This is a genomic window from Paenibacillus spongiae, assembly GCF_024734895.1.
In the GTDB taxonomy this organism is placed as follows: Bacteria; Bacillota; Bacilli; order Paenibacillales; family Paenibacillaceae; genus Paenibacillus_Z; species Paenibacillus_Z spongiae.
The window spans coordinates 3,384,091-4,306,836 of the sequence record NZ_CP091430.1 but is presented as its reverse complement, the minus strand read 5'-3'; the positions used below and the strand labels follow the sequence as shown (position 1 = coordinate 4,306,836).

Below are 922,746 nucleotides of genomic sequence, written 5' to 3'. Positions count from 1 at the left end.
ATCGAGCTCGTGAAGCGTGCGCATATTGATTTTATATTGCTGGATCTCAAGATGCCGGATATGGACGGGATCGAAGCGCTGAGAGCGATTCGCGAGATCAACCCCCACGTACATGTTGCGATGATTACCGCATATGGCGACCCGGATAAGCTGGAAGCTGCGCAGCAGCTTGGCGTGCTTGCATCTTTTACGAAGCCGTTCGATATCGATATCGTGAAGAAGTTCGTCATATCCAAGATGAAATCGTAAAGGGTGATGATTCGTTGCGTGCACGACAGTGGATTGGTGCGGTTGCCCATTTACTTCTCGGCTTCCTCTTTCCTTACGTGTTCATCGGTTCCATTGTGCTCATCAACGGATTTATGTCACCGTCTACACCGAAGCAGAAGCTGATGGGAACGGTTATTGCAGTGGTGTATACGATCCTGCTAATCGCCGTGAATTGGCTGACGTTAAAAGGTCTTCCGAGACGGGTACGCTTAACCTCCATACTCGTCCATATCGTTCTATTTGCAGGTTCGAGTCTGCTCATGTTATGGTCGCTCCGCTGGTGAATTACCGGCGGGGCTTTTTTTGTGGTGATGACAGGGGACTCGTTCTCATACAGTCAAGTATGGGGGTGAGATATTCTTGGCTGTCATTATCGGATTTCTCTTATTTATCGCGGTCTGTGCGCTTTCGGTCTTTATCGGTTTTGCCGTTCACCGGAAACAGCGGCTATCGCTTCATCAATCGCTGGCGACGCATACGCCGTATGTTCGTTTTATGCAGGACAAACATGATTTGAACCGCCTTGGAATCGCCCAGCAGCTAACGCGCTCGCTGAACGGGTTCTCGGCCTTCGGTTGGTCTTTTTCCAATATGTCCGTCCTATGCGGCGCGGCTTTTCTGATGGCGCCTGCGGCAGCAGCCGGAGGACCGGCGGTCATCGGTTTCGGTTGGCCGATATTGGGCATGTTCTCCCTTATGGTTGCCTGCTCGCTCGCTTCGCAAGCATCAGCGTTGCCGACGGCAGGCGGAAGTTATCACTGGTCCGCCGCGTACGGCGGCATTCGGCTTCGTCTGCTGTCCGGATGGCTGTATGCCGGAGGATCCATTCTGCTGTTAGCCGCGACGAATGTAATGGTGGGGGTCTGGTTAAACGATATGCTCGCAGCGACTTTCGGTTATGAATCTCGTCTATGGATCCTCTGTGCGATTATTGTGTTTCTGTATCTTACTCAATCAGCCGTATGTATGAGAGGGACGCTATCGCTGGGTCGTATCTTCGCCGGAACTTCATGGCTGCAAGCGGCGGCAGTAATAGGCATCATCGCGTATCTTGCCATATCGCAATGGCCGGCGCTATACCCGATGGATATTTTGTTTCAGGCGAAGCATCCGCTCGATTCAACGGCGGGCAGCCAGACATCATTCTCCTTCATGGCGGGGCTGATACTGCTGGCAAGGATGTTTCTGGGGGCAGGAAGCGCGGGCCATGCAGCGGAAGAGACGGTGGATCCTCGAATCAGCACGCCATGGGCTATTTATTTGTCCGTCGTATATACATTCATATTCGGCTTCGTCTTGTTTGCGTTCCTCCTCCTTCATTACCCATCTGCGCTTGGCGAACATACGCCATGGTTCATTGCGACAGAGTGGTTGTTTGCCGCATGGCAGGAATGGAAGTGGATCATGAATCCGATTGCGGTTGCGGTCATTGCATGGATCGGCTGGAGCAGCGGTTTAAGCGCCATGACCACCGGATCGCGAATGTGGTTCACAATGGCAAGAGACGAGTCGGTTCCGCTGGCCCCTTGGTTTGCGGTCATTTCGGAGCGGTTTCGCACTCCGTATCGTTCCGTTCTGTTGATTGCAGTAACCGCGTGTGCGGTGACGGTGCCGATTGTCATCGTTATGGCGTTAGGGAGAGCGGGAGACGCTTACATTTTCCAACTGCTCGCGCTTAGCTTATTTGCCATTCATTTCGCATACGCGGCCCCAATCGCACTGAAACTCCGTGCCGGATCGAAAGGAGCCCCTTCATTGCCTGCAGGCCCATGGGCGTTGGGACGGTGGGGGCTGCCGGTAGATATTGCGGCCCTGGCATGGCTGCTAATAACGGGATTATGCGCGCTTTCACTTGTTCACCTGCCGATCCTGCTCTCGGCCGGATGCGCCGTTGTCTTGATTCTAGCCGCAATTGAAGTCAAGCGCCGGGGAATAATCGGGAAAGAGCCGCACAGAACGATGGGAACGATAACGTTCAGCAAGCGGACTGCGGATGAAATGATTCGAATTGAGCGAAAATTTCCGCAATATTAATTTCCCGAAATTCAGCCTCACTATTTCCCGGGGAAACGCAGAAACCTACATTAAATGATTGGTTCCGACATGACCGTGAAGCAAGAACAGCGATATTCGTACAAGATTTTCATATCGTTCATGCCATTAAACACAATACTTTTGGAGACACGACATTTACTGATGATGCAGCCACGGCCTATAATATAGGCATCCTATATCGGAAAGTGGTTGGAAGAATGGCGAAATCGGGAAATTTGGTATCGCTAAATGCAGCGATGCCCATTCAAGTGAAGCATGGAAATAAAGAAGTGCTGACAGGCATCTTCAAGCTTCCTGTTCAGGAGCGTCTGCATCTGGGGAAATTGGGTCTGACCGGCGACGGGCAGGGCGATCTCGTTCATCACGGCGGAGAGGATAAGGCGGTTTGCGTATATTCGGAGCAGCATTTCCCATACTGGGAACGCGAATGGGGACAGGCGCCGGAAGCGGGGGCGTTCGGAGAAAATTTCACGGTAAGCGCGATGACGGAGGAGCAGCTGTCCATTGGCGACGTGCTGCGTATTGGCGGAGCCGTCGTGCAGGTGAGCCAGCCTCGTCAGCCATGCTTCAAGCTGGCTATGAAGCATGGACGCCCGGATCTTGCGCTGAAGGTGCAAAGCAGCGGATATACCGGCTATTATTTCCGCGTCCTGCAAGAAGGCGACGTTGGGTGCGGGGATGAGTTGATTCTGGAGTCGGCACATCCCGCGGGTGTGACCATCGCGGAAGCGAACCGTGTCATGCACCGGGACAAGACGGATCTGGTCGTCATTCGAAGGCTGCTCGACATTAGCGAGCTGTCGAAGAGCTGGCGGGATACGCTCACTGCCAGACTGGCGAAAGGCGAAGTCCATCAATAACTGCGGCACCGGTCTTTGACTGATACAGTAGCTATTGTGCCATGTACTGCATATAATGATATGAATCCATGCTGATTAAGTTCATAACGGCATGAATGCGGGATTAATTCTCATATCATTTATTGATGGCCCTGAAGTTCATTCTTCAGGGCCGGTTCTGCCTGCATGAACCTGATGCGGGCTTACAGAGTAAGCGATCGTAACGCTTCTGTACAGGAGGTATCCATCCGGCATGACTACAGCTACGGCACTTGGTTACGGACCGCAGGATCGTCTTCTTATCGTGAACGCCGACGATTTCGGATTATGCCATTCCACGAATCTTGGCATCGAACGTCTGCTTGTGGACGGCATCGTTTCCTCCGCCACGCTTATGATGCCATGCGGCTGGGCAAGAGAAGCGGCGCAATGGAGTGCGCGGCATCCTCATCTTGACGTTGGCGTTCATTTCACGTTTACGAGCGAATGGGATGCGATGAAATGGGGACCTGTCTACCGGGGCGGATCGACGCTATCGCTGGTGACGGCTGAAGGATACTTCCAACGGGATGTGAAACGGTTCGAGAGGCAAGCGGATTCCTCGGAAGTGCGCTGCGAGTTAACCGCTCAGGTGGAGATGGCTCTGGCGCTAGGCGTGAACGTGACGCATGCCGATAATCATATGGGAAGCCTATACGGTCTTCAATTAGGCCGGCACTTCTTGAAGGAAGTGTTCGAGGTATGCGCCCAATACGGGCTTCCATTCCGCTTGCCGAGGTATCTGCTGCTTGAGAGCGGGCAGGTTGCGCCCCCCGAATTGGCGAAGCAAGCGGGCGAGATGGCGGAGCTGGCCGATTCGATGGGAGTCGTCGTATTGGATTATTTATTAGGTCTTCCCTTCCGGGCTGCATCCGGTGAAACCTATGATGAGATGAAGGGGCAGATGATTGCGATTCTGGGCAATCTGCATCCCGGCGTATCCGAGATCATCCTGCATCCTTCGCTCGTTACGGATGAGCTGAACGCCTTTCATGGTGCGCCGGCCCGCCGCGGTATGGAGATGGAGCTGTTTCGGGATCCGGACATCCGCCGGAAGATTCAATCCGAGGGCATCATTCCTGTCCGATGGCGTGACCTTCGCGATTTGCAGCGCCGTTCCTGATGAACGCGCCATGCAGCGGGAATAACAATGAAGATCTTCCGTCATGCACATTGTGGACTGCCATCTATACGGCAAGCCCAATGTGTTCTTTTTTCGTACAAGAACTCTATTCGCAATTGTATTATAATGGTATACTGATTGTTGTGAATTTATAAAGAATTCAGACAATTAGGGAAGGGGAGTGGGAGGATTGACGGTTCTTCCAAAACAAAACGAACTCGGGTTCTTCGAGATTCGCCTGGAGTCGATCGGCGGACTCGGGGCCAATCTGGCCGGTAAAATGCTGGCTGAAGCGGGTGTGGTTGGAAGCGGATTCAATGGCGTTAGTTTTTCTTCCTACGGTTCTGAGAAGAAGGGTTCTCCGGTCAAGGCGCATATCCGGTTTTGCGATATGGATACGAATATCCGGGATACAACGCCGGTAGAAAGACCGCATATCGTCGGTATCTTCCACGAAAATTTGTCCAAGACGGTCAATGTCATCAGCGGCATCTACGAAGATAGCGTCGTGCTCGTCAACTCCTCCAAAAATACGGAACAGCTCAGAGAGAAGATGAAGCTTCTCGGCGGCACCATTGCGGTCGTCGATGCAACAGGCATTGCACTCGAAGAGAAGAATCGCGTCAATATGGCGATGCTGGGCGGTTTGTTCCGGCTTTGCAGCTTCCTTGATTATGAGCATATGAAAGTCATTATCCGAAAATCACTCGAGAAGAAATATCCGCAAGCCGTGGAACCGGCTTTGCGAACCTTTGAGCGGGGCTATAACGAGGTTCAGTCCCAAACCTTCGCCGTTCCCGAAGGGATGACGATGCCTTCGCCGACGCGCTGGGACATTCCGGCGCTTGGTTACGCCACGCAGCCGATGGGCGGGACGATCGTCAATCCGGGCAACAGCGTTCTGAAGGATTTGAGCATATCCCGGGAAGGCATGATGCCGCATTTTGATGAAGAGAAGTGCATTCACTGCGCGGCATGCGATACCGCATGTCCGGACTTTTGCTTCGTATGGGAGGAACAGCCCGACAAGAAGGGGCGTCTGCAGATGTTTCTGCAGGGAATCGATTATCAATACTGCAAGGGCTGTTTGAAATGCGTCGTGGCCTGTCCGACCGAAGCGCTTCAATCGGCGCGCGAGACGGACGGCTATGGCGAAGCGAATCGCGTGCCGCATCGGTTCCAGTGGGCGAACGGGTAACACCGGCAGGCGAAGGAAGAGAGGAGAAGAACAATGGCCATCGAAATCAATAAGGAAGTAAGCCGGGGCAAGGTTGAACAGCGGATGGTGTATGAGTCTGGTAATGAAATGGCAGCGTATGCCGCGCATCAGATCAATTATCACGTTATGGGCTATTTCCCGATATCGCCTTCGACAGAAGTCGCGCAATTCCTGGATTTGATGAAAGCCAACGGTCAGCACGACATCAAGCTGATCCCCGCGGACGGCGAGCATGGTTCGGCTGGCATATGCTATGGCGCATCGGCAGCAGGCGGACGCGTCTTCAATGCAACGAGCTCGAACGGTTATTTGTATATGCTGGAGCAGATGCCGGTCCAGTCGGGGACCCGTTTCCCGATGGTGATGAATCTCGTCTGCCGTTCCGTGTCGGGCCCGCTCGATATCCATGGCGACCACTCTGATTTGTACTATGCCTTGAATACCGGTTGGCCGATCTTGATGTGCCGCGACCCGCAGGCGGTGTACGATATGAATATTATGGCGCTGAAGCTCGCGGAGGATGCCGAGGTGCGCCTGCCGGTTCTGGTAGCATCGGACGGCTACTTCACGTCCCATCAGAAGCGGCGTGTCCAGACCTTCGCAAACCGCACGGATGTGCATGCCTTCATCGGAGATCAACCGCCGGGTGGCTATCTTCATGTGCTCGACCGCAATAATCCGATTACGGTCGGTCCTTATATGAATGAGCCTGATTATATCAACAACTGTTATCAGCAGTCGGTAGCGATGTATAATGCCGCTCATGTATTCGACCGCATCCGCCAAGAATATGCGGAGCTGACCGGAAGAGACTATCCGATTCTGGATCTGTATCGGATGGAAGACGCGGAGGTAGCGGTATTCCTGATGAATTCGGCCTCCGAAATCATCAAGGATGTCGTCGACCAGCTGCGTGCCAAGGGGATCAAAGCCGGCTCTATCGCGCCGAACATGATACGCCCGTTCCCGGCTCAGCAGATTGCGGAAGCGCTTCGCAATGTGAAGGCGGTGACCATCGGGGATCGCGCCGATTCCTATGGCGGACATGGCGGGAACATGACCAACGAGATCAAAGCGGCGTTATTTACGCATGGCAACCCCGGTACGCTTGTCGTCAGCCGGGTGTATGGATTGGGCGGCAAGGATTTCTACGCGGAGGACGGCCATCATCTATTCCAGCTGGCCCTCGATGCGGCAGCTTCCGGGAAGGTTGACGTACCGTTCGATTATTACGGCCACACGCCGGGAGATCCGGAGAAAGCTCCGAAACGCGTGCTGGAGCCGATGAAGTACGAGGATCTGAAGACGGGTCTTATTACGGTGGATCGGGAAGCTTCGACCGGCAAGCTTAAGGTCAAGCTGCCGCCGATCCGGCAGCTGATGAAGAAGCCGAAACGGCTTGCGCCGGGTCACGGCGCATGTCCGGGCTGCGGCATATTCTCGGGCTTGGAGCTGTTCTTCAAGGGAATCGAAGGCGATATCGTCGCTTTGTATCAGACCGGCTGCGCCATGGTTGTTACGACCGGGTTCCCGTACTCGTCGCATAAGGCCACCTATATTCATAATCTGTTCCAGAATGGGGCGGCCACCTTGTCGGGTGTCGTCGAAATGTTCTGGGAGCGCAAGCGCCGCGGCGAGCTGGACCAATACGGACTGAAGGATGACTTCACATTCGTTATGATTACCGGCGACGGCGGCATGGATATCGGCATGGGTCCGGCAATCGGCAGCGCACTGCGCAATCATAAAATGATCATTCTCGAGTACGATAACGAAGGCTATATGAACACGGGAGCTCAGCTCTCATATTCCACGCCGCTTGGCCATCGGACCTCGACGTCCAATGTGGGCAAGCATCAGGGCGGGAAGCTGTTTCATCATAAGGATACGGCGCAAATCATGGCGGCTACCAACATTCCATATGTCTTCACGGGTTCGGAGTCCATGACCCAGGATTTGCTCCGGAAAGCGGCCAAAGCTCAATATTACGCTCAGAATGTCGGCTTGGTGTACGGCAAGATCCTGATCACCTGTCCATTAAACTGGCTGTCCGAAGAGAAGATCGGACAGACGCTCATCGACGAAGCGGTCAGCTCCTGCTTCTTCCCGCTGTATGAGGTGGAGGAAGGCGTAACGACGATCACCTTCAATCCGGAAGAGAAGGGCAAACGCATTCCGCTTGGCGATTGGCTCAAAAACATGGGCAAGACCAAGCATCTGACGAGACCGGAATACGCGGAAGCATTGAAATCATTCGAGGATGAAGTCGAACGCCGCTGGATGCGGCTGAAGGCGAAGCACGAAAACCCGTATTTATAAAAGGGTACCTCTCGTCCTTCCCGGCCTAGAAAGCGGGGCGCAGCCAGATGAGGCGGCTGCGTCCCGCTTTCATATTTGAACGTGATGTCTTCTATTTTCTATGGATATAAATCTCAAGGAAGCAACGAACTTCATCCGCCGGAGAACGGCGATCGCCGCGCTCTTTCATTGCGATGGAATCGATAGGGGGATATGCTACATGCTTTGCGTACTTCGGCATCGTATAACAGGTGAAATCGCATGCGGGTTCCGGCGCAATTCGTACGACTTGGAATATTACGGCGCCTTATGGTGGGAAGATAAGGAAGCGGCTGAACAGGAGAGCGCCGAGCAGCTCGCCCTGTCCGGGCACGAGCATGATTCGGATTGGGAAATTGTCGAGGTCGGCGAAGAAAGGCTGAAGCTGTTCAACGTCAAGGTGAACAACGACAAAAACAGACACATCGTGCTTGAACGTGACGGGAAGATTTCCATACGCAAAGATATTGCCCCGTTATAAGGAATGATGTGGTTTATTCATGCAAGAGAGGTGAGCGTGGCCGGTTATGAAAACAGCGCAATATGACTACTTTCATCAGTTTTGCGAGGTTCGCGACGAGACCTCTGCACTATCGTTAGGCAGCAAGTTTAGAGCGGATGGTTTCACGGCGGTTCGGCGGTTTCTGGATGAATTTCGCGATTACTTGCGGCAATTCGGGGATGCCGAATGTCAGCAAGCGTCGGAGCGGCTTCAGCTGGCCCGAGCGATGCTTCCGAATCCGGGAGAAGTCAGCCCTTCCTGGGTGAATATCTGGAAGGAATACGACAGCATTATTCGGACGAAAAGGGTTGTGCTCGGTTCGATACCTGTCACGGCCCGCGAGGGCGAATGGCAGGTGCTGCTCGACAATCCCCATTCGAATCAGAACATCGCCGTATACCCGGGCTTAACCTTCATGGAAGCGATCTATATGTTCGCTTACTTCCGATCGGACATGATGCCAAGCGAATATATCCGCCTGCAAAAAATCGACACGCTGCTGACGTTTACCGGCGTGGATCGTAAAGGATTCGACGAATGAAGAAAAAGGTTTTGCTACCCTGATGAACGGGCAGCAAAACCTTTTATTATGGGTGTATCGGGTTCGACACGGTACGGTACCGCTCCGAAGCAAGCAGGTGGGTGGCAATCTTCTTGCCATGGAAACGGCCAGTTTCGATGAAGATTTCATTGGCTTCCCGCTTGGATGCTACGACGCCGGCCAAATAAATACCGGGCACGTTGGTCTCCATCGTGTCTTCGTTGAACGTCGGGTATCCTTCAGGCTCAATCGTCACGCCGATCGAGGTGAGAAAGGCGCGGTCGGGGTGAAAGCCGGTCAGAGCAAGGACGAAGTCGTTGGCGATCTGCTCCGTTCCTTCGGCATTTTCAATCGTCACGGAGCGCGAGTCGATCGCAACGACGCGGGAAGAGAAGCGCATGGCGATTCTTCCCTTGGATACAAGACTTTCGAAAGAAGGCTTGACCCAAGGCTTGATGCTCTTCGAATAATGCTCGCCGCGGTAGACGACGGTAACCTTAGCGCCGACTCGCTCAAGCTCCAGTGCGGCATCGATGGCGGAGTTGCTTCCCCCGATAATAGCCACGTTCATACCGGTATAGGGATGCGCTTCCCGGAAGAAGTGACTAACCTTATCGAGATCTTCACCCGGAATGCCAAGCTCGTTCGGATGATCGAAATATCCGGTGGCGATCACGACCGCTTTCGCGCGGTAGGCTAGCTGCTCACCGTGACGGTTAACGCTTGTCAGTTCGTACAATCCTTCAGCAGAAGGCGTGATGGAAGTGACGGCTTCATAGGCGTTGATCCGTACTTGACGCCGAAGGGCCACATTGCGGTAGTAGTTGAGCGCCTCGATCCGGGAAGGCTTGTCGTTGGCGGTCGTGAACGGTATCCCGCCTATTTCGAGAAGCTCGGGCGTACTGAAGAAATGCATATAGGTCGGATATTGAGAGATGGAATGAACGACGTTCCGCTTCTCGATAATAAGTGCGTCCACGCCGACCGCTTGCAGTTCGATAGCAGCTGCCAGACCGCAAGGTCCGGCGCCGATTATGATGATTTGTTCGTCATTCATGGACGAGATACCCCCATATCATAAGATATCCGCTTGGAGCGGGAATACGCGCAGCTGGATAGGAAACATATTTATTCTAGCACAATCGGACAATCAATTCTCTTCACTTTGGCATTTGGCTATGTGTACAAGCGGCTTTATGATGTATAATATACGTTATTGATGCATTATTGAGGGGGAGATAGAATGCGACGGCGCTTTGTTATTGAAGCCGTAATGGTAGCTACTTATGGACAATTGCTCGTGCCAAGCCGGCCGGTCGATTTTGTCTTGCCATATTCGACGATCTTAGAGCTGTACGATATGAAGGACGGATCGGATCCGATTATGGACAATCCGGAGGACGATGCGCATGTGAAGCAGAAAATCGCGGAGCTTATCGCTTTCTTCGAAGATCCGTTCAATCGCAAAAAAATCGAACGCGCGCTCCAGATGCCTTGGCGCGAGAGCTCGCCGCTCCTGTTGAACGATACTATTCAATTCACGGTCGTGCATGCGGTGGATAACGCCCATTATGGCGAATATTTCGACCCGATCGAGACCGAGCTGCTGCTTACTTCGCTAAAGCTGGACGTTCCGCTACTATCGGATCAATTCGAATTCCAGGACCGGCTGATCGAAGCCGAAGTGCCCGTGCAAGTATACGATATTGAGGATTATGAGTTTGCGGTAGAGGAAGGCATTCCTGCGACGAGCTGGGAACCCATGCGAGACGTATAGTGGATGCAGCGATTGCAAATAACCCGCCCAGGGATGAAGCCGGGCGGGTTATTCGTGTTCAAGCGGCGGCGCCATCCGCTAGCAGAGGGCGAATAGAATTAGAAAGTTGGGTATGAGGCATGGGGTGAAGGTCGGGAAGCAATAACCGATGACGAACCCGAATAAATTGGTAACCGGGAAGATCAGAAAGACATCATTGAAGGTGAACGCAAGCGACCACCGGTTATAGCAATAGCCTTGCAGAACCCTCGCATCCGAGTATCGCGGGGAACCTGTGCCGAGCTGCGCGAATTGGACAGCCTGCTGCAGCGTCTGCGGTCGCTGTTGGATGAAGTTCTGCAGCTGAGCGGGATTATATTTCAATAAATTATAGAGAAACACCATATCCGCCGGCGGCTGGGCTGCTGGCCGCGGATATTGCCCGAGAATGGTCGTCAAATTGCTTGGCGAAAGCTGAGGCGGAACGGCCAGCTGCGACGGTGAAGAAGTGCCGGGCTGCATTGGCGTCTGCGGGAAAGGAAAGATCCCCTGCTGTCCGCCAGGGAGCGGCATAGGGCCCGGCTGGGGGAATGTTCCCGGCTGCATAGGGGAGAACGGGAAGGAACGGATGGAAGCCGCGGTTTGTCCGCGGGGAGATTGGCAATTACATGGCATGAATCGACACCCTTCCTGATGATCTTCATGCTTCATCGTATGCGGCATTCGCCTAAAAGTGCAGGAATGCAGCGCAGGAGTGGTATAATTAGAGAAGAGCATGAATAGAGCTTGAACGGTTGGAAGGAAAGGACGATTATGAAAAAATTTATTATTGCCTGTATCGTACTTCTATTGATTTCAGGATTGGCTGTTGTGGGTGCGCTATGGTATGTGTCTCCCGGCGAATCGCTTGACCTTCGTTATCAAGAAGTGCCGCTCAAGGAACGTGCGCTCGATATGGTTCGCCGCATGACGCCCGAGCTTGTTCTGTCTGAGGACGATGTGAATCAATTGGGCAAGGAAGCGTTGGCAGGACAAGCGGAATATCAGCCGGGTGTGGTGATAACAGGCGCTAAATTCCGTCTCATAGGTGACCGTCTAGCCGCTGACGTGAATATTAAGGTAAGAGACCTCATTCCGATCGGACTTACGCTAACGTACCGGCTTGACTGGAAGGAGCCGGATCTGATCGCGACGATCGAGGAGGCGAAGGTAAAGGATATTACGATTTCGAACCAATGGTTCGACGATGTCTTCATCCCGCTCGGAAGCTATCTTCCGGAGCTGCTTAAAGTAGATCAAGTTCGTATTGGCGATGAGAAATTAACGGTCAAATTCCGCACGCCGACACTGCAGGAAATGCGCAAGCTGCTTCAATAATTGCATCCTATACGATCAGAAAGGGGCTTAAAGCCATTGTCTAACCCACTGAAGCCACAATTGGATTCCCGTTATATGCTCGATTTTCTAAAACAGATCCTCCAAACGCCGAGTCCGAGCGGCTACTGCATGCAAATAATGAAATTGATTCAAGACGAAGCTGTCCGGCTCGGCTATGCGATGGAGCTGACTCCAAAGGGAAATGGGATCATTACGATTCCCGGAGCCGCAGAGGGAGGCGCGCTCGGTTTATCCGCTCACGTCGATACGCTGGGCGCGATGGTGCGCTCCATAAAATCGAACGGCATGATCCGGTTTACGCCGATCGGCGGTTATGCCATGCACACCGTTGAAGGAGAATACTGCCTTATCCATACGCGTGACGGCCGAACCTACGAAGGAACCGTGCTGTCGACGAAGCCATCGGTTCATGTCTATTCCGATGCAAGAGATTGGAAACGGGATGAAGCGAATATGGAAATTCGGATCGACGAGAAGGCGGCAACGAAGGAAGAGGTGCAGCAGCTTGGTATTGGAGTAGGAGATTTCATCTCTTGGGATCCCCGTACCCGAATGCTGCCCAATGGTTGGATAAAGTCGCGACATCTGGACGACAAAGCCAGTGTGGCTGCTCTGTACGGCATGATGGAATGGCTGAAACGCGAAGCCGTGATCCCGGGCAGAACGGTCAAATTGATTTTCTCCACCTACGAAGAGGTGGGGCATGGGACGGCGCACATTCCGCAGGATATTACGGAATTGATTGCGGTGGATATGGGCGCGATTGGGGACGATCTCTCGACGACCGAGTTCGATGTTTCCATCTGTGCCAAAGATTCGTCAGGTCCGTATGATTACATGATGACATCGAAGCTGATCGAGCTGGCAAAGCGCGAATCGATTCCGCATGCTGTAGATATCTATCCGCATTACGGCTCCGACGCATCGGCTGCGCTGCGCGGGGGAAGCAACATCCGTGCGGCCTTGATCGGGCCGGGCGTACATGCTTCGCACGGAATGGAACGGACCCATGCGGATGCCGTGGTGAATACGGCTGCCTTACTGCTAGCCTATATCCTGGAACCGCAGGACAAATAATGTACAACTGTATCTGAGGGAGTGTCTGCAACCTTTCATTAACGACTATCGATTTCATTCAGGAGGAAGCTCCATTGGCTCATCTATATTTCAAATACGGTACGATGAACAGCGGCAAGACGTTTGAAATTATTAAAGTGGCTCATAATTATGAAGAGCAGGGCAAGGCGGTTCTCATCTTCTCGCCTGCGGTCGACACGCGAAGCGGTGCCGAGCATATCGGTTCCCGCGTAGGCTTCAAGCGCCAGGCGATCCCGATCCGGGACGATACCGATCTGTTCGAATACGTCAGGGCATATCAGTCTGCTCCCGAGTCGAAGCCGATCTATTGCGTGCTCGTCGATGAAGCGCAATTTCTGAAGAAGCACCATGTGATGGAATTAACCCGGATCGTGGATGAGTGGAATATTCCGGTGATGGCCTTCGGACTAAAGAATGACTTTCAGAATCAGCTGTTCGAAGGAAGCTACAATTTGCTCGTTCAAGCGGATAAGATCGAGGAGATCAAGACGATCTGCTGGTATTGCGACCGAAAAGCGACGATGGTGATCCGCTTCCGTGACGGACAGCCGGTTAACGAAGGCGAGCAGATTCAAGTCGGGGGGAACGAGGATTATAAGCCGGTTTGCCGGCGGTGCTATAAGAATGCCTTTCATCATGATGGAAGAGCGCCCCAATAGAGGCGCTCTTCTTTTTTGGGGATGATGACGTGATTGTTCGCGGATCTGAGCTAGCGGCAGCCTCGGCAGGCTGCCATCGTTTTCACAGGGGAGACGGTAAAAGAGCTAGCCGATTTCTCTGGTCCGGCTGATCGACTTCTCGATCACTTCCGAGACGCTCTCGATACTAACGGGCTTGCTTATATATTCATCCATGCCTGACGCCAAGTACATCTCATATTCGCCCTTGATGACATGGGCCGTAACGGCTACGATATAAGGCTCCTTCTTGGAATTTATCGATTCCTTGATGATCCGCGTCGCTTCCACGCCATCCATCTCGGGCATCTGAATATCCATAAAGATCATATCATACGGATAACGCTTTGCCGCTTCTATGGCCTCGATCCCGTTCGTGACGACGGTTGCATTATAACCGAGCTTCTCGATCATTTTTTTCAGTACGATCTGATTCACTTCATTATCTTCTGCGATCAGAATCTTCAACGAATTCTCAATGCTGCCGTCGTCGTGACGGGATAAGTCTCTTCGCATCTCCTCTTGATGACCTTGGATTTGGTAACGAACGGTAAATAGAAAGGTAGATCCGGGTTGGTCCGTACGCGGCTCATACCTGATTTCACCGCCCATGAGCTGGACCAGCTTCTTGCATATGGCAAGTCCTAGCCCCGTTCCTTCCACCTTGCGGGTCATGTAATTATCCACTTGATAGAACGGTTCGAACAGATGGACAACCTTATCGGCAGGCACGCCTATACCCGTATCCTGGATCGCGAAATGAAGACATACCGTATTCTTCTCCTCCATGGTGCAGTTGACGGAGATCGATATGGCCCCGTTAGGGGTGAATTTGATCGCATTGCCGAGCAGGTTCATCAGCACCTGCTTGAGCTTGGCGGTATCTCCCATTACAGTATTCGGAACTTCAGGGCTGACAGATGTCGTAATCTTAATACTTCGTTCGAGTGCTTTGGGCAAAATGACGTTCAGTGTTTCGGAGACGATCGACCTTACATGGAAGGGTTCTTCCATCAGATCGGCCTTGCCGGACTCGATCTTGGAGAAGTCCAGAATATCATTAATGATCATGAGCAGCGTATCGCCGCTCTTCTTGATGATCTCCACGTATTCATGCTGCTCGGCATCCAAGTTCGTCAACGATAGCAGGTCTGTCATCCCGATTACGCCGTTCATTGGCGTCCGGATTTCATGACTCATCATGGCCAGAAATTCACTCTTGGCTTGGTTCATCTTCTCCGCGGTTTCTTTCTCGATGATGAGCCTCTTCTGTTCCGTCATATCCTTGGCGATTAGGTAGAGGCCGACATTCTTGTTCTGAATGATAATCGGCGCCAGCGTGACGAGCACTTCAACTCCGATGCCCGCTTTATTATGGATAAACTGAATCGATTTCTCGACATGGCTGTAGTCGGTCGTGACCTTCAGGATATTGGCTAGGTTCTTCGCGCCGATTAATTTCGAAATACTGGATCCGATCAACTCCCCGATTGTATAGCCGGTGAGGTGCTCCGACATTTGATTTCCGTTGATAATCGTGCCGTCGAGACCGAAAGAAATGATGGCATCGTGATTGTATTTCTTTAAGGAGGTATAGCGCTCGATACTTTCCTGCAGCTTAAATTCCGCGATCTTGCTCTTCGTAATGTCGATGATTTGTTTAATAAACAGAGGACTGCCATCGTTCTCATCCCGCATTAATGATACATGCAAGGAAGTCCATATAACGTTGCCTTCTTTATGTAGGAAACGTTGTTCAACTTCTATATTGGAACGGGTTTCGTTCAACAATTCGTCTAATCGTTGTCTGTAATTGTCCTTATCTTCCGGAAAAGTCAGCTCTGCTGTCGTAAGGTTCATCATTTCTTCGGCAGTATAACCAAAAATCCGGTTGACCGCGGGATTGACGCTAACCCATTTATCTTCCATAGTTACGACCGCTATACCGATCGGAACATTCGTATATACATGCTTGACTAATGCTTCTTGATCGATGATACCTGTGCCCCGCATACTATGCACCCCCACTTATCCGATATTATACAGCACCCCAATTTGTGATCATAAGTCATTTTTTCATGATGAAAATCATTCGTAAAAACAATATTCACCCTTTACTTTATAACCGATTACCGTAAAACCAAAACCGATCAAAATAATGGTATCCAAATGGAGGCAAGTATGGCATTATGAGAGTGATTCTATGTAAATAAGGAGTGATTGTGTTGTCTACAACGGTTAAACTGCGCAGCGCTGTAATCGGATATGGCGGAGCCTTCAATATGGGCAAGCATCATGCATCGAAGATGATTGAATCCGGAATCGAGTTTGTCGCTGCTTGCGATTTGGATCCTGCTCGCGCGGCTCAGGCCGAACAAGATTTCCCGGGCATTCGCACGTTTACGAATGTCAGCGAGCTGCTGGCGCAGCCGGATATTGATCTCGTTACGGTGATAACGCCCCATAATACGCATGCCCCGCTGGCCGAACAGATCCTACATAGCGGCAAACATTGCATTCTGGAGAAGCCGATGTGCATCCATGCCGAGGATGCGGATAAGCTGGTCAAGCTGGCCGCTTCGAAAGGCCTGATGCTGTCGGTATTCCACAACCGCCGGTGGGACGCCTGGTATCTGACCGTCAAAGATCTAATGGATCGCGATTTGATCGGGGACATCTTCCATGTCGAAATGTACATGGGCGGCTATAATAAACCGGGCAATTGGTGGCGTTCAAGCAAAGAGATCTCCGGAGGCATGTTCTACGACTGGGGTGCGCATTACATCGATTATCTGCTTGGAATCGTGCCGGGTAAAGTACAGTCCGTACGCGGCTATATTCATAACCGGGTTTGGCATGACGTAACGAATGAAGATCATATCGAGAGCCACATTCAATTCGAAAGCGGAGCGGTCGCTCATATCGAGATGTCCTCGATCGCTAGAGCGGGAAAAGCCATGATACGCATTCTGGGTACGAAAGGCGCAATTGTCGCTCCGAGTCTATGGGAAGGTCATCTTACGTTGCATACCGAGGTCAATGGCCTTAATATCGAAACAAAGGTTCCTTGCCTGAAAGATAATCATGATGCGTACTATAACAACATAGCGGACCATCTGTACAATGGGGCAGAGCTGGTCGTCAAGCCAGAGGAAGCCAGACGCGTTATCGCTATATTGGAGACTTCCGAGCTATCCGCCAAAGCGGGCAAAGAACTGGAGCTGCCGTACGAAATCAACTAGCAGAATATTGACGCCGATCAGAATCTGCGTCGATCGCCTTAAAAAACGCCACGTCATCTCGATGGCGTTTTTTCTTATGGATTATTACGGAAAACATGGTTAAGCGCCGCCGCAGCTGTTTAATAACGAGTACGACAGAAACATCGGTAGCAGAACAAGCTGATAAGGGCGGTGAATGCAATGACAATCCATTATTCATTAGATTGTTCGACAATTACGATTCTGGTGAAGCAGGTCGAGGAAGACGGCGCCGACCGTTACAATGTCAACATTCAAAGCAATAATAATCCGCTTAGCTTCGGCAACACCCTGATCTCCGCTTCGACGCAAGAAGAAGCGATCCGTATTGCCGATCAGCTCTGCACGTTCTTTACGATGGCTAGAGAACACGGATACCATCTTGAGGGGAGAAATTTCATCAAACCCGACAAGGCCGATATTCTGGCCGAAGATGTGCTCCTGCAGCGGAGAAGCAAGGATGAACTTATGGCGTTATTCATGCAGGATTAACTTTGATTCCTTATGAAGTATGAACGCAGGACCTCTTAGGAGGTCCTGTTTAAATTTGCTCTGTTCTTTTTGAAGCGCAAAGGCATTAAAGATCGGCGCCGCGTTACTATTTTGTAAACTCTCCGCATGGTGAACGTGATAAAGTTGGTTCTGGCTAATAAACTACTTATCACTGAAAGGGCGCAACCACCATGATTCGCAGCAGGAAGAACGTAAGAACGGCAAGACCTACAACAAGTACATCAGGAAAAGTAACAATCGATTCCGGCACCAGCACATCCAATAAACGCCGTTATATGCCAGGGCTTGACGGGCTTCGGGCGCTTGCCGTATTGGCCGTCCTCCTCTACCACCTGGATCTGAGCGCAGTACCCGGAGGCTTCCTGGGTGTTGGCGTGTTTTTTGTCTTGTCCGGCTATCTGATCACGGATTTGTTGGCCGCCGAGTGGCGGAAGCAGGGCCGTATTAATTTGAAGAACTTCTGGGTTCGCCGTTTTCGCCGACTGCTGCCTGCACTGGCCGTATTTCTTCTTGTCGTGGCTTTATGGACGCTCTTTACCGATACATCGAGGTTAAAAGAACTAAGCGGCAATATACTGACGGCGGCTTTGTACGTGAATAATTGGTGGTTGATCTTTCATCAGGTGTCTTATTTCGAGAGCTTCGGACCTCCTTCGCCCGTCGGCCATTTATGGTCCTTGGCGGTGGAGGAGCAGTTCTATGTGCTGTGGCCGTTTCTGATGCTCCTCGGCTTTCGTTTCGTGCGGATCCGCGGCCGATTGTTCGGTCTTATAATGGCCGGGGCGGCAGCTTCAGCAATCGCTATGGCCGTGCTTTATGAGCCTGGCTCAGATCCAAGCCGGGTGTATTACGGAACGGATACGAGAGCGTTCGGCTTATTGATCGGGGCTGCGCTGGCGATTGTCTGGCCGAGTGCCAGGCTATCCGAATCTGCTTCTCCCCGTTCAAGGCTTGCGATCGATCTGGTTGGGGGAGCGGGTCTATTGACGATTATCGTCATGATCGGGCGGGTGAGCGAGTTCGATGCGTTTCTATATCAAGGCGGATTTGTCGTCTTATCGGCAGCAACGGCCGCCGCGGTAGCCGCACTTGCGCATCCAGGCAGCAGACTTGGCGTTCTTATGAGCTGGAAACCGCTGCGCTGGATGGGTACGCGTTCATATGGCATTTACTTATGGCATTATTTCGTAATTTGTATAACGAAGCCGGCTATTCAGACGGGTGAAGTCAATCCGGCGTTCATGTTGTTCCAGATTGCACTAAGCTTCGTGCTCGCTGAGCTTTCATGGCGGTTTGTCGAGGAACCGGTTCGCAGCGGCAAGGCGGGTCAGGTATGGAAAAATGTACGGAGGCAGCAAAAGCTGCGCCGGCAATCAACTGATCGCCGACCTTCGCGTCGATGGAGAACTGCTGCGTGGCTGACGCCGTTATTCATTATTGGTATGATCGCTGCCGTGAATCGGGATATCATGATCTTCGATAGCATGGCTTCATCCGTACCCGACCAGGAAACGGTCCAATTGCCGCAGCAGCCTGCGGACAACAAAAATGGTTCTAACGGATCACTGCAGCCGCCGCCGCATAATAATACCGGCATCTCTGAGCGCAAAAACACGGACAGCTCATCGTCCGAAGGCAAAGGTTCAACCGGCAGCGCCGGAAGCCGTGACGGCAAGGAGAGCGGCGATTCACAGCCGCCTAACCGGAACGAGCCGAAACAACCCCCGTCCGAGATACCAGACCAACCTTCCGTCATCAAGCCCGCAGAGGAGAAATCGTCTGGAAGCGAAAACGGCAATAATGAGAAACGCGATAACCAAAGCAGCATCACGGCGATCGGGGACTCGGTTCTGCTGGGCGCTTCGAAAGAGCTTGAAGCGCTGCTGCCGGGGATCATAATCGATGCGAAGATCGGACGGCAGATGTCGCAGGCTGTGGACGCTGCCGCCGCGCTCAAGGCCAAGGGGAGATTAGGCTCCCATGTCATTATCGAATTGGGAACGAACGGACTTTTTACGAAGAAGCAACTAACGGCGCTGCTGGATTCGCTGCAGGACGCGAAGCAGATTCTCCTCGTCAATACCCGCGTGCCGCGCAGATGGGAAAAGGGCGTGAACGATATGCTGAGCAAGACGGCGGTGAACTACACGAATGTAACGATCGTCGACTGGTATCAAGCAAGCGCAGGCAAGGACGCTTATTTCGAGAAGGATGGCGTTCATCTGAATGCGGAAGGCGCGAAGGCGTATGTATCCTTGATTGCCAAGGCGGTCAAATAGGCAAATGATTCATTCTGGAGGATCCATTCCATCATAAACGGCTTGAGCGGAAGATTATTTTATATTGTAACTTACCCGAATTGCGAGTATGCTTCAGATGTGAGACCACTCATGACGAATGTTAGAAATTCAATACACTACATATGCGTTTTATGGAGGGATCCAACCCATGCCTTATTTATCGTTAACGACGTGGAGCCTGCACCGGCATCTCGGACCGCTGCATTGGACACGCTGGGATGCAGTTAGCAGGACACATACGGTAGAAATCCAGCAGCAGCCTGAAACCGTGCCGCTGCTTGACCTGCCGGGTATTCTTGCGGAGAAGGGGTTTTCCGCTGTAGAGCTATGCCACTTCAATCTGCCGGAAACGAGCGCAGAGTATTTGGGCAAGCTCCGTCAAGCCATTCAAGCAGCCGGTATTCGGCTGTATACGCTGCTTCTGGATTACGGCGACATTGCGAGTCCCGATCCGGCGCGCAGGACGGCCGATATTGCATTCATGAAGCAATGGATCGATTATGCAGCCGCAGCTGGAGCAGAACGGATCCGTATTATCGCTGGCGACTCGGATCCCTCCGACCAGGCAGGCTTCGACCGCGCAGCTGCCGCACTTCATGAGTTAATCGACTACGCTTCACCTCGCGGCGTCCGGGTCGTAACCGAGAATTTTCATTCCTTGACGTCCACGGCCGACAACTGTGTGGCTCTGCTTGACAATTGCGGCGACCATCTGGGCTTTACATCCGATTTCGGGAATTTCAAAGGCGCGGATAAATACGAATCGCTTATCCGGACCGTTCCCCGCAGCGAGTCAATTCACGCCAAAGCGATGACGGATGCGGAAGGAATGCCGGACGGGACAGAATTTGTGCGCTGCCTGGAGATCGTGAAGGATGCCGGCTATGAAGGACCGATAACGCTTGTATACGACGGGCCTGGCGATATGTGGGAAGGTATCCAAAGGGTAAGAGCGTTAGCCGCTCCTTACCTGACATAACGGGGGAGAATGTATGGAGGCTAAATTCTGTATGACATGCGGGGCACCGCTTATCCTGCGTGATATTGACGGGACCATGCGAATGGCTTGTTCAGATCTTACGTGCAAATTCGTGCACTGGGGCAATTACAGCATCGGAGTCGGTGCGCTGGTAGTCCGTGACGAGAAGGTATTGCTTGTTCGCAGGGCCCAAGAGCCCGGAAGAGGGTATTGGACCAACCCGGGCGGTTACGTCGAGCAAACGGAGCTCATCCATGAGACGATTCGCAGAGAAGTGAAGGAAGAGGCCGGCATTGATGCGGTTGTAACGACAGTCGTCGCATTCCGCGATCAGCCGCGGATGATTCATAACGTATATGTCGCCTTCGCCATGGACTATGTAGGCGGAGAGCCTGTTCCCGATGGGATTGAAGTGGATGCAGCCGGATTCTACAGCCTGGAAGAGATGGCGGAGATGAACGTCGCCGGCTTTACCAAATGGCTGGTTCATATTGCGCTGGGGCGCAAGTCGGACGGGCTTCTCATTGACGGAAACCCGATCGTCCCGCTGGAAGGATACGGTTTATTCCGGGCAGTATAAAACAAGAGCTGCGCAGCCGAAAGTATTTCCGGTCGCTGTTATTGCCAGGTTCTTGAACAATTTCGAGTGAAAAAACAAAACCTTTCCTTGTTCGAATGGAGGCGTTATCTTCCATCTACAATGGAAAGGTTTCTTCGTATATATCGAATCTTATACCCAAACCATCGATGAATGCTACCGGTTGATCATGCTGCGGGCAATCCATATACCCGCCGCGCCGGCTTGCGCCAATCCCCTTGTAATTCCGGCACCATCGCCGCCGCAGTACAAGCCGCGTATCTCGGTCTCCAGCTCGGTGGACAGTTTCGGTCTGGCGGAATAGAACTTGGCCTCCACGCCATAAAACAGCGTATGCTCGGAAGCGATGCCGGGCGTTACTTTCTCCAGCGCCTCCACCATCTCGACCAGGCTTTTCATCGTGTTATAGGGCAGGACGAGACCGAGGTCGCCAGCCACAGCTTCCTTGAGCGTCGGCTCGAGAAAGCCTTCCTGGATCCGGCTAGCCGTCGAACGGCGGCCCCGTAATATATCCCCATACTTCTGAACAATAATGCCTCCGCTTGAAAGATCATTCGCTCTCTTGCAAATTTCGCGGGCATACTCATTCGGCTTATCGAAGGGCTCCGTAAATTTATGGGACACGAGCAAAGCAAAGTTCGTGTTCGCGGAGCCGAGCGCCGGGTCCTTGAAGGAATGCCCGTTAGCGGCCATAACGCCGCTATGATTCTCTACGACCACATGTCCGGAAGGGTTGCTGCAGAACGTACGGACCCGGGTACCGACGGTTGTGTTATAGATGAATTTACCCTCATATAGATGCTCGTTGATCTCTCTCATGACGACGTCGGACGTTTCGACGCGGACGCCGACATCGACCTGGTTGTTGTACATCTTCAGCCGTCGCTTCTTCAGCACCTCGGTTAGCCAAGCCGAACCGTCGCGGCCAGGAGCAATCATAACCGAATCAGCTTCGATTAGGCTTCCGTTCTTCAATACGATTCCAGTAATTCGATGCCCGTCATCTGCGCGGGCCGTGGCGATATCATCGACTTCAGTCTTGAATGACATGTCTATGCGAGGTTTCAAATATTCGTAGATGGACTGTAAAATTTCGAGATTCTGCTCCGTACCCAAATGTCGCACCTGCGCGCGCAGCAGCTTCAAACCAGCCGCGTAGCCCCGCTGCTCAATATTGCGGATCGTCTCGGTTGTCGGATCGGTAATCGAGGTCGCAGCCCCGTGCTTGAGGTTAATATCATCGACGTATTGGATCAGTTCCAAAACTTTCGAAGGGGCCATATAGTCGGTCAGCCAGCCGCCGAATTCAGTCGTGATGTTAAACTTGCCGTCACTGTATGCACCCGCGCCGCCGAAGCCTGCCGTAATCGAGCAGGCGGGCAAGCAGCCGGCGTATTCCTTCCTGCCGCCCGGCGGCGGACATAGCTTGATTTTCTCTTCCAGAATCGGGCAGCTTCTGCGGTAAATATCATGCCCTTTATCAACCAGCAGCACTTTCCAATGCGGTGCTTTCAATGATAATTCATAACATGCGAATATGCCGGCGGGGCCGGCGCCTACCACAATGACATCGTACTTGTTCATCCTGTGAATCGTTCCTCCCCGATTTGTATCGTTTCGTCGACACGCCTGTCTTTCGCACAGAAAGCGCCAAACCGATGAAAAAAACCTGGCGGCAAACGGGTATGCGAAAGGCAACCCATTCGTAGCCAGGAATTTAAGGTTCCTTGTAGAAACCCCCAAACCTTATCTTTGAGGATATACGAACAGTCATATGGTGTTGTGCATGGAAATCGTAACGCATAAAGACGAATGCGTCAACAGGTGTATGTCCGATTATTCGCCTTTGATCCGATGTTATCTTGGTATATTGCCTTATATAACCATTTTATGATCGCAAAGGCGAACAATATGCATGAATAAATGAACGGAGCATCGGAGCCGGCTTTGGAAAAAGCGCCAAGGAACGAGCCCTATCACCCGGCCGTTATCGTCATAGATGATTTCCCACGGGATGTCGTTCATGTAGGGGTCATTTAGCATTCCCTTCTAGTTGGAGTTAGTCGGATCTCCTCCATAGGTAAAAAAGGAAATGAATCCCTCTCTATCGAATGAAACTTTACGGAGGGGGTTAACTATGGACAAATTAAAGAGGAAGATAAAGGATATTTTTGATGTTGGTGGCGAAGGAACAGCATCAATTATCGGAAGTGTCATCTCCGACGGGGTAGCTGGTCAGATTTTACCAGGAGTCACTTCAGCCTATATGTCTTACAAACAAAAGAGGACAGAGCAAAATATCGCACGTTTTGCCGAGGAAGTGAAAGCAAAGGAACATCTTTTTGATGAAAGGCTTTCACGAGTTGAAGAAACGGTAATGGAGTCATTAAAAGAAAAATATGTTGGCGTTGTAACGGAATATGCAATTGATGAAATACAAGAAGAGAAGATAAAATTTTTAGTCAATGGATTGTTGAGTTTATCCTTACACGAGGTGGTTCAAGAAGATTTTGTTCTGACCTATTATGATACCCTCCGGGAGCTTAGGATGGCTGATATATCTGTTCTGAAATTCTATTATGAAATCAGTAATGGAACCAATACAAATCAGTATACAGATTTGCTACCTTCTTGGAATTTAGATGAAGATCAATACCTTGCCGTTAGAGAAAAATTGGCTAGATTAGGACTTTTAAAAACCCGGCGCGAATCTGAAGTAGATCATCTGTACCGGAATGTGATTGACATTCAGAATTTTCTGGAGGCAGCCTCAAAAGGAAAATCAGCAAAACTTGCCAGATTTAAGAGGCTCACTAAAAATGATAATTATTTTATCTCGATGTTCGGGAGAAGCTTCATTGAATTCTTCGTCAATGAAGAAGAAATTGTTATCTAGTACCAGCCATCTCATCGACATTCTAAATGCAAAGCCCTCACTGACCTAATCGGCTGGTGAGGGCTTTTTGTTTTTTATGGTTTTAGCCAAATTCCGCCGGTTCCATCAAAGTTACGGCCAAATGTAATCAATGGAGATTTATCATCTGTTTTAACAAGAAAGACAGCCCAACCGCTGTGTGATGCTCCCGCATAAAGATTGGATCGTAGTTCTGGTTCCGGAGCTACTACAATAACTGAATTATAATCTTTACCATCCGAAGAGACGAGTGTAAACTGTAAACCACTTATTGAAACCGTAGCATCCGCTTTTTTATTCGAAAGGACTTTGACGTTTATTTTTGCCAGTAAGTACTCGTACCCCTCTGGAGCAGCATCGTTAAACATATTTGCGGAGGCAACCTTGTTCCCTGCTTCACTTCCACGGATTACCTCTTCCAATGCGATCTCAGCCGTATATTTATCAAGGAGACCATCCGCATCAAAAGTCACTTTTGAACCAATTGGCGCAGGCGTACTGCGCGAATAACCAATTTTCGAACTGGTTTCTTTCGAAGGAATATCAGTTTTAGGTGCAGTGGGGGCGGTTGCTCCCTTGCTCGTAACCTTAACTGTATTCGTACTTGACTCATACTGTACGGTTGCGCCAAGCATCTCTCCCGCAGCTCTCAGCGGTACGTATGTAACTCCTTTGATTACCACTGGATCTACAGATGCTTTCTTACCATCGACGATTAGCGTCATCTTTGCTGCGGCATAACCGCCTGCGGCTGCCAAGACTAACATGAACGTTGCTATGATGCTTGACCAGATTACTTTCTTTTTCATTGATGTCATCCCCTTCATTATTCTCCCTCTGTTGGATTATGTGTGACTGGGTTTCCAGTCTGCACCATTCTACTACAGAACGGAAGAAACGGGAATATCTAATTAGGTCTCCATGATGAGGGAAATTAAAGTGGGGAGTTTAAGTTCTTTGGCGAAAAATAAAGTTCTTTAGGCGAGAGGAGCGGAACGTGGCGATGTTCAGGACGGCCGAATGACCAGTATTGAAGATATCTTAGCAATTAACAGATTTGAATTATATTCTTGGAGTTAAGCAGTACTGTACAACCCCCAGCTTTGGGGGGGATATTTGTTTCAAGTCTACGGATTCCAAAATGTTAGAAATAGAGGAAATAATCCTTCTGGCTGAAGATAGCAGTCGTCAATCAAATCAGACTGCAGAAGGATCGACCCCAAAACAGTTGCTTCTGCTTCGAATTGCATCAGTCACCTACCACCCTTCCGCCCCCGATAAGCTTAGGCTTATACTGTTCAAAAATTGGTGACAACTTTTCTTTAGGATTTGTAACCTTTTTGAAACAAATTGGGCACTACGCTCGTTTATAGTTATAACAGGGTAAGAAATTGTTGGAATACGGTTTCGGATCTGTGAAAGAAGTGTGAAGCAGTCAGTAGCTAAGCAGCTTGGTGCGAACATCGGATGCATGATTAAAGGAGAGGTTCAATATGAAAAAAACAGGTTTGAGCGTCGCTGTAACAGGATTGGCCGTATTATTTTTTATTGCAACCGCATATGCAGTCGGGAATGAAGAATATAAACCCGTTGAGAAGACATCCGATACAACCACCGCCTACATACATCAAATTGTTAATAAGGATGGTAAGGTGCTTCTTACCGTAGACGATATCGACTGGTACGAAGGTGCCGAAGCCGACAAAGTATTTCTCGAGCGCGAACCGGATTCCGGCGAAGAAGGAACACCGGACGGTTATTATATTGTGAATGATAAAGAGGAGCTTCACGCCCTCGAGGTTGCTCCTAACGCCCAGATCGTTATGCAGGTGTTTGACAAAACCGGCAAGATCGAAGATGTTGACGTGGATTGGAATCAAGCCGTCACGCTGACGGAGTTCCAAGAAATATTTATGAACAACAAGATTGTCGACGTCAGCCAGTATCCGTTCCATCTGACGGTACAGGACGGCAAAGTCGTGAAGATCATTCAACAATACCTTCCTTAAGAAGCTATCATCCATAACCGCCATACCTGAAGCCGAACTCGCATCCGCGATGTTCGGTTTTTTTGTATGGGTTAGCGAACATAGAACAAAGTGAAGGATATTTTCTGCTGAGCGAGCAGACCCGCAAGGAAGCGATTCAACGGATCAATCCTTATAAGGGCAGGTTTCCCATAGTTAAGCGGGAATCCTGTCTTTTTGACTTGCAGGAAAAGACGGGCTTGAAGATGGATATGGCGGCAGGTTTTACCGTATAGTTAAGTAGATGCATGAATGGACGGCAGGATGGCCTTCGGATGGCTGCATCCGCGAAACCTAGTCGAGAATAGAGGTTATGAAGCATGAAGATCGTTGTCGTATCCGATACGCATATGCCGCGGATGGCGAAGAAGCTTCCGGATCGGTTATTATGGGAACTGAGAGACGCGGATGCCATTATTCATGCCGGCGATTGGACACAGTTGTCCGTTTACGAAGAATTGGCAGCTTATGCTCCAACTATCGGGGTAGCGGGTAATAATGACGGAGCAGGCATTATCAAGCAGTTCGGTTTACGGAAACAGCTCGAATATGAAGGGCACCGGATCGGTATCGTGCATGGGCACGGGACGGGCAAACGGTTAAATACCGAGAATAGAGCGCTGGATACGTTCATAGGGATGGGGATGGACGTCATTATATTCGGTCATTCGCACATTCCGCTCAAGAGGCAGGCCGGAAGCGTCCTCCTGTTCAATCCAGGATCGCCGACGGACAAGAGAAGACAGCCGCGCTACTCGTTCGGCATTATGAAGCTGAATCCAGGTTTCTTGAAGGCCGACCATGTTTATTACGACGATAAAGATTAGCTTGGAGGCATGCAGATGAGTCAATCGACGGTCCGTGAATGGACGGAGACCGATATCGATGAGGCGGTCCGGAAGCAGAAACTATATTTTGCCGGATTGGAGACGAGGTCCGTTGCCTTCCGATTAGCGCAGCTGCATCGGCTGAAGGAAGCTGTGAAGCGCAACGAGGAAGACATATTAAAGGCGCTATATATGGATTTGGGCAAATCGGATATGGAAGCTTATACGAGCGAAGTCGGCTTCGTCTATCAAGAGATTAACCTGACCGTTAAGAAGCTGAAGAAATGGGCGAAGCAAAGACGGGTGAAAACCGCGCTGACGCATATCGGCTCCAAAGGCTGGGTGCAGCCCGAGCCCTATGGGACGGTACTCATCATCGCGCCTTGGAACTATCCGTTCCAGCTGGTGTTGGCTCCGCTGATCGGCGCGATGGCCGCCGGGAACACGGCTGTCATTAAACCGTCCGAGCTGACGCCGAATGTGTCGAAGGTGATGGCCAGGATAATAGGCGATTTTTTTCATCCGGACTATCTGGCCGTAATCGAAGGCGGACTTGAAGCGAGCCAAGCGCTCTTGAAGCAGCCCTTCGATTATATCTTTTTTACAGGAAGCACGGGTGTAGGAAAAGTAGTGATGGAGGCCGCAGCCAAGCGGTTGATCCCGGTCACGCTTGAATTGGGAGGCAAGAGTCCTTGTATCGTTCACAACGATGCGAATGTGAAGCTGGCCGCCAAGCGGATCGCATTCGGCAAGTTTATGAATGTCGGACAAACCTGTATCGCGCCCGATTATTTGTATGTGCATCAATCGATGAAGCCGCAGCTTATTCTGGCGATTCAGGAAGCCGTCGAGCAATTTTACGGTTCGGATCCGATCCGTCTGGATCGTTACGGAAAAATTGTGAACGAGAAGCATTTCAACCGATTGCTGGCCTATCTGAAGGACGGAACGGTTGTCTATGGCGGAACCTATGATGCGGACAAGCATAAGATCGCTCCCACGCTGCTGGATCAGGTGGATTGGAATGACGCCGTCATGCAGGATGAAATATTCGGCCCCATATTGCCGATTATAGCCTATGACGATCTTCAAGACGTGATCGATACGGTCAATCGCCATCCGAAGCCGCTCGCCTTGTATCTATTCTCTGACAATGCGGATGTGCAGCGGCGGATTACGACAAGCATTTCCTTCGGGGGCGGCTGTATCAACGACACGCTCATGCACATTGCGACGCCGCATCTGCCTTTCGGCGGTGTAGGAGGGAGCGGGATGGGCAGCTATCATGGCGAATACAGCTTTCAAACCTTCAGCCATTACAAGAGCATCTTGAAGCAGACGAATCGGTTCGATCTGAGCTTCCGTTATCCGTCATCCCGGAACAAGCTGGGGCTTGTGAAGCGAATTATGAAGTAGCTGCCGGCTGCGCAGCATGCCATCATCACATCAAGGGAGGAATTAGAATGGAGTCTAGAGAGTCCGATCAGAAGAAGCGTCTGGAGCAGATGGAACAGGAGCTCGTCGAGCGCCTGACATCCGAGGAGCTGGACAATACGGAGCAGGAGCGCAAGGTGAAAGCGAAGCTGTCGCCAAAATACGAGATCCGCATTCAAACAAAGCATGATCCGATTGTCGAGGAAACGAAGCTGTACCGGGAAATGGCGCAAGAGGTTGACGACCGGTACGAGCGTTATATGAACCGTGTTCAGCCTGAATTGAAGCCTGATCCGGATAAAGACGAGTAGCTGCAGATAAGCTCGATTGGGTTACACAAGAAGGGCACAATGCTCATCAAGCATGTGCCCTTCTTGTGTATGTAGGTGAGTGTGCGCTAACGCAGTTTCGGCAGAAACGGGCGCAGCGCCCGGATGAGGAATGCAGCGGCGACCGCTTTGATGGCATCGCCCGGCAGGAATGGATAGCATGCGGCTGCGAGCGCTTTCGATACGCTCATACCGCTCTTCTGGGTCAGCCATGCTACTCCGGCGATATATTCGGCAATGATGCCGAAGGCGACGATACCTAATAGCAGAATCATAAACTGCTTCTTATTCAGCTGCTTCGTATGGCGGAACAGCCGATCGCTCACCCAGCCGATCAACAGCGCGGCGAAGGGGAACATCCAGATAAAGCCCGCAGTCGGACCTAGCATGTAGGACAATCCGCCATTGCCGTGAAGCAGCGGCAAGCCCGTAGCAGTCAAGAGAACAACGACGGCGATGCTCCAGAAGCCGTATCGGGCTCCCAGCAGGCCGCCGGCGATCATTACGGCAAAGGTCTGCAGCGTAATCGGAATCGGCGTGAACCATAACGGAATCTGAATGGAGCTGAACGCAATGAACAGAGCGGCGAACAAAGCGGTAAAGACAATTCCCCGTATCCATGAAACGGGATGGGCTGCAGCCGTTGATGCTGCGCTCGATGATTGAGTTGATGGTGTAGGCATTGTCAAATCTCTCCTTGAATGTTAACCTATATTTGCGTTCATGGTTAACAATAAATCATTTTATCATGGGATTATCAGGTTGGGAAGAGGGAATTTCGTGACGGAACCACGATTATCAGAACCGCTGAGATTGACGGATTTATCGATATATGGGAATTCTGAAGCTACCAAGCGAATCTTGGGGCCCATTAACATAACTTTGCAAGCTGGAGAATGGTTGTACTTGGCGGGGGTCAACGGGAGCGGCAAAACGACGCTGGCCCGATTGTTAGCGGGGTTAACAATTGAGGGCGTTAATGGAGAGCGGTGCCGGGGATTTGCCGGAGACATGCCCTCTCCGTATGTCATGCAGCAGCCGGAAGCGCAGCTGTTCGGGGAAACGCCGCGCGAAGAAATCCATTTTGCTTTGGAATGGCTTGGGCTGCCGGCGGATGCCATTCTACCGAATACGGAACGTATTTTGGAGGAAACCGGCCTTCTTGCATTCGCAGACTATACTTGGGACCGGTTGTCCGGCGGACAGCGTCAGCTTGCGGCTGTGGCAGCAGCTGCTGCCGGGGAAGCGCCATTAATCGTCTTTGATGAAGCAACTTCAATGCTCGACGACCGGTCCAGCCATATCGTTCACCAGTTGGCCCGGTCGCTGCACGGTCAAGGGACGGCAGTCGTCTGGGTAACGCAGCGGCTTCATGAGCTAGAGCCATCTTCGCGCGTCGCTGCCTTATCCGGAGGGGTGATTCGCTATGACGGAACGGTTCGCGGGTTTCTGCATGGAGATACCGGTCATGACGTTCATGAGCCGTCGCCATGCGAACGCTGCGGTCTTCGATTGCCATACTTAGCCTCTCTTGGAGCACAGCTCCATCGTCAAGGCGTGATCGAGCCTCCGATCCCCTTGTCAGCCGGCGAGTGGCGGGAGGTACTGGATAAATGATGAATTCGCATCTTATGCCATTGACGATACAGGGCCAGCAAGGGGCGGATGGAAAGCTGCAGCTGCAGCAAGGCGAAATAACGGTATTGATGGGACCGAACGGAGCGGGGAAAACGCGCTTCATGGAAATCGCGGCTGGGCTTAGAGATGAAGGGAATTTGCAAATTTCCTTCGGCGAGGAGAAGCTGTGGACCGGGGATGAAGCACGCAAGAGAAGAAGAAATTCGGCAGCGCTGCGCTCCTACAGCTACGCCTGCCAATCGCCTGAGGAGCAGCTGTTCGCCCGTTCCGTGGAAACCGAGCTTGAATATGTATTGAAATCATACTGGCTGTCCGGGCCAGCGAAGGAGCAGCGAATCGACCAAGCGCTTTCCGCGGTCGGATGGGATCGTTCTTGGCTGCAGCGCGACCCATACCAGATGAGCGGCGGCGAACGCAGGCGGGCGGCGCTTGCCTGTCTGTTCGCAGCGCCTGCCGCGTGGCTGCTGCTTGATGAGCCGACAGCCGGATTGGATGCAGCAGGTCATGAGCTTCTAGGGATCCAATTGAACGATTGCAAGGCAGCCGGGCAGGGCGTACTGCTCATCTCGCATGATACCGATTGGGCGCTTGCATTAGCCGATACCGTTCTGCTCTTGCGTCCGGATGGGATTATGAGGCGCTGCCGCAGGAACGAAATTGTCGCTAATCCCGACCTGCTCGTACAGTCCGGGATGAACGTTCCGGAATGGCTCATCGTCGCCCATGAGATGTGGAGGCGGGGCGTATCAGCCGAAGACGTGTGGGATCCCGCCAAGCTAGCGGCTGCACTGACAGAGCTCGGCACCGACCCGATTCCTATCAGAAATAAGGAAACTGGAACAGCAATCTATCCACCGCTTACACAACCGGAGGCACAAGAGCTGAATGTTGGGGATCGCCATCTGGCGTCTGTGCGGATGCGGCCGTCTCCGATTGCCGCTTTCGACCCTCGTTCGGTATGGATCGCTTATATTTTGCTCTCCACGGGGATGTTTCTGCAGAAATCATGGTCGGGCATCGCTTGGAGCGTGCTCCTGACCGCTGCTGCGATCACTATTGGCCGCATTCCGCTCCGGCGCTGGCGGGGGCCGATCATGGCGCTGGGACTATTCGTCGTCATTATCTCCATTATGGCAGGCCTGGGGAAACAGGCAAACGGCTCCTTTTGGAACTGGGCAGCGTTTCTGAACGCAATGCAGACGTTCACGCGTCCTTGGCTTGCGATGCTGATCGGATTAGGTTTGCCGCTTGCAATTACGCCGCTGCGGCTGCGGCGATCCTTGGAGCAATTATTCACTTTCCGCGGCCGCATGCCATTATGGGGACAGCAAGTCATATTGACGGTCACGCTGCTGCTGCGCTTCGTTCCCGTGCTTCTCTCCGAATGGGAGCGGTTCTCCCGCATTGCCGTCGCCCGCGGGAAAGTAACGCGTATGACGTGGCGGGGAGCGGCCGGACGGCTGCGGGACACGTCCATTCCTTTCATGCTGGCTCTCTTCCGCCTGGCCGAGCAAGTAGCGAATGCGCTCGAAAGCCGGGGCGTAGGCAGGCGAAGCTACCCTGCACTGCGAATGACCGAGCGATGGCGGCGGCGCGACAGTGTTCTGGTTGCCGCCAGCTTGGGACTATTCGCGTTCTTATGGTGGTGGGCGGTCAATTCATGAACGGGGGGATCGAATCCATATCCCGATATTGATTCGGCGATTGCCGGGTCCACCGCCGGAATTGCCTGGAGAAGTGGCTGACCGAATGGAAGCCGAGCGTGTCTGCAATATCGCCGACAGACATGTTGGTCGTCGTCAGCAGCTCCTTCGCCTTGGCCAGCTTGACCCGGCTTACATATTTGCGCGGCGAAATGCCATAGACCTGCTGAAAGACTTTCGAGCACTGGCTCAGACTGAGGTTGAGCGACTGAGCGACATGCGCGATTGAAGCATCGGAGTACTGCTGCTTATTCAGCTGCTCCTCGATCTGATGCGCCAGATCCAAGGTGAAGGCGGATACGCGGCTGGCCGGAAAGGCGGGCTTCGCATCCTGTTCTTTCTTCGGATCGCGCAGCATGCTTAGCATTTCATGTATAATGAGCAGAATGTTCGCTTGGATGAACAATTTATCTTCGAAGGAGATATCGATGTATCGTTCTTCTCCTGTCGTTATCTGCTCGCCAATCAGCATTCCTTGCCCGATTAATCGTTCCATCTGCCGGACATACATGGTGAGCTTGTCCAGCTGTGTATTCGAACCGGAAATATGCTTGCAGGGCGAGCTCCCAAGCCGTTTTCTCGCCTCCTGGTCATCGATGTCGAAGTGGACATTGAAGAAGGCAAAATCCTGCCCGGCACTGTTGTGCATGCCATGCTTAACGCCCGATTTGATCAGCAGCCAATCCCCTTTGCGCAGCGTTAATATCGAATGATTCACGTCAACATTGATTTCGCCCTCCATGCAGCACAGAAGCTCAAACAGATGATGATGATGTTTCGGGTACTGCCATGAAGGCGGCTTGATTCCAAAGTGACACCCTATGATATGAAGGGTGTTTGTCGTATTGGGAAATCGCAATAATACATCCATCGATTCACATTCCCTTCAACAGCTCTTAAGCAATGATGATTCACTCTCCTAATACTACCGATTCGGCGAAAAAGGTCAAATATAAGACGGGTTTGGTCATTGAGCTCCGGCACATCCTTCATTACGATGTAATTGTTGAGTATTCATTATGAAGTCAGGGGTTGAAGAGATTGCGAGCATTCGATACTGCCGGTAATAACTTCGTATTAAATGGGAATCCGATTCGATTGATATCGGGAGCCATTCATTATTTTCGCGTCGTACCCGAGTATTGGAAGGACCGTCTGCAGAAATTGAAAGCATGCGGATTCAATACGGTTGAAACTTATGTGCCTTGGAATTTGCATGAGCCGGAAGAAGGACAATTCGTATTCGACGGGATGGCCGACATCGTCCGATTCATCGAAACGGCTGGCGAGCTCGGTCTGCATGTCATTGTCAGACCAAGCCCTTATATATGCGCAGAGTGGGAATTCGGCGGCATGCCGGGCTGGCTGCTGGCGAATTCGGATATTCGGCTTCGCTGCATGGACCAAGCCTTCCTGGATAAAGTAGATGCATACTACGATGTGCTGCTGCCTAAGCTGAAGCCGCTGCAGATCACGAATGGCGGTCCGATTATTGCGATGCAAATCGAGAACGAATATGGCAGCTACGGGAATGATGTCGAATATTTAACCTATTTGAAGACCGGAATGGAAAAACGGGGAATTGACGTTCTGCTGTTCACATCCGACGGTCCGGATGATTCCATGCTGCAAGGCGGTATGGTGCCAGGCGTGCTGGAGACCGTGAATTTCGGTTCGCGGGCGGCGGAATCATTCGATAAACTGCGCGAGTATCAACCGGACAAGCCGGTCATGTGCATGGAATACTGGAATGGCTGGTTCGATCATTGGCGGGAGGAGCATCACACACGCGGTGCGCAAGATGTCGCTCAGGTGCTGCAGGACATGCTGGATCAAGACGCATCCGTCAATTTCTACATGTTCCATGGGGGGACGAATTTCGGTTACTATAACGGGGCTAACCATTCCCATGAGTATGAACCGACGATTACTAGCTATGATTACGATTCGCCGCTCAGCGAGAACGGTGAATTGACGAAGAAATACGAAGCCGTTCGCGACGTCATTCGCAAGTTCACGGGGAAAGAGCCGGAATGCGAGCTTCCGCAGCCGCTACCTAAGCGGAGCTATGGCGAGGTCCGCTTGAGCGAGAAGGCCAGCCTGTTCGAACAGTTGGAGCAGCTGTCCAAGCCGGTGAAGCGGACTTGTCCGGATCCGATGGAGAAGCTGGGACAAAGTCTCGGGTTTATTCTATACTCCTGCCATGTCTCCGGTCCGCGTCCGGAGATGCAGCTGACGATTCAGGATGTGCATGACCGCGCCCTTGTCTTCCTGGATGGTGAATACATCGGGGTTGTGGAGCGTTGGAATCCGAAGTCGATTCCGGTGCGCATCCCGGCCGGCGGAGCAAAGCTGGATATCCTGGTTGAGAACATGGGCCGTATCAATTATGGTCCTTATCTGAAGGATTATAAAGGGATCACCGAGGGCGTACGACTGAACAATCAATTCTTGTTCGGCTGGACGATTTATCCGCTGCCGTTAACCGGCTCGGACACGGGAGCGCTGACTTATCAATCCGTCACGGATGAGAAGCAGAACGGCCCGACTTTCTACAGAGGGACGTTCGAGGCTCATGAAGCCGCCGATACCTTTATCCGTCTGGACGGCTGGGTCAAAGGCAACATATACATTAACGGCTTCCATCTGGGCCGGTATTGGGAAGCAGGTCCTCAGAAGACGCTTTATATACCGGGTCCTCTGCTGAAGCAAGGGTTGAACGAGATCGTCATATTCGAGCTTCACCAAACAGACAACACGGTCGTTTCGCTGGTCGATACGCCGGATTTAGGGTAAGGGCAAGACATAGAAGAACCGCTGCGCGCAAGCGAGCGGTTCTTCTATGTCTTCTTCATGCCATGCATCGCGTTAATGAATCTGTTTCTCGAATAACACGCTGCGGCTGTTCATTCTTGCTATGCGAGGAAGCAGCCCGAAGCTGATGAGAAGCAGAATAGCGCCGATCACGATCAGGATGAGCGGGCTGAGCAGCATTAGGCCGGTCATCTGGCTGATGAGCAGCATGACGATCGGGAGGACGATCAAGCCGGACATTTGCTGCGCCGCTTGAAAGGTTTTGACTCGTGCGGATATGATGGCATTGAGCAGGATGCTGACCAAGGTGAACGAAGGCACAATCCATATTATGGCGATGATCCAGTTCATGCTCGGGAAGAGAAGTCCTTCGAACATGCCATATGTCATGGTGTCCACGATGATACCAAGCAATATAAAACCACCGAGCGTCACGGCATAAGCCGGGATGAACGAGGCCATTATTTTGCCAATGAACAAGTCCTTGATACTGATCGGAGCGAGCAGGAGGCTCTCAAGCGTGCGCCGTTCCTTCTCGCCGACGAAGCTGTTGGCGGATATGACGCTGGATGTAATGACGGGCAGAAGCAGGAAGAGCGGCAAAAGCATGTAGTTGACCGCAAAATAGATGACCTGGGCTTCTATATCCGCTTGGGCACTTAGGAGAGTGGAGCCTGCAGGCAGCTTCTCGATCACATTGCGGATCATCGTCACCGTTGACCCGTTAATCCCCCCGAATTTGCTTACCAGTATTATGGCTAGCGGAAGCACACCGCAGAATATGATCGGGATCAGCACCATCGCCAGCCAAACTTGTACGTTCGACGTGATTTGACGGATATCTTTAAGCGCAATAGCCTGAATAACGTGCCGGTTCATCTTACGCATGCTCCTTTCGAACTTCAAAGTAGAGGGACTCTAAATCCCGGTTCACGATCTCCGACGTGTGCACCCAGCTGTCGGCAAGCAATTGGCGGAGCAGATCCGAAATCGCGTCTTTGGCAGGGAGAGTGAAGCGCAGCTTGCCAGGAGACACTCTCTTGACGGGATACCCGGCATATTGATCTCCTGATGGGATTGCACCGGTTTCAACGACGAGCTCGATCGTTTTCATATAGCGGTTCTCAATCATGGAACGCGTTCCAGCTGCAATCGTGCGCCCCTTATCCATAAAAATATAAGTGCTGCAGACCGTTTCAATCTGGTGAAGCACGTGAGAGCAGAGAAAGATCGTCGTTCCTTCGCGATCGTTCAGCTTCCGGATATACTGCATTACGAGCCGGATGCCTTCCGGGTCCAAGCCATTTGTGGGCTCGTCCAGGAACAGCAGCTTCGGCTTATGCAGCAGTGCCTTGGCTAACGCAAGCCGTTTCTTCATCCCGGTGCTGAATGTGCCCGCCGGTTTGTCCGCATGCTCGGCCAGACCGAAGAGCTCCAGCAGTTCCGCGATCCTTGATTTGTCCTTGACTTGGTACAGCTTGGCGAAAAATTTCAAGTTATCGGCCGCGCTCATATCATGATAGAGACCGGCACCTTCCGTCACGATCCCGCTTATCCTTCGGACATGGTCGCCATTCGATTGCGGATCGATGCCGGCGACAGTCATGGAACCGCCGTTTGGTTCAATCACACCGTTCAGCAGGCGAATCATCGTCGTTTTGCCGCAGCCATTCGGTCCGAGCAGTCCTACGATTGCTCCCTCCTCGACAGAGAAGCTCATTCCGTTCAGCACCGGACGGCCGTCGAAGCTTTTATGAACATCATGTACATGTATAAATGCAGCTGTCATCGTCTACTCCACTCCTCATAGATTCTCGATCTGCAATATGACGTTTAAGGAAGACGATTTGTTCACGGCCTCCGTTTGAATCGAAGAAAATTTTTTTTGCTATTCGATAAGGATCATGTGATAATAAGTTCTTGTTTATGTATGACGTTCGGATTATTTAACCATCATGATGTATGGAGGCTGTGAATCGTGGAGCGGTACCCGTTTGATTACGATCATTCCCGACCTTTTAGCCAGCAGGTTAGCGATTGGGTTGCGGATGTGTTCTATGACATTCTGCCTGAGGCCGGGTTCGAAGTAAGGGATGAGCAGATCTACATGGCGTTTCAACTTGAACGCGCATTCGCCGAGAAGCAGGTGATCTTCGCGGAAGCGGGCGTTGGCACAGGCAAGACGCTGGTTTATTTGCTCTATGCGATATGTTACGCGCGATATACGCGGAAGCCGGCCGTTATCGCATGCGCAGATGAGTCGCTCATCGAACAGCTGGTGAAGCCAGGCGGGGATATCGCGAAGCTGAACGAGCATTTGAACCTGGCTATCGATGCAAGACTCGGTAAGTCGCCCGATCAATATGTCTGCTTGGTCAAGCTGGACGATGCCCGGTACGGCTACGAGGATACGGCGTTGTATAAGGAGCTCTATTCGGAGCTGCCGGAATTCGTCAACTCGCCCGCCGCGATGCAGAGGTTCCACGCATACGGCGACCGTAAGGATTACCCGCATATGACCGACGAGCAGTGGGACCGGGCTGGCTGGGATACGTTTCAGGATTGCTTCGTCTGCGACAAACGACACCGGTGCGGGCAGACACTGTCGCGGGATCATTACAGACGTGCAGCTGATTTGATCATATGCTCGCATGATTTCTACATGGAGCATCTGTGGACGTATGAAGGAAGAAAGAGAGAAGGGCAGCTCCCTCTGCTGCCGGAGCACTGCGCGGTCGTCTTTGACGAAGGCCATCTGCTTGAAGCCGCGGCGCAGAAGGCGCTGACGTACAAGCTGAAGCATGTCGTGTTCGAAGAGCTGATAACGCGTCTGCTGAAAGGCGAAGTGCGGGAGTCGCTCGCGGTGCTGATCGATGAGGCGATTGACCGCAGCCAGTCGATGTTCGATGTGCTGGAGAATCAAATTGCCGACATTCCGGGTTCGGAGCGTAAACAAGTATTATTGAACGAGCGCCTGCTGCAGGAAGTGCGTTTCTTCCAAGATATACTGACCAAGATCGAAGAAGAGCTCGTCTTCGAGAGCGAGCTCTATACCTTGAACGATTATCAGCTGCGTATCGTGGAAGAGCATCTGGAGATGATGCAGAAGGCGCTAAGCCTGTTCCAGCATTCGGATAAGTTAATATGCTGGGCGGTCGAAAGCGTGAACGGCCTTACGCTCGTTATAATGCCAAGAACGGTAAAGGAAGTGCTGCAGGAGCGGGTATTCTCGACGAGGATCCCGATTGTATTCTCGTCGGCTACCCTATCAGTAGAAGGTGGTTTCGACTATGTGGCGGACAGCATGGGATTGGACGACTATCTCTCGTTCTCTGTCGACTCCTCGTATGATTATGCGAACCAAATGCAGGTGTATATGCCGAAGTGGAAATTCGGGGGCACGTTCTCGGAAAAGATGAAGACCGCCGTACAGATGCTTGAGCGGACGGAGGGCAGGGCGCTGCTCCTGTTCCGAACCAAGGATGAACTGCAGCAGTTTAAGAATGAAATCGTTCATTATCCGGAGTGCAATGGCATGCGCTTCGGGTTTGAAGGCGATATGGAAATCAGTCATCTGATCGAGGCGTTTCAGCGCGACGAAGAGAGCGTCCTATGTGCGGTAAGCTTGTGGGAGGGGCTCGATGTGCCGGGGCCGTCATTATCGAATGTCATCCTGTGGTCGCTTCCGTTTCCGCCGCAGGATCCCGTCTTCATGGCCAAACGCCAAACCGCCCTGAATCCGTTCGAAGAGGTGGATCTGCCTTATATGCTGCTGCGGCTCAAGCAGGGGATGGGCCGATTAATACGCTCGCAGGACGATAACGGGGTTATTACAATCATGTGCGAGGTGCAGCCGAAGATGGAGCTGCTTCGGGAGCATATCAGGCTGCTGCTGCCGTCAGGCGTAGAGCTTCAGGAGCCGGTGGAAGGGGATTGAACAGAAGTCGAACGCTTCGCAGGTAGAATGTTCTTCCGACCGCTGTTGTTCCCGGATTTTCTTGAATTCCATGTGTAGGTTGAAATCCGGGAACGAAGGCGACCGCTGTGCAGAAGCTCGCACCGCACGCAGTTCCTGGCGTGCGGTGTTTTGCTCCATGACGGAGGTCGGTCAATCATACACAAGCAGATATCAGCATGAACTTCTTCTTGCAAAGTTAATTTAGTCGCATCTATCCCTTAAGATATACGACCTTGTCTTTCAAATGAGATGCGATTCCAGGCTCCGATATTATGTGGGCCATGCAGGAGTTGATAATGTTGTACAACGTACAACATTTATACGTTCATTTAGTGCCATCGGTGGTATTGTTGTACCCCATACAACAATGTGAATATGAAGCGGTGAGTTAGCCGCTCGACTGGAGAAATTGTTGTAGAATATACAACAATTTCTGTATTATCTTCGCTTCTACCCGTCCAGTGTTGTAGAATTTACAACAATATTGCTTCCGCATCGCAAGCGCTATGCCAATTGAGAGTTGTGTTGCATACACGCAGGAATACCGTATTCCTGTCGGCAATTCGGCGTATAATCACGATATCGATTGGATCGGCCGATTACGCGATTATTTCATACCGCCCAATAGGTTGATTAAAAAGAACGTATACGACCGCTTAAGAAATATTCATCCTGCTTCGCACGTTGTTCGTTCTTTCGTTCAATCTAAATCGGTGTTTAGTAAAACCACAGAGGGTATATGTTCGGATCTTCAGAACATATACCCTCTGTTTGTTTATGTTACACTATTACTTTTTTTATGAGACTTAATAATCAAGGTCGTGGGGAGAAACCTGGCTTTGTCGTAGGAATACCAGCGATTGGCATGCGTTTCCGTACCGTCTTCGGGAAGTCGAACTTCTTCAACCACATTGTCGATTACGAATCCGTGTTTGATTAATGCATTTATGTAGGTGCTAACCTTAAACTGCTGCATAATAGCAGGCGTGTGCCACGCTTCATGATCGTAAGGGCCTTCTTCGTGGTAGGATTTATTCAAGATCAAGCCATTGTCTGTAAACTTGGCCCGGTTATAGAAGGGGTGCTCCCAGCTGAAGATAAACAACCCGCCCTCCTTCAAGTACGCGTTCACGTTAGCGAATGTACGATCTATATTCGTCGTCCAGCCAAGCGCGAATATGGAGTATACGAGGTCAAAATAGTTATGCGGCAAACCTGGATCTTGCTCCATTGGCGACTCAAACAATCTTGCGCGGGCGCCACTGCTAGCAAGCAGTTCGGACGCGGTCTCGATTTGTTTGCGGGAAAGGTCGATTCCCCATAGCCCGCGGGCGCCTCGCCGTTCCATGTACTGCAGGGAATGTCCGCTGCCGCAGCCTAGCTCCAATACGTTCAGGCCCGTGACATCGCCCATCAAGTTTAACTCATCCTCAAGAGGAGCAAGAGGCCCATATTCAGGGAGAGCGGTTCTTCCGAAGAAACGTGGAGCCGCTTCATCCCAGCTATTCTTATTCAACGTCAGCGTCTCTGCATTCATAATATTGACCTCCATATTTGATAAACGATGATTATTCTTCACAAGTCTAGTTGGGTCTTGTTAACGATTACCGGTGCTTATCTCATATATTTGTCCGATATGATCGAGTTTGCGTTCCGTTAGAACGTTCACGGTCATGTCTTCTAAACGAACGAGTAATTCTAACCAATATGGATTAGAAAGATCATAGGGTTGATGTTCCCCGGAACTGTAACTGATGCTATCTTTATCTTTTGAAAACGCTCGGTTCTCTTCCACTGCTTGGACCCACTTCGAATTCAATAATTGGAATTCGGTCATGATTCTTCTAACCTTAGCGTCCATTACAATCGGTGCGTTCCCGTGATTCTCCTCCCAATGGCTAAAATAAAGGGCTATCTTCTGAGCGTTAAGCGAGGTTTTATTATATTGAAATCCATCCTTCAACCGGTTAAAGTCCACCGCTAGCAAGGCATAATGAGCATATGCCGATGATATGGCGTCATTGTGCCGGGCCAGCGAGTCTGCTTGCAGCAATGTGATCTCGCCTGATTCCATAATCTGACCATACAAGAATGCGTTTTGTATGATCGATTGGGCGAGCGAGATCATGTCGTATTGCAGCTGATTTGAAATAACCGATTCATACATCTTCTTCTCTGTATACTGGCTATAAGCTATGAAAAGTAATAGGCAAATACACAAACCAACCAGGATTTGTTTGAAATACCGCTTCACAATAATGCACACCTTCACTTCATGAGTATGATGCTTCTATGACGCAATAAACGCGTTCATTGTTGCAATGAAAAAACGACTTACAAGCGCCTCAATAGTGAACTGGCTAAATTTACCTTAAGGAGCCGTGCGATGCAAAGAGCGATTCATGTTTTTCCGGCATTTCAGAATTGTGAAGCAATCGAAGAAGTAAGAAAGAAGTATGATCCCTTGTACGGATTGATACCGCCGCATCTAACGCTCGTATTTCCCTTCGAGAGCGAGATGCCTTCAACCACACTCAAGCGGCATGTGAAGGATGCTTTAACCGGACTTTCCCCGTTTACGATCCGGCTGAAGGGAATAACAGGGACGCAGGATAACTATTTATTCTTGAACGTGAAGAAAGGCAATGACCAAATCATCGAATTGCATGACCGATTATATGCAGGCGTTTTAAGAAATTACTTGAGCTTGCGGCATGTCTATATACCGCATATAACCGTCGGCAGATTACATGATGATACGGAGCTTCAAGCAGCGCTTATCGATACCCGGTCAATGGAAACAAGCTTCGAGACACAAGTTAACCAAGTAGCGGCGGAAATCATTGAGAGCAGCGGAGCTTCGATCATCGAGTTTATCGTTGACTTTGCTTAATCTCGCAGCTGAGGACCGGTGCACTCACCACTGCCAACAGCAGGCTGCAGCCTGATGAAGTATGCGTTCACGGCTGATATGATCTAAAGACACCGTAAAGCTAATTAGGAAGGCACGGCAGCTCAGTAAATCAAAAGTCGGATTTACCGATGCTCTTCGCTGCAGCATAACCTGTTATAACGCAAGTTTCAGGACATACGAATGCTCACAACTTCGGTTCTAAAGAGATGTAAGTGCGGTGTCTTACTTACCCACGAGCACAAATACATTGCCATCCGGTGCTTCCATGACGGCGACATGTCCGGATTCGGTTGCGAAAGGAGCCCGAATCCATTTAATATCGTCATGTTTTCTTAATTCGCGATGCGCCCGGCGGACATCGTCAACAAGAATCTCCACCTCTGTGCACTTATTAACAGGGTGATTGCTGAGGACAAGCTCAGAGCTTGCGCTCTCAGGGAATATCAAACCGATGACGGTCCAGATTGCGCCATCCGCCAAGACTCGTTCGATCTTCCAATTCTCCGCCAAGCCCATCGAGTTGTAGAAGGAAAGGGACTTCTCAATATCGTTCGTATGAATGCAGACGCACTCTAACTTTTTGAACATTGCAATCAGCTCCTTCAATCAATGTGAGGGAACAAACGTTCTCTGACAAAGATACTACTATATAATGACGTTAAAAATCAACCATATATTACCTTTTTAGATTCTATGAACGGGATGCGGTATACTAGATGAATTGAACGAAAGATGGAGCGCAAACCGCCGCGCAGGCATCATGTTTACGCTGCTCCGATAATCGATGAATCGTTCGCCTGAATAATTGAGTGAGTTAACCGGCTTCACACCTATAGGGGGAATTCCTATCATGAATATGCGCATATTGTTAGTTGAGGATGACGAATCGCTTCATCGCGGCATTCAGTTCACGCTTCAGCAGGATGGGTTTCAAGTTCTCAGCGCCTATAACCTTGCAGCAGCGAAGGAGTGGCTTGATAACCATGAAATCCATCTTATTCTGCTTGACGTACAGCTTCCGGACGGGAACGGGTTCGATTTCTGCAGCATGGTTCGTCAAAACGGGGACACGCCTATTATCTTCCTGACAGCGAGCGATCAGGAGTTCGATATCGTCCGGGGGCTGGATCTCGGAGGAGACGACTACATTACGAAACCGTTCCGTTTGCGGGAGTTTCTATCGAGGGTTCACGCCGTATTGCGGAGGCGGCACCCTATAAGCCGGGACAAGGATAGAACCATTTTAACGGCGGGGAACTTGGTCTTGAATGTTGGGGAGATGCGTCTGGACAATAACGGGCAAGAGGTTCCGCTAAGCATGACGGAATTCCGGCTGATCAGCTTGTTCATGACGCATCCCCGTTCCGTCTTGTCCAAAGACCAGATCATTCAGCACGTGTGGCCGGACGGAGCTGAGGTGATCGATGACAACACGGTCGCCGTCAACATCCGCAGGCTGCGGGAGAAGATCGAAGAGGATCCGCAGAACCCGCAATTCATCGTTACGGTGCGAGGAGCAGGGTATCGATGGAACGGATAACGGGAGCTGGCATGGGATTTGCGCGAATGTGGCGTAACCCTTCGATAAGGAGACTTGCCGCTGCGCTGGCCGTTTTATTATTCATGGCCATCGTATTCATTGCGTTATACAGCCATTATTCGACGGAAAGACTGAAGAAAGAGTGGTTGGACAAGGAAGCGGCGATGATTGGAAGCCTGGCGGACGAGCAGCCTGAATGGGTGGAAAGCTGGCTCCGGCAAGTTGTCGAATCGGACGAACCGTCCCCGGAATCAGTGGCAGAAGGCCGCAAGATCATGGAGCGGTACGGGGTGACTTCAAGGCTTGAGGCGAACTGGTTCCCGGTACTCGGTGAATATCGTTCACGCACGTTATGGATACTAGTAATCGGTGCAATCGGATTCGCTGTGCTTGCTGCGATCTGGTTGTTTCGCTATGCCCGAAGACAGCTTGTGGAAATCAGGAGCCTCGCGATTTCTTTGGAGGATACCGTTAAACATAACCAGCCGGCGTCCTACAGGATCTACGATGAGGGAGAGCTGGGACTGCTCGCCAATGGCGTGCAGGAGCTCACGCTTCGCCTGGGAGAAACGATCGAGCAGCTGCATAAGGAGAAAGCTTTTCTAAAAAATACGGTTGCCGATATTTCCCATCAATTGAAAACGCCTTTGGCCTCCTTAATGATCTATACGGACTTGATGCAAAGCGACCAAATCGATGCCGATCATGCGCAAGAGTTTCTGCAGACCTGCCGCAGCGAGCTGGACCGGATGGAGTGGCTCATTCTGGCGCTGCTTAAGCTTGCCCGCTTGGAGGCGGATGCCTTGGACATGAGCTTCAAGGAAGCGCCAGTTGCAGATACCGTGAAGCGCGCCGTAGAATCGATCGTGCCTTTAGCGGAAGACAAGCAGGTTACGATGCATATCGAAGAATCGGATACCAGCTTGATTATCTTGCATGATGCCCACTGGCTGACGGAAGCGCTGGTGAATGTCCTAAAGAACGCGGTCGAGCATAGCCCTGCAAGCGGTATTGTCTCTATTGGCTGGGAGGAAACGCCCGTGTTCATTCGCATCCGCATCAAAGATCAAGGCCGTGGGATCGATCCGCAGCATTTGCCCCATATTTTCAAAAAATTTTATCGCAGCTCCTCGGAAGGCAGCGGGGTTGGTCTCGGATTGCCGCTGGCCAAGTCGATCGTCGAGAAGCATGGCGGGATACTGTCGGCTTCCGCTCACCCGGCAGGAGGTACCCTGTTTCAAGTGACGCTGCCGCTTCATCCGTTCCCGTCTGCGGCGGCGAAGCTTACAGAACTGTAAGCGGACACCCCACTTAACTGTAAGGTTACCGAGATATACTGGGTTCAATGCAATTTAGAAGGCGACCTACGCCTTGCATCTTTGCGAATCCAAATAATCGGGAGTTGATTCATACATGAATGTCATTAGTGTTGATGGTCTTAGCAAGTCATATGGAAAAGGTACGACACAGGTTAATGCGCTCCATGATGTAACCTTTTCGATACAACAAGGAGAGCTTGTCGCGGTTGTGGGGGCGAGCGGCTCCGGCAAGAGTACGCTGCTGCATTTGCTGGGCGGCCTGGACAAGCCGAGCGGCGGCACTGTACATATAGACGGAGAGAATCTGTATGATTTGAAGGAGAAGGAGCGCGCCATATTCCGCCGCAGAAAAATCGGGTTTATTTTTCAATCGTATAACCTGATTCCCGTCCTGAACGTGGAAGAGAATATCCAGCTGCCTCTGCTGCTCGATCACCGCCAGCCTGACAAAGCTTACATTAACGATCTTATTCGTACGCTAGGGCTGCATGACCGGCGGAAGCATCTGCCGTCCGAGCTGTCCGGCGGACAGCAGCAGCGGGTGGCAATCGGCCGCGCGCTCGCGTACCGACCAGCCATCGTGTTGGCCGATGAACCGACCGGTAACCTCGACAGCAAGAACGGGAATGAAGTCATCGAGCTCTTGAAGCTTGCCGTACGCCAATATCATCAGACGGTTGTCGTCATCACCCATGACATGAATGTGGCCGCCGAAGCATCCCGTGTCCTGACCTTGCAGGACGGCCGCCTTCTTAACGATACGAGCAGCAGCGGGAGGGGCGTATGAAAAGCTATGGCGCAATGGCGGGTCGGTATCTGAAGCAGCAGCGCAAGAAATCGGCCTTGACCATCATCGGCATTATTTTGTCCGTCGCCTTGATCAGTTCCCTGGGAACGATGGGCCAGGCCTTGAAAGACAACATGATTCTGAATACCAAATATGAAGAAGGCTCCTTCTATTTCAGCTACAGCAAGCCAAACCCGGAGCTGTACACAACATTGAAGAAGCATATGCTGGTCGATCAGCTCGGGGTATATCGTACAGGCAATGAAGCTCCGCTCAGCGATGATTTTTCCATAAAGATCAGTACGGCCGATGAAGAAGGCTTCAAGCTGCTGCCTATTCATCTCCATGAAGGGCGCTTGCCTGCGGCGGATAATGAGCTTGCTGTGGAACAATGGCTCCTCGACAAGCTCCCGGGAAAGCCTGCGCTTAACGGGTCGACGCAATTGCAAGGTCCGGACGGAACAGCCCGTACCTATCACATCGTTGGCGTCTTGAACAATCAAAAGAAAAGCCAGACGAAAGGCTCGTCCGAGGCGTTTACGTACGCAGACTCCGCGAGTACGACAATCGATTCTCAAGCAATGGTACTCTTGACGTTGAAGCCGGGTGTCGATATTAACCGGCAGATCGATGACTTCACGAAGCTTAACGACAGCTTGTTTACTAATTTTCAGCTCCTGTCGCTTATGGGCGAATCGGGGGACGAAAGTCTCAATCAGGCGCTTGCGATCATATTCGGCACCTTGGTCGGCCTGGTCGTACTCTCGACGATCGCTGTCATCTATAATGCCTTTCACATTGCTGTATTAGAGCGAATCCGGCAGTTTGGCCTTCTACGTACGCTGGGAGCTTCTCCCGGACAAATCCGCAGCCTGGTCCTTCGCGAAGCGACCATGCTGTCGGCGATCGGGGTTCCTCTAGGACTGCTGATCGGCTGGTTCGGCTTATGGTTCGTGCTGTGGATCATGACGCAGAACGGAATGAAAATTCTGATGATGGAAACGTTCGAGCTAACCTTCCACTGGTGGATTATGGGCGGCAGCTTCGTACTGGGATTTGCGGCCGTCTATGTCGCGGCATGGCTCCCGGCCCGCAAGGCTTCCAGCGTGTCGCCGGTCGAAGCGGTGAAGGGTGCCGGCAGTATCGTGCGGGAGTCCTACAAGCGCGTCCGGATACCTTCGCTGCTCGGCCTGATGGGCATCGAAGGCCGGATGGCATCGAATAATATCCGCCGGAACCGGACGAAATTCCTCATTACGACGTTCTCGATTGTCATCAGCATAACGCTGTTTATCTCGTTTCACTATTTTACCGGGTCAGCCTTAACCATTACGACCACGACGAACGAGGATGACCGGATCGCCTTTCAGCTTAACAGCGATATCCTTGTCGATGATAACGGCAAGCCGAAACAAGCAAGCGATGTCGTGTCTGACGATGTCATGAAGGAGCTTGGCGATATTCCCGGCGTCTACGGGGTTTATGGCAAATATCAGAACCTTGACTATCAGGTATTGGTGCCCGATTCTGAGCTCAATCGCGATTTTGCAAAGAAATCGGGCATGGAATTCGAAAGGGTCGGTCCCAATCACATCGTCCCCTCCAGCATGTATCTGTATGATGAAGCGAAACTTAAGGAAGCTTCGAAATATTTGCAAAACGGAACAGCGGATCTGCAGAAATTAGCCGACCAGGACAGTGTCATCCTGGTGCAGACGGTCAAACCAAAAGTAGCTGACGGCAAGAAAGAGATCATGCCGATTACACGTTACAAGGTAGGCGATAAGCTGTCTGTCATGACCGACTACTCTCCCGAGCCAACTAAGGAAATAATCCGTGAGGTGACGGTCGCAGGCATTCTTACTCAATCCCCTTTCGATTCGCCATATCAGGAGAATACGTTGGTTATGATTGCGGCCAAGCCAACCTTCGCCAAGCTGCTCCAGGATCGGAACGCATCGGATTACGAGTTGGCATATGGGACTGCGCGGATGGGGCTCGAAGTCGCCATGGAGGACGGGGCCGATCATGGGCCGGTGAAACAAAGGCTCGAGGAGATTGCCCTAACGATACCGGGCAGCCGTCTGATTGATATTGCCGAGGAACAGAAGGAAACGCGAAATTTCAATCTACAGATGAAAATATTCGTCTATGGCTTCTTAGTCGTCATCGGCGTTATCGGAAGCTTGAATATTATCAATACGGTTCAGACGAATCTGCTGCTGAGGCGCAAGGAAATCGGATTGCTGCAGGCAGTTGGGATGACGATGGGGCAAATCCGGCGAATGGCCTCCTTGGAGGGCATATGGTTCGGAGTGATCGGAAGCTTCTGGGGCATCGTTCTAGGGGTAGGCTTAAGCTACTTTTTGTACCTTCAGCTATCCGTCGTCCAAGGATTCCCGTTCGCATTCCCATGGGGCGCTCCGCTTGCCGCATGCGGCGCCGCCTTGCTTGTCGGGCTGCTCTCGGTGCAGGGGCCTTTGAGACGAATGGAGAAGGCTAATTTGCTCGAAGAACTGCGTGAAGAAGCATAGCGGACTTATACAACTGAAGAAGGATAACCGTTCTGAGCTTGTTCGGCACAGGGGGTTATCCTTTTTGTATGAGGGTTCTGGAGGCATTCTAGAGGCATGTATGATTGCATGGTGACGGACTCACGTACTGCTGTTATGATCAACTCAACGGCATAGTTGAAGGACTCGTAGAAAGTATGATGCGCCCCAGCGGACCAAGAACAATGATTCTGAGATTGATCACGGGAAAAGGAGTGGATGGCATGCTGAAAGGCTTCATGGACCACTGGGTCCCCACACGGGATCCTATCAGCAAGTTTTGGAAGCAGGACTATGAAACCGCTGCCAATGCGATCGACGAGTTGAAAAGCGAGATCGATTTCGACCACTTTACGTTCTACACCAAATGGTATACGAATGGCGTCAAATCCAAGCTGCCTTATCTTTACAACCATCCTGAAGCTTCCAATGTGAAAACGGATAATGAATGGGGCAGACGGATTGTGAATCACCTTCACGAGAAGGGGATATCGGTTGGAGCCATGCTTCAATTTCTTACTTATGATCAGCATGTTTGGGAGCGCGACCTTAGCATTGATGAATGGGATGTAGGCGGATTTGCGGAGACGGAGCAGCCGGTTAGCATCGCGGATTTCACTGATGCCCGTTTTCAAGCGAGGGTCAAGGAGATCATTAGGGAGCAGCTGGCGGAGTTTCCGGGAATCGATTACTTATTTCTGGAGTTTGAGGGCGTCAAAAGCGAAGCTCTGCAAGTATTATATGGCAAGTGGGCCGAGCAGCGCGGAGAACAAGTCCCGCAAGCCTTTCAATTTTGCCCGACTGCTATTGAGCACTGCAAGCAGATCGGGCAACAGCTGACGTTCATTTGGTCCGATGAGGCCGCTTCGATGTTGAGACATTACTATAAGCTTAATCTTCAGGCGGTTCAAGACGTCTTGAAGGAAATTGGTTATGTAGGCAAAGTCGGTGTCGTGATTCACGTTTACGGGTATGAGGCGTTTATTTATCCGGACATTCTACCGGATACGAGCTGGTGGCTGGTCCCGTGGCATTATTGGGTCTTCGATCACGAATCGGAGGAGACGGAGCGGAAGAAGGCGATATCGAAAGCATTGATGACGAAGTGGAAGCTTGATGGGCACCATGTTTGCTACCTCGGCGACGTTACCATGGGGCGGAACGGATTCAATCCGGCTGCAAAAATAGATGCGATTCGCGAGTTCTATCAATTTAGCGTCGATCTGGACTTGGAAGGTTATCTCGGAATGGGGAATCCCGTCCCCGATATCGGTTTGAAGTGGGAAGCCGTCACGAACGAGCATGTGCTTGACGTTCGCAATCTGTACAAAGAGCTGTATAGAGGTAAGCGGCACCGTTAGCGCCGCTCGCTAGTGTGCTGCTTCATGACGGAGTTCGGTTAACTTGGTACGGGCTGAATGCTGAATGACCTTGATATTTATACGGTTGATTACGTTTAGCAAGGGTCTATAGTTCGTCACAAATTGCTGGTTTAGCCGCACAAGCTGAACAGGATTCCTTCAGCAGCAATAGGCTGCTCAAGTTGAGTCTTCCGAACAATTCGTGTAAACTTTCCATTAGATGATATAGATAAATTGCAAGACAAAATTCATAGAGAAGCGAGCAGGCACTGCAGGGATCTGCTCATATTGTCGTTAGGAGATTATTAAATGCACACACATTCGGACTTTACTTCAAATTCCAAAATTCTTATCGTTACGTCCGTGTCTGCAGAACGGGATGCGGTTCTGAGAGGACTTCAAAAGTCGGACCGCTTCGATATTATCATCGGCGGAGTAGGATCTGCCGCTGCAGCCGCCAATACCGCGGCTGCGCTTGTCGCAGGACAGTACGGATTGATTGTATGTGCCGGCATTGCCGGCGGTTTCTCGGATCAAGCGGGGATCGGGTCGCTTGTCGTAGCGAGCGAAATCGTCGCGGCTGACTTGGGCGCGGAGACGCCGGACGGATTCCTGAGCTTGGACGAGCTTGGTTTTGGAACGGCCCGGATCGGCGTTGATGCGATCAGCGGGCGGCGAATCGTGCATGCGTTGCTAGAGGCGGGGTTGACGGCAGTCTCTGGTCCAATTCTGACGGTCACAACCGTGACCGGTTCGGCTGCGACTGCAGAGATGCTGAGCGCGAGGATCCCGGGCGCATGCGCCGAAGCGATGGAAGGCTATGGCGTGGCGGTTGCCGCTGAGCAGCGCGGTATTCCCGTCATCGAAATTCGCGCCATATCGAATGCGGTAGGACCCCGCAATCGCGAGGCATGGCGAATCGGCGACGCGCTCCAAGCGCTGGAGTCAGCTAGCACAGTATTAATGGAGGTATTATCATGAATATTGCCTATTCCCCTTGTCCCAATGATACATTCGTCTTCCACGCATGGGCGCATGGACTGGTGCCGGGTGCTCCGGAACTGAATGTTACGTATGCGGATATTGACATAACGAATCATTTGGCCGTTCGCGCGGAAGGACCTGAAGTGCTCAAAATCTCGTATGCCGCCCTCCCTTGGGTACTGTCGGAATACGCCTTGCTCCCTTGCGGAGGCGCACTGGGAAGAGGGTGCGGACCGCTCGTGCTGACATCAGGCCGTATGGAATCCGCCAGTGAGCCTTCGGTCTTGAGCGGCAGACGGGTAGCCGTGCCTAGCGAGCGGTCGACCGCGTATTTGCTGTTCCGGTTATGGGCCGCCCAGCAGGTACCCGGGGGCGTTGGCGAGATTGTCGTGATGCCGTTTCATGAGATCATGCCAGCAGTCCGGGATGGGAAGGTCGATGCCGGGCTGGTTATCCATGAGGCTAGATTTACCTACCCGTCGTATGGCTTGTCTCTTCTGACTGACCTAGGCAGCTGGTGGGAATCCGACACAGGCTTGCCTATACCGCTTGGAGCAATTATTGCCAAGCGGTCGCTAGACTTGGAGGCGATCGCGAACTGGACGCGCGCTTCAGTCGAATATGCATGGGCCAATCCGGAAGAATCGCAGCAATACGTTCTGAGACATGCGCAAGAGATGTCATCCGAGGTCGCGAAGGCGCACATCGATCTATACGTGAATGAATTTACGGCGAACTTGGGCGAGGACGGGTATGGCGCAGTTACCGCTTTGCTGACGAGAGCGGCGCAGGAAGGCCTTGTTCCCGAGGTGGATCTATCCGCTCTGCGATTCAGAAGGTGAGAGAAGCTGTGAAGAAACCGATCACCATTCACGATATCGCCAAGCTTGCGGAAGTGTCGTCCGCGACGGTATCCCGCGTGCTCAGCGGCAGCGGTTATCCTGTGAGCGCCGCGACCAGGGAGAAGATCCAGCGGATCGCCAAGGAATCGAACTATATTCCGAACATGCTCGGCAAGCAGCTCAAGACGAATTCAAGCATGACAATCGGGGTCATCATTCCGTCGATCAGCAATCCCTTCTATTCATCGGTACTGCTTGGAATCGAGGGAATCGCCCGCCAGAACCGGTTCCATGTCATCGTTTGCAATTCGCTTCATGACGCCGCACTGGAGGAGGAGTACCTGAAGACGATCGCGGAGAAGCAGGTGAAGGGGCTTATCATTTCCTCCATCGGCAGCGATCAGGAGTTGCTCCAGAAGCTGATGGATACGGGGATGAAAGTGATCGCCATCGACCAGAAGGTCGAAGGTGAGGGGATCAGCCAGGTTGAATTTGATTACCGCAAAGGCGGATATATGGCTGCCAAGCATCTTCAACTCAAAGGGCATCGGCGAATCGGATATGTCACTTCTTTGTTGGACAGGCCGAGCCGAAGAAGTATCTATCAAGGCTATGAGGAAGCGATGCGGGAATCGGGCCTTGAGCCGTTGGCGGTCGAGTCGACCGAGGATGACGTATACAGCAGCTTGAATGAATTCAATATGGGCAAGAAATTAACGGCCCGGCTGCTGGAAGCCGAGCAACCGCCGACCGCAATATTCGCGTGCAACGATGTAATGGCTTTCGGAGTCATGCATGAGCTCTCGCGTCGAGGAATTCAGGTTCCGCAAGATATGTCGGTGATCGGCTTCGACGGCATCGATTACGGGCAGATGATTCATCCGCCGCTTACTACGATCCAGCAGCCCGATTACGAGATGGGGAGCATCGCCTGCAAGATGCTGCTGGATCAGCTTAATGGAGAAACCAATCCCGTTTATGACGTCCTCCTGGAGCCACAGCTTCTTGAACGAAGCTCGGTAGCCCAGGTAGGATCAGTCGAATAATAAGAAGTAAGTATCCGGTATTGCGACAGCAATGCCGGTTTTTTATGGTTTTTTTAGCTGTTCGGGTGCAGGGATATGGATGATTATTCAATTCCTGAACAGACTCACTGAGGCTATGATCAAAATTAGCACGGATAAGAAAGTTCACTGGGCGGACCCTGCAGCTATGGCATCGAATTCATAAAGATCACTAATAGAATACCTTGTTCCTGCATATAAAATTTTCGTGTTGGTATGTTCAGGAAAGAAATGCTTATGCTATAATGCGGCTATAGTAATCGATTACTATGAACGATAATTACTCACGCATCTATATGATCGCTAATGCCTGACGGTCACCAACTGCATTCAATCGATGGATCACTCAACCGACTCGACTACATTATTCATTTGGTCTTGCTCAATTCATTGCTTCCGCTAATTGATGATCCAAATTCGGAAACTGGAGGAGGTTAGCCAGCTTATGAAAAAATACGTACTCGTCGGTGCCGGCGCAAGAGCTCTGCATATGTTCGCCAAGCCCATGTCCGGGGAGTGGCGGGATCGGCTGCATTTTTGCGGCGTGTACGACGTTAACCGCGTCAGGGCCGGTCTGCTGAGTGCGGAATGCGGGAATGTCCCTGTCTTTGATGAATTTGACCGGATGATGGAAACCGTCAAGCCTGATGTCGTCATCGTCGCAAGCGCAGATTACACCCACCACACCTATATTATTGCATCGCTGCGAGCAGGCTGTGATGTCATTACCGAGAAGCCGATGACCATCGATGCGGAGAAGTACCGGGAAATCCTCGAAGAAGAGCGGAGGAGCGGACGAAAGGTTGCCGTTACCTTCAATCTCCGGTTTGCGCCGTATTTCGCCAAGGTCAAAGAGCTGCTTGCCGCGGGTGCCATAGGCGATGTCTACCATGTTGTCCTCGAATGGCACCTGGATCGGAGCCACGGTGCCGATTATTTTCGGCGCTGGCATTCGGAGATGGCCAAGAGCGGAGGGCTGCTGGTCCATAAGGCCACGCATCACTTTGACATCATGAACTGGTGGCTGGATAGCAGGCCGAATGAGGTATCGGGAGAGGGGAACGGTGCTTATCGTGCTCTTATCAATCTTCATGTGATTTTTATATGGATCTGACTAGTAATGCCTTTATGGAGGCGTATTATCACCAAGCGGAGCGTGAGGACGGTTATATCCGCGACCGCTGCGTTTTCCATGAGGAAATCGACATTTACGATACGATGTCGGTCCAGGTGCGATACGACAGCGGCGCTCTGCTCACTTATTCACTGGTTGCCTATAGCCCATACGAAGGCTGGAGAGCTACCTTGAACGGAAATGACGGACGGATGGAGCTCATCCAAAGCAAGGTGGACAACCGGATACGGATTTATAAGCCGGATGGAACGTATCAAGATATCGAAGTTCCGTCCGATGAAGGCGGGCATGGAGGCGGCGACGAGAGGCTGCTTAAAGCTTTGTTCGAAGGCGGTGTCGCAGATCCGCTGAAGCAGCAGGCAGACAGCTTTGCCGGCGCGCTCTCGCTGCTTATCGGCCATGCGGCCAATCAGTCGATCCAAGAAGGTGAGCCCGTGCATATTCATAAACTGCTTCACAATTCTGCTTCTTAACCCAGGAATGGAGGAATCGACGATGCCCTCATTATCCGAATTAGAAACGTATATTTGCACGTTGTATGATACAAGGGATCAATTCAAGCGCCATATCTTCGACCGTGCGGACGAGGCTTTCGCGCGGGGAGATGATGAACGGGACCGTATCCGGACGATCGACCAGCTGGCGGCCAGAAAAGCGGAGATGAGACGCTTGTTTCTGGAATCGGCCGGCGGATTGCCGGCAAGCAGCGCTTCCCTGAACGCGAGAACAATAGACATTGTCCAGGGTGACGGATTTCAAATCGAGAAGATCACGTTCGAATCCAGGCCTGATCATATCGTAACCGCGAATCTGTATATGCCGGATGGGATCAATCTGCCTGCCCCGGCGGTTCTATTCTTGTGCGGTCACGACCGCGATGCCAAGCATAGCGAGCGCTATCACCTTGTATGCAGCCGGCTTGCGCTTGCAGGTTTGATCGTGCTGGCAATCGATCCGATCGGCCAAGGGGAACGTCTCAGCTATATCCCTGAGGACGGACGCTTCGAAGATGCGATCTGGGGAACGCAGGAGCATCAGCGCGCAGGGGCGCAATGTCTGCCGATCGGTCAAGGACTGGCACGTTATTTCGTGCATGATGCGATGCGCGCAGTCGACTACTTGAGCGAGCGACCGGAGGTCGACTCTTCACGGATTGGCGTCACGGGGAACTCCGGCGGCGGTACGCAAGCATCGATGCTCATGATATGCGATGACCGAATCGCAGCAGCGGCTCCGGGCACGTTCATTATGAACCGTCAAACCTACATGCATGCAGGCGGCGTTCAAGACGCGGAGCAAATATGGCGGGGACTGACCGGGCACGGATTCGATCATGAGGATATTTTGCTTGCTTTTGCCCCGAAACCGCTTGCCGTTCTAGCCGTTACGTACGATTTCTTCCCGATTGAAGCGACTCGCCGAACGGTTGGCCGCTGCAGTCGTTTCTGGGAGATGCACCGGAAGAGCGATCAACTGCTGCTGATTGAGGATGAATCGGAGCATCGTTTCACGGACAAATTGGCGGAAGCCGCGGCTGCGTTCTTCAGCGAGCATCTGCTGAACCGTAAGCTGGAGCGGGATGACCCCGATCCGCGGCCGATTCCCCGGCATTTGCTGCAGAGCACACCGAGCGGTCAAGTGCTCATCGATATGAAGGAAGCGAGAACCGTATGGAACGAGAACGTCGACTTTGCCTTGCAGCTGGAGCAACTCCGGTCAGAGCGCGAATCCGGTACAGCCAAGCATGATGGAATCCGTTGGCTTAAGGAGCGGGTGTTCGCCTCAAGGCAGCGCTGCGATCTGAATCCCCGCCGCGTGCCGCTCGGGAATACGGAGGATGGACTTGCAGCGGAATATGTCATGTGGTGGTCTCAAGAAGGGGTGATGAACAGCGGAATGATCTTCCGGGGCGGCAATGCTTCAGGGGCGAAGAACTCCCCCCTGACTGTGGCCGTATGGGAAGGCGGAACGGCTGCGTTAATCCAGCGCCGCGACTGGCTGCAGAGCTGCTGCAGCAATGGAAGATCCGTGCTTGTGTTGAACGCCAGCGGAGTTGGTCCTCATTCGCCTTATCCAATTTATGACAGTCCGCCCTTAGCGTTCTATGGCGTAATGCATAAGCTGTCCGACGAGCTGCTGTGGCTTGGTGACAGCTTGACCGCAATGCGGACGTTCGATGTGATTCGTTGTCTTGACCTTATTGAACATCTGAAGGAGTACCGGGACGGCGCCATCGATTTCTATACGGCGGGACGCACGAATCTGTATGTGATGCTTGCAGCTGCAATCGATGACCGCATCGGGCGAATAGCAGAGACGAACGGTCTGCGCAGCGTAACGGAATGGGTCTGCGCATACTCATATGAAGAAGAAGATGCCATGAGTTATATATTACCGGGCATGCTGCATTACTTTGACCTCGCCGATCTGGATCGTTGGCGTCACGAGCGGTCCGCAGCGCTGAGAAATAATATTGACGGTAAATAGAAAGCAGACCAATTCGGCCAAGGAGGTACGATCACGATGCAAATTCATATCTTGGACAATGCCGACCGGCTCGGCTTCGAAGCCGCTCAAGCCAGCGAAGCTGTACTTAAGCAAGTCATCGCGGAGAAGGGCAGTGCCCGCATCGCACTATCTACAGGAGCATCGCAATTCGAGTTCCTGAAGCATTTCGTTCGAACGGATATCGAATGGGACAAGGTGGAGATGTTCCATCTGGATGAATATATCGCACTTCCGGAGCAGCATCCCGCAAGCTTCCGCAAATATTTGAAGGAGCGGTTTCTGGCGCATGTGAATATCGGGAAATACTGGATGGTTGATGGAGAAGGGGATGCTGAAGAAACGATCCGCCTGCTGAACGAAGAAATCAGCAGGGCGCCGATCGATCTGGCCTTGATCGGCATCGGCGAGAATGCGCATATCGCATTCAACGATCCTCCTGCTGATTTCGATAAAGCAGACCCGTATCATATCGTCAACTTAAACGATACATGCAAGCTGCAGCAAGTGGGGGAAGGCTGGTTCTCGTCATTGGAGGATGTGCCCAGGCAGGCGATCAGCATGTCCGTCAAACAGATTATGCGCAGTCTGCGAATCATCTCCTGCGTTCCGCACAAGACTAAGGCCAAGGCGGTCAGCAGAACGCTCCGTTCGGCGCTCGATCCGGAATGTCCCGCAACGATGTTGAAGTCGCATCCGGATTGGCAGCTATATCTGGACAAAGAGTCGGCATCCGATATTTATGTTTGGGTGGAAGAGACCTCAAAAAATCTTGCTACATAAACCTTCCATCTCTTCCATTAGGTCCATACCCTATGGTAATCTGGAAGAACGATACAAGAGGAGGCGAAGTCCGTGGAAGAACAAGAATCATTTCGGGCATGCAATTATTTGGGGAAGCGCATAAGTGCCCGTTAAACAGCGTGACCCCGATATTTTGAAAGGGGATTCATGTGAACAGTCAACCTAACCACGAGATAGAAAGCAATACGACCGAAACCGAGACCATTTTATCCGCCGTAAAGTCTGTTTCGAAGCAAGGAGACGTTGTACTAAGGCCTGCGGGAGAGTGGACTCCGCATATTCATGGATTGTTAAGGCACCTGTCTGCCGAAGGCTTCTCGGCCGCACCTGGAATCGCAGGCAGCGGAACGGATGGCTTCGGCCGCGAAACACTCGAATACATCCCGGGGGAGTTTGTTCACCCGGCACCCTGGTCCGACGAAGGATTAATCGAAGTCGGCCGGTTAGTACGACGGCTTCACGATATGTCGGCATCCTATACGCCTGCCGGGAACGCAGTATGGCAGCCGTGGTTTTTGCGGGGAGTGGACCGTTCAGAACGCCCCAAGATTATTAGCCATGGCGATATAGCACCATGGAATATGGTGACGAAGGACGGTCTTCCTATAGGGCTCATCGATTGGGAATTTACCGGTCCTGTCGATCCGCTCACAGAGCTGGCACGCGTCTGCTGGCTGTTTCCGCAGCTTAACGACGATGACGTTGCCGTCCGGGTAGGCTTGCCATCGCCGGAGACGCGAGCGCGGCAGCTGCGGCTGCTCGTGGACGGATATGGGCTCGATCTAGAGCAGCGGAGCGGTTTCGTCGATTTGATCATCGAGGTGGCTGTGCGCGAAGCGGCCGAAGAAGCCGTTGAAGCTGATGTCAAGATGGAGAGCGAAGGGCCGCTGTGGGGGCTCGCCTGGCGAATTCGCGCAGCTTCGTGGATGCTCCGGCATCGCAGCCTGCTGGAAGAAGCGCTGAAGTAAACGGGATTCGAACTGGGAGTCGGGATTAGACCACAACTCCGCCGTGATCGCTGACTTGGTTCAGATGTTGCGGCGGGGTTGTTTGCTTATTTAAGGGTGAATTGCAAGAGTGGATGACGATACAAAAATCGATGAGGAGTGACAACGATATGTTTAGCTATAGTGCAACACAGTGGATCTTCGGCAAGGAAGAGCTGAAGACAAGCTTCGAGCGGCTGCGGCGATTCGGATACGACGGCATTGAGCTGGCAGGCGAGCCCGATACAACAGATCTGGACATGGTACAAGTGTTAATGCGCGAACATGGGCTGACATGCACATCCATCTGCGGCATCTATACGGCTGAACGGGATCTGACCCATCAAGATGCTGCGATAAGAAGCGCAGCCGTTCATTATGTGAAGGATTGCATCGATATGGCCGCGCAGCTGGGAGCGAAGGTCGTCATTGTTGTTCCGACTGCAGTAGGGCGGACGAGCCCGTATACCAGCCCGGAGAAGGAATGGGAGTTCGCGGTCGAAAGTCTCCGCGAAGCCGGTGCATATGCCGCAAGCAAAGGCGTGCGTATTGCAATCGAGGCGTTGAACCGCTTCGAAACCTATCTTGTCAATAAGCTGGAAACGGCCAACAAACTAGCGGAGCAGATTAACCATCCGTATGTCGGCATCATGGCGGATCTCTTTCATATGAATATTGAGGAGCGCGATCATGTTCAAGCGCTGCAGATGATCGCCCGCCATCTCGTTCATGTTCACATCGCCGATAATACCCGGGAAGCCGCCGGCCTGGGGCAGACGGATTTCACTGCGATCGTACGCACGTTAATCGAGATTGGTTACAACGGAGCGCTTACAATGGAGTTCCTGCCGCCTGTGTCGAATCCGTATGCAGCTGCGGAGCGTATCGAGGCAAATTCCGTCTTCGACGACTATACCAAGCAATCGATTAGTCATTTGAAGGAAATCGTTGATTCTTTATCTGTAATGTAAGCGCAAACAATTTATCGGATTAAATGTATATCCTGATACCCCCGACAATAGGATGTAGCGTAAGCTTGAATAGGGCGGTGTGTAGGCATGATTGGATCCGCGATCGTCAACACGCAGGTGAATCTCATTCAAGAGGACGGCTGTTCCGTTATCCGGGTTGTTCCAGCCAAGCAAGGAAATATTGTTATTCTCTATACAGGGCAGAGCGGGTATAATATTTTTGCCCGAATCGTCTATGCAACCGGTGTGGCGACGAAGCGATATCAGAACGATCTCGCCATGTTCATTCAGAAGAAGCCGCAAGAGCATGCTCTGCGGCTGTTGTATATCCGCATATTAGGTGACAAAATTAATAATGGCTATGGCAACATCATGATGAATCAGCTTCTGGATACCGCGAGACAGAACCATTTCGATTATATCGACGGGCATATGCAGGAAGCCGAGCATAAAGAACATGATGAGAGGTTGTATCATTTCTATACCAAATTCGGTTTCAAGATCGATTCCGAGCGGAATTTGATGTGGAAACGACAGGCAGAACACTCCGCTGAGGATAAATGATATAATAACAACATACACAGACACTCATAACGGAGGTGCTTGATGAAAGCATTTCAATTGCACAACGCTCGTGTCAATCCAGACATTCGCGCTTTTCATGCGAAGCCCGAAGATACGGCCGCCATACAGGAGTTGCTCGTACAAACCGCAAGATGGCTCAAAAGCAGAGGATCGCTGCAATGGGGCGGGCTGCTGGCAGGCATCGATAGTCATGATACGGCAGGATCGATCTTGCGCGGCAATGTGTTTGTCTGCAAGGAAGGCGATACGCTGGCCGGAATGATGATGCTTCTGCCGGAACCAAGTGAATGGGATCGGCAATTATGGGGCGAAGAAGGTCATGAAGGGGCGATTTACTTGCACCGGCTTGCCATCAACCGCGACTATGCAGGCAGGGGGCTTGGCCGCGATATGATGCAGTGGGCAGAGCAAGGAATTCGATTCCCGGGTAAGGATCGGATCAGGCTGGACTGTATTGCGGATAATCCGGCATTGAACGACTTTTACACTCGAATCGGTTACGAATTTATGGGACAGGCCCCTGGCGGATTTAATACGTTTGAAAAAAAGCTATGATCGACAGCCCGTTAACGATGCACAGATCGTTGACGGGCTGTTACTTATTTACGCTGTCCTGGCTTCCCCCAAGTGCAGGCAGATCAGTACGGCGAATTAATACGATGACAACTTATTTGGGCAATCTGGCGCGGACGACACGCGACAGGGAACCGGTCGGATCCGTCTGCGGAAGAATGCTGCGCGCACTCTCTTTTTTGGCGCCGCTAAGTTGCGGTTCAGCTTGACCTGCGGCGCCGATGCCGCATGAGGCCTGAAAGGGCCGGCAGCAATGTAACGAACCGGAATGCTGGATCCGATCGTCTTGCCGATGCTTTTGCTGATTTCCGCAGTAGCGGCGTTTTTTTTCGTGTATACGATAATTGCCGCTCCGCGCGAGGGTTTACCAGGATCCGCATATCCAACGCCAATACCTGAAATCTCAGGATGACGGAGTAAAGGGGTTAGCCTGTTGTTTTGTCTCAACGCCTCATAAAATGTCGCCAATTAGCACACTCCTTGTTGGGGGATGCTATCAACATATGGCGACTCAATATCGTGGACTCTTTCGTTCGCCCAATGTAATGCACAATTGTCATATGAACCGAAGAGATGCTGCCTTTTCCCGATCGATGCAGGATTAATGGAAATCATGAACAGAACCGTAATCCGTATTTATGTTTCTGCACATCTTGACACGAAACCATTTGGTGTCGTATTATCGTTATGAAACCAAATGGTTTCATAACTAACGCAAAGCTGAATACGATCAACCGGAAGTTGAACGTAGTATTAGAAAGGATGACTATAATTATGAAACAAGATCCACAAACCGTGCCGGACATTCGGAAGACCATGCTTTTGAAGGCGCCGATTCAGAAAGTATGGGACGCCGTCGCTACATCCGAGGGTATTGCAGCCTGGTTTATGCCGAATAATTTTCAGCCTGTCGATGGATATGAGTTTATCCTGGAAGCAGGGCCTTTCGGTCAATCGCCGTGTAAAGTTACGGATATCGATCCTCCGAACCGTCTTTCCTTCCAGTGGGGAAAGGATTGGACGCTGACGTTCGAATTAGTGGAGAAAGCCGGCCAAACGGAGTTTACGCTGATTCATTCCGGCTGGGATGCGGATAAGGTGACGGAGTTCGGAGAAACCCATGCGATTGTTCGCGATAGAATGGATAATGGGTGGTCCGGTCTTCAGAATAAACTGGCCGCCTATGTCGAGGGGAAATAATGAACGCCTCGTCGCAGAAGCATGATGTGTTCCAAGCGATTGCGGATCCTACACGCAGAAGCTTAATCAGGCTGCTCGTGGACCAGGAAATGCCGGTAACTGCCATAAGCGGCCATTACCCCATTAGCCGTACAGCTGTATCGAAGCATCTCCGGGTGTTGGCGGATGCCGGTCTTGTTAAGGAACGGAAGGTTGGACGTGAGACCCGCTACAGGCTTGAACCGGAACCACTGCTGGAGCTGAAGCGATGGCTCGCCTACTATGAACGCTATTGGGATAATAAACTAACAGCGCTTCAACGGTATGTCGAAGAAGATGGGACGAGTGGAGATAATTAATGAACAGAGCCTATTCCCGAGGGTATTAGGCTCTGTCCGAATCGCCTCCTTTTTGGCGATTTAGTTAATTACCCATGCTTTATCGTTCGTTTTCTCATAGAATAAGGTGTGCATTGATCTCTTTTCCGGGACCTTCCTAATGAGGGTCTCTTTTTTTGATGGTTCGGCTCAGTCTCGGAATAGCAATGATACAGATGCATATAGACCTTGGTATTCATGGCAGATACAACGACTTCAAGTGTTCTACATTCCAAATCATAGGGTTGCCGTTGGCATCGACAAACGTGATTGTACCTGTATTGACTTGTTGTATGAAGCCGATCGTATGCCCTAAATCGAATACCGCCAGCTTCCCTTCCGCGTTTTTGCACAGCTCCCCGAATGTAGACGGAATCAGAGCATTAAGCGGTTTGGCGGCAATGACTTTGCTGTCCTGCGAATAAGGAACGTGATTGGCCGGATAAGGGATCAGCCACTTCAGATGCTGCAATGAAATATGAATATGCTTGAATATAGGCGAGTAAAGTACCAAATAGTCGCTCTGGACGGCGATCATGTAACCATGAAGCGGCACATGTCCGCTTACATTCAGTTCTACGAACAATCCCGCTGCCTGACGAAGAATATCCTTCAGCGAGATCTGATCGTTCTCATACTTCATAGGCGAATACGCAGCCGAAGCATTATCCTCGTTTTTCGATAAATCGGGCATAACTTGATGCACATGGTTAAGGGGGATATAGAGATAACGTTCTTGGTGCAGCAATACAATGATATCCGAGCCGGCGTCGACCAGTATTCCTGACAGCCTCACTTTACCCGAGATATCGATAATCACTTTCTGACTTAACAATGCCTGGAATTCTTTCAAATTGTATCCCTCCTATTTAAAATAACCATGAAACCCAGTAAGACAGCAGCACTAAGGTGAAGATAAGGGTGAGCGGAATGACGAGCGACGTGACCTTTAAATATTGCCCCCAAGTGATCTTAACGCCGCCTTTTCTAACGATGTGCATCCACATTAGCGTGGCCAAGGTACCGATCGGCAGCAGGAGCGAGCCGACGTCGCTTCCGATGACGCTGGCCAGATACGAGATTTTGAGTGTCAGCGGATCCAATCCCATGCTCATCAACGTAAGTGTTCCTACCATCAGAGCCGGGTGGTTGTTGAATAGGTTGGATAAGAGGCTTAAGAGTACACCCATCCCGACACTAGCGCTTAATAAGCTTCCGGAGACGATTGGCTGGAGAATCTGAATGAGCCATTCGGTCAATCCGATATTGTTCAGCCCATAGATGATGACATACATACTGAAGGCAAAGATCAGAATATACCATGGTGTTTTTCGAACCATATCGGCAGGGGATATTTTCAGATAGTACCATCGCCATGCGAGAAGAAAGCAAGATCCGATGACAGCCATGAGGGAGACCGGAAACTTAATATAGGAGGCCACGAACAGACTCACGCGTACGGCGAATACGAAGATCAGGATATTGATCATGAACTTTGTACGATTTGCCTTCGGCAGGTTCTCCTTCAACGGATGGCCTCCCGGCGTTAAGTTCCAGTGCAGCGCCACAGGCAGTTTTTTTGGCAGCACCTTGTAAAAAACCAGAAAAAGAAGTGCGGTTAGAAGGAGCAATCCTGTCGTCGCGGGAACGAACATCATCGCCGAGTGCATGTAGAGATCCATGTGAACGATTTTTAACGCAATCAGGTTGACGATATTGCTAACCCCGATCGGGGCGCTGGAGGCTGTCGCGATAATAGCGCCAGATATTAAGTAAGGTAATTTCTCATGATTTTTCAGCCCCATATTTTTCAATAGCAGCAGTAAGATCGGAGTCGTGATGAGAATGCTGCCGTCATTGTTCACGAAGAGAGTCATGAGAAAGCAGAACAGATTCGTGAGCCAGAAGAGGCGGATACCCGAGCCTTTCGCTTTCTTAGTCAGGATCTCGGCCGCCCAGTTGAAGAATCCGAAGCTTTCCAATACGATTGCCATGACGATGGTGGCCATAATGGTAACGGCGGCACCGCTGATTGTTTCCGTAATTTTTCCCAGGTCGGCCAAGGTAACGCTGCCGCTGAGGAGCACGAAGAAAGCGCCGATTGTTGCAGGTATAGCTTCATTAACCGTGGGGCGCCAGAATATAAATCCGATTGTCAAGAGGAAGGAACATATCGTAACGATAACCATTAAATCATGCATGATTTACCTCTTTTCATAGTAGCTTTCTCTTTCTCTAGTGACGGACCTCTATCATAGCCTTGCAAACCATCTCTTGTTACCCGGCCATTCTTTCCCTCCCCATCTGGTCTGATGATGCAGTGATGTATTGTATATATACGTGCGGGACACATAGCTCGTACTGGTCAATATCCCTAAATCTATTAAATTCATCTCCTATCATTCATTGATATCTACCTGCTAATGATAGATGACAAGAAGGGACAAAAGCCCTCGAAAAAGACAAAGAAGCTTGGGACATATGCATGTACCAGGCTTCCTAGTCCTATTGGTATAGGTTGTTAAGAAAAAAGGTATTGAATAAATTAGGAATAATATATATATTGTATATAACATAATAAGAAACCTGGTGAGGCGATGAAGTCCATAAACCGTGTTCCGCTTTACATGAAAATTCAAGATTATATACGTGAATTGATTCAATCCGAGAATCTCGCTGCAGGCGATCGCATCCCAACGGAGAAAGAGCTGATGGAAAGGTTCAACGTCAGTAAAATCACCGTGGTAAATGCACTCTCGGCATTGGCTGCCGAGAATATGATTACGAGAATCAGGGGTAAAGGCAGCTTCGTTGGCTTTCAACCCGAGGAAACAACGGAGTGGCAGGAGCCTGTAATCGCGGCAGTTCCGGAGCTAGAGCCTGAGATCGAAGCGGAGAACGGTCGAATCGGCGTCATACTTCCCTTTATTCATGATTTCTTCGCTATCCGGATCATTACCGGCATTCAGAACGCGCTTAGGGAGCGCGGTTATAGAAGCCTGTTCATGCTCTCGGAAGGATGCGTGAACAAAGAGAAAGAAGCGATTCAATCGATGAAGGAATTCGGCGTGAAGGGCATGCTCATATTTCCCGTCGATGATCAGCAATACAACGAAGAAATACTGAGCATGAAGCTCGGCCGTTTTCCTTTCGTATTAATCGACCGTTATTTGCCCGGTATTGAGACGAACTATATCGCTTCCGACGGCAAGCAGGGGATTGCGATGGCAGTCGAGCATCTGTGGCAGCTTGGTCACCGTGAGATCGCCATATGCTCGGATTCGCCTCTGCAAACCGTTACCGTACAAGAACGGCTTGACGGATATATGGAAGCGCTTAAATTAAAGGGGGCGCTGATTAATCCGACGCATATGATCACGGGATTCAGGCTGGATAATGTGAATAACAGCGACCACCCTCTGTACCGTTATATACGAAGCCGTTTGGCTACCGCCTATATAACGCTCAACGGTGAGCTCGGGATCCACATTTATAAAATGGCGGAACGTGCCGGACTGCGGGTGCCGGAGGATCTGTCGATCGTGACATTCGACGATCCGACTTCGAATGTGGAGGAGTTCAGCATTTTTACCCATATTAAGCAATTCGAGAAGAGCATGGGTTACAAGGCGGTTGTTCGGCTGCTGGAAGTAATCGAAGGGCAGGATACCAAGTTCACGAAGGAGCTTCTAGAGCCTCAGCTTGTCGTCTGTCAAACGTCCGGTCCCAATATGAAACGGTAGTTGTCTTATTGGCCGGAATAACGGCTATCAGGTGGTATCTATCTTTTGTTTGTAAATATATTTAATAAGGTATTTATTAAGAAATCGTTAGTATATTTTATATTGACATATTAAATATATAGTAATATATTATATTTTGTAGGATAACTTATACATCTCACCAGACATTGGAAGTCTTCGTAAACATTCGAGGAGGGGGTTTTGGACATGGTCCGAAATCGGAGTGAAGAGCGAACGGGTTTTCAGGAAAGCGGCCCTTACCATCCATCATATGATTTGCAGACAGACTTCGTCATGGTTTATGGCATTAATGACAGGATGCCGGAGCGAATCCGGCAGTGGCGGGAGCACGGTTACGTTGTGCACCTGATGACCGGCGTTGCATGGGGGCAGTATCAGAACTATTTGAACGGTGAAGTTGACGGACGCAGCCACTGGGATGAAGCCCAGACCGACCGCAATGGCGAGCGTATCATACACGGTACCACCCCGGACATCCCATACATGGTTCCGACCATTTCGTACACGAATTTCTTGGCAAGCCGAATCCGGCTTGCCGTTGACGCCGGCGTGGAAGCGATCCACCTTGAAGAGCCGGAATTTTGGGTGAACGGCGGCTACTCCGAAGCCTTCCAACGGGAATGGAGACTGTATTATGGCGAGCCGTGGATACCGCCTCATTCGACGCCGGACGCTCAATATCGAGCATCGAAATTGAAAGCGTATTTATACACGCGCAGCCTAGACCGTCTGTGCAGCGAGATGAAAGATTATGCGCTGACGAAATACGGGAAAGATTTACGTTTCTATGTTCCCACGCATAGCTTGATCAATTATACCCAGTGGAGAATCGTCAGCCCGGAATCGCAGCTGATCGAGCTGCCTTCCGTAGACGGTTACATCGCCCAGATTTGGACGGGTACTTCCCGGACGCCGAATGTGTATCAGGGCGTGCGTCAAGAACGGACCTTCGAGACGGCTTATCTCGAATATGGCATTATGCAAGAGCTGGTGAGGGGAACAGGCAGGAGGATGTGGTTCCTGCACGACCCGATTGAAGACAATCCGAATTATTCTTGGACGGATTATCGTGAGAACTATATCCGGACGGTTACCGCTTCACTGCTTCATCCAGCCGTGTCGCATTATGAAGTCTCGCCTTGGCCGAGAAGGGTCTTTCAAGGGAAATATCCTTCTGATGACGATGGCGGAAACAAAGTAACCATCCCGCCAGATTATGCAACTACGCTGCTGAACGTGATGCATACACTGGGCAACATGGATCAGGACGAAGTATCGATGGAAGATACAACGGAGCAAATCGGCATTCTGCTGGCCGATTCCGCAATGTTCCAGCGAATGACGACCGGAATGGACGGGAACGCCGTCCAGAGCAAATATGACGGCACCGATGCGGAAGCCATCGCATCGGAGGAAGATCAGAAGCTGCTGGACTTCTCGCCTTTCTACGGATTAGCGTTACCGCTATTGAAGCATGGTATACCCGTACGGCCCGTTCAGCTGGATAATGTGCGAAGATTCGCTCATTATTTGAAGGATTACCGGGTGCTGCTGCTCAGCTACGAGTATATGAAGCCGGAATATCCGGAGTTTCATTATGCATTGGTCGGTTGGGTGAGGGACGGCGGAGCGCTGGTGTATGTTGGCGATGATACCGATCCATATCATACCGTCCGCGCATGGTGGAATGAAGGGGATGTGAAATATTCCAATGCGCGCGAGCATTTGTTCGAGCAGTTGGGATTGGCGGAAGCGGGAACTGGCGTTTATCGTGCCGGCAAAGGTGTAGTAAGCTACTTGGCACAATCGCCGGACAGCTGCGCAGCGTCAGTAGAAGGCGCGGACGCATTGCGGCAAATCGTCATCGAGACGTTGGATCAGCTCGGCGACCCCGATTACCGCTGGCTGCCGAAGCATTATTTTCAGATGCGTAGGGGACCCTATCTCGTCGCATCCGTACTGACGGAATCGATCTCGGACGCACCGCTTACGGTGCCCGGACCGGTTATCGATTTATTCGATCCTTCGCTATCCATCCTGCAGGAGATTCGGCTTCAGCCTGGAGAGCAAGCGTTCTTATATGATGTCGAGAAAGGACGTCCGTCAGCCGATGAAGTCGCATGTATAGCGGCATCCTCGCGCATCGAGTCGTTGACCGTTAACGGGGAGGGATTCGCCTTCACCGTGAGAGGTCCTGAAGGCTTGAATGCCATTGCAAGGTTGTATTGTCCGCATGAGCCGATAATGGCGGAGCTTGCTGCGAACGGTCAGACGGAGCCGGTAGCATATGAATGGAACGAGGCAACCCGAACCGTGCTGCTGAACTACCGGCACATCAGCGGTACTGATGTGAGCATCCATGTGAAGTGGGCGGCTTAATGAACGAATGACTGGAGCACAAGATGCTCCTCATGAAGAATGTGCCTACGGTCGCTGTTGTTCCCGGATTATCTTGAATATCTCGAGTATGGTTATAATCCGGGAACAAAGGCGACCGCTAACGCTTCTCCAGCATCATTCTTCCTGCTTCGCTCTTTGTGCCAATCAATCGTTCATTCTATATGTGAGTAATAGATTATTATTTCTTTTAATGTAAAAGGAGATTCCTTATGCCATATGAAACTGTGAGGCCGGGACAACTAAAGAACCTGCTTAGGAAGCTGGACGAACAGATTTATAAGCCGCTTGTAGATTTGAAGGTAACCGCCTGGGTAACGAAGGAACCGGTCGCCTATGAGGATCGGATGTCAGGGCAGAAGATTGAGCTTGCATCCGGTGATCGCTGGGGCAATTTATGGGACTGCGCCTGGTTCCATTTTGCAGGCAAGGTACCGGCAACGGCGAAAGGAGCGAAAGTCGTCCTCTTGATCGATGTGAACGGCGAAGTGTGTCTCGTCGATGATGAAGGAACTCCTGCTCAAGGATTGACGAACATCAACTCCGAGTTCGATTACGAGCTTGGGCTGCCCGGCAAACGGGTCGTTCACATCAGCGCCTCTTCATCCGGCGATGAGACCATCGATCTCTGGGGCGACGCAGGCTGTAACGATCTGTTCGGCCGCTACCGCAGCGGTACGCTGAAGGAAGCCGTCATCGCCGTTTGCCGCGAAGAGGTCAGACAGCTCTATTACGATGTGGAAGTGCTGCTCGAAACCGCGGAACGATTGCCGGACGGTTCTGCCCGCAAGGAACGGATCTTGAAAGTACTATATGATGTTTCCTTGCATCTGACAGAGATATCCGACGAACGTGTTGCTGCTGCTCGGCGTATGCTTGGCGAGCAATTAGCGAAGCAGGGCGGCGATCCCGTCTTAACCGTCAGCGCTATCGGTCATGCTCATATTGACCTGGCCTGGCTATGGCCGATCAGAGAGACGATCCGCAAGGGTGCGCGTACCTTCTCGACAGCGCTTCGTATGATGGAGCGCTATCCGGATTACGTGTTCGGAGCCAGCCAGCCGCAGCTGTACGATTGGATGAAGAAGCACTATCCGAAGCTGTATGATCAGGTCAAAGAACGTGTGAAGGAAGGCCGCTGGGAGCCGCAAGGAGCCATGTGGGTCGAGTCGGATACGAATGTTCCCGGCGGGGAAGCGCTTGTTCGTCAAGTATTATACGGCAAGCGGTACTTCCAGCAAGAATTCGGAATGGAGATGAAGTCGCTGTGGATGCCGGATGTGTTCGGTTATACCGCGAGTTTGCCTCAGATTCTGAAGAAATCCGGCGTCGATTACATGATGACGCAGAAGCTGTCCTGGAGCGTGTATAATAAATTCCCGCATCATACGTTCATGTGGGAAGGGATCGACGGCTCGAAGGTGCTGACGCATATGCCGCCGGAAGATACGTACAATAGCCCGGCAGCGCCTAGGTCCATAGCGAAAGCGGAAGCGGAATATTTGGATAAGAACGTCTCGGACCATTGCCTCATGCTGTTCGGGATTGGCGACGGCGGCGGCGGTCCGGGCGAAGAGCATCTGGAGCGGCTGGACCGCGAGAAGAATTTACTCGGTTTAAGTCCTGTCGTACAGGAGCCGTCAGCGGCCTTCTTCGACAAGCTAAGCGAAGGCGCGGACAGATACCAATCATGGCGCGGGGAGCTGTATCTGGAGAAGCATCAAGGTACGCTGACCAGCCAGGGCCGCAGCAAGCGGTACAACCGCAAGCTGGAGAAGGCACTCCGGGAATTGGAGTTTGCTTCCATACTTGCGGGAGTATTCGCTGCCGGTCGTGACGGGAAGGGCGTATCGTATCCCGCCGTCGAGCTGGAGGAGATCTGGAAGGAAGTACTGTTATATCAATTCCATGACATTCTCCCGGGCTCGTCCATTAAGAGGGTATACGATGAGTCATTGGAACGGTATGGCATACTTGAGATGCAAGTTGAAGCGTTGATCTCGAATATGTACGGCTCGCTGGCTGAACAGCTGGCTGTAACTGGCCGGGAAGAAGAGTCGCAAGCCGTCTTCAACTCATTGTCCTGGGAACGGGATGAGTGGCTGAAGGCGGACGGGAAGTGGATGCGCGTCCGTGTTCCGTCGATGGGCTATGCCGTTGCTTCAGGTCATGCCTTATCCGATCATGAAGCGGCAGCGGCAGTCGAGACAGCGGAAGAGGCATCGACCTTCAACGGACTACGGTCATCGGCAGCAGATCGAAGCATGGAGAATGACCTTCTATCCGTCGTGTTCGCGGAAGACGGCTCGATCGTATCGGTCTTCGACAAGGAGCATCAGCGGGAAGTCATCGAATCGGGTGGCAGCGCCAACGCTCTGCGCATTTATCACGACGAAGGCGATGCATGGGATTTCCGCCAGGATTACCGTCAGACCGGAGGGATGAAGCTTGATCTCGTCGAAACAAGCGAGTTCGCAGACGGTCCGACGGCAGGTCTTATCCACCGGTATCAGTTCGGGAATTCAACTCTGACTCAGAAGGTTGCACTGACCCATGGTAGCCGGCGTATCGACTTTGTTACGACGGTGGATTGGAAAGAGTCGGATAAGATGCTCCGTACTTCATTCCCGGTCGATGTGCGATCGGAAACCGTCAGCTGCGAGATTCAATTCGGGTATTTGCAGCGTCCTACGCACCGGAATACGATGTGGGATTATGCCAAGGACGAAATATGCGCCCATCATTGGATGGATTTGTCCGATGCGGAATACGGCGTCGCACTGTTGAACGACAGCAAGTACGGTCATCGTGCGGAGAACAACGTCTTGGACTTGAACCTGCTGCGCAGCCCGAACTATCCTGATCCGGAAGCGGATCGCGCGGAGCATACTTTCACATATGCGCTATACCCGCACAAGGGTAACCATGTCCAGGCTGAGATCTACAAACGGGGGTACGAGCTGAATGTTCCGCTGAGGACGGTTCCAATTAAACCGAGTGACGGCACGGCAGCACTGCCAGCCTTGCAATCCTGCTTGCAGATCAGCCATCCGAACGTGATGGTCGAAGCCGTCAAGCAAGCGGAAGATGGCGACGATGTGATCATTCGCTTGTACGAAACGGCTGGGGCGCATGCAAAAACGAGGCTGCATACCGGATTTGATCTAAACGAAGCATGGCTGACCGATTTAATGGAAGAAACAATCGGGCCGCTGGCACATTCGGACGGCAGCGTTGAGCTCTCATTTACCCCGTTCGAAATCCAAACCGTACGTCTTCGCCTTCAACGGTAGAAGACGTATGAAGCGGATGTTCAACTGAACAACAAACTAGAATATGCAGATGGACTATAAGGAGGCTGGATGTATGGCAGGTTCCCAACTGCGGAAGCGTTTGTGGCAGCATAAAATATTTTATCTGTTCTTGCTGCCTGGGGTTGTCTGGTTTTTCATCTTTTCTTACGTCCCGCTGTACGGTGTCCAGGTTGCCTTCCGAGACTTTACGTTCTCGGGGGGCTTCACCGGGAGCCCGTGGGCCGGGTGGAAATATTTCGAGCAATTCTTCAGTTATTATCAGTCTACAGATATTATCCGCAACACGATCATTATCAGCTTAATGAAGCTGCTCATCGGATTTCCGATGCCGATCATACTTGCTATTCTGCTTAATGAAGTGACTAAGGTTAAATTTAAGAAAACTGTGCAAACGCTTACGTATCTCCCTTATTTCGTATCCTGGATCGTCGTTGTAACTTTGATGCAGCGTTTGCTTACGCCTTCAGGCGGTCCGGTCAATGAATTACTTGGTTTGTTCGGTGTTGAGCCAATCCAATTCTTAAACAATACGACATGGTTCTATCAAATCATTATCGGTTCCGATATTTGGAAAGGTATTGGATGGAGCTCAATAATCTACATGGCCGCGATCGCAGGGGTGGATCAGCAGTTGTATGAAGCGGCTAAGATCGATGGCGCGGGCCGGTTTAGACAGATCTGGCACGTTACGCTTCCGGGAATCCGGAACATTGCGGTCATCCTGTTCATTCTGTCCACCGGTAGTCTGATGAGCGCCGGGTACGAGCAGCTGCTGCTCCTGAACGGACCGGCAACGGCTGCGATCGGCAGCGTACTGGATGTGCATGTTATCAGTTCCGGTCTAAGCCAAGGACGGCTGAGTTACGCCGCGGCGGTCGGATTGTTCCAGAGTCTCATAGCCTTGATTCTGATCGTTACTGTCAACCGAATCGCTCGCAAAGTCAGCGATGTATCTCTTTTCTAAGGAAGTGATGCGATGAAACGCTCGTTTTCTCTGTTCTCGATCATCAATTATACCGTACTGGCACTACTCGCCTTTTCGATGGTATATCCGTTTATCTATATTCTGGCCTATTCCTTGAATGACGGGAAGGACTCCATGATGGGGGCCATCTACTTCTTGCCCCGCAAATTCACATTGGAGAACTATGCCGAGGTATTCGAAAATGCGAAGATTTGGCAGGCATACAAGATTACGATCCTACGGACGGTAATCGGCACATTCCTGCACGTATTGCTCTCTACTATGATGGCTTATGCTTTAGCCAGGAAGACCCTTCCCGGAAGAAACTTCTTTGCTTTCTATATCTTTCTTCCGACGATCTTCAGCGCTGGCTTCATCCCGTATTTCATTACGCTTAAACAGATTGGTCTGATTAACAGCTTCTGGGTATATGTGATTCCGATGTTGTTTAACTTCATGCACATCGTCATTATCCGAACGTTCCTGCAGGGAATCCCAGAGGAGCTGGAGGAATCGGCCAAGATCGACGGCTATGGAGATTTCCAAATCTTCATGAAGATCATCCTGCCGCTGTCAGGCCCTGTACTCGCGACAATCTCCTTGTTCATCGGCGTTGCGCATTGGAATGACTGGTTTGCGGGCGCATATTACGTCTCTAACAAGGATTTGATCCCCGTACAGACGCTTCTGCAGCAATTGCTGAGTGAGGCGGAGGCCTTGTCTTCCTCGATGCAGCGAGCGGCGCAGAGCGGCGGGCAAACCGTCAACGTCAACACCGCTGGAGCGACGCCGGAATCGATGCGTATGGCGCTTCTCGTCATTACAGTTTTCCCTATCTTATGTGTTTATCCGTTCTTGCAGCGTTACTTCGTCAAGGGCGTCATGATTGGTTCGGTCAAAGGATAATAGCTCTGTTCCTCGAGCTTTATCATATAAATCAGGATAAAAAATTGGAGGGGTTAGTATGGCTAGAAAAGGGCTCAAAATCGCTTCGATAGTGCTGGCCGCCACGCTTCTGAGCGGATCGCTCTACGGCTGCAGCAACAGCGGTAACGAGGGATCATCCGGCGACGGGAAAGACAAAGTGGTTACGCTTAAGGTACTGCACAATTGGAATGGATCGACTGGCGCGGATGTCGATATGACCCCGATCAGCAAAGTGATTGAAGAGAAAACGGGCGTGAAAGTGGAATGGGAATATACAAAGGGCAGTGAGGTCGAGAAAGTTAATCAGATCTTCACGACGGAGGAACTCCCGGACATTTATACAGGTCCGGCTTGGGGCGGCGAGCTTGATGTCATTATCAAGGCAGCGAAGGAAGACCAGCTTGTCGATTTGTCCGATAAACTGGACAAATATCCGAACCTTGCGAAGCTGGTTGCGAAAGAGAATGTCCCGCCGGCACTCTATGAGAAAGCTATCGATGCATACGGCGGCAAGAAGTACCTCCTCTTGCAGAACCAGCCGGCATCCGACAAGGATGGCATGGATTGGCTGTATGGATTCTATGTTCGCAAGGACATTGCGGAGCAAGTAGGCATTGACCCGCAATCGGTTGTAACGAAGGATGATCTGTACAACATGCTGAAGAAAATTAAAGATGCCAACCTGAAAGCCAATGGACTTCCGGTGATTCCACTCGGAGGCTTCCATAACGGCTGGGCCGTTGGGATCGGTAATACGATGTTCTACCCTACGGAATATCTCGACAAGGGCGATGGCACGCTGGAACATAACTTCTTCAGTAAGGCGTATGAAGAATTTACGTTGTACTACCGCAAGATGATCTCGGAAGGTTTACTTGATAACGAAGCTTTCACCCAAACCGATCCGATCGCGAAGGAAAAAATCAATCAGGGCCGCGTCGCTGTACTGGCTGCGCATTACCCGGCCATTCTGGATGCATCGAAAGATTATGTTAAAGCAAACCCAGGCAGCGATTATGTACCGGTTGGTCCGCTGGAGCGCGCTGGCGCCGAAGCCAATCGCCCAGCCGATCTGAACATTCAAGGCAACAACGTAACCGTCATTCCGAAGAAATCGAAGAATGTCGATGCAGCGCTTAAACTGCTGGATTTCCTTGCTTCCGACGAAGGCTTCATGCTGACGCGCTACGGTATTGAAGGGACTCATTATGAAATGAAGGACGGCAAGCCGGTTGCAAAGCAAGAGTTCTTCGATAAATTCACTGCGGATACGTCCGGTAAAGTACGCAAGAACGAAGGAATTGGCATCGGTTTCGAATCGATGGCAGGACGCGATCAACTGAATTCGCTTGGCGGAGGCGATATCTGGGCCGACCAAGAACGCAATACCGCGATGGAAAATGCCAGAAAAATCATGCGTCCAAACGGAACGCAGCTTATCTCCGCCTTTAACCCTGGCGACGTCATGGCCAAATCGTCTCAGTGGGAGATGCTGAAGCCTTCGATGGATAAGATCGGCGACGCTTGGAAAGAAGCGGTATATGCCAAGTCTGATGAAGCAGCCATGAAGATCATTAACGATCTTCGTAAACAAATTAAGAGCACCGGTTATGATGAAGCAATTCAGTTCGTGAACGCGGAGCTCAAAGGTAAAGAAGTCGTCAAATTCGGTATGCCGAACTAATTCATTCCACGATGAAAGGGAGAGCCTGCTTATGCAGGCTCTCCCTTTGCGTTATTATAATTTGCCGCCCGCCAAGAATGGCATGAGCCGTTTCTTCTTAGGATGAAGAAGACATTGAGGCCTTGTTAGCGGCAATCGTCTGTTCGGATCGCATATAGAGAAGCAAGCCTGCAATAACGAAGAGACCTCCGACAAGCTGGAATGCGGTCACCATTTCACGGAACAGCAGCATCCCGAGCAGACTCGCGCCGATCGGTTCCGCGAGCACGGTCATGGAAATCGTGGTCGCCTTCACATATTGAAGCATCCAGTTAAAGATCATATGGCCGAATACGGTAGGTACGATGGCGAGCAGGAGAAAGATGCCCCATTCATTGGCCGGATAGTCTCTCATCGGGATCTCGAGAACGAGATTATACAGCGCAAAACAAATAAACGTGAAGGTAAACGCAATCAAGCTATAGAGATAAGAAGACACCCTCTTCAAAATCCGCTTTGCAATCAGCATATTGACGGCAACGGCAACGGTGCCGAGCAGCGACAAGACATCGCCATAGATAGCCGAAGCCGATAAGCTTACATCGCCGGACCCAACGAAGCATATGCCGAAGATGGCGATAAACATTCCGAGCAGCGCAGCTTTGGTCGGCTTGTCTTTGAATACGAAATAGGCTCCGATCATGACGAATACCGGCTCAAGCGATAAAATAATCGTGGAGCTGGCGATGGATGTATACGTAAGCGAAGCCATCCACAGCAAGAAATGCAGTGCCAGGAAGAAACCGGCCGCTCCGAGCAGGAGCCAGTCCTTCAGGCTGATCGAAGCGATTGCCTTCAAGGATTTGAGGCCGAAGGGCAGCATGATGGCAACTGTAAAGAGCATACGGTACATTCCTTGTACGGATACGGGAGCATCCGAATATCGGACGAGTATCGGTGCGAAGGAGATGGCTGCCATGCCAACAAGAAGCGGGATGATGGGCGAGACGGGAGGAGATGTTGTTTTCAAGGCGAAAATTCCTTTCTGGTTCCAATTGCAGCTACCATATTGTACTTCTGCCCAATGGAAAGATCAATACTAAAGCGGCGCCTTGATTTTCCATGTGCAATTAGGCAGTATGGTAATATCGACCTGTTCGGGAAGGAGTGAAGAGATGTTTGTCTTAACGTCGGAAGAAATGAGACGAATCGATCAGGATACCATCGAGCGGATTGGCATTCCCGCTCTTGTTCTGATGGAGAATGCCGGACGGGCAGTCGCTGATGAGGTGGCAGCTCTGGCTGAATCCGCCGGAACAAGATGGCTCGTTCTGGCGGGCAAAGGAAATAATGGCGCCGATGGACTTGTCGCTGCACGGCATCTTCGGGACGCCGGTCTGATCGTGACGGTTATCTATGCCGATGACCCTGAATTATTGACGAAGGAAGCTGCCTTGCAGCGGGATATTGTGATGCGGATTGGCATTCCGTACATACGCTATGACCGGAACCCGATTGACTGGGGCAATGTGGACGGGATTATTGATGCGCTGCTAGGTACAGGATCGAAAGGCGCGCCCAGAGACGTATACGGGGAGCTGATCATGCAAGCCAATGAGAGCGGCAAGCCGATTGTCGCCATTGACATTCCCAGCGGACTGGATGCTGACACGGGGGAAGCGGGCGACCCTTGCATTCGAGCCCAACGTACGGTTGCGTTGGGATTCAAGAAATGCGGCTTGCTCCAATATCCCGGCGCTGATTATGCGGGAGATGTCGTTGTGCGTTCCATCGGGATTCCTTCGGGATTGGCAGAGGAGCACGGGATTCAGACGTATGAAGCGGATGAGTCGGTACTCGTGTCCCGACTTGGTGTCGATCCGGGAAAGGAGAGGGCGGCGGACACCCATAAGGGCACTTATGGGCACGTGCTGGTCGCTGCAGGAAGCAGGGCGATGAGCGGAGCCGGGCTGCTGTCATCGGCAGCTGCACTGCGCGGAGGCTGCGGCCTTGTCAGCTGGGCGGTACCGGACAGTATTATAGCAACTCTAGGCGGCAGGCCGCCTGAGCTTATGCTAGCCGGCGTCCAGGATGGCGGCGGCGGTTGGAGCGCAACCGACCCGGAAGAGCTCCTTGCGCTGTCTCAAGGCAAACAGGCGCTTGTCGTAGGTCCGGGCATGGGTCGGTGGAAGGGAGATAGCGCATGGCTCCGGACGATATGGCAGAGAGCGGAGATTCCGCTTGTTCTCGATGCCGATGCGCTCAATATGATAGCCGATGCGGAAGGCTTTGCGTCATGGCCGGTTAGACAAGCGCCTACCGTATTCACCCCGCATCCTGGCGAAATGGCGCGTCTGTCAGGCATCCCAACGCGCGAGGTTCAGCGCAATCGCATTGACGCCGCCCGTCAGTACGCGGCAAAACACAAAGTCACGCTTGCTCTGAAGGGGGCGCGAACGGTATGTGCGGAGCCGGGCGGCGATGTCTATATTAACGTTACCGGCAATGCGGGGATGGCAACGGGAGGAGCGGGCGACGTTCTCGCCGGTTTGATCGGATCGCTGCTTGCCCAAGGTTTAACCGGCATACAAGCGGCTGTCACGGGGGTATACCGACATGGCGAAGCGGGGGATCGGGCCGCCGCCAATCGTCATTCGCCCGCATCTTTGATTGCAAGCGATATCATTTTCGAGCTGTAGTATGGTATTCTTATATAGTCCACTGACTCCTTATACATCATGAATGGACTTGCAAAGCATTTATCTCTACGATTATGGAGGGTTCACATGAAGCTGGGATTAAGTACGTATAGTTTGCTGAATGCGATCAAGTCGGGCGAGATGACCGTTCTCGACGTCATTACTTGGATTAAAGAAAATGGCGGCCAGCATATGGAAATTGTTCCGTACGGATTTACGCTAGTCGATAATTTGGCGTTAGCGGATGATGTGAGGGACAAGGCCGGTGAAGCCGGTATAGCGTTATCGAACTATTCCATGCCTGCGAATTTCGTCCAGGAGACCGAACTTGAATTCGATGCGGAAGTCGATCGGCTGAAGCAACATGTTGATTTGCTTAACCGGATGGGCATCAAGCATATGCGTCATGATGTGACCGCTTTCACGCTGCCGCCTGAGAAGATGACGATCCGCTATTTCGAGGATGCGCTTCCGCAGATCATTGAAGGAAGCCGCAAGATAGCTGACTATGCCAATACGTTCGGCATAACGACGACAATCGAGAACCACGGCTTCAGTGTACAAGCAAGCGACCGCGTCCAGCGCGTCCTGCAGCTTGTCGATCGTCCGAACTTCAAAACAACGCTCGATGTCGGCAATTTCCTGTGCGTGGATGAAGATCCGTTGGTAGGCGTAAAGCGGAATTTGCCTTACGCGTCTCTCGTGCATTTCAAAGACTTCTACATTCGTCCATATTACCGCTATCCTGGCGGCGGCGATTGGTTCCGTACTGCGAATGGCAATTATATGCGAGGTGCCATTGTCGGTCAAGGGGATCTTCCGATACCGGAAATCGTAAAGCTTATCAAATCGTCGGGCTATGACGGTTATGTGACTGTCGAGTTTGAAGGCATGGAAGACTGCAAGGTCGGCTCCAAGCTCGGAATGGATTATTTGCGACAGCTCTGGGATGAGAGCTGAAATAACATTTGAAATCATACTTAAATACAGACGGCGGCTGCCTAAGGGCACCGCCGTTTTTCATGGAAATCAATGAACCTCTGCAGCGGATTTGAAGCATAACTGCCGTCTAATCGCATACGAATTAGGCGATGTTTATTTTCAACGTATGAAATATCCAATGGGTTTGCTCTTTGGAAGGATCATATGCTTGCGGGAGGTGTGCGGATGAATGGAAGCAACGCCAGGCTGGCGCAATTCGTACGGCCCTATTTGCCAAGCGGGGCAGAAATCGTCACGATCCATCAGCCTCGTCCTCATGAAGCCGTCATTACGGCTGCTCTGGATGATGACCAATGCTCCGAGATCATAGCTGTTTATAGCTTAGAGGGTCAGCAATACTTGCTTGTCCTGCAGCTCAGGCCGGAAGGATGGAAGGTACTGCAGCAAGTGAAGGGAAGCGGATATGGCGTAACGCTCTTGCATGCGGCACATGTAACGGGAGGGAAGGGGCAGCAGTTGATAGTCGGGTGGCAAATCGGCTCGATTTGGTCGCACCTGTCCCTTTACGAATGGTCACGGGACGGATTAAAGGATGTGGCTCCCGAAAGTACGGTCTTTAGCTACTTGGAGGTGTTCCATCTCCCGGGCGGTGATGGAAGGGCGTTCATCGCAACGTGGAACCACGATACGGGTGAAGCTTATCGGGTGGACATCATGCGTTGGGAGAACGGAAGTTTCGCACCTGCGCCTGAAGCGTACCGCTATTATTATCCGAAGGTTGTCCGATATTATGAGCGGCTTGTCCGGCTGCATCCGACTTATTCCTTCTACTGGTATTACCTGGCCGATGCTCAATGGAAAGCGGGCATGCTTGAGGCTGCTTTTCGATCCATACAGCAAGCGCTCCGCTTCGAGAATCCGTATCCTTCCAGAGAAGAGTTGATCCGGTTAGAAAACGAAATTTTGAAGGCGTTGGGGTGGGGCCCGAAAACACGCCTTACAGTGGGGTTGTTCCCGGCTCCTGTGAAAACCGCGCACGGTCGGCGATATGGCTATATCGATCGCGAAGGAAAGATGACCATACAACCGCAATATGAGGATGCCGGAATCTTTCAGAGTAATGGACTTGCCACTGTGAGGGTGAATAATTACGCTGGTCTCATCGATGCGTCCGGCGAGTATGTCGTAAAGCCGATTTATGAAGATATCGGGCCTTTCTCTGAAGGCAGAGCAGTCATTATCGACCGCGGAGACTATAAGCTCATGGATCCGGCGGGCCGTATCGTCACGAGCAAAGGCTACTCTTATATCTCCCCGCTGAGTGAAGGCAGAGCGATGTTCAACAAGACGGACAGTCAAGGGAACAGCCGCTATGGTTATTTGGACGCATACGGCGCTGAAGTCATACCGCCGCAATTTGAGGAAGCCGGCGATTTCAATCACGGCAAAGCGCTTGTGAAAATCAAGGACAATGAGTTCGCGCTAATCGGATTAGACGGGAAGCAGCTGTCGACATTCAACTTTCCGTACGTAGGGCCGCTTGGAGACGGCTTGCTTGCTTTTCAGGAACAAGTAAACGGGAAGTTCGGATATATTGATGAACGTGGAAACATTATCATCGAACCGGCGTTTGTCTACGCGCAGCCTTTTCAAGAAGGCAGGGCGGTTGTGAACACGAGCGAGGGTGTCCGGTCGAGTTATGGCTTGATCGATAAACAGGGAAAATTCATCATTGAACCGGTCTACAACGAGATCAGGCAGCTTGGCGAGGAGCGGCTGGCTCTGGGTAAGGCGATTGACGAGGCGAAGCCGTATATAGGCTCGATCTTTGCGATTGCCAATTTGAGCGGCAAGCTGTTATCCGATTTCATCTATGACTCCGTCGGCGATTACAAGAACGGTCTTGCTTCGGCAAGCGACCGGAATCAGACGTACTGGATCGATCGCAGCGGCCATGCGGCTCCGGGTTATCCCCGTTTAAACGGCAGCGGAACGTTAACAATGCTGGATGGCATTATACAAGCTAACATCGATCAGCGCACGTCCTATTGGGACTGTACTGGCCGTCTCATCTGGCGTCCAAACACCGTTATTCCGCTTAGAGAGCCTTATCGCGTAAGAGAAGAGAAGTATAAACCGAACAAAGATTATTTGGTCTATTATCCGCATGTGGAAGGAATGTCCGATCTGGCAGCTCAGCAGTCAGTGAACGAAAAGCTGAAGGAGCTGTCCCTGGTCAAGCCGGTTCCGGGTCATGTTCAATTGGATTACGCATACAATGGCGATTTCGAAGTGGAATTTTTCAAGAAGGATTTACTCGTTCTGGAGCTCAATGGATACCGTTACCCGTTTGGAGCGGCTCACGGCATGCCAACCAAGCAATATGCGCATATCAACCTGGTAAACGGCCATATGTATGAGCTGAAGGAGTTGTTTAAGCCGGGGAGCGACTATGTCAAGGTATTGAGCGATATCGTAGGTAGGCAAATAAAGGAGGATCCGCAATATTCGTACGTTTTCCCGGGCGCTTATAAAGGGATTCGACCGGATCAGCCCTTCTTCGTTTCCGAGAATGCGCTTCACTTGTATTTTGAACCCTATGAAATTGCACCTTATTCTGCCGGCTTTCCTACCTTCACGATCCCGTTCTCGACGATAATGGATATGATCGCAGTGGATGGGTCGTTCTGGAAATCGTTTCACGCATGAAGAGGGCGCCGACTTGCTCGTCGGCGTCTTTATTTAACTTTAGAAGACAACTATGAATGTCAGCATTGGTTTATTTATTTTTCAATGGGGAAACTTGGTTTGTCTTCAAGATAGACTTTACTGTTCATTCAATGCGTGGTTATATTGTATATATTGACATAGTACTAGAGCCGAGACGGGGTAAACTTCGGCGAAAGCGGGAGAGAGAGGATTGGAGAAGATGGCAATGGAAGATAAAGAAGAATCATCGGTTTTTACGAATGTCTCGCACGATCCGACCGATACGCGCCACCATGGCGCAATAACGATACCGGTATACCAGAGCAGTCTGTTTGCGTTCGAGCGTTACGATCAATTCGAATCGGCATTCAGCGATTTATTCCGTCATCACATTTATTCGCGGGGGAATAATCCGACGGTGGAATATTTGGAGCGGAAACTTGCCGAGCTGGAGGAAGGAGAGGAAGCCCGCTGCTTCGCATCCGGTATGGCGGCGATTTCGTCGGCGATCATGTCCACGTTAAAGAGTGGCGATCATGTGGTGTGCGTTAATCAAGCATATGGACCGACTAAGGAATTTCTTGGCGTCTATATGAAGCGTTGGGGGATTGAGACGACATTCGTGGACGGCAGCGACTTGGCTGCGTGGCAGGCTGCGATTCAGCCGAATACACGCCTGTTCTACCTGGAAAGCCCGACAACGATGATGTTTGAGCTTCAGGATCTGCGCGCTTGTACGGAACTGGCCCGACGTATAGGAGCTGCGACGATTATCGATAATACGTGGGCGACATCCTGCTACCAGAAGCCGCTGTCGATGGGGGTAGACCTGGTCGTACATTCACTATCGAAATATGTATCCGGACACAGCGATTGTGTAGGTGGCGTCGCAATCGGCTCGAAACAGATGATCGATCGGCTCAGCAAGGATGAATACATGCTCTTCGGCGGTATTATGGCTCCTCAGATTGCGGCGCTCATAACAAGGGGATTGCGGACGCTTCCGCTCCGCATGCAAAGACATGAAATTAGCGGCTTGGCCGTGGCACACCATATGGAGAAGCAGTCCTATGTTCGCAAGGTCAATCATCCTGCGCTTACTTCGCACCCTCAGCATGAATTGGCGCGTATGCAGATGACCGGGTTCGGCAGCCTATTCTCCTTCGAATCAGATTATTCTGCGGACGTGCTGAAGGAATGGGCGAACAACCTGCAATATTTCAAAATCGGGGTGAGCTGGGGCGGATTCGAGAGCTTGGTTACGGTCAATTCGATTGGCGGGCAGAAGTCCAATCCGTCGATCGTCCGACTCTATGTCGGTCAGGAAGATCCGGAGGATTTGATCCGCGACATCGATCAAGCTTGGCAGCAAACCATACAAGGGAATAGGAGGAACAGTCCTTAGCTGAGGGCTGTTCTTTTTTTATTATTTGTTGAGAAAATAAATGCCCCATGTAGAAAAAATACCGATTGACTGACGGCATTTTTCGTATTACTGTATTAATATATTAATACAGTAATACTGAGTTTCCATGGAGGTAGCGATGGAATTTAATTCGAAAGAACCGATTTACAGCCAAATTATAGACGACATTAAGATCAAATTCATCAACAGCACCTATAAATTGGGTCAGGAGATCCCTTCGCGCCGGGAGCTTGCCAAGAAGCTTGGTGTCAATGCGAATACCATACAGCGGGCTTACAGGGAGATGGAAGATATGAATTTAATCGTCACGGCCAGAGGCCAAGGGAGCTATATGACCAATGATCCGGCAATGCTTGAAGCTCTTCGGGAAGAAGCGATACATCGCGCAGTCAGCCAGAGCATTGAGCTGCTTCGTTCCTTCGGAAGCACGGATGATGAAATATTGGAACGCATTACATCGTATCTGAACAGGGGGAGCGCGGAATGATTCAGGTGGAGCGTGCCGTCAAAACCTTTGGGCGCAAGAAGGCTTTGGACGATATTAGCCTTAACATTGAAGAGGGCCGAATCATTGGATTATTAGGTACGAACGGTGCCGGAAAATCAACCTTGCTCAAAGCGATCGCAGGTCTGCATCGTTTGGATCGAGGTGAAATTAGGATAGACGGCAAATCACCCGGATTAGCTGCCAGAGGCATGCTGACGTATCTACCGGATATCGACGTCTGGTATCCCTGGATGAAGCTGGGCGATGCGATGCGTTATATGAGGGATATCCATTGGGATTGGGATGACGACAAAGCGCTTCATCTGCTCGATTATTTCGGGCTGAAGGAGCATATGGGCATACGGGAAGCGTCTCGAGGAATTCGGGCGAAGATGAAGCTGCTGCTCGCACTTAGTCTGCAAGCCAAGTATCTGCTGCTTGATGAGCCGTTATCGGGAATTGATCCCTTCGCCAGAGCGCAGATTGCGCATGCTATCGTGGATGATTTCTTGTATGAAGGCCAGACCATATTGATCTCGACCCATGAAATAGCGGAGATCGAACTATTGCTCGATGATATAGTCTTTATTCATGAGGGAAAGCTGGTGCTTGAGGGTCATGTCGAAACGCTCAAACAAATCCACAAGATGTCGTTAATGGATATACTGAAAGAGGTGAATCAACATGCACGCGTTTAGAAGGCTGCTGCTCACCGAACTACGTAACCGGCGAAGTGTCATTCTTGTAAGTATGGCCGCATTGATCTGCTTGAATGTCTTGCTTGCCGCGCTGCCCCTTCAATTCCAATATGCCAGTCATCATCTAAACGGTGTGATGACCCTGAATATTGCCGTTTGCTACGTGTATCTTTTCATCGTGTTTCTGCGCTGCTTCTCTACTTGGAACGACGAATGGAAAGTTCACAGCATCTATCAGCTTTTAACTTTACCGATTCCTCGCGTCTTCTTAATCCTGTACAAATACATTGCTATCCTTGTGGAATCATTCCTATACGCGCTCATAATGGCCGCTGGCTTGATCATTCAATACCGGTTGACGGATGGTATGCTATTTCGCGCCGAACCGCTGATTACTTTCAATGCCGCTAAGCTGTTATTCATCGCGCAGATCGTGCTGTTCGCAACCTGTGTCATCTTTTTATGTTTCTTTTGCAGCCTTCTCGGAAGAGTTTTTTCGCGTTTCCCGCTAATGATTGCCTTCCTGGCTTTCCTAATTGGCATAATAATTACGATCCTCGCCGTTACCAAATTAGAGCCTACGCTAATGATCATGGTATTATGCGCGGCGTTCTTCGGAGGCTGCCATTATCTATTGGAGAAAAGGATTGCGATCGTATGAGAAAGCCATCTTTCCTCGGTGAATTTCTGGCAGATTCGCTTCATGTGGGCAGTGTGGTGCCAAGCTCGGACTTTCTGACCCGCAAGATGCTGCCCGTTACGATCCCTTGGCGAAAAATAAATCGAATTGCAGAGCTTGGTCCCGGGACAGGCGTATTCACTAAATATGTCGAGCGGGAAAGGAGCCCAAATAGCCGTTTCTATCTGTTCGAGCGAAACGAAGCATTCCGGAATGTGCTGAAGCGGAAATTTCCGGAGCTGGCGATCCTTGATGACGCCCTTCGGTTAGGCGAGGTTGTGCAGGAGACGGGGTTGAAGTTCGATCTGATTATATCAGGCCTGCCCTTTGCTAATTTCGATTCAAGCCTGCAGGAGCTGCTGTTTCATGACATCTACAATGCTATGGCCGATAACGGCACATTCGTTGCGTTCCAATATACGCCGCTGCTTCGAAGAAAATTTCAGGCGCATTTTCCGATCGTCGATGCCGGGTACACCTGGTTGAATGTCCCGCCTGCCTGGGTGTTCCGCTGCAGAAAAAGGCGAGCCTCCGCTCACCGTAAGCCTGAATAATGGCAAATAGCCCCCGTCTCCTTCTGAACGGAAGGAAACAGGGGCTTCGTTCATGGTCATTATTGGATCGGAACGTTCGCCTTGCGGAATTTCTCAACCTCTTCCGTCAGCTTATCATTCTGATCGGCAAGCAGATTCATGAACTTCTGCAGCGTAGTCAGATAAGGGCTGGACTTGGTATCGTTCCACTTCAGAATCAACCCGTAGCCTTTCTTGGCATTTGGCTGGATGACCTTCGTGTCATAGTCGAACAGCGGGGTGTTGTTAACGCCGTAGAACGTGAGGATTTTGTAGCTCTGGAACAGCTGTTTCACTTGGGCGATCCGGTTGGAGGACGGGAATTGTTTCACGAAACGTTCTTGAGACAGCGCTCGATTAACCAATTCCTGATATCCGATCATGAGTCCGGCGTCCTTAACGCTCGCTTTCTCCGATTCGACCGTCATAATGTCCATATAAGCTTTGATATCGTCGGTTACATAAGGATTAAATTTCTGCAGAGCGGCGTACCGTACGACCGGGAAGTAGAAGCCTTCAGCCGTTTCCAGCTTGAAACCGCTGTCCGCCGCTTCCTGCAGCAGTGCTTTCAACGATTTATCGTTGGTGCGTTTGATGACATCGGCGAAGCTGTCGCCAATTTTGTACACCTTGTTGATCTGAGTCTGTACCGATGTTTTTCCGATCCGGTCGACCATAGACGGGAGAGCCTTCTTCACCGCATTTTCTAAATGCAGCACCAGGATCATAGCCTGATACTTGGTCACTTCATCGATATGCTCGTTCAAATAGCTGAACGCCTTCGGCAGTTTGCCTTGCTTGAGCAGCGCCTCATATTGATTGATGACTTTGTCCGCTGACGTACTGTTGACTGCAGCTGTCTGATTGAAGGACCCCTGTGGCTGAGCGGACTCTGTGCCGGCCGCGGCGGCGGGGCCGGCTTGAAGCGTAAACGTTAGTGCCGCAAGTGCAGCCAAGGCAAAGGATTTGGGACGCAAAGGAATGGTTTTCATCGTGGAATCTCCTCCATTAAGCAAGAATGATTGTTGTATCTTGAACTACGTTCATATTACCCGATAGTTGTTTCCATATAATCAATACTTGTTTCAAACCTGCAAACAATCATAAACGAATTCCATCAAATGGATGATTAGTGTTTTCTTATAATTGGCTTGTCACCTCCGCAGGCATGCTATACTTTCCCCATCAACCAGAGGAGGCTACATCAAGAATGAAATTCATCACGATCCGCAAAATGATCCTGAGCGCCGCTTGCTTAAGTGTCGTATTATCTGCCACTATTACTTCTGCTCAGCCTGTCCAAGCGGCAACCGCAAGTGTACAAGCATCCAAAACTTCCGCACAGAAAGCCAATGCAGTTGTGTCCTATGCGCAATCGCTTAAAGGCAAAGTGAAGTATAAATTTGGCGTGAACAATCCTTCGAAGCTGATTTTCGACTGCTCTTCCTTCACGAAATTCGTGTTTGCCAAGCAAGGCGTTAATCTCAAATGGGGATCCGTCGCGCAAAGCAAGCAAGGCAAGTACGTCAGCAAGAGCAATCTGAAAAAAGGCGACCTGATCTTCTTTAGCGTAAGCAAGCCCGGACGTATCAATCATGTCGGGATCTACATGGGGAACGGAAAGTTCATACATAACACCACGGGAAAAAACGTCAATGGTGTTGTGATTAGCAATCTGTCGAGCTATTCGAAGCGCTACATTACCGCACGCCGCGTCCTTTAATATAGAAGAAACGCAAAACCTTGCTCGCTTGTTGAGCAAGGTTTTTTCTGCTTGAATCCATTGCTGAGCACAAGGAAGTTCTGGCTGAATCCAACATAATGTTGGCGGGATCGGCTATATACATTCTCTAATTGCAAGCTTCCGGTACGGTATACTGATAGAGCAGGCTTTAGCTACTCGCTTCTTGAAGATGATAATGTGCTTATTATCAATCCATTCACACAGGAGGATCCCAATGAGCGGACAACCGAATATATTGTTGATCATGTGCGATCAATTGCGGGCGGATGTGCTGGAATGTTACGGGAATGAGTTCGTGCATACGCCTAATATCCGCAGACTCGCCGAGAGCGGCATATGCTTCGACCGGGCTTACAGCCAGACCCCGGTATGCGTGCCGGCGCGGCATGGACTCCTTGCAGGGGTTAATCCGTTCGAGCTCGGACTTGTCGATAACAGCTTGGATTTCAACGAAATCCGCCATCCGCTGCCCGAACGGGTACGCAGCGAAGGATACGCTACCTACGCGGTAGGCAAGATGCATTTTCACCCGGTCCGGAAGCATTATGGATTTGACCGCATGCTGCTCTCGGAGGAGATCGCATCTCATATTCAAGACGATGATTATTTGCTCTATCTTCGCGAGAACGGTTACGGACATGTAATTGAACCGCATGGGAAGCGCAGCGAGAATTATTATGTGCCGCAGAAGTCCGAGCTTCCGGAAGAACTGCACTCGACGGCTTGGACGGCTGCTCGGACTTGCGAGCTGATCCGCAGCAACCGGAACCGCCCGTTCTTCATTTTCACATCCTTCATCAAGCCCCATCCGCCGTTCGATCCCTGCAGTCCGTATGACCGGATGTATCCGGAGTCGGAGATTCCTATGCCGGTGCGCCAAGAATCGGAGAAGAATCCGGACGATTATTCCATCTGGATACAGAACGACTATAAGGTTAATGGGATCGATCGTGTCAGCGATGACGATATCCGGAGAATACGTTCGCATTATTACGGTTCCATATCGCAAATCGATAAGCAAATTGGCTTGATTCTGGATACGCTCGAGGATACCGGGCTGCGCGACAATACGTTAATCGTGTTTACGGCTGATCATGGTGAAATGCTCGGCGATCATTATGCGTTCGGTAAGCGGACCTATTACGAAGCTTCGACGCGAATTCCGATGATCGTAAGCCAGCCGAATAAATGGCCGCAAGGGGAACGCAGAGATCAGCTTTGTATGCTTCAAGACGTGTATGCGACCATAATTGTTGCGTCTGGTGGAGCAGTTCCTCCCGAGTCTTCGGGCAAGGATTTGGCGGCGGTCGGTCATGACCCGGCAATATCGATTCGGGAACGGATCATAGCTGAATACGGCAATGGCAGGGCGATGAAGTTCATGCTGCGCTGGGGGGATTTCAAGTACATCTATCATACGAACGGGGAGCGCGAGAGTCTGTTTAATTTAAGGACGGATCCGCTGGAGCTGGAAGATATCGCAGCCGACCAGCGTGAGCTCTGTACGTCGTGCCGCCAGCAGCTTGTCGACTATTACATAGAGTACGCATTCGAAGAAGCGCTCGATGGCGACCGCCTGAGAAGCTATCCGCATGAAATACCGGTTGCGGGAGGGTATCTGAACCAATATCCGGGATGGCCGTCAACGATTGCATAATTCACCTATTCTGGATATAATAAATGCAATTATGATCGAAGGAGACGAACCCATGATTATCAAAGCGTTCGCACAACTTCATCATCACAAGCAGCGTTAGCACACCTGAAATTTTGTTCAGGGGGGCTAGCGCTTATCGCGTTGGCCTCCCTGCCGCATCTGATTGCGCGCGGGACCTGAGGTCCGGCGCGTTTTTTATTTGGCGGGATAAACAAATGGAGGAGTGGCTTGCATGCAGAACGTTAAAGGAACATTCGACTATTGGGGCAGTGAACAGGCGCTGCGCGGCAAGGTGCGGAGGGAGCTCGAAGAGATGTTCGAGCTGTATGATTTTGACGCCATGGAGACGCCGATCCTCAATGAACAGGAGCTGCTGGCATCCAAATATGCGGGCGGCGACGAAATTTTGAAGGAGATGTACCGGCTGACGGACCAAGGCAAGCGGAATCTTGGCTTGCGCTACGATCTTACGATTCCGTTCGCTAAAGTTGTCGCCATGTATCCCGGTTTGGAGCTTCCGTTCAAACGGTATGAAATGGGCAAGGTATTCCGTGACGGTCCGGTGAAAAGGGGGCGGCTGCGTGAATTTACGCAATGTGACGCCGATGTGGTTGGAGTCGGGGGACCCGCTGCGGAAGCGGAGCTTATGCAGCTTGCCGTCGATGTATTTCGCCGGCTGGATATCGGGATCGTCATCCGGTGGAACAACAGGCGTTTTCTGGGAGAACTGTTAGCGCAAGCAGGGGTGCCGGATGAGCAAATGCTGTCCGTGATGCTATCCCTCGATAAGGTGGCGAAGATCGGTATCGAAGGCGTCATGACCGAACTGATGAATCAAGACATAAGCAGGGAAGCTTGCGAAGCCATTAATGCGATGATCAGCCGCGATTCTGTAAGCGGTGCAGCGCTGATGGAGGAATATAGCCTGCAGGGCAGCCAAGGGGCTCGTGAGGTTGCGGCTCTGCAGCTTCTGCTGGAACAGACCGGGTTGGACGGCATCTGTCAATTCGACCCTTTCCTGTCCCGGGGATTATCCTTCTATACGGGTACGGTATATGAGATCTTCGATGCGACGGGTCAGTATACGTCGAGTATGGGCGGCGGAGGGCGTTACGACGCGATTATCGGACAGCTTGTGGGAAGGGAGGATATTACGTACTGCGCGGCTGGCCTGTCATTCGGAATAGAGCCGATTATGGAAATGCTGCTCGAGCGGGATCGGGCAGTCGCAGACCGCACGGTGCTGCTTATTCCCATCGGAGATACAGAGCCTTATGTGCTCAAGACCGCAGCACAGCTGAGGTCGTCCGGAATTCGCGTGCGGATCGATTGGAGCCGCCGCAAATTAAAGAAGTCACTTGCCTCCGCAGCAGCCAGAGGGATGCGATTCGTTCTGCTTCTCGGTGAAGATGAGGCCGTCAAGGGCAGCATCCGGCTGAAGGACATGAAGGAATCGACAGAATTGGAGGTGTCCATAGATGAGTTGTCCGGGATGCTTAAACGTTAGCAGCTGCCGAGCGTCTTTGCCCGGATATAGACACGCAGCGAGGCATACCAGGTTTGGTATTGGGGTGGATCTGGTATGCCGAATGAAGAAGTAAGCCGCTTCCCTTATCTGAGGGTTGAAGAACCGTATTTGCCGATCCGGGCTATTCTAAATTTCGTAATTGTGGAAAAATAGGTTATTGTCATCCTGAAACTTTCGGTGTAGGATATAAGACAAATACGGTAAAAACGTTTTTTGAAAACGCTTAACTTTGAAATTAACGAAAGACAAGGAGTTATTGGCATGAGTTTTACGAATCCAATTCTAACCGGATTTCATCCGGATCCCAGTATTTGCAGAGTCGACGATAATTACTATCTGATCACAAGTACTTGCGAATACTTCCCGGGTGTTCCGATCTATCATAGTAAAGATTTGACGAATTGGCGTCATATCGGCTATTGCCTGTCACGATCCGGATCTGTTCTTCGACAACGATGGCAAAGTGTATTTCTCCAAGCATAACGGACATGATGGCATTGCCATGTGGGAAATCGAGATCGAGACCGGGAAGCTGATCGGTGAAGCGACAAGCTTATGGCGCGGATATGAAGACCGGCAGTGCGAAGCGCCGCATCTGTATGCGATCAACGGCATGTATTATTTGATTACAGCCGAGGGCGGCACCTGGAGAGGGCATATGGTCACCATCGCCCGCAGCAAATTGATTACCGGCCCTTACGAGAGCTGTCCGCACAATCCGATTCTGACGCATCGCTGCCTGATCGGCCATCCCGTCCAAACGGTCGGACACGGTGATTTGGTGCAGGCTCATGACGGTTCATGGTGGATGGTCTTTCTCGCCACACGGACGGTGGGTTACTTGTTCCACCATCTTGGAAGAGAGACGTTCCTCGCTCCCGTCACATGGAGTGAGGACGGATGGCCCATCGTGAACAACGGCGAGCCGATCGAAACTCAGATGGCTGCAGACAGCTTGCCTCCGCATCCATGGCCGGCTGCTCCGATACGCGATGATTTCGCATCCGCCAGCTTCGGCTTGCAATGGAATTTCTTGCGCGGTTATCCAGACGATCGGATTTCGCTAGTGATTACCATTACGAGCAGCTGGCCCATTTTCGGTTTCAGACGGAGTAAAACGTTTTATATGAAATGGGAACCGGAAGAAATGTTATTGAAAACGCTCTTATTTGGTGTTAATATAAGCGGTGTATAGAAATAACTGTATTTAGAGGGAAAATATCCACGCAATACTCTTTTTTATAAAAACGTTTTAATTCCTTTTCGCCTTTCACTCACCCACACGGATACATTCATACTTTCATGACACTTCACCCGCGTAAAGTCACCTGCTCGATAAAGATATACGCTACACTATGTAAGCGGATACAATCGGGGTGATTTACATATCATTTTATTAAGGAGTTGTAACCGCATGAAAGAAGCAAATCATCATGATAGCGCTTACATTTTAATGGCATGGACGTTTTAGAGGGGAAAGTCGGTCAAGTAAAAAGGGGACAAGAAGAAGATAAGAGAAGAGGAGGAACTGCATGACGATGGAATATCAAGCGGGACGATGCCTACAACTGGATGCAACAGGAGTGACGTTAGTATTTCTGCATTAAGTCTGATATTGTACATAGCCAAATGGAAATGGAGCTCGTTTCGAGCAGCAATAATATGATTTCGCATGAAGTTAAAATTGCCTCGATGAACGAAAGAAAGGTACCATGATCGATCTGCTGCTCTCTTCCGGCTTGGCGGATCAGCCGCAGCTAGGCATCCGAAGCAGCGTTACCCTGAATAGGAGGAGAACAACGATGGCACAACCAGTGTATGCCAAACCTGGCACCAAACCCGGCTTTCGGGTTAGCAAACGCATGCTGTGGATCGCCGGTACGCTAGTTATTCTGATCGTCGGATTCTTGCTGTTAAATCGGCCGACTCCGAAAGGAACGCAGTTCCATAGTCCGGTCAGCATGGATACGCTGGAGGAATCGCACTTCAGCGAGGAAAGCCGGATGAACAATGAAATTCCATACGGGCGTGTGCTGGCAAGCTATGCCAAGAGCAATTATTCCGATTATGACGGCGAGCCGGTCAGCGTTGCGATTCAGCAGTTCAGCGCCTCGTCCGGCACCGTTACGAAAGTGAACGAGCTGGGTAAAGAGGCCGTTGCAACGGATGGCTTGGAGAGCTGGGTAGAGTGGACGGTCGATGTGCCCGTCAGCGCGATGTACCAGATGGACCTGGAATATTTGCCTCTCGATGGAAAGAAATCGAGCGTGCAGCGCTCCCTGCTTATCGATGGCAAGCGCCCGTTCGAGGAAGCCTCGATCTTCACCTTCCAACGTTATTGGAAAGAAACCGGCGAGCTTAAGTTCGATAATGAAGGCAATCAAATCCGGGGCGTGCAGGAGGAAGTGCGCGAGTGGCGGATCAGACCGATGGAGCAAACGGAGAAATTTTACCGGGAGCCATATCGATTCTACTTGGAGAAAGGAACGCACACGGTCCGGCTGACGGACGTACGCGAGCCGATGGCCATTGCCTCACTCAGTTTGAAGAAGCCCGTACAATTGCCCGATTATGCATCCGTTCAGAAGACATACGAGCAGAAAGGGTATACCGACTCCGATGCCGATGTCATTCATGTTCAGAGTGAGATTCCGAAGGAAGCCTCCGAGCTGTCGCTTCGCGCGGAATGGAATGACGACTATCACTCGGAACCCAAATCGGTCATGAAAACCCGTTATAATGTGCTCGGCGGAGGCAGATGGAAGACGGGCGGGCAGACGGTTTCATGGGAATTCGAGGTGCCGAAGGACGGACTTTATGAAATCGCTTTCCGGTATGCCACGCCGGTTCACAATCAGGTGCCGCATCGGACAATCCGAATTGACGGAGAGATTCCGTTCCAAGAGATGGAAGAGTATGCGTTCCCCTACATTCGCGGATGGCATGCGGATTCCTTGATGGACAAGGACAATAAACCTTACAAATTCTATCTGACGAAAGGCAAGCATGTAATCAGCTTGACGACGACCATCGGGGCGATCCGTCAGGCGATTACGAACATCAACGACTCGCTCGGCGATATCTCGCTACTTAGTTCGCAGGTTGTGAAAGTGACCGCATCCTCTAAAGACGCGAATGGCAAAATTACGGTCGACCGCAACCAGGACTGGAATTTGGAGAGGATCATTCCCGATGTGAAGGAACGCCTGCAGACGTCGATTGACGTATACGAACAGAGCTATGAGCAATTGAGGGAAGTCAATGGCGGCATAATGCCTTCCTTCGGCCAGCCCCTGCAAACGGCGATCAGCTTATACAAAGGCATGCTGGAAGATACGGAGACCATTCCTTATAAGCTTAACGAGCTCGGCACTGTCCAAGGCGCGCTCGGGAATGCGATCGAAAGCATGAAGGAGCAGCAGCTCTTCGTCGATTATATGGTCGTTGCACCGTCTGGAACGGAATTGCCGATCGTAAATTCGACCTTTGCCCAGAGCATGGGCTCCAATCTGCAGCGCTTCGTCGCTTCCTTCAGAGACAAGGATTCGATCGGTATCGATGGCAACGATAAGGTGCTTAAGGTTTGGGTCGCACGCGGACGCGAATGGGTGGATATTATCAAAACGCTCGTTCTGGAGGACTTTACGCCTCGTACCGGCATTAAAGTGGAAATCAACACCGTTCCGCTCGCTTCCGAGCATTTGCTGCTGCTAGCTTATACAGGCGGCAAGGCGCCGGACGTAATGCTGGGCGTTGCGCAAGGCATTCCGGTTGAATTCTCCATCCGGGGAGCGATTATCGACCTGAATACATTCCCGGATGCGAAGGATGTATCGAAGCGTTTCGTCGATCAATCGTTGGTACCTCTTGAATATAACGAAGGCTTATACGCGCTGCCGGAGACCCTTGACTTCAGCTTGTTGTTCTACCGGACGGACGTGCTGGAGCGTATCGGGGCTGAAGTGCCTCAGACCTGGCAGGATGTCTACACGCTGCTGCCAAAGCTGCAGGAGGAAGGGATGGAGTTCTATTATCCGGCAGGAGTAGGAGGCTATACGCCTTTCTTATTCCAGAACGGGGGCATGTTCTATACGGCTGACGGTTTGAAGTCCGCATTGAACGAACCGCAGGCGCTTACAGGCTTTAAGAACTGGACCAATCTGTACAACAACTATAAACTGCCGCTTCAGGCGGACTTCTATCAACGATTCCGCAACGGCGAGATGCCGATCGGGGTAGGCAACTACGATTTCTATGTCAGGCTCGCGACCTCTGCGCCGGAATTGAACGGACGGTGGAAGATGGTTCCGATGCCGGGCGTGAAGAATGCGGACGGCGTGATCGACCGCAGTGCATCCGGTTCCGGATCGGCTACGACGGCATTGATGATGGAATCCACGAAGCATAAAGACGAAGCCTGGGAATTCATGAAGTGGTGGACTTCCGAAGAGATGCAAGTCCGTTACGGCTCCGAAGTGGAGAGTCTTCTGGGCGTCGGTTCAAGATGGAACAGCGCCAACCTCGAAGCGGTCAAAGGAATGTCATGGAGCCGGGAACAGCTAACGGCCATCACGGATCAATGGAAGTGGCTGAAGGAGCAGCCGGTCGTATTGGGCGGTTATTATACGGCGCGTCACTTGACTAATGCCTGGAACAAAGCGGTTCTGCTCGGTAAGAATGAGCGGATTGCGCTTGAAGATGCTGTCAAAGAGATCAATAAGGAACTGGTCCGCAAACAAGATGAGTTTAACGTTACTCATTCCGGTAAGCAGAATAGTGCAGGGTCGAAAGATCAAACCGCGGAAGGAGAACAACGGCCATGATAGCTTACCGATTCAAAAATCTGATGAAGGAAGTGTGGAGATGGCGGGTGTCGTACCTGCTTCTCTCCCCGTTCTTCATTTTATTCGCCTTGTTTATCGTCATTCCAACCGTTACATCGACAGCGCTTAGCTTCACGTACTATAACATCCTGCAGCCGCCGCATTGGGTAGGCTGGCAAAATTTCAAAACGCTTCTGGTCGATGACGAAATATTCATCACCTCATTGATGAACACCTTGTATTTTGCGTTAATCACGGGACCGGTCGGTTACGTGCTTGCCTTCTTGTTTGCATGGCTGATCCATCAAATCCCGAAGCGCTTCCGCACGTTCTATACGACGATTTTCTATGTACCGTCGTTGACGAGCGGAGTCGCGATGGCCGTCGTATGGCTCGTATTGTTCGCTAATGACAGCTATGGTTATTTGAACAGCTTCCTGATCCAAGCAGGGGTCATCGATGAACCGATCCAGTGGCTTCAGAACATTAAGTATATTATGCCGGTTATCATTATTATTTCTCTCTGGATGAGCTTAGGGACGGGCTTTCTCGCCTTCCTGGCCGGATTCGAGACCATCAACACGGAATTATATGATGCAGGAAAAGTCGATGGAATAAGGTCCAGATTCCAGGAATTATGGTACATCACAATTCCTGCAATGAAACCTCAGATGCTATTCGGGGCCATCCTCTCCGTCGTCGGCTCGTTCAAGGTGGGCGAGATCAGCAAGGCGGTTGCCGGATTTCCGAGTCCGCTCTATGCCGGCCATACGGTGGTGCTTCACTTGCAGGACTATGCCGTACTCCGGTACGAGATGGGCTATGCCGCTGCAATCTCTGTCGTGCTTTTTATCTTGATCTACGGAATTGGAAAACTGTGCTTTGCGGTTTTCTCTTCGAAAGGAGAGTAGCGGATGCTCAAGAAAAGGTTCAAATTCAAGAAAGATTACAGCCTCTTCTTCATTATATTGTTCCTGTCCGGGCTGGGGCTGTTCATGATGCTTCCGCTTGTCTTCTTGGTAAGCACGGCGTTTAAGCCATCGGAGGAGCTGTTCATTTATCCACCGCGTTTCTTTGTGGAGAATCCGACGCTGCAGAACTTTAAAGACTTGTTTCTCGCGATGGCGGGGGATCAGATTCCGCTCTCGCGGTACTTCTTCAACAGTCTGCTCGTCAGCGGAATTACGGTATTCTTCACCGTATTGCTTGGTTCTCTGGCGTGCTACCCGTTATCCAAGCATAAATTTCCCGGCAAAGACCAAATTTTCGGCTTGATCATCGTTTCTCTCATGTTCGCGCCGGAGGTCGTTGAAATTCCCAGGTATTTGGTCGTCTCGTACCTGGGCTTAATGGACACCTACAGTGCGTTAATCCTGCCTTCGCTGGCATTCCCGATCGGATTGTTTCTCATGAAGCAGTTCATGGACCAGGTTCCCGACGAAATCTTCGAAGCAGGGCGGATTGACGGTGCGAGCGAGTGGACCATGATGTGGCGTCTTGCGCTGCCGCTCATTCGTCCGGCTTGGGCGACCGTTGTCATCCTCGCGTTCACGGCTGTCTGGAATGACGCGGGTTCTTCGGCATTGTTCACGCAGTCGGAAGAGATGAAGACGCTTCCATATTATTTGTCCACCGTCAACGGTCAAGGCGTAGCGAGGGCAGGCGCCAATGCAGCGGCGACCTTTATACTGACCGTACCGACCGTGCTTATCTTTATCTTGTTTCAGCGTCAAGTGTTGTCGACGATGGCCCACTCGGGCATCAAATCCTAGGCTTACGCTTACGAAGTAAGTTTTGCTCGATTTCGCTTCTTCGTAGCGATGAGCGCCCAAAACTTTTAGGAGGGCGGAATATGCATCAGCTGATTCGAAAAATCGCGTTTTCGTCCATCGTCGCCATAATTGCCGCTGCAGTGATCCTGCCGGCTGCGGCGCTGGCCAAGACACCATATCCGAACTACTATATCAGCCCGGACAATTTCTACTTGAAGGTGCCGGCACCTTATGTTCCGGATGGGTTCATCTCGCTCGACGATCAGCCCGAGGGGGGCTTGAAGAAAGCGCAGGATATTTTCATCGATCATAATAATCATCTATACATTGCGGATACCGAGAACAAGCGAGTCGTCAAGATGGATAACAACGGGAAAGTGCTGAAGCTATTCGGCGTTTCGGAGAATGCATCCGATCCTGGCGTTCTATCCTCGCCAAGGGGCGTGTTCGTCGATGAAGAAGGCATGGTCTTCGTTGCCGACACCGGCAAGGAACGTATCGTGCAGTACGACGAAGACGGCAAGTATATCAAAGAATTTGGTAAGCCTGATTCTGTCCTGCTGGGCGCCGATTTCAAATACCAGCCGACCAAGATCGTCGTCGATTCCCGCAAATACTTCTACGTGGTCAACCAAGGCGACCAGAAGGGATTGATGATGCTGGACTCGGAAGGCGGGTTCCGCGGTTACTTTGGCGGAAACCGGGTCGAGGCTACCTTCGCGACGACGCTGATCCGGCTCTTGTACAACAAGGAGCAGCGGGCAGGGTCATACGTGAAGCTTCCCTACTCGTTTAACAATGTCTCGATCTCGCCTGATGGTTATGTCTATGCTTCGACAACCGGTCTCAGCAGCAATCAGATTCGCAAGCTGAACGCCGTGGGCGGGGATGTGTATCCGGCGGCGGGTTACAATTTCAAAGACCGGTCGTTCAACTACGACAGCCTGCAGCAGAATTTCACGGACGTTACGGTAGATGCCGATGGAAACATGACGATTATCGATAAATCGTATGGCCGGATGTATCAATACGATGTTTCGGGCCGTATGCTCTACGCGTTCGGAAGCAACGGAATCGGCAAGGGGCTGTTCGGCGTCGTATCCTCGTTAAGCGTAGATAGCAATGGTTATTTATATGCGCTGGATGAGCTTCGCGGCGGCATACATAAGTTTCGGCCGACGGAATTTACCAAGCTGGTTCATAAGGCGAACAGCTTCTACAATGAAGGGAAATACGAGGAATCGTTCGGGCCTTGGGAAGAAGTGCGCAAACGCAACAATTTCTACGAGCTTGCCCTTGTCGCCATGGGACAGACCAATTTGCGTCAGGAAGAATATGCGCAAGCGATGGATTATTTCAAGAATGCCTACGATAAAGCCGGTTACTCGGATGCATTCTACGAATTCAGGCGTCTCTATGTGAAGGAGAACTTTGATTTCATCGCGACTACCGTTGTCGTTGTACTTGTCGCAATCTTCATTCTATTCCGATTCCGCAGCAGAATGAAGTGGCGGCTAACCGATAGAACCAAGCAGCTCGCGGTATTGCGAGCGTGGCTTGCAGTTTGGAGGTTCATTAAGCTTGCGTTCCGGGTCATGACCAAGCCGTTCCTTGGATTCGAAGAACTCCGATACGAGGATAAAGGCCGCTGGAAGCATGCGTTCATCCTGATCGGGCTCTATGTCGGCGCCAATATCCTGAACATATTTATCGTGAGCTATCTGTACGAATCCATTCCGATTCAATTTGTCGACTGGCAGCAGGTGATTCTGTTCCCATTCTTGTATTGGGTGATATTCAGTACGGTGAACTACATGCTGACTACGATTATGGGCGGGGAAGGCCGATGGCGGGATGTATTTATTGCAACGGCATATGTGTTCACGCCATATATCTTCTTCTCGGTGCCGCTTACGCTGCTGACTCATATTTTGACGTTCAAGGAAGCCAGATTCTATGATTTATTCAGCTTGGTGCTGGTGATCTGGATGGTCTTCCTGTTCTATGTCAACGTAAGAGAAACGCACAGCTATGAAACCGGGCAGGCCATCGGCATTACGCTGCTTACCGGTATCGGCAGTGTAATTCTAGTCGGTCTTTATCTGGTGCTGTATGGCCTGGGGCTGAACGTTATTGATTTTGTAGAACAAGTTGCGAGGGAGGCGTTCTTCGTTGGCTCATAAATGGATAACTCCCAAGCGTATCGGGAATCTCATCAAGATCATCGTCGCCCTGATTCTGATCGGCTGGTTTATATGGTGGATCAAGCCGACAGGGGAGCTTGATTTGGATTTTTCCGCCGGTAAAAAAAACTCGTATACTCCAGCTGCAAAATCCGATGGAGGCGAGCTGCCTCTAACCGGCGGCATGAAAGTAATAGCGGATGACGGCAAGCTGGAATTGTCCGCCGATTTGGAAAAGCAGCTGTTCGCGATCCGCGACAAGCAAGCCGACGTCGTGTGGACCAGCAGCCCGGATGTGACCGGCGATACGAAAATTAACGAGATTACCGGCACTATGGTCGCTTCGCCGTTCATCTTCTCCTATACGAATAATCAGAAGGAAGCGGTAACTTCCAGTGTGCTGAAGGAAAAAGCGGCATGGAAAGCGTACGCCATTCCTGGCGGTATACAGATCAAGTACGATATCAAAAGCTTGAAAATCGCCTTTACGGCGGAATTCGTCCTGGAGAACGGAGGGTTCTACGTCAAGCTGCCGGTTGAGGAAATCGTAGAGAAGGATAATAACAAGCTTGTCTCGATTCAACCGCTGCCCAATTTCGGCGCCGCCAGACAAGGCGACGACGGCTACATCATCGTACCGGACGGAACGGGAGCGCTGACGTATTTCAACAAATCGCATACCCAGAACGATAAACGCGGGTATTCCCAGTGGATCTATGGCGTGGATCCTACGTTCGACCCGAATTACGGACCTAACAACAATGAACAAGTTCTGCTTCCGATTGTAGGGATGGTCAAGAAGGATGGCGGTTACCTGCAAACATTGGAGAAGGGCGCGGAAGATGCCAAAGTGTTCGCGCTTCCTCCAGGGGCATCGAATCTGGAATACTACCGGGGCGGATTTGAATTGTATATCCGCAAGAATTATGTCACGCGGTTCGGAGAGGTCGGCGCCTCATTCAACCGTTACGAGAAATCGGCGATTATGACCGATCGTTCCGTACGATATGATTTTGTTTCCGGTCCGAATGTGACCTACACGGAATTAGCGGATTACGTCAGTGAACGTTTCATGCCGATTATGCCGAAGAACAAAGCGTCCAATCCTCCGCTGATCCAAATCTTTCACGGGGTGGAGAGCAGGGGAGACAGCTACTCCAAACGGCTGGAGACGATGACCACCTTCGATGAGGCGCGTATGATCCTCGAGAAGCTGCAGAGTGAAGGCATGAACAGTCTGATTGCAGAGCTGAAAGGATGGTACCGGAACGGCTATTACGGCAACCTTCCTAAGCGGTTCCCGGTAGAAGGCGATTTCGGCGGCGAGAAGGGACTGCGGGAATTGATCAGCTGGACCAAGGAGAAGGGCATCGAAACGTCACTCGAGGATAACCTGATCGAAGTGTTCCGCGGAGAGAAGGTTGTAAGCTTGCGAACCGATACGGTACGCAAGCCGGATAGCGAGCAGTATGTTATGCGGCCTGAAGGACCGACGGGGTGGTATCGCTGGAGTACGCAGCGGCACTGGCTCAATCCGTATGTCATCGATCAGGACTACTTCCAAGACGATCTTGATAAGCTGAAGGATATGGGGGTGACCGGCGTCAATTATCGCCAGCTTGGCGAGAAGCTCAATAGCGACTACAATTCGCACGGGCCGCTGCGACGCGGAGAAACGAGAGAGTTCTTCGAACGCTGGATCGGGAAGGCCAAGGAACAGCTCGGAAGTGCGGGTGTTTATTATGGGAATGCTTTCGCAGCCAAAGCGGCGGATCGGGTACTCGATATCCCGCTTAGCACGTCCAATGATTATATGCTGGATGTGCAGATTCCACTGCTGCAAATCATCTACCACGGCAAGCGTCCGTACTATTCGAAAGCGATTAACCGGAGCGATGACCCCACGCTCGAGCTGCTGAAGACCATTGAGTATGGCGCGATACCATCCTTTGAATTAACGTTCCGGGAGACGACCCAGCTCAGGTACACGGACTATGACCTCTTGTTTAGCTCCAAGTATACGGATTGGCTTCCCACGATAAAAAAAGCGTATGCGGCGTGGGAGGAAGCGATTGCTCCAATGGAAGGATTGGCAATCACCAATCATAAGATGATCGCAAATGGTGTTTACCGCACGACATATAGTGACGGCACTGAAGTGTGGACGAATTACAATGAACAGACATTCAACGGCGATGGCATGACGGTGAAGCCGCTGGATTACGCGGTTCGCAAGGGCGGAGGTGCCAAATGAGCAAGCGGAAAGGATACAGCCTGGAGCGACGCAAAGTAACGGAAGGCTATTTATTCGTTTCGGTATGGGTCATCGGATTCCTCGCGTTCACGTTGTATCCGTTGTACATGAGCTTGAAGATCAGTATGACGACTGCCAAAATCAGCGATCTTCTGAGCGGCGAGTTCGTAGGCTTATCGCATTACAAAAGAGTATTGACGGACGCGAGCTTCAGTCAGGTTTTCGTGGATCAAATATTGAAATCTCTCATGGATGCCCCGATCATCTCGATCTTCGCGCTGATCGCGGCGGTATTGCTTAACGGAGATATTGTGGGAAAGCGCTATTTCCGCGCGGTCTTCTTCGCTCCGGTGATCATCAGCGGCTTGATGATTCGAATCTTGAACTCGCAGGGGGCTGCGGACTTCTCGATTTTCCAAGAGCTTGGCTCAAGCGCGCTGCTCATCGCCGACTTTATCGGAGAGGATACCTTCGCCCGAATGGGAACCCTGCTCTGGCGAAGCAGCGTAGAGATTCTGATCTTTCTTGCCGGACTCCAGTCGATTCCGCGTTCGCTATATGAAGCGGCGCAAATGGACGGAGCAACGCCGTGGGAATCCTTCTGGAAAATTACATTGCCGACGATCTCGCCGATCGTGCTGCTATCGATTATTTATGCAACGATCGATTCGTTCACGGAACCGGATAATCAGATCATGGGATACATCCGTGACGCCAGCATTGCCAAGATGGATTTCTCCTATGGCGCTGCACTAAGCTGGCTTTACTTCCTGGTTATTCTGCTCATCATCTTAGTCATCTTCTACGTGGGAAGGAGGGTTACTGTCAATGAAGGAACTAAGCATTAAACTCTCTGAAACCACGGGAAAGCTGCAAGAAAACAACGTCGGCAAGCGCTATACGCAGAAAGGCAAGAATCTCGCGCTTAAGATCTTCTCGTATATCGTCCTTGTCGAACTGGGATTCATATTCCTGCTGCCGCTCTTATTTATGGTCAGTACATCGACCAAGTCGTTGTCCGATCTGCTTGATTCCAGCGTCGTCTGGCTGCCGAACGGTGTATATTGGGATAATTTCGTCGTTGCTTACAATAATCTTAATTTTGCGGTTACGCTCAAGAACAGCTTTATGATGGCGATCCTTCCGATGATCGGGCAAGTGCTTTCCTGCGCGATTGCAGGCTACGGCTTGGGGCGCTATCAGTTCCGCGGATCGAAGCTGATCTTTGCTCTTGTGCTGCTGTGTTTGATCATTCCGCCGCAAACGATCATTATTTCGCTTTATTCATTATTTTCGGAGCTGGAATGGATCAACACCTATCTGCCGTTCGTCGTGCCGGCATTCTTCGGCCAAGGATTACGCGGAGCGTTGTTCATGCTCATCTTCACGCAATTTTTCAAGGGACTTCCCAAAGAGCTGGACGAAGCGGCCCGCATTGACGGAGCCGGAGCGATGCGCGTATTTATGACCGTTATGCTGCCTCTGGCCAAACCGGCGATGTTCGTCGTCGCGATGTTCTCGCTCGTATGGAATTGGAATGACAACTACATGGCATCCTTCTTCGTGAATACGCCGGAGATGCGACCGCTTGCGACACAGCTGGATAGTATGAACGGTACGTTCAACATGGGGGGCGGCGTTGAGAACGGGCTTAATGAAGCCGTCATGATGGCAGGCTGTATTCTCGTCGTCTTGCCGCTGTTCATTGTCTACATTCTAGGTCAGCGTTACTTAGTTGAAGGAGTCGAGCGTACAGGGCTGGCTGGAGATTAATTCTACTACAATTAAAAAGATCCGAATCGCCCAGCAGGCGATTCGGATCGATCCTAACGAATGCGACCCAGCTCGCCCGGGGGTCCCGGCCTGTTGCCCCAGCTTCTTCGTCTCGGATGCAGCAGGGCCTGTCCCGTTTAATTCCGAGGACACGGTCGAAATGCTCATCTTGGCCTCATTCGCGATATCTTTTATCGTCGCCATATTCTTAAGCTCGTTGGCGTAAAATATATAGAGAAATTCGAAATCGATCGGCCGCTTTAGTTATAACATGAATGAAAAGGCAATATAACCCTTACAAACTAGAACAAGGAAAATAAAAACGTTTTATATTGATGAATACGGATAATTATGGTAGTATTAGGTGTATAGGTCTGATATTTTTCTTAAATCATAAAATGCAAAGGCTTACATAATACTCGAAGGCCAAAACTATGAAGGGTGGTGGTTTTCGACCAGAGTCGGAGAGGCAATATGCAAAAACGTTTTAATTAGAATTAAGACTGTTTTTACGTATTCATATCATCGAGGAGGGGTAGTACTATGCAAACCATTACTAGAAAAAGTTTATTGATTGCACTTATCGCTATCATTGCTTTCACGCTTGCAGCATGCAGCTCAGGCAACAATGGTAATAAGGGCAACACGACGACACCGCCGGCAAACGATGGGAACAAAACAAATGAACAGAAAGAGCCTGAAGCTGAACCTCCTGTTAAGAAAGATCCTGTAGAGCTGACTGTAGGTTCTTGGGCCAGCGAATCGGAACAGAAATCGGTTGAAGACTGGTTTGCCGCGTTCCAGAAGACTCATCCTCATGTAACCCTCAAATATATAGCCCTTGAAGGCGATCCGGGCGCAACGGCGCTAACGATGGCAGCTTCAGGGAATATGCCGGACGTTGTTTGGCTGGCGGACGGTCATGTCCGTTCGTTCTATGAACAGGGCGTCATCGCTCCGCTTAACGATGCATTCGACCGCATGGGCGTCGATCTGAATGACGTTAACCCGGCGATGATGAGCTATGGCGCAATCGACGGTAATTATTACTTCTCTCCTCGCGATCTTAGCCACATGGTGGTCTTCACCAATAAAACGCTGCTCGAACAAGAAGGTATTCCAATGCCGACGGATGGATGGACATGGGATCAATTCGTTGATATCATCAAACAGGTAACGAAGAAGAACGATGCAGGCGAAACGATGCAATACGGCGTTGATTTTAACTTCAACTGGCTGCCGAACTATATCGCATTTGCCCAAGCCGCGGGCGGCGATTACTTAAACCGTGAGACCATGAAGGTGCAATTCTCCGATCCTAAAGTCATTGAAGGGTTCAACATGTATGCGAATCTGATCAAGGAAGGCTACGCAATCAATCCATTCACACCTTCCCCGAACAACTTCGCCGAGGGTAAAGCCGCATTCTTCTTCCATGTACGACCAGGTGCGAACACCGTTAAAGATTGGGCTAAAGCGAAGAACTTCCAGTGGGATGTCGTTACTCTTCCTGTAACACCAATCAAATATGCAGTCGGTTCCGGGACTTCCGGCTATGCTGCTAACGCGAAATCGAAGCATCTGGAAGAAGCGACGGATTTCGTTGCTTCGCTGCTTACTCCCGAACCGCATAAAGCATTCGGTCTAGCCGGTAACGCTGTACCCGTCTTGAAATCGTTAGTGGGTGATCCGTACTGGAGAAATATTCCTGAGGCCGGCAAGAATGACGATGCCTATGTTGCGCATCCGGAGAACGATGTAGGCCGCGATACGGACGTCCTGCTGCCAGCTGCAGCAGGCTCGAAACTTACGAATCTGCTAGCAGATGCATTCATAAAGTATTTCAACGGGCAAGCTTCGCTTGAGGATGCATTGAAAGTCGTAGACGAACAAACCAATGCGCTAATCAAATAACAATCGCGTTACCAAACCCAATACTGCAAGATGGAAAAAAGGTTGAGCAGCACTATCGCTGCTCAACCTTTTCTTCTTGTTTTCCGCCCATAACCTTCTTGAGCAGGAATGGCGTGACCAATGTCGTGATGATGACGGCAATGACGAGTACGGTAAAGTACTTCTGTTCCAGAAGTCCGCTCTGCAGGCCGATTGTCGCGATGATTAAAGCAACCTCACCGCGCGAAACCATCCCCGAACCGATCCCGATTGCTGACCGCGTTGAGAATCCCGTTAAGCGGGCTCCGATCCCCGAACCGATCAGCTTCGTGAGAATCGCGACTAATGTGATGATTACAAGGAGCCATATTTGATCGCCGATGCCCACGAAGGATACGGAGAATCCGACGCTGACGAAGAAGATCGGAACGAATATGGTGTAGGCAATCGGCTCCAGCTTATGCTCGACTTCTTCCTTATAATTGGTTTGCGATATCGCAAGTCCAGCGGCAAAGGCTCCGATGATGCCGGCTACCCCGAATTGCTCCGCAACATAGGCAAGAAAGAAGCATACGATAAGGCCGGCGCTAATGACGGCTTCCGTTACGCGAAGCGGTGCCAGCCAGCGCATCACCCATTTGATGCCCTGCCAGATGAACAAGCCGACAAGAAGGAAGAACAGAAATTTCTTCCCGACGATCAGCGCCAGATTCACTTCCTGGCCGCCGAAGATGCTCATGACGAATGCGAGCAGAATGACGACCAGAATATCGTCGATAATCGCTGCGCCCAATATGGTCGTGCTCTCCCGGCTTTTTAACAAGCCGAGGTCTTTGAGAGACTGAACGGAGATGCTGACGGAAGTAGCCGATAACAGCAATCCGAGAAACACGGAATGCGACGTTTCCATTCCAACCGCGAGTCCGATCATATAGCCACCCAGGAACGGGAGTATAATCCCTCCGAGGGCAACCGCTAAGGAAGATTTGAACGAACGCTTCAGATCGTCCATATTCGTCTCAAGTCCTGCCATGAACATGAGCATCAGGACGCCGATTTCGCTTAGTTCATCAATTATTTCAGAATTGTTCACCCAACCGAGCAATGCAGGTCCGATGATGATGCCGATGAGCAGCTTACCGACAACGGCGGGCTGGCCGATTCGTACGCTTAAGTCACCCGCAAGCTTTGTGGCAAGGATAATAATTAAGATCGTTAAATAAAACATAACATTCCCCCTGTAGGCCGACGCGATTATTTTACCCAAAAAAGACAAAAAGGAGCCTGCGGTGTGCAGGCTCCTCCAATAAATCTTTATATTCTTTTATAAGTAATGCTTATATTATACCACGGCTACTGGATCGGGTAAAGGTTTTTTCTTCCCCGGAATACAGGTATTATTTTGCGTGAATAATGATGCTGAAGGAGGTGGTAGTTGTGAGAATGTTAATCAAGACGATATTAATGGCTGCCGTTATTGCACTCTTATCGCATCAGGGCGCCTATGCGGCGGATATACCTCCCAAAGCCCGTGCCAGTCTGCGAAGTTTGATCAAAGAGAGCCATGATCCCGTAGAGATATACTGGAATGAAACGACCAACACCCCTGCCATCTTGACAGGCGAGCTGTCGAGGCCATCAATGCACACGCCGGAGTGGATTGCCTATAAATATTTGAATAAAACGAAAGTGCTGTATGGTCTTCGGTTCCCTAATCGGGATATGAAGATCATGGGCGTAGACCGCAGCAATCCAGGCTTTGTTCAAGTCAAGCTCCAGCATATGCTGTTTCAGACGCCGGTTTGGGGTGACAGCATCACCATCGATATAGACGAAGATGGAGTGATTCGCCGCGTTCAAGGCCGGGTACATGCAGACATGGAGAAGAAGCTCTTCTATCGTCGGAAGCATGCTTCCATACCGATCAAGAAAGCGGCTGCTATAGCGAGAGATGCGCTTCGGCATGACCCTGATGCTGCCGGGCCGTTGTCGCTTCAGGCCTATTATCTCCCGACTCGTCCAGGAACTCCGCTTATTTATGCCGCAACCGTCCGAAATCGGCAAACAGGAGTGGAGACGAATCTGTTTATTCATGCCATTACCGGACATGTCATTAAGCCGCATTCGTAATCCAGCTCATCAAGCAAGCCCGCATGAATGGCGGGCTTGTCGTTTGTCTTTAGCTGTGCTCCGGCATGTTCATCGTACATAATCCAGTAGCCACGCCTCCCGCGGTGACCGTTAGCAACGACAGAATAAAGGTATCATCCGGCAGCAGAAGCGCACCTAGACTAACGACGATCCCGTCCATGATGAATATCATGAGACCGATATTAATCGGAACAAAGCGTGAAACATAATGCGCGAGCAGATCCAGGCCGCCGGTGCTGCAGTCGTATTTCAGCATGATGCCTAGTCCGAGGCCGATCAACGCTCCTCCCAGAATCGATCTCGTGATCGGCGTCCATTCAATATAATAGAGGAAATAGTACTGATACGGTTCGAGCAGATCAATCAAGTAACTGGAGAATAATAATCCAATGATACTCGCATATATCGTTTTATGGTGGTGACGCCATATAAGAATGAAGATCGGTATGCTCATCAGAAGCATGACGAGCCCAACTTTTATTTTGAACAAATAATTCAGTATGAGCGCGATGCCAATCAAGCCGCCGTCCAATACTTTTAATGGCATTAAGAAAAAGTTGATGGCTATGGCGATGAAGAAGCTGCCGCTGATGATAGCCGCAATTTTGGGTAGCGAGAGCATAACGACCTACCTGCCTCCTGTATGGGCTGTCCTATATATATGCTTGTTCGACGGACATTCATGACGAGTATGAATTGATTATTTCATCGGTATTGGAGGAGGGGCCGAAGCGGCAATCAGCTGCGCGGGTCAGCGGTTCGCTTACAATTGCCAGATTAATTGGTTATAATGTAGGTGGCATCTTACACATAGAGAGGGAATGCAGATGAGCGTACAACAACCATTCGAACAATTGAAACAAATGCGTGACGATATTACACGTCTTATGCTGAAGTACAAATTTGCTCTGGATGAGATGGAGACAAAGATCGAGATCTTAAAAGAGGAGTTTAAATCCCTTCACGATTACTGCCCGATTGAGCATACCAATACGAGATTAAAAACGCCTGAGAGTATCATCAAGAAGCTCCTTCGCAAAGGCGGCGTAATCGCGATCGATTCGATCGAGGAATATGTCAAGGATATCGCAGGGCTTCGGATAACATGCTCCTTCATCTCGGATATTTACCGGGTCAGCGAAATACTGCAGAAGCAAAGCGACCTGAAGATCCTCCAGGTCAAGGATTATATCAAGAATCCGAAGTCGAATGGCTACAAAAGCTTGCATTTATTGCTGGAAGTGCCCGTATTTCTGTCCGACCGGGTCGAGAATGTCTGTGTCGAGATTCAAATCCGGACGATCGCCATGGATTTCTGGGCAAGCCTGGAGCATAAGATTTTCTACAAGTACAATCGATCCGTCCCGCAGCGCCTGCTGGAAGAAATCAAGGGTGCGGCAGATACCGCGAATGCGCTCGATCATCAGATGGAACGTTTGATGCATGAGGTTCAAACGATCAAAGATTCGCATCACGAGGATTTCGAGAGAGAGCAGCTCAGAAGCATTACGATTAACAATCAGAGCTTCAAGCTTCCGGACGCCTTGCTCGAAATACTCGGCAAGTAAGCCTAACTTATAGAATGGAACCGAATCCATGCGCGTTATCCAGGCGGTACGGGGTCTTGTCGATAAATTGTCTTCTATCGTTTGCATGAAGCGACAAACACCGCAGATCGGATCTGGTAGCATAGTGTTTATCTCACTGAAAAAAGGGAGCTGACGCTACATGCAGCGCGTAATGGATCAAGTGTTTGAGAATGAAACGATTGTTTTTGACGGCTTTCATTTTATCGGCTGCTCGTTTATTAATTGTATACTCATTATTACTTCGGGTACCTTCGATTTCGATCGATGCACGTATAGAGGAACGACTTTCTATGTTGATCCTAAGCTGTCGATCTTTGATGTGAAGCAGTCCTTGTACGAGGATGCGGACCTGCATGCGTTGGAAGACGGGATCGCGCTCGATGTCGTCGCAATTGAACGATGAACGGAAGGGTATACAGAATTAAAGGGTTTCGACTATTCATATCGAATACATAGGCAGGACGCCTTCTGTGGTGTTCCGCCTTTTTGCATCATATAAACAAGTATAAGTTTTCGTGATACTCGGCTTGTACTTCTAAGGAAGAACTCAGTTCGCAATGGCGTTAGCTTTAATACAGCGACTGCCGCTTCTTCTTGTATTCGAGATTCGACGGATGAAGGGAGAGATTCATAATGAAATATCGCAGACTTGGCAAAACAGAGCTGCGCGTTTCCGTTATCGGGGTTGGTACCTGGCAGTTCGGAGGCGAGTGGGGCATGCAGTTTACGCAGGAGGAAGCGGACGCGATATTGGACCGGGCATCCGAGCTCGGTATCAATCTGATCGATACGGCAGAGTGTTATGGCGACCATTTGTCGGAGAAGTTTATCGGCAGCTATCTGTCGCGGCGCAACCGGGAAGACTGGGTGGTCGCAACGAAATTCGGCCATCACTTTCACGAACGCTTCACGAGAACCGACGATTACAAGCCGGATAGCGTCGTCCAGCAGCTGGATGCGTCGTTAAAAGCGCTTCAGACCGAATATATCGACTTATATCAATTTCATTCCGGGCCGGATGCGGCTTTCGATAATGATGACTTATGGACGATACTCGATAAGCAGATTCAAGCCGGGAAAATTCGTCATCTGGGCACATCCATCGGGAGCAACGGCAATATTCATCAGACGAACGCATCGACGGAAGTGGGATCGCAAGCGATACAAGTCGTCTATAACCGCTTGGACCGGGTACCCGAAGAGGAAGTGTTCGCTTCCTGCGAGCGGCAGGATCTGGGCGTTCTCGCCCGCGTACCGTTAGCCAGCGGCTACCTGAGCGGGAAGTACAAGCCCGGTGCGGTCTTCGACGCAACCGATGTCCGGCATCGCCACGAGAAGGAGAGCACGGAGCGCAAGCTAAGAGAGGTGCAGCGCATTCAGCAGGAAGAAGTGCCGGCTGGCGTAGACATGGCCTCGTGGGCGCTGGCTTGGTGCTTGAAGCATCCGGCGGTTACGGCCGTTATTCCCGGCTGCAAAAATCCGGATCAGGTGACGGCAAACGCTGCAGCCGCAGAACTGACAGAGGACGATCATCCGCAAACCTGGAATCGATAAGAACGGCTAGTTATCTCGTACTAACCCGCTCGCTAGAGCGGGTTTTCGCTGCGCCAATAACTTTTCTAATAAGTGATCGCGAACGTCAATCAGGCTGCCTACACAGATTGGCATAGGTTCGGTCTGGTATGGTTTGGTTTGGCGGAAGGAGGTATGGTAATGGAATATAAATGGCTGGAATGGGCAAAACAAATTCAATCCATCGCCCAAATCGGGCTCACGTATACGAAAGATCCGTATGACGCCGAACGTTATGAAGCGCTTAGAGAGCTAAGCATCGATATCGCATCGAACTATACCTTGATGGACAAGCATCAAGTGGGGCTTGTGTTTGCGAGCGAGAGCGGATACGCGACACCCAAGGTTGATATTCGCGGCGTTATTTTTCAAGATGACAAAATCCTTCTGGTACGCGAGAAAATTGACGGCGCTTGGGCACTTCCGGGAGGCTGGGCCGATATCGGCTATTCGCCCTCTGAAGTTGCCGTGAAAGAGATTATGGAGGAATCCGGATTCGAAGCTGCGCCTGTCCGGCTTCTGGCGGTTCTGGACAAGAAGAAGCACGGCCATCCGCCTGAGCTGTACCACGTCTACAAAATTTTTATCGAATGCCGAATCATTGGCGGTTCTGCCAAGGAAGGGCTTGAGACGAGCGAAGTCGGTTTTTTTGGCGAAAACGAGCTGCCGGAGCTGTCGCAAGAAAGAAATACGTTGAAACAGCTTCGGACGATGTTCGAATTTCTGCATGATCCAAGCAAGGAAGTTATACTGGACTGACCAACGTGATGGGCGCCTGATCCCCCGACTCGCTTTTCAGGGTATTCCCCGACTTACAACGGCCGCTTGCTTCGCTACAATAGAAGAAGAGAAATGGGCGTGGCGTGTCACGAAGGGACGGGTACAAATGAGCATGACACTTGCAGAATATCGAACCCGGGCGGAACTGTTGGAACAATTTCGTATCGAGACCGGAAGTCAATTTGCCGCATTAGCCGAAGCTTTCAATCTTCAAGGGACGATGAAGTGGACGGTTATAAGCGGTAACCGCAATGATCGGGTCGGCAAGATGACCATTAAGGCCGGGATCGGCTTGGCAGGCATGGTGCGACGTTTGGGCATCATGTGTCATTCGCGGCGCGGCAAGGACAGCGGGATGAATTCCGCACCGGATTGTCCTGTAATGTTGGCGGAGCAGCTGCAGGAAGCCGTTGCTTTCCCGGTCGCAGGATCAGACGCTTCGACAGCCGTCGCCCGCGTCTTGCTAATGGGCAGGCGTACGGGTGCGGACTATGCGCCTTCCGATATCGAGACAGGCTTGCGTTATGCAAGCGCATTCTCATCCTGGTTGAATGCGGACTTCCCATCAGGCGACAACAATTGATATAATAATGGGAATAACGTTCAATGAACCGGGGTGTAGCACATTGATTCAAATTATTATTGTCGATGATCACGCTGTGGTCCGTTCCGGATTGCGGCTCCTCTTAAGCGAGAAAGTGGATATGACAGTCGTAGGAGAGGCCTCGGAGGGTGACGAAGCGATACGGCTCGCCACTTCTCTAAGGCCTCATGTTGTTTTAATGGACCTTAGCATGCCGCACGGGAAGGATGGGCTGACCGCGGCGAAGGAGCTCCATCAACTTCTGCCGGATACGGCCGTCCTTATCTTAACGATGCATGACGATGACGAATATCTGTTCCGGGCGATACAAGCCGGGGCATCCGGTTATGTGCTGAAGAGTGCGCCTCATGAGGAGCTGGTATCCGCGATCCGGACGGTGGCGGAAGGGAATGCTTACCTCTATCCGACAGCAACGAAGCGGCTCATGAGTGAATACATGGAGCGTCTTCAGGGGGGTTACAGCCCGGATCATTACGAGACGCTCACTGCCCGGGAGAAGGAAATTTTGTCGCTGACAGCCAAGGGCTATGCGAACAAGGAAATCGCCGAACAGCTGTTCATCAGCGTGAAGACGGTCGAAACGCATAAGAGCAATGTAATGGAGAAGCTTGGGCTGCGCACCAGGCCGGACTTGATCAAATACGCGGTGAAAAAGGGGCTGTTGAATTATGAATAATTCATGGGACCGCACCGAATCCGAATTAATCGGCCCGCATGTCAAAGGGCTGCTTACACGACTGGAAGAACAAATCGGAGATAACGATTTCCGCCAAGATCTGAAGGATTCCTTGAAGCAGCTGGCAGACGTGAAATATGCGCTTGATGAATCCTCCATTGTGGCCGTTACGGACCGCAAGGGCAGGATCATCTACGTGAACGATAAATTTTGCCAGATATCCATGTACAATCGCGAGGAATTGATCGGGAAGGATCATCGCATTATTAATTCCGGCTACCACGGCAAGGAATTTATGAAGGGTCTGTGGACGACGATTATTTCCGGTAACGTGTGGACGGGAGATATAAAGAACCGGGCGAAGGACGGAAGCAATTATTGGGTTCATACGACGATTGTTCCCTTTCTGGACGAGGCTGGACAGCCCTATCAGTTTCTGGCGATCCGCAACGAGGTTACGAGACTGAAGAAGGTCGAGGAGGACCTGCAGCATATGGTTGCGCAGGTGATGCGCATTCAAGAGGAGGAACGCCGCAGGTTCTCGCGCGAGCTTCATGACGGGATCGGACAAAGCCTCTTCTCGCTGCTGATCCAGATGGATCGTATTACTTCCGCCAAGGACGCGAATACGGAGCAGCTTGGGCAGGTGAGGAACCATATCGTTGCCATCATGGAGGAAGTGCGGGGTTTGGCCTGGCAGATGCGGCCATCGGTATTGGATGATCTCGGGGTTGTTCCGGCGCTTCGTTCTTACATCGATAACTTCAGCACTCATTATGGCATACAGGTGGCGCTGAGCTGCAATCTGCGCAATCGGCTGCAGCCGCAGGCCGAGACGGCTATCTACCGTATTATTCAAGAAGCGCTGACGAATATCGCCAAGTATGCGGACGTCTCCGACGCGGAGGTGTCAATCGTCGAATCGGAGACCGAGGTGGTGACGCGAATTGCCGATCGCGGTAACGGCTTCGATACGACGGTTAGGAGCAGCGGAGTCGGATTATTCAGCATGGAAGAGCGGGCAAGAGTGGTAGGCGGACGATTCGAGCTTGTCTCCGCACCCGATGAGGGGACGGTTATCACCTTCACAATAATGAAACAGCGGGTGTGATTCATTTCACTGCAGGCTCATCCGTTCATCGCTTACAGTATTCTCATAGGTTTGCGGACTAAACTTAAGGGGGACGGTAACGATGATGAAGATTGAAGCTGAGCTTGAACCGCTCGATTCCGCGCGAACAAGCGCATTCCTGCTGCTCGTCATTCAATTGAAGTCGGATCATGACCGCTTGAAGAAAAAGGTTGACGCATTATACGAGCTGAGCGTGAGTACTTCCGCAGCAGCTGCGGGGGCGGGCATGTTCCAATTGCTGGACCAGCTCCGAACCGACTCGTCCAAATTGTTAGATGAGCTCGACCGTCATGCGAAGTGGGAGGATCAAGAGCTGTTTCCGATTGTCATGAACTACTTCAATAAGAAGATCGAGCCTACGATAATGCCATCCATCTGGGTGCTGGAGAAGGATCATGAGCTCGCGCTGCAGTTCTTCGATTCGTTCCTGGAGCTCAGCGGCTCCATGCTTAGCAGGCTGAAGCGGGGGGCGGAACGTTACGATATCCAGATGGCGGGGCAGCTGAAGCAGGCAACGGACCATTTGACGCAAGGCTGTTTAATCTTGAAGGGCCACTTCCATATGGAAGAGGAGCTGCTCTTTCCGCTCATGAGTGAAATTTTAACGGATATCGATTATTTATTTTCTTGACGGTATGGAACCAAGAACACGGCCAGCTTATGCGAACGGATGTGACGCAGGCTGGCTTTCTCATAGATATGTTGCAGCTTTGTGACGAAAATCATAGCCCGTCCCCGTCCGGCTGGCTTACCATAGGATCAGAAAGGCAGGAATAAGCCGCGATTCGTTCATGGCGAATAGCTGCTTGGAAGGGAGCGATGCCTTTGCTGTCCGGTGTAATATTGGCAGGCGGGGATAACCGAGGGATGGAAGGGAAGAACCGGGCGCTGCTTAAACTCGGTTCGAAGACGTTTCTTGAACGACAGCTGAACGAAATGCGAAAGTGCTGCAACGACTTGATTATCGTCACGAACGATCCTTTTCCGCTGATGCGGTCGGTCGATCGCGGAGTACGGATTATTACAGATTATTATCCTGGCAAAGGTGCCTTAAGCGGCATGCACGCCGGCCTGTCGCTTGCTAAGAATACGCATACCTGGGTCGTCGGGTGTCATATGCCCTACATATCGGCTACGGCTGCTCAGCTCATGCTGACATCGATGAAGGAGGACTGCGATGCCGCCATCCCAAGAGTTGCGCATTGTCTCACACCGTTCCATGGCATCTATGAGAAGCGCTGCTCGGAGATCATCGGCGGATTGTTGGATTCCGGATATGAAACAATGACATCGCTGTTAAATGAGCTGCAGTGGTGCGAGATGGAGGAGTCGTTGTTCCAGGGCAGACCGATCGACAGCCGGTTCGTTACTGAGGTTCATACCTATGTGGATTATGAACGGGTGACGATGGAATTTGATGCAGCGAATTTGCATGCTCAGACAGAGAGAGAAGAAAGCTTATGGAGTACGTCGGGTTAGACGGAAGATCAGCATAGGGGTGGCTTTGCTGTGCAATAGGGGAGTAGGTAGGGGATTTTTCAGTGTAGTCCCCGATATCATTCCCCGCCTCCGCACGTTATGATAGAAGCAATCAGATCGTACGGAAGCGGGGAATGTTCGGATGGAAACATTGATGAATAAGATGGAAGGAATCGTTCCTGTCCTGTCAGAAGATAGCTATGAGAAGCTGAAAAGCATTATGTATACGCGAAACATGGAGAAAGGCTCGTATTTGTTCCGTGAAAGCGATGCTGCCGATAAGCTGTTCTTTATCATTCAGGGACGGGTTCGGACAACGAAAACCTCCGATAGCGGGAGAGTTTTCACGATGTATCTGCACCAGCAGGGGGATCTGGTCGGACAGATGGATCCCTTCCAAGACTCGGTACATAATTTCAGTGCCGAAGTGACCGAGAATAGCAGGATCGGCGTAATTCAGCGCAAGGATCTCGAGGTTCTGCTGTGGCAGCATTCCGATCTGGCGCTTGAATTTATGAAGTGGATGGGGCTTATGCACCGGATGACACAGACCAAATTCCGTGACCTGATGATGTTCGGCAAGACCGGGGCGCTTTGTTCGCTTCTCATACGGCTTGGCAATTCGTATGGAACGGAGAAGGACGGCCGCATCCATATCGGGCTGAAGATGAACAATACCGAGATGGCGGATATGATCGGCGCAACGCGCGAAAGCGTCAATCGCATGCTGGGCGATTTGAAGAAGGATCAAGTCATTGAAAATAATGACGGTTACGTGATTATTAATGATATTAACTATTTGCGAGACATTTGTCACTGCGAGAATTGTCCGAAGGCAATATGCAGGATGTAGCATCTCATGACTGAAAGCGGACCCTGAACCTTGCGCCAAACATGGCGGAGATTCAGGGTCTTTTTGCACATTAATATTTAGCTGCATTAAATAAAATGCGTTAACTTTGCTTTCTACGCGAAGGAGAAGTTTTTTGTGCCCCGAGATGCAACAATAGCTTCGATGCTGTCGTCTCTTGTACCAAAGGCGGTGCAATCATGAAAAGATGGATATGGTCACTATTGCTGTTGGTTGTCGTGTTACCATCTTCTGCCTCCGCACTAGACTGCGCGAAGAGGGATGCTTCGTTCGAAGAGGAGTATGCCGTCTATGACGGCGTTATTCTTGCCGCTGTGGAGAAAGTGGAGGAAGACGGTCCGGTCAACCGGCTACATGTGAACGTGCTAGAAAGCTATAAGGGGGTCGAGGTGGATCGCATTACCGTGAATGAGGACGCCACATGGGGCTCGGTGTCGGGACCGAGTCAGCCGGGCGGCGAATATCTGTTTTTTCTGAAGAAAAAAGAATCAGAATGGACTGTTCCGCTGTGTTCTCCCACCGTATTCGCAGTCGATGTATCGGCGGATAAGCAGGCTTTTCTAGATCCGAATAAGATGACGTTAAAGCCAGCTGCCGAAACACCGGAGCCTTCTAATTACACGCTCCAAATACTATGGAGCATAAGTGGTGCTTGTATCGGAATTGCGGCCGTGATCGTCTGGATGCGTCGAAGGAAAGAACGCTGAAACGAAGCCTCAGTCCAGCTCATTGCGGTTCCAGATGTCGTCGAGGTCCGGGAGCAGCACGACGCTTTCTTGTTCATTGGGATCCGTACGCGCGATGATTGCCGTACATGGCTCCGAATCGTTCGGATTATAGGGCAAATGGGGGGTGCCGGCCGGTATAAAGACGAAATCGCCGGCTTCGACCTCCATATGCTGGTTCAGATTTTCGCCATACCACATGGCCGATTTCCCATGCAGCACGTAGATGGCGGTTTCGTGATTTTCGTGCATATGTGCCTTCGCCCGGCTTCCGGGAGGAATCGTCAGCAGAAGCATACAGATTCCTTCGGAACCGACCGTTTCCTTGGATATTGCCTCACCGTAATCCAACCCTTGCTTCCCCCGATAACTCCTCGCAGACCGGACAACTCTGCACGTGCGCGGCTTACTCATTGTGACTGCACCTCCGGAAATAATGGAATCATTACCACATGATATGAATTTACGCATGGAAAAGAACGCTTCCAAAAACAAGAATATGGCTTGCCGATTGCGGGCGGACGTTAAGCTCTTACAAAGGTATAAATGGATTGTATCCGTGCCCGTTCATGGAATCTTCATAGGTGAACCATCACCTCTATGGTAATAAATAGTAAAATATAGGGGGATCTATGAACAATTCTGATTCATGTGTCATTGCTATTGTAGAATGGATATGTCTATCGAGGCGGTGAGCTGATGTTTCATTGGTTCAAGAAGAAAACCAAGCATCAACGCGATATCCAGAACATTCAACATAACGATACGACTGCCGTGAATAAACCTGTTTCAAATCTGGATATTTTGAGCGATGAGCCGGCCGTAAGTCCCGTACAATTCTGGAACTCCGGAGGTTCGGCACAAGATTGGATCGGGGAGATGTATAACGAACAGCTGAAGAAAGGCGCATTCGACCATCTACCGGGCAAGGGAGCGCCTATGGATGTATCTTCCTCCGATGTCATGAGCGGTATACTTAAGCATAATAACGTACTGCCCGATTGGCTGACGCTGCAGCATGAAATCAGGGATCAGCTGCGCACCCTAATCCGTTCTTCCGACAAGGACGCGAGTAAGATCGCTATAGCGCTGAATGATTTGAATAAAAAAATCATGAAGTACAATAATATGGTGCCTAGCCCAGTACTGCAGAAACGAAAAGTTTCTACGGAAAACATGGAGCAGCAGCTTCAACTCTGGCTCTAGAGCCAGTCTTCAAACCGAGTATAGCCTGCCACCAAGTCAAGTGAGCTTTCAACGGCTAATCCATGCAATCGTTGCGATTCATGCCGTACACATTAAAGCTTATAACCGCGAACCATCCTAAAACAGCCGCGCAATCCAAGTTGTATCGTGCAGCGGACCAACAGTATGTAAACCGTGCATAATAGTTCGTGATTCGATCGAACATAGAGGAACTATCTCGTTGGGGTAAACACCGGAGAGAAAGTCCCTTTATGTTTTTTGTCGAGGAAACGCTCAATTTAGGTGAAAATTCATACTTCGTTCATATCATCCCCCTCATAATGGAATTAACGGGATCGATGTTTCGTCTCGTCGAATCTAATTACGAAAGCGAGGGAGGAGAATGAGCAAGCAAGTGAACAAGGGACGTATCCTGGCAGCGATCGTCTTCATGATGCTGTTAGCTGGATGCGCTTCCAATTCAACGAATTCAACCGATTCACCGGACATCAAGGGGGACAATGAAGCAGAGGCAAGTGACAGGGACATGGAAGGCTCGGTAAAAGTTTTGTACGAATGGCCGCAGGACGAGGCGCTATATGCGCGTATTGTGGAAAGCTTCAACAAGGATTATCCGAACATCAAGCTGGAGTTTATCCGATCGCAAGGAGGGGATTACCTCAACGTGCTGGTAGCCTCGGGAGAGGCGCCGGATATCGTGACATCGAGTCCGAATACGCCCAATTGGATCGCCAATGGGCTGATTAAGGAATTAAGCCCTTATATCGAAGCGGACCCGGAGATGGATAAAGATCTGTTCTATGAGCCCGCTTACTCGCGGCATGCCACCGCAGACGGCAAGATATGGGGGCTTCCTTGGCAGGTAGACCCGAATTTCGTCCTCGTCTATAACCAGGCGATATTAGAGCAATATGGCATAACGGAGATTCCACAGATGAACAGCTTGGCCGAATTCGGAGCCTTCCTGGAGAAATTCTGGATTGTAGAGAACGGCGAGCAGGTGATGACGACGATCCTCCCGCACGAAACCTTCGGGCCCTTGAATACGTTACAGACGTATGCTTATCTCAACGGCGCCACGAATGAAACCTTCTATGACCCGGCTTCAAAGAAAGTGAATTTCAACGACCCGATAATTGTGAAAGCGCTTGAATTTCTGGTGGAATTCAAGCGGACCCATATCGACGACCAGAGGATGGCCAAGTTGAATGCTTCCCTGCCCGAAGGCTCCAGCCGGATATTGAGCGATAAGGCCGCCGTCGATATCGCGATAACCGGATGGGTGGAGGATTGGGTCACGCAAAATCCGAATCTTACGTTCCTGTCGATGCCGGCAGAATCCTTATGGCTTGGCGGTTCCGGATTGAACATGGTGGCAAGCAAGCAGGAAAATAAAGCCGCTTGGATCGTCATGAAATGGTTAACCGCCACCAATGAAGGGGCGGCTGCCTTAACCAACTCCAATTTTGTGTCCGGTAAAGTCGTTAATCCGGTAATGGAAGAGAAGGTTGCGAAGGATCCGGTGTGGCAAGTGACGCATGATATTCTGACGAATGCGAAGCGCAGCCACCTGGAATCCTGGGTGCCTGTCGATTTCTCCAAGGAATTCTATGAGAAGTGGCAGGAGGTCTTCTATACGGGCAAATTAGAGCCGAAAGCCTTTCTGGATCACATGACCAAATATATTCAAGCGCTGATAGACGAAATGAAATAACCCGTATTTCATGACAGGATAGAGAAAGATAGACGCATCGGACTGCACCAATGGTGCCGCCCGGTGCGTTTTTCCGTTGAATAAGGGAGCGGCCAACAAGTGCCAGCTGTTTCTGCTCCATGATTGCGATATTTGATAATTTTGAGCATATTGCCTGTTGAGACGTTTGGTATAATGGGAAATAACAAGATATGGAATAAGAGATTGAATACCGCAACCGCAAAAGTAAGGAGGTAAGCCGCTGTGATTCAGCCGTTAAGAGGTACATACGAGGATGGGAATGAAGCTGAAGCAGGCAGCTGCCCGGAGAGTTATCGACCCAGCCGGGTACCTGGCGCATTCAAATTGCTTCGGGGAATGCCGCAAGATGACAAGATGGAGGCGGGAACGATGAATGATGGACCGGGAACGATTACTGTTGTTGAACGGCCTGAGATGAACGCAATCGTATTGAAGACGATCCGGAATGGCCGTGATGTACGGGAAGCATGGAGAGAAATCGAACAGGTCATGACGGATCATCCGGATCGGCTTCATAAGGACCAGGGACTTGTCTTTATACCGGAATGGCAGTGGACGACGAGTATCGAGACGCTATGGGTAGGCGTGGAGGTGGCGTCATTGGAGCATATTCCGCAGGGGTTCGAGACGATGTCGATTCCAGCCCGGAAGTTTGCCAGAACGACGGTGCGGGGGGATCGAACCCGGATGGACCATACGTACGATGCCTTATGGAAGTGGTTTGATACGGAAGGATATAAACGGGATATGACGGAAAGCTCATATGGTTATGAGCTCAATCGGCTGTCGCCTGTCAATCCGTTTCATATTCCTGCGGATAAGATTAACGACTTTGATTTCGATATCTATGCACCGATTCTATCGAATTAAACCTGTACTCTAGCTGCCTCGGCAGCTTTTTTATATTTATATGAGCAAATGATAGGAAATTACTTTACAATAGTTAGAACAGCAAACTACAAATCCGAGTATGAGAGAAGGCATGCAGGTATGGAATGCAGCGGTCACGAACGACAGGAGATTATCATTGCAGCTGAACGGTTTGCCAGGCAGGAGCTCGAGCATGACACGACCGGTCATGATTGGTGGCATATCAAGCGCGTTGTGAAACTTGCTGAGCGGATTGCCGCAGAGGAAGGGGCCGACACCTCTATATGCATCCTTGCAGCATTGCTGCATGATATTGCGGATGAGAAGCTTAACGAATCCAAGGAAGCGGGCCTCCGGAAGGTACGCGATTGGCTGGCTGAACAGCCGCTTGGGGAAGAAGCAGCAGCGCATATTATGGAGATAATCTCGACGATGTCCTTCAATGGCGGATCGAATCCGCCCATGCGCACGCTGGAGGGCAAAGTCGTACAGGATGCCGATCGGCTCGATGCGATCGGAGCCATCGCGATTGCGCGAACCTTTCTATATGCGGGTTGGAAGGGCGATCCCATTCATGACCCCCGACTGCAGCCGCGCGAATCGATGACGACGGAACAATATCGACAGGGGAAGAGTACGGCCATCAACCATTTTCATGAGAAGCTGTTGAAGCTGAAAGACCGGATCAATACTGCATCCGCCCGACGTATTGCGGAGGAGCGCCATCGATATATGGAGCAGTATGTGGACCGCTTTTACCGGGAATGGGAAGGGGATCTTTGAATGGCATGAGACTTCCTCGTATAACCCCAAACCCGGCCCGACCGGTTACGCTTGTCGCCATAGTAACCGCGCTTACCATATTCGGAGACGCCATGCTCTACGTGGTGCTTCCCATCTACTGGAAAGAAGTGGGACTTACAGCCCTTTGGCAGGTGGGAGTGCTTCTATCGATCAACCGGTTTGTCCGGCTCCCATTGAATCCATTCATAGGTTGGTTATATAACAAAATGTCGCTGCGAACGGGACTTATCGCTGCCGTTCTCATGGGTGCTTTCACCACTGTGGGCTACGGCGTATGGAAGGGGTTCGCCGCGTGGCTCGTTCTTCGTTCCTTATGGGGCATCGCTTGGTCATTGATGAGAATCGGCGGTTATTTGACGGTTATCAATTATTCGGATGATACGAACCGCGGGCGCTTGATGGGGAAGTATAACGGTATATGGCGCTTGGGCAGCATGGTCGGCGTATCATTCGGCGGTGTGCTTACGCCCGTATTCGGCATTGAATCGATGTCGGTTTTTTTTGGTCTATTGGCTCTAATCGGGATTCCGTTAGTGCTTGCATCGATATCTTCTAATGCCAAGAAGGACGGCCATACGCAGACATCATCCCGGAAGGACAGCAAAGCAATCTGGACGAAGCCGGTCGCGAAAATGGTCGTCTGCGGACTGTTCATTTCGCTCTTGCACGCCATATTCGGCTCAACGTTAAGCTTGGTCATCGATCTGAATTATTCGGATACGGTTCTCTTGTTTGGGATCCTAATAACCAGCACGGCATTGGGCGGCGTGCTGCAAGCGATCCGCTGTGCATGGGAGCCGTTCTTGGCCACATGGTTCGGACATCGCTCCGATGGACCAAGAGGCCGGCTGCCATTGTTCATCCTCTCCTTGGTTGGAGCCGCAGCGGGATATGCCCTAATGCCGTGGCATATTCCGATCTACGCTTGGATCGCGATCGTCCTGTTCGTCATGGTGACGATGACGATTACGTCCACGATTATGGATGCCATGGCGACAGACGTTGCAAGAAATTCATCCGTCATCGCGGTCATGACGGTCTATTCCGTCTCTACCGATCTGGGTGCCGCCATTGGGCCAACTCTGACCTTCTGGGTGATCGGCGCTCCATATGGGCTGCAATCGATCTTCATCGGCTGCGCGGCAGCTTTCCTGCTGATTGGCTTATGGTACCGTGGAGACGCACTGAAGCGCGCGCGAATCCATGATCAAACGATGCAAGCTTAAGCCTCGAATCATCGTTTATATAGAGAAAGGCTGCTCATTGTCATCTTGGATGACTCATGGGCAGCCTCTTTTGCCGTAGCCGGTTATCTTCTGCTGGAATACCCGTCCTGTTGGAGGAGAGCATGACTCTTTTCGATGTCCATCGTTTGCGAGCTGTGGGCAATAAGAAATTGAGCGGCGTAGTAGGTGGTCATGATGAGCACTCCTGAGTAAGCGATATCCGAGATGAACATGTTCCAGGACAAGATCGAGTCGGAAACCAAGAACAGCAGGCTGCCCATTATCGCCCATTTGTTCCCGGTCATGATTGCGGTCCAGCCCATTAAGGAAATTACAACGATATAGAGGAGAACCGGAGCGATCAGTGCTTCATTGCCGTCATGAATAAGTGCTTGCACAAGCTCCGCGCCCATATATACCGCGAACGCCGCAATTGGAATGATCGTCGCGAACCGAGCTTTAGAGAATCGCCACTTGGTTATGAAGGAGGTCAAATAGAAGATATGACCGATCAAGAATGCGGACAAGCCGATGACGAACCATTGCAAGAGGCCATCGCCCAGCATGCAGAAGAATAATCCGATCAGAGTCGTTGCATGATAGCGATTTCGATCCCGGGGCATTCGCAGATAAGCATAAAGTAGAATGAGCCACATCGGAATTAGCTTGAACAACAGCTTGACTGCATGCGGATCGGCGGGGATGAAGAAGATGTAGAGCACGCCCATGAACAGGATCAGTGCAGGCAGTCCGTATTTACTCAAAGTTATCGCTCCTTCGAATGGATAATCGTCTTGAACAATATTCGGCGGCTATATGCAGATTCCTTGGTGATGAGGGTAGAGGTGATGAAATAAATGTTTGTATAATTATACTTACGTATGTATAATAATGCATTATACGATGAAGGGATGATGTTGCGGTTATGCAGATTCAAGCCGATACGCCACAGCTGCTCGCAGATGCGAAGAATTCGATTTTATTCACGGCCGTCCGACCGGAATTGGTGATGGAACGCGGAGACGGAATAGTATTATGGGATACGGCGGGAAATCATTATTTGGACTTTATCGGGGGCTGGGCGGTTACCTGCTTGGGACACTCGCATCCGGTCATTCGTGAAGCGCTGGTACGCCAATCGTCTTCGCTTGTGAATGCGAGTCCGTCCTTCTATAACAAACCGATGATCGAGTTCGCCCGGCTCTTGACCGAAATCTCATGCTTCGATCGTGTATTCTTTGCCAGCAGCGGTGCTGAAGCCAATGAAGGGGCGATTAAGCTGGCACGGAAGCATGGGGCTGTAAACCTTGGCGGGGCCTATGAAATCATTACGACCGTGAACAGCTTTCACGGACGTACGCTTGCCACGATGTCGGCCACAGGGAAGAAACAATGGGAGAAGCTGTATGAGCCTAAGCTGCCGGGCTTCCGGCATGTCCCATTGAATGATATGGAAGCGATTCTTGCCGCCATCAATCCGAATACCTGTGCCATTATGCTGGAGTTGGTGCAGGGGGAGGGCGGTGTTCATGCCGTTGATGCGGAATATTTGCATGCGCTGCGTCAAATTTGCGACGCTCGCGGCATTATGCTCATCTTCGACGAGATCCAAACCGGAATTGGACGAACCGGGAAGCTGTTTGCCTATGAGCATTACGGCGTCCAAGCCGATGCCATGACGCTGGGCAAAGGAATTGGCGGCGGCTTCCCTTTGTCAGCATTATTGGTCAAGGAAGCGTTCAATCTATTCGAAGCCGGCGATCAAGGGGGGACCTATTCCGGTCAGCCGCTGGCCATGGCGGTTGGTCTTGCCGTTGTGAATGAAGTGATCAACCGGCAGCTCCCGTTGAATGCGGAAATTCAAGGCCAATATATGATGAAACGGCTGCAGAACGCAGCCTTGCAATACCCGATAACGAATATTCGGGGCAAAGGATTGCTTCTGGCATTCGACCTCGAGGATCGGACCGCTCATGAGGTTGTGGCAGCCTGTCTTGGCAATGGACTGCTCATTAATGCGCCGAACCCTTCGACGATCCGGCTTATGCCGCCTCTGATCGTGACTGAAGCAGACAGCGACCAGATGATGGAGCTACTGTGCCGTTCACTGGATCAAGTCGATACTTTTCGGAAATAGGTGGGGCTGTTTCCGGTTACTTTTCGAAATACGTTGCAAAAATAATTCTGTTCCTCATAGCCGACCATCTGGGAGATGAGATTGATTTTTAACGTGGTCGTTGCAAGCAGCTCTTTGGAACGCTCGACCCGCACGCGGGTCAAATAATCATTGAAGCTGCTCCCGGTGACCTGCTTGAACCGTCTGGAGAAATAGTTCGGATGAATGTAATAGGTGTCCGCGACCCATTGCAGGGAAAGCTCCTCCGCATAATGCCGGTTTACATGCTGGAGAACGGACTCAATAATCGCATCGGATGTCCGGTCTCCGAACCGGTCAACCGTTTCTTCGGATAGATGGCTTAACTGATCTTCGAGAATCGCCTGAACATCCGACCAATCCGACGCGAACTCCAAATCCGCAAGCGGAGCGGCAAGTGCGGCTATCGGCAGCTGTAAGCCGCTGTTGTATGCGTGCTTCCGGATGAGATGGATAACTTCCGTGTATAAATATTCAAAATACGCATAACGTTTATCCGTGTCGATGGCGGCCCGAACCAGCTGTTCGATCGCTGATAGGAATGTGTGGTGCTTGCCGTCTTCCAATAAGCCTAGAAGCATCTGTTTCGCCTGTTCGTTCAATAAAGGTCTGGGAGCAGCCGCTACCGCCGGTTGATCTGCTGCACAGAACAGCTTGCCGTCTCCATCCAGGAGACGGTTCTTTAACATTTTCATCGATTCCCTATACGAATGAGCCAGTTGTTCAAACGTTCCTATAACAGAACCGATACCAATGGACACCTTGATGTCAAGATGAGCCTGAATCCAATCCAACAGCAGCCGCAATTGATTCTTCACCGCTTGCATCGTTTCTTCCGCTTCAAATCCGATAAACAGGACGACCTCATCCGGGTTGTGGGCATGATTGAAGACGATGAGGTCCGCATCCTTATGCATACTTATCAGAAAACCATTCTGAATGACATTATGAACCGAGAAACGGGAGAGCGGGAGTTCCTTCTCAGCATGCTCCCGATGTTCGCGGCGGAGCGTTATTTTGGCTGCGGCCGCCGCATAGCAGCTGCGGCCGATGAAATGCTGCGGCAGCCGGTCCGTTGAAGGCTCCGTTTCGGTTAAGAAACGGGTTAGCATATGATCGGAAGCCTGCAGATTGCCGCGCAAATACAGCTGGCCAAGCTCCTCCAGATGCGTCCGATTATCGTCTGCGATCCGCTCCTCGCGCAATTCTTCGCACAGCTCCTGCAGCAGGCGATTCAACGCCTCGCCGTCTACGGGCTTGAGCAGATAGTCTTTCACGCTATGCTTCATCGCTTCGCGGACATAGTCGAATTCACCGTAACCGCTAATGATGACGAATTTAATGCGGGGATGGTCCTGCCGGGCTCTACGAATGAATTGCAGGCCGTCGATTCCGGGCATTCTCACATCGGTCAGCACAATATCCGGCTTGCAATTCTCAAGCTTCTGCAGCGCTTCGATGCCATCGCCAGCTTCACCTTCAAGCCGGAGAGTAGTCGTCCACTTGATTTTGCTGATTAGCCCCTGACGGAGCAATGGTTCGTCTTCAACGATCATGACCTTCATTAAGAGCGCCTCCTATCATTTGCTTCGGAATACGAAAGCTAATGCTGGTGCCTAAATCCGGTTTACTCTTGATTTGAATTTGCGCGTTGAATCCGTAATACATCTGAATCCGGCTCATCACGTTCGACAGTCCGATCATCGCCCTGGAGGACGTACGGCCCGGGAGGAGCACCGTCTTATCCGCAAGACGCTGCGTCAAGGCTTGAAGAGCCGCGGTATCCATGCCAACGCCGTTATCTTGAATGACGAATTCGATCAGGCGGTCATCGACATGCCGGATGCAAACCTGCACTTGCTTATATCCGATCTTCGATTCCAAGCCGCGAATAATCGCATTCTCGACAAGCGGCTGCAGCAGGAATTTCGGTATCGTCAGCTCGTGAATGCCATCCTCCACATGCATCTCATAATGGAATTGGTCCGCGAACCGTATGCGATATATGGACAAGTACTGATTGAGCTGCATCAATTCTTCCCGAATGGTGGCGAAGCTGCCGCCGTTGAGATTATATCGGAGCATATTGCCCAGCGACTGGCAGATATAGCCGATGCGAGGCTCGCCGTTAATTGCAGCGATGCTGTCGATCGTCCCCAGCGTATTGAACAAGAAGTGGGGGTTGATTTGAGTTTGAAGCGCCTTGATTTCGGCTTCCTTCTTGAGCAATTCGGTTTCATACACCTTCGTAATCAATGTCCGGATCTCGTAGGTCATCTTGTTAAAGCTGTGCTGAATCGTCGCCAGCTCATCGCTTCCCGTCACATTGATAACCGCGCGCAGATCGCCCATTTCGACCTGCTTCATTTTTTTATTCAACAGCTTGAGAGGGCGGGTGACGCTAGCGGATATAATCGAGGCCAGCAGCATGGCAATCAGAAAGCTGACCAGCGCGATGAACAGGACCGTCTTGCCGAACGTATTGACCTTCTGCATAATGCGATCCAGCGGTGCCCGTCCGAGAACGATCCACCCAGCGTCATTTAATTTGCGGTAGAAGCCGATGTATGCTTTGTTGTCCTCCTGGAAACGAAAGTTGATTGTCCCGCTGCGGCCGGCAGCCTGCTTATACCCTTGGAAAATCGGTTTATTCGCGATCGATTGTCCAATAAACGCGCTATCTTCCGCGAAGATTACGATGCCATTCGAATCGGTCATATAATACGTGCTGCCATCGGAATCGCTTAAGCCGGCCAAAGCATTGTTTAGAACGGTAGGGTTGATATCGATCTTGAGAACGCCGACGGGATACTGGGAGCTGGATGTGATCCGCTTAAGCTCTTGTACATAGCTGATCGTATTGACCGGCGTAAGCGAGCTTCTCGTGGTCGTGAGGGATACCGTCCACTCGGGAACGCCTTCCTTCTGATGGGCAAGCTTCCCGACACGATTCAATTCATCTTTCATAAGGGAACGCAATTCGGGTTTGTAATAATAAGTGCTGGAGTATTGCTCGCCATCCATTCGGGCAACTGTAATGGATGAGATAAGCGGATTTTGAATCAGCTGTCCTTCAAGCTTGTTGCGGTAATATTGCTGATCTTCGAAGCTGGGTGGACCGTCCAAAAACTTCTGCAGCGATATATCCATGAAGTAACCCAGACCGGTGTTTGCAACCGTCTTCAAGTGCAGGTTCAGCGTATTGACGGCTTGTTCGGTCAGCCGTTCAAGCCCTTGGAGCGTCGTCGTCTTCCATTCCTCACTCGTAATCCGGTAGTACGAATAACCCATTATCGTAGCTGTCAGGCTGATGACGATAAAGAAGGACAGAATCAATTTGCTGCGAAATCGCAAACGACACCTCCTCTACATAATGAGACACTCATCCTCATGAATCGTTATCGATACTGTATCACAAACCTAAAGGTTCAGGAATGCGCTTTCATAACATATTAAAATTTTGCTAATGAAAGGTTAGAATTTTATATAGAAAGCGCTATCGCAACTACTTATACTGACGTTGTGGCTGAATAAGATTCGGAAGCGAAAATCAAAAAACGAAGCTTATGCTTCCGAGGCAAGTTTTTCTCTCGCTCCTTCGGGAGCGAAAATCAAAAAACTTTTAGGAGGAATCAGTTTGAGAACATTATGGCTTGGTAAACGGGCTTATGCCGCTGCTGTTCTTGTGCTTGTATTGGTGATCTCGGCTTGCTCCGGTGGCGGGGGCAGCACGTCCTCCGAATCGAAAGGCGCCAACGCGCCTGTAACATCGGATAACAAGCCGGACGATGGAAACAAAGCGTCAGAGGGAAATGCCGCTGAAGGCAGCGGACCGGTTATCGAATTGACGGTGTGGGATGCGCCTAAGCCGGAGGATCCTCAGAAGGCGCTTACCGAAGAGCTGTTCAGCGAATTCGAGAAAGCGAATCCGAATATTAAAGTGACGCATGAGCTCATGCCGCAAGGGACGAACGACCGCGAAGTGTTCGTAACGGCGATGGCCGGCGGCAATGGACCGGATGCCTACAGTGCCGCGCATTTTCCCATCATTGGCGACTGGGTAGGTCAAGGGCTTGCGCTGGATCTAACGCCCTATTGGGAAAGTTATGCTGACAAAGATCAGTTTATCGAGTCCTCGCTTCAAGCGGGTACCATTGACGGGAAGGTTTACGGCTTACCCAACGATATGTATGTGACCGGTCTGTTATGGAACAAGAAGCTGTTCGAAGAGGCGGGCTTGGACCGCAACACGCCGCCGGCCAATTGGGACGAGGTCGTCAGCTTCGGCAAGAAGCTGACGAAGGAGGACAAGAAGCAGTATGCCTTGACACTGCTGGGCATGGAATGGGCGGATTGGTGGTTCGAGTACTATGTATGGCAGGCCGGCGGCGATTTGACGGAGCTCAATGCCGACGGTACGGTGAAGCTGACGTTTACGAGCGATGCAACCGTTAAGGCGCTTCAATATTACAAGGATTTGAAATGGACGCATAAGATTGTGCAAAACAACGTGCTCCAGAGCTACCAGGATAACATGAACGATCTCTTCCAGGGGCGCGCGGCCATGACGAACGGAGCGTCAGGCGGTTTCGGCGAATATGCGGCGAACGGTCTCGATTTGAACGATCTTGGCTTCGCGCCTTATCCGGTCGGCCCATCGGGCAAAGGCCCGTCTCAGATCGGCGGCGCATACTGGATTATCAATCCGAAGTCGTCGAAGGAGAAACAGGATGCGGCTTGGAAATACGTGACGTATATGATGTCCAAGGAAGTGCGTGAGAAGTATTACCAGTTCCAGATGGACAACGGCATATTCCCGAACCTGCTGTCCGTCCGCAAGGACGTCGACCCGGGGAAATATACGACCAATGTTCCGCAGGACCTGATTGACGGCGTCACGAAGGCTGCAGCCGATTCCCGGCTGGAATATTACCTGAAGGAACGGCTGACGCCATATGTCGTTAAGGCCGTCCAGCAAGCGTTGACGGATGAGAAGTCCGATGTCATGACGCTTCTGCAGAAAGCGCAGGAAGCGGCGCAGAAGGAAGTTGTCGATGCGTATAACGCGTCATTGAAGTAACTCGATGCAGGCGGAAGAAGATGAGGGTGCTTGGCGCTTCCTCCGCCTGCTATAACGAAGGGATGCGGATCGATGAAACCGGTTATGGAGCCGAAAATGCAGCCAAGGCCCGTAATATCCTGGAGAAGAAGGAGGATACCTTGGACGCCGATCCTCTTTCTGACGCCGGCTGTCATTGCTTTCTTGCTCTTTAAATATTACCCGCTGGTGCAGGCCGTCTACATGAGCTTCTTTGATTACAAAGTCATCGATCCACCGGGGAAGTTCGTAGGCTTTTCCAATTATAGCTATCTGTTGAATTCGACGGAGTTCTGGAATGCGCTGTGGAACACGATTGCATTCTTCTTTATCTATTTTATCCTGACCTTCTGGGTTCCGATCGTCCAAGCGATTCTGCTCAATGAAATTCGTTTCGCGAACAAGACGATCCGCGTGCTGTATTTGCTGCCCACAACCGTTCCGGCCGTAGCCGGATATCTGCTGTGGAAGTGGCTCTATAATCCGGACTACGGACTGCTTAATTACTTGCTGGAATTTATCGGCCTTGGTCCGTACGGCTGGCTGAACGATCCTGCAATGGCTAAATGGGCCATCGTCATGCCGGGTATATTCGGAGCCGGGATGAGCATGCTGATCTACTATTCCGCGCTTCAGGGCATTCCGAGCGAGAATATCGAAGCCGCCAAAATCGATGGAGCAGGACCGTGGAAGCGAATGGTTTCGATCGTATTCCCAAGTATGAAGTTCGTTATCGGCATTCAATTTATCGCGTTCATATCCGGCGTGTTCCTGACCTTCGATCCGATGTATATCATGACCGGCGGCGGGCCTGCGAATTCGACCCGGACGTTATCGATGCTCGTGTTCGACAGTTCCTTCAAGGAGTTTCGATTCGGCGTGGCAGGCGCGATATCATTCGTCATGTTCATTATTATAGCCGCCATCACGTATATACAAATTCGAGTATCCAGAACGGATTGACGCTAAGTACAGGGAAAGGAGCTGCCCAATGGCTGCTGGAAATCGCATACGGGAGAGGGGCGCCGCATCGGTCAAGATCGTCTCCTACTCCGTCGCGGCAATATTCATTGTGGTATCCGTCATTCCTCTGATCTGGATGATCGGATCTTCTATGAAGGACAACATTACAATTTATCAATTTCCGCCCAAATGGATACCCGAAACGCCGAAAGCGGTATCTGTCACGCTCAATTACGATGGAACAGAGCTTAGCAAGGCCGAGGAGTTCGAGCTGGATGCCATGAAGGCGATCTGGTTTACATGGAAGAAAATGCAGAATGACGCCATCGGATCACTCGCGGTTACCGGCGTCAAAGAGGGGGTCATCGTATATGAAGCTGACATGCCCTCCTATAAGTTTACGGCTGGACGGCCCGAAATCGTGCCGACTCAGCTGTTCAACGACACGTCGATGCGCAATAAGATCCCCATTATCCGTGAACGGGAACTAACGAAATTCGAATGGATGGATAACGGACCGAAGTATAGCGGAGAAACGTCGCTGTCCGGGCAGCTTCCGGAGCTGTCGGGCGCCGTGCAGAGCAAGTTCTCCGATTCTTCCCATATTGCCGGGCAAGTCATGTCCATTACCGAGAAGAAGGACTGGCGGAGATTATTCGATAATTATCTCGTATTGGCTCAATTTGCAGGCGGAAGCGAGGGTTCGTATGGATTTCCGCACTTCTTGATGAACAGCGTCATCGTGACATTCGCATCCATCATAAGCCACCTCATCATTGGCGGTATGGCCGGGTTCGCCCTGGCGCATCTGGTACGCGGACGTATCGGGAGCGGACTTACGCTGTTCTTCGTCGCAACGATCATGATTCCGGAAATTGCCATTCTGGTTCCGCTTTATTTGACGATGGATAAGCTTCATCTGGTCAACACGCTTTGGGGGATTATTTTGCCGCATACCGCATGGGGAATCGTAATATTTTTATTTAAAGGCTTTTTCGAGCAGCTTCCGGGCGAGCTGCTGCAGGCGGCTCGAATTGACGGCGCTTCGGAGTTCCGGATTTATTGGTGGCTGATCGTGCCGATGTCCGCCCCGATCTTCACCGTCGTTTCCGTCATGACCTTCATTGCCGTGTGGAACGAATTTCTGTGGCCGCTCGTTATTGCCCGTTCGCCGTCGGTTTGGACCTTCACGGTAGCGCTGAACGACTTCCAGAACCGGCAGAGCATGGGGGCCAATGTCGTCATGTCCAGCCTCGTTGTCGCCACGATACCGCTCATGATCATCATTATTACATGCCAGAAGCTGATCGAGAAGGGCGTCTCGTTCACCGGATTGAAAGGTTGAGCGTAAACGATAGCGGATCCTTATGGATCGGAAGATGGGAGTGAAGTGGAGAGGATGGACAATAAGGTAGCGCTTGTTACGGGGGCAGGAAGAGGGATCGGAAGAGGCATCGCGCTCGCATTCGCGCGAGCCGGATACGAGGTATGCGTCCATTATAACCAAAGTGCGGACATGGCTGAGGAGACGGTTCGGTTAATCAGAGATTCCGGTGGATCCGCAGAAGCGGTACAAGCGGATATATCGGGCATGGCGGGTATCGAATCCTTATTCCGACAGTTCTCCGCGCGCTTCAAGCGACTGGATGTTCATGTCAATAATTCCGGCATTACGCGTATGAAGCCTTTCCTGGAGACGACGCCAGAGCTGTACGACGAAGTGATGAACACCGATTTGAAGGGACTGTATTTCTGCTCGCAGCATGCCGCAAGGCTGATGGTCGGACAGGGCACGAAAGGGGCGATCATCAATATCAGCTCCAACCATGCTTCCGGCACGTGGTCCAATTCGACCGTATATGCGGCGGCCAAAGCAGCTGTCAACAAATTAACGATGAACATGGCGCTCGATCTGGCTGCCCATGGAATACGGGTGACGGGGATTGCTCCGGGCTATACGATGATCGAGAAGGTAGATCAAGTGAAGGCCAAGCCTTATATCGATTCCGTCTCGTCGCGGATTCCGCTCGGCAGGTTTGCGACGCCGATGGAGGTCGGAGAGGCGGCGGTATATCTTGCTTCCGACAGTGCCGGATATATAACTGGAACGACCTTGTATATGGATGGGGGCGCGCTGCTTCCGGTTTGGGCTGAACGATCTTGATACGTGATCACAATAGGAGGTCAATATCATGAAAATAACGGATTTAAAGCTGTTCCATGTTAAGCCGAGATGGTTGTTTCTGAAGATCGAAACCGATGAAGGCATAGCCGGATGGGGAGAGCCGATCGTCGAAGGCCGCGCATTGACGGTGGCGACAGCCGTTGAAGAGCTCAAACGTTACTTGATCGGCGAAGATCCGCTCCGGATCGAGCATCATTGGCAGGTCATGTACCGGGGGACGTTCTACCGCGGGGGTCCGGTATTGGTGAGCGCGCTCAGCGGCGTGGAACAAGCGATGTGGGACATCAAGGGGAAATATTACAACATGCCCGTATATGAAATGCTTGGCGGCCGATGCCGCGACAAGATTCGCATGTACAGCCACTGCGGAGGCGCAACCCCGGAGGAAATGGCGGCGAACGCCATACGCAAAGTCGATGCAGGATTTACGGCCATCAAGATCGGAGTCGATGCCCCGGTCAGGAATGTGGACACGCTCCGGTTCTTAGAGGGCCAGGTCGCCAAGCTTGCGGCTATTCGTGAAGCTGCAGGAAGTGAGCTTGATATCGCAATCGATTTTCACGGCCGCGTAAGTCCTGCCATGGCCATTCGGCTGGCTCAAGCTTACGAGCCGTATTATCCGATGTTCATCGAAGAGCCGTGCCTCCCGGATAACGTCGATACACTGGTTCGCATTGCCCAATCCACTTCAATTCCAATCGCGACCGGAGAGCGCTTGTTCACCAGATGGGGTTTTCGAGAAGCGCTGGAGAAACAGGCGGTTGCCATTGTTCAACCGGATCTGTGCCACGCCGGTGGAATCTTCGAAGCCAAGAAAATCGCTGCCATGGCGGAAGTGTACTATGCTTCTATCGCTCCGCATAATCCACTCGGTCCCATATCGCTCGCATCCTGCTTGCAGCTGGATGCGTGCACGCCGAATTTCTTAATCCAGGAGCATCCGTCTATGGCTGAACGATGGGATCTGGGTGAAGGCTATCTGAAGCGGCCTTTTGTCGTTGAGAACGGTTATATAGCACTGCCGGAAGGGCCTGGACTTGGCATTGAAATCAATGAAGAAGCTTTGATCGAACGGTCCTATGGCGGCGATTGGGATACGCCAAGGCTTTACGATGAGGATGGTGCGTTCGCAGAGTGGTGAATACGAGGGGCTGTCCTAGAGTCATCTTTGATGACCGCGGGCTGCCCCTTCTTCATGAGCTGCGCTGGCGATGATGTCGCTGACATCGCAGATATTTATCAAAATGATAGTATTCTTCTAGGATGATGATTCGCACACGGAAGGTGTGGGGGGGCCTTCTCTTTCGTTCGTTCGATGAAGATGGCGAAGTTGTATGAAGTACAACATTTCTCCCGTGATTCCAGCAGAAGGACCGAATTGTTGCACTTCATACAACAATATGGATGGCGTTGCCGCTCCACAGGTGAAATTATTGCATAATATGCAACAATATCATAAATTCACGATATTTAGTTGTATTTAATGCAAGATAAAGAATCTATAAGCCGAATTTGTAAGCGTCGTTTATCCAATTCAACAGTCCGCGCTAATTGTGGTTGGACAGCTAGTAGCATCGCTATTCTTAAGGCCATAGTAAAGATGAGCTTACCCCTCGTGCGCGCTCCGGGCACTGGACTGATATTGAGCAAGCAACACTCGCCTAAATGGTCGGTAATGAGAATCGGCCTTGCGTTCGCTTTAAATAGCTTCGGGGGCAGACTCTTCAAACAAAAGATATTTGAAGCTGATCGGCCGACGACTGCCATCATGCAGCGTCTTACCGGGCGCCGGGTGCTGCGGACGGTTGCCGTTATTAGCCCAGCAGAAGGAATCTCATCGGTTTATGTGGAATAACCATGTAAGGATCACTGTATTAATCTGACAAAAGGCTCCCCTATGGCAATAAGAGCACAGAAGGAGGATGATACGATGAACGAACGTTTGGACTGGATACAAGCTTGCAAGCTGGAGGATCTCCAGGAGAAAGGCGTTATCGTTGCCAAAGGTGCCATTGCCGTCTTCTATTATGAAGGCCGCGTCCATGCCGTCGACAACCGCTGTCCGCATCTTGGATTTCCGCTGCACAAGGGCAGCTTGTGCGAAGGGATATTAACGTGTCATTGGCATCATGCCAGGTTTGATATTTGCAGCGGCGGAACACTCGATCCGTGGGCGGATGATGTGCCGTCTCATGAAGTGATGGTGGACAATGAGACGGTGTGGGTTAATCCGAAGCCGAGTAACGGTGGAGGCGTTCAAAGCCTGATCGACCGATTGAAGGCCGGACTGGAACAGAACATCGGAATCGTTATAGCCAAGGCGGTTGTCGGTCTGATCGAGGCGGGTGTGCCGGAATCGGAAATTGCTCGAATCGGAATCTTATTTGGAACCCGTAACGGACCGGGCTGGCATTCGGGATTAACGATTCTGACGGCTATGGCGCGGGTTGTCCCGAAGCTGGACAAAGCAGGCAAGATACTCGCTCTCTATCAGGGGCTGGTGCATGTTGCCAGAAACAGCGCGGGCCGGGAAGCCCGCCATCTGTTGGGTGAATTGCCTTCTGTCGGCGTGCCGGCTGAACGGCTCGCCCAATGGTATCGCAATTGTATCGAGGTAAGGGACACCCAAGGCGCGGAGAAGGTGCTGCTAACAGCCGTTCATCAAGGCTCCAGTATGGAACAGCTCGCCAATATGATGCTTGTCGCTGCGACCGACCATTTTTATTTGGACGGCGGGCATGTTTTCGATTTTCATAATAAGGCGTTCGAAGCCGTTGAGCTTGTAGGGGAAGAGCACACGAAAGACGTGCTGGCATCCCTTGTTCCCATGATGGGCCGAGCGTCGAGAAGCGAGGAGCAGCATCAGTGGCAGTCTCCGATCAATTTGGTCAAGCCTATCGAGCAAGCATTGGAGGAATTGGCGAAGGGCTTGCCTCCGGAGCATACGGAGCCTGCCTCCGAGGAGGATGTTCTTCGGCAGCTGTTAAGTGATGAACCGCTTCAAACCATCTCTATGATGAAGAATTTGCTGCTAGGGGGCATGCCGCCCTCGCAATTGGCGCAGTTAATCGCATTGGCCGCAGCGGACCGCATCGTTCGTTTTCATGTCCAGAACGATTTCGGCGATTGGATTGCCGTATTGCATACGTTTACGTATGCTCATGCCGTACACCAAAGACTGGATCAATCGGCTGAACCATTGCTAAACCGCGCTCTCTTCCACGGTGCGATGCGGATCTATCTCGACCGGTTCTTGAATGTCCCGGCTGCCGCACGACCCAAGCAGCTGTCCGCAGCGCCATCCATGGATACGGAAGAGCTGCTTCCTTTGCTGGATCAGCGCCAACAGGTCGCCCCCGCTGCACAGTGGGTCTGCGAGTATGTAAATCGCGGCGGATCGGTAGATGTATTGTGGAATACACTCGGCCATATTTTGCTCAGGGAGGATGCAGACTTCCATACGTTTCAGTTGTATGAAGCGTCTGTTATGGAGTACGAGGAATGGAATTCGCGGGATGATGCATTCGCCGTAAGCGCGAAAGAAACGCTGCTGCTCGCTTGCACCCGTTATTTGGCTGCTCATGCTCCGACGGCAAGAGAGCTTCCTCACACAGCGCGTATCGCATGGAGGCTGCACCGGGGAGAACGGCTGTTTGAAGAATAAGCCATGCAAGGCGGATGTGACCACGCTTGGTTTAAAATAATTGTAAAATACCGGAAGGAGCATCATAATGACAGTAAATCAACTTCCAAGGAGCCGCCCTGAAGAGCAGGGCATCTCATCGCACGGAATTGCCGGATTTCTGGAGGCTGTACATGAGAAGGGGATCGAGCTTCATAGTTTTATGCTGGTAAGGAACGGCTATGTCGTATCTGAGGGGTGGTGGGCGCCATACGCAGCCCAGTTTCCTCATCTGCTGTTCTCACTTAGCAAGAGTTTTACGTCGACGGCTATCGGAATGGCGGTTGCCGAAGGGCGGATTGCTCTGACGGATCGCGTCATTTCCTACTTTCCAGAAGAATTGCCGGAGGACATCTCGGCTCACCTGGCCAATATGCAGGTCCGTCATCTGCTGATGATGGGCACAGGTCATGCTCAAGATCCGACTGACAAGGTGAGGACGAATCCAAACGGCAATTGGGCGGCAAACTTTCTTGCGGAACCCGTCGAGCATGAACCGGGCACCCATTTTGTGTATAACAGCGCGGCCACGTATATGCTGTCCGCGATACTGAGCAAAGTGACGGGACAGTCCTTGCTCGAATATTTGCAGCCGCGGCTTCTCGATCCCCTTGGCATCGAGGGTGCAACCTGGGAAAGCTGTCCGCAGGGCATAAACGTCGGCGGCTGGGGGTTAAGCGTCCGAACGGAGGATATTGCCAAGTTCGGGCTGTTGTACTTGAACAAAGGCATATGGAACGGGAAACGGCTACTTTCTCCCGAATGGGTAGAAGAAGCCACCTCCAAGCAGATATCGAATGGCGATGGGGGAGAAAGCGATTGGACGCAGGGCTACGGGTATCAGATCTGGCGCTGCAGACATGACAGTTATCGGGGGGATGGCGCATTCGGACAGTTCTGCATCGTCATGCCGGAGCAGGATGCCGTCATTGCGATAACCGGCGGAACGAATGAGCTTCAAGATGTAGTGAACCTTGTATGGGAGCATTTGCTGCCAGCTATGAAGCCGGACTCCCTGCCTATCGATGAGGCAGTCTGCCGTGAGCTGGATGAGCGTATTCAACAGCTATCGCTCTCGCCTGTCCTTCAATCGACGTCTTCTCAACGGGAGGAAGTTATAAACAACCTGACCTACTCACTGGACGAGAATCGGAATCAATTGAATTCGGTCTCGTTCCGATTTGAACCCTGTGAAGTGTCAGTATCGATTAGCGGGAACTCGGTTGAAGACGTGATTCGTGTTGGACGCGGTACATGGGTAGAGAACATGACCCGTTCCGCAAGGATAGCGGCATGCTTCAACTGGCTGGATCCGGATACATTGGAGTTAACGCTGCGATTTATCGAGCAGCCATTCAGCCAAATCACCCGCTGCAAATTCGAAGGGGCGAATCTGGTGCTGGAACAGAGCGTCAATGTCTCTTGGGGCCCGATCGAGTCCGTGCCGATTCACGGCAAGGCCGCTCAATTTCATTCCTGACGGCCGTCCGACATGACCGGATGCATATGGCAGATCCATAATACGGAGGTATATTACGTTCTGCGTTCTGCTAGTGTACATTGATCAATTCTAGTAAGGAGCGAGCTGCTGTATGGGGATGAAAAAATCGACAGCGTGGCTTAATGTGGAGCGATGACGAATTCGCGAAGGTTCCATGGTCCTTGGGAGATGGAGAAAATGTTGGAGACGCCTGCCGTTCAATGGGGGCCGGTCACGGAATATCCGAAGTATGTATTAAAGCAGCTGAATTATGAGAATGAGCCTTACGGCGGAAAAGCTACAAGGGTGTTCGCTTATTATGCGGTTCCACATCAAGCCGTTGAACCGCTGCCGGTCATGGTTCTGGTTCATGGCGGTGCAGGCAAAGCGTTTCCCGAATGGGCCGCTCAATGGGCGGAGCGGGGTTACGCGGCAATCGCAATGGATCTGTTCGGCAATGGACATGATGGCAATCGAATGCCGGATGGCGGTCCAGCCCAGACGGACGAGACCTTGTTTATGAATCTATCCGAGGACACGATAACTCAAATGTGGTCCTATCACGCGGTTGCCGCCGTTATCCGGGCTGTTTCGCTTGCGGCCTCGCTGCCAGAAACGGATGCAAGGCGAATCGGTTTAATGGGGATTTCCTGGGGCGGGTACATAACCGAGATCGTGTCGGGTCTTGACCCGCGTCCTGCGTATGCAATGTCCGCTTACGCGGCCGGATATTTCCAGCAAGGCTCTTGTTGGATGGATATCCTTTCCAGGATGGATGATAGTCAGCGGAGCTTGTGGAATCATACCTTTGATGTCAGCAGCTATATAGGACGGTCGTCGATGCCGATCCTATGGGCGACCTGGACGAACGACCCTTGCTTTTATTTGGAAAGCTGGTCCAGAACACATAAGGTAGCTCATGGTGAAGCAACGCTTCGGTTATTAAAGGACTGGGATCATAATTATGAAGTGCCATGGGGTACCCGTGAGTTCTTCCGATATGCCGATTCACATGCCAGAGGCGGGCCACCGCTGCCGACCGTGCTTCGAACGGGGGAAGCGCGAAACGCAGCATGGGCTGAATTCAAGCAGACGGATCGAATCAAGCAGGCCTACTTCCTGTATACAGCGGATGACGGCAGCGCCCCTTCTCGCGTATGGGAAACCTTGCCGGCGGATATCGATCCGGCATCATACCGCATTACATCAACAATCCCGGGCCATGCGAGAATGTACTGCTTCAATCTTATCGATGAAGAGGGGTACGTTGTCAGTTCAGAATTGCGAGAGGTGCGATCGGAGCCTATACTGGCTTCGGAAGATAATCAGTTGTAACACTTCGATAGAGGAGGGCTGAACGGTCAGCACCTCCTTTTTCTTATATCGGTTGAATGAATACTTATTTAAGAAACGATCTCGCAAGTACATCTAAACGGTACAGCAGGGTTGTATTCAGATCACAGGAAGCAGCCAAAACTGATGATACATGATTTTACATAAATAGGATTGACAACGCTTACTTTCCATAGTAACTTAAGTACAAAACGTGTTTGCAAAAACGTTTTTGATCTTCATGGAAGGGGGGAATGCGGCGATAGTTGCAAGCAGCAATTCTCAGTGACAATTGACGCAGTCATCAGAGTTACAATTCCACTAGGAGGATGTAATTGACGATGAACCGAACGAGAAGAATGAGAGGTTTAATTGGAGCAATTGTATTTGCAATGCTTTGCACTAGTGCACCTGCGGTCTACTCGGAAGCAAGTCCTGAGCCTGTGAATGCGATCGGTTACGAATTCAATGAAGATGGGAACTTGGAAGGTTGGGGGGAATTTCATAACGGGATTGAGGATTTGAGAGTGGAGGACGGCGCGCTTCAATTGAGAGCAACCGGCGAAGATCCCAATTGGTTTGCGCCGGCTTCTGTCGGTCTGCAGACGTCAGCCGAGCAGAAGATCACATTTCGGATGAAAGCGACGAAGGGCGATTCCGTAGCGATTTATTTCGATACGGACGTCTCACCCGGTTTAGCCCAGTTTAAACGAATCGTCGTTCCTATTCTTCCTGATGGGGAGTATCACGAATATAGCATCAACCCTTCTCTGAATTCATATTGGACAGGCGTCGTGCAAACATTGAGGATGGATCTCGAGCCTTCCGGGAGTTATCCTGCCGATGTTAGCGTCGATTATTTCCGTATCGGCGAGCGGGTTGATTTCGGTTACGAGTTTAACGGCCAGGCAGACGGATGGTCGGCGACGCAGGATCTAACTGACTTGCAGGCAGGCTCCTCCAGCATCGCCGGTGCGATAACCGGTCCTAATCCAGCCATTAGTTCCAGTCCAATTAACGAACAAGCCGATAAGCTGGGCGAAATCAAAATAAGAACACGAGTTGGCAGTGGAAATGCGGATTCGATGATTATTGCATTCACAACGAATGAATCTCCTGATTTTTCGGAGGAGAAGCAGCTTGTAGTGCCTCTTACAGCCGACGGCGCTTATCACGAATACGCCGTGTCCATATGGGAGCATCCTTCCTGGAATGGACAGATTGACCGGCTGCGTCTGAGTCTGCAAGGCGCCGCCCATGGTGAAGGGGCCGAATGGGAAGTCGATTACATTCGCTTTCAGAGCGTGGCTCTCCCTTCATTCGATTGGAATGTCGATGGCAATGCGCAGGGATGGCTGTTGAACGATCTTTCGTTGATTCAGGTGTCTGACGGCGTTCTTCGGACAAAGGTCAGTGGCGGAGATCCGTACTTCGGGAATGAAAGCTTGGAAGGCATCATTGGCGAACGGGATAAAACGCTAACGGTGCGAATGAGTGCGACAGCCGGCGATTATGTATCCATTTTCTTTGCGACGAACACAGCGCCAATGTATGCTGAAGTCCAACGGATCGATTTTCCGATCATCGCGGATGGGAACATGCACGACTATACGATTGACACCGGTGACCATCCGGAATGGAAAGGCAAGATCATTAAGCTGAGGATGGACTTGGAGGGCGGCGATCGAGCCCAGGCAGAATTCTCGCTGGACGAAGTTCGCTTTACATCCAGCCCGGCAAGTGCCAATCTGACGGTCAAGCGTTCTAAACCGGCGCTGCAGGCAGGGGAAGAAGCGGACATTACCTTCGATATTCGCAACACCGGCGGCAAAGCATTCTTTAATCCGCAAGCGGAGCTGACCGTAACGGAAGGGCTTGAGATTGTGAGCCCTGCGTCTATCGTGCCATTGGAGAAGCTGAGGCCCGGCGGTACGGCTTCCGTTACATGGAGGGTGAAAGGGATCGCGGAAAGTCCGGCTTCGGTCAGCGTCAAGCTGTCTGCCTCCGGTTATGACCAATCCAATTCGGCCGCACTTCCCGTTCTAAAGGCTGCTCCGGCTGCTCAGCAAGATGAACAGCCGAAGAAAGCTAACGCATTCATCGAGCAGGCAAGCGGAAATGCGGTATTGGAGAATGAACATACACGCATTGTTGCGCCCAAGTCGAGCTTCGGCTACGGTCAGTATCAAGTGTATGCCTGGGATGAATCTCAAGGCTGGAAGCTGATGGCAAGCGTTCAGCCGTTTGCGGCTGCCATCGTCAAGCTGGCGGATAACGGTGCCGAAACGGTCTCCTTCCATCCTAAGCAAGCTGCGGCCGATACAAGAGGCGGAACGGCCAGCCTTCGTTTTCAAGGGGATGTGATTGACTCCTCGGGCAGAAAGTGGACGTATGAATTTGATTTCATCCTTAATCGAGACGATCAGCAAGTGAAAACAAGTCAACGCGTGCGCGCAGACCGTGATGCCGAGCTGCTTAATCTTATCGGACCGGTCTTGACCGTAGGCGAAGGAAGCTTCGGGGCAGCGAAGGATGAAGCGTTGTTTCCTGGATTGGAATGGCTTGTAGGCGATGAAGTGTCGTCGAGTAAATTGGATGTCCACACGCCGGCCCATCTGCGTCTGGTTCCGCATCCTTACAAAATAACGGTACCGCTGATGGCGGTAAGGCAAGACGAACATATCGTAAGCTTAAGCTGGGATCCGAAACAAAAGTGGGATGGCGTTCATGATTTGCCGGCAGCCAAATTTGCTTCTCCCAACTGGGTCGAAAATCAGAATAATCATGTGATGGGACTCTCGGCGCTTAGCGTGGCCAATGGCGTTAAGGAGAATGAAGAGCTGGCACAGACCGCGTATCCGCTCATCGCGAATAAAACCATCACGCTGAAGGCGGATATCACGACTGCAGAAGCGGAATCCGTCTCGGAGGCCGTCTCCTTGTATGTGAAGGAAGAAGGGCTGCCTAACGTACCTCAGGTCAATTCGTTCGCGAAGCAGGTTGACCTTGGTTTGGACGCATACCTGCGCACATACTGGGATCCGGTTACGAAGGGATGGCTTCATGTCAACATTGAGTCGTGGGGGACGAATCAGTATCCTTCCGATATGACGAGCCTGATGCTTCTGGGCATGTCCGATCCGAGCCGGAAGGCGGATGTCGAGGCTGTAATCTCCCAGTCTCTCAGCGCTGTAACGGATAAGAATAAGCTCGGTGTTCCGGATTATCACATTGCGCAATCCCAAGCATCGTTCTACGTAGGTTATATGGATGAAGCATTAGCGGGACTGAAGAACAACATGCAAGGGTTAATCAACTCCCAGCATTCTTCAGGCGCGTGGCTGTACGGGAGCGAGGATGCCTATAATCCTCCGCTTGGCAGTAACGGCACGCCTCTTCTGGGACAAACAGCGCTCAACGCGAAGCTGTTGTTGAAATATGCGGCCATGACCGGGAATGAGCAGGCGAAGGAAGCCGGCCTCAAGGGGTTATCGGCTGTCGAAGCGATGGGGAACGTACCGCGCGCTAGCCAGCCGTGGGAAGTCCCGCTGCATACGCCGGATATTCTGGCGTCCGGCCACACGGTCGGCGCATATATACAGGCGTATAAGCTGACTGGCGACGAAGCGTATATCGACAAAGCGATTGAATGGGCGAAGACCGGCTTGCCGTTTGTGTACACATGGGGAGTAGAGGACCGACCGGTCATGGAATACGCTACGATACCTATTTTCGGCGCATCGGCGTATAACAATCCGTGGTTCGCCGTGCCCGTTCAATGGAACGGACTCGTCTACGCTTATGAGCTGCTGGAACTGGTTCCTTACGACAAATCCGGTCCGTGGAAGAAAGCAGCCGACGGTATTCTGGCCAGCGCGGAGCTCCAGCAAGCATCGGATTCCGATGAGCCTTGGAGAGGCGGATACCCGGACAACTGGAGGTTGATCACGAACAGCCGCTCGGATACGGTCATGCTGAACCCCGAAGAGATCGTGAAGACGATCTTTATGCAGCGGTATGTGGAAGGAAAAGGTCCGAAGCCGGATGTGCAATCCACGGTTATTCCGAGCTGCAATAATCCGAAGAAGCAAGATTGCACCAACGTTTATGTGACAACGCTTGCGAAGGTCAAGGAGCATTCCGCAAGCCACTCGCAGCAGAAGGTAGCTTTTGACCTTATCTATCCTGCCGGGGAAACATCGTATGTCCTGGTGGTCAACCGGGAGAAGCCGAAGAGCGTGTCCGTTAACGGCAGCCAGCTCGATTTGCAAGCCGATCTTAACTCTGCTGCTTCGGGATGGAAGTATTCCGAAGATACGGGCTATTTGATTCTCAAGCTTAAGCATGCGAAACAGGATAAAGTGAAGATCCAGTATTAATCCCGTTTATTTCGAGGCGAGCGGTACTTTCGGAAGAGGAAAAGTACCGCTCATCTCCCCCCCGAATCGGTTAGAATAAATTGTCTTGAAATACCAATATAAGTATTGACAGCGCTTGCATAATAAAGTATCTTAGTAACGAAAACACCTTTGTAAAAACGTTTTATACACCCTAGATCGCTAATAACTCGATGAGCAAGGAGAGTCAATAATGGCAGCAACCATCAAAGACGTGGCAAGAGAAGCGGGGGTCGCAGTTTGCACGGTATCCTTCGCGATGAATGGTTCTGCACATGTTGCGGAGGCAACGAAGAAGAGGATATTCGGAGCGGTTGAACGCTTAAATTACAGACCGAACCAATCCGCCCGCGGATTGGTAACGAAGAAGACGAATAATATCGGATTGGCTGTTGCAGAAACGGCTGACAGGCTGGAGAACGGCATTCTGTTAGAAGTCATCCAAGGCCTCGGCAGAGCGGCCAGCCACAAGAATTACGATTTGCTCCTATCGTTCCAGAAGCAGCATACGGATAAGCCGGATGAGCATTTGCTCGACGTTTACCGCAAACAGTCCGCGGACGGGTTGATCCTGATGGGAATGAAGATGAGCGAGAGGCCTTATAAGGATTTAATTACGAACCGTTTCCCTTTCGTGCTGCTTGGCAGGCCTTATAAAGATAATCTGTGTCACAGCGTCAATGCGGACAATGAACAAGGCGGATATATTGCTACGCAGTATTTATTAAAGAAAGGCCATCGGCGAATTGGGTTTATCACCCCTTGCTCTCTTGATTTCGATGCGGCGCTTGACCGTCTGAACGGATATAAGCGGGCTTTGACCGAATCCGGGATTGCGGTTGACGAGAAGCTGATCGCTTATGGGAGCTTCGAACCGGATAGCGGATACCAAGAAACGGAAACGCTGCTGAGCTTGAAGGATCGTCCTTCCGCAATCATAGCCGGCAGGGACATCATTGCTGCAAGAGTGAATGAGCGGGCGGCATCGCTTGGCTATCATGTACCTGATGATCTGGCTATTATCGGCTTTGACAATACAATGGTTTCGCAGCTGGCACGTCCGAGCATTACGTCCGTTGAGCTGCCGATGCTTACGATGGGGCTTGAAGCGGGGAAATTACTCATTAGTCTGATTGAAGGGGACATCGAATATGATGCCATTCAAAAAGTCAGCTTACCGTGCGGTATATTCGAAAGAGAATCAACTTAGACATACATAAGAACGAACAGCTTCTTCCTGGGAATAGACCGATGTGATTAGGGGGGGAAGCTGTTTTTTCTGGAACCTACAAAAACGTTTTTGTACTAGGAGGATCTCATGCTGACCGCTTCAAAAATTTATCCGGCTCTTGTGCCTTCTTGGATTTGGCACCCTAATCGAGCGAAGCAAAAACAAATCAGGCTGAATAAGCTGTTCAAACTAGAGAAGGATACCGAAGGGCTTGAGCTGTTCCTGGCATGCACAGGAGCTGCCGAGGCTGAGATAGACGGCAAGCGTGTCGGTATACTGGAAGATCATCCCAGGCACGGAACGATGTTCACGAAGCTGGAAGTGCCATTCAACCTAACGAAGGGCCAGCATACATTGAGCATCAGCGTTTCATGCAGCGAGCCGATGCCAGTCGTGCCGATCAGCATCCATTTGTTCGACCGTTCCGTAGGGTGCATTGCTTATTTGCAAGGTGACGGTCTATGGATTGTAACGGATCAAACCTGGAGCGCGGGCGATCAACCTGCGGAGGTTGTATGCAGGCTGGGCGAAGAGCCATATGGCGATCTCGACAACGGACCCGATTGGTTCGTAGCCGGAGGCTATGGCGATATGACGACAGAGCCCGTTACCCAGATAAACTTGCTGTCATCGAAGGGCATGAATATCGCTCTTACAGATTCATCCATCGAACTTACGGGGAAAGCGGAAACGGACTTCCGCTTTGAAGCCGAGCGCAGCGAACGCCACCTGTTCTATCATCTCTTGAAACAGAATGAGTGGAAGATCTTCCGTACCGCTCAGAACCAAACCGATCTGTCATCAACCCCTCAAGCTATCATCGATTTGACCGAAGAGCTGAACGTCCGCTTCCGGCTTCGAAATCGCGGCGATCAACCATTGTCATTGCTTATGAACGGAGCAGAATCGCTTCATGAGCTGGAGCATTACGACTCCTGCATTACGGAATACATACAGTTACCGGGATACGGCGAATTCGTCACGCTCCCGCAAGGCATGCGGTATGTTCAGGTCTTCGTGGGCGGAGCACCGGGACAGGACATTCGAATCGAGATCGATTGCGAAGCGGTAGGCGTGCCGCTTGCGCAGATCGGTTCGATCCAAACCAATCTGCCGGTTCTGGATCAGATCTTCGAAGTGTCCGCACATACGAACAAAGTATGTCACCAAGTGGGGCTGTGGGACGGTATTAAGCGCGATCGACTCAATTGGGCATACGATTTCTACATGGCCGGTAAAGCGGATTACATGCTGTGGGACGATTACACCATTCTGAAAAGAGCCATTCACGAGCTTGGTCGAACCCCTTACGGCTATTGGATGAATTCGATCCCCTCCTACACCTTATGGTGGGTGATCGGGATGTGGGAGTACTACCTGCATACGGCTGATAAAACGTTCGTTCTGGAGATGAAGGAATATCTGCAAACGCATGTCAAGTGGGTGGAAGACAACGTCGATAAGCAAACCGGCCGCTTCTTTAATCCAAGCCAAGCCTTTATCGAATGGGTTCCGATGAACGAACAGGAATCGTGGGCATGTCTGAATGCGATTCTCAAACTGATGAAGAGCTCGGTTCAATCGCTGACTTCCTTCGTGCCGGAGCTCGAGATTCATGCGGATTGGCCGGACCCGGTGTTCGACGAAGATGAATTTCTGCAGGACGATTCGGCGCTGATCACTCCTTTAATCGGTATTGTATGCGGTTACATTAGCGAGGAATCGGCAATGCGCTTTCTGGATTACTATAAGGTTCAGGATCCGATTACGCCGTTATCCGCCTATTGGCTGGCTGAATGCTACTCCAAGTACGGCAGACATCAGGAGGCTTGGGAAGTGATCGAGGAAGTCTGGGGGACGATGCTGAAAGACGGAGCCACAACCTTTTGGGAAAGCGTTGTCATGTCGCCTCAATCCGATTATCACGATTCTCAGACGACGTATACCAACTACAATTCGTACCGGATGAGCCTCTGTCACAGCTGGGCAAGCACGCCAGTCACGTGGATCAGCAAGTTTCTGTTGGGCGTCCAGCCTGCCGAACCGGGCTATGCATCCGTACATTTTCAGCCTAATGCGGTGATAGGCCTGACCGAATGCAAAGGAACGGTAAGTACGCCAAGAGGACCATTGGCAGTCGAGTGGAGACTAAATGAAGGCGTAATGGAGAAGTCCATGCATTTTGTGAAGGAGAAGATATAAGGTGAATTATTTTTGGGAGGTGATGTCTGTTCGAAAGAATAATGATTTCAGAATGTGCAGCACGGATTCAAAGTAGAAGGGCTTCACGCGAATGCATGACTCACATTTACTAAGGGGGAAGAGTATGGCTAAGTCATTCGTATTACGGAAGTTTCTGATGGTCGCAATGATACTGACTTTTGTATTTGTAACAGCTGCTTGTGGTGGAAACACCAATAAGCCGGCGAATGAAGAACCGAAAACCAATACCGGCGAAAATACGCCGAAAGACGATCCAAAGCCTGATGATACGCCCAAGACCGATTCAGGCGAGAAAGTGAAGCTGAAGGTTGCCGCATGGGTCGACCCTAATTCCGGCTTCAAGAAAATCGGCGATGCTTTCACGGCAGCAAATCCGAATATTGAAGTTGAAATCGTAAACATCGCTGACGCTGCAATGATCGATACATTGACGCAAGCGGTCGCGGCTAACGATCCAATCGATTTGTTCTGGAGCAATACGTTCATGGCGCCGGTGCTTCAAGGATTCGCGGAGGATCTTACGCCATATATCGATTCCGACCCGGATTTCAAAAACTATGAATTCAGCCCTGGGCGCCTGGAGCAGTTCCAATACAAAGGCAGCCAATACGCGCTATCCCGCGGTAATGATTCGTTCCTCATCTACTATAACAAGGATTTGATGAACAAATACGGCTTGACGCCGCCAAGCAATGAATGGACCGTTCAAGATATGATCGATATGGCGAAGAAAGCAACGAACCCCGCCGAGAAAAACTGGGGCTTCGCACCTACTCCGTTCTGGCTGAATTTCTTCGCAACCGTATTGCCGGTTGCAAACGGCCATGCAGCTCACACGGTGATGATGAACGAAGATTACACGAAGTTCCTCGGCGACGATCCGGCCATCCTGGACGATCTGCAATCCGTAGCGGATTGGATTACCAAAGACGGCACAATGCTGAACGGCAAAGGCATGCAGGAGAATGGGGTTGAAGGCGATCTGTGGGCTAACGGGCAAGCGCTCTTCATGGTTCACGTTTCACCGCTCATTCCAGGTTGGAAGGACGCCCTCAAATTCAAATGGGATGTAGCGCCATACCCTGCAGGTACAGCTAAGCAAGTCGGAATGGTCTTCGACAACCCGATGTTCTTGAGCAAGGCCGGCAAGCATAAAGAAGCGGCTTGGAAATTCATGAAGTTCTGGACTGCATCTGTCGAAGGACAAAAGATTCTGATCGATATCGGCGGTACGTTCCCGAACACGCCTAATCAAGAGCTTGTCGATTATTTCAAAAACAATGAAGTATACAAAGGCTTGAACGCAGACGCGCTCGCACATGCCTCCAAAATCGGAGAAATCCACGGTATTATTCCGATGATCGGCGGCTCCGAGGTGGACGGTTTCGTAGGCGGTTGGTCGATGTCGAAAGGGTTTGAAGAAGGCGTTACTGCCCATGACTACTTCCCATCCGGGACAGAATCGCTGAACAAGAAGCTGCAAGAGCTTCAAGATAAATACAAATAAAATAGGCTAGTCTTTTGAAAGGGCAGGTGCTGGCTTATTCGGCACCTGCCGATTCCTGTCAGAAAACGAAAGACTGGTCTCCATCAGGAATTATGAAGTCATGAATCGTCAGGAAAGGGGTGCGATTGGATGGGAAGCGTATCATTCCAACATGTCAAGAAGCAGTATGCCACAGAACGGCGGTACTCGGTTGACGATTTCCATCTGCAAGTGGAAGACGGCGAGTTTCTCGTGCTGGTCGGCCCTTCCGGCTGCGGCAAATCAACGCTGCTCCGGATGTTAGCCGGATTGGAGGAGATCTCCGAAGGCGAAATTTATATCGGCGACCGTATGGTCAATTATGTATCCTCCAAGGATCGTAACATTGCGATGGTGTTCCAGAATTACGCGCTCTACCCGCACATGTCCGTATTCGAGAATATCGCTTTCGGGCTGCGCCTGCGCAAGCTGCCCAAGCATGAGCTGCAGGAACGCGTCACCCGGGCTGCCAAAGTATTGGAGATCGAGGCGCTGCTGGATAAGCTGCCGAAGCATATGTCCGGCGGTCAAAGACAGCGCGTTGCACTCGGGCGTGCGATTGTCCGTGAGCCTGAAGTTTTTCTTATGGATGAACCGTTATCCAACCTGGATGCCAAGCTTCGCGTTCAGATGCGCGAAGAAATTACGAAGCTGCACCGCAAATTGAAGACGACGATGATCTATGTTACGCATGATCAGATCGAAGCGATGACGATGGGAACGCGCATCGTCGTTATGCGCAGCGGCGTTATTCAGCAGGTAGGCACGCCTAAGGAAATCTACCAATCGCCGAAAAACATGTTCGTTGCGGGTTTCATTGGCACGCCTCCGATGAATTTCATCCATGGGACCATTCAGCATACGTCTGAAGGCGTGTTCTTCGATACTCGCCGATATCGCCTGCTCATACCGGCGGCGAAAGCGAAGACGCTGATCGATCAGCGATACCATGATAAACGGATCATATTAGGCGTCAGAGCGGAGAAGGTCGCATGCAAGGACTCGGCAGATTGGCACTTGAGTCAGAGCCAGTTTGATTCAACGGTCGATATGTTGGAATTCATGGGCTCCGATACCTATCTGCACTTGAACAATACGGACCATTCGCTTATTGTGCGCGTTGATCCGCTTCGCCTCGGCTTCCAGGAGGGCGATACCGTCACGGTAGGGTTCGATATGAATTCGGTCCACTTCTTTGATCCGGGTACGGAGGAGCTATTATGTTAAAGCGGGTACATTCAACGGTCGTACTCACGCTGAGCCTGTGCATGATTTTGTTTCTCCTGGGTCCGGTTAAGCCGACAAGCGGCGAGACGACAAGCAGCAGCTTGTCCGAAGAATACAGCAGCGATGATGCTACGACCTATCAGAATGTGATCAAGCCATTTACGGAGCGTTATATTGAAGGATCCGCGATAACGCTGCCTGGCGGTTCGTATTCCGCCCTTTCCGATCCGGCGCTATTTGCCCGTGACGGGGAAGAGGTGCTCGCTTGGAATTCCGAACAAGGATGGGTGGAATGGAAGATTTCCATTCCGGAGGACGGGCTTTACGAAATCGGATTAACCTACGACTCCAACAGCGACGCTGCAGTTGGTATTGTACGAGGTGTTCAGATCGACGGCGCATTCCCCTTCAAGGAAGCTGAACGGCTGCATTTGAAACGACAGTTTTCGCATGATCCTTATCCGCCTCAGAAGGACGAGTTCGGCAATGACCGCCGGCCGCAATCCGTGGAAATTAAAGGATGGAAGACAGAACCGTTTACGAACTACGATGTCGAAACAGGACCTCTCCGGTGGCCGCTTACCAAGGGCGAGCATACGTTGCGGTTGGTCGGCGAATATCAGCCAATCAAAATTAAACAACTGTATATCGTACCTTCCGCATCACCGGTCAGCTATGCCGATGTCAAGCAGAACGACGGCGAGCAGAGCGGCGATTGGATCAGCATCATCGAAGCAGAGAATATCAGCCGTAAATCGGATACGTCGATACAGCTGCAGTCCTCCGACGCTCCGCGTATATCTCCGGAGACGAAAGGGCTTATTCGTTTTAATTCACTTGGCGGCGAGCAATTCCGACAGAGCGGCCAATGGGCGGAATGGGATTTTGAAGTTCCTGCTGATGGAACGTATCAGATCGGCTTCAAATATTTACAAACCTATTTGAACAACTCTTATGCTTACCGCACGGTCACGATCGACGGCGAGCCGCCGTTTGCCGAGCTGGAGAAGGTTGCCTTCCCGTACGATACGGAATGGCATAATATGACGTTGTCGGATAAGGAGGATAAGCCTCTGAATCTGTACCTTACGAAAGGCAAGCATACGCTGCGCATGACGGCGACGGCAGCGCCGATCAAGCCTGTTTACGACGGGATTCTCCGTAACATGAACCGCCTGTCGGAGCTGGAGGCAGCGATTCGCAAGGTAACCGGCAACTTCGACAAATCGTTGACGGAGAACGGGAACATCGATTTGAATCGGGATTGGGAGCTGGAAAAGTATATTCCTGATCTTTCCGATCGGTTCGATGCGATTATTGATGACCTGACGAGTCTGTCCGATCATCTGCAAACCTTGTCCAGCGGGGGCAAATCCGACGTGGAGAACGCTTTGCGGACGGCCGCCGAAGACCTGGGCGACATGCGGGACAAACCGCGCGACATCCCGAATGAGCTGGGCCAATTTTCCAAGATGCAGAGCAGCTTAAGCAACTGGCTGTTCCGAATGCTCGATCAACCCGTGATGTTCGATTACTTGTACATTGCGCAGCCCGGCGCCGATATTCCGAGGGCTACGCCGGGGTTCTTCGAAAGCTTCGGGCATTCGGTTACCTCGTTCTTCCGCACGTTTACCATCGATTACGACTTCCGCCGCAACGCCCCCGGAGGAATCGACATCTGGGTTAACCGCGGACGCGATTACGTGAATTTGATTCAGCAGCTGGCCGATGAAACGTTCACGCCTGAAACCGGCATTACGGTGAACGTCAATATCGTCCCGGATCCTCAGATGTTTATCTTGGGCAATGCCGCGGGGATTCAGCCTGACGTGGCACTCGGGATCGACAGCGCCATGCCGGCCGACTTCGCGATGCGCGGAGCGTTACTGGATTTATCGACGTTCCCGGATTACGAGGAAGTGGCCCAATCTTTCCATCCCGGAGCGCTGCGCGTCTTCCATTACGATGAAGGCGATTATGCACTGCCAGAGATTCAAGGGTTTAACGTCATGGCGTACCGTACAGACATTCTGGAAAGTCTCGGACTAACTCCTCCGGATACTTGGGAAGAGATGTACAAAATGCTGTCTACCCTGCAGCAGAATGGTTATGATTTTTATCTGCCGCCGAAAGACTACAACACGTTCTTGTTCCAGAACGGAGCAGAGCTGTATACGCCCAATGGAATGAAGTCTGCACTTGATAGCGAGAAAGCGTACAAAGGCTTCCGACAATTGACAGAGATGTTTACGCTGTATCAGCTTCCGCGCGACGTACCGAGCTTCTTCAACCACTTCCGGTTAGGGGATATGCCGGTTGGCATTATCGATTTCAACAGCTATTTGCAGACGGAATTTGCCGCACCGGAGCTCGCGGGCAAGTGGGCGATCGCGCCGCTTCCGGGCATTCGCAATGAAGAAGGCGTGGTTGAGCGGTGGTCAGGCGGACCGATGCAGGCTGGCGTCATCTTCAAGAAAACCGAGAACAAAGACAAAGCGTGGCAGTTTTTGAAATGGTGGACTTCCGATCTGACGCAAGAGCGTTTCGGCAACGATATCGAAGCGGTATTCGGACCGGAATACCGTTGGAACACGGCGAACATGAATGCATTCGCAAGATTGCCTTGGCCGCAGGACGATCTGGAAGTTATCAAAGAGCAGCACCGGTGGTTCCGCGAAGCGCCGCAGGTTCCAGGTGGTTACTTCACAGGAAGACAGCTTGAATTCGCATGGAACAAAGCTGTCATCGAGAAGAAGAATGTTCGCGAAGCGTTAGAACAAGCGTTCATTGATACGAACCGGGAGATGTCCCGCAAACAAATCGAGTTCGGCCTGCGGGAGAAGCACGGCAAGATCTTGCGCGAGCTGGACATTCCGGCCGTTACGAAGCCATGGGAAGGGGAGGGATCGCGATGAGCGCCGCTACTGAAACGGCGAAGCCAGATCAACCGACCGTGCGAACTCGGGCAGCCCAACCTGGATTATTGTCGCGCATATGGGCGAATCGAATTTCTTATATTTTTATCGGGCCGTTCCTGATAACATTTGTTCTCTTCATCCTGGTTCCCGTAGTTGTTGCAATCGGGCTGTCGTTCTTCTCGTTTAACGCCATCTCGATGCCCAAGTTTATCGGGTGGGACAACTTTCTGGCGATCTTGTCGCAGGACCGGATCTTCCTGCAGTATGCGATTCCGAATACGTTCAAATTCGCCCTTATTGTCGGACCGGGCGGCTATATGATGTCGTTCTTTCTAGCGTGGCTGATTAATCAGCTGCCCAAGGGGATCCGCGACTGGTTCACGCTGGCTATCTATGCGCCATCGTTAGCTTCCGGCGTCGCATTTGCCGTCGTCTGGCCGGTTATCTTCAGCGGAGACCGCGTCGGTTATTTGAACAATTTACTTCTTTCATGGGGGATACTGGATCAACCGGTGTTATGGCTTCAGGATCCCAAGTACTTCATGTATATCATGATCGGGATCTCGTTATGGGCCAGTATGGGCGTTGGCTTTCTCGCCATGCTCGCAGGCTTGCAGACGGTGAACAAGGAGCTGTATGAAGCGGGTGCGATCGATGGGATCTCGAACCGGCTTCAAGAAATCTTCTACCTTACCATTCCAGCCATCAAACCGCAGATGCTGTTCGGGGCTGTTATGGCGGTCGTCGGTACGCTCAAAGCGGGGGCTATTGGCGCAATCCTCGCAGGTTCGCCGATTACGCCGCAGTATTCGGGTCATTTGATGATCAATCATATCGACGACTTTGCCATCATTCGTTACGAGCTTGGTTATGCAGCCGCCTTATCGGTATTGCTCCTGCTTCTCGTATACGGCGCAACTAAAGTATCATTCCAGCTCTTCGGCAGCAAGGAGGACGAATAAAATGAAAGCCTTGCAAACGATGACCCGCCGATCCGGCGTTTCTCTTGCCCGAGCATGGCGGAAGATGCAAGCCGTCGATTGGTTTCAACGAATTACGCTGCTGGGTCTCATTCTGCTTGCGTTGTTCATGGCTTTACCGATTATTTTCATATTCAACCACGCATTCAAGCCGATCAATGAACTGTTTCTCTATCCGCCGAGGTTTATCGTACAGGAGCCGACGTTCGAGAACTTTCGCGAATTGTTCCTGAAGACGCAGTCGCTTGTCATCCCGTTTACACGTTATTTGTTCAACAGCCTGCTTACGACGAGTCTGACGATGATCGCTGTTATAGCCGTTAGCTCGATGGCAGCCTATGCGTTCTCCAAGCACGTGTTCCCGGGCAGCAAGTTTTTCTTCGCCTTGACGATCTTTGCGCTCATGTTCGCACCTGAGGCGGTAGCGATTCCCCGATATCTCGTTATCGCGAATATTGGCATCATGAATACGTACTTCGCCCACATCATTCCGCTTATAGCCGCACCAACGAGCGTCTTTCTCATGAAGCAGTTCGTTGACCAGATTCCGAATGAGCTGATGGAAGCAGCCCGAATTGACGGTGCGAAGGAGTGGCTGATCTTCTTCCGGATCGTCATGCCGGTATGTACGCCGGCAATCGCCACCGTCGCGATTCTAACGTTCCAAGGGGCTTGGTCGCAAACGGAGACGTCCAATCTGTATATCCAGGTGGAGTCGATGAAGACATTGCCTTATTATGTCATGACTTTGACCAACGGACTGGCGAATAACGTCGTCGGGCAAGGCGTAGCAGCTGCGGTAGGCTTGATCATGTTCGTTCCGAATCTAATTATCTTCTTAATTTCACAACGCAGAGTGCTCGCGACGATGGCACATTCCGGCATTAAATGAGGGGGGAGCCACAATGAAACGTTTCATAATGAAATTCGCCATTATAGCGATCGCTGCGGCTGCCGTCCTTGTGACGTTGCCGGTGCCCAAGGCGGACGCGAAGCTTCCTTATTTCACGTCTTCGACCGATGCGAACGGACGCTGGATTCCTTCGCCCAACGCCTTCGTTCCTTGGAAGATCTGGGAAGGATTTAAGAATCCGGAAGATTTGTTCATTATGCCTAACGACGATATCTATGTAGCGGATCGCGGAAACGACCGAATCGTGCATCTGGATTCGGAAGGCAAGCAGATCCGCGTCATCCCTGCAGAGGGGACGGAAGACAAGAAAATCATGCTTCGCGGCCCTGAAGGCGTCTTCGTCACGGAAGAAGGCGATATCTATGTAGCCGATACCGGCAACAAACGAATCGTCGTCTACGACAAAGACGGCCGGTTCGTGAAGGAGATTCTCGCTCCGAAATCGGAGCTCATTCCCGACAACTATCTGTTCGTTCCCGTTAAGGCAGTCGTCGATAACAGGGGATATGTGTTCGTGTCTAACAAAGGCGGTTATCAAGGTTTGCTTCAGCTGACTCCCGAAGGCGAGTTCGCCGGATTCTTCGGTGCGAACAAGGTGCCTTCCGATTGGCTGGAGCGGCTCAAGCGCCGTTATTACACCGAAGAGCAGCTGGCTGAGGAACAGAAGAATTTACCCGGCGCCATTACGAATATGACGATGGATTCCCGGGGCTTCATCTACACGGTCAACCGCAATTTGCCGACAGGACAGCTGAAGCGTCTGAATGCGGGAGGCAATGACCTGCTCGGCGGTAAGAACTTCGCGCCTTGGGTCGGCAAGATGGACCGGTTCTCGTTCTTGGACGTAGCCGTTGACGAGAATGACGTCATGACGGTCGTGGAATCTGCAGGCGGCCGGATCTATCAATACGATTGGCAGGGCAACATGCTCTTCCGGTTCGGCAATGACTCGGCGTTATCGCCGCGATTCGGTCTGTTCAAACGGCCGACGAGCGTTGTCGTGAATTCGCAAGGAGATATCTTCGTTGCCGATGGCGAGCAGAGCGTCATTCAATCGTTCAAGCGTACCGAATTCGGCACGATGGTCCACCAGGCGCTGGCTTTATTCAAGGATGGCAAATACGAAGAGGGGTCGAAAATGTGGCGGCAAATTCTCGTTCAGGACGGCACATTCGACAGAGCTTACCAAGCCATTGCCAAAGCGGAATATAAAGAGGAAAACTATGAGGCCGCGATGGGAAATTTCGAGAAAGCCTATGATCGAACCGGCTATTCGGAATCCTTCTGGCAAATTCGGATGAACTGGCTGCTCGATTATTTCGGTTGGTTCATGACCGCGGTTATCGGAATCTGGCTTCTTGCCACAGGCTGGTTCATATACCGGAAGCGGCGCGGCAAGAACACCATTGCGAAAGCGAAGGAGCACGGCCCTTGGATGACCTCGCTTCGTGCGGTGTTCGATGTGCTGCGTCACCCGATCGCAGGGATGTATGAGATTGCCAACAACCGCGATATCCGGTTCGGCTTCGCAGCCATTCTGTTGATTCTGGGTTTCGTCGTTACCATCGCCGGCAAAGCTGCCGTCAGCTTCGTATTCGCTGCCCAGCGCTTTAATGAGCTCAATCTATGGGTCGAAGCCGGGCAATATTTCCTCCTATGGCTCGGATGGTTAATGGCTAACTATTTGATCGGCTCGGTCATGAAGGGCGAAGGGACGCTGAAGAAGGTGTTCATCGTGAACGCCTATGCGCTCGTTCCGCTCGTATTGTTTACGCTGCCCGTACAGCTGCTGTCGAATATCATGACCCAGCAAGAAGGGGTTATTTACGCATTTGCCATGAGCGCCATCCAATTCTGGGTGCTCGCGCTGATCTTTATCGGAACCCTTCACGTGCATAACTACAATATGAAGGAGACGATCGGGATGACGCTGGTCTCGATTGTGACGCTGGCCTGCCTCGGCTTGTTCGGATTCCTCGCGGTCGGACTGCTGTATCAGGCGGCGGACTTCTTTATCCAATTGGGAAGGGAGTTGATGAACCGTGCTTAAAGCCTTTCTGCGTAAGCTCATCTTCCCGGCGTGTCTGATCGTTGTGCTCGGTTTGATCGCCCTCTACATTCTCATGTCGGGAGAAAGCCGGAAAGCGTCATTCGGGAATTATACCCCAGAGCGTGCAGAAGCCTTCTTCCGTGAACTAACCTTCGAGAACGGAAAACCGACAGGCGAGCAAATGAAGAACGGCAATACAACGTGGTATCAAGTTTCGGAGAACACAGCCTCAGGCTCGTTATGGTTCGAACCGGAACGCGGATTAATTGCGGTTCAAGACCGCAGCGGCAAGATGTGGTTCAGCAACCCGTCCGAAGAGGCGCTGGCCGAGGACAAGGTTCAAGGTCTCTGGAAGTCGAATCTCATGTCACCATTCATCTACCGATATCTGAAGGAGAAGACAACGCGTCCGGAGCAATCCAACACGATCGATTACGCTACGGAGGTACAATGGCGCAATATCGATCAGGGTGTCGGGGTTCGGTATACGATAGAAGAGCTCGGATTCTCTTTTTACTTCGAATATCAGATGAACGATAAGGGTTTTCAATTCAACATCCCGGAATTCGGGCTTATGGAAACCAAAGAAAATCAACTCGTCACGGTTGACCCGCTCCCGTTCTTCGGGGCAGCGTCCGCCGGTGAGGAAGGCTATCTATTCGTGCCGGATGGTCCAGGCGGAGTGATTCACTTTAACAGAGATCGTCCTGCTCTTGTCGGCGCTTATGATCAACCTGTGTATGGGGACGATGAAGCCATTTTTCCTACCGGAAAGTGGTTCCCGCGCGATTCGATCGCCTTCCCGGTCTACGGATTGAAACGTGAGGATTCGGCCTACATTGCGATTATCGAGAAAGGCGAGTTTAAAGCAAATATCTATGCATCGCCTTCAGGAATTCATACGGCGTTCAATAACGTGTATGCGAAATTCAATTTGCGCCGGCCTTACCGTCAGCCTACGGGATTGAATAAATCAGAGGATGCTTACGAAAGTAAATTAAACGTTGAACCGATTCAGATCCGTTATGAGCTTCTCGGGAAGGATCGGGCGGATTATGTCGGCATGGCAAAATCCTACAGGGATTATCTGCAGGATAAAGCGGGGGCAGCCAAGCTGGAGGCAAAGACGGGCAAACCGCCGCTGTATCTCGATATTGTTATGGCGGCAACGGAAGCCGGTCCGGTTGGTGACAAGACCGTAGTGGCTACGACCTTCGATCAGGTAGGCGACATGGCGGATAAGCTCCATGAGAAAGGCATCGCCAGCTTGGAAATCGGAGTTGGCGGCTGGATACCTGGAGGCTTCCAAGGATCGCTGCCGAAGCGTTTCCCAATCGAGTCGGCAGTCGGTGGAACGGATGGCTTGAAGAAGCTGGCTGAGCAGCTTAAGGAGAAAGGCAGCAAGCTGATCATGCACGATATCTTCACGCAAGCCACCAACAAAGTAGGCAACGGATTTTCGACGCTGAACGACGCCGCCCGCATTGTGGACGGTACGGCACTGAAGCTGGAGAATGCCGGTGACTGGTTCAGCAAGTCCACCTACTTCTACCGCCCAAGCGCTTTGAATATGAAGAGCAATCTGGAAGAAGCGCTGCATACCTATGAGAAGCTTCCGGTAGACGGCATCTCACTGGATGAGCTGGGCGAGGTGATCTATAGCGATTTCAGCAAGAGCAAGCCATACGACCGCAGAATGACGGCCGAAGTCTATCAGCAGATGCTGGATGAAGCGCGCAAACGGACCGGTTATGTATCGACAACGGGCGCATTTGCCTACGTGCTGGGCCATGTCGATCATATTCAATCGATTCCGACCGTCTATAACTACGATCTGATTATTGACGAGCAAGTGCCGTTCTACCCGATCGCACTGCATGGGCTGGTCACGTATACGTCCGTGGCGGGCAATATACGGACGAATCCGGTAACGGAATATTTAAGGACCATCGAATATGGCGCCATGCCGTATTTCGCCGTTACGGATGCCGATCCGCGCGATCTAAAACTGACGAATTACGTCTATCTGTTCAGCTCCAAATTCGATGCGCTTGAATCGACGATCGTCAAGGAATACGAAGAACTTTCGACTGCGTTCGATGGCGTATGGGGAAGCTTCATCGAAGGTCACCGCAAGGTGGCGGACGGCGTATTCGAAACCGCCTATGAGAACGGGCAGCGCATCTGGGTGAATTACAATGCAGTGCCTTATAGCGGCGAAGGAAACACGGTGAACGCCCAGTCGTTCGAAGTCGTGGAACAGGGGGTGAGCCGATGAACAGTTTGAATGAGAGCAAGCCGGCAACCAAGATGAGCTTGAAGGAGCATGCCCGCCAGAAGAGGGCGCAGTCGGCCAGAAGCGCCTTGACCGGCTATATGTTCCTGCTGCCTTGGTTCATCGGCGTCCTGTGCTTCATGGCGTATCCGCTTCTTTATTCGCTCTATCTAAGCTTTCATAAGATGGAGGTATCTCCGGACGGAAGCGGGCTGTCCTACACGTTCGTCGGCTGGGACAACTTCAAGTATGCATTTCTGCGCGACAACATATTTCCGATCGAAATGTTTAATTTCTGGCGGGAATCCATTCTGATCATACCGGTGACCGTGCTGTTCGCGCTCATCGTCGCGATTCTGCTCAATCAGAATTTTCGCGGGCGGATGATCTTCCGCGCGATCTTCTTCCTGCCGGTCATCTTCGCAACGGGCAAGGTGCTTATGGAGCTGTTCGCTCAAGGGCAAGGGGATCTGCCGTTCGCCGAGCAATACGACTTGAGCAACATGATCTACGACACATTCCCGCCTGCTCTAGCTGAGCCGATGGTAGGCGTATTGAGCAAAATCATCATCGTGCTATGGTACTCCGGCGTTCAGGTCATCATCTTCCTGGCGGCATTCCGTACGATTTCGCCCTCTACTTACGAAGCGGCGCAAATTGACGGAGTAACGCCGTGGGAATCCTTCTGGAAGATCACGTTCCCGGCGATTGTACCGTTTATATTCTTAAACCTGATCTATACGTTGGTCGATCTATCGACTTATTCGTATAACCCGATCGTCAATCACATTCTGAGCAATATGGGCAACATGAAGACCGGCTATGGCTATGCCAGCGCGCTCGGCTGGATATATTTCGTCATCATCTTCGTGCTGGTCGCCTTATTGGCCCGCATATCCGCATCGTTGAATCAGAGAAAGGGGTGAGTCTGGAGCCATGGCTAGATTACTGACGAAGAAAGCGATCCCTGGCAAGCCCGGGTTATCCGGAGCGTCCCTGGATCGGGTCAAGCGGCTGCTGCTCGGTCAAAAGCTTAATGATGGCTTGATATTCAAAATATTTACGTATATCATGCTTGTCTCCATCTCGGTCTTGTATCTGTCGCCGCTGTTCTATATGCTGTCCACGTCCTTTAAGGACATCAGCGATCTGATCGATCCGGCTGTTCATTGGATACCGCGCGTGCTGAAAGTGGAGAATTATACGGATGCATTCAGAGGGCTGTACTACTTCAAGGCACTCGGGCATACATCATTCATGGCGATATCGGCAGCGGTTCTGCAGATGTTTTCCTGTGCCTTGACGGGATATGCTTTCGCACGATTGCATATCCCATACAAGAACATGCTGTTCGTCATTGTGCTTCTGACCTTTATCATCCCGACGCAGACGATGGCGATTCCGCTGTATGTCATGTTCTCTAATTTGGGATGGCTGAACTCGCCGCTGCCGTTCATCGTACCGGCGCTGTTCGCGCAAGGAATCAAAGGCGCTCTGTTCATTATCATCTTCCGACAGTTTTTCTCGACGCTTCCGAAGGAAATGGAAGAATCGGCTCGAATGGATGGTGCCGGAGCGCTCCGCACGTACTGGAAGATCATGCTCCCGCTTGCAAGGCCGGCATTGTTAATCGTTTTTCTGTTCTCGTTTGTCTGGCATTGGAATACGTATTTCGAGCCGGCATTATATTTGAAGAACGAGGACTTCCTGGCGATGTCGCTTCAGATGGATTTCATGCAAGGACGGCTGAACGATATGTCGAACAGCACCAGCGGCCTGGTGGCAGGAACATTCGACATGAATGAGCCGATCAAGATGGCCGGAGCCCTGTTGGTCGTATTGCCGCCGCTCATCCTATACATGTTCGCACAACGTTATTTTGTAGAAGGAATCGAGCGTACGGGACTTGTCGAATAAGGAATTCATGACGTAAATATTTTATGACATTAATGAAATGGCAGTTGATTCATTCGCAGCTTATAGGAAGGCTGACCGTGATCGTAAACCGTTCACGGTCAGCTATTATTATTTCATCAAGATATGGAGGCACTCGATATGTACAGCGATTCTGCCGAGAAGGGCACAGTCCATATTAAACTGTTTGATGTTAATACCCCCGAGACGGATCAGCTTGGTTTTCCCCATGGAAATCCAGCCGATAGTTTTCTGATCCGGATACAGGAGGAAGGGGAGGAACGTCGAATACTGCTTGATGGGGCCAAACAAGGTCAAGGCAAGCATGTCATTATCCCATATTTGATCGAGAACGGAATTACGACGTTAGACTGCATCATCTTGTCTCATGCGCATAATGATCACTTTGGAGGCATCATCGATATTTTGGAGGACCCGAGATTCACCGTTCATCAATTCATTTATTCGCCGTTGGACGACGATATTGTGGAACAATCCTGCGATGCCAACAATTATGAAGGCTGGCTTACGCTTCGCAAGCTGGTCGGACAGCTGCCGAACGTACTTGAATTGAACGAAACGCATATCGGCACAGAGTTGCGGTTTGGCTCGGAAGCACGCTTTGAAATCGTATCGACACCTGACCGCGATTATTTGCGGGCGAACAAGCAAGTCGATCTGAATGATTTCAATCTGATCGTGAAATTGAAGCTGGGCAAGTTCTCCGCCTTAATGGCGGGCGATTGCGGTGAATATCAGTCACGGCAAATCTTGAACTCTAATCAACGCCAGTCGATTGAATCGGTGACCATGCTGAAAGCGGCCCATCATGGCGGCGATGCCTCGACGACGCCGGAATTTATCCACGCTTGCGGTGCAAAGCTGGTCGTCATTCCTTGCAATGTGACTGTCGTCGAGCACCGGCCTTCCTTTATCCAAAACATGCATCTGTTCAGCCGCTTGGGAGCGAAGCTGCTGCGTGCCGATTGGGCGCGAAATATTGAAGTCCGTACGGACGGAAGCCGTGTCGAATGCATCATGGAGACCGATTTGTTCAACGAAACAACGTTACTGGAATTATAGCTATCATTATGCGTAACGGGGGAGAGCATATGAAGAACGAGCAGGTACAAGCAGCCGTTTCCATGGATCAATTGACGGGGACAGACAGTCTTGGCAGAAAGCTGCCTCGATATGGGGAGGTTAGCGAGCCGCGCGCAGACCGGTATGTGGGCATCTTCTACTTCTTATGGCTCGGCCAGCACGGAACGAAAGGCCCTTTCGATAACACGAAGATCATCGCGGAGGCGCCGGAAGCCGTTCATGACGCGAACCATCCGATGTGGGGGCCGAAGAATGCCTTTCATTTCTGGGGCGAACCATTGTATGGGTATTATCTGAATGACGATGCGTGGGTGCTGCGGAAGCATGTTCAATTATTAACGAATGCGGGTATCGATTTCCTCGTCTTCGATACGACGAACGCAGCCACCTATAAGAAGATTTACGATAAATTATTTGAAATCATGGATGAGGTAAGACTGCAAGGGTTTAAGGTTCCCCAAATCGTCTTCTATACGAATTCAAGTTCCGGGGAAACGATCGGGAACGTATATCAAGACCTGTACAAACCGGGGCGTCATGCCGAATTATGGTTTCATTGGAAAGGAAAGCCGCTAATTATCGGAGATCCTGAAGAATGCAGCGAAGAAATACGGGATTTCTTCACGATCCGCTTGAATCAATGGCCTTTCCATGATGTCAAGACGAACGGGTTCCCGTGGATTGAGTTCTACCGACCGCAGCGGGTATATTATAACGATGAAGGCGAGAAGGAAATCATCAATGTGGCCGTCGCGCAGCATCCAACCTGCTCGATGAGCGACACGCCGTTCTATAACCATGAAGTAAACTGGGGAAGAAGCTTTCATAACGGTGCTAATGACAATTCGCCAGGCGCTGAATATGCGGGCTATAATATTGAAGAACAATGGGCGTTTGCGCTTCGGGAGGATCCGAAGATCGTCTTTATTACAGGCTGGAACGAATGGATTGCCATGCGGCTCGAAGGGCCGCCGGAACGCCCTATTTTATTCGTCGATCAAGCAACGCTGAACTTCAGCCGCGATATCGAACCGATGAAGGGCGGATATAACGACAATTATTATTTGCAAATGATCGGTCATATCCGGCAGTTCAAAGGGATGGCGAAGCCGCAAGCGGCTGATGTTCAGCGCACGATTGCAATCGGCGATGATTTCAGCGCTTGGGCGGAGGTTACGCCGGTCTACAAGGACTTCGTTCGCGATACGGAAGACCGAAATCACCCCGGGTATGGCGATTTGTACTACCGGGACGAAACCGGACGGAATGATTTCGAAACGATGAAGGTCGCTCACGACAACGATCATGTTTATTTTTATGTACGTACTAACCATGCAATTACGCCCTACACGGGCAAACATTGGATGATGCTGCTCATCAATGTGGACGGACGAAACGATACGGGCTGGGAAGGGTATGACTACATCGTCAACCGGAAAGTAATGGATGCTTCGACGACTACGGTGGAGCAATCCTTGGAAGGGTGGAATTGGAAGGAGAAAGGGACCGTGCAGTATGCTGTCCAAGATCATGAGCTGCAGCTGTCGATTCCGCGGCATATGCTCGGATTGTCTGGCGCCGGACAGCTGCTGCAGTTCGAATTCAAGTGGGTGGACCATATGCAAAGCGAAGGCGATATAATGGATTTCTACCAATACGGGGATACGGCTCCGGACGGACGGTTGAACTATTTATATACAGGACAATCATAGCAGACTAGGCAGCAGGATTCTCTAGACGATGTTATATAGAAACCTTACGTAAGTTTGGTGGTACTTCCACACAAACCTGCGGAAGGTTTCTTGTCTTATTTGGGAGAATTCCGTGTTACAACTCGCCGCCGTGTCTTCGGATTTTGGACGGCGAGACCTTCTTGTAGGATTTGAACAAGCGGCTAAAATAATAAATATCGTTGAAACCTGTCGCCAGGGCGATCTCTGAGATGCTCATCGATGTATTTCGCAGCAGGTATTCGGATTTGTTGATCCGGACGAAATTCACATACTCCGAAATCGTCTTGTTCGTAATTTCCTTGAACAAGCGGCAGAAATAGAAGCGGCTCATGTTGACCTGCTTCGCAAGCTCTTCGACCATTATTTTGGACTGGTAATTTTCTTCAATATATTGATAGATCGGATCGAACCGCTCCAAATTTTTCCTTCTTAGTTCATATTCATTCGGTTTCAACAGCCGGACGATGTATTTGCGAAGCAGAATGGCTAATAGCCTGTACAGGTAAGACTTGACCGCCAGCTCATAACCGTATTCGCGTTTCTCGTATTCCTGGATGAGCGAGTGTACGCATGCGTTGATTTCCGCATCGTTGGATATCTTGTTCTGAAAGGAAATGCGGTTCTGCGTAATCGGCGTGATGTATTTCATCTCAACCGCATCGACGGATTGGCTGTGAAGGAGAGAAGGGTCTGCAATAACAGCAAAATAAAACAAATTGTCGGATAAGTTGATTCCGTGGTGAAGATCGGTGCTATTCAGAACGACAAGATCGCCTGCGCTCACATAGAGCCGCTCGGAATTGCATTCGATCATCGCTTCACCTTCAATAAAAAAAAGAAATTCAATATGTTCATGCCAATGATGGTTAAACAATAGCGAGCCGTATTCATTCGCGTGCGTGCGGTGAAGCTTGATCGGGAATAATGGATCGGGCATATCCATCGGTTCGCGGTGTGATAACAATTTTTCCAAAACCGTCACCTCATTAGAGCACAATAGTACAAAACTATGGCAATGCTATTCATGGCGTTATAGCCTCTAGCTATTATAATACAGACATGAGTTCAAATAATAGAGAGGAGCATCAAAAGAAATGAGTATCCTAAAAATTGGCGTTATCGGAGCAGGTTCGATATCGCAATCCCACTTGAACGCCTATGCGGCCAATAAAGAAGTGGAAATATATGCAATTTGCGATCTGAACGAACAAAGAGCTGCGGATGCGGCTAAGAAATACGGTGCTACCAAAGTATACACGGACTATAACGAGCTTCTGGCCAATCCCGACATTGTTGCCGTAAGCGTTTGCACATGGAATAATACGCATGCCAAGATCAGCAAGGCTGCTGTCGAAGCCGGCAAGCATGTTCTGGTTGAGAAGCCGCTGTGCCGCACGGTTGAAGAAGCGCTTGATCTTCAGAAGGCCGTTCGCGCTGCAGGCAAGGTGCTGCAGGTCGGTTTCGTTCGCCGTTACGATCCGAATGCCCAAATGCTCCGCAAGTTTGTTGAGAATGGGGATATCGGCGAGATTTATTATGCCAAAGCGTCCAGCCTTCGCCGTCTCGGCAATCCTGGCGGCTGGTTCTCCGACATCGAGCGCTCCGGCGGCGGACCGCTGATCGATATCGGCGTTCACGTCATTGACTTGTGCTGGTATATGATGGGCAAGCCAAAAGTGAAATCCGTCAGCGGCAATACATACCGGAAGCTCGGCAACCGCTCCAACATCCAGAACCTGTCGTTCTATCAGGCGGCGGACTACGACGCGGAGAAGAACACGGTCGAAGACATGACGAATGCGCTCATCCGTTTCGAGAACGGAGCATCGCTGCTGGTTGATGTCAGCTTCACGCTGCATGCCAAGAAGGATGAAGGCGCCGTGAAGCTGTACGGTACGAAGGGCGGCCTTGAGATCGATCCAGAGGTTAGCATCGTGACGGAGAAGCATGACACGATCATTAATATCACGCCGCAGGTTAACACGCTCGGATTCGATTTCGGACGCGCCTTCCAGGCCGAGATTGACCATTTCATCCAATGCGTGAAGTCCGGCAACGATCCGCTCAGCCCGGTAGAAGACGGTCTCGAAATCATGAAGATTCTTTGCGGGATCTACGAGTCGGCCGAGAAGGGCGAAGAGATTCACTTCTAAATATATGAATTCGTTATGTCATTACCTATAGAAGGTGGGAAACAACATGAAGCTCGGATTAAGTTCATACAGTCTGGCTCGCGCCATACAAGCTAACGAAATGAGCATCACGGATGCCGTCGTCTGGATTGCCAACCATGGCGGAGAACATATCGAGATCGTACCGATCGGATTCGATCTGACGAACAACCCGGGTCTCATCGAGAAGATCCGCAAGCAAGCCGATGAATCCGGAATCGAAATTTCGAACTATGCGATCGGAGCGAATCTGGTCGCGGATGACGAAACGGCTTACGAGAACGAAATTCAACGCGTCATGAAAGAAGTTGACGTTGCGAACGCGCTTGGCGTCAAGCTGATGAGACATGACGTCGCATCGAGAAGCGATATCTCGATCAAGCAATTTCAAGCCGATCTGCCCAAGCTGGCGGAAGCCTGCCAGCGCATTGCCGATTATGCGGCCCAGTACGGTATTACAACCAGCGTAGAGAACCATGGCTATTACATCCAAGCCAGCGATCGCGTTCAAGCGCTGATTCATGCCGTCAACCGGCCGAACTTCAAGACGACGCTGGATATCGGGAATTTCATGTGTGCGGACGAAGATTCGGTTGCCGCGACGAAGAACAATATTTCCTATGCGTCTATGGTTCATATCAAGGACTTCTACTGGCGTCCTTCGTATCTCAATCCGGGCAGCGGCTGGTTCCGGACGACGGCTGGCAACTACTTGCGCGGAGCGATCTCAGGGCAGGGCGATATCGATATGCGCGAAGTGCTGCGTGTCGTCAAGCATTCCGGATATGACGGATACCTGTCGATCGAATTCGAGGGCATGGAAGATTGCCGAATCGGGTCCGAATACGGCTTACAGAACGTTAGACGTCTCTGGGACGAGGCTTAAGATATAAGGCCTCTAGTTAACTACTACAAATGAGGTGACGAATTGGGAATTCCGAATAAAATTGGTGTCATCGTCGACAGCTTCCAGGTTGGTGTTCGCGAAGGTTTGATTAAAGCGAAGAATGTCGGTGCTGACGGCGTTCAAATCTATGCCGTAAGCGGCGAGATGGATCCCGACAATCTGTCCACTGCGCAGCGGAAAGAGCTGAAGGACTACATCGCTTCGCTCGGACTGGAAATTTCCGCACTCGTCGGCGATTTGGCCGGTCATGGTTTCCAGGACAAGAACGAAAACAGATGGAAAATCGAGAAATCCAAGCGGATTCTGGATCTGGCTGTCGAGCTCGGTACGAATGTGGTCACGACTCATATCGGACTCGTACCGGACGATACGAATAGCGAAATCTACGAATCGATGCAAAAGGCTTGCGACGAGCTAAGCTCATACGCTACGAGCGTTAACGCCTATTTTGCCATTGAGACGGGCCCGGAAACATCGGCTCACTTGAAGAGCTTCCTCGATACGCTCAGCACGAACGGCTTGTCGGTAAACTTCGACCCGGCGAACATGGTCATGGTAACCGGTGACGATCCTGTTCAAGGCGTATACAACTTGAAGGATTATATCGTGCATACCCATGCCAAGGACGGCATTCGCCTGCATCAGGTCGATCCGCGCATTATCTATGGCTCGCTGGGCTTCGAACCGCTTAGCCACGAGAAAATCGCCGAGATGGCTGAAGGCGGCGAATTCTTCCGTGAAGTTCCGCTCGGCGAAGGCAAAGTGGATTGGCCTGCGTACATCCAAGCGCTGCAGGATATCGGCTACAAGGGCTATCTCACGATCGAGCGCGAAGTCGGCAGCAATCCCGAAGCGGATATTGCCAATGCCGTTCGTTTCCTCAACCAATTCAAGTAAGACCGATACGAATCCCCAGCAGGTCCATGACCTGCTGGGGATTTTTGTGCTTTCAGGTAGTTCGGATGTTCTTGATATCGGTTTCGATTCTCGGATGTCAGCTGCATGAAGCCGGTATATAATCGCTTCATCATGCGAGGAGGAGAACGAATGAATCGGAATGACTTGAGCGAAATATGTGAACGGCTGGGTTGGAAATACGCGGAGCTGACAACGGCAGAGGGCGGGGCGATAATGGTATTGGAGCGCGGATGTCGCGTGATCGGCGTTTATCCGTATGCGGCTGCGGAGAATGCCGTTTGGGTCAGACCGGAGCTTGCCCGGCTTGGGAGCTTCGCTGACGTTGCGACCATGACGCATAACTGGAATATAGGCGGTGACCGGACGCTCGTCAGTCCGGAAGTGGAGTATTTCTATGATCCAGAGAAAGCAGTATTCCTTATTCCTGAGGCATTGGATCCAGGGCGCTACAAGGCTGATATCATCATGCCTGGCGAAATAGAGGCAAAACAATCTGTTGTCATTCCCGCTTATCGATCCCATTATGATACTGCTTTCGAAATGACCAAACGGATCCGGCTGGCACCCGATCCATTGAAGCGGGATGGAGTGGATAGCCAGCTTCACTATACTTTTGTCGGCTACGAGGTTGAAGCTGAAATAATACGGACTGTAGATGAGAATATGAAGATTGCATCGGTCAAGCATCCCCCGATATCGTTATGGAATTTGATGCAAGTCCCGGCTGATGGCGAAGCGATCCTACCGACGTACGGTACAGCAGAAGCGACCCCCTTCTTTGAGGATCAGGATCAGACAGGCGTTCTCGTCCATGAGAATCGGATCACATGTCAGATTGATGCCCGGTGCAAACGTAAAATTTCAATCCGTGCGGGAGATACGACAGGACGAATCGGGTATATGCGAACAGCGGCTGACAGGAATTGTTACTTGCTCATCCGTAATTTTCATGCCGATCCTGCTAAGCATTATGGGGATGTGCCCCTTCATCGGCAGGAGGAATGGGGACATTGCGTTCAATGCTATAACGACGATGGGGCATTAGGTTATTTTGGCGAGATTGAATACCATACGCCACTGATGGAATCCTCTGAACAAGCGCTTGCGGATGTGAGCCAGGTTTGGTGCTATGCAGGAGATGAGGAACAGATCCGGAAGATTGCCGACTTGCTGCTCCTCCCGCCGAGGAAATAGCCTCCTTAGATCCTATTATTTTTCGTTAACTGATTGCGGAATTGCGAGGGGGTTACGCCTTGGGCTTGTTTGAACAATTGTCCGAAATAGCTGGCGTCAGGTATGCCGACACGTTCGGCGACGATTGCGATGCTTAAATCGGGATCGGCGAGCAGCTTGAGTGCCAGCTTCATGCGAAATTGCGTCAAATAACTCATAATGGTCAAATTATAAGCTTCCTTGAATGTACGGCTTAAATATTGATGGCTGACCTTCATCTTCTGCTCCAGCCAGGATAATGTGACCGGCTCGGCATAGTAAAGATGCAGCAGCAGGGCGATATCCCGGGCAAGCTGAGCACGATTCAAGCTGATCCCAGGCGCGGAGGGGACATCCTTATTCATGCTTTTGCTTGCTATCGTTTCGGTAATAATGCGTTCGACCTCTGCAGGCTCTATTGGCTTGACCATAAGGTAATCGACATGAATATCGATGGCACGTTTCGCATATTGGAATTCATCGTAGGCCGTAACGATCGCAATGACCGTATCGGGCCGCTTCTGTTTGATGTGGGCGGCGACATCCAGGCCGTTCATGCCCGGCATGCGGATATCCATGAAGATGAGATCGGGCAAATAGCGGTCTGCCCGTTCCAGCGCTTCGGTTCCAGAACGAGCTCCATCCACAATGACGGCCGGCAATCCGCTGTCGTTCACGATTTTATTCAATACCTTCAATTCAATCGGCTCGTCGTCGGCGATCAGAATGCTCAGCAGCACAATCGAAACTCCTTTCCAAGGGGGAGAGATGTGAATTAAACTAACTATATCTCATCTTGTGCTTCAGAATCACTCTTATTTTAAACAAGTAAAGTATGAAGATATGAAACGAGGCGAACCCCATGAGAGAGGATTGGATTCGGGAATGGACGGAGGAACAGTTCGATCAGAGCGAGGCGGAGGGAGGAGAAAGCGATATCCGGGCTTACTTCGATCTTGGATTGTTCACGAAGCTGCAGAAGACGTTCATGACGGCGACTGGCATGAATGGCAACATACTTGATCCGAAGGGTGTCGCCATTACGGATAAATTCGAGGACCGCTCCCCTGCCTTCTGCCGGCTCGTTCAGTCCGTCCCGGAAGGAGAGCGGCGCTGTTTGCGTTCCGATGAGCGTGTTACCGCTTATTCGATTGCCAAGGAAACGTCTGTCGTCTGCAAGTGTCACGCAGGCTTATACGACAGCGCGGTTCCGATCCATTTCCGCAAACATGGAATGGGCGCGTTTATTACCGGACAAGTACTGCTGGAGCATCCGACAGATGACATGATTACGGACATTCTGAGACGAGTCGAAAGCCTTGGCCTGAATAAAGAAGCGCTAATTGAAGCGATCCGGCAAGTGCCGGTCATTACCGAAGAAAAGCTGAAGGCGACGACCGAATTCATGAGTCTGCTCGTTGAATATATCGTGAAGAGCCTGGAAGAGAACGAGTCGAAGCGGAAGGAAGCGGAGTGGCGGTCGCTGCTGCTCGAAACGGAGATGAAGGTGATTCAGGCGAAGCTTCATCCTCATTTCTTGTTCAATATTCTGAATTTAATCTCCGGTCAAGCGCTTCTGGAGAATGCATCGCAGACATATGCAACCGTCAATCACTTATCGCGCATGCTGCGTTATATCGTCAAATCCTACCGTCCGCTTGTTACGATCGAGGAAGAGTTGTCACAGCTGGATTCGTATATGCAGCTGCAAGTATTGCGCTTCGAGGACCGATTGAGTTTCGCTGTGGATCTTCGCGACGAACGGATGAAGTCAGCGCTCCTGCCGAGCCTGACGCTGCAAATTCTAATCGAGAATGCGATCAAACATGGCATCGAGCCTAAGGAAGGGCCGTGTGGACTTGGCATAAGCATCTATTCAATGGAGGATAAAGGAGTCATCGAGATCGAAGATACCGGTGTCGGCATGGACGAACAGATCCTGCTGGAATTGAACGAAGAAGGAGGAGAGCATGCCAAGCGATTATCGGGTATCGCCATGATCCGCAAACGGCTGGATTATTACTTCGAAGGACATTATGAGCTTAGATTCCGATCCAGGGAAGGACAGGGAACCAAGGTCATCATCGCATTCCCGATAACGGCGAGAGGGTAAGGGCGCTAATGGCGGCCGGCTATGTTCGGATTTTATGGAAAGCGGTTTCTTTTCTCAGGTGTGCGGCAGACAGCCCGGTGCTATAATCGAACCAGCAAACAGTAAAGGGGTTATGGCATTGAGAGTGATGGCTTGCTGCGCACATCCGGATGATGCGGAAATATTGATGGGCGGGACGCTCGCGAAGTATGCGGAGCGCGGCGACGATGTGTTTATCGTCATCACGACGAACGGGGAAGTCGGACACCCGACCTTGCCCAAGCGTGAGATCGCGGCCATTCGCCGTGAAGAAGCAAGGAGGGCAGCGGATTTAATCGGAGCGGAAATGATCTGGCTTGGTTTTCCCGACGAATTTCTGTTCGACCGCGAGGAAACCAGGCTTGCGATCATTAACGCGATCCGCAAATGCCGGCCGGATGTCATTCTGACCCACTGGCCCGGGGATCTCTACAACCCGGATCATACGCTGACCGGACAAATTGTGAACGACGTCGCAATTATGACCACCGTGCCTAACATTAAGACGGAAGAGCCGCCCTGCGACAAAATTCCGGTCGTCTACTTCGCGGATAGTGTGGCTGGGGTAGGTTTCCTGCCAGAGGAGTATGTGGACATAACGAGCACGATTGACGTGAAACGCCGTATGTTAGCCGAACACAAGAGCCAGGTATCCGATTGGTTATCCGATCAATATGGCGTAACAATGGATGAAATGATGACCATAAGCTCGCAGTATCGCGGTTTTCAAGCGGGAGTCCGCTACGCGGAGGGGTTCATTCGAGCCAAAGCCTGGCCGCGCGGAGTAACAGGCACACTGCTGCCATAATAACGAGGAGGGAAGGGGAGGTTGAACATGATTCAATCCGTTCAGCTGTTGTGGAATAAGGATGCTGTTGAAGGGCGAATCGAAGTATCAGCCGGAACGATAACTAGGCTGGAGTCTGCAGCTGGCAGCATGGAGACGGGCTCTAAAGGGGCGTTGTTCGCGGTTTCTGTTTCAGGAAGAGAAGGCGACGATACCAACTGCAAGATGCTCGTAAGCTTTGAGAACGTCAGTGCAGTTGGAGGGGAGCCGGTCCTGGTGACGGTAGATTCTACCGTTCATCCGTTCACGTTCCGCCTTCAGGATGTCGATGCCGATTATCCGATCTACATCGCGGATTACGGTGTTATCGTTACGACAGGCGATGATCGGAGAACCTATGCGGAAATTGAAGCAGAGATTCGTGCGAAAGGGCTGCTGACGACCCTTGCGAGAATCGAATCCGAGCCCGAAGAGAGCTATGAGATTGCGGCAGCCCATACGAAGAACTTGTCCTGTCAAACATGGCTCGGCCTGTCGCGGGATGTCCGGATGTTTGCCGTTGGGCTGCGCGGAGTAGGCGGGGAAGACCTCTTGTGGGATTGGATTCAACCCAAGAAATTCGGCATGGAGCACGCGATTCCCGAGAATGACAATCGCTCTGTCCGCTACCGGTTTCTGCTTGGCCGCGGCATTGGCTGTACGGAGCCTGTCACACGCCGGCTTGAGGACGGCGTACTGCCGATTCTCCACGGTCGAATTGATGAAGACGACATTGTCTACGAGATGACAACATTCACCTCCTATGAGTACAGCCCATTGAACGAGCAGACTCTCCGCGGCACGAATTATCTCGTTGCCGATGGTTTTGGTCATGGCCATATGTTGACGGAGGAGCAGAAGAAGCAGCGCGAGGAGATGTTGATTCGTCAAAATGAGCTCGAGCGAAATGAAGAAACGGTATTGTATCTGCGTGCCAAGGCGACCAATAACGGTCAGGTTCCGCGCTATGCATGGTTTAAGAATGCCGTCCCGAACGCATTCGTAATGAACAATGACAATCATTATACATTCGATGGCACAACCGGATTCTCGCACTATTCCGATAGCCGCGTGTTCAATGTCACGCTAATGAACGGAAAAGCGCTTGAACGCGAGGAAACGGCAATATTGTTAAAGCCGGGCGAATCGGTTGTGTTCGATATGTATCTTCCGCATAGTCCAATCTCCCCGGAACGGGCCGCCCAATTAAGCAAGCAATCCTTCGAAGCCAGAATCGAGGAGTGCCGGCGGTTCTGGCAGAAGAAGCTGTCGGCAGCCGCGAAATTCACGCTGCCCGAACGCCGCATTGAGGAGATGATCAACGCGGGACTGCTCCACTTGGATGTCGTGGCTTTCGGCGAAGAGCCAAGCGGCACGGTCCTGCCGGCTATCGGCGTATACACGGCCATTGGCTCGGAAAGCTCGCCGATAGTCCAGTTCATGGATTCGATGGGCTGGAATGACTTGGCCGAGCGCTCTCTGCAATTTTTCCTGGACAAACAGCATGAAGACGGCTTTATACAAAATTTTAACGAATACATGCTGGAGACGGGCGCCGCGCTGTGGAGCATAGGGGAGCATTACCGCTATACGCGGGATGATGAATGGGTTGTCCGGGTAAAGCCTAATCTGCTCAAAGCGAAGGATTATATTATGGCGTGGAGGGAGCGGAATCAAACGGAGGCGCTGCGGGGCAAAGGGTATGGGATGCTTGAAGGCAAGACTGCCGATCCGGAAGATCCGTATCATTCCTTCATGCTTAATGGATACGCCTATATCGGCTTGTCGCGGTTATCAGAGCTCCTGATCACGACGGATCCGGAAGCATCCGCCGTGATCCAAGAAGAGGCAGAAGCTTTTCGGATCGATATCCGTGAAGCCTTCGAACGCGCGGTCGCGCTTTCCCCAGTCGTACCGATCGGCGATGGAAGCTGGGTTCCAACGGCTCCGCCATGGGTGGAAGACCGCGGTCCGTTATCGCTGCATACCAAGACGGGCAAATGGCTGACTCATGGTGCCGCCACGGCAAGAGATTCCTTGCTTGGACCGCTTTATCTCGTTCTGCAGGAGGTAGTCGGGGCGGACGAAGCTTCGGCGTCCTGGATGCTAAATTATCATTCCGAGCTGATGTGCGTACGAAATGTAGCATTAAGTCAGCCGTATTACAGCATTCATCCGTGGGTACACCTGAAGCGCGGAGAAGTGAAGCCTTTCCTAAAAACTTATTATAACGGCTTCGCCGGACTTGCCGACCGGGAAACCTATACGTTCTGGGAGCATTATTGGCATGCAAGCCCGCATAAGACGCACGAAGAGGGCTGGTTCCTTATGCAGACCCGGTGGATGCTGTACATGGAAGAAGGAAGCTTGCTCAACTTGCTTCCCGGCATACCGCGTGCGTGGATGAAGGATGGCTCTGTCATCGCTTGGGAGGGTGCACACACGTATTTCGGCCCGACTCGCTTGAAGGTCGAATCGAATCTGTCCGAAGATGTGATTAAGGCATCGTTCCACTGTATGACGGACCGTAAGCCGAACTCAGTTCTGCTCCGGCTGCCTCACCCGGAAGGCGCAATACCGGTCGGCGTGACGGGCGGCTTGTATATTCCTGAGAAAGAAGCGGTGCTGATAGAGTCGTTCGAAGGTCAGTTCGAGGTCATTTTGCATTATTAATGGCATTAATCATCCACCTAAAAATAACATAATTAATATTATGTAAACTTATGACTAACAAGGTCGGAATATTAGGAGCTGCATAATAGATTAATGTGATTAAATAATAACGAACAGGCAGGGGGCCGCCTCCGAGTAGGAGCGACCCCCTGCTTGTTTTAATGCTCCGCTTGGAACGAGAGTGTATCCTTCAGAGCTGATGACAGCGCTGCCGATTGCGACCGCTTCCGGTACCGGTTCGGCGACATGCCCGTCTTCTTCTTGAATAAGGCATGGAAAAACTTAATATCCCGATAGCCGACGCGGCCGGCAATTTCCGCTATGCTAAAGCCGGTTTGCAGCAGCATGCTGCAGCTCTTCTCGATACGCAAATTTTGCAGATATTCGGTAAAGGGCTGACCGGTCGCCGTCTTAAATAGCCGCTGGAGGTGGCTGACACTGACCGGGATTAAAGCGGCCAGCTCCTTCAAAGTCAACGGCTCGGCGAAGTGCGCATCGACATAATCCAGTACGATTCCAATTTCGGAATAAGCGGAAGCCGATGGACTCTCCAGATGGTGGAGCCGATACAGCGTAAGCAGCAGATGTGTCAAGTGAGCGCACATGAACGACTCGTAACCCGGCTGGCGAAGCATATATTCTTTATGCAATCCTTCCATGATGCGTCTGACTTCGCCCCCGGAATCCGTAAGGCGCAAATACGGCCGGCCTTCACCGGACAGCAGGTAATGAATATCGTCCGGCAACGGGTAAGCACGCTGCAGCCTGGTCAGCATATCCGGTCCGAACAAGCAATTGTATACGATCAGCTCATCCTTATCATCCGTTGAGACGGGGCGGTAGACATGGGGAGTGCCGACCGGAATAATGAACAGATCCTTCTGTTCGATCGAGAGGCGCTCTTCTCCGATATAATGATGGCCTTTGCCTTCCGCGACATAATTAATTTCGATAAAATCATGGACGTGAAGCGGCAGGAAGAAGCGCTCCCGCTCTCTCGTCACGCTAAGCTGCAGATTCGTTTGCCAGTAATATTCGCCTTCCAGTCTAAAGAGGTTCGTACTCATGGTTGTATCCGTCCTTATGAAGGATGTAATGTACCTATAAATATAACATATGCCCCCCTTTCTACGACAATTAATGCCGTATTATGCTAGAAAAAAGACGATTACTGGAGGATGCATATGCTGACGATCACCAAACTGCAAGTGAATGGAATAGTCGAGCCAATGGGACTGGATGAGCAGAATCCCAGACTTTCCTGGATGCTGGAGAGCGGGAAGCGAATGGGAATGCCCGCGGCCTCTCAGGTGTGGGTGGCCTTGTCCAAGGCCGACCTGGAAGAGGGGAGTGCGATTCTATGGCAGAGCGAGAAGAAGACCGGAGGCGATCTTCATATCGATTATGCGGGTCCGCCATTAGAAGGCTGCATCCGTTATTGGTGGAAGGCGGGCGTGTGGGATGCGGAAGGCGAATATGCGGAATCGGCGCCAAGCTTCTGGGAGACGGGCTTGTACGAAGGCGATTGGAAGGCGGAGTGGATTTGGCGCTCTCGCCGGGTGCAGGTGAACGATTTCGCCTACTTCCGAAAAGATTTCAGCTTGAACAAGACGATCGCGCAGGCCAAACTGTTCATGTCTGCGCATCATACCGTCCAGCTCCATGTCAATGGCAGCCGAGTAGGCGGATTCGGTTCACCGGCACCAACGGAGATTAGGAAGCGCAAGTACTATTTGGCCTATGATGTCACCGATCAACTGCAGACTGGGGAGAATTGTATCGCGGCTGTTGCCCATTACCTCGGCGGCGATGGCCAGAATTATGTGAATGGGCTCCCGGGCTTTCGGCTGCAGCTTCACATTACCTATACCGATGGATCGAATAAGCTGGTCAAATCCGATTCGACGTGGCAAACCCTTCGGGAAATCCCGCACCGGACAGGAACGCCCTATCAACAAAACCGGCGCATGTCCGCAATCGAAGATTACGATGCCCGAAAGTTGGATCCGGCATGGCTTCTTCCAGGGTTCGATTCCGGGCAATGCAAGCGCGCGGTTATTGCCAAAATAGGCAAAACGGAATGGCCGATGAAGTGGCAGCAAATTCCGGAAGGTGCCGTGGAAGAAGTTATCGTCCCGCTGCGAATCGAGACGGTTCCTTCATTAATGGAAGACGGTTTACCCGTTCATGTCTTCGACACCGGCAAAATCGTTTCCGGTTGGCCTAGCTTCAGCTTGCAGGGAGAACCTGGCATAACCGTGCGCATGCGTTATTCGGAGGATCTGAACGAAGAGGGGCGTGTTAAGCATAACGTGTGCAACGAAAAATCCAGCCATTATTACGACCAATACACCTTGACGGGAAATGGCGTGGAGAGCTGGAGTCCGGATATTTCGTATAAAGCGTTCAGGTATGTCGAGATAACCGGGTATCCGGGACCGATCGAGCCGGGGATGGATATTGTCATTCATTCCGCTCATACCGATATGGTGAAGGGCGGCCGGTTTCGCTGCTCCGATGATTTGCTTAACAAGATGTACGAAGCATCGATCCAGACGCAGAAGAATAATACGCTCGGGCAAACCGTCGATTGCCCGCATCGCGAGCAAGCCCAATATTTGGCCGATACCGATCTTCAGGCGGAGACGCTTCTATATAACTTTAATGCGCTTCCGATCCTGGAGAAGACGTTGTGCGATTTTGCGGACGGTCAGCTCGACGACGGGACGTTCCCGTTCGTATTCCCATCCAATTACGATCATCCGGATTTCTTTATTCAAATACCGGAGTGGGATCTGCATTTTGCCACCTTGCTATGGAAGCTTTACAACCAATCCGGCGACATGCGACTGCTGGAGAAGTACTATGGTCCGCTTCGCGGCATGATCGACTACTTTATGAATACGGCAGATTCGGACACCGGCTTGATACCGATCGGGAAGGGCTGGCATATTAGCGACTGGCCGTATCCGACCGTGGACCATGCGGGCGAGTTCTTGACGGTTCAGCAGATCAAAGCATGGCAGGCTTTGCGTATTACGGCGGAATCAGCCAAGCTGATCGGACGTGACGAGGAAAGCGATGCTTACCGCGCGAAAGCCGAGAAGCTGCGAAGCAGCATTCTCGAGCATCTATACGATGCTAAGCTGAAGCGACTGCGGGATAGCTCCGGGTCGGAGGCGACGCATCAAGGCGTTGGAGCGCTTGCGCTTCTAGCCGGGCTCATACCGGATGCGGATCGTGACGATGTGCTCGCTTATGTAGCGGGTAAGACATGGGAAGCCAAGACCGTTCTTTCGCTGCCGCTGCTGCGTCTGTTGTTCGAGAATGGGCGCTCCGAAACCGCGTATGGATTAATCCGGCGCGAGGAATATCCCGGCTGGGGTCATATGATCGCCCAAGGCGCGAAGACGATGTGGGAAGGCTGGGACGATATCGAATCGCACTGTCATGCCTGGAATGGATATCCCGCACGCATGATGCAGGAATATATCGTTGGCATTCAAGCAGCAGCCCCAGGATTCGAAGCCGTGCGCATTCGCCCTTATATGCCGGACCGTCTCTCGTTCGCAGAGGCAGCGGTACCGACCGAACGGGGCGAGGTGTATGCCCGTTGGGACAAGCAGGATCGAACGGGCATCCAGGTGGAGCTGCGAATTCCTGCCGGCATGTCGGCGCAATTCGTACTTGACCTGCCCGAGGGAACGAATCCATCGAAAGTCACGGAAGGGGCAGCGGTAATTTGGGAGAGTGGCCATTCCGCCAACTCTACAGATGGAGTCGTGGGCTGCAAGACTGTCGATAAGTCGATGGTCGTAGAGCTTCAGTCAGGAACCTATCATTTTTCGTTTCAGCTATCTGTTTAATTGGAATATATAGTAAGATGTAGCTGTATACATGGAGCTTCATTCTTTCATTGGCTTACATTTTATGAAGTGGAGAGGTGAATAACTGTGACTGCAGGGATCGCGAGTCTATTAAGTGAATTCAAGCTGGGAAGACCGGTCATTTCCGGTTCCGGCTTGCCGGGAAGCTTCGATGAGAAGGCCGTCGACTGCCCGTTCGTCTTCGAACACCAGGGGCGTTATTTCATGATGTATGTCGGCTTTGACGGGATCGGGTATCAAACCGCTCTGGCGGTAAGCGATAATCTGACGGACTGGTCCTTCCATGGCCTTATTCTCGAACGAGAGCGGGGAAGCGCATGGGATTCCGCCAATGCTGCCGGCAACTGGCTGCTTAAGGAAGACAGGCTGGATCAACCGCCGCTGCTCAAGAAATGGCGGGGCAAGTATTGGATGGTTTATCATTCCTATCCTGGAGAAGGCTACGAGAACGGACCCGGACAGATCGGAATCGCGTGGACGGAGGATGACAATCTGCTGCAGTGGAACCGCTCCGCTGAGCCGGTTCTCTCGCCATTTGACGGTAATGGCTGGGAAGAGGGCGGGTTGTACAAAGGCTGCCTAATCGAGCATGACGACCGGTTCTACTTGTTCTATAACGCGAAGAACCATCGGCCGGAAGGACAGGCCTGGACCGAGCAAACCGGACTCGCAACGTCTACGGACCTGATCCATTGGGAACGATACGAAGGCAGCCCTGTTCTGCAGGTGTCCGGAAGCGGAGGCTGGGACAGCTTATTCGCCAGCGATCCGTTCGTCGTTCATGACGGAAACCGTTGGGTCATGTATTATTTCGGCTACAACGGCCGTCATGCGCAGGAGGGGATTGCGTTCTCCGATGATCTGCTCCATTGGTCGAAGCATGAAGAGCCGATTATCCGGCATGGCGCTCCAGGCGAGCTTGATGAGATTCATGCCCATAAACCGGCTGTTTTGCTAAGAGATGGCGTCCTCTATCATTATTATTGTGCATGCCGACCTTATCGAGAGGGAGACCCATCAAACAATAACGGCGAATTTCGCTGCATAACGCTGGCAGCCAGCGAGTCGTTGGCCTGATCCTTATCATGCAACGCATGACGTGCTAGATAAAGCCTTGTTCCCACAATGGATGGGAACAAGGCTTTTTGAATGGTTCAACCGCATTCTTACGATGGATAGGTATATTTCCGATTTGTTCAAGACGAATAGGCTGGATGTTCACTATATTAATTGAATCATGTACTTTTTTTCACAAAATTGAAACAGAAGTCAGTATTGGAGTGTGAGATAGGTCACGCCGGAAACGATCCGAAACGCCTATACTCGAGGTAGGCAGTAAAGAAATGGAGGGAACTGGCATGATCGAAACAAAGTCAGAGCAAACGCAAATGAACGAAGCATGGCGGGAATTCCGTTCGGGTAACTGGCAAACGAAGATCGATGTTAAAAACTTTATTGATACGAACCTGACCCCCTATTACGGGGACGAAGCCTTCCTTGCCGGACCAACCGGAAATACGACGGCACTGTGGGCGAAGATTATGGAGCTCACCCACGCGGAGCGGGCTAATGGCGGCGTTCTCGATGTGGACGTCGATACCGTCTCGACGATCGTATCGCACGGTCCGGGCTACCTGGATCAAGATAAGGAAAAGATTGTCGGCGTTCAAACAGATGAGCCGTTCAAGCGTTCGGTACAGCCGTTCGGCGGAATCCGCATGGTGGCGGATGCTTGCGAAGCATACGGGTTCAAGCTGCCGGAAGAGATGATCCGGCTGTTTACCGATATTCGCAAGACGCATAACCAGGGCGTGTTCGATGCGTATACGTCCGAGATGAAGGCAGCGCGCAAAGCAGGGATCATCACCGGCCTGCCCGACGCTTACGGCCGCGGCCGCATTATCGGCGATTACCGCCGGGTTGCGCTGTATGGAGCGGACCGGCTCATTGCGGACAAGAAAGAGGAGCTGGCCGCACTGGAAGCGGAGCTCATGTCCGAAGACGTCATCCGTCTAAGGGAAGAACTGTCGGAACAAATCCGCAGCTTAAGCGAACTGAAGCGGATGGCGGCTGCATACGGCAGCGATATTTCTCTCCCGGCTGCAACGGCGCGCGAAGCTGTACAATGGCTGTACTTTGCCTATCTCGGGGCGATCAAGGAGCAGAACGGCGCGGCTATGAGTCTCGGACGCGTATCGAGCTTCCTGGATATTTATTTCGAGCGGGACATGAAAGAAGGCATTCTGACCGAACAGGAAGCCCAGGAGATCGTTGATCACTTCGTCATGAAGCTGCGTATTGTGAAATTTCTGCGCACGCCCGACTATAACGAGCTGTTCAGCGGTGATCCGACATGGGTGACCGAATCGATCGGGGGCATGTCGCTAACGGGCGAGCCGCGCGTAACGAAGAATTCGTTCCGCTTCCTGCACACGCTCTACAATTTGGGTCCGTCGCCGGAACCGAATCTGACGGTACTCTGGTCGCCCAGCCTGCCGGATAAGTTCAAGGCTTATTGCGCCAAAGTATCGATCGAGACCAGCTCTATCCAATACGAGAACGACGAGCTGATGCGTCCGTATTACGGGGACGATTATGGCATAGCATGCTGCGTATCGGCGATGCGCATCGGGAAGCAGATGCAGTTCTTCGGTGCCCGTGCAAACTTGGCCAAGGCATTGCTGTACGCCATTAACGGTGGCGTGGACGAGGTACACGGCACTCAGGTCGGTCCTGCTATGAAGGCGATCGATGCGGACATTCTCGATTACGAAGAGGTGTCGAAGGCGTACGACGCCGTCCTGGAATGGCTGGCGAAGCTGTATATGAATACGTTAAACGTCATCCATTACATGCATGATAAATACTGCTACGAACGTCTCGAGATGGCGCTGCACGACCGCGATATCGTCCGCACGATGGCTTGCGGGATCGCCGGCTTGTCGGTCGTGGCAGATTCGCTAAGCGCGATCCGTTATGCGAAAGTAAAGCCAATCCGCAACGAGAAAGGAATCGCAGTCGATTTTGAGATTGAAGGCGATTATCCGCAATACGGGAATAACGACGAACGGGTCGACAAAATCGCGGTCGATCTTGTCGAATCGTTCATGCACAAGCTGAACAAGCATAAACCGTACCGCAATGCGGTGCCGACAATGTCTGTCCTGACGATCACCTCTAACGTCGTATACGGCAAAAAAACGGGTACGACGCCAGACGGGCGTCAAGCCGGCCAGCCGTTTGCGCCAGGCGCGAATCCGATGCATGGCCGGGACCGCAAGGGAGCGCTGGCATCGCTCGCTTCGGTAGCGAAGCTGCCGTACGCCTGCAGCCTGGACGGCATCTCGAACACCTTCTCGATCGTACCGAAGGCGCTCGGCAGGGAAGAAGGCGTCCGTGCACTCAATCTCGTATCGCTGCTTGACGGATACGCATCTCTAGGCGGGCATCATCTGAACGTGAACGTCTTCAACCGCGAGCAGCTGCTTGACGCGATGGAGCATCCGGAGAACTATCCGCAGCTGACGATCCGCGTATCCGGCTATGCCGTCAACTTTATTAAGCTGACCCGCGAGCAGCAGCTCGACGTGATCAATCGTACGTTCCACGGTGCGGTATGACCGGCCGCATTCATTCGCTCGAAACGTTCGGAACGCTCGATGGGCCGGGGATCCGCTTCGTGTTATTCATGCAAGGCTGCGCGCTGCGCTGCCGGTACTGTCATAACCCGGACTCGTGGGATAACGAGTCGGGCCGCCGCGTGGAGGTAGAGGATATTCTGGCTGAGATTGAGCCGTATGTCGATTTCTACCGCCTCTCCGGCGGCGGCATTACCGTATCGGGAGGGGAGCCTTCCCTGCAGGCGCCGTTCGTCGCGAAGCTGTTCGCCGCTGTCAAGGAACGCTGGGGACTGCACACCGCACTGGACAGCTCCGGCTTTTGCGACCCGGCCTTCGCGGAGGAGCTGCTGCGGCATACCGATCTCGTCTTGCTCGATCTGAAAATGATGAACCGGGAAGCCCACCGGGAGCTGACAACCCAGCCGAATGACAAAATACTTCGTTTTGCGGAGCATTTATCCGCGATAGGCAAAGCGATGTGGATCCGCCGCGTACTCGTACCCGGCTGGACCGACTCCATGGACGAGCTTCGCGGGCTGGGACGGTTTATCGGGAAACTGCGCGGTGTGGAGAAGGTTGAGGTGCTGCCGTATCACAGAATGGGCGTCTACAAATGGCAGGAGCTCGGACGCGAATACTTGCTGGAAGGCTGTCCGGAGCCTACGGACAAAGAGATTGAGCGTGCTGTTTATTTAATTGAAGAAGGGCGGAAAAGCGTTCACGCCCAGGAATAGAAGATGCTGTCAACCTCCGAATGCCTTGAAGAAGTCAAGGGTTCGGAGGTTTTTTATTGCGATCTGACAAGCGCGGCTGCGGTATAAATTCATTTTCCCCGAACAGCTTATTGTTGAAAGTCAGGTTTGAGACCAAGTTTGGCGGGTGGTCAGATCTTGTTCTAATTCTCCTGTACGCGAACGCCGTCGTCTGTGTGCGGGATTTGGCCTTAAGTAAGCGGAAAGCTCGATTGATGGCGGAAGAAAAATCCTTGCGACTCAAGCCAAGACGAATGCCGTGAGTCTATTATAGAGGTAGGGAGGCTGAGGCAGCACGACGAGCATAAACCATCCTTATGAAGGGAGGTGACATTGTAATCGAGAGCTTAAGACGCTTCATTTAAGGTCTAAGTTAGGAAGCTTGCGGTTCAATTCTATTATTCGGAGGTGTTTTGTAAGTGCTTACAAGCGGAAGAAGACAATCGAAGCCATTCATTGTATTCCTTCTACTGACCCTGCTAGTCACATGCTTCCCACTCACGCTACCCTACGCGAACGCTGTGGACTCGGTCCAGCTCGCCTATGAGTTCAACACCGACGGAGACAGCGAAGGGTGGGCGGCATCCGGCAACGGAATCGGTTCCGTAGCGGTATCCGGCGGTGCTCTCCATATCAGCACGGACGGATTCGATCCGTACTGGTTCGGACCTTCTCCGCTTAACCTGCGAGCAGACCCCGGTCATGTGATGGTGATCCGCGCCAAATCGAACAATGGCAGCGGATTAGGCGTCTTCTTCGACACCGACTTGTCACCGGGGCTATCTGCGGACAAAAACATGTCGATCGGCATCATACCCGACGGCGAATACCACGAATACCGGGTTAAGGTCGGTTCCCACTCGTTATGGAGCGGCGTCGTCCAGTCATTCCGACTCGATCTGGAGCCGCCGACCAGCTTCCCGGCGGATGTAAGCATCGATTATGTGCGGTTCGTGCAGGAATCGACTTTCGGCTTCGAATTTAACAACTCGGACAACGGATGGGCAGCAGATCGCGATATTTCTGTGCTGACACCGGGAACGAATGCCATTACCGCGACGATAACGGGCGAACAGCCGTCCATGCTTTCACCGGCCTTGAATACGCCGGCAGCCGATATGGGCAGCGCGAAGCTGCGTATGAAGGCAACTGCTGGCGAAAGCGTTGCCCTGTATTTCGCGACGGACGAGTCATCGGCGCCGCAATTCTCCGAAGACCGCAAGCTGGCGGTGCCGATTATCGCGGATGGGCAATTCCACGACTATACGATCGATTTGTGGCCGCATCCGCTTTGGTCCGGAACAGTGGGCGAACTTCGGCTTAGCTTGCAGGGCAGCGCACTGAGCGGAGCAAGCTGGGAGATCGATTATTTGCGGCTGCCAACAGGCATCTCAACCCGTTTCGACTGGAATGTGGATGGCTTTACGCAGGGCTGGGAAGCAGCCCACTCGTTAACTCCGCTGACTGCGGCAGGCGGTAAGCTATCCACCACTGTAACGGATAACGATCCGTATATGGCTGCGAACGGATTGGACGGGATTATCGGCGAGCGTGACGGAACGATGGTAATCCGGTTGAGCGCGACTGCCGGAAATTCCGTCATGCTGTTCTATGGTACGAGCGCACAGCCCGGATTCTCGGAGGATCGGAAGATCAGCTTCCCGATCGCTGCCGATGGACAGATGCATGAATACAGAGTGCCATTAACTGAGCTTCCCTTGTGGACCGGCCGCGTTCAATCGCTGCGTCTTGACCTCGAAGGCAATGCGCTGCATGCCAATTGGTCCATCGATTATTTGTACTTTGAAGAAAGTCCCGCTGCCGTGCAATTCGAGATGAAGCGTTCGCAGCCTTCCGTCGGCATAGGCGAAGAGGCAGTGATCACGGCCGAAGTGTTTAATTCCGGCGGCAAGATATTGCCGAATGCCAACGTGGCAATCGAGCTGCCTGAAGGCCTGCAGCTGATCGATGGCGATGCGCAGGTGTCCCTTGGAGACCTGGCGCTGCGTGCAAGAGAGCCGGTGACATGGAAGGTACGCGGCGTAACATCGGGAGGGTACGCGGTTAACGTGAAGATGTCCGCCGCGGGTCTGACGGGCAGCAAATCGCTTCCGCTGCCCGTTCTGGCCGAGGCTCCGGCCGTCAATCCTCAGCGCTTAACGGACGCGCAAGCAAGCCTTGAGGAGGCAACGGGGAATGCCGTGCTGGAGAATGGCCTTGTCCGTGTTGTATTTCCGCGTGATTCGTTTGGCTATGGGCAATATCTGGTCTATACATGGGCCAATGGACAATGGAATCTGATGGCATCCGCACAACCGTTTGCATATGCGACAGTGAAGCAGTCGAATGGCGCAATTGAATCCGTTGGCTTCTATCCCGACCACGCGGAGATTGGCAGCGCTTCAGACCACGCTTCCTTGACATTGAGCGGAACAGCGGCAGACAGTTCCGGACGCCAATGGACGCATTCGTTCGCGTTTGGGCTGGGTGACGATGGCAAGGGGATCGAAGTGGATCAGCAGGTAAGCGCCAATACCGCCGCCGACCTGCTAAACATGTCCGGTCCTGTTCTTACTGTCGGCCAAGGAAGCTTCGGAAGCGCCAAGGACGAAGCGCTGTTCCCGGGGCTGGAATGGCTGGTCGACGATGAGTCTTCATCGAGCGAGCTCGATTCGAACCCGCCCCATTCGAATCGGTTGGTGCCGCATCCTTACAAAATAACGATGCCGCTTATGGCTGTCCGCAGCGGAGATAACGTTGTCAGCCTCATGTGGGATCCGAACCAGAAGTGGGATGGCGAGCATTCGCTGCCTGCAGCGAAGTTCGCTTCGCCGAATTTCGTGGAGAATCAGAATAATCATGTACTCGGCTTATCCGCACTGTCTGTACCCACCTTCGTGAAGGAGAATAAAGAACTGGCGACCGATCCTTATCCATTGGAGGCGAACCGACCGCTGAGTCTCAAGGCGGTCATCGCGGCGGCTGAAGGCGACAGCGTACTCGAAGCCGTCAACTTGTATTTGGACTCCTACGGTTGGCCGGAAGAGGCTGCCGGTCACGATTTTGAGAAGGAAATCGACCTTGGCCTGGAAGCTTATCTGAATACGTTCTGGGTTGCTTCGGCCAAAGGATGGCGTCACGTCGACGGTCCGGGCTGGGGACCCGCGAAATTCCCGTCCAACAATGTGCTGCTGCGCCAGCTTGGCATGTATGACGCAGCGAAGCGTCCGGAAGCGGAAGCCCGCATTCAGGACGTGATGAGCGATATTCCGAAAAAATCGGTTCTCGGTGCGCCGGACGGTCACATTCCGCAATGGCAGTCGCCTTTCTACCTTGGGTATATGAACGAATCGCTGCAAGGCTTGAAAGGGACGATCCAATCGCTCATGAACGCGCAGGATTCATCCGGAGCATGGTTGTTCAAGAACAACCCGAATTCCAGCGGCAGACCGCTTGGCGTCGATGGTGAGAAGCAATTCGGCTTTACGGCTCAGCATTCGCAAACGCTATTGCGCTACGCAAATATGACTGGCGATGAGGCAGCCGCCGAGGCCGGATTGAATGGCATCGCCGCCATGCAGACGATGGGGGATGTGCCGCGTGCCGCTCAAACATGGGAAGTGCCTGTGCATACGCCCGATATTCTCGCAGCGGGCAGAGCTGTCGGCGCTTACTTGGAAGCGTACAAATGGACGAAAGACGATCAGTATGTAGAAGAAGCCGTCAAATGGGCCCGTACCGGCTTCCCGTTCATCTATGCGTGGGAGATTCCCGGGTTATCGTTCTCGCCATATGCAACGATTCCCGTTTTCGGATCAACTGCCTACGTGAGGCCGTGGTTCGGGGTACCGGTACAATGGAACGGTCTTGTGTACTCCTATGCGCTCTTCGAGCTGTCACGCTATGACGATTCGCTTCCATGGCGCGATATCGCCTCGGGTATACTATCCAGTGCAGAAGAGATGCAAGAAGCGGACGCCGGCGAGCCGCATCTGGGCGGATATCCGGACTTCTGGGAGCTGCTGACGAACGAGCGCTCGGATGACGTGATGATCAATCCGGAGGCATTGCTCAAGAACGTGTTCCTGGAGCAGGCTCTTGAAGGGCAAGGACCGGAGCCGGATTTTACGACGACCCTCACTGCTTCATGTTCGAGCGGGAAGTGCAAGCCGGCGCGGATCTCATCGCTTGCCCAGGTAAGCAATGTCGGTCCGTCTTCTACGAACAATCTCGTTAAGTTTGATCTGACTTATCCAGAGGGAGAAACAACTTACGTACTCGTAACGCAGCGGGATAAACCGCGCAAGGTGACGATTAACGGGGTGCAGCAGGGGGAGCATACGAATTTGGTTGGGGCTGCGTCAGGATGGTCGTACGATACGGCAACCGGCTATCTGACCCTCAAAGTGAAGCACTCCATCAAGGATGAGGTCAAGATTCATTATTAATAAGGTGGAACAATCGTATAATGAATGCAGGGTCACGAAGTGCATGTTGGCTTCGGGGCTCTTTTTTTTTTGAACCGCGGAGCAGGGATGACAGGAATCGAGGGGATGGAGGAGGTTAGCATAACGAAAACGACCAAATAGATGGCCGTTTTCAGGTAAATTCATTTTATTGCCGTATTAGCCTTGCTTGGGTTTAACGAGATCATTCGAGCTTATACCGAGAAAATCGAACGCTTCCTGCAGCATAATCTGATCATTATCGTTCCAGAAGCATTTGTTAATATCCATAATATTCGAATTGCGGGAGATCCGGTCCATCTGCATCTTCATCAGCGTTCCGCTGCATAGAACGGCGATCTTCGCCACATAAGGAAATACGGTACGCTGTGCTTCTTCCCATATTGCGTTTACATCCGGCGTAAATACGACAGACCGGCCATTGCGCTCCATGAAGCGGTTGTCGACAAGCAGATTTACTTTCGTCGTCTTCGAATTCGACTGAACCGTCGAAATAATGATGTCAGCGGCGGCTTTGGCTTCTTCCGCTGTCAGGTTCTCATGTACCTGCCAGGAGAATACCTGGGTGTTGTTGTCCATGTGGGAAATAAACTTGTTTTTTAAATCGACGCTCATTGATAAAATCTCCTTACATCATGATTGGATTATTTGAACCAGGAAGCCAGCATGACATCAAGCGTATTGCACGTATATTGGACCAAATGCTTGGCTTCTTCCAGCTGTTTCTCGCTCATGCCTTGAATCAGATGGTAGACGTCGCTATGCTCTTCGTCGGCTTCGCAATGGATCGCCCAATATTCGAGATCCGTAAAGCCGGTTTTCTGCAGAATCGCATAAGCGTGCAAATAGACCGCATGCGCGAAGCCTTCGCTTGTGCTGTTGATAATGAGCAAGGACAGGTTCTCATCCATGGCTGTAACAGCGCGGTATTGCAGGGATATGAAATGTTCGGTTTCGTAATTAGCAGGGTGCAGCTCAGGGTCGTCAAGGCCGATATCGATCATCCATTTGCGAAGCATCTCCGCATGGTCTTTCTCTTCCTCATAATGGCTGGAGAATAATTCGTGATCGACATCGGGGAACCGTTCCCATCTTAGCTTAAGCAGCTCGCCAAAATGTTTGGACAAGTGATAGAGATTATTGCACCAAACAAAGTAAGAAGGGTCTTTCTCCTGCGGGAAGTGAAGGAAGAACGGATTTTCATTTTTGACGCGTTTCAGTTCGGATTGGATAATGGAGTCAATGCTCTCCACGACAACTTGAGAATCTGCCAAAGCCACGTAATCACTCCTAAATATATATTCAATAATTTATCGGCTGTTTTTGAATGGAAATGAATACTAAATATAAAGTTTTCAAAAAACATACAAATATATGGTTTGTTATAGGATATGAGATCACTTATTGGACTGCTCCTATAAAGGGAGTTTATTTACAGGAAAATAGACGTTTGGTAATATTTAGTTATTGAGGGGGAGTGAGATAGAATGGTGCAATTAAGCGAATTTCCAGTGTTGGCTGGTCCAATGAATTGGGGAGTCATCACTTCACAATTTACGTTAGAGCAAGTATCGAATGAAACGTTAATCAGCAATATCAGCATGATTCCTACTGTAGGGGATCGGTATGTGATGATGAAGCTGGATACCGGGGCTTGGGAGCTTGCGGGAGGGACGTTGAAGCCGAACGAAGCTTATCTCGACGCATTGCGCAGAGAAATACGGGAAGAGCTTGGGGCGGATTTGAAGTCCTACACGATCATCGGGCATTTCAGATGCAGCTCTAAGGCGGACCGGCCCTATTTGCCGCACATTCCACACCCGTCCTTTATCCGGCTTGTCGGCTACGGCGAAGTTACCATAACAGGCGATCCGTTGAATCCGCCAGACGGAGAGAAGGTCGTTACCGTGGAGGTCGTCACAATTCATGAAGCGGTTCGCAGATTTGAACAAATTAACCGACTGGACCTTGCAGAATTATATCGGCTCGTTCACGAGATTAGAATGGCGGTTTAAGGGAAACGACAGTGAATCAATGATTAATGATGCTTATTATTAATGTAATAAACTAAAAGGAAGGCTTCAATTCGATTCGATTATCCTTCGACATGCGGCTGACGATTGACTCCTGTCGCACAGTCAAGAACTGCTGACTCGGCACGATATTTATTGCGATACCGTGACATGTACGACATGCAACCGGTTTCGGGGTCCATGAGGGTACTGCAGTCCCTTGACAACAGAAGTATGCTGTCATAAACTTTGTTCGATTCCACGACTAGGAAGCGGGAGGCGATCCGTTTGGGTGTGCTGTCCGACATGAAACGGTTTCTACAGGTCAAAGGTGCAATGTGGCTGCTGCTAACATTATTTTGTTACGGGATCGGAACCGGCATTCTGGCACCTATGAATTCCATCTACCTTAGCGAAAGCATCGGATTATCCAAAGGTCAAGTTGTATCCGTATTCGCCGCATCCTTGCTGCTCAATATGACGACAACGATGATTGTCGGCATCTGGAGCGACCGATTGAAGAGCAGGAAGCTGCTGGCCATGTGCGCTGCAGCATTGTGTATGCTCGGGTTACTGCTCTATCTTCGCGCGGATACTTACTGGTCGGCGCTTATCGGCATGTGCATCGCGGTAGCCCCCTCCGGATTAATCATGGGACAGCTGTTTGCGATGTCACGGAATCATTTTGTCCGGCTGGCATCCGATATTGTCGAGATGGCCCAAATATGGCTGCGGGCAGGTCTGAGCATCGGTTTCTTCGTCGGCCTGTTGATCGGGGCGAACTTATATTTGCTCGCGACCTTCCAAGGCGTATTATGGGGCAATATGACCGGATATGCTGCACTATTCTTGCTGCTGTTGTTTTATAAGGAATATACGGGAGAGACGGTAAAGGCTGAAGCGAGAACAGGAGAGCCGTTCTCCATGCTCATGCTGGTCGCATTGTTCATGCTGGCATGCGCGGATGCGATTCGGGGTCTATACCTGCCGTTGGTCGTCAAGGACTTGTTCGGACGTCCGGAGCTCATGTCATACATATGGAGCATTCAAGCCGTATTCGAGCTGTTGTTTATGACGATTGCGGGTTATTGGGCGGCAAAGTACGGCAGTAAACGGATTATTCTGCTCGGGGGCGTGGGTGCTTTCATTACTTATGCTGTCTATGCGTCATCCGCCGCTTTGCCGGTCTTCTTCATCGTACAGCCTGTCTACTCCTTCTTCGTCTCGATATTATACGGAGTAGCTATGGGGTACGTACAGCGCATGTTCGTCAATCGCACCGGCTTCGGCTCCAGTTTGTATGTTTTTATATCGTTATCGGCCTCTCTGTTAGGCTACATGTTCCCGCTTCTTATAAGCGGTTATAATCCGATTATCTTCGTCATCCCGTTATGCTTGGTATCCGCATCCATGCTGCTGATTCTGTTCGTGCTCCGGATCGAGAAGAGGCAGATCGCCGGCATTTCGAGCGGAATCTAGCTTGAACAGATTCTAATCCTATTATTTTTTTACTAACAAAGAAAGAGGGTAACACATGCTTCAAACGCAATGGGAATATCGTACACTCAAATATAAGACCGGTGGATTCCTCGGAGGAAAGGTAAATCAAGAGGAATTGGATGAACTGCTGAATTCGCAGGGCTATGAAGGCTGGGAGCTGATTTCTTGCTTTGATACAAGCATGACCCAAGGACAGTCCAAGGACCTTATTATGATCTTCAAACGGAGAGTCTAGCGCTCCTACGATATAGCAGGCTTGAATTGGGAAAGGAGAGGACATGTCATGAAAAGCTACGTCGCATGGCTGCGCGGCATTAATGTAAGCGGCCAAAAGCTGATCAAGATGGATCATTTGAAAATGATATTCGAATCTTTACAGTTGAGCAGCGTCACGACATATATACAGAGCGGTAACGTCCTCTTCCTATCGGACGACCTGGATACGGAGGCATTAACCCTTCGTATCGAAAAAGGGCTGTATGAGGCGCTTGGTTACGAGGTTCCTGTAATCATCCGAACCGTTGAGGAGCTGGAATCCGTCATCGCTAATAATCCTTACGACCTGAATGCGTTCACAGAGAAGGATAAGCTGTATGTGACTTTCTTATCGAAAAAGCCGTCACCCGAAGCAGTCGAAGCCTTGATGGCATTCCAGAACGAAATTGACGAGTTTCATATCCAGGATCGGGAAGTTTATATACTCGTTCATTCAAGCTATGGCAAAACGTTATTCTCTAATAACTTCATTGAGAAAAAGCTGCGTGTTTCGGGAACGACGCGAAACTGGGCCACAATTAACAAAATGATTAGCCTTCATCGTAATCGAAAGGGCTGAGTTCTTCCACAGCAACCTCTTGGAACGTTATAAAGTAATCTGATAAAATGATGAAAAGGGATGATTCGTTCGGAAAACGACAGGAGGAGATGCCGGTGAGAAGCTCCCAATTTCGAATGCTTGACCGCCCGATTCATGTCTATCGTTGGGAACCGGATATAGGCGTGCCTATTACGGGCATCGTACAGCTGGTTCATGGGTCCTGCGAGCACGCGGGGCGGTACGAATCATTCGCAGAATACTTGACAGGGCGAGGGCTCGTCGTGTTTGCCAATGATCACCGTGGGCACGGTCAGTCGGCTCAGAATAGTGAAGATTTCGGTTATTTTGGCGAGCGGGACGGCTGGGCTCTCATGGTGGATGATTTGCATCACCTGACCAAGCTGGTCAGGGAAGCCTATCCCGGCAAGAGATTAACGATGCTGGGCCATAGTATGGGCTCGTTCATGGCACGCCATTATGCCGTGAAATACGGAGAAGGCCTGGATGGATTGATCCTGACGGGGACCGCGCATTATGGCCGGCTGCTGCTTCGTCTGGCCCGATTGATTGCCGCATGGGAGGTCTGGTCCAGAGGCAGCCGTTTCAAGAGCACGTTTCTGTACCGGATGACGTATCAATCGTTCAATCACCGGTTCCAACCCATCAGAACCGATCAAGATTGGCTGTCGCGCGATCAAACGATAGTCGACCAATTCGTAGCCGATGAGCACTGCGGATTTATTTTCACGGCCAGCGGGTTTAGGGATATGTTCGACGGTTTGCTCTTTATCACCGATCGGACGAACATCAGCCATACGCCCAAATCGCTGCCGACCATACTGCTCTCCGGTACGGACGACCCGGTCGGAACTTATGGCAAGATGGTCGAGGAAGCTTATCATGCCTACCGTGCAGCCGGTTTAACCGATGTCACGATGAAGCTGTACGACGGCATGCGTCATGAGATTCTGAATGAAATCGAACGCGAGCAAGTCTATGACGATATCATGAAGTGGCTTCAAGCACATCGGTTATTGGATCAAGATGCCGGTCATGCGTAAGACCTCATCATTCAACTAGAGTAACGCTGGACGATAAGTCCGGCTTTTTTTGTGTGAATGATGTGACGGCAACAAAAAAACTGACGCCGAAAGGCATCAGTTAGACAAGTTACGAAAAAAGTTCTGAAAAAAAGTATTGTCAGCCATGAGAGGATATGTTAAAATGAATGATAAAAGTCAAGATTTATTTCGTGTTCATTTGGATTAATCATATCACATAATAATTTTGTTTGTCAATGAGTATTTCTGGTTCTATTGACCCAACGTAAATGTGGAGGGAGCCGTATATGACAGAAGACCGTTTGAACGGGGAGAAAGAGGCTTTGCAGGGACAGGATCGGGAATCGGGGGACATGAACGACTTGGATGGCCTGTCGCTGCCGCCCGGAATGAAGAACAGCGATCCGGTTCGCATGTATTTGAAGGATATCGGAAGGGTTCCGCTCCTCTCAGCCGAAGACGAAGTCATGCTGGCCAAGCGGATTGAGCAAGGGGATGAAGAGGCGAAGAAACGACTGATGGAAGCGAATCTCCGTCTGGTCGTCAGCATTGCCAGAAGGTATGTCGGACACGGCATGCTGTTTCTTGACTTGATCCAGGAAGGCAATACGGGCTTAATCAAAGCAGTCAATAAGTTCGACTATAAGAGAGGGTTTAAATTCAGCACGTACGCGACATGGTGGATCCGTCAAGCGATTACCCGCGCGATCGCCGATCAAGGGCGTACGATCCGGATTCCTGTTCATATGATCGAGACGATCAACAAGCTTAACCGCACCGCCCGCAAGCTGCTGCAGTCGCTTGGACGCGAACCGAGCTATGAGGAAATTGCCCAGGAGATGGATATCGAAGCGGATAAGGTTCGCAGTATTATGAAGATGGCCCAGGAGCCCGTCTCGCTCGATACGCCGGTCGGTGAAGAGAATGATTCGAAATTGTCCGACTTTATCGAAGATCACGAAATGATGACTCCCGTTGAATCGGCGTCATATGAACTGCTTAAAGAACAGCTAAGCCTTGTGCTTGATTCTCTAACCGAGAGGGAAGAGGGCGTACTTCGCTTGCGTTTCGGAATCGATGACGGACGGACCCGGACGCTGGAGGAAGTCGGCCAGCATTTCGGCGTGACGCGCGAGCGAATTCGTCAGATCGAAGCCAAAGCGCTGCGTAAGCTGAGACATCCAAGCCGCAGCCGGCAGCTGAAAGATTTTTTGGACTAATCGAATTGAAGGAAGACGCTGGATTCGCATCGGGATTCACGGTATAATCTTTTTTGTGGCAGCCTTGAAGGTCTATTTAACTTGCCAACATAATAAATAAGGAGCAAGATGATGGAAAAAGTACTTATTTTCGGTCATAAGAACCCTGATACCGATACAATCTGTTCGGCTATCGCTTATGCGGATTTGAAATCCAAACTGGGCTTGAACGTTGAGCCAGTCCGTCTTGGAAGCGTCAACGGGGAGACTCAATTTGCTTTGGACAAGTTCCAAGTCGAGGCGCCGCGTCTTGTTGAAACGGTAGCTAACGAAGCGAAAGAAGTCATCCTTGTCGACCACAACGAGCGTCAACAAAGTGCCAATGATATCGATCAGGTGCGTGTTATCGAAGTGATCGATCATCACCGGATCGCTAATTTCGAAACTAGCCATCCCCTATACTATCGTTGCGAGCCTGTAGGCTGTACGGCGACGATTCTTAATAAAATGTACAAAGAGAACGGCATTGCAATCGATAAGCCGATTGCCGGGCTGATGCTGTCCGCCATAATTTCCGATTCCCTGCTGTTTAAATCGCCGACCTGTACGGAGCAAGACGTAGCCGCTGCTCGCGAGCTGGCGGAAATTGCCGGCGTGAATGCAGATAGCTACGGTCTGGATATGCTGAAAGCAGGCGCCGATCTGAGCGACAAATCGATCGCGCAGCTGATTTCCCTGGATGCGAAAGAATTCCAAATGGGCAGCTATAAAGTTGAAATCGCGCAAGTGAACGCTGTCGATACGAGCGATGTGCTGGTTAAGCAAGCCGAGCTGGAAACAGCGCTTAACGGCATCATTGAAGAAAAGGGCTTGGACCTGTTCGTATTCGTAGTGACCGATATCTTGAACAACGATTCCGTTGCCCTGGCGTTAGGACGTACGGCGAATGCCGTTGAGAAAGCTTACAACGTTTCGCTGGATGATAACAAAGCGCTTCTGAAGGGCGTTGTTTCCCGCAAATCGCAAATCGTACCTGTGTTGACCGAAACATTAACCAAAATGTAATGGAATACGACCAAAAACACCGGGTGGATGTTATCCGCCACGGTGTTTTTTTAACAGATGTCATTCCGTATACCCGTCATTACCCGAATGAAATATACGATAATCTGTCCCTGAAATTAGCATTTACAGGTCAAACTATACTATGATAGGGACAGCGTGTACGAGTTCGAATACGATCTCGCCGCTCCAGCATTCGTTGACCGACCGGAGCGGAAAAAAATAATTGCAGAGGGGAATTTGTAAATGACAGCAAAGCAGAAGCCATTATACATCTTCACCGGATCCTATGCTGAACCTGATAACAGCAGCGTATATGTGTACGCCTTCAATGAGGAAGACGGACAGCTCACGCTCCTTGATCAAACCGGAGGATTGAAGAATCCGACCTTCCTTGATGTCGATCCGGAGCGTCAACTTCTCTACGCGATCGGCGAACAGCAAACGCCGGACGGAAGCAAAACAGCGGAGGTTGCAGCCTTCGCGATCGACGGTCAGACAGGTGCGTTAAGCCTCTTGAACCGTCAGCAGAGCGTTCCCGCTTCCACCTGCCATATTCAACGAGACCCGCTTCATCCGCTGCTCGTCGTATCCAGCTATCATGGCGGCATGATTGGACTCGTATCCTTGAAGGCGGACGGTCAAGTAGGTGAATTGCTTGATATGAAGCAGCATGAAGGGCATAGCGTTCATCCGAACCAGGATCGGCCTCATCCGCATTCGGCGTTCTTCAGCCCGGATGGCCGTTACGTATTTATTCAAGATTTAGGCATCGACCGCATTCGTACGTATTCCATCGATGCGGAGCGCGGCCTGCTGAATTACCATGGCGAGGTTGAACAGCAACCGGGGGCAGGACCGCGGCATCTCGCTTTCTATCCGGACGGCCAATATGCTTTCGTTATCAATGAGTTGAATTCTTCCATCACGAGCTATTCATATGATGCCGAACGGGGGCAGCTGACGCCCGTTGAGACGGTTCCGACACTGCCGGCGGATTACACGGGGAACAACTCCTGCGCGGAGATTGCCGTTTCCGAGGACGGGAGATTCGTATATGGATCCAATCGGGGCCATGACAGCCTCGTCGTCTACGCATTTAACGCCGAGACGGGCAAGCTTGCGCTGGTGGAGCATGTATCTGTAGAAGGCAGCCATCCCCGCCACTTCGCGCTTACGCCGGGCGGTCACTATTTGATTGCGGCGAACCGCGATACGAACAATATCGTTACCTTCCGGGTAGATAAGGAGTCCGGGAAGCTTCACTATACAGGAAACAGCGTTCACGCATCCAAGCCTGTATGCGTACGTCCCGTACGGCTCGGCTAGATATACCCATAATGAAATAGAAGAGACTGATGGCGTTGTGAGCCGTCAGTCTCTTCTATTGTCGTAAGATATCGCTGATCGATATCCAGGCTCAGTGAATTAGTAAATCCGATGCTTCCAGCCGTTCAGCTTGGCAATGGCTTCGATATAATAATAATCGCCATAGATCAGGGAGCCATCCACACAGAAGCTGCCCGGCTTGCTGCCGGTTCCGCCGAGAAGTATCGCCTCGTGACCAGGCAGCTCCCATGTTGCATAGCGCTCGGTCAAGCCCTTCAGAATCCGTTGAGCGCCATTGCTATATACAGCCTTCTCCGCTAGAGGGACGGCTTCCGCGATTTCTAACAATCCGGATGCGGCAATTGCAGCGGCAGAGCTGTCGCGAGGCTCATTCTCGAACGATTCGAGACGGAAGTCCCAGTAAGGAACATGATCATCGGGCAGCGACGCCAGAAAATAATGAGCAATCCGTTTGGCCGTATTCAGAAAACGAATGTCGCCCGTATGACGGTAGGTATTGGCAAACCCGTGCAGCGCCCAAGCCGTTCCCCGGCTCCAGGAGGAATCCGGTGCGCTGCCTTGTCCTCCGAAAGCTTCGATGAAATCGCCCGACTCGGGATTGAACGAGAGGATATGATTCACCGATCCGTCGTCACGGACGCCGTACTGCATCGTCGTCTCCGCATGGCGGACCGCAATATGGCGGTATCTGGGGTCGCCTGACACCCGGCTTGCCCAGAACAGGAGCGAGATGTTCATCATACAATCGATAATCGCCCAACCGTATTTATCGGCATTCCATGCGCGAATGAATTGGCCGGACAGATTGAAGCGCGAGGCCAAGAAGTTGGCGGCCTCCAGCCCTCTGCGCCTTCCGTCCGCATCGCCGGTAATCGTATGCTTGATCACCGCCGTCGATAAGAACTGGAAGCCGACATCGTGATGAAGCTGCTCGGTCGAGGTAATGAACCATCTCTCCAGCTCCTCGTCCTTGTCCCATACCGCATCCTTGTACGATGATTTGCCGGTCATATCGTACATCACCCAGAGGATCCCCGGCCAGAATCCGCTTGTCCACCAATCGGTCTGAAGATCGTCGTACTTCCCGTCAACCCCGGCGAAATGAGGGCTTTTGGTTCCGATTTGGCCTATCATTCGATCTACCTTCGCTTCCAGTCTGGATAAGAGTTCCGCATAATCAAGCGTGTTCATTGACATTCCTCCTGTCGCTATAATGGTTCGATTATAGCGGTTCTTTCCGGAAGAAAGTTGTGGTACGATGTGAGAAAATGTTGCTCAATTGCTCTATACGGAGGTCGCGATGAATCTACTCTTCGATCCCATCAAGTTCGGCGGCAAGCAGCTGCAGTGGAATTACCGGATCCGGACCGAAGCCAATTTCGGCGGCTATTATCATTGGCATCCATGCTGCGAGATCCTCTTCGTCCATGAGGGACAAGGAAGTGTGATCGTCAATCAGCTGACGTATGAGATCCGCCGCGGGATGCTTTTCTTCTTTCAGCCCTACCAGCTGCACAAGGTATATGCCCATGTAAGCGCGGATTCTCCTTATGTGAGGACGATTTTGCATTTTGACCCGATCGTCATGTCGGGGTGCAGGGATGTATTCCCATTGCGCTACAGTCAGTTCATCCAGCTGTATCAAGGTCATAGGAAGAAACACGGTTACGATTTCAAGTTGGATGCCGTCCATATGGAACGGTTGTTGGACATGTTTCATAGTGTGGATGGCGAGGGCAGAGGAGAGTCGCAAGAGGAAATTGCCTATCTCATCATGCAGCTGGTGAGCGGCATACATGCGCTAAGATCTGCATCCGGGGAAGCAGACGAACAACGGACCCTGCCTCAATCGGTGCGCTATTCGGAAACGATTATGAGATGGATCGAAGCGCATTATGCGGATGAGTTCAGTCTGGAGCAAGCAGCGGAAGCGGCACATCTGTCGAAATTTTACGCGTCCCGGATCTTCCGGCAGGAGACGGGAAGCAGCATTACGGAATATCTGACCGCAAGAAGAATCAAACAGGCTTGCCGGCTGCTCCAGACGACCAACATCCCGATCGAGCGGATTGGCATTGAGGTTGGACTGCCGAACGTCTCTTATTTCATTCAATTGTTCAAGAGGGTGGTCGGCATAACGCCTCTGAAGTACCGCAATCAACCTTGATGGATCTCTTGATGTGGAGCCGTGGAAGCGCGGACGATAAGCTCGGGCTCCAGCATAAGGGTCTTCTCGGAAAAAGGTGCGTCCAGCATCGCGATCAGCGTTCCGGAAATTTGTTGGGCCGTGTGTTGAATTTCAACGCCGACTACGGTCATCGGAATGTCAAGATCGGACATCTGCGGAATGTTATCGTAGCTGACGACAGAGAGATCGCGAGGAACGGTTAGACCGATTTCCGTTATCGCTTTTAAGATGCCGCGGGTGAGATCGAAGCTGCCGCTGATTAGGGCGGTAGGCGGATTGCTTGATTGCAGTAGCTGTTTCGCCGCGGCGTAACCGTCATGATACTCCATTCCTTGAATCGGCACGATGCAATCCTCCGGGCATGGAGCGCCATATCGTTTCATTTCTGCCCGGAAAGCGTCGATTTTCTCCAACTGGAGCGGATCAGGCTGTTCCGGTCTGCCGATATAGCCGATACGGCGATGGCCGATTTCGATCAGGTGGCCAACCGCCAGACGGGTAGCCTTACTGCGATTTACATCTACCGTCATGAACGGCAAGTGAATACCCGATCCATAAATAAGAATGGGGATGGACGCTGCCAGCGATGCCAGCCGGGATGCTTGACCGCTATGATCTCCGAAGACGAGGATGGCATCGACTTGAAAGCGATGGAAGATCTCGATTGCGGATTCAAGGCGGTTGATGGACAACAGAGTCGTATATCCGCTGAGTTCTAATTCCGCGTTGATTATCGTCAGTAGGGAAGAAGGAGCGGTTCGTTCGATAGACGGCCAGACGACTCCGATGGCGCCGCTCTTCTTCGAGACGAGCTTGCGTGCGGCAATATTCGGACGGTAGCCCATCTCCTCGGCAATGTCCATAATAAGGCGTTTGGTGGAATCCTGTACGAGCGGACTGTTCCGCAGCGCTTTGGAAACCGTGGAGAAGCTGACTCCGGCACGCGCCGCAATATCTTTAATTGTAATCATGACGGACTCCGTACCTCCTCGAATAACAACGTTGTCAGTTCTTATCATAATGGATTGGAGATGCGAAAGATAGGGTGAGCAGGTTTGAGTAGACAAGCGATACCGGTTTCGTTATGATGACTTTAACAACGTTGTTATTTCGATGAGACAGGTTGTAACCATGCCAATAATGCTTGAAAGGTGGCAACGAAGCAATGTTTAATCTAAGCGGAACCGTTTCCGTCGTAATCGGCGGAAATGGTGTATTGGGAGGAAGCATGGCTGGCGCGCTGGCTGGAGCCGGCTCGAAGGTCGTCATAGTCGGCCGGGATATGGAGAAGGCGGAAGCGGTGTGCAGCCGGATCGAGGCGGCCGGCGGAGAAGCCATGAAGGTTGCTGCAGATGCAACCAGCAAGGAGCAGCTTGAAGCCGTTCTGGAACAAGCGTTAGCATGGGGAGGGCGGATCGATACGCTAGTGAACGCCTCGGGGACGAATAGTGCGACGCCGTTCTTTGACTTGGAGATGTCCGAGTGGGACCGTATCATGGACGTGAATCTGAAGAGTGTCGTGCTAGCTTGTCAAATTTTCGGCAAGAAGATGATCGAGCAGGGAGAGGGCGGCTCCATTATTAATATTTCATCGGTATCGTCCGATCCGCCGCTCTCGCGCGTCTTTACCTATTCCGCCTCCAAAGCCGGCGTCAACAGTGTGACGCAATTTCTGGCGCGGGAGTTCGCTCCTCATAACGTGCGCGTGAACGCTATTATTCCGGGCTTCTTCCCGGCAGAGCAGAACCGGAAGATATTATCCCCGGAGCGAATAGAGTCCATTATGAGCCATACTCCGATGGGCCGCTTCGGCGATCCCGAGGAGCTGGATGGCACGGTCGTCTACTTGGCTTCGAAGAAAGCATCTTCGTTCGTGACCGGAGCCATGCTTCGGGTCGATGGCGGTTACGGTGCAATGACGATCTAACATGACTATTGGAAGTTATATGGCACCTGCTCATTCAAGCGAGCAGGTGCTTTTATTTGATAAGCTTGACTCGTGTAGTTATTCGATCTAGTAAACCTGCTCCGGCTTATGCTCTCCCGGCTTAATCCACACAAGCGCTACGTAAGCCGTTAATGCCGATATTCCCGCTAACGTATAGAATAGAGCACTTGCATCCGAATTCATAAGCAGTGAAGCCGCAGGCGGCCCTAGTCCCACACCGATGAAACGCATACTGCTGTACAACGATGTAACCGTTCCCCGTTCTTTCTTATCGATTCCTTCGGTAATCAAGGCATCCATACAAGGAAGCGCTGTACCGATCCCGGCTGCAGCCACGCTAGTCAACACAAATATGATTACAAGCGGCAAGCCATGCAACCATCCGCAAGCGAGTGAAGCCAGCGCGAGAACGAACAAGCTGATGACGGACAGCCGCTTCATCCGTTTCTTTCGTTCCCCGATCAGCTTGCCTGTGAGATATGAGCATAAACAGAGAACCGTCAGTGGAATCGCAAGAAGAGCGCCCTTGGCAATTCCGTCAATGTGATGACGAGATTCCAGCCGGTCCGATAAATAGAACAGCACTGCAAAGACAGCAAACATACAGGTTCCTCCTACTAGAAAGACCGCGAATAACCATTTGCCTTTCTCGTGGAAGAGCCGCTTGATGTTGCGCAGAAATAATTGCAATGGCAGCGGCTCGTCTTCACCCGGCTTATGTTTGGGAACATGGATGAATAGAAGCAGAAGCAGCACGGAGATCATGCTCAGCAGCGGAATTGCATAGAAGGGCAAATACCAGATGATCCATGCCAACAAAGCGCCCAAGACGGGACTAAGCACTTTACCGAACGTATTAGCCGTTTCGACCAGGCCTAGGGCACTGCTGACCTCCTTCTCGCTCTTGAACAAATCGCCCGTAAGCGGGAATACAATAGGGGCCGATCCGGCGGCACCCGCACCCTGCAGCAATCTTCCGAGTAAAATGATCCAATAGGCGTCTGCGGTCATCGAAGCCGCCAGCGCCGAGATCAGGCCGCCGACTGCAGCCAAGCATAAACAAGGGATCATGATCTTCATACGGCCTATGCGATCGGACAAGTAACCGGCTATAGGGATAAGTAGAATCGCGATGATGGAGTAGACGCTAATCAGCATGCTGATCTGCAAGGAGCTGACGCCCAGCTTTTTGGACAAGGCGGGCAGAATCGGGATGAACATGGAGTTGCCGAGCGTCATCATTAAGGGGACAGAGGAAAGCGCCATGATTGCTCCGGTATTTGCTGTCTTCAAGTTACGCCTCCATCCTGGGTTAATTTATGTATGATGTGCTGGAATTGTAGGATTTATGTAGATTCAGCAATAATTCAACTCGGAATAATTGGAAAAAGCGAATTGCGGTTCATCGATTAAGCTTCCTGCCAATGGGGGAAATTAGAGTTATACGTTTCCATAATTAAGGAGGTCATGATCGATGTCGGACACCAAGCCGGGCTCCCTGCAGCTGCCGCAGATGCCCCAATCGTATTGGCGTGTTTCCGCGCCGCTCCCCTCATTCCCCAAGCTGGAAAAGGATACCGAGGTTGATGCCGTCATCATCGGCGGAGGGATTACCGGTATTACGACCGCATACTTGCTCACGAAACAAGGATTGCGGATAGCGCTTCTCGAAGCCGACGTGATCTTGAACGGGACAACGGGCCATACGACAGCCAAAATAACGGCTCAGCACGATCTGATTTATGATGAGCTGATCGGAACGATCGGGGAAGAACGGGCAAAGCAGTATTACGAAGCGAATCGGGATGCGCTCAGCTTCATTAAACAGATGATCCAGGATCATCGGATCGAGTGCGATTTTTCCGAGGAGGATGCGTATATCTATGCTCAGCGGGAATCCTCGGCCGAGAAGCTGCATAAGGAAGCCGCGGCGTATGAGAAGCTGGGGATCGACGGCGGATTCGTCGATAAGATACCGCTGGCCGTTCCCTCCGCAGGTGCGGTCAAGATGCCGCATCAAGCCAGATTCAATCCGCTGCAGTATATAGTCTCGCTGCTGCCGCATATTACAAACGCTGGCGGGGCCATTTACGAGCATACCACAGCCGTTGAGGTCGATGAAGGCACTGCTCCCGTCGTGATCACGCGGGAAGGGTGGCGGGTAAAAGCCAAACATGTGGTCGCCTGCTCACATTTTCCATTCGTTGACCGGCATGGCTTATATTTCGCACGCCTGCATGCTGAGCGCGCATACGTTCTGGCTGCCAAGGTTCAGGAGAGTTATCCGGGCGGCATGTACTTGAGCGCGGATAACCCGAAACGGTCGATTCGATCGGTTACGTCAACGGATGGAGAACAGCTTCTTCTTATTGGCGGCGAGAATCATAAGACGGGTCAAGGGATATGTACCATTGACTATTATGAATCTCTTCTTGGCTTTGCTGCACAGCATTTTAAGGTGGAATCGATCCCGTATCGCTGGTCCGCCCAGGATTTGATTACGTTGGATAAAGTGCCTTATATCGGTCCGATCACATCGGGGCTGCCGAATATATACATTGCGACTGGGTTCGCCAAATGGGGAATGTGCCATTCGACTGTAGCGGCGATGCTCCTGAGCGACACGATTGCCGGGCGGGAGAATCCTTACCGGGATCTTTATTCACCGCAGCGGTTTCACCCGAATCCGAGCATCAAGAATGCAATCACGCAGAATTTTGACGTCGCCAAGCAGCTGATCACCGGCAAATTGGAGAATGTCAATAAACAAGCCGGGGTGCTGCAGCCTGGCGAAGGCGCTGTCGTGACGTATAACGGCAAGCGAGCAGGCGCATATCGGGATGACGCAGGGACGCTTCATATCGTCGATACCACTTGTACTCATATGGGGTGCGAGGTCGAATGGAACGATGGGGAGCGGAGCTGGGATTGTCCGTGTCATGGCTCGCGCTTCAACTATGAAGGCGATGTGATGGAAGGACCAGCCAATCAGCCGCTCAGGAAACTGGGCGGAGAATAGGGATGATGAACAGAACCCACCAGCCTTGAGGGCAGGTGGGTTCTCTTTTTTTGCGGTAACTGAAATGGCTTGAAGTAACTCGTTTCACGGTATCCTTTCATAGCGGTCGCTTTTGTCGAAGCAGCGGTTTTAGTTATAATGCGACATATTGTAGATAACTCTTGATAAACCATAAATTACCTGTACGATGGATATATCACTGTCGGTGAGAATGAATCGGATGAAAGGCAGGCCATGCGATGTATATCAGATGGTTTGAAGAGAACCTGCCGAATCCGCCCTATTATGAAGATAACAACGTGATCAAGGCAGTCACGTGGTTCAAAGATACTCCACAGTCTAGAGAGATGCTAATCCGTCTTAAACCTTTTTTTCAACTTGCAGAGAAGTATGGGGCGAAGCTGATTCGCTCGGTATCCGCTGAACCGCCAGGAGTCATTGTGTATGAGGACGACTACCAAATCGCGGTGACGAGATTTTTTCCTTCCGCATTAATTTGAGAGGGAGAAGACCCGATATGAAAATCACGCACTATGGGCAACTATTTTATGAGCTGTCTGGTTCGGATAGAGTTTGTAGAGATGCTCATAGAAAGTTTAAAAAATACAATAAGAAGTGGAACCTGTTTCATGCCAACCGTTCCTTCGTCGAGTAATAATTGAAATTATACAATACAACTTCTCAAAGGAGCGATTGGCATGACTACTAATCGATCTAAAATAGTGGATGTAACCGATGAACAACTTAAACAGTACGAGGAGCAAGGCTATATTGTATTCGAGAAATTGTTCTCGGAAGAGGAGACTGACCGGATTCGCGAAATAATCGACGTATTCGATGAGGAATCGGAAAAGGCGCTGCTGGCGAAAGGACAAAGCTTCATCAGCATCGCGAAACAAATTAATTTTACAAGCAACCTTAATTTCCGCAGTCCGGAGCTGCAGCAATTCATCGCGGACCAACGGTTCGTCGAGATTACGACCTCGATTCTTGGACCGGACGTTAAATTATATTGGGACCAGAGCGTGTATAAACGCCCGGAAGCGAATCGGGATTTCCCCTGGCACCAAGATAACGGATATGTACCGACCGACCCGATTCATTATTTGACTTTCTGGATCGCGTTGGAAGATGCCACAGTCGAAAACGGATGCGTGTGGATACAGCCGGGGACGCATCTCAAAGGATTCATCCCGCATATCAAGTCAGACATCGGCTGGGTTTGCTACAATGGGGACGAGGAAGGCATTCCCGTTGAGCTCAAGAAGGGCAGCTTGGTTGCCTTCCACTCCTTGTTATTCCACCGCAGCACACCGAACTGCACTGCGTCCACGCGCAAAGCGTACGTCGTGCAATATTCCGTTGACGGAGCAAAAAATCCGGACAGCGGCCACGTGTTCCGGAACGGGCCGGTCATTGCATTGGATGGAACTTCGGCTTATACGTCTTTCGTTCCCAGAGAAAGTTGTTAATTCTAGCAGGTTAGGGGCTGCCCGGCTTGCATATAGGAGGCCTTGCGTAAATTGTTACAGATACGATGCTGCATTCGTAACCTGACGACGCATCAATACGGCGCCCAGTTGGATGAATTAGCCGAAGAAGGGTTCGACATTCAGTTGGATGCCTGCCAATCACAATGCACCGGCTGTAACATGCAGCCAGCCTTCACGGCTGACGGCAAGTGGTATGGAGTATCGGGCAGGGAGAGGCTGAAAGAGAAAGTTTACGACGTATGCCGAGCGAAAGAAGGCAAGGGCCAATGCGGAATCTGAATCGGGATTGGGTGGAAGGTCCGTGGTCCGCGCATATTTATTCGGTTGATATCGGAACCTACGACAGCTTGAACCTCGTCGACCGCATTTTTCCTTATTGGATTATTAGTTATGTCAAAGAAGGTTTGGTCGAAACGAGCTGTAGGGGAGAAACGTATACGGTCCGGGCGGGGGATGTGATGCTGCATCCGCCGCATGTGCCGTTTTCCGAGAGAGCGAATGGCAGCGGCGTACATCTTTGGATGCAGGCGACGATCTCTTCAAATCACGATTTCGACTTGTTTTCGCTGTACCGCGTTACGCCTGTCGTCACCGTGTTGGAGGCGGAAGACTACGAATCCGTGTTCCGAAAGCTGATACATTGCTGGCAGCGGCATGATAGGCCGTTTCGCGATTTGCGTTTAACTGCCTGTACTTTGCAGCTCGTCGAGCACATCTTGAATGGCTGGGAAAGGAATGGATGCCCCGAGCGGCCCGAATCATTCGATGCCGACGGGAGCCGCTTCTCACGACTTCTCGGTCATCTGGCAAGTCGGTTGAACGAGAAACTAACGAGAGAGGACATGGCAGCGCTCGTACGATTAAACGCAAATTATTTGGATCGCGCTTTCAAAAGCAGATATGGCGTGACGCCAATGCAAATGCTTCGTAATCTCCGCCTCAAACATGCCAGGCTGTTTTTGGAACAGACGGACGAGACCATCGAGACGATCGCTTCACGCTGTGGATTGACGGATGCCTCCTATTTGTGCAAGCAATTTAAGAAGCAATACGGTGAACTGCCGGGTGAATACAGACATTCCGTAAGGGCGAACCGGTTGAACGATCGATACCTATAAAGACCATTATTGACGCTTGATTCGTCGTATTCGTCCCCAATCATCGACACGAAACGGCGATGCCTCTCCTCCAAAGCTTGCAATCGATGCTATCCAATCGATCCACAACCGCGCGTATCGAACAAACGACCGTCTACAAAGTCTAGGCTTGCCAAACAGCCGCCAGGTTGTTATAATAACCAGCAATAACTCGAAATCACACTATGCCGATGAAGAGAGTCCAACTCGGAGGCGTTATGATCGGGACCTGGCTCATACTATGGCTGCCAGATATAAGTCCTCTAAGTATTCCGGAACCGCACCGTTACCGGCGGATCAAGAGAGTCGGCGCATGCCGGCTAATTTGGGTGGCACCGCGAGCGCGCTCCTCGTCCCTTATGTGGATGAGGAGCGCTATTTTTATTTCTCGTAAAGGAGTGCTTGGCCATGTTGGACATTCGTATGATTCGTAACCTTGCTCAGGAGGTACAGGAGGCGGCTGATCGCAAAGGCTTGAATTTTGACGTGAACGATCTGTTGGACGTTGATGACAGAAGGCGGCAGCTGCTGATTGAAGTGGAGACGCTGCGCGCTCAGCGCAATAAGCGCTCAGACAATATTACACAGCTGCTGCGTGAAGGACGTAAGGAGGATGCAGAGAAGGAGAAGCTTGAAGCGGCAGCAGGATTAACCCGCCTCAAACAAGCGGAAGCTGAACTCCGGACGACAGAAGACGAGTTTGAGGCGTTGATGTTCGAGACGCCGAATTTGATGTCGGCGGATACGCCGATCGGCGCAAGCGATAAAGATAATGTCGAGGTTCGAAGACATGGTGAAATCCCTGCTTTCCCATTCAAAGCGAAGAGTCATGTCGAAATTGGTGATTCGCTTGGCATAGTCGATATACAGCGCGGCGTCAAGATTGGCGGAAGCCGTCATTATGTGCTTCGCAATAACGGATTGCTGCTGCATCGGGCTGTTCAGCAGCTTGCGCTCGATCTGCTCGCTGACAAAGGATACCATCTGTTTGATGTGCCGGTTATGGTGAAAGAAGAGGCGCTTGTCGCAACGGGCTTCTTTCCGTCGAACCGCGATCAAACCTACTCGGTGAATAATGGTGAACGATGGCTGGCCGGAACGGCGGAAGTGCCGTTAGTCTCACTCTACGGGGGCGAGGTGCTGGACTTGACGGAGCCGCTTCTGCTCGGAGCGGCGACGCCATGCTTCCGCAGCGAGGTTGGCTCGGCTGGGCGGGATGTGCATGGCTTATATCGGGTACATCAATTCTCGAAGGTGGAGCAGGTCGTTATATGCCGGGCCGAGGATGAGTTATCGGAGGAGCTGCTGCAGGTCATGGTAAAGCATTCGGAAGAGCTGCTTCAATTGCTGGAGCTTCCGTATCGTGTCGTGGCCGTCTGCTCGGGGGACATGTCGCAGAAGAACCATAAGCAGTATGATATCGAGACTTGGATGCCGAGCCGTGAAGCATATGGCGAGACGCATTCGGCATCGAATGTCCGGGATTTCCAAGCAAGACGTTCGCGGATCCGATACCGGGATGAGGACGGTCAGCTGCAATTCGCCTACACGCTCAATAATACGATGGTTGCCAGCCCGCGCATTCTCATCCCGCTTCTAGAGAATCACCAGAAGGAGGACGGCACGGTCCATGTACCCGAAGCGCTTTGGCCCTATATGAGAGGCATGGACCGATTATGTTGATGCTCTTGCCGCATGGAACTGCAGCTTACGGCTGTGGCATACGGCTAGAAAATGGCTTGTTTCGATAAGAAATGCAAGAGGACGCAGCCTAGGGGACGCCCTATTTGGGCGTTTCTCGGGTCTTGCGCTGTGGCGCTGCATACCGCTCTTTTTTCCAAATTAGGGACGAATCATGTAGCGGGTGACCGAATCAACAGGTATACTGGTGGAAATACAGTCCCACTATTTGTAGCAGAGAGAGGAGCTTTTTCGATCATGAATTTGGAATCGATACACCGGATAGCCGATCGTATTCGTTCGAATGTGAGTGATGTTATCGTCGGCAAGGAAGATATTGTTGATAAATTGCTTATTGCGATCATATCATCCGGTCACGTGCTGCTTGAGGATGTTCCCGGAACCGGCAAGACGCTTCTTGCGAAAGCGCTTGCGAAATCGCTTCACGGCACGTTCAAGCGCATACAATTCACGCCCGATTTGCTTCCGTCCGATTTGAGCGGCATTCATTTCTATAATCAGAAGCTGTCCGAGTTCGAATTCCGTCCCGGCCCGCTCTTCGCCAATATCGTATTAGCCGACGAAATCAACCGCGCTACGCCACGAACGCAGTCAAGCCTGCTTGAATGTATGGAAGAGCGTCAAGTTAGCATTGACGGGACCACCCATGTCCTGCAGAAACCGTTCCTCGTGATCGCCACGCAGAATCCGGTTGAACAGCAGGGAACGTTCCCGCTTCCGGAAGCTCAATTGGACCGGTTCTTGTTCAAAGTGAAGATGGGGTATCCTTCCGTCGAAGAGGGACTCGCCATCATGAAGCGGTTCATGTCGGATAATCCGTTGGACCAGCTGAGTCCGGTTGTGAATGCCGACGATATCGTGGAAGCCCAGCGCGTCTATCCGACCGTTCTGGTCAGCGATGATTTGCTGCATTATATGCTCGCTATCGTCGAGGGCACACGGACCCATTCGGATGTCATACTTGGGGTGAGCCCACGCGGCAGCCAGGCGCTGTTGAAAGCGTGCCAGGTTCATGCGGCATTGCGCGGCCGCGACTTTGTTACGCCTGACGATGTCAAATCGATGGCTGTTCCCGTGCTGGCCCACCGGATTGCGGTTCGCAGCTCGCTGCGGATGCGTGCCGATGCCGCGGAGACCGTCGTCGCATCCGTGCTCAATCAAACACCGGTACCTGCGGATTCGCCGCTGACGGCCAGATGATTATCGTTAACATCGGTGAGATGCGGAGGCGGTTCTAATGGGTATACATTGGTTCATACTTAGCGCGCTTGTCGTTATGTTCCTGCAGCGATGGATCTTCAAACGCGCCGGTATTAAGAGGCTTACTTATACGCGAACGTTCGGAACCATGCGCTGCTTCGAGGGTGATCGAATCGAGATGATCGAGAAGGTTGTGAACCGGGGATTGCTGCCGGTTCCATGGCTCCGGGTGGAATCGCAGATGCATACGGGCCTCAAGTTTGAAAGCGAGTTTAATTTCGATGTCAGTTCAGGTCAATTCTATCAAAACCACAAGAGCTTATTCAGCTTGATGGGGTACAAACAATTAACGCGCCGGCATGCCGTTCTGTGCAAGCAGCGCGGCTGTTACCGGCTAACGTCGGCATCGCTTACATATGGAGATTTATTCGGATTATTCCGTGCATGGGTTAATGTGCCGCTGAGCGAAGAGCTCATCGTTTATCCGCTGCCGCTGGACCGGGCGGACATTCAGCTGCCATCGCATAGCTGGCAAGGCGATATCTCGGTGCGCCGCTGGATCGTGGAGGACCCGTTCTTCGTGACAGGTGTTCGCGATTATCAGCCCGGTGATACACTCAAGGGCATTAATTGGAACGCCACGGCGCGGGCAGGCCAGATTCAAGTGCATCGAAGGGATTTTACGGCCGATTACAGGCTTATGGTCGTTCTCAATGTCGAGGATCACGCCGATATGTGGGATACCGTCAACGATACCGGTCTAATCGAGCACGGAATCCGTTACGCTGCGGGATATATTCAGTATGCGACGGACCAAGGGCTAGAGAGCGGATTTGCTTCGAATGGCCATGAACTGGATATCCCGGGCAAACCGATTATTGAACCTATGGGGAGCGGCCATGAGCATCTGATGGGGATGCTCGAGCAGATGGCCAAGCTGGCCATTGTGAGGACGATGCCGTTCGACGCGCTGCTGGCCCATATCGGCACCAAGCTTGATGCCCGCTGCGACCTCGTTATTCTGTCTGCTTTCACGAGTGACAAAATATCGGCCGAAATCGAGCAGCTTCGGCTGAATGGACATGGCGTTCATTGGGTGACCATTAGCCCTGCTGAGGAGGCGGCGTGATGAAACAGCTGCGTGCGGGTTTGCGCGTTACTTTGCAAGGCTTGATTGAGCTTCTGCTTTATTTTCCGATTATATTGGTTATTGCGGGTTTCGTACTTGAAGATGAATCTATTAGCTGGTATTGGCTCATTGCCCTGCCGTTAGGCTATCCGGTCGGATATTACTTGAACCTCCCCATCTCGTTCCGGCATCCGTTCCCGGTTGTTCTCTTGTCCTTGATCGGTGGAGCATTGTACGGAATTGGTGTATTTGAACTGTCGCGGGTCGGAATACTCGCATCCTTAGCGGCTGCTTTCGGCTTGTTTCGAGGCGGGAGGATGATCTCGATGACGTGGCAGGAACGGATCGGGATCAACCGTTATTCGTACGGTTTGCTGTTTTATTTTCTGGTGTCGGCCATATTTTTGCGTTTAGAACGCTTCGAGGACTATTCTTGGGTGCTTCTTGCAGGAGGGGCCACCACGCTCTTGCTCTTCTTTTTCTTAGCGAATCGGTCGATGGTTGGGGAAGAAACGCTGTCCGGCGATCAAGAGCCCGTGTTGGAAACGACGGTAAGACGTCACAATAGGCTTTTGGTCGTTATTATAGCAGGCTTGACGGTTTTCATTGTTCTTGCGATGCAGCTTCAATCGTTATTAAGTGCTGCATGGGGCATAATTGTCTCCTGGATCAATCGATTGCTTAGCGGTGAACGCGGTAGTGACGTGCCTGAGAAGATTGCTGATCAGCCGATGCAGCCTCCCGAGCTGCCGAAAGGGGGAGAGCCTTCTCCCATATGGGATGTTCTTACTTATGTATTTGTAGTTGTCATATCCGTCTTGCTGATCTGGCTGCTCATACGAATAATGAAGTATGTACCGGGATGGCTGAAACTGTTAAGGGACAGTATCGCACGGATATTTGGACGGAAGAGGATATCTAGGTCTCAAGGCTATGTGGATGAAGTGGAAAGTATCTGGAAGCCGGGACGATTGCTTGAGTGGTTCCGGGGTTCGCCGCGACAGCCGCGCATCAAGTGGAAGGACCTTCCGGATAACGAGTCCCGTATGCGTTTCCTTTACCGTCAGTGGCTCGGGCAGCGGGTGAAAGCCGGGTATGCATATAAGCCTCAGCTGACTCCAGTCGAAACCGGATTAGAGCTAAGTGAACTGAGCCGTGCAGAAGATAACGAAGCGACCCGGCAGCTTGTGAACCAGTACGGAACGGTTCGATACGGGAAGAAGCCAATTAGCGATGCGGAGCTGGAACGACTGCTGGCGGCGACGACGCTCAAGATCAAGCATCATCAGAAGCGGAAATAACCTCAAAACACAAGCCCTCTACATAAAGCTTCAAACGATGGTGCATATTAGCAGTATGCCTATTGCTACAGGAGGGTTCCGATGGAAAATCAAAACCAAGGCCAGCAAATAAACAGCCAGCAGTTGTCGTACCAGCAGTTCCAAGAACAGGTCCAGCAGCAGCAAGCGCAGGAGCGAGTCCAGGCGCAGCAGGCACTGCGCAATGCAGGTCTGGACCAGCGGTCGCAGCAGGTCAATCAGGTCGTAACGGAGATTCAGAATATCCAGCGTGAGCTGCAGCTTGCCGAGAATCAGCTCCAAATGCAGATGGATGCCCAGAAAAGGCAAATACAAAGCATCCTACAAAGGCTTCAGCAATCGGAGCAGCAAGTGAAGAGCGCCATGAACACTCTTGCTGCCTCACCGGCGCAGCCTGGTATTCCAATTCAATAAATAGGCATAGAGCATTCCGCTCCAAATCAGCGCCTTTACTGGATTCCGTACCTATGGAAGGTCGGCTCCGGTAGCGGCGCTGTTTGAATTGGACGGGTCCTGTGTCGAATAGCCATATCACACGGATGAAGCGCCGGGTTCTCTATCAACCTCCCATCATAGAATAGAGAAGGAGAAAAAGGAGAGTAGAGGGGGCGAGCGCATGCCAGTATTAGACTCCGGTCTTCTATTCAATCGGAAAATGCGGCGGACCGCGAAATTATCGATTTCCGTCATGAACATGGGGTGGCAGCAAGCAAGTGCAGACATCGAGGTTTACACATTGGAACGAACACCTGGGGGCTCGGATGTCGGATATGGGAGCTTGACTGCACAAGCGTATATGAACGTTCTGTTGCAGCGGATGGGGAGGGAGCAATCTGTTTATGTATATGAAGTGGATACGAATGAACTGGATCGATATGGCGTACGAATCGTGATTCACGGACTCGGTTCCGGCGATGTCATAGCCTCCGTAACGGAATATGACGACAGAGATGAGCCTGCCCAGCAGTACATGCTCCAGATGATGCCAAGCCGCAATGAAGAGCAGCTGCTCGCCTATGTGGCCAGTCATACCCAGCATACTATTACCGTCTTTCAAACCGGTACGAATACGCGTGCAGCTACCATTACGCTCCCCAACGGCAGCAGTCCGCGCGTGCTGGCTGCCGCTCCGAATGGTTCACGCATCTATGTGTCCTGTCCGGGCGACAAATCCGTGAAAGTTATATCGGCATCATCGCATCGCGTCATTGCGGATATTCCGTTTCCTCCGAGCTGCGTGCCATATGCCCTCGCTCTATCAGCAGACGGAAAGAAGCTGTATGTGACGACACTGCTGGATGATTCCCTTCACGTTATCGATACCGTGACGAACACCATCATTCAGGCGATACCTCTCCCTGTTTCCAGCGATCCCTCCGCGGCAGCCATGTCCCCGTACGGTCTTCATCTTTATATCGCTTTGACGAATACAGGCAAGATTATGGTTTTGGACACAGTAACGGATTCAATATCAGCGATTGTCGGACTTCCTTACGGCAGCAAGCCTTCTTCGGTAGCCTTATCCCCTGATGGTAAGGATATGTACGTTGCGGACCTGAATGATAGTCGTATCTATGTCATGTCTGCGCAGGATCAGTCCTTACATTCAACTATTTCACTTGAATTCGGCTGCAAACCGCAAGCGGTCGCCATATCGCCGGATGGCGCCTTGGCCTATGTTGTGGACGGGGAAAGCAATGGGGTTGCGGTTATAAATACCGCAAGAAACGAAATCTTAACGACGATTGAACTTCCGGCTGGCAGTACGGCCAGCAGCATGGCCTTCACACCAGACGGTAAGAAGTTGTACGTATCCATGCTTGCCTACGGTTACGTGGCCGTAATCGACGTCCCTAGTCAGGTACCCATTGCAATCCTGCCTGTGGGCAGCTTCCCGTCTTCCATTGTCATTGCGCCGCAGTTGCTGCCCACGAACCAAGCCGAGTGAATCGGTCGCGATTAGCGTCAGCCATTTCAGAACTCGTAGACGAACAAAAGCCGCGATTGCTCGCGGCCTTCTTGATATCACTATTCTTGTCGCAGCGGAAGCCATTCCAGCACGCGTTGAATCTTCGTATCCCAATATCCCCAGTCGTGATTGCCCGGTTCCTCCTCGTAGGTCAAAGGCAGCCCCAGCTGCTGGGCGTGATCGCGGAAATTGAGATTGGCATCATATAGAAAATCCTCCGTTCCACAGCATTGGTAGAGCTGGGGCGCCTGCTTGCTGCTAGCCGACAGATCGGACGCCAGCTGGAAGAGGTCATTACGGCTGCCCACGGCTTCCTCTCGGGTGCCGAATGCCCGTGCAAAGTCATCGGGAAACCGGTCCGCAACACTAGCGATATCCATTGAACCGGATAAGCTCGCTGCTGCCTGGTAACGATCCGGGTGGCTTAAAGCAACTTTGAAGGCGCCATACCCGCCCATGGAGAGACCTGCGACGAAATTATCCTCCTTCAGATCGGATAATGGGAAGAAGGATCTGGCGATCGTAGGCAGCTCTTCACTGACGAAGGTCCAGTAATTGTATCCGCTCTTCATATCCGCATAGAAACTTCTATGTACAGCCGGCATAACAACAGCTATGCCGAGAGCAGCGACATAGCGTTCGATCGATGTACGGCGCAGCCAGATCGTGTGGTCATCGGACAAGCCATGCAGCAGATAGAGCGTAGGATGCTTCCGGTCAAAGACCTTCGACTCCATGCCGATTTGCGAGTAGGATTGCTGAGGAAGTATGACAGTCATAGAAGTGGACAAGCCAAGCGCTTCCGAATAAAAGTCGCAATTAATCAATGCCATTAATTATTACCTCCATTAAGTAAAAGAAAATCGTAAGCCTAATATGTATAAGACTTAAAAGACATTCGCCTTGCAAGGACAAATTCCTGCTTGATTGTTGAAAGTGCTTCTGTAATACCGGTTGGACAAATGATTGGCTTACTGGCCGCGGCGCAGCTATGAGGTTCGGACGGAAGCCATGTCGTACGGATTGCCTTGCGTTCATTTTTTGCAGTTGCTGTAAATATATTGGAGGGAATTGACACTCCATGCAGAATAGGGAAGAGGGGGAGCGCAGCATTACATATTCACTGTCGACTAAATTGATTAGCGGCATTGCATTTCTGATCAAATGTTGAAGCGCTTTTTGAAGGTGTACAATTGAGAATAGGGAGAGGTAGATATGAGCTTAACCGCAGCCCAAATCGTTTTTTTTGAAACCTTCGGATTTATTAAATTCCCACAGCTTCTAAGCGACAGCATCGATTGGATTACCGATGAATTTACGCAAACCTTTCCGGGGAGGCCGGACATTGCTGCGCATGACGGAACGAAACGGACATGTATCGTTCCCTTCATCGATCAGCGCGCAAGAATGAATACGCTGCTGGACGATCCTCGGATCGAAGGCATAGGGGCATCGCTGCTGGGCGAGGACTTCAACTATATGGGCAGTGACGGCAATTACTACACGGGTGAAACGGGTTGGCATCGCGACGGCTATCATCATAAGTATAAACATATCAAAATCGCATTCTATCTGGATAAGCTGGACGGAGATTCGGGAGCGCTTCGCGTTATTCCAGGCAGTCACCGGCTGGATGATCGGTTTGGCAAGGATTTAACGGATAAAATGAGGAAGAGCAGCGAACTATGGGGGATCGCCGGCGGCCAGGTGCCCTCTGTCACACTGGATGTGGAGCCGGGCGATATTCTCGTGTTCGATCACAACACCTTCCATGCCTCCTTCAACGGAGGACCGAACCGGAGGATGTTCACCATTAATTTATGCCAGCGCTACAGGGAAGAGGATCTTCAGGAGCTGCGCGACTATATTGCCGGCCATGCGCGTTTCTGGATTAACCGTAATTATTCCGAAACGATGATGAACACCGCATCTCCTCGCCGAATGGTCCATCTCGAGCAAGTCATGGCCAACGACGGGCATCTGGCCGCATTGACGGCTGAGTTAAAGAAGACGATGTCCGAACCCTCCCGCGGTTAGTCGGGCGGATCGGAACGATAAGGAACCGCACGTGATGGCGGTTCCTTATTCTGTTTGTTTGATGCGCTAGTTAGATCTGGTTAATGATATACTATGCTTGTGAAGGAGGCGGTCAACGATGCAACTGAGCGCAAACATAGAGCGGCAGAAAATAAACGATTCCATGGACAAGCCGCCCCTAAATCTGCGTAGATTAGAGGAACGGATACCCGAGTACCGCAGCTGGAAGATTAAAGATATTGTCCTTGTGCAGCACGGGGTACAAGCATGGGAGTGGCATGACGGTCAGGATGATCGCGTCGGGGCCGTATACTCGTGTACCAAGAGCATTCTATCCGCTCTTATCGGCATTGCGATAAAGCGCGGAGAAATCGACGATGTGGAGCAGCCGATATCCGAATACTTTATGCAGATCCATCGAGACAAGGATTCCCGGAAGAAAGCGATCCGCATCAAGCATCTGTTAACGATGACACCCGGCTTTGACTGGCCGGAATTCGATAAACCGTATTGGGCGATGAAACGTGCGGAAGAAGCCGTCCGATTCGTTCTGGATCGGCCGATGGCGCATGATCCGGGTGAAGCATTCACGTATAATTCGGGCGGCTCCTACCTGCTGTCCGCCATCCTTAGTCAGGCAACCGGTATGCCTGTCTATGACTATGCGGATATGCATCTGTTCCGCAAGCTTAATTTCCGCAAGCCGCGCTGGAATAGTTTGCATGGCATTCATGAAGGCGGGGCCGGGCTTCATCTCGCTTCCCGGGATATGGCCAAGTTCGGATTGCTGTATTTGCAGGGAGGCGCATGGAACGGTGAACAGATTATTCCGGAGGCGTGGGTAAGCGACTCTACTTCGATGCATCACAAAGGTTATCTTCACTACGAACCGCCCATCTTCGGGGCATATGGCTACCACTGGTGGATATCCTCCAAGGAGCATAACGGAGCGGTCGATCTGTATTTCGCCAAAGGGTATGGAGGCCAGTACATCTTCGTTATACCAGAACGTCAAATCGTCGCCGCTGTACGCAAGGAACCAACTGGAAAGAGCGATGCCATATACGCCAAACGGCTGCTGTTCGAAGACATTCTTCCGGCGCTGCAATCGTAATGGCGCATACAAGAAGGGGAAGAAGTTTAAGCCGGGACAATCTATTAATGGAATTAATTATTAATGACAATAAATCAAGATAGGCTGCCCCGGGAGTCATCAGAGATGACAAGTGGGACAGCCTTCTGCATCCTAATCATTCGCTTCGTAGAATACAATCCTGTTGCCGAACGGATCGGTCACCTGCACCTCAAGCGAGTTCCAAGGGGTCTTCTCCAAGCCAGGTCTGGCGAATTTGTAGGATTGGGCAAGCAGAGATGCATGTAAAGCTTTCACGTTGTCCGCCTGAATACGGATTGCAGCCCCAGGACAGCAGTCCCCGTGATGCTCCGACAAATGCAGGATGCAGCCGCCATTCGACACCTGTATGTATAATGGAAAGTTTTCCTCGAACGTATGCTCCCAATCGACAGTAAACCCCAGGAACCCGACATAAAACTCTTTTGCTTTTGGAACGTCGAATATACGGAGAATGGGTGTTATCGTTCCAAGCTTGAATGTATTCGTATCCAACTTAATCGCCGCCTTATGGATATTTTTACCTCATCATGCCATTTCACTTGGTAGGGTGTCAATCCGCCGTTTTTATCGACGATACGAGTCATGGTAAAATAGTTGTCGTTCATATGAAGTTTATTTACGGTTAATCACCTGTTAAACCCATAAGTGTATGCTAATCCTGCGATACCAGCATATGGTAACTTCATTTCAACGTCCTGCCTCCGTCAGACATGCAGGGCAGAAAGCATTAGGCTTATGGAGCACCGCTGGCGATCTCGTCGCATTCATTCTATACTTAATCCAAATCGTCATGCCGATGAGCCCAATCACGACCTTTTTTACCCAATTTCAATAAGCGATCGGAGCAACAATCCGAGATTGTCGTCCAGGAAGCGCTGAAAAATCTGATGGATGGCCGTACGACGCTTATAATCGCCCATAGGCTATCGTCGGTCGTTGACGCAGATCAAATTCTGTTTATCGAGAAGGGCACCATCACCGGGAGAGGCACGCATGAAGAATTGTTGGATAAGCACGAGCTGTACCGGGAGTTTGCCGCTCAGCAGCCGCGGCTCAGCGAGATCGGAAGCTCCGGTTCGCTAGAGGCTGAACAGCTAGATCTATCCCATAGGCAGTAAATCAGCACTCCTTTCGGAAGCCGTATCCGACAGGAGCCTCTGGCTTCATATGAAACTCTTTGACAGCGGCACTCGTCTAACTATAAGGGCATACTGCCGGATAAGATAACTTTATTAAAGGATGATATCATGAATCGTCATATCTTGATCGTCGATGACGATCCGAAGATTGCTCAGCTTATCGAAATCTACTTAAGCAATGAAGGATATACGGTCAGCAAAGCCGGAGACGGGCTGTCCGCTCTCGAAATCATGAAGGAAGACGGCATTGACCTGGTCATTCTGGATATTATGATGCCCGGTCTGGACGGTCTAAGCGTCTGTATGCAAATTCGCGAAACGAAGACGACGCCAATTCTCATGATAAGCGCCAAGGATGGCGATATGGACAAGATAACGGGGCTCATGACGGGTGCGGACGACTATATGGTCAAGCCGTTCAACCCGCTGGAACTGATTGCCCGCGTGAAATCGCTCCTTCGCCGCACTTATTTCAACGCACAGCCGCAGCAGATGCAGCCGGATAACCTGATTCGTATTCAATCGCTTGAAATCAATAAGCAGACGCACACCGTCAGCTTCGAAGGGCGGCCGATCAAATTGACGCCGATCGAATTCGGCATACTGCATCTTCTTGCCAGCCATCCGGGCAGAGTATTCAATTCGGAAGATATCTTCGAGATGATCTGGAAAGAGAAATATTACGATTCCAACAATTCCGTCACGGTTCACATGAGCCGTCTCCGCGAGAAGCTGGTCAAGGAAATGGATGGCGAGAAGATCATTCATACCGTCTGGGGGGTCGGCTACAAAATTGAAGCTTAGGTGGATGATCCCGCTATTCTGGAGCACAGTCACGACGGTATTCGTGCTGTTCCTGTTCGTCGTGATCGGGCGCTTTCTGATATTTACCGATTTATATCAGGTGAGTCTAAGCAGGCTGCTCGTATTCATCAACCGGAATATCGGTTACCCGAACATGTATGTCATTACGGCTGTGCCGGTATTTATCGTAGCCTTGATCTATTTCTTCACGCGGGATAAGCGAATCCGATCCGAGAATTATTTGATGAAAATCGCGGAGAATGTCCGTCGGATTGCCGCCGGCGATTTCAATCATAAGGTTCCGGTCGAAAATATTGGCGAGTGGGGGAACATGGCCGCCAACATTAACCGGTTCGTCGATCAGCTGAACACCTCCATAGCGGAAGAACGGCGGGCGGAGCAAACGAAGAACGAGCTGATCACGAACGTATCTCATGATTTGCGTACGCCGCTGACCTCAATTACCGGTTACTTGGGATTGATTGAGCAAGACCGTTACCGGGATGAGGTGGAGCTTCGCTATTATGTAACGCTGGCTTATGAAGAATCCGAACGGATGAATCAATTAATCCAGGATTTGTTTGAATATACAAGGCTCCGCAACAATGAGATGAAGATCAATAAAGAAAAAATTAACCTGGTCGAGATGCTGTACCAGATGTCGGAGCAGTTTCGTCTTCAATTGGCGGAGGCCGGCATTGAACTCCGCATGTCGCTAGCCGATCCGATGCTGGCCGTCATGGCGGATGGCAACAAGCTGAGACGGGTATTCGAGAATTTGGTGACGAATGCCATCAAATACGGGTATGACGGCCGTTACCTGGACATTATCGGTCATAAGGAGAACGGCATCATTACGATCGATATTATTAATTACGGCGAACCGATTCCGCAATCGGCGCTCCCGCATATTTTTGAACGATTCTATCGCGTGGAGAAGTCAAGGGCGACCGATACCGGGGGATCGGGGCTTGGTCTTGCGATCGCGAAGCAGATCGTGGAGCTGCACGGAGGTACGATCGCAGCAACCAGCACCCCCGAGCATACCGCGTTTACGGTTCGCATGAGCGAGGTTCAAGGGAGATAACGGCTTGGGGGAAAGGCTGTCGTTATTTTTGTTTCGGAAATCGTAATAGTTTCGTTATAATTTCGTATCGGTTCATTAAGAGGCTGCGGTCATAATGAATGTATAACGATTACGATGATCCGGAATTGAAAGGAGCTGCTCATAGTGCTTCGATTCGCTATGTTGAAAAAAACGGCACTGACGATGGTCGCTGCCTTAACAGCAGTTACGGTCATTTCGCAGTGGGGCAGCTTCCAGGATAAAGCGCCGCGTGTCTGGGCGAAGCTATCGGACGCCGTGTGGAAGAATGATACGCCGACCGTCGGAACCCTGCAAGGGGAAGCGGCCGTGCTGATGGATGAACGTACAGGACAGATCCTCTATGGGAAGAATGAACATAAACGGTTATATCCGGCCAGCACGACAAAATTATTAACGGCATTAATTGCACTGGAGAAGGGCGATCCGGATGCCATTGTTACCGTCGGCAATGAAGCGCTCCTCCGGACACAGGGGGAAAGCTCGGCCGGCCTATATCAAGGCCAGCAGCTTACGTTGCGCGACCTTATTGCCGCAATGATGCTGCCTTCCGGCAACGATGCCGCCCGCACGATCGCCCGCTATATCTCCGAGTTGGAGACGGGCAAGCAGCTTACGATGGAAGAAGGACTTCAGACGTTCGTCGATATGATGAACAAACGGGCGGAAGAGCTTGGCGCGATGGAATCCCATTTTGTCAATCCGCATGGGCTTCATGATCTGGACCATTATACGACGGCAGGCGATCTTGCCCTGATTGCCCGCAAAGCAAGACAAAACAAACTGCTGCGGGATATTGTGAGCGAGAGCGAGCATACGGTGAAGTCCGCGTCGACGACGCTCGGTCCGACTTTCGTCAATCGCAACAAGCTGCTGCAGCCGGCTAGCGGATATTATTTCGATGGGGCGAACGGCATGAAAACCGGTTATACGAGCGCGGCGGGATATTGCCTGGTCGCTTCAGCGAATCGGGGCAGCAAGAGCTACATCGCCGTCATTCTGAATTCCTCATCTTCCGATGTATGGATCGATGCGACGAAACTGCTCAAGTATGGCTTTGACCGGGATAGGGCGGCGGGTTATATTCCTTAAGAAATCGCGCCAGGAAAGCACAGGAGAAGCAATCTGTTTAGAGAGTAAGATCATGTGGTAATCGAATAAGGCGGCTGCCGCCACATGAAGGATCAGGAGGCAATAATCAAGATGAATGACCGGAACTATTGTGAAATCACGCAGCCTGAGGGCGTCTATCATAGATTCGAACTATTGCAGGAAATCGACGACACATTGACGGAGATGGAAATCTACATGAAGCGTAATCCGGAAGACGAGATGGCCAGACTTCAGTACGAACAGTATTTCAAGAAGCGTGAAGCGCTTGTCGAGCCGTTCTTGCTCTACTGTGAAGCCGTCAGCACGCAGGAAACGGTATGCTGCAAATTATAAAAAGCTCGAGTTGGGCTTGAGCACTGCATGAACCCAAATCGATTCGCCGCACCGGAACTTCCGGCTGCGGCTTTTCTTATTTCCTTGCCATCAATCCCGCTCAATCTCCTTGCAAAGCTCGACCAATTGATGAACCCCGTAGAACTGCAGGCGATTACGCTGATGAATGCTGAGAAGCGCATTCTCGGTCACTTCCTTGGCCTTTTCGATGCTCTGATGCTCGACCGCATGAACAATTTCCTTCATATTCTCCAGAAAATAAACCGTTCTTCGCAGTGTGCGTATAAGCAGGATCTGCCTGATATGCACGGGCGTGAACATCCGATAGCCATTCTCCGGATCGCGGTCCGGCGTTAGAAGACCTTCCTTTTCCCAATGTCGAATGGCCGAGGCCTCGACATCGGTGAAAGCGGCGGCTTCGCCAATGGTCATGTGGGTTTTCGGTTTCTTGGCGCCGGTGACCGATAGTGTCGGATCCTGCAGCAGCGCAAGCGTCTGGTCGGCTACGGTCTTCTCTTGCTGCAGCTGGGCTTGTTCTTTGCTGACCAGCCAGAAAGCGGTGTCTATGTCATCGTTCTGAATATGGCGCAGCACTTGACAGGTGGCCGCGATACCAAATCCGGCTGACATTGCCCGAAGACAGCGGAAATAAGCCAAATGAACGTTGGTATACAATCGGTATCCATTCGATCCGCGAGCGGGTGCCGGAACGACTCCCCATGCTTCATAATGCCGTAGAGCGCTTGTACTGATATGAAGCTCCCGGGCAATATCGATTGGCCTGTAGTATTGCATGACGATCCGCCTCCCTTGAGTAAGACATCCCCACTATACCAAAGGAGCTTCCAGCAGCCAAACATTAATTTAAAACCTTAAAGTGCAATGTTAAACTTGACGAAGATTAGATTAGTAATTGTGAAGGTAAAAGCGAATGAACATTATCACTTGCATGAATGTTGTAAAGTAATGGTTGTGGGATCAATTCGAGGCATTATGGAAAGGAGATTAATCATGAACATTCTTTATGAAGCTCCAGGCACTGAGGAATACATGGCCTTGCGCAAAGCTGCAGGCCTTCCAGCAAAGGAGGAATCTACTGTTCTTACGGCCATGAATCACTCGATTTTCACTGTCATTGCAAGAGAAGACCATTCAGAGCTTATCGGAATGGGAAGAATCATTGGCGATGGGGCTTGTTATTATCAAATCGTCGACATCGCGATCCGCCCCTCGCATCAAGACAATGGCATTCGTGATCTGTTAATGAAAGAGTTGATGAGTTATTTGGAGCAGAATGCGCCTGCTGATGCCGAAGTCATTATAATGGCAGATATACCCTTAATTGGCTTATACCAGAAGTTCGGATTTGAGTTTACTTACCCCAAATCAATTAGTCTAAGCAAGAGAGTATGAGCTTCTTCAAGCGACGATGCTGATCTGTCTTCGATAAATCATCCCATTTATTATGAGAATACCATACTTGGAATGGAGGATTCGCCTATGAATCAATTCATTAAAATCGGGGAGCCCGGGAAAATAATTTGAAGAATGTTACGCTTCGCATCCCCAAGTACAAGCTGGTCGTCCTGACAGGGCCTTCCGGCTCGGGAAAATCAACGCTGGCCATGGACACCCTGCAGCGTGAGTGCCAGCGTCAGTATATGGAATCGATGGGGATGACGTCGGAAGCCATCGCCAAACCGAAGGTTGATGCAATCGTCGGATTGTCGCCATCGATCAGTGTGGGCCAGCATGTCACGAACCGGAATCCAAGGTCGACAGTCGGTACGATCACCGATATTTATACGTATTTGCGTGTAATCTACGAGAAGCTGGGTGAACGCATCTGCCCTCATTGCAGCAGCCGGTTCGTGCCGGGCCCGGACACCGATTCGGCCGATGCGTCGATCGGGGCGGGGGATGGAGATGACCGGAAAGCGGCGATCAGCTGCCCTCATTGCGGCAGAGAGATGGAACGGCTGACACGCAGACATTTCTCCTACAACACGCCGGATGGGGCTTGCGAGACATGTGACGGTCTCGGCCACATCGTGAATTTGAAAATGGATGCCGTATTCGACGAGGAACGGAGTCTGCGTGAAGGCTGTGTCGCCATCTGGTACGACATGATGATCAATTATAGTTTATCGAATCTGGAAGCGGCGGCTAAGCATTACGGATTTGTCTTCGATGCGGATCTTCCGCTCAAGCAGTATGATGACATTGCACGCGATCTGCTGTATTACGGCGTCGAAAGCGAAGCGTTCATCCGGCATTTTCCGGACACCAGGCCGCCTAAGACGGTTACCGCAGGCAAGTTCGAAGGTGTCGTGAACGGGATATGGAGGCGCTACAAGGAAAAGGGCGGCGAATCGGGCGAAGCCGCGCTCTTCCAAGAGGAAACGTGCCCATCATGCCACGGTGCACGGCTCAAGGAGGAGATACGCCGGGTAATGGTCGGGGGTGCTTCGATCTCCGACATATCGGGATGGGCGCTGCAGGATGCCGCTCTGTGGCTTGATAAACTAATGGAAGCGCTGCAGCCGGATGAACGGGAGCAAGTCGAGACGCTGCTGCACGATCTGACTGTCCGGACGAAACGGATCGTCGATGTCGGGCTCGGTTACTTGTCGCTCAGCAGGCAGTCCGTTTCGCTCTCCGGCGGGGAAGCGCAGCGTCTTCGGCTTGCTTCTATCCTTGGATCTGGCCTTACCGGCGTGCTCTATATTCTCGATGAACCGACAGCGGGGCTGCACCCGCGCGATACCGCGGGTTTGATCCGGGTCCTTCAACAGCTGCGGGATCTTGGGAATACGGTGCTGGTCATCGAGCATGATGTCGAGATGATGCGTGCAGCGGACCATGTCATCGATATGGGGCCAGGCGCGGGCAGCTTTGGCGGGCAGGTCGTCGGAGAAGGAACGCTGCTGGAGCTGATGGATAACCCGGAGTCGGTCACGGGAGCCTTCCTGCGTGAATCAACTGACGTCTCCGGACCGAAGGAAAGACGGCAAGGCAACGGCCAATTCCTGAATGTCCGGGACGCCTATGAACGGAATCTCAAGCATGTCGATGTGTCCTTCCCGCTCGGCTGTCTAGTCGCGGTCACCGGCGTTTCCGGTTCCGGCAAATCAACGCTGCTGTTCGATCTCGTAGCCGCAGGCGGTCGCGACGACCAGCAGCGCAGCGGCTGCAAGCGTATCACCGGCTTCGGCGCCATCGATAATATCGTGACCGTCGATCAGTCGCCGCTTGGGCGAATGAGCCGCTCCAATGTTGCAACCTACACGGATGTATTCACCGCCATCAGAAACCTGTATGCCGGCCTGCCTGAAGCAAAGCGGGCCGGATTAACTCCGAAGCATTTCTCTTTCAATACGCCGGGCGGCCGATGCGAGCATTGCCAAGGACTCGGCGTCGTGCCGATGGACATGTTCTTCATGCCGGGCCTTGAGGTTCGCTGTCCGGTTTGCCGCGGCAAACGGTTCAAGGAAGAGGTGCTTCGCGTCACTTACAACGGTCTTTCCATATCAGACCTGCTGGACTTGACCGTTCAAGAGAGCTTGCCTCTGCTGCAGGGCAAGATCAAGATGGATGGTCAGATTGCCCTGCTCACCGAAGTGGGACTCGGTTATTTGCATTGGGGGCAGTCGATCCGGACCTTATCGGGCGGAGAAGGCCAGCGGATCCGGCTTGCCAAGGAACTGAGCGGCAAGAAGAAGACTCATACGCTCTATCTGCTGGACGAGCCGTCGACTGGCTTGCATCCGCGCGATACGAAGCAGCTGCTGGTCCTGCTGAACAGGCTCGTGGATGCCGGCAATTCGGTCATCGTGGTGGAGCATAATTTGGATATTATCCGCGAATGCGATTGGGTCGTCGATATCGGTCCAGAAGGAGGGCACGAGGGCGGAGAAGTCGTCGCTGCAGGAACTCCTGAAGCAGTCGGGGAAGTCGAAGCTTCCCATACTGGCCGCTTCCTGAGGGAAGCCTCCGTTTCAATGACCTAAAAGAAGCCCCGCTTCCGGCCTGGTACCGGAGCGGGGCTTCTTTCTTCCGTTCTTCAGTCCGGACGGCGAAAGCAACCGCTCCATATGTTGGAAAGACCAGCGTCGGGATGAAGATAAGGTTGTTTACTGAGCGAGGGGAGTCTGAATGTGGAGGTTCCTTTTTACAGTGCAAGAGTGTAAGCGGGGATCAAGCTTGTAATGAAGAAAAATAAACTACATAAATAATATTATGTTAACTCAAATATTGATAATCACTTGATTTGCTTCATGTATCCCTTTGAAATAGCATATGTGTAGACATATTAATAATTATGTTAACCAAAAAGACATTTGATTCTAAATCCCGTGTGGAAACGTAATTCTGATACGTGATTTTCTATCCATCGACGGTCCTATAGCTGGCATGCGCATGGAAAAAACTTTATAATCGAATAGAAGAAGACCGCCAGTCATGACATGACTTATGAATAGGAAGGTGACAAGCTATGAACAACAACCCGCAGAACGCGAACGGGAATACAGAGCTCGCTGCATTCGCAGGCGGCTGTTTCTGGTGTATGGTTACACCATTCGAAGAATTACCGGGTATCCACAGCATTACATCGGGCTACATCGGCGGACATACCGCTAATCCGACCTATGAACAGGTGTGTACCGAAACGACAGGCCATGCTGAAGCCGTTCAGATTGCCTTCGATCCGGAATTAATGCCATATGAGAAGCTGCTTGACATCTACTGGCGCCAGATTGATCCGACGGATGCCGGAGGCCAGTTTCACGATCGCGGATCTTCGTATCGAACAGCCATTTTCTATTATTCGGAGCAGCAGCGTCTTCAAGCGGAGGCATCCAAGGCGGCGCTCGATCAGAGCGGGCGTTTCGAGAAGCCGATCGTGACGGAGATCGTTCCCGCGCCTGAATTTTTCCCGGCGGAAGAATATCACCAGGATTATCATAAGAAGAATCCATTTCGCTATAAAATGTACCGGAGAGGCTCCGGCCGTCCCGACTTTATTAAAGCGCATTGGAACACGGACAAAGACAAGCAGAAACTGAAAGAAAGGCTGTCGCCCATACAGTTCGATGTCACTCAGAATAGCGCGACTGAGCCGCCGTTCCACAACGAGTTTTGGGATCATGAACAGGAAGGGCTGTATGTGGATATCGTATCGGGCGAGCCGCTGTTCACCTCGATGGATAAGTTCGATTCCGGATGCGGCTGGCCCAGCTTCACGAAGCCGGTGAACAACGGGATTATTACGGAAGTCGAGGACTTGACCTACGGGATGGTCCGTACCGAGGTAAGGAGCCGCGAAGCCGATTCACATCTTGGTCATGTGTTCAACGATGGGCCTCAGCCTACAGGATTAAGGTACTGTATCAACTCCGCTTCGCTGAGGTTTATTCCGGTGGAGGATTTGGAGCAGGAGGGTTACGGCAAGTACTTGCCGCTCTTCGACAAATAACGGTTAATAACCCGGTCATTCCTGAAATAGGGAGTGGCCGGGTTATTTTAGTTTACATAAATAATAATATGTAGACTTATGAGTGTAAATCAATATTGGAATTACCCTTAGAGTTCGCAAGCAAGCCATAAGATCGAGTCCCAAACAACAAAGCTTATTCCGCTAATGTTCTCGGAATAAGCTTTCGTCATTTCTACGGATGAACAACTCATTAATTCGCAGGGACGAGCTGGTTCAAGTCTTTCATCATCGATTTATATTCGTCGGAAGCAATCATTTTGGCAATATGGTTATCCCAGTCCTGCAAGGTGGCTTCGCCGGTAATAACGCGAATCTTCAATTCCTCCAGCTTGCTATTCAACTCGCTATATTTGCCTGTGCTCCATAATCCGCTGGCTTGAGGCAGCGTCTTGCCTTCGTAAGAAATCAAACGCCATTGCTTGACCGCGTTCTCATAGGCCGTCTGCTGCTCTGAAGGTAGAGCTGCCAAGGCGGAATTCGCCTTCAATAGATCTGTCCGCCCGAACAAATTCGCGACCGCCGCGCGGTCGACATCGGTAAGCTCGGAACGCTGCTCCCACTCGCCGGACTCCGACATGGCCAGACCTCGATCTAACCACTGCAGCAATAACTCCGGATTCACACGAGACATGCTGGATACGATATACATTCCGTTTCCTGAAGATTTCCAAGGAGCGATCGGCGTACTGTCAAGCTTGGCGCGAATGCCCGAAAGAGGGAGCCAGGATGCTTTCTTGTCCTCCGACATGGAAGCCGCCTGGTCGAAGCTCATTGCGGCAATTCCCGTCTTTCCTTGCTTCAGCTTATCCATTGCTTGTTGTTCCGTTTGAACGGCAAAGTCACGATCGATTAACCTTTCGGAGTAGGCGAGGGCCAACCATTGCAAGGCCTGCTTTTCTTCAGCGCCGATAGCGTTGTCATATACGATACCGTCCCGCAGGCTGAAGCGATCCGGGCTGCCCGTAAAGGCATGCTCAACCCATGAGAACGATCCGAGGCCGGCATAATTGACGAAACCGGTCATTCCGATTGTATTGTCCTTTCCGTCGCCCTCAGGATCCTTCTGGACGAAGAGCTTCAACACCTCATACAGCTCGTCCATCGTTTCCGGCTGTTCAAGGCCAAGAGCATTCAGCCAATCCTGCCGCAGTGCAGGGAAGGGAGCATCATGTGGGTCACCCGGTCTTGGGATGCCGTATTGACGGTCGTCAATTGACCGTGAAGGCTGAGAATCGTCCAGGGCGAGCTTCTTCAGATGCGGGTAGGATTGCAGCTTGTCGGTAATATCGATCGCAATGCCTTGGAATAAATCATCTGAATACATATAGGGATCGTTCAGCAGCATGAGCGAGGTCGGGTCACCGGCGGCGATCAAGATATTGACCTTCTCCCGATAGTAATCCTTCGGGATCAGAGTAAACCGGACGTCGGTCTTCCATTCGTCTTTCATCAATTGCGCGAGTGCGGCTGGCGGATCGACGATGTCGTTATCTGCACGGGTCCCTACGCTGAAAACGGGCAGCGCCTTAGGGTCGCGGACCGTAACCCATCGATCGTGCGTGCTCCATTGAACCGCGAGCCCGCCAGCCTCTGCTGTGAAGCGCAGCGGAATCCATAACAACTGCTGATTCATATACGGAGCAATCGGAAGGTTGGTAATCAAGCGCCCCGCAACTTGAGCTTCCTTGCGGTTCTCCCACAAGAGGATCTTCGGTCTTGACGGGTGAGTGGCCATCAGCTTCCGTTCCTTCGCATCCCATTGGACGGAATAGCCGATGCCTTCAAGAAATGCCTTGCCTGGTACCATTACGATGCCATTCTTATGTACGGCAGGGGTCGGGAGCATGACCATCAGATTTTCGAAATGAACGCTGACCTGCGTTTTGAATTGCTCGAGCTGAGCTTCCGTGAAGGGATCCCAAGGGCTTGTCTGAGCGGATACCGCTGTCGGTCCCGCACTGACTACAGATGCCGCTATCGCTACCGATAATGCCGTTAGTTTCGTTGAGTTCTTGAAGTGCTTCCTGATCACGCAATCGCCTCTTTTCCTGATGATGGTTGGAGAGTAATGCCGGATTCTGCCCAATATGTACCATTATGAGATGAAAATCACAATAAAACAACCCCGTAATATACGGGGTTGTGAGCTAATCTACCAGATAATCACTATGGTCATAAGATGTTTGGACTCATTTCTTAGTTGCCGCCGGAACGGGTACAGGTATGGATACTGGAATCGATTTATGATCCTCCTGTTGATTGCTGCCACGGGCAAGCAACGGCTTGATATCCTTGAAGGATTTGAATTTCATGTCTTGCTCGCTCCATAGGTGGAAGCGGATCGATTGAAGGCTTGTCTTCATCGTAATCGTGTTAACGTTCGATAACAAAGGCGTATTCTCATGTACCTCTTCCAAGAAATAATTCGGCACTCTTGGACTTAAGTGATGTACATGGTGGAATCCGATATTTCCGGTCAGCCATTGCAGGATGCGCGGCAGCTTGTAGAAGGAGCTGCCATCGATCGCAGCTTTGACATAATCCCATTCGCCTTCATGCTCGTAGTAGGAATCTTCGAACTGATGCTGAACATAAAAGAGCCAAATGCCGCCTAATCCCGAAAAATAGAAGATAGGTCCCTGGATCAAGAGGAACGCCTGCCAGCCCACCAGGTAACAGCATAGGGCAGATAAGCCGACAATGGCTGCATTCGTTATATAAGTATTGATCCGTTCTTTGGTCTTGGCATTCTTCCGGTTGAACCGATACGATACAAGGAAGAGATAGAAGGGGCCGAAACCAAACAGGATGAAGGGATTGCGGTATAAACGGTACAACATGCGGCGCCATAATGATGATGCGATATATTCGTCTACGGTAAGGACCCATATGTCGCCTTCGCCGCGTTTATTTAAATTGCTGCTTGTCGCATGATGAATCGTATGGCTGTTCCGCCATTGGCGATAGGGCGTAAACGTCAGAACGCCGGTAATTGTCCCCACGATATCGTTGGCCATACGGTTGCGGAAGAATGAATGATGGCAGCAGTCATGGAAGATGATGAATGTCCGAATTACAAAGCCAGAAGCCAGGATGGCAATCGGTAGGGTAAGCCAGTAAGAAACCGATAAGCTTTGGTAAGCGAGGAACCAGAGCAAAAGGAAAGGAACGATTGTATTGACGATCTGCAAGATACTGGTCTTCATAATAGGCTTCTCGTAAGGAGCGATGTCCTTCTTCCAGTGTGACGGTGATTTATGCTCGAGCATCTGTTCCTCCGATCATGATACACCGCGAATATTGCGGTGATACGTGTTTATAAACCTATTGTAACTAGCGGAAGTCATACGTTGATAGTAGTGAATGTCAACAAATGAATGTGACAAATGTCATCATTATTGTCATGCCCGGGAGGGTTGACAGCTGAATGGATCTGATGAGCAGATGCGGTAGCGATGGGAAGAGGGTGAGGACGAGCATGACTCCTGCTGGTGTAGATCATGCAGAGAGTATGAAAAACGAGACGTAAGTTTACATAACATTTAATATGTTGCCTTTTAATTAACATGGTTAAGGGAGAAGAAAATTGTCGAAATAAAATTCAACATTGGTTTCTTATACAAAAGCTCAGCAGACTCCCCCTCCTGCCCGACGAGGAAGAAACTGCTTATCCGCTGGAAATCATTCGTACTCATAAATGATGCGTCTGAGAGACAATCTGATAAAGGCAAGCCCACTTAATCAATCGAGGAGGAAATTCACTTGAAGAAATTAGCCATTGCAATCGTTTCGGCATGTATGCTGCTTTCGGCAGGCTCTGCAGCGTATGCGGCAGCTCCAGTGAGCGAGAAGAAGCATGAAGAAAAAATGCATATGAAGAAAATGCATGAGAAGAAGAAAAAAATGCATGCCAAGAGCAAGCACAAGGTTCATAAATTGAGTGCAAAGGGCAAGCATCATAAAGTGCATGCAAAAGGAGCCGGTCATGCGAAAAAGCTTCACGCAAAAGGCCTGAAAGCAAAAGAAATTACAAAAATGCCGAAAACAGGTTTCGGTGGCGCGAGCGAACAGACCGAATAAGGAGCGTGAAAGAGGGGGAACCTAAGAAGCCCCCTCTTATTCATGATAAAAAAATGGATATTAGCCGGGTTATTGATTCTCATGATATCCTGTACGATCGCTTGTTCTAATGATACGCGTCATGTGAGCCCAGCTCCTCCTCCACAGAAGCAGCAGCAAAAGCAACCGCATGCCGTGAAGGAGCCTGATCGCATACAGCCGATACAGAAACAGAAACCGCAGACCCAATCGTCGGTAGATAAGGCGCAAAGTCCTCCAGCTTCGACGATCAAGAAACCGCTGAAGGGCGTCACGCCTGTCCGTCTATATATTCCGGCTGTTCGTATTCATGCAAAGTTAGAACCTGTATCCGTTACGGACAAAGGTCAAATGGATGTTCCGCGAAGTACGGAACGTGTGGGATATCTCGCTTCGCCGGGCACTTTACCCGGTGCTGCAGGCAATGCGGTGATGGATGGGCATGTCGATACGTATAACGGTCCTGCCGTATTCTTCGGGTTAAAAAAGCTTAAAAAGGGAGACGCCGTTGTTGTAAAAGGAAGTAAAGGCGAAAAGGTCACCTTCGTCGTGGAATCTGTTGAAACGTTCAAAAATGGCGAAGCTCCTATTCAAAAGATATTCGGTTCCACCGATGAAGCAAGATTGAACCTGATTACTTGTGCCGGGAAATACAGCAGAAGCAAGAAGGAGCATGAAGCGAGGCTAGTCGTATTTGCAAAGCGTGTTTCTTAATTGAACATATGGCAAATCAGGATACCATTTCAATTTCGTATCCGATTTGCTTTTTTCGTTAAATCCAATCCGATCCAGAGGGCTCAATAATATTTTCCTTACTTCGGCACTGTACATATAACCAATAGGGGCATTCGCACATATGGTATGAAAATAAGATGCCATGAAGGGAGCCTCAAAATGTCCAATGCTTTTGTTATCCGCTCATTAGATGAAGTGAGATTCTGGTCACGCATCATGAAGGAGCATTCTCTATTTCTTAAACTGGGATTCCGTTGTGAAGACAAGCAATTGATTCATGAAGCCGAGCAATTTTATGCTCTATTCGAATCGATCGAGAATCGCGCACATGCTTTTACCGCCGGAACAGATCCGCAAACGATAACAAAGTTTAACGAAGAAGTCCATACTGCCGTATCCCATATCTGGGCGTTTAAGCGCAAAATACTGGGATTAATCATACGATGCCAGCTTCCGGGGGGAAATAACCTCCCGCTCTTGGTCGACCATACGAGCAGAGAAGCGAATTACTTCCGAAATCGGCTGACTGAACTCAATACCGGTAGACTGGAACCGCTGCCCGATGCTATTATCGACGAGAATGTCTTCTTCCTTCGTATTATGGCTGATCACGCTAAATTTATAAGCCATCTTCTCGATCCTTCCGAACGAAAGCTGATCGATCAAGCGAATCATTTCAGCGATGAATTCGACCAATTATTGTTCCAAGCCCGGGATCTGGATTCAATGCGGCCGCAATCGCAGACAGTCCCGCTCCTGGATCAGTTCCTGGATGAGAACCGTGTATCGGTAAAATCGTTGAGAGACTTTAAGAAAACGGCGCGGGAACTGATTGATGCCTGCCGAATCAAAAGCATTATTCATCCGCTTCTGGCCGATCATGTGTTCCGTGAAGCGGATCGGTTTCTATTCATTATCGATATGTTCGAGAAGAGCTTGACGGGAAAGCAATCGCAAGCGCCTAATCCTATCGCAATCCATTGATGATACGAATGGATGATCAGAAGACGATCATCCATTTTTTTTGTCCATAAAATCAATTCAATTCTTAATCGCGACGATTTATAATAGAAATTGAAAGCGATGCCATATGTAGGAAAAAAAGATGGGAGGCGAATGGAAGTTGACGAAGAAGCGAGGAATCATGTTAGGGGTGATTTTAATGCTGCTTGTCATGACAACAACACCGGCATACGCCGGCAAGAACGGGAACAACGAGGAACAGCCTTTGTTCACTAGCCAGATTGGCATGTGGTATACCGTATGGTGGGATGACGAGTCTCCGTTCAGCTCGCATTGGACGGATTGGACCCGTTACCGCCCCGTCATAGGCGATTACAGCTCCGGCGATGCAGACACGATCCGCGCCCATATGGAGTGGATGAAGCAAGCCGGTGTCGACTTTGTCATTCTGGATGATACGAATGGCCATGGCAACGATAACGGGAATATCGCTGCGAATATCGACAGCATCTTCCGTGTCGTGGAGTCGATGCCGGAGGGGACGGCACCCAAGCTTGCGCTTGCCATTGGCTATGGCCAGTGGGGAGCCAACGATGCCGCGGCGCATCAGGCTGAAGCGGACCTTATCTATCATCAATATGCGCAGAGTCCCGTCTACTACCATTGGAAGGGCAAACCGCTTCTGGTCGATTATACGACTCCGTTCTGGTTCTATAAGTGGGACGATGAACGCTTCACCGTCCGCTTTGCAACCGGCAAAGTGTCGGATGGCGCTCCGGTTGCACCGGAGACGGGACTATGGGGCTGGGTGTTTGACCGCGACCAGAACAATGAAGAGGTAGCAGGCATTACTCCCGGCTGGGATACCGCACACTTGGGACGCGGTACGACTCCGATCGCAAGGGAAGGAGGCAGGCTGTATACAGAGCTTTGGAAGAACGCCGTCAGGAGCAATCCGGAAGCGGTCATTATTGCTTCGTTCAACGATCATGCCGAGGAAACGGGAATCGAAGCCGTGGAGCCTCGCGATGCATCCGCACCTGCCTATTTGGATTACTATGGCGATCCCGCTCCGGATTGGTATCAGAAGCTTACTGAAGGGTACGCAGGGTTGAAGAGCGGCTATAAGGAAGGCTTCTATTATAAAGAAGAGCAGAAGGAGCAGTTATACAAGTTCACGAACGGTGAATTAATGAAGACGGACACTTTGCCGCATCAGCTTCCCGTTATCGAGCTTCCGGAAGGTTATATGAACGGTAAGATCAAACCGGTGAAGCCAGACAAGGACGAGAAGGAGAACAAATGGGTTGCCGTGGATTTGTACCATTCATGGCTCGGCTATTTCAGAGGAATGAATCAGGATTGGAGCTTCAGCACACTGCTGGCGGGCGGCACGGAGAACGCAGGATTAAGCAACGGCTCCGTCTTCGATTACATCCAGCCAACCGAGATCGCGCATATGTACAGCCAGAATGAAGGAGCGGCTGATAAACCGGCTGACCGGCTCGGTTTCAAGGTTCATCCCGCATGGCAGGGGGAGAACGGCTGGGTTAATATCGACGTACAGACTCAACTGCCGCAGGAGAAGAAGCTGTATCTGACTTATATCCCAGGCAAAGTCAATGCGGCAAGCGACGGCGTCTCGGTGACCATTTTCATTAATGGCCAGCAGGCTGCCTATGATTGGATTGATGGCGAAGCGGGCTGGAAACCGAAGCGGGCAGTAGACATAAGCGAATATGCCGGTCAGCAAGTAACCGTTCGTTATAAGATCGGATGGGGACAGGAGCAGCTGGGCGATCAAGCGACGCCTGCATACGATTCCTTCTTCATCGGCGAACCGCGTATTACGACCAAGATGTAAGTTAAAGCGGGCAGCAGGGTCACTGAATATGATCCGCTGCCCTATTTTGCATAGAAGTAGGCCTGACTCGTACAAGAACAAACATGCACGACCGCATAGAATGTGGAATATTTATTTAATATAACATGAGGAGCTTAATGACATGATTACATCGACGAAAGGAAGGAAGACCCGCCAAAGATAGGTGATGAAATGAACAGGAACTTGAAGATTCCTTGGATTCACAGTATGGAATTTACCAACACGACAGAATGCGGTATGGATCTGGACACGGTATTTACGCGTATTGAAGATTTCATGTTGAAGGAGCCGCGCGCTCGCTACAATCTCATTATTGGCACGGATAGTCAAGTACATCGGGGTTTTACGAAACTGGTTACAGGGATCATCGTCCGCCGGGAAAATAAAGGGGCCTGGGCGTGTAATCGTCAGGTGATTATTCCACGCGAGATCATGTCCGTTCGTGACAAGCTTTCGACCGAAACCAGCTTAAGTGAAGAGATTGCTTGTTATTTTGACGATTGCAAGAGGAAGCAGCTTGAAGATATTGTATTGCCGTTCATCTACCAAAACGCCGCGCTTGACTTCTCCATCCATATCGATGCCGGGCAAGATAAACAATTGAGCAAAACGGCCCATTTTGTAGCGGAAATGATCAATCGCGTGGAGTCCATCGGATGGGTGCCGGTGATCAAGCCCGATTCCTATTGCGCTTCCTCTTATGCGGACCGTTATTCGAAGAGCAGCAAAATACCAGTCGTTTAATTAAGAGGAGAAGCAAGTTGCGCATCGGGCAACCTGCTTCCATTTTTGTTCGGGGAAGGTGGTCATACGCGTTACTCGAGAAGGAGTTGTCCGCTCGTTTGAATGGTGTCCAGGGAGTCCGATACCGATTGGTCGCCGTCTGCCGCCTTTTTCAGTTCGGGCTGCATATGATCGGATAACTTCCGGTGAAAATCCTTCGGCATCTTGCTCATCTCCTGATCAAACAGCGATATGACCGGCTTAATCGCGTAGAACGCCTGCAGATTATGCCCTTCGTTATCATTGATGTATTTCATCCGGATCGGATTGGTATAAGCCGATTTGGCATTGGCCCTGGCATACTCATCGCCGGTCACATAGCCTACGAATTTCCAAGCTGCTTCCGGGTTCGTCGTACTGGCGTTAATGGCGAACAGCTCGAAGATGGAATCATTGCTTCTTACATCCGGATTCAACGGGTCAACCGGAGCGGTGACGGCATCCCAGTTCTGAACGACTTTCTCCTTATGTGCCGCTTGTGACCGCTTGATATTGTTGATGAACGGATATCCTTCGATTACCATGGCAACCTTGCCGCTGATAAAAGGGTCTCGAAGCAAATAGTCTTCGTACGACACCATCGCCGGTGCTTGTTCCTCTTCCCAGTATAACGATTTCGATTGAACGGCTTTCAAAGCGCTGGCGAAAACGGTTTTCCAGGCATCGGTATTCACGGTCAGCTGCTTGCTTGTTCCATTCACGAAGCTCAGGCCTTGGGCAATTCCCATCTCTTTGCCGAGACTAAGCAGATTCTTGCTGTACATCGCTTTCAATCCATAGGTACGATCCTCGCTTCCTTCATGAGCAGGAAACCGTTCGGCCAGTTGGATAAGGGATTCCCAGCTCATTCGATCCTCGGGGAACGGAATATTATGCTTGGTAAATAGGTCTTTATTATAATAAACCGCTTTTCCGTAATAGCTCGGAGCCATCCCATACAGCTTGCCGCCGCTCAACGATTTTATGTAATCCACGACGCCTGGGGCAATTCCCGTTAAATCGTATTTGCTTTCGGCAATGAGCGTATCGAGGTCGTAGAGGTTACCTTCACCTGCTAATTGCTTATATTGATTCGTACCTAGAAATAATACGTCCGGCTTCTCGTTCGCAATGAGCTCCATAACCGGTTTATCCATATCCTTGCCTTCCTCATACGGGATAACTGAAGTCGAGATCACTTCAATATTAATGTTCGGATACAGCGCACTGAAAATGGTCCCGTATTGGGAGTAGAAGCTGGCCTCATCGTAGTACAACACCTTGATCGTCTGCTCGGCTTCCTCCGGCTCGCTGCCGATTGAGCTGCAGCCGACAGACATTACAACGGCGATAGTCAATAAAATGGCAAGCTTTATTGGCTTGAACAATCTTTTCTCTCTCTTCATCTACGTTCACCTCATAACGATATTTACCAACCGAATTAACAATAATAGGATGATCTTAAATCAGGCGTAATTATTTCTTATCATTTTCTTAAAAAGTTTGATTTCTTGCTTCACCATAGGTTGGATTGACGAGATTCGCGACATGTCATGAAAATATATTTTCATAGATTCGATAGTTGGACGTCTAAGCAAGATCACGTTCCTCTCATATATTGAATGCAGAGGAGGTGATAGAGAATGAAAAAACCTGCTGTTTCGCAAACTTTTCCAAGGCTGACGGTGTTTACTGAAGAAAATTTCCAGGGAAGATCCCGTATAGGGCGTGGAAATTTAGGCATCCGAAATTTGGACAACCTTGATATTGAGAGTCTCCGCTTCTTCTCTACGAGCTCGAATGCAACGCTGGTTTTGTTTACCCGTCCTAATTTCCAAGGGAACTTCCGCGTATTTCGCGGCAACCGCAATATTGCCGATCTGGACGATATTATTGGGGGAGAGGACGCGGAATCTCTTATTTCTTCGAATATTCGGCTTACGTTGAGCCAAATTCGAGAGATTCGCAGAACGGGCACGCTTCCGCCTGGATTTAGAGCTGTCTGATTCTAAGCTGCATACCAAAGAGCATGAAGATTTTCTTCATGCTCTTTGGTATTTTCGTACCGGCACTAGAACAGATGAATACTCCCAGTATGGATGAGCTGTGGCATTCCGGGTGTGTGAAGGTACAAGGATACCGAAGCCGCGTTCTTTGGGAAATTGGAGCTTTCTATTTGTATAAGAAATACTTTGAGAATGTGTATTGTAAGATCGTATCTCATGCTATAAAATAAGGTTGCATGAAATGAGAATGATTATCATTATGAGTGAGATCGATCATTTCAACCATTATTCAACGGGTATAGGAGTGGGAGTCGGTATGTTTAGTTCGCGTAAATGGATGGTTATCAGTATAGCGGTCATGCTTGTATTCGTATTCGCATTAACAGGCTGCGGAGCCAAAGAGGAGTCCGCGGACAACGCGGTAACGCAGCAGAACGCTGAAACAAATGACAAGTCGGAAGATGGAAGTGATTCGGGACAGAGCGATGACGGAGCCACCCGGATCGTCGAAGATGAATTCGGAAAAGTGGAAGTACCGGTCAATCCTCAGCGTGTGGCAGGTATTTATGTAGAGGACTATTTGCTGGCCCTCGGCGTTACGCCGGTCGTACAGTGGTATCATCCAAGCTGGGGCAAACAGGATTACCTCGGATTGGACGTACCGACCTTCGATATTACCGGAAGCCTGGAGGCGCTTCTGGAATACAGTCCTGATCTGATTATCGTCGAAGGAGTCGTCGATGCGGCCAAATACGAGCAGTACTCGAAGATCGCGCCGACTTACCGGTTGAAGGAAGAGATTCTGCAGGATGCGCCCGAAATATTAAAGACCATCGCCGATGTGCTCGGCATTCCGGAAAAAGCCGAGACTGTTCTTGAGCAGTACTCGCAAAAGATAAACGATGCCAAGGCTAAATTAACGAAAGCCATTGGCAATGAAACGGTAGCGGTAGTAAGACTGAACGTTGGCGATAAGACGCTTGCGCTGTTCGGCATCGAGAACCGCTACATCGGCAATATCTACAAAGATATGGGTCTAACACCGCATCCATTCGTCAGAGATATGACGGAATTCCATGAGATTCTATCCGAGGAGAAGCTTCCGGAGCTTGATGCGGACCATATCATTCTATTTCCTTCTAACGGAACGTGGACTTCGGAGGAGAATAAGGAAGCGATTAAGCTGCTGGACAGTCCGATGTGGAAGTCGGTTCCTGCGGTCAAGAGCGGACAGGTCTATATGGCGGATCGGACGCATTGGCAGTCGGGGGCGATTACAGCCAACACGATGAAAATCGATGACTTGTTAACGTGGTTTGTTAAATAGCAGCCTTACATCGAATTGAAAGCTGTTCATTCTCATGGATAAGCTTTCTTTTCTGCATACATATACAACGAATCCTACTCGAAGAGGATGATGCATATGAGGACCAAGGAATCATTGAGCCCAAATTACCGGAGTATTGTTCACGTACTATTGGATATTCGTTATATTGTTCAGCCTTCGGATGGACGGCAGAACGGACAGGTGAATGCAGATTATAGCATGCTCGTCATGACGGGCGGAACCGGCACCATAATCATGGATGGATCGGAATTCCATTTGGAGCGGGGCAGATGTTTTATAGTCAAGCCTGGCACTGCGTTTATAACCGTATCCGAAGCGAAGCGGGGATTATCCTACTATCAATTCCTCTTCAAAATATGGGATTTACATAGGACCGACGAGTGTGAGCAGATAAACGGCAGCCAATTCTTCTACGAAGGGGAGATTTCGTGCCGGCCTTTTTCTCAATGCATCGAAATCGTGGAAGCGATCTACAGGAACCGCCATACCAAAGAAGAGCTGGAAGCTTTCTATAATCATGTTCGGTTCCAGGAGCTGCTGCGATTTCTATTCCAGCAAAATCGTTCCGATCAGAGCAGCCTGTTAAAGCGGCAAGCTGTTGAGAATTCCATCGAACATATCCAGCAGCACTACCAAATGCCATGGACCGTGGAGCAGCTTGCGGATCTGGCTGACGTTGCACGGTGGCACTACACGCGCATATTTAAAGAGATTACCGGCCAGATCCCGCTCGACTATTTGAACGGCGTCCGAATTGACCGTGCGTCGCAGCTGCTGTTAACGACCGATGATCGTTTATTCGATATCGCGCAGCATGTCGGCTTCAATAATGAATACTATTTTAACCGCCGCTTTAAACAGAAGCTGGGGATTACCCCCGGTCAATATCGACGTCATCATCGGAATCATACTCGCGTGTTCGCTCCATTCCTTGAAGATTTTGTCGTAGCTCTGGGCATCACGCCTGTGGTTCAGTGCTCCCATTCCAAATGGGGTAAACAGGACTATCTCGGTCTTCATCATGTCCCGGTCATTGATCTGGCGGCTGATGACGTGGATACATTATCCCGTTATAAGCCGGATTTCATCATGCTCGATAAAGGCATGGACAAATGGATGTCTTACGATCAACTGGGCATGCTGGCCCCAACCTACCATATCAACCACCCGGAAGAGGATTGGCGCATGACGCTGCAGAGAACGGCGGAGCTGCTTGGCAAATCCGGCATGGTTCAAGAGATTATTACACAATACGAACAGAAAGCGCATGCTGCGAAACAGGCGTTAATGCGTTCGGTACGTGGACAAACCGTCGCGTTTCTGCGAATATCGGCACTTGGAATCAGCCTTTACTCGGGACCGGATCACGGCTATACAGGACCTGTCCTGTATAAGGATCTGGGCTTGGCTCCGCATCCTCTGGTGGGGGAACTGACGAAGAATATCCGTAAGATTGTGCTGGAAGGGGAATGGCTTGAACGGCTGGATGCCGATCATCTGTTCATTACTTTTGACAAACGCCATTCCATTACAGAGGGCGAAGAAAGGAAGATTCTGCAATCACAATCGTGGCTGGAGCTGCCCGCAGTGATGAACGGCTTCGTATATGAAGTGGATTTTCTAACCTGGATGAACTACGGTATCCTCTCACACGGCAAAAAGATTGACGATGTGATGAAAGTGCTCGCTTAGTCATTCTGGTTTGCTAGTGCCGAGGTGGCGTGATTGGTATGTATGTGACTATTGAATAATGAAACGAGCTTCATAGCTTATAAGGGGTATACAGTAAATGGGAATCGTCATTAAAAATTCAAAGACGGATGGACTTCGTTCACGTCCATGGGCGGCGACGTTTATTATATTCGGCGGATTGATTGCCTTGGCGATAGGAACATCGTTGTCCGTCTCGTTCGGAGCGGCCGATATTAAATTGGCTGTGGTGTGGGAAGCCATATTTAATTTCAATCCCGAAGTAACTCAGCATCAGATCATTTACGAACTGAGACTTCCCCGTGTCATTGGCGGGGCTGTGACTGGAGCTTGCTTCGCGGTGGCCGGAGCGATCATGCAGGGAATGACGCGTAATCCGCTTGCGGATTCCGGCCTGCTAGGGCTCAATGCCGGAGCCGGTTTCATGCTGACCCTCTGTTTTGCGTTCTTCCCCGGTCTTCCATTCATGTATCTGATCTTGTATTCGTTCATGGGGGCAGGATTAGGAACCGGTCTGGTATATGGCATTGGCGTGATGGCCAAAGGAGGCTTAACGCCGGCCCGGCTAGTGCTCTCCGGTGCAGCGATTAGCGCGCTGCTCGCAGCCCTTAGTGAAGGGATCGCGTTATATTTTGGAATCGGCCAAGATCTCGCGTTCTGGTATGCGGGAGGCGTTGCAGGCACGAAATGGTTCCAGTTAAAGGTTATGTTACCTTGGATTGCTGCGGCAATGCTCGGTGCGTTGGTACTCTCGCGTTCGATAACGATGCTCAGCCTCGGTGAGGATGTCGCCAAAGGACTCGGGCTGCGAACGGCGTGGGTTAAACTTCTGGGAGCTCTGCTGGTTTTGATACTGGCGGGTGCAGCCGTATCGGTCGTTGGTGCGGTCGGCTTCATCGGACTCATTATCCCTCATATGACCCGTTTCTTGGTAGGCGTCGACTATCGCTGGATCATACCGTGCTCGGCGGTGCTGGGGAGCCTGCTGGTCATGTTCGCCGATCTGGCGTCCAGAATGATAAATCCACCGTTCGAAACGCCTCTCGGGGCGTTCATTGCGCTCATTGGCGTCCCATTCTTCCTTTACTTATCGCGTAAAGAAAGGAGGGAACTGCACTAATGCAAATCGTTTCGAAGCCTGCGGCTGAGCGGCGCCGGCGACAACGGGGGATAACCGTCATGGCCATTGTCGGGCTGCTCATTATCGTTACTTTCGTAATTAGCATGAATACCGGATTTATCCGGCTGGCGCCGTCCGATGTGATTGAAACGTTCTTCGGCATGGGTACGGAGAAGCAATCGCTGATTCTGTTCGAGTTCCGCTTGCCGCGCATCGTGATTTCCATCTTAATCGGTGCAGGACTCGCCGTAACGGGCTGCGTGCTGCAAGGCATATCGCGAAATGCGCTGGCCGATCCAGGCATTCTGGGCATTAATGCGGGAGCGGGACTCATGGTGTTATTATTCGTCTCTTACTTTCCGTTAACTGCAGCTGCACCGCTTTTTCTACTGCCTGTGCTGGCTCTGACCGGGTCAGGGCTGACGGCAGCATTGATTTATGTACTGACCTATAAGCGGCATTACGGCATATCGCCGACCAGGCTGTTAATGACCGGCATAGCAATAGGTGCTGGAATCCATGCGGCTACGATCGTATTGACGTTAAAATTAAATCCGGACAAATACCAGTTTGTCGCGAATTGGATGGCAGGCAGCATATGGGGCGCGAACTGGAAGTTCGTGCTGGCGCTTCTCCCTTGGATTGCAGTACTGCTGCCCTATATTTTCTTCAAGGCACGGATATTGAATGTATTGAGCTTGGGCGATCAATTGGCTAGCGGTCTTGGAGCCGCGGTTGAGAAGGAGCGGCTGAAGCTGCTTGCCTCTTCGGTCGGACTTGCAGGAGCATGCGTTGCCGTAAGCGGCAGCATTGGTTTCGTCGGGCTAATCGGACCGCATCTGGCGCGCCGGCTCGTCGGTCCGCAGCACCAGCTGCTGCTGCCTACTGCGGCGTTGACCGGCTCCTTGCTCGTCATTGCAGCCGATACGATTGGCCGCTCCATCCTGCAGCCATCGGAAATTCCGACGGGTGTCGTAGTCGCCGTCATCGGAGCGCCGTATTTCTTATACTTGCTGGTGAAATCGCGATTATAAGCTTCACATGAAGAAGATCGATACAATAGGAGAGTAGAATCTTAATGTTTCGGAGTTTTTTTTGCGTATTACCATCCCTATAAAAAGTCTATGACTAATCTATCGAAAAGAAGATCAGTTATTGACATTCTACCTGGATTAACTATTATACTAATCATGGTTGTAATACCAAATTCAAGTGAATTTATAAAGTGATTAGAGGGAGGTATACGGATGCATAAGGATGAGTTGTACCGAATAAAAGATGAGCAAACCCGTCAATTGACGACGTTCAACTTGAGCACGAGACACAAGACGATCTGGGTACGGAGAGGCGAGACTGTATCGGCAGGGGAAGTAATGGGAGAGGGGTATATCGCACAAATCTGGATTACGTTCCCAGGATGGTTCTGGGCCCATTGGGATAAGGACAAGCCGGTCAGCCAATCGATTTTGAAGACGCTGATTATGAAAATCTACTGGGATGGAGCGAAGATTCCTGCTGTCAATGCACCGGTAGGAGACTTATTCGGTAACGGCCTCTGCCAGATGGCAAGCTTCGGATCTAGCCGGTTTGGCATGTCGAGCGGCGGTTTCTTTATGAAGTTTCCGATGCCATTCAAGAAAGGATTCCGGATCGAATTCGAGAACAAGGACTCGATTATCGATACGGATGTGTTCATGAATGTTCTCTATCAACTCGATAAGCTGCCAGAGGATAGCGGTTATTTCCATGCGCAATTCCATACCGGCCGCAATGACGGACCGTCACCGGTACTGATTGCCGACATTCAAGGGAAGGGGCATTATGCGGGCTGCTCGCTTGCCATGCAGGGGAGGGATAAAAACTATCTTTCCTTCTTGGAAGCGCCAGAGTACATATATATTGACGGCGGGCAATCGAACGAGCCGACAATCGTTGGAACGGGGCTCGAGGATTACTTCCTTGGAGGCTGGTACTTCCGGGAAGGCGTGTTCACCGGACAGCATCACGGCGTCGTCGTTAAGGACGCATTGACGTCGAGTGTCGCGATGTACCGGATTCATGAGACCGATGCGATCCGATTCCGAAGCAGCTTCCGGATGGAATTCATCAATCCCTGGAAGGCAGAACATCTGCTGCCGTTCAGTTATTCCGCCGTTTCCTATATGTATGTCAATACTCCGGAAGGTTCCGGTCCGCCAATTCCTGCGCTGGAAGAGCTGATGTGCTGGTACCGGATCAAGGATACCGATCATCAGAGCACTCCATAAAGCCGCGCGGACGAAAGAAGCTCTCCCCATTAATTATGGGAGAGCTTCTAATGTGTCGCCGGGGCACGCCGAGCCGTAGGATTCGCACTTTACTACGTATAATGGCTCTTATAAACATTAAGTATCCGAGAAGAAACGTTATTAATAGAAAATCTCTGTTTAACTGTCAAGCTCCCGATTATCCCTAATTCGCGGGCCCGTATTGGATTGCTTAACAGGCTATTAATGTCTGCCGTAAGCTTATTGGCTGTTGTCGGAGTAAAAGCACCGTGGTCGCCAAAGTGACATTGAATCATTTTATTCATATTTCCCGGATGCACGATACCGCAGTATCCAGCGACGCCTACTGCAACAACGGGTTTGGCGCATGCCATTGCTTCAAGGGCAACTCGCCCCGTGCCTACTACAACATCCGCGGTATAATAGGCATGCTGGATATTAGACATTGGAGGACGAATGATGATCGCTGTTCGGCCAAGACGGCGATTGACATTTGCCGCAAGCTGAACCAGGTTTGTCCGAGAACCGGGTCCAATTAGAACGGCTATAAATTGATGGTTGTATTTGGCGATACGTTCTGCTGCTAAGACCACATTTCTGGCTATGGGATATTTGTCAGGGGAGAATCTACCGGCGTACAGAAGAATTTGGGCGGCTTGGGGTAAACGAAGTGCCGTTCGCCAGTGATTTTTATTCGATGCAGTGCGGTACGTTATGACGTCAATTCCATTAGGGATCATCTGGATCTTGTTAGCGGGTATTTTATGGTTCAGCAACCATCTAGTCAGCTTCGGCGAAACCGAAATCACGCGTTTGGAAGTCCTAGCTGCAGCTAATAAGGCAGCCCGATGATGATAAGTACCATGAACGGTAACGATTAAAGGGATGTTATACTGCCGTGTTAAGGTTGCTGCAAGAGCAAACGACCTAGAATCATGCGCGTGGATCAGGTCGTACGATCCTTTAGCAATAATCGAAGATAATAGGGATTGCTTGTTGAAATTTGTTCCTGTTGGCAAATAATGAAGTGCGATTCCCGCTTTTATAAATGAGCCTGCAAGCGGTCCTTTTTTAGATGCGACACCGACCCGAACCCCGTGTGTTAGTAAACTTCGGGATATAGAAAGAATGTATTTTTCAGTTCCTCCAAAATTCAGCTGCGATACCAACATTAAAACTCTCATTTTTCACCATCCCGAGTTACCGATTACAAGATAGTCTATACTATGAAAATAGTAATTTTCATGAGAGGGCTGTTTTCATGAATAGGTAAATAATGGGCGGAATTGACGATAGACATAACACTTAAAAATCGCTTAGTAGCGACTTTTTTTGTTTTTAGGACGCAAGTTCTTGTCAAAATGAGTTGACAAGAACTTGCGTCCTTAGCCAACTTGTGACAACAACATAGCTCCTTGACCGCGGCAGCTTATTTTCTTAATTATCTGTATGGATTAACGGTAGCACAAAAGAAATTGAATATAGCCGTTAGAGCCAGCAGTTGTTTGGTAATAAGCAGCTGCGGACATGTATTCGGCTGTTGTTGACGGCCTTAGCGGAAGTAACAAGCCATTTTCTGACTGCCCGATGACCGCTAATGATGTTTAGCGGAAAGTCACTTAGAGTAAGAAATCTCCGCTTTCCGCGCTCCTAATATTCACGTCCGGTATTCTTTCATCTTCATGCGGGAGGATTTGGGAATAAATCCTAGAAATACTTGGTGAGGACGGAACAATACTAGCGGCAAAATCATTGAACGGGTACCCTTTTTATGATCCACGTCCGGCGATGCCAATACTGAAAGGCAACGAACATAACAAGCAATACCCTTAGCCCCAATTCGATCAATTGGCAAATTGGTATTACTGAAAAGACCAATCGCTGACAGGCTGCAACGGTCGTCAATTAGGCTGGCCCGCCAACAACGTCTTTGCTTGGAGGGGCAACTATTCTAGCTGTTACGAGCTCTTGTTGGGAAAAAGATTACCGGAGGAGCGAAACGATGAAACAAATTCCCCGCTTCGATAACTGGATCCATGCCTTTCTTCGCAACGCCAACATTCAGAATAGATTGATGATTTCATTCATTCTGCTGTCTATTCTCCCTCTTTCGCTGACGGGTTTCATTGCATACCACAAATCAAGCCGTGAAATGGATGCCAAGACAGAATCGTATTTGATTCAAATGTTGAACGAGGTATCCAAGAACATTAGCGCCAAAATGGAAAAAGTCGAGGCGGCCGCCGACGAAGTCTACTTATCCAAAATCGTTCAAAACAACCTTCAACTCTACAATGGACAAACAGATGAAGATACGGTGAAGCTCAAATATGAAGTCAACAGCTACTTGAGTGATAAATTTTCGATTGTAGAGGACGTGCAATTAGCGGAGATCTTCGATACAGTCGGTAATGTGTTCACTGGCATTGTCTCACAAGAAAGTGCAGGCGTACATTACCAGGCCAGCATTGCCCAAGTCTTTCCCCATCTAAGGCAACTGGCAGTCGCTCATAAAGGCGCGAATATTTGGATGCTTCCTCCATTCAAGGATGAGACGGGAAGCGTGCTTATCGTGAGAGAGATCAAATCGCTTATAACGGATAAAGAGGTTGCCACACTTGTCGTAGCTGTCCGTAGTCGCTTCTTATTGAATGCGTTCTCAAATATTGATATCGGGAAGGACGCGCATATTGTCGTGACGACCATAAACGGAAAGATTGTCGCCAGTCCACTCGAAGATGCCGAAGCATCGGCACGGAGTGCGAGCAATCTTGCGGTGCAGCTTGTAAGCAATGAAAGAACCGGAAGCAAGCGTGCTTTCGATGTGACGCTTGACCAAAGGAAGGAATTGGCTGTATATGCACCCATCGACAAAACCGACTGGTACTTGATAAGCTGGGTACCTTATGCGTTCCTGAATGCCGAGTCGCGCAAGCTCGGATATACCATTATGCTGATTACCGGCTTATGCTTTGCTTGTGCCATCTATCTGTCTGCCGTCATCTCGAGAAGCATCTCGAAGCCGCTCAAGAAGTTGATTCGGGCTATGGACGCCGCCAAAGAGGGGGACTTCACGAACAGCATAAGAGATATCCATAGGGACGAGCTTGCGGTTGTGTCAGGTAACTTTGATCGAATGGTCGATGAAATTCGCAATTTACTGTTTAACGTCAAGCAACAGGAAGATCAGAAAAGACTGGCGGAATTGAAAGCGCTGCAAGCGCAAATCAATCCTCATTTTTTATCCAATACGCTGAATACCGTTCGTTGGTTGGCACAGAAACAGAAAGCCAACAATATCGATTGCTTGGTTACGTCACTTATTCAAATGTTGCATGTCGCGATGGGGAAAGGTGGAGACTTGATTACGCTTCGAGAAGAAATCGATTATTTGCAACATTACGCAAATATCCAAAAATACCGATACTTCGATCTGTTTGAACTCTATTTCGAGATCGATGAATCTATTCTGGATTGCAGAATTTTGAAATTCATGCTTCAGCCCTTTGTGGAGAACAGCCTCATTCATGGGATCGCCGGGAAAAGAGGGCAAGGTGTAATCATGGTCAAGGGCTATGAAGAGGAGGGACGTATCCGGATCACCATTACGGACGACGGCATCGGGATGACGGAAGATGAGATGGCCGCAATAAGGAACGAGGCGTCCTCGGAGGGCAGAAAACGTATTGGCGGGATGGGAATCCGGAATGTGGACGATCGAATCAAGCTGTTCTTTGGTGATTCTTACGGCATTTACATGACGAGTCTTGTGGGGATGTACACGACGGTGGAAGTCATCGTTCCGATTTTGAAGAGTGAGGAGGCGCAGAACGAAGATGCTCAAAGTGCTGCTGGTGGATGACGATATCCCAGCGCGCGCGAAATTGCGGACGCTGATCGACTGGGAGAGACAAGGTTTCGTTCTTTGCGGTGAAGCGGAGAATGGCATCGCAGCCATCAAGTTGCTGGCGGGAGTCGAGCCCGATATCATCGTCACGGACATGAACATGCCCGTAATGGATGGCGTGGCGTTCATCGCGTACGTTGCACATCATTATCCCGGAGTAAAGATGATCGCGTTGAGCGGCTATGATGATTTCGAATATGTAAGGAACAGCCTGAAATCCGGGGTAGTGGACTACATGTTGAAACATCGTTTGAACGCCGACAACATGCTTGCTTTGTTGACGCAGACGCGTAACGGCATCTACCGCGAAAAAGCGGAATTAGGTGAAAGAGTGATGCATGAACTTCATCGGGAGATGGGCCGGAAGGTCGCTGTGAGCTCCTTCGTGAAACGCCTTTCGACTGGCATGATCGGTGACCGTGGAGAAATCGTTAGGGAAGCGTTGGCATTGCAAATCAAACTCGATACGAAGAACATCGTGGTCGTTATGGCCGAAATCGACGGTTTTTCCCAAATGCAGGATACCTACTCGGCTTCGGAGCTGGCTGTGCTTGCGCAAACTTTCATAGACATCGCGATCCAGTCAATGGAGTGTGTCGGATCAACGATCATGGAACAACTGGATAACGGTAGCTTCGTGATGCTCGTCTCGCTGGGTCACGTACATAGTGAATTATATACTTACAATCAATTATCGGAAGCAATCGGAAGCATCCGGCAAAGCGCTGCCCGGCAACTCAACCTGACGGCTTGTTTCTCTGTCAGCAGAAAATGCCCGGATATTGCGGATATCAGTCAGTATTGCAGTGAGGCAGAGCGGGCACTGGCGGATAAGTTTTATGACGGGAAGAACATGGTCTTCTGGCATGGAACGGTCAAGCCTCGGAAGAAGGCTGCCGTATTTAGTTTGAGCGCACTAGATGAGAGGGAGCTTAACCGGCGGATCCGGGCATTTGACGATGAAGGGACTGCCGATTATATCGAAGCTTTGTTCAATAAGATGTTAGAGGAGAAGGACAGCTTCAAGTCCATACAGCTTGTTAGCGCGGATTTGATCAATCTGCTCCATCGGGTCGCACGAGAATTCGGGATTTTCATTGAAGAACTGTATAAGAGCGACGATATCCCCTACAATCAGCCTCAGAAGTTTGAAACCATCATCGATATTCGCCATTGGCTGCTCGACGTCTATGCAAGCTTATTTGCGAAGCTCAAGCGATGTCCGAGCGGCAGAAATAAAAGCCCGTATGGCTTGAAAGCGGTTCAATATGTCCGGCAGCATTTCAGGCGCAACATTTCGCTTCATGATGCAGCTGTCGCGCTCGGAATCAACGCCTCTTACCTCAGCCGCTTATTCAAGGACGAATATTGTCTCGGCTTCGTCGAGTATCTGAACAAGGTTAGGGTAGAGGAGGCCAAGGCGTTGATCGACCGAGCCGAGTTGCGTGTCAAGGACATCTATAAAGAGGTCGGCTTCAACAACTATACGTATTTCTTCCGGGTATTCAAAGACTTAACGGGGATGACTCCGCTTGAATATAAAAACCGGACGATGAGCTCAATATAAGAGAGTGATTCCAAAAATAATGGAGTTTATGCAAGCTTCAAGGATGCTACGATAGGAGCAGAACCAAATTTGACAGCGCTTTCTATCTAAAGGATTGGAGGTATGAAAATGAATTCGGGACGCTTCCCGGAGAAAAGCTACTCTCGCGGCATGGTGTACAGATTCAGAAAAGAACTGTTTTTTCAGTCTTTGGCGATACTTGGCGGCCTGTTCTTGCTCGTCTTTAGTTACCTGCCCATGTTCGGCATTGTCATGGCCTTTCAGAATTATAATCCTTCCATTGGCTTTGTGCACAGTAAGTTCGTAGGTCTGCACCACTTCAAGGATCTGTTCAACGACGAGGCGTTTTGGATTGCTGCGCGCAACACGGTCGTACTAAGTTCGCTCAAGTTCGTGCTTGGTTTCTTCTGTCCGCTGATCTTTGCGTTGTTGCTCAATGAACTGAAGGATAACTTCTTCAAGAAATTTGTGCAGACGTCAAGCTACTTGCCCAACTTCATATCCTGGGTCATTGCAGGCGGCATGATCATAATCTTTGTCAGCGCCGCGTCCGACGGGGTGTTGAACCCGATTCTGATCAAGCTTGGATGGATCAAGGAGGCAATTCCATTCCTTTCATATCCGGGCTATTACGTGGCGATCGCGCTCCTCTCGGATATTTGGAAGGTTACAGGATTCGGCGCCATCATTTTCTTGGCTGCCATTGCAGGAATCGACCATGAAGTGTATGAAGCGTCGATCGTCGACGGAGCCAGCAGGTTTCAGCGCATCTACAAGATCACGGTTCCCATGATCAAAGACACGATCGTCGTCGTTCTTATTCTTGGCATCGGCAATTTGCTGGGAGGCGGACTGGGAAGCTCAAACTTCAATCAAGCGTACATCTTAGGAAACCCCCTCAACATGGGCGTCTCCGACGTACTGGATACGTACATTCTGAGGATGGGGCTGCAGCTTGGACAGTTCTCTTTCTCGGCGGCGGCCGGACTGCTATTGTCCGTTATCAGTATGGTTTTGATTTACGTGGCTAACTGGACGGTACGCAAAATCAACGGCGACGCTATTTTCTGACAAGCGAGGAATCTGAAATGAAAAAAAGCCTGAAAGAGAAAAGCGCGGATACGGCACTCTACCTTTTCATGATTCTCATCATCGTCATAACGTTGTATCCCTTTTATTATTGCCTTGTCATGTCGTTCAACAACGGGCATGACTCCAATCGCGGCGGGATTTATTTGTTTCCACGAGTGTTCACCTTGGCCAATTACGAGGTCGCATTCCAAAATCATCAAATGGGCAAAGCATTGCTGGTGACGACCGCAAGGACGGTAGTAGGTACGTTATCCAGTGTATTGTTTACGGCGGCGGTCGCCTATGGATTGTCCAAAGAAAACCTGATGTTTCGGAAATTTTATATGATTATGGGCATCACTACGATGTATTTTAGCGGCGGCCTCATTCCCTTTTACTTCGTCCTGAAATCCTTATCCATGCTCAACACGTTCATGGTGTTCATCATCCCCAATCTGTTCGGCTTCTTCAACGCGATTCTGTTTATCGCATTCTTTAAGAACATCCCGGCATCATTGAAGGAAGCAGCACGGATCGACGGCGCCAGCGAAGCCTTTGTTTTCTTCAGGATCGTGCTTCGACTCTCTACTCCGATTTTGGCCACCATTGCGTTGTTTAATGGAATCGGCCAGTGGAACTCCTGGTTTGACTCGCAATTCTTCACGACAAATCCGAACTTGAAGACGCTTCAATTGATCTTGTTTGAAACGATCGCGCTTGCTGCGGGTCAGGAAAAACTGAAGCAACAGCTCGGCGTTACGAATGAATCTGCAGCTTACACGTTAGAATCGATTCGATACGCGACGATGATGATCGCCATCGGGCCGATCATCGCCATCTATCCCTTCATTACAAAGTATTTCACAAAGGGTATCATGCTTGGCGCGGTTAAGGGCTAAAGAACAGATAAGCAATTTATATCAGGAGGTCGGGCAGAATGGTGAAATTTCTTCAAAGCAGAGGCAAGATCCAAATCGCACTATTGATCCTTACGGTGATGTTAAGCGGGTGTTCTGGTAGTACGAGCAATGGCAACGAGGGGCAGACGAATGCGGCGGAAAATTCCACGAATGATGCGAATCCGGTTACCTTGGATATGTTCTATAACATCTCCTGGGCCAATTATCCGGAATGGGGATCGAATCGCATCTCCAAGCTCGTACAGGATCAGACGGGCGTAACGCTGAAGTTCTCGAAGCCGACAACCGACGATAACCAGCAATTCAATCTCATGCTTGCCTCCGGCGATCTGCCGGACTTCATTGTCAATGAAATCCAGAACCCAACCTACAAGAAGGCGATCTCATCCGGACAATTTGAAGACCTGGGGCCGCTGATGGATAAGTATGCGCCGGAACTGCGGGAGCGGATGGGAGATGAGTACTGGAAAATGAATGCCGCCCCAGACGGCAAGAACTACGCCTTCGTCAGTGCAGAAATGAGGCCCAGCAACCTGGATAAATTTCTTCCGGTAGGACCGTGGAATCCGGCTCCATTGGTCAGGCAGGATATCTACGAAGCAATCGGCAAGCCCAAGTTGGATACGCCCGAAGATTTATATAACGTATTGATTGAGGTCAAGCAGAAGTATCCCGACGTGATGCCCATTCTGATCGGGGGTACAAAATTCGATTTTGATAGCGCGCCTGGGGGGTACCAATTCTTGATCGCGAACTTCGGAATCGAGAAATACTACGAGAAGGATGGCAAGCTATATGCAACCTACAAAGATCCGAATTACGTGCAAGCGTTGAAATGGTTTAATAAAATGTATACAAGCGGCCTCATAACTCGCGGAGATTTGACGCTCACTAGCGAACAGAAGACTGCATCCAAGGAATCTGGGAAGGTCTTCTATTTGATCGACTCGATCGGCAACGGGTATTATCATCCGCCGAACAATAAGAGCGTCCAGTACGTCTATGCGCCACTGTTCACGAATGCGACCATCCTGCAACAAGGCAGTATTGGGTGGACCGGATGGTCCATCGCCAAGAGCTCCAAGCATAAGGCTGAAGCAATTAAATTCATGTCATATATGCTTTCAGACGAAGGCGAGAAGCTAACGCACTTTGGAGAAGAGAACAAGGATTGGAAGATGGACGGGGATACGCCAGTACGCACGGACGAGTTTTTGAAGGCGATGAAAGCCGATACCACTTACGCGACCAAGCAGGGAATCGGGCCGTACTTTTTCAATCTCGATCTCTACGATCACTGGATCCAAGGCGGAGAGATGAAGAAGAATCCCGAGCAGCGAGAAGCGCTTGACCTTTATCTGCCGCATAAGAATATGAAATTCTATATGTTGAATCTGCTGCCAGATGCCGATTTGGAAGAAGCCTCAATTCTGCAGAAAATCAAAACTGAATTCAATGCCGCCTTTCCTACCTTTATCATGGCCAAAGGCGGGAACGAGGTTGAACGGCTCTATGAGGAATTTGTACAGAAAGCAGAGAGTATGGGAATGGCGAAGGTAGAGGCCGTATGGAACAAGAACAGTGAGAAAATGAGGGCTGTGTTTAAGTAGCGCAGTCGAGGCCTATCAAATCTAAAATGCTGCTCTCGATGGAGAAACTCTCCAGGAGCAGCATTTTTGCTTTCTTGAGTAAAACTGAAATCAAAACGAGTCATTTAAGCATGTATGTTTACTGGGAGGTGAAAATTACAAGGGGAAATGTATATTATTATTTGTTAAACAGGATGTCACGAAGGAAGGATTGGAAAAAAGTGATTGAAGAAGCGGAGCGCGCCTTCGGCCCCGTCGACATCCTATTCGGAGACGGGCATAATCTGCTATCGCTGAACGACTAGAACCCCCCGCAATCATGAGAGAGGCTCATGATTGCGGGGGATTCTATATATATCGTGATGAATTTAACGTGAATAGGTTATTAGTCCGCTTGGTTTCCTGATAGAAGCGGGGAAGACATTCCGGTGCGTTTTCCCCTATTGATAGCGAAATTCACTTAGGGCGTCGGACATTTTGGCAATGGCTTTCTTCAAGTTCCTGTAATAGGTGCTTGGAGACATGTTCAGACGTATAGCTACGGACTCATGATTCCCCGACTTTTGAATATAGCACATGTTCAGAATAGTCCCGTATGTCACGTTCAATCCGGTACCATTACTCCATTCGTTGATAATCGATTGGATCTCTTTTCTCAGTTTGTTTGCCTCTTCAATCCGTTCATTTTTGGAACGGGCATAATTATTGAGGTATGGGCATGCATTCATGAAGGATTCGTCTTCTTCGAATTGATGAAACTGATGGAGCAGCTTTTTCGTATGCTCAATGGCTTCGGTGCGCGATAATACGCTGACGGGCAGCGTGGTGCCTTCGGTTGCCCGAAAACGTTCCGACAGCAGCCCTTCCCTTAAATCCAACTGATACGCTTTGTACTCGACCCCTTCCTGTGAAACGTAATCTCCCCACACAAGCCGCTGAAATCCCATGCTATCCATGAGCTGATGCGCCTCCGGGAATGGAGCGATGACAGTCATGAGACTGTTGGGGGCAAACCGGGAATAGCCGTACATAAACGCTAAGCCAATAGCGCTTGACCCGAAATCCGGAAGGAATGAAGCGATCCACATGACCAGCTCGTTCTCCTGATAGGTGGAACGCTTGATGTAGTTGCTGTAAGTGGGATTGTTGATCAATTCTTTTCTTATAGCAGGGGTGAGCGGAAGTCCAGTGACGAAGAGCACAAGCTGATTGCTCTTGTAAAAGCCGCAGAATGTATCTGGACTCATCTCCCAATAAGTCTCCAAATAAAACTCTTGCCTCGTCATGTCTGGGAAAAAACCGGGTACATTTTCGTGAAACGAGACGAACATCTGCCGTGCTGCTGGAAGCTCTTGTTGAGGTAAGGGCCGTATATCAAATTCATCGAACGATTCAAGAAAACAATACATATGAAGAATCTCTTTGTCGATGAGGTGAAGCAGTTGCAGGTAGAGCTCCGATCGTTCGGCCGGTGGTCTTTGATGCAATCTTTTTAGAAGGAAGGGTCTGGCTTTATCCTGATAGGCATCGTGGGTATCCGGTGATCGGAAGCTGAACTCTTTGCGAAACCAATATCGGATTGAACTGTTAATTTGCCATCCATCTGAAGTCAGCTTTATGAAGGGTAACTCGCAAAACTTTCGAAATGCGTTAATGGTGACTTCATGCTGTAGTAAATGTGTGATCAAATCATAATCAAAGCTCCACAGCAGGGAAGCGGCATCGAGAATTTTGGCCTGTGTTTGGGTTAACCGCACATCTTGTAATTGGTACATGACGGCCTTCTGATAAAATTGTGTTTTATAACGTCGTGAGCTTAGAACATCAATATTCTCGCGTAGAATATCAAGAGATATTGTTTGGATGGCAAAGGGGAAGCCTCTGGCGACTTTTGAAATCATATGGATGTGGCTGATGTCGTGAATTCCGAATGATTCAATAAACCGAAAGCTGGTCGTTTGGTCAAAAGGCTTTAATTCCATGTTATGAATCATCGTTTGCTCTTGCCTTGTATGAAGCTCCCAAGGGATTTCCAGAGGGAACCGTGAAGCTGACAATATACGGACGTTGGAAGCAAGCAAGGGGACTAATCGTGCGGTGATCCAATCGTAGCACGGCATCCACTGGTCGAATGGATCGATGATCAATAGTGACATCTCACAGCGAGATGCAATTAAATTGATGAACTCGCCCATCTCATCTATGGGAATGGAACGGGATGAAGAGCGGGAATCACCGGGTATTTCGGGATACACATGAACAAAATGAACTGCAGCCTTATCGGTCTGATGGACAATAAACGCTTCGCACCCATCGTACTCCTGACATAATTGTTGTAGAAGAGACGATTTGCCGATACCTCCAGGCCCATAAACATGCAGGGCTCGGATGCCGGGTTCGACCAGTAGGCTTTTCATGTAGGAAAGCTCTTGATCTCGCCCCAAAAATGACTTATTTCTTGCTTTGTTCGGATCGTGATTAACAGCCATACATGTTCCCCCCCCCCAGTATGGATTTTCGGAAAGGATATGATATTCGTTGTGATTTCATTCTAATATGATGGAACATTATTTGCTACTACGAAGAAAATGAACGGCAGCAATGAGAGTCTTGTGAAAGTGAATATCGTATTGTGAGTGAAAGTAAGCCCGTGATAAAAGTAAGTATAGAAAGGAGTAAGCAGTTGATTTCAATGAAGAGGGAGGGATTCTACTGTCAAATCATACGGAACTCGTACGGATTTATTTTGATGAAGTTCACAACAACGGGAACTTTGATCAGATAGGGGAAATCATTCATCCGCAATTTGTGCTGCATCATGCCGGCGGGGAGGAGCATGTAACGCTGAAGCAGGCAATCGAAATTACGAAAAGGTATCTTTCCTCCTTCCCTGATATGCATTTCCGGATAGAGCAGGTTATTGAGAAAGTCGATAAAGTAGTAGCCCAGACTACTTTTACCGGAACGCACAAAGGACCGATGCTAAATATCCCTGCAACAGGGAAGTCGGTAGTTATTCAAAGTGTTCATATTTTCCGCTTAGAGAACGGTAAGATTTCTGAAGTATGGCTATATAGAGATGATCTGGGCTTAATGAGACAGCTCGGCGTCATTTCAATTGAATAATGCGCAGCGTGCCTTGAATGGTAGGTTTGAATAACGCGCTAACGAATGTCAGCGATCAATCGATGGCAGTATTGGAAATAAATTACTAAGATACCATTCCGTATATCTGTACAAGGTGTACGGAAAATCGAGAAAAGTTAAGGAGAGTAGTTGCCAATGTCAAGCCATTCCATGCTGAAAGAGGTACTGGTCAAACCAATGCCCTTTAATTTATCGGCAGTGACTGCCGCGCCTGATGCGGTTAACAGCAGAATGCTCCAACATAAAGCAATTATAGAGGCGTTCGGCATTACGAGTTTGTCCGGACTTGGTACGCTTACGATTAGAGGCAACGTTATCCCACAAGCAGGACTGACAAGGCCGGAACCAAATGTGCTGGGAGCAGAGACGATGTTCCAGTCTGCCTTCCGCGCTGATTCGATGGTACAAGGCTTGCAGCGCTTTGTACCGGCGGGAGGCCGTGCCCAATTGCTTAAAGCGATTCCCTTTCCGACTCAGGGGACAGCAATTCCTACTATACCTGTCATTCCAAGTCCTATCGTGGGACCAGTTTCCCCTGTCCGCAATCCGTTTGAATCTCTGACGGAAACGGCCGCTTCGAATATAAAGCCAAGGACTACTGCCTTTTCTTCCGAGCCTTTGAGTGATGCGGCTTCTAGTGCTGCGATGCGCAGCCTGACGACCGTCCCTGTAAATTCCGCATACTGGGCGGCACAGGAGGTTCATCTGGCAGACAATACGACGGTGATTTTAAAAAACCCGCAAAAGTATCTGATCATCCTCGCTGAGAAAATAACGGTCGGAAAAAATGTAACGTTTACTTGGGAACGACCACTTATTCAAAAGCCGGCCAAACGAACGAAACTATCTCCACCGGCGGATCGGCCCATGTCGACGACGCTAAGCGGCGTTACGGGGGTCGATGGGCTGCCGGGGGTAATGGGCGAGCCCGGTTGGGACGGAACTGACGGCCCGGAGCTTGAGGTATGGGTGCTTGAGATGAACGGCCGGCCGGCATTTGATCTGCGGGGCCAAGACGGAACGTCAGGCGGAGACGGCCAGGATGGTCAAGCCGGAGGCAGAGGCTCGAAGGGCAGAACGGGAATCAAGGATGGGGCTGGCCTTTGGTGCGCAAGCGGTGCAGGTGCAGGAGGCAACGGAGGCCGGGGGGGAGCGGCCGGCAGAGGCGGGCAAGGTGGAGAAGGGGGGCGCGGAGGGAAATTGTCGCTCTATGCGCCGCAAGCTGTCATTAACAGCTACTTGCAGGGTTTTTATGTGACTGTCGACGGAGGTGAAGGCGGACCGGGAGGAATTCCGGGCGTACCAGGTCCAGGCGGACCGGGCGGTGCTGTCGGCGCTACGGTAAAAGCGGCATTCGAAGAATGCGGACCGAAAAACGGCCGTTCGGCCGGCCAACCGGGCGCGCAAGGCACAGCGGGAATAGCCGGTCCTCCCGGCAAAGACGGAGGCCCGCAGGGTGAACCGGTAAGCATGAAGGTGATTGATGCCGACGAATTCCGGCGAAAGCTGCTGGTGCCTGCAATATTCAGCACCGCTCCAACTTCGGCATATATCGATGATACGGTGGAGCTCGACGGAAAACGATTCACAAAAACCGACGTTGTTCTGGTGGGCGGCGTTCAAGCGCAGACACTTGTTTACAGTGATACGAAAATGCAGTTTAAGGTGCCCTCCCTTGCAGGTGGAAGCCATTCGGTGCAGGTGAGACAAAGTGATAACACGCTATCGAACCGAGGGACGATCTACGTTCTGCCAAAGCTGGTATCGGCGAAGCAGAGCCGGGTACGGCCGGGAGGGAAGGTGCAGCTTATCGGCAGCGGCTTCACGGAGAAGGCAATGGTGAAGGTGGATGGTCTGGATATGCCGGACGTTCATGTGCTAAGCCCATCGCAGCTGGAGTTTACGCTGGTGCGCCCAGCAGACGTACAGCCGAATCCATCCGGTGAGAAGATTCGGGTGAAAGTGATGCTGCCAGATGGAATCTCTACCAACGATATCGTGCTCGTGCTCGAAACGTTCCATATGCTCGTCATCGGCGACTCGATTCAATGGGGTCAAGGGCTGCTGGAGCAGGAGAAGTTCCATTCACTCGTCGCTTCCGCCGTGCAAGTCCGTGAAGGAGGCATTGGTTTCTACAAAACGGTGCTGGCCCACTCGGGTGCAATTATCGGTGCAGGTGTGACGGACATCCATCCGAGTTTGCCGGGAGAAGTACCGACGAAATTTCCGACCGTGCTTCAGCAGGTCGATTTGTTCACGGATCTGCCTGATCATGTGGATCTCGTACTTGTGGATGGCGGCATGAACGATATAGACATCCGAAACGTTCTCAATCCGCACGGGCCAGATTTAACGCCCATGGCGAAGCAATTTTTCTTCGACGATATGAAAACACTGCTCAAAAAAGTTGGGGAGAAATTCAAAAACGCGAGAATAATCGTGACTGGCTATTATCAGATTTTATCTGAGCACAGCAATCTGTTGGCGGTGGAAGCAATGCTGATCGCACTCGGTGTCGGCGTCGCCGGGCCTGGCGGCGGAATCGTGTTGGGCGGGATCGGAGCGTTAGAACTGAACCAAATTATTAACCGTTGCAAGCAAGTTCACGACCTGTCGAGAAAGCATCTACAGGAAGCGGTTAACGCCGTCAATGCGATGCCTGTGCCTGTAGGCGGCAATCGCATCTTCTTAGCGGATCCCAATTTGGGTACGTCCCATGCGGCCTTGACTAGCGATCCGTATGTATATGGCATTCATCCGAATTTAGCGCCAGAGGATGTTCATGTCGCGCCCTCGCGCAACATCGAATGTATCGCTGCCAACCAGGACGGCATCGATTTGGAAATTTGCCGCGTCGCTTCCGTCGGACATCCGAATCCGAAAGGCGCGCGAGCTTATGCCGACGCGATTATACCGCTGTTATAAGCGGGCATGCAGTAAGCAGAGATTTTGTTCGGCTCAAATCCCGTACACGTAGCAGCTTAGCCAAAAGCCCCGGGAGCGAAGGGAGCTGAGAAAAGAAATATGGGGTACTTAGTAGCATTAGATGATGGCCACGGAATGAAAACGCCAGGTAAACGAACGCCTATTTTTCCTGCTCATAGCGGATTAGAAGGAGAAACAAAACAAGGATATATGCACGAGAATGAATTTAATCGTGCTGTGGTCGCCAAGTGCAAGGCTCACTTGGAGCGGTCTGGGATCAACGTTTTACTGACAGCGCCAGGAGACGATGATCCGTCACTGACCGATCGGACGAATCTGGCTAATTCCAAGGGTGCTGACCTTTTCGTGAGTGTCCATGCTAACGCTTATACGGGAACATGGGGAAGTGCAAAGGGAGTTGAAACCTATTGCTATCCAGGATCTAAGAAAGGCAGAGCCTTCGCCGCTGTGCTGCACAAATACTTGATTGAACATACGTATCAGGTGAATCGTGGGGTGCGTGAAGCAGATTTTGCGGTTTTACGACAAACGAATATGCCAGCAGCGCTTGTTGAAGCAGCGTTCATGGATAACCTGGAGGAGGCGACCCTGCTGGTAAGCGATGCTTTCCGGAGTGAATGTGCTGAAGAAATCGCACGAGGGGTCTGTGAGTATCTATGTGTTGAATTTGTGGAAGAGACAATCAAAAAACCAGATATACGGCCCACTGTTCATAAAGTGGCTATTGCAGTTAATGGTAAGCTTATTGAAGTGAGCGGCTTCATGCGTGAAGGCAATTCTTTTGTTCCGATTCGTGCGATTGGGGATGCGGCAGGAACGCCGGTGGACTGGGATATAAATTCTGGTAAAGTCATCTTAAACAGTGTGGTGTTAAAAACCACGGTGTTTGTAGGAGAAACCGGGTATGCTTGGGCTCGTGAAGTGGCTGCTGTAATCTCTCATGAGATTGAATGGGATGGCGGTACCTGCACCGTTAACTTCAAAGGTTAGGTAAGAAAAGCCATAACTCTAGCATATTTCGGATTAGAATGTTAAGGGATGCGTGAATCGAAGGCTGCCGATCAGATCGGCAGCCTTTTTGAAATGTCGGATGTTTGTCCGAATGAAGTCTGCGTAAATCGCGGTGACAATTGGAATTCCCGAAATGTAACAAGATTATTTTTGACAATAGAAGCAAGAAAACATTAACAAACAAAAAGCGCACGCCGCCAGCAGCCAGAACAAATGCGGTGTAAATCGGCCAAACAAGATGATACTTTTACACAAAACCCGTATTTTATACATATGTCTATAAATAGGCACCTTTGTATATAAGCTGCTGGGTCGACATTCCCCGAGCTTCGGCAATTATCTTCTGTGTCCAAATAACTTTTTCCTGCTACTGGAAATTAATAATGTCTGCTCATTTTTCACGTTTCTACTTCTCATTTCACATTAACTTTGTTTTTTATGTTTTACAGTTATTCTGATGCCACATGATGTCCCAAACCTGACTTATTGATAAAATAAATCTATTAATAATTTCGCTTCTACAGTCACACTAACCTGCCCGTTAGCGCAACGCGGCTGCCGATCCATGCCGGCAGCCGCGTTGTTGTTTATTAAGCTATCGTGTCCCGTTAGCTTAATGGTCGGTCAGATATTTCTTTGCCAATTCGATGTCCTGTGTTTGCAGCTTATGGTATAGTGTCATATTGCCGTTAGCCTCAAAGGCGAAGACATTACTTACATCTGCGACGTACGGCGGGTTTTTTTATTTTATTCAATCCTGCCGATACTCGAGAATATCTCCAGGCTGGCAATCGAGTGCTTTGCAGATCGCTTCGAGTGTTGAGATTCGAATTGCTTTCGCTTTTCCGTTTTTAAGTATCGACAGGTTCGCCATTGTAATGCCGACTTTCTCCGATAGCTCAGTAACGCTCATTTTCCGCTTTGCAAGCATGACGTCAATGTTAACCACTATCATACGGTCAACTCCTGTTCTTCTTTGAGCTCGATCGCGTTTTTGAGCAGTTTCTCAAGAACTGCGGCAAATACTGCGATTACGACTGGCGCACAGGTTATAAATAGCCCGATGACCATGACGCCTGGTGCGTCTGCGCCGTCAGCTACAAAGTAGAAAAGCGGGAGATTACATGCAAACATGAGTGATACGACAACCGCCGCTCGCTTTATTTTCTTAAGCGCTAAAACAGAGGTTTGCGAAAAAGCGGTTCTTGTATCGATGTACCTGAGAAGCTTAAATGCCTGAAGTAGCGTAAATAAATACGCAATAGACGCCACATACGCAGCAAAAGCGGAAAGATAAACTTTAATATCCGGGAAATCCGGCATCATACTATGCGCCATCGCTGGGAGTCCATAAAAACACATCACTAATGCAGGAATTGCCATAACAACCAGAACAACTTTTAAAAAGAGCGTCTCTTTTTTCATCTATTTCACCTCATTTTTGATTTTATCACTTCATTTATCGTTTTACAATAAAAATGTATTGATTCCTTTGTTTGAGCTCAATAAGTTATTTAAAAAGGAAGAAGCCATACGGCTTATTTGTTCCTCCTTCAAATTTGATCCGAGATACGGACATATTTATGAACCCACTAATTGAAGTTATTCACGAAAATGATTAAACTATCCTGCCCGTTAGCTTAACGAAAACAAGGAGCAGCTGCCGAGGCAAACTGCTCCTTGTTTGATTTAACTATCGTTCCTCGTTAGTTCAAAATTAACTTTCTTATTCAATGACTAATACTTCTCCATCCCTTAGAACTTTAAAGAGTATTTGATTATCGATTAAATATTCTACAACTTTATCGATATCTTCAGATTCTGGATGGTTTGATTTATAGTGCGGGGCAATTACGTAATCTAAAACGTTTAATCCTTCCCAAACCGTTTGATGTTGTTCCCCATAGGGTTTTTGGGTCGGATCATCTACTAAGTGAAATCCTTTTAGTGTTGGTCCAAGAACACAGATGCCAGCACTATATCCCCCATAAACGACATTTCTTCCATTTTTATGGAACTTCTTTATGATTTCGTCGAACCCACTTATTTTCATCGCCTGTGCTAAAACAAATGTATTTCCACCTCTTGCCCAAATCACATCATACTCTTCCAGTTTTGTCTCCAATTCGTTACGACTATTAAAAAAGCACTTCAAATCAAGGATATCTACATGAAAACCAAGGCTTTCAAGTTCAGATATGTCCAATGCATCACTTTGCCTCCTTCTTGCCAGATCAGTCGCAAAATCTAATGCATTACTGATAAAAGCAATTCTTTTATTTCCGTTTTCGGTTATTCGCTTTAATTCTAACTCTTCATTCCCAATCTTGAATGATGATAGGTAATATTTCATGCTTGCTTATCCCCCTAGTTACGATTACATAAATAGTTGAGTCGTCTTGAGTTGTTGAGTGCTTCTGCCCTTTAGCTTAATGAAAAAAGGAGCAGCTGCCGTGGCATACTGCTTCCTGGATCGTTCAACTATCGTTCCCCGTTAACCTAATCAAACCTAAAGTCTGTATTAGTTTGAGTTTTAGCGACAGAAGTGAATCGCTTCAGGTCTTCAATACCCGAACGGAGGTATTCCTGATCATAAATAAACCCACCATTAAGGGATGTCCTTATGAACTCGTTGCCCATATATTTTGAAGTTGATATTGAATATGATAGAAATATATCGCCTTTTCGATTTATACGTTGAAGTGACATGGTAAAATCTTCAGGAGACATCGCACTAATACTGCATGTTGGTGATAAAACCCATTGTTCGAGACGGCTAATAAACTGAATCAGTTCATCTATTGAAAACCAAACATCTGTGCTCCAACCTGTGAATTCATTATCGAGAACTTCAATGGAACAAGATAAGCTAGGCAGGTGGTTGCTATGTACGTACTGTTCTAAGGAGAAAGTTATGTATGAATTTCTATCATCGGAGTAAATTCTAAAGTCATAATCTGTTTTTGGACTAAAAATCGCTACTCCTCCTTTTTCATTCTTACAACTTTATTTTCGACTTTGGTACCACACTATCCTGCCCGTTAGCGCAACAAGGCTGCCAAACGAGCTGGCAGCCTTGTCATGGTTGAACTATCGTGTCCCGTTAGCTCAATAGTCTTATGTTTTAATTAGAGTCGTTGCTTATAGTTGTGAGGCTTGCCGAACACCTAACGCAGTGACTTCCCGACGGGCTTAGGGGGCTGGATGTGGTCACTCGCTTCTCAGAGTGACCCGGAGCGTCAATATGGTGTTAGCCGAAGGAAGTTCTGGAAGCAGCCATTGCATTTAAGGCGTTCTCAAAATAGCTATATACTTCATCTGCAATTCCCAGAAACTCTTCAACAAGTACATTACTATCCAAGTAACAAGCATACAGATAATCAACTAAAGCGGAGTCAATCTCACAATAGTTTAATATGGCATTCTTCATCTTAATAATGTCATCTTGCCATACACCTGTATCTTCTAAAACCAAAGAGTATAATGCACGAATTAATCTCTTAGAGTAACCTTTAATATATCTAGTTTTCATTGTGTTATCAATAGCATTAGAAAGTAAACTATGTATACGATCTACTTCCTCCTTGGTCTCTGTATTTAAGTCTAAAATGAACTCTGGAGAAATAATTATCGGTGGTACTTTTTCACCAACGTCATGACCATATATGCAAACACAAATTATCTTTACCCAAAAACCCCACTCATTTGGTTTACTTAATACATCGTCAATCGAGCAAATTATCGTATCAATCTTAGTTACTACTGGATATTCTTCCAAAAGCCTGTCTTTAATATTTGACAATCTTTCGTAATCAATATCTTTGGGATTTACACATACAATAGTAAAGTCTGCATCTGACTTAAAAGGTATAGCAGTTCCTTTTGGAATCGAGCCACACATATAAATGCTATGAATCTTACCTTTAAATTCGGTAAGTATATTATCTATATACTTATCAACAAAATCCTTATATTCACTTTGTATTACAATTCTATTTATAACTTTTTCTAATATCATATAGACTCCTCCTAAACTAAGAACTTCTTTCGACTAACGTCTTTTTGCGAACTTCGTAAATTCTTCGTGACTTAAGTTATTCGCGAAATCATTCAACTATCCTGCCCGTTAGCTGAACAGGCCACCGATCTTATCGGCAGCCTGGTGTCGTTGTGTTATCGTCTCCCGTTAGGATTCCTGTAGAGCGTTAATTTTGCGCTTTGCACAAAAACGAGCGACTCCCGTACGATGGGTTAGTCACGGGTCATAGCCCTTTAGCCATCTTAAGGAGGTCGCTCTATATTGAAGTTTAAAGCCCAGGGCAAACAAAATCAACTGCTCGAACGCATTTCAACCCAGCATCTTGTCGTCGGCATCGACATCGCCCAGCAAACGCACGTTGCACGCGCCGTCTTCCGTGGAATTACCTAGGTCCTTTTCTTTCGGTTTTGATAATCTAATATGGACTCATGAAGAAGCTCTTCATTGAAATCAGGCCACATTTCATTAGTGAACCAAAGTTCAGTATGCGCCGATTGCCAAAGTAAAAAATTGCTCAACCGTTTCTCGCCACTTGTTCGAATCAGCAAATCAGGGCAAGGGTTCTTTCCTGTATAAAGGAATTCCGGAAATTTAGAGATATCTCCAATGAAAAAAACTTTGATATTGTTTTCATTTAACTCACGGACGTTTGTATCTTGAACAAACTCACTTACTAAACTAATGATGTATTCCACTTCATCTTTAGGTCTTTTCCAATTTTCCGTGGAAAAGCGTATCCGATTAGCCCATCTACCGTTACCATCCATCATAATTGCGATATGTTTTGGGAGATGGTTACTCCAATCAATCTTACGTTTGAGATCACTTTTAGTTCGATTCAGACCAGACCACTTCATTCTCTAACCCTCCACACAATATCACAATTTATAGAACCCTTATATTACCATAAATAGAAGTATCCTGCCCGTTAGCTTAATTAAAAACAAGGTTTAGCAGCTGCCACGGCAAACTGCTCCTTGTTTCGTTGTACTAACGTTCTCCGATACTCAACAACTAATCCATCCACGTGTTCTTCAGCCGTAGAATGAATATCTCTGGCTCGTTCGGGTCAAATACCTCTATCCCGTCGTCTTTTATTAGCTGCCTTTCAATCAAATCGTTAATTACCTGATATCCCGATAATCGTCCAATACATTTTCCTCATTAACAAAACTAATTTGATCACCTATATTACTCAAGAGGTACCATGTTGTCATAGCTGCTGCTACCGGATTCCCCGTTATTTCCCTTGCTTTACTCGCTGGGAGAGAATAGCAACAGTATACAGTCAGAACGCTACTCAACCCTTGAAAAACAAAATGAGCCGTGGGATGCTCCCAACGACTCTTCTTTGACCGATGCTTCCGGATTTACTAAAATTATATCCGAAAAGTTCTAAAGTGTAAATATATCCAAGTAGACTTAATAAATGTTTATTTGAACGACTCAAACTGAGATTTTATCCAAGTCTGGTTTTGTTCAGCAATATATTGCTCCGCATTAACAAGCAGCTCAACCAGTTCATTTTTGGTTAATTGGAGGTATCTTCTTTTGACCCTTTCTATATCACGATCCAGTTTGATGTTTTTAAAATCCAGATCTCCAACTTTTATCTTCACCCTGAGCGGTTTTGGGGTTTTCTTAGAGTATTTTAAGTAATACTCATATAACTCTTTATTATTTTTCACACTATTTGCATGAATTCCTTGCCCAGATTCATCCAGTACCTATATGTAACATGAGCTGCTTGTCTCTCTTTTTCATAAACCATTAATTTCATTTAACTAAAGATTTCAGATAAATGATAGTTTGCAATATAAGGTCTTCCTTTTTGTGTCTTTCTCCCGGTCTCAGCAACAAAAAATAAATTGTTCTTTGCTCTTGATGACAGTACATAAAGCAGTTTTCTTGAGATTTCATTTTCATCTATTTCTCGTGAGTAAATGTTGTTCCAATGAGGTATGAATCCCCATAAGAGGCTTATCCCTATTACCGTATCATATTCGAGACCCTTACATTTGTGTGCAGTAATAAAAGTTACGCCTCCTGCCTTTGCAAAACCATTCTTGTATACAGATATAGAATCCCCTAATCCATTTTTACTTTGCTTTCTGAGACATTTTTTTTCGAAGTCATCTTGTTCTTCAATTATTTCCGGATATACGCTAATATCAATGCTCAACTTATTAAAGAAGTATCCGAATGCTTCTTTTAAGTATTCAATCCCTAACACAGTAGTTGAGGTAAAAGAATTAGTAATCTTCAATATCCTTTGCAAGCTGAGATTCATATTAGATATATGCGGTATTCTTTCAATTAGAATATCAAGAAAATTATTAGCCCACCTCATACGTTGTACTACTTTATCAGGTGATGGAGTTGATAAAATTAGCTTCGAAAGATGGTAAAATAAATTATTGTCATCTCTACAAAGTGGTGATAATCCCGCGGCATCCAATGGTAGTTCTGGAGCTAGTCGTTTTACAGATCTGGCCAAACTTATTAACGGTTGCCGTTGAGGGGCTATTACAGCTATTTCTCTAAACGGAATGCCATGGTTATTGTGTAGATCTAATATCAAATCTTTAATATATTGAGTTAAATTGTCATGACTCACATCCCGATTAAAAGATATAATTGAAGCTTTATCTTTGTTAGTTCCCTTAGCCTCAATAGGTTCTCCATAAATTTGAAAATTTCTATAAACATCAATGATTTGTTGAGTAGATCTATAGTTACCATTCAAACTCTTCTCCTCAACAGGAAAGCTACCAATGCATTCCTCTATTTCTTGTCGTGCTTTCGAGATTCCTCCAAGTGTTTGATAGATACCTTGATTTGGGTCTCCAACTATTAATAATTTCGATTGATTCCCACTTGCTTTTATTATTTCACCTATAATTAAATATTGTAATTCCTGAGTATCTTGATACTCATCAATAAGTATCCATTTAAAAATTGTCGATAAGTTTCTTGCTATTGAAGGGTTATCCCTTAAGATTTTAAAGGAATAATAAAGAATCAAATCAAAGTCTACGAGGCGATCATTCTTAATTGTGCGATCATATTCTATAAGTAACATAACATTTTCTTCATTTAAACTGATTAAGTTACCATTAGAGTCTCGCCGAGTACTAAAATCAATATTTTTTAGACCCAAACTATTCAATATATTCTCAGTGATTTCTTCTACATCTTCCTCATCAATTAAGGTATATCCATACTTTAATTCCTCAACCAGATGCGAAAAAGGCTTTATTATCCAATTCGCACAAAAGGAATGGATAGTACCTCCCCAATAAAATTTATCATCTACACAATTAGCTTCTAGTCTTAGCGCAATCTCTTCAGCGGCTAAGTTTGTGTAGGTAATTGCTGCGATTTTTTCATTTTTCTTGAGTCTTGTTCCCTCAGAAATTAACTTTGCAACTAATGTTCTCGTCTTTCCACTACCAGGGCAAGCAATAACTAATAAGTGGTCATTGTATTCGACAACTTCCTTTTGCTCTGTATTTAATGAATTAAGGAGATTCAAGATATCTCCTCCTCATAGTAATAAACTTTGCTGTAAGACTCGTACTATTCAATTGGCAAAACGAATCAATAATTTCAACCTCAGATGGGTTTTCACCATAAATGAATTTTACAGTTTCTAGAAATCCTATGTACTCACTACCTAAGCGGTACTGAATAATTGAAATTAAGTGCCCTTCTTTCAGGGAGGATACAAATGCCAGTGCCTTAAGTAAATAATCGGGAATTACAATATCATTATCTATACGAGCAGCAATTGCTAAGGCCAACCAACCTTTTCCTTCTTTGTTTGCTAAACGTAATATTTCTTTACCAAAAATACTAGGCTCTGAGCTTCTGATTTTTTCAATTGAGGCATTTTGATCACTCACGCGTGAGTAAATATCACTTCGAATTACATTCTCAATATAGTTTTTATTTCCTACTTTAATTAACTCCACTTCAAAAGTACTGGTAGCATAATAAGCTTCGATGAAATCATTGTTATTACAGAACTCATTTAGCTTTTGTTTGCGTAGTTCCCCTGACTCTTGAGAGTTCTTACATTTTTTTTGGAATTCTTTATCCTCATAACTATCGTCATCTAATGGGACTATTGAAAGATCATTGTCTGTAACAATTGCACACTTTCTTCTGATTCGTTCAGTCGAGAACAGATTTGCAATATTTGTGAATTGTGTACTGCCGGCATTAATTAGACTAACTCCGATCTCATCTAATGATATGCCAAATGCCTTCTTCACCATCTCAGGAATCAGAATTAACTCAGCATCTCCCTCAACAAGGATCACCGACTTTGCGAACAATAGTGTCGATCTTGTCGCATCTAGATACCGTTCAATCCTTCTTACTTCGTTATCCTCTAGCCCCCTACTTGGTTGTGAAACTTCGCAATAGTTATCTTCTATATAAACTATATTTACATTATTAAGAGAACAAGAAGAAGAAATATGGCTAGAATGTGTGGTTAAAATAATTTGAGTATTTTCATGATAATGATATTTCTGAAACAAAGTTTTTTGAATATGGTTATGTAAATGTGCTTCAGGTTCTTCAATTAATAAGAAATGTGCTGCTTTATTTTGATCATGATCAAGCCTATTGTATTCTTCTAGTTTAAGTGCTAGATAGAGTAAATTGGCCCCACCAAGACTCATCTCGTGTAGATCACCAATATAATCTTCTCCAATAAGCTCTCCTGCCTTGATATGCAATGCTTTTAAGGTATGTTTGAAATCATCAGACAAATTAGAGTTAATCTCTATTCGGGGAGCATATGTATGACCTACTGTTTTATGTAATGATTCGGATACTCCCATAGCCAATTCTCTGATTTCAGGTAAGTTAGTTATATGCCAATTTAAATCTCTAATCGTATTACTTACAGTTTCTGTGCTCGTCTCATTAATATTGAGATTACTCAATAATCTTAGCAATGGTGAAGTTCTAGGATTTTTCAAGTCGCCTATAACGTCCCTTAACGCTTTCGCATAAGTACAAGCAAAATCATTTTTGAAGATATATTGGTTAGCTGGTGTACCGAGTAGACTACTGTCTTCATTGTCAGGGTCTGGAAAATTGAAGTTTGTGAAATCCCCAACAATTGAAGAATAAACCTCATCATTACTGAAATCAGCTGTTCCCCTACCATATAAAACAGATTCATAGTTATTTATCTTCAAAGTAGAAAGATATTCTATGAAATGTGCGTCATCAAAAAAATCCTGACTCATTTCAAATAATCGCTTGCGTACTTCATATTTAGGTCTAAAATATAAATTTAATGATCCGTTATTGTCACTTGTATGGGTACCTTGAAAAATAAGAGCTTGTGAAGAATCGTCATTTGAGAGATTATCAAAGTGGAGGCTAATTACAATCCAATGTCCACGCCAATTTGTAAGTGAGCGATTAAAATCAGTATCTATTAAATTCGTTGAGGATCTTGGTAAGTTTTCATCAATAATAAGTCTTAATGCGAATAAGGCATTTGTTTTACCAGAACCATTTGCCCCAATTATCGTGTTTACGCCTTCTTTAAAAACAAAGCAAGCTTTTCTGAAATTACGAAAGTTCCTTATTTTCAGACTAGATATATGCATAATCATGCCCCCAATTTAAAGCTACAAATATACTGTTCTTATTGGAAATTCTACCATAATTCTTAAATACAATAAATCTGTTAAATCGGCGAAATATGACAGCGTATGCATTACCCGTAAAAATAACAGAGTACTTATTCTTCTGTCCGTAAAATTAAAAAACAGCGGATATTTTTCCGCTGTTGTAGCACCATCAATCTTTACCAAGGATTGCATCATGAAACCGTGCGAACTGCTCGTCTCTTTTCTGCAGTTCCTCAATGTCTAGATTACTAGCTGCCTGTCTAGATTGCTCAATGCGATACTTTGAGCCCATTTTTTTTAGCTGGTTAACATCAAGGTCAAGCCAGACTTCAATAGAAGGATTGGGAATCGCAGATATCCATTCGTTAAATTCGAGGCCTTTCACCAACATCTCTTTTGTCCTAACGGGATCTCCGTCACCATCAGTCACTATTAACACTTTAGATTCGGAATAGAAAGTGTTCCATAAAGCGTTTGCCAAACGAGGAATTGTGATCTTTCCCATAGCAATAATAATTTTGATCGATCTATTCGAGCCGGCATTACCTAGAATCCTTTCAGACAGTGTAGCAATCACCTCACGATCAGTATCACCTTCGCACACGATTAACAAATCTGCGGTAGTCGCATCGACAACCCGCGTCGCCAATACCCCGCCTGTTACACGGTCGTAGTGAAGATGGTCTATCTCAACGAGTTGTTTATTTTTGGCAGTTACGAATTCCCCTTCAGAAGGGAAATAAATTGCACCTTCCTCAGTTGCCTTACGGAGCTTGAGTTTGAGAATATTTGTGAATCCATTGTCACGAGCAATCGCGGCATCCAAGTCTCGTTTGTCGAGTAAAATTATGTTGAGCGTCTTGCCTAAAACGAGTGCATCAACGGCGTCCTCTGCATATCCTGACATTGAAATAAAAATTCCAATTGTACCTGCCAACTTACCTTCGACCTTGCCCTTGAACTGATAGAGGGTTGATGCTGGTAACGGGTCTGCATGCCATTTGGCTTCCAGCAGGTATATACGTCCGTCGAGATAAATAGAGCCGTCAATCTGCTCCCCTAACGGTCTGTAGCCTGTGCGCGGTTCGAGTTGTTCGTGGTTAAAAAGCTTATTCAGTAAACGCTCGAAATTAAATCCCCGGCGCCTTTTCTCGGCACCATCCGCGTTGGCATCTAAGTTAATAAGTTTTTCGTATTCTTCTTTTATGTAAACCCAATCTGTCTTCATTTTCTCCCCCAATAACCATTCATAACCGAACCGATCACTTCAAACTCTATATTAGCATGATTTATTATACTAATCCCTATAATTCAATAACTCGATACCAATTCAAGTTCGACATATATCAAAACGACTAAAAAGGACAGCACTCCGCTGCCCCCATTTATGACTTTAATATATTGTGTCACAATCCATAAGAATATGCACCAACAATAGTATTTTCTGTTGAATTAGTAAATGTAGATTACATAGTATTTTGTGAGCAAGTCAAAGGAGCAGCCGGTGCAGCTGCCAAGAAAATGAAAAATCTTGTAGGGCCATTCTTGTGCTTATGAAAGCGAAAAGGATCCGCCGCGGCGGATCCTTCTGCTGTTTTATTGAACTAACGTTCCTCGTTAGCGTAAAGCATCAGTGCTTTCAAGTACTGCCTTTATCCTCCTTACGCTAGAAGACGAGCTCTCTTCCTTAACAATTTTAAAAGTACCAAGGTCAGCCGTATTCACCGCGTGAGGACCGCCGCATATCTCTTTGGAGAATTTGCCCATCGTATATACTTTTACCATCTGGCCATACTTGCTCTCGAATAGACCAATAGCCCCTGTTCTATGTGCATCTTCAAGCGTCATCTCTTCGAACGTAATCCCGACGCCTTCGGCAATCGCTTCATTGACCAGCTGCTCGGTTGCCACGATCTCTTCTTCAGTCATTTTACGATGGAACGAAAAATCAAAGCGCAGTCTCTCAGCCGTTATATTGCTGCCCTTTTGCGCCACCTCATCTCCGAGAACCTTTCGTAGTGCAGCATGCAGAAGATGAGTTGCCGTATGCAGATTTGCCGTCTGTGCAGAATTATCTGCTAAACCGCCTTTAAACTTTTGGGTTGCTCCGGCTTGAGATAACTCTCTATGCTTCTGAAATTTCTCTAGATATCCTTCCAGATCGATGGCGATGGAACGCTCTGTTGCCAGTTCTATGGTCAATTCGATGGGAAACCCATACGTATCATAAAGTTTGAATGCAGCTGCACCGTCTATTTGACCATTTACTAATGAAATCGAAAGCTTATCGAATTCACGAAGTCCCTGCGCGAGCGTTTTTTGAAAACGAGCTTCTTCCGCCTGGAGTTCCCTAATAATTTTATCGCGATTGCTTTGCAACTCTGGGTATATTAGCTCGTACTTGTCAATCACAGCGCTAGCGATATCCGCTAGACCGCCTTCTTGAATACTCAATTGCATTGCGAATCTAACAGCTCGGCGAATCAATCTTCGCAGCACATAGCCTTGGTCGACATTAGACGGAGTAATGCCGTAATTATCACCAAGGATAAATACTGCCGTGCGGGTATGATCCGCAACAACTCGATACGCTTTGGGTTGATTTTCGTATGCCGTCTCCGACAGTTCTGCAATTCGTGAGAATATCGTAGTAAACAGGTCGCTATCATAGACTGTTCCTCCATTCAAAGCGACTAGCACTCTCTCTAAGCCCATTCCCGTATCGACGTTTTTTTGATCAAGCGGTTCAAACTTTCCCTCCGCCGTTTTGTTATATTTCATAAATACATTATTCCAGAATTCAACATAGCGCCCACATCCACATGCTGGCGAACATGTAGGACCGCAACGTTCTTTATCCGAGATAATGAAGATTTCCGTATCGGGACCGCAAGGACCTGTTTGACCTGCTGGCCCCCACCAATTATCGGCTTTAGGCAAGAAGAAGATCTCTTCCTCACATTGACCTAATGCACACCATATCTCGTACGACTCCTGATCACGGGGAGCATCATCATCTCCTTCGAATACAGTAACCGCAATTTTATGCTTGGGTATATCGAGCCAGTTCGGCGAAGTGACGAACTCCCAACTCCACGATCATCACCGACTTCATCTATATCCACAGTACGTATACACTTCTGAACATTGGTTAACCTCGTTCCAGATGGATGCTTCTCTCCAAGTAAATAGGGCACCAGCGGGTGCATGCCCGCTGTCGTAAACAATACGGTGGGATCGTTATCGGGTATAACGGAAGCGCTAGAAATGACGGCATGACCTTTTTCTTGAAAAAACTGAATATACTTCGCTCTAATCTCTTCAGATGTATACAGTTTCATTGATATTTCTCCTTTTACTCTATTTTAGACAACAAAAAAACGCCCCAAGATTGGGACGAATTAATCGCGGTACCACCCAAGTTATTGTCTTCGCATTTAGCGATACAATCAGCTCAATTGACTATAACGAGTCAAACCGGCGGGCATTAACCGCACTCCTGAACCGGCAACATACTAAGTTTCGTAGGATTTCACACCAAAACATCCCTCTCTGAACGAAATGTAGCATATTTTGTTCATTCATTGATTTCATTTAAATCATTTCCTAATTATTGTTATTGTAGCCAGTTAGAATTCAGATGTCAATCGTGTATATTAGCAACCTGCATAATACTTGAAAACCCACTCGTAATTAACGTAAACTGCCCGTTAGCTCAACGAGGCTGCCGTTTCTTAACATCAGCCTCGTCCTGGTGATTGTTAAGCTATAGTGTCCCGTTAGCGTAACGGCTGCATAGGAATTCGTCGTTCCCTATAGACTCCTGCTCGCACAATTCCTGGCTCAGGACATTGGGACGCGATTTTACTTTCGGCAGATAAAGATCAGTTCTTTGTGGTCTGCGGTAGCTGGTTCGTCGCTGAAATCTCCAAAGATCTGTATGTCGCTGAAGCCTGCGCGCTCAAGCATCAACACCAACTCGTTCTTCGTATAGTCATCCAACCTTTGCGTGTGAACTTCCTCTTTGATAAGGTCTCCTTCGTGCCACAGCCGGACTCGCATCTGACGGGTGGCGACGTTCTCCAAGGGATCTGTCTCAAGTGTCCGGGCAGCTAATTCCAGCTCCGTACCGTCGGCCAGGCGCTGGCGCTCACTGGATGCGGGCCATCCCTCGGGTTCAGCCCGCCTGTACTCAGACAACCTCGCCAGCCAAGCGGGCGGATCGTTCCATCGCACCGCATAGTTGAATGCGAACGTGCCGCCTGGACGTAGATGCTCATGGCAGCGCTGCATTGCCTGCATAGTCAGACGATGCTCTCCACCGAGACCAATCACCCCGCAGGCAAATATCGTCCTGTAGCGCCGGGGCAGATCCAGCTCGTGCATTGCCTGCGCATAGAGCCGGGGTGAAAGGCCTTGCTTTGCTGCTCGCTCCTGGCAGACTGCAAGCATATCCTCCGAGTAGTCGCAGCCATCCACATCCAGACCAGCCCGCAAAAAGAGGAGCAACAAGCGTCCACTGCCGCAGCCCAGATCAAGCGCCGGTTGTCCGGAAGTCTCGATCAGCTTCCTGTAGTACGCCGCTTCCGGACCAACTTCCGTCCCGGCATTCGCCCACGATTGCGCGACAAGGCCATAGTGCCATATCTGGGGTCGTTGCATATTTTGATGACCTCCTTCCATATTGTTGAGACTAGACCAGCGATAGCTCTGGTGACGCTCAGGCGAGGCATCCGCATACGGCACCGGTCGACATGGAGAAAAGTGCTGAGGCCGCCATCAGCAAGGCGATGCTTTTCTTTTTCATTTCGAATTGCTCCCTCGCTCTGGTTTTGATGAGTCTCACGCCGAACCCTTCCTTACACAGCAAGTCACTTTAACCTATGTCGTGTGCCAAAAAAAGATAACTTGTTTTCTCCTAACTTTAAGGGGGATTCAGCGCAACAAATCTGCCCGTTAGCTTAATGAAAAAGGAGCAGTTGCCGCGGCGATCTGCTCCCTGGATCGTTCAACTATAGTGTCCCGTTAGTTGTTCGACTGCCCGTTACTTCAATAAATGAAATAGGAGTTGCACGGGAGAAACCTCCGATCGCACAACCCTAACTCATAAAGTAGATGAATAGCTTTTCAAAAGAATTTCTGAAATACATGCATAACAATATTGATAAAAAACCTAAAATGTAGATTAATGATGTAAACCCCTTAATGTTTTCTCCTACCTCAGCATCCACTTTTATTTTGTTAACAAACCAATTTACTATCACCATAATCAAGAGCCAGCACATGATGGATAACCAGTCTCCCAAAAAAAGTGTCATATGCCTTGGGTCCTGTTCCGTCGGTAACACGAAGGTAATCACAACTAAGACACCATGGATAATAATTGATGTCTTAGTTGAGGTGTGAGGTCTAAATGTCTTCTTGAAACGTTCACGTTCATAATCTTTCAATTCTCTTAACCAGGGAATGATCTTGTAAACTGACCAGTCATTTGCTGGAGTAACCGCTTTGATTGCAAATAACAGACCAATAATAACGACCATCCTTAAAACAATAATTGAAGCATGGTAGTACCATAAGATACCTTCAAGAAGTGCAATAAGAATCAAACACACGATAATGATGTAGATTAATTCAAAAACCCTTAACTTCAACAAGCGTCTGTGATCTATTTTTCTCACCACCATAATAAAAGGAATTCAACTAACGTGTCCCGTTATTTTAATGCCGTGGTACATAAATATGGTCAGTATCGGTATCAATTACGACATTCACGCTAACCTTATCCCCGAAAGAAGAAGGCAGACGCTCAAATTGAAACAGCCTGCAAAAGATATCTGTGAATTCATTCATGTTAGTGCAATGGATTTTGGCCATTAAATACTTTTTCCTTAATTCCGCAATAGAACATGCCTTGCCGATAAGAAGTGCATTTTCAAAATAACCATCAATTTCGACTATCAAATTAATCACCGCTGGTTGCTAACCAGCCTGTAAGCTCTAAGGTAATGAATCCATTAAATTGACGCCTTCGTCCTAATTGAATTAAAGTTCTCCGATAACTCAATCAGTAATTTAGCCAAGGCTCCGACATCCAAACGGATCTTCTGGCAACAAACATATTGTTTGCTTTTATACTAGTGAACATTTCAGGTTGGGAATCTAAATATGAATTAATCAGATGTTCCGGCAGAATAGCTGCATCGAAGGTCCAAACTTCTGCTTTTTTCCCACAAATTAAAGCTTCCCATGGTTTCCCGTCCGTGACTTCGTTGGTGAAATACACTCCACTTTCTCTAAATTCTTTTGAGAACTTTTCCATCATCGTCCAAACAACTGATTTATGTTCCTCTTTTAATTGACCGGTTCGCCAATCAAGCTCAATTTCTTCTGTCCAAAACAGTAAGCTAACTTCCAACCAAGACTCTTGCAGTTCTTTTATTACTTCTGGGGTCCATCCTATCACATATGGACGAATATGAAGTCGGTTCCCATTATTTACATATAACTGGGCTTTCGCGCCACCGCCAACGTACATGAAGCCGTTGTCAGAGAGCTCCCATTCAAGTTCAACTGTGAAGTACTTCGAATCAAGCCCTAGAGAGGTTAACACTTCAGAAAAATGTTTTATACCATCTTTGAAATTTTCTGGGCCACATTTGAGATATGTTTGAATATGAGAATATTCAGGCATACTAACAACGGCCTCGTCCAGATCTTGTACCCTTTTCCAGTTCGATTACAGTCGCGAGCACGTTAGTAAAATGCGATGCTCCCGGGTTAATGAATACTATTATAAATGCTTTTAAATTCTTGAACAAAATCAATCGGCAGCATAGGGTCATCAGAAGCGGCTACTCGTTGAAGCTCTTTTAACCAGTTCATTGATTCTTCATCCAAATTTGACACATCGTTTGCTTGATGAAAATAAATATACAGCAATGCATGAATCTTCATCCGACACTTCTTTTCCAAGAGACATTTCGTATGAAATGGCTAGGAACGAACCATTTTCTGCAGCAATTTCTTCAACCATATTACCCCTGGTCGATGGAACAGCAGTTGAAACTGCCAGTCCTTTATTCGACAAAAAATTTAAAAATTCAATTTCACCCCGTATATTATTTCTTGATCTTCTAAATTGTATGTGAGATTTTTAATATGAAAAATGCATTGTTTTTCTGGTATTCATAAACAAAGCTTTCATAACCGCCCAATAAACGAACGGTGTCATTATTAATGTCATATCGCTTTATTGCTTCGGTAAGGATCTCTTCAGTGAATTGCTCTTTAATTTCTCGTATCATCTTCTATACCTTCTTTCATTCATAATTTTAGTAGTTGCATAATTTTTTCAATCGAAAATTTCGGCGACCACCTGACAGAAGGCCTCCTGCTGACCGCTTTCCAGGTAATTGTCCAGCAGCGCCCTCTCTCAGAAGCACATCCTCATCCGATCCGTCCGGCTCGAACAAAGGGGCTCTCCTCCGTAATAAGCGTTTCCGAGAAAATACCCGCCCAGCTTGTTCAGCTGCTTTACAATCATGCTCCAGTTCGGCTTATAAGATAAACTGATACTAAGTAGAAATTATTACTTGGAAATTCTACCATATTTCTATTCCGTATTATAGTTTAAGAACGACGAAAGAGGACAGCGTTTCCACTACCCCGAGCTTTGCATTTGATATATTGTGTCACAACCCATAAAAACCCGCATCAACACTAGGGCTTCCTGTCGAATAAGTAAATGTAGATTACATAGTATTTTATACATATGTCAAATTCGCAAAAATTACAGTCCATCCCGCAAACGGTATCCAGAATCATCGTCATCTAATAAACTTGCACGAATTCTAAGAGCAGCCTGTTCTCTCTTGTAAAGTCATTGTAGCCCCCCTACTGATGGATCTTTATGTGTTTGGCTATCTTTAATTAGAAAAAGGCCGGGGAATTCCTTCCCTTGGCCCGTCTTTGCTATGCATTAATAAGGACTTGACTTATCCATTCCAATTTCTTATTTCGCCTTATCAGGCTCCAACAAACACCATTTAGTGAGGGACGGGACGCCGAAATCGGGAATACTTAGCATTTCACCATTGCGCTGGCATGAATCGTGAGCAATGAGGCCAGGTACGCAATATCTTGCAGCATTCCAAGCATGATTCGGCGGCAGCTTATGCTCCGTAACTGCTTTCACAAAATCATCGACTAAAAATTGATGCGATCCTGCGTGTCCGTTATGTAGTCCTATAAACTCAGTCGGCAAACGATGTATCGGGTGTACACTGGAAACACCGGAATAAAAATCGCGCTGCAGGTTTTCGCTCAAATGCGCATAATCTTCTCCAACGGTGACTTTATTACAATCCAACAGCGCAGACAAGTCCGTAATGTCGTCCCCTTTAAGTGATGTCCATCCCCTGGCGTTCGCCTGTTCTTCAAAGGTGCCTTCTGTGCCGAATAAACTCAAATGGACACTGCGTTCCCCTACACCGGTCCAGCCCACCCTTCTGAATTCATTAATTCGCATCGAAGCACCATCGGATGTACGCATTAATGCTGTCTGATTGCTATATGGATTATCCCAATGATTCGCTCCTGCTTTAAAAATACCATCTTGGTGCTTGTCGACATAACCTAAGCAGGATACTTGGGTCGCATAAGCCCCTGTAACCGATAATATCATACTGACCGAATGAGTAGGATAATACATCGGTGGCAACCCCGCGGCCTTCATCCATTGATCCCCATCAGAATGTTTATAAGCATCATAGAATCCATGGGACATATCATGCAGGTAGGCGGCCTCGCCATAAACAATATTACCAAAGTCCCCATTATTAAAGCGATTTCGGCAATAAATAGTAGATGGATAATAGTAACTTGTTTCACCTGTCATATATATTAATCCTGATCTGTCCACTTCTTCCATGATTGCTTGTATATCTTCTAAATTAGAAGCCATCGGAACAGCACAATACACGTGCTTGCCCGCGCGCAATGCTTGAAGCGTATGCGGACCGTGCAAATGACGATTCGTATAAAGAGCAATCGCATCAACATCACTTTTGCATAATTCATCCAAGGAAGAAAATGTCCTTTTAATTTGAAATTTCTTCGCAGTCTGTTCCAAACGTTCGGGAATTAATTCTGCCAGTACCACTTCATCCACAAGAGGATGCGCTTGAAATAAAGGAATAAACGAGCTTGCAAATCCCGTACCGACAACACCGATCTTAAAACCCATAGTCGATCACTCCTATAATCGTATTATTGGATACATTCACCGTCTATTATGGATGCTTTTCTAGCCAATTGTCCGTTCCAACTGGGCAAGATTCCATTCGAACCAACTGATCGCTTTTCAATTGCGGATTCGCTGTCGCGTTATAGCATACAATAAACGATCGTCGATGATTAGGCGATTCATTAGCACGAGAGCTATGCAGCAAATTGCTATGGAAAAACAATGCGGTTCCCGGCTTCATCTCACAATCCACTAAATCAAACAACGACTCTACTTGTTGAATACGGTTGGCATCGGCTCCGGTCTGCTGTCCGACTCTGCCATGCTCTAACCGTCCTAACTTATGCGACCCTCGTAAGACGCGCAAGCAGCCGTTCTCTTTCGTTGCTTCATCCAAAGCAATAAATACGCTAATCATGTTCGGATAGATAAAGCCTCCTCCATACCAGTAGCCATAATCTTGATGCCATTCCCATGCGCCGCCTGATTGAGCTTCCTTGAGCATCACTTTACCGTGGTAAAATGCAGCATCCTCACCAAGCAGAATACGAACGCCATTGACAAGACGTGGAGCAATGCTTACATCGGACCACATATCGTTGTTAAGATCAAACCAAATCGCCAGCCGTGCTTTGCGACCCGAGGTATCTGCATTTCCGTGTGCTGTCGTCGCAACTCGTTCTCCTTGTTCCACTTCTCGAATCATTCTTGCAACTTCCTGCTCATTGAACATACCTTCGACCATCAAATACCCATCGCGTTGATAACGTTCGACGTCTTCATGTGAGATCAACATCGTTTACTGCCTCCTTATTTGTAATATAAATACAATTCAGTGTTCAATAACTTCGGCATAATAATAAACTATTCCTTCAACGATCCAATCAAAATGCCTTTAACAAAGTACTTTTGCAGAAACGGATAGACGAGCAGGATCGGTACCGTCGATACGATAATGACCGCATATTTAATGATTCGCTTTGCTTGCATCGCACTAATATCCGTCGTCGTTAAAGTAACATTATCGATCCGATTTTCGATCAAGATTTCGCGTAAAAACAGCTGTAAGGGGTACATCTCCCGATTTCGCAAATAGATTACTGCATTAAACCAAGAATTCCATTCTCCAACCGCATGGAACAAACCGATAACAGCGACAATCGCCATGGATAACGGGAGAACGATGCGAAAAAAAATATACATGTCGTTAGCACCGTCAATTTTGGCCGACTCGATCAACTCATCAGGAATCGACTGAAAGAACGTACGCATGACGATTAAGTTCCAAGCCGAAATGGCGCTTGGCAGTACGATCGCCCAGATCGTATTCAGCATGCCCAGCCCTTTAACAAGCAAGAAAGATGGTATTAGTCCGCCGCCAAAAAACATCGTAAAAACAATCAACATCATCATCAGCTTTTTCCACATCAAGCCTTTCCTTGACAGTACGTAGGCTCCCATAGAAGTGAAGAGCAAGCTAACCGTTGTGCCTAAAATAACGTACACCAGCGTATTGCGATACCCAATTCCGATATTTGGATTTTGAAAGACAAGTTTATAGCCCGCCAGCGTAGGTTCAATCGGATATACCAGCACACCCCGATGCTTATAATTTGTAGGCCAATACGTTACCTCAAGAATTCCTGGCTACTTACCAAGTTTCAAGTGATAGTGATACGAACCCCTCATTGTAGTCCACGCATCACGTGAGTCCGCGCCGCCCACACTGCTCTTCACTTTTAAAGTGAGTACGGGACACGCTGGCGAATGCTCTCTCAGGTTACATTCAGGATAATGTCCTTTAGTTCAATCAGAGTCTTGATTCGATAGCTGGCCTGTGAGAAGTCATGTGTTTTTGTGAAATCGTTATGGACAATAGCACAGTCGATACCAGCCGCCACGGCTGAGTTCAACCCTCTGTTTGAATCCTCTACAACCAGGGTCTCTTCGTTGGTAGCTCCGAAGTGCATTAGGCCGGTCAAGTATGGTTCCGGGTGCGGCTTGGTGCGCTCGTAGTCTTCGCGAACAAGGACGAATTCCATGAATTGTCTAATCTGGCGCTTTTCATGAATAAGTTGAAAATCCGCACGTTTTGCAGTCGTCACGATGGCCATGCGGACGTACTTTGACAGTTCGGCTAGAGTTTCAACTACGCCTTCAATCTCTATGGCTTCTGTTCGTAGATATTCCTGATAATAGACGTTGCGGACCTCACGCTGCTTGCTGATGGTCTGTTCATCAATACCTGCCGCCCTAGCTTGGGACCAAGTGCCCAATGACTGGGTCATGTCGCGGAGGTATTGATCTTTATCCAAGGTAAATCCAATGTCAGCCAGAGCGCGTTCTCCCGCTTTGTAATACCAGAATTCAGTATCAACCAGAACACCATCATGATCGAAAAGTATGTACTTTTTCATTGTTTCGTTCTCCTTTGTCAGCAGCGGCAACCATGCGTGCCATCACGCGCCGTTGATCACCCATAAGTAGACGGGCCACTGATACGTTAACCTTAAATGTGATACATTCATTAATAAGTTATTTCCTTATAAGAACGCAAAATAGTTAAAGGTTCATTGGTACTATCCTATCCGACCTCGTTGAATGTCCATGATGATTGCCGCGCAGCCGGCCCTCTCGCCTATATCGACCATTTCTTTTGCACAAACCTGCCAGTTATTTCAACAGACAACGGCAGCCGATCGTGTTGCCGGCTGCCGTCATGTTGTGATTGAACTATTGTGTCCCGTTAGCGCAATGATTTGCTTTTCAAAATGGCGATATAGTCCTTATCTAGACCCGTAATTTTATAAATTGTATCCTCTTCAATACCTTCTGCTAAAGCTTTTCGCGCAAATCGCAAGGCATATTTATCTGTGGCTAACATTCGATGAAGAGTATTTCTATCCTCGAAAGATAAATAATCATCTGCAATTGAACCATCCAACAAGAATTCCATATCATAGGTCCCAATCAGTGTATTAAGATAATATACCCGGAGTGAACAAAAAATAGCGGCACCATCTCGGTCATAGTATTGTTTTAAGCTAATCGAAACAACATCAATAACAATGAAATCCTCATCCAATTTTCCTAAAAATAAATCATGGTACCCACTTCTATCTTCATTTTTCCAACTGCGTAAAGCGTTCCAAAAACCTTCAATTGTTCTCTTTTTGGCATTTTGTTCTTGCTACCAGCGTAAAAGAAGTGCACTGTCCACAAAACCAACTCCCCCTTGCTCATGTTGACACTCTTTCTAGTGATATCGAGATATAGATTCTCTGAAAATTGATATTCAAACGAGAAAGGAGCAACAAGCAAGCAGCTCCTTCACTATCGTATTTTCCAGCTCAAGTTCTACTATAACTTACCCGTGTCTTCGGCATATTCCCGCAGAATCCAACCGCATTGGCCGCAAATGAAAAGAATCCGGTCGCTAAGGTGCCGATAGTCCGTACGCTCCGGTCTTTTCATCGGTGTCCGCGAATAGATGCCACCCTCGTTAAAGCTATGCGCGATCTTGATCTCGCTTCCCGGGCAATCCGGGCATGTTAAGGTTTTTCTGACTTTTTCCAAATCCATTGTGTTCTCTCCTTGTATTACGATTTGAAGTACGTGTTGAGCTCTTACTACCGTTCAAAAAGGAGTAATAGGCTCGTCTCTGTACGCCTTCATAAACGACTCCCATGGGTCGAATGTAAGTGGCTAACGCGAGCCACTTCATCCCTCGTTAAAGAGTTGATAGCTTTTTAATCCATATTACCATATTATGTATCCCTGTATACTGCTTAGATCAGCATTACTGCCCTTCCCTCAACTCAACAAATGCTTAATGAAAAAGGAGCAGTGCCGCGGCGAGCTGCTCCCTAGATCGTTCAACTATCGTGCCCCGTTAGCGCAATGATAACTCGAATAATTATCGCCGTTATGTGTCAATGTTTGAGCGGTGAAACGTCATATCCCAGCTTTCTGAGTATTACTAGTCCATCATTGAACTCTATCCTGTTTGTTCCATTCCAACCATTTTCCAAACCATACAAAACAAAATGCTTAACTGTTCCAGGATAATGTAAGTTGAAATTTTCAATAGTTCCCGACACTATTTTCTTTAAAGGGAAACCAACTAACAGGGGGCTTCCCGTAATTGGGTCATCCCATGTACAAAAGCGGAATGAACAGGTTATGTTCTTTAGTCCCTTTAATGATATTGAAAGAGAAACTTCACTTACGCCTTGATGATACTTTTGGTTAATCACATATACGTATTCATTCTCTCCAACATGGATTTCCCTTGTTTTTTTCTTCATAGTCTCAGCACCTATTTGGAATTCGGAATTAATTCATACAAGGCACGAACATCACAACCGATGGAATCGGCGATCGATATGGCAATTTTGAGTGGCATCACTCTTTTGTTTTCTATAAAGTCGAAAACTCGTTCCGGTTTAAAAAGCAAGTCTTTTGCCAGCCATTCCGCTGACTTTCCGGATTCCATCAATCGTTCATTTAGTAAGCAACGTCCTAGTTCAAATTTCAAGAAGCGATGACCTCCCGCATAAGATAATATTTAACCTTAAGCGTTGTCCATTGCCAGCATGAATATACTTCATAAAAGGCCCCATAACGATGAAGTTCCCTATGCGTCTGCCCAATTTGTTGGGCGAGTTCCATCGCCGGGCTTTCGTACCCGTTAGTGGAGCGAAATGAACTCCGATCAAAAAGCGGAAACCGGTGTTTTCGAAAAATATATATACGCAACCGGGCTCCTCTTCAGGGGTACTTTTCCATCGCATCCAAAGCCTTTTTAGCATTGGAATCGCTCTTCTGGAGCGTTACGATTCTCCCCGAGAACCAAGATTTCGGTTTCAATATTTTCTTTGTTCATTTCATAAATTGTTTCTCTGAAATTCATACTGCTGAGATCAATACCACCGTGGTGGCATATCGGAGTTCGGTGCTGGTGTTTCTTAGGCAAGATTAGATTTCAATAATTCGAGCTTGAATATGGTGTTATCTGATGGATACGCCATCTAGGAAACACTAACATTTCTTTTACTTAATTTCTTAAAGAGAAAATAAACAATTCATTTTGACAAGAACTTGAAGTTATGATCGTCTTTGACGAGTAAATGGTGTATATCAAAAGCAATCACTGGACAGTCTCTTGGACATTTTAATGGCTATAAATCACTCGTCATATCCACCCGCTTCAAATCCAAAACAACCGAAGCTTCAACCCTCATAAATAACTGAAAAAAAATGGGCACCCTCAAGCTAAAAGGGTGCCCTCTTTCAAAATGATTTAACAAAGCAACAGACCACATCGGCACATAGCTACAGTTTCAATTGCCGCTGTTATTTTGATGCATGCTTAAATATATCCCGCCTTTTGCAGCAGTTTCTCGACCATTAGCGCAAGCTGTGCACGTGTGACCGAATCACCTGGCTTTAACTCGCCGCCAATGCCGTTCATGAAGCCCTGTGTAATACACTGTGCAACCGCCTCCCGCGACCAGCCGCGAACAACCGCCGCGTCGCTATAGCCGCTCAATGCTTCCTGAACCTGCGTTTCCGTCAGTGTCGTACTCAAACCCACAAGCGAGTCGGCTCTGGCTAGAATAACCATAGCCTCTTCACGAGTAATCGTCGCATTCGGACGAAACGTACCGTCGGCATATCCGGTAATAAGATCGTATTGATTAGCTGCGCCAAGCATCTCGGCATACCAGGAGCCCTCTGTCACATCAGAGAATCTTGCCCCTTGACTGTCCTTGTCATACAAAGCGAGCGCTTGTACGAGTATGGCGGAAAACTCAGCTCTCGTCGCCGTGCGGTTCGGCTCGTAATACCCGCCGCCGACCCCGCTCACAACGAACCGGTCAGCAAGCCGCTTAATTGCATCGGCTGCCCAATGGCCGTCAGTGTCCTTAAAGCCCACATTGGCATTGATTAATGCCAATGTGCCTTGCGTCAATCCGCGGATACGAAGCACTACAGTACCCTCGGTCGTCCGGAATAAAGTCGGAAGCGGCCTCAGTTCACCGCTTGGCAGCAATAGCACAGCCGTCGAGGAATGCTTGCCGGCCATTTCCTCCGGTTGATAGGTTATGTCTACATAGCTATTAATACCTGACTGGCTCACATGTTTTCCGTTCGACAATATATATATCTGAACGTGTATTGACGGTGCCGTCACCTTCGCCCCGATCCGTTCCGCCGCTCCCTTCAGCTCATCAGCTTTCGCCTGCTGCACTGCCGCCAACTCGATGCGGATAACGGCCGATGGGTCGGAAACCGCGGCGGCCGCTGAGACGATCGTTGCTGCAGGGACGGTAACCGATCGGCCGTCCAACTCCAGCGCTAATGCAAGACTCCGCTCGGCAAGCAGCTTGGCCATTGAAGCGTCAAGCTGCATGACGCCTGCATCCGGACCTGACCGGATGCGGATGACCAACTTACCGCCATCGTGTTGACCGAGCGAATGCTCCCATTGTTCACCCTTCAGCTCTACCGTCACCGTATTGCCTAGCTCCGTCTTCTCCTGCGTCAGCTGCAGCAGATGATCCAGCTTCTCGGCGCCGACGACAGCCGCCAGATTGTCATTACCGGCAGGCTGCTCCGGCAGCCAAGGCTGCCATGGCTGCCCTGGTTGTTCCGACTGTTTGTTGATGATTGTGACGGTTGCGGGAGCGGAGTTATCCGTACCGTCGCTAACCCGATACGTAAACGTCACCGTGCCGATGTTCGCCGGTATATAGGAGAATGTACCAGCGGCCGAATCGAGCAGCGTCAGCTTGCCCGTCGCTGGTTGATCCACAATGCTATAGATGAGTGCAGCGTTCTCTTTGTCAGTCGCCTTCAACTGGCCGTTCACTTCGTTATTCGCTGTCGTGTTAAAGCTTAAATCTTCCGCAGTCGGAGGATCGTTCACCGCAGCGACGACAATCGTCGCCGTTGCGCTGCCGGAAGATGCCACGCCCGCCGCTTCCGCTGACCAGCTGAGCGTCGTTATTCCGTTCCAATCAGCGTCAGGCCGGAACGCCAGCCCCCCGGCATCAGCCAAACGAATGCTCTGTCCTGCGAGCACGGCAGCACCATTAAGCTCGAGCCGGCCGTTCCCCGGCAGCGTCCCGATCACAATGCGGTCGAGTACAGAGCCGTCATCGTTGGTGTAACCGAAGTCGGATGCAGTGAACGTATAAGGCGTGTCTTCGAATCCATTCAGTGTGCCGTCCAGCACGGTTGGAATCGAACGCAGCGTAATATCGTCCGACAAAGGGAGGCTTTCATTGCCGGCGGCATCCCGAACCTTGACTAATACCGTTATGTTGCCGTAACCGGACAACGTAACCGAAAGCTGGGAAGCGGCATGAGACCAAGCGCTCCAAGTCGCGCCGCCGTCGATCGAAATACTCGCCTCCACAACTCCGGATGCAGGCGCGGCTCCATCGTCAGCCGTTAAGGCGATTACTACCGCTGGATCCGTTGTCAAAAGTTCGCCGCCATTCAAGACGATGGATCCCACCGGGCGGGTCGTATCAAGCAGAATACCAGAACTATAGGCGGAAATATGACCTGCCGTATCTCGTAGCTGCAGATATACCGTCTTTGTGCCGTCGCCAGAAGCGAGCGTCCATGTCTTTGTTGCAGTGTATGGCTCCCAGCCGCTCCATAACGTGGCGTCGTTCGAGAAACGCAATTCGGCGCCAGTGTCATCCGAGCCAATACTTAGTGTTACGTTGTCCGTCTTCGCGTACAACGCGCCATTGTCGATCTCCAGCGTCCCGCTTGGCGCCGTCGTATCCAACGTGATGCTGTCATTCGCGTCTGATATGTTGCCGGCTGCGTCACGCAGTTGCAAGCGCACCATTTTCACACCGTCGCCGGCTGCCAACGTCCACCCTTTGGTCGCGCTATTAGACTCCCACCTGCTCCAACTCGTCCCGTCGTTCGAGAATCGCATCTCAGCAGCCGAATCGTCGGAGGTGACCGTCAATGTTACACTCGTGGATGTCGCGTATAGAGCGCCATTGTCGATCACCAGCGTCCCGCTTGGCGCAGTCGTATCCAACGTGATGCCATCGCTTGCAGCCGCTACGTTGCCCGCCGCGTCACGCAATTGCAGATATACCGTCTTCGTTCCGTCGCCGGCTGCCAGCGTCCATGCTTTCGTTGCATGATATGGCTCCCACCCGCTCCAGGTCAATCCGTCGTTCGAGAATTGCATCGTAGCGGCCGTTCCGTCAGGGTTGCCGATAGCTAGCCCGACATCCGTTGAAGTAGCGTAGGCGGCGCCGCTATTAATCGTCAGCGCGGCGTCAGGCGGAACCGTGTCCAGCGTAATGCTGTCCGACATATTCGAAACATTGCCGGCTTCATCACGAAGCTGCAAATACACCGTCTTCACACCGTCGCCGACCGACATCGTCCATGGTTTAGACAACGCAACCGTCTCCCACCCGCTCCAAACCGTCCCGTCATTGGAGAACCGCATCTGGGCAGTCGTTCCGTCCGTCGTGACGTCCAAAATAACGTTGGCGGAATTAGCGGCAGCCGCTCCCCCATTAATGGACAGCGCACCGACCGGGCTCGTATTGTCGTAGATGACGAATGAGCCGTCTGTCGTTGCGGAGAGAATCGGGCCAGGTGTGCCTTCCTCCGTATACACGGTGGCATACACCGGCAGCGTTCCTTCGTCGACGATGCCCGTTAGCTCCAGGCTAGCGCTCCAATTGGTGCCGCTTCCCGATACCGGCACCTCTACACCGCCAATTTTCAGAACAGGTACAGCAATCGGAACATCGGTCCGCAGCGCAACCGTAACCTCATCGCCGTTCTTCGCATAGACGGGATGTCCGCTATTGGAAGAAATCGTGAACGATTGGACGGATGGAGTCGCCCGTTGCAGCGTATACGTCGCATACGTATGATTTTTGCTTGGGGTCCAGCCATCATTAAAGGAGGCTAGCGACGCCCACAGAGCATTTGGCGGAATAAGCAAAGCATTCACAGCGGTCAGAACATCGGTTCCGTTAACGGAATAATGATAGACCGTATCACGAATCGGGACAGTCATAGTGCCTTCGATTTGAAAAGAAGATATCGTTGCCCAGGCAGCGGTTGGCGGAATGCTCATCGGGTCGTTTGTTTGACTGATTTGGCCGAAATTGCTGTACGTATACGTTTCGTTCCAGCTATCGCGAAACCAGCCGGTATCATAATAATTGGAAGGCGTGACCCAATCGGCCGCCGCCGGCAGAGTAGCACTTTGCAGTACGACGCCGCCCAGACTGTACGTATACTGGGTGGCCCTGCCGGGGTAGACGTTGTTGGTCTCCGTTTCGTAGTTGGTCATGATTTGCCCTGCGTGAGCTGCGGCACTTACCGGAGCAGCAATTGTGACTGCCAACGCTCCAATCAGCGGCAGCAATAGCGTAACGGCCGCCAGCAAAGAGAAGATGCCTTTTCTATTTTTCATACTACTATTCCTTTCGTTACTGAGTTAATCCAAATAGAGCCCGATGACATTGCTATTACGATCTGTTATGCTATCGAACAACCGAATGAGCTTCGGTGAATGAAATCTTATTTGCCCCTATGCACAGGTCAGTTAATCTCATTCACAACTTCTCTCCCGTGTACTTTTCGAGAACTGCATACACGCCTTTTTTACGGGCACGTTTGACGATTACTCCAAAGAAACAACGTTGCAGCCAGAGTGGAATACCAACGATCAGTGTGTTTTGTAATGTTAAAATTAATGCGGTCTGGGCGAGTGATTTGGGGGTGCCTTTCTCATCTGTTAATCCATCGGCCATGAGCCCGTAATGAATGCGAACAGACTGCTCAAACTTGCTTGGCGGCGTTAATCGAACGCGGAATACAACAGGCTCATCATCATCGTTTGTAAATGTGTGAGGCGTTTTGATCGGGGCAATGCGACGATCTCCTGCTTCTAACACGTACTTTGTTTTGCCTAAGGTTACGGTGAGCTTACCAGAGATCACTTCAAACTCCTCTTCGAATCGATCATGAATATGTAAGGGTGGACCATCGCCATGTGGGGGTAGCGCGACTTCAATTAGTAAATATTCACCGTTCGTCTCCTTTGCTGTTTCTAAAAATGTAATTTGTTCACCTGTGACTTTATTCGTAACCATTGGTTCCATTCATGCTCGCTCCTTAGTGAATTGCCCATTCAGCTATTATAGATAAGAAAAGTCTGGACGAATAGTGACCGTTGTCATTAGTTTTGTCACATGACTAAATTGGTTTTTCTAGATATAATTCATAAATATGTAAGTAGACATGATGATGGACTGTAGTATTGGGGGTGCAACAAATCCATTGTTCCGCCTCAATTACTGGAGCAGATTATCATGATATATTCACATTTAGTTGTGATACGGTTCTCCGCGCTATCTGTAACGGCAAGTTTAAAGGCCATCCTTTGTGGGATGGCCTGCCCTATCAAATCTAAACAACTATGCTCAATAACCCACCGAATTCCTTAAAGTAAGAATATTTTCCTGAAGGAACGTTTGGTTTTTTTCAATTCCTCTGTTTTTACACCAAACAACTGCGCTGAAAGCATCGTAAATATCATAAAATGGCAGCACTCTTTCCAGAGCCAACATAGGTCGAATCGATTGATAACCTTCAATGAACGGTATCTTTGTTCTCGGATTGACTTCCCAAATAAATCGATTGACTTTTGTAAAATCTATTTCCGACGATCCGCCACGGGCACTCTCGAAATCAATAATGCCAGCAACCTCGTTACCATTCACCAATATATTACCTGGTCTAAAATCCAGGTGAACAATGCATGGTCCGTCAGGATCCGGTAAAGCAGAGAAAACTCCATCAAAGTGAAGAATACATCTTTCATACAATTTTGAGTCGAGAATCTCTTTGCATGGCTCTTTCCACTTTTCAAAATTACTTTTGATATGTAATCTCCAATTATTTTGGTCAAGTAACTTAAAACCATCGGTTACAAGGTAACCATACCCAGGAGTTTTAACCTCATGGAGCATAGCATGATACACGCCAATTTGATAAGAGAGTTTCTCATCAATGTCTCCCGTACAAGGCATGCCTTGAATTGCTGAAAGAATCAATGCCCCGGTAGTACTTTCATCCCCGTACCAAATATCCAGTACCTTAGGAACAGGTATGATACCCTTTAATGTTTCTAGCATCTGAAATTCACGGAATAGTTTATCCTTGTTAAATGGAATTTTTACATAAACGTTTTCTCCGCTAGCAAGAGTAAGTTTGTATACATCTGAACTAAATGACTCTGGAACATCTTCTATATTCGAGACGTTCAACTTTAGCTTTTCTATAACGTTAAGAATGGAACTCATATGGTACCTCCTGTTTTAGATAGTAAGTGATAATTCGATTCGTTTCTCCGAAAACCGAATCAACCCCAAAATCTTGCATATATCATATACTTGACCCCTTTTTGTTTCCCGAAGCGTTAAGTGCTATAAATTTTACTAGCGATTTCAGCCAGTTTTTTTATATTTTCAAGGTCCATATTATCCAATTCATACTCTTGAGCTGTTTTTTCAAAATAACCCCAATCATTGTTTGCACCAATCAGTTGGATCTCTTTAATCAATTCCGAAAATACATCAATACCCTCGATTTCAATATATAATTTTGCTAACTCCGTAAAACCTTCCTCATTTTGTTGTTTGTTCGTAGTTTTTAAGCAAAAAATAAAGTGTTCAAAATAATTTTCTGGATATTTTTCCACCATTAATGCACTCTCCAACCCAATAATTTTGTTTGTTGAACAATCGTTCCCCGTTAAATCAAACCTAGTTGTTTATAGAAAAATACAGATCGTGATCGTCCAAACTATAAGTGCGAAAATTTATCCACTCCAGAAAACTTCCGCAGTATAAGGTGCCTAAAACGGGCATAAAGTAAATTCCAATAAATAAGAATATCATCATTAATAGCACCTTGTTTCCTTTATATTATCAAACAACTGCTGCCGCGGTTAAGGAGGTATGTTGTTGTGAACTTGCGTCCTTAAATAAAAAAAGTCGCAACTACGCGACTTTTAAGGAAAGTATGTTCTTGTCATAAATTATTTCCGACAAATCTACCAGTTGCCCCGTTTCCTGAAGCTGTAACCGTGGAAATCTCGATCCCGGGCTCGTATTGGCCCCAATACGGATCCCCTTCCGCTTCCCCGCCCGAAGCCGAGCACTTGGTGGACCGCCTGAATTGGCGGACTCTTCCCCGCTGCTGCTGCAAGCGGAAACAATAAGCATCACTGAAAGGACCAGAACAGCTACAAATTAACCTCTTTTGACCATCGCTGTTTTCTCTTCTATTTATATAAACCGGGCGCGATTCGTTGCATGGCTCAAGCCTCTTTCTCGAGTACGAGTACCCAGTCTTGGAATGCGGTTGTGGCGCCGGAGCGCCACTCACCTTGCTCGTTCGGAACGACCTTGCCCAAATCATGGTCTTCACCCGAGATAGGGTCGTAATAATACGCCCGATAACGGGAATCCTGCTCGATCTGCTTAACCAACACTCCCCCCCACAGCAAGCCTTCCAGGAACGGCAGGAAAATAAGCCTTACCTCGCCCGGAATTCCCGCTGCGTACGAGGCGACGAAACGATGATCATCCGCATGCTGTTCCACCCACTCCGGATGAGATTCGAATTTCCACCAGCGGTATCGTTCGAGCAATTTTTTTCCAAGCCCCACATGTAGAGAACCCGGCAACCGGTAAGCTTCATTCCATGGAAGATTGCCCCAGCTTTTGCCGTAAGGGGAGCGACCATAAGGCTCATCCGTACCATTGATCTGCCAAATTCCGTTGGCTCCGTAAGTATGTCCGCAAGTTCCGCTTAACACGCTTGACCAGAAGAAAAACCGCTGAATATCGTGATAGCTGCTTCCGCCGATTCCTTCGTAACAGACTTCCGCAATGATGGCGGGCAACCGCGGCTTTCTGGCGACAGAATTCCGAATCGTTGTAATGGTATTGGGAATGCTTGTAAAGCTGCTGTGCCCCGTTTGCAGCATGTCTAGATCGAGCAGCGACGGATCGTCCACCTCTTTATGACCGTATTGTGTGGAATGGATAGTGATCATACGGCCATATGGATCGCGTTCTTTGACATAACGGGTAACTTCCGTCCATCCTCGGCGGGTTGCGACCTCGTATTCAGCCATTTTCTCCTTATTGCCTAAATTCGGATTTTGATAGAACGGCATGGACGCTTCTCCTGCGATGCACCAGACGACCGGAAGAGCCCCGTAACGTGCAATCAGGTAATCCCAATGCCTCTTCATGGCCGCTTCACCGGCGAAATCGAGGTAAAATCCCCAACTCCCCACCAAACATGGCATTAAACCGTCTTCCACCAAAGCCGCTATTCTTTCGTCCGCTTTCTGGAAATACGCCGGGTTGACCTCCGTAAAATCACTGTTCCAGGGGAAGCCGGCCTCATTAGCTCCGCGCTCGTCGAATGGATGCATATCCGGGTACAAGCCTGCCACGATCTGGATAACCGAAAACCCTTTGTTTACACGGTCGGACGCCATCTCTTTGTACTCTTCCGGCCACTTTATCCGTTTAGTTAAGCTCATCCACCACGTATCCGCCAACCAGAAAAAAGGCTTGCCGTCTTCATGCTCGAGATATCGGTTATCGCCGCTTTTTCTGACGGGACCATGACGGTACAGAGGATTGCTGCCGGTATAAGGCGTAATGTCCATTCGTCCTTCCTGCCCATGCAGGTCAGGGTTGGAAGCGTCTGAACATATCGTCCGATAACGGAACGATCCCGTTCGGGCGGATGAATACCTGATCTTCCACGATTGTCCTCCGTCCCAAAACCCGGGCACCGTTCTCGAACCGCCCTCTTCCTCGACGATCATGCTGATCTGAACGTGGCGGTAAGGGTTTTCATACGTTTTCTTGGAGACAAACGCCAGTTCAATCACCTGATTTTGTGCAATTTTCATGTTATCCTCTCCCTTCATTGTTTCCTGCAATGAATCATTTGTTCAACTTTACTTGATTTTGTTTCGCTCATAGGCTGTTAACGTCACCGGACCGATCAAGCCGGAAGGCGCAGGAACATCTCTGCGAAAATGATCCTCCGTAAAATAGGGACCAAGAGTGTTTGTCACCGTTACGCGAAGGTGATTCACTTGATGCTTCAAGAGTTCTGGCGGCAGCTCCCAACGATAGGGAGGACATATTCTCGGTATCAGGTTCTGTCCATTTATTTCGATATTAGCGATTTCACCCGCTTCCCCGAGGTCTATCCGATATCGAAGCTCCGTGGATTCGATCGAAAAAGAAGCCTCGTATACGACGCTGCCGCTGAATGTCTCCATTCCACTGATTCCATGCCAATTGCCTAAGCCACGAATAGACTCCGTTGCAGGATTCCTCGCCTGTTGTAACGGACTACCGATAGCTGTGACGCTCCAATTATCCACGGATCGAGCCGCGTGAGGCTTAACGATATAGATGTTCTCATCCTCTCCCCGAACGACTTCATGCCACTCGCTCGGCAGAACGTCTTTCGTCGTCAAATGGAATCCACCCTCTTCATCGCCCGGCTTGAAGACGATGAAATAAGCCTCGTACGGGCCCAAACGAACAGGTACGCGGACCCGTGCTTCAGTCCGATCATAGAGCGGCAGTTTCTCAATCTTTCCATCCATCGGCGTCCAACGTTCGGGAACACCGCTTACAGGGAATCCGACAAGATCTTCGAACATTTCATCGACGCTCTCATTGTTCAGGAAAAAGATATCGAGACCGTCCTTCCGATAATGGCAAAAGCGCAGTTCAGGGAAAGATATCGTCGTTTCAATGCCGGGCCTCAATGTCTCTGATAACAGTCCAGCTAGTTGTTGAAGCTCGACGGTCGTACCATTCTCGAAAGCGTGATCAATGGAGACAACTTTGCCTCCTGAGGCGATAAACGCTTGCAGTCGGTTCAAGACGCGCAGCGGTAACGTGTGTATTCTCGGCAAAATGACCATATTAAACCGTTCGTTGCGAATGCGCAAAGAATCATCTTCCAGCACACAACGCTGGGTGTCCATCAGTAAATCCATCGACAGGATATCGAAGTCATACTGATTTTGCATCAATGTTTTGCATACGCCGTCAAGTGCGTCTTGATCTCCCGCCCAATGCGATTCTGCAGGGTAAAGAACGGCGATCGACGCAACGTGATTGGCATCCCGCAGCATAAGACAGGACCGATTCGCGTAATCTCCCCATTGTCTAAAATAAGGCCATTGCGGGTTATTGCCGCCAGCATAAAAATGAGGCGGGCAGTCCGGGTCAGGAAAAATCGGGGAAAAGGCATGGGGCACATACCAGTTTGTGCCGCGAGCCGTCATCCAGTCGGTTAGCCATTTCATCTCCCGCAGCCCGATATCCCAGCCGTAAGCTCCGAAATTCTCGCACATAACAAGACTGGTGCCCACTTCCAGATGAGCAGCGGACTGCGCCAACTTGGCCAGCGTATAGTGGAAGAAGTCGGGATATGGCCCATCGCGATAAGTTTTGAATTGCGGGAAATATTCCTCATAAGGGGATTGCTTCTGCTCCGAATCGAGCTGTCGCAGCACGAAATCGTAACCGCCCATGTCGAAGTGTTTCGTCGTGCGGAAGAAATGACCGACTCCGTATCCATGATGCATGTGTGCGTGATTGTCCTCGACGATATGGCCGATGAATTGTACGCCGTTCAAGTGACACCATTGCTGAATGCGTCTGAAGAAATTATTGGAGAAAAGCTGCGTGATATGGTCCATGAAATCGACTCGGATCTCGGACGTCTTCTCGCCGGAATCAAACCACAGCGATTCAATCAAGTCTATGAGATCGTAGCCTTTCGACTCCATGAAGGTGTCCCGCAATACACGCGACCAAGGAAAACAAGGGGTGTCTTCACCGAATAGAACATCGTAAGAGCCAAAATTTTCAAAGCTTGTTTCATCTCCGAAGAAGCCTTTGATGGTCGTCCCCCAATATTCCGGAAACTGACGTTTTGTCCGTTCATAAGTCAGCTCAATGAAGCAATCCGTCACTTCTGGACATAGGTAATCAACCATCTTGTCGAACATCCGTCCATTCCATGAGGGCTTGATGCCAATGACATGAATCGTCCATTGTTCAGGATCCTCACTTGCTAAATGCCACTTATTCGTGGATGCCTCCAGCGCCTTCAGATCCGGCAGTACAAACCTTTCGCCTGAAATGTCCTTGACGCAGATAACCTTTAAAATGTCATCGTATTCGAAATCAGTCGTCTCCACTGCGCCTTGATCGCTGCTCCAGAGGATCGTGTCCTTCGTCAATACTTGCATCCGATAGTCCGGCATCTTTTCCAGAACTTTGCCCCCGGCAATACCGGATGGGTAATATTCCTCGTCGAACATCCAAACGTCCATGCCGCGTCTTCGAGCTTCGTCCAGACAAATTTCAACGTCGCGCCACCACCCTTCGCCCAGGTAGTCGTTATGCGGTCGCGACTCAATAATGAATCCGCCGCATCCAGCGTCGTCCATCGCCTTGACCTCACGGCGAAGCACTTCCTCCGTTTCCCGAGGGTCCCCGTGCAGCCATAAGAGCGGGAACATGCTCCGGGGAGGATTCGCAGATGTAAATTGTTGACGTAACAAATCAGGTAACTTCATAAAATAAGCCTCCTAATCGATTGCTTAAACCGATTGTATCAATCGATGAGCAATATTTAGGAGGCTGCATCTATCACGATAGGTGGACGATTTGATCATTTCTGTCTGAGAAAATGATGGCGATACTGCTTCGGACTGAACCCTTCATATTGGCGGAATAGACGGCTGAAGTATTTACTGTCCTCGTAACCGCATGCGTATGCGACATCCTGAACCGGAAGCTTTGTGCTAAGCAGCAACTGCGCTCCCTTCTCCATCCGAAGCATTGTGAAATATTCAAGGGGAGTGCTGCCCGTCTGCTCCTTGAACAATCGATGAAAATGCGGTGCGCTGAAAAATACGGTCTCCTGCCACTCATTCAGAATACTGTCAGAAACAAAGTTTTGCCTTACGACAGCATGCATCTTCAAAATATACTTCGTAATATCTGAACGATCTTTCGGTTTTCCCTTCTTCTTCCTAGCGGTCAACAAGGAGCAGTTGATGCTTCCGTCATGAATTTGTTTGGATAAAGTGAGCAGCAGTTGCAAAAAGCTAGATTGCAGCTCAAGCTTGCGGAACGGACGGTCATCGCGAAACGCTTCAACGACCTGCCGCATCAACAACATGATATCCTCGCCTGCGCCATCGATCCGCACCATGTTCGGCACCCATAGTGAGTTTAGCGCAGTCACTTCTCGGGAAACTTCATCAAGAAGAATCGGGCCCTCCTCATCTCCGATAATGTGAATAGTATCCTCTTCCGAATACGGTTCCCAATCGAAATGCACGGCCCAATGGGCATGTCCAAGCGATGCGTCGGGATCGTCCTTAAACGAATGGAGAATACCCGGTGGGATGATCAGCAGCGATTGCTCCTTATACGGAAATGAGCCTATCTCCGTAAACAACGTACCGCAGCCTTTATCGATAAGTATGATTTCGTGATCGCGAATGTAACGCGAAGGCACCTTCAACAAGTCTTCCGTATAATGAGCAAATCGAATATGGGGCCTGATTTCACGAAATTGCGCAAGTTGCATAAAGGTCAGCATCGTCATTCTCCTAATTCTTATACTTTTTACGATATTCCCCCGGAGAAAGCACAGTTTTTTTCTTGAATTGTTTTGAAAAAACGGAGGTTTTCGAAGGCATCATCTTGTGATATGTAAGCAATCTTATCGTCCGTACCGGCAGACGCCTCTCGCGCTGCTTGAATACGAAGGCTGAGGTAAGACTGCTCCATATCCGGTTCAATTATAATCCATCTCCAGTCCCGATTTCATGGTACGCCCCTCTATTGTAACGATGTTCCCTCGTTCCATCTACCACATAAGCCAACTCAAAGAATTCATGCGAATCTATTTCGACGATTTCACCGGGTAATATAACATAGACATGGATAGCATCTTTCCTTAATAATTTCTCATTGACCTACCCATGCTTACGATAGGCTTAGCCGAAGGCGGAGATGCAGAGGAGTTTTTTGAAAGCTGCCGCGGCGATCTAGGAGTTCGGGGGATAGGAGCTACAGATACGGTGGCCTGGCCGGTTCAACGGTTAATCAGAGGATTCATAAGCCGGCGTAACCGTGTTAACTTGGACTGCGTTTTTATGGAGCTCTAAGACTTCGATAACTTCTGCTTTCGCCACTTTTTTGGGTCCTTCCATGAAATACCCAATTACACCAACCTTAATTCGATTCAAATGTGCTTTTTGCCTCATTTCGGGGACAAGAATCCACATCCGTGCGGTTCCTTCAATCGGTATTGGGGTGCCGTCAGTTAGAATTACATTTCCCTGCTCATCCTCAAACTCTGGATGTATGCAATAAAGACCATCTCGTGTGTCATCTTCATCATAAGTGAAGTCAGAGCGATAACCTTGAAGTACGGGCTTTTTCCTACCACCTTCTTCTTGAGAATAAAACCTGTATTTAACTCTGAAATCAGCTGGATGGTTCCTTCTATCTTAATAGGGTTTCCACATAATAAACTACCTCCAGGTAATAGCATCTTTTGCCCAAATAGCTCGTTGATATCCATATTTTAGCATATATTTATTGAAAATAACTGCTCGTTTGCGCAACAAAGGCACCAGTCATCCCGCGGAGCCTCGTGGTATAATTATTGAACTATCATTATCCGTTAGAATTTCTGTATAACGAATAATTTAGTTTTTGCACAAAAACGAGCGCCTCGGTACGATGGGGTTACGTCAAGGGTCAATGCCCTAATAAAGCCCATCATCGGTTTGAGCAGATCGAGCAGGAGCTTCATCACATCCTGGAGCGTATTCCTTATGCTCTGAGGCGAGCTCCGGGAAATGGCTTGGAAGAATGGTACTCAGCAAGCGCGGCCGTCTTCGTCTAAGGCGCTTCCTCTATCTCATGACGATGTGCATGGTCATGACCAATCCGGATGTGAAAGCCCTTCACAACCACAATGTGGTTCCGGGCTGGCGGCACAGGCTATGCCGCCGGATGGCAAGGAGCCGGGCGTCACATCTACACACTATGTTGTTCGGTTTTTCTCCGTCTACTTCATTCACAATAACATTCAATGATTTCGCCTCCTTCATACCTTGAATCACTTGTCCTATGTTTTGGGATAATAAGGTCTTATCTTATGTATTCCGAATATTGCCGTGTGCCATCAGAAGAGTTACAATACATATTAGTCTGTATAGTGTGTTTAATTGGAGACGGAGGATTTATATGCAAACGAATAGAACGATGGTCATGTCGTCAATTATGGTCGCGACGTTCCTGACGGCAATCGAAGGCACAATCGTCAGTACGGCGATGCCGAAAATCGCCAGCGAGCTTCACGGATTGGAGTACATGAACTGGGTATTCGCAGCTTATTTGCTCGTATCGTCCGTGATGGTGCCGATCTTCGGCAAGCTGTCCGATTTGTTCGGGCGAAAGGGCGTCTTTCTGACCGGAATCGTATTGTTCCTGGCAGGCTCCACCCTCTGCGGGTTCTCGCAAACGATGGAGCAGCTCATTGCGTTCCGGGTGCTTCAAGGGATCGGCGCGGGGGCGATACTGCCGGTAACGACGACGATTATCGCCGATATTTACCCGTTCGAGCAGCGTGCGAAGATGATTGGATTTATGGGGTTCGTATGGGGGGCCGCCGGCATCATCGGGCCGCTCGTCGGCGGTTTTTTCGTCGATCATGTAACGTGGCACTGGATCTTCTTCATGAACATCCCTTTTGGCCTAATCTCGATTGTGATGATTGCGGTTTATTTGAAGGGAAACAATCAAAAATCGAAGAAAAAAATCGACATCGCAGGCGCATTGACGTTCTCTGCGGCGATGTTTGCCTTATTGTATGGTGTACAGCGAGGAAGTGACCTGGGTCAGTGGACTTCGCCTTCCGTCCTGATGTTGTTCGCCGCTTTTATCGTATTCATTGCTTTGTTCATTTGGATCGAGTCCAAGGTCAGCGAGCCGCTCATCCCGTTGTCGTTATTCCGCTCCCGAACGATCTCCGTCGCTAATGGCATTTCGTTCCTCGTCAGCTGCGTGCTCATGGGGATGATCGTTTACGTTCCGATGTGGGTGCAGGGCGTATCCGGTTACGGCGCGACGGCATCCGGTCTCATCCTGGCACCGATGGCGATTACGTGGACGGCAGGTTCCTTCATCTGCGGTAAGCTTCTGCTGTCTCGGAGCGTAAGATTCATCTCGATCATCGGGGCATCCATGCTACTGTTAAGCGCCATATGGCTTTCCACCATTCAATTGGCCAGCTCGCAAATTTATTTTTACCTCATCTCTGCCCTAATCGGCATCGGCTTCGGCATCACGCTGACGTTATTTACGGTTACGGTTCAATCCGCCGTCCAACCGACGATGCGCGGCGTTGCAACAGCCTCCAACATGTTTTTCCGCAACATGGGGCAGACGATCGGCGTTTCACTGCTCGGCAGCTTCTTCAACTCCATGGTCGCCCGCCATTTGGCAGGACATCCTGCGGGCAGCACCGTTCAAGCCGATAAGCTGAATATCCTGGTGAACCCTCAGACTGCGGGTCAACTGCCGGCGGTCGAGCAAACCGTATTGCGCGAGGTGCTCGTATCGGGGCTGCACGATATTTTTCTCGTTCTTGTCGTTATTACGATTATCGTATTATTGTCCACCTCCCTTGTACCGGTTAAAGCGAAATCCAGTCAAGCCGGGAAACAAATCGCTTCATAACGAAACTCATTCGAGACATTGACTTCGGTATTCGTATACGGGAGCCGGTTCAACCGGCTCCTGTTTATTTTGCGGCCTGGTATGCGACTTGGACGTGAAGATGATTGCCCTCTGCAAATCCGGCCCTCGCCTTACTTTGTAAAAATCGTTATGATACTCGATGTGAGGCATCCCTTCAATCAGCGTAATTTCCCGGATTAGCTCGTGAAGCAGCACCCGCTGCTGCTCCGGTTCATGTCCTTATTAGTGATAGTTGATGGTAAGGTAAATATCACCTACGGTGAATAGACATCAAAGTAGTCAATGTGCTTGTTATTAAAGAAACTTTCGGGCTATCTTTAACTACTTCATCTTTGATAAGTAAAATGAGTTCGTATGCCATCTGTTGATAAGCTGGAACCCTCACGATTCGCGGGATCAATCAATTTTGTATATATCAATGATATCGTACTGGGATAATTCCACTTGAGGTAATCAAACACCGCCTGAAGCTTAAGTTCTGCGGTATAGCAGCGCTTGTCCGTTCATACCTGTATGATATATAGCTCAAAACGCCGAAAAAGGACAGCATTTACACTGTCCCCAGTTTTGCTTTTGATATATTGTGTCACAATCCATATGGATACGCACCAACACTAGCATTCTCTGTTGATTCAGTAAAAATAGATTACATATGTATATAGGCGCGCTCGAACGGACGCCAGTCCTCGTATTTACCCGCGGCGAACTAATCGGCAGCGGACCGATCGATAAAGTTTTGGAGGCGTCACGTTCGACGATTTAACGGACTCTCTGCGATACCGAAAAAAGAAACGTCGGCCCTTTACAGGCAGCCGTTTCTTTCTCTATGCACCTTCATACCCGTTTCAGTTCGCTTCGGCCCAACGGTCGTAGGCAGCCTGATACACTTCGAACAGCTTGTCCAGAATAAAGATGTTTGCTGAGCTGCCTCGTTTCCTATCGAGGTATTCACACCAATCGCTGCATCAACGTGTACCACTACCGATTCTGTCTGTCCATAAAAAACATGTATCGACATGCTCGTCGTAGATTAATCGAACCGGTAAGTCCAGAAGTATTCCGTTCCAAAGCGGCCCAGGATTTCTTCCTCGGTTAGCTCCCGGCTTCCCACCAGCTCCGCCGCTTGAAACTGCGAACGGTGCGCCCGGATCGATGTCATTTTTTGTATAATGAACGCGCTCACGTCTACCGTCAGGTCCGCTTTCCCGATCGCTTGCTCGTGATTGTTGGCGAACGCGATACAATGTACTAGCGGCCGTTCATCCGCGGACAATCGACCTATCGTCCGTATGACGGAGGCTCCGGTGGCATCGTGATCGGGATGCACGCTGTACCCGGGATAGAAGGTGATGACTAGCGACGGGCGCAGTTCCTCAAGCAACGCTTCAATCCGGCTGTCGAGGAGTTGCTGGTCTTCGAACTCTATCATTTTATCTTGGAATCCGAGCATCCGTAAGTCTTGGATGCCTATCGCGCGGCAGGACGCTTCCAGCTCCTCCTTGCGGATTGCCGGCAGTGTTACCCGGTTGGCGAACGGCGGGATACCCATGTTGCGGCCCATCTCCCCTAATGTCAGACAGGCATACGTGACTTGAGCACCGCCTGATATGTGCTTGGCCAGCGTTCCGGAGGCGCCGAACGCCTCGTCGTCGGGGTGGGGAAACACGACCAAGATGCGGTGATGTTGTGAATGTTGGTTGTGCATAGCTGCTCACTCCTTCGTTTCCATCAGAACTGTTCTCGGCTCAACTGCAAGGCCACTACCAGCTTTCCTTGGCTGTCGTGCCCGGCCATGATTAGTCGTTCCGTTTCCAACTCTTCCACATGTGTCAGACCCTCGGCATAAATCCAACCAAGCGCCGTTTTCAGCCCCACCCGGTATGGGCCGGTTCCGGATATGGAGCCATTCGTATATCGGATGGCTGCATTGGTGATGAACGCCGACGCTGGGTGCCGGGTACCGTCCAAGTGAGCGGCGTAGGCGCCTGTCGTGAGTTCAAGGTGAATGTATAGGTCTTGATCGGTGAGACCATCGATCCGGAATTGGATGTCTTGTGGATGTATCGGCTGCAAGGTGCTGGCCTCCTTGTTGGTGGTTAGAAAATGTATAGTGTCATTTTAGCATATGTGTGGGAAATAAAAAAAAAAAGAGCAGCCTGCTCCAAGCGTCACTCGTATTACGCTTCTGCCCGTTAGCTTAATGATTCATGTCAGCCTTCACTCATAAAGGCCAACCATCATTGAAATACCAATTGCCACATCATTTATACGATATCTGCGCTATTGGCTGCCGGCTTCCCCGGCCAGCAGCAGCTTCAAATTCTTCTCGATCTCACCGTCAATCGCCTCTCCCCAACCGTCAGGAATTTGCGGTTTGTTAATGAGGTGGAGCATGGTGGATATGTCGGCAAGCTTGGACAGCGCATACCACTCCTCGGGCAAAGGCTCTCTAGCCGTGCGGTTGTAGCCTTCCTGGAAGGCGGCAACGGTGTCAGCACCGATATAACGCTCGACTTGCGTCCTTGTTCTGAAAAATTTGCCGATGTCATAAAAGACAGGCGCCGCGAAACAGTATTCGTAATCGATGAAACAAGGCTCCAATGAAGGCGTGATCATAATATTGGAGAAAATGAAATCGCCATGCGAGAACACATGCTTGTCTGCAATTTTCTCTACCAAAGTGGCGTGATTCGCCAGGAATTGCATCACTTCTCTTTCGTTGAAGCTTGAATGTGGGTCCCAGCAAGGCCATTTAGCAGGGTGTAATATTGGCTCGCGAATGGTTCAAGCTGTTCCGCGATCTGTAAATGCTCGTCTAACAGCGCCATATGCGGATATTCGGTTTGATGCAGCAAGGCAAGCGAGCTGCCGATTCGATGCATGACATAGTCGGGACATCCTTCGTTCCCGGCAATAAAGTCCCCTAGCGTTGAGCCTTCTATAAACACCATGATCAGATAAGAAAAAGGGACAATCTGCTTGCTATCATCGAAGAAGAAAATCTCAGGGGTGCGGATCCTTGCTTTCGCATACTGGTAGGCTGTCGTTTCAGTTCGCATGTGATCGTTGTTATCGGGATAAATCCTTAACACATACTTGTTGCCGCCTTCTGTCCGTACGGCATAATTGCTGGTGCTCATGCCTTTCATCAATGGCAAGATATAGGTAATGCTTGCCTTGGGGTCGAAAGCGGCGAACATCCTTTTGACCGTGTCTTCGTTTACCGCTTGAAATTCGAATAGTCTTGCCGAGTCTTTCACCGCAGGTCGCCTCCTCGTCAGGGGTAGTCGGTTTGCCCCAAGTTGATTGATCTCCGCATTAGAATCACTCACTTAAACGGATTTTGTGATTACAAAACATCCATTCTTGTTCTTGAATCATTGTTATCACAACCGTAGATATCCTCCCAGATTTCAGGTGCAGCTGCGCGAAGCACATCGTCTGCGAAGGACATTCCATGCTGTTCTATATAATTTTCCATCGCATCCAGCGCCTTCTTAGCATTGGTCCAATCTTTATATTTCCCTCTTAATAATTCGATCGTGTAAATGGGAAGTGTGTTAATCATCTTCTTAACAAAAGGCTGGAATCGCTCTTCTGGACCGTTACGATTCTCCCCGAGAACCAAGATTTCGGTTTCAATATTTTCTTTGTTCATTTCATAAATTGATTCTCTGAAATTCATACTGCTGATGTCAATACCACCGTCCTTCCACATTGTGACCATTTTCAAGATTCTTGTTTCGCACCTAGTTTTCATAAAAGTGAGCATGTTATCGTAACCGCAGTCGGAACCGAATACATCACGGCAGACAGCTACATATAAGTTGCCGTGATCGGTAAGCAGCGCCGTCGCCTGTGGTGGCATTTCGGAGTTCGGTACAGGTGTTTCTTCGGCAAGATCAGATTTCAATAATTCGAGCATAGTTTCAAAGGTCGTCATAATTTTGACCATTCCTTTCGTCCGGGATTTTTTTAAAATAGCATAACTAACAAAATCACGAGTTTTCCCTTGATATATTTATATACAAATAGTACCATCTTAGCGCACGTAGTTGGACTAACCTTTTACCATACAAATGCTGGCTCTAACGGCAATATTCATCGTTTGTACTACCGTGAACGCAACCAGTTAGGCGTCCTTTTTTAAAAAAAAGTCGCAACTACGCGACTTTTAAGGGAGTATGTTCTTGTCACTCGACATCATTCCCTGCCCCTCAACATTATAAAAAAATTATTGAGCTATTCTGCTAGTTTGCTTAATAAAACAAGGAACAGCTGTCGCGGCAAACTGCTCCTTGTTTTGTTCAACTATGAATACTATGGATACTTTGGTTATTTCGCTTTCTTTTTTTTCACATGCCACGAGAACTCAACGATTTGAATCAGGTATAGTTGCTTCAGTTTGAAGATCCTTACCGTTCTTCTTTGTATGGATTCAGGGAGCCGTGTTGTCAGCAATAAATTGGGCGCCCGCCCAATCGGCGTGATCATTGCCAATGCCATCGCCAGCATCGGTAACGACTAACTTTAATTGTTTCCTTCCACTAACATCAACATCAACAAACTTGGCCGGAGTGTCTCTTTTCATCGTCCCGCTGTCAAACAATTTCTCACCATCGGCCCATACTTGAAAATCTACGGATCCGACATCGTTCATGTTTTTTTCCTGGTCAAGGCCTACGTAGCATTGAAAACGATCATACCCTCTCCCGGCAATGTCGTATATGATTTCTGAATTAGCATGCGTTCCAATTCCTTTATCATAGGTGACAACGCCCGAATCACTTAACAATTTAATCGGGTTCCCTTCGATACTAGCATCTCGATGAATCGTTCCCCAGCCAGTCGTTGCATAAATCCACGGTAGGTCGCTTAAATACAATTGTGAAGTGATGTCAAAATGAATCTTATACGTTTTCGTCACTGATCCATCTGCCGAGGTGACGGTAATCACGGTGGTACCCGGAAGTTGTTCAGCCGGTGAAATATCTATCTTGACATCGTTATTGGCCGGAATGACTTCCACCGTGGGTACATCCGATATCGTGCCTTCCAAAAATGTCATGTAGTAATCTTTGGTTACGTGATCAAAACTTGAGAGGGATTCCCCGTTGATCTTGATGTCATCTACTAACACCTCTTTCAACAGCTTGGCTCCAGCCCAATCAGCATGAGTCGCACTATTGCCGACGCCACCGTCCGTTACTTCCAACATAAGAACATCGACATCGGAAACATCAACATTGACATGCTGGGAATCCGCGTTATCTTTAATTACACCGCTATCATAGAGCTTTTTCCCGTCTCCCCACACTCTAAAGACAACAGAGGCCCCCTGAGTTTCACCGTCTAGTCCAATATCGGAGATAAACCTTGAAAAGTTTTTACCAATATAAAATGAAACTTTAGAGTAAGCATGGACACCCAATCCTTTTTCATACCCTTTACCGTTCAGAGTGATCATATTGCCATCTCCTTGAACGTTCCCGCCGACACTTGTATCCCTTTCAGCCGGACCCCAGCCGTTTGAAACGTTGCCGAAAAATTGCATGTCGCTGAGAAATGTATCTTCCGTCGGAGGGGCAGACGGGACTTGCACGGAAAATCCTGAGCGTACATGCCCCTGAATTCCCTCACCAGAATCGAACATGGCATCCGCTGTAAGATGACTCCAGCCAGCCCCAGCGTCTTGAGGCACCGTCACCTTCCAACTCACCTTAACGGAATTGTTTTTGCCTTCCGGTGGAATGGTTTTAAATGTGGTGTCCGAATCGGGGATTACTTTCCATCCTTCCGGTACATTTAGATTGAGATCCAGGTTATGGACAGCCACTCTTCCATTATTGGTCATCGTTGTTATGATCGTTTTGGTTTCACCTGGGGCTATTAAAGAAGGACCGTCAAACGATATACTTACAGCGGCAGGCACCTCGTTCGGTGTTCCCGGTGTAACACGGTAGGTGACCGTTGAAAATGGTTCAACATCGGAGACGATTTTGCTGGCATAACTCATTTTTTGGCCAGTCCAATAGTCTTCAGCCAAATAAACCGAAGCATGTTTGAAACCTAATTTTTCCGGTTCAGCACTGATTGTTGACGCAGCAGCAGTCCGGTTGACCAATGTAATCATTTTGCTTCCGTCAGACAACGATTTCACCCAAATTTCTTTGCCGTCATTATTGATAATACGCTTAAATCCGTCAGTTGAAACCTCATTTCCCGTTCCCGGACTGATGCGATACATCATAATCCCGTGAGACGGAACAGAAGCACTGATTTTATCTGTGGTCGTTGCCGTTTCATGTGCCCAGAGGTTCCGAACCGTATAGGTTTTCTTGTCGACAGAGGCTGGTATGCCCAATTGACTAAGACTTATCTCCATATTTGATGCATTATCGTTTGAGTTGAAGAACAACACGGCTTTGTCCCCATTGGCCATCGGTTTCAACAATACTAAATTACCGTCGTTTTGCTGCTTGATGGGGCGTCCCTGTATTCCGATTGGATCCTGATTCACCGCAATCACTTCACGATTGGTGTAAATATCTAAAATTTCTTGGGGGGCATTCAGTAAATCGGTACCCGCGAGCAATGGCGAAGCCATTATGGACCAAAGACCAAATTCGGCACGATATTCTACTAGACTCATGCCCCCGTTACCGATTTCCAACATATCGGCATCATTCCAATAGCCCGGACCGGCATACGGATACAGTTCAACATTCTTAAGGAAAACGACTAACATCCTTAGATACGAATCACTAATATCACCGTTTGTCCGCCACAGATGGCCCACCTGCTTGCCCCATTCCCACGGATCATCGCCTCCCCCAACGCTCATACTGAAAACAATGTCCCGTCCTGTATCCGCAAGCGCATCGCGCATCTTCTCATAGCGTTCCTGTATCGGTCGACCCAGAGGGTCGCCACAATTATCATACTTTAAATAGTCGATTCCCCACTCGGCAAAACTTTGGGCATCTTGCTTTTCATAATTGAGACTCCCCGGGTACCATGCACAAGTCGTGGTACCTGCGCTTGCGTAAATACCAATTTTCAGACCGAGAGAATGAACATAATCGGCGACTTCCTTTATCCCGTTTGGAAACTTTTCCGGATCGGGAATCAAATTGCCGTTTTCATCGCGATGATCAAGCATCCAACAATCATCCATGTTGACGTATTGATAGCCCGCTTCTTTCATCCCGGAATCAACGATCTTTTTTGCCGTTTCCTTCACGAGAGCGGCATTAACGTTGCAATGAAAGGCGTTCCAACCATTCCAGCCCATCGGAGGCGTTTCCGCAAGTCCATTGTCAAGCGCATAGGCTTGCGAATAATTGAACCCTAACAAACCAATGACCAGCGTGAACAAAAACGAAAGCGTTACCAACGACTTTTGAAACCAAGGGTTGTTCATTGAACATATCATCCTTTCTATTATTTAATTCTCGTCCGGATTGCCCAATGCAACAGTCGGTCCGAAAGAAATCATGCCCGTAGAGGCTCCAAGTCAAACCTCCGCATAAAAGTAACTTTTCCGAATAGTAACTTTGCAAAGACTAGGCAATGCTGAACAGTGGATCGTCGGCGAGAACGAAACTACGCAGTTCTGGATGGGTTAACAAGTCGATGAAGTTATATATTAGGTATTTCTTAGTGGATATACTGAACCTTAGTTTATACATTATGAATCTATTGGCTCTGTTAATTCTACCGATTAAAATTCACAATTCGGACAATACGCTGCTCCCAAGAATGAATCTCCAAACGGTAATACAACTTTTTCTTCGCCATTTGGCATATTAAATCTCAATTCCCCCCCCCTCTTTGCCAATTAGCAAGGCACATTCATCGCAAATGTACACACCTTGCGTCGGGGCATGAATAAATTTTCAATAATTCCCTTTATTAGTGTAATCTTCTTCCGAAAAAATTACTTTTGTTTTTGTACAAAGATTATGACAATTGTCCATTTATATTAAATCCACTTTACGGGAGTTGGTCAAAAGATAAAGCTTGTACACTGGTAAGTTTATTCCAAGCGAATAATCCCGCAGGTTAAACCGCATAGTTGGATTTTCTATATATATTGTGAAATTCGAGCTAAGAAAATGTTCGCCGTCGCTTTTTATGGCGGGAAAAAGACGTGGATTCGCCACTAAGTAGTTAAACGCGACTTCAGTACAAAAATTGGACTGATGACGGGTCTTTGTACAGTATCGATGAACTTCTTCTCCGCACTCAGTTCCGGTCTCAGCAACCCACTAGCTCATAACGTTGGTCTTGGTTGGCAAGGATCGCTCTTATGCTGGAGCGGGATTGCTGTAATAGCCACACTCTTATGGATTACACGTATTCGTTTACCGAATCAATTAATGAAGGTAAATAGAACGACAAAATCCAACCTGGAAGTTATCTGGAAGTCTTCAGCGCCATCGATCGGCTGGGAATAGCTGCAAACAACGTTTGGTTTATTGGCGACAATGCTTCAACTGACATTCGTGGAGGATCTGCAGCCGGATGCCGCACGTGCCTCATGCTAACCTGACTCACCACACCTAAGAATCTACCAGACAAGTTAGCGCTTGCCGGAGTCTCTCCGGACCTTAATTGCGAAGATCTACGTTCATTCATTAAGCAGGTTATTCCTGGCATTACGGAAGGCAATTTTGATAGATGGATGAGAAAAAAATAATCGGCAGCCTAAACCTTTTACATGGTCTTAGGCTGCCGATTTTTTAACTTCCTCCTTATGCGATCAAAAGGTATTCGCGTCACCCAAACTTTCAACGCTCGCTGTCTCATCATTTCTATTATCCATATATTCAAGATGCTTAAATCCCCATCCGCACATATCGGTCAGAATCGAACTAAACGTTCTACCGTGATCGGACAATTTATATTCGACTTTTGGCGGAATCTCCTGATATACCCGGCGTAGGATAAGTCCATCCCGTTCCATCTCGCGTAGCTGATTGGTAAGCATCCCTTGCGTGACGTTTGGAAGGAGGCGTCTCAATTCCCCGAACCGTTTGGTGCCCTCATGCAGCAAAATAAACAAAATTAGCGGCTTCCATTTTCCTCCAATCACATGCATAGTAGCCATAATCCCTTGTGTCATATTCGGATCGCGCATTCCCTCACGCATGTTCTCATCTCCCTTAATCGCATGATCTTTATAACTCCCTAGCTGTTACTATATCAAAGTATCCGGACTTCAAACAGTACGCTAATTAATCGTACCTAGTATGGTTAAGCATACTACTCGTCGGAACCAAGCGACGTCCATGGTATGTTTTACAAGACTTAGTACGAATAAAAAGCGTACTTTGCAAAAATGAAATTCTCCACAATAATGAGGATGTAAATCGCGATTCCAAGTAAACCGAGAAAGGAAGATCATCATGAAAATAATGGTTATTATCGCACATCCTAATCTGAATAAATCCCGTGCAAATCAGGCCTTGACGCTTGAGCTGAAAAAACACACGGGCATCTATGCCCGTGATCTCTATCAGGAATACCCGAAATGGGAGATCGATGTGGAGAGGGAACAACGTCTTCTCCTTCAATACGACCGGATTGTGTTTCAATTCCCCTTTTATTGGTACAGCTGCCCGCCTCTTTTAAAAAAGTGGTTCGATGATGTTTTAACGCCTGGCTGGGCTTTCGGACGCGGAGGTGATCATTTGAAAGGCAAACAATTTATGGTCGCAACGACAATAGGCGGTTCGGAAAACGGATACCGTTCGGGGGGATCCAACTGGTTCACGATCAGTGAATTATTAAGACCGATACAAAGCACCCTCACCAGATGCAATGGCACCTATCTTCCCGCTTTCGTTACCTATAATGCGGATGAAGGCACGGATGGATACCTCGCGGATGAGGCTAAGAAATATGCAGAGCATGCTCAAGCCTCCATGCGTGTGCTTGTCCATTGATCGAAAAGAGATACTTACGATTTTCTGACTCCGACAAGACCTTCTGCCAAACCCGATAATGATTTTGAAGTGGTTGCTGGTGCTTCATCGACATCATGAATCAGAAAAAAGCCGCGAACGCGGCTCTTTTCTATTATGCATGTTCCATTTCAAACCACAATTACTTGAATTCCCCGGTACGGGCAGCGGGCGCCTTTTCTAATAATACTCCCACCTCCGCTTAGTCGATGGTGAGCACGATTTTCCCGCGGCCGTGTCTTGTTTCAATGGCCCGGTGCGCATCGTCGGCCCGATCCAGCGAAAAGGTCTGCCTGATATGAATGTGCAGCTTGCCTTTTGTGTGAAGTTCGACCAGCTCTGCAAGCCGTTTTGCCGAGCGCTCGCTGCGGACGACACGAAGGCCGAGCACCTCGATCTGGTCATAGGCGAAAAACGTACATATACGATCCTTGTCCTGCACCAAGTCCACAGCAGCCCGAATCCCCTCGCCTCCAGCCGTGTTGAATGCGACGTCGACGCCTTCCGACGCTAATGCCCGTACCCGCCCGGCCAGACCTTCTGGTATGCTGTTGTCACAAGTCGGCTAAGGGAGTATGTTCTTGTCACTCAATACTATTCCAAGGTTTCCCCTAATGATCTCGCTCCTTGGGCCAAGCCGCTTCCAACTGAATTCCGTTATTATCAATAAAAATGAAATTACGCAGGCTCCCCTGATCATATATATCCGTCATCACGACTTCGTGGGTATTCAATTTCGTGCGGAGAGCCATTCCATCTTGTTCGGATGTGAGAGCAAAAGCAATATGTTGAAGCCCTCCGGGCAAGAACCGATATAGATCTGACGCCTCCGAGCGTGCGGAGGGTAAGCCGATTAGAGTAGCCATGGTTGCCTGCATAAACAAGCTGATCCACTGGATTTATGCGATCCTTACCAAAAAAGAAGCATTTCTATTGAGTTAGGTAAGTATTTCTCGCCATCTCAGGAAATCCGCTAAAGTCATGATCCCAAATGTGCGCTCCGTGATGCATCGCCTCCGGCGCGGCGCAGCAGCAACACACCTATGGCGATCGTAAAGAGGAAGCAAAGCCCTGCAACCAGCGGCAGAACGGACCATTCCATAATCGCGGCGCCGCGCAATGTTTGCCACCCGATCGCGAGCAGGCCGAGGACGTAGGCGATTCCCGTCAGGTGAATCCCTCTGCGGCGAATGTGGAGAGCATTGTCGGAACGTTCCGCAAGCCAAGCAATCAACGGAATCACTTGGAGTGCATGGAACCCGAGGCCGTGCAGCCAAATGATATTGCCTTCCAGGCCGACTGTACGGCCCTGGTTCATCGAGATCCAGATACCGGCTGCGAAGCTCAGCATCACTGCCGCCATCGAGTATCGGATGCCAACGATCAACTGGGGACGAATCTTATAGACGCGCTGCCGAAAAAACTGAACCGCCAAGTAAATGTAAAAGACCACCAGCATTAGCGCGACAAAGGCAAAGAGATTGCCGACCGCACGGTCGAAGGCGGTTCCGTCCATAACGAACCGCGGATTCACGCCGCGCATATTTTGCACCGTCTCCGCCGCATACGAATACAGTGCCAATCCGATGTAAACCCTTCGGAAGAAAGCGCGCGCCTTCTCGCGCAGCCCCGAAAAGGGAAGGATCGCCGCCGTGGAGACGATGAAAATCCCTATCGCCGCATCGAACGAGATCGCCTTCGTCACATCGCCGTACGGAGCGACCTCCCCTCCCCAGATTAGCACCCACACCGCGCATAGCGCGGCCAGCGCGAAACCGAGCAGTCCTGTCAAGACAAGCGCTTGCTCCCCTTGAAAAAAAACAGGCTTCGATTCCGATCCTCCCAACCGTTGATTCCGCATGCCGTTCACATTCCTTTCCCTATAGAGATTTGATACTTATTCTACAGATTGGAAAAGAAAGCCTTAACAGGCGCGGGAATGAACTTGATTTCGTGCGGAGGCACGGTTGGCTTTCATACCGAGGCATGGTTCGGCACCTGGACTTAAGTCGGAACGCGAGACACGGTGCAATTAAAAAAGAGGCCGCACGCGGCGACCTTGACATTGGTTTCCTGTACCGCATCTTCCGCGTCTGCCGCAGAGCCTGTCAACTGATAAGCAGCGTAAACAGCAACGCTCTATATTGATCGTACAGTTCCTCCATTTGCCGTCTCACCTTCTCTGGGCTGTTAGAAATATTGCAATCTTGGTCTCTTTGTTTCTATCGAAGCAAACTGGCTAAATCCTTGCCAGCTTCTTGGCTTTCCACGCAAGCTTACCTGGTATGATGAAATCAAGTCTCCTTTTGCGTGCCCACACCAACCCGCGATTTTCCTCCAGGCCGATGTTGTTGGCATTCATCGCCTTGCGCAGCCGTATATCGAATCCGTTTTTCCCCACTATCCACGGACGTAACCGTAACTTGCACGAATTCGACTCCTTCTGAACAATAATGCGTCCAGGGAACCATAATCTCATCCTCGCCCGCGGCCCGCCGAAACATCATCACTTTGCGCACATGACCGGGCTGCTTGTCGAACAGAACAAACCGAATCCGCCGTCCGTTCGCCATGAAGTTTCCTTTATTGCTTTGAGCACTCCAAGCCCTGTTTAAATAAAAAAGTCCCAACTACGCGACTTTTAAGGAAGTATGTTCTTGTCACTCGACAGTTAATTGAACAAAAAACAGCCGGTTGGAATGAACCACCGGCTGCGGACGACAATCTGCTCGTTTTATAATTTGCACTTTTTGCTAAATATCCAATGATTTGAGTTCTAATCTTACAGGAAAGGTATACCCCATTGACTCTAACAACAACATAGCTTCCTGATCCTGTTCATTAACCAGCGTCTCAACTTCGTTTCGACCATTCTTAATGTGATACTCTAAACCCTTTGTTATGAGAAACTTACCCAGCCCTTTATTACGCCATCGAGGAATTACGAATAATCTTTCAACTGCGCCAGTTTGCCAACACATAACGCTACCAACAAGTTCATCACCTTCAAATGCAGAAATGGTATGTAACTCTGGACCACCCATCATCCATTCCAACATATTTACACTTCTGTATACAACACCTTGATAAAAATGATTTTCTAATTCGGTATATTTGATTCTTTCCTCTTTGGATTCCATCGGATGGAATATGACATTAACTCCAACAGGCGTGCTGACTTCAGGCATGGGTTTTTCTAGTGAACGTTTTGCTATGTAATAAGTTTGATAAGGGATGAAACCCATCTCTTCGTAAAACTCTCTGTCACCATAAAAGTCTTTCCATGCAACCAACTTTGTCTTTTTGTTTGGATTACGTAGCTTTTGACAGGTATTTATGAATGTAGGGTAAAGAGCCTTTCTCACTTCGTTCATACGATTTGAAGCTAATTCATTAGTGGGCATTTCAATTTCGAATACATCATGATCATCAGCTATCCCATGCCGCAAGTATCCCACACAAATTAAATTACCATCCTCGTTAAATACACAACTCATTCTCTGATGATTGAAATCTTTATTGTATTTAAAAAGTATCCATGCTTTGTGGCTTAAATTTTTAACTGTATCCTCTAATTCAGTACAATATGGACGAACTTGTAATGACATCCTAATGACCTCCCTGAAAGGAGTTTTTCCAATCGTAGCAAAAGGAACATTCGTTTCTGAGGCTCAAATGTTTTCGACTTCCTGAATTTTCGCCCCATTTCTTCCGTTGTCCTTCAGTATTCGCTTTCTCCTTCTGGACAAAAGACATGAAAATAGGATCCCACTTGCTCACCGCCACAATCATTTTCTGCCACAAAAAAGGACCTCCTACACTCTCTTTTGTGGATGTCCATATATAATGTGCAACACTATATGAAAATACAGTAGATTAAAAGCTTGGTCAACAAAATTGATATATTAATATTACGTAGTATTTTATACATATGTATGTAGATAAAAGATATTTCTTCATGCCCCTGGGTTTTGTCTCTCTCTCACCGGAATGCGGTTTGCCGCCTGAGAGCCGGTGATTCCCTTGGCCGTCCCGAACTGGGCTGACGTTTTCCGGTGTTTTCGAAAAATGTATACGCAACCGGGCTCCTCGTCAGGGGTAGTCGGTTTGCCCCAAGTTGATTGATCTCCGCATTAGAATCACTCACTTAAACGGATTTTGTGATTACAAAACATCCATTCTTGTTCTTGAATCATTGTTATCACGCCAGTAGATATCCTCCCAGATTTCAGGTGCAGCTGCGCGAAGCACATCGCCTGCGCCGGACATTCCGTGCTGTTCAATATACTCTTCCATCGCATCCAAAGCCTTTTTAGCATTGGTCCAATCCTTATATTTACCTTTCAGCAATTCGAGCGTTACACTGGGATAAAGTGTGCTTATCAACTTCTTGACAAAGGGCTGGAGTGGCACTTCTTCTGGATCGTCACGTTTCCTCCCGAGAACCAAGATTTCGGTCTCAATATTTTCTTTGTTCATTTCATAAATTGATTCTCTGAATTTCATACTGCTGAGGTCAATACCACCGTCCTTCCACATTGTGACCATTTTCAAGATCCTTGTTTCGCCCCTAGTTTTCATATAAGTGAGCATGTTATTGTAACCGCAGTCGGAACCGAATACGTCATGACAGACAGCTACATATACGTTGCCGTGATCGGTAAGCAACGCCGTCGCCTGTGGTGGCATTTTGGAGTTCGGTGCAGGTGTTTCTTCGGCAAGATTAGACTTCAATAATTCGAGCATAGTTTCAAAGGTCTTCATAATTTTGACCATTCCTTTCGTTCGGGATTTTTAACAGTATTTGCATTACCCTTAACCAAGTACAGCTTTATTTATAATAACTGTCGTTACTTCAACGAACTGGAGCGAGTCGCGGCGGCCCTGCTCCCATAATAAATGTGCCCCGTTAGGATTTCTATGCAACCCATGGAAATCCCTTTTTTAGTTAAATTATCCTGCTCGTTAGCGTGGAATAGCAGCCGACCATCTAGTCCATGTTTTACCATGCGTATTCACAATGAGGATCATATATTAAGCGCTATTTAAGAACTTTGATGGAACTATCCTGTCTGTTAGTTCAACGCGGTTAACCTCACTGAATTTATTTTTCCTTTGCACTGATCTCCATTTATTGGAACTTTCAAGCTAAGTGCTTCGGCTCCTTGCAGTTCAAAGTGATTTGTCGGGAATGAGTCAAGTTCTTGTCAATTTCGGAAATGGGATCAAGTTCTTGTCATTGGATTTTGACAAGAACCTGATCCCATAAACTACAAAAGCCGCGATATGCGCGGCTGTTAATGAGATAATGTTCTTGTCACCCGACAAGATTCTACTTTAGTGGATCGCTTTTTTCGAGGATTCTGTCTAGATCATGCGATGCTTCTATAATGGCTGGCTCCAAATTACTCAGCCATTCGGAATACTCTAGGAGTGTTGCCATGGATGGATCCTTCCTTAGCTTCTTGCATCTCTGCAAATTCGCTTTCCATCCGCCACTAAGATGTAAAAGCCCCCAATCTGCTGCTTGGCTTTTAGACAGAATGATACCTTCCTGCCACCATGCTATGAATTTGGAAGCTAACAGGAGCCAATCCACAGAATGTAGGCTATTTCCCTTGCCATACTTCCGCATGCATGTAGCGTATTCCTTAAGAAAGCTAATGAACTCTTCCCTCGAGTACGATGGAATATTGTCCTGATGAGGCTCACCATACAACAATATACTCTGCTCCCTTATCGTGTATAGGGTGAACAGATCCAATTGATTCTCCGTCCAGACAGATTCGCTCTTTGTTCCCCACCACAAGCCACGGCCCTTTCCCCCACTCAGCATATTTATCGTAAGAAAGGCACCCTCAAGCATATCGGTGTATAGGTTGGAGATCTGTCTATCGACAGTTCTTATAGGAGGTGATGTTCTATAATCAACTCTTTGTTTATTTAAGAGCTCAATCTCATTTTGGCTAAGATCCTCCCCAATTACGACGAGAAAATCCAAATCCCCGTATCCTGGAGATAAATCATTCTGGAGGGCCGAACCGTAAAGGTAAATGCTTCGCAACTTTCTATTAAGAATGGCTCGGATATCTTTGACAAATAGGGTCAAGGTTCGGTAAAGGGTTTCGTTTTCAAATGATGGGATCAACATTAAGATCGCTCCATTATCTATCTCTATTATGAGTTTTTTGCTATTAATATAGTACCACATATTGGAACTCTACTGTCCGTTAGTTGAGCGAGGGTGGCAGATCTAAGCGATCGGCACGTCTTCAGCTCCCAGATAGTCGAGTTCTTTCTCGATTACCGCCGGAATGCCCGTCACGTCCACAACGACATCAAAACCTCCCGGATAATCTTCTTTGCGAAGCTCTCCGCGTTGTTAAGTACGCTTCCCGATCCAGGTCAAGACCGCCCTTGAACTTTTCTCGCCAATCCGACAGATCCGCGGGCCATCTCGCGATGCAAGAGCCCCAAAAAGCCCCTATTCTACGATTAGAATGGGGCTTACGAGCCTTCGATCGGATAGGCATTCGGTTCTCGTCGAAAAGCCGGGCTGCTCCCACTCCACCACGTTGGCCGAATAATTACTGATTCATTTTCTTGCTCATTGCATATTTCTTGCCCCACTCTCCCATACTTTCGAGAATTGGAATGAATTGTTTACCTGCTTCGGTCAACGAATACTCCACCTTTGGAGGCACTTCCTGATATACCTCCCGATGGATCATCTGATCATTTTCTAACTCCCTCAGTTGACTGGTAAGTATTCCTTTTGAGATACCTGGCACTAATCTTTGGAGTTCACCAAACCGTCTAGTCTGTCTTAAATGCCATAAAATAATGATTTTCCATTTTCCCGCTATGACATTCTGTGTTTCTGTTACCGGACATACCTCGATTTGTTCTTCCGGAGTTTTTCCTTTAAACGAAGTCCGTGCCATAAGAAATCCCTCACTTGTTCAATGGTTTTATTTTTGTGACTATGTTATAAAATTGTGCCTACTTTCAAAATCTGAACTAAGGACATAATATAGGACTATGCTCGAGCACACAACTTTGCATTATAAATGGAGGAATAAATAATCATGAAAATCGGAATCATTGGCGCGAACGGTAAAGTCGGACGTTTGATCATGAAAGAAGCTTTGGACCGGGGAAATGAAGTCACGGCTATTGTAAGAAATGTTTCAAATATCACCGACTCTAATGTTAAAGCTCTCGAAAGAGACATTTTTAAACTTACTTCATCCGAACTAAAAAATTTCGACGTTGTTGTTAATACTTTTAAAGCGCCCGATGGAGAAGAACATTTGTATGTCGAATCAGGTAGAGCACTTGTTGAGGCACTCTCGGATGCTCGGAATACCAAATTGATCGTCGTTGGAGGCGCTGGAAGCCTATTTGTTGATGATCAATATACAACGAAACTGATGGATACACCAGATTTTCCGGACATTTATTACCCTACCGCATTGAATGCAGGCAAACAGCTTGAGGAGTTGCAAAAAAACGATTCAATTACTTGGACGTATATCAGTCCTGCCGCCTATTTCGATCCGGACGGAAATCGAACGGGCACTTACAAGCTTGGAAAAGACCATGTCACCTTGAACAACCAAGGTCAAAGCTACGTGAGCTATGCCGACTATGCAATTGCAGTAATTGACGAGATTGAAAATCCGCAACATATAAATCAAAGATTTACGATTGTGGGTGAGTCGGAATAAATGATCTTTAGTAATGAAAAGAATAACATGAAGGTGGAAATTTGGGCGGATTTCGCTTGTCCATTTTGTTATATTGGCAAACGTCGCTTTGAACAAGCGCTCTCGAGACTCCCTTTTCGGGATCACGTTCAGGTTGTTTACCGCAGTTTCGAATTGGATCCGCATGCGCCAAAGCAAGTTCCGTATGACGTGTATGATATGCTTTCGAAAAAATTTGGTATGAGCCGCCAGCAAGCCATTACAGGTAACGAAAATCTGAAAAGCCAAGCAGCTGCGGTAGGGCTCGAATTTCATTTCGAAGGCTTAGTGCTGACCAACACATTCGATGCGCACCGTTTGCGCCATTATGCCAAACAACATGGGAAAGACCTGGTGATTTCTGAGTTGTTATACCGCGCTTACTTTAATGAAAATAAAAATGTAAGTGACTATGATACGCTAGCGGATTTAGCCACAGAGGCAGGCTTGAACCGTGAAGATACCCTCACGATGCTATTCGGAACTCAGTTTTCAGAGCTAGTGCGTAAAGAAGAAGCAGATAGTCGGATTCTTGGTATAACTGGCGTTCCGTTCTACTACATTGATCGCAAGTTTGCCTTATCGGGTGCTCAATCCGAAGAAATGTTCTTGAGCGCTCTACAAGAGGCTTGGAACGAACAGAATCGCGATGATGTGAGTTCTTCTAGCGAAAATTGCGTTGACGGAACATGCTATATAAAGTGAGACGAAAATCATTGAATTTTTTGGATGGATCCAGCGGTTACGTATGGATCCTTCTGCTGTTTTATTGAATTATCGTTTTACAAGCACAAGTACCACCGTTATTTTACTTTGGACCCATTTTTGCTTGAGCAAATCGGCAAGCAGCATTCCCCAGAAAAAAGCGACAAAATAGGGAGGGAAAACAAAAAGATCGACTGTGATTTCTGTCATAATCGTTCTTTTTGTTTCGCTTTATTCGACTAAGCAACGCATGATCTCAGTCCTAGTCGGTGTCTCCGTACTCCAAATGGGGAAATGATCGGTCAAATAGCTGAGCAAGTGCGTCTGGGTGTTCTCCGCATCCTGTCCGGCACATGCCAAATAACTGGCATGAAATTCCTCAAACGTTTCTTCCGAATCTCCGCTTTCGATTGTCTGCGGCAAGTATGGATTGTTTTGATGGCCATATGCACCGTAGATCGCGATAATCATTGCGTCCGCGATGCAAAACCAAACGGTCAGCTTATCGTCGTCAACTTCAGATTGTAATAAAGTGATAATCCCTGTATATTCCATGTTCTCCAAATCGGAGTAAAGATCGAAAGCCTCGATTCTTTTGTGCTCCAGCCATTCCCAACAGCGAGATAAAGCAGTCCTTGCCGCGGCGTAGTGAGGGGACTTTGACAATTGAGGAATGACAATCTCGGTTAAGCCTAGAAAATAAGCGACTTTTGCATCTTTGCTCATGTATTTAAATTGATCCACGCATCCACACATCCTATTCCACTAAGATACCGTCCTTGGTTAAATATCTTCCGTTTCTCATGACGAAACTGGATCTTCCTACAATTTTTTGTCCTTCCTTCGTTTCGGACGTAACGACAAGCGTAAGATTGGGATATTTATCGCTGAATTGCTTGAAGATGCCGGGTGCGACCTCAAGGTTATCGATCCCTTGGATACAAATCGGGCATACGCCGCTCACATTGGTTTGATGTAAGTACAAGGTTCCTGTAATCTCTTCGGGAGATTTGCCCAATTCCTTTGCCTTCATCGCAAAATCATTGAGAACCCCCTCTTCTGCATGTCTAGTAGCCGAAGGAAGCTTCCCCGGAGATTTGATGGGCCTGTCGGGCATGATAGCATCAACATCCGGCAGATTTGCCACTTGCCGGACTCTCGGACTACCCCCTTCGAATGTCATATGTTCCATACCCGGTACCGTGGTTCTGCCGACCGCTATCGTATTCAGGTCTTGAGAAACGTTCCATCTTTTCCGTAATAGATCCAAGTCTGTTCTCCCTATATTAACTCGATTTCCATATAACGTTAAGACCGTCCAATTATCTTCCAAACCGTTACCCAGCAGAAGATCTCGCGGCAGACCTTCGATCATCGCGTTTGAATCTATTAACGCATACGGATTGGATGATAACAGTTCGAACGCTTCGTCGGAAATTCGCGGTGGAACGATTCTGTCGAGAGGAGTTTCTTTGGCAAGGAAAGACCAGTTGTCTGCCACTGAATTGTCCAATAGGAAATCCAACGGCATTCCATCGTAAATTACTTGATCACCTGGTCCTACTACAGTGACCTCGGGCCTGCTCGTATTCAGCTTGCTCAGCCGAATCTCTTGTTCCCCTGCTAGAGCGGTTGCTGATTCAACGAGCGGAAGCTCGGCGCTCGGGGTAATAGAACTGACTCGATTGATTTTAACGGCGGTCAAGTTTCGTTTGAATGCTTTCGTCGAGCTTTGAATGCCTTTGCTAACCGCGGGGCCTAAGCTCATTCCCAGATCGATCGAATTCATGACAATTGAGAAGGCGATCAACACCATCTCCGTATCGTTCGCTTCGATCCGCTGAGGATCAACTACGTTATTGGCACCGCGTGCAAGCATGAGATACTGAATTCGATCCAATTGTTGCATGCCCGAATATATGCCATATGCGGATGAGGCTATTCCCAGGGCGATGGCGACAGGGGCAGTCGGCGGAAACATGGCAAGCAGCAGCGTAGCGACCGAAACTCCGCTTATGAGTACCGTTTCCGCGAGTTGCTTGCTCTCTGCTTGTTGCAGTTGTTCTTCGATCAAGGCGGAGATTACAGGATCCACTATAGGAAGAACATCCCGTATGACCGGGTTCAGTGACAAGAACAACTGGTCGTCCGACACCGCGGCTTGATCCAGTCTATCGATGAATTCCTGGTAACACGTGATACGCTGTTTGAAAGCCGACATGATCGACGGCTTCAATTCCGATAATGGAAGGTTTCCTCCGACTATCGTTGGTGGAAGTACTTGATATCCTTCAGGTCCAAGCTCGCGAAGATAAGGCTGGATGGCGGCTACGGATGCTGCCGCATTTGCAGTAGCCGGATGTTCTGCCGGATTCATCGTTTGCGGTAACGTGTCGAAGTTAGCAAACGAAGGTTTTGTCGTCAGGGTATTCGAAGTGCCTTCCGCGTGTTGGGCCAGTTTATCTGTTGGCAGAAACGGGGTTTGCCCGAGCAGCGGCCCGTTCATGCCTCCGCTGTCTAAAGCTTGCGCCTGCACTGTATAGTGACAACCCGTACATGCTCGGTATCGGCCTTGCATCTGCTGGTATAGTACGAAACGAGAATAAGAACCCTTCGTATTGAAAATTCGTTCCGTGATTTGTGCGGAATCGAAGTCTTTATGACTATCGGCAATGAGTTTGCGGGCTTCTTCCCCGATCACTTGTCCCTCAAGTTGATCCGGCGTCAACGAATCGATGAAATCACTCCATTGCGTCAAACTAATGATATTTTGGGCCATGCGAACGACGGTTACATTATAAACAAGACGACGAAACGAGTCCAATCGAGTGTTAAGTCCGTCGAACCACTCCTGCAGAATGGGCAAGATGGCTTCCATCTGATGATTCCGGTTAGTCTTCCGTACGATTTCTTCTGGCGAATCCGGCGTACCGTGTATTTCGCCTGGAAACTGCTGTGCTTGTGCGGCCATATTCGTTTGTGCCGCCAATTCATTTCGTTCCTTAACGATTGTGCTTTCAAATTCTTGTAAAAAGATGCGTGTTTCTTTCATTCCATAGGCTAGTGCGTATTGATCCATTTTGGTGAAAATATCGGTTCGGTCAGTGGAAAGCGTCACACCTTTGATTTCAACACGGCTATCCGAAAATAAGTTGGCGGAAGGCGGTTCTCCTGCATCGCTTATTCCACCGTCAGCTTCTTCCCTTTGAACCCTCTGCATGCCGCTCAGCGACTGTTGAACGACATGCGTCAGTTCATGAGCGATCAGCCGGTCGCCGTAAGGCGTTCCCGGCTGATATTCCCCAGCGGCGAACGAGATGTCATGGCCGAACGTGAACGCCTTTGCTCGAAGCGATCTAGCTGTATCTGCCGCTTGAGCATCGGTGTGCACCCGTACGTTCCCGAATCCCCAGCCCATTCGGTTCTCGAAGAATGTCCTAGAGTTGTTCGAGAGCGGTGTGCCGCGGCTGTGTAAGGATCGGACTTTACCTTCCGCAATCGGCGAAAGCACAGACGACGACGAGCCATATAGGCCGCCAATCGACTGTGCTTGATTTCGCATGACCTGATCGGCGACCCGATCCGCTTCTAGTTCGTAGAGATCGCCTGGTTGATTCATCTCGAGCTTGGTTTGAACCCAGAATGGCGCTTTCTCACGCTTCGTTTCTCTCGGCTGCGTCGATGGACTGGACTTGGGATGCGGATCCAAACCTTTCCTCATATGAGACAACTCCTTCTCCAACAACGTCTACCGCTCGAACGCTTGCCCATCAATGTAAATGCTGATTCATAATCTCCTCGTGCACAATCATGCTGTCCGAGCACAGTTCCTGAGCGGAAGAACCGGTCAATCCCCTTCATGTGTCCTGTACCGTATTGTCCTCCCCATCCAGCGGGATTCACTTGAGGTGATTGACCCATAACGCAGCAATTAGACGGCAGTCCAGGAATCGTTGTCATTATGTTTCACCAGACCTGCATCTTCAAGCTTGGAAAGCAAGTCTTTGATCGCATCCGCCTTCACCTTATTGCGCAGCACAGGATCAATGCTGAGTTGATCGATAGTGCGGCCGCTGTACAGGATCAATCGGCTGAGCACGTAATCTTTGTACCAAAACAAATCTGGATCAGGACTCGCATCCTCATCTTTATTGTGCTCCGTTGGAGGGATGATCCAATAACGGACCGTATAATCCTTTTCTTTATCGTCAGTATTAGAACGCGCATCTTGGAACAGAATCTGAAAAGTGAAATCGTTCAGATTGTAGATAGCGGACAAATGAATCCCTTCATCTGCAAGATGGCCCATGATGCCGACCTTTGTCTTATCCGCGGCGAGTTCAAGTGCGAGATTGATCGCACAAGGCTCCTGGATCGGCAGCTTGATCTCTGGAGAAAGGCGAAACTCGCCGATTTTCATTTTGTTGAACGACACACGCCCGGTCACGACAGGCGGTTCATTATCGGGGATCGGAATGACAACGCCCCCCGTGTCCGTAATTTTCACGACGGCGACTTGATTGTGGTTTCCCACCTTGACGCCGTTGCCAACGAATTGTATGGCGCTTGCAGGGAAAGACGCGCCGAGCTCATCGATGACGGTCACCTTTTGCGGATCGGCGAGCACGCCAGACAGATTGGTCACATTAATCGGATCCGATTCGCCGGCTTGATGACTGAGACCGTGCGGAAGCAGCTTGCCCGCAAGGTCGTCACCTGCTCCGATCAACTCTGCCAAGAGCGGATTGCTATAGACATAGGAGCGAACATGGTCCGACACCGCCATAATCGTACGGTTGTCGCCTAGCTGCAGCTGCGCAAGATACACGACGGACCACTTCGGTGCAATCCAGCCACCTTCTTCTTGACTGTCGAAGTAGTGGCATACGATTTGCTCGTAAACGGTGTCTTCCTCGATCACCTTCACCTCGCTGCCAAGCGAATCGCGTGCATTGCCCGCTGCGCCGACTCCAGACGTGACGATTGTTTTGCCGCCGATCGTGAATACGCCCAAATCGCTTCCGGCTCTCACCACATAGGATCGATCGATAACCGTTCCGGATGGAAGGTCGCTCAGCGTAAACGTCATGGGGTCTTGGAACAAGTAAACAAAGGAATCGGGCAGTTCTTCCAGCACGTCCACCACGATGCTCTCGCCTGCGGGGATCGCATTCGTGACGATCAGGCGCAGCACAACCTCAAAAGCGTCCCCTGCCTGCACCCATTTCGGAACGATCCGCACGAGCTCCCACTTATCCATATGAAGCAGCGTCGCCGTTTCATGACGAGTCTCGTGTCCGACGACAAGCGGCTCAGGAGGCGGGATGTTCGTGAGAGCCAGCTTATACCCTTCCGCGATTCGGTTCGGCTCGCACTCTTCTTTGCATGAAGGTGCGTTCGTAAGTGCGGGCATCGGCTCACGCGGACATTCTTCGTATTCCATGACCAAATAGAACGCGCTCGAATCGGCTGCCTCTGGAGGAAATACATTCAGATCGCGGATATCCGTCTGAACGGCTTTCGCGGCAACGACTTCACGGCCGATCTCATCGAGCGCAACGCCGGATCCCAGCTCGATCACGTGATCGTCGATGTCACTAACCTTTAAGCCCCATACGATGCCGTATCCATGAATCAGTCGGTTCAATAGATACCGCTTTTGGTTGAAATACGCTTGCTCTTCTTTGAAATCCCGGCTTGTCAGCAATTTCCCGTAGAAGTAGTTATTGCGCTCGAACAGATGCGGCTCCGTAACAGACATCATCGTTCCTCCTTGTTCGCGTTATTAAGTTAGCAGCTTGCTGTCTACTTCTCCTGAATCTTGGCTCTTAGGAATGGCCCACCAACGAATCGTGCTGATCTCGCTTCGCGTGGCTCGATTATCCGTCATGCGGAAACGGAGCAACTTTTCTTCTCGAAAATAGCTCGCGATAATCTCCACCTCATGGCGATCCGAGAAAATCATCTCGCTCCCATTGACTAGTGCATAGTAGATCAACGGGTCTTCCAAGTCGAGAGCGATCGCATCGGATACGAATACCGCACCGCGGAAGCTGTCTTTGAATACGACAGTTCCGGTAAACACTTGCATCTCGTTTGCCGCGCTAACCTGCACAAAGTTGTTGCCGAGCTTCTGCACCGCCAGGCCGCCTGCGAATGTGAAGCCCGACGCCACGGCTTTGCTTCTCCCTTTATTGTACGACACGTTAATCTTCTGCCCTTCGGCCAGCACGCCGCCAAGTCCGTCGACATCAATCTCGTCGTTTCCTCCGGCTTGATGGGTCAAAGCATGCAGGGGCAGCTTGCCGAAATGTTCCTCATCGCAGCCCAATCGCTTGCTCAAGTAGGGGTTGCCGTACACATAAGTACGGTCTGCTTCGTCGATCTGCGTGATGATGTCCTTCGCATTCACCGACAAAGTCGCAAGCAAGATGGAGCTCTTCTCGTCGCTGGCTGCAAGCTGACTACAGTAGCTCTCGATCCGCAGCTGCTCATACCGATTCGGCGCAAGGACCTTCATGGAACTTTCCGCAAGCTCCGCCTTGTTCTGGCCGTTCACCGTCAACGTACCGTCGATGGTAAGTGAATCAAGCTCCTCCAAAGCTCGCAGCGTATATGTCTTCTCGATCTGTTTCCCTTGGGCGTCGCCGTTATCAAGTACGAATTCCAACTTGTCGGTATGGATGAGGGAAAGCGGGGACGGGACGTTCTCTACGATCGCGTATTGCGGGCTTCCGTCGACCAATCGTTTCGTCGTAAGCTTCAGCACGGCATCGAATACGTCACCCGGCCGTACTGCTTTCGGAGCCGTTCTCTCGATCATGACATACGCGTCTTCGTAAATAACCTGCGTCGAGCAAAAATCGGCACCGGGGTCGGGGGCCGTCGTCGAGATGGATAACGTGAAGCCTTCCACAATTTTGTTCGCTTCGCACGCATCGCAGCAGCAAGAGGCGGCATGCGACTTCGTCCGAATTCGTTCCCGCGAGCATTCGTCATAAGTAAGGAGCAAGTAAAGAGATTGGTTCGCGCCGGACTCCGCCGGGTAACCGCTCAGTTCCCGGATATCCGTCAGCTCCTTGTAATCGCGGCTCACGACGATTTCTTTACCGCAGCCGTCGATTGCCACGCCTGCCCGGATCAGCAAGCCTCGGTTGTCGGGGCTTGCCGTCAGCGGCTCGACCTGCAAGCCGTACACGATGCCAGATCCGTGGATGAGCCGATTGAGCAAGTGTCGTTTCTCGTTCAGATAGCTCTGTTCGGTCTGGAAATCGCGAACCGTCAAGAGCTTGCCGGTGTAATACCGGTTTCTTTCGAAGGCGTGCAGATGAAAGTTGGCCATGCGTCCGGTACCTCCTTGTCCCAATTAGGCGAGTGCCGTATAGGCGGGTATTAACGTGGAGCTTCCGACTTGTCCGTATGGAGTCGGATTTTGCAGCACCGTATCGCGAGGGATGGCGCCGGTGCCGAGTCTGGCTTCTGGCTTTGTCAGCACGGTATTGATCCCCACATAGGTGTGCATATCGAGGTAGATGTAAGGCTGAAGCCATGTGATGCCTCCGCTAGTATGAGCCGGCTTCTCGGTGTCTACGATCTTTTGAACAGTCCGATATTCGCTCTCGGAATTCACTTGCTTCGGTTTTAATAGCACGCAGAAGCTATAGGGGTCTGTCCCGAACAATCTCTCGAGCAGCGCGATATTATCGGGATCCTCTGCGAATTGAAGCTGAAACGTCTCTACGATCAAAGGGATATCTCCTGTGAAAAGCCGAATCCACTCCTCCAGACCCTCCCGGGTGCCTCGCATGCCATACAGTCGCGGGATAGCGTGTATGAGCCTTCGCAGCTTGTCCTCCGGCCAATTCTCGTCGTATGCAATCGCGAGCCATGAGCCCAGCCAGCGCAGAAAATCTCCGTTGACGCTGTTGGCGTCGAACCAACGCGCGATGGTATCGATTTGCCTTTCGGAGGAAGTCATGAAGGCTTCGAAAATCGATAGATATCGCTCGAGGAAATCCCGGCTGTTCTCGTCTTCTTGGTACACGGCAGGCAAATATCGCAAATAGGATTTGCGAGGAAATACCGCCTGGACGCTCCTTATGCACGGAGATTCCGTTTCGCTGCCGATCAACGTCAGTCTGATCCACAGATATTGATGCTGCTGGTGCAAAATCAGCATCCGCTTCGGGTTGATCTGCGGCGCCGACCAGTCTGTTCTCGCAGATACATTGATTGCGGGATCGTTATCCGTGATATAGGACACTTTGAGCTGAGCATTGATTGGGATATCAGCGTCAATGACGAGCTTGTGCCATAACGAGATCGATTCGGTCTTGTCGAACGCTTGCGAATAATAGCTTCCGACGGCAAGCGGACTTCCCGGCAGTTTATTCAGCACCTGCGACTGAAGCAGGACGGTGATTCGCACAGCTTCTTGATCTGCGATGTAAAGTCTCCGGCTTTCATCGGCTGCGATTTCATCAGCCGGACCGGAATAAGCGGACAGCACATCCAGGTGCTCCCCTTCTGCCGAATACTTGTGCAAGTACTGTCCCTCATCGCTGACGGGATCGTTCGAGCTCTCGCCGATGTAGAGATCCCCGTCTCGATCCATCGCCATTGCGGAAGGTGATGCTAATGTGACTTCGAACGAAGATACGAATACGCATTGTGCGAATACGTATACTTTTTTCTCATGAGGCTCCAGCACCAACAGCGTACCATTCGCGGAAACCGTAATCGCACTCGGTTGTTTGCCGCTTAACTCGGCGATGCCGATCGGGGTCAAGAATCGTCCATGTCGATCGAATTGATAGACGAAGCCCTGTGTAATGTCCAACGCATAGATCTGTCCGCTGGCATCCACGGTTAGTCGTTCGGGATGAAACGGGAGTCCGCCGACCGTGACGTACGGTTTGCCTTCGGAATCCTCCATCTCCCCTGCACGCCAGGTCAGCTGGCCGTTTAATTCGGCAAAGTGCATCAGCCGATGCGGTCCGTCCCGATCCGCCACAATAATTCCGCCGTGCGCATAGGCAATGGCGATTGGATTCAAGCTGTAACCTTGCAAATCTACAAATCGTTCATAGCGTCTTTCTATCGAGTCGAATCGATAGACGAGTTTCGCAGCTGCATCCAGCAAATAGAGCGTTCGGCAATGGCCTGCAGCCAAACCGGTTAGCGTGATGCCTTTCGGCAATTGATTGGCTTCAATCGTGTCATCCGGTATATATTGTCGGATCGTTCGAATCGCGAGTTGATCATTGCCGCCGGTATCGACGTTAACACGAATGCCTTCTTCCCAAGCCGATCGATGATTCAGGGGCAAGGTCCAATACTCATTTTGTTCGTTGTTCGCCATGGCAACCTCCACGCGGTTTGCAGTCCTCATCTGCATTTACCGTTTCGATCTGGTGGGCTTCGGAAAAGACCAAGCTGTGCGGCGGTATGATGACGCTGCCTTCCGCATTGTGCTTGATCCCTTTACCTGATGCGGACACGCTGACGCGGTGCACGCAATCAACGCCGGGGGTGCGCTTGATCACATCATACAGCTCGGACACGTAAATCGGACGACCGAAAGGCCAACCCGTACCGGCGTTGCCGCCGGTCAAAGGATGCAAATAGCGGAGCAACGCTTCGATCGTTTTTTGTTGGGCAGTATCCGGGTGATAGCCGGATTGCACGCTGATCTGCGCCTCTACGGAGGCGCGGACGTAATCCGGCGACACGATGCGCAGCTTCGTCGTGAGAAGGCGCAGCGGCTGAAGATGACGGCAAACGGTATGCAAAAAGCCGCTGCTCGGTACGGGATTCGCAAATTCGCTGTAAGGGACGACAACGATCATAATGACGCCGGGAGTCGCTTTTCCATTCCGGTCTTGAAGCGGAATTGATTTGGCCCGGGCCACTCGCAAGCCCGGAGTGCGCAGGGCGAATGTCTCGTAGTCTTCGGACGTGGCAGCGCTATGCTCCTTTTGCAACGACTGGCGAGCACGGACTTGGACAGCCTCGATCGTCTCGTGTGACGTGCCTCCAGACGCAGGCTGCTCATTGCGAAGTTCAAGCGTTCGGAGCTCCGATGTGGGATTTAACCATTGCGTAATCGTACCGGCGCCAACGTTCCCTTTCACTCCTAAGGTAGATTGATAGATGGATGCGCGAATCGTGATGTCGCCTTTCGTTTGCGCCGCCTGCGGGATCGCTCCGTTCACTCCGTCTCCGAACAGTATGCGTCCGGAATCGGATTGAAGCACATAATGCTTGTCCGTCGGCCTCGATGCATCCAAGGAATCGACTTGCCGCCAATCGGTCCACTCGAAATCGGTGCCAGACTGTTCCAGCATTTGAAGCTTGAGCGACTTCGGCACAACCGGGAATGAAGCGAGCTTGAAATATTGACCCGGAAAGCCATTCGAGCTCCCCACATTCTCATCGTGAAAAGAGGTTCGCTGGATAACCGGCACCGTGTTTAATAGGATGCGCTCTACCTTCGGAGGAAGCTCATAGCCCGCCTTCATCACCCTCGCGCGAATCCAATACAAGTTCTCTTTCAACCGCCCGATCGTACGCTGCATCGGGTCATTCGGTGCGGTGAAGATGACGCGGCCGCTGAACGAGAGGTTTAACGTTTCGTCTGTTGCGATATTTAGCGGCGCCCAAGTGCCGCCGCTTGCGGATGAATAATATTCCCACGCGATCTCGGCCGAAGGACTTACCCATACACAGCGGTCTTCTCCGTCGACCGGATTTTGAACCACAGGGTACCGATCGTACAGTTCGAATGTGATCGGGATGGTCTCATCTTTCGGAAACGCGTGATTGAAACCCAGATACAGCATGCTGCCGACATCCGCCTTCGAACCGAAGGATGCGAAATGTAAGCCCGTACGGGAATTCGCATCCGAATAATCCGCGATTCCTGAAGGCTGAAAGCTGATGATGGAACGCAGCTGCGCCGCGGTTGCCAGAAGCGGCTCCACCGTCTCGAATATGACGTCTCCTTCGTGTGTCGTCAGCTGGGTATGGGCAGGGACGAGTACGGGGGCGTCGTTTCCGGCGCGATGCGTGAACGTGACGGCGGCATTGGCAGCTTGCGCAGCACGAGGTTTCTGACCTAAGAGCTGCAGGTATTTGATCTCGTTCTCGCTTCGAATTTGGTCTAGATAATAGTGTTGCAATTCCGTCAGCCAAGAGAACAGCTCGAGGAACGTGATGCCGGGGTCATGAACGTTGTGGTCCGTCCAATCCGGCGCATATCTCGAAATCCGCTTTAACGCGTCCTCTACGATTTGCTCGTACGTTTGATCGTCCAAATTCGGCATGGGCAGCACGATCTCGCCTCCTTCCCTTTCGTTCTAAGACAGTACCGGTACGCCTGATACGACGAGCTTGTGTTCTCCGCTGTAGAGGAGCAGATACGGTACGGATCGAATATCCGCCGGGGAATTCGACGTCACTTGCAGCGACTTGCCGCTCGCCGGATCCAGAATCGTCATGACCAGCTCTTCCACGTGATCGACGTTCCGATCGGCCTCGAGAAGCGAATAAAATTCGCTCAAGCAAGGCAGGTTGCCGAAGTCCCATCCTCTGCCGTCCTTCCCTCCGGTTAACGGATGAAGATAAGCGGTCAGCTTGCGGTAAGCTTCGGTTTCCACGGTCGGCATCGCATCGAACGTGCTGGCAATGAGGCGAGCCGATATCGACACTTCTGCGTACACGGGGCCGAACACTTTAATATGGCGCGGAGCGGCGGCGATGTTCGCGGCACGGCTTCTGAGGGATTCCTCGACTTGCTGCCTAAGCTGATGCGACGGAACCGGCTTCGTCTCGCTGCTGCGGGGCACGATGAGGACGGTTACCCATCCCGTCTCCCGTTCGCCCTTGTCATTGAAGTTCGGCAGACATTTCGCCTTGGCGATGCCTCGGGACGCTTGAAGCGTCAGTTGTTCATAGTCTGCTGCGGTAACGGCCCGGTTGCGGGTTCGGATCATGAGCGGTCCGCGTTCCAGTGCGCGAGCGAGCGGTTCCGTGTCATAGCCGCACTCGAATGCATAAGGATTGTTCGGACTGTTGACGTATGCGATCGAAGTACGCATGCTTTTCAGTTCGCCGGAGGCGATGTTTCCCGCGCTGCCTCCACCCGCTTGATAGTCGGAGGATAGATTGTCTCTGCCGATCGGTGGGATCTTGCCATAGACGCCGTTGCCGAATTGCACCGTTCCGAACGTCCGGTCGATCTCGTAGTGACGGCCTTCTCCATTAGTCTCTTGCAGGCTGTCCACCGCCGTCCATAACACCCAGAACGACGTGGTCACGCCGGCATCGTCCTTTATTTCGCGAACGCTCATGCCGGGATTGTCAATTAATGCCTTTCGTTCTTCCTCGGATAATACGCTGAGCTCGTTTATGTAGATCTGCTCGGACAGAACTGGATATTTGGTGAATTGGTAAGTTGCAGAAGCTTGTCCTATGCTCGAACCGAGAATTTCACCCGCGATGCTCTCGGAATGAACGGCCATCGTCGTATTCAAGAATATTCCATTCAGGAGCGGCGACGGGACGATCCGGTTGTCGGACGAGGACGAGAATCTGGGATCGAACAGCACAAAATCATCGCACGGTTCCGGTCCGCACGAACAGCTCTCTTCTTTATTCGAATGAACAGCAATATGCGACTGGCTTATGCGATTTAGTTTGTGAAGGTGCGTAAGGCGTGACGATTCTTTCGACTGGAATCGATTCTCCGTGTCCACCGCGCGAATCCAATAAAGCGAAGTGCCGAACAAAGCCTCCGGAATCGCCAAATCCGGCGGACCGATGAATTCGACGCATCCGCTCTGCGTCAGATGCCGGGTGAAGTCCTGAACGTCCAGCCGCGCCCAACCGGATCGGCCGTCGCTTGCTCGGTAATAATCCCACTCCAGCCTCGGGAAGTCCGATTCGCGGTATTCCTGATCCTGCACATGGAAATAGACGCTGTTCGGCCCTTTGATCGGCGGTTTATCGAATCCGATATACAACGCGGGATGAACGTCGGCAAGCCGATAAAAAGGTTGAATCAAACGTCCCTTTTGAGCATCGTCCGTGCAATCGAGATAGGTTAAGTTATTGTAAGTTGCGATGTGCTGGGCTGTCTGGCTTATCACCTTATACTTGATATGCAGCCGCGAAATTTTGGGGGCGTAGAATCGAGCTTCCAGGGCATTTCCGCTGAATACTTCTTTGCCGAAATCGCCGCTTACTAGCTTGCATCGGATCCAATAGTTGGATTGTCCTTGAACGATCGTCTCGGACATCTCACTCGGAACCGTAAATATCACTTGTACCGATCGGCCGTCAACGGGTTCTTTATTCGTGATCCAGAAGTTTTCGTCGATTTTTCCGAGCCGCATCCATCCTTGCCCGTTCCAATACTCCCAAGAAAGCTGAGCGGATATCCCGTTCATACGTTTGGCCGTTAACAAGGGGTTATCGGATATGATCCAGTCGATTTTATGTGTCAGTGTAAAGTCGAGCGTGACAGTCGCTCCTTTTTTGGAGAATGCTTCTTTGCTCGCTACATAAAAGGTATCGTACAGACGGGGTGTTACCCCGAACGGGAAATATTTATTTGCGTCAACGTCCAGCGGAACGTTGTTGTAGTAAGCCAAGTCGGGCTGCGTAAGATCTTGGTCAATCGAGAGGGTGATGTTCTCGAACTGAATCCCTTCTGTCGACTTGATCTGATTCGGCCGAACGCTTGCGCGAATCCAGCGGCTTTTTACGCCATTTACGGTCGTTTCGGCGATATCAGGCGACTCATCGGTGCTTAATTTAATTTGCCCCCCTTCATGCACGGCGGTCATCGGCTTCCATCCACCGTCCGAGTCCGAACTATAATGCCATTGCATGACGTTCGTGTTAGCGAAAAGGTCTAGCTGGGGCCCTGTCATCGATCTTCCAGTGAAGCTTAACAAGAAGTTGGTTGCGGCTCTCACCTTCAACAAATCGGAATGTCCGATATAGAGCGCATGAGACTGCAAAACCGATTCTTCGAATATTTCGAACGGTGTATTGCTGCTCGCATCGAGGATTGCTGCAGGTGCTTCCGAGATGCGGTCTTTGTTTGGATAATAAGACAGTATGCGTTTGATCTTGGCAGGCGTTGCCGCAATCGTGCGTTCCGTCTCGAAGACGATCGGCTTACCTCCGTTATTCGGCGGCGCAGCAACTTGCGTGCGTGCCGGGATGACGACCGAATCAAGAGCGCCCGAGCTTAACGCAAAAGTGACCGGACCTCTCGCTTGGCTGGCTGGCAGCAGCTGGAGTCCGAGCCGATTGAGGAACGCGATGAAGTTCTTATCCGGCACACGATTCAATCGCTGAAGAATGCCTGCGTACATCCGGGCGAAGATATCCATCACCGCAGTCCCGGCATCCTTGTCCGAATCCGGATCCCATTCGGGTGTGAAGAAAGGAGCCAATTCCCTCATTTCTTTGGCAATATCGCGAAACTCTCTTGGATCGATCAGCGGGGATTTCATCCCTTCACCTCCGGAATGGCTGTTGATCAACTCACGCGCAAATAAAACGGATAGACGAGATTGTACGGTTCATTCGTGGAGCGAACGACATATTGGATGTCGATCAGCAGCTTGCCGAGAGCAAGCGCTGAGGGATCCTGCGATACGGTGACGCCTTTCACGATGATCCGCGGTTCCCATCGAATAAGTGCTTCGCGAACGCTTGACTCCATCAAGCCGATCGTCGCCGTGTTCAACGAGGCAAACACATAATTGTGTATGCCGCAGCCAAAATCGGGCCGCATGACGCGCTCGCCTTTGGCCGTGAACAAGATGATGCGAATCGCTTGCTCGATATCTTGTTCGTGGGTCGCGAGAGCGATACGACCGGAAGCTCCGTTCACTACGACGGGGAAATTCCAACCGACACCCAAGAAATCATTGGCCATTCCATGCTTCCCCCTTAGCCGATCATAACGTTCGGTGCTCCGGACAATATCGTATTCGGAGGGCCTCCGCCTTCCACGATGCTGTCTCCCAATCGGGCGGCCGGAAGCGAGTTAATGAACACCGTGGCGCTTCCCGCGACGACATTGCCGCCCACATGCGGATTCGGCGTCGAGAGCGGACAAGCATGTGTATCCGACAATGCGCGCCATGCCGGCATTCCGCCGATGAGTACGTTTATGCTGCCAGGTCCCGGGCATAATGGTGAACCATGGCTGGTCATGTCCCCTGCTCGAGCTGACGGCGGCATGGCGTTCACTCCTTCGCACAATAGTTAATGTCATTAATTAATGTTGACCATGGCGCCTTGAAGCGTCAACGTCGCCCCGGCCTTAATCGTCAGCGTGGTGTCCGCACTGATCTCGATCATCTGCGATTTCAAGTTGAGGCGCATCGCGCTCTCGATATGAATTTCTTTCTGGACGGAATCCATCTTGATCTTATTGCTCCCGGTATGATCGACGATCTCGATTTTCTCCGATCCGGACGTATTGTCGAGCACGATCTGATGCCCGCCTTTCGTCTGAAGCGTCACTTTCTCCTGGCCGTTCGTATCGTCAAAAGTGAGCTCGTGTCCGCTGCGAGATTTGATCGTGCGAATGTTGTTATCCCCGTCGCCGTTCTTATTGGGAGGGTTGTCTTGGCCGTTCCAGATGGCCCCGATCACATAGGGGTGATCGATATTCCCCATCTCGAACGCGACGAGCACTTCATCTCCGACTTCCGGCAGGAAATAAGTGCCTCGGCCGTTGCCTGCCATCAGCGTCGCCACTCTCGCCCAGTGGCTCTCATCTTCGCCTTTGCGCCAGGGGAATCTCAGCTTGACGCGCCCCATATGCTCCGGATCTTGATTGTTCGTCACTATCGCGTTCGCGACGCCATGTAATTGTTCTCCTCCGGAATTTCCCGTTTGCATCAAGTCCAAAAGACTCATAGCGCATTCTCCTTGATATGAAAAATCGTCGTGTAGCCGGAGCTGCCGATCGTATGCGTGCTTTTCACGATGTAATAGGCTTTGCTGAAGCGTTTGCCCAGACCGTCCAATTGGATTCGTTTGCCGGGCTTAATCTCCGGTATGCCGATCGTCTCGCCGCTGCCTTTAATAAGGCCTTCCGCGTGCTCATTCAGAATGGATCTCGCCAGTTGGTCCGCTTGTTGCTGCGAGAAGACGGGAATGCGCGCGTTCTCGCTGATTTTGTTGGCGGAGGAGCCCGACACGAGCTCGCCTCCGGTTCTCTCGCGGGAATGAGACTGTCTCCCGGCCTCGTCGCCGACCCTCGCCGTCCCTACAATTTCCCGCTTCGCTTTCGGATCCCAGCCTCTTACTTCGACTTCTTGCACTTGCCCCGCGAAGTTCAATTCGGGCTGAAATTGCAGCAGGTTTTGTTGCCAGACGAGCGTCAAGAAAGGATCGCTTTTCAAATCCGGGGCTCGAAAATAGAGCGTATCTCCGAACACATAAAAATCGAAGTAGTTTTGCTGCGCGAGCGATTGAAGGAATTGGTAATCGTTTTTCCTGGAATCTTTCGTTATCTTCGGGTACTCAATGTGAGTGTTTTCTACGTCGCTTTTCAATTGATTTTCCATTGCGAGCCGCTCTGCCAGATCGCTGTGCTTCAAGTTGTTCCAGGACCGCGGTTCCTTCTTTTGCATAAGCAGATTGGACAAGTCCAGTCCGCTGACTTCCAGCTGCGGAGGCCCGCTCGAAGGAAACTTCGTCGTGATGGAAGTGACCATGCCGATCAGCATGAGCTCGAGCTTGCCCGCATACCCCATTCGAATCGTGACTCGTTTGGTCGCCGGTAAGAATAGATCGATCCACTTGATATCGACTGTGGCCTTATCGAACGCATGATCAATCGTAAACGAAAAATGGTCCGCCTCATCGAGCGATTGATCCACGGTCACACTAGAGATGATGGCGCCTTCTTTCGAGAGATTGCGTCCATCGACTTCAATCTCGAACTGCGGCGCGTAAAAATGTCCGTATTTGTCGTCCAATTCCGCGAATTTCATGCCATCACTCCAACGGAGGAACCGTAATTTGCTTACCAGGAGGAACCTGACGCGGGTTCGAAATGTTGTTCGCTTTGGCGATTTCGCGCCACTTGCCGGGGTCTCCGTATTGCTGCGCGGCGATGGCGGACAACGAAGTGCCCGCATTGACCGTCACTTGTTTCGCCGGGTTGGACGACGGATCTTCTGCCATCTGCTCTTGAATCGTCTTATACTCTTTGATAGAGACATTCAACGTCGCACGCACGGGAATGCCGGAGCTCAGGAACATGGTGAACTTCTGGGACACCTTCTCGATGACGCCTTTGATTACAAGCTTGCCCCAGATAAACATGCATACCGGAGGCGCATGCAGGTCTCTGTCAATGTTAAGCAATTCCGTCACTTGTCCCGTATATATGCGGACGTCTTCTCCCTGCTCATACGTATCGAAGAACAAATCCATCGTCAGTGTCTGCGCGTTCCCGCTCACGAACTGCAAAGCCGGAACGGATTTGCCCGGCAGCGCGACGGACTGATATTGGTTGCCCTTCTCGATCGAATATTCAGTCGGGTTGAACAGCACCTTGACCGGCTGGCCTTTCGGGTCGCCCCGCTCGTCAAGCGGCTGAATGAGCGCTTTCTCCAAAACCATAGGCGCCTCCGGGAACTTGGCTTATAAGCCTTTTCTTTGCCTTTCAATGCGAAGCTTCCGCTCGATCGCTTGATAGACGTCGTCCGTCAATCGCTTCATATCGATCGCCTGCGGCGGTGCTGCTGGAAGCTCGTTCTGCACCATAGGCGGGGCCTCTCTTCGGCTTTCCGCTTGGGCAGCATCAGAAGGCTTGTCCGATGCAGCCGTCTGGGGATTTGCCGCGAGCAGCATCGTGACGGAACGAGAGAAAGAATAGGCATTCTCATTGTTCACATGCGTCACGTGATGCGGATGCACCTCACGCGAAGCAATCCATGTCGCCTTCACGATGCTTTCCTCTGGCAGAACGCGAGGCGCAGTCCGATCTTCTAATGGCTTATGCTGTGGAAAACTGGCCTTATGGCGATGATTCCCGATTGGAGAATAGAACGATGAGCTCAGGCGTACAAAGTGATGCCGTTCCTCCGTGTGGTTCGGAAACCGATGTGCAGCAATCGCCCGCGTCGGTACACTCCAAGCGTCGATTACCCTTTCGACAACACGGATCGGCAATGGCCGCGGAAGAAACGACAGCACCTGCTTCGTAACGGACGTCCACGCATGCGCTATTACGTTGGAACTGCTATGCATGGAGAAGATGCGATCGTTCATCGTCCGATTGAAGGAATTCACATGCAGGTGAACTTCAATCGGACGGATGTTCGTCGTCGTCATCCACAAGCTGCGCTCTGTAACTCTCTCTCTCTGCATTAGATTCCAGCGAGTTGAAGCTGTAAGCAACACCAGCCTGGGTCCGGCCGTTCTTTTAGCTGCCGGGTTGCCATACTTATTCATCACTCGCTGCGCAAACTGTAAGGACAGAGGCTGCATACGTCACCCATCCTTGCTGAATCCGTTGTGCACGAGCTCGATCGATTCGAAGGCAACGGTTCCGTTATCTGCTTTAAATTCCGGACCGGTCCATTTGACGGGGATTGCCTCTCGAAAATTCCAACGCCACTTCTCATCGCCGAACGCGTCGACCAGAATGACCGAGCCGCTCCTGCGGGTAATTTTTCCGCTAGACGTCTCTTGGAACCAAGTCCACAACGTACTGGAGTTTGTCAATCCTCGCTTTAACGTGAGACTCGGGAATTTCGTCGTTTTCAAAACTTTATGAACGTACTGGTTAACCCCACCTTCGCGGTAATCTTCGGTTTCCAGCTCTGTCTGCAAGCCGGATACTTCGGAGAATCCGCCGACGACGAGCCCTTCCAGCTCAATATGAAACCTGAAGCTCGTAAGCGGGTCTTTCCGGAGCGCCGCTACCATACTTTCTCCCCCTAGAGCTTAAAGACGTTGTCCGGCGTCTGATTCGACTTGCGATGGATGCTCGATATTTCCTCGCACCAGCGCATTCGCTCCCGGTGGTCCAATTGCATGATCTCCGAATGCGGCCAGTGAAAATAGTAAGCGATAAAGGCCATCTCCTCGTAAAGCTTATCCAGAGGGTAGCCGCTTAAGCTTCCCCCGAGGCCGCTACCTCCACGGCAAACTTATGCTCGCAGCGCGGGCATTCGGCTTCTACGCCCGACATGCCGCTCTCGTTGAGCTGATGGTAGAGCTGCTGCAAGTACGCCAGATCGCTCGAGAACAAGCCTTCGATGACGCCGGGATTGATCATTTGCAATTCTCCCAGCTTCGTCACGACGCGGGAGAGCAGGATGACCGTCAGATAGGCCGGATTTTGCTGCACCCGGGGGTCCTTGAGCGGCAAAATCTCGTCCGCGGCAGTCGCCAGGCGCATGACGCCGTCCCGGTGAAGGTTGCCGTGCTTATCGACGTAGCCTTTGGGTAACGTGAATTCGAATTCGGTAACGAAAGTCATAAGATGCCTCCTGATCGATGAGCGTTATCGGATGATTAGCTGACGCGCGTCATGCCTTCGTGCACGATTTCGATCGATTCGATCGCGATTTCGTTGCCTTTGGCGTTAAAGTCCGGCGCGTCGTATTTGGTTGGCCATGCGCTGACGAATTCCCAGCGGGCTTTGTCATTGCCGGCTTCGTCAACGATGATGATGGATAGATTCCGGCGCTGAATGTTGCCGACAATCGCTTCCTTGTGCCAATTGTACAAGTCGAGCGAATCCGTCTGGCCCCATTTCAACGTAATGTTGCCGTATTTGGTCAAGCCGGAAAGCTTGCGAACGTGCGTCGGGTCTGTCCCTTCCCGGTATTCGATGACGTCGATCGTCGAGTCGAAGCCGGTCGCGTCGCTGAAGCCCGCTTGCTGGATACCGTCGATCTCGATGCGGAATCGGAAGTTGCGAAGCGGATCTTTACGCTGCCCTGTCGCCATGAAAGAGTTCCTCCTCTAATCCATTCAATAAGCTTGGTTAATGTCTGTGCCGGAAGATACTTGCGCGATCCGGAAGATGACGAACTCCGCGGGGTTCACAGGAGCGATACCGATGATCGCGATTAGCCTGCCGTTCTGGATATCTTCTTTCGTCATCGTCGTATCGTCGACCCGTACGAAGAACGCTTCCTCTTGCTTCGTGCCCATAAGTGCGCCGTCTCGCCAGACGCGGGTGAGAAAATCGTTGATCGTGCGGCGGACTCTCGCCCACAGCTTCGCGTCGTTTGGCTCGAACACGACCCACTGCGTGCCTTCGTCAATCGACTCCTCGATGAAGTTGAACAATCTGCGCACGTTGATGTATTTCCAAGACGGATTACTGGAGGTCGTACGGGCCCCCCATACGCGAATGCCGCGGCCGGGGAACGAGCGAATGACGTTCACGCCGAGCGGATTGAGCGTCTCTTGCTCCTGCATCGTGATCTGGAACTCCAGATCGACCGCCCCGCGCACAATTTCGTTCGCAGGCGCCTTGTGCACGCCGCGCTCCGCGTCGGAACGCGCATAAATACCTGCAACGTGACCGCCGGGAGGCACTTCGATCTTCATCCCGCTCGTTGGATGAACGATCTTGACCCAAGGATAGTAATAAGCGGCGAACATGGAATCGTAATGATCCGCGCGCGGGTTCACATTTGTAACATTCGCTTCGCCTTTCTTCGAATCGATGATGACAACGCGGTCTCTCAAATTTTCGCATTGCGTAATCAGCTCGGTTGTTAAACCCGGAATAACTTCGGAATATGGGGCGTGGAGGATGGAAATATCGTCGATATCGGCGAACGCGAACAAGCCTTTCTTATCGGGCTTCGTCGTCTTGCCTCTCACGAAGTCTTCAACGACTAGCTTCGTTGACGTAATCCGATAGGTGGAGTTCAAGTCCGGGACGGTGTCCCAAGCCCGATCAATCGTTGCCGTTATGGTAGCCTTATCGTAAGCCGTAATCGTATATTTCTTATCTTTGCCGGTGCCCTCTACGATTTCGAGCGTCATGTTGACGTAGGCATTCGCTTCGGTCGAAGCCGTAGCCTGTGCCAGCTTAATCGTTTTGTTCGCCGCATCGACGATTTGCGGTTTTCCTTCGTCCTCTCTCGAATCCAATCCGCCGGTCAAATAACCGACCGCATTTTTGCCATCCGCGGGCAAAGCCCCTGTGTCGCCGCTTTTGCTTTTCAGTTCAATAAAAGCGGATACGCCGTTCACTTTGATGGCATAGAAGTCCGGAGAAGAAGCATCGGCGGAGACGTTGTCGAAGCTCTCCGTAATCGTAGGCTGCGGAAGCTTCTTCGTATCCGCGATTGTCGGAGCAAGCGCGCTGGAATCCGGAACCGCATCTTTCCAGTAATACACGTTGATCTTGATGCCGCTAAGCGATCCTTTGGTCACGGATACGGCAATTCGGTTGCCCCAAGCGCCTTCCCCGATTGCCTGGACGGTTAAGCCGTTCTGATCTGCCGCATCTTTCAGTTTGCGATCGGCCGAAACGGCGCTTGCTTTCGTGATGCGCGCGATGTAGCAGCGTTTGCCGCCGTTGTCGAAGAAGCCCTTTACTGTATGCGGCAAATACGGCTGCTCGCCTAACACTCCTCCGTACACCCTCTGAAATTGCAGCCAGCTCGTAATCAGTCTCGGCGTCGTCGGCCCGCGTTCGGTCTGACCCAAAAATCCGGCTGTACTCGTGGAAACTCCTTCTACCGGCTTTCCGCCGAGTTCAATCTCTTCAACATACACTCCGGGCGCAAAATATTGCGGCATCCTCTCATCCTCCCTATCGCTTTGTAATTAAACCTGAGGTCAAGCGTCATCGTCCTTCTGGGCGAGCAATTGAACCGGCGCTGCGAATTTGAATACTCGGGTGTCTACCGTTTTGGCAGGTCCGACAGTCAATGGATCCGGCAAAATGATAAGCGGTGATACGACGTAACAAACCGACAGTCGTAAATTATTATCCGAGAAAGCCGTCCAGATGTCGGATATCTCCGGCACGGAGACCGGATTCAGCGTGATGCGTAAATCTTGGTCGCTGCCGGCCAAACTCCCTTTCAATTCGGCGCCCCCGAGCGACGCATGATTGTGCAGGACGCTCATCGCTCTGCCTAGCAGTTGATGTTCCTCCATCGTCCGCTCGGTCAACGTTTCCGCAGCGGAGTATGCAGTCAGCATGTAATGCAAGTCCAGGATGAGCGGCGGCAGTTTGTAATTTGCATCCGTCGGAAGGATGCTGTCTTGATAGCGCATGTACGAATTTTCCAGCAAATTGTACAGGAACAACGACAATCGAACGTTCGATTCTACGATTCCTGCCGGAGAATGCAGCACGATATGATTGGGGTTTGGAATCAAATCCGCCATCTCGGTCTGCAGCAGCTGAAGCAGCGTATCGCCGACATCCGAAATTGCTTTTGAACTCAAGGTCAGTCCCCTCCCAACAAGGTGTAATAAGGACTGAAGTCTTCCTTGGACGTCAGCTTGCCGGACTTGTCCATCTCACGCTTCAAGGCAGGAATCAGATGCGCCATGCCGATGGATTGTCCTTGTTTGGCTGCGAGAAACGCGGCAGATAGGACGATGTTCTTGATATGGCCCCCGGAAACTTTAAAGCGCTGCGCAAGGAAATCGTAGTCGATCTCCTCGCTTTTCGGCGCATCAGCCGGGAACATCGCTTTCCAAATATCGCGCCTGCTGCTTTCATCCGGGATCGGGAACTCGATGCTGAATTGCATCCGGCGGATAAAAGCGGCGTCCAAGTTGTGCAGCAAGTTCGTGGCGAGAATCGTAATACCGTCGTACTCCTCCATCTTCTGCAGCAGAAATGCGATCTCGGTGTTGGCGTGGCGGTCCAGCGCATCCTTCACGTCGGTTCGCTTGCCAAAAAGCGCATCCGCCTCGTCGAAGAACAAAATGGCGTAGCTTTGCTCTGCTGCTTGAAAGATCCGGTGCAAGTTTTTCTCGGTTTCCCCGATGTACTTGCTCACCACTTGCGAGAGATCGATCCGGTACAAATCCAGCCCGAGCTCGCCTGCGATCACTTCCGCCGCCATCGTCTTCCCTGTGCCTGGCGGTCCGTGCAGCAAAATATTGAGCCCTTTGCCCCGTCGCAGCTTCTCCCCAAAGCCCCACTCTCCATGTACGATGCGGCGATATTTCACCTGATCGATCAACTCTTGCAGTCTTGCCGCTTGCTCCGCAGGCACAATCAAATCCCTGAACGTACCGGAAGGCAGCAGTTTGTCCGCAAGTCCATCATAGAGATGGTGTTCGGTCTGCGAATAGCAAGACGCTTGCAGATCCGCCAGCGATACCTTCGGATGTTCAGGGTTGCGCCATAGAGCCGCTCGCTGGGCTAGGAACAGCACGTTCTGGATGCGTCCGGGCGTAAAGCTGAACTTCTCGGCAATAGCGTCGAAATCGGGCGGATGCTCGAATGAGACGCGATCGGCCAGACGCTCCCAAAGCTTCTTGCGTAAATCGTGTCCGGGTATTTTAACATCGACCTCAATGAGCCCCCCGTTTCCGTGCGATCTCAACAGAGACCGGGGTTTGTTGCCCAAAACGAACGTTAAGTTCGGGAATTTCTCGATCATGTCCAGGAATGCGGCGATTTCCTTGCGATGCTGCTCCGGTTGTTCAAACAGCGAATTGGTATGCAGGAGACAGAGTGCAGAGGGATGAATGTGAGCTTCGCGGCAAAGCAAAAACAATTGGCTGGTGAAGGTCGTGGGGTGATGAAGCATGACGGCGATATCTCCGATGAGCAGCGATATACCGAGCTTTCGGCAGACGGACTCTGCAACGCGCTGTTTGCCCGATCCGGGCTCCCCGGCTAAAACGAACATTAGCTTTTGTTCCAACCCGCCATTCGGAGTGAGCTGCTTTTCGATAAGACTACGGATGCGATTTATCACATCTTGATGCAGCCATTCCATATCGGGATCTTCTCGATGCGGGGCAAAATACGCCGCCCCTTCGAGTCTCCCGTCCAGCTGTTCAATGCCGATAAGGAAGCGCACTATCTGCGGGTCGACATAGAAATGGCGGGAGAGCAAATAGTTGGTTTCGTCCGGTTCCATGTAATGCAGAAGCTGATATTTCAGGAGCTTACCCGTAGAGTCGAAGATCGATTGGGCATAGACTCGGCTCGGAGATATCGTCTGCAGCAGCCGTTGCACCATGTGAACGCTCGGTCGGAGAGCGGTCGGATCCTCTTGCAAGCGAGCGAATAGCTTCTCGTATTTCGGGTCCAATTCAGGAGAAAGTCCAACCAGCAATACGATTGATTCCATGTCTGACAATTGAAACAGTTGGGCCAAATACGGGAGCGATAAATGAATGCTTTGGCGCATGGAGAGTATTTTGCGGTTATGAATGCAGGTATTGAGGGCGTGTAGTTGTGTCGTTAACAATTCTTCTGACCAACCGAGCGCCTCGGCAGAATCCAGTGCAGGGTCGAGCGTCCGTCCGGATTGGCGAATGAGGCTGATCCTAAGAAGCAAGTCGAGACGTTTCATTTCGTCCATGAGGTATTCCGAATTGTCGGCATAAGGAGGTTCTGCAAGATTGGCGTCGATTGTCGTTTGCAGCAAGCGATCCATGGGGAAACGGCTCGACCTCCTGATTCCGATTTCCTTGGAAGGAATGGAATGATATGGAATACCCTTGTAATATAACCCATCCTCCCGTTTCGTCAAATCCATCGCAGTGCCTAATTTAAGTTGTCAAAGAAATGTATAAAAAAATGAAATATTTTGTAATTATGAAAAGTCGTGTCGACTGCTTCGGTCTATACGTGATAGATCTGGGTCTAAAGGTACGAACCCAATGAAAAAAAGCTTGATTGCTCAAGCTTGCGGTCGAGAATTTCCGCCGTCCGATTTGTACGACTAGATTGGTGGCGCAATCTGCCTCTTAGGCGTTTCCGTAATTCTGTGGGCTAAATCTGCGACCGGTGGCATCCATTCCTTATATCCCTGCCCCGGCAGCCCTTACTTGCATCGGCGGTGATTTTCGGGCCGCCATGCAGCGCAAAGGCAGCCGCGAAGCAGATATAGGCACCGGCGGACAATCGTTGCACAGGAGTCGTCTCCGATCTTCCTGGATTCTTTTGCTAATAATGCCGGCCGGCTCTTGTCAGAACCACCCTGGATCAACCCCCAGTCAGATTCCGGTATTGAATCGGTGTCATGCCCTCGATTTTCTTGAACTTCCGAATGAAATTAGTCGAGTCCATATAGCCGACTTCCACCATGATCTCTTTCAAATTGAGCTTGGTTGTCTTCAATAGATGCTTCGCCCTGCGCATGCGCAAGGTGTCGATATGCCGCATCAGCGGATTGCCGGTCTGGTCCTTGAAGAATCGGGTCGCATAGGAAGGCGACAAACCGAATTGTTCGGCAATAACCTCCAGGCTGATCGTATGATCGGTATAGTGCGCTTCGATGAACGCGTTCATCCGGCCCAGCATGAGAACGTTCTTGCTCTCCTTCTGATCGGCGATGTAACGGCATACGTTGCCGCAGATCTCCGTTACAGCCTGCTCCAGCTCCTCGATCGTCTCGAAATGCGGGACGAACAGCCGCTCCATCGTTTCGCCGAGATCTTCGTCGATTTCGATATCGAGCTCAATCAGCGTCTTTACGATACTATTGACGATATCGAAACTGATGCTCTCCGCCGCCTCGATCGGGACGTTCTTCTCCACGATGTGCCGGAATGCTTCCCGCACCGTATCGCCAAGCTCGCGGCTGTTGCCCTGCTTGATCACCTTCACCAACTGCTCGACATGCTCCACCGGGTACCCGTGCACCCCTGCCTTGACCGGCTCGATATCGTGGAAGAAGATGATCTGATTCCCTCCCCTGACGAAGCGGTGACGGGCTGCATGGGTCGCTTCAACGAAAGATCGCGAGATGGCCGTTATGTCGCTGCAGATGCCGCCGATTCCGATCGTCGCCGTAAATCGGAATTGCAGGAACACGTGCTTGGCTTTCTCCGCAATCTCCCGTATAACGGCGGGATCGTCGAACCCTTCGTTCAGGTTGAGCAGGAATGCAATGCCCCGCCCATCGATCAGCTCGATGCCGTACCCGCTCCCGGCCTCGATCGACAGCTCCTCCAGCACCTTGATCAGGCTGTACTTAAGCAGCTCCTGCATCGATTCCGAATTATCGCGGCGGAACCTCCCGTAATCGTCGATCAGAAACAGCAGCACGGCAAAATGCGGCCGATCCAGGCGTAAATTCGAGAAGCTCAGCATATCCTCCCATTCCTCCGGCGTCTTCAACTTCCCCTTGATTAGCGTAAGGAGCGCTTGCTCCCTCAAGGCGCCGGCCTGGCTGCGCAGCCGGTGAAGCAGCCCTTCGTTCTCCCGGGCCATCTGGGCGATGGCAGAGGAGATGAAGGCTAGCTCATCGCTGGTCTTGCCCCGGACAACGGCCGCACCCTGCTGCTGGCTCGAGACGATCCCGGCGAGCCGCTGCAGCGGCTTATAGTGACGGATAGAGAAGCCGACCGCGAGAATGACGCCCAGCACAAAGACGCTGATGACCGTAGCGTTGAACAGCACCCGGGTTTCATCCACCTTGCGCATGATTTGTCCCTCGGGCATCACCGCAACGTAGGATCGGTCCCGGCTGCCCGAGGGCAGCCTCACCGCCGTAAATTTCCGGTCCAAGGCGGCGAAGCTGCCGATCCTCCAGTCCGGATCCTGGCCGCGGATCTGCTCCAGCATGCGCTCGCTTATCTCCTTTGGTTCCCCGTTCCTGTATTCGTACAGCACGCCGAATCGTTCATCCAGCACATAGAGCAGACCGTCATAATCACCGAGGACATTCACCGCAAGACTGCGAAACGCATTCTCGGCGATGAGAAACAAAGCGACGCCGTAAGGGGCATCGGAGCCGGCCGGGAGCGGGGCTATGTACGTGGCGAAGCGCTCGTCCGTGAACCGGTTGAACCGTATGGGCTCCAGCGGACGCATGACCGGCGCTTGGATGGAGGCGCTGGTCCGCAGAAAATCCGCTTTGCTCCATTCCTGATAACGGTAAATATCCTCGAAGAACAGATCAATGCCGTAGGTGCCGCTGGCCCCATACATCTGTTCAGGCTCGCGGGCATTGAACCGGATGACGATATCGTGTATGAAGAGATTGGTGGACAGATACTGCTTGAGCTCCGCAACCGCTTTGTACGGACCGTAACCGTCCTCTGTCACCATAAAGGGTGTGAGAAGCGGGTTGGCGGAAATTTGCATGGCCATCCGGTTGAGCTCCTGCATGCGAAGATCGACGGCATCCCGGAACTGATCCAGCGAAGCGATCGTCGATTGCTCCACCTCCTTGCGGAGCGTGTTTAGAAAATTGGAATAGATCACGCTGCTCATAATCACGAGCAGGAGGACCGTCATGAGAATATAGGAGAACAGATAATGGTAAAAGCGCTGGCTTCTGATCATGCAACCACTCTCCCTGGCAAGTATTGGATCAGAAAAGTGGAAATGGCCGAGTCCCCGGCGTCCCGCGTGTCGGGAACGCCGGCAGCACCCGGCACGGACAGGAATCACCCTTGCTTATAGCGCTCATAGGCGCTCTGATAAATCTTCATATACTGGTCCAGCCCCATTTTCTTCAGCGTATCCACGTAACGGTCCCATTCTTCGAAAGACTCTTTGCCGGATACGAATTTCGCCTGCATCTCCGCGACATAGCTGTTGATATCGGCTCCCAGCGTCGCCATTTGGTCACTCTCTTCCACCGTAAGGTTGAAGGCCGGCCAGATCTCCTCCGGAAACTGATTCGCGAACCGCTTCGCAGCCTCGACCGCCTCCGGCTGGCTCTCCGCACCTTTAAAGAACTTCTGTCGCACGATGTTCGGATAGCCTCCGCCCGGCCAAACGACATACTTAACGAGAGCCTGTTCGAAGGTAAGCCCGTCCGGATTTTCGGTAATCTCTTTCGTATACGCAATCTCGCCTGAAGGATCGATCTCATAGGATTTCCCTTCGAAGCCCATAAAGAACATCTTGCTGCCCTCGTCGCTGTACAGATGATCGATCCAGCGAACCGTCGCCTCCGGATGCTTGTTCCGGTCCGTAATGACGAAGGCGCCCGCCGAAGAGAGCGCGGAGCCGACGGCGGACCAGATTTGATCGCCATGAGGACCCTGCAGCGCGCCCAATCCGATATAATCCTTCTGCTTCATCAGTGTGTAAGGGCTCGTCGTGATGGTCGTGCCGTATACGCCCTTCGCGCCGGTGGCGTAATACTGATTCGCCTGGATGGTGAAGATGTCTTTGGCGATCAGTCCCTCGTCATAGAGCTTCCGTACGTACTGGAGCATCTCCTTGTACTGCGGATCGACCGGGATGAAGCGCAGCTTGTCCGCGCCCGGTTCGACATCAACGTTGGCATTCCGGACACCCCGGTTGCCTAGTCCCCACGCGCCGTTGATGTAGTTAATGAAAGACCCCAATCCGACGCCCTCATATGGAATCTCGTCCGGCTGGCCGTTGCCGTTCGGATCTCCCTCCTTGAACGCCTTCAGCATCTCATAGAATTCCTCCGTCGTTTCCGGCTCCTTCAGGTTCAGCTTGTCCAGCCAGTCCTTCTTGAGCCACATTTTGCCGCCGGCGAGAACGGAGGTGAACTCCGGATCGAGAATCATCGGGAAGCCGTAGATATTGCCGTCCGGCATCGTCATTCCTTTCTTTACTTCCGGATATTTCTCCATAATCGCTTTTAGATTGGGCGCATACTCGTCGATCAGATCGTTCAGCTTGACGAAGACTCCCTGCGAGCCGTACTTTAGCAGGTCGGCCGTTGGAATTTGCGCGGTGAAGAACGCATCCGGATAGTCGCCCCCGGCCAGCATAATGTTGCGCTTCTCCGCCAGGCTGTCGAACGGAATCATCTCCCACTCGACATGGATGTTGGACATCTTCTCGTATTCCTGCCACAGCATCGTCTGCTTCCAGTCCGGCGCCGTCGTCGGCGCCTTGCCCGCGATCATCTTCAGGTTGACCTTGTCCGCGACGATCGGCATGCCGCTTCCGTTGACGGCTGCCTTATCGCCGCTTTCTCCGCCTTCGCCTCCAGTTGCCGGGGGCGAATCGTTAGCACATCCCGCCAGCAGGCTGACCGCCATGACGGCGGCGAGGGCGGATGTCATCCAGACTTTCAGCTTCATTATTTTACTCCTCCTTAGTCTTCGCGTATTTCTTGCCTAGCCTTTGACAGCCCCGATGATCATCCCCTTGACAAAGTAGCGCTGCAGAAACGGATAAAGCAGAAGAACCGGCAGATTGGCAATAATGACAACCGCGTATTTGATCGATTCGGCTTCCATGATGCTCTTCGCGAGCGACTCTTCGTTCGTCTGAATCATCTCCTGCATGTTGCTCTGGATCAGAATTTCCCTCAAGATCAGCTGAAGCGGATATTTGCCCCGGTCCGTCAGGTAGATCAGCGCGTTGAAGAACGCGTTCCAGTGGGCGACGCTGTAGAACAGGGTCATCACCGCCAGAATCGGAAGGGAGAGCGGCAGCACGATTTTGAGCAGAATCCGGATGTTGCCGCAGCCGTCTATTTGGGCCGACTCCTGCACCTCCCCCGGAATGCTCTGCTGAAAGAACGTCCGCATGATGATGATGTTCCAGATCGCGACCGCATTAGGGATAATCAGCGCCCACATCGTGTTGACCATGCCGAGATTCTTTACGAGCAGATAAGAGGGAATCAGGCCGCCGCTGAAGAACAGGGTGAAGACGAATAGCGCCGTAACGGCATTGCGGCCGTAGAATTCCTTGCGCGACAGCGGATAAGCCGCCATGACGGTCATGACCAAATTGACGCAGGTACCGAGAATCGTATACACAATCGTGTTCAAATAACCTCTCAGAATATCCTGATTGGCGAATACTTTCTTATAGCCCGTAATCGACAGATCCTTGGGCCACAGCCAGACCTCTCCGTTCAGAACGGCGGACGGATCGCTGATCGAGGCGCTGACGACGAATACGAGCGGATACAGCACTACGGCGAGCAAGAGCAGCAGCAGCACATGGTTGATCGCATCGAACATCCGGTCGCCGAACGACTGTTTTACCATAGGCTCGTTTGCCCCACCTTTCTCGCGATGTAGTTGACAATGACAAGCATGCCGAAATTGATGACGGCGTTGAACAATCCGACTGCGGCGGAGAAGCTGTACTGGGCACCCACGATCCCGCTGCGGTAGACATACGTGGAGATGACGTCCGAGCTCTCCATATTGAGGCTGTTCTGCATCAGGAAGACCTTCTCAAAGCCGACGCCCAGAATAGAGCCGATGTTCAGAATGAGCAGAATGACGATGGTCGGTGCGATGCCCGGAATATTGATGTGCCAGATGCGTTGCAGCCGGGATGCTCCGTCCACCTTCGCCGCCTCGTGCAGTTGGGGATCGATACCGGTCAGGGCGGCCAAATAGATGATCGAGCTCCAGCCCATCTGCTGCCAAACGCCCGAGAAGACATACAGCGTCTTGAACCATCCCGGCTCGGTCATGAAGGAGACGGGTTCGCCTCCGAACAGCCGGATGATCAGGTTCACGATGCCGTGCTGCGGCGAGAGGAACATCATGAGCATCCCGACGAGAACAACGACGGACAAGAAATGAGGCGCGTACGTTACGGTCTGTACGGTCTTCTTGAACCGCTCACTGCGGATCTCGTTGATCATGAGCGCGAGCAGAATCGGAATGGGAAAGCCGACTGCCAGCTCGTACAATCCGATGCCGAGCGTATTCTTGATCAGCCGCCAGAAGTAGTAGCTGTCGAAGAAGCGCTCGAAGTGCTTCAGGCCGACCCAGGGGCTCCCGGTAATGCCTTTCGTAGCAATGAAGTCTTTGAACGCGATTTGCAGCCCGTACATCGGAATATAGTGGAAGATGATGTAGTAGGCGATAACCGGTACGATAAGCAGATATAAATCCCAATTTTTGCGCAGCGACTTGACGAGCGGCGAACGTTCCGCCGTGGCGGCCCGCAGCCGGGCGGTCGCAAGCGGCGCATGCTTCAAGATTGATTCACCTCTTTCGGTTGCGTAATGGGGGGACGGAAGCGGCGAGTTACATTCCTGTGTCCGGCCTGTCCCGCCTGAAATCACTTTATAAGAAGGCGCTTTCTTTGTACATCGGCAGTTCTTTCGCGATCGGCGTTTCTTTACATCCTTCCTCTTATTTACCGGTAAAAGCGCGAATTTACGCGGTGAAACATGCAGGCGGGGGCGGTGCTTCGGTGCATTGCCTGACACACGAAAAAGGGCCGGACCGCCGCTTCCGATTCATACTCGGAGCCTGCAGTCCAACCCTAAGGGCTGATGCCGTTAATTAAAAGCCGCGTCACCCTCTTTAATCATTTCCGCGCCATCGACGCAAAACCGCTGCGGATTCATTTTTCAGTCACTAGAACATGACTCGTATTATTTGCTCGGTAACCGTGATTCCGGAACTGCCGCACAACTCCCTCCCATGCAGAAGCGCCGGATCTTGAGGTATAATTAGTGACAATCAAGCCTCTGCTGCCTTGTGCCCATGATTGCAAAGCAAAAACACCCAAGTGAATCGATGCCTCTTGCGGTTCATTTGGGTGTTTAGTGGGTGGTCTAATGAGGGATCTAAATGTATTTGACGTATAGTTTTATGAAGGAAGTCATATTTTACTCTTCCGTTTCTATTTGAAGTATTCCCCATTTACCGTCTTTTTTCACTACTGAGAGCCCTTCGTTAAATAATCCTGCCGAATCATATTCCAAAGGTACAATAATACTTCCCGTTTTATCTATAAAACCATATTTGCCATCTATTTTTACTGACGCATGTCCATCTTTGAAATGACTTGCCTCTTCATAGACGATCGGTATAACAACATCACCTGACTTATCTATATATCCATATTTGTTATCTTTGTTTACCCTTGCGAACCCTTCATAAAAGACACTCAATACATCAAAATCTGTAGCAAATGGAACATTTCCATTATTATCAATGTAACTTTTTTTACCATCCTTTTCTACTATAAATAATTCCTCGCTAATGCCTAATATTCTTTCATATTCTATTGGAATTATAACTTCTCCTGTTTTATCAATAAATCCCCAGCGTTGTTTGTTTAATGCATTAAATCTTTTTTTATAATCTTCCTCACTCTCATTCTCTAACATAGGAATTTCTATGCTTTTACCAATAGCTACGCTTGCAAGGCCATTACAAAAACTGCCAATATAATCGAATTCAAGCTCAAGCGGTATAACCACCTTGCCCGTTTTGTCTATATATCCTTTTTTGCCGTTTTTTTCGACAGGCGTAAGACCTTCACTAAATCCAAGACTTTTGCTAAATCCAATACTCATTCCACTATAAAAATCATATTCAAACGGTATGACATTTTTTCCAGCTTTATCTATATAACCAAGTTTGCCGTGTTTTCGTGCGTATGCAAGCCCATCCTGGAAATAGAATGCCCAGTCATATTCCAGTGGTATGACGACCTCGCCTTTTTTATTTATAAATCCCCATTTTCCTCCTTGTTTTACTGCTGCAAGACCTTCGCTGAACCAGTGTGTGTTGTCATATTCAAAAGGAATAACAACCTTTCCTTTTTTGTCAAGATAACCAAATTTTCCGTCTTTGTTCATTAAGGGTGTAAGACCTTCGCTAAAAAGGGGGTTAATCACAAATTTTGGACCATCATTTAAACTTTCATATCTTCCGTAATATTCCAGTGGAATAGCGACATCACCTGTTTTATCTATATATCCGACTTTAAATTCTTCGCCATTATTTCTAACGCATGCAAGCCCTTCCTGAAAATCGAGTATATAGTCGTATTCACCGATTATTGGTTTAAATAAATACGTTGCTTTTTTCTTCATGCTAAGTCCTCCTCATTTCTTTTCTAAATGGTGTGTTGTATATCAAAACCTCCCAGTTTGATCCGGGAATCTCAAGATCGCATTTTTCATCCCTGGTCTAACTAAGAGTTGTTTTCTTTTCATTTATAATAGAGACCTCTTTCTTTCAAATTTCACCATACTTATAAAATGAAAACTCCATGATATGTTGCGTTAAACTCCCTCTATGGCGATCAAGCAATAAACGGCCGTATCCGCTTCCGCGAACATCCTGACGAACCGCTTGATCCCACTCATCGAATATACTTCGTCCAAAGCATGAAACACGATAAATCCCATTTGTTCTTCGAAAACGAGCCGCGGCAAGACGGCAAATAGGGACTGTGTGCAGCGAATAAGGCGACCGCGTTCCAGTTAATGACTTGAACTGTATAGTCATATATAATAGATTGATAGTCGATAATAATGGAGGAGGAACATTCTTGGACTCTACCTTGCAAATGTTAAAAGCGCTAACCGACGCCAACGGCGTACCCGGTCACGAGGACGAAGTGCGCGACGTTATGCGGGAACACATTGCCCCTTACGCTGACGAAGTGACGGTCGATCATCTCGGCAGCTTGATCGCCCAAAAAACGGGCACGATCCCGGACGGCCCTAAAATTATGGTAGCCGGACATTTGGATGAAATCGGTTTCATGGTGACGCGAATCGACGACAAAGGCTTCCTATACTTTCAACCGCTCGGCGGCTGGTGGGAGCAAGTGATGCAAGCGCAGCGGGTGACCGTCATGACGCGCAAGGGGAACATTCCCGGCGTGATCGGCTCGAAGCCGCCTCATATTTTATCGCCGGAAGCCCGCAAAAATCCAGTTGACAAAAAAGACATGTTCATTGATATCGGCGCGGAAAGCAAAGAGCAAGCTACGGAGTTCGGCGTTCGCCCTGGCGACTCCATCGTACCGGTTTGCGAATTTACCGTGATGAAAAATGAAAAAATGCTGATGGCCAAAGCATGGGACAACCGCATCGGCTGTGCCATAGCGATCGATGTGCTGAAGCAATTGAAAGACGTCGAGCATCCGAATACCGTTTACGGCGTCGGTACCGTTCAAGAGGAAGTCGGCTTGCGCGGAGCCAAAACGGCCGCAAATGTCATTCAACCGGATATCGGTTTCTCGGTTGACGTAGGGATCGCCGGCGATACGCCGGGTGTGAGCGAGAAGGACGCCTTGGCCAAAATGGGCAAAGGGCCGCAAATTCTCATTTATGACGGATCGATGATCTCGCATCGCCGTCTGCGCAACTTCGTTACCGACACTGCAGATGAGCTCGGCATTCCTTATCAATTCGACTATGTCGCGGGAGGCGGTACCGACGCGGGCGCCATTCACGTGACAGCCGGCGGCGTACCGTCGCTTGCGATTTCGATTGCAACGCGATATATTCACACGCATGCGGCGATTCTCCACCGCGAGGATTTCGAAAATGCCGTGAAGCTGATCACCGAAGTAATCAAACGATTGGATAAAAACAAAGTGAAGGAACTTACATTCGGCCAAGGGTAAGGAGCGACTTCGCGCCGTCTTAAGGCCCGTTCGTTGCGACGAAGAATTGAACTATCGTACTCCTTCGTATCATGAGGTCAGCCAGTTTTTCTGGTGGACCTCTTTTACTTTTGTGGTGTAATTGTCAGCCACGGCTAAACGCTATGTATTCATGTCCTATAACAGGTAATCACCGCCAGCGCTTCAGTGGTACAGGAACATGTGTTCCTGGCTTCCTTCTTGTCATCCTATATCGGACGGCCTCTCACGTGGGTATAGTTACCGAATAAAGACCGTGACAACAACATTATTCCACTAAACTCAAAGAAGCCGCGATATACGCGGCACTTTAATGAGATAAAGTTCAAATCAACCAACACATGGTTGTGACAAGTCAGGTTAAGAGATCCTGAGCTCTTTTCGTTTATAAAATTATTACGTATTATATATATTTTCACATTCTTTCACGGTCGGTTGATAAAAACAATGCTTCTTCCATCTTCCTACGAACGGCTGATCATACCAAGTTGGCGGACATGGTCCGGGATTTTCGAACGTACCTGGACGGAAATACCATAGCGAGAATTCGCCTGGCCAATTCCGCTCCCCATTCACAGCCCGTTGCGCCAGACGGCGTTCCCTCTCTCTTGCGTTTTGATAGTACATACCATGCTGCAATGCTTCGAACGCATGCGGCTGGTTGATCATCTGGGGAATTGTCCGGATATCTTTAAAATCGGAGCAATTCCCTCTTATTCGGTTAATGCCAACATTTCCAACAAGGAGCATGCCCATTTCGCCTTCGGTCTCAGCTTCAGCTCGAAGCAACCTTGCCAACATATTTATATCCTGTTGCCTGGCTTTTACGACTGCCATTGAATCACCTCTTTAGATTTCTAGACTCATCATATTGTAGGTGAAGCGGATGTGTTACTCTGGCAAAATAGAGAGCGATAATAAATAGCCGTTCCACACACCTACTGCCCGTTAGTTCCTTCGAAACGTTCCCTCTACCTCCACTGGATTTGTGTCACAAGCCAAAGAACCCCTGAGAAATCAGGGGCTCTAGGAGACCCGCGAGGACTCCTTCATGTATCTGTTAGAAAGGCTTCGCCTTCCACGCTCCGTCCTGCACGCTGTACCGGCGGAAGCGTTCTGGGCCGGCTGCCCACTCATGCTGGCGGTCTACGAACCAGTTCGAATAGAACGGACGCAGGAAGACGTCATGCAGCGTGACGAACGCCGGCAGCGGCCGATCCGATTCGGCCAAATAACCGAGGAAGTCGGCCAGCTCCTTCATATTCCGCTTCGTCGCATCGAGGCGGAGCAAGCTTGCCTTCTCCAAACCGAGCATGCGATTCGCTTCCGTGAGATAAGCTTCTACCGGAGTGAAGTCGGCCAGATGCTCGAGTAGACGCGCAGCCGCCGCTTGAAGCGCGGAACCGAACTCGCCAGCATCGCGATACTGCGCCTTCGCCGCCTTATCGTACAGGGCGTACATCTCTTCCGTGATACGGAAGCGGCGGAGCAAGTGCTCATGCATAAGGAGAGAGCCTTCCTGCAAAGGAAGATACGTGTCAGCGCCGCCGGGCAAGCGGTCCGCTTCGGCAGCGACACGATCCCAAAGACCGCGGGCATATTGGATGCCCTGCTCATACTGCGCCAGCTTCTCGCCGCGCAATATCGCTGCATAGAGCTTCCACATCATCAGCACGTTGTCGGTATGGTACAAGCATTTGCGAATGTCTACGCCGTTAAGCGGGGCTAAAGGTCCAAGTACAGCTCCGGCAGGGTCGCCGAGCGCGTGCCAATAGGCTGTGAGCGCTGTCTCCCGCAGCCCGTATCGCTGCAGCGAATAAGCGCGTTCGAATTGTTCGCCGTATGCCAGAACATCGGAACGAGGCTCCGGTTGTGCCTCGTTCGCTTCTTCGCCGCTCCGAGCGGAACCGCCTCCGTCCGCGCCGGACCATAACGCCGTCGCGCCTGACGCTACAAGGAAATTCATCTGCTCCTCATGCAAGCCGTACGCGTTGCACCATGCCGTCGTCATCCCGCCGGCCGTTCCAGCAGCGGCAGCGTCCGCGAACAGCTCCAGCTGCTTGGCATGTTGCCCGATATGCACGGAGCTTGAATAACATAGATGAGTCGAGCTGCAAGCGACCGTCTCGAACCCGGCTTCCTTGAAGCTCTGCAGCGATTCGAAGGAGCCGCCGTCATAGCTCCAATCATATATGATCGTGCCGGAGAGAAGCACATCGACCGCATATTGTCTTTCGTCCGGCGTCGCCTTGGCAAAGTGGCTGATCAGCATATCTCCCCATATGCCGATCTTGCGGCCTTGGACGCTCGCTGCACGCATAATGCGCGAGAAGTGATCGACGTAGATGCCGATCTTCCCTTTCTCCTCCAGCTTCGGCTTGCACAGCGGGCATTCTCCCATGTTCTCCACTTCATCGCCGCCGACGCAGATCACGTCCGAGCTGAAGCAATCGAATAAATCCCCGAGCATTCGATCCGCCAACTCATCCGCCTCCGGCGAGCTAGCGCACATCGTATACGAGCTCGAAGTCCGATAATCCGATTCGGCGGAGCTCTCTGTCAAATGATGATAACGCTGCAGCGACAGCAATTCGCCGCTGTGCGCAAGCAAGTTAAGCTGCGGAATTAACTTGATGTTGTATGCGCGGCACAGCTTGTCAAGCGTCCGTGCGTCGTCCGCCGTCATCGCGCCAGGTCCGCCAAGTCGGGGCAGGGAAGGGAAATCGAAAAACGTTTCCAAATACAAATACAGCTCATTGATTTTCCAGCCTGCAAGCACGCGCACAAGATTCTCCATATATGAAGCCCGGTATTCGGTCATTCCTTGGGCAAAGGCTAATTGCATACCGCGGCGCTTCATTGCCGGCGCGTCACCGACAATCAGGCACGGCAGCTCACTACCGTATTGCCGCATCATCCCCTTCAGCGTCATGACGCCGTACAGATGGCCGGCAGGCTCCGCCGCCCATATATCGATGCCATCTGCACTTACGATCAGTACGTAACCTTCCGGATTGAGTAATAATAGCAGCTCTTCCGCCGACAGATCGGAAGCTGCTGTCCCGTCCTGCGACTCGGAAATCAGTTGCAGCCGGACCACAGCCGCTTCCGTTCCCATCGCCGGATAGCCGCCGAGCTCGGCGGCTATTGCGGCATAACCGGCGTCCTCGGTGAGTCCCGCAATCGTCAACCGTTCCGGCATAACGTATGTTCCTTCTCGCCGCTCCGCACGCCGCGGAACCGGCAGAACCATCAACGTTTCCAACAATTCGTTCTCCCCCATTCTCCTTTTACCGATTGCGAAATTCACTTGTGCTCATCCCCGTATATTCCTTAAACCTCTTATAAAACCAGTCCAATTCCCGATAACCGACCGCCTGCGCCACCTCGTACGCCTTCAGCTCCGTCGCGAGCAGCAACTCCTTGGCCCGCTCCATCCGGACGCGAAGCAAATGATCGTTAAACGATATTCCTTCCTCCGCTTTGAACAATTGACCGAGATAAGCCGCGTTCATATAGACTTGCGATGCGATGCTTCTGAGGCTGATATTCGTTCCGTATTCGGATTCCACGATCCGTTTGACGAGCTGAACCGTATTCGCGGGCTGAGGCGGCATCGATCGTTCCAGTTGCTCGATCGTCTGCATACATTTGTTCTCCGCGAATTCGAACAGCTTCTCCATCTTTTTCGCTTCCATAATCGTACCGTAATCGTTTAAATTCAAATTAAAGATCGACTCGTATGGAATGCCGAGCTCGCGGACGAGCCGGAATAAATTGACGACCAGCTCGAGAACCATCGACTTGACGATCGATTTGGGCGTATGCTGTTTTGCGTAATCATGCATGCGGCCCGCCAACTGCCGGCTTACTCGCTCCCGGTCCAGCTCTTTCACCGCTTCAACGACGTATTGAACATGCTGGATTTCTTCAAGGGCGCTCCAGCCATCGGTCGCCTCCAATCCATTCGGCGTAATAATCGCCTCTGAGCCGACCAGAAACTTACGGTCGAGCATCTGATCTGCCGTATAGCACGACCTCACGATTTCTCTAGGAGAACAAACCACTTCGCCAAGGCCGATTGTCACCGCTACTTTCGCATATTTCGCCACGCAATCTCTTATCCGTTCACATATTCGCATCGCTTCTTCCGAGCTGTCGTCATCCTCCCCGCTTCCCTGCGGATGCAGGAGCACGCCGTAACGTTCGAACGATTCCTCGAACATATAGCCTGAACCGGCAATGACATCTTCCATAACATTGCGCACCGCAAACCGTTTAATTTGAATTTCCGCATCCGTCCAGAACGAATCGCCCGTCTCAAGGAACTCCATCTCCACGAATAGGCAGCAGTAGCTGTCGCCGGTCATTACTTTTATTTTTAGAAGCTCGAACTGTTCCGCAGCCTCTTCTTCCTTTACAACGCCGCGTACCCATTTTTTGAGCAGCTGGTCGCGCATGGCCGGTATGCCAAGGTAAAGCTGCATGTCTAGCAACTGCTGACTCGCGAACTCGGACTTCACCGTCGTCAGAAGACGGCTTAGATCTTCCTCTCCAACCGGCTTGAGCAAATAATCTTTTACGCCGCGCTTCATACATTCCTTCACGTAGCCGAATTCTTCGTATCCGCTCATGACAATGACCGGAATTTGCGAGAACTCCCTCAGCTTGCAGATGAGCTCGAGCCCGTCAATGCCCGGCATTCGGATATCCGTAACGAGCAAAGAATAATCATTCCGCTCCAATAAGTCCAGCGCTTGCTTCCCGCTTCGCGCTTCCCCCGCAATTTGGAATCCGTATTGCTCCCAATCAACCAAATACTTCATCGATTTCAGAGCTCCAGGCTCATCATCAACCAGCAGCACTTTCAGCATTCGAGCCCCTCCTTATAAGGTGCATTCCCGCTATTGCGACACAGGAAGCACGACCGTCACCTTCGTACCAGACCCCGGAACGCTTTCGAACTCAATTCCGTACGAGCTCCCATACAACCGGCGAAGTCTCTGGTGCACATTCCGCAATCCGATGCGTTTGCCATCGTCGCTTCCCTCCGGCTCGTTCAATCGCCCGATGATTTCGTCCAGCCGGTCCGACGTTATGCCAGGCCCGTTATCCTCTACCGTCGCGCAGTATCGATCGCGGTCGACGATGCGCGCGCGAATGACGATGGTCGTCATCTCTTCGTTTTTCTCAAGCGCGTGCACAACCGCGTTTTCAACCAGCGTCTGCAGCGTCAGCCGAGGCATCTCAAGCTGATGGAGTTCCCTCGGAATGTGAACATCATAGGCGAGGCGCTCGCCAAACCGAAACTCCTGAATGCGCAAGTACGTATCGACGATGTCGATCTCTTCGCTCAGCCTGACGACTTGTCCGCTTTGGCTAAGCACGTTGCGGAACGAAGTGGCCAGCAGCTTGACGATTTTGGCATTCTCCTTATCGCCCTTCTCCAGCAGATTGCCGCGGATCGCATTCAATGTATTGAACAAATAATGCGGATTGATTTGAGTTTGAAGCGCATACAATTCGGATTCCTTTTTCTTCAGCTCCAATTCCTTGCGGTCGAGCTCTGATTCGTATACTTCCTTAATAAGTTTATCGATGCGCAGAATCATTCGGTTAAAAATATACCCGAGCCGGCTGATCTCATCGTTTCCTTTGACTTCGATGAACGACTGCAAGTTGTCCGCGTCGGTTCTCTGCATCCGATTCGCAAGCTGCATAAGCCGTTTCGTCAAGCCGGCTGAGATAAAATATAACGCGAGCACCGATACGATGACGGCTAACGCAAAAAGCAGGATGGCGAGCTGCTGAATCTCTCTCACCTTCGCTTGCAGCTCGTCGATGGGGGTCAGATTGATAACCTTCAATCCCCGTATGCTGCCGCGCGAAGTCAGTTCCTTAGCTGTCAGCAAATACTTGCTTCCGTCATCGAAGCGGTACATGCCCGTGTAGAAGCTTTTCCCTTTAATTTGTGAATAAAACGGAGAATCGGATAGCTTCTTGTCATAGCTTTGATCCATATTGTCTACGACAATCCGGCCGTCAGGCAGTGCAATCAGAAACCGCTGCTTCGAATTTTCTTTCGTAACCAGGTCGTACAGCACCCGGTCGGGAAGATCGATAGCCACGTACATGACGTTATTTCCTTCCGCGCCGATTCCGCTTACTTTCTGCGACAGGCGAAACACGCCGAACCGATAGTACGTATCCTTCCCGAGATAGGTCCATGTCTTGACAAGCGGCATATCGGACTGCTGCGACTTTACATACCACGGCGTTTGCCGGATTTCTTGGTCTATTAGTCTGACGTCCGCAAATTGGAAGGTCGGGTTATCGGTATACGTCATGACGCGCAGCACATTGCGCGACGAGGATCTTACCCAGTTGACAAACGGGATATATTCGTCCAAATACACGTCGTACGATTCGAGAAAATTATCGTACCGTTTGGCGATTTGATCCTTCAAATCGCTGTTCGCATAGAGCGCATCCACAACTTGCTCGTACGACTGCAGCAAATTGTCTACGTTCTCCGAGAGCTGCGAGACGGAATAGCCGACGTCCTCCTCCATCTTACTGAGGAGCAGATTACTGCTGTACCGGGTTGTTATGAACGTAAGCGCCCCAAGCAGGATGATGGCGACCAGCGTGTTGGCCATAAATATTTTTGTACGGATCTTCACCGGCATCCCCCCACGGTACGATAACGACCGAGACATCCTGCACATGTGAAGGATGTCCGGTTCGTTTCCCTATTTTACGGCTTCATTGTAACGCTCGCTGTATTGCTGCCACGTATCGGTCCATAACTGCTCCAGCCGCTTCTCGCCGCCTTTGTCCAGCTCGGCGACCATGTCCGACCAAGCCTTCTCGAATTCGTCAGGCGACTTGGCCATAATGACTCTTGGCGTTTCTTTCACCCAAATGTTTTCGAGTTTTTTGAAAATAGGGTTGACCTCCTCTTGCGCGTTCAGCTGCCACAGATACGCAGGGAGATATTCGGGCTTGGGCATGAAATCAGCCCAAACCTTCTTGCCGTACTTCGACAATACTCCCTTCGTCTCTTCATCGTAATTGCTGGCGATATAATCGGCTGTAATCGGCGTCGCGTAATCTCCATCATCCAGTTTCGCTCCATCGCCAAAGCTGAACCGGCTGTAGATGCCATTGGTGCCTTCCCTATAAGCCAGATCGGGATCGGCCTTCAGCTTGTCGAGAAATTCTTGCTTGCGAACGCGCTTGCCTTCAACAACGTCATAATGCTGGCCTTCGATGCCCCAATTGATGAGCTTCTGCCCTTCATCAGAGAACAGGTAGTCGACGAACTGGATGATGCGTTCCGGATTTTTGGCGTTCGTCGTAATACCCCAGTTGTTGTTCGAGCCGGACGCCACGATCGTATTGGAATGGTCAACGACCTGGTCATTAAAGTAAACGGCCAGCTTGGCATATTGTTTGTCCGCTTGGCCTGCTGCTACAAGCGATTGCTCAGGCCCGCTGAGCACCCATTGAGGGATATAGCCGGCCAATACGCGTCCCTGCGCGATTTTGGCTCCCAGCGTCTCGTAATTCAAGCTGAAAATTTCTTTGTCGAGCATCCCTTCCGATTGGAGCTTATTCAGAAACTTAAAATAGTCCTTCGTAAAATCGGCGCTAAGGGCCGAATGAACGTTGTTGCCCTCGTCGATATAGAAACGGCCGTGGTCGGGATGTCCCGCCGCGTTAATCGCCGGATTGTTGAAGGTTAAGTCAGGTCCGGCTCCGCTAAACGGAATGACTTCTTGACCGTCCACGGTCGGATGCTTGTCGGTATACGCTTTCAACACGTCGTAAAGCTGATCGAGCGTCTTGATCTCCGGGTACCCCGCTTCCTTCAGCACATCGTATTGGACAGCGAACGACGCTTGTACGTTGGCTGGCGTCTCCTCGGCTAGATTGACATTATAGAGCGTGTAGATATGGCCGTCCTCATCGCGCAGCAAATCGTAAAATTTACCGAATTTCTTCTTGATATTAGGTCCGTACTGGTCAATCAAATCTTCCAGCGGGATATACGCACCGGCGTCGCGGTATTTCTCTCCCCGGCCGGAAGTGACGATATCCGGATAATCGCCCGAGGCGAGCCAGATGTCGTATTTTTGCGTATCGGACGACAGCACCGGCACATACTCCAGCGATACGCCCGTTTTCTCCGTCAATAGCTTCCCGACAGGCGTGTCCCACGTTAGCTTCGGATCGGAAGTGCTAATCGTAAATTTGACCGCCTCCTGTTTCCCGCTATCGCCTGCAGCCGGCTGCTCCGACGCAGCACCTTTTTCCTTCGGGCTGTCTTCCTTCTTCGTGCATGCAGCCATCAGAGCGGTTACAAGCAGCAATGATAATAATAGGACCAATCCCTTCTTCATACCTAGCACCCTTTCTTGTAAGAGTTTATTATATCATCGAAGACATGCGGCTTCATAGGGACTGCCGAACGCTCCGGCGATAACGGGAAAACATGACTTTCGCTATTCTTTGATCGAGCCAACCATGATGCCTTTAATGAAGTAACGCTGCATGAACGGGTAGACGAACAGGATCGGCAGCGTAACGATCACGGTCATCGTGGCACGAATCGATTGGGGAGTCGTTTGCCGCAGCGTTTCCTTGTCGACGTAACCGGTCGCGTTCGAGGTGACCTGAGAAGTCGATTGAATTAATATTTTCATCAACTCGTACTGCAATAGGCTCAAATTAGGCTTTGTGTTGTACAAATAGTTATCGAACCAGGCATTCCAATGCCCGACCGACACGAACAAGGTGATCGTCGCCAGCACCGGCAGACTGGTCGGGAGCGCAATCTTGCTGAACAGCTGAAAGTCGCTTGCCCCGTCGATTTTCGCGGATTCCATTAGCCCTTCCGGCATTGAATCGAAGTAGGAACGGATAATGATGACGTTGTAGACGCCGATTAGGCCAGGGATGATGTATACCCAGAACGAGTTGAGCAAGCCCAGATTCTTGATGAGCATATAGCCCGGAATAATGCCGCCGCTTACGTACATGCTGACGATCAGCACGTAATTGATCGATTTGCGCAGCACGTATTCCTTCCGAGACAGCGTAAAAGCGAGCATAGTGGTGCAGGTGACGGACAAGAACGTTCCGAGCAGCGTCCTCGCTACCGAACGTCCGGCCGCGCCGAGCAGGCCGTCATTTTCGAACACGATCAAATAGTTGCTCCATGTAAACTCGTTAGGCCACAAATACACTTGGCCTCGGATGGTGTCCATCGGATGGTTAAACGATATCGCCATCAGGTTAAGAAACGGATACAGCGTAGCGATCCCGAGCAAAGCGAGCAGCGCGTAGTTGATAGCATCGAAAGCATAGCCGGAAACTCCCATTGATTTGCGCATCTCTCGTCCCTCCTCACATAATTCTGGCCTGACCGGCTTTTTTGGCGAAGCCGTTCACCGTAAACACGAGAATCAGGCTGATCAAACTTTTGAAAATGCCAAGCGCTACGCCGACCGAATATTGACCGGAGCCGAACGACAAATTAAGCGCGTACAGGTCGAGCACTTCGGAATAATCGATGACCAGCGGATTGCCCAGCAAGAACTGGGACTCGTACCCCGTATTGATCAGCGAGCCGACCGACAAGATCAGCAGAATAATCGCCGTAGGCATGATGCCCGGGATGGAGATATGCCACATTTTCTGGAATCGTCCCGCTCCATCGACGTCCGCCGCTTCATACATTTCCGGATTTAAGCTTGCCATGACGGCCAAATAAATAATCGTGCTCCAGCCGAGCTCCTTCCAGAGGCCGACCAGCGTATGAATGGCCCAGAACCATTCCCCCTTGCCCATGAAATAGATCGGTTCGTGAATGATGCCAATTTTCAGAAGCACCTGATTGATGAAGCCGCCATCCGGCGAGAGAAACGTAAGCACGATATTGGCGATGACGACCATCGATACGAAGTGAGGAATGTAGGTGACCGTCTGAATCGTCCGTTTGAAGAAGGCGCTGCGAACTTCATTGAGCAAGAGCGCAAGCGCAATCGCCCCAACAAAACCGGCCGCCATGCTCATGAAGCTCATGACAAGCGTATTGCGGAGCACGCGGAAAAATTGTTCGTCTTGGAACAATAAGATAAAATTATCGAAGCCGACGAATTCGCTGCCCATGATGCCCTTCCCGGGCAAAAATTTCTGAAACGCCATGATCCAGCCCCACAGCGGAACATAGCTGAACAAAATAAGCAGCAGCACAAACGGCACGGACATGAGAACAAGCTGGTATTGCGAACCGAGCTTTTGGAAGAAGGAAATTCGTTTGACCGATTCCGCATTGGCGGATGGCGGCGTTTTCATTTTCATCGATGCATGATTCATTGGTTCACCTCTCGCTTTGATTCGGGTAAAGGCTTGTACCTTTATTGTGAGCCCGCAGGCTCGTCCAAGAAACCCGACAGCTTGCAGATCATTACCGGGGAAATTGCAGAACAAGGAGCAAGGTGAAATGGCTAATCGAGTCCTTGTCGGCGCAGATCCCCACGCCGCGTAACTACTGCTGCAACAAATTCGTTTAGTTCAACGATATCGATTTCAGGCACCACCCAAAGCATCAGTAAAGCATAAATCAGAAGTCGAAAAATCTACCAAGGCTCTTATCGAAAAGTCCGAGCGGCATGGTTTTTCACTCAATGAAATGCCACAATTACCTCTAATACAAAATAAACCCACATCCATAGGATGTGGGTATCAACATATGATTTTTTCTTCGGTTCAGCTCGATCATTTATAAACCTAAACTATCGCATATGTGTACCATCGTGTTTCTCGTGTTTTGCAGATGGAATGCTAAGTTTTCGGTTTAAACTAATTAACAATATTACAACAGCTATTATGAATATCACTTCATTAAATTGCTGTAAATAGAACACATATTTTACTACCGGTTTCCCCTGCGGAAGATAACTAATCATTAATTGGGGCCCATAATAACTAAGTAATAATTGATAAACATGGCTTGAAATTATCAAGCTCAGGAACCATATCATCCTTGAATAAAATAATTTATCAAGCGAAAGCCTCTTTGTGCAAATCACTATGCCATAAATTAATAAAGCAAATCTGATTAGAAGCAATGAATATCCTACTATAACTTCCATATACTTATCCGCCACCTCAAAAAGGATAATTTCCGGAATTACCACCCACTGTTTTGATGGATTTTACATATGATGAAACATCTAATGTGGCGCTCTCCTGGCGCTGCTAGTTATGCTATCTCTGCCATTACTCTATCTATTTTATAGCCATATGCATTGCGGCGACGCCGCCACTATAGCTTTTTACATCTACTTTGGAAAATCCCGCTTCTAAAAACATTTGTTTAAGTACATTTTTATTTGGGAAATTACGAGCTGATTCTTGTAACCATGAATATTCATCATAACTTTTGGCAATAAATTTTCCAAGCAATGGCATGATAAAGCGAACATAAAAAAGGGAAAGTTGTCTATAACCAATTAATGTTGGTTGGGATGTTTCTAAACAAACTACTTTTCCGCCTGGTTTTGTTACTCGATACATTTCCCGTAAAACGGTTAAATATTCCGGTACATTTCTTAAACCAAAACCAATGGTTACATAATCAAATGAATGATCTTCAAAAGGGAGTTCCATGGCATTTCCTTGGATAAATGCAAGCTGCTTTAAAGCTTTTTGCTCTTGCTTATCTTGTGCAATTTTGAGCATGTTTTTGCTAAAATCTAATCCAATTACTTCTCCGTGCGTTCCAATAGCATCTGCTAAAGCAATCGCCCAATCCCCGGTTCCAGTGCACACATCAAGAGCGTTACTTCCTTCTTTAACATTCATCCGTTTCATGACATCTTGACGCCATGCGATATGTCTCTTAAAAGTGATGATAGAATTCATCGAGTCGTATTGATTCGATATCTTTTCAAATACATGATGAACCCTTTCCATCTTTGTTTGATCAGACATGAAATCCCCCTCTTCCACAAATGCAATTTTATGAAAATAATATTTCTATATGATTGCTAAAAGCAGCCGGACTATATGTTGACGGTTCATCCTCCATATCCACCTATCACATATTTTCCAACATACTCCTTACGCAAAATATTGGGATTTGTTGCACTATCCTGCCCTTTAGTTTAATGAAAAGGAGCAGCTGCCGCGGCGATCTACTCCTGGATCGTTCAACTATCGTTACTCGATAGCTTAATCCCTTGGCACATCAAAGAGATCGATATCGGTATGAAGGGCACCCCCCCACTTTATACGCCATTACTTTGCTCAATCCGCTTTCTCGGCCGGTGCACCGCTTAGTTTCATCTCTGAAACGCTAGGGCATTCAGCAGAACGGACAACCAAAGAAAATTACTTACGTAATGGAATTAAAAAGAGCATGATGTCAGTGAGTATGTAGATATCCGATTTCCAAGGGGGTAGGCGCCAGAACGGGTGCGGAACATTCGCTTCGCAAAAAAAAGAAGGCTTCGCGAGAAGCCTTCTCCTAAAAACCGGTTTGCTATCGAAGCCTCTTATAGCGCTTCTATCAGTTCCACCACTTGATCGGCCAGCTCCAGCAGCTTCGCCTTCAGCTCCGGCGTGATCTGCGATTGCATGCCGTCCGCGTTCAAATTGCTGCGGAACCCGTTGAACTGTGCGGCGGCAGCGTTATTGTTGCTTTTGCCGAGCTGCTTGTTGGCTTGCTCCAACCGTTGGAGCAAATTCGACTTGAGCACCGAACCTACGTTGCCGGTTTCGATGAGCTCGCGAAGTTTGGCAATGCCTTCGGCCGGGGTCGCGATCGGTTTGGCGACGAACTTCATATCGCCCCAGTTCAGCTGGTTGTCGCCGTCCCCAAGCCACATAATCTGACCCCAGTTGCCCGGGCCGTCATTGTCGGTCGCCAGCAGCGTCATCCCGACCGTCTTGCCGTCGGCTGGCGAGAACGGCATGATCTGCAGGCTGCTCCACGGAATGGCCACTTCCATCGTGTAGCCGTCCGTCCGCACGGTGGATGCAATCGTCCCGTCCGTATACGGGAACTCCTGCACGCCGCCGTTATGGCCTTCGCGCATGAACATGTGCGGCTGGCCGTCCGGACCGCTCGGTGTTAAGAATACCGAGTAGTCGCCGTCGCGGAACGCGGTGCCGTTCTTGCCGCGGTCCAGATCGAGGAAGAGCAGCGTCGCGTCGGACAAATACATTTTCGATCCGGTTTCCGTAAATTGCTGAGCGTCGTCGGTCCGTTCCTCCAGCAGGTACAAGTTGTTGTCGTCCCATTTGATCCGGTACTTGGAGGTGATGTCCTGGGCGTCCGTCTCCGCTCCCCAGACCGTTCCGTGTTTAATCACGTCCTCGGACTCGGGGCTTACGATTATTTCCGCCGCATCATCCCACTCGCCGGCTACTGCAACGCCGTCAATAGCGATGGCAGCCTTCGCTTCCTGTGACTCGTAGGTGATCGGAGCCTTCACTTCCCACGGCTTCGCTTCTTTATAGAAGCGGAAGTACGTGTACGGGTCGACGACCTCGAACTTCAGCTCGGGATAATGCTCTTTCACGTAGTTGACGGCATCGACGACCATGCTTGGCTTGGTCAGGATGTTCCGGAACATGAAAAACTTTTGATTCTTCTTCAACTGCGCGGCGATCTGTTCGCCGTATACGGCGGCATCTCTTACTTCCTGTCCCAAATCCTGCACCCAAGCGAACGGCGTGCCGTTCACGACCGGCTGCTCGAATCCGCCGTTGTTGCCGACGCCGTTCGGCGAGAATCGACTGTACGATTCCTGGACGCGCAGCGGAACCGAACCGCTGTTGCCGCTGATCAGGAACCCGGTGATGTCGATGTCGAATTTATCGTACATCTCGGTGTTGTACTGCTCCCAGACATGCAAGAACTCCGGCAGCCCGTCGGGACGGTTCTCTTCGAGCAGCATGATCGGGTTCAAGTAGCCGGCTCCGTTATCGCCGGCTACGAAATAGTCGTTCGGCGACATCGTTTCGTAAAGGTAGTTGAACAATTGCGGAATCCGTTTGGACAGGCCCATAACCGGCGGCCATGCGAGCGGTAGCTCGCCGCGCTTCGGGTCGTTCCATAGCGCGGGCAGCGCCCCTGCCGTCCATGCGCCGGCATCGTAGTCGCCCATGTAGAAGGCGACATACTTCGTGGCAGGGTCGTACGTCTTGCCGTTGTTGCCTTTATCGTTCTTCTGCGTGAATGTCTCATTCAGCGGGACGTTCTTGAACGCCGACGCGTTGGACAAGCCGATCAGGCCATAAGCGTCCGCGTCTTTCTGCGCATTATATTTGGAGATGATGTCGGCGTACTTCCATTCCGCTTGCACCGGCTCCAGCCCCGCTTGCGAATCGGCATGCTTCGTATACTTGATCCACCACGGCACAAAGCCGCCGATCGTAAAGATCGTTTCGCCAGCTCTGGCGTTCTGGGACCGCAGCAGTTCGATCAGCGTATTGTAATCGGTGCCGAGCGGCTGGTTGCGGTCGTCGATCGGCTTCGTCGTCTCGTCCGGGCTCAAGTCGAAAAAGAACGCTTTGTTCGCGATAAAATAGTCGGCGTTCGGCAGGAATGAGTTGAACAGGTCGGGGTAGACGAATTGCTGCCCTTCCTGAGGAACGGGCACTTCGGCCGGAGGCACGGTCGACTGGCCTTCGGCCGTCACTTCAACGGTCCGCTGGATGCTGGCGCCGTACCACGTCACGCCGTCGCGCACCATGTCCGCGTCGAACTTGTAAACGCCCGGCGCATTCGGCGCAATGATCGTGAAGCGGAACGTCTTCTGTTGCCCGCTTGCGATTTGCTCGTTCGCGCTCATGAATACCCGCTGATTGGCCGGATCGTTCGAGAACCCGCCGTTCAGGTTGCCCCATTTGAACTGGTTCGTGCCAAGTGAGCCGAGCCGGTCATTGGCCGCCATCGTCCAAGTCGTCTTGCCGATGTTCTTGAATGTGACCGCCACTTCGATTTCCTGGCCGACTTTCAGCTTGGCCGGCATGGCGATCGATATGACTTGGGCGCTCAAATCTTTGGCCGATTGGTTGATCGACCAGGATACGCCATCCAGCCCGTAAGCCATCATCGTCGGGTTGGTCAGGCCGCTGTCCAAATAACGGACTTTTGCCCACAGGTAAGCGTCATTCTTGGCGCTGCCTGTCGAAGCGAGGTCCGTGTCCGGAATCGTCCCCTGTCCGGTAAATTTGCCGACCAGGTTGACCGCTACCGGCATTTGCCGTTTCACGACCAGCTCATCGTACGGGCTGCCCGGCGTTTCATCGAACCGTACCGGCAGCAAATTTTCGGCGCCAGTGGCCGTCGAAGCGACGTTGGCCGTCGCAGGAACGTTCTGATCCCATACGACCACACCATTGAATGCGCTTGCAAACTGGTCGAGCACGGCGGAGAACGATGCAGCCGTTACCAGCGTGCGCGCCGCCAAAGCGCCGCCCTCTTTGCGCAGCTCGTCCAGCCAGAAATGGTCGATATCCATACCCGCTTCTTTGGCGATCGAATTGGATTCGTAGAAATAATACAATTGCGTATTCGTACGGTTCACGACGCCCTGCAGCGCCGTAGCCAGCTTCAGATAGTCATAGCTTAACTTGGATGTTGGTTGGGCGGCGATGAACGTCTTTAAATCGAACACCGTCAATTCGCTGGTGTCGGGCTCGCCGGCAGCGGGCACCATAGCGCCGTTGGCCAGCGCGGGCGGCAGCGCGAGCGTCAATATCATCATAAGCAGCAAAGCGAGACGGGATCTTCCGAAAAATTTCCCCATTGTCAAAAGTCCTCCCTTAACGCGCGTATTCGTTCTGTTCGGCAACTTATCCTATCGAGCGTTCTTAATTGTACATCCCTGCTCAAAACCCGAAAGCTTGGGTGCCTCCTTTTCCAGAAATGTATTATTTGTATCAATTAATTCAATTCATATTATAAAAACGGATGAATGCGCTGTCAATTGGAGGTTATACCTTATTTTATAAAGAAATAGATCGAGTTTATGACATAAAATAATGAAAAATTCCGCATTATGACAATGTTTTCGGACGCATGCCGCAAGGTGTATGTACCGCTTTTGTCGAAAATGGGTCTTTGGAATGAATTTCGGAAGCGGGTGAGACAGCGAAATCGGGGGTTTTCGGCAACAGCCGATTTTTGGCCAGAACCGCCGGATCTTGAGGTATAATTAGTGACAATCAAGCCTCTGCTGCCGGGTGCCCATGATTGCAAAACAAAAACCCCCAAGTGAATCGCATGCCTCTTGCGGTTCACTTGGGGGTTTAGTGGGTGGTCTAATGAGGGATCTAAATCTTCTTCATGTTGATCTTCATCATCGAAAAAAGCATCTTAATTGAGGTCCAGTTAATATGACGCAATTTGATGGTTCATAGCGAGGCCCCTACGACACTATATCCTCATTGTCTTGCTTGCTCAGTTTCATAATCAGGAACGGAACTTAAATCAAAATTATGAACAGCGCGGACTTTTTTTTCTGAAGTAACTTGCTCATAATCCTTAGCTTATGATATATCCCTTCAAGCAATTTCACACGTTCACCACAAAAAACTTTCCGCCACTTATGATACGGTTCACCGCGCTGTCTGTAACGGCAAGTTTTTAATGGTTTCTTAGGCGCAAGGCCTTACACGCTCCCCCCTCCATGAATAACCTAGCAAATAGCACTATTCTCCACATTTTCTCTTGAAAGAAGCGATGTTGCCTATGGTAAATGCCTATACCAAAATCCGAATACGTAAAATTGTCCGCCGCTTCGGCCTAATTCCGTTGCGTTCAGACTCGATCGCGTCTCATTATCGAAAGAACGCCATCGTCCGAGTACGGACGGAAAGCGGAAACTTTGCGATGAAGCCCTTCTTCCGGAGTAATTTACTCCACTCAGGTACAATTGACCAAATAAAAACAACTGCAGACTATATACAGCATTTGATGAATAATGGCTTCAATTCCATGCCTAAATGGCTTGCGAGCAATTCCGGGAAATTGTGGACTTTAAATCAAGGAAGGCCCTTCTATGTAACCACATGGATAAATGGGAGAAGCATGGAAAATCAAGAGGATTTCGAAAAGCTCGGACGAGCTCTTGCCACCCTGCATACAACATCCAGTCATTCCTCCCCCATTAAAGGTCACTTTTTCAGTCATATTCGATTATGGCAGAGCAAAGATCGTCTCTTTCGCAGACGGATGACAAAAGTAAACCAAATGAATAATTGGACCCAAAGATGGTATAAAAGGTTCGGAGAAGCTTGTAACCAGTTTTCTGATCGGTCCTGGAGCGAATTAATGAGCCCGGGGATTGCAGACCTTTTGGTGAAGGAAACGATTCATCCCGCATTGATACACAGCGATATTACTTCACAGAATGTCATTATTGCCGATGACGGACAGCTTTTCATTATTGATTGGGATCGCATTAAGTTAGGATCGATCTATGTTGAAGTAGCAACAGCTCTCATGAACACGACTCGCTTTAATCCCGTCCTCATTCATTCGTTGTTAAACGGGTACGAAGAACTCCGCCCTTTAGACCGGACCGAACGTAAAACGATTTCTTCCTTGTATCGGTTACCTCGAGAAGCTTGGTTTGCCGCTCAGTTCCCTAAAAGCCCGAGAAGCCGCAACATGATAGATATTATTGAGCAAACATGGCCACTCCGATTAAAGGCAATGGATTTATTAGATGCATGGGCGGATCAGCAGGGAGAAGATTAGGTTTCTCTGTATCACTAGGACATCTGAGGTTCGAATCTGTTGCGCGGGTAGATATTACCGGTGAAATGGTACATCGGGTTGCTTCAAGAAGGCACTTAGGTTTTGTTGGCTGCGTTCTGCCGGGATTCCGGAAACCATTCGATGCCGTTTGCTAAGCGGCGACGGTTTACCGGAATCCGCTTTCCTCCCGATAAGAGGCTGGGGAATCGGATACGATCCCGAGCAACATCTGTTTGGCAAAGGAAACCGCCCTAGCCTCGTCCGCCGGTCCATACGCAAGAAGGCTGCAGCCCAAATGCGGTCGCACTGCGTCGACTTTCACTTTCTTTTCAAAACGACCAGGTTGCCCTTCATTCCTTCTTCACTATAAACTTTTCCGACCGTCATCTGGATCGGCAGCACCGGGCCGCGTTTAAAATACCGGCTGAAGTGCTGGTCCACTGATTGTTCGGTCACGAAGATAAAATGTCCTTCTTCTGCCTTGTCGCGACAGCCTCTGAGCAGCATCACCCCGCCCGGTTTGAGCACCCGCGCGACTTCCTCCGCAAATCGCCCCCGATTTTCTTCGGCGATACTGTGAAAACATCCGCGATCATTGACCATATCCACGCACAGGTTTTCCAACGGCAATTTCAAGGCATCGCCCTGACGCCAATCCACTTGAACCTCCGCCTTGTTTGCCCGTTCCCTTGCGATGTTCAATGCAGCGGCACTCAGATCGACGCCGATTACGCGATATCCCCGCTGGGCAAGAAAAATGGCTTCGCTGCCTGCGCCGCAGCCTACATCCAAAACGGCAATGTTAGGTGGAAGGTCCATAGAAGCCACGAACGCGACCAATTCTTGAGACGGGTACGGGAGATCCCAGTAGTTTCGAAAGTCTCCGCTGGTATACACTTCTTCCCAATCTCTCATCCTGTTAACCTCCATTCTTTTAATTTATTGTAATTATCGCTTGTCATGGGCGTCAAGGGAAAGAACCTTGAAAAGAAAGGCGATGCAATTGCTTAACTGCATCCGTATCGTTTATGTTAATACCGGTCCTTGCATAAGTAAGTTTTTCGCTCCCCACTTTGCCGCCTCCAGTTAGCATTTACTAAATATTGTAACTTATCTTCGATAATTATTATAATCTGCTCCTTAAGTATTTGAATACGGCAAATTAAGATCAAGCTGGATAAGCTATATCCAACCAGCCTGATTCATGGTTAAACTCCCCGTTACATCTATGAAAAAAGCAGATTGCCACTGCAACCTGCTCTATTCCACTATCGTCTCCCGTTCGTTCAATCATGATAGCAATCATGTTTCGGGCTGACATCATCAGTATTATAAGACTTTAACTATTATAGTTCCGTGAAGCTTACCTTCAACATAGGCATTAAGCTGCCATAGTCCATTTGTTTTTAAAACAATACTAGAGGGACTAGATGCCGCGTTGCACCCCAGTTAGTTCTCCCTAAATTAGATTCTCAAATTGTTTCTTCGACGCCATTTTCACTGATTGCAGACACTTTTAGTGTTTTTACCTACCAATTCTTCTTGTTCACCCCATAGGGGCCACATATACTTCTGTATCTTACCAGCATAGAACGGGTTATTGCACCCTCAGGAAAATGCGGTTTTTTTAACGGTAATGATTGCCCAAAGGAAATATAAATCCTTGACCTAAAAGGGTCAAGGATTTGTATTTTTTCAATGGTTTTTGGATTATTTGCCATTCTCTGCTTTTCCATGATTGTAGGGATGATCTTCATCTGGGGCAGTTTGGGTACGCGCATACCGAATGGAGCTGAACCTCATTCTTTTCATTTTGAAATTTGAAATATCATCAATATCGGGCAAGAGGCATATTTCCTCCGTAATATAGTGCCGTGTCAACTATGAATTTTCAGCATAGATTGTTGTTGAGCACAAACATCTTCACATAAAAACTAAAGGGGAGTTGGATATGAATGTCAAAAGAAATTAATTTAATCACAGCTAAAAGAGTGTCTTTGAAAACACAAAGTAGGACTAGATGTATATCTCCCGGGTTGGTAGGAAATATTGTTGTTGTTCGGACACTATTTAATACTTTTACGGGATGCTTAATAAGTGTTGGGGTAAATAATATTCGTTTACGGATATTTAGCGGGATTGATAGAAGATTTATAATCATCCGAATCCCAATCGGTATTATTTTGGATATTTTCCGTTTCCCTTGTCCATGATAAATCGAAAAATAGATCAAAACAAATCACCCCGTAGTCTATAGACTTACGGGGTGATTTTTGTTAAATGCTATCGTTCTTCGGCATCGTGATCACGAAGACTCCGGGTCAAACGCAGCCTCTCAAAAGAATACCGGTCTCCTGAAAAAGAACGGTGTTTCCTCAATCGCAAGCAAGTCGAAAAGCAAGAATGGAGTAATAGGATTGAAGAAAGGGGTGAACGCTTTTGTTCTTCATTTTTTTGAACCAGAATGGCACGTAGCCTTCGGAGTACATCCCCCTCACCTTTACCGCATCATCTGTAATTAACTCAATAGAGCCGTAATCAGCGAGAGAGCCATCGGACCAAGCTGTTCACATTGATTTCCCCATTGGATTAATATACTCGTCTTGCAGTATTCCCATATGGATGATATCACTCCAGCGACCATCCCCTGCCGCGCTATTCCCTCCTGCTGAACACTGCCAATCTGCTCGGCACCCAAATGCGCAGTGTCCAAAATCGGTTTTGTGCATATTTAGGATACATAGTAATTAATACATTTCTCTATTTATAGTGAAAAAAATCCGCGTTTATCGCGGATCCGGAATGCTATATGTTCTTGTCCTCTACAATAACCTCAGCTAGTTCGCCTACTACTTGTTGTTAATGAATAAATTTTGACGCTAACATATTCTAGTACGTTTTTCAAGTCAAAGCAAAATCTTGACGTACTGCACTGCTCAAGAAAACTTCCAACGGAAATCATCGATCAAATCGAGTATATATGTTTTTTTGTTTCCGTTTTCTAATCAGGCAAGTTTCCGGACCGTGTCCCTACTTCATAAGATGGAAGCACGTTATCGTACATGAGATGCAAAATCATGCCGGTCGCCGCATGGTCCAGGTTATGGCAGTGGTCCATCCACATGATTATATACATTTTCACATTCTTCCCCGGTCGGTTCATAAAAACAGTGCTTCTTCCATCGTCCTACGAGCGGCTGATTATACCAAGTTGGCGGACAAGGTCCGGGATTTTCGAACGTTCCTGGACGGAAATACCATAGGGTGAATTTGGCTGGCCAATTCCGCTCCCCATTCACAGCCCGCTTCGCCAGACGGCGTTCCCTCTCTCTTGCGTTTTGATAGTAGATACCATGTTGCAATGCTTCGAACGCATGAGGCTGGTTGATCATCTGGGGAATTGTCCGGATATTTTTAAAATCGGAGCAATTCGCTCTTATTCGGTTAATGCCAACATTTCCAACAAGGAGCATGCCCATTTCGCCTTCGGTCTCAGCTTCAGCTCGAAGCAACCTTGCCAACATATTAATATCCTGTTCCCTGGCTTTTACGACTGCCATTAGCTCACCTCTTTAGATTTCTAGACTCATCATATTGTAGTTTGGCAAAATAGAGAGCGATAATAAATAGCCATTCCACCACACCTTCTGCCCATTAGTTTAATCCCCTCGTAGTCTGGAATGAGACAATTTTCTTGTCCCATAAAACAAAAAATCCGCGATAAAGCGGAACAGGTACGCTATATGTTCTTGTCCTCTAACACCAAACGCGAAAATCTACCCTTTCATCCTAACTTCAAATCACTTTAAGTCAATCTTCACAAGGGCCGGTCTGTCAAGTAAAATGAGTAGTAAATCGTTGGAATTTCAGGAGGATGCCAGATGAACAAATTGCGATGGGGCATATTGGGAACCGGAAACATCATAGGGAAAGCGGGGCCGGCTCTGCATCAATCCGATAACGGCGAGTGGATCGGCATATCCGGCCGAATGGCCGAGAATAGCCGAAAGGCGGCCGATACGTATGGCGTGCCGAGAGCTTACGCGGGTTACCGGGAGCTTCTGGACGATCCCGATATCGATGCGGTCTACATTGCCCTGCTCCACCATTTGCATAAGGAGTGGGCGCTCGAAGCCGTCAAAGCTGGCAAGCACGTGCTGTTGGAGAAGCCGTTCGCATTGAACGCCTCCGAAGCAAAGGAAATCGTCGACCTGGCAAGATGCCGCGGCGTCCGCGTGGAGGAAGCGTTCGTATGGCGTACCCTGGAGGGCCATCATTATGCGAGGGAGGCGATCCGGAGCGGAACGATCGGCGATCCCGTCTTCTTTCACGGCCATTTCTCCTTTCAGGCCGCTGCGGGCAGCAGTCGGTTGAATGAAGCTTGGGGTGGAGGCGCGTTGTACGACTTAGGCTGCTATTTGGCGTCTTGGAGCCGCTTTCATTTTCAAGAGGAACCCGAATATGCCGACTCCCGGATGATTCGGGCGGGCGGTACGGGGGTCGACCTCCGGTTCGCGGGTACGCTGCTGTTCCCGGGCGGCGGAACGGCGCACATGACTGCCTCCCTCGATATGCCCTACGGCTGTGGGTATGCGATCAAGGGTACGAATGGCGAACTGGAAGTCAAGCAGTTCTCGAATGCGCAAACGATTACGCTGCAGGTGACGTTGAACGGAGAGACGAAGAATTTTGTTACGGAACGCGTTGCCCCGTTCCGCCTGCAAGCAGAGCGGTTCGCACGGTACGCCCTCGCCGGAGATACCGAAACGGATGCCGGCGAGTCCATTATGGCGCAAGCGCATGTTATGGATGCTTTGTTCGAATCGGACAGGACGAAGGCCAGAATCAAGCTCGGATGAGCTGCGGCTTCGGCATTTTTATCCTTACGAACGACTTGAACGCATTGCCTTTACATGTTGTACGCTTATATCCTGAATGATTTTTTTATATTCATCCAGAAGTACATCTGCACTATCACGCTTTGTAAAAAGCACGCTTCGATTTACAGCCACATTCATGGCATCGTTGATATCCTGTCCGGCTGCTCAATGGACCGTCATATCGATTCTATACGGGTAGGATCTGCACTTTAATAAAAAAGGCTGCCGGTTTCGGCAGCCTTTTTTATGTTCTGATCAGCTATTTTTATTTCCCGAACCGAAACCTATAACGTATCCATCCAAGTCTCGAACAGAGAAGTCTTTCCAAGAACCCCAGTCTTGTTCGATTACTTTTGGTTCCGAGACAATAATTGCTCCATTTGTTTTAAGTTCAAGATATAAAGCATCAAGTTCGTTATGAGTTTTTACATAAGCATAAGTATTCCAAGTTCCTTTATTCGGTCTAATATCTTCAATGTCTTTTGCTTGAATTAATTTAAAGCCTAAACCGAAATTATCCCGAATTGCCCAGTGTTCGTTGACTTCGCATCCCAATGCATCTTCATAATATTTCATTGATTTTTCTAAATCTGAAACTAACAACACAGTAAGGGAATTTTCAACTTTCGCTTTGACTATATCCGCCACTACTTAACCACTCCCAACATGGAAAATAAGCCCATACAAAATATAGCGAATATACGTTCGAATGTAAAGACTAATTTCATCGAGAATTATTGAATAAATCTGCCCATTAGCGTAATCCTTCACTCTACTCGTTCACTCAAAAAGCGATAGCAAAAAAAGTATAACTCCGCAAATTAGAGTAATAATTACCGACAACAACCACAAATACAAAGTAATCTTCTTCAACCTAGTTCCAAACCGTGGCTTAGCGGTGAGCTGCTTTAACGATTGTGTTTTACAGTGACGGTTGCAGTGCCTTTCGCAACATTGCCAGCCTTATCTATAGCGGTATAAGTTATCGTATACACACGATCGCCGCCCTTTCCCGATCTTTCCGCGCGAAGGTCAAAGCTTGTATCGTATGTGCCAAACGCAGCATTTTGTATATCCTTGTCGGATCCTTTCTCATTACTTGAAATCGATGTTAATGTGATGGAGTCTAATCCAGACAGGGTATCCATTGTTTCAATTGTTGCTTCTATGCTGACCATTTTGTGGTTAGGTGGAAACAACACGCTCTTATTAAGCGTAATCTTTAAAATTGGAAGTGTCTTATCGATATTCACTTCTATTGACTTCGGCTGTTCCGTGTTTCCTGCACCGTCAGCGCTTCGATAATGAAGAACATTTTCCCCTTCCTTAGAAATCGTGATCTTACCGTTATACACCATCCATGTATTTCCGTTATCGAGACTGTATTCCGTATTTACCACATTAGACAGGTTATCGGTTGCCGTCAGCGTAACAAGGACATCATGATTATACCAACCGTTTTCGTTTGGATTTTCCGATACATTCGCATTGGTAATTGGCGAGGTTTTGTCTAGGTTAATTTTGATCGAGCCCGTGCCTGTTGCTCCTGAGGAATCCGTCGCCTTCCCCTCAATGACTTGATCTATTCCTTCGGTAGAAACCAGCACTGGAGAATCGACTGATAGAATGCCATCGTCGTCGGCAGCTTGAAAGGAAACCGTTACATCTTTATTGTACCAGCCGTTATGGTCAGGCATTCGGTCCGCGCTGGCCTTGACAACAGGTGGATTATTCTTGGTGAGCGTAATCGGCAAGTAGGCGCTCCCTCCATTAATCTCAATCACTTGTTCCACTGGGCGGAATCCTGGAGCTGTTATTTTTAACGTATAGGTACCGCCTTTAATAACGTCACTATAAAAAACGTTTTGAGATTTGTAAATGGACGTATTAGCCCCGACCAATTCAACGACAGCATCATGAATGATGTTATCGTTCTCGTCCGCTACATATCCCCAAATAGTCCCGTTTAATTTCACGCCTTCAGGAATTGGAACGTAAGGATCGTAATTATTATGCTCCAAGGTTTTGTTATCCCCTACATACAGTTCAACACGTCGCTCGTACATTCCGTCGTAAATGATTCTAAAGTAATTCTCGCCTATATAGGAATCAAAAATGCCAGGTATGATGGTAAAAGAATACTTGCCTTCTTCATCCGTTAATGTAGGTGCTACTACGTTGATCATCCGACCGCCAGGCCCTAAATGCACGCCTATAGCTAATGGGTAATTAACTACAGGTGTTTCGTAAGTATCTCCGTAGGTAATCTTCCCTGTGACGGTTGCTCTTTGCGCGGGGAACTGATAATCAAACGTTTCAGACTTCAGTGTGTTTACCACGAGGTACCCATTTGCGGATATTAGCGTAAAAACAACATCACCTAAATACCGTGTATAACTAGGAATGTCGTATACGCCGTCAGCGTTCGTTATAGCAGATGCGACAATTTGGAAGCCGATTCCTCCATCTAACGTATATGTTCCGACTTGAATGGATGCGCCATTAACGGGGTTACCGTTCTCATCCGTTATTGTTCCATGTAAAGATCTAATCACTTCATTGCTACCTTCTGCACTCGTGACACCAACATTTGTCGTTACACTAAAAATCAAAAAAAACATAAGTATTGCTATGATTTTTTCACTCGATCGTGCCGTTTCTTTCATTTCGTTACCTCCCCGCTTTCATCAATAATTCTTTATTAAGAACATAAGTGTTCTTAATAAAGAATACCATTTTTCGTTTTGTTTTGTAAGTCTTTAAACAACTCCAGTACACCTAATGCTAATTTCATATTAGACCCACATCCCACGACGGTTACAATTAGATAAGAATCATAAGAAATAAGTTTTTTATGCGATTATGGGACTACTGTGCCGCCCTTTAGCGTAATGAAAAATGGAGCAGCTGCAAGGTACAGACTGCTCCATGGTGCATTGAACTAACGTTCCCGTTAGTTCAAAACGTTGAGGAACCACTTTACAGCAGGGTCCTCTCTTATTTCCTTGCGATGGAAATTATAAAGCTATACCCCGAACACTGACAGACTGATGTCAGCGATGCCATCTTATAATGGATTTGTGCAACAACAATCATAAGGAGGATTCGAAACGATGTTTAAAACAATTGAGGAATTTGCGGCGGAGTGGAGCCAAGAAACCGCATCAACCTCCAGCCTAATGGCCGCCATGACGGACGATTCCCTGAATCAGCGGATCGGAACGGAGAACCGCACGCTCGGAAGACTGGCTTCCCATCTGGTCGTTACCATTCATGAAATGCTCACCCGCACTGGACTAAAGTTCGAATGTCCAATCACTTATGATCACGTCTCGGTTTCAGCATCGTCCCTTGTGGAAGCCTACAAGAAGGTCAGCGAAGCGATGCTCCAGGCTGTTCGCTCCCAATGGAAAGATGAAACGCTGTTGGAGCAGCACAACATGTACGGTGAAGAATGGTCCAATGCGATTACGCTGCGTGTCCTCATCCAGCACGAGGTCCATCACCGGGGCCAAATGACCGTGCTGATGCGCCAGGCCGGACTCCGGATTCCGGGCATGTACGGACCGACGATGGAAGAATGGGCAGAGTGGGGCATGGAAACTCCGGTTGTGTGAATGAACGTTAAAGGCTGTTCTTCCGGTCTTTATACGGACCTGTAATATGCTCCCCTTACAGTAGCAGGTTGTTATAAATTTACCTGTCTACTGTAAGGGAGTATATTCTACATCCATTTTTACAATTACGAACGATTACAGGCAAAACTAAACGGCCTCAGTCCGATGAGATTCAGGACCAAGGCCGCTTAACTGATTTATTTTTTTACTGTCTACTTGACGGGGTGCAGTTTAGACCTTGAAAGTCCTTTTTGTTTACATTGAATTACTTTTTGCAACTTAACGTATAACACTTTCCTGCTTCTGTATGAAAAGTTATGATGTCTCCGGACATCTGCCAATCCATTTCCTTCTGTTGATGCCCGTCTGCTTCCAAGACGCTAACTTCTCTGTTCGGCCATGGGTTTATGATGCGGCACGTTCTGCCTTTCTCACTATTAATATTGACGTATAACAGATTTCCATCAGATAGCTCACTCGAAACAAGAAAGGCTCCAACGGCTCGCAGGTCTGTGAAACGAGCATTCGTTTCTTGAGGCCAAACAGGAAATAATCGGATGACATGCTCATGACTTTGCAGCAGCATTTCATTAATCGCCGAAGGTACGCCGCTGCAGCACTCAATACCGCCTCCGCCGAAGAAGATAAACAGGTTCGGATAACTATGCTCAACGCACTGACGACGCAGCTCGCGCAAGATGATCTCGGGATCATACCCTACCCGCGCCGCGCTCGTAAATATCGTAGGAAATCCGTTATAATCCGTCCAGCGGTTTATGACCGTGATCGTATCTTTTGCAATTTCAAGAAGTTTAGGATCTGAGTCAAGACCGATCGCTCCCGCCGGCCAAATATGCTGAATGGCCAGTGTATTATCATTCCACCAGTCTCGACCTTGCTCCGTTAACCGAAATATCGTTTTGCCGTCACGTTCAAATGTTGGAAAGTCGCTAATATGCTCTAGGATATGCTCCCACTTTTCGCGTCGCTCGGTATCGAGACTCAATTCTTTCGACATATCGAGCAGCCCTTTGAACACCGTCCGGATAACGCCTAATGAAAGGATAGGATTCATGTCCTCGAACTCCTGAAGCCAATCATCGTTAGGATGTGAATTTGCCCATGTTGGGACTTCGTGAATAGCATCACGATATATTACGTAACGGTTTCCTTCGAATTTTAAATAGTGTTCCCAAAAATTAGCAACCTCAAGTAGAAACGGGTATGCCACCTTGCTTGCATATTGCAAATCATAAGAATAGTAATAACGCATCAACATATTCACTGCACTTAGAGCCGCATTGCTTTTCTGCCCCAAAAACAGATGACCGTTCTCATAAGTTATGCTTGCGCTTGTCGTGGACAGAACAGTAGGAAATCCTTTAGGCCCTATACCGACATCGTAATAGATCCCGCTGCGCTCTAAATATTGTTCGGCATACCTGCGGCCGTTGTCCATATATTCCAGAAGCGGTGTGTCATACGGCTCGCTCAATTCGATATGGTTGGACGAATAAACTCCCCACCAAGGGGCTTGATAATTGTAATTCAAGTGATAATCTCCGGCCCAAGCCGGGCTGTCTGTCGTGATCCAACTGCCGAACAAGCCAGGCGCAAACGCTTTGTTGCGACTGCAACATGCCATGATGTAATGGGAGCCGTACCAAAATTTTTCCAGCAGCTCGTCGCCGATCTCTATCGATGACTTGGCCCAGAATTGACTCCACCAGTTGTCATGCTCCGAGCGAAGCGAACCAATACGGCTCTCGTCAATAAGCCCTACTCTAGCAATCGACTCTTGTAAATAATCTTTCACATCGTGATTCGTTAACACATAAGCAATGATATAGGCCTTTCTGCCAGGCTGTAATTCAATAGAATTGCCCTCACTGCCTAAGCAACTCATGGCCACGGAGCCTTCCGTCGGCCAATCTAGATCGATACCGTTAAATTTCCGCGTACCCCAAGTGACGTTGCCGTCATGACCAAATTCCGTTTCTGATTCATGCCCAGGTTGCATCCACAAATCCACTTTTACAGGAATTGCTGCATGTCCTTCGCAAACTAACTCGATAACCAATGCATTCTCTGTAGCCGAAACCCATGTGGTCATCGTAACAAGCGTTGAATCTCCGCGAAATGTCGACACAACATTAGCTTCATTTAGCCGTTGTTCAGCATAATACGAAGCATCAGCCAACGCAGGAATATGAATATCGATTCCCCCGAGCAAACACGGACTACCGTTCGGGTATGTCCTTTTCGTTTTCCAAAAATCAACTTTCGATATCCATAGACGCTGCTGATCCGGTAATCCGCTGAGGACAACACCGACATCGCCGTTTCCAATTATAGGTCCATCAACGACTTTGTCCGAAGGCACATTTCCAGGTGGTTCCTGGAAAACTCCATTATACTTCTCCATCTTCTCTTTCCACTCTACAGGTTTCATTCTATCGTCCTCCCGAAATGCTGAAATCACTACTCCAATCGAACTCAACTCAATATGTACCATTTAATGGATTATATAGTTGAATATTACTAATATTTCGTTGCTGCGCTTCTTTCTTGATAACTCTTCAAAGCATCATTGTAGATCTGCAGTACTTTATCCAGATCGCCTGTCTTTTTAATTTTATCCTGGAAGGCCGTCCAGTTGTCGAAGCTTTCTTTGCCATTGATGAATAACATAATTCTCCTAAAGTTAGCGCTTACAACCTAAATTCAGCTATCCGAATCGCATACAAACACAATACAGCACGTGATCATTTGTGTCAATATTTTATTATAAAACCATTATATTATAATACAATAAATGATACAGTTTTTTGATTTCGGAAACAAAAAAGAACCCGTGTCTTCGGAATACGCAGCTGTACATTCACACCGCGGATCGTTCCAGCTTTCCACATGACACGAGCTGGCTTTTTGAATGATTATGAAGGACTTCAGATTGAAACAGGTAAAACAGACTCCCCTATATAAATGGTCGATTTGCATACTTGTCCGAAATTATGCTGATCATCATTATCTTCAATCATGCTGAGCAATTTTCTGGCTGCACATTGTCCCATTTCATAAAAGGGTTGTGAGACCCCCGTTACATTTCGATTGACTTTACGATTTAAATTTACGGCATCGTACGTTACAAGCGATACATCACCAGGTATGCTGTAATTCAATTTTTCGAAAGATTGGATTGCAGCTTCCGCGATCTGATCGTTTGCCGTAAATACAGCCGTAAAACTCATTTGTTTCATTTTCTGCTCAAAAACATGGCAATAAGCCTCAAATTCGTTGGAAAAGTCCTCCAACTCTGTTGGAATGATCACATCGAACTCCTCCGAATATTCAAGACCGGAATCGATAAAAGCTTGTCTGAATCCGAAAAGACGCTCAGTCATCGTACTCACATTCGTGTTTCTGATGAACAATATGCGGCGATGTCCTTGATCAAGCAACAGCTTTGTCAAATTATATGCTCCAGCGATATTATCACTGGTTACATATGGTATCTTGGTGTTGGATATCATCCGATCCAGAAATACGATTTTGATTCCGTTATCCTGAAGCAAGGACAAGAGCCGGTTATTAATATCTTCATGCCCTTGGCTCATGAACGGACTTAATATGACTCCTTCTACTTTCCTTGCTACCGCCCCTTTAACGAGAAACTCCAATTTTTTATAATCGCGATCATCGCTTGAGGTTAACAGCTGATAGCCCTGCAAATACAATATATCCTCAGCCCCCCTAAGCGCTGCCGACCACAGGGGATTTTCGATGCCTATAACGAAAGCAGCCACGAGCCGCGTACGGTCTTGATGAGTAACCTTCCTTTTATCCGCGAAAGTTCCTCTACGGCTATCTCGGACGAGCCAGCCTTCATTCGATAATTCTTTAATCGCTTTCTCCACCGTATTCACACTGGAATCATAGTATTGTGAAAACTCTCTACTAGACGGAAGTCTATGGCCTTCGGTCCACTCCCCATTCATCAACCTTTTCTTAATATCTTCCTTTATAACAATATACTTAACCGCCAATCGTCATTCTCCTCAACTAAAGTAGTTACATTTTACTTTAGCTTTCTGAAACAACTGTGTCAAGTTTTTTGATACAAGTTAACTATGTAACATGTTGATGGAAAGAATCCCTCAATGTTCGTACCGAAAGCCAACATTTCACGCGCAGAAGCTACGCAACCATCTATAACCTGTCATTCGTTGCGAGTGGGGCTTGAGTAAACAGCACAGACCCGATTGTTCCTTGAGGAATAATCGGGCCTGTGCTGTTATTTCTTAACCTCCTGATAACGATCATTGTAAAGCTTCAGAACTGTATCGATGTCACCCATAGCCTTCAAGTCGGAAACAAATTTGTCCCACTGGTCCATCGGCATCTTGCCAGCGATAAACTTTGTGATGGACTCCTCAACAAAGGTCGCCATCGGCGTCAGGATACTGCTCATCTCCAGCTTCTCGTCTTCAGTGAAGACAAGTGGCGGCATGTTCACACTGTCTCCAGGCGAGATCGACTCTTTGCCGTTTGCCTCATCCGTGTACAGCCAGTAGTTTCTATCCATATATTCGCCATCCACATAAGCAGGAACCGTCTGCGTCAGTGGAATTTCCGCTTCCTTCTGCTGAGGAATAAACTGGATGCCCGAGCGGACACTCATCGACATGTTCACACCGTATTTGGCCAGCTCCTGCATAGCTGAGGCCGCTTGCAAAATTTCCGGCTTAAACGTTTTCTTGTCCCCCTCTTTCGTGAAGGTTACACCTTCAATGCCCCAGTTAGCCAGTTCGACCATTTCATCTGAAAACTGGTAGTCCAGCATTTTGACGACCAGCTCGGGATTCTTGGTTTTCGCCGAAATGACCGTACTGTACCAGGAGGAAAGTACCTTGCCCTCTTTCTGGGAACCAATCTTCCACGAAACCTCACCCTGCAGGTTTTTCGGATGCGGAATGAGGCCCCATACAACCTCAGGATGCTCAGCGTTATTGTTCAGCTTTTCCTTCAAATCCAGTCCATAGACGAAGGGAGTGATGAAGTTTTTGCCACTCAGCATCTTGGCAATGGATTGTTCGCCGGTATTGATCGCATACTCCGGATCCAGCAGCCCTTCGGCATAAAACTTGTGCAAATATTCGATGACGCCCTTGAAGCGACCATCATCGGCCAGTGGTCCGTACACGAATTTCTCACCATTAAAGAATACACCGGTGCCTGAATGATTCATAGTAAGCAGATGATCGATAATAGCCGTGCCACCGTACACATTCGTCAGCGGATAGGAATCCGGATAGAGCTCCTTCAGTTTCTTCGCTACCGTAAACATTTCATCGAAGGTCGTCGGCGGCTTCAGATCATGCTTTTGTAAGATATCGAAGCGAACCCCAAAGACAGCCTGAGTTCCATTATGATTTCCTTCACTCCCATCGACGAAGCCATATATGCCTCCTTCGGTAGAAGCCACCTTTTTCTCGCCATACGGATCGCTGTCAAGATACTTCTTATAGTTTGGCATCTGGTCCATATAGTCCTTCAGGTTAAGCAGCTGCCCGCTGTCGCCCAGATCGTGCACCTTGCCGATGTCGGCAATGCCAAAGACGTCTGCAAAGTCACCACCGGCGATATAAGTCGGCATTTTCTCATTATAATCCCCGAAGGGTGCTTCCTCCCACGTAATGTCCAGCTTCACTCCAAGGTACTCCTCCATCATTTCCTGCCACTTCTCTTGCACCTGAGTGCCCAATGGCGACTTGGAGAATATCGGATTGTACACGGTCAGATTCAGCACCTTCGGTTTTTCCCCGCTGCCTTCAGCTGCTCCGCTTTCCTTCCCCCCATTGCCCCCGTCATCCGAACTGCAGCCGCTCAACACAGCCATTAGCGCGAATAGTGCCACTACCAGCGAGATCCCTAACCGCTTTCTCATGAACACAAACCCTCCTTCGATATCTTATCTTGTTATGCAGTCAACCTTTAATCGAACCTATCATGACCCCTTTAACAAAATAGCGCTGAATAAAAGGATAGATGAACAAGATCGGCGCCATGGCAACCATGACCGCTGCCATCTGCAGATTTTTCGGATTCATCCTGTTGCTCGCCAGGAGGGCCTGGATTTCGCCATCTGTGTAACCGGATCCAAGATTTTCCTCGACTACGATCCGGCGCAAATACATTTGCAGCGGGTGCAAATCGGAGTCCTTCAAGTAGAGCAAAGCATTGAACCAACTATTCCAATGGCCCACGATCGTAAACAGGGCAAAGGTGGCAAGCAGCGCCTTCGATAACGGGAGCGTGACCTTGTACCAGATGACGAAATCATTCGCCCCATCCATATAGGCGCTTTCACGAAGTTCTACAGGTAGCTCCTGAAAGAAAGTCCGGAAAACAAAGACCGTGAATGCCCCGATCGCTCCTGGAATGACCATCACCCAAAATGTATTCATCATACCCAGATTTTTGATGACCAAAAAAGTTGGAATCAATCCGCCTCCGATAAACATCGTAACTGCCCAATATACGGTTGCAAATTTGCGGAGCACAAATTCACGGATTGCCAGCGTATAGGCTGCCAGAGAAGTGAGTGCCAGCGTAATGAACGTCCCGACACCTGCATACAGGATCGTATTACGATAAGCCCTGAAAATTTCCCCGTCCTCGAACAAGTATTTATATCCTTCCAGATTAAACCCCTTCGGCAGCCAGCCGACCTTGCCAGCCACGATCGCACTCGGAGTACTGAGCGAAATCGACAGCACGTTGATCAACGGATAAATCATCACAATCATCATCACAACTATAAATGTGTAGTTGGCGACGTCGAATAGACGGCTTAAGATCGATTCTTTATATCGCATCGTCCTGACTCCTTTACCACAAGCTATTTTCCGAAACCTTCCTGCTGATCCAGTTAGTCAGATATAACAGGAAGAATGAAATGAGCGAGGTTAATAGACCAATAGCAGCCGTGTAGCTATATTGTCCACCCTCGATACCTTCACGGAAAATATAAGTATCCAATACGTCAGCCGTCTCATAAGTCAATGGACTGTACATCAGCAGGACTTTCTGTACATCAGCCCCCATGATGCCGCCAATGCTGAGAATGAACAGCAGCGTTACGGTTGGCATAATAGCTGGGATCGTAATATGCCAAACCTTCTTCCATCTGGTAGCTCCATCAATCGTTGCAGCTTCATATAGCTCATTCGAAACACCTGCCAGAGCGGCCAAATAAATGATTGTGCCCCAGCCGATACCTTGCCACAAGCTCGAGCCGATGAACAACGTCCGGAACCAGCCAGGCTCAGCGAAAAACTGGATAGGCATCTGTCCGAACCAGGAAACAACTTCATTAAACAACCCCGTCTCAGAAGCAAACACCTTCAGCATACCTACAATAATAATGGTAGAAATAAAATGCGGCAGGTAGGAAATCGTTTGCGCAAGCCGCTTGAACCAACTGTGCTTGATCTCATTGAACAGCAGCGCAAGCACAATCGGTGCCGGAAACGTCCAGAGGAAGCTATAGACCCCGAGCAGGAATGTATTTTTCAGAATGCGCGGGCTAAAAGGGTTTTTGAAGAACATCTCAAACCATCTCAGCCCTACCCAGTCGCTCCCCCAAATGCCTTTCGCTACGCTATACTTCTTGAAAGCAATAACAATTCCAGTGAGCGGAATGTAATGAAAAATAAAGGTGATCAACATGGCCGGCAAGACCATCAGGATCAGCACCCGTTGCTGAAGCAATCGTTTCCAGATCGACTTTCCTGTACGCTGCTGTGCAGACTGCACTTTACGAGGGGCTTCCCCCCTATTTGGAACCGCTACCATTTTCAAAAACCTTCACCTCCTTTCAGGGGCAGATTTTCATTTGTCCAGGGTATCATTCAGATGTATCGCCATCGTAGCATCGCCCCCAAATAGGAAACAATCGTCCGATTTTGTGTGGCCTGGTAATCATATTTTTGTAGGATATGACATCCACCAAAACCTTGCCAGCATTGACTTTGTGAAGGTCAATCATCAGATTTTATGAAGGGGTATCACAAAAATGGTAGATCGGTACAGACAAAAAACAGCCCCGGTCCAGCACTTACAGGACCAAGACTGCTTGATTGACCATGGTATGCGATTGGACAGAAGGACATCGCTGCCCATCATTTCATGGGCTCGCCCAGCTCGTGGGCTAGCTTCCTGAACTCTCCGGGCGTGATGCCCACGATCTTCTTGAAGGTGCGTATGAAAGTATTCGCCGATTCGAAGCCGACCGAGAGCGCGGTCTCATTCACCGACAAATTCTGTTCGGTCAGCAGCAGCTTCGCTTTCTCGACCCGCACCTGGCGTACATAATCAATGAAGTTCATCCCCGTAGCTTTCTTGAAGTAATGGGAGACATAAGTGTACGACAGCTTCACCTCATCTGCCACCCGATCCAGATAGACATCATGCATGTAATTCTGTTCGATGTAATCGATAATAATCTGCTTCAAATTTGTCTTCTCGTCAGCGTACTGCCCTGACAAATCAACAAACCGCTCAATAAGCAGCCGGTTCATCAGGGAGACATTAAAAATATCGCGATAATAGCGGATAAAAGCGCTGATCTGCTGCTGCGAGCCTTCATCCCGCTGTCCTTCCCGGCTATTGAGCATAATGACATACAGATTCAACAAATAGTAATGCATCTCATGCTGCCGGAAGATGGATTTGCTCTTGTTTTTGGCCCATAATTTCGTCAAAAGGCGTGGAATAGCCTCAGCATCCCCGCTTGTGACTAGCATCATCAGCTGTTTCTCCTCCTGGATATTCAGATCGAAGGAGCCTTCCTCCTGCAGGTCATCGTCTACAGTCGCAAAGCCAATGCTCCACCCTCCTTCGTCCAGCTGCATAACTTGCTGTCTGTGGAATACAGAACGACTCTCCTCATACGCTTCCCGCAGGTCATCCAGTTCTGTGTACAGATTGCTTACCCCCATGATCATGAACAGACCGGGAGCATGCCAGACCTTGAGCTTCTCAATGAGAGCAGCGGCAACCTCTACGGCAGGGTCAACCTGGACAAAATAGGTGCGCTCCTTGGCGTACATATTGATGGTCGTGAAGGTGAAGGAGGAGCCCAGCAAATATTCGAATTGCCTTACCGCTCCCACAGCATGATGGCCTTCTCCATCCTCCAGAATAACGGTAACCACCAGATAGTGCTGTCTGGTCTCTGCCGCGTAAAGCATATTCTTCAATTCATGATCCAACTCGTGACCCAGCATCAGTTTGTTCAGAAAGCTCTCCTGCACGAGCTTCTCGTGTTTCTTCAGGTATCCACCTACAGAATGCAGCTCCTCTTGAAGGCTTGATATCGCCTGATCGAGCAGTGCATACTCATTCGTCACCCAAGCACTGCCCTGGCCACCAATATTCAATTTGCCCAGCACATTGCGCAGGGGCCGGTATACTTCCGCATTCATGAGCATGAACAGCAGCAGACAGAACACCATAAATACAGTCAGCAGCAGGACCGTATAATTGTTGATCTGCTGATTTTTCTGGGCAGCCACACTATCCGTATGACCAATAATAAAGTGGAAATGATCGGAGCTGCTGGTCAGGAACGTATATAAACTGTCTGTAGAACGACGTTCCAGGATGTCGACCACTTCGTCCAGGGATGCCGGTTTGGAGACAAAGCGCAGATCGTGCTCCGTCCCTGATACGATATTCAATTCCCGGTCCAGTACAAGAACCTTCGTATCATCCCGGGAGGTAGCCGATTCTATCGCCCGATTCTCCGCCTCTCTGTCCGTAACGACGTAAATTGCCATATCCCGCAGTGAATACAGATACATATTTGCTTGGGCGCTCATATAGCTGATGGGCTGCAGCATGACCTTCCCCTGATTGGTTCTGTCCTCAGACATTGAGCGTACCGTTCTCTTGGACTCCTCGTCCAGCTTCTCATAAAACACTCTGGTCGACATGAGCCCTTCTGTCCCGAGCACAAATTCCGACTGCTTGAAACGAATAAAAATATCATGGATATCGCTCCGGGCATTCTTGAAGCTGCGTATATTGCTGCGCACATTCACCAGCTTCATGTAGGTATCTGCGTCGTATTTTTTCGTATAGGAGAGAGAAACGATGGAGCGATCATACGTATATTGATACATAATTCGTTTGATAGACTCCATCGTGTCATGGGTCATATTGACGATGCTGGCCAGTTCCTTCTTGTTGGATGCCTGAATCTCCCTCTCGACCACTTTTATAAAATACAAATTATTTATATAAGCGAAAATAATTAGAAACAACAGCACTATAATCGTGATCCGTAACAGCTTCATCACAATATTGGAGTCCCGGGTCAAACGGTAGTGCCAGCTTTTCAACGATAATCATTCCTTTCCACAACGAACAAAATGAAAGCGTATTCGATAATGAGGAAACTGAATCATTTCGAGGGAGCTCAATAAAGCATAGGTGATAGTTACGACATCGAAAACCATTCTCGCCATGCTTTATAAACGTTTCTTCAGTAATTTGAATTATTTTATCCGTTGCTTCTTTACTGGCAGGATCCAACATCAGCAGAGCTTCTCGGAGTATTATCTCAAGACCAAAATCCATACTGCCGCCTATATAACAAAATCAGGGACGGACCAAACATTAATCGATTACTCAAAAAAGGCGACGGTATTATACCGTTACGCCTCTTTTGAAGATGATCGGAACATACCTCCACTTTTTGTTAAACGAATGGGCAGAATAACATTATGCAGGGAGCAGACCGCCGCGGCGCTGCACCCACCGCGTTGAGTATTATTCATTGAGAGTTGTAGGATGAGAGTAAACCGATACAATCGATATATGTTTATGTCCTCCGACACCAGGCCGTGCCGTAACGGTCATGGAACGAGTATGGTTGTTTCCGCTGCGACGGCTTTTGCCGATCCCATATTGGCAAATCGTACGAAGCCGCAAGCCCAGCTACCTGCTGCCATTCGGTAATGCTCCCTACTCGCGTCACATCGACTTGTACATACTCGACCGCTCCTTGATGGATGTAATCGCGAAATGCGTACTTGCTGTATACATGCTCTCCAAGCGCGATCGGCACATTTAAGGCATCGGCCAATTTGCGATGATTCAGCACATCGTCAGGGTTAAGCGGCTCCTCCAGCCAATACAGATCGAACTCTTCCAGTCTCTTGCCCCATGTCATCGCCGTATTGATGTTCCACTGCTGATTCACGTCGATCATAAAAATGACGTCGTCACCGATCGCTGACGCACTGCCTTGCAGCGGTCGTAATCCTCGCGCGGTTCCGGCTTGCCAACCTTGATGTTGACGCCGGTAAAGCCGGATTGGACAATTAAGGGAGACAGGACAAAAAAACCTTGCTGGGATACCCGTCAAGCTTGAATAAGCTGTTTTGTACGCTGATGCGATTCTGTTAAATGCCGCCTCATTTGAGAAACCGCCGCATTGCGGTCACGGGCTAGCATGCTTTGTGCGATAGCGATATGCTCCTGGCATTCCTTCGCTAAGATACCCGAATCCAGCTCCTGCTTGATGAAGCTTAAATACCTTAGGATTCGCTCGATATACATCGTAATGAGCTCCTCCATCGTACGGTTGCCGCAATACCGCAAAATCATGCCATGCAGGTCGTCGTTCATCTTCGTAACCAGCCCTAGCTTGGCCTCTATCGCTCTATCTCCTTGGTCGAGGCACTTCTCCGCCTCTTCAGCCGCTCCATCAGATTCTTCAATTCCTGTTCAGAAACAGCCGATACTGCTTTCTCTACCGCAGCGCATTCCAGATGAAGGCGGATTTCATAAATCTCGTCCAGCTCCTCCACCGTCATGTCTGCGACAAACATGCCCTTGAAGGGGACCATTCGGACAAGCCCTTCTGCTACGAGCCGCGAAAGCGCCTCACGGATCGGAATATTGCTAACCTCGAGCTCCCTTGGCAGCTGATCGATATTGATTTTCTAGCTTGGCTGCAGCTTGTGCGACAGAATACGCTCTTTAAGCAGGGCATGAAGTTCGTCCGTCAACACGTACCGGTTTAACGTAGCCATCAGTTATCGCCGACCTTCGAAGGTAAAATGCTTAATCATGTACGATTAATTATATGACGTCAACATTGTCAAGTAAACCTATGATAAAACAAAAAAGCCGCGATTTACGCGGACTTCATTCGGACAATGATCTTGTCATCCGACAATTGCTTGCTGGTTTTAAATAACGCTATCCTATCGCCACCGAACGAAAGCACCGACGAGAAATAATGATTAGGTTATAGAACGTCCTTTTTTTGATCAGTAATATCAAGAAATATCAAGTTCTTTCTTTTTGTAGCAGCGACGCTGGACGATTATATCAGTTTCGGTCTGCTGGCTGTTTCAATCCACGCCTGCTACAACAGCCGACATTGTACGAGTTGTCCCCAAATTGCAATACTTATGTACTGGCTGCAAGGATAATAACCCACCACAATTTGCTTATAATCTACGTAATCCTTCTTTCAACAACTCAAGCGCTTGGTCGAGCCGTTCCGCGTAATCACGGAGAGCGGCGGCGACTTTGGAACGTTTTTCTTTATCACGCATAGTAGTTTTGACATCACCCATATTCATCCCACCGCCCAGTTCTTCCAATTGGATCCACAAAAGGCTCCTTCCGCCCGAAGGTGTTTCAGCTGGCAGCAGCTTTTGTATTTTTTCGCCTAATAGTACCAACTCCGAATATGCAGGATTCATATCCGCGAGTTGTCTAAAGATGTATGTAGGCTCTCCTCCGCTTGTGGCAAGGTTACAGACATAAACGCCGTAGTTTTCCCATAATCCAAGGCTTTCATCCTCGAATCGACCGGCTTCAATGTCGTCAGCCCATACGCGGTATGCCGAAGCACCGAAAAACATACCGTTACGTTCCGGCAGGGTTAGCCAATGCGGCATTTTCTTAATTACCTTAAGATATATTTCCTGAAGTGAAACCTCGCGTTGTTTTTCTCCGATAAAAATCAAATCCAACTTATTTTCATCATTAATTTCATAGTCGATTGTAATGGTGTCATGTATAAGCAATTTCAACGTTTGCCCGCCGTTTTCGTATCCGACAATAAGGATATATGTCCCTACGTCAGATTCCCATTCCGGTATATCGTTAAGATTTGATTTAACAAGAATCGGAACACCTTTGTTGATATATTCTACTATTTTCCGCAGATAATTAGTCTTATCGACGATGATTCGCCCGGCTTTAACGTATTCATGACTATAACCGAGCACGTCGAAAACATACGCTATATGTTCAGGCCCCGCTAAATACCCTGACACGCAATATTCACAGCGGGTAGTCAGATTATGATTGTAAATCTGCGCGACGGTATCTCCGGTAATCGCGGCAATATTCCAAAAATCAAGTTCTTCATGCCCTCCTACTCGTTCCAAAATAAATTTTATGCAATCTGGCAATCCAAAGTTATGCCCTTTCATTCCCTCAAATAAATTGCGAATATCGGACAATTGTTTTGCATCGTTATTGCATTCCATTTTGTAGTACTCCTTTTAAATATTCATTAGAAATGTATAATTTTAGTATAGCACATTACTTTTTTTGCCGTCGATCCGAATGCGGAGCGGACCAGTTTTGGGATATGTGCATAATGATAGAATCCCCGTCCTGCAAACTAGTGGGAAGCGCCAGAAAGACGGAGCTTGGTATATACAGTAGAAAACATAGAACATACAAGAAGGCAGGATAAGGGCATTTCCTTATCCTGCCTTCTTTAGTACATGGACGGGGAATAGGCTCAAGCCTATCTCACGCCCCAACATAATACTGAGCCTGCGCATTCCACAGTTCAGCGTATTTCCCGCCCCGGTCGGCTATAAGTTCGTCATGGGAGCCGCGTTGAATAAGCTGACCCTCGTGAAACACGGCAATGTCGTGACAGAACCTGCAGGACGAGAGTCGGTGGGAGACGAAGATTGCCGTTTTGTCGCCGATTAGTTCATTAAATCGGGAATAAATCTCGAACTCCGCTATCGGGTCCAGCGCCGCCGTTGGTTCGTCTAGTATCACAAAAGGCGCGTTTTTGTACAACGCCCTTGCGAGAGCCGCCTTCTGCGCTTCGCCCCCGGATAGCTCCACGCCGTCGTCTGAAAAATCCTTGTGCAAGTAGGTGTGAAGCCCATTGGGCATGTTCTTTACCTTTTCGCCAAGCCCAGCCATAATAAGAGACTCCTCCGCCAATGCTGCGTCATAGCTCTCGGAGGAGGCTACGTTATGGCCAAGCGAGAATGAGTACAGCTTAAAATCTTGAAACACAACGCTGAAAACGCCCATATACGCCGAATAGTCGTACTCCCTAATGTCAATGCCGTTTAACGTGATAACACCCTCCGTAGGTTCATAAAGCCGGCATAGGAGCTTAATCATTGTCGTCTTGCCGCTGCCATTCAACCCCACGACGGCAAGCCGTTCGCCAATATTAAACTTCATGCTAAGATGCTTGATAGCGTAGTTGTCGGACCCAGGATACTTAAACGACACGTCACGAAACTCAAACTCCAGTCCTTCTTGCGGGATTTGTCTGCTTCCATCGCTCTTTCGCATGTTGTCCGGCAGGTCAAGATAGTCGAACGCGAGGCTGAGATACGGGTTGTTTGTAATAAAATTGCCCAGAACCGAGACCAGCTTGGCCAGCGCGCCGACAGCGCCCGTAACCGCGCCGATATACTGAACCACGCTGCCTAAGGGATACATGCCATATAGCGCCCGCAGACCGATAAAGAGATAGACGCAGCCGCCCAGCACGGCATTCATAGCCGCTGCCAATGCGTTGTTCTTGCCGAACAAGTCAAAAATCCGGTACCAGAACTCCGCGCCAACCGATTTATTGTAATGATCCTCGATCGCCGGCGCCTGTTTATAGAGGCGAATGTCCTTGGCGGCATTTTTGACCTGCATGTATTCGTTAAAAAAATGAACATAGGTGTTGGACTTTGGATTTTCCTCAAACACTTTCATTTGAATCCGCTCCTCCCTCTTCTTTAGCGCATAGGTGAAGGGAAGGATGAGCAGGATGAGCAGAACCATCAAACCGGTGGCAAACGGTGATGTGATAAACGTCTGCTCATAGGAAGAAGCGGATGTAAACATCCCGAAGAACAATATGATACATGCCATCAGTTCAAAAAGGGGCTGCAATAGTTCCGGCAGACTGTAGTGCAGCCGCAGAAGGCCCAGTCCGTTGCCGTTCGTCTTGGCTTCAATATCCGCTAACATTTCATTATTCTCTGTATCTTCCACTTGATCGTAATTAAGCTGCATGTATCGATTGCCGAGGAAAAAGTAGAATCGCGCCCACAACGTGCTGTTTAAGGTCGCGATCCGGCGCGTCACCGCGGCATTGATAGCCGAACCGACAAACGCAAGCCCAACTGCAAGTGCGGCATACAGCATTATTCGCCCGGTGTCGCGCTCGCCGGCCAGCTCGTTTATGATCTGGGCAGACAGGAAGAGCACCATTAACGGTTGAACAGCTCTTACAAAGGATGAGACGATAGTAAGCGGAATATAGGTTGGCGTTAAACGATTTACTATGCCGTATCCGCGGCACAGATTACGCCAGATGGAACGCTTCTTCATTGTCGGCGACCTCCCCATCCTTATAGTAGTGAGACTGTACGTTGAACATCTCGGCATATTTCCCGCCATTTCTCATAAGCTCATCGTGCGTGCCGCACTCGGCGATGCCGCCGCCGTCGATTAACAGAATCCTGTCGCAGAACCGCGTGCTTGCCAGCCTGTGGGAGATGTAAATCGATGTTCGGCCTGCAGTCAGTTCGGCGTAACGCTGGTAGATCTCGCTCTCCGCGATTGGGTCAAGCGCAGCCGTAGGTTCATCCAAGACGATAACCGGCGCGTCTTTATACAGCGCGCGCGCCAGCGCCAGCTTCTGCTTCTCGCCGCCTGAGAGTTCGATTGCGTCGGTGTGCACCCGACGTACAAGAAGCGTCGCTTCCCCCTTCTCAAGCCTGCTTACCTTATCCATAAGTCCGGACATGACGAGGCATTTCTTTACCTTCTCGTCGTCTGTCCGATCAGGGGGTTGCTGCGATACATTGCCGGCAATATCACAGCAGAAGAGATGAATATCCTGAAACACCGTGGAGAAGAGTGAAAAATATTCATCCCTGTTATATCGCGTAATGTCGACGCCGCCTAGCGTTATTTCGCCGGATGTTGGCTTATAAAGACCGCATAAGAGCTTAATAAGCGTCGTCTTGCCTGCCCCATTCGCCCCGACAATGGCGATGCGCTCTCCCGGCTTGATCTCCAGATCTATGCCGCCAAGGGTCGGTTCCTGTGCCTCCGGATAGGTGTATCCGACATTTCTTAATGTAATCGCGGGAGGCAGGCGATCACCGGACGGCAGCGGATGGCCAACGCCGGTGTTTGAAATATCGGGGACTTCCAGATAATCGCGTATGTCCGACATCTCGCTTAAGGCACGCAGCAGCTCGCTAGAACTTGTCAATATTCCCGATAACCAGCCCGCAAACGCGCCAATGGCGGCAAATACGAGCACGAAGTTGCCCAAGGTCATCTCGCCGTTCAGCAGCAAGTAAATGAGAAACGCGTACGCGGCACCGTCACGAATCAGGCTGAGCACCGCTTCCGAAAGCTGAGCCTTCATATCGCCTGTCGCTACCTTTTGCTCTTTTTCGGTGCATGTAACGAGTACGTTTTGAAAAATACCGCGGATTAAGCTGCTTAGGTCATATAGACGTACGTCTTTGCCGCCGGACGGCTCTTTCGAAACCTTCTGCATATACCAGAGCTTGCCCTGAAGCTTTGACCGCTCTTCCCGCGTGTCCCTCTCAATCTTGCGGGCGCGAGAGAGCGCAAGCCAATTGATCCCGGCCGAAACGGCAAGAAAGAGAATAATTAGAGGGTGTACCGATACAATAACCGTTCCATAGGCAAGAAAACCCAATACGTTCATTAAAAGCTGTGACGTGTGTCGCGGTATGTTGGAGGCGGGAGAGTGATTGCTTTGCATGGCGCGCCACGCCTTTTCGCCCAGCTTTGCGTATCCGGGGCTTTCCAGCACCTCGTAGTCCATATTCAGATGCTTGCGCATGATGGTTTGAAGGTGCTTCAAGATGCTGATGGTACCTACAGATTCATTGGTGATGAGGTCGGCATAGCTTTTCACGCAGCTCAGCACGGCCAGAAGAAGCGCCATGGCGCCCACCGACAGTATAAATTCGCTTGGCGTGACGCCTGCCGTAATGTTGTCGATGACAATTTTGGGCATAAGGATGCTTACAAAAGGCAGACCTACGCCAACAAGCACCGATACGGCACAGCAAATCAGCGTTAGCGGCCTTGCCCGCCAGTGCAGCCGCATGGAGTAAATGATGTTTGACCACGCGGAGTACGCCGTTTTTTTCTCTGTTGACACACTAAAACCTCCTTATGAAATAGGGCTGAAGCGCAATTTCGAAATCAGCATAGCACACCCGCGAATTTCAACCTATCAAGTTATAGTTGAAATTGGACATTCAACTGCCGGTTGAATGACTAAGGTTGCTACCGGTCGGTCATGTCTGCGAGATCAAATGGACGCTGGATGGATGATTTTAGGTAGATTAGTTCATTGAAAAACGGTATATTATTTTGGGGTTAACAGCACAGAGTATTCGTATTCGATATGTATTATTGGGATAACGCGCAAATCGGAATATACGTTTAGTCTCTTATTATTATATTTGGGGAGGGCGTCGGCATGGACAAGAATTCAAACATTATAGGCGCTGGTGAGGTTGGCTGCGCCATCTCGGTCGACATGGACAAGCATTCTGTTTATAAAACAAACAGCTTCTATTGGGATACAAAAGGAAATGACTTCTTGGGAGCAATCGTGCTTCCTTTTTATGGAGCATTTGTCTCAGAAGAAAAATGCCAGCTTTTTGGCGATGTCTCAGGGAAAAAGATGCTGGAGATAGGCTGTGGAAACGGTCAATCCTTGCAATATCTGGGGGAACGCAAAGCATCTGAACTATGGGCTGTGGATATATCAGAAAAACAAATCGAAAAGGCAACGCAACATTTGAAGGCATGCGGTCTTTCAGCAAAATTGATCTGTTCTCCCATGGAAGAAGAATGTGGCATACCAGTGGGTTATTTTGACTTTGTTTATTCTATTTATGCCATAGGCTGGACCACCGACCTTGAGGGTACTTTTTGCCGGATCGCTTCTTACCTTAAAAAAGACGGTGTATTTATTTTCAGTTGGTCTCACCCTATACACAAATGTGTTGTTGCAGAAAATGATAGGCTTACTTTTAAAAAAAATTATTTCGATGAATCTTGGTATTCGGTATCTCTTGATGAAGGTGCGCTAACATTATCGGACCGTAAACTATCAACCTACGTGAATGCGTTGGCAAAAGCGGGATTTGTAATTGAGCAAATGATTGAGCAATCTGATGATGAAATTATGCAATCGCGGGACGATAACAGCGAATTTGCAAAAAAAGCAAAGATGCTTCCTGTAACTTTTGTAATCAAAGCAAGAAAACTATAGTATCCGAAAGCTTAATCATGACTAGTAAATTTTAATACATCGCCATTTAAATTCAACATTTCCCATAGTTCTATCTCATCTATATCTGAACATCCAATCGAAATATTATAGGAGCAGCTGCCGCGGCAAGCTGCTTTTCGTTTTTTATTAAGCTAACGTATCCAGTTAGTTTAACATTATTTGCTAATACCTTTTCTCACTTTGCAAAGCACGAATTTCCCATCGACTAACCGATATTGAGCCTTCTCCACCACAATCTCTTCCCTTAACAGATGCTCCTTTATAATTTTCTCCGCAGACTCAATGGTCATCTTCTGATACCATACTCCATCAGGATAGACAACAACTGTCGGAGATTGAGAGCAGCGCAACATGCAGTCTGTAACGGTAATTCGCACTGTTTCATCAAGGTTTTCATTTTTTATATGTTTACGCATCGCTATCAATACATCTTCAGAGGAGGCTTGAGAGCAACTCGGTCCACGGCAAACTAGAATATGATGCTTCATGCGCTCCATTCGTTCCTCTGACTTACTCTTTTTTGCCATGTATACACCCCCAAGTGATGTGTAGTGACAGCTTACACCTCTTTGATACCCCGTACAAAAGCATTCACATTCCCTAAGCAACATGCCCCTTGGGGATTGTTTATCTCACATCCACATCGCCCCGCCTGAACGTGAACTTTGATTTGGGCGGCAGGTTTTTGGTCGGTTCCTGCCGCTTGGATGAGGCGTTCTCGCGTCCAGCCAAAGCAATAACACACAGGTACATCAAAGCCTAAGTTCTTCTGGTACACAGGTACCTTTAGGTCACTCTCGGAGAATGTTTGAGAGTGGTTCCCACTAAAATATACGGTAGAGCAATTAGGGCTCGAACAAAATACGTAAGTGTTCTCAGGTTCAATGGTTTCTAAAGCGCTAGCTTTAAGCAATGACTTGAGCGTGATAAGTTGCACGTTCCTCCCCTTTTCGCCGCATGAAGGACAATTTATATTAACCTCTTGTGTGTTACTTGAGGGTGAGCAACAATCCATTGAAATCACTCCTTTTCCTCCGATTATCTCACTAATGAGCAGAAGAAGAAATATCTGTACTCCGCTAATCTGCCATTTAGCTTAATAAAATAAGGAGCAGCTGCCGCGGCAAACTGCTCATTGTTTCGTTTAACTATCGTTCCCGTTAGTTCAAGAATGGAAACAGCTGGTAAAATAGCATGATTAGCCACCAGAACTCGACTCCACGCTAGTCTTGCGCTCGGGACACATGTTTGAATTTTGTCATGTCGAACTTAGCACAGGCAGCTAGTCTAGTATATTCATAGAATATAGGAGTAGCGTCAGGATTCCCCATGAGACTTAACCGATTTTGCGTCAAATAAAGCTTGCTAGTGTCTCGTATGACTTGTCTCAAAAGTCTTATCGTTGTTAAATCCTTCATTTTTAACGCTGAAACAGCTTACCGTTGTAATTCCGCATTTTCGGGACGCTACCCCCTATCGAAAATGTAGGGAAATCTACTATAAAAGATGGGAAAGACCATCGTAAGGAACATAAGAAAGGTGGGTTTAATTTGGGTAATTGCAATAAAGACTGTAAAAAAGATTGCTGTAAAAAAGATCACAATAAAAAAGATCACAATAAAAAATGTGACTGCTGTTGTACACCAGGCAGCAATCAAAAATGTTTGCTTAAATACTTTGACTTTGTTGAAAATATCACTCCTAATGTTTCCCCTTCTACACTTCTGCCTATCTTAATTGAAACGGAAATTGCACGAATAACATTGAAAGAAATTCATACAGATGACCGTATAAATCTAAAGGCAAAAGTAGATTGGAATATCGACTTAAGTGGTACTATTAACATTAATACTTTTGGTGCGGTTCCAGCAACAAGAATAGATATGAATGTACCGTTATTCCACATACATTCGATTATTTTCAAACTATGGCGTGATGCTATTGGTAGTGGAACCCTTGTGTGTCAAACTAATGATTTCAGATCTAACATATTAGACGCCAGGGTAACCATTACACCAACTGCTACTCTTCCTATTCCTTTTGTAAGTACTATTACGGCAACGACCTCTGCTTCGTGTACAGACATTAACGCTCCTAAAGGAGCACACACGTACTTTTTGACAGCGACAGCACAAGTCGGTTTTACATTTAATACTCAAATTGTACCTGTAACTGTTAATGCTGCTGGGACTTCTACTACTTTGGCGAGTGTTAGTCCGTCTGTTACTACCAATACCAGCATCGGTTCAGCCTATCTTGACGGTTCCGTTATTGACGAAAACGGAACCAAATTATGTAAGTAATTTCTTTATCATTAACCTCAAATATTTTCTTTCGGGTGTTTTGTATCATAACTTAATGGGTATTGAAACAAAAAGACCAGGTTTGCGCCTGGTCTTTTTACTATGTAACATAATAGATATTTTCTTCTGAACCACGAAGTGTTATTCAAAGTTAATACGCTAAACATTCACAGTTAGTTTATCGAGCTCTTTTCAAACCAAAAGGTATCTCCAATTTTGGTATTGTCACATCCTCGAAGCACAAAACCATCTCGTCCATCTTCCATTTTCTTTAAATCAAACCCTTTACAGTTAGTACTTGGTCTGTTTAAATCTGAACCAAATGCATCCATGGAGTTATCGAATGTATAGCTTATCAGCTTCCCGTTATATGAAAGCTCATAAAAGATGGGATTTCCTTCGATTGTATACTGAGTTATTCGAACTTTATCAGGATTATTACTCTCAAGATTTTTTAAGAACGTTTGCCACTTTTCAATATTAGAATACTTTCCATGTACATTTACTACATCTCCATTTTTAATCGCTTGGTCAGAATGATATGGCTCTGTTACCTTTGGAAAATTGGAGTCCTCACTTCCACAACCCGTGGCCAATATCGAAAAAGCCAAGAGAAGTAGGAGTGACACCAAGGCTATCTTCTTCATGAAAATCCCCCCCTTTCTTACTTCGGGTATATCAAGCTTTAATAATTAAACGGTATTAAGTAAGTCATTGTTGCGTTATTCTGCCCGTTAGCGTAATGAAAAATGGAGCAGCTGCAAGGTGCAGACTGCTCCATGGTTGAACTATCGTTCCCCGTTAGCATTCCTGTAGATGGATTAATTCCGTCTTTGCAAAAAGAAAAGCGCCTCGGTACGATGGGAGTACGCAACGGGTCATAGCCCTTTAAAATCCCATCATCCAGGAGGACGCTCTACTATGAAGTTTAAACCGCAGGACAAACAAAATCAACTCATTGAAAAAATTACTGCTCAGCACCTCGTCGTCGGGATCGACATCGCCCAACAAACGCATGTCGCGCGTGCTGTTAACTTTCGTGGAATCGTCATCGGTCATCCATTATCCTTTTCAAATGATGAAGAAGGATTTCAAAATCTTCTAAGTTGGATCCGTTCCCTGCAAGCCGCGAACGACCTTAACGCGGATATTGTTGGTATGGAACCAACCGGTCATTACTGGCTTAACGTCTCTAGGTGGCTCTCCGAGCGTCAATTCGAAGTGGTTCTCGTCAATCCTCATCTTGTAAAAAAGAATAAGGAAAACCGCGACAATACGCCATCCAAGAGCGACAAAAAGGATGCTCTAGTCATTGCCGACATGGTCAAGAACGGCTACTACTCATTCATTCGCAATACGCCAGAAGCCTTTGAAGAACTACGTGTCTTTCTCTCAAACCGCGACTCTGTCGTGACGAGGCTCGTTAGCGCAAAGAACCAAATCCATCGTTGGGTTGACGTTGTTTTCCCGGAGCTGCGTCAGGTCTTTAAGAGCCTCATGTGCACGGGTTCGTTGGCCACGCTTCGTCTTTTCCCTACACCTGAAGAGCTCCGGAAATTACAGCCCCAAGACATCATTGCAGGCTGGAAATCGCTGATGAAACGTCACTCTGGAGAACGAAAAGCTCGTGCTCTTATCGCGCTTGCTAACAGCTCTGTTGGTTCTAAACAAGCCACGCAAGCTTACAAGCTTCACTTGAAACAGTTACTTGATGAGTACGACCTTGCTAGTCGACAGCTCCAAACGGTCGAGACAGAAATCATTGCCGTGTTAGATCGCATTCCTTTTGCTAAATCTATGCTTGCTGTCAAAGGGATCAGCGCCATTTCACTTGCTGGTATTCTAGGTGAGGCTGGGGATTTAAGCGGATTTGTTCACGGCAATGCCCTGCTGCGTCATGCTGGACTCAACCTCGCAGAAGCAAGCTCTGGCAAATGGACCGGACAGATGAAGATTAGCAAACGTGGGAGAGCTCGCCTTCGTCGTTTCATCTTCATGATGACCATGAGTTTGGTGATGAACAATCCGGAATTCCAAGCTATGCATACACACAATGTACAGGTGAAGAAGATGAGGAAAATGAGGTCCATTATGAAACTATGTGGGAAACTTGCTCGCATACTGGTTGGAATGGCTCGGCGTGGCGAAGTCTACAATCCACAAAAGACATTCCCCATGCAAGTAGCTGCATAAACAGAACCTACCGTTTCGTTGCACGAGTTTTGGCTTATTCGCGGGATTTCAAAAGAAAGCACGGAGTACCGGATGTATTAAACCAAAGGGCACCGACCCGTACCGTTAGCAAGACCGGCCTCCACCCCTTGGACAGGCGTAACGAAGGAATGAGAGGGCAAAGACCCGTTGAGACATGGGAGTGAAAACCTCCAGGGGCGGCGTGGAGAAAGCGTGCAGTATATGGAAGAATATGGGGTAGCGATCTCCCCTCTATTTCCTCACGCCTTCATGTTGTCCTGGTCTACTACAAGGGTTCTCTTACACTCTTCTGTAATTCTAGTAAGGGTGAAATCCTGCGAATAAGCGAGCATTTGTGAGATAACTAAATCGTACCGAGGGAGCTTAATGAAAAAATAAATATAATTACCCATGTCATAAAGGTAGTAGGTGAATATTTACATTTGTTCTTGGTAAACTACAATCGTTAAACCTGACTCGCCCATTAATCCATAATCTAGTTCAACAACTATTTTACGTTCAGGAAATAAAAGTTTTAACCTGATTTCCCATACAGACTTAAGAACCCTTGCAAACTCCATGAAAATAATTTCGTTTCGAACCGATTCATCCGAAGACATTAAGAAAAAATCTCCGATAGACCAACTGTTTACCCATTTCTCTACTTGTCTTCTATCGTAATTGAATCTCTCCTTGATTTCATTTAGACTTTCTTTACCATTGAAAAAGTTAGATATAAATATGTAGTCGTCTATTTCAATTATTTCCGGCCAAAAAACACTCGCAATAGACAAGTGCTGCTCAATTGTGCATGTATTAGCCGCATTATTCATTAAATTAATACCCATTATGTCTTTAAATTCTTTTAGGATATCTCCGTTAACTATGCTACTATGTTTGATCACGACGCAGCACACCTCAAATCATATTGTAAATGCATGATTCAATATATCTGATGCTATCCATTCGAGATACAGAAACCTAATCCCTTTAACATTATTGGACTAATCCGCCTTATAGTTGAATAGCGGCGGATCTTTGAAGGCGAATCCACCGCTGTTCTGTGCTAAAAAAATTGCCGATAAAGTTCTCTTCGACGCTCGCCGCGGAGCTGAGCATAGATTTGCGTGGTTGATGCCTTTTCATGCCCCATCATACCTTGGATGAAATCTAGTAGTGCACCGTTATCAAGTAGTTGGCACGCATAGGTATGTCTAAAGCGATGAGGATAAACATTTGCTTCGATTTCTCCCCGATTTGCAAGCCTTTTCAGAGCCCATCTGATCGTAGGTATAGCCATTCGTTTAGTGGGAAGTGTATCGGTTACGAATAAGGCTTTACAGGAGTCAGCACGGCTGGCCAGGTACTTCTTTAACCATACTTTGCACTCCGTCGTAAAATAAACTTCTCTCTGCTTTGAGCCCTTGCCATTAACTATTGCAGAACGGTTTTCCCAGTTGAGATCCTCGATGTTTATCTTCTCCACTTCACCAACTCGGCAGCCGGTACAGTAGAGAAACTCAAGCAGCGCTCGTTCCCTAAGTGACTGACAAGAAATCTTTAAGTTAATAACATCTTCTTCGATCAAAAACTTAGGAATACGCTTTTCCAATTTTGGTTCTCTTAATTTTAGAGAGGGATTTGAACTCAGGTACGTCTCTTCATAAGCGTAGCGTAAAAGCGAACGAATAAAACGAATTCGATGCCCTAGACTGCTAGGCTTTAACCGATCTGCTTGTTTATTCAAGTACTCCTTCAGCATTGTTAACGTTATCTCTGATATTTCGAGATCGCCAAGTTCCAACATCAGCATTTTGTGCTGGAGGACGTAAGCTTTTAATGTTTTCGGACTAAATCCTTGAATATGTTTGTCAGCCTCGTACAACCGCCACAACTCACTCAAGTTCATAACAAAACCTCCCTTTAGAAGCTATTAAATCTAGTTTGCTTCTAAGCAGAGGTTTTAATCTGCTTGACTTTTGAACTAACGTATCCCGTTAGCTTAATTCCGAAATCTTGTGGGCAGACCGAGGGGCAATAGCCCCAATGCTTGAATATGTTGTTATCTGATGGATTTGCCTACTATGAAACACTAATCTCTCTTTTACTTAATTTCTTAAATGCAGAGTAACCCTGATCGGACTTAACAAAACTTAATATTTTATCGACACATTCGGTTGGACTCAACTTTTCCGTATTTACTTCAAGATCATATTCATTATAGGAATATACTCTGTCGAACTGGGAATGTGCTAGTCCAATTAATCGATCTCCCCTGCTCTGCTCTCTTCTTGTGAGTTCTTCTTTCGAGCATCGTATGCCTACAAACAATATAGGATGATCAACAAGTAAATCATAGAAATCATTAAAGTACTTGTCATTTGCGATTATGGTATCTACTATTACATTAAAACCCAGTTCTGATAACAATTTAATTGTCGAATGGTACACTGAGCATATGGAATGATCAACTATTTGTGAGACAACTTGATGATCTATTCCTCTTGGAGGTTCATCTGGAAATTTATTATTAACAAAATCATTGTAATTATTGAAAAAATCATCAATTGATAAATGATAAAAAGGAATTTCTTTCTGATTTATCATTTCAGTCGATATGGAGGTCTTTCCAGAACTTGACGTTCCGTTCAAAAACACAATGAGTCCTTGCTTCACATGAATCACCCTTATCTATAAGATTTGCGTTTCATTCGGACAACCTTATTTCAACAAATTTCATTAAATTATCCAACTGATAAAATATTCGAGGAACGATTCAACTATCCTGCCCGTTAGTTGAGAACGGCAACCGTACATTCGGCTGCCGTTGATTCCTTTTATATTGAGCTATCGTATCCCGTTAGTCTAAGCTGTTCACAAATCAAGTTTTTAGAATTCCATCTTTATGTTCCTTTAAATCAATAAAAACAGGCTTTTGTACTAAATTAATTGAGTCGATGTCTATGTCAGCAAGGCTCTTAAATATTAATTGCAATGATTCATTTTCACTATCCTCAAAGTTTAAAGTCATCCCATCCTTTGCTATTTTTCCTTCTAATTCAGCTATTACATTGAATAGAAACATGACAAACACGACTTCATTTCCATCTGGATATGTACCCGTAAGCGCAACGCGGCCGCCGATCCATGCCAGCAGCCGCGTAGTTATTTATTAAGCTATCGTTTCCCGTTAGTTCAAACCCTGGTCATAGATATGGTACTAATGAACATTATTCAAAACGAGTTAATCCACAAGGAAAGCTGTATTCTTCAACTCTAAGCAAGATCAGGGCCGGGAACCCTGTAACAAGTTGCATCTCGGCCTTTTGTTTACGAAGACTGATTCAGGAATGCTTGCGTGCCTATCCTCCATTCAATATCTCTTGAAGCAGGCGGACCTATGACTACTGTTTGGTCGATAGGCTTGAGCACATCAGCAAGCTGGGTCGCATTCACGCCATAGATCATCTGGAACACCTCGGGAGGTGTCATTCTAAGGATGTCAGACCCGAATACGACCTGCGTGGCATTATTATCGAAAGCAGACACAAAGTGGGTGTTATCCATCGTCGCGGTTTGCCAATGCCACCAACCCATCGGGATATACACCGTCTGGGGGGGCTTGACGCGGTAACTAAGGATTTGCCGGGAAAATGGATTAAGAATGGAGACGGCAACTTCTCCTTGTACTACGTATTGAAGTTCGGATGCGTTAGGGTGCCAATGGGGCTCTACGCTATGGCCGTTACTCAGATAAACGTCGAGTAGGCCTAGGTTTTGCATTACGGGTAACTGCTTAGCGAATTGCTGAAGAATGAAGTTTTGAGCGTTTTGCTGGAATAATGGTGCTGTACTTAAGTCGAAAGATAAATTCAAAGAAGGAGAACTAAGGGCGGCTATGGCGCTGTCGGTTGGCACTGTATCCCACCTTCTGGATTGGATAATTGAAACTATACATAATATATTCACGTGCCCAGATATACGTGCGGCATCCAAAAAACTGAAATAGATACGTTCAGATTCATCCCATAATGAAGACAGTGTTAATTATTATAATATTTTGGATTACTGCCCGTTAGCGTAATGAAAAATGGAGCAGCTGTAAGGTGCAGACTGCTCCATGGTGCATTGAACTAACGTTTCCCGTTAGTTCAACAATGCTGCCGATCGATCATGCGGCCAGCCTCCTGTTGTAGTGTATGAAGCTATCGTCCCCCGAGAGCTCAACATTAAACTCTTAAGAGTGCTCTGATTCCTGAGGATATCCGTAATTCAGGGCGTATCCCATGAGGATATGCGACGCGTCCGCTTGTACGGATACAGCCGATTGCATGATTCGCGGCCACTCCTGCTGTGGTGAACAGAGCCGAGTCGAATCCATCTTGCTCAAATTTCATTGCCATCGAAGTGATATCCCCCTCTTTACCAACTTAGCGGCCTCGGCCTCGCAGGGCGTGCTCGATTCGCTTATCAGGCAAGAACCAGATCATGGCAACAAGTACGAAAAAGAAGCCGGATATCCAAGGACTCGCATATGCGGTCAAGGCCGCGATCAAGTAGAGCAAGGGAGATAATTTGCCCTTCCAGTCTTTGCCCATCGACAGAACAAATGAGGAATCACCAGAATGCTGGTTAATAATCGCGCGCTGAAGCAGCCAGTATGAAAGCGCCGCGAGTAGTAAAATAATACCGTACAATGCCGTTGGCGTGGCTGCAAAATGGCTTTCCCCCATCCAAGCTGTCGTGAACGGCACAAGGGATAACCAGAAGAGAAGCAGCAAGTTGAGCCACATCAACCGCCCGTTCATTGTTCGAACCATGTGCAGCAGATGATGATGATTGTTCCAGTAGATGCCGACATATACAAAACTAAAGATGTAGCTAAGAATCTTTGGGCCGAGTTCGATCAGTGCATACCAGTCATGGCCTTCCGGCACTTTAAATTCCAACACCATGATCGTAATGATGATCGCCAACACACCATCGCTGAACGCTTCCATTCGATTCGCTTTCAGAGTATTTCACCTTTCCTCGCTTCGTGATTTTCAACCTAATACCAGTAACTTTGAATAATATCCTTTATATTGTCAAGCATAACTTTCACGAGTTTTAATCTCATATTCCAACAGTGATATACCTCTCTCAACTATGCTGCCCGTTAGCTCAACGTCCTTATATATTTCATTGTCAAAAAGTAGGAAGCCAACCATTGTATCGTTGGCATAAATACCATAAGGCTTGGATGTGGGTTCCTTCACAGCGTGTATTAGAGAATCGGAATTTGGTGCTACCAGTTCTTGCTGCTCCTTCTTCGGGTTTAGATGAATACACTCATACTCGTTCTCTTCAGTAATAGGACGAAGCTGAACAACATAGTCAGTCATAAGATTATCCCCTTTAAACAACGTGTCAGCCTGTTGTGCTAATGTTCTCCGTTATCTCAACGGACAGGTGAGGAGCGGACTGCCGTTACTAGCCGATCATCATGAACATGGCAATCGTGCTCTTCTCTGATTCCACTGGCAATAAAAAGTGCCCTTGTTCCAAGGCGTGCCGGAGGCACATCATCCGCATGTTATAGCCGGATACGAACTTCAGTTGCCGGTGAAGACGAGCCGGTACATCGCGACCGATAATGGCATACACCGACTTGTAGAAGACGTCCATCTCGGCTTGTAGCTGTTCATACGGCGGAAGTTTCGCAAGGTGACGGACCTTGGGTTCTCGCTTGAACACAGGAAAGTTCGGCACAAAAGCGTCCTCTGACTCATGGGCATTCATTTCACCTGCCCGATCCCACAGGTTATGCATAAGAAATGAGATAACTGCCTTTTCCTGTTGTTCCAATATCGACCTATCAATTTATTAGACGACATTCTTTTTATAATAATATAAACTGAATTAGTCGAAATCCTTTGCGGGAGTTGAGAATCGCCTTGAAAATCGTCAAGCTTAGCATTGAACAGCCGGTCATGTTCGCGTCCGCGGGCAGCTTTACCGCCGACCGTCAGTGGATTCACCAGCAGCGGACGAATAACAGCTTCGAGATTATGATTGGCATTCGCGATGCCGTCTATATGGATATCGACGGCGGCAAGTACGTGATGAGACCGAAGCAAACGCTGATCATTCCGCCGAATTCCTCCCATCGAGGCTATGCTTACTCCGATAAGAACTGCTCGTTCCACTGGCTTCACTTTTATTGCCAAACCGACTATTCCCTCTTGGACGAGAAAGAATTCCAGGCAGATCTGCACCGTCTGAACGCGAATCCGTATTTTAACGAATTAGGCGCGTACGCCTATATCCAGCTTCATTCTTCGCCTCCGGAGATGGAGAGGATTCATATTTTATTCCACCAGCTGCTTCATATTATGGAATCCCGTTATACGACCCGACATGGGATGGATTACGCGGTCACTTCCCTATTGATCGAGCTGTCCGAACAGACGATGGCCGACTATAATGCCCTTGGGGGAAACGAAGCGCTGCTGGATACGGCGGACAAAAAGCTGAATAAAATGCTGGAATGGATCCGGATCCATTCCGACAAAAACATCTCCGTGCAGGACGTGGCGCTGGAATTCAAATACAACAAGGACTACTTGACCCGCCTGTTCAAGCTGAAAACGGGAATGAACATGCAGGAATACATTCACCGTCTGAAAGTTTCGAAGGCGAAGGCAATGCTGTATCAGACCTCGCTTAGCATCAAGGAAATCGCCTATGCCCTCGGCTTTCAGGACGAGAAATACTTCATGAAGCTGTTCAAAAAGCACGAAAACTTGACGCCCAGCGAATATCGCAGCGCCTATTACCGCACGCATATGAACATCCGGTAAATACGGTCGGAATCGTCCACCTATTCTGTTCGGCCGTACACTGACGGGCAAACGGCTAAGGTGATATCTTGGACTCGAACCTTAGAAATCCAAGAGAGAAGGAGATTTTTCATGATCCCCCTTAACCTAAACGCCCACCTGATCGACCGGACTACAGGCAATCTGTATTACTTCGGCGTCCATGCCGGCGATGATTCCTGCAATTTCGTAGCTAGTCCGACGGAGCTCGGTGTCGTCGACGATCGTGACCGTTCCATGCCGGTTCCGGGCTATGGCTCCGTGTTTGTAACCTACCGGCAGGAGCAATCGTCCCTGGCTTCAGGCGCTTCAGAATCGCGATGGCTGGATTTCCGTCCCGTTGGCGAGTCGGACGATTATGCGAGCGATCTCGGCGGCTTTACCGTACACAAGTCTTTTCGGCAATCGGATGATCTGCTCTATATGGAAATTATCCTCTCCAATCCTTCCTCCTCCGCGTTGCGCATCGATGAATTGGCCGTTTCTGTGCCCGTGAACAACAACTATACGGATTTTCGCTACAGGCCTTCTTACATGTACGAGAAGAGAGTTTACGAGCATATTTATCCCGGCGGCACCTCAGGCTACCAGATTATGCAGCGTTTAAACGGTGATGCCCCGCTTGCGTACGCCATCCCGTTAAAAGAAACTTCTTTCGAGCATGCCGCGCATCTCCCCGGAACGACTTCCCTTGTCAGGGAAGGCATCCCCAATCATTCCTGGCCGGGCAGCAGCGTCATTTATTTGCATGCAAAGGGATATTTGGAGAGGAACGGCTACCAAGAAATCATGGGACGCGGTTCCGCTACAAGCCGGCTGCTCCTTCCCGGAGAAGAAGCGTCCTATCTGATCGAGATCGGCATGACCGACGGCATGGAAAGCTTTCGCTCCCTCCTGGTCGAACGCGGAAAGCTTGCCGTGACCGCCATTCCGGCGATGGTATCGCCGATCGACAGCCCTTTCACGCTGCTCGTCCGGTCGAGATCCACCGTCTCGCTGGAATCCTCGGACCGCTACTCGGCCGTTCTCACAGGCAGCAGTGGCGACCGGCATACGTTCAGGCTGGAATTCCGCGAGCCGGGCGAGTATGAAATAACGATCCGTAATGCCGAAGGCGGCTCTGCTCCGGTCCTCGTCCACATTACCGAGCCCGTGAAGGAGCTCGTTCGCAGACGCGCGGACTTTATCGCCCGCCATCAGGTTTACCGCAAGGAAGGCGACGCGCTGAACGGCGCGATTCTGTGCTACAGCCGGCGGGAATTCATCGGCAACCGGCCCTATCCCCAGGGCATACTCGCTCAGGAAGACGATATCTGGGGCAGCGGCTCCTACGAGGGCGGCATTACCGAAGCGATGTTCCTGGCGATCAAGAACGCGGCCGACCCGGAGCCGGGTGAGATCGCGGTCCTTGAAGCCTATGTCCGCGACTACGTGCGGCGCTATTTGCAGAACCCCGAGACGAATGAAGTGTTCTGGTGGTGCGGCAATTTCAACTCGGTCCGTTCCTTCAATTACATGCATGTCGCGAATTTGTACTATTACATGCACGTCATCGCCAAAACCTATCAAGCGACCGAATTATTCGACTCGAACGAGTATTTGCTGCTGGCCTACTCCACGCTGATGAAGATGTTCGAACGGGCCCGGAAGATGGATCTTGTCGTCGGTAACATGGGGGGAGAGGTCATGTTCCGCACGCTTCACGCCATGGAGGATATCTACGTTCCGGAGTATTACGAGCTGCTGCTTCGCGTAAATGAATTTCAACGCAATCTGTTCGAGCACAACGTGCCTTTCGGTTCCGAGTGCGCCTACGACAACACCGGCTATGAGATGGTTATGACGATGGCCGATGCCTATGACGATACCGCCTGGATGGAACGGCTCGCCAAGATCATGCTAGCCGTCCGGGGCGAACAGCCCGTCTGGTGGTGGCACGGAAGCGATATCCGCTGGTGGGACGCGGAGCGGGACTTCAGCGAGTGCTGCCATCATTACACGTCTCCGCTCAACTCCGGCGGTCTCCTTCGAGCGCTGGAGCGCGGCCTGCTGCCGATCGGGCATGAGACGCTGTCCACCATCCACGGCGGTACGCTGGGAGCTTTCAGCAAAATCCACGCCGACGGGACCGGGAGCATGAGCTACTGTTGGGAACAGGAATCATCCAATTTCGGATTCCATGCCTTCAGCGGTGATATCGGTCTCGGACTGTTCGGGGCGCTGACCGACTTCGGTGCCTATGTATACCAGCCGGCAGGGGAATCATTGCAAGGTTACTTATGCGATGCGCGCGATGACGCGGAGAGCGGCATGCTCGACGTTCGACCCGTAAGCGGAGCGGGCAATCGGATCGCGTGGCATCTTGCGGATAAGGAAGGCGGCTCAAGTCGTGGCAGAGTCGCTCTGACGGCAGGCTTTATCGAGAGGCTGTTATGGAACCGGCGCACCGGTACGATAGAGATTGTCGCGCATAACGACACTTCGTATGCGTATCGTAACGAAATCGCGTTCACGCTCCCCGTGCCTCTGTACATGGAGTTGACGGTGAACGGTCAGAGAACGCTTTTGCGTAAAATAGCCGATCATGAAGCGAAGGCTTCGTTCGCGATCGGATCGAGAGAACGGGTTGCCATCGTGCTGAAAGTTCGATAGATCAAGCCGGATTCGGTCGGATTCACGGCTTTGGGCGACGGCGCCAGTTGCCCGTACTGCGCGCAGGCACCCGGCGCGGTTAAGCTTTACAGAGGTTGATCACGTCCGAAGTAAGTCCGTGCGGGTATTCCGTTCCTTTGCCAGAAACGAGAGCACCGATATCTTGCTCACCGCTTAGCGTTGCATGACGTCGATCGAATGTATGCGGACCACATGAACCCGCGAGACATGCACCACCTCCGCCCGCATTACTTATAAACCACAGAAACAAGCGCCATCCCGTTCGTGCAACGGGATGGCGCTTGTTCGTTTGTTGCGCTTACAGGCTGGAACGGCCGGCGATGCCGGGCAGCGCCTGCTTCCACTTCCTCGCTTGCTCGATGACCGATTGCGCAGCCTCGGCATGTTCCGTGATCGTATCCGACACGATAGACAGCGTCGGGATCAATTCCGGAAACTCCCCTTCGGGCAGCCCGACAGCCCAGCGCCAGGACCACTCGTGCACGCCGGCCGATCCCCGGCCCAGGGCCGGGTGGGCCAGATAATGCGATTGCCTCGTATATCGGTACAGCGCATGCTCGTACGCTCCAGGACTTCCGGCTTCATGAAACAAACCGAACGTTCCCCATAACGCATCGTAGCTGTTCTCACCGAACAGCAGTAAGCCGGGGTAGCGGGCTCTCATCTCGTCCGCCCACGCCATCGTTCCCTCGTAAGGTGAATACCGCGGATCGTTCGCCCAGAAGCTCGAGATATCCAGAAAGATGCCGTCGACCCCGTATTCGTCCACCAAATAACTGGCTCGCTCGATCATATGCCGCCGAAAGTCGGGATGACCCATATTGGCGAGCACGCTGTCGTTCTCGACGGCAAGGTCGTAATCCCAGTCCACCCAGTTGATCCGGCATTCGTGGCCCCATTCGTCGCGCACGGCCGCATCCTGCAGGCCCAGCTGTTCGGCGAACCGCAAATTCAGCGCGTTCGCTCCGAGCATGGGCACAACGCGGATGCCCAGGAGACGGGCTTTGGCCATAAGAAGCTTGAATCCTTCCGCGCCGCCCATGTACGGACTCGGCTCGTATTGCGGATAATTATAATAATAGCGGCCGTCCCAGGCCGGCAGAAACGCGAGCACCTCACGTCCGGGAATCCGCTCCACGATCCATTCCAGCTCGCGTTCCATATCGGCGAACGTGTTGAATACATGCCCTGTCCAATGCTCGCCGTGCAGCGTCACGATCAAACGGATACCGCCCAGCCAGTCCGGAATGTCGGTACGCCTCTCGAATGGCACCAGATGAAAGCAGTCCTCCAGATCTCGGCATCGTTCGGCGATGACGGCGGCCCGATCGGCGCATCGGCCGATATGCCAGGGCGGAGATACGATCTCTTGGTTCCGGAACCGCTTGTCTTCCTCATGAGCCAGATCAAGCGCGTACGTCTCCAAATATGGATCGTAATGAACGGCAAAGCCTTTACCTCTCACCCGGTCGTCTTTGGTCATGGCGTACCATTCGGCACCCGACGCTTCTTCCGCGAAGACAAGCGGCATCTTCATGCCGAAGCCGGGATACCGTTTCGCACGAATGGCACGATGGGATCCGATGGCCTCCCTCTTATCCTGGTCGTAGGTCAACGCCGCGATATCGATGCCGAACACCTCAACCATCATCGATTTGCAGACTTCGCCGCCATGCTTGCCCCTGGCGCTAACGATATAGCGTCCGTCCCGGCCGCGAACGATTTCCAGCTCGATTTCCCCGTCCGCCTTCCGTTGATTGCCCGCCCAGCACAAGCCGTCCGCCCTCATCACGGTTCGGCGCTCGTCCCCGGTGATCGCGACGCGATCGGGATCGGGAGCGTAGACATTCGATTCCGTGTATAATCGGACGGCAAACCGCAGCTCACCCAAAGCGACGAGCGTGTCGCCGAAATCATAACCAATCGTATACAAGCGTTGTCCTCCTCATCGATTCGGGCCGGTCCCCCCACATCGAGGCGCGGCCTATCCCTTAATTCCCGTCAAGCAATTAAATAGTTCTGGCTGAAAAGAAGACGACGATGGCCGGCATTACCATTGTCATCCTGTTTATGTTTAAGATGAATGCCCCCTAAAGATATCACCTGACCCCTTTTTTTGCAGTATACCGAGAACAATAATAGGTGGCGGATTCCGACCATCGTTATGGGAGAGCGGCTTCGCCGTCTTTCGCGTCTGACCCGCCATACGCTAGGGGTCAATCCCAACGTAATGTTTTTGTCCTATCTTTCTTGATCTGATAAACAAGAATTTTTTGTTGCTTTGGTGGCATGCCATTTCTCCACATCGGCAATAACAAGGAACCCAGTCCAGTATCTCCGAAGTTTGGCCTGGTTGTGCATGGAAAAAGACATTCGTTTACTCATGCTGCATGGCGAGGCTCTTTCCGAGGATCTCTTCAAGCTAAGAACAGGCGTTTCTGGAAAATGATTAAAGTTAGGCCAAGCAAGTGGTCGTCAGCTTCATCTCCATGTACCGTGGAATAACGCAATGTTGCACGACTTGTTGTATGATAATCGTGGATGAACAATTCATACACTGGAATTTTACAGCTAGGAAAGAGGGATGTCATGGCTACGATACTTGTTGTTGACGATGACGCGAATATTCGCGAGCTCGTGTGCTTGTTTTTGCGTAACGATGGATTCGAAACCGTTGAGGCTGCCGATGGAAAGGAAGCGTTGGCCGTTTACGGCAGAACGCATGTCGACCTGGTTGTGCTGGATATCATGATGCCTGTCATAGACGGCTGGACGCTATGCAAGGAGCTCCGAAGAGCGAACCCGGATCTTCCATTACTGATTCTCACGGCCAGAGGAGAAACGTGGGAGAAAGTGAAAGGTTTTGAACTCGGGACGGACGATTACTTGACAAAACCGTTCGAACCATTGGAACTGACGGTTCGCGTGAGAGCATTGTTGAAAAGATACCGCATTGGTTCCACCAATATCATTCAATTGGGCAGCGTCATTCTGGATCGCCAGACATACAAAGTAACCACGGGTACGGAGTCGCTTGCGCTGCCGCTGAAAGAATTCGAGCTGTTGTACAAACTGGCAGGTACGCCCGGTCAAGTCTATACGCGGGAACAGTTAATCGATCAAATTTGGGGCATTGACTACACGGGATGTTGACTTGCCTTTGAAATCCATGCAGTTTCTTCAAGAATCAGGTCTGATGAGATTGCTCAAAAAAGTGAGCGGAGATCCATATGAGTCGCTTGCATTTGATGAGCATACTAAAGAACAGATACGCTTGATATCGAATCAAGTCACGAGCAATCCAACGATGATGAATGAGTTGAGACACTTGGGGTCCAATTTAAAAAATTGAGAACAACTCACCTACCCTCATGATTTGCCGTTGCTTCTATTCGTTCAATCGAATAACGAAAACAATGAGCAGTGGGTTCCACTGCATGAGGAGCAAGTCAAACAATCCGCACAGGGCAAGATGATTCCGATGGAAGGTTCACATTACTTGCACCATACGAAGTTCAAAGAAATTGCTGAAGAATTTATGGCTTATATGGAGCAAATTCAATAATAGGCGTGCAATTGATTGAACCGCGTTGGCATTGAAGTAACGTTGGAATAGAAAAAGTTAAGCTATCGAAAGAAGTCGCCACTATGGCGGCTTTTTATTGTATGTAACAAAAAACAGACAGTAGAGTACCTTTATTGAAAGTTATCAAAGGACATAATCGTAAAAAAATCCGCGCCGCTGCATTACATTGCTTGTTCATAAATGAGTCTCCCACCAGCTCGTTCGCATGCTTTTCCAAATGTTGAATACATATTTAAGTATGATATAAACAGGAGGAAACAAGCTATGGTGCAACACGGACAATCGTTCATGCGAGGAACGCTAGTCTTGTCTGTCGCTGCTTTCATCAACCGCATTCTCGGCTTTATCAGCGGCATGTATATTGCACGAGTACTCGGCGCGGAAGGAATCGGCCTATTGATGATGGCGCATCCGCTCGTCCCTCTCGTCATTACGATTACGGAGCTTGGATTGCCAGTGGCAATTTCGAAGCTGGTCGCGGAGGCCCACGCCCGAGGCGAACGATTGAAAGTGAGGCGTATCCTGCACGTGTCACTAGCCGTCACCGGCATCTTGAGCATAACGCTTACGTTCATCTCGCTGCTAGGATCCGAATGGATCGCATCCATCCTGCTGAGCGATCAACGCGCCTATTATGCGATGCTCGCGATTACTCCGATCGCGCCGATTATCGCTGTCTCCGCGGTGTTAAAAGGATACTTTCGCGGCATGCAGCAGATGAGGACCATCGCCACCTCCGATGTGCTCGAGCACACGGTGCAAATCGCCTGTGTCCTTGCATTGGTACACCTATTGCTGCCTTACGGCATCGCGTATGCGGCTGCGGGCGCAATGGCTGCATCAGTCGTCAGCGAAGCGATCAGCCTCTTATTTCTAGTGGTAAGCTACAAACTGCACGGCGAATCGAAGATGCCGGGCGAGACATGGACAAGCCACTTAAAGCAAGGAAGAAGCACTCTTGGAGAGCTGCTGCAGATCGGTCTGCCGACGACCGGGCACGGCGTTGTTCATTCGTTATACAGCACCTTCCAACCGCTTCTCATTACATCCAGCCTGGCGCTGGCCGGAATCGGCACGGTGTTAGCCACGAAGCAATTCGGCCTGCTGGCCGGCTATGTGTTTCCATTGCTGTTCATGCCCAGCTTTATTACGCAGTCCTTGTCCACCGCTCTCATTCCTGCGATTGGCGAGGCAGCGGCGAACAAGAACAGTTTGCTTATGCATGAGAGGATGAATCAGGCGCTAGGCTTGGGACTTCTGATCGGCGCGCCGGCGACCGTCATCCTATTCGAGTGGGCATCTCCACTTACGACGCTTGTATACAACGCGCCGGAAGCAGGATTGCTGCTCAAAATATTGGCGCCTTTGTTTTTTTTGCATTATTTTGACGCACCGCTGCACGCGATCCTGCTCGGTCTCGGCCGAGCGAAAGCTACACTGTGGAACTACGTGACAGCAACGATTTTCAAAGCTGTCTCGATCTTCGTGTTCGGCAGCCAATTCGGCATTATCGGCATCGCGTACGGCATCGGCATCGGAATTGTCATGCAAACACTGTTAAACTTCTTTTCGATCTCAGGCTCGATCGGATTTTACTGGAGTATTCGTCCTTATATCAAGGTTGGGGTCTGTATGCTGCTGATGGCGATATGCGGGAGCTGGACCTATGATTATCTTACCGTCCAAGGCTTACCGCTGATATGGAGCGTAATCGTTTCAATTGTCTGGTCCTTACTCATCTATTTCATTACACTCGTATTGACGGGTACGTTGATTTGGAAAAGTAAGCTACAGAGGTTTTCGATTCCATGGTAAATAATTGTTTGATAAAAAAATGACGCATTAAATGCGACATCTAATGTGATACTATGTTCTTGTCTTCCGTCATCAAGGCAGCGATTTTGAATTAGAACAAGAGGATATGAAGTCGATTGCTACGTTAGATACGAAACAAATAGCCTGTTCTTTTCACATCGTGATCCTGAAATGGTTAAATGGATTGGAACGCGTAAACTGGATATTTAATCGATACCAATCAAGGGGCTGCAGCCGCTAAGTAGCTGCAGCCTTTTTGTCATTCAAGTCTGTGTCCCCCTCCTACAATCCAATCCATGAATTAACGCTTGATGATGATTCAATGATTTTAACAAGATATATTCCTCATCTGTTACTGGTTCGAACCATATTGGAGGTCCTAAAGTTACATCAGGATCGATAGCAAGATATATAAACCAACTATCGGCTGCTGCACCTTGCCAGTGCTTCACATTAGGAGGTATTTCTACGACATCGCCTGCATGAAGTTCCCGAGCTGTTTTCCCCTCTTCCTGATACCAGCCCCTTCCGTCAGTAATGAGAAGAAACTCTCCAGTTGGATGTGCATGCCAATCAGTGCGACAGCCTGGTTCAAACGTTACAATTCCAATTCCGCAATTTAGTGGACTGTCAGGTGTAGTGAGCTCTTTGAAATATTTCACGCCTATAAAATACTTGGAAAATGCTTCTGGAACTTTTTCTCCTCTTGGGAATAATGTGCTTTCACTTAAAGGAATATTCACATCCATTACTTTCCTCTCCTTTCACGATCCAGCAAAAAGCAACGCGAAGAGAATAAGCTTCATCCAAACAATCATATAAGCATAAATAAGAGAATTTAAGACTAACCTTATCGGATATATTAACGCATAAAACTCCTTTATCCAATATCTATTGGCGTCTACTTGACTGACCAAAACTGATATAATGTCTACGGGAGGCGGTTTCATTCATGAATTATGAAGAATTGGACCATTTTTTATTTGGATTGACAGACTTGGAGATTAAATTAATAGATAACGATCTTACAGATGAAATAATTAAAAGTCGGATTCTTTCTCCTGCAACAACTCACCCTTCCATATACCACTACACATTGGATGAGGATAGGCTTAGATTGAATGTCACAGGAGAAATCTTCGCCATCTCCAGACATACCAGGTTTGTCAAAATGCTAACGCACACTCATAACTTATTTGAGATGAATTACATTTATAGCGGTACCTTTTATCAAGAGATTCAGGGTGAACGGTTTGAGTTAAAAGAAGGAGACTTGATTATTCTCAATAAGAACGTGGAGCATTCCATTGAAAAAAGCGAGGAAAATGATATCCTCATCAACTTCTTAGCGAAGAATGAATTTTTTGATAGTTCGTTCATTTACAAAATCCTTGGGGATAATATACTTGGTAAGACAATAGCTTCGATTATCGCAGATGCTTCTAGAGAAAAGAGTTTTATATTATTCCATACGTCAACTAATTGGCAGATCAAACAAACAATCCAAAACATATTATGCGAGTCATTCGGAAGTAAAAATGCGAACCGAGAGATTATTAAATCTTATCTGACCATCCTTTTCAGCAGGTTATTAGAAAGTGATAGTTACCAATTGTTTTTGAACAACGGAAACAGAAAATCGAGTATCTCTGTAATTGAAATAATAGCCTACATTAATAAACACTATCTAAGCACGACATTAGTACAAACGGCTAAGCACTTTGGGTATTCAGCAGAACATGTAGGCAGGATCATCAAAAATGTAACCGGTAAATCCTTTTCTACATTAGTACAAGAACAGAAGTTTATACACGCTGCGTTGCAGCTAAAACTAACCAATCAAACCATTGAGGAGATTTCCAAAGAAATCGGTTATAACAATTTAACATTTTTCTATAGGAAGTTTTATTCCTTATATGGAGTTACACCAAAGGAATACCGCAGATTGGCCATGCAAGGTGAAAGTAATTCAGTATAGCTAAATGAATAATGGATGCCGCGTATTGCATATCGAATATGCGTCCAAACAAAAAAGGGCAGCTGATCTTCCGATCGGCAGCCCATATATTACTCCGTACTATCATTCACTGTTTGAGTTTAACATAACATCAAGCTGCATTCCGTTTGTATGCGCGCACCGCAAATAGATATGCGACGATCATTATCCCTAAGCACCACGCTAAAGCGACCCAGATCTCATTGCCTACCGGTTGACTTGACAATAGTGCACGGATGGTTTCTACGATTGAGGTCACCGGCTGATTTTCGGCAAAGGCCCGAACGACTTTCGGCATCGAGTCGGTCGGCACGAAGGCAGAACTGATAAACGGCAGGAATATTAACGGATAGGAAAAAGCGCTCGCGCCTTCCATCGTTTTTGCGGACAGTCCGGCAATGGCAGCGACCAAAGTCAAAGCCAGCGTAAACAGCACGAGTATACCGGCTACGGCAAGCCAAGACAGTACCCCTGCCGATGAACGAAAGCCCATAATGAGCGCTACGAGAATGATGACGACAACAGAAATGACGTTGGATACCACCGAGGTCAGCACGTGCCCCCACAGGACAGTGGAACGCGCAATCGGCATGGAGTGGAACCGCTCAATGATGCCCCGTTGCTTATCCATAAACAGGCGGTAAGCCACGTAGGCCACCCCGCTAGCAATAGCCATAAGCAGTATGCCAGGCAGCAGGTAGTTCACATAGTTATCCGTACCGGTTTCGATTGCGCCGCCAAACACATAAACGAACAACAGCATCATTGCAATCGGAGTGATGCAGACCGTAAGGATGGTGTCCATACTGCGGAAAATATGGCGCATGGAACGTCCAAGCATAACGCTCATGTCACTGAAAAAATGGTTTTTTGACGCCTCCATTTACATGGCCTCCTTTTTACCGATGATTGCGAGGAATACTTCCTCCAATGTCGGCTGTTTTTCAACATACTCTACCTTCGCTTTCGGGAACAGCTTTTTCAACTCCGCGAGCGTACCGCCGGCGATAATCCTGCCCTCGTGCAGAATGGCAATTCGGTCGGCAAGCTGCTCGGCTTCCTCTAAATACTGCGTGGTCAGAAATACCGTCGTGCCGCTGTCAGCAAGCTCCTTTACAATCTTCCAAACCTCGATACGCGCCTCGGGGTCAAGCCCGGTAGTTGGCTCGTCGAGGAAAATGATCTGCGGTTTTCCCACAAGGCTCAACGCGATGTCGAGTCTGCGGCGCATGCCACCCGAATAAGCAGATGGCTTACGGTCGGCTGCGTCAGTTAAGCCGAAACGTTTCAGCAAATCGTCCGCAACTTGACGCGGATGATCCAGATGCCGCAGCTTGGCAATCATGATCAGATTTTCCCGCCCGGTCAAAACCTCATCCACTGCCGCAAATTGCCCGGTCAGACTGATTGCACGCCGCACATTCTCGGGTTTTGACGCGACGTCGAATCCGTTTACGACTGCGGTACCTCCGTCCTGTTTGAGCAGCGTGGTGAGAATTCTGACAATCGTCGTCTTGCCCGCGCCATTAGAGCCAAGCAGGGCGTAAATCTCGCCTCGCTTCACATCAAAATCTACGCCCTTTAGGACTTCTATGTCCTTGAAAGACTTTCGCAGACCTTTCACTTCAATTGCTCTTTCCATCGCGACATCCCCCTTTTATTTTTCCTTATCCGTAACCTTTTTCATGGCCTTCTTACTTTCTTGGCCAACAGATTCTTGATAGATGTCAGCGTACGTTTTTGAATCTTTGATTAGATCGTCGCAGAAAGCCGCTACGTCACTTCCCGTCACTTCGAGCACGCCTTTCCCCATGGCCGCTCCCTCTTCAAAAAGATCGACTATCCCCGAGAGCAAACCCGTCCCCTCGGTTAGTTCAAGAGGGCCGACCTTGAAGAGATATTTTTGAATTTCTTTATAAACAATCTGATAATCTTGCGGGAGCGCTTTGACACGCGCCACGTGCGCTCTCCACTCTTTTTTGCCTTCGATGATATCTCGTATGTTCATTTTATCCTCCTCCTATTTACCTAATTTTTTGGCGATATTATTGTTGAGTTGCTCGCGCCACTTGTCGCGAAGAGACTTCGCCCCTTCTTCACTGGCCAACGCTGAACAGAAGCCTTTGATATCGTCACCCAAAGCCTCTTGGACACTTTGACCGTCCGCCGCCATTTCTTCCAGCAAGCCAAGCACACCGTCAAGAATTGGCATCAGATTGCGACCGGTGAAATCGGAGTGCGGCCAAAGATTGACATTAATTTGTTCCCATGCCGCTTGATAATCCGCCGGCAGCTTTTTGACTCGCGATTCAAAAGTCTTAAATTCTTTAGTCATGTCGCTGCCGGTAATTTTTTCCCAAAAGTTCATGATTCGTTCTCCTTTAACTCATTAATTTTTGAAGATACGAACTCCCATTTTTCCCAGAACCTCCGCAGCTCCTCGCGCCCCGCATCGTTGATCGAGAAAAATTTTCGCGGCGGTCCCATGTCGGAGGGCTTCTTGGTGATCTCGACCAACTTGTTTTTTTCAAGCCGGATCAGGATGGTGTACACCGTTCCCTCCACAACATCGGTGAAGCCGAGGGCGTTCAGCCGCCGCGTAATTTCGTATCCGTAGGTTTCTTGGCGGCTTATAATTTCAAGGACAGAGCCCTCAAGCACGCCTTTGAGCATTTCCGTTAGATTTTCCAGCACAATCACCCTTTGCTATTCTGTACGACTTGTATGAAGTGTTACTTACTACTGCTATAAAGTAACACGTAGTAGCTTATTTTGTCAATAGCATTTTCTCTGATTTACACGTTCAACTATCCGCCCGTTCAACGGGGACTGGGAGTTTATTGAGGAGTTATGTGTCGCTGCACAACAAGGCTGCCGTATACAAATCGGCAGCCTTGTGGATGTTCTTGAGGATTGCGATCTAATTGACAATCATTGTTCAATTCTCATCTCATAGATTTTTTGCAGGGTATCGATGTGCAGCGTTCTTTCATCATCCGTTTCCTGGAGCTTGTTTCCCGACCCTGCGTCCATATACCACTCAACAAGCCTGTACCCGAACATAAGCAGAATCATCTCATATACGCAGTTATCCGTTATAGGTGAAATATCCGCATATTCCGAAAAGCCCTTGTAATACGCCGGGATACATCTGCGGTAGTACTCAACCATGTGTTCCGTATCGGCTTCGTCCGCGATAAGACTTGCCAGATCTTCACCTAGATAGCCCCACCCAGCGGTATCCCAGTCGATGATTATCATATTACCGTCTGAATAAATTATGTTTGTCACCCAAAAATCTCTGTGGCACAGCACGATAGGCAGCTTTTCAATTCGGTTGAGTATTTCGTCAGCGTTTTCATCCACGTCGATGAGCATTTTACATAAATGTTTCGGAATTTCGCAATCGTCGGAACGTATATAATCGTACACTCTTTTCCATGACCGATAGTGAAGATAGAAGTTCTTCATATACTCCACATTGCTCAAGTTGGTCAAGTTCTGTAAAAAAGCTGGCTGTTCGGCATATAGCTTGCCTTGAAACCGTCCTAATTCCTCGGCTGCGCGTTCATACATATCGCCGGTCAAATCTAAACCTGATATGCCGTCGATATATTCCATCCATATCTGCGTTTCGTTTTCTTCTTCGTTCATTTCGACGTGATAACATTCAGGCCAACGGAATGATTCAGAAAACAGAGCGCCGAAATTGGATTGATAAAAATCATATTCCCTGCGCCATGAATCGGGATCGCTGTAGCGTTCCCATTTCGTTTGCGTTTTTGAAACGATTTTAAAGGGCAATTTCCCGCCGTCAGCGGTTTCGGCATTGCCAGTTACAAGCTGGACGTGACCCAATGTACCGCCATGTAACGGCTTAGCTTGGAAATCGACGTGGATTATTTTTGTAACGAGCATTTTGCTTAAAACCTGTTTCAGAGTTTCAGCTATTATTTCACTCATGTTGAAGTCCTCCATTCATAGGTTGATAATGGTTGAGCATATCTTTCGCTTCTTCTATCGCACACGGTGTATCACTATAAAATCTGCACATTTCTGTTTTCATTTCTTGAATCTCCGCTTTTCTTCATATTCTTGCTCTGCATGGCAAGCGATTTATGCCGCGCTCGTTTGTCCGTTAGATAACCCGCCTTATCGTCCGCAAACTTGTTTTCCCGCTTCTGAGCGAGGTATCGCTTCCAATGCTCATGCTGCAACGAGCCATCGGCAAGGGCGGTGAGAACAGCGCAGCCCGGCTCGGTCTTATGGCGGCAATCATGGAAGCGGCACTGCGTGAATAATTCCTCCACATCGTTAAATCCCGCGCTGATCCCATCGTCCGCTCCGAACAGCCCAAGCTCGCGCATACCCGGCGTATCAATAACCATCGCGCCGGAAGGGAGCATGAAAAGCTGGCGGTGAGTTGTTGTGTGCCGGCCCCGGCTGTCGTCCTCACGGATAGCCTTGACCGTCATCACTTCCTGATTCATCAATGCGTTTAGCAGCGAGGATTTTCCCACGCCGGACATCCCGAGGAATACCACGGTTTTGCCGGGTTGCAGATATTCGCTCAACGCGTCTAACCCAACTCCCGCGTGACTGGAAACGGCGTGTACCGGCACATCAGGAGAGGCTTTCTGAACATCGGCTAACGGTCCGTTGAAATCTGGGGCCAAGTCAGCTTTTGTTAAGATTACGACAGGTTGACCGCCGCTCTGACGTGTCTGTGTCAGGTAGCGCATGATACGGTTGACCTTGAAATCCCAGTTTAGGGACGACACGATAAAGACATAATCAAAATTCGTGGCTACGACTTGCTCCAGTATTGTTTTGGCATATCCTGCTGCGTGCCCCGAATAGTCAGCGCGGGAAAATTTCGAGCGGCGGGGCAGCAATTTAGCAATGCGAGAAGCGCCGTTTTCGTTGTATTGCAACCATACATAATCGCCAACGCACGGGAAATCCTCCCGAGCCCCCGCAGTATGATAGAACGTGCCCTTCAATACTGCCGTCACTTCTCCTTGTTCGGTGATGACGGTATATTGCTCTCGCTGAAGTTCCGTAACTCTTCCGGGTATTAAACCGATCGGCGGCGTTTCGGCTTCGACATAGCCGTATGGTTTCAAATCAATCATCGACCCGATCCTCTCCAAAAAATTAAAGTTGTTTTAGGGCATAAAAATACCGCGAACAAGCAGCCTCCTAAGAAGCTGCTGTTACGCGGCGAAAAGCCAAAAAGTCGGCTTATAATCAAAAAGGGATACGACCTTCATCGTATCCCGCTAACAGCAGTATTCACGAAAGGTTAATGTTTATGGCATAGCAAAAAACACGGGGGATCTTCCCGTTTTATCTCCATCCAAGCTATAAGCAATGAGTGGAACTTACTATGCCCGATATTCGGTTAAGTCAAAACCACCACTACCATATAAGCAGTCATTCAAAACATCTCCTTTCGCAAGAAAAAGTGGAAATATAATTTCACTTCTATAGTGAAGCATAACCCTTTGTGAGTTCAATGGAAAAATTGATTATAAGCAAATTTTATCGGACAGCTGCCTCTCCAACTAAATCCCCCAACCGTCGCATCGGCAATTTCACTGGAACTCCGATCAAAAATCGAAAATTTGTAATTAGAAAATATCCATTCTTGTTCTTGGATCATTGTTATCACGCCAGTAGATATCCTCCCAGATTTCAGGTGCAGCTTCGCGAAGCACATCGCCAGCTCCGTCCATTCCATACTTTTCTATATACTTTTCCATCGCATCCAACGCCATTTTAGCATTGGTTCAATCCTTATATTTCCCTTTTAGCAATTCGAGCGTTACACTGGGATAAAGGGTGTTTATCAGCTTCTTGACGAAAGGCTGGAATGGTGTTCGTCTGGGATTTTATAACAATATTTGTTTTGTCCTTATCCAAGTATTTTCTTCCTTCGAACAGCTTCATTTATGATCACTGCTTCAACGAACTGGAGCGAGTCGCCGCGGCCCTGCTCCATCATAATAAATGTGCCCCGTTAGGATTTCTATGTAACCCATGGAAAACCCTTTTTTTGGTTAAATTATCCTGATCAAAAGCGCAACAAAGGCTGTCAATCCCGCAGCATTATGCTGCTGGCACAGAACAAATCGGGACTTAATGTTAATGCGATTTCAGGCCAAATAAATTTGTCTAGACCGTCCGCCTCCCATCAGTATGAAGGTGTTGAAACAGTCTGGTTTTAATGAATCCGAAAAAAGGCGTAGAAAACAAAAATGTATTCACTGCATGCAAATCGCTTGATCAACTCAAATTACAAAAGACTTAACGGGAATCCTGTAGCGAGAACTTATTATGCACGTTTGGTTCATTTGTTTAAACGAATAATCATATTTGGAGTGATCCTAAATGAAGGCTATGATCATTGAGAAATACGGGAAAAATGTTCCATTGATGATGACGGAACAACCATCGCCTACTATCGGTGAAGATGATGTGTTAGTGGAAATTCACGCAGCCAGCTTAAATCCTATTGACTTTAAAATTAAGGAAGGGAAAATGAAACTCCTCTTGAATTACAGATTTCCTTTAATTTTAGTAAATGATTTCTCCGGAGTTGTAGTCAAGGTTGGCGATCTGGTGAAAGCATTTAAACCTGGAGATGAAGTTTACGGGAGACCTCGAAAAAACCGAATCGGAACATTAGCCATCCAATTGGCCAAGCTGCTGGGAGCTTTCGTTGCCACAACAGCAAGCGATAAAGGCAATGAATTGGTCAAATCGTTGGGGGCCGATCTAGTTATTAATTATAAAAAAGAGAATTTTGAAGAATTGCTTACCGGATATGACGCTGTGTTAGATACTTTAGGTGGAGCAGCTTTGGAAAAATCATTCCGCATACTGAAACCAGGCGGACAAATCGTATCAATCTCCGGCATTCCAAACGCCAGATTTGGAAAAGAAGCCAATTTGGGTTGGATGAAAACAACAATTTTGTCCATCGCCAGCCGTAAGATCAAAGCTCTACAGAAGAAAATCCAAACTAGATATCACTTCCTTTTTATGAAACCGAGTGGAGCGCAATTGAAGGTTTTAAAGGAATTTATTGAAGGAGGCCGCATTAAGCCCGTTATGATAAGGTGTATCCTATGAAAGATGCCGGGCAAGCATTTCATTACCTGGAAAGCGGAAGAGCCAAAGGAAAGGTAGTCATTAAAGTAAAGTAATTCTGGATAAAATATCAGCGGCTAGTCTGTTGGCGTTGGTGACAGCCGCTAACGCAGCAAGTTTGCTGCACATCGGATCATACTGTTCCATACTTACCGCTTTATGAGACGACTAATGATGACCCATTCAGAAATAGCGAAATTAAGGACCAACCCTACCCAAATATTGACTTCGAGCACATGCTCCAGTATCGCCGGAACACCTTGGAACGGTTCGTTCCAATGCCCCGCGAGATACACCAATATACATATCGGTGTCACAAGGCGCGCGCTGGCGGCGACTAAGGTTAAGGCGTAGTTGCGGGTCATCCACATGCCGTGAGCGTCGAATTGTTTGCGCCGAGCGGCCGAATATCCCTTCCATCCCGTAAACAGCCATAGCGCCACCAAGGTCAAAAAAGCCATTTGGCGAACATAGCTTTCCGTATACATACCGACGACGAGCCCGGAAATGCCGCCGACGACCACGAATCCGAGATAAAGCCGTCCGACCATGCGGTGTAAGTGCGGCTTTCTGGCCCGCAAGCTGGGGAGAAATTGCAGCCATCCGATCAGCAGGGCCAAAAACGACACGTAAATATGGACGAGCAGCAACGGATAATGAAGGCTGAACGAATCGTCGATCGCGACCCGGCTTTGCCCGGGATCGAATAATAAGTACGGGTACACGGCAAAGCCGGCCGCGATTAACGTAAGCGCGACGATGATTTTCCAACCGGTACGGACTTTGCGATCCCTCGTCATCCTCTTCTCTCCGCCTGGTGAAAGGCGGAAAGCAGCGGGGCCGCGATGACCGATCCGTTTATTGTCGTATGAATGTTTGACATCGGATTGCTCTCCTTTCTATCCGTTTAATCGGAAATTTCTACGATGGCTTGGTAACATGCCTCATCCGGAACCGACTTGATCATGTAGTCGGCCAAATCCGCCCGTGTAATGCCCTGAGCCTTAGGTAGATGCTTATTCACCGCCGTCCTGTACGCTCCCTTCTTCGGTCCGTTCGTCAGCCGCGGAGGGCGAACGACGGTCCAGTCCAACCCGGATACCTGCAGTATTTCCTCCATCCGGGCCATGTCTTCGTAGGCGTATTTGAACATCGGTTGGATGACGAGCTTGATTGTTTGCCGCATCATCCACGGCGCATCTTCGGGAATCTCCAAACCTGCGGAGGACAGGCAGACCAATCGGCGCACCCCCGCCTCTTGCATCTCTTTCAAGATATTTTTCGTTCCTTCGGAGTAGATGGTCGTAGGCTTGCGATGATTGACGCCAAGCGCGGATAAGACCGCATCTTGGCCGATCATCCATGTGCTGAACGATGCCGGATTGAGCACATCTCCCTGGAAAATGTTCAACCGTTCGGAGCGAATATCAATGGCTTCGGGATTGCGTACGATGACGGTTACTTCGTGATCCGCGTCGAGCGCTTGAGCGACGATTCGACGGCCGGTTCCGCCCGTAGCTCCGAATACGACGACTTTCATCGCTCTTTACCTTCAGATAGGCTTTCGACAACCCGGCGTACGATCGCCTTGTGCCCTTCGATCGTAGGGTGGACTCCATCTATGCCCATGTATGCCGCCTGCGCCGGCAGACCGATGACCGCTAGCGTATCGATAACCGGATCGGACATGCTGCGGATCAAGTCACCGACAGCGAGAATATCTTCGTTCCTCCAACTGAGTTGCCCCAACTGGAAATGCGTAAACGCGGCAGCCCGCTCTTCATCGACGGTCGACGGCGTGATCCATACCCAGTTGGATTTGGACCGTGCCGCGGCAATCCGCCGAATCTCGTGCAAGTTCTTAGCCGTTTCCTCCAAACTCACAAGCGGTTTCGCGGAGTCTGGGCCTACGCGCATCGTATCGTTACCTCCGATCATGCACAAAATCCAATTCGGCTGTCCGGCTGCGATTCCATTGATTCGGCTCAGAACCTGAGTCGACGTATGGCCGGATATCCCTTCGTTGATCAGGCGAATTGCGTCCTGCGGCCTTCGCAGTTCAAGCAGATGACGAAGGATTTCGAACCACGAAAGCGAGTCGTCCGTTGTACTTTCACCCAAGCCGACAACGATTTCCCCCGCCTTGAACGGCAAGCGGTCGACCCGGGCGGCAAAATCGGGGAGTTGCAGCAGTTGCTCCGCCGCTGCTTTCGCTTGTTGCGTCAATTGGCTTTTAACGAGCAGGTACGTATCGACGTCTATGCCGTAAATCGCCGCCAGCACCTTGTCGTCCATATTGCGCGCAAAAGCCAATACTTTCTGTGGATGCTGCAATTGCACCAGTTTAGCCAATTGCGTATTGAGCTTCGTTTCCATTTGTATTCGTTCTCCTTTGTCTGATTATTCGCATATTCATCATTCAACGCTTCTGCTCAACTTGTTGCTTGAATTTCTTTCGGATTGTTTTTAACCGTTATGACCGAACCCCAGAACAACAGCATGGCCACAACCGGATGCAGCGCCGCTATGACGCCCGCCGACGAGAAAACTTGAACCGACAAAAATTGGAACACGACGAGCGCGAACAGTCCCAAGCTCACCCAGCGTTTAATCCCTTTGATTCCATTGACGAAAGTCATCAGGAACATGAGCAAGGGAGCCAGGGCAAATAGTTTGACGAACGATCTGTGCAACTCCCAATTTGAAGCGTCCGAGAAGCGGCCATTCCGGCGATAAACGCTTGCGCCACGATGCAGGCCAAAAATGCCCATCCTAATAATTTAAAAATGAATCCACCTGCTTGCAATGCACTTCTCCCCCTCCCGCAGTGATATCGCATATTATCGATACTGTTAACCATAACATTCGAATATCACTAAACACGGAGCGAAAAAGTCACAAAACGCTCAACAAACGGTTTCATTCCGCTCAATCGGGACACGAGCCCTCGCGGATATGCTACAATGTTTACCATTCGGGGTTTATGCTATATTTGGGGGAATCAGCATGGGTATTAAACGCACCGTATTGATCGTTGACGACGACCGGGAAATCGTAGAGTTAATGAGGGATTATCTCGAAGACGAGCAGTTCGAAGTCGTGGAAACGTATAACGCCGCATTTGCGATTGAAGCATTAAGGCACAATCGGGTCGACTGCATTTTGATGGACGTGATGATGCCCGGTCAGAGTGGACTGGAGCTTTGCAGGCAAATTCGGAAAACGCAGGATACGCCGATCTTGTTCCTTAGCGCGCGCGGCGAAGACATGGACAAGATCAGAGGCCTCAGCTTGGGCGGCGACGATTATATCGTGAAATCCGCGACGCCCGAGGAAGTCGTCGCCCGCATTAAAGCCGTGCTCCGACGCTACGGCAAGCAAGAAAAGGAAGTCAAGCTTGAGCTGGACTTCGGACGTCTCGTTCTGGACATCATGGCGCACGAAGCGAGAATCGACGGCGTTTCGGTGCCGATGACGCCCAAAGAATTCGATATTCTTTGCTTGTTCGCAGAGTACCCTCGCCAAGTGTTTACGTACGAACAATTGCTCCAGCGCTTCTGGGAAGGGATCGGAGACAAGCATTCCGTAACCGTTCTGATCGGGAGAATTCGCGAAAAAATCGAAGAGGACCCGAGAAAGCCGACGTTTATTGCCAACGTCTGGGGCGTCGGTTATCGTTTCGAAGGGGTGCGGCGATGAAACCGCTCCTCATACGCCAGTGGATGGTAATCGGCATGCTAATCGTGCTCATTCTTCCTCGTTTGTTTTACGAAATCCCGGGCTTATTCGACCGGTACGTATTGGAGAATGACAACTATTCACGGCAGCAGACGGCTATGAACGACTTGCTGCGCGAAGTCGGCGGTACTGACGTCGCTCGCTGGAGCGAACCGGCTTGGCAGGCAGGGATCGAAAAGAAGATTGCCGCTTCGCGTTCGGGAATCGTCTTGCTCGATGCGCAGGGCCGCGATATGTATCGTTTCAACCCATCGGGATCGGAATCAGCCGCACAACGGGAAATAGTCATCATGGAGAAAGGGCAATTGCGAGGGAAAGCCCTTATCTACGCCCCCAAGCAAACCAGCGAATTGGCGACGGCGTTTGCCTTTATCACGGGAATGATCGCCATCCTATTCATTGGTTTCCAAATAGGCCGCGTCGTCGTGAAGCCATTGGAAGCGATGAGTGCCGCGGCCAGACGAATTGCCGGCGGCGATTTGGATTTTCAACTTCCCAAATCTACGGTAATGGAGGTAGCGGACGTGCGCACCGCTTTTCAAGCGATGGGCAAGGGGCTTCGGGAATCGCTTATCCGCCAATCCGTACTGGAGGAAGAACGACGGTTCTTCATCAGTTCGATTGCTCATGACTTAAGGACGCCCTTATTCGCGCTGCGGGGATTTTTGACGAGGCTGGAACGCGGTGGCAATCCGGAGAAGACCGCGAGATATGCCGCCATTTGCAGCAAAAAGGCCGAGCAATTGGAACATCTCGTATCCGATCTTTTTTCGTACGGCCAGATGTCATCCTTGGAACAATTGCTGCGGCCGAAGCAGCTGGACATCGGCTCTTTGTTCGAGGATATCGCGACGGAGTATTTACTTCAAGCGAGGGAAAAAGGTATCGAACTGACTTACGATGCCGCTGATGAGAGCGGCGAGCTTCTGGGCGACGCCCATCTGCTGCGGCGCGCAATCGGAAATCTGATTGATAACGCCCTTCGTTATACGCCGGCAAAAGGCAGCATCACTATCCGATTGCACATGGAGAAATCTCGAGCCTGCTTTACCGTCGAAGATAGCGGGCCCGGCATTCCAGAGCAACAGCTGTCTCATGTTTTTGATGCATTCTACCGGGGCGACGATTCGAGAAACCCGGAAAACGGCGGCACCGGGCTTGGGCTTACGATCGCGCGCAGAATTATTAGAGCGCATAACGGCGACCTCCAGGTCGGTAATCGCAGCAGCCAAGGGGGTGCCGTCTTTACGGGCTGGATCGAATGAGTTCGGATTCGGATCGCCGCAGCTTACCAGGAGAAGTCCAAACATTTACTTGCTAAAATCATAACTTTCATACCATAGTATTTCCGGCCCGTCAGTCATTTCATATCCGGATGTAGGAAACCATTCCGAATAAATTCGAGCCCATGTATCCTGGGTTTCATTTGCTCGTTTTTCGATCGTTGTAAACACAGCCCACGCGGAAGCCTCAACCAGCAATACATCAAATCTTTCTCCAAACATCGGCGGTATGCGGGTTCGGACCATTGTAAATCAAAGGAATCCTGCCTCCGGCACCCATATTATAAAACCGGCCTTTATCAACGATTCTATAATTCATTTCATATCGCTCCAGCCACTCCATCTCAGTCCCTCCTCTTGAATTCAAGTATAGGCGGGGCGGAAAATAGCTTCGCAACAATTTGTGCCAAAAGAAGTTGCTTCTCCTCAAATGTACTTGTAGTCTCCTGCCCGTTTACTTTAAAGAACGAAGTAGAGCTTGCCGCTCGGCAAGCTCCCCACTATCGTATCCGTTTGCGCAACGTTCTTTCACCAATTGTTAAGTTATTGATGTAGTCGTTCTATGTGCTTCTAAATTCTTATTCGGTAACTCCCTATAGAAAGCAACCGCAAACAATAAAACACCAATAGCCATGAATACAATGCTTATTATATAGGGTACTCTTAGCATCGTTGCATCCAAAGACAATGAGAATTTTCCAGGAGGATCGCTCCATCCCGTCATCTGTGGAACTGCAGCTAGACTAGAAAGTGGACACACCGTAGTAGCGACCTGTTACAATAAAACTAACAATAAGGGTCGAGGTGTGTCATGGGAGATATTCGCCAACATTTTGATGATGAGTTCAAACGTCAAACCGTAAAGCACATGCAAGAAACAGGGAAATCCCCGTCTGAAGTTTCAAAGGAGCTGGATATCCCGGTAAGTACCATCCGCGCCTGGAGAAAGAAGTTTGCCGATACTGGGGAGAAGTCCCAGTTATTCGTCGACTACGAGCGTTTGAATAAACTTGAACAAATGAATCGCGAGTTGCAAGAAGAGAATGAAATCCTAAAAAAGGCGATGCACTTCTTCACGAAAAACCGAGACTGATTTACTCATTTATTCATAAACACCGCTTCCAGTTTCGTGTTGAGAAGATGTGCAGTGTCATGAATGTATCCCGAAGCGGTTATTACAAGTGGGTCACGCGAAAACCAAGCGAGCAGGAGAAACGCCGTCAGAAGCTGAAGAAACGCATCAGGCACCACTTCGATGGCTTCAAGCAACGTTATGGGAGCGATAAGATCGCTGAAAAGCTGCGCGAAGAAGGCTGGACAGTCTCCACCAAAACGGTGAGTCGTTACATGAAGGACATGGGACTTCGCTCGATTACAGTGAAGAAGCAAAAAGCAACAACGAACTCGAAGCACAACATGGCGGTGTTTGAAAACGTGCTGAATCGTGCGTTTAAACCGGATGCACCCAATCGAGTTTGGGTAGCCGACATCACCTACATTGCCACGCGGCAAGGCTGGGTATATCTAGCGAGTATTATGGATCTTTACTCTCGCAAGATCGTGGGCTGGTCGCTTGGCGAACGCATGACCAAGGAGCTGGTGCTAGACGCCTTTGACAAGGCTGTCTTACATCGAAAGCCGCCGAAAGGGTTAATCCACCACTCGGACCGAGGTTCACAGTATGCCTCGACGGAATACTGCGAGCGACTGGCGGCGAATGAGATGATTGGAAGCATGAGTCGAAAAGGAAATTGTTACGATAACGCCTGCATCGAGGCCTTTCACAGTGTCCTTAAGAAAGAACTCATCTACCAAACCACCTTCAAGACCCGCAAGCAAGCATACGATGCGATTTACGAGTACATTGAACTCGAGTACAACCGTATCCGGATCCATTCGTCCATTCACTACCTGACCCCGCATCAGTCCGAGAAAAGGTACTATGAGCAACTCCAGATCGCTTAAAAACTGTGTCCACTTTCTTGACAGAGATACAGAACATAGTTTGCAATTGACAAATGTACTATACCAAATAGTAAGGTTCCGGATAATAAGAAAGTTGATCCAGCTATTAAGAAAAATCTTCTCATAATTTCCCACCTCTTTCCGTTTCTAATGGTTAACACCTTCATTGCAAAAAGTCGTTGAGCAGCAGTTTGCCATCGGGAAGCAAATCGTGGAGATGAGACTGGTTCCGATCATTGAGCCGCGGTAAACAGATGATGAGTTCGACGCGGTGCTTTCCAAATCCATTCAAGACATTTATGAAGCCTCCAAATATATAAAAGTTTCACGACCCCGAACTTTAGCTAAGCTCAGGGTCGTTTCTTATGTCCAACAATATGAAGTTAGGTGAGGAATCCCATGAGCCTATGTAATGATTTTTTTATTGCCGCTTGCGATGATTCAAATTATTGGAATCAGAAAATATAGAAGATGAGACCTTTGCCCCCGGCTGCAGTTTGGCTGTAGAAACGTCGGATTTCGTTAAAATGCTGAAGCATGTAGGCAAAGAACACGTCCTCATCCTCGTCTGAAACAGTGTCATGCTCAAGAGGATATATCTCGTCCTTGACCATGGCCGTGAAATCATACCGTAAGCGGAGCTGCGATTCATCTAGCTCAGACATAGCCTGAAGCGCTTCTGCAACTTGCTCGGCGCGTAAGGAAAACGCCCCGAACGAGCCAAAATCGATGCCTTTGTCTGACGTCAGTGGAACAACATAGCCAAGAGGGGGCTCTCCATCGGAAATATCTCCACAAAGCAAGAAGTGAATCGCCTCCCAGGATCTATCAATGTCCAGTCCGGGATAATCGTCAATTTTCAAACTCTTCAATGCAATGTCGCCTGCTGCGATTTGCTGCACCAGGTTGTCATTCACAGCAAAGTAATATCCACGCATTCCCATGTTGTCAGCCTTCTTTCCATTTTTAGTAGTGCCGTCTGGACTTCTTGCACTGAATATATGTGTGCTATAGCCCTCATAAAACAGATATAACCCGCAAGCTATAGAATTTTTAAGGTAATTTTCATTAATTAATTCCCACCACTTTTACCATAATGACGAATTTTAGCCCCAAAAAGTTCCACAAACTGTTTTCGTTACTTCAATTGAAAAGCAGATTGCCGCTGCAACCTGCTCCCTTCCACTATGTTCTGTTAGTGTAGCAAATCGGGGATATTGAAACAGAAGATTATAGATTATGAATCTTTTTGCCGATTGCCCATTAGAACTGTTCAGTAGTAAAGAAGCTGCCAGTCATTCTGGCAGCTCCCTCTAGTCCTTTACATTCCGAAAAGCGCGTTTTTCAAAAACTGCTGCCGTTGATCGTCCACATTGTAGCGGAGCTCCATCCATTCCGGTACGGTTTGGAACAGCTCATCGGTTTCCGCCGGATTCATCCGATCCAGCTTATGCATTTGATTTCCCTTCACTTTGCCCTCGACCAGCATCGGCCGAACGAGGCCATTGAAGAAATCTTTATCTTCTTTATTGTCGTTATTGAACCAGGCCGCCGTCAATTCATCGGACGTCGTCTGGAATTTGCTCCAGGCATATGTCAGTACATACTTCTGGATCGCCATGCGCTGCTCCGCGGTCGGCGCCTGGAAATGAAGCAGATTGAATCTTCCCGGCTGATGCACTTGTCCACCCCAAGTTTGCCCGTCGGAAGGCGACCACCTGATCACGTTGAACTGCCAATTCCCGCCGTTCAGCGGCAGCGCGTCGTAGACATTTTCCCATGGAATGATTACCACGGTGCCCCATCCGCCCGGTATTTGCCCGGAATTGATTTTCACGCTGCCTTTCAACGGCCGGTTGTCCCGATATTCCGTCTGCCACTCGTAATATTCGACCGCATTGCCGGATGTCGGTACGATCATCTGGTGGTAGGGCAAATCGCCCTCGCCGGTCACGACAAACATCTCCAGCCAGCTTTCTTTCAGATTGCCGTTCGGATCGGTTTCCGGCTCGTTCGATTGGAGGAACATATACAGTCCGTCCGCGCGGTACACCATGTAGAAGGAAGTTTCGCGCGGGCCGCCCGGCGGAATCGGCGCATTGTCGTTATAATTTTCGAACCGGGTTTCCTTGTAGAGCGGATTGTTGAAGTAGGGGCTTTCCACCCAGCTCATCGGCGTTGATAAATCTTCCTCCGCCCACTTGATTTCATAGACCTTTTTATTCTCGGCATTGATTGAACTTGCGGCGCTGGCGGGATTAGCGGTATCCGCCGGATTCGCCGAATCGGCAGCCTGTGCCTGGGTCAAGCCACAAGCGGTAATGGCCAGCGACAGCAGCAGTACCGCCAACCGTCTGTTTTTGTTCAACACGGTTACCCCTCCTTAAAAGTTTTGTGGAGCTATACTTTCTGAGGTTCTTCGCAGCAAAACTGGCTTCGGAAGCATTAACTTTGTTTTGTGGAGCTTTGTTCATTGCGCCAGGTCAAGCAAGCGCACAATATGGCGAATCATTTCCAGCCGCAGCAAATCTTGATTAGTCGAGCGCTCATCGACCGCTTCCAGCCAATTCAAGGCAGCGTTCGCGCCCTCAACGCGTTCTTGCACGCCCGAGGCAATCGCGTCGGCTGCGACCTGTTTCAGCTTTGTCGCATAGCGGATATCGTCGATGCCTTCGCGGTAGCCTTCCCAAGCAATCGTGTCGATCAAATCCGTTTTGGTCGGGTAGACCAGGTTGAAGGCGCGGTAAGGGAAGCCCACCGACGGATTGTCGTTCCAGATGTTGTTCGGATTCTCGTAGAAGATATAGTTATAGGTCGCATCAAAGTTGGCTTTGTACACCCACATCCCGTGCCGCTGGCGGATCAGATCCGGATTCTCCGGTCCCGTATGAGGCAGCGCGTAGTTCGTGATGATCTTATCGTCGCCGAACGCATGCCATTGAGCGGCTTTCTCGCGCGTCGGCTCTCCGGCCCAGTTCAGGAAATTTTCTTTCACTTCCAGATCCAGATGCGAGCCGTTCCCTGTTGCGAAGACTTTGGCTCCCAGTTTCTCTTGGACATATTTCCAAATTTCCTGCTCGAACTGGAGCATCGACCATCCGGCTTCATCCCAGCCGTCGAAATAGATATTCGAATGACCGAGGAAGCTGGTGGCTACGTTATAGGCTTCGTCAAGGGTCGGCAGGAAATCTTCAACCCCTTTGCGCCATGCCTTGTAGAAATTATCCATCTTTTGTTTATTTTCTTCGGTCGGATTTGCTTCGTAAGCTTTTTTCGCATTCAAATAGTTGGAATATTGGACAAAAATGCTGTAATCGGGATACGTTTGCTTCACGCCGAAGAGCGGGTCCAAGTCTAGCCCGGCTTGCTGCATGAGTTCAAGCTGCCGGAGGAATGTTGCCTTGTCCCTGTTTGAATATAATAGAGGTCCCGGAAGGTTGAGAACGTTATGTTCGACCAGATTGCGGTATTCGTTCAGCAGCTTCGCTTCGACAAATGCGGTATCGCCTTTGGCCGCCGCCAAATACTCCTTCAATCGGCTGCCGTGGTACAGCATCACGTAGAAGTCTTTATCCAGATCATAGTACGTTTTCGGATCGGGAAGCTCGAACGGCAGTACGCGAATCTTCAGCGTGATTTGACCGGCCGGCACGCCATCCGCTGTTATGGCGATCGTTCCGGTATAGAAACCGGCCGGCGTTCCGGGGGGCACCTTCAGCGTCAGCCACATTTGCTTGGATTCTCCCTGCTTCAGCGCGACCGGAAGCAGTGTCTTGCTGTCCTCGACCGGTTCGGCGAAGCGATCGAATTTCGTTGCCGGAATGTTGGAGATGTCCACATACCGTGATCCTTCCGGATAGTCGACGCGCAGCGAGTTCCCTTTCCGCTCGTGATCGACGAGAACAAGATTTTCATCATGGAGCAGCAGCTCAGGCACCAGCACGTTCTGGGACGGATCGCCGAAGTAGCTCTGCCATGCCGTACCGCCTTGATACCACGTCTTGACGACATGCATATCCACGGCACTGGCGGGAATCACGCCTCCTTCGCCCTGCAGCTCGCTCGGGGTGAACGTAACGGCGCCTACGTCGCGCAATGGAGCGAGTACGAACGATGCCGCTTCATATTCATCCTGCGCCGAAATGATCGATAACCGGTCGCTAATCGTGCCGTCATCCGGAAGCATGTCTGGCAGCCGCTTGATCGGACTGAGCGCCGGAACGTCGTACACGACGAACGGCGAGCCCGCCCATAGGCCTTCGCTGCTGCCTTTCCTGGCATCCTTCGCCAGCTTCAACGCGTATTTCACGGCTTTCATCGTAACTAAGCCATCCTTGGACGTTGCCGCGGAAGAACCGGGCAGCGCATTCGCTTGAATGCGCACGTCTTCGAGATATTGCTTCATCTGCGGCTCACCGGCGGTACCGATCAGCGAATCGAGCTCGCTGATTTGTCCGGCCAACTCATCCTGCCGAGGCGATGCGTCGGTTGCGCGGGTAGCCGTATTCGCCATTACGGGTGAAACGACCATCAGCAGCGCACAAAGCATGATGATGCCCATCATTAGCCGTTTTCGCATTCTTGACTCACTCCCACTATTATTTATTCATGATTTGCGTTTTGCCGGACAAGCACGTCCGCAAAAGCGGCGCTCTCGCGGCATGCTTCTTCCCTGATCCTATTGAAAGCGTTTCCATTAATCGGCTCGTCAGCTGCTTGTCTACGGCAATCCGCTGTCTGGTATCGATACAGAAACCCGTCCTGCTGTCATATGATCCACCCCCTTTCGCAACTTAAGATAGGATTGTAAATACTGGATGTTTTTTACACCTATATATTAACATGCGTCAGTTGAAAATCAATATGTTTTATCGTATACAAGAAACAATTTTTTATATATGAATTTAGGATGCTTTGCGCAGCCCTACTCATCCACCTCCACATCCATCTCCGTTAACCAGTTGCCCTCCCTTACGTATCCTTTGCACACTGCGGTGACACAGGCGTCACTGCCGTGGCGCCCAGCGCAGCGATAGCTCCTGTAGTGACACGGGTGTCGCTACAGGAGCGGATTCGCCGTCAAGGCGGCAATAGAATATGAGAGTTATCCGCCACCTTCAGCCCTTCCAGGACTTGCCGACAACTGCGTTCTATTCCACCAATCCCGTCCTTTCGATACCTTCCGTGAACCACCGCTGCGCAATGAAATAGACGATGAGCGGCGGCAAAATAATGAGGAAGGCGGCTGCCATCTTCGGCCCTTCCGAGACGGGATCCTTGCCGACATCGGCGCTGTAGTTGATCGCCTTATTGCCCATCAATTCCGTCTCCAGCGCACTAAGCCGCAGCGATAACGGCGTAAAATCCTTGCTCAAGAACATGGACGCTTCGAAGTGCATATTCCAGTACCAGATGAACGAGAACAGAAAAACGACGAGACATGCCGCGCCCGCAAGCGGCAGCATAATGCGGAAAAACAACCGGAAGAGAGAAGCCCCGTCTATCTTGGCCGCTTCCTCAAGCGATTTCGGCTGTGAGAGGAAAAATTGCCGGAAAATAATAATAAACAGCGCGCCGCGCATCCCTTGACCGAGCAGTGCCGGAATGAGAAACACGAACGGCGTGTTCAACCAGCCCAATTTATTGAACACCATATAGAGCGGAACGATCGTGATTTGCGGCGGAATCAGGAACGTTACGAGAATGAGGAAGAAAAAGAGGTTCTTTCCGGGAAACTTCAAGCGTGCCAGCGCATAACCGGTAAGGGCACAGGAAAACACCTGCAGCAGCGAGCCGAACAGCGCGATCGTCAGCGTGTTGGCGAACGCCTCCCAATAGTGAAGCCCCCTCAGAGCATCCGCGTAATTACTGAAATGCAATTCCCTCGGAATGAGACCGACGACCGGATCGATAAGATCCTCGACGCTCTTCAAACCGGTGGAAATCATGTACAAAATCGGCTTAACATACAAAAATGCGATAACGGACAGCAGCCCCAGCAGAATCGCTTTGGCAATCCAACCGTCATTGAAATTTTGGCCCAGCGCCAGTTTCTTCAGCTGCTGCGCCCGGCGGCTGGAAACCGTACGCTCCGCTTCGATCTTAATCTGCCGGTACGTCTCCGATAGTTTCACCGCAGTTCCCTCCTTCCTTTGGTCGCCCTGTAGGTAATCCATAACGTTATGCCGATGAGCAGCATAACGAGCGCGAAGTAGAGCCACGCCATTGCGCTCGCATAGCCATAGCCGGTGTTGGGAGAAAACATGTTTCGCTGCACGATCTCCAGCACCGGATTGAACGGGAACGTGAACAAATCGACGATCGTGAACACGGCGTTCAAACCGATGAAGGGCAGCATGGCCGGAAACGTAATTTTCCAGAAGCTTTCCCAAGGGGTTGCGCCGTCGACGCGAACCGCTTCATAGATCGTTTTCGGAATCGTCTGAAAGCCCGCGATGAAGATCAGAATTTGCACGCCGGAGTACCATAAAATAATGACCGCCTTGCCGAGCACATTCAAAATCATGTTCGCCGTCCGCTCATTGAAAAATTGATTGACCAGCGCCGCCATATCGTACTGATCGACAAAAGGCAGTTTGCCCGCGCCTTGATTGAACAGCTCCATCAGCACTTGGCCCGTTGCGAATATAACCGGCAGGAAGAAGATCGCGCGCATAAAACCGCGGCCGGGAAACCGTTGATTCAGCATCAGCGATACGATGAACGCGAAGATGAGAATGAGCGGAATCATGATCAGCATTTCTTGAAACAGAGAAATGAGTATGATCGGATAGGTGTTATCCTGAATCAGCATCCGTTTGTAATTGCCCAGACCGACCCACTCATAAGCGAATCCGTCGCTGTTGATGATCACTTTATTGAAGCTGTTGTAGAGCGACCAGCCGACCGGAAAAGCGACGAAAGCGGAGAAGCCGATCATCCATGGCAGCATGAACAGATAGCCGACGCCGTATTCCTTCCAGCGAAAAAGGAAGTATCCTTTGCGCCGTTCCGTTACCGTCTTCATTGCGCTCCCCCTCCCGCTACGTCAAAGCTTATTGTCTTGTAGTTCACGGTCACTCTCGTACCGTCTTCGTAGGTGGTGACGAAAATGCCGTCCGCCGTTTTCTCGTGATGGATCATCCGTTGATTATAAACGGCGGCCAGTTTATTAAACCGGCTGTATTCATCCAGAATCCGGTCCTTCCAAATCGCGTATTCGCTGCTGTAGATGTAGTCGTAATCCGTCTCTTTCAGCGTGCGGCTCGGCGAATAGGTCAGCTTGAAATACGGGATGGCGCCGTATTCGATCGCTTTGAGCAGGCCGCTATCATAATCGCTTCGCAGATTGGCCGCCGTCGCGGTATATTCGACCGCGCCATGCACGACCATCGGGTAGAACGGAACCGTCTCATCGATAATAAAATCGTAGCTCGATTCCGTCGGCAGCTCTTCGATGAAATCGGCATGACCCAGCGAATAGTCGTTGCCGCGATAGACGCCTACGGAGCCCAGCTGGCTGCGGGTATAATCCATCAGGGACGTATAATAGAACGCGGTGTCCTGCCTGGAAAGCGGAGCCCTCGGATTGTAGTCGGCGTATACGAGGTTTCCAGGTCCTTCGACATAGTGGATGCCGTCCGCCCCGATCGCCTTTAGCGTATCGATCGTCTCCTTCTGGGCCCGGATCGCCTTGACCGGATTGACGATGAAGCGTCCGATTCCGCCACCTGTCAGGGCGTTCGTCTCCATTTCCGCTTCCCGTTCCTGCAATACGGTCGAATCGATGCTCCGAATGCCGTCGGATTTGACGGAGAACGCGGAGTGCTTCGGATTCTTCCAGGCCATGTAATCCTCGAACAGCACCTTCACTCCCTGCTCATGCATGCGATCGACGAACCTTTTCGCACCATCGTTACCGCCAATTGCCGCCGCAATCGGAAACCGTTTATCCGTTTCCGCATAGCCGCTATTCTGCCAGCCCTGGTACGTCACTCTCAAGTTCGCGACACCGCCGCTCTTCAGTTCTTCCACGATTTGCTCCGCCTGCCCGAAGGTCGTCGCGGGCTCATAGCTGTACCCGCCGAACCGGGGCTTTGTGCCGCCGGCGATAAGCGACAGCTGCAGCGGCATGCGGTCGGCCGCCGACAGTTTGCGGGCCAGCTCCCCGTTATCCTCCAAATAGCTGCGGTAGGCGGCTGCCATGCCGGAATAATTCGCATCGCTGCCGGATAACAAGCGGTATTCGACTCGGCGGTCTTGCCGGATCCGTTCCTTCTGGACCGTATTCACGACTTTATCCGTAACGCCGCTGACCTTCCTGCCGTACTCTTCACGGTAGCTGAAGTTGGCGCTAAGCGAATGGTAGGTCGAGACCATGCCGGCCGGCAGCGCCTTGACAGACGCCGCATATTTCCCCTCTTTGACGATAGCCGCAAACGCTTGATCTCCGCGCTTCAATCCGAACACGGGATAGCTAATCGGCTCCCTCTGCGTTTTTTGATCGCGATTTTTCAAGTTCGCGGGATCGATGCCGTAAATCGGAAACTCATAACCGTATCGGCCCGACGGCCGTTTACGGTCATACCGGATTAGCCCGCCGGGGCCGTCCGGGACGAACAGATAGCCCTCCTCCTCTACTCCGGACACTGCGCCGAAGAACGGCAGGAGGCTGATCGCGAATATTTTATAGCCGCCCGTCTCCTGGATCCCTTCACTCGGAATCGCCGCCTCGAGCCCGTGCTCCGTCAACGTATATTGAATCGCGAAAGACAATTCCAGCCCGGTGTGCGCATAGGTCGCTTGAATGCCGTTCGTCATTTGAACATAGGCGATCTTCAGCTTCGGATCGCGCGTGTTCGTTACGCTCCGCTTCGTTTCGGTACCCGATACGTATTCCAGCACATAGGGCGACTGAAGATTGTCCAGAAGCATCCCTTTAACTGTTTCTTCGCCCAGCTTGCCGCTTTCCGGATTGCTGCGCCACAAAAAGCCGTTTTGTTTATTCCGGACGGCGATTTGACTTGTCCGCGGATCGAGCAGAAGAGCGAACCGTTCGTTCTCCGTCACGAGGGCGAAGCCGTCGGCATCGGCGGCCGGCGGTTTCCAGGCAACCCCTTGAATGACCGGCAGCATCGCATCTGGAGGAGATCCGATGTTCATATCTTCCAGCCGGGGCAGCGAATCCCACTTGGCGGCGATAATGGCTGCGGCGCTGATGACGATCGCGAGAACGAGCAGATAAGCGGCGCGTAATTTAAGGCTCGCGGGCCATAATCGTTTAACCATTGAAGGTCACCTCCCGGTAAATCTGCGTCAAGAAGTCGTACAAGTTCACGCCGAGCCCGGAAACGATGACGACAAACAACCAGATGACCCCGATCGTAAATAAGGTAATGCCGGCATTCTTGATCGCCTCAAGGAAGTCGAAGTTATGAATCACCTGGGTCATCACGAACAGAAGCAGGAATACCCAGACCCACATCACATTCGTCATCAGCTCGATCACGATCCATTCCTCGTTAACGAGTACGTTCGACAGGAGGGTGATCGGAATCGTCATCATGATGTAGGGAACGATGGCGAAGGTGCTCGATTGAACCACTTCCCGAAACCGGCCCTCGCCGCCTTTGACCGAGCTGACCAAGTAATTCGCGATGACCCAGGTCAGCCACGGCACGATCAGCACGCCCAGCGAGAACTTAATATTGAGGGCGCCCCGATCGAACGGAAAGGCGAGAAATCCTTGCCCGAACAGGGAGAAAATGCGGGTCCCCAGCGCGAGCGCCAGTATCAGCACAATGACGGTCCACGATATCTTCCGGTCCTTCAGCCGGTAAAAACCTTCGTAAGGATGAACGATCAAATAGAGCGCATCTCTAAGCTCGCCCCCATACTGCCGCAGCTGCGCCGGCCATGTCCGGCTGCGGGCGAATGCCGCTGTTCTACGAGACAGGAATACGGCCCCCCATACCGCAGCGGCAGCAAGAAGAAGCGCAACCAGAAGATTCTTCCGTATCCAATCGTACCGGATATTCCAGAACGCCTCGGAATATCCTTCCGAATCGTTAGACATTTTGAAATAGGCCAATGCCTTGTCGTAATCCTGCTCGTGAAGCGCGATTTTGCCCAGTCCGTTATAAGAAATGTTCAGCATGCCATTCTCGCGGATCAACGCTTCCCAATTCGATTTGCTCTCCTCGTATTCGCCCTCGAAATAGAAATGGGCGGCGGTCAGGAACGTTTCGCCGAAAGCGGTTCGTTTATAGACGTGAATCAGATTCAAGCCGCTGTCCGCGAGCCATAATTCATTCTTGCCGTTAATGGCGATACTGGTCGGGAAGCTGGTGACGCCGAGCTGTCGGGCCGTTTTTTCCCCTGCGCCGAAGTAGAACATCGAATCCGCCGTCGGATCATAGATCGTCATATCCCCCCCTTCCCGGTTGATCCCGTACAGGAAGCCGTGACGGTCTACCGCCATGTCGACAAGTTGGAGCTCGTTAATAGGTTTGCCTTTGAATGCATTGACCCCTCCGGCATTCAGCTTCTTAATTTGCTCTTCGCCAGGTTTACCGAAGCTGGCCGTGACGAGAAAGCCGTCTTGCGTCAGCGTGACATTCTCGATCGCGTTCGGTCGCTTCGCGATCTCTTTGGCCAGCTGCTCCTTGTTCAGCACGGTCCGCTTCAACCGGTCCATCCAGTCCAGCTTCGTCTTGTTCGCGCCGAAAAACCCGGTGAACTTGCCCTCGGGGTTCAGGCGCATCAACCCTTGATGCGTATCCTTGACGATGATGTACATGACGCCGCGGCTGTCGACGACCAGCTTCGTCGGGATGAAATGATAATCGTCATACAGCAGGTTCGACTCCGGCTTCCCGAATACGTTCTCCACTTGACCGTTTGCGGCGAATTTAACGATGTTCCGGCCGCCGGAATTCGCCACGTAGATCGTCCCGTCATCGGCGACGAACACCCCTTCCGGCTGGTTCAGCTTCCCTTGCCCCTCTTCTATGCCGATGCTGCGCACAAACTCGCCCGCCGCATTTAATTCGACGATTCGATCGTTGCCCGTATCCGCCACATAGACATGATCGTTCCCGGCGATGAATATATCGCTAGGCGAGGAGAGCGGGATGTCCATGCTGTTTCCGTCGATGATTCTGTCCGGAACGTAGAGCGGCTGAATCCGGTATTGCTGCCAGGTTTGCGGATCTTTGTACATCGTCCGATAAGGGATCTGGGCGGAAACCCCCGTCGGAAAGAGCGTGCCGAGCAGGCACAAGGCGACCATGATCGTTAATGCCGCTCTCGTCAAACCGGATTTCGCGCGGTCGTTCATTGTTATGAGCCCCTCTCTTTCCCCTCTTACTTCACGCCCGAGTGCAGCATGGTTTGGATCATCTTCCGCTGGAAGATCAAGAACATGATCAGGTTCGGCAGAAACATCAGAAGCCCTACGGCCGCGGCGATGCTCGTACCGGAAACGCCGGGAACGTTCGCCGTCAAGGCCGTTACATAATAGGCCAATGTTTTCATCGTTTCTTTCTTCATATAAAGTGTTGAAGCCTCCACATCCAGATAGACGGCCTGAAACGTAATGATCGACACGGTCGCCACTGCCGGCGCCGTCAGCGGAATCATTATGCGCATAAAAATGTACATTTCGCTTGCGCCGTCCAGCTTCGCCGCTTCCGTCAGCGATTCCGGTATCTGATCGATAAACTGCTTCATTAGAAAGACGGCGACCGGAGAAGCGATGAAAGGCAGGACATGGGCGAAATAGGTATTGGTCATTCCCAGCCCGCTAATGACCAAATAACGCGGAATTTGCACGGTTTCCGGCGCAAACATGAGCGAAATCATGATCGCCGCCATAATCGCCGTTTTAAAATGAAAACGGTGCTTCGATAAAACGTATCCCGCCATCGTGCTGCCCAGTATGACGGCGGCTACCGATATGGCCGCGATCAGCACGCTGTTGAACAAATAACGCGTGAACGGCACGAGCCCCGCCGAGGAATGCAGCAGCAGCTGTTCGAAGTTCCGCAGCGTCGGCTCTTTGACTAAGATCGTCGGAGGAAAGAGGAACAGCTCGTTCAGCGGCTTGAACGCATGGTTGAACAGGAAGATGATCGGCAGCAGCATGAAGAGACCGATGGCGCTAAGGAAGACGATGAGAACAATCCGGGAGAAGGATACATGCCTGCGCAGATTAACGATCATGATCATTCATCCCCCCTGGTGCCGAATAACAGATAAATCAGCCTCATCAGCCCGTAGCTCATGACCAGCAAGACGACCGAAAGAGCGGACGCATAGCCCCATTCATACCTTAGAAAAGCGTAATCGTCGATATGATTCGTAATCAGATGACCGGCATATTGAGGCGTGATGGTCAATCCCGTCAGTTGGGTTGAGATTGCGCCTGCCTTCAAGGTGCCGACGATAGCCATCACCCCGCTGAACAGCATTTGCGGTTTCATGGACGGAATCGTAATGTAGTACACTTCCTGAAGACTGTTCTTGATGCCGTCGATTCTTCCCGCCTCATAGAGCTCCGTATTGACGGTCTGCAACCCCCCGAGCATGGCCAGGAAGCCGACTCCCATGCTGGTCCACAGCGTAACCAGGATCATGATGGACATCAAATATTTGGGATCCTGCAGCCACAAGTGCGGCGAATCGATGAGGCCGAGGCGCAGCAAAATGTTGTTCAAATAACCGACCCGGTCGCCGCTGAACGCGGCGGCCCAGACAACGGACAAGGCGACGCCCCCTACCATTGAAGGCGCATACAGGGCGAGCGTAAAGTAATCGCGGATATTTTTCGGCAGCTGATGGATCAGCCATGCGAAAATAAACGACAGGATATAGCCGCCCGGACCGACGATGATGGCAAATTTCAGCGTATTCGGCAGCGTATACTTCATGAAGACGACATCCTGCGTCAGCATGTTGATAAAGTGCTTGAAGCCGATGAACCGCGGAAATTCGAATCCGTTGAAGGTCGTCACGCTCAGCAGCGCGGCCATGACGACCGGAACGATGATAAACAGGGCGAAGCACAATAAGAAGGGCGCAAGAAACAGGTAAGACAACCGATCGCGCCAGCATTCGCGCAAGAACTGTCTCATCCGGCGAATATACCGCGGCGAGTCCGGTTTCACGCTGGCCTTCGATGAAGTTACAGACTCAATATGAGGCACAGGCTCCATGGCTTACTCCCTTCTGTACGGCTTGTCGTACGGTTCAACGCGTATGGAATCGTCCGGCGTAATTCCGAATTCCTCTTGTTTGCGCTTCATCTCCCGCAGCAAGGACATTTCCGATTTTTCCAACGCTTCCTTCGGCGGCTTCCCGCCGACAACCGTATTGTTCCAGGCGAATTCCATTTCCCGCAGCAGAAAATAATAGCCGGGAACGTAAGGCATGTTTTTCGTCCATTCGCCTTGCTCGTTCAGCATGCGCAAATCCTCTTCCGTCCAGGGAATCGTCTGGAGCGCGGCGATATTGGCGGTGTGCCACCGGTATTCGATGCCGGCGAACGATTCAATATCGTTCCCGAACCGGCCTTGTACGCTGTCGGATGTCCACCACTCCAGAAACTTCCACGCCTGTTCTTTTCTTTCGCTTTTCTTCATCATGACCGCCGACGTCGTTTCCTGCGGCGCCCATCGCGCTATCGTGCCGTCCGGCCGTTCGATGCCGGGCAGAGGCACCATCTTCCAATGGCCGGCCAACTCGGGCGCAGCGACCGTCAATTGGATATACATCGTAATATCGCTTATTCCGATCGGCATGTCGCCGAAACGGAAATGATTGAAGAAGGCCGGCACATCCTTCGGCAAATCATATTTGCTGAACCAGTTCGTCCATTGTTTGAAGGCGGCCAGCCCGCCGTCAGCCGTAATTTGCGGCTGCAAGCCGTTCTGTGTAAAAACCTCGGTTTCGTGCTGGTAATACGGCATTAAAAAATTGATTCTCGGATACATGAAAGTCATCCCGTTCTCCTGCAGCGTCGGGAGCGCCTTCATCACTTCCTCCCACGTTTCCGGGGGCTCGATCCCGAGCCGTTCGAAAATATCGGTGCGATAGTACATCATGTTGTATGCTTCCGTCTCGGGCAGACCGTATATTTTGCCGCCGTACGCATACGAACGCATGACGCCGGGGTTGAACCGTTTCACAACTTCGTCAAAGCCGGGAAAAGCCGACAAATCTTCCGCCGCTCCCCGCATCGCGTAGTCGACGGGCGCCTCCATCGCGACCCCTAACGCCAGATCAGGCTGGTCGCCGGCCGCATTGCCCATCACCAGCACGTTCTGATTCGGCATGAGGTTGACGTTGACTTTAATGCCGGTGGCCGGCGTAAAGTCCTGTTCGATCATCAGCTGCAGCAAGTCGACATAGTCCTTGCCCCGCTGCACCCAAACGGTGAGCGCGTCCTTGTCGTTCGCTTCGCTCGTGTCGTACTTTTGGAAAAAGGTGCGCATAAAGTTGACAGCTGTATACTGCAGCTTGTTCCAACCGTTCGGCTCCTTGAATCCCGGTTCGGCTTGCGGCGTACGTACAACGAGATAGTCCAACTGCAGCGGCTGATTCTCGATCGGCTTCGTCCATGTATTGATGCTGGCCTTAATATCCGCGAACACGGAGGTCCGGTTCGGGATATCGTTGACATCGGCCGCCAATTCGTTCAGTTGGCTAATCGCGACGCTCAATGCCGTCGTCGGGTCGGTAACCGCTTGATTCAAGCCGTTCAAGTAGTCGCGGATGCGCTTCATATCATCGCTCAGCGATTGCAGCTTGGCGCCGAGCTCCGGGTCGTATTTGTCCATGTCCCATACCCGGCCCTGGTCGAGATTTTGGTCGGCCCCGTAGCCGTAATTCCCGGTTACAGTGCGAATATCCCGCTCGATCGCCGTCAACCGTTCGTTCAAGCGGGAAAGCGCCATGACCGCCGGCCGCAGCAGCGAGCTGTCCGCGGTCATATTGATCTGATGCGTCCCTTTCGTCAGATAAAACAAATACGGTCGGCCTTCCGGGTCGGCAAGCGTCTTGATCTCCAGGGCGTCATTCGGCGCGAAGCGGTGATGCAGCATCTCCCGGAACGGTACTTTCCCGTCTACCATGATCGTTCTGTAAGCGCTCGCTTTTCCGTTATACCCTTGAAAATATTTAAGGTCTATCGCGTAAAGGCCCGTTTCCGGCACCGTAATCTCCCATTCCAGCGACTCTCCTGCATTTTGCCAATATTGGCCGCCGACGGCGTTGTACACCAGCCTTCCTTTCGGATCAGGCGAAGCATACGGTTCGGCTACGCTCACCGTCCGGATACGAATTGCCGATTTCCGCTCGAACCGCTCGGCTTCATACCGTTGAAACCAGGACGGCTGCTCCCCGCTTTCCGTATATTGGCTTTCATATTCCTTGTAAGTCGGAAGCTTCTCGGGCGACGTCAACGTGAGCGCGTATAGGGATAGCGGTTCCTTCATGCCGACCATGCGTATCGTATGCTTCCCTTTCGTAAGCGCCCAGCGCAGCGGTTCCGACGATAGCGAATAATCCGACATTCGGATCGAATGCCAGTCTTTCAGCTCCTCCTGCACCGGACGGATTTCGTTGCCGATGGCGTTGCGGTCATATGGATACTTGGCATCCCGCCAGCTCCGCGCAAGACCGATATGCTCCGCTTCGGCGAACGGGTACACCCCGTCAATTTGAATCCCGCGAACGATTTGCGAGAAGCTTCCGGCGAGCGGCGCGTATTCGACCCTCAGATCGTACAATCCGTCCCGGGGCACCTCAATCTCCCATTCCACCCAGCCCTTTGCGTTGCTCCAATCGATGACATCCGCCTGCTTCGTCTCGTCTTTCCGACGCTGTATGTCCGCATCAGACGATGCGGCTGCGTAATCGGCCGCGAGCACGGTCGTCTCCAGCCTTTCCGTCTCCTTGAACGACTGATAATCGGCGCTGTTTATCCATTGGATATAGGACAACGGTTCGCTTTCCGATGCGACGACCGCCGCGCGGATGTCGCCCTCCAAGAGTACGGGAAAGCGCTCCGTTTCGGAAGAACCCGCCCGCCAGGTTATAATAAGCGCGGTAAACAGGATAAGCGCGCCAATGTAGACGAGGGCTATCCTTCTTCTCCGTTTCATGAAGCACGCTCCCCTTGAGCTGCCAAGGATACACCGGTTTCTCGGTCGAAGAAATGGGCTTTATCCATGCGCAGAGCCAGCTTCACCGTATCGCCGGGCATGATTGAAGTAAGCGCTTCCGTTCGGCATACTAACGTTTCCTCTCCAAACGATGCATACAGAAACGTATCGGAGCCCATCGGCTCCCTCATATCGATGGCGGCCGATACCAGCCAGTCCGGATATTTCGCCAGCGCCCACTCTTCGCAAAAAACGTATTCCGGCCGGATACCCATCACGATCTGCCGCAAATTCGCCCCTGCGGGCGGAATATGATGCGCGTAGCTTTCCGGGATCACTAGTTTCAGCCGTTTGGATTCAAAGAAAAATCGACCGTCATCCTCGACGATCGCCCCTTGCAGAAAATTCATCTGCGGCGTCCCGATGAATCCGGCGACAAACATGTTGGCAGGATTGTCGTAGAGCTGCTGAGGAGGAGCCACCTGCTGAATATGGCCGTTCTTCATGACGACGATGCGCGTTCCCATCGTCATTGCCTCCGTCTGGTCATGCGTCACGTAGACCATCGTCGTCTTCAGCTGGCTGTGCAGCTTGCTGATCTCCATGCGCGTCTGCGTCCTCAGCTTGGCATCCAGATTGGATAGCGGTTCGTCCATGAGGAAGACTTGAGGCTCACGCACAAGCGCCCGGCCCAAGGCGACGCGCTGCTTCTGCCCGCCGGACAATTGGCCCGGCTTCTTCGTCAGAAAATGTGAAATTTCGAGCATCTTCGCCGCCCGGTTTACGCGCAGCTCGATCTCGTGCTTGGCTACCTTGTGCAGCTGCAAGCCGAGCGCCATATTTTCGTAGACCGACAAATTCGGGTACAGGGCGTAGTTCTGAAAGACCATCGCGATATCGCGGTTTTTCGGAGAAACATAGTTCATAAACTTGCCGTCTATGAAGATGTCTCCCTTGGACACTTCCTCAAGCCCCGCAAGCATCCTCAGCGTGGTGGACTTGCCGCAGCCTGAAGGCCCGACCAGAACGAGAAACTCCCCGTCCGGCACATCCAGGTGAAAATCGTTGACCGATGGCTGAGCCTCTCCCTTGTAATATTTGTACACGTGGTTGAATGCTATGCTTCCCATAGATTGACTACCCCCATGTAATCTGCAATCTCAATGCCAGGGGATGCTCCTTAACCCCTATTTCGACCCTTCCGACCGTGCACTGATAGTCAAATAATAGCAAATAACCATAATTCCGTAAACTATATTTTTCTCGTAGACATAAAAGTTATTCATATACATGAGCAATAATGAAGTCTATCCCTGCCGAACAAAATGAAAGAAACATTTGATTTCACAGGATGTTTCGTCCATTTCTTTACCGATCTAACCATCTGAATCCGAAAAAAGCCGACTTGGAATATTTCTTTTATATGTGAGAAATATTCCTTGACATGAAAAAACATCATGATAAAATCGATTCAAGAACGACTTCCATGTTTGTCATTAACTGGATTGATTGTCGACAATGGGTAGGACAGCTTCGAACAGTTCCAGTCGGATGAACAGCCGCTTTTTGCAAGGGATGAATGTCAGCATCAACTATTTTAGGAGGGGGATTTTTGAATGCGTTTACGTCCGGGCAATTCACGAAATCGTAGTCTGATCGCAATCATGTTAACCTTTATGCTCGTTCTGGCCGCTTGTTCCGGCGGGAACGGAAACGGGAATGCGGGCAACGCACCTGCAGACTCTGCAAACACGCCATCGACAAACGAGAAGTCCGATACCGGGACGAATAAAGGGGCGAATGCCGGAACGAATGCGGGAACCAATGAGGAAACGCAAACTCCGGCTCCATCAGACGACAAGGAACCGGTCACTTTAAAGCTGTTGACCTGGTTTGTCGGACCGAACCAGAAGCTGTTCGATAAATTCCACGAAATGTACCCCTGGATCACGATCGAAGCGAACACCAAGATCGACGGCGGCATTATTAACAACGTCATCGCCGGAGAAGAGGCGGATCTCGTCTTTCTGGACAACGGATTATCCCAATGGATGGCCGGCGACCTGCTCGAGGATTTGACTCCGTATATTGAGAATGACGTACGGATCCAGAACGCGGACAAAATCGACGGGTTGCTGGAATCGTTCCAAACCGGCGGCAAACAGTATACCGTTCCTTATTCCGATATTCCGATGTGGATCGTCATCAACAAAGATTTGATGAACAAATACGGTTTGACCATGCCCGGCAACGACTGGACGTATGACGACATGCTGGAGATGGCGAAGAAAGCGACCGACCCCGCCGCCAACGATTGGGGCATGATCGGCATGGATATCGCCGATATTATGGCGATGGCGAACGGCAATGCCGGCAATTGGCGGCTCATGAGCAATGACAACACACAGAGCGTCGCCGATACGCCGGGTGTGCTGGAAGATTTGAAATGGCAGCAGGATCTGGTGCACAAATGGCATGTCAAACCGAGCAAAGAGGAAGCCGAGAAGCTGGGATTCGCCGGCGATCCGGGAGCCGAGTTCCTGAAAGGCAACTTCCTGTTTATGCTCGGAGCCGACTGGTATTTGGAAGGCCTCAACAAAGACGCCAAGTTCGAGTGGGACGTTCTGCCGATGCCTAAGGGTAAAGTGCAGCAAGCGACCATCCATCAGGCGGGTGCGATCTCGATCCCGAAAGCGTCGAAGCATAAAGAGGAAGCGTTCCTCTACATCAGCTTCCTGTTCGATATCGCAGCGCAGAAAGCGATGATCGAGAACGGGTCCGGCGCGTTCGTCAAAAGTCCCGAGCTAGAGAAGTATTACGAGGAAGTCCCGATGTGGAAAGGGAAAAACGTGGAGGCGATCAAGATGGCAGGCAATATGTGCTGTTTCTCCAGCGATCCCAATATGGTCGATCTCCCCGAATATATGAACACCGTCGTCGCCGCGATCAGCAAAGCGATGAACGATGGCAGCAATCTCAACGCCATCATTCCGGCGGTCGAAGCGTACAACAAAAAAGCGTTGGAGACTCGCAAAAATTTAGGCTGGTAACAGTCTGAAGCTGCAGCAACGCAAACTTTCGAAGCGAGGCTGTTGATAGTGTTTCGTCAACGGCCTCGCCATTCAGGACGATTGTTCGATAAATGGCAGGTTCTCAAAAAGTCTTGGCTTCCTTCGCGTTCAAGAGACGACTTTTTGAACAGCCTCTATAAAATTACGCGGCATTTGGTGCGGGAGAGGAACAAGGTCATACAATATGGAGAAACTTTACGGTACATCGGAGCTTCCCTTTTCCTCGGCTACACGAACGGATTCGCTCCTGTTTGTTTCGGGGCAGGGAGGTTTTGATCCGATCACCGGCGAGGTGCCGGTCAATGATCTGGAGCGCCAGACCGTATATACCATGCAAAACATTCAAAACATCCTGTCCGAGTCGGGCTTAACGTTCGAGGATGTCGTGAAGGTCAATATTTTCTTGTCGGATCGCAAGCATTACAAGGCATTCAACCAGATTTACTCACGACTTTGCCCCCGTCCTTATCCGGCGCGCACGCTAGTCTATTGCGAATTGAACTTCGATCTGCTCGTCGAAATCGATGTCATCGCCCAACTGAAATACCGCTGACCAAGCATACGGTTCAAATCGGACCGCCCTCGCAGAGTACCCCACTGCTTCAAATCGTGTCTACATATAACTCGAGCGCGCGGGCGAAATCTTGACCGAACCGTCTGCTGTTGTCTGCGGTAATCCTCACGTTCGCGCTTCCGAAGTATGGAAACTCGAAGCTGCACGTAAGCGGCGTCCCGTTTCTCACAAAGTAATCGCCACATCCCCTGCCATGGGGAAGATTCCAATCTTCCCCCATACCTAAATCATGGACCGCCGAATGCCGAATGGCATCCTCCTCGGTACGTCCGCAGCTAACCTGTTCCAACAGTCCGCTTAGCGTCTCGATTCGCTCTTTAACCGGCGGATCTTTTTTCACAAAGAAAGGAACATCGTTCCGGTCTCCCCATTTGAACGGTCCGTGAAAATCGATGGCGATCTCCGTCCGGAGCGAGCTGGCATAAGTCATTAAAGCAGCTGTTGACCGGTAAATAGGCGCATCGGTGTAATCGCGGTTATGATCATGCGGCATGCGTGATTTGCCCTGGTCGCCGTTCTCGACGCCATCGATATCCATGAATGGTATATAATGAACAAGAAACCTGTCCAGAATCGATGACCTGCCCGGGCCGACCGAAAGAACGGAATCGAGCAAACCTTCCAGCATATACAAGGGCGTAGACTCGCAGGCATGATGCCTCGCCGTAAAGACGATATGCCGTTCCGCATTCCGGTTCCCGAGCAGAAGCAGCGGAATGGGACGCAGCAGCTCGGAATGCGTCAGCATATCCCTGCGTACATCGGGGCGACCGGCTATGCGGGCATAGAACCGTTCGAAGTGATGCAGCTGGTAAGGGAGGCAAAAACAAAAATAAACGCGCTCGCCCCCTTCCCGAAACGTATAGGTGAACGCCTGCCTGGATAGGAGCGAATCTTCCCCCAGCCACCGCCATTCCACCCCGTCCATACTGAAGGCCGGCCCCCATGGGCCGACCACTTCGCCGTTGTCGAATTCAAATCGTATCGTTGCCCCTCTTGCGGAAACCGCGGAAAAATTCCAGTAAAACCACCATCCCGACGTATCTCTCAAATCCTGCTCCAACAAGACGCGATCATCCTTGATCGAGACGACGCGAATATTTCCTCCGGCATGTCCGGCGCCGATCCGGACGTCAGGCCGCACTTCGTTCATCGGTGGAACCCTCCGTCGACCGTGTACAGCGAGCCGGTAACATAGGAAGAAGCATCCGACAGCAGGAAGGCGACTACCTCGTTAATCTCATCCGCCCTGCCGCTTCGGCCGAGGTAAGCGTGCCGCCGCATGCCCTCCTTCTCCCGCTCGGACTGCTGCGCGAACGCCTCCTCCGACTTGAAGTCACCCGGGACGACGGCGTTTGCACGGATGCCGCGCGATGCGTAATCGGCCGCAAGCACGCGCGTGAACTGATTGATGCCGGCTTTGGCGGCACCATATGCGTAGCAGCCTTCGGAAGGGATTTGGCCCAGGATGGAAGACATATTGACGATAGATCCCCCACCCGACCGGATCAGCAGCGGAACCGCATGCTTGCATACCAGAAAAGTGCTCGTCAGCGTCCCCCGGATCGAGGCCTCCCAATCCGCCAACGATAGCTCCGTCACGGGCTTTTCCACGTTTTTGAACACGTTATGATAAGTGCCGTCCAACCGTCCGAAGCGGCGATCGATATCTGCTATCGCCGTCTTCACCTGCTCTTCATCGCACATATCAGCTTGTAGATAGACGAATCGATGCTCGCCGTACTTCTCTTGCAATCGTACGATTTCCGGAAAGCCGTCAATTGGAAGCCGGTCGCAGCCGAAAAGGACGGCCCCCCTCTCCAAAAACATTGAAAGCGCGGAACGTCCCGCCATCCCCAGACAGCCGGTAATCAGAATCACTTTATTATGCAGCGTGTGCATGACTTTCACCTTTTTCGATTTGAAATTTGTCCGAAGTCAAGCCGATTTGTAATCAATGCGAGTAACAGCGAACCTCGTATATCGCCGCCGACGGGTCGCCGTTCGTAGCCAGCACCGTAATTCGCAGCCGATCCGTATAAACCGTACGTTCCGGTACGATCGCGCGTTTTTGCTGATAATTGCCGAGCAGCCGGCCGATCTCGATCCAGCTGCCGCCGACATACGCTTCCGCGACGACATCCTTTGGGCACTGCGGGTCCCGGTATAACGCCGGATATGCCCGATAATCCCGCAGCAGATGCCCGGGAAAGGTCAGCTCGATCCGGCCAATTTCGACCTTCTCTTCCCAGGATAGCTCCAGCCATTGCGGCAGCGGCCTCTCCGGGTCGGAACGCCACAGGTTCGGACTCCGGTATGGACGGGTAACGCCGCTTAGAACACTATGCGGCCCATAGCACGGCTGAGGCGGCTCGATCCGGAAACTCATCATCGTGCCCGAACCGTACCGGCGCATGATCCCGTTCCCCAGCTCATAGGCGCTAACGTGACCGGGCTCGACCAAACTTGCGGCATGCCAGCTCACGTCGGGATTCGCCAGGAGATCGAGCCGGACGTAGCGGCCCCGCAGCGCGGAGACGTCGAGCCCGACCGGCCACTCCACCCACCGCCCGCTCCCCGGCTCTACCGTGAGAACGGCTGCGGCGAGTGGATCGCCTGGCTCGACGCGGTAGTCCCACAAGTGATCTACGGCGTACAGACGGGCTTCCACCCTTTGCACGGTATCCGATTCGCTGCCGAGGCAAAGGTGCAGCCGGTCGATGCAATCCGCGCCGACGGCGATCCATTGTCCCCGTCTCTTGCCCAGCGCGCCTCTTTGCAAACCGCCGGCCGTTTCTTCCGGCGCCGGATCGCCTCCCCCCAGCGCCGCCTCGCTGCTTGCACTTGCCGATGCCGTCCGGGCCAGATCATGCGGATCTTCGTTCACGACGTTCGGCAGAAAGCAGCCATCGCGCAGAAGCGCCTGCTGAACGTCTCGGACCGCCCGCTCCGGAACCTCTCTAGCGGACAGCCCGCTGCGAACGGCCCAAGCAGCCGCCGTTCCGGCCGCTTGCCCCATTACCGCCGTCGTACCCATGACGCGCACCGTTCCCAGAGCGGCATGCGTGACGCTGACGTTGCGCCCTGCCATCATCAAGTTGTTCATTTCCTTGGCGATCAGAATACGCAGCGGAATTCCATAAGGGCCGACGTAGCTCTTCGACATATGAACGCCGGCACCGCCTACCTCGGCGGCCGCCTTCTCGCTGTAAGGCGCCAGCAAACCTCCCGGCTCATGCAGGTCGATGAACCAGCCGCCATACGCGATTTCGTCGGAGAAGATCGTCTTGTTGAGCGGATCGTGCTCGGTCATGAGGTATTGGCCCATGATCCGCCGGCTTTCCCGCTTGCCGGGCACTTGACCGACCCAATCGAGCGCGTAGTTCGCGGCAGCGATCTTAAGTTCGGGATCCTTGTTTTTAATCCAGTCCCAGATGCCCAGCACATGACGGGTCAACTCATGCCGCAGCTTCTCGTTGTCATAGATCGTATGCCACGGTACGGACAGCTCGATCCACCAATACCCGCTGCGAATTTCACCTGGCCATCTTCCCTGCTTATAGAAGAAATCCGGATCGTCATACTGCACGGCCCACGGCGGCGCGGCAAAGGGGACTGGATGCCCGGTATCCTTCGCCTTGAAGTGGATCGAGTTGCCCATGACGGCGTCGCTTGCCTGCTCCGGGGCATGCGGCTCGCCGAATTCGCCGCGCCCTTCCGTTCCCATGCGCCATTCGCAGCCGGCAAGCGCAGCCACGATTCCGTCACCCGTACAGTCGATGAACGTATGCGCCCGCAGAGTCAAGACGGTCTCGGCATGGCTAACCCGGCCGACGACGGCTTCAATCGTCCGTTCGTCACGCATGATCACCTTCGTTATGCTCGTATTCAGATGAAACGTCAAATTCGGCGTCGCCATCGCCATATCGTATTGAACGAGGTCCCATACGCTGTTTATCCAGCCGTTGTCCCAGGTCGGCTGCTCATGATTGCGCGCCCGTTCCTCGATCAGCAGCTCGGAAATAATGCCCGTTTCCCTCGCGTAAGCGTGAAAGCTCGCCGCACCTTGAGGCGGAACCCGAATCTCGGAGGAGCTGTTCCCTCCGAACACCGGACGATCCTGCACAATGCAAACCCGCACCCCTTGACGGGCAGCCGCGACGGCGGCGCAAAAACCCGACAGACCGCCGCCGCAAACGACGATATCATACTGCTCCTCGACTGAACGATAACCGCCGGCGGCCGCTTCAGCCATATTCGACATTCGACATCACCTCGATAATAGATAGCTTTATCCGTATTACACTGTTATGGGGTTCGGCGGTGCAGCTGCTTCGCCCTCGGTTCCGGTCAGTATGGAAACGCAACGCCCTTATACCGGACAATGCAGCCATAGCCTTCTCCCGAAGCGACGCACAGCCAGTCGTCCTCCTGCGCATATGCCAGCGCAGAGATGTAATGGATGCTCGCCCACTCGGTATCGACATTGCGCAGCTCGCTGTTGTCCTTAATGACCCGCGGTCTTCCCAAGTCGACGAAGCCGCGGTCGCGCGAGAAGCTGAACACATGGCCCGCATCCCTCTCTCCGCCATATACGCCGAAGACCTCCTCCTGGCTCACCTTCGTAAAATTCCGAAGCAGCCCGGCAGAGTAAAGCCGGCCGTACACGGTCGTCCTGCGAAGGTCGGGCGTTAACGTAAATAGCAGCCCGTCGTACGTGCCGGCAACGACGGTTCCGTCCCCCAGCACGGCACCGCCCGTTATCGCCGCATTGAACGCTCTTCCTCTAATGGAAGGAACGCGAATCGGGAGCGTCTCGGCGCGCATCACGGCGATGTCATAGATCCGCATTTCATCGTAATTGGCGGATAACAGCACCCGATTCGCATCGAGCTTCACCAGCACCGCATCGCTCGTTTCGAGCCGGATATGATCGAGTGAACGGAAGCTGCCGCTGCTCGGATCGCATAAATAGACGGCTCCTTCACGGTCGCTCGCCACCAGACGGCCATCGTCGAGCTCGAAGTGGAGCCTCGCAAGCTCGGTGTCTGCAGGAACCGCGATTGCAGTGCCGACGGCTCGCGAGCAGAGATCGATCAGCACGATGCGCCCATCCGTCGTTAATGCGGCGACTCTCTCATCGCCGACATCGATGCAGGAAACCGGGGCGCCGGCTTCATAGACGACGCAGGACGCAGCAGGATCCCCGCTTGTGTAGTCGGATTCGACCAGATATATGCGCTCTTTGCCGGCAACAGAGTAGACCGTGCCGTACATCGCGCGCACATGTTTAACCGCCGTATCCTTCCAGTCCAAATGCTGGTGCAGCGGCAGGGTGCGAGTCGTCTCCGCCCGGATATGCATGAACGCCGGGCTGCCGACCCCGTTATAATCCGGCTCGTAATAAGGCCTGATCTGCGCAGTCTTCGCATCCGCCCCTGGCGGCTGAAGCCGCTTGACGTCGACCGCCAGTACATAGGGGGAAAACTCCCCGCATACGTCAACCATATGAAGGATGCCGTCGCGGTCGAATATCATTTCGCAAATATATTGCGAATCTTTTCCGCCCGGCGTGACGAGGCCGAGATTTTCCGGCTCTCCGCCGTTCAGAACGTCCCATCGGACCAATCGGATCGGGCTGTATTCATCCTGCATTTTCAAACCGTAGTAGATCACGAAGTTCTCGTCCGCAGCCAATCCACCGATACCGCAAGGGTTGAGCGGCGGATGGTCGCGAAGATGAATATAGCCGTGCCTTGTCGCCTCAAGCGTCTCCGGATGAAGCTCGATCACTTCCCCGTCCATATTATCGATCATGAGCAGACTGCCTCGCGGGGTGTTAAGCGCGAATATGAACTGTCTCCGGTGTTTATTGCCGTTCGGCGATATGAATCTCGTCTTCAGATCCTCGATTTCGTCCCGTTCGGGATCGTATCTCCAAATTCCGCCCGTATAAGAGCTGCCGTAGAAGCGGCCCTTGTCATCCTTCACCAGCCTGCAGGAGGAGAATTCCGAAACTTTGCCGTAATCCTTCACTTCATTCGTTTCCAGATCCAGCCGGTAGAAGTGGCCTCGCATATAGCCGAGAAAATAGTAATACCGCGGGTCGTTCCCGAGCATCCCGCCGTACATGCTTTCCCTCGGCACGGGAATGCCTCTGACTTGAACCTCGTTCGTATCGGGATTGACGATCATCAGAATGGAACCGGGATATCCCTCCCACGGATCTTCATAATGCTGCTCGTACATCCACTGCTTGTGGCCCGGTGCCGGAGCGGTATTATGCGTCGCCATGATCAGCCGGCCGTCCGGCAAAAAATCGATGCTCGTATGAATCTTGCTGGGCGGCATCTGCTGCGAATCGACGATCCATACTTTCGCCACGTCGAAGATCAGCCGGATCTCGCCCGTTTTCGGATAATATTCGTACAATAAGGCCGTCAGCGGCTTCTCGTTCTCGCCGCATACGCTAATATAAAACCGGTTGTCGGGCGACAGCACGAAATCCCATACCGCATTATGCCCCTGCCCGTTCGGCAGCTGGGTGAACCGGGTAACCTCTTCCGGAATGGCCGCATGCAAATTCGATTTCATCTCTAATTCCTCCGATTTAGCCGTATACGATTTGGAGCGCAGGCGTTTCGAGCTTTCTTCCGTAGAACAAAGCGTCCATCGCAAAGCAGATCATCCCCGTCGTCAGCAGCGTCCGTTCCATCGGAAACGGCTGTTCCCGCGTCTCGATAAACGACTCGATCATTCGGGTCAACCGTTCGAAATGGGCGAATGGCCTGTCGAGGTCGCTGTCGCACAGCGCCGCCGTCACCTGCCGGTCCGTGCCATGGCGGAACGCAAAGCTCCACTGTTCAACGAGACGTTTGAATTGGATAATATAGCCTTTCGTACCGTCCATATATTCCACAACGAATAGCGCCGGTTCCGGCTCCAGATCCCTGGGATGAACGGCAGGCAGGCCGGGAATGGCTCCGAGCGCTTCAAGCAGCAAATCTTCCGGCCATTCTCCGCGGTCCATGGCCGCCCAGGCTTCGCCGCCCGAGCCATCGATTAAATATATGGCGCGAACACCGCTTTCGCCCCCATTTCGGTGTTCCGCGAGAGACTGAAGCACTTCCATCGCGTGAAAACCATAGCTTTCGAGGCCGCCCGAGCTGATGACCAGTATCTCGCTTAACTCGGACAGTTCGCGCGGATCGAATGCAGGCACATGCTCGGTATGCGGAATTGACGAGCCGCCCATGAACGGAATGCCACGGGCTTTCATATGCTCGTACATCCATCGCGCATCGTCATAATCGTAAGCCAGATGCTTGTCGGAGAAGATCGGGACCGCTAATCCCAGTTCATCGAGCGCTGCAATCGTTTCTTCGAGAAACCGCCGTCGCGGATACTCGGTCTGCCCTTTCCCGTTCGTCGGATAGCTCCCATGCTCGCCGATAATGATGATGCCGTCGACTGGGCCTCCGGCATGTGCGGCCCGCACAGTATCGCCGATCGTCGGGCAGATGGGAATGTTAAGCCTCGCCGCCGCTTCCCTGCTCATGTCGTTCTCCGGCACCTGGTCCGTGTAGATGGAGACGACTTCAACCCGGGGCTGGTATCCGAAATCTCCCAGCAGCCGCCCCAGGATAACGTCGGCGTGGGAATTGTACCGGTACTCGGTCACGATCGCCGCCACCTTCTTAGTCGCACTCTCGTTCATTTGCCGTCCCCCTCATTTGAAAACGCTGTCAAATATAAATTAAGCCTGCGCGCTCTGTTAAGAAAATTCTATCTTTGCTTCCAGAGTTAGTCAATTATTTTCTTCATGAGTGTAGAACTTTTTTCTATTTATGAGAAAAAAGAGCCGACATCGGCTCTCCATATCCTTCAATTAAAAATAACTTTTCACGATTATGAAAAGTTATTTCGTTTATTTTCAATTTTGCCGGTACACTTTATTGGTGATTTCCCTGCAAGCCCTGCGGATCCAATAATGGATATTTTCCCATATTTCATCCGTAACGCGAATGACCGGAATCGAGATGCTGACGGCAGCGACGACATTGCCTTCCATATCGTACACGGGACCGGCTATGCACTGCACGCCTTCGATCGATTCGCCCATATTATAAGCGATTTCATCCTGTCTCACCTTCTCGATCTCCGCCTTCAGCGCATCGAAGGTCGAGATCGTGTTGCTCGTATAAGTTTGCAGCTTCTTCTTGGGATAGAGCGCCTGCAGCTCTTCGTCCGGCAAGCGCGAAAGCAATATCTTCCCGGATGCCGACGCATGCAGAGGCAGAACCGATCCCAAGTTGCTGTTGAGTCGAAACGGCTGCGAAACATGCTTTTCGGCGATATAGACAACTTTGTCTTCGCTGCGTACGCCAAGCTGAACCCCTTCGTTCAGATCGTCGACGATTTTTCCGGCAATTTGATAGAATTCCGAAGTCAAGTTGGTGCTCTGACGATGCTGGACCCGGATCTCGAATATTTTATTGCCGAGGCGGAATTGCTTTCCCGTACTATCCGTCTCCAAATAGCCCCGGCTCAGCATATTTTGCAGAATTTGATAAGCACTGCTCGAGGGCATGTGCAGCGCTTTGGAAATTTCGGTCAAATTATACGATTCCTTCTCTCCGGTAAACAGCTCGAAAATATCCAGAACACGATCGGCCGACTTCACTTTCGGGGATTGCTTTTCCATGGTTATTCCTTCCTTTTTTAGGAGCTGAAAGAAACCTCAGCCAATATTTTATCGGACTTCGTCTGCAGTGTCCATCTCAGCTGCCCTTTTGCATCGCTTGAACGGTTGCAATCAACCAAGCCGCGACGCAATCGACAATGACATTCAAATAACGGCGCCCGGCCTCCGCCGTGGCTCGATGCGGGGCATCCGTAAAGCCGTCGAAGCCGGTCAATTCCCCGTGCTTGCCGATGAAAGAACCGGGCGGCCCGGAATTGATCCATTCCCGCATCGTATGCGTCTCCGGCAGCAAATCGCTCCGTACCAGTTCGGGCTTCAGCGCCATCACGGCTGCCGTTTCGAAACCGCCTGCATGTCCCGGAACCATGCCGAGCGAGGCGGCATCCGTCTCGTTCAAGGCGGCGCGCGCTACGCTCCAATAAGAAGCGGAGGCGGTCCAGATCGGGAAGCGGACGGCAAGATCGTTCGCGGTTTGAGTCATAATGGGATCGTTGCCGCCGTGGGCGTTCAGAAAAATGATTTTCCCAAACCCGTCCGTGACCAGACTCTCTCCGATATCCCGCAGCAGCTGCAGATACGTGGATGACGTATACGAAAGCGTCCCTCCGAATGCCAAATGATGCTGCGAGCAGCCTATCGTAAGCACGGGCGCGACCAGAATCGGAACGGTGCCGGAAGCTTGCCGAACCGCTTCAGTGGCGACGTGTTCGCAAATCAGGCTGTCGGTGAACACAGGCAGATGAGGCCCATGCTGTTCCGTAGCGGCAAGCGGAACGACGATCGCCGCTGCCCCGTTCCGGGCCATTTCCGATATTTCCTCTCTCGTATGGTAATGCATGAAGACGGATTTCATGTCCGATTCCTCCCGTTACCCATCCGGCGTTTTATCATTGACGATCAACTCTAATATAACAAGATTATACAGTGATGACTAGATGAATGCTGCACATATGTGAAGAAAATTCATATATACCGAAGTTTCTACTGCCTGTTCGAGGCTGCCGATCTTTGCTAGACGACAAAGAAACTGCCTCAGAATTGTGGCAGTTTCTTTATTATACGCAGCTTTAGTAAGAGCTAGTGTAGAGCACTAGATTGCCCTTTGTTCAGCCATTAGACTTCTTTCACAAAAACGACGCCTTGGTCAGCCAGCCGTTCATGAAGCTTCGGAATGGATACTTGATCGAGTTGAATGTTCTCCTCGACCGCACATGCCGCCGCAATGCCTGCCGCTTGACCGAGCGCATAGCAGGTTGCTTGCACGCGCATGGAGGACATGGCGACATGAGTGGCGGAGATACACCTTCCAGCCACGAGAAGCCCTTTCACTTGAAGGGGAACCATACAGCGGTACGGGATATCGTACCCGCTGAGCTGACGCTCGTCACACGTCTTTTTGCCATCCGGGCTGTGAATGTCGATTTCGTAGTTCGTCTGTGCCACAACGTCGCCAAAGCGCCTCCCGTCGGTCAAATCCTGCTCCGTCAGCGTATACATTCCTTCGATTTGGTTGGTTTCCCGAACGCCGATTTGGCCGGGAATATGCGACAGGGCGTACGTCTCAAATCCGTTTCGCTGCAAATAATGCGCAACGGAGAACACTTGACGAAGTCCTTCCTTCTCGGCGTTATTGATGTCTTCGATCTTGGCGCCATTCCCCTTAACCCGCGTCATGTTAACCAAGAGCATGCCGTCATCATTATACTCCCAATACAGATGCCGGCCCTGAGGCAGTTCGCTTACCGATTCGTAATAATAGCAGTCATCCGGCAAATAGAGTTTAACCTGCTTGCCCGTATTTTGCATCATAAACATCAGTGTCATCGGCTGGGTGAGGCCGTCGTCCTCGCGTCCCGAATGCGTTGGAACACCGGCATCCTGTGCCACCCGCGCATCGCCGGTGCAGTCAATGATCGATCGGCCCAGGAACGCTTTAAGCCCTTCCCGCGTATTGGCGATTACCCCCGTAACCGTATCCCCTTCTTTGATTGCCGCAATGAAGCTGGTATGATAATAGACCTTGACTCCTTCCTTCTCAAGCTTCGTGTTCAAATAATGACGAACGTTAAAGGGAGAGTATTGCGGCCTGATGGAGCCTTGATGCGATTGCGGCAAATAGTTCGGCATGACCTCGGATACGAGCTCGCGATAGATCCCGGTAACATTGCCTACCCCCATGAAAATACTGACATTACCGAGCGTCCCCATACCGCCCAATTGGCCTGAATGTTCCAGAAGCACGACTTTTTTGCCGCATCTTGCCCCGCTGATCGCGGCGGCCGTTCCTGCCGGACCTCAGCCAATGACGACGATGTCCGCGTCATCATAAATCTCGACATTGCGCTGCAACGAAACGTTATTCATGCCTCAACCTCCAGATACTGATTTTGGTTTTTAGTATATGCCTGAAAAGAGTTACACTATAGTTTCACTTTTGTTACTTAGCGTCTATATACAGACCTGACCGGCCGAGTGTGATAGATCACATTCTCCTTACAAAGATGCTGCCACAAGCGGAGTTACTCGCAAACGATTTCAACCACTCGCGCATGATCCAAACCGTTCGTAGAGATTACCTCCAAACGGAGCGTCTTCAGATTTTCCAGCGTTACCGGCAGATGGATCATGCGTTGATAATTGTCCTTGAGATGTGCGATTTCCGTCCTCCCTCGTTCGTCATGCGCAATCAGCTTAAACTCCTTCAGCGTTTCGGCTTGCGGCCGCCCCCACTGCATATGCTTCTGGAGCGCGTCCAAATGGCATAGCATCAATAAACGGTGAAGCCCGGTATCCAGAACGATCGTAATCCGGGAAACCGTTACCGGCTCCTCCCATTGAAGCTCCAGCCAAGGACTGCTATCTCCCGGCTCCGACATCCAGCGATGCGTGCCGGCTGTCGTCAAGTCGGGACGTACCCCCTTCTCCCCATGGACAGCGCGAGTATGCCCATCTACAACATTACCGCATGTTCCTTGCTTTTGTTCGGACGAAGCGGAAATCCGGGCAAGCTTCGCGAGATTTCCTTCCAGCATGATGCCGGGCAAAAAAGCTCCCTGCCGAAGCAATTGCTGCTGAGCCTCCTTCACGACACCGCTTTCGCGCCATGCTTGTTCCAGCGGAAGTTTGCGCTTCACCGCCGTTGCCGCGAACGTTCCCAGCCCTTCTCCCATGACCGCGCATGTCGCCATTACCCTGGTGCTGGAGAAAGCGATATGAGTAGCCGATAAATTGCGGCCGGCGAACATCAGATTCGAAATGTTCCTGCTGATCATCGAGCGCAGCGGTATGCCGTAAAGATATGGCGTAAACGGCTGATTGCACGGCTCCTCGTCTTTCGCATCGATGCCTTGGGGCGGATGGGTATCCATCGACCAGCCGCCATAGGCGATTACATCGTCGAAGTCGACGGCATGCTGAATATCGTTTTGGGTCAGCACGTGCCGACCGATAAATCTTCTGGACTCTCTTTTGCCCGGAAGAAAGCCGAACCAATCCAGGGCCCAATTTTCGGAATCGGGGTGATTGCCGCTATTTTTGATGTGATCCCATACCCCAAGCATGATCGCAAGCAGCTCGTCGCGAATATGCTCGTTATCCTTGATCGTATCCAGCGTGCCGCCGAATTCCACCCACCAATATCCGAACTCCCAGGCGTCGTGGTTTCTAAACTTCAAATCTTCTTCCGTAAACTTGCGGGCCCATTTCGGCGGGGTAAATGGCATCGGGCGTCCCATATCCTTCGATGTGAACAAAAGGGAGGATCCGAGACGGTAAGCATCCCTGTTCAGGCTTGCGCCGGACTCTTTATATTCCTCCACCGCTTCCCGGCCGGTTGTAAAAGTAGCCCCCGCTTCAAGCCCCAGCCTGCCGTCGCCCGTACAATCCGCAAAAATGTCAGCCCGGATCGTAAAGCTTTCCTCCGTGCTTTCTCTCAACGCATAAGCGGAACGAATACGGGAGCCCTCGACATCGGCTTCAACTACCGTCGTGTTCAGCAGCAGCTTCAAATTCTGTTCGGCACGGCATTTTTCATATAAGATCAAGTCCAGCATACTCGCGCTCCGCTGCGGATTTCTGACCGCGCATTCAAGCACGATTTCTTCGATAATGCCGCTTTCTCTGCGCTCCGTCCCCAATTCCTTCCCGATTGTGGATGCGCCGGATATATTCATGCGAATCTCCGACGATGCGTTTCCGCCAAGAACGGAACGGTCCTGGCATAAAATCACCCGGGCTCCGTTGCGGGCCGCAGCTAATGCAGCCGCCACCCCCGTCATCCCTCCGCCAGCGATCAAAATGTCCGTATCCAACATTTTGGTATCGGTCTTCCTCATCCTCCATTGACTCCTTTGCATTCTATGATAACTTTAATTACATATTACGATCTTACTTTCACACATTAAAATTCATAAAATTTCTTTTTCATATCTAAAATTTCACGGTGCTGAACGAGGTGAAGCGAAATGTCCTCATGCTTGCCCGAAATCGTATCGCATGTGTACTGGATCAAAAAAGATAAATTTCTATTAGAAACGGATACCTATGTAACTTGGGTTCTTTTTGCGGTAGAGGAAGGGAGATTCGAATACCAAATAGGAGAAGATTGCGGAGTGGCCGAATTCGGAGACGTGGTCGTATGCCCGCCCCAGGTTGCTTTCTATCGGAACGTGCTGACGTCCTTAAGCTTTCATTCCATAACGTTCACCCTCCCCGAAGGAGAGCCTCAGCAGCTTCAATCCCTTTTGGCACATCGGAAAATACGGCTGCCGCAAATCCGGCGCTTGTCCGAAAACTACAGCTGCTTAAGGCGGGCGGATCAGCAGATATCCTACAGCTCTGATAATCAAAAGCTGAAGCAGCACTATTTGGCGGATTTATGGCTGATGATCGCGCAGCAAGTGCTGGATTTTCCCGATGCCGGTCCTTTCTTGGAAGAAGACGAAATAATTCGCGATGTCGCAATCTACTTCAATAATCACGCGCATGAAGCGATTGAAATCCGGGATGTCGCGCATAGGTTCGGAATGACGCCTGTGCAGCTGATCCGAAGATTCAAAAACGCCTATAGCATCAACCCTCTGCAATACTTAACGTCGATTCGGGTAAAGCAAGCATGCAGGCTGCTGCTGTTAACGGAGTGGACGCTCGATGTTATAGCCGGAAAATGCGGCTACGAGAACGGCTTCTACCTCAGCCGGGTGTTTCGCAAGGTGATGGGTGTAAGCCCGTCCGAATTCCGAAAGCAAAACCGGTATTAGCGGCGAACGCGGCAACAAGGGCGCATGATTTATAAAGCAGCGTGTTTCTCGTAATAATGAACGCGACGTCCGCTTTGATCAGATACTCGAAATTTTAAACACGATCCACTCGCTCCCCCAGATTCCCTGATCGTAGTTCATATTAATCCTTTGTCGAATTACTTCTGTTCAATCTCTATCTTTGGACACGATCTCAAATCCAGCTATAGACGAAGTTAACATTCTATTGAATTCTGCCCGTTGTATATGCACCTCCTCTGATTAATCGTAAGCGTCAAACAGCCCCCACCATACGGTCATGATAAGGGCTGTTTGACGTTTACGCTTATAAAGGGAATGAATGTAACCGTGATACCATCAACTTTGTACTATCCTCTCCAAAATACTTGAACCCAGTAACGTCCTAATGTGCCTCCTGTTGTATACCAGACACCAGTGTATGTGAAGTTTGGATTTAAAATGTTTGCTCTGTGTCCGGCACTGTTCATCCAACCAGCTACAACTGCTTGTGGAGTTGTATAGCCATATGCAAGGTTTTCTCCATAAGCGGTCCATCGAATTCCAAATCTAGTATACTGTTGTCCCATGTTGCCATAAACGGGAGAAACATGACCAAAATACCCTTTATCTCTCATGTCTATTGCCTTGTAATACGCCATCCAATCAAGAAGAATCGATTCTCTTAATGCCGGGATGCCTCGACTAGTTCTTTCTAGATTAACTAAACGAATGACGTCTTTGTAAAATTGATTAATTGATACCTTTTTCTTAAATGCAGAGAAGCGCTTTTCTGCAGCGGGATTTGAAATGCTCCTCTTAGGACGCATTCCTCGCGTGCCCTTCATAGGACTCATTCCTCGCGTGCCCCTCATAGAACTCATTCCTCGCTTGCTCCTCAAAGAACTCAGTCCTTGTTTCATTTAATGCCACCTTCCCTTCAAGTAAGTGTTAGTATTGAAGTTGTTACCTTAATATCCTATTAATTCGAAGGGATGAGAGAAACGGCAGACAACTAAATAAGAGTCCATTTACTAGATTATTGTTTTTTATCATGTTATTACTTTAGAAGTTTCCCTGCAGGAACTAAACGATCAAATGAAAAATAGCCCAAGGGGGGAACTTGATTCCCCCTTGGGCTTTAATATGACTTTTAAAGGAATTGAACGTCGGTTAGATCGCCGTGGGCCTGACGATCCCTTCTGGCTGGACGGATCGTTCTTGCTGACGTGATATGACAAGCAACGTTGCCCAGATTAATATAAAACCCACGATTTGCGTGAAGGTAGTGACCTGTCGGAATACGACTAAATTGATCAGAACGCCGACCATCGGAAAACTTAGTTCCGCCAGCGTGGCATAAGAAGCCTTGATGGCGCTCAAGCCTTTATAGTACAGCAGCAAACTGAGCAGCCCCGGCAGCAACGCCTGCAGCAGCAGGTTGAGGCCGATCAAAGCCATTTCGCTTGCTTCGCCGGGCAGCGTCCATAACTGGCGTTCGCCAAGGGTCAGCGCCAGCAGAAGCGGTAGTGCGAGGATGAAACGCAACGACGTCATGGTCTCGTAGTTGACGGCTCCCAGCAGGTAGCGGCCCATGACGGTGGAGCCGCCCCAAAGCAACGCCGCTCCGATCGACATCAGGCTGCCTGACTGCAGCATCTCGCTAATATTGGAGAATGGCAGCTTCCAGCTAAACGTTAATAAATAAGTGCCAAAAATCGCAACGACAAATAGCATGCCGAACGACTTGGGCAATTTCTCCTTCAGCAGCCATCTGGCCATCAGAATGGCGAACAGGGGCTGAAGCTTCTGCAGCAGAAGCACCGCGTTCAAATCGCCCGATGCCAGTCCCTTCGTGAACAGCACCGTCGCGAGCGCCGAGCCGCCCCACGAGACGAACAGCATCGCGCCGAGATGGCGAAGCTTGAGCTTGCGCAGCTGCTGCCGATGCTTCCACAAAACGGGAGCCATGAACAGCACTAGAATAACGTGCTCCAGCAGCGCGATTTTGGTCGAGGTGAGATAATCAAGCAAAAGCACTCGGAATAGCGGATCGATTCCCCATAAGGCGGAGCCCAGCACGACAAACCAAAACGCGGGTTTGACAGCTTGATTTTTGAACAGGGATAGTGACATCAGATTGCTCATGGTTGAATGCTCCTTGTCGCGCATCCAACCTTCAGGGATGATATGGTTCGCTTTGGAGTACAGTCCTCAAGCCATAGGTTTCGGAATAACGTCGCGGATATCGCTAAATAATTTTCGCATCTTATAAGTATATGTTTGTGTCACCGTAAGCGTAAAAGGGGATGTTTGTGTCACTAACCTAAGACACAAACATCCCCTTTTAACATAAAGGTTCTCTTGATTTTATTTATGGCATGTTTGTGTCATTAGACAACGTGTTGGAATTATAAGCTTTCTTACATTTGTCGGCAAACTCAGACTGAGGCGAGTGGGTTCTTAGCCGGTTTCATCTCCTCCATTGGAATGCTGGAAAGTAAACGTGCATCTTAACTTGCCGTTTACAGGAGAACATCTGACAAATACAAGATCTTCCCCTAAAATTTTCGATATGGCTTCAATCTTTCTTTCGATGATTTGTCTTTTACGGGCTATGACTTGCTGGCACGTGCGTGTTGTTCCCTTTATTTTTTTCAAAAATATCCCTACCTTTTTAACCGGGCTGTGGTCCGAAGCTAAAGAAGCATCTGAATTTCCCGTTTACTTTAAAGCAAGCAATTCCAACATTTTGGGTGCCAATGATTTTCGCTAAAGTCTGTATTTCCCTTTCGACTGTTTTCTTGTTACGGGCAACCGTGAGACGCTTGGTTTTTACAGCCTTTTTCAAAGTCGTCACGTCCTTCTTGTTTTCATCAAATCCGATCATTAAATACGAATTCACCACACTTTGTGCGAGAACAGCTGATATCAACGAACTTTGCGCCTACTATTTTTAATAATAGTTGGAGTAGACGAATGACTTCCCGCTTCAGTCTGGCTACCTGCTCTTTGGGACCTGGGCGGCTTTGTCCCTGAAAGGAAACCCTACACCCCTGAGGATTACAGCTCCCGCCTGCGCTTTTTGCACCTACTAGCGTTATTAATAACATTAATCGTCTGTTTATTTGCTGCTTTATTCCGGCGATAAGTCTTTGACAGCGGAGTACGTCACCGTTTGAACATGCGCACGCTATCCCCATACGCGTTGGACGAGTGAATGAATTTCGACGTAACCGACCCAGCTTACATGAACATGTCATACCTTGTTGCTCCCTCCAACTAAAAAACGTTTCGTTATCCTTCCGGTTTGGAAAACCGTTATCCGGAGGCGGACCACAAACTTTCAATCCGAAAATACCGGACGAATGGAAGTGACCCTTTCATGTTGTCCAGATAATAGTATTTGCTGGACCTTTTTATTTACCAGGATGAATGCGAAGGACCGAGCTGATTTGGTTGAAGGCTACCGGAGTGGCCTCTTCAAACAAGCCAAACATTTTCGCCGTGTTGGGAGTTACTTGAATGAATGGTTCAACAAAAATGTCTGTGCCTGCTTGAAGCCGAACCTTTTTCGTTACAAGTCCGCGCTTCAATAGCAGCTGATTCTTGAGAATTCCGAGTAACACTACGCCGATCGCCGAAACGTGTATTTCATTGTCCGTTATATGCGTAATGGTCCTGTCGCCATTCGTATTTATTTCAACGACTGTGCTTCCAATCCTAGTGGCAATCGAAGTACGCGACACCGGTTTTCTAAAAAAAGTAAGGCTTCGATCGACCGAGTCAAACCGCACATTGTAGCGCCTCTTATCGATCAAGCCTAACGTTCGCGCAGTTGCTACACCCACATCAATTCGATTATCAATGCATTCAGAAGAATCACTGTTAGTTAGGGAAACCCTTACTTTCGCATTCCTTCGTCGCAGGACAACATTACCATCGGGTACCGTAAATGTAGGCAATGGCGAGCCTCCGCAGCCTGCAACTAAGAATGCTTGATTTGCAAAATCAGGGACAACATTCACATCAAAAACAGCCCGCGAGATCATCTGTAAGCTTCACACCTTTCATCTATGCCATAATGGAACTGGTTTCGCACCTAGTACCCATTCAATATGGTATGTGTCTATGCGCTGCTGCGCTTAGACGATTGCCCTATCTCCGGATAAAATCCTCATTATATTCAGAGCACGACATTACATGGCTTGAGTATGCTCCGTGTCGTACAAATATCTAAGTTAGCCGGTTTCCGTGATTTCGGTATCTTCTCAGTCCTGCCGCGCTCCCGACAGGAGTTAGGGAAATCTGATGGGCACAGCAAGCCATTGCCAACGCCGGATAGGCGAAACGGCTCTTGCGGTTAAGTCTGCCTATCAAAAAAAACCCACGGTGATCCGTGGGTTTTGTTCTTTCCCTTCATAATTTTAATAATGCCCCGCCGCGGCTGATCTCAACGTCCGATTTGCGCACGTATTGCAGCCATTACAATATTTCGATATAACCTTCTGTTCCATGCAAACGAATTTGTTGCCCATCTTTTATCAGTTTGGTAGCATTCTCCACTCCGACAACTGCCGGCAAACCATATTCACGTGCGATAACTGCTCCGTGGGTCATCAGTCCACCAACTTCGGTGATCAGACCTTTTATGGATACAAACAATGGTGTCCAGCTTGGGTCGGTGAAGGAAGTGACTAATATATCTCCATCTTCCAGATCGGCATTTTCCATCTTTAAAATGACACGCGCTCGTCCCTCTATCACTCCGGAAGAAACAGGCAGACCTACAATCACTTCGGCTGGGAGATTTTCTCGCTTGTACTCACCTGCAATGATTTCACCATCAGACGTGATAACACGCGGCGGAGTCAGTTTTTCATATAATTTGTACTCGTCTTTTCGTTTGCAGATGATCTGGTAATCCAGTTTCAATGTGCGAACAACCCCGTGAAGCTCTTCAAAAGTGAGGTAGTAAATATCTTCTTTTTCATAAATAACGCCCGCTTGTACGAGTTGTTCAGCTTCTTTCAGCAAAGCCTGCTTATAAACGAAGTAGCGATTCACCATCGCGTATTTGGGATATTCCCGATAACCGATGAAATTTCGGATGAGGCCGATCATTCGTTTTGTTTCTTTGGCTTTTTGTTCACCATCCGGTAATTGCTTCAATCGATCTAGTAACGCTTGCTCTTTATTCAAAGCTTCCCGTCGCCCATGCTCAAATTTTCGTTTGCTGGCATTAGGCTCAAAGTTTTTGATGTTGCCCAGAATCATCGGGACAATTGCAATTGGTTTTTCACTCCATCGAGCTCTCGTAATATCAATTTCTCCGGGACATCGCATTCCGTATTTGCTGAGATAAGCATGGATAGCGTCTCGGATTTCCTTTCCACCATCAAGCTTAACAAGTTCATCCGAAAAGTGATCATCTTTTACATGCTGCAAATATTCCGTTACTTCTGGATAAGGACGAATCACATCCGCGACATCCAATAGCGCCAGACCCATTTCCGAAGTAATATTGTTTGCTGCAGATTGAGAAAGCGTGTCTGCTGCGTTTTTTTCACCTAACCACTCGTTCATTTTTTCATTGATCCATGATGAAGCATCCATAGCAGCCATAATCACACCCAAACTTTCTGGATCAAATAAATCCTTCTTTAATTGCTGGATATCTTCCAGAATAAAATCAAATAAATCTGGTCCTAATTTCGTTTGGATGTTTTGTTTTACCTCTTCTATCGATGTTTGACTACGTTTAATCAAATCAGAAACGATTGTCGGATCGTGATCGATTTGTGCCTGAAATCCCGCAGACGGCATATCTTTATTGCTTTTACCGGAACTCGGTTCTTCTTTATCATCTGGTGACGATTGGACAATATCTCCTCGCTCGATTATGGTCATAAGTGCATCTTTGATGAGCGGATCGGATTTTCCCAGGGTATCTACTATTGTTTTTCGGCCAACAGGCGAAATCAGCATAGGTGTAACATCAACAAACAACCTTCCGCCAGCTTTGCGCATGGGCGCATAAGTTGTTAACAAGAACAAAGACAATCCCAACGGTTTCATGGGATCGGTCATCATTTGTTGATGACCGACTGATACGTAAACGTGATTTTCTTGATCATTCGCTTCAGGGATCGGGTATAAAGTCGTGATTGGCCGACTTTGGAGAATATAAAATGTATTATCAACCAAACACCATTCGATATCTTGTGGGGAACCAAAATGAGCTTCAATCTGTCTTCCGATGCGTGCCAGTCGTAAAATTTGTTGTTCAGTAAGTGTTTGAGTCTTTTGAAGAACGGGATCGATCTGACGGGTCTCTGTTCCGCCTTCTTTCCGTCCATAGATAGCCAATTTTTTGGTTGCTATCCTCTGTTCGACGATTTTCCCTTCCCGTACTTTATAACAATCGGCGGATACCAAGCCAGAGACCAGTGCTTCACCAAGTCCAAAACCGGCATCGATAGATAGCAGCTTTCGGTTAGAAGTAATTGGATCAGCGGTAAATAGAATCCCTGAAGCCTGCGGGAAAACCATCCTTTGTACAATAACGGATAAATAAACTTGACTGTGGCCGAATCCGTTTTGCATACGGTAAATTACCGCGCGATCCGTAAATAGGGAAGCCCAACATTTGCTGATATGCTGCAAGATTGCTTCTTTGCCGATGATATTTAAATAAGTATCATGTTGACCAGCAAAAGAAGCATGCGGCAAATCTTCAGCAGTCGCACTAGAACGCACTGCATAAGCATGTTCCTCACCAAACAGGGAGAGATAGTGAATAACTGCTTTCACAACATCGGAGGGAATTTCTACTTTCGAAATGGTTTGTCGAATCTTTCTGCTAATTTCACTAATTTGTTCTCGATCGTCTACTTTTAGCATTTTTAGACGATCCAACAAAGCAAGATACGTTCCGTTTTGTGCGATGGCTGTTTGATATCCCACTGTTGTAACACAAAATCCTTCTGGAACTTGTATACCTATTACTTTTGATAATTCCCCTAAATTCAACCCTTTTCCGCCAACGAGTAAAAGCTGCGATTTTTCCATTTCCTGGAAACCGAGAACCAAAGAACTCATTCTACATCTCTCCTAACCATGTTAAATGAGAAAAAATATTCGATGTACTTCCCGGCGGATCCCCGCAAGCGATCGATTAATCCTTCAATTCCATCTCAATCTGAGCACAAGAGCATATTCCTACTCTGGACAGGAACTCCAGGCTATGTTTGACAGACTTGTCTATATAATCAGTAATTTCACTGTTGTCATCCTTAAAGAGCTCCAAAGGCTCGTGTATGAGAACCTCATCAATTTGGAAATCTTTTCGCAACTCATCGAGTAATGCAGGTAAAAAATCTGCGTTGTAACCATGAATGTTGATCGAAGGCAAGACATGCTCATGAAGGGTTAGAGAGTATTGTCTTATAATTCTTCCATTGCATCTTTCAAAGTCACGATATGATGTTTGCAGCTTTTCTTTCAATTGTCCAGCAGATAAGGATTTGGGTACGATTTTGAAATAGGTATCCAAATAGGCAACATCAGAAATCAAATGACACAAATAACCCAAGTAAAATGGCTGCTCTTTAATGACATCTTTATACGTGTTGTAGAATCGAACGTAGTTAATATGACTTTCCCCATTGGCATCGGTGTCCTTAAAATGTGTAACACCCTTAGGAACACCCATGAGTCCATGTATATCAGGTGCTATTCCTCCAAGCATAAATTCGTTCCTGTTTTTGATGCCAAGTTGGTCTGCTAATAAGATTGCTATGCAATAGTGCATAATTCTTGAACCCAATGTAATCCCCCCTCGACGACTTCCTGACAATATCATTGAAATCATTTCCTATTGGGACAGTTTTCGCAACTAAGCCGATCATTGTTTGTCCGCCCGGAATGATTTTCCCTCTTGATGAATATGCAGTGCCACCACGTGGCCATCACCGTTTCTTTCGAAATCGACCACTGTGTTAAGTCCCTCTGTTGAAAATTTCGTTTCTGATTCGGGAGACAGCCGGATTGGGGACTGTTCCTGAATTCGTATGCTCAAGTCATTGCCATCCTGTATGACTGAGGCTTGCAGTCCGGATGCTGCCTTATAGTCGCCTGCGTATTCATTTAGTATATTGCGCGGTACATTAACGTTGGTTTTGTCAGGAAAATATCCGGGCCATTCGTATTCGCGCGCAATGGCTTGCTCGATTTCCTTAAGCATTGGATTGCCTTCGTTCGAGTTGATCATGATGACGGCACCAAAACCGAGATGTTTGGATAAAACGAACCGGGCTACGAAACCTTCATCCCACCCGCTATGGCCGAAACGGCTGCTTTCCCCTTCACCTTCAAGGCGAAATCCGATGCCCATATGATCCTCGACCTGGGCGGTTAACATTTGGTTTAGCGTGTCCGCAGAAAGCAAGCCATTCGAATTATTGTTCAATGTTAATTGTAATTCGACACCTAAACGGGCAAGATCCGAAGGCGTCGTCCAGAGGCTCCTCCATAAAACTCCCTCTATGGATAATCACTTTTCTATTAAATGCTCACGTTTTCTTGGATTTTGATCAAGTGCGGTAGCATCCATGCCTTCCATACCGGAACATGTATTTACATGGGTTGCATCGTTCACCCGCTAAAACTATGCATATAGTTCATTTAGAATAGGCGCACATATGTCGGCTACGGCACCGACAGAAAACGGATTGACTAATTTTCCTGCAGCCAAAAGATTCAGATAGTTTGTACTTCCTCCCTTACTGCAAAATGCGAGGTACTCTTTCCAGGTCTCCTGATAGTTGATTTTTGACCTTCCATAGAATTCAAAAGCACTTATTTGTGCAAAGTTGTAGTCGATATAGGAAAAAGGAGCGTTGAAGAGGTGAGGTTGGCTGTGCCAAGAAGTTCCACGCTTAACGGATTCATGATTATTCCCTGCACGCCAGGGCATATATTTCTGTTCAATTTCACGCCACAGTTCAGAACGCTGAGATTTTGTTAAGACTGTGTTCTCATATACGTTGTGTTCAAATTCATCAATGGCACATCTGTAAGGAAGATACCGTAACGCCTCATATAGATGATTCCACCTAAAGAGATCCTTATGTTCCCCGACGATAAGCTCCAAATAGGGATATGAAAGGAGTTCCATCGTCTTGGAATGAACTTCGTTGATACTGACTGTTGAACGGTGGTATTCGAATAACTTCTGACTGCGTGCTGCGGTATAAAATGCAAAACCATGCCCCAACTCATGGATAAACATTAACGCGTCATTGCCTTTACCTTTTAAATCGCTAATAATGAACGGAGCTTTATAGTGTGGGAGCATACAACAGCAGTAAAAAGGACGCTTGTTGGGTCTAGGCTCAACATCGAACAATTCATGATCATAAATAAAATCAATGAAATCGCCGCTTTCCTGCGAAATGTCGTGAAATATATTTCTGACATTATGGACAATATTCCCAACTGCACCAATTGGTACGGAATCATCATACGGTCTGTCCTTTTCAAACGCGGCACAGGCAGGCGTAATGACTTCAAGCACCTGAGAACGAAATGAGGAGATATCTTCCTTCCCGTAATCGACGCGTCCCTGGATACGATACGCCATCTCGATAAAACTATCGAAACCAAGACTTTTAGCCAGATTCGTCCGCACATTGATCATGCTGTCATATAATTCATCGAGTTCACAAGACATCGCTTCTTTTGATTTCCCTGAAGAAACAAGCTTGTTATATTCTATACTTAATCGGTTTTCTTCAAGTTGCAGCGGAACGGCTTTTTCTCCGGATAGGCTCCTTCTTATCCGCATATCTTGGATCATCTTATCTCCAAATTCAGCCGCAATCTCCTCCATATAAGGGGAATCCAGAAGCACATCGTCACATTCTTTTCGAAGCAATTTGATCAGAGGATCTTCAATACTATCTGTGTGAACTGTATTCTTGTAAAATGTATCCGAAGTATCGGTCAGAAATCGTATGTACGCGAGATCTGTTAACATATCCAAATATTGATCCGCGTTTTTTCGTGATAGCCATGAATCACGAAATTTCATATAGGTAGATGCAGTTGCCATTTCCTCCTTATATTTCAACAAGACAGCTTTTTCTACTTCATAATTCGGACTGATGTATTTGAGTTCTGAAAATTTTTGCATATTCTTCTCTCCCTTCATACTCACATAAAGTTCACAACAAATTGATCCGGTTTAAGTTGTTGTCTATATCATTTCTACTGAAATCGATTAGCGCCGCGGCATAAATAAACATACAAGTTATACCAAAAAAGTAATAGACTTATATTGAAATTTTTTATAGACTATTATGTATCGATGGCTTTTTTAGGGTTATTAGAACCGTTCATGTGCCGGTTTTATTATTTCAGTGACAGCTGAATTATTAGCCAATAGATCTAATTTAATCCTTCTCTTCAATTTGTAATATGCCCCACTTGTCGTCTTTACTTACAACAGCAAGACCTTCAGTTACAGGACACACACAATTATATTCAAACGGGATAATGACATTGCCGGTCTTGTTAATATAACCCCATTTATCATTCATTCTTACTGCCGCGAGCCCTTCGCTGAAATATGATCCACAATCATATGAAAACGGTATCACGATCTCGCCATTTTTATCTATGAAGCCCCATTTGCTGCCTTTTTGAACCGACGCGAGTCCTTCATGGAAAGAAGATAAACTATCAAAGTGTGCCTGGAAAGGTGTATTGCCCATCTTATCCATATAGCTCCATTTGTGATCATCTATTACCGAAACCACAAGCCCTTCAGAAAAACGAAGACATCCCGAATAATCCAAAGGTATTCGGAGCTTGCCTGTTCTGTCGATAAATCCCCATCTTTCGTTCTTAGCTACTTCCACACCCGCCGTATTAACTCTTTTGGAGTGTTCTTCATAGCTTTCATTTTCCAACCGCGGTATTTTCGGCCTTACACCTTTGCCTGTCATTACTCTTGCAAGTCCTTCTTGGAAACTGTATATAAAATCATATTTCAGCCCAAACGGTATAACCGCTTCGCCTGTTTTGTCTATATAGCCGAACTTGCCGTTTTTTTGAACCGCCGCAAGCCCATCGCTGAATAGCATTTCGTTGAATGGATTTGCGCAGTCATACTCAAATGGTATGACTGTTTTGCCGGTTTTATCGATAAACCCCCATTTGCCGTCTTTTCGAGCTCCTGCAAGCCCTTCGCTGAAACGGGATACAAACTCATATTCCGGCAGTATGACTATCTTTCCTGTTATGTCCATAAAGCCGCATTTGCCTTCTTTCAGGATTGCGGAAAGTCCTTCGCTGAACATATACTGCATCCGCCACGGCGATGACGCAGTGAAGCTGTAGCCGTCATACAGCTCTACCGGTATTACGACCTTACCTGCCTTGTCTATGAAGCCCATTTTTCTATCATTGGAGTTATTTCTTACCATTGCTAGCCCTTCTTGAAACCCCATTACAAGTTCGTAATCAAGCGTTGGTTCTACTAACGTTTTAACGAAATATTTCATGCCGTTCTTCATGTTTCGGCCTACTAATCCTTAATAGAATTGATGTGATAACAAGTGCTGACCTCTGGGTTCCATTGTATTTTCATCTGGATAACCAATGCTATCGGGACCCGAATATGGGTAAAATTCCGAAGGCATGAATTGGTTGGCTTAAATCTGAATGTCAATTTATTTTGACAAGACCTTGTTTCCTTAAAATAAAAAAAGTCGCAACTACACAACTCGTCGACCGATGGCATCCTGTGTTGAAAGCCGATAAAAAAACCGCGATATTCGCGGCGTATATTTTTATTCAAATCTTGTTTCCATACTTATCTTCGAGAAACAGCCCTTTATGCTTATTGAAAAAATCAAAATACACTTTTGTGTTTTCTAATTCCCACCATTGCTTTATGTCGACTGGATTAGCTTCTAAATCATATATTTTTGTAAACTCCATCGCCAGTAAAAACGGTGAGTGAGTTGCAATGATAAATTGACATCCGCAATAGTGAGCCATTTGCTCTAACATTTTGACAAGTTCAAGCTGCTTTTTAGGAGATAGACTGTTCTCCGGTTCATCCAAACAATATAATGTGTCATTTTTAAATTTGGAATTAAAATAACTCAGGGCTGTCTCCCCATTGCTGTTCAGCTTAACATCGGTGCCGGCGACTCTGCGAATAAACTCCCTGCGTGAAATTGATTTTTTTCTTGAAAGCACCTGTAACCTCAGTGCTTCATAATCATCCATGCTGTTCATTTTCACCGTATTGCCGAATTTCAAACTTCCTTTCTTATCTCCCCATTCCGATCTTATATCTTCTGCGCTATCCGCGATTTCATCATTATTTGTGCGGACTGTAAGCATATAATCAAAAATATCATCACTTGTGATGATCCTGCTTCCATTTGGAATTCGATGTTTAAATCCCTCGTCGTCGAGTCCAAGTTCAAATTTACAATGTTCAACATATGAACTAAACAATTCACTTGAATTGAATGGTGCAATACGATTTAGTTCCAATTTATTCGCTATGAGATTTAGAAGTGTGCTTTTCCCCGAGCCGTTCCCTCCATATAAAATTGTAATTTTTGAAAAACTCAATTCGGAAAACCTATTTTTTGAGAAAATGCCACATGGGTAAGTTTCGTCGATATATCCAAACCTACCGCCATTGTATGCCATTCTTTGTTCTATCAATGAAGATTCTTCATCTATTGGCAATATGAATTTATCTAAATACATATTCATTCCTCCATTCTTTCACTGCCATTCATCTATAACAAGTCCATAAATTACTCTATCAAGAAACTGATTATGTAGCCGTTCGTAATTTCTAATAACCCCTTCTTGAGTAAATCCTAGACGTTCCGGTATTGCACGACTCTTGATGTTATTGGTTGCTACTCCGATCTCAATTTTTCGCAAATTTAAATCATTAAACGCATGATCAACGAAGGCTTTACATGCATTTGTCATTAGACCGATACCCTCAAATTTTGAACCTAACCAGTAACCTATTTCTGTACGCATGGCATCCCAGTCAATCCTTAAAAAACCTATGGATCCAGCGATTTGTCCCTTATACCATATCCCGGCCCAGTACCCGTTATTATTTGCAAACCTATTTAAAGAACGACTGATAAAGGCTCTCGTATCATCAACAGAGTTGGTTTTATCAGGAAATTCGAGCCATTTTCTTATGGAGTCACGGCTACTTATTATTAACTCAAATAATTCTTGAGAATGCCTCTCTTCAAAAATAGAAATGTATGTATCCTCATCAAGGATTGCCTTAAACAAATGGATAAACCTCCTTGTCATCAAACTACCAAATACTGGATGGTACTTATCATAACAAAACATTTTGATAATATCCATAATGAAGAGGAATGTATTTTCGGTTATGCTATCGTGCCCTCTAGCTTAGTGAAAAACAGGAGCAGCTGCCACAGTTAACTGCTCCTTGTTTCGTTGATCTAACGTTCTCCGTCCCTCGGAATGACTTCTCTTTTACTTATGTTACAGTTCAACGCGCTATAACGGCATGTTTTTTGGACAATCCCGTAAAGGGTGGCCCTTAGAGATGTTATTTATTAATATATAGCAAAACATCACCAAAATAATAATCTACGGGTTGTGAGGTGTCTACTTGCATACATTCCAAGTGTGATGGCTTTTGGGCTCGGTTGATTACCTCTTGCCATCTTTCTTCAGGTATATCGACTGGACCAATTTGGGTAATCATTCGCACACGATTTTTCAACCTATTGTTAAGTTCATGAATGTCGTTCAATACACATTCTACATACTTGTATTTCGCGCTATGTTTTTCAGCCAATGCAGTCCCTTTCTCTACCAATACTTCGTACAAGCAAGGACTATCTAGTATAACGCTATATCCTTGCGAGAGATGGAAATCGACTAATGACCATTCAATATGATAAGCAACCCCGCCAGCACGTTTGGGATCTACATCCAGTCCCTCTAATCCCAGTCCCTCTAATAATCCTGTTTTCACGATATCATGGTCTATAATAACTGCTTTAGTGAACTTCGCAATTTCCTTGGCAAGAGTTGATTTTCCCGACCCAGGAAATCCAGACATTTGTAAAAAGAACATTTCTACGCCTCCATCACAAAAATTCTACATTAAATTATTTGATTGCTTAACCGGTTCAAGCAAATTTTAGGACCTTTTTTTTGATTTTGTTCTAAATAAAAGACGAAGGGTAAAGGTAATAGGTTTCCACTTTATAACTGTACTACACGCTGGCTGTTCCACTAAACTGCCCGTTCGCTCAATAAAATGAGCAGGCTACCGCGGCGCCAGCTCATCGATATGTGCTATTTAAACTAACGTTCTCCGATAGTGAAAATTCCAGACACTTTAATGTAAATTCAATAGTAGCGGCCGGTCACGCCGGTCAAATGGCCAGAATTGTTGACGACGGAGCGAGGCTGCCGATTCATCTCCGCGGCAGCCTCGTTATCATGGATATTTAGCTTTTGTACCCTTAGCTGTCTCCCGATTGTGGAATTCCTGTAGCAAGCGCTTGTGCTACCCTATCTATTTCTTTTTCTTCTACTGCCCAAAACCGATTCCCATACGGATCGCAAAACATCATTATAGGTTCGCCCCCACCCCCGTCGGGAATAATTTCACCGACGGACACACCACTTTTCATTAAATCCGAACGTAATTCCTCGATATTTTCCGTAGAAAATTGAATGCTGTAATGCGGGTTCCGTTTAATATCGCCTGTGTACCAAAGACTGTTTTCATCGTCTTCTTCTCCAAAAAGTAAAATTTGCTGCCCGTTTTCCAGTTTAAGGCTTGCAATCCCCATTATCCAGTCAATTTTAAATCCGAGAACATTAGCATAAAATTGTATTGCTTTTTCGTATTCCTCGAAATTCCCCGATCCCGATTTACCAACCGGAATGCCAACCACAAGTTTCTTCACACCAATAGCCATTTGATTTCCTCCATAAAAATTAATCAAACCTACAATGACATTTAATTGAGGAGTAGCTGCCGCGGCATTCTCAAGTTTAAAGATATTAACCACCAAACCCAATTTTATATCCATCTAAATCTTGAATAATAAATTCTTTCCACCCTGAATCGGATACCTTTATTTCTGTGTGAATAATTGCTTTTTTTGCTTTAAACTCTTCTAAAAGTTCATCATGGGAATTTGTGTAAACCAGAATATCCCACGGCGGGCCACCAGGAATGCTGCTGATTGGCTTAACATCCGCAGCATTGTTTGCTTCGTACATTAGAAGGAATAACCCTTCACGTGAGGTATGACCACAGTCGTCATGCTCACATCCCAGTACTTCGTTATAATATCTTCTGGATTCGGTAAGATTGGATACAAGTAGAATAGTTGGCCCTGTAATGATCTTTCTCATTACTTCCTGCTTACCTGTGATGTTTTCCGCTTTTTCCTCTGACACGTTTTCTTTGTTACTTTTCATTTTCTCATTCCCTTGTTATTTCAAGTTAGTGCAACCTCCTGATAACCTTCTGGGACCTCCTCCCTTAATTTATTTGCATCAAGGAAATTGACTTTTTTTGATGAGCCGCGAGAATTTGTAGATACTTTCGACAAGAATGCACTTACACTTCCTTCAAAATAACAGTTGCCAAAGACAAGTTTATCCTGTTGTCTAGTAACCACGGTTTGCATTTCCCATGCAACATATTTGTTCCCTTCTGGATCATAGAAATAAAACTCCAGTCCGCAGCCACCGTTGTCTCGAATCTCTTCAACCTCGGCCCCACTCTGTTTCAAAGAGCTATACAATTTTTCTATGTCTTCAACCTGGAACATTAAAATGGGCATGTAAAAATTCGGATCGACGCCCACTTTGTATTTCATTCTGGTTTCATCTGTTGTTTCAATGAATATAAGATCTGTAGCTACAACTCCTTCGAATGTGTTTGTGTCGTACTGAAACATATTCACGAAACCAATATTCACCTGATTTGAACAGTGCTGCGGCAGATCCTTCTGCAGTTTTATTGAGCTATCGTTCTCCGTTAGCATAGAAACTCAAGGTTGCCATATTTCCAACAGATTTCCTTCTAGATCACTAAATCTGAAGTTGGGTCCACAAGGTCTGTTCTCCGGAATTTCAGTTACGATGTTCACTCCGTTCTCCTTGAACCGATTGTACATTTCCTGGATACGGGGAGTAATGAAACAAGCTACAGGTTGTCGATCACCACTGTCAAACGTAAAACCATAGCTTCCTGCTGCTCGCGTTGCCCCTCCTCCACCTCCCATAAGGAAAATAGCTGGTACTACTTGCCTGATTCCGGCTGCAGGTAACATTCCATTCTGGTCGGGAAATACCAAGATAGCTATTTCCATCCCAGGTTTAACTTGATTGTGATCTGTTGGTTGAAAGCCTAAATTTTTTTGATACCATTTGACAGACTCGTAAACGTCATTCACCGGAATGTATATACAAGTTATACCCGTAATATCTTCCAATCTTTCTTCTACTTTGGCTTCTTCATTTGTTTGCATTTCCAATCCTCCCTGATCTATGTATAAATTAAACACTGTCACTTTCTCCATGTAACCAGAATTTCCAGGAAGTATCATTATTGTCCGTTAATTTAGGAACTACTTTTTATGGCTGCCGTTTCTCACACTAATTACCATTAGGATCAGAGAACAGTAAATGATGTCTTGCAAATTTTCCTCTACTCCGATTTCTTCCGTCTCGTAATTGTTCAATAATATCCCCTCCCCTGAGATAAATAAGTGCTATATTGAATGTACCGTACATACGTTCCCTTGTAAACACTTACATGTATAAATTTAGACATTGGAATAAGATGTAGTCAGACCGTCAGAATTGGCGCGTAAGGCGTCTTCGATGTTCGGGGGAACCGTTGCAGGACATAGGGGTACGCTTCCATGCCCTTAGCCTTACATACGACAAAATGACGCCTGAAGGTGCCAGGAACCCGCGTCATTACTGGATTATTGGGTTCAAGAATCCTGTGCTTTAGCTTAATGAATTAACAATTGTCCTATGGCTAATTGCTTGTTCTTAAGAGGGAAGCATTTTTTGCCGGAGGAACGTGTGCAGGTACCTCTCAAACGCATTGGGCATAAGCTGGTTTATGTTATTTTGAGAGGATGTTTAACATGTTCCCTTATCGTCCGGAATTTCATCAATTCCCTTATTCCGATTACAGGTTTACTCCCCGCAGGTATTATTATTCCCCTTATACCGAAAGTGGATGGCTCTGGTGGCGTGGCGCCATTGAATCGGACGAAAGCTGTCGTCTGCCTGAGCAGCAGCGGCTTACATTTGTGCTTGTGCATGGCTCTTGGGCCGACGCTCATTTCTGGGACGGCGTAGGCGCGGTGCTGCGCAGTCAAGGGCATGCCGTCCATACGCCGGAGTACGCAGGTCACGGCACAGATCCGAACAAAAATGTCACGCATGCGATGATCACGAAGTCAATCGTCGACTATATAACGAGGCTGAACCTGCGCGACATCGTTCTCGTTGGGCACAGCTTCGGTGGATCAGTCATCCAGAAGGTCGCCGAACAGGTACCGGAGCGCATCAAGCGCCTCGTTTTCTGGGACGCGTTCGTACTGAAAGACGGCGAGTCGGTTGCCGACGAGTTACCGCCTCAAACGAGGCAAGGCTTTGAGCAGCTCCGTGCCGGATCGAAGGACGATACAATCATGCTTCCGTTTCCGCTGTTTCGGGATTTGTTCGTCAATACGGCAACCTTGGAGGAAGCCAAACGGTTTTATGCAAGTGTCAGTCCGGAGCCGGCGAAACCACTATTCGAAAAATTGGATCTTAAAGCGTTCTATACGCTGCCTACGCCCAAAAGCTATGTCTATTTCTACCAAGATAACGTGTTGCCACAAGGAGAGGGCTTCGGCTGGAATCCGCATATGTCCACACGGCTAGGCCTGTTCCGCCTGATCGTCGGTGACGGGGACCACTTTACGGATACGCGCACAAGGCCTGCCATGGTGGCGCAGAAGCTTTACGAGGCGGGCCGGGACTGATCGGGAGCCAACGATAACAATCCGAATTTAGGGAAAATATGGTATATTGTATAATGAAAAATAAACACTCAATATATCGTTGCGGAAAACACAACATTTTTATGTCCATTAATGGAAAACAGTACAACTTCTTGTCTTTTGGAAAGGACAAGAAGTAGTATCCATAAAAATAAAAAAACCGCACAAAATGCGGCTTGAACTATTGACCTAATCGTTCAAAATAATGGCCACTCTGCGGAAGAGTGGCCACTATAGCTTACTGTTTCTCTCCCACTACAAGACCGCTAAGGAATTCATCTGTTCAATGGCAGCCTGTTTCAGATGTACATTCCAATAAGCGGTTAAATTCCAAATTCTCAGGAGATGCTACTCCTAACAAGAAGGAGGTTGATCCTAATGCCAAATAATAAAGTTGATGTTGAAACCGATGGTGATCCGCAAACCATTTATGAAGATACCACTGCACATGAGCGAACCGGCTTTTTTCTTGAAGATACGGAACAGTTAGGTCGCAACGCCAGTAAGAAACAAGCTGATGGACGCAGCGACCGTTAATGATATCCTGCACACGCAAAGAGGGCTGCCCGCACGGCAGCCCTGTTGCTGTATTTCAACCGCTAGACCCGAGCATCCCCGGTGCAGTCAATGATCGATCAGCCCAGGAACGCTTTAAGCCCTTCCCGCGTATTGGCGATTACCCTTGTAACCGTATCCCCTTGCCTTGATGCGATTGCGGCAAATAGTACGGCATGACCTCGGACACGAGCTCGCGATAGATCCGGGTAACAATGCCTACCCCAAAGAAAATAATGACATTACCGAGCGTCCCCTTACCGCCCAATTGACCCGAATGTTCCAGAAGCACGACTTTTTTGCCGCATCTTGCCCCGCTGAACGCGACCAGGCAGAGCGTGGATAGCGGAACTCGCATCTTATCCCGAGGCTATGATCGGCATCGCCTTCTTATGAACAGGACCAGCAGGATTATCAAGGATAGTGAAATTGCAGGAACAACAACCTGGATGCCCTCTCGGCGATCTGGTTCTGTATCCATTGTTGATAATTTTAACGGAACCTCTTGAGGAATCATGATCTTAGCGGCGAGCTTAGCAGGTTCATATCCTGTTCCTAATGCTTCAAGGTCATCCTGTGCGGATGTTAGAGTCTTCGTCCCTTCACAGAGTCCGGTTTCGAGCCGATCGGGATCACCGTGGGCATAAACAATGTATTCCTTATTCACTTCGAAGCCCTCATATCCACAACTAACCGAACTCAATGCGGTGTACACCGCTGTCTGAGAACCCACTTCACCTTTCCATACCGTTTTCACTTCGAATTGAGCTTCTACGGGATCTGCGGAAGACTGAATCTCCCTTTGAGCAGGTTTAGTCAAGCTCAATACTTTGCCTGTAAAGATGGCCGTTTTTCGATTCAGCTGGTCTTCTATGCTTGGGGGTTGTGCGCAAGAGCATGCATGGACCATTACAGGCACGACCGCAACCCACATACCGAACACGAGCAGAAAACTAAGTAATATTTTTGTTGTTCTCATCCACATTATCATCACCTCATCCGTATGGCGGAAATTCCTACATCTACCTAGACGAATATTTTCCAGTATAGTTGCAGAGCCGTGCCCCGTATACGCCGCATTTCTTATGATCGCCCTCAAGCGTAAACCTCTCCTCGCATCCCAGTGCGGGCCGTGCGGCTCGATGAAACAATCGTAGCGGTTGTTGGCTTAATAAAAACAAGGAGCAGCTGCCGCGCGGCAAACTGCTCCTTGATTAATTCCACTATCGTGTCCCTTTAGCTTAATGCTATCGGTAACCAAAATCTATTTATCTAGTCTACAATTATAACCATAATCAGACATTGTTTAGCTTACTCTGATAATTATTAAAAGCTCGCAATTTGCATGGACTTAATTCGGACTATGTTCTCGTCTTTCGACTTAACTTTTAGGATTAGACAAGTTCCAGTCACTTCCGCATGCACCCCGCGACGAAATATGATTTAATATACCAAAGGAGCGTGATTCAATGGACATCAAGTCGTTTTTATATCCCAAGAACGAGGTCTCTTACCTCATGACATCCTCTAATATGAAAGAAGCCATGGATAAATTGGAGGCGAGCCACTATACAGCCATTCCGATCTTGGACGACAATGGCTTATATTTCGGAACGTTATCCGAGGGAGATTTGTTATGGAAGCTGAAAGCCACACCTGGTCTCGGCTTCGATACGATGCACGAAATTCCTGTCATCTCCATCAAAAAACGGATGAAAGTCGAATGCGTTGCGATCAGCGCCGATTTGGACGATATGCTGACGCTGGCGGCCGATCAGAACTTCGTTCCGGTCGTAGACGCCGATCGCGTCTTCCTCGGTATTATTCGTCGCAAAGATATAATCGCATACTATACCAGGAATATTGTAGATTAGTCGGAAAGACCTGATCTTGCGGATCATGAAGGCTGCCGTTCGACCGGCAGCCTTATTATCGTTCTTAATGATTATTGAGCTATCGTTCCCGTTAGCTCAATGCAAATCCCATTCCGAGTATGGTGATTGTTAGGCTCCGTTAGAGCCTCGCGAACGTGATGTAATCGACTTGAACGGGCTCTGCCGATTCGATCCGAAGTGCCCGGTTGATCTGTCCTCGGTGATATTGCCCATGTAAGAGAACCTGCGAAAGGATGTCCCGGGCGGACGTTCGGAACGGAACCCCGCTCTGATTCGCATAGTCGACCATCTCGTCCAACTCGGATTCTTCGAGCCCTTCGATATAGACGCGATATTGCTCGGCGTTCTCTTCGAACATCGTCCTGATCGCTGTCAGGTCTTCCGCTTCCTCCCACAACGAATATTGCGTGCTGCCCTTACCCTGCAATCGGGACAGCCAGACTCGTTCCGCGACAGCGACGTGCCGAACCAGCTTCAGAAGGTCCTTGTTCTTCGTCTCACTCTCCTCGAGCGCGTCCAAGATGCGTCCGTCCGCCCAATACAGGTGGTCCATCATGCGCTTGATCGTCTTCATTTCGGTTTCCCCCTCTTCGTCTCATCGAATACTTGAACCTACTCTCCTCTATTATAGAAGCCGATTCTGCGTTCATAAAGATGGAGCGCATTAGAAACCCTTAGAACGGTGATAACGTCTATTTCAAACAATTTTCCGCCTCTAACGGAAGCCATAACTCCTGTTTGTCAACAAATATTTAGCTATCCGATTACATTAGCTATTCGAGATATAAATCTAAGTTCCTTTTTCAACTATACTGCCCGTAAGGCTAGAGTCGGCCGCGGCTAACCCTATATGTTCTTGTCCTCTAACAGCAGTAAACTGCTAATGACTGCCAACCAGCTGCACCGTAGTTGATCGCCGCTTTCGGGAATTGACTGGTCTAGAAGTATTGCTGCCACTTGAACATGATCTCCCTGCATTGTTTGGATGCCGGCGTCAAGGCGTTGTAAATCATGAACGCTGTTCGAGCAGCTTCCGCCGGGGGGCCGCTGCCGCCGTTCCATCCGTTCGGTGCTATTGCCGAAAAAAGAAAAACGCCGGCAGCACGGGGCTGCGGCAATTTAGGTCGATATCATGGTGCTTATAAAAGGCCCGTCTTCAACGAGCTTTGCCGGATGATCAGCGTGCTGTCAATCATCACATCGACCGGGACGCTCTTGTCCAGCTCATTGTTCAACAGCTTCATCAGCAACTGCGCAGCTTCCTGCCCCAACCGCAGCTTATCTTGACGGACTGACGTAAGCGGTGGGGTGAAATATGGGGCAGCCTGAATGTCGTCATAACCAACGACAGCGACATTGTCCGGCACGCGCAGGCCGAAGTCCCGTAAAGCCTCGATGACGCCGAACGCCATCAAATCGTTTCCGGCAAAAACGCCGTCGAACGTTTCTCCGGAATGGAGCAACCGACTCGTCTCTCCATATGCGGTTTGCTTGTCCGCCTGCCCATTCAGCACGAGCGCATTATCCGGATCGAGCCCGGCTTCCTCAAGCGCCTGAGCAAATCCGGAAAACCGCTCATTCTCGTGGAACGTATTCAGCAAACCGCGAAGGATCACGATACGCTGCAATCCTTGATCGAGCATATGCTTCGTCCCCTCGTACGCTCCCATACGGTAATCCGACGTTACGCAATGCACGGGGAATTTCTCGATCAACCGTTTGCCCACGAGAACGAACGGAATGTCGCGGTCGTAATAATACTGCAAATATTCTTCGCGAATGTCCTCGCCCATTATGATCAAGCCGTCCACCTTACGTTTGTCGCCGATCCGCTTCCAGTATTCCTTGTCTCTTTCGCTGCGGTTCGAGAACAAAACAAGGTCGTACGCATTCAATGTAGAATGGCTTTGAATTCCTTGCAGCACTTCAAAGAAAAGATGATGAGACAAAAACAGCGGATTGTTGCCGAATACGACAACGCCGATATTCTCGGTTTTTCCGCCGGCCAAGCTTCTCGCTTGCGGATTCGGTACGTACCCTGCCTCCGCAATGACAGCCATCACTTTCTCCCGGACCGACTGCTTCACCCCGGGTTGACGATTGATGACGCGTGACACCGTACCTCGGGACACGCCGGCCAGCTTCGCTATGGATTCCAATGTATTCGACATCCCCATCACCGCATCCCGTTTAATTTACTTTTTATTATTGTAGGTTTCCATGTCGATGTCAAACGGCTTGGAACAAGGAAGCTGCCCTCTTCACTAGCCCAGCGTTACGTCTAGTTTCACATCAACTTCGAATGTGCGGTTCCAGGGAAGGCGTACGGACGTCAACTGTACATCACGGACCGACAATGCGGCCGTGTCCGTTAACGAATCGACGAGCATCGGGCGCGTTGCTGTGAACAGCTCCTTCATTCGCTCCACGACGAACTCATTTACTTGGTCATAATACGACTCCAAGTCCCATGGACTGACAGGCAGATTTGACGCAATCCAGTTGTTAGCCTTTCCACGAACTTGAGCCTGATACCCCCATTCGTCCATTAATCGCGACAACAAAAATGAAGTATGAGCCGCTTCCGCTTTCATTGCCGTTGCTTTCGCCGGAATTCCGTCTATATCCTCCATGCTTTCTCCCGACCCGGCTCTTCTCAGCTCAGTAAGCGTACGGGCAACCGCCTGAGAAATACAGGTGCCTAGCGAATTGCCGGCCGTGTTCCAACCGGCATACCCGGTCAGACGGGTGAAGAGCCGCTCGTCGAGCAAATAGCGGACAAGCTCCATGTCGGACGCATTCGGTAGCGCGACATCCGCGATCGCCACCCTGCGGCCTTGTTCGATGTAATATTTGGCGTTCTCCACCAAATCGCTCAGCATATGCCTGGAATCAAAGAAAGCTTTTACATCTTCCGTATGATTCCCGTCATTCGTCAAGTCCGCCAACGGCGGATTCACGGCCAAGATCAGATCCGCTTCTGAGGGTGAATCGACGATTACAGAACCGGCAGCCCATAGATGGGCTTTTACCGTCTCCTCGATCGGACGGTCTTCATACTGCGGTATGGCAAGCTTGCCGGACTCCGACGTGAAGCGGGGGAACACTTTGACTTTGCGCATTCCGAGCGTTTGCAGCATGCGGGCGAGCAGCGTCTGGGCTGCTTCATCAGCGCCCGGATACAGTATCGTTTTTGACTGAGCATGACGCTCATATATTTGTTGCTGCAGCTTTCTTTGCTCCAAAATATGAAGCCCGACAGGGCTCGCATCCTCTTGCGTAATCGTCAAATAATCGATGATTCCCTCGGCCGCCCAATCGATCAGCTGCTGATGGATAACCATATTGCGCTCCCGCGCCCGCAGGAAGTCGTCCAAAATAGCTGCCGGAATTTGCGCCTTCACCTGCTCCAGCTCTGCATCAACCCCGGTTTCGTTCAACCGATGGCGCCGGTCGAACAGCTCCGAATAGTGCTGCACTAGCTCCTTATAATGCACATATTCGGCATTCCGGCCGGTGATCGATATTCGCATTAATGTACTGGAAACGAACAGCGGCTTTTCCGGATCATTCTCCTTGATCGTCCGCAGTGCTTCCAGCGTCCCAAGAGCTTGTTCCAATGTCCGCTCATTCGTACGCGAGCCGATCAACCCTCCGAACGCGAGCTGATCCGCAGCCACGACCATACCGTCTGCCTCGCCGGCGGCGCTCACAAGCCAGTCGCGAATGCTTTCGCAGCTGCCTGTCTTCATAAACTTTCCGAGCAACTCAAACGGAGGCACGATTAAGCGCGACCCTGCGATCTCGGAGATTTTTTGGGGAAACCATTGGCAGCACGGACGGCTATCCAATGGGAGCAGTGCGATTTGATGCAGCTTCATACCTTCTCACTCCTCTATCCGAGTTTCATGACCAATCCCCAAGTTCCCACCCTGCTGGGCGATGAGCCGTTGTATACAGCGTACATCCACATCCCCGGGTGCGGCACCGGATGTTGCGGCCAGGGCCGCCGCTGCGCCGGCCGCATGGCCAATAGCCATCGCCGTAGGGGATACGCGAGCGGAGGCAATGGCCTCGTGTGTCGCGGATATGCATCGCCCCGCCACGAGTAAATTGTGAACGTGATCGTTCAGCAGGCACCGGTAAGGAATGTCATAAGCAGACCCCCGATTTAACTCCGTAGCGTCCAGCTCGCCGCTGTCCGGCGAGTGAATATCGATCGGATAGGAACCGCGGGCGATTACGTCGTCGAACGTTCGCCCGGACAGCACATCGTCCGCCGTCAGCGTATACTTGCCTTGTATTCGCCTTGATTCGCGAACGCCGATTTGAGTGCCGCAATTGATCAAATACGCCGCCCCGAAGCCGGGAATGCGCCGGTTCAGAAAACGAACGACCTCCATGACCTGCTGCCTGCTTAAAATCTCGGCGGCCGACAAGGCCGCTCCGTCGGTCGCATCGTAGCGGATCACCCTCGTCATATTGACCGACACCTCGCCTTTGACGGGAAGCTCGAAAAATAGCACCCGGTCACGCTCCACACTCAGCTCGCCGGATAACCGCGCGCTTCGGACGAGTGAGAAAAATCCGGAAACGCCGACATGCGAGCAGCTTTCCCAGCCGTCGACAAGAACAAACTCATGCGGATGCGACTTCATGAACGCGCGGACTTCGGTCAGATCGACGCCGCCCATCCGAAACATCATCGTCATCGGCTGCGCCAGACCGTCCTTCTTCCTTCCCTTTTCGAACGGTACTCCGGCCAGCCACATGACGTCGCCGTCTCCCGTGCAATCGATATAGACGGACGCCTCTGCTTCGGAAGCTCCCGATTTATTGAACATTTCGAGCGATCGGATGCTGCCAGCGTCCATTCGGACTCCCGTTACGACCGTGTGAAGCTGCACATGCACGCTGCTCTCGATACACATTTCCTGCAGCACATATTTCAGCTTCTCCACATCGACCGGGGTAATCGAGGCGGCGAATCCGACCATATCCTTTACATGTCCCGGAGATCCGCCGACAGCAACGAGACGATCAATGACTTCCTGCGCGATTCCGGTTACAAGCTGCTCTTCCCGAGAATGAAAGCTTTGCATCGGGCCGACAAGCGCATTCGTGATCATGCCGCCAAGAAATCCGTAACGTTCGATCAAAAGTGTCTTCGCTCCGCTGCGGGACGAAGCGATCGCCGCCATCGTGCCGGACGGACCTCCGCCGGCGACGATGACATCGTACTGCTTTGGGGTCGTCTCGCTCTTTCTTTCTACAGTCATAGTCGTTAGCTCCTGCCTGAAGTCATTACTTTTTGCTTGCTTTATGTCAGTCGTTCACGCCTTTCTTCCTTTCATCTCCGCCGATAGACTGGATGAGGCTGACGTTCTCAACATCATTTCCCGTACTCATCCCTTAACGTCCAAGCTCGTCCAACCCGCGCCGAAACGTTCCTGTCGCTTCATAAATTGACTGAGCGTCGGTACCGGTCACCATTGCCCCGATCATAATGCCGCTCATGCCCGAAAGTCTCAGTGCTTCAAGCTCGTCTACCCTAATGCTTCGCTGGCTGGGCACGATAACGGGCTTGCCGGATTGCTCTGCAAGCCATCGGTATTGCAGTAAATCTTTGACGGACATCAGGCTGCCGTATTCGTGAGCCGGAACGATTGATGCCTCCAGCATTTCGATCGGCAATGAACGAAAGGCCGACACGGCGCCTGCCTCGTAATCACCGCTAACGGCAATCATCTTGCTGATCCTGTCGCAGTTAAGAAGCCAGCCCGGAGCATGATGTGCATACAAGGAAATAAAGTCCGCCCCTGCCTCTGTAAGACGATTCACTTCTTCCCGCGTTACGTTCTGGACGGAATCCCCGACTACAGCACCGATCGGTCCGGAGAAGGACCGGCACATATCGGACAGCAGCTCGCCATACTCCGCTATCGAACCGAAACGCGTACCACTCGCACGATGCTCAACGTTGAAATGAATTTTGATGGCGTCCGCACCGCCTTCGACGGCTGCACGAAATAGCTCCATCGAATTTCCAGGGAGACTGATGATTAGCGCCGGTTGCTGCTTAAGCAGCCGAACAAGCTTGCTCATAGTGACCTCCTTTAATGTTGGGAGCGCTCCCAAATTTGGCAAATACATAATATCAACTCCGTTCGCTACTGTCAATCTATCTATTCGTCCTGTTAGCGGAACGATGGCATCATGAGCAAGTTGCAATAAAATCTATATAAATTTGGCATTCATCGAAACACTGCAAGATGTCTTGCGGATCGTCGTTATTTTCATACATACAACAAAGAATTAGCACCAAATCGATGAATGCTCCAATTGCAATTATTCGAGGACTTTCGTTAAATGCATCACTGAACTTTTTAGTCATGGCTGCGAGAGAACGAGATTTTTCATTGTCTGGGACCTTCCATACCTGGTTAACGATGAATCGAGCGCTCTCCATACAAGGCGTACCAATGACACCTTTAGGATCAATCGCTTTCCAGTGACCTCTACTGTCTTGCAGTATGTTTTCATGGTGCAAATCACCGTGCAGCAACTTCGGAAATCTTCTCAGTACCTGTATTTCTTGAAAAAGCTTTTCAGCTATCTCCATAAAGTGAACCATTTTCTCGCTCACATTTCTTTTCCGGCGGACACGATTAAAATCATTCTGCAGCCATTGGTAGTATGTAGGAAACTCTAATGTCGTCCCTGGAAATACACTTAAGCGTAACATAAGGTTAGCTGCTATTGTAATTCGATCCTCTTCAGAAGAAATCGTTGTCAAATCATTTCCTTGCATAACACGTTCCAAAAGCAGTGCACCTAGAGACTCATCCGTATCGTAGCAACGGCAAATAGCAGGCTCGTTAAAACGAGACATAGCTTTGATCTCAGAGGTGATATCTATACCAATTTTTAATACAACATCACCAAAGAATCTGCTGGTTCCGAACAGCACGGCGTTGGAGAAATTATCTAGCAACACTAGGTCGCTAAGCTTCCACTTCTCGCCACATTTGCCGATAATGTCTGGTAGCGTACATCTTGGCTGCCAGCAGGTATAAAAATATCAATGATAAATGGGCAAGATTCCGACTTGAAAATGCCCTAAACCCATTTTACTATAATTGGAACAAACTGCCCAATAGCTTAACGAGGCTGCTCGCGGCAGCCTCGTGGTGTTTTATTGAGCTCTTGTACCCGATAGTTGAGACACATTGGTAAGCTAAATTTCAACTTTCAAACTGAATAAGGTTTTTATCAATGATTGGATTTCATTTTATCTATAGTCTCATTAGTAGACCATGAAGCACTAGCAATCATTCGGAAATTCGTTTTTGCGGCGATATCCCCATCCAAGTCTTTCATTTTTGCAGAAGCCGTGGCATCGTGAACCACTGCTACTTCAAATCCTTGTTCGATTAGTTCGCGCATATGAGATTCAACGCACAGGTTACCAGACATACCTGCAAGTATGACACGGGAAATTTTCTGTTTTCGCAGTTGCAAAACTAAGTCGTTAGCTTCGGGTCCGAAAATTTTGTGCGGACTGCAGATGACGGTTTGACCATCTTCAATATAGGGTTTATATTTATCCAGAAAGTCGGCGCCAGAACCTTTAAATCCTTCAAGCGATAATGGACTTTTTCTTTGATACATCTTGAGATCGTGCATCAAATGTTCCATGACTCCCCCAAACATCCATTTTTTTGTCGTAGGGATAATACCAATGAGGGGACACAAACACTTTAAACTTATTTACCTTTGCAGTTTTTAATAATAATTCAATGTTTTCAATCGTATGATTTTCAGCCACGCTGTCTTTAACTAAATTCCATGCTACACCATTCGGACTTAAAAAGTCATTTTGCGGATCTGTGATCACTAAAGCGGTATTGTTTTGATCCACCTTCATCCCCTGCGCTGAAACTGGTGCGATTTGTGCTGCTTCAACACTTTGATGAAAACCATTGTACAATTGAGTTGCCATTTGATTCTCAGGGTAGATGTGGTAAGACGCTCCTACATATGGTATGGATGATATTTGAGGGGGAAGCGGGTAATAGGTTAATGTTCTGCCTGAAAGGTGTTGATTTCCATACCCCCATAATTCAAAAGGAATTCCAAAACCTCGGTCCCAATAACCGCCGAAGCTACCGTGAAAGCACATTTGTATTATCCTCCATTTATGTTGATATAGACACTTACCATGTAGTGTATGGGCATCTGTCATAAACAGTTCGTAGATGATGTCAAAATTGGCGGGTTAGATTCATGCATGCTTGTCCTTCATGAGTATGGTGAGCGGGTCTAGGCCTCTACCATCTCAATCATGGTCATTGGGGAATGTGGGAGAACAGTTTTTACTACGGGGTCACTTCCCCCTAAAAGCCGCACGTACTCCCTGCTATCGCCATCATAGTACAGCCATAAAAATAGGCCAGCCAGTAATCTCTGGCTGACCTATTAATACGAAAAGCCGCCAACAAACGACGACTTCTTATACGTATAGTTATTTAAAATATAGTATCCGGCACATAGTAAATTTTCTGTGTGTTCTTCTTGTTCTTGGGATCCGTCACAATGGTAAAATAGACTTTCCCGTTCTTGGTCTGAACTCCCTCGATTTCATGCTTTCCCACATTCGTAATTTTCACCAGGCTCTTGTACGCGCCCGAGCTGGTCATCATGGCGATCTGAGGGGTTTGTCCTTCGGCGCCCCCTGAAGTGTAAATTTTAGTACTTCCTAGCATATCTGCACCCTGAAAAGATCCATTCGGTCTAATAATACGGCTGCCGGTTTGTGTGAAGCTCGCTACGCTCGCTTTTACCGCGGCGGCACTGTCCATTCGAACCTGCTTTTTGCTGTCCAAAAGCTTGTTCAAGGCCGCTGTGCTGTATATGGACCAAGTGACGGTCTTTTCCTTTGTCTGTACACGGAAAAACGTGTAATTGCTGTTACCGCCGCCGTCTACCCTATAGGTGGTGCCTAATCTTTTGCCAGTCTTATTAGCATAGTTCATATAGGTGAACCGATCTAGCTTCGTATAATCGACCTTTTGGCCGGCTTGATATTGAAGTCTTGCTACCTGGAGCGACCAGTATTGGTCAGTTGAAGGATCCGCTTTAGAACTGAAGTAGAAATAATTTTTTCCATTGTATGTGTACATATCAAGTGTTTGGCAATGGCCGGTATTGGTGACGGTCATTTGGTCTACGTACTTCGCGTCTTTCCCGCTTATGCGCAATCTGGAAAGATAGCATGTGCCCTTAGACCGCTGTGTAACATAGATATACTTGTCTGCGATATATGCTTTTTGTACGGCCACATTGTGCTTGAGCCCTTTTAGGTTATATGCTAGCTTTGCCGATGCGTTCACGGTTTTGCCAGGTGATGCTGCCGCCGCAGGCAGGACTGGCATGATGAATAAAAGAATGGCGAGAAATACAGATGTAAAAATCTTTAATTTCCTTTCGCTAAGAGCTAAACGCTCCTGAAACATTATAATACCTCCTTTGTACTACATTGACTCATCGGGATGATCTGAAGCGGGAAAATGGCTGATTAGAGCTGAACACAATCCTCCTTTCTCTTTGCGCATAATCAGCGCTTTTTCTTGGTGTATTGGACAAAATGAGTGTTGGAACTATGTATTACCCATTTTCGGAATAAATAAAGCACCAATCCGTAATAAGCCGGGCTCGCTATCCGCTCATCTTTAATAAAAGCTTTAAAGAGCGCCTTCTTGATGGTGATGGGTATCCACCCGTCGATAGACCCATCATTCCGAGGCGCTCCTTTTCTTTCAAAGGCGATTTTTTAGCTTAGCGACGCCACCCTCCTCATTTTACCTCAACTTCCAGTTCAGGTGAATTCGGCTAATGGCAAAGGTATTTGAAAACATGCTACGTCCACTATTCGGTTCGGTATAACTGACCGCATGCCGCATTTATGTCCGATCCGAATTGAGTCCGGACCGTAACGTTCACACCATTTATCTTCAACGTTCGAACGAACGTTTTGATCCTTTCGGGGTCAGTTGGCAAGTAGCTTTGAGGCGTCACTTCTGTCGGATTGTAGGGAATTAGGTTCACGTGGTAGAGATGTTCCCAAGCTCCCCTTCCCTTCAACAGAGCGGCAACCGCTTTCGCATGCTCCGTCGAGTCGTTGAACCCTCGAAGAAGAATATACGCGATATACACCTTTCTACCCGTATGCCGAATATGGCGATCCAATGCATTCATCACGTCGCGTAGCGGAAACCGCTTATTGATCGGCATCAGTTCGCTCCGTTGATCGTCGAACGGCGAATGCAGCGAGAAGGTTAGATTGACCTGCGGAAACTCCTGCGTCAACCTATCGATTCCGGGCAACAGGCCGATAGTGGAAATCGAAATTCTTCGATGTCCTAAACCGAAGTGATGCGGATTGGTCAAAATCGCCAGCGCATCGAAAAGGTGCGGGTTGGCGAGCGCCTCCCCCATGCCCATGAAGGACACGCTGTCCAAGGCGTGGCCGTTCAAGTGAAAGTGAAGCAATTGGTCGGTAATTTCGTCGGCGGTCAGATTTCGTTTCAGGCCGATGGTGCCAGTGGCGCAAAAGCTGCACCCGAACCCGCAGCCGCACTGAGTGGAAATACAATACGATTTCCACCCCCGTTCATAGGTAAGTCGTACGGCCTCTACGCGTTCGCCACCCCCAATGGCAAACAGCACCTTGCTGACCTGCTGCGATGTGAGTTCCTTTACCGGAATGACGCTGGAAACGTGCGGACCAAGCGTCCTGGCCAACTCTTCTCGCAAAAATTTAGGCAGTATTGTGATCCGTTCATATTCAGCAATTCTTTGTTTGAAAATAGCGTCCATAATTTGCCCATACCGGTACGCGGGCTGCTTGAAGTCGGACAAGATCTGCCCAATCGTTTCATATTTCGAGGTTGGTTTCATGTGTTCTCCTTACCGCCGGAGAAAAAGTAATAAAGCAACCTCCGTTGCTTTATTGCGTCATTATCCAACTACGCAGGAAAAAACACGATGCGCTTGCGGACGTAATCGCTACGTGCATCTGTCGATAGATTGGTAAACCTCCGGCAATAGATTTATTTTTTTGTGAACCGGGTCAACCGGAAGAAACCGGTTCACATAATCATCTACAACCTCAATGATCATCGCTTTCATCCTCCTAGAGTAAGTTAAACTTTCAGTTCCACGATTTTTGTTGCGATATGTTTGCAAAACTCGCTGTCGTGCTCCACAAAAAGGATAGTCGGCGAATGCTCCAGCAGCAGCTCTTCGATTTGCATCCTGGATATGACGTCGACAAAATTGAGCGGTTCGTCCCAAACATGCAAATGAGCGCGTTCGCAGAGGCTATTCGCGATCAGAACCTTCTTCTTCTGACCGCCGCTAAAAGAAGCGATGTCCTTTTCGAATTGCAAGCGCGAAAAATCGAGTTTTCTCAAAATCGCTTTGAACAAGCTTTCGTCTATCCCGCTGGATCTGGCGAATTCCGACAAATTGCCCTGCAACTGCGAGGTGTCTTGTGAAACATAGGAAATTTTCATCTGGCTCCCTTTTCGAAACACGCCGGAATAAGGTATCTCCTCGCCGCAAATCAATTTGAGCAAACTGGATTTGCCTGAGCCGTTCGGACCGGAGAGCACGATGCGGTCCCCTTGCTCGACAGTAAAGCTGATGTCATGGCAAACGTTCTTCTCGCCATAATGAATCGAAACGCGGTCAAGCTCGACCAATTGGGGTTTATGATAAGTCATCTGCGAAATTTTCAAGCTTTCCGAGCTATCGACGTTTTTCAGAAGCTGGGATCTATCCTCGATCGCGGATTGCTGTCTTTGCTCGATCGACTTGGATCGCTTCATCATTTTGGCGGCCTTGTGACCGATGTACCCTTTGTCGACCTTGGAGCCGGAGTTACGGGTGCCGTTTTTTGTTTTTTCTACTTCGTGCGACCAGTTGCTCGTTCGCTTGGCCGCTTCGGACAGCCGCTTAATGTCCTTCCTCAGCTTATCGTTCTCGGCCAGTTCGAAATTGTCCTGTCGTTGTTTATTCTCCCACCAGTCTGAAAAATTTCCTTTCTGGATTTCAATATTGGTCCTATTGATCGAAATAATGTGGTCCACACAATTGTCGAGAAACGCCCGGTCGTGTGACACCAAAATAAACCCGCTCTTGTCGTTCAAATAATCACTTACAAGCTTCCGAGCATGCAGATCCAGATGATTTGTCGGCTCGTCGATAAGCAAAAAGCTGTTTTCCTTCAAAAACAGGACCGCCAGCAGCACCTTCGTTTGTTCACCGTTGGACAACGAATCGAACGGCCGGTACAAAACATCTTCTGACAACTTCAGCAGCGAAAACTCGCGCATGAGTTGCCAGTGCTCATAGTCCGGATAGATGTCGGCGATCACATCGAATGTATGGTTCTCCTTGTGTTCGACGTGGAACGGGAAATACTCGAAACTGACGTTAGAGGAAATCGTTCCGCTGTATTCATACCTGCCGAGCAGCAGATTGAGAAACGTAGTCTTTCCCCGGCCGTTCCTCCCCGTAAAGCCCAATTTCCAGTTGGTATCGATTTGTAAACTTACATGCTCAAAAATGTTATCGTAACTGCCGTCATAGGCAAACGTCAGATTAGTTACCTTGACCAATGACATTTCAGGAAACCTCCTTTGTTCTCAAATAAAAAAGAGCCGCAAGAAAGTTGACCTTTCTTGCAGCTCAAAAAATAAGGCAAATCCAACCCGGTGCAGAGTCAGATAAGGATATATTTGAGTGAAAAGAATAAGGTAACTTTCTTGCTAGTATAGAACAAAACACAGCAAACAGAGCTTGTTTTATTCTTTAAACTTCAGCAAGAAATATTACATTATCCTCTTCAACTCCTATCGTAAGCGTTAGCGTAATATTAACATACCCGATATTTCATTGCAATTAACTCTTCGATTAAGACACTTACATCTATGGCGCCGAGGAGGACAACAACATATATCGATAAAAGACAAGAAGTTGTACCGGTTTGCTAATGCGGCAGCCTATGAAAACAGGGAGCAGTGCCGCGGCGGTCTGCTCCCTGTTATGGTTGAACTATCGTTTCCCGTTAGCGCAATGACTCACGCTATTCACTGAGGAATCACCATATCCTTTATGGGCATCTGCACAAGCATATAGTTACTAACCCACATATTGTAAACACAGGGTTTTTTCTTTACGAATAGAGAATGTTTCTTTGTTCAAACTTAGGAAATGCCGAAAACCTTTTAACATGGAATGGCACTCCATTTAAATCCACAAGATTGGCAACTGCGATACTTGGAACAAAGTAAATTAGCCTGTACTAATGTCGAGATATAAAACCCCTTATTGAATTATTTTTAAAAAGCTATGGAGGTCTTGTATGACAAATTTTTATTCTTTTCACGGGACGGTCACTATGATTAGTGATTTTTTTACAGGTCAAATTGATGAAAGAGAAGGCTGTTATCAATTAATATCTGTAGAAAACGGAATGGGAGCAACAGTAAATTTCGTTGTGTCACCAACAACTTACTTTGTAGACCATGTAATGGTGGCAGTAGGAGATCACGTGACTGGATATTATGACGGAAATGCACCTGTTCCTCTTATTTACCCTCCACAATATCAAGCACTTGTCATGGTAAAAGATAGCCCATTACAGAATGTTAAAGTGGATTATTTTAATAGTGAGTTGGAGAGTAGTGACGGACGATTACGATTAATTATTTCTCCATATACGCTAATAGTATCAAGAAATGGGCAACTCTTTTCAAGAAGCCCTGCGAACCGAGATCTGGTTGTTATTTACGGACCTGCCACAAAAAGTATCCCCGCCCAAACCACACCCTATAGAATTATAGTTTTGTGTTAGGGGTATTATAGAACACAAAAGAGTCATCCATTTCGGCGAGTTTTTTTAATTATTTCGCATAACTGCCCGTTAGTTGAGAAAAGGCAGCCGATCTTTCTGACCGGCTACCTTTGTCTTGTTCCTTTCTATCGTTTCCTGTTAGCTCAATAGCAAATGAATTACAACTCGTTATTTCTCCCAAAGCTCGACCAGTCGACCTTCAGGATCTTCAATCCAAATAAACTTTCCAAATTCACTAATCTCTTTTTTCTTTGCAAGAGGTACACCAATATGTTCAAGATGCTTAATAGTCTCGTTTAGATTATGTACTTCGAAATTTAACATCACTTGTTGATCTGTTGGAAAATAACTGTCATTCTCGGTAAAGAAAGAAAAGATAGTCTCATTTCCTAATTGGGGTTTTATCACAGTCCCATTCCAATTTTCTATTTCAATCTTCAGCACTTCACTGTACCATTTTTTTACAACTTCAAGATTCTTAGTTCTCCAAAATATTCCTCCGAAACCTTTTATCATTGTATCTAACTCCTGTCTGTCATCAAATTTTTAGCTATCCTGATAAATGTATTCAAGGTTTAGTCCGAAAACATTAAAAGCTGCCTCGTACAATTAAACACGCCTTTGAAGCTTGACATTGCATTCTGAGGTTGTCGCAGTGACGTACTCCATATAATTCACAGAGCCGTTAAAGTTCAAATATGCTTCATAACGCATGCGGATTGCGGGTAAAGTAATCAAATCCAGAACATTTTCCTTTGGAACCCACCTGCACTCGCTCGTTTCATCAGAAGTAGCTAACTTACCACCCGCAGCTTTGCACACGAAATCAAACATGACCTTCGTAGGAACATCAGTCACACCGTCATACCACTTATGGATCGCTGTATTGGAAACAACGCTAATTAAATGGCTAACAGTGGCGTCTATTCCACTTTCCTCTTTGATTTCACGAATCACGCCATCCAACAGGTTTTCTCCAACTTCAGTTATCCCACCAGGATACACCCAACCATCGTCATGGGCTTTTACTAATAGGATATTTCCATTTCCATCTTCTACAATTCCGCCTGCCGATACAATATGTGTCGGAAACGCCATTTCATAACCTCCAAATACGGCGAAGCTGTATATTTATACCATCTGATTCCTGTACTTTCCTGTTTTCGTGAATTTATGTAAGGGAGCTTAATCTACCATTTTTTCGCGCAGTAACAATAGGCTGGTAATAACCTGATTCTGATGGCATAATCCATTCGATATCCGAGAACCCAACCGTACGCAAAATATGACTAAATTCATCTCGTAATAAAGCTCGGTACCTTGTTTTGTTATGCTTCGTTATCCATTGACCATTAATTTCTTGTATTAAAAAATGGTTGGTCTGATAGGTTTTCGCGTCATCTGCCCAATCCCAAACCTGAAAAACAATACGTTTACCCTTATCGAAAATGCGTGGCTCTGTAGCTCTAGGTTTTTCTTTTACCAGCTCATCGTAATCCCTCATTGTAATGAGAAGAACTCCGTCATCTTTAACTTTAGAATACATATTGATTACAGCGAGATATAAATCTTCATCCGTCAGAAGATGCGGAACTGCATTATCTGCGGAAAGAACGACATCAAAAACTCCGGAAACTTCTTTTTCTAACGAACGAAAATCAGCTACACCAAAGCTTATTTCAACTCCGAAAGATACTGCCTCTTTTGTTGCTCTTTCTATTGATACTGGACTCAAATCAGTAGCAGTTATTTTAAATCCATGATTAGCCAATCCTATTGCTTGTGTGCCGATACCGCAGGAACAGTCTAAAAGTGAGGCATCCACTTTGTCCGGACTCGCGAGTTTTGAATGAATGATTTTGCTTAAAACCTCACCCTGCCAAGAAATAGCATGATTCCAATCAACGAAAATAAGATGGTAAGTTTCAGCTAGGTCATCATAAAAATCTAAAACAGATTCCTCCACTATACTCATCACCTATTTGGTATTAGTAGTCTTCAATAGTAATTTCGACAGTTCCGAATTAACCCCTTCTTTCTACCACAAAAATGCCCTGCTATTCTTACCCTGCCGTTCCATGCTGGTTTTGCAAAAGGTTGCTGAATATCTTTTTCATCAGACGGCGTATAAAATTTGATTAGCTCTATCCATGCCTGACCGTCTGGCAATCCTACACATGCTGCTTTAACGTCATTAAGCCCAAATACCTGATCCATCCACTCTCCTTCCGATTCCCATTCCCCTTGCACCTCAAGGTTAAACATCGAGAAAAAACTCTTTACAGAGAGATCATTTACGATTACACCCACATGATCTATTCTATCTTCAAATCTCATTCCTCCTACGTTCCTAGGGGGTCCGCGATTCCCGTTACGACGATCGACGAAGTCAGATAGCCGCCGAGGGAGCTTAATAAAACAGCCGCGTCACGTCCAGGTTCTGCCCCAAAAAGGCCGATGAAATTCACCGGCCTTTTTTTAAACGAACGATGAACCGCGCGGCTCGGTGTCAGTCTTCGATTGCCTGATAGACCGTGGTCCAGAAGTCGTGGATAAGCCGCGCTGAATCCGGGCTTGACATCCCGACCTGGGTGAGCAGGATTCCGGTGAGCTGGTTGTCCGGGTCGGCGTAGGTCGAGGTGCCGCTTCCGCCGTCCCAGCCGAACTGGCCGATGGACGCGTAGTCACCACGGTAGGTGCGCACCGCCATCCCGAAGCCCCAGCCGCCGTGCTGCCCTTGGCCGTGCGACACATGGACGTTGTTGCTGGCCATGGCGTTTCGGGCGGTTTGTTGCTCGGGCGTGAGGCGGTTGGTGGTCATCAGATGGACGGCGGGCCGGGACAGGATCCGTTCGGTCCCGTGCATCCCATGATTCAGCAGCATCCGGAAGTAGGCGTGGTAGTCGTCGACGGTGGAGGAAAGTCCACCTCCGCCGCCCTGGAACGCCGGAGGCTGGCTGTGGCGTCCCTCCTTGGCCTCGTCCCACACGATGAACTCTCCGGTCTGCGGGTTGGGGGCGTAGAGGGGCGGCAGCCGGTCGATCTTGTCGGCGGACACGTGGAAACCGGTGTCCTTCATGCCCAGGGGGTCGAAGATGCGTTCACACAGGAACGTCTCAAACGATTGGCCCGTGACCCTGGCGACGAGCACGCCGAGTAGATCGTTGCTGATGTGGTACTGCCAGCGCTCTCCGGGCTGGTGCATCAGCGGAAGCGCACCAAGGCGGCGCATCCACTCATCCGGCTCGGGCATCGGCTCCGGTAGATTGGGCGTGAGCCCCTGCTCTAAGATCGCGCCCATGATCGGAGTGCCCAGCGACGTCATATCCATGCCGAGCCCGAACGTGGAGGTCAACAGGTCCCGTACGGTGATCGGCCGCCGCGCCGGCATGGTTTCGTCCAGCGGGCCGTCGGCCCGTTTCAGCACCTGCCGGTCGGCGAGTTCTGGCAGCCACGGCTCTACCGGGTCGTCCAGCCGCAGCCTGCACTCGTCGAGCAGGATCATCACCGGCGCGACAGCGACCGGCTTAGAAGTGGACGCCATCCGGAAGATCGTGTCCCGGCGCATCGGCGCGCCACCGTCATGGCGCATCGTGCCAAGCGCTTCGACGTGCGTCTCACCGTACCGGCTGACCAGAGCGACGAGCCCAGGAATCTTCCCGGACTCGACATGCCGTGCCAGCACGTCGCGCATTCTGCGCAGCCCTGTTTCGGAGAAGCCTCTATTGCTTTGTGCCATCATCTTTTGCATTTGGTTTCCCTCTCTTTACTTTTAGCCCTATTGTTTTAAACTATAAATTCTCTTATGTTATTCATCCTTGAAAGTCCTTTGTCAAAAAGGTGTATTCGATGCATCAAAGAGACTGAATATTGGCAATCAAAATCTGACTCACCTCCTGTTCTGGGTAAACAGAATCGAGATATGTCCTGCTGCTTCTCCTTATCGAACCGTAATCTTGGACAAATCGGCCTCCATGCCTTTAAGCGCGGCATAGGTCAGCTTATCCATGACCGCGCCGTCAAAGCAGACGGTTTTGATGGCGCGGTAGTACTTCTTGGACAACAAAGACCCTTGGAAAGACGCATTCTTGAGTGTCGCGCCCTTGAACGAAACTTCGTTCAAAGCCGCTTTGTCGAACTTGACGCCGATGAAGGTTTGGCCGTCAAGACGCAGCCCTGCCAGATCGGAAGATGTGAAGTCAACACCGTCAAACATACAGTTTTCAAAGATTGTTTTTCTGAGGTCGGTCATGGTCAGCTTGACATCGGTCAGCTTTGCACCTATGAATTTTGCTCCGTCTAGACCCGACTTGCTGAAGTTGGTGCGCACAAGGATGGATTTATTGAAGCTCGTTTTGCTCAATGTCTCCGATGCTTTCAATGGTCCTCTCGAAAGCGGTTTCATCATCCTTGCCCTCGGCTTTGAGTTCACGGAACCGCTCCTGTAAATCAGAAAGCAGGTCGACCTTTAATTCGGTGACGCTCTATACCCCATCGTACGGTGCGAAAACGATGTTCAAATAGTTGTTCAATTTCTCATTCATAACAACAAACCTCCCTATAATAAGTTTTCGAGCACGCATTTTGCATACTCCCAGTTGCTTTTGTTCCGGGCGTAAGTCATCTTGCCTTTCTCGGTAATCCTAAAATATTTGCGCCGTCCGCCCTGTGATTCATCGCCCCGGCTGAAGAAATCGAAGAGTATGATTTAATCCAGTCGATTCCCGGTATTGGCCATAAAATTGCTGCAACAATTTTATCGGAAGTTTGAGAAATCGACCGATTTGGCCCGCACGCCTTCTAACGGCTCAACCTATTGAATCCCTAGCTCTTTTCATTCATCAACCTCGTCTAAGAGGTAGAGGGATGAAATCCTGCGAATACACGAGCTTGCGTGAGAAAATCAAATCATATCGAGGGAGCTTAATCAATACCGAATTCGAATGGATGCGAGTTGCCTCCGTTGTATTTGAGATTTATTGAGTAGAATCAATCTGGGTCCTCCTTCCTCCAAATACTTTTTATTGGTCACGCCTACTGAATTTAAGCAGGACCGTCGGTCCCCGGTATTAATCCCAAGATGATCAGTATGAATGCAACGGCCATCAAGATCCAGCTAGGATGAAGACGGCGCATTACCCAAAGAGATATTGCAGTACCATAAAGAAAAGAACTGCCAGCAAGTAGGCCCGTCGCGAGCTTTGCATTCTGTTCGAACCAGATGGCAGCGACGATCAAGGCGAGCCCGCTGAGTAACCAGTTGAACGAGGTGAAATGTAAAAGCAACTTCAAAAGCCTTTGCATCGGTGTAGATATCCGTCCATCCGCCACAAAAACCGCATCGATCTGCCTGATTATCAGCCGTTGCATCAGCATTCCGTGAACCACTGCCGTGCCACCGCCGATAGCCCCGGCCGCCGTCAATGCAATACTATGCCAATCCATATCCATATACCTCCAGTAAATATGTCTCCATCACATATCAACACATTTTCAACACCGGATACTTTTTATTGATGCCATTCCTGTCAGAGACTCTTGTTGTTCGCGGTGCGTTGAAGTGCGTGCCGCCGGATGGGCGCAAGAATCAGCCAGCGAATAATACCACTGAACGGTCGGATGAACAGACAGTATCGGCCCATAGCAAGACTATCCGTTAGCTCAATGAGGGAACCACTTGTACAAGCCCGCCGGCAGACATTTATATGTATGTTGCAGAACATCCTAGGGGTAGGCATGGCGGTCATAGCGGATTCTCAGGATTCGCCGTGCAGGGCTCGCCTGCGATCATGCAGCACCAGCAGGATGATCATCCCCATCATCACGCCCAAGACGATGCCGGCCTCCATGGTTAGTACCCGTGCCAGCGGGTACTCCGGGCTGAACTGCGAATCGGAGCGAATGGCGGAAAAGAGGTTGTAGGAGAACAGCATTCCTGATGAGATCCATGCTGCTGCCATGGGGGCAGGAACCTCCGCGACCCTCGGCGGAAGGTCAGCACCATCAGGCTCCACGCCCCCGCGAAGGCCCACGCGCCGGTACTCAACGTCAGCAGGTGTCACCATATATCGCGGTCATCCAGCATATCCGGGTCGATGCCGAGGGTGCCGCCCAACGCCCAGAACACCTTGATGATGCCGAGCAGGATGCAGCCGACTGCGGCGAGCCTGGCAAGGGTGATTTGCAACTGTCGGGTATGTCCCGGCAACTCCGCGTAGTCGGTCGGACCGCCCAGTGCCTCGGGCCACCGCGCCTTGGCGTACCCCGCCAAGGCGAGCGGCAGGTAAATGCCGACCCCGACAAGTGAGATCATGATTAAAAATCTGCTCGTAGACCTAGAAGTCGGCTGTGCCTGCCTCTTTATCCCGGGTCATGGCGGCCGGGCCGAGTACCGGTACCAGCAACAGCATGGGGACGAGCACTCCGGTGCCCAACCATACGGGCAAAGCCACCAGCCAGGCAGGCAGCCGCTCACCCCACGGCCTACCGAACGCCATCGCCAGCAGGATACCGACCGCATCGGGTCCGTCCAAGCCTGAAATACTATCTCGTGGGGCGCATCCTTCGGCCTGCCAATTGCTTATGCAAATCGCACACCCATAATCCCAGAGACCAAACCGACAATAATGCCGATCATGCAAGCCGCCAGCCAGAATTTTCTGCTGCGGGCGTTTTTCAAGAAACAGTACCCTAATAGGCCAAATAATATCCCCTCGATTAAAAACCAAGGTTCAAAGAGCACTAGATCCCACAACACAAAGGCATCTTCATGGATGTCAATTGATCCCGATTCCAACCCGACTACCCCACTGATTTGAAGTATTCTATAAACAATTCCATAAATGCCGTGCGAAGCAGCTAACGAACATCCTGCCCAGGCTATAAATAGCCACAGATAACTAGAAAATCTGCCCTTACTCCAATAAATAAATGCAAGACCAATGATTCCGGCAACGGTTAGAAATACAGATGCAATCCCATTAATCAAATCAAAATGGATATGTTGTACGATATCAGGTTTTAGTAGACTCTCCCCTATCGTGCCGCCTAAAGCCCAGTAAAGGTGTGGTAACATATAAACGATGGACCAAATAAAAACTGCGTAACCCGACCAAACCAACGATTTTGTTTGCGTATGTTGCGTATGCGTATGCATATCTATCACGCTTCCCTAGTCATGCCGTCTATCAATCCGCGCCGTGCACGCCACGCGGTGAAACCAAACAAGACTGCTCCAATCAGAGACCATGGACCTGGCCCTAATATATAAAGGAAAATCATGAAGTCCTTGCGTTGCACCGCGAGAATCAAATGCCAGACATCGTGTAAACTCATAAATGTAAAAGCGATCCATGTGAGAGAAAGCGCTGCCCGGAACCATTTTCTTCCGCCCCAGAAGCGGACAAGAGTCATTGCCGCCGCCGCAAATATGAAACAGATGAGGCTGGGAAGTACACCCCATGCTAAAAACAGTCCTATCTTCTGTTCCGCAGCAGGTGCGTTAACGAAACCGATGAGGTTTGCGATAAAGTGGATAACGCCAAGCCCGAACGCTGCGGCAAACGCGCCGTATCCCATCCATTTCTCACCTGTTGTTTGCATCCTTTCATTTCGTTCTTTCATATCACATCACTCCTATTTCTCTGCAACTTATACATCTCCTCGCTTGCGCTGAACGACGCCTTGTTCCCAAGCGAAGACCGCCGCCTGGGTCCGATCCGCCAGCTGCAATTTGCCAAGGATATTGCTGACATGGCCTTTCACTGTTTGCTCGCTGATGACCAACGATTGCGCGATTGCTGCATTGGCGTTTCCTTGGGCGATAAGGCGCAATACTTCAAGCTCACGATCGGTTAAATTATTGAAAACGTTCGGAATATCCTTTCGTTCCTCGCGAAGCTCCTGCACTACCCGAGCGGCCACGCGCGGATGGAGAAACGCTTCGCCGCCACGCGCTTTTCGGATAATGTCAGCAAGATCGCCCGACTGGACATTCTTTAATACGTAAGAAAGAGCTCCCGCACGCAAAGCGGGAAAAATATAGTCGTCCTCCTGAAAAGAGGTCAACACAACAATCTGGGAATGGGGGCTGAGTTTCTTTATTCGGCGGATCGCTTCAATCCCGCCAATTCCCGGCATCGACAAATCCATCAGGACGACATCGGGCACCAGATTGGCTACAAGATGTTCAGCTTCCTCTCCGGAAGCCGCTTCCCCCACGATGCGCAAATCGGATTGCGTTTCGAGAAATGAACGAACTCCCTGGCGCACCAGGCTATGATCATCAACCAGCACAATGTGAATGTTATCCTCCATCGGTATTCTCGTTCCCTTCACTTATAGACTCGTACTTAGGCTCCATCATGCTTCATTGTCCTGCTGCCTGGTCCGGCACCGTTGCAGTGACGATAAACCCTTGCTCCGGCTCGCTCTGGTAGCTAACCTGTCCTCCGAATGGAAGGAGCCGTTCAGGCATGGAAAGGAGACCGACCCCTTTTCCTATTTTGCTTGAGACATGACACCCTCGACCATTATCGGATATTTCCAGTGTCGTCCTATCCGGTTCAAACATGAGTTGAATACGAACGGCACGCGCCTCGCTGTGGCGGGCAACATTCGACAACGCTTCTTGTGTCAGACGGTATAAGGCTTCTTCCAGCTGCAACGGGATCGGGTTCATCCCTTGGACTTGAAAAACAGCATCGATCCCAGTTCGCTCTGCCCATTGCTCGATTTGCTCGCGCAGCGCTTGCGGAAACCTTTTGCCTTCCAGCGTGGCGGGACGCATCTCATGGATCAGATTCGTGAGATCGTCCTGCACCTGCCCCAGCAAGTCCTCTGCTTGTTCCAGCCTGGGGAGCGCACCTTCTTTCCCCTGCAGGAGAAGTGCTTTCGCTCCACTAATTTGCATGAATAGCGCGAACAACTGCTGCTTGATGCTGTCGTGCAAATCACGCGCCATTCTCCCCCTCTCGTCCATAGCCGCTTGCTCTTGGCGCACCTGCACATGGTGCCGGAGCTGTTCAGCCATATGATTCAAGCGGCGTGATAGCCGTCCGATTTCGTCTCCGCCCGGATCATCAACCAAGACGGAGAAATCGCCGCGACTCCAATTGTCAGCGGCATCCGCCAATGTTCCGAATCTCCGGATGAGTGGCCGTGAAGTGACCGCACCAAACACAGCGCCTGCCGTTCCAACACATAGAACTATGATTACTGAGGCTGGAAGCAAGACAGTCACGCCGATTCCAAGCCATAACGAGGGATGAATCTTGAAGTTTTCCGCTTGCATAACGAGAATTCCATCTGCCTGCTTCTCCGTTGCCCCAAGCGGTATGAATACGAGAACTCCTGTTGATGCGCTCTCATGTGTTATCAACTTGACTTCACCCTGGCTGTCGAGATACATTTGCAAATGATCCGCTGCCTGATTTGTGAGCTGTGCCGACAGCAAAGTTCCATGTGACGGAGGGCGGACGCCGGCCCCTGTCGAAGCGATAACTTGCCCTTGCCGGTCAACGACAGCAAGTATGCCCGTGTAAGAAAACACTTTGTCCACGACTCGCTGTTTCTGCTCGAGCCAAAGAGTCAAGCCTGCACGATCGGGTCCTTGATCGCCTGCCAGCAAAGAACCGGCCACATTCGCATTGCTTTTCAAGGCACTCGTTAGTAAAAATGAGTGCGACATATGCATTCCCCACCCGAGCGCCAAGAGGAGCAGAAGCTCTACAAGGAGCCAGGCCAAAATGCTGATCAGCATATAGGATCGCGTCAGTCGCCAATGCAGCGGTCGAAATGACTTGAAAAAACGTTTCCGCACAATATTCTCTTTTCTAGTTGACATTTTACATTAATGCCCAGGAGAACGCCGCGTACCCACTCCCCATCCACCACGGAGTAACGGTACATTTTGCTAAAGCCCAGGATGTTTGATCCACCATGATTTCTCCTTTCGTCAATGCAATCTTTCATGCCACTATGAATTCCGTTATGGCATGGTACGAAGTGATCACTTCTACAAAAAAGTATATACTATAATAAACGATATGGGTTGCCTCTATAGGAGTGTTTCAGACGATACTTCGGATGCATAACGGACTACCACTTAGCCGCGGCAGTCCGTTCTTGTTCATATTAGCGGAATACTCCAATCTAACTCCGGATCGTCTCGCCCCTCAGTTTCATGCGATTTGATATGTTACAATGATTATGCACATGGGTTTGTATCGCAGAGGCTTATCTAAACGAGTGGGTGAAAATCCTTCGAAATATAACGATCCGCACATGTTTATATGCAATCAATGTATTCATATGGGACATAACAAAAATAGCAGGCCAAGACTTTGTTCCTGTTTTGGCCTGCTATTTTTGTTATTTCACTATCGTTTCCCGCTCAGACAAATTTTTTACTTCGTGCCAACCAAGGGGGATCGAACCCCTGACCTCTTGAATGCCAGTCCGCGGTTTACTCGGACTTGATTCGGACTTTGTTCTAGTTAATACACTTACTCGATTTGCGAAGAAAATTTATTATTGATCCATTACTCCTGTTGTCTCTTGGGATGCGATTTGTTTTTGAGCTTTGACAACCTCGTTACGCTCATGGTTGAATTCGTTGTTTTCGCTGAATTTACTAATATCCTCCTGTACCTGTTCTTGTTGAGATAAGGTTTCTTGCTCCTTCATGAATATCCTCCCTCTCTTTAAGCAAACAGTTAAGGTTAGTATGTCCAATAAAGGGGAATCGATGTCTTCTTTAGAGTTAGCTTAGGAGAAGTTTTGTTTGGCTGAAAGTAAAGCCGATATGTAGGCTTCAGCTATCGTTCCCGTTAACATTCCTGTAGGTGTTAGTAGATTCAATTTGCAGAAAAACGAACGCCCCGCTAGGATGAGTATGTACTGGGTTGGAGCCCTCAGAACTCACCTTAGGAGGCGTTATTATGAAGTCTAGACTAATTAAAGCTCAAAATCAACGTGAGAACGTGTTTCCACTTCTACTCTTGTCATTGACATCGAAACTGCTAAGGAGAAACATGCTGCTCAAGCGATTAACTTTCGAGGTATTGTCCTCACCAATCGTCCCATTATGTTTTCGAACGACCATGCGGGCTTTGAGCATTTAATAAACAGTATTCGTAAATTACAGAACATGCACAACTTGAATGACGTCGTTGTGGGAATGGAGAGTACCGGTCACTACTGGTTCAATCTCGCTCATTGGTTGATGAAACAAGGTGTTTCTGTTGTCCTTGTTAATCCAATGACGACCAAACGCAATAAGGAAAAGAGAGACAACTCCCCATCAAAAATGACCCAAAGGACGCTTTGGTCATTGCCGATGCAGTGAGCCGTGGGTTCTACACGCCCTTCTCTCCAAAGGAAGAAGCCTTCCGCCGCTTACGGTTTATTGTCACAAACAGAGAACATTGGGTTTGGGTTGTTAAATCCTGACGGATTAAGAACAGAATCCACCGCTGGCTGGATATCCGTTTTCCATCATACAGGCAAGCGTTCTGTGATGAAGTTGATTGGGAAATTCGCACGAATGCTTGTAGCCATGGCGCGAGAAGGACAAACTTTCTCCGCGGATAAGGTTCAACCACCACTAGCAGCTTAACAACTACTTTCGCAACCCAGACACGTAGATTAGCTCGTTCGCAGGATTTCACAAAGAAAGCACGGAGTACCGAGATTTTTACGCATTAGGGCATAGACCCGTTCCGTTAACGTTGATCGGACTCCACTCCTTGGATAGATAGGACGAAGGAATGTAAGGGCTTAGACCCGTTGAGATTTGGAAGAGTGAATCCCAAGGACCTTGTGGAGAGAGACGTGCAGCAAATCTTTCTGAGGAAGATGTTGTAGATAGACCAATACCTTCTATTCCCGCATGCCCTCAAACGGAACTTCCTAGCCCATGTTTTGTAATCATTTAAACTTCTATTTTAATCTGTATGTGAAATACTGCGAATTCACGAGTATTCGTGAGAATAACCTTATTCTCTGAGGAAGTTTAACGCGGAATATTCAGCTGCCGCGGCCAACTGCTCCTTGTTTCGTTCAACTATCGTTTTCCGTTAACTTAATCATAATGTTATTAAAACAAGGTTTACATTAAGTGTATGGTAATGCATTCCGGTACAAGTGACCTTCAGGAAGGAAAAAAGGGGAGTCTGGATCGTCTTGGAAGGCCCCATGGATTTTATTTTCTCCTTCATTAGCTACGATTACATAGGTCGATTCATCTCCCCTCTTTTTAACCATATCTCCTACCTTTAAGGTAGGAAAATTAGGGTCGGTACTAGCAACGTTTACTAACTCTTCAGTCCAGGTTTTTCCTTTATCTCTACTAACCGTACACAACTCCATTCTCGGCTCGTTTCGATGGTCATTTATATAGGAGAACACTGCGTCCAAAATGATTTGCACATCATTTTTGTCCATTTCGTGGCCGTAACCGACAGGCAATCTCCGCTCCCTTAGAGTAGCTTTTCGTTTTAGTCTACGTACTTTTCATTTCTCATGCAATACTACTCCTGTTTATATCCAGTAGAGTAAGACGTACCTTTTGGGTTTTGTTGCGCTATCCTCCCGATAGCATGATTCCAATCAACGAAAATAAGATGGTAAGTTTCAGCTAGGTCATCATAAAAATCTAAAACAGACTCCTCCACTATACTCACCACCTATTTGGATTTAGTAGTCTTCAAGAGTAATTTCGATTGTTCCGAATTAACCCCTTCTTTCTACCACAAAACTGCCCTTCTATTCTTACCCTGCCGTTCCATGCTGGTCTTGTATAACCCACTCTTCTGAATTTAATTTCTTCACTATTGAGCACGAATGCTTCGTAAGACTAATATTGCCATCCCTTAATCCATCGGATAGAAAATACGAAATGGCAAATTTCCAGCATGTGGCGCAGAACGCCTCGCCCAAGGGCTATGGCAGACTGCGCTCCATCACCATCCGTCTGGTTATCACAAACTGCTCTTGATAGGGTACTTTACTGATATCATGCTGCAGGCCGGTACCATTGCCACAGGGTGGGTCGGTCATGTCAGCGAGATCAAATGGACACTGGATGGATGATTTTAAGTGGATAAACTCGTCGGTCGCCGGTCCTGGTTGCCATAAAGGAGTTTGCATCCGATGTGCCAGCATCCCCCGGTTTCTGGCCGTCTTCGGAGACGTACATCAAAACCGTTACGGGATAAAATATGCCGGTTTTGCTCTCCTGTATAAAATGCGCTTTGAATCAGAGTAGCTTTCATACGGGGATGTGGAGAACTGATAGCTTGATTCGGCAACCAGATTTCTTGGAGTTTCTGTTTCTTGTTTGGCCAGTACAATTGAAGCAAGAATATACAGCATGAAGGCAATGATCGTGAGGATGAATCCTGATTTCTGGACCCGGCTTACGCCGCTTATCACACAGCCGGGCCCAAAAATCCGTTTAATGCTTCACATAAGTTCCTTGGCTAATCACTTACCAACCGTTATACATGTTCTTAATGCCCGGTATTTACGGCGTCGTCGGCAAAACTACGGCTCCATTCGCCTTGCCGTCAATGCCGAGAACCTCGATTTCATCGATGAATACCCAGACGTTGATCGGGAATTCGACTTTGACGTAACGGGCATACACTTTATCTGCGCCCGGAATCCCCGGCACGCCGTCTATTGCACCGTTCCATTTCATGAACTCGGCCGAAGCGCTGCCATGTTGTGTCGGAGTCGGGGAAACGGCTGCCAGCTTCCCCCAGGATTGACCATCCGATGAAACGGAAATGTCGGCGTTCTTAGGGAAATAGATGCCGGGTGCCGCATCCTGAAGGAAATGGGCTTTAATTTGGCCAATCGATTTGTCTTGACCCAAATCAAATGTGATCGTGCGGCTTCGTTCCTCAGGGTAGTCGCTGCCTGCATGTCCCTGCCACTGTTCGTTACGGAAATCCGCACCGCCGAATTGGCCGTTGGTAAGCTCATTTCCGGAATCGGGATGGTTAACGTTGGCAGGCTTGGAAACCGTATAACTCTGACCCAGAACCAGGTTGCTAAGTCCCCAGCCATCCGACCAAGCGTGAATGAGAACTTGTGCGTAGGAATCAAGCACGGATGCTATTCGAGACGATATTAACCCTTGCGCTTGGACGGCTGGGTCGTGAATATGCGCGAGAAAATCCTTCATATACGTTACGGCAACCGATGGATTGTTTTCGTCCAGGAGCTGTTTGATGATCTGCAAGCGATACGACAAGTCATTGCCAAAAGCCGGATCGATCTCGTTCAACGCGATATAACGATTGACAAGCTCCGCCATCGTCTCCGGAGATACGTTCGTATCATTCTTTTGATACTGTTTGGTTACGAATTGATACATCCAATCGTACAGAATTCGATTATTCGGGTCATTGCTTCTTGCGCTGTCGAGGAGCGCGACATTGCCTTGATAATAGGCTTTGTAGGCATCGTTCATATAACCGTAATCGACGCCGCCGTTCAAATAGTCGATGTAGCGGTCCCTGAACGCCGGAAACGAATTCATCCGTTCATCTAATTCCATCTCCACGCCGATGCCGTATTGCTTGGAAAGACCGGCCGAATCTTGAATCCGGGACGGATCCCCCGGCTCATCGAAGAAGTAGTTCGGCTGCTGCGCTACCGCGTCGAAGCCAAGCTTCTCACCAGCGAATATGCCTTTGCCGTAGAAATTAGGGATCCAGAAAAACTTCTGTTTTTCCTGATGGACAAGCTGACTCGTATGTTGGATGATCTTCGTATTGTTCTCATCATAGGGGTTGGCGCTTTCACTCATCCAATACATCCCGGTCAACTCGAGGCTGGAATAATTTTGCTCGGACCAGCGCTGTTTCACCTGATGCATATACCAATCGATAGCTTTTTGCTTATCGGCGAAAGCCGCTTCCTTGCCGACCTGATCCGAATTGAAGTTCTCCATCACGCCGTCTCCGTCAACATCGCCGAACTCGCCAACCTCATCGCCCGGGTTCGGAACCATCAGCACGACCTTTGTCTTGTGTTTCGGTTCGCCTAATTTTGCGCCGGCCTCTTTGGTCGCTTCATTGAGCTGCTGCATATCGCCCTGCGGAGCGAACGTTTTGTCCAGATACCATTGCCAATCTTCAAGCTTGGCATTGATGCCAAAATCCCTCTGCCCGTCCTGCGTCCTAATGCCGAGATAAAGAATGCCGTCGTACAACCAGTCGACCGGTTCGCCTTGCGTATTCACGTAGCTGATGTACGGGATGATCTTGTCTTTCGTCCAATCTCCGGCCCCGCTATCGTAATGTCCATTGTACAGCAGCGCAAGATTGCGGATGCCTCCCGTCGCTTTGCCGGGCTGCAGGTACGCCGGCTCCTCCGGCTTCAGCTTGACGGCGTGCTGAGCTTTATCGTCAATGCCCCAAATTTCGATTTCATCGAGAAAGGTCCACACTTGGGTCATGAACGTAACTTTTACATATCGCGTATATACGAACTCTGCATTTTTTTTCTCTTTCGGCAAGCCGTCAGCCGCAATATCCCAGACAAACGTCTGATCTGTCGGTGACCCCGGCAACCAGAGCGGGATCGCGGTGTTTTTGTGCGAAAGCGGCGCCCAATTCACGCCGTCATCCGACACGTACATGGAAACCGTATTCGGATAAAAAATACCGTTGCCCGTGTCCTGTATAAAATGCGTTTTCACGGCGTTAATCGATTTAAAATCCTGCAAGTCAAATACAACTTCACGGGTCATTCCCCGAAGGTGCCCCTGCCAGGCGCTATCCGAGAACTCCATCGATGCGTACACGCCATCGGTCAATTCATTTCCGGAGTCAGGGTAGCCCTCATAAGGAGCGGCGGAGAACTGGTAGCTTAGACCTGCAGCCAGGTTTCTCGGATCAGGCGTTTCTTGCTTGGCATATGCGCTTGGAGCGAGTGAAAATAACATGAAAGCGGCTAGCATGAGGGTGAAACCTCTTTTTTTGGCAGAAACCATTACAAAACCTCCTTAAATCTATAATGACATTAAATTAGCAGACGATGCCGGAGCTCCAATCGCCTTTTCCCCCTGCATAATTACAGTTATATAGCAAGACGAGATTGCGAATGCCGCCGGTCGCCTCTACTACCTGCAGGAATCCTGTCGGTTCAGGCGGAACGATTTACGCGCCGGCCAGCTTGCCATCAGCGCCCATAATCTCGATCTCGCCGATCAGCTTCAGTCGCTGTAAAACCCGGAGCGCTACCATCGCATTCTCGTCATCGCCGGCGAACGACAGATTGCCGGCGATCACCTTCGTTCTGTCTCCGTCATTCGAAGCGATTAATGCCGGCACGAAGTTCATCGAGGTAAGTACCAGCCCGTACTGGTCAATTTTTCAGTCCCCGTTCGTATCCTTGGTCGCCTTCTTCGCAATATCCAGAAACGTATCCCAATTCCATTCCCCTTTCTCATGCAATTCCTGCGGATCCGGCAGGCCCTCCTTTTTCATTGTTATCATTGTTCTCTTGACGGGGTGCACAGGGGGCGGAGGCGATCCCGCCAATAAGCCGAAGCCTTCACCGGCCGAGACAGATTGGGGGGATGAGCAGCAAAAGAGCGGGGAAGGACAGCAGGCACCGGAGGCGGAGAAAACGATCGATATGTAAGGAAAGCCGGTGCGCATCCTGTCGTGGGGACATGCCAGCGGCGAGAAGCGAATCGCTCTCGTGTAAGAATTGGAGGAGAAGTACAATACAAAGTTTCAACTCGATCAGATTCCCTGGGGTGATATTCAGGATAAGTCACAGCGTCCACGTAGCCGGCGAGCCGATCGCAGACGTCTTCATGCTGGAGTACAACTAAAATCCATTGCTTCTTTCTAACTCATTTCTGCAATACCTCCTCTTTGCTTATCCTTCCGCATTTGCCAGGTAACCCGGCGTATCCCGGGTTTCGCGGAAGCGATTACATTTTCTCCTCACCGATTATAGCACCCTGCCCGTTTCTATACTTTCACTATCGTTCAAACTTGTTGGGTAATTGTACGACCGGAGAATTAAACTAAATTAAGTACAAAGCTGATTCTGATGGCATAAAACACTCGATGTCCGAGAACCCAACATCGTCATTGGGGATAGTAGGAGAACAGTTTTTGCTACGGGGTCAATCCCCCTAAAAGCCGCACGTTCTCCCGGATATCCCATCAGCAGCCATTTCGCTCACTGAAACCCTTTATCTTGACTGACAACGATATGATGACGACCATAAGTGAATAAGATCATCGACGCACCCATGACAGCGCAAATCATATACATGGATGAATAAGAGAAAAGATCCGCGACTGGGCCCATAATGATACCGCCAAGCGAGACGCCTAAATCGGCCGTCGCAATGAATAACCCGATTAACACATTGCGATTCATCTGCGGCAATACGAAAGTCAAATACGTTGTTAGCGTAGGATAGAGAAGTGCCTGAGTGATCCCCATTAGAGCTGCGCCGACATAGAAAAAGATAGGTCCACCCGCTAAAGAAAAGCTTACACATTGTGCCGCTAAGGTTAATATAAGCATAATCGCTATGATAAAAGACATGTGCCATTTGCCGTCTGAAGGAATCTGCTTTCTCAAAGCTAAACGAGTCAAGACTACGGTACCCGCTTGAAGCATGAGATAGATTCCCGCATGGCCGCTCTTGATCTGCGTTGCGTAAAGCGGTATAAACGTCGTAACAGCTCCAAATACGATGGACGCCGCTAACATAAAGACGCTGCATGTAAATAAATGCGGATTCTTGACTAACTGGCTAAAGGACGCAAACATCGTCGCTCTCTGCTCCGTCTCGTTTGGAACAGGCTGAGCCTCTTTGTTTTCCATTTTGGCGCTAAATCCAAACACCCCTGTAAAGATGGCAATTGCGATCATGGCCAACGTAAAATAATTGTTATCCCCCGCTTGCCAAATGCCTAACGCCAATAAGGGACCAACAATACCCGGCATATAAGAACATAAGGAATAGAGTGAAATCCCTTCGGATCGATCGTTGTCCGGCAGTGAATCAATAATGCCTAGCTGTAAGGCCATGGAGAAAAAAGCTGTACACACGCCTTGCATAATGCGCGCAACCAAATAACCCCCTAAGCCAGTAAACGTGTAGAGGAACAAGGCAAATCCATTGATTATCAGAATCGAGCGCAGCACTTTGATCGGCCCATGCTTTTGAATCATATGGCCCGCCCACGGCCGAAAGAACATGGTGGTAAACAAATACGCCCCCATGATAATCCCGATCGTTGTATTGGTGGCTCCCAGCGATTCACCCTTCAAAGGGATAATGACATTCAGGATAGCATTGGCGCTAAAGTAGAACAGAGTTAATAGATATAACCGCAGAAATGGCCAAGACAGTGCTCCTCTCACAAATGCTGCTCCTCCTTCTATTTCATTCGTTACGTCATGATCATCTGCAATAACTGCTTTGCATACGCTGACTGAACGTCTTTTAGTTGTTCAACCTTAACCATTTCTTCGATTTGGCCATTTCTGATTATCATGACTCTATCGCAAATATAGGCAGCAGCCTGTATATCATGTGTGATGAAGATAAATCCCATGTTATACATGTTCCTTAAGCTTTTGAGCAATTCAAGCACCTGGAATTGAACAGATCCGTCCAAAGAGCTGATTGCTTCATCGAGTACAATGCATTTCGGTTCCGTGGAAACGGCTCTCGCAATACACACCCTCTGGGTCTCCCCTCCTGATAAGTCATGAGGATATTTTTTGCGATAGGACGGATTTAATCCAACTTGATCTAATAGAGCATCAATATTGTTTTGAATATCTCGCTTACTTATTTTTCTCAGGCGGAGCGGCTCCATGATTGCTTCTTCAACCGAGTAAAAAGGATTTATGGAGGACGTGTAATCTTGAAACACGGCGCTGATGTTTCCCGATCTCGCTCTTCGGTCCGTTACGTTCTTTCCCTCAAACCAAATCGTTCCTCGATTCGGCTTTTCAATTCCTAAGATTAGGCGCCCCAATGTAGATTTGCCGCTTCCGCTTTCCCCTATAATGCCAAGACATTCCCCCTGCTTGCATTCAAAGCTGATGCCTTTTAATACATGCTGTCTTTCGCTGGAAATGAATCCGCCCTTCCTATAGGACTTCTCTACACGATCAACGATCAGCAATGCCCTCACCTCCCATGATTCGTGAGAAATGCTGATTTAACGCGAGCTTGGCGGATACTAAATAACGGGTATATTCATGCTGAGCTTCTGAGAAGATGGCTTTGGTCGTTCCTCTCTCAACAATTTGTCCGTCTTTCATGACCAGAACCTCATCCGCAATCTTCTTCACAACCCCTAAGTCGTGAGAAATGAAGATCATCGAGCAGCCCATTCGTTCCCGCAATTGAATAAACTGTTCGACAACTTCAAATTGCGAAATCGTATCGAGTGCTGTCGTCGGTTCATCCGCGATAATAATGTCAGGCTCCAGTACGATGGCCAGTGCAATCATCACCCGTTGCAGCATTCCGCCCGACAGCTGATGGGGGTACTTGTTCATCACCTCTATCGGATTTTTCAGCCTAACGCTTGCCATGGCTATTTTCAAATTCGCCGTTATTTCCTCATGGCTCCAGCCAAAATGTTCAACGAGAGTCTCCTTGAGTTGAACCCCCACCACACAGGAGGGATCAAATGCACGCATACCATTTTGTAAAATCATGCTAAGCTGCTTGCCCCGTTTTTTTCTCATTTCTTTCTCCGGAATGGTGCTCAAGTTCTCTCCTTTAAACAAGATTTCTCCGGATTGGCGAATCCCTGTCCGATTTAATCTCATGATGGCTTTGCAGGTCACCGATTTTCCGCTCCCGCTTTCTCCCACAATAGCCAAACAGCTTTCTTGCTTAACACGAAAAGAACTATCCCGAACAATCACCTTACCGATGCTGCTATCCCAAATTTTCAAATGGGCAACTTCTAATACATTCGCCAATGGATTAAGCCACCTCTTTCTTATGCAGCTTTGCAGCCGAGGCTGCTGCATGTCCCTGAAGCTTACCTTTGAAGGTCATTAACTTGGGGTCTAAAGCAACCTGAAGCGCATCGGACAAAAAGTTAACGGCCGATACGACAATCATGATCGCTAAACCAGGCGCTGCCATGAGCTCCGGCCTTGAGAACATCACTTCCCTTGCTTCATTCACCATCATCCCCCATTCCGCATGAGGAGCTTGAATGCCCAACCCAAGGAAGGAGAACCCTGATATCTGCAAAATCATGGAACCAAATGAGCTGCTGGCAATCACCGCAATATCAGGGAGCGAAACAGGTATAAGGTGCTTAGCCATGATGTGCAAGTTGCTGACACCGATTGCTTGGGAGAATCTTACATAATCGGATTCAGCATACTGCATGACAGACGTTCGAATGACACGGGCGAACCATGCCCATTTGGTCAAAATAAACGCGATCAAAATATTCTCAAGACCTGCACCTAAAATACCGATAATCGCCAAAGTCATAACATACCCCGGGAACGAAAGCATCACATCGCAAATCCTCATGAATAAGGCATCCGTTTTCCCTCTAAAGTAGCCTGCAATAAATCCGATAACCGTTCCGACCCCAACAGATATAACTAATGCGACAAACACCCATAACACGCTGGGACGAATCCCATAAATCAATCTGGATAAGATGCATCTTCCCAGATGATCGTTGCCGAGCAGATAATCCCATGAGGAGGCTGCAAATCGAAGCTCCATATGGACTGCCTCAGGGTCATGCGGTGCAAATAATGGGGCAAATATGCCAATATGAATGGTGATCAGTACAATGGATAAGGATGCTCCGGCCAGCTTGTCTTTGATTAGATGCTTCCACATATTCATCTAATGTTCCCCTCTTGCTTTCGGGTTCATCGCCACGTTAATCAGGTCCGAAACCGTATTGAACAGAACGAATGCAGCTGCCAGTACAAGGACATATGCCTGGATCATCGGGAAATCTCTGCTTAGAATCGATTTCACACTTAAACTTCCTAGCCCAGGCCAGGCAAACACGTTTTCCACGACAACCGTGCTTCCCAATATAACGGGAATCGACATACAAAACACAGAAACGGCTACCTGCAATGAATTTCTAAGGATATGCAGCGTGATTTTCTTCTCCGGCAAGCCGCATGCCCTTCCATACAGGACATAATCTTCATACAAATTGCTCAGCATCGAGCTTCTTACGATTCGAAAATAGATGCCCGCATAACTGATCGTGATTATGATCACCGGTAAAACATAGCTTTTGTACGAGTCCATTCCGCTAGTCGGCAGCCAATCGCGCTCAACGGAAAAATACCAGATCAGCAGAGCCGCAAGCCCGTATGAAGGCATCGAGGTCAGGAAGAAGGAAACGCCTCTGACCGACTTGTCGATGAATTTGCCTTCTCTCAATGCGCAGATCACGCCTAAAAAAATGGACAGAGCAACAATGACAAACACGGATACGATCGTCAGCTTTAACGTATTGAGCAAAGCCGGACCTAGTAATGACCACACAGGTTGTCCTGTTACGTATGAATCCCCAAAGTCCAACTGCAAGCTTGCAAGGAGCCAGCGGATATAACGGATGAGAAAGTGTTGGTCCATCCCCAGCTCTTCTTTTGTCTGTGCAATCAATTCGTCTGTTATGTTGGGTACACCCTGCGTCTGCAGCACCGCTTCGGCTGGATCTAAAGGGGATAGATTGATCAAGACAAACGTTAAGAATGAAATGACCAATAGTAACGGAATGGATATGAATAATCTTTTAATGATATTTCTGCCCATAGAACGCTCCTTCTTCCCAACAAATAAAAAGAGGCTCATCACCTTCTTAATTTGTATGCCTATTCAAAGTACATTCGGTCAAACGGCAGTTCAAATTGCGTTTGTTTGAATGAGATGCCCTTTAATTCTTTTGGAGCAACGATCGTGACACTGCCATTGGTAATCGGAATAAAGACGGCTTCATCATGAACGATTTTCAAAATATCCGCATATAACGATGTTCGGTTCTTCTCATCCATCGATACCATCACCTGATCGATTTTTTTATAAAGTTCATCCGATTTCGCAATACCGCTTGTCGTATAATAATAGGAAGGCTTGGCAGTAAATGAGGCGATGGTACTCTGTGGATCATACGCGAGTCCCCATGTTTGATTAAACAATAAATCATAGTCACCGGTAGAACGCCGGTTAGCGATGGAAGACGATTCCTCGCCGATGAGCTCTAGCTGCATCCCGACCTTTTTCAACGAGTCCTGAATGAATTCAGCCTGTGTTTTTTGGGAAGAAGAATTGGTATCGTAATACAGCTTCATCGCCAGTTTGCTTCCATTTTTCGTTCTGACTGCTTGACCCTTTTCTAAAATCCATCCCGCTTCATTCAAAATCCTATTCGCTGTTTCCAAATCGTAACTTCGTTTCTTCAGATCGACATTGGCATAATTGACGTTGGCCGAGAATAAGGTATGGGCTGCTGATTCGGTGCCATTGAAAATTTGCTTACTGATTGTTTCTCGATCTATCGAATGCCAAATCGCTTCACGAACAGCCGTTTCATATACCGGACGGTCCGATTTACTGCTATTCGCAACGATCATTTTCGTATTCATTGCTTTACTTCTAACGATCTGATATTCGCCTGAATCCACCAGTTTTTTTATCGCTTCTACATCCAGGCTGTCCGTGCCTCGATCATCTGTAAATACAAAGTTGACTTCCCCTTTTTTCAAGGCCAAGAACGTCGTTTCCCCTGTCGCAAGAACCTTTGCGGTCAATTTCTTCACTTTCGGCGAGCCGCCCCAGTAGGCTTCATTGGCTTCAAACACGGCATATTGATCGACTTTATGCTCACTGAGCTTATAGGGTCCTGTTCCGTCGAAGCCATTCACGCCATTTTTTGTTTCCCCGTTAATGAAGTTATTGGGCGAGATGAATACATATGGTCTGGTCATGGACAATTCAAGCAGCGTTGGGTAATAGGCTTCCGACAGAACCAATTGAATCGTGTACGGGTCTAATACATTGCAGCTCACGAGCTTTGTAGACAACTTGATCCAGGAATGCTTGCTTGCATTGCTTTGTACGGCTTCGATATTCTTCTTTACTGCTTCTGCGTTAAATGGCTCTCCATCATGGAATTTCACATTTTTCCGAAGATGAAAGGTGTATACCATTCCATCATTAGAAACCTCCCAGGATTCCGCAAGCAAAGGCTTAATTCCATCTTCCGTGTTTTCCACTAAAGATTCGTACACGATCCCTTGAGCCGGCATTGAACCTGCATACAAATGGGGATTCATATCATTGATATCTTTCGCTGTTGCGTATACCAACTCTTTGCCTTTCTCCGTTGATTCTGTTTTCCCGGTATTACCGCTGCTGCAGGCTGCCAGCAATACAATGGAAACGATCCAGACCGTTAAATTAATAACCGTTCTTTTTAACATGTTATATCCTCCAATTAATCCGTCCTAGTTCAACGTCTTTGATCCCATACTTTTTCCGATTTCACTGCATATCATCTTCAAATCTTCTTCATAGTTTCGTACGACAAAGGCATCCGACAACCATTCACCTTGATGGGACTGAGCAAATTCACTTATTTTACGCTCGTAGGCAGCAATGAATTTATCGATGGTTGGACAGGGCGAATCCAGATATCTGGCTATGCCTTGTATGATTATTATCCGGTAATAATCTTCTTTGGGCATTCGCTGATGGTATCTGCATCTCCGAATATGATACTTAGCGAGAAATCATTCATGAACAGCGGCGGATGGACATGTTTTCCATGAACTCATTTGTTAAGTTGATATGTAATCCGCTTCCCAATTTTTCTATAACGAGACGTCCAAGTTCTATAGCCACGTCGGGATTGAATTTAATATACGCGATTACTCTCATGGCAATCTCTCCTTCCAACTGACGAGTTTAATAAAAGTCTATCCTTCTTGCGACGGTATGTTTGGAAACGGGTCTACGAATGCTAACGGCTCCAGCATCGTCTCGTCTTCCGTGAGCAAGCATGTGTCAAGCGACGCGGTCAGCGCCGGTCGATCCAAGCCGATACCGATGAATACGATTTTGTTTATCCGGTCACCCCAGGCGGGATGCCAATTATCCAGCAACTCAGGTTCATCCTGCAACACCTGCATTCGCTCGGCTTCAGGAAGCGCCGCTACCCAATGCCCTGCAGGGCCAAACTGGATGGAAGGTCCTGCCTGGCTGAGGCTTTGTCCCATGCTGGGGCGGCTGGCCAGCCATAAGGTCCCTTTGGCCCGGACGATGTCCGCCGGCCATTCTTCCATCCAGGCCATCAATCGCTGCGGATGGAACGGGCGCTGCCGCTCGTACACAAAGGAGGAGATGCCATACTCTTCTGTCTCCGGCGTATGAGAGCCGCGCTCCAGCTCCTGCATCCACCCCGCCGAACGGCTCGCTTCTTCGAAGTCAAACAATTCAGTATGCAATATCTGTCTAGGATCCAATCTCCCGTATTCCGTGCGAATGAACTTGGCCCGCGGCTGCAGCTTACGAAGCACGCCTTCGAGTTCGTTCAAATCATTCGGCCTGACACTATCGCATTTATTCAGGACCAGCACATCGCAAAACTCAATTTGGCTAATCAACAGATCGACCACATCGCGCGTATCGTCGCTTCCTACGGCCTGCTGACGGTCCAGCAAGCTCTCCCCGGAAGCATAGTCATGCCAGAATCGAAGCGCGTCGACGACCGTGACCATGCAGTCCAAGCGACAATATTGAGACAAGTCAATGCCTTGCTCTTCATCCTTGTAGGTGAAAGTCTGCGCCACAGGAACCGGCTCTCCGATACCAGTAGACTCAATCAGCAAATAGTCGAACCGTCCCTCTTTAGCCAGGCGCTCCACTTCCTGCAGCAGATCGTCGCGAAGCGTGCAGCAAATGCAGCCGTTCGACATCTCGACCAGCTTCTCATCCACTCGGGATAGTCCGCCGCCGTCTCGAATGAGTTCCGCATCAATATTTACTTCGCTCAGATCATTGACGATAACCGCTACCCGTAACCCTTGCCGGTTATTCAACACATGATTCAAAATCGTCGTTTTGCCTGCTCCTAAGTAACCACTAAGCACCGTTACAGGGATTGGAAAGTTATTTTGCTGCTCGTCCATAAATCCTCCTAATTATAGCGTAACTATTACGATTAAGACTTATTTAAAAACCAGACTTTGCGTCTGGATTTTAAACGTAATTATTACGATTATATTACGATCATTATATCTGTTCGTCAAGCTTCAGTTTTTGCAGCCTGTCCTTGCTCTTTTCGCTGCGCCGAGCATGTACCGAGGGAGTTCAGCGGCGCTTGAGTTTACTTAACGACCAACCAATTACGCATATGCAGTATGCGATATTGTTTGACTTATGACTCTCATAGAGCTAGCCAATTGTTAGACTCAGACTCTCGCGGGCGAACCTTTAGGTGTACATCTCTTCTAGCGGGATCGACCACTTTCGCAAATCAGAGTCGCGCCAAGTAATATCGGCATATTCACCATGATACCGCCTACAGTCCAAAATATATTCGCTCAAAATGGTTTTCGTGTGATGAAATAGAGCAATCGATAAGAAATCCGGCGTTCTTGATTATGCTAATATTGCTGTAACAAACTTTAATGGAGGGGAATGAACGATGGATTCCAACCTTTCAAAAAGCCGACTTTGGACGTCGCGTATTATGAGTTGGCTTGTTATTTTGTTTATGCTATTCGACAGCATAGGCAAATTCATGAAACCGGCCCCAGTCATAGAAGGAACCGTAAGCCTCGGTTTCGCCGAGCATCATATTGTTTGGATAGGATTGTTCGGACTCATCCCAACCTTGTTGTATGCGATTCCCCGCACTTCGCTGCTGGGCGCCGTGCTGCTGACCGCCTACTTCGGCGGAGTGGTTGCCACGCAAATAAGAATGGATGCCCCCTTGTTCACCCATACGCTATTTGCGGTCTATCTCGCCGTTCTGGCATGGGGAGGCATTTGGCTAAGGGACGAAAACGTGCGGAAGCTATTTCCGTTCAAAACGAACAGATAAACAAGTGATAGCGTTCGCAACTTGTTCGAGACGACCCCATTTGTACGTGTTGCCCAGCTTACCTTCGACGCTTGGCTGAATCCGGTACGACGGCCGAACGCGTGGATTCGAAAGCGCCTGGCAAGCAGCTGAAACAGACAAAGACGACCGCGCTGAGTGCGTCGGAACGGATCGGATCCGGAAGCGCTCAGCGACCAGAAGCCGAAATTAACGAACTTCGCAAATTCCCCATATGTGGGTTCCTGCGAATAGTCGACTTCCCTCTGGAAATGGGATCAGGGGCCGAATGCGAAGATGACAGCCCCAATCCCTTGTCATGACAAGGTTTTTAACTGCTTTTCATGTCGATTAGCAAGCTCTAATTACATCAGAGTTATCCATAGTTTCGGGATGTGCATCGTTTCTTAAACAGCAAAAAACGGCATCTCTGCCGTTTGCGCTTCTCGAATGCCGCTCGTACACACGATCCGGACACTATGAGTTGTTGATTGCGGTCCATCCATTTATTCGTTATCCTTTTCTCGGCATCGGATGCAATGGCGCATGGCGCAGCATCGGATACGTGGCGAATAACGCAGCCAGACTCACCGCCCCGACGCATGAAGCGATCGCCATCGCACTCATCTTGAAATTCGGCATCCAGTCGAACAAGGCGGAAATCGTGCCTCCATAATAAAGAAATATGCCTGCGACCGTTACGATCATAAACATGATGACGCTGCGGAAAAATCCTACCCGATACACAATGGCATAGCCGAAAAATGAAAGACCGAAGCATGCCATGCCCACCATCAGATCGATCCACAAATAGGCGAAGAAATGGTACTCTTCCAGAAACAACCTTGCAGCATGCAGAATGCCGGCTTCTACCGAATTCCATTGATAGATCGTGACTAGCGCGTATTGGCAGATGTTCAGACACAAGACGCTGAAAATAACGCCCCCTATGCCCACGCCGTAGTAAGCTTTTAGGAATTGCTCGCGCGTGCTTCCCATTCCGATCGATATCGGAAAGAGGGACTTGAAACCGGAGAGCCCGAAACCGGCGAAAAAGAAGTACGCAGGCCCGGATATCGCGGCAAGCGTTTCCCGATCGAGGTCAAAGACCAAGCCGGCGATGATCCATACGATCGTCAACGGAACGGTAATGAACAGCAGCAAAAGTTTGACAAAATACCAGCTCGCATCATTGTATATCAATCGGAATACCGCGCTCCGTGCGTTCATACGTTTACCTCCGCATCTTCCGTTATATTCAGCAAATAATTTTGCAAGTCCGCTTTCTCAATGGAAAGTCCATAGGCTTGCGCTTGCTCTTTCCATTGCTTCGAATATGGTGCGTCGAGCATCACCCTGATCTTCTTCGATCCCAACGCGCTTTGCTCCAGCACATTATGACCGTCAATAACGCTTGTCACCGCGTTCCGTTCGCCAGCCAACCATATGCCTTGCTCGCGGAACTCGTCGATCGGTTGATGGTGCAGCAACTTACCCTTGTGCATAACGATCAACGATTCGCAGAGCGTTTGGACTTCTTCAATATGATGCGTCGAAATCAGAATGAGACGAGGCGATTCCTCATGGCTTTCCCTTAATGCCTCATACAGCTTTCTCCGCATCCCGGCATCCAGGCCGTTCGTCGGCTCGTCGAGTATCGTTATGTCGGAATGGCTAGATAACCCGATAATAAACTGAAGCGCTGACTTCATCCCTTTGGACAGTTTGGATACTTTCTTCTTGCGGTCCAATCTGAAAGTTTCGACCAGACGGTCTGCCGTAACTTGATCCCAGTTGGCATTGAAATATTGACCGAAACGAAGCGCATCCTGCACCGTCCATATCGTGCTGAATGGATGATCCTCCTGCATGTAGCAAACATGCCGAACTGCCGCCGGGTTACCGTAAGGTGCCAAGCCCATAACTTGAACCGTTCCGCCGTGAGGCCGTTGATGACCGGCCAAAAGTCTCATCAACGTTGTTTTGCCGGCCCCATTGCGCCCCCACAGCCCTGCGATCACCGGCTCCTTCTCCTCAAACGATACTTTTTCGAGAACGGGAAAGTTATCGTACGAATAAGTCACTTCGTTTACGTCTATCATCATTACTCCTCCTCCAGAATCAACTGAACGACCGATTCCTTGCTTAATCCGATTCTCTTCGCTTCTTCCATCAAGGGAAGGACGAACTGTTCACGATAGTGACGCTGACGTTCCTTCAACAATTGCAGCTTCGCTCCGCTCTTTACAAACATGCCTATCCCTCGCTGTTTATAAATAATCCCTGCATCCACCAAAGCCTGGAGACCCTTGCGTACTGTCGCCCGATTGATGTTATAGAAGCGCGACAATTCATTTTCGGAAGGAATTTGTTCCTCTTCGTTCATTTCTCCCCCCACAATCTCGTCCATGATCATCTGGGCAATCTGTTGAAAGATTGGTTGGGATTCATCCAATGTCGGTTTCATCAAGGACCTCTTTTCTCTAAGAACGTTTGTGACGTTGAACGGTTGGTTACTCGTGTATCCAACTATACATGACTTTGAACTAATTGTCTATAACCGCTGCAGTCCAAATAAGCGAAAAAAAACCTCTACCTCAGAAGAGGTAGAAGGATGCCGAATGCGCCCGTCGCTAAACCGTTCCACTTGCTACCGTGGATCTGCCTGGCAGCGCCTTTCCTGCACCTCATCTAATCCTTCATATCGGTCAGGCCAGTATCGCCATGATTAAAACAATAATCTAGTAAATGGACTTTTGCTTAGTTGTCTGCCGTTTCTCTCTTCCCTTCGAATTAATAGGATATTAAGGTAACAACTTCAATACTAACACTTACATGAAGGGAAGGTGGCATTAAATGAAACGAGGAATGAGTTCTATGAGGGGCAAGCGAGGAATGAGTCCTATGAGGGGCAAGCGAGGAATGAGCCCTAAGAGGAGCATCTCAAATCCTGCTGCAGAAAAGAGCCTCTCTGCATTTAAGAAAAAGGTATCAATTAATCAGTTTTACAAAGACGTCATTCGTTTAGTCAATCTAGAAAGAACTAGTCGAGGCATCCCGGCATTAAGAGAATCGATTCTTCTTGATTGGATGGCGTATTACAAGGCAATAGACATGAGAGACAAAGGGTATTTTGGTCATGTTTCTCCCGTTTATGGCAACATGGGACAACAGTATACTAGATTTGGAATTCGATGGACCGCTTATGGAGAAAACCTTGCATATGGCTATACAACTCCACAAGCAGTTGTAGCTGGTTGGATGAACAGTCCCGGACACAGAGCAAACATTTTAAATCCAAACTTCACATACACTGGAGTCTGGTATACAACAGGAGGCACATTAGGACGTTACTGGGTTCAAGTATTTTGGAGAGGATAGTACAAAGTTGATGGTATCACGGTTGCATTCATCCCCTTTATAAGCGTAAACGTCAAACAGCCCTCATCATGACCGTATGGTGGGGGCTGTTTGACGCTTACCGTTATAGTGATATTGGAGCTTAAATTATAAAGAAACCGATTTGTTCCGTTTCCGGATATTCCATGGCGTACCAAGGAATGGCAGTACCCATCTGTCCAGCCCGTACCATCCAGCCACCTTCCAGCCCAGTACGATCCAAGTCGCAAGAATGAACAGCAGCGGGTTGGTGCTCAGCGTTCCTGCGAACAGGAAGCTCGCGTTCATAAATGCGCCGAAGAAGGCGGCGATTCCCGTCAATAAGCCGAGAATCAGGCCAAGCCCGACAAACAATTCGCCGAATGCCACGACGTAAGAGAATACTTTCGCGTTAGGCAGCACCATATTTTCCAAAAAGGTCGCATACCAGCTCGAGACGTCCTGACCGCTCTCCGCTTTCCCCAGCGCCCCCTTGACGAATCCGGTAAGCCCCGCCCCGGCGTTGCTGCCGACCCACTTATCGTCAGTCACTTTGTGCCAGCCCGCACTAACCCAAGCATAGCCTAAGTACAATCGAATAATTAACCATAAAAGACCGGATCTCGTATTATTGAAAAAGAAATTTGATACCGGGTTTTCGGGAATAACGATGTTTTTCCCTTGCAGTTCTTCTTTGATGGTCATTTGTATCAGCTCCAGTGTCATATTTTACCTATCATATTACACCGTTTTGAGAATTGAATCCAGATCTCCTTTAATTTCCGGCGGCAAAGTCGCTGTGGTCACAATATCGGATATGGCCAACCGATCCTAAAGGAGCACCGACATTAGTTTACCATGTTTATCCTTACTGTGTGTATTATGCCTCTATGGGAAATCATGTTTTACCTATTTCCGCCAAAAAGTTGAACAGTCTGCCTTATCCAAGATATTAAATTCGATCATTTTCTCAAGTAATGCGAAATCAACCGGACTATCCCACCGGATACGTACCAACTCCTTGGTGTGATCATAGCCAGCCTGCACAATTTCATCAGAAAAATGATTAATCCCTACCCTTTCAGGGGAAACAGCCAAATGATGTTTGGCTACGCTAAAGCCAATAATAAAAGTGCCGTGATCGGTAAACATAGGCTGATTCCACGCAATTTTTGGCAATAAATTTGGAAATTTCTTTGTTATCCAACCCATAACATCTTCCGTTCGGGCACGATGCTGCGGGTTATCAATACGCGCTAAATACTCTCCAAAAACTTCCATGTTGTTCCCTCCTAAGTTAATTATGTCATTCTGAGAAGCACCACAAACCCATTCGTCGCTAAAACTACTCACAGAACCGCTGCAATTTCACGTTATGCACCTTTTCGGCATAAGGAAGAATTAGACAATAGGGCCATCGCATACTGGTTTTATACGGACTAATTTCGATTTTGTCCCGAAACGACAAGAACTTGCCAGATTGTCCGAAGTTGATATAAACCGGCTGCAATCATGCAGCCGGTTTATGTTGATTCGGGTTAAGCAGGGTTCATCTATCGACCCAATAATTTAGCATTGCGGAAGGAGATGTTTTTGTACCGAATGCGGTTACTATTCCAACACCTTTTCAAACTTGCCGAACCATTCCCTCCAGCCATACTTGGCACCTTCGAGTCCATGAGCATTTGAGAATCCAGTTTGTTCGAGATGAAGGTTAACCTTTCCGTCCCCTAAATCCTGTAGCGTCCAGGTGACCGTATGCCGCTCGTCTCCGGTAGCCCAAGAATAGGACAACCGATTTGGTGCTTCCACAATGAGCACTTCGCCGTCAACGATTCCATCCCAATATTCGGACGGCTGATGGCGAAACTGAAAACGATGTCCCACGACGGGCTTAAAATCATTTTCCGTGATCCACTTTGCTAACTTGCTTGAATCGGTCAAGGCGGACCAAGCCTTCTCAATCGATGTCGTGTACTGAAAATCCAACGATAATGATAAACTCATTCTTCTTCTTCCTCCTCTAATAGTTGGTTCAAGCGCAGCATATTCATACTCCAGAATTTTCTGTAGAAATCCACCCAATCTTGAATTTCTCTGAGCGGAGAGGCGTTGAGCCTAAATCGCGTTTCTCTGCCGACTCTTCGATCAAGTACCAGTCCGGCCTCTTTGAGTATTGTCAAATGCTTGGATACCGCTGTACGGCCCATTGGAAACTGTGACGTCAACTCGTGAAGCGGCAACTCCTCTGTCTCTGCTAACAGACGAATCAGTCGGCGCCTAGTTGGATCTGCAATCGCGGCAAACACATCCCGCAACTGGTTGTTCTCGCTCACAACACCCCCTCCTTATGCTTTAACCAAGGGACAGCCCTTTCTTCAATAATCCATTCGTATTCATTCTTAACTAATACCCAAAAAAGGCATCCTTTTTGATATTTCGTTTTGAAATATGATTATTTTGTAAATGGCTAGAAATAGAATCTACCATTGACTTCGGTCCTGCAATAAAGTATTTACCATTGTTTTTATATAAGGCGTTAAACTTATCCATTTCTTGATGTAAGTCATCTCTTGAATCAAGATAAGTTACACTTATTGAAGTATTTTTAGCAATTTCATCAAGTTCATCTTTGTAGATATATGACTTTTTGCCATCCAAATAGAGTAGTTTTCTTTGTTTCTCGTCTCCATTCCCTTCTGCCTCTATTTGTTTTAGGATCGACCGAAATGGTGTAATTCCAATTCCACCTGCAATCAGAAGCGAAGGACTGTCATCTTGTAGATAAAAAGACCCTACAGGCCCACTCATCTTGACTTTCATTCCCTGGTTTAATTCTAACATCGCTTTCTTAAAATCACTTGGGTCATCACTGATACGCGTTGTTATTTTAACAATATTCTCTGTAGGAGCAGATGCCAAACTGAATGGTTTTGTAGCATTTTTTATGGTCTTATGAGTAATACTAAATAAACCATATTGCCCTGCTTTCCAGGTTAAATCTTTCTCTTTTTCAAATAGAAAAGAATATACGTCTTCTGATTCTTGGTGGCTTTCTAAGAATATCAGTTCTCTCTTTTTGAATATTGAGAATAAATCTTGAAAAAAACTCATTTCCCCGTCTCCCTTTTTTAAAAATTGCAAACCTTACTTATCTGAAATAGTGTACATTTGCTATTACGGATTCATCTAAAGAACGTGGTTTTCTCCCTGTAAAAAGCTAAAGTCATCGGTAATATCTTTTGATGTCCCCATTCTTGTTATAAAATAAAGAGCAACTGTCACATTTTCATCCTTTAGGTGAAACTTATCCAGGTTCCAAACTTTCCAATATGACTAGAAATGGACACCATTTAGTGTTATTTTAATTTTAGGTCACCATTTGGTGTCGTGTCAACAATATTTTAAACTCCACATGAAAATGGTCTACGTAAGGGTAAGCTCAGCCAGAAAAATAAAGATCAGGCTATAAACTAGCCTGATCTTTATTTTATATGCCTGGTTATTTTACCACTTCATAACGAAGTCTCATGGAACCGCTCGTTTCATAATGTTGGGTGCCAATGAGCTTCAGGTCGTTCCTTGCGGCAATGCTCTCCAGATATCTCTTGCCGCTCCCGAGAACGACAGGGTGGATAATCATGCTGATTTCGTCCACGAAACCGGCATTTAATAGACTCTGCACAAGGCCGGCACTCCCCGGAACGATGATGCTGCCTTCGATGTCGCTCTTAAGCGCAGCTATACGTTCATTCAAATCGCCGGCGAGCAGGGAGATTGTGTCGCCGAAGTCCCCCCATTTCACTTCCGTAAGCTCGCGATTGCGCGTGGCCACATACTTGGGAGTCTTGTTCATGGCTTCGGCGAACTCCCCCTCTTGGTATGGCCAATAGCTCGCAAGGCCTTCGTAATTAACCCACCCCATCAAGATGGCGTCAGCTTTCTGGAACATAACCAGATTGTCGTTGGTGGAGTCTATAATTCCGGGCATTGCCCAACTCACCATGTTATTCTCGTCATCTTGCGGTCCTGTAAAGATACCATCCAACGTGCAGCTTACCGATGCAATAATTTTACCCATCTATATCTCCTCGATTCTAATTAGTTAGGTTGACATTAATTTGTTATATGATATATTTGCACTGTATAAGCAAACCTCATGGATCTTCCAGCCGCGCGGCATCCCAATGACTTGCGGCGGGGACCCGGAGGTTTTTTTCATTTGAAATCAATCAACTTTGCAACAAGCTTATCTAACGACTGGTTCATGCCTATGATGGCGTTTTTCAGCATCTCTCCGGCCGTCCATCCGTACTCCGTAATCTTAAGCTCCGTTCGTTCGCCTATGGCGATAAATTCGATAACGAACTCGATATTCCGCGGAAAATCCGACGGGATGCCCACTTGAACCGGGTCGATGGCGTTTCCGTCTCGGTCGGATAAGTATGAAGTGAATTCAAGCCGCTTCATCGGCACGATTTTCTTATACACGCCAGCCGAGTACGACTCCATGCCGCCGTGCGTATCCGGAGCGCGCATGCAGAACACGTATTTCCCGCCTTCGCGAAAATCGATCTCGCATCGAGGCGAGGTATAGTTCGTCGGCCCCCACCATTTCATGACCAGCGTCGGATCCGTCCAAGCCTTCCAAACTAGTTCTACCGGATAATCAAATTCGCGCGTAATGACAATATCTTGCTTGTTGGGACTTGCATTCATCGGATAGTTCTCCTATTCCTTATGATCGTTTTTCAGCTTTTCCATTTCCGCCTTTAACACGGCATCCAGCGCGTCCAGTCGGCTGCTCCAGCGCCGTCTCATGTTATGGACCCATTCTTCCAATTCAACCATGGCCGCGGTGTTAATCCGATATATGCGCTGTTGCGCTTTTTTCTCCACGTGCACCAAATTGGCTTCTCGAAGAATTTTCAGATGCTGGGAAATGGCCTGAGGGCTGTATTGGAATTGGTTGTGAATGCCCGATGCGGGATACCCGTCATTGTCCGCCAACATTTCCAAAATTCTTCGTCTAGTGGGATCAGCTAAAGCCGAGAATATATCTGCCGGCATATATCGTTTCACTCCTCCTTTCCATTCATTTTTTAAATCTAACTCTTCGTCTTGTAGTTTGTTTTTCGTCTGTATATCCATAATACACCAATCACTTTATAAAGAAAATGCTTAATTAAGAATTTAATTGATAAAGATTAGAAATATAGACAGAGGGTACGGCGTCAGTCTAGGATATTTTTTCATACACAGCTACCGCTGTTCTGATTAGTGGAGGTAGTTTAATACTTACGGAGTCTGTCGGTTTTGTAATTGGAAAACACGCGTGGACTCATAATATTCTGTCTAATACATGTATGGTAAAAAAAATCCGCGATAAACGCGGATCCGGTAGGCTATATTTTCTTGTCCTCTAAAAATTCCCCCCTGGCGCAGTTGCGGGTAGTTTCGTAAACTCATTTTAAGATTATTAGCCGTTCCGTACGCTAAATGTTCTTATCCTCTATCACCCGGTTCCGATTGTATGCCCGATTGTTTTGCGAATCCTGCTCAAGAACCTCGGATTTCCGAGATGATGGAGCGGAGAAACTTTTGCTGTTCAACACTTGCTTTTTCACATAGCCCCCATAGCAATTGATTCTCATGCTCCGTCAGATCCCGTTTGAGTGTTGAACTCATTCTTTGTTTCAAGTCGAAATACACGCCTCTTTCTTCGACCGCCCGAATATAGTGCCCGTCCGGATCGTAAAAGGTGAAATAACCGAAATCATTAGTAAATACAGGTTCTTTATCAATATGGCCCCCAGCTTGTTTAATTCGTTCATGCAAAGCGAGCAAATCATTCGTTAACATCTCAACCATCGTCACGTGCCCCGTGCTGCTTGTGATAAAGAATGAATGAGGAAAGACAAACTTCAATTGTGTAACATCTTCCGGTTTGGTTTCCATCAAAAAAATACCCGGGCCGTTTCCATTTTTCAATGCAACATGTGCCTCTCCAAACTGATAATCTGCCGAATTCAATTCATAGCCCAACACATTGCAATAAAAATCTACCGACGTTTTCAAATCTGTGACTGGAAATCTCATGCAGCAGTAACCGATTACATCCGCATCATTCGTTTTATTGCTCAACATATGCTATATTCTCCTTTTTAAATAGCTATTTTTCGTTGTTACTATATTATCACTTGCGTTTTCAGTGCATCCCGTCTCGCTTCACTACCGTTCTTCGTTCACGACATTCCTTGGACGCGCCTTCCTGCCCCTAGAACGAGAGTTACTTCAAATTCAATGTCCATGATCGCCATTGCTGGTTCTCAGATCAGTTCCGAGTATTAGAAGACGCAATTTCCTTGAAATTATTTATTCGTTAAAAAATTCCATAATCCTGCCTGTTAGCTTAATGGCAAGGCCAGCGTCGGCCGCGGCCGTCTATATGGATATCGACGGTGGCAAGTATGTGATGAGCCCAAAGCAAACGCTGATCGTTCCGCCGAATTCCACCCATCGTGGCTATTATGACCAACCTTTTTTCTTGGCTATATCCGCGTACCAAGTTATTGTATCTTTGTGTGAGATGGGAACCGAGTAGCACGTTCCACCCAAACGAAGTGCAAGAAGTTTTGGATTTCTTCGCTTTAGAGGGGAGAGGAATATTGGAGTTCGAACATGCAGTCAAAATTAAAATCACTGCAAGTAACAGGATGTGCTTTCTCACTTAACCAACCCCTTTTCAATTCACATATGTTGGCAAAGCAAGTCTACCAGAATATTCTATTTTATTTATTACCATATCGTTCTATTCGTGAATCCGTGATGCCTTTCCAACTCGCAGGCTATTTGTGCTGGAAATCCAACCAATCCATAGATATAACTCTGCGGTTTTATTTCTGCGTAATCTAAAACAGAGTTTTAACGCTCGCGCAAAGCTCAACGTACGCTAAATGTTCTTGTCCTCTAACAATTACGGTCAATTCTCGACTAATTAAGGCTAAAGGCTGCCAATTGATTGTTGCATACGGCAGCCTTGTGTATGTTACGGGTAAGTTTCTAATTTATAAAAGCCTCTTATTAAATTCTCAATGGCTGCTACAAAAAGATTAAATATTTCGTTCCTCATACTCAAAGGGTTCTTCACACGAGTAAATTTCATGGAAAAATCCCATATATGGGATATCGTCTTCCAGGCATTTTATGCAATATGACAACTCCTCATTACATTTCGGCTCTTCACCATTATTCCGCATACACTCGAATTCGTCTATAATACGTTCCATGAGATTTAGTTTGATAAATAAGGGCAACTTATCCAACATCGAGTTTTCAACCTTGGTCTCGGATCTGTATCCCGCGAGGACGGTTTCAAAATAATCATCCATAAACTTTTTACGTTTACCGGCATCTGGTTCAAATTGTATCCAGCCCACTCCGTTTGTCCAGAGACTTGCCAGGTCAAACATATACCAACCGAAACATGAATTATCGAAATCATAGACGGTAATTTGCCCGGTATCAAAATCGATCGAATAATTCCCGTCGTTGTAATCAAAATGGATCATACCGAAAGACTCACGGTTCCTGTCCAATCCTTCTAAGGTTTTCAAAAGTTGTACCAGCTTCTCCTTAAGCAGAAATAGGGAGTCGGGTATCAGTCTATCGATATATTCGGCATTGTATTTGTCAAAAAAACTATACCGGCGATGGACAGGAGTATACCCTTTCGATATTTGGTGCAGTTTTCCCAAGACTTTACCGCAATTATAATAATATTCGGTAATTGGAGTTCCTTCCCGGTACAGATAATTATTTTCCGCAAGCATTTTTCCCTTGGCCTTTTTAAACAGGCAGATAAAAAAAGTATGATCATTATGAGTGATCTCTTCCAGCAGATTCCCCTTCCTGGAGCTGAATACATCCGAGACACTGCCGCCATGCTCGAATAAATACCTGATATACTCAACTTCTCCCAGAAAATCTTCCCGGCTTCTGTCATTTAAGAAGGCGATTCTGAGTATCTTCGCGTCGGCGCCCTCTTTCTCACAGGTATAAACGACATTGCGCCCTCCGGTATGAGCCTTAACCGACTTGATTTCATAACCGTCCATCCCGTACAGCTCTGATACTAATGGAAGTAAATAGGTATCTCCGATTTTAACAACTTCGTTATAAGTCATAATCTCTCCTTTCATCGCATTTCTTGACTTGCCCACTGTTTCCTGATGGATCCCTGTTAATTTCTCTACAAGTAGGTTTATCGGCTGTAGCCGGTTTTCAATAGACTTATATGACAACGTTTAACATTGATGCATCATGCCTTCATTATTTTACCACTAAATATTTTACCGAAAAATGCTAATTAAATTCTAGGAAAACTTTCTATATAACAATACTTTCTATATAACAATATTCAATTAACTACATTACGAGCAGATTGATTCCGGACCCGAACGCACAATCGATAATATTCAGCACCTAAACAGCTTAGTTTCCGTATCATCTACGATTATGACCACCACCAAGAGCAGCCCATTTCTTCACCATTCTCGTTTATATAGTCAGCTTTGACTTTTTTATCATACACATACAAGTGACATCCATCGTTCTTTTTCATTTTTGAAAATTCCGTACCTATTGCATAACGTCTCACACTTAAAGAAGTGTCATCACGTTTACAGGTCTGTTCTTTCACCTCCGATACACTGAGCAAAAAACCTTGTCCTCCGTGTCTGGGCTATTTTCTCCGTTATCGTTACAAACTTTAGTCTTGATGAACGACTTCTCGGTAAGTAGAGAAGCTGACTGTTCTCTTAGCGAATGTTGCGAGACCAGGGCCGTCGCCGCGGCTATCGAAATATCATGTCATCTAACACCCTTACTGAACCTTCTCCTACGGCCTTAAAAGCCGATACAATCTTCCTCGGTCAAAATTATGTTTTGCCCCAGCGGTCGCTGCAGTGTTCCTCTTATCACCCGTAATATGGGACTTCCAGTCCTCATTCGGATCGGAAGTTCGGCTGGAATCGCTAGAATTCTGTTTTCTCACGTTTGCTCAATAATTCAACTTTGATGTTTTTTCATGCCGAATCGACCGAACCAATCGAATTATTTCCATGCTTCCCTTCAATGCCATAAGTACAGTCATCGTCTTCAGCCAAAGGATTACATCCGGCTGATAGATTGTTGCAATATGCCATACCGGCATAACTTGAGTCATACTCAATATTAGGATAATAAACAGACCTGCGAATTCCAGAACAATTTTTGATTTCACTTTAATAGATATTCCAGTATGGCTAGAATGGTGAGGTTTCCACGGCCAAAGGCAGCGCTTCGCGGTTCGAGCGGTCGTGTATAATACCCATGCGCTAAGCACGAACATTAATCCATTCATAAGCAAGTATTTCTGCGAAATGCTTAGGAAAGATCCTCCAACCGGTTGTTCATTCAGTAAGTTTATAACCCCGGAGGCGATGTGGGTAGTTGTAATGACGTGTGTTTTGGGCCAAGCGGCATCGATCGCGTCAAGCACGTTAGCGAACACGATCACTCCCAGTTGTTGTTCCGGAACAATATAAGTTTGGGCTTGAAAGCCAATTGAGCCGCCCGGCTGACCGATAACAGGTAAACCGTTAATGCGATCGGTCATCCAACCCATGGCGTACGTCCCTGGCATAGGTTCGGTCTGCATCAGACGCGTGCCTTCCGAAGAGAGCACGGAATAATCTTCGAATCGGCCGCCGTTTATTTGGGCAATCAAGTAATGGCTCATGTCATTCGCGCTGGAATAGAGATAGCCCGCCGGCGCATCCCCTGGAATAAAGATATAGGGGCCATCATAGGCAACGTTGTATCCAAATGTCCGACGATAGGGTGTAGCAAGTCCGTGTTCAGCGGCTTCATCGAGCGTAACGAAGCTGTCATGCATGGATAGAGGGCTGAAAACATGTTCCTTCACATAGTCGCCATAGGACTGGCCGGACACTTGTTGAACGATATAGCCAAGCAGTACATAGTTTGCGTTCGAATACATGTAGGGATGGGTGGTTTGCTTGGTTTTCTTTAAAAACTTTTCCGCATAAGCAATGGCGTTTTTCTCAAGAGCATCTTGCTCTTGATCGTTGATGCTTGACAGCGTGTTGCTAAAAGTCGAGATTTGGGAGAACCCGCTGGTTTGATTAAGTAACTGACGTACAGTAATGAACTCTGCACCAATATACTTACTGGAAATATAGCGCTGTATAGGCGCGTCTAAGTCGATTTTTCCTATTTCGGCAAGCTGCAGAACGGCCATGGCCGTAATCGACTTGCCTATCGAACCTATTCCAAATGGGGTTTCGGGCGTTACGGGTCGACCCGATAAATCGGCTCGGCCATATCCCTTAAGGTAAAGAATGCGATCACCCTGTACAATCGCGAGAGCCAGCCCCGGAAGACGCTGTCGTTTCATTTCGCGAGCAATATACGCATCCACTTCGGAGAAGACTGAAGTTTCAGATCGCTCTACTTGCATGCTTCCCTCAATTCGTGCTGAACTGAATAGTGGGAAGAAAAACAGACAGCACAGAATGATGGTTACAATTCTCACTCTCACTCTCATTCCACCCCATCCCCAGTTATTGTTTCTGTAAACAATCCAATGATTGTTCAGATTCGCTTTAAAGGTTCTCATTCCCTTGGATTGAGATTCAAAAATCAGCTTCCCACAATGTCAATCTCGCACCAAAAATTCACTTCAACCTCCTTCCCTTCCATATCATTTACCCCTCCTCCGTTTTATAAATAAGCGAAAAACAAAAACACGACCCCATAGGCCGTGTTTGGCAGATTGGGCAGCCCGGCGGCTATCACTTGAACAATGAGAAGGTCCTTAGTTTCCTAATCATGTTTATCCTCCCGTAATGAACGGATCAACCGGCATTGAATTGTCTCCCCCCACGCCTTCCAAGATCGCTTGTTTCAACGGCATACTCATGCTTGTTTGCCATATGGAAGAAATCACAGGAAGCAGAAGTCACCATGGTCGGGTTAGCCGGTGCGGCGGGAGCGGGTCAGAGCCAACCCACCTAGGACCATGCTGATCAGCCCCATCACGATGGCAATGATGGCCCCGGCTCGCCCGCTGCCGGTACCGAAATCTCCAGTGAAAATGGTCAGATGCAGCACTGCGTAAACTATGACGATTATCCCCACCACGGCGGCTCCGATGGCTCCGCGTCGCCCGCTGCCGGTGCCGAAACATCCTGCGGAGCGAGCCAGAGACAGCCCAGCGAGGATCGCGCTAATCAGCCCCAGCACCGCGTCTATCGTGGCCCAGATTCGTCCGGGGGTGGCTACTCCATATCCAACATCACCGTCGGTCACTGCAGCAGAGGCAATAGTTGGTACAAGTAGAAGTGTACCAACTATTACGAATGAAACTAGCTTCATTTTCATTGGTTATTTACTCCTCTATATTGTTTTTGCAAACTGAATACAGTCCGGCTTATACATATGATATATATAGCATTCTTTATTTCAGCCAACAGTTTTTAGAATGGCCGAAGACTTGCCGGGTCATCTAGCAAAATCAGCTTACCACCAAAACCTGCGACCATCTCATTGCGGAAGCATGCTTACGTCATACCCTTCGGATTTGCTGGATATATCCACCCCCTTTAGCGCTGAGTTCAAACAATGCTCACTCAATCGACATCACATACAATTCAGCTCATTTCGCCCGCTTTTAAATGACGTTTTCCATGCAAACGATCCCACCGTTCACTAATCCTTGCTTGTTCTTCGCAGCTATTTCTCGTTTCGCAGTCAGTTTAAACAATAAATGTCGAGAACGTATGCAGATCTTCCTCTTTTTGTGTGGAATTCTTCAAGAACAAGTTAAATCACGGTATAATCTGGGTTAAGTGTTGCATTCTCGCACTGGTAACAGATTACACTGGAAAGATGTGATTGGAATGGAACCGAAATTGTTGCTTGTGGAGGACGAACCGGGCATGCTTGAGGAGATGCAAACCTATCTGCAACGGGAAGGTTTTCGGGTATTGACCGCCTGTACCGGCAAGGAAGCGCTCACGATTGCCCGGTCTGAACGGCCTGATCTCGTCGTGCTTGATTGGATGCTCCCCGAGAAAAGCGGCATTGATGTATGCCGCGAATTAAGGCAAATCTCGCATTGCGGTATAATTATGGTCACAGCCCGATCGGATGAATCGGATAAAATCGTCGGTCTGGAAATCGGCGCGGACGATTATTTGACGAAGCCGTTCAGCTTGCGCGAGCTCGCTTCGCGCATCCGAGCTTTACTTCGCCGCTTGCGCGGTCCTGAAGACAAATCGATGTTCTTGGAAAGAGACAACCTGATCATTTCCGAGGCCAAATGTCAGGTTTTCAAGGATGGCCAGGAGATCCAACTGACACCGACGGAATTCAAAATTTTGTACACGTTGGCTGCGCGTCCCGGAATGGTTTTCAGCCGCTTGCAATTATTAAAATCCGCCCTTGCGGACGAATATATGGGATACGAAAGAACGATGGATTCCCATATCCGGAATCTTCGCCGCAAGCTGGGAGACGATCCGGCCAATCCTCGTTATATTCAGACGGTATACGGATTCGGTTACCGATTCGGTGAATAATCATGACGTTGACGGTACGCCAAAAAATATTTGTCTACATGGGACTGATCGTTCTTATTATCGGCGGCGCTCATGCCGTAACCAAACATGCTTACATGGAGTCTGCGTTCGATCAATTTCGTAAGGAAGAAATCAGCGCATCATATTTGAACGCAACGCCCGGGGAACAAATCGAGATCTTGAAGACTTACGTTTCAGGTAAGATGCGGGAATTTGAGCTTGGAAATTGGGTATTTTTCATAGCGACCGGCCTATTCGTCAGTTTATTGATTTCGGGGGTGCTGACGCTGCCGCTTCGAAAGCTCGTTGCTGCTATCGAACGCGTTGCGCAGGGGGATTTGGACGTGAACGTTCCTGTACAATCAAAAGACGAATACGGTAAAGTAATCCAGTCATTCAACGACATGACGCTTCGCCTCCGTGAAGCTGAGGACGCCCGCAGGCGGTTGGTAGCTGATGTCGCTCATGAGCTTCGAACGCCGCTGTCTATCATGCAGCTAAAATTAGAAAATGCCCAGCAGACCGGTCAAAACGTCCCTCCGGACATGCTGCTTAGACTCCATGACGAAGTCATTCGCTTAGGCCTGCTTGTGGAAGATCTTCATGTCTTGTCGCTAGCTGAGGCGGGCCGGTTGGCATTGGATTGCAAACCGCTCGATCTGTCGGCAATACTTGAACAAGTCGTTGATGATGTGAAAATGGAGGCTGAGGAGAACGGACTGGAAATGCGCTTCTATTCGAATACGATGCCGGTAACGGTGATGGCCGACGCGAGGCGGATCACGCAAGTGTTCATCAATTTGTTGACTAATGCAATCCGCTACACGATGGAAGGCGGAAAGATATCGGTTGCAATTGAAGACAAGGTCCTGGATCGGAATGCAGTCTATGCATGTGTCTCCGTGACAGACACCGGCATCGGTATTCCGCCCGAAGAACTGGCCCACCTGTTCGATCGTTTTTATCGCGTGGAAAAGGCCCGTTCGCGGCATTCAGGCGGAACGGGGCTCGGATTATCGATCGCTCATCATTTTGTCAGAGCCCACGGCGGGTTCATCCGCGTCGCGAGTGAGCCTGATCAAGGTACGACATTTACCGTTTATTTGCCGCTGGTTAATTGATATTTAAAAAAGGGCTATTATAAAATATTGTTGCTTCAATCTTTGATGAACTGCAAATACTTGACTCTAGAGAACGATTGCCTATCGAGTTGAAGAAAGGCCATCCTTTGCGAGATGGCCTTAACATCATGGAAATTGCATTATACCTCGTATGCTTGCTCTAACGATTTCATATTGATTTTAGCTTTCGTTTGAAGCAATGCCTTCATCACTCTTTCGGATCTTTCTGGATCGGGGTTGCATATCATCTCTGAAAAATGCTTTGGGATGATCTGCCACGATACTCCGAACTTGTCTATCAACCAACCGCACACCTGAGCCTCGTCTCCTCCCTCGGAGAGCTTCGTAAATCACACCGGCTCATTTCTTTGGCTCTTATTTCTCGAGACCGTTTGAACCGGCTTGCCGCTTCGACCAAAGCCGCTTTTGGAGCATATAGGCGCCTACTCCAATCGGGGTAAAAGCCGTAAATGCCAGTATTCGTTGCAGCAGTCCCCTGATCATGGATTTGTCGATTTCCACCATTCCGCTCATGATTGGAATCATAATCGCAAACAACAAGAGATTGGCGGCGAGGTAACCTTTCCAAATCCGCGAATCGCTTTGTTTCCATAATACGATGGCAAAAATAAGCGGCAGCAGGAACGTGCCGATCCCCCAAATTCCTCCGCCATGTCTCGGGTCGGGACTCGGGAATATTCCCGATAATAGAGTTCCGAGCCCGTTCGAAAAAACGGCTATCGACGTGAGCCACGCCAAGAATGGGTGGGTTCCAAGACGCAGGAACGCACGCAAAAAACCGAATGCAGCAATTAGGGTCGCGATGCCGAGCAAAATGATCGCCGCATTAACCGGCAACGGGTAGACGGCATGATTGGAGCCGAGATGGCTTGCGGTATTCCTTATAAAGCTATAACCCGGGTAAAACGGTGCGGCGATGGCGGGGATACCGAAATAAAGAAACGGGATCGCCATACCCACGCGAAGCAAAGCTTCCGTACCGCTCCGCGCCTTCTCCGAATGTGCGGCTTTTTCACGGCCGCTCTGCCACGGAGGTAATAAACGTCTCCTCTCTTTCATTCCACGCGGCCTCTTTCTGCCCCTTCCTATTATAGTTATGAATTATGAAACAATTTCAAAAACGGTACCTTGGTTAAAATCAGCCACTTTCATAGAGCCATAAACTCCTAAATATAGTTTGGTTTGATCCAGATTCGTTCCCAAACTAACATAATAAGCGGATTGAGTACCAAAATTATAATCGATTTCAATAACACTAAAATCATTTCGTTTACAATCTGTTTTTACCCTGGTATAAGCTAAAACTCCTCTAACTGGAGGGTGAGATTCTTCATCCCGGGCAAGGTCGGTAAACACAACGCTTCCCGTTAAAGCGGGGATTCCATTCCCCATATATGGCTGGACTCCTGTAAGTGCAGTTCCTCCAAATTTATCAGGTCGGGGATCTTTATGAAAATAACTAGTTAAAGGCTGAAGACGCCTCACTGAAGTATTTATTGCATCATTGTAATAAGCCATTGTTATCTCATTCATAGGTGGATTTGCAGAGCAGCCCCTTATCATCGAAGTAGGAATAGCACCTTCCCACCCTCGCCAGCCAAAGTTAATAAATTCTTCTTGGTCAGGTTCAGAATTCATCAAAGAAGCTTGAATAAGCTTGGTAACCGGTATTGGTTTATGATGAACGAATGAATAAATCGACTCTACCAAATCTTGTCCGACAATTCCCACATATTTGATATACTGATTATATATCCTTTGATATGAAATGCCCGGTATATTGCGAACCCCTTTGGCAATTACCGTAAGCGTTTCTTGAATAAGTACGGGTAGCTCATTAAAGCGTGTAACTACGGGTGGATTATCAATCCATGTATTCTTAACTACATCAATTTCAATAATTTTTCCGGCGATTTCCATATCGTCTTGACTTAAATTGAATGGATCATAGCCTGATCCACCGTCTCCGGTTGTTAAAACAAGTTTCCCTGTTTCAGGTGAAAAGTTTAAGCTATTGACACCATTATGATTTAGAAATGGTCTTCTTATGTTAAGTAATGTCCGCCGTTTTTGAGGTTGACCATTCGGTTGTAAAATCCATTCTTCAACTGTATCAATATGATCATATTGAGTTTCTCTATTTGTCCACCTTAGGTTTAAAGTTCTGGGATCACACGGGTTAGGCTTAAAAGATTCAAGAGGGGCACCTGAAAGAGCACCTGGGCCCTGTGTTCCGGCTACTGAATAATGAAGATAGAAAAAACCGTTATAATAAAAATCGGGATGAAACGCTAGCCCAAGCAATCCCCGTTCATCATAACCTCCACTAGAAGCACCTAGTTTTATGATTCGCGGGCTAATATCTAAAAAAGTCCTTATCGCTTCGTTTCGTATATAAAAGATCTCCCCTACCTGGGTTGCAATAAGTAAGCTTTCAATTGAATCACCCGGAAGTATAGTTGTTTTCAAAACAGTGGGTAAATTTAACTTACTTACAATGGGCCGCAAACTAACCTTAACTTTTATCAACTAACTTTACACTCCTTCCTGATTGTTTTTTTATAAGAATATGATTAGAACTGTTCTATTAATACCAATGTGTGCCGGGCAATCTGACTCGGCATTGCACCATTTTCCGCGCCAGCGTCGGAGGAATTCAGCCCATTACTTCAATGAAAGATCAAAGAGGAGCTGTCCATGCGGCAGCTCCACACTATCGTTGTCCGCTAGGACATTTTATGCGTTCATTCCATGCCCAGCCGGTTCAGCCTCCACCACCGCAACGGCCCGAACCGGGGACCCGTCGCCACAGACAATGCGCAGAGGAAATCCGTAAAACATAAAGTCGGTTCCGCCGGGAAGACGATCCAATCCCTGAAGCCCCGTATACGTCACAATTCCGATTCCCAATAACGCCCGCTCCAATTCTTCAGACAGTTCGCCGCCGACGAACGGTGGTCGCAGCGCAGCGAGTCGGTCAAAGCATTCTAGCCCGACGGAATCGGCGAAAAACAGCCCCCGGCCTTCCGGCCAAGTCTGGTCTTCGATCCGTGCTACGCGCGATGCTCCGAAAAATCGCTCCAATGGCAGCTCATCCAAAGTCGAGGCACCGGGGTGCATGTGTGAAGGCGCGTCCACGTGTGTTCCGGTATGGCTACCCATCGAAAGCTGCCGCAGCTCCCAGGAGTGACACTCGTATGTGTGTGCTACCTTGACTTTTACCTCAGGATCTCCGGGATAAACGGGCATGCCGTCCGCAATCGGCAACGACAAATCGATCACTCTCACTCAGGCGCCTCCATTCCTGCAAGCTATTATCCAAATTTCACTTCTGTTTGACTTGAACTATCGTTCTCCGTTACCTGAATCAGATATCTTTCCAATTTACAGTGCAATGGGCTATTTATAGAAAGCCCGAAAGCGTATCTCCTGAATTTCACTCTAGCGTCGCGGTCAGACGATCACGCGGTAGTGAAGATGAACAACGCCGCTTCGGAAGCGGCGCTCACCGAGCAGCTCGAGCCGCATGCGGAGGTTGTCCGGCAATGCTCGCTTACCTCCACCCAAGACGATCGGATTAAGAAGCAGATGACACTCGTCGATCAGTCCCGCGCTCATCGCCTGCCCAGCAAGCTCGGGGCCGCCAATCGTAATGTCGGCTCCTGAAGTCTCCTTCAGCCCCCGGATCGCATCAGGATCGAATTCGCGCTCGATCCTAGTCCTTGCGCTTGAAACCGCCTGAAGCGTCCGGGAATACACGGTCTTCTCAGCCGCTCGCCAGATCTGCGCGAATTCCCGCATTACCTCCGGTTGATCGCCGGGCTTGGCGCTCGCCGTCTCCCAGTACACCATCGACTCGTACAATCGACGCCCGTATAGGTAGGTGCCAATCGGCCGCTCGAAGTCAGTCCAGAACGCAAACACCTCGTCATCGGAGATCGTCCACTCGATATTGCCGCGCTCGTCCTCAATGAAACCGTCCAAAGATACGTTAGCAGCGTAGATCAGTTTAGCCATTTCAATAACGCCCTCCAATTTTCAGTTAAAAAAATCAAGTTAATTACCTGCCAATTCTCCTTAAGTGAATTTTATAATTTCACAATCGATCGATCGGATTCCAATATAGTTTATATTTTCCACACTACTTCGAAATCGTGATAACTATTAATCCCGTATGGCAATGGGGACATCGTTGGAAGTAAACGGAATAATGCTTTTACTTTCAATATGTGTCTGCAGGGATCAAATCCGGTATTCTCCTGAAATCATATAAGATTCTCCGGTAGTATTTTTCTACCAACAATTGCTATTATCCTGCCCGTTAGCGGAACGAGGCAACCTATCGTCCGCCAGCACCTCGCGTTAGGTTATAAAGACTTGAAAAACAAGAGAACTGAGGCGGCCATTACCAAACAAGCTCCGACTTTTGCCATAAACAAATAAAAATCAGTCGGCTCCGGGTTTTCTACATTAAGACCATAGGAGAGCTTGAAGATAAAGCGCTGGAATAGCTCAAAGCGAAACGCGCACCAACCGTAAACAAACAAAGGGATGGCCAGAATGAAGTAAAGTACGCTACCGTTCGTAGTATGCTGCTCTTCATAAGCCGCACGGATCAAATCGTTCGCCGAATAGTATTCTTCACCGGGTGAAAGAATTCGTTTGTCGTTCATGTACATAGAGACCGGCGACACCCATTCCCCTTGCTCGTCATACACCATGAACATGCCGGAAAACTGCTCGGCTGTATACGTTTTACCGCTCGGATATGTGATGGATAGATTCGAGTTGCCTTTACCTTGCATGCTTCTTATCGTATAAATATCACTCTTGATCATAACTTCCTTGCGATCCTCATAAGAGGTCACGGAAACTGGAACTGATACACCACCGCCAAACGCCCGGTATGTTATTATATTCCCCATTTCCGACTGCTTTGTATATTTCGTATTATCCAAATAAAACACCTGTATGGAATAATATCGTACCGCCCAAATCAACAGTAATACCGCCAAAATGATTATAGCGATCCACTTCATAGCCTTGAATATGTTCGTGAAATGTGTCTCCAATATATCCACCTCCCTTCCAACTAAATCCAGTCGTCTTACTATTGATATACCCATCCATTACTTGGAAGTTGCGTTATCCTGCCCTTAAGCTTAAAGGCAAGGCCAGCACGTCGGCCGCGGCTAACGCTATATGTTCTTGTCCTTTTCGGCAAACGATACATATTCTTGTCCTCTAACAGTTTGTGACACAATCGTTCGTAGCCGAATCCCTTCCCCTGCCGATATAACAGGTTCCAGGCTATTGCTAAGCTTATGCTTCAACATATATGGCCTCTTTTGAACAGAGACGATCTCAAATATCCGCAGCCTATGTTCTTCATTAGTTCATTCAGAACGATACAGTGGATCCAATATGTATTGTGACTCAATCCATTAAAGCTAGCTAAAATACTGTGGTTCTCTATTGAATGTGTATATGTAGAACACTTAGTATTATGTACATATGTATATAAGTCGGCTGAAGGTTATACCAGCTTCAGCGTCTCTCGGATCGCCTAACAAAAAAAGCCAGAATGCATTCATTGCATTCTGGCTTAACTTTATACGAGGATTAACGCAGGTTCAGCACCTGTACATCAGGATTCACATCGACCTCGTAGTCAACGTCTTGAGTCTCGAAGCCGAACAGCTGGAAGAATTCACGACGGTAGCCGTCAAGGTCGGAGATATCGTGAATATTGTCGGTAGTCACCATTTCCCATATCCGCTTGACCTCGTCCTGCACATCCTCACGCAGCTCCCAATCATCAATCCGGATGCGTCCCTTCTCGTCAACCGGTGTTTCGCCGCCATTATACAGACGGTCGGAAAACAACCGGTACATCTGCTCGATGCTTCCTTCGTGCAGGCCTTTTTCCTTCATCACCTTGTAGAGAGCGGCGATGTACAGCGGCACCACCGGAATGGCGGAGCTGGACTGGGTGACAAGCGCCTTGCTGACGGTTACATAAGCCTGTCCATGAATGGTGCTCAGCTTGTCGGTCAAGCGGTCAGCGGTCGCTTCCAGATCGTCCTTCGCACGGCCGATGGAGCCTTGTCGGTATACGGCCTGGGTAATGTCCGAGCCGATGTAGGAGAAAGCGACCGTTTTGACGCCTTCAGCCAGCACGCCAGCATCCTGCAGCCGGGTCATCCAGTGTTCCCAATCATCGCCGCCCATTACGGCGACAGTATGCTTGATCTCCTCTTCAGTAGCTGGCTCAATCGTAATGCTCGTGACTTCACCGGTGTGGAAGTTGACGGTTTTGTTGGTATAGGGCAGACCGATCGGCTTCAGAACGGAGTTTACTACTTCACCTGTGCTAGGATCATTGCGGCGCGCGGTAGCGACACTGTAGACGACCAGATCCACCTGGCCCAGCTCCTGACGGATGACCTTGATGACATGGTCCTTGGTCTCGTCGTCGAAGGCGTCACCGGTTACGCTGTAGGATTTCAGGCCAAGCTTCCGGGCTTCCTCTTCGAACGCGGCAGAGTTGTACCAGCCGGCAGAGGCGGTACGCTTCTCGCTGCCAGCGCTTGTCCGGTATACCCCGATCGTGTTTGCGCCTGCACCAAAAGCTGCTGCGATCCGGGCGGACAAGCCGTATCCCGTGGAAGCGCCAATGACAAGCACGTTCTGTGGGCCACGAATAGCAGGCTTGCCTTTGATGTAATGGATCTGTTCCTCGACTTGACGTGCACATCCTACCGGATGGGAGGTTGTGCAGATGAAGCCGCGTGTTCTAGGTTTAATAATCATGAATAAAGCGCCTCTCTGTATCGTATTTCATTTTCCATTTGGTTTAGATGTCGTGAGTGCTGTTAAGCCATATCATATTATAACAATTAATTGCACAAGGGAATACCTCTCCCATAACCTATCTAAACTCAAATCCAGTTATCCCCCAATATGAACACTTAACGCCCCCATACATATTAGCACATATTGAAAGTATCCTGCCAATTGCTTAATAAAAACAAGGAACAGCTGCCGCGGCAAACTGCTCCTTGTTTTGTTGAACTAACGTGTGTCCCGTTCAACAACTCGTTCTCCACTGTCTATATCGGCAAACTATCGGGTCATCCAGCAGGATGGCCTTTAGAGCTCCAAAATCATTCGGAAAAATTACAGCGTTTTCCGCATGAATTCCTTCATATACTTTTCTTTAAAGCCAAGGCTGTCATATAGATTTCTGGCATAATTCCCGACTACACACCAAAGGTCGACTTTTGCACTGCCGCGTTGATAGATCTCGTTGCATAAATACATAACAAACTTTTTTCCGATCCCAAGGCTCTGAAAGTCAGTACGGACGGAAATACTGCTGAGTTCATTACCAGAAAGGTGGCTATAAGCGACGATTTCCCCATTTATTTCGAAGACAAATCGGTTCTCCGCATCCTCTTTCCATACTCTTCGTTCTTTTTCACTGGGCTTAGCAATCACAGAATCGGGAAAGCAGCCGACACGGACGCGCATTTCATGAAACGCTGTGGCATACAGCGACTGACTGGCAAGATAGTCCTCGTCCGTATACAGCCTCACCGGTAGCTCCTCCAAGGGAAAGGGATCGCCGGTTCGCTGCATTAAAGCCGATGAAAAGTATTTGTCATAACCGAGCTTGCGCGCAAACGCAAGAGACGATTGATGACCAGCACGAAAGGAACTCCTGACTTTTTGGGTTCCGCCCGCCCGCAATTCGGTTTCAGCATACTTTACCATTGAAGAACCGATTCCTTGCCTGCGAAACTGTGGATCGACAAACACAGTTAAATAGGACTGAGATGCAGGTTCGTTCACTTGAGCCAGTGCAATAAGCTTATCCCCGATAAACGCGGCAATAAACAATTCAGGTTCTTCAGCAAGCACCCGAAGGATGTCTTCACCCGCGTCGGCGTCAAAGCTTAATAATTCTCTTGCTGCATTACAATCTTTTTCACTGAAGTGTTCGTATCGGATACCTGCTATATTCATCAGCCTTCGATTCCTCCGTTATTGCTTATTGAGCTACTTTCGACTTCAATTTTATTTAATATTCGCGAATACTTTAATAAATCCTTTTTCTGGAATGCGTTGAACTATCCTGTCCATTAGATTTCCTTAACCTTTGTACGGTCGTTGCTGCGCTATCTTGCCCTTAGCTTAACTAGCACCGTCGGCCGGGGCTAACGTTATATGTTCTTGTCCTCTAACAATGGCTTGATGTCACAATCATGCGGTTCATTTTTTATCGATTATTTTTTTACTCCTCGTTCCCTACTCACGGATATCCAGCCACCGAATAATGCGATTCACAGGAAGATTGATAGTTCGTTTCCACGCATCCTTGGGTTTTAGTAAGCCGTAAAGTCCCGATGCAGCCCCCATTAAAGTCCATAGAAATAGAAATACATATAAATGCAAATAATTGCCCGTTACTTAAACGAAAGGCTGCCGATTCTGCTGGCAGCCCTGGTTGACATACATAAGTTTAACCTTTAATATATACGACTTGTCTTGCTAAGAAATTACGGATCCCATCCATTACTAAAGTGGATTTGATGATTATATCAAGTATCTTCCCGTGATCGACTGCTCCGCATGGATGATCTGTGGAGGTGTGCCCTCGAACACCACCTGGCCGCCCTTGCTGCCTCCGTCCGGTCCCATATCGATGATCCAATCCGCTTGACTGATCACATCGAGGTTGTGCTCGATGACAATCACCGTATTGCCGGCATCCACGAGGCGGTTCATGATCCCCAAAAGTTGACCGATATCTGACATGTGCAGTCCGGTCGTCGGCTCGTCCATCACGTAGATGCTGCCCTTCTTATGCAGCTCGCTTGCAAGCTTGATGCGCTGGCATTCCCCGCCCGAGAGCGTGCTGAGCGGCTGACCGAGTGTAATATAGTTCAGCCCCACGTCACTCATCGCCTGGAGCTTGCGCACAACCTCTTTTAACTGGAAAAAATCCAATGCCTGCTCCACTGTCATCCCCAGAACTTCTGCAATTGACTTGCCGTTCAGCTTGTACGCGAGCACCTCTTCCTTGAACCGTCTACCTCCGCATACTTCGCATGGCAGCTTCACGCTGTCGAGGAATGCAAGGTCTGTATACACAACACCCAGCCCTTGGCAGTTCTCGCAAGCCCCCTTGGAATTGAAGCTGAACAAGCCTTGATTGACCTTGTTCGCGGAAGCAAACGCCTTGCGCACATCATCCATAATGCCCGTGTAGGTCGCGGGATTCGAGCGTGTTGATACGCCTATCGCCGATTGATCGATGACAATTGCATCCGAATGCTGGCTGAGAAATACTTCGTTAATCAGCGTACTCTTGCCCGAGCCGGCGACACCCGTTACGACTGTCAGCACTCCGGTTGGAATATCTACACTCACGTTCCGCAGGTTGTGCAGTGTGGCATCCTTGATGGACAGCTTGCCCGATGGCTGCCTGCAATCGTGCTTCAGTTGGAGCGGCCGCTTCATATGGGTGCCTGTCAGTGTGCCTGCATCCAGCAGACCTTGGAAGCTTCCTTCATACACGATGGTACCGCCGCGGCTGCCGGCATGAGGACCGACGTCGACGATATGATCCGCTAACTTGATCACATCGGGATCATGCTCGACGACAATCACGGTATTGCCCTTGTCGCGCAGCTTCTGCAGCAACTCATTTAACCGGTGCACATCACGGGGGTGCAAGCCAACGCTGGGTTCATCGAAGATGTAAGTGACATCCACCAGACTGCCGCTCAGGTGCTTCACCATCTTGACCCGCTGAGACTCGCCGCCGGATAATGTATCCGTCTCACGGTCCAGCGTCAAGTAGTCAAGTCCGATATCCACCAGATGCTGCAGCCGCTCCGTCAGCGATTTGACGACCGGCGCGGCAACAGGATCGTCAATCTCCCGAATGACGCGGATGAGCTGTCCGACCTCCATGGAGGACAGCTCCGCAATATTGAGCCCATTGATTCTGCAGCTTAGTGCGGCCTGACTGAGTCTCGCGCCGCGGCAGCTGGTGCAGGGACCCTCGGAAATGTACGGCGCAACAGTTTTTTGTGTGCGCTCGGACTTCATCTTCACATCCTGCTTGATGTACTTGTTGGTGAACTTCTCAATGACGCCTTCCACCGTAATATTCGTTGCCTTCCCGGCGAAATCCATCTTCACTTTCCTTGCCTTAGCGTACAGCAGCTGCTCCAATTCCTCATCCGAATAATCGCTCAGCTTCTTGTCGAGATCGAAGTCCCCCGACTGCACGATCATGTTCCATTCCCAGCCATTCACCGAATAGTCCGGCAGCATAATGGCTCCTTCATTTAACGACTTGGTCATGTCCACCGCCTTGCTCATGTCGATGCCCAGCCTGCGACCGATTCCGTTGCACTCGGGACACATGCCTTGCGGATCGTTAAACGAGAACATGTGCGCTTGTCCAACATAGGGCTGACCCACTCGGGAGAAGAGAAGGCGGAGAATGGGAGAAATATCGGTAATCGTGCCCATCGTGGAATGGGAACCGCCGCCCAGCCGCTTCTGATCCACAATAACGGCCATGCTCAGGTTCTCGATCGCGTCCGTATCCGGCTGCGGAACGCGGGGCAGGAAAGTGCGCACGAACATGCTGAAGTTCTCATTCAGCAATCGCGTAGATTCTGCGGCGATCGTATCGAAGACGATCGATGACTTGCCGGATCCGGATACCCCGGTGAAGATCGTGATCTTCCGCTTGGGAATGCGCAAGGATACGTTCTTGAGATTGTTTTCCCTCGCACCCGAGATTACGATATGTCCCTGATTAGATTCGCTCATTCTTAACATCCTTTCGATCATGTTAATTTCTACTTTTATTCCCATTGTACCATTCATTGTGCATAGAAAGTCGGGATGCCCGAACTTGTGCCTGTTATTGTTCTAACCAGGGAGGTCATGCGATAGCTTTATCGAATATTCATGGTGTGTCCGTAAATTACAATTTGATGATTAGAGATGGCTGCAGCCGGTTTATGTTGATTGTCAAGCAGGGTTCAACTATCGTACCCATTTATTTTGCATTGGGATTGAGATGTTTTTGTACCGCATGCGGTGTGTTGGGACTGCTTACTTAATGTCATTCGGTTCTAGATAACTACCATTCTCTACTGAAGGCATCAGTGATTGGATGTAGGATAAACTCTCATTGACCTGTTCTTCACTCAAACCATGTAAGATTAATGGACCAGAATAATTGGCTTCTGAGAGAAGGTGCAAGTAATGTTTGTAATCAACTATGCCTTGACCAGCAGCGACAAACTCCGTTTGTCCATCAATAATAATATCTTTGGCGTGTGCAATAACAATATGTTCTCCTAGAAGGTCAAAGCTTTCGCTTAGGAGATCATTCATCGGTCCTGGATGCTCGGGATTATACAAATTAGCTGCATCCATTACTATTCTCACGTTTGGCGAACGAATCTCATCCAATAGGTCTTTAGCTCTTTTTGCATCGAACACAATATTAGCTAACTCCGGCTCGACCCCCAACACAATCTTGTATTCCTCGGCAATCTCCACAGCCGCTGACATGGTATGCATCATGTCATCCCAAGCTTCCTTGCTGCGATTGTCAGGATGCAGCCGCCACATGTTTTCGCAGTCCCTGCTGCCTGTGCACAGCGTAATGACCGACGTTCCGAGGGAGCTGCTAGCTTGTGCAAGAACACGAAGACGGTCAATCCCCTGTTTACGCTTATTTTCATCTGGATGTGCCATGTTGAATGTTCCGGAGACGGCTGACATCACTATATTAAATTGCTTGCAAGCGATGCCGATTGAACGCACGAATTCGAGGTCAATATACTCAGGCATGGAAGGCAGGCCCGCACAGGACATATTAAACTGAGTTCTCCTCAGGCCATATTCGTTGATGGCTGCCAATACTTCATCAACCGAGTTCCGACTGAACGTTTTCGCAAAGATACCCAATTCCATCACACAGCACCAGAAACGTCGGATAATTGGACTTTACCGCCGATTTCCACAGACCTTGCTATTGCCACCATCGTCCTCATGTTTTGAACCCCATCGTGAATCGTAGCGCCCAACATTTGAGCTCCATTAAGAATTGTGTCGGCAAAGCCTTCTAACTGAAGTTTATAAAAATGCGCGTCTGCTCCAAGTGGTTTGCGGTACAATCCGTCTTTGGCAGAAAAAACCTCGACATCGCTCGCCTTAAACAACCATGGATTATAGGTTTTGGCGATTACGCTGCCATGCTCACCGTACACCTGAAACCCCTCGTGCCAATCCATCCTGACAGCTACGGTCAAATCCAGCTGGCCAACTGTGCCATTCACATATTCGATCGTACAAAGCCAATTGTACGCACCGAATCTTTGTGTATGCCAAGCATGAACACTTTCAATTTCTCCACCCAAAAATCTTGCCGTATCAACAAGGTGACTGCCATGTGTCATCATATAGTAGCGTTGTTTGTCCAGTTTAGGATTGCCATCAGGTTTTTTAACAGCCTCACTGGTCACTATAATAGGCATGACATTATCAGTAACGATGTATCGGTAGGTTGAATCGCAGTACCATGCTTTTAGCGCAAGCATTTCGCCCATTTCTTCTTGTATAAAATTCCGAGCATATGCGATGCCTGGATCGAACCGTTTCATGTTTCCGACTTGTAAGATCAAATTTGTGCTTCGTACAATTTCTTCAAGTTCTTCGCATTCTTCAATGGTATTACCAAGCGGCTTTTCCACCAGCACGTGTTTACCCGCCAAAAGAGCTTTTTTTGCCATGGGGACATGAAATTGATCGGCAATGCCAATCACGACAGCTTCCACATTTGGGTCCGCGAGCATCAAATCGTAATGGTAATAAGCACGGTTCGGGTTATATTTACTGCTCATTCTCCCCACTAAATCCTGAGCTACGTCGCAAATGGCATAAAGCTCAACATTGTTTGCTCTTGCGCAAGCCTCCAAATGAGCAGCCTGGGAAATAACACCGCAACCGAGCACTCCAACTTTTAACTTTTTCTGAGTTGCCATCTTTTAGTACCCCCTTATCTATTTGGTTTGTTGTATCCGGTGAATAATATTTTCCCGCACAGGTAATTTCTAAAGTTCAAACGTTAGCCAAAGGGTTTAATACAGAAAGGTTAACATGCACACATAAGAGGAGTCAATTATATAAACGCATAATCAATTACATAAACGCATATTATTCGACATTGACCTGACTGTTTTTGCACGATATATTTATATCAACCATAAAACGCGCACAAACAAGGATTTCACATATAGACGAGAGGATTTTGCCATCATGTTAAAAGAAGAAAGACATCATCTTATATTGGATTTATTAAACAATGAAGGGAAGCTCATCGCAACCGAATTAAGCTCACGCCTGAATGTATCTGAGGATACGATAAGGCGGGATTTAAGGGAGTTAGATGGAATGGGGGTTCTGCATCGCGTCCATGGCGGTGCTCTATTAAAGGGGGCCTCTACGGTTAAATTTGAAGAGAAATTCAATCAAGCTCCGGAAGCTAAAACTCATATTGCCGAAGTTGGTTTAAAACTAATACGAAATGATCAAGTCATCATTATTGATGGCGGAACGACAACGTTAACATTCGCGCAGCAATTGCCGTTTGATTTAAAAGCAACCGTAATTACAAACAGCCCGCCTGTTGCTGTAGCATTATCGCATCATCCGAACATTGAGGTTGTAATGCTGGGGGGCCGATTATTTAAGGAATCGTTAGTTAACACGGGTATCGCCACGATCCAGGCGCTTGAGGACATAAGAGCAGATATTTACTTCATGGGTACTCATAGTGTCCATCCCCAAACAGGCATTAGTATTCCCGACCAAGAAGAAGCATTTATAAAACGAAAGATGGTCAATATATCAGCGGAAACGGTTGTTCTCGCCGAAGCTCATAAGTTGGGTACAGCATCTACCTATGTTGCGGCACACGTGAATGAAATTAGTTATCTGGTAACGGAATCTTGTGTGTCAAGTAATGTCCTCATTGAGTATGAAAAATTAGGTATTACGGTGCTGCAATAGGATCTTCGCAAAAGGATCTTGTATGGCTCCCCATGTTCTCCTCATGGTGTCTAGTAGGTCTCCCCCTATCATCGAAAGCCCACCGCGGTTGGCAACCGGGTGGGCTTCTTCACGGAACCAACGTCTTCTTTCTTCCTTGGTCATCCCAGCAGACGTGTGACAGAGCGTAATCCGCTTAGCCCCCGTCACAAATTGCCGATTGTGTTCATGGTTACGCTTTACCCTTGTTTCACCAAGTTTTCTGCTGTGCGGAAAGCCAGGGCTAGAATGGTCAACACCGGGTTGACGCCGCCGTTGGTTACATGCACGGAGCCGTCACTCACCCAGAGATTGTCATATCCATGTACACGGCCCATGGGATCGGTGACGGACGTCGATGGGTCGTTACCCATGCGAAGCGTCCCAGCCTGGTGCTGCCCGCCACTAAGTCCATTGCCTGCCCGGGTCCGCCAAACCTGGCGTGCTCCTGCAGCCCAGAGCCACTTCTCCGCTTGCTCCGCCAGCATTGCCGAAGCTCGAAGAGATTCGGGGTGGGCACTTCCGGAGAGTTGAGCAACGGGTAGTCCGAAACGGTCTTTGACCGTGGTCGAGAGCCGCACTCTGGACTCGGCGGACGGGATTTCTTGGATCGGACCTTGAATCTGGCTCGTGCGCAGATAGGTTTCGCGCATTGTTTCCTTGCCTGCGATTCCCCAGCGGGCCGCCTCCGGAGCAAGTGCGCGATACCAGTGAATGAGCGGCAGCCGGGTGAATTCGTTGGCCAGCAATCCTCCCCCGATAATCCCTGCTTCGTTGCTATGGTCAAAGCGGAAGGTGGCTATGCTCACCCCCGGACCAAGACCGTCCTGAATCGGTTCATCAAAGAGGCCATATGCGCCGGAATAGAGATGGCCTTGCAGATTCCTTCCAACTTGGCCATACCGATTGCCGATCCCGTTCGGTTCCGCATCGCTTACCGAGTTGAGAAGGAGGCGCGCGCTTTCAATGGCTCCGGCGGCAACCACCACATGCCCCGCCCGCACCTGTCGGCGCTGGGTCGAGCCCGCTGTTTCCTGCACAAGGTGAACCCCGGTGGCACGTCTTCCCGCTTCTGTATCGATGCGCTCCACTATGGTATCGCAGATCAGGTCGCAGTTGCCGGTAGAGATAGCCCTCACCAGCATCGTGTTGTGGCCGCCATTTTTGCTGTTGGTTGGGCAGGCGAATCCGACACACTGGCCGCACCGCCCGCAAGCTGGCCGGCCGTCACGTTCGACAGAATTGATGAGAAGAGGAACCGGCCCCGCTTCCCATCCCAGCTTCACAGCCGCCCGGGCCAAGCGATCCGCTTCCCTCGTCCTCGGCAATGCCGGCATCGGATATGGACGCTCCCGCTTACCGCGTCCGGGATGCGCATCTCCGTCACCGGAGACACCGACTTCCCATTCTGCGCGCTCGTAATAAGGTTCGAGGTCCTGATAGCGAATTGGCCAATCGCTTAGCGAGCTTCCATCCGGAATTCCATAGCGTGTCGCCATGCGAAAGTCCTCCGGATGAAACCGCCATGCCTGTGCCCCGTAGACCCTTGTTCCGCCGCCGACAGTCATCGCGTTATTATGATAATCGCCTTCAAAAGGTGCGGTGATCCGCTCTTCTCCACCGGACAAGAGAATCGTCCGGGAGTTGCCTTCGAGCGCAGGGCCAGTATTATGACCGTATTTGCTTAACCGATGATTCCGTAGATGATCGCTGCCAACCTCACCATATCGAAGCCAGCTTCCGCGCTCGATGACGAGAACGCTAAGTCCCGATTCGGCGAGCATGGCCGCAGCTACCGAACCCCCGGCCCCCGCTCCAACCACGACTGCATCATACCGGTCCCGAAGCTGGCCGAAGGATCGCTGCGGCAAATCGGTTTCCTCGACTGGCGCACGGGTTCCAGGTATCGGTCCCGGACGAAATCCGATCATGTTCCACGACTTGCCCCCGCGATTCCCGCCTGCTTCGGGGCTACCATAGTAACCTTCGATGACGAGGCTCAATAAAGTGTCAAAAAATTGCTTCGATGAAACGGGCCAGTCCCGAACACGTTCTTGCTGGATATCATGCAACAGACTGTCTTTCTCGTCAGCCGACAGTTCGGCAAAAGACCGGGCATGGCGAGCTGCAGCTTCAGCATTCACCGCAAGAAGTCCGGGCTCGATGATATTCGTCCAAGCAGCAGAATCCTCGCCGGCATGACGCTCCAAATATGTCAGTACGCCTGAATTGGTCGCCGATGGCCATGCATCTTCCGGAACCATACAGTCGGCAACCGCTTTCAAAACCGTTATTACCTCAGCAGAAAAAGACTTCTGATCGCCGGGCTTCATCTCTCAACACCATCCAATGCCTCGTAATCTTTCATCCTCATGAACTTCTCTCCTATACGGGTCCCAAGTGGCCCCTATCAGTTTGCCAATCCTATTGTAGATAAAACATATACGATGGAGAATTATTAATCAACCCTTAAGATTCCAAATCACCAGTCGCATGTGATAGAACCTCGTTATATCCTCCACGAACGAATATTTTCACTAAGATCATTCATGAATTTGCAGGTCAAGCCATATGTTTGTTATATATAGAATAGGGGGGCATCGTTTATGAGCGCAATATTATTAAGTGGATTATTTGGTGTTCTTGCGGTTTGGATTACAGGCTTTATCATTACATTTCGTAAACAGTTAACATGTATGGTTGGAATGATGGCTGCGATGGCACTAGGAATGACGGTAGGATTAGCTCTGGGTGCATTGTTAACATTGTGGCTTCCTGGCCAATTTTTTTACTCCACGGTGATAAGTATGATAGCCGGAGGAGCTATCGGAGTATTAGCCGGTGCACCGATCAGCCTTATGGCTGTGATGGATGGACTGTTATCCGGAATCATGGGCGGTATGATGGGGACGATGCTCATGGTCATGATGCCGCAGCCATATGCAGGAATCACGGTGAAATTCATGTCTGTAATTTGTAGCGGTATTCTATTTCTGCTATACCTAATGCTTCAAGGGGAGATCAAAACCAGCAGCTTACGACAAAAGTCTTTTTTATTATCCAAGCCCGTATCCATGTTCGCAGTTATTGCAATAACATTGATCTTTACATCGTTTAGCCAGGTAAACGGTCGGATAGATTCCGGACACAAGATGGTTCCTGCTTCGGATCATTCCAAGCACACAAATACCCGTTCATCAAGTGAGGCCGTGGACAAAGAGCTTCTTGTGCAAGCGATGGAATTCTCCTTCTCCCCTACTTCAATCCGAGTCGTAGAAGGTCAAAAAGTTAAAATTTCGTTAGCCAATCAAGGAAAAGAAGTGCATGATTTCGAAATTGTTGGGACGAGCGTACATATACACTCCGCTCCCGGTGAGAAGAACAGTATGATCGTCAGCTTTGATAAGGCAGGATATTATCAAGTCGTATGTACCCTGCCTGGTCATAAAGAAGCTGGAATGACTGCAACTATTCATGTTGCAGCCTCATAGCTTAAATCACATGCTCAGTCGCTGAGGACTCTGGATGCTCCGGCTAACGTTTGTTGCGTATAAAGAAGAACATCATCAAACCTGCACTGATTAGAATAACAGCTATGCTTGTCCACTGACCAGCGGTCCAATTTAACATATAGCGCGACGAATCGCCTCTTAGAAATTCGAGCATAAATCTTCCGAGCGCATATAGAATGTTGTACGTAAGGAACATGAGTCCATTCGGCAGTTGTTTGTTTTTCAAGGATATTAATAGTGCGAATACGATTAAATCCCATTGTCCTTCCCATACTTCAGCGGGCCATAGCGGCTGCGATCCGTACTCATCATAAGCCATCGTCCCTTCCGGATAGACAATGCCAAAATTAGAACCCGTAGGAGAACCGAAGGCATCTCCATTAAGAAAACACGCAATTCGTCCCACCGCTTGCCCTAATATAATGGCAGGAGCAACAGTATCGGCAAATTCCCAAAAAGAAATCCGATGAATGCGTAAGTAAATAGCCGCAGTAATAAACCCTCCCACCAGTGCTCCTTGAATAGCTATTCCACCATTCCAAAACGCGAAAATTTCGGACAAGTTCTTGGAATAATAGCTCCACTGAAAGAAAAATACATGCCAAAATCTCGCACCAATAATAGCTCCAAACAAAGCATATGGGATGATATTAGGGATGTGTTTCTGATATGGAGTCCCTCTTGCCAAAAAAAGAGCTGCACCTATAGCAAGCAATACTGCCAGGGCCACAATTAGTCCATAGGAACGGATCGAAAAATCACCGATCGTAAAAAGGATGACTCTCATTCTAGGTCCCTCCATTGTTCGTTATGCATAGATATAGTCATATTCTAAAATGATTAAAAGATCCATTTTCAACGAATGATTTTGGAGAAGACGTCCTCTAGAGTTCGGTTTTGCTCAGTAATGATTTTAGCCAGCTCTACTCCGATAAATCGAAGGTGCCATGGCTCATAGGAATAACCGGTGATCTCTTCCTGTTGTTTCGGATATCGAAGAATGAAGCCAAATTCTGCAGCATTTTCAGATAGCCACTTGCCTTCTTTAGAGTCGCCAAATGATGGTATAAGGTCGTATCCGACGCTAGAACTCGATACATCGATTGCGAGCCCAGTCTGATGTTCACTTTGCCCCGGAAGAGCACTCCATTTATTCGCTGCATCCTCTCCTACTTCTTCAGAATAATGATTAAAAATTGCATATTGGGTTTCATAAGATCGATAGCCTGAAACAGCCTTTAAATCAATTTCATTCTCTTTTGCTTTATGAAACAATTTCTCTAGCGCCTCGGCTGCCGGTTTGCGCAATTGTTTCTTGGGATGGTAACCCGTAAATGAGAAATCCACTTCTGGTATTATCAAATCCTCCGGCTCATAGGTAGGTGGAAGATTTCGTTGTTTATTCACGAGAACCAACGGACTGGAAGGATTCGTTATCATTGCTTGACCATCTGTGTTTTCCTTTACGTTCAATTCCGGTGCATTCGCTTGTACCACTGCCAGAAGTGAATCAGATAGATCCAATACCGACTTCTTCTCGATTGTTCTATCCTTTAATAGGGAATCTTCATTTTGTGTCTGTTCAATAGATATCTGCTCTACTGACATGTGATCAAGTGTTGGTGACAGATCCTGATCTGGTTCAGCTTCCTTCTTGACTTTGTTCATCATATGGAATACTTGGGAAAGATATTGTGAGTTTTTAAAAGAATCGACTGTCCAGAATATGCCTATCCCTGCAATAGTAGCGGCAAGGATAGCTTTTGTCATCTTCATACAGCTCGGCCTCCATACAACACTTCTGCTGCTATCTATACTCGTAATAGACTAATTAATTGCGATTTTGATCCACCACAATTTTTCTGACAATCGTAACTTCAACTCGTCTGTTTTTGGCTCTTCCGGCATCAGTAGCGTTTGAGGCTATTGGTCGAAATTCACTGTAGCCGATTGCGCTGAAACGTTCAGGATCCAAGTTTTTATTCATTAACATGATGTCCATAAACCGAAGCGCGCGTTTAGCGCTTAGATCCCAGTTAGACTTGAATTGCTTGGTAGATATCGGCAAGTTATCGGTGTGTCCAGCCACAATGATTTCGTACTCAGGATACTGCTCAAGTATTTTGGAGATGGCGATAGCAAGCTTGCGGGATTCGGGTTTCACGATAGCTTGTCCGGATTGGAACAATGCGTTATCTCGGATCGTAATCGTAAGTTGGGATTCATCCAGTATCGTGTCAAGCTGAGTAGTCAGACCTTTGCTTTGGATATACTGATCGATTTGGTTCCGGATCTTTCCCAGCTTTGCTTGCTCTTCATTCATCAGTTTTTCAATCTGCCTGTCGTTTTCTTCCTGTTGTTGGTTGCCGCTAGATTCCCTAGAAACCCTGCTTTTACTGCCAATCCAATCATCGGAAACAATAATGGCATTGCTCTTATCGGGAATGCCTTTCCCGGAACTGAGCGCGGAGCCAAACGCTTTACTCATTTCTTCAAACTTCTTGGCGTCTAATGAGCTCATCGCGAATAAGACGATAAACAGGGCGAGCAGTAACGTTAACAAATCGGCATATGGGATCAGCCAACTTTCATCGATATGTTCTTCAAGGTTTTTGTGCTTATGCTTCTTATACAACCCCTAAGCCCCCAGTATCCCTGTATTGAAATCAATCGACCACTATTAATTCGGGATAATAGTTTACCGAATTGTTATTGATATATAAGGAATGCCATAAAGAAAAAATGTAGATCGTCCATATCTTGCGGGAATAGTCCCCCGCCCCGGACCGATGCTTCTTTAGCATGTCTTTTATATGATCCATATGAAACCATTGGCGTGCGTTGCTTCCTGCGATTTGCTCAACGATCGTATCGCCAATATCGGTATGCAGCCATTTGCGAAGAGGTACTGGGAAACCCAGCTTAGGACGGTCCAGGACATGCGCAGGCACAATGCCTTCCATGGCTTTGCGAAGCACGTACTTCGTGGTCCCATTGGCGATGCGATAAGAAGCCGGGATCTTTCGGGCAATATTGAAGACTTCTTTATCGAGGAATGGTACTCGCAGTTCGAGCGAATGAGCCATGCTCATTTTATCTGCTTTCATCAGAATATCGCCAGGCAACCATAGATTCATATCAATGGTTTGCATGCGAGTCACATCATCCGAGCTGCGGCAATGATCGTAAACCAGTCGGGTAATCTCCTTTGAAGGAACCCATGGGAAATTCAGATCGGGATGACTAGCAAGTATAGTGCGTTTTTCGTCCTCGTTAAATATTCGTGCATTTCCAAAGTACCTATCTTCCAAATGAGTAAGTCCACGTAACAGATAATTTTTACCGTAAAACGAGAAAGGCATTCTTCGAATCATCTTTTCCAAAAATGATCGTATCCTATCTGGCAGCCAGGTTACAGCTTTTAAGGACGAAGGCTCCCGGTATATCCGGTAACCTCCGAATAATTCGTCGGCTCCTTCTCCCGATAAGACTACCGTTACATGTTCCCTTGCCAGTTTCGATAGACGGTATATGGCGATTGCCGAAGGATCGGCGATAGGCTCATCCATATGCCATACTGCCTTCATCGTATCCATAAAAAAATCATGGGGTGAAATAATTTCGTCAAAATGCTCCGTACCTAGACTTGCGGCTGTTTGTTTGGCAAAGACCGTTTCATTGTTTTCTCCGCTAAACCCAACCGAGAAGGTCTTGGTTGATTCGGATCTGGACATATAGGTTGCAATAGCCGAGGAATCAATGCCGCCGGATAAAAAACTTCCTCTGGGCACATCGCTTTGTCTATGCAAGTGGACAGACTCTTGTAATACGAACCGAATTTCTTCGACAAACGTTTCGATCGGACGATTTTCCGGCTCGAACTTTGCCTGCCAATAACGCTTAATCGATTTATTTCCTTGTGAATCAATCCGTAAGCAGTAACCGGGTTCGAGCTTTTTGATTCCTTGAAACATCGTTTCCGGTTGAGGAACGTACTGGAAGGTCAGATAATGCAGCAAACTATTCGGATTGACTGTCGGCACGACTCCGTCAGCGGCAAGAATGCTCTTTATTTCGGAGGCGAATAAGAACTGCTTATGATCCTGATAGAAATAAAAAGGTTTAATGCCAAAATGATCGCGTGCGGCGAATAAGATTTGCTCATTCCGATCCCATATGGCAAAGCTGAACATTCCTCTCAGATAGTCTACACAGTTTTCTTCATATTCTTCGTAGAGGTGCAATAAAACTTCAGAATCGGTATTGGTTTTAAACCTATGGCCTTTATTTTCTAGCAGCTGCCTTAGAGGTTTATAGTTGTAAATCTCACCGTTAAAAATAAGCCATAGACGATTATCTTCATTTGTCATCGGTTGACTTCCATCCTCTAGATCAAGGATGGACAATCGATTAAACCCCAATCCAATCCGATCGACAACTTGAATTCCATTTTGGTTCGGTCCTCGATGAGTCATGGCAGCGGTCATTCTTTGCACAGTCGAGGATTGAGGCTCTGTTCCCTCATCAAATAATAAAATACCAGCGATTCCACACATAGTAGGCATTCCCTCTCGTAACTACACATTGTAGTTTATTTTTCATATTAAATTGCAAAATGAAACTGACTGACTGTTCAAGATGAAGCTGAAGAATCTTTTTCGCTATAGTAATTGCGCCGAATGAAGTAATTAACGGCCCTCGTCATGAAACCTATTGCAATGCATGAAACTGCAATGATCTGCTCTTTCGATAATCCCATCGAAACGATCATTTTTGATTCAAACCATGATATCAGAAGAACGATGACCCCATATCCAATGAAGCCGTAATAGGCCACCCTCCCCTGCCCGAAAACCAGTCTGCGCAATACCCAGACAAGAGGAATCATCAACAAAAGAATGTAAACATTGATCGGATGATAACGCAGCGAAGGATCCGGAAGGGTAATACCCCAAGGTACGGTTGTCAGCGAGCCATATTGCCAATGCGAGAGCAGGTATACAAATGAAGCCGCTAACCATCCTACAGCCAACGTATCCATAGCTACCTGCCAGTCCAATTTACTTCTCCAAATTGCATATGCCGTGTACAACAGTAACGCAGCGATCGCTATTTGGATGCCTAGAGGAGTCCCTGGATACATGATCAAAGAAAGAGGCTGATTTAGTAAAGACAGCTCCGTAAAAGCAGGGCTAATTTTCCAAATAATGATAGCCAATATCAATCCTGATGACAAAGCATCGATGATCGGCAAATTGTCAGGTGATTTGCGCTTAAGTACGACCTTCATAACCCAAAAGCCAATCACAGCAGATGTGATAAGGTATAGCCAAGTCCAACGGATCATCAGCGGCCCTAACTCCAAAACATCTACCATCAGGCCTCTCCCTTCGAAGCTTCTATCATGCGCTGAATCAAATTTTCTAGCGTCTTTGGAGACACGACACCGGTAGTCACATGAATAATTTCACCTTTGCTATCAACGAAATAAGACGTTGGAATAGACTTGATCTTGTAGAGCTTCGAAACCGCCCCATTCTCGTCCAACAACACAGGAAAATTAAATTGAAACTCTTCCGCAAATGAAATAGCTCCTTCAAGGCTATCATCAGCTGTTAAATTAACCGCGTAGATTTCGAATTCATCTTTGTACTTCTTATAAAAACGGACTAAGTCCGGCGCCTCAACCCGACATGGACCGCACCAGGACGCCCAGAAGTTGATGAGAACGGGCTTGCCCCCGAGGGATGAAAGCGAATATAACGAACCATCAAGTCCTTTCAGCTCGAACCCCGGTGCTTGATAGCCAATTCTTGCTGTCTGTTCTTTGTTGCCTCCTTCCGGTTGAAATATAGCTAAAATAACTAATACCGTAACAACAATCAATAACAGCAGTTGTTTTCGCAAGCGAAATCCCCCTCTCTGTTCATCCAACCCACAATTATCGTTGCAATATTAACACTACACCATGTAGTACTAATATCCAAGAAGATAGCGGCTTACGTGCAGCCGCTAATTACAATACTGCTAAGAATTACTATCATAAACGAAGATATCGTTACCGGAATAAAATCGAGCAAGGGTACACGGATTTTCTTCTTTGGTTCAATTAGCCTCTGCAAGCGATAGTTGATCGCCTTATCGGCGAATCCGATACCGATCGCGGTTCTCTGGCTTAATCGGGAGCACTTTAATAGTACGCTTGCAAGATCAATCGGAGATTTCATATGCATAACCGCATAATGGTCAGCTTCCAGCTCAACCCAAACATCAATATAATGAGACAATCGTTTTAGGATGGGAATGAAGGGCAAGCTATCTTTCATGATCCTAACCATTAGCATTCGAAGAGGATCGTAATTTTGACAATGACCGCTCTCGTGCAGCAGTATAGCATCAATTTCCCGTTCCGTAAATTCGTTGAGAAGAGCAGTCGAAATCACGATTCTCGGCCGAAGGGAACCAAATGCCAAGGCAATTATTGAATCGTGGCGGATTACAATAATTTCATGCCCCCACTTTTTAAACTTATGATTGAATTGTTTGGACAATCGGTTATGGCGAATCATCTGTAATCTGACGTTCCATCTTCTCTCATGGATGGCCTGTTTGCCAATCAGCCACAAGATCATTCCGAAGCTGTATGCTATCATTACATTTAGAAGGACAAGCACTATCTGATGTAACACGGATTGTTCTTGTAATGCTGCAACACAATACTGCAATATGGCCCATTTAGGATCAAATCCAAATAGCTCATGAAGTAAATAAATTGCCATTTGACCCCAAACAAAAAGACTAATTAATATCATGCTCGACAACACGATATGATAATTTCTAGGTTTCATGGCTTGTCTCGCTTCCACTCATCTATTCGGGCCTCTAACAACTCCCTCAATGAAGGGTCAGCCTGTTGAACGGCGTCAAATAAATGATTTAACACGATTTCACCATACTCATGCACAAGCTCCGTCGTTACGATTCGTGTTTGCTCTTGGATAAACTCTTCTTTGCTTTGTACCGGATGGAAGGTACTGATTCTGTTTCTTCCTTTTCCAATTGTGTTTTTTTTCAGATGTCCTTTCTCAGAAAGGCGATTTAATACCGTCATTACGGTGTTAAATGATAGCTCTTCACCGAGTAAAGATTGAACTTCCTTAATCATGACCTCTCCGCGGCTCCAAACGATCTCCATGATTTGGGCTTCAAGGGGACCGAAAAACCTTCTCAAACCCTCTTCACTTAGTTTCATTCGCTGTACATTCACTTCCAGCCATCCCTTCCAACTCTCATACCACGTTATATTTTCCGCTAATGCCCTTTATTTATACTACAGATTGTAGTTGTTAAATATATCTCACGTCAACATGAATTATATGAAATTTCATTGACAATAACCCAATGGATCAATGATGTAATGGTTTACTCCGGTATCTTCAAGGTGCATGAAATAGATCTACTTGGTTTCGGGTCTGCACACTCTTGTTCTTTCTTCGGATAGCCGCGGCAATCACGATTAAAAATCCGATCATGGCTGCCCAAAAGAATGTAATCAAATAATGCCAGACAAAAAGTCGTTTAACAGGGGGAGCGCTGATATCGTTTACAACTTGCGGTAATTTGACTGGTACTAAACGAGCAGCTCTTTCAGGGCCCCCTGCTGCGTTACTCACCCACAGATTACCATCTGAATCAACTTTTAATTCTGGTTGTTCGGTTTTTTTGACGGTAATCCAAGCCGCTTCCTTAGCAATAAATGTGAGCGGATTCTCTTTACCTTCAGAAACCATGGTTTGATTTGCATCGATGATTTGTTTTGTTTCAAATTTCTCAAACCCATAATCGAACAGATGAGTCATATCCGAGAATGTTGCCTCCTTCGAATCCGATTTCAATAAAACGCCAATTAGTTCCGTATCCTCCCTTCTTGCAGATGCGACAAGCGTAAAGCGTGACTGATCCGTAAATCCGTTTTTGATTCCTGTTGCGCCTTCATAAGTCCACAATAATTTATTATGATTGACTAAATCGGAGTCCCATTCGTTTCCGTCCCATGGCTTTGTTTTTGTCCCAACGATTTTCCGGAATGTTTCGTTTTGCATGGCATACTGTGCGATTTTCGCCATATCCAGAGCAGTTGTATAATGCGCTTTATCATGTAAGCCGTGAGGATTTTGAAATTGTGTATTTGTTGCGCCTGCTTTCTCTTTTACAAACGCATTCATTCGCTCAGCAAAGGCTTTTTTTGATCCATCTATATGCTCGGCTATAGCTGTGGCAGCATCATTACCTGAATTCATCATTAGAGCGTAGATCAAATTAATCATGCTCTGCTGCTCCCCTTCACTTAAATAAACTCTTGTTCCGTCTTCATATCTGGCTTCCTTCGAAACCGTAACCCGATCATATGGCTTTGCTGTTTCTAACGCGATAATACCGGTTACAATCTTGGTAATACTTGCTGGATACAAAACATCGGTTTCATTTTTTTTCAACAAAACACTCCCCGTCTTTGCATCGATCAATACAGCGGCTTGTGCATGAATATCGGGCTGCAAGATTCCTTCTTCGGCTTTTGTTGAGATGGGATGCACGGCAAAGAAAGACAACAAAACCATGTATGGAATGAAAGACAGCTTTTTATTAGATCCGAGCATCGTAATAGACCTCCAATCGATTGAATAGGAAGACTTATTTGTCTTGCTTTATCCAACTACTTGTCGTAGTATTTTTTTGAATCACCATTATAGGAGGTGAGCAAAATATGAAAATCTTTCAACGCTTTGCTATTTGTGGCACACTATTACTCATTGTTTTACTGACAAGCGGATGCAACACAGAATCCGATGACAAGAATAACAATTCGAATAAGATGAATAACATGAACCATGAACAAATGGATATGAATAATAATGAGAAGGAATAATTAGTGCGCAGCCGGTTGAAAGGATAAGCCCGCGATATTCGCGGGCTTATCCTTTAACAATACGAACCGTCTAGTGCTTTTCAGTCGTCATACTATCATAGACCTCTTCGGACACAACACGACGGGCAGTAACATATCTTTTCTCGTAATAGGATTCCGATAAGGCGCTTATTCGGACCCCTTTACTACTGGAAGAATGTGCGAACTTCCCGTTTCCGACGTATATACCGGCATGCGAGATTCCTTTCCCATCCGTATTAAAGAAAACAAGATCGCCGGGACGGAGCTTATCCTTGTCCACATATTCTCCGGCATTCGCTTGTGTCTTAGACGTTCTCGGAAGCTTAACGTCGAATGTTTTGAATATATGCAGGATAAAACCCGAACAATCGAATCCATCTGTAGTCGTACCGCCCCATTTGTATGGTGTACCCACGACCTCATTGACGGATGCGGTCAGCTGCGGCTGATCTGCAAATACACTTCCGGCGCCCGATGTGAATACGGCTAGCGCCCCTACTATTGATATAACTGTTTTCTTCAAAATGTTCTCCCTTCGGTGCCTACGAGGTTAGCTGAAGGTTCGGTAGAAGGTTCCCTATAATTCCTTACCATTGGAATTAATTCACCCAACGTGGTTCCCCCGTTTTTCTCACAGAAAATTCGGCAAAGTTTGTTTTTAAACTACACAAGGTAGTATAATTCTTTCTTTCTCGTCGATCTCCTCCCTTGCAAAAATTAGAATCCTTTCATTTTATTAAGGATACCAGAAGGACAGCATATATCCGCCCCTCTTTGGTTATATATCGTTCATCTTATTGCTAGTTCTGAACAGCAAACCGAAAAATCTCTTGTGCTGTTATATCCGTAGATGATACGATTTCATAAAAAGAACTACGTATCGTAATTTTAATGGAAAGGAGCATGCGAAGCTATTGAACCAAACCAAATCTAACAAACAGCAATCCAAACAAGCCCGAGCTGAAATGCGCCGGGAACAGGCGAAACGTAAAAAAATGATAAAAAGGGTAGGCTTGTTTGGAGGCCTATTCGTGCTCTTAACCCTTATCATTATCGCCTTTGCATTCCGTCCACCGTCACCAGGAGAGAAAGTAACCATTATGTCCGATCAATCTCATATTCCCGATGTGACTTCACCGCATAAACCGTACAATTCCGATCCGCCTACCAGTGGCCAGCATGTTGCTTCCACTGCACCTTGGGGAGTCCATAAAGATCCGTTACCCAAGGAGCTGCTCGTGCATAACCTTGAAGATGGCGATATTGTCATCTATTACAATAACCAATTGGACTCCTCCTCTATTGCCGAATTGGAATCGATTGCAGAGCATTATAAGGAAGGCGTGATTGTAAATCCATATCCGGAAATGAAAAATAAGATCACATTAACAGGATGGGGACGCATTGACCGGCTTGAAACTGTCGAAAAAGACTCCATAACCAAGTTTATTCAAGCATATAGAGGAAAAAATCATCATTGAAAGCACTCGTATTTCTCAGGAATGCTGCCCATTTGCTCAATCGATGAGTGTGACGTGAGAAGGATCCGCCGCGTCGGATCCTTCTGCTGTATTAGTGCTATCGTTACTATTAGATCCATGATCTATGGAGGGATTATCTGCTTAATCTCGAATAACACAAGGAACGGATTAACCTAACGGTCAGGATACTTTAAGGAAATTATTGAAGGGTGAGGGGAATTATGGGTTCAAGAATCATGCACTTGATTATAGCCAATCGAATTGCAGAGTGTCTGTCGATAGAAGATAGAACACTATTTTTACTTGGAAGCATTGCTCCAGATGCCGTATCGACTAAAGACTCATCGCATTTCTTTAAAGGTGCATTACAAGATTATTCAAGAAGCATTGATTATAAAGGATTTTTACATAAATATCGTTCGCAAGTAGAAAGTCAATATATACTAGGATACTTTACACATTTGATCGCTGATGATATCTGGCTGAAAGGTTTTAATCTTTCTTGGTTGAAAAACAGAATGGAAGCTAATCATGAATTATATCATTTATACCATAATGATTTCCGATTACTGAATGGAAAATTATTAGAATACTATTGTATGACAGATGAATTGAGAAAAACGCTCAGTTATCTACCTACATTCTTTAATTTGCAAGAAGTTACGTCCGAAGATGTTGAAAACTTCATCCCATATGTATTAGGCGATATGAATTACGATAAGGAAGTTATTAATGAAAAGCTTAATGTTTTTACGTTTGATCAGATTGTTGGTTATATAGAGACATCAGTTGACATGGGGTTACTGAATATGAAACAGGCGGCCATCCTGTACCGGATGCCTTCTGCTCGTGAATGGTCAGTCGCCCATCCTTAGGTTGGAGAGTGCCGTGACAAGTTACGAAGGGATATAGAGAAGTAAAATCTTCACGATCGAAGAAAGATAGTTCATTATTCAACGAAGATTAGGCTGCCGACATGGATCGGCAGCCTTGGGTCCGTCTGAACCATTAACGTAAACAACTTGGCTGATATTTATGGAGTCAGTCGCTTTGTGCGCTCAATAACTTTACATGACTAAATTGAGCTTCTCCATCCGTAACAAAAACGCCCCATTTTCCACGCTGATGATTATACATCCTAGTACTCAATGCAACTTGATCATCCAGGTATATTTCGCAAATCGAATCTTCAATAATGACTTTTAGTTCATAAGGTGTATCCGGGATGAGCGTGATGGGGCGCTCAAGTTCAACAATATGAGGCATGTCCCCTCTTCTCGGCCAACAATCGAAGACGATTCGATTGCGATCCGGTTCCAGTCGAATATAGTAACCGTTCTCCAAGTCCTCACTGAACCTTAGCATCATCCCACAGCTCCGTGTGTTTTCCGCGAAGGTAACGGTGGCAGTAAGTTTACAGCAGGATGGAAGTTCATCCGTCATTGCACATGAGAAAGAATCCAATGCAGCACTCTTTAATGTATTCCCAGCAATATCCCATTTGCCAATTCCCGGCGCAAGTTGGACAGGCAATTCCTGTTTAAAGACTTTATCGAGTTGTTCAGGTATTTTCACCTGCAGCGTACCGTCTATATGCTGAATTAATTCATGAACGACCAAATTTCCTCCCCATTGCCATTGACCTTCATCTTTCTCTTCCGTCTTCGTTGGATTCCATCCGAAAACATAACGCCTGCTGCCATCGCTGAACGTCTTGGCCGCGTAGTACGCTCTTCCGTCAAAAGCATCATCGGCAGGCGCTATCCACGGTCCATTAAGCGATTTACTCATCCTGTAGTGGGTAACCCATTTATCGCTGAAAGTTGAAAATACGAGGTACCACCAGTCCCCTATGCGGAACAGATCCGGGCACTCATGAGTGAAATATAAATGAGGAGCCCAGAATGGTTCGCGAACTTCCCAATGCTTGAGATCCTTCGATGCACACAGCGCCGTGCAGCCCCGTCTTCTGGAGGGTCCCTCTTTCAATCGAGCAGCCAATAGCATCCAATACTCTTCGGCCTCTTCGTTCCAGAATACAAACGGGTCCCTCCAATCGTCTTTTTCGTACATCTCGGGAGGTGCGAAGAAAGTGTCCTCCTCAATCTTGCTCCAATGAAGCAGGTCGTCGCTCACGGCATGCATGACTGCTTGCATCGGCTTTCCTTGTGATTGGAGATGATGATTGTGACCCGTATAAAAGATATGATATTGTCCTCCCGCTTCGATGACGCATCCCGTAAAGATAAATAAATCCTGTTCATCCTTGCTCCCTCTCGGGATTACTTCTCCATGTTCCTCAAATTGTACAAAATCATCCGTACTGATCAGATACCAAGGCGTTCCTTCCCCATATTTCTCATGATTCCGCCAATCTAACAAATAAAACAGTTGAAAGCGTCCATCCTTATAGAACGGAATGAAATCTCCAGTCCAGCCAACTTGCGGTTTGTAAAATAAACTCATGTGATATTCCCCTCTCTTGGTTTTTTATTCAGGTTTTCGAACGCATCCATCACTTTAGTCGTTGTGAACACATTCGCGATGCCCTCTTCTTCCCGGAAATATGGAGAAACATTTGAAGGAATGCTTCAAGAAAATAAATTCGATACTGACCACATAATTCCTCTTGGAGATAAGATTACCAAACAAACTCCTGACACATGAAATAGTCACACTTTGATCCGTTGTATCCCGTCCGCTGTGTTTAACTTCCTCTCATCACGCACACGAGCTGTTCGTATGTTACGCCATACTTGCGTGCAATGTCGAGTGCATAGCTGTTCCCCTGCGGGCGGGCGCGCCGGATGACATAACTTCGCTGCCCAGAGCTCGCGTCCATCTCGGCGGTGAGCGTATCGATACGACTACCTCCTTCGACTGGCACAGCGTTGAGCTTATCAACGCTGTCCGCAAGTTCGTGCAGATGCGTTGCAAAAATAACGCGGCAGCCCGCCACACGCAGCGCTAGCAGCACCTCGCCGGCTATCGCGGCAGCCTCGGATGCGCTCGTGCTAGAAAAGGTCTCATCCAGCAGCAGCAGGCTGCTGCGGGTCATTTTACCGAACAAATCTCTCAATCGGCTGCATTCCTCACCGAAGCGTCCCTTCATTTGGAGATCCGCATCAACGCTCTGCGCATGCACGAGTACATGATCCACCGGATGGATCTTAGCCGCGTAAGCCGGGACAAATAGCCCCAGCTGGTACAACAGCTGCGCAATGCCTACCGATTGCATGAAGACGGTCTTGCCGCCCTGATTAGGCCCAGTTAATATATAGATGCGCCCATTCTCATCGAATGTCACGTTATTCTTCACGACAGCAGCGGCACCATTAGGCTGCTCCCCCGCGACCCGGCCCGCCACGACCGGATGATAAAGTCCGTCAGCTACAAACGCTGATCCGTCCGTTTCGGCGGCCTGCGGCTTGCATAGCGGCAGCCCTTTCGCAGCCAGCCGTTTCATCCAGGAGACGCCGCTAAGCAAGAAGCGGATTTCCGGCGCAATGACCGCTAGAAAACGGGAAGTGGAGGCCGCGTACATTTTCATACAGCTGCGCCACTCTCGTGTGGACCCTTTCAGTATCGCGTTCAACGCACTGTTGACCGCTCCATTCAACGCCTGCGTCTGTTCGGCGCTCTTCCCTCTTCCTATTGCCATAAGCGGTGCCAAGCAACGAAATCCGTCATCTTTCGTATCCAGCCGCAGCCAGCGATCGATGAGGTTGCCGGAGCGATAAGGCTGATCATTCACAGCAATAATACCCGCTTCATAAGGAGCGAGCTGCGGATCGAGATTGATACCGACCGTGATGCTCTTAATATTACGAACGCTTAGCGACAGCTTGCGCGTCTCCTCCTGCAGCGATTGGAAAGTTCGGCTTTCGTATCGGGAGACAATTTCTTGAGACAGATTCCGAATCCCAATCGAAGCAGGCTGCAGCTTGCTCATTCCCTTATACAATCGTTCGACGCATGACAAATACAGCTCAATCTCCGAAATGGCATACAACGAGGTGGCCGTATCATCGTCCGCCCAGCGATCTCGCTGCTGCAAATCCCGCAAATCTTCAAAAGCAGGAAGAAGCTCCTCCAGCAGTTGAAACAGCTCCTCTTGCCGAAACAAGTCCTCCACGATATCAAGCCGGTAAGCGATTACACGATCATCCGCGGTAAAATACGTCAGCGGATGCGGTTGTTTGGTCCGGTATCCCCCTGGCCCATTGCCGATCTCATGAAATAAAGCTTCCAGTCCGAGGCCAACAAGCTCGGATTGAACAGATGCTGTAGAATTGGTCGGTTCGGCAGTCGATCCGTTCGGGTAAAGCAGGCTAAACAGCTCATTCATAACTGAACCCTCCTATTTCAAAGAGAAGCAGCATCCATTCGCGGAGCAGAGGGGCCGCGCATATTGACAGAACGAACGCCAGTGCCGCCAGCAGCCACAGCACTAATCGGGAATAACCATACTGCCTCCATATTTGGGAGAGCGGAATATAGCGATAGAATACTGTAGCGACGAAAGTCGGAATCGTTACAAACATAAGCACGTTGACCGAGAGTGCCGTTAACAGGAGCAGGATACAAAATTGCCATAATGCCTCACGTAAGAGCAGCCACCTTGGCGGGTTGATGAGCATAAGATGCTCCGGCAAATATAGCTTCGAACGGCAGATCATGCCTCCCCCTCCACCCGAACCATGATATTCCAAATGTAGCATAAATTAATCATACTTGAAACCTTTCTCCAATCCGTTCAGTTGTTCAATACTAATACAGTTTGGGATTTTTACGACTGGGAATAAGTCGCTTTCTGTGCTAGGTAATTAGCCAAACATTTCGAATTATTATTGTGAATAAAATAAAAGACGGTAAGGTAACACCGGCAAAGGAGGAGCGGCAAATTGACCATAAGAATCGGAATCGTTATATTTACTTGGGTATTAGCCTTTCTTGTCTACCGAAATAATAAAAACAACCCGTTTTCACGTTGGGTCAGCTTGGTTATATTTACCGCCGGCTGCACAACCTTCGCGACCTGTTTACAATTATATCTAGTCACTTTTTTGAAAATAAAAGTTCCGCTGTGGCACGGACTGCTTTCTTTCCTGCATATCTTAATCGCTGGATCTACTTATTTTTGCATCTATTTTTTCCCCTATGCGGTTCTTATGAGTTGTATCGTATTTAGCGGAATGTTCCATTCTATTGTCATTAATATCTTGAAGCTTGTATTATTGACGCCTATTATTCCTTTATCACTTTCAAACCAAGTCAAAATTTATCCCATCATCGAGTACAACTTTGAATTTATCAATATATACACAGGTATATATGTATTGTCCGGGTGCGTATTGTTAATTTCAAGCGCTCTGAAAAAAGTACATACAGAGGCTGTTCAAAAGAACAAAAAAATAACGTCATACTTTTACGCTTCCATGCTGCTTTGGATCTGCTTTTCAAACTACTTGAATGTGAAGAGTCTACGGATTGATGAAAGCGGATTCCAGCTAGAAACGATTTTCCTGGATATAAACAATGTGAAAAATCTTTTTTATACAATTGTTTATATTTTAATCCTCTCCTATATATATTTCGCGGCCAAATACGGATTGTTCGGCATCAAGCTGAAAATTGAACGGCAACAGTTCGACCATACGATGAAAACGATCTCGATCGGCACCAATTTTTTAAACCATACGATTAAAAATGAAATCCAAAAACTGAACTATCTGGGGAATCGGACGAAAGACTATGTTCATGCCGATAATAAAGACTTGGCTTTACAGGCTATTGATTCCATGTTTCCCGTAATTGAGCATATGCAGAATATGGTGGATCGGATAAAGGAAAAGACAGATGAGATCACGTTAAAAGAGCGTCCGGAATCGCTTGCTTTCATCATTGAGTCGGCTTTGGCGACAATAAAGCCTGTTTTTGAGGAGAAACAAATCGAACTGGTCACGAACTATACTTGCGACGTCAATCTTTATTGCGATAAATTGCATCTTAGCGAGGTGATCAGTAACATAACCATGAATGCCTATGAGGCGGTTGAAGCGAATATCGGGAAGCTGGAAATACGCCTGTTCAAAGAAAAAAATAAAATGGTCATTGAATTCAACGATAATGGCTGCGGAATAGCACAAGAAAACGTAACAAAAGTGTTGGATCCTTTCTACACCACGAAGAAAAGTCCATATAGCTATGGATTGGGGCTAAGTTACTGCTATTCCGTTATCCAAAAGCATCAAGGATCATTAACCATCACCTCAAGCGGGGTGAATAAAGGAACGAAGGTCACGATCGAATTGCCCGATTCGAAGGTCGTCCGAAAGAGCAGATCGATTTTACATTAATTTATCCCTGATGCTTCTCAGTTGACTTTTTATGGTATTGATCGATTTGTGCAATTTATCGGATATCTGCGTTTTATTTAAGCCGCTTTGCTTTAATTCATACACCTCTCTTTCCATTGGCGTTAACACGGACAATTGAATCTCTTGTCTAACCGCTTCCGCGGCGTCAGGATGAATAGTGGATCTATTGCCGCAAGCTTCGCGAATCGCGGTCACAATATCATGATAATTTCTTTTCGTTATATAATTGACGGCTCCTTTACGAAACGAGTCTAGGATCACATCCTTTTCGCTCAATGAGGTCAAGACGATGATCTTAATCCGACCCTTATGAGCGGCGGAAATCTCTCTTGCTGCATCCAAACCATCCAGGTTGCTTGCTGTTAGGTTGATATCCATCAAAATGACATCGATATTTATTTTCTTTGCGGCTTCGACCGCTTCTTCCCGCGTTAATGCCGTGCTGACAACTTCCAGATCTTCTGCTTGATTGAGGTCGTTTGTTAATATTTCTCTCCAGAATGGATCATCTTCGACCAACATTACCTTAATTTTGTCCAATTTTTTGCGCCTCCTCTTTACGGAAAAAACCTATCATCTCGTAAAAGAGATGACAGGCTAAGCTATGCACAAGGTAGAAAAAATTAGCTGCAGAGTAAACATGGCGGTTTCAATTCCGGCAGCCGGTAATATTTCACTAAATATAGATCGGTGCTATTTCCGGTATTTTTATTACCGACTACAATATAATCATTGTTACTGGTCTGTTTGACAGAATAAAAGTGAGCCAGCTTGTATGTTGCGTCCCATTGTTTAATTCCCGAATTGTCCATTTTGAGCAGATAACCATTACCGTAGTAACCTCCAATCATACTGCCTGTGACCCCGGCAATAATGTAACCCCCGTCACTCGTTTGCTGAACGGATGAGCCCCAATCAGCAGGATCATCACCATAGGTTTTTTCCCACTGCAAGGTTCCGGAGCCATTCGTCTTGATCAAATAAATATCGTAATTCTTGTGGCCGGTAATAATATAACCTCCATCGCTTGTTTGCTGGACAGAATTACCGGAATCCCACTCGCTTCCTCCAAAGTTTTGTGACCATAGCTCATTTCCGGCGGTGTCCGTTTTGATTAAATAGACATCAGATCTACTGCCGAAACCTGCTCCATAGGAATTGGTCTGACCGACAATAATATATCCTGTGCCGCCAAAAACAAATTTCCCTCCCGTTTGCTGAACCGAATAGCCATAATCATCGTAAATCCCGCCATAAGTCTTTTCCCATTGTTTATTTCCCGAAGCGTCCGTCTTGATCAAATAGACGTCTGATTGACCATTATTATAGGATCCTGTGCTGCCGGCAATAATGTACCCTCCGTCACTCGTCTGTTGAACAGAATGGCCAATGCCGTCCGCAAAAGTCCTCTCCCATTGTTTTATTCCCGATCCATCCGTTTTGATTAAATAGACATGGTTCCATGAACCGAATTTTCCGTGGTGTATTATTGTACTGCCGGCAATAATATACCCTCCGTCACTCGTCTGCTGAACAGAGAAGCCAATGTCCCTGCCAGGTCCTCCAAACGTCTTCTCCCATTGTTTATTCCCTAATCCGTCTGTTTTGACTAAATAAACGTCTGCTGAACCGGCTCCATAGGAATCTGTGCTGCCGGTGCTAATATACCCTCCGTCACTTGTCATCTGAACGGATAGACCTCCGTCAAAACTACTTCCCCCAAATGTCTTCTCCCATCCCTTCGAAGGTAAAGTGTATACTTCTGCAGAAGCATCTGGAATGGAGCCGAGTCCTACTGTTACTATCGATAACAAGATCATTACTAGAAGCTTATTGACCAATATCTTCATTGTAATCTTCCTCCCGCAATGATTATTGAATTACCCTTCCCCCGCATTATAATCTCCATTTTAATACAAAAGGAGGATGAACTTTATTCACCCCCCTCATTGACCCTGTAGCTATTAATGGCGGTTGTCTTACTGCACTTTAAACTCGCTCTAAGGTAATTTCCTTATTAGAATTGAAATGCTTTTGCGTCCCAATCTGCCCGCTGAACGCTCATCTCATTCCGGAATGTCTTGAGATCAACTGGGTTCAAGGCAATGCCCGATAGTTGAGAAAAAGACAGCCGGATCGCCGGCTGCCTTACCAAATGTTTATAACGCTATCGTGTCCCGATAATTGATAGAGAATATAATATACGATTATTGTAGTTACGATTAGAACATTATTTCAAAAGTTTGTCATCGTAGGATTCTTGAAACCACTCATAATTCTCAAGAATACGTTTCTTATCAGCATCACTCAATTCAGAATATCTGTCTACAATTGAATGTAGAAATCCTGATGAAAGCGACTTTCCAAACGGTTGTAAACTATCCGTGGACAAGTTGTCCATTATTGCTCCTAACAATGCCGCAGGAGCACGTATTACATATTTGTTCACGATCTCGATAGCTTGTTCATGGTCGCCTTCATAAAGCAAATTAAACGCAACCGCTTGTAGAAACTCGTCCCCCACGTTTTCTTCCAGTATCTTAGAGCAGAATGGTGCTGCTTTTTCCGTATCTCTTAACGATAGTTCTGTTAAAGCGGCAGCGACTTCTTCAAAATCCTCTAAACGGTTTACAACCGCAATTAATTGGTCATTGTTCATACTTGAGATATACGTCTCATAATTAACGATTCTGTCCAAGGCTGTTGCTTTTGCTATTTCCTTATCGTTGTCCATCATACACCTCCATAACTAAGTTGTTGTTGGGATTAACTTTATCGTTGATAAATAGGGTTGTCCATCAACCATCTTCCAGGTTGTTAATACTTTGAGTTTTTTTCCATTAGGACCTTCTAGTACACTTGGGAAATCCAACGTATTTCCAGGCTTTATCTGTTTACCCACTTCTAATAAATGTTTTGCAATGGACTGGTTATTCTCTATTGTATCATGAAGTCCTACCGACTCGAGCTTTTGTCTCATATCATCCGAACGCTCAAAATTATGCTTCATTTTTTCAAGTTTTTTCATTCGTTCGGCGTTTTGACGGTCAGCATCGAATACCTTTCTTTGGGTCTGCTTTAATTGCTTTAATTCTCGAAGTTCTTTGGTCACTTCTTGAATATTAACGTTGACCTTGCCTCGCAAATATTTCTCAATTTTATCAACGGGTATTATCGTATCTCCATCTGTATATACCCTAATTGCTTTACCGCTCTGTGGAGCAATAACCTCTTCGGTTCTAAGAATATCCGGCTTCCGGGAACCGAGCTTATCCAGAAGCTTACGTACATAGCCGCGCCCCTTTTTTCCCAACCATCCTAGCGCTTTGCCGAACGGGATTCGGCTTAGTACAATGCCTACGGCCACGCCAAGCGCATTTTCGGGAGTCAGCAGCTTCTTCGGATTGCGGATATAACCGGCAATCTCATGTCCGCTCCCGGCGATTCCCATCGTTGTCATCGCGAAGCCAAAAGCCGGCCAGAATCCGACGAAGAGCAGTGACAAGGCAAGGGCCCCGAGCACGATCGCGCCCTGTTCATACCATTCCAACCGATCCCACCAATCTTGCAGCGAATCGAACTTGCAGGCGAAACATGCCGTTTCTCCCCCGCCTGTATGAGCCCCGATGCCTGCGAACAGACCGGCAGCAAGCAGAATCACCGCGAGTCCGGAAAGTGCCTGGTAAAGAGCTCTGACCCGAGCCTGGATAGGCTCCTTCCGATCGGCCGCTTCCTCGTTCCCGTAGAGCAAATGAAATCCAAGCTCCCTGCGCTCCCGGTAAAAGCCAAGCCAATATATGAATTTCCCCCGGTCGAGTAATAGAGAGCGGATCATATTCCACAGTTCGGTAAACGGATTAAGAAGCGGCTCATTCGGCAGCGACGGAAGGCGGCTTCTTATTTTGTTCAGCGACCAGTAATCGGCAATGAGCGAAGCGGCCAACATCAATAGGAAGACTGGTTGGGTTTTATAACCGCTTCCGGTCCACTCATGAAGCCGGAACACCCAACCCGGCAGCTTGTGTTGGCCGTTATAAGCCGCATGATCCAGGATGGACCAAAGCACAATGATTGCCGGGAACAGAAATACCCATTTCGTCAGTCTTGTCCGCAGCCGATAGGCTATTCCGCACGCAAGCGCGATCATGGCGGTATGTACGGGATGACCAACGGTCATTAGCGTCGGAAACAAACTTTCTTCGAAACGACCCGGAAACAGCGAGAAAAAATCCCAGTGTATCGTTTCACCGCCAAGCCACGAAAAGCTATAGCCATACTTTTCCGCAAGAACACCGGAACTTAGCCACCTTCGGGACAATTCTTCCATCAGTTGGAAGCCGACGCCCGTCGCCGCGCCGATAAGCGTGTAATCGCTCAAGCTCAAGGCGGAAGCTCGTCGCGAGAACAACAGGAAGATGCCTAGCGGAAGCAGCTTCCACAGCTCTTCGAAAATCGGCGTGAGCACGGCAATGGACCAAGTGTCGGACGTTTTTCCGCCAAAAAGCACGTGGAAAGTATTGACCGTAAGCGTCGTGAACGGTACGACAAGAAAAACGCCTGCCAGTACGAACAGAACGATCGGCTTCCACGGCATCGTTTTGCTTCGGCACAGAAACCAGAATTGCAACAGCACATAAAACGACCATAAATATTGAACCATCATGGTACGCGATTCTTTAACGAAAAACAAGCTGAACACAAACATGATTAGCGACAACCAGGAAAAAATCGCATACATTGTTTTAATAAACGCATATTTCTCAATCCATGCTTTGCATGATCGGTGGATAGTCTCAATGAAATCCCGAATTCCGGTTCGAATGGACCAGATCGTATTCACTATGGTCGCCTCCTTTGAAGGCCGACCCCGTGCCAGCGGGACGTCTCCCTTGACGACGGTCCGGCCGTGAGTAAATAAACGAATTCATGAAAATCATGGTCACCGATCGATCGGAGCGGAGGCTTTTAGAGTATTACCCGCAAATTGAACCTAACCTATTACTCACGGATACTAGTATTATAGACATTCTTGTAAAATGTGGCAAAAGGCGCTGGTCTCAAATCTAGATGAATTACGCCGCAGCTGCTAATTATTTTTCTTATTCGTTAAATCATCGATTTTCTTATTTCCTTCATCCGTTATATCGTTATAAACCTTATTACCACTTTTAGAAACTTCATCATACAAACGCTTACCTATATCGCGAGCATAACCCCATGCGAAACTTTTGCGTTCCGTTATCATTGTATAGAGTTCGCTCTTTGGGAAAGCATCTCTTTTTTTTGTTTCCAGATACGCAAGGGCTGCTAGCTGATTAGAATGTTCTTTGACCGCAAGGCCTTGCATGGTTTCACGGGTTTGATTGAGTATTCCCTGTTTTTGTTCTTTTTTTATATTTGCCTCCCCTGCTCCTTTTTCTTTCCATAGCGTCCACTCACCTCGTAATTTATCATACGTTTTGTTCAGATATTTTTTTAATGCTTCTTCATTATCAATGGAAGTAAATTCTCCACCACCAGATGCAGCAACCTGTTTTAGCATTTTTTGCCCTTCATTATCCACATCAAAGCCAATAATATTCACAACGGTCTTAACCTTCGATTGGTTAAGCTCTTTTGCAATCTGTACGGGATTGCCTCCACAGGTTTCAATTCCATCGCTTACCACATAGACGATCGAATCCGTAGTTTCAGGATTAATATCTTGTTTTACGGATTCTAGGGCATTCGCAATTGGTGTCCATCCAGCTGGTTCTACATCTTGAAGTACTGTTTTTATTTGTTGGGTCTGCTCGCCTTGACCATGAAAGATTTCTTCTGTACTGCTGCAGGAAACTTTTTTATCTTTCTGACTTCCTGTTCCTTTATGTCCATAAACCCGCAAAGATACCTCTGCATTTTTTGGCAGCTTATCCCCGAAGCTTTGAATAGCTTCTTTTGCAGAATCCATTTTTGATTTCCCGCTAATCGTTGCTTTCATGCTGCCGCTGGCATCAAGTAAGATTGAAATATGCAGCTTCCTGCTTGTGGGTAAGGTAACCTTTTCATTAGGTCGTGGATTATTCACTGTAACTTCGGATTCAAAATTAATAAAAGTGGACACGTAAGGGCGATAGTCTTCAGCCAATAGGAGGAGCAGCTCTTCCTCATATTGATCAGCTGTCAAATCGCTTGGTAATTGATCTAGAGCCTCTTGAACTTTCTGTTCATCAAAATTAGAACCAGCAAATCGCCCTGGAGGTTTCATTAATATTTGTTCATCTGTTAAGGGGGGCTGAGGTTTAGTTCGAATTGTATCCGATGGGGTCTGAATGTCTGAGGCATTCTTTTCTGGTTCATTACGTTGATTTGAATCCGATGGGGTCTGAATATTTGAGGTATTCTTTTCTGGTTCATCACGTTGATTTGAATCTGTTGGGTTCTGAACGTTTGAGGTATTCTTTTCCGGTTCATTACTACAACCAGCAAGGAATACGATTAACGTGACACATATTAAGATAGATCTTCGAATCATCAACTTACCTCCAATTAATCTGATTAGGCTGCCACTTATGTGGCAGCTCTTTGTCAATGTGCTTTCGTTATCCGATAGTGTAGTGAATTATTTTCTTTTTAAAAATTTTTGAATACTCGACGGCTGTAAGCCCGCTTGAAAAAGCAGTTTCATATTGAAACCTGATTTCCCATAGCTTAATCGGTACCAATAGTAATTTATATATTCAATCACGGAAAAAACATAAATTAACATACCAGCAACTAGATCTCTTTTATTCTCTGCGAGCATTATCATTAAAATAACTATAAACACAGCTAAAATCAGATTCGTACCTCGAAGCACAATTAGGGTTTTCCGCATTAATAATGATTTCTCATTACCCATTGATTGAGATCTAAATACCCAATACACAACACCTTGAAATAATATAAACACAAGGAACGATAACGCAAGCAAGCTCGCGACTCCTAAATCTATATAAGTTTTATATACAACCAAAAAAGAAAAAGCGGCTGCTAACTCACCTAACGCTAGATATAATAGTTGTTTTCTTAGTTTTCTCATAAACTCCTTTTTAGAGCACCAATAGTCTATATATCACATTGACTTGTTAAGCATAACTGCTCTTTAGCTTAATGGGGCTACCGATAGTTTCAACGGAAACCTCGTCTTATTGTTATTCAGCTTTGAGTATAGCAAATTAAGTCCCCGTTACCCAGACCTAATTTCTTCTGGCTAACTTTAGCGATAAAGGTAGTAAAAAAGCCGTATACGCGGCAAGCACGTATAGACAAAAGATGAATGATGCCGTATAGCTCCTGGCGTTCGCTTGACGCACTCCATCCATAAACATCTTCTCTGCGGTCGAATCGTCCGATGTACATCCAGGAGACACGGAGGAATGTGCGTTTATCATTTCAGGGTAGCATAACCGGAATTTAGATAATGCGGCTTCACTTTGCTCTTTTGTCAAAGGCGCGTAGACACTCCATTGTTGACGAAGTTGCAGTTCAGTCTGTATGCTCGCCTCATTCGCATTGTAATTGAGCGAGTTTAGCCAAACAATTCCGATGAGGGCGATTCCGATCGCATAAGCCACCTGCATTCCGGTCGTCAAAATACCGGATGCGGAGCCGATATCTTGCTTGTTCACCTTGGAAAGAACGACATTCGTAAGCGGAGCGGCAATGAAGCCCTGGCCTATGCCAACCACGGCCAGCGCTGGAAACCATACATAAATATCCGGCGATATTCCCGTTCCTCGTACGGTAAGAGCGAGGGACAGATAGCCTGCTGCTGTGAGCACAGAACCGACGGTCAGAACATGCGGACCGATCTTGTAGGTTACCCGCGAGGAAAATAGTGAGGCGATGAAATAGCCTAATCCCATGGGTAGAATAACCGCTCCCGCTTTAAGCGGAGAAAACCCAAGCCCAATTTGGAACAAATAAGCAGTGATCAGGAAGAAGCTCGCTTGCGACGACATGAGCACAAAGACGACAAGCATACCGATTCTGAAACCTCGTTGACGAAACAGATTCACGTTCATCAATGGATCGTCATTGCGGTGCAAAAGTCTTTTCTGAACCCATACGAATAGAGCCAATACAGGAACAGACAAGAGCAAACTAATAATTAGCGCAAGAGGCCAACCTTCTTTCTGACCTTGAACTAGCGGATAAACGAGCAGGAATAAGCCAACTGCAATTAGAACAGCACCGAACCAGTCCGGTTTCGATTGAACCGTTTCCTTAGATTCAGCGATGAATGGAATTATACATAAGAGCAATAGACCGATCGGCACACTGAAGAAGAACACCATTCTCCATTCCAGTCCCCATGGGTTCCAGTAAAGCAGCAAGCCTCCAATCAGTTGACCCGTCGAGGCGGCTAGCCCTTGCGTTGCTCCGTAAAGCCCGAATATTTTGCCCCTTTGCTCCGGCGCATATTGTGCCTGTATAAGCGACAAAATTTGTGGCGAGATCATTGCTGCGCTCAAACCTTGCACGACCCGAATGGCAGTGAGCATGTCAACGCCACTTGACAAGCCGCACAGCAAGGAACTGATCGTAAAGCCGGCGACTCCAACAAGCAGCAATTTTTTTCGACCAAAACGATCGCCAATTCTGCCTCCTATAATAAGAGCGACCGCATAGGCAAGTGTATAGGCGGAGATAACGAATTGTACGCCGAAGAAATCGGAATGGAGACCTTGCTGAATCGAGGGTGTCGCCACATTGACGATGAAAATATTAGCTACCGCCATAAATACCGATAACAGCATGACCGTCAACATTAAATGCGGACGCTGGAGAGTATGTACCTCCACCGCCTTACCATTCAATGATCTGTGTGCTGCCGCTTGGGACATAAATTCTTTCCTCCTTGGCACTCCCTGGGAACATTGACACATGCGGGGTTGCTCGATTAATATAAATGAGACAGAACTGTCTCATTTATTATTGATATGAATCATACAGACAGATCTGTCTCGCGTCAATATAATTTTCCCCTAAATTTGGAATTGGGTGATAATGTTGGAAAAGAAAGAAACCGCGAAAGATCGGATTTTGCGGGTCGCTTCTGATTTATTTTACAAAGAAGGCGTCCGGGCTGTAGGGATCGACAGGATTATTGAAGAATCCGGCGTCGCCAAGGCAAGCTTCTACCGCAACTTCCCAACAAAAGATAGTCTCGTTGTTGCGTACTTGGAGACTAGACACGGCAAGAGAACGGAAACGATTGAAGAAGCAAAAAGGCGCCATCCCTACTCTCCTAAAGACCAGCTGTACGCTCTTCTTGATGATTTGGTCGAGCGATTGAAGCATCCAGAATTCCGCGGATGTCCGTTTATGAACGCAGTTGTGGAGTTTCCCGATCTGGAGCATCCCGGTCACCGCGCTGCCGTTAATAACCGGCATCTGACTTGGGAGAAGGTAGAGGAAATTGCAAAGGCAGGTAATGTACAAAATCCTGTCGAGTTAACCTCTCAAATCCGTATTCTATGTGATGGGGCTATAATGAGCGCATATATCGATAAGGATTCATTCCAGCCGGCATATTTTCTTAGCGCAGCAAGACGACTGATCGAAGATCATTTCTCCCGCTAGCATTTTAGTCGTTATCATATTGGGCTGCATAAAAGGATCCGCCGTGGCGGATCTTTTTGAGCATGGGCAAACATCTCTCAATCCTTCCATTCACATTTGATAATTAATTGATTTTCTTTTAATTCCGCTGATAAATTCCCATTCATTTTTAGCATGAGGCTTTTCGCAATGGATAATCCTAATCCTGTACCTTTTGCAAATCTTGTTTTGTCTGCTTTATAAAATCGATCAAAAAGAAAAATAATATCATTTTCACTTAGCTGACTAACGGCATTACTGATGATCAGTTGTATGGAGGAGGGCAATTTTTCAAGCCGAATGGTTACATCTCCGCTTGAATGCTTGATTGCATTAAGTAATAAATTTTCAATCACTCGTTTAACGGCGGATGAGTCGGCTATGATACTTATCTCTTTTTCTGGAATATGAAGGGCTGGCTCAATGCTTTGTTGATGGAATTGTTCATAAAAACCTGCCAAGACTTCTATAAGCAAATGGTTGAGTTTGATCTTTTCCATTTTTAATCGATAATCTCCAGATTCAATTAGAGACAATTCAAAAAAATCTTCTAATAAAACCTTTAATCGCAGTGCTCCAGATTTAATTATGGCGGTATACTCTGTTCTTTCTTCAGAAGATAACTCATCCGATTCTAACAATTGAACATACCCTAGAATAGAGGTCATCGGTGTACGAATATCATGTGAAATATTAGCAATAGATTGCTTTAATTCGTTTTCTTTACTCCGTTTTTCCGCGTATGCTTGCAGCGTGAGATCAATTTGATCATTGATTTTACTCGCAAGGTTTTCAAAGGACTTGTCATAATAAGCCACATCGATTTTCTTTTCGGTCTGTTTGCCGTTTAGCTCATTCAACTGCATGGTTGCTCTTTTAATTTCTCTTTTTAACAAAAAAAAGCGAGTGAGAACAAATACTGCTACCATAATAGAAATTAACGCAATATAGACGATGGTTCTCACTCGCTTTCTTATTACTTGATTTCCTTTCTCTGAAACACGAAACTGCCAATGAGTCCGAAAACAATGAAGGTTATTATAGGTACAAGCCATAATTTAAGAAGTTCTCCATTGCCCAAGTTAAATTTGCCAATGTCTAATAATAGCCTAGACACAGAATAATGATAGATGGTTTCAATTACAATGAATTTTTGACTTAACATGTACAGGATACTATCAAAAAGAGAAAAAAATAGGATTAAAAAACCAATCGTCTTGCCGCTATCTGTGAATGAGATTGCAGCTAAAGCCATAATCGATGCAAATGCCAATGCATAAAGGATCGTCAAACCGATCGTCTGAACGATATAGTCTAGTCCAGGCATATCATTGATACCATAAAACAGGGTACCAACCGCCGGCATAACAATAGGAAACGTTAATGAAATAATAACAGCGCCTATTGCAAACCCCATTAATTTAGCAAGATAAATACGCATTCTGCTATTACCGGAAGCAGCGATACTTTTCATTGTTCCGATTGAGTATTCACTGGAGATAAAGAAACCTGCAAGAATACAGGGTACAAACTTCACAATATAAGTATTTGCTCCTTCCAGGGCCACAGCTGTATATAACTCTTTGATAGAAACGGATTCGATATTCAAAACAAAGTAAACCAACATGGGGTAAGAAACAGCTGCTGCAATTAATATAACGAACATTGACCAAAAGGATCGATCCTTGCTCAGCTTGAATAACTCTGATCTCACGAGGTTATTCATGTTTACCGCCTCCGATGCGATTGGTAAAGTATGTTTCCAAATCTTCCCCCAGCGGCATGAATTGTTCGATAATCAATCCCTCATTCGACAGTGCTGTGGAAACTTTACCCGGAGCATCAAGAAATTTAAACAGTCTTATCGTTCCGTCAGGCAACACTTCATAATGATTGGTCCTAAGCTTAGTTTCAATAATGGTTGCAGCTTTATCCGGATTATCCACTTTAACATGAATATACTGCTGGCATTTGTCATTCAGTTCATTCACCGTTAATTGCTCCAATAATTCCCCTTTATGAATAATTCCATAGTGGGTAGCAAGTAAATGGAGTTCACTTAAAATATGGCTGGAAATTAAGATTGTAATTCCATATACCTGATTCAGTTTTTTCAACAGCTCCCTAATTTCTACCACGCCCATTGGATCAAGACCGTTGATAGGCTCATCGAGAATTAAGAACTCAGGATCTCCTAATAGAGCGATACCAAGGCCAAGCCGCTGTTTCATCCCTAAGGAAAAATGTTTTGCCTTCTTTTTCTTCGTATCTTGGAGTCCAACAAGTGAAAGCGTCTTTTCAACACATTCTTTCCCTGGAATACCTTTTAATAGCCGATTCGCTTCTAAGTTTTCAGCTGCAGTCATTTGTGGATACAATGCTGGGCCCTCAATGATCGTCCCGATTCGCTTCCTGCTCTCTGTGAGCTTCCGATCATTACTGTGGCCGAATAACTCAAGCGTCCCCGAACTCGGATATGCAAGACCTGTTGCGATTCTGATTAACGTTGATTTACCTGCGCCATTTTGCCCGATAAATCCATACATGGATCCTTTTTTTATAGAAAGATCCACCTTATTCAGTGCCATTTGATCTTTATATTTCTTTGTTAAATTGTTTGTTCTAAGCACATAATCGCTCATTCAATCGTACCTCCCTCATGTGATGCCTTTAGTATAGAAAGGAAACCATAAGAAAGGCTTAAGCTAATTCTTAAGAGACCCTTAAGTTTTTAATCGATATCCCATCCCCCAGATCGTTTCTATATATTCATCGTTCGGATTCGCATTGGCTAGCTTGCTTCTGATATTGCTCATGTGAACATTTATCGTATTGTCATCGCCTCGATAATCTTCATTCCATACGCTTTCAAACAGATTGGCTTTCGTAAACACTTTCCTAGGAGAAGACATAAGAAGTGCCATAATGGCGTATTCCCGCGCAGTTAAAGTGAGCTCTGCCCCATTTACACTAACTGTTTTTGAATCCGTATTCATAGAAAGATCTTTATACCTTAACTCTTTGCTTTTAATAGAATCATTCGTACGATGAAATCTTCGTAAATGGGAATCAATCCTTGCGGATACTTCCTCAATATCAAAAGGTTTGGTTATATAGTCATCCGCACCTGTTCGCAAAGCATCGATTTTCGCCTGCTGCTCCAGCTTTGCTGAAATAATGATGACAGGAACAGGACTTTTCTCGCTAATTTTTACAAGAAGCTCTTCACCAGTGATTCCAGGGAGCATTAAATCCAGTAGCACCAAATCCCACTCTTGCTTTTCCAAATAGATCATGGCTTCCGTTCCCGAAAAAGCAGACTGAGGAATATAGCCGCTTTTTCTTATTATGTTACATAATAATTGATTTATTTCATTATCGTCTTCAACTACTAAAATGCTCATTGGTTGATTCATCGCATTATAATCTCCTTAAAAAGTCATTTACAAAATCCCGGCTATGTCCTTCGCATTATATTACCAATTTTATATTAAAGCACTTACTCGTGTGAAATACATTATTCTTAATCCTCTGTCAAAATACTTCGTATAGTCTCTATCGTTTCCAGAAGAATGTGAAAAGCAGCAAGGATAACGCAACGGACACGCGCTGACCGATTAAGTTAAGAAAAAAGATGCCTCGATCTTGTCACTAATTTGGTTAAAACATGTGTCCTTAAAATAAAAAAAGTCGCAACTATGCGACCTTTAAGGTTGTTTGTTATTATCACTCGATATCCCACATTAATGAATATTCCGAATAAAGCACTGGCACCTGTACTGAAAGCTATTACCACTAGCATTCATCAATTACCCGCATTCCTTTGATCATGTTGATTCGTTAAACGTTGAACAAGCCAGGTTGTCCGTTGCTGTACTACCGGATGTAGATCGGATTGCAAGCCAATACGAGCTGCGTTTGCCCAGCCTCGGCAAAAAAACGATGAATTTCGGCCCGGTAAAATAAACGATCTTCCATCAGCACTACAAGCTCCATGGTTTCGCATCCCGTCTCTACGATCCATTCACGCTCCACTCCACGCTCCGTAAGCAGCTTTATGGAATCGCAGGCTTGCAGTCCGTGACAGGACATAACCAGATCTATTCCTTCCTCCACCGCGTCAGCCGAAACGGTGTCTCCCATCATCCACCCGCCAGCGCACATCGAAAGCTGCGGTCCTTCTGGCGCATAAGACATGTATAACCGGCCCCGGTCTACCGCCTCCAAAATGCCCTGTACGGTCTTGGACTCCGCATACACCCAGTTGGTCGGCATGCCGTGCTTCACATCGGGTTGTGCCCGGTGGAAGTCACTGCCGCCAACAGCAACCAGCTTCCGCCCGGCCGCCAGCTGCTCGTGCCACCAAGCGAGCGTCCGCTCGTTATCTCCCCGCCATGGTCCGTTCCATATTTCCACCCAATCATGGTCGACATCGAAGTCCCATAACCAGCCGCAGTTCCGGCAGTGAGGATGATTCAACGAAATCTTGGCGCCGCGCTCCCTCGCAGTCCGGATGTACGCCTTCGCCTGATCGAACGAGGTGGTCAGGAAATAGTCGCCCGGCTGCTCTACGCCGTAGAAATTACAATGGCCGAAGCGGGTAGTCAGCTCCACCCCCGGAATGAAGACGAGCTCCGAGTCTTTCGGATAAGCGAAGTTTTGGCTAACCGTGTTATGATCGGTCAAGGCCAAGAAGTCGAGTCCTGCCTCCAGCGCCATCCGCTCCACCTCACGCATCGTATGGGCACCATCGCTATGCACGGTGTGCGCGTGAAGCTCTCCTTTCAACCATCTTGGACTTTCCATCTCGAATCGTAGGGTCAGGATGACGCTGCATTCGTTCTCTCCTATTTTTCGAGGATTCAGCAAAACGGCCCAAGTACCCGGCGTTAACGGTCCCGGGAGGTAGCCCGGCGTCGCTTTTTCCGTTCCCATATAAAATTCGGTGCGCGCTCCCCCGCTCCAACCGCGCATCCGCTGCGCATCTCTAATCCCAAGGTTGACGACTCTGCCGGCGACACCGTACGGTTCCGCTACAAAGGATACATGGATACGCTCCACACCCGCAGGCATTTCAAACGGGACCTCGATATACGATTCTTCTTCGTGCTGACCAATCTCGCGCTTGATGATAAGCTCCATTTCATTCACTCCTTATTGTTTACCGCTCATGACAAGGAACTCTACTCTTTTACCGAGCCAACCATGGCGCCTTGAACGAAATATTTTTGACCTTCATGTTGCGAACACCGCCTTATCTACTTGTCGGCTGACTTACACAGCAGAGAGAGGGCACCGCTGCCCTCTCCCTTGTTCGGTATGGATTTCACAAGGAGCGGTCAGTCGATGAACTTTGCCGCCTTCAGCTCCTTATTCATTTTGCTGACGGCGTCGGCCGCCGGGATTTTACCCTGCATCGCTTGAAGCGCGTAGTTGTTAATAATTTTCTCAATATCTTTCCAGTCCTTGCCCGTTTTCTCCACCGTTCCATATTCCATAACCAATTGCTTCGCTTCCTTCACGCCAGGCAATGAACCGAACGGGTTCGTCCAGTTCGTGTTGTACACGTAAGGGGCGCCGTGGTCAAGATTATGGTCTTTTCCATCCTGCGTCAGCTCGTATTTGCCGTCTGTTACGGTATAATCATGGCCTTCAATGCCAAGCGTAGCGAACACATTGCCTTTCTCCGTACTCCAGAATTCGATAAATTCCATGGCCGTCTTCGGATCCGGGGAATTGACAGGAATGATCCATACATTCGGTTCTCCGCGGCGCATCAAGATTTTGCCGTCCGGCCCTGCAACAGGCAGCAAACCTTTTGCTTCGAATGTCGTATTGGGATCTTGTTGCTTTCGCGTATTATTGAATGTCCCTACCCATGTATCCCAATAAGTGACCATACCGACGCGGTCGGTCAGGAACAGGTCCCGCATCTTACCTGAATCGTTCGTTGCGAAGTTCGGGTCGAGAATGCCCTCTTTATATAACTTGGCGAACCATTCATAGATCGGGATAGCGGCTTCCGTCGCATACGGGATCGTGCGTTTGCCGTCCTTTGTAACGTAACCGGCCTTGACGCCAGCGGCGCTCATAAATCCTTGGATGTCGTACAAGCCGGCTGTGGACAAACCATACGTGTCGGCCTTGCCGTTTCCGTCGGGATCTTTCTCTTTGAATGCTTTCAGCACTTCGTAATACTCATCCAGCGTCTTCGGCTCCTGAAGCCCAAGCTTGTCCAGCCAGTCTTTGCGAACCGTCGGCATCGTACCGCCCTGAAGCTTGGTAAATATCCCGTATATTTTGCCGTCACTCATCTTTAACTGCTCCCATTCATTCTCAGGGAAAATAGATGTGTCGGAAATGATTTTCGACCCTTTGATCGAATCGTCAAGCGGAGTCAACACCCCTTGATCGTACAACACTTCCAAAAGCGGCAAATCCACTTGGACTAAGTCGTATTTCTCGCCCGAGGAAATCGAGGTCAGCAATTTATCGTTAAATCCGGAAGCAGGCTTCTCCATGGTGACCTTAATACCCGTAAGACGCTCCGCTTCCTTCTCAAATAGCTCGTGTTCGTCGGGGGTTTTACCGCCGATTGTTCCTACCATCATACGAAGCTCTTTTCTCGTCTCCTCACCAGGCTTTTGACTGTTGCCATTAGAGCCAGCCGAGCTATCCGTATTTCCGCAACCAGCGGCAAAGAGCATCGTGGACGACAGTACAACAGCCAAACTCACTTTCAAACCTTTCTTTCTCATAACAAATCTCCTTTGAATGCGTTTTTTTGAGTGCATCTTGATGAACTTATAGAAAAACCTTGACCGGGGCGCAAGAATCGCGGAGGATAAGTTCCCACGGGATGATGACCCGCCTCACGACTGGTGTTTTGGAAGCGCACTGATCCAGAAGCATCTTGGCCGCTTCGCTTCCGAGCAGCTCGCCATTCAACCTCATGCTGCTGACCGGCGGCTGGAGCTCAGTTCCATATGCAGTCTCCAAACTGAATGCAAAAACCGACAAATCTCTTGGAATAATCAAGCCAAGTTCTTCGGCCGCCTGGTAGACTCCGCGCGCAATCTTGTCTGTATCCGTAATAATGGCTGTGATGGACGGGCGAGCGTAAAGCAATCGCTTGGCTGTGATGTACCCGTACTCCTCAGAGCTTTCAAAGCCTTCGTCTCTATACACCAACAACCGTGTATCGACTGAAAGACCGGCTGTTTCGAGCGCTCTCCGATATCCGTCTAACCGCTCATGGGACACGGTTCGGTGCTTGGGTGCATTAAGGAATAAAATATTCCGGTGTCCGAGGCCGATAAGGTATTCGGTAACGCGACGGCCAGCTCCAACGTTATCGCTGCTGACGTACGATACGGTGGACTCGTGAGACTCAGGCGGCTTTCCAATGACGACGATCGGGATGCCGCTGGCCACCCTCTCTTCGATGCGCGGGTCTCGCACCATGGGATCTAGCAATATTTCGCCGTCTATGGGATCGGAGGACCAATTTTCCAACCGGTTCGTGAAATGCTTTGGCAGCATATTTACGAGAAGCCGGTTGCCCCGGTCGTAGCATTCTTGCAACACTCCATTTAGTAGTGCCATGCGAAATTGGCCGAACTTGACCTTCTCGCCCTCCATGTTGAGCCCGATGATCCGCGTTTCCTTATTGGCCAGACTGCGTGCCCAATAGTTCGGCTTATAGTTCAATTCGCGAGCCGCCTCCAATACGCGTTCCGACACTTCTTTGCTAATCGGTCGTTTTTGGGAAAACACATTGGAAACGGTGCTTTTGGATACACCGGCCGATTTTGCAACATCATCGATTGTTGCCAACTCACCAACTCCTTATGTTCGCTCGATGTGTGTAATATTAAACCGGTTATATTAAATAAATGTCATCGATGTACATAAATTTCGTAAAGATGAGGAAGATTGGAATAAAATCTAGACTAAATGAGATGAATCCAACGATTTTGAAGCTTATTTGGCCGTAACAGAATGAATCTTTCGGTATGCTTGGGGAAATATCGTAATCATTCATAGAAACGGTTCGATGATTTCGGGGTGATACAAACATCGGAGGTATTCGCAAAACCCAACAAGCGCCACGCAAATCTTCCCGTAAATGTAGAAAGACAGCCGATCGCTCGGCTGCCTTTCTAACTGTTTTAGGGCAAAGACTAACTTATTATCTGTTCAGTTTGCATTTAAACTTTTAATTTGATATCATAACTGACGAACGTTCGTCAGGTTGGAGGTTGTTGGAGGTGGTTGGATTGAAAAGCAATGATATTAAGGTGGCTGCTCTAAAATATTTCACTATTCATGGTTATGAAGGAGCATCCCTCTCTAAGATCGCGGATGAAGTCGGTATAAAGAAACAATCGATATACGCCCACTTTAAAGGAAAAGATGATCTTTTCCTGCAGGTTTTACGTGACGCGAAAGAAACGGAGCTGTCTTCAAAGCTCCGGTATTTCAGTAACATTGGCGCACAAAATCCGGAGAAAGATCTATACGGATTTCTTCATTTAGTCATTTCTCTTTTCCAAGAAAATGAACAGTTAAAGTTTTGGCTGCGCATGTCTTTTTTTCCGCCGGCTCACCTTGCAAAAGCAATTGAAAAAGAAGTCATCGATATCGAGGATAAGGTGCAGGCGATACTGGAAAGTAAGTTTCACGATTGGATCGATGCTAAAGCAATCGTCGGGGATTCAGCAAAAACGCCGACCCTTGCCTTCTTGGGAATCGTCGACTCCATTATGCTGGAACTTGTATATGTCAATGATGAGAAACGTCTGAAGGATAAATTGGAAGCCTCCTGGACAGTATTTTGGAGAGGGATTTCACATCGCTAATTTATAGCATAACGAGGTAATGATTTATGAAGAAAACAATTAAAGAACAAAAAATGGTATTGATTATCCTTTTAAGCAATATTTTCATTGCATTTCTAGGTATTGGTCTTGTTATTCCCGTAATGCCGTCTTTTATGAATGACATGAATTTATCAGGAAAAACGATGGGGTATCTTGTCGCGGCATTTGCGGTGTCACAGCTGCTTTTGTCGCCGATCGCAGGGCGCTGGGTCGATCGTTACGGCAGAAAGATCATGATCATAATCGGCCTAGTCCTCTTCGGTATTTCGGAACTTGTCTTTGGCTTGGGCACACATGTATCGGTGCTTTACGTATCGAGGATCCTGGGTGGATTTAGCGCCGCCTTTATTATGCCCGCTGTCACTGCTTATATCGCAGATATTACATCTATTGAGGAACGGCCGAAGGCAATGGGCTATATGTCCGCCGCCATTAGCACCGGTTTTATTATCGGTCCCGGCGTTGGCGGCTTTATTGCAGAATACGGTATACGCATGCCCTTCTTCTTTGCGGCAGCCATTGCCTTTGTAGCCTGTATTTCATCCATATTTATTTTGAAAGAGCCGTTAACAAAGAGTCAGCTTGAAGAAATTTCTGCGAATACGAAGCAATCAAGCTTTTTCAGCGATTTAAAAAGATCGCTAAACCCCCGTTACTTTATAGCCTTTGTCATTGTGTTTGTGCTCGCGTTCGGTTTATCTGCCTATGAAACAGTTTTCAGCCTGTTTTCCGATCATAAGTTCGGCTATACGCCCAAGGAAATTGCAGCCATTATTACAATTAGCTCCATCTTCGGCGTAGTTGTGCAAATATTTATGTTTGGAAAAATGGTCGACAAACTCGGCGAAAAGAAAGTAATCCAACTGTGTTTGATTATTGGAGCTGTATTGGCGGTCGGGTCTACCCTAGTCTCTGGCTTTTGGGCTGTGTTGGCGGTAACGTGCTTGATTTTCCTCGCATTTGACTTGCTTCGCCCGGCATTGACGACATTTTTATCAAGAGCTGCCGGTAAAGAGCAAGGGTTCGTTGCCGGCATGAACTCAACCTATACGAGTTTAGGCAATATCGTCGGGCCAGCGATGGGCGGCATATTATTTGATGTAAACATCCACTATCCATATCTATTCGCTGCTGTCATTATGGTCATTGGTCTCGGTATTACATTCATGTGGAAAGAAGAACAATTTATAGAGAGTAATTAAAAAAATATTAGGTGACCGGTTGTTTGCGCAAAAGCGTGGAGTTATTGTCCTTAAGTTAATAAACCGTCAGGGAAGATCACCCTGACGGTTTATTAAGGTTTTATGCGTCTGGTATTCGTGACATAATGGAATGCTGCCTCTTTTTGTGATATTGCTACGAAAATAAATAGAACGTAGAATTGTGTCAACGCGTTATAGAGAATTTAATGAAGGGGCACTGAAAAAATGGAAACGTATAAAGAGCTTGTAGCGGAAAGACGAACGTATACCGCCTCTCAAGTGACACATTCCCATTCCTATGGGCAATTGATTTTGCCTTTGCATGGCGAATTGGCTATAGAAGCAGGAACTGCACATTTTCTGCTGGACGACCGGCAGTTACTATACGTCCCTCCTCAATGCGATCATACCTTTTATGCCAATGTGCGCAATGAATTTCTGGTACTTGATATTCCTGATGTGATGATTCCCTCCAGCAGGTTGAACCATAAAGGAATTTCCTACTCTTTGAATAGCAAGTGGAGAGGAATTCGTTATTTAATCTTAAATGAATTGGACCAACCGGCTGCACAACCATCTGCTCTTAAGGAGCTGTATCCTTACATTTCGCATCATTTACACCAAGCGCGGCAGCCTAGGTCTATTCAATATATTCATGAGCATTACGAGGAGAATATATCGGTTCAACAACTGGCCGAGCTTGAGCATTTCAATCGTTCCTATTATACGGAATGGTTTCGAAAAGAAACCGGAAAATCGCCATCTGCCTATCTTCAGGAAGTCCGCTTGCATAAGGCGAAGCAATTACTGCGAGAAACTAACTTTTCTATTCTGCAGATTGCTCTTCAAGTAGGCTTAGAGCATCAATCTTCCTTGACACGGTTGTTTCAAAAAAATGAAAAAACAACCCCGAGTCAATACCGAAAACAGCATCTCATACGCGGCATGGGGTAAAAATAATCCAATATACAGACAAAATCATTCATTCTTAGCCATTTAAAATGAATATGAACTTGACCAGAGAAATGGCCAAGTTCCCCTTCAAACTGTGATTCAAATTAAATCGCGGTTTTTGGGCATTTTCTTTTTAAGGAGTCAAGGAATGTCAACGGTATTGGGTTTACTATTTTCGCTCTTATGGTCGTCTGCGGCTATAGCCACGAAGTTCGGCTTGGCATCTACAACGCCCTTGGCACTGGCTGCGTTCCGATTTCTTTCTGCCGGATTGCTGCTATTGCTTTATGTTTATGTATTCCACCGGAATTATTCATGGCCGCGATCCCGGCATTGGCTGCCGCTAATCGGATTAGGCTTGCTTAATACGACCATTTATTTGGGGGCGACCTTTTGGGCGCTGAACGATGTGTCGGCAGGCTTGTTTAATTTATTCGTGGCGACGAATCCATTACTCGTCGCAGTCCTGTCCTATATTTGGCTAAAACGAAGCATTTCGATAAAAGAATGGTTGGGGATGTTAGTCGCAGCAATCGGATTATGGATTGCCGCATGGCCATCTATCGCAATTGGCGAGGCTAGCATGAGCGGATTGATTATTTTAGGGATCGGAATGCTCGCGATGGCAGTCGGGAGTGTCTATTTCAAGAAGGTCGACTTAGAGTTGCCGGGTATCGTCATCAATACATGGCAACTTTGCATTGGCGGCATCCTTACATTACCACTTGCCTATGTTCTGGAGAAAGATACATTTTTCTTCAAGCCTGATATACATTTCCTTGGATCGCTCCTATGGCTGGTCTTCATCATCTCAATCGGGACCATGCTGCTTTGGTTCTTTCTGCTGAAACGAGATCCCGTCAAGGCCAATAACTGGTTGTTCATGACCCCCATATTCGGCTTCATTTTGGCGGCTATTTTCCTCCAGGAAACGATTACCCTATTCGATAAAGCAGCAACTGTCGTTGTCGTTATCGGGTTATTCTTATCAGGCAGCGTGAAGAAATTTTCAAGAAAATAATAAATAGAGGCCCAAGGCAGTCGCCTCGGGTCCCCCTAGTTTTAAACCATTACTGCCATCCTATTTAGCATGGTTTGCGATTTCGTCGACAGCTTGCCAAACACTATCCTTGAAATCCACTTCCAGCAATTCAAAGTTGGCGCGCAGGTGGTGAATGTTCTTCGTTCCCGCAAGTATGGACGTAATTCCTTCCTTCCGGTGCAGGAATTGCAAAGCAAGTGCAGTCAGTCGATCGGCGTCCCCACCAACGAGTTCAAGCAGCTTCATGACTTGGGCGTTACTAGCTGGATCTTTAGCGACTTGAGGGAGCACTCGCGAAGTAAGCCTTCCGTAGCCGAGACCGCCGCGGATAAACACTCCTATTCCCCTCTCATGAGCTAGGCGAATATTCTCATCGTTATGAACATTGAGCAAATTATATTCAAGCTGCATGATATCGAAATCATCGCTCAGAATGCACTGCTTCGCCAGCTCTCCGTCGATGGACGCGCCGAGATGCCCGATTTTACCTTCTTTTTTCGCATCCTTCATTGCAGCTACGGTCTCGCCGTCATGGAGAACTTTTTGAGGATCAGGTCCGAAATGAATCTGCAGAATATCGATATAGTCGGTGTTAAGCAGCATAAGACTCCGGTCGATTGACTCTTTGATGGCCTTATATGAGAAATCGTAGTATGTACCTGGGTATTGGTTGTGCTCTCCTGCTTTGGAAGCAAGTACATATTGGGATCGACGAGAAGCGATCGACTTACCAATGCGCTCCTCACTTGCATGATAGGCACTTGCTGTGTCGATAAGCGTAATTCCCAAATCCAACACTTCGTTTAACAAGATTCCGGCGGTTTGCTCGTTCGGACGCTCCGTCTCCGAGCCTATTCCCCAATCCCGGCCGATTTCTAATGCCCCGAATCCTAGAAAAGTAACCTCTTTGTTCATCCGCCCCACTAGTCGGCGTTCCAATGCTTTTGACATGTTATAACCTCTTTCTATCCAATATCAATAATTATATATTCTCGGCGACCAAGCTCTGATGGCTTTCAGCAAAACTTCTGCCATGAAAGTGTATCCTTCGGTCAGTTTTGATATTATACCATATTAATCCGTGGATAGTTTCTGTTTATATCGTAAATGAGCTGCATCGCTCCAGAAAAACCTGCAAACGACGAGCATACACGAAGAAGAGTCCCGAACCCTCTATTTCTTTCATACCTTTGACCGGTTTGACATAAGATGGACAAGGGCATGTTTGGATGACGGGGTGAATGTATTGAGATGGCCGCTTCTATTGAAACAAACCGCTTTTCGAGCCAGTGCCATATTTCTTGTCAAAGTCATAGGTTTAATTGGAAGGATTTCGTTGACAAGGCTAGTTGGCGCGGAAGGCGTTGGGCTATATCAAATCGCATATTCATTCTACGGTCTTTCGCTCATTCTTATTACGGGTGGATTACCGACAGCGCTGGCATTATCCTCGGCAAAGAATGCCTCACAAGGATGGGCATTTTTCAAAATCTTATCTATTGTTATTTTCGTGCTGGGTGGGGCCGCCAGCTTACTTACCTTTCACTTCTCTTCCTTGATCGCTCAAACACTCGGCAATCCTCATTTGGACTTTACGATACGCTGCTTATCACCAGCATTTCTCGTTGTTCCGCTGCTTAATCTGCTGCGAGGATACTTGCAAGGGCTGGAAAGATATAATCTGATCGCCATATCAGAGATAACGGAACAGTTCGTCCGTGTTGCGTCATTGGTGCTATTCGTGCTTGTTTTATTGCCAGGCGGCATTGCCAAAGCGGTTGGCGGCGGGGTAATCGGCACAACCGTCGGTGCCTTGTTTGCCTTCCTTGTGTTAACTGTCCTCCTGTCGTTTACTCACGACCGGATCGGATTACCTTCAACGGGTTCTTCAGCGCTCCGACCAGCCCTTGCTGCCCTGCTCAGAACCTCGGCCGCCATCGCATTTACTCGATTGCTCATACCCGCTTCGGACTTTATCGATGCTATTCTCATTCCGAACCGGCTGCAGACGGCTGGTTATTCTGTCTTGGAAGCGACACAGATTTATGGCGTATTGACTGGAATGGCGATCATACTGACTTATATGCCGACCATCCTTACTGCTGCATTATCCCACACGTTAACGATGAAAATAACGGCGGTTTGGCAGGCAGGTCACAAGGATGAATTTTTTCGGCAAACATCTGCGGGTTTAGAGGCAGGCTGGTTATGGGGTTTGACTTCAGGATTATTTCTTTTCCAATATGCGGCTGATTTATCGTGGCTTATATTTGGGACGACTGAAGCAGCGAGTCCGATTCGATATTTGGCGCTGCTGCCTTTCGTAGTAGGAACGCGTGAATTAACGACGAGCATTCTTTGGGCGCAGAATCGCAAAAAAATTCCGTTTTCAAGTCTTATTAGTGCTATTCTCATCAGCATTGTGCTTCTTTATTTCCTATTGGCCATTCCCGGATTTGGATACATTGGAGCTGCAATTAGCTTCCTTTCATTGGAACTCATTGCAGCTGTATGGAATCTCTGGGCATTAAAGATCATCCGTTCAGGATATATTCGCACGAAAGTACTTCTGCTAGACGTTATTGTTCTGATTATGATTGCAATAGCAGTCTATGTTTTGAACGCTTCTTTAGAAAACGTCACGTGGTCCAAACCATTAATGATCCTCCCCGGCATGGTCTTGTTTTGCGGTTGCGCGGGAGTTTATATGAAAATACGTTTTGTTAATCTGTTTCGTTCGAGCTTCAACTAATACTTCAAAACCGTTTCCAGTCATCGAAATCATTCATGATTCCTCCAAAATGGAATCCGAATTGGGCACCGCATAACTGACCGCCTAGATCGAAGCCTATTCCATGTCCCCCGCCAAGATTAGCACCGATATGGGCGCTACCATGGATTTTTCTTGAATTTTCTAGCCGAAGGGTAAGAAGCCAGCTTCGATTGCTAACCAAGGAATAAATTGTTCCCTCTGATTACAGAATAAAACTGACTCAACCGAGGTCTAATCTTTCATATGGATCAGAATGTATTTGGTGTGCTTGTCCCAACCCAGATCGAACGGAACCCGGTAACGATCCGCAGTATGCGAATTTACAAGCGGATATCCGTTATCGTCAAAATCCACTACGATTGAAAAATGATCCACATCGCCTTTCATGACGTAGGCGATCAGATCGCCAGGCATCAATCGCGATATCGCGCCATGGGCATATTTCTTTGACGGTTTCAGAAGATCGGAATAGTGGCCGTTAGCAATCACGGTACCATAGCCTGAACGAATCAGGAAATTTTTGAACGCATCGGTTTGGACCCATGACTGGCTGCCCCCTTTGGGATAGTAGTACCTCCACCCTTGGGACATGCGTAATCCGCCGCCCTCCTTGATATCGCCAATAACTTGGGAAGCAAAATTGGTGCAATCCCCCCCTTTACCCGTGTAATCCAAATACCTTGGATTATACCGGTGGTTATTGCCAGCCCCCCATGCGATCCCCGCATATTTGTTGGCATACGCAACGGCGCGTTGACGGTTATAATGACGGCCTAATGAAAGCCCCGGGCGCGGCACTTTAGCCGGTGCATAGCCGTCGACAGACTCCGGAATCAAATTCGGATTTTCTTCAAGGGGATCCAAGTACCATTCACTGCTAACGAACCATCTGGCGCCCATTTTTTTTAATACAACCGCATGCCGAGTCCCGATGCCCATGGATTGCTCCGGCAAATTACGATCATCGTAAACATAGCTTAGTTTTAACGATTGTACGAAAGATACTTTTGCTATATCTGTGCTGAACTTGATGCGTACAATGCGAATCTCGCTGGTCGCCTTGGTGATATGCATTCCCCTTTTCTGGGCCCATGTATTCACATAAGTTGAACTATCCACTTCATGCCGTAATGCTGCTTCACTTGATGGAAGCCCCGGGAGGTAAAAATCCTCCATGTTCTTTTTATTTTGCTCGACCAATGAACGGTCACGGCAAACGAACAATCGAGATAAAAAAGCGGCAACTTCTTCATCCGTTTTTGAATCGGCTTCTGCTCTTGTAAGGCCTAGACTGAAGATTATGATGAAAAGAATGATCAGCAGTGCAATTTTGGATTGCCAGCGGTACATAGACGCTCCCTCTTTTAACTTTATTGAACTCCATTAACACCAATGTTCTTTTTAACTTGGCTTAATGTGAACCATCTCGGCTAATTTCATACCGGTAAGGCGACAATATTGCATTTGGAAAAAATGGTACTTTAAAACGAGCAGGCTGCCGCGGCGCCTGCTCGTTAGGATCATTGTTCTTTAACAGATCCATCTTGGTAACCAATAATCACTTTTGTTGCCATCTTAATAAATAGTCCATTCTCTACGACTCCTGGTATGCTATTGATCGCGGTATGAAGTTCTCTTGGCTGGCCTATACTTCCAAAGTCACAATCAACAATGTAATTTCCGTTATCTGTAAGGAATGGTTTGTTATCACGAATCCTCAATTGTGGAACACATCCAAGCGTACTAAGCTTTTTCTGCGTATTCTCATAGTTGAATATCACAATTTCAACAGGCAGAGGAAATTTTCCTAATCGATTTACTTTTTTGCTTTCATCAACAACAATGATAAGCTCCTTACTCATAGAAGCTACGATTTTCTCACGTAAATGTGCTCCTCCCCCGCCTTTTATTAAGTTCCACTCATCGTCGACCTCGTCAGCGCCATCAACCGTAATATCAATTTCTTCTATCTCAGAAATCGAAATTAATGGGATCTTCAACTCCTTAGCCAAATTTTCAGTATGAATGGAAGTTGCCACTGCCTTCACACGTAGACCGTCCTTGATATTAATTCCTAATTTTTGAATAGCCCAATAAGCCGTAGACCCTGTACCTAGTCCGATAATCATACCGTTCCGAATATACTCTACAGCTTTTTCAGCTGCTGCTCTTTTCGATTCCATGTGAGCTCCTTTAATAAATTGATTTTCGTTTAAATTGCCGCAATTGATCCCTAAATATGATAGGGCTAACGCTGCGAACCCTAAGGTTGACTCACCAATTATACGAGAAAAAGCCGTAAAAATGAAAAAGCCACACGATCGTCAAAAGATCGTGTGGCGAAAAATTTAAAGCAGACCCTTCTCTTTCAGGTTCAGATAGCTGACCGTCGCAGTCTCGAAACCAGTAAGGTTGCGGAGCTGGTCCTGTTCGACAGTCATCCATTCAACTCCGATTTCCTCTGCCGCTTCAATGGATTCCTTAATTTTCACTTCACCCGTACCGACAGCAGTCCACTTTCCGACTTCGTCGGTGCTGTAGACGTCTTTCAAATGGATGGCCGGTACGCGGCCCGCCATCTTGCGAAGGATGTGTGCCGGATCGGCGCCGCCAAGCGTAATCCAGGCGACATCCAAACGGAAGTATAGGTTCTTGGGATCCGTGTACTCTGCTAAAATATCCAACGAGTAAATGCCGTTGAATGTTCTTTGGAACTCATGAGCATGGTTGTGGTAGCAAAATCTTAGTCCTTCAGCTGCAAACCGCGCGCCTGCCGCATTATACAATTCAGCATCGCGAAGCAACTGCTCCCGTGTATCTACAACGTCCCACCAGAAGGTGACATCCTTCGTCTGTAACGCGTGGGCTTCTCGGATCAATTTGTCAAGCTCCTTCTCATCACGCAGAAGCTCTTTGCTGCCGATGCTGTGCGTTGCTACTTGGAGTCCTAATTCGTGGAAACGTGCGACTTTGGCCTTTACATCTCCGCTTAGCAGTTCTCCGCCGCCTTCGATCCCCTCATAGCCGATTTCAGCTACGCGCTGCATCGTGCCCCAGAAGTCCTGCTTCGCTTCTTCGTTTACGATTCCGATTAAACCAAGCTTTGGTCTTGACATAGCTACCGCTCCTTATTTATTAAATTGGCCGTTCTCAAGCATCGTGATAAAAGGACTATCCGTCACGCCGGTAAGCGGAAGCTCCACGCGCGCATTGCTGCGAACCGACTCATAGAAAGCAAAGATGATTTCCGAGGCGCGCAATGCCTTTTGATGCGAAACTTCGGGTTCTTCGCCTGTCTCCAAGCAGTCGATCGCATGGCGGACATAGCCTTTCATATGATCGGACATCGAGGATAATTCCATTTCTGGCTTCCAGGATGGATCAGCGTAGTTGACTCCCCGGATCATTTGCCCGTCCCACATGACTTCGATAAAGCCCTCTGTGCCGGTTACGCGAACCCCAGCCCAGATCTTCGTCATATCCGAAGTCGGCTCCCAAGTATCGATCACGCCGGAATAGAAGCTGGCGTGGACGCCGTTAGCGAATAGAATATGGCCTGACGCCCCGCATTCGGAAGGTACGTTGAACCAGTTATAGATTTCAGTTGTATCGACCGCTCCAAGCACCGATTTCGCCGGAGTTTCATCCATATAGCTAATAGCCTGGTCTAATGTATGAATGCCGCAATCCAGCAGGTGTGCAGGAGAATATAGATCCATGCGAAGCACTTGTCCGATTTTTCCTTCCTTGATCAGGCGACGTGCGGTTAGATTCCCCTGCGCAAAACGGCGTTGAAGAGAGAATGTGAGCTGGCAGCCCTTCTCCTCGGCGATCCGGCTCATTTCTTGGCAATCTCCCCAGGACGGCGACATCGGCTTCTCGCACAATACGGCTTTGACGCCGGCTTCCGCACAATCACGAAATACTGGCAAATGCAGAGGAGTCCATAGACAGATTAGAACGACGTCAGGCTTCTCCTTCGCCAGCATTTCCTTATGGTCCGTATAGACGTTTGCTTGAAATCCAAATTCGGCATTCAGCGTTTCGGCAGATGCGGTTGAGATATCGGACAACGCGACAACCTCACACCTGCTGTCGGGTTGTACGCCGATCGCGTGTTCATGCGCACGTTTGCCACAGCCGATAAAAGCTACTCGATAGACGGATGATGTGTTCACTTCGAAATCCTCTCCTTCAATCTCATTCGTTTTTGATAGATGTGATACGTAACAAAACAACCCTATTACCTCTTTTGCTGACAAGCACTTTTACCGATCATTTAGAACATTCTTACTTCCAAATACGGCTTGTGCTGCAATGAATCGAAACGTTTCAATACACATCAAGAATACATGAATTAACCAGCGCGATCAACTCATGTTTTTCTTATTCAACAATAAATTTTCCCTTGATAAATCAAGATGTGAACATTCTTTGTTCGCATATAAATATTTAACGAAACGTTTCGATTTTACTCCGGATATTTCGGATTAGGAACGAAGATGTCCCACAGCAGTGACTCACTTTGTCTCGGCGTGTCATGTGACAACATTAATGGGATGCAGCACCCCGCTAATGGCAAATGAAGCTTGACCGGTCTCTTCAGATACGACAAGGACAAGAGCATCGCATTGTTCGGTTAACCCGATCGCCGCACGATGCCTCATTCCCATTTTTCGATCCGTAACAATACGGTTAGATAAAGGAAGAACGTTAGTAGCCGATACAACCGTATCAGAACGAATTAACACTGCGCCGTCATGCAATGGATTACCCGGAAAGAATATGGATTCAATCAAGGCATGGGATAACGTACCTCCGATTGGGACGTTGGAGCGAATGAGCGATTCTAGTGAATCCTGGCGTTCCACGACGATTAACGCGCCATGCTTACGCTCAGATAAATGCTGGACGCAAGTAGACAAATCGTTGTATTTGGCTGTATATGGGGATAAATAACACTTTAAATAGAATGACGCCGCTGTTGTTACAATATCTGTCATGATTTTACGCATACTTTCGAACTCTTGTATGAGACATACCTGTTCATTGCTCAATAGTTCGATATTATGCCGCGCTAATGAAGAGATTTCAAGCAGACGGTTTTCTAAATGCTCCTTTAGGGAGGAAGAGTCGCAGTTATGATCAATCATTTTCTAAGCCTCGATTCCTGAATGTGAACGTTATTTATCTAATTGTTTCCTACAAGGGGACCATGTATCCGTACACTCAAAATTACTTATCATTGCCGCAGCTTAGGAGGTAAAAACAAAAAAAAGTCGCAACTGTGCGACTTTTTGGAAGTATATTCAGGCAAAGAACAGATTCGCCTGCCGGCAATTGAATTCTTGTAATGATTTACAGCAGCGGGTCCTGCTTCATAAAGCTTCCGGCCAGATTCTCAGCTTGGCGGTCCCGATTCGACTTCTGGTAGTTCTCTAGTATATCAATCAGATATTCGTTTCCCGATTCGTCGGTTGCCCGGAAAATAAACTCCTTCTCGTTCTCGATCCGCACATTGTGGCCACTTTCCCGTAAACATTGCGCGAAATCTTCCACCGTAGGCTGCCGGTTCTCCTCCAGATAAAGAAGTCCCCGTAACATTGTAGTTTCTTTCTGGCGGATGATCTTGAAGTAAACGATATGCTCCTGTAAGCGTCCCATATCTCCGTCCCCTTTCGTCCAAATCGATGTATTCAATAATAGATACGTATTGGAATGATTTCTGTGATGTTCGTCACAGTATAGAAATGAATACCAGAATCGTCGCTTTTCATAAAGCTGACTTCCTTGTCCAACACATTCATGATACCAAAAACGAGTGAAGAACACCAAAAGCAACGACGTTTTTCGAAGACCATCAATTTTACCCTCTCCACCGGGTAGGCGTTTGGCCCATCGTTCTACCGAAAGCTGTGGCAAAATGCTGTGATGAGCTGTAGCCGAGGCGCAATGCGATCTCTGTGACGGACATCTCCGTTTCCTTCAGCAGCTTCGCCGCTTCCGAAATTTTAATATATTCCATGTAGCCTTTAGGCGTAAGTCCTTTATGTTCTTGAAATATATGATGAAAATAGGACGGACTTACCTTGGCGATCGCCGCAAGCTCATGCAATTGAGGGTTCCATTCCGGTCTTGTCTCCATTTCGCATGTAATGCAATCCATACTTTGAATCAAATCCGGGGATATATGTTTACGCTCGCGTATATCGGTGAGGCTTAACAGCAAATCCAAGAGCGCCAGCCGAATGTTTAAAGCGGGCAGATTGCTGCCTTGCTCCATCGTCTGCTTTATTCGGCGTAAGCTTCGGACAGCCTGTGTCCCCGGTTGTGTTACACGCCGAACCTTCTGCAGCAGATGAAGCAAGCTCAATTCCTCCGACCTGCTTAAACCGAGCCATCTTCCGTCTTCATCGCGCTGCTGCACATTGAGCATAACCCACCACAATCGGCATGGTTCAATCACATTGAATGATCCGCGATGCTTCTCGTTCGGGAGGGTATGGAACACATCCCCTGTCCGCGTCTCATATCTTTCTTCGCCTACAACCCAGCTGGCCCTCCCTTTCTCCATCACTACGAATTCATAACAGTTTTTATGATAATGCTCCGTAAGGGTTAACGCTTTCTTCACATGGTCGAATCCGATCGTCTCCAATTGCGGCACTCCAAAATCTGCGCCGTTTCGTCCCCATCGCGCGGAATGATTTTGTTCATTATTTATTTTCATGTACAAAATATTACTCTTCAATTTTTCGAACGTCAACGCGGGTTCAACCCCTTATGATTAGGGTGTTTCAAAAACGGAATCCAAACGAATCAAGGAGACAACAGACCATGGAACGCATAAAAGTTACACAAGAAGATAAACAAGCATTTGACAGAGACGGGTATTGGATCAGCCCGAAGCTGCTTACAGACGAAGAGATCGCCCGGCTCCGCGCAGCGCATGAGCGCGTATGGATGCGTGATTTTGATCGAGAAGGATTGCCTTTATTCCACAGTTATGCGCCTTACACCCACGACTTGCCCCATCTGCGCAAAGTTGACAACAGCTGGTTGATTAACGATACCGTTCGAGAGATTGTGACCAGCCCGGCATTAGGTGAAATGGCGGCAGACTTATTAGATGAAGATTCAATCCGGCTTTGGCATGACCAAGTCATATATAAGCCCGGTCTTAACGGACAAGTGTCGCGTATCGGAAATGTGGGATGGCATCAGGATTACGGCTACTGGGAAAGCTCTAACACGTCCAATATGGTGACCGTGTGGATTGCGCTCCAAGATACGGATTTGACGAATGGAGGAATGATGACGATCCTCGGTTCGCACAAGTGGGGAATAATCAAAGACAGCAATACGTTCTTCGAGCCAAATCTGGATTTACTGCGCGATAAATTCGCGACGGAGAACAGGGAGTGGGTCGAGGAGCCTTGCATCATGAAAGCCGGTCAAGCAAGCTTCCATCACGCGCTTACGTTTCACGGCAGCGGACCGAATCTTACGGCTGATCCGCGGCTCTCGATCGTAGCTCACCTCATGCCGGGCAATACGGCTTACCAGGAAGGCCCGCAACGGCATCCTAACGTACAGCTGCTTGGACCCCATCCGTATAACGGACAGAAATTCGATAACGAATTTTTCCCGCTCTTATACTCAAGATCGTAACTACAATAGCGAAGCCCTTCCGAGGAAGGGCTTCTTTACTTGAATGAAACTGCCGTACTTAAGGAAGTATGATCTTGTTACTTTTATTTTTTTTCCATTACTGCAAAGTAATTTTCTTCATGATCTGCAAAGTTAAATACTCTGCCGGAAGGTAGGGCTACGGTTTCTCCGACTTTGATATTTTTATTTAATAAGTCGCTGCGTAATTGATCGAAATTTTCCGAGAAAAACATCAAGGAAGGTGTACCGAGATTTAATCCAGGTGACATTTTCGCAACAAATTCCTTATTGTGCAGAATGATGCTTGTTTCTGCGTCCTTTGTTGGAGCAATTTCAATCCATCTCATTCCCTGACCATTGTTTTCTTCAGAAATGACACTAAATCCTACTTTTTCAGTCCAAAAATTCAATGCCTCATCTTGATTGTTTACATACAACATAATTTGACCGACTTTACTAATCATAGACACTTCCACTCCCTTATATATGTAAATACCAAACCCGATGCTTCTAATCCTTGCCATCTTCAAGGTTTCTGATACCCCATGACAAGAGGCTCTTGCTTAGCCGCACACGTTATGTGTGCTCCCCAAACCTTCGCTCTATCTCTATAGTAAGTTAGTTTAGGAGTTTAGACAAATTACAGACTCCTAGCTAATTAAGAAATCGTTAATCTAATGCAGTGGAACCTCAATTTCCCTTCTAATTCCTCTGCTTGGTTTATAAAGTATTTCATACTACCACTAACTGGAATTCTTAGCCCTAGCCCAACTTCACGAAGTATTTCTTGCAACTTTTCAAAATATACTTTGTCCTCTTCGGTTAAATCAGCAAATCGATATAACTCATCATTAGGAAATTGCTTTAATTTATTGTACAAGTTATTCAGCGTTTCTTTTTCACTTTTGGAGAGCGTTCCTAATTGTTCCCCAGTTGTGATCCCAAGCCAAATTCCGTTCAGTACGTCTCCCAATTCAGTCGTTACCAAGTTGGGTTCTGACCAATTATCTTCTTTTTGTTTCGCAATCAAGCCTTCCAATTCTACTAAATTATGTTGAACCTCAACTATGAATATTTGTTCTTTTACAAATTTCATCTTCATATATCCCCAAGCTGCAATTGAGATAAGTAATATGTTCAATCCTATTGAAATATTTACTATTATCTTTTGTTTTTTGCTCAATGTATCTCCCCTTTCACTCTAGAACATTCAGACTTGAATCACATTAGTTCTTATATCGGGACGGAGATTTTGAATATTGTAGGAATGCTCGCATGGATCCTAGACGATGGGCAAGATGGAGCGACAGCAACGGTAACGTCGAGAATGTCTTTTCGAAGAACGACATCCTTACACATGCAACAATTTTCTGGGTAAACAACGCTATCGAAACCTCGATGCGCGTCTATGCGAACGCCAACCGATATCCATGGACCTCCGTTCATGATCGTTGGCCTGTCATTGAGGCACCAACCGGTATAACCTTCGTGGGCAACGAAAATCCGCCGGGCATTACGACCGAAAACCGCGTACGGAACTTTCTCGACAGCGATCGCGCTCCTTGGTATAACCATGTCAACATCGCAGCTCACTCACATGGTGGACACTTCATCCCGTGGGAAATTCCGGACAAATGGGTTGAGAACTTTCGCCGAACTTTCCGCGGACGCCGATGAATGCCTACTGTCATGATTTCACCATAATATTGCTTCCGTCCGTATCGATACGCGTATCTTCCCCTTCAATCCAAGTGATTTCGAGACCGATTTCTTCCTTCACTTCGCGGTGCAGCGCGCTTGTCAACGACTCGAACTCTTCAATGGAAAATAATAACTTATATTAACATTCTTGATATTCGTTCATTTCCCTGCAATGCTCTAGTTTGTTATAGATGTTCGTCAAGTGAGCTTTGACCGTACGCTCGGATATCCCCATATCGCCTGCTATTCTTTGCTTCGATAGCCCCGCGCAATGGCCTGAGCGGCAAATATTCCGATTTTATACAAAAAAGCTGCCTTTCGTAATCCCCTTCCTATTCCTATACTTGCATGAACATCTATCATTATAACGTTCGGGCAGCGGTTTGGAATCGTACATGCGGGCATTCGCAGGATGTACTTTTGGGCATGCCCTTTAGTGAATCTATGGTCTCCGCAATGTCGCGTGTACCACCGTTGACGCATTCTTCTCGTTCAGGAATAAGATGCAGCATCCTTAAATACAAAAAAAAGTCGCAGCTATGCGACTATTAAGGAAGTATGTTCTTGTCACTCGGCATTCTACAAGGAAAGTACGACTGTCAATCGCGAATGAGGCAACGGTGCAGCCGCCCATTTTATAGGGTCAAGTGCCCTTTTCTTAATATCAGCATATTGTGAATTATGCCAATCGAAGGCTTCCGAAGCGAGTTATTGCCAGAAGTGGATTCACGATGCAATGCCTTACAAAAGACTAGGAGGTAAATCATGATACACCATCAGCCTTTCGTCCAGAACCCGGCCGGCTTGCAGGGTTCCGATCCGTCCAAGCAAGCATTCGAGCAGCAATCGAATGATCAAATAAGTCCTCGCGATGACGTGTTACACGAGTCCCACTACACCTGGTACCATATTCCTCATCATCACGGACATCATCACGGACACCATCATGGGATGTGTCATCCTTGGGAGCAGCAGCAAGCCGCAATGGCTCATCCCTGGGGGCATGAGAAGCATCCCGCAATGGTTCAGCCCCTGGAGCATGAGCAGGATCCGGATATGGTTCACCCCTGGGAACATGAGCAGGATCCGGATATGGTTCACCCCTGGGCATATGAGCAGCATTCCGCGATGGTTCACCCCTGGGAGTATGAGCAGCATCTCGCAATGGTTCACCCTTGGGAGCATGATCACTATCCCGACATGATCCATCCCTTCATGCACTATCCATGGGATCCGCATATGGATGACCACCTTCATCATTATCCGTCTTCAGGATGGGATTACTACTCGGTCGATTACCATCATGATTGGATCCATTCATGGCACCATCCCCACGCGCATGGCCATCATCCGTGGGATAACCGCCACCGGTAAGAATAGTCCAGACTCCTTACCTTGATAGAATAGGTTGCATCGCTGACGACATGACGTTCGCGTCAGTGTCGTTAGCGATGTTTTTTTAACGGCTCATACTGCCCGCCAAACGCAACCGCTCGCGAAAGGGACCGACCGGTATAAAAATCAGCCCCGTTTCATCCCGGGAAGCGGCCTGATAAAGCGTATCGCTGGAATTGGCGTCAAATCCGAGAAGCGGACGACCTCCCATCCCGAGGGCGGATGCCGTCAGCAATAATCGGTGTACGAGCATCCCGGCCTCCATTTGCAGAATGCGGTATCCCCGCTTGCCAAGCTGCGAATGCAAGAAATTCCTCCTCCCTGCCACATGAAAACCAAGCGGTACTTGAAACAAATTGACATTGGGAAGCGACATTCCCTCCTGCATCCGCTGCCGGTGATCGCCAAGACAGACCGGCTGCAGCGCATGCGCATCGACATCATAACGATAAGCGCCATCCGGAACGTCCTCAACCCCGTAGAAGCAGCCATATAGGCATACTCGGGGTTCCGGCCGCTCCTGCGCTCCATCCAGGTCGTTGCGATACGAGAAGGAAGCCGTTGCTTCCCGAAGCAAAGCTGCAAGCCGGGAGAGACCGATCGGCTTCAAGATATATTCCGTCTCGGGCGAGAACCGGTTACGGCAAACCGCCGCCAAATCATACGACAAGCGGTCAACAGGCGGCAGAGGCAGTGCAGACGCCTGATCCGGGATTGCTTGCTCATCCTTCCGGAACTGTCGAAATAATTGCGCCGAATCCAGTCGGGACGCTTCGCTCATCCGAAGCAGCATCGGATATTCTGCGATTCGACGCGATCTGATGTAATGATCATGCCTGACTGACGGCAACACACGGCATAGCTCGGAGGCGGAAACCGTCTCCTCATCCTCATACCCGCTTGACATCCACCGGTTCGCTGGTACCGTCGATAGCGGGATAACCGCATACACGCTCTCCTCTTGTTCCGATAGTCCAAGCAGATGGTTAACGGCTTGATCAAGAAATTGATAATGCACGACAGACGAAAATCCGAATCGTTTCGCGAGTTCGAGCAGCTGTCCGATCAAAATGCCGGCATCGAGTCCCTGCAGCCGGTAGGCAAAATTATTGTACTTATAGAAATTTTTCCAGTAAACCGTAGATACGAACGCGGCGCCGAAGCAATCGTTCGTGTCGCAGCGATCCCCGAGCGATCTCGCCAAATAATCGTCGAAATTTCCTTCGCGCAGTAACGCCAACCGATGATGCGCCGCATCGTAATGGTATATGCCAGCAGGCAATTCACTGAGCTTCAGGTAGAAGTACAATTCGCTCGGATACAACCCGCCCCCGGAAGGAACGAAGCGCCGGCACATTTGCAAGACGCCTCCCGATTCTTCCGACGGATCCCGTTCCATGACGGTTTGGGTCAATTGCGCAAGCCCGAATGCGTAATAGAGGAAATGTCCGATATCGCGAAGGCCCGGCACACCGGTCGTATCCCTGCCTTCGAGCGTTGCCGGCACTTCTCTGGATAGCGGAACCAGCGGCAGACCGCGATAAAGTTTATACGGAAGAGGCGCGTCATCCCAGTCCGTCTCCCAATCCAACGGCTTGACCTTATCCGGATCATATTGCAGAAGGTGAAGAAAAACGTCCAGATTCATCAAACTCATCTCTTTTCCCCCTTGGCATCAACTGCTCCGCGCTAACCGTTTTTATGGGAACGGGTGCGGATATGGATTAAGCTGCTCGGGCGTCAAGGGCTCCCGTGAATAAGAAAGCTCCGCAGGGACTCTGAGCACTCTATCCAGTCCCGTCAATCGGATGAGATGTTGTCCGAACGTCATTGGCAGCATGCCGGGAATGAGCACTTTCACGCAATGCAGCCCGTTGCGGCGCGTCTCCGGAGTCGTCTGGTCGACCACGATCACTTCAAGATTCAATTGGCGAAACACATGCAGCATGGCCTTCAGATCATCGGTAAGATCGACGTTCCAGCCCCTCGGTTCAAACGCTTCGGCGAACGTTTGCATCGGGCGATCGTCATTCAGCAGAAAATCGAGCCGACCTTCCGACTGCTTCAACCCGTACAGCATGGAGTGGTCCTCCATCTGAACGACCTGGTACGGATCATGAAGCATCCGTTCATACTGCTGACGGTTCTCCTCGAATTTCTCGCTGAGCGTAAGCAGCATGCCCGCCACCTCGTGAATCGCGCTCTTCGCTGCTCGGATCGGATCCGGATGGGCACCCGCCGCGCAAATGAGGTTCACGCCCAGCTCTTTCCTGTTTTTCGCGAGCGCCCACACACTCGGTATGCCGTGTTCCATTGTCGATTTATATAAATGCACGTCATAGCCCGCGACGGCCTCCAAACGATCCGTCATCCATCTTAATTCCCGATCCTGCACCGATCGGAGATCCAGGCGCGGCAGCGGCAGACGCGCATACCAGGTCATGAGGAAGGAGTCTCGCTCCACCACTTCCAGCATTCCGTAGAAGATCGCTTCCTCCAGACTGCCGCCAAGCGCGCAGCCATTGGACGTTTCGTAGACGAATCCGTGACCGCAGCCCGAACTGTAATAAGCAAGCAGCTCCGGCACGAGAATCGGACGCTGCTGCAGAAACGAATAGCCCCATACCCAGTCGATCGGCCGCTCGGGATCGAATGGTTTGAACGGAAAGTCGGAACGCTCATACTGTTCCTTCGCATGGATGCCTACGCGTAGAGGATCGAGCGCCTGGCTCCGCACATTGTGATAGCTGTCATGAACGGCGGTTCGTTTGCCGTGGGGAGACAGGCCGCAATAACGCTCCAGTCCCTCCAGAATGGCCGTCATTTCGCTATCCGCATAGGAGTGGGTCCGACCAGCGCAAGCCTCATCCCCGCCAAACAAGGGCAAATTGATGCTCGCATCGGCGAAAGGGGAAATAAGATCAACCATCTTCCCGTTCAGAAAACCGGTCCTGGCATCCAAGTAATCTTGGGCCAGCACATTCTTCAGCTCATCCATCGAACGGCTGCGATACGATTCGGCGCTGATTTTCGGGCTTGGCTGCAGCGCAATGCGGGCCGTCTCCGCATCGTCTTCCGGCAATCGGCCGCAGATCGGACATAGCGGATCGGGCAGAAAGAAGTGCGACGAGCTATTCATCGTACGCAGATTGATCAAGAACATCCGACCTTCCGTCATCGGCTGCAAGCCCTCCAGCAGCTTCACGGCTTCTGCCTCAACAAGACGCGCCACCTGCAATAATCCCGTGCGCGACGCCCAAGCGTCCCGGGCTATTCCCCCATGCAACGCCAGCTTCTGCTGCAAATCCCACGTTTCCCTGCGGTCGCTTCCCGCCAGCAGGAACCGGGTGTCCGCGCAATGCGAGCATCCTTGCCCCTCCGGACGAACAAGCGGACCGACAATTCCCTCTCCGAATGCAACGAAGCCGCGCAGCCAAGGCGTTCCCGATTGTCGGAACCGATCCTCCGCAGCAAGATGAACGGATGGAGCCCATGCATCGTTCAATACCAGCGCCAAGTCTCCCGCAGCCGCCTCTCCGAATTCTATCTTCTTCTGCCGAACCAGCCGATAGCGGTTATCGGCAGACAATTGCTTGCTTACCAATTCCGCGAGCTGCCCTTCCCCGATGACCGTTACGATCGCGCTCAATGCGTCTCCCCCTCTCGCAGCGACACGCCAAACACGCCTGCCAGCTCATCCTTCATAAATGGTTCTATCGATAAATCAATGACTTCAATCCGCTTCCGGCTCCTCTGCAGGATCTGCCGGACGGACTGCAGCGTCAGGCCGTATTCCGACTCATCGAAGCTTGGGATCGTCAGACTTTGGGGCAAGACATCTTCCACCTTGACCGATGATCGCTCCAGGATTTGGCCCTGAATGTCCGCTGCATCGTTTTGCGTTTTCATCAGCGCCTGCCGGAGCGCATCACGCAGCGCCATCGTGCGATTGACTCCAACTCCACCATACCAGTAACCGTTCGTACAGACCCAGACGACTGGGAAACCCGCCGTTTCTTGCCCCAGTCCGATTATGGGAGTGTCTCGCATCGTAGCCAATGCGTGCAAGCAATAGCGGCAATAATCGTCCTCAACCTTGCTTAGCTTGATTCGATAAATGAAGGGCAAGCTGGATTCGGAACGGATTTTCAGCTCCTCGAACAGACATTTCCGCAGTCCGCGAATGACCGCTTCCGCTGTCGTCTCTCCCGCTCCAATCCCTACATATTCATGCAGCTGCGACTCGATCGGGCTTGCGGAATCCGGCTGTGCTGGACCGGCTAACTTCAGAACCCCGGCCAGTCGCGACACATACGCCTCGATGCCGGCCAAGCCCGCTTCCTTCCTTGCTTCATGATGTGTCATCCCCGAGCAGACGATCTGCGGCAGCAGCTCTGCAGGACCCTCCGTTAGCGGGTCGACTGCCTGGACGCGACACTGCGAGAGCGGAAGCTGCTTCGAGTCCCCTTCCTCCCATCGATGGAGAATACCGGTCTCCGTCGAAGTCAAGCGATTGAAATAGGAGAGGAGACGGTCTGTTTCCTTCCGCTCCGTACGCTGTTCAATCGACAGGTCGAACGGATTAGTAGGCTCGGCGGGACGCAGACCCCTGACCAGCGGATGGGGAAGCAACGAATGCCACTCGGCTTCTAATGTTTCCGGATTCAGCAGGAACAGCTTCCCGTTCAATTCCGAAGCCGTCGTCCCCGTAACGGTCTTAAGCCATTCGAACACGACCACATTCGCGAGCATGGCTTCCGCAGTCGTTGAGACGGCAGGCAGCCGGTTTGCATCACCAAGGGCGGAACGATGAATCCTGCGCCAAGCGGATTCGAAGCAGACGTCGGAATCCGTTGTTACCAACGGCCCTGCTATGCCCGCCTGCTGCAAATAGATGGCAGGCAGAAGCATCTTCTTCGCTTCCCTGCAGGCCGCGTGCAGCGCTCTGAGCTCACCGGGTTCGGCATCCTGAGCGACGTATAGGACGGAATCCGCTAAACGCACAACTTCCGGCCAATCGAGGAAGCCATCATTTGACTGAAAGATCTCCTCGACCTCGATCTCGGAGTCCGATAAACGCGCTGTCGCTGTCAGCTCGTCGATTCGCTGGCGATCCGTGGTCGCCCGGTTCGTGATCAGCATACGAAACCGGGGCAATCCGGATTCCAACAAGGCCGCAACGAGCGAGACGAAGATCGGACCGGAACCGGCCACAATCGGATTTGCCTGGCGATACGTTTGAAAGCGGTGAGCGCCCGAACCGCCCAAACTATCCAGAAATTCGATCTGAGCGGCAAATTTCCGTTCGACAACTTCCGTTAGGCTGTGCGGAAGGTCTTGGCTGGCATCCCGGACAAAGCCGTTATTTAGCAGTACTTCCGCAATTTCATAAACCCTTGTCCTGTGCGGTTCCGGCAGCCCGTCCGTCAGATCCGCCATGGAATTATCCCCGTTCCACACGGGCATCAATTTTTCGATCCACCGATCGATCATGTCGCCTTCCATTCGAAACGAACCCGTATTGTTGCGAAAGTAGACGCCTCCGTTCGAATCGGGGAGAAAAAACGTGTCCCCGTTCACTTTCAAACGCATTGAAGGATTCAAGTTTTTATTCCTCCTTAAGGTTTTGCCGGAGGCAAAACCGCTTCGTAAGCATGGACTTAGGTTTTGCCGAAGGCAAAACCGCATTGTACCCACAAGCCTTCGCTGTCCTCCATTTTTAAGTTATGTAGAGCGTTTTGTCCGTCATGCCAGAAACGACAAAAAAGGAACAACCCCTGCAGGTTGAGACATCTGCAGGGGCATACCGTTTTGCGGATCGCCAAGCGAGCTATTCGGTACTCAGCGGCAGCGAGCGCAGCTTCCGCAACGTGCGCAATTACCGCAGTGGCCGCAGTTGAAGCAGTTGCTGCAGCGGAAGCAGTTGCTGCAGCGGAAACAGTTGCTGCATGAACAAAACCCGCCGCAAAAGCCTGAGCAAAAAAAGCAAATGCCGATACATAAGCGGGAATCCCCCGGACCGGCCTGATTTTGCCCCGATGTAGGCGTCATCCCCGTCGAATTGAACTGGCCGACATTCAGGTTTTGCAGATCCTTCTGGAAATCGTTCATTGTATACCCTCCGTATCATTCATTTCGCTGTCCCTTGCTTGGGACAATCGTTATACGAGAATGTTTAACTCTGGGTCCGATCGGCATGCTGCCCATCCCCCTTCTCGACTAGATAATTTATGAAATTAGATCCGCTAGTGTTCCTATGACAATCGCCTACCGAATAAAAAGAACCAAGCAGATGGCTAATGAAGTACAACAGAAAGTAGAACTTAGCAAAAATCCACAACCTTGTGCGGTTGTGGATTTATATGGTGGGAGCGAAGCTATTTGTTCTGACGTTGCGATTCAATGTTGATGGGCATATAAATCTCCAGCTCCTAGCAGGTAACATCGCATGAAAACGCTCGTCATAGCGCTCGATGACCCCATCCGAGTTTAGTTCATAGCCCATCTGGCTTATCCAGGTTTCCGCTTAAACATACGCTTCGCCGATTTTATAAATGTCCCCTAACACAACAGCACAACTGTCCTTGTCGTCACTAATCTGCAGCAGTTCTTCACCCTATTATCAGATTACATGATCCCCCGTTGTCTGTTTCACAGCGCTATTGCTTTTCAACCCTTCATTGGGTGCAGGCCATAGCACCCTTCCGAACAACATGCCCACCAGACCGATCACGGTAATTACAAAGCCCAAATTCAGGAAGGTACGTGCGGGACCGGTAACTTGTACTAGCCCCCCCCCAAGCAGCGGCGCTCCAATCATCACAAGCCCTAGGAGCGTGCTCTGAATCCCGAACACACGGCCTGTCATATGCGATGGCGTTTCTTTCTGCAAGCAATAGTTGAATGTAACCATGAACATGCCGTTTCCGATGCCAAGAACGAACCCAAGTACCATTACGGGCAGCACGGATACCCCGGCAGGGAGCAAACCAAGTCCTCCGACGGATATTCCGATCAACGTATAACCGCTTCCAAACTTCCAACCGTATCCCTCTGTACGGTTCATGTTGTTCAGCGCTATTATGCTGATTATGGCACCAGCACCAGATGCCGACACCATCCAGCCGAGCAAAGATTCCTGATTCGGAGCAACAGCACGGAAGAGGCTGGTGAACTGAAAATCGATCATCTGGATTGCGAGCGCCCCGGTTAACCCGAACAGCATGGTGGTCAGCAGTAATCGGCTGTGCAAGATGAAGCTCCAGCCTTCCTTCCACATGGTACGCAGCGGAACCCGCTGCTCCAGCGCAGGCGCGAACGAGCGCTCCCCTTCAGGTGCTATCATGCCGACTCCCGCCTCTGCATTCTTGACGGTGAGCAGCAGCAAATAAGACCCCAGCCTGAAGCAGGCACATAACAAAATGCACCACTGCGGAGACAGGAGGGACAAAGCGAATCCGCCTAGTAAAGGACCTGCGATTTTGGAGCCTTGGTTCACGATTCCGTTGAGTGAGGCAGCCTGAAGCAGTTGATCCTCCCTGACGATGCTGCGTGTCAACGACTGCTGTGCGGGCACATTTAACGTAGAGATTGCCGCGCGTAACATAAGCAGAGAAAGCAGCCATAACATAGTTGGAGCTAATAACACCAGCAAGGTCAGGACTGCTGTTAGCAAATCGCAAATACGCATTAGCTTCAACTTGTTCAGCCGGTCGGCAGCGACACCCGCAACCGAGCCTAGCAGGATACTTGGAAGAGCGTTCGCGACCGGAATCAGGGCTAACATCAGCGGTCCGGCCTGCCAACGATAACCCACAATCACCTGGATGGCCAACATGTCAAACCAGTCGCCTAAGGTTGCAGCGGCAAAGGCGCTATATACGCGCATGTAAACGTTGTTACGAAGCAGGCTTGCTCTTTCTGCTTGTTGTGCAGCTGACATTGCTCATTCCTCCAAATCACAGTAGATCGTATATCGTACAATACTACTGTAGCGGAGCAATGTCAGAGCAATGTCAGAGCGCATGATCAGAAACGGTTTAACTTGTTCAGCATCGTTGCTTCTAACGATCCTAACAGCTTTTTGAGGCCAATCCGCTCCTGTTCTTCTTCAAAAATATATGAATATTTCCGCTTCAATTCTTTTATCGGAGGAAACAAGCCGCAATAATGATTAATACGGTACAGGGCATGCAGCTTCATCGGCACAAAGCCTGACTTGCCCAGCACTTGGAGTCCCTCCTCCAGCAGATCATCCGCTGCAAGCCATGCTTGACGCTGCAACCGCCAAATTCCCTTGACCACCTTGTAACTGCCGATCTCACGTAGAAAAGGCTTGGCGGACAGAATCTCGGCTTCAATCGTTTCCGCCATCTTCTCCAACTCGTCCTCCTCCGCTCCTGCAATCAAGTGAACAAACATCTCCGTAATGGCCGTTTGCGGTATGAAATTCTCATAATCCGGTTCGGCAATCAAGGCGTGACTTACCTTCAAGCGTTCCATCGCTTTATCGGGCTCTTCCGCTAGCGCATACAAGTCAAGAATATTGAGAATCTCCATTTCTTTGTGCTGTGCGGGAGACAACAAATTCTTCTTAAGCACTTGCTCGCAGTATGTCAGCCTCTGCTTCGGGCTCCCTGTGAACATATAGAACAACAGCAGCCAATAGAAGCGCTCGTCCAGCGAAACCTCGTCTGTATGTAGCAGCCATTCCAGGTCTCCTTGTACAAAACGGACATAGACGGAATAAAACGGGTCCAACTCATACCCAAGCACGTCTTGTTGGCGTGCAAGGGTCAGCATCGAACGGCCCTGGCCATATTGGTGGTATTTCCCAATTACATCCCGCATCGTCTCATGCAGCTCCAAGTCCCGGGTGGTCGGGTTCGTTTCCCCTATGTTCTTTGCAATCTGCACAACCAGGCTATAGCCATATCCCCGGACCGTCTTAATCTCCAGATCTGCAAACGGGTCTAGCTTCTTACGCAGCCTGTATATATGGTCATCTACCGTACGCTCAACCGGATATTCCAGCGGCCACACTTTATCCAACAGCTGCTCTCGGCTAAATGTACGGCCTCTATTGCGGTAAAGAAATCGCATCAGAGCGAACTCCTTGGGAAGCAGTTTTACCGTTATGCCTTCGACAGTCACTGTATATTCACTTGCGTTTAATTCCAGATTCATTCAGAGAACCCTTCTTTCATATGGACCAGCTTCGTGACCTAAGTATAACAGCCAACCTTCGCCGTGCTCCAGAAGAATGCGCATGAGCGTCGATCGTCCAATCTATTTTGACAGCAAAACATAACGCAATAAAAGGCTGCCACCCGGCAGCCCTTATAATACAGAATTATCGTTTTCCGTTCGTTCGGACATGAATGTGAAGCTGGTAATTCACTTACGATTCGAATGGCGTTTTCTCTCGCTCGCTATTCCCACTCCTGCCCCGACTGATCTAATTGAGACTTAAGAGCGCGAATAGCGGCAACGACCCGTTCGGGATTGCTGGCATTCGGCAAATAATGCTGCAGATGCGGCTCAACCGAGAGGAATCCTTGGAAACCTCGGGACTTTAACTCTGCCAATAATTGCGGAATTTCTCCCGCTCCGACTCCAGCTGGGACGAACTGACTCGGCTCGATGGAGGCATCCTTCACATGGACGTAGTCAATGGAGGCATATACCTTCGGATAAGCATCGGTCATCGGCCGAACACCGCAGATCACGTAATTGCCCGGATCAAAAGCCGCGCGAAGCGAAGGATAACGGCAGTTCGAGAAAATTTCCAACGTTCCTGTATCATCGCTGCCATACATATTCGTATCATTCTCCAAGATCAGAATGACCTTGTTCTGTTCAGCAATCTCGGCAAGACGGCATAACCGGTTCAGTACTTCTTCCCGATAGGCCGTTATCGGTTCATTAGCGGGAGGATGATAAGAGAATATTCGAATATAGGGCGTCTCGAAATAATTGGCAGCTTGTATAGCCGTATTCAATGCTTGTAACTGCGGCTCGAAGTCCTCATTGACCGGGTATTTGCCGATTGGCGAAGCGATTGAGGATATGCGGAACCCGCGTTCCTTCAACATTTGGCGTATTTGCAGCAATTCTTCGTCGTTAAGACTGAGCACATTTTTGCCCCAAACGTTGCGGAGCTCCAGATGTCGCAACCCTTCCTGCTCCAACACATTTAACTGCTCGCTCAGATCGGCGGAGATCTCATCCGCAAAACAAGTAAGTTTTACTTTAGCCATCCATAAACCTCTCCTCTACGGGTTACTGCCGAAGGATTTTTCATATCTTCATCGGCGGAAGGTTTGCTACCTTTTTTTCGTGTACTTAGACGTCTGGATGAGCTCTTGGAGCTTGGCTTCATACGCATCTCCGTCGATCGGCACGTCAACCGTACGTTTTTGGAACGAGGATAGCATAATACCATTCGCGATCGTTAGAGCGCGTATGCCTTCCGGTCCTTCCGCAATCAGCTCTCCCTGCCCGGTTAGGATCCGTTCGAAAAACTTCCCGGAGACGACATGGTGGCCGGTAGGCGTTTCCGTATCTATTGCGACTTCAATGCGCTCATGTTCAATACTGCCGAAGCCTTCGGTTGTTTCTCTGCTGTACTGAAGCATAGACATTTTATTTTTATACCAAATCAGTTTGCGGTCCTCGTACACCAGCTTGCCGTTCTCGCCGATGATTTCCAGACGGTTGGTACCGGGCAGCTCGGCGGTTGTCACGATCAAATGTCCGATCATACCATTCTCATGTTCGAAATAAGCCGTTACCTCATCCTCGACTTCAATATCGTGGTATTTGCCGATGTGCGCATGTCCGGTAATGCGGGCCGGAATGCCGAGCAGCCACTGGTACATGTCCAGCGTATGCGGGCATTGATTGGTCAGGATGCCCCCGCCTTCCCCTGCCCAGGTGGCCCTCCAGTCTCCGCTGTCGTAATAGGCTTGGGAGCGGAACCATTCCGTATGAATCCAAGTTGCCCGCGTCAGACGGCCGAGCTCTCCGCTATCGAGAATATCTTTGATTTTCCGGTAATAAGGAAAGGTCCTCTCCTGGAACATAATGCCGAACTGCAGCTCGGGTGCCTGCTGTTTGGCGCTGTTGTAGGCCTCAATCATTCGTTTGGCATCATTGACATGGACGGCAATCGGCTTCTCTGTCATAACATGAATGCCGCGTTCGAAAGCATCGATGGCGATTTGCGGGTGAAAATAATGCGGTACCGCAATGACGATGGCATCCAGTCCTGCACGGTCCAGCATTTCCTTATGATCATAATAGGCTTCGGTGCTGCACGAAGAGGCAATGGCATCCGCTGTCTCTTTGACGATATCGCAGACCCCTGCCAACTCGACGTTGTCCATTTCCATCAAATATTTCAGATGGGTGTTTCTCCCGATTCCATTCAGGCCGATCAGACCGACTTTCACCTTTTTGTTAGCCACATCAGTTCTCCTCCACGCATTTACTTTACTGCCCAATAGACTTATCTTATACTATAAATTACTCCATTTCCTTGCGATTATAGGTCAAAATGTGGACTTTATTGGCATAAAAAACGCTGTTAGTGGCTGGGAAGTAGATTTGATAAAAGGAGCCGTGCTGCGGTGCTTACACCCTATTTGAACATGATTGACCACCATATTCAGTACTTGCATGTCCAGCGGGCGAAGCCGCATGTGGAATTTCATCTGCACCGCGGGTGCGAGATTTTTTTTCTGATTCAAGGGGACGTGAAATATTTCGTAGAGAAGACGGTCTATCCGCTGCGGTTCGGCGACCTCATCATCACGAATGAGCATGAAATCCACAAACCTTCCTTTTCCACCGAAGCGCTATATGAACGGATTACGATCGAGTTCCCGCCGGCGATGGCCGAGCTCTTCCATACGGACGGATTCAATCCTCTGGACTGCTTCTATAATCGTCCGAACGGCCAGCGTAATAAAGTGGCCATGAGTGCCAAGGATTCATCGTTAATGATGAGCTTGTTCCAGAAATACGAATATTATCAGGCTAACCCGGCGGATGGCGATGCCATCTTGAAGCTGGGTTGCTTCATGGAAATACTGGTATTGATCAATCGTCTGTTCAAACAACAGCAGCCGGGCAACGGAATCGATCCGCATCACAAGCTATCGCCCGTTCTCGATTATATCGAGCTGCATCTGGATCGGGATCTATCGCTCGACTGTTTGGAGAAGAAGTTCTATATCAATAAATATTACTTGCTTAAGCTGTTCAAAAAGCATACGGGCAGCACGGTTCACGAGTACATCGTTTCCAAACGGATCGGCATGGCCAAAAAGCTGCTTGTCGAGGGATGCGATGTGATGGAAGCCTGCTTGAAATCGGGCTTCAACGACTACACGAGTTTTCTGCGGATGTTCAAGAAAAAGGTGGGGCTGCTACCGAAAGATTATGTTAAAAGCGTGAGGTAATATCAGGAATAAGACTGTATGCAACAAAAATTGGAAAGCACAAAAGAGGCTGCCGCTATCATCACGGCAACCTCTTCTATATGTGGCGGAAAATGAATTAGGGATCGTTTTATAAAGACAGCACATTCCTATTTTTCGTTATTGTCCATCCATTGGAAATGAAAGCTTCCCTCTTTATCAAGACGTTGGAACGTATGCGCTCCGAAATAATCCCTTTGCGCTTGCAGTAAATTAGCTGGCAGCCTCTCTGTTCGATAGCTGTCGTAATAAGCCAAAGCAGATGCAAATGCAGGGACTGGAATTCCTCTGGATACGGCAATCGCGATGACCTTTCTCCATGCTTCCTGGTAATTATCCACGATCTGGCTGAAGTATTCGTCTAAGAACAGGTTGCTTAGAGCCGGATTGCGGTCATAGGCATCCTTAATATTTTGCAGAAATCTTGCACGGATAATACAACCTCCGCGGAAAATCATCGCAATGCTGCCATAGTTCAAATCCCAGTTATACGCGTCAGAAGCAGCTCTCATTTGCGCAAAGCCTTGCGCATAGGATGCGATTTTGCTCGTATACAAAGCCTTGCGAACAGCCTCGATGAATTGTTGCGGATCGCCGTCATAGCTGGATGCCGCAGGACCTTTCAGCTGCTTGCTGGCGGTAACGCGTTCTTCTTTCATCGCGGAGATAAACCGAGCAAACACCGATTCCGTAATGATGGACAAGGGAACGCCTAAGTCCAATGCACTTTGGCTCGTCCATTTGCCCGTTCCTTTTTGCCCTGCCGAATCGAGAATGACATCCACCATCGGTTTGCCCGTATCTGGATCCGTTTTCTTGAAAATATCGGCTGTGATCTCGATTAAATAGCTATCCAGTTCGCCATTGTTCCATTCGGTGAAAATGTCATGCAGCTGACTGGTGCTCAAATTCAGTACATCCTTGAGCAGATGATACGCTTCGCCAATGAGCTGCATATCCCCGTATTCGATGCCGTTGTGTACCATTTTGACATAATGGCCGGCGCCATCTGCTCCAATATAAGTCGAGCATGGATCGCCGTTCACTTTGGCCGAGATGGCGGTCAGGATCGGTTCTACCAGCTCGTATGCGTCTTTCTGCCCGCCTGGCATAATTGCAGGGCCGTTCAATGCCCCCTCTTCGCCTCCGGAAACGCCTGCGCCGATGAAGCGGAAGCCCTGAGCCTGAAGATCTTTGTTTCTGCGCTGCGTATCAGGGAAATAGGCGTTGCCGCCGTCGATCAGAATATCTCCTTGATCCAGGTACGGAATAAGTTGATTAATGGTATCGTCCGTAGGTTGGCCCGCTTTGACCATGATGAGGATTTTACGCGGCGTCTCAAGCGATTGGACGAATTCTTCGACGCTGTACGTGCCAACGAAATCTTTCCCTTGCGCTTCTGCCAACAATTCATCTGTTTTCGCAGCCGAACGGTTATACACTGCAACCGAGAACCCTTTGCTTTCGATATTCAAAGCCAGGTTTTTACCCATCACGGCCAATCCGACCACGCCAATTTGTTGTTTCTTCATTACGTGCTGCCTCCCAGTCATTACTTTCCAGTAACGGATAAACGCTTCAAGAGCTCTGCTTTTTGCGCTTCAAAACCAGGCTTGCCAAGCAGGGCAAACATATTGATCTTGTACGCTTCCACGCCGGGTTGATCGAACGGGTTAACTCCAAGCAGCAAGCCGCTGATCCCGCAAGCTTTCTCGAAGAAATAGACCATTTCGCCGTACGTATATTCATTGAGCTCGTCTAGTTCAACGATTAGATTCGGAACGCCCCCATCGACATGGGCAAGACGCGTTCCTTCGGCTGCCTTCTTGTTCACTTCATCCATCGTCATCCCCGCAACAAAATTCAATCCGTCCAGATTGCCGGCGTCCTCTTGAATGGTGAACTCGACCTTCGCCTTCTTCACCGCAAGCACCGTCTCGAAGAGATCGCGTCGACCTTCTTGAACATATTGTCCCATGGAATGCAGATCGGTCGTGAAATCGACGGATGCCGGATAAAGCCCCTTCTGGTCTTTCCCTTCGCTCTCGCCGAACAGCTGTTTCCACCATTCGGAGACAAAATGCAGCGACGGCTCAAAATTCGCCAGCAGTTCAATGGTTTTCCCTTTGCGATAAAGAGCGTTGCGAACAGCTGCGTACTGATAGCTCTCATTGGAAGCCAGATCGGGATTATTGTATTTCTGCGCGGCTGCAGCCGCGCCTTCCATCATTCGGTCGATGTCGAGTCCGGCAGTCGCAATCGGCAGAAGCCCTACCGCTGTAAGAACGGAATAACGTCCGCCTACATCGTCCGGAATGACGAAGGTTTCGTAGCCTTCTTCGTCGGCGAGTTTCTTGAGCGCGCCCTTCGACTGATCGGTCGTTGCGAAGATCCGTTTGCGTGCTTCTTCTTTACCGTATTTCTTCTCCATATAATCGCGCAGAATACGGAATGCAATAGCCGGTTCCGTCGTCGTGCCCGATTTGGAAATCACATTCAGGGATATATCTTTGCCCTCCAGCAGCTCCAATAAATGGGCGATGTAGGTTGAACTGATATTTTGACCGGCAAAATACACTTCGGTATTGCCCTTCATTTGGTTATGGAATGTATGGGACAGCGCTTCAATCGCCGATCTTGCGCCCAGATAAGAACCGCCGATGCCAATCACGACCAGAGCTTGGGAATTGCCGCGAATGCGTTTCGCGGCATCCTTAATTCGCGCAAACTCTTCTCGGTCATACTCAAGCGGCAGATTCACCCAGCCCAAATAATCGGATCCGGGGCCTTGCTTCTCATGGAGCATCCGGTGAGCCGCATTCACGAACTCGCTGAAATAATCCACTTCATACTGCTGAATGAACGATAGCGCATTGGAATAATCGAATGAAATTGTCATTGGAACGCTTCTCCTTTACAATCTTGTAGGTACCATGCAGCTTAAATCTGTGCTGTTTTTTTCCAATCGGCAGCGAATTTTTCCATGCCTTGATCCGTTAGAGGATGCTTGGAAATCTGTTCGATGACGGAGAAAGGAATCGTTGCGATATGAGCGCCGGCCATGGCTACGCGTGTCACATGATCCGGGTGACGGACAGATGCCGCGATGATTTGCGCATCCAGGTTATGAGTACGGAACAATTCAGCGATTTTCGTTACGAGCAGAACGCCGTCTTCCGAAATATCATCCAACCGGCCGAGGAACGGGGAAACATAAGTCGCGCCGGCGCGAGCAGCCAAGAGTGCCTGATTCACGGTGAAGATCAGGGTTACGTTCGTTTTTACGCCTTTCTTCGTCAGGTAACGGCATGCTTCCAAACCGGCCAGCGTCATCGGAAGCTTAATGGTGATGTTTTTGTCATAGTCGTTGATTTTGATCAGCTCATTCGCTTGTGCTATCATCTCTTCTGCCGTTAGTGCATCAGGCGTTACTTCGGCCGATACGGATTCAACCTCAGGCACTTCGCGTAAAATCTCAGCGATGCGATCTTCGAATTTCACGCCTTCTTTGGCGACCAAGGAAGGGTTTGTCGTAACACCGGACAAGACGCCGATTTTATAAGCCTTTTTGATATCTGCCAGATTCGCCGTGTCGATAAATAATTTCATTGTTATTACCTCCGTTTGGTTAGGTTATTAATTTAACAACATTCCAATTACACAGGGGCTCACACAGGGGCTCTTATTCTTATTTCACGCGTTTGGCTATCGTAATTGTTTCGTTAAACGAACGACATTATCCACGGAGAAGCCAAAGTATTCCATGACCTCCGTGCCTGGTCCAGAAGCTCCGAACGTATCGATGGACAATACGCTGCCGCCAGGTCCCGTGTAACGCTCCCAACCAAGCGAAATGCCGGCTTCAATCGCTAAACGCTTCGTGACGGAAGCGGGCAGTACCGACTGCTTATAAGCTTCGGATTGACGGTCGAAGAGCTCTCGGCTCGGCATGGCAACGACGCGTACCGAGATATTATCCTTCTCGAGCTCAGACTTGGCGCTCACGGCCAGGGAAACTTCAGAGCCGGTTCCGATCAGGATGACATCCGGTTGGCTGTTGGTTTCCGTAAGGATATAGCCTCCTTTGGCTACCGCCTCCACATTGCCTTTTGTTGCTTCATAGATCGGCAGGTTCTGTCTGCTCAGCACGAGGGCTACCGGACCTTCATTTTGCTGCAAGGCATAGGCCCATGCATTAGCCGTTTCATTGGCATCGGTAGGACGAATGACCGTAAGTCCCGGGATGGTTCGCAGCGCAGCCAGATGTTCGACTGGCTCATGCGTAGGTCCATCTTCGCCCACGGCTACGGAATCATGGGTAAACACGTAAGTGACAGGCAGTTTCTGCAGGGCTGCCAGTCGAATCGACGGACGCAGATAATCGCTGAACACGAAAAACGTGCTTACGAATGGTTTCACACCGCCGTGCAGAGCCATCCCGTTACCGGCTGCGCCCATTGCATGCTCGCGGACGCCGAAGTAGATATTGCGGCCCGCGTAGGATTCAATGGCAAATACTTGCTCGCCGCTAATATCGGTCATCGTCGAGTGGGACAAGTCCGCGCTGCCGCCGAAGATCGAAGGAACCGATTGTACGAAATGATTGATCGCCTGACCGCTTGCTACGCGAGTCGAAAGCGACTTGGACGTATCGAAGGTAAGGATGTCCGCGGCATCGATCACGACGGTACCTTCGATGACTTGCGCAAGCTCCAAGCCAAGTGCTGGATGCTGGGCTTTATAAGAGGCGATCAATTGATTCCACGCCGCTTCTTTCGCCTCGCCTTGTTGTTTAAGCTGAGAAAAATGAGCTCGGACTTCTGCTGGAACCGTGAATTCTTCCTCATGCGTCCATCCGTAAGCTTCCTTGGTTGCTTTTGCTTCTTCTTTGCCAAGCGGAACGCCATGCGCTTTATTCGTACCCGCTACTTTGCTTCCGTAACCGATTATCGTCCGCACTTCGATAAGCGTCGGCTGGGAATCATTTTGCTTGCCAGCTTCAATTGCCTTAGCAATTTGCTCGATATCGTTGCCATCTTCAACACGTAGATAGTGCCAGTTTGCGGATTCCGCTCGCTTCTGCATGTTCTCTCCGAAGGAGAGATTAAGTTCCCCATCCAAGGAGATGTCGTTGGAATCATACAAGACAACTAATTTGCCCAGCTTCATATGTCCTGCCATCGACATGGCCTCGTAAGAGATTCCTTCCATCAAGCAGCCATCTCCGACAAGCGCATACGTGTAATGATCGACGACCGCGTACCCGCTTTGGTTGAATTTCGAAGCCAGATGCGCTTCAGCCATCGCCATGCCTACTGCCATCGCAATTCCTTGTCCTAATGGCCCGGTTGTAGCATCTACCCCATCGGTATGGCCAAATTCAGGATGCCCCGGCGTTCTGCTGTTCAGCTTGCGGAACTGCTTCACATCTTCTATGGAGACGTCATAGCCGGACAAATGCAGAAGACTGTAAAGCAATGCCGAGCCGTGGCCTGCGGACAGGACGAAGCGATCGCGGTTAAACCATTTTGAATGAGCCGGATTATGATTGAGCTGTTTGCCCCACAGGGCATACGCCATAGGCGCAGCTCCCATTGGCAGCCCCGGATGTCCGGAATTGGCGGCGTTGATGGCATCGATCGACAATGTACGGATCGTATCGACAGACAGTTGATCAATTGTTTGTGTGATAGGCATATTGTTCTCCTTTTATGGCTTCGTTGTTTTGTACCGGCTTATCATCGAACCACCAATGATAGCCGTCCTGTGCCAGCAGCGCATCGGACTCGGCAGGTCCGTAGGTTCCAGCTTCGTAGAGATGAAGCGGCACAAGGTTCTCTTCGTATGCATCCAAGATCGGCTGCACCCACTGCCATGACAATTCGACTTCATCCCAGTGCGCGAAGAAGGTAGAATCACCGTGCAAAGCATCGAAGATCAAATTCTCGTAAGCCTCGGGCACATTGTCTTCCCTCTCATGAAAGTCGATATGCATGGGCTTGAACTCCCCTTTGTGCAGAGGATCTCTTGTGTTTAATTGCAGCGAAATGCCTTCGTTGGGGCTAATTTCAAATACGAGAAGATTAGGCGTTTTATTATCATCGGTTCCCTTCGACTGCATAATCGGTTCTTTGAACTCGATTACGATTCGCGTCGATTTGTCCTTCATTCTTTTGCCTGTACGGATGTAGAAAGGAACGCCCCGCCAAAAATAATCGTCGATTTGCAGCTTAGCTGCGATAAACGTGTCGTTTTGCGAAGCTGCGGGAATGTTTGGCTCTGATGTATAACCGGCCACCGGTTTCCCTTGGATCATGCCTGCTTCATACTGCCCGCGCACAACATGGGATCTGACATCTTCTTTTTGCAGCGGCTCCAGGGAATCCATCACCAGTTTCTTTTTGAAACGGACATCCTCTGAAGTACTGTTGTTCGGGAGCTGGATCGTCAGCATCATGAGCAATTGCAGCATATGGTTTTGGAACATGTCTCTTACTGCACCAACATGATCGTAATAGCCGGCTCGTTCTTCAACACCGACGATTTCGTTCGCCGTTATTTGGACGTTAGCAATATGACGGTTATCCCATAAAGCCTGAAGGACCGGATTGCTCTGCTGCAGAACCTCGAGCTTCTGTACCATCGGCTTGCCGAGATAATGGTCGATTCGAAAAATTTCATCTTCCGTAAAAGCTTTGCTCAGATTTGCATTCAAATCCCGGGCAGATTGCAAATCATGTCCGAAAGGCTTCTCGATCACCAGACGCTTCCAGCCATTCGCGGAACCAAGTCCGCTTTCGTGGATGTTGGCTGCGATTGTTTCAAAAAATTCAGGTCCCACGGACAAATAAAACAGGCGATTTGGCACCATGCGAAGCTTTTCTTCCTGCTGTTCAATAAGCTGGCGCAGCTTCCGGTAATCCTCTTTACGGCTTACATCGAGCACATTGTAGCGGAATGCGCTCAAGAAATTTTTCATTACAACGGGATCATGCGCTTCGCGCCTGGAAAACTCACGGAGAGAACGCTCGACGTTTGCACGAAAGGCTTCATCGGATAGTTCTCTTCTTCCAAGGCCGATCACGGAGAAGGATTGAGGCATCTTCTGATCGACGAACAAATTGTATAGGGCAGGGTAAATTTTTCTTTTGGCTAAATCCCCTGTCGCTCCAAACAAGACAAACGTGGTTGCCTCCATTATTTTTCACCTTCCAGCAGGGTTTCTTTGTTAGCTCTGGTTTCTATTTCTTATATCCACTATAATACGAATATCACCTATACAAGTAATTAGTATATTTAACAGGAGCTATAGACCACGTCTATGATCAATTACGAACTATACAAGGTTTTCTACTGGGCCGCGAAGACGGGAAGCTTGTCTAAGGCCGCACAATCGTTATACATCACCCAGCCAAGCGTCAGCCATGCCATCAAGCAGCTGGAAGAAAGCTTCGGCATCACCTTGTTCTACCGGAATTCCAAAGGCGTTGCCTTAACGCAGGAAGGCGCCACCCTTTATTCCTATATCGAGAAGTCTCAGATCCTAATCACGTTGGCGGAAGAAAAGATGGCGTCGCTTAAAAATTTGGACAGCGGCGAGCTGCGGATCGGCGGCAGCGATTCGTTATTCAAGCACTATCTGCTTCCTTACCTGGAGAGCTATCGTCAGAAGCATCCCGGCATCAAATTGCACTTGAATCATGGGACGACGCCCGAAACCATCGCATTCTTGAAAGAAGGCAAGATCGATCTGGGCGTCGTACGTATGCCAATCGTCGATTCCCAGCTGGAAGTGATGAAGGGTATTGAGCTTCAAGATTGCTTTGTAGCGGGAGCTCAATTTGCCGAACTAAAAGACAAGGTGCTCTCCCTGGAGATGCTGCTTCAGTACCCCATCATCCTATTCTCGCGTAATAGCCGGGTACGGATGGCCATCACGGAACTATTTCAAAGCTACGGTCATCAGATCAAGCCTGAAATCGAAGTCGGAAGCGTCGATCTTCTTATCGAGTTTGCACGGAAAGGCCTCGGAATTTCTTATATAACGAAAGAATTCATCGCCAAAGAACTGGAGGAAGGCTCCCTCTTCGAAGTTAAGTTAGACATCCAGATGCCCCCTTCCCAAGTGGGATTCATGATTATGCGCAACATGCCGCTGTCCAATGCGGCAAGCAAATTTATTGAGTTCGTGAAATTCACCGACGAGATATAACCGCAAGCTCTCTTTCGAGATATTCTGCAGTCGTTGCTTTTCATGCGAACGTGACGGCGGACATCCTTGTTCTTGGCTTATGGTAGGCACTTGTTACGGGGTTAACGGTGGATTGATGAATTTAATCGGTACAGGGTAGTACATCGGAATTTCTGTGAATTCGATTGCATTGAAGCGAATCAATAATCATCATCCTCGTTCGTTTAATAAAGTGACGAACTGCAATACTTGTCATGCGTACCGCATCACTAAGTCTTCCCATTGGGTAAGAAAGGCTGCCGTTCACGGCAGCCTCGTCATTTCGGTCATATGCTGAAAATTATCTTACTCCAGGATCTACCTCGGACACTCCAAATAACAGCCCTTGGGAATCGATGCAATACGCGAAATATCCCATTCCGGGAACAGAGGTCTTAGGTACCACTACTTTCCCGCCGTTCTTCTCGATTTTAACAAGATAGTCATCGACGGAATCGACCTCAATGGAATTGATGGTTCGTACAGCTCCATCAGGAGACTTTATTAATCCGCCGTCTATCCCTGGTCGATCGCTCTCACCGGTTGTAATCAACCAATAATCATGTCCCGGTATCTGATCGAATTTCCAATTAAAGCATGTCGAATAAAACCGGATCGCTTGTTCCGGATCCGGAACTTGCAGTTCAAATCGCAATAATCTTCCCATATGTAATCCTCCTTCGTGTGTTCATCCTATTACTGTACCTTATAGTAACCCGCTCCTCAACAAACCTGTCGTTGAACGTTGAAAATCGAAGGCAAATAAGAAAATGGCCGGATTAACGGACATTCTCTTCTGCCTTTGGTTATTTCAATTTAGCTTCAAGGGAATCGCTTAACGAAAACTCTCGTTAGGAATCAGTTGTTATTCATCATGATTTCGCCTTGATTTCTTCAAGCGGCTTCGCATGGCCATATGCCGGGCTCGCACCGCGAGGCTGTGCTGCCCAATTCACCGCGTTGGTGATTACTTTCAGCACTTCTTCGTTATAGTACGTAGGGTATGTTTCGTGAATCCGGCGCAGGGATGTCAAAATGCTCCCCGTACAAAAACAACTAGTGCTTGTGAATCTCCTGCGTCGTCATCGTTTCTATCAAGAGAAATGCCGATCCGTTGTAAAGCCGCTGGGGAAAGACTTTTTGATTTTAAACAAAGGACCGTCACCGCAATCCACCACTCGGGCGGATTGCTCTAAGCATATAAACGATAATCCCGCAGGTGCTCCCGCGGACTTCTTCGAACTGTGTATCTGCTTGTTGAAGCAGGAATGCTCTACCACATCAAACCCCGTATAACGTTATTTCAATTTCAGCCGCTCCCTGTACTGGGTTGGGGTGATGCCATACTCGTCCTTAAACACTTTTATGAAGTACCGATAGCTTTGATATCCGATTTCCTCCCCAATCTGGGCGACGGACATGCGTGTTTTTTCGAGCAGCCCCAGCGATTTCTCCAGGCGCAGCCGGACCGAATAGTCGAGGAAGCCCTCCCCTTGCGTCTGCTTGAAGATGGTGCTGAAATAGGAAGGCGACATTCCCACATGCCCGGCCACGCTTTGCAAAGAAACATCCCGGTTCAAGTTGAGCTTCAAATATATGATGGCTTGCGCAACCGGATTGCGGACGGATGTCTCTTCCCGCATCGTCTTCGCAACATCGCCGATGAGCTCCTTGACCATATTCTTCATCTCTTCCAACGTTTCGGTTGGCGCCAGCAGGTTGGCATAACAGCTCATCCTGTCGCTCGGGACGGGAAGGCAGCGCAGCTCTCCGAGCTGCTTGAGCAACTGGAATAGCAGTTCGCTAACCAACAGAAGAATCGATTCCTTCTCGATATGATTCGCCAAATGATTGAACCAGCCTTCTAATCCATTCAACGCTGCTTCCATGTCGTTCTTTTTCAGGCTGGCAATCAGATGCTTCTCCCATTCCGCGGGGAATGTAACATCCCGGTCGGCCGGCTGCGACTCTTGATACGCATACAGGCCGCCCTTGCCGAAGTAGAATTTGGATTCCACCGCCTTCACCGCATGGTTAAACGAAACGGGCAGCTGCTCGAGCCGTTCCGCGACGCTCCCAGCGCCGACGGTAATGCGAATGCTGAAGACTCGGATATACTTGCGAATCATCTCCTGGAACTCCGCTCCGAGCCGATTGACGAACGCTTGCACGTCTCCGGCGGCCGGATCATACTTCATCCAGAACACGAAACGCTTAGGCTCCAGGAAGAAAGACTCCATACAGCCATGCTCACGCGCAATCTCTTCCATTATGTTCAGAGCCATGTTCAGGCACAGCTTCTTGTCCTCTTCCGAGTACGCCTCGTTGAACAGTAAATAATCGTCCATCTCCGCAACAACCGCTACATAAGGCGCCTGATGCGGAACGATGCCGAGCATGCCCAGATGACGCTCAATCGACGCGTATTTATTTCGTTTTACGAGCCATCCTTGAAGCAGCTCTGTCTTCGCCCGGCGCAGCTGCTCCTTCTTCAACTGGTTGACGAGCAGCGACTGATTGGTGCTGAGCTGCTTCTCGTCCAATCGGGATACCAGTCTCCGGAATACATCGCAGATCTGCTCTTGGGTGATCGGCTTCAGCAGGTAGTCTCTGGCTCCGTGCTGAACCGCCCGCTGAGCGTACTCGAACTCTCCGAAGCCGCTAAGAATGATGACTTCCGCTCGAAGTCCATTGTCCCGAATTCGATGCAGCAGCTCCAGCCCGTCCAAGAAAGGCATGCGGATATCGGTCATGATGACGTGAATCGACCGATCTTCGACCAGTCTCTTCCACGCCTCTTCCCCGTTCTCGACGACGGCGACCAATTCGAAGCCGAGCTCTTCCCAAGGAATTTTGCGGGAAAGCCATTTTCGGGTGGAAAATTCGTCTTCAGCTACGAGCAAGCGGTACATGCGCATCCTCCTCCCTGTGCCGAATCGGCAGCCTTAGCGTCACTTTCGTACCGACTTTCTGAACCGATTCGATATGCAATCCGTACGTATCACCGAAATAGACGCGAATACGGTTTAACACATTGGACAATCCGACGCCTTGACCTTCCAACGTCCCCTCCTCCAAGCGGCGGCTGACCTCGGGCGGCATGCCGATCCCATTATCGCTGATGCGGATTTCGACCGCATCGTCCATCAGCTGACCTTCTATGGTAATGACGCCTCGAGTCTTCTTCGGTACGAGCCCGTGGAAGATCGCATTCTCCAGAATAGGCTGCAGAACGACTTTCAATGTGTACAAAGGAAGAATGTCCGGGTCAATCCGCCAGTCGAATTCATAGGAATAGCCGAAGCGGTGTTCGATGATTTCCAAATAACAACGCGCGTGATAAATCTCCTCCTCGAAGCGGATCATCTCTTTTCCGTGCGATACCGAGACCCGGAATAGATCGGCTAGGGCAGTAATCATTTTCACGGCGGTTTCCCGTTCGTCCAAGTCGATTTCATTCTTGATCGAATCCAGCGTATTGTACAAAAAGTGCGAGTTGATCTGGGTTTGCAGAAACTTAAGCTCCATCTCGCGCTTGTTCAGCTTTACAATGTAATTCTCGTGAATGAGCTGCCTCAAATTATGCGTCATCGAATCAAAGCTGCGTTCTAACAAGCTGATTTCATCCCGGCCCTTGTTCGCTGTGACATCGATCGCATACATCTCCTTGCTGCGGCCGAGTGCCAGCACCTTCTTGTGAAGCGTTTTCAATCCGTTCATCATCCGTTTCGTGATTAAATAGGAGACGAGGAAGAAGACGGCCGTCGAGAGAAACAGCGTAAGGATCAGAACGTTGCGAAAATGATGGAATGCCTCGACGGTAGCCCGCTTCGGCACCAGCGCGATGCTGGTCCAGTTCAAAGAAGAAATAGGCTTCCACAGTACTACATATTCCTCTTCGTCGATCGTATACACCGTATCCTCCAACGCCTCCATCGCCGGTTTCTCACGCAGAAGCGTGGTCAGCGTCGCATCAACCGGACGTCCTATCCGCTCTTCCTCCGGATGAAGCACCACCGTACCGCTGCTATCCATAATGAACGACTCTGTCGATTCCTCCGAGAACTTAAGCGAAGCAGGCGAGCTTTCCGTATTTATGAACGAGGATATCTCCGCAACAATCTGCACATACCCGATATTGTTGAACATCTTCATGCTGTTGATGGGCTGTACGAACGACCAATAATACTTGTCGGATACCGGATCCGCCATCAGCTTCCAGCGCGAGGAAGCCGACTTTAACTCCTCATCGGTATAGACAGCTTGCAAACGGCTCAGCGGGAACAGAAACTTCCCGTCCGACGGTACCCGCTCCGACCGGTGGAACAGCTGGATACTGCGGATACCCGTGTCGTGAAACGAGTACAGGTATCCGACCAGACGGTCGATTTCGTTATGAAGGGTGATGAAATTTTTCTTCTGCAGCACGTCCGGATCGCTTTCCAACAGCTCCTCGATCGCCGGCGACAAGACGAATTGCACAGCCAAATTCTCATAAATTTGTTGTTTGTACCGGATATTATTAATTTGCTGGGAGAGCACGCCATCGTAAAATTGACTCAGGCTCTTCGCCGATATGCTCTCGTTTTCTTTCAAAAACAGTGTCGATAAAATCGCCGTTAACAGCAAATTCATCAAGAAATAGACGATCATTAGTTTGCGGTGAATTCTCATGAGGTCGAAGTCTCCTGTTATCATGCCAGTCGGTGCAAGCTCGGTTGCTAGTTTCAGATTACCAGATTTAGTTTCCCGTCGACAATCCGCTTCCTCGTCTGGAACCGCTCCGTATGATCCCGGTCATCTCCCTGTGCCAGTCCGCATCCTCCCAATAGCCGGTAAAATAGGGATGGCAGAAGTTTGAGGTGCAATTGAACGAATAGCCGAAACGCCGGCCGGTGCGGGCACCGATCTCGGCGGTTTCCCGGATCCAATTCCAATCGAGCGAAGGATGCTCGTCCCAGAAAATCGCGCCCCAGCCTTCCGTATTCCCGATCGGCAGCGACCACCTGTCGGCGACCCCGCACATCTCCGCCACTTTTCCTTCCAGCCACGAGACGTACTTGTCTTTGCCTTCCCGCCATAGTTCCATCGTCCGGCTGTAGATCGGTCCCCATTCCCGGTCTTCGTACTGGGCGGCCAGGAACGGATCGCCCTTCGCCAGCTCCCGGTTGTGCACAAACCAGAGATGGATGTCGAGCAAATCGAACGTGCTATAATCCATGTCGATATCCTCGGTCCAGACGTTCTGCGTCTGGCTCGCGAACCAATCGGTATCCTGCCATCGCGTGCGCAAGCTCATTAAGGCTTCCCCGATCGCCTCCCGGTAGAACGATTGCTGAGCCCCGTTTGCAGTACGGCCTGCTGTCTTCGGCTCCTTCAGCTCTTCCATCTTGAGCTTCAGCCAATGAAAACCATGGAAATATGGATACTCGTTCAGGACATCCACGTACATGACCGGTCCGAGCGCATCGTGCTCCTCCAGATAGAGCATCGTTTCGTCCCAGATGCGGATGAAATCGTCGATGCCCCCCAGCTTCCCGCTCCGGACCGGATCGGACTCCACGAGCCAGGTCGAGAGTCCGACGCTTATGTTCCTCGACTCGCAAGCCTTTAGAAACCGCACGAGCGCTTCACCAGGACGAATGTCCACGGTGAAGGCGTTGCCCCAGAACGAGAAGCCGAAATTTCTAGGGTACATTCGGAACGTGTCGCAGCGGTTCCCGTCATGATCGCTCGCAATAAGATGCGGGAAGGCATCGATGCGCACGGCGTTATAGCCTCGCGCGGCCAGTTCGTCCAGCGCCCGCTCCCAATGCTCGAAGCCGCCCCCGCGGTAACGGCAGGTCAGCCATGAAAAATCCCACATGGCGATCGCATACGTTTCGGTTTGGTTGGAGCACTTGATCATGGGTTGGCAGCCGCCTTCCCGGAATGACCGAGCGTGAGCCGATAAGTGGCGATTGACCACGCCGGCATTCGCAAGCGCAATGTGCAGCCGTCCGTTTCCGGTAGGGGCGCTTCCGTGAGGCGTTCTTCATTCAGGTCGACCGACTCCGCCTGCTCGATACGGTATAGGCAAGTAAAGATGCCTTCGGCCTCGGCGTCCGAATAATTGATGAAGCGAACGATGATCCCATCCTCATCACGATCGGGACGCTTGATGACGCTGACGCAAATCCGCTCCGCATCGAGACTGAACCAGCTGCGCGGGTCGGGAAGTTTGGTCTGCGTAGGGAGCGGTGTGAAGAAGTGCCGGACACCCGTCTTCAGCTCGTCCTGGAGCCGGATTAATTCCGCGGGCTGCGAGTCCGGCCCCAGCAGACGCAGCGCATATCGGAAGGTTAACGGCCCCAACAGCTGCCCGCCTTCCTCCCCATTCGTCATAACCGTCTGCCGGAATGAGCGAAATAGCGTGATACGCAGCGTACCTTCGGCGTCGACCGCAGCGGCGCACTCGTGGAGACCGAATGGGGAGACGAACGCGAGTCCATTCCCGATCGGGTCGCGCTTGTAGACGATGCCGCCCATCTGCTTCTCGGGGACGTCGCACTCCCGCCATTCTGCCGTCTCCAGGCGGATGCCCGCCTGCCTCTCGATGAATGCGAACGGCTGGTTCACCGTATAAGACGGCACTTCAATTCCGGTGGGCACAATCAGCTTCAACCGATGATCCTTCGCTTCATTCCGTATGATCGTCTCCACGTCGACATGCCTGGCTCCTCGGGACAAGCCCACCCTTGTCTCGATTGTCAATGGGACGGATTCGTCCGAACGTCGGATACCGCTGCGGTCGGATACCATCTCACGAGGAACCCGCATCCGTTTCACGATGCGGAATACCGTACGCACCGGTCCGTTCTCGACCCGCTCCACCGCGCACTCGCAGCCGGTGTCGGTGATGGTGCGGTCGTTGACCGGCGCCGCATGGTACCAGCCGTCGCCGATTTCGCCGTCGTCGGCGTACTGCAGCAAGCGGTCGTAGATTCGGCCGGTCGCTTTGTCCTGCATGCATAACGTCCCGTTGTCCTTGATCGTCAGAATCAGGTACTCATTCTCAGCTTCTCTCTCATTGGCGGACATCGTTTGCAAGTAGCGCGAGGCCTCCTGGAATGGCACCACCTCATAAGCTACCGTCCCCATCGCCGGCAGCTCCGCCTCGAATGTAACCGTGTGACGGTTGACCGTTACCACATGCTGGTTGTACCTGCGTACTTTCCAATTGCGCTGTATGTTAACAAGCCCGTATGGACATTCGCGCCCTTCATGGTCGTAAATCTTGAAGCTGTTCTTCATCTCGTAGCCGAACGGCTCCTGATAGGTAGCTGAATAGTCCATCGGAAAGTCGAACTCGACCGTAACGACTTCCTTCCTTGCGAATGGAAGCGGGTTCATAAGCAGAATCGCGTGTCGGTCGCCAGGACGATCCGCTTGGAGGGTCGTTTGTGCGGCCGTGGCGGCCGGAATCGTCATGTGCAGCCAATGCTCCAACACTTTGTTCACGACGAGCTCTCCGATGGCCTTCGTCTGGTCGAACCTGTATTCCATATCCTTGTGTACCTGATCGATGGAACAGCCGCAGATGGAGTCATGCGGATGATTCTGCATCAGATGGCGGTAAGCCATCTCCACATAGGTTTGCTGAATACGGAGTCCTTCCAGCTCCGCCGCCGCGACGAGCGGCATCATCCATTTTTCCAGCAGCGACTGACAGCGGTCGTTCGCCTCCTTCAAGGGATAGCGGCTGGATAAGGTATGCGTGATCAAATGCAGGTAGGGCGCTTTCATCTTGGCTGGTTCGTACAGCTCTCCTGTCCGAATCGGCATCCGGTCTCGATAAGTTTCCAAGAGACTGTTCATCTCGCTCAAGTCCGTATGACGGACTTCCGCATCCGGATATTGGCGCCGGATGGCCTCAAGGAAGCGCGGCGTCTCCGGATGAACCGGCTCATGATCGAGTCCGTCCATCAGAATCAGCACAGGAACGCTGCTTCGCTGCAGCTCCCCTTGGATATGCTTGTCGAGCAGCGGAACCAACTCCTCGTCCGATAGACCTTGACGGATCGCCGGCCGCATGACTTCACTAAAGAATGCGCCGTATCCGTGGTAATCCGGCAGCTTGAACGTCAGGCACTCGCTGCCGTCAGGACTCTGCCAGCGGAAGTGGGCCGGCGTCGTATCCTCGTTCGTCCCCCGTCCCATAAGCGCGAGACGGATGCCGAAGCCGTTGAAGATCTGCGGCAGCTGAGCGATATGGCCGAAAATATCGCAGACGTAGCCATATTTCCAAGGCGTAACCCCCCACTCGCTGCTGATCAGGAAGCCTGTCGCCAGATTTCGGATCAGACTCTCCCCGGTAAGAAGCAGCTCATCCGGCATTACATACCACGGGCCAATGAGGAGCCGGCCATCACGGATGAGCGCGGCAAGCCGGTCGCGCTTCGCCGGTTCGATCTCTAGGAAATCCTCCAGTACGATCGTCTGTCCGTCGAGATGGAATACCTGAAACGACGGGTCCGCCTCCAATGTATCGATCAGCCCGTTCATGACGTCCACCAGTCTCGAGCGGAATCCCTGAAACGTCTCATACCATTCCCGGTCCCAGTGACTCCCGGAGTAAAGATATATGGTTAATTTGTCGTTTGCAGCCGCATTCTTGTACATTGGATCCCCTTCTTTCCGTCGCATACTAAACGTTTTATTTCGTGCAGACCTGTTGATTAACCGGATAATGGTTTTTCGGAAGACTAGGTTGTTCGCTAAATCGTCTTCTACCATTTTGTGCCTAATCAATAGGCCTGTATTTGTTATCATTTCCTCCGATTAATAACGTCTCTGGTCTCCGCCACCTCTCCATTTCGGATCGGTATTCAACAGTAGTGCATCCGATGTCCGTTACAAGTCCAGCCCACCTACATTACACGGGCTACGGACATGGAATCCGCTATTTGTGACAAACACCTTTTAGGGACGAACCATCCGGACATCAGATCCGCTATTCGCACCAAATGACCGCACTCCCTCCGATAATCGCATGAATAACGTCTCTGGTGTCCGCCACCTCTCCAATTCGGCTCGGTATTCAACAATAACATCTCTGGTGTCCGTTACAAGTCCAGCCCACCTACATTACATGGTACACGGACATGGAATCCGTTATCTGTGACAATCACCTTATAGGGACGAACCATCCGGAAATCAGATCCGCTCACTTCATCATTCGTCGGTTGTTATAGGGGTACAAATCACTACCCAAATAGGCGTTTTTTCAATTTTATGGTTAATCAACACGCTTGAATTTCGTGAGAATTCGAACATTAAGCAAATAGCGGAACATGACGTTCCGCTATTTCCTCTTTACTCGGTTTTATACTTCGTAAACGGACTTTTCTTGTCTTCCTCGGCGGCCCACTTCTCCAACTCGTGAATGCCCGCTTTCTCCAGTTCGCCTCTTAGGTTGTTGATGAGCCCCATAGCCTCGTCTTCCGTCTTGGCGTAATACGCCTGCTTAGTGACCGCGTCAACCTGCTCGAGCAGCGGCTTCAGCTTGTCGAAACCTGTGAATTCTGTCAGCACCGGATTGCGCCCCTGAAGCAGCTCGACGCCGTTCTTGCGCATAATCTTCTGCGCTTCGGTGATGCGCTTATACGTCTCGTCGAACTGATGGCCATAAGGGCCGCCGGCCAGCGAGAATGTACGGTTCTGGCCCGCCATGAACGTATAGATGCTCTGGTTTCCGAAGCCTTCTTGGAGCAGCGTGCCAGAAGCGTCTTTTTCCTTGTCGATCCATTCCTTCTTAGCCACCGGCTTGCCATCGGCCATTTCGTAATGCACGCCTTCGACACCGTAGTTGGCCAGCATCCAGCCTTCGTCCGAAGCGAGGAAATTCAGCACGCGCATGGAAGCTTCCGGATCTTTGTTTCCCTTCATCAGCGCGACCAGATTGTCTCCCTCGGCCTTGACCGTATGGCGGTACGGATCGCCGTCTGCATTGTTGAGCGGTCCTAGCGGCACGTAGACGGCATTGGGATTGTCCTTCTCCACCGTCGAGATGACCTTGCGGTTGATCAGATTGTACAAGTGCGCGGCTATTACGGCGTAGCGGCCTTGCAGCGCTTTCTCGTCGGCGATGGCTGTCGTTTGCGTATACGCCTCCGGATCGATTAACCCCTCGGCAATCAATTTGCGCTGATACAGAATTTGCTTCTCGACTTCCGGTGTCATAAAGCTGTGCTGCGCGATCCCGTTCTCAATCTTGAAGGTGGTGAAATTGTAGAACATCTTGTTCGTCAGATAAAGGGCCCATCCGTTGGCGTTAGACCCGAGCGGAATGATCGTCTTGCCCTTCTCTTGAATATTCGCGTCCTTGATCTTCTTTAGAAAATCGTACAGCTGCTCCGGCGTATGCACGCTTTTCGGATCGACCACGACCTTGTCCGCGATGTCCTTACGCACGAACAAGCCATGGAGCCAGTCCTTGATATCCTCCGGCTTGGCCGGGTAGCGATTATACATGAAGTACTGTTTGTCTCCGAAGCTGTGATAGGCGTCGTAAATATCTTTGGGCATAAACTCTTGACTGACGTTCATCGTTAGCGTCGGGTACTTGCTCAACTGGGTCGTGATGTCGAGAATTTGACCCTGTTCGGCGGCCTTCTTCATAATGTTCAGCTCTTCGCCCCACGCGGGTCCCACATAGATGTCGGGCAAATCTCCGGTGGCGAACATCGTGTTCAATTTCTCAACGGTCGATACTTTGGTCACTTCAATCTTCAGCGTGACGCCCGTCTTCTCCTTGATCGCCTTTGCAATCGGATTGTTCTCTTGATCCTTCGAAATGAACGCATCCGCGCCCGGCCAGTTGGCCATAACAGTCAACGTAACGTCCTTAGGCTTGTCGGTTGAGCTTGTGTCATTGCCCTTCGAATTAGCCGGGCTCTCCGAGCCCGTATCCGCACCGCCGCAGCCGGCAAGCACGACGCTCATCGTCAAGATGAGCGCCAGAATACTTTTCGTCCCTTTCCATACCCCTCTGGACAACTTCTATTCCTCCTCTGTAAACCTTCTGATTGTATGATAATATTTCCCCGCTAACAAGCAGATGAAATGATTATCCTTTGATCGAACCGAGCATGGCGCCCTTGACGAAATAGCGCTGAAGAAACGGGTACACGCACATAATCGGCAGGACGGCGATGACAAGCGTCGACATGCGCAGCGACTCCGGCGTCGTTGTCAGCGTATCGGCAAACTGGGCGGATGCCGAGCTATTCGAGCCGCTTGCCGCTTCCGCCAGCGCTTGGGATTGCGTGAGCAGCTGCTGGAGCAGCGTCTGTACCGGGATCAGGTTCTCGTCATTGACATAGAACGTGCCGGTAAACCAGTCGTTCCAGTGACCGACGCCGACGAACAGCGAGATGGTCGCCATGACCGGCCCCGATAGCGGCAGGATGATGCGAAAATAGATGCCGAATTCATTGCAGCCGTCGATCCGTGCCGACTCGATCAGCCCTTCGGGGAGCTGGTCGAAGAAGGTCCTCAGAATGAGGATGTGGAAGAAGCTGTACAGCGACGGGATGATGTAGACCCAGAACGTATTGATCAGACCGAGCTCACGGTACAGAATGAAATTCGGAATGAACCCGGCATTGAACAGCACCGGCAGGAAGATGAGCAGGATGAAAAATTTCCGCCCGGGTACCGAATGCTTCGTAAGCGCGTATGCAAACAAGGCGTTCAGGAAGACATGCAGCACCGTACCGACTACCGTTCGGGATATCGTGATCCAATAAGCCCGCAAGATCTTTACGTCCTGCAGAACGGTGATATAGTTCTCCAATGTAAATTTCCGCGGCCACATGTATATGCCTCCACGCATGGAGTCCATGCCGTCGTTTAATGAATAGGCGATGACATAGATGAAGGGATAAAGTGTGGTCAGCGATAGAATGAGCAATGCGGCATAGATGAATCCGTCGAAAAAAGTCCACCTGTTTCTCATGTTGTCCTCCTTACCATATCGATACGCCATTGACCCGCTTGCTGACGCGGTTCACGATCAGGACTAGGATCAAACCGATAACGCTCTGGAACAGTCCTGCCGCTGTCGCGTAGCCGAATCTGCCTTGCTTCAGGCCGGATTGGATGACGTGGGTATCCAGAATCGTGCCTATGGAAGCGACGGCCGGATTGCTAAGCAGATACAGCTGTTCGAAGCCGGCATACATGAGTCCGCCTACATCCAGAATGAAGAGCGTCACGGCGACCGTCTTGAGTCCCGGAAGCGTAATATGAAGAATTTGCCGGAAGCGTCCCGCTCCATCGATTCGTGCGGCTTCATACAATTGCGGATCGATTCCGGCGATGGCGGCCAGGTAAATAATAGAGCCGAAGCCGATGCCTTTCCAGACCGCCGAGAGCACGATCATCGGGTAGAAGTACGCCTTCTCCCCCATGAAGAATACGCGTTCCATCCCGAAGGAAGCCATCAGTTCGTTCACTGGTCCGCCGTCCGGCGTGAAGATCCGGATCATCAAGGTCGCCACAACCACCCAAGAGATGAAATGCGGCAAATACGAGATTGTTTGCACGCTCCGCTTGAACAAGGCGTGACGCACTTCGTTCAGCAGAATCGCGAGCAAGATCGGGGCAGGGAAGCCGATCAGCAGCTTCAGGACGCTGATGACGATCGTGTTGCGGATAATTTCCTTGAACTGGTAGTACACGAAAAACTCATGAAAGTATTTGAATCCGGCCCAGGGGCTCCCGAACATGCCCAGATCGAACCGGTAATCCTTGAAAGCGAGCGTCAGTCCATACAGCGGTATATAGGCGAAAATGATAAACCAGACGACGCCAGGCAGCATGAACAAATAAAAGGCTTTGTGCTTCCAAATCTCCTTCCACAATCTCCCCTTGCGAGGGGCAAACCCGCTAGCTTGTTGTACGGGCGGTCTTATCTGCTGCTGCATGCTATCTCTCCCGTCCGGTTAGTATGGAAAACGCTTTCTTCTTCTATTGTAAGGGGAGTGATTGTCCGCCAATAGTTCCATTTTTTATGGATTACGTACCATTTTCTTCTCATTTGATCTCGTTGCCCCAGAGCAGGGGGCTTCCTCCCATCGACCGTCGCCATTCATGTCTCCAGCGGTGAACGTCGCGTACGGTAATCTCCGGCCGATTCTCTCTCAGGAACTTGCTTGGGAACGGAGGAAAAATGCGGTGAGGCTCAGTCTGGTACCAGTAAGCGACTGTACATAGATCAAGCGCCAAATTATTATCGTGTCCATGCTCGATGCTCGCGTGAAGGGATTTCTCGAAGTAAACCGGGTCTTCAAGGAAGAAACGGTAGCAGTGCGTGCGTCCCATCCAGCCGAGCTTGTCGGGAATGCGGGCATAGCCGAAGTAAGGATGCTGGTACAGCTCGTTCGGGCACCAGGAGCTGTTGAAGAAGTCCTCCGTTCCGGTGCCGTGCAAGGAGCCCGGCCAGCTCTCGCCGTCGATCAGCCACATATCGTCGCCTTCCCCGTACCACATCGGTCCGGGATTGTCCACGAAGTATTGCAAGCCGACAAAATGACCCTTTCCCGCGATATCCGCGAAAAGATAGTTATTAAGTACCGATAGATTGTTTCCCTGCGGAGCGACGACGCCCCATTCCGTCTCCCCTTCGGCCGGATGCGCCTCCGTTTGCTCCCGGTTCCACCAGGCATGGAAGCGGGCTTCATCGTCAGGAATGGAATCATGCTCCTCATAGTCAATGTAATAATAGAAGCTGCTGAAGGCGGCCTCCGATTCGTTCTCGATCGTGATCCTCGCCCCTTCCTGAAAGGGCATCGGGAAATAGCAGTTTAGCGCCCGTCCTTGCTTCGGCGCGGCTGCGATCGGCAAGGACAGGAAGGAATATTCCTCTCCCCAACCTTGCCCGAAAAAGTCGCCAAGCGGCGCCTCTACGCTCGGATGCCGCTCCCCGTCCCAATACATGCGGATGATGCTGTTGCGCCGCATGAACGGGTCTTCGCTGCGGAACGTGATCCAGATATGTCTGACGATCCCGCTCCCCTTCATGTCGGCGATGACTGCCGTTTCGCCCGGCTCTATCCGGATGCAATCGCGGTTGCCTCCCGTCCGGTCGTAGCTGGATATCCTTCGGGTGCGGATACCGCTCCCCTGCTTGCTTATGCCGCTTAATAGTCCTCTCATTCGAATGAGTCCTCCTTGTCGTTATCCGGGCGGAACAGGAGCTCCGCGAGCGACGCGGCTGCGGCACCGTTCCCCCAGTCGAATATCGTAAACTCGCCAATGCCGTCAACGGCCGTGCCATCGTGATGATTGTAATTTTCCATATGGAACCCGTAATCAGCCTCATCGAAATGGGGATGCACCTTCTCGAACATCCGCTTCACAACCGGATTCTCCGGGCAGTACATCATATAGAACGATGCCTTCATCGCCCATGCTCCTCTGGCCCGGTAAGACCAGTTCCCGGTCAAGGCATAATAATCGAAGTATGTAAGCGCGAACAAACTTTGGCGCGCGTCGTTCCACTCGTCGTCACTGTTCATGACGCCGAAGCCGCCCAACGTTGGCACGGGAAAATACGGAGGCTCCCATAGCTGCTGGTATAGAGACAGCTCCGCCAGCACTCGTTCCCCCTCGTTCAAGTAAACGGGATTGCTGGTGGCGCGGTACAGCTCCTTGAAGCCCTCCGCCGTCCAATACATGCCGAACGTGCATTGATTGTAGAGACCGCTGCGGCGGTCAAGCTCCCCGTGCTGCTTGCCCTCCCATTGGCTTGCGCACGACCAATACGTCTCGAAGTCCTCCCATCGTCCCGTCAGCAGAATACGCTCGGAGATGAACGAAGCGGTACGCTCCGCCGCCTGCAGGACCGTCCGATTCGGCCGGATCTCGTTCCATAAGCACAGAAGCATCAGATGGAGCGAGCACTCCGGACTTTCCTGCAAATAGGGGGACACTTCGCCTGATACCGGACGGACCCAAGAGGGGAAACTGCCGTTTTCGCTCTGGAGCGTCAGCAGCCGGTTCACATACGCTTCGACATAGTCGAGAATGCGCCGGTCCCGCTTCAAGTCGCGGTACCATTTCAACAGCCAGCAGCATGTCCACGAGGAATCCGGCAAGTGGACGAAGTCCGCATGCCCTGGCGGCCTCCTCGGCGGCGACATGATCCATTGTCCTCTATCCCAGCTCTGGTCTTCACCCGCTTCGTAATAGCCTGGAAACAGCCCGTCGGTCTGCGGCGCCTGAAGGGCGAATTCCAGCGCGAGCAGGGCTTTGTCCATCCAGTCCGGGCGGCCCCGGTTCCGACCCCACAGGTAGTACCCGTACGCGCTTCGCAGGCTGCAGAACCAGGCTTGGTTCCATAAGCTCTTCGGCTCGCGCCAGACGTTCTCCTGGCCGAGTCCGGGCTTCTGCGTCGCCTTGACGATGAAGACGACGCCTCCGACCTGCGTTCCATTCAGCTCGAACTGCTGCCAGGTTACATCCTTCCAGCGATCGAACGCCCATGCGTATGTATGCGAGGCGTAAGTCTCCAGCTCACGAAGCTCGGGCAAGCCAACGACTTCCATGCGAGGGCCGCCGTAAAGCGCCCATAACGCTTGTTCGACCGGTCTTAGATCTCTTGTGACGCTTGGGCACTTTTTCCATTCCATGAAATAGAACTTCATAACTAGTTGATCGGCGTTATCAGGTAGACTTCGTGGAACAGGCGTCAGCTCATAGTAGACATGACCTTTCTCCGTGTAATCCGAGCAGCCGTACAGGAGCGCGTGCCGATCCTGCACATAGTCCATCACGTGCGGGATAATCCGGTTCTTTTCCATATGGTCCAGATCCGGGATGAGTGCGGCAAGCCTCGCCGCATCCTCGAGCACGATGGCCGGTGATCGGAACACTTTGTCCCCGATGGTCATTCCTTCGGACGGAGACAGGTGGGGCTTCCAGATGCAGTTCATCCCTCGGTCCGCCGGAAATTCAGCTTGAACACCGGCAACAACATTGGATGAGCCCGGCCGGATCTCTATCTCTACCTTCCACATCTGTGCCAAGCCCGGCAGTTTCAGCTTGCCGCTGTCTTGAATGCTATTAAACCGGATGCGGTATGCTGTTCCGTCTGCGGTGCGGGCCTCATAATCGCCAACACTTGGTTCGAGCTTAGGAGTCATCCGGATTCGCTGCCAATGCCCGCCCACATGAGCGTTAATCATAAGTTGTCCGCCGATCCACGAAGGTATCTGCGTAGCATGTATCTTGTTTTCTATTGGGTCGTCCCCCCATTCAAAAATCGTATCGCAAGCCGATGAAGATACCCTTCCACCTCCACCAGCCCGGGATCGCCGGACAGGTTGCGGAGTTCCTCAGGATCCTGCACTATATCATGGAGCTGAGCGCTCTGTACCTTCAAATGCCAGATGTACTTCCAGCGCTTGTACCGGACCATGACGGTCGGCAGCGCGCCGTGCGTCTCGCAATAAACGGGGCGCTCATCCGCCGTTTCGGGCTGTTCGAGCAGTTGGAGAATCGAATGCCCCTCTACGGCAGGGGGCACTTTAATGTTGGCTGCATCCAGAAATGTTGGCGCAAGATCGGCCAGACTGACGGGCGCGTCGAACGTGCGGTTCGCCGCGATCCGCCCCTTCCACATCACCGCCATCGGAACCCGCGCCAAGTCATCGAGCGGCAACGGCGGATCCTTCAGCAGACGTCCGCGGTGACCCAAATATTCACCGTGATCGGAAGTGAAGACGATCAGCGTGTTGTCCAGATCAATGTGCTGCAGCAGCGCTTCCATGCAATCGTCGATATGGGTGATCGAACCGTAGTAATACGAGGTGATTCGGCGGATCAGGCTATCGTCCAGCCCACTCAGATCGTACACCCCGTTCGACATGCGCTGGCTGAACAGCGAATGGGCATGCTCCGGGAGCGACTCCCAGCCCGTCGAAGGGTCCGGCACGTTCAAGTCTTCGGACGGATACATCGTATCGTAAGGCGCCGGCGGATTGAACGGATGATGCGGTCGGAGGAAGGACACCCACATGAAATAGGGCTGGTTTGTGCCTTCTCGGTTATGCTCTTCCAGGAAGCGGATCGCCTCGTCACGAATCCAAGACGTGCTATGATACGGCTCCGGCAGCTGAAACGGCACCGCCTGCAGATTTTGTCTGTATTCTTCCGAAGCGTGCGGAAAGCAGGTCGGAAACTGCCATTCCTCCTGCACATCCTGCAATCCCTTCTCGGCCAGCTCCCGGTGGTAATCATCCTCCGTGAAGCATCCCGGAACATTCGGATCATGCTCGGCGAGGCGCATCACCTCGAAGCCGTGATCGGCGTACATCGGGAAGAAGTGCATCTTTCCGATCGCCGCCGTTCGGTAGCCGACATCACGCAGAGCTCTGGCGAACGTCCACTCTCCCTCGTCCAGGCCGTGTCGGCCCCTCACCGAGAAATTGACCTTATGCGTCTTTCCGTAGACGCCTGACAGAATACTGGAGCGGGCCGGACCGCATACCGGAAACGTCGTATAAGCTGATTGAAATGTAACGCCGTTCCTGGCGATCCGGTCCAGACATGGCGTCCGGACTTCAGTCCTGGCGTCATAGCCGACAGCATCATACCTCATCTGATCGGTCGTAATGAATAATATATTCGGCCTGTTGTTCTGGTTCATGGCCATTCCCTCCTTTACCTATCTAAAAGGTTGCTAAGAAATCTTCCTGCCGAAGGGCTTCGTTTATGATTCGTAATCGACATGTCCGATCATGAAGAATAGTCGAATCCCTTTCGGCCGACATGCTGACCTGCGTGCGATCGACCAAGGAATTCATCCAGTCCCCCTTACTATAAGTGCGCGGCGTCAATCGCAACAGTCCAAGGATTTTTCGATTCCGTATCAATTTTTTTCAATTGAGGCTTGCTTAGTATCAACGGTATAATAGCGCTATTGTAAAAAAAAGCGAGCCCTAGGGCTCGCGACAAGACCGGTCTATATAGGAGATCATGGAGAACATCCTTTATGTTGCAGCTCATCGGGCGCAGTGATTCCCGATAAATGTCCGAAAGGCATAATCGTACGTAACAATTGACTTATGCTTGTTGTGAAGAGCTTTCCTTAGAATATTGAATGAGTAGGATGAATTTTTTGCTACCGTTGACCCATTCCAATAGTTGGGAAAGATATCGCTGATAAGGATGTACGCTCTTATTACGAGTCGGCTAAGGAAACGCATGTTCTTGTCATTCGTTTCATAGAAATCAACTGTTTGCTGATATGCAGGTTTTGATCTTGGCGGTCGAGCCGGAATTAGGCAACCTCTACTTTCGAGCGGCTTGTATTTTCGTTTCTTCGTTTGCCCCATACGACTATGTTCGCTTAATATATGTAGGGTATGGGCGATTACATATAAGTTTTGTGCCGTCCGAGAAATGTTCAGGGCGGTCCTCTAGCTTCGTTATTAATTTCTTCCTCCAACGAGCGATCGTATCCTCATGGTTTTTCGAGTCAATTAAATTTTGACATTCTTGCGGATCTGTCCGAAGATCGAAAAACTGCTCTTCCCCGTTCTGAACAAACCAAATATACTTCTCCGTTCCATCTGTCAGCGTGTGGTGAGGTTGAAAGTCTACGGTACCCTCCCCGTGCTCGATGTGTATAAAAGAGCGCCACGATATCTCCTCTTCCCGCATTAATGGAAGCAAACTTGATCCTTCTACCGTATCCGGAATCTCTACGCCCACAATGTCCAATATTGTAGGCATGATGTCCTCTAATGAAACCGGCTTACTGATCACCAGCCCCGACTTAATACCATATCGTTGAGGAGCTGATATCAGTAAAGGAACTCGAACCGACGGCTCATAAGGGACGCTTTTGCGATAGAGGTAGTGATCTCCAAGCATTTCTCCATGATCGCTTGTGAAAAGAATAACGGTATTGTCCATGTCCATTGCTTCAACGATTCTAAGAAGCCGAGACAATTGGTCATCGATATGATTGATTAGGCCGTAATACGCAGCTCTACACGACAGCAACTCTTCACCGGATAAACATACGTTGGCTGCATCGATCGGGCTGCCCTTTCCATTAGTCAATGGAGACTTGGCCCACTGGCCAATCACCGGATCAGGTACGCCTGTTCTTATATATCTTTCCATGTAAAATGCAGGTGGAACTAACGGTGGATGCGGTGCAAGAAAGGAAACGGTCAAAAAATAAGGACAAGCGGGATCCCGATTCTGCAAAAACCGATGTGCCTCATTTACTGTCCAGTTGGTATAATGCAATGATTCTTCATACGGCCACGGCCGGGCTGATCGGTCATTGTGCATAACACCGCTTGCATAGTAAGAACCGAAAGGCTCATAGGTGTTATATGAAAGCTGGCTGTTCAGCCATTCATTGTATGCCGAGTAGCCGACAATATGATCGTAACCATACCTTTTATTCTGCGGGTATTGATGCATATCTCTGCCGACCAGATAGGTATGGTAGCCCACCTCCTTTAATGCATTCGGCAATGAAAGTGACGTCTCCCACTCCGCTTGCTGATAATAACCGACGATACCATGCGTATCAGGGTACTGTCCTGACAATAATGACCGCCTGGCAGGGATGCAAACAGGACATGTCGAATAACATTTGTCAAAACGCACTCCACGTCCGGCGATACTGTCCATATTGGGCGTCAACAGCACAGGATGGCCTTCTATGCCCAAGCAATCGCCCCGCTGCTGATCTGTCATAATGAGCAAAATATTAGTTCTGTTCACCATTGCCCGCTCTCCCCTTCCCATTGGCGGTTTGTCATCGTATAAGTCATCTCTTGCCTATTTTAAAAAAAATGATTACGACCAGCGAATCCGGAATGTTTCGTACGATAGCGGCTCAGGAACGCTCGAACCGGTCAATGTTATGCGGCTTCCGCCACTTGAGTGTGCAGACATCGTATACAATGCAGTAGTCCATTCCCCGTTCCGCTCCAACCTCTCGATGGATTGAATGTTCCGCTCGCCTGGCAGCCACAAATCAACTGCAGGGTACCGCTCCAGAGAAAAATGACATAGACCCATCATTGCCTCATGCCCTGATTCGTCGCCTCCTTCCCACCAAATCGGATACATTTCGAGCACGCCCTCAACCATTGCCGGACAGTCCCCCTGTGTGAGGTATGAGATTACCTGCTGCATGAGCCACTGCCTTCCAATCTCTTTCATTGGCTGCCCAGTGTGGGTCATTACTGCTACACGATACGGGAATTCCGCAACTACTACGCCGCATGATAGAACCACGCCCTCCGTATCATACAGACAAGACCACACGTCCGACCCATCCGATGCTTGGACAGTATGGGCGGTATTGTATGTGACATGCCAGCGGACAACCAGATTTTTTTCCCGTATCCAGTCAGGAGCTTGTTCAGTCAATATCCGTTCACATTGCACCTTAGCCTGGAACGGTTCAAATGAGACACGTATCGGACAGTCGTCAAGCAATCCCCGCTCCTGCAGCCGAAGATACGCTTCCGGGTCAAGAATGGCTCCGCATTCCAGCATTGCCCGCAGTTCCGTCTCGCTGTATAGCTCTGGAACACTGCCTGTCATAATAACAGGTGAGGCATCTGTAGGAGCTTGTGAAATGCCGAGCCTCGCAAGATTGTGGTTCCACTGCGGGATAAACGATGCAGCTCCAAGGCAACCGACCTCTGCGAGATTCTTCGGAAAAGGCAGCGAGGCACCACGTCGCTTTTTACCGAGTGCGGTTTGAGCCACTTGACGTAAGTAAGGCTTGACCGCAGGAACCGTTGCGGCAACATGACCGAATTTATCATGCAAGCCCAGAAAGCTGTCATGCACACTCAGCGTGAGCAATCCATTTGTAGAAATCGTGTTCAAATACATTTCCAACACTAACACTTGCGCTGACTTCAATCCCGGCACAAATGGATAGTTTTCGATTTCGCTGCATAGCCGTACAGGAGCTGTCAACATAGCGGGTAATGGATCGGCAACTTGAATCAGCTTATCCAATAAGTCAAGCGGACGTTCGTCGCGGTAGAATCCTCCGCCTGAACGCAGCCAAGGATCACGCCCTGCTCCTTTCAGAGCATAAAGTTCCTTGTTCAGATCGCGTCCGCTGAAGTAGTTATAATCAACCGGTGGAACCATGATCCCAAGCGCAATATCCGGATCAGCGGCAGCCACGGCATCGCGCAGAAGCTTCGCCATTCTAACAAGGGACTCGCCTTGTATTTCAAACCATAGACGGCGGATGTCCCGCTTAGGATCACGATAATCTAGCAAAAGCTCGATCAACTCTTCGCGTTTATAGCTGCGTCCAGCCTTCTGCGCAAATTGTTCGAGATGAAGCGGACAGAAGCACTGCAGCGTTACCGCTCCCTCTCGACCGTAAAGCCGGAAGTCATCATCAATCCATATCGACTCTACGTCTAATCCTGTGGCGTGAAGACTAAATGCATCAACCATATATTGTTGAAAAGCGGGATCAAGCGGACAAGCACAACCTTGCACAGCGTTGCCGAACCCATCTACAACCGGCTGAAAATACGCCATGCCGGAAGCTGGTTTTGCTTCACCGTGTCCGAGTGTTACAAAGTAGTTTAGCATGGGTATCATGCCGCGCCGACGCACTTCTGCGAGACGATCCGCAAGCAGGGCGATCCGTGGCGGCAGTTCATCAAGCGGCGGGTGCGGCGGCATTTCGCCATGTGCGTTGAAAGCCATAATAGCATCAGCGCCTGTCATTTCAGCAAAGTCGAGTGCTTCTCGCCATAACTTCTCGTCTTCGAGCAAAGACCATCCAGGACGAAAAATATACTGTACAAGCTCATCCGGATGCCCTTTCCTTCCATTCATGCTCATTCTCCTAAGCCACCCATACCGTGACTTTTCATCTCTTCCGCCTGCCGGATCAATTGAACTCCGCCATGCAAGCTTTTCCATGTCTTGGACTTCACTTTCATCTTCCTCCCAATGGATCGATTTCTCTCAGATCACAGTTCTTGCCGGATGGCTTTCCACTAAAGCTTTTTCACGAAATGAATCGCAGAGTGTTGATTGATATGTGGGGAGAAAGAGCTTCGGGGCTAGCCAGAAGCTCTTGTTGTTACTTAGGCAGAAAGAGGCAGGGTGACAAGAGGCTGACTTAGTTATTCGAGCATTCTTATGGTGATTGCGGTGAGATCGCCGGTACAAAGACGACATCCCTGAAATAGTTGCCGTTATGATAGACTATGGACGGCATTGTGCCCGGTACGACGGCTGCCATTCCGCTGCCCGTGTAAGTGATCAGATTGCCGTTATTGATCGGGCTGTCGAACCCGAACTCCTTATAGGCATAATAAAAATCTGTGCTGTTCGAGACGGATACGATATAATCCGTATCGGCTGTAATGCCGAGCGGTATCGGCAGCGTGAATTCTTTCCAGCCTTCGCTTCCCGCAGATACATTCCATGTGTACGGTCCAGCGACCACACTGCTATCGGATACTCGCCATATCCGCACAGTATGATCTCCGGCTTCGATTCCGTTTGTATAAATTCTGACCTTCGTAATTTGACCATTTACGTTAGACTTGAATTTCGTCCCCAATTCATATTGAGCCTCATTGTTGAAAACATCTGGCGTTTGAGACGTCATGATCGTTACCGGTTCACCGCCGCTGGATAAAGGTATTGCCGACGTCTGATTCGAGCTGCCGCTTATTCCAAATGAATTCATAGCCGTAACCACATAATAGTACGTCGTGCCGCCAATCAAACCGGCGTCATCGGAGCAGGTCGTTGTCGAAATACTGGAGCATCCTTTTACTGGACTGTAAGGTCCTCCATTCGATGTGCTCCGGCTTACCGTGTAGTTGCTCGCTCCTCCTGATGCCGTCCATTTCAAGTAAACCTGTGAAATCCCTTCCGATGCCGTCAAATTTGCCGGAGCTTCCGGTGCAAAGCCGCTTGTACCGGACGGTACAAACACAATATCCCGGAAGTAATTGGCATTCTGATAACCTGGCAAGGTTGGCATCTCTCCTACTGTCGTTCCGACCAGCCCGCTAGTAGAATACGTAATCAGATCCTGATTATTGATCGGATAGTTGAAGCCTTGCAGGGTGACTGGATAAAGGTTATCGGTACTATTGGACACGGATACGATGTAATCCGTATTGGCTGTAATATGGAGCGGCGTTTGCAGCACAAGTTCTTTCCACCCGGCTTTTCCCTTAGGTACGGTCCAGACGTATGGTCCCCACACTCGCGTCCCATTCGCATTCCAAATCGATACCGTATGATCTCCGCTTTCTATTCCATTCGTATAGATCCGAACTTTGGCTATTTTCCCATTCACTTTCGTTTTGAACTTGGTTCCCAGCTCATACCGGGCATCACTTGAAAAGTTCTCTGGCGTTTGCGTCGTCATGATCGTTTCGTTAACAGGAGGAGTTGCCTTTTTTTCAACAATAATGCCATAAACGGATTTTGGTGGTAAGGTGATCGTAGTCGATACACTGTTTTTCAGAACTTTTTTCTTTTCCGTCAAATACACAGAGTCGGCATCATTGGAAGCACTTGCTAAATAATGAGAGAGTGTCACGTTGCTCGATAAACCCAAGTTATTCAAGACGACATCGGTGGATACAGCCGATGTGCTATCATTGACGGCCCAGACCACCGGGTTTCCGTTCGCGTTAATCGCTGCTGAAGCCCCTGTCACACCTTCTGTACTGGTCTTCTTCATTTTGTTTTGACCTAATCCCAATTTAAGCTGCTTGGAAAGCAGCCGGATCGGCCATAACCTAGGTGTAAGCGTTCCATCCTGTCTAATTATATACCAGTCATGTCTAACCGCAGCATTTAATCCATCGGCGCGGTCATCGGTACCGTATAGAAAGGCTCCCGTAGCTCCCTTATCCATTAAAACGGATAATTTGCCCCCGATATATGAAATCACGTCTGCAGTTTCCATTCCAACGTAGGGATTATTATATTCAGTCACGAACATGGGCAAATCAGGCCTTCCATTCCGTGCCGCAGCATTCTCCCAATTGCTGATCCCGACATCGTTTGTTGAATCAACATCATATCGATGCCAGGATGCGAAGCCAACATCATTCTTGATGTCTGCATCGCCTAACATATTGTTTAGCCAGGTATAGTTGTCCGTGTAGGCCGCAACGGGACCGCCAACAGGCTTGCTAAAATTCGGATTTATTCTTTTGATTCCGATCATGCCATGATAGTAAAGATCTCGATAGGCCGTATATAGATCAGAATATCCGGAACCTGCAAGTTTTGGAGCCAATTCGATTTCAGGTTCGTTGAATAGCTCAAAATAATCGATTCTGTCTTGATAATGCTGATATAATTTCCCGATAATATCCTCGTATACCCACCAGTTCTTAGGCATGCCGCCGGCATTGTCGTTATAACTGAGCCAAGCGGGGACACCGGCAAGTATAGAGAACACTTTTATTCCTTCATTTTGAAATGCTGCAACATCGCTTTCCGGCATCGTTTCCGTCATGTTGTTGCTCGGATTCCAGTTCCATGTGGACGGATCCTGTACATTATTAACATTATTCAGATAATCGTTAATTGTGGTTTGCGGTACAATATCCCACATGAGAATAGAGGACTGGCGTACCATGGTGACACCGGCATCAGCCAAAGCCGACGCATACTGCGGATCCATCCTGGGCCAACTGGAAATTCCAAATACATATTTGCCTGCGTTTGCTGTGGTTTGACTGTAATCAACCGTTACCGTCCCATTTGCCAAAACCTTAGTAGCAGTAATAGAGAAACCAATAAATAAGATGAGAAGACCAAAAATCCATTTGAGCGAAAGGCTCCAATCCTTGATCATTATATTTATACATTCCTCTCATCATGGATTATAAATGTAGTGCAACGTTCATTTATCGTCTGTCGGCGCAGCGAGCTTTAGGTTGACGACATCCGCCCGACCAAGAATGATGTCGAGAGCCGTCTCGGACGGCGTATAAATCCATGGTTCAAGTGATGCGCCCTGGCGATGCAAGTTCAGTTCCGACTGTATCTCTTCATATAAGGTACGGAAACGTTCGATCAGTACGTCATTCGTCCCCTTGTTCTTCAATCCGTCAATACATGCCTGGATCCGGCACCGCGATGCTAGCAGCCTCCAACGCCAGCCTTGCTCTGCCCAATCTTCCATGTGTATGCCGATCACATCGACCCTTGTCTCCAATTCCCCGGCAATGAGTCCCTCCTCCGCTCCAGTAACAACGTTCTCCAGATCAAGAATAAGCTGCTCCGCTTGTTGCTCCACACCGGCTCCGAAGTAGAAACGGCAATATTCCCGTACCATTTCTTCAATTTCCGTCTTGGAATGCCACAGCAGCTGAGCCCATACAAATTTATTTATGTCCTCATAGATGCCCTCTGAATAGGGGAAGGCTCCCTCGATGGAATCACGCAGCTCAGCGTATTCAGCGGCGAATTTGCGCGGAGCCGGGTTACTGCCCTTGCTGCCCCACGGAACACCGTCGAACATGCTGATTTCCGGGAAAAGCACGATTGGATGCCGCTTCGGTACAATTCGGCCGTGCTGCTTCCATCGTTTGACTTCAACAGCTCCGGCAAAAATGGATTTGAACCAGGAATTGTCCTGCTTGTTCTCTTCCTCCAGATACTTAAAGAAGGCGTCATCTTCACCGGTCTGGAAGGCGTCAAACCACCAGGCGCTGATATTGATGGTCATTTCGGGAAACATTCTACCTGCAGTTGCAGCGATCTCCCGGCTCAACTCCATGAACGTTTTCGGCCATGGCGTGCATTGCGGACAATTGCAGCCTCCCTGATCGTAAGGCCATAGCCAGAAGGAATCGATCTTTGGCATGTTGGAGAACATCATTTCTTTATTCGATAAAATGATCTCCCGTCCGCTAGGTTGCGACGGGCAAATATCGGTATCAAAGCCGCCGAAAATCCGATCTCTGGCGCGAAACGGGTGATAGTCGGTTTCGTCGAAGCAATTTTTGCCTAACATCGGTCGACCGGATCCGACCTGCCCCTGAAACCCTTCGTTGGCAATTGCGATTCGACCGACCTTCATCCCGACCTCTCCCGCGAACGCTTCGAATTTCGCAAGGCGATCCAGCAATGGCCGTCCGTCCTCTAACGACGGGATCCGGGATGTGTCGAACCAGACGAGTAACTCGTTAATCCCCCACAACGCCAAATCTTCCAAATAGGTCTGAACAACATCAAGATTTGCGTGGCAATACCAATTGCCGAAATGGGTAGCAAAATATATCCCACGAATGGTTTTGTCCGGCCGGGATTCCAGATCGAGCGACGGAATTCGCATCTCGCCTGCAGCATATTCAATGCGGCGCAGCAGCTTGCCAAGACCGTACAGTACGCCGTGTTCACTCAGAGCGGCGACATACGTAATTCCCCCGTCCGCACTGCTTCGAATGACAAAGCCCTCCGATCCTGAATCGGCTGGAATTCGCAGTATGTCATCGGTACAGGCTCGCCTGATGAGAGCCGAACTGTCTGGCGTACCAATGATAATGCGGGACACGTTAGATTCGAAATTCTCCTGTTCGGTCTGCTCCTCAATTACCCCAACCTCGAGCCCGCTTCTAGCCCGCGATCGATCAGCGAACAATTGCACCGCTTTGCGCTCCAGTAAAGAAGCATTCTGACCAATTAGAATGAAACACTTCATAATATCGATTCTCCTTAACTATATGCGATAATAACCGTCGGACTGACAAGCCAAAGTCCCTGTAACGAAGCTTTAACTTGTCAGTCATCACTCTATTTTCCATACTTCTCTTTAACAGCCATGTACCGGACATAATCCTCTTTTAAAATTTCCGTAAATCCGGCTTTTTCGGCTTCAGCCATCATAGAGGCATACATTTTCTCCACATCGGCGTCATCCTTGCTTTGCATTATGATTCTTGCTTCCGTCTCTTTGAAAATTTTGTCCAGATCGATGCCCTTGGCTATTCGGACTGGTCCTGGTTGCGAGTTCAGAAAAATATCGTAAACCGTATCAATGAAAATTTCGTTGGCATACTGCTGTTTGGCCAATTCACGCAGCGGTTCAGGCTGGCGGGCCTCATCCATTAGGAGATCTTGTGTATACTTCAGCACTCCAGGTAATCCATATGCCCAGTTACCTAGTACGTCAACTCCCCATCTTGGGATCTCTGCGGATTTTTGCTTCTGAAGCTGCTCATTATCGATGAATTTGCCTTGCTCATCGATATACCACGTTCCATTGTCCTTGGACGGCGGTCCAAAGGTCATCGTGGACCAGCCCTCGTTTGTTGCCATCCAGTCGATGTATTTGAACAGCCTTTCCGGATCCTTCACTTTGCTGCTGATTACGATTCCTGATCCCCCAAGTGTATTGATGCGCTCAAGCTGGCTGTTCGTTACGCCTGGTGCTTTGGGGAGCGGCATAGGCACATATTTGGCATTCGGATCGTTCTTCTGCAGGACTGTGGTAAGACCGTATATTTCCGAAGGCCACATATTGGCGATTCCAGCATAACCTTTCGGTAAAATATCGTTATAGGCTTCCTGCCATTTCATCTTATAGGCTTCCGGGTTACCAGGCCTTCTCTAAACAGTTTGGACGCATATTTCAAATATTCGAGGTACTCCGGCTTCTCATGCGCATCGACCATCTTTTGAGCGTTTTCGTCTACTGCCGTTCTATACTGCCAAATCCCGAACATAGCACCGATATGAGTATTAATCTCATTCCCTTCCCATAGCGGAAGATAAGGAATAACTTTCTTGCCGTTCACAGCAGGCATTGTTTTAAATGCTTTCAACACTTCATAAAACTCATCCGGTGTTTGCGGAACATCCAGATTCAGCTTCTTCAACCAGTCTTCCCTTACCATCAAGACGTTGTTGACAGCAATCGTCAGTTCATCCTTCAGTTCCGGGTTGATCGTAAATCCCGGCAATACATAAAGCTTGCCGTCGTTTGGATTGCGATAGGAGTCGATGATTGGCTTCGTCAAATATTTCATAACGTTTGGACTTTTGCTTAAATAAGGTTCGATGTCCAGCAGCATGCCCGCATCCGACATTTGGTTTAGAATTTGCAGGGTAGCAGGGTCACTTGTAGATTGGACGATATCAGGCATTTCACCTGATGCGGCGAACAAGCTTAATTTCTTCTTGACTTCTTCCCCCGCCGGCCATACGAAATCGTCGACATTGATCTTGAACTTCTGCTTGACATATTTGGCATATTCAGTTGCCGAACTGTTGCTTGGACCGCCATAATTTGCACCTTGATAGGCGGTAATTTTCATTTCCTCCGTGTAATCTTCCAGCTTCTTGTCATCCTGCGCTGCTTGTTCCGTCTGATTGCCTTTTCCGTCCTGCGCAGCTTGCTCCGTCTGATTGCCTTTGCCGTCCTGCGAAGCTTGCTCCGTCTGTTTGCCTTTATCATCATTCGAGCTGCATGCTGCAAGTGAAAATAAACACAGTGGAATAACGATGCAAAGACTGACCCACTTTTTTATACCCAACTTCTTCAATTTGTTCTCCTCCTTCATTACTATTGTTGTTGTGTATATAAGCCCTGGGCAGAGCCGCATACCAATGATTGATTGTCACCCTTTGACTGATCCGATCATAACGCCTTGTACGAAATATTTTTGCAGAAAAGGATATACGAGCAGGATCGGCACGGTTGTGACGACGATGGAGGCCATCTTGATTGATTCGATTGCAGGAGACTTATTAACGAATTCCATGCTCATGCTCTGCTGTACCATGCTGCTCGCATCAGTCTGGGTGATCATTCTCATGAGAATCGTTTGGACGGGCAGCAAATCGGGATTCATAATGAACATCTCCCCTGAAACCCAGTCGTTCCAGTGTCCAACAGCGGAAAACAGCAGCATCGTAGCAATGAGCGACATGGACATAGGAACGACTATTCGGAAAAAGATTGTCAAATCGTTGGCGCCATCTATTTTCGCCGATTCCTCAACACTGTCAGGCAAACTGGAGAAATATGTTTTCATCAGAATCACGGTCCAGGCGCTAAGCAGCGATGGAACGATAAGCACCCAGAAGCTGTTGAGCAGATGCAGGTTTTTCAGAAGAATGTAGAACGGAATCAATCCTCCGCTGAAAAACATGGTCAAGATGATGATGTTCAAAAACAGCGTCCGGCCGATCAAATATTTTTTGGATAAGCCATAAGCAAGCAGACCGCAAGCCAACACGGATAACAGCGATCCGAGGACTGTTCGCAGCACGGTAATTAGGAATCCTTTAAGCAACGCATCGGTCACAAAGACGACTCTGAAATTGTCCAGCGTGAACGCTCCAGGCCAGAAATAGACGTCGAAATAACTGGAAACCGTACTATCGTGGAAGGCGATAGCCGCTACATACCATAGAGGGTACAAGGTAGCAAAACCAAGTCCAGACAGCATGATAATATTGCAGACGTCAAATACTTTTTCTCCGAAAGTTTGTTTCATATCTACCCTCCTGTTCTAGCTAATACAATCCGTCTTCCCCTAGCATTTTGACGATTTTGTTCGTTAGCAGGACGAGTATAAGCGCTACGAACGATCTCAGCAGTCCCGCTGCCGCTCCGATGTTGTATTGTAAATGTTGCAGACCATATCTGTAAATATAGGTGTCGATTACTTCCGTTTTGTCCAGTACCGGCGGGAGCCCCATGATGTATAATTGATCGAAATTAGAGGAGAAGATACCGCCTATGGCCAAAATGAAGAGGATGGCAATCGTTGGCCGGATGCCCGGCAGCGTGATATGAAAGAGTTTCCTGAATCTTCCGGCGCCGTCGATGCCTGCAGCTTCATACAGCTCCGTGTTGATCGCGGACAGCGCGGCGAGATAAATAATGCTGCTGAAGCCGACTGTCTTCCAGATTTCCGATAAGGTGGCAATGGACCACATGTATTGGGAAGTCAGCATAAAGTTGATCGGTTCATCCGCAATGCCCAGCTTAATAAGCACCGTATTGACGATCCCTTCGTCGACAGAGAGCATGCGTCCCCAGATTCCGATGACGATGACCCACGAAATGAAGTGCGGCATATAGGAGAGCGTCTGCACCGACCGTTTGAACAGCTTGAGTTTAACTTCATTAAGCAGAAGAGCAAGCGCGATCGGCGCCGGGAAAGCGAATATGAGCTTCAGAAAGCTGATGGCGAGCGTATTGATTAGAATGATCTTGAAGTGGTAACCGGTTACGAACTGCTCGAAGTATTGAAGTCCTGCCCATGGACTACCGAATATACCTTTGGCGAACGTATACTTCTTGAAGGCAATTATGATACCGGCCATCGGGATGTAATTGAATACGATAAACCAGATCATGCACGGCACGACCATGAGATATAAATATTTTTGGGCCAGCATGCGATGGAACAGTCGCTTAGAAATCAATTTGTTTACACCTCATTTAGTTTGATAGCGTTTACAAACGAAATTATATCAGCATGTTTGCCCCATTGGTACATTCCAAAACCACGATTTGTTTCGTATTCTCACGAATATAAAAAGCCGCCTTTTCGAGCAGGCGGCGGCTTTCAGCGGAGCATTCCAATCTCACGATTTGTTTTGTGTTCTAATTGAGTTTTCACGGTACTCCATAGGTGTCAAGCCGGTATGCTTCTTAAACAATGTGCTAAAATGAGCTACGTTCCGGTAACCGACGTTTTCCGATACCCGGCTAATAACGGCATCGGCTTCATTCAGTTGCTCCATCGCCTTTGTGATTCGGACCTCGATCAAATATTTGTTCATGTTTTTTCCAGTGGATTTCTTAAAAATCGAGTTCAAATAATTAGGGGATATGAATACTTCGCCTGCGATGTCCTTCAACGTAATGGGCTCCATGTATTTGACCGAGATGATCTGTTTGACGTTGTTGACGATTTTGTTCATTCGGTTGAACGTATCGGGGGTGTTCATGTCATCATAGAAAATAACCTTATCCCGACCAAGCAGCGGGGCAACCTTCAACATTTCCCTCACTTCTTTGTAGCACCCGGCTATCTGCAGCATTTGCTCAACCGGGTTGCTGACGCATACCGTCACCCTCGTATCGATGCGTTCTTCGAGCGATGTCTTCACCTTGAGGCCGAACGATACCAGCTCCGCCTTGTCGCGTAGTCGTGCTTCCTCATTATTCAGCAAGAGGAGAAACTCACCGTCCCGGAAATTGAATAGCGTCTGGACTTCTACAATCGATTGCCGCCAATAAGCGGCCAGTTCGCGCTGTTCCAGCAGTGAATCTAGGATGGCGCGCATGGGCGTTTCGAGCTGCTCCGGGTTGTGGGCGGAATTATTGTCACGTTCATCGGTCTTAAAGAGCATTAGCGTGAAGCTTGAGTGAACAGGTCTAATATTTAGAAAACGCAGCATCTCTTGCAGAACCTGTTCATTCCGAACCAAGCCGTACACGATGTCTTTCAGCAGCTTCTCCTTCAGATACGGCTTCGTTTCTTCGAATTTGTGTTTGAGCAGAAGCTCCTCTCGACTTTTCTCTTGTTCCTGCCGGCACTGTTCGGCCGTCTTGCGCAGTGCATCAGTAATTTCACGCAGCGTGTATGGCTTAAGCACGTATTCGCACACTTTCGACTTGATCGCCTCAAGCGCGAAATTAAAGTCTTCGTATCCTGAGAAAAAAATGATTTTCGTCGCCGGATAGGTTGCCGCAACCAGCTTTGCTAATTCGATTCCATCGCGGATTGGCATCTTGATGTCGGTCAGCACGATATCAGGCTGATATTCTTCGATCAAATCCCAGGCCTCAAGGCCATCTGCCGCCGCCCCCGCTACAGTGATTCCGAGATCGGCCCAGCGGATATTTTGCACCAGCCCTTCCCGTTCGATCTCTGCATCGTCGGCTATTACAATTTTCAACATGCGCTATCGCTCCTTCTTCACATGTTCATACTTGCCGGCATATCGATCGTTACAGAAGTACCGCGACCGGGTATACTATCCACTTGCAGCCCGTACTCCTGACCGAAATACAGCTTGATCTTGCTCTCGATATTGTACAACCCGTAGCTCTTGGCGGCATAACCATTCAGCTGATCGTTCAGTTTGCTCTCATCGATGCCGGAGCCGTTATCTTCCACCGTAAAGCGAATGTGGGTCCCATACTTCTTAACGGCGATCCGGATTGTCCCGGTCTTGCGGATTTTCTCGATTCCGTGATAAATAGCATTTTCTACAATTGGCTGCAGGATCATCTTCGGCGTCAAGTAAGGCAATGCTTCTTCATCCACATCATACTCGAATTTGATATTATCTTTCGTACGAATTTGCTGGATATAAATGTAGTTCCGGACATGCTCCAGCTCTTCGCGGATCGTGATGATCTCCTTGCCGTTGCTGAGGCCGATCCGGTAATATTTGGCTAGGGCGTTAACGGCTTCGGAGATATCTTCCGCACCAGCATTCATCGCCATCCAATTGATCGTGGATAACGTGTTATACAGAAAATGCGGATTGATTTGCATTTGCAGCGTTTTCATTTGCAGCTTTGCTTCCGTCGTTTTCATCTCGCTAATATCGTCCATATTTTTCATCATTTTACGCAGCATCAGGTGAAGAACCTTATTCATTTCCCCAATTTCGTCGTTGCTCCTCATGTCCAGCTGAATGTTCATTGCTCCCTTACTAACCTTCAACATCTCATCCGTCAGCAAACTGAGGCGCTTCGTAAAAAAGTAAGACATGCCGTATATGACAACAAAGCCGATGACGATCAACAGAATGGATAATACAAGAATGTAGTCCCGAACATCCTTCGTGATCGATAGCGCACCGCGCATCGGCGTGGCACCGACGAGTGTCCAATTGCCCTCCGTTGATTTGTCATAAACGATAAAGTAAGGGACTCCATCAATCGTCTCAGTAAAAGAACCCGAATTGCCCGTAAGCTTCGAATACAGCCGATACGGGTCGCCAACTCTTTCGGCAACACGACTGTTTTGGCGATAGACTAGCAATCCGCTCTGATCGAGGACATAAACATTTCCTTCTGGGAACAAATCCAGATGGTCGATCTGGTTAAACATATAGGAGGAATTAATTTCGAACGAAACGATGCCATACACCTTGTTGAATTTGTTCCGCAGCGCTTTGGCCGCAACAAGTTTCAGCAGTGTCTTATCGTGTGTATCGGTGAATCGGTTGCTCCACAGAATACGTAAAGAGGGACTCGTCACAATCTCCTGTTTCCACGCTTCATCGACAATGTCCGATTCCTTATAGATAAAGCCGGAAAAGGTCGACTCCTTGAAATTGTATACTTTCACGATTGGAACATATTCGTACGTATTTAGAATGGATTCGATGAAATCGCGCAGCCGGTTATTGGCCTCATATTCGTCAAACTTATTGGCGTAATCATTCGTTAATAATTCTTGAAATTCTTCACTGATATAGAACGTATTCAGCACCCGCTCATAGTTTTTCATCCTATAGTCGAGCGTCACGTTCGCTTGCCGCAGCACTTCCCGGTACGCCCCACTGGATAGCTGGTTAAGATAATTCTCTGTCTTGTTGTAAGTGAAGTAACTGATGTTCAGAACCGTTAAGGCAATGATCAGGCCGAAGCAAATCAACAGCTTGTTGCGCAGCTTGAAGCTCCGGAAATAATGCCAAACTCCCAAAAGCCGGCCGATCTTCATCACCTCATTCATCCGCTTTTTACACAAAATATACCGCACAGGTTGTTTCCTGTAAATGCTTTCAACTGGTAAGACTCCCTCCTCCTCATTCAGATGTCTGTGCTAAAAGAGAAACCGTCCGGAGACCGGACGGTTTTTCTTTTAGCACACGCCACTTCAAGTCATAAGCCGGTAACGGTCACATCGTAGACGATGCGGCTGCTTGCCGTATCGTTCGGGTGCCGCCGACATGAATTCGACCTTCCTTGTCATTCATCCTGCGGACCGGTCAATGCATCATCCAGCCGCCATCCACATTTAGCGTTTGACCCGTAATAAAGTCGCTGTCGGCGGAAGCGAGGAACACGAATGCCCCTTCCAGGTCGTATGTCAGCTCCCTCCGCTGGAAGCATTGCACGCTGCGCAGCGCTTCCAGCGCATCGTCGGATGCCTGCTGGCCGACCTTCTCCGCCTCCGTCTCCGTATAGACTGCGCCCGGCGTCAAACAATTGACCGTGATGTTGTGCTCGCCGACCTCCCTCGCCAGCGCCCGGGTAAAGCCGACGATCGCGCCTTTAGAAGTCACGTAATGCAAAAAGTTTTTTTGCCCGTTAAAATACGTGACCGACGAAACGTTGATGATTTTGCCGCGTCCTCGATCCTTCATGTACGGAAACGCTGCCTTGGCACACAAGAACTGCGAGCGGACGTTGGTCGCCATGATATGGTCCCACTCTTCGACGCTGATTTCGTACCACGTCTTACGGGGATCCATTGCCGCATTATTGACCAAAATATCGACGGTACCGTACCTGCGAACCGTCTCTTCGACCATCGCCGCGACTTCATCTTCCTTGGAGACGTCTGCCCGAAAAGCAAACGCTTCGCCGCTATTCCGGCGGATCTGCTCGACAACCTGCTCCGCGAGCTCCGGATGGGACCGGTAATTGACGGCAACTTTGGCTCCTTCCATCGCATAGCGCTTGGCGACGGCTGCTCCGATCGAACGGGACGCTCCGGTAATGATGGCCACCTGATTGGACAATCTCATTCATTATCACTCCTTATATGCATGATCCGCCTTGCAGAGCGGGACGCGCCAAACGGGTGTACTGGCCAAGAGCGCCTCTATGTTTGAACTCGGGCCTTCTCCAGCCCTGCCGCCGTTCCGACAAAATCGCCTCGATCTCCGCCGCTTCGCGCTCCTTTCCCTCCGTACCGACGATCGAAATCGTCCGGTTCGGAATGTCGATGCGGATCAGGTCGCCGTTCTCCACGAATGCAATCGGCCCCCCTTCGCAAGCTTCCGGGCCGAGATAGCCGACGCAAGGCCCTCTCGTCGCGCCGGAGAAGCGGCCATCCGTCACAAGCGACGTCGTACGGGACAAGAGCGGGTCGGAAGCGATCAGCTCGGACATGAAGAACATTTCCGGCATCCCCGTCGCCTTGGGGCCCTGGTAACGGATGACGACGACATCGCCAGGCTTGATCTCCTTCTCAATTAGCGCATCGACCGCATTGCGCTCGTTATCGTATACTCTAGCCGGCCCCTGGTGCACCTGCATCTCATCGACGATGGCCGATTTTTTCACTGTTGCTCCTTCCGGCGCCAGGTTGCCCTTCAGGACCGCAAGCGAGCCTTCCGTCTTGAGCGGCTTGTCGAATCGATAGATGACATCTCTGCGGTTCAGCTTGTAGTTAGCTAGAAACATCTCGGCGAACTTCGGCATCTCGCTCCTGCGATGCTCCTCGAGATTTTCCCCGAGCGTTCGCCCGGTTACGGTCATGACGTCCAAATGAAGAAACGACTTGAGTTCTTCCATTACCGCCGGAACGCCGCCGGCATACCAGAAAAGCTCGGTCGGGTATTTTCCGGCTGTCTTGGTGTCCACCAGCACCGGGATGCGTCGATGAATATCGTTGAACCGGTCGGCGCTAAGCTCGAGGCCGGCTTCCCGGGCAACCGCGATTAAATGCATAACCGCGTTCAAGGAACCTCCGATCGCCGAATGCACCATGATTGCATTCTCGATAGCCTGCTGCGTAAGGATGTCCGATGGGCGAATGCCCCTCTGTACAAGGCGCATGACCTGATGGCCGGCATCGCGCGCAGCCCGCTTGATCTCGGCATTCGTCGCCGGAATGAGCGCCGACCACGGCATCGCGAGGCCAAGCGACTCCGCCATCACCTGCATCGTAGCCGCGGTGCCCATATATTGGCAGGCGCCGCAAGTCGGGCAGCATGAGCGCTGAAAGGCAAGGAACTCCTCCTTGCTCATCTTGCTCTGTTCGACTTCGACGCTCATATGCCACAGCTCTTCATTCGAGCGCATGCACGGTCCGGCGCCCATCGCGCCGCCTGGCACGAAGACGGCAGGAATGTTCAGCCGGGCGATCGCCATCAGGTGCGCGGGTACGGCTTTATCGCCCGCGGATGTCAAGATCATGGCGTCGAATGGCGTGGCCAGCGCGTGTATCTCCACAAGGGAAGCGATCAAATCCCGGGATGGCAGTGAATAGTGCATGCCGCGATGCGCTTGCGCAACGCCGTCGCAAATATCGGTTGCGGTATAAACAGCCGGTTTGCCACCGGCTTGATAGACGCCCTTCTCGATCTCGTCGACAAGCTCGCCAAGATGGTAGGAGCTCGGATGGCTGTCGCCCTTCGTGCTTTCTACAAGAACCTGAATGCGTGCCAAATCCTCGACTGACCAATCCATCGACATGCGGAGGGCATCGCCTTCAAAACTGATCTTTCGGACTTTCTGGCTCTCTAGTTCCATGTTCACACCTACTTTCCTCCCGCGTAATCTCTACTGCCAGTCAAAATGGTCGTCAAACGGATACATCGGCCTTGCGATACGCCGAAAAGGCATGTCAAGCAATTTCGCAGAGCTGCTGCCGGGCGTGTCCAGGATAAATATTTTGCTGCTGAGCCGTTCATACTGCGCACGGAACTGATTGGCCGACTTGACCATCACGAAATCTGCCTTCATCGGCTCCAATCCGACGGATCTGTACATCGAAGGATCGCCGGTAAAAATCGCCCTCTCTTGAAGAAGCACGGACAAACCGCCGATTTGCAGGACGACGCATCTCCCCATGAGGGCGATCGTATTTTTGGCATGGGCGCCTACCAGAACGAATTCGCCGTCCCCGATCGTCCGCACTTTGCCGGTCACTTCGATCGGGGCACCTTCAGGATTGAGCGAGTACCCGACGGATAATGTTACTGTGCTGCCTACACCGGCTCGAATTGCGGCATCAACCGCAGGAGCATCAACCATTGTCAGCATGCCGGAGAGCATGTGATGCACCCCCAGCTCGAGAGCCCTTCTTAATACGGCGTTGCTGTCTCCCGTCGAGCCTGCCCCCGGACTGTCCGGGGAATCCGAAATAATGACCGGTTCACCGCTCCCTTGATTGCGTCGGGCCAACTCCATCACCTCATCGACGGACAGAAGCTGCACATCGAATTCATGCCGTTTCTCCCATATTAGCCCGGCCAATCGATCCGCTTCCCGTTCCGCCCTCTCCCGGTCTCTTCCGACCACAACGACCGCAGATCCGTATTCTTCGATATCCAGCCAAGGCTGAACCGGAAAAAGCGACGTGACCAGCGATTCCCCCCGCTGCTCGCCAAGCTTTGCTTCCTCCCATACGCTGCCAAGAGGCCCGCTGTGAAATTGGCCATTCTCAGCCGGTACGATCATAGGGATCTTGCGCATGGCGACGACAGGCTCGCACTCCTTGCTTAATATGGAAAGAAGCAGCTCTGCAGCCTGCTGCCCGGTTTCATAGAAATCGATATGCGGGAACGTTTTATAGCCGACCAGACCATTTACGCCTCCGGTGATACGTGCCGTAACGTTCGCATGCGGGTCCAGCGTAATGACAAGCGGCGTTTGCTCGCCGATATGATGGCGAATCAAGTCGATCAGCTCGCCTTCGGTATCGTCGCAACCTTCCGCAACCATCGCGCCATGGAAAGCAAACAAGACGCCGTCTACGGCTCCGCTTTCCTTTGCTTCCTTCAAGCGGATGTCCAAATCCGCTTTCAACTCTTCAAAGCCGGATGCCGATATCGGCCCCGCAGGTACAGCCATGCAAAATAATGTCGGTACGATCTCCGCCCGCTCGAACCGAAGCCGATCGCAGAACCCTTTGACCTCGTTCTCGAAAGGCGATTCGGTCAGCTCATCCCCTGTTATGTACAAATAATTGCGAAAGTCTTGAACAGTCGTCTTCTTTGGGCTGAACGAATTGCTCTCTTGCATAATGCCGCCCACCACAATGCGCATCTGATTCTCCTCCCCGCTAGCAATCAGATTTATAAATGTAAGCCCTTTCTCGATGACAATGCCATCATAACACGTTTCCATCTCTTGTCAATAATTTATATTAAACATTAAATTGTTTACAATATACGATGTTGACGAATATAATTACATTGTCGAGTCAGGCAAGCTATCATTCCAATAGATAACCAAGAAAGTTGAGGATACTGATCATGAAAAATTTTACGTTTACCCAACAATCCAACCTTTCCCTCCGCGAGAAAGTCGTCGTCGAAATCCGCAATGCGATATTGAGAGGAAATCTGAGCGCAGGGGAACGAATCAAGGAAAACGATATCGCCATCCAAATGGGCGTCAGCCGTGGACCGGTAAGGGAAGCGATCCAACAACTCGAGCTGGAAGGCTTCGTCGTCTCGTATCCGTACCGGGAAACGGTCGTCGCCGAAATAAATGTGAGTGAAATCAAGGATTACTTGACTCCCATCCGCTATCATCTCGAATCCACGGTCATTCAGAAAAATTTGGACGCGATTAACGACGTGTTCCTTGGGCAGCTGCAGGAGATCATTGACGTGATGGACAGCCATCTCGCGGATACCGATGTTCATTTTTGGGTCGAACAAGACCTGCTTTTTCATGAAACCATCATCCGTCTCGCCCCCGAGCGCACGGTCCAGTTGATTTGGGAGAGCGTCTCCAACCGCATCAAGCTCCATTTCAACCAACGCACTGGCTCCTACGATAAGCAGCAATTCGTTCATGATCATCAGCATTTGCTTGATATTATGCGAACCCGGGACATCGACCTGATCAAGCAGACGCTGCTCGAGCACATGAACCTGTATTGATCTGCCGCATTCGAACAGCAAGCCGTAGGCAAACCGCTTCAAACTCGTCGGGTAACGTCCTACGAGATTCCAAAGTTCCCCCGGATTCCAAACTCCTCAACATGCTTATTTACATAAAAAGAGGAAAACCGCTCGAAAGGAGCGGTTTTTGAAGTGTCGTACCTGTTTAGTATAATTCTATGCCGAGAGCTAGAATGTAGAGTTTTATGGCTGCCATACTTCCCACATGTTCCCGTCAGGATCAAAGAACTGCAGGTTTGGACCGCATGTCATCCGTATGTCGCCTGCAATGTTTACACCGTTTTCCTTGAAACGATTGAATAGGTCTTGGATGCGCGGTGTAATGAAAACCCGACAGCTTGGCGATCCCCTTCATTGTTTGTAAATCCTAAGCGGCCTCCTTCCGGCCGCGATTCGATAAGGAACATAGCAGGAACGTTTCCTGTAGGCCCATGAGGCTTTCCGGTCTGATCGGGAAATCTCAAGATCGCCATTTTCATCCCAGACTCAACAGGGTGGATGTTTGTAGGTTCACATCCCAAATTTATTTGATACCATTGAATAGACTCGTAGACGTCATTCACCGGGACATAAATACATGTGATTCCTGTAATGTCTTCCGGTTTTTCCTCCACTATGATTTCTTCATTACTTTGCATATTCCCATTTCTCCCTTTTCATTTCAATTAAGTGCAAAGAATCGATGGATATGTAATGAGATATTAAACCGTGATTCTAATTTTAAATCTACTCAACTATTTTATCTTCAATCCCATTGATCACCCCTCATCCGTTCTATATCATTACATTATTGGTCAATTATAACTTCTATGTTAATTGTACACGTACATACGTTCGGTGGCAAAGGATGAATTGAACGACGATTATTCACCATCTCCTCCTCTTGTCATGTACATAATCGAGGCCCAGATATAAAACGACGCAAAGGATCTGGCGCGGCGGATCCTTTGAGCAATCGTTCATCATGTCTTATCCTTACTGAGTGGTTAATTGAACTACCATTCCTCCTCACGACCACGCCGATTACTCAAGTCAAGTAGACCTCTAACTAATAAGGACATGCTGTTCGCCCACGCAATGCCTATGCCTGCAAAAGCCAATGAATTATATGCTGAGCTTGCGAAGGCTCTTGTTTCAAGTATTCATGTCAAGTAAAGCGCACAAATCGAGAAAAGGATCAAGTGACTGAGAATCCAACCATACCCTTGTCGTTTGCATTTAACGTACAAATGACACACCATTGCAATTACGGGCAGCATAACTACGAGTAAACCAATTCTCATCTACCGAGTTCAATTGGTGAATCGCACTATACACAATAATTACTATCCTGCCCATTACCGGCAATGTCAGCGCCATTCTGGAGCCTTAGTCCTGAATGACAAGGGAGGAATCATGGATCATTTCTCGAATGCTCATAATAAGAATGTTTCGAATTTTTCGGTTAGATGCTGCAGAAAAGGAATGGTGAATTTCATGGAATTAGTCGTTACAAAAGTAAAAACCAAGGAAGAAGTCGCATTATTAGCGCAATTGGCGTCAGACATTTGGACTGAATATTTTGTATGCATCATATCAAATGAACAAATCGACTATATGTTGGGGAAATATCAATCCGTTCAGGCGATCACAGTCCAGATCGATGAACAGGGTTATGAATATTATTTGTTGAACGTGAATAACAAGAACATCGGCTACTTGGGAATTAATCAAGAAGAAGGCAAGCTGTTTCTAAGCAAATTTTATATACAGAAAGAACATCGTGGAATGGGCTATGCAAGCAGGGCTATGGCGTTTTTGGTGGATTTATGCCAAGATCGAAGGTTGGTAAGCATATGGCTTACGGTAAATCGAAATAACAATGCAGCTATTGCTGTTTATGAGAAAAAAGGGTTTAGAACAATTCGTACTCAAGTGGCGGATATAGGGAATGGATTTGTGATGGACGATTATGTAATGGAAAAAGAAATTAATTTACCTGCAGGGATCCCGGGACTCTAAATCAGGTTAAGGAAGACCGCATCTCACGCAAGCAAAAAAGCCCAGCAAACCAGTTTGATGGCTGCCGGAGCTTTTTTGGTGAACAATAACTTATTTTCCGTATACCCCTACTTCGTAAATGCGTGCCGCCTCATCGCTTCCGGAATTCGTTACTTCCAATTTCACATACCGGGCTTTTACGGGCGAGATCGCATGGGTCGTTACATTTGCCGTATTTCCTAACGCCTGTACGGCTGTCGACCATGTACTGCCGTCCTCGCTGATGAGAATGTTGAAATCTTTCGTATTCATGCTCGGGCTCTCGCCGCCGAATCCCGCATGATAAATGATGAATTTGGACACTTCGTAGCTAGAACCAAGGTCCACCTGAAGCCATTTGGCCGGAGTTTTGGTGCAGAATTTACTGTTTTGTATCGTAACGCCGTCGAATGCCTTCTCCGGACCTTCCGAAGCCGCGCATGCTTGCGATCCGGTCGCCGGCTTGCCTATAGCTAAGCTGGGCTCATGCGGTTCGATTACCATTGTGGCAATGACAGGGTAATGATCGCTTGGATACTGGCCATTCTTGGTATAATTATTAATTGCAGCTTCTTTCACGGATATATTTCCTTTGACCAAAATCCAGTCGATCCGATTCGCCCCGCCAGTAGGATCTTGGAACCCGTTAAAGGTGCCGAGGTTTTCGTTGATTCGTGTCTCGGCTTCCACCCATGTATCCGCGAATTTCCCTTCGTTGATCAGCGTCTGATAAGGTTTCGTATTGGGTGCGACATTAAAATCGCCAGTTAGGATAACCGGAAGCAGCGGATCCAACGCATTCATTTTTTGAACGATCAATTCAGCGCTGTTTTCTCTTGCCGGAACGGAGATATGGTCAAAGTGAGTGTTCATGAAGTAGAACTGCTGCTTTGTTTTTACATCCTCGAACTTTACCCAGGTGACCATACGCGTAATTTGATTGCCCCAAGTCTTTGAACCGATGACATTCGGCGTATCGGACAACCAGAAGTAATCGTATTCCAACGGCGTGAATTTGTTTTTGTTGTAAAATACCGCAGTATACTCGTCTCTGCTGCCGCCTTGTCGGCCGATTCCGATCCAATCATACTGAGGCATGTCCGCATGAAGGTCTTTCAGTTGGTGATAAAGCCCTTCCTGAATGCCCATGATATCCGGCTTTTCCTTGTTTAGCAGCTGTGCCATTACCGGACGGCGAACTTCCCAGGAATTTGAGCCCGAGCTGCTTGCATACCGCAAGTTATAACTCATCACTTTCAAATCCTTGTTTCCGCCTTCAGCTTCACCCGTTCCCGCTGCCAGCGACATACCCGGCAGAATTACGATGAACACCATTGCCAGGAATGATAAAACTTTAAGCTTGTTGTACACGACATTTCCTCCTTGTTGTTGGGAATTTTTGTTCCGTACATGAGAGTACCTGTCAACAATTAGGATGATGTCAAAATATAGTGAAGAATTTGTTGACTTAGCCATATTTTGAGGCAAAGCAAAAGGAGCTGCCGCGTCAGCTCCTTCGGTTCTTTTAAGGACAAGGTGTCCCGTTCATTGAACAGCTTTGTACCCAGTCTGTAATATGTCTGGCCACTTCATGCGGGGAGTCGTAAACCAATTATTTCGCTGCGTGTGCCAGTCATGATCCCATATTACATCGGTCTCAAAGACTTCGATCATATTATTTACCCCTTTGTTAAGAATGTACTTCTAATAGAACGTTGAATACAATTATACCCATTAATATTAATGTGCGGATGGTTTTTTTCTCCTCCCGCAATAGAGTCCCCCAGTTCCGCCATTATTAAGTTGAGCCAAAGTACTCATAATGAAACTATCCTCAGTAAATGTTAGTGATTGATCAATTACTTATGGACGTAATTATAGAGGTATTTCTACTTTGCAGGTCGCGAATCGTCGCCGCGATTCCCTCTTCGAAAGCCGTCGCGCGGATCGGTCCGATCAACCGCTCGTATTTGTCCCCGCTCAAGACAAGCGGTTCTTCGGTCAAATAGAGCATCTCCACCACTTCCTTCATTACCGGGACGGATATGCCGATCAAAGACAAACCGACTCTTCCTAACGGAATGACCGGTTTGGCGCTTCCGCTTGTCTGCCGCGCTATTCGTACGATCTCCCTGCCCGAGATCAAGCCTGCGCCCGGGATATGCCAGTTCTGCCCATAAGCATCGTCTCTCCCGGCGAGTTCAGCAATCATGAACGCCGCATCCGGCAAGTAAATGAACTCCCGGGGAACACGCATATTGCCGATGAAAAATGCCATCTTGCCGACCGCTATTGCTTCGAGCGTAGAGCCCAGATAGGAAGCCTCGTTCGCCGTGGGACCGTAATAATCCGGCAATCGTGCGATCATAACCTTGGCCCGGCTCCACCGATCATCGAACAGCATCTTCTCATAAGCGAGCCTAATCTTGCCCTTCCTTGTATGCGGCTGCTTCGGATGCTCCTCGGTTGCCCGTGCCATCTGCCTTCTTCCATACGGATAGATGCCATCGATCGCGACTACTTTCATACACAATCGGTCGGCGGCCGTCATTACGGATTCGCCTAGTGGAACTAGCTTGCTAGTCATCTCGTGATACGGCACGTTAGCGCAATGGAACAGAACGTCCGCACCTTCCGAAGCGTAGACAATGTCATTCGGACGGAAAGCGTCGCCTGCAGCAATTGTTAAAATCGTCGGATTACCCAACCTAGCCCCCAGCTGCTCCAATTTCTGGCGGGATCTCCCGAAGGCCACCGTTGGAATCCCTCGCTTGACCAATTCCTCGGTAACCGAAGCACCCGTACCTCCTGTCGCTCCTACGACGATCGCTTTTTTCATAGAAATCACCTCATCCTCATATCTTGTGATTGATCAATCACTAACTTGAAATCAATATAACATTGTTGTTATTGATTGGTCAATCACAATATTTGAAATGCTCGTCACTCTCCTCACTTCCCCATCAACTCGGGCATGTCCAACGCTGCGGAAATATTGCACAGCATTCCCCGGGCTAGAAATATCAACGTGCGTTCTTCGGCATTCGGAATGCCGGCCGCGCGGTAAGCGTCCAGAACCATTTGGCGGACTTCCCCGAATCCATTGCGCATCACTTCCCGGATTGATTCTTCCCGAATCGTCTGAGCTTGCATCTGAAGCAGCATTTCATTCTGGTAGGTGTCCAGAATATCTTCGTAGGCCCGGACCAGTTCGGTCTCCAATTGTTCCTCCGGAGTGGACTCCATGACCTTACGGAAGGAATCGATCACTCGCGTCCAGGATACTTCCAGCGCTGTCAATAACAGAGCTTCTTTCGTCTTAAAGAAACGAAAAACGTAAGGCTGCGATATTTTGGCCCTTTCCGCGACTTGTGCCGTTGTAGCCCGGAAATATCCGATCTCCGCGAATACCTCAATAGCCGCCGAAATGATGTCCGATTTACGATTAACCGAGGTCGTCTCGAGTTTTGTCATCTATATACCGCCTCTTTAGAAATTTAGTGATTCATCAATTACGAGTATATACGAATACGATTATTGAAGCAACGAAACATTCGGGACGATTATCCCTCCCCGGACTAGTACCAATTACCCGATTTTATTAGCGTTCGGCTTAATCACAGATAATTATAGTAAAATGAAACCTATACAAAGATTCTATAATACGAAAGGAAGGTTAAGCTTTGAACAAGGATTCCACAGGCAGCGTTACCCCCACCAGAGCCAGTCGCAAAAGGAAGAACAAGACTGCTTATAAGATCATTCTGGCATCCGCGACCTTTCTTCTAATCATTTGCGGAGTAGTGTACAGCATATACGAAACTCAATCACGCTCCGGGCAAAAGCAGTCTGCGGAAGAGAATATTCCGACAGGCGAAGAAACGGTTGAAAACGATGAATCGTTAAATGGTGACCCGACCGGTGATGAGCAAGCTGGCAGCTCCGAAGCTTCTGAAAAGACGCCAATGCCGGACGAACTCACTTACGAGAATGAAGAGCCGGAGGAGATTTCACCCGAAGCAGTCCCTGTGAAAGAAGCGGACCAAGATCGCGGTCAGGAGCGTACTATCGTTCCGAATAAGGGAAGCGACGGGAACAAAGCTTCTGCTTCTGTAACATCCGGCCAGACGACCAAACTCCCCACGACCTATAAAGTCCAAAAAGGAGACACATTGTCGACGATATCCATGAAGTTCTATAATTCGAAGAAATACGTCGCCCTCTTGGCGGAACATAACCAAATTGTATTTATCAATGATATGAATGTTGGGGATACGATTAAGATTCCGGCACTATCTTCTGTAGCCGGGTCCAAGCCTAAGAAGCAGCAAGATGATATGGGTGACGCTAAGATCACTTTGCCGGTCACGTATATGGTTCGCGCGGGCGATACCTTGTATCGAATTGCAATGCAATTTTATCATTCAGGGGATTATGCAGAACTCATTGCGGAGCATAACAAACTTGGAGAAAAGGAGGAATTGAAAGCCGGCAGCCATTTAATCATTCCTGCCCTACCGACGAATCAGGCTGGGAGCAAGAACAGTACGGATAAAGCTGGGACAAGGCATACGGTTCGAAAAGGAGAAACCCTTTCAAGCATATCCAGAAAATACTTTGGTGACAGCAGCTATGCTAAGTCCATTGCGAAATACAATCAATTGGCAGATAACGATGATGTAAAGGTCGGCGATGTGCTCAAAATACCTCCAGTTTCCACGCCTTAAAGCGGATTTCAAAGCAATCAGCCCGGCATTTACATTATCGCGATGAACACATCGGAAAAGGGATCAAGTTCATGACAAGAACTTGATCCCTTTTGCTTTCTTATCTCCGGTTACTTATACATGTATGACCGTACATACTCGAACCAATTCTGCAATAAAAATATTAATCCCAATACTGCACGGTCGCGGAACCGCTAAAGCCTTCTTTGACATAGAATTCCGCTTTCTTGTTGTCGCCGTCGACAGCGCCGGAGATCCCGCGGTAGATCAGGGTGTCGCCGGGATACAAGTAAAAGAGACTGTACCCGTAAGGATCCGTAATAATGTCGTCCGCATTGTCGGGATCGTATTCCCGCAGCTGATACCAGGCGCCACCGCCAGGTCCGGATACGACTTTGTACTTAAAGTCTCCTCCGGTGGAATAAACATAGTTGGATGGATTCTCACTGGAAGAAGTAGAACGCTGCCCCAAATAATCCCACACTCCCGCTCCCATAGGAGTGACGACGTCTCCGTTCGCGCGAACGACGGATACGCTCGCGGCGATTTTCGCGGTTCCGTCTTTGCCGGATGCCGATGCCGTTGAAAAAGGTAAAGCTAGTGCAAGGGTTAATGCCAATAACAACGTACGTCTCCTCTTCACCTTCATTTCGATAGAATTTTTCAATTTAACACTACCTCCTAAATATTTCATTTTTATGAAGCAACGTTAATGTACCACATTCATAATGTCGAAGTAACCGAGATTGTGTTGAATTTATTTAATTTTACATAAAATAGAACATTTACTTATAGAGTAAGTCGAGATAAACAAGTTTGTTTTGGCCTATGTATACACAGTAAACACAAGGACATAGCTAACGAAAAGATCATATGATAACGAAATCCAAACTCGAGAATTGAGGTGCTTGAACATGAAAGTTGTTCTAGGTTTTGTCATGTTTGTTTTGTATGCGCTGGTAACGATGTTTGGGTTAGGTCCGGTATTGTTTGCCGACGGCACCGATCAAGAGCGAATGTTCACCCTTGCTGTTGTGATCGCCATATATGTCGCATTAACGATTATCACCTACCTCATCTTCCGCAAAAAGAAATAATGCACGGATTTCTCCCATGCATTATCGAAAATTCGTATGGAATCATGAACATGTTGATAGAAAGATAGACTGCTTTTCATTCAACGGCAGCCTCGTTTGGTGCCGTTTTCGAAACGGCTCCCTGAGTAATATTGTCCAAAAAGGCGATAATAAAACAAGGACCGGAAAGCCTCCCCAAATAATAGTATAGGCAGAAGCTTTATGGGAACCCGTTATCAGTTTGGTGCCAGGCCGTATCCGCGGGTGTCACCATTACGAAATGGAGAAGCCGAATTGGCAGAAACGATGTGTAATCACTCGCGAGATATGCGTCCGGATTCGTCCCGGTGAGTTGATTCTTTTTTATGTTTTTTCGCTGTTGTGACTTGATCATGTTGAGGTTGAGTAACAACAGGCTGAGTCGACTCTGCAGGTGCTTGAACACTTCCAGAGATGACACGACGTGCAGTAACAAAGGTTTTATCCCACGTGCTGCCGGCAAAATTGGATATCGTAACACCAATTCCGACCCGATAGGTATGAAGGACTTGTCCGCCGCCCATGTAGATACTTACGTGATTAATTACTCCATCCCGATTCGTGTCCGAGAAAATCAAATCACCCGGTTGTAATTGATCTTTGGAAACAACCGTACCTACAGTAGACTGTTGTCTCGAAGAACGGGGAAGATTTATGCCATTTTGTTTGAAAACATATTGAGTAAATGAAGAACAATCGAACGCATCGGTTCGTCCCCCTGGAGCGCCGAACTGATAACGAACACCTATAAATTGTTTTCCCGATGCAATAATATCATTCGCAATTGATGTACCGGACATAGCAGAGGCATGGGCCGGTTGTGCAAGGAGCATACTTCCGGATATAGCAATCGAGAAGGAGAGAGTGATTCCCAGTAAAGCTTTGCCGACCCGATTATTCTTGATGCTGTTCGTGCTGTTCATCATGTCCTTGTCCTCCCAATGGTTGGTTTAAGGTTTGGGCGAATACCCTTCTAACACCATACCATAAACATTTGAACCAACACTTACCAAGGAAAACTCAGACCCTTACACAGCCTTCAATAAACCGCTGTTATTAAAAATCAATGAGAATTGTTATAGGATCATTTACTTGACAAAATCAATCGAAAGTGGTGTTTGTTACATTCGTCACATATCATGTATCCCTGGGAAGCAGTTAGTCATTCTTATGTAAACAGTTCAAAATGATAGCCTCCCGACGTGGTACCTCCTCCAAGTTGGGGGCAACATACATAGAAAGAGGACGCCCGGAGCGATCCGGCGTCCTCTTCTCTCATACATACTTAGCTGTGCTACGGCTTAGCAGGCAAGCCGTTCGCTTCGCGAATCAACGCGAAATACTGATCGGCGCGAACCGCTTCATACTCAGATCCGAGCGATGCTTGAAGCTCTGCAATATCCGATGGCGTCAGGCTCCATGCAAGCAGTCCCAAGGAGACGAACAACGGTGACTTGCCATCCCACTTTGCCTTGGCATCAGCAAGAATCCGTTTGCCGTCTTCCACCGTACTCATGCCTTGAATCGTCGAGACGGGGAGCTTGCCGTCGATAATCTCAACGCCGTGGCGATCCTCCCAGCTTAGGAACAACCCAGAAGCTTTGTACTCCTTCATATAGGCTGCAGCATGGGCGTCGCTTAATGGAACATTCTCGCCGTTAACCCGATTCAATACGTAAGGAATCGTCATGCCCGTCTTCTCCAAATAGGAATACGACTGCTTCAAGAAGGCGGAGAAGGAATCTGTCGGCCATGCATTCGGGTAGAAATAGCCGGCGCCGGAAGGTCCCGCGATAATCAAATCGTTATCCGTAGCCGTCTCATTGAAATAATTCAGCATGACAGGAGCGCCGTCATAGAGCAGCGGGCTCGACGTCCAGTTCAGCGGCACTTTCCCGCGGTTCGGATCGTCCCACAGAATGCGCATTCTATGCTGATTGTACTGGAAGTTGTCGCCCTCGCTGAACGTATAAGTCACATAAATTTTATTCTCCAGCTTAGGCGTATCTGCCGCCTTGGCTTTCGCCTTATTTGCCTTCGTGCCGGAGAAAACGGTAAGGTTGCTGAACCAATCGGCTGCGAGTACATAGACGCCATGATTGGACGTAATCTCGACGCCGCTGAATTCTCCTTCAACGTCGTTATTGAACCAGCCCAAGTAAGGCGTGCCCGGCTTCACATCCGACAAGATTTTTTCAAATAGTGCTTTCTGCTCCGGAACGTTGGAATCCAGCCAGAACACCATCGCTTGGTTCGCAACGGCATAATCGCGCAGGTAGCCGTATGGCTCCATCTGCTCGGAGGAGACAGGTTGAACGTTGCCGACGGAAACTTTGTATTGATTCCACATCTCGACGGAAGCCGTCAGCTTGGAAGTATTGGCAGGCGGTGTGAATTTGTAGATGAAATAACGGTTATTGTCGGCAAACCGGTGCCCGCCGCTGCCTTCGGATACCTGCGAGCTCTGCCTGTCGTACAGGAACGGCTCTTCTTCAGGCGTCCCTGGAATGAATTGTGCGATCGTTTTGCCGTCGGCCTTAATTGTAACCTCATGAACAGCCGTACCCCAGCCGTCCTGCGGGAACGCATCGGCGAACCGGAGGTAGACATCCGATTTGCCAAGGCTTGCGCTCAAATCCAGATCGTAGACCTGCCTGTTCTTGGCATCCCTCTCCTGCGTCTTTTCCTCTGCCACTACTTTGAACAGGTCTTCCTGGTTATCAGGCAGCCTGACCGAGGTGTAAGGGCTAAGTCCGACAAGCATCCGATGCGTCGTCGTGCTCCATAGATTCTCGTATTGCCAGTTGTAAGCGTCCATCCGGTCCTTGAATTTTCCTTGCAGGTCATTTAGCACCTTCAGGTCGTATGGCGCGGCTTGCAGCTTCTCTGCCAGCTCGGGGCTTGCGACGACGGCCCCCTTCAAGCCTGCCAGCGTCGTGGCCACGTTGACCGAATCCGGAATTTTCGGATCGTAAATAATGATGCCGCTGATTTCATTCTTATAAGTTCGAACGATCTGCCAGTAGTCATCCCGAACTTTATAGGGCACATTGAGGTCGTTCAGCCATGTGAACTTGCCTTCTTCTTTGTTCTCCAGCAGATAGATCCGGGGCTCAACACGGTTGACGATGCCCTGCAAGGTTGCCATGAGAAGCTTAATGTCGCCGGGAGCATTATAAACATCCGCCACATCCAGTTGCTTGACCTTCGAAAAGCTTGGAAGCGCTTGCTTTTCTGGCCATGAAATCGTGCTCCCGCGAGGCTTCTCCTTGGATTCTTCAGCGAATGCGCCTGATGACATGGATAGCGTACAGGCGATCGCGAGACCGATAACGGTTAACTTACGAAACATGTTATACACCTCGTTCTAATTATGGTATGGAGGACAGCTTCTCGATATGTACCTTCTTTCCAAACTCCTCCTTTCTCAGCAGCGTTATTTCTCGCCCTCACAAATATATATATAATATATTCAAAATAGATAATCAACTACTTTGACAAAATCTCCTATGTTTTAAAACAAATATAAGTCTATTGTTGCAGCTTATTTTTTGATTTAGTTATTCGGACCTAATCATTAGAGGACGCTTATACTGTTGCTGTGTATGAAAGATTTCACATATTTATTATTATGATAACTCAGTGGATAGGCTGCGAGCACAAGAACGTCAATTGATGCTATTTGAACTTTTTCATATCGTTTTTTTGGTCCTTAGTAAATATATAGCCGCGTTGTTCGTAAAACCTATGTGCATGTACGCGACTTGGATGGGATAACAGTTTAATCCCCGAATATCCATTGTTCGCTCCCCACTGTTCAAGACGCTCAATCAACATGCTGCCTACACCTCGATTTCTATCCTTTTCTTTAACAACGAATCCCAGGTTGCATGCCTCCTATATCGCTATGAATAATCTTAGATAAATAGTAGACTTCATTAGATATAGTGACAAGATCAAGTGACAAAAATATACCCCCATAGTAAATTGGATAACACCTGCGTGTTTTTCCAATGTCTACTATAAGGGGTGCAATGTAGTTCATTTACCCGAGGATAGGAATAATATGGGCCAAGCCACCTACAAATGGGCTGTTTCTTAATTTGATTTTATTCGTTGTCTTCGGGGAAATCAGGCGCTTTGTATCCCACTCCATACGGAGCATCCGGACGATCGAATTCACCCATCAATGAACGGCGAACTTCGGTTGTACGGGCATAGAAATCCTTATCGGTCGTAAAACGATCCGAGGCTCTGACCCACGGCGGACTGTATATATAGTGTGCTGTATAACGGTCATAATCATGGTTGTGCTCGTATGGACGATGCCATACCGCATTGTGGAATACAAGCACATCCCCTGCATGAGCGCAAACGATATGCGAGATCGGGGTATCGCCTTTATTGATCAATACTTCGCGAGGCGGCCCGACCCGGGAGCGGTGGCTGCCTGGAATCATCTCCATATTGCCCATGCCTGGTTCGTGCTGATCATTTAACAGGAAGGAAGCCCGCAATTGAATAAGCGGAACCGGCGAACCGAGATGCTTGAAATCGTATGCAGAAGATCCATCTTGGTGCCAACCGCCTGTCTTGCCTCGTGCCGGTTGCTTGGTGTTCCAGAGTGCCTGAAGAATGAAGTGCTCGCCTAATATTCCACGAATCTTTGGCAGCACGGCTGGATGATCGATCAGCGCCTCAAGCGCAGGCTCGGTTTCGTAGCCGCGACCGACTTGGCCGAACTCTTTCGTACCTGCCTCGTCATGAAGGCGTGCGGACGCCGCAAGCGCCTCGGCGATTTCATCTTTGGCAAGCACGTTTGGAATAATGAAATAGCCCCACGATTCGAAGATGAATTGATCCATCTCGGTAAATTTTCCAGGTTGAACAATCGGATTCAACATGACCTCACCTCAGTATTTGATCTGAATTAGGAGATACACTTCCAGTCTTGATCAGAACTAATTATATCTGCAGCTTGCTCAAACATGTCTCAGATTTGCTCCGTATCCCCCCTTCTTGCTTGGAAACTGCGAGAGTGTATTGGCTACTCCTTCTACTTCGCAGTCTTCTTTTCCTTCAAGGGCAACAACATTGTATACTTCGACAATCTGATTCACATCCATCCTGTTAATAAAGGAGTCCCTTTTCTAAGATATCTACGATAACATGAATATCATGCAGCAGTTTTCATTTCTGCGAGGGCAAGAAGTTTCATTACGAACCATGCGCTTTCTTTTCTAAATAACTATTCGATTCAGGGGTACCGCCATGACCTTTACTACATTTTTATTTTCTTCTACGAACAATCGTCTTTCACTCATCTCTGCCGCGGCTAGGGATATCAAAAAAAGCCGCATCAATGCGACTTTTTTGGGATGGATATGCTTCTCACTCGATCACGATCTTTTCTGAACCTTAACAACGAAAAGCCATAATTCGATTTCCTTTTCTTCGGTGATCACTTGTTTCTCAGCGCCAGGTTGGATCTCCGGTCCTACGGACAAGGCTCGGTTGTTGCTATCGACGCGTGTGACGTTATTCCGAACTCCAACCGATTGAAAGGAGTCCCTTTTCTCGATTCGACAATTCATTGGTTCGCTGCCATTTCCTGTACAATTTTGGTAGGTGCATAACAATCAAGTATTTAACAGAGATTCTGCGAAAGCAACGTCATTTATCAGACTCGGATACTCCTCGGCAGTTGATCCGTCTTCTACGCACCAACATATGCCCATAGCGGTTTCCACAAAAAGGCATTTCCTTAATACGTCATTTGGAATATTAAGGTTTTTTTCTAAACTGCAAATGATATCGTTTATTGTCTTATAAACTTCAGTCGTTCTTTCGTCTCCGAATTCATTTAATATAAACCGCGGAACATCGAATAGAGGATCTCCTATTACGCCCTTTGGGTCGATAATGATATATTCACCATCACGACCTAGCAAAATATTATCATGATGAAAGTCGCCATGAAGCAGCATCTTTTGTGAATACGAAGCAGAAACGGACAAATAGATCTCCTTTGCTTTCTTCATATACAAAACTAATTCTTTGCAATCTTGTCGCTTGTTCATGTACTCTGTTATTCGGCTTACCCAATCTGTGTAAGTTGGAAATAATTCTGATTTAGCGGGCGATATATGCAAGCCTTTGTATAGAGAACAAAATACAGAGAGTCTTTTATCAAGAGAGCTCTCATCCCTTAGAGGGTTCCCTGGCTGTACACACTCTTCTAGTATGACGCCGTTTTCAATATCAGCTGCGAAGACTCTGCAAAACCGTCTGCCGTTATATTGACACAACGTGTTAAATTCTGTATATATTCCCCCGAATGAAGGGTTGCCTATTTTCAGCACGACGCTTCCAAACCTATCGGAATAGCATGTAAAAACGATGTTTGCAGAATACGAAGGAATGAATTGAATCGAGGTTAAGCTCCATTTTTCCGCATAACCTTCAACATCCCTCAAAACTTTCTTATAAAAATCTATGCCGAAACGATTTATGATATTTTCAGTTTCGTTTTGATTAAAACAATAATGCTTGTTCTTCATTCGAATCTACCTCACTCTTTTATATGAAAGCTATTCTGTTTTGAAGCTCCACCATACTGCGGAGCATGATGCAGCCAGCAGCACCCAGGTAGTGATAAGCTTATACGCGAACATGATAGGGAAATCCTATTTTTCCCTTGATTATACATCAAATCCAGTCAAGATGGTCTTCCGCCGCTTCGATTGTCCAGCAAGAAAACCAACATTCGTGAACAGCGAGTGGCTAGTCTGGCACATCTGGCTTCCGGAATGTGCCGCGGCGCCTGCTAGTTTCTTCTTCGTCACAAGAATAACGAACAAACGCGAGTTCTTCCGAAATTCAATCAGAAGGACTCGCGTTTCCTTGTTTGCTCCGATGCATAAGCATGCCTTAGCTTGAGGATTCGTTAAGCAGATGTTTTCATCCGGTACCACTTGTATGTTTCGGAAATGATATCAAGTAGAGCGAAGAATCCGATAATAATAACGAGCCAATCGCTTATTCTAGACCATATCGATACTACCGTGTCGTAATCCTCTCCTCCGGCAGACAAGATCCCCGCTGTCTGCATCTGATGTATGAAATCGGCATTCCAGATGGCCGGATCGGACAGCATGACGCACACCAACACTGTAACTACAACCGATAACACGATGTGAAACGCGATCATCTTGCCCGTCCTTTTGCGAACGATGATTCGAATGCATTCTTTCAAGATGCCTAATGCGGCAAGTACCCCTACCATTGGCAAATAGTTTCGGAATACGTCTGCATTCAGAAACGGAATGACCGTTCGTTCGCCGTCATGGAACCTCCAGACGCCAACAAGATCGATGGAGTACAGGCAAAGCACTGTAAACAGCACGGTGAAAATAATGCCTGCAATCGGCTCGCTCATTTTGATCTGCATATTCCTGTCGGGGATTGGCGGCAAGTCGGACGGCTTCCACCCTTTGTTCATTTGGCTGACGACGGCATTCTTCTGCTGGCGGTAATCGATCAATGCGAATACGATCGTGACCCAGCCGAAGCCTTGGGCGGCTGCAATAACGAGGGACACGAGAAAATCCGTGAAATGTTCAAGCACATCATGAGGCTCAACGATCGATTCAATGGCGAAGATGCCGGTCATGGCTATGGCGATCGAAATCAGTACGATTTTGAGCGTGGTCAGGTAAGGCTCGAACATTAGCGGACCGATCAAGTAGCGGTCGTATCCGCGATACTTGGCAGCCAGCGCATTCGGATGACCAAGCTCCAAGAGCACGCCCTCCGCAACCTCCCGGGAGGCCTGACCCGCCGGTGCCCGCTCCTCCATCATGTCCTCGATCAAGCCTTGAAGCTCTTGCTTAATATCCGCTCTCTGCTGTTCAGGCAGGCGCTGCGTTACCGCATAAATGTACCGGTCAATTAATTCCATTCCGTTCTCCTCCTTTGGCCTCGTCCATGACGCCTTCCATACTGGCGATCAGTTTGCGCCACTCCAGGCGAAGTCCCGCATAAACTTCCCGTCCGAACGGGCTAAGCAAGTAGTACTTCCGGGGGCGCGCTTCATTCGTGTCCCACTTGCTCTCAAGCAGCTCTTGCTTCTCCAGCCTGCGCAGCAGCGGATATAAGGTGCCCGGATCGACGGACAGTCCCTTCTCCTCCAGTATCGGGACAAGAGAGTATCCATATTGCGGCTCGGATAATTGACTGAGCACGCCGATGACGATCGTTCCGCGTCTCAGTTCACTCAACAAACCGCTAATCGTTTCATTCAAATCAGCCATATGATCAACTCCTGACGTCATTATACTGTATGGCGCACACTATTGTATATAATCAACTAATATAAATTTATAAATATTGGTTAATGTCCTTTGATGACTGTTACATACATCGGCGTGATTGTTCTTAAAACACAAAAAACCGCTGGTTAAGCGGTTTTCCATACTTGTATATTGCTCGCCATCGAACATAAGATCGGCGTACACTCCCCTTCATTGATTTATTATAAAAATACGAACTCATCGAGCCATACCCGATAACGGCCGCCATGAGATGAGTATTCTATAATCAGGTCTCGAAAGTTTCCAAACTGCGGAGTGCCGATTATCCTGCGCTTCCACCCGCTGTTGTTTTCTAGTAACGGGATGCTGACTAAGGTCCATCCATAACGCGCCTCCGAGGCATTGCTGCTCCAATTGAAGAGTGGGGTATCGCATCGGTATACGAATCCGGACACATCGTCCTGCAGAAGCCGAATCATTAATCCGCCTTCGGTAAAACCGTTTATTTCTTCATGCTGATGCTTCATCCAGAATGTCAGCCGTGCTGCCCGCTTCAGATCAACAGCTTCTGGAATCGTGAACCGGATGCGGGCAAGCGTCGAATCGGAGACAATGACCAAAGACGGCCCTTCATGAACGGCCGTACCCGGATCCGTTTTGCAAACTGTATATGTATCGGCAACTTCCTGGAAGATTTGAGCATCGTCCAACTTCATGTTATGCAGCACTTCTGATGGATCCGGGAATACATACAGGTCGAGCCAGGCCAAATCAGACAATTTCCCGTTCGATATGGTCAAGCCAACACGATAAAATCCGGGCGTCTTGTAGATGTGATCAACGGCTGAATCACTGTATATTGTGCCGTCTCCCATATCCCAGCGAAATACAATATCACTGCCTTCCGGATCATAGCTTTCTCCGGCTTCAAATCGCACCGTTATCCCGGCGACAGCCCTTTCCGTCAACTTGGTTGCAACCGCCTTCGGTCCTGAACGATCGGAAGAATCCAAGGTATTTAGAAAGACATTAGAGACATTCATGTCTTCATGCATCTCTCCAAGCTTGTTGCCGGTGAGTACGTTGGCAGATATGTTGATCCAGTTCGCATGTTTCAAATAAATCCCGTAGGTGCCGTTGTCGGTGATTACATTCTGCTCGATGATCCAGTGGAACGCTTCATAACCGGGTTTATAACCGATAGCCAGGCCGGCGCTCTTGTTATGATGGATGTGATTATGCCTCATGACAAAATGGCTGCTGGAACCGTTCACGACGGCAATTCCCGCATTGCCGAACGGTTCCGGAGCGTTTGCGATTCGTAACCCGTTGTATGCTGCTTCGTTACCGATAAGTACCGCATGGCATGATCCTCCAAGCCAAAAGCCGTAGCTTGAATGGTTGCCTTTATTATTTACGAACGTGTTGCCGGGGTCCCATACCTCCCAGGCGTTATTGTGCGCATAGGAAGCATCGTTGTCTTCGAAATAATTCCCCGTACTGACCCATCCATTAAGCGAACGAATAAACACACCGTCCCCGCCATGGGTAAAATCGTTAGACATGAAACGATTATAATTGGAACCGCTTTCGATCAATACGCTCGTCGAATCCCGCGCATGGACTTCTCCGGGCGCGATCCTTATTCCGTGATTCATCGTATTCCCCGTAATTTCATTTCTCGACGAATGCCACAATTTCAAACAGACATTCGTGCAGTGCGAGAATTGATTCAGTTCGATTCGGTTATCCTCGCAGCCTTTCAGATGGAGGCCGTTCCAGACATAATTGCCTTTGTTTGCGCGAACCAAGCTATTCGTAATATTGAATAGATACAGCGCGCCGAATGGATCGCCGTCTCCCCATCCAAAATCCGGATCGGTGTAATTGTAGGACAAGTCGTTATCTTCTATCGTCCACCCCGATCCATTCATGACTTTCATGCCCGTTCGAAAGCGCTTAATATTCAGGTTTTTAACAATAACATCGCGATGACCGTTCGAGAACAAGCCGATACCCGAATAGGTTATGCTTTTTCCCTCCTTACCTCGGCCTATAATGACTGCCCCATTACCATCAATCGTAATTCCGTCAGCAGCTACAATTAACCCTAAGCCGTTGTCGAAATGATAATCGCCGGGTTCGAACACGACATCTTCCATGATGATCATTCCCGGATAAGGCTTTACGTTGTTTCCCATTGCACTCCCAACTCCCTTAGCATAATGATGATTCTATAGCTCACAGTCGCGGCAGATACACCCGCCAATTTCGCACTATCATAAATATTCGCCATTTTCATCCCTCTTTGTTGTCTAGTGAGTTGTGCAATCGAATTCTCACTTAACGTAATCGATTGCACAACGGGTGTCAATGCTTTCCATTTATCTCTTAATATGTTCTCAAGCTCGAATAAATCTATTCAATAGAAAGGATGATAGAATTGGCAAACACAGATGCAAGGTTCCGAATTTTCACCGGCATTAATTTCACAAATCGGCGGATTGCCTTTAGACGTGGAGGTGCCAAGGCCAGCTTGATCAAGCAGCCATAATAAAAACAAAAATCCCGCCCCCAAGACCGCAGTCTTAGGGACGAGATTTGTTTGTTTAACCGCTAGTTCCACTCCTGATTCGGTGCTGTTATTTTACAGCCTTCAGTTGAGCAACGGCCTCAATGTACGAGTCGTTCATTCTCTTATCCAAATCTGCCGCAACGTCTTCCAATTTAACTTTCCGATCGTTAATATCTTTGAATGTCGGGTCATAAACAGAAGATAGTCCAACTTGGTAACCCGGCAGCCATTTGATCAAATCGACAAAGCCGTCAGGAATCATCTTGACCAGCTCTTTCATGCCTGGAGGCATATCTTCTCTGCCCAGATAAGCGCTCCAAACTTCTTCATCATTCACGAGCGGGATGCTGCCAAGAGGCCATTCCGGCTTCATTCTTTCCATCCAGCCTTCCTTAGAGAACGTCAGCCATTTAATAAATTCGAATGCTTCCTGCTTATGCTTGGAGCTCTTGGACAGGCCGACATAGTCCGTGATGAGCGGAACTCGCTGTCCTTTCGCGGATGGAAGCGGTCTCACATCCCATTTGAACTTGGCGTTCTTGGCGTTGCCGGATATACTCCATGTACCGTCATACTGCATACCGACTTTCCCCAGCATCCACGGCCATTGATCCTTCCCGAACCATCCCTGAATCTCTTCAGGCTTGTAGATGTCATAAGAAACTTTATCGGAGTAGAGCAGTTCATCGACGTAATCGGAAGCTTCTTTAAAGGCCGGGCTTGTGAAATTAAATTTCTCGCCGTCCCATGTGTTCCAGTCCAGGCTCGTATCGAATGCGGACGGGAGCGTTTGGCGCAAGCCGCCCAATCCCGACATGCCGAACTGTTTATCGTTGAACTTCGTCAGCTTGATCGCTGCATCGCGCATATCGTCTATCGTCCAGTTAACCGGAGGCACGGGAACGTTTTCCTTCTCGAACAGATCCAGATTCAAGTTAATGGCGAACATGTAGAGCGAATGCGGCAGTGCATACTGCTTGCCGTCATAATTCGCCGTGGCGTCCAGGTTCTTGAACGTTTTCCCGCTTTGGTATTCCGGATCGTTCTCTAGATATGGCGTCAGATCTTCAAGCCAGCCGTTGGCGGCAGCGAACGGCACGCCGAAGGTCCACATGACGTCCGGAAGCTCGCCTGCAGCCGCTACTGCCGACAGCTTTTCGTTCCATGGCCAATCAACCGCAGGATCCTTTTGGATTTTGATGTGAGGATGCGTAGCTTCAAACGCTTTGATATATTGATCCGCTTCCTCTTTGCCCATCCAAGTGGCCCATTTCAGCGTAACCGTCTCTTTTTTTCCATCCTCAGCCGGGTCGCTATTTTGTTTGTCTGGCGTATCGGCCGGAGCGCCCGAATCGTTCGGAGCGGTATTGCCGGTCTCTTTATTGCCGTTTGCTGTGCTGCTATTCCCCTTATTGCTGTCCCCCGAATTACCGCAAGCCGTTAGTACAAGCGTCAAGCACAAAACCATAATCATTGACAAGGAGAACACTTTTCTCATGTCCATCGAACTCCTTCATTATTCGTATTGAACGCTTTGCCCTTTCGAAAAAAACAGGTAATTCTTATGTGAAGCCACATCACCTCCCTTAATGTATGGAGTATACACACCGGCATTCGAAACGTTTCAAAAAAAGGGTATAGCGCTTTCTAAAAAATTATAGCGACAAGTCCGACGTTTCGGACAGCGAGACTACCCTTGCTTTACTGCAATGTATCATTCTGGTCCTGCTTCTCTAGCTTCAATAAGCGGCGAATAATGACGAGGTACACACACACAGCATATACCTAACATCGGGCTGTTCGCGGATCCAAGCAGTCCGGTAACCCGCGATGTTCAATCGACGAAAATCTTGCACGTAGTATGTAACCGCTTACTTATTTGTGATAAATTCATGCTGCCTCACGATCCTGAGCGCCCTCGCGCCCTATATTTACAGTACGTCGCAAGTTTTTCATCGCGCTTTGTTGGTTGGTCTATCTTAACACGATGGTAACGCTCCTCCCTTGCGAGCCAGCCATCACATTCATTCGAACCGTTTCGATTTCTCTTAGAATATACAGCACAAAGATAGCGCTTTCAAGTTATCATTTTGCTCGAATTCGTGGGAAAATAACGGTTTTATCTTCATTTTTCGTCGAAATGCTTCGTTTTACTATCCTCTATTCAATATGTTTAATAAAATCAGCTTGCAGCTTGGAACCTAGACGATTACGCAACTTCTTATGGGTACATTCCTTATATTTCTATAATTACATTAAATACCATTATATTCTTGAGATGTTATGGTTCTTAGGATGGCCATCCCTCTCTTGGTTTGCTGAGCATGCTGCCGTCATAGGTAATTCAGCAGCCGTAGCTGCTCCAGCATATGTACGTCATCCTTCAGTTTGATTTATTGAAATATGTCTCTAAACAGGGCGGCGCCATAATGTCCCGAAATCCTTACCACCCTCCTTATCCTGCAGCCGACTTTATCTCTAGTGAATAGTATGTATGATAGACTTCATGTTAAATCCCATATTATAACATATCAGGTTTATTTGTAACTTTATATATATTATTATTCTTGATTATTCATAGCAAGTTATTATAGTCGTGAATGTTCTAAGAAGAGTGGCTATGCTGACGTTATGCGAATAACTATAAATGCCAATAAACCCTCCAGTATCCAATTGGAGGGTTTTCCGTGTAGAGTTTTAACTAGGTCCTGTCGCTCATAGGCGTTCAACAATCCGCTGTGCGGTCTGCTCGCCGTTCAGGATGCAATCCGGAATACCTACTCCATAATAGGAGCAGCCGGCTAGAATCACGTTAGGGTAGCTCTCGGAGAGTTTCTCTTCCAACGATTTCACGGTTTGAGGGTGCTTCAAATGATAATTGGGCATCGTTTCATGCCATTTGGTAACCTCGAATGAAACCGGCTTACCCTTAATACCAAGGCTGTCTTCGATGTCTTGTCGTGCGACCTCAATTAACTCTTCTTCCTTCATTAGCCGGAGCGCTTCATAATCCTTGCAGCTGCTCTTATAAAAAAGCCTCACCAGTAAATGCTTGTTCTCCGAGGTGTGGTCCCACTTACGGCTGGTCCATGTGCAGGCGTTGCACTTCAAATCACTGCCTTCCGCGACGATAAAGCCTGTCCCATCCGCAGGCAGCTCGCTGTCTGGAATGTCAAAACCAAGGTATATGCTAATCAGAGAGCTGTTCTTCAACTGGCTGAACTCTTCATCCAAGCGCTCATCGTGCAGAAGCCGCTGCGCTACAGGATGCAGTGTGCTGAGTACGATGAAATCCGCATGGATCTCCTCCTTATTGGAAAGAGCAACGATATACCGGTCCTGCTGCTTCTCGATTTGTACCGCTTGCAGGCCGGTATAGAGATCGACATCGGTTAAGCGCTCTTCCAGCCGGTCGATTAAGCTGGATACACCCTGCTTGAAGGACAAAAACTTCTTGTCGCCCGTACGCTGGAACCGTTGTTTGTTCTCGGACAAACCTCGGATGATGCTGCCGTACTCATTTTTATAATCAAGCAAATAAGGCAGCGTCGACGCTAGCGTCAAATCCTTCAGCTGACCGGAATACACACCGGACAAGACCGGAGAAATTTGCTTCTCGACCAGCTCGTCCCCCAGATAATACCTCAGGAAATCCCCGATGGAATCCTCCCTTGTGAATGTTTCATTGGGTGTGTAGAAGTCCTTCAAGGCCTCTACCTTCCCTTGCGCCGACACCAGCTCCGTCTTCGCTAACGATTCCAGACTCATCGGAATGCCAAACAACGCGTCCTGCGGAATGGGTTTCAATTGACCGTCTGTATAAATAAAAGAGACACCCGTCGCATTATAAACAACGTCATCCTGTAAATCCAACTCTTCAAGGAATGGAGCTACATTCGTTTTACGCGCGACAATCGAGTCTGCTCCAGTCTCCATCATAAATTCACCGTCATGAACGGTTCTGATTTTGCCGCCTAATGTATCATTAGCCTCCACCAACGCTATTTTTGCATCCTGATGCTTGGCTTTGACCAATTTCTGAAGATGGTAAGCGGCTGATAGGCCTGTAATCCCTCCGCCAATAATCACGATTGTTTTCATAGAGATTCCACCTGACTTTCCATTGCATGATTTCATGGAACGATAGCTTCGTTCATGCTCGTATGTACCCATTATACATGATATCCATAACCCATGCTGTGCGGTGAATTCCATCATAAACATTCGTCAAGGCAAGAAGGATGCTGTGCGGGAACTGCAGCAGACAGTCAGCTCAAATCCTTTCGATAAATTCTGGTGAAATCTCCATTCATCTTGGGTGCTAAATCCTTAAAGATCCACCCCGACTTTTCATAGTAACCGTCATGATTCGTAATCAGATATAAATTCTTATAACCTGCCCTTCTTCCTTCATCAATGGCACGTTTCTGTAATAACCGGCCGATGCCTCTATTCCGCATATCTTCAACGACATACAAGCTTGTCAGCCATGGATAGAGATCTTGTCTGCAGCGTAGATCATTCATCAATATGGAGACGGTACCGACGAGTCGTTGGTCAGCAAGCGTAATAAACAGCATCGGAACTCGAACTCTTTGCGCACTGTGAAGGGTTGTGTATTTCATATAATCTAACGACTGACCTCCCCCCCAATCATGCCAAAACCATTCACTTACTTCGTCCATATATTCTAATCGTTCGGCAAGATTGTGAGCCTAATAAAGTGCAGTGTCGAATAGTCTTTATTGGTAGAGCTAATTCAAGGCATGACCGGATTGGAGTTGTCGATTATAATGGAATTAACTGGGTTTGAAGTTCATTGGTATTTGAACCCGATTTGAATGAAGGGAGCGTTCATTATGGTAAGCAGTACAGGGCGTCGCATCGCAGCTATCCGGACCTATGTGGTCGAGAATGGGGGCGGCGATTATCACAGCAGAGGCGTAGACCATTGGATCGTGCAGCAGATTTCAACCCCGATGAGCATTTATCCGGCTTATAAAGAAACGCGGACCAGCTTCGGCATCAATGCGCTGAAGACGATTGTGGTCGAGGTGGAAGCCGACGACGGCACGATCGGTTTCGGCATTTCAACTGGCGGTTATCCGGCCGCATGGCTTATTATGAACCATCTTGACCGTTTCGTTGTCGGACAGCCCGTCGGCAATACAGAGCAGATGTGGGATCAAATGTATCGCGCCTCCTTATACTATGGCCGCAAGGGTCTGGTCATGAATGCGATATCCGCTGTCGATTTGGCCGTGTGGGATCTGCTTGGCCGGCTACGGCAGGAACCGGTCTATGCGATGATCGGAGGCAAAGTGCGCGAGGAAATTGAATTTTACGCGACGGGTCCCCGTCCGGATCTTGCCAAGGAAATGGGCTTTATCGGCGGGAAGATGCCGCTGAAATACGGCCAGTCCGACCGCGAGGAAGGCATGCGCAAGAACGTGGAGCAGCTTGCCGATATGCGCGGACGCGTTGGCGATGATTTCTGGATGATGCTGGACTGCTGGATGTCGCTTGACCTCCCCTATGCGCAGACGCTTATGCAGAACTGCGAGGAGCTTGGTCTCAAATGGATCGAAGAGTGCTTCAACCCGGATGACTACTGGAGCTACCGCGATCTGAAGAAACGGGCCGGGAACCGGATTATGGTGAGCGGCGGAGAGCATGAAGCGACCCGGTACGGATTCCGGATGCTGCTTGAATTCTGCGACATCGACCTTATTCAGCCTGACGTAGGCTGGTGCGGCGGGCTTACCGAGCTGCTTAAGATTGGCCATCTGGCCGAAACCTTCGGAAAGCTTGTCGTCCCTCACGGCAGCGGAGTATACAGCAATCATTACGTCATAACCAAGCCGAACAGTCCGTTCTCCGAGTACATTATGATGAGCCCTGACGGAGCCAGCGTCGTACCGCAGTTCTATCCGCTGATCAAGGATGAACCGATCCCGGTCAACGGCAAAATGAAAGTAAGCGACGCGCCCGGCTTCGGCGTCGAGTTGAACCGCGAAGGACTGATCGAAGTAAAGAAAGGACAATCTTTATCTCAATAACGGGCAGCATTGCTCAAGTCGGATCGCGAGTATACAATGTACAGACCACTCGTGTCGGTACATACGGATATCATAATGGTATAAGATTCAGGAAGCTCAGCTGACAGGAAGCTGAGCTTCTCTTATTTTGCCGCGGCAGATGTAAATGGTTAACCTTCCAGGAACGATTCTTCCGATCGGATAGCTGTTTATTTGTTGGGTTTGTAAATGCGCTTGGATTGGCTCCAGGTCGTTCGGATCAATGACAAGAATTATGCCGACTCCCATGTTAAAGGTCTTAACGGTAACACTCGATTAAGATTCCCATCGATCCCTCCTCCCGTGATATGTGCCATACCATGAAGTCCATTGGAATTGAACAGTCCTTTAACGGCATGGTAATAGCAATAATGCGGCTTCATAATGGCATCCAGAAAATCTTCGCCGTCTACCTTAGTTTCTAACAAGCCAGGATTTTTATCGCGAATCGCTCAGGATAAAGGTATCACTCCGAAGAACGCCAGGCTGTATGGAGGTTTCAAGGCCTCCCATTAATTATCCATCATGTAGTTTCACCAGAACCGACTTATCTTGTAAATACAATCGGTCGAATGAGGAATTGAGGGGTGAAGAAAAATGACTGCAAAATTCACTCCTATTCCGTTCCTGCTTTTAATGCTTCGCTCATAGAAACGGCGTTGACTTTTTTCCTGCACAGCAGCTTCGATCCATAGGAGAGCATTACAACAACAAACCCAACTCCAATGTAACGCGGCCATTGTTGCAACGCTTATTTAGATTTGCCGGCATGTATTGGGGTGCGACCAAACAACTCACTCCGTGCCCGCTTTCAGCGCCTCGCTCATGGATATCTTCGCGAGCTTCCTTCCGCACAGCCGCTTGGTTATCTCGTATACCGCAAAGATCAACACGAAGCTTATCAGGATATATAGCGGGTTCACAATCATGGGTATCATCATATTGATCATTTCCGCGACATAACCGTACAGGTTGTTCCCGAAGACCAGCATTAACGGCAGTCCCAGCCAGAAGCCAATAAACACCGCCGGCGTAGAGCTGTTCAGAATCAGCATAGCCAGCTCTTTCCCGCGGTAGCCCAATACCTTGAGCAGAGAGATGGTGTTCCGGCTCTCGTCAATCATCAGCGACGTCACAAGGAAGATAATAATGACCGCAATAAGCACGGCCAAGGCCGTTACAGACCCAACTATCAGCGTCGTTGGCATGGATAGGTCTTCATACGCCTCGGGATACCGCGCATCCATCACGCCGGCAAGCAGACTTTCGTCAAAATCCATCTCATGGCTGCTGATCACGGTACGGTAGCTTCCGAGAGGTTGACCGGTCATGCGGTTGAACTCGTCAAGGGGCATATAAACAAATTGCTCGCCGTAGGCTTCGACGATCCCGTCGATTGTCAGACTGTATGATTTTCCATCCAGCTTGTTTACAAAACTGATCGTGTCCCCTTCCTTGAGCTTCAGCCGGCTGGCCAGCGGAGACGTGATATTTACTTGATCCCTCGACAGCGCGTTGCCCTGCATATCGTTCATCTTGAGGCCGACGGAATCCGGCTTCATACCAACCAGGTAATACTCAACCGATTCCCTGCCCTCGGGATAGCCGCGTAACGTGTTGTACGGCTCCGCTCCTTCGGGAATACCTCCATCCTCTATATTCCGTACTTCCTTGAAGTTATACTCCAAGGGATACTGGTATCTCTCCAACGCCCCTTTGTCCATCACCACATCCATCGAGTAGTTGAAGGTAAAACCAAACATCAGTATCATCGACGCGGCGCACACGCCCAGCACTAAGAACAACAGACGCGGTATGCTTCGTACCTGCTCGCGTATCCGGAATTTGGTATTGAATGTAAACCGATCCAGCCGGAGTGCGCGTTCTATAACATTCACCTTTGCTTTTTGCTCGTCTCCTTTCATCAGCTCGACAGCGGTTTTTTTTAGTACCTTGCGTATCGTAAGAAAACTTGACAGACCGATGAAAGCCACCGGCATCAGCACGGCAAGCGCTAGGTTTAATAGAGAGAAGGTAATGCCTTTATCAGGCAGGATGTAATAAATCAGCATAGAATCAACAACGGGCCTTACACACGGCAGCGCAAGCAGTGTGCCGGCAAAACCTCCTGCTGCGGACAGCAACACAGGGATCGCCATATAGTGCCGGGTCAGTTCACGGCGGCGGTAGCCCTGCGCGTACAGCGTTCCGATGACTACGCCGTCGGACTTAACTATGCGCATGATCATCACGCCTACAATAAGACAGCAAAGAAGGAAAAAAGCGGTTGATACGGGAAAGCTCATAGACTTCATGCTGGAAATGTTTGACCAAGGCATACTGATGCGCTTGTTATTCTTAGCGTCCAGCCATTCGGAAAGGGAGTACCCTTTTTCGGTTAAAAGCTCATGCAGCTTCGCTGTCTGTGCATTTATATTTTCCCTGTCCTCAAAGGATGCCGCATAAACCGTGATCGCCTCCGGGAACGCCTCGATATCCGCGCCGGAAACCATCCCGATGCCAAAACCGCTGGTTGGCAGCACATCGTAAAGGTTTTTGAGGATATAAACGTAATTGGGTACGGCCATTGTACCTACGATATTGAAGGTTTTGCCGTTTAGCTCTATTTGACCGCCTATATTCAAGCCTTGCGTCTGGCAAAAATACGGATCGAGCAAAATATCCCCCAGGTTTTCAAGACCCCGCCCTGATAATACTGCCGGGATATTGATTTTGGAAGAAAGGCTGAGCAGCCGCAGCTCCCCGCCAGACAGGTTCTGTCCGTCGGGCAGTTTGACGTCGTACTGCCGGTAAACCTCTATCAGCGCGCTGGATTCGCCCTCCAGCGCCGCAATATCCTCAATGGGCATGTCTGTCGAAAATGTCAGGTCTTCCTGCCTGTATTCTTCGGCAAACCCGACGACCATTTTTTCGAGGTTATTTGCTACGCCTGTAGCCGCGATGAAATAAAAGCTGCCTAAAAGAATCAGAATAAAGATACCGAAATACTGCCCTTTGTTTTCCTTTATGATACGCCATACGCGTTTTCGCAGTGCCATTACCATTCAATCCTTTCCGCCGGGATAATTTCGGAATTGTACGTAACTTCCGCCACCTCGCCGCTTCTCAGCCTGTATATGGCGTGCGACATACCGGCGATGGCGCTGTTGTGGGTAATCATCAGTATGGTCGTGCCAAACTGCGCGTTTACTTTTTGGAGCAACGACAACACGCCCCGCGAGGTCTCGAGGTCCAGCGCTCCGGTGGGCTCATCGCAGAGCAGGAGCTTTGGATTTTTGACGATGGCTCGTGCGATTGACACGCGCTGCTGCTCGCCGCCGGAGAGTTCCCGGGGGAAACGGTTCTTTTTGTCGGAAAGTCCGACAGCATAAAGCACCTCGTCTGTTTTAAGTGGGGTTTTACTGATGTTCGATACAACCTCGATGTTTTCGGCTACCGTGAGGTTCGGCACAAGGTTGTAGAACTGGAAGACGAAGCCCACGCTCTCCCGCCTGTATTCAACCAGTTGGCTGTCGTTTAAATCTGTAATACGCTCGCCGTCCACTTCGACAGTGCCGCCGTCGGCCTTGTCAACCCCGCCTATAATGTTCATCAGCGAAGATTTACCCGAACCGGAGGGCCCGAATATTACTCCGATTTGCCCTTTTTCCAGTTCCAGCCCCACGCCTTTGAGCACATGGGTAATAATCCCTGTGTTATAGCTTTTCGTAAGGTTTGATACTGATAAAAACATATAAACACCCCACCATTCTATTTATTATTAGTTCCAACATTTGATTAAGTTCATTTTTTATGGTCTGCTCCATGTCCGCAGTCATTTCTGCCGTAAAGTCAATATATAAATTCATCCAGCGCACCATACATAAAAGAAAGAGCCGATAACTGTGAACAATCTCACATGTTATCGGCTCTGCGTCTTAGCGTCTGGCTCTTTGATAACTGACATATTCAGTTGTTTTACATTGATTATCGTTTCCTGTTTACACTTGGGACAAAATAGCGGGAAGTTTTCAAGCACCGTATCATCACGTATCTTGACCCGTGTTTTGTTGCAACAGACCGGGCATAATATCCACTCGTAATTACACACTCTACCATCCCTTTACTTGATATTTTTGTTGACCACTATCATTTTAATGCCTGCAAACATTAAGCTGCTTTCCGTTTGTATGCGCGCATCGCAAATAGATATGCGACGATCAGTATGCCTAAGCACCACGCGAGCGCAACCCAAATATCATTTCCGACAGGTTGCCCCGACAGCAGAGCACGAATGGCTTCCACGATCGAGGTCACCGGCTGGTTTTCGGCAAAGACGCGAACGAACGTCGGCATCGACTCGGTCGGAACAAATGCCGAACTGATAAATGGCAGGAAGATAAGCGGATAGGAAAACGCGCTTGCACCTTCTACCGATTTTGCGGTCAGTCCGGGAATCACAGCGACCCAAGTTAAGGCCAGCGTAAACAGCACGAGTATACCGGCTACGGCAAGCCAAGACAGTACCTCCGCCGACGAGCGAAAACCCATAATGAGCGCTACGAGAATGATGACGACAACAGAAATGACGTTGGATACCACCGAGGTCAGCACGTGCCCCCACAGCACGGCGGAACGCGCAATCGGCATGGTGTGGAACCGCTCAATGATGCCCCGTTGCTTATCCAAAAACAAACGGTAAGCCGTGTAAGAAATTCCACTTGCAATTGCCATCAGGAGTATGCCAGGCAACAGGTAATTCACATAGTTATCCGTTCCGGCCTGAATGGCACCCCCGAACACATAAACGAACAGCAGCATCATCGCAATCGGAGTGATGCAGACCGTGATGATGGTGTCCATACTGCGGAAAATATGGCGCATGGAACGTCCAACCATAACGCCCATATCGCTGAAAAAGTGATTCTTTGCCGTCTCCATTTACTTTTCCTCCTTTTTACCAATGATTGTGAGGAATATCTCCTCCAATGAAGGTTGTTTTTCCACATACTCCACCTTTGCGGGCGGGAACAGCTTTTTCAGTTCCTCAAGCGTGCCATTGGCAATAATCCTACCCTCATGCAAAATGACAATTCTATCGGCAAGTTGTTCAGCCTCATCCAAATATTGAGTGGTCAGGAATACAGTCGTTCCACCTTCGGCAAGCTCCTTGACAATCTTCCAAGTCTCAATGCGTGCCTCGGGGTCAAGGCCGGTGGTCGGCTCATCGAGGAAAATAAGCTGCGGTTTTCCGATTAGGCTCATGGCGATATCGAGTCTGCGGCGCATACCGCCCGAATAGGTGGACGCCTTGCGGTCGGCGGCGTCGGTTAAGCCGAAGCGTTTCAGCAAATCGTCCGCCACTTGACGCGGATGATTAAGATGCCGCAGCTTCGCAATCATGATCAGATTTTCCCGCCCGGTCAAAATCTCGTCCACTGCGGCGAATTGCCCGGTCAGACTGATCGACTGCCGCACATATTCGGGCTTTGCCGCAACGTCGAAGCCGTTTACGGTGGCAGTTCCGCTATCCTGTTTGAGCAGCGTGGTGAGGATATTGACAATCGTTGTCTTGCCCGCACCGTTGGAGCCGAGCAGAGCGAAAATACTGCCTTTTTCCACCTCAAAATCCACGCCCTTTAGGACTTCCGTGGTCTTGAAGGATTTTTTTAAATCCTTTACTTGAATTGAGATGTCTTTCATTTAGAATCGTTCCCCCTTCCGAATTTGTTCATCATGTCGCGGTTTAATTTTTTGCGAAAGTTATCCGTCCATTTTTTCGTATCGCGCAAAAGCTCGTCGCAGAACCCGACAACATCTTCGCCCGTCACGTCAAGAACGTGCTTGCCTTCCGCTGCACTGGCTTCAAACAACTCTATCAATTCGCGCTGAGTTTTCAACATGTCAGAGCCGTCTCCTCCCGCGAAACTCCACATGTATCCATGGATTTTTTCAAATACGAACCGATAGTCTTCAGGCAGCGCATCTACCCTTGCCATTTGCTCCCTATACTCTTTTTTGTCCCCGATCATTTTTTTGATAAGCTCCAGCATCATTATTGTCCCTCCTTATTAAATTTTTCCATAATCTCTTTGTTTAGCTTTTCTCGCAGCTTTTCAGTATTTTCAGTATTGATAACCGATGCGCGCATAAACTCATCACTAAACTTGCCGACATCAATGCCTATGACATCAAGAACCTGTCTGCCCTCTGCCGCGCTTGCTTCAAATAAATCCACTAAGTCCGTAAACATCGTCAAGTCTGTAAATAACGTCATGTCACCGCCAGGGGGGCCAACGGTAAACATATAATGTTGAATTTTGCGAAATGCAAACCGATAATCTTTCGGCAGGGCGTCAACCCTCTTCATCATTTGTTTATAGGCTCGTTTCTCTTCCATGTCGCCTATTATCAACTTTATAATAGAATCAAGCATTGTTACTGCTCCTCCCTTAATTGGTTGATTTTCGATGCAACAAATTCCCATTTTTCCCAAAACATCCGCAGTTCCTCACGCCCCGCTTCGTTGAGCGCGAAAAACTTTCGCGGCGGTCCCATGTCGGAGGGCTTTTTGGTGATTTCTACCAGCTTGCTTTTTTCAAGCCGGATCAGGATAGTGTACACCGTTCCCTCTACAACATCTTGGAAGCCGAGGGCGTTCAGCCGCCGCGTGATTTCGTAGCCGTAGGTTTCTTTGCGGCTTATAATTTCAAGGACGCAGCCCTCAAGCACACCTTTGAGCATTTCCGTTAGGTTTTCCAGCATAATCACCCCTTGCTATTCTGTATCACTGGTATGAAGTATTACTTACTACAGCTATATAGTAACACGTAGTAGGTGGTGTGTCAATACGGTCCGGGTAATGCGGGGCGGCTGCCTAGCGCTGGATACGTTTTATTATGCAGATGAAGTAAGACCAGTGGATCAAGTCCCGATCCTTCCAAAAACTTCGACAGTTAAACCCGCTGAAATACAAATGGCTGAAATGCTAATTGAGCAGCTATCCGGGCCATTCCAACTCGAGAAGTATCCGGACGATTACCGCGTACAATTACCGGAACTGATTCATAAAAAAGTTGCCCGAGAAGAAGTCACTTATGTTGCGGAACAGCCGGCAAAGAGAGTGCTCATCTTAGTCTGGCCGAGGCATTGCAGGCCAGCATGATGAACATCGTTTCATCTTGTTGCCATGGGCCAATTCTTGAAGGAATCGAGAAGAGTTTCCATTGGGTGGTACTTTTTGGGGAGAATCATATAAACCTGAATCTGTGATCATTGTCCAATTTGTACGATCCTAAGAACTCATTCTTACATCACGGATTCAGGATATTCTTTATCCCCTTCAAGTTCCAATAACATAAAAAAAAGCCGCGCAGCGCGCGACTCCATTTGGATGCAATTCTTGACCTCGCTGGAGAATCATTCTACCATCCCTTGCAAAGCCGTTTTATTCCGATAATAGCGAGCCACCTCAACGATCATGGCACCCATTCGTTCGTTTTCCGGCACCAATACACGTCTAACTCCTGCTTCCTTCAAAGCTTCTGCCGTTACCCGGCCGACTGCAACCGCGAGTACCCGATTATGGAAGTTTTCATTGATCTCCAGATATTTACCGTGACTTGAGACATATTGGTAAAAATACCGAACCTGTACCGCAGTTGTAAAACAGACGGCATCGACGGAACCTTCGAGGATTTCCCGGCATAACCGTTCCGAAATGTCACGGTCCGGAGCCACTTGCTTATACGGCAGGATCGTTCGAACGACAGCTCCCTTCCCTTCCAAATAAGTGACTAAAGAAGGCATTGGCTCGCCATGCAGCTGAATCGTGACGCCTAGACCTGAAAAATCGTACGCTTGCAGTACCCGAATGAGCCCTTCCGTCGTACCATCGTCATCGATGGCGATCGGCTGAATTCCCAGCTTCTTTAACATGGCTACGGTCTTATATCCTCTTGCGCCAACGTTAGTCTGCCTCACAATTTCCAGCAGACGCTCGTAAACACCAATCCGCTCTGCTTGTTGAAGCAGGGCTTCGAGACCGGTTCCGGTTGTGAAAATAGCCCAGTCTGTCCCGCTTTCGATCAATTGGGTTAGATCATGCTCAACTTCGTGCTCTTGCAGCACCAACATTCCTTGCTGCGGACGAACGATAGGTATACCGCCTTGCCGCTCTATTATTTTGCTCAGCTCTTGTATTTTGCGAGATCCGGTAATCGCAATACGTTTTCCTTCCAATCCTTTCGCCATACAATCACTCCTTACGATGGATCCTCATAATGGCAAGAAACCGTTGAAGGGACGTCCTCTTCTGCATGACACTATTACTCCAGTATCTTAATGGCAATATTTCAACACGCCGGCGCGACGCCAATAAGTCCCGAAATCCTCGCTGCCCTCCCGTTTTTGAACGAAGGATTCCAATACGGGACGCACCGAATGTGCTAGTTGTTCAAACGGCACCGTTTCTTGGAACCGCTCATTCAAAGCGATGCCTAGCGAGCTTCCGCCCAAAAAGATGTCATACTTTCCGGGTGCCCGGCCAATAAAAGCAATATTGGCATTGTACGGACGCGCGCAACCGTTCGAACATCCGGTCATCCGTATCGTGATATCTTCATCGGTAAGTCCTAACTCGTCAAACAGCTGCTCAAACTGCGGCATCAGATCCGGCAATGCCCTCTCCGACTCCGCAACGGCAAGACCGCATGTCGGCAGCGATACACAGGCCATCGTGTTCTGCCGGACATGCGACAATTCATCCGGAAGCGGCACACCCGACTCCCGCAGCCGTGCTTCAATGGCTGGACGAAGCTCATTTGCGATCCCGCTGAGAATGACATTCTGTTGTGATGTGAAGCGGATCATCGGGCGGAATTCATGCACGATATCGCGGAGTGCCGATTTCAGCCGCATCGTCTCCGTATCCTTTATGCGTCCATATGGAATGAATAAACCCAGATAGCTGATCCCTTCTCTTTCCACATGCCAGCCGAGATGGTCGTTTCCGCTAAGCCACTCCAGCTGCCGAGGGGGCACCAGCTTGCGGCCCAATCTCGTCTCAACTTCTTCCCGGAACCATTCCATTCCGCGCCGGTCAATCAGATATTTCATGCGGCCAAATCTTCGGTTGGAGCGGTCGCCGAAATCCCGTTCGATGGTAACAATGGCCACGCATGTATCCAGAATCATTTCGACTGCTTCATCCCTGGCGACATAACACAGCGGGCTGGAAAGTCTTGGATATGTATCCTGGTCGATAGCCGTCCGTCCCATACCTCCGCCAACCAGTACGGTGTAGCCTACAATATGACCGCCCTCAATATGTGCTACGAGCCCGAGATCGTTGTCGTACACATCGAGACAGTTATCCCCTTCCGGTACGATGGCGACTTTAAACTTGCGCGGAAGATAGACCTCCCCGTAAAGAGGCTCCTCTGTTTCGCCTTCACCCAGCTCAACGGGCTTGCCATCTACCCAGATTTCATGATAGGCATTCGTCTTCGCGCTCAATCGATCTGCCAGTGCAAGCAAATCATGGCGCATCTCGTCACGGAATGGCTCATCTCCTGGTGCCGCGCAGCAGATCGTATTGCGGCCGGAATCTCCGCAAGCCCCGAGCGTCGTAACCAACGCTTCATTCAGGGTCTTGATCGTCGTCTTCAGATTTCTTTTGAGAATCCCGTGAAGCTGTAACGTCTGACGGGTCGTAATGCGCATGTTTTTATATTCCGTGTACTCGTCTGCCAGGCGGTCGAACACCAAGTATTGATCCGGGAACAGCACGCCTCCCGGAATGCGGGCGCGGATCATCATGCTGTAATGCCGCTCTTTGCCTTCATGCTTCAATTGTGCCCGCAGATCGCGGTCATCCTGCTGATAGACGCCATGAAACTTGAGCACCTGGACATTATCATCAGAAAATTTGGTCTGATCGTCCTGTAGGGCCTCTGTAATGGTGCCCCGAAGGCGACGGCTTTGCCGCTTGATGATTTCGACTTTCGAAACCTTTTCCTCGTCTGCTGCTGACAAAGAACTCACTCCTCTTCTTAATTCCGACTTAACCAATATGATATAGGATTCGAGTTCCAGATAAACCATCCAAATATGGTAATTTTATAACCATCCAATTGAATGATCCATTCACTCCGCCATCATTCTTGTAGTGGCTATTCCAGGCCATCTGCAGCCATTTTTTGAGTTGGTGGTCTCCGAATAGGATTAAAGTGAGCCTTTCCCAAATAAGACGCTCTGCACCAAAAAGACCATCCTATGTGGATGGTCTTCAAATCTTGCCGTTATAGAGAATGCGGGATTTTTTGTAGGGTAGAACATTACTTTCCTGCAGGAGATACGTCAAACGCCAGCAATTGAGTGACTTGTGAGGCGTTGAAATTGTTATCGGAAACGAGAACCAGGCTATCGTGTCCGTTCTTGAGTTTATGCCCCCAAGCGATGCCTTCAATATTATCCAGTTTGGCTAAGCCCAATGAGTTGAGATTAAGAACCAAACGCTTCGATACGGGGGTAAATTGCCCTGCTGTCAGAGAATCGAGATCTTTGACATTCGTCGCTTGGTCGATATCCGCTTCATAGATCCGAATGTAGTTGGAATAGCTTCCGTCTGTCGCTTGTACGCCTGAACGTTCAAGGATCAGGAACTGATGATCGTTAACGGCCAGCATCTCCGACACGCCATTGTCAGCATTCTTGCCTGGTCCCGGCTCTGCGGGGATTGCATCGACAGGATAGGCATATTCGGCAAGGATGTTACCGTTTCGGTTGTACTTCGTGATGCGTGAATAGGAACCGGATAGTACCGTTGATACATCTCCATCTTGATAGAGCGACGATTCCATCGAAGTAAAATAGTATTTTCCATCAGGAGAAAAACTGCTTCCCTCTAGGGCAAGATTATTGCGGAAACCTTGTTGTATTTCACCCGTATTGCTTGGAACGAATTTGAAAGCTTCAGGAATCCGGAAAGCAGACAGGTACTTCCCTTGCAAGGAAGCTTGACGGATGAAAGGGTTGAAAGCAAGATTCCGATCGCCTTCACTCGTATACCAGACCGATTTGCTCATGGGGTCGAAGCGTATGGATTCAAAATCCGGTACGATCCCTTTGTTATTCGCGGCATAATCTGTCTTGTTCGGATAATTAGTGCCGTCTGGCTGTTTGAATTCGGTGACACCCGTGATCTTGACGGATGAAAAACCATCCGTATCATATTTCAGCTTCGCGGTATAGTATCTGGCGGGGCTTTTGTCTGAACGATCATCACTAATCATGATCCACTTATGGGTCTTGCTGTCGTAATCAATACCGGAAAGTCCGCCAACAAGCGTCTCATTATAAACTGTATCGTTCGAAAATCTTTGCTCGCCAATAAATGTGAGCTGACCGACAGTCCGTTCCTCTTGATGCTTGCCATGCTTCTCTTGTTTGGCGTGAGCAATGTCAAAATTAGCCGTGACCGCCAAACCGGCAATAACACCTATAGAAATAAGCTTAACGAATTTCATCTCTTCACCTTCTCCCAATTAGTAAAGATCCCCATCTACCAGAAGCACCCTTATTATAAAAAAAGCGATTGGTTTAAACAATATGACGGAGGCTGCTTTACAGAAGTTTAACAAGCATCCCCGATCGCCATCCGCATGACCCTCCAAGACAAGCCGTCGCCTCGACGACAAGGGCAATGTTCGGATAAATACAAAAAGCCTATCTTTTCAGCTAGGTTTTCGAACCTGTTATTACACAATTGAGAACCGTCACTGTTTCGGCAAAAAGAAACAGCGGCAGCCAAGACTCATAACTAAGTCTAGACTGCCGCCTCTATTTATTGTCCTTACTAGAGTGGATGATTAGGAGCCTCAAGATCATTTTTCGATGAGTTGTCCATTCTCAAGATATAGCACCCGATCACAAAGCGGCAGCACCCGGTCATCATGGGTGACCATAACCGCGCTCTTACCCTGATCCTTCACTTGCTTCGCGATCATGCTTACAACATCGTGTCCTCTTGAAGCATCCAGGCTTGCTGTCGGCTCGTCTGCGAACAGGACAGCCGGGTCATTCATGAAGGCCCTTGCTATTGCGACCCGCTGGCGTTCTCCCCCTGACAGCTTGTCTGGATATGCGGTTCTTCGATGAGATAACCCCATCTTATCGAGTAAAGCTTTAGCCCGTTTAGCGGCCTTGGGCTTGTCCATTCCGGCAAGCTTGGCGACCAGTATCAGCTGCTCTTCCACCTTCAAGTATGGAATTAAGTTGGCGCTTTGGAATATAAAACCGATTTTTTGAAGCCGCAGGTCAGATAGCTCTTGCTTTTCTTTGCCGATAATGGATTCTCCATCGAGTTGAATTTGGCCGCTTGTCGGTTCAAGAAGCGCTCCTGCGATGGACAAGAATGTACTCTTGCCTGAACCTGAAGGGCCCATTACCGCAACCAGTTCACTTTCGGCAACCTCCAGGTTTAGCTTATCCAAAACGGTTCTTTCGAAACCGCCATCCTCAAAGGTATGTGTAATCTCCTGTAATACAAGTCTGTTCGTCATACGGCAGTCCTCCCAATCGCATCTAAGGCGTCAATTTTGGCAACTTTCCACACGGAGAATAGCGAACCGGCCAGAGACATGAGAATAAAGGAAAGGCAAGTCATTGCCAAGGTGGAGAAGCTTAATTGAAATGGCATTGAGCTTGGCAAGATGGCTTCAAAAAGTTTGACGAGCAAAACACTTATGGCCAAGCTTCCGACCGATAAGACTAAAACCTGCAGCGTCACACTTCTTGCTAAATAAACAGTGCGCGTTCCAATCGCCTTCAATATCCCGAATTGACTGGTTTTCTGAATCGTAATGACATAAAAGAATACAGCTAGTACAAAGGCAGAAATAACAAAAAGGAATACAATCATCATCATGAGCGATCCTTGCTCTTCTTTGTAACCCGGAATCGCAGATACTGCCTCCGACTTCGTGATTACTTCCGAATTGGGCAGCGCAGCCGTAATCTCATTAACTTTATCTTCAGAGGCTTTAATGGCAACCGCGTTGTATTCTTGATTTACGGCTGACAGTTCTGAACCTTGTCGGGCAGGTGACTGCGCCTGGAGATCGAGCCAATCCTTCTTATTCAGAAATACAGCCGGCGTGTGGCTGTATGATTCGTCTTTCACAAAGCCGCTTACGGTCCATCTCGATCCCGAAGCTTGATCTTCGATCACTGTTCCAATACCTACTCCTGAATCAGCCAGTTTTTGATCAACGAGAACTTGTCCTTGTTCCGGATTGGATGAACCTTTGATTACCGTTGGCGCGAGCCAGCCTTCCGGATTCACGGCAAGCAATGTTATATCAATCTTCTGAGTCTCTCCAGACGGAATGACTGTCGTCATTCTGAGCCCAATGGGCTCTGCATTCTTTTCTCCGACTATTCTACCTGTTTGTTCAATCGTAGTTTGATCCACCTGCGAACGGGTGAAGCGGTGATCGGAATCCTGTTCCAAGACGAAATGAGTGGCACTCATATTCTTAACAGAAGCTGCATTGTCATATGCAAGCCCCTGTGCAAGACCTGTGACGAATAGAACAAGAAACGCAACAAGCAGCATTATTGTAGCGATTAACGTATACCGGGCCTTAGCAAACCTCATTTCTCGAATAGCTAGATACATGATGCTTACCTCCTTCGTAATGACTAGAGGATAGCAAGCGAACATGAACGGAGAATGAATAACCGGTTACAGAGTCGTTAACAATTCCTTATTTGAGCTATCATCCAAGCAAAATACTATTTTCAACATACTATGAGGACATAAAAGAGAGGAGTTGATGTTTTTGGTTCGTATTCTTGATAAGGCTGCCGTTGAGCCACGACGCAGATTCAGTTTAGCAAATACAATTATTATCCGACAATCGCCAAACCGCACTCGTCTAGCGTCAATTCGGTTAAGAATACCCGTCTTGAACGCTCAGCCTAATCGGGTAGAATTAGTGGCAACGGTTGGTGTCCGCGGGGTTACCGGTATCGCTCAAATCCTCTTTAGAATCTTCCGTGATGGAGTAGAGATTTTCAATACCGTTCAAGGCATAGAATCTGCCGCTTCTGAACAAAACTATGCTGTTACCTTTCAGGCGATCGATAGGAATGTAAGATCTGGCAGTCATGTTTATACGGTAACCGCAGAAAACCAAACGAGAAATACCAGAGCCGATGTTGTCGGTCCGATTTCTTTCAGTGGGCTAGCTGTAAGAACGACAAGCTAATTTTGATTTGAAAGACCTGAATAAGGTGCTCTTTCATTACCGTTTCCTCGCCTCATCAGCATGGCTATGGAGCATCAGTCGAACAAAGGCAGGAGACACCTTTGAAAGTGCTCCTGCCTGTTTTTGTTATCCCTATCCAAGCGTTTTACTTGAAATGACCGCGTGGCTTCTTTCCGCTCCAACGCTCATCAATTGGTTCCAGAGACGATTGGTAACGCGTGTCAACGCTGAGCCTGTATTGGTCGGTCGTGTTTTCCAGCGAGCAATGCATGAGAAACATGCCGAATATAAGGACATCTCCCGCTTGAAACTCCGATGTCGCCCACTTTCCGCCGTATTTTTCCGTGATCGCGAGCGGATCATCCGTATACGCACCGATGCTGTCACGGTCGGAATCTTGCGTTCCGTATGATTGTTTCAAATTCTCGAATTTATGGGAATCGAGGCAGATCGTTAGCCCTCCCATTGCGTAATTGATATCGCCCAGCGGAGACCATACAGTATACAGGTTATGGGTGCCTCGTCCCATATACACGATATCATAATGTGCGCCTGTATAATCGCCTTTACCGATGGCCCGAAGCCATTTGTAATGGTAGGTAAGAGACCGTTCCCCGTATAACTCGTCAAAGAATCGCATGATATGATTCCCGTTCAGTACGGTTAGAAGTTCCGGCAAATCCTCGTTCGTGCCACCCATGAAAATCGTTCTGCCGCCGTCCGCCATATAGCCGTCTTCGAGCAGCGTATCCCTATCGAGCTTCCCCATCCGGTTCATCTTTTCCAAAATGCTCGTCCGTGCTTTCAGTACCTGCTCGCGATCGTGGAACCCGCGAATGAACAAGTAACCGTCTTCAGCCAACCTCTCGCGCACGGCGTTCATATCATGCAAAATATCGTTAGAACTTCTAAGTTCCGTCAAATGGGGCCCGCCAAGCTCCAAATCGCGGCTGCCAACTTTAACCAGCATCAAACTTACCCTCTTTCGCTTGTTTGTAAAATCATTGTATAAGCAATGAGGTTTTATTGACATGTACACCTCGAACGTATTCATGTATAATCGTACATATTTCTCTTGAAAATAACGATATATAACGATATTTCATGTATATTATCCAATGGAGGTGTACAATCTCTCATGGCCTATATGAATATCCCCTACAAGCTTGAGGAACGTCAGACGCAGCCGGTATGTCATTTTGTTTCCATCTGGAAGGTTCATTCGGACGATTCTTACAGCGCAATCCAAAAATCCGGCTTCTCGACACCAGGGATGTTTATTACTTTCGAGGGTAAGGGCGAAATCGCATGGACAGGGGAACCGTTCGAGCTTAATCCCAGTACTTATTATATTATTCCTGCCAATACCCCTTGTACGTACCGGTGCGTGGGCGGGAATTGGAAGTTTTACTTTATTGAGTTCGATAACTTGGATATGGTGCACCAGCTGGATTTAACGGTGAGCGAACCCCTCTTCTTCTCCAGAAAGTCGGAAGCCGTCCGCGTCTGCGAACAGTTGATCGACCATTTGATCATACAGAATAAAGGTTATGCCTATTCAGCCCATCTACATGTACAAGAACTTCTTCTGCTGCTTGCGCGGGATCATTGTTCGAATGAAACGAGCCGGTACGCTGAATTGGATGAAATCCTGTTCCAAATGCACAAGAACATTGGCGAGCCGGTGCCGATCGACGATTTTGTGAGGACAATCGGTTTGTCTCGGACCGCCTTCTATGCCCGATTCCGCTCAATGACCGGGATGTCGCCCAACCGTTACATGCAGGAGCTAAAGCTCGCCTCTGCCAAAGTTTCGCTGGAAACGACGAACGCATCGGTAAAAGAGATTGCCGCCGCGCTGCGTTTTTACGACGAGTTTCATTTCTCCAAGCTCTTCAAACAGCGATACGGTGTCTCGCCCCGGGAGTACCGGCGCAGCATCAACCGTTGAATATAAAAGTATATTCTTGCGATAAACACCACAGCCTATGGCGTACATATGATCAAAAAATGAATGAACTACAAATATAAGGAGAACCTATATCTCGAGTTAAATATGCGATATTAAAAACCAATCAAAAGCGGCGGACAAACTGGAAAGCCTGTTCGGGAAGAAGAAAGGTAAACATAACAAATAAATTTTTGTGTATTTTCCAATTTGATCGTCCGTAGTTCCCAAATAGTTTCCACGGACGGTAAAAACGTTAAAAATGCTAAAATCACCACAAAACACAAAAACCCGATTGTGGCTTAATACAGCTTCAATCGGGTAGTTTTGTTTAGCTGCCGGGCTTCCCGGTCTGGCGATCCTGGTGAGATTCGAACTTGAGCTGAACTCGTTCAGCTTGCCTACTGCTTAGAATTGTGTGGGAAATTGCTCCGCAGTGTTTTATAATGGAAGATGAACCGTACTGACAAGCCGTTTTGCGAAAATCAATTTCAGCGGTATTCAGTGATTTTTTATGGTTTTCAGCGATAATAGTTCCCAAATAGTTACCGAAGAAAAATCGCTTAATCTGCGGCAAGTGCGACAACAGACAACTGAACTGTAGTTCCGTCTCCGCCTGTTTCCGAATTAAGTTTGTAATAAGAATATGCGGCAGTATTATCTGTTAAATCAAATGAATAGAAAGTATTGTTGAAATTGGAATAATCATCGGCTTTTCCTATATATATTATATTCCAGTTAACACCGTCGTCTGAACCCGAAAGAGTCCATCCGTCGCCCATACGGCGATTCCATGACATATTGTCGTTTGCCGTGGCAATAATAAGGCGGCTTGCGATGAACGCATTGTCATAATTCCATTCCGCCCAGTAAGGCACGCCTCCGCCGTATTTCGTATTTGTACCCGCATTTTCCAGAGAAGTATAATCAAACAGATATGAAGGACCTTCATTTGCACCGAATCCGTTTCCGCCTTTTATAAAATGAGTGTCAAACCTGACAGTTTTATCCCCTGCCGCTTCGGCGAATGTTTTATAACCTGTTTTCCATTTTGTCAGACCGTTTTCGAAGCCATAAGTTATATTGGGGTTGAAATCGGAATAAATCTGCATCAGAACGCCGTATGCCGCGATAGGTGAAGGAATACGGGTCGCGCTGTCGGTTTCGAAAATGGAGCTTTCACCCACAAGACCGTCGCCTGACCTGCGGAAATTCCACGTCTGATATGCGTTTGCAAGCATATATTTCCCAAATTCGGCGAATTCGGGGCTTTTCACAACGAGCCCTGTGTAGCGCGCAAATACGAGCCTGAAGCTTGCGCCGTCGCCGCCGTCCATGCCGCCTTCCATCTTGAAAGTAAGCTCGTCGTCAAGCGTCAGTGTTGCCCAGCCGTAGTTAAGGACTAATTTCGCATCGGCTAAATAACTGTCATCGCCTGTGTTGACCCACATTTCATAGGCTGCTCCGCCGAACAGTCCGTAATTATAGGAGAATTGCCAGTCACGGGGACCATTTTTGCCTGCCTGCGACTGGAAGTTGTCCCAAATCTTTCCTGTGTTGTAATCCGCTACCATTGAAGCGCGCATCCAGTCATATATTCCTTTTGCTACGTCTGCATAATATCCGCTTGTTACTATATCGCCTTTGGCAGCGTATATCCTTGCAAGGCGTGCCGCAGCTATTGTGCCGTTGCCGTTGGTGGCGATATTCTTTTCGTTTGAGTTATTGCTGTCATTGGGATAGCTTCCGTCCCAGTTTGAGGATTTGTTGAATTTCCACAGCAGACCGCCCTGCACGCCTGAATAATAGTGTGCATCGGAAATCTCTCTGGTATCCCACGCGCGCACATAAAGATGTTTGAATATTTCTTCTCCGACTGCAAGATAGCTTTCATCGCCTGTCAGGGTGTAGGTGCGTATGAAAGCGTTTGACCACCATAACAAGTCGTCGGTGTATTCGTTGTTTTTCCATGTTCCGCTCCATGAGAAGCTTCCGTCAAGAAACCGGGTGCGGTAGCCGTCCATATATTTTTTGAACAGTTCTTTTTCAGCAGGGTCTGTCGTGTATTCGTAGTAGTCGTTGAATACTTCGTAGACATTGGCTGCCTGCCAGAATCCGGTTTCCTCGCCGCTCGATGATTTGTCGCTCCAGAGATATGTGGAATATACTCCGTTGCCTCTGTCCTTGAGGTAGGCATTGAGCCAGTCCTCCAGCATAACGGTTACCGTGTCGCCCTTTTCAAGGAGCGCCATTCTCACCGCCAGAACATCAAGCAGGGATTTCTCGGCGACAAGCAGAGTCTTGGAATACTCAGGCAGAGCTGCGAATGCAGCAAGAGCAGCGTATAATCTGCCTGCGTCGGTGATTTTCAGGGAAGTGATGCTCTTCGACAGAACATCCGCAAATCCGAAATTATTGAGGATTTCATCGCGTCCTTTTTCAAGTTCCGTAACGCCTGCTTTTAAAGCGTCAAGCAATGATTTTTCGTTTTCGAGGAGTGTTTTCGCAACGTAGGTCAGGTTTTCATAGGCTGCAAGAGCCGCGTTTATTCCGTCTGCGTCCGTAATATTTAAAGTGTTTACATTTAAAGTCAGGACATTTGCGAAATCATTCCAGAAAGTGTTCCGCTCGGCGGTTCCGTCGTAAGCGGTGACTTTAAGGGAATCAATGAAAAGCCATGGGTCCATAGGTCTTTCGGTACCACTGTTATGATACCAGATGCGTATGGTATTTTCTCCTGCTTGGAGCGGTCTGTAAATGACATTGTTTTCCCAAGTGTTTATATCTTTTCTTGTAAAATACAGGATTTCATACAGTTCGCTGTTGATTTTCATTCTTCTTGAATTGTCTCCGCGTGTGAACCATCTGAAATCAAGTTTGTATAAGCCTTCGGCAGGAACATTTACTGTGAATTGAATAAAGCGGCTTGTACCGTTTGGATTGTTACTGCTGCCGCCGTTATCCCAATAAACGGTATGAGTTCCCAAACGTCCTGATTGCTGCTGGTCGCCCCCGTAATTGATATTTGCCTGACTGGTAATATTTTGCACCAGATAGGTAGAGCTCTCAGGCTCGGGTACAGGTTCGGTTTCTTCTATATTGGTGAGGACAGCATAAATATGCTTTTCATCGTATGTACTTACGAATACGTCATATCCGCCGATTTTGAATACTTCAGATGAATTCTTTGCCATAAGAACTGAACCGAATGCATTTATGATTCCGTTTTTGGTTATACTGAGGAATACTTTCAGATTTCCGTCAGGCTGTAGTACTCCTGTTCCCGAAACAGAAACATCTTCGGGTATTTCTTCGTCCGGAATCAGCATTTCGCTGACTTCGTTTATCAGGGATACATCAATTTTATCGTTGCCGTAAGTGTTTACATAAACCGTGTATGCACCTACCTCAAATGTTGCCGCCGAATTCTTTTTTAATTCAAACGTACCATAGGCGGCTGTTATACTTCTGCCTTTATTATCGGTAACTTTAACAGTTATGCTGATCAGATTGGTATTTCCGGTTTGTTTTAGGATTTTTGCCTCAGCAACCGCGCCGTATGTCTCACTTGCAGGAACATTGCCGTTATTCTTATCTGGGTTTGCCGCTGCCGGAATAACAAAGGCGAAAAGCATTGAAACAACAAGGACTAATGAAAGAAGTCTTTTCATTTTTTCAGCTCCTCCGTTAAAATATTTTTAAGCCTCTTTTATTGTTAGGTTGGGGTTCCCCGTTTTCAGCCGCATTGCTGACGCGCAACGTGGTTAAGCGCTCATTTGGTTCAGAGTCGAGCTCTCTTTTCCTGCCTCCTTTTACAAATTTTTTTGCTTATGTTTTTATTGCAACCAGTTAAAATGCGCAAAAAATATTGTTTTTGCTTTTTATACATATTGCGCAATTAACTGAAATCACACTTGTTTTATATTTACAATCATACCAAATTATATATAAAAGTAAACATGTTTAGTATAAAACAAAGTTATGAAGAAAGAACCTCTGCGTCATATGATTTGGCACAGAGGTTCTTTTTTTGCAATGATTTTCTGTTAATATACAGCTGTTATTCTGGTTCAAGCAAATCCTCTATATCGCAGCCGAGTGTGCGTGAGATTTTCGCCAGCGTGATTGCCATTGTGAAATTCCAGCCGTTCACATCATCTATAAATCCGTTACCGTCGTCATCTGTGTCGTTTACTGTTTCATTTGCATTTGTGTATATGTAGTTTCTCAGTCCGTTGTGGTATATGTCTGCTCCTGTGTCTATCACCGCAACTGTTATTACGGCATACCACGTTCTTTTAGTAGCTACCGTGGGAGAGCCGCCGGCGTTTAAGTATAAGGTGACGGCTATGACAAGGTGATTCCGTTTTTCAAACGAATAATAAAAAGCACCGCCTATTTGGCAGTGCTTTTCCTACCGGTCGGGGCAGGGAGGCTTGGGGCAATCACTGAAAATTTAATATATAGCCGCAAAACGCAATGACGATGAAAGCGTTACGAACATAACTAAAACCACGCATTAAAGACAGTTTTGTTACCTTTTCTCGGACGCAAGATGACATAAAGAACTGTCAAGATGATGACTGTCACGAAAATGATGCTCAGGCTAAGATTGCCGCCACAAAAACGTACAATATAAGACAATGTACTGACCCTTCTTCAGGACGCAAAAACAAATACGATCGTTTATGCGCCACCGCGTTCGGGAATAAATTTCTCCATTAGCGCGGATTTACGATATCATAATACAAAAAGCCACTCAAAGAAGAAGCCCTCAAATTTTGGATGTAAACATCCGTTTGGAGGGCTTCTTTGATCTGTGTAAAAATCCAATTTTTAAGGGACGAACTTAATGTATGTGCGATTTTTCATGGGACGAACATTAATTAATTTTGTCTTTTAATTGGGGTGTTGATTTATCAAGGGTTTCAGCCAATGTAAGGGACCAACTTATTTGTATATTTACACCACGGTTATTCTTTCCGTGTTATCTCCAAAAGGGCGGGTGAAGGGATGAATTTCGTGCATTATATAAGCACCGTTGTTTTTAAGTATTCTATGGATATTTTGATACATCGAATGCAAATCATTAATCCAAACATGAACGCCGTTTGAAGTATAGACAAAATCATACTCATCACTTTGAATATTGCTTAACTCCATTGTGTCATCACATATAAATTCAATATCCCAGCCATTCTTTTTAGCTATTTCAGCAGCGTTTTCTAGTTGCCTTTCGGATATGTCGCAAGACGTTACTTTTGCCCCCATTAAAGAAAAAGCAAAAACAGCACGATTATCGCCACTTGAAGGCACACAAATTCGTTTACCCTCCAAATTCGGAAAAATATTCTTTATAATTGTGTGTGTAGTATGATGAAAGGCTGATTCTGGATGTTTTATGATTCTTGAAATTTCCTCATCAGTGCGGTATTTTGACCATGTTGTATCCGACCAATCATTCCATAGATTTTTTACATCTGCTTTATTATCCACTTGTATTCCCTCCATTTTCCACTCCACAAATTACCACAATAATACCATTTCATTTTGCTTATAAGGGAGAAAGTTTATCTTTAATAATTTATGGACGTATGCTACAACGCTATACTGCCCAATAGCTTAATGAAAACAAGGGAACAACTCCTCGTTATCTGCTCCCTGTGAATGACTTCTGTTGGATCATCGGCGCCATACTGAACGGCTTACATTAATTTAACTAGAGGTTCTGTCCTCGTATCCCCAAAATTCTAAAAGCCGCTTATTTTCTATAGTATCCTCCTCAGTTAAACGGCCCAATTTCAGTTTGGCAAGTAGAATGAGTTCTTTACGATCAGTATACGTGAAGTCCTTGTAGATCTCCTGGTTCTTCTTATGGAAAAGATGGATTAGCTCTGTTAGTTCGAAATACGGCAAAGACCCTGATTTCCATCCCAAAAAAGATTGATACAGAGGCTCCAGAGCTTCTTCAGTTACCAATTTGTGATACTCATCAATAATTTCACGTTCTTGCTGTCGTTTTTGTTGTTTAGGAGTTAATTTGCTATCCAAGTTTCTTTTCCCCTCTTTATTTTGGACTATGGCCAATTTAATGCCATGCTCAAAAGCAAAGCGACGTTATAAGAACCGACGATAAAGTTCTCGCCGGCGTTCGCCGCGCAGCTGAGCATATATTTGGGTAGTTGATGCTTTTTCATGCCCCAACATGCCTTGTATGAAATCTAACGGCGCTCCGTTATCAAGGAGCTGGCATGCATAGAGGTATGACGAAAGCGATGCGGGTATACATTTGCTTCAATCTCTCCCCGGTCTGCAAGCCGCTTTAATGCCCACCTGAGCGTTGGAATGGCCATTCGTTTTACTGGATTTGTATCGGTTACAAATAGGGCTTTACATGAGTCCTCACGACTGGCTAAATACTTCTTCAACCATACTTTACACTCGGTGGTGAAGTAAAACTCTCTTTGCTTTGAACCCTTGCCATCTACAATGGCAGAGCAGTTCTCCCAGTTCAGATCCTCAATATTTATCTTCTCAACCTCTCCAATTCGGCAGCCTGTACTGTAGAGAAACTCAAGCAGCGCTCTTTCCCTTAGTGTCTGACATGAGATCTTCAGATGTCCCGTTAGCGCAAAAAAATGACTGAGTGAATGGTAGCCAGGTACTTTTGCTTGCTTCCTTATACCATGGAATTCGCAATTTTAAGTAATTCTTCTGTTGCTTTAATTTCGCATTCAATGTTTTCTTGTTCCCAATTGCAAGCGTATAGAGCATCTCGTTCTTCTGGAAACGAAGTTCATAGCCCAATTCGAACTTGGGCCTATACAGAGCCTTTGTTCCGTCATTCAACGTATAGTACATATCGTCCTTCCCTTTGTACCGTTCCAGTTCCACCGCGATCGACCCGGAAGAAGCGGTTCAATTCATCACTTCTATAGACCAACATGAGCGATTCATCCCCATCAATGTAGCCGTTGAACCGGGTAACCTTAAACGGGAATTCAGTAGGTACCAGTACGTGCCGTTTAAACTTGTTTTGATATTCACGAATTAGCCGCGCTTCATCGACCAATGGATTCGCGCCGTCGTACAGGACCCGGATCTTTGTGATGCGATCCCCCTTGACCGTCAGTTCCCAGATGAAAGCGAGCCGTTCGCCCTTCAGCACCTCATCGTCAAAATGAGCTAGCAGAATTTTTACGCCCTCCTCTGGGGAGGAAACGATTTGGAACCCGCTGATCCGAGAGTTCTCTCGAATCTCAGGAATTTCGACGAATCCTCCACGTATTTTTGCGCCTGATCACGGTCGTTTCGTGTTATGGCTTTGACAAATTGTATTGCGGGATCCGGCCGATTATCCCAGTCAGTGGGAGCGGCCACCGCCTTGGATGTCGCCGCATTTTGTTCGGCTGTGGTTGCAAGCGGCGGTGCGGCGAATACGCCCATGGCCATTAAAGAAGCAGTGCCTTGATTTGCATGAACTATCACCCTTAAAGTTTACTTGCGTAAAATATCCTGCCAATGCGGCGGCAGTTCAAAGTCTTGAAGATGGCGAAATTCTTTCAGTTCCACCTTCGGTCCCGCAGAAATTTGAAACGTGATTCGGTCCTTGCTGACAGCAATATGCGGTCCCACAACAGGTATAACCTCGACTGTAATCGAAAAGATGAACCCGCGGAATCCATTCACTCTTTCAATTTGTACGATGCTGCTTTGATACGGATATACGAGCGGCGTTTCCTTGAGAACATGTTGGTAATAATTCTGGACTGCATCGTGTATTGCTGGATCTAGAAATAACATCAGCATGTCCTGAAGCTGAAGTTCTCTAGAGTCATGATTCTGTCGAGTGGTCTGCGGCGCTCCGTCGGCAAATGTGCTCAAGGGACAGGTGACGAATACTAGCAGTGACATGAGTACCATCATAATGTGTTGGCGCACAGTTCTTCCCCACTTCCGCCTAATTGTTTGGATTATCTTTTCCTAAATGAGGAAGAATCATTACACCATGCTGCCTGGTATGTGAATGAAGGCTGCCGGATCTGCTGGCAGCCTTCATTTGTCGTATATTGGGGTCACCTCACGAAACGGAAAAAATCGTACGCTAAGCAATTTCATTCCATGAAAAAACCGGACTCTTTACTCTACAAAGGAATCCGGTTTTCGAAATCGGGTAGCTAGAGCTCGTTGAACTAACGTTCCTCGTTAGTGGAATCATCCTTGAGTTTTTCGACGGTATCCCTCTTCAAGGATTTGTTTCAAACCTTCAGTTCTTTTTTGAATAAATGTGTTCCAAAATGTCTTACCTTTTTCAGCCAGTTCCTCTTGTGAATAAATTCCTTCTTCAAACTTTCCCCAACAACCATCCAGAGTTAGCTTATCCCATCCTAAGTAATCTGCATAAAGACGGTTTTCTGAAGGTATGTCTGAACCCATTGAATTGGTTTTAACCAATTCAGGACAAAGCCACATAGCTGTACAAACGGACAATAAACCACCGTGCATTTCGTTTAAGCCTTTTAATCCTGCCGCCTCAACTGCTTCTTCCCATGCAAGATGATTATTATGATTTGCGGAAATCAAGATAATCTGAGGGTACTTATAATTAATATGCTTGACGAAAGCCCCCTCCCAATATGATCCGCCATGTCCAGTACAGACCAAAAACTTCCTAAAGCCTTGTCTTATTAGGTTGCAAATTATCTCCTCCAAAATGGCTGTTAAAATATTGGGGCTTACCGTAACTGTCCCCTTGAAATTGGCATGTTCTTCAGAGGTATTAAACGGAATTGTAGGCAATACGTATGCGTTCAATTCTCTCCCATAAGCATCAGCGTATAACTCTGCGATAAGCGTATCTAAATGCATTGGTAAGTACGGTCCAAACTGTTCCGTTGCCCCTACCGATAGAACAGCTGCATCAATCCCACTAATTGAAATTTCCATTGTCGTGTTCTTGAAACTAAACATACTAGCACTCCCTAAAAAGGCATAATCTATACATTAAATTGTAGCATTTTAGAGCGGTGGAAAACGGCTATAACTAAACTATATCCTACGATTGTTCATTAAACTCTTCTGCCCGTTAGCGCAACGCGGCTGCCGATCCATGCCGGCATCCGCGTCTTAGTTGTTTATTAAGCTATCGTTTCCCGTTAATTCAAAAAATTGGGTTCGGGAACGGCTGACAGGGTGGGAGCGTCGAAACGCTCGTCAAGGGACCGCTACGCCGCTACCGCGCCCTTGACGGATCCTTACGGCGCATTCGAGAGCAGCTCTTTTTCCATCTGAAAACGCAAAACAGCCCTGCAGGGGCTTCCCGCGCGGGGCTGTTTAAAACAGGCGCGTCAGTGGCAGATGGTGCCTCTTGACGAAATCATTCATCGAATTACGCTATGGCGCAAATATCACAATTTAACAAATATTCCATGATCTTCAATTATTACTTTAGTCGATGCATTTATTTTGGTGTCATCATGCGATATTTCAGAATCTTCAAGTTTAGAATAGTCGTAAGTGTCATCTCGTCTGAAGTTACCAAATTCAGTTCCAATTGTAGAAATTTTTTTTTCTATCTCGACCCATTCTTCTGGTGTAACCTTTTGTTGTTCTGAAAAGTCTGGATTGGGATTGATATTTGAAGGTGAGTCTTCGGCAAAAGTTTTTCCACCTATCACACCTGCAATAATGATAATACCAGCAGTGGCTCCTAACAACATAGATTTTGCTTTCATCTTGTGTAAATCATACCCCTCTCGTTATAGTGTAATGTACCCGTTACCCTTCATATCTGGCGAATTATCAAGATTATAAATTACCACTTTGTAAGTACCTGAAGGAACGTTGCTTGACCGTGCCACCTCCACTATATGGAGATTGCACAAGTCTCAGTGTTGGTTTAGAACCAGCAGGTAAATAAAAAGAACTGATTGATGTAATCGAGTTACCAGTTGATAACTTCACAATATTATAACTCATTACAGCCGCTTGAAATTTCGTTTGAGCCTACCTCGTTAAGAGGATTCGGAGGAGCAATTTATTGCAAGAATTCCATATTTCTTCACTAATTTTTTCTTGAGTAGAGAATCCAGGATTTGGATTTGTTGTTTCATTTGATTGAATTGCTAAAGTTTCAGAAGAGACTTTTTCTATTGTATCTGCGAATGCACTTAAAGGTAGTGCGAGCATTGCAGCAACGCAGGAAACGGATACTATCATGGATTTGAATAATTTCATAAAATAAAGCCTCCCTAACTATTTTGAGTTGTTAGAAGAGAGACATTAGAAGCATCAAAGAGGCGGCTCTAAGATGAGTGGGTCTATTCCTCCTCAAATACGTACCTTCTCGTAAAATGCACCCTCCATTTATACATTTATATTATAGAACGCTTTTTTTGTTAGGATAGTTGCACATAAATATCATATTTGTTAACGATAACCACTTACATTAATGAAATGAAAATTGCTCCTAGGACAATCGACCTTCGATTGTTATTTTGTCCGCGTGAAGGGGCTCCGGGAAAAAGGCGACCCAGATTACACAGGTTTTCCAAATACAAAGCTTAACAATGATCAGAAAAATGAGCTTAAAGAATTAGGAGATGTCCATACAATACGCCAGCCTTTTGGCTTCCAAGGGCAAGCCGAGCGAAATAAGCTGGTCGCAGATCGCCTGGATAACTTCGTAATCATCCACACCTAGGACCTGACAGTCACGGATAAAGCCAAATAGCCCTGCTTGCTCCGCGCTAGCAATATAGGACTTTAACCGTTCAACTTTCCTTTTTGGAATTTCCTTCATATGCCACGGGTGAGGAAGCGGTCTATTTAGGCAATCGACTGATGTGCCCCATACTGTGACCCCCAAACCATCAGAAGTGGTCACGATCAGTTCGTTCCATCGTGCTCGCCGTACCTCTTGCATGTAGGCATATCCGTCAAGGATAGGCTGAAATCCGAATCGCTGCATAGCGTTGTCACGCACCTCGTTCTTCTGCCGTTGCCACTTCTTCTTGTCGAAATACTCGTTCTCCTCCTCGTCGTCTCCTTCCTGCTCTTTCAAATAGGCGAGGTAGTGTTCCTTGGCTTCAAAATCGTTCAGCAGAAGCCCTTCATGAGCAGAAAAATGAAGTGCAAAAAAATCTCTGATATTTTTGGCGACTATCTTCGCGCATTTTCCAAAATCCATGGGATCGACGCGAATAATAGGCGCCAAACTTAAATCAGTCACGGAACCGAAATCCGTCAAGAAGGAAAAATGAATGCCATCCATACCTGTACCCGCGAACATGATCGTGTCAGCTGGAGAACTACTGTACCCGCCGTTGTCATTTAGATCGAATTGCACAAAATAGCCCGTCGCCGTTCCAAGTAAGGAACTTTCTGCTTGATCTCCTTCTCCCATGCCATGATCTCTTCCAGCAAGGGCGGTGTTTCGTTGGAATGCACCATTAAGCTCTATTCTCCTTTAAATAGTCTTATTTGTTAATTATAGTATATCTAATAAAAATCGATCCCTCAATGATACCCCTGCCGTCGGAACGTATACCGTAGTAATCTGCCCTTTAGTTGAGGGATCGACATCGCCCAGCAAACTCATGTTACACGTGCGGTGAACTTTCGAGGAATTGCCATTGGGAATCCCCTTCCCTTTTCAAACGATGAAATAGGATTTCAAACTCTTCTAGGCATTAACTCTATTTGTTGTCGTTGCATCACAAATTTCGAAACTATATACCTCTTTTGATTTCATTAGCCAAGTAATCCCTGTTTATGTAGCGTATATAATTATTGTACCAATTGTTGCACGTGTAGTTTCACGTATTTTCCGTTTAGATATCGGTGCAGGGAGAGCTCTAATTTTTAGTGCTGGAACGCATAACTCTCTTGTCGTCCTTCCTTTTGCGTTAGCCTACCTGAACCTCTGAACGGGCTAGTGTCTGCTGTAATCGTAACTCAAACAATCGTTGAACTAATATATATTCGTCTGGTCCCAAAAGTCTTAATGAGAGAAACGGAATCAAGTTTAAAAAAGGCCGGTATCCATGGATTTGGAAACAGCTCTTTCCCTTTCCCAGGTGGGCTCATTCAAATCTCATCGCGATGAGCCCACTCCGATTTATACACTCTTTTATAGCCTCATAATAAAATTAATTTTCAATTACAGCAAACGATATATGTTCTTGTCCTAATACGGCAAACGATATAAGTTCTTGTCACTGACTTGTGACAAGAACTTATATCGTTAAAATAAAAAAGGCCGCTGCTACGCGACTTTTAAGCATATATGTTCTTGTCATCCGACATCTTCTTCTTGGGGGGTATAGTGTTACACAATATATGATGTGTATTTTCGATCATCAAATAATAAGTTCTAAAAGTCCCTGCCCGGATTATTCAATGACACAAAACAACCCCCAATCAAATGATTTGATTGGGGGTTGTTTTGTGTCATTCTTGCTATAAATTTTGTTAGCTATCGTTCCCCGTTAGCGTAACGACTTACTCTGTTGAATTTCTTGTTCCTCAACATAAAGCGGCATCAGAGAAGACGAATCGTACCTTATCGCGGCTTATAAACGACAAAATGGTGCTGATAGCCATCAGCCCCCTAGCCGTAACGAAATATGAGCCTAATCCGACAGTGCCCGCATGATGTTGGATTTCGCCTCTGTCGCAATCGCTTCATTCCCGTCATCGACCGCCTGCATCAAGATCAGTACAGGGATGTATACGGCTATCAGCCGCGCCAGCAGCTTCGTTTCCTCGTCCGCCACTCCGTACGTTTCGAAAAACACGCCGCGAGCGTACGGTGGTAAAAAACTGTAAGCAACGCTCAAATCGCAAGCCGGATGGCCGACGCTCAGATCGCCCCAATCAATGATGCCGGAAACGATCCCGTTCTCATTCACCAGCATATTTTTGAAATGAAGATCGCCATGTAGCAGCGCATTCACCGCCTCGACACGGTCCGTTTGCAGCCCGCTAATAAACGCTTCGATCGCACCGGACTCTTCTGGCGACAAGTGTTCAACCACCTTTTTTAGAAAACCCTCCAATTTCACTTTGCGCGATGCGATGTCCGTCAAGCTTCGATGATCTTGCTGAACTCCGCACTTCAGCGCCACCTGCACCGGAAACTCATGCAATCTCCGCAAAAATTTCGCCAGCGTCTCTGCCGATAAAGCACGGCGTTCTTCCGTCAAACCGATGGGGAAATCTCCTGGCACGAAGGTATAGCCAAGAAATGGTACCGGGTATTCGTCACTTGCTTCGCCATAAAACAACGGTTTCGGATAGGGGACGGTCATATATGCCTCCAGCTTCGGTAGCAGCTTCCCTTCCATACGAATCGAGCCAACTGCAATCGTTCTTCTTGGAAACCGGAACACGTACTCGTCACCGATGAGAAAAACCGTATTGTCCCAGCCCCAGCCCAATCGCTTCACTTGCTTCGATGACAGCTGCGGGAATTGGCTGCCGATCAGCGTCCGCGCCTGCTCTTCGTTAACCTCCCACTCCGCATCCCATACATTCGTTCCTCCCATGAATTGTCTGCCTCCTCCATCGGTTACAACGGCGGAACGTTCGGTTTAGCCGGTCTTTCCTTCATGTCCCGAACTCTCCAGTTGTTTGTTTTCAGTTTGAAGTTCTTATATCCGCTTGTTTTTAGCAGCGATGAGAACGTCCTTGCTTGTTTCAGTCATTCCTCGTTTGTTTAGCAGAGGACATGCCTTCTTGCTGTTTGCGCAGCGTTTCTATTCGTTCGCGAATATCCGAATGGTTATAAAGGTAGGCTTTAGAGACGCCCAACTCTGTGGAAACGCTATTGAAGTTTATCTTGCCTTGTTGCTCAATAAGTCTTTGGATTGCCTTATCAACCCTTTCTGCGGCGGATAGCTTCTATTGCTTTGGTGTGCATGTTCGATTCTAATTGCCGTTCCTTACATTATTTAAACGTTTACATTCCCTGGAAGTTGCGCATAACTGCCCGTTAGTTTAATAACTCGAGCTGTTTATGGGGATCACGGCATTGTATAGATGTTCTTGTCCTAATACGGCTTTGTATAGAAGTTCTTGTCTTGAGCTAACGACAAGAACTTCTATACAAAAAACAAAAAAGCCGCAGTATATGCGACTTCCATTGTATAGATATTCTTGTCGTCCGACAACCAAATGGGAAACTAAGTGTATTAAAGAAGCAAGAAGAAGAAAGCCCGACTAAAAAGGATCTGCAAATCCCTATTCAAGCTAAATCAGAAATGGCACTGGAAGAACAAATCAAACAATTCGGCGTGCTTTCCATTCAGGAGGTGTTTTTTGCCGAGCTTCAAAGCGATGGAACCATTTATTTTGGATATAAAGACAACTCACGAAAACAGTTAAAGGTCGTTTAGGGTCACATCTGATAATCGTTTAATGAACTAACAACATTTTCAGTATACTTGGTGATAGCATCGTCATAATCGGGATACTTATAACCGAAACGTTCGGCAACGGCCTTGGAGTATGCTCTAAATAACTCATAACAGGTAAACAAAGACTTCCACATGTTTGGGTAGCTATTCGCAGAATAAGTTGAAAGTAACGCTTCCCAATCCTCTTGAGGCAGGTAACGATTAATAAATTTGTAGTTCTTCCCCACGCTAAAGGAATAACCTTGCTCTGATCCGATTTGCCAGGACATCATTCGGAGCAAATTAGGTCGGGCAATTTCATTTAGATGATCGATGGCAAACAGGATTTCATTCCGCGCTAAACCCTTTACAACATAAGTCGAAACCATCCAGAACTCGTTGCAGCAATCATCGAATTCTCTTGCAGTGGGTTTCTTAATCCAATATTGACGGTCATTGGCGATAACTTCATCTTTGACAAGATCATCCTTGTCAAGCAAAACCTCTACTAAACCGTCGCTGTCCGAAAAATAATCATCTGCTTCGTTAATTGGAATAAGTGTCAGGTCTAATTTTTCGCCATTATCAAACAGGATGATATACGAGAACCAGTTACCTAGTTCTGCCGGAAAGAGCTCCATATCTTCTGGCTTCTGCATCATAGCTCGATCCCCGAAAACATCCAGCCATCGATCATTTTCTTTGAAAGAATCCATGTCTGTCACGAAATAAGAAATATCATAATCTTGGAATGTATCGCGTGGAATGTTCCGGTTTGTCCGCGACCCTTCCATCGTTGCTAATCGAATTCTATTATCATTCCTGGCAAAATCAACAAACATATTCATCATCTCTTGATCACTTCTCAATGTATGGGTCCTCCTATCCAGCGTATCCGGTTAGTCATTGATTTTGCTTTACAGGTATGTAAATTTAATTCACTTTCTTCCGAATCTGGTGATGGATGTGACCAGTTATCGCCCTTATCATCGAAGCCAATGAAAAAGACTTCATATCGATCCGGATGCTCGATGACATTCGCTCGAAAAGATTTAACTACCATATGGGCAGTCATATGTTCTTCTATGTAATAGAACTCCTTATCGAGAGTTTATGTTTAAACTACATATTTATGGTAATCATACCAAACATACGTTCTCCGGTAAAGGTGAGATATCCGACCTTCTTCAAACACCCATTGTCATAATGAAGCCTTGTGTTCATCAATAAGAAAAAGACGCTCCCCGCCTTCACAGGGGATGCGTCCTCTACGCTTTCTATTCGACATGGCTGCCATCTATCTACCATTTCATTTAATTGATGCGTTTGTTAATCAAATAAGGGCTGTTTTACGGCCGACTTTCTCCAATGACTGTATGACAAAGTCCAGCTCTTCACGCGTATGATTTGCCGTAACGATCATTCGGACGCGACCTTTATCCATGGCTACCGTAGGATACGTAATGCCTTGCGCAAAAATCCCTTCTTGAAGGAGCATATCCGAGAAAATCATCGTCTTCTCAGGGCTGCCAATAATGACCGGCACGATAGGCGTTTCGCTTGCCCCGGTATCAAGCCCCAGCGCTTGTACGCCTTTGCGGAAGTAGTCGGCATTACTCCATAATCGCTGAATCAATTCGTCGCTCTGCTCAAGCAGCCGAATCGCCGCTAGGCATGCAGCAGCTACCATAGGCGGTTGAGATGTACTGAACAGAAACGGACGGGCTTTATGAATAAGCGTTTCCTTTAGAATATTCTCGCAAGCAACATATCCGCCTACTACACCCACTGCTTTGGATAGCGTGCCAATTTGCATATGAACCCTGCCATTAAGGCCAAAATGGTCCACCGATCCTTTGCCATTACGTCCGAGTACCCCGCTAGCATGTGCATCATCAACATAAACGAAAGCATCGTATCGTTCAGCGAGCTCTACGATTTCCTGCAATGGAGCGATATCGCCATCCATACTGAAGACCCCGTCCGTAACGACAACGCGCTTCTTATAAAGAGCGCTTTCTCTCAATGCTTGTTCGAGTTGATCCATGTTTTTGTGCGTGTATATTTTACGATGAGCCTTAGTCAGCCGGATACCGTCAATGATGCTGGCGTGATTGAGCTCATCGCTGATAACAACGTCATCCGCACCCAGAATCGTCGACAGAACCCCTTGATTCGTCGTAAATCCGGACTGGAACGTGAGTGCCGCCTCGGTTCCTTTGAACCGTGCCAATTCGAATTCCAATTGTTCATGGATGGCCAACGTACCCGTAATCGTACGAACGGAGCCGCTGCCGACGCCATAAGTTTGGATCGCTTCTATCGCTGCCTGACGTAACGCGGGATGATCGGCGAAACCCAAATAGTTGTTGGATGACATTTGCAATAGCTTCCGGCCGTTCGTCTCCATCCAGGTACTGGATGCACTGGTCCACGATTGAACAGGACGATAACGGCCTTCACGTTTTAATTGCTCCATTTCCTCGTGCAGACTGTTCCAATTAACCATGACCTACCTCCGTAAATACGATTTTTCCGCACTTTCCAGACATCATTAATTCGAAAGCATCTTCATACCGCTCGAGCGGCATACGGTGGGTAATCAGCGGATGCAAATCGACTCGCTTCTCTTCCAATAATCCTTTCAGCTGAAACCAGGTTTGATACATGCGGCGGCCTGTAATGCCCGAGATATGCAGCCCCTTGAAGATCACATGGCGCGATAGATCCAGGGAAATCTCGCTTGTTGGGATACCAAGCAGAGATACGCGGGCTCCAGGTGCAGCCGCTTCCAAGCCTTCCCTGATTGCAGCCGGATGTCCCGACATCTCGAGTACAACCTCCGCTCCCTCACCGCCTGTGTATGCCATAATGGATTCAACCATGGGGACTTCCGTGTTATTGACCACATAGTCCGCTCCCATCTGTTGAGCCATCTGTAATCGGTAAGGATTAATGTCGACTGCAATAACAGCACCGGCACCGCAGGCTCTTGCAGTCGCAATAGCCATCAGGCCGATAGGTCCCGCTCCGATAACGGCCACCGATTTCCCGACGATATCTCCGGCCATCACCGCTTGAACCGCATTGCCAAGCGGATCTTGCAAGCATGCGATCTCGTGCGACATATCCGGATGGTTATGAATAACGTTTGCCGCCTTTACCACCGTATATTCCGCAAAGCACCCCGGCGCGTTAATGCCGAAGCTAATCGTTCTTGCACATACGTGAGCTTGGCCGGTCCGGCATGCCCGGCATAATCCGCAAGGCATATGCCCTTCCGCGGATATGGAGTCACCGATTTTCACATGCGTCACCGACTCGCCTACCGCCTCTACTACGCCTGAAAATTCATGTCCGAACACGTTGGGGGTCACTACGGTCCGATCCGCCCATTCATCCCATTTGTATATATGGACGTCCGTCCCGCAGATCGAAGAGGATTTCACTTTGACAAGCACTTCATCGGATTTGCAGACAGGAACGGGTACTTCCCGCAATACCGCCCCAGGGCCTCGTGTTTCTTTAACCAGTCCCCACATCGTTTGTGGCATAGCAGACTCCCTCTTTCGTCTGGATGTTATAATAATCTTCCCATGCGTTATACTGTATATTATACACATGTGCGCTATCGTGTACATAGCAAAAAGAAAAAATTTGTATTGGGGAACGAACTAAAGGTATAATCTACTGCATCAGATGTCGGAGGGAATATAATGGAACAAGATCAAATCCACAAGAAAGTCGGTAAAAACCTACAGAATATCCGTAAAACTCGTATGCTGACGTTAGACCAGATGGCCGATGTAACAGGAGTCAGCAAAGCGATGCTGGGGCAAATCGAGCGCGGCGAATCCAACCCAACCATCTCGATCCTCTGGAAGATCGTTAACGGATTGCGGATTTCGTTCACATCTTTAATCGAAGCCGATAGCAGCACAATTACGCATTACAGCCTGCAGAACGTCGAGCCGTTCATTGAGCAGGATGGAAGATATAGAACCTACCCCCTCATTCCGTTTGACCAAAACAAACGGTTCGAGATTTTCACCGTCGAAATGGAGCCCGGCTGCCGTCACACGTCCGAACCTCACCATGCAGGCGTAGAAGAATATATTTTGCTGATCAGCGGCCAGCTAACGGTTTCATTCGAGCAGCAGACTTACATTCTGAACGCCGGCGAGGCCCTGCATTTTATGGCCGATCAGATTCATACCTACGAGAATTTGTCAGGGGAAAAGGTCTCGTACCAAGCGATCATATTCTATCCGGAGCAGCAATAACGATTGTGATGCACAGTTGAGCAATATCCTCTCCTATTATTCATTGAAAGAACGTTATAGGTCATGAAGCCGCGGTGAAATGATAAGGAGGTTTATATATGAGCTTCATCGAAACCGGCACAGCGGATTTTTTTGATACGGAGCGACTTGTAATTTAGAAGGTTTACAGCCAATGACGGAGACGATCTAAGAGAGTATGCGGTATACAAAGAAAGTACAGGATTTGATGCTTGGAAGGAATGGCCTACTGATCCGGAGGGCTGTCGTGAAGTAGCGGAGTTCTTTTCTCAAAGCAACCAATACTGGGCGATCTGCCGTAAAACAGATGCAAAAATGATCGGATTCATTTCGGATGACCGAATGCAGCTCACAAAGGAGGAAAGGCTGTCGTTATGACAGCCTTTCCTCTGCATGACTTCCACCTCACGGTTACATGACCTAAACGACCATACTCTTGTCAGCTCCGGCACCTCTCCACTCGTATTGTTACGTTCGATCTCGCGCATATAATTGTATCCAAGCCGGCCAGTATCCTAAACTAATTGCCAGCTGACGCGATTGGAGGTTACTCACTTCCGTCGAATAATATGGCGTTATCCCTTCATCAAGTATAGCTTTCGTTAAGGTGCCTACGATTGCTTTCCCTATTCCTCGACCCTGGTATTCCGGGAGAACATCAACACCGATCTGCCACATGAAGTCGCAATCCGCTGAAGCTCCAGCGATACCTACAATTTTCCCCTCACACTCGGCAATCGAAGCTAACATATCTGGTCTCTCGCAATCCGTTCTAAAGGACAGAGCATGACTGAAATTTGTATGCTCATAGAGATTCGTTACGCTACTGCGGTCACAAATGGATATGTTTATTCCATGGGGGATCTTGAACGCTTTGAGATCATCCGTTGAACAAACATATTTCTGGTCGGGGCCGGCGATATATTGGTTATCTCTTTGCACGTAATCTTCAGTTGCAGCAATCGTTCCGGCGGAGAAGATTTGCCCTCGTGTAAGCGGCTCAAGATGCTGTCTGACCCATTCCATTCGTTCAGGGTTACAGGAGATAACAGCCCCTTTGCCCATGGTTACAATGCTTAACGTCTGCCGACGAACCGGAAAACGAAATCGCCCCTCTCTTATGACGGCCTCATGAACGGAAACAGCATCCGTAATCAAATTCGATTCAGAACAAGCTAAGTCGGCTGACAATACGGTCTTCACTGTTTGTATGACGGATCTCCTGCAGATAGCAGCCATGTCATACCCCCTTGTTTATGTAAAGTGTTATATCTTTATAGCAATTCTGCCCATCAGCGAATGATTGACAAAACCCCGCCATTATTAAATGGCGAGGTCATCTTTAATTTAGTCCATTATCACTGTACGGACTATTAGCTTAGCTGCACAAATTCCGAACCATCCCGATATAAGATTCGGAAGGCTTTCTCCGGATTCTGCTTACCGAACTGCTCTAATGTCTTCAATAGCTGTTCTAAGCCTTCTCGATCGGACTCGCATAAATTAGCATAAGTCACAAGGTTGATCACCCTTACCGCAAGACCGGAATATACGTCTCCGGTTGTATCGTTCTTGATCATAGCCAGAAATTCATCGACTTGAACATTATAAGCATAGTTATGAAACTTGAATCTCTCTTTCCAGTCCGGATGTTCTTTATTAGACTCCACTTGTTCTACTACCGCTTGAAACTCCCACAATTCCAGCTTATTCCCATCCGGATCGGAAAGAAGGAGATTTCGGCCGCAGCCCCATCTGTCATGAATGTATGTGTCAACATTCTGTCCATTATCCAGCATCCGGTGATGCATCGCATCCAGATCATGAACGGCAACATTAATAATGGATACTGATGCGGGTCTACTGTCGGTTGTCGTGTGATTTTCGATTGGAGTATAGTTTAAAGTCCGGCCCGGCTCTAACGATTTATGGAAGAAGAATTGTATTCCATCCCCAGTTACCGGTTGGCCGGTTTCATTCACTTTGACTCCCAGAAAATCCGTATACCACTTATGTGCAGCAGCAGGATCGCTGACAGGGAAGAAGAGAGCCGCTACTCTTATCAATGCCGGTACATCTGCACGAAGAGGTTGGGTTACGGTATGCGGGTCCTGCCAAACTTGAAACTTGTTCCCCTGCGGATCGAAGAAGCAGAACATCGATCCTTCATTCGCTACAACGCGGATAGGCTCAAGCTTGACATCATCAGCAGCAGAGAGACGTTCATATAATTCTTCTATACAATCGGTTTCGAATCGCATCGAGAACATCTCATAGGGTTCCCCCGGCAGCCATCCATCCGTTATATAGTTAAGATTATATCCTTTTTCGACGGTTTTCCCATAGTACATAGGAAGCGTTCTCGTACACCCGTTAAAATGTTTCTCATACCATCTGTAAATACCATCCACATCATCTGCAGGCAGGTAAAAACACCCTGTCTTTAATAATGCGGATTCAGCTGCCTTCACCGATTCGCCCATACTGATGTCCTCCTCGTTATCACTAGTTACATATTTGAGATAATTTGGTTCTCTCATCAATATACACGAACATACATTCCCTTGTAAATATACTCGGCGATAACATCCAATTCTTTCATAAACGATCTGCTCCCGCCTTTTCCTGCTTTCATGTAAGCTAATAAAAACAAGCAGGCTGCCTCGGCACCTGCTCTCGATCTTGCGAAGCCTATTAGGAATGATTGGATTTGGTTTCATTAGGCTCCCTGAATGAACCGATCAAGCCGGTTATGAGGCCCGCCAACCCAATTGTAAAGCCAAACCCCGAAAACTCATCAAATGCCAGAACAATTAATACGCCCAATAGTGTTACATGAACGCCTAACAGCTGAACTTGAAGAACGCTTGGTCTGAAAAAGTCCAAAAATACCGCTGCATGAAAAAAGATCATAACGAGAAGAATTAAAACCGTTAATATCATCAAACCAAAACTAGCCATTGGTTCCTCCTCAACATATTCAATAGCGGTACAGCTGAACGACAGGCTTATTTAACTACACGTATATATTGACGCTCTTTCCATTCAAACGGATTTGTCAGGTGAAATGTGGATAGCTCTATGACGAGATCGAGTTCTCTCTTTGGAGCAACCAAGTGTTGGGAATAGGACCGGTTATATATAAGCCGGCGGCGTCTTCTTCCGTCTTGTAGACCTCCATAAGCTCTTCGCCCTCCGGATATTTCTCCAATAGAAACTGCATAGGGGGACGATTCTTCGCAGCCGGGTTCACATGCGTCACGTAATGCATCACCGTCATGACCGTTTTCTTCAATCCGAACGAGCCTGTCTGCAGCTCACGGTCGGCGGCCATAAAATAGAATAGTGTCATAGGTCTTATCCTCTCCCCCAGCTGCGTCGATTTCACCAGCTTTGCAGCATATGAACCCGTTAATATAAAGAAGCTGCCGAGGCAGCCTCTTGGGTCGTTTATTATGCTTCATTTTCCGCTTATGCAGCAATCCTGCAGCCTGTCCTTCTTATTGCAAGACTCATTGCGAGGGTCAGCATTATTTGTTTTCTTCAGAAATATGCCAGCAAACGCCTGCAATATCAATTAAGTTGATTTCGCGCTTTCCCCAGGGCATGATTGTCGGTTCGTTAACTTTTATCGGGTACTTCTTCTCAAGATCTAAGGATTGAATATGCGACCACCAGCCATCAAGATCATCGACAATCAATTCCACCATATAATTCTCCTGCAGCTCTTTATTTTGGTAGTTTTGCAGAAAGAACTCCTGTTCGCCGATGCGAAAGATACTTAATCCGCTATCCGAGTACAATTTCTCAAAACCAAGCTCTTCAAAAAAACGCTGAGCAAGATCATAATCTTCACCTGATGGAATAAATGGACGAAGTTTAATGGCTTTCATACTATTCCTCCAATGATCTGTTTTCTCTTATACTACCATGCTGCAGATTATTTTCAACAACAACGTAACTATATCTGCTGTTCCTTGCAATATCTGTTAGCATAAAAGATATTTAACGACATTAATCGCATGGCAGCACGACCGTCATCACGGTTCCTGCTCCGGCTGTGCTCTCAGCCTCGATGCGGCCGTTATGCCGCTCGACGATCCGCTTTGCGATAGACAATCCCAGCCCGCTGCCGCCTTTCGCGCGGTTGCGCGACCGGTCGGCTTTGAAGAAGCGTTCGAAAATACGCGGCAGATCGTCAGCCGGTATGCCTATTCCGCTGTCGCGAAAGCGTACGTGCCATCCCCCGCCTTCCCGAACAGCGCAAATTTCGATTTTCCCGCCGTCCGGAGTGAACTTGATATTATTCGTGAGCAAATTAATCCACACCCGCAGCATCAAGTCTTCGTCTACTATCACGGTCATTTCCGGCAGTTCCGCCCGCAGCGTGAAACGAAATCCTTCGAAAAAAAACGGCATAAAACCATGGCGCACTCAGGTCCAAGGCATTCCCAATCAGCCCTGCTTCTTCATCTCCCGATATAGCGTTGGGGTAGTACCTTCAAATTTGCGGAATACCCTGCTGAAATACAACTGGTCATCAAAGCCCGTTAGCGCTGAGATTTGCCGGATATTGAGCGCCGAAGCGGCGAGAAATTCCTTGGCCTTCTGCAGCCGGAACCAGATTAAATACTGCTTGGGAGATTGTCCCGTGTATGCCTTGAACAAGACGGCGAAACGGCTGACGCTTAGTCCGCATAGATCGGCCAGCTCTCGCACCGTTACAGGCTTCATGTAATGCTTTTGGAGAAAATGAAGCGACTCGGACAACAGCATTTCTTTCCCCTGTATCCGGAGTAATTGCTCATTCAGCGTCAGACGCTGCGAGATCAGATACACGATTTGTTGCAGAATAGAAGCGGATATCTCAGCATAATGCGGCTTACGATCGGCGATTTCCGAGATCATGGCATCGAATAGAGGTGGAAGTTCCTGGAATATTCCAGCTTCATAAAGGGCGCCTTCCTGCATGCCGGCTTTCATCAGCAAATCGGCTGCGCCGTAGCCTGTAAAATGAACCCAGTAGTTTGCCATGAGGCAATTTTTGTCGTACTGCCCATAATACTGCTCTTCATACGGCTTGTAGAGGAAGACGCTCCCCGCCGCTGCCTCGCGGATGATGCCGCCCGTCTTCACCTTCATCCTGCCCGAGTGGTTGTAAGCCAAGTAATAATCTTTTCTCCCCTTCTTGCGGTGCATCGTGCCCCCGGGGTCATCCGTTTCTTCGTAACCCGCCGAATTGACCACGAGCATTTCTTCCCTGCTTGCGTGGCCACCGTCTTCGATATCCGGAAATTGAAAGGCGGCTCTGAATTTCATCCGATTTGTCTCCTAACCAGTTGATTTATCCATAGGTATGCATGATTTGTTCATAGGATATATTTGCTAATTATTTTAACATCTCTATAGTATCAAGTAATTCATCCATAGGAAAAGGTGAATGCACATGAGAAAAAAACTTATTCTGATCGGAGCCGGCAGCGCCATGTTTACCCAAGGTCTCGTCTCGGATCTTATCCGTTATGCGAAACGAAACGGCACGAAATGGCATCTCGGTCTCGTGGATCCCGATCCGCGGGCGTTCGATTCCATCCACAAGCTCAGCGCGAAAATGATCGCCGCCAAAGAGGCCGATATCGAGCTTTCCTTCTCTACTGAGCGGGCGGACATCTTGCCCGGTGCCGATTATATAGCCGCCACGGTTGGTGTAGGCGGTCGCCGCGCTTGGGAGCAGGATGTGTTCATTCCTCGCAAGTACGGCATATTTCAGCCTGTAGGCGACACGGCCATGCCGGGCGGCATCTCCCGAGCCATGCGCATGGTGCCTGCAATGGTCGATATTGCCCGCGATGCGGCAAAGCTTTGCCCTGATGCCTTCTTCTTCAACTATTCGAATCCGATGACGGTTATTTGCCGCGCGATATCCAAAGCGACCGGTACTCGGGCCGTCGGCTTATGTCATGGCGTTCACGATTCGGAACGGCATTTGGCTGCCTTCGCCGGGCTTGATCCGGCCCGCTTGACCTCCTATGCCGTAGGCGTAAACCATCTGACGTTCCTGTTCGATATCCGGTATGACGGGAAGGATGCGCGACCAATACTGCTGGAAAAGTATCGGGAGTTAAAACGGGAAGAACTCGAGAACCAAAATATCGGCAGCTCGTTCGCGGAGATGGGCGGGATGCCCTCTACTATAGGCGATCCGTTTGCCTGGGAGCTTTTTGAACGCTTTAATGCCTACCCTGCTCCTGGCGACCGCCATATAACCGAGTTTTTTCCGGAACGTTTTCCGCAGGGACAGTATTATGGCAAAGTTTTAGGCAAAGACGCCTATTCCTTTGAAAATGTTATTGAATGGGGCGACAGCATCTATGAGCGAATGGATAGGCTCGGTCAATCCCCCGATCCGCTGCCTGCCGAATTTTTCGCAAACGAGGCCGGCGAGCATGAACAGCTGATCGATATTATCGATTCGATTGAGCATGACGGAAGGCGCGTATACTCTGCCAACATGACCAATAACGGCTCCGTGCCGAACTTGCCTGGCCATGCCGTACTTGAGATGCCGTGCGTGGCTACCGCGAGAGGGTTCATGCCCATGCAAACGACAGACTTCCCGGATACGCTCGCCCAGCTCACAGCAAAACCGATTGCCATCGCTGAACTGACGGTCGATGCTGCGCTTCAAGGCGATCGCCGCCTCTTTGAAGAAGCGGTGCTGTTGGGGGGCTATCTAACAGACCGTGTTCAGGTGGAGCGCATGGTCGACGAGCTGATCGCAGCGCATATCGCCCATTTACCGCAATTTCAATAGGATCGGACCAGATGAACAAGTTGAGAGAGGTAGATTTGAGATGAAGAAAGTAATGATGGCTGTTCTCTCGTTGACGCTCGTATTCGGCGGCACGCTTACCGCAAGCGCAGCGGAGAAGGCGAAGACTTACAAGAACTGTACGGAGCTGAACAAAGATTACCCGGGCGGTGTCGCCAAGTCCGCCGATACGAAGAACAAGGGCGGAAAGACCAAGAAGAAGCCTCACGTCTCCAAGGAATTGTATGAAGCAAACAAGAAGAGCGACCGGGACAAAGATGGAATCGCCTGCGAGAAATAAGCTAACTATGCTCCTATGCGATCAATATAATGGAAGGTTGTCGGAAGATGGATAACGGAGCGCTTCATTACACATGCGAGGAAGCCAAGCAGTTTGCCGCTCGCGGGCAAATAGAGGAATGGGTCCACCTATATTTGAATGCTGCCGGCAATAACCCTGCGTTCTCGGAAGGCCTAATGAAACAAAAACGTCATTGGGTCGGTCCGATTCTTGTCGATGTCGACCGGCTGCAGCGTTGTCACGGACCCAAGAGCGAACCCGATATGGAGTACTATTCGTCCGATGAACATTGGGACATCTTGGTTGGCAGATATGAACGAATGTTTCACGAGGGCTGGGATGCTCCACCGCTTATCATTCAGCATGTGAATGGCTCTTTGTCCGTCCGAGACGGCAATCGGCGTACAGCTGCACTCAAGCGTGCCGGTATTCCTGAATATTGGGTCATCATTTGGGACGATGATAGCGCGGATAACATCTGGAATACGCTCCGTAAGTAAACAGGCTGCCGTTGGATAACGGCAGCCTGTAATTATAACCGAATGAAGACCTCTTGCCTGAACTCCCTTCAAGACAGCATGTCTACAATCGCTTGGTGACCTCTTCGCTCCGCCCATTTAAGCGGTGACGCCCAATCCGATATACCGGAAGGCGATTTATCCGCACCTTGCTCCAGCAGAAAAGCAACCATGTCCCTCTGGCCGTATTTCGCAGCCCAGCCGAGCGGCGTTGTGCCGTACTCCTCTTCCACCGCGTTGATATCCGCACCGTAGTTAAGCAGTAGGCGTGCAAGCTCTGTATCACCCTTTCTCGCCGTCAAATGAAGATAACTGACGCCGAGCCAATTTGCATGATTGGGATCCGCTCCGTGATCGAGCAGCAGCTTTACCATATCGTTTCCGCAGGCATAGCTCATATAGTTGCTTGCATACCACCGTTCCGTCAAGTCGACCTTATAGTTCAACAGCAGTTGAACGATGGAAGTATGGCCGCAGCTGGCCGCTTGCGCTAACGGCCCGTAATCGCCCGCATTCGCCGCTTGCGGATGAACCGCTAATATTTCGCCTGCCAAATCGATCCGGCCAAGATCGCATGCTGCTGTCAGCGACACCGTTCCCCCATGAGCGTACAACATCTGCTGCATTTCATTGAAGCCGCGGCGCATTGCGATATATACGGCATTGCCGGATGCTTCAACCTCTGCATTCGGATCGGCTCCAGCTGCAAGCAGCAGCTTGGCGATCGACAAATGATTGCCGCTCGCAGCGGCATGGAGCGCCCCTCCCCTTGGAGCATCACTCTCCGGCCGATTCGGATCGGCACCGAACTCGAGCAGCGCCTCCACGACATGTACATGCCCGTGCTTGGCCGCATTATATAGCGGAGAACGGCCCGACGTATCCCTGACGTTCGCGAGCTCAGGGCTATTTGCGAGCAGCTGACGCACGTATTCCGTATCCCCAACAGCCGCAGCCGTGCCAATCTCATATTCGGCACCCTTGGAAATCAGATAGCCGACCATAAACCATGAATTTCGTATCGTGTCCGACGGCAGGTCTCGATGCGGGCGATAGAAGTAGTCGCCTGACATCGCCAGATGAACGGGCTTGCAGCCATCTCCTCGAACCGACTCGATATCCGCGCCTCTCTCAAGCAAGGCATCGATTAGCTTCAGCTGCCTTGTCAGAACCGCCCAGTGGATTGGCGTGTTGCCTCGCTCATCGCTGGAATGAATTGCAGCCGGATCGCGATCAATCAGCTGCAAGACTCCGCTCTCATCACGCTCGCGTATCATTGCAGCGACGGTCTCTCCGAGCGGATTGCTATGTAGAGTCCGCTCCAAATGTTCCTTTAACATATCTTCGATCCATTTATGCCCGCGGTCGATCGCTTTTTGCAAAGGCGTATCCACCCAGTTGAGCGGAGATTTTTCCGCTGCAATGGCTCCATGCCTCAGCAGCTGCTCTACGATATTCGCATGCCCTTCCCGTACTGCAAATTGAAGCGGCGAGAAATAACCCCAGCTGCAGTTGGCAAGTGACTCGTCATGCCCTAACAGCCTCTCAACCATTTCGACGTCTCCACTCTCACAAGCAACCATCATTCGCCATACATTGCTTCCATACGTGCCGTCTTCAGACAGATGATCATCACGAACCAGCTCATCCGGCGGATTCAATCGGTCCAGCATCGGTTATAACCTCCTCAATGGTTCTTAGATTCTTAGTACGTTCTATACTGCTAGTCGAATAGTCTATAGTTGCCATTGTATCATGTCCAGAGGTTACCGTGGCGCGCAAGTATAGCTTTGAGCGGGGCCTGATCCCAGATCGACACCCTGGATCGTTATGTTATTGTTATCATTAACGTAGTTAATCTTTAACGTTACGAAAAACCCGCATTCAAATCTTCAATATCTTGAAGCTCTTTCTTCAAATAACTTACCGCCTCCGCTCGATCTTGCTCCTCTTGCTTGTCATATACAATTTGAACCATAAACTCATAAATATCTTCTAATTTCCGGCGAATTCGGTAGAACATCAATGCTCTGTGGTTAATCTCGTAATGCTGATGTGTCTTCCGATAGATCGTTAAAAATTCATTCCAATAAGGCTCGTCCATCAAAAACATAAGATCCGCTTCCACGGGAGCCAGCTTCAATCCTTCCCAATCAATGAGAATGAGCTGCTCTTCGGCTTGCATCATATTCCAGTTATGAAGATCCGTGTGGCAGACTCTCATTTGAAGCTCACTGTTTTGCAATTGTGCAGAAACGATTTTCAAATAGTTAATGCGATTAATAATGGTTTCAATATAAGGAGCCAACAGTGCCTTCATATCACTTGGAAGACGATTGAAATCTGCGCTCAGCATCTTTGTTAATGTTGGAGTAAAAGGAATAAGGAAATCTTCCTTTATCGCTTCCGTGTTTAACGGGATTTCTTCCCCATAGCGATGCAGTTCCGATATGATTTCGGCAAGCTGCCGATATTGAATGTCGTTTAACGCTTGATCCCCTATCGTATTTCCAACAATATATTCATAGAGCTGAAAGATGCCCATGTCATCTTCGCATCTATTTTCTGCGTTTACAGTTAGCAGCGGAACCGGTATCTTGCCTTGCAGGCTGGTTTGCTGCGACAGCCATTGGATTATGGGAACATAGCTGTCGATCAAGGCGGTCCATTTCGGGGTAGAGGTTCTGCTTTTCTCGTAAACCTTCAGAAAATATCGACGCTCGCCGCTAATCACTTGGTAAGCAAGTGCCGACCATCCTCCCTTCTGTGGTAATATGGATGCAGCTTCGATACCATAATGATCCTTCAGCAGCGTTTTATAATTGTTCATAAGCACTCCTTCCCGCGTCTCTATAGATTGCTTAGAGCCAATACTTGATTCACAAATTATACCATTGTCGATCCCGTTCTGTGCACGATTCAATAAAGCCCAACGATCACGTCCTGCTCATGATCATTGGGCTTTATAGGTTTGCGGCGTTTAGCCTTTGAGTTGGTTAGCCAAATCGGCTAATTTCTTACTCTTCAAGAACTGCTCCATCTGCCGCTCGGCGTCAATCACTACCTGTTGAATCAGACATTCGCTGCCGTGATTAAAGCTGCATTCGAACAGGGAAGCCGTACCTTCGATTGCATGAATGACATCCAGAAAGGAGATATCCTCTTGGTTTCGTTTGAGCCGGTATCCGCCATTGGCACCCGATACGGAATGAATTAGCCCCGCCTTGACCAGCTTGGTTAGCATTTTCGACAGATAGGTCTGGGAGACGCCCAGTTTCTCGGCTAAAAGCTGCACGCTTACGGGCTTATCCGGCGCTTCCTCTATTAAATAAAGCATCGCATGGAGAGCATAGTCCGTTGCCTGTGAAAACTTCATAGGATACACCTCGTTATGGACATTATTAGTCCATGATAACGTCAATATAGGATTAAGGCAAGTACGATCTCCGTAAAACCGCTCCGGTCGGCTATCCACATGCAGGAGGCTCCATTTATTCAATCATCACATCGGAGATGCTGTATTTCTTTAAGGATGTCATCGAACATCGCTCGATCTCAGCAAGTACCGGTTCAAGGCTGAACCATCTGCTGCCCTTGCCGTTTGAACCCTTTCTCTCGTGTCTTATTGCTTCGTAGGCATCTGCAAGGGTAATGTCAGCTGCAGGCAAAATGAGTTTATATCCACCATCGCGACCTTCCTTGGCTTCAACGAGGCCAAGTTTCTGCAGCCGGGAAATGGTTTTTCTCAAGTAGACGGCATGTACTTGCAGAAGCTCGGCCATTTCGGCGCTGCTCAACGTCCCTCTTTGCTTCGCCAGAAGCAGGAGAACACCCAGCGTGGCATGAAAACGATCCGTTTCCAATGCCGTATCCATTGCAGCCTCCCCTTTCCGATTCAATCAATATTATGCCTGCTTCCCATCATTGCGATACTTTGTTACAGGTTAAACTCCTCCTCAACTAGATCCATGTTGACAGTCATCGCTGTTTTACTGCCGGAAGCCGCGGCAAAAACCACTTGAGAAGGCCCCACATAAGCCGCATCTCCCGCTGCATAGAATCCCGGGACCGTACTCCTGCCCTGTATATCGACGGCTATGGCTCCAAAAGCAGCAGTGTCGTAACCCAGCTCTTTGGAAAATAAATCATTCAGATGCCATTCGGGCATAATAAACCCACCGCTTCGTTCGATATGAGAACCATCCATAAATTGTACTTGGTTCAACATGCCGTTCTCACCCCGAAATGCTCTGATCGGAGTTTCGATCACCTGAATTCCTTTATGCTCAAGCAGCTCTTTTTGTTCATGGGTTAAAGCGGCATGGCCATTCGTACATACAATCAGATCTCTGCTCCAGCTGTAGAGCAGTTTGATCTTATGAAAAGCCCCGGGTTTGTCGCCTACAACCACCAGCGGCTGATCTCTCAATTCCCAACCGTCGCAATAAGGACAATTGAATAGGCTTTTCCCGTAAAAGTTATGAATGCCCTCAATATCGGGGAGAATTTCTCTTAATCCGGAGGACAGAATCAATTTTCGGGTTTTTACATGTTCGCCGTTCTTGGTTAAGATTTCAAATCCCTTCTCCTGCTTACGAATATCTGTTACTTCGTCCTGCCAATGCTGTACCGACGGATATCTCAGCACCTCATCATAAGCAATGCGCCTAAATTCAGAAGGTGTTATACCGTCTCGTGTTAGAAATCCATGGGAAGCATGAGTAACTCGATTTCGGGGTTGATTATGGTCGAATAGCGCAACGGTCCGCTTCGCCCTTCCAAGCACCAAAGCAGCGTTTAATCCTGCCGGTCCACCGCCAATAATGACACAATCGTACAACATCAGATCCACTCCTTTACAAAGATATTATAGATACACTTTATCTATAAATGTTTCAAAAAAATATCTGAAGCTAATCATTTGGGTTCGTCCAAATAATTATAGACTTCATGTATCTATGATAACCTTTGAGTGAAGGCAAGTCAACAAATTCCGCTTTATTTACAGCATTGCATTTTGATACTTATGTACGTATCTTCAAATCGAGATTCTCCACTTGATGCAGGATATCCTCGCCCGTCTTCTTCCAAGCGGCGAAATCTCTTGCATCGGCCTCTTTCCAGAGCTCATAAACCTCCGAAGCATCGTTGTTGTCGCTGTTTAAAGCAACTCTGATCAGCCCCGCGACTTGCGAAATCAATGTCGGATTCAGCTGTGATTTCACGATGCCAAAATCAATGGTTTCCGTTATCGGATGTACGGGGCGAATTCCGCTCGCAATTAAGATTAGTTCACCAAGTGCGAGGATTGCGCTGCCTTCGTCGACCTCCATATAACCTTCTTCAGACCACGTAGTCTGGATGTAATTGATTTGTTCCTTAATGGAAGATCCGTTCTGCTGCACATCCAGCAGACAATCTCCTGCTCCATCATTATCAAATACTCCTGTGTCCCATGCCCCCATAGGTCTGTAACCTCCTCTGCTTACACAACGAATCTGATTATAACGAGCAAGGCGCCGCGGCAGCTTGCTCGTATTTTTCTTTAACTGCGACCTTCTCCTCTATTACTATGCCCGAGCCTCAAGAAATTCCTTAATGTCATTAATCTTCTGCGTTTTCAGTACCAATTTCTTGGTATCGAAGACAAGGATGACAGGGAGAGTGTCCAGGCTGAATTCTTGCTTGAGATTAAGCACATGATTAGGATCGATAGTAAGCCAGCTGATTCCGCCTGCCATAGCCCCGGGAATCGCCTGAAAAGCTTTCAAGCTGTAATCCGGATTCGAATCGGATTCTTCAATCACGCTGATATGATACTTGCCTTTCTCACGGGAAAGCAAACCGGCACTTCGATAGAGTTCGTCTTTACTCATGGGCAAAATAAGCAGCTCATCAGGGGTTTCCGACTTCGGATCCGGCGGATTGATCTGCAATTTCTGGCCGGTCTTGAGATCGGCAAGCGACAATTTGGTGCCTGCATCATTCTGTATGATCGTACGGGGCAGCACCTTAGCGGTATATTGGACGCCATAATCGGGGATCGATGATCCGCGCAAGTTGCGTTTCGACCATTCGGAGATATCGATGATTACGGTTTGATTCTGCTGATCGATGCTGCTGACGAAACCGATCATTTCATTATCCTTGTAATGCCTGTAAGGGTTGCTTGAACAGCCCGCAGCCAACCAACACAGCGTAATGATTAGAAATACCGCCCAGTTCCGTTTGCGCATATAATCCCCTCTTTCATAGTACTATGGACGGTACGATATCCAAAAATGTTCCGGCTCTGTGTTAAGATTTTTATAACAATAAAAGCACAATCACTTGGATTGTGCTATCAGTATCGCTATATGATTAAATCCAGCCCGCTAGCCCAAGAAAGCAATTGATCTTTTGGTTTTCCGTGCAAATTCGATTGGATTGTCAATGGACTCCCAGTGAATATACATTAATCGAGGCTGCTCATTCAACCAATGATTGTGAAGTGCCGTTACCTTAATGCCATTTCGTTGAAGATTGCGAATTAAGCGATTGGCTTGGTTTTGAAAAAGCGCAGTTTCGCCTAAACAAAGCGCACGTCCTGAACGATCGAGGGACTCAAATGAAAACAGTTGATACCGGACCAATGGTGAGGTTGTTCGTCTTCCTAAAATTGTTGCATTAAGTCTCCTTGCCCGGCTGACAAAACAAACGGGACCTGGATCAATTTCATGCTCCCCGCCTAATATGCTGGCAAATTGGTTACATAATCTATTAAACCGTGGAGTTACCTTAATATTCGCCATTACTAGCCTCCTCTTGGTTTTGAAATAGTGTATTGTAAACCAGAGGAAGGCGTGTATGCGAATGCCCGGTTTGATCAATTTTTAATAATCTTAATGTGAGCTCCGTTACTGCAGCTCAAGTAATCACTCTTCTACGGTCTTATATAGCGACCTTTGTTCCTTACGTTTTGGTTTCTTCTTATCCTGAATCCGCAATTGTCGGGCAATTGTATAACCAATCAGGTATGCTGGCGCTGATGTGTTGCCGTCAACCGTAAATGGAATCGTTGAAGCATCTGCAACCACTAGGCTTTTCACCCCATGAACGTTGCCCAGGCGATCAACAACCCCTCCTTTATTTAGGGGAGCCATGCGCAGTGAACCTTGTTGGTGGTGATTATGTTCGAAATTTTGCTTGATAAACTCTTCCAATCTTGAGTCATCGTCAATTACATCCGGTGTGGGTGAAATAAGCCGATATGAGGGGTCTATGGAAGCCAATTCATCCGCTATATTTTTGACATAAGTTTTGTAGATGTTTTTTATTTTTTCCATGTCATCCTGGTTATCGAGAAACCCTTCATCCGCTAATACGATTTTAAGAGGATCCTTGTTTTGTATTCTAATGAACCCCCGGCTCATGGGACGCAAATAAATGATGGCTAGGGTTAGCGTACGATCGGAACCGATTCCGATAAGTTGAACCGCCCTGCGCTTGGGATTTATACCGGATGGATCCGGCAAAAAAGCTCCTCCCGTATATAGCGAATTAGGATCATTAGAGGGCAATGCATGATCATCCGGATTAGCGGTAAATACGGCAAAGTTCAGCGTGTGATTTCTTAGCCGCTTCCCTACGTTTGGGTTATTGAATATGACGGGGATACCTGCATCTTGAAGTAATTGGGCCGGACCGACTCCAGATAGCATCAATAACTGAGCACTGTTAATGCCTGCTGAAATGATGACTTTCTTACGCGCATAAACCCGGCTTCGCTTACCTCCAATAAGAATTTCCACTCCTATCGCACGTTTGCCGGAAAAGAGCACTCGTAAAACCGTTGATTTGAAGAAGACTTTTAATTTCCGGTCTTTAACACCCTGACCTGCAGGGGTCATGATCTCTTTCGAGAGAAAAGCCGTTGATGAACTTTCTCTCCGGCCATTCGGATTTTGATACAACTGCCATCGAGTAAAGGGACCAATGGGGGTTTTAGGATCGTTGTAATCAAGAATCTCCGAAAATCCCGTTGCGTTCTCAATTGCTGAAGTGAGCTTTTTCCCCATGGACGTGGGGTTAACCGGAGCCTGCCTAATATCAATCTGCCCGCTGAACCCGCGTGCCCTAACATTACTTGTCTTTCCATTATACTTTTCTAATTTCTTAAATCGGCGAATAACCCGTCTAGGAGACCAAACCGGCCCCAATAGTTTTTCCCATTCTCTAATCACGGCTGTTGTCGGCCGAACGTACTGTTCCCCGTTAATCGAGGATCCCCCGCCTAGAAGACGTCCGGTCGTCCATTCGAATGAACGTCCGTCCAATCCGTCCTGCGGAATTCCCTCCCCTTGCCAGAAGTAATTAGGGAAAAACTGTTCCTCCAGCTCCAAAGCAAATTCAGAATTCCTGATCGGGTCGTCCTTGTCGTTATTCTCGCCGGATTCCAGAACGAGAACGGATGTTTTTTTATCATCGGTAAGGGTCTTCGCGATTACCGCTCCGGCAGGACCCGTTCCTACGATAATATAATCAAAGGTTTTTTTCCTATCCATCGATGCTCTCCTTATATCTAGGCTGATATACAATATTACTCACATTAGCCACATGTGTTTGGACTCATCAGGTTTTCAAAATTTTAAACCATTCCATATGCGATGGATAAAGGGAATGAACCAGGGCCCAACAAAAAAAAGTCGCTATCTAAGCGACTTTGATGAAACCAAGTTATGGACTGATTCTACAAATCCTGCGGAAGCTCGGAAGGTACAATGAGTCCGGTTACATCCAATCCGAGCTCGTCTCTTCGCTTCAGATCCTTCAGAAAATCCACAAATCCGATCCGAGGCTGCCAGCCAAGAAAGTTCCTTGCCTCAGTCATATCATGCTGCTCGACTTGAGCAGGAAGCGCAATCTCGTATTTATCGATAAGGGCTGATGCCCCGGGCACCTGCTGCTCGCACCACTCTCTTCCCAGCTGCGCAAAATGGTTCTTGACTTGCTCTGGCATTCCATGGTCGGTATGCACGATCGTTCTGAACAGCTTAAAGGCCTGCCTGTCGGCTGCAGCAAGGGACATGACAGTGGCAGAAGCGATGTCCCGGCGATCCACGCCATTGCGCAGCAGACGGGAGCCAAATTCCAAATAAGGCCGCGGGATAAATTCATGATAGCGAAGCATCGCGATCGAGGCTCCTGTCATCTCGTGGTAGGATCGGCAAAGATCTTCGCCGATGACCTTGCTGACGCTATAGACGGATCCCCAGCCGTAAGCCATTGAAGACGCGTAAACGATCGATCGGATCCCTTCCTGCCTGCACGCTTCAAGCACGTTGTATGTACCGTCGACGTTTACGGCGAATATGGTATCATCGCTTACCGGAGGTTGATGGGCACAATGCCAAGCCGCTAGATGGATGACCCCATCCATTCCTTTGACCGCTTGACGAACGTCCGAGACGGTTCGTGTGTCGCATCTGACGAATTCCGCTGTTCTTAGATCCGTTGCCGCTGACGGAATGACATCCGCCATTCGAACTTTATGGCCTGCTTGCAGCAGCGCACGGCATACCGCCTGTCCGCCATTGCCGGATGCTCCGGTTACGAGTACGTTCATCTCAATGTCTCTTCCTTTCGTTATACGCGTTTATACTTGATTGATCAGACTCATATCATGCTCGGATAACAGCGGACGCACCGATGCCGATACGTTTAAGGCCGCTTGCTGCGCTGTCTTCGCACCTGGAATGGCTGTGGATACGGCCGGATGGCTGAGTACAAAGCGCAGTGCCGCCTGAGACAGCGTGCGATTCTCATCCGCAAGAGGCTTAAGCTTCTCGACTTGTGAGAGGCTCTTCGAGAACCAAGCTTCCTTCGGCCAGTTTTTGCGAATATCCCCTTCTGCGAATTCCGTTCCTTTCTGGAACTTCCCGGTTAGAATACCCATGCGGAGAGGACCGCGTACGACCGCGCCAATGCCGTGCTGATGCAAATAAGGCAGCACTTCGCGTTCCGTGGAACGGTTTAATATACTATAATCCAGTTGAACGGCATCCAGCCCGCCATCACGGTTAAAATGTTTGATGTAATCCAAATTTTCAGTAGAAACACCGACGGCCCTTACTTTTCCGTCGCGCTTCAGCCGCTCGAACGCGCCAAGGAACGCTTCCGTTTCTTCATGCTTATCCCACCAGAGATGACAGAAGTAGACATCAATATAATCCGTCTCAAGCCTCTTCAAGCTGTTCTCGAACGCTTCAATGACTTTATCCGGCTTATCATATACCGGAGCCCCGTTCGGATCCCGGTGATGTCCCATTAGCCCTCCCTTTGTAGAGATGACCAGCTTTTCTCTTCTGCCTTGAATCAGCTTGGCGACAAGCTTCTCGCTTCTGCCGTTCCCATAAACATCCGCAGTGTCGATAAAGTTAACGCCCTGCTCAACCGCTGCTTCCATCGCTCGTAAAGACTGCTCGTCATCAACAGGTCCCCACGCATCTCCGCCAATAGCCCAAGCGCCGAAACCGATTTCGGATACCTCGATACCTGTCTTGCCCAAACTTCTCGTATACATGGAGTACCTCCTTGGAATAGTGACCTGTGGCTATCTTAAACGATTTTCATAGATGCTGGAAGTACGCACTTTAACCGTAGTTTGTTACCTTAAGGTGACCATTAAGAAGGAGATCGTTGTTCCGGCAGAGAATCTCATAGAGGAAATCCTTCACTGCGCATAGGAGGCATAGGTTCATGGGCCATACTGAAGATTACGAATGCTCGATCGAAAAATCACTGCGGATTATTGGCGGGAAATGGTCTTTTCTCGTTATTCGTGAGCTGTTCTTTCACGGAAAGAAACGGTTCAGCGAGCTCAAGAGCTCCATCAACGGCATCAGCTCCAAATCGCTCACGGAAACGCTCCGGCATCTGGAGGAGAATCAAGTTGTGATTCGTGAGATTTATGCGACTGTCCCGCCTACCGTCGAATACCGACTGACGAGCAAGGGAGAAGCGTTTAACGGCATTTTGCATGAAATGAAGAAATGGGGACGCGATTGGGCGTAAATTTAAAGGTATCCTTCACAATGAAGGATACCTTTGTTCGTTGATTAGCCAATAACCCAATACGTACAAATCGTTAGCGTAAGTTGGACTCTGATTTATTTGCCATACTTCTTATCGATCAGCTCTTGAATATACTCCGTCATGTGATCCAGGAACGCTTTTGGCGATAATGAACCGTCCATAACCTTTGGCCATTTGTCATCAAACTCCGGAAAGTAATCGACGGGAATTAGAGACTCAAGATGACTGTGCTTCACTTCTTTCATCGCTTCATAAGCAACCTTCAAAGCCGGATTCGTCTTCGCTTGTTCGACGAGATACGGATTTTCGATCTTCGCGGATAGCCAGCCAAAATGCTTCAGCAACGATTCCGCGCCCTCGTTGGTAGAAGTCATCCACTTCACCAGTTCCCATGCGGCATCTTTGTTTTTCCCGCCGCTCGTCATCCCCATTCCCCAACCGCCGAACCATAGCGAGTTGAGAGGCATCGTCGTAACGCCTAGATCGGGGTTTTCCTTAAGTCGATTGACAACGGTTGTGGAAAATTCAGGCTGCATGAGCTGCTTGCCGGCTTGAAACCGGTTGGTGTTTTCCGGCAAGGAAGCTTGCAGTTCGCTCAATCTTTTCTCATCGATATTCTCGTTCTTGAACCTGACCATCCATTCCAGCGCTTCTACGATAAGCGGATCGTTGAAATTAGCTTTACGGGTTTCCGGATCATAGAACGTTTTCGTCGTTGCCCCGTTCGCATAAGCCCATGTCTGCAATGTATTCCGGGTCGAACCGATCGATTCATGAGGAGCGAATGTCGTCATCTCCTGCTTTCCGTTATCCGTTACCCAAAACTTTTGAAAGAAATCATTAATTTCTTCTAGAGAGTTTAATTCAGGGAATTCGGTGTAACCGTATTGATCCAAAATATCTTTATGATACACGAGGAGCAGATTCGCCCCGTCTTGCAAAGGAAGTCCCCACACCCCATCTTCTACGTAACCATCGAATGCAGGCTTATAAAACAGGCTTGGATCCACATCCGGGTCCATCTCGATATACGGCGCCAAATCTTCCACGAATTTATCTTCTCTCCATGCCGGTACCGTATTGAACATCATGATCAAATCAGGGGTCATCCCAGCTGCAACTAGCGCAGGAAGATCATTGATATTCTGTTCCAACAGTTCAACTTTAATGTTGGGGTAAACCTTCATGAAATCGGCGAACACATTATTGAATTGTTCTTCATAACCGAATCCCCAAGGTGAAAGAAACTTTAAATCCGCCTTCAATTCCTTCTTATCAACCACCGTTTGCTGCTTATTCTCTTCCTCTTTCCCGGACTCATTGGACTTCTGGTCATTAGCGGACGTGTTCTCCGGCTGGGGCTGGTTCTCCGGCGTATTTGTCCCGGAGCTGCAGCCCGTTAAGGCTACCATCAGCATTAACACGCATGCCATTACATAAGATGCCGCTTTTCTTTTTACACTCCTACTCAATTTCATCCACCACCAATTAATATATTTGATATGTTCAATACGTATTATAAAGAGTGACATATGAATTTGATGTGAATTTCGGCGGCCAGTATGATATGTGATATTGATCGGCATAAAAACACCACAACAACCGGATATTCACCTATACCGGAACCAGGAATATATTATCAATGAAAATAGGAATAAAGGAGAGCTGCAATGATTCCCCAGTACGGTTATTACTACGGTTACGTTCCTTACCGGAATGACGGCTTCCCTGTGCAGCCGGGCGGCCAAAAGCAGTGCCTGCAAACCGCGCTGCGGCTGGTGAGCGAAGCCGTTCAGGGCGAACGTTCCGACGAGCTGTTCTACCAGTATTTGATCTCTATTGCTCCTACGCAGGAGGAGAAGGACATCATCGCGTCAATCCGCGACGATGAGCGGAAACATAACCAGATGTTCCGGAAAATCTACAGAGATTTTACTGGCCAGGAGGTACCGTCTCCGGGTAACGGAGAACCGTTCGAGAAGCCTGCGTCGTATGTGGACGGCATTAAGATGGCGCTGTTCGGAGAATTGAGGGCGGTGGAGAAGTACCGGGAAATTAGACGCTGTTTACCGGAAGGGATGTATCGGGATATGCTGTTCGAGATTATTACCGACGAAATTAAGCATGCCTCGAAATACAATTACCTTTTTACGTTGAACCATTGCAACCAAGTCATGAAGGCGTAATTGTCTAACCATAACGTAAGTTGGAGCGACACCAGCCGAACCAAAGGCAGTTAGCCTACGGTTCGGTTGCCGCGGCGGATGATTTATAGAAAAAATAGGCAGCCCGCGGAAGTGGTCTGCCGTCCAACATGCTCTGAATTAATGCAGCATCTGTTCGTAACAACTGAAGGTCAGGTTGCCATTAATAAAAAAAGCCGCGAATTTCGCGGCTTTTTTTATCGGTCTATGATTAGCCCTGCTATATAACCTGAAATTTCCACATTATACAGGTTCACTATGCCTGTATCCTCGGCCGATCGGCCTTGCATTCCGGATTCGGTACCAATCCGAGGTGAGCCAGCTTGGTCAAATAATAGCATTCTTCCCTCATCATGTGATCCGGCATCAACGGACTGATCCGGTCCAATACTTCGGCGGTCAGCTCCATTTCCTCCAGTTCGTTCAGGAACGCGACGAAGAGCTTCATCTCGATGTCCACTTCCTTGTGGAGCCTGCGGAAAGCTGGAAAATCCTTGAGCTGCGTTCTCATATATCCGGCCATTTCTATGCTTTTGATATATAGTTGTTGAAAATGGGCTTCGAATTGTTCGCTTTTGTGAATGAGACGTTTCTCAACGGCATCCAAATTCGATGCAATGGCGGCGGCATGACCGGCTGCATCCGGCAGCCATAGAAAATCGTGATGCAGCGCATTGAACACTGGCACGGGCTTTCCCGCAATGAGATCTGTCAAAATACGCAGATACTCCTCCAGCTCGTTGACCATATGATTGAGCATCGTAGGCGCAAGCGCAATCGTAACTTTGCCGAGGATCGCCCTGTGCAGTAAATCGAGCTTAAACCTGCGCAATTCGATCGTCTTTTCATAGGCTTCGTTACTTATCGATGCGGAATTGGCCTCTGTACCTGCTATTCGTGATTGCTCGAGTAAATGATCGAAGGCTTGAATAAATGCTCCCGCAGTCTGTATATCCTGCGTTTCTTTCGATGAGAGTGTATTGAGAATAAATCTTGCGTGATCTCCCATGATCTGCAACCAGAAACGATGCTCATACCATACATGATGAATCAAACGCGGTCCCCCCCTTTCAACGTTATTCTTCTCGAAGGTATGAAGGAACTCGTGAATTTATTACGGATGCTGGTATATGGTTATTAGGTCTCTATATTGCCTCTCTCGTAGGATCAGTAGGGTCCATACTCATTCATATGTAGAAAAAGGGCCAACTGGTGGCCCTTTCTAATCATTTATATTGAAATTACCGGATTATCCATTCTGTATCAAGTGCCGCAGAAGGTTCGGTAAGGACGTGTGGCTGGCGCAGGCGGATCAGCGTAATCAAGCTGATCAGGTGTATGTGCATAAGGTTTCGATAGAACTGCAAGAAGCTGATTCATCACGCTGTAATCACCTTGCTTCACCGCGGCATCCAATGCTTCTTCTACCCGATGGTTCCGGGGAATTAGCGCGGGATTGCTGCTTCGCATCAATTGATGCGAGGAAGCTTTATCTTCCTGCTGCCTGCCTAGTCTCCCCTCCCACAGCTCATGCCACGAAGTAAATTCTTCCGTACCATACAGAACCGTTTCCTCAGGCTTATCAAACGTCAATGCGCGGAAAGTATTGGTGTAGTCCGCACGGCTCTTCTGCATCATGCGGAGCAGATCAACAATAAGAGCTTCATCCTCCGCCTCTTCGTTAAAGATGCCCAGCTTCGCTCTCATTCCGTTAAGCCAATGCTGGTGATATAGCTCGCTAAAGTCTGACATGGCATCCTCAGCCAGCTTGACAGCCTGCTCCTCGTTATCATCCAGCAGCGGCAGTAAAGTTTCAGCGAATCTCGCAAGATTCCATGCGGCAATATGCGGCTGGTTGCCATATGCATAGCGGCCTTGAACGTCAATGGAGCTGAATACGGTTGCCGGGTCGAAAGCATCCATGAAGGCACACGGGCCATAATCTATGGTTTCCCCGCTAATGGCCATGTTGTCTGTATTCATCACTCCATGAATAAAGCCGACGAGCTGCCATTTGGCGATTAGCCCGGCCTGACGTTTAATGACTTCCCGCAATAGAGTCAAGTAAGGGTTCCCATCCGTATCAGCTTCTGGAAAATGTCTTTGCAATGCGTAATCGGCCAGAGTTCTTAATTCTTTCCCGCCACCCCAATTTGCGGCATATTGAAAGGTGCCGACGCGCAGGTGACTGGCAGCCACACGGGTCAGGACTGCACCCGGCAGCTCGGTTTCGCGGATGATCGAATCTCCGGTTGTCACGACAGCCAGGCTGCGGGTGGTAGCAATACCAAGCGCTTGCATGGCTTCGCTGATGATGTATTCGCGCAGCATCGGTCCGAGTGCCGCGCGGCCGTCGCCGCGGCGGGAGTATGGTGTTGCGCCTGAACCCTTGAGCTGAACATCGACTCGTTCCCCTGAAGGGGTAATCTGTTCGCCGAGCAGCAGCGCCCGGCCGTCCCCTAACATGTTAAAGTGCCCGAACTGATGGCCCGCATATGCTTGAGCAAGTGGTTCTGCGCCTACGGGGACTTGGTTGCCGGCAAACACCGCTGCACCATCACCGCTTTGCAGCGCTTGAGCGTTCAAACCTAGCGATGCTGCCAATGGACCATTAAGAATAATCAGTTTGGGCGAGCTTACGGGGGTTGGGTTCTGCCTGGTGAAGAATGCTACCGGCAAACGGGCATAGCTGTTGTCAAAGTTCCATCCTGCTTCGGATAATGCTTTGTCTTCTGTCATCGGATCTCCTTTTATTTATGTATTCGTGTATCTTCGTTTTTTCATTTGTATGAAATAAAGATCATCTTAAGAAGGCAGCTCCTTTAGTGTTTTCTCATGCCAATTTATTATACTCCTTTCACATATGGATAGCGCACTGGCACAGAGATTTTTTATGGGATGAAGCCAATTCAACTATTCTTTAAGCCGTCGTTCTACGGCAATGGCATACAGTTTTTTCCTTGAATGTTTGCCTACTTAGTAAGTTAAATTAGTCTTTATTAAGAGTTTTGTGATTTTGTTCATCATCCAGCAAATTGACGCGATCGCGGAGAGGAGAACAGTTGTGATGATTGAGGAATATGCCGATATTAATGGGTATAAGATGCATTACTCTGAGCTTGGGACAGGTACACCGATTATATTCATCCATCCCCCGGTATTGACCAGCGTGAATTTTCATTACCAGCTCCAAGGACTATCGGCACATTTTCGTACAATCGCATTTGATATCCGGGGTCACGGCCGAAGCGGACCTTCCAGGGAAAAGATTACTTATTCCTTGATTGTCGAGGATATCAAGCAGTTGATGGATCGGTTGGAGATCGATAAAGCATATTTATGCGGCTACTCAACTGGTGGTTCGATCGTGCTTGAGTTTCTGCTGGCTCAACCGGACAGGGCTTTTGGCGGAATCGTTATTGGCGGAATGTCCGAAGTCGCAGACCGCAAGCTAAGAACCAAAATATCGCTAGGCCGCATCTGTTCAGAAATCGGAATGGTCTGTCCGATTGCGCTTATTACAGCTTGGGCACAATCCCATAGTAATACATCCTTCTTTCGAAAGTTATTTAACGACGCTAATAAAACAAACCCTATGAATGCCAAACAGTATTATCAATACAGCTTGCATTACGATTGTACGGATCGATTGCGACAGATAAGCCAGCCCGTATTGCTGGTTTATGGTGAGAAAGACAGACCATTCCATCCGTACGCCAAATTATTGCACCAACGATTGGCGAAGAACGAGTTATATTACTTCAAGAACATCGATCATCGGATTCCAACGAAGGCTGCCGGAAAGTTAAACCGATTGATCAAACAATTCATCGACACCGACACCCCTTTGCATTAAAGGGGTGTTCGTTTCAATGCTAAGCGATTTCATTATATAATAGATTGACAAGCATAACTGATAATGATTTCATCAAGAAACGTCTTCGAAAGGGGAATTATGTCACGGAAGAAAAAACAGCAGTTTAACGCTATCTTTGAGATCGGACTGTATGCCGTTTGCATCTTGTCCGCCGTCTATTACACTTTGCATGAGGTATACGCCAAAAGCTTTCAAGCGATATTGACGTTAACGGTCTTGCTTCTCATTCGGGGAATGGTCAGATGGACGAAGACCGAGCTGTTTCCTACTCTTCGGTTTTCCGTTCTTTTTTTCGTTGCGCTAGCCATGCTGATCGGCAACTTATTTGGTTTTTATGGCGTCATTCCGTATCTGGACAAAATCGAGCATTTGCTTTCCGGCGTTATTCTTTGCTTCATCGGGTTGCTGGTAATCAGAAAGATGATCCAAAAACAGGGTATGTCCGAATTCCCTCCCCCCATTGCCGTCTGGTTCTCTCTGTTCTTTGCTGTTGCTATGGCAGGATGTTGGGAAATTTACGAATTTACCGTCGACCGGCTGTTCGGGCTCAACAGCCAGAACGGCAGTCTGACCGATACGATGCTCGATATCCTATGCGGAACCGCAGGGGCAGCGGGTACCGCGCTTTTTCTTGCTTATCGGGCGAAGAGGCATCCACTGTCAATACTCGCTTCCGATGAAGCGCGATCATAAGAATGCCAATCCTTAAAGGCAGGGTATACAATCGTCCAAACGAATGTGAAAGGGACATCCATCAAAAGATGCGATGTCCCTTTCACATTCAAGCATTTCCCAGAATCGGTTCGTCAATGACATCAGGATCACTCGTATTGTTTATATTCGCCCCGTTCAATGTAATGACGACATTCCCCGTATTCCCCCCGCCTTGACCTGAAATCGCCTTATTGGCGGTTTTCGGTGAAATATTCAATGTATCGCCAAAATTGACCACTCCGTCATTGCTGTTAATATTGACTGAACCAACTAAGGATGGCATGGATCATCCCCCCTTTTAGGGGTAGAGCCGCAAACGGCATAAGACTTACGCTTTGCGCGTCTGGGCCAGAATTTGAATTTCACAACGATTGGGGCCTCTCTCTTAGCAGATGCCGGATATGTTTAATTCGTGTCTCGGCTTTCAGGGAATCGCTTGAACCGATATGGAAGACAGCGGAGGATGAGACACTGAACAGATCGATGTTACGCACGCCAATCACTGGGGATTCATTGATCGTTGTCATCTTGATATTTTCATTGACTACCGGTTGAACGATCGGCCGAAAAAAAATCTCCCAATCCAGAAATGAAAATTCGTTTTGGAAAAAAATCGCCCTCTCGCGTTGAACGGCAATGACATAATTGGCCGGCATGATTCGTTCCGAATCCCCAATCTCAGCAACCGTGGTAATTCCGATATCCGTAATACGAATATGTCCGACGGAAGAAATTCTGGCCAATGCCGACCGCCCCTTTACTCGATAGTTGGAATTACCGGAGCCGCAATCGGTATCGTAACGCCGACAATCAATTTTTCCGGCGGACCTTCGAACGCGCTGAACAACGAAATCGTCTCGATGTCTCCTACCATAAACGTGGATGCCGTGCTCAAAAAAGTCATTTTAACACAGTCAACCTCGAGTTCGCCATTGATCACCGTATATTCCATCTTATGTTCCATTCTCCTTTCGGAGCATATTTTTCATAAAGGATTCAAACGTTTTCTCGATGTCTCGTTTGACATCCTCATACACCGATTGCTGTATGGATGTCAATTGTTCCGGCGTTGCATCATCGGGACGGACACGTTTCAAATAATCGCGGATCCGCTTGTCGGTTTGTTTCTTTACGTCCTCCACGATAAACTTGCGATATTGCGTGTCGAGCGGGTACTTATATTGCGATTCCAACTCGTTAAGTGAATCATAAGCACCATTGTTTAAATAATTATCCACTTGCTGCTGAAGATCCGGAAGGAGCTGCGGATATTGTTTTTCAATCAACGACGGCGCGTCCAAGGTTTGTTCGACGGCGAATTCTTCTATGGACGAATCCGAATCCGATCCGTTCGGATTGATGCCGATGTTTAACGTCCCCTCTAATTTTTCCACCTTCAACAAGTCAAACCGGTACTCGTTGCGGATGACGGGCGGTTCGGCATTATGCTGCTTTAACCGTTTAAGCTCCTGGATCACGTCTTGAAGCTTCGCATCCATTTGCCGAATTTGTTCATTTTGATAATGCATGTAACCGTTCAATTGCTGTAAAAATTGTAATATTTCCTGGGGCACGTGCATTTGAATCAACCTCTCCTCCGGAAAATCGCTCGAACGTTTATCGAACCGTTTGGGATAAAGGGGTCAGAGGGATAAACGGTATGTCCGAAGCTGGAACCACTGAAGGCAGTAAGCCTGCCGCCGGTGCAGGTTGCGTAAACCCTCCTGTATTATAAAGCTGCGACAAGGGCTTAATAATCCCCGCGCTTCCGATCTGGAGAACCGATGAATTCGATATGGCCTCAACCTTCAGATTATGAATGACAATATTCTGGTGGACGAATAAATTCATGGTTGGATGTCCTCCTGATCTGTACCGTCAATGAAATTTTGCTCATATACATCGTTTCCATAGATGTTGATAATGCTAGGCGAATTGTTGATGTTTAAGGTATCCCCGGAATTGAAAGATCCGCCGCCGGCGAACGTCGTGTTAAAGCTGCTTGGCGCAATGGTTCCAACATCGCCTATATTAAAAACTCCGCTGTTATTGTTCACATTAATGGCTCCAACAATGGCCGGCATTGATCGACACCCTTTTTTTTTCGAGCCTAAATACTGGATCTCGCTTCCAACGATGTGACGGCTCCCATAAGTATCCTATGATGCCGTATTTCCGAGTATTCATTCATCCCCTGTAACTGCATAGATTATAGAAAGCAGGCGGCCGTTCATGACCGTTTCAAGCAAGGGAGGCAATGCCCGATGAAAGTGACCATCATAAATAAGTGCATCAAAGTAGGGAGCATGGAAATTGCCGGAATCGGCAGTTCAACCGTCGTATTGATTGGCGATACGGAAACCATTGTCAACTCCTCAATCTTCGATACACCGGCGGATTCGTTGATTTTCGATCCCCGAGTGCCCTTGAAACATAACGAAAACAACCCTTAACCAATAAAAATGACGACATTGAGGTGGTTATCGTGGATGATTCGAAGAATGAAGCACCGAACTTCAAGCCGTTTTGGGAAAATGATATTCCGTTTAATCTCAACGACAAACTAGATAACTTTTCGTGGATAGAAAAATACGTACAGGATGCAATGAAGCAATTTCTGCCTAAGCCGGTTAACATTAATTCCCGCACAAAGAATTACCAGATGGAAATGTTTGAAACTCACAAAAACGTCATCGTCAAATTGCATCTATCCGAGAAAGAAGCCAGGAATGTTAGCATATATACCGGCGTCAACCGCATCCGGCTGGAAGGCTATCCGGAAAACAATAGGAAAATCATTAAACTGACCACTTATGTCGTTCCGGACAGCTGTTTGGCGGTATATAAGAATGGGATCTTGCAGCTGCATATGCGGAAGCAAGAGATCGACGATTACTTTCATGAAGTGAACGTCAAGTTTCCGAAATAGCCCCGTATAAGGATAAACGCATCGTTAACGCAAAAAACCGTCACCCGATGCATGACCGGGTGACGGCTTGAAATCATGATTGTTGTTTTCTTCTTTTACCGAGTATCCAATCGAGCACAAACAGAAGTAATACTGCACCTACGACGTAATAAATCCAGCTGTATGATGTTTGCTTTGTTGTTTCAGAAGTTTTCTTGTCGGGCGATGCCGTTTGAGCGGTTTCGCCGTTATCGTACGCCGATGAATGGGTTGACGCCGCGGCAGCTGGATCCTCTTGACTGTCCAGGGGAGCCGGTTCAGGCACCTTCGCTTCTTCTTTTGGAGGCTCTACAACCGGCGCATCTACAGTAAAGGTATAGTTGCCTTTGATAACGTGCGTGTCCTCCCCCATTATGCTCCAATTCACCGTGTATTTTCCATTATCCAGCGGTTTATCCAGCGTGCCGGTCATCGTATCTTGATCGATCTCGACAGCTATAGCAATTTCATTTTCTTGCTCATCTTTGAGAGTAATTCGACTTAACGTCTCAATATCCGTATTGAACTTCAACCGAATTTCCGTGAGAGGCTCCTTAATCAATTCATTCTCTGAAGGCGATGCGGTCTCAAGCCCAGTATGAGCGAAAGCAATCTGAGGCAGCATGAGCAATATAAGCGCAATTCCAGTCGTCCATAACCATTTCATAAACGTATTATTATCCTTCCGCCGTTGAATTCTTGTCACCCCGCATAGTATAACAGATCACGGATACTCAGGTATGACTCTTTAGGGCTATAAAAAATGAACAGAATATGAAAACCTTACGGTAGATTTTGGATGCGCATACAAGTACAATTGGGGGGAAGATCGCATGAGATAAGGAGTGAAGAACGATGTCATCCCCTGAGCCGAACATAATCGTCGTCATGTGCGACCAGCTGCGCGCCTTCGAAACCGGCTGTTACGGCAACCCGATCATTCGCACGCCCCATATCGACCGGCTTGCCGGTGAAGGCGTACGCTTCGAATATGCCGTGACGAACAATCCGGTGTGCATGCCCGCCCGTTCAAGCTTGTTGTCCGGACAGTACAGCCGCAGCTGTATCGGTACGACGGGCAACATAACGGAGCCGGACGAGAACGGTCGCATGCACCTGCCGGAATATCCGTCGAAACATCGCCGCACAATGCTAGGACCAACCTTGCCGGAAGAGCTGAACAAACTCGGCTATCGAACCGCTCTGATCGGCAAATGGCATATCGACCCTGCTCCGGAGACGATCGGGTTCGAGGAGAGCCTATATCCATACGTTCACCATCGCCATACCGGCCAAACATTCATCCGCGGAGCCGAAGCAGCAGAAGAAACCGTCGCAGCGTTCAGCGTCGAATTCGAGGCGGATCAAGTCGAGCGCTTTCTCGCAAAACCGCATGACCGCCCTTTTTTCCTCTATTACAACATCTCGCCGCCGCATATGCCGCTCGACGACGCTCCAGAAGACTATAAGTCGATGTATTCGCCGGAGTCTGTCCCGCTTCGCCCCAACGTTTACGACGAGGAAGGCAAGCCGGCATATGACGAGGAATGGTTCAAAATTTACTTATGGGATTTTCTATATTACCAGCACCGTATGCCCCATACCGCCGAGCTTCCTGAGGGCTTCGATTTGAACAAGCTGACCGCTTTGTATTATGGGCTTACTACATGGGTAGACGATACGGTAGGCAAGCTTATGGATGCACTGAAGAGACACGGCCATTCGGAGCGGACGATCGTCGTCTTTCTGTCGGATCACGGCGACAATCTCGGCAGTCACGGACATTTCAACAAGAGTCAATTGTATGACGAGTCAATCCGCATCCCGCTCGTTTTTCACTCTCCAGCGTATTGGGATCCCCGAATTAATGGGCAGCAGGTCGCGCAGATCATCGATATCATGCCGACTCTGCTCGATATTGCAGGGGGCATTATTCCGGACGGAGTGCAAGGAAGAAGCCTGAAGCCGATTCTAGACGGTACGTGCGATGTGGTGGCATCCTCCGAAGCTTACGTCGAGACCGATTCCCGTCTGGTCGGCATACGGACCGCTCATCATCTGTACGGCGTCCGGCTGTCCGACGATTTCCGATCCGTGGAAGACGATCGTGCCTTCTTCTTCGATCTGCGCCGCGACCCGTACGAGATGAACAACTTGGCCGGAACGGAGGAGCAGCCGGAAGTTGCCGCTGAATTGAGGAGCAAAGTGCTGGAGTGGATTCGCGTAACGCCGTGGCTGAACAGCGATGCGTTATGATGAGCGATGAATATCCCCGATTCAAGAACATGAGTCGTCATGGAGGCCGAGGATGCCTGTTTCAATTGGGAAGCCCTGTAGTTTAATGGATGACCTCGATAGCAAACACATAGGACGAGCTTCCTTCCGTAATTCTCTTGAGATACCATAATGTTCCAACAACAGAAGGTCATCCAGCTGTACAGTAAAAGCCCGCCGCTGTTTATTATCAGCGGCGGGCTGCCTTGTTAACGTTTATGATAATGTGCCGGACTGCTTATAATCGACAAACCCGTGATATCGGTTAAACCAGTCCAGCTTCCTTCAAATTCAAATAACTGACCGTCGCCGTCTCGAAAGGCGTCAAGTGGCGCATTCGATCCTGCTCGACGACCATCCACTCGACACCGGTTTCCATTGCGGCTGCGATCGAGCCGCGCACGTTAACGATGCCGGTTCCCACCGCCGTGAATGGATTGGAATCCGTGTAGCTGTGCATGTCCTTCACATGAATGGCGGGTACGCGTCCTGCCAGCTTGCGCAGCACGTAGACCGGATCTGCGCCGCCGTGTGAAATCCAGGCGATATCCATCTCGAAGAAAAGGGCGGCCGGGTCCGAATATTCCGCGAGCAAATCCATCGCGTTGACGCCATTGAACACATTCCGGAATTCATGGCCATGATTGTGGTAGCACAGCTTGATGCCTGCTGCGGCTAATTTTGAACCGGCTTCGTTATAGAGCTTGGCGTCCGCTAGAACGCTCTCGCGCGAATCGCATGGTGCCCACCAGACGGTTACACGCTTCGAATGAAGCGCTTTGGCATTGGCAATCAACGTGTCAAGGTTATCCCTGAGCTGTTCACGGCTTGCACTGCAAGTCAGAACCTCCAGTCCGAGTCCATGGAACCGCGCTACATTCGCTTCCGTATCGCCTTCCAGCAGCTGCTCCGCCCCTTCGATGCCGCGGTATCCGATCGCCGCCACTTTCTCCATCGTTCCCCAGAAATCCTCCCTTGCTTCTTCGCCGACGATTCCAATCAATCCGATATTCAGCTTGCTGCTCAAGGTACGGCTCCCTCCCTTTCGTTTATCAGAACCCGTCAATCACGAACGCGTTACTTGCTGTACTGCGTGTTCTCTATTTCCATTTCGCCGCTCCTGAGCAAAAACCTGTTAAACAATCATTTCATTTCAAATAGGCTTAGGCCGTTTCCTGACAAACATCATACTCCATAAACCAATCCCATATTTACCAGCTCACAGATAGAGCCTCGCGTAGTCCAACGCGATTAACGGATGGCCTATTTGGGTTGGTCGATTATATTTGGGGATGAAAATCAGTGTTGAGGACACGCTAATGCAAGATATTAGAATATAAACACGAGGTGACAAACAATGAAGCGAAGGCACCCCTATTGGCCGCTTCGGGTCATTGCATCTGCGATACTGATATGGAACCTATTGAATGACATTGGATACCATTATTCCTCAGCTGAGCCATCTCTGCCGATCGTGGCTGATCAGGGAATATATTCAATCGAAATTTATCCTCAATATCATCAACTGATCGTACGGGCACAAGGACAGAAATTCAAAACTTATCCTGTTGCCGTCGGAAATCCTTCCACCCCGACCCCGGTCGGCGAGTATCAAATCGTATATAAGGGAAAGAATTGGGGTCCTTCTTTTGGTCCGCGCTGGCTAGGTTTTAATGTACCCTGGGGAAATTACGGGATTCACGGCACGAACAAGCCGTACTCGATCGGACAGCATCTGAGTCACGGATGTATCCGCATGCGCAATCGCGATGTCATTGAATTATTCGAGATTATTCCTCTAGGTTCGAAAGTAACCATCTATGGCCATGTATTGGGAGATCCGAGTCATGATCCAAGGGAATTGGCAGAGGGGGACGTCGGAGGCGATGTGCAGCTGATTCAATCTCGTTTGAAAAGTGCCGGTTACTTCAAAGGGAGCTGTAATGGAAAGTTCCGTACGGATACAACCGCAGCGATAAAAGGATTTCAACGCGACCACCGTATGACCCAAGACGGTGTAGCGTCGATAGAGATGTATAAGAAGCTAGGGTTGTTGGAATGACGGACATCGAATGTGAAAACCGCCTGTTAGTGGCGGTTTTTTCATTAACATATGATGTCGTAATATCGATGGTGGAAGAATCCGATGACTGAATAGTTCCGCCCGCTAATTTTACGGCAAAACGGTCCCCGCCCAGACATCCTTGGCGTAACGCCCTTCAGTTTGAAGCAGCTCCAGCAAAATCGCTCCGGGCGGGAATCATCCGCGTCGTCCCCCCATGCTTCCTTGTCCCAATGGAGCTGCAGAAGGACGATGCTACCTTCTTTTTTGACGGGGTTTTTGCGCCAATAAAGGAAAGTGACCAAGCGGACCATATGTTTGGGGTTGAGCGATCATCGCGGCTTCCTTCATAACAAACATCCTCTCGTCATTTAATAATCGAAAAGTTCACGTGCCAAGAGACACATACATCGATTGTATAGTCTGCCTACTTGCTGCCTGTCTTGAAGCCATGGAGCAGTGTCTCCAAGATTAACGGTGCAGCCGATTCTTTGGCGACATGGCCTTCTTGAACCTGCTGCCAGGTGATAAAGAGAAGCCAGTACAGCACGTTCAGAATCCATTCGCTGCTCATATCCTGACGGAAATAGCCTTTACGCTGCAGTGATTGTATGGTCTGCCGCACCGGTTCTTTCAGCTTGTCCTCGGCCTCCTCCATCTCCTTGCTGTACATAAGCGACGTATCATGAGCAAGAAAATATATTTTGTCGCCCAGCGGAATAAGAACCTCGACCAACGCCGGAATATAGGTTTCGTTATTCTCCTCGTCCAGTGGAATTTGGCTCATCGTCTGTCCAACGACCTGCACGGCTCGCAGACCCAGCTGCAGCATCAGCTGCTCTCTGCAATCTACATAACGGTGCAGTGTAGCAATCCCAATCCCGGCATAGTCGGCTATTTCGTTCAAGGATGCGCCTGAACAAGATCTTGCCCGAGTTTCTTAAAATCCGAATAGTTCCTTCATTCCCAGCGCATGCTATATCAGGCTGCATGATGCGGCTCTATCCATATTTTGAGGAGGGCAACGAAAATGGCACATCCTGATAATCGCGCTAACAACGCGGAGCGTCTGCAAAAAGCGGCGAAGAACACAGCGGAGAATTTAAACGAAGCGGAACAATATCTCGACGAGCATGCCGATGAAATATCGGCGAGCGAAATCGAGAACATTGAAGCAAAGAACGAACGCCGCGAAGAAAGCATTGCGGGAATGAAATCCGAAATCGAAGACGAGCAGCAGTTCCAACAGCGTCAGCAATAGTCACTGCGGACATACCGCCATAACCGCCCCTGAGCGATTGCGCGATCCACTGCTTCGCATACCAAGGGGCGGTTTTCTCATGCTAATCGGATCCTCCAAGAACGGCATGGGAGCTTAAGGCGCTTTAGTCTCCCGTCATGTTCAATCGCATTTTCCTCGCCCTGCTCCCTGCTTTCACACCCCATTATTTTTCCATGTAATATCATGCCTCAACCGCCAGATCTTCCAAACATCCAAGGAAAAAGAATCATTCTTCATGAGTCGAAGCTCCCCGGGTTATTGGATGGTGCTATTTACAAGGAAACCACCTTTTGCTAGAATGACGATATTCTATATGTTAACCAACATTTAATTAATAGGTTAACATATAGAAACTATGAAAGATTTGGTGATCCTTCCATGACAACGATTAATAATCAGCTTGCAGCTATGAACAAGACTCATCTGTGGCACCCTTTTACGCAAATGAAAGATTACAATGAATCCGATCCGCTTATTATCGAACGCGGTGAAGGAATCATGCTCATCGACGTTAATGGCCGGGCTTATTACGATGGATTCTCTTCTGTTTGGCTGAATGTGCACGGGCATAATGTGCCGGAGCTGAATCAGGCGATTACGGAACAGCTGGGACGCGTCGCTCATTCTACTCTGCTCGGCATCGCCAATGTCCCCGCTATTGAGCTCGCAGAGAAGCTCATACATATCGCACCCCAAGGATTGAACAAGGTCTTCTATTCGGATTCGGGAGCAACCGGAGTAGAAATTGCCATCAAGATGGCATTCCAATACTGGCACAATCGCGGCATGAAAGAAAAGACGGCTTTTATTACGATGAATCAGGCCTATCATGGCGATACGATCGGTGCGGTTAGCGTCGGCTCAATCCCGCTGTATCAAGAGGTGTTCCGTCCGATGCTGTTTCCGTCGCACGTCATTCCATATCCGTATGCGTACCGTCATGAAGGCGGTGCAGCTGCAGCTAAGGAAGCCGCGATATCCGCGCTTCGCCATTTGCTTGAGACGCGAGCACATGAAATTGCCGCTCTAATCCTGGAACCGATTGTGCAAGGAGCAAGCGGCATTATCGTCATGCCGCCGGGTTGCTTGCGGGAAATGGCTGCGTTATGCCGGAAGCATGACGTTCTTCTCATCGCGGACGAAGTTGCGACCGGATTCGGCCGGACAGGTGCTATGTTCGCCTGCGACCATGAAGACGTAACGCCTGATGTGATGGTTATCGGAAAAGGGTTAACCGGCGGATACTTGCCCGTTGCGGCAACCTTAACGACAGACGAAGTATACAACGCATTCTACGCAAGCCATGAAGAGCAGAAAACATTCTTTCACGGTCATTCTTTCACCGGCAACCCGCTTGGCTGTGCGGTTGCATTGGCCAACTTAAAGCTGTTCGAGGAACGGAACATCGTTGAAGGGGTTAAGGCGAAGGCTGCTTTCACCCGGCATAAGCTGGCTATGCTCCAAGAACGTCCTCATGTCGGAGATATCCGGCAGCAAGGACTTATGATCGGGATTGAGCTGGTGCGGGATAAAGAAACGCGTGAGCCCTACAACTGGACGGACCGCATCGGGTATCACGTATGTCAGCGGGCCAGAGAACTGGGGATGCTCACAAGACCTCTTGGCGATGTGGTCGTCTTCATGCCTCCGCTCGTCAGCTCCGAAGAGGAGCTTGAGGCCATGATCGACATTTTGACGAAATCGATCATCGATATCACCGAAGGAGGTCCGGCGGCGTGACCGGATTACGAGGAATATTCGTCACAGGAACAGACACCGGGATAGGAAAAACGCTGATTACGGGAGCGATAGCCGCAGCGCTCCGCGCCGAAGGGATGAACATCGGCGTCTGGAAGCCGGTGCAATCCGGCGCACAGATCGGCAGCGGAGATACGGACGCTGAACGGCTGCTGAACTATTCAGGAATCGTTGAAGATCCCCAGATGGTGGCCCCATTCACCTTTGAAGCTCCGCTCACCCCCCTTCTCGCCGCCAAGCAAGCTGGTGTGACGCTCCATATGAACGCGTTGATTGCCGCAGGCGAAGAGCTGGTCAACCGATATGAGGCGCTATGTATAGAAGGTGCAGGTGGCGTTGGTGTTCCACTGACGGAGGATGCGCTTGTGGCGGACTTGATTGCGCAGCTGAATATCCCCGTATTGATCGTAGCCCGTTCCACCCTTGGTACCGTCAACCATACGCTGCTAACCGCTTCATACTTACGGCAGCGCAGCATTCCGATCATTGGCGTAATCCTGAATGATGGCGCTCTTGGGAACGAGCATGACGATCCGAGTATCGCCGCCAATGCGGAGCTCATTGAACGTTACGCCGGTCTGCGCGTGCTCGGACGGTTCCCAAGTTTACGAAGGAAGCCTACCCCTGAGCTGTTGAGCGGCATCGTTCGGCGAACGATCCAATTAACGCCGGTCAAGCAGGCCCTATCGATTTAACCCTAGGAGGACGAAGAACATGAACACGATAACTTTCAACCAGTGGCAGCTCCTAGCCCATAAAGCGTTAGATGGAGAATGTATCACGATGGACGAAGCGCTCTCCGTACTTGAAGCCGACAATGACGAGGTGCTGCAGCTGATGCACGCGGCTTTTCAAGTACGCAAACATTACTTCGGCAAAAATGTGAAGCTGAACATGATCATCAATGCCAAGAGCGGCCTATGCCCGGAGGACTGCGGATATTGTTCGCAATCGATCGTATCGACGGCACCGGTTCAGAAGTATGCTCTACTTGACAAGGAAACGCTGCTGGCTGGCGCGCGTGAAGCGTTATCGCGCAGAGCCGGAACCTATTGCATTGTCGCTTCCGGCAAAGGCCCGACCGACAAGGAGCTGGATCAAGTCGTGGATGCGGTCAAAGAAATCCGGGATACGATGCCTCTGAAGATCTGTACGTGCTTAGGAATATTGAAGGAAGGTCAAGCGGAGCGTCTAGCGGAAGCCGGCGTACACCGGTATAACCATAATCTGAATACTAGCAAAGCGCACTATCCTTCGATCACGACGACGCATACCTACGAGCAACGAATAGATACGGTTGAGAAGGTAAAAGCACACGGAATGTCCCCTTGTTCCGGCGTAATTATCGGCATGGGCGAATCAGATCGGGAAATCGTTGAGATGGCTTTCGCTCTCCGTGAGCTGGATGCCGATTCGATTCCGATCAACTTCCTGAATGCGATTCCGGGCACTCCGCTGGAACAAGCTGGCCGCACAGCCCCGCTTAAAGCGCTGAAAGTATTGGCATTATTCCGGTTCATCTGTCCGGCGAAGGAAATCCGTGTCGCAGGCGGCCGCGAGGTCAACCTCCGCACCCTGCAGCCCTTGACTCTGTATGCGGCGAATTCTCTTTTCGTCGGCGATTATTTAACGACGGCAGGCCAAGATATTTCATCCGATCATCAAATCATCGAAGATCTGGGATTTGAAATCGAATTAAACGCGTTATAAGGTGGCAATAGCATGAACGGGTTGGAAAATGAACTTGAATCGCTGCAAAATGAAGGCTTGGAGCGCACCATTCGTACTTGCTCCAATGTTCCGGGCAAGCCCGGTTATACGCTGCGCAAAGACCGATTACTGCTTAACCTGTCATCCAATGACTATCTTGGTCTCGCGCAGCATCCCAAAATAATCGAATCTATGCGTGATGTGCTGCTTCTCGAGGGTGCCGGCGCCGGCGCTTCCCGCCTTATTACCGGCAACCGTGGTCCTTATGACCGGTTGGAAGAATCGTTGGCCGCATGGCAGAACTGCGAAGCAGCGCTCGTATTCGCCAACGGCTATATGGCAAATTCAGGCGTCATTCGCGCGCTCGCAGGCCGTGGCGATGTCGTATTCAGCGATCGGCTGAACCATGCGAGCATCGTGGACGGCATCGTGATGAGCAGAGCGGAGCACGCCCGGTATCGTCATAACGATATGGAACATTTGCGACATCTATTGAACAAGTATCGGGACCGTCCTCGAAAGCTGATCGTTACAGATGCCGTGTTCTCGATGGATGGCGACCAGGCGCATTTGCGTGAGATTGCTGCGCTCAAACGCGAGTACGGAGCGATGCTGATGGTGGATGAAGCGCATAGCGGAGGCGTTTATGGCGTACATGGCGAAGGATTATGCCATGAGCTGGGACTCCACGATGAAGTTGACGTCCATATGGGCACATTCAGCAAATCGTTCGGCGTATACGGCGCTTACGTAACCGGCAGCCGAACGCTCATTCGATGGCTGGTGAACAAGGCAAGGCCGCTCATTTATTCAACGGCGCTGCCGCCTGCGATCGTTGCTGGAATTGGAATAGCGCTGGAATTGGTTCAAGCCGGCCATGAACGCCGCCAATATCTCTTAAGTGCAAGCAAGCTGTTCCGTTCATCACTTGGCAATGCCGGGTTTCAAGTCGCCGAGGGGAACTCTCCCATTGTACCGGTTATTGTCGGCGATAATCATACCGCGCTCCGTTTCAGTGAAATGCTTGAGACTGATGGGATTGCCGCGTCCGCCATCCGCCCTCCTACTGTTCCTGACGGTACGGCCCGAATCCGCTTCTCCCTGACTGAAGCACATACAGAGCAGGAGCTGATCGATGCCATTGCGAAAATTTGCCGAGTTGGACACCAATTAGGCGTCCTGGAGACATGAGTATGTCGGACAATATAACGAAGGGCTTTCAGCAAGAGGAACATGGATCGATCCTTTGGTTGACGGGCTGGAGCATGCCTCCTTCGGTTTTTGATGCGTTGTGCGCGCTGCTGCCCGAATTTCATCATCATTATGCCGATTACGGCTGTGTTGATTCTCCTGAAGAAATGATGGCGCTGGCGGAGAAGACAGCCCTTTCTCTGGCAAGCTCGTCCCCTTCTCCACTGCTGGTCGCAGGCTGGTCGCTAGGCGGTTTGCTGGCGCTCAAGCTTGCAGCCAAAGGGTTGGCGGACGGCCTCATACTGCTTGGAGCAACGGCGAAATTCACCCGACCCAGGGAGCAGATGAATGTCGGCTGGGCGGATGGCCATGTCAGACAAATGCTCAAAGGGCTTATGAGGGATCGCCATGAAGTAGAAACATCATTCAGAGCGTTATTGTTCAGCAAGAAGGAAAAAGAATCCGGCATCAGCGTTAAACTGCCTCCAATCGGTTATTGGACCACTTCGTCACTTTGCGCAGGACTCGAGCTTTTGCGTGCAGAAGAGTGTCTGTCTCTACTGCCCGAAATCGATTGTCCGGTTCTTCTTCTTCATGGGATGGATGATGAGATTTGCCCGATTGCCGCTGCTGAAGAGTTGTATCAAGGCTTACCTCGAGCAGAGTTGATTACGATTAGCGATTGCGGACATGTCCCGTTCATTGGAAGGGAACAACACATCGTGGAGGCATTGAGGAGGTGGCGGACATGAGCTGGACATCGGGTGACATTCAGCGTCAATTTAATCTTGCAACGGGGTCATACGACAAGCATGCTCATGTACAGCGAATGATGGCAGAGCGGCTTATGCGTTCTCTTGCTGAATGGATTTACGATCATCGAGCGAGCGAGCTTCGTATTCTTGAGATTGGCTGCGGGACAGGAGCCTTAACGGAAATGATGCTAAACGAATGGCCCGTGTCATCGATCACTGCGATCGATATTTCGACTGCGATGGTCAAAACCGCGGAACAACGTGTTCTGTCAAGAACAATGGGCTTATCGAACAATACTGTCCGTCAACCGGATCGTTTATGCTTTATTGCTGCGGATATCGAATCGTGGGCAGCCGATGCCCCGGCGGCCTCGTTCGACCTTATCGTCTCAAGCGCCTGCTTTCAATGGTTGAAAACTCCGGGGCAAACGCTGGTACACTTGAATCAGCTGCTTCGCGCTGATGGCAAGCTGGCTTTTACGACATTCGGCCCGGATACATTTTGCGAGCTGCATCAAGCGTTTCATGAGGTTTATATCGCTCAAGGTATGGAGCCGCAGCGGCATGGAATGTCGTTTCAATCGGCAGATGAGTGGCTGAGCATGCTGCACGAAGCAAGGTTCGGTGCAATCCGTCATGAACGCTCCATTCATAACGAAACCTACGTATCGCCAAGGCAGTTTCTTCATTCGGTCAAAGCGGTAGGAGCCAGCACTTCTGAAGCGACCGTCTCGAACGGCCTCGGTTTACGACGTCTCTTCGCCGATATGTATCGCGTCTACGAACAGAAATTCAGCGTAACTCGAGGCATCACTGCCACCTATGACATTTTACTCATTCAGGCTTTGCGTTAAGTCGAACTGGAACTGGAACCGTGCAAGCTTTACAATCGCGGTTCCGTTCCGTCATAACCGGTTCGATAATATATTTCCAGCCTTAAGCATTCGTGAAGGGAAACTGAATGTTTGCTTAGTGAATGGGCATCCGAACCGATTAGAAATCGTTGCTCTCCAGAAATTGAAGAATCGTATCATTGACTAAGACCGGATTTTCCCTCAGCATGTGCGGTCGATGGCTCCCGTTAGGCACGACCAAGTATTTCGATCCGTGGACAAGGGAAGTGAGCTGCTTGACTCTTTCTTCCCCGGCAAAGGGGTCATGTTCGCCCGTGATAAACAGCGATGGGCATGAAATGCTGCTGAGCTGCTCCTTCGTAAGCTGCGGATATAGACGCCAATCTTGCGCGGATTGTCTCATGTGCTCCTGCCAATTGCCATTGTGTGCCTCCATATGCCGTTCAAGCATGGAATTGATCGTATTCTGCATGCCTTTCGCAATAATCCATTCCGGTTCGAACTCTTCGACGCCGGTCGGATCACAGAAGCCGCCGGTACCTATAGTAGTCAGCGTAGCAACTCTTTCAGGATGATTGACTGCGGCGTATAGGCCAACATTCGCTCCCAGGCTGTAACCGATTAGATGTGCTCTCCGGATATCCATCCGATCCATGAATGCGATTAGATCATCTGCAATTTGCGGTGTCGACCATTCCAGACTTTCGCATCTCGTCCTTCCATGCCCTCTGAAATCAGGCAAATAGCAATTGTATTGCCTCTGAAAATCCAGCATCTGGCATGCAAAAGCGATTATTCCGCGAGAATAGCCGCTATGCAGAAAGATCACAATGTCCCCTGTGCCCATTCTTTCGTAGAACATCTCCAAGTCCTTCACCTGTATATATGGCACTGTACGTTTCCTCCCGCGATTTCATCCAACATTGTATAAATCGCTTGCTTTTCTGCTCTTCATCTATCCCTAAAACCAATTCGCACAATATAACCCAATTCCTTCTATATCCTAACAGAACGCTTGCACAAAAAAATGAAGCAGCTACCGCGGCGCACTGCTCCATTATCATTATCCATTATTTGAAATATCGGCAATGAGCAACCCCGATTGGCCTAGAGGAAACCGCTCCGTAACCGTACCGTCCGGTTTGATGATCCAGGCTCCGCCAAAACAGCCGTCGGAGTACCCCCCTATATCAGAGGAGAGATAATTGGTCATGAAGGCGGTACTGCCTACCAGCTTGATCCGATCGGCATAGTCATCCATTTCTTCTCTGTTCCATTTCTCCTGATCCCATGAACGATCCTCGAACGAGCGAGCGAACGGGAATAATAAATAATCGGCACGGTTCTGACTAGCCCGCTCTACAATATCGTCATCCCACAGATCGCCGCAGATTAAGAACATAAACGATCCGAACGGAGTGTCCAGTACAGGAATATCTTCGCCCTGACCATATACGTCCGGATCCGCTTGCGGAGTATGCCAATTCGGGTGAACCCGACGGTACTTAAGCCCGATCTCGCCTTGGGGGTTGATAAATATAGCCGTATCGTATAATTTCGTTCCTTCTATCTCAATAAGTCCGATCGCGATCCATATCGAACGGTCTTCCGCCAGCTTTGCGAATTGATCTGTAATCTCTCCTGGAACAGGCAGTCCTAACGGCCAATCGTGCTCGGGATCGTCATTATTGATTAACCCCGATGTCGCCGTTTCAGGGAAAACGACAACATCCGCACCGGCATCCGCAGCTTGATGGATCAAAGCTTCGATTCGATTGATATTGTCATTCCTATCGGAATCGACATGATTCACGGCAAGAGCCACACGCATATTGTATAACCTCCCTCCTAAATCAATTGTATGATACCGATGGGATTCCGTCCTGGTTATTAACCGTTTTATTCAAATTATCTATATGCAGCTTAATCTTAAGCAGGGCTCTCAGGAACCTATACAGGCAAAAAAGCCGACATCCTTTGCTTGCGAAGGACATCGGCTTATATTAGAAGAACTTTTTCTTCCAGAAAATAACCGCTGTAATGCTCGATAGAATAATGGAAATAACAATCGCGACAAAGAATGCATGAGGATATTCTTGAAAAGGGATCGGAACGTTCATACCATAGAAGCTTGCGACCATCGTCGGCAGCGATAAAATGATGGTGATGGATGTTAAAAACTTCATCACAATATTCAAATTGTTGGATATCACCGATGCAAAGGCATCCATCATCCCGCTTAGAATCGTCGTATGCGTTTCGGCCATTTCAATGGCTTGCTGATTCTCCACGATGACATCTTCCAACAATTCCTGGTCATCCTCATACATTTTCAAATGTTTGCTTTTCAGCATTTTTTGCATCACAATGTTATTGGATTTGAGGGAGGTGGTGAAATAAACCAAACTCTTCTCCATATTTAATAAGGAGAACAGCTCTTTGTTCTTCATCGACTGATGCAATTCTTTCTCTATTTCATCTGTCTTCTTAATGATCTGCTTCAGATATTTGAGATATGTCGTAGCGATTAAATAGAGGATTTGAAAGGAGAACCTCGTTTTTTTATACGTGAAGAACTGTTTCACTTTATTCTGCGAGAAAATATCAAAGATCGGATTGTCTTTCAGACAAACGGTAATAAAGCAATCGCTCGTTACGATCATTCCTAACGGAATCGTATCATAAATCGGTATCCCTTTCTCGTCTTTCGAAACTAAGGGGATATTGACGATGATTTGAACGTTGTTACCGTCATATTCAATTCTTGACCGTTCTTCTTCATCCAAGGGGTCTTTAAGAAAATCAAGCGGAAGTTGAACGTGCTTGGCAATGTGATGGATTTCTTGTTCGGTCGGCTTCACCAGATTAATCCAGCACCCTCCGGTAATCGCATCGATTTCATTCAGGGTTCCTTGCTCGCCAGTCCGATAAAATTTCATCATTGGTATAACCTCCTCATTGGATTGAGGAAGTCAATAATGCCCCTGCCATACAAAAGAGTTGATATTCTTGCCGGCAATCAATCTTCTGAGGAATGGTTGGTTAATGACTTCCTCATAATGCGGGACGGGCTCGGGTTCATTGCTACATCGACTACCCATTGAAGAACTCAACTCCTTTTTCATAATAATGGAGAAGCATCTTCATTATCATACTCTGAAAAAATGAAAATGCCATCCGCAAGTGAACCCATCCTGCCTTAATCGATATAACATCAAAAGAGGCCGGTATCCCGGTATCGGGTATCGTCCACTTTTGGTTACTTGAGTTGCGAAAATCCATAAATAGAAAAAGGACATCGCCTTTGGATAGAGAAATTGTGTTCACCACAACTCACAATTTCCAATAATAGGCGATGTCCTTCTCTTATGGTATTCCTCTACCTGTCTACGTCGAGTTCATTTAAGCCTTGAAACTGGAATTTTCTAAACCACAGTCATCTGTTTACCTGCGTTCACGGTATCATTCTTTGTGCCGGACGTAAAAAACCTCCCTTCTGTCCCGTATACGTTATGTCGCGGTCTCGGCCGTCCCTGATGTCACGGTACCATCCGGCGTCAGGATCCGATACGGGTACGGACGTCTCGCCGTTACTTTAAATTGATTGCGGCCCAAATCGTAAGAGACGCGTGCAATGTGGTCGATATGGTCCAAATGAATAACGAACTGCTTCGTATACAAATATCCGCCGATGACGAAGGAACCGCATGATGGAATATCTATTGATTTGGCGTGTGACTGAAAGAGATCCTCTTTCTCCTGCCCCAACCTCCGCAGTTCCTCTTCGGTCAAACGGTCGGTATGCTCTTCTCCGCCTACACCAATAAGCTCACGATACCGGATAAGCGGGCTCTTGCCCGACTTCTCAGCCGCACGCATGTAGCTGCGGCTTTGGCCGACCGGCACCCGCGAGTCGAAGGTTCCGTGCGCGAGCAGCAGCGGAGTGAGCTGGTTTTCCGCCAAGCAAGCGCCGCTCCTTGCCTCGAAGGGTTCCGGTTCGTCCCAAGGGGCACAGCCGATCCATGCGTCCATATCATCACGGAACTCGCCGATCCGATCGGTCGCATACCATTCCGCATAATCGGAAATGCCATACAGCGCCACGGCAGCCGCGAACAAATCAGGAAACTTGTTGATTGCAGCCAGCACGTTACCGCCGCCTCCGCTGCCGCCTGCAACAAAGACGACAGCGGGATCGACGAGCCATTCCGAGTAGTGCCGCTGCACGAGCTTGACAGCATCGTATATATCGACAAGCTCATACCCGTTGCAGTCGGGCGAGCCTTCGGAATACGCTCTTCCCCGCATATCCACTTGGACGACAAGATAATCGTTCTCCGGCAGCGGAGAATCCCGTTTCTGCGGCTCCGGCATACTCATGTGCCATCCATGCAGCCGAACCAGAAGGAACGATGGCTTTTCAGGTTTTATAACGTTCATTGCCAGCAGCGTGCCTGGAGTAACGGATGATTCATAGTACAGGAAGTCCTGGTAGGATGAACTCCATTCGAGCCGTATGCCGGCCGTTTCCTTGCGAACGTCATTCCCGTAAGTCATAGTTACTCACCTTCCTGCGTCATTAATCGGCGCGATCCATCAACTGACGGATGCGCCCAAACCGAACCAGCCTCCGACCGCGTTCGTGATTTCCCAGTTCCCGTCCGTTCTTCCAAGCAAGGAAATCGTATCTCCCGGATTTGCGGAGCTGACAGCCCCACTGCTTCCGGCTGGCGTCAGAATCGACGCGCCCGCCTGCGGCGCAATCGTCAGGGCGTAAGCGGCATCCACGAAAAACGTAAATGCATAACCCGCCTTCGCCGCCAGAAGGTAAAGTGTGATATCGCCAGACGCGTTGGTGTTTGTTATTTTACAGCCGATCTCATTCAATCCGACCGGTCCTGAAAAAACAATCGGGGTTACCGGCTGCTTCAGGTTGGCGATCACTACCTCTTCGGCTGCCGGGTCGATATAATACAGATTCTGAGTTCCTCCTTTGGCACTGCAGTTGACATACTTAACGCCGCGGATAAGCTCGTTTGCGTTCTTCTTGGTTGTGAATCCGCGCAGGATAAGCGGCGGGTTTCGTTCATCTATCGATTCGCAGTCGTAATATTCCACATTCCCGATCACAGCCCGCGCCTGCTGCGGCACCGTTGTCACGATGAAGGAGGAACCGAAACCGTAAGGATCATCCGGCTGGTTCACCGTATTGCAGTTCACGGCCCTGCACCGGATAAACGTGGTCTTCACGCTGTCCTGGGAGTTGGATAAAACCGAGTAACCCGCATACTGTTCATTTTCGGCCACGCAATCGATCACCCTGATTTCTCCTTTAACAGCTTTAGCTCCGTCTCCTCCGCTGTTGTACGATGAGCCGAACGAATTTCCTTTCGTACGGCAATTCTCAAACGTGATGTCGACGCGCTCGCTTACAGCACTCAGTCTTTGCAGGGAGATGAGAAACCCGCGTCCGACGTTCCCCTCTGCGGAACAGCCTACAAACCGAATCCGTTTCAGCAGGTCCAGCACACTGTTCGGCTCGATATCGACGCCGCTTTTCGGTGAGGTCCCATACGAGAAATTGAAACTGCAATTCTCGGCCAGAAATCCGTCAACGCTTATGACGGACAACCCCTGCCTGCGGTTGTTGTTAGCCGTGCAATTCCGCAGCACAATGTTTTTGCAGTAGAGCTGCGTCGCTTGGTAAGCGCCTACATAAAATCCGTCGCCGCCGCTGTCATTGGCGTTCACTCGTTCGATGACAACATTCTCCGAACCGCTGATATCGAAAATATGAGCTTGCTCGCCGGTTGTGTAAACGGCTTTGTTCATCTGCAGCGTCGCTCCATTTCCAATGATGTGGACATTGCGGACATTCAAGATACGGATCAGCCGTTCAAACGGGGATTGACGGCTTAATGTATCGATCGCCTGAACGACCGTTCCGGGCGCGAATTCAATCACAGTATCGCTTGGAACATATAATTGTCCGGTGAGATAGTAGCCGTTCCGATGTTTCGGAATAATTAGCTTCCTGCCTGCCGCCGCATTTATCGCGCTTTGCAGCGACTGCGTATCGACCGTTACCCCGTCTCCCTTCGTTCCGAACCACGAAGCGAGCAGTGTATCACCAAATACGCGCTTAAACCTGCGTCCGGTGGTGGAGACAAGAACCGTTCCGTTATTGTCAGCGGTTGTCGTATCGGCCGCATCGTACAGGAAAAACCCTTCCCTGCCCGCATCCGTCACATAAAAAGCATACCTCGGATCAGGGGCGCTGGTTATCCTCAATTGATCAACTGTCGTCGTAATGCATAGTCCCAGATTCTTCAAAGACGAATCGGCTCCGCCATACACCGTACCGGTTGCCGTCGCATCTTGGCCGTAAGTCACCCCAAGTTTCCGCCCAAACAGCAAACCTTCCGATGCCAGTACAACTCCGGCCGCGCCGAGTGAGGCCAACAATTTTCTTCTGCTCATCAACATACCCGGCTTTGGCTGAGTGCCGCTTGATTCTTTCTGCTCCGGATAGTCCGCTCCATTCGTTTCTTTATCCGCCATTTCAATCCCTCCGCATCAAGGTTAATTCCTTCGTTAACCTCCTGTCCGATCTGCGATGGATATCTCAGATGTACCGGCATTCCGATAGAAAAAATACGGCAGTTATGAACCCGGCTGCCGTCCGCGGCACGATTCCAAGTCTGATGCTGCGGACACAGACGGCCTAGATGGCCTTCGAGTTAAAACAAGGAGCGGGCTTCCAGGTATGCGAGCTGAAGAGTTACATCAATTGCTCAACTGCTCGCATATGGTACGGACATAATCTTCAAATACGACTGTCTGACCCGTCATCCGGGAATGCTCGGCGGCAAATGCCAGCATATGGCTCTGGGCGGACACTCTGCCGTGCGAGCTTTCTTGAAGCACCTCCCTGTCCCGGAGCAGTTGAATGATATCGCGGACCATGCCATAATCGCCTCCGCTGTGCCCCCCCTCGAGCCTGGGCGGTACAATCCGTTCCCGCTGTCCTGAAAACAGCAGAAGGTCGATCTCATTCTTCTCCAGATGTCCACGGATCTCTCCTTCGGAACCCATAATTTTAAACGTTCTGGAGCTTTCTTGCGTAAAGGCGGTCATCGTGAAAGCGGCCGTCACCCCCTTTTGGAACTGCATCGTTACGACTTGGTGGTCGACAACGTCGTTATCGCAGCGAAACACGCATCTGCCGTACGGGCCTTCCTTGATTGCCTTCCATCGTTGTTCGAGTTTCGACTCCGGACTGACCGCGTTATGGGGCCATTCATCCTTCTCGTTGAAGTACCATTTAATCGCGGAATAAGGACATTCCATCTCAACGGCACAGCCGTCCGTGCACCGTTCCGCCGAGCCCTCCGGAGCATGCTCCTTATTGAAATAGGACAGTCCGCCAAATGAAGAAATCCAGCGGCAATCGTCGCCCGTCAACCATTGAATCAAATCAAGATCGTGACAGCATTTGGCGAGCAGCATCGGGCTGGATTGTTGTGTATTGCGCCAATTTCCCCGAACATAGCTATGCGCTTGATGCCAGTACCCGACATTTTCGTTCCACTGAATCGATACAACGGAGCCGATCCGATTGTCCGAGAGCAGCTTTTTAACCGTCTGAAAAAATGGCGTGTATCGCAGCACATGGCAGACCAGCAGCGCTTTTCCCTGGCGCTCTGCCTCTTCGGCAAGCTTTAACGTTTCATCGGGTCTGGGGGACATCGGCTTCTCCAGCATGACATGATAGCCTTGGCGCAATGCTTTCATGGCCGGCTCGTAATGATCGTTGTCCTGTGTGCAAATAAGGGCAAAGTCGGCAAGCCGCGGACTGTCAAGCAGCGCTTCCCAAGAATCGTATTGCCCGTTTCCGGCGATTCCATGCTGCTTCGCGAACCGCAGTCTTCTGTGCTTATCGGGTTCGGCGACGGCGATAAATTGGAGCTCATGCGGATGCTTCAATGCATAGGGGGCGTAGGCCCGCGTCCCTCTTGAGCCAGCACCGATCAATACGGCTCGGATCATCTTCATTCACCCTTTCATCCCGGTCGAGGCGATGCCCTGCACAAAATGCTTTTGCGCGAACAGGAACACAATAAGCACCGGCAGCACGGTAATGACCGCCCCGGCCATAATAAGCGTCATCCGGTTCTCCACTTCGTTCTTCAGAAACAACAGGCCAAGCGGCAGTGTGTACATTTTTTTGTCCTGCAGGTAAATGAGCGGCTCGAGCGTATTGTTCCAGGCGCTGATGAACGTGAACACCGCGAGTGCCGACAATGCCGGTTTGGATAGAGGCACATAGATCATATAAAAAATTTTCCATGGATTTGCTCCATCCACATAGGCGGCGTCGAACAATTCCCGCGGCAGCGTCTTGAAAAACTGATGCAGCAGAAAAATGCCGAACGCCCCTCCCAGAAAGCTGCGTAATATGAGCGGGTAAAATGTATTCAGTGCCCCGAACGATTTCCAAATAAAATAGGTGGGGATCATCGTAATTTGCGACGGCAGCATCATCGTGCCGAGCATCGCCAGAAAGATGAGGTTTCGCCCGCGAAACTGGAAAAAAGCGAGTCCGTAAGCAACTATTGCGCAGGACGCAACCATGCCGATCAGTTCAAGAACGGTTACAAAGACGCTGTTCATCGTATAGCGCACAAAATTGACCTCGAGCCATACGGTCTTGTAGTTGCTCCACATGACCGGGTCCGGAAGGAGCTTCGGAGGCAGCGTCAGTTCGTTTCCCGCCTTCATGAGCGAAGTGGAAATCATCCAGAAGAAAGGAATGAGCATGATCGCCGCCCCTGCGCCCAGGACGAGATAGACGATCCACTGGAGCGCTGCAGATGGTCTATTCATAGTGAACCCACCTCTTCTCCAGCTTCTTCTGCATCAGTGTGGCAGCCAGGATGATCAAGAATAGTCCCCAAGCCATCGCCGAGGCGCCGCCCATTTTAAAGTTCATGAAGGCATCCCGGTAAATAAGAATGTTCGGCACCATGTTGCGGTCTGCAACCGCCGTAATGTCTCCTAACATGACGAGAAAGACGTCGAACGCATGGAAGGCCGAGATCGTCGATAAAATCATGACCATGTACACCATGGGAGATACGATCGGAAGGGTAATCTTGGCGAACAGCGTCCATCCGGAAGCTCCGTCCATGCGCGCCGCTTCCACCATTTCATTCGAAATGTTCTGCATGCCGGCCAGTATGAGCACCATCGAGTAACCGGCGCCTTTCCATATGTTCACCACGGCAATGGAGCCGATGACAATCCACCAATGACCGCTCCGCACCCAATCGACCGGCGATAGCCGCAACCTTTCGAGAAGCCAGTTCAAAATGCCGTAATCGTTATGGTAAATCCACAGCCAGATCATGCCTCCGGCTACCCACGGCGTAATGACGGGAAGAAAATAGACCATGCGGAACAGAGCTTTGCCGGCAATTTGCCGGTTTAACAAATAGGCGAGAATGAGCGCGAAGGCTGTCTGAAGAGGAATAAATAGAACGGAGAAATAAAGGATATTGCGAAGGGACAGCCAGAACGTTTCCCGGCTTAGGAACTGTATCCAATTTTTCAGTCCGACCCATTGAGGCGGATTGAACAAATCCCATTTTGTGAAGGTCAGATAGAGGGAGAATAGAAACGGGAATATGAAAAAGACAACCAATTGCAGCAGAAAAGGAAAGGTGAAGATGAAGCCCCAATAGCCTTGTTTACGCATCGTACACCTCATTTATAACGGTAATCGGCATACGCTTATTGGTTCTCGTCGAGAATGGCTTGAACCTTCTGTTGAATCTCCTTCGCGCCTTCCTCCGGGGATCTCTTCCCGTCCATGATGTCATCGAGAATCGGGTTCGCCGCCGCTCTCCACTCATTCCAGGTCGGATTTTCATCCAGCGTGCCGCCGGCTTCCTTAATGCCTTCCGTATATGCCTTTTTGTTGCCGGGCTTAAATGTCATCTTCTCAACCGCTTCCAGGGCGGTCTTCTTTACCGGAAGACTGGCGCCGCTTTCCGACAGAAAGGTTTGCGCCTCGTCGCTCAAATAATAGTTGAGAAACGTCCATGCTGCTTCTTTCGCTTCCGGCTTCGCTTTTGAATAGATCATCCATTCGTTCACGACCATGGGCACAAACCTGCTGCCGTTAAAGCCGACCGGCATTTTCACCGTATCCCAATCCATGTCAGGGTTGTTTTTGTTGATGGGGACCTGACTCGAATACTGCAGAAATACCATAGCAGCCTTGCCGTTCTCAAAAAACTTGCCGGTCTTCGCCAATTCCCGGCTCGGACTGATCTTCAGCTTGTTGATCGTATCCGCCCAGTAGGTTAACCCTTCAATCGATTTCGGATCCGTAAATGCGGCTTTCGTCAATGAGGCGTCCAGTGCGGAGCCGCCGGCCGCTTTCATCCATGGAAGCCAGCCCAGCGTGATGTTGTTGCCCGTCTGAAAGCCGTAAATGTCGGGTTTGCCATCGCCATCCGTATCCTTCGTCAGCTTCTTCGCCGTATCGATCATATCCTGATACGTCCAGTCGTCGGTCGGAAACGGGATTTTGTTTTCTTGAAAAATCGTTTTGTTGTAGGCCAGAGCGCCTGCGTTAATTCCGTGGGGGATGCCGTACACTTTGCCGTCGGCCGTTCGGGCCGAGAACAGCGCTTCCGCGTAGTCCTCCGTCTTTAGATCCCGTTTGATATAGGGCTCTAGATTCTCCGCCACCCCCCGCGCGCCGTAGCCGAGAATGACGGCATTTTCCTGGAACCAAATATCCGGAGGGTTGTTGCCGGCGATCCGGGTAATAATTTTCGTGGTGAAATCAGCCCAGGGCGCTTCTTCGATTTCCAGCTTAATATTCGGATATTTGGCTTGGAACCCGTCGATGATTTTCTTGCTAGTTATGTCGTAGCCCCCGGGCAAACCGATCTTCAATTCGACCTCCTTGGGTGGTGGGTTATCCGTATTCGGCGCGTTTCCGCCAGATGGTTTGTTTTCTGTCTGATTCGTAGAGCAAGCCGCCACCGAAAGCGCAATCAAGATGGATGTGAATGCAATCTTTAATGCTTTCATGGAAAACCCTCCTCAATATCATGACAAGTTCGCTGAAACCAACCGCTCGCCGCGTCCATTTTTCAAAACAACGGTCATGTCCGTTTCTGTGCGCATCACCTCCTTCAAGATATTTCTGTTGTCATCTTCCCGTCTGGCAATGAGAATGCTAGGCCTGCACATGTCCCAGCTTTAGCGAAATAAGACCTGCCGAACGCTTCATCTCTTCCGCAATTTCCTGAAGGCGCTCCACCGGAAAACGATGCAGTGCTCCGGATAAGCTGATCGCACCGACCGCCTTGCCGAACATATCGAAGATCGGAACAGCGATGCATCGCGCCCCTTCCACGACCTCCTGATCGTCTACCGCATAGCCCGCTTGCCGAATGGTTTTAAGCTGCTCGAGCAACTTGCCCTTATCGACGATCGTATAGTCGGTTATTTTCTGAAGCGGCAATTCGCTGACAAGCCGGTTTCGTTCCGGCTCTTCCATGAAAGCGGTTATCGCTTTGCCCATGGCAGTTGCATGCAGAGGCGCCTTCGATCCGACCCGGTCCGTCATCCGAAGCGCAAATGTCCCTTCGATTATTTCGAGATATAAGACCTCTCCGTTGGACAATACCCCGAGGTTTACGGTATCGCCATACCTTTCCATCAGACGGTTCATCTCGGGAATAGCCGAGACGCGCAGATTGTTTTTCTCCAGCAGATTCCGGGTGATGATCAAATTCTTGTAGCCGAGACAATACTTCCCGTCGCTATCGCTTCGCTCCACATACCCCCTTTTCTCCAGGGTGAGGATGATGCGGTACAGCGATGACTTCGGTTGTTTGAGCAGATCCACCAGTTCGATCAGGCTGGCAGATTCCCGTTCGGACAGCAGCTCAATCAATTCAAGCGCTTTCTCGATCGAATAAATCGTGTACCTGTCTTGCTTCTCCAGCTCTTCTTTCATTGCGACGTCTCCTGTTCCCATGATAATTATAAATGGTTAAACCATCTCAGGATGTTTCACTAATTGAAACCTTAGTTTTAATGTATTCTAAAACTAGTTTGCTATTTCTAAAAATTTGTTTTCGAACGAATATTTTAACCTATAATCCGAGAAGTCCCCCCACCTCTAAACTTCCTAACTCACGTAGTGAGCGTGTAGGTGGGGGATGAATCGGTGTTTTTTAGTATTTTGTTTGTCGTAATATACGAACATACATTCCTTATTTGTGGTATAATCGACGAATGGGGGTGATCACGTGAATAAGGCTTATCGGTTCAGAATCTATCCCACAACAGAGCAAGAGACGATGATTCGTAAAACATTCGGCTGTGTTCGGTTTCTCTACAATCGGATGCTGGCTGAACGTCAAGTCAAGTACGAATATTATAAAGTGGATAAACAGCAATTGAAGCGGCAGAGGTATCGGACACCAGCAGCGTTCAAGATGGAGTTCGACTGGCTGCGAGAAGTGGACAGCCTCGCCTTGTGCAATGCGGAGCTAAACCTGAAGACCGCCTTCCGGAACTTCTTTCGGGACAAGCACATGGGGTATCCGAAGTTCAAAAGTCGGAAAAACCCGGTTCAGAGCTACACAACCAATAATCAGAAGGGGACGGTTCGAATCGCAGCAGACGGGAAGCATGTCCGTATCCCTAAACTTGGTATGATCCGAATCAAGCTCCACCGGCAAATTCCGGATGGACATGTCATCAAATCGGCAACGATCAGCCGCAATTCAAATGGGAAATACCACATTTCGATCCTGACCGAGTATACGGCAGACGCAGAACATATGATCCCCCGTCGTGAAAAAGTACTGGGTCTGGATTATAGTTCAAAGGCGTTATATATCGACCACACCGGGACATCCGCGAATTCTCCGAGATATTTGCGCCAGATGGAAGTTCGGCTGAAGAGAGCCCAGAGAGTCCTCTCCAGAAGGAAGAAGGGTGGCTCGAACTGGAGGAAACAAAAACTTCGGATAGCCCGTCTCCATGAGAAAGTATCCAATCAGCGGAAAGATTACCTGCACAAAGAGAGTCGGCAGCTGGCTGAAGCTTGGGATGCAGTCGTTGTGGAAGATCTGAACATGAAAGCCATGTCCCAATCCCTATCACTCGGAAAAGCAACGATGGATAACGGAAACGGCATGTTCAGGGCGTTCCTTGGGTATAAACTGGCTGAACGTGGTAAGTCGCTTGTTCGGATCGATAAATGGTATCCTTCGAGCAAGCTTTGCAGAACGTGTGGTACGATCAACACGGAACTGACACTTAAGGATCGAGTTTTGGTCTGTGAGGGTTGTGGCACGCTCCATCCGAGGGATGAAAATGCTGCCGGAAACATACGGGCCGAAGGGATTAGAATGCTAGGCATGACATAGATGAATAGAGAACCGCCGGGCAGGCGGAGATAGCCCAGTAATGATATCTAAGTTATTAGGTATGTCCTGGGAAGCCCCCACTTCAAGTGGTGGGAGCATGTCACTGGCTGTTTTATAACCTGAAAAGATTATTACATGCATACTGTTCTATATTCTTCTGCTGACAAGCCGATGCATCTTCAAAATTATTATCGAGCTGGCCTTCGCAATCGAGCATTTCGTTCATACTTTTTGTTAGCCGTCGACGATAGGAGTAAAAGGTTAGAAAATGAGAATCTTCGTCGAACCCTTAAATAGACGAAGGACATCGCCTTTGGATAGAGAAATTGTTGTTCACCACGAACCACAATTTCCAACAATAGGAGATGTCCCTCTCTGATGGTACTCCTCTACCTGTCCTCTTATTTCACACGGAAGGTGCGGCTGCCTTGCTTGCGGACGAGAATAAGGGCCATGAGCATGTAAGCAAGCGTTGCCGTGATAACGATTGATGAGAAGATGTGCGCCTGGACCTGAACGAAAATACAAATTCCGCTTAAACCAGATATAAGCATGGTCACTACATAGTATAACGGGTTCTTCACATTCAGTTCCGTAGCGTAAGGCTGGAAGATATAATACATAAACAGATGATGAATCGAAAAGAAAACGGATAGCGCAATTATAGTCACCCACAGGAGGAGAACCTCCCTGCCAAGCACGTCTCCGCCTGCAGCTACCGTAATAAGCATTACCGCAGCTCCAAGCGCGGCAGCTATCAATAGATTAAGGCTCATGATCCGGATCAGCCGGATACGAAAATGCTCATAGGCTGCCCTTCTATAATAGCTGTAACGAAGAAGGCTAAGATCGCAGTTGAAGAACATCGCCTTGCATATTCTCTCACCGACCGCCATGAAATACATGGCTATAAACATATAAGGAAATACGGCTCCCAGGTTGGATCGCAGGTAATGCGCAGCTGGATCGGACATTAACGCGATGACAGCTCCCGCCGCTCCCAATGCGCCAATAATCGCCAGTCTCTTGTTAACCGGCTGACGAATGAGGCTTCGGTGTCTCGCGAAGAAGATGGCGTTCAGATATGCATACCCTTCCTTGGATTTAAGCTTGTCCTGCTGATACCTCTCCAAGGAATAGTCGCTGTCTTTGGACTGGACGCTCGTCTTCTGCGCTTCATTCATCATGCGGCCCAGATCCAGCAGCGGATCGTCTCTCTTGGTTGCGGCATCGACGGCCGATCTGTAGTCCCGGTAACGGGCAAGTTGAACGGACGCGATCACACCTGCAGCCGTGATTACCAAGACAGATGGCCAACTGATTAGCAGCGACCCGGTAACCGGCACCTGCCTTAGAAGCAGCGGCGCATACGCTGCCGCATTGCCAAGACCGATCACCAACCAGACGATGGCGGTTTGCTTGATCAATACCACATTGATCTTATCGAATAGTTTAAGATGCAAATACTCGCATAATACCCGCCACATCGTAACCGTAACTGTCAGCAGGACGGCCTGGATGAGCGAGGCGCCTAGCAGTGAACCGAATAGAATAACGGAAGGCGTCAAATAAATGAAGAACATCACGTAACGGAAGCCGAGCGAAGCCTGCATATATCGCTTTGGAGATAGCCTCATCAGCTTGACGGCTACGTACTTCTCCCGTTTCGGCTCCAGAACGGAAATATTGCCGATACCAGCGATCACAAAGCTCAGCAGGAAGAAAATATGGATGAATAACTGCAGCTGGTCTTCCATAGATAGCGTAGATCCAAATCCTGTCACAGGCAGGTAAATGAGCAGTCCCATATAAGCCAGTCTGGACACAAATCCCCAAATCAGGCGCAGAATCAGGACGATGACGGAAGCGGCCTTCTTAATATTGGTACCGGCATAATAATGGCTGTCCGTTATAAGCTTGCCGATTAGGGGCAGCTTCTGAACATAATACAAGAATACATTGGCGGCGGATGAGATCCGAATGGCGTGCAGCGTACTAAGCGTTCTCAGCATGGCTCTCGTCCTTCAACAATTGAATCACACTCTGTTCGAATTCCGGACTGCGCAGCAGCTCGGACGGAACGGCGGAAAGCTGTCCGTTGTTCAACACGACAAGCTCGTCACATAAATCGGAGGCCAATTGCAGAATATGAGTGGAGAAAATAAGGATATGATCCCTCTTCATCTCGCGCAGCAAGTTTTTCATCTCTAGCGCCACGATAACATCGAAGGAAGTGAGCGGTTCATCGAGCAGAATCACCAGCGGTTTCGTAATGAGGAAGAGCAGCATCTGAAGCTTGTTCTTCATCCCGTGGGAATAACCTTTAATAAGCCGGTGCCGGTCTTCCTCCGTCATCCTCATCATGTCGAAATAATCGTCGATACTTTGATTCATCTGAAGCTGATTGCGGTTGATATCCATGAAAAATTTCACAAATTCATAGCCGGTCAGAAACTCAGGAAGAATCGGCAGCGAATATACATATCCGATATCCTGCTCCCGCAGCTCGCGCACGCTGCCATTCTCCTCCAGCAGCGCGCTTCCGCCATCCATCGCCATCTCGCCGCTCAAGCAGTTGAACAGTGTCGTCTTGCCCGCGCCGTTGCGGCCGAGCAGCCCATAGATCTTTCCTTTCTCAAAGGCAAATCCGGCGCCTTGAAGCACCTTTTTATTGTCGAACTGCTTGACGACATTGTCTAGAATCAGACGCAAAATAGAACTCCTCCGTTCGAATGTATACATACTTCTATAGTATCTACGCGATTCGCCGCGGAAAAGTCGCTTAAGAATAGATAAAAAGGTGCATAAAGATCCTTATTATAAAGGATTCTTATGCACCTTACGTTGTATCTTACACAGCTATGTTCGGTCTTTTCTTCCGCTCGATCAGGACAACCTGCAGGATAATAATTACAACAACGATCAACTGAGGAATGATCGTTTCCCAAGTGGAATAGAATCCGAGCCAGGTTATCGTCGGCATCGAATCCAAGACGTGGGTCGGCAATTGACCGCTAATTTGCAGCGAATGCAAGCTCTGCCCCATGAACTTGAATACGAGATAGTAGATTAAGAGGGTGGCAACGAGCAAGAATGGCCGGATCGGCAGCCGCGCGCTGCTTCGTATAATAACGATCCCCAATACGGCCAGGATGAGAGCGGCCGCTCCGGTTCCGATCAGAAGCTGCGACCATTCGATTGCTGGAGCCATGCCAATGTAGAAAATGGCCGTTTCGGCGCCTTCACGTAATATGGCCAGCCCCGCAATGGCGAATAGGTACCACAATTTCCCGCTCTCCAGTGCAGATCCCGTCTGCTTGCGGATATATTGATTCCATCCTTGAACGTTCGCTTTGCTGTGGAGCCAAATCGCAACGCCAAGCATCATGACGACGGATGCCAGTCCGATATAGCCTTCCAGCATTTCTCTTGTCGTTCCGGCCGAAACCGCAGCGATGACATAAGTGAGCAGAATCGCAAACCCGATGCTGACGACTAATCCGGTTATCGCTCCTCCCCATATCCATTTCTGATTGTCGCCGTTGCCGGAACGCTGCAGGAAAGCAAGGAGTGCCGTCACGACGAGCAGGGTCTCCACACCTTCACGCAGCAATATCGCGGCTGCATCCCAGGCTGAATACGAAGAGGCGGATGTGTAAGGCTCTAAAGTCATTCTAAGAACGTTCATACTTGCAAGCGCCTGCTCCGTCTTTGGCGGGCTGGAGAGCAAATAGCTCGATGCTTTCGTCATTTCGCTCTCGATCTTGTTATAATCGCTTTGCGATCGCGTACTGACGGCACCTTCCGCTGATGGCCATTGCGCGATGAAGGTCTGCATCACCGTTAACGCCCGATCGGATTGACCGGCATCTATTGCCGTTTCCGCCTGATTGATGAGAATCAGCATATCGCCGATCGATACGCTGTCCGTCGCAGCTGATGCCGACTCGGCTTTGCCATCGATGAATTGCTGAATGGCATCCGCAAGCGCCTGAAGGCCGCTTACTGCCGCTTCTTCCCGCGGCGGCTCCGCTTGAAGCGCAATTCGGGCGAAGCTGAGCTTCGTCTCAATGTTTGCATATGCCCGAGAGTCGGACGTGCGCACTTTGCCTTCAATCTTGCCCCATTGGTTCACGAATTGCTTATAACTATCCTGCGCAGCCGGCCAATCGGCCTTCTCCGCCTTGACAATCGTCTGCTTCAGAACGGGAACCAATTTGACGACCGCTTGTTTGGCCGCTTCCGTCGTATTTTCCTTGGGCTTCACTTCGTTCACATAATCGCGAACGGCGGAGGTTAGTCCGGATACCGCCTGGTAAGCCTCCTCGGGCTTTGCATCCGCCGCGCCGATCGCTTTCTTGGCGGTTTCGAGCGCCTCGTTCACTCGATCGGAGGACTTCGTAGAGGAATTCCCGATCTCTTGCCACGCCTTCTCGAATAACTTCACTTCCTCGGCCGCATCACTCCACTGGCCTTTGCCCGCATCGACCAGAGCCCCTCCGACTAGCGGCAGCAAGCGGTCAAGCGACTCCTCCTCTGGAGCTGCAGCCATTACGCCGGATGCAGCTATGAATAGAAGCATCGCTGCCGCAATCGCGAATAATCGGATCGGGAGCTTTTTCATGATAATAGCCCCTCACCGATATATCCGCCCTTCTTCGCGCCTGGAAAACAAGCGAAGACCGCACTTCCCACATGTACGATATATTCGTTCAATTTATCTTGCTTGGCCAACCGTTCCTGGAGCGGCACGAATTGTGTTGCGATATTGCGTTGGTAGCTGACGAAGAACAAACCGGCATCGAATTGTCCGCTCTTGAGATCCATACCGCTCGAGTAGGAATAGGATCTGCGTAGAATCTTCACGGAGCCGTCTCCGTGACTTAGACGGACATGGGACATAGCTGGAATCGCAAGTTTCCCGTTCTCATCCTTCTTATCAAGCGCAAGCGGGTCAAACTCTCCTTGTTCACCGAGAGGCGCGCCGCTCGCACGATGCCGGCCGAAGGTCGTCTCCTGATCCTGCAATGATGAACGATCCCAAACTTCAATGCGCATCCGGATCCGCCTCGTCACCATGTAACTGCCGTTCTCCATCCAGGATGGCCCATCGGATGGCTGAACCCAGACATGACTGTTCATCAGTTCGCGATCATTAACATTCGGATTGCCGGTACCGTCCTTGAAGCCGAGCAGATTTCTAGGCGTCTCGCCTGCCGGGTTAGCCGCACCTGTTCGTTGGAACCCTTCCTGCATCCAGCGGAGCACGGCTTTGCCCCTGGCGATCCGGGTCAAATTGCGAATCGCATGGAAAGCCACTTGCAGGTCGTTCGCGCACACTTGTACGCCGATATCTCCGCCGCACCATTCTTCCAGCAGGCTATCGCCCGGAAATTTGGGCAGCACCTTGAACGATGCCGGCCGTTTGGCTTGCAAACCAAGCCGTTCATCGAAGAATGAAGGTCCGACGCCGAACGTTATCGTCGTCCTTGCCGGGAGAAGCCCTGCCGCCTCTCCCGTATCTTTCGGCGGCAAGAACGCATTGGAGCTTTCCTCTCCGACCGGTTGGCCGGCAGCCATCTGAGCCGCTGCTTCCGTCCATTCCCTGAACAGCTTGCGTACATCTTCGATCCGGTTTACGACCAGATCGAATGAAGCAAAACAGAGAAAATCTTGAGATGGCGTAACAATTCCGGCTTGTACGGTATCGTAGAACGGGATGCTGGCCTGGCTGCCTCCGGCCTTCTTCGTATCGGAGCTGCCGGTCAGTGCGGAGGTGAGCCCGCTGCCCTCCAACACGCTGCCGCCAACTACTGAACCGAGAAGCAAGCTGACGCCGCCAACTCCCGCCATCTTCAGCACTTCGCGTCGGCTAAGCTTCGTCTCCGTCTTCCCCTGCTGTTTATCGTTTTGCGTATCGCTCATATCGTTTACGCCTCCAGCACGGTACCCATTTGAGATAGCGGTTCGGCCAGGGCATCGATTAATTGGCTCAATTTCTTCGTCTGCTCTTGCTTAAGATCCGTATAGATCATATAGCCGTCGCCAACCTTGTACTGGGACAAATCCTTGTCCAGCTCTTCGAATTTTCCCTTAATATCAGAAGCGAGCGCAGCATCCTTCTTCTCCAGCTCCGGCTTCAGCAATTCGAAGATCTTCTCCGCGCCTTCAACGTTCGCGGCGAAATCATAGAGATCGGTATGGGAATACCGTTCTTCTTCTCCGACGACTTTGCTGCTGGACACCTCATTCAACAAACCTACGGCTCCACTTATGAGCACGTCCGGACTGACCTCTACCGTTTCCACCAGGGCGCGAAGAAGCTTGCTGTCGCTAAGCAGCTGATCGGCGTAGCCTTCTTGTCCCGCCGTTTGTTGATCGATCCAGAGCGATTTCTCGATCCGGTGGAAGCCGCGCCATTCCTTATCGTCGACATCGCCTTCTCTGGCGTCGAGATTCGGATCGAGGTCGCCGAACGATTCGGCAATCGGCTCGATCCGTTCATAGAACATGCGGGTTGGCGCATACAGCTCCTGCGCTTTCTTCACATCGCCGGTCTTCACGGCATCGACGAATTGCTCGGTCGATTGGACGAACAAATCCGTCTGCTCGATGACATAAGTTTTATAAGCATCGGTTGCGGCCGTTAGCGACTCGTTCTGCTCCACCGCGCCTTTATTCTCAGCCGGTTGATTATCAACTGCCTCATTCTTTTCCGAGCAGCCTGTCAAAACGACCGTAAATCCCAATACACCTGTAGCTAGCGCATATCCCAACCTTCTCACCATCTGCATCTCCTTCAGCCTATATCACAATAATTGAGAATGAAAATCATTCATAGCAATCAATATATAACAGGAGCAAGCATTTGACTAATCGATTTTTTTTATTGTTACATCTATTAGTGCAAAACTATTAATAATCAGTTTGTGAAGATTAGAAATTGGTTTCAGTGGGAAACGTCCAGTTCTACGCAAGCAGCCATCATTAGGTTATCAATTCATACATGGCTTGAATGCAAATTTGTCCATGCTTCATCATATCGTCGATGCGAATGAATTCATCAGGCTGATGCGCTTTCGTCATGCCGAAACCGGCACCGAATGCAACACCCCCCGCCAAAACAAAACAAGTCTCGTTCAATCCGATGCCAACGGATTGAACGAGACTTGTTTGCCGTGCCGCTGTCATCGAAGGCTTGCTCCGCCGTCTACGGTCAGAATTTGCCCCGTAATCTGACCGGCCAAATCCGAAGCCATGAATGCGACGGATCGGGCAATGTCCTCGCCGGTCTGCATGCGCCCGAGCGGCATCCGGCTGCCGTGGCTCCTGATCGTTTCATCGTCCATACCGTTCGATTTCAGACGAGCCAATTCCCCGTCGGACGACACCCAGCCGGGCTGCACGCAATTGACGCGGATCCGGTGTTTAGCCAAGCCGCGCGCCAAATTGCGGGTCAGCGTCACAATTCCGCCTTTGGAGACGGCGTAAGCCATCGTCACCTCTTCGCCCGTGGCAGCATGAAGCGAGCCGATATTAACGATATTGCCGCCGCCCCGCCGGATCATGCCCGAAACGGCTGCTTGGCTCATTAGGTACGCGCCCTTCAGATTGATGCCCAGCACCTTATTCCAGAATGCTTCGTCGGTGCCGAGCAGATCCGCCCGGGGAAAGATGCCCGCGTTGTTCACCAGCACGTCCACGCCGCCGAATGCGCGTTCGGTCTCCTCGATAGCGAGCTTAGCTTGTTCCGCAACGGAGACGTCGCACCTGAAGAATCGAACGTCATAGCCGGCCTTCACCCACTGCGCGGCATCTTCTTCCCCATCTTCATTGACATCCGCAATGACCGCCCTTGCGCCGAACTGGACGAATTGCTTCACGATGGCTCGACCGATTCCTTTGGAACCGCCTGTCACAACTACCGTCCGGCCGGCGAAATTCAAATACGTTTCCCGCATGGATCACCCCTCCGCTTCCGGACTCTCCCTTATCCTATAACCAGCGCTACCCTTTAATGCCGGTTGTCGATATTCCTTCCACAAAATGCTTCTGCGCGACGAAGAACACCAGGATGGACGGGACGACGGAAACGAGCGATACGGCGAGCAGCTGGCCCCATTCCACTTTATATTCCGAATCGATGAACACCCGCAGCGCTACGCTGACCGTATAGTTTTCCGCCGAGCTCAAATAGAGCAGCTGGCCGAAGAAATCGTCCCAGCTCCACAGGAAGGTGTACACGACGACGGTCACCAGCGCCGGTCTGATCAGCGGAAGAATAATTCGAAGGAAGATGCCGAAGGACGAACAGCCGTCGATCTTCGCGGATTCGTCCAGCTCGCGCGGGATGCCGCGGATGAACTGCACCATCAAGAAGACGAAGAACGCGCCCCCTCCGAAAAAATGGGGCAGGATGAGCGGAATGAAAGAATCGACCATCTCCAGCTTGTTGTACATAATGTACTGCGGCACAATCGTCACCTGTCCGGGGAGCATGATCGTCATAAGAAGCAGGGCGAACATGAACCCTTTGAGCTTGAAATTAATGCGTGCGAAGCCGTAAGCCACGAGCGGAGTCGTCAGAACGGCTCCCAGCACGCACCAGAACTCCAGCCACAGCGTATTGGCGAAGAACCTTGTGAATGTGAAGGACGGGAACGACGTCCAGCCGTTATAGAAGTTTTCCCACATCGGCTTGGACGGCCAGATGGTCGGAAGCGGCATCTCGGCATTGCTCTTGAGCGAAGCGCCGATCCACCAGAATACCGGATACATCATCAGGAAGGAGAACGCCAGCAGCACAATATGGTACCGGAGCGTGCCCCGTCGGTTTGCGAAGGTCATGTTACTTCCTCCCCCCCTCCGATTCGTAGAACACCCAATATTTCGAAGCATAGAAATTGGCGGCCGACAGCAGCGCGATCACGAACAGCAGAAACCACGCCAATGCCGAAGCATAGCCCATTTCGAAGTTCTTGAACGCTTTGTCGTACAGCATGAGCGCATAGGTGTAGGTCGAGTTTGCCGGTCCGCCGCCCGTAATGATGAACGCCGAGTTGAACATCTGGAACGAACCGATCATGCCGAGCACCAGATTGAAGAACATGACCGGCGAGAGCATCGGAAGCGTAATGTGGAAAAATTGGCGGATCTTTGACGCGCCATCTACACCCGAAGATTCGTACAAATCGCGCGGAATTTGCTTCAGGCCCGCCAGAAAAATAATCATCGTCGAGCCGAATTGCCAAGTGCTCAGGAGAATGAGCGTACCGAGAGCGGTCTGGGGATTGGAGATCCAGCCGATGCCGGTAATGCCGAACCAGCCGAGCAGATGGTTGACGTAACCGTCGATGCCAAACATGTTCTTCCAAAGCACTGCAACCGCCACGCTCCCGCCGATCAAAGAAGGAACGTACACCATCGTCCGGTAGAACGAGATGCCCCGGATTTCCCGGTTAAGCAGGATCGCGACCATGAGGGAGAAGAACAGTTTGAGCGGAACGGAGAACAGAACGTAAGCGAATGTGACCCCGAGCGACTTTATAAAAAGCGTGTCCTCGCCGAATATACGGCTGTAATTGTCCAGTCCGACCCACTCCGGGTCCCGCAGCAGCGGATAGTCCGTGAATGAAAGATAGAAGGATTGCACAATCGGCCATACCGTCAGCAGCAGAAAACCGACCAGCCAGGGTGAGATGTACAGGAAGCCGGCCAAATTGTTTTCGTCCGAGATCCGCTTCCGTTTGAACAAGGTAAACAAGCGACCGGCGCCCAGCCCTTTTTTTCTTGTCGTGTCCGCAGTAATCATGGCGTATCACCCGCTATTCGAATATATTCAGGAAGGGCCAGGTCGTAAGCGAACCTTAGCCCCGCCCGATATGGCGACTGCGCCTTCGCGAGCGCGCCGGCGCTTATTTCACTTCTGCCATCTTGCCTTCCGCATCCTTCGCGGCGGCCATGATTTTGTCGAACGCCTTCTCGATCGTTTGCTTCTTGAACATAACCGCTTCCATTTCCGAATTATATATTTTCTCGAAGTCCTGCGCGCCGGCAGGGAGCGGATAAAACTTCTGACCCATCTCCCGCCCCATTTCGAGCATGTCTTTGCCCAGCTTTTGGCCAGGCAGAAGCTCCGGCTCAATCGCTTTCCACGCTTCTTCGTTCAGCGGAATGCCGCGCGCCGTTTTCATGATTTTGCCTGCTTCCGGATCTTCCAGGAACCACTTGGCGAATTTCAGCGCTTCCTCTTTGTTGTCGGAGTTTTCCGCTACGCTCCAGAACAGCGTCGGCTGCGACCAGCCGCCGCCTTCGGCCGCTGTCGGATCGTTTACAACCCCGATTTTTCCCGGCATCAAGTTTTCGACGACGCCCGCCGATGCGACGGTTGCCCCGGTAACCAGAACGGCGCCGGAAGCGATCGGATCCATCTGCGGATCGCCTTCCTTAAAGCTGACCGTCTTATCGGCCGGGGGAACGATGTCTTCACTGCGGTATTTCATGTAGATCTGCTGCAGTTTCATCCACAGATCCTTGTCGATGTGCACCGTGCCGTCGCCTGGGAAGACAGGGCCTTTGCCGTTTGCCATCTGGTAGGTTTGAAAGTGGAACCAGGCCCGTGATTGGTCCTGAATGCCGTATCGGTCCTTCGGCAGCTTCTGGCGCGCATCTTCGGCAAACTTGAAATAGTCGTCCCACGTCCAGTTTTTGCTTGGTGGCGTGAGGCCGTATTTCTCGATGTCTGCTTTGTTGTAAATATAGCCGCCGCCGTTCAGGCTGGTCGGAATGCCGTACAGTTTGCCATCGAATTTAATTGCGTCCAGCAGCTTGCTGTCCACGAGGCCGGACAGATCGACATCGGAGACGTCCAGCAGCTGCCCGCGTTTGACGTACTGCTCCATGATCGCCATATCCATGTGGACGATATCCGGCAAGTTTTTCGCCGCCGAAAGTGTTACCAATTTTTCAAAATAACCTTGGACCGCAGCGTATTCCGGCTGAAACTTCACATGCGGAAATTTCTGTGAATAGAGCTCCAGCACCTTGAGCGTATTGTCATGCCGTTCCTGCGACCCGCCCCACATGATTCTCAGCGTAACGGGCTTCGCCTCCGCTTGCTCGCCGCCCTCTCCTTCCGTCTTCCCTTCCGCACCCGCGTCCTTATTGCCGCCGGAATTGCCCCCGCCGTTATTGCCTCCGTTGTTACCGCTGCATGCAGCCACGAAAATCAAGCAGAGCATGAGCACCATTGCCAATGAACGCTGAGTAAATTGTCGGGTCATCTCCATATAACCTCCCATTAGGTTCTCGTGAGCAATCCCATCGGTCCCGCCGATCACCGATATTGCTGGCTAAAACGTATAGCTGCCTTGCTGAGAGGCCATCTCATAGGCTACTCTGGGGATTTGTGTCGCCAGCTTGCCTCCGCTTACATCGATCATTGTGCCTGTTATGTAGCCCGCGTAATCGGAAGACAGGAAGCAAATCAGGTGTGCGACATCTTCCTTCTTCCCCCAATGACGGAGGGTCAAGGTGTCGAGCAGCCGCTGCTGGCGGTCTTCAGGCAATTCGGCAAAATGGTTCATGTCGGTCGGGATCATGCCGGGCGAATAACAATTGACCGTAATGTTCCACGGACCCAGTTCACCGGCAAGCACTCGCGTAAACTGATGGACGGCCGCTTTGGAAGAGGCATAGGCTGCGCTTCCAAAACTCGGCACGATGGCTGCGAACGAAGCAGCGTTTATGATCCTTCCCGACCGCTGCTCCTTCATGATCGGGGCGATCGCCTTGCTCATTAAAAAGGTGCCCTTGAGATTGATGTCCATGTTCAAATCCCATATTTCTTCTTTCAGCTCGTCTACAGGCCCGCCGTTGGCAACGCCGGCATTATTGACGAGAATGTCGATCCGGCCGTGGCGCTTCCGCACATCTTCGATCACTTCTTCAATGCGGGCGTTGTCCCTGACATCGCACACATACGGGTAAGCTGCAACCCCTTCGTCGGCAAGCGCTTTGGCGGCATCCACCAGAAGTCTTTCGCTCACGTCCAACAGGACGGTTATGACACCCTCGCTTGCCAGCGTTCGGGCGATTTCCAGTCCGATTCCCCTTCCAGCGCCGGTGATGATGGCTACTTTGCCTTTCAAATCGATAATCACTAGGACACCTCCGCCTCGGAAATGTTCAGATTCCGCATTATTCTGTGCATATATGCGATGCTGGAAGCCAATTGGCCGTTCTCATAGGCAATGACGGCATCGGCCGGCTCGCCTCGCTCGTATGGCGTCCGCCAATCCTCCGGAGGCTTCGCGTTATCCTGGACGAAGCGGATGACATTGGCCAGCTGGAGCGCTGAACGGGGCGGATATTCCGGCCAATAATCATCGGACAGCACGCGGATATGCCGAGCTTCGAGTGCGCCGATCTCAATAGACATCGCGACATTAGGCGCCGCATGACGGAATAAGTTCAGAAGTGACGGGAAATCGACAACACCCTGCCCGACCGGGCAGCGCACGAGTCGATAGCCTTCGGTGCTAAGGTAACACCAGTAATCCTTCAAGTGAACATGCTTGATATATGGCGAGATTCGCTCGGCAAAATCGACGACCATTTCAGCCGTAGCGAGCGGATTACCGGTATCGAGCGTAAGGCCGAAATGCGGTGAAGCGATCCTCTCACATAGCCAGATCAATTCTTCGGAAGCGACGTCTTGATGATTTTCGAGCGCCAGGACGATGCCTTTCTTTTCGGCAATCCGTGTCGCCGCCTCAAGTCCGCCCAGCACATCCTCAAGAAACGGCTTCCATTTTCCGGCCATCTCCCGTCTATCGCCGCCGATTTTCGCCCCTCCGACTACCGTCCGCACCGTAGCCGCGCCAAGCTTGACCGCCAAGTCAAATACATCCGACAGCATGTCAGGATCGTAACCGTCCGAGGCGATCGTGATGTACATTTCACGCTCGCGAGCTTTGCTTGCAATCGCGGACAAATCGGTGCCTTTCAATATGGACGGCGGCAGTTCCACGCCCTGCAGCCCCGCTTCCGCCGCCTGATCCAGTAACTGGTCCGGCGTGATTGGAAGCCGGCCGGATTTGGGATGCAGCCCCATTGCGTATGTGGTGCCGAACATCGATAGACCTACCCGCATGCTGTTCACCTCTTCTTCATTATTGAAGATCTACTTCGCCGTCCAACCTCCGTCTACGGTAAGCGTCGATCCGGTCATGAAGCTTGAGGCGTCGGAAGCGAGATATAAGATCGCGCCCGCAATTTCTGAGGGACGGCCCCAGCGTCCCATCGCAATGTTGTCGATAAACAGCTTGTTGGCCTCCGGGTTGTTCATGACGACGGTATTGAGTTCCGTCGCGATTGGACCGGGGCACAGCGCGTTGACTGTTACATTATGAGGCGCAAATTCGAGCGCAAGCACCCGCGTCAGTTGAATAACTCCGCCTTTGCTGGAGCAATAAGCGCTCCGTTCCGGCAATCCGACGGCTCCAAGCATGGATGAAATATTAATGATTCTGCCGTATTTCTGCTCTTTCATTAATCTGGCAACCGCCCGGGAGCAGAGAAACGGCGCCTTCAAGTTCGTGCCCTGCACTAGATCCCAGCTCGCTTCGTCGTACTCTTCGATCGGCTTGCGAATGTTGATCCCGGCGTTATTGATCAGAATATCGATCCGTCCGAACGCATCCACCGTGGATCGGACCATCGACTCGACTTGCTCCGCGTTCGTCACATCGGCGGCAAGCCCGAGAGCCGTTCTCCCGGTCGCCAGCGCCAATTTCTCCGCTGCCTCCACCGCTTTCTCTTTCGTTCTGCTCGTCATAACAACGGTCGCCCCGGCTTCTGCCAATGCCTGCGCCATGACAAGGCCCAAGCCGCCTGTTCCTCCCGTGACAAGCGCAACCCTGCCGTCCAGTTTAAATAAATCCAAGCTGCTCATGTTTAAACTTCACCCCGTTATATTGACCTATTGTTTTAATCCAGCGCTTGACGTTGCAGCCGATGGATAGCCCGCTCTTCATGTACTTCAGGAACTGCCGGACTGCCGCCGGCGTATGTTCCTCCCCTCGAAACGGCAATATCCCTGATTCGGGAGTAGCCGCATCGCGTAAATTCATCCGCTTCGGTCCCTCATATCCCAATGCTTTCAAGCCGTACCGTCCTTTTCTTCTTCATGCGTCTGCCTCTATTCGATCCGCTCTCTCTTCTCCCATCCCTGCTTGAATAGCGGGATATAATGACCGGGGTGGTACGGATGCTTCGCCATTTCTTCCAGGTTCAAATCTACGCCGAGACCGGGCAAATCAGGCGGTCTGATGTAGCCCCGCTCCACCTTGCAGGCCGGCTCGAGCACGAATTCCTCCCAAGGCTCGTTGAACTCGTCGAATATTTCATGAAGATAGAAGTTTGGCGTCGCCATATTCAAGTGGGCGCAGACGACGGAGCAGAGCGGCCCCTGCGCGCTGTGCGGCGCAATGACGCCGTTGTGGGCGTGAACCATGCCGCAAATTTGCTTGGAAGCCGAGATGCCGAGATACTGCGGCTCCAGCTGGATGATATGTACTGCGTCGTGCTTCAGCAGCTCCGCGAACTGCTCCCTACAGTAGTAATCTTCTCCGCAGGCGACGGGCACCGGGCTTCGCCTGGCCACCTCCACCATGGATGATATGTGCTGCGGAGGGACGGGGGCTTCAAACCAGGTCGGATTATAAGGCAGCATCGCTTCAGCGAACTGCAGCGCCGTATGGACGCTGAAGCGGTTATGGCCTTCGATCAGAATATCCGTATCCGGACCGACCGCGTCTCTTACGGCGGCGATGATATCGATCGCCAGGTTGAAGTCTTTCTTCTCCACCGTTCTCCAGGCGCTTCCGAACGGATCGAATTTCAGCGCCGTATAACCCCTTTCAACGACGACTGTGGCTTTCTCGTAAAAGTTCTCGGGCGTTCTCGGCCCGCGGTACCAGCCGTTCGCATAACAGCGGAGCTTGTCGTGGCATTGGCCGCCCAGCAGCTTGTACAGGGGCTGGCCCGACGCTTTGCCGATGATATCCCAGCAAGCGGTTTCAACCGCGGCCAAAGCGGAACCTTGAATTTGTCCCCCGTCCGAATAGACGTCACGGATCATCTTTAGCGAAATCGTCTCTACGTCGAAGGCGCTTCTGCCAATGAACAGATGCTTCAGCTCGTGAATAGCCGCTTCGACCGTCTTCGCAAAGCCGTTCAGCGTCCCTTCTCCGATGCCGTATACCCCTTCTTTGGTGTGCAGCTTGACGAACAGCCAGTTCTTCCAGGGATTTCCGACGATAAATGTTTCCACATCCGAAATAATCACAGGAGTTCACCCCTTTGTTTCCATATTCGAAACATTGTTTCCAATAAACTGGTTTCAGTGCATATTATGTTTGTGTACCCGATACTATGCTTTAAGCAGTCGGGGCTTATCCATCGTTGTTGTCGTCATTATTTCGTTTAATTGTATATCATTGAATATCGGTCTCCATCGCTACTGCTATATTCGAAATATAATTTCCAATCGAAAAGGGGAATACATCATGACTCGCCGCGTCCTTACGAAATCTTCGAAAGACAAGGTAGCTTCTTCCACGGTTGTTAAAGCGCTTCACGTGTTGGAGTCGTTGGCCGATCTGTGCGACAGCAGCGCAGAAGGCGCTTCCGTCAGCAAGATCTCACAGCGGTCAGGCGAAAGCCCGAGCAGCGTTTGCAAGCATTTGGCCGCCTTCCAGCAGTATGGCCTTGTCGAGCAGGATCCGCGTTCGGAGCTTTACCGGATCGGCATCTATGCGCTCCGCTTATCCTCCCTAGCTCTGAAGCCGATGTCCATACGCGAAACCGTCTCCCCTTATTTGCGGAAAATCGCGGACCGGGTCGGCGAAACAATCCACCTGGTCATCCGAGACGGACTGCGTGTCGTGTACATCGACAAAGTCGAATCGTCCAAGACGGTTCGTATGCATTCGGAAATCGGGCTGCGTAATCCGATGTACTGCACGGGTGTCGGCAAAGCGATTCTCGCCTATTCCCCGATTTCGCTCGTCGAGGCCGTCGCAGCGGAAGGCTTCACGCCGTTCACGCCCCAGACGCTCATTTCAAGAGGGGCTCTTCTCGAGGACTTGGAGCTTATCCGCTCCCGGGGCTATGCGATCGATAATTGCGAGCACGAATCCGAGGTCCGCTGCGTAGCGGCGCCGATCTTGAATCATTTGAAAGAACCGATCGCCTCCTTCAGCGTCTCCTGTCCGAAGTGGCGGCTGCCCCACGAACGCGTTGTCGAAATCGGGGAAATGATCCGCGATGTTTCCGCAGAAATTTCCGCAAGATTCGGCTACATCGGCTCAAGATGAACCGCGGCGCTCCGACGGACGATCATGCTAAATTCGGTGACATCGGCCCAGTCGCCGAGAATCGTCCGATTTAGGGGAGGTATCACGCAAGAAGGAGCTGCCATAATGGCAGCTCCTTCTTATTGAACTAACGATCAAGGCCGTTCGCTTCACGTACCAAGTCGAAATATTGATCTCCTCTAACCACCTTATACTCCGTTCCGAGCGAAGAGGCTACCTCGGCAATGTCGGATGGTCTTAGGCTCCACGCCCCGGCGCCAATGGTAATGAATCTCGGGGTCGTTCCATCCCAACCTTCAGAAGCGGACGCGATGGCTTCCTTCGCTTGATTGACAGAGCCGACCATGATTCCTGTCGACACGGGCAAGGAATCATTCACGATCTTCATTTCATTACTATTCTTCCAGTTCAGGAACATGCCGTTCAGATTCAGCTCGTCGATAAAAGCTTGAGCCGTACGCTCGCTTAGCTCGGCATTTTGATGATTTCGGATATTAAGCGCATAAATGATATCGATCCCGGCGCGCTTCAAATATTTGTGCGTGTCCTGTAGATAAGGGACCAAATTTTGTTCCGGCCAAGCATCCGGATAGAAGTATCCCATGCCGGATGGCCCTGCAATGAGCAGATCGTTATCGGTTGCGCTGCCAAGAAAATGCCCGAATATGAATGGCGCTGCATCCGCCAGAAGAGGACTTACGCTCCAGTTGATCGGTACGCTTCCCCGTCCGGGATCATCCCAAAATCTCTTCATGCCGTGCTGATTGTACTGTAAATTGTCTCCGTCCGTGTACGTGAAGGTCACGTAAATTTTATTTTCCAACGCAGGGGCTTCCAGTTGCTTCTGTTTCTTAATTTTCCCCTCCATTCCGGAGAAGACGGTCATATTGTTAAACCAATCGGAGGCAAGGACATAGACGCCATATTGCGAGCATAATTCCGTCCCTCCCCACTCGCCTGCAACGTCGTTGGCAAACCAGCCTAGATAAGGCGTGCCTGGTTCGACATCGGACAAAATTTTCTCGAACAGAACCCGCTCTTCCGGATCATTCGGATCCAGCCAGAATACCATAGCCCGGTTGGCTACCGCATAATCGCGAAGAAATCCGTACGGCTCCTGCTCCAGATTATCCGAGCTCGGCGTTTGAACGTTCGTTGCGGATACTTTGTATTGGTTCCACATGTCCACCGATACCGTAAGCGTCTGCGTTCCTTCCGGCGGCGCAAACCGGTAAACGAAGTAACTATTGCCATCCGCAAACCGATGGCCGCCGGTCCGGTCCGTCAGCGCTGAGCGGCCGCTGTCATATAGGAACGGTTTCTCTGCCGCAGTTCCGGCTTCCGTTCCAGGAATGAAATGACCGATAACATTTCCGTCCGCCTTGACCGTCACTTCATGGACAGCCGGCCCCCATCCATCCGCTGTAAAAGCATCATCGAACCGGAGGTAAACGGCCTCTTCTCCAAGAAAGGAGGTCAGATCGATTTCATGGACAGCGCGATTGGATGAGTTTCGAATTTCCTCGTCTTCCTGCAGCAGGAGTTCGTAGGAATCCGGTATGCCCGGGGGCAGCGGAATACTATTCCCGCCGCTGAGCCCAATCAGCATGCGTTTAGTCGTACGATTCCAGAAGTTATCATACTGCCATTGATAAACTTCCATGGCATTGGCAAACTTCCCGCGGTAATCCTCCAGCAAGGGCAGGTTATAAGGTGCAGCCGTTAATACGTCCGCCAGACCAGGGCTCGCTACTATGGCGTTCTCTAGGCCCGCGTAAGTAGTAGCAAGATTGACCGTATCCATATTGTCGGGATCATATACGACGATGCCTTTAACCTCATTCTTGTATTTGGCTACAACCTTCAACGGATCCACGTGGACTTGATAAGGAACGTCGAACTCGTTAAGCCACGTCATTCTGCCTTCTTCAGCATTTCCCTCCAATACATATATGCGAGTTTTTTCCCGGTTTACATTACCCTGCAGAGAAGTGAGCAGCAGCTCCATTTCTCCCGGTTGCCCGGCCAAGTCGACAACATCAAGAAATTTAGGTTTAGAGAAAGTGGGCAGTTCTTGATTCTTCGGCCATGTCACTCCACTGTGATTTGAACGGTCCTCATTCGTCCCGTCTGCAGAAGCAAGAGCCGGAGAAATTACGGTAAGCAACAGCGTAATAACAAGAAGAACTTTACTGCGTGCCAAACCTTTCACTTCCATCACTCCTAACACATGTTTTTATTGTTGCTGCCTCATCTTCAAAACGGAAATAATCACCTCCCCAATTATGGTTGTAACTCCCTAATTGCCCTTATATTGTAATACCCTTCCATTGAGGTGTCAACGAATAATACATGTTCTATATATCGATTATATATTTATGAAACTCTTTGTCGAATTAGGGCTCTAAGCGGCTTCTTCAAGCAACAAGAAGCGGCACGAAGAAGCGGAGCTCTTCAATTGAAAAGCCCCGCATCCTTTGTGACGCTTCATGGAGTGGTAAGTTTAAAATAGATATTCACGCGGGACGTTCTGGGTGGAGATCCACTGTAATGTCGTGAACTCTTCGAGAGACCACTTGCCGCCAAACCGGCCCAATCACCGGTTAATTCCGAATGCTCCGGTTCTGGTTCGGATCGGCATGCATAACCGGAATCATCCATTGATAGACTGCCATATTGCTCAATTCGTATCGTTCCAGTTTTGGACCGGTGGGTTCGAACCCAAACCTCTGCACGAGAAGCATCAGATTGAAGCAGGCGAATGCGTCCGCTGCCATACACGCAAGCGTAACGAACAAGGTAGGTTGAATCCGTTCCACTCTACCTTGCATGCTTGCAGCAAATTCATCGGTTGCGCTAAATGATTTCGGGAGACGAAAGCCTACTTGTCCAATCATCTCGTCTCCATCCGCGTTCTCTGCCTTAACGAACGCTTCATTGCAGCGTATTCCATATTCTGAATACAGATATGCGGCTCTTTCTTCTATAGCTTCGGCGTAAGGGTTAAGTCTTCTCGTCACCCGCAGAGGAAACCACAACATCGTGATTGCGGATTCCCATTTTACAAGCCGGAGATGCTGGTCATCCGATTCCATGCCTTGCAAATATTGTTTCGCGATCCGCATCGATGCCATCTTGGCATCGATTTCGTCCCGCCACTTACGTACCCAGGCAATACGTTCCGTATCGCCGGATGAGAGAAACGAGCGAATTTCGCGCAGGTTTACATCCGCCTGACGGAGCGAATGTATTGTCAGTGCAACAGGGATCTGTTCTTCCGTGTACAAGCGATAGCCGTTATCCCCGCGAATATGAGGAACAAGAAGGCTTTCTTTCTCATAATAACGCAGCGTACTGGGCGGCAATCCGGTACGATCCGAGAAGATCTGAATGGTCATGGAACGTTCCATCGATGCTTCCGTCCCCCTGCCTAAGAATCAATAATAATTCCAAACATTCAGCCGATTGCCATCCGGATCATAGAAGTGATATCCCGTCCACCGTTCGCCGACCGGCTCGGTCGTCTCGATGTCTTGCTGCTTCAGCCAGCGTTGGGTCTCCAGGAAATCCTCTCTTCCGTCGACCAAAAAGTACAGCCTTGCACCGGGATTCGCCTTCACAACAGGACTGCATGACGCAAGCTGCTGCAGCCAGACATAATCCCAATGATCCTTGCGATCCCGAAGCAAAGCGAACCCTTGATCCGAATAATCGGTCTCCGAACGCTCTAAGCCTAGTACATGCTCATACCATGCGACGGATGCTTCGAGATCCCGAACGCCGAGCCACAAAGGTTTCGCAGCATAACGGATTACCCTTGCTTCCGGATGTTGCCCTTCCGACGCTCTATCTTCACATAATGTCATTCGGACACCCGCGAATGCCTGAATATCGGCCGTTAACGTTCCATCCGGCAATTGGACCGGCTTCGAACATTCTATGTCGTGCTCCCCGAAATAATTGACCGTCTCTTCCAAATTGGCCGTCCGGAAGCAGAACCGGCAGTTTCCTTCCTCATAATCACGTTGATTGAAGTGCTCAAGATCCATTTCGAAGGATTTGAGATTGGCTTGTCCACCCCCCGGGAGGCGGAAAAATGCTTTCCTGCCTACTGGCCCCGTCACGGTGTCGATAAGTGCCCACCCCATATGCTTCCTATACCATTCGACTCCTTCTTCGAAACGATCATATGGCACCATAATAAAACCGCCGTCAAATTGAAAATAGGGTTTGTTCATATGTCCCTCCAGTTTCTGGCATATTTACTATCGGAACAATCGTACACCTTAAAGTTGCTTTAATGTCAATACCCGGTTATAGCTCACCATTCTATCGGGATTGAACCGGATTCCAACACTTCGTGTGCAACTTCATGTATTTTATCTTTTTTTCGGCACGATCCCATTCCATTTTTTTATTATTTTTGGAGCCCTTTTGATCCCTTCAGTCCCCACGATACTGCCGACAGATGCTATCAATACGCTTGATAAAACAAATTTGACTACATAGAAAATACCTGTTCCAACGATTAAATCCAGGATTAGAAATCTCTTTATCGTTGAGCCTTTTATAATGTAAACAACGAATTGGCTGTTTTTATCCGTCTTCAACAGCATCACACCTTTAAATTTCTTAACAGAAGGTATGATAAGATAACTTGGTCATATTCTCCTCTCTTCAGTCAATTAGATGACTTCCAATCGCTAAACCGTATCGGAGCAATGTCTTTGCCGTAAAATCAACTGATCACTGCCAATTATTCGTAATACCAGTCATGCTCCTTCGTGTATCCGCTCCAGGCAATGAGCATGTTGCCGTTTAGATCATGAAATTGACACGTCCATCCGCAGCCAGGACCCCCTTCGATATCGCTCACTTGGATACCGGATTCCACCAAGCTTGTGTGAAGCAGCTCGATATCGGAAACACGTATACACGCACGAACCCTGTAATTGTTCACATCTTTAACATACCAATAGCTTGTTTCATCCGTTTGATCGGGGCGGAACAAACAGATCCTGAAGCCTGAAGCCGTTCTCAGCTCGGCTATTCCTTTTGCAGGGGGGATTAACTCGAAGCCCAAATGTCTTATATACCACTCCACCGATTGTTCAATATCTTGAACAGGAATTTCAAGCGTAAAATCTTTTACTACCGCTAGTTTGTTCGTCATGTTTCATTACCTCCCTAAATGATAATTTCGATACCATTTGTGAAGCAAAATCATCTATACACTTTGATAGATTACTTGTTGAAATTACGCTGTCCCGTAGAATACATTTAAGCCCATATATCCTCTTGTATACGTGCTATCGCAGACGTCGATCATTAACTTACCGTCAAGATAGATGCTGATATGATCCTTAATCGCAGTCACCTTTACGTAATAATCCGTATTCTTTGGATATCGGCATTCGTTTCTGCAATGACATGATCTAGCGTCCCAAGCTTTATGAAGCCGCCGGGAACTAGAGAAGCACAATAACAATGTTCTGCCCGGGAATCGGCTCTGAACACTACCGCTGCCGCTGCTGCATGGACGATACATATCTTGGCCTGTAAGTGAAATCATCCGCCTCGGTGGAGGATAATGTATAACAATTGTCCCAGCCGTCGCCAAGAAGGCCGTGATCATGGCTTCTTTCGCCGAGTTCGGGAAAATGGCGTATTTGAGCGTATAGCTCTCGCCAGTGTTTTAATCCTCGATTCATCGTAAGTTATTTATCTGGTGCCGTAATCATTAATCTCAATTGTTCTCCCGTCCGGATCGATGAAGCGAATTTCTTGTCCGCATCCGCCACGGTCATTAATGGCATCGTTCACGATTTCGACTCCTAGCGATTTCATGCTGGCGAATATCTGATCGATATCTTTAACCTGGAGCAAAAGATAGGTGTGATTATACCCTTCCCGATTGTGAAATTGATGCTGAAGCTGATTGTCCGAACGCAGGAAATGAAGCGAATACCCGAAATTCGGATGATCCAGCACACATAGATCCGCATCTGTATCGTTCATTGAAGGCTCAAAACCAAACACATCGCAGTACCACTTGTAAGTGAAGTATGGATCCTTAGCCGGTAACGAAAGTCTTTGGAGTCCATACAGCAATGGAATTGTTGACGGAGATACCGATTGTTCCGATTCTGGTAAATTAATTTGTGTATGGACAACTTCCAATAGACGTCCATCTATATCCTTGAAACGGATCCAATCACCGTCATCGCTTCTGACAATACCATCGGTTAATATTTCAGTACCGGATTGCATCATATTTCGATACACGTTGTCTATATGATTGACCTTCAGCCTGATCGAAGTGTGAACAGATCCGTTAGCCTCGAAGTGGAGCTTGAGCTCATCTTGGGAGAGCAAGTAATACATGGAATAAGTCGTATACGGGTTCCCATTGACAAAGCCGTCGGGGCTCCCTCTGTCCAGAACGGAAGGATCAAGCTCAAAGACATCGCAATACCACTTTGTTGTTGCATAGGGATCTTTGGCGGGAAGATATAAGCAGAGGAGATTCATCAAATTAGGATTCGACTTGTTCCACACGGTCTCGACTGTGTTGTGAACATTTGATTGGATATCGATGTTCATTATTGTTTCTCATCCTTTCGAGTAGAAACTGTCGCTTCATATCCATTCATTCGCTTCGCTGAAATCCGTTCGAACCCTCCTCTTCAATATTTGGCCTGCATATGTATGATGCCATCAGGTGCTAAAATTCTGACATGCTGCAATGTTTCATTATAGAACTTCGGACTCCGCCATCATCCATGACCTCATTCGTTCCTCATCTAACAATTAGTTCCGCTATATGTGTAAAGATTTCCCTTTTATTCTACCAAACAAATGTTCGATTGAGAAGTACAAATTGCACCTGATAACTGCCTTATCGCCATAAAAAAGCAGGCTGCCGCGGCGCCTGCTCCTATCTGATATTAACTAGGCCGATAACAAAGCCGCAGAATATTGCCATCCGGGTCCCAAACATCGAATGCTCTACCGCATCCGCCCATGTCTGCAATCTCCCCTGAAATTTCTCCGACCTTTACGCCGTTCTCCATCAGTTTATTTCGCACGACCTCTGCGGATTCGACGATCTCCAGGATTAGGAAGTGATGCGGCTTCCCATCTCGCGTGAATCCCAAACGTTCGGTCCCTTCGGTTTGCCAAAGCATGATTTTGATGCCTTCGGCTGGGTACATGAAGACCTCCCTGCTGTCTTCCCAGATTGACGGAGGATTCTTCTTGAGATCAATAAAGAAACCAAGTTGTCCTGCATAAAACTCAATCGCCCGCTTCATACTGGACACGGGCACTTCAACGATCAATAATTTATTAATCATTGCTTTCTCGCGACTTGATGGAAACCCCTCGAGAGTCCCCATGACCAGATCCGACATCATCATTCCTCCATTTTATTTGGTTTTCACCTATAAGTTCCATCTTTCATAATTAGAATGGAAATATATAGGCGAATTGTCAAGAGGAACTTTCTATGGTCTAGAGCCTCCGTTTCATGCATACAAAATAAACCTCCAATTCACATCATGGCTGTGCTGTGATTAGGAGGGACGTCTTCAATTGTCTTGCCATCATCAACCACATATCATAGTATCTTATTGAATCATCATCATAGGGGGTGAGTATTATAATGAGAACGATTCAACGCATGGCTATCCTTGGCGTCTTGTCGTTGACTGTTGTGTTTGCAAGCGGATGCAACTCGGAGTCTGACAATAAGAACAGCAACTCGAATAATATGAACAACATGAATCATGAGCAGATGGACATGAATCATAATGAAGAATAGACCGTATAACCGGAATTGCATGCAGGCTTAACATCCGGCAAGAAGGGGGCGACAAGCCCCCTACTACTCGCCTTCATAGGTCCGCGACCTACACATAAATTAACCGCCATCCTTAGAACATTCGGTATAAACATCAACTATGGATCGTGGCCGTCCTAACAATCTTCCTGTCCTCCGTCCAATGATCCCTGTACCAGGAGCAGCTTTCGAACGTATCCCCATGCTGCTTCATTTTATGTTCGAGCATATCACGGAAACGGTCAAGAACGTCCCGGTATGCGTCATTTTCGGCTAAATTATTCAATTGAAACGGATCGGCTTTGTTATCGAACAGTAGTTCTTTACGGTCGATCCGGTAAATCGCGTACGTATATCGCTTGCTTCTTAAAGCCCTCCATTCATGACCATCCGACCAAGCTGCAGTAGCGCCCGTCCCTTGCAGGAATGCAGCTTCGGGCTCTTGTCCGTCTTCTCCAAGCGCCGCAAAGCTCAAATCGCTCCCTTCAACCTCGCTTGGCACAGGCATCCCCATCAAGGACAGCAGCGTAGGCATAATATCGCATGTATTGAGACATACATCCGTCGTTGCGCTCTGCCGAATCTTGTGCGGCCAGCGAATGAGGAACGGAACGCGAACGGCTTCCTCGTAAAATATGTTTTTCCCCCCTCTTCCATGCGCGCCGAACATTTCGCCATGATCGGACGTGAATACAAAAATCGTATTGTCGCTAATTCCAAGCTCATGCACAGCATGTAAGAGCCTCCCTACATTCCAGTCCAAGTTGGCTGTCATGGCATAATAAACGCGGAGCCATTCGGGAATGCGCTCTCTCATATCGGGAGTTAACTTCGCCCAATCGTCCGCATAAGGATCGTTCGTTTCTAAATAATTGGGCGGAAGCGTAAAGTCGGTATTCTTGAACTTATCATAATACTCCGGCGGGACGTTATTCGGATCCCAAGGATCATGCGGCGTACCGTACGATAGAAACAACGCAAACGGTTTTCCCGCGGCTGTCTTTTGTTCCAACTGCCCTATGGCGAGGTCCGTCTGACCGTCCGGCTCATAGCCTTCGATGACGATTTTCTCCGGGCTATCGGTATGATAGTACATGTTATAGTATTCGTGATGGAAATTATAACCGGCCCAAAACCCGTCAAATCCAAGCCGATGGCTGCCCGGAGGCACATAGGAATTGCGCGGGTCGTAATGGTTCCCCAGCTCATTCGCCCAAAGATGCCATTTCCCGATATAGGATGTATCATAGCCATGCCCCTGCAGAACGTTAGCGAAGCTGCGATGATTCGGATTCATGCGGATTTCATTAATGACCATACCGGTACTTGTCGTATATTTGCCGGTAAATAAAGAAGCACGGTACGGCGCGCAGACAGGATGTCCGGATATCGCATTCGTATAGTTCATGCTCTCGCCGGCCAGTTTGTCGATATTCGGTGTCATTGCAATCTCGTCTCCGGCGAAGCCGCAGGATGACAGACGGAGTTGATCCGCAAATACGTAAATCAAATTAGGCTTACCGCCATTCTTACTTTGTTCCATAAGGGAGCCCTCCTCGTTCGATTCGATAGCTTGATAGGAAGATCATACTTATAGAAGGGTTATGAAATGAATGGAGATTCCGGACCATTTGGTGAGGATTTCGGACATCAATTAATCTGTTAGGCGATACACCTATTCCGGCAGTATAAACGTGATACAATGATCATGAGCCATTCTCCTGCCTGCTAAGGCCAGAGGGATTGCATACTATGACAGATAAGGTGAGCATAATGGACAAATACGGACCGATCTATCACTTTCCGAAGGTAGACGCAGACCATCCGATCAACATTCCATTCATTGGCATCAACCATTGCCTGCCCACTTACCGTAACGAAAGAATATCCGCCCAACTGACGGTGCTTGCGTATGTGCTGGCCGGACAAGGAAATGTACGTGTCGATAATAGCTCCTATCAGCCGAAGCAAGGGGATGTATTTATTCTCCGCAGCGGCAGCTATCATGAAGTGACGGCCGATCCCGCGCAAGCCGAACCATGGACCTACATTTGGTACAATATCGAAGGAAGCTGGGCGCTCAAAGTTCTGGAGGCGTACCGGCTGTTATCGACTGTCGTCGTATCCGACGCCACGGTCGGTCATCACTTTAAACAAGGAATTGAATGGGCGGAGACGAAAACCATCGAGGATATGAGCAGCGAACTGCAAATCATTTTCATGCAAATCGTCGTTCAATTATCGCAAATCATGCGGAAACGACAGGAGCTGTTATCGCTTCCCGTACAGAAAATCAAGGTGTATATCGATAATCAGGTGTTGAAGCCGTTCTACATGGAGCAGCTTGCGGCAGAGCTCGGATGCTCCAGCAAACAGCTCAACCGCAATTTCAAGAAAGAAATGGGCACGACGATTTACAGCTATTTACTCGATAAAAAAATAGAGTCGGCCAAAATGATGCTGATGGAAACCAGCCTAACCATCGATCAAATTGCAGACCGGCTCGGGTATTCGGATGCGCATTACTTCTCCAACTTGTTTCAGACGAAAACCGGCGTGCGGCCTTCCGTGTTTCGAAAGACGTTTCAACGTATATGACAGAGGGGAATTAATTACCTGATATTTTCGAGTAGAAGGGGGCGGCTAGCCCCTCAATGGACTTCGTCTTGTCGTGCAACCTCATCCCATGCCTTATGCCTGATGATGTTCGTATTCCTCGGGCCGGAATATTGCCTCCAGCTTCCTTCAGATTCCACCTCGCGATGGACACCCTTGCTCTTGGCTAGTGGTTGGTCACCCCACAGCGGACTTTCACCGCCTAGTTATTCGCCAAGCGTGGCGCACACGAAAAAGAGGGAAAACTATACGTTTTCCCTCCGTAAACATGCAATGTATTCGTATCCTATTTCAGACCGCTAATCAACATGCCTTTTGTCAAATATTTCTGTAAGAACATAAAGACCACTACGGTCGGAATCAAACTCAGGAAGACGCCGGCCAGTACGACCGGATAGTCGGTGACATACTGCCCGCGGAAGTACGAAATGCCTACAGTGATCGTCATTTTCTCCGGAGAATTCAAATAGATGAGCGGTCCGAGCAGATCGTTCCAATGGCCGATGAAATTAAGCACGGCAAGCGTCGCCAATGCCGATTTGACAAGGGGAAGATAGATCGTCATAAAAATCCGGAACGGACTGCAGCCCTCCATCTTGGCCGACTCGTAGAGATCGTGAGGGATGGACATCATATGCTGCCTCAAGAAAAATACGCTGAATGCGGCCCCTGTCCAATTCGGCAATATAAGCGCCCACAAGCTGTCCATCAGACCGACAGACTTGATAATGATGAACAGAGGGATCATCGTTACGACTCCGGGAATCATCATGACGACAAGCACCATCGTGAACAGCGTGTCGCGGCCTTTGAACTGCAGCTTGGCAAACACGAACGCCGACATGGCGCTGGCAAATATTCCGCCGATCGTCGCCATCACCGCTATGAATGCGCTGTTCTTGAAAAAGGTCAACATCGGAATTTCGGTCATGATCTTGACGTAATTGTCAAACGTCCAATTTTTCGGAATGAGATGGTTGCCCGACATGATTTCAAAATTATCCTTGAACGACGACAGCAGCAGCCAGGCAAACGGAAATAAGATGACAACGCTCAGTGCGAGCAAAATGATATATTGAACCGATTTAATCGCCTGCTGGGTCGTATGTTCCATCACATTCCCCTCCCCTCTTTACAGATCATAATGCACCCATTTCTTCTGCAGCCTCAATTGGATGACCGTAATGATGAAGATGATCAGAATCAGCAAGTAGGATAAAGCCGAGGCATAGCCCATCCGGAAGCCCTGAAACGCTTCGTTGAAGATATACTGAACGATGGTCAGCGTCGAATCGAGCGGACCCGACAGCAAGTACACCTCTCCGAACATCTGGAAGGCGCCGATGACTTGCGTAATCAGAATAAAGAAGGTCGTCGGGGTGATCAGAGGGATCGTAATATTCCATAGCTGCTGCCATCTGGACGCCCCGTCAACCCGGCTTGCTTCATAGTATTCCGTCGGAACGTTCTGCAGTCCCGCAAGGAAGAGCAAAGCAATAAACCCCATGCTGCCCCACACGCCCATGATCGCGATCGAGCCCATCGCATTGTGTTCATCCATCCAATACACCTTGGGAAGCCCGATATCCTGCAGAAGCGTATTCAGAAAACCGTCGGTACCATACAGGTATCCCCAGACAAGCGCGATGGCCACGACCGAGCAGGCGGTAGGAAAAAAGTAAATGAGCCTGAACAGCTTGATGCCTTTTAATTTCTGATTTAACAAAATGGCCAGCGCAAAGCTGATAATGAGTTTGGCAGGGATGGATATGACCAGGAAAATCAACGTATTGTACATGGCTTTCCAGACGAGGCCATCGTATGCGAGCGTCTTGTAGTTGTCCAATCCGATCCATTGTGCCTTACGCACAATATCCCAGCTGGTAAAGCTCATCGCAAATCCGAATACCGCCGAAAAATAAATCAACCCAATGCCCACAACCAAAGGGATCAACAGAACGAAAGCCCATAACGCGTCTTGGCCCATCAGCTTTTTCTTCGCAGGTTTTCGCGGGAGCTCCCGCGCTTGATCGTCGCGCATCCGATTCACCGCCTTAAATGGGGGATAGTTTGTCGAGAACTATCCCCCTGTATTCGTTACTGTTTCTCGAATTCTTTGTTGACGAGCACATGAAGACTTTCAAGCTCCTTCTTGATGTCGGAATTCGGGCTCTGCATTATTTTCACGTCGGAATCGCCAAACAGCTTGCCAGTCTCGAAATACTTCTTCGTAAACGCATATCCGATCCCGTTGTTTACAGCGCCATCCAGGAACACCTTAAAATGCGCAGGCTTTTGAGCGGCAAATTCATCAATAAGAGCGCTGTTGGCAAAATCTTCCTTCAACATCGGAAGTCCGGTTGTTCTTAACAGCTCCTGGGCTTTCTGATTGTAGACAGCAAATTCGACAAACTTCCAGGCCGCTTCCTTGTTCTTGCTGTCCTTCGTCACGCTCATCATATCCGGTCCCGCATACGTCTTGGACTTGCCGTCTTTGGTCGGCATCGGCGCGACATCCCATTCGAAATTTTGTATTTCCCGGTATACCGGGAAATTCCACGCACCGCCGATGGACATAACCACTTTGCCGGCGACGAACGGATCGACCTTGCTGTCGACATCCTTCGGGTTCGGAGCGACCTTCTCTTTCCAGATCAAATCGTGAACCCACGTCTTGAACGCCAGCATTTCCGGCGTGTTGTAGTTGCTGTGCAGCTTGTCGGCGGTCGTCGGTTCAGTGCCGAAAGCGCCCATCAATCCGGCTTGCATCGAGCCGCCCGGGGCCAGTAATCCGAACCTGTTGGTGTTCGTCAATTTCTTAGCGGCTTCCGTAAACTGCTCGATCGTCCAGCCGTTCTCCGGATACTCGACGCCGGCATCCTTGAACGCCGTCAAGTTGACGAACAACGCTCCGCCCGTGAAACGCCACGGCAACGCATATTGCTGCGGGCTGTCCTTCGGCCACTGCCCTTCGGCGGTAATCGATTCGGGCAGCTTATCCTGATTGCCGCCAACCTTGATATAGTCGTCCAGCGGCGCCAACTGATCTTTCTCTACGTATCCGTATACAATCCCTACGTGCATGCCGATAACATCAGGAGCTGATTTGGAAGCAAGCTGTGTAGGAAGCTTCTGCCAATAGGCGCCGAAATCTAACGGTTCGAATTTAACGGTTATATTCGGGTTTTCGGCTTCGAATCTCTTGATGACTTCTTTCCAGATATCAATATCTCCCGGGCCATACCAAGTGGAGAAGCGGATGGTCGTTTTCTCGCCGGATGCTGCCGGTTCTTCTTGCTTCACATCCGGCTTGTCTGTGCTCTTCTCTCCCTCATCTGCGGACTTGCCGGAGGAACAGGCCGATAATGCCAGAGAAAGCATGAGCATTAAGACCATTGCTACGTGAAACCATTTTTTTGGATTCATTTGTATCGCTCCTCTTTCAAATGATTAGAAATGCAACTTGAACTCAGTGCCAGTAAATAGATCGACCGTTACAATCTCCTGCTCGGGGGATGTAAGTCCCTCCACCGGTTACGCTGTGTGCTTTCCTGCCTTCCGCATGAGACACGGCATATTGGTCGTTCAGTCAATCCCCTACCTGGCTGCGGTGTTCGGCCAATATCTTAGCCTTCGTGTCCCAATGGTCGCTAATTCGGGAATGATCCCGACTCTGCAGCGCTGTCCGTAATAGACGACCGGAATTGCCAGTACTCTAAATTGACGTTAGCCCTTTTCGCAAGTTTGGTTTGATTATATCAGCCTTGTTTGCCTATGACATCCGATAAAAGGAAACGCTTTCCTGAAAAACGAACACAAAAAAGCAGCGCTTACGCCGCCTATTATTCATGCTCGGTAATCGGCACCGACAAACGCACATTCGTGCCTGTCCCCGCAGCCGACTCGACCGAGAACTTGAAGTCTCCGGCATAGAAATAATCAAGCCGCTTGCGGATCATGCTGAGGCCGGAAAGCTGATTCGCGAAATCGCTCTGTACGTCATTCAGCCCCCTCATACCGGTTTTCAAAGCGCTGTCTCTTCAGATTCGACTTCGCGATCGATACCCTTGTCTTGAGCTAATGGCTACGGACTTGAACCCTAGAAATAGCGCCCTTGCCGGGCGAACTAAGAAGAGCTGTTACACTCCATGGAATGCAACAGCTGTATTCAATGTATGCATTAAGCTATCTGGAAGCAATGAATTGCGGTCTTGGTTTACTTGCGGAGAACGGATCCTGAAGTCGATTATATACGCTATTATAAACAAAGAAAGCATTGCTGCGAGGGATGGGGGAAATATTGCTGTTCGATCCGTGCATTAAGTTACAATCAAACAAAAGAACCGATCCCGCCTTCCCGACTGGCATTTCGATACCTCCTTCGTTCACGAGTTGCGTCAAACTCTCTTGGTCCGGCACTCCGTACTCTTGACGGCGCAAGGAGTCTTTGTAGTGATCGACAGGGGTCTGTCCGACGCAGCTGACGAACAGCCGATGGGATCCTGGAATAACCATTAATGCGCCATTGAATGGCGTATTGTCTTCGAGAGCAATAGAACAGCTTAGTGCCCGCATTCTAGGCATACCGTCTTCGGCATGCCATGTCTCGAAGTCGGAGTGCCAATAAAATTCTTTTCCTGTAAATCCGGGTTTGAAATTAACCCTCGACTGATGTACGTATACATCGCTGCCTAGAATTTGAGTAATAACCGCCAGGAGTCTTGGATGGGCCGCTAGGTCGTGGAAGAATCGATTGCTCTCATGAACGGCGAATACGGATCTTACTTCATCTCCGTCCGGCTCAAGAATAACTTCGGGATTCTTAGCAGATCTGCTGGCCGATAAAAGAAGTCGGGTTTCGGATTTAAATCGTTCCACTTCATCTTCTTCAAAGAAACGCTCCAAGAACAAGTAACCGTTCTCCTCATAAAACGCAAGGTGCGATAATTCGATTTCCTTCTGATTTAATTTATGGTTATATACGACAGGGTCTATACGTTCCAAGAATGTCGGATTTTCTAGCATCCTAGTAGGATAATGATCAATCATTTTCGACAATTATTCACACTCTCCTTATTTGAAGATTTATGACGTGGCCTCGTAAGCCCCTTCTTCATCATGAATTTCCCGTCCGCTGCAAGCCGGATTAAATATGCATACCATTCTCATATCAGTCGTTCCTCTTAGCCAATGTTTCTCATGGCCGTTCAACACGTACAGCATGCCTGCGCGAATCGGGAACTTCTCACGGGTCTCCGCCAGCTCGATCTCTCCTTCTCCCTCAATGCAATAGACAGCCTCTACATGATGCTTATACCATATCATGGTTTCAGTCCCTGCATGAATTCGAGTATCATGAAGAGAGAAGCCTACGCCATCGTCCTTTAGCAGTAACCTCCTACTATTCCAAGTTGGTGCGACGACATCATATTCGGTACCTATACGTTCTTCTAGATATCTTACAATCATGCTGCAGCCTCCTTGTCTGATTATGGATGACTTACGAGTAAGTTAACATCGACGGCTATATCGAATATACAGTCCTTAAGTATTTGCAATCCCGAAACCAAACCCGTTCTATCGATCGTTAGTGGAGGCATAATCTTAATGACCTCGCTGTCCGTCCCGGAAGTTTCCAGGATTAGCCCCCGCTCGAATGCAAGTGCCGATATCTTTTCGGCGATGCCTGCTTCGAAAGCAATGCCTTGCATCAACCCTTTTCCCTTGACTTCTCCTTTGAGTTCAGGCACGCTGGCCACGATTTCTACAAGCGCATTGCAAACGAGCTCGGCTTTTTCTTCGATTTCATGAGAGAAAGCCTGGCTCTCCCAATAGTCCAGCGCTGCTGCAGCGGTTATGAAAGCTAAATTATTGCCCCTGAAAGTACCGTTATGCTCACCCGGTTCCCAAAGATCAAGCTCAGGCTTCATTAGTGTAAGGGCCATAGGAAGCCCATAACCGCCTATTGACTTGGACATGCATACAAGATCAGGAACGATCCCGCAATGCTCGAAGCTAAAGAATGTTCCGGTTCTGCCGCAGCCCATCTGTACGTCGTCAACAATGAGCAGCATACCGTATGTCTGACAAAGATTCGCCAAGCCGATTAACCATTCGTCAGAGGCAGCATTAATCCCCCCTTCACCTTGGAGCGTCTCCACGATAACCGCAGCCGGAAGCGATATTCCGCTTCCGCTGTCTTTCAAGAAACTTTCAATGTAATCAATTGAATTCACGTCTCGCCCCATATATCCGTCATAAGGCATTGATAACGTATGGTTCAGAGGAACTCCCGCGCCGCTTCGCTTGAATTTATTCCCGGTGACTGCTAGAGCTCCTAAAGTCATGCCATGAAATGCATTCGTGAAGCTCATTATCGTTTGTCTGCCTGTCACTTTACGGGCCAGCTTCAAAGCGCTTTCTACGGAGTTCGTCCCCGTTGGGCCAGGAAACATGATTTTATAATTCAATCCTCGCGGCTTCAGAATGACATCGTTAAATCTTGTAAGAAACCGTTCTTTAGCTTCCGTGGCCATGTCCAAACTATGCGATATGCCGTCCTCAACAAGGTATTTAATCAGCTTCTTTTTCATTTCCGGCGGATTATGGCCGTAATTCAACGCACCCGCGCCGGCAAAAAAATCGATATAAGATCTTCCCTCTGCATCCCACAACTGATGACCCGATGCACGTTTAAACTTCGCGGGGAACGAACGGCAGTAGCTTCTTACATTCGACTCGAGATTCCCGAACACTTGCAAACGATCGCTTACCTGGATCAAATCATTCATTTTTCTCAATTCCTCCCATCTATAATAACTTACTTAATAGGACCAATCCGGTATAAGTCTTCTCGCTCGTGCTCCCCATCCGGAAAACATGTCTCGTCAAATCCGGGAGAAGTAACGATAGAAGCGCCTCTTGAGGAAGCCCAGCTTGCAAACAAACGCCGTGAGGCATGATTGGAAGGTGCAATAGTCGCCTCAAGGTATCTTATTTCCGGATGGTCTGTCACCTCATCGAGAAGTTTCCGGGCAATCCCTCTTCCTTGATAACGTTTGTCAACCGCAATCTGCCAGACGAACAGGGTATCGGGATTAGATGGCTGTCGAAATCCAGTCAACAAGCCGATGAGGCGTTTCAATATTCGATCCTCCGCAAGCCTGCAGGTTTCCGAGAACCACTGGCTCATCGTCAAATAGTAATACGGCGAGTTCAGATCCAGCGTACCGCAATCCCGTACCATCCTCCAAATCTCCGCGCCATCGCCGATATTTGGAAGCCGACATTGAACTGCCTCTATATTCTTGTCAGCAGGTATCATTCTGTACCTGCCGCGATCCGATGATCGGCTTCATGATCGGATTGCCCCTTTAAAAATCGGGCTAAGAAAGATTGCAATCGGGGGCTTTCCGGATTTTCGAATATTTCCTTCGGCTTTCCTTGTTCGACAATGACCCCTCCGTCCGTGAATAGGACACGATCGGCTACTTCGCGGGCAAAATCCATTTCATGCGTGATGAGAATCATAGCCATGTCTCCTTCGGAGGCAATCCCCTTGATCACATCCAACACCTCTCCAACCAATTCTGGATCAAGCGCTGAAGTTACCTCGTCAAACAACATGATTTGCGGCTGCATCACAAGTGCTCTTGCGATCGCGACTCGTTGTTTCTGCCCGCCAGACAATTGTGAAGGATAGTGGTTTGTATGCTCCTTCAAACCTACCCTCTCCAATATGTCCATTGCTCGCTGTTTAGCTTCGGCCTTGGGCATCTTAAGAACATGGACCAGCGCTTCTGTAACGTTACGAAGGATAGTCATATGAGGAAATAGATTAAAATGCTGAAAGACCATTCCTATTTTACTGCGTACCTGATGCAAATGTTGTTCATTTGCGGCTACCAGTTTACCTCTACTCTGCATGTGCCACAACATTTCGCCATCGACCTCGATAGTACCTGAAGTCGGTGCTTCCAAGGTCATTAGAAGACGTGCAATCGTCGTCTTGCCGGAACCGCTAGGTCCGATTAAGGCAATCTTCTCACCCGGAAGAATATCCAAATCCAGTTCTTTAAGAACCGTATGATCACCGAAAGATTTCGTTACTTTCCTGTAACTCACAATCGGTTTGTCCGACTTTATTTTCCGAATATTCTGACTCATCTAGCTAAACCTCTCCTTTCTCTTCGTTTCATACGTCGTTCCAGCGCACGGACAAGAAGGGCGGAAGGATAACTGAGCAGGAAGAAGATCACACCAACCAAAGTAAACGCTTCGACATATTTGAATGACGCAGAGCCCACAACTTTCGCCGTCATAAGCAATTCCACAACCGTGATCGCTGACAAGGTAGGCGTTTCTTTGAACATGACGATCAAATAATTGCCCATAACGGGAATTGTCGGAGGAATGGATTGCGGAAGCACGATACGGGTCCATGTACGAGTCTTGCTGAAATTCAGTGCGATGCTTGCCTCCCATTGACCCTTAGGAATAGCATCAATGCCGGATCGATATACTTCGGACAGGTAGGTACTGTAATGGATGCCCATACCCAATATGCCGGCCAGAAAGGGTGATAAGATGATGCCTAAGCTTTGCGGCAGGACAAAAACCAATACGAACAATTGAATGAGCAGCGGTGTGCTTCGAATGAATTCCGTAACTGCAATAACCGGAAAAGAAATCCATTTGCTGCTAGATCTTTTGGCCAGCGCGATTGGTAAGCCAAGCAGACAAGCGATGATAAAACCTGCAAATGTAGCAGCCAACGTCGTTGGGATCACTTCCAGCAGTTTGGGTAAGATTGATTTTGCATATTGCCAATCCCACATCGGCTATCCCCTCCCTGCGGTTGCTTTGCGTTCAGCGAGCCGAATGATTAAAGTTAGCGCATATGCCACTATAAAATATAGAATCAGCAGCCACGCGAATATGGCAGGGGTCCGGGAAATATCATACGAGCGCAGCGTTATTCCTTGATAGGTCACATCCATCAATGTGATGAGATAGACAAGTGAAGTTCCTTTTAACAATTCGATCTGTAAATTTCCGAATCCAGGCAGCATCATTGCCCAAGCTTGCGGCAGGACAATCCTTCTCATCCGTTGATAGGGTGTCATGTTTAAGGCGATCGAAGCTTCGATTTGTCCTTTGGGAACTGCGAGTATCGAACTTCTTACCACTTCCGAACCGTAGGCTCCATAGTTCAACCCAAGGGCAAGGACAGCTGCGGTCATCGCTGACAACCGTATATCCAGAAGCATCGGCAGCGCAAAGTAGATCCAGAACAACTGTACAAGCAGCGACGTTCCACGAAAGATTTCAACATATGCCGTGATGATGCCTCGTAATATCGGAGAGCGCGATAATCGGCCAATCCCCGCTAGGAAGGCACAGCAGAGAGCAACGATAATACTATAGAAAGTTAAGAGTAACGTGGTCTTTAATCCTGTAAGCAAGGGCGGCAGCAAATCCAGTGATAGCCATTCCATTACTTTAGCAGTTCCTCTGTCGTAACGTCACCCGGAAGTTCTTGCTCTGTAAATCCGAATGTCTTTAGAATTTCTAGCAGTTCGCCGGATTCCTTTAGTTTCTCAAGTTCCGCGTTGAATGCTTCTCTGAATTCATCGTCGCCTATGCGAAATACGGCCGCCCCATAGCCTCTAACGCTTTCACCATCGACGATCGGTTGTTCGAAATCCATGACACGCTCGAGATTATCATCCTTTGCGGACTCTAGCATGGACTGCAGTGATGGACCTGTCATCGTGATTGCGTCGGCGCGTCCGGACTGTAAGGCGGAGATGGCAGAAGGCTGATCCGGAACCGACAGGATTTGCGATTCGGATACGCCGACGCTCTTCAAGTAATCCGCTTCGATCGCACCGACCATGACGGCAATTTTAGCTTTAGGATTTGCTTTGATGTCCTCATAACTATGTAATTTCAATGGATTTCCTTTCTTCACCGCTATAGCTTCGCCTATGCTATACTCCGGATTGGCGAAAGCCACCTGTTTCGCACGTTCTTGAGTAATAAACATACCTGCCGTGATCATGTCGTAACGCTCGGCTTTGAGCCCCGGGATAAGAGAACCGAATTCAGTAAGTACGCCATCCATTTGCTCGATGCCTAGATTAGTTAAGATCTTGCGTGAGATCTCAACAGCTTCTCCGGTAAGTTTGCCCTCTGGTGTAGCATAGGCATAAGGTCGTTCATTGGCGAACCCCACGGTAATATACCCTTCTCGCTGCGCTTTGGCTAATGTTGTCTCCTTAGCAGCGGGTTCGTTCGTGTTAGTTCCTTCGTTGGCTTTGTCCTCATCTGAACTGCATCCCATCAAGAAACCGATCAACATTAAGCAAAGAACAGCATGAATCCATTTCCTCAATTTTCCTCACTCCTTTCGGATTCGTTATTGAACACGTTAATGATCATAACATGAGTAACCAATAAGGCTCACCCTTGATATAAGCCCTTCACGTCAGCTCAGGTCCGCTCAGCAAGGATATGGGGATCTGACCAGTCTCATCCAGCTTTTTCCTCCCCTATTCTCCCGAATACTACCCAGTTCGACTTGAAGATATATCGCTTCCTATTAAGTAAATATGAGATAATTAAAGATAACTGCATCTAAATTCATGTAATTAATAATATATGACAAAATATCGATCTAAATCGCTATATTTCGATAAACATAAAAAAGCGACCCCATTTAGGCTCGCTTATTATAACTTGTTTGTATTGGCTAGCAGAACGATATGAATGGCATCCTTTGCAATCGATTGGATCGTCCCGTAAAGAAGTCGCGTCACGATTCAAACTAATGGTTGCTATTTAATCTCTTCACTTTTCTTGATGCCGCAGGCATATCCGCTAGTGTGTTAACGGAAACTACCGCATTTGTTTTTTTCACAGGCTTTCTCCAATATTGCTCATTCCCCGGAAGGTCATCGAACCATGTCGCCTGTTCGGGGCAATCCAATATCATGAATCGGCCATAGTGGCCGTCTCTTGATTGGTGATATTTCAGATAAGCCTTACCTTCCTCGATAGCAAGAATTTCAATTTTTCCGGAGGTATGGCTCATGGACAAGCGAACCCTCTTGCCTAAACCAGACGTTAGCGCTTTAGCTTGCTCGACGATATCGTAAACTTCCCGCAAAGGCAGAACAAAAGCGTTGTTGCCCGCGACTGGCCTATTGATAAAGAAATAGTACGGGGTTACCCCAGCCTCGGACAGCTTATCGAGCAGCTCCCCCAGGATTTTCGGATCATCATTTATACCGCGAAGTATTGGTGTCTGGTTTACTAGAATCACCCCCGCTTTCTGCAGGGCCGTGAATCCTTGAATGGCTTCCGGAGTGATCTCGCGCGGATGATTAATATGTGCCATGACATAAATTCTTTTCTCAGGTGTTGAATATTCCTTAAACGTCTCCAATAACGCCTCGTCCTCGTAGATCCGCATCGGATTAAATACGGGCATTTTCGAACCTAGGCGAATGATTTTCACGTGTTCAATGGCTCTTAAGCGTTCAAGGATAATCTTCAGCTTCGCGGTTCCAAGGATCAGGCTGTCGCCACCGGTCAGTAGAACGTTACTGATTTCCGGATGCTGTGCAATATACTGTAAGCCTGGTTCTATATCCGACACGGCTTCTTTAACGTCATTACGGAAAAGCCGCTTTCGAAAACAATATCGGCAATAAGCACCGCATACCTCAGATACAATAAGAAGTGCCGTCGAATTATACTTGTGTTGGCATCCTGGAACGACATAATTCGTATCTTCGTCCGATGCATCCCATCGCCCATACTCCCCAAGTTCATCCTCATTTGGAATGACTAGCTTACGGACCGGATCGTTCGGATCATCCCAATCAATTAAATTCAAGTAATAATCATTCACTCGAAAAACGAACTTGTCCGTAATAAGCTTCAATTTCTCCCGTTCTTTCTCCGGAATATTCGTCAATTTGCCGATGTCCGTCATGTATTTCGGTTGTGGCATAAGAACCTCCTCCTTCAAAATGTATTATGACAACAAAAAAAGACCCATTAACACGGGTCAAGAAACAAGCAGAGTTTATCGCTCTACAGAGAATAATGACCCATCTAAGGCTGACGAGGTTAGCTGACGGACTCGGGATAGATGGTTCCCTACGATCCTCATGGATCGATTCGCCCCTGATAATGGGTCCCCCGCTTTCCGGAATATCGGAAATTAAGCAGTTCGATATGAAATTGTACTAGCAAGAACTTCAAATGGACTAATTAAACTATAACAGATCCCTCTCCTTCTGACAACCTATTGATAATATTGAAGTTGTTTGTAAATTAATAGTAAACATTAATAATGCTAACCATGCACTAGTTGAGCGAAAGAAAAGGGAATAAAAAATAGACAAGGGACTCCTCCCCTGCCGCTCCATTGATTTTGATTATATTCGAGGCTTATTTATGAATTGCCCTGTCACTTCAAAAATTTTCTCATCTCCAACAACAACCAGAATATCGTCTTCTCTTAACACAACATGCGGTCCCGGCGAGATGGAGACATGCGTTCCCCTACGCAGCGCGATAATGGTAGCACCCGTATTTTGCCAAAATTGCAGATTGCCGATCGTTTGCCCTACCACATGTGAATGCGGTGATATTTTTAGATCGATGGGATTATACGGTTTAAGATTTTGCAACCGGTCAGAAGCATCAATAATCTCCGTAAGGAGTGATTCAAATTTCTGATCTATGGCTAGTTTTTCCTGAAGCAAGAGCTGCAAATTTTGTTTAAGGGAATACACGGATTTCAAATAATCGTGTTTCGTTATATATTCATAAGCGTTGTGACTAGACAAGACGGTGATTTCTTTCCCTTGAGAGACGGATACGATATTCTCTTCCCTCAATAATCCAATGGCTTTACGAATGGTTTCGGGAGATACATGGTACTGCCCTGCCAGGAGTGAACGTCCTGAAATCTTACTGGATACAAGAAATTCTCCGCTTACGATTCTTTGTGCGATATCAAGAGCTATCGATTTATAGCCTGCCTTTTCTGTTTCCGGCATCGATTCGTCTTTCCCCTTATCGTGTGATTTACTATTTTTCGAGCCAAGACTAACTCCACTCCACGCTAACTAATAGTTGATGTTTCAATAACGCCAAAACAAAATCCACATAGTAATCTTGACGTACGATAATTCTGTAGTGATGACTGTCGTAAGGATAGAATAAGACATCGGTGTATACTTTATTCTCTTCAAAGCCCTTCTGAATCTGCTTCATCCCTGCCATGTATTTATCCTCAATAAATTTGATATCAAATTCAAAATCCGATTCGTTCTTTGTTTCCTCAATTTGTATAACCTTCTTATTGTATGTATAAATCAATGACATTTACGTTTCGCTCCTCTCAGCAATAAACTCATTTGTAGAAGTATCGTTACACGGCATTAAGCTGCCTCATGATCAGACTACCATGTTCCAAGTCTTCAATCAATCTGTCTAAGTCGCTTCGTCATTGGGAGCAGTAATTAATTCAGCTTGTTGATTTTGAACAGGAAAGAAATTGGACATCCGTCACGTTCAACGGATGTCCACGAATGGCCTTTTCAGTGAAATATAAAGAGAGCCTGATCGCGGCTAGGCTCTCTTTATTCCCACATAACGAGTTTTCGATTCAGCTGTATTTCATTAATGCCATTAATCGTTATCCGATCATGTGTACATATTACAGCCCTAACTTATGACCTTTCTCCAGACGCAGAATTTGCTGCTCGCCAACATCTGCCAACTCCCGGAACTGCGTGATCGTTTCACGCATTCTCGGCAATGCTTCCTGTTTATAAGTACTGATCGAATCCAGTGCCGACAATACGTCCGTAAAGGCTTCTTTGAGCGTCTCTACTGAAATGCTCGTTTCAAGCGATTGCTTGTGGATCTCAGCCCCTTGATTCTTCAACATTCTGGATGTGCCGGCGATCAGTTCATTCGTGGTTTGGTTTAAGAGCTCGATCTTTCTCAGAACGATCTTCTGATTATAGAGAGCACTTGCAACCGTTACGGAAATCTTCAACGCCGATATCGTAACATTCTTGGCCCGGTCTACCCCTCGAATCAATTCTTTATTATTCCTGATGACCACTTCGATTGCCATGATTCCCTGCTGGTTGACAACTAACATTTGCTGCAAGTCCATTACCCTCTGCCGTAGAGGAAACAATACTTCTTCGGTGATGAATCGGATCTTGTCAGTGTCTTCGTTACGCAGTTTCGCCGTTTCGATCTGCGATTCGATTGACTCATCCATTAGTACACCGAGCTGAATTTCCTTCTGAAGCTTTTTCGTCAAATCCCGGAGCGACTGCTGTTCAATCTCCAGCGTCGTGTTGTCGTTCTTGAGGGTGATCTTCCCCTTATCTAGAGAAACAACGATATCCGCAATAACTGCATCAGCCTTTTCATATTTGAGAAAGTAAGCGCGGAGCGGATTGAATAACTTGCCAAGGAAACCTCTCTTAGCAAAGTCGACTACGCTTGGATCCAAATCCTTGAGCTGCTTATGCAGCTCCGCGAGACCCTTGGCTACCTGCCCCCCATCATCACCCGTTTTGGAGAGATTCCCCACCGAAACCTGCAGCAGAGCGTTTTTATCCGAAGATGATTTCATTGTATGAATCCCATAAGCATCGATAGACTGCAGTATTTCTTTACGCTTCTCAAGCGACTCGATATCCAGTTCCATGATCGCTGCTACATTGCTCTCCGCGGCTTCTTTAAGCTTCACCACCTCTTCGGGAACGGGTTTAACCTGCTCTTCGATCGCAACCTTGATCTCTTCCTGGCTGGGCACTTCCATTGTGAATGACATGGTATTCCTCCCCGGTTTCAATTACATCTGAACGTTAAACAAGTTCCCGATTTTGTAGACAACATCATCCGTATCTGCATTGATACTGGCGGCCTCATTGATACTCGAAATACTTTGAAGCGCTTGAATATTGGCATTGTATCCGATCGTGTAGATCGGAACCTTGTAGTTCTCGATTAATCCTTTAATATCTTTAAGCGAATAACCCTCATTCGTCTCGCCATCACTTAGGACAAAGATGATCGGTCTGCTATCGGGATGAAGGGCTGCCTCATCTCGAAGCATTTTCAACGCCACTAAGATTCCATCGAAAGTAGCCGTACCTCCGCTGGCTTGAAGGTTGTTCACCGCCCCCACAAACATGGACTGCTGATTCGTATCGTATTTCCCGATAGGAAGATTAATCGTTACATCATCGGAATAGGAAACGAGACCGATACTGTTCTCCTTCCCCAGAAACTTCTGGCCTTTCAATAACGACTCTTTCAAGCGGTTCAGGGGTTCACCCGCCATACTTCCGGAAACATCGGTTACGAACACGGCCGCTATCGGTTTATTTCCGTTCTTCTTTTCTTTCCACAGCTTCTGCGCGGCAGACAGTAGACTGCCATCGATAGCTTCTAGCTCCGCCTTATAGTCGTCAAGATTATTGAAGCCGTTCTTCTTTGCCAGCGTCTGATATTCGCCTTGCTCGACAAACTCGGCAAACTTCTTTATGATCTCTAACTTCTCAGCGGGCACATCGCCTAACGCGTACAGCGGACTGTCATGCCTTACACCAAAGGGAGTGAACACATAACCATTCTTTAAGTCGGCCGCATTGACGTAGGTTTGGTACTCCAGCACAAACCCGTCAAGCATACCGGACTTCGCCGCGTCTCGCATTTGTATGGTAGTCGATGCAATGAACGGCACATTGGCTTGAAACTTTTCAAACCCTTGAACGGCCTGGTCACCCAAAATATTCGCGCTATCGAACGTATTGAGGGCAGTTACAAGAAAGTTTAGCCCGGTGGAGCTGGCGAAAGGATCCGTGTATCCCATAGCGAACTCGTTATTGGCTAATGCTTCCGTAACGGTCTTGACATTCACCGCCCCGTAGGTGTCTACCAGGGCATCGTACTTCGCCTTGACTATAACAATGCCAGGGACGTTTCCAACAAGCCGCTTCGATATAAGCGCGGTCTTAACGCCGCTCGCCTTTACCATTTCACCCCATAATTCGTTCGAAGGCGTGAAGGCGTCAGGGACATATTTGCCGGATTTAATATAATCTGCAGCTGTGCCGGAAGCGATATTCCGAATTTTCACAGAAGCGGGCTTCCCGTTAATAACGATATTCGCCTTGTTAAATTCGTTTGCTACCTCTGTCAACCACCCGTCGACTCCCGTGCCCGATTTCTCGGTAGAAGAGAATACCTCTACATATTGATCCGTGGTGTTGTCAACGGTTATCGGGAATTTAGCGATATCCGGCAGCGACTCCGCCACGTCTGCTGGATTAAGGTCGATCTGACCCTTCACCGGTTCGGCAGTCGTAATCGAGATATCGGAGTAAAGCTCGCTTAACTGCTTATCGGCGTCTTCCGAAGCTACCTGCGATTTCGTTTTCCCCCAGTTAGAAGTCAGATTTATTCCGAAATATACGAGTGCGAACACGAATGCAACGAGAATAATGAATAGGAGGAAAACCTTGCTCTGCTTTGCCATTGTTTGCACCTCTCAATGTTTATAATATTTGGTTTGCTTTATTAACGAATCTATCTCCTGCATGCAAGGCATCTTCTCAATATCTCCCGGTTCAAAACTGTCTAAACGGGATATCTCCAACAGCAGCTTATCTATTTTTAATAGGATCTCCTCGTTCGTACCAAGCGAGCTTTTCATGAAAGACAGGAACTCGTTATACACGTTTATTTTTTCTTGAAGAAGCTTCCCCGAGAAGCGTGATGACTTATGATTCACTACATGATCGAACTCCGACTCATCAAAAACCTGAAGCCGATTCAGAATGCTCCTGACATTGAGGTGGAATAATTTCTCTACCTCCAGAGTGACGGAAGCGAATTTCTGGTAGCTTAACTCCGTCGTATCGAATCTTTGATGGAGCACATTGAACAAAGTCTCCTTCCTCTTGCTCATCCGATCCAGCTGTTCTAAGGCGAGCGTCATATCATCTGCCAGCGCTTTAATGCGTCTGTAGCGAGTCAGTGCCTCCACGAAGTCGTCGTGCGATTTGATTTGTCTGACAGGCAGAACAACGGGTGCCTTGAACAGTAAAGCATAACTCCCGTAAAGCAGCACCAGCGCACTGGCGAATAGCAGTGTTACTCCAAAAGCTGTTGTGAGTGCATTCCCGCCGATCGCCACGCCTATAAATCCCGGAGAAAACACTGCGATATTCACAACCGCTACGCCAATAATAATTCCAAGAAGTTTTATGTATTTTGAATCATTCAATACGTGTACCTCCTCTACCCCCGATAGGAAAAGCTAGTTTGTACGGATGTCTTGCGCAGCCGCTGCACGATAAGGTTTTAAATAAAATACTGATACGGAAATATTGCCCTATAGTTTCCATTATTTCATCTTTTTGTCTAATTTGATTGATTTCAACATGCAATGACATTTTAGTTTGAAAATCGTATCCGGTGTCTGATTTCGTTCCAATCATCGACAATCGATTGCGGATGGAACGCGTTCTGAAAGGCATGATATAACATTCTATTCATTGAAGAAAATAACGTTGACACGAATATACGCAGCGAACAATAATCGATCGGGTGGACATTCCTGAAAAAAGGAGCGTACCTTTAGCAGCAAAGGCTGCTTTTGGTGGCTCCTTTTTTCAATTTCCAATATTTTATCCATGAGCGGTAGAAGGTTCTTTGATAAGATAGAAAAGTTAGGGTCTCTACCGACCAGAAGGAGAATAGTAGTGAATTGGATTCGAACGACAGTATCGGCGATCGTTTCGCTGTGCTTGGCTGGCAGTATCCTGCAGCCAGTCTCGGCAGGCAGCGCATCGCCTTTCAACGATATATCGGGAAGCTTTGCGAAGAAAGAAATCATTCGTTTATACGAGAAAAATATTATAACAGGCACGACGGCTACAACCTTCTCACCGACCAAACCGATCTCCCGCGCGGAATTCGTAACCATACTTAATAGGCTGCTTGGTCTTCAGTATGTGAACAGTTCCCTCAGTTCGTTCACAGATGTATCGAAGAACGCGTGGTATTATGGCTGGATTCAAGCCGCGGTACAGCTTGGCTTGGCGGAAGGCATAAGCGCAAGCAAATTCGCTCCCGAGAAGCAGGTAACAAGGCAAGAGGCTGCAGTACTTATCATACGCGCAATGAAACAATCCGCTGCCGATAATACTCATGCAGCGGATTTTGTCGATACTAGCCTAATCGCCGCATGGGCTGAACCTTCAGTCGCTTCAGCGCAGAGGCTAGGTTTGGTGAAAGGCGACGATAACGGAAGGTTTCATCCGAAGGCTCCAATAACCCGGCAGGAAACGGCCGTCATGATTGATCGCGTCCTGCAGAACGATAAATGGGCTGCAGCGCTTAAATCCAAGGCGCGCCCCAAAGTACAACTGGGATGGCAGTACAACCAGACGACCGAACAGTATGAACGTACGATTTTACAATCCAATGTCAATACATTGTCCCCGCGGTGGTATTTCCTGGCGGAATCGGGCACTATAACAGATGGGACGGATCGTTCGCTTATCACTTGGGCGAAGAAGTACAACAAGAAGGTATGGGCGATGGTCGGCAATCGAAGCGATGCCCGCCTTACGCATCTTATGTTATCGGACTCTTCGTTAAGGACTGCTGCAATTAACAATCTAACGGGACTTGTCAAGAAATACAGTTTGGATGGGCTGGACATCGACTTCGAGAATGTCGCTCCAGAAGATCGCTCGGCGTTAACGGCTTTCATGAAAGAATTAAGCGTGAAGCTTCATGGAGTCGGTGCTGTCCTGGCGGTTAATGTTTCTCCGGATCTAGGAACGGATTGGACAGAGGCGTTCGATTATCGCGCGCTTGGGAAGTCTGCGGACTATATCATTCTGATGGGTTACGACGAACATTATAGCGGAAGCCCTCAAGCCGGATCCAACGCTTCGCTGCCTTTCGTGAAGAAAGGCCTTGACCGTCTGTTTGCCGCGGTACCTCATGGTAAGGTCATACTCGGATTGCCTTTATTTAATAAAGATTGGACCTTAAGCAGTCAAGGGGAAATCATCTCCACATCGTTCATGTCGCTGCTTGAGCAAAACGACCGGATTCATTCTATTTCCTCGCGCCTAGTATGGGATTCCTACCTCGGACAGTATACCGTTAATTACACGCAGAGCGGATTTCGGCACTCCATATGGGTGGAAGAAGGACGTTCGTTGAGCGCCAAGTATAAATTGGCAGTCGATGGTTCCGCTGCAGGCTTTGCATATTGGTATGCAGGCGGTGAAAGCCCCGACATTTGGACCAGCTTGAGCAATGCGGATAAGTTTTTCAGCTATGTCTTCTAGTTGCTCCTAGTCCAGTGTATATAAGGCTCTTATCGACAATATGGTTTCTTTATAAAAATGCGCTGTAACATAATAAAACCCGCCAATAAATGGCGGGTTTTATTATGTTGTTCAAGTATCGTGTCCGTTAGTCAAACAATCGCTTTCTCTTCCGTATTTGTCATATGTGCGACATTAATTCCCTTTTTCAAGCAGCCATCCCCATAATGCAAACATACGTTCCCTTTCGTTAAAACAGAAAGGGGGCATAGTAACAATCTTTACGGAAGAACCGTAAGATCCAAAATAAGCCGGCTTGGAAGCCGACTCACTTTTTCTCCTATTGATTCAAATCCATAATGTGCGTGACGCGATTTCGACAGTTTTCTTTGGAGGCATAAAGCGCTTGGTCGGCTTTCTTCAATACGGTTGCATCGGAATCCGCCTCGGTAAACGTCGCGATCCCTATACTCACCGTGATGCTGCCCGTTTGCCAAGTCGATTCGGCTACCGTTTGCCTCAATTTCTCGGCATTCGCCTTGGACTCCGCTATATCCTGATTCGGCCAAATAAGCACAAACTCTTCCCCGCCATATCGGGCAACAATATCCGTCTTCCGTGATTGGGATGTTAATCGTTCCGCCAACTTCTCCAGTACGTCATCGCCGGTCTGATGCCCCCACGTGTCGTTCACTTTTTTAAAGTGGTCGATATCGACAATACATACCGAGAAGGGCTCATGCGTATTGCCGTATTGGACAATCTGCTCCTCCAGCTTCTCTTGAAAGTACCTTCTGTTCTTTAATCCCGTAAGCTTGTCGGTATTGGACAGCTCGACTAAGATCTTGTTAATCTCCATCAGCTCGGCTTGCTTCCGTTCAATTTCCGCATGGATTTGTTGGAGCTTCGTCAGTGCTTGATCCTTCTCCCAGTACGCTTCTTCAATTTGCTTCTTAGCCGACCGGAGCTCTCGCTCATAATCGATCCGTTTGCCCATCTGCACCAATACGCAATCGATGATCTCGACGCCAGCATTCTCATACCGTCTCCCATTTAAGATGTAAGGAATCGGCTGTCCTTTGGAATCTTTTAAACTGATGAACAACTCTTCTACAAGTCCATTCAGATTAATAAACGGGTAAAAGTACGAATGAAAGATCAGTTTGTTGGCCGTCGACATGATCGATTCGATATGCTTCTGTACCAGATCCTCCAGCTGATATCCCATCTTATCCAGGAATGTATGGTTTGCATCGATAACAATTCCTTCATGTGTAATGGAAACATAACCGCACGGTGCATATTTTAAACGCTCATCCATTATCGTCTATCCTTTCAAGTCGGCCCCATCGGGTTCATGATCACGGAGATATTCATTGATTAAACGAACCGTTTCCTGCGGATGGCTAATATGCGGGTAATGGCCCTTGGCCTCCATTAACCGGAACGTACTGTTTGCCAAATGTTTATGTAAATATTGCCCGACTTCGATCGGTACGATGCTGTCCTCCGAACATTGCAGAATGAGCGCAGGAACCGAAGCGCTGGACAACGCTTTCCGATGATCGGATAAAAAAGTGACCTCGGCAAATTCCCGGGAAATCGCAGGATCCCCCGAAATAAAACTTTATTCCAGCTCTTTCGACAGCATCGGAAGCTCCGGATTACTCATCGCAATCGGAGCCATGAAGCTGGCCCATCCGGCGAAATTCATTTCCATCATGTCCAGCAGCTCGGTAATATCATTCTGATCGAAGCCTCCGCAGTACTCTTCGCCTTCATTTAAGTAACGCGGAGAAGGTCCGATCATGATCAATCGGTCGAAGTAATCAGGCCGCTCGATGGATGCGAGCATCCCGATCATCGAACTGACAGAGTGACCGATAAAGATGATATTGTCGAGCCTTAGCGATTCAATGATATCCAATATATCCTGCACATAGCCGCGGAATGTACGATACTTCTCGCTTGTATAAGCTGTAAGATCCGAATTTCCCGAACCAACATAATCGAAGAGAACGATTCGATACTTGTCCGCGAATGAAGGTACGATATATTGCCACATACTCTGGTCGCACCCAAACCCATGCGCAAAAACAACCGTCCGCTCCCCTTTCCCAATCACCTTCACATTATTCCTTGCAGCAACATTAATCACGATATAAAACTCCCTTTGCTCGTCTTGATTCGATTGCTATCTGGCAGTCGCGTACGGTCAAATCGTCAGTACAACAAGGTCCATTCAGGATGATAAAGCAAAAACGACTGCGCCTGAACGAAGTCGCTTATGAAGACATCGTTTCTTTCGCCAATAACCCCTCTGCATATAATTGAACGAATACATTCACGATCCGGGGATCAAAGTGAATACCGGACTGTTTCTTCACTTCGGCAATCGTTTCCTCCGGCGTCCAAGCTCTCTTGTAGGGTCGTTCATGCGTCAGCGCATCGTAGAAATCGGCGAGAGCCACAATTCTTGCTTCAATCGGTATTTCTTCTCTGTGCAGCCCATGAGGATAACCTGTCCCGTCCCACTTCTCATGATGGGATTGAGCAATAATACCGGCAAGCTTCAGAAGCGTAAACGAGCTTTCTTCCAATATTCTGGCTCCAATCAAGGTATGGGTCTTCATTCGCTCGAACTCCTCCGGCTTGAACCGTCCGGGCTTCAGCAGAATCTCGTCCGGGATGCCGATCTTGCCGATATCGTGCAGAGGAGCAGCCATTCGAATCATTTTGACATGCTCCTTGGACAGATCCAGACGCTCTGCTATTAATCCGGATAGTCTCCCGACCCTAAGCGTATGACTTCCCGTCATATCATCGCGATATTCCGCTGCGCGTCCGAGCAAGTGCAGCATTTCCACCTTTGCCTTCTGCAATTCCTCCGTCCGCTCGCGCACCCGGTCTTCCAATGTGTTCTTGTGCTGCTGAATTTGCTTATGCAGCTGCCTCGTCTTCAGCAAGTTATTGATGCGCAGCACGACTTCCATCCGATCATAAGGTTTCGTCAAGAAGTCATTGACTCCCGCCTGCAGCCCTTGTTTCTTCATTTCGGGCGTTACATCTGCCGTGAGCATGAGCACTGGCAAGTATTGGTCAGCCGCGGTGTGCTCACGGATCAACCGGAGCACCTGCAAGCCGTCCATCCCCGGCATATGCATATCGAGAAGTACAATATCAGGCTCGATTTCCGTAAATACCGCTAGAGTCCGGAGAGGATCCTGTATGCTGGAAATATGTTTGAAGCCCGCCCGCACGAGAATGCGCTCCAACAGGGAGATATTGAATTCTTGATCGTCGACGATCAATATTTTGGAAAGCATGATATCATCCTTCATTGATTTAGAACATTCCTCATCTTGTCAAGTAAGCGGTCCAGAACAACCGGCTTCGTGTCGAAATCGTCGCACCCGGCCTGGAACGCCTTTTCTTCATCGCTCTTCATGGCATGAGCGGTTAGTGCAATGACCGGTATATCTTTTGTTTCCGAAGAACCTTTCAATAATCGGGTCGCTTCCCATCCATCCAGAATAGGCAGGCTCAAATCCATCAAGATCAGATCGGGTCTCAACTCACCGGCAAGCTTAACTCCCTCGCTGCCGTCTACGGCGGTGACGATCCGGTACCCTTTACGCGCAAGCCGTCTGGACAACATATCGCGGTTCATTTCATTATCTTCGATTAGAAGAACGGTGATCACATACAATGCCTCCTATTAAATGACTCTCACAGTCTCCATAAATCTTCGAATTTCCGCCATGAACACACTATAATCGATAGAGCTTTTTTGCATGATGTTTTGCACATAACCGTTTAATATTTGCCGCTCTTCCGATGAAATCGTTTTGGCGGTCATGACTACAATGGGGATTGCGCTCCAATCCTGCTGTAAGCGCAATTCAGCAATGAATTGGAATCCGTCCATCTCCGGCATCATGAGGTCGAGCAAAATTAGCGAAGGGATCTCCTTGGACAGCAGCTCGAGCGCGAGCCGGCCGTTGCCTGCATGGGCAACCGAATACCCTTCCCGCTGCAATAGCCTCGTCATGAACTCGGTTGATGTCGCATCGTCCTCGATCACGAGAATCCGCTGCTCTTCACGTTTCACAATGTACTTCTCCATGACCTTGATGAGACGGTCCCGTTCAACAGGCTTGGTCAAGTATTCGGAGACTCCGAACGTATAGCCCAGCTGCCTGTCGGTCGTCATGGACCAGATCACAACCGGAATATCCGCCAGATCAGGATCATTCTTTAACGCTGTCAGCACACTCCATCCATCCATGTTAGGCATGAGAATATCCAGGCAGATGACCTTGGGACGCAGTATTTTTGCAAGTCTCAACCCTTCCGGACCATTATCCGCGTAGGCTAGTGTCCAGCCCGTTCTGGCCAGGTAACGTTCCATCAATTCCCGATTGAAAGCATCGTCGTCAATGAGAAGAATGCCGGTTTGTCCCGCTTCTTCCGCTGCCTGCTTGCATTCTTCCATCGGGGAAGGCGGCAGCACTTCGGGATCTTCAGACAAGACCGGCAGCCAGCAGGTAAAGATCGTTCCCTCTCCAAACTCGCTCTCCACCCGAATGTCTCCGCCCATTAAATGAATGAACCGTTGACTGATAGCAAGGCCGAGCCCTGTCCCCCCATATTTCCGCGTCGTAGAAGCATCCGCTTGCGTAAAGGGCTGGAAGATTTTTCTCAGCTGATCCGGCGTCATGCCGATTCCGGTATCCTGAACGCGGAAGCTGTATCCGGACGCGTTGAACCGGGTTTCCTTGTACACCTCAAAATGAATGGATCCGGCTTCCGTGAACTTGTTCGCATTGCTCAGCAAATTAATAAGGATTTGTCTCAGCTTCGTCACATCGACTGCAATAACATCTTCTTCCTTGCATCTCGTTTGAATGTGATTGCCCTTGCTTTCGACTAATGGCCGAATGGTTGTCATTACATCATGAATCAGTTCAGGTAAGCTGCAGTTTTCCGGATGAAGTTCCATCTTGCCGGCTTCAATCTTGGAGATGTCCAGAATATCGTTAATCAAGGCAAGCAGATGGTTGCCGGCTTTGCTGATTTTTGCCAGATCCTCGACAAAGACCGACTCTCCAAGATCCTCCGCTTCTTCCTGAAGCATCTCGCTGTAGCCGATGATGGCGTTAAGAGGCGTTCGAAGCTCATGACTCATGTTGGCCAGAAACTGGCTTTTGATCAGACTGGCACGAATCGCTTCGTCACGAGCTCTGGCAAGCTGTTCCGTACGTTCGGCGAGCGCGGCTTCCGCTTTGACCCGATCGGTAATATCCGAACGGATCGATATGAATTGTCTGGGTTTTCCGCTGCTCTCCAGGAAGGGAACGATCGTCGTATTCATCCAATACTCGCTGCCGTCCTTGGCCCGGTTCTTGACTTCGCCTTTCCATACGCGCCCTTGCTTGATCGTGGCCCACATGTCCCTGAAGAATGTCTTCGGATGGTACCCTGAGTTTATTACCCGATGCGTTCTTCCGATGAGCTCCGATCGATTGTACTTGGATATCTCGCAGAACTTCTCGTTCACATAGGTAATGACCCCTTTGTCGTCCGTAATGGCCACGATCGAGGATTCATCCAAAGCATTCTCAATATCGCGCAAATTTTCAACGGACTGCAACAATGCCGTTTCATTCTGCTTGCGCTTCGTTATATCGGTTCCGATCGCCATATGCTGATAGGTCAAGCCTTCCTCGTTCACGAAAGGCACGATGGTCAAATTCAACCAATACTCACTGCCATCCTTCGCCCGGTTCTTGATTTCACCTTTCCATACCTGCCCTCGGCCGAGCGTATCCCATATATGAGTAAAATATTCTTGAGGATGAAACCCGGAGTTGACGATCTGATGACTGCTTCCGATCAATTCGGTCTTGTCATATTTGGACGAATCACAAAAAAGATCGTTCACATAGGTAATAATCCCATTGTCATCCGTAATGGATATGATCGAGGATGCATCCAATGCCTGACAGGCATGTTGGTTGTCGATAAGGTCTGTTATCATCTTCTGCCCCTAACCAGCCGGTGTACGAATGCTGTTTAATGTTCGATTGCCTTCTCCTTTTTATCGACTTAACGGAAATAAAATGTAAGAGCAAACTGACGGATCTCGGTCTATTAAAACGTTTTTCGCTCTTCATCCTTGCAGTTGTTTGACTAACTTTGTAAATAATGAAGAGTTTCTGTCGGAAGAACTCGGAAAATGTCTTTAATGCATTGGTTAAATATGGTCTTTTTGCCTATATTCACTTCTTTGTGTCATGTAATATAGTGGAATCGGGCGAATACGGGTTAAAACGTTTTTCGCCACATCCTATTATGAAAGGGGTTTCATAACGAGTGAATCGTAAAAAATGGTTAGCTGTCCTGCTTGTAATTGCGCTTGCCTTCCCGCTGCTGCAAGCACCTACGGCCAATGCGGCGTATGAGGATATTATCGTGCCGACCGGCGATCCATGGACGCCGGTCCAGCTGGAGAACGGCGGTACGCTGGGGCAGTCGTTCACGGCGCCTCGGGCATTTAATGTCGTGCTCGTCTCGACGCCGACCTGGAACAAGAACGATTCCGGATTTACGTTCACGCTTCGCAGCGACGGTCCGGACGGAACCGTCCTCTACACGCAGGTCATCGCAAAGGCTGTAGACGGCCAGACCGCCGTCGAGCTTCCGGAGGAGCTGGAGCCCGGCACCTATTATGCCGAGATGAGCGATCCGGTCGGACAAATCGGCTGGTGGACGAAGCCCGACCTGTATGCAGGCGGAACGGCGTTCTCCGGCGGCGCTGCTGTTCCGAACCAGGACCGCTCGATCGTCCTGCGTTCGACAACCGGAAGCGGTGGAGGTGGAGAGCAGCCCCCAGTCGACTTCATCTATGAAGATGTCCTCGTCCCGCATGCCGGCTCGATGAACCCGGTCATGCTGGTCGAAGGCGAGACGCTCGGCCAGGACTTCCTGGCTGTACGCTCGTTCAACCAGCTTACGCTGGCCGCTCCGACTTGGACGACATCGGACTCGGGCTTCACGTTCACGCTCTACAAGGACGGTCCGACCGGCAAGCCGGTCTTCACAACCGACGTCCGTAACGCGCGGGACAACCGGACCGATCTGTTCCTCCCCGAGCAGCCGCCCGGCCGATATTATGCCGAGATGAGCAATCCGGTCGGGACAATCGGCTGGTGGACGAAAGTGGACGAAGATACTTATGCGGGCGGCATTGCCTACCAGGACGGCAGCGCCCTGACCGGTGCGGACCGGGCGATCGTATCCCGCCTCGTCGAAGAAGAGACGACCGCCGAAGAGCCGCCGTTCGTGCCGCATGTCTGCCCAGCTCCGGAAGCTGGTGCCGCAGCTGCGCCGAACGCACCGCAGAACGGCGAAGCGCAGCACACCACGCCGATGGAAGCTGCCAGCTATGATGTGCTGGCTGACCTCGCGGCTGACGATACCGCCGATTATATTGCCTCCCGCTCGGGTGACGGCACGGAATCCGTGGCAGGTCCCTCCGTGAAGCTTCCCCGCCATTACGAGGCGATTCATCTGCTGGCAAATCACGGCACGTCCGCATTCGATCTTACGGACGATCCGGTCTATTCCGACCGGACGATCATTCCGGCCGGACAGACGGGTTCTGCGGAGTTGGTTGGCGCGGAAAGCTCGCTCGGCCAAGAATTTGTGGCCGCCTCTCCTTTCACCGGCATTAAGCTGGAAGCTTCGCTGGACGGAGCAGGTGCCGCGCTCACCGTCCGACAAGGAGGACCAACAGGCGCGGTTATTTATTGCGGAACCGTTGACGCGCAGTCCACAGACGGAACGATCATGCTCCCGCCTCAATCGGAAGGTCGTTATTATGTGGAGCTAAGCATGCCGCAGGGCAGCGCCGGATGGATGACTTACAACGACGTATATGCTCAGGGAACAGCTTATTCGAACGGTACAATCGTACCTGGGGCTGACCGGGGCATCAGCAGTGTCCATGAAGTGGGCAATACACTCGGCCAGACCTTCGAGGCTATCGAGCCGTTCAATCAGCTGCTCGTTCCGCTTCAGAACCTATCGACCGATGACGTACAGGTTCAGCTCTATTACCGGGGAACGGAAGATCGGAACGATAATATACTCATGATTAATGCGAAGCTGGAGAGGCTAAGCCGCAAATGGGCCTATGTTCGCGTCGGGGATCAACCGGCAGGACGCTTCTATGTCGAGTTCAGCAGCAAAGGTTCCGGTACCGCCCGTTTCCCAATCGCGAGCGATACTTATGCGGGCGGCGAAGCATTCCGGTACGGCGAGCCCTGGACCGGTCACGATATGGTTCTCGCTTATGCGCGTTCCAGTGAGCCCGCGGCGGAATGGGATACGAACAGCGGCTCCTGGATTGCGGTGGATGAATTGGGCCGTCAGACATCCGGCAGCCCGACCTCGAGCGATCAGGAGAAGGAAAAGTTCGTCGGAATCTTCTACCATACCTGGCATGGCCAGCACGGCTCGGGCGGCCCATACGACATTAGCAAAATATTAGCTCAGGATCCAAGCGCGATCACCAACCCGGACAGTCCGCTGTGGGGACCGATGCATACGCCTCATCATTGGGGAGAATCGGTGTTCGGTTACTATCTGTCCGACGATGAATACGTTATCCGTAAACATGCCCAGATGTTGACCGATATCGGGGTCGACGCGGTCATTTTTGACGAGAGCAACAATTTCTCGTACAAATCTATCTATATGAAGCTGCTGCGCGTCTACCGCGAGATTCGTCTGGAAGGCGGCAAGACGCCTCAGGTTATCTTCCTGACGCCGTTCGGCAATTCTTCGAAGGTCGTCGAGGAGTTGTATGAGAACCTGTACGGAGCGGGGCTGTTTGCTGATCTGTGGTTCCGATGGGACGGCAAGCCGATCATCATGGCCAATCCAGACTCGATCGATGCGAAGTACAAGGAATTCTTCACGGTGCGCAGACCTCAACCGAGCTATTTCGCAGGTCCGCAAACGGCTAACTCGTGGGGGTGGCTGGAAGTGGCGCCGCAGCATGGTTTCTATGACGAGGACGGCAATATCGAAGAAATGACCGTCGGCGTCGCGCAGAATTCCGTGAACGGCCGTTTGTCGACTTTCACGGAAGCGGGTGCGACCGGACGCAGCTTCCATAACGGTCAATCGCCTTCCGAGCCTTTTCCGACCGAACAGGGTCTCAATTTCCAGGAGCAGTGGGATCGCGCGTTCGAATTGGATCCGGAATTCGTCTTCGTCACGGGCTGGAACGAATGGACGGCAGGCCGCTTCGCCGAATTCAACGGCGTCCGTCTGCCGGTTATGTTCGTCGACCAGTTCAATCAGGAATTCAGCCGCGACATCGAACCGATGGTCGGCGGACATACCGACAATTACTACTATCAGCTGGCCGCCAACATTGCGAGGTTCAAAGGCACCAATGCTCCTCAGCCGGCTGCCAAGGCAATCGGTGCGCGGATCGACGGCAAGTTCAGCGAATGGAATGCGGTCCGCACAAGCTATAAGGACGATTACGGCGATACGATGCACCGCAGCAATAGAGGATATGGCAATTTGTTCTACGTCAATGAAACGGGCCGCAACGACCTTGTCGAGCAGCGCGTCACACATGATAAGGACAATGCCTACTTCTACGTGAAGACGAAGGATACGCTGACAAGCCACACGGATCCGCATTGGATGCAGCTGTTCCTGAACACGGATAGCGATTATACGACAGGATGGAACGGTTACGACTACGTGGTCGGCGACCGTAGCGTCAACGCCACGACGACTTCGCTTCACCGGATGAACGCGGACGGCACGCTGACCTTTGTTGCCAACGTTTCTTTCCGGTACAAGAGCAATGAGTTGGAACTCGCCATACCGCTCACCAAGCTCGGTTATCCATCGAAAGCGCGGACGTTCCAATTCGACTTCAAGTGGACCGATAACATCCAGAAATACGATATCGCCGAATTCACGGTGAACGGCGACAGCGCGCCGAACAACCGGTTCAACTACCGCTACACGGCCAAGAAGTAACTCGTCTCCCCATTGCGCAGCAGCGCCCCTGGCGGCTTCCCGGTCAGGGGCGTTAACATTTAGATGGATGGTACTTCCGGCCGCTTGCAACTTTTGTAAGCAGCCCTGCGTTTGAATAAGAAGATTGTACCTATAAAAAAAAGACAACATATTTCATGAATTGGATGGTGCATATGCGTAAAATGGGATCCAAACCTGCGAAAATGATCGCCGCTTTGAGCATTTCGGCTGCAGTACTGGCCTCCGGTATACCGGGAACGGCGGTCGTGCACGCCGAGAAGCCTGTTCTCTCCACATCAAGTCCGGTATACGGGTCGGAATCCGCTCCCGCTGTCAAGCCGCTGTGGAGCTTGCCGCTTGCCAAATTCAATCAGGACGGAAGATCCTTTACGGCTGCCATTGTCGAAGAAGGCCGCGTCTTTGCCCTTGTGACGGGAGGCCAGCTTGCCGCCTATGACGGCGCCAGCGGAAAGAGGCTATGGAAATACGGAGCCGGCCTGAAGCCGTTGCTCGTATATGATCAAGGAATCGTGTACGGCCTTACTAAAGAAGGCTACGTCTACGCCGTCTCAGCTGGCGGCAGCAAGAAATGGACGGCCCCGATTAAAGCGGATAAGGCGGACAGCATCAATCCGATTGGCGACACGGTCTATGTGACGCAGGATCTGACGCTCTTCGCGCTGGACCGCGCGACCGGCAAGCTGCGCTGGAAGGTAACGGAGACGGAAGGGTCCTACACAGCCGGGTTGACCGACGTTATGGAAAACAGCGGAGTCGTTCTTCGCATGTATTATGTTCAAGGGGCCCTCTCATCCAATCAGATCAATGCCTATGACAAAGCGACGGGCAAGCAGCTGTGGACCTCGTTCCGCCAGATGACGCCGCTTGCCGTGAAGGATGGAATCGTCTATTCCGTCATGGACTTGTTCATGATTGGCGATGATGATCCCGTCAATAAGAGCTTGCATATCGCCGTCTTGAACTTGAAGACCGGCGAGAAAAAGGGCGAGCGCGTCTACAAATGGACGGCTAAGCCAGAAGCACCCGGCCAGTATAGTTTCGGCGGCGCATATGGATCCGCTTTCTTAGACGGCAATGACCTGTACATCTATCAGGATCAAGTCGTCGCCAAATATAACTTCTCTGCTTATACCCCGGATGGTAAACCAGTCCAACGATGGGTTACGCCGAATCCGCGGGACTACCAGCCTCTCTATCGCGTCCATAACGGGAGACTTCTCTATCAGAGCCTGCACAATAATTCGATCAGCGTAATAAAGACGGCGAACGGCCAAATTCTTCATTCTCCAAGCGGCATTCCGTCCGTGCAGACCGATCTGTACGGCAATGGTCTCTTCGTCGCCCGCGTCGACGGTACGCTGGAAGCATATAATTTCGCAGCCTTGAAGCCCGTGTTCAGCGTAAAAACGGGTGCCCGTGATTTCGAGTCGACGCTGAAGTCCGGCAATATGATTTATGTTCGCACCGGAGGGACGCTGCATGCGGTGAAGCTGCCCGCCAGCCTGACGACAGGATAACGCTTCTTTGTCGTGATCGAAGGCAATCTGTGAAGACAGGCAGAATCCCCACCAGCTCTTATTCGTGCTCTTATTCGTGCCCTCATTATCCAAATAGACAGCCTAGCCCTATATAAATAGAGCCAGGCTGCCTTAATCATTCCATCCATGTTTTGACGCCGCTGATTCGAACCCCAAGCTGCTCCTCTTGCCGTTACTTATTTCCGTTCAATGACAGCGTTCCTTCACCTCATTACGCGCTTAAGCTTCCATAAATCCAATTGTCTGAGCTTGACGGTCCCCTTCGAAGCATACACGTCCAAGCCCTGACTGTCCGGATGCGGGTAGATCCGATTCGAGCTGACAAGCCGGCCGTCATTCATGAAGATCTCAACGGAAGAACGGTCCATTATGATGTGCAGCTTAATCCGCCCGCCCGACATCGGCGGCAATGAACATGACTTGCTTCCCTTGAAATCATTGCCCGACTTGTCTCGATTGAAGGTTAAGGTTTCCGTCTCGCTGTTATAGGAGATGATCGTCTCCTGGTCATGAAGCTCGGATCGGCGCAAAGCAATCAAGAACTCCGCTGCCGGTTCCGCGTCTTCAAGCTCGAATTCGGCTATGATCTCCAGACAATCGCCGCTTATATCTCCTAACGCACCGCGTACCCCTTCCCTAAGCGTGACGTCTTTGAAGCGTTGATGTCCCTCACGCAATTGCTGCAGTTCCGGTACAGGGGTGAACTGGACGCCTCCATCGGGGAGTAAGGTCATGATTCGCGGTATGGTCAACGATCCGAACCAGTTGTTTGCCGCCTCAATGCGCGGTGCGGCATGCCAGTCCATCCAACCGATCAATATGCGCCGGCCCTGATCGTCGTGCAACGTTTGGGCGGCGTAGAAGTCGCACCCGCAATCTGTCTCGCCAACGTATTCGCTGGTGAACTTCCCTTGCTCGTAGTTCAGCGACCCTACCATGTACAAGTTCTTGCCGCCCGTAATCGCGCCATTCTCAATAATGAGCGAAGAGGTAAGAAAGACATGCGTATTCTGCTCGAACGGGAACATGTCCGGGCACTCCCACACCTGCCCCATGGAACCGTCACTTTCTGCCGCTACCCCGATGTAATCCCATTGACGCAGGTCCCTGGAACGGTACATGAGCGTTTTTCCATAACCGTACTTGGAGCTTCCGACGACCATATACCATGTATCTTCATGTTTCCATACCTTGGGATCGCGGAAGTCTGCCAGCGATCCGTCTTCAGGCGGGTCGCTTATGACCGGATTGCCATCATATTTATGAAATACGATGCCATCCTCGCTAAAAGCAATATTCTGCATCTGGATGGCCGTCCGCTCTCCTTCCCGCTCTATATATCCGGTGTAGATAAGCGTCAGCATGCCGTCATCGTCGACCGCACTCCCCGAGTAGCAGCCGTTCCGGTCATAAAACTGGCTTGGGGCAATCGCCACGGGGAGGTATTCCCAGTGTACCAAATCCTTGCTCTTAACATGCCCCCATACCTTCTCCCCGTCGTGAACGCTGAAGGGAAGATGCTGGAAGAAAGCATGGTATTCTCCCTTATAATAGACGAGTCCGTTGGGATCATTCATAAAATAGGCTTGAGGCATAATGTGAAAGCCTTGGCGATAATAATCTCCGGATACGCTTTCATGAGCTTGCTCAGCAGAAGCAGTCGCTTTCTGGACCAGTAGCTGATGCTGCATATCGTGCTCGTTCATCCAATCACCCTTTTCATCAAAATGGAACTGCAAATGGATGCATCGCATTTCGCTTCCAAGCCAGGCTCTTTTCGCCAACCGACACGAGAGTCGGAACGGTTACTGCAGGCCAAGGATTTTCCGTCATGGCCAGGCCCACCCTTTTTCTCATAAAATGCTTAACCGCAGCGCCGCGGCAGCCCCCTGCCCTTCTTTTCATAACCAATAACCGTACCGTTTTTCAATAATAAGCTGCTCATACTTCCTCCTTGTATGTTTGTGTGTAGTAGTAATTCAATAAGCTCTGAAACACTCCTCTATTTATAATGCAGAGATTGAATCTTTAACTTGATTCATCTGATGTACGCAATCCATACATAACGAACAAAACATAATAGAATCGACACATCAACAAAAAAACTGCCCCGCACGAGTAAACAATAACGGGACAGGCTTCTACACAGAAACCATATGATAACAATCACAAGAATTCGTTCTTGTGTTCCGTAACCCACTCGGCAAGCGTTCTTGCAGGCCGCCCGTTAACTTGCTTAACAGTCGGGACAACCGTATGTCCGATAGGGAGGATTCTTGCCCATAAGGACAAAAAATTCGATATCCTCCCCCCCATAGCCCTGCTCACGCCAATTGAGTCTTGCCCCACCAAGACGACGACTTGTTTTACACCCGCATTTTCCGCCAAATCAATGACTTGAGGCTCAGTCTGCAGCGAAGCATTCGACTCATCGCTGAATGTAATTAAGAACAGGCCATCGATCCCCTCCAAAGCGAGTAATAACGTTTCCGGTGCATTAAGATCCCCTGCCGAGATTGATGCAGAACGAACACAGTGAGGTAAGTAAACGGACACCAGAAACAATATTTGCTCCATATTCGTTATTCTCGAATTGCTAACGGACATACGATTTGCTATTGGCTCTAAAAAAGATGTAATCCGCATGAATTCTGAGGAATAGCGGAACCAATGTCCGTTAAGTCTCCAATCTGACGATATTATCGCGATTAGCGGATTTCATGTCCGTAACCTTCTCCGCTCACAGAGGACTACCAGCTTGTGTAAAAATACAGAAAAAATCACGACATGGTGGAAGTAATCCGCAATGTCGTGATTTATTAAATGGGTCGAGCTGCCCATGATCCGCATCAGCTAGTTCAGCTTCGTATCCGTCAAACATAGTGGCAAGCCCCGTCCCAGTATCCCTTACTTGCGTCTGTCGCGCAAAGCGCCCGGCAGTGCCATCAAGGCCGGTACCAGCATCGGCAGGAGGACAAAGGTAAGCACGACTAATCCTACGATCACGGCGGTGGCCAGCTCGATGAGCAGCACCAGGCCCGAAGGGATCAAGGTGGCGAAGGTGCCTCCGAGAATAATCATCGCGGAGATGATGACGCCTCCTACGCTGCGTGCCGCGCGCTTGATGGCTTCACTGTGGTTGAGCTCGCCATATTCCTTGTAACGCATCATCAGGAAGATGCCGTAATCTACGCCAACCGCCACTATGACGATGAAGGAGAAGAACGGTACGAATGAGGATAATCCGTCAGCTCCGATGATATAAGCGGTGACCAGCTTGGATGCGCCCATTCCGACAAAGTACGCTGCAAGCAGAGACAACACGATGTAAACGGCCGGCAAGAATGACCGGATAACGAGCAGCAGCACGAGGAACACGCTGATGATAACAATAACGGCCGTATTGTTGAAGGAAGCCAGCTGCTCGTTATTCATATCATACGTTGTCGAGCTTGGCCCTGCTGCCCCGTGCACAGCTCCGTCCAGTACAGTACCTTTCAGTCCGCTGTCGAGCTTCTCGTTAATTTGCTCCACCACGTTTAAGGCTGCCGAAGAATAAGGATCCTCATCTAGAATGACAATCATCTTGGTAATCTTCCGGTCCTTGGACAAGAACGTATCCATTGCCTGCTGGAACGATTGATCCTGCAGCGCTTCGCTCGGGATGAAGAACGTCTTCGTCGTGCCCATTTGCGTCAAGAAGCTTCCGGTCTTGTCCAGGCCGTCCGAGATGTCGCCAAGTCCTTGGCTGCTCTTCTGCAGTCCGGTCTTAAGCTCGGTTAATCCGCCAGTCAATGTGCCCAGACCGGTATTCAGCTGTTCCTGTCCGTCCTGTATGCCGGCCAGCGCCGTATTCAGTTTCTTCAGGTTAGCGGCAAGCTCCCTGCTGCCCGAGCTGCCCTGCTTGAGGCCCGCCGATAATTGGGACGCCCCTTTCGAAAGCTCATTTAATCCGCTCACAATTCGCGTCTGCGCTGCAGCCAGCTGCTTTAATCCGCTGGTTGTGCTGCCGAATGATGTATTCAGCTGTTTATAGTTTCCTTGCAGCTTCGTGAATCCGCTGCTGATGGAAGCCAGCGCGGTTGACAGCTGCTGTCCGGTCGTCCGGAGCGTTGTATAATCGGCATCTTCACTCAACTCGCTATGGCTTTGACCAAGCTTGCCGATCAATCCGTTCATCGCTTTAAGTCCGCCTTGGATATTCGGAAGATTTCCCACCAGCTCGTCGAAACCGCCTTGTGCCGATACGTAGCCTTTCTGCAGTTTGTCGAGTCCCCCGGAAAGCTTGGAGGTTTGCGTAGCGATTTCCGAGAGACCGCCGTGCATCTTGTCGATGGCGCTCTGCAGCTCTTTAGCTCCGCTGGCGCCGCCGTCTATTCCGGAAGCGACTTTGCTTAGAGCCGCCGATATCTGCTCATAGCCGTCTTTTACTTGAGCCGTACCGGCTGCCAGCTGATCCGCTTGCGAGAAGTCCGCATTCGTCAGCCCGGCCTGCATTTGGTCCAGACCGCCCTTTATGCTGTTGATCCCGTCTCTGGAAGCTGAGATGCCTTTGGTTATTTCAGCCGTTTGGCCGCTGATATAGAAATCGTCTATCGGCTGCCCCACCGGCTGGGTGATACTGGACACGGACTTAATGCCGGGTATGTCCTTGATGGCATTCGTCAGCTCGTCGATGACACCGAACGCATCGTTATTGTCGAGCGCCTCTTTGCCCTGAATGACAACCGTCGTAGGCAGCGCTTGACCGCGGCTGAATTTATCGGCGACAATGCTGAAGCCTTTGGTGGACGGATATCCGGTGCCTAATTCCTCGATTTGATCAAAAGAGAGCTTCTGCCCGCCGGTGAGGAGAACGGGAATAAGCAGCACCGCGATCACAACGACCGTTATGATCGGACGCTTCACGGAGAAAGTAGCCAGGCCGCCCATCAAGCGGCTTTCCTTGTGGCCGTCGACATTGCGGGAAGGCCAGAACAGCTTGGGACCCAGCACCTTCATTATGAATGGCGTAAGCGTCAGGATCTCGAGAAGCAGTATAACCGTGCCGATGGCCACGACATTAGCCGACTTATAAATTCCAAAGTTAGAGAAGCTAAGGCAGGCGAATGCAAAGAACACAGTAAGAATGCTGTAAACAATCGTTTTGCCTGCTGTACGGTATGAGGTGATTATGGCTTCATCCGTTGATTTGCCGTGAGCCAATTCTTCCTTGAACCGGTTGAATAACAGGATGTTGTAGTCCGTCCCGATCCCGAACAATATCAGAACTAGAAGCATCTGAGTGACGCTGGTCACCGGGAAGTTCAGCTTGTCGATGATTTGCGCGGCAATCCCCATGGAGACAAGATAGGATACGCCTACCGCCAAGAGCGATACGAATGGAATAATGATCGAACGGAACATCAGAATAAGCACCACTAGAATAAAAATAATGGTGAGTGCGGCACTTTTCTCGACCCCTGTAATAGAAGCCTTCAGATAGTCATTCTGAATAAAGTCTTCACCGCTGAGGTAATACGGAACGGTAACATCCTTAAGCGCTATATCGAATTGCTCCTGGATATCGTCTACGCTTCGGCCCTTGATATCAAGGGTAAAGGGAATCATTACGGTGGTGTTGTCCTCGGAGACAAGAGTCGATTTGGCTTCCGGGGTGGTGAATGGATCGATCAGATCGGTAAAGCCGAGCTCTGCTTGCTTATCCTTCAGTTCTTGTATGCCGGATTCCAGATTCTTCATCTCGGTATCGGACAGCGGATTATCGCTCGTAAAAACGATAAGGTCGCTGTTGCCTTCGGTTTTCGTCATCTCCTTCAGCAGCTTTCCGGCGACGACGGAACGGCTGTCTGCGGTCAGCGGATTCTGCCCCCGCTCATGAAGGATGGCATTGATGTCAGGCTGAATGATTGTAAGCACTACGGTCAAGGCCAGCCAGAGGACAAGCAGCGGCCAGCGCCAGCGAATGATTTTCTGCATTGACGTTTTCTCCTTCTATCTCTTCTTATACTCTTCTAGCAACTGCCCTATCCCAGTGCAGTATACAGCGATTAGCCGATCGATCAGCAATCCAAGCGTTTCCTGATCATCATGCTGGCCAATAATCAGAACAAGACTTTCGTTCAATGTAGTTGCCAGCATGCTGACTTCCGATTGTTCATAAGCGTTGAGCGGCTGACCCTCCGGCTTTGCGGCAGCAAACAATTTAAGCAGCAAGCCTTCTGAGAATTGAATCAGCTCTTGTTTAATAGTTGCATACTTGGAACCCTCGCTTCGGCATACCATCAGCATCTGCCTCGGTCCGGATGCTTTAAGCAGGCCTACCAGGGTTGTCTGCAACTCTTCAAAGAAGGTCACTCTGGTCGCCTTATCCCTTGTATATAGAATGTCCGCGCTTTGCAGATATTCCTTCGCATAGCTGCTGTACTGTTCATACACGGGGCCCACAATGAAATCAAACAGATCCTCCTTACTGCGAAAATAGCGGTAAATGTTGCCAGATGTCATGCCTGCGGCGGCCGCAATACGGCGCATGGATGCATCCATGTAGCCATACTGGCGAAATTCGGCAAAGGCGGCTTCAACAATGGCGTTCCTTACTCCTTCTTTTAAAATTTGCATTAGTGATCACTCGTTTACTATTAGATTTATGTTGATTATAATCGTCCGATTCGTCTTTGACAAGTTTTACAAATTAAAAAAAGTGACGATTTCGCAAATGTTTAAAGCCCGCGTCTCAGCGGGCTTTAAACGGTTGGCATATGTGCGAATTCCAAGCATTTCGAGGTTTGACGCATCGGCCAGAAAACAAAAAAGCCCCGCTGTGGTAATACACCGCAGCAGGGCTGATTCTCGTCTAATTATGCTTTCAGTACATCATGATCGACGTAACGCTCACCGTTCAGTTCGCTGATGACATTAATGGCAACTTTCGCGCCGTCCCCGGCTGTAATGATCGTATGTACGCTGACGCCCGCAATCGTTCCGGCCGCCCATACGCCTTCCACGTTCGTCCTGCCGGACGCATCCGTGTCGATGATCGTCTTCACGCGAGGCTCGGTTCCCGGTTTCGTCGTGATGCCGGAACTCTCTGCCAAGTCGTTAAAGAATCCGGTTGCTAGAATGACATGCTTCGCTTCATAGCTTCCGCTCTCGGTTTCGACGCGCAGGCCATCGTCCGTTTTTGCGATCGAAACCGCCTTCGTCATTACGAGCTCGGCTCCGAAACTCTGAGCTTGCTGTTTGCCGATTTCCACCAGATCCGGGCCGTTAACTTCGGCCAATCCGTAGTGGTTCTTAACCCAAGCCTTCCTCGTGACGCTCTGATCGCTGTCGATAAGCAGCGTCTTCTTGCCAGCTTTAGCGGTGAACAGCGCGGCGCTTCCGCCGGCCGGTCCCGCCCCGATTACGATAATATCAAACATGTGGGGGCCTCCTTTAATAGGGAACTATCCTTCCATTATGTACCTTTAAGTAAACGATTTCAAATGTTTTTTACCTGTTGGCGCAAATTAATATAGAGGATCATTATATTAAACTGCATTTATATTTAATGTAATGAATTATAAGTATAAATACGTGTTACCATGATAAAAGCCGTGATCTATTATGATCACGGCTCAAGCCTGCAAAATGTGTATTCCATTAGTTCAGTTTCTTCAGGAATTTCTCACGCTGCTTGTAATACTCCATCCACGTATCTTTTATTTTCGTTACGCCTTCAGCAATATTTTTGCTTGAGAGCACATCCGTATATTGCTTATAGTTACCTTCAAACTTATCTACAGGACCGGTAATGGCCTTGACCATAAGATTATCCAGCTCGTCACTGCGCGGACCGACAAGATTGTTATTCAAGTCGTTTGTCGCCGCTTCATACTCGGCTTTCGCCTTGAGCGTTGCTTCGTCAACCGGCAGCATGGCATAAATAGTCGTCGATTTCATATTGTGCTGCTGCCAAGCCGTATTAACGATGGCTTCCTGATTATAATTGCTTTCGCTAAACGGATATACAACGGACGGGCTGTACACATAGTTCATTTCGTCCGCCATAGCGAAGCCGTAAACTTCCGGATTCGTCATCGTGCCATCTTGACCCTGAATCCCGTAGTACCATCCGTCGCCGGTTTCATCCTGCTTGCCATGCAGCATATATTCTTCAACTTTCTTGAATTCCGGCTTGTAACGACGCTCCATACCCTCGCCTGTATACATGTCCGGCGTACCCCATGCGCGCAGTTCCGCCGCTTCCATCGAGTAGTTCCAGTCGAGCCAGTGAAGAATTTGCGGGATCATGTCATCCGTAACTTTCTTCGGATTAATCGCTTTCGAGTTCCATTTTGTCATTAATGGAAAGTACTGATTCGTCGAATCCTGGTAATTCGGGTCTGCTTCAGTAGCAAAGATCGGATAGAATCTCCAGCCATAGTTTTTGCCTTCCTTGCGGACCTTCTCCTGGTTTGCAGCAATTGGATGCCACATATTAACGACTGCATATTCACCGTTAATGATTTTCGCTTCGCGCTGCTCTTTTTTCTGAATATAGAATTCTTGGCCGAACAGCCCTTCATTGAAGCCTTTGTTCATAAAGGAAATGTAGTTCTTCCACTCCGGCGTCAGCTGGAAATCCTCGTACCGGTTCTCGGCTTCATTGATGACAAGCGGGAATGCCGAGATGTACGTGCCTGTTGCAGTGAACAAAGACCATTGCAATGCTGCCCTCGTGTTCTCAAATTGAAGGTGGCCTGGAATAATCGGGCGACCGTTCTCTTTCAGGTTGAGATCCTTTACTTTCTTCAAATAACCGTACAGCTCATCCAGGTTATTAATCGGAATATCCATCACTTGCTCAAGCGTCAGCTTACCTTTATTTTCAACAGCCAGTTTCTTAAACTCCGCTTCGTTCATCGCATCCGGATGGATTTTCTTCAAGATATCGTCTCGGATCCAAACACCGTAACCGCCGTTGCCAAGGCGCGGATCGCCGTATGGCGTATTACGGTATTCTTCTTTGAGAAGCGGATACGGAAGCGAAGGAATCGCCCAGAGCTTGCCATCGGTCGGATCGACGCTAGCTTCGTACCATTGTTCCATCGTTACGCCTAAATCTGTGAGTCTTTCAGCAGTAAGCGGCATATACTTCTTCAATTCATCCAACGTAATTTCGCGGACCATGCCTGCTTTTTTAAGCATTTCCATATTATCAGGTGTATCAGCTATACCACCCTGGTTCGCAATAATAGCAGGAACTGTATCTGCCAAAATTTGCATTTGCAGCCAGCTCTTAATGTCTTGGCCTGCCGGAATTTCGATGAACTCCGGGATGACCTTCGTTTTTTCGCGCCAGATCGGAGTCAAACGATCCTCTACAGGCTTACGCGGATTTGTAGGCAGTTGGCTTAATACTTCCAATTTGATTTCTTTAAAATCCTTTGGATCATCAGACACTGGAGCATTTGAAGCTGGCTTGTTTGTCTTGTCGTTCCCACTGCTGCACCCAACAAGCGTAACTGTTAGAACAACAGCTAACATGAGTGCCAAAACTTTGCGTTTCATTGAACAAAATCCTCCCCTATTATCAATCAATCTATATTTGCAGAGGCTATTAAGCCTTTACTGCTCCAGTCAGCATACCTTTAACAAAATACTTCTGGAAGAACGGGTATACGAAAAGCAACGGAAACGTGACAACGACCATGACTGTCATCTTGATAACTTCAGGCGTTGGAACGGTATTGTTCTGCATCGACATAAGCCTGCGCTGTGAAGCGCTTGATGTACTCGTAAAATCGATCAGCTGTGTTGCTTCAGCACGATTGATGATTTCATACAGCACAAATTGCAGAGTACTAAGATTACGGTCCGTTACATAAAGCAAGTTGGTATAGTAATCAAGCCAGTTGCCGACTACGGCGAAGAACGCAAATGCAGCAATGACCGGCATGCTGAGTGGCAGGATCATCTGAAAAAAGATACGCACATATCCTGCACCGTCCATCATGGCGGACTCTTGCAATTCATCCGGCAGCTGCTCAATATGCGTACGCATGATGATCATGGTAAAAAATCCAAAAGCACCCGGAAGAATATAGACCAAGAAATTGTTAAGCAGACCAAAGTTAGCCATAACAACGTAATTGGAAATGATCGTGCCGCCGATAAACATCGGAATCATAAAGAAAAAGAGCAGCGTCTTTCGTCCAGGCAGAAACCGCTTAGATAATGTGAATGCCGCCAGCATACATACGATAACCGAAATAGCAGGACCTATAAGACAACGCAGCACGGTCACGATAAACGCGGAATGCAGCCTATCGTACTGAAGAACATAGGCATAGTTCTCCAACGTAAACTCACGCGGAAAGAACCAGATCGGCCCTGTTGCGGCATCGGCACCTGTATTGAAAGACATGACCAGGATGTACCAGAATGGATAAACGGAAACAATCGCCCAAAAAACCATAATGGAAACATTGACAAAATCGAATGCTCGTTCGCCCTTCGTTCGTTTAATCTTATTCTTAGGGAGAACATTGCTTGCACTAACTTTCATTTTGTTAAGTAACCTCTCTTCCCCTTTATATGATGCCTACATTACTAAGGCGTTTCGTTGTGTAGTTTGTAAGCATTATCAAAATAAAGGATATTACGCCTTGAAAGAGACCGACTGCGGCGGAATAGGAATACTGTCCGCTCACTAATCCCTGGTAATAGGTATACACGCCGATCGTATCCGTATCCAGACGAATCATCTTATTTTGCATGTTAAACACTTGGTCGAAATTGGTTGCGAACAATCCGCTTAACTGGAAAATAAGCAGGATACACATCGTCGGAATTAATCCTGGCAGCGTAATATATAGCAAGCGTTGAAAACGATTAGCTCCATCTACTTGCGCTGCTTCGTACTGCTGCGGGTCAATGCCGGAAAGCGCCGCGAGATAGAGAATCGTTCCCCACCCTGTTTCTTTCCAAACTTCTGAAATGACTAGAACAGGAAGGAAGTTTGAAGCGTCCTGCATAAACGAAATACGCTCTGCGCTAGGGTCAATCAATTGACGCAGATTATTGACAATACCGGTGGCATCCACCGTCAAGAACATGTAGAACAAGCCTGCAACCGTTACCCATGATACGAAATGCGGGATATATGACGTCGTCTGCACAAATTTCTTAAAGAGCCGTCCTCGTAATTCATTAAGCAATAGCGCTAAAATAAGCGGAGCAGGAAAGGTTGTTACCATCATGGTCACGCTATAAAGCAGCGTTCTGCCCATCAGCTCATAAAACTTATCGTCGTTAAGAAATTTAGCGAAGTTGTCGAATCCGACAAACTCACTGCCAAATCCGAACCATCCTTTATTAAAATCATAGTCCAAGAAAGCAATGTAGTTAGAGAACATCGGTAAATAGGCAAAAATTAATGTAAGTACGACAGCTGGAATCAAAAATACATATAAGACCCAAATATTCTGCTTCTGCAAACTCTTTTTTCTCTTTGGATTTACAGAGATGTTTTGATTCGGCACCGCGCTTTTGAGTAAAGCCATCGGGAAACCTCCTAATTTCTGGTGAAACGTATGTGACTTAGCGCATCTCGATCCACTGCTTCAAGCCATCTACCGAGCGTTGGACATCTTCCTCCATCGTGCGCTCGATTTGCATATCGTCTTGATGAAGCAGCTCGAATGTCAACCAACCTTCGTAAGCGATTGCATCGAGTGCAGAAATCAATTCTTTCATATCGATTTCACCTTCAAGCAAGTCTTCCGTAGGGATTGCGCCATTTTGATTTCTAAAGTGGAAGGCAACCACCCGCTCCGGATATTTCCGGATCCAATCGATTGGATTGATGCCGGCAACATGCGCCCAGCCCGTATCGATGCACAGACCTACTTCCGGGCTTGAATAATCGATTACGGAACGCAGATCGCCTTCTGCATTATGTTTGGTCGCTGCATGATTATGCAGGCTCACCTTTAGTCCGAGCGGTTTGACAGCTGCTGCAATACGGGCTAAGTTATCGCCTTGACGCTTGAATTCTTCTTCCGTCTTGAGCTCCGGATGTTCCCAGCTTCCCTTAGGGTCCGCGTTTATGACCAAATCCGTGCCCCCTGCTTCCGCCAAACGTTTGGCGGAAGGCAGGACGGATTCCTCGATCTTAAGTGCTTCAAACGGTTCGTGCAGCTGCAGCCCTACATAAGTGCCGGATATCGTTAACCCGTGTGCTTGGGCTGCTGCAGCAAGCTCTGGCGTAGGATCGATTTCTACCGCATCCATTCCGGACTCGGCGCAATCGCGAAACATTTCATCCCAAGACGGCTCCTTGCCGTCCTTCCAATACCTGGCTTGCCAGCCGTACATCCCCGTGGAAAAGCCTTTAATGTTCATGAGTATTCCGTCCTTTCTCCACCTGTACAATCATTTTTTATTATCCGATACGCTGCGGCACGCCGGTTTCAGCGCAGTCATAGATCGCCTGCAGGCACAGGAAATTGAATACGGCCTGGTCATTGACAACCGCCTGGGACTCCAACCCTTTTACCTTGCGATAGAAGAAGTATACCGGGTGATCCATGGCGTTAAATTTATTATGGTTCGTTCCGTCGCTCTCAATGGACTCAACTTCACCATTGTTATCGCGCGTGAAGACAATCTTATCCGTCTCGAAATATGGCGACCATCTCACGGCTCCAAGCGTTCCCTCGATCTCAACATGGTAATATGCTTCTCCATGCGTACAGGAAGCCCTTTCATAATGAACCCAAACAGGCTTGCCGTCGCTTAGCTCATATTTCAACATTGCCCCGACATGACCCTCGACGTCATACACCGTATCGACAGGATCGATATGCGTCTGTGGCTTGCTTGTCCACGCTGCAGTCACGTCTACGTTCTTCGGCTTCAAGAGATCATTGATGACGGAGAAATCGTACGGGCCCCAGTCCATGACGATACCGCCGGCACTTTTGGAACGATCCAGGAACCATTTGCTCTCCGGCTGGTACTCCACACCCGGACGCCCACGCTGACCCCGGAATACAAAGGTCATTTTGTATACGTCGCCCAGCGCTCCGGAATTCAACAGCTTCTTGACTTCCTCCATCTTCGGAAGACCCAAGAAACGGACGCTGCAGCAGCCAAGATGACGATTATATTTGGCAGCGGTTTCACGAAGTGCCTCCGCTTCCGCCTTGTTCATAACAAGAGGTTTCTCACATAGAACATGGCGTCCGGACTCCAGGGCGAGCTTGGACAATTCGAAATGCGTAAATGGAGGCGTGCCAATGATAACGATATCATTTTCCTCAGCAGCTTCTGCCAGCATTGTTTTGGTATCGGAAAAAGTAACCGCTTCAGGGAAACGTTCCGCGAAACCGGCCAATGCCGTAGGATTCGGGTCTGCAACCTTAATCTCGAACGTTTCTTCGCCTTGAAGCTTACGGATCGCTTCGGCATGCGTTCTGCCGATGACACCTGCGCCAACTAAATAAAATCTCATTGATATCGACCTCTTATCTTCATTAAATAGTGCTTGATAGACTTATTACCCTACGAACGGATCTTTAATTTATCCATTATTTCGGCTGTCTTCTCGTAAGCCTCCGTTACCCATGCGACACTATTCGCCGGATCCTCGTTGAACTCCAATTCGATCGATACGACATCATCGTAGCCAATCTCGTGCAGAACTCTGAGATATCCTTCCAAGTCAGCGTTACCTCGTCCTGGCGGCCAATCGTTGTGAATGGTTTTGTCATTGTCGGACAAATGGACGCCGCCGACTCTGCCCTTCAATCGGCGAAGCTCTTCAGGAGGAACGTCTCTCAGATGCAGATGGCCCAGGTCCGCGTTGGCCAGACAGTTCGGCATATTGACGTCATTCAGAAACTTCTCCATCGTATCGACGTCATTCACGAGCGAATAATGAAACGGTTCCAATTCTACAAGTACGTTCATATCGCATTTGGCCGCATATTCAGACAGCTCTTTAGCCGCATCGACGGCAAGCTGCCACTGTTCTTCCGGCTTGATGACCACTTTTTCCCAGATGTATTCACCAAGGACGATGATCAAGTTTTTCGCGTCCATATAGACGCCCATATCCAGCAGCTTCTTGTAGCAGTCGATTGCGAACCGGCGGACATGCTCTTCCATCGAGATCATTTCCGGGTATGCCGACACCATGGAGGAGATTGGCATGTTCATCTCTTCGCACATTTTTTTAATGCGCTTCAAATCATAGGACTTAAAGGAGAATTGCGGGAAAATATCGATCGTGTCGAATCCGATTTCTTTGATTTTCTTAATTCCTTCAAAATACTCGACAGGCGTCCCAAACCAGGCAGAATTGATACAACCTAATTTCATCTTCTTCACTCCTCGTCTAGTTATCCGGTGAATATACAAGACGCCTGGAGGCGGCATGGGCTGCTAACATGCAGCTTGCTGCACCACGCCGACGCTCCCGTGTCTTGTTCAACGGAATATTATAGGTAACGGGTTTTGGCCCAGTACTCTTCATATGAATCTTCGAACAGCTGCTTCGACTTTTCTTCTCCTACAATCAGGCCGCTTGTGAGAACCTTAGGAGGCTGTCCGTTCTCCGTCAGCTTACTGGCAAGCTTGCACTTGATGAGGTTCACGATGACCGTATTGCCGATCGTCGATCCTGGTCCTACCGGTGTTTCCAAATCTTCGATCTTCACCATCGCGTCTCCAGGAATCGCACAGTTGTCGATGACAACATCGGCCAGTTCATAGAGCTTCTTGCCGGATGAGTGCTTCGACTTGGACAATTCGCTGTGAGCAAGGGATGTAACCGCAATAATCGGAATGCCTCTTTCCTTCATCTCAAGCGCAATATCAATGATTACGTTTCCTGTACCGCTGTGTGAGAAAATCATGATGCTGTCATGCTTGCCATAATGGAAGTTGTTCACAATCACCTTGCCGAATCCTTCGACATTCTCCAGATACATGGCTTGTCTTTGTCCATTGGAACCTACAACGGCATGGTGATTCGTTAGCGAAAGCTCAACCATGGGATGGAAGCCGGCATAGCTTCCGTAACGCGGATACATCTCTTCAACCGCCATACGGGAATGACCGCTTCCAAACAAATGGACGACATTCTGGTTCAACATGCTGTTCAAGCAAATTTCAACCGCTTTATCGATTGCATTCATCTGCGTCGCTTCAATCTTATCGATCACTTTACGGGCACCGACCAAATAATCCGTTTCGAATTCAATATTTACCAGAGTGTTGCTCATTTCTTCATCTTCCTTTCATCGTATAACGCTGTAATCGTATAGCATCTACTGAGCCAGCCAACCGCCGTCCACCGGTAGTGCGATGCCTGTAATAAATTTGGCTTCATCCCCAGCGAGGAAGGCAACGGCAGCCGCAACATCCTGCGGATAACCGACATGCGGGGCAAGCGGTTGATAATAGGTTAGCGCCTCACGGATCACATCATTGTTAATGGCCCGCTGAGACATCGGCGTATCAAGCAATCCCGGCAATACGGTATTAATCCGTATGCCATCCTTGGCATAGTATACGGCTGCAGATCGGCTCATGGAAATGACGGCCCCTCTGCTTGCTGCATAAGCATGCGTAACGAAGTGGTCTTGCGCGCCTAGCATCCCGAGGATCGATGAGATGTTCACGATCGAGCCTGATTGCTGACGCTTCATGTAGCGCAGCGCCAATTGATTGCTATGATACACGCTGGTCACGTTATTCGTCATAACGACGTTCCAGCCTTCTTCGGTACACTCGTCGAGCGGACCGTCTCCCCACCTGCGACCGCTAATACCGGCAACGTGAACCAGGATATCAAGCGTATCCCATTTCTCCATCACCGTATTATAGATCATTTCCATGGAAGCACGATCGGACGCATCGGCGCTAAAGGCTTGAACTTGACTAGGACTTGAAGCGAGCGTACGCAGTTCTTCTTCAGCCGCATTCGCTTTACTTTCATCTCTTCCAGTGACGGCAACTTGCATGCCTTGTTCCAGAAATAGTTTGGCTACAGCCAAACCGATTCCGCTCGTACCGCCTATAATAATGGCATTCTTAGTCATTGGCTCCCCCTTCTCACTGCCATGCAGCGGATTGTATGATTTCGGATATCTGAATCGAACGCTTCTTCTCGATCGACGCATAACAGGCTTCCATCATGGCCATCGTTTCCAGATTGTTTCTGCCGGATATCATCGATTCGTTCCCGTCCGTCAAGGAACGGAACATCTCGTTCATCGTGTATTTAAACGCCCCCGGGAACCAGCTTCCGCTAAGCTTCGGCGAGTGCCACTGGGAATCCAGCTTCTTGGACATATAAGAGATTTGGCTTGGACCGCCGGACGGCCATCCGATGTTCAATCTTACGACGCCCTCCGTACCCTCGATTTTATAGAATACGCCGAAGCTTTCTTCATCCCAAGTAAATCCATCATCCCAGGCCGAAGCCAGCAGCCCATTCTCATACTCCAATATGTAGGAGGATGAATACTCACCAATAAATTCACCCTCGGGTTGACGAATTGAGCTAGCGAAGATGCGCTCCGGAGTCCCGAACCAATAACGGAATTGATCCAGATGATGGATACCCATGAACAAGAACATCAGCCGTTCATATTGTTTCTGGTATTCCTGCCAATGGGGCTTGTATCTCAGCTCGATCGTTGCGTACACGGGCTTGCCTACGATACCCTTCTGAATCAAATCCTTCGCCGCCATGACAGCCGGATCGAAGCGCCCGTTCTGGTTCACGAGCAATTGAACGCCGGCTTCCTGACAAATCCTGACCGTCTCGACCGCTTCCTTATACGTGACCGCAAGCGGCTTCTGGGCCAGAATATGCTTTCCTGCCCTGGCAGCCATTGCAATCAGCTCCGGCTGCATGTGAGGCGGTACGGCGATGTCGACAACATCAACCGATGGATCGTCAAGAAGCTCTTGTATGGTGTCGTACACCTTCGGTATTCCAAACTCGGAAGCGACTGCTTCCGCATTCGCTTTCATGCGCGATGCAATGCCAACAACTTGATATCCTGCTTCCCTGTATGCCGGTAGATGACATTCCCTAATAATAAATCCGCTGCCGATAATACCAATCCGGTAACTCGTGTTCGTACACATGCCAGGGATATAATCCAGCTGGAAGGTTTCCTCACTCATCGACAATCCCCCTCGTTTACCTTATACCTCTTGAAACGAAAACGCACGGGCCGAATTGTGAACCATGAACTTCTCAATCGTCTCTTCACTTAGTCCCGCCTTCATCAGGCGCGGTATAAAGGAAGCTGCCAAATGAGCCATTCCCGGACCGCCGTTGAATGCTTTCCAATAGGAACGAAGCGCGAAGTCAGTACCCAGCAGGATCTGGTCTTCATAACCGGCTGCGACTACTTTTACGATCAGATCGATAATCATGCTGTCCGGCCAATATTTGATTCTGGAAGCATTGTCATATTCCAAGAAGACTCCGCTCTCCAGCATGGAGATGTGGTAATCCAGATCAGGATTGCGGTCCGTGTGACAAATAATGATGGACTGCGGCGAAACGCCCATGTCTGTCATCAATTGAATTTGCTCCAGCCCCATCGTGCCTTCTTCCGTATGCGTGGAGATCGGAGCGCCAGTCATCTTCTGCGCTTCCGCAACGGAAGCAAACAGCTTCTTGGAAACAGGGCTGATCCGGTTATAGTCCGAAGCGCCTTTCAATAGCCCCGCTTTAGCCGAAATCCGTTCTACGATCGGACCGTTATAGCTGTGGCGGTCCATGCCTTCCATTACATCAGCAACGAGCAAATCGCGTATCTGCTCTTCGGAGTAGTTATAAATCCAGTGAATATCGTCATAGTACATCGGCTTATGAAATCCGGTTACAGCAATGATATTCGTATTCGTGCGCTTCGATATTTCAACCAAAAACTCAGGATGTCTGCCGCAATCTAAAGGCATCATATCGACGAAGGTTTTGATATTATACTGCTTGCAATCTTCGATTTCCTGACATGCCGCCTCCACACTGTTCAGGTGGAGGTCTTTCTTCTTCATAACGCCAAGTCCGCCGGAAATGATAAGATGCTCGTGAGAATACACCTTACCCAAATCCGCGGAGTCGATATCTCCTAATACGGTTCTGACTCGTCCCATCTTAATCACCTCTTCATAATAACTAGTCTATGATTGCATGCTGCTGTGCTAGTGTTTGCCGCAGCTTGTCGATGTCCACATCGGCGAAATCACGGTTCGTTGCGAACGCAATGGCCGCAGCCGTACCGGCTGCTTGACCCATGGCCATGGCCTGAGCTGAATTTCGGGCGGATGCTTGAGCGCCGTGCGTAGCTGACAAGCATCTTCCTGCCACAATGACGTTCTTCAGCTTCTGCGGTACCAATGAGCGATACGGGATGTGATAATGTCCTTCATCGGCTACATATACCCAACGCGTACCCTCTCCTGGATTGTGATCTTCAACCGGAGCGCCGCAGCATGCAATGGAATCCTTGAATTTGCGACCGCTGACCACATCGTCTTCAGTCAGCACATAATGTCCTTCGATTTTCCGCGTTTCGCGTACGCCGATGTATTGGCTTGTGCTCATAAGGAACGCGTTTTCGAAGCCGGCAACTTTCGCTTTCAAGAAATTAGCGTACTGTTGAACCTGTTTCCGGCCTTCGATTTCCGCCTTCGTTAACGAGTAAGGATCGGTTGCATCAATGTTCTTCACTCTCACCATATTGGCTTGAATAACGCCTGGATTAGGCGTCCGGTGATACGAGCCATCAATCCTCGGCAGCTGGAACTCTTTGCTCTCGTTCGCTTCCTTCATCAGATTTACCATCTGCTCATGGCTAACGGTCTTCGCTTTCTCCAAGTCGACGTTCCCCATAAAAAAGATCGTGCTGAGCGATTGGTTCGGCTCGCTTTCGGAACCGGCATCGAATCGTCCGCCTGCCCGTGCCACGATATCGGCGTCACCGGTTGTATCCACGAAATATTTGGCCTTCACTTCCGTGATCCCGGCTTTATTGGCCAGCCACACGCTGCTCACTCTTCCGTCTTCAGCCTCAACATGGCAAGCGGTTGTATGGAACAACAACTGACAACCCGAGCTCTGCACCAGATCTTCATAAGCAATCTTGAGCGCTTCTACATCATAAGTAAGCCCTGTGCCGGCACCATATGTATTTTGTCTTTCGAACAGCTTGTTCTCTTCCTTTAACCGATTTACGATTTCATCGGGAATCCCGCCCACAATCTTCTTAGGGCTCTTGCCAGGTGTAAAGAATCCGTAGAAGGTATCTACCCCCGTAGCCGTTCTGGAACCGCCTAAGCAGTTCTGGCCTTCCACGAGAAGAACTTTAGCGCCATTTCGCGCTGCAGCCGCAGCTGCCATCACGCCAGCAGCTCCCCCTCCAAGTACAACAACATCGGTTATTTCTGTATTCGTTTTAATCATGTAAACAATTCCTTTCATAGGTCTTCGGATGCAGCCGATCTAACTTAGTAGATCGGCGACCGTTTCCTCGTAATGACTTCCTGCTGAATCTTGCCGATCAGCTCAACATCACATAGCTCATCGAACAATGCATGGATTTCTTTCCGTTCCTTATTGATCACAATAGCGGCCGCCATGCTTTTATCTGAATTCGATTGCGGTTGATCCACTCTCTTGACCGCAAGTATTTCGATCAATGAGGTTGGTACAAGCTGGCTGCTATGCCATATTGCGGCATCGATGATGCCGTCTGCAATCAAGTAAGGAATGTTGCCGTAATGGATGTTTATTTTCTCGTTGGACGAGAAAAGCTGATCCGACAAAGCGATATGATCGTAAGACGCCGGGTCCAGACCGATTCGCCATTGCTCCATGTCAGGCGAATTGTCTTTCCGGTGCAGGACGATCAGATCGCTGTAATAGCTGTTATCGCCTTCAATGCTGATGAATCGCAGATTCGAGTACTCCTCACAGGCCTGTTCAGCAGACAGCTGCGACATCATAATGAAATCGCATTGCTGCTCCAGCAGCTGGTTAACCCGTAATGTCGCCCCATTCTTAAAGGTCAGATTGCATTCCACCTGCTTCGCGTTAAACATCTCGATCAGTGCGGTAGCAAGTCCTTCGTATTCAATTGTTTTGGGCAGCGGCAGCGATCCGACAAGCGGCCCCTGATCGATTATGGACCATAATGCGGCAGCATTCTTCTCCAGCATAATGGTTCCGAGCTGACCCTTGGACTGCAGCTTGATGGCTCCGGTTTCTTTTAAAGCGTTCATCGCTTTATCCACCGTACCGAACCCGACGGAGAACATGCCCGCCAATTCTGGCGTGGTCGGTATTTTGGAACCGACCTCGCATTTCATTAATTCTCTTGCAATGTATTTAGCTAGATTAGCTGACTTGGAATTTAAATTTTTCATATTTTCAGTATACGGAAAATTGAAATTAAGTCAACACATCTATCGACGGAGAACTTACTTTGATGATTTTCTCTCTTTGTTGTAGTATAGTAGCGAAACCATATATATATTAGGCCCATACTTCTAGTTAGAACTGCTGGGCTCATACACTTTAGGATGGAGAGGTGCAGTTATTATGCCGGTCATTCGCGTAGACAAGCAGGATCTGGAGTTGTTTCCACAATGGAGCGAGATCAATCATTACGGGATTAATCACCTGCAGGTGGGACAGGAAGTTCCGCTGCATTATCACGAATGCAATGAATATTGGATCATCGTAAGCGGAAGAGGAATTTGCACAACCGAAGGCGACACCTATGAAATCGGTCCGGGAGATATCGTATTGACGGAGCAAGGACAGGAGCACTCTCTGATCGTAACCGAGGAAATGACAGCTGTATATATCTACGGCGTCCTGCCGCCGGGCGGCAAGATCGGATATTTATATCGCAATAAGGGGGAACGGCAATGAGCTTGAAGATCATTCAAGTCGGTTTAGGCATGCATGGAAGAGGTGTCGGCGCAAGCTTTGTCATGCCATCCCCCGATTTTGAATACGCCGGGTTAGTCGATTTGAATGCTGAAGTTTTGGAAGGGTACGCTGAAGAGTTTTCGCTCTCCAAACAAATCCTGTACACGGATTACAAGAAGGCCTTCCGTGAACTGGACGCCGATGCCGTATTTATCACTGCAATCTCGCCGGTTCATTATCAGATCGCCAAGGAAGCGTTGGAACAGAACCTCCATGTTCTTATCGAGAAGCCTTTCGTGCTGACAATGGAAGATGCCAAGGAGCTCGTTCAGCTGGCGGCCGAACGAAACCGGAGCTTGATGATCAGCCAAAACTATCGTTATCTTCCGAGCGTGGCCACATTGAAACAGACGATCCAGAATTGCGGATTAGGCAGCATACAGTTTGTTCAGTCTCAATTCTTCTTCGATCATAACGGTAAAGGCTATCAACGTGAGATGGACAATTATATTCTCCTGGAGATGTCCGTCCATCATATCGATATGATGCGCTTCTTGCTGGACAGCAATATCGCAAGCGTTTGGGGCAAAACCTGGAACTATCCAGATAGCGGCTACAAAGGCGATCCTAACGTAAATGCGGTCTATCAAACCGAGAGCGGGATTAATGTATTCTATCTCGCAAGCTTGCTGGCCAAAGGAATCCCCGTGCCATGGGAAGGCGTGTGGAAAATCCAGTTCGAGCAAGGCTCCGTCTATATGGATGATTTGGGCGAAGGATACGGTGTATATGTCGTTGACGCCGCGCAGACCAAAACCCGTGTGCCGTTTGTCGTTCCGGAGAAAGAAAGCATTCATGGCGTGCTTGCCGAATTCGCGCAATCGATCCGGGAAGAACGCGAGCCGGCTATTTCGGGCCGCGACAACTTAAACACCTTGGAGGCGCTGCTCGCTACCAGTGAATCATCCGCCAAGGGCGTTGAAATCAAATTGTAATTTCATGTGGCAGTATGATAAAGAAAGAAGCAGCTACTTGGCTGCTTCTTTCTGCGTTGACCTATCTATTCTTTCACGGAACCGAGCATAATGCCCGATATAAAATATTTTTGCAAAAACGGGTACACGCATAAAATGGGTATAGAGGCAATAAAAACTTGAGCCGATTTGATCGTTCGATCTGACACCATGCTTAACAGCTTCGCGTGCGCCTGTGTCATGACCTGCGAATTGGATTTCACCAGAATAGTTTGCAAGTATGATTGCAAAGGATAATTCGTCTGGTCGTTCATATAGATCAATCCGTCGAACCAGGCATTCCAATGCCCTACCGCAATAAATACGATCAATGTCGCCAGGATCGGCATCGATAAAGCTAAGTAAAGCTTCAATAAAATTTTGAAATGTCCTGCCCCGTCCATGAAAGCCGACTCTTCAATTTCCTTCGGAATATGACGAAAAAAATTCGAAAGCAGCAAAACATTGAATACCGAAACCGCACCCGGCAAGATCAATGCCCAGATGGTATCGAGCAACCCTGTATACTTTACCATCATGAAGCTAGGAATAAGCCCGCCGGAAAATAGCATCGTAATGATTAGATACCAGGCGAATACCGGCTGATGCTTAAAGCTACTCTTGCTCTTGGATAATGGATAAGCCATCAGAATCGTTAACATCATGCTGACGCCTGTACCTAGAGCAACCCTCAGCACGGAAATCCACATCGCGCGCCAATATTCACCTTTATTCAGTATGTATTCATACGATTTCCAAGTGAAGTTTACTGGCCAAAGGATCACTTCTCCGGCCGTAACAGCAGTGCTTGAGCTTAATGAAACGGCCAATACGTAAATCATCGGAACAAGGCAGCTCAGAGAAAATAGGATAAAGAACAATCCGTTGATCGTCGTAAACATGCGTCTTCCTATGGAACGGTCCACCATGTCTTTCCAGCCTGCCCCTCTTAAAAGATTCGATGATCGGAAAATTTACGCGCAAAATAATAAGAAGCCGATATGAGAATCAGGCTGACGACCGACCTAAAAAGACCGATTGCCGATGCAAGCGAATATTGCGACTGCTGAAGCCCCATCCGGTATACCCAGGTATCGATGACGTCGCCTGTCGAATACACGAGCGGACTGTATAACATTAGCACCTGCTCAAAACCGGCGTTAAGAATATAGCCCAGGCTCAATGTCACCATCAGGATAATCGTCGTTCTGATGCTTGGGATCGTAATATGGATGATCTGTTTGAAACGGCTGGCGCCATCCATGACGGCCGCTTCGTATAGCGTCGGATCGATCGTCGTAATAGCAGCAAGAAATACGATCGTTCCGAAGCCGGTAACCTGCCATGTTTCAGTAATGACAAGCAAGTAAGGGAACAACGACGCCTTAGAAAGAAATACGATCGGTTCAAACCCGAGCTTGCCGAGCAGCACGTTAATTAAACCTTCCCTGGACATCATATCCCGGAAAATGCCCCCTAGAATGACCCACGACAGGAAGTACGGGAAATAAATAATCGTCTGCACCGAACGTCTGAACACCTTCGAGACGATCTCATTCAACAATATCGCCACGAGAATAGCGGCAACCGTTTCGACGACGATTTTCATGGAGGCAATGAACAGTGTATTCAACACGACCCCCTTTACGTCGGGAATGTACAGCAGTCTGCGGAAATTCTCAAGCCCTACCCATTCCGATCGAAAGAAGCCAAGACTCGGCTCAAACCGCTGAAAGGACATGACGACGCCCAGCATCGGAAGATAAGCATATATAAATAAAACCAAGACCGGCGGGATCAACATGATATATAGCGCGAGCTGTTTGCGCGGAATTTTTATGGCCTTCATAACTTCGCCCCTATTTATTGACCTGGAGTAATATCGTTCAAATACAGACTGCGGATACGCATATGCATATGCACCCGCAGTCTCGGCTGGCGGCATCGCCCTTTATTTGCTCTCAAACCACTTTTGAATACTCTCTTTGTTCTTGGCTTCGAACCACTTATTAACGCCCGGATAGACGGCGGAAGCATACAACGCGTCATACTGCTTCAGGAAGTCGTCGTACTGGCTAATATCGCCCCCCGTGACGACGCTCAGGAACATGACATCGTACGCTTTCTTAATAATTGGCGCATTATCGATCATCTCTTGCGTCGGCATAGCCGTATATTCGTTCATTTGGAATGCTTTGCGCGTGATGTAGCTGTCGACAACCGCCAAGCTTCCTTGATCCGAATAAGACAGATAAGACGGGAAGCCTGCCTTATCATTGGAATCGGCATAAGATTTGGCCTGCTTGTAGAACAGCGAGTAAGCTTCGGACAGCTCATCGGACTTGCCGGTTTTGAATGCACCGCTAACCGCCTCATAGGCTTCGTAGTTGAACGACGGATTGTAGATCGGCATTGGATAGGCAAGGAAAATACCTGCATTATCGACCGGGTCGGTATTATATTTACCGAACTGCATCGTGTCCGGGTTGTTGTTCAAATCATGAAACAGATTCTCCATCAATGGAAGCGCTTCCGGATTTGCCACGCCTTTCCGGGCGACACTGATGCCGAGCACCGTCGCAGCCGTAACGGATGATTTGGCCAACTCTCCGTCCGCTGAAGGGATCGCTACTGGCAGCCACTTCGCATGAGGATACTTCTCAATATTCAGATTAAGCGGCCACCATGCATCCCATAATCCGCCAAACACGATGCTGGACTGGTTGTTCACAATCAGTTCATTGTACTTGGTATCGTCGAACGTAGCGAAATCCGGATGAATGTATCCCTTCTTAAAATACTCTTGGAGCTTGAGCAGCGCCTTGCGTGTATGCTCTCTGCGCTCGGGACCGAACATGCCGTCTTCCAGCTCTCCCTTGCTGTTCATGACCCAAATATTAGGATAAGAGTGAAACATATTGAAGAAGGCGTCCCCGATCCCCCAATAATTCGAAGGGATGTTTGCATCCGCAAGGGCAATCGGGTATTTCTCCCCTCCGGTGCCGTCGTAGTCGTTCTTCTTGAAGGCTTCTAGAATTTTATCGAGCTCATCGACGGTTTTCGGGATGGTCAGACCCGCTTTGTCCACATTGTCCGAACGCATCCATAGCATGTATCCGGAATCGTGATACGTTTGACCGTTCGGAATGCCATAAATCTTGCCGTTCTTCGTCACGCCCTCCAGCAGACCTGCATAATCGCCGGTCAGATATTTCTTGGTATACTTCGAGCTGTAGTTTTTCACCACTTCCGTCAGATCCTCAAGCTGGCCGGTGGAAGCAAGACGTTCGAACTGCGCTGGGGAAACATAGAAAAAATCGGGCAAATCGCCGCTTGCGATCATCAGATTCATTTTCTCCTCGCCCTGCGAACCCGGCGATGTCCATTTGAACTTCATATTAATCCCCAGCTTCTCGAGCCATGTGCGGGTATAAATATTTTTTTCAATCGTATCCCCGTTTTTCAGATTGTTGGCAACTTCATTGGAGGTATGGACGACCGTGATATCAATCGGCGGATCGAACTTGCCATAAGGATCTTTCGCAGGCTCCGCGTTTGGATCCAGCAGCTTAGCTATTTCAGCAGACGAATTGGAGTTGTTTGCTGGAGCTGGTTCGGAATTGCCGCCGCTGCAAGCTGCCAATGTAAGCATTAACGAAAGACATCCTGCAATAGTAATCATCTTAACGAAAATCTTCTTATTCATGCGGATTTCCCCCTGTACGAGCCCATCGGCCCGTTTCTTTATTCTTTACTGCGGCAATACGTATTGTCTTGTCTTCCATGGATGCTGCTAAAGCTTTACTTCGCTTGAAATTGTAAGCGCTTAACAAAATGAGAATCGTATTTGCCCTTGAACATTTCTACGCTCCTTCTCGATGAGGATATCTAGCTTATACCTGCTCGCATTATAGTTCACATTTCGGTCACAGTATTGTATAATTGCGCATCATTTGTAAAATTGTAACATGAAAAAAGGCGGACAAACGGGAACAAACCGGGCTTGCATCTGAAGCGCCCGATTCCCGTGTTATACCAGCGGAAACGGCGCAACACGCAGCAACGCCCAGTTTGTCCACAAATGCTATATAGAAGTTCGATTTCATGCAACCCTACTTCTTGACCATATAGAAGAGATTTACAAATAAGCATGCTGCTTATGGTACTCCTGCGGCGTCACCTTCTCGCTCGCTTTGAATGCTTTGGAGAAATGCGCGCCGTCGTAAAAGCCGGTGGCGATCGCGATTTCCGTGATCGGCATCGATGTGGTTTCGAGAAGACGCTTCGCTCTCTCAATTCGTATAGAGAGGATATACTTGCCGATCGTTGTACCCGTCACCGATTTGAAAATCAGGTTCAAGTACCGTTCGTTAAGTGAATGGCGTTTGGCTATGGCCGGCAGCAATATCTTTCCTCCGTCGTCCACCCGCTCCTGGATGTCTTCGATGACCTGACGAACAATTTGTTCGTTCTTGTTGCGTGATCCAGTGCTCTGGACTTGGTTCGTATATAGCTTCATGAAGATTTGAAGAAAATAAAGCTTCGCCATAATCGAGATTTCACGATTCATGCGAAGCTCGGTCATCAGAACGCGGAAGTCGGCTTGGAGCCCTGGCATCGATAGCGGAACCTTCCCAATATCTAATTGATCTAATAAATGGCGCATTCGTTCATTCAAATCTTCAGAGTCAAACTGAAACCCTAAGTAATACAAGTCGAACGATCCGTCGCTGCAAGCGCTGAGGCGAATCGTATCCGGCGCGTAGAAGAGATCGCCCTGTTTAAAGGATATCGTTCGATTGTCTTGCGTGACCGTGTTCTCTCCCCGGGTATAGAAATTCAATTCACACCCTGAGCTTGGCCCCTCCCATCCCCTGTTTCGCCAGAATCCGTAGGAAGGAAAAGAAAACCTGTGCCATTCCAGATCGAATAATTCGATGAGCGCCCTTAAATGTGAAACCGAATTCGATTGCTGCTCTCTCAATCATATCCACCACTTTTTTTATTACAATTATACAAATCGCGAATTGATTATACAATCCGGCAGACCGAAATCGAATTATAATACAATCTGAGTTGATAAGAAATGACGATCTGGAAGAGGGATGTGAAGCATGAAGGATTCAATCGGACAAATAACGCAGGAAGATATCGAATTTTACAAGACGAATGGGTATTGGATCAGTCCGGTACTGTTCGACGAACAAGAAATCGAGGAAATGCGCCAAGCCCATGACCGCATCTGGTCATTCGATTATGACGGAGACGGATTTCCGCTGGATGAATGGCGTCCGAGCAACAATCCGAAGCTGCTTCGAAAGATCGACAATTCTTGGTGGATTAACGATACCATTCGGAAAACGGTTACGAACCCTGTACTTGGCCGCATCGCGGCCGGTCTGATGGAAAGCTCAGAAGCCCGGCTCTGGTATGACCAAGTCATCCATAAGCCGGGCACCGGCATTAAGGATAAAGATGCCCAGGCATCGGGGAATGTCGGCTGGCACCAGGACTATATTTACTGGCGCTGCACCAATACTGAGAATCTGGTGACGGCCTGGATCGCCCTTCAGGATACCGATCTTACGAACGGCTGCATGTCCGTCGTTCCCGGCTCGCATGAATGGGGACTTCTCGAAGGCAGCGACGCTTTCTTCAATCGGGATCTGGAGTCGGTCAAAGCAAGGATTGCCGCAGAATCGGGCAAGGAGTGGAAAGAAGTGCCTATGCTGCTTAAGGCGGGGCAAGTCAGCTTCCATCATTCCTTAACGATTCACGGTTCGGGACAGAACTATTCCGAAGAGCCGCGCCTGTCCGTCGTCGCGCATCTCATGCCTCACGGTACAGCTTACCAGAACCGCGGGTTTAATGTAGACAATATCCGACTTCTCGGCCCAAGGCCGAAAGAAGGCCAAGTGTTTGACAATGAGTATTTCCCTGTTGCATATTCCAAGAAGACATAACAATAACGAACCCTTAAAGGGCTATGGAGGTAACGAATCATGAAAATGACGTTGACGCCAGAAGAAATCAAAAACGGACGTCTGGATCCGGAGAAACTTGAGATTGCCATTGAGCAAGTAAAAGCAAACGGCTACATCGTACTCGATAAAGTTTACGGCGACGAGCAAATGGCTGAGCTGCGTGCCGCATTCGACCCCATGTTTGATGAATATATTGAGAAGAGAGGCTATAATACCGGCACGAAACGGGCCCAAATGCATCTTCCGTTCCAAGCGCCATTCAGCGATGCATCCATCATTGAGCATCCCATCGCAATGTCCATCATCGACGGTCTGCTGGGCGAGTACAGCAAGCTGACCTACTTCGCATCCGACACGCCGATGCCCGGATCGGATTATCAAGCCGTTCATTGCGACATTAACCCGCTATTCCCGGATTTGTCCACTCCCCTGCCGGTGTTCTGTCTCGTGATGAACATTCCGCTTGTGGATACGACGGAAGAGAACGGACCGCTGGAAATTTGGCCGGGAGGCACGCATATGCACGGTGACCGCGCGAATCAAGATACGCTGGGCGGCGTAATCAATCCCCACATGCATATTGTAAGAGCGGCCGAATACATGCATTCCGAGAAAGTACTGATGTCCGCCGGCTCCATCGTCATTCGCGACATCCGCATGTGGCACCGCGGCACGCCTAACCGGTCGGACTACCGCAGAACCAACATCGCCCTGATCTACAACCGAGACTGGTTCGGCAGCGGCTATCAAATCCAAATTCCGAAGGAAGATTACGACAAGCTGCCAAAACGCTCCCGTCAGCTTCTTCGTACCGAGAAAATCGGCTACCCCGTGAAGATGCCTTGGGAATGGTAAGATACGGCCCAGCGGAATAACATACAAACCGCTCAGATTCATCATCTGAGCGGTTTGTGTTTCTTTGCTTGCGGAATCGGTTACCCGTCCCTATACGCACCGTTTACCTGTTAACACCACGCTCCGGCCGCCGCTCTCCTGCCCAATTGAGATGCAGAATCGGCAACCGCTTACATGCATGCTCAACCGGCGCTAGTCAGAACAGGAAACATGTCGTGTTCGAAATGCTGGCCCTTCGTCAGGCTGAGCCCTTCTGTCACCGGATGCTTATTGCCGTTATACGTCGTCCATTCGGGAAGATAGATGACCGTCATGGCATATCTCGGCTCCTCGCTTTTGTTCGGATAAGCATAATGCAAAGTCATGCCATGATGAAGCAGGAAGCTGCCTGCTCGGATCGGAACCGGCACGATTTTCGTTTCGCCGGACGTCTTGCCTTCCACTTCAATCTGCTCGTCCTCGCGGTTCGCCTTAAATTTGACCGTTCCCCACCGGTGAGAGCCTGCAACATAAGCCATGGCTCCGTTATGTACGGTCACGTCCTGGAACGGTATCCAACAGTTAACTGGACCGTCTTCAGACATTGGCCAAACGGGCTGATCCTGATGCCAGTTGGATGCGCGGGAATCCATCGCAGGCTTGATCAAATAATGGTCGTGGAATAATCGGATTTCCGTTGAACCTGTCAGCTGTTTAACCATTTCCGCACGTCTCGGATCAAATGTAAGCTCGCGGATTCTGGGGAAATCTCGCCACAGATTCACCTTCTGCTCATACATGCTGTAAGGGCCGCCTTGGTTATGGACGAATGAATGCTCGCCTTTCGCATGTCTTGTTTCTTCCAACGCCTCTTTATACGCCGCGATTTGTTCACGGGTATAGAAATCTTCGACAATCAGATAGCCATTCTCTTGAAAAAAGCGAACCTGCTCCTGCGATAACATCCTTAACATACCTCCCTGCTGGAATTGTTCATGGATGACTGATTACCGTCCTTTATTCATATTAAGGTTTATACTTCTCATCAATCAAGGCTTGAATGTAAGTTGTCATATGATCCAAGAACGCTTTCGGCTCCAAATTACCGTTCATCACTTCACTCCACTTCGCAATAAACTCCCCTGTCCAATCCACCGGGATCCATGTCCATAGATGGCCGCGCTCCGCCGACTTCAGCACATCCTTGAAGGCTGCATATACAGGATCGGTCTTGGCCTGTTCATCCAAATATGGGTTTTCGGCTTTGCCTGAAAGGACGCTAAAGTGCTTTAAAGTCGATTCGGCCCCTTCATTCGTTGCCGTAATCCATTTCAAAAACTCCCAAGCCGCTTCCTTGTTCTTCCCTCCGGCCGTCATGCCGAAGCTCCAGCCGCCGGCCCATATGGATTGCTTGGGCATCGGAATAATCTCGATTTCCTCCGGATTGAGCTTGTAGTGGTTTCGCAGGTCGCCCGCTGTTTGCACCATGACGGCAGCTTTGCCCGCTTGAAACCGGTTCATCCCTTCCGGCAATGAGGATTGAATCTCCGCCAGACGCGCATCGTCAATATTTTCCCGCTTGAATTGAACGATCCACTCCAAGGCCTCTACAATCTTCGGATCATTAAAGCTCACCTTGCGTGTCTCCGGGTTATAGAAAGTAGTGGTATAAGCTCCATTGGCATAGGACCATGTCTGCAAACTATTGACTGGGTTATAGGTTTCATCATGAGGCTTAAACGTCGTCATCACTTGCTTGCCGTCTCTTACAACCCAGAAGTTGCGCAGAAAATTTCCGACATCCTGCAATGTATTCAGCTCAGGAACTTCGGTAATCCCATACTCATCGAGAATCGTTTTGTTCACCATCAAGGCAAAATTCGGATCGACCAGCCAAGGCAGACCCCATATTTTCCCGTCCGGCGTTATGGATCGCTTATAGGCCACTTCGTAGAACGTATCCGGATTTACTTGCGGGTCGACTTCGATATAATCCGTCAATTCCTCCAGAACGCCGTTCTCCACCCACTCCGGCATATGTCCGACCATCCCTACGAGATCGGGAACGATACCGGCAGCGATTAATGCAGGCAAATCGGTATAGGCCTGCTCCATGACCTCCACTTTAATATTCGGATAATCCTTGTTGAAGTCCTCGACCAGCTTGTTAAATTCTTCGATACCGCCCCAGGCGCGCAGCAGTTTGATGTCGGCAACAAAGCTTTCTTTGTCCTTCTCCACTGCTTCTTTCTTCTCTCCACCCTCTTCCTCTTTAGAGGACGGACTGGATGAGCAGGCAGTGACAACAAATACTGATATGACGAGTACGACAAAGAATCGGTAGAGACGATGATTCACAATATTACCTCCCTTGGAAAAGAATTCGTTCTGCGATCATGCAGCATTTTCAGACACATGTCCTTTCGAAGACCACCTTGAGGTTACTTGCTTATCATTGGTTCGAGTTATAATCTCTTTTGAATGAGCCATCCTCCACCTTTCGAATTGCTTATATTCAATATAATGATATAGGTATGAATTAGGTGTGAATTAATCGGAATGAGTTTGCTCTCCGTGCAGGACGAAAAAATAAAAAAAACCGCGATTTACGCGGTTTTTGGACATTGGAATATATAGTCATGTAATTAACTCATCGCTGGAATATACCATTCCGTTATTCCTATAGACTGTAGCATGGCTGTAAAGCGTTCAAATCGCGGTTTGGATAAATCAATTCTGTATTTGGCTTGGTTCTCGCTCGTACATACCGTATTCCAAAAATCGCCAACAAACTTCTCCTCGAATCTAAAAATGACATAGTTGTCCTCAGGTATCGTGAACAACGTCATTCCTTCAGGAACCGTCTGCGAGTCTACCGCTTCAATAGCTGCAAGCGGCCGGAGTCCGGGCAAAATGACTAAGTATTGATCGACGCTCCGGTTCGAAAACAACATGTCGATGCTTTGCTTCAGCCGGTCGAATAGTTGACGCTCATCAGCCAGGATTTCGCCGAGAAACCCCATTAACGGAACAGATTCAAGCTTTTCGCTTCGCACTTGTGTAAACTGTTCAATACTTACCAATGTGTATTCCTCCTATTTACATTTCATTGGCAGTCTCTATGATGGTAATATCGACCATTATCTGGTTTTATTTTACCAGCAATGCGAAGCGAAGGATATGCTATTCTTGTCCGATTTACACAGGTATTCATTAAGGTTAGATTACCGGTACCCTGAAGCATCGGCCGGTTTCCCTGCATCCTGCACTTCGACCACATATCGCCAGCAATCTGGCTGTGAGCCGTCAAGATCATAGAAATGATAATCCTGTGCAAGCTGACCGCTTGACACGGAATGACCGCTCCACCTTGCAGCCTCAGGATCTGCGGCCAGAGCGGCGACGGCACGTCCTACATATCGCGGCGTTTCCGATATGATAAAATGAGGCTCCTTCTCTGCTGCATCACGCCAGTTTGCCTCCGTTACACCGTAATGATCGAGCATGATCTCCGAACGCATCCAGCCCGGGGTCAAGGCAACCGCCGTGCATTGATAAGGCAGCAGCTCATGTGATAACGATCGCGCCATGCGAGTAACGGAGGTTTTGGCCAGATCATAGAACAAGGAATGACGATAGTTATGATCATTGTACGCGGCCGTCCCGTCGGTCATTTCAACGACCAATCCATGTTTATTCCGGATTAATAGCGGCAGTGCATAGTGGCTGGTTATGATGTGCGTGCCAACCGCAAGCCGCAGCATGCGAAGCCCCCCTTCCAGGGAGTGCTCCCATACGGGGACGTTCCACTCCGCCATATACTCGGCACCCCACACATCGTTGACAAGGATATCCAGCCTTCCCTGCTCCTTCTCGATGCGGGCGATCAGAGCTTGAACCTGACCGGGTTCAAGATGATCCACTCGAACAGCGATGCCTTCACCTCCTGCCGCTTGTATCTGTTCTACGGTTTCTTCTATGGTTTCAGGTCGGTTATACTCGGAGCGCTGTGTTCGCGTCGTGCGTCCGGTCACATATACAATGGCACCGGCCGCCCCTAATTCGACCGCTATACCGCGCCCGGCGCCGCGCGTTCCTCCTGCCACCAAAGCTACTTTGCCATGCAAAGGCTTCATCATCATTGCTCCTTTCGCTTGTTATTCGTCCATTATAGACCTGCAATCACGTCATCTTATGTCATATTAATAGATGGAATGAATTCTTTGTGAGCGAGCGTCATTTCATCAGTTAAAGGCAGGTGATACGGTTCGTGTCATTGCTCTAATTTGGCAGAGTTTGTATAATGAGTGAAAAAGTTATATAGACGGAATTGTTATGAATCCGGAGCGAAGCAGGAAGAATGATTCTGAAGAAGCGTTAGCGCTCGCCTTTGTTCCCTGATTTCAACCTTATGAGGGGAATTCAAGAAATCCTGGAACAACAGCGATCGGAAGAACATTCTGCCTGCGAAGCGGCTGATATTTCAATTTCTCTTTGTCTATATAGAAGATGAGGAGCGAATACGGATGGAGTTAATTCTCGTCAGGCATGGCCAGTCTCAAGGGAATATAAGCACGGTTGATATGCCGGATCCGCCGCTAACCGCGCTCGGTGAGCAGCAGGCGGCGAGCGTAAGCCGTGCGGTCGCGGCGCTGAAGCCGGATATACTTGCAGCCAGTCCGCTTCATCGGGCTCTCCAAACGGCGACACCTGCCGCAAGAGAGCTGGGGCTGCCCATTGAGGTCTGGAAGGAAGCCTGCGAAGTACGCACAGGTCCCCCTTATATCGGCCCATCGATCGACACGATGTGCGTATCGTTTCCGGAGGCGATTTTCGGGGATGACATGGAAACAGCAGGCTGGCATTATAATAGCGATCTTAATCTGATCGAGGCGCGGCGCAGGGCGGATCGCTTAGTGCTGGCGCTGCAGGAGCGCTATGTGGGGAAACGGCTTGCGATCTTCCTCCACGGAACGCTCAATCAGATGATCCTGCAGTCCATTCTTGGTATGCCTACGTTTGAAAAAATCCGGATTCATCAGCCGAATGGCTGTATTCATCGGATATTATTTCAGGACAATCATATTTTCGTCCATAGCATTGCAGACATCACTCACTTAATTCAGGACGATGTCGGAGTAACCTCTTAATTCGCATTTCCGACAATCTTCCGTTCCACATCGCTATTCATCTGACGAACGTAAATCCTTCTCATCCTTCACGAGCCCAGTGGCGGTGAGCTGCGATTGCCAAGCCTCCTGAACCGTTCATGCAGTTTATCTGTTCTGTCATCTCTCACGATAATTAATGTCATTAATTTATGATGTTATTTAGTGGCATTAATTGATAGGGGACAAGCATCTCACCATTGTTTGGTCAAAAAAGAAACCAGTCTGCTGGCAGACTGGTTTCTTCAGCAATTCATCGTTTATTCCAGGTATCCTTCAATGGAACGATTCGGTTGAACACAAGCTTATTTTCGGTCGTATGCTTGGTGTCCACGCAAAAATAACCATGGCGCAAAAACTGGAATCTTTGCTCCGGCCCGGCATGCTTGACGAATGGTTCCGTCAGACAGTTGCTTACCACTGCAAGCGAATCCGTATTGATTGCTGCGGTCCAGTCCCCGTTGTCTTCATCCGGAAGCTTCTGCGTAAGCAATAGACTGTCGTACAAATGGACATCGGCCGTTACGGCATGATCAGCCGAGACCCAATGGATCGTCCCCTTCACCTTGCGGCCTGTGAATCCTCTGCCGCTCTTCGTAAGCGGATCGTAGGTACAGCGAAGTTCGGTGATCTCCCCTGTATCCGGGTCTTTAATCACGTTCTCGCATCGGATGAAATAAGCCCCCTTCAGCCTTACCTCTCCGCCAAGACTCAGACGGTGAAAGCCTTTGGGCGGCTGCTCCATGAAATCCTCGCGCTCGATGTAGACCGTTCTGGAGAATGCCACCTCTCTCTTCCCCATCGTTTCGTTCTCGCTGTTATTCTCGATCATCAACAGCTCTGTCTCATCCTCGGGATAGTTGGTGATAACGACCTTCAATGGCTGCAGTACGGTCATGACGCTGACTGTCGATGCCTTGAGATCTTGACGGAGGCAATGGTCCAGCAGCGAGATGTCCACCGTGCTCTGGCTGCGGATGCCGCCGACTTCTTCGATGAAGCGGCGAATGCTTGCCGGCGTGTAGCCCCGTCTTCTTAAGCCGCGGAGGGTGGGCAGCCTCGGATCGTCCCAGCCATCCACGTATCCGCCTTCCGCCAGCTGTCGTAACCAACGTTTGCTTGTAACAGCGCCTGTTATGCTTAGCCGCCCGAACTCTCTTTGCCTCGGAGGTTCATGGATATCCAGCTCCTTAAGAACCCATTCATACAGTGGCCGATGGTCTTTGAATTCGATCGAGCATAATGAATACGTGATCCCTTCGATCGCATCCTGAATCGGATGGGCAAAGTCGTACATCGGATAGATGCACCACTCATGGCCCGTTCTGTAATGCTCCGCATAGATGATCCGATAGATAACGGGATCGCGCAGGTTCAGATTGGGCGAAGCCATATCGATTTTGGCCCGGAGAACGCTCGAGGAGGCTGGGAATCCGCCCTCTTTCATTTTCACGAAGAGCTCCAGATTCTCTTCGACAGGACGGTCGCGATAAGGACTGTTCCTGCCCGGTTCCGTCAATGTCCCCCGATAATGCGTCAGCTCCTCCGGTGACAAATCGCAAACATAGGCTTTCCCTTTCTTGATCAGACGGACCGCTGCGTTATAGATTTCTTCCGAATAGTCGGAACCGTAGTAAATATGCTCGCCCGGATCATAGCCGAGCCACTTGATATCGTCGATAATCGCATTCACATACCCGATATCCTCCTTAAGCGGATTCGTGTCGTCAAAGCGCAAATGAAACGAACCATTGAATCGCTCTGCCATGGTGAAATTCGTATGAATCGCATAGGCGTTGCCGATATGCAGATAACCGTTGGGCTCGGGAGGGAAGCGCGTGCACATCCCCCTGCCGAATGGATTCTGCGACAGCTCCTCGCTAATTTGTTTGACCAGAAAATTTCCCTCGTTATTCAAGGCGACTCCTCCTAATGAACGTGATTTCGCGGTACTTAGATACAAAAAAAAATCCCACCTCCAAGACTTCTAGTCTTGGGGACGAAATTTTCGTGGTACCACCCCAGGTTCATTAATATGTCGCCATATTAACCTCTTCAAGTACGGCATTGCAGGCAATGCTTATACTCTATCTCTGTAACGGGAGCTCCCGTCAGACCATCCCCCTTGCGGTTCCGGGCTGCTGCTCAGAGGCTTGTTTCGGGAATACGCTCTTTGCTCCTTCTCAGCTGCCGGAGCTCTCTGTATAAGAACGATTTTCCTTACTCTTCTCATCATCGCGTTTGAATATTGGATCTATAATAACAAATTCATCCCTCTGATGTAAACCAGCATTCGCTTATTGTTCGTTTCGCCATGAACGAGGGTTACCCGTCAATCAACGCGTACTCTTGCCCCGGTCTTCCATGACCGTATGGCCGCATCCGCGATTTTGAGCGCCCTCATTCCGGCTTCAGCATGTACCGGCGGACGCTCGCCTGCCTTGAAGGCAGCCAGGAGTGCATCGACATGCTTATCGAACGTACGGTGAAATTCACGGTCCATGTCATTGAAATAGCCGGCTTCCCATACCTCTCCAAGCTCGCTGCCTCTCGGATGATAGGTGTACCGCCTGACCGTATCGTGAATGACTGCCCGCCCTTTCGTACCGTCCAGCTCGACCCGGTGCGTGTCTGGGTACGCGTAGGAGGAGTCGTATGTACCGATCAGACTGCCAACCGTACCGCTCGCGAATCGCAATGCCAGTACGATCGTCCGTTGACCGCCGCCTGTCATGTCCGTCATTTCGGCCATCACGGAATCGACCGGTCCGCATAAATACTCCAGCATATCGAAACCGTGGCATTGCGTCTCGATCAGATTGGCATGAGGATGGCTGCTCGTCCCTTCCCCGCCGAATCGCCATGATGCGAAGGTGAGATCGCCAAGCTTGCCTGCGAGGATCGCCTCGCGAGCCAGCTGAACCGGCTTTGCATACCGGTGATTGAAATTAATGGCGAAGAACAGATTGCGCTTAGCCGCTTCGCTCAGTAGATTATCCGCTTCCTTCAGATCAAAAACAAGCGGTTTCTCGACAAGAAGCGGGAATCCGGCCTGAATGACCCTCAGCGTGGTTTCATAGTGGTCTTGATTGGGCAGACAGATGCTGACCAAATCCGGCTGTTCCTTTTCCAGCATCTCATCGATATCCGTATAGCCATTCGTGCCGAAAGCCTGGGCACGCGCCAGCGTCCTCTCCGGTTGTCGGCCTACGATTGCGCAGAAATCGACATCGGCTCGATCGCGCAATATTCGCGCATGCTGCAAGCCCCACCCGCCAGCGCCAATTAATGCCATTTTAATCCTCTGCTCTCTCATTGCTCGACGACCACCTTGCCCGTTTCGCCATTAAAGAACAGCTCATAGGCTTCTTGAATCTCGTTTGCCTTGAATCGGTGGGTAATGATTTGGCTGAGATAAGGCAGATGATCAAGCATTAACTTGTGGTTCGGCTCAAATTCATCATATCGGAAATATTCGCTGCCAAGCACCGACCGCTCAGTCGCAATCAGATCATGGGATACATTCGTCACCTGCAGATCCTGTCCATGACCGACGCAGACGAGAACCCCCCTTTTGTTCAGCACTTCTAGCGCTGAGCGGCGCGCCTCCGATTGGCCGCTCGTATCAATGGCAATATCCGTTCCGCTTAAGCCTGCTTCTGCAACTGCATCCGCCAGCGAGCCGGCATTCAGGTTGACTGGAACTGCGCCCATACGCTCCGCCAATGCCAGGCGATACGGAACAAAATCCGTGATGAATACCGGCGTCTCGTGGCCTAGAAGCAGCTTCGCCATTGCCAGCACACCCAAACCGATCGGTCCTGCACCTGTAACGGCAACAGAACGGATATCGGGTCGTACGAGTGATGCCCGTTTGATTGCATGTCCTCCCGTACCCATAATATCCAGAAGCATGGTGGCTTCCGTCATCGGAATCGACTTATCGATGGCGAAGAACACGTTCTCGTCAATCAGCATGAATGGACCGTATCCCCCGTCATGGCTGAATCCGTAATCCGCACGCTTGTCCAGACACTGATTGGTGTATCCTTGCTCGCAATTCGGACACTTGCCGCAATAACCCATCAAGAAGACGACGCCCGGCGTGCCGACGGCTGTATTCGTATCCGGCCCTGCAACCGCCACGATCCCCGATGCCTCATGACCCGGCGTCGTACTCGTTCCCCCATTGAACTGGCCGCGGTCGGACCCGCATAGCGCATTCGCTTTCACCTGAAGCAGCAGCTGCCCTGCTCCAGGAACCGGTATTTCCTCCTCCCCGTATTCGATCTTGCCGTTCCCGACAAATAACGGAATGCTCATGGTTTGAACCGTTTTGGATATGTCTGCCATTGGTATCATCCTCCGCTTCCATTTCACGATTTCAGCTTTGATTGTACCTTGCTTTCAGCGATCAATCCTGTTCAAAACTTCGATGCACTTGTCAAAAACCACGGTCTTCATATAATTAAAGAGAAGATAATGACCGGGAGCGATGCGGCGATGAACCTGCAGGATAAGAGTTGGAAGGACTACCCCGTACTGCCTTATATCCGGCTTTGCTACCGGTTTAGAGCTGCCGATTTCTTCCAAGGGGAACGCCGGCTGCTTGATTACTTGATTCTATTTCTGGAGGAGGGGCGCTACATCCTCCAAGTGGACGGAGCTGAATACGAGATTTTACCGGGGGAATTCGCCCTCATTCAGCCGGGCGTTTTATTCACGACACGAGGATTTGGTTCCTGCGTGGTTCCTAACGCTCATTTGGATTTTTTCTATAACGAGGAACGGGAGCGCAGCTTCGTCACGACCCCCGGGCAGACCAACCTGGACAGTTACGCCGATCTTCTTCAGCCTCGGCTTATCGACTTTCCCTTGGTCAACCTTCCGGTCAAGCTGGTACCCAGGCAGCCTGGGAAGCTGAAAGATACGTTGTATCGCATGATCGAGGCATTCAAACATAACGACATTCACAGCATGCTGCAGGTACAGAAGCTCGCGACGGAGCTCCTGCAGCTTCTGCTCGGTGACGGCGAGCATTCTAGATCCGCAGATTTCGAGCATCAGCAGTTAGTCGCCAAGATGAACGCCTTTTTATCCTTCAATTTGTCTTCCCCGATTACGGTGGAAATGATGGCCAAGCATGCGGGGTACTCGGAATCTCACTTTAACACGCTGTTTAACGCCCATTTCGGAGTCACGCCGCATCAATACCTGCTTGATCTTCGTTTGCAAAAGGCACGGGAGCTGCTTGATACGCAGGAGCTCAAGCTCGATCTCATTGCCGAATATTGCGGTTTTGCGAATGCTTCGCACTTCTCGAAAGCATTCAAGAGGCGTTACGGGATGTCGCCTCGTTATTATCGGGAATCTCGGGACTTTCTAGACTTCTGAATCTCCAAGAAGTGTGAGTTGTACATAATGCCCAGTATGTTCCCAAAGGGATCGATTACGGAAGCCGTGATGAAGCCTTCGCCGCGCTCAGTGATCGCTTCATACGTTGTCGCCCCCATCGCAAGCAGCTTTTCAAGCGTTGATGACACATCGTCGACATGCCAATACATGATCGCGCCACCCGGTCCGGTTATCGCGCCATTGGGTGCGTAGCGGCTATCGATCAGGCCCAGCTCATGTTGATACTCGCCAATGCGAAACTCTGCATAACCTTGAACGACAAAGTATGGTTCAATGCCAAGCAGCTCGGCGTACCATTTCTTTGCCGCCTCCAAATCAGCTGCCCAATAACTGATGGTAGCGAACCCTTGCAATGTTGTTGAGTTGTTCATAATCGATTTCCTCCTTATATTCGCACCTATTTTCAAACGCATCTTTTACTTCGCAGTTTCTATAACCATTGTAGCGTCTAACGTTGACGGCAGTATGTCAGTGATTTATTCGGTTTGGCTATTTTGATCAAAAAAAAAGAGCCATCCTCGGCCCCAATATCAACAATTTCGATATGAATCATTCGTTTAGAATTCCGCTAATATAACGTTCTCCATAGATAGAATGTGATATACGACTCCCATCCGGGCCACTGCTCGAATAAATCGCGTAATTCACGGGGAGTGGGCTTCCTGTCGAGCCCCAGCATCTGCTTTACTGCATTCTGCAGCCCGACATCTCCAATGGGGAGGGCCGTTTGATCGCCCAAGCATCTCATTCGCACATATTGGGCTGTCCAGGGACCAATGCCCTTGATTGCCGTGAGCCTCTTGTCAACCGATTCTGGATCGGGGAGAGTGAGCAGCTCCTCTCTTCTCAAATCCCCGTTCGTCATGCAGGATGCCACTTCTATTATCGTTCTGGCTTTGTTCCTGGTGAGCTGCAAACTGCATAATTGATCTATCGTTACATTGGCGAACCGCTCAGGGGTCGGGAATAAACGGTATGTACCGCCCTCCCACTCCGCAGCTTCTCCGTATTGTTCCGTCAGCCGCTGCTTGAGCTTATAGGCAAAGGTAAGATTCACTTGCTGGCCGACGATTGCCCAGCAGAGCGCTTCGAATAGATCGGGGATGCCGACGACCCGTAATCCGTAAAAGGATTCTGCCAGCGGCCACAAGAACGGATCTCCCTTGGATAACTGCATGAAGGGCTCAAGATCCCGGTCCAAATCAAACCAGTCTCTGATATAACGCGCCAGCTCCTCTTGCTCACGAATCGCTAGAGCATCGCCCCGCAGCAGTTGTATCTGCATGGCATTATTATTACGGCAAGACAGTCTAATTAAACGTTGGGAGGTTCCGACCCGCAGCAGCCGATTAACCCCTTCGGAGTCTGCCGTATACAAACATTCAATCGGTGAACGGGCCATGTACTTCAAGCATTGCTGAAAGTCGAACGGGCTCGGCAGCGGCAGCTCAAAACCGGAAACGCTCATGTCCAACCGCCTTCATATTGGTTATCCCTTCCAATGCAAGGATGTCTTTCTTCATTTGGAGGCCTCCTCTAAACCCTGTTAACGTACCGTCCGATCCGACCACTCGATGACAAGGAATTACAATCGGCAAAGGATTGCGTCCGACGGCAGCAGCTACAGCCCGCACCGCAGCTGGTTTGCCAATGGATTCCGCAAGCTGCTTATACGTCCATGCTTCTCCATGCGGGATTCGGCTTAACCCCGTCCAGACGCTATGTTGAAACGGCGTGCCCGCTGCATCCAACGGGACTTTATCGAAGCTGACCGGGTGCCCTGCGAAATACTGCTCCAGCAAGTCCACGATGCCGAATTCATGAAACAAGCTCTCGTTCTCAACGATTCGTTCATTGCGAATCAACTCATGATTCAACCCTTTAGGTGCCAATGATTCCAGATGAGGCGGATATAGCAAATGGCTGATGCCTTGTTCACTCGCGATAATCGTCCAGGGCTGATTCATGCCGATGACCGTATGACGATAGAATTGATTATCTTTGGCTGCCAATTCAATCTCCTCCTGTATGTCCATTCCGATATGCCGTCGGAGAAAGCCCCGTTTTCCTTTGAAACCAGGATGTGAAATGGGACGGACTGCCGTAACCCGCTTCCGCACCAATCTCCGCGATTGTCAGATCGGATTGTTCCAATAGCTTCTTCGCGTGCGTTAATCGAATATGCTCGGTCTTCTCCGCCGGTGAAAGTCCTGTCACCTGCTTATAGATTCGCTGCAGATGGTAAGGGCTAATGGCAAGCGAGGCGGCAATCTGCGGCAGCGTCAGTTTATCGCTGAATCGCGCCGTAATGATTGCATCGACCTGCGCAGCCAACGCCGCATCCGGACGAAGCGCTCCGTTCTCATCGGGCTTGCATCGCTTGCAAGGCCGAAAGCCCGCTTGCAGCGCATCATCCAGCGATCGGTAGAACGTCACATTGGCGGCGTGCGGGGTTTTGGCCCGGCATGTCGGCCTGCAGACGATCTTCGTTGTCCTCACCCCGGTGTAATATACGCCGTCGTAGGTCGAATCCCGGTTAACGACGGATTGATAAACGAGGTCAAATAATTGCTCATTCATTCCTCTCACCTCACTTCCACAGTATAAGCCAATCTTCATCCCAGTAGTAGTGCGCCAAGATAGGATAGCAATATTTCGACAGGGAAAGATCGATTGCACAGGCATGCAAATAAGGCGATACACAAATTGTAATCGCCTTGTTCGCGCCTGTAACCGTCCCGATTAATTGTGCCAGAAATTAAGCCGATTGCCATCCGGATCATAGATATGGAACGTGCCGAAGCCGTTCTTCGAATCATACCTTGGAATGCATCGGCAATTATGCAGCATGCTGCTTCCAAAAGTAAGTAAGCGACAGATTAACGATCATCACGATACCATAGATGAGGGCAAGCTTGTAATGCTTCTCCGCGTAGAGCGCTATTCCGCCTGCCCCAAAAACCCCGATTTCTAACAGAAGTCGGATGAAGCCTGTAGTTGGAATGGATGCTTTAGGAGAGACGAACATTCCCCAAATAATGGCTGCGAGCATAGGCAATCCAAGTCCGAGTATTATCTTCACTACATATCCGCTTCCGGTATGAAACCCCCAATACCCGATGGCGAATAAAGCGCACAGCTCCATGATAAAACGCAATCCAAGATTGGCATACTTCACCCATTCCATATCATGTTCCCCCTTTTGCGACAAAGAATGACCCTCTCATCATACACCACATATTCCTCATTTCATTATTAGACACTCCATAGATCTGCAACTAAAGATAGAACCAGCAGAATCCCCATAACAGTTCCGGATCCGATCGCCCATCCTTTGTTCTTACTTGTTCTTAATAAGGATCTCGTATATAGAAATAGTCCGGTTCCGATGAGCGCAGCTTCCAATGCGATGCTTACGTACGAATGCTCCCAAACGCCAAAGCCGAGCAACGGCAAACTTCCGATATTCCCTGGCAGTATCGGCATATCCGCCCGATGCACGATTAAATCCAGCAGCCAATGACTAAATACGAGCGCTGCCACGATACGGCCGCCTCTCTTGCCCCATATTCGCCCCGAAAGCAATCCGGCCAAAACCGCCAGCAGTAATGCCCCAACTAATGAATGCGTGTAATCGGCATGAATAATTAATCCGCCATAGCCGCTGCCTTCCGTCGTTTCCACTTTTAACAGAAAGAGCGGAACGAAGAACACATCAAGCAGCTGCGTACTCACGACGAGCGCCCAAAGCGGCACCTCCGGCGACTTGGATTTTACGGCTGCAGCCAAACCGAAATGACCTGCAAACATACTATTTCACACTCCCTTGTTGGGTTAATCTGGCTTTGGCATCCAACCATCCCGCTCTGATTGCAAACAAAAGCATTAATACGATAAAGCTCATCATGAATCTCCCCTCATGAAAAATAACCAACGGTTACTAACCGTTGGTTATAATATAACCCGCGGTTACTCGCGTGTAAAGCTATTTTATTCAAGCCTATGTTAAATTGGAATGCAGATTTTCGGCATAAGAAGAACCGCCTTGTTAGGGCGGTTTGTTTCTTCAGCTATGATTTCCGTTCGTTTACCCAATTTATATCGACATTGTATGTAACTTGTTACCCTCAGTATCCCAGAATTCAAACCCGTGACCATCATCTGAAATATCAGTTACTTTTACGCCGCTCTCTTTTAAGTACCGATGTGCCTTTACCACATCGGTACATTGAAAATGAAATGCAGCGACTTGTTCACTCACGAATATCCACCACCTTTATTTGATAAGTTAGCGTATCCAGTCCATCTTAATGCTTTTGCCCGCCAACAGGTTCAAAGAGCAGCTTACTTCCATTACTCCATTTCGGAGCAGATCATAATCACATTCCCATCCGGATCCTTGACGGTAAAGAAAGCAAGTTCACTGCCATGTCTCTCGATGTCGGTGAAGACCGGCACGCCATTCGCTTCGAGATAAGCCTTCGAGCCGTCCACATCAGGAGTTGCCAACATGAAGAGCGTCTCGTAATCATCTCCTTGCCGGAAACGGTTGTCGTCGAGCAGCACGCCGCTGCCTCTCTTCATCTGCAGATCATAGATGGAATTCTCCTGCCCTGACCCGACTTCATGATAGGGCAAGCGCAGCACTTCGCTGTGATACCGAATGGCCCGGTTCATGTCGGTCACATTCAGAAAGACGCCGCAGATCCGGTTCTTAATCGGACTATCCGTTTCTTCCAATTTCTCCACCACATCGGATACATAATCGGATTGGGTCACCATTAGCGAATTCCCGTCCGGATCGGAGAAACGGAAGAAAGCCAAGCCCGAATGCGGCCGATCGATCGGCGTTAAAGAAAGTACGCCCAGGTTATCCAAGTGACGATGCGCTTGCTCAATGTCCGAGGTCGGGTACATGTATCTGACATGAGGCGTCTCCGACGTATTGCTCCGATTATCATCGAGGATGATGCCGGTCCCGCCTTGGAGCATCATCCAATATACGTTGCCGCCGTTCAACCTCTCTTCCAATAGCGGCAATCCCATGACCATACTGTACCACTCGGCAGATCGGCGAAGATCGGATACATGAATGAAGACGCTATCAACTGCGTTATCGATCGGACTTTTAGTAGGATCCATCGTTATATCTCCTTTATTCCAGTTTGTCGTTCCCCGAGCGTATACCTTGAGTGAGGCGGGTACCCGAACCGGCCTGTAGCTGCTTGGATTTCTTCGTGACGGGTAAACTCTCTCATCCGTCTGTCCGAGCTTCGCATTCTGGCCCATCACCTATTCCCTCCCAACAACGATTCCTTGCTGCGCCCTCCTGCTGTCTTGGTTTCCATTATATCAAATTGCAAACTTCCTATTATGTTCAAATTTCTCAAAAAAAAAGAAAGAACCTCCTGCTTCGCGCGAATATGCACGCTGCAGGAGGCTCTTATGTCATTTGTTGAAGCGGGACTCAACCGTAATTCAATGAGCGCCCCGCTGACGACGACTTCCTCCGCTATTACTTCTCGTCGCCCCACAGACTGCCTTTGCCCATCGATTCCCGCCATGCATGCCGCCATTGGTGAACAGCCAGTTGATGAGAACACTTACATGCCTGATTGCGTCAGCGACGACCTGTCCGCCTTCTAATGCTACTCTCTCAACCTCCTACTGATCCTTCAATCACGAACCAGGTCATACTCTTCGGAGCGATGGACAGTTGTACCTGTACGCGATAATTACGGTCAAGCTCATATTCTCGAAGCTCCCCTTCCTGCTCCCGAATCATAGCTCTGGTGCTTATCCCTGTGTAGTATAACGGCAGCTCCAACGTCTGCTCGATTTCCTTATCCAACGGATTATAGACAAAGGCCATTCCCTTATGCTTCTGCATCGGATTCACGTGCAGCATGCAATCAACATCCCGTCCGCTCGGCCTTCTTACATGGATCAGATCCGATTCCAAAATACCGCGGTATTGCTTATAGAAATCGACCCATTTGCGAACGACCTGCTTGGTTTCCTCGGTATCATACAACCGGAACCCGCGATAGCTCGCCTGCACGCCTGCCGTGAAATTATTCATGAGATGGGCATCGTAAGTGTCCAGATGCTCGCTAAGCGGTTCCAAAGTCGACTCCGGTCCGCCGCCGTGATATTCCGTTAATGGGACGAACATCCATCCCATACTCGGCGCTTTCTCCCATGTCCCATCGTATATATTTTGTCTCGAAAGTAAAACCTGCCGGTCCCGCGGCAGCGCGAAGTTGACTTCCCGGTAGCCCATCCCGGCTTTATTGGATCCGGACAGGAAATACCAGTCCGGAACATTCAAGTAGATACCTTGGCCTCTGCACCATTGGTAAAAACCGGATATCCGTTTCCACTGCTTCCATTGAGAATCATGCCGGCCATGATGTCCCGGATGATCGGTTGAATCGCATATATCGCCCGGATAAGATCCGTCATGCTCCAGAATATCGAAGCCCGTCCGTTCGAAGAAAGACTGCAGCTTGCGGAAATACGCTTGTCCCCAGCGGCTCTCCAGGCATGGCGAATGCACGTAATAGGCGCCATCCGGATTTACGATATCGTGCTCGGGGCTAATCGAACGGCTGGCAAGCAGCGAATAACCGCCGATCGCGATCCCCTTGCCGTGCGCGTAGTCCGCCAGTTCTTTCAAGGCCGCGATATAAGCGGGATCCTCCTCTTCCATATTCAGCCCGCTGCCGAACGATAGAATAACCATTTCGAACCCGACTTCCGCACATTGGTCGATCGCTTCGCGAATGACAGCCGGATCCATGCTGCGGACATGCATAAAGATCGGATTTTCTTCGATCCACGGGGCATTGGTACGGTACATCTTCCGCTGGGCAAGCCCTTTTCGTTCCCTGTCCGTGCTGTCGTGGACAAGCACGAACGTACGGAACGTGTCGAACGTCTCCCCGGGCTCAAGCTCCACATTCGGACCGATCGGGGGACGGCTTTCCAACAGGGCTGGCGTCAGACAATCATAGTTGATCTGAGTCTTGTAGTCCGGATCCGGTACCCAATGCGTGGTCCGGTTCGCCTTCTTCTGCGCCATTCCTTGAAACGAATAATCGCTCTCGACATGCAGGTTCGGATACTCCCATCGATCCGGAGACTCGACGGGGGACTCCCATTCCACTACGGCTAACAGCTCGCTCGTGAACGATTCCAGCTTCACGCAACTGCTGCCATTGTTATGAACTTGCAGCCACTTGGAGAGAAGCGGTATGCCGTCATACAGCTCATAGTGAACGCTTACGGACAGGCCGCTTGTTATTTCCGCTGCGGATTCGTAATGAAAGACCAAGGATACACCGGGTGCAGGCCATGGCCTGTTCGCCGAGACATGATTCTTCTTCCACGGGAACCGCTCTTTGGTCAGGTCCGTCTCGAAGCCGGTGCATTGGAATGCAGTCGGGTCTGAAGTCAGACCATCCACCCATTCCGGCCGCAGGTACGCATAATCCGGCTGCCCGACCAGACCGCCAACAGCGACATCCTCTCCGGATATTCGCAATATCGCTTCCGGCTTCACGCCGCGGATTATCGTTTCGTCCGTCATTAGATTGTGGAAAGCTACAGTTGCTGCATTGGGCTTTATCCGCCAGGTTCGGCTAATCAAACCGTTCGTCATGACGATTTCATGATCATGCTCGCCACGGTAAATGCCGGCTTTGTAAGATTCAGGATGAATAAGCCAATCCGGATTCGCAGACGAATACGATTGATGCTGTTTATAGGGAAGTTCATTGATTTGGGTTTGCATAATAGACTGATCCTCTCCTCTTAGCCGTAATCGACGGTAAAATGGTCCAACACTAGCGCTCCCCGGGCATCATCGTTCTTAACGATGGCAAAATAATGATCCTGCCCGCGATTAGTCATAAATTCCATCTCGAAGCGGTGTAATCCTTCCTTCAAGGCTGTACTGGCGCATTCCATTAACGTATCGCCATCCACAGCTCTGATAACGGCCGTATATTGTCCTTCATGGTCTGCCTTGTAATCGAACATGATCCGGTACCTCTGATTAGGATCGAAGAGCACCGTGGAGGGCAATGTCCGGAACAGTTCGCCGGACCTCTCATCCATCGTCTTCATCGACCAGTCCCCGCCGATCGTATCGTTCGTGTATCCGGCATGCCGCCGGGATAGATGGGTTTTTCCGATCATGCTGTTAGAGCTTACGAACGGGCCCCATCCTTCATCCACATCCTCGAAATCTTCATAGTAGTAATGGTCTCGATCACAATCCTGTTGGATCGAATTCCCAAGTTCCCTTACCCGGACATCGTCAAAGTGGACATAGGAATCCGTATCACCCGCTCCCGCTCTCAAGACAAGAATGGGACGCGTTCCATCGACACCAACAGCAGCATCAGGGATCGTAAAGGTCAAACGAAGCCTCTGATAATACGTCTCCCGCCTGCCGGAGTCGATGTCCCAATTGACGACTGCGGTCCGGTTAATTTCCTTGATCACGTCGGGTCCGCCATATTGGGCAACGATTATTGCTGCCGATCTGCCTTCCGATACTTGCACCCATACGGAAGCGGAGTATGTTTTCCCGTATTCCAATCCCGTCATCTCCTGCGATACTTCAGCGTCTGCACCGCCGTTACCGGATATGTGCAAATAGGATTGACCGTAACGGGTGTTCCGGATCGAAATATGATCCGTACTTGGTGACGTCGACGATTTCTTCCAATATATAAACCCGTGGCTGTCGAAGCCCATGTCCTTAACCGGACTGCCTTCTCCCCAGATTATCTCTGCCAGCGGGGGAGCTTCCGAAGGATAGATAACATACGGTGTGCGGGCTTCGGCGCTAATTGTAACCGTCCCCTCAGTTACCGGCAGGTCGCTGACAAACACACGCCCCAAATCCGTCAATCTGTACAATTTCACATGATTCCATGATTGCTTATGATCAGATTCCGTCACCTGCACCCGCTTCTGCCAACTCTCCGGCAAGGTCCATGTACTCTCGCCGCCAGCAGGATTCCAATGATATATTTTATCCTCCTTATGGGGGTCCCATGGTATGAAGACGGTATTGCCCGATGCCATCCTGATGCCGTTACGGTAAAGATGTGCTTCCCCGTCCTCTAATCGTGAGATCACATTCCCTTCTAAAATGATTTCGGCATCCATCCATTTCATAATCGGGAAATGCATGAGATAGCGGTATGGAAGCTGTTTGGTGAAGAAGGATTCAATGGCGGCGGTAAGATCCCGCTCCCGCTGCCAGCCCATAAAGCCGTTATCAACGGCACGGGTATATCCGCCTTTGAGCAATGGATGAACGTCGTAAGCATCCTTATCCGTATGATGTATAAATCTGGAAACCACACTGTCCCCGGTACTGTCATGCGTCCATATCGCGTGCTGATCCAGCATATCCGCCTCTTCCGTCCATATGACCCAGCCATTGTCATGAAGCTTCTTCACCAGTCTGTAAGCAGCCCAATGCTCGTCCCGATACGTATCGACATACACGAAGCTGACATTGGGCACATTCTCTCTCAGCTCATCCAGCCGCCGATCGAATCCGCCGGACATGATGTCCTTCTCTCGATCGATATAGAAGGACTGATCCAGCCATCTCCACCCCGGCGTTGTCGTCATGATGGAATCTGTATACGCTTCCGCTTCCGGATATGCTTCGCTGTGATTGATATGAACGCCAATGGCAGCGCCATACGCGAGCGATCGGTCAACGAGAAGATTCAAATCGCTTATACCGCCTGCCCTGCCATTAATGCTTCCATAATCGGGATGCCCGCTGTCATGGCCTTCCGATTGATAGCCTTTCAGTTCGATCATCTGACCGAAGCCGTCTGAGTACAGGTAAAACTTCTTCACATGATCCAAGATGCGTAGAAACGGATTCTGAGCCATGCTGGCAAAATTCATGGCGATATGCGCGTAGCTGTTTCTCAGCATTTCCGCGCCGGGTATCGTGCCTTTCACTTCCCGATAAGCAATTGCTCCATCCTGCCAATCGACGATTCCGTCACCGTTCCGGTCGGACGTGATGACAACCTTGGCCCAAGGCTCTCCGACTACTTCGCCGTCAGGCCCCCGATACGTCCAATAACTGTTCCATAGTCCGGTCTCCATAAAGCCGTTCTTGCGAACCGTTCGAACACAGACCCGTCTGCGATTCGTCAGCACGTTATTTAGAACGGTCGCAGCCAGCTCATTCGTATTGAGAATGGCAATGGAATAATACGCATGAACCGGAGCTTCTTCTTGCCCGTTAACAGCAAATAGATGATCGCCTTTAATGCCTTCCGCACAAGCGGCATGAGCTCTCTCCTGCACGCTTCGTACGGATACGAGGCTATGATGGGGAAACTCGATCGTCATGACCCGAAATTCGCCCGTTTCTCGAATATCGGTTATGCTCATCTCAAGCATGGTGTCATTAACCTTGAAGATCACGGTCATGTCCACTTGAATCTCAGGAAAGGAAAGCCGATATGACGCCTCATTCCCGCTCATGTGGAATCTTACGACCGGCTCGTAGCCATCGCCGTTGATCAGCAAGCAGGCAAGGCGCTTATCTTGACCATACAACACAGCGCCTGTTGCCCTCCACCGGTATTCCAGCACTTTCGGAAACGAATCATCCACACGTACTTCCAGCTCTTCCGACGCAAGGATGTGATGGAAGACGTTATCGCATGCTTGCAGCTCTACATCGTCTGAATTTGCACGATCATCGAATAAACTTGAAACGGCGTCTTCTTTAATCCCGCTTATCCGTCCATATCCTTCATCTTGCTCCCGATCTGCCTCAGAAGCCCATACCCGAAACCCGGTGCGTCCCGTCTCCTGTTTCATCTGAGGAATATGCCCATGATAAGCCTGATAATCGTCGATCCATACCGTGAGCAGCGAGCCCATATACCGAAGCTTGATCCGGTATGCTTTCCCCTCATACAGCGGATCTCTCTTAAATAGAATGCCTTGCTCACCGCTTGGGAGTGACCAAATCCACGTGCTTTGGCCAAACGGGTCCATCGGCTTGTCGCAGCCGATGAATACCCAGGACTCCGGCGAAGCATATCGAATCAGCGCGCCAATCTTTCCTTGCGGATTCAATGGCGTGAGCGTAAAAGCAAGCTCGCCATCCGCCAATGCGGGACTGCTCACATTCACGATCAGCGTATCGGAACCATTCGCTTTCAACTCGATCGCTTCCTCCGCCGCCTTCCAATGTCCAGCGCCTTTCACGATATTCCACATCGTATTCACCTCATTCAAAGCGTATTTTCCACTCTGTTATACGTCACCGGTGCCGGTAAGTAGGACGAAGCCAGCGGGTATTCCGTTACAACAGCACAGAAGGGACATCTGCTTATGATGTCCCTTCTGTGCGAGATGTGCTGGCATTTATTACTTATTTTGATTATACAACGTTTCCGCTTCCTGCATTACTTTATCTCCGCCCATCTTCTTCCACTCTGCAACATATTGATCGAATTCGGTTAACGATTTGCGTCCCGTAATGAAATCGATGTAGTTTTGCAGCGTAAATTGAGTCAGTCTGTCCTGATACTCGTTTAAGACCGGTTTCTGATAAGCGTTCAATATATCATAGATTTGAGTGCCCTTCGCTCTCGTGTCCTTGGCTAATTGGCGCAGCGACTTATCGGAAGTATACGACGTTTGGAAATCATAATCGTTAAAGGATCCAGACATCGAATAGCCGCCGGCAATGCCAAGCTTATCGCGTTCTTTCTGATCGTCGTATGGCTTGATGTACTCTACGATACCTTTGTCGTTCAAATTCCAATGGGTGCCCTTGACGCCAAAATTCAATAATTCATAAATTTCAGGGTCAAACTGAGTCGCTTCGAATATTTGCAAATATTTGGTCAGCTTCTCTTGATCCTTCTCCAGCTGTTTGCCGAACATGAGACCCGTACCCGATCCCGGAGGACTTTGCGAAATACCGAATTTTCCATCCGGACCTTTCACGCCGCCGGTAGTCAACCAGTTGAAATTAGGATCCAGTTTATGGAGCTTGTCGTACCATGTTTCTCCGCCGAGAAAAGCGTTGCCCGGGATGAACACCCACCAGTAATATTCGCCTGCACCGGCTTTTCCTGTAAGCATTTTATCTTCGAAATTGTTGCCTTTGTTCACGACAAACTCAGGATCGATCAATTCGTTCTTATACCAGCGGTTCAACACTTCCAAAGCTTGTTTTGCGCCAGGTTCAATCTCGCCTCTGACAATTTTACCGTCCTTCTCACGGAAAATGCCTGGAAAAGCATCATATGCGCCGAACACGGAGCTGAACATGCTGGACAAATTCTCGGCCGTGCCCGTAATTCCATACGTATCCTTCTTGCCGTTGCCGTCCGGATCGTCATTGCGGAATTTCGTCAATGCGGCTTCCATTTCTTCAATGGTTTCCGGTATCTTCGTTATGCCGACTTTCGTGAGCCAATCTTGACGGAAGCCAAGCTGCAGACCGTCGATGCCCAAATCCCAAACCGTTGGCAAACCGTATATTTTCCCGTCGCGCTTCACATATTTGAACGGATTGTCTTTATCGATAAAGCGTTTAATCCATTCCATATACTTCGGCATATTCTGCTCGATCAGTTCCTGCGGTATTTCTGCTGCCACACCTTGCTTAATATATTTCTCATACTCGGCCGGCTTCGGTTCCTTCATCCAATCGGGAACGTCGCCGGATGCGATCATCAGATTCAGCTTCTCTTGATTCGAATCGCTTGTGGTCGGGACAAACTCGACATCGACGCCGAACTTCTCCTTCACCGCGGTTACCCCGGGCGAATCCTCCTTAATTCGCTCCGGACTGAATGACCAGAACGTTAATTTCGGCGTTCCCTGGGCGTTTGCTTCCGAATTTGCCGTCTTGTTCGACGTATTGCCGGGAGCGGATGAATCCTCCTTCTGATTGCCGTTTCCGCATCCTGCAAGAACGGTTGTGAACATCGCAAGGCATATGGCCCCGCTAATAAGTACCTTGTTCCCTTTCACCTTAACCAGCCCCTTCTTTATTATGAAGTCCAACATTCTATTAGAAGGATTCTCCCAACTGGATTGAAATCACCCTTTAACAGCGCCAATCATAACACCTTTAACAAAGTATTTCTGGATAAACGGATAAATAAGAAGCATCGGAATAATCGAGAACATAATGATGGTCGACTGCAGCTGCCTGCCCGAGAAATCCGATTGGTTCGACAGGTTCTGCATCAATACCGTCAAGTCCGTCGTATTGTTCTCGATAATGATTTTTCGAAGCACCATCTGCAGCACTTGATTATCGGGATCGGAAATATAGATCATGCTGTCGAACCAGGCGTTCCAGTGTCCTACCCCTACCCACAAGGCAATCGTTGCCAGAACCGGCTTCGATAATGGAAGCACGATTTGGATGAAAATCCGGCTATAACCGGCGCCATCCACCCGGGCCGACTCCTCCAATTCCTCTGGAATCGCCCGGAAGAAATTGCGGATGATCAAGACGTTGAATGCGCTGATCATGCCCGGAACGACCAGTGCCCATACCGTGTTATACATGCCGAGCTCTTTAATCAACAAGTAAGTCGGAATTAACCCGCCGCCAAACAGCATGGTAAATAAGATGATTCCGGTAAAGACCCGATTATAAGGTAAATCCTTCTTGGCTAGCGGATATGCCGTAATAGAGGTGAAGGTCACCGCCAAAATGACGCCTAGCACTGTACGTACGATGGTGTTCCAATAGCCGCTCCACAACGCATCGTATTGAAAGGCAAGCGAGTAGCTTCCGAAAGAGATCTCTTTGGGAAACAGAACCAAACCGGATGAATACGCCGCGCTTTTCGCTCCCGAACCATCGAGCGAAATGACCACTTGCGTCCAAAATGGATACAACGTCACCAGTATGATCACAGTCATCAGAAGATACAATACGGCATCAATGATTTTGTCTCCCGGCGATTTTTTTACGTTAATCACATGTGCTGCCTCCCAATTCCAGAAAATCTACCACAAAGCATGATCTTTTTGTCCCATCAGCTTCACGATACTGTTGACAACGATTATGAGGATCAGAGCGACCAGCGATTTGAACAGCCCGACCGCCGTAGCCGTACTGTAATTCATCTCCACCAGCCCTTGGCGGTAAACATACGTGTCAATGATGTCCGCAACGCTGTAGACTTGCGTGTTGTACATGTTAAAGATTTGGTCGAAGCCGGCATCCAGAACGCCTGACATCGATAGAATCAGCATAATGGATATGACCGGGAGCAGCATCGGAATCGAAATATAGAACATCCGTTTGAACCTTCCTGCTCCGTCAATAATAGCTGCTTCATATAATTGCGAGTCGATATTGGAGATGGCCGCGAAATAAATGATCGAGCCCCAGCCGAATCCTTGATAGATGCTGGTGATGACGAGGATCGTCCTGAAGTACCGGTCATCGGCCAAGAACAGAACCGCATCGCCGCCAAACGCTTGAACAATCGAGTTAATCGGTCCTTCCAAGGAAAAGATCGTGAAGAATATGCCTGCGAATACGACCCATGAAATAAAGTGCGGCAAATAAGAAACCGTTTGCACGACTTTCTTGAATTTCGTACTCATAATTTCACTCAATAATAAGGCGAACAGGATCGGTATCGGGAATCCGAAAATAAGTTTGTAGAAACTGATAATGATCGTGTTCTTCAGAACGGAGTAGAAATACGGATCCGAGAAGAGGCTCTCGAAATGTTGGAACCCGACCCATGGACTCGCCATAATCCCTTCCAGCAATCGGTAGTCCTTAAAAGCCAGGACCACACCGTACATCGGAATGTAATGAAAGATCAGATAATAAATCATTCCGGGAATCAGCATGATAAACAGTACGCGATATTGCTTCCATTTCTTTCGGTCACGCTTGAAAACGATCTCATTCAATGGTGTGTCCCTCCTTCCAGTCGGCAATGATGTTCGGCCAGCTCATGTAATTGACTATACCATGCCATGAAATGAGGGTAATTATCAGATATCTTCGATCTGTTTCAATTTTCTTCGCACCTTATTTTCATCCCCCGATTACGAAAATAAAAGCAGCCCCTCTCTCACATAGGGAGAGACGAGACTGCATGGATCACCATCTACTATCGGGTAATGCGCGGAATGACAACCTTCATGACCGTGCCTTTCCCGATTTGACTGCTAATTTCGATGCCGTATTCCGAACCGAATTTCAATTGAATGCGTTCGTTTACATTCTTCAATCCATAACCGGAGCTTTGTGCTGTTAATAGCTCTCCGATGATTTCCTCCGGAATTCCGACTCCGTTATCCTCTACCGTGAACAGGATCGTGTCCTGCTCCAGCGAAGCCGTAATTCTCAGTATCCCTTTGTCCGAATCATCTTTCTCGATGCCATGTTGAATCGCATTCTCGACGAGCGGCTGCAGGATGAAGTTGATCATCCGGTAGGAATAGATCCGCTCATCAATTTCATAGATGACGTCGAAGCTGTTATCCTTCATCATCCGGACGATGTCCAGGTAAGATTTGATGTTGTCGATCTCATCCTTCACCGCAATGATTTGATCCCCTTTATTCAATACCGTCCGATAAAATTTGGACAGGGAGGTGACGACATGACTGATTTCATGTTCGTCGCTTCTTAGCGCCCTCCAGTTGATAAAGGATAACGTATTATAGAGAAAGTGAGGACTGATTTGCGCTTGCAGCGCCCGCAGCTCCGCTTCCTTCTGGACGATCGTATTGGCGTATACTTCCTGAATCAGATTGTTCAGACGATGCAGCATATTGCCGAAACGAACTGTCAGATCTCCGATCTCGTCGGTCGATGTGGTTTTGATTTGCAAGTTAAGCTCGCCCTGTTCCACCCGTTTCATCCAGGTCAGCAGGAGATGAATGCGCTTAATCATCGTGTTGGATAAAAGTAATATAATGCCGATCAGAAGCAATAGGCAAAGTCCGATTACGATTAGCGTCGCCTTGATGATGTTGCCGGCGTCGGGAGAAACCTGGCTCACGGGTACGTAAGTGTACATGAACCAATTGCCCTGAGAGATGGCATTCTTCACGACAAGCATACGTTGGCCGCCGATCAAGGATGTGCCTCCATCGGACTTGATGATATCTTGCTCTTTCATATCAGCCATGCCTAGCCGGTCATCGATTTGCCCCTGATTCGAATAGATGATTTCCCCGGCAGTATCAGCCACGATAATTCCTAAATCACTCGTTAGCTGGCTGATGGGAGCGAAGAATTGGTCATAGTCAATATTCATGTATAATACGTTGTTCTTCCCATTGACCATTAAGCTTGGGAATGGACTAGCCAGGTAAACATGACCGGAATCCCACCCCCATACCGGCGCCGAATGGCCGACCGCTTGCTTGTACCAGGCTTCGTTGGCAACACGCGTGGCTGACACAAGCGCTGTTCCGGATTCCGGTATATCCGCTTCTGTATAAATCGTAAGATGCACGATTTCTTTGTTCAAAGCAACGATCATCTTGAACTGCTGGTATAAATACTGGTCCAAATCCCATCGCAAATTGACATAATCGAGGTACGTCGTGCTTACAATTTTTTGAATGGCGCTGTTATACAAAATAATGTTGGCGGTATTCCTATACTGCTCCAGCTTGAAGTTCATATTCTGGGCGATCGTATCCGCGCTGCGTTCCAGTGACTGTTCGGCTTGAACGCCAAGCAGCTGCTTGGACTGCCAGTAATTATAGATGCCCAGCACCGTAATGGGAATGATAATGACGATTAAATAGGACAGGAACAGCTTCTGCTTCAACCGGATCCGGTTGATCCATCGATACAGCATGTTTTTCATACGCCAAGATCTTCTCTGAACTGAGTCGGCGTCTTGCCGTGATACGTCTTGAACAAGGTGCAGAAGTAAGCCACATTGCTGTAGCCTGTTTCTTCGCTAATGTCGGCGACCTTCTTATTCGTTTGGGTCAGCAGCTGCTTGGCTTTCTCCATCCGTGTCGACGTAATGAACTTAATAATGCTTACGCCGCTATGCTTCTTGAACAAATGACTCAAGTAATTAGGGGATAAATAAACCTTCTCGGCAATCTCCTCGACCGACAGATCCCGATGGTACTCACTTCTGATCAGCTTCGTAACGTCATCGATCACTTTGCGTATCGAATCCGGAGCGTTCTTGTCCGTAAATTCGCTATTGTCGATCACCGAAATCATAATTTTAATCAAATCGCTTAATTTATTCGTATTGTAGATTAATTGCACGTTATTCTTGAAGCTGTTCGCGTCTTTCCTCGATGAAGCGCCGTACATGCTTTTCACGATTTCCATGCAGATGTATTTCAAGTATATTGAAGATACTTGTCTACCCCCCTGCAAGCTGTCATACAACCGTTCAAATCGTGTCCGAACGGAACTATATTCATTCCTCTCCACGTCATTCCTGATTTCATCCAACAATTGCTCCACATCGATTGAACTGCCGTCATCCGACAATGCGCTGCCGGTAAACATGAAGATCCCTTGCTCATTGAAGAACTTACATTCCAGGATCGATTCGAATTCATTATAAACATCGCGTATTTGCCCGACATGTTGAATGTGGCCGCTGCACACAATATATACGTCTCGGATGTAGGTTTCCTTGAACCATTGGATCAAGCGATTGCCCAGCGACTCCAGATCGTAATCGCTCTCTCCCTCCGAAACTTCAATAAACAAGAGACTTTGGCATTCGTTCAGGTTCACTGCGTCGAATGGCCTGTCGAGCAGATCTGCCAGGCAGGCGTCAAATTCGGAACCGGTCAAATCGAAGAACCGTTCCCGGGTATCCAGCATCATCATTCGGACCGGCTTCGAACCGGTAAACTTAAATGCTGGTCCAGACGGCTCTACCTGTTCATCCTCGGCATCATGGTTCCCGCCGTGAAGCAGCTGCGAAAAAATTATCTTTCGTTCATAGCGAAGCCCCTTGCCGTAAATTTCCTGGACCCTTTCCTGCTCTTCCTTGTCCTTCCGTTCCTGTTCAACCATCTCAATGACTTCTGAAACCACTTTCAAAAATTCGCTTACTTCGACAGGCTTTAATATATAATGAATCGCTTTCAAATCGATTGCCCGCTTGGCATATTCAAACTCTCCGTAGGCGCTCATGAAAATCACCTTGACGGGCAGCTTCATTTCCCTCACTTGCTCGGCTAATTGCAGCCCATCCATTCCTTTCATGCGGATATCCGTGAACAGGATTTCGACCGGATTATGCTGCATATAAGCAAGAGCCTTCTCCCCGCTATCCGCTTCATATACCTCCAGATCCAGGTTATATTTGTCGATGAGGAATTTCACGCCTTCTCTTTCAAACTTCTCATCGTCCACAATGAGTATTTTGCACATATAGGCCATCGTCCTTTTAGTTGAGTTATGAAGGAATGCTCCAGCTGACTGACGGTACAAAACTCCCTTACATGATAAGGTTAATTGGTATGATTAATATAACACAAGCTTTCGACTCACTTGAACAAGTTATTTGCTGGCATGAATAGAAACAGGACCACCGATGTATCCGGCAGTCCTGTAGAAATTACGAATGGATGAACGATAGACGAAGGGCGCGCGACAGATCGGATCCAAATGGCCAACCATTATTCCTTGACCGCAGCGATCAAGAGAAAAATCGGACGGCGTGCTTCGTCCTTCATCTCGGGATACTGGACCACCGCTTCTTCGGTCGGCTCTGGCTCGGATACCTTGACGATCCGGAAGCCGGCGTCAATTAACGCATTCATATAGGTTTCGATGGTACGGTGATATTTGATGACGTCGTTGTCAAGAAACCTCGCCTGCCGCAAGCCTTCATCCTGATAATTGTCGACGGGCCAATGCAAACGCTCGCCCTGTGGTCCGTAATACCAATCCTGTGCGGCAAGCGCGGTGAAGATCGGATGTTCAACCGAAAACACGAAGTTTCCCCTTGGGGTTAGGCAGTGATGAATCTTGCGGCAGATGCTATCGAAGCTCTCAACATAATGTAGTGCAAGCGAACTGATCACCACGTCGAATTGTCCGGCGGCAAAGTCGATGTCTTCGATCGCAAGCTGACGGTATTCGATCGCGGCATCGTCTGTAAGCTCCCTTGCACGCGTAATCATATTCGCAGAGAGATCGACTCCAAGAACCGATCTGGCCTGCTGCTCGCTGGCATACCGGCTATGCCAGCCGAAGCCGCAGCCAAGATCAAGCACATTCTTGTCGCGCAGGTCGGGAAATAGCGCACGGAAGGCAGGCCATTCCCCGGCTGCATTCAATCCGCCGGTTGAACGCGGCATCTGGCTGTAATTTCTGAAGAAGCCGGGATCGTCATATTTATTCTGTTTCATGCTTCTCATCTCCTGACTGCGTCATCTGATAAGGTTCATTATACAAGGATAATGTTGCGAAATTCATCCATAAAACCGCTTAGCCAATCTTCGGCGTAATCAAGAGCTCCCATATCATTAGGAATGAATGCGACATCAAGACTCATTACCCATAATCTTCGGGCAGCTATAAATAAATCAATCGCCGATTCGTCTTGAGCTGAGAGATCTCGAACCGAGCGATAACCCGATAGAATCGCCTGCCACAGTACTTCCTTATTATCGGCCGTTTGCCGCTTTCTTGCCTTCACTTGCGCCAAGTCATAGGCACGCCAGCCTTTCGCCGCCCACTCGAAGTCGTAATGGGTGAACAGGGCGCCTTCTTGGAAGGCATTATTATTCCCATGCATGTCGCCATGACATATTCCCCAATCCAACCCTTGATGGGATGCATCGATGATACGCTCCTTCAATTGATGCGCAAATTGCTGCAAAAATGGCGCCGCTTCGCTTTTCTCACCTATGTAGTTCATAATCCGTTCCAACGGTTGATCGATAAGAAACCGGGTATCCAAATCGTTCCGGCGCTGGTTCAGCATCACTTGATCCATTGCGGCATGCAGTTCAGCGGCAGACTGACCGAATGCATGACAAGCCTTCTCATCCACGAGACCATTCTCTGTTCCATCAATAAATCGGAACATAACGGCGATCCGTTTTCCTTCTGGCGCATCTAGAACGGTATAGCCGCTGCGATCGATCTTGTCGATTGGCTCGGCGACATTGGTGCGTTCGGATCTCAGGATCGCTTGCAGTTGTTTCAATAAGGCCAGCTCATACGATACGTCGCTTTCATGAATACCGTGACGATAGATGCGAAGGATATAATATCCTTTAGAGGTTCTTACCCGATAAGTATCATTTAGTCCCCGCAGCCAGAATAAGACTTCTCTCCACGCTCCGATATCATAATGACTGCTTAAACAGTGCGTTAAATATTTGGGATCCAGCACGGATCGTAAAGCTAATGGTTGTGTGTACATGGAGGCGTCGTTACCCCTTTAACTTGTTTAACAACATCATATACCAGTCTGCACGATGGATAAAGGTAGAGTTTAACTATACCGCTAAGAGAGCGGAATCACGTTCTTAATAATTGCAAAAAATCCGCGTTATCCGCGGTTTCTTCGCTTACTATCTTGGTTTCCTGCCGGCCGGACGAGTCATATCGTCCTGCTGTCTAGGCTCCTTCTTTCTGCAGATGGTAATCCGTAATAAGCTGCAGCTGCACAAGCTTATTATATAGAGAGTGGGATTCGATCAGCTCGGCATGTGTGCCTTGTCCGCTTACCTCCCCCTTCTCCAGCACGATAATCTTATCTGCTCCGCGTATGGTCGAGAGCCGATGGGCAATAACCAAGGTTGTTCGTCCCTTCATCAGCTCTTGAAGCGCCTCTTGCACGAGCTGCTCAGACTCGCTGTCCAGATGGGCCGTTGCTTCATCCAGCAGCAGTATATCCGGATCCCGCAATATCGCTCTCGCGATGGCAAACCGCTGCCGTTGGCCGCCGGACAGCATAATGCCTCTCTCTCCCACCTCCGTTTCATAGCCATCAGGCAATGACTCCACGAATGCGGTCAAATTGGCTTGGTCGACCGCCCGCTTCATCAGCTCCTCGTCCACTACGGCAAGACCATAAGTCAAATTGTAGCGGAGCGTACCGGACATCATCGGACTTTCCTGCGATACATAAGCAATCCGCTGGCGCCATTCGTCCAGCGATAAGTCGGCAATCTGCTTATTGCCATACCGAATCGCTCCAGATGTCGGCTCGTAGAAACGCTCAATCAAGGAGAATAACGTCGTCTTTCCCGTTCCGCTCGGTCCGACGAAGGCGGTCATTTGTCCGGCCTCTGCACGGAAGGAAAGTCCATACAGCAATGGCCGGTCTATACTGTAACCGAAGCTAACATGATCGAAGATTAGCGGCTGCGCCGCGGACTCATCGGAATGACCCTTCGCTGTATTAATCTTATCGAATAACTGCACCTCCGATTGCTCCGGCAATTCATTCAGCAGCTGTTGAATGCGCTCCGAAGCGCCTCTCGCCTTCTGGAATTGCGTGAAGAATGAGGCCATTTGGGTGAATGGAACGACGATCTGGAACATGTATAATATGATTGCGACAAGCTCGCCGCCGCTGAGCGAGCCCTGCGCAACCCGCACGCCGCCGTATCCGATCAGCAATACAAGGATAAGCAGCATGATGCTCATCATGATCGGCGTGACGATCGCGACATACTTAGCTTCACGAAGGCCGAACGTAAACAGGCTGGAAATTCGTTTGTCCCCCTGACGCTGCTCTACTTTCTCGGCGAGCGATGCCTTCACGAGCCGGATGTCGGAGAGAACTCGCCCGAGGTCTCCTTGGAACAAGGCCGTTTCATCCTGCATGGAGCGCGATACCTTGAACATCTTGGCACCGAGCGGCCACAATACGAGCAAGGCGATCGGGACGGCGATCAGCATGAACAGCGTCATTTTCCAATCGATGGTGATCAGAAGCACGATTCCCCCGATGACCGATACGATCCCGCTCACGAACGAAATCACATGGCCTGTAATGAAATCCTTGATGACGTTCGTATCATTCGTAACACGGCTCATGGTTTCACCCGATGAATTCCGGTCGAAGAAGGATACCGGCAGCTTCAGCACCCTCTCCCAAGTTTCCCGGCGCAAGCCGGCCACAACATATTGTCCCACATACGACATCGTATAGACGGAGAAGCCGGCCATCGCTGTCTGGAGCAGAAATACGGCGCCAAGCAGAACGATCGTCATCGCTTTCAGACTCGAGGCCGTCAGCTGCTCGACCATATTCATCGTTAGCAGCGGAATGATCAACGAGAGAAGCGTCTCTCCAAGCCCGAGGACGACCGCTCCGATCAGCAGCAGGTTGGACGGTTTATGCTTCATAATCAGGCGAAAGAACTGGGTTCCATCCAAAGCTTCTTGCTCGTTCATAGATTTGGCATCATTCGTTGTTTCCACCGCGACCACCCGCCTCTTCCTGTTTCTTCAACGTTTCCATGTAATCGAACAGTTCCTTGAAGTATGCCTCTTCCTCCGGCGTGAACGCATTCGGGAATAATACGGGATCGAGCGCATCCCCCATCTCAAGCTGCTCCAGCTGCTGCTCAGTCATCTCTTCCATCGAGGGGCCGACGATTTTCTCTACAATCGACAGCAGCTGCCAGCCACAGGCCAGTACCTCTTCATCCTTCGCATCCCTGCCATCCTTGCAGAATTGCTTCAGTTTCACGATATTGGCCGCAATGGTACGCTCAATCTCCAGACGCTCTTCTTCCTTCCCCTCCATATAGATCGCATCAATAAGAGAGCTGGGCAGCTGTCCGGACAGATATTCCTTCTGTACCTCCTCATGCTGGATCGCGTGCATAAAGACGAGCAATAGGTCGCTGTCCACCGTTCCTGCATCCTGCATCATATACTGCATGCGCTCAATCGTATCGATGACTTTATTCAACTGCTGGCGTTTCTTCAACAGCAGCTCGAGTTGGGACGCCAGCGTCTGCTGAAACTGTTCGCCCGGTTTATTCAGATAGTCGGTTATATCGTCCAGTGAAAAATCTAAAAATTTAAGCGTCAATATCTTTTGCAGCAGAAATAAATCATGATTCGTGTAGAAGCGATGCCCATATTCATTCCGGATGGAAGGCTTCAACAGCCCCTGTCGGTCATAATAACGCAGCGTCCGTTCCGTAACGCCTGTCAGCTTTGCGAATGCACCGATCGAATACAGCTTACTCTGCTTTCCCTTCTCTTTCTCCATCTCATCCGCCTCCCTACACAAAGTATAGCCCTTGACGTAACGTCAAGGGCAACAGTGATTTTTATTCATTTGAATCAATTCCATAGTCGGTGCCGCTAAATGTTCACAATTAGGGGCGCAACATCCGCTCTAACCGAACAGTGCGCAGTGATGTTACGTTTTGTGCTCCTAACGGACATGAGATCCGCTATTGTTGAAATCAATGGGGAGGTTGTGAGCCTTATCGGACGTGTGATCCGCAATTTGAGCAACAACGCCCCCAATCAGTCGGATTTGGAGCAAATAAAGGATCTGGTGTCCGCAACTAGTTCCAAATTGGCCTAAATCCAGTAAAAGCGAATCGTATGTCCGCAGCTTGTTCAATAGTTGGCAGAGAACGCTGACTCGAACTACCACGCACTTCCCTTGTCACCTAACCTATCTTGTCGGCACCGCCGCTGATGGAGAGTCTACGCTTCCAGGTACGGACCTCCGCTCAGCCCGGATATGAATCCGGATCATGGTTTCCAGTGTGACCTTGTCATCCACGATCAGAAATTCCTCGAAGCCTTCACAGTGAACGCATGCATATTCATGACTGCTCTCGAACCAATTCCATGCTGCTCTACCTGTCGGTTCCAGCGTTCGATGAAGGGTTGGAGTGACCATATACAATCCTCCTGCCATCTCGATCATTTGAACGCGCTCATCGCCTGAAGCAGGAAGATCCAGGCCCGTAACGTCCATGAATACCTCATAGTAAAAATCCTTGTCCGCCACACCGCCATTATTCCAGGTACGAATGGGAAGGATCGCTGCATCGATGCCACTGGCCCTGGCACTGGTCCATTCGATCATGACGTCGAACGCTTCCTTCTTCACCTGCTTCCATTTATTCCCCGCTGCTCCTGTAGCCTTATAGTAGGCTGCTTTGTAAGGGGGAAGCTCGACGACCTCCTTCGCTTCCGTTATTACAGGCTCAATGGGAATGTAGATATCCATCTCATGCCGTTCAGGCGGAATTCCGATGTGCGTCGCGCAGCGCATGTCGTAATATTCGATTATTGGGCCGGCTGACAGTTGCAGTTGATAATCGGATTGAGGAAACCAATGCTTGTAAATATATCCGTAGGTTCTGGCAATGGATTCGTGAACCGGCCCGACCGCTGTAAACTTCGCATACTTGGTCTTTGGAATGATTCTCGCAGCGGCTCCTTCGGGGATGTAGTCCACGCTAGAGACCTCGATTCCAATAAAGTAAGTAAACCCTTCCTCATCGCGGTCAACCGTCAATGCATAATCGATATCCTTCTCCGGTTCTATTCGCAACTTGGCGATGTCCTTGAAGAGGGCTTCCCAATTCTCAAAATAATACGGCCATAATTCGGCCGGCGATAGACTGCCTTCCTCGATCCGGCGCTCAATGCCTATTAACTTCATTTCGGGGATCGTCACGAATGCCGATGCTTCCACCGCGTCGATCATCTCCTCACTATCTTCCGTTTCCAGGTTAATCTTGTGGAAATCAGGAAGCACGAACTGCCGTTTCCGATAGCTTTCCGGCGTAATCCCGTATGCGCGCTTGAACGCGCGGCCGAATACATCATGGGATTCGAAACCGTGATCGTATGCGATATCGGCAATCCGCTTGACTCCTCGGTTAATTTCCGCAGCAGCCATATGAAGCCGTCGGTTGCGTATATAAGACATAATGGTGTAACCTGCCAACGCTTCGAATACCTTGAGAAAATGGGACTTGGAAAACCCGGCTATACCGGCCAGCTTCGCCGAGGAGAGCTCTTCATACAGGTTGGTTTCGATATATTCAAGTACGTGCTGGATGCGTTGACGATAATGCATGGATGTGCACCTCCATGGCATCATTGTAGCATGATGATTTTCATCCTTCTCGATGTTTTTTCTTGCAAAAAAAGAAGAGGCTCCCTACGTCATAGATGACGTAGGGCAGCCTCTCACTGTATAGACAGAATGTTCTTCCGATCAAAAACTAGTTTAAAGCGATTGAACGCTTCCTGTAATTGTCTCGTTACCGGTCCTGGCGTTCCTGACCCGATCGGCTGGTTGTCGATGGAGATGACAGGGGTAATTTCCCTCGTCGTGCTTGTGAGGAATACTTCGTCAGCAGCCATCAGCTCATCCTGCGAGCATGCCGTATTCTCGAACGGGATCCCTTCCTCTTCCGCGATCCGTTCAATGACTTGTCTCGTGATGCCTTCCAGAATCAGCCGGTCTGCAGGATGGGTGCGAATGACCCCGCCGGTAACGATAAACAGATTCGATGCGCTTCCTTCCGTTACCATGCCTTCCCGGATGAAGATCGCCTCTTCCGCCCCGGCTTCTTTCGCTTGCTGTCTGGCTAATGTGTTGGGAAGCAGATTCAGCGATTTGATATTGCATTGATGCCACCGGATATCCTCTGTCGTCATCGCCGGGATTCCTTGCTTTATTTGACTGATAGGACTCGCATAGGGTTCACAGTAGCCGAGCATAACAGGATCGATCTGATCCGGGATGGTATGCGTTCTCGGCGCTGCGCCTCTCGTAATTTGCAAATAGAGATAACCGTCACCATTGCCGAAATCCGCAGCTAATTCGTCGAGTTTGGCGGCTAATGCCTCCTCATCCCATGGAACATGAATTCGTACAAGATGCATACTTTGATACAGCCGCTTCATATGGGCTTGTTTCTCAAACAGCTGTCCGCGATAAATACGAAATACTTCGTAAACGCCATCCCCGAAGTAATAGCCCCTGTCATTATAGGAAACTTGTATTTCCTCTTCCGAAACCAATTCACCGTTCCACAAAAACATATGTTCTTCCCCCTTGATTTCCGATAAATATATGTATCTATATTTGATTGCAAATGCGGTATCACATGTTTCGCTATATGCCGCCGTAAAAATGCCATATGCTGAATGTAAAGGTATACCCGACATGTGTCAACAAAAAGATATTTTTGTCTCCATTCTACGATACGAATCGAGCGTAAAAGACAATGCCACCCCGAAATGGAGTGGCATCGACATCAACATCGATATGGATAGAACGTTTGGTGGAACACAACCGCTATGCTAGTAGAGTGTTCATAGGATCACTATTGGCTCTCCCCCCCTACACCTGGTTTTCGTTTCCGAATCGGATGGCATTTCTGACGCGTGCCTTTTCGATTTCGACTTCCCTGTTCCGAGGCTCGGCATTGGTAACGAGTGAAGCCAATAATTTGCGGGCAGCCTCTGTTACTTCTTCAATTGCCTGATTAAATGCTTCTTCATTAGCCTTCGAAGGCGAATTGAAGCCAGACAGCTTTCTTACGAATTGCAGGGAAGCTGCTTGGATTTCATCTTCAGTCGCTGGCGGGTCGAAGTTAAAGAGGGTCTTAATATTTCTGCACATCATTATCTCTCCTTCATCGTTAAATCCGTCTCATAATAAGACGCCATGATAGGGCTCTGTATTCAAAACTCGATTCTCGACCATACAATTATGGCATGACATGGACCTGTGTTTATAACTAGGTTCTCGACCGTCAGTATTGGCCCGCATTTACTCCAATGTTCATAACATGCCCATCCTGGGTCGTGACATAAACCTTCCAATCTCCGGCGATTTTCTATTATAAGACGAGTAGCCAGTCAAGAAGGTTGATTCTCTTATAAATGAGTAGGTAAACCATGAAGGTACATCGTTAAGCAGTCGGTATGCTGCTTCAACGTATTCATCGTGTTGGGATTCGGGTCCATATAAATAACCGGATAATCCGCTTCCATATATTCCTGCCTTACCGGGAAAGCCAGTCTCTCTTCATCCAAATTGAATTCCGCTTCGATTCCAGCTTTATTACCGCGGGCATCCAAACGCTTCCACGCTCCATGCGACTTGAAGAAGACCGCATTCATAGCATGTATGCAGTATCCGGTATCCGGCGTATCGCCAATTGTAAGCCGCTGATAGCAAAATCCGACCGGTATGCCCTTGGTACGTAATATCGCGCATAAGAGATTGGATTTGGCATAACAAATCCCTTCCTTATAGAGCAGCACTTCAGATGCTTTCCTGGTAATTCGCGTGCTTTGGATGTCCCATGAATGGCTGATTTCGTCACGAACAAATTCAAAGGCTCTCTTCACATAATCATTCTCGTCCGTTGATGCGGCAAATAATTCGGTAGCTATCTCTTGAATGGAATCATGACGATAGTCCACCTCGTCCGATTCTGCCAAGTAATCATCCCAAAAATTCGATTCGCAAGTCAAAATCAACGTGCATCACGCTCCATCCGAGGTTCAAGGATCCGTTCTCGGGAATATAATCGTTATTCTTTCACAACTAGTCCGAAGAGATTGGCAAATACATAAGCTTGTTCACGGGAGATAAGACAACCTTTGAGATCCTCGACCTCAACGCCTAGCCCATTGAATTCACAATCGCTTAAATCGATGCCCTCCAGCTTTGTGCCGGAGAACTGTGACTTATTGATATTGGTGCTGTGCAAAGCTATCTTCTTCAATTTGGTTGTGTAGAAATCCGCACTCTGAAACGAGCTTCCCTGAATGATCACTTGCTTCAGCTGAGCAAACCGGAAGGTAGCATAATTGCCCATACATTCGTTGAAAAGAACATTCATGATCGTCGCATGGGACAGGTCGATGCCGACGAGCTTACAGTTTCTGAATTCCGCCCGATGAATAATCGCGTTGCTGAAATCGACATTCGACAAATCGCATTTTTCGAATATAACATCGGTAAGTTCGAGCTGATGAAACGAGGTGCCTGTGAAATTTATATGACGAAAAATAACTTTATCGAAGCAGACCTTATTCGCCGTTCGATTGTCAAGAAACGCATCTTGAATGACACCCATTTCGAAGTAATCCCCGGATTGAATATCTTCGACGATCAGTTCGGACAAGTTTTGCGGTATTCTAGGCGTTTCTATTTTCAATTCTTTATCCTTCTGTTTATGACCCATCTCGATTCCTCCAGCCGTGCGTAGTTATACCAGATTACCAGAACATGCGTTCTGAAGCAATCTTATCCTTATACGCCGCCATTGAAGAACCACGGAAATTCAGTTTTCAATTGATAGATATCGTTTTTCCTGAAGAAGTTTAAGCGTTCCTTCTTGACTGGATCCCAGTCGTCGAACTGTTCCAGATTCGCTTCAGAGAGATAGAGTCGGGTCCACTCTTGGGGTGAATCATAGAACCGTATAATCTCGTTATAAGCGAATGCATCAATCAATCCCAGCTTATAAGCTTGTTGAAACAAATCCTTATCTACGTTAAGAGGAGCAACGATGTGAACTTGCTCGCTTGCCAGACGCTCCACGCCGGATTGACTTCGAACCGCTACGGTAATTGTTTCACGAAGACTGACTCCGGCATGAGATAAGATTGGGATCCATCGATTAACATAGCTGCTCGCCTGATTAATAATATCAGATACATGTAAGACCCTCATGTCATTCACGTTACAATTCAAGGATTCGCCCTCATGGACGGAACGTTATTGCTCTGTGACCGATAGTAATCGACAAGCGCATCGATCGATGCACGATATAACGGATCCTCCATTACGGCTTGATTGATGATTGCAGCGATTGCTTTCGTTTGCAAATCTCTGGCTGTTGTATCTTTGAGGATGTTTGTTATTTTCTCTAAAATATGTCCCGCAGCGTGTTCTCCGGCGATGTTCTGAGTGTTGAAATAGAACGGACCCGGTATGCTGGACGTATACCAGTAGATATCATGCTTGCTGCTGCTTCTTACTGCTAATCCTTTGGTTGCGATTAATCGTTCAAGCAATACTTTCGATGCATCCATCTTCGGCATGTCTCCCTTTTCGCTCTCGATAGGAAATGGTTATTATTCTATTCTTTCTTGCTCACGAAATCGTCACGCCTCAGCTTCCTCTCCGTCACCGTCTCGCCGTTGTTGTCGATTCCGGTGAAGGTAAGCTCTTGTTCCGCATTCTTCGGAACCATGGCATACCAAGAGCGTTGATCGTCATCAGGATGGCGAGGATCGCGAATAAGTTCAACCTCAGCCGTATAACCGGCATGGTCCGATAGACGTAGGCTGTGAATATTGCCGTTCCATTATATCATTACCAGTTAATGGAGGGATGCAAGATTCAAAAAAAAGCTAACCGCGGCAGAATCGGTCAGCTTTAATATAATCTATATGTTTTCTCATGCAATCATTCGATGTTCGAGGAATCATTACCAGCCGTAAGCCACGCCCGATTATTCCGCCAATTCACTTCAACCGGCGTTTCGAAAAAATCCGATAACACGGAGCTGCTCAATACATCGGAAGTTCGGCCTGAGGCAAATACGGTGCCCCGTCGAATTAAGACCGTATGCGTGAAGTCCGGAACGATCTCTTCTATATGATGAGTGACGAACAGAATATGAGGCGCATCAGGCGATACAGCCAGCTCTTGGATGCTCTTGAGCAGAGCTTCTCTCGAGATAAAGTCAAGTCCATTGCACGCTTCGTCCAGAACAAGCAGCTTCGGCGAAGCCATCAACGCACGGGCAATGAGGATTTTCTGCTTCTCCCCTTGAGAGCAGCCTTGATATACGCGGTCATAAAGATGGGCACATCCCAGCTGCTTCATCCACATCACCGCTTGGGCATAATCGTCCTCGGTCGGTTTCTCATACAAGCCGATTGAGGCGTGCTTGCCGCTTATGACAACATGCTGCGTACGTTCATTCGCATAGATTCGTTCCTGCAGCGAGGAGCTGACCCATCCGATCGATTTGCGCAGATCGCGCAGATCCACTTCGCCGAAACGATGCCCCAATACGGACACTTGTCCCTTCGTGGGCCAAATATAGCCATTGATCATATTGAGCAGCGTTGTCTTACCCGAACCGTTCAATCCCAATACCGCCCAATGCTCGCCCGGATTCACCTTCCAATTTACATCTTCAAGAATCGTCTTATCGTCTCTTCTCCAAGTCACGTCCTTAATTTCAATAATGGAATTCATGGCGGTACTCTCCCAACCTTAAGATTTCGATACTTATCTAGCATCGTATCATTCGGGTTTGCTCCGATCAACCAAGAATTCCTATCGAATAAGGCTGCAGTGATAGAATACAATTCCCGATTAGCTGGCTTCAATCTTCTGAAAATTATAAATCGTGCCGCGTTCCAGCGAGCTTAATCGCACTTCGCCATATCGCTTCCAATGGTAGGTGCTATGGAAGTGATCGAAATGAACGCCGGTATTCGGTATAGGGTTCATCCGTACAAATCCGGCACGCTCAATGTCAGCCGTGACCCGCGCCAGCGTCGGTTCTAATTCGGATGATTTGTATCCGCAAATATCTTTAAACGCTAAGAATGATAGAATTCCCTTCGTCTTGAGACGAGCTTTCATCGCTTGGATCAGCTCATGATGCGGAGCATGATGGATTACATCATACATCATGACAAAATCTACGCTTTCGTCGGCAATAGCATGGAGTCCATGATGATCGCAATGATGTATTTCGGCATTCGTTATACCGGCCGCTTCCAGCCTTTGCGAGGCTTTCTTCGCGATTTTCTTCACCTTCTCGATTCCGAATACTCTGCCTTCTGAGCCAACCGCAATAGCTGCTGGAATGGTATAATGCCCATGGCCGCATCCGAAATCCATGACGGTCATGCCAGCTGTCACTCCGCATTGCTTCATGATCTCCGCTGCCTCGGTCTTCTCCCAATGACATACCTCTTCGTACGCGTTCAAATCGCCACACCTTTCAATAGTATGAATATGTAATCGGGGTGCACACGCCATGACAGTAGCGTACCATGTTCATTCCGGCGGCTTCTCGATGTTTTTTCTTATTCGCACAAAAAAACCGCTCCTTAAGAGCGGTTTCATAACCGTTACCCGATAGCCTAAACCACGTTTCCGCTGCAGCCCTTTTGCTGCGAACCATTCCGAATCAGGTTCGAATAGCTGGATTCTTATGAAGGATGGTCTCAACCGTGTCCATAAGCCTGGGCAAATATTGCAGAACACCCTCGGCACGAGGAATGAAATCGCCTGTAGAAGTAAAGCCAAGATCAGAGATAATCGCTTCAAAAGCAGGCCTATGAGCAAGCTGCAGCTGCGTTGACGCGTCTGCCGCCAAGATTTTATGACAACGGGCAAACGTCGCGACGATCCAGAAGACCGCTTCATGATGTAAGCCGGAACGGATCAGCTCACGGCTGCCATCAATGGCGATTGGCCGCGCAGATGCGGTGATGTCGGTGCTGAAGAAGAAGGGTGTCTGGGCCACTGCGGCGGCAGCGTCGAAGGTACTGGTTAGCTCATCGAGATGATGCTCGATACGCTCGGATGTCAGATGTGTACAGCCGAGCAGCGCCAGCAGCTCAGGATAAACGTGTGCAAGACCGTATTCGCTCAGCACTTCTCTGGCAGCAGCATAACGCTTCCGCACGGTGGGATTCCGAAGAGCTGCTACAAGAATGAGATGTGTCGTGACGCCTGTCGGAAACAGCCACGATTGCACCAAATCATGCAGAGGTGCTGAAGGATTAATCGAACGCAGTCCGTTCTCAATCTTCAAGCGGACGTTCTCGCATCGGCGATCTACCCATAATCGCTTGTTGAAGCTGTCGGATACTTCTGCTTGAAGCTTGCTGAGATGCCCGGTCGGATCCGCAATAATCGTGTTCATGCGAAAGCTTCCGGCTAGATGGTAGGATGCCAGTACTTCTTCGGCCGATGCAATATCATTCGATGACAAATACGTCACTTCGATTAATGCGCCTTCATAGATGAACTTGCCAAGCTTGAGCGCGGGCTCCGTGTCGGACGTGATTACGACGACATCGATATCCGAGGCAGCCGCCAATTCCGCATCGTCAGACATTCCGACCGTTGAACCGCTGAAATACGCCCCACAGAAACCAGGCTCTAGGCTGGCGTGCTTCGCAATCCATTCTTGAGCTTTCGCTCTCGCTACTCCAACTTTCATTCTTCGCCCTCCTCAATCGCATGTCAGACCAGCTCGATAATTTCTCTATCGATTTCTTCAATATACCCTATATCCGATGTGCCGTCCCATAAAATAATCGATTCTGCCTCGTCATTTTCAATAAAATCAACCAGGCTATCCAATTCACAATGGCGCATCTAGTGATATTTTATCAAGTTCAACCTCTTGCATGGTCCTAAATTCCAAAAAAATATTTCCTTTTGCATCCGTAATAATCCCCATATTCATTTCCTCCGATTTTGGTATGGAAGATTATACCTGCATTTAGGTGCCTAGGCAATAGGTTTCGTGCGCTACACATCAACCCGAACCGGATGACACAAGTGTTTCGCAACATCATTGTCAACGCGATCCGTTGCTCGCCACAAGACGGTACAATTACGATCTTCACGTTGAAAGCACCCCGGGAGTAGGCGCCACCTTTATTGTCCGCCTGCCAATTTAAAGATGCGTTTTCATTGGATCAGGAATAAAACGATGTTGGATATCCCCTTCCCTTGTGACATCCTTGTCAGATAATGAGGTGCATTCACGGAAAGCGAAGTGTTGACAACCCAGGCATTTATTGGAGTCCAGTTGAAGTAATGCGTAGTCAATCGCCTTACCCGTATGCTCAAAAAAATGACCAGCCCCAATAAACGTATATAAACCCGTTCTCTTCATAACATCCAAAGGCTGCTGCTGAACGCCCGATAGAAGAAGCATTCCGCCCAATTTCATGAAGTGTTTTGCCAGGCTGGCCAGATGAGATTCGCCGGTCGTATCCATCAAGGGCACTTTGCCCATCCGTAGAATGAATACTTTCGGTCGTTGATGTATGGTGTCCATGATCGACTTCTCAAACATGTTAGCGGCACCGAAGAAGAGAGGGCCTTCAATGGTATAGATACTTATTTGAGGACAATCATGGCCTTCGGTTACCATATGCGGCATAACTTTCTCGTGTTTAGCCATTGGATCGGGCAGCACTTTGGCCACTCTCATTACGCTGCTCATTCGCTTCACAAACAAGATGACGGCTAGAATGAGTCCGACTTCTACCGCGGTAGTTAGATTCGTAAATACAGTCAGCAAGAAGGTAAGGACGAGTACAACCGAATCGCCCGTTCTTGTTTTCAAGACATGAACAAATTCTTTGCGTTCGCTCATATTCCAAGCCACCAGCATCAGGATCGGAGCCATGCTTGCAAGCGGTATCTCAGATGCATAAGGCGCGAACATCATAAGGACCAATAGAACAACAATCCCGTGCACGATACCCGATAGCGGCGAGACAGCACCGTTCTTGATATTGGTTGCTGTCCGTGCAATGGCGCCGGTCGCCGGAATGCCGCCAAAGAGCGGTGTCACCATATTGGCAATGCCTTGTCCGATAAGCTCGCGATTGCTGTTATGACGGCTACCGGTCATGCCGTCGGCAACAACGGCCGATAACAAAGACTCAATACCGCCCAGCATGGCAATGATGAAAGCTGGCCGGATTAACGTTTCAATGCGATCCCACGTTATTTCCGGAAATTGAAATTGAGGCAATGTACTTGGGATGGCTCCGAATGCCGATCCTATCGTTGCTACGTCTCCTTTGAAGAACACGGCAGCCGCTGCACTTGATACAACAAGGCCAACTAAGGAACCTGGAACTTTCGGCAGAAATTTGGGCGTAAGGAGGATGACAACAAGACAAAGCACGGCTGTAATGACACTGTAGATATTCGTGGTTGTCAGATGAATTGCGATTTCCTTCATATTGGGGAGGAAATTCTCATGTTTCTCGATGCTGCTCAGACCTAGAAAGTTGGCAATTTGTCCGCTGAAAATAATCACGGCGATGCCGGCGGTAAATCCGATGGTCACCGGGCGGGGAATGAACTTAATCAACGCTCCAAGTTTAAATACCCCCATAAGTACAAGGAGAATGCCGGCCAGAAATCCGGCAATCAATAAATTCTCGTATCCATATTGAATGACGACAGCGAAGAGGATCGGAATATAAGCGCCGGTTGGACCGCCAATTTGGAATTTAGAGCCGCCGAACAAGGAAATTAATATACCTGCGACGATGGTTGTATAAATTCCATATTCTGGTTTAACCCCAACGGCAATAGCAAACGCCATTCCTAATGGAATGGCGATTATGCCGACAATCAGACCTGAAATGAGATCCTTGCGAAATGCGGCTGTATGGTACCCTTCAAATCTTCCCGTCCATTTCATTCGATATACCTTCTTTTTTTCATATATTTGATTATTTGAATATATATGAAATGGTACTCCTGCCCCCGAACAATGTCAATCGCTAAAATCCACTAAGATCCCGATTGAAAAACAAAAAAACAAGGTTATCCTTGGTATTTCACAGGATGCCTTGTTTTTTCGGTTAAGGTTCATTCCGGATGACCTCAAGTAATGATATCGCATCGACGAGATGGTTATCGAAGATCTGCTTCGTTACAGCCAGCAGATCCTTAATCAACGGGTCGCGTAACGAATAAATGACCGAGGTTCCGTCTTTTATGCCCGTAACCACATTTTTATTTCGTAATACCGACAATTGTTGAGACACGGCCGAACCTTCCGAACCCAGAATACTCTGCAATTCGTTTACGTTTCGATCTCCTTCGCTCAGAACCTCAAGAATACGGATTCTCATCGGATGCGCCAGCGCTTTAAAAAAATCGGCTTTAAACTGTTGGATGTTCGGATTCATAGCGTACGTCTCCTTGACTAGCACTTGATAGCTAACTTTTGAATATATGAATATAATAACACAACTTCAACCCAAAACATCGTGCCCTTAGTGTTGCAGCACTAGCAGCAAAGTTTCTATCAACGGTACGTCTAGGTTTCGGTTATACGCGCACATGTCATCCATTCTAATTCTGTGCAGAAACAAAAAGAAGCTGCCGCGGCAGCTCCTCTCTTATTTATTGGATGTGATCTGTACTTGAGACTGCGTCATCCATTGGTTTTTCGGCATTAATTTTCGGTCCATCAATCTTTTCGTTTAACAAGCTTATAATGATTGTACGCCTCACCTTCAATCATCATGATAGTTAGAAAATCGAAGCCGCTTTTTTGAATGACTCTGTTCGAAGACAGGTTCCGCGGCAAAGCGATCGCGTTAAGCTCTTCTACATTGGTATTCTCAAACAAATACTTGACTAATCCTTGCACCGCTTGAGTCGTATAGCCTTTGTTTCGATGCTCGCTGGATATCGCGAACATGATCTCTCTGCTCGGCGGCGGCAGCTCCTCTTTGATGCCGGTGCAGCACCAACCGATAAATTCTCCTGTAGCCTGTAAAATAATCCCCAGCCGCAGGCGGAGTTGTTCAACATTGCCGGATTCTGCAGCTGCTGCTAAGAACCGATTATTGTCAACCAATTCGTAATTTACTAACCAATCGCGCCGTTGTTCCTTAGGAACATTCCAGTCAGGCAAGAATTCGATGATCTCAGGCTGCATCGTAAGCGCATGGATAGCGTCCAAATCCTCGTATCTATACTCTCGTAATATAATATTTTCACACGCGATCATGAAAATATTGTCGTTCAAATCGGAATGGATCACTGTGTTCATTTGCTCTCCTCTCTAACTTCATGGCCTGTCCAAAGCCAGCTTCTTAAAAAATCCGGAAAGCCCTTCTTTCGAAAGAATCCATTCTATGAACGGCTCCTGCTGCTCTAGCTGCCTCATCAACTCTTCGACGGGATCCGAGTTAAAGGAAGATGTGCATATAAAGAATAAGCTGGCTCGCGCAATGGCAACCGGAAGTAATGGCTGTTCCATTAAAGAAAGATCGCCGTAACCATCCAGGAAAGCCGTGCCAAGCTGTTGACCACTACCATTACGCAATAGAGCCCACAGCATATAAGCAACATCATGCAGCCGTTCGGCTAGCTGGATAAAATCAAAATCCATCACTGCCCGTATCTCATTGTCAAGGCCATAGAGCACATTTCCCGTATGCCAATCTCCTCACCTCACCCCTAGCATAAGGAAAGGAATGAAAAGTGTCGAGGTAACAATCATCTATAATAAAGAACGATGTCACTGTTGAGGTACAATGAACAGCTGCATTACGTCAGCTGCTTTCTGCCCGTCTATTCATTATTAGGCGAACGACATGGAAAACATATCTCGGGTACAGACACCCAATCACATGGCATGAATCATGCATAACTTACAGAGTACCCAATACGCAAGGAGGTGCAATGCACAATGTCTGGATTTGTTGGCGGAGCATTCACAAGCACAGGAACGATTCTGGTTCTGTTCATTCTACTGGTGATTATCGCATGTAGCTGTATGGGTGGCCTCGTAGGCGGATTTGGCGGCAGCTGCGGTGGAGTCGGCGGAATCGGCAAAGGCGGTTACTAAGCAGCATCGAACAAACTAATGCAACACGGAATTGTTTATCCTCATATATTCCATGGAAGGCCCGCCGGTCCGCGGGCCTTCCGCATGTCAACCGGCTTCCGTGACCCATACATACTGACATTATATGTTATTTATGAGACAATCAAGGTACAGCAGAAAACGGTCCTATTGGGGATTATGGGGAGGAATACGATAACATGGCGTTGTTTCCGGTCACGCATTCAATTTTATCGCAGCGTGCTCTTGCTGCTGAAGTATTACCGCATTACTTTGGGGGATCGCCGTCAGAATGCCGGCTGCTCGTTCGAGGCATGAATGATACTTATCTCGTTCATTCGGAAGGCACACGCTATATACTGCGGGCTTATCGACATGGACACCGCAGCTTGCAGGATATTCGGCACGAATTAGACCTGCTGCAGTATCTGCATTCGAGAAGCATTGGCGTTGCAGCTCCTCTCACTCGGCTGGACGGCCAATATGCAACGGAGATTCAAGCACCTGAAGGAACGCGTTACGCTGCTTTGTTTGCTTATGCTCCCGGTCATATGCTTCCGCTATCGCCTGAAACAGCTGGCCGGTATGGACAAGCTGCTGCCAGGCTCCACGCAATCATGAATACGTTCGTATCGAAGCACCGCCGTTATCAGATTGATCTGAAGCATCTGTTGGATGACCGCGTACCTTGGATTCTGCCGTTACTCGAGCACAGGCCCGAAGACCAGCTGTTCGTCAACCGCGTGTGGCGATTCCTTCGTGAACACCTCGACAGCATAGCTCCTCATTTGAGGTGGGGGATGTGCCACGGCGATCTGAACGGCGGTAATTGTCATACCGATAATGAAGGCAATCTGACATTCTTTGACTTCGATTGTGAAGGGCCGGGATGGCCAGCTTATGACGCAGCTGTCTTCAATTGGTCCGTTCGCGATATGTCCGACCGGCACTATGCAAGGCAGCTGTGGCAAGCATACTTGGATGCCTACCAGCACGTGCTGCCCTTATCAGAGATGGAACTGGCATCGATCCCCTATTTTGTCGCTGCGCGGCAGCTATGGCTTGTCGGGCTCCACTGTCAGCATGCCGATGAATGGTCCTACGGAAATCTGAGCGAGGCATATTTTGACAGGCGTCTTCGAATCCTTCATGAACTGGTTCACGAGCATGATTGGAAGCTCTGACTTGCCGTTATGAGTCGAAATCGATAATCAAATAATTTCTGGCCATCTGCTCCCAATCCCTTATTTGTATAATGACATCCGCATACCGGGACAGCTGCCGGTACTCCAGTGGTTTGTTGAAGGGCGTGAAATCCTCCGCAATGATCTTGCTAAGCGCACATCGGAGCGAAGATACTTCATCATAGCAATTCGCCGCTTTCTCCAATGTATCTGCGTACTCGGGAAATTCATCCTTCATTCCTCTCAAGAACGTCGATACGTATATTTTATCGTTATACAGCTTTAATTGGCACAAGATGTTGAGGTACAACCCGAACGGATCCTCATGTTTCTCGCATAATAATTCAGCATATCTCGTGTGGCCTGCGAAACCGTCCAGATGTTCGCCTGTTTTGGTGCCTTTAATGAGCTTGCACGCCAGCTTGATCGTATCCAGATACATGTCTCTCTTCGACAGCTTGGCGGTCTGGCCATGAATAATGATATATTTGCCGCCTGATTCTTGAAAATCGCGATGATGCCAATTCGATTTCCGGAAGTAACCGGTGACGTCATGCGGCTCATTATGGTCATCCTGCTGATCCATAAAGGGATTATAGCCAAGCAGCACTTCGCCGCCTTCATCATATCCGCCTATGATGCAGCAGTCTGAACAGGTAATTACACCTTCCAAGGTCAATACGGGATAGCCGCTGTCGATGCTGTTCATAATTCGCTTCTTGTCGATTTCATAATCGCTTGGTTCATGAATCGTCACATCATATCCTAGCATTCTGAAGGTATGCGGAACAATTTCCATATTGTGT

General features: G+C 49.0%; 797 protein-coding genes, 14 pseudogenes, 3 riboswitches and 1 other annotated feature (2 of these 815 cut by a window edge). Of the genes and pseudogenes, 274 read left to right on the top strand and 537 right to left on the bottom strand.

Annotation, left to right across the window (positions count from 1 at the left end; all coding sequences use genetic code 11):
- From L1F29_RS19525 to L1F29_RS19485, 9 genes are all read left to right on the top strand, one after another.
- Positions 1 to 249, top strand: partial view of a response regulator gene (locus L1F29_RS19525; RefSeq protein ID WP_258383733.1) — the end only. Its footprint begins 321 nt before the window's first position; the window shows 249 of its 570 coding nt (coding positions 322-570); its start codon lies beyond the left edge, outside the window; the stop codon is at positions 247 to 249.
- 14 nt (positions 250 to 263) lie between these two features.
- Positions 264 to 554 carry a hypothetical protein gene (locus L1F29_RS19520; RefSeq protein WP_258383732.1) on the top strand — a complete coding sequence of 97 codons (291 nt, stop codon included), beginning with the start codon at positions 264 to 266 and terminating at the stop codon, positions 552 to 554.
- Positions 555 to 630: 76 nt separating this feature from the next.
- Complete coding sequence (locus L1F29_RS19515) at positions 631 to 2,304, top strand: amino acid permease (RefSeq protein ID WP_258383731.1); 1,674 nt, start codon at positions 631 to 633, stop codon at positions 2,302 to 2,304.
- A 218-nt stretch (positions 2,305 to 2,522) separates the two neighbouring features.
- Positions 2,523 to 3,185 carry an MOSC domain-containing protein gene (locus L1F29_RS19510; protein ID WP_258383730.1) on the top strand — a complete coding sequence of 221 codons (663 nt, stop codon included), beginning with the start codon at positions 2,523 to 2,525 and terminating at the stop codon, positions 3,183 to 3,185.
- A gap of 232 nt (positions 3,186 to 3,417) precedes the next feature.
- Complete coding sequence (locus L1F29_RS19505; RefSeq protein WP_258383729.1) at positions 3,418 to 4,326, top strand: polysaccharide deacetylase family protein; 909 nt, start codon at positions 3,418 to 3,420, stop codon at positions 4,324 to 4,326.
- Between the two features lie 190 nt (positions 4,327 to 4,516).
- Positions 4,517 to 5,524, top strand: a complete 1,008-nt coding sequence (locus L1F29_RS19500) for a 2-oxoacid:ferredoxin oxidoreductase subunit gamma family protein (RefSeq protein ID WP_258383728.1) — start codon at positions 4,517 to 4,519, stop codon at positions 5,522 to 5,524.
- A 33-nt stretch (positions 5,525 to 5,557) separates the two neighbouring features.
- Positions 5,558 to 7,864, top strand: a complete 2,307-nt coding sequence (locus L1F29_RS19495) for a thiamine pyrophosphate-dependent enzyme (RefSeq protein WP_258383727.1) — start codon at positions 5,558 to 5,560, stop codon at positions 7,862 to 7,864.
- A 199-nt stretch (positions 7,865 to 8,063) separates the two neighbouring features.
- Entirely contained in the window at positions 8,064 to 8,363 is a 300-nt protein-coding gene (locus tag L1F29_RS19490) for a hypothetical protein (protein WP_258383726.1), read from the top strand.
- 46 nt (positions 8,364 to 8,409) lie between these two features.
- Positions 8,410 to 8,925, top strand: a complete 516-nt coding sequence (locus tag L1F29_RS19485) for a hypothetical protein (RefSeq protein ID WP_258383725.1) — start codon at positions 8,410 to 8,412, stop codon at positions 8,923 to 8,925.
- A 46-nt stretch (positions 8,926 to 8,971) separates the two neighbouring features.
- Here L1F29_RS19485 and L1F29_RS19480 read toward each other — a convergent pair whose 3' ends face one another.
- Complete coding sequence (locus L1F29_RS19480) at positions 8,972 to 9,982, bottom strand: YpdA family putative bacillithiol disulfide reductase (protein ID WP_258383724.1); 1,011 nt, start codon at positions 9,980 to 9,982, stop codon at positions 8,972 to 8,974.
- Between the two features lie 186 nt (positions 9,983 to 10,168).
- Between L1F29_RS19480 and L1F29_RS19475 the strand changes: the two genes are divergently transcribed.
- Positions 10,169 to 10,702: an ADP-heptose synthase gene (locus L1F29_RS19475; RefSeq protein ID WP_258383723.1), complete on the top strand. Its 534-nt coding sequence runs from the start codon at positions 10,169 to 10,171 to the stop codon at positions 10,700 to 10,702.
- A gap of 78 nt (positions 10,703 to 10,780) precedes the next feature.
- On the opposite strand, the gene L1F29_RS19470 is transcribed toward L1F29_RS19475, so the two are convergent.
- The gene (locus L1F29_RS19470; RefSeq protein ID WP_258383722.1) at positions 10,781 to 11,356 is read right to left on the bottom strand and encodes a hypothetical protein; all 576 of its coding nucleotides are present in this window, start codon (positions 11,354 to 11,356) and stop codon (positions 10,781 to 10,783) included.
- 138 nt (positions 11,357 to 11,494) lie between these two features.
- Between L1F29_RS19470 and L1F29_RS19465 the strand changes: the two genes are divergently transcribed.
- The 3 genes from L1F29_RS19465 to L1F29_RS19455 all read left to right on the top strand — a co-directional run bounded on the left by L1F29_RS19465 (position 11,495) and on the right by L1F29_RS19455 (position 13,836).
- Positions 11,495 to 12,058, top strand: coding sequence for a hypothetical protein (locus tag L1F29_RS19465; RefSeq protein ID WP_258383721.1), 564 nt, complete (start codon positions 11,495 to 11,497; stop codon positions 12,056 to 12,058).
- 75 nt (positions 12,059 to 12,133) lie between these two features.
- Positions 12,134 to 13,156 (top strand): M42 family metallopeptidase, encoded by a 1,023-nt coding sequence (locus tag L1F29_RS19460; RefSeq protein ID WP_258389737.1) that lies wholly within the window; start codon positions 12,134 to 12,136, stop codon positions 13,154 to 13,156.
- 74 nt (positions 13,157 to 13,230) lie between these two features.
- Entirely contained in the window at positions 13,231 to 13,836 is a 606-nt protein-coding gene (locus tag L1F29_RS19455; RefSeq protein WP_258383720.1) for a thymidine kinase, read from the top strand.
- Between the two features lie 105 nt (positions 13,837 to 13,941).
- Here L1F29_RS19455 and L1F29_RS19450 read toward each other — a convergent pair whose 3' ends face one another.
- A complete protein-coding gene (locus tag L1F29_RS19450) occupies positions 13,942 to 15,867 on the bottom strand; it encodes a PAS domain S-box protein (RefSeq protein WP_258383719.1) in 1,926 nt (641 codons plus the stop codon).
- Positions 15,868 to 16,079: 212 nt separating this feature from the next.
- Between L1F29_RS19450 and L1F29_RS19445 the strand changes: the two genes are divergently transcribed.
- The 5 genes from L1F29_RS19445 to L1F29_RS19425 all read left to right on the top strand — a co-directional run bounded on the left by L1F29_RS19445 (position 16,080) and on the right by L1F29_RS19425 (position 21,486).
- The gene (locus L1F29_RS19445) at positions 16,080 to 17,096 is read left to right on the top strand and encodes a Gfo/Idh/MocA family protein (protein WP_258383718.1); all 1,017 of its coding nucleotides are present in this window, start codon (positions 16,080 to 16,082) and stop codon (positions 17,094 to 17,096) included.
- Positions 17,097 to 17,276: 180 nt separating this feature from the next.
- Positions 17,277 to 17,606 (top strand): hypothetical protein, encoded by a 330-nt coding sequence (locus tag L1F29_RS19440; RefSeq protein WP_258383717.1) that lies wholly within the window; start codon positions 17,277 to 17,279, stop codon positions 17,604 to 17,606.
- Between the two features lie 191 nt (positions 17,607 to 17,797).
- Entirely contained in the window at positions 17,798 to 19,906 is a 2,109-nt protein-coding gene (locus L1F29_RS19435; protein ID WP_258383716.1) for an acyltransferase family protein, read from the top strand.
- Positions 19,907 to 20,075: 169 nt separating this feature from the next.
- Complete coding sequence (locus tag L1F29_RS19430; RefSeq protein ID WP_258383715.1) at positions 20,076 to 20,906, top strand: sugar phosphate isomerase/epimerase family protein; 831 nt, start codon at positions 20,076 to 20,078, stop codon at positions 20,904 to 20,906.
- Between the two features lie 13 nt (positions 20,907 to 20,919).
- Positions 20,920 to 21,486: an NUDIX domain-containing protein gene (locus tag L1F29_RS19425; protein WP_258383714.1), complete on the top strand. Its 567-nt coding sequence runs from the start codon at positions 20,920 to 20,922 to the stop codon at positions 21,484 to 21,486.
- Positions 21,487 to 21,660: 174 nt separating this feature from the next.
- On the opposite strand, the gene L1F29_RS19420 is transcribed toward L1F29_RS19425, so the two are convergent.
- Positions 21,661 to 23,088, bottom strand: coding sequence for an NAD(P)/FAD-dependent oxidoreductase (locus L1F29_RS19420; protein WP_258383713.1), 1,428 nt, complete (start codon positions 23,086 to 23,088; stop codon positions 21,661 to 21,663).
- A gap of 102 nt (positions 23,089 to 23,190) precedes the next feature.
- Positions 23,191 to 23,290: riboswitch (purine riboswitch) on the bottom strand.
- A gap of 351 nt (positions 23,291 to 23,641) precedes the next feature.
- Between L1F29_RS19420 and L1F29_RS19415 the strand changes: the two genes are divergently transcribed.
- Positions 23,642 to 24,400, top strand: coding sequence for a hypothetical protein (locus tag L1F29_RS19415; protein ID WP_258383712.1), 759 nt, complete (start codon positions 23,642 to 23,644; stop codon positions 24,398 to 24,400).
- A 74-nt stretch (positions 24,401 to 24,474) separates the two neighbouring features.
- On the opposite strand, the gene L1F29_RS19410 is transcribed toward L1F29_RS19415, so the two are convergent.
- Positions 24,475 to 25,227 carry a stalk domain-containing protein gene (locus L1F29_RS19410; RefSeq protein WP_258383711.1) on the bottom strand — a complete coding sequence of 251 codons (753 nt, stop codon included), beginning with the start codon at positions 25,225 to 25,227 and terminating at the stop codon, positions 24,475 to 24,477.
- Between the two features lie 684 nt (positions 25,228 to 25,911).
- Between L1F29_RS19410 and L1F29_RS19405 the strand changes: the two genes are divergently transcribed.
- The 4 genes from L1F29_RS19405 (at position 25,912) to L1F29_RS19390 (ending at position 29,017) form a co-directional block, all read left to right on the top strand.
- Positions 25,912 to 26,427, top strand: a complete 516-nt coding sequence (locus L1F29_RS19405; RefSeq protein WP_258383710.1) for a hypothetical protein — start codon at positions 25,912 to 25,914, stop codon at positions 26,425 to 26,427.
- Positions 26,428 to 26,765: 338 nt separating this feature from the next.
- Positions 26,766 to 27,272, top strand: coding sequence for a metallophosphoesterase family protein (locus L1F29_RS19400; protein ID WP_258383709.1), 507 nt, complete (start codon positions 26,766 to 26,768; stop codon positions 27,270 to 27,272).
- A 15-nt stretch (positions 27,273 to 27,287) separates the two neighbouring features.
- Positions 27,288 to 28,688, top strand: coding sequence for an aldehyde dehydrogenase (locus tag L1F29_RS19395; protein ID WP_258383708.1), 1,401 nt, complete (start codon positions 27,288 to 27,290; stop codon positions 28,686 to 28,688).
- 47 nt (positions 28,689 to 28,735) lie between these two features.
- Positions 28,736 to 29,017, top strand: coding sequence for a hypothetical protein (locus L1F29_RS19390; RefSeq protein ID WP_258383707.1), 282 nt, complete (start codon positions 28,736 to 28,738; stop codon positions 29,015 to 29,017).
- An 86-nt stretch (positions 29,018 to 29,103) separates the two neighbouring features.
- Here L1F29_RS19390 and L1F29_RS19385 read toward each other — a convergent pair whose 3' ends face one another.
- Entirely contained in the window at positions 29,104 to 29,718 is a 615-nt protein-coding gene (locus L1F29_RS19385) for a biotin transporter BioY (protein ID WP_258383706.1), read from the bottom strand.
- 223 nt (positions 29,719 to 29,941) lie between these two features.
- Here L1F29_RS19385 and L1F29_RS19380 point away from each other — a divergent pair, with 223 nt between their 5' ends.
- Positions 29,942 to 30,652, top strand: a complete 711-nt coding sequence (locus L1F29_RS19380) for an ATP-binding cassette domain-containing protein (protein ID WP_258383705.1) — start codon at positions 29,942 to 29,944, stop codon at positions 30,650 to 30,652.
- Positions 30,649 to 32,337: an ATP-binding cassette domain-containing protein gene (locus L1F29_RS19375; RefSeq protein ID WP_258383704.1), complete on the top strand. Its 1,689-nt coding sequence runs from the start codon at positions 30,649 to 30,651 to the stop codon at positions 32,335 to 32,337. The genes L1F29_RS19380 and L1F29_RS19375 overlap by 4 nt, the downstream gene beginning before the upstream one ends.
- Here L1F29_RS19375 and L1F29_RS19370 read toward each other — a convergent pair.
- Positions 32,327 to 33,247, bottom strand: coding sequence for an AraC family transcriptional regulator (locus L1F29_RS19370; protein ID WP_258383703.1), 921 nt, complete (start codon positions 33,245 to 33,247; stop codon positions 32,327 to 32,329). The genes L1F29_RS19375 and L1F29_RS19370 overlap by 11 nt on opposite strands.
- Before the next feature lie 170 nt (positions 33,248 to 33,417).
- Between L1F29_RS19370 and L1F29_RS19365 the strand changes: the two genes are divergently transcribed.
- Positions 33,418 to 35,172, top strand: coding sequence for a glycoside hydrolase family 35 protein (locus L1F29_RS19365; protein WP_258383702.1), 1,755 nt, complete (start codon positions 33,418 to 33,420; stop codon positions 35,170 to 35,172).
- A gap of 72 nt (positions 35,173 to 35,244) precedes the next feature.
- Here L1F29_RS19365 and L1F29_RS19360 read toward each other — a convergent pair whose 3' ends face one another.
- Together L1F29_RS19360 and L1F29_RS19355 are read right to left on the bottom strand one after the other, a co-directional pair.
- On the bottom strand, positions 35,245 to 36,069 hold the full coding sequence (locus L1F29_RS19360) for an ABC transporter permease subunit (protein ID WP_258383701.1): 825 nt from the start codon (positions 36,067 to 36,069) through the stop codon (positions 35,245 to 35,247).
- Position 36,070: 1 nt separating this feature from the next.
- Positions 36,071 to 36,979 (bottom strand): ABC transporter ATP-binding protein, encoded by a 909-nt coding sequence (locus L1F29_RS19355; protein WP_258383700.1) that lies wholly within the window; start codon positions 36,977 to 36,979, stop codon positions 36,071 to 36,073.
- A gap of 189 nt (positions 36,980 to 37,168) precedes the next feature.
- On the opposite strand from L1F29_RS19355, the gene L1F29_RS19350 reads away from it, so the two are divergent.
- Positions 37,169 to 39,127, top strand: coding sequence for an ATP-dependent DNA helicase (locus L1F29_RS19350; RefSeq protein WP_258383699.1), 1,959 nt, complete (start codon positions 37,169 to 37,171; stop codon positions 39,125 to 39,127).
- Positions 39,128 to 39,923: 796 nt separating this feature from the next.
- Here the strand turns inward: L1F29_RS19350 and L1F29_RS19345 are convergent.
- Both L1F29_RS19345 and L1F29_RS19340 read right to left on the bottom strand, forming a co-directional pair.
- Positions 39,924 to 40,685 (bottom strand): class I SAM-dependent methyltransferase, encoded by a 762-nt coding sequence (locus tag L1F29_RS19345; protein WP_258383698.1) that lies wholly within the window; start codon positions 40,683 to 40,685, stop codon positions 39,924 to 39,926.
- A 60-nt stretch (positions 40,686 to 40,745) separates the two neighbouring features.
- Positions 40,746 to 41,402 (bottom strand): hypothetical protein, encoded by a 657-nt coding sequence (locus L1F29_RS19340; protein ID WP_258383697.1) that lies wholly within the window; start codon positions 41,400 to 41,402, stop codon positions 40,746 to 40,748.
- Between the two features lie 132 nt (positions 41,403 to 41,534).
- On the opposite strand from L1F29_RS19340, the gene L1F29_RS19335 reads away from it, so the two are divergent.
- Entirely contained in the window at positions 41,535 to 42,041 is a 507-nt protein-coding gene (locus tag L1F29_RS19335; RefSeq protein ID WP_258383696.1) for a 2'-5' RNA ligase family protein, read from the top strand.
- Between the two features lie 243 nt (positions 42,042 to 42,284).
- Here L1F29_RS19335 and L1F29_RS19330 read toward each other — a convergent pair whose 3' ends face one another.
- Positions 42,285 to 42,650, bottom strand: a complete 366-nt coding sequence (locus L1F29_RS19330) for a VOC family protein (RefSeq protein ID WP_258383695.1) — start codon at positions 42,648 to 42,650, stop codon at positions 42,285 to 42,287.
- A 262-nt stretch (positions 42,651 to 42,912) separates the two neighbouring features.
- Here L1F29_RS19330 and L1F29_RS19325 point away from each other — a divergent pair, with 262 nt between their 5' ends.
- From L1F29_RS19325 to L1F29_RS19250, 16 genes are all read left to right on the top strand, one after another.
- Positions 42,913 to 43,602 (top strand): response regulator transcription factor, encoded by a 690-nt coding sequence (locus L1F29_RS19325; RefSeq protein WP_258383694.1) that lies wholly within the window; start codon positions 42,913 to 42,915, stop codon positions 43,600 to 43,602.
- Positions 43,590 to 44,900: a sensor histidine kinase gene (locus L1F29_RS19320; RefSeq protein WP_258383693.1), complete on the top strand. Its 1,311-nt coding sequence runs from the start codon at positions 43,590 to 43,592 to the stop codon at positions 44,898 to 44,900. Before L1F29_RS19325 ends, L1F29_RS19320 begins: the two co-directional genes overlap by 13 nt.
- A 115-nt stretch (positions 44,901 to 45,015) precedes the next feature.
- On the top strand, positions 45,016 to 45,708 hold the full coding sequence (locus tag L1F29_RS19315; protein WP_258383692.1) for an ABC transporter ATP-binding protein: 693 nt from the start codon (positions 45,016 to 45,018) through the stop codon (positions 45,706 to 45,708).
- A complete protein-coding gene (locus L1F29_RS19310; protein ID WP_258383691.1) occupies positions 45,705 to 48,242 on the top strand; it encodes an ABC transporter permease in 2,538 nt (845 codons plus the stop codon). Before L1F29_RS19315 ends, L1F29_RS19310 begins: the two co-directional genes overlap by 4 nt.
- A gap of 242 nt (positions 48,243 to 48,484) precedes the next feature.
- On the top strand, positions 48,485 to 49,621 hold the full coding sequence (locus L1F29_RS19305; protein ID WP_258383690.1) for a hypothetical protein: 1,137 nt from the start codon (positions 48,485 to 48,487) through the stop codon (positions 49,619 to 49,621).
- Positions 49,622 to 49,930: 309 nt separating this feature from the next.
- Positions 49,931 to 50,602, top strand: coding sequence for a futalosine hydrolase (locus L1F29_RS19300; RefSeq protein ID WP_258383689.1), 672 nt, complete (start codon positions 49,931 to 49,933; stop codon positions 50,600 to 50,602).
- Positions 50,599 to 51,447: a 1,4-dihydroxy-6-naphtoate synthase gene (locus tag L1F29_RS19295; protein WP_258383688.1), complete on the top strand. Its 849-nt coding sequence runs from the start codon at positions 50,599 to 50,601 to the stop codon at positions 51,445 to 51,447. The genes L1F29_RS19300 and L1F29_RS19295 overlap by 4 nt, the downstream gene beginning before the upstream one ends.
- Before the next feature lie 8 nt (positions 51,448 to 51,455).
- Positions 51,456 to 52,493, top strand: coding sequence for a LacI family DNA-binding transcriptional regulator (locus tag L1F29_RS19290; RefSeq protein WP_258383687.1), 1,038 nt, complete (start codon positions 51,456 to 51,458; stop codon positions 52,491 to 52,493).
- Positions 52,494 to 52,956: 463 nt separating this feature from the next.
- Positions 52,957 to 53,625 carry a Gfo/Idh/MocA family protein gene (locus L1F29_RS19285; protein WP_258383686.1) on the top strand — a complete coding sequence of 223 codons (669 nt, stop codon included), beginning with the start codon at positions 52,957 to 52,959 and terminating at the stop codon, positions 53,623 to 53,625.
- Positions 53,616 to 54,119: a Gfo/Idh/MocA family oxidoreductase gene (locus tag L1F29_RS19280; protein WP_258383685.1), complete on the top strand. Its 504-nt coding sequence runs from the start codon at positions 53,616 to 53,618 to the stop codon at positions 54,117 to 54,119. Before L1F29_RS19285 ends, L1F29_RS19280 begins: the two co-directional genes overlap by 10 nt.
- A 22-nt stretch (positions 54,120 to 54,141) precedes the next feature.
- Positions 54,142 to 56,133, top strand: a complete 1,992-nt coding sequence (locus tag L1F29_RS19275) for an alpha/beta hydrolase family protein (RefSeq protein WP_258383684.1) — start codon at positions 54,142 to 54,144, stop codon at positions 56,131 to 56,133.
- 36 nt (positions 56,134 to 56,169) lie between these two features.
- Complete coding sequence (locus tag L1F29_RS19270) at positions 56,170 to 56,934, top strand: glucosamine-6-phosphate deaminase (protein WP_258383683.1); 765 nt, start codon at positions 56,170 to 56,172, stop codon at positions 56,932 to 56,934.
- Positions 56,935 to 57,104: 170 nt separating this feature from the next.
- Positions 57,105 to 57,923: an aminoglycoside phosphotransferase family protein gene (locus L1F29_RS19265; RefSeq protein ID WP_258383682.1), complete on the top strand. Its 819-nt coding sequence runs from the start codon at positions 57,105 to 57,107 to the stop codon at positions 57,921 to 57,923.
- A 149-nt stretch (positions 57,924 to 58,072) separates the two neighbouring features.
- Positions 58,073 to 58,912 carry a sugar phosphate isomerase/epimerase family protein gene (locus L1F29_RS19260; protein ID WP_258383681.1) on the top strand — a complete coding sequence of 280 codons (840 nt, stop codon included), beginning with the start codon at positions 58,073 to 58,075 and terminating at the stop codon, positions 58,910 to 58,912.
- A gap of 87 nt (positions 58,913 to 58,999) precedes the next feature.
- Positions 59,000 to 59,476 (top strand): GNAT family N-acetyltransferase, encoded by a 477-nt coding sequence (locus tag L1F29_RS19255; RefSeq protein WP_258383680.1) that lies wholly within the window; start codon positions 59,000 to 59,002, stop codon positions 59,474 to 59,476.
- 42 nt (positions 59,477 to 59,518) lie between these two features.
- Entirely contained in the window at positions 59,519 to 60,052 is a 534-nt protein-coding gene (locus L1F29_RS19250; RefSeq protein ID WP_258383679.1) for a GNAT family N-acetyltransferase, read from the top strand.
- Between the two features lie 96 nt (positions 60,053 to 60,148).
- Here L1F29_RS19250 and L1F29_RS19245 read toward each other — a convergent pair whose 3' ends face one another.
- Complete coding sequence (locus L1F29_RS19245; protein ID WP_258383678.1) at positions 60,149 to 60,538, bottom strand: hypothetical protein; 390 nt, start codon at positions 60,536 to 60,538, stop codon at positions 60,149 to 60,151.
- Positions 60,539 to 60,844: 306 nt separating this feature from the next.
- Here L1F29_RS19245 and L1F29_RS19240 point away from each other — a divergent pair, with 306 nt between their 5' ends.
- Together L1F29_RS19240 and L1F29_RS19235 are read left to right on the top strand one after the other, a co-directional pair.
- Positions 60,845 to 61,270 carry an SRPBCC family protein gene (locus tag L1F29_RS19240; RefSeq protein WP_258383677.1) on the top strand — a complete coding sequence of 142 codons (426 nt, stop codon included), beginning with the start codon at positions 60,845 to 60,847 and terminating at the stop codon, positions 61,268 to 61,270.
- Positions 61,270 to 61,608, top strand: a complete 339-nt coding sequence (locus tag L1F29_RS19235; RefSeq protein ID WP_258383676.1) for an ArsR/SmtB family transcription factor — start codon at positions 61,270 to 61,272, stop codon at positions 61,606 to 61,608. Before L1F29_RS19240 ends, L1F29_RS19235 begins: the two co-directional genes overlap by 1 nt.
- A gap of 214 nt (positions 61,609 to 61,822) precedes the next feature.
- Here L1F29_RS19235 and L1F29_RS19230 read toward each other — a convergent pair whose 3' ends face one another.
- Together L1F29_RS19230 and L1F29_RS19225 are read right to left on the bottom strand one after the other, a co-directional pair.
- A complete protein-coding gene (locus L1F29_RS19230; RefSeq protein ID WP_258383675.1) occupies positions 61,823 to 62,479 on the bottom strand; it encodes a YwrJ family protein in 657 nt (218 codons plus the stop codon).
- A gap of 16 nt (positions 62,480 to 62,495) precedes the next feature.
- The gene (locus tag L1F29_RS19225) at positions 62,496 to 63,827 is read right to left on the bottom strand and encodes an ArsB/NhaD family transporter (protein WP_258383674.1); all 1,332 of its coding nucleotides are present in this window, start codon (positions 63,825 to 63,827) and stop codon (positions 62,496 to 62,498) included.
- Between the two features lie 426 nt (positions 63,828 to 64,253).
- Here L1F29_RS19225 and L1F29_RS19220 point away from each other — a divergent pair, with 426 nt between their 5' ends.
- From L1F29_RS19220 to L1F29_RS19195, 6 genes are all read left to right on the top strand, one after another.
- Positions 64,254 to 65,369, top strand: coding sequence for a GntR family transcriptional regulator (locus L1F29_RS19220; RefSeq protein WP_309252315.1), 1,116 nt, complete (start codon positions 64,254 to 64,256; stop codon positions 65,367 to 65,369).
- 207 nt (positions 65,370 to 65,576) lie between these two features.
- Positions 65,577 to 67,769: a hypothetical protein gene (locus tag L1F29_RS19215; RefSeq protein ID WP_258383672.1), complete on the top strand. Its 2,193-nt coding sequence runs from the start codon at positions 65,577 to 65,579 to the stop codon at positions 67,767 to 67,769.
- A 230-nt stretch (positions 67,770 to 67,999) separates the two neighbouring features.
- The gene (locus L1F29_RS19210) at positions 68,000 to 71,080 is read left to right on the top strand and encodes an alpha-mannosidase (protein WP_258383671.1); all 3,081 of its coding nucleotides are present in this window, start codon (positions 68,000 to 68,002) and stop codon (positions 71,078 to 71,080) included.
- Positions 71,081 to 71,153: 73 nt separating this feature from the next.
- Positions 71,154 to 72,065: an ABC transporter permease gene (locus tag L1F29_RS19205; protein ID WP_258383670.1), complete on the top strand. Its 912-nt coding sequence runs from the start codon at positions 71,154 to 71,156 to the stop codon at positions 72,063 to 72,065.
- A gap of 12 nt (positions 72,066 to 72,077) precedes the next feature.
- Positions 72,078 to 72,971 carry a carbohydrate ABC transporter permease gene (locus L1F29_RS19200; RefSeq protein WP_258383669.1) on the top strand — a complete coding sequence of 298 codons (894 nt, stop codon included), beginning with the start codon at positions 72,078 to 72,080 and terminating at the stop codon, positions 72,969 to 72,971.
- A 58-nt stretch (positions 72,972 to 73,029) separates the two neighbouring features.
- The gene (locus tag L1F29_RS19195) at positions 73,030 to 74,676 is read left to right on the top strand and encodes an extracellular solute-binding protein (protein WP_258383668.1); all 1,647 of its coding nucleotides are present in this window, start codon (positions 73,030 to 73,032) and stop codon (positions 74,674 to 74,676) included.
- Positions 74,677 to 74,773: 97 nt separating this feature from the next.
- Here L1F29_RS19195 and L1F29_RS19190 read toward each other — a convergent pair whose 3' ends face one another.
- Entirely contained in the window at positions 74,774 to 75,685 is a 912-nt protein-coding gene (locus L1F29_RS19190; protein WP_258383667.1) for a DMT family transporter, read from the bottom strand.
- Positions 75,686 to 75,830: 145 nt separating this feature from the next.
- Between L1F29_RS19190 and L1F29_RS19185 the strand changes: the two genes are divergently transcribed.
- The 8 genes from L1F29_RS19185 to L1F29_RS19150 all read left to right on the top strand — a co-directional run bounded on the left by L1F29_RS19185 (position 75,831) and on the right by L1F29_RS19150 (position 84,849).
- Positions 75,831 to 77,354 (top strand): NAD(P)H-hydrate dehydratase, encoded by a 1,524-nt coding sequence (locus L1F29_RS19185; protein ID WP_258383666.1) that lies wholly within the window; start codon positions 75,831 to 75,833, stop codon positions 77,352 to 77,354.
- A gap of 87 nt (positions 77,355 to 77,441) precedes the next feature.
- Positions 77,442 to 78,314 (top strand): sugar phosphate isomerase/epimerase family protein, encoded by an 873-nt coding sequence (locus L1F29_RS19180; RefSeq protein WP_258383665.1) that lies wholly within the window; start codon positions 77,442 to 77,444, stop codon positions 78,312 to 78,314.
- 207 nt (positions 78,315 to 78,521) lie between these two features.
- A complete protein-coding gene (locus tag L1F29_RS19175; RefSeq protein WP_258383664.1) occupies positions 78,522 to 81,005 on the top strand; it encodes a WG repeat-containing protein in 2,484 nt (827 codons plus the stop codon).
- Positions 81,006 to 81,225: 220 nt separating this feature from the next.
- Positions 81,226 to 82,410, top strand: a complete 1,185-nt coding sequence (locus L1F29_RS19170; protein WP_258389736.1) for a trans-sulfuration enzyme family protein — start codon at positions 81,226 to 81,228, stop codon at positions 82,408 to 82,410.
- Positions 82,411 to 82,549: 139 nt separating this feature from the next.
- A complete protein-coding gene (locus L1F29_RS19165) occupies positions 82,550 to 82,918 on the top strand; it encodes a GntR family transcriptional regulator (RefSeq protein WP_258383663.1) in 369 nt (122 codons plus the stop codon).
- Complete coding sequence (locus L1F29_RS19160; protein WP_258383662.1) at positions 82,915 to 83,616, top strand: ABC transporter ATP-binding protein; 702 nt, start codon at positions 82,915 to 82,917, stop codon at positions 83,614 to 83,616. The genes L1F29_RS19165 and L1F29_RS19160 overlap by 4 nt, the downstream gene beginning before the upstream one ends.
- Positions 83,603 to 84,277, top strand: a complete 675-nt coding sequence (locus tag L1F29_RS19155) for a hypothetical protein (protein WP_258383661.1) — start codon at positions 83,603 to 83,605, stop codon at positions 84,275 to 84,277. Before L1F29_RS19160 ends, L1F29_RS19155 begins: the two co-directional genes overlap by 14 nt.
- A complete protein-coding gene (locus tag L1F29_RS19150) occupies positions 84,274 to 84,849 on the top strand; it encodes a class I SAM-dependent methyltransferase (protein ID WP_258383660.1) in 576 nt (191 codons plus the stop codon). Before L1F29_RS19155 ends, L1F29_RS19150 begins: the two co-directional genes overlap by 4 nt.
- Before the next feature lie 59 nt (positions 84,850 to 84,908).
- Here L1F29_RS19150 and L1F29_RS19145 read toward each other — a convergent pair whose 3' ends face one another.
- The gene (locus L1F29_RS19145; RefSeq protein WP_258383659.1) at positions 84,909 to 85,859 is read right to left on the bottom strand and encodes a hypothetical protein; all 951 of its coding nucleotides are present in this window, start codon (positions 85,857 to 85,859) and stop codon (positions 84,909 to 84,911) included.
- A gap of 218 nt (positions 85,860 to 86,077) precedes the next feature.
- On the opposite strand from L1F29_RS19145, the gene L1F29_RS19140 reads away from it, so the two are divergent.
- The 13 genes from L1F29_RS19140 (at position 86,078) to L1F29_RS19075 (ending at position 104,515) form a co-directional block, all read left to right on the top strand.
- Positions 86,078 to 86,590 carry a C40 family peptidase gene (locus L1F29_RS19140; protein WP_258383658.1) on the top strand — a complete coding sequence of 171 codons (513 nt, stop codon included), beginning with the start codon at positions 86,078 to 86,080 and terminating at the stop codon, positions 86,588 to 86,590.
- A gap of 235 nt (positions 86,591 to 86,825) precedes the next feature.
- Positions 86,826 to 88,268 carry a sulfatase-like hydrolase/transferase gene (locus L1F29_RS19135; protein ID WP_258383657.1) on the top strand — a complete coding sequence of 481 codons (1,443 nt, stop codon included), beginning with the start codon at positions 86,826 to 86,828 and terminating at the stop codon, positions 88,266 to 88,268.
- A gap of 232 nt (positions 88,269 to 88,500) precedes the next feature.
- Entirely contained in the window at positions 88,501 to 89,775 is a 1,275-nt protein-coding gene (locus L1F29_RS19130; RefSeq protein WP_258383656.1) for a histidine--tRNA ligase, read from the top strand.
- 282 nt (positions 89,776 to 90,057) lie between these two features.
- Positions 90,058 to 90,279 (top strand): family 43 glycosylhydrolase, encoded by a 222-nt coding sequence (locus L1F29_RS19125; protein WP_258383655.1) that lies wholly within the window; start codon positions 90,058 to 90,060, stop codon positions 90,277 to 90,279.
- Entirely contained in the window at positions 90,260 to 90,991 is a 732-nt protein-coding gene (locus L1F29_RS19120; RefSeq protein WP_258383654.1) for a family 43 glycosylhydrolase, read from the top strand. The genes L1F29_RS19125 and L1F29_RS19120 overlap by 20 nt, the downstream gene beginning before the upstream one ends.
- A gap of 607 nt (positions 90,992 to 91,598) precedes the next feature.
- Positions 91,599 to 94,619, top strand: a complete 3,021-nt coding sequence (locus L1F29_RS19115) for an extracellular solute-binding protein (RefSeq protein ID WP_258383653.1) — start codon at positions 91,599 to 91,601, stop codon at positions 94,617 to 94,619.
- Positions 94,616 to 95,530, top strand: coding sequence for a carbohydrate ABC transporter permease (locus tag L1F29_RS19110; protein ID WP_258383652.1), 915 nt, complete (start codon positions 94,616 to 94,618; stop codon positions 95,528 to 95,530). The genes L1F29_RS19115 and L1F29_RS19110 overlap by 4 nt, the downstream gene beginning before the upstream one ends.
- Before the next feature lie 3 nt (positions 95,531 to 95,533).
- Positions 95,534 to 96,391, top strand: coding sequence for a carbohydrate ABC transporter permease (locus tag L1F29_RS19105; protein ID WP_258383651.1), 858 nt, complete (start codon positions 95,534 to 95,536; stop codon positions 96,389 to 96,391).
- A gap of 80 nt (positions 96,392 to 96,471) precedes the next feature.
- A complete protein-coding gene (locus L1F29_RS19100) occupies positions 96,472 to 98,574 on the top strand; it encodes a YIP1 family protein (protein WP_258383650.1) in 2,103 nt (700 codons plus the stop codon).
- Positions 98,564 to 100,828, top strand: a complete 2,265-nt coding sequence (locus L1F29_RS19095; RefSeq protein WP_258383649.1) for a DUF5696 domain-containing protein — start codon at positions 98,564 to 98,566, stop codon at positions 100,826 to 100,828. The genes L1F29_RS19100 and L1F29_RS19095 overlap by 11 nt, the downstream gene beginning before the upstream one ends.
- Positions 100,825 to 101,676 (top strand): carbohydrate ABC transporter permease, encoded by an 852-nt coding sequence (locus L1F29_RS19090; protein WP_258383648.1) that lies wholly within the window; start codon positions 100,825 to 100,827, stop codon positions 101,674 to 101,676. Before L1F29_RS19095 ends, L1F29_RS19090 begins: the two co-directional genes overlap by 4 nt.
- Positions 101,657 to 102,601, top strand: a complete 945-nt coding sequence (locus L1F29_RS19085; RefSeq protein ID WP_258383647.1) for a carbohydrate ABC transporter permease — start codon at positions 101,657 to 101,659, stop codon at positions 102,599 to 102,601. The genes L1F29_RS19090 and L1F29_RS19085 overlap by 20 nt, the downstream gene beginning before the upstream one ends.
- 543 nt (positions 102,602 to 103,144) lie before the next feature.
- A complete protein-coding gene (locus L1F29_RS19075) occupies positions 103,145 to 104,515 on the top strand; it encodes an ABC transporter substrate-binding protein (RefSeq protein WP_258383646.1) in 1,371 nt (456 codons plus the stop codon).
- Between the two features lie 52 nt (positions 104,516 to 104,567).
- Here L1F29_RS19075 and L1F29_RS19070 read toward each other — a convergent pair whose 3' ends face one another.
- Entirely contained in the window at positions 104,568 to 105,722 is a 1,155-nt protein-coding gene (locus L1F29_RS19070; RefSeq protein ID WP_258383645.1) for a cation:proton antiporter, read from the bottom strand.
- A 209-nt stretch (positions 105,723 to 105,931) separates the two neighbouring features.
- Here L1F29_RS19070 and L1F29_RS19065 point away from each other — a divergent pair, with 209 nt between their 5' ends.
- Positions 105,932 to 106,624, top strand: coding sequence for a hypothetical protein (locus L1F29_RS19065; protein ID WP_258383644.1), 693 nt, complete (start codon positions 105,932 to 105,934; stop codon positions 106,622 to 106,624).
- Positions 106,625 to 106,673: 49 nt separating this feature from the next.
- On the opposite strand, the gene L1F29_RS19060 is transcribed toward L1F29_RS19065, so the two are convergent.
- Positions 106,674 to 107,267, bottom strand: a complete 594-nt coding sequence (locus L1F29_RS19060; protein ID WP_258383643.1) for a YitT family protein — start codon at positions 107,265 to 107,267, stop codon at positions 106,674 to 106,676.
- 205 nt (positions 107,268 to 107,472) lie between these two features.
- On the opposite strand from L1F29_RS19060, the gene L1F29_RS19055 reads away from it, so the two are divergent.
- From L1F29_RS19055 to L1F29_RS19005, 11 genes are all read left to right on the top strand, one after another.
- A complete protein-coding gene (locus L1F29_RS19055; RefSeq protein WP_258383642.1) occupies positions 107,473 to 108,213 on the top strand; it encodes a GTP pyrophosphokinase in 741 nt (246 codons plus the stop codon).
- 160 nt (positions 108,214 to 108,373) lie between these two features.
- On the top strand, positions 108,374 to 108,637 hold the full coding sequence (locus tag L1F29_RS19050; RefSeq protein WP_258383641.1) for a hypothetical protein: 264 nt from the start codon (positions 108,374 to 108,376) through the stop codon (positions 108,635 to 108,637).
- Between the two features lie 230 nt (positions 108,638 to 108,867).
- Complete coding sequence (locus L1F29_RS19045) at positions 108,868 to 109,788, top strand: aldo/keto reductase (RefSeq protein ID WP_258383640.1); 921 nt, start codon at positions 108,868 to 108,870, stop codon at positions 109,786 to 109,788.
- Between the two features lie 159 nt (positions 109,789 to 109,947).
- Complete coding sequence (locus L1F29_RS19040) at positions 109,948 to 110,565, top strand: NUDIX hydrolase (protein WP_258383639.1); 618 nt, start codon at positions 109,948 to 109,950, stop codon at positions 110,563 to 110,565.
- A gap of 127 nt (positions 110,566 to 110,692) precedes the next feature.
- On the top strand, positions 110,693 to 111,169 hold the full coding sequence (locus tag L1F29_RS19035) for a hypothetical protein (RefSeq protein WP_258383638.1): 477 nt from the start codon (positions 110,693 to 110,695) through the stop codon (positions 111,167 to 111,169).
- 43 nt (positions 111,170 to 111,212) lie between these two features.
- Complete coding sequence (locus tag L1F29_RS19030) at positions 111,213 to 111,866, top strand: response regulator transcription factor (protein WP_258383637.1); 654 nt, start codon at positions 111,213 to 111,215, stop codon at positions 111,864 to 111,866.
- Positions 111,859 to 112,977 (top strand): PAS domain-containing sensor histidine kinase, encoded by a 1,119-nt coding sequence (locus L1F29_RS19025; RefSeq protein WP_258383636.1) that lies wholly within the window; start codon positions 111,859 to 111,861, stop codon positions 112,975 to 112,977. Before L1F29_RS19030 ends, L1F29_RS19025 begins: the two co-directional genes overlap by 8 nt.
- 82 nt (positions 112,978 to 113,059) lie before the next feature.
- Positions 113,060 to 113,629, top strand: coding sequence for a hemerythrin domain-containing protein (locus tag L1F29_RS19020; RefSeq protein ID WP_258383635.1), 570 nt, complete (start codon positions 113,060 to 113,062; stop codon positions 113,627 to 113,629).
- A gap of 194 nt (positions 113,630 to 113,823) precedes the next feature.
- Complete coding sequence (gene mobA, locus L1F29_RS19015; RefSeq protein ID WP_258383634.1) at positions 113,824 to 114,477, top strand: molybdenum cofactor guanylyltransferase; 654 nt, start codon at positions 113,824 to 113,826, stop codon at positions 114,475 to 114,477.
- 142 nt (positions 114,478 to 114,619) lie between these two features.
- The gene (locus tag L1F29_RS19010; protein WP_258383633.1) at positions 114,620 to 115,330 is read left to right on the top strand and encodes a Crp/Fnr family transcriptional regulator; all 711 of its coding nucleotides are present in this window, start codon (positions 114,620 to 114,622) and stop codon (positions 115,328 to 115,330) included.
- A 197-nt stretch (positions 115,331 to 115,527) separates the two neighbouring features.
- Positions 115,528 to 116,055: a hypothetical protein gene (locus L1F29_RS19005; protein ID WP_258383632.1), complete on the top strand. Its 528-nt coding sequence runs from the start codon at positions 115,528 to 115,530 to the stop codon at positions 116,053 to 116,055.
- Between the two features lie 9 nt (positions 116,056 to 116,064).
- Here the strand turns inward: L1F29_RS19005 and L1F29_RS19000 are convergent, their stop codons facing one another.
- Entirely contained in the window at positions 116,065 to 116,487 is a 423-nt protein-coding gene (locus L1F29_RS19000; protein ID WP_258383631.1) for a cupin domain-containing protein, read from the bottom strand.
- Between the two features lie 285 nt (positions 116,488 to 116,772).
- Between L1F29_RS19000 and L1F29_RS18995 the strand changes: the two genes are divergently transcribed.
- From L1F29_RS18995 to L1F29_RS18975, 5 genes are all read left to right on the top strand, one after another.
- Entirely contained in the window at positions 116,773 to 117,279 is a 507-nt protein-coding gene (locus L1F29_RS18995) for a DnaJ family domain-containing protein (RefSeq protein ID WP_258383630.1), read from the top strand.
- 382 nt (positions 117,280 to 117,661) lie between these two features.
- Positions 117,662 to 118,993 (top strand): ABC transporter substrate-binding protein, encoded by a 1,332-nt coding sequence (locus L1F29_RS18990; RefSeq protein ID WP_258383629.1) that lies wholly within the window; start codon positions 117,662 to 117,664, stop codon positions 118,991 to 118,993.
- Positions 118,994 to 119,236: 243 nt separating this feature from the next.
- Positions 119,237 to 119,884 (top strand): GyrI-like domain-containing protein, encoded by a 648-nt coding sequence (locus tag L1F29_RS18985; protein ID WP_258383628.1) that lies wholly within the window; start codon positions 119,237 to 119,239, stop codon positions 119,882 to 119,884.
- A 120-nt stretch (positions 119,885 to 120,004) separates the two neighbouring features.
- Positions 120,005 to 120,667: an HD domain-containing protein gene (locus L1F29_RS18980; RefSeq protein ID WP_258383627.1), complete on the top strand. Its 663-nt coding sequence runs from the start codon at positions 120,005 to 120,007 to the stop codon at positions 120,665 to 120,667.
- Positions 120,668 to 120,672: 5 nt separating this feature from the next.
- Positions 120,673 to 121,914, top strand: a complete 1,242-nt coding sequence (locus tag L1F29_RS18975; RefSeq protein WP_258383626.1) for an MFS transporter — start codon at positions 120,673 to 120,675, stop codon at positions 121,912 to 121,914.
- Between the two features lie 83 nt (positions 121,915 to 121,997).
- Here the strand turns inward: L1F29_RS18975 and L1F29_RS18970 are convergent, their stop codons facing one another.
- The gene (locus L1F29_RS18970; RefSeq protein ID WP_258383625.1) at positions 121,998 to 122,678 is read right to left on the bottom strand and encodes a lysoplasmalogenase; all 681 of its coding nucleotides are present in this window, start codon (positions 122,676 to 122,678) and stop codon (positions 121,998 to 122,000) included.
- A 161-nt stretch (positions 122,679 to 122,839) separates the two neighbouring features.
- Here L1F29_RS18970 and L1F29_RS18965 point away from each other — a divergent pair, with 161 nt between their 5' ends.
- Positions 122,840 to 124,051, top strand: coding sequence for an aspartate aminotransferase family protein (locus L1F29_RS18965; protein ID WP_258383624.1), 1,212 nt, complete (start codon positions 122,840 to 122,842; stop codon positions 124,049 to 124,051).
- Here the strand turns inward: L1F29_RS18965 and L1F29_RS18960 are convergent.
- Together L1F29_RS18960 and L1F29_RS18955 are read right to left on the bottom strand one after the other, a co-directional pair.
- Positions 124,027 to 125,634, bottom strand: coding sequence for a response regulator (locus L1F29_RS18960; RefSeq protein ID WP_258383623.1), 1,608 nt, complete (start codon positions 125,632 to 125,634; stop codon positions 124,027 to 124,029). The two genes, L1F29_RS18965 and L1F29_RS18960, sit on opposite strands and share 25 nt — an antisense overlap.
- Positions 125,615 to 127,423, bottom strand: coding sequence for a cache domain-containing sensor histidine kinase (locus tag L1F29_RS18955; RefSeq protein WP_258383622.1), 1,809 nt, complete (start codon positions 127,421 to 127,423; stop codon positions 125,615 to 125,617). Before L1F29_RS18955 ends, L1F29_RS18960 begins: the two co-directional genes overlap by 20 nt.
- A 283-nt stretch (positions 127,424 to 127,706) precedes the next feature.
- On the opposite strand from L1F29_RS18955, the gene L1F29_RS18950 reads away from it, so the two are divergent.
- The 22 genes from L1F29_RS18950 (at position 127,707) to L1F29_RS18845 (ending at position 163,278) form a co-directional block, all read left to right on the top strand.
- Positions 127,707 to 129,149 carry a sugar ABC transporter substrate-binding protein gene (locus tag L1F29_RS18950; RefSeq protein ID WP_258383621.1) on the top strand — a complete coding sequence of 481 codons (1,443 nt, stop codon included), beginning with the start codon at positions 127,707 to 127,709 and terminating at the stop codon, positions 129,147 to 129,149.
- Positions 129,150 to 129,221: 72 nt separating this feature from the next.
- Complete coding sequence (locus L1F29_RS18945) at positions 129,222 to 130,130, top strand: carbohydrate ABC transporter permease (RefSeq protein ID WP_258383620.1); 909 nt, start codon at positions 129,222 to 129,224, stop codon at positions 130,128 to 130,130.
- A 28-nt stretch (positions 130,131 to 130,158) separates the two neighbouring features.
- The gene (locus tag L1F29_RS18940; protein ID WP_258383619.1) at positions 130,159 to 131,475 is read left to right on the top strand and encodes a carbohydrate ABC transporter permease; all 1,317 of its coding nucleotides are present in this window, start codon (positions 130,159 to 130,161) and stop codon (positions 131,473 to 131,475) included.
- Between the two features lie 54 nt (positions 131,476 to 131,529).
- Positions 131,530 to 132,294, top strand: coding sequence for an SDR family NAD(P)-dependent oxidoreductase (locus L1F29_RS18935; RefSeq protein ID WP_258383618.1), 765 nt, complete (start codon positions 131,530 to 131,532; stop codon positions 132,292 to 132,294).
- A 28-nt stretch (positions 132,295 to 132,322) separates the two neighbouring features.
- Positions 132,323 to 133,456 (top strand): galactonate dehydratase, encoded by a 1,134-nt coding sequence (gene dgoD, locus L1F29_RS18930; protein ID WP_258383617.1) that lies wholly within the window; start codon positions 132,323 to 132,325, stop codon positions 133,454 to 133,456.
- A 789-nt stretch (positions 133,457 to 134,245) separates the two neighbouring features.
- Complete coding sequence (locus L1F29_RS18925) at positions 134,246 to 135,979, top strand: Rieske (2Fe-2S) protein (protein WP_258383616.1); 1,734 nt, start codon at positions 134,246 to 134,248, stop codon at positions 135,977 to 135,979.
- A 67-nt stretch (positions 135,980 to 136,046) separates the two neighbouring features.
- Positions 136,047 to 137,477: a serine hydrolase domain-containing protein gene (locus L1F29_RS18920; protein WP_258383615.1), complete on the top strand. Its 1,431-nt coding sequence runs from the start codon at positions 136,047 to 136,049 to the stop codon at positions 137,475 to 137,477.
- Positions 137,478 to 137,675: 198 nt separating this feature from the next.
- A complete protein-coding gene (locus tag L1F29_RS18915) occupies positions 137,676 to 138,812 on the top strand; it encodes an alpha/beta fold hydrolase (RefSeq protein ID WP_258383614.1) in 1,137 nt (378 codons plus the stop codon).
- A 332-nt stretch (positions 138,813 to 139,144) separates the two neighbouring features.
- Positions 139,145 to 143,188 carry a COG1470 family protein gene (locus L1F29_RS18910; protein ID WP_258383613.1) on the top strand — a complete coding sequence of 1,348 codons (4,044 nt, stop codon included), beginning with the start codon at positions 139,145 to 139,147 and terminating at the stop codon, positions 143,186 to 143,188.
- 211 nt (positions 143,189 to 143,399) lie between these two features.
- Complete coding sequence (locus tag L1F29_RS18905; RefSeq protein ID WP_258383612.1) at positions 143,400 to 144,416, top strand: LacI family DNA-binding transcriptional regulator; 1,017 nt, start codon at positions 143,400 to 143,402, stop codon at positions 144,414 to 144,416.
- Between the two features lie 108 nt (positions 144,417 to 144,524).
- Positions 144,525 to 146,639, top strand: coding sequence for an alpha-L-rhamnosidase C-terminal domain-containing protein (locus tag L1F29_RS18900; RefSeq protein WP_258383611.1), 2,115 nt, complete (start codon positions 144,525 to 144,527; stop codon positions 146,637 to 146,639).
- Between the two features lie 124 nt (positions 146,640 to 146,763).
- Complete coding sequence (locus L1F29_RS18895; protein WP_258383610.1) at positions 146,764 to 148,167, top strand: ABC transporter substrate-binding protein; 1,404 nt, start codon at positions 146,764 to 146,766, stop codon at positions 148,165 to 148,167.
- 129 nt (positions 148,168 to 148,296) lie between these two features.
- Positions 148,297 to 149,412, top strand: a complete 1,116-nt coding sequence (locus L1F29_RS18890) for an ABC transporter ATP-binding protein (RefSeq protein ID WP_258383609.1) — start codon at positions 148,297 to 148,299, stop codon at positions 149,410 to 149,412.
- A complete protein-coding gene (locus tag L1F29_RS18885; RefSeq protein WP_258383608.1) occupies positions 149,406 to 152,327 on the top strand; it encodes an extracellular solute-binding protein in 2,922 nt (973 codons plus the stop codon). Before L1F29_RS18890 ends, L1F29_RS18885 begins: the two co-directional genes overlap by 7 nt.
- The gene (locus L1F29_RS18880; protein ID WP_258383607.1) at positions 152,324 to 153,292 is read left to right on the top strand and encodes a carbohydrate ABC transporter permease; all 969 of its coding nucleotides are present in this window, start codon (positions 152,324 to 152,326) and stop codon (positions 153,290 to 153,292) included. The genes L1F29_RS18885 and L1F29_RS18880 overlap by 4 nt, the downstream gene beginning before the upstream one ends.
- Before the next feature lies 1 nt (position 153,293).
- Positions 153,294 to 154,202, top strand: coding sequence for a carbohydrate ABC transporter permease (locus tag L1F29_RS18875; protein ID WP_258383606.1), 909 nt, complete (start codon positions 153,294 to 153,296; stop codon positions 154,200 to 154,202).
- 13 nt (positions 154,203 to 154,215) lie between these two features.
- Entirely contained in the window at positions 154,216 to 156,273 is a 2,058-nt protein-coding gene (locus L1F29_RS18870) for a YIP1 family protein (RefSeq protein ID WP_258383605.1), read from the top strand.
- Positions 156,266 to 158,551, top strand: a complete 2,286-nt coding sequence (locus tag L1F29_RS18865) for a DUF5696 domain-containing protein (RefSeq protein ID WP_258383604.1) — start codon at positions 156,266 to 156,268, stop codon at positions 158,549 to 158,551. The genes L1F29_RS18870 and L1F29_RS18865 overlap by 8 nt, the downstream gene beginning before the upstream one ends.
- Positions 158,548 to 159,474 (top strand): carbohydrate ABC transporter permease, encoded by a 927-nt coding sequence (locus L1F29_RS18860; RefSeq protein WP_258383603.1) that lies wholly within the window; start codon positions 158,548 to 158,550, stop codon positions 159,472 to 159,474. Before L1F29_RS18865 ends, L1F29_RS18860 begins: the two co-directional genes overlap by 4 nt.
- Positions 159,475 to 159,484: 10 nt before the next feature.
- Complete coding sequence (locus L1F29_RS18855) at positions 159,485 to 160,465, top strand: carbohydrate ABC transporter permease (RefSeq protein ID WP_258383602.1); 981 nt, start codon at positions 159,485 to 159,487, stop codon at positions 160,463 to 160,465.
- A 138-nt stretch (positions 160,466 to 160,603) separates the two neighbouring features.
- Positions 160,604 to 161,545, top strand: a complete 942-nt coding sequence (locus L1F29_RS18850) for a ComEC/Rec2 family competence protein (RefSeq protein ID WP_258383601.1) — start codon at positions 160,604 to 160,606, stop codon at positions 161,543 to 161,545.
- A gap of 29 nt (positions 161,546 to 161,574) precedes the next feature.
- A complete protein-coding gene (locus tag L1F29_RS18845) occupies positions 161,575 to 163,278 on the top strand; it encodes a hypothetical protein (RefSeq protein ID WP_258383600.1) in 1,704 nt (567 codons plus the stop codon).
- A gap of 115 nt (positions 163,279 to 163,393) precedes the next feature.
- Here L1F29_RS18845 and L1F29_RS18840 read toward each other — a convergent pair whose 3' ends face one another.
- Positions 163,394 to 164,272, bottom strand: a complete 879-nt coding sequence (locus tag L1F29_RS18840) for a helix-turn-helix domain-containing protein (protein ID WP_258383599.1) — start codon at positions 164,270 to 164,272, stop codon at positions 163,394 to 163,396.
- A 121-nt stretch (positions 164,273 to 164,393) separates the two neighbouring features.
- Between L1F29_RS18840 and L1F29_RS18835 the strand changes: the two genes are divergently transcribed.
- The 4 genes from L1F29_RS18835 (at position 164,394) to L1F29_RS18820 (ending at position 168,489) form a co-directional block, all read left to right on the top strand.
- Positions 164,394 to 165,452, top strand: a complete 1,059-nt coding sequence (locus L1F29_RS18835) for a Gfo/Idh/MocA family protein (RefSeq protein ID WP_258383598.1) — start codon at positions 164,394 to 164,396, stop codon at positions 165,450 to 165,452.
- A gap of 46 nt (positions 165,453 to 165,498) precedes the next feature.
- Positions 165,499 to 166,356: a sugar phosphate isomerase/epimerase family protein gene (locus L1F29_RS18830; protein ID WP_258383597.1), complete on the top strand. Its 858-nt coding sequence runs from the start codon at positions 165,499 to 165,501 to the stop codon at positions 166,354 to 166,356.
- Positions 166,357 to 166,398: 42 nt separating this feature from the next.
- Positions 166,399 to 167,274, top strand: a complete 876-nt coding sequence (locus L1F29_RS18825) for a sugar phosphate isomerase/epimerase family protein (protein ID WP_258383596.1) — start codon at positions 166,399 to 166,401, stop codon at positions 167,272 to 167,274.
- A gap of 150 nt (positions 167,275 to 167,424) precedes the next feature.
- The gene (locus tag L1F29_RS18820; protein WP_258383595.1) at positions 167,425 to 168,489 is read left to right on the top strand and encodes a DUF6786 family protein; all 1,065 of its coding nucleotides are present in this window, start codon (positions 167,425 to 167,427) and stop codon (positions 168,487 to 168,489) included.
- A gap of 5 nt (positions 168,490 to 168,494) precedes the next feature.
- On the opposite strand, the gene L1F29_RS18815 is transcribed toward L1F29_RS18820, so the two are convergent.
- Positions 168,495 to 169,247: a response regulator transcription factor gene (locus L1F29_RS18815; RefSeq protein WP_258383594.1), complete on the bottom strand. Its 753-nt coding sequence runs from the start codon at positions 169,245 to 169,247 to the stop codon at positions 168,495 to 168,497.
- A 122-nt stretch (positions 169,248 to 169,369) separates the two neighbouring features.
- Between L1F29_RS18815 and L1F29_RS18810 the strand changes: the two genes are divergently transcribed.
- From L1F29_RS18810 to L1F29_RS18800, 3 genes are all read left to right on the top strand, one after another.
- Positions 169,370 to 170,620, top strand: coding sequence for a sensor histidine kinase (locus L1F29_RS18810; protein WP_258383593.1), 1,251 nt, complete (start codon positions 169,370 to 169,372; stop codon positions 170,618 to 170,620).
- Between the two features lie 127 nt (positions 170,621 to 170,747).
- The gene (locus L1F29_RS18805) at positions 170,748 to 171,446 is read left to right on the top strand and encodes a PIG-L deacetylase family protein (RefSeq protein WP_258389734.1); all 699 of its coding nucleotides are present in this window, start codon (positions 170,748 to 170,750) and stop codon (positions 171,444 to 171,446) included.
- Between the two features lie 27 nt (positions 171,447 to 171,473).
- Positions 171,474 to 174,137, top strand: coding sequence for a glucosidase family protein (locus L1F29_RS18800; protein ID WP_258383592.1), 2,664 nt, complete (start codon positions 171,474 to 171,476; stop codon positions 174,135 to 174,137).
- A 158-nt stretch (positions 174,138 to 174,295) separates the two neighbouring features.
- Here the strand turns inward: L1F29_RS18800 and L1F29_RS18795 are convergent, their stop codons facing one another.
- On the bottom strand, positions 174,296 to 175,204 hold the full coding sequence (locus tag L1F29_RS18795) for an AraC family transcriptional regulator (protein ID WP_258383591.1): 909 nt from the start codon (positions 175,202 to 175,204) through the stop codon (positions 174,296 to 174,298).
- 117 nt (positions 175,205 to 175,321) lie between these two features.
- Between L1F29_RS18795 and L1F29_RS18790 the strand changes: the two genes are divergently transcribed.
- From L1F29_RS18790 to L1F29_RS18770, 5 genes are all read left to right on the top strand, one after another.
- A complete protein-coding gene (locus L1F29_RS18790) occupies positions 175,322 to 178,003 on the top strand; it encodes an alpha-L-rhamnosidase (RefSeq protein WP_258383590.1) in 2,682 nt (893 codons plus the stop codon).
- Positions 178,004 to 178,090: 87 nt separating this feature from the next.
- Positions 178,091 to 179,101 (top strand): glycoside hydrolase family protein, encoded by a 1,011-nt coding sequence (locus tag L1F29_RS18785; protein ID WP_258383589.1) that lies wholly within the window; start codon positions 178,091 to 178,093, stop codon positions 179,099 to 179,101.
- A 281-nt stretch (positions 179,102 to 179,382) separates the two neighbouring features.
- Positions 179,383 to 181,644, top strand: coding sequence for a formate C-acetyltransferase (pflB, locus tag L1F29_RS18780; protein ID WP_258383588.1), 2,262 nt, complete (start codon positions 179,383 to 179,385; stop codon positions 181,642 to 181,644).
- Positions 181,641 to 182,378 carry a pyruvate formate-lyase-activating protein gene (pflA, locus tag L1F29_RS18775; RefSeq protein ID WP_258383587.1) on the top strand — a complete coding sequence of 246 codons (738 nt, stop codon included), beginning with the start codon at positions 181,641 to 181,643 and terminating at the stop codon, positions 182,376 to 182,378. The genes pflB and pflA overlap by 4 nt, the downstream gene beginning before the upstream one ends.
- A 437-nt stretch (positions 182,379 to 182,815) precedes the next feature.
- On the top strand, positions 182,816 to 186,844 hold the full coding sequence (locus L1F29_RS18770; protein ID WP_258383586.1) for a hypothetical protein: 4,029 nt from the start codon (positions 182,816 to 182,818) through the stop codon (positions 186,842 to 186,844).
- Between the two features lie 177 nt (positions 186,845 to 187,021).
- On the opposite strand, the gene L1F29_RS18765 is transcribed toward L1F29_RS18770, so the two are convergent.
- Both L1F29_RS18765 and L1F29_RS18760 read right to left on the bottom strand, forming a co-directional pair.
- Positions 187,022 to 187,477: a hypothetical protein gene (locus L1F29_RS18765; RefSeq protein ID WP_258383585.1), complete on the bottom strand. Its 456-nt coding sequence runs from the start codon at positions 187,475 to 187,477 to the stop codon at positions 187,022 to 187,024.
- 29 nt (positions 187,478 to 187,506) lie between these two features.
- Positions 187,507 to 188,142 (bottom strand): iron-containing redox enzyme family protein, encoded by a 636-nt coding sequence (locus L1F29_RS18760; protein ID WP_258383584.1) that lies wholly within the window; start codon positions 188,140 to 188,142, stop codon positions 187,507 to 187,509.
- 207 nt (positions 188,143 to 188,349) lie between these two features.
- On the opposite strand from L1F29_RS18760, the gene L1F29_RS18755 reads away from it, so the two are divergent.
- The 8 genes from L1F29_RS18755 (at position 188,350) to L1F29_RS18720 (ending at position 195,842) form a co-directional block, all read left to right on the top strand.
- Positions 188,350 to 188,877, top strand: a complete 528-nt coding sequence (locus L1F29_RS18755; protein ID WP_258383583.1) for an NUDIX hydrolase — start codon at positions 188,350 to 188,352, stop codon at positions 188,875 to 188,877.
- Positions 188,878 to 189,168: 291 nt separating this feature from the next.
- Positions 189,169 to 190,353, top strand: a complete 1,185-nt coding sequence (locus L1F29_RS18750; protein ID WP_258389733.1) for an MFS transporter — start codon at positions 189,169 to 189,171, stop codon at positions 190,351 to 190,353.
- Positions 190,354 to 190,408: 55 nt separating this feature from the next.
- Positions 190,409 to 190,609 (top strand): DUF4177 domain-containing protein, encoded by a 201-nt coding sequence (locus L1F29_RS18745; RefSeq protein WP_258383582.1) that lies wholly within the window; start codon positions 190,409 to 190,411, stop codon positions 190,607 to 190,609.
- A 48-nt stretch (positions 190,610 to 190,657) separates the two neighbouring features.
- On the top strand, positions 190,658 to 191,209 hold the full coding sequence (locus L1F29_RS18740) for a DUF1697 domain-containing protein (RefSeq protein WP_258383581.1): 552 nt from the start codon (positions 190,658 to 190,660) through the stop codon (positions 191,207 to 191,209).
- 95 nt (positions 191,210 to 191,304) lie between these two features.
- Complete coding sequence (locus L1F29_RS18735; RefSeq protein ID WP_258383580.1) at positions 191,305 to 192,252, top strand: alpha/beta hydrolase; 948 nt, start codon at positions 191,305 to 191,307, stop codon at positions 192,250 to 192,252.
- Positions 192,253 to 192,605: 353 nt separating this feature from the next.
- Positions 192,606 to 193,472 carry an RNA polymerase sigma factor RpoD gene (rpoD, locus tag L1F29_RS18730; RefSeq protein ID WP_258389732.1) on the top strand — a complete coding sequence of 289 codons (867 nt, stop codon included), beginning with the start codon at positions 192,606 to 192,608 and terminating at the stop codon, positions 193,470 to 193,472.
- Positions 193,473 to 193,583: 111 nt separating this feature from the next.
- The gene (locus L1F29_RS18725; protein ID WP_258383579.1) at positions 193,584 to 194,516 is read left to right on the top strand and encodes a manganese-dependent inorganic pyrophosphatase; all 933 of its coding nucleotides are present in this window, start codon (positions 193,584 to 193,586) and stop codon (positions 194,514 to 194,516) included.
- 243 nt (positions 194,517 to 194,759) lie between these two features.
- Positions 194,760 to 195,842 carry a lactonase family protein gene (locus tag L1F29_RS18720; protein WP_258383578.1) on the top strand — a complete coding sequence of 361 codons (1,083 nt, stop codon included), beginning with the start codon at positions 194,760 to 194,762 and terminating at the stop codon, positions 195,840 to 195,842.
- A gap of 99 nt (positions 195,843 to 195,941) precedes the next feature.
- Here the strand turns inward: L1F29_RS18720 and L1F29_RS18715 are convergent, their stop codons facing one another.
- Positions 195,942 to 197,054 (bottom strand): glycoside hydrolase family 88 protein, encoded by a 1,113-nt coding sequence (locus L1F29_RS18715; RefSeq protein WP_258383577.1) that lies wholly within the window; start codon positions 197,052 to 197,054, stop codon positions 195,942 to 195,944.
- A gap of 109 nt (positions 197,055 to 197,163) precedes the next feature.
- Between L1F29_RS18715 and L1F29_RS18710 the strand changes: the two genes are divergently transcribed.
- On the top strand, positions 197,164 to 198,030 hold the full coding sequence (locus L1F29_RS18710; RefSeq protein ID WP_258383576.1) for an AraC family transcriptional regulator: 867 nt from the start codon (positions 197,164 to 197,166) through the stop codon (positions 198,028 to 198,030).
- Here the strand turns inward: L1F29_RS18710 and L1F29_RS18705 are convergent.
- Positions 198,021 to 199,022, bottom strand: coding sequence for a LacI family DNA-binding transcriptional regulator (locus L1F29_RS18705; protein WP_258383575.1), 1,002 nt, complete (start codon positions 199,020 to 199,022; stop codon positions 198,021 to 198,023). The two genes, L1F29_RS18710 and L1F29_RS18705, sit on opposite strands and share 10 nt — an antisense overlap.
- A 194-nt stretch (positions 199,023 to 199,216) precedes the next feature.
- On the opposite strand from L1F29_RS18705, the gene L1F29_RS18700 reads away from it, so the two are divergent.
- Positions 199,217 to 199,978: an SDR family oxidoreductase gene (locus L1F29_RS18700; RefSeq protein ID WP_258383574.1), complete on the top strand. Its 762-nt coding sequence runs from the start codon at positions 199,217 to 199,219 to the stop codon at positions 199,976 to 199,978.
- An 87-nt stretch (positions 199,979 to 200,065) separates the two neighbouring features.
- Here the strand turns inward: L1F29_RS18700 and L1F29_RS18695 are convergent, their stop codons facing one another.
- On the bottom strand, positions 200,066 to 201,292 hold the full coding sequence (locus tag L1F29_RS18695) for an MFS transporter (RefSeq protein ID WP_258383573.1): 1,227 nt from the start codon (positions 201,290 to 201,292) through the stop codon (positions 200,066 to 200,068).
- A gap of 181 nt (positions 201,293 to 201,473) precedes the next feature.
- Here L1F29_RS18695 and L1F29_RS18690 point away from each other — a divergent pair, with 181 nt between their 5' ends.
- From L1F29_RS18690 to L1F29_RS18640, 11 genes are all read left to right on the top strand, one after another.
- Positions 201,474 to 203,018 carry an FAD-dependent oxidoreductase gene (locus L1F29_RS18690; RefSeq protein ID WP_258383572.1) on the top strand — a complete coding sequence of 515 codons (1,545 nt, stop codon included), beginning with the start codon at positions 201,474 to 201,476 and terminating at the stop codon, positions 203,016 to 203,018.
- Positions 203,019 to 203,257: 239 nt separating this feature from the next.
- Entirely contained in the window at positions 203,258 to 203,518 is a 261-nt protein-coding gene (locus tag L1F29_RS18685) for a hypothetical protein (protein ID WP_258383571.1), read from the top strand.
- A 198-nt stretch (positions 203,519 to 203,716) separates the two neighbouring features.
- On the top strand, positions 203,717 to 204,490 hold the full coding sequence (locus L1F29_RS18680; protein ID WP_258383570.1) for a phytanoyl-CoA dioxygenase family protein: 774 nt from the start codon (positions 203,717 to 203,719) through the stop codon (positions 204,488 to 204,490).
- Between the two features lie 51 nt (positions 204,491 to 204,541).
- Positions 204,542 to 204,790 carry a hypothetical protein gene (locus tag L1F29_RS18675; protein ID WP_258383569.1) on the top strand — a complete coding sequence of 83 codons (249 nt, stop codon included), beginning with the start codon at positions 204,542 to 204,544 and terminating at the stop codon, positions 204,788 to 204,790.
- The gene (locus tag L1F29_RS18670) at positions 204,778 to 205,629 is read left to right on the top strand and encodes an AraC family transcriptional regulator (RefSeq protein WP_258383568.1); all 852 of its coding nucleotides are present in this window, start codon (positions 204,778 to 204,780) and stop codon (positions 205,627 to 205,629) included. Before L1F29_RS18675 ends, L1F29_RS18670 begins: the two co-directional genes overlap by 13 nt.
- A 426-nt stretch (positions 205,630 to 206,055) precedes the next feature.
- Positions 206,056 to 207,330, top strand: a complete 1,275-nt coding sequence (gene serS / locus L1F29_RS18665; protein WP_258383567.1) for a serine--tRNA ligase — start codon at positions 206,056 to 206,058, stop codon at positions 207,328 to 207,330.
- Positions 207,331 to 207,585: 255 nt separating this feature from the next.
- Complete coding sequence (locus tag L1F29_RS18660; RefSeq protein WP_258383566.1) at positions 207,586 to 208,548, top strand: AAA family ATPase; 963 nt, start codon at positions 207,586 to 207,588, stop codon at positions 208,546 to 208,548.
- Positions 208,549 to 208,585: 37 nt separating this feature from the next.
- Positions 208,586 to 209,677 carry a DUF58 domain-containing protein gene (locus L1F29_RS18655; protein WP_258383565.1) on the top strand — a complete coding sequence of 364 codons (1,092 nt, stop codon included), beginning with the start codon at positions 208,586 to 208,588 and terminating at the stop codon, positions 209,675 to 209,677.
- Complete coding sequence (locus L1F29_RS18650; RefSeq protein WP_258383564.1) at positions 209,677 to 210,978, top strand: DUF4129 domain-containing protein; 1,302 nt, start codon at positions 209,677 to 209,679, stop codon at positions 210,976 to 210,978. Before L1F29_RS18655 ends, L1F29_RS18650 begins: the two co-directional genes overlap by 1 nt.
- An 81-nt stretch (positions 210,979 to 211,059) precedes the next feature.
- Positions 211,060 to 211,410 (top strand): hypothetical protein, encoded by a 351-nt coding sequence (locus L1F29_RS18645; protein WP_258383563.1) that lies wholly within the window; start codon positions 211,060 to 211,062, stop codon positions 211,408 to 211,410.
- Positions 211,411 to 211,612: 202 nt separating this feature from the next.
- Complete coding sequence (locus tag L1F29_RS18640) at positions 211,613 to 212,944, top strand: beta-propeller fold lactonase family protein (RefSeq protein ID WP_258383562.1); 1,332 nt, start codon at positions 211,613 to 211,615, stop codon at positions 212,942 to 212,944.
- An 80-nt stretch (positions 212,945 to 213,024) separates the two neighbouring features.
- On the opposite strand, the gene L1F29_RS18635 is transcribed toward L1F29_RS18640, so the two are convergent.
- Positions 213,025 to 213,798: an alpha/beta hydrolase gene (locus L1F29_RS18635; RefSeq protein WP_258383561.1), complete on the bottom strand. Its 774-nt coding sequence runs from the start codon at positions 213,796 to 213,798 to the stop codon at positions 213,025 to 213,027.
- A gap of 382 nt (positions 213,799 to 214,180) precedes the next feature.
- Here L1F29_RS18635 and L1F29_RS18630 point away from each other — a divergent pair, with 382 nt between their 5' ends.
- Together L1F29_RS18630 and L1F29_RS18625 are read left to right on the top strand one after the other, a co-directional pair.
- Positions 214,181 to 215,002: a phytanoyl-CoA dioxygenase family protein gene (locus L1F29_RS18630; RefSeq protein WP_258383560.1), complete on the top strand. Its 822-nt coding sequence runs from the start codon at positions 214,181 to 214,183 to the stop codon at positions 215,000 to 215,002.
- Positions 215,003 to 215,120: 118 nt separating this feature from the next.
- The gene (locus tag L1F29_RS18625; protein WP_258383559.1) at positions 215,121 to 216,116 is read left to right on the top strand and encodes a serine hydrolase domain-containing protein; all 996 of its coding nucleotides are present in this window, start codon (positions 215,121 to 215,123) and stop codon (positions 216,114 to 216,116) included.
- 132 nt (positions 216,117 to 216,248) lie between these two features.
- Here the strand turns inward: L1F29_RS18625 and L1F29_RS18620 are convergent, their stop codons facing one another.
- Complete coding sequence (locus L1F29_RS18620) at positions 216,249 to 216,629, bottom strand: glyoxalase superfamily protein (RefSeq protein ID WP_258383558.1); 381 nt, start codon at positions 216,627 to 216,629, stop codon at positions 216,249 to 216,251.
- 350 nt (positions 216,630 to 216,979) lie between these two features.
- On the opposite strand from L1F29_RS18620, the pseudogene L1F29_RS18615 reads away from it, so the two are divergent.
- The 5 genes and pseudogenes from L1F29_RS18615 to L1F29_RS18595 form a co-directional block, all read left to right on the top strand.
- Positions 216,980 to 217,255: pseudogene (locus tag L1F29_RS18615) on the top strand (multidrug ABC transporter permease); the annotation flags it as partial.
- A 129-nt stretch (positions 217,256 to 217,384) separates the two neighbouring features.
- Positions 217,385 to 218,080, top strand: a complete 696-nt coding sequence (locus L1F29_RS18610; RefSeq protein ID WP_258383557.1) for a response regulator transcription factor — start codon at positions 217,385 to 217,387, stop codon at positions 218,078 to 218,080.
- Positions 218,070 to 219,167, top strand: a complete 1,098-nt coding sequence (locus L1F29_RS18605) for a sensor histidine kinase (RefSeq protein WP_258383556.1) — start codon at positions 218,070 to 218,072, stop codon at positions 219,165 to 219,167. Before L1F29_RS18610 ends, L1F29_RS18605 begins: the two co-directional genes overlap by 11 nt.
- 144 nt (positions 219,168 to 219,311) lie before the next feature.
- Complete coding sequence (locus L1F29_RS18600; protein WP_258383555.1) at positions 219,312 to 220,277, top strand: D-alanyl-D-alanine carboxypeptidase family protein; 966 nt, start codon at positions 219,312 to 219,314, stop codon at positions 220,275 to 220,277.
- Positions 220,278 to 220,388: 111 nt separating this feature from the next.
- Complete coding sequence (locus tag L1F29_RS18595) at positions 220,389 to 220,631, top strand: hypothetical protein (RefSeq protein ID WP_258383554.1); 243 nt, start codon at positions 220,389 to 220,391, stop codon at positions 220,629 to 220,631.
- Between the two features lie 90 nt (positions 220,632 to 220,721).
- On the opposite strand, the gene L1F29_RS18590 is transcribed toward L1F29_RS18595, so the two are convergent.
- A complete protein-coding gene (locus L1F29_RS18590; RefSeq protein WP_258383553.1) occupies positions 220,722 to 221,426 on the bottom strand; it encodes a MerR family transcriptional regulator in 705 nt (234 codons plus the stop codon).
- A gap of 216 nt (positions 221,427 to 221,642) precedes the next feature.
- Between L1F29_RS18590 and L1F29_RS18585 the strand changes: the two genes are divergently transcribed.
- The 3 genes from L1F29_RS18585 (at position 221,643) to msrB (ending at position 226,107) form a co-directional block, all read left to right on the top strand.
- Positions 221,643 to 222,044 (top strand): GNAT family N-acetyltransferase, encoded by a 402-nt coding sequence (locus L1F29_RS18585; RefSeq protein ID WP_258383552.1) that lies wholly within the window; start codon positions 221,643 to 221,645, stop codon positions 222,042 to 222,044.
- 128 nt (positions 222,045 to 222,172) lie between these two features.
- On the top strand, positions 222,173 to 224,641 hold the full coding sequence (gene uvrA / locus L1F29_RS18580; RefSeq protein WP_258383551.1) for an excinuclease ABC subunit UvrA: 2,469 nt from the start codon (positions 222,173 to 222,175) through the stop codon (positions 224,639 to 224,641).
- A gap of 485 nt (positions 224,642 to 225,126) precedes the next feature.
- Positions 225,127 to 226,107: a peptide-methionine (R)-S-oxide reductase MsrB gene (gene msrB, locus L1F29_RS18575; RefSeq protein ID WP_258383550.1), complete on the top strand. Its 981-nt coding sequence runs from the start codon at positions 225,127 to 225,129 to the stop codon at positions 226,105 to 226,107.
- Positions 226,108 to 226,318: 211 nt separating this feature from the next.
- Here msrB and L1F29_RS18570 read toward each other — a convergent pair whose 3' ends face one another.
- Both L1F29_RS18570 and desA read right to left on the bottom strand, forming a co-directional pair.
- Positions 226,319 to 228,160 (bottom strand): extracellular solute-binding protein, encoded by a 1,842-nt coding sequence (locus tag L1F29_RS18570; RefSeq protein WP_258383549.1) that lies wholly within the window; start codon positions 228,158 to 228,160, stop codon positions 226,319 to 226,321.
- A gap of 157 nt (positions 228,161 to 228,317) precedes the next feature.
- Positions 228,318 to 229,397 carry a Delta(5) desaturase DesA gene (desA, locus tag L1F29_RS18565; protein ID WP_258383548.1) on the bottom strand — a complete coding sequence of 360 codons (1,080 nt, stop codon included), beginning with the start codon at positions 229,395 to 229,397 and terminating at the stop codon, positions 228,318 to 228,320.
- Positions 229,398 to 229,890: 493 nt separating this feature from the next.
- On the opposite strand from desA, the gene L1F29_RS18560 reads away from it, so the two are divergent.
- The 5 genes from L1F29_RS18560 to L1F29_RS18540 all read left to right on the top strand — a co-directional run bounded on the left by L1F29_RS18560 (position 229,891) and on the right by L1F29_RS18540 (position 234,553).
- Positions 229,891 to 230,208 carry a hypothetical protein gene (locus L1F29_RS18560; protein WP_258383547.1) on the top strand — a complete coding sequence of 106 codons (318 nt, stop codon included), beginning with the start codon at positions 229,891 to 229,893 and terminating at the stop codon, positions 230,206 to 230,208.
- Between the two features lie 42 nt (positions 230,209 to 230,250).
- Entirely contained in the window at positions 230,251 to 230,940 is a 690-nt protein-coding gene (locus L1F29_RS18555) for a class F sortase (RefSeq protein WP_258383546.1), read from the top strand.
- Between the two features lie 180 nt (positions 230,941 to 231,120).
- Complete coding sequence (locus L1F29_RS18550) at positions 231,121 to 231,945, top strand: DUF2935 domain-containing protein (protein ID WP_258383545.1); 825 nt, start codon at positions 231,121 to 231,123, stop codon at positions 231,943 to 231,945.
- Between the two features lie 139 nt (positions 231,946 to 232,084).
- Complete coding sequence (locus L1F29_RS18545; RefSeq protein WP_258383544.1) at positions 232,085 to 233,788, top strand: glycoside hydrolase family 71/99 protein; 1,704 nt, start codon at positions 232,085 to 232,087, stop codon at positions 233,786 to 233,788.
- Between the two features lie 228 nt (positions 233,789 to 234,016).
- Positions 234,017 to 234,553, top strand: coding sequence for a ribonuclease H-like YkuK family protein (locus L1F29_RS18540; protein ID WP_258383543.1), 537 nt, complete (start codon positions 234,017 to 234,019; stop codon positions 234,551 to 234,553).
- A gap of 71 nt (positions 234,554 to 234,624) precedes the next feature.
- Here L1F29_RS18540 and L1F29_RS18535 read toward each other — a convergent pair whose 3' ends face one another.
- Positions 234,625 to 235,977 (bottom strand): ABC transporter substrate-binding protein, encoded by a 1,353-nt coding sequence (locus tag L1F29_RS18535; protein WP_258383542.1) that lies wholly within the window; start codon positions 235,975 to 235,977, stop codon positions 234,625 to 234,627.
- Positions 235,978 to 236,214: 237 nt separating this feature from the next.
- Between L1F29_RS18535 and L1F29_RS18530 the strand changes: the two genes are divergently transcribed.
- The 6 genes from L1F29_RS18530 to L1F29_RS18505 all read left to right on the top strand — a co-directional run bounded on the left by L1F29_RS18530 (position 236,215) and on the right by L1F29_RS18505 (position 243,022).
- Positions 236,215 to 236,577 carry a hypothetical protein gene (locus tag L1F29_RS18530; protein WP_258383541.1) on the top strand — a complete coding sequence of 121 codons (363 nt, stop codon included), beginning with the start codon at positions 236,215 to 236,217 and terminating at the stop codon, positions 236,575 to 236,577.
- Positions 236,578 to 236,893: 316 nt separating this feature from the next.
- Positions 236,894 to 237,904, top strand: coding sequence for an ABC transporter substrate-binding protein (locus L1F29_RS18525; RefSeq protein WP_258383540.1), 1,011 nt, complete (start codon positions 236,894 to 236,896; stop codon positions 237,902 to 237,904).
- A 96-nt stretch (positions 237,905 to 238,000) separates the two neighbouring features.
- Complete coding sequence (locus L1F29_RS18520) at positions 238,001 to 239,617, top strand: helix-turn-helix domain-containing protein (RefSeq protein WP_258383539.1); 1,617 nt, start codon at positions 238,001 to 238,003, stop codon at positions 239,615 to 239,617.
- Between the two features lie 97 nt (positions 239,618 to 239,714).
- The gene (locus L1F29_RS18515; protein WP_258383538.1) at positions 239,715 to 240,755 is read left to right on the top strand and encodes a FecCD family ABC transporter permease; all 1,041 of its coding nucleotides are present in this window, start codon (positions 239,715 to 239,717) and stop codon (positions 240,753 to 240,755) included.
- On the top strand, positions 240,755 to 241,789 hold the full coding sequence (locus L1F29_RS18510) for a FecCD family ABC transporter permease (RefSeq protein ID WP_258383537.1): 1,035 nt from the start codon (positions 240,755 to 240,757) through the stop codon (positions 241,787 to 241,789). The genes L1F29_RS18515 and L1F29_RS18510 overlap by 1 nt, the downstream gene beginning before the upstream one ends.
- 213 nt (positions 241,790 to 242,002) lie before the next feature.
- Complete coding sequence (locus L1F29_RS18505; RefSeq protein ID WP_258383536.1) at positions 242,003 to 243,022, top strand: glycoside hydrolase family 172 protein; 1,020 nt, start codon at positions 242,003 to 242,005, stop codon at positions 243,020 to 243,022.
- A 92-nt stretch (positions 243,023 to 243,114) separates the two neighbouring features.
- Here L1F29_RS18505 and L1F29_RS18500 read toward each other — a convergent pair whose 3' ends face one another.
- Positions 243,115 to 244,206 carry a glycosyltransferase gene (locus L1F29_RS18500; protein ID WP_258383535.1) on the bottom strand — a complete coding sequence of 364 codons (1,092 nt, stop codon included), beginning with the start codon at positions 244,204 to 244,206 and terminating at the stop codon, positions 243,115 to 243,117.
- Positions 244,207 to 245,024: 818 nt separating this feature from the next.
- On the opposite strand from L1F29_RS18500, the gene L1F29_RS18495 reads away from it, so the two are divergent.
- The 5 genes from L1F29_RS18495 (at position 245,025) to L1F29_RS18475 (ending at position 252,097) form a co-directional block, all read left to right on the top strand.
- Positions 245,025 to 246,884 (top strand): cache domain-containing sensor histidine kinase, encoded by a 1,860-nt coding sequence (locus tag L1F29_RS18495; RefSeq protein WP_258383534.1) that lies wholly within the window; start codon positions 245,025 to 245,027, stop codon positions 246,882 to 246,884.
- A complete protein-coding gene (locus tag L1F29_RS18490) occupies positions 246,859 to 248,496 on the top strand; it encodes a response regulator transcription factor (protein WP_258383533.1) in 1,638 nt (545 codons plus the stop codon). The genes L1F29_RS18495 and L1F29_RS18490 overlap by 26 nt, the downstream gene beginning before the upstream one ends.
- A gap of 108 nt (positions 248,497 to 248,604) precedes the next feature.
- Entirely contained in the window at positions 248,605 to 249,567 is a 963-nt protein-coding gene (locus tag L1F29_RS18485; protein WP_258383532.1) for an ABC transporter permease, read from the top strand.
- A 17-nt stretch (positions 249,568 to 249,584) separates the two neighbouring features.
- Entirely contained in the window at positions 249,585 to 250,466 is an 882-nt protein-coding gene (locus tag L1F29_RS18480; RefSeq protein WP_258383531.1) for a carbohydrate ABC transporter permease, read from the top strand.
- Between the two features lie 38 nt (positions 250,467 to 250,504).
- Entirely contained in the window at positions 250,505 to 252,097 is a 1,593-nt protein-coding gene (locus tag L1F29_RS18475) for an extracellular solute-binding protein (protein ID WP_258383530.1), read from the top strand.
- Positions 252,098 to 252,516: 419 nt separating this feature from the next.
- Here L1F29_RS18475 and L1F29_RS18470 read toward each other — a convergent pair whose 3' ends face one another.
- On the bottom strand, positions 252,517 to 254,565 hold the full coding sequence (locus L1F29_RS18470; RefSeq protein WP_258383529.1) for a DUF1492 domain-containing protein: 2,049 nt from the start codon (positions 254,563 to 254,565) through the stop codon (positions 252,517 to 252,519).
- Between the two features lie 217 nt (positions 254,566 to 254,782).
- Between L1F29_RS18470 and L1F29_RS34480 the strand changes: the two genes are divergently transcribed.
- The 3 genes from L1F29_RS34480 to L1F29_RS18460 all read left to right on the top strand — a co-directional run bounded on the left by L1F29_RS34480 (position 254,783) and on the right by L1F29_RS18460 (position 259,159).
- Positions 254,783 to 255,202: an ester cyclase gene (locus L1F29_RS34480; protein WP_373876555.1), complete on the top strand. Its 420-nt coding sequence runs from the start codon at positions 254,783 to 254,785 to the stop codon at positions 255,200 to 255,202.
- 156 nt (positions 255,203 to 255,358) lie between these two features.
- Positions 255,359 to 258,148 (top strand): SGNH/GDSL hydrolase family protein, encoded by a 2,790-nt coding sequence (locus tag L1F29_RS18465; RefSeq protein ID WP_258383528.1) that lies wholly within the window; start codon positions 255,359 to 255,361, stop codon positions 258,146 to 258,148.
- 99 nt (positions 258,149 to 258,247) lie between these two features.
- The gene (locus tag L1F29_RS18460; protein ID WP_258383527.1) at positions 258,248 to 259,159 is read left to right on the top strand and encodes an N-acetylmuramoyl-L-alanine amidase; all 912 of its coding nucleotides are present in this window, start codon (positions 258,248 to 258,250) and stop codon (positions 259,157 to 259,159) included.
- 772 nt (positions 259,160 to 259,931) lie between these two features.
- On the opposite strand, the gene L1F29_RS18455 is transcribed toward L1F29_RS18460, so the two are convergent.
- The 4 genes from L1F29_RS18455 to L1F29_RS18440 form a co-directional block, all read right to left on the bottom strand.
- Entirely contained in the window at positions 259,932 to 260,135 is a 204-nt protein-coding gene (locus L1F29_RS18455) for a helix-turn-helix domain-containing protein (protein WP_113035934.1), read from the bottom strand.
- A complete protein-coding gene (locus L1F29_RS18450) occupies positions 260,132 to 260,605 on the bottom strand; it encodes a DUF2975 domain-containing protein (protein ID WP_258383526.1) in 474 nt (157 codons plus the stop codon). The genes L1F29_RS18455 and L1F29_RS18450 overlap by 4 nt, the downstream gene beginning before the upstream one ends.
- Before the next feature lie 301 nt (positions 260,606 to 260,906).
- Positions 260,907 to 261,533 carry a Type 1 glutamine amidotransferase-like domain-containing protein gene (locus L1F29_RS18445; protein ID WP_258383525.1) on the bottom strand — a complete coding sequence of 209 codons (627 nt, stop codon included), beginning with the start codon at positions 261,531 to 261,533 and terminating at the stop codon, positions 260,907 to 260,909.
- Between the two features lie 897 nt (positions 261,534 to 262,430).
- On the bottom strand, positions 262,431 to 263,198 hold the full coding sequence (locus tag L1F29_RS18440; RefSeq protein ID WP_258383524.1) for a nucleotidyltransferase: 768 nt from the start codon (positions 263,196 to 263,198) through the stop codon (positions 262,431 to 262,433).
- A gap of 282 nt (positions 263,199 to 263,480) precedes the next feature.
- On the opposite strand from L1F29_RS18440, the gene L1F29_RS18435 reads away from it, so the two are divergent.
- Positions 263,481 to 263,609, top strand: coding sequence for a hypothetical protein (locus L1F29_RS18435; protein WP_258383523.1), 129 nt, complete (start codon positions 263,481 to 263,483; stop codon positions 263,607 to 263,609).
- On the opposite strand, the gene L1F29_RS18430 is transcribed toward L1F29_RS18435, so the two are convergent.
- The 27 genes from L1F29_RS18430 to L1F29_RS18305 form a co-directional block, all read right to left on the bottom strand.
- A complete protein-coding gene (locus L1F29_RS18430; protein ID WP_258383522.1) occupies positions 263,606 to 264,076 on the bottom strand; it encodes an undecaprenyl diphosphate synthase family protein in 471 nt (156 codons plus the stop codon). The genes L1F29_RS18435 and L1F29_RS18430 overlap by 4 nt on opposite strands.
- Positions 264,077 to 264,652: 576 nt before the next feature.
- A complete protein-coding gene (locus tag L1F29_RS18425) occupies positions 264,653 to 264,907 on the bottom strand; it encodes a hypothetical protein (protein ID WP_258383521.1) in 255 nt (84 codons plus the stop codon).
- A gap of 92 nt (positions 264,908 to 264,999) precedes the next feature.
- Positions 265,000 to 266,754, bottom strand: a complete 1,755-nt coding sequence (locus tag L1F29_RS18420) for a UvrD-helicase domain-containing protein (protein WP_258383520.1) — start codon at positions 266,752 to 266,754, stop codon at positions 265,000 to 265,002.
- Entirely contained in the window at positions 266,741 to 268,855 is a 2,115-nt protein-coding gene (locus L1F29_RS18415) for an ATP-dependent nuclease (RefSeq protein ID WP_258383519.1), read from the bottom strand. Before L1F29_RS18415 ends, L1F29_RS18420 begins: the two co-directional genes overlap by 14 nt.
- A gap of 193 nt (positions 268,856 to 269,048) precedes the next feature.
- Positions 269,049 to 270,107, bottom strand: a complete 1,059-nt coding sequence (locus L1F29_RS18410) for a TOPRIM nucleotidyl transferase/hydrolase domain-containing protein (protein WP_258383518.1) — start codon at positions 270,105 to 270,107, stop codon at positions 269,049 to 269,051.
- A 389-nt stretch (positions 270,108 to 270,496) separates the two neighbouring features.
- Positions 270,497 to 271,921: an alanine--tRNA ligase gene (locus tag L1F29_RS18405; protein ID WP_258389731.1), complete on the bottom strand. Its 1,425-nt coding sequence runs from the start codon at positions 271,919 to 271,921 to the stop codon at positions 270,497 to 270,499.
- Positions 271,846 to 272,220: an alanine--tRNA ligase-related protein gene (locus L1F29_RS34475; RefSeq protein ID WP_373876417.1), complete on the bottom strand. Its 375-nt coding sequence runs from the start codon at positions 272,218 to 272,220 to the stop codon at positions 271,846 to 271,848. Before L1F29_RS34475 ends, L1F29_RS18405 begins: the two co-directional genes overlap by 76 nt.
- 523 nt (positions 272,221 to 272,743) lie before the next feature.
- A complete protein-coding gene (locus tag L1F29_RS18400) occupies positions 272,744 to 273,541 on the bottom strand; it encodes a class I SAM-dependent DNA methyltransferase (RefSeq protein WP_258383517.1) in 798 nt (265 codons plus the stop codon).
- A 437-nt stretch (positions 273,542 to 273,978) separates the two neighbouring features.
- The gene (locus L1F29_RS18395) at positions 273,979 to 274,566 is read right to left on the bottom strand and encodes a hypothetical protein (protein WP_258383516.1); all 588 of its coding nucleotides are present in this window, start codon (positions 274,564 to 274,566) and stop codon (positions 273,979 to 273,981) included.
- Positions 274,567 to 274,946: 380 nt separating this feature from the next.
- Positions 274,947 to 275,573 carry a hypothetical protein gene (locus tag L1F29_RS18390; RefSeq protein WP_258383515.1) on the bottom strand — a complete coding sequence of 209 codons (627 nt, stop codon included), beginning with the start codon at positions 275,571 to 275,573 and terminating at the stop codon, positions 274,947 to 274,949.
- Between the two features lie 86 nt (positions 275,574 to 275,659).
- Positions 275,660 to 275,836 (bottom strand): hypothetical protein, encoded by a 177-nt coding sequence (locus L1F29_RS18385; protein WP_258383514.1) that lies wholly within the window; start codon positions 275,834 to 275,836, stop codon positions 275,660 to 275,662.
- Positions 275,837 to 276,015: 179 nt separating this feature from the next.
- Positions 276,016 to 276,186 carry a hypothetical protein gene (locus L1F29_RS18380; RefSeq protein ID WP_258383513.1) on the bottom strand — a complete coding sequence of 57 codons (171 nt, stop codon included), beginning with the start codon at positions 276,184 to 276,186 and terminating at the stop codon, positions 276,016 to 276,018.
- A gap of 707 nt (positions 276,187 to 276,893) precedes the next feature.
- Positions 276,894 to 278,126 carry a Gfo/Idh/MocA family protein gene (locus L1F29_RS18375; RefSeq protein WP_258383512.1) on the bottom strand — a complete coding sequence of 411 codons (1,233 nt, stop codon included), beginning with the start codon at positions 278,124 to 278,126 and terminating at the stop codon, positions 276,894 to 276,896.
- A gap of 46 nt (positions 278,127 to 278,172) precedes the next feature.
- A complete protein-coding gene (locus L1F29_RS18370) occupies positions 278,173 to 278,922 on the bottom strand; it encodes a phytanoyl-CoA dioxygenase family protein (protein ID WP_258383511.1) in 750 nt (249 codons plus the stop codon).
- Positions 278,923 to 278,990: 68 nt separating this feature from the next.
- The gene (locus L1F29_RS18365; protein WP_258383510.1) at positions 278,991 to 279,554 is read right to left on the bottom strand and encodes a carbohydrate ABC transporter permease; all 564 of its coding nucleotides are present in this window, start codon (positions 279,552 to 279,554) and stop codon (positions 278,991 to 278,993) included.
- A gap of 347 nt (positions 279,555 to 279,901) precedes the next feature.
- Positions 279,902 to 280,543, bottom strand: a complete 642-nt coding sequence (locus tag L1F29_RS18360; protein WP_258383509.1) for an HAD family hydrolase — start codon at positions 280,541 to 280,543, stop codon at positions 279,902 to 279,904.
- 329 nt (positions 280,544 to 280,872) lie between these two features.
- Positions 280,873 to 281,082, bottom strand: a complete 210-nt coding sequence (locus L1F29_RS18355; protein ID WP_258383508.1) for an Rpn/YhgA-type helix-turn-helix domain-containing protein — start codon at positions 281,080 to 281,082, stop codon at positions 280,873 to 280,875.
- A gap of 404 nt (positions 281,083 to 281,486) precedes the next feature.
- Positions 281,487 to 281,708 (bottom strand): hypothetical protein, encoded by a 222-nt coding sequence (locus L1F29_RS18350; protein WP_258383507.1) that lies wholly within the window; start codon positions 281,706 to 281,708, stop codon positions 281,487 to 281,489.
- A gap of 350 nt (positions 281,709 to 282,058) precedes the next feature.
- Positions 282,059 to 282,433, bottom strand: coding sequence for a hypothetical protein (locus L1F29_RS18345; protein ID WP_258383506.1), 375 nt, complete (start codon positions 282,431 to 282,433; stop codon positions 282,059 to 282,061).
- Between the two features lie 11 nt (positions 282,434 to 282,444).
- Positions 282,445 to 282,663 carry an XRE family transcriptional regulator gene (locus L1F29_RS18340; protein WP_258383505.1) on the bottom strand — a complete coding sequence of 73 codons (219 nt, stop codon included), beginning with the start codon at positions 282,661 to 282,663 and terminating at the stop codon, positions 282,445 to 282,447.
- A gap of 834 nt (positions 282,664 to 283,497) precedes the next feature.
- Positions 283,498 to 287,604: an S-layer homology domain-containing protein gene (locus tag L1F29_RS18335; RefSeq protein ID WP_258383504.1), complete on the bottom strand. Its 4,107-nt coding sequence runs from the start codon at positions 287,602 to 287,604 to the stop codon at positions 283,498 to 283,500.
- A gap of 142 nt (positions 287,605 to 287,746) precedes the next feature.
- The gene (locus tag L1F29_RS18330; RefSeq protein WP_258383503.1) at positions 287,747 to 288,295 is read right to left on the bottom strand and encodes a cupin domain-containing protein; all 549 of its coding nucleotides are present in this window, start codon (positions 288,293 to 288,295) and stop codon (positions 287,747 to 287,749) included.
- A gap of 321 nt (positions 288,296 to 288,616) precedes the next feature.
- The gene (locus L1F29_RS18325) at positions 288,617 to 289,498 is read right to left on the bottom strand and encodes a phosphotransferase family protein (protein WP_258383502.1); all 882 of its coding nucleotides are present in this window, start codon (positions 289,496 to 289,498) and stop codon (positions 288,617 to 288,619) included.
- Positions 289,499 to 289,614: 116 nt separating this feature from the next.
- Positions 289,615 to 289,899, bottom strand: coding sequence for a hypothetical protein (locus L1F29_RS18320; RefSeq protein WP_258383501.1), 285 nt, complete (start codon positions 289,897 to 289,899; stop codon positions 289,615 to 289,617).
- 618 nt (positions 289,900 to 290,517) lie between these two features.
- Positions 290,518 to 292,134 carry a glycoside hydrolase family 140 protein gene (locus L1F29_RS18315; RefSeq protein ID WP_258383500.1) on the bottom strand — a complete coding sequence of 539 codons (1,617 nt, stop codon included), beginning with the start codon at positions 292,132 to 292,134 and terminating at the stop codon, positions 290,518 to 290,520.
- Between the two features lie 48 nt (positions 292,135 to 292,182).
- On the bottom strand, positions 292,183 to 294,837 hold the full coding sequence (locus L1F29_RS18310) for a glycosyl hydrolase (RefSeq protein WP_258383499.1): 2,655 nt from the start codon (positions 294,835 to 294,837) through the stop codon (positions 292,183 to 292,185).
- A 95-nt stretch (positions 294,838 to 294,932) separates the two neighbouring features.
- Positions 294,933 to 295,871, bottom strand: coding sequence for a helix-turn-helix transcriptional regulator (locus L1F29_RS18305; protein WP_258383498.1), 939 nt, complete (start codon positions 295,869 to 295,871; stop codon positions 294,933 to 294,935).
- A gap of 1,250 nt (positions 295,872 to 297,121) precedes the next feature.
- Between L1F29_RS18305 and L1F29_RS34600 the strand changes: the two are divergent.
- Both L1F29_RS34600 and L1F29_RS18295 read left to right on the top strand, forming a co-directional pair.
- A pseudogene (locus tag L1F29_RS34600) lies at positions 297,122 to 297,265 on the top strand (transposase); the annotation flags it as partial.
- Positions 297,266 to 297,532: 267 nt separating this feature from the next.
- Complete coding sequence (locus L1F29_RS18295; RefSeq protein ID WP_258383497.1) at positions 297,533 to 299,026, top strand: MDR family MFS transporter; 1,494 nt, start codon at positions 297,533 to 297,535, stop codon at positions 299,024 to 299,026.
- 1,051 nt (positions 299,027 to 300,077) lie between these two features.
- Here the strand turns inward: L1F29_RS18295 and bshB2 are convergent.
- The 6 genes from bshB2 to L1F29_RS18265 form a co-directional block, all read right to left on the bottom strand.
- Positions 300,078 to 300,752 (bottom strand): bacillithiol biosynthesis deacetylase BshB2, encoded by a 675-nt coding sequence (gene bshB2, locus L1F29_RS18290; protein ID WP_258383496.1) that lies wholly within the window; start codon positions 300,750 to 300,752, stop codon positions 300,078 to 300,080.
- Positions 300,753 to 300,775: 23 nt separating this feature from the next.
- Entirely contained in the window at positions 300,776 to 301,120 is a 345-nt protein-coding gene (locus tag L1F29_RS18285) for a YojF family protein (RefSeq protein ID WP_258383495.1), read from the bottom strand.
- A gap of 207 nt (positions 301,121 to 301,327) precedes the next feature.
- The gene (locus L1F29_RS18280) at positions 301,328 to 301,726 is read right to left on the bottom strand and encodes a phosphotransferase family protein (RefSeq protein WP_258383494.1); all 399 of its coding nucleotides are present in this window, start codon (positions 301,724 to 301,726) and stop codon (positions 301,328 to 301,330) included.
- A 26-nt stretch (positions 301,727 to 301,752) separates the two neighbouring features.
- On the bottom strand, positions 301,753 to 302,307 hold the full coding sequence (locus tag L1F29_RS18275) for a phosphotransferase family protein (protein WP_258383493.1): 555 nt from the start codon (positions 302,305 to 302,307) through the stop codon (positions 301,753 to 301,755).
- Between the two features lie 89 nt (positions 302,308 to 302,396).
- Positions 302,397 to 302,990: a hypothetical protein gene (locus tag L1F29_RS18270; RefSeq protein WP_258383492.1), complete on the bottom strand. Its 594-nt coding sequence runs from the start codon at positions 302,988 to 302,990 to the stop codon at positions 302,397 to 302,399.
- Between the two features lie 495 nt (positions 302,991 to 303,485).
- Entirely contained in the window at positions 303,486 to 306,470 is a 2,985-nt protein-coding gene (locus L1F29_RS18265) for an NPCBM/NEW2 domain-containing protein (RefSeq protein WP_258383491.1), read from the bottom strand.
- Between the two features lie 981 nt (positions 306,471 to 307,451).
- Here L1F29_RS18265 and L1F29_RS34465 point away from each other — a divergent pair.
- The gene (locus L1F29_RS34465; protein ID WP_373876554.1) at positions 307,452 to 307,601 is read left to right on the top strand and encodes an HAD hydrolase-like protein; all 150 of its coding nucleotides are present in this window, start codon (positions 307,452 to 307,454) and stop codon (positions 307,599 to 307,601) included.
- Positions 307,602 to 307,811: 210 nt separating this feature from the next.
- Here the strand turns inward: L1F29_RS34465 and L1F29_RS18260 are convergent, their stop codons facing one another.
- Positions 307,812 to 308,201 (bottom strand): winged helix-turn-helix transcriptional regulator, encoded by a 390-nt coding sequence (locus tag L1F29_RS18260; RefSeq protein WP_258383490.1) that lies wholly within the window; start codon positions 308,199 to 308,201, stop codon positions 307,812 to 307,814.
- A gap of 256 nt (positions 308,202 to 308,457) precedes the next feature.
- On the opposite strand from L1F29_RS18260, the gene L1F29_RS18255 reads away from it, so the two are divergent.
- Positions 308,458 to 308,997 (top strand): NAD(P)H-dependent oxidoreductase, encoded by a 540-nt coding sequence (locus L1F29_RS18255; protein ID WP_258383489.1) that lies wholly within the window; start codon positions 308,458 to 308,460, stop codon positions 308,995 to 308,997.
- Between the two features lie 220 nt (positions 308,998 to 309,217).
- Here L1F29_RS18255 and L1F29_RS18250 read toward each other — a convergent pair whose 3' ends face one another.
- The 8 genes from L1F29_RS18250 to L1F29_RS18215 form a co-directional block, all read right to left on the bottom strand.
- On the bottom strand, positions 309,218 to 309,478 hold the full coding sequence (locus L1F29_RS18250; protein ID WP_258389730.1) for a zinc-binding dehydrogenase: 261 nt from the start codon (positions 309,476 to 309,478) through the stop codon (positions 309,218 to 309,220).
- A gap of 516 nt (positions 309,479 to 309,994) precedes the next feature.
- Positions 309,995 to 310,876, bottom strand: coding sequence for a hypothetical protein (locus tag L1F29_RS18245; RefSeq protein ID WP_258383488.1), 882 nt, complete (start codon positions 310,874 to 310,876; stop codon positions 309,995 to 309,997).
- 143 nt (positions 310,877 to 311,019) lie between these two features.
- Positions 311,020 to 311,127, bottom strand: coding sequence for a hypothetical protein (locus L1F29_RS18240; RefSeq protein ID WP_258383487.1), 108 nt, complete (start codon positions 311,125 to 311,127; stop codon positions 311,020 to 311,022).
- 182 nt (positions 311,128 to 311,309) lie between these two features.
- Positions 311,310 to 311,588 (bottom strand): hypothetical protein, encoded by a 279-nt coding sequence (locus L1F29_RS18235; RefSeq protein WP_258383486.1) that lies wholly within the window; start codon positions 311,586 to 311,588, stop codon positions 311,310 to 311,312.
- Positions 311,589 to 311,768: 180 nt separating this feature from the next.
- Positions 311,769 to 312,623 (bottom strand): GNAT family N-acetyltransferase, encoded by an 855-nt coding sequence (locus tag L1F29_RS18230; protein ID WP_258383485.1) that lies wholly within the window; start codon positions 312,621 to 312,623, stop codon positions 311,769 to 311,771.
- Positions 312,624 to 313,179: 556 nt separating this feature from the next.
- Positions 313,180 to 313,779, bottom strand: coding sequence for a hypothetical protein (locus L1F29_RS18225; RefSeq protein ID WP_258383484.1), 600 nt, complete (start codon positions 313,777 to 313,779; stop codon positions 313,180 to 313,182).
- Positions 313,780 to 314,347: 568 nt separating this feature from the next.
- Entirely contained in the window at positions 314,348 to 315,226 is an 879-nt protein-coding gene (locus L1F29_RS18220; RefSeq protein WP_258383483.1) for an aminoglycoside adenylyltransferase domain-containing protein, read from the bottom strand.
- 376 nt (positions 315,227 to 315,602) lie between these two features.
- On the bottom strand, positions 315,603 to 315,959 hold the full coding sequence (locus L1F29_RS18215; RefSeq protein WP_258383482.1) for a winged helix-turn-helix transcriptional regulator: 357 nt from the start codon (positions 315,957 to 315,959) through the stop codon (positions 315,603 to 315,605).
- Between the two features lie 144 nt (positions 315,960 to 316,103).
- On the opposite strand from L1F29_RS18215, the gene L1F29_RS18210 reads away from it, so the two are divergent.
- On the top strand, positions 316,104 to 316,745 hold the full coding sequence (locus L1F29_RS18210; protein ID WP_258383481.1) for an NAD(P)-dependent oxidoreductase: 642 nt from the start codon (positions 316,104 to 316,106) through the stop codon (positions 316,743 to 316,745).
- The gene (locus tag L1F29_RS18205) at positions 316,746 to 317,468 is read left to right on the top strand and encodes a DsbA family oxidoreductase (RefSeq protein ID WP_258383480.1); all 723 of its coding nucleotides are present in this window, start codon (positions 316,746 to 316,748) and stop codon (positions 317,466 to 317,468) included.
- Positions 317,469 to 317,699: 231 nt separating this feature from the next.
- Here L1F29_RS18205 and L1F29_RS18200 read toward each other — a convergent pair whose 3' ends face one another.
- The 25 genes from L1F29_RS18200 to L1F29_RS18080 form a co-directional block, all read right to left on the bottom strand.
- The gene (locus tag L1F29_RS18200) at positions 317,700 to 318,212 is read right to left on the bottom strand and encodes an Imm6 family immunity protein (protein ID WP_258383479.1); all 513 of its coding nucleotides are present in this window, start codon (positions 318,210 to 318,212) and stop codon (positions 317,700 to 317,702) included.
- A gap of 13 nt (positions 318,213 to 318,225) precedes the next feature.
- A complete protein-coding gene (locus L1F29_RS18195; RefSeq protein WP_258383478.1) occupies positions 318,226 to 321,189 on the bottom strand; it encodes an eCIS core domain-containing protein in 2,964 nt (987 codons plus the stop codon).
- 210 nt (positions 321,190 to 321,399) lie between these two features.
- Positions 321,400 to 323,229, bottom strand: coding sequence for a hypothetical protein (locus L1F29_RS18190; protein ID WP_258383477.1), 1,830 nt, complete (start codon positions 323,227 to 323,229; stop codon positions 321,400 to 321,402).
- Between the two features lie 24 nt (positions 323,230 to 323,253).
- Positions 323,254 to 324,810: a hypothetical protein gene (locus tag L1F29_RS18185; RefSeq protein WP_258383476.1), complete on the bottom strand. Its 1,557-nt coding sequence runs from the start codon at positions 324,808 to 324,810 to the stop codon at positions 323,254 to 323,256.
- 24 nt (positions 324,811 to 324,834) lie between these two features.
- Complete coding sequence (locus L1F29_RS18180; RefSeq protein ID WP_258383475.1) at positions 324,835 to 326,829, bottom strand: phage tail protein; 1,995 nt, start codon at positions 326,827 to 326,829, stop codon at positions 324,835 to 324,837.
- Positions 326,807 to 328,792 carry a putative baseplate assembly protein gene (locus L1F29_RS18175; protein WP_258389729.1) on the bottom strand — a complete coding sequence of 662 codons (1,986 nt, stop codon included), beginning with the start codon at positions 328,790 to 328,792 and terminating at the stop codon, positions 326,807 to 326,809. Before L1F29_RS18175 ends, L1F29_RS18180 begins: the two co-directional genes overlap by 23 nt.
- A gap of 33 nt (positions 328,793 to 328,825) precedes the next feature.
- Entirely contained in the window at positions 328,826 to 331,993 is a 3,168-nt protein-coding gene (locus tag L1F29_RS18170) for a putative baseplate assembly protein (protein ID WP_258383474.1), read from the bottom strand.
- Positions 331,994 to 332,019: 26 nt separating this feature from the next.
- Complete coding sequence (locus tag L1F29_RS18165; protein ID WP_258383473.1) at positions 332,020 to 332,421, bottom strand: GPW/gp25 family protein; 402 nt, start codon at positions 332,419 to 332,421, stop codon at positions 332,020 to 332,022.
- Between the two features lie 14 nt (positions 332,422 to 332,435).
- Entirely contained in the window at positions 332,436 to 332,729 is a 294-nt protein-coding gene (locus L1F29_RS18160; RefSeq protein WP_258383472.1) for a PAAR domain-containing protein, read from the bottom strand.
- A 33-nt stretch (positions 332,730 to 332,762) separates the two neighbouring features.
- On the bottom strand, positions 332,763 to 333,413 hold the full coding sequence (locus L1F29_RS18155; RefSeq protein ID WP_258383471.1) for a phage baseplate assembly protein V: 651 nt from the start codon (positions 333,411 to 333,413) through the stop codon (positions 332,763 to 332,765).
- Positions 333,410 to 334,495 carry a phage late control D family protein gene (locus tag L1F29_RS18150; protein WP_258383470.1) on the bottom strand — a complete coding sequence of 362 codons (1,086 nt, stop codon included), beginning with the start codon at positions 334,493 to 334,495 and terminating at the stop codon, positions 333,410 to 333,412. The genes L1F29_RS18155 and L1F29_RS18150 overlap by 4 nt, the downstream gene beginning before the upstream one ends.
- A 4-nt stretch (positions 334,496 to 334,499) precedes the next feature.
- Complete coding sequence (locus L1F29_RS18145; RefSeq protein ID WP_258383469.1) at positions 334,500 to 335,129, bottom strand: CIS tube protein; 630 nt, start codon at positions 335,127 to 335,129, stop codon at positions 334,500 to 334,502.
- A 21-nt stretch (positions 335,130 to 335,150) separates the two neighbouring features.
- Positions 335,151 to 335,879, bottom strand: a complete 729-nt coding sequence (locus L1F29_RS18140; RefSeq protein ID WP_258383468.1) for a hypothetical protein — start codon at positions 335,877 to 335,879, stop codon at positions 335,151 to 335,153.
- Between the two features lie 123 nt (positions 335,880 to 336,002).
- Positions 336,003 to 336,440: a phage tail protein gene (locus L1F29_RS18135; protein ID WP_258383467.1), complete on the bottom strand. Its 438-nt coding sequence runs from the start codon at positions 336,438 to 336,440 to the stop codon at positions 336,003 to 336,005.
- An 11-nt stretch (positions 336,441 to 336,451) separates the two neighbouring features.
- Complete coding sequence (locus L1F29_RS18130) at positions 336,452 to 336,595, bottom strand: DUF6760 family protein (protein WP_258383466.1); 144 nt, start codon at positions 336,593 to 336,595, stop codon at positions 336,452 to 336,454.
- 32 nt (positions 336,596 to 336,627) lie between these two features.
- Positions 336,628 to 336,996, bottom strand: coding sequence for a phage tail assembly protein (locus L1F29_RS18125; protein WP_258383465.1), 369 nt, complete (start codon positions 336,994 to 336,996; stop codon positions 336,628 to 336,630).
- Positions 336,997 to 337,031: 35 nt separating this feature from the next.
- Positions 337,032 to 337,469 carry a phage tail protein gene (locus L1F29_RS18120; protein WP_258383464.1) on the bottom strand — a complete coding sequence of 146 codons (438 nt, stop codon included), beginning with the start codon at positions 337,467 to 337,469 and terminating at the stop codon, positions 337,032 to 337,034.
- Positions 337,470 to 337,493: 24 nt separating this feature from the next.
- Positions 337,494 to 339,284 carry a phage tail sheath family protein gene (locus tag L1F29_RS18115; protein WP_258383463.1) on the bottom strand — a complete coding sequence of 597 codons (1,791 nt, stop codon included), beginning with the start codon at positions 339,282 to 339,284 and terminating at the stop codon, positions 337,494 to 337,496.
- Between the two features lie 39 nt (positions 339,285 to 339,323).
- On the bottom strand, positions 339,324 to 339,941 hold the full coding sequence (locus tag L1F29_RS18110; RefSeq protein WP_258383462.1) for a Pvc16 family protein: 618 nt from the start codon (positions 339,939 to 339,941) through the stop codon (positions 339,324 to 339,326).
- A gap of 2 nt (positions 339,942 to 339,943) precedes the next feature.
- Entirely contained in the window at positions 339,944 to 342,121 is a 2,178-nt protein-coding gene (locus L1F29_RS18105; protein ID WP_258383461.1) for an ATP-binding protein, read from the bottom strand.
- Between the two features lie 551 nt (positions 342,122 to 342,672).
- The gene (locus L1F29_RS18100; RefSeq protein WP_258383460.1) at positions 342,673 to 344,979 is read right to left on the bottom strand and encodes a helix-turn-helix domain-containing protein; all 2,307 of its coding nucleotides are present in this window, start codon (positions 344,977 to 344,979) and stop codon (positions 342,673 to 342,675) included.
- Positions 344,980 to 345,083: 104 nt separating this feature from the next.
- Complete coding sequence (locus L1F29_RS18095) at positions 345,084 to 346,709, bottom strand: extracellular solute-binding protein (protein ID WP_258383459.1); 1,626 nt, start codon at positions 346,707 to 346,709, stop codon at positions 345,084 to 345,086.
- 36 nt (positions 346,710 to 346,745) lie between these two features.
- A complete protein-coding gene (locus L1F29_RS18090; RefSeq protein WP_258383458.1) occupies positions 346,746 to 347,630 on the bottom strand; it encodes a carbohydrate ABC transporter permease in 885 nt (294 codons plus the stop codon).
- On the bottom strand, positions 347,624 to 348,550 hold the full coding sequence (locus L1F29_RS18085) for an ABC transporter permease (RefSeq protein ID WP_258389728.1): 927 nt from the start codon (positions 348,548 to 348,550) through the stop codon (positions 347,624 to 347,626). Before L1F29_RS18085 ends, L1F29_RS18090 begins: the two co-directional genes overlap by 7 nt.
- Positions 348,551 to 349,219: 669 nt before the next feature.
- The gene (locus tag L1F29_RS18080; RefSeq protein ID WP_258383457.1) at positions 349,220 to 350,434 is read right to left on the bottom strand and encodes a WG repeat-containing protein; all 1,215 of its coding nucleotides are present in this window, start codon (positions 350,432 to 350,434) and stop codon (positions 349,220 to 349,222) included.
- A 479-nt stretch (positions 350,435 to 350,913) separates the two neighbouring features.
- Here L1F29_RS18080 and L1F29_RS18075 point away from each other — a divergent pair, with 479 nt between their 5' ends.
- Positions 350,914 to 351,981, top strand: coding sequence for a M42 family metallopeptidase (locus tag L1F29_RS18075; RefSeq protein ID WP_258389727.1), 1,068 nt, complete (start codon positions 350,914 to 350,916; stop codon positions 351,979 to 351,981).
- Between the two features lie 414 nt (positions 351,982 to 352,395).
- Here L1F29_RS18075 and L1F29_RS18070 read toward each other — a convergent pair whose 3' ends face one another.
- From L1F29_RS18070 to L1F29_RS18035, 8 genes are all read right to left on the bottom strand, one after another.
- A complete protein-coding gene (locus L1F29_RS18070; RefSeq protein WP_258383456.1) occupies positions 352,396 to 352,836 on the bottom strand; it encodes a cell wall hydrolase in 441 nt (146 codons plus the stop codon).
- A 223-nt stretch (positions 352,837 to 353,059) separates the two neighbouring features.
- Entirely contained in the window at positions 353,060 to 355,264 is a 2,205-nt protein-coding gene (locus L1F29_RS18065) for a glycoside hydrolase family 20 zincin-like fold domain-containing protein (protein ID WP_258383455.1), read from the bottom strand.
- Positions 355,265 to 355,289: 25 nt separating this feature from the next.
- On the bottom strand, positions 355,290 to 356,873 hold the full coding sequence (locus tag L1F29_RS18060) for a response regulator transcription factor (protein ID WP_258383454.1): 1,584 nt from the start codon (positions 356,871 to 356,873) through the stop codon (positions 355,290 to 355,292).
- Positions 356,874 to 356,903: 30 nt separating this feature from the next.
- Positions 356,904 to 358,682 (bottom strand): sensor histidine kinase, encoded by a 1,779-nt coding sequence (locus L1F29_RS18055; RefSeq protein WP_258383453.1) that lies wholly within the window; start codon positions 358,680 to 358,682, stop codon positions 356,904 to 356,906.
- A gap of 69 nt (positions 358,683 to 358,751) precedes the next feature.
- Positions 358,752 to 360,404, bottom strand: a complete 1,653-nt coding sequence (locus L1F29_RS18050; RefSeq protein WP_258383452.1) for an extracellular solute-binding protein — start codon at positions 360,402 to 360,404, stop codon at positions 358,752 to 358,754.
- Positions 360,405 to 360,506: 102 nt separating this feature from the next.
- Entirely contained in the window at positions 360,507 to 361,397 is an 891-nt protein-coding gene (locus L1F29_RS18045) for a carbohydrate ABC transporter permease (RefSeq protein WP_258383451.1), read from the bottom strand.
- 13 nt (positions 361,398 to 361,410) lie between these two features.
- Positions 361,411 to 362,367 carry an ABC transporter permease gene (locus L1F29_RS18040; protein ID WP_373876553.1) on the bottom strand — a complete coding sequence of 319 codons (957 nt, stop codon included), beginning with the start codon at positions 362,365 to 362,367 and terminating at the stop codon, positions 361,411 to 361,413.
- A 930-nt stretch (positions 362,368 to 363,297) separates the two neighbouring features.
- Positions 363,298 to 364,002, bottom strand: a complete 705-nt coding sequence (locus L1F29_RS18035) for a demethylmenaquinone methyltransferase (protein WP_258383449.1) — start codon at positions 364,000 to 364,002, stop codon at positions 363,298 to 363,300.
- Positions 364,003 to 364,300: 298 nt separating this feature from the next.
- Here L1F29_RS18035 and L1F29_RS34460 point away from each other — a divergent pair, with 298 nt between their 5' ends.
- Positions 364,301 to 364,450, top strand: a complete 150-nt coding sequence (locus L1F29_RS34460) for a site-specific integrase (RefSeq protein ID WP_373876552.1) — start codon at positions 364,301 to 364,303, stop codon at positions 364,448 to 364,450.
- 115 nt (positions 364,451 to 364,565) lie between these two features.
- On the opposite strand, the gene L1F29_RS18030 is transcribed toward L1F29_RS34460, so the two are convergent.
- Positions 364,566 to 367,829, bottom strand: coding sequence for a sugar-binding protein (locus tag L1F29_RS18030; RefSeq protein WP_258383448.1), 3,264 nt, complete (start codon positions 367,827 to 367,829; stop codon positions 364,566 to 364,568).
- Positions 367,830 to 368,773: 944 nt separating this feature from the next.
- Here L1F29_RS18030 and L1F29_RS18025 point away from each other — a divergent pair.
- Positions 368,774 to 369,784 carry a phosphotransferase gene (locus tag L1F29_RS18025; RefSeq protein ID WP_258383447.1) on the top strand — a complete coding sequence of 337 codons (1,011 nt, stop codon included), beginning with the start codon at positions 368,774 to 368,776 and terminating at the stop codon, positions 369,782 to 369,784.
- 318 nt (positions 369,785 to 370,102) lie between these two features.
- Here the strand turns inward: L1F29_RS18025 and L1F29_RS18020 are convergent, their stop codons facing one another.
- Positions 370,103 to 370,699, bottom strand: a complete 597-nt coding sequence (locus tag L1F29_RS18020) for a class I SAM-dependent methyltransferase (RefSeq protein WP_258383446.1) — start codon at positions 370,697 to 370,699, stop codon at positions 370,103 to 370,105.
- Positions 370,700 to 372,885: 2,186 nt separating this feature from the next.
- On the bottom strand, positions 372,886 to 373,344 hold the full coding sequence (locus L1F29_RS18015; RefSeq protein ID WP_258383445.1) for a cell wall hydrolase: 459 nt from the start codon (positions 373,342 to 373,344) through the stop codon (positions 372,886 to 372,888).
- Positions 373,345 to 373,665: 321 nt separating this feature from the next.
- On the opposite strand from L1F29_RS18015, the gene L1F29_RS18010 reads away from it, so the two are divergent.
- A complete protein-coding gene (locus L1F29_RS18010; protein ID WP_258383444.1) occupies positions 373,666 to 374,643 on the top strand; it encodes a Gfo/Idh/MocA family protein in 978 nt (325 codons plus the stop codon).
- Between the two features lie 276 nt (positions 374,644 to 374,919).
- On the opposite strand, the gene L1F29_RS18005 is transcribed toward L1F29_RS18010, so the two are convergent.
- Together L1F29_RS18005 and L1F29_RS18000 are read right to left on the bottom strand one after the other, a co-directional pair.
- Positions 374,920 to 375,312, bottom strand: coding sequence for a VOC family protein (locus L1F29_RS18005; protein ID WP_258383443.1), 393 nt, complete (start codon positions 375,310 to 375,312; stop codon positions 374,920 to 374,922).
- A 260-nt stretch (positions 375,313 to 375,572) separates the two neighbouring features.
- Complete coding sequence (locus tag L1F29_RS18000) at positions 375,573 to 377,330, bottom strand: carboxypeptidase regulatory-like domain-containing protein (RefSeq protein WP_258383442.1); 1,758 nt, start codon at positions 377,328 to 377,330, stop codon at positions 375,573 to 375,575.
- A gap of 447 nt (positions 377,331 to 377,777) precedes the next feature.
- Between L1F29_RS18000 and L1F29_RS17995 the strand changes: the two genes are divergently transcribed.
- Both L1F29_RS17995 and L1F29_RS34455 read left to right on the top strand, forming a co-directional pair.
- Positions 377,778 to 378,281: a DinB family protein gene (locus L1F29_RS17995; RefSeq protein WP_258383441.1), complete on the top strand. Its 504-nt coding sequence runs from the start codon at positions 377,778 to 377,780 to the stop codon at positions 378,279 to 378,281.
- Positions 378,282 to 378,383: 102 nt separating this feature from the next.
- The gene (locus L1F29_RS34455; protein WP_373876551.1) at positions 378,384 to 378,473 is read left to right on the top strand and encodes an IS3 family transposase; all 90 of its coding nucleotides are present in this window, start codon (positions 378,384 to 378,386) and stop codon (positions 378,471 to 378,473) included.
- 73 nt (positions 378,474 to 378,546) lie between these two features.
- On the opposite strand, the gene L1F29_RS17990 is transcribed toward L1F29_RS34455, so the two are convergent.
- The 13 genes from L1F29_RS17990 to L1F29_RS17930 form a co-directional block, all read right to left on the bottom strand.
- Positions 378,547 to 380,733 (bottom strand): glycosyl hydrolase family 95 catalytic domain-containing protein, encoded by a 2,187-nt coding sequence (locus L1F29_RS17990; protein WP_258383440.1) that lies wholly within the window; start codon positions 380,731 to 380,733, stop codon positions 378,547 to 378,549.
- Between the two features lie 89 nt (positions 380,734 to 380,822).
- On the bottom strand, positions 380,823 to 380,972 hold the full coding sequence (locus tag L1F29_RS17985) for a hypothetical protein (RefSeq protein ID WP_258383439.1): 150 nt from the start codon (positions 380,970 to 380,972) through the stop codon (positions 380,823 to 380,825).
- A gap of 257 nt (positions 380,973 to 381,229) precedes the next feature.
- A complete protein-coding gene (locus L1F29_RS17980) occupies positions 381,230 to 382,327 on the bottom strand; it encodes a GntR family transcriptional regulator (protein ID WP_258383438.1) in 1,098 nt (365 codons plus the stop codon).
- Positions 382,328 to 382,575: 248 nt separating this feature from the next.
- Entirely contained in the window at positions 382,576 to 384,228 is a 1,653-nt protein-coding gene (locus L1F29_RS17975) for an extracellular solute-binding protein (protein WP_258383437.1), read from the bottom strand.
- Positions 384,229 to 384,268: 40 nt separating this feature from the next.
- Positions 384,269 to 385,159 carry a carbohydrate ABC transporter permease gene (locus L1F29_RS17970; RefSeq protein ID WP_258383436.1) on the bottom strand — a complete coding sequence of 297 codons (891 nt, stop codon included), beginning with the start codon at positions 385,157 to 385,159 and terminating at the stop codon, positions 384,269 to 384,271.
- A gap of 13 nt (positions 385,160 to 385,172) precedes the next feature.
- The gene (locus L1F29_RS17965; RefSeq protein WP_258389726.1) at positions 385,173 to 386,138 is read right to left on the bottom strand and encodes an ABC transporter permease; all 966 of its coding nucleotides are present in this window, start codon (positions 386,136 to 386,138) and stop codon (positions 385,173 to 385,175) included.
- 326 nt (positions 386,139 to 386,464) lie between these two features.
- A complete protein-coding gene (locus L1F29_RS17960; protein ID WP_258383435.1) occupies positions 386,465 to 388,687 on the bottom strand; it encodes a helix-turn-helix transcriptional regulator in 2,223 nt (740 codons plus the stop codon).
- 482 nt (positions 388,688 to 389,169) lie between these two features.
- Positions 389,170 to 389,559 (bottom strand): enolase C-terminal domain-like protein, encoded by a 390-nt coding sequence (locus L1F29_RS17955; RefSeq protein WP_373876416.1) that lies wholly within the window; start codon positions 389,557 to 389,559, stop codon positions 389,170 to 389,172.
- Between the two features lie 152 nt (positions 389,560 to 389,711).
- Positions 389,712 to 390,008, bottom strand: coding sequence for an FCD domain-containing protein (locus L1F29_RS17950; protein ID WP_373876550.1), 297 nt, complete (start codon positions 390,006 to 390,008; stop codon positions 389,712 to 389,714).
- Positions 390,005 to 390,199, bottom strand: a complete 195-nt coding sequence (locus L1F29_RS17945; protein ID WP_258383433.1) for a GntR family transcriptional regulator — start codon at positions 390,197 to 390,199, stop codon at positions 390,005 to 390,007. Before L1F29_RS17945 ends, L1F29_RS17950 begins: the two co-directional genes overlap by 4 nt.
- 609 nt (positions 390,200 to 390,808) lie before the next feature.
- Positions 390,809 to 391,861: a cysteine peptidase family C39 domain-containing protein gene (locus L1F29_RS17940; protein ID WP_258383432.1), complete on the bottom strand. Its 1,053-nt coding sequence runs from the start codon at positions 391,859 to 391,861 to the stop codon at positions 390,809 to 390,811.
- 271 nt (positions 391,862 to 392,132) lie between these two features.
- Positions 392,133 to 393,962 (bottom strand): ABC transporter ATP-binding protein, encoded by a 1,830-nt coding sequence (locus tag L1F29_RS17935; protein ID WP_258383431.1) that lies wholly within the window; start codon positions 393,960 to 393,962, stop codon positions 392,133 to 392,135.
- Positions 393,937 to 395,784: an ABC transporter ATP-binding protein gene (locus L1F29_RS17930; RefSeq protein ID WP_258383430.1), complete on the bottom strand. Its 1,848-nt coding sequence runs from the start codon at positions 395,782 to 395,784 to the stop codon at positions 393,937 to 393,939. The genes L1F29_RS17935 and L1F29_RS17930 overlap by 26 nt, the downstream gene beginning before the upstream one ends.
- A gap of 324 nt (positions 395,785 to 396,108) precedes the next feature.
- Here L1F29_RS17930 and L1F29_RS17925 point away from each other — a divergent pair, with 324 nt between their 5' ends.
- Positions 396,109 to 396,909, top strand: coding sequence for a class I SAM-dependent methyltransferase (locus L1F29_RS17925; RefSeq protein ID WP_258383429.1), 801 nt, complete (start codon positions 396,109 to 396,111; stop codon positions 396,907 to 396,909).
- Positions 396,910 to 397,085: 176 nt separating this feature from the next.
- On the opposite strand, the gene L1F29_RS17920 is transcribed toward L1F29_RS17925, so the two are convergent.
- The gene (locus L1F29_RS17920) at positions 397,086 to 397,457 is read right to left on the bottom strand and encodes a (2Fe-2S) ferredoxin domain-containing protein (protein WP_258383428.1); all 372 of its coding nucleotides are present in this window, start codon (positions 397,455 to 397,457) and stop codon (positions 397,086 to 397,088) included.
- A 32-nt stretch (positions 397,458 to 397,489) separates the two neighbouring features.
- The gene (locus L1F29_RS17915; RefSeq protein ID WP_258389724.1) at positions 397,490 to 397,945 is read right to left on the bottom strand and encodes a putative iron-sulfur cluster-binding metallochaperone; all 456 of its coding nucleotides are present in this window, start codon (positions 397,943 to 397,945) and stop codon (positions 397,490 to 397,492) included.
- 535 nt (positions 397,946 to 398,480) lie between these two features.
- Here L1F29_RS17915 and L1F29_RS17910 point away from each other — a divergent pair.
- On the top strand, positions 398,481 to 399,233 hold the full coding sequence (locus tag L1F29_RS17910) for a hypothetical protein (RefSeq protein ID WP_258383427.1): 753 nt from the start codon (positions 398,481 to 398,483) through the stop codon (positions 399,231 to 399,233).
- A gap of 173 nt (positions 399,234 to 399,406) precedes the next feature.
- Here L1F29_RS17910 and L1F29_RS17905 read toward each other — a convergent pair whose 3' ends face one another.
- The gene (locus L1F29_RS17905) at positions 399,407 to 399,880 is read right to left on the bottom strand and encodes a DUF4362 domain-containing protein (protein ID WP_258383426.1); all 474 of its coding nucleotides are present in this window, start codon (positions 399,878 to 399,880) and stop codon (positions 399,407 to 399,409) included.
- Between the two features lie 274 nt (positions 399,881 to 400,154).
- Between L1F29_RS17905 and L1F29_RS17900 the strand changes: the two genes are divergently transcribed.
- Positions 400,155 to 401,426, top strand: a complete 1,272-nt coding sequence (locus tag L1F29_RS17900) for an IS110 family RNA-guided transposase (protein ID WP_258383425.1) — start codon at positions 400,155 to 400,157, stop codon at positions 401,424 to 401,426.
- Positions 401,427 to 401,863: 437 nt separating this feature from the next.
- Here L1F29_RS17900 and L1F29_RS17895 read toward each other — a convergent pair whose 3' ends face one another.
- From L1F29_RS17895 to L1F29_RS17860, 8 genes are all read right to left on the bottom strand, one after another.
- Positions 401,864 to 402,331: a hypothetical protein gene (locus L1F29_RS17895; protein ID WP_258383424.1), complete on the bottom strand. Its 468-nt coding sequence runs from the start codon at positions 402,329 to 402,331 to the stop codon at positions 401,864 to 401,866.
- Between the two features lie 161 nt (positions 402,332 to 402,492).
- Positions 402,493 to 403,335 (bottom strand): tyrosine-type recombinase/integrase, encoded by an 843-nt coding sequence (locus tag L1F29_RS17890; RefSeq protein WP_258383423.1) that lies wholly within the window; start codon positions 403,333 to 403,335, stop codon positions 402,493 to 402,495.
- 173 nt (positions 403,336 to 403,508) lie between these two features.
- Positions 403,509 to 404,102, bottom strand: a complete 594-nt coding sequence (locus L1F29_RS17885; RefSeq protein WP_258383422.1) for a chloramphenicol phosphotransferase CPT family protein — start codon at positions 404,100 to 404,102, stop codon at positions 403,509 to 403,511.
- Positions 404,103 to 404,307: 205 nt separating this feature from the next.
- Positions 404,308 to 404,520: a hypothetical protein gene (locus L1F29_RS17880; RefSeq protein ID WP_258383421.1), complete on the bottom strand. Its 213-nt coding sequence runs from the start codon at positions 404,518 to 404,520 to the stop codon at positions 404,308 to 404,310.
- Between the two features lie 236 nt (positions 404,521 to 404,756).
- Positions 404,757 to 405,344: a cupin domain-containing protein gene (locus tag L1F29_RS17875; protein ID WP_258383420.1), complete on the bottom strand. Its 588-nt coding sequence runs from the start codon at positions 405,342 to 405,344 to the stop codon at positions 404,757 to 404,759.
- Between the two features lie 512 nt (positions 405,345 to 405,856).
- Complete coding sequence (locus L1F29_RS17870; RefSeq protein WP_258389723.1) at positions 405,857 to 406,441, bottom strand: TMEM175 family protein; 585 nt, start codon at positions 406,439 to 406,441, stop codon at positions 405,857 to 405,859.
- A gap of 72 nt (positions 406,442 to 406,513) precedes the next feature.
- Positions 406,514 to 406,810, bottom strand: a complete 297-nt coding sequence (locus L1F29_RS17865; protein WP_258383419.1) for a hypothetical protein — start codon at positions 406,808 to 406,810, stop codon at positions 406,514 to 406,516.
- 88 nt (positions 406,811 to 406,898) lie between these two features.
- A complete protein-coding gene (locus L1F29_RS17860) occupies positions 406,899 to 407,273 on the bottom strand; it encodes a hypothetical protein (protein WP_258383418.1) in 375 nt (124 codons plus the stop codon).
- An 89-nt stretch (positions 407,274 to 407,362) separates the two neighbouring features.
- On the opposite strand from L1F29_RS17860, the gene L1F29_RS17855 reads away from it, so the two are divergent.
- Positions 407,363 to 408,268: an AraC family transcriptional regulator gene (locus tag L1F29_RS17855; protein ID WP_258383417.1), complete on the top strand. Its 906-nt coding sequence runs from the start codon at positions 407,363 to 407,365 to the stop codon at positions 408,266 to 408,268.
- 111 nt (positions 408,269 to 408,379) lie between these two features.
- The gene (locus tag L1F29_RS17850) at positions 408,380 to 410,938 is read left to right on the top strand and encodes a DUF5695 domain-containing protein (protein ID WP_258383416.1); all 2,559 of its coding nucleotides are present in this window, start codon (positions 408,380 to 408,382) and stop codon (positions 410,936 to 410,938) included.
- A gap of 319 nt (positions 410,939 to 411,257) precedes the next feature.
- Here the strand turns inward: L1F29_RS17850 and L1F29_RS17845 are convergent, their stop codons facing one another.
- Both L1F29_RS17845 and L1F29_RS34450 read right to left on the bottom strand, forming a co-directional pair.
- The gene (locus L1F29_RS17845) at positions 411,258 to 412,892 is read right to left on the bottom strand and encodes an alpha-amylase family protein (protein ID WP_258383415.1); all 1,635 of its coding nucleotides are present in this window, start codon (positions 412,890 to 412,892) and stop codon (positions 411,258 to 411,260) included.
- A gap of 276 nt (positions 412,893 to 413,168) precedes the next feature.
- Positions 413,169 to 413,291 (bottom strand): PCYCGC motif-containing (lipo)protein, encoded by a 123-nt coding sequence (locus L1F29_RS34450; protein ID WP_373876549.1) that lies wholly within the window; start codon positions 413,289 to 413,291, stop codon positions 413,169 to 413,171.
- A 27-nt stretch (positions 413,292 to 413,318) separates the two neighbouring features.
- On the opposite strand from L1F29_RS34450, the gene L1F29_RS34445 reads away from it, so the two are divergent.
- The 4 genes and pseudogenes from L1F29_RS34445 to L1F29_RS34440 form a co-directional block, all read left to right on the top strand.
- Complete coding sequence (locus L1F29_RS34445) at positions 413,319 to 413,408, top strand: hypothetical protein (RefSeq protein ID WP_373876415.1); 90 nt, start codon at positions 413,319 to 413,321, stop codon at positions 413,406 to 413,408.
- Between the two features lie 140 nt (positions 413,409 to 413,548).
- A pseudogene (locus L1F29_RS17840) lies at positions 413,549 to 414,106 on the top strand (response regulator transcription factor); the annotation flags it as partial.
- A 703-nt stretch (positions 414,107 to 414,809) separates the two neighbouring features.
- On the top strand, positions 414,810 to 416,360 hold the full coding sequence (gene spoVB / locus L1F29_RS17835; RefSeq protein WP_258383414.1) for a stage V sporulation protein B: 1,551 nt from the start codon (positions 414,810 to 414,812) through the stop codon (positions 416,358 to 416,360).
- Positions 416,361 to 416,442: 82 nt separating this feature from the next.
- Positions 416,443 to 416,570 (top strand): annotated as a pseudogene (locus tag L1F29_RS34440) (aldo/keto reductase); the annotation flags it as partial.
- Positions 416,571 to 416,623: 53 nt separating this feature from the next.
- On the opposite strand, the gene L1F29_RS17830 reads toward L1F29_RS34440, so the two are convergent.
- Positions 416,624 to 417,109 (bottom strand): cupin domain-containing protein, encoded by a 486-nt coding sequence (locus tag L1F29_RS17830; RefSeq protein ID WP_258383413.1) that lies wholly within the window; start codon positions 417,107 to 417,109, stop codon positions 416,624 to 416,626.
- Positions 417,110 to 417,312: 203 nt separating this feature from the next.
- Here L1F29_RS17830 and L1F29_RS17825 point away from each other — a divergent pair, with 203 nt between their 5' ends.
- Entirely contained in the window at positions 417,313 to 418,338 is a 1,026-nt protein-coding gene (locus tag L1F29_RS17825) for an AraC family transcriptional regulator (protein ID WP_258383412.1), read from the top strand.
- 130 nt (positions 418,339 to 418,468) lie between these two features.
- Here L1F29_RS17825 and L1F29_RS17820 read toward each other — a convergent pair whose 3' ends face one another.
- The 8 genes from L1F29_RS17820 to L1F29_RS17785 form a co-directional block, all read right to left on the bottom strand.
- Positions 418,469 to 419,239, bottom strand: coding sequence for an ABC transporter permease (locus L1F29_RS17820; RefSeq protein ID WP_258383411.1), 771 nt, complete (start codon positions 419,237 to 419,239; stop codon positions 418,469 to 418,471).
- Positions 419,240 to 419,998 carry an ABC transporter ATP-binding protein gene (locus L1F29_RS17815; RefSeq protein WP_258383410.1) on the bottom strand — a complete coding sequence of 253 codons (759 nt, stop codon included), beginning with the start codon at positions 419,996 to 419,998 and terminating at the stop codon, positions 419,240 to 419,242.
- Between the two features lie 15 nt (positions 419,999 to 420,013).
- Positions 420,014 to 420,364, bottom strand: a complete 351-nt coding sequence (locus L1F29_RS17810; RefSeq protein ID WP_258383409.1) for a DUF1048 domain-containing protein — start codon at positions 420,362 to 420,364, stop codon at positions 420,014 to 420,016.
- A 12-nt stretch (positions 420,365 to 420,376) separates the two neighbouring features.
- Positions 420,377 to 420,724 (bottom strand): DUF1048 domain-containing protein, encoded by a 348-nt coding sequence (locus tag L1F29_RS17805; protein ID WP_258383408.1) that lies wholly within the window; start codon positions 420,722 to 420,724, stop codon positions 420,377 to 420,379.
- Positions 420,721 to 421,029, bottom strand: a complete 309-nt coding sequence (locus tag L1F29_RS17800) for a PadR family transcriptional regulator (protein WP_309252420.1) — start codon at positions 421,027 to 421,029, stop codon at positions 420,721 to 420,723. Before L1F29_RS17800 ends, L1F29_RS17805 begins: the two co-directional genes overlap by 4 nt.
- 258 nt (positions 421,030 to 421,287) lie before the next feature.
- Positions 421,288 to 422,319 (bottom strand): aminoglycoside phosphotransferase family protein, encoded by a 1,032-nt coding sequence (locus L1F29_RS17795; protein ID WP_258383407.1) that lies wholly within the window; start codon positions 422,317 to 422,319, stop codon positions 421,288 to 421,290.
- A 74-nt stretch (positions 422,320 to 422,393) separates the two neighbouring features.
- Positions 422,394 to 423,491, bottom strand: a complete 1,098-nt coding sequence (gene rsgA, locus L1F29_RS17790; RefSeq protein ID WP_258383406.1) for a ribosome small subunit-dependent GTPase A — start codon at positions 423,489 to 423,491, stop codon at positions 422,394 to 422,396.
- Positions 423,492 to 423,989: 498 nt separating this feature from the next.
- A complete protein-coding gene (locus L1F29_RS17785; protein WP_258383405.1) occupies positions 423,990 to 424,121 on the bottom strand; it encodes a hypothetical protein in 132 nt (43 codons plus the stop codon).
- Between the two features lie 628 nt (positions 424,122 to 424,749).
- Here L1F29_RS17785 and L1F29_RS17780 point away from each other — a divergent pair.
- A pseudogene (locus L1F29_RS17780) lies at positions 424,750 to 425,567 on the top strand (NADP-dependent oxidoreductase).
- 93 nt (positions 425,568 to 425,660) lie between these two features.
- On the opposite strand, the gene L1F29_RS17775 reads toward L1F29_RS17780, so the two are convergent.
- From L1F29_RS17775 to L1F29_RS17760, 4 genes are all read right to left on the bottom strand, one after another.
- The gene (locus tag L1F29_RS17775) at positions 425,661 to 426,311 is read right to left on the bottom strand and encodes a DUF2306 domain-containing protein (protein WP_258383404.1); all 651 of its coding nucleotides are present in this window, start codon (positions 426,309 to 426,311) and stop codon (positions 425,661 to 425,663) included.
- A 107-nt stretch (positions 426,312 to 426,418) separates the two neighbouring features.
- Positions 426,419 to 427,051 (bottom strand): NAD(P)-dependent oxidoreductase, encoded by a 633-nt coding sequence (locus tag L1F29_RS17770; RefSeq protein WP_258383403.1) that lies wholly within the window; start codon positions 427,049 to 427,051, stop codon positions 426,419 to 426,421.
- On the bottom strand, positions 427,048 to 427,887 hold the full coding sequence (locus tag L1F29_RS17765) for an SGNH/GDSL hydrolase family protein (RefSeq protein WP_258383402.1): 840 nt from the start codon (positions 427,885 to 427,887) through the stop codon (positions 427,048 to 427,050). Before L1F29_RS17765 ends, L1F29_RS17770 begins: the two co-directional genes overlap by 4 nt.
- A 56-nt stretch (positions 427,888 to 427,943) precedes the next feature.
- On the bottom strand, positions 427,944 to 428,204 hold the full coding sequence (locus L1F29_RS17760; RefSeq protein WP_258383401.1) for a DUF6220 domain-containing protein: 261 nt from the start codon (positions 428,202 to 428,204) through the stop codon (positions 427,944 to 427,946).
- Positions 428,205 to 428,517: 313 nt separating this feature from the next.
- On the opposite strand from L1F29_RS17760, the gene L1F29_RS17755 reads away from it, so the two are divergent.
- Both L1F29_RS17755 and L1F29_RS17750 read left to right on the top strand, forming a co-directional pair.
- Entirely contained in the window at positions 428,518 to 429,210 is a 693-nt protein-coding gene (locus tag L1F29_RS17755) for a response regulator transcription factor (RefSeq protein WP_258383400.1), read from the top strand.
- Entirely contained in the window at positions 429,207 to 430,514 is a 1,308-nt protein-coding gene (locus tag L1F29_RS17750; RefSeq protein WP_258383399.1) for a sensor histidine kinase, read from the top strand. The genes L1F29_RS17755 and L1F29_RS17750 overlap by 4 nt, the downstream gene beginning before the upstream one ends.
- Positions 430,515 to 430,559: 45 nt before the next feature.
- Here the strand turns inward: L1F29_RS17750 and L1F29_RS34435 are convergent, their stop codons facing one another.
- Positions 430,560 to 430,754: a GyrI-like domain-containing protein gene (locus tag L1F29_RS34435; RefSeq protein WP_373876548.1), complete on the bottom strand. Its 195-nt coding sequence runs from the start codon at positions 430,752 to 430,754 to the stop codon at positions 430,560 to 430,562.
- The gene (locus tag L1F29_RS17745; protein ID WP_258383398.1) at positions 430,735 to 430,875 is read right to left on the bottom strand and encodes a hypothetical protein; all 141 of its coding nucleotides are present in this window, start codon (positions 430,873 to 430,875) and stop codon (positions 430,735 to 430,737) included. Before L1F29_RS17745 ends, L1F29_RS34435 begins: the two co-directional genes overlap by 20 nt.
- Positions 430,876 to 431,343: 468 nt before the next feature.
- Between L1F29_RS17745 and L1F29_RS17735 the strand changes: the two are divergent.
- A pseudogene (locus L1F29_RS17735) lies at positions 431,344 to 432,497 on the top strand (IS3 family transposase).
- A gap of 455 nt (positions 432,498 to 432,952) precedes the next feature.
- Here the strand turns inward: L1F29_RS17735 and L1F29_RS17730 are convergent.
- The 11 genes from L1F29_RS17730 to L1F29_RS17680 form a co-directional block, all read right to left on the bottom strand.
- The gene (locus L1F29_RS17730) at positions 432,953 to 433,441 is read right to left on the bottom strand and encodes a YfbM family protein (RefSeq protein ID WP_258383396.1); all 489 of its coding nucleotides are present in this window, start codon (positions 433,439 to 433,441) and stop codon (positions 432,953 to 432,955) included.
- Positions 433,442 to 433,818: 377 nt separating this feature from the next.
- The gene (locus tag L1F29_RS17725) at positions 433,819 to 434,868 is read right to left on the bottom strand and encodes a hypothetical protein (protein WP_258383395.1); all 1,050 of its coding nucleotides are present in this window, start codon (positions 434,866 to 434,868) and stop codon (positions 433,819 to 433,821) included.
- A 99-nt stretch (positions 434,869 to 434,967) separates the two neighbouring features.
- Entirely contained in the window at positions 434,968 to 437,076 is a 2,109-nt protein-coding gene (locus L1F29_RS17720; protein WP_258383394.1) for a hypothetical protein, read from the bottom strand.
- Positions 437,077 to 437,647: 571 nt separating this feature from the next.
- Complete coding sequence (locus L1F29_RS17715; protein WP_258383393.1) at positions 437,648 to 438,631, bottom strand: carbohydrate ABC transporter permease; 984 nt, start codon at positions 438,629 to 438,631, stop codon at positions 437,648 to 437,650.
- The gene (locus L1F29_RS17710; protein ID WP_258383392.1) at positions 438,628 to 439,524 is read right to left on the bottom strand and encodes a carbohydrate ABC transporter permease; all 897 of its coding nucleotides are present in this window, start codon (positions 439,522 to 439,524) and stop codon (positions 438,628 to 438,630) included. Before L1F29_RS17710 ends, L1F29_RS17715 begins: the two co-directional genes overlap by 4 nt.
- Complete coding sequence (locus L1F29_RS17705) at positions 439,521 to 441,785, bottom strand: DUF5696 domain-containing protein (protein WP_258383391.1); 2,265 nt, start codon at positions 441,783 to 441,785, stop codon at positions 439,521 to 439,523. Before L1F29_RS17705 ends, L1F29_RS17710 begins: the two co-directional genes overlap by 4 nt.
- The gene (locus tag L1F29_RS17700) at positions 441,778 to 443,835 is read right to left on the bottom strand and encodes a YIP1 family protein (protein WP_258383390.1); all 2,058 of its coding nucleotides are present in this window, start codon (positions 443,833 to 443,835) and stop codon (positions 441,778 to 441,780) included. Before L1F29_RS17700 ends, L1F29_RS17705 begins: the two co-directional genes overlap by 8 nt.
- Before the next feature lie 26 nt (positions 443,836 to 443,861).
- Positions 443,862 to 444,719, bottom strand: a complete 858-nt coding sequence (locus L1F29_RS17695; RefSeq protein WP_258383389.1) for a carbohydrate ABC transporter permease — start codon at positions 444,717 to 444,719, stop codon at positions 443,862 to 443,864.
- Between the two features lie 2 nt (positions 444,720 to 444,721).
- Positions 444,722 to 445,711, bottom strand: a complete 990-nt coding sequence (locus tag L1F29_RS17690; RefSeq protein WP_258383388.1) for a carbohydrate ABC transporter permease — start codon at positions 445,709 to 445,711, stop codon at positions 444,722 to 444,724.
- A 3-nt stretch (positions 445,712 to 445,714) separates the two neighbouring features.
- Complete coding sequence (locus L1F29_RS17685; protein WP_258383387.1) at positions 445,715 to 448,660, bottom strand: extracellular solute-binding protein; 2,946 nt, start codon at positions 448,658 to 448,660, stop codon at positions 445,715 to 445,717.
- Positions 448,657 to 449,790, bottom strand: a complete 1,134-nt coding sequence (locus L1F29_RS17680) for an ABC transporter ATP-binding protein (RefSeq protein ID WP_258383386.1) — start codon at positions 449,788 to 449,790, stop codon at positions 448,657 to 448,659. Before L1F29_RS17680 ends, L1F29_RS17685 begins: the two co-directional genes overlap by 4 nt.
- 486 nt (positions 449,791 to 450,276) lie before the next feature.
- Between L1F29_RS17680 and L1F29_RS17675 the strand changes: the two genes are divergently transcribed.
- Together L1F29_RS17675 and L1F29_RS17670 are read left to right on the top strand one after the other, a co-directional pair.
- The gene (locus tag L1F29_RS17675; protein WP_258383385.1) at positions 450,277 to 451,710 is read left to right on the top strand and encodes an extracellular solute-binding protein; all 1,434 of its coding nucleotides are present in this window, start codon (positions 450,277 to 450,279) and stop codon (positions 451,708 to 451,710) included.
- Positions 451,711 to 451,915: 205 nt separating this feature from the next.
- Positions 451,916 to 452,284: a RidA family protein gene (locus L1F29_RS17670; RefSeq protein WP_258383384.1), complete on the top strand. Its 369-nt coding sequence runs from the start codon at positions 451,916 to 451,918 to the stop codon at positions 452,282 to 452,284.
- A gap of 49 nt (positions 452,285 to 452,333) precedes the next feature.
- On the opposite strand, the gene L1F29_RS17665 is transcribed toward L1F29_RS17670, so the two are convergent.
- The 9 genes from L1F29_RS17665 to L1F29_RS17625 form a co-directional block, all read right to left on the bottom strand.
- Positions 452,334 to 453,458, bottom strand: a complete 1,125-nt coding sequence (locus tag L1F29_RS17665; RefSeq protein WP_258383383.1) for a M14 family metallopeptidase — start codon at positions 453,456 to 453,458, stop codon at positions 452,334 to 452,336.
- The gene (locus tag L1F29_RS17660) at positions 453,455 to 454,207 is read right to left on the bottom strand and encodes an SDR family NAD(P)-dependent oxidoreductase (protein WP_258383382.1); all 753 of its coding nucleotides are present in this window, start codon (positions 454,205 to 454,207) and stop codon (positions 453,455 to 453,457) included. The genes L1F29_RS17665 and L1F29_RS17660 overlap by 4 nt, the downstream gene beginning before the upstream one ends.
- Positions 454,208 to 454,259: 52 nt before the next feature.
- On the bottom strand, positions 454,260 to 456,569 hold the full coding sequence (locus tag L1F29_RS17655) for an FAD-dependent oxidoreductase (RefSeq protein WP_258383381.1): 2,310 nt from the start codon (positions 456,567 to 456,569) through the stop codon (positions 454,260 to 454,262).
- Between the two features lie 86 nt (positions 456,570 to 456,655).
- Complete coding sequence (locus L1F29_RS17650; RefSeq protein WP_258383380.1) at positions 456,656 to 458,899, bottom strand: hypothetical protein; 2,244 nt, start codon at positions 458,897 to 458,899, stop codon at positions 456,656 to 456,658.
- Positions 458,900 to 458,915: 16 nt separating this feature from the next.
- Entirely contained in the window at positions 458,916 to 460,022 is a 1,107-nt protein-coding gene (locus L1F29_RS17645; protein ID WP_258383379.1) for a hypothetical protein, read from the bottom strand.
- A 216-nt stretch (positions 460,023 to 460,238) separates the two neighbouring features.
- Positions 460,239 to 461,009, bottom strand: a complete 771-nt coding sequence (locus L1F29_RS17640) for an IclR family transcriptional regulator (RefSeq protein ID WP_258383378.1) — start codon at positions 461,007 to 461,009, stop codon at positions 460,239 to 460,241.
- 76 nt (positions 461,010 to 461,085) lie between these two features.
- The gene (locus L1F29_RS17635; RefSeq protein WP_258383377.1) at positions 461,086 to 461,862 is read right to left on the bottom strand and encodes a creatininase family protein; all 777 of its coding nucleotides are present in this window, start codon (positions 461,860 to 461,862) and stop codon (positions 461,086 to 461,088) included.
- Between the two features lie 260 nt (positions 461,863 to 462,122).
- Complete coding sequence (locus tag L1F29_RS17630) at positions 462,123 to 463,250, bottom strand: FAD-dependent oxidoreductase (RefSeq protein ID WP_258383376.1); 1,128 nt, start codon at positions 463,248 to 463,250, stop codon at positions 462,123 to 462,125.
- 278 nt (positions 463,251 to 463,528) lie between these two features.
- A complete protein-coding gene (locus tag L1F29_RS17625; protein WP_258383375.1) occupies positions 463,529 to 465,343 on the bottom strand; it encodes an FAD-dependent oxidoreductase in 1,815 nt (604 codons plus the stop codon).
- 129 nt (positions 465,344 to 465,472) lie between these two features.
- Here L1F29_RS17625 and L1F29_RS17620 point away from each other — a divergent pair, with 129 nt between their 5' ends.
- Positions 465,473 to 466,267 (top strand): helix-turn-helix domain-containing protein, encoded by a 795-nt coding sequence (locus tag L1F29_RS17620; protein WP_258383374.1) that lies wholly within the window; start codon positions 465,473 to 465,475, stop codon positions 466,265 to 466,267.
- A gap of 368 nt (positions 466,268 to 466,635) precedes the next feature.
- Here the strand turns inward: L1F29_RS17620 and L1F29_RS17615 are convergent, their stop codons facing one another.
- The 16 genes from L1F29_RS17615 to L1F29_RS17540 form a co-directional block, all read right to left on the bottom strand.
- Positions 466,636 to 467,121: a CAP domain-containing protein gene (locus L1F29_RS17615; protein ID WP_258383373.1), complete on the bottom strand. Its 486-nt coding sequence runs from the start codon at positions 467,119 to 467,121 to the stop codon at positions 466,636 to 466,638.
- A gap of 316 nt (positions 467,122 to 467,437) precedes the next feature.
- Positions 467,438 to 468,412, bottom strand: coding sequence for a DMT family transporter (locus tag L1F29_RS17610; protein WP_258383372.1), 975 nt, complete (start codon positions 468,410 to 468,412; stop codon positions 467,438 to 467,440).
- 529 nt (positions 468,413 to 468,941) lie between these two features.
- Positions 468,942 to 469,154 (bottom strand): hypothetical protein, encoded by a 213-nt coding sequence (locus L1F29_RS17605; protein ID WP_258383371.1) that lies wholly within the window; start codon positions 469,152 to 469,154, stop codon positions 468,942 to 468,944.
- A 529-nt stretch (positions 469,155 to 469,683) separates the two neighbouring features.
- Positions 469,684 to 470,316, bottom strand: a complete 633-nt coding sequence (locus L1F29_RS17600) for a hypothetical protein (protein ID WP_258383370.1) — start codon at positions 470,314 to 470,316, stop codon at positions 469,684 to 469,686.
- 433 nt (positions 470,317 to 470,749) lie between these two features.
- Positions 470,750 to 473,365, bottom strand: a complete 2,616-nt coding sequence (gene ppsA, locus L1F29_RS17595; RefSeq protein WP_258383369.1) for a phosphoenolpyruvate synthase — start codon at positions 473,363 to 473,365, stop codon at positions 470,750 to 470,752.
- 76 nt (positions 473,366 to 473,441) lie between these two features.
- Entirely contained in the window at positions 473,442 to 474,092 is a 651-nt protein-coding gene (locus L1F29_RS17590; protein ID WP_258383368.1) for a zinc dependent phospholipase C family protein, read from the bottom strand.
- A gap of 78 nt (positions 474,093 to 474,170) precedes the next feature.
- Complete coding sequence (locus tag L1F29_RS17585; RefSeq protein WP_258383367.1) at positions 474,171 to 474,659, bottom strand: hypothetical protein; 489 nt, start codon at positions 474,657 to 474,659, stop codon at positions 474,171 to 474,173.
- A 273-nt stretch (positions 474,660 to 474,932) separates the two neighbouring features.
- Entirely contained in the window at positions 474,933 to 476,459 is a 1,527-nt protein-coding gene (locus L1F29_RS17580) for a M3 family metallopeptidase (RefSeq protein WP_258383366.1), read from the bottom strand.
- Positions 476,460 to 476,718: 259 nt separating this feature from the next.
- Positions 476,719 to 477,843 carry a WG repeat-containing protein gene (locus L1F29_RS17575; protein ID WP_258383365.1) on the bottom strand — a complete coding sequence of 375 codons (1,125 nt, stop codon included), beginning with the start codon at positions 477,841 to 477,843 and terminating at the stop codon, positions 476,719 to 476,721.
- Positions 477,844 to 478,123: 280 nt separating this feature from the next.
- Positions 478,124 to 479,059 carry an AAA family ATPase gene (locus L1F29_RS17570; RefSeq protein WP_258383364.1) on the bottom strand — a complete coding sequence of 312 codons (936 nt, stop codon included), beginning with the start codon at positions 479,057 to 479,059 and terminating at the stop codon, positions 478,124 to 478,126.
- 18 nt (positions 479,060 to 479,077) lie between these two features.
- Positions 479,078 to 479,617, bottom strand: a complete 540-nt coding sequence (locus L1F29_RS17565) for a GNAT family N-acetyltransferase (RefSeq protein WP_258383363.1) — start codon at positions 479,615 to 479,617, stop codon at positions 479,078 to 479,080.
- Positions 479,618 to 479,903: 286 nt separating this feature from the next.
- Positions 479,904 to 480,437, bottom strand: a complete 534-nt coding sequence (locus tag L1F29_RS17560; RefSeq protein WP_258383362.1) for a P-loop nucleotide/nucleoside kinase family protein — start codon at positions 480,435 to 480,437, stop codon at positions 479,904 to 479,906.
- 394 nt (positions 480,438 to 480,831) lie between these two features.
- On the bottom strand, positions 480,832 to 481,386 hold the full coding sequence (locus tag L1F29_RS17555; protein WP_258389721.1) for a VOC family protein: 555 nt from the start codon (positions 481,384 to 481,386) through the stop codon (positions 480,832 to 480,834).
- Complete coding sequence (locus tag L1F29_RS17550) at positions 481,379 to 481,801, bottom strand: VOC family protein (RefSeq protein WP_258383361.1); 423 nt, start codon at positions 481,799 to 481,801, stop codon at positions 481,379 to 481,381. Before L1F29_RS17550 ends, L1F29_RS17555 begins: the two co-directional genes overlap by 8 nt.
- Before the next feature lie 20 nt (positions 481,802 to 481,821).
- Positions 481,822 to 482,286 carry a VOC family protein gene (locus L1F29_RS17545; RefSeq protein WP_373876547.1) on the bottom strand — a complete coding sequence of 155 codons (465 nt, stop codon included), beginning with the start codon at positions 482,284 to 482,286 and terminating at the stop codon, positions 481,822 to 481,824.
- A gap of 93 nt (positions 482,287 to 482,379) precedes the next feature.
- Positions 482,380 to 482,859 carry a VOC family protein gene (locus L1F29_RS17540; protein ID WP_258383359.1) on the bottom strand — a complete coding sequence of 160 codons (480 nt, stop codon included), beginning with the start codon at positions 482,857 to 482,859 and terminating at the stop codon, positions 482,380 to 482,382.
- A gap of 630 nt (positions 482,860 to 483,489) precedes the next feature.
- Here L1F29_RS17540 and L1F29_RS17535 point away from each other — a divergent pair.
- Complete coding sequence (locus tag L1F29_RS17535) at positions 483,490 to 484,377, top strand: alpha/beta fold hydrolase (RefSeq protein WP_258383358.1); 888 nt, start codon at positions 483,490 to 483,492, stop codon at positions 484,375 to 484,377.
- Positions 484,378 to 484,773: 396 nt separating this feature from the next.
- Positions 484,774 to 484,932: a hypothetical protein gene (locus L1F29_RS17530; RefSeq protein ID WP_258383357.1), complete on the top strand. Its 159-nt coding sequence runs from the start codon at positions 484,774 to 484,776 to the stop codon at positions 484,930 to 484,932.
- 139 nt (positions 484,933 to 485,071) lie between these two features.
- Here the strand turns inward: L1F29_RS17530 and L1F29_RS17525 are convergent, their stop codons facing one another.
- Both L1F29_RS17525 and L1F29_RS17520 read right to left on the bottom strand, forming a co-directional pair.
- Positions 485,072 to 485,308, bottom strand: a complete 237-nt coding sequence (locus L1F29_RS17525) for an FAD-dependent oxidoreductase (protein WP_258383356.1) — start codon at positions 485,306 to 485,308, stop codon at positions 485,072 to 485,074.
- Between the two features lie 12 nt (positions 485,309 to 485,320).
- On the bottom strand, positions 485,321 to 485,929 hold the full coding sequence (locus tag L1F29_RS17520; RefSeq protein ID WP_258383355.1) for a hypothetical protein: 609 nt from the start codon (positions 485,927 to 485,929) through the stop codon (positions 485,321 to 485,323).
- Positions 485,930 to 486,419: 490 nt separating this feature from the next.
- Between L1F29_RS17520 and L1F29_RS17515 the strand changes: the two genes are divergently transcribed.
- Positions 486,420 to 486,824, top strand: coding sequence for a CBS domain-containing protein (locus L1F29_RS17515; RefSeq protein WP_258383354.1), 405 nt, complete (start codon positions 486,420 to 486,422; stop codon positions 486,822 to 486,824).
- 139 nt (positions 486,825 to 486,963) lie between these two features.
- Here the strand turns inward: L1F29_RS17515 and L1F29_RS17510 are convergent, their stop codons facing one another.
- The 11 genes from L1F29_RS17510 to L1F29_RS17460 all read right to left on the bottom strand — a co-directional run bounded on the left by L1F29_RS17510 (position 486,964) and on the right by L1F29_RS17460 (position 499,534).
- Positions 486,964 to 487,419 (bottom strand): DinB family protein, encoded by a 456-nt coding sequence (locus L1F29_RS17510; protein ID WP_258383353.1) that lies wholly within the window; start codon positions 487,417 to 487,419, stop codon positions 486,964 to 486,966.
- Positions 487,420 to 487,984: 565 nt separating this feature from the next.
- A complete protein-coding gene (locus L1F29_RS17505; protein WP_258383352.1) occupies positions 487,985 to 489,016 on the bottom strand; it encodes a LacI family DNA-binding transcriptional regulator in 1,032 nt (343 codons plus the stop codon).
- A gap of 93 nt (positions 489,017 to 489,109) precedes the next feature.
- Positions 489,110 to 490,726, bottom strand: a complete 1,617-nt coding sequence (locus tag L1F29_RS17500) for a DUF4127 family protein (protein ID WP_258383351.1) — start codon at positions 490,724 to 490,726, stop codon at positions 489,110 to 489,112.
- 6 nt (positions 490,727 to 490,732) lie between these two features.
- Positions 490,733 to 492,124: an FAD-dependent oxidoreductase gene (locus L1F29_RS17495; protein ID WP_258383350.1), complete on the bottom strand. Its 1,392-nt coding sequence runs from the start codon at positions 492,122 to 492,124 to the stop codon at positions 490,733 to 490,735.
- Between the two features lie 133 nt (positions 492,125 to 492,257).
- On the bottom strand, positions 492,258 to 492,950 hold the full coding sequence (locus tag L1F29_RS17490; protein WP_258383349.1) for a hypothetical protein: 693 nt from the start codon (positions 492,948 to 492,950) through the stop codon (positions 492,258 to 492,260).
- Between the two features lie 109 nt (positions 492,951 to 493,059).
- Positions 493,060 to 493,842, bottom strand: coding sequence for an aminoglycoside phosphotransferase family protein (locus tag L1F29_RS17485; RefSeq protein ID WP_258383348.1), 783 nt, complete (start codon positions 493,840 to 493,842; stop codon positions 493,060 to 493,062).
- Between the two features lie 275 nt (positions 493,843 to 494,117).
- Positions 494,118 to 494,543 carry an isochorismatase family protein gene (locus L1F29_RS17480; RefSeq protein WP_258383347.1) on the bottom strand — a complete coding sequence of 142 codons (426 nt, stop codon included), beginning with the start codon at positions 494,541 to 494,543 and terminating at the stop codon, positions 494,118 to 494,120.
- Complete coding sequence (locus tag L1F29_RS17475) at positions 494,485 to 495,027, bottom strand: isochorismatase family protein (RefSeq protein ID WP_258383346.1); 543 nt, start codon at positions 495,025 to 495,027, stop codon at positions 494,485 to 494,487. The genes L1F29_RS17480 and L1F29_RS17475 overlap by 59 nt, the downstream gene beginning before the upstream one ends.
- A 346-nt stretch (positions 495,028 to 495,373) precedes the next feature.
- On the bottom strand, positions 495,374 to 496,360 hold the full coding sequence (locus L1F29_RS17470; protein WP_258383345.1) for a helveticin J family class III bacteriocin: 987 nt from the start codon (positions 496,358 to 496,360) through the stop codon (positions 495,374 to 495,376).
- A gap of 412 nt (positions 496,361 to 496,772) precedes the next feature.
- The gene (locus tag L1F29_RS17465; protein ID WP_258383344.1) at positions 496,773 to 497,804 is read right to left on the bottom strand and encodes a Cfr family 23S rRNA (adenine(2503)-C(8))-methyltransferase; all 1,032 of its coding nucleotides are present in this window, start codon (positions 497,802 to 497,804) and stop codon (positions 496,773 to 496,775) included.
- Positions 497,805 to 498,049: 245 nt separating this feature from the next.
- A complete protein-coding gene (locus L1F29_RS17460; RefSeq protein WP_258383343.1) occupies positions 498,050 to 499,534 on the bottom strand; it encodes an Lsa family ABC-F type ribosomal protection protein in 1,485 nt (494 codons plus the stop codon).
- A gap of 740 nt (positions 499,535 to 500,274) precedes the next feature.
- On the opposite strand from L1F29_RS17460, the gene L1F29_RS17455 reads away from it, so the two are divergent.
- Complete coding sequence (locus L1F29_RS17455) at positions 500,275 to 500,766, top strand: hypothetical protein (protein WP_258389554.1); 492 nt, start codon at positions 500,275 to 500,277, stop codon at positions 500,764 to 500,766.
- A gap of 168 nt (positions 500,767 to 500,934) precedes the next feature.
- Here the strand turns inward: L1F29_RS17455 and L1F29_RS17450 are convergent, their stop codons facing one another.
- From L1F29_RS17450 to L1F29_RS17390, 15 genes and pseudogenes are all read right to left on the bottom strand, one after another.
- Positions 500,935 to 501,282, bottom strand: a complete 348-nt coding sequence (locus L1F29_RS17450) for a VOC family protein (RefSeq protein ID WP_258389553.1) — start codon at positions 501,280 to 501,282, stop codon at positions 500,935 to 500,937.
- A 93-nt stretch (positions 501,283 to 501,375) separates the two neighbouring features.
- Entirely contained in the window at positions 501,376 to 501,864 is a 489-nt protein-coding gene (locus tag L1F29_RS17445; protein WP_258389552.1) for an NUDIX hydrolase, read from the bottom strand.
- 73 nt (positions 501,865 to 501,937) lie between these two features.
- Entirely contained in the window at positions 501,938 to 502,732 is a 795-nt protein-coding gene (locus tag L1F29_RS17440; RefSeq protein ID WP_258389551.1) for a class I SAM-dependent DNA methyltransferase, read from the bottom strand.
- A 32-nt stretch (positions 502,733 to 502,764) separates the two neighbouring features.
- Positions 502,765 to 503,103, bottom strand: a complete 339-nt coding sequence (locus tag L1F29_RS17435) for a VOC family protein (protein WP_258389550.1) — start codon at positions 503,101 to 503,103, stop codon at positions 502,765 to 502,767.
- A gap of 172 nt (positions 503,104 to 503,275) precedes the next feature.
- Positions 503,276 to 504,505, bottom strand: a complete 1,230-nt coding sequence (locus L1F29_RS17430) for a serine hydrolase domain-containing protein (RefSeq protein ID WP_258389720.1) — start codon at positions 504,503 to 504,505, stop codon at positions 503,276 to 503,278.
- 201 nt (positions 504,506 to 504,706) lie between these two features.
- Positions 504,707 to 505,310 (bottom strand): annotated as a pseudogene (locus L1F29_RS17425) (pentapeptide repeat-containing protein).
- Positions 505,311 to 505,324: 14 nt separating this feature from the next.
- A pseudogene (locus L1F29_RS34430) lies at positions 505,325 to 505,447 on the bottom strand (PadR family transcriptional regulator); the annotation flags it as partial.
- A 362-nt stretch (positions 505,448 to 505,809) separates the two neighbouring features.
- Positions 505,810 to 506,211: a hypothetical protein gene (locus L1F29_RS17420; protein WP_258389549.1), complete on the bottom strand. Its 402-nt coding sequence runs from the start codon at positions 506,209 to 506,211 to the stop codon at positions 505,810 to 505,812.
- Between the two features lie 311 nt (positions 506,212 to 506,522).
- Positions 506,523 to 506,726: a hypothetical protein gene (locus L1F29_RS34670; protein WP_507765374.1), complete on the bottom strand. Its 204-nt coding sequence runs from the start codon at positions 506,724 to 506,726 to the stop codon at positions 506,523 to 506,525.
- A 98-nt stretch (positions 506,727 to 506,824) separates the two neighbouring features.
- Positions 506,825 to 507,079 (bottom strand): hypothetical protein, encoded by a 255-nt coding sequence (locus tag L1F29_RS34665; protein ID WP_507765373.1) that lies wholly within the window; start codon positions 507,077 to 507,079, stop codon positions 506,825 to 506,827.
- Between the two features lie 267 nt (positions 507,080 to 507,346).
- Positions 507,347 to 507,922, bottom strand: a complete 576-nt coding sequence (locus L1F29_RS17410) for a DUF3995 domain-containing protein (protein ID WP_258389548.1) — start codon at positions 507,920 to 507,922, stop codon at positions 507,347 to 507,349.
- Positions 507,923 to 507,927: 5 nt separating this feature from the next.
- Entirely contained in the window at positions 507,928 to 508,389 is a 462-nt protein-coding gene (locus L1F29_RS17405; RefSeq protein WP_258389547.1) for a hypothetical protein, read from the bottom strand.
- 27 nt (positions 508,390 to 508,416) lie between these two features.
- A complete protein-coding gene (locus L1F29_RS17400) occupies positions 508,417 to 509,103 on the bottom strand; it encodes a response regulator (protein WP_258389546.1) in 687 nt (228 codons plus the stop codon).
- Positions 509,104 to 509,134: 31 nt separating this feature from the next.
- The gene (locus tag L1F29_RS17395; RefSeq protein WP_258389545.1) at positions 509,135 to 510,454 is read right to left on the bottom strand and encodes a sensor histidine kinase; all 1,320 of its coding nucleotides are present in this window, start codon (positions 510,452 to 510,454) and stop codon (positions 509,135 to 509,137) included.
- A gap of 842 nt (positions 510,455 to 511,296) precedes the next feature.
- Entirely contained in the window at positions 511,297 to 511,452 is a 156-nt protein-coding gene (locus L1F29_RS17390; protein ID WP_258389544.1) for a hypothetical protein, read from the bottom strand.
- Between the two features lie 319 nt (positions 511,453 to 511,771).
- Between L1F29_RS17390 and L1F29_RS17385 the strand changes: the two genes are divergently transcribed.
- Positions 511,772 to 512,113 carry an IS110 family transposase gene (locus L1F29_RS17385; RefSeq protein WP_309252418.1) on the top strand — a complete coding sequence of 114 codons (342 nt, stop codon included), beginning with the start codon at positions 511,772 to 511,774 and terminating at the stop codon, positions 512,111 to 512,113.
- Positions 512,110 to 512,217: a hypothetical protein gene (locus L1F29_RS17380; RefSeq protein WP_258389718.1), complete on the top strand. Its 108-nt coding sequence runs from the start codon at positions 512,110 to 512,112 to the stop codon at positions 512,215 to 512,217. The genes L1F29_RS17385 and L1F29_RS17380 overlap by 4 nt, the downstream gene beginning before the upstream one ends.
- A gap of 663 nt (positions 512,218 to 512,880) precedes the next feature.
- Here L1F29_RS17380 and L1F29_RS17375 read toward each other — a convergent pair.
- The 12 genes and pseudogenes from L1F29_RS17375 to L1F29_RS17320 form a co-directional block, all read right to left on the bottom strand.
- Positions 512,881 to 513,234 carry a hypothetical protein gene (locus L1F29_RS17375; RefSeq protein WP_258389543.1) on the bottom strand — a complete coding sequence of 118 codons (354 nt, stop codon included), beginning with the start codon at positions 513,232 to 513,234 and terminating at the stop codon, positions 512,881 to 512,883.
- A 1,057-nt stretch (positions 513,235 to 514,291) separates the two neighbouring features.
- Entirely contained in the window at positions 514,292 to 516,772 is a 2,481-nt protein-coding gene (locus L1F29_RS17370) for a DUF4855 domain-containing protein (RefSeq protein WP_258389542.1), read from the bottom strand.
- A gap of 166 nt (positions 516,773 to 516,938) precedes the next feature.
- Positions 516,939 to 517,121 carry a hypothetical protein gene (locus L1F29_RS17365; RefSeq protein WP_258389541.1) on the bottom strand — a complete coding sequence of 61 codons (183 nt, stop codon included), beginning with the start codon at positions 517,119 to 517,121 and terminating at the stop codon, positions 516,939 to 516,941.
- A gap of 33 nt (positions 517,122 to 517,154) precedes the next feature.
- Positions 517,155 to 517,268 (bottom strand): extracellular solute-binding protein, encoded by a 114-nt coding sequence (locus tag L1F29_RS34425; protein ID WP_258389540.1) that lies wholly within the window; start codon positions 517,266 to 517,268, stop codon positions 517,155 to 517,157.
- A 709-nt stretch (positions 517,269 to 517,977) separates the two neighbouring features.
- Complete coding sequence (gene cntE / locus L1F29_RS17355; RefSeq protein ID WP_258389539.1) at positions 517,978 to 519,177, bottom strand: staphylopine family metallophore export MFS transporter CntE; 1,200 nt, start codon at positions 519,175 to 519,177, stop codon at positions 517,978 to 517,980.
- Positions 519,178 to 519,206: 29 nt separating this feature from the next.
- The gene (locus tag L1F29_RS17350) at positions 519,207 to 519,950 is read right to left on the bottom strand and encodes an ABC transporter ATP-binding protein (RefSeq protein WP_258389538.1); all 744 of its coding nucleotides are present in this window, start codon (positions 519,948 to 519,950) and stop codon (positions 519,207 to 519,209) included.
- Positions 519,937 to 520,812 (bottom strand): staphylopine uptake ABC transporter ATP-binding protein CntD, encoded by an 876-nt coding sequence (gene cntD, locus L1F29_RS17345; RefSeq protein WP_258389537.1) that lies wholly within the window; start codon positions 520,810 to 520,812, stop codon positions 519,937 to 519,939. Before cntD ends, L1F29_RS17350 begins: the two co-directional genes overlap by 14 nt.
- Positions 520,766 to 521,659 (bottom strand): staphylopine uptake ABC transporter permease subunit CntC, encoded by an 894-nt coding sequence (gene cntC, locus L1F29_RS17340; protein ID WP_258389536.1) that lies wholly within the window; start codon positions 521,657 to 521,659, stop codon positions 520,766 to 520,768. Before cntC ends, cntD begins: the two co-directional genes overlap by 47 nt.
- Entirely contained in the window at positions 521,660 to 522,592 is a 933-nt protein-coding gene (opp1B, locus tag L1F29_RS17335) for a nickel/cobalt ABC transporter permease (RefSeq protein ID WP_258389535.1), read from the bottom strand.
- A gap of 59 nt (positions 522,593 to 522,651) precedes the next feature.
- Positions 522,652 to 524,259 (bottom strand): staphylopine-dependent metal ABC transporter substrate-binding lipoprotein, encoded by a 1,608-nt coding sequence (cntA, locus tag L1F29_RS17330; RefSeq protein WP_258389534.1) that lies wholly within the window; start codon positions 524,257 to 524,259, stop codon positions 522,652 to 522,654.
- A gap of 24 nt (positions 524,260 to 524,283) precedes the next feature.
- Positions 524,284 to 524,526: pseudogene (locus L1F29_RS17325) on the bottom strand (opine metallophore biosynthesis dehydrogenase); the annotation flags it as partial.
- Between the two features lie 228 nt (positions 524,527 to 524,754).
- A complete protein-coding gene (locus L1F29_RS17320) occupies positions 524,755 to 525,966 on the bottom strand; it encodes a GTP-binding protein (RefSeq protein ID WP_258389533.1) in 1,212 nt (403 codons plus the stop codon).
- 518 nt (positions 525,967 to 526,484) lie between these two features.
- On the opposite strand from L1F29_RS17320, the gene L1F29_RS17310 reads away from it, so the two are divergent.
- Positions 526,485 to 526,883, top strand: coding sequence for a DoxX family protein (locus L1F29_RS17310; RefSeq protein WP_258389532.1), 399 nt, complete (start codon positions 526,485 to 526,487; stop codon positions 526,881 to 526,883).
- A gap of 510 nt (positions 526,884 to 527,393) precedes the next feature.
- Here L1F29_RS17310 and L1F29_RS17305 read toward each other — a convergent pair.
- From L1F29_RS17305 to L1F29_RS17295, 3 genes are read right to left on the bottom strand one after another with little or no spacing between them, the layout of a single operon-like run.
- A complete protein-coding gene (locus L1F29_RS17305; protein WP_258389531.1) occupies positions 527,394 to 528,110 on the bottom strand; it encodes a hypothetical protein in 717 nt (238 codons plus the stop codon).
- Positions 528,107 to 528,982, bottom strand: coding sequence for an ABC transporter ATP-binding protein (locus tag L1F29_RS17300; RefSeq protein WP_258389530.1), 876 nt, complete (start codon positions 528,980 to 528,982; stop codon positions 528,107 to 528,109). Before L1F29_RS17300 ends, L1F29_RS17305 begins: the two co-directional genes overlap by 4 nt.
- 2 nt (positions 528,983 to 528,984) lie before the next feature.
- Positions 528,985 to 529,347, bottom strand: coding sequence for a GntR family transcriptional regulator (locus L1F29_RS17295; protein WP_258389529.1), 363 nt, complete (start codon positions 529,345 to 529,347; stop codon positions 528,985 to 528,987).
- A gap of 389 nt (positions 529,348 to 529,736) precedes the next feature.
- Between L1F29_RS17295 and L1F29_RS17290 the strand changes: the two genes are divergently transcribed.
- On the top strand, positions 529,737 to 530,261 hold the full coding sequence (locus L1F29_RS17290) for a CAP domain-containing protein (protein ID WP_258389528.1): 525 nt from the start codon (positions 529,737 to 529,739) through the stop codon (positions 530,259 to 530,261).
- 126 nt (positions 530,262 to 530,387) lie between these two features.
- On the opposite strand, the gene L1F29_RS17285 is transcribed toward L1F29_RS17290, so the two are convergent.
- The 12 genes from L1F29_RS17285 to L1F29_RS17230 form a co-directional block, all read right to left on the bottom strand.
- Entirely contained in the window at positions 530,388 to 530,963 is a 576-nt protein-coding gene (locus L1F29_RS17285; protein WP_258389527.1) for a DoxX family membrane protein, read from the bottom strand.
- A 204-nt stretch (positions 530,964 to 531,167) separates the two neighbouring features.
- Entirely contained in the window at positions 531,168 to 531,539 is a 372-nt protein-coding gene (locus L1F29_RS17280; RefSeq protein WP_258389526.1) for an iron chaperone, read from the bottom strand.
- A gap of 330 nt (positions 531,540 to 531,869) precedes the next feature.
- A complete protein-coding gene (locus tag L1F29_RS17275) occupies positions 531,870 to 532,265 on the bottom strand; it encodes an SRPBCC family protein (protein WP_258389525.1) in 396 nt (131 codons plus the stop codon).
- Positions 532,262 to 532,594 carry an ArsR/SmtB family transcription factor gene (locus L1F29_RS17270; RefSeq protein WP_258389524.1) on the bottom strand — a complete coding sequence of 111 codons (333 nt, stop codon included), beginning with the start codon at positions 532,592 to 532,594 and terminating at the stop codon, positions 532,262 to 532,264. The genes L1F29_RS17275 and L1F29_RS17270 overlap by 4 nt, the downstream gene beginning before the upstream one ends.
- A 70-nt stretch (positions 532,595 to 532,664) precedes the next feature.
- Complete coding sequence (locus L1F29_RS17265) at positions 532,665 to 533,372, bottom strand: FAD-dependent oxidoreductase (protein ID WP_258389523.1); 708 nt, start codon at positions 533,370 to 533,372, stop codon at positions 532,665 to 532,667.
- A 388-nt stretch (positions 533,373 to 533,760) separates the two neighbouring features.
- Positions 533,761 to 534,339, bottom strand: coding sequence for a dihydrofolate reductase family protein (locus L1F29_RS17260; RefSeq protein ID WP_258389522.1), 579 nt, complete (start codon positions 534,337 to 534,339; stop codon positions 533,761 to 533,763).
- 137 nt (positions 534,340 to 534,476) lie between these two features.
- Positions 534,477 to 534,977, bottom strand: a complete 501-nt coding sequence (locus tag L1F29_RS17255; protein WP_258389521.1) for an SRPBCC family protein — start codon at positions 534,975 to 534,977, stop codon at positions 534,477 to 534,479.
- Between the two features lie 12 nt (positions 534,978 to 534,989).
- Positions 534,990 to 535,409, bottom strand: coding sequence for an ArsR/SmtB family transcription factor (locus tag L1F29_RS17250; RefSeq protein ID WP_258389520.1), 420 nt, complete (start codon positions 535,407 to 535,409; stop codon positions 534,990 to 534,992).
- Between the two features lie 408 nt (positions 535,410 to 535,817).
- On the bottom strand, positions 535,818 to 536,405 hold the full coding sequence (locus L1F29_RS17245) for a VOC family protein (protein WP_258389519.1): 588 nt from the start codon (positions 536,403 to 536,405) through the stop codon (positions 535,818 to 535,820).
- A 965-nt stretch (positions 536,406 to 537,370) separates the two neighbouring features.
- Positions 537,371 to 538,444, bottom strand: coding sequence for a phosphotransferase enzyme family protein (locus L1F29_RS17240; RefSeq protein ID WP_258389518.1), 1,074 nt, complete (start codon positions 538,442 to 538,444; stop codon positions 537,371 to 537,373).
- An 875-nt stretch (positions 538,445 to 539,319) separates the two neighbouring features.
- Positions 539,320 to 540,861: a serine hydrolase domain-containing protein gene (locus L1F29_RS17235; RefSeq protein WP_258389517.1), complete on the bottom strand. Its 1,542-nt coding sequence runs from the start codon at positions 540,859 to 540,861 to the stop codon at positions 539,320 to 539,322.
- Between the two features lie 434 nt (positions 540,862 to 541,295).
- Positions 541,296 to 541,703, bottom strand: coding sequence for a DUF6223 family protein (locus tag L1F29_RS17230; RefSeq protein WP_258389516.1), 408 nt, complete (start codon positions 541,701 to 541,703; stop codon positions 541,296 to 541,298).
- 518 nt (positions 541,704 to 542,221) lie between these two features.
- Here L1F29_RS17230 and L1F29_RS17225 point away from each other — a divergent pair.
- Both L1F29_RS17225 and L1F29_RS17220 read left to right on the top strand, forming a co-directional pair.
- Complete coding sequence (locus L1F29_RS17225) at positions 542,222 to 542,902, top strand: response regulator transcription factor (protein ID WP_258389515.1); 681 nt, start codon at positions 542,222 to 542,224, stop codon at positions 542,900 to 542,902.
- 2 nt (positions 542,903 to 542,904) lie between these two features.
- Positions 542,905 to 544,023 carry a sensor histidine kinase gene (locus L1F29_RS17220; RefSeq protein WP_258389514.1) on the top strand — a complete coding sequence of 373 codons (1,119 nt, stop codon included), beginning with the start codon at positions 542,905 to 542,907 and terminating at the stop codon, positions 544,021 to 544,023.
- A 140-nt stretch (positions 544,024 to 544,163) separates the two neighbouring features.
- On the opposite strand, the gene L1F29_RS17215 is transcribed toward L1F29_RS17220, so the two are convergent.
- From L1F29_RS17215 to L1F29_RS17165, 11 genes are all read right to left on the bottom strand, one after another.
- Positions 544,164 to 544,337 carry a VOC family protein gene (locus tag L1F29_RS17215; RefSeq protein WP_258389513.1) on the bottom strand — a complete coding sequence of 58 codons (174 nt, stop codon included), beginning with the start codon at positions 544,335 to 544,337 and terminating at the stop codon, positions 544,164 to 544,166.
- Positions 544,338 to 544,398: 61 nt separating this feature from the next.
- Positions 544,399 to 545,103 (bottom strand): DUF998 domain-containing protein, encoded by a 705-nt coding sequence (locus L1F29_RS17210; protein ID WP_258389512.1) that lies wholly within the window; start codon positions 545,101 to 545,103, stop codon positions 544,399 to 544,401.
- Between the two features lie 42 nt (positions 545,104 to 545,145).
- Entirely contained in the window at positions 545,146 to 546,573 is a 1,428-nt protein-coding gene (locus L1F29_RS17205) for a PQQ-dependent sugar dehydrogenase (protein ID WP_258389511.1), read from the bottom strand.
- A gap of 207 nt (positions 546,574 to 546,780) precedes the next feature.
- Positions 546,781 to 547,326: a cyclase family protein gene (locus L1F29_RS17200; protein WP_258389716.1), complete on the bottom strand. Its 546-nt coding sequence runs from the start codon at positions 547,324 to 547,326 to the stop codon at positions 546,781 to 546,783.
- 171 nt (positions 547,327 to 547,497) lie between these two features.
- Positions 547,498 to 548,061 (bottom strand): dihydrofolate reductase family protein, encoded by a 564-nt coding sequence (locus L1F29_RS17195; RefSeq protein ID WP_258389510.1) that lies wholly within the window; start codon positions 548,059 to 548,061, stop codon positions 547,498 to 547,500.
- A 350-nt stretch (positions 548,062 to 548,411) separates the two neighbouring features.
- On the bottom strand, positions 548,412 to 549,116 hold the full coding sequence (locus tag L1F29_RS17190) for a DUF6199 family natural product biosynthesis protein (RefSeq protein WP_258389509.1): 705 nt from the start codon (positions 549,114 to 549,116) through the stop codon (positions 548,412 to 548,414).
- Positions 549,117 to 549,666: 550 nt separating this feature from the next.
- Entirely contained in the window at positions 549,667 to 550,857 is a 1,191-nt protein-coding gene (fabV, locus tag L1F29_RS17185; protein ID WP_258389508.1) for an enoyl-ACP reductase FabV, read from the bottom strand.
- Positions 550,858 to 551,223: 366 nt separating this feature from the next.
- Positions 551,224 to 552,072 carry a GNAT family N-acetyltransferase gene (locus L1F29_RS17180; protein WP_258389507.1) on the bottom strand — a complete coding sequence of 283 codons (849 nt, stop codon included), beginning with the start codon at positions 552,070 to 552,072 and terminating at the stop codon, positions 551,224 to 551,226.
- A gap of 570 nt (positions 552,073 to 552,642) precedes the next feature.
- Positions 552,643 to 554,898, bottom strand: a complete 2,256-nt coding sequence (locus L1F29_RS17175; protein WP_258389506.1) for an ATP-binding cassette domain-containing protein — start codon at positions 554,896 to 554,898, stop codon at positions 552,643 to 552,645.
- A gap of 288 nt (positions 554,899 to 555,186) precedes the next feature.
- Entirely contained in the window at positions 555,187 to 556,056 is an 870-nt protein-coding gene (locus L1F29_RS17170; protein ID WP_258389505.1) for a sugar phosphate isomerase/epimerase family protein, read from the bottom strand.
- A complete protein-coding gene (locus L1F29_RS17165) occupies positions 556,056 to 557,126 on the bottom strand; it encodes a Gfo/Idh/MocA family protein (RefSeq protein ID WP_258389504.1) in 1,071 nt (356 codons plus the stop codon). Before L1F29_RS17165 ends, L1F29_RS17170 begins: the two co-directional genes overlap by 1 nt.
- 274 nt (positions 557,127 to 557,400) lie before the next feature.
- Here L1F29_RS17165 and L1F29_RS17160 point away from each other — a divergent pair, with 274 nt between their 5' ends.
- Positions 557,401 to 558,153: a DeoR/GlpR family DNA-binding transcription regulator gene (locus tag L1F29_RS17160; RefSeq protein WP_258389503.1), complete on the top strand. Its 753-nt coding sequence runs from the start codon at positions 557,401 to 557,403 to the stop codon at positions 558,151 to 558,153.
- A 218-nt stretch (positions 558,154 to 558,371) separates the two neighbouring features.
- On the opposite strand, the gene L1F29_RS17155 is transcribed toward L1F29_RS17160, so the two are convergent.
- The gene (locus L1F29_RS17155; protein WP_258389502.1) at positions 558,372 to 560,504 is read right to left on the bottom strand and encodes a GMC family oxidoreductase; all 2,133 of its coding nucleotides are present in this window, start codon (positions 560,502 to 560,504) and stop codon (positions 558,372 to 558,374) included.
- A gap of 273 nt (positions 560,505 to 560,777) precedes the next feature.
- On the opposite strand from L1F29_RS17155, the gene L1F29_RS17150 reads away from it, so the two are divergent.
- Positions 560,778 to 561,662 (top strand): cupredoxin domain-containing protein, encoded by an 885-nt coding sequence (locus tag L1F29_RS17150; RefSeq protein ID WP_258389501.1) that lies wholly within the window; start codon positions 560,778 to 560,780, stop codon positions 561,660 to 561,662.
- Between the two features lie 43 nt (positions 561,663 to 561,705).
- Here the strand turns inward: L1F29_RS17150 and lgt are convergent, their stop codons facing one another.
- The 10 genes from lgt to L1F29_RS17100 all read right to left on the bottom strand — a co-directional run bounded on the left by lgt (position 561,706) and on the right by L1F29_RS17100 (position 571,153).
- Positions 561,706 to 562,470 (bottom strand): prolipoprotein diacylglyceryl transferase, encoded by a 765-nt coding sequence (gene lgt / locus L1F29_RS17145; RefSeq protein ID WP_258389500.1) that lies wholly within the window; start codon positions 562,468 to 562,470, stop codon positions 561,706 to 561,708.
- A 68-nt stretch (positions 562,471 to 562,538) separates the two neighbouring features.
- Positions 562,539 to 563,459 carry a M15 family metallopeptidase gene (locus L1F29_RS17140; protein WP_258389499.1) on the bottom strand — a complete coding sequence of 307 codons (921 nt, stop codon included), beginning with the start codon at positions 563,457 to 563,459 and terminating at the stop codon, positions 562,539 to 562,541.
- A 55-nt stretch (positions 563,460 to 563,514) separates the two neighbouring features.
- Positions 563,515 to 564,318, bottom strand: a complete 804-nt coding sequence (gene motB / locus L1F29_RS17135; protein ID WP_258389498.1) for a flagellar motor protein MotB — start codon at positions 564,316 to 564,318, stop codon at positions 563,515 to 563,517.
- A 31-nt stretch (positions 564,319 to 564,349) separates the two neighbouring features.
- Positions 564,350 to 566,239, bottom strand: a complete 1,890-nt coding sequence (asnB, locus tag L1F29_RS17130; RefSeq protein WP_258389497.1) for an asparagine synthase (glutamine-hydrolyzing) — start codon at positions 566,237 to 566,239, stop codon at positions 564,350 to 564,352.
- A gap of 77 nt (positions 566,240 to 566,316) precedes the next feature.
- A complete protein-coding gene (locus tag L1F29_RS17125) occupies positions 566,317 to 567,060 on the bottom strand; it encodes a prolipoprotein diacylglyceryl transferase family protein (RefSeq protein WP_258389496.1) in 744 nt (247 codons plus the stop codon).
- Positions 567,060 to 567,590, bottom strand: coding sequence for a TlpA family protein disulfide reductase (locus L1F29_RS17120; protein ID WP_258389495.1), 531 nt, complete (start codon positions 567,588 to 567,590; stop codon positions 567,060 to 567,062). The genes L1F29_RS17125 and L1F29_RS17120 overlap by 1 nt, the downstream gene beginning before the upstream one ends.
- A 92-nt stretch (positions 567,591 to 567,682) precedes the next feature.
- Positions 567,683 to 568,531, bottom strand: a complete 849-nt coding sequence (locus L1F29_RS17115) for a M56 family metallopeptidase (protein ID WP_258389494.1) — start codon at positions 568,529 to 568,531, stop codon at positions 567,683 to 567,685.
- Complete coding sequence (locus L1F29_RS17110; protein WP_373876512.1) at positions 568,528 to 568,950, bottom strand: BlaI/MecI/CopY family transcriptional regulator; 423 nt, start codon at positions 568,948 to 568,950, stop codon at positions 568,528 to 568,530. The genes L1F29_RS17115 and L1F29_RS17110 overlap by 4 nt, the downstream gene beginning before the upstream one ends.
- A gap of 169 nt (positions 568,951 to 569,119) precedes the next feature.
- On the bottom strand, positions 569,120 to 570,340 hold the full coding sequence (locus tag L1F29_RS17105) for a D-alanyl-D-alanine carboxypeptidase family protein (protein ID WP_258389493.1): 1,221 nt from the start codon (positions 570,338 to 570,340) through the stop codon (positions 569,120 to 569,122).
- A gap of 339 nt (positions 570,341 to 570,679) precedes the next feature.
- Entirely contained in the window at positions 570,680 to 571,153 is a 474-nt protein-coding gene (locus tag L1F29_RS17100) for a C40 family peptidase (RefSeq protein ID WP_258389492.1), read from the bottom strand.
- A 1-nt stretch (position 571,154) separates the two neighbouring features.
- A riboswitch (cyclic di-AMP (ydaO/yuaA leader) is annotated at positions 571,155 to 571,288 on the bottom strand.
- A gap of 256 nt (positions 571,289 to 571,544) precedes the next feature.
- On the opposite strand from L1F29_RS17100, the gene L1F29_RS17095 reads away from it, so the two are divergent.
- A complete protein-coding gene (locus L1F29_RS17095) occupies positions 571,545 to 572,111 on the top strand; it encodes a DUF3105 domain-containing protein (RefSeq protein WP_258389491.1) in 567 nt (188 codons plus the stop codon).
- A 221-nt stretch (positions 572,112 to 572,332) separates the two neighbouring features.
- Positions 572,333 to 572,986: a zinc dependent phospholipase C family protein gene (locus tag L1F29_RS17090; protein WP_258389490.1), complete on the top strand. Its 654-nt coding sequence runs from the start codon at positions 572,333 to 572,335 to the stop codon at positions 572,984 to 572,986.
- A 166-nt stretch (positions 572,987 to 573,152) separates the two neighbouring features.
- On the opposite strand, the gene L1F29_RS17085 is transcribed toward L1F29_RS17090, so the two are convergent.
- From L1F29_RS17085 to L1F29_RS17075, 3 genes are all read right to left on the bottom strand, one after another.
- Positions 573,153 to 574,577 (bottom strand): glycoside hydrolase family 32 protein, encoded by a 1,425-nt coding sequence (locus L1F29_RS17085; RefSeq protein ID WP_258389489.1) that lies wholly within the window; start codon positions 574,575 to 574,577, stop codon positions 573,153 to 573,155.
- Between the two features lie 241 nt (positions 574,578 to 574,818).
- Complete coding sequence (locus L1F29_RS17080; protein WP_258389488.1) at positions 574,819 to 576,459, bottom strand: MutS-related protein; 1,641 nt, start codon at positions 576,457 to 576,459, stop codon at positions 574,819 to 574,821.
- Entirely contained in the window at positions 576,452 to 576,790 is a 339-nt protein-coding gene (locus L1F29_RS17075) for a hypothetical protein (RefSeq protein ID WP_258389487.1), read from the bottom strand. The genes L1F29_RS17080 and L1F29_RS17075 overlap by 8 nt, the downstream gene beginning before the upstream one ends.
- A 225-nt stretch (positions 576,791 to 577,015) precedes the next feature.
- On the opposite strand from L1F29_RS17075, the gene L1F29_RS17070 reads away from it, so the two are divergent.
- Positions 577,016 to 578,470 carry a sensor histidine kinase gene (locus L1F29_RS17070; RefSeq protein WP_258389486.1) on the top strand — a complete coding sequence of 485 codons (1,455 nt, stop codon included), beginning with the start codon at positions 577,016 to 577,018 and terminating at the stop codon, positions 578,468 to 578,470.
- Here L1F29_RS17070 and L1F29_RS17065 read toward each other — a convergent pair.
- From L1F29_RS17065 to L1F29_RS17035, 7 genes are all read right to left on the bottom strand, one after another.
- Positions 578,462 to 579,031, bottom strand: a complete 570-nt coding sequence (locus L1F29_RS17065) for a response regulator transcription factor (protein WP_258389485.1) — start codon at positions 579,029 to 579,031, stop codon at positions 578,462 to 578,464. The genes L1F29_RS17070 and L1F29_RS17065 overlap by 9 nt on opposite strands.
- An 83-nt stretch (positions 579,032 to 579,114) precedes the next feature.
- Positions 579,115 to 580,341: a hypothetical protein gene (locus tag L1F29_RS17060; RefSeq protein ID WP_258389484.1), complete on the bottom strand. Its 1,227-nt coding sequence runs from the start codon at positions 580,339 to 580,341 to the stop codon at positions 579,115 to 579,117.
- Between the two features lie 380 nt (positions 580,342 to 580,721).
- Positions 580,722 to 581,225, bottom strand: coding sequence for a hypothetical protein (locus tag L1F29_RS17055; RefSeq protein ID WP_258389483.1), 504 nt, complete (start codon positions 581,223 to 581,225; stop codon positions 580,722 to 580,724).
- A 15-nt stretch (positions 581,226 to 581,240) separates the two neighbouring features.
- On the bottom strand, positions 581,241 to 583,331 hold the full coding sequence (locus L1F29_RS17050; RefSeq protein ID WP_258389482.1) for a PrsW family glutamic-type intramembrane protease: 2,091 nt from the start codon (positions 583,329 to 583,331) through the stop codon (positions 581,241 to 581,243).
- Positions 583,332 to 583,577: 246 nt separating this feature from the next.
- Positions 583,578 to 585,005, bottom strand: coding sequence for a VWA domain-containing protein (locus tag L1F29_RS17045; protein WP_258389481.1), 1,428 nt, complete (start codon positions 585,003 to 585,005; stop codon positions 583,578 to 583,580).
- Between the two features lie 87 nt (positions 585,006 to 585,092).
- Positions 585,093 to 585,551 carry a hypothetical protein gene (locus tag L1F29_RS17040; RefSeq protein ID WP_258389480.1) on the bottom strand — a complete coding sequence of 153 codons (459 nt, stop codon included), beginning with the start codon at positions 585,549 to 585,551 and terminating at the stop codon, positions 585,093 to 585,095.
- Between the two features lie 157 nt (positions 585,552 to 585,708).
- Positions 585,709 to 587,358, bottom strand: coding sequence for an MFS transporter (locus L1F29_RS17035; RefSeq protein WP_258389479.1), 1,650 nt, complete (start codon positions 587,356 to 587,358; stop codon positions 585,709 to 585,711).
- 163 nt (positions 587,359 to 587,521) lie between these two features.
- Between L1F29_RS17035 and L1F29_RS17030 the strand changes: the two genes are divergently transcribed.
- Positions 587,522 to 588,097: a TetR/AcrR family transcriptional regulator gene (locus L1F29_RS17030; RefSeq protein ID WP_258389478.1), complete on the top strand. Its 576-nt coding sequence runs from the start codon at positions 587,522 to 587,524 to the stop codon at positions 588,095 to 588,097.
- 77 nt (positions 588,098 to 588,174) lie between these two features.
- Here L1F29_RS17030 and L1F29_RS17025 read toward each other — a convergent pair whose 3' ends face one another.
- The 7 genes from L1F29_RS17025 to L1F29_RS16995 all read right to left on the bottom strand — a co-directional run bounded on the left by L1F29_RS17025 (position 588,175) and on the right by L1F29_RS16995 (position 595,951).
- Positions 588,175 to 589,080, bottom strand: a complete 906-nt coding sequence (locus L1F29_RS17025) for a sensor histidine kinase (RefSeq protein ID WP_309252403.1) — start codon at positions 589,078 to 589,080, stop codon at positions 588,175 to 588,177.
- 11 nt (positions 589,081 to 589,091) lie between these two features.
- Positions 589,092 to 589,841, bottom strand: a complete 750-nt coding sequence (locus L1F29_RS17020; protein WP_258389477.1) for an ABC transporter permease — start codon at positions 589,839 to 589,841, stop codon at positions 589,092 to 589,094.
- The gene (locus L1F29_RS17015) at positions 589,834 to 590,757 is read right to left on the bottom strand and encodes an ATP-binding cassette domain-containing protein (RefSeq protein ID WP_258389476.1); all 924 of its coding nucleotides are present in this window, start codon (positions 590,755 to 590,757) and stop codon (positions 589,834 to 589,836) included. The genes L1F29_RS17020 and L1F29_RS17015 overlap by 8 nt, the downstream gene beginning before the upstream one ends.
- 81 nt (positions 590,758 to 590,838) lie before the next feature.
- Positions 590,839 to 591,531 carry a response regulator transcription factor gene (locus L1F29_RS17010; protein WP_258389475.1) on the bottom strand — a complete coding sequence of 231 codons (693 nt, stop codon included), beginning with the start codon at positions 591,529 to 591,531 and terminating at the stop codon, positions 590,839 to 590,841.
- A 460-nt stretch (positions 591,532 to 591,991) separates the two neighbouring features.
- Entirely contained in the window at positions 591,992 to 593,257 is a 1,266-nt protein-coding gene (locus L1F29_RS17005; RefSeq protein ID WP_258389474.1) for a CehA/McbA family metallohydrolase, read from the bottom strand.
- Positions 593,258 to 593,454: 197 nt separating this feature from the next.
- Entirely contained in the window at positions 593,455 to 594,873 is a 1,419-nt protein-coding gene (locus L1F29_RS17000; protein ID WP_258389473.1) for an extracellular solute-binding protein, read from the bottom strand.
- A 46-nt stretch (positions 594,874 to 594,919) separates the two neighbouring features.
- The gene (locus tag L1F29_RS16995; RefSeq protein WP_258389472.1) at positions 594,920 to 595,951 is read right to left on the bottom strand and encodes a LacI family DNA-binding transcriptional regulator; all 1,032 of its coding nucleotides are present in this window, start codon (positions 595,949 to 595,951) and stop codon (positions 594,920 to 594,922) included.
- A 443-nt stretch (positions 595,952 to 596,394) separates the two neighbouring features.
- On the opposite strand from L1F29_RS16995, the gene L1F29_RS16990 reads away from it, so the two are divergent.
- The 4 genes from L1F29_RS16990 to L1F29_RS16975 all read left to right on the top strand — a co-directional run bounded on the left by L1F29_RS16990 (position 596,395) and on the right by L1F29_RS16975 (position 600,174).
- A complete protein-coding gene (locus L1F29_RS16990) occupies positions 596,395 to 596,976 on the top strand; it encodes a TetR/AcrR family transcriptional regulator (protein WP_258389471.1) in 582 nt (193 codons plus the stop codon).
- 26 nt (positions 596,977 to 597,002) lie between these two features.
- Entirely contained in the window at positions 597,003 to 598,199 is a 1,197-nt protein-coding gene (locus tag L1F29_RS16985) for an MFS transporter (RefSeq protein WP_258389470.1), read from the top strand.
- Positions 598,200 to 598,424: 225 nt separating this feature from the next.
- Entirely contained in the window at positions 598,425 to 599,153 is a 729-nt protein-coding gene (locus tag L1F29_RS16980) for a helix-turn-helix domain-containing protein (RefSeq protein ID WP_258389469.1), read from the top strand.
- Positions 599,154 to 599,301: 148 nt separating this feature from the next.
- Complete coding sequence (locus L1F29_RS16975; protein WP_258389468.1) at positions 599,302 to 600,174, top strand: DMT family transporter; 873 nt, start codon at positions 599,302 to 599,304, stop codon at positions 600,172 to 600,174.
- 60 nt (positions 600,175 to 600,234) lie between these two features.
- Here the strand turns inward: L1F29_RS16975 and L1F29_RS16970 are convergent, their stop codons facing one another.
- On the bottom strand, positions 600,235 to 601,146 hold the full coding sequence (locus tag L1F29_RS16970; protein WP_258389467.1) for an aldo/keto reductase: 912 nt from the start codon (positions 601,144 to 601,146) through the stop codon (positions 600,235 to 600,237).
- A 313-nt stretch (positions 601,147 to 601,459) separates the two neighbouring features.
- On the opposite strand from L1F29_RS16970, the gene L1F29_RS16965 reads away from it, so the two are divergent.
- Positions 601,460 to 602,947, top strand: a complete 1,488-nt coding sequence (locus L1F29_RS16965) for an oligosaccharide flippase family protein (RefSeq protein ID WP_258389466.1) — start codon at positions 601,460 to 601,462, stop codon at positions 602,945 to 602,947.
- 252 nt (positions 602,948 to 603,199) lie between these two features.
- On the opposite strand, the gene L1F29_RS16960 is transcribed toward L1F29_RS16965, so the two are convergent.
- The 7 genes from L1F29_RS16960 to L1F29_RS16930 all read right to left on the bottom strand — a co-directional run bounded on the left by L1F29_RS16960 (position 603,200) and on the right by L1F29_RS16930 (position 609,698).
- Complete coding sequence (locus L1F29_RS16960) at positions 603,200 to 604,042, bottom strand: amidase domain-containing protein (protein WP_258389465.1); 843 nt, start codon at positions 604,040 to 604,042, stop codon at positions 603,200 to 603,202.
- A gap of 446 nt (positions 604,043 to 604,488) precedes the next feature.
- Complete coding sequence (gene rpiA, locus L1F29_RS16955) at positions 604,489 to 605,151, bottom strand: ribose-5-phosphate isomerase RpiA (RefSeq protein ID WP_258389464.1); 663 nt, start codon at positions 605,149 to 605,151, stop codon at positions 604,489 to 604,491.
- 165 nt (positions 605,152 to 605,316) lie between these two features.
- Entirely contained in the window at positions 605,317 to 606,084 is a 768-nt protein-coding gene (locus tag L1F29_RS16950) for a sugar phosphate isomerase/epimerase family protein (protein ID WP_258389463.1), read from the bottom strand.
- A gap of 12 nt (positions 606,085 to 606,096) precedes the next feature.
- Positions 606,097 to 607,146 carry a Gfo/Idh/MocA family protein gene (locus L1F29_RS16945; RefSeq protein ID WP_258389462.1) on the bottom strand — a complete coding sequence of 350 codons (1,050 nt, stop codon included), beginning with the start codon at positions 607,144 to 607,146 and terminating at the stop codon, positions 606,097 to 606,099.
- 360 nt (positions 607,147 to 607,506) lie between these two features.
- Positions 607,507 to 608,121, bottom strand: coding sequence for a sporulation-specific diadenylate cyclase CdaS (cdaS, locus tag L1F29_RS16940; RefSeq protein WP_258389461.1), 615 nt, complete (start codon positions 608,119 to 608,121; stop codon positions 607,507 to 607,509).
- 205 nt (positions 608,122 to 608,326) lie between these two features.
- Positions 608,327 to 608,632, bottom strand: coding sequence for a hypothetical protein (locus L1F29_RS16935; protein WP_258389460.1), 306 nt, complete (start codon positions 608,630 to 608,632; stop codon positions 608,327 to 608,329).
- A 202-nt stretch (positions 608,633 to 608,834) separates the two neighbouring features.
- Entirely contained in the window at positions 608,835 to 609,698 is an 864-nt protein-coding gene (locus L1F29_RS16930) for an AraC family transcriptional regulator (RefSeq protein WP_258389459.1), read from the bottom strand.
- 107 nt (positions 609,699 to 609,805) lie between these two features.
- Here L1F29_RS16930 and L1F29_RS16925 point away from each other — a divergent pair, with 107 nt between their 5' ends.
- Positions 609,806 to 610,639, top strand: a complete 834-nt coding sequence (locus L1F29_RS16925; protein WP_258389458.1) for a phytanoyl-CoA dioxygenase family protein — start codon at positions 609,806 to 609,808, stop codon at positions 610,637 to 610,639.
- An 83-nt stretch (positions 610,640 to 610,722) separates the two neighbouring features.
- On the opposite strand, the gene L1F29_RS16920 is transcribed toward L1F29_RS16925, so the two are convergent.
- The gene (locus L1F29_RS16920) at positions 610,723 to 611,103 is read right to left on the bottom strand and encodes a VOC family protein (protein ID WP_258389457.1); all 381 of its coding nucleotides are present in this window, start codon (positions 611,101 to 611,103) and stop codon (positions 610,723 to 610,725) included.
- A gap of 194 nt (positions 611,104 to 611,297) precedes the next feature.
- On the bottom strand, positions 611,298 to 611,822 hold the full coding sequence (locus L1F29_RS16915; protein WP_258389456.1) for a hypothetical protein: 525 nt from the start codon (positions 611,820 to 611,822) through the stop codon (positions 611,298 to 611,300).
- 92 nt (positions 611,823 to 611,914) lie between these two features.
- Here L1F29_RS16915 and L1F29_RS16910 point away from each other — a divergent pair, with 92 nt between their 5' ends.
- Positions 611,915 to 612,316 (top strand): hypothetical protein, encoded by a 402-nt coding sequence (locus tag L1F29_RS16910; protein WP_258389455.1) that lies wholly within the window; start codon positions 611,915 to 611,917, stop codon positions 612,314 to 612,316.
- Between the two features lie 163 nt (positions 612,317 to 612,479).
- On the opposite strand, the pseudogene L1F29_RS16905 reads toward L1F29_RS16910, so the two are convergent.
- Positions 612,480 to 612,631, bottom strand: a pseudogene (locus tag L1F29_RS16905) (LuxR C-terminal-related transcriptional regulator); the annotation flags it as partial.
- A gap of 474 nt (positions 612,632 to 613,105) precedes the next feature.
- Here L1F29_RS16905 and L1F29_RS16900 point away from each other — a divergent pair.
- Entirely contained in the window at positions 613,106 to 613,714 is a 609-nt protein-coding gene (locus tag L1F29_RS16900; RefSeq protein WP_258389454.1) for a hypothetical protein, read from the top strand.
- Between the two features lie 85 nt (positions 613,715 to 613,799).
- Here the strand turns inward: L1F29_RS16900 and L1F29_RS16895 are convergent, their stop codons facing one another.
- The 8 genes from L1F29_RS16895 to L1F29_RS16865 form a co-directional block, all read right to left on the bottom strand.
- Positions 613,800 to 615,392 (bottom strand): SagB family peptide dehydrogenase, encoded by a 1,593-nt coding sequence (locus tag L1F29_RS16895; RefSeq protein ID WP_258389453.1) that lies wholly within the window; start codon positions 615,390 to 615,392, stop codon positions 613,800 to 613,802.
- 42 nt (positions 615,393 to 615,434) lie between these two features.
- Positions 615,435 to 617,384: a TOMM precursor leader peptide-binding protein gene (locus L1F29_RS16890; RefSeq protein WP_258389452.1), complete on the bottom strand. Its 1,950-nt coding sequence runs from the start codon at positions 617,382 to 617,384 to the stop codon at positions 615,435 to 615,437.
- Positions 617,381 to 619,327: a putative thiazole-containing bacteriocin maturation protein gene (locus tag L1F29_RS16885; RefSeq protein WP_258389713.1), complete on the bottom strand. Its 1,947-nt coding sequence runs from the start codon at positions 619,325 to 619,327 to the stop codon at positions 617,381 to 617,383. The genes L1F29_RS16890 and L1F29_RS16885 overlap by 4 nt, the downstream gene beginning before the upstream one ends.
- A 249-nt stretch (positions 619,328 to 619,576) precedes the next feature.
- Positions 619,577 to 619,786, bottom strand: coding sequence for a hypothetical protein (locus L1F29_RS34660; RefSeq protein ID WP_507765389.1), 210 nt, complete (start codon positions 619,784 to 619,786; stop codon positions 619,577 to 619,579).
- Positions 619,787 to 620,357: 571 nt separating this feature from the next.
- Positions 620,358 to 621,677 (bottom strand): MFS transporter, encoded by a 1,320-nt coding sequence (locus L1F29_RS16880; RefSeq protein WP_258389451.1) that lies wholly within the window; start codon positions 621,675 to 621,677, stop codon positions 620,358 to 620,360.
- 86 nt (positions 621,678 to 621,763) lie between these two features.
- A complete protein-coding gene (locus L1F29_RS16875) occupies positions 621,764 to 622,921 on the bottom strand; it encodes a winged helix-turn-helix domain-containing protein (protein ID WP_258389450.1) in 1,158 nt (385 codons plus the stop codon).
- 245 nt (positions 622,922 to 623,166) lie between these two features.
- Positions 623,167 to 623,994, bottom strand: a complete 828-nt coding sequence (locus tag L1F29_RS16870) for a sugar phosphate isomerase/epimerase family protein (protein ID WP_258389449.1) — start codon at positions 623,992 to 623,994, stop codon at positions 623,167 to 623,169.
- 66 nt (positions 623,995 to 624,060) lie between these two features.
- Positions 624,061 to 625,203 carry a Gfo/Idh/MocA family protein gene (locus tag L1F29_RS16865; RefSeq protein ID WP_258389448.1) on the bottom strand — a complete coding sequence of 381 codons (1,143 nt, stop codon included), beginning with the start codon at positions 625,201 to 625,203 and terminating at the stop codon, positions 624,061 to 624,063.
- 162 nt (positions 625,204 to 625,365) lie between these two features.
- On the opposite strand from L1F29_RS16865, the gene L1F29_RS16860 reads away from it, so the two are divergent.
- Positions 625,366 to 626,199, top strand: a complete 834-nt coding sequence (locus L1F29_RS16860; protein ID WP_258389447.1) for an AraC family transcriptional regulator — start codon at positions 625,366 to 625,368, stop codon at positions 626,197 to 626,199.
- A 128-nt stretch (positions 626,200 to 626,327) separates the two neighbouring features.
- Here the strand turns inward: L1F29_RS16860 and gnd are convergent, their stop codons facing one another.
- The 5 genes from gnd to zwf all read right to left on the bottom strand — a co-directional run bounded on the left by gnd (position 626,328) and on the right by zwf (position 633,415).
- Positions 626,328 to 627,749, bottom strand: a complete 1,422-nt coding sequence (gnd, locus tag L1F29_RS16855; RefSeq protein ID WP_258389446.1) for an NADP-dependent phosphogluconate dehydrogenase — start codon at positions 627,747 to 627,749, stop codon at positions 626,328 to 626,330.
- Positions 627,750 to 627,769: 20 nt separating this feature from the next.
- A complete protein-coding gene (locus L1F29_RS16850; RefSeq protein ID WP_258389445.1) occupies positions 627,770 to 629,116 on the bottom strand; it encodes a glucose-6-phosphate isomerase in 1,347 nt (448 codons plus the stop codon).
- A 41-nt stretch (positions 629,117 to 629,157) separates the two neighbouring features.
- A complete protein-coding gene (gene fsa, locus L1F29_RS16845) occupies positions 629,158 to 629,826 on the bottom strand; it encodes a fructose-6-phosphate aldolase (protein WP_258389444.1) in 669 nt (222 codons plus the stop codon).
- Between the two features lie 96 nt (positions 629,827 to 629,922).
- A complete protein-coding gene (tkt, locus tag L1F29_RS16840; protein WP_258389712.1) occupies positions 629,923 to 631,908 on the bottom strand; it encodes a transketolase in 1,986 nt (661 codons plus the stop codon).
- On the bottom strand, positions 631,892 to 633,415 hold the full coding sequence (zwf, locus tag L1F29_RS16835) for a glucose-6-phosphate dehydrogenase (RefSeq protein ID WP_258389443.1): 1,524 nt from the start codon (positions 633,413 to 633,415) through the stop codon (positions 631,892 to 631,894). Before zwf ends, tkt begins: the two co-directional genes overlap by 17 nt.
- Before the next feature lie 123 nt (positions 633,416 to 633,538).
- Here zwf and L1F29_RS16830 point away from each other — a divergent pair, with 123 nt between their 5' ends.
- Positions 633,539 to 634,429 (top strand): LysR family transcriptional regulator, encoded by an 891-nt coding sequence (locus tag L1F29_RS16830; RefSeq protein ID WP_258389442.1) that lies wholly within the window; start codon positions 633,539 to 633,541, stop codon positions 634,427 to 634,429.
- A gap of 319 nt (positions 634,430 to 634,748) precedes the next feature.
- Here the strand turns inward: L1F29_RS16830 and L1F29_RS16825 are convergent, their stop codons facing one another.
- The 24 genes from L1F29_RS16825 to L1F29_RS16705 all read right to left on the bottom strand — a co-directional run bounded on the left by L1F29_RS16825 (position 634,749) and on the right by L1F29_RS16705 (position 672,476).
- Positions 634,749 to 635,114 (bottom strand): VOC family protein, encoded by a 366-nt coding sequence (locus tag L1F29_RS16825; RefSeq protein WP_258389441.1) that lies wholly within the window; start codon positions 635,112 to 635,114, stop codon positions 634,749 to 634,751.
- A 631-nt stretch (positions 635,115 to 635,745) separates the two neighbouring features.
- Positions 635,746 to 637,359 (bottom strand): response regulator, encoded by a 1,614-nt coding sequence (locus L1F29_RS16815; RefSeq protein WP_258389440.1) that lies wholly within the window; start codon positions 637,357 to 637,359, stop codon positions 635,746 to 635,748.
- The gene (locus L1F29_RS16810; protein WP_258389439.1) at positions 637,337 to 639,121 is read right to left on the bottom strand and encodes a sensor histidine kinase; all 1,785 of its coding nucleotides are present in this window, start codon (positions 639,119 to 639,121) and stop codon (positions 637,337 to 637,339) included. The genes L1F29_RS16815 and L1F29_RS16810 overlap by 23 nt, the downstream gene beginning before the upstream one ends.
- Positions 639,122 to 639,188: 67 nt before the next feature.
- On the bottom strand, positions 639,189 to 640,355 hold the full coding sequence (locus tag L1F29_RS16805) for a cellulase-like family protein (RefSeq protein WP_258389438.1): 1,167 nt from the start codon (positions 640,353 to 640,355) through the stop codon (positions 639,189 to 639,191).
- The gene (locus L1F29_RS16800; RefSeq protein WP_258389437.1) at positions 640,352 to 643,108 is read right to left on the bottom strand and encodes a glycoside hydrolase family 38 N-terminal domain-containing protein; all 2,757 of its coding nucleotides are present in this window, start codon (positions 643,106 to 643,108) and stop codon (positions 640,352 to 640,354) included. Before L1F29_RS16800 ends, L1F29_RS16805 begins: the two co-directional genes overlap by 4 nt.
- 693 nt (positions 643,109 to 643,801) lie before the next feature.
- The gene (locus L1F29_RS16795; protein ID WP_258389436.1) at positions 643,802 to 645,484 is read right to left on the bottom strand and encodes an extracellular solute-binding protein; all 1,683 of its coding nucleotides are present in this window, start codon (positions 645,482 to 645,484) and stop codon (positions 643,802 to 643,804) included.
- A gap of 70 nt (positions 645,485 to 645,554) precedes the next feature.
- Positions 645,555 to 646,445 carry a carbohydrate ABC transporter permease gene (locus L1F29_RS16790; RefSeq protein WP_258389435.1) on the bottom strand — a complete coding sequence of 297 codons (891 nt, stop codon included), beginning with the start codon at positions 646,443 to 646,445 and terminating at the stop codon, positions 645,555 to 645,557.
- Between the two features lie 10 nt (positions 646,446 to 646,455).
- Positions 646,456 to 647,415: an ABC transporter permease gene (locus L1F29_RS16785; protein ID WP_258389434.1), complete on the bottom strand. Its 960-nt coding sequence runs from the start codon at positions 647,413 to 647,415 to the stop codon at positions 646,456 to 646,458.
- A 109-nt stretch (positions 647,416 to 647,524) separates the two neighbouring features.
- On the bottom strand, positions 647,525 to 648,646 hold the full coding sequence (locus L1F29_RS16780) for a glycoside hydrolase family 172 protein (protein ID WP_258389433.1): 1,122 nt from the start codon (positions 648,644 to 648,646) through the stop codon (positions 647,525 to 647,527).
- Positions 648,643 to 650,676, bottom strand: coding sequence for a hypothetical protein (locus L1F29_RS16775; protein ID WP_258389432.1), 2,034 nt, complete (start codon positions 650,674 to 650,676; stop codon positions 648,643 to 648,645). Before L1F29_RS16775 ends, L1F29_RS16780 begins: the two co-directional genes overlap by 4 nt.
- A 50-nt stretch (positions 650,677 to 650,726) precedes the next feature.
- A complete protein-coding gene (locus tag L1F29_RS16770) occupies positions 650,727 to 652,139 on the bottom strand; it encodes a sulfatase family protein (RefSeq protein ID WP_258389431.1) in 1,413 nt (470 codons plus the stop codon).
- Positions 652,140 to 652,831: 692 nt separating this feature from the next.
- On the bottom strand, positions 652,832 to 654,241 hold the full coding sequence (locus L1F29_RS16765; RefSeq protein WP_258389430.1) for an arylsulfatase: 1,410 nt from the start codon (positions 654,239 to 654,241) through the stop codon (positions 652,832 to 652,834).
- 72 nt (positions 654,242 to 654,313) lie between these two features.
- Positions 654,314 to 656,341, bottom strand: coding sequence for a hypothetical protein (locus L1F29_RS16760; protein WP_258389429.1), 2,028 nt, complete (start codon positions 656,339 to 656,341; stop codon positions 654,314 to 654,316).
- Between the two features lie 307 nt (positions 656,342 to 656,648).
- Entirely contained in the window at positions 656,649 to 659,171 is a 2,523-nt protein-coding gene (locus L1F29_RS16755; protein WP_258389428.1) for a DUF4082 domain-containing protein, read from the bottom strand.
- A 222-nt stretch (positions 659,172 to 659,393) separates the two neighbouring features.
- Positions 659,394 to 661,196 (bottom strand): hypothetical protein, encoded by a 1,803-nt coding sequence (locus L1F29_RS16750; RefSeq protein WP_258389427.1) that lies wholly within the window; start codon positions 661,194 to 661,196, stop codon positions 659,394 to 659,396.
- Between the two features lie 92 nt (positions 661,197 to 661,288).
- Positions 661,289 to 662,074 carry a type 2 periplasmic-binding domain-containing protein gene (locus L1F29_RS16745; protein WP_258389426.1) on the bottom strand — a complete coding sequence of 262 codons (786 nt, stop codon included), beginning with the start codon at positions 662,072 to 662,074 and terminating at the stop codon, positions 661,289 to 661,291.
- Positions 662,071 to 663,039 (bottom strand): type 2 periplasmic-binding domain-containing protein, encoded by a 969-nt coding sequence (locus L1F29_RS16740; RefSeq protein WP_258389425.1) that lies wholly within the window; start codon positions 663,037 to 663,039, stop codon positions 662,071 to 662,073. Before L1F29_RS16740 ends, L1F29_RS16745 begins: the two co-directional genes overlap by 4 nt.
- A 75-nt stretch (positions 663,040 to 663,114) precedes the next feature.
- Positions 663,115 to 663,996 (bottom strand): carbohydrate ABC transporter permease, encoded by an 882-nt coding sequence (locus tag L1F29_RS16735; protein ID WP_258389424.1) that lies wholly within the window; start codon positions 663,994 to 663,996, stop codon positions 663,115 to 663,117.
- Between the two features lie 19 nt (positions 663,997 to 664,015).
- Positions 664,016 to 664,933: an ABC transporter permease gene (locus tag L1F29_RS16730; protein WP_258389423.1), complete on the bottom strand. Its 918-nt coding sequence runs from the start codon at positions 664,931 to 664,933 to the stop codon at positions 664,016 to 664,018.
- A gap of 162 nt (positions 664,934 to 665,095) precedes the next feature.
- Entirely contained in the window at positions 665,096 to 666,418 is a 1,323-nt protein-coding gene (locus tag L1F29_RS16725; RefSeq protein ID WP_258389422.1) for a response regulator, read from the bottom strand.
- 17 nt (positions 666,419 to 666,435) lie between these two features.
- Positions 666,436 to 668,196 (bottom strand): cache domain-containing sensor histidine kinase, encoded by a 1,761-nt coding sequence (locus L1F29_RS16720; RefSeq protein WP_258389711.1) that lies wholly within the window; start codon positions 668,194 to 668,196, stop codon positions 666,436 to 666,438.
- A 268-nt stretch (positions 668,197 to 668,464) separates the two neighbouring features.
- Positions 668,465 to 669,226: an SDR family NAD(P)-dependent oxidoreductase gene (locus L1F29_RS16715; RefSeq protein WP_258389421.1), complete on the bottom strand. Its 762-nt coding sequence runs from the start codon at positions 669,224 to 669,226 to the stop codon at positions 668,465 to 668,467.
- A 13-nt stretch (positions 669,227 to 669,239) separates the two neighbouring features.
- Positions 669,240 to 670,958 carry a dihydroxy-acid dehydratase gene (gene ilvD, locus L1F29_RS16710; RefSeq protein WP_258389710.1) on the bottom strand — a complete coding sequence of 573 codons (1,719 nt, stop codon included), beginning with the start codon at positions 670,956 to 670,958 and terminating at the stop codon, positions 669,240 to 669,242.
- A 30-nt stretch (positions 670,959 to 670,988) separates the two neighbouring features.
- Positions 670,989 to 672,476 carry a M81 family metallopeptidase gene (locus L1F29_RS16705; RefSeq protein ID WP_258389420.1) on the bottom strand — a complete coding sequence of 496 codons (1,488 nt, stop codon included), beginning with the start codon at positions 672,474 to 672,476 and terminating at the stop codon, positions 670,989 to 670,991.
- A 209-nt stretch (positions 672,477 to 672,685) separates the two neighbouring features.
- Here L1F29_RS16705 and L1F29_RS16700 point away from each other — a divergent pair, with 209 nt between their 5' ends.
- Positions 672,686 to 673,321, top strand: a complete 636-nt coding sequence (locus L1F29_RS16700) for a GntR family transcriptional regulator (RefSeq protein WP_258389419.1) — start codon at positions 672,686 to 672,688, stop codon at positions 673,319 to 673,321.
- 204 nt (positions 673,322 to 673,525) lie between these two features.
- Here the strand turns inward: L1F29_RS16700 and L1F29_RS34420 are convergent, their stop codons facing one another.
- Together L1F29_RS34420 and L1F29_RS16695 are read right to left on the bottom strand one after the other, a co-directional pair.
- On the bottom strand, positions 673,526 to 673,600 hold the full coding sequence (locus L1F29_RS34420; protein ID WP_373876546.1) for a hypothetical protein: 75 nt from the start codon (positions 673,598 to 673,600) through the stop codon (positions 673,526 to 673,528).
- A 14-nt stretch (positions 673,601 to 673,614) separates the two neighbouring features.
- Positions 673,615 to 673,980, bottom strand: a complete 366-nt coding sequence (locus L1F29_RS16695) for a hypothetical protein (protein WP_258389418.1) — start codon at positions 673,978 to 673,980, stop codon at positions 673,615 to 673,617.
- Positions 673,981 to 674,818: 838 nt separating this feature from the next.
- Between L1F29_RS16695 and L1F29_RS16690 the strand changes: the two genes are divergently transcribed.
- Positions 674,819 to 675,343, top strand: a complete 525-nt coding sequence (locus L1F29_RS16690) for a GNAT family N-acetyltransferase (protein WP_258389417.1) — start codon at positions 674,819 to 674,821, stop codon at positions 675,341 to 675,343.
- A gap of 90 nt (positions 675,344 to 675,433) precedes the next feature.
- Here the strand turns inward: L1F29_RS16690 and L1F29_RS16685 are convergent, their stop codons facing one another.
- The 3 genes from L1F29_RS16685 to L1F29_RS16675 form a co-directional block, all read right to left on the bottom strand.
- The gene (locus L1F29_RS16685; protein ID WP_258389416.1) at positions 675,434 to 676,732 is read right to left on the bottom strand and encodes a discoidin domain-containing protein; all 1,299 of its coding nucleotides are present in this window, start codon (positions 676,730 to 676,732) and stop codon (positions 675,434 to 675,436) included.
- A 484-nt stretch (positions 676,733 to 677,216) separates the two neighbouring features.
- Entirely contained in the window at positions 677,217 to 678,200 is a 984-nt protein-coding gene (locus L1F29_RS16680; RefSeq protein ID WP_258389415.1) for an NAD(P)H-binding protein, read from the bottom strand.
- A gap of 113 nt (positions 678,201 to 678,313) precedes the next feature.
- The gene (locus tag L1F29_RS16675) at positions 678,314 to 678,835 is read right to left on the bottom strand and encodes a TetR/AcrR family transcriptional regulator (protein ID WP_258389414.1); all 522 of its coding nucleotides are present in this window, start codon (positions 678,833 to 678,835) and stop codon (positions 678,314 to 678,316) included.
- A gap of 209 nt (positions 678,836 to 679,044) precedes the next feature.
- Here L1F29_RS16675 and L1F29_RS16670 point away from each other — a divergent pair, with 209 nt between their 5' ends.
- Positions 679,045 to 680,088 (top strand): muramidase family protein, encoded by a 1,044-nt coding sequence (locus L1F29_RS16670; RefSeq protein ID WP_258389413.1) that lies wholly within the window; start codon positions 679,045 to 679,047, stop codon positions 680,086 to 680,088.
- A 163-nt stretch (positions 680,089 to 680,251) separates the two neighbouring features.
- On the opposite strand, the gene L1F29_RS16665 is transcribed toward L1F29_RS16670, so the two are convergent.
- The gene (locus tag L1F29_RS16665) at positions 680,252 to 680,755 is read right to left on the bottom strand and encodes a YndA family protein (protein ID WP_258389412.1); all 504 of its coding nucleotides are present in this window, start codon (positions 680,753 to 680,755) and stop codon (positions 680,252 to 680,254) included.
- A gap of 247 nt (positions 680,756 to 681,002) precedes the next feature.
- Between L1F29_RS16665 and L1F29_RS16660 the strand changes: the two genes are divergently transcribed.
- Positions 681,003 to 681,185 (top strand): DUF6954 family protein, encoded by a 183-nt coding sequence (locus L1F29_RS16660; protein ID WP_258389411.1) that lies wholly within the window; start codon positions 681,003 to 681,005, stop codon positions 681,183 to 681,185.
- A 293-nt stretch (positions 681,186 to 681,478) separates the two neighbouring features.
- Here L1F29_RS16660 and L1F29_RS16655 read toward each other — a convergent pair whose 3' ends face one another.
- The 11 genes and pseudogenes from L1F29_RS16655 to L1F29_RS16605 form a co-directional block, all read right to left on the bottom strand.
- Positions 681,479 to 682,129, bottom strand: a complete 651-nt coding sequence (locus L1F29_RS16655; RefSeq protein WP_258389410.1) for a C40 family peptidase — start codon at positions 682,127 to 682,129, stop codon at positions 681,479 to 681,481.
- Between the two features lie 368 nt (positions 682,130 to 682,497).
- Positions 682,498 to 684,555, bottom strand: coding sequence for a GxGYxYP domain-containing protein (locus tag L1F29_RS16650; RefSeq protein WP_258389409.1), 2,058 nt, complete (start codon positions 684,553 to 684,555; stop codon positions 682,498 to 682,500).
- Between the two features lie 326 nt (positions 684,556 to 684,881).
- Positions 684,882 to 685,088: pseudogene (locus L1F29_RS16645) on the bottom strand (GNAT family N-acetyltransferase); the annotation flags it as partial.
- Between the two features lie 224 nt (positions 685,089 to 685,312).
- Entirely contained in the window at positions 685,313 to 686,107 is a 795-nt protein-coding gene (locus L1F29_RS16640) for a phytanoyl-CoA dioxygenase family protein (RefSeq protein WP_258389408.1), read from the bottom strand.
- 735 nt (positions 686,108 to 686,842) lie between these two features.
- Positions 686,843 to 687,763, bottom strand: coding sequence for an aminoglycoside phosphotransferase family protein (locus tag L1F29_RS16635; protein WP_258389407.1), 921 nt, complete (start codon positions 687,761 to 687,763; stop codon positions 686,843 to 686,845).
- 386 nt (positions 687,764 to 688,149) lie between these two features.
- Positions 688,150 to 689,163, bottom strand: a complete 1,014-nt coding sequence (locus L1F29_RS16630) for a hypothetical protein (protein ID WP_258389406.1) — start codon at positions 689,161 to 689,163, stop codon at positions 688,150 to 688,152.
- Positions 689,150 to 689,515, bottom strand: coding sequence for a PadR family transcriptional regulator (locus L1F29_RS16625; RefSeq protein ID WP_258389405.1), 366 nt, complete (start codon positions 689,513 to 689,515; stop codon positions 689,150 to 689,152). Before L1F29_RS16625 ends, L1F29_RS16630 begins: the two co-directional genes overlap by 14 nt.
- A 221-nt stretch (positions 689,516 to 689,736) precedes the next feature.
- A complete protein-coding gene (locus L1F29_RS16620; RefSeq protein ID WP_258389404.1) occupies positions 689,737 to 691,716 on the bottom strand; it encodes a right-handed parallel beta-helix repeat-containing protein in 1,980 nt (659 codons plus the stop codon).
- Positions 691,717 to 692,157: 441 nt separating this feature from the next.
- Positions 692,158 to 693,588, bottom strand: a complete 1,431-nt coding sequence (locus L1F29_RS16615; protein ID WP_258389403.1) for an ABC transporter substrate-binding protein — start codon at positions 693,586 to 693,588, stop codon at positions 692,158 to 692,160.
- Positions 693,589 to 694,805: 1,217 nt separating this feature from the next.
- Positions 694,806 to 696,191, bottom strand: a complete 1,386-nt coding sequence (locus tag L1F29_RS16610; RefSeq protein ID WP_258389402.1) for a protoporphyrinogen oxidase — start codon at positions 696,189 to 696,191, stop codon at positions 694,806 to 694,808.
- A gap of 167 nt (positions 696,192 to 696,358) precedes the next feature.
- The gene (locus L1F29_RS16605; RefSeq protein WP_258389401.1) at positions 696,359 to 696,775 is read right to left on the bottom strand and encodes a GNAT family N-acetyltransferase; all 417 of its coding nucleotides are present in this window, start codon (positions 696,773 to 696,775) and stop codon (positions 696,359 to 696,361) included.
- A gap of 174 nt (positions 696,776 to 696,949) precedes the next feature.
- Between L1F29_RS16605 and rhmD the strand changes: the two genes are divergently transcribed.
- Positions 696,950 to 698,149 (top strand): L-rhamnonate dehydratase, encoded by a 1,200-nt coding sequence (gene rhmD, locus L1F29_RS16600; RefSeq protein ID WP_258389400.1) that lies wholly within the window; start codon positions 696,950 to 696,952, stop codon positions 698,147 to 698,149.
- An 812-nt stretch (positions 698,150 to 698,961) separates the two neighbouring features.
- Here the strand turns inward: rhmD and L1F29_RS16595 are convergent.
- From L1F29_RS16595 to L1F29_RS16535, 13 genes are all read right to left on the bottom strand, one after another.
- Positions 698,962 to 701,226, bottom strand: a complete 2,265-nt coding sequence (locus L1F29_RS16595) for an ABC transporter permease (protein WP_258389399.1) — start codon at positions 701,224 to 701,226, stop codon at positions 698,962 to 698,964.
- Positions 701,226 to 701,921 carry an ABC transporter ATP-binding protein gene (locus L1F29_RS16590; RefSeq protein WP_258389398.1) on the bottom strand — a complete coding sequence of 232 codons (696 nt, stop codon included), beginning with the start codon at positions 701,919 to 701,921 and terminating at the stop codon, positions 701,226 to 701,228. Before L1F29_RS16590 ends, L1F29_RS16595 begins: the two co-directional genes overlap by 1 nt.
- 168 nt (positions 701,922 to 702,089) lie before the next feature.
- Positions 702,090 to 702,206, bottom strand: coding sequence for a cysteine-rich KTR domain-containing protein (locus L1F29_RS34595; protein WP_444980955.1), 117 nt, complete (start codon positions 702,204 to 702,206; stop codon positions 702,090 to 702,092).
- A gap of 131 nt (positions 702,207 to 702,337) precedes the next feature.
- Positions 702,338 to 703,108 (bottom strand): ABC transporter permease, encoded by a 771-nt coding sequence (locus tag L1F29_RS16580; protein ID WP_258389396.1) that lies wholly within the window; start codon positions 703,106 to 703,108, stop codon positions 702,338 to 702,340.
- Entirely contained in the window at positions 703,109 to 703,870 is a 762-nt protein-coding gene (locus tag L1F29_RS16575) for an ABC transporter ATP-binding protein (RefSeq protein WP_258389395.1), read from the bottom strand. It lies immediately after the preceding gene.
- Positions 703,867 to 704,220 carry a DUF1048 domain-containing protein gene (locus L1F29_RS16570; RefSeq protein WP_258389709.1) on the bottom strand — a complete coding sequence of 118 codons (354 nt, stop codon included), beginning with the start codon at positions 704,218 to 704,220 and terminating at the stop codon, positions 703,867 to 703,869. Before L1F29_RS16570 ends, L1F29_RS16575 begins: the two co-directional genes overlap by 4 nt.
- A 2-nt stretch (positions 704,221 to 704,222) precedes the next feature.
- The gene (locus L1F29_RS16565; protein ID WP_258389394.1) at positions 704,223 to 704,603 is read right to left on the bottom strand and encodes a DUF1048 domain-containing protein; all 381 of its coding nucleotides are present in this window, start codon (positions 704,601 to 704,603) and stop codon (positions 704,223 to 704,225) included.
- A gap of 2 nt (positions 704,604 to 704,605) precedes the next feature.
- Entirely contained in the window at positions 704,606 to 704,929 is a 324-nt protein-coding gene (locus L1F29_RS16560; RefSeq protein ID WP_258389708.1) for a PadR family transcriptional regulator, read from the bottom strand.
- 657 nt (positions 704,930 to 705,586) lie between these two features.
- Entirely contained in the window at positions 705,587 to 706,420 is an 834-nt protein-coding gene (locus L1F29_RS16555; RefSeq protein ID WP_258389393.1) for a uroporphyrinogen-III synthase, read from the bottom strand.
- 87 nt (positions 706,421 to 706,507) lie between these two features.
- Positions 706,508 to 708,202, bottom strand: a complete 1,695-nt coding sequence (locus L1F29_RS16550; protein WP_258389392.1) for an NADPH-dependent assimilatory sulfite reductase hemoprotein subunit — start codon at positions 708,200 to 708,202, stop codon at positions 706,508 to 706,510.
- Between the two features lie 302 nt (positions 708,203 to 708,504).
- Positions 708,505 to 709,695, bottom strand: a complete 1,191-nt coding sequence (locus L1F29_RS16545; RefSeq protein ID WP_258389391.1) for an esterase-like activity of phytase family protein — start codon at positions 709,693 to 709,695, stop codon at positions 708,505 to 708,507.
- Between the two features lie 357 nt (positions 709,696 to 710,052).
- Complete coding sequence (locus L1F29_RS16540) at positions 710,053 to 710,730, bottom strand: ABC transporter ATP-binding protein (RefSeq protein WP_258389390.1); 678 nt, start codon at positions 710,728 to 710,730, stop codon at positions 710,053 to 710,055.
- Positions 710,727 to 711,848 carry an ABC transporter permease gene (locus L1F29_RS16535; RefSeq protein WP_258389389.1) on the bottom strand — a complete coding sequence of 374 codons (1,122 nt, stop codon included), beginning with the start codon at positions 711,846 to 711,848 and terminating at the stop codon, positions 710,727 to 710,729. Before L1F29_RS16535 ends, L1F29_RS16540 begins: the two co-directional genes overlap by 4 nt.
- A gap of 163 nt (positions 711,849 to 712,011) precedes the next feature.
- Here L1F29_RS16535 and L1F29_RS16530 point away from each other — a divergent pair, with 163 nt between their 5' ends.
- The gene (locus L1F29_RS16530; protein WP_258389707.1) at positions 712,012 to 712,440 is read left to right on the top strand and encodes an exosporium protein C; all 429 of its coding nucleotides are present in this window, start codon (positions 712,012 to 712,014) and stop codon (positions 712,438 to 712,440) included.
- Positions 712,441 to 712,585: 145 nt separating this feature from the next.
- On the opposite strand, the gene L1F29_RS16525 is transcribed toward L1F29_RS16530, so the two are convergent.
- Positions 712,586 to 713,410 (bottom strand): phytanoyl-CoA dioxygenase family protein, encoded by an 825-nt coding sequence (locus L1F29_RS16525; protein WP_258389388.1) that lies wholly within the window; start codon positions 713,408 to 713,410, stop codon positions 712,586 to 712,588.
- Positions 713,411 to 713,578: 168 nt separating this feature from the next.
- Between L1F29_RS16525 and L1F29_RS16520 the strand changes: the two genes are divergently transcribed.
- On the top strand, positions 713,579 to 714,391 hold the full coding sequence (locus L1F29_RS16520; RefSeq protein ID WP_258389387.1) for an AraC family transcriptional regulator: 813 nt from the start codon (positions 713,579 to 713,581) through the stop codon (positions 714,389 to 714,391).
- A gap of 560 nt (positions 714,392 to 714,951) precedes the next feature.
- Here the strand turns inward: L1F29_RS16520 and L1F29_RS16515 are convergent.
- From L1F29_RS16515 to L1F29_RS16465, 11 genes are all read right to left on the bottom strand, one after another.
- On the bottom strand, positions 714,952 to 718,059 hold the full coding sequence (locus L1F29_RS16515; RefSeq protein ID WP_258389386.1) for a glycoside hydrolase family 76 protein: 3,108 nt from the start codon (positions 718,057 to 718,059) through the stop codon (positions 714,952 to 714,954).
- Positions 718,060 to 719,350: 1,291 nt separating this feature from the next.
- Positions 719,351 to 719,884 carry a class I SAM-dependent methyltransferase gene (locus L1F29_RS16510; RefSeq protein ID WP_258389385.1) on the bottom strand — a complete coding sequence of 178 codons (534 nt, stop codon included), beginning with the start codon at positions 719,882 to 719,884 and terminating at the stop codon, positions 719,351 to 719,353.
- 219 nt (positions 719,885 to 720,103) lie between these two features.
- Positions 720,104 to 720,439 (bottom strand): hypothetical protein, encoded by a 336-nt coding sequence (locus L1F29_RS16505; RefSeq protein WP_258389384.1) that lies wholly within the window; start codon positions 720,437 to 720,439, stop codon positions 720,104 to 720,106.
- A gap of 66 nt (positions 720,440 to 720,505) precedes the next feature.
- Entirely contained in the window at positions 720,506 to 720,604 is a 99-nt protein-coding gene (locus L1F29_RS16500) for a hypothetical protein (RefSeq protein WP_258389706.1), read from the bottom strand.
- A 5-nt stretch (positions 720,605 to 720,609) separates the two neighbouring features.
- Positions 720,610 to 720,969 (bottom strand): tyrosine-type recombinase/integrase, encoded by a 360-nt coding sequence (locus tag L1F29_RS16495; RefSeq protein ID WP_258389705.1) that lies wholly within the window; start codon positions 720,967 to 720,969, stop codon positions 720,610 to 720,612.
- Positions 720,970 to 721,229: 260 nt separating this feature from the next.
- Positions 721,230 to 721,556, bottom strand: a complete 327-nt coding sequence (locus tag L1F29_RS16490) for a hypothetical protein (protein ID WP_258389383.1) — start codon at positions 721,554 to 721,556, stop codon at positions 721,230 to 721,232.
- A 329-nt stretch (positions 721,557 to 721,885) separates the two neighbouring features.
- The gene (locus L1F29_RS16485) at positions 721,886 to 722,302 is read right to left on the bottom strand and encodes a DUF3888 domain-containing protein (RefSeq protein WP_258389382.1); all 417 of its coding nucleotides are present in this window, start codon (positions 722,300 to 722,302) and stop codon (positions 721,886 to 721,888) included.
- Between the two features lie 300 nt (positions 722,303 to 722,602).
- Positions 722,603 to 723,358, bottom strand: a complete 756-nt coding sequence (locus L1F29_RS16480; RefSeq protein ID WP_258389381.1) for a creatininase family protein — start codon at positions 723,356 to 723,358, stop codon at positions 722,603 to 722,605.
- Positions 723,359 to 723,795: 437 nt separating this feature from the next.
- Entirely contained in the window at positions 723,796 to 724,122 is a 327-nt protein-coding gene (locus L1F29_RS16475) for a hypothetical protein (protein WP_258389380.1), read from the bottom strand.
- A gap of 271 nt (positions 724,123 to 724,393) precedes the next feature.
- The gene (locus L1F29_RS16470; RefSeq protein ID WP_258389379.1) at positions 724,394 to 724,624 is read right to left on the bottom strand and encodes a hypothetical protein; all 231 of its coding nucleotides are present in this window, start codon (positions 724,622 to 724,624) and stop codon (positions 724,394 to 724,396) included.
- A gap of 358 nt (positions 724,625 to 724,982) precedes the next feature.
- Positions 724,983 to 725,792, bottom strand: a complete 810-nt coding sequence (locus L1F29_RS16465; RefSeq protein ID WP_258389378.1) for a hypothetical protein — start codon at positions 725,790 to 725,792, stop codon at positions 724,983 to 724,985.
- Positions 725,793 to 726,075: 283 nt separating this feature from the next.
- On the opposite strand from L1F29_RS16465, the pseudogene L1F29_RS16460 reads away from it, so the two are divergent.
- A pseudogene (locus L1F29_RS16460) lies at positions 726,076 to 726,413 on the top strand (arsenic resistance protein); the annotation flags it as partial.
- A 607-nt stretch (positions 726,414 to 727,020) separates the two neighbouring features.
- On the opposite strand, the gene L1F29_RS16455 reads toward L1F29_RS16460, so the two are convergent.
- From L1F29_RS16455 to tdh, 5 genes are all read right to left on the bottom strand, one after another.
- The gene (locus L1F29_RS16455; protein ID WP_018757722.1) at positions 727,021 to 727,935 is read right to left on the bottom strand and encodes a phosphotransferase; all 915 of its coding nucleotides are present in this window, start codon (positions 727,933 to 727,935) and stop codon (positions 727,021 to 727,023) included.
- A 151-nt stretch (positions 727,936 to 728,086) separates the two neighbouring features.
- On the bottom strand, positions 728,087 to 728,227 hold the full coding sequence (locus L1F29_RS16450; RefSeq protein ID WP_245583842.1) for a DUF6262 family protein: 141 nt from the start codon (positions 728,225 to 728,227) through the stop codon (positions 728,087 to 728,089).
- 559 nt (positions 728,228 to 728,786) lie between these two features.
- Entirely contained in the window at positions 728,787 to 729,653 is an 867-nt protein-coding gene (ant(6), locus tag L1F29_RS16445) for an aminoglycoside 6-adenylyltransferase (protein WP_258389377.1), read from the bottom strand.
- A 464-nt stretch (positions 729,654 to 730,117) separates the two neighbouring features.
- Entirely contained in the window at positions 730,118 to 731,293 is a 1,176-nt protein-coding gene (locus L1F29_RS16440) for a glycine C-acetyltransferase (protein WP_258389376.1), read from the bottom strand.
- Positions 731,286 to 732,338 (bottom strand): L-threonine 3-dehydrogenase, encoded by a 1,053-nt coding sequence (gene tdh, locus L1F29_RS16435; protein ID WP_258389375.1) that lies wholly within the window; start codon positions 732,336 to 732,338, stop codon positions 731,286 to 731,288. Before tdh ends, L1F29_RS16440 begins: the two co-directional genes overlap by 8 nt.
- A gap of 162 nt (positions 732,339 to 732,500) precedes the next feature.
- On the opposite strand from tdh, the gene L1F29_RS16430 reads away from it, so the two are divergent.
- Positions 732,501 to 733,067: a helix-turn-helix domain-containing protein gene (locus tag L1F29_RS16430; RefSeq protein ID WP_258389374.1), complete on the top strand. Its 567-nt coding sequence runs from the start codon at positions 732,501 to 732,503 to the stop codon at positions 733,065 to 733,067.
- A 486-nt stretch (positions 733,068 to 733,553) separates the two neighbouring features.
- On the opposite strand, the gene L1F29_RS16425 is transcribed toward L1F29_RS16430, so the two are convergent.
- From L1F29_RS16425 to L1F29_RS16395, 7 genes are all read right to left on the bottom strand, one after another.
- Positions 733,554 to 734,324 (bottom strand): GNAT family N-acetyltransferase, encoded by a 771-nt coding sequence (locus tag L1F29_RS16425; protein ID WP_258389373.1) that lies wholly within the window; start codon positions 734,322 to 734,324, stop codon positions 733,554 to 733,556.
- Positions 734,325 to 734,458: 134 nt separating this feature from the next.
- Positions 734,459 to 735,568, bottom strand: a complete 1,110-nt coding sequence (locus L1F29_RS16420) for a VOC family protein (protein ID WP_258389372.1) — start codon at positions 735,566 to 735,568, stop codon at positions 734,459 to 734,461.
- A 211-nt stretch (positions 735,569 to 735,779) separates the two neighbouring features.
- Positions 735,780 to 736,046, bottom strand: a complete 267-nt coding sequence (locus tag L1F29_RS16415; protein ID WP_258389371.1) for a hypothetical protein — start codon at positions 736,044 to 736,046, stop codon at positions 735,780 to 735,782.
- Positions 736,047 to 736,164: 118 nt separating this feature from the next.
- Positions 736,165 to 736,437 carry a hypothetical protein gene (locus tag L1F29_RS16410; protein ID WP_258389370.1) on the bottom strand — a complete coding sequence of 91 codons (273 nt, stop codon included), beginning with the start codon at positions 736,435 to 736,437 and terminating at the stop codon, positions 736,165 to 736,167.
- 178 nt (positions 736,438 to 736,615) lie between these two features.
- Complete coding sequence (locus tag L1F29_RS16405) at positions 736,616 to 736,978, bottom strand: VOC family protein (RefSeq protein WP_258389369.1); 363 nt, start codon at positions 736,976 to 736,978, stop codon at positions 736,616 to 736,618.
- A gap of 121 nt (positions 736,979 to 737,099) precedes the next feature.
- On the bottom strand, positions 737,100 to 737,450 hold the full coding sequence (locus tag L1F29_RS16400) for a sensor histidine kinase (RefSeq protein WP_258389368.1): 351 nt from the start codon (positions 737,448 to 737,450) through the stop codon (positions 737,100 to 737,102).
- 90 nt (positions 737,451 to 737,540) lie between these two features.
- Positions 737,541 to 738,404, bottom strand: coding sequence for an AraC family transcriptional regulator (locus tag L1F29_RS16395; RefSeq protein WP_258389367.1), 864 nt, complete (start codon positions 738,402 to 738,404; stop codon positions 737,541 to 737,543).
- 127 nt (positions 738,405 to 738,531) lie between these two features.
- Between L1F29_RS16395 and L1F29_RS16390 the strand changes: the two genes are divergently transcribed.
- Genes L1F29_RS16390 through L1F29_RS16380 form a run of 3 tightly spaced genes read left to right on the top strand, consistent with a single transcriptional unit; the run spans position 738,532 to position 740,697 of the window.
- Entirely contained in the window at positions 738,532 to 739,899 is a 1,368-nt protein-coding gene (locus L1F29_RS16390) for a family 4 glycosyl hydrolase (protein ID WP_258389366.1), read from the top strand.
- A 40-nt stretch (positions 739,900 to 739,939) separates the two neighbouring features.
- Positions 739,940 to 740,197 (top strand): excalibur calcium-binding domain-containing protein, encoded by a 258-nt coding sequence (locus L1F29_RS16385; protein ID WP_258389365.1) that lies wholly within the window; start codon positions 739,940 to 739,942, stop codon positions 740,195 to 740,197.
- 47 nt (positions 740,198 to 740,244) lie between these two features.
- Positions 740,245 to 740,697, top strand: a complete 453-nt coding sequence (locus tag L1F29_RS16380) for a ParB/RepB/Spo0J family partition protein (protein WP_258389364.1) — start codon at positions 740,245 to 740,247, stop codon at positions 740,695 to 740,697.
- A 68-nt stretch (positions 740,698 to 740,765) separates the two neighbouring features.
- Here L1F29_RS16380 and L1F29_RS16375 read toward each other — a convergent pair whose 3' ends face one another.
- From L1F29_RS16375 to L1F29_RS16325, 11 genes are all read right to left on the bottom strand, one after another.
- Positions 740,766 to 742,388, bottom strand: coding sequence for an ankyrin repeat domain-containing protein (locus L1F29_RS16375; RefSeq protein WP_258389363.1), 1,623 nt, complete (start codon positions 742,386 to 742,388; stop codon positions 740,766 to 740,768).
- Positions 742,389 to 742,582: 194 nt separating this feature from the next.
- Entirely contained in the window at positions 742,583 to 743,545 is a 963-nt protein-coding gene (locus L1F29_RS16370) for an aminoglycoside phosphotransferase family protein (RefSeq protein ID WP_258389704.1), read from the bottom strand.
- A gap of 150 nt (positions 743,546 to 743,695) precedes the next feature.
- On the bottom strand, positions 743,696 to 744,091 hold the full coding sequence (locus tag L1F29_RS16365; protein ID WP_258389362.1) for an RrF2 family transcriptional regulator: 396 nt from the start codon (positions 744,089 to 744,091) through the stop codon (positions 743,696 to 743,698).
- Between the two features lie 115 nt (positions 744,092 to 744,206).
- Complete coding sequence (locus L1F29_RS16360) at positions 744,207 to 744,590, bottom strand: Rrf2 family transcriptional regulator (protein WP_258389361.1); 384 nt, start codon at positions 744,588 to 744,590, stop codon at positions 744,207 to 744,209.
- 62 nt (positions 744,591 to 744,652) lie between these two features.
- Positions 744,653 to 745,558, bottom strand: a complete 906-nt coding sequence (locus L1F29_RS16355) for an NAD(P)/FAD-dependent oxidoreductase (RefSeq protein WP_258389360.1) — start codon at positions 745,556 to 745,558, stop codon at positions 744,653 to 744,655.
- Between the two features lie 181 nt (positions 745,559 to 745,739).
- Positions 745,740 to 746,180, bottom strand: coding sequence for a DUF4259 domain-containing protein (locus L1F29_RS16350; RefSeq protein WP_258389359.1), 441 nt, complete (start codon positions 746,178 to 746,180; stop codon positions 745,740 to 745,742).
- 105 nt (positions 746,181 to 746,285) lie between these two features.
- Positions 746,286 to 746,951, bottom strand: a complete 666-nt coding sequence (locus tag L1F29_RS16345) for a hypothetical protein (protein WP_258389358.1) — start codon at positions 746,949 to 746,951, stop codon at positions 746,286 to 746,288.
- A 138-nt stretch (positions 746,952 to 747,089) separates the two neighbouring features.
- Positions 747,090 to 747,506, bottom strand: a complete 417-nt coding sequence (locus L1F29_RS16340) for a DUF1259 domain-containing protein (RefSeq protein ID WP_258389357.1) — start codon at positions 747,504 to 747,506, stop codon at positions 747,090 to 747,092.
- A 123-nt stretch (positions 747,507 to 747,629) separates the two neighbouring features.
- The gene (locus L1F29_RS16335) at positions 747,630 to 749,258 is read right to left on the bottom strand and encodes a GMC family oxidoreductase (RefSeq protein WP_258389356.1); all 1,629 of its coding nucleotides are present in this window, start codon (positions 749,256 to 749,258) and stop codon (positions 747,630 to 747,632) included.
- A 185-nt stretch (positions 749,259 to 749,443) separates the two neighbouring features.
- Positions 749,444 to 750,319, bottom strand: a complete 876-nt coding sequence (locus tag L1F29_RS16330) for an NAD-dependent epimerase/dehydratase family protein (protein ID WP_258389355.1) — start codon at positions 750,317 to 750,319, stop codon at positions 749,444 to 749,446.
- A gap of 30 nt (positions 750,320 to 750,349) precedes the next feature.
- A complete protein-coding gene (locus tag L1F29_RS16325; RefSeq protein WP_258389354.1) occupies positions 750,350 to 751,276 on the bottom strand; it encodes an aldo/keto reductase in 927 nt (308 codons plus the stop codon).
- 176 nt (positions 751,277 to 751,452) lie between these two features.
- On the opposite strand from L1F29_RS16325, the gene L1F29_RS16320 reads away from it, so the two are divergent.
- Positions 751,453 to 751,767, top strand: coding sequence for a winged helix-turn-helix transcriptional regulator (locus L1F29_RS16320; RefSeq protein WP_258389353.1), 315 nt, complete (start codon positions 751,453 to 751,455; stop codon positions 751,765 to 751,767).
- Between the two features lie 95 nt (positions 751,768 to 751,862).
- Here the strand turns inward: L1F29_RS16320 and L1F29_RS16315 are convergent, their stop codons facing one another.
- On the bottom strand, positions 751,863 to 753,221 hold the full coding sequence (locus L1F29_RS16315) for an extracellular solute-binding protein (protein WP_258389352.1): 1,359 nt from the start codon (positions 753,219 to 753,221) through the stop codon (positions 751,863 to 751,865).
- A 237-nt stretch (positions 753,222 to 753,458) separates the two neighbouring features.
- On the opposite strand from L1F29_RS16315, the gene L1F29_RS16310 reads away from it, so the two are divergent.
- Positions 753,459 to 753,974 carry a ferritin-like domain-containing protein gene (locus L1F29_RS16310; RefSeq protein WP_258389351.1) on the top strand — a complete coding sequence of 172 codons (516 nt, stop codon included), beginning with the start codon at positions 753,459 to 753,461 and terminating at the stop codon, positions 753,972 to 753,974.
- A gap of 274 nt (positions 753,975 to 754,248) precedes the next feature.
- On the opposite strand, the gene L1F29_RS16305 is transcribed toward L1F29_RS16310, so the two are convergent.
- Both L1F29_RS16305 and L1F29_RS16300 read right to left on the bottom strand, forming a co-directional pair.
- The gene (locus tag L1F29_RS16305; protein ID WP_258389350.1) at positions 754,249 to 755,046 is read right to left on the bottom strand and encodes a DUF2935 domain-containing protein; all 798 of its coding nucleotides are present in this window, start codon (positions 755,044 to 755,046) and stop codon (positions 754,249 to 754,251) included.
- 209 nt (positions 755,047 to 755,255) lie between these two features.
- Positions 755,256 to 756,731 carry a protein adenylyltransferase SelO gene (locus tag L1F29_RS16300; RefSeq protein ID WP_258389349.1) on the bottom strand — a complete coding sequence of 492 codons (1,476 nt, stop codon included), beginning with the start codon at positions 756,729 to 756,731 and terminating at the stop codon, positions 755,256 to 755,258.
- 328 nt (positions 756,732 to 757,059) lie between these two features.
- Between L1F29_RS16300 and L1F29_RS16295 the strand changes: the two genes are divergently transcribed.
- Together L1F29_RS16295 and L1F29_RS16290 are read left to right on the top strand one after the other, a co-directional pair.
- Entirely contained in the window at positions 757,060 to 757,848 is a 789-nt protein-coding gene (locus L1F29_RS16295; protein ID WP_258389348.1) for an alpha/beta fold hydrolase, read from the top strand.
- Positions 757,849 to 757,947: 99 nt separating this feature from the next.
- The gene (locus L1F29_RS16290) at positions 757,948 to 758,562 is read left to right on the top strand and encodes a DUF2238 domain-containing protein (protein ID WP_258389347.1); all 615 of its coding nucleotides are present in this window, start codon (positions 757,948 to 757,950) and stop codon (positions 758,560 to 758,562) included.
- A gap of 88 nt (positions 758,563 to 758,650) precedes the next feature.
- Here L1F29_RS16290 and L1F29_RS16285 read toward each other — a convergent pair whose 3' ends face one another.
- From L1F29_RS16285 to L1F29_RS16260, 6 genes are all read right to left on the bottom strand, one after another.
- Positions 758,651 to 758,866 carry a spore germination protein gene (locus L1F29_RS16285; RefSeq protein WP_258389346.1) on the bottom strand — a complete coding sequence of 72 codons (216 nt, stop codon included), beginning with the start codon at positions 758,864 to 758,866 and terminating at the stop codon, positions 758,651 to 758,653.
- Between the two features lie 79 nt (positions 758,867 to 758,945).
- Positions 758,946 to 759,326: a spore germination protein GerPE gene (locus L1F29_RS16280; RefSeq protein ID WP_258389345.1), complete on the bottom strand. Its 381-nt coding sequence runs from the start codon at positions 759,324 to 759,326 to the stop codon at positions 758,946 to 758,948.
- A 14-nt stretch (positions 759,327 to 759,340) separates the two neighbouring features.
- On the bottom strand, positions 759,341 to 759,535 hold the full coding sequence (locus tag L1F29_RS16275) for a spore germination protein GerPD (RefSeq protein WP_258389344.1): 195 nt from the start codon (positions 759,533 to 759,535) through the stop codon (positions 759,341 to 759,343).
- Position 759,536: 1 nt separating this feature from the next.
- Complete coding sequence (gerPC, locus tag L1F29_RS16270) at positions 759,537 to 760,163, bottom strand: spore germination protein GerPC (protein WP_258389343.1); 627 nt, start codon at positions 760,161 to 760,163, stop codon at positions 759,537 to 759,539.
- Between the two features lie 37 nt (positions 760,164 to 760,200).
- Positions 760,201 to 760,434: a spore germination protein GerPB gene (locus tag L1F29_RS16265; protein ID WP_258389342.1), complete on the bottom strand. Its 234-nt coding sequence runs from the start codon at positions 760,432 to 760,434 to the stop codon at positions 760,201 to 760,203.
- Complete coding sequence (locus L1F29_RS16260; RefSeq protein WP_258389341.1) at positions 760,431 to 760,667, bottom strand: spore germination protein; 237 nt, start codon at positions 760,665 to 760,667, stop codon at positions 760,431 to 760,433. The genes L1F29_RS16265 and L1F29_RS16260 overlap by 4 nt, the downstream gene beginning before the upstream one ends.
- A gap of 180 nt (positions 760,668 to 760,847) precedes the next feature.
- Here L1F29_RS16260 and L1F29_RS16255 point away from each other — a divergent pair, with 180 nt between their 5' ends.
- Together L1F29_RS16255 and L1F29_RS16250 are read left to right on the top strand one after the other, a co-directional pair.
- Entirely contained in the window at positions 760,848 to 761,036 is a 189-nt protein-coding gene (locus L1F29_RS16255) for a spore germination protein GerPD (RefSeq protein WP_258389340.1), read from the top strand.
- Positions 761,037 to 761,068: 32 nt separating this feature from the next.
- On the top strand, positions 761,069 to 761,512 hold the full coding sequence (locus L1F29_RS16250) for an Hsp20/alpha crystallin family protein (protein WP_258389339.1): 444 nt from the start codon (positions 761,069 to 761,071) through the stop codon (positions 761,510 to 761,512).
- 73 nt (positions 761,513 to 761,585) lie between these two features.
- On the opposite strand, the gene L1F29_RS16245 is transcribed toward L1F29_RS16250, so the two are convergent.
- On the bottom strand, positions 761,586 to 762,197 hold the full coding sequence (locus L1F29_RS16245) for a copper resistance CopC family protein (RefSeq protein WP_258389338.1): 612 nt from the start codon (positions 762,195 to 762,197) through the stop codon (positions 761,586 to 761,588).
- A 188-nt stretch (positions 762,198 to 762,385) separates the two neighbouring features.
- Here L1F29_RS16245 and L1F29_RS16240 point away from each other — a divergent pair, with 188 nt between their 5' ends.
- A complete protein-coding gene (locus L1F29_RS16240) occupies positions 762,386 to 763,786 on the top strand; it encodes a sulfatase family protein (protein ID WP_258389337.1) in 1,401 nt (466 codons plus the stop codon).
- A 283-nt stretch (positions 763,787 to 764,069) separates the two neighbouring features.
- Here L1F29_RS16240 and L1F29_RS16235 read toward each other — a convergent pair whose 3' ends face one another.
- Positions 764,070 to 764,831 (bottom strand): sugar phosphate isomerase/epimerase family protein, encoded by a 762-nt coding sequence (locus L1F29_RS16235; protein ID WP_258389336.1) that lies wholly within the window; start codon positions 764,829 to 764,831, stop codon positions 764,070 to 764,072.
- 330 nt (positions 764,832 to 765,161) lie between these two features.
- On the opposite strand from L1F29_RS16235, the gene L1F29_RS16230 reads away from it, so the two are divergent.
- The gene (locus tag L1F29_RS16230) at positions 765,162 to 765,866 is read left to right on the top strand and encodes a L,D-transpeptidase family protein (RefSeq protein ID WP_258389335.1); all 705 of its coding nucleotides are present in this window, start codon (positions 765,162 to 765,164) and stop codon (positions 765,864 to 765,866) included.
- A 427-nt stretch (positions 765,867 to 766,293) separates the two neighbouring features.
- On the opposite strand, the pseudogene L1F29_RS16225 reads toward L1F29_RS16230, so the two are convergent.
- Positions 766,294 to 766,779: pseudogene (locus L1F29_RS16225) on the bottom strand (TetR/AcrR family transcriptional regulator); the annotation flags it as partial.
- A gap of 117 nt (positions 766,780 to 766,896) precedes the next feature.
- Between L1F29_RS16225 and tlp the strand changes: the two are divergent.
- From tlp to bioC, 7 genes are all read left to right on the top strand, one after another.
- Positions 766,897 to 767,127 (top strand): small acid-soluble spore protein Tlp, encoded by a 231-nt coding sequence (gene tlp / locus L1F29_RS16220; protein WP_258389334.1) that lies wholly within the window; start codon positions 766,897 to 766,899, stop codon positions 767,125 to 767,127.
- Positions 767,128 to 767,526: 399 nt separating this feature from the next.
- A complete protein-coding gene (gene bioA, locus L1F29_RS16215; protein ID WP_258389333.1) occupies positions 767,527 to 768,888 on the top strand; it encodes an adenosylmethionine--8-amino-7-oxononanoate transaminase in 1,362 nt (453 codons plus the stop codon).
- Positions 768,885 to 769,601, top strand: a complete 717-nt coding sequence (gene bioD / locus L1F29_RS16210; RefSeq protein ID WP_258389332.1) for a dethiobiotin synthase — start codon at positions 768,885 to 768,887, stop codon at positions 769,599 to 769,601. Before bioA ends, bioD begins: the two co-directional genes overlap by 4 nt.
- 19 nt (positions 769,602 to 769,620) lie before the next feature.
- Positions 769,621 to 770,616, top strand: a complete 996-nt coding sequence (gene bioB / locus L1F29_RS16205; protein WP_258389331.1) for a biotin synthase BioB — start codon at positions 769,621 to 769,623, stop codon at positions 770,614 to 770,616.
- A gap of 12 nt (positions 770,617 to 770,628) precedes the next feature.
- Positions 770,629 to 771,807: an 8-amino-7-oxononanoate synthase gene (bioF, locus tag L1F29_RS16200; RefSeq protein WP_258389330.1), complete on the top strand. Its 1,179-nt coding sequence runs from the start codon at positions 770,629 to 770,631 to the stop codon at positions 771,805 to 771,807.
- Positions 771,808 to 771,809: 2 nt separating this feature from the next.
- Entirely contained in the window at positions 771,810 to 772,559 is a 750-nt protein-coding gene (locus L1F29_RS16195) for an alpha/beta hydrolase (protein WP_258389329.1), read from the top strand.
- Positions 772,556 to 773,416, top strand: a complete 861-nt coding sequence (gene bioC, locus L1F29_RS16190; protein ID WP_258389328.1) for a malonyl-ACP O-methyltransferase BioC — start codon at positions 772,556 to 772,558, stop codon at positions 773,414 to 773,416. The genes L1F29_RS16195 and bioC overlap by 4 nt, the downstream gene beginning before the upstream one ends.
- Before the next feature lie 139 nt (positions 773,417 to 773,555).
- Here bioC and L1F29_RS16185 read toward each other — a convergent pair whose 3' ends face one another.
- The 10 genes from L1F29_RS16185 to L1F29_RS16140 all read right to left on the bottom strand — a co-directional run bounded on the left by L1F29_RS16185 (position 773,556) and on the right by L1F29_RS16140 (position 785,456).
- Entirely contained in the window at positions 773,556 to 774,308 is a 753-nt protein-coding gene (locus L1F29_RS16185) for an alpha/beta fold hydrolase (protein ID WP_258389327.1), read from the bottom strand.
- Positions 774,309 to 774,479: 171 nt separating this feature from the next.
- The gene (locus tag L1F29_RS16180) at positions 774,480 to 775,247 is read right to left on the bottom strand and encodes a carbon-nitrogen hydrolase family protein (RefSeq protein WP_258389326.1); all 768 of its coding nucleotides are present in this window, start codon (positions 775,245 to 775,247) and stop codon (positions 774,480 to 774,482) included.
- Between the two features lie 172 nt (positions 775,248 to 775,419).
- Positions 775,420 to 776,358, bottom strand: a complete 939-nt coding sequence (locus tag L1F29_RS16175; RefSeq protein WP_258389325.1) for a magnesium transporter CorA family protein — start codon at positions 776,356 to 776,358, stop codon at positions 775,420 to 775,422.
- 568 nt (positions 776,359 to 776,926) lie between these two features.
- On the bottom strand, positions 776,927 to 777,973 hold the full coding sequence (locus tag L1F29_RS16170) for an alpha/beta hydrolase family protein (protein ID WP_258389324.1): 1,047 nt from the start codon (positions 777,971 to 777,973) through the stop codon (positions 776,927 to 776,929).
- A 39-nt stretch (positions 777,974 to 778,012) separates the two neighbouring features.
- Entirely contained in the window at positions 778,013 to 779,977 is a 1,965-nt protein-coding gene (locus tag L1F29_RS16165) for a putative phage tail protein (protein WP_258389323.1), read from the bottom strand.
- A gap of 225 nt (positions 779,978 to 780,202) precedes the next feature.
- Positions 780,203 to 781,465, bottom strand: a complete 1,263-nt coding sequence (locus L1F29_RS16160; protein ID WP_258389703.1) for a Gfo/Idh/MocA family protein — start codon at positions 781,463 to 781,465, stop codon at positions 780,203 to 780,205.
- A gap of 6 nt (positions 781,466 to 781,471) precedes the next feature.
- The gene (locus L1F29_RS16155; protein WP_258389322.1) at positions 781,472 to 782,302 is read right to left on the bottom strand and encodes a carbohydrate ABC transporter permease; all 831 of its coding nucleotides are present in this window, start codon (positions 782,300 to 782,302) and stop codon (positions 781,472 to 781,474) included.
- Complete coding sequence (locus L1F29_RS16150; RefSeq protein WP_258389321.1) at positions 782,295 to 783,173, bottom strand: carbohydrate ABC transporter permease; 879 nt, start codon at positions 783,171 to 783,173, stop codon at positions 782,295 to 782,297. Before L1F29_RS16150 ends, L1F29_RS16155 begins: the two co-directional genes overlap by 8 nt.
- Positions 783,174 to 783,208: 35 nt before the next feature.
- A complete protein-coding gene (locus tag L1F29_RS16145) occupies positions 783,209 to 784,522 on the bottom strand; it encodes an ABC transporter substrate-binding protein (RefSeq protein WP_258389320.1) in 1,314 nt (437 codons plus the stop codon).
- A 148-nt stretch (positions 784,523 to 784,670) separates the two neighbouring features.
- Positions 784,671 to 785,456: an IclR family transcriptional regulator gene (locus L1F29_RS16140; protein ID WP_258389319.1), complete on the bottom strand. Its 786-nt coding sequence runs from the start codon at positions 785,454 to 785,456 to the stop codon at positions 784,671 to 784,673.
- A 346-nt stretch (positions 785,457 to 785,802) separates the two neighbouring features.
- Here L1F29_RS16140 and L1F29_RS16135 point away from each other — a divergent pair, with 346 nt between their 5' ends.
- Positions 785,803 to 786,879: an RNA-guided endonuclease TnpB family protein gene (locus tag L1F29_RS16135; RefSeq protein WP_258389702.1), complete on the top strand. Its 1,077-nt coding sequence runs from the start codon at positions 785,803 to 785,805 to the stop codon at positions 786,877 to 786,879.
- 401 nt (positions 786,880 to 787,280) lie between these two features.
- Here L1F29_RS16135 and L1F29_RS16130 read toward each other — a convergent pair whose 3' ends face one another.
- From L1F29_RS16130 to L1F29_RS16060, 15 genes are all read right to left on the bottom strand, one after another.
- Positions 787,281 to 788,891: a hypothetical protein gene (locus tag L1F29_RS16130; protein WP_258389318.1), complete on the bottom strand. Its 1,611-nt coding sequence runs from the start codon at positions 788,889 to 788,891 to the stop codon at positions 787,281 to 787,283.
- Positions 788,875 to 789,591 (bottom strand): ABC transporter ATP-binding protein, encoded by a 717-nt coding sequence (locus L1F29_RS16125; protein ID WP_258389317.1) that lies wholly within the window; start codon positions 789,589 to 789,591, stop codon positions 788,875 to 788,877. The genes L1F29_RS16130 and L1F29_RS16125 overlap by 17 nt, the downstream gene beginning before the upstream one ends.
- Positions 789,592 to 789,730: 139 nt before the next feature.
- Positions 789,731 to 791,503, bottom strand: coding sequence for an FTR1 family iron permease (locus L1F29_RS16120; protein ID WP_258389316.1), 1,773 nt, complete (start codon positions 791,501 to 791,503; stop codon positions 789,731 to 789,733).
- Complete coding sequence (gene efeB, locus L1F29_RS16115) at positions 791,500 to 792,804, bottom strand: iron uptake transporter deferrochelatase/peroxidase subunit (protein WP_258389315.1); 1,305 nt, start codon at positions 792,802 to 792,804, stop codon at positions 791,500 to 791,502. Before efeB ends, L1F29_RS16120 begins: the two co-directional genes overlap by 4 nt.
- 5 nt (positions 792,805 to 792,809) lie before the next feature.
- The gene (gene efeO / locus L1F29_RS16110) at positions 792,810 to 793,667 is read right to left on the bottom strand and encodes an iron uptake system protein EfeO (RefSeq protein ID WP_258389314.1); all 858 of its coding nucleotides are present in this window, start codon (positions 793,665 to 793,667) and stop codon (positions 792,810 to 792,812) included.
- Positions 793,668 to 793,866: 199 nt separating this feature from the next.
- Positions 793,867 to 794,070, bottom strand: a complete 204-nt coding sequence (locus tag L1F29_RS16105; RefSeq protein WP_258389313.1) for a hypothetical protein — start codon at positions 794,068 to 794,070, stop codon at positions 793,867 to 793,869.
- A complete protein-coding gene (locus L1F29_RS16100) occupies positions 794,067 to 794,840 on the bottom strand; it encodes an SDR family NAD(P)-dependent oxidoreductase (protein WP_258389312.1) in 774 nt (257 codons plus the stop codon). The genes L1F29_RS16105 and L1F29_RS16100 overlap by 4 nt, the downstream gene beginning before the upstream one ends.
- A gap of 46 nt (positions 794,841 to 794,886) precedes the next feature.
- Positions 794,887 to 795,726, bottom strand: a complete 840-nt coding sequence (locus L1F29_RS16095) for a carbohydrate ABC transporter permease (RefSeq protein ID WP_258389311.1) — start codon at positions 795,724 to 795,726, stop codon at positions 794,887 to 794,889.
- Position 795,727: 1 nt separating this feature from the next.
- A complete protein-coding gene (locus tag L1F29_RS16090; RefSeq protein ID WP_258389310.1) occupies positions 795,728 to 796,690 on the bottom strand; it encodes a carbohydrate ABC transporter permease in 963 nt (320 codons plus the stop codon).
- A 103-nt stretch (positions 796,691 to 796,793) separates the two neighbouring features.
- Positions 796,794 to 798,161, bottom strand: a complete 1,368-nt coding sequence (locus tag L1F29_RS16085) for an ABC transporter substrate-binding protein (RefSeq protein WP_258389309.1) — start codon at positions 798,159 to 798,161, stop codon at positions 796,794 to 796,796.
- Positions 798,162 to 798,230: 69 nt separating this feature from the next.
- Positions 798,231 to 799,040 carry an SDR family NAD(P)-dependent oxidoreductase gene (locus L1F29_RS16080; protein WP_258389308.1) on the bottom strand — a complete coding sequence of 270 codons (810 nt, stop codon included), beginning with the start codon at positions 799,038 to 799,040 and terminating at the stop codon, positions 798,231 to 798,233.
- A complete protein-coding gene (locus tag L1F29_RS16075; RefSeq protein ID WP_258389307.1) occupies positions 799,040 to 800,032 on the bottom strand; it encodes a sugar phosphate isomerase/epimerase family protein in 993 nt (330 codons plus the stop codon). The genes L1F29_RS16080 and L1F29_RS16075 overlap by 1 nt, the downstream gene beginning before the upstream one ends.
- A 30-nt stretch (positions 800,033 to 800,062) precedes the next feature.
- The gene (locus L1F29_RS16070; protein WP_258389306.1) at positions 800,063 to 800,833 is read right to left on the bottom strand and encodes an SDR family NAD(P)-dependent oxidoreductase; all 771 of its coding nucleotides are present in this window, start codon (positions 800,831 to 800,833) and stop codon (positions 800,063 to 800,065) included.
- Positions 800,811 to 801,044, bottom strand: coding sequence for a hypothetical protein (locus L1F29_RS16065; protein ID WP_258389305.1), 234 nt, complete (start codon positions 801,042 to 801,044; stop codon positions 800,811 to 800,813). The genes L1F29_RS16070 and L1F29_RS16065 overlap by 23 nt, the downstream gene beginning before the upstream one ends.
- Positions 801,045 to 801,079: 35 nt before the next feature.
- The gene (locus L1F29_RS16060; RefSeq protein ID WP_258389304.1) at positions 801,080 to 802,228 is read right to left on the bottom strand and encodes a mandelate racemase/muconate lactonizing enzyme family protein; all 1,149 of its coding nucleotides are present in this window, start codon (positions 802,226 to 802,228) and stop codon (positions 801,080 to 801,082) included.
- Between the two features lie 220 nt (positions 802,229 to 802,448).
- Here L1F29_RS16060 and L1F29_RS16055 point away from each other — a divergent pair, with 220 nt between their 5' ends.
- Positions 802,449 to 803,258 carry an IclR family transcriptional regulator gene (locus tag L1F29_RS16055; RefSeq protein ID WP_258389303.1) on the top strand — a complete coding sequence of 270 codons (810 nt, stop codon included), beginning with the start codon at positions 802,449 to 802,451 and terminating at the stop codon, positions 803,256 to 803,258.
- A 127-nt stretch (positions 803,259 to 803,385) separates the two neighbouring features.
- Here L1F29_RS16055 and L1F29_RS16050 read toward each other — a convergent pair whose 3' ends face one another.
- The 7 genes from L1F29_RS16050 to L1F29_RS16020 form a co-directional block, all read right to left on the bottom strand.
- Complete coding sequence (locus tag L1F29_RS16050; protein ID WP_258389302.1) at positions 803,386 to 805,470, bottom strand: GxGYxYP domain-containing protein; 2,085 nt, start codon at positions 805,468 to 805,470, stop codon at positions 803,386 to 803,388.
- 391 nt (positions 805,471 to 805,861) lie between these two features.
- Positions 805,862 to 806,668 (bottom strand): helix-turn-helix domain-containing protein, encoded by an 807-nt coding sequence (locus L1F29_RS16045; RefSeq protein WP_258389301.1) that lies wholly within the window; start codon positions 806,666 to 806,668, stop codon positions 805,862 to 805,864.
- Between the two features lie 27 nt (positions 806,669 to 806,695).
- Positions 806,696 to 807,496, bottom strand: a complete 801-nt coding sequence (locus L1F29_RS16040; RefSeq protein ID WP_258389300.1) for a VOC family protein — start codon at positions 807,494 to 807,496, stop codon at positions 806,696 to 806,698.
- Between the two features lie 141 nt (positions 807,497 to 807,637).
- A complete protein-coding gene (locus tag L1F29_RS16035; RefSeq protein WP_258389299.1) occupies positions 807,638 to 807,868 on the bottom strand; it encodes a hypothetical protein in 231 nt (76 codons plus the stop codon).
- 146 nt (positions 807,869 to 808,014) lie between these two features.
- Complete coding sequence (locus L1F29_RS16030; RefSeq protein WP_258389298.1) at positions 808,015 to 808,431, bottom strand: VOC family protein; 417 nt, start codon at positions 808,429 to 808,431, stop codon at positions 808,015 to 808,017.
- A 548-nt stretch (positions 808,432 to 808,979) separates the two neighbouring features.
- Positions 808,980 to 809,861 (bottom strand): VOC family protein, encoded by an 882-nt coding sequence (locus L1F29_RS16025; protein ID WP_258389297.1) that lies wholly within the window; start codon positions 809,859 to 809,861, stop codon positions 808,980 to 808,982.
- Positions 809,862 to 810,205: 344 nt separating this feature from the next.
- Positions 810,206 to 810,670, bottom strand: coding sequence for a VOC family protein (locus L1F29_RS16020; RefSeq protein ID WP_258389296.1), 465 nt, complete (start codon positions 810,668 to 810,670; stop codon positions 810,206 to 810,208).
- 251 nt (positions 810,671 to 810,921) lie between these two features.
- On the opposite strand from L1F29_RS16020, the gene L1F29_RS16015 reads away from it, so the two are divergent.
- Positions 810,922 to 811,080: a hypothetical protein gene (locus tag L1F29_RS16015; protein ID WP_258389295.1), complete on the top strand. Its 159-nt coding sequence runs from the start codon at positions 810,922 to 810,924 to the stop codon at positions 811,078 to 811,080.
- A 133-nt stretch (positions 811,081 to 811,213) separates the two neighbouring features.
- On the opposite strand, the gene L1F29_RS16010 is transcribed toward L1F29_RS16015, so the two are convergent.
- Positions 811,214 to 812,641: a sulfatase family protein gene (locus L1F29_RS16010; RefSeq protein ID WP_258389294.1), complete on the bottom strand. Its 1,428-nt coding sequence runs from the start codon at positions 812,639 to 812,641 to the stop codon at positions 811,214 to 811,216.
- A gap of 209 nt (positions 812,642 to 812,850) precedes the next feature.
- Between L1F29_RS16010 and L1F29_RS16005 the strand changes: the two genes are divergently transcribed.
- Entirely contained in the window at positions 812,851 to 813,696 is an 846-nt protein-coding gene (locus L1F29_RS16005; protein WP_258389293.1) for an AraC family transcriptional regulator, read from the top strand.
- A gap of 304 nt (positions 813,697 to 814,000) precedes the next feature.
- Here the strand turns inward: L1F29_RS16005 and L1F29_RS16000 are convergent, their stop codons facing one another.
- The 18 genes from L1F29_RS16000 to L1F29_RS15915 all read right to left on the bottom strand — a co-directional run bounded on the left by L1F29_RS16000 (position 814,001) and on the right by L1F29_RS15915 (position 831,052).
- Positions 814,001 to 814,828, bottom strand: coding sequence for a carbohydrate ABC transporter permease (locus L1F29_RS16000; protein ID WP_258389292.1), 828 nt, complete (start codon positions 814,826 to 814,828; stop codon positions 814,001 to 814,003).
- Between the two features lie 18 nt (positions 814,829 to 814,846).
- On the bottom strand, positions 814,847 to 815,755 hold the full coding sequence (locus L1F29_RS15995) for a carbohydrate ABC transporter permease (protein ID WP_258389291.1): 909 nt from the start codon (positions 815,753 to 815,755) through the stop codon (positions 814,847 to 814,849).
- A 56-nt stretch (positions 815,756 to 815,811) separates the two neighbouring features.
- On the bottom strand, positions 815,812 to 817,140 hold the full coding sequence (locus L1F29_RS15990; protein ID WP_258389290.1) for an ABC transporter substrate-binding protein: 1,329 nt from the start codon (positions 817,138 to 817,140) through the stop codon (positions 815,812 to 815,814).
- A gap of 416 nt (positions 817,141 to 817,556) precedes the next feature.
- Positions 817,557 to 817,742, bottom strand: coding sequence for a hypothetical protein (locus L1F29_RS15985; RefSeq protein WP_258389289.1), 186 nt, complete (start codon positions 817,740 to 817,742; stop codon positions 817,557 to 817,559).
- A 157-nt stretch (positions 817,743 to 817,899) separates the two neighbouring features.
- Complete coding sequence (thpD, locus tag L1F29_RS15980) at positions 817,900 to 818,763, bottom strand: ectoine hydroxylase (protein WP_258389701.1); 864 nt, start codon at positions 818,761 to 818,763, stop codon at positions 817,900 to 817,902.
- A 36-nt stretch (positions 818,764 to 818,799) separates the two neighbouring features.
- Entirely contained in the window at positions 818,800 to 819,183 is a 384-nt protein-coding gene (locus tag L1F29_RS15975) for an ectoine synthase (protein ID WP_258389288.1), read from the bottom strand.
- Between the two features lie 20 nt (positions 819,184 to 819,203).
- The gene (gene ectB, locus L1F29_RS15970) at positions 819,204 to 820,505 is read right to left on the bottom strand and encodes a diaminobutyrate--2-oxoglutarate transaminase (RefSeq protein ID WP_258389287.1); all 1,302 of its coding nucleotides are present in this window, start codon (positions 820,503 to 820,505) and stop codon (positions 819,204 to 819,206) included.
- A gap of 29 nt (positions 820,506 to 820,534) precedes the next feature.
- Entirely contained in the window at positions 820,535 to 820,960 is a 426-nt protein-coding gene (gene ectA, locus L1F29_RS15965) for a diaminobutyrate acetyltransferase (RefSeq protein ID WP_258389286.1), read from the bottom strand.
- A 74-nt stretch (positions 820,961 to 821,034) separates the two neighbouring features.
- On the bottom strand, positions 821,035 to 821,880 hold the full coding sequence (gene ehuA, locus L1F29_RS15960) for an ectoine/hydroxyectoine ABC transporter ATP-binding protein EhuA (RefSeq protein WP_309252402.1): 846 nt from the start codon (positions 821,878 to 821,880) through the stop codon (positions 821,035 to 821,037).
- Positions 821,877 to 822,551, bottom strand: a complete 675-nt coding sequence (gene ehuD, locus L1F29_RS15955) for an ectoine/hydroxyectoine ABC transporter permease subunit EhuD (RefSeq protein ID WP_258389285.1) — start codon at positions 822,549 to 822,551, stop codon at positions 821,877 to 821,879. The genes ehuA and ehuD overlap by 4 nt, the downstream gene beginning before the upstream one ends.
- Before the next feature lie 3 nt (positions 822,552 to 822,554).
- The gene (gene ehuC / locus L1F29_RS15950) at positions 822,555 to 823,211 is read right to left on the bottom strand and encodes an ectoine/hydroxyectoine ABC transporter permease subunit EhuC (protein ID WP_258389284.1); all 657 of its coding nucleotides are present in this window, start codon (positions 823,209 to 823,211) and stop codon (positions 822,555 to 822,557) included.
- Complete coding sequence (ehuB, locus tag L1F29_RS15945) at positions 823,211 to 824,110, bottom strand: ectoine/hydroxyectoine ABC transporter substrate-binding protein EhuB (RefSeq protein ID WP_258389283.1); 900 nt, start codon at positions 824,108 to 824,110, stop codon at positions 823,211 to 823,213. The genes ehuC and ehuB overlap by 1 nt, the downstream gene beginning before the upstream one ends.
- Before the next feature lie 432 nt (positions 824,111 to 824,542).
- Complete coding sequence (locus tag L1F29_RS15940; RefSeq protein WP_258389282.1) at positions 824,543 to 825,733, bottom strand: KamA family radical SAM protein; 1,191 nt, start codon at positions 825,731 to 825,733, stop codon at positions 824,543 to 824,545.
- Positions 825,734 to 825,826: 93 nt separating this feature from the next.
- Positions 825,827 to 825,963, bottom strand: a riboswitch (cyclic di-AMP (ydaO/yuaA leader).
- 200 nt (positions 825,964 to 826,163) lie between these two features.
- Positions 826,164 to 826,790: a GntR family transcriptional regulator gene (locus L1F29_RS15935; RefSeq protein WP_258389281.1), complete on the bottom strand. Its 627-nt coding sequence runs from the start codon at positions 826,788 to 826,790 to the stop codon at positions 826,164 to 826,166.
- Positions 826,791 to 826,839: 49 nt separating this feature from the next.
- Positions 826,840 to 827,118 (bottom strand): hypothetical protein, encoded by a 279-nt coding sequence (locus tag L1F29_RS15930; protein WP_258389280.1) that lies wholly within the window; start codon positions 827,116 to 827,118, stop codon positions 826,840 to 826,842.
- Between the two features lie 334 nt (positions 827,119 to 827,452).
- Positions 827,453 to 828,592, bottom strand: coding sequence for a toxic anion resistance protein (locus tag L1F29_RS15925; protein ID WP_258389279.1), 1,140 nt, complete (start codon positions 828,590 to 828,592; stop codon positions 827,453 to 827,455).
- A 21-nt stretch (positions 828,593 to 828,613) separates the two neighbouring features.
- Positions 828,614 to 830,302: a vWA domain-containing protein gene (locus tag L1F29_RS15920; RefSeq protein WP_258389278.1), complete on the bottom strand. Its 1,689-nt coding sequence runs from the start codon at positions 830,300 to 830,302 to the stop codon at positions 828,614 to 828,616.
- Positions 830,303 to 830,314: 12 nt separating this feature from the next.
- Complete coding sequence (locus tag L1F29_RS15915; protein WP_258389277.1) at positions 830,315 to 831,052, bottom strand: hypothetical protein; 738 nt, start codon at positions 831,050 to 831,052, stop codon at positions 830,315 to 830,317.
- 478 nt (positions 831,053 to 831,530) lie between these two features.
- On the opposite strand from L1F29_RS15915, the gene L1F29_RS15910 reads away from it, so the two are divergent.
- Positions 831,531 to 833,135, top strand: coding sequence for an S-layer homology domain-containing protein (locus L1F29_RS15910; RefSeq protein WP_258389276.1), 1,605 nt, complete (start codon positions 831,531 to 831,533; stop codon positions 833,133 to 833,135).
- Positions 833,136 to 833,454: 319 nt separating this feature from the next.
- On the opposite strand, the gene L1F29_RS15905 is transcribed toward L1F29_RS15910, so the two are convergent.
- From L1F29_RS15905 to L1F29_RS15885, 5 genes and pseudogenes are all read right to left on the bottom strand, one after another.
- Positions 833,455 to 834,435 carry a sensor domain-containing diguanylate cyclase gene (locus L1F29_RS15905; protein ID WP_258389275.1) on the bottom strand — a complete coding sequence of 327 codons (981 nt, stop codon included), beginning with the start codon at positions 834,433 to 834,435 and terminating at the stop codon, positions 833,455 to 833,457.
- A gap of 6 nt (positions 834,436 to 834,441) precedes the next feature.
- Positions 834,442 to 835,275: pseudogene (locus L1F29_RS15900) on the bottom strand (alpha/beta fold hydrolase).
- Positions 835,276 to 835,399: 124 nt separating this feature from the next.
- Positions 835,400 to 836,455 carry an HD domain-containing phosphohydrolase gene (locus L1F29_RS15895; protein WP_258389274.1) on the bottom strand — a complete coding sequence of 352 codons (1,056 nt, stop codon included), beginning with the start codon at positions 836,453 to 836,455 and terminating at the stop codon, positions 835,400 to 835,402.
- Positions 836,452 to 836,817: a response regulator gene (locus L1F29_RS15890; protein ID WP_258389273.1), complete on the bottom strand. Its 366-nt coding sequence runs from the start codon at positions 836,815 to 836,817 to the stop codon at positions 836,452 to 836,454. The genes L1F29_RS15895 and L1F29_RS15890 overlap by 4 nt, the downstream gene beginning before the upstream one ends.
- A 15-nt stretch (positions 836,818 to 836,832) precedes the next feature.
- Positions 836,833 to 839,154 carry a PAS domain-containing hybrid sensor histidine kinase/response regulator gene (locus L1F29_RS15885; RefSeq protein ID WP_258389272.1) on the bottom strand — a complete coding sequence of 774 codons (2,322 nt, stop codon included), beginning with the start codon at positions 839,152 to 839,154 and terminating at the stop codon, positions 836,833 to 836,835.
- 335 nt (positions 839,155 to 839,489) lie between these two features.
- Here L1F29_RS15885 and L1F29_RS15880 point away from each other — a divergent pair, with 335 nt between their 5' ends.
- Both L1F29_RS15880 and L1F29_RS15875 read left to right on the top strand, forming a co-directional pair.
- Positions 839,490 to 843,185, top strand: coding sequence for a DOMON domain-containing protein (locus L1F29_RS15880; protein ID WP_258389271.1), 3,696 nt, complete (start codon positions 839,490 to 839,492; stop codon positions 843,183 to 843,185).
- 173 nt (positions 843,186 to 843,358) lie between these two features.
- Positions 843,359 to 844,723, top strand: coding sequence for an outer membrane protein assembly factor BamB (locus L1F29_RS15875; RefSeq protein WP_258389270.1), 1,365 nt, complete (start codon positions 843,359 to 843,361; stop codon positions 844,721 to 844,723).
- Between the two features lie 224 nt (positions 844,724 to 844,947).
- Here L1F29_RS15875 and L1F29_RS15870 read toward each other — a convergent pair whose 3' ends face one another.
- From L1F29_RS15870 to L1F29_RS15790, 17 genes are all read right to left on the bottom strand, one after another.
- Positions 844,948 to 846,450, bottom strand: coding sequence for a glycoside hydrolase family 32 protein (locus L1F29_RS15870; protein WP_258389269.1), 1,503 nt, complete (start codon positions 846,448 to 846,450; stop codon positions 844,948 to 844,950).
- Positions 846,451 to 846,910: 460 nt separating this feature from the next.
- Complete coding sequence (locus L1F29_RS15865) at positions 846,911 to 847,321, bottom strand: Rossmann-fold NAD(P)-binding domain-containing protein (protein WP_258389268.1); 411 nt, start codon at positions 847,319 to 847,321, stop codon at positions 846,911 to 846,913.
- A gap of 330 nt (positions 847,322 to 847,651) precedes the next feature.
- Complete coding sequence (locus L1F29_RS15860; RefSeq protein WP_258389267.1) at positions 847,652 to 850,723, bottom strand: MMPL family transporter; 3,072 nt, start codon at positions 850,721 to 850,723, stop codon at positions 847,652 to 847,654.
- Between the two features lie 15 nt (positions 850,724 to 850,738).
- Positions 850,739 to 851,365, bottom strand: a complete 627-nt coding sequence (locus L1F29_RS15855) for a TetR/AcrR family transcriptional regulator (protein ID WP_258389266.1) — start codon at positions 851,363 to 851,365, stop codon at positions 850,739 to 850,741.
- A gap of 239 nt (positions 851,366 to 851,604) precedes the next feature.
- Positions 851,605 to 852,168: an FAD-dependent oxidoreductase gene (locus tag L1F29_RS15850; protein ID WP_258389265.1), complete on the bottom strand. Its 564-nt coding sequence runs from the start codon at positions 852,166 to 852,168 to the stop codon at positions 851,605 to 851,607.
- Between the two features lie 220 nt (positions 852,169 to 852,388).
- Positions 852,389 to 854,299: a type 2 periplasmic-binding domain-containing protein gene (locus L1F29_RS15845; RefSeq protein WP_258389264.1), complete on the bottom strand. Its 1,911-nt coding sequence runs from the start codon at positions 854,297 to 854,299 to the stop codon at positions 852,389 to 852,391.
- Between the two features lie 49 nt (positions 854,300 to 854,348).
- Positions 854,349 to 855,296, bottom strand: a complete 948-nt coding sequence (locus tag L1F29_RS15840; protein ID WP_258389263.1) for a carbohydrate ABC transporter permease — start codon at positions 855,294 to 855,296, stop codon at positions 854,349 to 854,351.
- A gap of 25 nt (positions 855,297 to 855,321) precedes the next feature.
- Positions 855,322 to 856,293 carry an ABC transporter permease gene (locus L1F29_RS15835; RefSeq protein ID WP_258389262.1) on the bottom strand — a complete coding sequence of 324 codons (972 nt, stop codon included), beginning with the start codon at positions 856,291 to 856,293 and terminating at the stop codon, positions 855,322 to 855,324.
- Between the two features lie 37 nt (positions 856,294 to 856,330).
- Positions 856,331 to 857,134: a sugar phosphate isomerase/epimerase family protein gene (locus L1F29_RS15830; RefSeq protein WP_258389261.1), complete on the bottom strand. Its 804-nt coding sequence runs from the start codon at positions 857,132 to 857,134 to the stop codon at positions 856,331 to 856,333.
- Between the two features lie 40 nt (positions 857,135 to 857,174).
- Entirely contained in the window at positions 857,175 to 858,245 is a 1,071-nt protein-coding gene (locus L1F29_RS15825; RefSeq protein WP_258389260.1) for a Gfo/Idh/MocA family protein, read from the bottom strand.
- 50 nt (positions 858,246 to 858,295) lie between these two features.
- The gene (locus L1F29_RS15820) at positions 858,296 to 859,114 is read right to left on the bottom strand and encodes a sugar phosphate isomerase/epimerase family protein (RefSeq protein WP_258389259.1); all 819 of its coding nucleotides are present in this window, start codon (positions 859,112 to 859,114) and stop codon (positions 858,296 to 858,298) included.
- Between the two features lie 119 nt (positions 859,115 to 859,233).
- Positions 859,234 to 860,019: a sugar isomerase domain-containing protein gene (locus L1F29_RS15815; RefSeq protein WP_258389258.1), complete on the bottom strand. Its 786-nt coding sequence runs from the start codon at positions 860,017 to 860,019 to the stop codon at positions 859,234 to 859,236.
- 45 nt (positions 860,020 to 860,064) lie between these two features.
- The gene (locus tag L1F29_RS15810; protein WP_258389257.1) at positions 860,065 to 860,838 is read right to left on the bottom strand and encodes an SDR family NAD(P)-dependent oxidoreductase; all 774 of its coding nucleotides are present in this window, start codon (positions 860,836 to 860,838) and stop codon (positions 860,065 to 860,067) included.
- A gap of 13 nt (positions 860,839 to 860,851) precedes the next feature.
- The gene (locus L1F29_RS15805) at positions 860,852 to 861,934 is read right to left on the bottom strand and encodes a Gfo/Idh/MocA family protein (RefSeq protein ID WP_258389256.1); all 1,083 of its coding nucleotides are present in this window, start codon (positions 861,932 to 861,934) and stop codon (positions 860,852 to 860,854) included.
- A 21-nt stretch (positions 861,935 to 861,955) separates the two neighbouring features.
- Entirely contained in the window at positions 861,956 to 862,915 is a 960-nt protein-coding gene (locus L1F29_RS15800; RefSeq protein WP_258389255.1) for a phosphotriesterase family protein, read from the bottom strand.
- Between the two features lie 22 nt (positions 862,916 to 862,937).
- Positions 862,938 to 864,224, bottom strand: coding sequence for an FAD-dependent oxidoreductase (locus L1F29_RS15795; RefSeq protein ID WP_258389254.1), 1,287 nt, complete (start codon positions 864,222 to 864,224; stop codon positions 862,938 to 862,940).
- Positions 864,225 to 864,268: 44 nt separating this feature from the next.
- On the bottom strand, positions 864,269 to 865,129 hold the full coding sequence (locus L1F29_RS15790) for a YhfZ family protein (RefSeq protein WP_258389253.1): 861 nt from the start codon (positions 865,127 to 865,129) through the stop codon (positions 864,269 to 864,271).
- Between the two features lie 232 nt (positions 865,130 to 865,361).
- On the opposite strand from L1F29_RS15790, the gene L1F29_RS15785 reads away from it, so the two are divergent.
- Together L1F29_RS15785 and L1F29_RS15780 are read left to right on the top strand one after the other, a co-directional pair.
- On the top strand, positions 865,362 to 865,697 hold the full coding sequence (locus L1F29_RS15785; protein ID WP_258389252.1) for a cupin domain-containing protein: 336 nt from the start codon (positions 865,362 to 865,364) through the stop codon (positions 865,695 to 865,697).
- A complete protein-coding gene (locus tag L1F29_RS15780; protein ID WP_258389251.1) occupies positions 865,694 to 866,692 on the top strand; it encodes a Gfo/Idh/MocA family protein in 999 nt (332 codons plus the stop codon). The genes L1F29_RS15785 and L1F29_RS15780 overlap by 4 nt, the downstream gene beginning before the upstream one ends.
- Before the next feature lie 65 nt (positions 866,693 to 866,757).
- Here the strand turns inward: L1F29_RS15780 and L1F29_RS15775 are convergent, their stop codons facing one another.
- From L1F29_RS15775 to L1F29_RS15760, 4 genes are all read right to left on the bottom strand, one after another.
- Entirely contained in the window at positions 866,758 to 867,612 is an 855-nt protein-coding gene (locus L1F29_RS15775; protein WP_258389250.1) for a carbohydrate ABC transporter permease, read from the bottom strand.
- Positions 867,613 to 867,659: 47 nt separating this feature from the next.
- Positions 867,660 to 868,559, bottom strand: coding sequence for an ABC transporter permease (locus L1F29_RS15770; protein WP_258389249.1), 900 nt, complete (start codon positions 868,557 to 868,559; stop codon positions 867,660 to 867,662).
- A 102-nt stretch (positions 868,560 to 868,661) separates the two neighbouring features.
- Positions 868,662 to 870,416 (bottom strand): type 2 periplasmic-binding domain-containing protein, encoded by a 1,755-nt coding sequence (locus L1F29_RS15765; protein WP_258389248.1) that lies wholly within the window; start codon positions 870,414 to 870,416, stop codon positions 868,662 to 868,664.
- A 432-nt stretch (positions 870,417 to 870,848) separates the two neighbouring features.
- A complete protein-coding gene (locus tag L1F29_RS15760) occupies positions 870,849 to 871,694 on the bottom strand; it encodes an AraC family transcriptional regulator (RefSeq protein ID WP_258389247.1) in 846 nt (281 codons plus the stop codon).
- Positions 871,695 to 871,824: 130 nt separating this feature from the next.
- Between L1F29_RS15760 and L1F29_RS15755 the strand changes: the two genes are divergently transcribed.
- Positions 871,825 to 872,673 carry a phytanoyl-CoA dioxygenase family protein gene (locus tag L1F29_RS15755; protein WP_258389246.1) on the top strand — a complete coding sequence of 283 codons (849 nt, stop codon included), beginning with the start codon at positions 871,825 to 871,827 and terminating at the stop codon, positions 872,671 to 872,673.
- Between the two features lie 39 nt (positions 872,674 to 872,712).
- Positions 872,713 to 873,549 (top strand): phytanoyl-CoA dioxygenase family protein, encoded by an 837-nt coding sequence (locus L1F29_RS15750; RefSeq protein WP_258389245.1) that lies wholly within the window; start codon positions 872,713 to 872,715, stop codon positions 873,547 to 873,549.
- 182 nt (positions 873,550 to 873,731) lie between these two features.
- Here L1F29_RS15750 and L1F29_RS15745 read toward each other — a convergent pair whose 3' ends face one another.
- From L1F29_RS15745 to L1F29_RS15730, 4 genes are all read right to left on the bottom strand, one after another.
- Positions 873,732 to 874,493 carry a phytanoyl-CoA dioxygenase family protein gene (locus L1F29_RS15745; RefSeq protein WP_258389244.1) on the bottom strand — a complete coding sequence of 254 codons (762 nt, stop codon included), beginning with the start codon at positions 874,491 to 874,493 and terminating at the stop codon, positions 873,732 to 873,734.
- 61 nt (positions 874,494 to 874,554) lie between these two features.
- Entirely contained in the window at positions 874,555 to 875,886 is a 1,332-nt protein-coding gene (locus tag L1F29_RS15740) for an extracellular solute-binding protein (RefSeq protein WP_258389243.1), read from the bottom strand.
- Between the two features lie 287 nt (positions 875,887 to 876,173).
- Positions 876,174 to 876,611 (bottom strand): GyrI-like domain-containing protein, encoded by a 438-nt coding sequence (locus tag L1F29_RS15735; protein ID WP_258389242.1) that lies wholly within the window; start codon positions 876,609 to 876,611, stop codon positions 876,174 to 876,176.
- A 141-nt stretch (positions 876,612 to 876,752) separates the two neighbouring features.
- Positions 876,753 to 877,664: an SDR family oxidoreductase gene (locus tag L1F29_RS15730; protein WP_258389241.1), complete on the bottom strand. Its 912-nt coding sequence runs from the start codon at positions 877,662 to 877,664 to the stop codon at positions 876,753 to 876,755.
- Positions 877,665 to 878,054: 390 nt separating this feature from the next.
- Here L1F29_RS15730 and L1F29_RS15725 point away from each other — a divergent pair, with 390 nt between their 5' ends.
- Positions 878,055 to 878,678 (top strand): histidine phosphatase family protein, encoded by a 624-nt coding sequence (locus L1F29_RS15725; protein ID WP_258389240.1) that lies wholly within the window; start codon positions 878,055 to 878,057, stop codon positions 878,676 to 878,678.
- 271 nt (positions 878,679 to 878,949) lie between these two features.
- Here L1F29_RS15725 and L1F29_RS15720 read toward each other — a convergent pair whose 3' ends face one another.
- From L1F29_RS15720 to L1F29_RS15710, 3 genes are all read right to left on the bottom strand, one after another.
- The gene (locus tag L1F29_RS15720; protein ID WP_258389239.1) at positions 878,950 to 880,614 is read right to left on the bottom strand and encodes a glutamine--tRNA ligase/YqeY domain fusion protein; all 1,665 of its coding nucleotides are present in this window, start codon (positions 880,612 to 880,614) and stop codon (positions 878,950 to 878,952) included.
- Between the two features lie 74 nt (positions 880,615 to 880,688).
- Positions 880,689 to 880,941: a binding site (T-box leader), on the bottom strand.
- An 87-nt stretch (positions 880,942 to 881,028) separates the two neighbouring features.
- Entirely contained in the window at positions 881,029 to 882,012 is a 984-nt protein-coding gene (locus L1F29_RS15715; RefSeq protein WP_258389238.1) for a Gfo/Idh/MocA family protein, read from the bottom strand.
- Positions 882,009 to 883,049 carry a zinc-binding dehydrogenase gene (locus tag L1F29_RS15710; RefSeq protein ID WP_258389237.1) on the bottom strand — a complete coding sequence of 347 codons (1,041 nt, stop codon included), beginning with the start codon at positions 883,047 to 883,049 and terminating at the stop codon, positions 882,009 to 882,011. Before L1F29_RS15710 ends, L1F29_RS15715 begins: the two co-directional genes overlap by 4 nt.
- A gap of 129 nt (positions 883,050 to 883,178) precedes the next feature.
- Between L1F29_RS15710 and L1F29_RS15705 the strand changes: the two genes are divergently transcribed.
- The gene (locus tag L1F29_RS15705) at positions 883,179 to 884,090 is read left to right on the top strand and encodes a helix-turn-helix transcriptional regulator (RefSeq protein ID WP_258389236.1); all 912 of its coding nucleotides are present in this window, start codon (positions 883,179 to 883,181) and stop codon (positions 884,088 to 884,090) included.
- Here the strand turns inward: L1F29_RS15705 and L1F29_RS15700 are convergent.
- The 8 genes from L1F29_RS15700 to L1F29_RS15665 form a co-directional block, all read right to left on the bottom strand.
- Entirely contained in the window at positions 884,057 to 884,482 is a 426-nt protein-coding gene (locus L1F29_RS15700) for a VOC family protein (RefSeq protein ID WP_258389235.1), read from the bottom strand. The genes L1F29_RS15705 and L1F29_RS15700 overlap by 34 nt on opposite strands.
- A 197-nt stretch (positions 884,483 to 884,679) precedes the next feature.
- Positions 884,680 to 885,579 carry a DNA-3-methyladenine glycosylase family protein gene (locus L1F29_RS15695; RefSeq protein ID WP_258389234.1) on the bottom strand — a complete coding sequence of 300 codons (900 nt, stop codon included), beginning with the start codon at positions 885,577 to 885,579 and terminating at the stop codon, positions 884,680 to 884,682.
- A complete protein-coding gene (locus L1F29_RS15690) occupies positions 885,560 to 886,123 on the bottom strand; it encodes a methylated-DNA--[protein]-cysteine S-methyltransferase (RefSeq protein ID WP_258389233.1) in 564 nt (187 codons plus the stop codon). Before L1F29_RS15690 ends, L1F29_RS15695 begins: the two co-directional genes overlap by 20 nt.
- 1 nt (position 886,124) lies before the next feature.
- Positions 886,125 to 886,691 carry a bifunctional transcriptional activator/DNA repair enzyme AdaA gene (locus tag L1F29_RS15685; protein WP_258389232.1) on the bottom strand — a complete coding sequence of 189 codons (567 nt, stop codon included), beginning with the start codon at positions 886,689 to 886,691 and terminating at the stop codon, positions 886,125 to 886,127.
- 259 nt (positions 886,692 to 886,950) lie between these two features.
- Positions 886,951 to 887,298 (bottom strand): YrdB family protein, encoded by a 348-nt coding sequence (locus tag L1F29_RS15680; RefSeq protein WP_258389231.1) that lies wholly within the window; start codon positions 887,296 to 887,298, stop codon positions 886,951 to 886,953.
- A 68-nt stretch (positions 887,299 to 887,366) separates the two neighbouring features.
- A complete protein-coding gene (locus L1F29_RS15675; RefSeq protein WP_258389230.1) occupies positions 887,367 to 887,921 on the bottom strand; it encodes a permease in 555 nt (184 codons plus the stop codon).
- Positions 887,922 to 888,207: 286 nt separating this feature from the next.
- On the bottom strand, positions 888,208 to 888,372 hold the full coding sequence (locus tag L1F29_RS15670) for a VOC family protein (protein ID WP_258389229.1): 165 nt from the start codon (positions 888,370 to 888,372) through the stop codon (positions 888,208 to 888,210).
- A 92-nt stretch (positions 888,373 to 888,464) separates the two neighbouring features.
- A complete protein-coding gene (locus tag L1F29_RS15665) occupies positions 888,465 to 889,253 on the bottom strand; it encodes a VOC family protein (protein ID WP_258389228.1) in 789 nt (262 codons plus the stop codon).
- 303 nt (positions 889,254 to 889,556) lie between these two features.
- Here L1F29_RS15665 and L1F29_RS15660 point away from each other — a divergent pair, with 303 nt between their 5' ends.
- Positions 889,557 to 889,757, top strand: a complete 201-nt coding sequence (locus L1F29_RS15660; protein ID WP_258389227.1) for a hypothetical protein — start codon at positions 889,557 to 889,559, stop codon at positions 889,755 to 889,757.
- 10 nt (positions 889,758 to 889,767) lie between these two features.
- Here the strand turns inward: L1F29_RS15660 and L1F29_RS15655 are convergent, their stop codons facing one another.
- The 25 genes from L1F29_RS15655 to L1F29_RS15535 form a co-directional block, all read right to left on the bottom strand.
- Positions 889,768 to 891,906, bottom strand: a complete 2,139-nt coding sequence (locus tag L1F29_RS15655) for an IolE/MocC family protein (protein ID WP_258389226.1) — start codon at positions 891,904 to 891,906, stop codon at positions 889,768 to 889,770.
- Between the two features lie 20 nt (positions 891,907 to 891,926).
- The gene (locus L1F29_RS15650; protein ID WP_258389225.1) at positions 891,927 to 895,394 is read right to left on the bottom strand and encodes an endo-alpha-N-acetylgalactosaminidase family protein; all 3,468 of its coding nucleotides are present in this window, start codon (positions 895,392 to 895,394) and stop codon (positions 891,927 to 891,929) included.
- Between the two features lie 150 nt (positions 895,395 to 895,544).
- Positions 895,545 to 897,164, bottom strand: a complete 1,620-nt coding sequence (locus L1F29_RS15645; RefSeq protein ID WP_258389224.1) for an extracellular solute-binding protein — start codon at positions 897,162 to 897,164, stop codon at positions 895,545 to 895,547.
- Between the two features lie 69 nt (positions 897,165 to 897,233).
- Positions 897,234 to 898,130 carry a carbohydrate ABC transporter permease gene (locus tag L1F29_RS15640; RefSeq protein ID WP_258389223.1) on the bottom strand — a complete coding sequence of 299 codons (897 nt, stop codon included), beginning with the start codon at positions 898,128 to 898,130 and terminating at the stop codon, positions 897,234 to 897,236.
- A 27-nt stretch (positions 898,131 to 898,157) separates the two neighbouring features.
- The gene (locus L1F29_RS15635) at positions 898,158 to 899,081 is read right to left on the bottom strand and encodes an ABC transporter permease (RefSeq protein WP_258389222.1); all 924 of its coding nucleotides are present in this window, start codon (positions 899,079 to 899,081) and stop codon (positions 898,158 to 898,160) included.
- 203 nt (positions 899,082 to 899,284) lie between these two features.
- Positions 899,285 to 901,000 (bottom strand): cache domain-containing sensor histidine kinase, encoded by a 1,716-nt coding sequence (locus L1F29_RS15630; RefSeq protein WP_258389221.1) that lies wholly within the window; start codon positions 900,998 to 901,000, stop codon positions 899,285 to 899,287.
- On the bottom strand, positions 900,997 to 902,550 hold the full coding sequence (locus L1F29_RS15625; protein ID WP_258389220.1) for a response regulator transcription factor: 1,554 nt from the start codon (positions 902,548 to 902,550) through the stop codon (positions 900,997 to 900,999). Before L1F29_RS15625 ends, L1F29_RS15630 begins: the two co-directional genes overlap by 4 nt.
- Before the next feature lie 248 nt (positions 902,551 to 902,798).
- Positions 902,799 to 903,533, bottom strand: coding sequence for a class I SAM-dependent methyltransferase (locus L1F29_RS15620; protein WP_258389219.1), 735 nt, complete (start codon positions 903,531 to 903,533; stop codon positions 902,799 to 902,801).
- 38 nt (positions 903,534 to 903,571) lie between these two features.
- Positions 903,572 to 904,555 carry a phosphotransferase gene (locus L1F29_RS15615; RefSeq protein WP_258389218.1) on the bottom strand — a complete coding sequence of 328 codons (984 nt, stop codon included), beginning with the start codon at positions 904,553 to 904,555 and terminating at the stop codon, positions 903,572 to 903,574.
- Positions 904,556 to 904,752: 197 nt separating this feature from the next.
- Positions 904,753 to 906,540 carry an ABC transporter ATP-binding protein gene (locus L1F29_RS15610; RefSeq protein ID WP_258389699.1) on the bottom strand — a complete coding sequence of 596 codons (1,788 nt, stop codon included), beginning with the start codon at positions 906,538 to 906,540 and terminating at the stop codon, positions 904,753 to 904,755.
- A gap of 10 nt (positions 906,541 to 906,550) precedes the next feature.
- Positions 906,551 to 907,369, bottom strand: a complete 819-nt coding sequence (locus L1F29_RS15605; protein WP_258389217.1) for a MerR family transcriptional regulator — start codon at positions 907,367 to 907,369, stop codon at positions 906,551 to 906,553.
- A gap of 417 nt (positions 907,370 to 907,786) precedes the next feature.
- A complete protein-coding gene (locus tag L1F29_RS15600) occupies positions 907,787 to 909,208 on the bottom strand; it encodes an AraC family transcriptional regulator (protein WP_258389216.1) in 1,422 nt (473 codons plus the stop codon).
- 113 nt (positions 909,209 to 909,321) lie between these two features.
- Positions 909,322 to 910,182 carry a D-amino-acid transaminase gene (gene dat, locus L1F29_RS15595; RefSeq protein ID WP_258389215.1) on the bottom strand — a complete coding sequence of 287 codons (861 nt, stop codon included), beginning with the start codon at positions 910,180 to 910,182 and terminating at the stop codon, positions 909,322 to 909,324.
- Positions 910,183 to 910,483: 301 nt separating this feature from the next.
- On the bottom strand, positions 910,484 to 910,765 hold the full coding sequence (locus L1F29_RS15590) for a DUF2277 domain-containing protein (RefSeq protein WP_258389214.1): 282 nt from the start codon (positions 910,763 to 910,765) through the stop codon (positions 910,484 to 910,486).
- Between the two features lie 257 nt (positions 910,766 to 911,022).
- On the bottom strand, positions 911,023 to 911,631 hold the full coding sequence (locus L1F29_RS15585; RefSeq protein WP_258389213.1) for a transglutaminase-like domain-containing protein: 609 nt from the start codon (positions 911,629 to 911,631) through the stop codon (positions 911,023 to 911,025).
- A 53-nt stretch (positions 911,632 to 911,684) separates the two neighbouring features.
- Positions 911,685 to 912,341 carry a pentapeptide repeat-containing protein gene (locus L1F29_RS15580; protein WP_258389212.1) on the bottom strand — a complete coding sequence of 219 codons (657 nt, stop codon included), beginning with the start codon at positions 912,339 to 912,341 and terminating at the stop codon, positions 911,685 to 911,687.
- 68 nt (positions 912,342 to 912,409) lie between these two features.
- Positions 912,410 to 912,853 (bottom strand): hypothetical protein, encoded by a 444-nt coding sequence (locus L1F29_RS15575; protein WP_258389211.1) that lies wholly within the window; start codon positions 912,851 to 912,853, stop codon positions 912,410 to 912,412.
- Positions 912,850 to 913,194, bottom strand: a complete 345-nt coding sequence (locus L1F29_RS15570) for a hypothetical protein (RefSeq protein ID WP_258389210.1) — start codon at positions 913,192 to 913,194, stop codon at positions 912,850 to 912,852. Before L1F29_RS15570 ends, L1F29_RS15575 begins: the two co-directional genes overlap by 4 nt.
- 376 nt (positions 913,195 to 913,570) lie before the next feature.
- Positions 913,571 to 914,371, bottom strand: a complete 801-nt coding sequence (locus L1F29_RS15565) for an ABC transporter ATP-binding protein (protein ID WP_258389209.1) — start codon at positions 914,369 to 914,371, stop codon at positions 913,571 to 913,573.
- 120 nt (positions 914,372 to 914,491) lie between these two features.
- Positions 914,492 to 915,115 carry a class I SAM-dependent methyltransferase gene (locus tag L1F29_RS15560; protein ID WP_258389208.1) on the bottom strand — a complete coding sequence of 208 codons (624 nt, stop codon included), beginning with the start codon at positions 915,113 to 915,115 and terminating at the stop codon, positions 914,492 to 914,494.
- Between the two features lie 202 nt (positions 915,116 to 915,317).
- Complete coding sequence (locus L1F29_RS15555; RefSeq protein WP_258389207.1) at positions 915,318 to 916,358, bottom strand: hypothetical protein; 1,041 nt, start codon at positions 916,356 to 916,358, stop codon at positions 915,318 to 915,320.
- Positions 916,359 to 916,820: 462 nt separating this feature from the next.
- Positions 916,821 to 918,593: a SulP family inorganic anion transporter gene (locus tag L1F29_RS15550; RefSeq protein ID WP_258389206.1), complete on the bottom strand. Its 1,773-nt coding sequence runs from the start codon at positions 918,591 to 918,593 to the stop codon at positions 916,821 to 916,823.
- Between the two features lie 163 nt (positions 918,594 to 918,756).
- On the bottom strand, positions 918,757 to 919,086 hold the full coding sequence (locus L1F29_RS15545; protein ID WP_258389205.1) for an ArsR/SmtB family transcription factor: 330 nt from the start codon (positions 919,084 to 919,086) through the stop codon (positions 918,757 to 918,759).
- Between the two features lie 284 nt (positions 919,087 to 919,370).
- Positions 919,371 to 919,958: a GNAT family N-acetyltransferase gene (locus L1F29_RS15540; protein ID WP_258389204.1), complete on the bottom strand. Its 588-nt coding sequence runs from the start codon at positions 919,956 to 919,958 to the stop codon at positions 919,371 to 919,373.
- A gap of 18 nt (positions 919,959 to 919,976) precedes the next feature.
- The gene (locus L1F29_RS15535; RefSeq protein WP_258389698.1) at positions 919,977 to 920,300 is read right to left on the bottom strand and encodes a protein kinase family protein; all 324 of its coding nucleotides are present in this window, start codon (positions 920,298 to 920,300) and stop codon (positions 919,977 to 919,979) included.
- A 300-nt stretch (positions 920,301 to 920,600) separates the two neighbouring features.
- Between L1F29_RS15535 and L1F29_RS15530 the strand changes: the two genes are divergently transcribed.
- Together L1F29_RS15530 and L1F29_RS15525 are read left to right on the top strand one after the other, a co-directional pair.
- Complete coding sequence (locus tag L1F29_RS15530) at positions 920,601 to 920,759, top strand: hypothetical protein (protein ID WP_258389203.1); 159 nt, start codon at positions 920,601 to 920,603, stop codon at positions 920,757 to 920,759.
- A gap of 197 nt (positions 920,760 to 920,956) precedes the next feature.
- On the top strand, positions 920,957 to 921,940 hold the full coding sequence (locus L1F29_RS15525; RefSeq protein WP_258389202.1) for a phosphotransferase enzyme family protein: 984 nt from the start codon (positions 920,957 to 920,959) through the stop codon (positions 921,938 to 921,940).
- A 7-nt stretch (positions 921,941 to 921,947) separates the two neighbouring features.
- Here L1F29_RS15525 and L1F29_RS15520 read toward each other — a convergent pair whose 3' ends face one another.
- Positions 921,948 to 922,746 carry the 3' portion of a hypothetical protein gene (locus L1F29_RS15520; RefSeq protein ID WP_258389201.1) on the bottom strand. It continues 215 nt past the right edge of the window, so the window shows 799 of its 1,014 coding nt (coding positions 216-1,014); its start codon lies off the right edge, out of view; the stop codon is at positions 921,948 to 921,950.

Bases quoted from the DNA above. Each gene is read 5' to 3' on its own strand.
- L1F29_RS18485 (WP_258383532.1), top strand. From the start codon at position 248,605: ATGAATTCGGGACGCTTCCCGGAGAAAAGCTACTCTCGCGGCATGGTG.
- L1F29_RS17370 (WP_258389542.1), bottom strand. From the start codon at position 516,772: ATGGTTTCTGCCAAAAAAAGAGGTTTCACCCTCATGCTAGCCGCTTTC.
- L1F29_RS17490 (WP_258383349.1), bottom strand. From the start codon at position 492,950: ATGAGCAAGCTTGTTCGGCTGCTTAAGCAGCAACCGGCGCTAATCATC.
- L1F29_RS15665 (WP_258389228.1), bottom strand. From the start codon at position 889,253: ATGGATCCTACTAAAAGTCCGATCGATAACGCAGTTGATAGCGTCTTC.
- L1F29_RS17560 (WP_258383362.1), bottom strand. From the start codon at position 480,437: ATGTTCTTTTTACAAATGTCTGGATTTCCTGGGTCGGGAAAATCAACT.
- L1F29_RS19425 (WP_258383714.1), top strand. From the start codon at position 20,920: ATGGAGGCTAAATTCTGTATGACATGCGGGGCACCGCTTATCCTGCGT.
- L1F29_RS17395 (WP_258389545.1), bottom strand. From the start codon at position 510,454: ATGTCGCACTCATTTTTACTAACGAGTGCCTTGAAAAGCAATGCGAAT.
- efeB (WP_258389315.1), bottom strand. From the start codon at position 792,804: ATGAGCGATACGCAAAACGATAAACAGCAGGGGAAGACGGAGACGAAG.
- L1F29_RS16575 (WP_258389395.1), bottom strand. From the start codon at position 703,870: ATGAAAGACATCTCAATTCAAGTAAAGGATTTAAAAAAATCCTTCAAG.
- L1F29_RS17905 (WP_258383426.1), bottom strand. From the start codon at position 399,880: ATGAAGAAGATAGCCTTGGTGTCACTCCTACTTCTCTTGGCTTTTTCG.
- L1F29_RS16580 (WP_258389396.1), bottom strand. From the start codon at position 703,108: ATGGAGACGGCAAAGAATCACTTTTTCAGCGATATGGGCGTTATGGTT.
- L1F29_RS17995 (WP_258383441.1), top strand. From the start codon at position 377,778: ATGTTTAAAACAATTGAGGAATTTGCGGCGGAGTGGAGCCAAGAAACC.
- L1F29_RS15615 (WP_258389218.1), bottom strand. From the start codon at position 904,555: ATGTACACACAACCATTAGCTTTACGATCCGTGCTGGATCCCAAATAT.
- L1F29_RS16810 (WP_258389439.1), bottom strand. From the start codon at position 639,121: ATGAGAATTCACCGCAAACTAATGATCGTCTATTTCTTGATGAATTTG.
- L1F29_RS18020 (WP_258383446.1), bottom strand. From the start codon at position 370,699: ATGAGAGATTGGGAAGAAGTGTATACCAGCGGAGACTTTCGAAACTAC.
- L1F29_RS16285 (WP_258389346.1), bottom strand. From the start codon at position 758,866: ATGCCATCCTTAGTTGGTTCAGTCAATATTAACAGCAATGACGGAGTG.
- L1F29_RS17055 (WP_258389483.1), bottom strand. From the start codon at position 581,225: ATGGACAACGATAAGGAAATAGCAAAAGCAACAGCCTTGGACAGAATC.
- L1F29_RS18550 (WP_258383545.1), top strand. From the start codon at position 231,121: ATGTCCAATGCTTTTGTTATCCGCTCATTAGATGAAGTGAGATTCTGG.
- L1F29_RS15555 (WP_258389207.1), bottom strand. From the start codon at position 916,358: ATGAAAGTTGGAGTAGCGAGAGCGAAAGCTCAAGAATGGATTGCGAAG.
- L1F29_RS34445 (WP_373876415.1), top strand. From the start codon at position 413,319: ATGGAAAAAGACATTCGTTTACTCATGCTGCATGGCGAGGCTCTTTCC.
- L1F29_RS18690 (WP_258383572.1), top strand. From the start codon at position 201,474: ATGTCGGACACCAAGCCGGGCTCCCTGCAGCTGCCGCAGATGCCCCAA.
- L1F29_RS15845 (WP_258389264.1), bottom strand. From the start codon at position 854,299: ATGAAACGCAAAGTTTTGGCACTCATGTTAGCTGTTGTTCTAACAGTT.
- L1F29_RS34475 (WP_373876417.1), bottom strand. From the start codon at position 272,220: ATGAAACTGTATACATCTGAAGAGATTAGAGCGAAGTATATTCAGTTT.
- L1F29_RS34665 (WP_507765373.1), bottom strand. From the start codon at position 507,079: ATGATCTCACTTGTCGGGGTCGGCATTTACCTGCCGCTCGCCTTGGCG.
- L1F29_RS18965 (WP_258383624.1), top strand. From the start codon at position 122,840: ATGCAGATTCAAGCCGATACGCCACAGCTGCTCGCAGATGCGAAGAAT.
- L1F29_RS18075 (WP_258389727.1), top strand. From the start codon at position 350,914: ATGTTAAAAGCGCTAACCGACGCCAACGGCGTACCCGGTCACGAGGAC.
- L1F29_RS16975 (WP_258389468.1), top strand. From the start codon at position 599,302: ATGTCAACGGTATTGGGTTTACTATTTTCGCTCTTATGGTCGTCTGCG.
- L1F29_RS19205 (WP_258383670.1), top strand. From the start codon at position 71,154: ATGGCAGGTTCCCAACTGCGGAAGCGTTTGTGGCAGCATAAAATATTT.
- L1F29_RS15725 (WP_258389240.1), top strand. From the start codon at position 878,055: ATGGAGTTAATTCTCGTCAGGCATGGCCAGTCTCAAGGGAATATAAGC.
- L1F29_RS19325 (WP_258383694.1), top strand. From the start codon at position 42,913: ATGAATATGCGCATATTGTTAGTTGAGGATGACGAATCGCTTCATCGC.
- L1F29_RS18940 (WP_258383619.1), top strand. From the start codon at position 130,159: ATGGCTGCTGGAAATCGCATACGGGAGAGGGGCGCCGCATCGGTCAAG.
- L1F29_RS16695 (WP_258389418.1), bottom strand. From the start codon at position 673,980: ATGCAAAGTAATGAAGAAATCATAGTGGAGGAAAAACCGGAAGACATT.
- L1F29_RS16690 (WP_258389417.1), top strand. From the start codon at position 674,819: ATGGAATTAGTCGTTACAAAAGTAAAAACCAAGGAAGAAGTCGCATTA.
- L1F29_RS19415 (WP_258383712.1), top strand. From the start codon at position 23,642: ATGGACAAATTAAAGAGGAAGATAAAGGATATTTTTGATGTTGGTGGC.
- L1F29_RS18495 (WP_258383534.1), top strand. From the start codon at position 245,025: ATGAAACAAATTCCCCGCTTCGATAACTGGATCCATGCCTTTCTTCGC.
- L1F29_RS16785 (WP_258389434.1), bottom strand. From the start codon at position 647,415: ATGCAGCAGCAGATAAGACCGCCCGTACAACAAGCTAGCGGGTTTGCC.
- L1F29_RS19220 (WP_309252315.1), top strand. From the start codon at position 64,254: ATGAAAATTCAAGATTATATACGTGAATTGATTCAATCCGAGAATCTC.
- L1F29_RS18125 (WP_258383465.1), bottom strand. From the start codon at position 336,996: ATGACTTTCGTTACCGAATTCGAATTCACGTTACCCAAAGGCTACGTC.
- L1F29_RS17830 (WP_258383413.1), bottom strand. From the start codon at position 417,109: ATGGATGTGAATATTCCTTTAAGTGAAAGCACATTATTCCCAAGAGGA.
- L1F29_RS17460 (WP_258383343.1), bottom strand. From the start codon at position 499,534: ATGTCATTGGTCAAGGTAACTAATCTGACGTTTGCCTATGACGGCAGT.
- L1F29_RS16290 (WP_258389347.1), top strand. From the start codon at position 757,948: ATGTCACGGAAGAAAAAACAGCAGTTTAACGCTATCTTTGAGATCGGA.
- L1F29_RS18890 (WP_258383609.1), top strand. From the start codon at position 148,297: ATGGGAAGCGTATCATTCCAACATGTCAAGAAGCAGTATGCCACAGAA.
- L1F29_RS19130 (WP_258383656.1), top strand. From the start codon at position 88,501: ATGCAGAACGTTAAAGGAACATTCGACTATTGGGGCAGTGAACAGGCG.
- L1F29_RS17090 (WP_258389490.1), top strand. From the start codon at position 572,333: ATGGGTTCAAGAATCATGCACTTGATTATAGCCAATCGAATTGCAGAG.
- L1F29_RS15860 (WP_258389267.1), bottom strand. From the start codon at position 850,723: ATGCAGAAAATCATTCGCTGGCGCTGGCCGCTGCTTGTCCTCTGGCTG.
- bioC (WP_258389328.1), top strand. From the start codon at position 772,556: ATGAGCTGGACATCGGGTGACATTCAGCGTCAATTTAATCTTGCAACG.
- L1F29_RS18235 (WP_258383486.1), bottom strand. From the start codon at position 311,588: ATGGCGAACGGACGGCGGATTCGGTTTGTTCTGTTCGACAAGCAGCCC.
- L1F29_RS17785 (WP_258383405.1), bottom strand. From the start codon at position 424,121: ATGGAAAAGTATATAGAAAAGTATGGAATGGACGGAGCTGGCGATGTG.
- L1F29_RS18245 (WP_258383488.1), bottom strand. From the start codon at position 310,876: ATGCGGAATCAACGGTTGGGAGGATCGGAATCGAAGCCTGTTTTTTTT.
- L1F29_RS17745 (WP_258383398.1), bottom strand. From the start codon at position 430,875: ATGGAGTGGCTGGAGCGATATGAAATGAATTATAGAATCGTTGATAAA.
- L1F29_RS16750 (WP_258389427.1), bottom strand. From the start codon at position 661,196: ATGAAGTGTTTCATTCTAATTGGTCAGAATGCTTCTTTACTGGAGCGC.
- opp1B (WP_258389535.1), bottom strand. From the start codon at position 522,592: ATGGGCAGAAATATCATTAAAAGATTATTCATATCCATTCCGTTACTA.
- L1F29_RS16325 (WP_258389354.1), bottom strand. From the start codon at position 751,276: ATGTATACGAGAAGTTTGGGCAAGACAGGTATCGAGGTATCCGAAATC.
- L1F29_RS17705 (WP_258383391.1), bottom strand. From the start codon at position 441,785: ATGGTTAAACGATTATGGCCCGCGAGCCTTAAATTACGCGCCGCTTAT.
- L1F29_RS16935 (WP_258389460.1), bottom strand. From the start codon at position 608,632: ATGGGACGCTTACAGGAGCATATCGTTTACTTCAAGATCATCCGCCAG.
- L1F29_RS17085 (WP_258389489.1), bottom strand. From the start codon at position 574,577: ATGAGTTTATTTTACAAACCGCAAGTTGGCTGGACTGGAGATTTCATT.
- L1F29_RS15685 (WP_258389232.1), bottom strand. From the start codon at position 886,691: ATGAATGAGCAATTATTTGACCTCGTTTATCAATCCGTCGTTAACCGG.
- L1F29_RS17165 (WP_258389504.1), bottom strand. From the start codon at position 557,126: ATGGCAACTCAGAAAAAGTTAAAAGTTGGAGTGCTCGGTTGCGGTGTT.
- L1F29_RS16410 (WP_258389370.1), bottom strand. From the start codon at position 736,437: ATGACACTATTCTATTTTATGGCCGCCGACCGTGAGCTGCAGACAGGC.
- L1F29_RS15610 (WP_258389699.1), bottom strand. From the start codon at position 906,540: ATGAACGAGCAAGAAGCTTTGGATGGAACCCAGTTCTTTCGCCTGATT.
- L1F29_RS17105 (WP_258389493.1), bottom strand. From the start codon at position 570,340: ATGCTCGGATCTAATAAAAAGCTGTCTTTCATTCCATACATGGTTTTG.
- L1F29_RS17640 (WP_258383378.1), bottom strand. From the start codon at position 461,009: ATGGAAAAGCAATCCCCGAAAGTGAAGTCGGCCGATCGTGTTCTGGAT.
- L1F29_RS16040 (WP_258389300.1), bottom strand. From the start codon at position 807,496: ATGAACAAACCCTATTTTCAATTTGACGGCGGTTTTATTATGGTGCCA.
- L1F29_RS17420 (WP_258389549.1), bottom strand. From the start codon at position 506,211: ATGGATTGGCATAGTATTGCATTGACGGCGGCCGGGGCTATCGGCGGT.
- L1F29_RS19045 (WP_258383640.1), top strand. From the start codon at position 108,868: ATGAAATATCGCAGACTTGGCAAAACAGAGCTGCGCGTTTCCGTTATC.
- L1F29_RS19460 (WP_258389737.1), top strand. From the start codon at position 12,134: ATGCTCGATTTTCTAAAACAGATCCTCCAAACGCCGAGTCCGAGCGGC.
- L1F29_RS15990 (WP_258389290.1), bottom strand. From the start codon at position 817,140: ATGAATCCAAAAAAATGGTTTCACGTAGCAATGGTCTTAATGCTCATG.
- L1F29_RS17525 (WP_258383356.1), bottom strand. From the start codon at position 485,308: ATGCGAGTTCCGCTATCCACGCTCTGCCTGGTCGCGTTCAGCGGGGCA.
- L1F29_RS16145 (WP_258389320.1), bottom strand. From the start codon at position 784,522: ATGAAAGCATTAAAGATTGCATTCACATCCATCTTGATTGCGCTTTCG.
- L1F29_RS18360 (WP_258383509.1), bottom strand. From the start codon at position 280,543: ATGAAAAAGTACATACTTTTCGATCATGATGGTGTTCTGGTTGATACT.
- L1F29_RS19100 (WP_258383650.1), top strand. From the start codon at position 96,472: ATGCATCAGCTGATTCGAAAAATCGCGTTTTCGTCCATCGTCGCCATA.
- L1F29_RS16720 (WP_258389711.1), bottom strand. From the start codon at position 668,196: ATGAAGATCGGCCGGCTTTTGGGAGTTTGGCATTATTTCCGGAGCTTC.
- L1F29_RS16140 (WP_258389319.1), bottom strand. From the start codon at position 785,456: ATGAAAGAAGAGCTGGAGAAGCAAGACAGGTACACGATTTATTCGATC.
- L1F29_RS17750 (WP_258383399.1), top strand. From the start codon at position 429,207: ATGAAACCGCTCCTCATACGCCAGTGGATGGTAATCGGCATGCTAATC.
- L1F29_RS18375 (WP_258383512.1), bottom strand. From the start codon at position 278,126: ATGGGTTTTAAGATCGGTGTTGTCGGTACGGGATTTGCAAGCTCGTTT.
- L1F29_RS17080 (WP_258389488.1), bottom strand. From the start codon at position 576,459: ATGAATGAGCTGTTTAGCCTGCTTTACCCGAACGGATCGACTGCCGAA.
- L1F29_RS15625 (WP_258389220.1), bottom strand. From the start codon at position 902,550: ATGTGCAAAATACTCATTGTGGACGATGAGAAGTTTGAAAGAGAAGGC.
- L1F29_RS16315 (WP_258389352.1), bottom strand. From the start codon at position 753,221: ATGGCATGCGTGTTAATGCTGATGGTAGCCTTAACGGGCTGCAGCTCC.
- L1F29_RS16960 (WP_258389465.1), bottom strand. From the start codon at position 604,042: ATGCATATCACCAAGGCGACCAGCGAGATTCGCATTGTACGCATCAAG.
- L1F29_RS16120 (WP_258389316.1), bottom strand. From the start codon at position 791,503: ATGAAAAAGCTCCCGATCCGATTATTCGCGATTGCGGCAGCGATGCTT.
- L1F29_RS18180 (WP_258383475.1), bottom strand. From the start codon at position 326,829: ATGGCGAACAACGAACAAAATGAGTATTGGACCTTGCCCCTGAATCAT.
- L1F29_RS18120 (WP_258383464.1), bottom strand. From the start codon at position 337,469: ATGGCGACAGGGCAGCGTAAAGATCCGCTTCGCAACTTCCGATTCCGC.
- L1F29_RS16000 (WP_258389292.1), bottom strand. From the start codon at position 814,828: ATGGAACATACGACCCAGCAGGCGATTAAATCGGTTCAATATATCATT.
- L1F29_RS18040 (WP_373876553.1), bottom strand. From the start codon at position 362,367: ATGAAAATGAAAACGCCGCCATCCGCCAATGCGGAATCGGTCAAACGA.
- L1F29_RS16255 (WP_258389340.1), top strand. From the start codon at position 760,848: ATGAAAGTGACCATCATAAATAAGTGCATCAAAGTAGGGAGCATGGAA.
- L1F29_RS16545 (WP_258389391.1), bottom strand. From the start codon at position 709,695: ATGAAATTCGTTAAGCTTATTTCTATAGGTGTTATTGCCGGTTTGGCG.
- L1F29_RS16380 (WP_258389364.1), top strand. From the start codon at position 740,245: ATGGATAACGGAGCGCTTCATTACACATGCGAGGAAGCCAAGCAGTTT.
- bioF (WP_258389330.1), top strand. From the start codon at position 770,629: ATGAACGGGTTGGAAAATGAACTTGAATCGCTGCAAAATGAAGGCTTG.
- L1F29_RS17970 (WP_258383436.1), bottom strand. From the start codon at position 385,159: ATGCGATATAAAGAATCGATCTTAAGCCGTCTATTCGACGTCGCCAAC.
- L1F29_RS16525 (WP_258389388.1), bottom strand. From the start codon at position 713,410: ATGCTGGTTAAAGTTGGCAGCCGCGATTTGGAGCTTGGCGGGCCCCAT.
- L1F29_RS17985 (WP_258383439.1), bottom strand. From the start codon at position 380,972: ATGTTATTCATCAATGGCAAAGAAAGCTTCGACAACTGGACGGCCTTC.
- L1F29_RS16095 (WP_258389311.1), bottom strand. From the start codon at position 795,726: ATGACCTTCGCAAACCGACGGGGCACGCTCCGGTACCATATTGTGCTG.
- ehuC (WP_258389284.1), bottom strand. From the start codon at position 823,211: ATGGAATGGCTATCACTGGATTTGCTGCCGCCCTTGCTTACAGGATTA.
- rpoD (WP_258389732.1), top strand. From the start codon at position 192,606: ATGAACGACTTGGATGGCCTGTCGCTGCCGCCCGGAATGAAGAACAGC.
- L1F29_RS18350 (WP_258383507.1), bottom strand. From the start codon at position 281,708: ATGGATTTGGAAAAAGTCAGAAAAACCTTAACATGCCCGGATTGCCCG.
- L1F29_RS19125 (WP_258383655.1), top strand. From the start codon at position 90,058: ATGAGTTTTACGAATCCAATTCTAACCGGATTTCATCCGGATCCCAGT.
- L1F29_RS18155 (WP_258383471.1), bottom strand. From the start codon at position 333,413: ATGAGTCTTTTGGACTTGATGCAAACGGGAAATTCCGGAGGAGAACAA.
- L1F29_RS19330 (WP_258383695.1), bottom strand. From the start codon at position 42,650: ATGTTCAAAAAGTTAGAGTGCGTCTGCATTCATACGAACGATATTGAG.
- L1F29_RS15840 (WP_258389263.1), bottom strand. From the start codon at position 855,296: ATGAAAGTTAGTGCAAGCAATGTTCTCCCTAAGAATAAGATTAAACGA.
- L1F29_RS17720 (WP_258383394.1), bottom strand. From the start codon at position 437,076: ATGCGAAAACGGCTAATGATGGGCATCATCATGCTTTGTGCGCTGCTG.
- L1F29_RS18500 (WP_258383535.1), bottom strand. From the start codon at position 244,206: ATGAGAGTTTTAATGTTGGTATCGCAGCTGAATTTTGGAGGAACTGAA.
- bshB2 (WP_258383496.1), bottom strand. From the start codon at position 300,752: ATGCACAACCAACATTCACAACATCACCGCATCTTGGTCGTGTTTCCC.
- L1F29_RS15855 (WP_258389266.1), bottom strand. From the start codon at position 851,365: ATGCAAATTTTAAAAGAAGGAGTAAGGAACGCCATTGTTGAAGCCGCC.
- L1F29_RS16650 (WP_258389409.1), bottom strand. From the start codon at position 684,555: ATGTTTCGTAAGTTAACCGTTATCGGTCTCGCGATCGCCTGTACGCTA.
- L1F29_RS19375 (WP_258383704.1), top strand. From the start codon at position 30,649: ATGATGAATTCGCATCTTATGCCATTGACGATACAGGGCCAGCAAGGG.
- L1F29_RS18225 (WP_258383484.1), bottom strand. From the start codon at position 313,779: ATGAAGACCTTTGAAACTATGCTCGAATTATTGAAGTCTAATCTTGCC.
- L1F29_RS18800 (WP_258383592.1), top strand. From the start codon at position 171,474: ATGATTCAATCCGTTCAGCTGTTGTGGAATAAGGATGCTGTTGAAGGG.
- L1F29_RS17015 (WP_258389476.1), bottom strand. From the start codon at position 590,757: ATGAGCGATTATGTGCTTAGAACAAACAATTTAACAAAGAAATATAAA.
- L1F29_RS15770 (WP_258389249.1), bottom strand. From the start codon at position 868,559: ATGAAGGCCATAAAAATTCCGCGCAAACAGCTCGCGCTATATATCATG.
- L1F29_RS18905 (WP_258383612.1), top strand. From the start codon at position 143,400: ATGGCAGCAACCATCAAAGACGTGGCAAGAGAAGCGGGGGTCGCAGTT.
- L1F29_RS18530 (WP_258383541.1), top strand. From the start codon at position 236,215: ATGAAAAAACCTGCTGTTTCGCAAACTTTTCCAAGGCTGACGGTGTTT.
- L1F29_RS18380 (WP_258383513.1), bottom strand. From the start codon at position 276,186: ATGATACGAGAAATTAAAGAGCAATTCACTGAAGAGATCCTTACCGAA.
- L1F29_RS18210 (WP_258383481.1), top strand. From the start codon at position 316,104: ATGAAAATCGGAATCATTGGCGCGAACGGTAAAGTCGGACGTTTGATC.
- lgt (WP_258389500.1), bottom strand. From the start codon at position 562,470: ATGAGAGTCATCCTTTTTACGATCGGTGATTTTTCGATCCGTTCCTAT.
- L1F29_RS17755 (WP_258383400.1), top strand. From the start codon at position 428,518: ATGGGTATTAAACGCACCGTATTGATCGTTGACGACGACCGGGAAATC.
- L1F29_RS18265 (WP_258383491.1), bottom strand. From the start codon at position 306,470: ATGAACAACCCTTGGTTTCAAAAGTCGTTGGTAACGCTTTCGTTTTTG.
- L1F29_RS17815 (WP_258383410.1), bottom strand. From the start codon at position 419,998: ATGGAAAGAGCAATTGAAGTGAAAGGTCTGCGAAAGTCTTTCAAGGAC.
- L1F29_RS17365 (WP_258389541.1), bottom strand. From the start codon at position 517,121: ATGAACTTCGTGCCGGCATTAATCGCTTCGAATGACGGAGACAGAACG.
- L1F29_RS15830 (WP_258389261.1), bottom strand. From the start codon at position 857,134: ATGAACATTAAAGGCTTTTCCACGGGGATGTACGGCTGGCAAGCCAGG.
- L1F29_RS16245 (WP_258389338.1), bottom strand. From the start codon at position 762,197: ATGAAATGGTTATGGACGACTGGAATTGCGCTTATATTGCTCATGCTG.
- L1F29_RS18430 (WP_258383522.1), bottom strand. From the start codon at position 264,076: ATGAAGTGGTCTGGTCTGAATCGAACTAAAAGTGATCTCAAACGTAAG.
- L1F29_RS17530 (WP_258383357.1), top strand. From the start codon at position 484,774: ATGCCAAATAATAAAGTTGATGTTGAAACCGATGGTGATCCGCAAACC.
- L1F29_RS19135 (WP_258383657.1), top strand. From the start codon at position 86,826: ATGAGCGGACAACCGAATATATTGTTGATCATGTGCGATCAATTGCGG.
- dat (WP_258389215.1), bottom strand. From the start codon at position 910,182: ATGTTTTTGTGGAACGGTGAATTGGTTTCGGAAGAGGAAATACAAGTT.
- L1F29_RS18610 (WP_258383557.1), top strand. From the start codon at position 217,385: ATGAATCGTCATATCTTGATCGTCGATGACGATCCGAAGATTGCTCAG.
- L1F29_RS17410 (WP_258389548.1), bottom strand. From the start codon at position 507,922: ATGCATACGCATACGCAACATACGCAAACAAAATCGTTGGTTTGGTCG.
- L1F29_RS17405 (WP_258389547.1), bottom strand. From the start codon at position 508,389: ATGAAAGAACGAAATGAAAGGATGCAAACAACAGGTGAGAAATGGATG.
- L1F29_RS19385 (WP_258383706.1), bottom strand. From the start codon at position 29,718: ATGCCTACACCATCAACTCAATCATCGAGCGCAGCATCAACGGCTGCA.
- L1F29_RS19165 (WP_258383663.1), top strand. From the start codon at position 82,550: ATGGAATTTAATTCGAAAGAACCGATTTACAGCCAAATTATAGACGAC.
- L1F29_RS18645 (WP_258383563.1), top strand. From the start codon at position 211,060: ATGGAAAATCAAAACCAAGGCCAGCAAATAAACAGCCAGCAGTTGTCG.
- L1F29_RS18115 (WP_258383463.1), bottom strand. From the start codon at position 339,284: ATGCCGCAATATTTTGCGCCCGGAGTGTATGTTGAAGAGATTGAACTC.
- L1F29_RS18070 (WP_258383456.1), bottom strand. From the start codon at position 352,836: ATGGCAGTCGTAAAAGCCAGGCAACAGGATATAAATATGTTGGCAAGG.
- L1F29_RS18860 (WP_258383603.1), top strand. From the start codon at position 158,548: ATGAACAGTTTGAATGAGAGCAAGCCGGCAACCAAGATGAGCTTGAAG.
- L1F29_RS19310 (WP_258383691.1), top strand. From the start codon at position 45,705: ATGAAAAGCTATGGCGCAATGGCGGGTCGGTATCTGAAGCAGCAGCGC.
- L1F29_RS16680 (WP_258389415.1), bottom strand. From the start codon at position 678,200: ATGAAAAAAGCGATCGTCGTAGGAGCGACAGGAGGTACGGGTGCTTCG.
- L1F29_RS16310 (WP_258389351.1), top strand. From the start codon at position 753,459: ATGATTCCCCAGTACGGTTATTACTACGGTTACGTTCCTTACCGGAAT.
- L1F29_RS18010 (WP_258383444.1), top strand. From the start codon at position 373,666: ATGAACAAATTGCGATGGGGCATATTGGGAACCGGAAACATCATAGGG.
- L1F29_RS18680 (WP_258383570.1), top strand. From the start codon at position 203,717: ATGACTACTAATCGATCTAAAATAGTGGATGTAACCGATGAACAACTT.
- L1F29_RS17000 (WP_258389473.1), bottom strand. From the start codon at position 594,873: ATGAGAAAGAAAGGTTTGAAAGTGAGTTTGGCTGTTGTACTGTCGTCC.
- L1F29_RS16520 (WP_258389387.1), top strand. From the start codon at position 713,579: ATGGCCTATATGAATATCCCCTACAAGCTTGAGGAACGTCAGACGCAG.
- L1F29_RS18740 (WP_258383581.1), top strand. From the start codon at position 190,658: ATGAAAAGCTACGTCGCATGGCTGCGCGGCATTAATGTAAGCGGCCAA.
- L1F29_RS17795 (WP_258383407.1), bottom strand. From the start codon at position 422,319: ATGAGTGAAATAATAGCTGAAACTCTGAAACAGGTTTTAAGCAAAATG.
- L1F29_RS19035 (WP_258383638.1), top strand. From the start codon at position 110,693: ATGAGCATGACACTTGCAGAATATCGAACCCGGGCGGAACTGTTGGAA.
- spoVB (WP_258383414.1), top strand. From the start codon at position 414,810: ATGGTGCAACACGGACAATCGTTCATGCGAGGAACGCTAGTCTTGTCT.
- L1F29_RS19200 (WP_258383669.1), top strand. From the start codon at position 72,078: ATGAAACGCTCGTTTTCTCTGTTCTCGATCATCAATTATACCGTACTG.
- L1F29_RS17925 (WP_258383429.1), top strand. From the start codon at position 396,109: ATGGACAAGAATTCAAACATTATAGGCGCTGGTGAGGTTGGCTGCGCC.
- L1F29_RS19360 (WP_258383701.1), bottom strand. From the start codon at position 36,069: ATGAACCGGCACGTTATTCAGGCTATTGCGCTTAAAGATATCCGTCAA.
- gerPC (WP_258389343.1), bottom strand. From the start codon at position 760,163: ATGCACGTGCCCCAGGAAATATTACAATTTTTACAGCAATTGAACGGT.
- L1F29_RS18875 (WP_258383606.1), top strand. From the start codon at position 153,294: ATGAAAGCCTTGCAAACGATGACCCGCCGATCCGGCGTTTCTCTTGCC.
- L1F29_RS18270 (WP_258383492.1), bottom strand. From the start codon at position 302,990: ATGACGACCTTTGAAACTATGCTCGAATTATTGAAATCTGATCTTGCC.
- L1F29_RS15540 (WP_258389204.1), bottom strand. From the start codon at position 919,958: ATGAACACAGTGATCCATTCCGATTTGAACGACAATATTTTCATGATC.
- L1F29_RS18480 (WP_258383531.1), top strand. From the start codon at position 249,585: ATGAAAAAAAGCCTGAAAGAGAAAAGCGCGGATACGGCACTCTACCTT.
- L1F29_RS19270 (WP_258383683.1), top strand. From the start codon at position 56,170: ATGCAAATTCATATCTTGGACAATGCCGACCGGCTCGGCTTCGAAGCC.
- L1F29_RS18015 (WP_258383445.1), bottom strand. From the start codon at position 373,344: ATGGCAGTCGTAAAAGCCAGGGAACAGGATATTAATATGTTGGCAAGG.
- L1F29_RS17730 (WP_258383396.1), bottom strand. From the start codon at position 433,441: ATGGGAATGCGTGGATATTACTTTGCTGTGAATGACAACCTGGTGCAG.
- L1F29_RS18585 (WP_258383552.1), top strand. From the start codon at position 221,643: ATGAACATTCTTTATGAAGCTCCAGGCACTGAGGAATACATGGCCTTG.
- L1F29_RS19510 (WP_258383730.1), top strand. From the start codon at position 2,523: ATGGCGAAATCGGGAAATTTGGTATCGCTAAATGCAGCGATGCCCATT.
- L1F29_RS17820 (WP_258383411.1), bottom strand. From the start codon at position 419,239: ATGGAGGCGTCAAAAAACCATTTTTTCAGTGACATGAGCGTTATGCTT.
- L1F29_RS16595 (WP_258389399.1), bottom strand. From the start codon at position 701,226: ATGGCACTGCGAAAACGCGTATGGCGTATCATAAAGGAAAACAAAGGG.
- L1F29_RS17445 (WP_258389552.1), bottom strand. From the start codon at position 501,864: ATGGCGTTTCCGACACATATTGTATCGGCAGGCGGAATTGTAGAAGAT.
- L1F29_RS18100 (WP_258383460.1), bottom strand. From the start codon at position 344,979: ATGATCAGAAGCCAGCGCTTTTACCATTATCTGTTCTCCTATATTCTC.
- L1F29_RS19295 (WP_258383688.1), top strand. From the start codon at position 50,599: ATGAATATTGCCTATTCCCCTTGTCCCAATGATACATTCGTCTTCCAC.
- L1F29_RS17010 (WP_258389475.1), bottom strand. From the start codon at position 591,531: ATGAATCAACCAATGAGCATTTTAGTAGTTGAAGACGATAATGAAATA.
- L1F29_RS19305 (WP_258383690.1), top strand. From the start codon at position 48,485: ATGCTGAAAGGCTTCATGGACCACTGGGTCCCCACACGGGATCCTATC.
- L1F29_RS16455 (WP_018757722.1), bottom strand. From the start codon at position 727,935: ATGGGAGGAACGAATGTATGGGATGCGGAGTGGGAGGTTAACGAAGAG.
- L1F29_RS17675 (WP_258383385.1), top strand. From the start codon at position 450,277: ATGCGTTTACGTCCGGGCAATTCACGAAATCGTAGTCTGATCGCAATC.
- L1F29_RS15590 (WP_258389214.1), bottom strand. From the start codon at position 910,765: ATGTGCAGAAATATTAAGACCCTCTTTAACTTCGACCCGCCAGCGACT.
- L1F29_RS15920 (WP_258389278.1), bottom strand. From the start codon at position 830,302: ATGGCAAAGCAGAGCAAGGTTTTCCTCCTATTCATTATTCTCGTTGCA.
- L1F29_RS18700 (WP_258383574.1), top strand. From the start codon at position 199,217: ATGTTTAATCTAAGCGGAACCGTTTCCGTCGTAATCGGCGGAAATGGT.
- L1F29_RS16180 (WP_258389326.1), bottom strand. From the start codon at position 775,247: ATGCGTGTGGCTCTTGCCGTGAATCATGTCGATTCCGATAGGAATGAC.
- L1F29_RS18900 (WP_258383611.1), top strand. From the start codon at position 144,525: ATGCTGACCGCTTCAAAAATTTATCCGGCTCTTGTGCCTTCTTGGATT.
- L1F29_RS15605 (WP_258389217.1), bottom strand. From the start codon at position 907,369: ATGGAGAAAGAGAAGGGAAAGCAGAGTAAGCTGTATTCGATCGGTGCA.
- L1F29_RS18220 (WP_258383483.1), bottom strand. From the start codon at position 315,226: ATGTGGTACTATATTAATAGCAAAAAACTCATAATAGAGATAGATAAT.
- L1F29_RS19195 (WP_258383668.1), top strand. From the start codon at position 73,030: ATGGCTAGAAAAGGGCTCAAAATCGCTTCGATAGTGCTGGCCGCCACG.
- L1F29_RS18820 (WP_258383595.1), top strand. From the start codon at position 167,425: ATGAATCGGAATGACTTGAGCGAAATATGTGAACGGCTGGGTTGGAAA.
- L1F29_RS19175 (WP_258383664.1), top strand. From the start codon at position 78,522: ATGAATGGAAGCAACGCCAGGCTGGCGCAATTCGTACGGCCCTATTTG.
- L1F29_RS18330 (WP_258383503.1), bottom strand. From the start codon at position 288,295: ATGGAACCAATGGTTACGAATAAAGTCACAGGTGAACAAATTACATTT.
- asnB (WP_258389497.1), bottom strand. From the start codon at position 566,239: ATGTGTGGAATCGCTGGTATTTTATTATTTGATGAGGGAACAGAGCCT.
- L1F29_RS18660 (WP_258383566.1), top strand. From the start codon at position 207,586: ATGAATTTGGAATCGATACACCGGATAGCCGATCGTATTCGTTCGAAT.
- L1F29_RS17305 (WP_258389531.1), bottom strand. From the start codon at position 528,110: ATGAACGCACGGAGCGCGGTATTCCGATTGATATACAATGATGCGAGC.
- L1F29_RS19410 (WP_258383711.1), bottom strand. From the start codon at position 25,227: ATGAAAAAGAAAGTAATCTGGTCAAGCATCATAGCAACGTTCATGTTA.
- L1F29_RS18260 (WP_258383490.1), bottom strand. From the start codon at position 308,201: ATGCGTGAGGGAATGCGCGATCCGAATATGACACAAGGGATTATGGCT.
- L1F29_RS19240 (WP_258383677.1), top strand. From the start codon at position 60,845: ATGAAACAAGATCCACAAACCGTGCCGGACATTCGGAAGACCATGCTT.
- L1F29_RS17700 (WP_258383390.1), bottom strand. From the start codon at position 443,835: ATGAACGACCGCGCGAAATCCGGTTTGACGAGAGCGGCATTAACGATC.
- L1F29_RS15865 (WP_258389268.1), bottom strand. From the start codon at position 847,321: ATGGAGCAAATATTGTTTCTGGTGTCCGTTTACTTACCTCACTGTGTT.
- L1F29_RS18650 (WP_258383564.1), top strand. From the start codon at position 209,677: ATGAAACAGCTGCGTGCGGGTTTGCGCGTTACTTTGCAAGGCTTGATT.
- L1F29_RS16635 (WP_258389407.1), bottom strand. From the start codon at position 687,763: ATGAAGAACAAGCATTATTGTTTTAATCAAAACGAAACTGAAAATATC.
- L1F29_RS18755 (WP_258383583.1), top strand. From the start codon at position 188,350: ATGGTGCAATTAAGCGAATTTCCAGTGTTGGCTGGTCCAATGAATTGG.
- L1F29_RS15530 (WP_258389203.1), top strand. From the start codon at position 920,601: ATGTCTGGATTTGTTGGCGGAGCATTCACAAGCACAGGAACGATTCTG.
- L1F29_RS15745 (WP_258389244.1), bottom strand. From the start codon at position 874,493: ATGTTATCGCAGGAGCAGGTTCGCTTTTTTCAAGAGAATGGCTATCTG.
- L1F29_RS18130 (WP_258383466.1), bottom strand. From the start codon at position 336,595: ATGGCCTTTATCGCTTACTATTTTCACTGGCCGCATTCGGAGATCATG.
- L1F29_RS18295 (WP_258383497.1), top strand. From the start codon at position 297,533: ATGCAAACGAATAGAACGATGGTCATGTCGTCAATTATGGTCGCGACG.
- L1F29_RS16030 (WP_258389298.1), bottom strand. From the start codon at position 808,431: ATGACGAACAAACTAGCGGTAGTAAAAGATTTTACGCTTGAAATTCCT.
- L1F29_RS16425 (WP_258389373.1), bottom strand. From the start codon at position 734,324: ATGGCTGCTATCTGCAGGAGATCCGTCATACAAACAGTGAAGACCGTA.
- L1F29_RS16350 (WP_258389359.1), bottom strand. From the start codon at position 746,180: ATGGGGGCATGGGACACAGGAGTATTTGATAATGATGGAGCAGGAGAT.
- L1F29_RS16625 (WP_258389405.1), bottom strand. From the start codon at position 689,515: ATGGCTGATTTGAATGAAACGATTAGCGGTTTGTTGAGTGAACTGAGA.
- L1F29_RS16895 (WP_258389453.1), bottom strand. From the start codon at position 615,392: ATGAGTTTGATGAATCTGGACGTTTTTCTTCACCTTCTGCAATATGAT.
- L1F29_RS19210 (WP_258383671.1), top strand. From the start codon at position 68,000: ATGCCATATGAAACTGTGAGGCCGGGACAACTAAAGAACCTGCTTAGG.
- fsa (WP_258389444.1), bottom strand. From the start codon at position 629,826: ATGAAATTATTTATCGACACGGCGAATCTGGCAGATATCAAAAAGGCT.
- L1F29_RS18410 (WP_258383518.1), bottom strand. From the start codon at position 270,107: ATGAAGACAGATTGGGTTTACATAAAAGAAGAATACGAAAAACTTATT.
- L1F29_RS19150 (WP_258383660.1), top strand. From the start codon at position 84,274: ATGAGAAAGCCATCTTTCCTCGGTGAATTTCTGGCAGATTCGCTTCAT.
- L1F29_RS17945 (WP_258383433.1), bottom strand. From the start codon at position 390,199: ATGGTCCCCTTCAAGGGCATGTTTGTCGCAGACATGACGGTGGAGGAG.
- L1F29_RS16415 (WP_258389371.1), bottom strand. From the start codon at position 736,046: ATGGCTAGTTTTGGTTTGATGATATTAACGGTTTTAATTCTTCTCGTT.
- L1F29_RS16745 (WP_258389426.1), bottom strand. From the start codon at position 662,074: ATGAAATGGCAGGAAGCCTATAACGATATTTTACCGAAAGGTTATGCT.
- L1F29_RS34435 (WP_373876548.1), bottom strand. From the start codon at position 430,754: ATGTTTGGAGAAAGATTTGATGTATTGCTGGTTGAGGCTTCCGCGTGG.
- L1F29_RS15940 (WP_258389282.1), bottom strand. From the start codon at position 825,733: ATGCCACAACCGAAATACATGACGGACATCGGCAAATTGACGAATATT.
- L1F29_RS16630 (WP_258389406.1), bottom strand. From the start codon at position 689,163: ATGGAATTAATTGACCGGTACATTTATGCGGTAACGCAGCGCCTGCCT.
- L1F29_RS17290 (WP_258389528.1), top strand. From the start codon at position 529,737: ATGAAACGAGGAATGAGTTCTATGAGGGGCAAGCGAGGAATGAGTCCT.
- L1F29_RS17005 (WP_258389474.1), bottom strand. From the start codon at position 593,257: ATGGAGCTTATCATCAAGCGCGAGATTGGTCAGCACGAAGAAGAATCG.
- L1F29_RS17900 (WP_258383425.1), top strand. From the start codon at position 400,155: ATGAAGTTTAAACCGCAGGACAAACAAAATCAACTCATTGAAAAAATT.
- L1F29_RS17650 (WP_258383380.1), bottom strand. From the start codon at position 458,899: ATGAAATCGAATTTGCATGCGGCCATTCCGGAAGAGGTTACCCGGTTC.
- L1F29_RS18170 (WP_258383474.1), bottom strand. From the start codon at position 331,993: ATGAAATCCCCGCTGATCGATCCAAGAGAGTTTCGCGATATTGCCAAA.
- L1F29_RS15850 (WP_258389265.1), bottom strand. From the start codon at position 852,168: ATGTTTGATATTATCGTAATCGGGGCGGGACCGGCCGGCGGAAGCGCC.
- L1F29_RS19275 (WP_258383684.1), top strand. From the start codon at position 54,142: ATGCCCTCATTATCCGAATTAGAAACGTATATTTGCACGTTGTATGAT.
- L1F29_RS17225 (WP_258389515.1), top strand. From the start codon at position 542,222: ATGGAACCGAAATTGTTGCTTGTGGAGGACGAACCGGGCATGCTTGAG.
- L1F29_RS16420 (WP_258389372.1), bottom strand. From the start codon at position 735,568: ATGGGCGAATCGGTGAAGGCAGCTGAATCCGCATTATTAAAGACAGGG.
- L1F29_RS19085 (WP_258383647.1), top strand. From the start codon at position 101,657: ATGAAGGAACTAAGCATTAAACTCTCTGAAACCACGGGAAAGCTGCAA.
- L1F29_RS17390 (WP_258389544.1), bottom strand. From the start codon at position 511,452: ATGAAGGAGCAAGAAACCTTATCTCAACAAGAACAGGTACAGGAGGAT.
- L1F29_RS16390 (WP_258389366.1), top strand. From the start codon at position 738,532: ATGAGAAAAAAACTTATTCTGATCGGAGCCGGCAGCGCCATGTTTACC.
- L1F29_RS17765 (WP_258383402.1), bottom strand. From the start codon at position 427,887: ATGGAAACGAAGCTCAATACGCAATTGGCTAAACTGGTGCAATTGCAG.
- efeO (WP_258389314.1), bottom strand. From the start codon at position 793,667: ATGGTGAGAAGGTTGGGATATGCGCTAGCTACAGGTGTATTGGGATTT.
- L1F29_RS15785 (WP_258389252.1), top strand. From the start codon at position 865,362: ATGCCGGTCATTCGCGTAGACAAGCAGGATCTGGAGTTGTTTCCACAA.
- L1F29_RS19040 (WP_258383639.1), top strand. From the start codon at position 109,948: ATGGAATATAAATGGCTGGAATGGGCAAAACAAATTCAATCCATCGCC.
- L1F29_RS18945 (WP_258383620.1), top strand. From the start codon at position 129,222: ATGAAACCGGTTATGGAGCCGAAAATGCAGCCAAGGCCCGTAATATCC.
- L1F29_RS17435 (WP_258389550.1), bottom strand. From the start codon at position 503,103: ATGAGATTTGAAGATAGAATAGATCATGTGGGTGTAATCGTAAATGAT.
- L1F29_RS18895 (WP_258383610.1), top strand. From the start codon at position 146,764: ATGGCTAAGTCATTCGTATTACGGAAGTTTCTGATGGTCGCAATGATA.
- L1F29_RS17890 (WP_258383423.1), bottom strand. From the start codon at position 403,335: ATGAACTTGAGTGAGTTGTGGCGGTTGTACGAGGCTGACAAACATATT.
- L1F29_RS15905 (WP_258389275.1), bottom strand. From the start codon at position 834,435: ATGGATGAGCGTTTAAAATATGCACCGTGCGGTTATGTTTCCATTACA.
- L1F29_RS19300 (WP_258383689.1), top strand. From the start codon at position 49,931: ATGCACACACATTCGGACTTTACTTCAAATTCCAAAATTCTTATCGTT.
- L1F29_RS18810 (WP_258383593.1), top strand. From the start codon at position 169,370: ATGAGAGAGGATTGGATTCGGGAATGGACGGAGGAACAGTTCGATCAG.
- L1F29_RS18920 (WP_258383615.1), top strand. From the start codon at position 136,047: ATGACAGTAAATCAACTTCCAAGGAGCCGCCCTGAAGAGCAGGGCATC.
- L1F29_RS17515 (WP_258383354.1), top strand. From the start codon at position 486,420: ATGGACATCAAGTCGTTTTTATATCCCAAGAACGAGGTCTCTTACCTC.
- L1F29_RS16800 (WP_258389437.1), bottom strand. From the start codon at position 643,108: ATGTACAAGAATGCGGCTGCAAACGACAAATTAACCATATATCTTTAC.
- ectB (WP_258389287.1), bottom strand. From the start codon at position 820,505: ATGAATGATTTGATCCAGGTAAGCGATCGTTTGCAAGTGTTCGGGAAT.
- L1F29_RS17030 (WP_258389478.1), top strand. From the start codon at position 587,522: ATGTTGGAAAAGAAAGAAACCGCGAAAGATCGGATTTTGCGGGTCGCT.
- L1F29_RS16160 (WP_258389703.1), bottom strand. From the start codon at position 781,465: ATGATCCGAGCCGTATTGATCGGTGCTGGCTCAAGAGGGACGCGGGCC.
- L1F29_RS18625 (WP_258383559.1), top strand. From the start codon at position 215,121: ATGCAACTGAGCGCAAACATAGAGCGGCAGAAAATAAACGATTCCATG.
- L1F29_RS16655 (WP_258389410.1), bottom strand. From the start codon at position 682,129: ATGATGAACAGCACGAACAGCATCAAGAATAATCGGGTCGGCAAAGCT.
- L1F29_RS16900 (WP_258389454.1), top strand. From the start codon at position 613,106: ATGATACACCATCAGCCTTTCGTCCAGAACCCGGCCGGCTTGCAGGGT.
- L1F29_RS17450 (WP_258389553.1), bottom strand. From the start codon at position 501,282: ATGATAAAAGGTTTCGGAGGAATATTTTGGAGAACTAAGAATCTTGAA.
- L1F29_RS15660 (WP_258389227.1), top strand. From the start codon at position 889,557: ATGTCATTTGTTGAAGCGGGACTCAACCGTAATTCAATGAGCGCCCCG.
- L1F29_RS15780 (WP_258389251.1), top strand. From the start codon at position 865,694: ATGAGCTTGAAGATCATTCAAGTCGGTTTAGGCATGCATGGAAGAGGT.
- gnd (WP_258389446.1), bottom strand. From the start codon at position 627,749: ATGAAGAAACAACAAATTGGCGTGGTCGGATTGGCCGTGATGGGTAAA.
- L1F29_RS19420 (WP_258383713.1), bottom strand. From the start codon at position 23,088: ATGAACAAGTACGATGTCATTGTGGTAGGCGCCGGCCCCGCCGGCATA.
- L1F29_RS18105 (WP_258383461.1), bottom strand. From the start codon at position 342,121: ATGGATCGCTTGCTGCAAACGACAATCGACGCCAATCTTGCAGAACCT.
- L1F29_RS18835 (WP_258383598.1), top strand. From the start codon at position 164,394: ATGAGTATCCTAAAAATTGGCGTTATCGGAGCAGGTTCGATATCGCAA.
- L1F29_RS16760 (WP_258389429.1), bottom strand. From the start codon at position 656,341: ATGAATGGAAGGAAAGGGCATCCGGATGAGCTTGTACAGTATATTTTT.
- L1F29_RS17690 (WP_258383388.1), bottom strand. From the start codon at position 445,711: ATGGAGCCTGTGCCTCATATTGAGTCTGTAACTTCATCGAAGGCCAGC.
- L1F29_RS18310 (WP_258383499.1), bottom strand. From the start codon at position 294,837: ATGAAGTTACCTGATTTGTTACGTCAACAATTTACATCTGCGAATCCT.
- L1F29_RS19405 (WP_258383710.1), top strand. From the start codon at position 25,912: ATGAAAAAAACAGGTTTGAGCGTCGCTGTAACAGGATTGGCCGTATTA.
- L1F29_RS17060 (WP_258389484.1), bottom strand. From the start codon at position 580,341: ATGAAGATATTGGTCAATAAGCTTCTAGTAATGATCTTGTTATCGATA.
- L1F29_RS17990 (WP_258383440.1), bottom strand. From the start codon at position 380,733: ATGAAACCTGTAGAGTGGAAAGAGAAGATGGAGAAGTATAATGGAGTT.
- L1F29_RS18595 (WP_258383554.1), top strand. From the start codon at position 220,389: ATGAATGACCGGAACTATTGTGAAATCACGCAGCCTGAGGGCGTCTAT.
- L1F29_RS15755 (WP_258389246.1), top strand. From the start codon at position 871,825: ATGAAGGATTCAATCGGACAAATAACGCAGGAAGATATCGAATTTTAC.
- L1F29_RS18045 (WP_258383451.1), bottom strand. From the start codon at position 361,397: ATGCGCAAATCAATGGGAGTTTCCGGCTATGCTTTCGATGCTATCAAC.
- L1F29_RS16090 (WP_258389310.1), bottom strand. From the start codon at position 796,690: ATGATTACTGCGGACACGACAAGAAAAAAAGGGCTGGGCGCCGGTCGC.
- L1F29_RS18445 (WP_258383525.1), bottom strand. From the start codon at position 261,533: ATGAAATATTACCTATCATCATTCAAGATTGGGAATGAAGAGTTAGAA.
- L1F29_RS15895 (WP_258389274.1), bottom strand. From the start codon at position 836,455: ATGAAGGATGATATCATGCTTTCCAAAATATTGATCGTCGACGATCAA.
- L1F29_RS18960 (WP_258383623.1), bottom strand. From the start codon at position 125,634: ATGAAGGTCATGATCGTTGAAGACGAACCATTGCTCCGTCAGGGGCTA.
- L1F29_RS18145 (WP_258383469.1), bottom strand. From the start codon at position 335,129: ATGGTTTTGGAGAAAGCGCTCATTCAGCCGCTTGACGAGCGGGGCGAC.
- L1F29_RS19345 (WP_258383698.1), bottom strand. From the start codon at position 40,685: ATGAATGCAGAGACGCTGACGTTGAATAAGAATAGCTGGGATGAAGCG.
- bioA (WP_258389333.1), top strand. From the start codon at position 767,527: ATGACAACGATTAATAATCAGCTTGCAGCTATGAACAAGACTCATCTG.
- L1F29_RS19335 (WP_258383696.1), top strand. From the start codon at position 41,535: ATGCAAAGAGCGATTCATGTTTTTCCGGCATTTCAGAATTGTGAAGCA.
- L1F29_RS17035 (WP_258389479.1), bottom strand. From the start codon at position 587,358: ATGTCCCAAGCGGCAGCACACAGATCATTGAATGGTAAGGCGGTGGAG.
- L1F29_RS17045 (WP_258389481.1), bottom strand. From the start codon at position 585,005: ATGATTCGAAGATCTATCTTAATATGTGTCACGTTAATCGTATTCCTT.
- L1F29_RS18185 (WP_258383476.1), bottom strand. From the start codon at position 324,810: ATGGCCAACTTTCATCTGCACGCCTTCGAAAGAAACCGGTATTACACC.
- L1F29_RS16880 (WP_258389451.1), bottom strand. From the start codon at position 621,677: ATGTCAGCTGCACAACAAGCAGAAAGAGCAAGCCTGCTTCGTAACAAC.
- L1F29_RS17320 (WP_258389533.1), bottom strand. From the start codon at position 525,966: ATGGACGAGCAGCAAAATAACTTTCCAATCCCTGTAACGGTGCTTAGT.
- L1F29_RS17660 (WP_258383382.1), bottom strand. From the start codon at position 454,207: ATGCACACGCTGCATAATAAAGTGATTCTGATTACCGGCTGTCTGGGG.
- L1F29_RS17540 (WP_258383359.1), bottom strand. From the start codon at position 482,859: ATGCAAACAAATGAAGAAGCCAAAGTAGAAGAAAGATTGGAAGATATT.
- L1F29_RS17040 (WP_258389480.1), bottom strand. From the start codon at position 585,551: ATGAGAAAACTAAGAAAACAACTATTATATCTAGCGTTAGGTGAGTTA.
- L1F29_RS18510 (WP_258383537.1), top strand. From the start codon at position 240,755: ATGCAAATCGTTTCGAAGCCTGCGGCTGAGCGGCGCCGGCGACAACGG.
- L1F29_RS18935 (WP_258383618.1), top strand. From the start codon at position 131,530: ATGGACAATAAGGTAGCGCTTGTTACGGGGGCAGGAAGAGGGATCGGA.
- L1F29_RS16365 (WP_258389362.1), bottom strand. From the start codon at position 744,091: ATGAAGTTTTCACAGGCAACGGACTATGCTCTCCATGCGATGCTTTAT.
- L1F29_RS18790 (WP_258383590.1), top strand. From the start codon at position 175,322: ATGCTGACGATCACCAAACTGCAAGTGAATGGAATAGTCGAGCCAATG.
- L1F29_RS16175 (WP_258389325.1), bottom strand. From the start codon at position 776,358: ATGATGAAATTTTATCGGACTGGCGAGCAAGGAACCCTGAATGAAATC.
- L1F29_RS16970 (WP_258389467.1), bottom strand. From the start codon at position 601,146: ATGTCAAAAGCATTGGAACGCCGACTAGTGGGGCGGATGAACAAAGAG.
- L1F29_RS17020 (WP_258389477.1), bottom strand. From the start codon at position 589,841: ATGAATAACCTCGTGAGATCAGAGTTATTCAAGCTGAGCAAGGATCGA.
- L1F29_RS18710 (WP_258383576.1), top strand. From the start codon at position 197,164: ATGAATCTACTCTTCGATCCCATCAAGTTCGGCGGCAAGCAGCTGCAG.
- L1F29_RS18765 (WP_258383585.1), bottom strand. From the start codon at position 187,477: ATGAGCGTCGATTTAAAAAACAAGTTTATTTCCCACATGGACAACAAC.
- L1F29_RS16330 (WP_258389355.1), bottom strand. From the start codon at position 750,319: ATGAACGTACTCGTAACCGGAGCATCCGGCAATGGCGGACAGGCGGTA.
- L1F29_RS17545 (WP_373876547.1), bottom strand. From the start codon at position 482,286: ATGTTTCAGTACGACACAAACACATTCGAAGGAGTTGTAGCTACAGAT.
- L1F29_RS18320 (WP_258383501.1), bottom strand. From the start codon at position 289,899: ATGGTGGAAAAATATCCAGAAAATTATTTTGAACACTTTATTTTTTGC.
- L1F29_RS16405 (WP_258389369.1), bottom strand. From the start codon at position 736,978: ATGAAAGCCATTAAACTTCGTCCATTTATTCCATCAGGTGAAGATTAT.
- L1F29_RS16610 (WP_258389402.1), bottom strand. From the start codon at position 696,191: ATGAAAACAATCGTGATTATTGGCGGAGGGATTACAGGCCTATCAGCC.
- L1F29_RS19280 (WP_258383685.1), top strand. From the start codon at position 53,616: ATGGATCTGACTAGTAATGCCTTTATGGAGGCGTATTATCACCAAGCG.
- L1F29_RS19430 (WP_258383715.1), top strand. From the start codon at position 20,076: ATGCCTTATTTATCGTTAACGACGTGGAGCCTGCACCGGCATCTCGGA.
- L1F29_RS16605 (WP_258389401.1), bottom strand. From the start codon at position 696,775: ATGGACGAAGTAAGTGAATGGTTTTGGCATGATTGGGGGGGAGGTCAG.
- L1F29_RS19185 (WP_258383666.1), top strand. From the start codon at position 75,831: ATGTTTGTCTTAACGTCGGAAGAAATGAGACGAATCGATCAGGATACC.
- L1F29_RS17150 (WP_258389501.1), top strand. From the start codon at position 560,778: ATGAGCGCAATATTATTAAGTGGATTATTTGGTGTTCTTGCGGTTTGG.
- L1F29_RS16775 (WP_258389432.1), bottom strand. From the start codon at position 650,676: ATGATTAACGCTCATGTGGGCGGGCATTGGCAGCGAATCCGGATGACT.
- L1F29_RS17260 (WP_258389522.1), bottom strand. From the start codon at position 534,339: ATGGGTAAAATTATTGCATCGGTAAGCTGCACGTTGGATGGTATCTTT.
- L1F29_RS18205 (WP_258383480.1), top strand. From the start codon at position 316,746: ATGATCTTTAGTAATGAAAAGAATAACATGAAGGTGGAAATTTGGGCG.
- L1F29_RS16825 (WP_258389441.1), bottom strand. From the start codon at position 635,114: ATGGGAAGATTATTGCGATTTGAACTGCAAGTTCCGGATCCGGAACAA.
- L1F29_RS19450 (WP_258383719.1), bottom strand. From the start codon at position 15,867: ATGCGGGGCACAGGTATCATCGATCAAGAAGCATTAGTCAAGCATGTA.
- L1F29_RS15600 (WP_258389216.1), bottom strand. From the start codon at position 909,208: ATGCATTATCGTCAACGCATCCAGCACGTACTTGAATATATCGAAACC.
- L1F29_RS18525 (WP_258383540.1), top strand. From the start codon at position 236,894: ATGTTTAGTTCGCGTAAATGGATGGTTATCAGTATAGCGGTCATGCTT.
- L1F29_RS15630 (WP_258389221.1), bottom strand. From the start codon at position 901,000: ATGAAAAACATGCTGTATCGATGGATCAACCGGATCCGGTTGAAGCAG.
- L1F29_RS15655 (WP_258389226.1), bottom strand. From the start codon at position 891,906: ATGCAAACCCAAATCAATGAACTTCCCTATAAACAGCATCAATCGTAT.
- L1F29_RS17280 (WP_258389526.1), bottom strand. From the start codon at position 531,539: ATGGAAGTTTTTGGAGAGTATTTAGCGCGTATTGATAACCCGCAGCAT.
- rhmD (WP_258389400.1), top strand. From the start codon at position 696,950: ATGGTAAGCAGTACAGGGCGTCGCATCGCAGCTATCCGGACCTATGTG.
- L1F29_RS15565 (WP_258389209.1), bottom strand. From the start codon at position 914,371: ATGAATTCCATTATTGAAATTAAGGACGTGACTTGGAGAAGAGACGAT.
- L1F29_RS15800 (WP_258389255.1), bottom strand. From the start codon at position 862,915: ATGGGACGAGTCAGAACCGTATTAGGAGATATCGACTCCGCGGATTTG.
- L1F29_RS18505 (WP_258383536.1), top strand. From the start codon at position 242,003: ATGCATAAGGATGAGTTGTACCGAATAAAAGATGAGCAAACCCGTCAA.
- L1F29_RS17310 (WP_258389532.1), top strand. From the start codon at position 526,485: ATGGATTCCAACCTTTCAAAAAGCCGACTTTGGACGTCGCGTATTATG.
- L1F29_RS18630 (WP_258383560.1), top strand. From the start codon at position 214,181: ATGAGCTTAACCGCAGCCCAAATCGTTTTTTTTGAAACCTTCGGATTT.
- L1F29_RS18190 (WP_258383477.1), bottom strand. From the start codon at position 323,229: ATGTCTGTTACGGAGCCGCATCTGTTCGAGCGCAATAACTACTTCTAC.
- L1F29_RS17535 (WP_258383358.1), top strand. From the start codon at position 483,490: ATGTTCCCTTATCGTCCGGAATTTCATCAATTCCCTTATTCCGATTAC.
- L1F29_RS18175 (WP_258389729.1), bottom strand. From the start codon at position 328,792: ATGCCGAATTTGGACGATCAAACGTACGAGCAAATCGTAGAGGACGCG.
- L1F29_RS15930 (WP_258389280.1), bottom strand. From the start codon at position 827,118: ATGTCATTGATTTATACATACAATAAGAAGGTTATACAAATTGAGGAA.
- L1F29_RS19435 (WP_258383716.1), top strand. From the start codon at position 17,798: ATGATTCGCAGCAGGAAGAACGTAAGAACGGCAAGACCTACAACAAGT.
- L1F29_RS18400 (WP_258383517.1), bottom strand. From the start codon at position 273,541: ATGCAACGACCCCAGATATGGCACTATGGCCTTGTCGCGCAATCGTGG.
- L1F29_RS17570 (WP_258383364.1), bottom strand. From the start codon at position 479,059: ATGTATTTAGATAAATTCATATTGCCAATAGATGAAGAATCTTCATTG.
- L1F29_RS16135 (WP_258389702.1), top strand. From the start codon at position 785,803: ATGATTCGTAAAACATTCGGCTGTGTTCGGTTTCTCTACAATCGGATG.
- L1F29_RS18470 (WP_258383529.1), bottom strand. From the start codon at position 254,565: ATGGCTGTTAATCACGATCCGAACAAAGCAAGAAATAAGTCATTTTTG.
- L1F29_RS19395 (WP_258383708.1), top strand. From the start codon at position 27,288: ATGAGTCAATCGACGGTCCGTGAATGGACGGAGACCGATATCGATGAG.
- L1F29_RS17600 (WP_258383370.1), bottom strand. From the start codon at position 470,316: ATGATCTCGCGGGCTGTTTTTGATGTGAATGTTGTCCCTGATTTTGCA.
- L1F29_RS16085 (WP_258389309.1), bottom strand. From the start codon at position 798,161: ATGACCCGACAATTTACTCAGCGTTCATTGGCAATGGTGCTCATGCTC.
- L1F29_RS16700 (WP_258389419.1), top strand. From the start codon at position 672,686: ATGAAAAATTTTACGTTTACCCAACAATCCAACCTTTCCCTCCGCGAG.
- L1F29_RS15545 (WP_258389205.1), bottom strand. From the start codon at position 919,086: ATGAATCCGAACATCCAACAGTTTAAAGCCGATTTTTTTAAAGCGCTG.
- L1F29_RS18870 (WP_258383605.1), top strand. From the start codon at position 154,216: ATGAAACGTTTCATAATGAAATTCGCCATTATAGCGATCGCTGCGGCT.
- L1F29_RS15620 (WP_258389219.1), bottom strand. From the start codon at position 903,533: ATGAAACAGAATAAATATGACGATCCCGGCTTCTTCAGAAATTACAGC.
- L1F29_RS16805 (WP_258389438.1), bottom strand. From the start codon at position 640,355: ATGATCAAGTGCTCCAACCAAACCGAAACGTATGCGATCGCCATGTGG.
- L1F29_RS18325 (WP_258383502.1), bottom strand. From the start codon at position 289,498: ATGAGTTCCATTCTTAACGTTATAGAAAAGCTAAAGTTGAACGTCTCG.
- L1F29_RS17520 (WP_258383355.1), bottom strand. From the start codon at position 485,929: ATGAGAACAACAAAAATATTACTTAGTTTTCTGCTCGTGTTCGGTATG.
- L1F29_RS16265 (WP_258389342.1), bottom strand. From the start codon at position 760,434: ATGAATTTATTCGTCCACCAGAATATTGTCATTCATAATCTGAAGGTT.
- L1F29_RS16620 (WP_258389404.1), bottom strand. From the start codon at position 691,716: ATGGGAAACAACGTAAAGCCTTATCCGGGAATGATCATCATGGAAGAT.
- rpiA (WP_258389464.1), bottom strand. From the start codon at position 605,151: ATGGAATCGAAAAGAGCAGCAGCTGAAAAAGCTGTAGAGTATATTCGG.
- L1F29_RS19025 (WP_258383636.1), top strand. From the start codon at position 111,859: ATGAATAATTCATGGGACCGCACCGAATCCGAATTAATCGGCCCGCAT.
- L1F29_RS17195 (WP_258389510.1), bottom strand. From the start codon at position 548,061: ATGGCTAAACTGATCTACGCTGCTAACGTATCTTTGGACGGTTTCATT.
- L1F29_RS18080 (WP_258383457.1), bottom strand. From the start codon at position 350,434: ATGAAGAAAAAAGCAACGTATTTATTTAAACCAATAATCGGTGAATAC.
- ehuA (WP_309252402.1), bottom strand. From the start codon at position 821,880: ATGAGTCAGAATATTCGGAAAATAAAGTCGGACAAACCGATTGTGAGT.
- L1F29_RS18440 (WP_258383524.1), bottom strand. From the start codon at position 263,198: ATGATATTAGAAAAAGTTATAAATAGAATTGTAATACAAAGTGAATAT.
- L1F29_RS15995 (WP_258389291.1), bottom strand. From the start codon at position 815,755: ATGCGCGACGATCAAGCGCGGGAGCTCCCGCGAAAACCTGCGAAGAAA.
- L1F29_RS19160 (WP_258383662.1), top strand. From the start codon at position 82,915: ATGATTCAGGTGGAGCGTGCCGTCAAAACCTTTGGGCGCAAGAAGGCT.
- L1F29_RS15790 (WP_258389253.1), bottom strand. From the start codon at position 865,129: ATGAAATGCGAGGTCGGTTCCAAAATACCGACCACGCCAGAATTGGCG.
- L1F29_RS16195 (WP_258389329.1), top strand. From the start codon at position 771,810: ATGTCGGACAATATAACGAAGGGCTTTCAGCAAGAGGAACATGGATCG.
- L1F29_RS19495 (WP_258383727.1), top strand. From the start codon at position 5,558: ATGGCCATCGAAATCAATAAGGAAGTAAGCCGGGGCAAGGTTGAACAG.
- L1F29_RS18635 (WP_258383561.1), bottom strand. From the start codon at position 213,798: ATGGCATTGATTAATTGCGACTTTTATTCGGAAGCGCTTGGCTTGTCC.
- L1F29_RS15675 (WP_258389230.1), bottom strand. From the start codon at position 887,921: ATGTTTGCAGGTCATTTCGGTTTGGCTGCAGCCGTAAAATCCAAGTCG.
- L1F29_RS15975 (WP_258389288.1), bottom strand. From the start codon at position 819,183: ATGATTGTAAGATATCTAGAAGAACGTATAGGTACCGAATATGATGTC.
- L1F29_RS17575 (WP_258383365.1), bottom strand. From the start codon at position 477,843: ATGAAGAACGGCATGAAATATTTCGTTAAAACGTTAGTAGAACCAACG.
- L1F29_RS19255 (WP_258383680.1), top strand. From the start codon at position 59,000: ATGATTGGATCCGCGATCGTCAACACGCAGGTGAATCTCATTCAAGAG.
- L1F29_RS18885 (WP_258383608.1), top strand. From the start codon at position 149,406: ATGTTAAAGCGGGTACATTCAACGGTCGTACTCACGCTGAGCCTGTGC.
- L1F29_RS16430 (WP_258389374.1), top strand. From the start codon at position 732,501: ATGGAACAAGATCAAATCCACAAGAAAGTCGGTAAAAACCTACAGAAT.
- L1F29_RS16100 (WP_258389312.1), bottom strand. From the start codon at position 794,840: ATGCGGGAAACGTATTTGAATTTCGCCGGCCGGACGGTAGTTGTGACA.
- L1F29_RS17475 (WP_258383346.1), bottom strand. From the start codon at position 495,027: ATGTGCTTTCACGGTAGCTTCGGCGGTTATTGGGACCGAGGTTTTGGA.
- L1F29_RS18670 (WP_258383568.1), top strand. From the start codon at position 204,778: ATGCGGAATCTGAATCGGGATTGGGTGGAAGGTCCGTGGTCCGCGCAT.
- L1F29_RS19320 (WP_258383693.1), top strand. From the start codon at position 43,590: ATGGAACGGATAACGGGAGCTGGCATGGGATTTGCGCGAATGTGGCGT.
- L1F29_RS18215 (WP_258383482.1), bottom strand. From the start codon at position 315,959: ATGGCACGGACTTCGTTTAAAGGAAAAACTCCGGAAGAACAAATCGAG.
- L1F29_RS16165 (WP_258389323.1), bottom strand. From the start codon at position 779,977: ATGGCGGATAAAGAAACGAATGGAGCGGACTATCCGGAGCAGAAAGAA.
- L1F29_RS19485 (WP_258383725.1), top strand. From the start codon at position 8,410: ATGAAAACAGCGCAATATGACTACTTTCATCAGTTTTGCGAGGTTCGC.
- L1F29_RS18850 (WP_258383601.1), top strand. From the start codon at position 160,604: ATGTACAGCGATTCTGCCGAGAAGGGCACAGTCCATATTAAACTGTTT.
- L1F29_RS16755 (WP_258389428.1), bottom strand. From the start codon at position 659,171: ATGGATCCGCAGTATGCGTCGGCTTTGGCTGATGCCGGTGTCACCATG.
- L1F29_RS17245 (WP_258389519.1), bottom strand. From the start codon at position 536,405: ATGTTGAGCAATAAAACGAATGATGCGGATGTAATCGGTTACTGCTGC.
- L1F29_RS17075 (WP_258389487.1), bottom strand. From the start codon at position 576,790: ATGATCTGCCGTTCGAAGCTATATTTGCCGGAGCATCTTATGCTCATC.
- L1F29_RS16440 (WP_258389376.1), bottom strand. From the start codon at position 731,293: ATGGTTAATTGGAACAGTCTGCACGAGGAAATGGAGCAATTAAAACGT.
- L1F29_RS17585 (WP_258383367.1), bottom strand. From the start codon at position 474,659: ATGGGCATCGGATTTCGCCTTGAAGGTGAAGGGGAAAGCAGCCGTTTC.
- L1F29_RS17635 (WP_258383377.1), bottom strand. From the start codon at position 461,862: ATGAAATCCGTCTTCATGCATTACCATACGAGAGAGGAAATATCGGAA.
- L1F29_RS15775 (WP_258389250.1), bottom strand. From the start codon at position 867,612: ATGTTTACGACGATCAACGGATTGTTCTTTATCCTATTTTCTCTGAGC.
- L1F29_RS18990 (WP_258383629.1), top strand. From the start codon at position 117,662: ATGAGCAAGCAAGTGAACAAGGGACGTATCCTGGCAGCGATCGTCTTC.
- L1F29_RS19090 (WP_258383648.1), top strand. From the start codon at position 100,825: ATGAGCAAGCGGAAAGGATACAGCCTGGAGCGACGCAAAGTAACGGAA.
- L1F29_RS19475 (WP_258383723.1), top strand. From the start codon at position 10,169: ATGCGACGGCGCTTTGTTATTGAAGCCGTAATGGTAGCTACTTATGGA.
- L1F29_RS16075 (WP_258389307.1), bottom strand. From the start codon at position 800,032: ATGCGGGTAGGTCTATCGATGTTCGGCACCACATACGCAATGGGGCTG.
- L1F29_RS17680 (WP_258383386.1), bottom strand. From the start codon at position 449,790: ATGGGAAGCATAGCATTCAACCACGTGTACAAATATTACAAGGGAGAG.
- L1F29_RS16045 (WP_258389301.1), bottom strand. From the start codon at position 806,668: ATGGAACGTTCCATGACCATTCAGATCTTCTCGGATCGTACCGGATTG.
- L1F29_RS16780 (WP_258389433.1), bottom strand. From the start codon at position 648,646: ATGAGAGGACTATTAAGCGGCATAAGCAAGCAGGGGAGCGGTATCCGC.
- cntA (WP_258389534.1), bottom strand. From the start codon at position 524,259: ATGTTAAAAAGAACGGTTATTAATTTAACGGTCTGGATCGTTTCCATT.
- L1F29_RS19060 (WP_258383643.1), bottom strand. From the start codon at position 107,267: ATGCTCTCGCTACCCAAAATTGCGGCTATCATCAGCGGCAGCTTCTTC.
- tlp (WP_258389334.1), top strand. From the start codon at position 766,897: ATGGCACATCCTGATAATCGCGCTAACAACGCGGAGCGTCTGCAAAAA.
- L1F29_RS17275 (WP_258389525.1), bottom strand. From the start codon at position 532,265: ATGAGTTTATCATTATCGTTGGATTTTCAGTACACGACATCGATTGAG.
- L1F29_RS17170 (WP_258389505.1), bottom strand. From the start codon at position 556,056: ATGGAATTGGGTATCTTTGCGAAAACGTTCAGTCGGAACTCGGTTGAT.
- L1F29_RS17975 (WP_258383437.1), bottom strand. From the start codon at position 384,228: ATGAGAAAGCGGTTAGGGATCTCGCTGGTAGTGGCACTATTCGCGCTA.
- L1F29_RS17770 (WP_258383403.1), bottom strand. From the start codon at position 427,051: ATGAAAGTCGTCGTATTCGGAGCTACGGGCGGAACCGGCCGTCGAATC.
- L1F29_RS15705 (WP_258389236.1), top strand. From the start codon at position 883,179: ATGACCGGGAGCGATGCGGCGATGAACCTGCAGGATAAGAGTTGGAAG.
- L1F29_RS17920 (WP_258383428.1), bottom strand. From the start codon at position 397,457: ATGGCAAAAAAGAGTAAGTCAGAGGAACGAATGGAGCGCATGAAGCAT.
- L1F29_RS17210 (WP_258389512.1), bottom strand. From the start codon at position 545,103: ATGAAAGAGAGGAGACGTTTATTACCTCCGTGGCAGAGCGGCCGTGAA.
- L1F29_RS15730 (WP_258389241.1), bottom strand. From the start codon at position 877,664: ATGAAGCCTTTGCATGGCAAAGTAGCTTTGGTGGCAGGAGGAACGCGC.
- L1F29_RS18715 (WP_258383577.1), bottom strand. From the start codon at position 197,054: ATGAACACGCTTGATTATGCGGAACTCTTATCCAGACTGGAAGCGAAG.
- L1F29_RS34425 (WP_258389540.1), bottom strand. From the start codon at position 517,268: ATGAAAAAGGAGGGCCTGCCGGATCCGCAGGAATTGCATGAGAAAGGG.
- L1F29_RS15535 (WP_258389698.1), bottom strand. From the start codon at position 920,300: ATGGATTTTGATTTTATCCAGCTAGCCGAACGGCTGCATGATGTTGCT.
- L1F29_RS17455 (WP_258389554.1), top strand. From the start codon at position 500,275: ATGACAAATTTTTATTCTTTTCACGGGACGGTCACTATGATTAGTGAT.
- L1F29_RS19390 (WP_258383707.1), top strand. From the start codon at position 28,736: ATGGAGTCTAGAGAGTCCGATCAGAAGAAGCGTCTGGAGCAGATGGAA.
- L1F29_RS18745 (WP_258383582.1), top strand. From the start codon at position 190,409: ATGCTTCAAACGCAATGGGAATATCGTACACTCAAATATAAGACCGGT.
- L1F29_RS16015 (WP_258389295.1), top strand. From the start codon at position 810,922: ATGAGAACGATTCAACGCATGGCTATCCTTGGCGTCTTGTCGTTGACT.
- L1F29_RS16025 (WP_258389297.1), bottom strand. From the start codon at position 809,861: ATGAACATCGATATCCAATCAAATGTTCACAACACAGTCGAGACCGTG.
- L1F29_RS15935 (WP_258389281.1), bottom strand. From the start codon at position 826,790: ATGCCGGAAACAGAAAAGGCAGGCTATAAATCGATAGCTCTTGATATC.
- rsgA (WP_258383406.1), bottom strand. From the start codon at position 423,491: ATGATTGATTTGAAACCATACGGCTATGTCGAAGCCGAAACGCCGCCG.
- L1F29_RS16885 (WP_258389713.1), bottom strand. From the start codon at position 619,327: ATGCGTTTGAAAGTGAACGGGGACACGTTTTTTCTCCCCGATTCGAAC.
- L1F29_RS17300 (WP_258389530.1), bottom strand. From the start codon at position 528,982: ATGATAGACGTAAACGAAGTGACTTATTCGTACGATAACTTTCCCGTT.
- L1F29_RS17115 (WP_258389494.1), bottom strand. From the start codon at position 568,531: ATGAAACCTAGAAATTATCATATCGTGTTGTCGAGCATGATATTAATT.
- L1F29_RS16930 (WP_258389459.1), bottom strand. From the start codon at position 609,698: ATGAAAATAAATAATGAACAAAATCATTCCGCGCGATGGGGACGAAAC.
- L1F29_RS19505 (WP_258383729.1), top strand. From the start codon at position 3,418: ATGACTACAGCTACGGCACTTGGTTACGGACCGCAGGATCGTCTTCTT.
- L1F29_RS18805 (WP_258389734.1), top strand. From the start codon at position 170,748: ATGGCTTGCTGCGCACATCCGGATGATGCGGAAATATTGATGGGCGGG.
- fabV (WP_258389508.1), bottom strand. From the start codon at position 550,857: ATGATTATTAAACCTAGAACACGCGGCTTCATCTGCACAACCTCCCAT.
- L1F29_RS15650 (WP_258389225.1), bottom strand. From the start codon at position 895,394: ATGTGGAATATCGTGAAAGGCGCTGGACATTGGAAGGCGGCGGAGGAA.
- L1F29_RS18365 (WP_258383510.1), bottom strand. From the start codon at position 279,554: ATGTGGAAAAAGCTGATGATGATGTTGATTGTTTTTACGATGTTTTTT.
- L1F29_RS16555 (WP_258389393.1), bottom strand. From the start codon at position 706,420: ATGGCGAAAGGATTGGAAGGAAAACGTATTGCGATTACCGGATCTCGC.
- L1F29_RS15750 (WP_258389245.1), top strand. From the start codon at position 872,713: ATGAAAATGACGTTGACGCCAGAAGAAATCAAAAACGGACGTCTGGAT.
- L1F29_RS18035 (WP_258383449.1), bottom strand. From the start codon at position 364,002: ATGTCTGATCAAACAAAGATGGAAAGGGTTCATCATGTATTTGAAAAG.
- L1F29_RS17850 (WP_258383416.1), top strand. From the start codon at position 408,380: ATGATCCCCCTTAACCTAAACGCCCACCTGATCGACCGGACTACAGGC.
- L1F29_RS17695 (WP_258383389.1), bottom strand. From the start codon at position 444,719: ATGATCGTTAATCTGCGCAGGCATGTATCCTTCTCCCGGATTGTTCTC.
- L1F29_RS16320 (WP_258389353.1), top strand. From the start codon at position 751,453: ATGGGCCATACTGAAGATTACGAATGCTCGATCGAAAAATCACTGCGG.
- L1F29_RS19440 (WP_258383717.1), top strand. From the start codon at position 17,277: ATGACAATCCATTATTCATTAGATTGTTCGACAATTACGATTCTGGTG.
- L1F29_RS17480 (WP_258383347.1), bottom strand. From the start codon at position 494,543: ATGGAACATTTGATGCACGATCTCAAGATGTATCAAAGAAAAAGTCCA.
- L1F29_RS17465 (WP_258383344.1), bottom strand. From the start codon at position 497,804: ATGAAACCAACCTCGAAATATGAAACGATTGGGCAGATCTTGTCCGAC.
- L1F29_RS16660 (WP_258389411.1), top strand. From the start codon at position 681,003: ATGAAAGTTGTTCTAGGTTTTGTCATGTTTGTTTTGTATGCGCTGGTA.
- L1F29_RS17505 (WP_258383352.1), bottom strand. From the start codon at position 489,016: ATGTCGAATACATTGGAATCCATAGCGAAGCTGGCCGGCGTGTCCCGA.
- L1F29_RS19400 (WP_258383709.1), top strand. From the start codon at position 26,766: ATGAAGATCGTTGTCGTATCCGATACGCATATGCCGCGGATGGCGAAG.
- L1F29_RS17605 (WP_258383371.1), bottom strand. From the start codon at position 469,154: ATGATCGGATTTGATGAAAACAAGAAGGACGTGACGACTTTGAAAAAG.
- L1F29_RS16485 (WP_258389382.1), bottom strand. From the start codon at position 722,302: ATGTCACTGCTAGTATTCGTCACCTGTCCCTTGAGCACATTTGCCGAC.
- L1F29_RS16735 (WP_258389424.1), bottom strand. From the start codon at position 663,996: ATGAAACAAACTTTCGGAGAAAAAGTATTTGACGTCTGCAATATTATC.
- L1F29_RS18590 (WP_258383553.1), bottom strand. From the start codon at position 221,426: ATGCAATACTACAGGCCAATCGATATTGCCCGGGAGCTTCATATCAGT.
- L1F29_RS16020 (WP_258389296.1), bottom strand. From the start codon at position 810,670: ATGTCGGATCTGGTCATGGGGACTCTCGAGGGGTTTCCATCAAGTCGC.
- dgoD (WP_258383617.1), top strand. From the start codon at position 132,323: ATGAAAATAACGGATTTAAAGCTGTTCCATGTTAAGCCGAGATGGTTG.
- L1F29_RS15875 (WP_258389270.1), top strand. From the start codon at position 843,359: ATGCGTAAAATGGGATCCAAACCTGCGAAAATGATCGCCGCTTTGAGC.
- L1F29_RS18685 (WP_258383571.1), top strand. From the start codon at position 203,258: ATGTATATCAGATGGTTTGAAGAGAACCTGCCGAATCCGCCCTATTAT.
- L1F29_RS18980 (WP_258383627.1), top strand. From the start codon at position 120,005: ATGGAATGCAGCGGTCACGAACGACAGGAGATTATCATTGCAGCTGAA.
- L1F29_RS15820 (WP_258389259.1), bottom strand. From the start codon at position 859,114: ATGAAATTAGGTTGTATCAATTCTGCCTGGTTTGGGACGCCTGTCGAG.
- L1F29_RS16395 (WP_258389367.1), bottom strand. From the start codon at position 738,404: ATGAAATTCAGAGCCGCCTTTCAATTTCCGGATATCGAAGACGGTGGC.
- L1F29_RS18975 (WP_258383626.1), top strand. From the start codon at position 120,673: ATGAGACTTCCTCGTATAACCCCAAACCCGGCCCGACCGGTTACGCTT.
- L1F29_RS18345 (WP_258383506.1), bottom strand. From the start codon at position 282,433: ATGAAGAAAAAAACAAGGGAAATCCATGTTGGAGAGAATGAATACGTA.
- L1F29_RS16565 (WP_258389394.1), bottom strand. From the start codon at position 704,603: ATGCTTGATTCTATTATAAAGTTGATAATAGGCGACATGGAAGAGAAA.
- L1F29_RS18855 (WP_258383602.1), top strand. From the start codon at position 159,485: ATGGCTAGATTACTGACGAAGAAAGCGATCCCTGGCAAGCCCGGGTTA.
- L1F29_RS16765 (WP_258389430.1), bottom strand. From the start codon at position 654,241: ATGGTGAACAGAACTAATATTTTGCTCATTATGACAGATCAGCAGCGG.
- L1F29_RS16570 (WP_258389709.1), bottom strand. From the start codon at position 704,220: ATGCTGGAGCTTATCAAAAAAATGATCGGGGACAAAAAAGAGTATAGG.
- L1F29_RS19490 (WP_258383726.1), top strand. From the start codon at position 8,064: ATGCTTTGCGTACTTCGGCATCGTATAACAGGTGAAATCGCATGCGGG.
- L1F29_RS16640 (WP_258389408.1), bottom strand. From the start codon at position 686,107: ATGTTGAATCCGATTGTTCAACCTGGAAAATTTACCGAGATGGATCAA.
- L1F29_RS15580 (WP_258389212.1), bottom strand. From the start codon at position 912,341: ATGGGTCATAAACAGAAGGATAAAGAATTGAAAATAGAAACGCCTAGA.
- L1F29_RS16615 (WP_258389403.1), bottom strand. From the start codon at position 693,588: ATGAGAAAAGTGTTCTCCTTGTCAATGATTATGGTTTTGTGCTTGACG.
- L1F29_RS16590 (WP_258389398.1), bottom strand. From the start codon at position 701,921: ATGTTTTTATCAGTATCAAACCTTACGAAAAGCTATAACACAGGGATT.
- L1F29_RS17175 (WP_258389506.1), bottom strand. From the start codon at position 554,898: ATGAGCGAATCTAATCAGGGACATATCGTAATCTCGGGTGCGAGGGAA.
- L1F29_RS16870 (WP_258389449.1), bottom strand. From the start codon at position 623,994: ATGGCTAAAGTAAAACTTACTTGTTTTGCGGATGAGATCTCCGCCGAT.
- L1F29_RS17160 (WP_258389503.1), top strand. From the start codon at position 557,401: ATGTTAAAAGAAGAAAGACATCATCTTATATTGGATTTATTAAACAAT.
- bioB (WP_258389331.1), top strand. From the start codon at position 769,621: ATGAACACGATAACTTTCAACCAGTGGCAGCTCCTAGCCCATAAAGCG.
- L1F29_RS18165 (WP_258383473.1), bottom strand. From the start codon at position 332,421: ATGGCCAATGATTTCTTGGGTGTCGGTTGGAATTTCCCCGTCGTAGTG.
- L1F29_RS18195 (WP_258383478.1), bottom strand. From the start codon at position 321,189: ATGAGGAAAGGTTTGGATCCGCATCCCAAGTCCAGTCCATCGACGCAG.
- L1F29_RS16150 (WP_258389321.1), bottom strand. From the start codon at position 783,173: ATGCGTAAACAAGGCTATTGGGGCTTCATCTTCACCTTTCCTTTTCTG.
- L1F29_RS18995 (WP_258383630.1), top strand. From the start codon at position 116,773: ATGTTTCATTGGTTCAAGAAGAAAACCAAGCATCAACGCGATATCCAG.
- L1F29_RS18140 (WP_258383468.1), bottom strand. From the start codon at position 335,879: ATGCAGAGAGAGAGAGTTACAGAGCGCAGCTTGTGGATGACGACGACG.
- L1F29_RS17800 (WP_309252420.1), bottom strand. From the start codon at position 421,029: ATGCTCAAAGGCGTGCTTGAGGGCTCTGTCCTTGAAATTATAAGCCGC.
- tdh (WP_258389375.1), bottom strand. From the start codon at position 732,338: ATGCCACAAACGATGTGGGGACTGGTTAAAGAAACACGAGGCCCTGGG.
- L1F29_RS19115 (WP_258383653.1), top strand. From the start codon at position 91,599: ATGGCACAACCAGTGTATGCCAAACCTGGCACCAAACCCGGCTTTCGG.
- L1F29_RS18385 (WP_258383514.1), bottom strand. From the start codon at position 275,836: ATGAAGATTCATGCATTGCTGTATATTTATTTTCATCAAGCAAACGAT.
- L1F29_RS17430 (WP_258389720.1), bottom strand. From the start codon at position 504,505: ATGGCACAAAGCAATAGAGGCTTCTCCGAAACAGGGCTGCGCAGAATG.
- L1F29_RS16260 (WP_258389341.1), bottom strand. From the start codon at position 760,667: ATGCCGGCCATTGTTGGAGCCATTAATGTGAACAATAACAGCGGAGTT.
- L1F29_RS18150 (WP_258383470.1), bottom strand. From the start codon at position 334,495: ATGAAATTCGCGGAATTGGACGACAAATACGGACATTTTTACGCGCCG.
- L1F29_RS19110 (WP_258383652.1), top strand. From the start codon at position 94,616: ATGATAGCTTACCGATTCAAAAATCTGATGAAGGAAGTGTGGAGATGG.
- L1F29_RS17220 (WP_258389514.1), top strand. From the start codon at position 542,905: ATGACGTTGACGGTACGCCAAAAAATATTTGTCTACATGGGACTGATC.
- L1F29_RS17250 (WP_258389520.1), bottom strand. From the start codon at position 535,409: ATGGATATACAGACGAAAAACAAACTACAAGACGAAGAGTTAGATTTA.
- L1F29_RS18705 (WP_258383575.1), bottom strand. From the start codon at position 199,022: ATGATTACAATTAAAGATATTGCGGCGCGTGCCGGAGTCAGCTTCTCC.
- L1F29_RS18370 (WP_258383511.1), bottom strand. From the start codon at position 278,922: ATGTTGATCTCACATGAAGACGTCGAACGTTATCAACGCGATGGGTAT.
- L1F29_RS16300 (WP_258389349.1), bottom strand. From the start codon at position 756,731: ATGACAGAAGACAAAGCATTATCCGAAGCAGGATGGAACTTTGACAAC.
- L1F29_RS19020 (WP_258383635.1), top strand. From the start codon at position 113,060: ATGATGAAGATTGAAGCTGAGCTTGAACCGCTCGATTCCGCGCGAACA.
- L1F29_RS19215 (WP_258383672.1), top strand. From the start codon at position 65,577: ATGGTCCGAAATCGGAGTGAAGAGCGAACGGGTTTTCAGGAAAGCGGC.
- L1F29_RS16725 (WP_258389422.1), bottom strand. From the start codon at position 666,418: ATGTTGAAAATTGTAATAGCCGACGATGCAGAGATCGAACGGGAAGGG.
- L1F29_RS17230 (WP_258389516.1), bottom strand. From the start codon at position 541,703: ATGAAAATGAAGCTAGTTTCATTCGTAATAGTTGGTACACTTCTACTT.
- L1F29_RS16920 (WP_258389457.1), bottom strand. From the start codon at position 611,103: ATGATTAGTAAAGTCGGTCAAATTATGTTGTATGTAAACAATCAAGAT.
- L1F29_RS16815 (WP_258389440.1), bottom strand. From the start codon at position 637,359: ATGTACCGCTTGCTCGTAGCTGAAGACGAATTTTCCACCCGAAAATGG.
- L1F29_RS16925 (WP_258389458.1), top strand. From the start codon at position 609,806: ATGGAACGCATAAAAGTTACACAAGAAGATAAACAAGCATTTGACAGA.
- L1F29_RS16155 (WP_258389322.1), bottom strand. From the start codon at position 782,302: ATGAATAGACCATCTGCAGCGCTCCAGTGGATCGTCTATCTCGTCCTG.
- L1F29_RS19470 (WP_258383722.1), bottom strand. From the start codon at position 11,356: ATGCCATGTAATTGCCAATCTCCCCGCGGACAAACCGCGGCTTCCATC.
- L1F29_RS17940 (WP_258383432.1), bottom strand. From the start codon at position 391,861: ATGGAATGCAATAACGATGCAAAACAATTGTCCGATATTCGCAATTTA.
- L1F29_RS17685 (WP_258383387.1), bottom strand. From the start codon at position 448,660: ATGAAACGGAGAAGAAGGATAGCCCTCGTCTACATTGGCGCGCTTATC.
- L1F29_RS18640 (WP_258383562.1), top strand. From the start codon at position 211,613: ATGCCAGTATTAGACTCCGGTCTTCTATTCAATCGGAAAATGCGGCGG.
- L1F29_RS16770 (WP_258389431.1), bottom strand. From the start codon at position 652,139: ATGAACCAGAACAACAGGCCGAATATATTATTCATTACGACCGATCAG.
- L1F29_RS16130 (WP_258389318.1), bottom strand. From the start codon at position 788,891: ATGCTGAGAACGCTTAGTACGCTGCACGCCATTCGGATCTCATCCGCC.
- L1F29_RS19355 (WP_258383700.1), bottom strand. From the start codon at position 36,979: ATGACAGCTGCATTTATACATGTACATGATGTTCATAAAAGCTTCGAC.
- L1F29_RS16400 (WP_258389368.1), bottom strand. From the start codon at position 737,450: ATGACCGTGATAGTAGACGAAGACTTGATGCTGCGGGTGTGGATTAAT.
- L1F29_RS15680 (WP_258389231.1), bottom strand. From the start codon at position 887,298: ATGGAATGGGTGAAGTATGCCAATCTTGGATTGCGTTTTATCATGGAG.
- L1F29_RS15835 (WP_258389262.1), bottom strand. From the start codon at position 856,293: ATGGCTTTACTCAAAAGCGCGGTGCCGAATCAAAACATCTCTGTAAAT.
- L1F29_RS19055 (WP_258383642.1), top strand. From the start codon at position 107,473: ATGAGCGTACAACAACCATTCGAACAATTGAAACAAATGCGTGACGAT.
- L1F29_RS15700 (WP_258389235.1), bottom strand. From the start codon at position 884,482: ATGAACAACTCAACAACATTGCAAGGGTTCGCTACCATCAGTTATTGG.
- L1F29_RS19140 (WP_258383658.1), top strand. From the start codon at position 86,078: ATGAAATTCATCACGATCCGCAAAATGATCCTGAGCGCCGCTTGCTTA.
- L1F29_RS18135 (WP_258383467.1), bottom strand. From the start codon at position 336,440: ATGGTAGCGGCGCTCCGGAAAGACCCGCTTACGAGCTTCAGGTTTCAT.
- L1F29_RS16375 (WP_258389363.1), bottom strand. From the start codon at position 742,388: ATGCTGGACCGATTGAATCCGCCGGATGAGCTGGTTCGTGATGATCAT.
- L1F29_RS34660 (WP_507765389.1), bottom strand. From the start codon at position 619,786: ATGACGCCTACATCGGGGCAAAATCAGGCCGGTCCGGGGGATTCCCGC.
- L1F29_RS17710 (WP_258383392.1), bottom strand. From the start codon at position 439,524: ATGAAGACGGTAACGGAACGGCGCAAAGGATACTTCCTTTTTCGCTGG.
- cntC (WP_258389536.1), bottom strand. From the start codon at position 521,659: ATGAATATGTGGAAGCATCTAATCAAAGACAAGCTGGCCGGAGCATCC.
- L1F29_RS18450 (WP_258383526.1), bottom strand. From the start codon at position 260,605: ATGAAAAAAGAGACGCTCTTTTTAAAAGTTGTTCTGGTTGTTATGGCA.
- L1F29_RS18000 (WP_258383442.1), bottom strand. From the start codon at position 377,330: ATGAAAGAAACGGCACGATCGAGTGAAAAAATCATAGCAATACTTATG.
- L1F29_RS18555 (WP_258383546.1), top strand. From the start codon at position 230,251: ATGATAAAAAAATGGATATTAGCCGGGTTATTGATTCTCATGATATCC.
- L1F29_RS17510 (WP_258383353.1), bottom strand. From the start codon at position 487,419: ATGAAGACGATCAAGCGCATGATGGACCACCTGTATTGGGCGGACGGA.
- L1F29_RS17470 (WP_258383345.1), bottom strand. From the start codon at position 496,360: ATGTTTCAGGAGCGTTTAGCTCTTAGCGAAAGGAAATTAAAGATTTTT.
- L1F29_RS16385 (WP_258389365.1), top strand. From the start codon at position 739,940: ATGAAGAAAGTAATGATGGCTGTTCTCTCGTTGACGCTCGTATTCGGC.
- L1F29_RS18845 (WP_258383600.1), top strand. From the start codon at position 161,575: ATGAAGAACGAGCAGGTACAAGCAGCCGTTTCCATGGATCAATTGACG.
- L1F29_RS17865 (WP_258383419.1), bottom strand. From the start codon at position 406,810: ATGACTGACTATGTTGTTCAGCTTCGTCCTATTACTGAAGAGAACGAG.
- L1F29_RS18465 (WP_258383528.1), top strand. From the start codon at position 255,359: ATGTCAAGCCATTCCATGCTGAAAGAGGTACTGGTCAAACCAATGCCC.
- cntD (WP_258389537.1), bottom strand. From the start codon at position 520,812: ATGCAGCAGCCTCGGCTGCAAAGCTGCATAAGAAAGAGGTGGCTTAAT.
- L1F29_RS16070 (WP_258389306.1), bottom strand. From the start codon at position 800,833: ATGAGCAGCTTGGATTTATTTAAACTGGACGGCAGGGTTGCGCTTGTC.
- L1F29_RS16170 (WP_258389324.1), bottom strand. From the start codon at position 777,973: ATGACTTACGGGAATGACGTTCGCAAGGAAACGGCCGGCATACGGCTC.
- L1F29_RS17500 (WP_258383351.1), bottom strand. From the start codon at position 490,726: ATGAAGCTGCATCAAATCGCACTGCTCCCATTGGATAGCCGTCCGTGC.
- L1F29_RS19235 (WP_258383676.1), top strand. From the start codon at position 61,270: ATGAACGCCTCGTCGCAGAAGCATGATGTGTTCCAAGCGATTGCGGAT.
- L1F29_RS18925 (WP_258383616.1), top strand. From the start codon at position 134,246: ATGAACGAACGTTTGGACTGGATACAAGCTTGCAAGCTGGAGGATCTC.
- L1F29_RS19260 (WP_258383681.1), top strand. From the start codon at position 58,073: ATGTTTAGCTATAGTGCAACACAGTGGATCTTCGGCAAGGAAGAGCTG.
- L1F29_RS17620 (WP_258383374.1), top strand. From the start codon at position 465,473: ATGTCCTCATGCTTGCCCGAAATCGTATCGCATGTGTACTGGATCAAA.
- L1F29_RS15925 (WP_258389279.1), bottom strand. From the start codon at position 828,592: ATGTCATTCACAATGGAAGTGCCCAGCCAGGAAGAGATCAAGGTTGCG.
- L1F29_RS16360 (WP_258389361.1), bottom strand. From the start codon at position 744,590: ATGGATACGGCATTGGAAACGGATCGTTTTCATGCCACGCTGGGTGTT.
- serS (WP_258383567.1), top strand. From the start codon at position 206,056: ATGTTGGACATTCGTATGATTCGTAACCTTGCTCAGGAGGTACAGGAG.
- L1F29_RS18390 (WP_258383515.1), bottom strand. From the start codon at position 275,573: ATGCCTGAATATTCTCATATTCAAACATATCTCAAATGTGGCCCAGAA.
- L1F29_RS16105 (WP_258389313.1), bottom strand. From the start codon at position 794,070: ATGACAGCGGCACGGCAAACAAGTCTCGTTCAATCCGTTGGCATCGGA.
- L1F29_RS18030 (WP_258383448.1), bottom strand. From the start codon at position 367,829: ATGGGGAAATTTTTCGGAAGATCCCGTCTCGCTTTGCTGCTTATGATG.
- L1F29_RS19155 (WP_258383661.1), top strand. From the start codon at position 83,603: ATGCACGCGTTTAGAAGGCTGCTGCTCACCGAACTACGTAACCGGCGA.
- L1F29_RS17965 (WP_258389726.1), bottom strand. From the start codon at position 386,138: ATGGTAGCGGTTCCAAATAGGGGGGAAGCCCCTCGTAAAGTGCAGTCT.
- L1F29_RS16985 (WP_258389470.1), top strand. From the start codon at position 597,003: ATGAAGAAAACAATTAAAGAACAAAAAATGGTATTGATTATCCTTTTA.
- zwf (WP_258389443.1), bottom strand. From the start codon at position 633,415: ATGGAGGCAACCACGTTTGTCTTGTTTGGAGCGACAGGGGATTTAGCC.
- msrB (WP_258383550.1), top strand. From the start codon at position 225,127: ATGAACAACAACCCGCAGAACGCGAACGGGAATACAGAGCTCGCTGCA.
- L1F29_RS17125 (WP_258389496.1), bottom strand. From the start codon at position 567,060: ATGGTAGATGTTTTGGAGTTAGGGCCGCTGATGATCCGTTGGACTTGG.
- L1F29_RS16850 (WP_258389445.1), bottom strand. From the start codon at position 629,116: ATGACAATTTCATTCGATTATTCCAATGCGCTATCGTTCATTCAGCAG.
- L1F29_RS15570 (WP_258389210.1), bottom strand. From the start codon at position 913,194: ATGGATGCATCGAAAGTATTGCTTGAACGATTAATCGCAACCAAAGGA.
- L1F29_RS18230 (WP_258383485.1), bottom strand. From the start codon at position 312,623: ATGTCATTACAAGTTCGTCCATATTGTACTGAATTAGAGGATACAGTT.
- L1F29_RS18540 (WP_258383543.1), top strand. From the start codon at position 234,017: ATGGAATTTACCAACACGACAGAATGCGGTATGGATCTGGACACGGTA.
- L1F29_RS18475 (WP_258383530.1), top strand. From the start codon at position 250,505: ATGGTGAAATTTCTTCAAAGCAGAGGCAAGATCCAAATCGCACTATTG.
- L1F29_RS19070 (WP_258383645.1), bottom strand. From the start codon at position 105,722: ATGTTTTATTTAACGATCTTAATTATTATCCTTGCCACAAAGCTTGCG.
- L1F29_RS18725 (WP_258383579.1), top strand. From the start codon at position 193,584: ATGGAAAAAGTACTTATTTTCGGTCATAAGAACCCTGATACCGATACA.
- L1F29_RS18315 (WP_258383500.1), bottom strand. From the start codon at position 292,134: ATGAAAATTGCACAAAATCAGGTGATTGAACTGGCGTTTGTCTCCAAG.
- L1F29_RS16465 (WP_258389378.1), bottom strand. From the start codon at position 725,792: ATGGGAGAAGGAGATCAAGCAGAAAGTTCCTTACTTGGAACGGCGACG.
- L1F29_RS19250 (WP_258383679.1), top strand. From the start codon at position 59,519: ATGAAAGCATTTCAATTGCACAACGCTCGTGTCAATCCAGACATTCGC.
- L1F29_RS15695 (WP_258389234.1), bottom strand. From the start codon at position 885,579: ATGAGCGTTTCCGGTTTTGAGCTGCCGCTGCCGAGCCCGTTCGACTTT.
- L1F29_RS16875 (WP_258389450.1), bottom strand. From the start codon at position 622,921: ATGAATCTGGAATTAAACGCAAGTGAATATACAGTGACTGTCGAAGGC.
- L1F29_RS19180 (WP_258383665.1), top strand. From the start codon at position 77,442: ATGAAGCTGGGATTAAGTACGTATAGTTTGCTGAATGCGATCAAGTCG.
- cdaS (WP_258389461.1), bottom strand. From the start codon at position 608,121: ATGATTGATCATAACTGCGACTCTTCCTCCCTAAAGGAGCATTTAGAA.
- ppsA (WP_258383369.1), bottom strand. From the start codon at position 473,365: ATGAGTTCTTTGGTTCTCGGTTTCCAGGAAATGGAAAAATCGCAGCTT.
- L1F29_RS17610 (WP_258383372.1), bottom strand. From the start codon at position 468,412: ATGAGCAATCTGATGTCACTATCCCTGTTCAAAAATCAAGCTGTCAAA.
- L1F29_RS18880 (WP_258383607.1), top strand. From the start codon at position 152,324: ATGAGCGCCGCTACTGAAACGGCGAAGCCAGATCAACCGACCGTGCGA.
- L1F29_RS16295 (WP_258389348.1), top strand. From the start codon at position 757,060: ATGATTGAGGAATATGCCGATATTAATGGGTATAAGATGCATTACTCT.
- L1F29_RS17670 (WP_258383384.1), top strand. From the start codon at position 451,916: ATGGAGAAACTTTACGGTACATCGGAGCTTCCCTTTTCCTCGGCTACA.
- L1F29_RS16790 (WP_258389435.1), bottom strand. From the start codon at position 646,445: ATGAGAAACAGGTGGACTTTTTTCGACGGATTCATCTATGCCGCATTG.
- L1F29_RS18305 (WP_258383498.1), bottom strand. From the start codon at position 295,871: ATGCTGACCTTTATGCAACTTGCGCAATTTCGTGAAATCAGGCCCCAT.
- L1F29_RS15710 (WP_258389237.1), bottom strand. From the start codon at position 883,049: ATGGCAGACATATCCAAAACGGTTCAAACCATGAGCATTCCGTTATTT.
- L1F29_RS15525 (WP_258389202.1), top strand. From the start codon at position 920,957: ATGGCGTTGTTTCCGGTCACGCATTCAATTTTATCGCAGCGTGCTCTT.
- L1F29_RS17240 (WP_258389518.1), bottom strand. From the start codon at position 538,444: ATGACTTATAACGAAGTTGTTAAAATCGGAGATACCTATTTACTTCCA.
- L1F29_RS15765 (WP_258389248.1), bottom strand. From the start codon at position 870,416: ATGAATAAGAAGATTTTCGTTAAGATGATTACTATTGCAGGATGTCTT.
- L1F29_RS15715 (WP_258389238.1), bottom strand. From the start codon at position 882,012: ATGAGAGAGCAGAGGATTAAAATGGCATTAATTGGCGCTGGCGGGTGG.
- L1F29_RS19075 (WP_258383646.1), top strand. From the start codon at position 103,145: ATGCAAACCATTACTAGAAAAAGTTTATTGATTGCACTTATCGCTATC.
- L1F29_RS18095 (WP_258383459.1), bottom strand. From the start codon at position 346,709: ATGAAGCTGAAAGTCTGGATGACATCCGCCCTCGCCGCCGTCATGGCG.
- L1F29_RS18515 (WP_258383538.1), top strand. From the start codon at position 239,715: ATGGGAATCGTCATTAAAAATTCAAAGACGGATGGACTTCGTTCACGT.
- L1F29_RS16355 (WP_258389360.1), bottom strand. From the start codon at position 745,558: ATGTTGTACGATTGTGTCATTATTGGCGGTGGACCGGCAGGATTAAAC.
- L1F29_RS18460 (WP_258383527.1), top strand. From the start codon at position 258,248: ATGGGGTACTTAGTAGCATTAGATGATGGCCACGGAATGAAAACGCCA.
- L1F29_RS18520 (WP_258383539.1), top strand. From the start codon at position 238,001: ATGAGGACCAAGGAATCATTGAGCCCAAATTACCGGAGTATTGTTCAC.
- L1F29_RS15885 (WP_258389272.1), bottom strand. From the start codon at position 839,154: ATGATAACAGACCTTATCGACAACCAACATGCCTGTCAGGCATTGGAT.
- L1F29_RS16705 (WP_258389420.1), bottom strand. From the start codon at position 672,476: ATGCGCATTGTGGTGGGCGGCATTATGCAAGAGAGCAATTCGTTCAGC.
- L1F29_RS15825 (WP_258389260.1), bottom strand. From the start codon at position 858,245: ATGAGATTTTATTTAGTTGGCGCAGGTGTCATCGGCAGAACGCATGCC.
- L1F29_RS19225 (WP_258383674.1), bottom strand. From the start codon at position 63,827: ATGCATGATTTAATGGTTATCGTTACGATATGTTCCTTCCTCTTGACA.
- L1F29_RS19285 (WP_258383686.1), top strand. From the start codon at position 52,957: ATGAAAAAATACGTACTCGTCGGTGCCGGCGCAAGAGCTCTGCATATG.
- L1F29_RS16370 (WP_258389704.1), bottom strand. From the start codon at position 743,545: ATGAACAATTATAAAACGCTGCTGAAGGATCATTATGGTATCGAAGCT.
- L1F29_RS18795 (WP_258383591.1), bottom strand. From the start codon at position 175,204: ATGAGTACGAACCTCTTTAGACTGGAAGGCGAATATTACTGGCAAACG.
- L1F29_RS17645 (WP_258383379.1), bottom strand. From the start codon at position 460,022: ATGAACGAGAGTGCGACTAAGAAGGTGGCGGCGATCGTGACCGAGTAC.
- L1F29_RS16910 (WP_258389455.1), top strand. From the start codon at position 611,915: ATGGATCCTAGACGATGGGCAAGATGGAGCGACAGCAACGGTAACGTC.
- L1F29_RS15810 (WP_258389257.1), bottom strand. From the start codon at position 860,838: ATGACTAAGAATGCCATTATTATAGGCGGTACGAGCGGAATCGGTTTG.
- L1F29_RS15550 (WP_258389206.1), bottom strand. From the start codon at position 918,593: ATGAAATGGACGGGAAGATTTGAAGGGTACCATACAGCCGCATTTCGC.
- L1F29_RS16980 (WP_258389469.1), top strand. From the start codon at position 598,425: ATGGAAACGTATAAAGAGCTTGTAGCGGAAAGACGAACGTATACCGCC.
- L1F29_RS17810 (WP_258383409.1), bottom strand. From the start codon at position 420,364: ATGAACATACGAGATATCATCGAAGGCAAAAAAGAGTGGAGAGCGCAC.
- L1F29_RS16005 (WP_258389293.1), top strand. From the start codon at position 812,851: ATGACAGATAAGGTGAGCATAATGGACAAATACGGACCGATCTATCAC.
- L1F29_RS18160 (WP_258383472.1), bottom strand. From the start codon at position 332,729: ATGCCGCCGTCAGCTCGAGCAGGGGACATGACCAGCCATGGTTCACCA.
- L1F29_RS17295 (WP_258389529.1), bottom strand. From the start codon at position 529,347: ATGAAACCGACATTGGATGAATCCCAACCAATCTTTCAACAGATTGCC.
- L1F29_RS17285 (WP_258389527.1), bottom strand. From the start codon at position 530,963: ATGACCATCAAAGAAGAACTGCAAGGGAAAAACATCGTTATTCCCGAA.
- L1F29_RS15795 (WP_258389254.1), bottom strand. From the start codon at position 864,224: ATGATTAAAACGAATACAGAAATAACCGATGTTGTTGTACTTGGAGGG.
- L1F29_RS19315 (WP_258383692.1), top strand. From the start codon at position 45,016: ATGAATGTCATTAGTGTTGATGGTCTTAGCAAGTCATATGGAAAAGGT.
- pflA (WP_258383587.1), top strand. From the start codon at position 181,641: ATGACCGGCCGCATTCATTCGCTCGAAACGTTCGGAACGCTCGATGGG.
- L1F29_RS16675 (WP_258389414.1), bottom strand. From the start codon at position 678,835: ATGACAAAACTCGAGACGACCTCGGTTAATCGTAAATCGGACATCATT.
- L1F29_RS17915 (WP_258389724.1), bottom strand. From the start codon at position 397,945: ATGGATTGTTGCTCACCCTCAAGTAACACACAAGAGGTTAATATAAAT.
- L1F29_RS19370 (WP_258383703.1), bottom strand. From the start codon at position 33,247: ATGGATGTATTATTGCGATTTCCCAATACGACAAACACCCTTCATATC.
- L1F29_RS16715 (WP_258389421.1), bottom strand. From the start codon at position 669,226: ATGAGATTGTCCAATCAGGTGGCCATCATTACCGGAGCGTCCCGTTCG.
- L1F29_RS16340 (WP_258389357.1), bottom strand. From the start codon at position 747,506: ATGGCGAATATTAAGGTAACTCCACGGTTTAATAGATTATGTAACCAA.
- L1F29_RS19145 (WP_258383659.1), bottom strand. From the start codon at position 85,859: ATGAAAACCATTCCTTTGCGTCCCAAATCCTTTGCCTTGGCTGCACTT.
- L1F29_RS18395 (WP_258383516.1), bottom strand. From the start codon at position 274,566: ATGGTGGTGAGAAAAATAGATCACAGACGCTTGTTGAAGTTAAGGGTT.
- L1F29_RS17935 (WP_258383431.1), bottom strand. From the start codon at position 393,962: ATGAAGAAGCGTTCCATCTGGCGTAATCTGTGCCGCGGATACGGCATA.
- thpD (WP_258389701.1), bottom strand. From the start codon at position 818,763: ATGATTGATCATTATCCTACTAGGATGCTAGAAAATCCGACATTCTTG.
- L1F29_RS16515 (WP_258389386.1), bottom strand. From the start codon at position 718,059: ATGAAAAGACTTCTTTCATTAGTCCTTGTTGTTTCAATGCTTTTCGCC.
- L1F29_RS17265 (WP_258389523.1), bottom strand. From the start codon at position 533,372: ATGAGTTTTTTTCAAGATTTATTCTCAATATTCAAAAAGAGAGAACTG.
- L1F29_RS18490 (WP_258383533.1), top strand. From the start codon at position 246,859: ATGCTCAAAGTGCTGCTGGTGGATGACGATATCCCAGCGCGCGCGAAA.
- L1F29_RS19000 (WP_258383631.1), bottom strand. From the start codon at position 116,487: ATGAGTAAGCCGCGCACGTGCAGAGTTGTCCGGTCTGCGAGGAGTTAT.
- L1F29_RS18720 (WP_258383578.1), top strand. From the start codon at position 194,760: ATGACAGCAAAGCAGAAGCCATTATACATCTTCACCGGATCCTATGCT.
- ehuD (WP_258389285.1), bottom strand. From the start codon at position 822,551: ATGTGGGATTGGCAATATGCAAAATCAATCTTACCCAAACTGCTGGAA.
- L1F29_RS19050 (WP_258383641.1), top strand. From the start codon at position 108,374: ATGCAGCGCGTAATGGATCAAGTGTTTGAGAATGAAACGATTGTTTTT.
- L1F29_RS18655 (WP_258383565.1), top strand. From the start codon at position 208,586: ATGGGTATACATTGGTTCATACTTAGCGCGCTTGTCGTTATGTTCCTG.
- L1F29_RS16345 (WP_258389358.1), bottom strand. From the start codon at position 746,951: ATGCGCAAACGGAACTGGGCGGTATTTCTAATCATTACGCTGTGTTGG.
- L1F29_RS17805 (WP_258383408.1), bottom strand. From the start codon at position 420,724: ATGAACTTTTGGGAAAAAATTACCGGCAGCGACATGACTAAAGAATTT.
- L1F29_RS17155 (WP_258389502.1), bottom strand. From the start codon at position 560,504: ATGAAGCCCGGCGATCAGAAGTCTTTTTCTGCTGAGGTAATAACGGTT.
- L1F29_RS18050 (WP_258383452.1), bottom strand. From the start codon at position 360,404: ATGAAGAAGGGATTGGTCCTATTATTATCATTGCTGCTTGTAACCGCT.
- L1F29_RS19105 (WP_258383651.1), top strand. From the start codon at position 95,534: ATGCTCAAGAAAAGGTTCAAATTCAAGAAAGATTACAGCCTCTTCTTC.
- L1F29_RS16335 (WP_258389356.1), bottom strand. From the start codon at position 749,258: ATGGATAGGAAAAAAACCTTTGATTATATTATCGTAGGAACGGGTCCT.
- L1F29_RS16010 (WP_258389294.1), bottom strand. From the start codon at position 812,641: ATGGAACAAAGTAAGAATGGCGGTAAGCCTAATTTGATTTACGTATTT.
- L1F29_RS19005 (WP_258383632.1), top strand. From the start codon at position 115,528: ATGAAAAGATGGATATGGTCACTATTGCTGTTGGTTGTCGTGTTACCA.
- ectA (WP_258389286.1), bottom strand. From the start codon at position 820,960: ATGGTACGGGATTGCGGTACGCTGGATCTGAACTCGCCGTATTACTAT.
- L1F29_RS16230 (WP_258389335.1), top strand. From the start codon at position 765,162: ATGAAGCGAAGGCACCCCTATTGGCCGCTTCGGGTCATTGCATCTGCG.
- L1F29_RS19010 (WP_258383633.1), top strand. From the start codon at position 114,620: ATGGAAACATTGATGAATAAGATGGAAGGAATCGTTCCTGTCCTGTCA.
- L1F29_RS18255 (WP_258383489.1), top strand. From the start codon at position 308,458: ATGAAAATAATGGTTATTATCGCACATCCTAATCTGAATAAATCCCGT.
- L1F29_RS19465 (WP_258383721.1), top strand. From the start codon at position 11,495: ATGAAAAAATTTATTATTGCCTGTATCGTACTTCTATTGATTTCAGGA.
- L1F29_RS16475 (WP_258389380.1), bottom strand. From the start codon at position 724,122: ATGAAAGCAAAATCTATGTTGTTAGGAGCCACTGCTGGTATTATCATT.
- L1F29_RS17775 (WP_258383404.1), bottom strand. From the start codon at position 426,311: ATGACGAGGGATCGCAAAGTCCGTACCGGTTGGAAAATCATCGTCGCG.
- L1F29_RS18060 (WP_258383454.1), bottom strand. From the start codon at position 356,873: ATGCTGAAAGTGCTGCTGGTTGATGATGAGCCTGGAGCTCTGAAATCG.
- L1F29_RS18415 (WP_258383519.1), bottom strand. From the start codon at position 268,855: ATGCATATATCTAGTCTGAAAATAAGGAACTTTCGTAATTTCAGAAAA.
- L1F29_RS34670 (WP_507765374.1), bottom strand. From the start codon at position 506,726: ATGGCAGCAGCATGGATCTCATCAGGAATGCTGTTCTCCTACAACCTC.
- L1F29_RS17180 (WP_258389507.1), bottom strand. From the start codon at position 552,072: ATGAATATAGCAGGTATCCGATACGAACACTTCAGTGAAAAAGATTGT.
- L1F29_RS17140 (WP_258389499.1), bottom strand. From the start codon at position 563,459: ATGAAGATGACAAAAGCTATCCTTGCCGCTACTATTGCAGGGATAGGC.
- L1F29_RS16540 (WP_258389390.1), bottom strand. From the start codon at position 710,730: ATGACGAACAGACTTGTATTACAGGAGATTACACATACCTTTGAGGAT.
- L1F29_RS16830 (WP_258389442.1), top strand. From the start codon at position 633,539: ATGATCAATTACGAACTATACAAGGTTTTCTACTGGGCCGCGAAGACG.
- pflB (WP_258383588.1), top strand. From the start codon at position 179,383: ATGATCGAAACAAAGTCAGAGCAAACGCAAATGAACGAAGCATGGCGG.
- L1F29_RS16240 (WP_258389337.1), top strand. From the start codon at position 762,386: ATGTCATCCCCTGAGCCGAACATAATCGTCGTCATGTGCGACCAGCTG.
- L1F29_RS16535 (WP_258389389.1), bottom strand. From the start codon at position 711,848: ATGTATCTAGCTATTCGAGAAATGAGGTTTGCTAAGGCCCGGTATACG.
- L1F29_RS16055 (WP_258389303.1), top strand. From the start codon at position 802,449: ATGACTCGCCGCGTCCTTACGAAATCTTCGAAAGACAAGGTAGCTTCT.
- L1F29_RS15815 (WP_258389258.1), bottom strand. From the start codon at position 860,019: ATGAGCAACACTCTGGTAAATATTGAATTCGAAACGGATTATTTGGTC.
- L1F29_RS15870 (WP_258389269.1), bottom strand. From the start codon at position 846,450: ATGAACGAGCACGATATGCAGCATCAGCTACTGGTCCAGAAAGCGACT.
- L1F29_RS18090 (WP_258383458.1), bottom strand. From the start codon at position 347,630: ATGGTAAAACAGTCGTTCGGCGACCGGATGTTCGATGCGATCAACCAT.
- L1F29_RS17615 (WP_258383373.1), bottom strand. From the start codon at position 467,121: ATGAGTCCTATGAAGGGCACGCGAGGAATGCGTCCTAAGAGGAGCATT.
- L1F29_RS17255 (WP_258389521.1), bottom strand. From the start codon at position 534,977: ATGAATGCAAGTCCCAACAAGCAAGATATTGTCATTACGCGCGAATTT.
- L1F29_RS17955 (WP_373876416.1), bottom strand. From the start codon at position 389,559: ATGATCGACGTGAATCAGCAGTGGAACATCAATACGGCGATGACATGG.
- L1F29_RS18915 (WP_258383614.1), top strand. From the start codon at position 137,676: ATGTTGGAGACGCCTGCCGTTCAATGGGGGCCGGTCACGGAATATCCG.
- L1F29_RS16275 (WP_258389344.1), bottom strand. From the start codon at position 759,535: ATGGAATATACGGTGATCAATGGCGAACTCGAGGTTGACTGTGTTAAA.
- L1F29_RS17580 (WP_258383366.1), bottom strand. From the start codon at position 476,459: ATGCAAAAATTTTCAGAACTCAAATACATCAGTCCGAATTATGAAGTA.
- L1F29_RS19480 (WP_258383724.1), bottom strand. From the start codon at position 9,982: ATGAATGACGAACAAATCATCATAATCGGCGCCGGACCTTGCGGTCTG.
- L1F29_RS16480 (WP_258389381.1), bottom strand. From the start codon at position 723,358: ATGTTTAGTTTCAAGAACACGACAATGGAAATTTCAATTAGTGGGATT.
- L1F29_RS17825 (WP_258383412.1), top strand. From the start codon at position 417,313: ATGAATTATGAAGAATTGGACCATTTTTTATTTGGATTGACAGACTTG.
- L1F29_RS17550 (WP_258383361.1), bottom strand. From the start codon at position 481,801: ATGAAAAGTAACAAAGAAAACGTGTCAGAGGAAAAAGCGGAAAACATC.
- L1F29_RS18535 (WP_258383542.1), bottom strand. From the start codon at position 235,977: ATGAAGAGAGAGAAAAGATTGTTCAAGCCAATAAAGCTTGCCATTTTA.
- L1F29_RS17655 (WP_258383381.1), bottom strand. From the start codon at position 456,569: ATGTCGAATATGGCTGAAGCGGCCGCCGGCGGTTATCGTTCAGTCGAG.
- L1F29_RS16470 (WP_258389379.1), bottom strand. From the start codon at position 724,624: ATGAAATTATTCAAATCCATGATAGTATCCGTTTCCTGCGTTGCTGCA.
- L1F29_RS17665 (WP_258383383.1), bottom strand. From the start codon at position 453,458: ATGAACGAAGTGCGGCCTGACGTCCGGATCGGCGCCGGACATGCCGGA.
- L1F29_RS18025 (WP_258383447.1), top strand. From the start codon at position 368,774: ATGGTAAATGCCTATACCAAAATCCGAATACGTAAAATTGTCCGCCGC.
- ilvD (WP_258389710.1), bottom strand. From the start codon at position 670,958: ATGGAACTAGAGAGCCAGAAAGTCCGAAAGATCAGTTTTGAAGGCGAT.
- L1F29_RS17625 (WP_258383375.1), bottom strand. From the start codon at position 465,343: ATGAGGAAGACCGATACCAAAATGTTGGATACGGACATTTTGATCGCT.
- L1F29_RS17495 (WP_258383350.1), bottom strand. From the start codon at position 492,124: ATGACTGTAGAAAGAAAGAGCGAGACGACCCCAAAGCAGTACGATGTC.
- L1F29_RS18830 (WP_258383597.1), top strand. From the start codon at position 165,499: ATGAAGCTCGGATTAAGTTCATACAGTCTGGCTCGCGCCATACAAGCT.
- desA (WP_258383548.1), bottom strand. From the start codon at position 229,397: ATGCTCGAGCATAAATCACCGTCACACTGGAAGAAGGACATCGCTCCT.
- L1F29_RS15805 (WP_258389256.1), bottom strand. From the start codon at position 861,934: ATGAGTGAGGAAACCTTCCAGCTGGATTATATCCCTGGCATGTGTACG.
- L1F29_RS18355 (WP_258383508.1), bottom strand. From the start codon at position 281,082: ATGGAATTCTTGTTGGATGGTTCAATTGCAGATGATTATTTATCTTTC.
- L1F29_RS16950 (WP_258389463.1), bottom strand. From the start codon at position 606,084: ATGTCAAGACCAAAGCTTGGTTTAATCGGAATCGTAAACGAAGAAGCG.
- L1F29_RS18335 (WP_258383504.1), bottom strand. From the start codon at position 287,604: ATGAAAAATAGAAAAGGCATCTTCTCTTTGCTGGCGGCCGTTACGCTA.
- L1F29_RS18455 (WP_113035934.1), bottom strand. From the start codon at position 260,135: ATGATAGTGGTTAACATTGACGTCATGCTTGCAAAGCGGAAAATGAGC.
- L1F29_RS19170 (WP_258389736.1), top strand. From the start codon at position 81,226: ATGGCAATGGAAGATAAAGAAGAATCATCGGTTTTTACGAATGTCTCG.